Raw genomic sequence first — 732,267 nt, 5'->3', positions numbered from 1 at the left:
CGCTCGACTTGCATGTATTAGGCACGCCGCCAGCGTTCGTCCTGAGCCAGGATCAAACTCTCCAATAAGGAGGGAAACTTCTCCGATCAACCGGCGACGAAATTGGAGAGATTGATCCGGAGGATCAAACTGTCCTTTTTCAGGTTTCCCTTTTATTTCAGAGCTGATTGCTCAATTCGTACTGACTTGTTGTGGTCTCTTGCGAGACCGCACTTGCACGCTCGTTGTTCAGTTTTCAAGGAACAAGCTTCAGTATTCCACCGAACCGCTTGTCTCAAACGGCCGGAAGACCAATATATCACGTTTTGGCCTTTCGATGCAAGCGACAACTTCTTCCAGAAGCTCGTCCGCTCTCACCGCCGATCATCTCTCGATGGCCGGAAAACCAATATACCATGATTCGCTCTCCCGATGCAAGCGAAAGTTTTACCAGCTTCGCTCGCCTTCGATCGCCGGCGTCTTATCGACGGCCGGAATGACAATATATCACGGTTCGACGCCAAATGCAACTGTCGAAGATCTCCAAAAGGCAGGAAGCCGCCGGTCGGAAAACGTCTGCCGCCATACCCGCCATGTTTGCAGGAGCCGTATTATTAGGTACAATACAAGATAGCACAATAAAACTTGAGGTGGACAAGATGGGCCCCGATCCGAGAACGGCACCCGAAGAACTTACGTCCGGGGACGCTCCCGCGACCAAACGATGCTCCCGCTGCGGAGAATCCAAGCCGCTAACCGATTTTTTGCGCAGAACCGGCAGAAGGTCGGGGAAGGCTTCACGACGCGGCGCATGCCGGCAATGCCGCAAGCTGCAAAAAGCCGATTCATCGGCCATTCCGATCGAACCTCCGATGGCCGAACGAGTGCCGGAAGAAGACGACGCGCTCCCCCTTCCCAAAAAGAGAACGAAGAAGCCGCTTCCCGAACCGCCGCCAAGACCCGAAGGGCCCGAAGCTTCCGTGCTTCGTCCGACCCGGGAAGGCATTATCCGGATGCGCGGCCGTACCGACAAAGGACGCCGCTGGTATCAGGAAACCGATCTGGAAACGGCCGTCACGCTCGTGCTGGAGCATGCCGCCGTCGTCGTGAACCGTCATACGATCCGGCGCATTTATACGAACAAAAAATTCCGCCAATATATATTGATGCGTGACAATTACACTTGTCATTTTTGCGGCGAATACGGGGATACGATCGATCATTTGCTGCCCCGGGCCAAGGGAGGCCATACGACGCCCGTCAACTGCGTCTGTGCTTGCCACTTGTGCAATCAAAGCAAAGCGGACCGCAGCCTCGACGATTTCGTCAGCGACTTTGACGATTAAGCGATAAGCCGCCCGTCCTCCAACATATATCCGCATCCGCCCGCATACATTGTTTGCGTGCTCAGCCTGAAGCTGTCGCAACGATCGTAGAGGAGCGTGCTGCATGGACACGATACCGACGTTCGCCAGCATCCCGCAGCCCATTCGCGAGGATGGGGCCGGAGCGACCGATTTCGGTCCCCGCGACGTATTGCGCGATGCGGAAAACCCCGATCTTCTCGTCCCTCCGGTTACCGACGCCGGGACCGTCCCCAATATGAAGTTTTCGTTTTCCGATACGCATATGCAATTGAACCACGGCGGCTGGTCCCGGGAGGTGACGGTTCGGGAGCTGCCTGTCGCCACTACCATGTCCGGCGTGAACATGCGGCTGACCCCCGGCGGAGTAAGGGAGCTCCACTGGCATCAGCAGGCGGAATGGGCGATCGTCCTGCTCGGCAAGGCGCGCATTACGGCGGTCGACCAGAACGGGCGAAACTTTATCGCCGACGTCGGGGTGGGCGACCTATGGTATTTTCCCCCGGGCGTTCCCCACTCGATCCAAGGGCTGGAGGAAGGGTGCGAGTTTTTGCTCGTGTTCGACGACGGCAAATTTTCCGACATAAACACGTTTTCGATCACGGACTGGTTCGCCCATACGCCGAAGGACGTACTCGCGGCCAACTTCGGCGTCCCCGAGAGCGCCTTCGCCCACATTCCGAACGAGCAGCGGTATATATTTCAGGCTCAAGTGCCGGGACCGATCGAATCCCAAGCCGTTCCCGACCCTTACGGCGCCGTACCGAAAAGCTTTACGCACCGGCTGCTGGCCCAGGAGCCGATTCGGACGCCCGGCGGAACGGTCCGCATCGTCGATTCGAGCAACTTTCCGATCTCCACGGCGATTGCGGCGGCGCTCGTAGAGCTGAAGCCGGGCGCCATGCGGGAGATGCACTGGCATCCGAACAACGACGAATGGCAATACTACCTGTCCGGGACAGCGCGAATGACGGTATTCGCCGCCCAAGGAACGGCCCGAACGTTCGACTATCGAGCCGGCGACGTCGGCTATGTGCCGTTCGCTTACGGCCACTATATTCAGAATACGGGCTCCGCCAGCGTCTGGTTTTTGGAGATGTTCAAGAGCGACCGGTTTGCCGACGTTTCGCTCAATCAGTGGATGGCGCTGACTCCCAAAGATCTCGTCCAAAATACGTTGCATGTCGGACCCGAATTGATGGACGCTTTGCGCAAGCAAAAATGGCCTGTTGTCAAATACCCGCCCGAGCGGGACCTTTCGCCGAACCAACGGATGCCGTAAACGATACGAAAAAAGGGCCGATCCGGCCCGGGTTGCCCATCCACCCGGCCGAATCGGCCCTTTCCGCCTATTCCTTGATCGTGACTTTCACCGGCGACCATTCGCCGATCACCGTCTGGCCATGGACGGATACGCTGCCCTCCGGCGTCAAATCCTTCTCCGTCATTATGCCGAGCGCGATCGTAAACCGGTTGAACTTCACCGGCACGCCCTTCTCGCGACGCACCTCTTCGCCGTTCACATAAAAGACGACCTCGTCCGCCCCCCGATTGTACGTAATCCGGTACGTGTTGAAGTCGCGCGGCTTGAAGTTCGTATCTTCCTTGAAGATGCAAAAGTACCGCGTCTTGTCCGTCTCCGGAACGTGTACGCCCGGAAACGGCAGAACCGCGTAGACGCTCGCGTACTTGTCGTTGCCGGCGAAAAAATCGAGTGCGGCTCCCGTCGTGAAATCGAGCAAATTCAGCGAGACGTAGCCGTCATACAAATCGCCGGGAACCGTATGGCTCGTGCGGGCGCGAATGTCCAGCTCGAAGCTGACTTCCCCCGACTCCGGCACCTCGACCTCCTCCACCGAATAGTACATATGCTTGGCGTTGTCGAGTATTTGCACGGTGTCGTGCTTGCGGCTGAGCGGCGCCCGTACATACAATATGCCGTTGCGGACGATGACGACGGCGTCCGGCTCGCGGTACGACCAGAAGGTGCCGTCCTGCAGCGGAAATCCGCCGATTTTCCAAACTTCCCCTTCCGACAAAATCGTATGGAAGTCGCCGAACGTTTTTTGCGTTTCCATGATATCCACTCCCGTCTTGGAGGTATAGTCGTTCCTCTACCGGATCAGCCCTTGCAGCAAAAGCGCGAGCGCCATGATCGCTCCGCTCCGCACCGACGCTTTCAAGGACGCGCCCATAAGCGGCAAATAGGCCCGCGATTCGTTCTCGTTCCGCAGCGTCCCGTATACGCGGAACAGCGGAACCGCCGTCGCCGCGGCGAACAGCGCGTACCAAGGCAGCGCCTGCACGGCTACGCAGACGGCAAGCGAAGCGTAGCTCAAGATCGCAAGCCATCTCGAGAAAACGAGCGCACGTCGCTCTCCCCAGACGACGACCAGCGTCCGTTTGCCCGCCCGTTTGTCCGCCTCCCAATGCAAGAAGTGGTGGTTGAACAAAATGAGCGTCGTCAACAGCCCGATCGGCAGCGAAAGCAGAAATGGGCGATAGCCGAACTGCTGTGTCTGCACGTAATAAGCTCCCATCACCGGCAAAATGCCGAAGGACAGCAAGATCGCGATTTCGCTGTACCCCTTCCCCCGGTAGCCGAACTTGATCGGCGGCGCCACGTAAAAATAAGCGATCAAGCCGCCGAGCGCGCCGAAGGCGATCGCCCAAAAGCCGCTGTACAAGCTGACTGCGACGCCGCACGCGGCCGCCGCAAAGAAAAACGTCCAAGTCGCCCATCCGAACGCCTTCTCCGAAATCGTCCCGCCCGCCAAGAAGCCGGAGTTCGTCGAAATCGCGGCCGCCGTCTCTTTCGCGGCGACGTCGACTCCGTTGCGAAAATCCCACAGGTCGTTGATCATGTTCGAGAATAAATGCGCGCACGCCGCGCCGAGCAGCGTAACGAGAAACAATATCGGACGAAACGTCCCGTTCCAGGCGCAGGCGCCCAATGCGCCGAGTGCGACCGGGATGATCATGACGGGCAATACCCGGGAACGGGAAGCTTTCATCCACATGTGCCAAGTATTCATGTCGGCATCCTCTCCGGGCCATATCATTATCGAAAAGTCCCGCTTTTATTATAGAGCATCCCGCCTCGGGCCTGTACACTCATTTGTTGGAATGGTTGAAGGATAATATTCCCACCCTTATCGAAACATTTCCAACCTTCGGCGCATCTCTTTAAGGTAAAGCTCGAAAAGCCTTTTGACACCAAAATTCCGGGGGTCTTCATGTACGCCAAATGTATCGTGATCGTCATGCTGTCGGAGCTGCTGTTAACGATCTTGACCGTCATCGGCGCGTATTTCGGGTTAACGTTCCCGCTTTCGATATCGCTCGGCGGAGGCGGTCCGGAGAGCGGTCAGCCGGCATTCCGCGCGGTATTGCCGATGTGGATGCCCGCCTTGTCCGATTTGAACATGCCGTATTCGTACCTGAAAACGAACGATCCGAGCTTCGCCCCGTCCGCCATTTTCTTGGCCGTTACGTGGCTCGTGCAAAGCTACGCGAGAGCGGTCTATCTCGGGGCGTTGAAAGGCGCGGTCCTGCGCGAACCGGCCGCACCTCTTCGCGTCTACGGACGCCGATATTTCAAGCCGATGGCGCAATGGACCGCCTTCCAGCTGTTGATTACGTTTTGCGCCGTTTCGCTGTTTCCTGTCATCGGACCGCTTACGTTAGTCGCCGCGATCGGAGTGTACGTCTTTTCGCCGGCCCCTTACTTGGTCGTCCTCTACGACAGCTCCTTTTCGTGGGCGATGACGGCCGCCCCTCGGGTATTCCGGTTCATCTTCCGGCGAATGCTGGCGTTCGCGCTGTTCGCCATGCTTGTCACGGGAATCGTCAGCACTGTCGTTTCATTGCCGAAGCCGCTCGACTACTACTTCGCGCTGCTCGTCTACAGTACGGTCGGAACGAGTCTTCTGGCGGAGTTCATGAGACGGTTCGTACAGCTGCTCCGGGAAAACGGCGAGCCGGTCGTCCGATTTCCCCACGATGCGCCTTCCGGCGAAAGGACCAGATGGAGAACCGGCATTGCCGCCGTCTTGATCGTCCTGCTTCCGGCTTGCGGGGCATGGATCGCGACGGGATACCCGGCCGCCGCTATCGGGCGGATCGTGCAAAGCCCGCCGGCTTCGCTTCCCGGCGTGTCGTTTTACAGCGCCTTTTCCACCGTCTTGCCCGCTACCGATTACAGGTACGACGGTTACTCTTGGGGGACGAAGCCGTATCGGATCGACATATCGCTACCGGATATGTCCGATGGAAAACGTCCCGGCGACATTCGCGGTTCGGCTACGGTCGTATGGGATGTCGACGTCGAGAAGGTGATCCGGTCGGGCAGCGGGTCCGTTCATCATGCGGAAGCTGTCCCCGCGACGCAAACGGTACTGTTCCGCTTGGTTCGGGAACGAAGCGAGGACGGCTCCTTCTACTATTCGAGCCGCAGAGGATTTGCGGAAATCGCGAACCTCCGCCAGTCGTCGAGAGAACCGCTGTCGGTGGAAATGGCGCTTAGCGGGGACGGCCGTCATCTGTTCGTGCTGCAGCACCCTTCCCGGTTCGAAGCCGAGGCTTCGTTCCGATTATCGCGCGACGGGCGTTATGCGGTTCCGAAAGCGAGCCGAATGAATCCGGACGACTTCGTGTATTATTGGTTCGCCCGGGATTTGCGCAAGAATGACGTCTTCGACATGCTCCAAGCCAAAAACGAATACGCCGCCTTCGGCCCCAACCGGTTGGACTTGCCGCTTGCGGTCGCGCTTCAGGAAGCGGACGGCGCGATGGTAGTCCGAATATTGAATAGCTTGAAGGCGAGCGGCGTCAAGCTGACCGTTCCGAACATGACGGAGCGGGAATGGACGGAACGGCTGCGCGGGCAGTACGAAGGGGCGGAGCTGTTCGAAACGTTAGATTACTTGAGCAAGACCGGCGGGCAGCTGACCTATGTCCCGGCCAAATTGCCTTCGTCCGGCGATGGTTCGGGGGGAAAGGCTTCCGTCCCGAAGCCGGAAGCCGATTCCGACGCTCCGGAATCGTACCGGTTGGACGTCCCGTTCCCGCACGGCCCCATTACCATGTTATATACGTTCAACCAAAACCGTATGACGGAGCTGGAGCTCCGTTTGTCGGACCACTAGAAAACGCCCCGCGCATCGGCAAAGCCGGCCCCTCCCGGAGCCGGCTTCATTTTCGCTTCTTTGCCGCTAGGCGTTATTTTCCGAGCTTCGAATACCATTCGTTCGCTTCCTTCTCCATCTGCTCGCCGCCGCCGCTTTTCCACTTTTTGACGAACTCGTCGAAGTATTCGAGCGGCTTGTCGCCGGTAATGATCGAGATGTAAGCTTGGTCCTGCAGCTTTTGCAGCTCCGCCTGGAATTTCGCCTGCGAAGGAAGCGCCGTCAGCAGCTCGTTGCGGATGCCGCCCTTGTCATAGCCGGCGTCCGCCGCCCACTTGGCGTTCGGCGCATTGCGCTGCGCCGAAAATTCCGGCAGCTCGAGCGACTCGATGACGTTGTTCGCCCCCATTTTCTCCAAATCTTGCGATGTGATCGCCTTTTTGAACGTCGGCACGTTTTGCGCATTATAGTCCCAATCCTCGCCCTTCATGCCGAGCATGGCGGTCACGTAGTTTTCGTAAGAGGAGGCGCTGATCGTATCGATCATTTGCAGCACCTTCGCGAGCTTATCCGGCTCCTTCTCGAGCGGCTTGCCGAACGAGATGAAGTTGCCGCTCAGCATGCTGCCTTGAGGAGCGCCCATTTTGCCCGTCGGCCCTTTCGGAGGCAGGCCGTGGACGAGCGCGTCGGCCGCTTGCGGGTTCAGCTTTTTGACTTCCAAGTAGTTGTGGGAATTGCCGTCCCCTTCGAACAAAATCGGCTTCCAATGGTAATACCGGCCGAGGCTGCTTACCCCGATGCGGCCGTTGATGAACGCGTGCGACAGCAGCGCGTAGCCCCCCGTATTTTCGCCCGTAATGAATTCCGGATCGACGACGCCGTCCTTGTACCATTTGTTCAACAGCTTCAAGGCGTCCTTCATTTCCGGCTGGACGGCGCCGTAGACGAGCGCGTCGCCTTTTTTCGTCCACATCGTCGGATTGTAGCCGTACGCCCCGTAAATGACGTCGATCGACGATTTGGAGAGCCCGTACGTATCCTTCTTGCCGTTTTTGTCCGGATCCTCGTTGGCGATTTTGTACAGCGCCTGCTCGAATTCGTCCAACGTTTCCGGCGTTTTGGCGATGCCGACGTTTTTCAGCCAGTCGCCGCGCCAGACGACCGGGGCCCGGAACCGGTCATAGAAGACGAGCTGCGGAATGCCGTATATTTTTCCTTCGACTTTCGCATAGTTGAAGGCGTTCGGAAATTCTTTCTCCGTCTTCGCATAAACGTTCGGAGCGTATTTCTTCAGCATCTCGAGCGGAATTTCCGCCAAAATATCTTGATCGACGTATTTCTGCAAGCTGGCGAAGCCTCGAACGACCATCCGGTCCGGAATTTCGCCGGAAGCGAACTTCAGGTTCATCATTTCGGCGTAGCTTTTCGACTCGATGTTCCAGACGTCCAGCTCGACGTTCAGCTTCTCGTTCCAGTACTTGATCATTTTGGCGCCGGGCTCCACCGGCGTCGATTGGCCGGTTACCCAGGACACTTTGTACTTCTTGTCCGCCTTCGGCGCCGTCGCGTCGGAAGCTCCCGCGGAACCGGCCTTCCCTCCGCCGCCGTCGCCGGTTTCGGCTTTCCCCCCCGCCCCGCAGCCGGACGCGACTGCGGCAAGGAGCAGCGAAGCCGCCGTCAGCATCGCCCATTTGTTCGTGAATACCTTTTTCATCTGCTTGACCTCCCGTTTGTATGAACTTGTTTCCCCGTATGATAACGCGGACCATTGAACCGTCCGTCGGTGAAACCGTTTTCCGGCTACCCTTTCAACGAGCCGACAAGAACGCCCTTGACGAAATACTTTTGCAGGAACGGATAGAAGAGCACGATCGGCACAACCGTCACGATGACGGTGGCGGCTTTGATCATGTCCGGGTTGGCGACCAGGTTCGGGTCCTCGAACGAGTTGACGTCCATCATGTCTTTCGTTCCCTGCAGCACGATGCGCCTCATGACGACCTGCAGCACCTGCTTGTGCGCGTCGGTCATATAGATCAGACTGTCGAACCAGGCGTTCCAATGCTGCACCGCCGTCCATAGCGTCAGCGTCGCGATAATCGGCATCGATACCGGCACGACGATGCGGAACAGGATGACGATATCGTTCGCTCCGTCGATTCGCGCCGATTCCTCCAAGCTTTCCGGCAGCGCCATGAAAAAATTGCGCGCGATAATGAGCGAGAACGCGCTTACGAGTCCGGGCAGCACGAGCGCCCACACGCTGTTCATGAGCCCGAGCGACTTGACGAGCAAGTAGTTCGGGATGAGCCCGCCGCTGAAAAACATCGTGAACACGATAAACCCCGTCCAAAACGTCCGGTGCGGGAAAAACCGTTTCGCCAGCGGATATGCGGCGAAAACCGTCGCCGTCAACGACAGCGCCGTACCGATTGCCGTACGCGCGATCGTATTGGCGAAGCCGCTCAGGATGTATTCGTTCGTCAGCACCTTCTCGTAGTTCGCCCACGTCCATGTCGGAGGAAGCAGGTGGATGCGCGTCAGCGGAACGTCGCCCGTGCTGAACGACAGCGACAGCAAGTACAGAAACGGATAGATGGTGGCGACGCACAAGGCGGTCATGAACACGAAATTAATAAGGTCGAACAGTTGAATCCGATTGTCTTTCAAGCGGGTCGGCTCCTTTCGCGGACGTTACCATAGACCGTATTCGCTGAATTTTTTCGCCGCCGCGTTCGCGGTAAGGACCAGCGCGAAGGCGATGACGTTTTTGAACAAGCCGACGGCCGTGGCGAAGCTGTACTCCATGTTGACGAGCCCCATCCGGTACGTATAGGTGCTCAAAACGTCGCCGACCTCCATGACGGCCGGATTGTACAGGTTGAACACCTGGTCGAAATCGTCGTTGATGAGCCGCCCGATCGCGAAGATCAGCATGATCGTAATGACCGGCGCCATCGCCGGCAGCGTAATGAAGCGGATGCGGTGGTACCGGTTCGCGCCGTCCACCGTGGCGGCCTCGTGAAGCTCCGGATTTACTCCCGTTATCGCGGCCAAATAGACGATCGTCCCCCACCCGAGCTCCTTCCAAATGTCGGTCGCCACCAGGACGGACCGGAACCAGCCCGCATCCGCCAAAAAGTAAATCGGCTGCAGCCCGAACGCCTGCAGGACGATGTTGACCGGCCCGATCGACGGGGACAAAAACTGCATCGCCAGACCGCCCAGCACGACCCACGAGAGGAAATGCGGGAAGTAGCTGATCGTCTGCACCGCCTTCTTGAACACGGCGAGCCGGATTTCGTTCAGCAATATCGCGAAGGCGATCGGCGCCGGGAAGCCGAACACGAGCTTGTAGAAGCTGATGATCACCGTATTGCGGAATACCGGCCAAATGCCCCCCGACGCGAACAAGTCGCGGAAATGGTCCAGCCCGACCCACGGGCTGCCGAGAATGCCGAGACTGAATTTGTAGTTTTTGAACGCGATCAGTACGCCGTAAATCGGAACATAATGAAACACGACGTAATAAATCGCGGCCGGCAAAAACAGCAGCGTCAAATATTTGTACTTCCAATACGCCCGAAACGAATCGAGCCCTCTGCCGATGGGCCGCTCATGCAAAGCATTGCCGCCCCCCCTCCGTCTTGCGCTCGTGCTTGCTCGTACGTTCATCGTCGGTTAAGCGCCCCTTTCCCGTCTGTCCGGACCTCTTACCGTTTGCTTTTCATGTTGCTTGTACCGCGTGCTGCTCGGACCGTTTGCCCGAAAGCGTTGCGGCGTCCGTAACGAAACGATACCCGACGACGCGCCGTGGCGGCAATAAAACAAAACGCAGGTGATGCAACAGGATGCAGATCGGCCGAAAAACGATTTGCAGAACATGCGAAAGAATGCGCCATGCCGCGTCGTATCGGGTTCCGCGGCCTCACGCCGGGCGCACAACAAAAGCTCCGAACCGGATCGCCGGAACGGAGCTTGCTTTCGAATATGCACAGGTCATCGCCTTCGGAAGGCAAACGTTCGTCGACCGTTCGGATGTCAGCCTACGACGTCCGATTCCGATCCATGCCGTCCCCATAGCGGATCGGTCTCCAGCTCGAACGCGAATCTGTCGGCCACGACCCGGAATTCGCGCAGAGGGACATCTTCACCGGCTTTAGGGACCCCCGCATACAGCGACGCCGTTCAGTCGGGAATGTCCTCCTCCGCCAATTCCGTACGGCTCATCGTATAGTTGAACTTGTACGTCTTCGGCGTCACGCCGTACAGCTCCTTGAACTTCTTGATGAAGTACGCGGGCGTATTGAACCCAACCTGGGCGGCGACCCGCTCGACGTTCGAATCCGTCGACTTGAGGAGCAGCGCGGCCGCTTCGAGCCGTTTGCGGTTGACGTAATCGACGAAATTGACGCCGGTCTCCTCCTTGAACAGCTGGCTCAAATAGCGGGGATGCAGGCCGACGAGCTCGGCGGCCGCCTGGAGGCTCAACTCTTGGTCGAGGCTGCGGTCGACATGCGCCTTCACGCGCTCGATCGTCTCGCTTCCCCGGTTCCTCCCCCGCTCCTCGACGAAGCGGAACGTCTGCGCGACGACATCGATCAGCCATTCGCGAAACTGCCGGATATCGGATATGTGCCGAAACTTTTCCATGGAACCCGTGTCCGTCACGTCCCCCGATTTCAAGTTCATATCCTTTACATATTGACGATACAGGTCGACCAAATGTTTCCATCTGTCCATGCCGTAGTCGGCCGAATAGCAGCCCGCCGCCAAGCGATCCGCGAACGTCGTCACCGCCGTCCGAACGGCTTCCAAGTCCCGGCTTCGCAGCGCTTCGGCGAACGCCGCCGACAGCTTCTCGGGCAGCTCCTCCCGGCTCCGCTCCCGTTCCGCGAATGCCGAATGCGGAAAAGTCCCGCGGTCTGGCAGCAAATACGCATATTTCAAATAAGCGCGCGCCTGCGCGTACGATTCGTGCAGGTGCAGCGGATTGTCCGTCCAGTCCCCCCATGACGCCGTCAGCCGAATTCGAAAATGCCGCTCCGCAAAGCCGGACAGCCGCTCGATCGTATCCGCGATCCGGCTCTCGTCCCGTTCCGGCGAATGGACGATGGCGGATATTTCCGACGCCGACGTCGAAATCGCCGCGCAAGGCGCCGAATCCGACGCCGAATGCTCCAGCTCCCGGATCAGGTTGTACAGGACGATCTGCTGCTCCTCCACGCCGAGTCCGTTCATGCCCGCTTCGTCGAGACGGACGATCAGCGCGCACCGATACCGCTCCGGCCAGCTCATGTTCAGCAGCCGCAGCCGCTCCTCGAGCTCCGCTTCGTTCGCGATATGGCGGTGCAGCAAGCCGGAGACGAGATGGTGGCGGATGATCGGGACGTTTTCGCGCACCGTCGACTCCAGCTCGCTCATTTTCTCCGACAAATTCGCGACGAGCCGGCCGATCTGCTTGTATTCGTTCTCGTGCTTGACCGGGGCGGCGTCGGGCGGCCCGAACAAGCCGCGGACGGTGCGGAGCAGCGACCCGAGCGGGCCGTACAAGTTGGAGGTGAGCGCGCGCGCCATCAGCAGCCCCGCTCCGATGGCGGCTAAACCGATGAGCAGCAGCGTCCGTTGAATCGCCGTGGCGTTCCGGTTGTAGTCGTCTACCGGCGTCGCCTGTACGAGCTTCCAGCCGGTGACGGGCAGAGTCGTATACGAGATCAGGTAGTCGACGCCGCCGATCGTTCCCTCCACGCTGTCCCGCTCGCGGCCCGATCCGGCGATGGCGCGAAGCAGCGCCGCACGGGCGGAGGAATCGCGATCGTCCCTTCCGCTTCCATCCGCGATCAAGCCGCCGTCGGCGTCCGCGATCCATTGCCGTCCCCGGTCGGCGTCGTCGGAAGGGCGGATCATCGAGACGAACGCTTCCGCCTTCAGATGAACCGCATAATACCCTTTCGCCTTGCCGGCGGCCGCATTGTACGGATACGTGCCGGCCAGCGTCACCAGCTCGGAGGAGACGCCGTCCGAGCGGGCGTTGACCGGCACTTTGCGCGTCCCGATCCAAAGCGACGCCTTCCCTTCCCGATCCATCCGTTCGATCCAGTCGGTGTTGACCGCCACTTTGCCCGGCACGCTGTCCAGAAAGGCGATGCCGTGCTGCGAGGAGACGATCGTGTTCCCGTCGCGGTAATACACGGCGGCCGAATCCACGACGTCCGGATACATGGAGACGATCCCCTTCAGCTCGTCGGCGACGTCCTTCACTCTGGCGTACTGGCCCGGAATCGGGTTATCGAAAAAGTAAAGCAGGTCCGGCCGGGTGGCCATCTCCAAAAACAGCTTTTGCGCCTTGCCCACCACGTTGTCCGTCAGCTGGTCGGCCGTATGCGCGAGCATCCGGGCGTGCACCTTCTCCACCTCGCCGTACAGGCTCGACTTGAAAAAGACGTAGGAGGTCGTCCCTACGGCGGCCGTCGTCACGAGCAGCAAGGCGGCATACGACAACAACAGCCGGTAATACACGCTGTTCAACCGATCCAATAGCTTCACGGCCGTCTACCTCCCGGGTCGAAGTCGAACGAATACATGTAAGCGGTTTCCGAACATGGCGCGAAAAAGGAGCGGCCGCGGCAATTCCGGCGAATGCCGGCAGGACACATGGCGCCCCATGTGCCCGCCGACGTTCGTCATCATCGCGGCTGTAGCCCGCTTCGTCGAAATCGTCCGCTACAACCGGACGATCTGGTCCTTGTACCCGCTAGCTTTGCGGAAATCGGGCATATCCATCGTCCGGCCGCCGTTCGTCACGGACAGCTCGGACAGCAGGGCGACGGCCGTCCATTCGCATGCGTCGTACACGTCGATCGGCGGCTTCGCGCCGGTGCGGATCGCGTCGACGAAATCTTGGACGATGAAGTAGTCGCCGCCCCAATGGCCGGCTTGGCGCTGCTCCTCGGTGACGTTTTTGTACCGTTCGGGCAAATAATCGTCGAAGTCGGACAGCGGCCGCCACTCCGCCTCGTCCGAATGCCGCCCCTCCGCCTTGATATAAATTTTGTGCCCGTCTCCGAGCCCCCGCGGCGCCTCGTAGCAGCCCTTCGTCCCTTGCAGCGTATAATAGGCCGCATTGTGCGGACGATTCGACACGCAGTCGAGCCGCAGCTTGATCAGCTTGCCGCTCTCCAGCTGGCAGATCGTCACCGACGTGTCTTCTTGGCGGAACTCCGGAGCGGTATGCCAGCCGGTGCCGAACGTGGACACCGACTTGATCCGGTCGCCCTTGAACCATTGCATGACCGGCCCCAGGCTGTGCGTCGGGTAAAACGTTCCCCGCTTGCCGAACTGCCAGTAGTTGCGCCACGACGTCTTGCCGGCCCCCGGCTGCTCGCCCGGGACGCGCCGGTTATAGCCGTACGCCAAATATTTGGTGTCGTGCAAATATTCGCCCTCGCCGAAATAGACGTCGCCGAAAACGCCCTGCCGCACCATGTTGGCGATTTGCTGGTTCGTCGGGATATAGCAGTAGTTTTCGGCGAACATGTAGACGAGGTCCCGATGCTTCTCCACCGCTTCCTTCAGCCACCACAGCTCGTCCATCGTCACCCCGGCCGTCACCTCGCACAGGACGTGCTTGCCCGCCTCGAGCGCTTGGATCGTCTGCTGGACATGAAGCTGCATCGGGGTCGAGATGACGACCGCGTCGATGTCGGACTCGAGCATGTCTTCGTAAATGCGGTACGTGCGCGGAATGCCGTATTTGCCGGCCTGCTCCTTCAACAGCCCTTCGTGCAGGTCGCACAGGGCGGCTACCTCGACGTCGGGGATCGCCCGGAAGCCGAGCAGGTTGCTCAGCCCTCTCGCTCCGACGATGCCTACGCGTAACGTCATGGAAATCATCTCCGTTCGATTCGGTAGTTACGATCCGTTCCCCCGGTTCGGCACATCGCCGGGCGAAGCCGGCGCCTCCCCGATATAGCCGAGCTCCGCGGAGATGCGGTCGGCCGTCTCTTTCACCGATTGGCCGATTTGCTGGAACTTCGTCGCCGGCAAATCTTTGTTCAGCGCGGTAACGCTGATCGAAGCGAAAACGTGCCCGTTCTCGTTGCGGATCGGAGCGCCGATACAGCGGATGCCTTCCTCGAACTCCTCGTCCTCGATCGAATAGCCGTACTGGCGGACGTACCGGACGTCGTCCATCAGCTTGTCGATCGCCTTCGCGATTTTGTCCGGCGTCTCGGCCAGCTCAGCCGACAGCACCGCGGCGATTTCGTCGTCCGTCATGCCGGACGCGAGCGCCTTGCCGACGCCGGACTGGTGGAGCGGCTGCGTCTGCCCGATCTTCGTGGCGAACCGGACGAACCCGCTGCCCTCCACCTTGTCGACGTAAACCGGCTTATCCTTCTCGGCCACCGCCAGATGCGCCGTATACGGCGTATCGCCCACGAGCCGCTCGAGATGCGGTCTCGCGATCGCGACGAGGTCCATCGATTTCATGTAGCCGATGCCCCAGCGAAGCACGCCGTGGCCGAGCCGGTATTTGCCCTCCGGCGTTTTCTGGATCAACGAGTAATGCTCGAGCGTGTTCAATATGACGAACGCGGTCGATTTCGGCACGTTCAAGGTGGAATGAATGTCTTGGATCGATAGATGCCGGTCGGTCAACGCGTTCAAGATCGCCACCGTTTTATCGATCGCCGGCACGGAATATTCTTTCGGTTGTTTTTTCATCGGCTGGCTCTCCTTTCGTCCCGTCACAGCTCGCCCGCGTTGGCGAGATGCCCGCCGTCCACGACGAGCGTCGTTCCGGTTATGTAGGACGCTTCGTCGGAAGCGAGGAACAAAAATGCGCTCGCCACTTCCTCCACCGTCCCGGTCCGCCCCATCGGCGTACGCGCCGTCAAATCGAGCGACCGGTCCTGCTGCTTCAGCTTCCGGTCGAGCGGCGTGTCGATGAAGCCGGGCGCCACCGCATTGACGCGGATGCCGTGCGGCGCGAGCTCGACCGCCATCGATTGCGTCAGCAGGACGACGGCCCCCTTCGACGCGTTGTAGTGGGCCAGCATCGAGCTGCCGGCCAAGCCGTTTTTCGAAGCCATATTGACGATCGAGCCGCCGCGCCGTTGCTCGAGCATCCGGGTCGCCACCGATTGGGACAGGGCGAACATCGCATTGACGTTGACGTCCATAATTTTGTTCCACGTCGTCAGCGGAATGGACGCGAACGGCTCGCGAACGGCGATGCCCGCATTGTTGATCAAAATATCGATGCCGCCCATCGTCGTCCACGCCTGCCCGGCCGCCTCCGCCGCCCGGCCGACGTCGCTCAGGTCGCACACCTCGGTTTCGACGCGCATCCCGGTCTCCTCGCGGATCGTACGCGCCGTCGCCTCCAGTTCCTTGCTCTTCACGTCAAGCAGAAACAGCGCGGCTCCTTCGCGCGCGAATCGAAAAGCGATGCCTTGGCCGATCCCTTGCGCGCCGCCCGTGATCAACACGTTTTTCCCGGCAAGCTTCATCCTCCGGATTCCTCCTATATGATACGAGTTCATAACGAAGTTCAATATATTGAATACGATTCAAAACGATCATAAAACAATTCATTCCGCGGTGTCAATCGAAACATCGTCCGGACCGCAAAGTCGATCGACGAGAAAATCAAGCGGAGGAAGTCGCGAAAAGAGCGGTCTCCCCGATTGACGGCTCCGAATTTTCCGGTATATAATCAACTCATTGAACATTATTCAAAATATTGAATTTTGGAGGAGCGACGTGATGAGCAACAGTGCCAAGCTGCATGAAGAAGCCCAAAAATATACGCCCGGGGGCGTACATACCTCGATCCGGAACGTCGATCCGTTCCTCGTGTTTACGAAAGCGGAAGGCGCCTACATCTATGACGCCGACGGCAACAAGTATATCGACTACCAGGCCGCCTTCGGCCCGTTCATCCTCGGCCACAACCATCCGTACGTCAACGGCAAAGTGATCGAGGCGCTCGGCCGCACCGACCTGTACGGCGTCGGCTGCACCGACCTCGAGGTGGAGCTCGCCCGCAAAATTACGACCCACGTCCCTTCCGCCGAGCAAGTGCTGTTCTGCAACTCCGGCTCGGAGGCGACGTACCACGCGATCCGCCTGTCGCGCGCCGTCACCGGCCGCACGAAGCTGATCAAGTTCCAGGGCTGCTACCACGGCTGGCACGACTACGTCGCCCGCAACATGCTGAGCGCCTGGGACAAGATCGGCACGCGCGATCCGGGCTCGGCCGGCATGATGGACGAGGCGATCGACAATACGCTCGTCTGCACGTACAACGATCTGGACGACGTCGAGCGGACGCTGAAGGCGAACAAAGGCGAGGTCGCCGCGCTCATCGTCGAGCCGATCCCGCACAACATCGGCTGCATCATGCCTCAGCCGGGCTTCCTGCAAGGGCTGCGCGACTTGTGCGACGCCCACGGCACGCTGCTCATCTTCGACGAGGTCATCACCGGCTTCCGCCACAACATCGGCGGCTTTCAGAAGGTGGCCGGCGTCACGCCGGATTTGACGACGATGGGCAAGGCGATGGCGAACGGCTTCCCGATCGCCGCCGTGGCGGGCAAGAAGCCGTACATGTCGCGCTTCAATACGCAGCCGGGCGGCGACGTCTGGTTCGCGGGCACGTACAACGGCCATGCCGTCGGTACGGCCGCGTCGATCGCGACGATCGAGATGATGGAGAACGAGCCGGTGCACGAGCACATTTTCCGCCTCGGCGAACGGATGCGCACCGAAATTCGCGGCATTCTCGACCGGCTCGGCATCGAGGCGTTCGTCGCCGGCTTCGGCTCGGTATGGACGACGTACTTCATGAGCTTCGAGCCGCGCAATTATACCGATCTGCAATACAACGACGCGCAATTTTACGTGACGTACCGGAAAAAGCTGATCGAGAAAGGCATTTTCAAAATGCCGATGAACATCAAGCGCAACCATATTAGCTACAGCCATACCGACAAGGAAGTGGACATTACGCTGGAAGCGGTCGAAGCGGTGCTGACGGAGATGAGCCGAGGCAAGTGACTTCGCTTCGCCGAATAGGAATAAACGAGCCTTCGCAGGCTTATAGACGCCTTCGCCGGGCGTCTCGGACGAACAAGACAAACCCCGGTTCCGGTTTACGGATCGGGGTTCTCGTCGTGCTATTCCGAAGCTTGGCTGTTTCTATACTCCGACGGCGTCATGCCGGTTCCTTTCTTGAACATTCGCGAAAAATAATGCGTATCCTCGTATCCGCAGCATTCCGCAATCCAGGAGATGCTGCCGGAGGTCGTCTTCAGCAGCGCTTTCGCTTTGCTCAACCTGACGCGAGAAAGGTACGCCGAAAGGTTGTGACCGGTAACGTTTTTGAATTGCTTCGATAAGTAGGAAGCGTTGACCGAATATTTTTTGGCGAAGAAGGATAGATTGATCTGCTCGCCGCAATGACGATCGATGTCGGCGCGGATACTCGCAACGATCGATTCCAACGACCCGGTCCCATCGGTTCCCGGCCGGCCTTCGATGGCCAACCGACACGCCTTTTCCAGCAAATATCCGCTTAGTTCGTCCGCGGTTTCGAAGCGGTCGATCCCCTCGATTTCATCCTTTCGTTCGGAACCTCCGGACGACTCGCCTCCTGCCATGTCCAAGCTGTGAGCAACGCGGCGGAACAGCCGTTTCATCGAAGAACCGGTCATGTTCCTCAAGCCGTCCGGGGCAAACCGGCGGCGGATCCATCGGATCAGCTCTTTCTCGCGATGGGATTTCCGAGTGTCGGTCAAGCCGTTCAACCATTCGCAAGAAGCCGGCCGATCGACCAGGGGCAGATAGCGGGAGTAGAAGCAAACCGATTCGCCGTCCTGCCAGAAACGTTGCAAAAGCGCGTCGGAAGCTTGCTCGTAAAGCTCGGGAAGGCACGCGATTCCGCTACCGCTCAGGCTGACGCCGAAAGAGCATTCGCGCCCCAACGCGTCGGCCATCCCGCGGAGCGATCGCTGCAGCCGCTCGTCGGCCAAAGCTTCGCCGTGGGGCGTACCCCGCTTTTCGTTGAACAACACGATGCATTCGTTCGGTTTTGCCAAGTGGCCGCTTACGAACGCTTCCCATATCGGATCGGCTTGACGTCGGACGACGGCCCGCACTCTTTCTTCGGCGAAAGGGGGAGGAGAAGCCGCCGTACGGCGGAAACGCACGATCGCCGCATAAACCCGATTCGTCGCCCCGAAACCGAACGCTTCCATCGTCTCCGCGTCGATCCGGGTGACGGAACCGCTCATGACGATCCGGTTCACCGCTTGTTTCCATACCAGATCGCAAACGTCCTGACGGCGATCGATCTCGGCTTCCAAACCGCCCCATATTCGCGCGAATTCCAAGCCGGCATGGCCGCCGAACCGCATCGCGGGAGCGGAGGCGTAGCCCCGGCCGATCGTGCCGATCAGCTGAATGTCTTCCGGCGATTCGTCATCGACTATCCATATCGTCTTCATCCGTTCCTCCTCCTTCCGAAAGCGGTTAACCTAACCGGCTGAACAAATCCCCCGGAAGTGAAGACAAGCTTCGAAGCGTATTCCGTTAGAGCAGCCTGCTGCTCGCACCAATCGTTACCTTGCATACACGGATGCTCTTCGTCGGAATAACTTCGATCATAAAGCGAATGGTATTGCTTCTGGGGGAGCCCCCGGTATCCACAGGAAATTGGCCATGCATAATTTCCTATACAAGAACGTAAACCGGAGGAAGCCCGGTCGGTCTGTCAAAGAGGATGCCCGGCCGCGCCGCCGTTTCTAGCGCTTGCCGCCGGAGGGGCGCACCGCGAACGACGTCGCGAGCGGCTCCGAGCCGGGCAGCCCGGCCGCGATGACGCGTACCGAATACGTCCCGCTCGCGGGCTCCTTCATCCGGTATTGAAACGTGAAGGAATGGCCGCGATCCATCGCCTTCTGGTTGATGTACTCCAGCTTGCCGTTCGGATCGACGATTGTGATCAATACTTCTTTCCCCCGGGCTTCCTTCCACTTGCCCGTGATGTTCACCGTTAGCTTTTTGGGGTGGACGGCGACGCGCAGCGAGCCGGACGCGGAAGCGGCTTCGGACTCGACCGCAAGCTCGGCGGCGGCGGACTCCGTCGCGCGACCGGATGCATGATCGGCCGCGGATTCGGCGTCCAGCTTCAGCGGCGCGATGAAGCAAAGCAGCGCGGCGACTGCGACCGTTTTGATTGCTCTCATGGCTGTTCCTCCTTCGCGGTTTCTCGCGCCTGTCAAGGCGCGGGCAATTCATAAACGTCCGACAGCGCCATACCCGGCGAAGCGATATCTTCTCCGCTGACGACGAACGTCTTCGCCCGGTATCCCGACAGATGGTCAGGAAGCTTGAACCCGCCTTTCAGTTCGCGGCTTTCGCCCGGCTGCAAGGTCGCGGTGGAGAACGACAGGTTGGCGAGCGCGCCGTCTTCGCCCGACCCGTCATAGAGGGCCACGATCGCCGTCACGGTTTGCGCGGACTTCCCTTTATTCGTCATCGCGACGGAGGAGACGAGCAGCTCGCCGGGCTCGAGCGCGGTTGCGTTGGCGGTATGGCCGACTTGATACGAAACCGACAGCTCGATGTTCGGCTGGCCGTCGGCCTCATACCCCGAATAGACAATGACCGGATCCCATGTCAGGGTGTCCGACGGCACGTCGTTCCGTCCGTCCGTGTGGAACCAAATTTCCTCCCCGGCCTGCACCTCGGTCGCCGTCTTCGGATACAGCAAGCCCGAGTTGGCCGCGGTGACGCTCTGCCATCCGGCGGACGGCCACAGCGGCGTCTGGCCCCGCGTGATCTTGATCGCCAGCTCGTTGCCGTGCTCGTTCGTTCGGCGTACCGGCCCGAGGGAAGAGATCTGAATCGTCCCCGCCTTCGGCGCCGTCCACTTCAGGACGGAGCCGCTCTCGCTCCAGGCGCTGCCGCTGCCGGCTCCGTCGACGGAACGGACGTAGAGATCGGCGTTGGCCGGATCGATGATGCTGCGGCCGACTTGCACGTGCGCGTATGTCAGATAAGGATCGTACGCCGGATCGGATTCGTTCATGAACGCGTACATGCCCGTACCGTCGCCGCCCGACGGCATCGTATACGCCGCCATGCCGACCACGCGCGGCTCGTTTAACGCCATCTTGTAATAATGAAGCAGATGGTGCTGCAGGACGTCGGTCGTTTCCGTGGCGTTGCGGCTGAACGACTTCGGAAGGAGCCAGATATGCTGGCCGCGATCGGCCTTCGCCTTCAGCTTCTCCAGCAGCTCCTGATGGAACCCGGTTTCCAGACCGCTCTCGTAATAGTTGAACCCGACGTCGGTGACGAATTCGATGTAGTCGCTGCTTACCGATTTGCCGGTGCCGTACGGATCGAGATCGGCAACGGCGCTGACCGCGACGAGCTTCTTGTCGGGATATTCCTGCCGGATCATCTGCGTCACCGTGCGGAAGTTTTCTTCCGTTACGCCGCACCACCACGGTTCGTCGAAGTAAAACCCGAGCAGCTTGTCCTCGTAGCCGCTCAGCACCCGCTTCAGCTCGGCCCACTGAACCTGCCAGTCGGCGTGCATATGGCCGCTGCCGTCCCCCATCCCGCCGGGGCTCCAGTGGAAGAAATAATCGTACACGTTGAGCAGCACCTTCATGCCGTTGGCGGCCGCCAGGTCGATATGGCTCTGCAGCGTCGTCCCTCGGGACCAACTGCTGAAGATGGCCACGTTGCTGTTGCCGATCCGCCCGGCGAACGGCAAATATTTCGGATCCGGCATCCCTTGTCCGTCCATATGGTAGTAGCCGAAGTATTGCAGCCCGGGGTTGGCGTTCGCCGCGGCCCCGACGTTCGCGCCTTCGGCCGACGCCGCGCCGCAAATCGTCATGATCAACAAACAACAAGCGAGCGCCAGCGACAGTCCCTTTCTTCTCCATGCTTTCATTCATGTCTCCTCCTTTGCAAACGCAAAACTCAGTTCGTAATCGGTTCAAGCTCCACGATGCGCGCACGGCAGCCCGGCGGCATCGTCACGGTCAGCGTTCCCGTGCCGGCATTCCACTGCAAATCGCATGCCCCCCGCTGCGGATACCCGCACCGGACCGCCGCTTCCTTGCCCGATAGAAATGAAATCGGCAGCTCGAAGGCTTCCCCTCCTCCGTTCAAGCTCCATACGGCCACATAAGCTTTGTCCCCGCAGCGCAGCCCCAGGCTGATCCGGTCGTCGCCGTACTTGGGCAGGCCGATCGGCCAGAACGGAAGCGACTGCGGGATCCGATGCCGGATCGACTTGTAGTAGTCCAGTCCTTCGCGCAGCAGCGCAAACCGTTCCGGCGCAAGCGCGGTCGGCAGCCCGCTCTGATGGACGCGCATCAGCATCGCGTTCACCATGTTGAAGACGACCTCCTCCTCGTCGCCGTCCTTCAGCGGATAAGACCATACGGCCGCTTGCTCCGGCGTCAAGGCGGTCGGGGCCGCCGCGGCGATCGCGGCCATCCGGCGGTAATCGGTCTGGTCGCTGATCGACTGGACGCTGTGCCGCGCAAGCATCGCATAATCCATCCGCATGCCGCCGCTGCCGCAATTTTCGATGATCAGCTGCGGGTAACGCTCGAACACGCGGTCCAGCCAGCCCAGGTAAGCCCGGTTATGCTGCAGCAGTCCGTCGCCGAAGCTGTCAGCGCCGATCTCCGTGCCGATGCCGGCATTGATGTTGTAGTCCATCTTGATATAGCCGACGCCGTACTCGGTTACGAGCCGGTCGATGACTTCGTCGGCGTATCGGACGACGTCGGGATGCCGGTAGTCGAGCTGGTACCGGCCGTGATCGATGACGCGCCGGCCATGACGGACGAAGAACCATTCGTCGGGAACGTCTGCCGCGATGGGGCAATGGACGCCCATGACCTCGAGCTCCAGCCACAGCCCGGGAATCATGCCTTTGGCGCGGATATGATCGAGCACCGCCTGCAGGCCGCCTCCGGGAAACCGCCGCGTCGAAGGCTGCCACACGCCGACCGCGTCCCACCACGGCCCGTCGGCATACCAGCCGGCGTCGATGCAGAAATATTCGCAGCCGGCTTCCGCCGCGGCGTCGATCAGCGGCAGCAGCTTCTCGGTCGTCGGGTCGGCAAACAAACAGTTCATGTAGTCGTTGAAGATGATCGGCAGCCGCTCGTTGTCGGCATGCGGCCGCCGGACGGCCCTGCGGTAACGGGTCAATTCGGCGATCGCCTCCCCGAACCCGCCGCGCACGACGCCGACGGCCACCGGGACGGACACGAACGTCTCGCCCGGCGAGAGCCGCTTCCACCAATGGCTCTCGGCCTCGGTCGGGCCGCTGAGCTGCAGATACAGCTGCCGGTCCGGCGCGTCGCCGATCTCCCAATGCCACGAGCCGTTGTGCTCGATCTGCCAGACGAGCGCGGTTGCTTGCGCCGTATTCTCGTAGCAGCCCATCGGCACATAGCCGGCGGAGGACCACGTCCCCGAGCTGCCGTAGTTCAGCCGCTTCACCGAGAAGGCGTTCGCCATCGTCAGACCGAGCTCGGGGAGCGAGCAGCCCCGCCACTGCAACTCGCCGTGCCACGTATTGTGCGGGACGTGCAGCCGGCTCTTCGTCTCCCACGTCCCTTCGCCTTCCTTGTCGATGCCGGTCAGGGCGAAGGAAGACACGTATTCGAGCGGAAGCGGCACGGCTCCGCGATTGGTCACCTCCGTCCAGGCGCGGATCACGGCGATGCCGTCGTAAAACTGATAGTGTACGGTGACGAGCGTATCTCCGTCCTCCAGCGCGACCTCCAGCTTGCGACCGGCTTCATTGCGGGTGTCCGAGTGGCCCGCATAGACGAGCCGGCCGGCCGGCATCGTGCCCGTATATTTGGCGCCGTGGTGATCGTTATGGTCTTCTCCGCTCGCCTGCAGCTCGACGATCCGCCGCCTGCTCCGCGTCGCGTCCGATCCGGAGCGCGCCTCGTCTTCCGGGAACGGCGAGAAGTGGCGCAGCCGCACGTCCCCGTCCTCCGTAATTTCCACATGGAGATGAATGCCGCTTTCCCGAATGGCGATAAGCCGATGTGCTGCCATAAGTCCTCCTCCGATCAGGAATGATCGTTGATATACGAGACGACGGGATCCCACCGGAGCAGCCCGCTGTCCTGCCCGCCCGTCCGGTCTTCGCCCGCGCTCACGACGAATGAAAGGCAGTCGCCCGCAACCACCTCGAGCTTCAACCGATATCCCGACTGTTCCGCTCCGGGGCCGATCTCGCGCCATTCGTCCGCCTCCGGCCAAATCCGCCGATCATTATGCCGGATCTGGACGCGCAGCCGGGCGGGCGGCGACATGCCGGCCAGCTGGATGCCGCCGCGCTCGGCAACGTACACCCGACCCGGCTTGGGGGCGGCCCACTGTACGAGCGTCTGCTCCCCGCCCGCGCCCGGGGCGATCAGATCCCGGCATACGAGGCCGCCCGCCCCTTCCGGATCGGCCCAAACGGCGCGTTCCGGTACGAACACGAGCGGACGCGGGGAGCCCCCGGCATCAAGTCCCGCATACCGCCAGCCGCGTGATCCCGGCCCTTCCCCGCCGCCATCGGCCGAGTGGACGAACAGGTCGTCGCCGGCGCGTCCGATCAGCGCCCGGCCCACGTTCACCTGCAGATTGTGCAGCAGCGGATCGTACGACGGGTGCGGCGGGTCCAGCAGCCGGTCCATCCCGCTCCCCCAGTCGCCCGCATCGCCGGAAGCGAACGAGAATACGAGCAGGCCGGCGCAGCGCCGGTCGCGCAGGGCGAGCCGGTAATGGTTCAATAAATTGACGATCAGCGCCGCCGGTCCGCCGTCGGGCGTTCCTTTGGCAAATCCCCACACGACGTACCAGATCGCGGCTTCGGACGGCAAGAGCCGCCTCAGCTTCTCGTCCAGATAGCCGTACAGGAACGGATCCCATGCCCGGTAAATATCGAAGGCACCGTCCGTGACGAATTCGTAGTAGCCGCTTCCCGCCTCCGGGATCGGGCAATCGAATGCGTCCGGCGCCAGCTCGAGCGCCGTCGCGCACACCATCACTTTCTTATCCGGATGCCGGCGGCGAATCATGCGGGTCGCGTCGCGAAAATCGCGTTCGCTCACGCCGTTCCAATACGGCTCGTCGAAGTAGTAGCCGAGCAAGTGCCGCTCGTAGGGGCGCAGCGTCTCCTGCAGCGCCGCCCAGCGTTCGGCGCTATCCTCGCGCGGATGCGCCGAGCCGATGGCGCCGACCCGGCCGCCACGAAAGAAACAGTCCGAGACGCTGATGATGAACGGGCAGCCGCAAGCGGCGACCCGGTCGAGCATATGCCGCAGCGCGTCCGGAGGGTGTGCGGAATTGATCATGATCACGTTGCTGTTGCCGAGTGCGGCGATCCGGTCGATCGAATCGGGAGCGCCGGCCGGGAATCCGTCTCCGTGATAATAACCGAACATAAGCTGCGAGTGAGGCATGTCGGTTCACTCCTTCCGTCGTCGCTCTTGTTGTCGTCTTGGGTGCAAGCCGGCTGAACGGGTCATAGGGCGGTTACGGCAACGTCGTCGAACGATGCGGCCGCCTGCCACGTTTCCAGCGCGATCCCGCCGGAAGCGAAGGAGGAATCGGTTGCCGACAGCTCCTTCACCCCGTTGATGTACAGATCGATATGGCTGCCGGACACGACGACTTGGACCCGGTACTCTCTCCCGAGCGAGACGAGATATGGTTTGTAAGCAAGCGAGGTTTGCACGCCGGCAACCTTCTTCTTGATCTCGATCGCGTTGTTGTCGTTCAAATAAACGAAGTAATAGTTGTCGGCATCCCGGTAACGGAAGTTCAGATGCGCGAATCCTCCGCCGGCGCCGGAGGCGCTGTCGATCTTCACCCGCGCCTTCAACGCGAAATCGTTCCAGGTCCCGCCCGCAAGCGCGGACAACGCGAACGCCGTCCCCGTCTGCCGGTATTCCCGGGTAGCGCCTTGGGCGATCTGCCAACTGCCGGACACGGCGTTCCAGCCCGCGGTGCCGCCGTTCTCGAAATCGGCCGTATACGAGGGCGCTACCGGCAGCCGCTGGACGACGACATCGTCGAAATAGGCGGTGGCGCCTGACGTTTCCAACGCGATTCCTCCCGTGACGAACGTCGTGTCCGATGCGGAAAGAAGCTTCTTGCCGTTCAAGTACAAGTCGATCTGACCGCCGACGGCAAACGCTTTCAGCTCGTATTCCGTTCCGACCGCGATCGGATAGCTTCGGCTTGCCAGAATCGTGCGGACGCCGCCGTCGTTCTTCCCGATCCCGACCGTCTGATCGTTGTTCAAGTATACGTAGTAAGAATGGTTCGCATCGGCGCGCCGAAAGGCGAGCCGAACGGTGCCGCCTGCGGCTGCATCGGCCAGCTTCACCCTGACCTGCACGCCGTAATCGCGCCAGTCGGGATCGCCGGCCGCGGCCGACGCCGCCCCGTAACCGGTCTGCTTATAGGAACGCGTCTTGTCGAAGACCGGCGACCAGCTTCCTCCGCCGACGCTCCACGACGAAGCGGTTGCGCCGGGATCCTCGAAGCTGTCGTACCACCAGTCCTGCGCCTCCACCCAGACGTTCGCGGCCCGGTGCACGGCGATATCGTCGAAGTCGGCCTGCGCTCGCCACGCATCCAGCGCCACCCGGCCTTCGGTCAGAATGGAGGCCGTGTCGTAGACGGTAAGCTCCAGCAGGCCGTTGACGTACATGCGGATGCTCTGGCCGCCGCTCCCTCCGTCCCGGTAAACGTCCGCCCTTACCGCATACCGGGTCCCCGCCGTCACCGGATACGCTTTCGAGCCGAGCGACACGCTCGTGCCGTTCGCGAACTTCTTGATCTCGATCGTCCCGTTGCTGTTGAATTGCAGCGTGTATCGGTTGGCCGCGTCCCGATACAGCACGCCGAGCGACACGCTGCCTCCCGAAGCCGAGAAAGCGGTCGGCGTAACGGATGCTTCGACGGTATAATCGCTCCACCCCGACTGCCCCGCATAGACCATTCCGCCGTTCGGATCGGTCTGCCGATAGGCTCTGCCCGCTCCGGAGACGACCGTCCAGCTACCGTAAGCCGCGGTCCATCCGGCGGCGTCCCCGTCCTCGAAGTCGTCGCGCATCTCCTCGACCGTCAGCGGACTCGGGATTCGGACGCCCGGCGTCGCGGGAGGGGGCGAAGGCGGTACGATCGACGTATAGGCGACGATCGGGTCCCACAGCGTCGTATCGTACTCGTGGGTCTGGCCCCGGTTCACTAGGAATCGGATCGTCTCGCCCTTGGTTACGGAGACGGACAGATTCGGAAAAGACACCGGCGCGTCGGTCGTGACGGTCTGCCAGCCGTTTCCCGGCCACAGCTGGGACGTGCCGCGCAGCACCTTGACCCGTACGCCGTCGGCCGTCGGCCCCGTCTGCTCCATGGCGATCGGTCCCGCTGCGGATATCGTGACATTGCCGCTGTACGGCGCAACCCAGGTGCGAACGCTGTCCTGCAGATCGGGATGCTGACGCGCACCGCCCGTCATGAGCGACGTCTGCCCCAGCCGCCATGCATGCCAAGCCGGATAATAGGCGGGAATGTTCGTATAGCTGCCGTTCTGCCCGTATTGATACCACCAGACGGGCCCCTGGTCGAAGGCGCTGAAATCGCGGGAAGCCTGGAAGACGCGGAGCGGTGCGGGCGGCGCGGCGCCGGACGTCACGCTGACGGCGGCCGGGGCCGGACTTGTACGGCCGTTGCGGTCTTCCGCTTCGACTTTGTAGTAATAAGTCGTCGCCGGTTCAAGCTCTTCCGCGTCGACGAACGACGTTCCCTTCGCTTCGCCGACCATCGTGGCATATGACGGGGTGAAGCTCGGATTCGTCGAACGATAAATGTTGTAGTGGTCGATCCCGCTTCCGGCGTCGGTTGCCGCCGTCCATGACAGGGCGATCCCGTACGGCGCCGCATTCGGCGCGCCGGACAGCCCGGCGACGTTGCCCGGAGGCGACGGGTCGAGCACGGCTGTCGCGCTGTTGGCGTCGTAGCCGGTTCCGCTCCGCCAGTCCGCCAGACTTGCATACGTCGTACCGCTCTTCGCGGCGCGGAATTCCGATCCGCCCGCGCTGTAGATGCGGTTGCCGTTCGCCTGGTCGATCGTGCCGCCTTCCCCGAAATCATAAACTTGGGTGCCCGGCGTATTCGGCTGCAGGAGGATGTTGTTTCCCGTAATGCCGTTGCCGGCCCAGGCGTCGCCCGTCGTATAAAAACGCCGGGACGTAATCGCCGCCGTGCCGGGCCGGTCGACCGAGATCAGATTGTCCTCGATCCGCAGCTGCTTCACGCCCGTCAGCCGTTGCGGCTCGTTGGTCGCGTCGGATAACGCGATCTGGCCGCTGCCGATCGTCGTCAAGCCGTAATTGCCGCCGACCTTGTTGTTCGCAATGAGCGAATGGATGTTGGCCATCGTCGTGATGCCCGGGCCTTTGTTGTCGTGGCTGTAATTGTACCGCACGACGACAAACTCGCTGGAGCAATCGATGTTGATTCCCGCCGCGTCATAGCCGATGCCGCTGTCCGACATGGCGTACACTTCATTGAATTTGATCTCGATATGGGACCCGTAGATCGGCCATATCCCGCCCGGCCCCCATGTTACGCCGCTCCCCGCATACTGGCCGGCATGATGAACGACGTTCCACTTGATTGCGCTATGGTTGGCGTTGCTCAAAATCATCCCTTGATTGCCGATGTTGGAAACGGTGTTGCGCAAAATTCGGACGTTGTGGAACAGCGCCGTGGACGTCATGCCCTTGCCGCCGTCGGTATCCCAGCCGCCGGTATAGACGGCGCGCCAGCCGAGATCGCGAATCGTATTGTCCGCGATCGTCAAATTGCGCGCGACTTCTTCGTTCAGGTTCCCCGGATGCAGGGCGGTGACATAGATGCCCTCGGTGCTGCGATCGATTCCTTCTCCATAAATCAGATTGTCTTGAATCGTAATGTCGGAATACGGCCCGCCGCCGCTGAATGCAACCATCAGCGCCGCCGCGATGCCGCCGCCGCCGGTCAACGTCGCGTTCGAACGCACCTCGAGCTCGAGGCCGCGCACGGTCCAGCCGCTTACATTTTCCAGCAGGAGCGCGGTTCCGTAATGGCTGATTTTCGGTCTTCCGGTTCCGTAGGACGATAAGACGATCGGCTCGGACGCCGTTCCCGAGCCTCGCACGTTCAGCGACTCGCCGGTCCAGACGTCGCCGCCCTTCAACAAGATGACGTCCCCCGGCTGAAACGGGACGGAGGACACCTTGGCCAGCGTTTTCCACGGAGCTTGCTCGCTCGTTCCCGCATTGGCGTCGTCGCCTGCCGAAGCGCTTACATAATAGGTCGTGCCGGCCGCCTCCGCCTTGCCGCCGACCCCCAGCGCAACGCACAGGGCGAACAGCATTGCGGCCGCCGCACCGACGAGCCTGCCCATGTTCCCGTATCGCGCCATCGCTATCCCTCCTTATGATCGACAGCCGTCCGCAATACATAGATGCTTTCCTTGCCGGCGGAATAAATCACGTGCAAATAGCCGTCTTCGAACCTCGTATGGGGATAACCGTAATCGCCCCCTTTGCACATGCCCGGATACCGGATGGCGTACCGGTCGTCCCCCAGCACGTAATGCCGGTCGAAGACGGCGCCGTCGCCGGATAAGGACAGGACAAGCGGATTGCGGATCCAGCGCGGTTCGGGATCGGGACAGCCGACGTAATAGTAACGGCCGTCCGGCAGCCGGCCGAAGTGGAATTTGCTCGCGTTGTCGGTAAAGTCGGTCGGCTTCGGCGCCGACCAACTCTCGCCGTCGTCCTCGCTCCGCGTCACCCATAGCCGCTCCGTATTGCTCCTGAGCAGCATGTGGAGGACGCCGTCCTTGGTCTGGTAGAACGATCCTTCGCACAGCAGCACCGGCCAGCCCGCCGATTTCTTCCAGATATGAATCGCTTCCGAATCGTCGCGGACCGTTTCGTCCGCCGTCTCCGGGCATATGCCGGCAAGCCGCCAGCCGCTCAGCCCGGCGGGATCGTCCGTGAACGGGAACAGCACGTTCCCGCTCAGAATCAGCCGCCCGGACGTCGTCCGCTGCGGCCCGTGATTCGGGACGAGCGGAAGCCGAAGATCGATCGGTCCCCGCCACTCGACGCCGTCGCTCGTCACCATCGCGTACAGCCCGGTGCCCGTATGCCCGCGGTCGCCCGGCTTGCGGCTCCCGTTTTCAAGCTGATCCGGCTCGTACTCGTATTTGCCGAAGTAGGCGACCAGCGTCTCCCCATGCTCGTGAAAGCCGGCGGCGGTCAGCACCGCCGGCGCGTGCTTCCCCGGCATCGAATCGACAAGCGGACGAGGCGGCGACCAGGTACGGAAATCGTCCGAAGCGGCGATCATAACCCGCTGCCCCGCATCGTCCTCGTGGGCGGGAGCGTTCGACCACATCGCATACCATCTGCCCTTGAACCGGCCCAGGTGCGGGTGGTGGCAATAGGTCCAGTCGCCGGCGTGTTCGGGACGATAGAGGCAGATGCGTTCCGTCTCGAGCCTGGGCCGGCGCCCGGAGCCGGCAAGATTCGTGACGCCGGACGCGCTCCCCGCTTTTAGCGGCCTTCTTCCAACGCTTTCTTGTTCGTTTCGTCCCATGCTTTTTGCCCGCCTTTGGATAGCCATGTTTTGACGAACTTCTCCCAATCGGCATCGAATTGCTTCGATCTGGCGATCGTCTGCACGAACGTCTCCTCGACGTAATCGCCGAGCGTCTTGGTTAGCTCGGGAGGCAGCGCCTTCGGATCGATGACCATCCCGAACAGCGGGTCGACGTTGGCGTTTTCGATCCCTTCCCGGCCGGCCTTGATCACTTCCTCCCGGTTCCGCGTATTCTCCGGCACGAATCCGTTGTCCCACGTAATGAGCGTTTTCAACCGCGCCGTCGGCGCGACCTTGGCCAACGTCTTCTGCACGCCGTTCTCGTCCTTTTCCACCAGACTCACGAACTTGTCGCCTTCCTTGCGGTAATGCCGGCCTTCGACGCCCCAACGCATCAGCCTCATCCCTTCGTCGGACGCCAAGTAATCGAGCAGCTCCAGCGCTTTCTTCTTCTTCTCTTCGCCGATCTGATTGTTGATCAGCGTGGTCATCCAGAAATTGCCGAAGCCGTCCAGACGTTTGGCACCGCTCTTTCCTTTCATCACGCCGCCGGCGACGAACATCGATTTGGGATCGCGGCCCGGATACGCTTTCTCGAACTTGTCGTAGAACGTATTGTAGAACATGCTGCCGTTTTTGAAGATGATGCCGACTTTGCCCGCCACGAATTTCTCGATCAGCTGCTCCCCGTTGTTGATCATGAATTCGGGGTCCATGATTTTCTCGTCGTACAGCTTCTTCAGGAACGCCAGCGCTTCTTTCGTTTCGGGCTGGATCACTTCCGGCACCCATTTGCCGTCGACCTTCTTGTAGCGGTCCTGGCTCGTTCCGAACGCATTGAGGATCGGATAGAACCACCATGAGCCGTCCGACGAACCGTAGCCGTACGTGTCGGCCTTATTGTTGCCGTCCGGGTCCTGCTCGGCGAACGCTTTGGCCACTTGGTAAAATTCGTCGATCGTCGTAGGGACCTGCAGATGAAGCTTATCGAGCCAATCTTTGCGTATCCACATGGTGTGATCGTTATAGACCGGCTTGTCGATATCGCTGTAAGAGGTGATCGGCAGCCCGTAATGCTTGCCTCCCGTCGCGGCCTTGTACATGTCGAACCGCTTCAGTGCCTTGTCCAGGTTCGGATACCCCGCCGACCTGTCGCTCATCGGCAGCACGATCTCTTCCTCGATCCACGTATGAAACTGCTCCAGATTGCCGATTCCGTCGCCGTAAAACAAGTCGGCCAGCTCGCCGGAAGCGATCATCACGTTCAGCTTGTCGTTGTAGTTGTTGAACGGAGACGAGACGACCTTCAGCCGGATGTTCAGCTTCTCCTGCAGCGCTTTGTAAATCGGGTCGTCGTCGGATTTGGCGACTTCCGCGCTTTCGAACGCCATCAGCGTAAGCTCGACGGGCTTCGTCGAGCCGCTCCCGTCTTTACCGGACGACGGATTCCCCTCTCCCTCCGTTCCCGGATCGTTTGAACAACCCGCCAGAAATACGGCCAACAGCGCCGTAACCGTCCCATAGCCGATCCCTTTGTTCCACCCTTTTCCCAATCCCAACTCGTTCAGCCTCCCCTTCGTCATGCGCCACGAAGCACGTTTCGGTGCCTCGGCGCCCATCTTCCGTCGAATTGCCACGCCGAATGCCCGACTGCGGTTACCGTTTCCCGCTACCCTTTCAACGAGCCGATCATCACCCCTTTGACAAAGTACTTCTGGATGAACGGATACACCGCCACAATCGGAATGACGGAAACGATGACGACGGCCATCTTGATCGATTCGCCGAGCAAGTAGCTGTCGCTCGTATAGCCGGTCTGTCTCGTCAGCTCCGTATTGTTGTCGATCAAAATGTCCCGCAAAATCAGCGCCAGCGGCCACAGCTCGCGCTTGTTCAGGAACAGCATCGCCGTCATCCAGTTGTTCCACTGCCCGACGGCAATGAACAACCCGATCGTGGCCATGACCGGCACGGACAGCGGCATGATGAGCCGGACGAATATCTTGAAATAACCGGCCCCGTCCATCATCGCCGACTCTTCCAGCTCCTTTGGAAGCGTATCCATGAACGTCTTCATGACGATCATGTTGAACGTGCTGATCGCGGCCGGGACGATCATCACCAGCAAGTTGTCTACCAGATGCAGGCTTCGGATCAGCAAATAGTAGGGAATGAGTCCGCCGCCGAAAAACATCGTGAAGACGATCATGCTGATGATCAGATTTCGGCCCGGCAGCGCCTTGATCGTCAAGGCGTACGAGGTCATGGCGGTAATCAGCAGCTGATACGCCGTGCCTGCGAACGTCACGAACAAGGATATCCATACCCCCCGCATCAGCCCGCCGTTCGTGAAGACATACTTGTACGCGTCGAAGGTCACCTTGGTGGGAAATACGTGTATCGCCGATCGGATCGCTTCTTCGTAAGGCAGCACCGAGCGGACGAGCACGTGCCAGAACGGGTAAAGCATCGCCAGCGCGACCGCGCTCAAAAACAAATAGTTGGCCCAATCGAACAAGGTTTCGCCTGCGCTCTTTCTCATCGAAATCCCCCTTCCCTCGGCGTCAGTAAATGCCGATTCCGCTGATCCGTCTGGAAATGTTGTTGACCGTGAACAGCAGAATGAAGTTGATGACATTCAGGAACAGTCCGACCGCGGTCGCCATGCTGAACTTGCCTTCCCCGATGCCGGTCCGGAATATGTACGTATCGATCGTATCCCCTACGTCGTACACCATCGGGTTGTACAGGTTGAACACTTGATCGAATCCGCCCGTCATCATGCCGCCCATGGACAGAATGAGCAGAATGGAGATCGTCGGAACGATCCCGGGCAGCGTTATGTGCCACACCTGCCTCCATCGGCCTGCGCCGTCCATGACGGCCGCCTCGTACAGCTCCGGGGAGATGCCGGCGATAGCGGCGAAGAAGATGATCGTGCTCCACCCGACCTCCTTCCAGATGTTCGTCGCCACGAGCAGCGGGCGGAACAAGTCGCTGTTGGTCAGGAAGTCGATCTTCTCCCCGCCGAGCATCCCGATGAGCTTATTGACCAATCCGTCGTTGATCGAAAGTAAAGCGGTTACAATACTGGCGATCGTTACCCAGGAAATGAAGTGGGGCAAATAAATGATCGTCTGCACCGTTCGCTTGAACAAGCGCCGGCGCACTTCGTTGAGGAGCAGCGCCAGAACGATCGGCGCGGGGAAACCCCAGATCAGCTTCAGCACGTTGATGTACAGCGTATTGAACATCACCTGCCAAAACTTGTCGAGCGCAAAAAGGGTGCGGAACATGTCGAGGCCGATCCAAGGGCTGGCCAGGATGCCTTTGGAAATTTTGTAATCCTTGAAGGCGATCAAAATGCCGTACATCGGAACATAGCAAAAAACGATGTAAAACAACAACGCCGGAAGAAGCATCAAGTACACGGTTCGAAAATGCCATAGCCTGTGCGGCAGCGGCTTTCGCGATATCGACATGGTACGGACCTCCGAGCTTGGGCCTGACGGCCGATCTGTATGTAAGCCCATTCTAGAGGTCCGGCGCCTCGAAATACATGGCGTTACTTGATGCGTTTATGTGCTTATGTGTGGTGATGTCCGCGATTCGGCGATCGATTTGCGATAAGCCGCCGGCGTCATCCTCATGTGTTTCTTGAACAGCTTGCTGAAATGGAAGTAGTCGTCGTACCCCACCCTTTCGCTCACTTCCTGCAAAGCGAGCCGCTGATCCGCCAGCAGCTCGGCCGCCTTGCTCATCCGTACGCCGACCAGCAGGCTCGTGAACGACTCCCCGGTCACCTGCTTGAACAAATGGCTCAAATAGTTCGGGCTCAAATGGTAGCGCTCGGCGAAGCCGCCGATCATCAGCTTCTGATCGTACCGGCGCCGGATTTCGTCGACCATCTCGTCCACCACGACGTGATGGACGGCCTTCCTCCATTTCTCGCCGGCTCCCTCCCGCAGACGTCCGCTCAATGCGCCGACCGCATCCGCCATGTCGGCGAAGAGCAGCGTCAGGTCGCCCGGCGCGAGCACATCCGGTTCTCCGGCCGCCTGCTGAAGCTGCGAGATGCGAAGCGCGATCGCGTTGTACAGCCGGACGGCTCCGTCCAGATTGACCGTTCGCGGCGGGCGGCGCAGGAAGTCCAGTGCGGCGTCCAACCCGTGCCGGTCGGCCGTCGCGATCCGTCTCCACACATCGTCGAACCGGCGGCCGGCCTGCTTGCGATAGATGCGAACCCCCCACTGCCCGTCGATAAAATGCTGATCCGCCATGATGTCCGCCTGGCGATACGCCTCCCTCACCGCATCGAAATCGCGGAAGTGCAAGCTGACTCCCGCCCTCACGCGATCAAGCCCGGACTTGGCGCGGAACGACCGCCACAAATCGCGGAACCCGCCGACGGTGAGCCTCCCATCGGCCTCGTTCAATACGCAGGCCCACGTGCGGCTGCCCAGTCTCGCCCCCGCGACCGACACATTCGGCGGAAGCGAGGCCGTCCAGTCCCGCAGCAGCCGCTCGAACGCATGGCCGTCGGTCCGTTCCCCCGCCTTCACGATCGCAACCCGATAAGACGCCTCTCCGGCAACACCGAGCTGCGTCAGCGTTTCTCGCACGAGGCCGGGCTCTCCCCGTCGCTCCATCATCTCGATGAACGCCATGCTCCGCTCGTAATCCGCCAGCTGCCCGTCACGGCGCTTCTCCCGTTCCAGATGCCGCGCCACCCGTCCCAGCGTCTCCGCCAATTCCGCCGGGTTGACCGGTTTGAGCATATAGTCGAACGCGCCGAGCTTAACCGCTTCCTTCGCGTATTCGAAATCGTCATAGGCGCTGATGAACACGATGACCGTCCCCGCTCTCCGAACGCCGATCTTCCGGCACAGGTCCAGCCCGTTCAGCCCCGGCATCCGGACATCGCTTACGATCAGATCGGGCCGATGCAGCTTGAACATCACCTCCGCCTCGGTTCCCGATGCGGCTTCCGCGACGATGCGGAAGCCGAGCGCCTCCCAATCGACCAGCTGACGCAAATCTTCCAATATCCAGCGTTCGTCGTCGACCATCAGTACGTTGTACATGTCATATCGCCTCCTTGTCGTACGGCAGCTTCATCAGCACCGCCGTGCCGATCCGTTCCCAGCTTTTGATCGAAAGACCATACTCCTGCCCGTAGTACAGCCGTATTCGTTTGTGAATGTTCAGCAAGCCGATGCTTCGCTTGTCCTCCGGCGAATGCTCCTCCGCGCCGGATTCTTCCGGGGCGGAAAGCGCCCGGCTCAGCCGTTCGGCCTTGGCCTTCCCGATTCCGTCGCCGTTGTCGAGCACCTTGATCACAACCGCGTCGCCGCCCTGCCGGTACACCGCCACTCGGATAAGACCGTTCCCGTCCTTGTTCTCGATGCCGTGGAATAACGCATTCTCCACCAACGGCTGGATGAGCAGCTTCAATATCCGTTGCGAGCGGAGCCGCTCGTCGGCATCGACGACGATTTTCAACCGCTTGCCGAATCGCTCCTTCTGAATCGCCAAATACGTTTCGAGATGCTGCAGCTCCGCGCCGACCGTCCCGTACTCGTCCGTTCTGCTGCAATAGCGGAAGTAGGCGACGAGGTTGCCGATCATGCCCGACAGGCTCGCCATCGCGTCCGCGGAGCGGGACATGGCCATTCCCCGCAGCGAATGAAGGGTATTGTACAGGAAGTGGGCATTGATTTGCGCCTGAAGCCCGTTCAGCTCGAATTGCTTTTTTTGCAGCTCGGCTTCGTACAGCTTCTGCTGGATATTGGCCTGCCGCTCGGTCAGCGAGCGGATTTCCCTCACCATTTTGTTGAAATGAACGGCCATCAGCGTCACTTCGTTTTTTTTGGAAAACCATACCTTCGACTTCCAATCGCCGGACGCCACCCGGGCGAACGCGTCGATCAGTTCGTTGATCGGCCGCGTGATGACGATATTGAAGAAGAGCGCCATGACGACGGCGATCGCGAAGACGATGACTACGATCAGGCTAATATACGTTTTGAGAACCCGGCCTTCCGCGAACAACAGATCCGCCGGGATGGCGGCGACCAGCTTCCAGCCCGCCTTGTTGACCGGGCTTGCCTTGACCATAGAAGAGACGCCGTCGATATCGAGCAGCTCCCCGCCGTCCCTGACCGCCAGAAGCTCGTCGGCCAGCGTCTGTCCGGGCTTGCCGGGATCGGTCGACGCGATGATCCGGTTGCGGTGGTCCGCGACGTAAATCTGCCAGTTTGCGTCCAGATGGCTGTCCCCGACGATTTCGTCCAACCGGGACCGGTCGAGGACGATGACGCCGATGCCGATCCCCTGCAAATAGTTCGCCGGGATGACCGACTTCACCGTTCGCACGGCTAGGTAATAGTCGAGCAGCTTGCCGTTCTGCACGATCGGCCCCGAGAAAATCAGCTCGCCGCTCGACAGCCTGGCCGGATCCAATTGACCGATCACCCTCCGAAGCTCGTCGTCGGTCATGAGCGAAGCTGTACTGAATACGCTTTCATTTGGCTTGATCCAATAGAGACCCTGGATCGAAGCGTTCACTTCCAAGTAAGCGCTGAAGTGGTTCCGTAGCCAACCGAACTGAACCCACTCGTCCCGTTCCGACAGCAGTGTCTGCTGCAGGCCCTTGTTCAGGAAGACCGATCGGGAAACGGCGTTGATTTCGTCGAAATACTGTTCGATGCGGCCGTTCGTCTGGGCGAACAAGATGTCGACCGAATCGGAAATGCTCCGCTTCATGGTGTGGTAGTGGGCGGAATAGGAAACGAAGCCGATGAAAATGATCGGAACGACCGCGATCATCACATTGAACAGCACCATCTGAACGCGCAGCTTGTAGCGGATCAAGCAGCATCCCCCTTTGTTTGCCGAAAACGGCGGGACTTGTCCCCTGACATGAATTAACAACATTATAAGCCGATCGATTGCGGCGGAATAACCATTTTTCGCAATTCCCAAAGAAAATCCACCGAAATGAGCAAAACCGTCCATTTCTTGCACCTGAAACCGCGTGGTAGATTGAACGCGAACGGAAATTCCGGGAACGCCGGTAAAGGGGGGATGAGAACCGCCGGAAAACGAATTCCGACTAATCCGCGTGACGAAACCGCAAGACAACGGCCAATCGATCAAAGCATAAGGAGCAAGTCGATATGAATATGAAAATACCATATATTTCTACGGAATACGTTCACGTTTATCAACCTCGCGGCGACGTGTTTCCCGGTCCCGACTCGGAAAGCTTTCGCGCCGGACGCTATTACGACCGTTGGGTGCCGAACGATCATATGATTTTGAAAGGGAAGGACGGCCGTTGGCACGCCTTCGGCATCACGCATCCGGAGCCTCCGGCGGATGCCTACATTCATGAAGGCGAATGGATGTCGTTTCATGCCGTATCGCCCCCAGGGACGCTGCGGGAGCATCTCCGGCACGGCGCATGGCAGGACTGTCCCAAGCTGTTGCCGCCGTCGGAAAGGCCTTCGGAAGAAAAGGAGTTTTATGCGCCTTTCATCGTAGAGAAGGACGGGCTTTATCACATGTTCTACAGCCCGCATCAAATGCGGCTGGCCGTATCGTCGGACTTGTACCGTTGGACGCCCAAGGGAGCTTTGTTCTCCCAGGACGGCGGAATGCGGGATCCGAACGTGATTTTTTGCGACGGCCGTTATATCATGGTTTATTACGCGAAGCCGGCGATTTGGGCGAGAACGTCGACCGATCTGCTGCATTGGAGCGACCCCGTCGACATCTTCCGTACGGAACGTCCCGGCGAGCTGGAATCGCCGGTATTGATCGCCCGCGACAATCTGTTTTATTTGTTCTGGTGCATCTATGACGGCCATAACGGACCGTTCGACAACCGAACGTCCGTCTACTGCTCCGACGACCCGTTCGACTTCCACGGCAAGGAAGCGATCGCTTCCTTGCCGGCTCATGCGCCTGAGGTGTTTCAGGATGAAGCGGGAGATTGGTATATATCCAGCGCGGAATATCCTTACCGCGGCGTAAGCATCGCGCAGCTATCCTGGAAATAGCGGAAACATCGAAGCAGCCCCCTTGCTTGCCGTTCGGCAAAACAAGGGGGCTGGCGTTCGTCCCGTTTATTGCGCCGCGGCGATCGGAACGATAGGACAGGCGGTCTGCTTCGTTTCATGGATGCGGTGATTCATTCAAGATATTGACCGTTAAAGGAGCCTGTCGAGGTTTTTCAACAGGCTGACGAGCCTTTCGCAGGCTCGTTTTTTTGTTGCCGTCCGCACGCTCAACCCGACAAGGGGACCCGCTCCGGCTTCTCCCTCGGCAGCAGCCGGCCGGCTAGCGCGACCGCCAGGCACAGGACGAAGCAGACGCCGAACAGCGCGCGGATCGGCGTGCCGAACGAGGCGTCCGCCGCACCGGCCGCTTCGCCCTGCGCCCCCATCGAGCCGACGAGCAGCGTCGCGAGGCCGATGCCGGCGATTTGCCCGAGGTAGCGCACCATCGCGAGCAGGCTGCCGGCCAAGCTGCTCTTGCCGGCCGGTGCCGCGCTCATGATCTCGGCGTTGTTCGTCGCGTGGAACAGTCCCAGGCCGACGCCGAAGAAGCCGAGCTGCAGGCCGATGCCGACGGCCGTCACGTCGGGGAGAAGCGCCACGAACAGCATCGAGACGGCGCAAAACGCCGCGCCGGCGGCAATCGGGAACGCGCCGCCGTACTTGTCCCGGAACCAGCCGGCGAACGGCGCGACGACGCCCATGACGAGCGGCTGCGCCATAAGCAGGGCGCCGGTCGCCCATGCCGAATAGCCGAGCTCGCCTTGCAAATAAAACGTCAGCGGGATGAGCGTCGCCGTCTGCGCCAGGTTGATCAGAAACGAGCTCGCATTGCCGAGCCATACTTTCCGGTACCGGAACAGCTCCCGGTCGACGATCCCGTAATCGATGCGCGAGCCCTGTACTCCGAGCGCGACGAGCAGTGCGGCACCGGCCGCACCGAGCACCCACGTCTCGCCGGAGGACGAGCCGTTTTTCACCGACTCGGCCGCCATCATGAGCAGACAGGCTCCGGCCGCAAGCAGCACGGTGCCGACGATGTCGAACCGGGACTTGGCGGATTCGGTCCGGCCGCGCGGAAACCAGCGGAAGCCGAGCAGGCTCGCCGCCAGGGCGATCGGCACGTTGATCCAGAACAGCCACGGCCAATCGACGACTTCGAGCAGCAGACCGCCGAGCGCGGGCCCGGACAGCGTACCCGCCGAGATGACGATCGCATTGACGCCGAGCGCCCTCCCCCGCTCGTGGTCGGGAAACACTTGGCGCACCATCGCTTGGCTGTTCGCCATGATCATCGTCGCGCCGATCCCTTGCAGCACGCGCGACAGCAGCAGTGCGGCGAACCCGTGCGATACCGCGATGCAGAGCGAGCCGATACCGAACACGAGGAAGCCGTAGCTGTACACGGTGCGGCGCTCCAGCCGGTCCGACAGCTTGCCGAGAAAAGGAAGCAGCGCGACCATCGTGAGCAGGTAGACGGTGGCCACCCATTGGATTTGCGCGAGCGATACGCCGAACTGCTCCGCCATGATCGGCAGTGACACGTTGACGATGCCGACGTCCAGCGTCGAGATGAGCGTCCCCATATTGATGATTTGCAAAATGCCCCATTTGTTCGTTCGTACGGTCGACATGGTCGTCTCGTCTTCCTTTCCGGTTCCGGCTAATTTGAAGTTCGTTTCCAGACGAACGACTTCCGGGCCATCTCTTCATGCTTTCCGTCGTAGGCGACGAACGTCAGCGTCGCCCCCGGGTCGAGCGCCGAGAAGTCGAGACCGATCTCCCACGGCATCTCGTACGACACCGCCAGTCTGCGTTCCCCTTGGAAGACGGCGACGGAATAGGGCTGGATATCCATCGGCATTTTCACGTAGACGAACAGCTTCTTCTTCCCCTCCAAGCCGGGCGCCGATTCGAGCGGCTCGTAGCGGACCGCCTCCCGCGCGGACGCCCCCTGCTCCACCTTGGTCAAAAAAGCGCCGCCGCCGGTCAGCCGGCGGTACATGTCGAACATGAGCGGGTTCTCCTTCATGTCGTAGACGTGATCCCCGTTCAAGCTTTCGGTCCTCGCCTTGCTCATGTTGAAATATGTGATCGCCTTCACCTGCGGGAACATCCGCGGCAGAAAGCCGTACATGTTGCCGATTTGCCCTTCCGCCCACTTCGCATAGCTGGCGTTCGTCTTCCGGTACAGATGGGATACGGCTCCTTCGGCGATCATGATCGGCTTGTGCGCATATTTCTCGTACAGCGGGACGAAGTAATCGATCTGGTTTTTGCTGAAATCTTCGGTTCCGGCGAAAAACGGCGTCGAATACAGCGAGAAGCCGACCCAATCCACGTATTCGTCGCCCGGATAGTACGGGTCGATGTTGTCGTTCGGCCAAAAGTTAGGGGACCACACCATCGCGACGTTCGGCGCCTCCTCCTTCATGATGCGGGCGACGAGCCGAAACTTCTCGACGTATTTGGCGGGCTCGTCGTACCAGGGCACCCAGGCTCCGTTCATTTCCGAGGCGTACCGGAGAAAAATCGGAATGCCGGCTTCCTTCGCCTGGCGCGCGAACGACCTGACGTAGTCGTCGTCCTGGACGCGGTCGAGCCCGTACTGCGGCTCCCAGCCGATCTGGATCGCGCCCCCGCCGGCCGCTTTGATGCTGTTGACGAGCCGGGTCGGAAAATAGTTGCGCGTATCGTTCTCGTCCTTGCGCCAGCCGGCGTACGTCAAGCCGATCGGATGGTAGCGGCCGAACGTCTTCTCGACCGACGGCCAATCGAAAATGCCGAACATGCCCAAGTATACGCCGGACGACGGCTCGAACTTGGCGGGGGCCCGGGGACCGGCGGCCGGCAAGCCGACATAGGGCTTGATCGTGACGGCGTCCGGCGGCGGCGGCGTCTCATCGTAAAACCGCCTGTCCGCCGTCTCGCCCGCCCGCTCCCAATAGTCCGCCGCCGCGGCGTACCACTCCGCCGCTTCCTTCTCCCGGCTTTCGCTCCGAAAGTAGGCCGCTTTCCGGGCCGCATAGTCCGCGGCGACCGGCCAGTTCCCGTCGCGGATCGCCGCCTGCAGCCGGTCGTCCCACCACGCCAGCGGGCCGCCATCCGGTCCGGCCTCCCGCTTCTCGTCCCCGCCGACTGTCGGCTTCGCTTCGTCCGCCTTACCCGGACGGTCGTTTTCCCGTTCCGACATCGACCACCCGATCAAGCAGCCCGCCGCCAGCAAACCCGCGACGACGGCCATCCGTCCATACGCTCGCCGCATCCGTTATCCTCCCGCCTCGAAACCGAATCTCTTCTTTATTCTACTTGCCCGTTTCGAATATAGGAAGACGTTCCTTCGAAGAACGACCGTAATCGTCGCCGGAACCGCCCGTCTTCGCGCCCGCTCATTTCCGATAATACCGGTACGAATGAAGAATATTTCCTTGCCGCCCGGTTTTGTTGTACAATAGGGAAAGCGTTAAACCTTACACGTTGTGACAAGTAATGGTGGTGAACAAATCAAGTGGAACTAAGGCAAATCCAATATTTTATCGAGGTGGCCAAGCTGGAGCACGTCACCGAGGCCTCCTACGTCCTGCACGTCGCGCAATCGGCCGTCAGCCGGCAAATTTTCAAGCTGGAGGCCGAGCTCGGGGTCGACCTGTTCGTGCGCGACGGCCGCAAAGTGAGGCTGACGCCGATCGGCAAGCTGTTTCTCGGCCATATGGAGCGGGCGCTCGAAATGATCGAGAAGGCGCAGCAGGAAATCGAGGAATATTTGGATCCGGAGCGGGGAACGGTGCGCATCGGCTTTCCGAGCAGTCTCGCTTCGCAGACGCTGCCGATGGTCATTTCCGCGTTCCGCGAACGGTACCCGCACGTCCAGTTTCAGCTGCAGCACGGCTCTTACCGCGAGCTGATCGACCTGGTCGCCAAAGGCGGCCTGAACTTGTCGCTCATCGGCCCGGTTCCCAAATACGAGAAGCAGGTCAAGGGAGACACGCTGTTCCTCGAACGGATCGTCGCCCTGCTGCCCGCCGCCCATCCGCTGGCCGGCCAATCCGCCCTGAAGCTCAGTCAGCTGCGCAACGACATGTTCGTGCTGTTCCCGGAAGGGTTCATCCTGCGGGAGCTCGTCATCGAGGCGTGCGCCAACGAAGGCTTCCGCCCGAACATCTCGTTCGAAGGCGACGACATCGAGGCGATCAAGGGTCTCGTCGCGGCCGGGCTCGGCGTGACGCTGCTTCCGGAAATTACGCTTAACGACAACATCCCGCGGTCCACGGTCAAAATCCGCTTCGAGCACCCGCAAGTATCGCGAAGCGTCGGCGTCATTACGCCGGCGAACCGGGAGCTTCCGCCGACCGAGAAGCTGTTCCACGAGTTTATGAAATCGTATTTCGCCGCGGTAGGCCGGTTCAACGACGAATGACGAATACCGCGACATTGCCTAACGAAAGAAACGGACGCCTTGGCGTCCGTTTCTTTCGTTTCCCTGACGGGATGAATATGCAGATGAGTCCGAAGCCGCTATCAAATGACGCCCTGCAGCATCATCGCGTCGGCCACCCGCAGGAAGCCCGCGATGTTGGCGCCGACGACGAGGTTGCCTTCGTAGCCGTATTCACGAGCAGCCTTGACGCTGCTTTCGTAAATGTTCTTCATGATGCCGTGGAGCTTCGCGTCCACTTCCTCGAACGTCCACGAGTAGCGCATGCTGTTCTGCGCCATCTCGAGCGCGGATACGGCGACGCCGCCGGCGTTGGCCGCCTTGGCCGGGCCGAACAGAACGCCGTTCGACAGGAAGACGTCGATCGCTTCGAGCGTGGACGGCATGTTGGCGCCTTCGCCGACCGCCTTCACGCCGTTTGCGACGAGAAGCTTCGCGGCGTCCGCGTCGATCTCGTTTTGCGTCGCGCAAGGAAGCGCGATGTCGCACGGAATCGACCAGATGCCCGAGCAGCCTTCATGGTATTCCGCGGTCGGATGCTCTTTCACGTATTCGCTGATCCGTTTGCGCTCGACTTCCTTCAGCCGTTTTACCGTATCGAGCTTGATGCCGTTCGGGTCGTAGACGTAGCCGTTGGAGTCGCTGCAGGCGACGACCTTCGCGCCGAACTGCTGCGCCTTCTCGATCGCGTAGATCGAAACGTTGCCGGAGCCGGAGACGACGACGGTGCTGCCGCCGAAGCCGAGTCCTTTGGAGCGGAGCATTTCGTCCACGAAATAGACGGTGCCGTAGCCGGTCGCTTCCGTTCTCGTCAAGCTTCCTCCGTACACGACGCTTTTGCCGGTCAACACGCCCGCTTCGTAGCCGCCGCGAATGCGCTTGTATTGGCCGAACATGTAGCCGATCTCTCTCGCGCCGACGCCGATGTCGCCGGCCGGTACGTCCTCGTCCGGGCCGATATATTTATACAGCTCGGTCATGAAGCTTTGGGTAAAGCGCATAATCTCGCCGTCGGATTTCCCTTTCGGATCGAAGTCGGAGCCGCCCTTGCCTCCGCCGATCGGCTGGCCCGTCAGCGAATTTTTGAAAATTTGCTCGAAGCCGAGAAACTTGATGATGCTCGCATTGACGGACGGATGGAACCGCAGTCCGCCTTTGTAAGGGCCGATGGCGCTGTTGAACTGAACGCGGAAGCCGCGGTTCACCTTCACGTTGCCTTGATCGTCCACCCACGGCACCCGGAACGAAATGACGCGCTCCGGCTCGACGATCCGCTCGAGAATGCCGCTCTCCCGGTAACGGGGATGCTTCTCGAATACGGGGACGAGCGAATCCAATATTTCTTTCACCGCTTGGTGAAACTCGCTCTCGTGAGGATTTCTGGCGATAACCGTCTCGTATACTTGCTGTACGTAAGCTCGGGCGGCGGTCAAGCTTTCCCGCTCCGTCGTAGTCGTAATGGACATTTCGTATTCCCTCCGCTTGAAGATTTCCCGAAAACCTGCCACATGTCGTCAGCGTTTTCCATTGAAATTATCTTAAACAAACAGAGTGCGATGAACAATGCGCGATTGAGATGAAGTTCATGCCGGTTCGAGATGACCGATTCAAACGGCATCCAAACCGCAGTAATAACGGCCGGCACAGCATGACGACCGCTTCCTCCGGCCCTCCCCTTGTCGCTCCGAACCGTGCGGATCGGACTACGCGAAGCCGGGCGCCGGGTGCGCAATCCTTCCCAGACGATCCGTTACCCGGTCATTCCGTTATTGGTGCTTTAGCCGACTTCCGCTTTTCGCTCCGTATTGTATCCTTATGAAAGCATTCAATCATCCCCAATACCGGAGGTAATCATGAACAAAAAGTCGATTTTCATCCTATGCGGTCTCGCGCTGGCGATTCCGCAAACCGCGTTCGCGGCCCCGTCCGCGGACACCGGGTCCGCATCCCCGTCGCGGCTATGGATCGTCGGAGGAGACGCCAAAAAAGAAGTGGCCCGCTTCTCGTCGGCGGCCGCTTTGTCCGACGGCGCTCCCCAGTTCCGGGACGCGGCGGCCGTCGCGAACGGCAAGCCGAACGGCGAGCCCGAGGCGATCGCCGTCGCCGCGAAGGAGCTGGACCGCCACGGCGCGCTCGAAGACCGCGTCAAAGACTGGTACGAGCAGGGCAAGCCCGTCTACTTGTTCTCGGATAAGCTGAACGTAGCCGATATCGAGCGCAGTCTCGGCTTGACGCTCCGGCCGGAAGACGACGGAGAGAAGAAGGAGACGAAAGGACAGCCGGAGGACGACTGGCAGCTGTTCGGCATCCGCAAAGGGAACGGGGCGCCGGACCGCGTCTTCTTCGGCAAAGTGACGATGGCCGACGCGAAGACGGGAGACGCGGCCAAGCCGGCGTCGGACGCGCTGATCGACGCCGTCGTGCGCGCCGATGCGGATTGGAACGCGCCGGAGCGGCCGCCTATCGCTTCCATGCGCCCGCGCGACGACATCGATCCGCCGCCCTGCTGCGAGGATCCCGATCCGATTCCGCTTCCCGCCGACGCCAACGTGCTGAACGGCACCGATACGAATTACTTGTACGCCCCGCTCGCCGGCGGCGGCAGCATCCATATCGCCACGCTGCGCAGCGATTGGAGCTTGTACCGGAACTACTCGTACGACAGCGCCCCCAATTACGATCTGTTTTACGTCAAGGACCAGGTGCGTCTCGACACGTTCAACGGCGCCGCGGGCACGAAGCTGGAGACGTACCATCAGCTCCCGTACCACCAGAAGGACGATATCGTCGGCTGGGCGCCCTACAACAGCTCGATCGGAACGACGTCGGGCGAATGGCGGCATTTCCCCGTCCGGCTGCCGTGGAACGTAAGCTGGACGTCGTCGAACTACGGTCCGATCAGCTTCTACTCGGAGAAAATGCAGTTTACGCCCGAATCGATTTATTGGAACGCCTCGCAATTCGGCTCGAGCGTCACGTTCGTTCCCGGGACGGCATGGAATTCGTACTACACGTACGTAAACGTCGACCTGACCCATGCGGGAAGCGTCCGGCTGAACGGCACCGACTACTACTTCACGATTCGCCGGAACGTCGTATACGACTATTAAGCGGCACGATCAAAAGACCGTAACTCCGGGAGTTACGGTCTTTCCTTTCGCCGGCCTGCACGCCTTCGCACACCGCGCCTACCCGTCCTCCAAGCCGGCCGGGCGCGCTTCCTTCGCCTCCGCGGGCTCCTCCGCGACAAACGTCCCGTCCCGCCAACGGCGGACGACGTCCATATAGGCGCCCTTCTGCTGATCGTAGTACGTATTGACGAACGCCCGTTCGCCGGCCTTGCGGTACCGGATCGATTCCCGCGAGTCGGCGGAGTAGATGTCGGCGGCCAGAACGCGGAAGCCGTCGGAAGAGGCCGTCAATAGCGCGTAGACGCTCCCGTTGGTTCCGCCCCGTTGGCCGATCGCGAAGTCGGGCGCGCCGTCCCCGTTGTAGTCGTCGAAGCGAAGCGGGAACGGCTCCGCCTTCCGGAAGCTCATCTCCCCGCCGCCGAACGCTTCGTTCAACGCGAAGCGGGCGAGCTCGCGTCCGCCGCTTTCGTATGCCGCCGCCTCGAACTTGCCGCTGCGGTACGCTCCCGCAAAAGGCCCGGGGGACGACTCGTCCATTTCCCGCCCCTCCGTCCACCAGATCCGGATTCGCTCCGCGACGCCGTCCCCGTTCAGATCGGCGTCGCCTTCCCCGACGACGACCGGATCGGCAAGTGTGCCGTCCGGCTTCGCCGGCTCGCTCCCGGCCCCTCCGGACGCACCGGGAGCCGACGGTCCGGCGGTAGGCGCCGCTGCGACGTCGCCGATCGCGGGACGTTCGCCCGGCCCCTCCGGTCCGCCGCATGCCGCGGCCGTCATGACGAGCTGCAAGGCCGCCGCTCCCGTCGCCGCCAAGCGCCAAATGCGCATCGATCGTGCCATTCCGCTCCCTCCTCCGTTCCCATGCCTATTAGACGAACGGCACCCGACGAAAGTTTGGCCCATGAGGCCAAAATCCGTACTGACAGGCCGAACGCGGCTTGGTATACTTGGAAAAAGCCGCCTTCTCCGGGAAGCGGGCGGAGGGCGGCCGATTGTATCGGGAAAGGTTGGGATAGGGATGGAATTGCGGACGTATATCGCCGGATGGGGCATGACCGAGCCGCTGCCGGTTCTGTTCGCCAAGGCGGCCGAAGCCGGCTACCGGGGCTTCGAGGCGCTCGCCCCGAGCGGGGGCGAGGAGGCGCAGCTCCGCTCGCTCCTCGCCGAATACCGCTTCGACTTCATCGCGCAAATTCAGACGGCCGCCGCCGATCCGATCGCCGACTTCCGCGAGAAGGCGAAGCGCGCCGCCGAATTCGGGCCGCGGCTTATCGTCTCGCAAAGCTTTCGGCACGGCTTGAGTCCGGACGAAAACCGGCGGTTTTTCGAGCAGGCGCTTGCGATCGAGCGGGAGCTCGGCGTCCCCGTCGCGCACGAGACGCACCGGGGACGGGCGATGTACGCGCCGTGGACGACGGCCGGGCTGCTGCGGGAATTTCCCGAGCTGCGCATCGCCGCCGACTTCAGCCATTGGTGCTGCGTCTGCGAAAACTTGCTCGAGGATCAAGCCGAGCATCTCGACGTGGCGATGTCTCGCACGATCCATATTCACGGCCGCGTCGGCCACCGGGAAGGGCCGCAAGTGTCCGACCCGAGCGCTCCGGAATACGCCGAGGAGCTGCAGGCGCATCTCGGCTGGTGGACGGAAATCGCCCGCCGCCGCCGTGCGGAAGGCGCCCCGCTGTTCACGTTCACGCCGGAGTTCGGGCCTCCCGGCTATATGCCGACGCTGCCGCATACGCGTCAGCCGATCGCGGACCTGTGGAGCGTCCGGCTCTGGATGAACCGGCGGTTCGAGCAATCGTTCGCGGAACTGTAGAGAGCCGCAGACGCGCGAACGACCAGCCCCGCGGCTGGTCGTTCGTTCATTCGTTCGTTACAAATACCGGCGTATGGCGGCGACGACGCGCTCCGCGCAGCGCTCGTTGCCGAGCTCCGTCAGATGGAGCCGATCCTCGCAAATGTTGCCGTCCAAATCTTGCTTCACGACGGCGTTCAGGTCGTTCACCTCGACGCCGTGACGGCTCATCAGCTCGACCGCCGCCGCGTTGTACAGATCGATCTCCGCGTTGCTGCGGCCCGGAGCGTCGTACGGCACCGGCGTCGTCGTTGCGAAAATGACGGACGCTCCCGTCCGCTTCAGCTCGTTCAGCGTGCGGGCGATCGTATGGACGTATTCGTCGAGCGACGTCAGCGCCTCCACCATCGGCGGCTCGTGGTGCAAATCCCACAGACCGTTGTTCCAATGGACGATGTCCGGCGTGCCCAGCTCCTTGATCCACAGGTTGACGCCCCAAAGCGTATGCTTGGCGAACCGGCCGTTCTCCGCCGGGGCGACGACCTCCGCCTCCCCCTCCAGCCGTTTTCGGACGAGCGGCTCATAGCCCATCCGGATCGAATCGCCCAGCAGCAATACTTTTTTCATGCGCGTGTTCCCATCCTTCATCCGTTTCTTCGTCTCCCGTGTGCCATTGCCGCCGCCGTCACTGTTCCGTCAAAATAAGCGGTCCGTCCGCCGTAATCGCGATCGTATGCTCGTATTGCGCGGACAGGCCGCCGTCCGCCGTTCTCGCGGTCCAGCCGTCGTCGTCCAGCTTGCAGCGGTACGTGCCGGTATTGATCATCGGCTCGATCGTGATGACCATCCCTTCCTTCAGCCGGACGCCCCGGCCCGGCGGCCCGTAATGCGGCACCTGCGGCTCCTCGTGCATCGACTGTCCGATCGCGTGGCCGACGAAATCGCGGACGACCGAAAAGCCTTCCCCCTCCGCGTACGACTGGATCGCATGCGAAATGTCGCCGATCCGGTTGCCGACGACGGCTTTCGCGATTCCCCGATACAACGCTTCCTTCGTGACGTCGAGCAGCTTCGCCGCTTGCGGCGACACGCTGCCGACGGCGTACGACCAAGCGGAGTCGGCGAGCCAGCCGTCCAGGTTGACGACCATGTCGATCGCGACGATATCCCCGTCCCGAAGCGGCTTGTCGCTCGGAAAGCCGTGGCAGATGACGTCGTTCACCGAGGCGCACGTCGCGTACGGATAGCCGCGGTATCCTTTCTGCTCGGGAACCGCCCCGTGATCGCGAAGAAACGTCTCCACGAACCGGTCGATCTCGTTCGTCGCGATGCCCGGACGGATCATCTTCGCAATTTCCCTATGGCAGGCGGCGAGAAGCTCGCCCGCGCGCTTCATGGAGGCGATTTCCTCCTTCGTCTTCAGTATGATCATCCGTCCTTCGCACCTCCCGAAAACGGAAAGCCAGAAAGTGCGTCGCACATTCCGGCTTCCTTGGCTTACTGTTCATTATAATAAGTTCCGTGCCCGATTACAAATGACATCCGCCCGTTTCAAGGCATCTCGTCCGCGATCGGCAGCGTGAACCGGACCGTCGTTCCGGCCCCTTCCCGGCTTTCGACCGTCAAATCGCCGGCGTGGCTTTCGATGATCCGCTTGCTCACCATAAACCCGAGGCCGGTTCCTTTTTCCTTCGTCGTATAAAACGGCTGGCCCAGCTTGCTCAGCAAATGCGCCGGGATGCCGCATCCCCGGTCGACGACGGCGACGGCGATCCGCCCCTCGCCCGCGCGGGCGAGACGGACGACGACCTCCCCGCCGTCCGGCATCGCCTCGATCGCATTTTGAATAAAGTTGATGCAGACTTGCTTCAGCTGGTTTTCATCGCACCATACGAAGACGTCGCCGCATTCGAAATCGGCGGCGAGCTGAACGTCTTTCATGATCGCCTGCGATTCGAGCAGGGCGATCACTTGCGTGAGCAGCTTCCCGACGTCCCGCCGTTCGTACTTCACCGTCTGCGGCTTGGCCAAGACGAGCAGCTCGTTCAAAATCAGCTCGATTCTGCCGATTTCCGAAGCGATGATGTCGAAATATTCCCGTTTTCCCGGGAAGCCGGAGTTCATCAGCTGAATAAATCCTTTGATCGCCGTTATCGGATTGCGGATTTCGTGAGCGATGCCGGCCGCCAGCTGTCCGGCGATCGACTGCTTTTCGGAGTTGATCAGGAGCTCCTCCGCCTGCTTCCGCTCCGTCGTATCGCGCAGTGTCACGCAGCAGCCGGATATGCGGCCCTCTCCGTCGCGCAGCGGAAAAGCGGTAACCGAAACGCTGACGCTCGAGCCGTCCTTGCACATCCGATACGTCTCGAAGCCGGATATCGGCTTGCCGGTCCGGAGCAGTTCGGCCGTTTGGTCGGATTCGGCCTCGCGATCGTCCGGCACGAAAGCGAAGTCGCGCGGGCCGAGCCCCGCGATTTCTCCGGAAGACCACCCGAACAGCCGCTCGAACGATTCGTTCACTTGCACGAGCTTGCCGCCGGCGTCGAAAATCATGATCGGATCGACGTTATGCGAGATGAACGATTGCATCCGCTCAATCGCCGCCTTCAGTTCATTCTCCGCCCGCTTCCGCTCGCTGATATCGCGGCATATGCCGGTCAGTCCGACGACGGCTCCCGCGCTGTCGCGCAGCGGCGAAAGCGTCATGCTTACTTCGACCGTCGATCCGTCCTTGCGCAGCCGCACCGTCTCCAGGCCGCTGACCGACGTCCCCCCCATCGCCTTCTCATGTAGCGAATCGATGTACGGCTTCAAGTAGGGCGGAACGATCGGCAGCGGCTTTCCGACGATCTCTTGCGTCTTCCATTGAAATAACGTCGCGAACGCCTCGTTCGTATCAAGGACAATTCCTTCGGCGTCGATGACCCATATCGCGTCGGCGTTGTTCCTCACGAACGATTCGAGCCTTTCCTTCGTCCGCCGCAGCTCTTCCTCCGCCCGCTTCCGCTCGCTGATGTCGCGTCCGACCCCCATGATGCTCTCGACGCCGCCGTCCTTGCCGCGGATGATCGTGGCGGTCGTCTCGATCCAGACGTCTCGGCCGTCCTTGTGCCGGACGCGGCTTACGAACGTTTCCGCATCGGAATGGCGCAGCACCCCGTTCGCCCTCAACGCCGCGACATCGTCGGGGTGCCAATTGAACGTCGCCGGCAGGCCGATCACTTCCCCGGGCTCGTAGCCGAGGATGTTCTCGTATGCGGGAGAAACGAACAGCAGCGTACCGTCCGGATCGCAGTACGAGATGATGTCCTGGGAATGGTCCGAGATGATCCGGTACATGCGCTGGCTGCGCTCCAGCCGGTCCCAAAGCTCCTTTTCCATGGAGACGTCTTTCGCGATGCCGTGGACGCCGACGACTTTCCCTTCCACGACGATCGGGATGTTCAATACGTCGAAGACGATCCGATTCCCGTAACGATCCACCGCGACCGACTCGTACCGCTGCGGCAGCCCGTTCGCCGCCTCGCGGAAATGCCGGGCGGTCCTTTCCAGCATTTCGGGGGCGGTCAGCTCGCGAAAGTGCATCCCGCGGGCCGCCACCTGCTCCGCCGTATAACCGATCGCCTTCTCGAACGCGCGGTTGACCGCGGTATAATAGCCTTCCAAATCCATGGCGTATATCAGGTCGGGATGATGGTCGAACAACGACTGGTACCACAGCTTGTTCAGCTGAAGCTGCATGTCGGCCGACTTTCGGTCCGAAATATCCTGCATTTGCACGACGACGAACGACGGCGTACCCGACTCGTCCCGAACGAGGGAGCAGTCGATTTGCATCCATACCGCCCGGCCGTCCCGATGGACGCACCGTGCCTCGAACCGGTCTCCGTCGCATTTCCCTCCGGCGGTCGCCCGGTAACGCGCGTCCGCTTCGGCCCGGTCGTCCGGATGTACGAGGCGGCAGAACGGGCCTTCCGGCAGCCGGTCCCGGTAACCGAGCAGCGAGCTCGCCGCCGGGTTCGACTGAACGAGCCTCCCGTCCGCATCCATGATTGCCACACCGATCGGGGACTGCCAAAACGCCTCTCGAAATAACGCCTCGTTCCGAAGTTTCTCCACGATGCTCATGCGCCGACTCCTCCATCACGGTCTGCTATCGATAACACCATTTCGCGACGCGGAGACCGTTTTCCTCCGTCGGTCGACGATCGAGGGGGAAAAAGTTTGGGGAGCGGCCGCCTTCGCGTCGGCGGTCGCACGGGAGCGCCTTCGCCCCGACAGTTTACAACGGATTCCGTATCCCTTACTATAGACGAATAATGGACAATTACGGGGAGGCAGCTGCCATGACTTACGATTTCGACCGGCGCATCGACCGGCGTCATACGCGTTCTTACAAGTGGGACCAAGGCGGGAAGCTGTTCGGCGACGAGAACGTGCTGCCGCTATGGGTGGCCGACATGGACTTCTTGAGTCCGCCGGCGGTGCGGGAAGCGCTCGAGAAACGGGCCGCCTTGGGCATGTACGGCTACGCCATACGCGAAGACGGCTACTTCGAGGCGATTGCAGACTGGTTCCGCGACCGGCATGATTGGGCGATCGATACGCAGTGGATCACCGACGTGCCGAGCGTCGTCACTTCGCTCAGCCTCGCCGTCGAGCTGTTCAGCGAGCCGGGAGGCGAAGTCGTCCTCCAGTCGCCGGTCTACTATCCGTTCTACGAAGTCATTCGCAGCAACGGGCGGAAAGTCGCGAAAAATACGCTCCTTCTGCGCGACGGCCGGTTCGAGATGGACTACGACGGGCTGGAGCGGCTGTTCCAAGGCGGAGCGAAGCTGATGCTGCTGTGCAGCCCGCACAATCCGGGCGGCCGGGTTTGGGAGCGGGAAGAGCTGCTGCGGCTCGGCGAGCTTTGCTTGCGGTACGGCGTTACCGTCGTTTCCGACGAAATTCATTGCGATCTCGTGCTGCCGGGACTCGGCCGCAAGCACGTGCCGTTCGCTTCGCTGTCCCCGGAGCTCGCGGACATGACGATTACGTGTCTGGCCGCGACCAAAACGTTCAATTTGCCCGGGCTGCACACGTCGTTTACCGTCGTCTCGAATGCGTCGATGCGGCGCAAGCTTCAGCAGCGCATCCAGATGCTCAGTTTGCACATGGCCCAGCATTTCGCGCAGGACGCGGTGGAAGCGGCTTACCGCCACGGCGCGCCGTGGCTGGACGAGATGCTTCGTTACGTCGAAGGCAATATCGAGTATGCGATCGCGTATTTGGCCGAGCACTTGCCGGAGGTGAAGCCGCTCCGCCCCGAAGGCACGTACTTGCTTTGGGTCGACTGCCGCGGGCTCGGGCTCGACGTGAACGGCTTGAAGGAGCTCATGTTCCGCAAGGCGAAGGTGGCGTTCAACGAAGGGTCCGTCTTCGGCACGGAAGGGGAAGGCTGGCTCCGCATCAATCTGGCGTGTCCGCGCTCGATCGTGGAGGAAGCGCTGGAATCGTTTTGCCGGGCGGCGAACGCCCGATAAGGTTCGGCGCGGCGTTCAACCGCTTGTAACGAAAAAGAGCTCCGTTGACGGGAGCTCTTTTTGCATGGGGAGCGATCGAGCCGATACCCGCCGGACTGTTCCGGCGGCTTCCTCGCCCGCTCAAGCTTCGATCTTGTCGTACCATCCCGGTCCTTTCGCCCGGATCAGCCGGTACAGCGCGGCGTTCGCGACGGCGAGCGCCCCGATGACGAGAGCGGCCGAGCCGGCCGTGCCGAGGCCGAGCCGGAAAACCGCGAAGAACAGCAGCGCGGCCGTCAGCAGGGCGACCAGCATGTTGAACAAGCCGTTCATGTTTTGCTTGACCGCCTTCTGTTCGTTATCCCAATGCAGCTTGGGCATCCAAATGTCGATCAAAATGCCGGTCAGGCACGTATACAGCGAAGCGACCGCTCCCGCCGCGACGAGCAGAAGCGCGAACGCCGGCGGCAGCCGGAGCAAGACGGACGCCACGACGAGCAGAAGCGCCGCGCCGGCCCCCGTCACGATCCAGCCGGTCAATACTTTGGCGGCGATGATGCGGCCGTACGGCACCGGCAAAAACTTCGAGACGAAGAAGCCGCTCCCTTCGCGGGAGACGGACGTCGACGCCGTCGCGTTCGCCCCGGAGACGAACAGCAACAGCGCGGTGCCGGCCGCGACGACGAGCGAGGCGCCCGGCTCGCTCTGTACGAGGCTACGCGCCATGCCGAGCGTCTCGCGGACGTTCGGCTGCGTCAGCACGGGGACGAGCAGCAGCACCGGCCAAATGAACGACATGAGCACGCAGTTGAGAAAAAACGGAGGCGTCCGCATCAGGAGGCGCAGCTCCTTCGTCACGAGCGCCTTCAGCGCCGACTGCTGCGACGTCAGCCGGTCGAGCTGCGTTCCGCTCAGCGCGACGCGGCGCGACGACGATTCCGACAAGCCCATGACGCCTTTGAAATAAAACGTTTGTCCGAGCGCCATAAACACCAGGTAGACGGCCGCCGACAGCCCGACGAACAGGGCGAGTCCGACGAGGCCCGACAGCTCCGTCTCCTTCAGCAGCGCGTTGGCCGCCAGCCGAACGTTCGGGAACGCCCTTGTGGCGAAGCCGATGAGCGAATTGTCGCCGCCGAGCATCATTTGCTGCAGCTTTTCCGGACTCATCGTACCGTTGACCGACCGCTGGATGACCAGATTGAACCCGACGGAGAACAAGACCGCCGCAACGCCGCCGAGCATCCGGAACCGGTCTTTGTTGCGGGCGACGCCGGAAAAGCTCATGATCGCCATGGCGACGACCGACGCCAGCACGAGCGGCAAGACGGGCAGCGCGATGAAGATGAAGACCGCATACGCGTAGTAGAGCGGTCCGCCGCCGTCCTTCACGCCGAATACGATCAAGAGCGGCAGCAGCAGGACGAGCTGGGTCAAATATTCGTACAGCAGCACCGTCAAAAACTTCGCCGTCAAAATGTGAACCGGCTTCAGCGGCAGCGGCAGCAAATGCTCCACGTCCTGCGTCATATAAAAGACGGTGATGACGTAAAAAATGCCGAACATGAACACGACCGTGCTGACGGCGGAAAGACCGAGCGCCAGGACGACGCCTTCCTGCCCGATCGGCGCCAAGGCGTCGTACAGCACCGAGACGAACGAGGCGAGCGTAAACATGAGCGGAACGAAGGCCAAGAGCAGCAGGACGGGCAAGGCGCCTCGCAGCTTGCCGGCTTTTTTGCCCGATTTGGCGAAGCGTCCTCCCCCGTTTCTCAGCAAAACCCGGGTAAGCGATAACGTTTTATTCATCGTCCGTCAGCTCCAGGAACAGTTTCTCGAGCGACATGTCGGACTGGAACCGCTCCTGCATTTCCTTGAACGTCCCGCAGAACAGCACCACGCCTTTGTTGATGATCGCCACGCGATCGCACAGCTTCTCCGCCACCTCGAGGACGTGCGTCGAGAAAAAGACCGTCTTCCCGGCGTCCGCATGCTCCCGCATCATTTCCTTGAGCGTATACGAGGATTTCGGATCGAGACCGGTGAGCGGCTCGTCCAGTATCCATACGTGCGGGTCGTGGATGAGCACGCCCATAATGACGATTTTTTGCCGCATCCCGTGCGAATAGCTTTGGATCGGGTCCGACAGCGCGCCCGACATGTCGAACCGGCGGGCGAGCCCGTCGATCCGCTCCTTCCTCGTCTCCTTCGGCACGTCGTACATGTCGGCCATGAAATTCAAATATTCGAGACCTTTCAACCGCAGGAACAAGTCCGGGCTGTCCGGGACGTAGCCGAACTGCTTCTTTGCCTCGAGCGGCGACGAGGCGATATCCCGCCCGTTGATGCGGATCGTCCCTTTGTCGGGCTTGGCGATGCCGGTCATCATCTTGATCGTGGTCGTCTTGCCCGCCCCGTTCGGCCCGAGAAAGCCGAATATTTCGCCTCCGCGAACGGTCAAGGTCAAGTCGTCGACGGCTTTTACCGTCGGGTTGTAGCTTTTCGTCACATCCGTCAATTCGATCATCCGTATGCTCCTTATCCGATTAGGTGCGAAAACGCCGGCACCTTTTTCCACGATTATACCATATTTTCGGTGCCGGTTGCCGCAACGCGCTTCGACCTACAAATAAGCATCCTCCATCGGATTCGGACTGTCGTCGGAAACCGCCTGCAGCCGCGAGGCGAGATAGACGATCGCGGCGCCGAGCGACATGTCGTACACGCGGGCGATGTCGCCGGCGAGCGATTCCAGCCGTTCCGCCTCCTCGAGCGCCTTCCGCTCGCGCTTCTGCCTCGCTTGGTCGGCGTCGATCTCGGCTCCGCGCCGCATCATGGCCTCCGCGCGATGCGCCTCCAAGGCCGTCGTGCCGCTCGCGGCATCTCGCGCCCTGCTCGCCTCCCTCGCCTCGCCGGCAGCCTGAAGCGCCCGCGCTTCCTTGAGCGCGGCGAACGCCTCGTGCCGGTTCGGCACACGCCCCGCGAGCTGCCGCAGCCGCTTCGCCGTCCCGGCCAGCTCCGCGTTCAGCCGTTCCGCCTCCGCCATCTCCTCGCGAGCCAGCCCGGCCAGCTTCCGCTCCGCTTCGTCGAACCGCTTGAGCTCCTCCTTGATTTGGCCGGTCAAAAGGTCGCCATCCCCGATGCCGAGGATGCGCTGCTCGCGAAGCTCCGTAAGCGCCTGCCGCGCCCGCTCCGCTTCGGCTACCGCGTCCGTCGGCTCGGGAGGAGCGTCCTTCTTCGATCGGGCCTTCGCGGACGCCTCTTCGATTCGGTTGCGATTCGACTCCATCGCGTCCGCATACTTGCCGCCGTCGATCTGCCTGCCGACCAGCTTGCGCCTCCCGAGCGCGATCTTGGCTTGCTCCCGGCGCACGTCTTTCTCCTTGCCGGTCAGCTCCTTGAAATCGGTGTCCGCCCGGTCCGGTTCGGACCCGCGATCCCATTCGATATGCTCCGGCTGCGTCGTCTGCTGCTTCGCCAAACCTTCGATCGCCTTCTTGTACGCATCGGCCGCGCTTCGCAGCTCCGCCGCCTCCGCGCCGGTATCGCCCGGGTCGTCCTTGCCGACGCCGGGACCGATCGCGTTCACCATCGCGTCGCGCTTGCCCCCGTTCTCGACATCCGCGATCAGCCGCTCGGCCGTTTCCAGCAAACCGTACCGGCCGGACGCCTTCTCGAGCGTCTCGATCGTCTCCTTGTTCAACACGTTGCGCCGCCGGTCGACGATCCGCTTCAGCGTCTCGCGCAGTTGGAACTGGCACGTCAAGCACGAGACGACGTCCTGATTGCCGCTGTACGATTGGGAAACGTCGTTCGCATCGAGCACGTGAACCGGCTTGACGTTGCCCCTATATTTTTTGTCCGGTCCTTTGATCATTCTCACGTTGATTTTCGTCTCGTATCGGACCAGCACCTCGGTCATGCCCATCGCCGTCGCGCCGGTCAGCTCGGGCGGGAAGTCGGACAAGCCCGGATCGTTGAACGGGTGGACGGCCTGAGGAGCGGCGCACGTTCCGACCGGATTGCCCGATTCGAGCTTCGCGCCGGACGTCGGATGATCGTGCTGCACCTTGTCCCGGCCGTTGTCCTGCACGATTTGGTGGTGGGCGTGCTTCGGCATTTCCCGCTGCAAAATGGCGGCGAACGTTCGGGTCAAATCGTCGTGATCCGTGTCCGTATCGTGCGTAACCGGGATTCCGCCGTTCGTTTGGACGATTTGCCGGAACGCCTGATTTTGCGTCTGTCCCATAAAGCCGCTGTGGCTGACATGGATGTCGCCGTTCGGCAGGACGAGCACGCCCATCATGAACGACTCGCTCCATTTCCCGGCGATGGGGCCCCCGGCGTACCGCTCGGGCACCATTTTGGGCGGACCGGATTTGGGCCGGATGATTTTATACTGTACGTTGGCCGTAAAATCGTTCAGCAGCGCCTGCCGGATCGTCGCCGCGACCGTTTTGCTCGTCTCGCTCTGCGGAATCGTCTCGTACAGCTCCTGCGACGCGTCGATGCCTCGCTTGTTCGGATGATCCGGCTCCGTCGACTTCACGGTATTGATGCGCGTCCGGATGTCCGCCAGCTTGGAGACGACGTCCCCGATATCCGACTTGCTGTTCAAGCCGGTCTTGACCTGCTCCCAAGCGGTCGACACTTGCGCATGCTGGGCCGCCCTCGTCTCGATGTGCTCGACGACCGACTGCTCGAACGTCATCTTGCGCGGGTTGACCAGCGTCCGGTAGACGTACTTCTCCAGCGCCTCCCAATCCGTCGTCGACGGGACGTCCGAATCGATCATGCGCCGGATGACGCCGGGATCGTCCCCGCCGGACGCCGGCTTCTCCGGCCGCACGGCACTTTGCCGGCTTCGCTCCAGCATGGCGCCGACCGCGCGGTTGCCGATCGTCCGGTGCAGCTGCACGAGCCCGACGCCGGACCGGCCCGGAAACACGCTCGCGCCGTAGGCGATTCCCGCCGCCGCTCCGTACCGGCGATCGCGGGCGTCCCCCGTCCGTCCGCCGAGCCGCTCGGGCGATCCTCTCTCCCTCTCCCGTCCGGCCGACGCTCTTTCCGTCCCCATTACGGATCCCCCGTTTCATTCCCGGATTGGTCTTCCTTCCTCCTAAAATTACCATAAGACGGACCGGCCGGCATGGGACCCGGGAACGATCGGCGTCGACGTTTGTCGCGGCTCTCCGGAGCCGAAGCGTAACCTTGCGTATCGGCCGGTGTATGCTTTCTCCGATTCGCGCCGTTACTTGTATCGGGAAAGCCGTTATGCAGCCCCATTACGAGAGGAGACGATCGACCATGACGACGCAGCCGTTCGTCGAACGGATCGATGCGGTGTTTTTGCCCGTATCCAATTTGGAGAACGCTTTGGCCTGGTATACCGACGTATTCGGCTACGAGGTCCGCTGGAAAAACGCCCGGTTCGCGGGACTCAAGGTCGGGCCGAACGTAGGCTTCCACCTCGTGGAAACGAAGGATTACGTGCCCAACACGAACTATTGCCCGCTCAACTTCGCCGTCAAAGATATCGAGGCGGCGCGCAAGCGGCTGGAAGAGAAGGGCGTCAGGATGACCGAGCTCCGTGCGGGCGAGCCGGTGCGCTTCGATTTTTTCGACGCGGACGGCAATATGCTGACCATCATCCAAATGTGACGCAAGCCCGAGACGCCAAGAAGGCCGTCACCGACGCATGATCGGATGACGGCCTTCTCCTTCCGTTACTTCACGCTTTTCTCCACTTCCTTGACCATTTCCGCGACGGAGATCAACCCGCCGCCGGACAAGTACCAGTAGTTCGGATCGAGATAGACGATCGTGCCGTTCTGGTACGCCTTCGTCTTCTTGACGAGCTCGTTCTCGACCGTCTTCTTCGCGGACGATTCCCCGCCTACGGCCGCGCCGCGGTCGACGACGAACAAGTAGTCCGGATTTTTCTCGACGACGTATTCGAACGAGACGGGCTGGCCGTGGGTCGATACTTCGATTTTGTCGTCGACCGGCTTGAAGCCGAATACGTCGTGGATGATGCCGAAGCGGGAGCCGGCGCCGTATGCGCTAATATTGCCTTCGTTGGCCAGCAGGATCAAGGCGTTTTTGCCGCTCGCCTTCACTTTGTCGCTCAGCTTCTTGATCGTGTCGTCGACCGTTTTCAGCTCCGCTTCCACTGCCGTTTCCTTGCCGAAAATGCGTCCGATCGTCTGCGCGTTCTCGGTGTACGACGCCATGTACCTCGTCGTGTCGACGCCCAAAAAGATCGTCGGAGCGATTTTCTTCAATTCCTCGTAAGCGGTTTGCTGACGCCCGGAAATGACGATCAGGTCCGGCTTGAGCGCGTTCACCTTCTCGAAGTCGGGCTCGGTCAAGCTGCCGACGTTTTTATATTTCGAATCTTTGTACCTGGCGAGATACGGCGGCAAGTTCGCCTGCGGAACGCCCGTCACCTCAATGCCGAGCTTGTCGAGCGAATCGAGCACCCCGTAATCGAACACGACGACCTTCTGCGGATGCTTCTTCACCTTCGTCTCGCCCAGCTTGTGCTTGATCGTCAGCTCCTCCTGCTGCGGCGCCGCCGCTTGCCCGGAAGGCGTCGTGCCGGCGGGAGCCGCCGAGCCGCTCGTCCTGCCGTCCGCGCCTCCGCACGCGGCCGTTACCGTCATCAACCCTACCAACGCTGCCAATACCCCTGCTTTTCCCCATTTCATCGCGAATCACCTCATCGAATTATTTGAAATAAAGGCAAATGCTGTTGCCGCCGATCGTCTCGATCGGAATGTCCATATCGTAAATGTCGCGAAGGACGGGCGTCGAAATGATGTCCCCGGTCGGGCCGTCCTTGACCACCTTCCCGTTCTTCAAGGCGACGATGCGGTCGGAGTAGCAAGAAGCGAAGTTGATGTCGTGCAGCACGAGCACGATCGTCTTGCCGAGCTCGTCGACCATTTTTCGCAGCACCTGCATGATTTGAACGGAGTGCTTCATATCCAAATTGTTGAGCGGCTCGTCGAGCAAAATCGTCTTCGTGTTTTGCGCGATGACCATGGCGATGAACGCCCGTTGGCGCTGGCCGCCGCTCAGCTGGTCCAAGTAGCTGCCGCGCATGGCGCCGAGATCCATATAGTCGATCGCCTCGTCTATGTACCGGCGGTCTTCGGCCGTGAGCCTGCCCTGCGAGTACGGAAACCGTCCGAAGCCGACCAAGTCCTGCACCGTCAGCCGGATGTTGATATCGTTCGACTGCTTCAGGATCGAGATTTCCTTCGCCAGCTCGTTGCTTTTCCACCGGCCGATGTCTTGGCCGCCGATGAGGATGTCCCCGCTGTCCTTCGGGACGAGTCTGCTCATCATGGAGAGCAGCGTGCTTTTGCCGGCGCCGTTCGGTCCGATGAAGGACGTGATGCAGCCTTCGGCGATATTCACCGATACGTTGTCGACGACCGCCTTGCCGCCGTATGCTTTGGAAACGTTGCGTACCTCTACCACGATTTACTCTCCTTCAACAGAAGATACAGGAAGTAAACTCCCCCGACAAAGTTGACGATGACGCTGATCGTGGTCGAGAACGTGAACACCCGCTCCACGACGAGCTGGCCGCCGACCAGCGCGATGATGCTGATGAAAATCGAGCCGGCGATCAAATAGCCGTGGCGATACGTCCTCATGAACTGGTGGGCGAGGTTCGCGACCAGCAGCCCGAGAAACGTAATCGGTCCGACGAGCGCCGTCGAGATCGAGACGAGAATCGCCACGAGGATGAGCAGCCGCTTCACGACATATTCGTAGCGGATCCCCAGGTTGAGCGCATGCTCCCGCCCCATCGCGAGCACGTCGAGCAGCTTCAGAAACCGCCACGCGTATGCGGCGACGGCGGCGAACGCCAAGACGGACAGCACTAGGACGTCGGTGTTCATCCGGTTGAAGCTGGCGAACATTTTATCCTGCACGATCATGAACTCGTTCGGATCGATGAGCACCTCCATGAATGTCGACATGCTGCCGAACAGCGACCCCATGACGATGCCGACCAGGAGCAGGAAGTATATGTTCCGCCCTTCCCGCTTGAACAGAAACCGGTACAGCAGCATGGCGAAGCCGATCATCGCGACGATGGACAGGACGAAATTCAGGTTGCGATTCGTCATCGTCAAGCTGCCCGAGCCGAACGCGAAGACGACGAACGTCTGAACGAACATGTACAGCGAATCGAGCCCGATAATGCTCGGCGTCAAAATGCGGTTGTTCGTTACGGTCTGGAACACCATCGTCGAGAACGCGATCGCGGCGCCTGTCAGCACGATGGCCAGCAGCTTCAGTCCGCGGCGGCGAAGCACATACCCCCAGTCGCCGCCGGATTGGATCAGCAGGAAGACGAGGACGAGGCATACCGCGACCGCGGCCAGCAGGCCGATTTTCGCTTTAGGATTCATGTCTTCGTCTCCTCACCAGCAAATAAAGAAAGATGCCGCTGCCGATTATGCCTACCGTCAACCCGATCGGGATCTCGTACGGGAAAATGACGACGCGTCCCAATATGTCGCAGGCGAGCACGAACACCGCTCCGAGCAAGGCGGTATGCGGCAGGTTTTCCTTCAAGTGGTCGCCCTTGTACATCGTCACGATGTTCGGCACGACGAGCCCGAGGAACGGGATGACGCCGACGGTCAAAATGTTGGATGCGGACACCATCGCCACGATCGCGAGGCCGATATGGACGACCTGCTTGTACTTGAGGCCGAGGTTGACGGAAAACTCCTCCCCCATCCCCGCAATCGTAAACCGGTTCGCGTACAGGTACGACACGACGACGAGCGGGACGCTGACGTACAGCAGCTCGTACCGGCCCTTCATCACCATCGAGAAGTTGCCCTGCAGCCAAGACGACATGTTCTGGATCAGATCGTGCTTGTAAGCGAAAAACGTCGTAATCGATCCGATCACGTTGCCGAACATGAGGCCGACCAGCGGGATGAAGATCGTGTCCTTGAATTTGACCTTGTCCAGCAGCTTCATGAACGCGAGCGTGCCGGCCAGCGCGAATATAAACGCGACCGCCATCTTTTGCAGCGGCGTCGCCGTCCCGAAGACGAGCATCGCGACGAGGATGCCGAGTCTCGCGGAATCCATCGTGCCCGCCGTCGTCGGCGACACGAATTTGTTGCGCGTCAGCTGCTGCATGATCAGCCCGGCGATGCTCATGCTAACGCCCGCGATGACGATGCTGATCATGCGGGGCAGCCGGCTCACCCGCAAAATATGGGCTTGCTCGTCGGTCAAGCGGAACAGGTCGAAGGGCGACAGGTTCTTCACCCCGACGAAAAGCGAGGCGACGGCCAGGACGAGCAGAGCCGCCGCCAAATAACGGATTTTCATGACGACCCCCGGCTCCCTCAAACGTTTGTTTTTCATAGAGAATCATTCTCAATGGAGTTCAAAAAAAGAGAGCGCAGCCGCCCCGATCGAACCGATGCCGTTTTATGTTCGGCATTGAGAATCATTATCAACTTTTCCTATTGTACACGAATGGCCCGGGTTCGGAATGGACTTTTCTGCAGCGTCCATGGATTTTTCTACGCCGTTCATTTCGCCAGCCTCAGCAGCCGGCTTACGGTGCCGTCGATGAGGCCGGCGTGCATCGCCGCATTATACAGGAGCGGCCCTTCGTACCGGACGACGAGCGTCCGCGCGGCGGACCCCCGGCATTGCCGCCACCTCTCCTCGAGCTCGTCGCCGTATTCGTCGGGATGCCCGGACGGCACGAGGAACAGCGCATTGCCGCAGCCGATCGCCGCCACGCCGTCGAGCGAATCCGCGTCGACGAAATCGAAATCGGCGGCGGCGTCCGGCGGCGTAACGCCGAGATCGTCGTAAAACAAATCTTTCATTTTTTTCATCCGCATGCCGAACACGCGGAACGAACCGCCGTCGGCGTTCACGATCAAATACGGCTCCTTCCCCAGCTGCCGTTCGATATGATAGCGGGCGTTGCTTGCCTTCCGCTCGAAGAAAGCGAGCCATCGCTCGGCGACGGACGGCATATCCAACAAGCCGCCGATTTGCAGCAGGCGCTGTCTCCACGGGCAGCTTTTCCAAGCGAGCGGCACGACCGGCGCGATGCCGGAAAGCGTCCGGTACAAATCGTCGGATATCGGCGACGTCAAGATAAGCTCCGGACGGGACCGCTCGATGAGCTCCATGTATCGTTCCGGACGCTCGGACCACCCTTTGTCCAGCACGAGCTCCGGCGTCACGCCGAGCACCGCCAGATCGCCGGCGAATATCGGCGGGATGACGATTTTTTTGCGGGCGCGAGCGGCGTATTCGGTCGGCGTCAGCCCCATATGCCGCTTGAACAGCTTGCTGAAGTACAGCTCGTCCGCATAACCGACCGCATGGGCCACCTCCATGACCGGAATCCGGGAATTCGCCAGCAGCCGAAGCGACTCGTTCAGCCGGATCGTCGTCCGGTATTTGTGCGGGCTCAGCCCGGTTTGCTCGCGGAACAGCTCGTAAAACCGGCTCGCGCTGGCGCCCGACAGCTTGGCCGTCTCCTCCATGTCGGCCGGCTCGGCGTACCGGACGTGCATATGACGTTTCGCCCGGTCGACGTAACGAACCAGCTCGTCCTCGGGGCTGCGGGGCTTCCGCGCCGTAGCGGCGCAGGCGGAGGCGATGGCGTACAGGTGCGATTGGAGCCGGTAATAGCCCGCCGGATCGCGGCTCACCCGGCCGTCCGCATCGTTCGTGAAATCGGCGAGCCAGCCGCTCGCCTGCGGCAGACGGAAGGTGACGAGCGGCCAGCCGCCGCCCGTACCGTCCGACGGAACCGGCCAGCTGGACGCGTCCTCCCCGTTCCGGAGTCGCGCCCGGAACCGGATCAGCACGACGCGGAACGCCCGGCCGTCCTCCCGCTTGAAGACGCAGCGGCTGCCGGGCGGGATGCAGATCCATTCCCCGGCTTCGACGCGCCGCGATTGCGGCTCGCCCTCGCCGATCGCGACCCGGATCGTCGCCGCATGCTTGAGCACGAAGCCGAAGGCGGCGGTATCGAACGGCAGCGGACCCGCTTCACCGCCCGAAGAGGCCGCCTCCTCCGTGCCGGCGTAATGCAGGGTCACGTCGCGGAAATCGTCGATATCGCTCAAATCGTTCACTTCCCGGATAACAGATTCGTTTCACATGTTAACTGATAATGATTCTCATTGTCAAGCGCGCCGTTGCGATTCCTTGCACGTTAAAGAAGCAGGCTACCGAAGTAACCTGCTTCCAATGCGCATGCTCAGCTTTCCTCGTCCAGCGCCAGGGCCGAATCGAACACGTTGTCCGGCGGAACGTTGGCGAGATCCGCCCGCTCCTTCAGCTGTTGCTCGATTTCCCCGTACCACGCTTCGAAGGAATCGTCCAGCTGCTCCTCGCGATGACGGTCCTCGTTCACATCCGAGTCCGCTTCGATCGACGGGCCCGACACCCCGTAGACGTCGTCGGAATGAACCATCGTTTGCTCAGCTCCTTCCTTTTCGGAGTCGAGCTATTATTTCCCGGACACACTTGTTTTATGCCGAGCTCGTATGGCTTTGCGCATAAGCCGTACCGGCGGAGAGGCTTGCGAATGACGAATACCCGCCAAAAAGACCCGGTCCCCCGGGTCTTTCCGCCGTTCCCCGCCGGCTCGCATCCGCTCGAAATTAAGCCGGCTTGCCGCCCGCTTCGGCGACGATTTTGTCGGCGAAGCTTTTGATCGTCGAGCAGCCGAGCAGCGGCGGCTTGGAGACGCAGGACAGGACGAGGCTTCCGCTTCGCCCGTCCCACTCGTATTGGAAGCTTACCTGCAAGCCGGCGACCTTGATCGAGAAGCTTCCCGACGGCGATCCCGGTATCGATATCCCCTTCTGCTTGCCGAGCGTCTGCAGCGCGCGAAACGCGGCCGGCGTTACGTTGCGGTACTTCCATGCCTGACATGCGGCCATCCGAATCGTCCCCTTATCCCTGTGATGCTATAAGTATATGAGGGGCGGCTTGGCCCAAGTAACCGGCCTTTCGTCTAGTCCGCGTAACAGCGGACCTCGTACAGCGCAGCGGAAGGGTCGCCGTTCGTCGCGTGAACCGTGATCCGGATGCGGTCCGTCGGGATCGGCGCCGCAAGCGCGATCGTACGTCGGCGCTGATAGTTGCCCGCAATCCCGCCGACCGGTATCCAGCGGCCGTCCGCGTACGCTTCGACCGTCACGTCGCGCGGACATTGCGGGTCGCGGTATAGCGCCGGGTACGACCGGTAATCGCGAAGCAGGTGACCGGGAAACGTCAGCTCGACGCGGCCGAGCTCGACCGGCTCCGCCCATGCCAGCTCCAGCCATTGCGGCAGCGGACGCGACGGGTCGGAGCGCCATTCGTTCGTATACCGATACGGGCGGGTCACGCCGCTAATCGCTTGGTCGGCGCCGAAGCATGCCTGGGCCGGTTCGACGAGAAAGCTCATCGTCGCGCCCTGCCCGAACCGGCGCATCCGGCCGCTGCCGAGATCGTACGCGCTGACGTGGCCGGGAACGACCCGTTCGGCGGCGCGCCAACGGACGAGCGGGTTCGCGAGCAGGTCGAGCCGGACGTACCGCCCCCGCAGCGCGGAGACGTCGAGCCCGACCGGCCATTCCGCCCACCGGTCGCCGCCCGGCTCCACTTGCAGGACGGCCGACGCGAGCGGCTCCCCCGGCTCGACCCGGTAATCCCATATATGATCGACCGCATATAGGCGCGCTTCGACATGCTGCACGACGTCCGCATCGGTGCCGAGTCGGACGGCCAGCCGCTCGATCCGGTCCGCGCCGACGGCGATCCATTGGCCGCGCGTCCGCTCCAGCCGCTCCGCCTCCGGCGCTGCCGCCGACGCATCGAGCGGCGGCGGGGCGGCGCCGTGCAGCACCGCTTCGCTGCTCGCGCGCACCGCGGCCGACCGCGCGAGGTCGCGCGGGTCCTCGTTCGCGGCGTTCGGCAGGAAGCAGCCGTCGCGCAGCAGCGCCTGCTGCACGTCCTTCGCCGCGCGAGCGGCCACGTCCCGCACCGGCATGCGCGCGCGGTGCGCGATGGCGGCGGCCGTCCCGGCCGCCTGGCCCATGAGCGCCGTCGTACCCATGACGCGCACCGTGCCGAGCGCCGCATGCGTCACGCTGACGTTGCGTCCGGCCATCATGAGATTGGTCATCCCTTTGGCGATCAGAATCCGCAGCGGAATGCCGTAGGGACCGACGTAGCTTCGCGCCATATGGCCGCCGTCTCCCCCGCCTCCCCCCGCTTGCTGGCTTTCCGCCGCCGCCTTCTCGCTGAACGGCGCGAGCAGCCCGCCCGGCTCGTGCAAATCGACGAACCAGCCGCCGTACGCGACCTCGTCGGGAAATACGGTACGCTGCAGCGGATCGTGCTCGGTCATCCAATAGTCGCCTACGATGCGCCGGCTTTCCCGCTTGCCCGGCACTTGCCCGATCCAGTCGAGCGCATAGGTCGACGCGGCGTGCTTCAGCTCGGGATCGCGGTTTTTGATCCAGTCCCAAACGCCGAGGACGTGCCGGGTCAGCTCGTGCCGCAGCTTCTCGTTGTCGTAAATCGTATGCCACGGCACGGACAGCTCGATCCACCAATACCCGCCGCGCAGCTCGCCCGGCCACCGTCCCTGCTTGTAGAAGAAGTCCGGATCGTCGTAGCGGACCGCCCAATCCGGGGCGGTAAACGGCACCGGACGGCCCGTGTCCCTCGCCTTGAAATGGATCGAATTGCCCATGACCGCATCGCTTGCCTTCTCCGGCGCATGCGGTTCGCCGAATTCGTCCCGCCCTTCCGTCCCCATCCGCCATTCGCAGCCGGCGAGCGCGGCGACGACGCCGTCTCCCGTGCAGTCGACGAACGTATCGGCCGAAAGCGTCAGCTCCGTCTCCGCCTGCCCGACGCGGCCGACGACGGCTTCGACGGTCCGGGCGTCCTTCAGGCGTACGCCCGTAACCGCCGTATTCAAGTGGAACGTCAAGTTCGGCGTCGACACGGCCATATCGTACAGGACGAGGTCCCACACGCTGTTGATCCAGCCGTTGTCCGAGGCGGGCTCCTCGTGGTTGCGCGCCCGCTCCTCGATCAGCAGCTCCGAGATAATGCCCGTTTCCCGCGCGTACGCGTGGAAGCTCGCCGCCCCTTGCGGCGGGACGCGAATTTCCGACGAGCTGTTGCCCCCGAACACCGGCCGGTCGTGCACGAGACAGACGCGCGCCCCGCGGCGGGCCGCGGCGACGGCGGCGCAAAAGCCGGCCAGTCCGCCGCCGCAGACGACGATGTCGTACCGTTCGTGAATGCCGCGCGGCGCCAAGCCGCCGACGTCGTCCCGTTCGCGCCCGTTCATTTCAAATACCCCAGCTCCGCAAGCGTCCGCTCCGCCGTCTGAAGCCGCGCCGGCAGAGCGAACTTGTCGTTCAGCGTCTTCACGTAGGCGTCGAATTCGGCCAGCGGCCGCTTGCCGTACACGAACTTGACCAGCTCCTCATACTCGTACCGTTCGTCCGCGACCGCCGCTTCCGGCGGAGGCACGAATTCGCTGTACACTTGAATGCGCGGCTGGTTTTTGGCGAATTCGATGACGGCCTCCTGCTTCGGAAACTTCGTCTTCAAATAGTCCATCTCGTTGCGGCCGGTCAGCTGCACCTGCCATGCGTAGGCGGTTTCGGCAATGGCCGGCAGCGCGGTCACCTTGCCGTTCTCGACCTTGTAATGCGTTCCTTCGACGCCGTAGTTGACGATCAGCTGGCCTTTGCCCGGATCGGTGATGTGGTTCAAATACTCGAGCACTTTTTCAAGCTTCTCCGGCTGCTTCTCGAGCGCCTTGGACAGCCCGATCATGGACGGATTGCGGCCAACGTCCCAGATGCCCTGGAAGGTGCCGCCGGGGCCGGTCATCGCGTCGAGCTGGATCCATTCCGCGTTCGGGTTAATTTTTTTGTACGTGTCGATCGTGGCGTCGGTGGCGATCGACGGCCAGCCGATGTAGATGACGCCGGCCTGCCCCTTGAACGCCTTCTCGATCGGGTTTTTGTTCGTAATGATTTCCGGATCGACGACGCCCGAGGCGATCAAATCCGCGATGTAGGCGAGCGCCTGCTTCATCGCCGGATCGGTCGTCGAGTAGACGACCTTGTTGTCCCGGATCATGTAGTGGCCGGGATCGGCGACGCCGAATGCGGTAAACAGCGGACTGAAGGCGGGCAGGTCGGCGCCGGTCAAGCCGTACGTATCCTTTTTGCCGTTGCCGTCGGGATCGCGCTCGGTGAAGGCGACGAGCACGTTTTTGAACTCCTCGATCGTCTTCGGCGGCTGCAGGTCGAGCTTCTTCAGCCAGTCGGCGCGAATCCAGTACGTCGTCATCGGAATGTCCGGCCGCTTCGCAAGCGCGTACATCCTGCCGTCCACTTTGCCTTTGTTCAGGTCGGTGGCCGTATACGACTTCTTGACATTCGGCATTTTATCCAAATAGTTGTCCAGCTGGAGCAAAATGCCCTGCTTGGCGAACTGCCGGACCGTCGACTTGTTCACGCCGAATACGTCCGGAGGCGTTCCGCCGGCGATTTTCGTCGTCAGCACCTGGTTGTATTCCGCGACGCCGATGTTGAATTCCATCTGCATGTTGAGCTCTTTGTTCAGCTGCTGCAAAATCGGATCTTTGTCCGGCGGAGGGTTGCCCCCGCTGCCCGGGACGAACACGCTGAATTTGACCGGCTCCTTGCTCGCAGGGGGCTGCTGCCCCTTCTCTGATGCCGGCGCGTTCGGCTCCTTCGCCGTCTCCTTCTCCGTGCCGCAGCCCGCCACGCTCGCACTTGCGGCGATGAGCAGCGCCGTTACGCCTCTCGTCCATGCTTTCATCGGTTGACCACCTCTCGGGAAATGATTGCGACGTTCACCCTTTCACCGACCCGAGCAGCACGCCCTGGGTGAAATATTTTTGGATGAACGGGTAGACGACGAGAATCGGCAGCGCGGTCAGCACGACCGCCGCCATCTGCATCGACACGGTCGGCAGCGTCTCCTCGACGTTCAGCTCGGGGTTTTCGCCCGCCGTCAAGATGGTGCGCAGCATCACCTGCAGCGGATGCAGGCTCCGGTCGCTCACGTACAGGACGGCCGCGAAAAATTCGTTCCAATGCCCGACCGCATAGAACAGACCGACCGTCGCCATGATCGGCATCGACAACGGCAGCACGATTTTCAGCATAATGTCGGTCTCCCCCGCCCCGTCGATGCGAGCCGCTTCGTCTAGACTGTCCGGCAGCTGCTCGAAAAACGATTTCATGACGAGCAGGTTGAACGTGCCGATCGCGCCGGGAACGATCATCGCCCATACCGAATCGAGCAGGCCGGTCCATTTCACGACGAGATAGGTCGGAATCATCCCGCCGTTGAACAGCATCGTCACGAGCAGCAGCAGCAGGAACGCGTTGCGGCCGGGCAGCTCCTTCTTGCTGAGCGGATAAGCCATCAGCGACGTCAGCGCCAAATTGACGAACGTACCGACGACGGTGATGAAGACGGTCACCCCGTACGCGCGCGGAATCATCGAATCGCTCAAGAAAGCTTTGTAAGCGGCGAACGTCACGTCGCGCGGAATGACGAGAAACCCGCCGTGCTTCAGCACCTCGCTGTAAGGCGTGAGCGAGACGCTGATCACGTACAGCACCGGGAACAGGATGCTGACGACAAGACCGAGCAGCAGCGCGTAAATGACGCCCAAGTAAAACCGTTCTCCCGCCGACGTTACCATATCGCACCCCCCCACCGCTTCGCCAGCCGGTTCGAGGCGACGATCAGGACGAGTCCGATGAGCGACTTGAACAGCCCGACGGCCGTCGCCATGCTGAAGTCCATCTGCTCGAGTCCGGTACGGAACACCCATGTGTCGATAATGTCGGCGACCGGATAGACATGCACGTTGTACATGATGTAAATTTGCTCGAACCCGGCGTCCAAAATATGGCCGAGCCGCAGCACGAGCAAGAGCAGGATGACGTTGCGGATGCCGGGCAGCGTAATGTGCCACATCATGCGCAGCCGTCCCGCTCCGTCGCAGCGGGCCGCCTCGTACAGCGTCGGGTCGATGCCCGCGATCGCGGCCAAGTAAATGATCGCGCTCCAGCCGACATGCTGCCAAATGCCGGAGGCGACGAGCAGCGTGCGGAACCAGTCCGTCGAGGTGAGGAACGGAATCGTCCGTCCGGTCCGCTCCTCGAGCCATTGGTTGACCAGTCCGTCCGTCTGCGACAGCAAGGCGATCATGAGACCGTATATGATGACCATCGACAGAAAGTGGGGCAAGTAGCTGACCGTCTGCACGAACCGTTTGAACAGCCGGTGCCGCACCTCGTTCAGCATCAGCGCGAGGACGATGCCGGGCGGCATGCCCCATACGAGTTTGTACACGCTGATCAAAAACGTGTTGGCCAAAATTTGGCCGAAATAAGGCGAGTCGTAAAACGCTTTCCAATGTTTGTACCACGGATCGGCCCATGGGCTCGCCATGATCCCTTCCAGCACGTTGTAATCTTTGAAGGCGATGACGACGCCGTACATCGGGCCGTACTGGTAGACGGCGTAGTAGACGAAGCCGGGAAGGAGCATCAGATAGAGCGCCCGGAAGCGCCACACCTTCCCCCATAACGGCCTCCGCCCTCTCCGCGTCTCGCTCCCGATAGCCGGCGGCTCGGCCGTTTGCGCGCGGATCATACGTTCCCCCCTTCGTATTGTAACGGCTTACAACACGATTATAACGGGGAACGGAACGGGAAAATATGCAGCTTCCCGACGAAAACGTCAGATCGGAAACGATCGCCCGGGCAAAATGAAAGCCGCAGGCTCGGCGAGCCTACGGCAAAGGCAGTTCGATCGTCACGAGCGTCCATCGTCCCGGCTCGGAGCGAATGTCCAGGTCGTACCCCGGGCCGAAGCCGAGCCGCAGCCGCTCGCGCACGTTGGCGAGCCCGATGCCGTTCGAGCCGCGGGCCGGGTCGCCCGGCTCCGCCCCTTCTTCGGCGCCGGACAGCGGACGGAGGAGCTCCGCGATCCGCTCCTCCGTCATCCCTTCCCCGTCGTCCCAAACGGAGACGCGCAGCCTCCCCTGCTCCTCGGCGGCCTGCAGCCGCACGGTTCCTCCGCCTTTTCCGGCGATGCCGTGGAAAAACGCGTTTTCCACGAGCGGCTGCAGCAGCAGCTTCGGGACGCGTACCGCGAGCAGCGACGGGTCGAGCCCGTCCAACCGCTCCTCGTACCGGAACGTCTCCCCGTAGCGGACCCGCTGAATTTGCGCGTACGCCCTCAGCGCCCCGATCTCCTCCTCCAGCGCGACTAGATCGCTCCGGCCGATGCTGTACGACAGCAGCTTGATCAGCGAGCGGATCGTCTCCTCGACTTCCTCCGTACGATGCTGCTTCGCCAAACTGCCGATGCAGGCGAGCGTGTTGTACAGGAAGTGCGGACGGATTTGGCTCAGCAGCAGCTTCATCTCCATCGCCTTTTTCCGCTCCTCGTTCTCCTTCACGGTTTGCACCAGCTCCTGGATGCGTCCGACCATCGTATAGAAGCTGCGGGACAGCCGGCCGATCTCGTCGCTTCGCTCGATTTGCCGGAACGGCGCGACGAGCCGCTCGCCTCGAATACGGTCCATCTGCAGCGCGAGCCGGTTGATCGGCGTGGCGAAGTGGCGGCTGATCGCGAGCGTCAAGACGAGCAGCAGCGAGAACCAGAGAGCGCCGACGCCGGCGAACCGGCCGTACAGATGGCGCACCCCTTGGCGGAACAGCTTCTCGTCGGTCAGCGTCACCAAATACCAGCCGAGCTGGTTCCGCTCGCTCTTGACCGCCATGAGCGGGCCGGCGGCGCCGGCGACGCGGCTGATGCCGTTGGGCAAACCGATGAGCGCGTCCGCGAAATCGTCGTCCAGCTCCGGCGGGAGCGTGGCGGGCTTGTACGGGACGATGCGGCTGTCGGGGTCGTACGACACGATATGCCCTTGTCCGGTGAACAGCGTAAAGTCCTGGTCCGAGTCGTACAGCAGCTCGTTCAGCCGCTTCGTCAGCTGGGACGTGCTGATCTCCGCTAGCACGACGCCGGCGTCGTCCTTCAACGCAAGCGCGAAGGCGATCGTCCGCTCCACCTGCATCGGCGAATAATACGGCTCGCTCCAGTTGACGAGCCCGGGGTTCTCGTCGGCGATGCGGAATAGGCGGCGAAGCTCCGGATGGCCGACGATGTCGTAGGCGAGCTGGTTGCTCGAGACGACGGTGCCGTCGCGGCGCAGGACGAACAGGTGGGCGACGATGCCGCTGTTCAGCTCGATTTGGGTGCGCAGCATCCGCTGCAGTCCGTCCGTGTCGGACAGCATCGCCTCGTCCATCCGGCTCGACGCGTTGAGCAATATGTTGCGGATATTTTGCAAGTATAGGTCGAGGTATTGGCCGGTCCGTTCGACGAACATCGTCATGTCTTCCGACTTTTGCTCGATCAGCGCTTCCCGGGAGCTGTCCATCGCCCCGTACAGCAGCCCGGAGAAGGCGAGCAGGCTGGCCGCGGCAAGCGCCAAAAACAGCTTGACGAACATGCTGACGAACCGTCCGGGCGGCCGCGGCTGCGTACGCGACGTCGGCTGCGGCTCCGGAGGCGCTTGGCGTTCCGGCTCCGTCGCCTGCAGCTGCGTTAGCGGCTTCGGCTGCGGCTTATCCATGGCTTCCCCGGTATTCGCGAGGACTTTTGCCGTACCGCTTGCAAAACACGTCGGTAAAGTACCGGTAGCTCGGGAAGCCGGTCTCGGCCGCCACCTCGTACACCTTCATCGCGCTATGGCGAAGCAGGTAAGCCGCCTTCTCCAGCCGCTCCCGCTTGACGTAATCTTGGAAAGGCTCGCCCGTCTCCCGGCGAAACAGCAGCCCGAAATAGTTGGCGCTCAGTCCGACGTGCGCCGCCACCTCCGGCAGCCCGAACGGCTCGCGCAAATGGTCGCGGATAAAGGCGAGCGCTTCGCGGATTTCGTACCGCTTGTCGCCGCCGGCGTCGTCCCGGTTCCGTCCGGGAATGCGCTCCTTCGCTTTGTTCAGCGCCGCGACCAAATCTTCCTCGCGATACGTTCCCTTGAGCAAATAATCGCAGGCGCCAAGCACGAGCGCCTCGCGGACGTAGTCGAAATCGCTGTGGCACGTCAGCAGGATGATCTGCACGTCCGGCTTCCATTCCTTCAGTCGGCGGGTCAACCGGAGTCCGTCCATGACCGGCATGACGATGTCGGTGACGACGATCTCCGGCTCCGCGGCGAGCGACAGCTCCATCGCCTCCCGGCCGTGGCGGGCGACGCCGACGAGCTCGAGGTCGTGCCTCGCCCAGCCGAACAGTCGCAAGCTATCGCGTATGGGCGCCTCGTCGTCGGCGACGAGCACCTTCGTACGGATGACGGTCATCGGGCATCTCCTCCATCGGGCGTTTTCGGTAAACCGCTTACATTCGATCGGATGGTTTTATTATAAGTCGCCCCGTAGGTCGGGAATAGGTCCGGCAGCCGGAAAAATGTCAGAAAATCAACGATCCGAAAAAAACGGGAATAACGGAACCGCGTTCCGTCATTCCCTCCCGTTCCAATCGTTACGGGCGCCCCTTCGTCACCGTTTGTCGAGCGCGCCTTCGATGTTTTTGAACTGATTGACGAACATGCGCGCATACGTGCCGTCCTCCCGGCGCAGCAGCTCGTCGTGGCTGCCCTGCTCGACGATGCGGCCGCGGTCGATGACCATGATCGTATCCGCGTCGCGAATCGTATTGAGCCGGTGCGCGATAACGAAGCTGGTTCGTCCGCGCATGACGCCGAGCAGCGCGTCCTGGATGTGCAGCTCCGTCCGGGTGTCGATGCTGCTCGTCGCTTCGTCCAGGATCAGGATGGACGGGTCGGCGAGTATGACGCGCGCGATCGCGAGCAGCTGCCGCTGCCCTTGGCTCAAGTTGCCGCCGTTCTCCGTCAGCATCGTGTCGTACCGGTGCGGCAGCCGGTCGATGAACGTATCGGCGTTGGCCATCGCGGCCGCCCGCCGCACCTCCTCGTCGGTCGCGTCCGGCTTCCCGTATTTGATATTGTCGCGGATCGTGCCGGAAAACAAATACGTATCCTGCAGCACGATGCCGAAGCAGCGGCGCAGGCTGTCCCGCGTATAGTCGCGGATATCCCGGCCGTCGATGCGGATCGTGCCTCCCGTCGCGTCGTAAAACCGGGTGACGAGATTGACGATCGTCGTCTTCCCCGCCCCCGTCGGACCGACGAGCGCGAGGCTGCTGCCCGCCGGCGCTTCGAAGCTGACGTCCCGCAATATCGGCACGTCCGGCCGATACCCGAAGCTGACGCCGTCGAATTCGACGCGTCCTTGCGGATGGCGCAGCTCGATCGCGTCCGGCGAATCCGGCGTCTCCTCCCGCTCCTCGAGCACCTCGAACGCCCGCTCGGCGCCGGCGACGCCCGCCTGCAGCACGTTGTAAATGTTCGCCAGCTCGTTCAGCGGCCGGACGAACTGCCGCGAATAGCTGAGGAAGCTGGCGATGACGCCGACGGTGATGCTGCCTTTGACCGCCAGCAAGCCGCCGACGATCGCAACCGCGGCGAAGCCGATATTGTTGATGACGCTGAGCAGCGGCATCATGAAGCCTGACCAAATTTGCGCCTTCAAGCCGACCTCGTACAGCTTGCCGTTGACCGCCTCGAACTCTTCGATCGACTTGTCCTCGCGATTGAACGCCTTGACGACCTCGATGCCGGATATCGTCTCCTCGATATGGCCGTTCAGCCTGCCGAGCTGCGCCTGCTGCTCCTTGAACATGACGCTCGTCTTCTTCGTAATCGTCCGGGCGAGCAAGTAGACGAGCGGCACCGTGATCAGGCTCGCCAGCGTCAGCACCGGACTGAGGACGAGCATCATGACGAGCGAGCCGACGATGGCGATCGAGCCGGACATGAGCTGGATCGTCGACTGCGATATCGTATTGCTCACGTTATCGATGTCGTTGGACAGCCGGCTCATCAGCTCCCCGTTCGGGCGGGCGTCGAAGTAGGCGAGCGGCAGCTTTTGCAGCTTCCCGAACAGCGTCTGCCGCAAGCGTGCTACGACCCGTTGGGAGACGCCGGCCATGAGCCACCCTTGCAGCAGCGTCAGCGCGCCGTCCGCCACGTAAGCCGCGATCAGCGCGAACAGGGCGGCCTCCAGCAGCCGAAAGTCGACCCGGCCGCCCGATTCGGTCATCGCGTCGATGGCGACGCCGATCAAGTACGGCCCGGCGAGCGCGATCGCCGCGTTGACGAGCAAGAAGACGAGGATGACGGCAAGCTTGTTCCGTTCCTTCCCCACATACCGCCACAGCTTGCCGATCGTCCTCTTGAAGTTTTTCGGCTTGACGACGGGACCTCTGCGCCCGGCGAACGGGCCCGGTCCGCCCGGTCTCCCCGGCCCGTTCAGAAGAGGCGGGTCGTTCGGCGGCGTCCTCGGTTCACCCGCCCGTTCGTTCGGTTGAGACATCCGGCTGCATCTCCTTCCCGATCTGCGATTGGAAAATTTCCCGGTAGACGCCGCATCGCTTCATGAGTTCGTCGTGCTTGCCGATGCCGACGACCTCTCCCCGGTCGAGCACGACGATGGTGTCGGCGTCCATGACGGACGTGATCCGCTGCGCGATCAGCAGGCAGGTGAGCCCGCGCGCGTACGTCTTGAGCCCTTCCTTGATCCTCGACTCCGTCGCCGTGTCGACCGCGCTCGTGCAGTCGTCCAGGATGAGAATGTCCGGCTTGCGGACGAGCGCCCGCGCGATCGACAGACGCTGCTTCTGTCCGCCGGACAAGTTGACGCCCCGCTGTCCGATCACGGTCTCGTAGCCTTCGGGGAACGCCGATACGAACTCGTGCGCCTCGGCGATCCGGGCCGCCCGTTCGATGTCCTCGCGCGAAGCGTCCTCCTGGCCCCAGCGAATATTGTCGAGCACGGTGCCGGAGAACAGCACCGACTTTTGCGGCACGACGGCGATCGTCTCCCTCAGCCGCCTCGGGTCGACCTCGGTTACGTCCGTCCCGTTCACCCGCACGACGCCGGAATTCGCATCATAAAACCGCGGAATCAGCCCGACGAGACTGCTTTTGCCCGAGCCGGTGGAGCCGATGATTCCGACCGTCTCGCCCGGCAGGCACGAGAACGTCACCGACTTGACCGCCGGAGCCCCGGATGCGCCCTCGTACGAAAACGTGACGTTTTCGAAGTCGATGCGGCCCCGGTCCCGCGCCGCCGGCGCCGCGGACGCCGCGGATGCGTCTTCCCTCCACGTCATTTCGTTCCGCTGCGCGAACACGTCGCCGATCCGCGACGAGGACGCGCGGGCGCGCACGAACATGTTGAACACCATCGAGATCATCAGAAGCGCGAACAAAATTTGCGTCATGTAGTTGATGAACGCGATAATGTGCCCGACCTGCATTTGCCCGGCGTCGACGCGCAGTCCGCCGAGCCAGATGACGGCGACGATGCCGAAGTTGACCGTCAGCATGATCGCCGGATTGAACACCGACATCGCCCGCATCACTTGAATCGACCGGTCCCGGTATTCGCCGTTGACGCTGTCGAACTTGGCGACCTCGTAATCGAACCGGTTGAACGCCTTGACGACGCGGACGCCGGCCAAATATTCGCGCATGGCTCCGTTCACTTTATCCAGCGCCTTCTGCACGTTCACGAACCGCGGGAAGCCGACCTTCATGTTGAGCGCGACGAGCAGGGCGACGAGCGGCACGACGACGGCGAGGACGACCGACAGCCGCGGGTTCAGATTGACCGCCATGATGAGGCTGCCGATGCACAACAGAGGTGCCTTGACGAAAATGCGCATCAGCCCGTTCGCGAAATTTTGCACCTGCGTCACGTCGTTCGTCAGCCGCGTAATTAAGGAAGCCCTTTCAAACTTGTCGATGCTTTTGAACGTCATCGCCTGAATGCGGCGGAACAGATCCGACCGAAGCTCCATCCCGAACGTTTGCGAGACGCGGCTCGCCATGACGTTGCGGATCGATGCGGCGATCGCGCCCACGGCCGTAATGAGCAGCATGAGCCCGCCCATGCGCAGGACGTAGCCCGTGTCGTTGCCGGCGACGCCGACGTCGATAATGCGGGACATGATCGTCGGCTGCAGCAGGTCGCAAACCGCCTCGAGCGTCAGAAAAGAGACCGCGACGCCGAACAGCTTCCCGTGCCTTTTCACGTATGGGGTCAAAAAGTGCATTCCCGTCTCCCTCCCGATTCCGTTCTCCATTACCAACCATACTACGATCGAGGCGAAAAGTCGATTCCAACCGGCGGGCGAACGCAAACGAGCCGGACGGCGGGCGTCCGGTTCGCGAAACGCGCCCGATCGGCATGGAAAACGACAAGGAGGCACGGTCGCCCGCGCCCCCTTGTCGCCGTTTTATCGATTCAGCAGCGTCTTGTACAGCTTGACGACGCTCTGATGCATGCCTTCGTGATACAAGCCGAAGCTGATAAATTGCTCCGGCGCCGCCAGCGTCACGCCGGTCGATGTCGTATACGGCGGCTCGATCCGCTCCTTCAGCCGGTGCTCCAGCGCCTCGCGGATGCGGCCGGGCTGCTCCCGGAGCAAGACCTCCAGCTCCGCCAACGTAGGGACGCGCACCGTTTCCGGCCATGCCGCCGGCGAAGTGCCGTATTCGAACAGCTCCTTGAACCCATCGGGCCTATACAGCGGCAGTCCGATATATTGAAAGGCGAACCGCTCCAGCACGACGTACACGTGACCGAGCTGCCAGCGGAGGGAATTCCGGAACCCGTCGGGAATCCGGTCGGCGAGCTCCTCCGTGACGCCTTCCATCGCTTTCAACGTTTGACCCCGAACGAAAGTCAACTGGTCGAACAAAAACGGATCCATCGAAAAGCCTCCTTCGCTACATTGCGGGCGGGGCGCCCGGGCGTTTCGCCGCTACCTTCCGAAGACCGCATAGCTGTTCTTCCCTCTCGCCTTCGCTTCGTACATCGCCAAATCGGCTTTGCGTATAATTTCCTCCAAGCTGCCGCCGTCCTCCGGGTACAGGCTGATGCCGATGCTGCACGTAATGAGCGCCGACCGGCCGGATTCGGTGCCGTACGGCTCGCCCAGCTTTTGCAAGATGCGATCCGCTACTTGGCGGACGTGCTCCTCGCTGTCGTAGTCGGCCAGCACGCACAAAAATTCGTCGCCGCCGATCCGGGCCACGACGTCCGTGCCGCGCACGCAGCTTTTGAACCGCTCGGCCGTCAGCTTCAGCAGCCGATCCCCGGCTTCGTGCCCGTACGAATCGTTCACCGCCTTGAAACCGTCGAGATCGATGTAAAGCACGGCGTATTGCCGGTTTTTGTTCCACGTCTGCAAAAACTGGTTGACAAAATTCCGGTTGTACAGCCCGGACAGCGAGTCGACGACGACGGCGTTCTCCAGCTCGATCATATAGGCGAGCAGCGACGCCATCGCCGACAGCAGCCGGATGTCCTTCTCCTCGAAATCCCGCGGTTCGGTATCCATGACGCAAACCGTCCCGTACGTCGTGCCGTCCCTCAGCACGATCGGAACGCCCGCAAACGCTCTGGCGCCCAGCTTCCTCGTCACGTCCAGGCCGCACGTAAGCGGATGATCCGCCGTATTCCGGATCGCCAGCGACTGCCGCCCCTCGGCCAAGACGGCGCCGCAGTAAGATTCCGGCAGCGGAAGCTCCGTTCCTTCGCTTACCAGCTCCTGCTCCCGATTGAACGCTTTGAGGATGCGATTCGTCTTTCGGTCGTTGGCGGCGACGAACAGCGTGTTCGCCCCGATAAATTGGCCGAGCAGGTCGACGACGTACGACGCCGCCTCCTCCACGCTGCCGAATTCCTTCGAGCTCCAGCCCGGACCGGTCATGATGCTCCACCACCTCGAATCGAATGGGACTGCTGTATCCCATACTTCCACATTTCTTGGGTGTTCATACGATGAAACCGGCCCGGCGGTTGCGGCGAAACGGCCCGCCGCCGGGTTGCGCCCGTCGCCCGCTACAGCATCACTTTCAGCAGGAGCGCTACGCAGACGACGTTGCTTCCGAGCAACGCCGGAATGCCGAATGTGAACGACGCATGCTTCGTCTTATGCCGGAACGACCGCATCGCGATCCAAGCGCCGGCGGCACCCCCGATCGCCGCGACCAGAAACAGCCGCTTCTCCGGAACGCGCCGGCCGCCTCGAACCGCACGCACTTTGTCGTAGCCGAACAGGAAAAATCCGACCGCGTTGACGACCAGCAAATATAGAAGCAAAACCGCCATGACGCCATCCCTCCCTTTCTTCCCGGCGCCCGGATGCCGGTTTCGGCCTCCTCGTCCGATCTGTGCTATAATCTTAACAAACGATTCAAAAAACGAAAAGGAACGTATCCGAAATGCATCCCGAGAAGTCTTCGCTCATTACCGCTTATATCAAGCTGCTGAACCAAACGCCGGACAAGCTGGAAAACGCGCAAAAAATACGGGATTTCCTGAGCGATACCGTCCAAATCAAAAAATTCGTGCCGCCCACCGTGGAGTTCGTCTCCATCCTTCGCTACAAGAAGCCGAGAATTCATCGCGCCATCATGGACAGCCTCATGCCCCGGACGAGCATGCACATGGTGTTCCAGCTCAATATCGGCTACGAGAAGGCGCTCGAAAGCATCGGGCTTACGAACGATTACTTCAAGTAAGGTAAGCCGGCAGGCCGAGCAGCCGCCCCAGGTCGACGGGACGCCGGCCCGCCTCGAGCAGCGACTCGAGGAGACGCGGCATCGCCTTGGCCGTCTCGGTACAGCCCGGGCTCGAGTGCATGAGCACGATTTCACCGTTGCGCACGTAGTTATCCACGTTCCAGCGAATATGCGCCTCCTCCTTTTGCGACCAGTCGAGCGTATCGAGCGACCAGAGCACGGTCCGGCACCCTTCCTCGCCCGCCGCCAGGACGACGCTGTCGTCGGCCGCCCCGAACGGCGGACGGAACAAGGCCGGCCGGACCCCGATCGCATCCGAGATCGCTTCCTGCGTCCGTCGCAAATCGTCTCGCAGCGCGGCGGCGCCGAGCGTCGTCAGCCGGTCATGGTTCCAGCTATGGTTCAAGACGAGATGCCCCGCCTCATAAACGGCCTTCACGATGTCCGGATGCCGCTCGACTCGGCTGCCGACGAAAAAAAAGCTTCCTTTCACCCCGTAGCGGCTCAACGCTTCGGCGATCGCCGGCGTAACCCGCTCGTCCGGTCCGTCGTCGAACGTCAAGGCGACTTCGCGAACGTCCGGTCCGTTGACGTATACATGCTCCGGAAGACGCCGGGCCATCCGCACCGCCTGCCCCCGCCATTCGTCCAGCCTCGCGCGGGCCGCCTCCTCCATCCGGTCGGAATCTCCGACAATGTCGAGCTCGTAACGATTATTCATGTTTGCTCTCCATTTTGTGAAATATTGTGTCATTCCTACTATACCTTGAATCGGCTGCGGAAGGAACAGCCGATTTCGGCTCCGTTTTCGCCCGCACTGCGCTTCATTCGACGGGAAGCGTTACCTCGACGGCCGTTCCGCGCACGTTCCCGTTCTGGTAGCGGATCGTGCCTTTGTGCTCCTGTATGATCTTGAAGGTAACCATCAGCCCGAGACCGGTTCCCTTCTCCTTCGTGCTGTAAAAGGGCTCGCCGAGCCGCGTTTTCAGCTCCTCCGAGATGCCGATGCCTTCGTCGACGATACGAATCAACACCTCCTTGTCCCCTTTTTTACGAAGCTCCAAGACGATCATCCCCTTTTCGGTCATCGATTCGATCGCGTTTTTGAGCAGATTGACGAACACTTGCCGGATCTGATCGTCGTCGCACCAAATGTCGGGAATATCCGGCTCGAAGCTCGCCACGATTTCGATATTGTTCATATGGGCTTGCGCATTCAGCAGCGCGAGCACGTTGTCCAGCAAATCCGCCAAGTTCGTTCGGCGATATTGCGCGGGCTGCTGCTTGGCCAGCAGCAAAAACTCGGTGATGATCCGGTCGATTTGTTCGACCTCCGACTGGACGATATCGTACAATTCCTTTCGATCCCCGCCGGTTCGCATCAAGTGCAGAAAGCCTTTGATCGAGGTGAGCGGGTTGCGGATTTCGTGCGCGACGCCCGCGGCGAGCTGTCCGGCGACGTTCAGCTTGTCCGATCGGCGGTACTGCTCCTCGGCCCGCTTTTGCTCCGTCACGTCTTTGGCGATCGTGACGACCGCCAGCACGTCGTCGCCGTCGCGCACCGGAATCGCCGTCACGTTCAGATCGACGGGGTGCCCCGACTTATGGATGACGCTCATCTCGTACTGCCTCGCCTGTCCCGACTTCACTTCCTCGAACAGCCGGTCCGCGGCCTCCACCCGGTCGGGAACGATGAACAGCCGCTTGGAACGGTGCAGCAGCTCGTCCGCCTTATAGCCCATAACCGGCTCGGACGCCCGATTGACGCCGATGATGTGGCCGTTGAGATCGAACACGCAGACCAGGTCCGGGTTGCCGTCGAACAGCGCTTCGAATTGGAGGCCGCTCATCCGCGCGGATTCCATCGCCAGCCTCCGGTCGATGAACGCGCCGCCGATCAGGATCGCGATCAGAATGCCGATCGTGATTCCCACCCAGACGGACAATACGCCGGGGTCGACGGTCGCATTCAGAAACGCCCACGTTTTGGCGAAGGCGTCCGTCCGCGCCGCAGACGGCGGCGACATGAAATGGGACGCCGTCATGCCCATGTAATGCATGCCCGTCACCGCGACGCCGAACAGAACGGCGCCCGGCACGAGCCGTCGTTTCCGGTGGCCGAGATCGTTCCCGTTCTGCAGCCGGAACGTGGTGTAAAGCGCCGCATACGAGACGGTTACCGCAATCGCGATCGAAGCGAAAAACGGCAGCGGCCGGTAGTGGATGACGAACGCGCTCTGTATGGCCGCCATCCCGACGTAATGCATCGACGAGATGCCCCCGCCCATGAACATCCCGGATACGATAAAGCGGTTCGCGCTAAGCCGATGCCGGCTCACCAGGAAAATGGCGAGGAACGACGAGCCGATCGCGATGAGCAGCGACAGCAGCGTCAAGCCGACATGGTAGACGGCCGGAAACGGCAGACGAAGCGCCAGCATGCCGACGAAATGCATCGTCCATATGCCGAGCCCCATTGCGAAGGCGCTGCCTGACAATTGTGCCGTTCTTCGGCCCCCGGACGACGGCTCCCGATTCCGGCCGGCCCGGCTTGCCAGATCGAGCGATGCGTAGGATGCTACGATTGCGATGATGACCGATAAAGCCACAAGCGAGATGTTGTAGCTTCCACTCGCATGTTCCATTATACCCCTCCGTTGCGCGTTCCCGATTTTTCCAACACTTCCTTTTTTCTTTTCTACAGAAGAACGCATTGTCCTGTCGGACGTTACGGATTTTTTGCCCGGTAGGCCGACGGCGGCTTCCCCGTCATCTTCCGGAAGGCGAGCGAGAAATGCTGGACGTTGCGGAACCCGCAGTATTCGGCGATTTGACCGATACCGGGCTCGGGTCCCGCGCGCAGCATCTCGATCGCCCGTTCCACGCGCAGTCGAAGCAAGTACCGATACGGCGCGACGCCGTATTTCTCCCGGAACACGGCGGTGAAGCGCGACGGCGACAAATGCGCCAGGCTCGCCATCTGCTTGACGGTGATCGGCTCGTTCAGGCGAAGCGACATGTAGGACAGCACCCGCTCCATCATGGCGGTCGGGGCTTCCTTGCCGTCCGACGATCTCCCTCCGAACGTCCGCAACAGCTCGAGCAGCAGATCGATGCCGAGCCGCTGCGCCTCGATGCCGCCCATCACGGTGCCTTCCTTCCACTTGCCGATCATCCGGAGCAGCGGAGCGACAATCGTCATCGGCTGCGGCGGCCGGAATACGGCGGGGACGTCCACGCCCGGCATGTCGTTCAGCCGGGGCTGCATCAGGTCGGCGAACCGGTCGAGGTTCGTCATGCCCGCGCTCGTCGGGAACGATTGCTCCCGCAGCGGGTTGTAGAAGAAGTCCAAATGCGCGAACGGCGTCCGCGTCTCCGTCAGCCCCTCCAGCGCGATCGAATCGCCGGGCTGAACGAAGCAAACATCGCCCGGATGCAGCTCATAGGCGCGACGGTTGACGGTGAAACGGCAATGTCCCCGTTCGACGTAAACGATCAAATAATCGAGCAGCCTCCTCTCGCCGTACGACCACGGGAGCCGGGACGCGTAATCGGCTTGGCGGATGAACGGCACGACGACGGCTTCTCCCAACGACAATGTCTTCGTCATTCGGTCTCCTCCTTCGGCAGTCGGAATGGACGTTCAATCTCATCATATCGAACGTTCGTACAAGGGACAACGGGAAAACACGCGGTCGAACGACAGTCGAAATGGATAACGAATCAGTCCGATTTGGCGATGCCGCCGCAGCGCCGGGGTTGTAAGATGGGGGCATGACGACCGTATCGAGGCGTCGGACTTTTATCGGACTTTTCGGAATCCGAAGGAGGAATGCATGGTGACCACCCCACACCCGAACCGGCTCCCGAGCCTGGCCGGAATCGCCGACGTCGAGGAGGCGTCCGTCGCCGGACTTCCCGTCGACGACAACGTAAACATGCTGAAGCGGATCCATTACGTGAAGAAGAGGCTGTACGACACGATGATCCGCCATCTGAACCGGACGCCGGAATGGGAGGCGAAGGGCGCCTTCAGCCTGCACATCTGGCTGGACGCCGAGCACGTCGCGGCGATCCGCAAGCGGGTGTCGGAAATGCGGGAGCCCCCGCTTCATCTGGACAAGGCGCCCGACGACAAGCTGGAGCGGCTGATGGACGAGCTGCTGCGCGCGAATACGACGACGGAGCTGCTGTCCGGCCTTTGGTTCGTCCGCAGCTCGCTGCTGCGGGCGTACCGGGCGCATCGCGCGCTGACGAATCCGCTCGTCGACCATCCGACGTGCCGGATGCTCAAGCTGATCGCCGTCGAGGAGGAGGAGACGTTCGACTGGCTTGCCGCCGCGCTGGACGCGCTCGTCGTCACGGATCGCGGCCGGGAGGAGCGGCGCGCCTGGTTCGCCCACCTGTACGCCTACCTCCGGCACGCTCGCGGCATTCTCGGCAACGAGCCGGAGCCGACTGCGGACGAAGCGAAGCTGCCCGAGCCGAGGGCGGCCGAGCCGTTCGCGAACGACTTCGTGCCGCGGCGCGACGACCGGTTTGCCGATCTGCACAACAGCGTGCTCGGTGCGGACGAAGCGTATGCGGACCGCGGACGCGAGCCGAAGGAACGGGTGTGGGCGCTCCTTTACAAGAGGCTGCGGGAAATCGACGTGCCGGAGATGATGTGCTCGATCGTGGCCGAAACGCCCGACAAGCCGTGGGACTACTATGTCGACATGGGCCGTCAAATATGGGACGAGGCCCGTCATTCGATGATGGGGGAGGTCGCCTTCGCGAAAAACGGCGTCGACTGGACCCGGCTGCCGATCCGCATCAACTTCTCGCTCGAGCTGAATACGATGCTGACGCCGGACGAACGGCACGCCGTCCTGTACGACATCGAGTTCGGCCTGATGCCCGGCGATACGGGGAAAAAGCATGAATGGGAGACGGCGAAGGCGTCCGGCTACGGGCTGGCCGTGACGTTCCACGACTACGATTGGGCGGACGAGGTGCTGCATGCGCAAATCGGCCGGAAATGGATCGTGCCGCAGCTCGGCGGCGTTCAGGAGACGCTCGCGACGGCGAAACGGGCGTTCGCCAAGCTGGCCGGGAGCCGGCCCGACTACGAGAGTCTCGAGAAGGACTGGTGGGAGCGGTTTTACGCGGGCGTGAAGGATCGGCCGTTCGCGACGTGAAGGCTCGGCGCGGCTTCCTTCGCTTCTATGGAAAAAAGGGACCGCCGTCGCGGTCCCTTTTATGTAGGCGAATCTTACAGCGAATTGAACGTTTCGGTCAGCACCGGCACGATTTGCGATTTGCGGGAAACGACGCCCTTCAGCACCGCCTTGTTGTCGGCCAGCGTCACGTTGTACGCTTTCTCGACCGCGTGCGCCGAATTGCCCAAAGCGAGGCCGACGGAATCGTTGTTCAAAATGTCGGTCACGACGAACAGGAACAAGTCGAGCCCCTTTTCCGCGATGATGGCGGAAAGCGCCGTTTCCAGCTCGGCTTGGCGCGACAGCACGTCGTTCACGTCGACGGCGTTCACTTGGGCGATTTCGACTTTTTTGCCGCCCATCGAAAATTCCTTCGCGTCGAGCGAGATGAGCTGGGCGATCGTCTTGTCGCTCAAGTCGGCGCCGGCTTTCAGCATGTCCAGGCCGTACGATTCGGCGTTCACACCCGCGATGTCCGCCAGCTCCCGGGCTGCGGCCACGTCCTGCTCCGTGCACGTCGGCGATTTGAACAGGAGCGAATCGGAGATGATGGCGGACAGCATGAGACCGGCGATCGGCTTGTCGATGGCGACGCCGTTCTCCTTGTACAATTTGTTCAAAATCGTCGCGGTGCAGCCGACCGGCTCGGCGCGGTAGTAGAGCGGCGCGCTCGTCTCGAAGTTGGCGATGCGGTGATGGTCGATGACTTCCAGCACGCGGACTTTCTCGATGTCGGGAGCGCTTTGCTGACGCTCGTTATGGTCGACGAGAATGACGCCCGACGCTTCGTTCGCGACCGTCTCGACGAGACGCGGCGCTTCCGCTCCGAACGTCTTGAGCGCAAACTGCGTTTCCCCGTTGACGTCGCCCAGGCGGACGGCCTCGACGTTGTGGCCGAGCTTCGTTTTCAGATCGGCGTAGGCGATCGCCGAGCAAATCGTATCGGTGTCGGGATTTTTGTGGCCGAAAATCAAAATTTTGTCCATGATCAATCTCCTTATTCGAGTATGGAATGGGAAGCTCCGAAACCATTATAGCGTGAATGCCGGCACTTTCCTATTCCTTTTGCGCAAATATACGACCATTCGGATCGGAATTGTTATTACACGTAGCCGTGCCGCCGTTTCCGGTACGCCGCCGGAGACATTCCCGTTTCTTTGCGAAACATCCGGGCGAAATAATTCGGGTCCGGCATGCATACCTGCTCGGCGATCTGCTTCACCGTCAGCTCCGGCGACTGCTCGAGCAGCCGCCTCGCCTTTTCGATCCGGATATGGCGCACGTACTCGACCGGGCTCATGCCGGTATGCTTTTTCAGACAGCGCGACAAGTAGTCTATGTGGTAATGGAACCGGCGCTCGAGCAGCTCCGCCTTGAACGGCTCCCGCTCGCAGCTTCGCAGGTAAGCGGCGACGGCGGCGGCCAGCCTCCCCGAGCGGCTTTCGGGTCCGGACGTGCGCACGAGCTCCTGAAGGCTCGCGAGCAAACGGAAGTATTGCGCCTGCAGCTTCAGCACCGTCCCGACGCACAGACCGTCGTGCAGCCGGACCATTTCCTCCAGCATCGGCCAGACCGACTCCATCTCGAGGCTGCCGTACTTGGGCATGTAGATCGGCCGGCGAGCCGGGTCGAGATCCTTGTCCGTCCCTTTGCGAAGGACGAGCGACCACGGAATGTCGTCCGCCGCGACCCGCCCTTGGGGGGCCTCGTGCCGAACGTGCATCCAGAACAGCTCGGTTTCGACCTCGCATTCCTTGTACCCGACATGCCGCTTCTCCGGCTCGAGCGTCAGCAGCTGCCCGGGCCCGATCGCGTATTCCCGCCCTTCCTCGGCCATGTACAGACAGCCGCTGCGGACGAACAGGATGTCGTACAGCCCGAACGTTCGGGCGAAATGCCGCATGCCGGGCTGCCAGACGCCCCGCCCGACCGTCACGAGCTGCGGCGGCGGCGCCACCGTCCATTCCAGACATTCCATCCCGCTTCCCCCCTCTCCTCGCTCTATCCGGCGACCCGATCGTCCAAGCCGGAATCCCTGCTACCATCGTACTCGAAAATCGGACGGCCGAAAAGTCGGAATCGTGCTAGTTTAGGTCGAAGGCGTGACTTGGCCCGGCGTTCGGGTTAGCGCTAAACTCGGGGAAGAAGCAAACATCCCCATCGTTCAACGTATAAGGAGGCAGCGCGCATGAGGTTTCGCCAAGTCCATCTCGATTTCCATACGTCGGAGCTGATCCCCGGCATCGGCGCCAACTTCTCCAAGGAGCAGTTTCAGCAGATGCTGAAGCTCGGACACGTCGACTCGATCACCGTCTTCTCGAAATGCCATCACGGCTGGGCGTACCACCCGTCGGACGCGAACCGGATGCACCCGCATCTGTCGTTCGACCTGCTCGCGGCGCAGCTGGAGGCGGCCCACGAAATCGGCGTGAACGTCCCGGTTTATCTCTCGGCCGGGCTGGACGAGAAGCAGGCGTTCGAGCGGCCGGACTGGCTCGTCCGGCGGCAGAACGGACAGACGCAATGGTCGCCCGACTTCCTGACCCCCGGCTACCACGAGCTGTGCATGAACTCGCCCTACCTCGACGTTCTAGTCGCCCAGATCGAGGAGGTTGCGTGCCGGTACGACGCCGACGGCATCTTCCTCGACATCGTCGGCGTCCGCGAATGCTACTGCCACAACTGCTTGCGCACCGCCCGGGAGAGAGGCGTCGATCCCCGCGACAAGCAGGCGATGCGGCCGATGTGGGAGGAGACGTACGAGCGGTATACGAGGCGGACGAACGAGGCGGTCCATAAGCATAAGCCGGGGCTGCCCGTCTTCCATAACGGCGGCCATATCAAGCAGGGCCGGCGCGACCTCGCCCGCCGCAATACGCATCTGGAGCTGGAATCGCTGCCGACCGGCGGATGGGGCTACGACCATTTCCCGCTCTCCGCCCGCTATGCGCAATCGCTCGGCATGCCGTACCTCGGGATGACCGGCAAGTTTCACACGACGTGGGGCGAATTCGGCGGCTACAAGCACCCGAACGCGCTCCGCTACGAGACGGCGCTCAGTCTGGCGAACGGCGCGCGCTGCTCGATCGGCGACCAGCTTCATCCGGACGGCCGGATGGACGAAGCGACCTACCGGCTGATCGGCGAAGCGTACCGGGAGGTGGAGGCGAAGGAGGCGTGGTGCGCGGATGCGGAGGGCGTGGCGGACATCGCGCTGCTCACGGTCGAAGCGGCCGGCTTCCAGGCGGAAGGCGAAGGCCGCTGTCCGAAGGCGGACCAAGGCGCCGTCCGGATGCTGCTCGAGGGCAACTGGCTGTTCGACGTCGTCGACTTGGAGTCGGACTGGTCGGCGTACAAGGTGCTCGTGCTGCCGGACCGCATACAAGCCGACCCGGCGCTGGAAGCGAAGCTGGCCGCATACGTCGGGCAAGGCGGCAAGCTGCTCGCGTCGGGACGGTCCGGCCTGCGCACGGACGGCACCGGCTTCGCGGTCGACTTCGGCGTCCGCTGGCTCGGCGAGAACGCCTACCGGCCCGACTACTGGGTGCCGGGCGAGCCGCTCGGCGCGGGACACGCCGCCGACTTGGCCGGGACGGCCTACGTCATGTACGGCGAAGGCCAATCGGTCGAGGCGGCCGGCGGGACGGTGCTCGGCGCGAGGAACAATCCGTACTTCAACCGCGAACCGTTCGCCTTCTGCTCGCACCAGCATACGCCGAATGCGAAAACGGACGGCGGCCCCGGCATGGTCGAGCATGAGGCCGGGATCTATATCGCCTGGAACGTGTTCGAGGATTACGCGACGAAGGGAAGCCTGTTCCTGCGCGATACCGTGTCGTACGCGCTGAACCGGCTGCTGGACGGCCGGAGGACGCTCGTCACGTCGCTGCCGGCGCAAGGGGTGACGACCGTGCAGAAGCAGGAGGCGCTCGGGCGTTGGGTGCACCATCTGCTGTACGCGTCCCCGGTGCGCCGGGGACAGTCCGTCGAGGTTATCGAGGACATCGTCCCGCTGTACGACGTGACCGCTTCCGTACGGACGGACCGGCCGGTACGCCGGGTATACATGGCCCCGCAGGGCGAGGACCTTCCGTTCGATACGGACGGACCGGTCGTCTCGTATACGGTGCCGAAGCTGGAATGCCATCAGATGGTCGTGCTGGAGCTTGCGTAAGACGCCCCCGGCCGAACAGAATAAAGCCGGAGTCCCGAATCGGGACTTCGGCTTCTCATTTCGGCTACTCCTTGTGCTGGATAACGCCCCACAGATTGCCGTCCGGGTCGTAAAACTTGAGCACCCAGCCGAAGCCCTCGTCCAGGTAAAGCTGGATGGGCGCCCCGAGCCGGACGAGCAAATCGTGCAGCTCGCGAATTCGCCGCGTGCGATACAGCAGCACCGGAAAGTCCGTCCCGTTCACGCTGAAATTGGCGGTCGTCTCGTCCTTCGTCTCCCAAAGCATAAGCATCGGTCCGTCGGCCAAATGAAGAAAGGCGATCCGATGCCCGTCCTTATGCCCCAGCCGGAATCCCAAATGCTCCGTGTACCATTGCACCGCGCGGTTCAAATCGCGAACCGGAATTTGCATGTGCTCCAACGTTTCGAGCATGCTCCCCGCCTCCTCTTATGATTACGATTCCTTGTATAATCATAAACCGGAATACAGCTCGATTTTCATACGGATGCGGCATCGTATCCGGATAAAGTCGTTCCGCTGCAAACAAAAGCCCGCGGGCGATCCCTTACGGGCTCGTGCGGACGTCGGCGCGTGGCCGCATTTTCAAGAGGAAACGGCGGAATCGCCGGCTTCGGCCGCCGGCTCGCTTGCGCCTTCCCCGGCCCGCCGCGCCCGGCGCTCGAACCAAGGGACGGCCAGCAGGCACAGCAGCGAAGCCGCAATCAAGCCGATGAAGACCGGGCCGCCGATATCGTCGACCGACAGCACGACGAGCAGCGTGGCGATCCGGGTGACGCAGATGAGCGTCTCCCTCCAGACAAGCAGCTTCGCCTGGCCCGACTGCGGGTACGGCTTGATCAGCTTGAACTGGCTCGTGTTCCAGGCGGCGCCGAAGTAGAACATCCCGACCGCCGTCAGCAGGTTGGAGACGATCAGCACGGCCGGCGCGGGGACGAGCACGATGAGAAAGCCGCACGAAAGCAGACCGGCGCCCGCGATGAGCAGCGTGTCGTCCTTCAGCCGAAGCCTCCGGTACAGGAACAGCGCCGCGAGCGTCGCCGCCGTGTACAAGGCGTTGAAGCCGGCGATCCAAAACTTGTTCTCCGTGATGCTGAACGTGAAAATGAGCAGGAACAGCTGCTGGAATTGCAGGAAGACGCCGGCGGCCAAATTGGAGGCGGCCAGCCACCGGATGCGGGGCTTCCGGAACAAGTCGTCGCGAAACAGCCGGAACACGTACGAGCCTTCACCCGGTTCCGCATGCGCCCGAAGCGAAATGCCCGGCATGACGGCCGAGTAGAGCAGCATGAACGCGAAGAAGAGCAGCATCAGGGCGAACGTGCTGAAATATCCGAAATAATGGATGACGATCGCGGACAACAGCGGCACGACCAGCGTAACGACTTGCTGGACGCTTCCCGCCGCCGTGAAATAACGGCCGAGCTCCGCCGGCGTCCCGCTCAGCGAGACGCTCAAATTTTGCGCGGCGCTGAAAAAGCCGTACATGAGCCCGACCGGGACGCCGACGAGCGCGATCCAGACGAGCCGGTTGTCGAGCTGTACGAACGAAAGCAGGCAAAACGCCGTCCCCCCGGACAGCGCCGAGATGCCGAGCAACAGCCGAACGGTCCGCTTGGACAACAAATAAGCGGCCGCCGCAAATGCGAACGACCACGAGACGTAGACGGTCAAATTGAACCAGGCCACATCGAAGATGAGGCGGTTTTGCTCCCAGATGAACAGATTGACGAATATGCCGACATAGACGAAGATCGTGTAGCTCATCCCGTTCATGACCAGCCATTTGCGAAGCGCGTTCGACATGACGATCCTCTTTTCGGACATGGGTCCGGCCGGTAAAAGCGCCTTCCTTCAGTATAATCGCGGCGGGGCGATTGGAACAGACGTCCGGGAGGAAAATAGACGCGCGTGAAGCGGGCGGGCTCCGAATTTGCTACAATGGGGGAAAACGATACCGATACGGAGGTTACGGCGATGAACGTCTCCCGACAACGGCTGCCCGACGGCCTGCTGCTTCACGAATGGGAACCCGGCGATCCCGCACGGATACGCGGTGCGATCCATCTCGTGCACGGATCCTGCGAGCATGCGGAGAGGTACGATCATTTCGCGCGGTACTTGGTCGGCCTCGGATTCGCCGTCTATGCCGCCGACCTTCGGGGACACGGCGGCACGGCACCGTCCCGCGACGAGCTCGGTTATTTCGGAGAAGACGGCGGCTGGGACGCCATGGTCGAAGATTTGCACCGGCTGACCCGGCACATTCGCGCCAAACGCCCCGGCGTTCCCGTCGTCATGCTCGGCCACAGCATGGGCTCCTTCCTCGCCCGGCATTACGCCATCGTGCACGGCATGGAGCTGGACGGACTCATCGCGGTCGGCACCGCCCACCACCCCCGCCTGCTGCTGCGCTCGGCCGTACTGACGGCGAATACGGCCATCCGCCGCAAAGGAAGCCGGTACCGGAGCAAGCTGCTTTACAAGCTGTCGTACGGCGCGTACAACAGACGGTTCCGGCCGGCGAGAACGCCGCACGACTGGCTCACCCGCGACGAGGCCGAGGTCGACCGGTTCGTCCGGGACGAGCGGTGCGGCTTCGTCTTGACGGCCGCCGGCTTCCGCGACATGTTCGAGGGGCTTCGCTTCATTACGGACTCGGCCCGCATCCGCGAAACGCCGAAGACGCTGCCGGTCTTGCTGCTGTCCGGCAAGGACGACCCGGTCGGCGGCTACGGCGCGATGCCCGAGCGGGCGTATGCGGCGTACCGGCAAGCCGGCTTGACCGACGTCCGGCTGAAGCTGTACGACGGCATGCGCCACGAAATTTTGAACGAGATCGGCAAGGAGGACGTCTACCGCGATATCGCGGATTGGCTGGACCGGATCGTTACGTCGCGTCGTGAAAAATGACGCCCAGCGTATACCTCGTTCCCGCGCGCACCGTGGCGACGCCGTGACGGAGCGTCGTCCGGTAATAGCCGCGCGTCCCGGCGACCGGCCGGTGGCGGGTCGGGAAGACGAGCGCTTCGCCCTGCGCGAGCGCGACGACGTGCGCACGCGATTGGGCGCGGGGACGCTGCTCGACGAGCACGAATTCGCCTCCGGCGTAATCCTCGTCCTTCCGGTTCAGCGCGACGACGACCTGAAACGGAAAGCTGACGTCCCCGTAGACGTCCTGGTGCAGGCAGTTGTAGCCCTCGGCTTCGTACTTCAGCACGAGCGGCGTCGGGCGCGTCTGGCCGCTGCGTCGGCATTCCTCGAGAAACGTCCCCAGCTCCGCCGGATAAGCCGGCTCCTCGCCGAGCCGCTCCAGCCATCGGTTGGCCGCCGTCGCCAGCTCGGGGTAGAACGCTTCTCTCAGCATCTGCACGAGCGGCGGCAGCGGCGACTGAAAGTACCGGTACTCTCCGGCGCCGAATCGGTAGCGCGCCATATCGATCGTCGCCCGGAATCGCTCCTCCTCCCCGTACAGGCGCTCGACGTCCCGGCATTCCTCCGCCGTCAGCAGCTCCGGGATCGAGGCGAAGCCCTGCTCGTCCAGCGCCCGGTGAATCGACGGCCAATCGAGCGAGGCGATCCGCTCGTCCGCTTGTTCCCTCATCCTTCATTCCTCCTCGTTCCTTCGCATTCTTCCTCATTACCATACCGAGCAATCCGCATCCAAGTCTTTCCGAATCTTGCGCTTTCATACGGACCGCAGGACCGGCGGCTTGCGAAATGTTGCCGTCTTATTCCCGAACGGTTTCGCATCGTCCGGAAAACGGGTACACTGGAAGCAACGAACGGAGGGAATATCGATGAACGACGAACAATGGCGCGCCATCGTGGAATGCGATCCGGCGTACGACGGCGTATTTTATTACGGCTTGTCCACGACCGGCATCTTCTGCAAGCCTTCCTGCAAATCGCGGACGCCGAAGCGGGACAACGTCTCCGTCTACCCCGACAACGCCGCGCCGCTGAAGGACGGCCTCCGCCCGTGCAAGCGGTGCAGGCCCGATGCGGAGAACGGGCCGACGTTCGAGGAGGAGCTGGCCGAGAGGGCCGCGCGGCTCGTCCGCGAGCGGTTTCGCGAGCCCCTCTCCTTGACGGCGATCGCGGACGAGCTATACGTCAGCCCGTTTCACCTGCAAAAGCGGTTTACGAAGGTGATGGGCATGTCTCCTTCGAAGTATCTCACGCTGACCCGGCTGGAGGCGGCGAAATCGATGCTCGCGGAGACGGGCGACAGCGTGACCGCCGTCGCGCTGTCGTGCGGCTTCCGCAGCAGCGCTTACTTCTCGGCCGTCTTCCTGAAGGAAATCGGCATGACGCCCACGGCGTACCGGCACCGGCTCTCCTCCCCCTACGGGGAAAGCCTCGGACGCCCGATCTGAGGCGCTGTGGGATCGCTCCCGCGAATGCTCGGCCCGAACGCGAACGAGGAGTCCGGCACAAGCGGTGCCGGACTCCTCGTCTTCCTGTCTGTACGATTCGGTTACGGTTACGCCCAGTTTCCCCGCCGGAATACCGGCTCGACCGTGCCGTCCGGCAGCTCGCCGTCGATGTCGAGCTCGTCCGAGCCGATCATGAAATCGACGTGGACGAGGCTGACGTTCGCGCCGCGGGCGAGCAGCTCGTCCTTGCCGAGCCGCGTCCCGCCCTCGAGGTTGGTCGGATAGGCGCTGCCAAGCGCCAAATGGCAGGAGGCGTTCTCGTCGATCCCGGTGTTGTAGAAGATGCGCCCCATGCAGGAAATCGGCGAATCGTGCGGCACGAGCGCGAGCTCTCCCAAGTAACGGGCGCCTTCGTCCGTGTCGAGCAGCGCCGCGAGATGCTCCTGCCCGACTTCCGCCGCATAATCCGTCACTTTGCCGTCGCGGAACGTCAGCGAGAACCGCTCCACGAGCCGGCCGTTCAAGTTGAGCGGCTTCGTGCTCGTCACCGTCCCGTTCACGCCGTCCCGCTTCGGCATCGTGTACACTTCCTCCGTCGGCATGTTGGCGACGAACGTGACGCCCGCGCCGTTCTCCTTGCCGCCGCCGAGCCAGATGTGCCCTTCCGGCAGCTCGACGGTCAGGTCGGTGCCGGGAGCGCGGAAGCGCAGCCTCCGGTACTTTTTCCCGTTCAGCTCCCGCCGCTTCGCGAGCAGGACGTTCAGATGGTCCCGCCACGCCCCGATCGGATCGTCCCGGTCGATCCGGTTCATGCGGAAGATCGTCTCCCACATCGCCGGGATCCGCTCCTCCTCCGGCAGGTCGGCGAACACTTTGGCGGCCCACGCCCGCGTCGGCGCCTTCACGAGACACCAGCTGAACGTGCTGTTGCGCACGTAGCCCTGGTACTTCTGTCTCGCCACCGCCGCCGCCCGGCTCGCCTCCGTCACCTTCCGCCCGTCGATGCCGCTGTACAGCTCGGGGTCGGGCACCTTGATGTTGACGATGGCGCCGCCGCCTTCGGCCAGCTGCTCCATCATGCGGGCGTTCCATTCCGGGTAATACGAAAACGAATCGTCCGGCGCGAGCTCGAACCGGGCGCGCGTCACCTGCTCGTCGTCCCAGTTCACCTGCACGTATTTGGCCCCGGCTCGATAAGCGCTACGTACGAGCTTGCGGGCCAGCTCCGCCGTCTCGAGCGGCGACTCGATCATAAGCACTTGCCCCGGCTGAAGATTGACCCCGACCCGGATAATAAGCTCCGCGTATGTATCCAGCTTTTTTTCGAATGCGTCCATGTCCGGCGATTCTCCTTCGCGACCTATTGAATTCCGCTGCTTCCGAAATTCAATATAAATCATTTCGCCGCCGGGTGCAAAAGATCGGCCCACAAGAAGACGGTTCGGGGATCGGCGTTATCCGGTTCCGGCTTCTCCGTCATGCCGGCCGATCGGTTTTCGCTTCCTTTCGAGCGTCCCCTTCGCGTGAAGAACGATAAGAACGTCCAGCTCCATCGAAAGGGCCAGCACGTCCGGATGTTGAAAATCATAGTTGTACTTGCCCGCCAGACGCTCCATGAGCGTTCGCAAACGATCGATTCTTCGCTCCAACGACATTCGACTTCCCTCTTTCACGCCTTTCGTTCTCACGAACTATATATTCATCATCATATACGAGAACGCCCGCCCGGTAACCGAAAAACCGTTGCGGGACCGCGCAAATTTGTACGCGGTCCCGCAAAATGTCGGGTATGCTGCCGTTTCGCGTCGAACGAAGGTCGCGCTACAAGGACGTCGGCGTGTAATCGGGATCGGCCAGCAAGCCCATCTGCTTCGCCTTGACGGCCGCTTCGATCCGCGACTTCACCTTGAGCTTGTGAAAAATGTCCGTCAAGCAGTATTCCAGAGACCGCTGGCTCATCAGCAGCGACTCGGCGATCTCCTTGTTGCTTCTGCCCTGCGCGATTTGCTTCAGAATGTCGTATTCTCTCTTGGACAGGGCGTTCGGCTCGGCGGCCGATTCGTTCACGGGATCGGTCGTCCGGCGAAGCTGCTTCACGAGCGAGAGAGGCAAAATCACTTCGCCCCGCAGCGCGCACCGGACGGCCGCCACCAGCTGCTCCTTGTGCGCCGTCTTCAGCACGAACCCGGCGATTCCCGCCTCGATCATCAGGTTGAAATGCGTTTTGAACTCGAAGCCGGTATAAATCAAAATGATCGCCTCCGGCAGAAGGGCGAGAATGCGCTTCGCCAGATCGATCCCTTTGACGTCCGGCATATGAAGGTCGATCAGCATGACGTCGAACCGGTGCTCCGCACATAAGCCCATCGCCTCGGCGCCGGAATGCGCGAGCGTCACGTGCATATCCCCTTCCTGCTCCAGCAGCACCTTCGTCCCTTCCATGACCGAAGGATGGTCGTCGACCAATAAAATTCGAATCATACGCGATCAATACCCCTCATGCAAATTGACGGGCCCGTCCGACAGCGCTGCGGGCACCGATATATAGATGGACAACCCTTCGTTCGGCGACGAGTGCCATTCCATCGTCCCGTCCATGCTGCGAACCCGCTCCTTCATGCCGAAGACGCCCATGCTGCGGAACGAGTGGTCCGCTTCGTCCAAGTTCGCGCCGACCCCGTTGTCCTCGTACGTCAGCTGGATTCGGTCCGGGTGGCTGTGCAGCGTGATGGCGACGCGCGTCGCCTTCGAATGCTTCGTCGCGTTCGCGAGAAGCTCCTGGACGATCCGGTACAAGCCGGTCAGCAGCTCGTCGCTCAGCGTATGCCGGAAGCCGGACGCCTCGAACTCGATCGCGTAGTCGGTCCGCATCTGCATGAACTCGAACAGCGCCTCGAGCGACGTGACCAGCCCTTCCTCGATCAGAAGCGGCGGCCTCAGCTCGTTGCACGTTATCCGGATTTGATAAATGACGTCGAGCAGCCCTTGCGTGATCGGCTGCAGCTGCTCCCGCACGTCGGGCGGAACGGACGGATCGGTCGACAGCTGATCCAGCTTCCGGTACCAGATGATCTGCTCCTGCAGCGCCGCGTCGTGCAAATCTTGGGACAGATGCTTGCGCTCGTGCTCCGACAGGCTGAACAGCAGTCGAAGCAGCCATGACGGCGCCACCTGCCGCGACGCCAGCTGCTCCAGCTCGTTCGACAAGTCCTCGATCACCCGGAAATTGTCGTACAGGACGCCGACGTAGCGGGATATCGTCTTCAGCCAAACCGCGCGCGGAGCGTGTCTGCCGTTAGGCGGCTCGGAACCGACGCAGAGGAGGCAGCTCTTCCCCCTCCTCTCCCCGATCTTCAAAAAATATCCGTCCGGCGTATCGATAATGCCGCATACCGGCAAATGCACGATGTCGTGCGCCCGGATCGCGTCCGCCATCCGCTTCCACAAGTCGAGGCTGCCTCTCCGCAGCAACATGTCCCGGTTGCGGTCCGCTTCGACGAGACAGACGTCGGACGCGTTCATGACGCGCCGCACCTCGATCAGAAAGCGCCGTTCCATCTCGCTTTCCTTCATGACGCCGAGCAAGTCGTGGGAAAACCGGTCGAGACTCGTCTGCAATTGGTCGTGCAGCTCCTCGCTTTCGCGAATGCGCCGCGCGGCCCGCTTCTTCGCCTCCTCCGCCTTTTTACGCTCGGTAATGTCCCGGAGCAGCGTCAGTCCCGCATGGGTTCCCCCGAACGGAACCGACGCGACGATCGCTTCGACGTCGATGACGGCGCCGTCCGGCCGGACGATCCGCTGCTCGGCGGGAGGCGGCATGTACGTTTCAGCGTATACGCGCTCGAGGCGCGTTCGGACGGCGTCGCAATCGTCCGGATGAATGAAGCGGAAGATGGATCGCCCGACGAGCTCGCCGGCGACGCGGGCGCCGAACAGCGAGACGGCCGCCGGATTGACGTAACGGAACTTGAAGTCGCTATGATACACGATCGCCTGCGGGGACAGCTCGATCAGCCTCCGGTTCAGCTCCTCGCTTTCGGACAGCGCCCGTTCCATTCTTTTGCGATTCGTAATATCTTCCGATACGATCTGGACCGATCGATCCCGGGGATCGTAAATCGCCATCGCGGAAATGTCGACTTCCTTGCCGTCCTTGCGGACGATTTTGTACTCCTCGGCGGGAGAGGCGCCGTCCGCCTCGATGCTGTCGAGCAGCTTCTCCGCTAGCGCCCGGTCGTCCGGATGGACCCAGTCGATCGGCGACGTGCCGATGATGTCGTCCGGTCGTTCCGCGCCCGTCAGCTTCATTCCGGCCGGATTGACGTATGCGAACGTCTCGTCCTTCAATACCGAAATCGCGATCGGGGAAAGCTCCACGAGGCGGCGGTACCGCTCCTCGCTAACCTGCAGCGCCCGCTCCATACGGCGGCGTTCGGCGATTTCGGCGACGACCTGCGTCACGTCCCGCGATACGACGACGATCCGGTCGAGCGCCCCGTCCTCCCCGAGAACCGGAGTGGCCAGGCAGTCGACGTGTATCGGGCGTCCGTCGGCGTGGCGGAAGCGGAACCGCATCTGCCGGTTCGCGCGCGTCTCCACCATCTCCGCGAACCGCATCCGAACGGCGTCGGCATCGTCCGGGTAGACGTAATCGAAAGCCGACGTGCCCCGCATCGCGACTCCGTCGAAGCCGAGCACGTTCGAATGGGAAGGCGACGCGTAACGGATCGTCCCTTTCTTATCCACGATGCCGAGCAGGTCCGTCATGTTCTCCGCGACGAACCGATAGAGCGCTTCGCTTTCCCGGAGCGTCTGCTCGGCCATCTTCCTCCGCGTGACGTCCCGGGCGACGACCAAAATGTATTTGATCTCCCCGTCATCGCCGAGTATGGGCGTGCCGTGCTCGTCCAATACCAGATACCGGCCGTCGGACCGGGCGAGCCGAAATTGGACGTTGTGCGGCCGCTTGCTCGCGATCATCGTCCGAAACTCCCGGACGACCGTCTCCATATCGTCGGGATGAATGTTTTTCAGCAGCAGCTGCTGGTCGACGCATTGCTCGGGCGTAAACCCGAGCCGCTCCGTATGGGAAGGGGATGCATAGATGGATCGGCCGTGCGTATCCACGATGCGCACCATGTCCGTCATGTTGTCGGCGATCAGCCGGTACATCGCTTCGCTTTCGGCCAATCGCTTCACCGAGTCGTCGATATCCCGGAGCCTCCGGTCGTCCTGCGAATAAGGCTCCGCGTGTCCGTCTTTATGATGCAAGGTGGATGAACTCCTTCACCGATGAGTGTCGTCATTGTCATCATAGCAGACGTTGCCGAACGAATCATTACGAACATTTTGCAAGTCTTCCGAAGGCAGCTCGATAAAGAACGTAAAATGGCCGTTTCGGTGTCGCAGCCCGATACGGCCTCCATGCAGCTCCACGATATTGCGGGCGATCGACAGCCCGAGACCCGCTCCCGGAGCGATATCGCTGTCGTTTCTCGACGGCTCGGCCTTGTAAAACCGCTCGAACAGCAGCTGCTCCTGTTCCTTCGTCACCGGCTTCCCCCAATTTTCGACCGCAATGACGATACGGCCATCGCTTGCGGTCAAACGAACCGCAATGACGCCAGGCTTGTTCGAAAACTTGAGCGCGTTCATCAGCAAGTTGTCGATCGCTCGCACGAGCTTCTCCGCGTCCACGTTCGCGACGGCGGGCCCGGGCTCGCGCGTCTCCTTCACCCGCAAGCCGTGCTCCCCCGCGATCGGCTCGAACTCGGTCACGATCTGCTCGAGCAATCCGCCGACGTCGATCGGCGTGCGGGCGAGCCGGACGCTGCCGCTCGTCAGACGCGTATATTCGAACAAGTCGTCGATCAGCTTCTTCAGCTGCTGCGACTTGTTGAACGCGTTGCGGATATATCGCTTGTGCTCGTTCAGATCCCTGTAGTCGTCCTGCTGCAGCAGGTTCAAATAGCCGATCATGCTCGTAAGCGGCGTCCGCAGGTCGTGGGAAACGTTCGTAATCAGCTCCATCTTCGACGTTTCGATTTGCCGTTCGCGATCCATCATGCTTTTCAGCCGCTCGGCCATGAAATTGATGTTGCGGGCCACTTCCCCCAACTCGTCGTGGCGGGACAACGGAACGCGGTAGTCCAGATCGCCGCCCGCGATCGACATGAGACCGTCGGCCAGCGTACGCATGTTGCGGACGATGCCGCGCATGAACAGGAAGAAGCAGAAGAGGAAGATGCAGACGAACAGCACGAGGAACAAGATGTTGCCGATCGTCTTCGGCAAGTACGCCATGTAAAGGCCGATAGCCGACGTGATGCGCGGCAAATGCGTTTGGAGCAGCGCCACGATCGTAACCGTAATCATGAAGCTGGCCAAGATCGACCCGAACATTTTCAAGCGGATGCTCCGTTTCCAATTGAGCGCGGACAGTAACCCGTTATTCAACCTTGTATCCCACTCCCCAGACGGTTTTGATATACCGCGGCTCGCGCGGATTGTCCTCGATTTTCTCGCGGATGTTCCGCACATGGACCATCACCGTGTTGTCCGATAAAAATTTGTCGGCTTTCCATACGCTCTTGTAAATTTGCTCGACGCTGAACACTTGCCCGCGATGGCCGGCCAGCAGCTCCAATATCGAAAACTCGATCGGGGTCAGCGCAACTTCCGTACCGCCGACCGTTACGCGATGACGCTTCTTATCGACGATCAGTCCGTCGATTTCGACGATCGAGCGGTCCGCCCCCTCCGGAGGCTCCGCGAGCGTTTGCCGCCGCAGCTGCGCCTTCACCCGCGCGATCAGCTCCAGCGGGTTGAACGGCTTGGCGACGTAGTCGTCCGCTCCCGTCGTCAGCCCCGTGATTTTGTCGATATCTTCGTCTTTTGCGGACAGCATGATGATCGGGGCGTTCGTCTTCTCCCGCAATTTGAAGCAAGCTTTGATGCCGTCCAGCCTCGGCATCATCACGTCGAGCACGATCAGGTCGACCTGCTCGCGGTCGACGACGTCGATTGCCTGCTGTCCGTCCTCCGCCTCGAGCACCCGGTACCCTTCGCTTTGCAAATAAATGCGGATCACGTCGCGAATTTCGGGATCGTCGTCGGTTACGAGCACTTGTTTCGTCACAGCGTCGTCCCTCCTTCGCACGGCTCGGCCGCCGGCTTCCGCTTTCTTCTGCGGGCCCGGACCGTCCGGAGGACGATGTAATAGACGATGGCCAGCGCCGCGGCCGCCCCCGCGACGACCAAGCCGTACTCGTACAGCAAATAGCCGATTTGACGCGCGTTGCCCCCTACGAACCGGCCGATCGCGAAGAACAGAATCGTCCAGACGAACCCCGTCGTATACGAGAATAGCGCGTAGCGCCGGAACGGCATCCGATGGAAACCGACCACATACGGCATGACGTGCCGGACGACCGGAAAGAAATAGCTGATGCACAGGGCGAAGCTGCCGTACTTGTGGACGAGCGTCTCCGAGTAGTCGATCATGGCGCTCAGCTTGCTTTTTCGTCTAAGCCGGTCCAGGGCACGGGAGCCGAGCGTCCGCCCGAGCACGTAGCCGAGCGATATGCCGGAGACGACGCCGAGATAAGTCAGCAAAAAGGCGGGCAGCGGATGCAGCAAACCGCCGGCGGAAACGGCTCCTCCGGTCAGGACGATCACCTCATCCGGAATCGGCATGCCGACGATGCCGAGCCACAGGGCGAAAAAAAGCGCCGCATAGCCGAATTGTTCGATCAGCGACAGAAGCGAATCGTAGCTCACGTACGGGCCTCCCTTTTTCCGAATACAAAACATAGCAGCTCCGACAGCAAAATCGCGCCCGCCACGTCAAGCAGGGCGTGCTGCTTCACGAGGACGGTCGAGGCGATGATCGCCCAAGCGATGACGAATATCGTCCACTGTACGGATTTTTTGAGCCCGCACGAGTAAGAGCCTTTCAAGATGACGTGACAAGTGAACACGTGGATGCTCGGAAAGCAGTTGAAGGGCGCATCCGTCGCATAGATCGTCCGGACGATCGCGAAAATCGGTCCGTCCTGCTCCACGATCGGGCGGCTGATCGTCGTCTGAAACGTCGCGTACACGATATAGCAGACGACCAGTCCGGCGCAGACGGCGGCCAGACTGCGGTAATAGACGGGCCGGTTTCTCGCGAAAAAGACGAAAAACATGAACAGGATGAATGGATACCAGAGCACGTACGGAATAATAAAAGCGGGTACGAACGGAATCGCATAGTCGAGATCCGTCATCAGGCTGCCGACGTTCGGGCCGCCGCGGTTCAAAATGCCGTACCATACGTTCAAAACGGGAATCGCCAACAGCCACAGCAGCGGCAAGCCGGCGATCAGCTTGTTTCTCATTCCTTACCGACCTCTTCCTCTTTTTTGCGGCAAACGTAGACGAAGGCGGGAGGAATGTTGAACGGCACGAAATGGACGCGCTCGATATCGAACCTTTCCGCTAGCTGCTTCCGCATTTGCTGCGAATATTGGAAGGCGACGAACAGCCCGCCGGGCTTCAGCGCCGACTCGACTTCGTTCATCAACCGGTCTCGAAGCGCTTGGGGAAAGTTGAAGAACGGAAGGCCGCTCAGCACGCAATCCAAACGTTCCACGCCTTCGCTTCGCATCGCCAGTCCTAGCTTGCCCGCATCGGGATGGAAAGAATACGCCGGGAACCGTTCCTGCAAGATTCCCCGCAGACTGGGGTCTTTCTCGAATACGAGCAGCTTCGTCCCTTCCCGCATGGACGATCCGATATGCTTCGTAATCGCGCCCGTCCCCGCTCCCAGCTCGGCGACCGCCTCCGTTTCGCTCCAATCGATAGATTCGACCATCTTTTGGGCCAAATAGACGGAGCTCGGCGTCACGCTCCCCATCTGCTTCGGCGCCTGCGAAAATTTATATAGAAACAGCAGTTTTTCCCGGATCGTCTTGATCATTGCCGCGTCCACTCCTTCTCTCTCAACCTCTGTCTATAGAGTAACCGACAATTGTGAGGAACGGACGAAGGAAATTCTTAAACAATTCTGAAGAATTTCTTGTTTTTTCAAACGGGCGCGCACGTTCGGAGGCCGGATTGCCGTTATATATGCGGCTTCCATGCGGAGCATGCACGATCCGGCGTCGTTGGGGCGCAAAATAAAAGGAAGGTCGCCTGTCCCGGGGACAGACTCCCTTCCTTCGCGGCCGGCCGGTCGGCGGCGTGCGAGCGGTTCAACGATCGCCGGCGTAATGCAGCGAAATGCTGCGGATTTTCGGCTCGCCGTCGCTCTCCGTAATGTCGAGCACGACGCCGCTCGCCTTGACGGCCGGCAAGCGGACGATCGCCTTGTGCCCGATGTTGCGCCCCTCGTACATCCGGCACATCCGCCGCGATTTGGCGGTGACGATCGAGACGGCGAAGCTCCGGACGGCTTCCCCGTCCGTCAGCTCTTCTTCGATGACGATATGGTCGATCAGATGCGGCTTCTCCGCCGTGTACACCCATTTGCCGTCCCGCAGCTCGAAATCCGCAAAGGTGGCGATCGGCGAGCCGAACCGCCGGCGAATTTCCGCGCCGAACTCAAGCAGCCGCTCCGTATCGATCGCGGGGAGCCGGCCTTCCCGATCCGGGCCGACGTTGAGCAGCAAGTTCGCCCCGCGCCCCACGGAACTATAATACATGCCCATCAGCTCGTCCAAGCTTTTCAGCGTATGCGCGTCGCTGTCACTGTAAAACCAGTTTTCCCGCATCTGCACGTCGCATTCCGCCGGCAGCCACAGCCGCTCGGCCAGCTTCTCCGAAGCGTCGGTCAAAATCGAGATTTCGGTCGAATCGACGACGTTCCAGCACGGAACCGGGGCAAGCCCGTCCTCGTTGCCGACCCAGCGGAAGTTCGGGTCCCCCATGTTGAACAGGAGCACGTTCGGCTGCAGCCGGCGAATTTCTCCGATGATGCGAGGCCAGTCGTACTCGTGCTCTTCCGATCCGCAGCCGTCGAACCATAAAATGTCGATGTCGCCGTATTGCGTCAGCAGCTCCGTCATTTGATTGACGAAATAGTCGTCGTACGCCTTCGCATCCTGGTTGTAAAAATCGGCCGAGCCGTCGTACGGCGAATAATAAAGTCCCGGCTTCACTCCGTGCCTCCGGCAGGCGTCGACGAATTCCCGGACGACGTCGCCTTGGCCGTTTCTCCATGGGGAGGCCGCGACCGAGAAGGTCGAATACCGCGTCGGCCAATTGGAGAAGCCGTCGTGATGCTTCGCCGTCAGCACCGCGTAGTTCATGCCCGCTTCTTTGGCCGTGCGGATCCATTGATCGCAATCCAGACGCTCCGGGACGAACGCCTCCGGACTCATCGGCCGCTTGTCGAAGTCGACGTACCCTTCGTAAAACGTGCGCAGCCCGAAATGAAGAAACAAACCGAACTCCCAATCCTGAAAGTCGAGCTGCCGGGAAGTCGGCTTGACGCGAAGCGAAGTGCTCATAGGGAAGCCTCCTAAAGTGAAGTTGCGCGTGGAACGCGGCGAAGGGGTAAGTAGCATGTACGGTAAGCTTCGTAAGCTTGCACGGTTCCGCAAGCTTGCACGGTTCGGTTGGGCTGCAAGCTTCACATGTCTGTAAGATCCGTAAGCTTGTAAGCCCCGCAAGCTTGCACGGTTCCGTTGGGCTGCAAGCTTCACATGTCTGTAAGCGCCGTAAGTCTGTAAGCTCCGCAAGCTTGCACGGTTCGGTTGGGCTGCAAGCTTCACATGTCTGTAAGCTCTGTAAGCTTGTAAGCCCCGCAAAGTCCATAACTCAGAAGACATGTAAGATCCGTAAGCTTGTATGTACGGCAAGTAAATAAGCAAACGGCAAGTTTATCGGTAACCTCATTTAATCACGGCACTCAAACAGCTGTCAATCGGGAAAAATGACGGATTTCCGGCCTTTCCGTTCAGATCCGAAACGTAGTGCTTCGTAGCGGCAGGGCGGCAGGGCGTCTAAGGCGTTCCTCCCGTGCGCGGCTCCCATCGTGTGTCGCTTGGCGTCTCCAGACGGTGATCCCCCATGCCGGCGCCTATTTTTACCGGAAAACCTCCCTCTAATTTGTGGGCCTTCCGATGTTCGGATACCTTTAACAGGAAAACCTCCCATTAATTCAAGCCGCACATGGACATTTAGAGGTGGTTCGAGAAATTAGCAGGAGCATTTCCGGCTAATACTTCGAAATCCCTGAAATCGGCTGAATTAGCTTGAGCTTTTCCATCTAATGCGACGCCCCTGCGCAGACTAAGCCCGTCCCCCACAACGCCGCAACACCGAACTCGTCACGCAAAAGAAACGGCGCGGGTTCCGTCTCCCCCCGCACCGCCGTCTTCCTCATGGCGCCGCTCGCTTCCGGATGCGCCATGCCATTAATACGGCGCGATTCCACCTCCCCCGCGCCGCCGTCTTCCGCATGGCGCCGCTCGCTTCCGGATGCGCCATGCCATTAATACGGCGCGGGTTCCGCCTCCCCCGCACCGCCGTCTTCCTCATGGCGCCGCTCGCTTCCGGATGCGCCGTGCCATTAATACGGCGCGGGTTCCGTCTCCCCCCGCGCCGCCGTCTTCCTCATGGCGCCGCTCGCTTCCGGATGCGCCATGCCATTAATACGGCGCGGGTTCCACCTCCCCCGCGCCGTTTTCTCCGCCCGGGGCGCCCCCGTCCCCGCGACCGCTTATCGTGCGGTATCGGCTAGCCGCTCGTACAGCAGCTCCCGCTCCGCCTCGAGCATCGCCTTCTCGCCGTGGAGCGCCGCAAGCTTGCCCGCGTCCTCCTCCGCCATCATGGCGTCGTCCAGCAGCGCCAGCTTCCGCTCCACCGCCGCGATGTCGGCTTCGAGCTTCGCCTCGAGCCGCTCGCGCCTCGCGTCCTCCGCTTGGTCGCGCGGCCGTGCGCGCTCCCGCTCGCGGCCCGAATCGCGGCCGCCTCCGCCGCCTGCCGCCGGAGCCGCCGGCTCGCCGGCGGCGAGCTCCTCCCGCTTTCGTCTCGCTTCGGAATACGTTCCCTCGTACCGGGTCAGCTTCCCGCCTTCGAGCCAATACGTCACGGGAAACAGCTTGTTCAGCAAATACCGGTCGTGCGAGACGCAGATGACCGTTCCGGGGAACGACGCGAGCGCCTCCTCCAACGTTTCCCGGGCGTCGATATCGAGATGGTTCGTCGGCTCGTCGAGCACGAGCACGTTCAGCTCGCGGTGCATCAGCTGAGCGAGCCGGAGCCGCATCCGCTCGCCTCCGCTCAAGCTGCCCACGCTGCGGAAGACGGACGCGCCGTAGAACAGAAAGCCCGCCAGCAGCCGGCGCGCCTCGCCCTCCTCGACCGCGACGGCATCGCGAAACGCGTCCAGAACAGTCTTCCGCCCGTCCGGAAACAAATCGTGCTGCGCCAAATAGCCGATCTTCACGCTGCCGCCGAGCTTGACCGTCCCCTCGTCCGGCTTCAGCCCCTCCGCAATCATGCGCAGCAGCGTCGATTTGCCGCTTCCGTTCGCGCCGACGATCGCCGCGAAATCCCGGTGACGGACGTGGAGACGCACTCCGTCGTACAGCGTTCGCGCGCTTCCGGACGGAACAGACGCGGCACCATCTTCCTCCGTGCGATACGACATGCGCACGCCCTCCATGACGACGACATCGTTGCCGCTTCGCTCGCCGACGTCGAACGCGAGCCCCATCTTCCGGCGCTCCAGCACCGGGCGATCCAGCTTCTCCATCCGGTCGATCGCCTTCTGCATCGCCGCCGCCCGCTTGAACAGCGCCGGATTGTCGGCTTGCGCCGCCCACGTCCGAAGCCGCTTGATCGCTTCCTCCATCTTCCCGATCTTCTTCCGCTGCTCCTGATACGCGGCGAACTCCGCCAGCAGCCGCCGCTCCTTCTCCTCGACGAACCAGGAGTAATGACCGGGATAGACGTCGGCCTCGCCGCCTTCCAAATCGATAATTTGGGTGACGACGCGGTCGAGAAAATACCGGTCGTGCGAGACGATCAGCACGGTTCCCCGGTACGTCTGCATGTACGATTCCAGCCACTCGACGGCGTCCAGGTCGAGATGGTTCGTCGGTTCGTCGAGCAGAAGCAGGTCGGGCTCTAGAAGCAAAATGCGTCCCAGGCACACCTTCGTCCGCTCGCCCCCGCTCAAACGGGCGAACGGCAGCGGAAGAAGCCTCGCGATGCCGAGACCGTTCGCGACGCGCGACAAGTTCGCGTCCGCCTCGTATCCGCCCTTGGCGGCGAAGGCGTCCTGAAGCGCTCCGTATTCGTCGAGCGCCTTCCCCGCGACCGCCGCGTCCGGCGACGCCATGAGCGATTCCAGCTCCTCCATCCGATCGCGCATCCGGCGCAGCTCGGCGAACGCCTCCTGAAGGACGTCCGACGCCGTGACGGCGGCATCGAATTCGGGGATTTGCGCGAGCAGCGCCGTCCGGCTTCCTTTCTTCCAATATACGGTCCCGTCGTCCGGCCTCTCCGAGCCGGCCAGCAGCTTCAGCAGTGTCGACTTGCCGCAGCCGTTCGGGCCGACGAGCCCGATGCGGTCTCCTTCGCGCACTTCCAGCGACATCTTTCGAATAACGGGCGTTCCGCCCAACGTTTTGCTTATTTTATCCGCTGCACAGAGCAACATATCGATCATCCTCGCATTCGGTTTGGGTATGACAAAAAAGCCGCAGGCAAAAGTCAACCTTTTGCCCGCGGCTTCCTATCCAAGGCGCCGATCGAATGCGCGATACAGGCATTCGATCTACGGGGTCAAAACGTTGCAGTCGCCGAAAATGGACACACTTCTCCCGTCTGCAGCCGAACGGAATACGATCGTAGCCTGATGCACCCAATATTGGGACCACTTGCTACGTGCGGCGACTTGCAACATTTCGACACCTCCCTTACCGATTCGAATTTGACAACGATACGTCCACTATATCACAAAAAATGGCAGTCTCGCAAACGGTCTTTCGCCCGTCTCCCGTTATTCGCCATGTGCCTCCCGAGCGGAACCTTTCAGATGCCGGTCGAGAAACTCGTAGGCCAGCTTGCGCGCCTGCGGCGGGAAGTCGTGACCGGCCGGGCCGATCCAGCCTTCGAAAGCGCCCTCCGCTCCGGCAAACCGGTACAATTCGTCCAATTCGGCCATCGCCGTCCCGATCGCCTGCCAATTCGGAAAGATCCGGTCGCCGATGCCGGACCAAAAAAACAGCGGTGTCGGCATGACGAGCGCGGCGATCTCGTGCCATTCGAACGGAACCTCGCCTTCCTGCAGCATGGCGGTCAACGCCGGCATATGCGAAAACCAGTCTCGCAGCCCCCACCGGTTCGGCTCCGGGTCGCCGGCGAACGGACTGAACCCGCAGCTCGACGCGACCGCGCGCACCCGCCGGTCGAGCCCGGCAAGAAACCAGCCGTTGTAGCCTCCCAGCGAATGGCCGATCGCGCCGATCCGGCCCGCGTCCGCTTCGGGCACGGCGGCCAATACGTCGACGGCGCGCCGATGGTCCGCGATCATTTTGCCGACCGCGGTCCATGCGGGGTGCCGCTCGTAGAACGGCGCCGTCCGATACGGCTCCGCGCCGGGATAGACGCGTTCGCCCGCCGTGATCGAATCCGGCGCCAGCACGACGTAGCCGCGCGACGCAAGCTCGAGCCCGTACCGGCGGTTGTCTCGGCCGGACGGCAGCGCCACGTCCGCCTTTCCCTCGGGCGAAGTCGGGTGCAGCGCCAGCACGGCCGGAGTCGCGCCGAGGGCGGCACCGTGAGGGACGAGCAGGAACGCGGTGACCGTATCGCCGTCCGGCGTCCCGTAACGGATACGGAGCCGCCGGTGATCGTCCTCCGACGACTCCTCCAGCAGCTCGTAGCCGCCTTCCCCGGACGGGCCGACGTGCAGCCCTTCTGCGGGAGGAGCACCCAGAAGCCGCAGCCAATCGTCCGCGATCCGGCCGCGCTTCGCCTCCCAATCCTGCGCCGTGCCGACGCCGTCCAGCAGCTTCGGCAGCCGTTCCGCAGCCAATTCCGACAAAGCGTATGTCATTTCGATTGCCCTTCCTCCCATTGGTAACGCCACAGCTCGGAGCCGCAGCCGTAATAAACCGAGCCCCCGAGCACCGCAATGCCGCTCGTCGCTTCCTTCGGCAGCTCCGCGACGAGGCTAACGGTGAACGTATGCGGATCGATCGCGAACAGCGTCCGGCTGAGCAGGCCGAGCACGACGGGCTTGCCGCCGATCACCGTCGACAGCAGCCCGTGGCGGACGACTTTGCCCCACGCCGACAAGTCTTGACGGTGGAGCACGCGCCCCGAGTCCGGGTCGAACGCGAACAGCGTCGAATCCGACGTCAAGCCGTACACCCGGTCGTTCCCGTCCGCCGCCAGCAGCGAAATTTCGCGGGCGCCCGGAATCGGCGTCCACCGCTCCGCGACGCGGCGCCCCGCCCAGTCGAACCGGTACAGCGCCGCCTCGCCGGCGAGCGGCTCCGCGCCGCCCGGCGTCTCGATGCTCGTGCCGCCGATGACGTCCCCGCCGCTCAGGACGGCGAGCGCCAGCGTGCTTTGATGCGGCACGATCCGTTCGTGCCCGTATACCGTCACCGTTCGCGACGGGACGTGCAGCACGCCGAGCGCGCCCCCGACCGCGCCGTAGCCGGGAAAGCCGCCGTACAGCACGTGCTCGCCGTCGGGGTGGGGAACGGCGGCACGGGGACGGTGGATGCGATCGTCGGCGTAGACGAGCCGCGGATTGCGCTCCGCTCCGGGCTCGCCGCCGATCGGCCGGCGCGTATCGAGCACGTGTACCGTCCCCCCCGGATACGCGACGCCGACCAAATACGGCCCTTGCGCGGCGTAGGCGCAAATGTTCCCGCCCCCGCCGCGCTCGACGATGCGGCCGCCGAAATTGCGGAGACTCCCGGTAGGCGGCTCGTAGCGGTACAGGTGGAGCGGGTGGTTCGAGGTGCCGTACACGCCGCCGTCCGGCCCGGCCGCCAGCGGCGACAGGGCGGTGCCGCCGCCTTCGTAGGCGAGCCTCCACGCCGTCCGCGTCCCGTCCGGCTCCGCCACGACGAGCTGCTCGTCCGCCAGCTCGTAGCCGACGATGCTTCGGCCGCCGCTCAAGTCGCGGTGCAGCTTGCGGTAGCCGGCTCCCCGGTAGACGGACGGCGACACCTCCGCTTCGTCCACCGGCTCCGCCTTCCCGCCGCGTAGACGGAACCACCGCACACCGGACGACTCCGCCCCGCTCCCGAATTCGCCGTCCTCCGCCGGCAGCGAGCCGTACACGTCGCCGTCCTCGCCGGCGTGAACGTGTCCGCTGCCGCGAACGGCCGCCGCGCTGCCGCGAATCGTCTCGACCGCACCGTCGGACAGCCGGAACGCCGCGATGCCGGCCTTCGTCGTCCCGATGCCGGCATATGCCCAGCCGTCGGCTCCGATCGCGAGCGACATCGCGTATTTTTGCTCCGCGTCCAGCCGGCCCAATACGCGGCATTCGCCCGTACCCGGGTGAAGCCGGAGCAGCTTCGCCCCCGGGTACGTCGTCGCGTAGACGAAGCCTGCGGCGTCTTCGGCAAAGGCGAAACCTGCGCATTCCTCGCCGGGAGCGGGCGATAGCCGGTGCACGAACGTTTCGCGGAACGGATCGATGACGGCGAGCAGCGAGCCGGCGGCGGTGTAGAACAGCCCGTCGCCGCCGCTCATCGCGGCGTACGGATACTCCCTCTCGCCGTCCCGGAAGACGAGCTGCCGGCACGCGCCCGTTCCGGGATCCACGATCAGCGCATAGCCCCGCGCGACGAGGACGACCCGCTCCCGTCCCTCCCCGTCCCTGCACACCGCGGCCGATCTCGTTTCGTCCGCCTTAACCGGAATGCCGATGCAGTGAAAACGGTCCGCCGTCATTTCCAGATCGGATCTTTATAACCGCGTTCCTTGATCCCGTCGTTCATTTCCTTGATGAGCTGCGATCCGCCGCGCTTCAAATATTCCTGCACGAGCGCGTCCCAGTCGGACAACGGACGCTGGCCGAAAATCATTTTCGTCTGCTCGTTCATCATGAACGTGAGCAGCTCGGCGCCCTTCGTCGTCTCCGTCTCGGAAATGATTCCGTAGTTCGGCGGGTAATAATGCTTCATTTTACGGTTCAAGTCCATCAAATCTTTCGTCAGCTGGATCAGCTTCGGCTCGGTGTACGCTTTTTCGAACTCCGGATCGGTCCCGGTCGGCACCCAGCTCGTATTGTCCTGGAAGTAGGCGGCCGGCTCGAGCCCTTCCTGAGGCTTCTGGACGACGCGCTTGCCGTTCTCCATCTTGTAGCCGACTCCTTCTCCGCCGTAGAAGAAATCGAAGTCTTTATCCGCCGCGCTTTGCTGGGCCGAAGGATAAAACTTGCGCGAGAAGTCGTGCAACTCGAGCACCTTGCTCAGCTTGTCGGGATCTCCCGCAAGCTTCGCATTGAGCGCATTGAAACGCGCGAAGCCGGTGCCCGCGGTGAAGCCCTGCTGGCCGTCGGGCTGCTTGAACGGAGCCATGACCGCGAATTGCGCGCCCGGGTTCGCCTTCAGCAAGTTTTCCATGTACGGCTGCGACATGCCGCGCGGGGCGACGAGGAAGACGCCGGCTTTGCCGGAATAAAATTGGTTGTTCGTATCGGCCCAGTTCAGCACCGCGAAGTCGGGCGTGATCGCCTTCTCCTTGTTCAGCTCGGCGAAAAATTCGACGAGCTGCCGGCGGCCTTCCGACATGATGCCGGGAATGAAGTTGCCGTCCTTGTCTTTGTGGTACCACGTATTGTACTGCCAGTACGGCCCCATGGCGAAATCGGGATTGATGTTTTGCCCCATGGCCAAGCCGTACGTGTCCGCCTTCCCGTTCTTGTCCGGATCGTCCTTCGTGAACGCGATGGCGACCTTCTTCAGCTCCTCGTAGGACGTCGGCACCGGCAGGCCCAGGTTATCCAGCCAATCTTTGCGGATCATGAACGAGTTGCCTTCGATCGGCGCCCACGACGGGATGCCGTAAATTTTGCCGTTCACTTTGAACTGGTCCCATACTTCCTTCGGCACCGCCTTCAACGTCGCATATTTGTCGATGATCGATTGATCGATCGGCAAAAACGCCCCCTGCTTCGCCCATTTCTGGAACAGCGCCATATCGTTCGGGCGGAAGCCGATCATGTCCGGCATTTCGCCCCCGGCGACGACGGCCGTCAGCTTCTCCACGAAGTTTTCCTGCGGCACTTTCTCCACCTTGTAGTCGACGTTGAACTTCGCGTTCAGTGCTTGCTGTCCCGGCCCGTTCGCGGGAGCCGGATTGCCGAACACGTACGTAATGCCCGTAATCGCGTGCTTCTTGGCGCTGCCTGCGCCTGCTCCGCTTTTGGCGTCCCCCGACGGCTGTTCGCCGCTCTTGCCCCCCGTACCCGAGCTGCATGCCGCGAGAGCCATCGCCGTCGCCATCGACAATAACACGATTTTCTTTTTTCTCATGTCTGTACCCCTCACCTTTCGTCTGTTGGTCGAGCCTTCATCTTGCCGCCGTCGTCCGAAGCGACGGTGTTCCGGTGCCAAAACGCGATTATCCTTTGACCGAGCCGAGCATCACCCCCTTGGCGAAATGCTTTTGCAGAAACGGGGAGACGATCAAGATCGGAAGCGTCGCGAGCAAAATGGCGGCCATCTGGATCGTAACCGGCGGCGGCGGATTTTCCAGCACCAGCATCGCTTCTTGGCCGAGCGCGGCCGTCGGCTCGTTGACGATGACGATTTGTCTTAGAACGACTTGGATCGGCCATTTCGCCGGATCGCTCAAATACAAAATGCCGTTGAAGTACGTGTTCCAATGCCCCACCGCGTAAAACAGGCTGAACGCGGCCAAGGACGGCTTGGAGAGAGGCAGGATGATCGAAAAAAACGTTCGCAGCTCGTTCGCGCCGTCGATCAGGGCCGCCTCGTTCAGCTCGTTCGGTATGCTCAGGAAAAATTGCCGGATGACGATCAAGTTGAACGAGCTGATCGCCGTCGGGACGATGAGCGCCCACAGCGAGTTGATCAGCCCCGTCGCCTTGACGACCAGGTAGGTCGGAATCATGCCCGCCGTGAACAGGATCGTGAAGACGACCATCATCAAAATCGCCCGCTGCCCCAGTGCGTTGCGGGTAAGCGCATAAGCCATCGTCGACGTGAAGATCAGGTTGACGACGGTGCCGACGATCGTCACGTAGGCGGTCACGCCAAGCGAGCGGATGAAATTGCGGGACGACAAAATCGTATAGTAGGAATCGGTCGCCCACTCCCTCGGCCACAGGATCAGATCGCGCTCCAGGACGTCCTTCAGCGAGGAGAAGGAGACGGCGAAGATATGCAGGAACGGGAACAGCATCGATGCGGCGATCAGGGTCAGCAGGACGACGTTGGCGGCGTCGGCGGCTTTTTCGAATGTCGTGCGGTTGGTCATGGGATGTCACACCTCTTGTCTAATATAGGCCTTCTTCGCCGAATTTTTTGGCGGCGCGGTTCGCGAGGACGACCAGCACGAGACCGACCAGCCCTTTGAACATGCCGACCGCGGTGGCGAAGCTGACGTCGCCTTGCTGGATGCCCTTGAAGTAGACGTAGGTGTCGAGCACGTTGCCGGATTCCGTATTGAACGGATTGAGCATCAGGAAAATTTGCTCGAATCCCGTGTCCAGCACGTTGCCGAGCCGGAGAATGAACAGGATGACGATGACGCTCCGGATCGCCGGCAGCGTGACGTGCCACAGCTGGCGCCAACGGTTGGCCCCGTCGATGACGGCCGCCTCGTAGAGCGACGGATTGACGCCGGCGAGCGCCGCCAAGAAGATGATCGTGCCCCAGCCCGACTCCTTCCAGATCACCTGCAAAATGACGACAGGCTTGAACAGCGCCGGATCCGTCAGGAACGGAATCGGCTCCCACCCCAGCTTCCCGACCAAAAATGTGTTGATCAGCCCTTCGCCGCGCAAAAAGACGACGAAAATGCCGACGACGACGACCCAAGACAAAAAGTGCGGCAAATAAACCATCGACTGGACGATTCGCTTGAACGCTTCGTTTCTCGCTTCGTTCAGCATGATCGCGAGCACGATCGAAATCGGAAACGCCATAAATATTTGCAAAAACGAAAGCTGCAGCGTATTCCAAATGACTTTGACGACCTCGGCGTCCTCGAATATGCGGGCGAAGTTTTTGAGCCCGACCCAATCGTTCTTCCATATGCTTCCGTGAAACGGATTGAACTCCTGGAAGGCGATGACGAGCCCGCCCATCGGGATGTACCGGTACACGATGTAATACAGCACGCCGGGCAGCAGCAGCATATAGACGTACCGCTCCCGCCACATTCTTCGCTTCAGCTTGTCCCATCGTCCGGGCGGCGTCCCGATTCTCTCTGTCGCTATCGATTGCTCCATACGTTCCAAGTCCCCCATTATGTGTAATCCGGTTGATTATCTTACAGTCCTGTCGTATACCAGTATTTATTGGTTGATGGCAACGAGCGTTTAGGGCGAAAAGCCGCTCCCCGGCGGCCCTTCGCCCGCATTCGCATCGCTTGCGCCGCCGACGGACCGGCCGGCTTCTCGGCCGTTACGGTTTGCCCGGCTTCGGCTTCGGATCGACGACGACTTTCATCTCCGCCTTCATGCCGCCGAATGTCGCCGTAATCACCGTCGATCCCGGCTTGCGGGCGAGCAGACCTCCCGATTCGGCCGCCCCGGCTACGCTTTCGTTTTTCGAAGCGTACGCGACTCCGCTGCGCAAAGCGATCGCGCTTCCGTCGGAGAGCCGTCCGATCGCTTGCAGCGGGTAGCTGTCGCCGACCGCAAGACGCACGTTCCGCTCGGCAAACTCGATGCCCGTCAGCCGCGTCACGAGCTTCGGATCGCTATACCGCATCAGCTCGCTGCCGTACTTGAAATAAAAGTGGCCGAAATCGTCCATCGTCAGCTTCTCGACGTTGCCTTCCGCGATGATCGTCATTTGTTTCGTCGCCGCGTCCACGACGAACATTTTGCTCGTATACGTTTTGTCGGCTACATAGCCGAGGAAAATCGAGCCGTACACGTTGCCGTCCTTGCCGACCATCAGCCCCGGATTCGTATGCGCGTAGTCGGCCGCGGGGAATTTGTCGTCGCGGTAGACGATCCGATCCGCCGCGGGATCGTAAACGAACAGCACGCCGAGCGCCATGCCCCAAATGTTCCCGTCCGGCCCCCAGATAAGCGACGTTACCGCCTTTTTGCCCGGCGCGGGCACGAGCTCGCGCTCGACCGTCCCGGTCGCCGTGTCGTACACCGCGATTTTGCCGCCGCCTCCGCCCGCCGACATGTCGCCCGTTCCCATGTACAGCTTGCCGTCCTTGTACAGCAGCGAGTTGATCGAATGATCCGGAACGATGTTCCGGCGCACCGTGAACGTTTTGGCGGTCGCGTCATAGATCGACAGCGCGCCTCCGGTTTTCCCCGCAATCGGGTACGTGCCGATGTACAGCTTATTCGTCTCTTCGACTCCGACCATGCTCAGCGGGCGGTCCTGCTCGTCGCCGAGCTGGCCGAGGCGGAGCGGATTGTTCGGCGCGGACGGATCGGTGCGGTTCCACGGCTTCGACGGGTCGTATTCGAAAATCGTCGCCCTCGGGTAGACGCCGAAGTACATGTTTCCGTTCAGCGATCCGAACCCTTCCACCTGCCCGAGCGACGGCTTCCGTTCCGTCGTGCCGGTCAAGGGGTCGTACAGGCCGAGCCCGCCGCCGGATATGAAGCCCGAAGACAGCATTTTGCCGTCCGAGCTTTTCCCGATGTTGTACAGCTCGACGAATTGCGGCGGCAAATCGAGCTCCGGCGTGTCGAGCCGCCCGGTTTCCAGGTTGTAGTAAAACGCCCGGCCTCCGTTGCCCGCCAGTCCCGTCAAGGTGACCCCCGGGAAGTCGGGATCGTTCAATCGCACGTAGCCGAACGCTACGCCCGCTCCTTTGACGTCGACGCCGAGCGAGCCGTACGCGCCGGTCGCGACGTCGTATGCGTAGAGCGACCATTGCTGCCTGCCGTCCGGCATCGTCTCGTAAAACGTGTAGAACACCCGGTTATCCGGCGAGACGGGAGAAAATCCGCGGGCGTTGTAAGCCGTTTCGTTTTTGACCGGCCACGTCTGCGTCGCCGGGTCGTAGACGAACATGACCGGTCCCGGATCGGCCCGGACGAACAGCTTGCCCGCCGTGTAGCGCAGATCGTACACGCTCGTTTTCCCCGCGAATTCGGGTATCGTGAGCGGTGTCTTCGCGCCGGTCGTCAGGTCGTACCGGTACAGCTTGGCGACGTCGGCCCCTCCGACGTAGATCGCGTTGCGGTCCGGATCGTAGGCGAGGCTGCGGATGTGCTGCTCCTTGGACGACGTCTTGAACGACGCCAGCACCCGGGTTCGGTCAAGTGCGGGATCGTACTCGATGAGCGACTGGGAGTAGCCGGTGCCCCCGTACACTTTCCCGTCCGGTCCGGGCACGAGCGTCCAGATGACCGTATCGGAAGCGACCGGCTTGCCGATCGCGCGCACCGATTCGCGCTCGGGATCGTACTGGAACAACGTGCCGTTCGGCGTGCTGCCCGCGTACGCCTTGTTGTCGGAGGCGACCGTAATCGCCCACGCCGCCGTCGAATTGCCTCCGTCCGCGGCGACGAGCGGATATTCGCTCCGAATCTGTTTCGTCGCGACGTCCGTCACGACGAGCCGGGCCGGGTCGCCCTGCACGACCGTGTACATCACGTCGCGGCCGTCCTTGTCTTTCCCGTAGGCGCCCGTCATGATCGTCAGCGCCGTCGACTGCGGACCGAGGTTCGTAACCGTTCCCGGAAGGGGCGATACGGCCAACCGGGCATCGTCCGCATACAGGGTGCCCGCGCTCTCGTTCGGAAAATAAATCGCCACCCGCACCGTCGCTCCGTCCTTCGGCGCCGAGGCCGCCACCCGGAGATCGCTCCATTGACCGGCGGGGCCGCTCACGAGTCCGCTTACGACGGAGAGCGGCTTGCCCGCGGCGTCGTAAAATCGGAGATCGACCTTCCCTCCGCCGCCGCTTTCCGGGCGGACCTTCACGTTCAGCACGACGTTGTCGAACGGTGCGGCCGGCACGGGGTCGCTTATCGCGCCGAAGCTTTGCGTCGGCGAGTGATCCGTAATCCGGAGGCTTCGCTTTCCTTCCGCATAGACCGTCTCGGAAACGCTTACGCGATCGGCCGCTCCATCCGGTCCCCATCCGGGCACGCCGCCGTCGACCGTCCCGGCCTCGAAGCCGCCGTTGGACAAAACGCCGCCTGCCGCGGACGCGGCTTCCTCCGCCCCCGCCCGGACGGGTGCCGCGCTCGAACAGGCGACGGCCAGTGCAAGCGCAAACGCCCATGAAAAAACCCGGCTCTTCTTCCGCTTCATTCGTTGTCCCCTCCCCTGCTCCGATCTCCGCTCGGCTCGTACGGACAACGCTTTCATCGCGGGCCGGAGCCGGGAAATCCGGTAAGCATCCTGTAGGTTCAGTGTAACAAATAAAGCGCTGCCGGGCTTAACTGCCATTAGGCGTTAACGAGCGAACGGTTTAACTCTCCTTGCCGACTTTCGGCCTTGTCTTGCGGAACGACTCCGGCGTCAGGCCGACGTATTTTTTGAAAATGCGGCTGAAATGGGGCAAATGCTTGAAACCGACCCGGTAGCACACGTTGGTAACGGTTTCATTCGGCTCGATCATAAACAGGAGCTGAGCTTGATTGATCCGGCGCGTATACAGGTGGGTAAAGATCGTAACGCCGGTCACCTCCTTGAAAATGCGCGACAAATAATGCTTGTCCAAATGCAGCTCGCTCTCCAGCCCGTCCAAATGAATATCCTGCTCGTAATGGGCTTCGATATACGAGATGATTTTTTGCACGTTCTTCTCTTTTTCGGACAACGGCTTTCGCGGCTCCGCGAGCGATCGCTCGCATCGTTCGTAAATGAACAGGAGCAGATCGGCGAAGTGCAGGCAAAACCGGTTGTACGAAACCGGCGCTTTCACGGCGCCGAGCTCATGAAGCCGCTGCAGCATCGCTTCGACTTCGTCCCGCTCCGCTTCGTTCAGATTGATGACGTGGTTGCGCAGCCGGTCGAACGGGCCGAGCAGATCGATCGGCGCCGGCAGCGTCAGCAGCCCCTCCACGTAGCTCCGGTCGAAATGAATCGTCGTGCGGGTATAGGCGACCGCCGGGTCGATTTTGGGAAAATGCAGCGTCATGCCGTCCATGATGATCAAATCCCCGGGCGTCATGACGTACAGCCGGTCTCCGATCACGAACGTGCAGGAGCCTCCGTGAAAGTAATAAATTTCGCACTGCGGGTGCGAGTGGTACGTGGCGTAGGAGCTATGGACGGGGAGCGAGTACTTGTAACCGATCCGGATCGGCATCGGATTGTCGTATGGAAACAGCATGTCGGTTCCTTCCTTTCCCGGTGAATCGGCGATAGATCGCTTTCTACCACTATACCAAAAAGGCCGCGGCCTGTCGCTTCAAGCGACTTGCCGCAGCCCAAGCTCGTTTATCCGTCACAGTCAAACGCTTGCTTGCCGTCGATTGCGTCCTTCAACGTGCCAAAACCGTCGGCGCAAAAACGAATTCGACGACGGCGCAGCGCACGCTTCGCACGGTATCGTAGCGAATCGTATCGAACGGCCGGAATCCGCTGGGACTCACATAAGACCAGACGACCGGGGTCTCGTTCACCGCTGCGTTCAAGTCCAAGTGAAGCGGGCGGGGGACGATCGTCATGCCCGTACCCCCTTCCCGCCCCAGCGTGCACGTCAAGCCGGCGATCCGCGGCGCGTGCTCCCTCTGCGTCTGGAACAGCCAGGAGAGCCTATTCGGCGCGTTCATGACGATATGGTCGCGCACCACGATCGGCCTGCCCTTCTCGAGAATAAACTCTCTGCCGTAAGAAGCGATTCCCGCTTCTTCGGGGTAAGCGGAAGCCAGATTGAGCCGTATTCCGCCCTTCCCCCGACACTCGTCCCAGTACGCCGATTCCATTTCTTCCCCGTGGTACCGGTAAGACGGGATGGACATCGTATAGCCGACGTCGTCCTTCTGCCCTTTCCCGTTAACGAGAAGACAGGATCGGATTTCGGTTCGCAGGCTGTAGCCGCCGTCCGGAGTCACGAGGAAGGGCTCTCCTTTCGCCGCGATCATAAAGTGTCCGGCGTCGGGCCCCAAGCCGAGACGGTCGCACGCTCCCATGGCACGGCGGTAGGCGTTGTATCCCATGGACGGGCCGCACTTGACCGACAGGACCAAGTCCTGCTCCTCGTCGCGGTAATGGACGACGCCGCTATCTTCGTAATGGCGCATTTCCGCCGGCCGCTCCGGCTCGTCGAGAGGTGTTACCGTCTCGTCGTGAGTCAGAAGTCCCCACAGCGCATCCCCGTAATACGACATCTCTTCCGGCCTCGCATAAAACGCGTTCATCCGCTTGCCGCGCAGCAACCGCACGAGGTAGGCGGCGCGCCGATCCCGGTGGACGGAAGCGATCGTATTCAAAAAGGCGCTCCCCCCGACAAGATGCGTTTTGTCTCTGCCCCAGCCGACCAAGGTCCGGTCCGCTTCGCGAACGACGGCCGACACATAATCGACGATCCGAGGAAAAGCTTCGTCGCGGTAAATGTCCCGGCCCGTCAGCTTGAGCAGCGCATTCCGGTAAGGTACCGTCAGCTCCGTATACAAGGCGAGGCTGAAATGCGAGCTGGCGGGGATGACGCCGTCCTTCGGCATCGCCGCCAAGCTTCTGTCGATTCGCGGAATGACATAAGCGGCCCACAAGGAAGCTTCGGGAACGAGACCCAGCAGATGAATCGCCGCGCTCCCGAAGCCGAACAGCGAACGCCAGCCGTGATCCTGAAGCAGCGATCCTCCCCAATAGTCCCGGTAAAGCAGCGCCTTCTCGAAAAACCGCGTCCCTTGAAGAGCGAGCTTGTCGAGCATTCGGCTTCTCGTATCGTCGTCCAGAAGGTCGTACAGGGCGTGGTACGCGTGCGTGAGCCCCCACATGACGTACATCGCGCTCATATCCCCGTCATGTCCGTACCCGTCCGGCTTCGGGTTTCCCCAATGCTCGGCGAGAAGCGCGCGTTCGATAACCGTCGAAGCCGCGGCCAAAGCCGACTTGTCGTTCGTCAGCCGATAGTGGGCGACGAGAAGCGGGAGCGTCTCCGGCGTCCGATTGTTCGCATCGGACAGCCATTCGAAGGTTTCCAGCAAAGCTTCCTCGTATTCGCGGCCGCTGCCGGAGAGCCGGTTCCTCATGCTCCGCCAATACGCCGGATCGCGCCATTCGGCCGCCGGGCAGCGCTCGAACCAATCCGCCGGCACATCCGGCGTTTCGCCCAACCGGTCATCCGGGTCCGTCTCGAGAAGAGCGGACAGCCAGCGTATATTCCCGTCGTCGTTGTAGGGGCGCAGCTGCAGCCTGTGCGCTCCTTCCTCCCCGATATAAAAAGCCATCCTTCCTCGAAATCGCCTATGCGTCAAATCGTCGACCGACACGCGCTGAAAATACCACAGTCCGACCGGCCGATCGTCCACATGGACCCAGTAGCTCGGAAGAAGCGCCCTTGCGCCTTCCGTCGGATGAAAGTCCCACGGACCGGTTCGCTGTCCTCTGTTCTGGTAAGAGAACAAATTGACATATAATCGCTCCCAATCGAATCCGGTGGCATCGGCGATAATCGACAACTGGTAAAGCCCGGGGGCGGCCCGAAACGAAACGACGATATCCCCCTGCGTCGCGATCTCGTAGTCCAACTCCTCCATCGTGGAGGCGATCGCGTTTACGGCAACGGCGCCGGACAAGTCCGGTCGGTGCACAAAGGTCATGAGCTTCGTGTTCCTCCTCGGTAATCGAAATCGTGGCGAGACTCAAACCGGACGCGTAACCGGCCACGACAGCTCGACGCCTTCGCGCGTCAGCAGCTGCCGGAATTGGCCGAGATCGGATTTGCCGTTCCGCACCGCGCGCGGCGAGATCCCGCGTTCCAAGCTGTATGCGGCCAAGTAGCCGGCGGCTTCGCCGATGTTCCACTCGACCGGATGGAGCCGGTAGCAGCCGTTCGTAATGTGTGTAACGCCCAAGTTTTTGCAGGCCGGCAGCAGGTTGTTCATCCGGACCGGGATGAGCGAGCCGAGCGGAATTTGGAACGGCAGCGACGAGATGTCGATATAGTGCCGGTTGCTCGTGCTCGGATGCAGGTCGATCCGGTAGCAGCCGATGCCGACCGAGTCCTCGAACGTCTCCGCTTTGCCGTCGGGACGGCAGGCGGTCGCGACGTGCTGCTCGAGCACGGTGAATTCGGCCTTGATGCGGCGCGCTTCGCGAATGTACGGGTACATGGCGAGGCCGTCCTCGGTGCCGACGACGTCGGGGCGCAGGCGCAGTCCCGGATAGCCCTGTTTGCCGTCCGGACGCGGCGCTTCGGTCTGCAGCCAGTACAAGAGCGACAGGCTGAGCTGCTTGGCGCCCTCGAGATGCTTCGCGCGCTCCTCCGCGCTTACTTCGAACACGGGGCCGAGCCAGTAGTCGTTTTGCGGCCAGTTGACGAGCGTCACGTTGCTCGCGAACGTGCCCGGCGCGAAGTGCGACTTGTCGACGATTTGCCGGTAATGGAACAGCGAGTAGCGGTCCGTGCCCGGGAACAGCTCGTACTGCACCGTCTCGAGCGTATGCGGGCGGACGCCCGTCCAGCTGAGCAGCTTGTCCGGCCAGAAGTCGGCTTTGTACTGGCGCCAGAAATCGTACTGTGCCGGACGGTCGATCGTATGGTCCTCGCCCTCGATGTAATCCATGGCGAAGCAGTGGGTGAAGCCTTGCATGTCGAGCGGATCGGCGTCGCCCTCGAGCGCATGCGGCTCGCCCGTCTGCGCCTGCGACTCGGTGCCGGTCACGTACTCGACGCCCGCGAGCGGCAGCACGTCGCCGCACTCGGTCGCGTCGATGAAGTACGGCGCGGTGAGCGTGACGAGCGTACCGGTATCGCCGTTCTTGACGACGGCGGCGACGATGCGGTCGCCGTCCGTCTCCGCCGATACGATGGCGTGACGGGTCAGAATCGTCAGCAAGCCGCTGTGCACGTAAGGGGCGAGCATTTGGTTCAGCACGGCGAGCGCCGCGCGCGGCTCGTGGCAAATCCGGCTGACGCCGCCGCCGCCGGGATTGAGGCGCTCGTTGGCGCGCGCTTGCGGCGTCATCGGGAAATGGTCTCGGTAATAAGCGCGAACGCCGTTGCGGAATTGCCGGTAGCTGCGGGTACAGCCGAATTGCTCGATCCACGGATGCTCGTCGGGCGGAACCGCCTGACTCGTGAGCTGTCCGCCGATCCAATCGGTCTCCTCGGTCATGATGACGGAGCGGCCCATCCGGGCGGCGGCCAGCGCTGCGGCGACGCCTCCGGTACCCCCTCCGATAATGACGATATCCGCATGCAGATGACGGTTCATCGGTTCGACTCCTTTGCCGTTCCGTCTTTTAGGAGCTGTACTGCTGCATGACGACAAAGCGGCTGCCGTCGTACAAGAGCGTGTAGATGTCGGTTCCGAACGCTCGCTTCGCGGGAGCCGAGGAACGGCTGCCGAATTTCCATTCCGCCGGAAATCCGCCGATCGAATAACCGGAGGAAGCGTTCTGGATCAATTGAACCGTCACCTCGCATCCGCGGAACAACGTCGGCAGGTTCGAGAACTGGATGGACGTGACGTCGGTGTTGACGGATATAATGTGATACGTCGCGACGGACAAGTCCAGCTCGATCGTTGCGGACGTGCTCGAAACGTACTTGGTCGGCTTCGGCCCGACCGGAATTTGCGGAAACCCGTTGATCGGGGTCATCGTCGTGCCGGGCTTGACGAACGTGAAGTAAACGCCGTCGAAATATTCCACATATTTGGCGGGCAAGCTGGCCGAGGACATCCGGTTGTATCGCCCGACATCCGAAATTTTGTCCGGCTTGCCGCCGACGCCGGACGAAATGAGCTTGTTCGATTGCGTGTTCGTTCCGAAATCGGCGATCCATACGGCGTGCGGCATCTCCAGCCGGGTTTCGTAAAAGCAGTTGTTGGCCGCTCCCGTCACGCGGATGCCCGTCTCGTGAAACCCTTCCAAACTCTGGTTGAAAAACTTGTTATTGTTGTTGTAGCCGATATTGTTGCCGTTCACGAAAATATGGGTGGCGCCCGCCGCCGCCTGGCCGCCGAAGGAGCCGCCGTAGAAGCTGTTTTCGGTCACCCACCCCGTCGCCGTGCTCCGCAGCTCGATCCCCGTCTGGCAGTTCTCGATCCGGCCCAAGTAGAACGTATTGTAGGCGGAGCCTTTCGCTTGTCCGTTCACGGTGTCCGCCGTGAGCAGAATGCCGGTCGTAAACCCTTTGATGCGCCCGACCGTAAAACAGCCGTAATAGCTGTTGACGATCCGGAGCGCGACGCTTGCCTGCGCGTAATCGGGCACCCGCTTCAGGAACGATACGTTCAAGCGAAGCCTGACGTACTCCCCGTCCCCGAAATTGCTTCTCGTTGCCGGCATCAATTGCAGACACACGCCGTTATGGTCGGCGACGAGAACGGCTTCGTCCGAGTCCAGCGAGACGGTGTGGCCGATCGCGATCGTGGAGGTGGTTCTGTAATACCCGCGCGGGAAAAACAACGTTTGCCCGACTTGAAGCGCACCCGCCGCCGCGGCGATGGCCGCGGTATCGTCCGTTCCCAGTGCGCCGCCCGGCACATGGTCGCCTTTCGCTCCAAACCATTTCACATTCAATATCCCGTTCTCCACGATCCGGAAGAAACGGTCGCCCGAGGAGGAGACCAGCACGGTGCCGCCGTTGTCCGGAGTCGAAACGTCCGCCGGATCGAAGACGAAATATCCTTCCCGCTCCTCGTCGCGGACGAAGTAGACGGCGTCCGCGCCCGGATCCGTCATCGCCTTCAATTCCGCAATCGTGGTCACGATGATCGAATCGTCCGCCAGCAGCGTTCCTCCTCCGCCGTATACCGCTCCCGTCACGCCCGCGCCGTCCGCCCGCACGAGCCCGGCTGCGCCGCCATTAAGCGCGGCTCCCGCTACAACCGCCGCTCCCGCCGAAGCGAGAGCGGTCAACATTTTTCTGCGGCTTACCCGTTGATCCATATCGAATTCCTCCTATCGAAGTTATCCTTTCACCGCGCCGAGCGTCGCGCCTTCGATGATGGATCTTTGGAAGAACATGAACGCGACGACGGACGGAACCATGGCGATGACGACGCCGGCGAACAGCGTCACCCAATCCGCCGTATACTGCATCATCATGTTCGCCTGGTACATGTTGACGCCGATCGTATATTTGGCCTGGTCGCTCAAGTAAATAAACGGTCCGAGAAAATGGTTGTACAGCCCGAGAAACTTGAATATCGCCACGGTCACGATGCCCGGCATCGACAGCGGCATAATGACGCGGGCGAACACCTGCAACAAGGAAGCGCCGTCCATGAATGCGCTCTCTTCCAGCTCCTTGGGCAGCGACTGCATGAAGCCGCCCAGCAGCATCAGGAAGAAGACGCTCTCGCTGAGGACGTGGAGCAGGGTCAAGCCGGTCAAGCTGTTCGTCAAGTGCAGGCTCCGCATGACCACGTATTGCGGGATGAGCGCGTTGATCCCGGGAAGAAACAGCGAGAACATGATCGTCGCCCATATCAGCTTCCGGCCTTTGAACTCGAGCCGGGTCAGCACGAAAGCGTTCAACGTCGTGAGCAGCGTTCCGAGGGTAAGTCCCACCCCCACGTAGTACAGCGTATTGAGCATGGACGGGCCGATCTTGTACTTCACCCAGGCGTTGCGATAATTTTCCCATTGAAGCGCCTCGGGAAGCTTCCATACGTCCATGAAAAACTCCCGGTTCGTTTTCAACGATTCGTAGAACACCCAGATGACGGGAAACAAGATCGAGACGAGCCACAGCACAAGCAGCCCCCACCATAATCCGTCCACGACCGTGCGTCTTTCTTTCAATCCGTTCCCCTCCTAATACTCCACGCCCCGGTTCGGCATCAGTTTGTCCAGCAGCAGCTTGGCGCTTACGAGAATCGCGAAGAGGAACATGCCCACGGCCGACGCGTACCCGTAATTGTGGTAATCCGTGCCGAATGCAAGGTTGAACATGTACAGGGCGATCACATCCGTCGAGCCCGACGGTCCTCCGTTCGTCAGGATCAGAACCTGCTCCATTCCTTTCAGCGTACCGAGCATCAGGAAAAGCACGCCTACGCGAACGACCGGCATAATGAGCGGAACGGTGATCTTGACCATCCGCGTCGTATGGGTGGCCCCTTCCAGAATAGCGGTCTCGTACAGCGATTTCGGGATGGCGGACATCGCGTTGATGAAGATGACGATATAAAAGCCGACGCCTCCCCAAACCGCGGGCGGAATCAGCGCCCAAATCGCGGTTCGTTCGTCTCCGAGCCAGTAAAAATGGCCGATATTCAAGCCGACGGCTTCCAGCAACGCGTTCAATAAGCCGAATTGGCCGTCATAGACGAACGTCCATAATAAAGCGATTACGACCGTCGAGAGCACGTTCGGGAAAAAGAACAGCACCTTCAGCACGGACGAGCCCTTATAGCTTTTGTAAACGAGCACATACGCAAGCACCAGCGAGATGAGCACGACAAGCGGAGGAATCGTCACCATCAGCAGCACATTGTGACCGAGCGCCCTCCATACGTACTTGTCGCCAACCATCGCCACAAAATTGTCCAGCCCGACGAATCGGGGCTCCGACATCCCGTCCCATTCCAGCAGCGAGTAGTACACCGACAAAACGTTGGGGTAAAGAGTGAACAGCAGATAGCCCCCATAAGCCGGCCCCAGACTCAATGCGATAAACATCCATTTCTGCGCGGCGGCGCTCTTCGCCCAGCGCCGCACGGATCCGTCGGTTCTTTTTCGCGAAGGTATCGATGTCGGGTTCAATGTTGCGCTCCTTTCGCCTCTCTAGTTGAAGGGTACGGAAGACCGGGCCGAGCATTAAGGCTTCTTCTGGGCGTCGATCGCCTTCTGCAAAAGCGTTGCGGCTTCCGCCATCACCGGCAGCGGGTCCTGCTCGCCCAAGGCGATTTTCGGCAGCGCCTCGTTGATCGCCTTATCCGCTTGAGCGGCGGCCGGATCGGTCAACCTGACGTTTTTCGTATCCGTCACGCTTTTCACTCGGTTGGCTTTGACATACTCCATGACCGCGCGGGGAGCAGCCTGAACTTTGTCGGCGCGCGCCCGATCGTCCATGAAATCTTTGCGCACCGAACCGGCCCCGCCTTTCTCCGCCATCATCTGCTGCACGTCGAGATTTAGCAGCGAGAGAACGAATTCTTTGGCCCATTTTTTGTTCAAATCCGGTTTCGCCGCCCAAATGAAGTACGGCCCGGATACGCTCGTTCTCATATATTGCGGCTGGTCGGGCTTATCGTTCATCGGAACGACCATAAATCCCCAGCGGAAATCTTTGGGCACCGCGTCCTTCATCTCGTTCTGGACCCAATCGCCGGTCGGCACCATGGCCGCCTGCCCTTGCAGCAGCTGCATTTGCGCCTGCGTGTGCGTCAGTGCGGCCATTCCGTCGGGGAACGCTCCCTTCTTGCCGAGCTCGGCCAGACGCTGGAACGCGGTTCGGGCTTCCGGCGTCGACAAGTACGGGACCGTGAAGTTCCGGTAGGCGTCGTCGAACGACTTCGCATTCCCGTTCATTTCCGCCAGCTGGAACATGGGACCGGTCAAGAAAGCCGAAGCGATGTACCCCGGTACTTTCCCCGGAACCGTAATCGGGATGACGCCGTCGGCTCGAATCCGCTCGATCAGCTGGACGAATTCGCTCCACGTTTTCGGATTTTGATTCCACCCCTTCTTCTCGAAAAGGCTTTTGTCGAAAAAGAGTCCGAAGCCCGATGTCGTCACCGGCAGCGCATACATATCTTTGGCTACACTCTCGAATATGCCGTCCGCCACCGCTTCCCTCACCGTCTTCCCGCTATCGTACAGCTTGCGGTCCCACAGGTCCGATTGCGGCAGCAGCTTGCCCGATTGCACGAGCTGCAGCGACGTCGCGCCGGAAATGCCGGTGGAGAAAATGTCGAACATGTCGTTGTCGTCGTTCGCCGACGCCTTCGTCGTAATGATCGTCGAGATGGTCGGCGAATAGGTCGGTTCGAACGTCACGTTCGGAAACTTTTTCGAAAACGACTGCATCGCGTAATCGACCCACTCGCGGCCGTTGCCGTTTTCCCACACCGCGATTTTCAGCTTCACCTTCTCGTCCTTCGGAAGTCCGTTCTCCGGGTACGTTCCGCCCGCGGCAGGCGCTTGCCCCTGCTCCCCGGCTTCATTCGGCGCGCTGCCGGTTCCGCCGGAAGAGCACGCGGCAAGCAGCAAAGCGATCAGCAGCGGGACAAGAAGTCCGATCCGTTTGTTGCGATTTGGTCTCATGGTCTAGAGGACGCCCCTTTCGTGTCCGGGCCAAGATGTCAATCGGCCGGTATATAGTACAGCTCCGCATCGTCCAAGTACAGCTCATCCGTTGCGGCAAGCGCTTCCACATTCACGTCGTATTTCACCTTCGCGACGGGTACGCCTTTGATGTCCGCGGGAATGTCCCGAATCATTTGGATATCGGACCACGTGCCGGCGGTTTGCGCCACCGTTTTCACCTCCGGCGTTAACGAACCGATCTGCTTGCCCTCCGCGTCGAGCAGATAGGCGTACAGCCGAATCGCCCCGTTCGTTTTCAACCCGGCCGGCGTGTAGTAATAAATTTGGGCATGGAGCAAGCCCTTTTGCACGTCGATCGTTTGCGATACTTGCCCCCAATCGACCCCCTGGGCCAATACGCTCGCCTCTCCCGTATGAGCGGTCCCTTCGACGCGCTTGAAGCTTCCGGTATTGCGAACGGCGAACGTCCATGGAGGAGCCGCCTCATCGCCATCCTCGAACGAAGGGTTGGATGCGCCGGTCAGCTCGCCGGCCAACGCCTTCAACGTCATTTGCGCGTACGTACGGCTCAGCGGAGAATCGCCGCCCGAGGCGATCGCGGCGAGCTCGTCTCGGACCGGGCCGCCCTGCGGTTCGTTTTCCTTCGCGTAATCGACGACGTTCCAGAAATGGTACGGATTCCAGCCCGAGAAATTCAGATTGAAATACGATTTGGCGTTCAGCCAATGCTTCAGAACCGGATGTTTGGCGAATTCGTCCAGCAAGGCGGACTTTTTGTTCCCGTAAACCAGCTCGTTCACCCCTTGCCGGATCAACGCCTTCGCTTCGCTCCCGTTCGAAGGCGGCTCGCTCTTCCTCGGGTAGCTGTACGCGGACGCCTCGTAGTATTCGAAAGCTCGGTACAGCATGTGGGCTCGCGCCTTCTGGCTGTCGGTACCCGCCTTGGCGACGACCGTTTCGAGCAGCTGGCGGCTCTTCGTCACGTCCGCCTCGGTCACCTGCTTCATATAGTCCGCATAGGCAAAGACGAGGAACGTTTTGGATTTGTACGTATCGAACCATTCGTTTTTCGTGCCGCGCTCGAGCCAGAACTTCTCCCATAAATCGTAATACGCTTTCAAATAAGGGGCCGCTTCGCGACCGACCGCGCGCTCGTACCACTCCTGCAGCAGCTTGTCTACGTTTTGATACGGGTCCCACATCAGCTTCGCGGCGATCCACGGCTTCGGCCCTTCGCCCCAGTTCGGATAAAGCTCGATATAATGGGCGGTCACTCCGTTATCGGCTGCGAACCGCATATTATCGGCGATCAGATGCGGGTACACCCGCGGGACGAGGTAGGGCGTGCCGTAATAATAATCGTACAGGGCGACATTCGGGGACATTTTCCCCCAATTGCGAATTAATCGCCGGTCGTTCTCCCTGATCGCATCGTCGGTCCAGATCAGGCGATCCTTGGCAATGAACGGAATGACGCGATCGTTCACCGGAAACGAAGGCGGATCGGCCGATTCCGCGTATGCCAGCAATCCGAACCATTTATCCGGATATACCTTCAATACTTCTTCCGCGACCCGGTTGACCCAACGGAAGTAAATGTCCGAAAGATCCTGCGTACCCACCGAATTTTTCTTGTTCGGATACAGCGGATGGGACGGATCGGCTTCGCACGATCCTCCGCCGTCGTTCATCCCGAGCGAGAACGAAGTCGCTTCCGGGTGACTGCGGAAATAATCGAGAATGTATTGGACGGCTACGGCAATCGTCCCTTCTTCGGAGAAACAAGGCTGCCAGCCGGTCTTGACGTTGGGAGCGGGGATGTAGCGCACGCCGCCCTTCGTCGGATAAAACTCGGGATTCGACTCTCCATACTTCTCGGGCGGAAACAAGGCCCACAAATTGTGCCCCATCTCCACCCTCCCGTGGATTCGGTTCTTTCTCGCCCAAACGAGTTGGACATCCGGGCTGTTCAGGTTCTGGAACGGACTGAACAGGCGGGAAAACGCGACGGGCTCTTCCTTCACTTCCCGGCGCGGTACGGTAATATCGCGGAGCTTGGGCACGTCTTCGCCGTCCGGCCCCGGCATCAGCCATCGTACACCCACATACCGTTCCAAAAATTCGTAGACGCCGTACTCCGTTCCCCAAGGAGTCGGTCCGATAATCGTGATGTCTTGGGCATGCGGCCGAATCAGGAAGCCGTCTCCGTCCATGTTTTCGAGCTGTTTCGAAAGGAACGGCCGCTCCTTGGATTCGGCCGCCCCGATAAAGAGGCGGACTTGATGGCCCGGACGATTCGCCGACGCCTCTTGCTCCGTCGCGATCGGAAGCCGGGCACCGGTCGATTTCTCCACATATTGGACGAGCGTATCGGCCGCTTTGCGGGTTTGCGCATCGGCGTCCTCCGCCACGATCACGACGGCGTTCGCTTGCCCGTCGCGAACGATCGCGAGGCCGCCGCCCCGCGCCTGCTGCAGCGAATCGGCGGTTTCTGCCGCCGCTCCGTCCGCATAAGACCGGCCTTCCAATGCCGGGATGAAGACGAGTAATGCCAGCAGCAGCGCCAACAGCCCTCTTGCGCCCTTCGGAAACCTCATTGAATTCCCTCCAATAAAGTCAATTTCGCTTGCCGGCGTTCCGGTTATGCCGTCCTCGTCCCCCTCCTTTCCGGCTTCGATCGTTTCCCGGCAAGTGCCCCCATCCTAGCACGGCCGCTTCCTTGCGCCTATCGCCATTTTTTTTCGAATAGGCAAAAACCGGAATCGCTTCCGGTTTTCGAATTCGTCTCTTTTTTTACGGGTAGCCTTTTTCCGCAATCAGTCCCGACTCGCGTCCTTGCGGTACTGTCCGGGCGTAATGCCGGTCTGCTTTTTGAACACGCGAATGAACGTCAACGAGTTGGCGTATCCGACCGAGGCGGCGATGTCTTGAACCGCTTCGTCGGTTTCGGCGAGCAGCCGTTTCGCATGCTCCATTCGCACTTCGGTGACGTATTCGACGAACCGGACCCCGAACGATTCTTTGAAGAGCCGGCTCAAATATCCTCCGCTCAATCCGAACTGCTCGCCTACGTAACCGAGCGAAAAGTTCGGATCGGCATAGTTGTCGTCGATCATCCGCTTCATGCTTTGAATCAGCGCGCCGGTGGACTGGCTCTCCCGCAGCTCCTGCATCGACCGGAACGCTTCGCGCAATATCGTGCGGAATTCGCCGATCAAGTCGTCCGCCGTCTCGTGCCGCTGAAGCGACTCCTGCAGCCGCGGCCGAATGCCCGAATCCCACAATTCGGCAAACGGACCGGACATTTCGTCCGCTTCTTTGTTCAAATGATAGAGGAGAACGTTCATCACATTGATTAAATCTTCGCGCGCGAACAGCCGTCTGCGCAGCGTCCGGTGAAGCTCGTCCAGACCGGCCTCCCAATCGGGTTCCCCCGAGCGGAACGATTGACACAACGCCCGAATGTCACGCAAATGCCGGAACAAATCTTCTTTGGAACGACCTGCGAAATCCTCTTGGTCGATGATCCGGTTTCCGCCCAGCGAAGGCTTGTACTGAAGAGCGGTCCAAGCGGCGCGATACGAGCCGGGGACCCGTTTCAAGTCCGGCGCATGGCAGCCAAGCCCGATCGTTACGGTAAAATCGAGATTGTGCTCGACCCAATGGCGCAAATTCTCGCACATCGACAAGACGTCCCGCTCCTCCGCCGACGAATCCCGAAAGGCGAACAGTACCGCCAGCTGCTGGCTGCCCGACCATTCGGACCACACTTGAAGCGGCTTGTTCTCGGCCAATTCCCGGATCACCATGACCAGGACGTTCTTGAGCAGATGCTGATCCCGATTGTACTGGCGCACGAATTCCGCAAAATGGTCGATTTCGACGATCGCCATAAGCGCGCCTTGGGCCGGCAGCGCGAAGCCGAATCGTTCCGCATCGCGCGCGGCCGTCTCCGCCTCCTCGTCCGAGTCCGCCTCCAACAGCCGGAGAAAAACGTGCCTTTTCCGGTAAACGACGTTTTCCTTATTTTGCTCCTGCAGCATAACCGATTCGCCGAATAACCGCTCGATGGTCGATTCGATGAGGCGGAAATCGTCCTTATCCTTCTCGGATTCGGCGGTCGGGGCTTCGTTCCGGATCTCCGCGATCCGCTTCAAAATCGTCTGGACGGGTCGGTAATTTTGTCTCGTCACGTATAAAAGCCATACGATGCCTGCGGCAATAACGACAAAGCCGAAGCCGATCCATACGTAGAACAGCGACGAAACCAAATTCAACAGCGGGGCGCCTTTCGGTTCGTTTTGGACGGACCATCCCGTATAGGCGGATGTCGCGGTTCCCGGCCCGCGCTTCAGCTTGGCCTCCTTCTCTTGCCCGGACGGTCGGTCGCTCGTCCCTACGATCGGGCGGCCTTCCGCATCGAACAGATGAACGGCGGACACCCCGGGATCGTACATGCTCAGCATCAGCTCGCGCAAATATTGCGCCTTCACGTTCACGACGAGCAGGCTGTTATATTTCAAATCGGCGATTTTCGCCAGACTGACGACCCATTTGCCGTCCGGCCGCCCTTCGCCTTCCCCCGCGGGAACGATTCTAGCCGTCCAACGGTAAGGCTCGGGACTGCTGATCCGATTGCCGATAAACGTCCGGTCGGCGAACTGGCCGAAATCGGCGAGGGTGGACGGCGTGAGCACCTTTTGGTCCGTCGCCCGAAACAAGTACACGGATTCGATTCCCGGATTGTTCGCCAGCAGCTCCTTGAGCGCCACAGCCGCTTGAATGTCCGCATATTCGCGGGCTTCGGCGGCCGCATCGCGAAAAAACATGCTCAGCTTCTCGTTGTTCAACAGCTCGTACTGCATGCTGGCGTCAAAGCCGCCAAGCGTATGGTCGAGCAGCTTCATCATATTGCGGGACAGCTCCTCGCTCGCCTTCTGCGAAGACTTTTTGGTCAATTCGTTAATGGACAGATAGGCGATCAGCAGCAGGCTGAGCGTGATGACGAAAAAGGCCGGCATATAGGAAAGCAGCAGCTTGTAAAACCAGTTTTTGCGCATTCGCGATCGCCTCCGGACTGGCAGCGTGGAAGTTCCAGTTCCTCCCTATTATCTTTGGATTTATTTCCATAGGCAAGTGTATTATCATAGGGGGAGATTGGGGATTTCCTATGTGTTGCCGCGGAGGTGAAGCGCTTGCAAGCGAAACGTCTCTCCATTGGGGTCGGCGCGCTCGTTATGGCCGCTGCCTTGATCATGCTGATCTTCTCGGACCGGCTGTCGTCGAACGCGAAGCGGAGCGAGACGGAAACGGATTCGGAACGGCCGGAGCTCACCTGGTTTACGTACAACCCGGCCGGCACGCCTCTTCCGCCCCCGGAAACCGATGTGGTCCGCAAAGCGATCGAAGCGAAATTCCGGGTCAGGCTCAATCTGATCGCCTGGCCGCCCGGAAGGGACTATCAAACCCAATATGTCGGCTTGCTGATGGCGAACAATGCTCCCGACTTCGGCATCGACCTGAGTCCCGACGGAGGCTCGAGCCTCATATTGGAAGGCGTATACGCCGATCTCACTCCTTTCGTATCGCCCGCGACGATGCCGAATTACTTCAAATATTGGATGACGGAACAAGAGCTGCGGCAGTACCAGATTCACAACCGGTTCGTCCGGGCTCCCGTTCCTTACGACCGGAACGTGTACCGAAGCTATTATATTCGCAAAGACTGGCTGGACCGGCTCGGCCTCCCCGTTCCCGAAAGCTACGAGCAATACGTCGAGACGCTGCGCGCCTTTACGTTCCGCGATCCGGACGGCAACGGCAGGCAGGACACGTACGGCTTTACGACGTCCGGCAACGGCAGGCAGCTTTCGGACGAATGGCCGGAGTTTGTCAAGAACGGGCTTCTTTATCCGGCTTATATGGAAAACAACCGGTTGATCGATATGAAATCGGATCCGCGGGTAGGCCTCGTCGTCGACGATATTTTACGCGTCATGAAGGAGGGCTTGGCCGATCCCGATTGGTTTCTGAATCAGGATAACGAGCATATCGAGAAAGCGGTCCGAGGAAAGGCCGGCATCGTGATGGGCACTACCCGCCGGTTTGCATTCGACTCGAACCCGTCGAGTGTTCAAGCCAGAGGCAAGGAAGCGGATTCCTCCGCCAATTGGATTCCGTTCAATCCGTTCGGCGCGAACCGGCCGCTCGGTACGTTCACGGAAGCGGGTCTCCCCTTCATGTTCCCGAAGGCGGCGGCGGACAGGCATCCGGAGAACGTGAAAAAAACGATCGAAATTCTCGATTGGCTTTGCGGCGAAGAAGGATTTTTGTTGACCCATTACGGATTGGAGGGCAAGCATTATACCCGAAGCGGGAATATCGTCACGCTGCTGCCCTCCTCGAACGCGATGACCGAGAGAGACGCTTGGAGCGGATGGAGCTTCTTCACCCCCGACTCCCCGTCCCAGCTCGGCCTGACCGTAATCGATCCGCGAATGACCGATCACGACAAGGCGATCGATGACTTTTTGGCGCGTCTTCCGGTCAAGGAAAAGCTGGGAACGTTTCTGATCCCGCCGCAAGAAATCGATGTAGCGATCTTTCGAGCCAAATTGGATGAAATGCACATCAAGATGCTGTACTCCGACAAATCGGGCGCCCGCTGGCCCGAATACCGCGAGGAAGCGTTGGCCGATTATTATGGAGACTGGATCTTGCAGTATTACGAAAACCAAGTCCGTACCGCACGGGGGACGAAGTAGACGGCTTGCTCCCGGCCACATGAAAACGAAAGGGCTTCTTCCGCAGCAAGGAGGCAAGTTTGCCGCCAGGCGGGAAAAGCCCTTATCCGTTCCGCGCTCGACCGTTACGTCACGTTCCCCCCGTTGCCGATGACGGGCGGCCGCCACGCGGACCCGGCTTCTTCGCTGCGGGTGCCGTTCTTCGTGCAGTCGGCCGGCGGTCCGATGAACACCGTCTCGGTAATCGGCGCGAGCGTCCGCTTCACCATCGCCTCGTCGAGGCAGTAAGTGTGGGCCCATATGTCGGCCGGCGTCAGCCGAAGCAGGTCCGAGCCGCCGATAAATTCCGGAACCGGCGCATCGAAGATCGCAAGCAAATGCGTACGATCGGCCGTCGCCACCTCGTAATGCCACCACCCTTGCGGTGCGTTCGCCACTTGGCCCGGACGGATCGGGTAATGGTTCAGCCGCTTCGTGAACGGGTTGAGCACCGAGACGACGGCCGCCCCTTCGATGCAATAGACGAGCTCCGACGCGTTTTGGTGATAGTGCGGCTCGACCACGTTGCCCTTGCTCAAAAAAATGTCCAGCAGCGATACGTTGCCGAGCGTGTTCAGCTGGTTGACGGAAAGCATGTCGATATAATTTTGCGCATCCTTCGTGAAGAACCGGTTGTCCCGCAGATCGTACGTAAACGTCGCGGACGGAGAAGTATAGTCCATGTATGACACTGCCATGCCGAAATCGTATCCCTTCCTTGGTCGTTGGGCGATTCGCCTATGGAGTATCGTATGTAGGCGCCCATGAGCCAGTGCGCCCAAATTCCGCTTCGGCCGGAGCACCCGAGCCGCCGCTTCTTCACGCCTTCGCGATCCGGCATCCGCATCCGAAGGCGGATACATGGTATAATGGACGCAATGACATTGGATGAAGGAAAGGGAAAGGTGGGGACAACGATGGGACAACCGTTTATCATCGAGCCCGGCTCGTACGTCGCGTTCGAATCCGAGGCGGAGCTGATCGACAAGTGCAAGGAGTGGGGGCTGCTGTCGGACAAGGCGTCCAAGTCGAAGACGTTTCTGTACAAGGGCTTCGGGCAAAAAACGACGTGCGCGATCGTCGGGTACGTCGACCGAACGACGGCCGTCATCGAGTTCGAAGATAGCCGGCGCCATTGCATTCACCCTTCGTACCTGAAGGAAATGCAGGCGTCGACGTTCGGGCAGCGGGCTTCCGCTGTGGCCGAAGAATCGGCGGAAGGAGCGGCGGAGGCCGCTTCCGACGTCCCGGCCGCGGCGCCGGAGCCGGAGCGCGCGGAGCCCGAATCGCCGCGGGACGAGCAGCCGGACGAGGCGGAGGCCGGCGTCGGGAGCGCCGGCGAGGATCGGCCCGAGCCTGCCGCTGCGCCGAAGACGGAAGCGAAGAAGGGAAAGGCGGCCAAGCTTCAGCTGCCGGAGGACAAGGTCGGCATGGTCGCGACCGTCAAGGAATTTACGACCGTACCGAACCCGTTCTCCGACAGCGACGACGAAGTCGTCATCTACGAGCCGGTGTCCGTCCGGGAGCCCGAAATCGAACTCGGCACCGCCTGGTCGAGCTACAGCGCCACGCTGAAAAAGGCCGGGCTGGCCGTCGGGGATACGATCGCCTTCGAAGCGAAAGTGATCGCCAAAAAGCTGACGAAGCATCCCGTCCCGTACAAAATCAACAACCCTTCAAAAATTCAAAAGCAATAAAGATGCCGAAAAAGCCGGATCTCGCCAGCATCGCTGGCTGAAGACCCGGCTTTTTCCCGTTCCGTTCCCGGCTCAGTCTTCCCCGCCGGCCGGCTCGGCTACCGCGTTGTATTTCGAAGAAACGTAAGTAACGGCTTTCGGCTCCGTGACGACGGTTGCGGCCATGTCGCCCGGCTTCGGATCGGTCAGCGTATAGCGGATGACGGCGCGGCCGTCCGGCTCGAACCGGATGCTCTCGATGGCGATGCCGTAGCCGGCGCTCGGCTTCTGCCCGCGGGACAGCGTCACCTTGTTGACTTCGTCGTTCACCTTCTCGACGGCGACGGCGATTTCCTCCGCCGTCTCCGGCTTCCGCGTATGGTCGGCGACGAGACGCATCGCCTTGTGTACCCAGACGGCGGCTTCCCCGCGCGTGAGCCCGCTCTTCGGACGGAAGTTGCCGTCCTTGTCCAGCTCCTCGATTTTATATAGCAGGAGACGCTGCAGCGCTCCTTGCAGGCCCGGCTCGATCTGATTTTCGTCCTGGATCTGGATGAACATTTTGACCATCGGGAGGTCGGCTTTCTTCTCCATCGCGCGGACGAGCAGATCGCCGAACCGCTCGCGGGTGACGGCGGCGTTCGGGTCTACGTTTCTCGGAATGTCGAGCCCGTTATAGTGGGCGATAATGAACGCCTCGGCGTACCACGCATCGTCCCGGACGTTGTCGTACAGCTCCGACGCGACGGGTGCCTTGATGAAGCGAATCGCATCCAGATTGAAGTCGAACGCCTTGACGATCATCTGTACGGTTTGCGCGTAGCTGATTTGCGACTTCGGCGCGAAACGATCGCCGTCCATTCCGCTCACGATGCCTCGCTCCTTCAATGCATGTACCGCCGCGGACTGGCCGGGGTCGACGTCCGTAAAGGCGTGCGCCGTACCGAAAGCCAAGCCGCTGAACAAAACCGCCGTCATGGTCGCTGCCGCAATTTTTTTCATAAGGCTTCTCTCCTACGTTGTCGATTACTCCTTGGCGGAGTTATTCTTCTAACGCCCCGGACGTCCGGAATGTTGCAGCCGGACGGTTAATCTTGCCGCCTTAGGAAATGTTTCGGCATTACGCCGCAGCCGGATATATCCGGGACGGCCCGTAGAAGCTTATCGGCCGCCGTCCGGCCCGGATGCGTACAACCGCTTCAGCAGGGCCGCGGTTTCGCCGCGAAACGGCGCTTCCTCCTCCGCCGGTGCGAACACGTAATCGTTGGTGTGCACGAGCGCCCCGCCCGCCTCGTCGAACAGCCGGAGCCGGACGTGAAGCCGGCTGCCGGGGACGAGACGGACGCGAGGCAGCGTCCGGACGTAGACGGACTCCCCGTCCCCGCAGACGACCCGCCCCTCGATCGTTTCCGTCTCGCCGGTATGCAGATGGACGAGCTCCGCTTCGTATCGGCCCTCGAATCGGCCGCCGCCGTTGCGGCTCACCCACAGCTCCGGCTTCACGGCCCGCGCGACGCAGTGCTCGTAGCGGAGTGAGGCGACGGTCGGGCGAAACGCGCTGGCGAGGAACGACCATCCGAGCTTGGGCCGGCCGTAATAATCGAGGAGCGCGTTTCCCGCGAGCCCCGGCCAAGGCTCGTTGACGCCCCACCAGACGACGCCCGCGACCCGCCGCTGCCGGCGGCGCAGCTCCTCGATCAGAAAGCGGCAGCCTTCGCCCTGCATCCACTGGTTCGCGAATACGAGCTCTTCCAGCCGATTCATCGGACCGAACAGCTTCTCGGTCGACGGAATGTCGAGCCATAGATCGTCGTGACCGTCCCAGACGCTGCCGAAGGCATGATGCAGGCGCCACATCGGGTCGCTCTTCTCCGGCAAGCCTCCCAGCGGCTCGTCCGCCCCGAGCCCGAGCACGTCGCGGATCGTGTCCGCATTGGCGATTGACGAGACGCTCGCCTCGGAGTACAGCTGCTTGTCGGCGCTCCGCCAAAATGCGTACAAGCTTTCATAATCGCGGTACCGATGATCCCCGATGCGCGGATTCCAATTCCATATGCCGTGAACTTCGCCTTCTCCCTCCAGCGCCGAGGTAATCTGGTAAGGCCGCGTCCCGTCCAAGCCCGCGCATACGGAATCGAGCAGCGCCAGCGCCGGCTCGGCGTACGTGTCGGCGCCCGCCAGCCATTCGCGGTCGCCCTCGCCGATGCCGAACATGTCCCGCACGGCGGGCCTCGCCGCCTCCATCGCGTCCGTCCCGGAATCGACGGCGTCCCAATAATGGTAATGCTCGTTCCCTCCGGACCAGACGACGACGGACGGATGGTGCCTCAGCGCCCGTACGATCGCCGACGCTTCCTGCTCCAGCACGCGGTAAAACGTTTCCGACCGGGCCAGCTTCTGGCATGCCAGCGGAAATTCCTGCATGACCATGAGCCCCAGCTCGTCGGCGATGTCGTAGAACGCGTCTTTTTCCTTCAGCCCGCCTCCCCAGACGCGCACGAAATTGACGCCGGCGTCGCGGAACCGCTGCAGAAACGTCCGGTACCGTTCGGCCGTCACCTCGGCCGGACAAGCGTCCGCCGGCACCCAGTTGACCCCGTTCAGAAACAGCTCCTCCCCGTTGATCCGCAGACGAAGCGGCGTATCCTCCTGCCCTTGGCCTTCGCAAGGAACGCGCTCGACCGTGCGAAGCCCGATGCGCTGCCGGAACGGCTCCGTCCGTCTGCCGGGTACGTCGAGCTCCAGCTGCAGCTCGACGAGATGCGGCTCGCCGCGTCCGTTCGGCCACCACCATCTCGGCGACGGAACGGCAATCGGCATCGCCAGCCGATCGCTCGCCACGATCGGGAAGGAGCGCGCCGCTCCGCCGATCCGCACCGTTACGGTGCCCGACTCGATCCTCTCGCTCCATTCGGCATGGACGACAATGTCGGCCCGCTGCCGGTTGGCCCGCTTCACGGCCGTGTAAGCGGATGCAACCCGCAGCTTGGGGCGGACGACGACGTGCGCGTCGTCCCATATCCCGGCGGACGTCAGCCTCGGCGCGAAATCCCAGCCGTCGCCGAAGCCGTAACGCGCCTTCAGCGTTTCGTAGGGTTCCGCTCCTTTGACGAACGGATGAATGACGACGACAAGCTCCCGTTCCTCTCCCGGCGAGGCCGCCCGTTCGTCGAGGGGAACCTCGATCGGACTGAACATCCCTTCGTGGTCGAGCACGCGCTTGCCGTCCAAATAAACGGTGCAGCGGTAATCCACGCCCTTCAGCACGAAGACCGCTTCCCGGTCTTCTCCCGCCCGGGGCGAATCGAATCGGGCCCGGTACAGCCAGTATCGGTCGTTCATCCAGTCGGTTTCGCGGATCCGGTCTCGCACGTACAGCCGCTCGACCGGAATCCCGAACGCCGACGTATGCACGTTGGAAGGAACGGACGTTTCCCTCCAATCGAGCGAAGCCCATTGTTCCGGCTTCGGCATTTCGCCGGCCGGGCCGTGGGCCAGCTCCCATCGGCACCGTATGTCGGCTGCGTTCGTTCCGTTCATAACGATCGATCCCCGCTTTCGAATAATGTTGTTTCCAAATCATTCTTCGAACGGGCGTTTTTTCCTCCTTGGCGGCAATTGCTTTTTCTTGTGACCTTCCAGCAGGAAAAGGGGGCCGGATTGCGGCCCCCCCAACGGTACATCGGGCGGAATTAAAAGTGTCTTCGCAGCCGACCCGCTTAGCGGTCCGGAACGGAGTCGCCCGCGAACAGGAACGCTTCCAGCGCCTCGGCCAGCTCCTCGTGAAACTGCCGGTCCGGATGATTGATGCCGTTCGACAACCGGGTGTGAATGTCTACGCCTTCCGCCTCCATCCGCTCCCACATGGCGTACACGTCGAGAAGAGGCAAGCCGTCGCTCGCGGCGAACGACCGCAGCGCTTCGACATAGCGGAGCAGATGCCCTTCCTCGTATACCTTGAGGAAGGTTGGAACATGGCGCCGATGCTCCTCCGAGATGAAGGCGTTGTCCCGTTTCATCATCATGCTCGGCGTCATGAGCAGAAGCTCGGCGTCCGTTTCGTTCCGGATGAGCCGAACGAGGTCGCGAATCGCCGCGATATAGGGCTTGACCCCTTCCTCGCCGCCATGGGCGTCGTTCAAGCCGAATTTGATCGTAACGAGGTCGGGCTTATAGCAGATGACGTCATGGGCCCAGCGTTCCCGGGAGCGATGGGCGGTATCGCCGGATACGCCGGAGTTGATGACGTTCAATACGCTGTTCGGATACCGCTTCGCTATCCGTTTCCGCAGCAGCTGGTGGTACACCCGCTCATGCTCGAGTACCTCCCCCTCCATAATGCCGTGAGTGACGCTGTCGCCGATCGCCACATAGAGAGCCGGACGGGCGGCGGGGTTATCCGCTTTTTCTCGAAGCCTGTCTCGCCATCTTCGAAAGTCGTGCATCGTAAGTTCCTCCCCGAATATCGATAACTGTCCTCATTCCTTTATCAGAATAACGCATCCCGGCGAAAAAGTCGTTGCACGACGTTGGCATGTCCGTCGGCCGATCGGACTCTTGCATCGCCGTATGTGCCTCCGGCGTCGGCTAAGTCTTCAAGCTTTACCGGCAAGCCGATCGCTCAAGACGAAAAACCGCCCGGCACGGCCGGATGGAACGGGCCGTATCAGACGGTTTCTCGATGGACTTATCGGATTGCCTTCAACAAATTGGCTATCGCTTGAACGGCTTCCGCCCGGCTTGCCGGAGCCTTCGCCGCGAACGCGCCGTTTCCGGTGCCGCTCATCAGCCCCGCTTCGGCGGCGGCGTATACGGATTCCCGCGCCCATTCGGAAATGTCCGCTTCGTCCGCGTAACGGACGGTCGTCGGCGCCGACGCGGATTTGCCGCCGGAAAGCGCAAAAGCCCGAATCATCAGCGAGGCCATCTCTTCGCGGGAGATCGTCTCGTTCGGCGCGAACGTCCCGGCCGAACGGCCTTCGATCAGCTTCGCTTCGTTCGCCGCCGCTACGACGGCCGCATACCAATCGGATTCGGCCACGTCGGAGAAGGCGGAGCCCGCGGAGCGGGATGCCGGCAAGCCGAGAGCCCGGACGACCAGACCCGCGAATTCGGCGCGCGTCACGCTGCGGCCCGGTTCGAACGCATCGTCGGTTACGCCCTGGACCACATGTTTCGCCGCCAACGTTTTGATGCCGTCGTATGCCCAGTGAGACGGACCCACGTCGACAAACGTCTTGTCGGTTTCGAATACGCCGTACGTGCTGAAATGGTCCAGCTTGACGCGGACGACGCCCTTCTCGGCTTGGACCTCACCGCCGACGTACCGCCATGTCTTCGCGCTTTCGTCGTAGCGGTACACGCCCAGCCAATTCTCGTTAACGGTCCCTTTCCGGTAAGGGAGCTCCACCGTTACCGGCTCGCGGAACGTTCCCGGCCGAACCGGCTCATCGCCGATTTTGACGGTCAGCTCGAACAGGTCGCCGGCACGCTTGACGGCCAGACCGTTCTCCTCGAGCGGCTCGACGGCTTTCGCTTTGTCTCCGGACAGCGGGCGGGCCGCAATCGCGATCGACTCATCCTTGTCCGCACCCGCAAGCTCGACCAGCTGCTTCAGCACGCCGGACGGCATTTCGACGGTCGCGTCGCCGAACACGAGCTCCAGTCCGCCGTTCTCGATGCTTTTCATATCCGCCGCGGACAGAACCGCTTCCCGCACGCCTTCGGCCAGTTTCAACGAAACGGTGCCGTCGCGAACGTCGGCCAGCTGCTCCTTGCTCACGACTTGCCGATCCCGATCCGGCTCAGCCGGCGCTCCTCCCCCTCCCGGACCGGTCGGACTCGTCGGGCTTGTCGGACTTGTCGGGCTCGTCGATCCCCCGTTATCGCTGCCGGAATCGCTTCCGCCGTCCGTGTTCACGGGAGGCGTATACTTGTTCGGATACGTGCCTTTCACGAAGTAGTACGTGTCTTCATACACTTTCCGGTCGTTGTCGACCGTGCTCTTGTAAGCGAGCTGGAACGTATCGGTCGCCCAATACCAGGCCAACGCGGATTGGTTCATATAGCCGGCCGTTACGCCCTGATCCAAATAATCGTAATATTTTTTGCGCAGCGCCGGGTCCTTGAAGATGTTATGGTGCACTTCCATCTCGACGCCCAATCCGAACCGCTTCGCTAAGTTGGCCGCGTCCGTCGGTCTCGTTTGCGGGCTCGTATAGAAGGCGTAGTTCGGCTGCATGTACGCATAGTCGAAGCCTAGCTCCTTCCAGCGGAAAAAACCGGCCGCTTGGTAAAACGGGATCCAATGTATTTTTTTCCCTTGCGCATGAACGTAAGCGGTCGCTTGCTTCACCAGCTCTTCCTCCCGGTTGCTCGCATAATTGTGAACCGCCTCGTCGTACCAGTAGAAGCCTTCCAGGCTGAGATTGCCGAACCGGGCTTCGTTCCATTTTTGCATAATCGTATCGATGTACCATTTCACCGCGGCGACCCGGTTCGCCAACGCTGCATCGTCCCCGACCTGACGATGGTCGAAATTGAGCGCCTTCCCGTTCACCGTTCCGAAGTCGGTTTGCTGCGGAAGCGCCTTCGGGATGGAAATGTACACTTTGTACTTGTAATCCGGCTGATTCAGCTTTTTCTTCACGTCTCCGACCGCCTTGTCCAAGGCGGCGATCTGGACGTTCGGCTGGAACAGCAGATCCGCGTATTCCTGCCAGTCCGCTTTGTTGGAGGCGTACACGGCGGAAGTGACCGCGCTCGAGCTGATGTACCACCGGTTTTTGGAGCTTGTCGGATAGTTCATGAACAAGATCGTGTCGTAAAACCAATCCTTGATCTCTCCGCTCCGGTCGATATAAGCGACGACGGGCAACAGATCGTCGTAAGTGCGCGGCAAATAGACGGTGGCGTTCGTATGCCACCCGCCGTACAGCAAATATTCGTGCCGGACGCCGCCGACTTGGGACGATCCGGGAGCCGGATAGCGGAACTCCTCGTTCGGCGTATACGGACTTACGTCTCCCCCGGTCGGTACCGCCGCGTCGCCGGCGACCTCCTTCAACCCGAGCGCCCGGACTTCATCCAGGAAAATAAAGACGTCGACCTCGAAGCTCAATTTGATCATGGACGCTTTGACGTTCAGGCCGGTCAACGCGTACCAATACTGCTTCGAATCGGCTTGGACCGCTTCGCTTTTCGCGACTTTGCCCACGAAGTGCCAGGTGGACCCGCCGTCGTTCGAAACCGCGACGTTCACGTAATCCGGCAAATAAATGCCCGCCGACGCGTCTCCCAGCGCCCGCAGACGCACTTCATTCAACGTGGAGGGCTGTCCCAGATCGAACACGAGGCTGCGGCCGATATTTCTCAAAAAGCTCGCGTAGCGGGTCGACCCTTCCTTCCCCCAATCGCCGGTTCCGTATAAATCGTCGGTCAAAAACTTCAGCTTCGCCTGCTCGCCGTTTCGGACCGTCGTATCGCCGGATTCGACGTGCAGTACCGGCACTTTGCCGTAAACCAAATTCGTGACGCTCTCGGCGCTCGCACCGACGTTGTCGGCGGCCGGATCGGCCGATGCGATTGCAAGCGGTTGCACAATCGCGAGCAGCATGACCCATGTAAGCACGTTCAAGATGCCTTTTCGGAACAACATGTACGAAATCCTCCCGTTCTATCGGTTGTCTCGGAACGTTTGGCGTTCCTGCCTATGTACCGCCAATGCAAATGCGTATTCGCTCCTCCCCCTTCGCGAATCGATGGCACGCCGCCGCTCCCCTGCCGGAAGCGATAGACGGGCACCCCCTATCGTAGACATCGTGCGAATTAATCGCAATTATCAGATGGACACAACAAAAGATAAACGGTTGCATCAAAAGAAAAATGTCTTGCCGGGCGGGCGTTCCGCGGCTTTCGCCGGCAATCGTTGTCGCCGGTTAGAATCTTTTTTCGGGGACCGCCCCGCGAAGGATTTCGGCTCCTCCTCCCCGAATCGTTACAGCAAACCTTTTTACGATGGAGGCGAAACGTCCCGATGTATCTCGTATCGTCTACTGAAATGCGGGAGATTGACCGCGCGGCCATCGAGCGGATCGGCATTCCCGCCGTCGCGCTGATGGAAAACGCCGGACGCGCGGTCGCCGAGGAGGCGATCCGGCTGGCGGAGAGCGCCCCGGCCGGCGCGATGAAGCGGTGGCTCGTACTGGCCGGCAAAGGCAACAACGGCGGGGACGGCGTCGTCGCCGCCCGGCATTTGGCGGAGGCGGGCTTCGCCGTCGTTATCGTCTACGCCGTCGATCCCGCCGGCTTCGCCGGGGAAGCGGCGCTCCAGCGCGACATCGCCGCCCGGCTCGGGCTGCCGTCGGCCGTCTACGGCGGCGAGGGACCTGCGGTCGATTGGAGCCGCTTCGACGGCGTCATCGACGCGCTGCTCGGCACCGGCAGCCGCGGCGCGCCGCAAGGGCCGTACGCCGCGCTCATCCGCGAGGCGAACGCGAGCGGCCTGCCGATCGTCGCCGTCGACATCCCGAGCGGACTCGACGCCGACACCGGCGAGACGCGCGACCCGTGCATCCGGGCGTCGCGGACGGTCGCGCTGGCGTTCGCGAAGCGCGGGCTCGCGCAGCACCCGGGCGCGGACGCCGCCGGCGACGTCGTCGTGCGGCCGATCGGCATCCCCGAGCGGCTCGCGGAGGAGCACGGCGTGCGCACGTTCGCGCTGGACGAGCGGACGCTGCGCGAGCGGCTCGGCGTCGATCCGGCGCGAGCGCGGGCGGCCGACACGCACAAGGGCACGTACGGCCACGCGCTCGTCGCCGCTGGCAGCCGGCCGATGAGCGGCGCCGGCCTGCTGAGCGCCCGGGCCGCGCTGCGCGGCGGCTGCGGCCTCGTCACGTGGGCGGTGCCGGAGTCGCTCGTCGCGCCGCTCGCCGGCCGCTTCCCGGAGGCGATGCTGGCGGGCGTGCCCGACGGCGGCAGCGGCGGCTGGAGCGCCGCCGCCCCCGGCGACGTCGCCCGGCTCGCGGCCGGCAAGGACGCGCTCGTGCTCGGCCCCGGCATCGGCCGCTGGGACGGCGGCGCCGCCTGGCTGCGCGAGCTGTGGACGCGCGCGGACGGCCGCGTGCCGCTCGTGCTCGACGCGGACGCGCTCAATCTGGTCGCGGACGCGCCCGATTTCGCGGCGTGGCCGCGAAGGCCGGGTGCGGCGGTGTTCACGCCGCACCCGGGCGAGATGGCGCGCCTCGCCGGCGTCGCGGTGCCCGAGGTGCAGCGGGACCGCATCGGCGTCGCGCGAAGCTACGCCGTCCGGCACGGCGTGACGCTCGTGCTGAAGGGCGCGCGCACCGTCGTGGCCGATCCGTCCGGCCGCGTCTACGTGAACGGCAGCGGCAACGCCGGCATGGCCACCGCCGGGTCGGGCGACGTGCTCGCCGGCCTGATCGGCGGCCTGCTGGCGCAGCGGCTGACCGGCGAGCAGGCCGCCGCGCTCGGCGTCTGGCTGCACGGCGCGGCGGGGGACCGCGCCGCCGCCCGGCGTCCGTCGCCGGCCTCGCTCATCGCCGGCGATATCGTCGACGAGCTGTAGCCGGTCCGGCCCGTGGCCGAGCAGGAGGCCGGGCGCGGCCCGATGCCGAGCCCTGGGCCGGAGGCGGCCCGCTCTCTCGCCCCTTTACAGCACGTCTTTCCGGGGCGCTCCGCACCACATTCGGTACGCTCCATTGGATTTCATCCAATGGAATGAGCCGATCGGGGGCCCGCTCGGGGTTTCCATTGGAAACGATCCAACAGAATCGCCCCCGAAGCCGAGCCGCTCTTCGTTTTCGGGCCATTCGGTTGGACGGAATCCAATGGCAAAGCCGGTTTGCTTGTTTTGGCGGCCCACCCATTGGACAACATCCAATGGCCGAAGCGGTCCGAACAGTAGGCGATCGCCAAGCGGCGTATCTCTGCTCGCAATGACTCGCAAATAACACGCAATTAAAGCGCCAAGTCCGAAGACTTGACGCTTTTTTGCCGCAGGCGGCATCGCCCCCGCCCCTTCACGCCGCCCGTCGCACCGTTCGAGACGCCCGTGCCCGACTGCGCCGAACGGCCATGGCAATCGCGAAGCAGAGCGTTGTCGCCAATCCGCCAACAAGCGCGAATTTCACGAGCGGATGCAACGCCAGATCGCGGAGCCCGTACGACACATACGTCACGATCGGCGCGTGCAGGACGAAGACGAGGAAGGCGCTGCCGGACAGCGCTCGGCCCATCCGGCTCATCGGGCCGTTCCGCCGGTCGCGGAATCGGACGAGCAGCACGTACGAAATGCCGAGCCCCATGATCGGGTCAACGGTCGAGTAGACGGCCGACTGCCACGTCCACCCGCCCATGAAGGCGTCCGTATTCCCGTCCAACGCCCCGCCCAGCGCCATGACGACCGGCAGCAGGACGACAAGCGCGATGGCGGCGGCACCCCACCGGCGGGCGGCCTTTGTCGTCAGCCGCTCCAGCCATTGCCCCCGAGAAGCGGCGATACCGCCGAAGAACAGACCGACATAGGCGGGAAAGTAGCCGAGCTGCAAAGACAGCACCTCCTCCCCGACGGGAAGGAACAGACGGACGATAAAGTTCGCCGCCGAAACCGCCGCCAAATATCCGAATACCCGCGCAGAGGTCAGCGCGAACGGACGAACGGACGCACGCCCCGCCGTCACGCGGCGATAAAACGCATAGGCGGCATTGAACAGCAGCAGCGCCACGAGAAACCATAGCGGCCCTGGCTCGAATTCCGTCACCCCCCGCAGCGGATCGGGGAATACCCGTTCCCGCAAGTAGTCGGCAACCGATCCGTCGTATCCCGTAGAAACATACCACAATACGGGATCGATCACGATCATGTATACGGCCAGCGGAACGCCGAATCGAACGAGCCGTTTCGCCATAAATCGTCCCGCACCGTCGCTCCGATCGTACGAGGCCGGAGTCACGCAGCCGGAAATGAAAAAAAACAGACCCATGAAAAACGACTGGTTCACCGCGGTAAACAGCGTCAGCACCGCCTGAGCCGCCAAGCTGTCCGCATGCTCGGTATAATACCAGCTTCCTTCTCCCCCGTACGTAATCGCCGTGTGATGAAGCACGACCAGCACGGTCAAAAACGTCTTGATCCGATCCAAATAAGGTAAACGATCGTTCACGGTTTCATCCTCCCATCATGCGGTTCCCGGTTCCTGCCTTAACGGTAGCATGGCGGGCATCCGCAGCGCACCGAAAAGACGGGGACCGATCGCGCAATTTCGATTTCGGAGGCGAAGCCGAACGCTTCGGTACGCGCGTCCGTCCGTTTCGGCACCGTGGCCGGACTCCTGCGGTGCGCCGAAACGAATCGTTTGGTAGTATAGGAGAAGAGAGCGCACGACGAGGAACGAGATTCCGGGGGGACCGACACATGATTTCGATTTTGCTGGTGGACGATCATAAGACGTTTTTGGCGGGAACCGCCCTCATCTTGGAAAAGCACGGCTTTCGCGTCACGACCGCCTCCACCGCCGACGAAGCGCTGGAAGCGATCCGCGATGCCGACTTCGAGCTGTACCTTTTCGATCTGAAGCTGCCGGGGACGAACGGCTTCGAGCTGACGGAACAGACGCTGCGGATTCGTCCGGAAGCGGCGATCGTCATTTTGACCGGAGAAGACATCGCCGCTCATTACGACCGGCTTATGGATATCGGAGCGATCGGCGTGTTGGAAAAGTCGCTCGGCGAGCCGGAGTTTGTCGCCAGTCTGCGGCTCGCCGTGCAGCGGCTGACGATCCTCCCGCTTCATCTCGCACGTCAGCTGCGAACGAAGGAGAGCCGGGCCGCGACATCCGGAAGCGAGTCGGACGGCGGCGGCAAGACGTTGACCGAGAAGGAAATCGGACTGCTCAAGCTGATCGCGCAAGGCCATAAAAACAAAGACATTGCCGACCGGCTCTACATGAGCCAGCGCAATGTCGAATACATGATCTCGCATCTGTTCGCCAAATTGAACGCCGGCTCCCGCCAGGAAGCGGTCCTGAAAGCCATCGAGCTCAAGTGGCTGAAGCTGGATTCGTAACCTCCCGTCCCGCCGGAGACTCGATCGGAAGCGTGCAGCCGAATCGAACGCCCTCCCCCGGCCGGGTATCAAGCGTGACGGTTCCTCCCGACATACGGACCCTTTCCAAGATCCCTCTGAGCCCGTATCGGTTCGGTTGTAAAACGGCCAGAGCGTCGGGCTCCATCCCTTTCCCGTCGTCGGTGTAGCTTATACGGATCGTCTCCCCCACCTGTCCCACTTCCAGCGTCACCGTTTGCGCTCCCGCATGCTTGAGCGCGTTGTTGATCAGCTCCTGTACGATCCGGTACACGGTCAGCTCCAGCTCGTCGCTCAACCGGGCCCGGATGGCGCCCGGCCTGTAGTCGAGGGCGAAATCCGCGCGCAGCCTCGTCTTCTCCGCCAGCCCTGCAATCGAGCGAAGGACGCCGTAATCGGCGAGGAACGACGGCATGAGCTCGCTGCACGTCTCGCGGATCATGAATTCGGCGTTGTCCAGCCCGCGCAGCAACACGACTCTCTCCGTCTCTTCCAGCGGTGCCGCTCCGGCGGAACGTTCCAGCAGCCTCCGAATGTTCAGCAGCTCCTGAAGCGCCTCGTCGTGCAAGTCGGAAGCGAGCCGCTTGCGCTCCTTCTCCGCGATTTGCATGAACAGCTTGGACAGCCACGGCTGCTCGTCCGCCCGCCGCCGCTCCATCTCGTCAAGCCTGCTTTCGATCAGCCGGAAATATTCGCGGAACAGCGACGTGTACTTGGACATGAGCTGGAGCGCGAACCGTTCCCGTTCCTGCAGCTCGACCGCCCCTCCGTCGCCGGAGGAAACCGTCAGGAACAGCCGGGCTCCTTTCGTCGCCCCCGCCGAGCACCAGACCACTTGCGGAGTAAAGCCGATCTCCCCCGGTTCGAGCCGACCCGCCTGCCGACGCCAAGCGGCTGCCAGCTCCGTCTCGGCGGAAGGCGCAAGCGACGCCCCCACCGTGCGGATCACCCCGTCCGCTTCCGCATACCGGATCAACCGAAACGTCAACGGCTCGAAAAACCGGGAGCCTTCCAGCACGATGCGCTGCTCCAGATCGGACGCCCGGTACGTCCGGGTCAGCTGCGTGAGCAGCCGGTCCAGATGCCGTCTCGTATCCGCTTCCTGCTCGAGAGCGGTATTTTTCGCCTGCAGCTGCTCCGCGACCTGCCGATTGCGCTCCAGCGTCCGGACGAACCGCCGGAAAAACAAACCCCCGAAAACGGCAATGAGAACGAGAAACGCCCAAGGAAACGTATCCTCCAATCCTTGCTCCCACCAGATCGGACGGTAGCCGATCGACCGCCCAACTGCATATTCGACGATGTCTTTGCCGAGATCGGGAAGCAGAATCAGGATGAACGTAATGAACCCCCTCGCGATCCAGCGAAGCTCCGAACGGTCTTGCTCCCGTCGCAAAGCGTAGCCGAACCGCAGCACATTTACCGCCATCCCGTACAGGACGATCGCGACGAACGCGACGTTCAGCGCGAGCCCCCATCGCTCCCCCGCTCCCGCCGTGCTCGCGGCCGCGGCCGCCGCCCACAGGACGCCGCTCGCGACGGCGGCTCCGCGAAGAAGCCGGTCCCGCGATTGCCCGAGCAAGTAATGCGTAAAGGAAAACGCGAGGAAGACGATGCCGCTCTTGATCGCGAGCGATTCGTACGGGACGACGGGAAACGGCCCGAACAGCAGCATCTTCTCGTCCCATTCCGAGAGCAGCTGAGCCGAGACGAGCAGCGACAAGACGCCCAGGAACAAGTAGCCCCGTTCTCCCGGAAAAACGGCCAGCATGCCGAAAAAAAGCGCGCCGGCGGCTACAAACAGAAGCGCGAAGGCGGCTTCGTCGAGGTGAACGAGCAGCGGTCCGATCGGGCCGGACCTTAGCGCCGACTGCCGGAGCAGGCCGTAATTGACGAGACCGTTCAGCACGAACGCGAGGACGACGGTCATCGCCATCAGCGCGCCCGTTCTCCGTGTCGCCGCCCCGTTACCGATCGGCGACGGCCTCGCCCGAACCGGACGTTCCGTCGTCACCCCGCCTGGATATTTCCCGATTTCCGTTTTACGAAGCGGGTCTCCGCTTTCGCTCATGCCATGATGCCTCCCCCTGCTGAAATGATCGAGATCGCGAATGACACCCGATTTTCTTTCATTCTAGCATGGGGCAGCGAAAAATATGTTCGTTTTTCTTTTACAAAGCTACGAAAGCTTTCTTTAACTAACTTTGCACCTCAAATAGCCGATTCTTATTTAATCTGTTAAAAATTATAACGCAGCATGAAGTTTTTCAAAGAAGGCGGCCGACCCCGACTCGGCCTATGTAAAGCTTGGGCCGGACACCAGTCTGGATCATGTTTTCCACTCCGGTTCTACCGTCAGATCCGAACCGGTACAAGTTCTTGTCACTCGACGGCACTACAGGGAATGAACAACAGCCGCCGCATCCCTGAATTTAGGTAGGAGGCGGCGGCTTGTGACTCTATTGCGGCCGATTATTCTGAATATTCCTAAGCGGGTATTATTTCTTTGTCGCCGTGTACCAATCATTCACTTCCTTCACGCTTGCCTCCCCGCCGGCTGCCTTGAACTTCGCGATAAAGGCATCCAAGCTTGAGATCGGTTCTCCGCCGGAGATGTATTTGACCGTTTGGTCGTTCACCATCGTGCTCAGAGATGCATTATGTTTGGAATACTCCTGCAAGTACGGGCTCATGCCGAGAGGATCTTTTACTCGGATGCTGGCCGGCTCTTTCACGTTCAAGTATTCCCAAGCGGCGAACAAACGGCTATCTTTGCGTACGCGCGCCTGCCAGTAGGTCGGATAGTTTTTCTCATCCGAACCGGTCAAGAAATTGACTGCTTGATTGCGTTCATCATTGAAAATCGGCAATATAGGCGTATAAGCACCGTCTTTAAACGTATAATGCTTGTTTTCTTCCCCGATCGCCGTATTGCGGAACGTGTCTTTGTCCAGCTTGGCGTTGATCCACTTGATTGCATCCTCCGGATTTTTGGAAGCTTTCGGGATAAACGTAATACGATCGAACCCGGTAGGCTCCGACAACCCAAACTTTCCTTTCGGCCCCTTTAAAGTAGGCATATACACCATTTGCGCATTCGGGTTATTTTTGATTAGAGCATCGGTCAGCATAGGAACGCCGGCCCAGCCGACGGCAATGACGCCGACTCTGCCGCTGGTGAATTTCTCATTCACAGTCGCTGCCTGATTGATCGGGAACTCCTTGTCTAACAAGCCTTCGTTGAAAAGGTTGTTCATGAAGGTGACATAGTCCTTATAAGCCGGATCCATGGCACGGGGCAGCAGCTTGCCGTCCACTTCGTTCCACGTGTTCGGAATACCGAATGCTCCCGCAAGGTTCTCCACGATGCTGGCGGTGCCGGAAATCGCAAACGGGATGTTCTTGGCACCGTTGCCTCCAGGGTCTTTCTCCTTAAATGCTTTCAATACGGCAACCAGCTCATCCGTAGTTGTAGGCATCTTCAGCCCGAGCTTATCAAGCCAATCTTTGCGGATCATCAAGGAACTGGATACGTTGGCGAGCGTTTTGACCGGGATGCCGTACAGCTTGCCGTCTACCTTTGCCGCATCCAATGTTTCCTGCGATAGGCTTGCCTTTATATGGGGTCCGTACTTATCGATAAGCGGCCCCAAATCTACCAGCGCCCCGCGCTTGGCATAGTCCGAATACAGCGCCTTGTAGCTGCTCGTACCCAGCGTAGTCACTACATCATAAGGTTCCGCCGAAGCGATCAGCAGGTTCAGCTTCTCCGTCACGTTTTCCTGAGGAAGCATATCGTACTGCACTTTATATCCCGTTTTTTCCTCAAGCATTTTGGCTACAGGGTAATGATTGTAATCATCCTGCATCCAGACGCTCAAATTTCTCAAGGTCGGCTTTGGCTTGTCCGCGGTCGTTGGAGTCGTCGATGACGAATCCGTATCCGAATTGGAACCCGAAGTGCCGCATGCTGCCGTTATGGCCAAAGAGCCGGCCATAAGCAGAGCCATCGCATGCTTACAATTCTTTTTCAAAATAAACCCTCCCCGTATGATTTTTGTAATCTATATCATTAATTCTTGCAGGCGTCCCTGCTTGAAATTAATGCGAATCGAAGCTTGCACAAAGTTATCCTTTGACGGAGCCGATCAAAACCCCCTTGATAAAATGCTTTTGCAAGTAGGGATACAGGAGCAAGATCGGAATCGTCGAGGCGATTACGGTTGCGGATCGTACGTTATCCGGAGAAAGATTCATCATATCGTCCTGCGAGACTTCCATCCCGGCAGTGGCGGAAGCAGCGTTCAAGACGATATCGCGCAAATACAGCTGCAAAGGCTTAAGGGATGGGCTGTTGATGTACACCATCGCATTAAAGAAATCGTTCCAATACGACACGGCGTAGAACAAAGCGATTGTAGCAAGCACCGGTCCGCTTAACGGAAGGAAAATACGGAACAAGACGGTGAACGTTCGAGCGCCGTCCATTCTTGCGGACTCCTCGAGACTTTCCGGAAGCGACTCGAAATAGCTTTTGATTACAAGCAGGTTAAAAACACTGACTAGCGATGGCAAAATTAACGACCACAGGCTATCAAGGAGTCCGAGATTGCGAATCAACATATAGTTCGGAATGATGCCCCCGTTGAACAGCATCGTGAATACGAACAAGATCATGACAAATCCGATTCCGGGCAAATGACGCTTCGATAGCGGGTAGGCCGTAATGGCCGTAATAAGCAAGGATAGCGCCGTACCTACAACGGTTATAAACACGGATACGGAGAAGGAACGGATGAATGGGTTCGAGGTGATGACGAATTTCATCGTATCGAGCTGGAAGCCGACCGGGAATAAACCGACCTTTCCGGAGACGACCGCCCACTCTTCGCTTACCGCCTTGGACAATACGTTCACAAAAGGAAGCAAAGTTACAAAGGTTAAGAGCAACAACGTTCCGTAGATGATAACATCGAGAGAGATGTCGGAGATCGTTCGGTTCTTCATGTCAAGCTGCCTCCTACCATATACTTCGTTTTACTAGCTTCTTGCTTAGGAAATTGCCGGATATAATCAGGAGGAATCCGACGACGGAATTGAATAATCCAACGGCCGTACTGAAGCTGTAATCCATTTTGCCTAACCCGATCCGATATACATAAGTTCCGATCACATCCCCCGTTTCATATACAACAGGGTTATAGAGCGTCAGGATTTGTTCCGTACCGGCATCCAGCAAGTTCCCGATCCGCAGAATGAACACGAGAACGATCGTCGGGGCGATGCCGGGCAACGTGATATGGATCATTTTCTGAATTCGGCTGGCCCCGTCCATCGAAGCTGCCTCATACTGGTCCTGGTCAATGCTTGCTATTGCGGCGATAAAGATGATGGCGTTCCAGCCCGCTTCCTTCCAGCCCGCCGTGAACACGACAACGCTGCGAAAGTAGTTGTTGTCGATCAGGAAGGAGATCGGTTCCCCTCCGAACGATTCAATGATAGCGTTTACAATTCCGGTAGACGGCGACAGGATGTTGACGAACAGCCCTGAAATAATGACCCAAGAAAGGAAATGGGGCAAGTACACGATCGTCTGAACGGAGCGTTTAAACCACATTTTGCCGACCTCGTTCAGAATCAATGCCAATAGGATCGGAATGGGGAACAGCAGAAAAATTTTGTAGAAGCTGATCAGCAGCGTATTGCGAAACACTTGCATGAATTCATCGGAATGAACGAGCTTTTGGAATTGCTCCAGCCCTACCCACCTGCTACCCGAGATGCCGTCAAAAATATTGAAATCCTGAAAGGCAATGACGATTCCATACATCGGCGTGTATTTGAACAACAACAAGAAAGCAAGTCCCGGTAAAAGCAAAACATAGGTATCCAGGTTTGATCGGAATAGCTTCCAACGCCGGCCTCTCTCTTTGATGGGGTGGGCTGAAGAGCTTGATTGGCTGATTTGTGCAGTCGAGTGGCTCACCTTACAACCTCCATGGCTATCTTTTTTGTTTCTGATGAATGGTTTCATTATAGTAGAGAGGCTATAACGGTTTGTAGAAGGCAAATCATCAATTTCTGGTCCTCTTCTATACAGCTGCAAAAAAAAATCCCCCATCTCATCAGGGGGCTGATCCGGCTCAGGAATGTTCCTGAACGTTGAGTTTGATTCGTATGGTGACGGTCGTTCCTTCACCCGGGCTTGAGCAAATGCTAAGTCCGGAAGATTCGCCGGCAAACAGCTTGATCCGTTCATTCACGTTATTCAGCCCGTAGGAGCTGCCCAGACCATCCGTTTGTAACTCCCGCACCGGCTCCACCAGAAGGAGCCGAGCTCGTTCTCCCTCCATCCCGATTCCATCGTCGGAAACGGTTAAGATTAGGAAGCCCTCTTGACGGGAGGCCGTGATCCGGATCATGCCCTGTTTGTTCTTCATCTTCCGGATGCCGTGCAAAAGCGCATTCTCCACTAGGGGCTGCAGCGTTAATTTGGGAACGATGCATGTCATCACATTCGGATCCGTTTCGATCCGGTAATCGAATGAATTCAAAAAGCGGCTTTTCTGTATGTCCAGATACACCTGCGCAAGGGTCAGCTCGTCCTCCACCGTCATCTTATCGCGGCCTTTGTTCAAGCTCAGGCGGAAATACTTCGCCAAAGCGTCGATCATTTGGCTAATATCGTGCACGTTGTGACCGATGGCCATCCAATTGATCGTATCGAGCGTATTATACAAAAAATGCGGATTAATCTGAGCTTGCAGTGCCCTCAGCTGAGCTTCCCTCTCCAACACTTGAGCTTCGTAAGTTTGCTCCATCAACGAATGCACACGATGAATGAGCACGTCGACGCTGCGTTCCAGCAGCATAAAATCGCCCTCCGGCGCCGGATTCCCATCCAACCACTCGATGCCTTCTTGACGAATGGCGCGTATCACCTTATCGATCCGCCTGTTCATGCTGCGAACAATGACGGCAAGCAGTGCGAAAACGAGGACAAAGAACAACATCAGAATGCCGACGAGCGTGGCAATACCGGCAACCTGATTCAGCTTGACCCTGGCCGATATTTCGGATGCCGGCACTTGGGCTACAACTTTCCAACCCGTCGTTTCAATCGTCGAATAAACGATATATTCGTCTTGCTTATCCAGCTGCAGCTTTTCTTTGCCATCCGTTCCTCTGGCAATCACTCCGGCAAGCTCATCCGACAGCCGGATGCCGATCAAGGACCGGTCGGTATGCGCCATAACTTTCCCATCGGAATCGACTATATAAACTTTTTTTTGTTTGGTCAGGTCGATTTCGGACAAGATGTCCATCACCAGCTTCTCCGGCACATCCAGAACAAGAATCGCCGCCACCTGATTGTATTGCCTGGAATCATGCAGCATTCTGGCGACGGAAAGAATCGACTCCTCGCCCCGATCAATATAGGACACCTGATAGATGCTCGTCCAGACGATCCCGCCGTTCGCGTCCAGCACTTTACGGTAATAGGGCCAGTTTTGCAAGGAGTCGAGCGAGAAAAAGTTGATGTGTTCGCTAGCCAACATATTTGTACTTTTCACAAATAAACGCAAACGGGAGACATCGGCATTCGATTGAACGTTCCGGACTACATCCCGAATTTCTTTCGTCTCTTCCAGCTGTTGCGCAACCGATACGTTGCTTTCTTCCTCTAAAAATTCATACAGTTTCCGGTTCATCGTCACCGTGTTGACAATATCGCGGATGTATCCGAAACGATAGGACAGGTTGATGCCTGCTTGCTTCATCGTTTGCAGCATGGAATCGGAAACCTCCTCTTCCAAAACCGTCGTCGAGTGCTTGTAGTAGGCATACAAAAGAATAGTCGACGGTAAGACGATCAACAGCAAATAAGTGATTAGCCAGCGTCTCGGCATGCCTAAACGCCGCATTGCATATCGGATACGCGTTGTCATACGATGGATGAGAGAAGTCATACGATTCACTGTCGCTTTCCTGAATGCTGGATGTCCCGATAGAAACTTGGCGTAAATCCGGTGATCTTCTTGAACAGTTTGCTGAAATAGCTCGGGTCGGCATATCCTACGGCAAAACAAATATCGTATAGCTTCTGACTCGGATCCTTCAGCATTTCCTTCGCTCTCTCGATACGGTAATGCGTTAAATATTCATTGACCGTCTGGCCGGTCTCCTGCTTGAACAGCAAGCTTACATACGTATCGGTCAAGTAAACCTCCTTGCCGATCTCGGATACGGTCAAGGTGTTGTCCGAATAGCGCCGTTCGATAATGGCCTGCACGCGGCCTACCAAGTTGTTGGCGCGCCCGCTCCGCTTCTCGGAGATTTTATGGCAAACGTTCACCAGGGTTGTCTCCAAAAAATGACGCAGCTCGTCGACCGTCTCCATGTTAAACAAACGTTCAACGTACAGCGTTTCCTCTTCTTCCGGCTCGTTCGCCTGCACATTCAGCTCGAGCAGGAGCTGTTTCGCCAGCAGCATCATTTGCATGGTGACATTGCGGCAATATTTCAAACCGTCGCGGCGGTTCAAGGAGAGCTTAGCGAATAGCTCGTCAAGTGTCGTCTGCAGTTGGGTCGTATCGGCACCCTTCAGGATGGATACGAGTTCACTGCTCTTGGCATAATCGAATTTATAGTAGTTCTCATCGTTTGGCTCGAGGCTGTCCATCGTAATGATCCGGTTTTTTCCCAGATACCATTTGCGGGCTACGGCTTCGGTCGCTTGCGCATACGATTGCGTCAAGCCGGTCAAGTCGGGTACCCGTTCCCCGATACCGATTGTGACACCGATTTTTAGCAACGACTTCAAATGGTCGCGGATATCGCTGGCGAGCAAAAACAAGGGCTCCTCCGAATGATCGATCGCTTCGGAGCCGTGACGATTTTCCTCGACCGACGCCTCCCCGGCATCCGCATACAGTATACCGACAAACTCGCCTCCACGGTACTCGAACATATATCCGTTTAAGTGACGATCGGCCAACTCCTGACATATGTTCTGCACCGCGTAACACAACAACTGCCAATCCCGTTCCGATCTCGTTCCCCGAATATCGGCCAGATTATCCATGGAGACGACCATGACCCAAAATGAAGCCTCCAGCGGCAGCTGCAAATCCAGGAAGTCCATTCTCTCGCGAATTCGTCCCGGCTGCGAAACGTTGTCGCCGATCAGCGACATCAGGAACTTCTCCCGAAGAAGCGGCATACTCTCCTTCAGCTTCACCTGCATGTCCCGCGTCATCTTCCGTTCGGTTTGCTCCGCGTTCAGATCGGCAACTACACGTTCGATTACGGCACACAGCTCTTGCAGGTTCACCGGTTTGAGGATATAGTCAACCGCACTTACTTTCATAGCGGATTTCATATACTCCGAATCGTCATGACCGCTTACAAACACAATCTTGATCCACGGATAACGCCTCCGAATCTCCTTCGAAAGCGTAATCCCATCCATTGTGGGCATGCGGACGTCCGTGAGCACGATATCCGGCATGAATCGCTCGACCGCTTCCAGAGCCGTATCCCCGTCATCCGCTTCCCCGGAGAACTCGATGCCGTATTTCTCCCAATTCATATAGTTACGTAAACCGTATCGAACGGTAGACTCGTCATCAACTACCAGAAGCTTATACATATTGTCATGACTCCCTTGCACTCATCTAACTCGATTTAAGTATATAAGGATTTGCTAAACGCGAAATATAGGGGAAATCATGAAAAACTGGTGGTATTCTATAGGATTGATTGCTGTTAGTCGGAGCATTACTCAACGAATGACCGCCAAGGCTCGCTCTTGCTTTTTGGTCAAGTACCCTGGCTTCGGGCCGGGTCTACGGCTTCAGACGGGAGGCAAGATTTTGCAGCGTCACTCTTTTCCGGATTGGCATTTCCGTGCCCCCCTTTGCTTTCTTTACCGAATCTAGCTATTAGTGAAACAAAAATGTAACTAACCAAGAAGTTTCTCTTTCACTATACTTAACGTAAAAAACGACAACAACCCAAAAAAGAGGTGTTTCTGGTGGTAAACTTCGGCAAAATCAAGTATTACGAGGGTCCCTCCGCATTAAATCCGAACCCGTCGGTCATCCGTGCAGATTTGTGTATTTATGGCGCAAGCTCGGCCGGAATGGCCGCAGCGGTTCAGGCTATCCGCATGGGCTTACAGGTCGTCATAGCAGAGTTCGGCCAACGTGTGGGCGGTCTGACTTCAGGTGGACTAGGCGCTACCGATATCGGCAACAAGGCGGCGATCGGCGGCATCTCCCGGGAGTTTTATCAAGCGATTGGCCGGCATTACGGTACGACGGATGGAGACGGAACCCAGTGGACTTTCGAGCCGCATGTTGCAGAAGCCGTCTATTTGAACTGGATGGAGCAGTACGGCATCGAGGTTCATTTCGGGCAGCGATTGGAGCGACTGCAGAAAAGGAACGGAAAAATCGTTCGCCTTGTCATGGAAAACGGAAATGTGTATGAAGCCGACATGTTTATCGATGCGACGTACGAGGGGGATCTGCTGGCCGCTGCCGGAGTATCTTATCACGTCGGCCGGGAAGCGAATTCCGTGTATAAGGAAACGTTGAACGGGATTCAGTTCGGGAGTCCGCATCATCGTTTCAACACCTTTATCGATCCTTATGTCCTGCCTGGAAAGCCTGACAGCGGCCTGCTCTACGGAGTTTCCGACGCAGCTCCCGGCGTACAGGGGCAAGGAGATCGTTCCGTACAGGCATACAATTTCCGAATATGTTTGACGAATGTACCGGAGAACCGAATTCCTTTCCCGGCGCCGCCGAATTATGACCCCGAGAAATTCACGCTTCTTGCGCGGTATATCCAGTCCGGCATTTGGGATGCGCTTCGGCTGCACACCATGATGCCGAACGGCAAGACCGATCTCAATAATAAAGGGGCCGTCTCTACCGATCATATCGGCATGAACTATGATTGGGCGGAAGGAAGCTATACCAGACGCGAGGAAATATTTCAGGATCATCTGCACTACAATTTGGGCATGCTCTATTTTCTGTGCAATGACGATCGCGTGCCTGAAGCGATTCGGGAAGAGGCGCGTCAGTGGGGATTGCCTGCAGACGAATACGAGGCGTTCGGACATTGGACGCCGCAGCTCTATATCCGCGAAGCGAGACGAATGGTTTCGGACGTCGTCATGAACGAAGGTCACTGTCGCGGACTTCAAAGCGTTTCCGATCCGGTCGGGCTCGCCGCTTATACGATGGATTCCCACAATTGTCGGCGAATCGTCTTGGGAGGGCAATGCGTGAATGAAGGAAATGTGGAAATCCCGCCTATCCGGCCGTACCCGATATCCTACCGATCCATCGTTCCGAAGGAAGAAGAGTGCGTCAATCTCATCGTTCCCATCTGTCTTTCTTCCTCCCATATCGCTTACGGTTCGATCCGGATGGAGCCCGTATTCATGATACTGGGCCAGTCCGCTGCCACTGCGGCCGCCTTGGCTCTGAAAGCCGACGCGGCGGTGCAGCATGTCGACTATGGCCAACTGCGTCAACGATTGGTCGAGGACAACCAGATCTTGGAATGGGGCAGCTCCTCCAGTTGACGACATTTGGAATTACTGCGCACAAAAAAAAGCCCGGGACATCATCCCGGGCTTTCCTCTTACGAGCAGCGGCTGTAGCCGCAGTTGGTGCAGTTTTTGCAGCCCTCGCTGTTGACGAGCGACGCGGAGCCGCAGGACGGGCAAAGGTCGGTCGACGTAGCGGCGGACGCGTACGATTTCACCGGCTCGACAGTGGCGGTAATTTCCTGCGTCGCCGTAATGTACGGCTCGGAATCGTCGCCGCTGTGCATCTCGAGCGCCTTCGCCACCGCGTCGGCAATCGATTCGACGCGGTTGACGCCGAAGCCGATGGCGCCGGATCCGCCGATGCCTTTCAGATGCTTCACGAGCAGCTGCACCTTGTCGCCGATGTCGCCGTAGCGGAGGAACAAGGAGCAGACGCGGCCGAGCGCCTCGGACATCGCGAACACGTCGGAGCCGGCTTTGCCTACGTTCAAGAAAATTTCGCTCGGCGTACCGTTCATGTCGTTGATCGTAATGTACGCCATGCCGAACGGCGTGTTGAATTTATAGGTGGCGCCGCGAAGAATTTGCGGACGCTTCTTGTACTGCTTGTCGAACGTCTGCTGCGTCTGTGCGTCGATATTGACCGTCAGCGCGCCGGACAGCTGGCTCAGCGCCGCGTCGTCCGTCGACTCGGCCGACGGCTGCTCCGCCGCCGGTTGAACGGCTTCCGCCTTCGCCTCTTCCTTCTTGTCTTCCTTCTTCTCGGTCGAAAGCACCTGCACGTCGCGGCTGCCGTCGCGGTAAATCGTCACGCCTTTGCAGCCGAGATCGAACGCGAGCTCATACAGCTTCTTCGTATCTTCGACGGTGAAGTCGGACGGGCAGTTCGCCGTCTTGGAGATCGAGCTGTCGACCCATGTTTGGATCGCGGCCTGCACGCGGATATGGTCCTCCGCGGACAAGCTCATCGCCGTCACGAAATAGTCCGGCAGCTCCTCGTCCGGATGCGCGTCCTTGTACTGCTGGGCGATCGGCACGTACTGCTTGTCGTAGCCGAGACGGCTTTGACGGTAATATTCGAAGGCGAAGTACGGCTCGATGCCGGTCGACGTGCCGACCATCGTGCCGGTGCTTCCCGTCGGCGCCTGCGTAATGACGGTGACGTTGCGCATCCCTTGCTTGCGGATCGCGGAACCGACCTCCGGGAACGTCGACACCATCTTTTTCATGAAGCCGCTTTGCAGAAACTTCTCGGCGTCGAACTGCGTGAACGAGCCTTTCTCGGCGGCGATTTCGGAAGACGACAAGTACGCCTCCTTCGCCATGAAGCCGTACAATTTATCGAGGAAAACGAGCGATTCGGCGCTGCCGTAGCGGATTTTCAGCTTGATCATCAGCTCGGCGAGACCCATCGTGCCGAGGCCGACGCGGCGCTCGCTCTTCTGGTTTTTCTCGTTCTCTTCGAAATGGTAAGGCGTCTTGTCGATGACGTTGTCCAGGAAGCGGACGGAGTAGCGGACCGTCTTGCCCAGTTCGTTCCAAGCGACGTCCTGCTTCTTCTCGTCGTAAAACTTGGACAGGTTGATCGCCGACAAGTTGCAGACGCCCCATGCCGGAAGCCCTTGCTCGCCGCACGGATTCGTGCAGATGATCGGGTTGAAGTACCAGCTGTTGGACATCTGGTTGTAATATTCCATGAAGACGACGCCCGGCTCGGCCGACTTCCAAGCCGATTCGATGATCGTATGCCATACGTCGCGCGCTTTGACGGTGCGGTACGATTTCACCGCTTTGCCGAGCGACTTCCACTTCGCGAGGTCGCCGTCCCATACGTCGTTGTATTCCGGATCGTTCGTGTCCGGGAAGACGAGCTCCCAGTCGAGATCTTCCTTGACCGCCTTCATGAAGCCGTTGCTGACGCAAACGGACAAGTTGGCGTTCGTGATCTGACCCATCGTCGACTTGACCGTGATGAAGTCGAGCAGGTCCGGATGCCAGTCGTTGATCATGAGCATGAGCGCGCCGCGGCGGCTGCCTCCCTGCTCGATCAGGCCGGTCGTGTAGCTGAACAGGCCGCCCCACGATACGGCGCCGCTCGACGAGCCGCTGACGCCCCGGACAACGGAGCGGCGCGGACGGAGCGAAGACAGGTTGATGCCGACGCCGCCGCCGCGCGACATGATCTCGGTCATCTCGGACAAGGTGGCCATAATGCCGCCTCGGCTGTCGTGCGGAGACGGGATGACGTAGCAGTTGAACAGCGTCAGCTCGTCGCTCGCGCCCGCGCCCGCCGCGATCCGTCCGCCCGGAACGAGTCTCCAGTCGTCGAGAATGTAACGGAACTTCTCGGTCCATTCCTTCCGCTTCTCCGGCGCTTCGACGGAAGCCATGGCGTTGGCGAGACGGTCCCACAGCTGCTCCGGCGTCTTCTCCTTCGTAAGCGTCAATTTATCTATGGTGGACTCGAACAGGTCGCCGCTGCGAAGCCGAATCGTCACTTGTTTGCCTTTGCGCGCGATCACTTCCCCGACTTCCTTGCTCGGGAATTTCGGGTCGTCCTTCGTCAAGACGAGTACGAGATCGCCCACTTCCGTATGTTCCGTATCGGCGTCTTTCATCGCGTACCGGTCGAGAAATATTTTTTCGCTGAGTCCTTCAAGCCGTTTCATTTGAACCGTCTCCAATGGTAGCCCTCCCGAATGGATAAAATCATGCGCAGAGCGCGAAAATCGTCTATTCTCATACTATGTAACTCTCTCGCCAACTTGCGGGCTATTTCCACAATATGTTGGTGAGGATTTCATTATACAACACTACATGTTGTGTATCTATCGAATGATCGACGAAATTGGGCGTAAAAGTCGGACTAGCTTCCCGAAATCTTCGATTTTCTCTATCGATCTCCTTATTTCATATTGCGAACGCGTCAGACTTGTCGACAAATTCTGATTATTTCCGATGTTGCCCCCGTCCGTTCGGCGAAAAAAACAGGCCGCGCGACTGATGCGGAAAACGTTTTCAACGGTTATCCGTTTTTGACTTCCTCCGTCGCGGTTGTTACTATATTCCCGTAGCATCCCTGAAGACAGAACCCGCTATTCCTACTCCATCGAAGCGAGGTGCATCGGCGTGATTTTGATCGACGACCGGATCGTTCCCGAAGCGGAAGCGTCCGTCTCCTACCTGGACCGCGGGTACGTGTTCGGCGACGGCATATATGAGGTGATCCGCGTCTATAATGGACGCCTATACGAAAAAGAAGCGCACTACGACAGGCTCGTACGCAGCGCCGGCGAAATCGGGCTAAGCCTTCCTTATCCGATCGAAACGCTGGACCGTCTGCTGCAGGACCTGCTCGGACGGGAAGCCGTCGGGGACGGCACCGTCTACCTGCAAGTGACGCGCGGCGTCGCGCCGCGGACGCACGCGTTTCCGCCGGCGGGCACGAAGCCGGTTCTCGTCGCCTATTGCAACGAGCTGGCCCGGCCGCTGGACACGATACGGGACGGGCTGACCGCCATCACCCGCCCGGACATCCGCTGGCTGCGCTGCGACATCAAGTCGCTCAACCTGCTCGGCAGCGTGCTCGCCAAGCAGGAAGCGGTCGAGCAGGGCGCCGGCGACGTCATCCTGCACCGCGAGGGGACCGTCACCGAATGCAGCGCATCGAACGTCATGATCGTCAAGGACGGCGTCGTCTTCACGCATCCGGCCGATCATTTCATTCTGCACGGCATTACGCGAGCGGTCGTGCTGCGGCTCGCCGCGGAGCGCGGCATCGAGGTGCGGGAAATTCCGTATACGCTCGACGAGCTTCGCCAAGCGGACGAAGCGTTCCTGACCTCCACCACGATGGAGGTCACGCCGATCGTCCGGATCGACGGAAGCGCGGTCGGCTCGGGGCGGCCCGGACCGGTGACGCGGCTTCTGCAGGAAGCGTTCGAAGCGACGATCGGCGCTTAAAGCGGTTGTCGGGAGGGAGACGCGATGAACAGGGAAGAGCTGGTCGCTTACGCCTTGTCGAAAAAGGGGGCGCGCGAAGATTATCCGTTCGGTCCGGAGCCGCTCGTGCTGAAGGTCGGCACGAAAATGTTCGCGCTGATCGCGGAAGACGCCGGCGGACGCCCCGCAATTTCGCTGAAATGCGAGCCGGAGACGGCCTACCTGCTGCGCCAGCAGTACGAAGCCGTCAAGCCCGGCTACCATCTGAACAAGCAGCATTGGAACACGGTGACGATCGACGGGACGGTCCCCGACGGGGACATTCGCGGGATGATCGACGAGTCGTACGCGCTCGTCGCCCGCAAGCTGACGCGCGCGGAGAAGGAACAGCTCGGGCTGGAGCTGCGGGCGTAGCTCGCACCGTCGAGAAGAAGCCCTGCGGAAGGCCGCAGGGCTTCGTTCGTACGAAAGCAGCGCAATTTCTCGATCGCGTCGATTCGGGCGGGATCGAAAGAAGGCGAGGCAAAGGAGGAGGACAGGCTCCAATCGGGACGACCGGGAGTCTGTCCTTTCGTTTGTCCGTGCGATTGCACTAAGTCGAAGTGGTTGTCGAGGCCGATGAGCCGGGACCGTTGTCGGTCCGGCAAGCCGATTTATGGAAACGGCCGCTCCAGCTCGCTCGCAGCCGTATGAGCGGTCAGCGGCGCAAGTTCCACTCGTCGTGGCCGTACTTCTCCGCGCTCAATTGAGCCGCAAGCTCCCGCTCGTACGGCGTAAGCTCGCCGTCCTCGAGCCGGATGCCGAGCCCTTCGGCGACCCCCTCGCGGAACGCCGCCTCCGCCTCCACGTACGTGACCGGCTCTCTCCCCATCGCCCGGCATATGTCGCCGATCGCCACCGCCTTCGTATGGAACGATTGCTTCAGCCGCTCCTTCACCCGCTCGTTCGAAAAGCGGAGCAGCGAGAACAGCTGGTCCACATCCATCTCGAGCAAAATCGAGCCGTGCTGCAAAATGACGCCACGCGACCGGGTTTGCGCGCTGCCGGCGATTTTGCGCCCCTCCACGACGAGCTCGTACCAGGAGGGCGAATCGAAGCAGGCGGCCGAACCGGCCGTCGAGACGTACTTCGCCTTCTCCTCCGGGGCGCCGAGATTGACCATCTCCGCGCGCAGGCCGAGCCGGCGGAAGCCGTGCACGAGCCCTTCGCTCAGCACGCGGTACGCCTCGTTGACCGTCGTCGGCATGTCGGGGTACTGCTCGGACACGATCATGCTGTACGTCAGCTCCTTGTCGTGCAGCACCGCCCGTCCTCCCGTCGGACGCCGGACGAAGCCGACGCCTTGCCGGCGCACCTCGTCGAACTCGATTTCGTCTTCGGCCTTCTGAAAGTAGCCGATCGACAGCGTCGCCGGATTCCAGCCGTAAAACCGCACCGTCGGCGGCGTTTTCCCTTCGCTGTGGGCGATCAGCATCGCCTCGTCGATCGCCATATTGTCGGCCGGCGAGCCGTCGCCCGACCGGATGAATCTCCATACGTTCTCCGCCATCTGTTCGTTCGCTCCTCTCCTGCCGCATCTATTCGAAGCGGGGGCGCGGGAGGGAGGCGGAAACAAGCTGCATTTGTATGCTATTCCGCCGAGACGCGTCACCGACACGGCAAATAAGCTACATCTGTACGCTATTCCGCCGGTACACGCCGTCTGCGCTCGTCCAAGCACCGCCGCCCCGCGTCCCGCAACAAAAGGGAGCGCCACAGCCGTAACCGCGCGGGCGCTCCCTCTTCGTGCAAGCTGTTCACTTGTATCGTACACCTTTTCGGAACGATTTACAAAACGTCCCGATCACCCGCAGGTGCAGTTGAGCACCGGCTTGCGCGCCGCCTGCGCCTCGTCGAGCCGCTTCACGACGGTCGTGTACGGGGCGTTCACGACGAGCTCCGGATTCTCCTCCGCCTCTTTCGCGATTTGGATCATCGTGTCGATGAAGCCGTCGAGCGTCTCTTTGCTTTCCGTTTCCGTCGGCTCGATCATGATGCATTCCTCGACGTTAAGCGGGAAGTAGATCGTCGGCGGGTGGTACCCGAAGTCGAGCAGCCGCTTCGCGATATCGAGCGTGCGCACGCCGAGCTTCTTCTGCCGTTTGCCGGACATGACGAACTCGTGCTTGCACGGCCGGTCGAACGGCACGTCGTAGTACGGCGCCAGCCGCTTCATCATGTAGTTGGCGTTCAGCACGGCGTTCTCGGACACCTCGCGCAGCCCTTCGGCCCCGAGGGTGCGAATGTACGTATACGCGCGGACAAGAATGCCGAAGTTGCCGTAAAACGCCTTGACCCGGCCGATCGATTCGGCGCTGCCCGCGTCGAAGCCGTACGTGCCGTCCTCCTTGCGCACCACGTTCGGCGCCGGCAGGAACGGGACGAGCTTCTCCTTCACGCCGACCGGACCGGCACCCGGACCGCCGCCGCCGTGAGGCGTGCTCATCGTCTTGTGCAGGTTCAGATGGACGACGTCGAAGCCCATGTCGCCCGGACGCGCGATGCCGAGAATGGCGTTCGAGTTGGCGCCGTCGTAATAGAGCAGCCCGCCCGCTTCGTGCACGATGCCGGCGATTTCGACGATGTGCTCCTCGAACAGGCCGAGCGTGTTCGGGTTCGTCAGCATGAGCGCCGCCGTATCCGGGCCGACCGCCGCGCGCAGCGCGTCGAGATCGACGAGACCGCGGTCGTCGGACTTGATCGTGATCGTATCGAAGCCGGCGACCGTGGCGCTCGCCGGGTTCGTGCCGTGCGACGAGTCGGGGACGATGACCTTCGTCCGCTTCTCGCCGCGGCTTTCATGGTACGCGCGAATCATCATGAGGCCGGTCCATTCGCCGTGCGCTCCCGCCGCCGGCTGCAGCGTTACGCGATCCATGCCGGTAATTTCGGCCAGATCGTTTTGCAGCGTGTACAGCAGCTCGAGCGCGCCCTGGATCGACTCCACCGGCTGGTACGGGTGGATTTTCGCGAATCCCGGAAAACGGGCGACGTCCTCGTTAATTTTCGGATTATATTTCATCGTGCACGAACCGAGCGGGTAAAAGCCGTTGTCGATGCCGAAGTTGCGGCGCGACAGCGCGGTATAATGGCGCATGACGTCGACCTCGTACACTTCCGGCAGCTCGGCCGGCTTCGTCCGCAGCAGCTTCGCCGGGATCAGCTCCTCGACCGGCGTCTCCGGCACGTCGCACTCCGGCAGCGAATAGGCGACGCGTCCCGGCTTGCTCAGCTCGAAGATGAGCGCCTTGTCGTGCTTCACCGGCTGCGCCTCCGCGGCCCCGCCCGGTTGGACGGCGGGTGTCGTTTCCGTATGGCTCGTCGTACTCATAGCAGCTCCTCCAATCGGTCGGCAAACTGTTCGATATCTTCCTTCGTGCGCTGCTCCGTCACGGCGACCAGCATATGGCCCGCCAGCTCGGGGTAGTCGCGCCCGAGATCGTAGCCGCCGATAAAGCCGCTCGCCAGCAGCTTCGAATTGATCGCGCCCACGTCCGCGGACGCGCCGTCGCCCAGCTTGACGACGAATTCGTTGAAGAACGGCGAGGCGAACGCGACGGACAGCTTGCTGCGGGCGCCGATCGTCTTGGCGGCGTAATGCGCCTTCTGCACGTTCAAATGCGCGACGTCGCGGATACCCTGCTTGCCCATCGTCGACAAATAGACGGACGCGCACAGCGCGAGCAGCGCCTGGTTCGAGCAAATGTTCGACGTCGCCTTCTCGCGGCGAATATGCTGCTCGCGCGCCTGCAGCGTCAGCACGAAGCCGCGCTTGCCGTCGCGGTCGACCGTCTGGCCGACGATGCGGCCCGGCATGCGGCGCATCCACGCCTCGGCGACGGCGAAGTAGCCGCAGGACGGCCCGCCGAACGAGGCCGGAATGCCGAACGGCTGCGTGTCGCCAACGACGATGTCGGCTCCGAGCTTGCCCGGCGGCTCAAGCAGGCCGAGCGACAGCGGGTTGCAGCTGACGACGAGCAGGCCGCCCGCGCCGTGGATGATCGGCTCGATCGCGGCGACGTCCTCGACGCAGCCGAAAAAGTTCGGCGACTGCACGATGACGGCCGCCGTATCGGCGCCGACAGCGGCCTGCAGCTCGTCGAGCTTCGTGACGCCGTCGGCGTAGCCGACTTCGACGACGTCGAGGTTCAGTCCGCGCGCCGTCGTCCGCAAAATCGCCCGCGCCTCCGGATGGACCGCGCGCGAAACGACGATTTGGCGGCGCTTCGTCGCGCCGTGCGCAAGCGCCCCCGCTTCGGCCAGCGCCGTCGCGCCGTCGTACATCGACGCGTTGGCGACCGCCATGCCGGTCAGCTCGCAAATGTAGGATTGGAACTCGAAAATCGCCTGTAGCTCGCCTTGCGAAATTTCCGGCTGGTACGGCGTGTACGCGGTATAAAACTCCGAACGCGAAATGACGTGGTTGACGACGACCGGCAAATGATGGTCGTACATGCCGGCGCCGAGGAAGCTCGCGTACCGGTCGAAATCGGCGTTGCGTCCGGACAGCGTGCGCATATGGCGCAGCATCGCCTGCTCGTTCAACGGTTCGGAAATGTTCAGCTTGCCTTGGAAACGGACGCTCGCGGGAATGTCAGCGAACAGCTCGTCGACGGAGGCGACGCCGACGGCCGCGAGCATGTCCGCGCGGTCCTGCTCGGTCATCGGTAAGTAGCGATGTTTCATCGGATGAGTGCTCCTTTCGGGATGCGGGAGTTCGGCTCGGCCGAGCGAGCCGGAAACGCGGTCGTGCCCGGCCGTACCTTTACGATGGCTTCGGACGTTTGTAAAACGGCGTCGGCACCACTTTGGCGCGCAGCTTCTTGCCGCGGATGTCGACGAGCACTTCGGTATCGACCGCCGTGCTGCCGGACTCGAGCAGCGCCAGCCCGACGTTGCGCTTGAACGTGGGCGATTGGGTGCCGGTCGTCACTTCGCCGATCAGCCGTTCGCCGTCCGCCGAATAGACGGGATAATGCGAGCGCGGAATGCCGCGGTCGATCATTTCGATGCCGACGAGCTTGCGCGGCAAGCCCTGCTCCTTCTGGGCGGCGAGCGCGTCGCGGCCGATGAAGCCGCCTTTGTCGAGCTTGACGAACATGCCGAGCCCCGCCTCGAGCGGGCTGATGTCGGCCGACAGCTCCTGGCCGTACAGCGGCAGCCGCGCCTCGAAGCGCAGCGTGTCGCGCGCGCCGAGTCCGGCCGGCACGAGACCATGCTCCTGCCCCGCCTCGAGCAGCGCCTCCCACAGCCGGACGACGTCCTTCGCGCTCACGTACAGCTCGAAGCCGTCTTCCCCGGTATAGCCGGTGCGCGATACGAGCGCTTGCACGCCGAGGACGTTCGCGTCCGGCACGAACCTGAACGGCTTCAGCTCCGCGACGGGAGCGTCGGTCAGCGACGCCAGGATGTCGACCGCCTTCGGACCTTGCAGCGCGAGCAGCGCCGTGTCGTCGGAGACGTTTTCCAGCTTCGCTTCGCCGTCCAGGTGACGCTCCAGCCATTCGAAATCTTTGTCGATGTTGGACGCGTTCACGACGAGCATGAACCGGTCCCCGGCCAGCTTGTAGACGAGCAGATCGTCCACGACGCCGCCGTCGGGATAGCAAAGCAGGCTGTACTGCGCCTGGTTCGTCTCGAGCTTCGAGACGTCGTTCGTCGTCATCCGCTGCAAAAACGTCTCCGCCCCGGGCCCGGTCACCCAAAACTCGCCCATGTGCGACACGTCGAACAGGCCGGCCCGTTCGCGGACCGCCTCGTGCTCGCCCTGGATGCCGCCGAACTGCACCGGCAAATCCCAGCCGCCGAAATCGATCGTCTTCGCTCCGTGCTTCGCGTACGCCGGATACAACGGCGTTTGTTTCAAAGTCGTCATGCGTCACCTCTTTACCGACAGTGTCGTTTTTTTCTCGACCCGGCCTAGCGGAAACCGCGCCGCTGACGGGCGGAACGGCCGATCCGGGGAACTTCCGGTTAGGTTTCCTCGACGCGGCATTTTTCACACCGATGTTCGAACCGGTAGAAGGCGGCGCCCCTTGCGAACAATCTCGCCGTCTTAGGCATCCCTTCCCGGAGCTGCCGACAAACGAAAAAAGGACAAAGCAAAACGAAGCACGCTTCCTCGATCGCCGAGAAAAGCTTACGTCCTTTTGCCCTGTCCTTGTACCTGAGAGTTCCCCTCTGCGAGACCGCGACCGTGCGCGTTCATCGTCCGCAAAGTTACCCCTTGGGTGGTCCGCTCCCCGTATCCCGCTCGCTTGCGCCAGACGGGAGGGACGAACGCTCTCCAGAGATGCGTCCGGGTCAAGTCCTTTTGCCTGAGAGATTCACCGCATCGCGCGGCTTACTCCTTCGGCGCCGCCGTCCCGCCTCGCCCGAGCGTGTAGCTCGGAATGCGCGAAGCGCCCGGCAATCTCTCCTTGAACCATCATCCGCCGTTATCCGGTTGTCGAATGCCTCCCCTATTTTACAATATTCGAGCCGCCGGGGAAAGGGGAACTTTTCCGATACGTCGTTTCGATCCCGGCGGACTTGAGCGTGTCTCCCGACGCTTCCCCTCCTCCGCTTTCGTCCCGACCGCGCCGCGCCGTTATGTTTCCCTCCGAATTGGTTAATACTAGGGAAAATAAAGACCGGTACCGCGAGGAGGACGCCAATGAATTCGACATCGCCGGAACACGTACGCCCCTTGAACGATCATCTGCACATCCACTTCGACCGTTCCTGGTACGACGAGCTGGAGGCGCGCGTCCAGCGCAACGGCCCGTGGGACGACTGGACGATGTACCAGCTCGCGCTCGAAGCCGAGGAATCCGGACTGATCCGCAGCTTCGACGACCTGCTCTGTCTCTCGCACATCCCGCAGCTGAAGCCGCTCCCCCACCAAATCGACACCGCGAAAAAGGTGCTGTACGACATGCGCGGCCGCGCCATTCTCGCCGACGAGGTCGGTTTGGGCAAGACGATCGAAGCCGGTCTGATCATCAAGGAGTATCTGATCCGCGGGCTCGTCCGCAAGGTGCTCATCCTCGTCCCGGCCTCGCTCGTCCTGCAATGGGTGCGCGAGCTGAACCAGAAGTTCGGCATCCCCGCCGTCGCGCAAAAAAAAGAATACATGTGGGCGCAGTACGACATCGTCGTCGCCTCGATGGATACGGCGAAGCGCGAGCCGCACCGCGACATCGTGCTGAACCAGGAATACGACATGCTGATCGTCGACGAGGCGCACAAGCTGAAAAACAAAAAGACGACCAACTACAAGTTCGTGCTCGAGCTGCGCAAAAAGTATTGCCTGCTGCTGACGGCGACGCCGGTCCAAAACGACCTCGGCGAGCTGTACAACCTCATTACGCTGCTGAAGCCGGGGCAGCTCGGCGGACAAGGACAGTTCGCCGCCAACTTCGTCGTCGACAAACGGATGCCGAAAAACGAAGACAAGCTGCAGCAGGAGCTGTCCAAAGTGATGATCCGCAACCGGCGGGGCGACGGCAATCTTCAATTCACGAAACGGATCGTCCGCAACGTGCCGCTTACGCTGTCCCCCGAGGAGCAGGCGCTGTACGACGGCGTATGCGATTTCGTGCGCGGCCGCTACGAGGACGCGAAGGGCGACATCGGCAGCATGCTCTCGCTCGTGACGCTGCAGCGGGAAGTGTGCAGCAGCCGGGATGCGGTGTTCGTCACCCTCGTCAACCTGTTCAAGAAGACGGCCGAGGACTCCCCGCTCCGTCCGAAAATCTGGGAGCTCGTCGAGCTGATCCGCAGCATCAAGGCGAACACGAAGGCGGAAAAAACGCTCGAGCTGATCGAATCGCTCGACGGCAAAGCGATCATTTTCACCGAATACCGGGCGTCCCAGGAATATTTGCTCAACTTCCTGAAGGAGCGCAACATTACGGCCGTGCCGTACCGGGGCGGCATGAACCGCGGCAAGAAGGACTGGATGATGGACCTGTTCCGCAACCGGGCCCGGGTCATGGTCGCGACGGAGGCGGGCGGCGAAGGGATCAACCTGCAATTTTGCAACAACATCGTCAACTTCGACCTGCCGTGGAATCCGATGCGCGTCGAGCAGCGGATCGGCCGCGTCCACCGGCTCGGGCAGACGGAGAACGTCCACATCTTCAACCTGTCGACGGTCGGCACGATCGAGGAGCATATTTTGTCGCTGCTGCATGAAAAAATCAACATGTTCGAGCTCGTCATCGGCGGACTCGATACGATACTCGAGCGGTTCGAGAAGAAGACGTCGCTCGAATCGAGCCTGTTCAAAATGTGGGCGGAGGCGAAATCCGACGACGACATGCGCCGCCAGCTCGACCGGCTCGGCGAGTCGTTCCGCGACATTCGCGACGAGGTCGAGCACGAGCGGGCGGAACGGGCGCCGATCGGCGCCATTCTGAACGCGGTCGGCCAGACGATACAACCCGAAGCGGAGGTGCGCCCGTGAACGCCAAGCAAGTGCAAAAGTTTGCGCTCCGGTACTTGGAAGCGACCGGGTGCCACATCATCGAGAAGCATCCCGCCTACGTGACGGTGAAGCTGTCTCCCGAGGCCGACAAGCGGCTGACGAACCGTTCCTATTATTGGAGCTTCGTCGAGCGAACCGGCGCGCCGCCGGAGACGATGACATTCACGTTCGTGTTCGATCCCGAGAAGCTGCGCGCCGAGGCCGAGGCAAAAGGCGCGGGCGCCCCGCCGCTCAACGGCGCCCCCCGGCCCGGCGCATCGCCTCAGGTGCTCGGCCCTTCCGGCCAGCCGCTTCCGCCCGGCGCCCAGGATACGATACTCGGCCGCTACTTCGGCATAGCTCCCGGCGGTCCCGCGACCGGGCCCGGACGAGTCCCGCGGGAGGAAGTGACGTTCGGCAGCAAGCGGCTCGCCCAGCTGTTCGACGCCGTCAAGGCCGACGGCCGCTGGGTGCAGCTGTTCGAAACGCCCGATCCGTCCTCGCGCGTCGGCCCCGGGCCGTCCGCCGGCTACGTCTCGTTTCTCAACGTCAACGTGAAGATCGAGCTGGCGTGCGACATGAAGCGGGACGAGCTCCATTCGTTCGGCGTGAACTTGGCGACGGGAGAGCTTCGGGATCGGTTCTTCGAATCGATCGCCGGCCGGAAGCTGACGCCGCGCCTCCCGCCCAACGTCTATATCGCCCGCCCGGCCGTCACGCTGGCGAAGGGGCGGTCGATCGTCGAGCAGCACGTCGAGAGACTGCTCAAGCGGTACGATCACCGTTGGGCGGCGGCGGCGAACGAACGGCTGCGCGACGAGCTGGAGCGGGTCGACCGGTATTACGAGGATGCGGTGAAAGGGCTCGAGGACGAGCAGCGGCAAGCGGCGGAGGACCAGTGGCGCAAACGGCGGGAGGAGCTCGACTGGCAGTACCGCCCGCGCATCCGGGTAACGGTCGTGAACGGCGGCTTGTTCCATCTGCAAACGCCTTTGAACGGCACGAACTGACGAATCCCGCTAAAACTTCGCAAAAAAACAGCCGAAAAGAAGAGGCGCGGCTGACACGAAGCAACAACATTTTTTAGTCATATTCGTTACAATGAGGACATATCCTAACCATACACCGCCTTCGCCTCAACGGATGTCCTCCAATTCTCGATAACGGCAGGTGATGACGATGTACCGATGGCTGCTCGCGGTGTCGGCTGTTCTGCTCGGAGCCGGCGTCATGCTCGGAAGCGGTGCCGAAAGCGCGGCGCTGCAACGGGAAATGGAAACGCATACGCGGAACGATGTCCCGTCCGTCGTCCGTGCGGCGGTCGTCGCGCCGGACGGCTCGGAAGCTTCGGGAACGTTCGAAGCCGAAGTCGATTCCTGGATCAAGACGCTGTCCGCGCAGGACGAGTTCAAAGAATGGGAAGGCGCCCGCTGGACCCGGCATCCGCTCGGACCGGGCATGCACGGCTGGCTCGTATTGGTGCACAAGAACGGCAAGGAGATCGGCTATCTCGTCGTCGGCGCGACCGAGGACGGCAAGCTGCGGCTGACCGAATACGGGGCCGGCGATCGACCGCTGTTCGGCATGCAGACGCTGTATCGCTCGTTGATACAGCTTGGACTGATCGATGCTCATTCCGATTTGATGTCATTTTGGCAGGCTTCCCCCCTTCCTCCCGAACGCGTTTACTACAGTCCGCTTCATGCGGTTTGGAAGCTGGCGCACGGGAACGAATGGTTGTATATCGACGCCAAAACCGGCGAACGGCTGCCGCTCGGCGAGCAAAGCTTCGAGCCGCTCGTCCGCTACGAATCGCCGAACGCGATTCCGGAGCCGTCCGCACGAACCGCGCGGTCGCTCACGCTGCCCGAATTCGATCCGTTCGACAATACGTCATGGATCACAGGCCCGCCGGCCCCTTTTGCGGCCGCGGATGAGCTATTCGCCGCCTTGACGCCCGGGAACGCTCCCGTAACGTACAAGGCCAACCTGTACGGCAAAACGGTGCTCGCGCCGTACGCCGTCACCGGCTATCAAGACTGGGGGCTTGGCGTGCCTTACGTCAGGCTCGAGCAGGAAGGCGCCCGATACGTTCCTTACGACGTCTTGAAGGAATACGGCGGCTTCCACCAGACGGGGAACGCTTCCTCGTCCTAACGATCGGTATTTCTCCTCCTCTTCCCATAGAAAACACCCCGGACATCCGTTTCGATCGCAACCGACGGATGGGGGTGTCTTTTTTTTACCGATCACTCTTCCTGCGGCCGCTCCTTGCGGCGTCTCCACCAAATGAGGACGGAAACGGGAACCATGCCGAACCAGCGCACGTACCACGGCGCCCGCGAGCTTTTGAGCCGGCTTCGCTGCTCCTTGCGCACGTCCGGCGGCGTATCCATATAGGCGACCACCCGCTCCGTCAAATATTTGATATAATCGTCCGTCTTGATCGCGATCGTCTGTTCACCTCCCGGCCGCGCCCGAGCGAGGCGCGCCTTTATCTATTGTTGCCGGGACGGGGCGGCCGTAACCGTCGCTATAATCGTTCTCTCCGTTGCCTGCGCGGTCGCTTGCGCACTATAATACGGTCAAAGCGTAAAAACACGGTCCGGTTGGTAGTCCGGATGCGCCGCAGGTCAGGCGGCGTCGTAGCCTTCCCCCTCGGGATGTCCCTCGCTTTGTCATCAACTTGGAGGGGATTGCCATGACACTGACCGTTTATTGGGACGGGCAATTCTGGGTCGGAGTCGTCGAAGAGCGGACGGAAGGGCGTCTGCGCGCCTGCCGCCATCGATTCGGCTCCGAGCCGCACGACGCGGAGGTGCTCGCATTCGTCCGCGGGCCGATGGCCGACCTGCTCGAGCGGACGACGAAGACGGTCGCCTTCGACGCGAAGGAGCCGAAGCGCGTCAACCCGAAGCGGCTCGCCCGGCAGGCGGCCGCCGAGATGAAGATGCGAGGCGCGTCCGCGTTCGCGCAGGAGGCGATTAAGCTCGAGCTGGAGCATCGCCAGGAGACGAGCAAGCGGACGACTCGCCGAATGCGCGAGGAGGCCGAGGAGCGCAAGCGGGAAATCGCCAGGCGGAAAGCGAAGGAGAAGCACCGCGGACGTTAAGGCGGCTTCCGGAATCGTTTCGAAACAAGGAGAAAGCCGGTCGGACGACAAAGATTGTCGCGGACCGGCTTTTTTCTCGTTTTTAAGGCTTTGACGGGTATACGCCCTCGGCCGCGATGATGAAATTCAACGCTGCGTAAGGCTGCATGTTGTTATGCGGCTTGCCGCCTCCGGCCGTGCCGATCGCCTGCGCGCTCATCGGCGTATTGGCGGTTTGCGAGTAGACCGGCCTCGCTCCCCGGGGCTCGTTGGCCCAAATGGCGCCGTTCGGATTGTTCTCGTTCGCCGTCGTCTGGCAGTTGACCGCGTGGTCGTGGAACGGCATTTGCCTTTCGGTGAGCGTCACCTGATTCGTTCCGCCCGTCGAGAGGAACGGTCTCGGCGTCAATCCGGCACCGTTGCCTTGATGGATCGGCGCCATCCCCCGCATGTCCGGCAAAGCGAACGTCGTTTTGCCGTCGCCCCCGTACATGTTGCCGATGACGGTAAATAACGTTTGATGGGCAACGACCTGCAGCGTCTGCCCGTTGCAAAAATACCATCCCGCCGGCGCGTATTTGCCCGCGAAAAGGCGAATTTCCCCAATGTACGGATCCATGTCGATCATCCTTTCCCGTTTAACTGCGTGGTGGGAATATGCCTTGAAGCGCGATGCAAAAATTGACCACGGTGTACGGCTGCATGTTCGCGTGGCCCACGCTCGCTCCGGCATTGGCCAAGGCGTTCGCGCTCATCGCGCCGTTGATCGCGTTGTGGTAGACGTTTAGCGTGCCGGTCGTTCCCCATACGTTTTGAGCCGCGACCACGACCGTGGACGGTTCCGAGCTCCCGTTCGCTTGATGCGTATGCGGAGGGATTTCGTCGATCGTGAGCACGTGTCGTTCTTCCCCGCCGGTCGCTCCGACGACCGAACCGTCGACCGGATGAATCGGCACGCGCCCCCGCAGGTCGGGCAGCCCGAACGTGTTTATGCCGTCTCCCCCGAACGAAGTGCCCAACAGCGTATACAGCGCCTGATTTTGATTGATGGGAAGCAGCTGGCCGTTGCATTGCGCCCATCCGCTCGGCGCGAAATTGAAAGAAAACAACCGTACTTCTCCGAGAAAAGGTTCCGCCATCTATCGTTCCTCCGTTTCCGTATGGATCTTGCTGTTCACCCCGCTCAGCTTTTGGTCGGGTAATTCCCTTGCAGCGCGATAATGAACGTAATCGCCCGAAAAGGCATCATATTGTCATGCGCATCGGTTCCCCCGGCGCCGGTCAGGCAAGCCGTATCCATAACGGCGTTCGGGGCGGTGGTGGCGTACTGGTTGACGGTGCTGGTCGCCCAAACGGCGTTGGCCGGGCTGCCGGACGTTGCCGCCAGCTGCTGGATGCTGACGGCGTGCGTATGGCTCGGAAGCTCCGCCGAGGACAAGGTCACCTTCTCCGTGCCGCCCTTCTGTCCGATCGGGAAGCCGGTCGTCGTCTGGGGATTCGTCCCCATATGGACCGGGAGCCTTCCCTGCATATCCGGCAGCGCGAAATTCGTTTGCCCGTCCCCGCCGTACGTCGTGCCGATCACGGAATATAAAGCTTCGTTCTGACTGATCGGCAGCAGCTGCCCGTTGCACATCGCCCATCCTTGCGGCGCGTAATTACCCGCAAACATGCGGATTTCACCCAAATATTGATCGCTCATTCCGCAGCTCCCTCCATCGGTTTGACTATGCTAAAAACGGCTTCGTATGTCATTCGATCGTCCGACCGTCCGATCGGCACGAGAAACCAATGCGCTTCCCCCAGCTTCAAGCCGCGAAGCGCGAACGTTCCTTGGGACAGGACGCATCGCATATCGCCTTCCAAAACGATCGAAAACTGCTCGAAATGCGCCGTCGAGCCTCTATCTTGGACGGAGGCGACCCGCAAGGGGAACGATCCGCTCCCGTCCGGCAGCGGGATCAGCAGCTCGTCGCCCATCAGCTCGACCGCATCGGCCAACGTAAACGGTTTCAATCTGGCACCACCTCCCTTCCGACATCGTTCCATTCCATCTCGACATACGGGAACGACTCGCCTACAACCCGAAATCCGAACCGTTCGTACAAACGCCGGGCCGGATTGTGCTGCAGGACGTTGAGCCGGAGCGGCTTGCCGGCCCGTTCGGCCGATTGCCGCAAGTCGCGCAGCAAAGCCGATCCTACGCCGCCGTTGCGATGCTCGGGCAAGAGCGACAAGTCGACCAATCGAATCGCGTCGTCCGTCTCCGCCGTCATGATCCGGCCGATCCGCTCCGTTCCGCGGCTGACGAGGCGATGGTCCGCCGACGGATATTGCAGCTCGTACGACCGTTTTTGCATGTCGAACTGCATGCGCAAAAACGACGTCAGCTGCATCTCCGGCCAGCCCAGGGGGGCGAATTCGTCCCGCCTCGTCCCGACGTACACGTCGAACAGAAAAGAATCGTCTTCCGGACGTACCGGTTCCAGCTTGAGCATGCATGTCCCTCCTAAACGCGAATCGGCGAAAAAACGAGCGCGCCGTCCAAACCGACACCGGAAGTTCCGGTATCGGTCTGTCACGGCGCTATGCGCTCGTCGTTACTTCTTCTCGATCATCCGCTCTTTCCCGTTCGGGAGAGGCTGGGCGGTGTACGTGTTCGAAGCCGCCTCGACGTCGGCGGACGCCCAGTGCGCGAGCGGAACGTCCGGCCATGTCGGGCGTTCGATTCCGTCGAGCGCCGGCCGATCGAACAGGCGATTCAGCACTTTGACCGCCTCGGCGCGGGTAAGCGGCCGGTCCGGCCGGAACGTGCCGTCCTCGTACCCGGTCATCCAGCCTTCCGCTTGGACGGCGGCGATCGACGATGCCGCCCAATGCGACTTCGCATCGTCGTAGCCCGGTATCCGTCCGGCCGTGCCGATTCGTTTCCAGGCGGCGACGATTGTGGCCGTTTCCGCTCTCGTGACCGGCTGCTCCGGCCGGAATCGCCCTTGATCGTCACCGGTCATGATCCCCGCCGTTTGCAACGCGGCTATGGCGGAGGACGCCCAGTGGCCGGCCGGCACGTCCGGATAACCGCTCGCTGCGGACGCTGCGGACGACGGCGCCCCTTTCAGGTTGCGTGCCAGAATCGCGGCGATTTCGGCACGCGTGATCGGCTTCTCCGGCTGGAACGTCCTGTCTTCGTAGCCGAAGATGTACCGTTCGCGCCATACGTCACCGTCCATGCGAACGATCGTGAACGTGCTGAATTTCGAAATGGCGATTTCGATGCCGACCGGCATGCCGTTCTCGTCATAGGTGATCGTACCGCGCTGGAGCGACTTGTCTCCGTCGCTGTGCTCGATGTATACGGCGAGCTGGGCCAGCCACGCCTCTCTCCGCTGCGGGTCCGTAGGAATCGGGACGCCTTTGAGCGGAAACTCGACCTTCGTCGGCCGGCTGGTGTAATTCGTCTCGATCGTCATCGGCTTGCCGACGATTTCGACGCTGCGGTTTTGCGCCGCTTCCTTCACTTCTTCCGCCCGGACGGTACGTTCCTCCACTTGTTCCCTTTCGGCCGGCTTGTTGATCGGCACGATGCGGAAATATAAATCTTTGCCGTCCGCCTGGAGGAGCGAAAGCGTATCGCTCGGAAGCGTAATTTTCACGTCCTGCGTTTGGATTTCCAGGTTGATGCTTTTGCTCGTCATCGCCGAAACGGAGTCTTTCGGCACGTTAACCGTTACGGCGTCGGCCGGGTCGTTCGGCAAATCGTCGATGACGATTTTCGCGGTGTCGCGTCCCGCTTCGACCGCTTTGCCGACCGATTCGGCCGCTTTCCTCGGGTCGAACGATACGACGTCCACCTTCGTCCCGTCCTGCTCCCGCGTACGCGTGATGTCGACTTTGGCCGCAACGCTGTCGGCACCGCCCACGACCACGTTCACCTGTCTCGTCGTACCGGAAGGCGCTGCGGGAGCCGACGGCGAACTCGGCTCGGACGACGGCGTGCTTTCTTCCTCTAGACGGGTAACGGTCAACGTATACGTTGTTTTGGCGATTCCGTCTTGCGCCGTCACTTCGACCTCGATCGTGTTCGGCCCGACCGTCAAGGCGATCGGGTGGGAAGGCGTGCCGCCCGTCACCGGCATGCCGTTGATCCGGATCGCCGCACCGGGAGCGAGCGCCGTCGCCGTGACCGTCAATTGCGAAACGTCGTTCGGCACGGATGCCGCGTACGACGTCGTGTCTCCGGAAAAGGCGGGGGTCAGCGTCCCGGCGTTCAGACCGAGTCCGCTAAGCCGCGATTCGGCGGACGGTTTGACGATCGTGATCGTGTACGCCTTCCGGGTAGCCGCATCTTGGGCGACGACCTCCACCCGGATGACGTTGGTTCCGGCCGTCAGCGCGATCGGCGCCGAAGGCGATCCGCTTCCGGTAAGGACGTCGTTGATTCGTATCGAAGCGTTCGGCTCGTAGACGGTTGCCGTGACGGTCGTGCTGCCGACGCCGCTTGCCACCTGCTGGGCGTACGCCAGCGTGTTGGCCGAAAACGCGGGCGTCAAATCGCCCGTGCTGACCGAGAGACCGGCCAGATCGGCGACGCCGGCGGGTACGATCTCGACCGTAACGACGGCGGGAGCCGAATAGGCGATCCCGTCGTACGCCGTAAACGTAAAGCTGTCGGTTCCGGTCGCGCCCGGGATCGGCGTATAGACGAACGTGCCGCTGCCGTAGACGCCTTGCGTGACGGTCCCTTTGCTTCCTTGCGATTCGATCCGGTACGTCAAGACGTCGCCCTCCGCATCGGTCGCGGTTAATGCCCCCGTGAGCGGGTAGCTACCCGTCGTGCTGTAAACGGCGCCCGCCGCAACGGGCGCATCGTTGACGGGCGCGATCGTGACCGTAACGGTCGCGGTGATCGAATCGGCGACGCCGTCGTTCGCTTTGAACGTAAACGAGTCGGTGCCGTTCGCGTCGGCGTTCGGCGTGTACAGAAATTCGCCGGTTGCCGGATTCGTGACGACGGCCGTTCCTTTGGTCCCTTGCGTCACGATGCTGTAAATCAAGGCGTCTCCGTTCGCGTCGGTGGCGTTCAGCATGCCGGTCTTCGGCGTATCTTCCGTCACGGCGAGCGAACCGGAGCTCGCGACGGGCTTCGCGTTGCCGACCGACACCGTAAAGCTGCGGGACGCCCGCGCTTGCCGCTCGTCGTCCACGGCGATCGTGACGGTCGCCGTGCCGTACTTCCCGGCCGCCGGCGTAACGGTCACCGTCCGGTTCGCGCCGGAGCCCCCGAATACGATATTCGCGTCCGGGACGAGCGTCGGATTGCTCGACGTACCGCTCACTTGCAAAAGGGCGGCGGGCGTCGTCTTGTCGGAGACGGTAAAGGCCAGCTCGCCGGTCGAGCCGTCCGTCGCGATCTCCTGATCCGCGATCGGGCTCAGCTCGGGTATGTCGTTGACCGTAACCGTGAAGCTGTCGCTGGATTCGCTCGTCAGCGAGTAGACCGTCAGCGTGACGGTAACCGTACCGTCTTGACCCGCAGCCGGCGTAACGTCGATCGTGCGGTTCCCTCCGCTTACGGTGCTCAAGACGATGCCGCTTTCCGGGAGCAAGTCCGGGTTATCGGAGCTCGCCCGAACGAGCAACTCTCCCGCAGCGGTGTTCGCGTCTCCGACCGTAAAGGAAAGCGGTCCCGTCGAGCCGTTCTCGTCGATCGTCAAATCGGACGGAGCGTGGATGGTCGGAGTGGCCGTGACAATGAAAACGGCAATGCCCGCGGACGCCGCTCCGACGTTGCCGGCCGCATCTTCCGCCAAAGCCGCCAACGCATGGGTGCCGTCGGCTAGCGCCGAAGTCGTAACGCTCCAGTCGCCGCCCGAACCCGCCGTCGCGCTGCCGACTTCCGTCATGCCGTCGTACAGCCGTACCGTGCTGTCCGGTTCCGCCGTCCCCGTAATCGTCGGCGTCGTCACGCTCGTGACGTTGTCGTCGTCGAAAATGCCTTTATCCGACGCCGGCGTCAAATCCAAGCCGGCCGGCGCACCCGGCGGCACGGTGTCGATCGTGATCGCAAGCGGACCGGAAGCGTCTCCGACGTTGCCGGCCGCGTCTTCGGCCGTCGCCGTGATCGAGCGAACGCCGTCGGACAAGGCGACCGCCGACGTAAGGCCGGTTCCGAATTGAGCCGCCGTGCCGCTGCCGATTTCCGTCGAGCCGTCGTACAACCGGACCGTGCTGTCCGCTTCCGCGCTCCCGGAGAAAACGGGATTGACGACCTTCGTCACGTTATCGGTCGAGGACTTGCCCGAGTCCGACGCCGTCGTCAAATCCGGGACGGCGGGAGCCGACGGCGCCGTCCTGTCCACATGGAGCGAAAGCGCGTCCGATTCCGCTTCGTTCCCCGCCGCATCTTTCACTTTCGCTACGATTTGGTATAGGCCGTCGACCGACAAGATCGCCGGATTCGCCGGGATCGTCCAGTCGCCCGAGCCGTCCGCGTTCGCTCCGCCCAGCTCGAACGAACCGGAGAACAGCTTGACGGCCTCACCCGCAAGCGCCGTTCCCTTAAACGTCAAAGCCGACGCTTTCGTCATATTGTCGGTATTGGACGCGCCCGTATCGGACTCCGGCGTCAAGTCCGGCGTCCCCGGCTTGGCCGGCGGCGTCGTGTCGATCGTGACGACGAGCGGCGAGGAGGCCGGGCCGACGTTGCCCGCCGCGTCCTCCGCCTTGGCGGTAAACGTATGCGCGCCTTCTCCGAGCGATGATGCGGTCATGCTCCAGCTCCCGCTTCCGGTCGCCGTCCCGCTGCCGACTTCCGTCCCGCCGGCGTACAGCCGGACCGTGCTGTCCGGCTCCGCCGTCCCCGCTATCGCCGGTGTCGTCACGTACGTCAAGTTATCGGCGTCCGAATCGCCCGAGTCCGAATCCGCCTCCAAATCCAAAGCGTCGGGGGCGGCAGGAGCGGACGTATCGATCGTGATCGACAGCGGGTCGGAAGACACGCTCTCGTTGCCCGCGGCGTCTACCGCTTTGACGGTGATCGCATGCGTGCCGTCCGGCAGCGGAGCCGACGCCGTTGCGTTCCAGCCTCCTCCGCTATCCGCGCCGGCGCCGCCGATCTCCGCCGCATCCGCAAACAGCTTCACCGTGGCGTCCGGCTCCGTCGTTCCGCCGAATGCGGGCGTCGTGATCTTGGTGATGTTGTCGCTGTCCGACCCTCCCGAATCGGAGGAAGCCGTCATATCCGGCTTACCCGGTTTAACCGGAGGAGTGGTGTCGATCTTGACGACGAGCGGGGACGAGGCCTCGCTAACCCCGTCGCCGGTCGTCGCTTTCGCGGTGATGGCATAAGTGCCGTCCGGCAAATCCGATGCCAGCGTGATCGTCCAATCGCCGCTTCCGTTCGCCACGGCCGCCGCACCCGCGATCGGCAGCGCGTTGTCGAACAGCTGAATCGTCGCGTTCGGATCGGACTTGCCGGTGATCGTCGGCTTCGTCACCTTCGTGACGTTGTCCGTATCGGAGGAGCCCGAGTCGGACACGGCCGCCAAGTCGAGATTGGTCGGGACCGCTACCGACGCGTCCAGCGTGGTGAATTGTTTATCTTCGCCATAGGCGGTTCCTTTCGCATTGATCGCGTAGGCCCGGTAATGATACGTCGTGTTCGGCTGCAGCCCGGCGACGTTCGCCGTGAACGGCCCCGTCGTGCCGGATGCCGTCGCTTTCAATGGGGACCCCGTCGTCGGATTGACGCTTGTCGACACGACGACTCCCCGCTCGGTGACGGCAGCGCCGCCGTCGCCCGTCACATCGCCCGCGAGCGTCGCTCCGCTGCCCGTAATCGAAGCGGGGGGCGCTCCGGTCGTGACGAAAGGAGTCCCGTCGGCGAGATACAGCCTTGGCGTGGTGCCCTGTTTGAGCTCAAAAACTTCAATTACATCGCTGCCCGACGTATTTCCAAATATTTCCTTCCCCGTTAACATAAACATAACGGAGCCGGTGCCCAGCTTGGAGGTTACGTATGCCGTAACGTCGAATACGAGAGGGGTGTTGCTGAAAACCACTGCGTCTTTCCGATTACTCGCGTTTTCATAGTTCGCGAGGTCGGCTTTCGTCACGGGAGTCGCGGTCGGCTGCCAATTCCCGCTGTACTTCCACAAATTGGCAATGTGGCCCGTTCCTTGAGGTTGGCCTACGGGTATTTCCAACTCGATATGTTTGCCCGTCGGATTCGAAAAACCGGTAATATCGAACTTTAAAAATAACGTTTCCAAGCTGTTATTGGGGGCGACGCCGACGAAAAACGGCGGACTGTTAAACCAGGGCGGTTCGTATGTCGGGTCATAGTTCCAAATTTCGGGATTCGTTACGTCCGCAAACGCCCGGTTCGTTCCCGCCCAAGCCGAGCCGAACAGCATGCAAACGACAACGACGACAATCGATATTCCTTTCCTCATGACAGGCTGTCACCTTCCGTCTTGTAAAATTGAGTGGATGCATAAAGTCCGTAGGAAAAACATCCCCTTCACTGTACCATTTCGCACTGAACAATCACTGAACATATGTCACTTTCCGACCAAGCGGTAATCCGAAAGGCCTATACCCAATATCCTGTACGCGCGTTTGCATTGTCAATTGATGCGCTTTCCATTTTTGATTAAGTTTTTTTGTCGAAATCCAACGGCCGTCCCGACGAAAAACGGGTCCCTCCTGGCCTTGGCCGGATGGAACCCGCTTGTAACGAGACGTTATGGAGTGGACGACCCCGCGGACGATCGTCGACGCCCATGGCAAGTCCGATCATCAAAAAAAGCCCGCCCTTTCCTCCTCGGAAAGAACGGGTTTCATTAGCACCGGGTGGGCGCCGTCCCGGGGCGGAGCGACCCGCCCGTCACGCGCCGAATACCGGCGCGAGCGCCGCATACAGCTTGACGTACCGCGCATATTTGCGCTCGTACGCCCGCGCGGTCTTGTCGTCGGGCGCGTACCGCCGCGCCGGCCGCGCGCGAAGCAGCCGCTCCGCGAAGTCGGCGTAGCCGGACGCCCAGCCGAGCCGGACGAAGCCCCCGGCCGCGCAGCCGAGCGCGGGCAAATATTGCGCGTCCCCCGGCACGATCACCTCGGCGCCGCAGACGTCCGCGAATATTTGGCACCAGAGCGGGCTGCGGCTGCCGCCGCCGATGAGCGTCAGCCGCTTCGGCATCGGCGAGCCGTCCGCCAGCAGCTCCATCACTTGGCGCATCGCGAACGCGACGCCCTCCAGCACGGCGCAGCCCATGTCGGCTCGCGTCGTCGTCGGACGCAGGCCGACGAAGCTGCCGCTCGCCGCCGCATCTTGAACGGGGCACCGTTCCCCGTTCAAGTACGGCAGGAACAGCGCTTCGCCCGCCGCGCGGTCGCAGCCGGACGCTTCGCGCTCGAACGCGGCGTACGCGTCCTCGCCATCGGCTGTGGCGCCTCCGAACGCGGACACCGCCCACTTATGCGCGTTGCCCGCGTTCATGAGCGGAGCGGCGGCGATCAGCTGCCCGGGCTCCGCGTGCGCGAGATGGAACACCCCGTCCGCGGCGCGGCCCGGCCGCTCGACGGAAGCCGCGACCCAGCCGGACGTGCCGAGGTAGACGTACCGGTCGCCCGTCTCGGCGACGCCGGCTCCGATCGTGGACGCGCCCGCGTCGCCGATGCCGCACAGCACCGGGGTGCCTTCGGCGAAGCCGGTCTCCGCGGCCGCTTCCGCAAGCACCTCACCGGCGACTTCGTCCGAGGCGAGCAGCTCCGGCAGCAGCGCCGGATCGAGGCCGACCGCTTCCAACCAATCCGCGCGCCACGACCGGCCGGACAAATCCATCATGCCCGCGGTCGCCGCCGACGTCGGATCGGTCGCGGCGCGCCCGGTCAGCCGCCGAACGACGTAATCTTTGGAGCTGATCAGCACCCGGGACGTCCGGCGAACCGACTCCGGCTCGCGATCCGCCAGCCAGAGCAGCTTCGCGAACGGCATCGAGCCGTCCAGGTGATTGCCCGTCGAGCCGCGGACCGCTTCCTCCCCGATCCGCCCCAAGATGCGCGCCGCCTGTTCGTCCGCACGCGCGTCGGAGTACAAGATCGCGGGGCGGACCGGACGGCCCGTCTCGTCCACCGGGATGAGGTCCTGCATTTGCCCGCTCGTCGCGATCAGCTTCACTTGGCCGGGACGAACGCCCGCCTCCCACCAGCCGCGGGCGATCGACGCGACCGCCCGGAACCATTGCTCCGGCTCCTGCTCGACGGTGCGCCGTTCCCCGTCCGTCCCGCCGGCTCCGGACACCGTGCCGTATATCGTGTCGAGCGGCTCCTCCGCCTCGTGCTCGAGACGGCCGTCGCGTGCGATCAGCACGCCTTTGCAGACGGTCGTCCCGATATCGAACGAGGCGATATAGCCGGCGTCGTGATCGAAGTCGTCCGATCGCCGCATCCTACACCCCAACCTTTCGCTTCGTCTCCAGCTTCATGTCCGCGATGAGCCGATACAAGTAGTCCAGCTCGCCGCTCTCGCACCGCGCCACGAGCGCCGTACCGACGACCGCGCCGTCGAAGCCGCTCTCCACCGCCTCCCGCACCTTCTTGACGGAGCGGAGGCCGAAGCCGGCGACGACGAGCGCGCCGGTATGACGCCGCACGCCGGCGCACAGCGTCTGCAAATTGCCGAGCTGGGCCATCGGGTCGCCGGTCGAGCCCCGGTACGTCTGCGCGTAGACGACCGTCGCGCCGTCCGTCGCCTCGGCGAGCTGCTCGTCGTTCATCCCCGAGTTGGCGAACCGGATGACGTCGACATGCCGGCATGCCGGCTCCGCGGCGATGGCGCGCTGCACGTCCAAGGCGCAATCGGGCAGAACGAGACCGTCGATCAGCCCGTTCTCGGCCAGCTCCCGGTACAGTCCGGCGTCGATCAGCTCCTTGCGGTAGCCCATCGCCCAGATGGGGGCGTTCACCCGCTCCCGCAGCCGCCTCCAATACGACATCGGCAGCTGTCCGTCGACCGCGTGTCCGCTCTGAAGCGCCCGCCGATGGCCGCGGCGAATGATTTCGCCGTCGAGCTTCGGTCTGGCGCTGGGCACGCCGATCTCGAGAATGTCCACGCCGGCGGCGACGATCCCTTCCGCGATGTCGAGCGACCGCTCCGGGTCCGGATCTCCCCCGACGACGTAGCCGATCAGCAGCGCTTCTCCGGCGGCCGAAGCGGCGCGCCACGTTTCGTTGTTGAATTCGTTGACAAACGTACCGCCTGCACGGTTCAACGCCCGCCACGTCCCAACCGCTGGACGATCACCGCGGCGATGAGGATACAGCCGGTGATGACGTCCTGCATGAACGTCGGCACCTCCAGTATCGTCAAGCCGTTGGCCAAAATGCCGATGATCGCAGCTCCGATAAACGTTCCCCAAATGTTCGGAACGCCTTCCTTAAATGCCGTCATTCCAAGGAATGCGGCCGCATAAGCCGGCAAAAACAGTCCCGCGCCCCCGGTCGGATGAGCCGATCCGAGACGCGAGGCCATCAGCACGCCCGTCAAGGCGGCGAGCGCCGCGCACAGGGCGAAGGCGACGTTTTTGTTGCGCGCTACGGCAACCCCGGCGATGCGGGAAGCCGCTTCGTTGCCGCCGATCGCATACAGCCGGCGCCCGAACGCGCTGTTCGCCATGATGTGCCAGAATAGGATCGTGAACAGCACCATGATCAGCGACAGCAGCGGAAGGCCGAGCCATTCCGACTGCCCGATCGTGCCGAACGATTCCGGGATGTTCTCGAAGACGGTGGCGCCGCCCGTCAGCCAAAACGTAAAGCCGCCCAAAATCGTCCCCATCGCGAGCGTCGTCACGAACGACAGGACGCGAAACCGGGTGACGATATAGCCGTTCACGTAGCCGATGACGAACGCGACGGCGAGCGGCGCGAGAAGCGAAAGCCAGATCGGAACGCCGGCTACCGCCATCTTCGCGGCGATAACGCCGCCGAGGCTGGCCGTCGCGCCGACCGACAGGTCGAATTCGCCGACGGCCATGACGATCGTCGTGCCGAGGCCGATAATGACGAGAAACGAAATTTGCCGGCTGATGTTCACCGCATTGCCCCACGTCGCGAACGAATCCGGGCTGAGCGCGCAAAAGACGAGGACGATCAGCAGTCCCGCGAAGGCGGTGCCGTACGTGCGCATGAGCCGGCCGAACGAAAACGATGTCGGCTTCGCGGATGCCGCGGCCGCCGTCCCCTTAGTATTCGTCTGATCCATGCGAAGCTTCACTTCCTTTATCATGTTGGTAACAGAGCTTGAGCACATGCTCCGGCTCGACGCCGTCGTTCGCAAGCTCCGCGATCGTCTCTCCGGCGTGCATGACGACGATCCGGTCGGCGATTTCGAGCACCTCCGTCAAATCGGAGGAGACGAAGAGGACGCCGAGTCCGTTGTCCGCCTGCCCGCGCAGCAGCCGGTGAATGTCTTCCCGCGTCATGACGTCGACCGCCTGCGTCGGCTCGTCGCACAGGAACAGCTTCGGCTCGCACAGGAGCGCTTTCGCGAAGACGACCTTCTGCTGGTTGCCGCCGCTCAGCTCGCCGACCGTCTGCTCGGAGCCGACCGCCTTGACGTTCATCGCTTCCATCCACCGGGCGACGTCGGCGCGTTCCTTGCCCGCCCGCACCGCGACTCCGTTCGAGAACGTATCGAGTACAGGCAGCGTCATGTTTTCGCGGATCGACATGCTCATGACAAGGGCATGGCCGCGCCGGTCTTCCGGGATCAGCACGACGCCTCGGTCGAGCGAACGCTTCGGCGACGGACGGCCGATCCGTTCTCCCGCGACGCTTACTTCGCCGGCGGCGAGAGGCCGAAGGCCGTAAATCGCCTCGAGCAGCTCCGTGCGGCCGGCACCCGCCAGCCCGAACAGGCCGACGACCTCGCCGCCGCGCACCTCGAGCGACGCCCGTTTCACTTTGCCGTCCGAAGTCGCGACGCCGTCCGCCTTCAACAGAACCGGCCCGTCGGCCGTCTCCGCGCTTTTCCGCCGTCCGGCTTCCGCCCGCTCCTTCTCCGACTTCGCCTGTCCGTCGGTCATGAGCGAAATGAGCTTATCCCGCGTCGCCTCGGCCCGCGTCAGCGTCCCCGCCAGCCGGCCGTTGCGCAGCACGGTGATGCGGTCGGACAGACGGAATATTTCGTCCATCCGGTGGGACACGTACACGATCGCCGTCCCTTCCGCCTGAAGCCGCCCGATAAGCGAGAACAGCAGCTCCGCCTCCCGGTCGGTCAGCGCGGCCGTCGGCTCGTCCAGGATAAGCAGCCTGCACTCGAGCATCATCGCCCGCAATATTTCGAGCATCGTCTTCTCCGGCGGCGACATATGCTGCGCGGCCGTATCGAGCGGCACGTCGATGCCGTACCGCTCGGCGAGCCGCTGCGCCCGCTCCCGCATGCTGCCCCAGCTTACGCCGAGACCGAACGGGCGCTTCGGGTAAGGCAGGCCGAGATACAAATTTTCCAGACCCGTAAAGGAAGGGATCAGCTGCCGGTCCTGATGAATGACGTTGATGCCGAGCTTGCGGGCCGACTTCGGGTCGGCGATCGTCACGCTTTTCCCTTCGCACAGCAGCTCGCCGCCGTCCGGCTTGTAGACGCCGGTGACGATCTTGATGAACGTCGATTTGCCGGCGCCGTTTTCGCCTACGAGGGCGTGCACCTCGCCCGGTTCGATCGCGAGCGATACGCCCGACAGCGCGTAATGCGCCCCGAACCGCTTGTCGATTCCTCTAGCTTCCAGAAATGCCACGCCCCGCACTCTCCCAATGCCTTATTTGCTTTTCGTGATCAGGGAAGCCGGCGCATACATTTCCTTATCCTTGACCGGCTTGCCTTGGAATACGTTGTCCAGCTGCTCGATGACGATATCCGCCATGCCCGAGAAGTTTTGCTTGATCGTCGCGGCGAACGGCGAGCCTTTCTGGATCAAGTCGACCGCTTGGCTCGTCCCGTCGATGCCGGTGACGATAATGTTTTTGCGTCCCGCCGCTTCGATCGCCTGCGTCGCGCCGATTGCCGCTTCGTCCCAGCCCGCCCATACGGCGGTGATGGACCCTTCGTCCTTGTTCGCGAGCAGCAAGCTTTCCATCTGCTTGCGCGCGTTCTCGATCGGACCCGGCACTTGAACTTGCTGCTCCGTTACGACCTTGATGTTCGGGTTTTGCTTCAGCATGTCGTCCAGCTGCTGCGTCCGGGCCAATACGCCCGGGTGCGGACGGTGCGTCAGCACGACAAGATTGCCTTTGCCGCCCATCGCGGTGATCAAGTAGTCGGTAATCGCTTTGGACATCGCTTTGTTGTCGCTCGTCGCGTTCATCGTCATGCCTTCGATATAGCCCGCGTCGCAGCCGAACACCGGAATTTTCGCGTCGGCCGCTCGCTTGATCTGCACCTTCAATTGGTTCGGGTCAGTGCTGACGAGCACGATGGCGTCCACTTTCTGGGTAACGAGGTCTTCCATCCGGCTGGCCAGCTGGTTCGTATCCCCCTTCGTGTCGACGACGTTCGCCTTCCATTTCTTGTCCTCGAACCCTTTCTTCAGCTTTTCGACCATTTCGTTCGTCGTGACCGAGGACAAATACGGCGTCAAGATGGCGATCGTCTTTTGCTTGCCTTCCGATTTCGAGCCGGCGGTTCCTCCCGACGCGTTTTCCCCTTTGGAGCAAGCTCCGAGCACGAGGACCAATACCAAGGCTGCCAATACCAAACGGATTGTTTTCATCGCACAAACTCCCCTTCGTCTGATTCGAATCGTTCGCTTGCTTCGTTCCGTCCGCCTTTACGGCGATACCGGATGCTGGCCGTGCCATTTCAATACTTGCTTCGCCGTCTCCATGTCGGTGATGAGAACGTCGACCCACCGGCCGCGCAGCGTGGCGCAGATGGCCGGGACCTTCTCCTCGCCGCTCGCGATGGCGATGACGTTCGGAACGCGCCGCAGCTGCTCGGCGGTCAGCCCGATCATTCGTTCTTCGCCGTCGTACGGGACGACTTTGCCCCGCTCGTCCAAAAACGACGTGCAGAAGCTCGCCACCGCCCCCATCTCGCGCACCCGCGCGATGTCACCTTCGCCGAAATAGCCGGACTGGACGATTGTCGCCCGCTCGGATACTTGTCCGATGCCGACCAGCGCGATGCTCGACTTCTCGGCCAGACGCAAGACGTCGGCGATTTCCGGCTCGCTCGCGAACACGTCTCTCGCTTCTTTGGAAGCGACGACGGCCGGCGCGTTCAGCAGCCGATAGCTCGACTTCATCTTCTCGCCGAGGGCGCGCGCGTTCGAATTGGCGTGCCACGGCGCTCCCGCCGAGCCCCATCCGCCGACGAGCGGGACGAACTGCAGCCCCTTTCGCTGCACGTAACCGATTTCAACGCCGATCGAAGCGATCGACCGCCCGGCCATGACGCCGACGACGTCGTGATCCTTGAGCGCGGATTCGAGTAAAGCGCTTCCCGCACGGGCCAGCTGCGTCTCGATCGTCTTCGCGTCGCCGTCCGGCACGTTCAGCACGCTCACGTCGTGAATGCCGAACGTCTCGGCGATCGCGCGCTCGTACTGCTGCTCCTCGGAGTACGGATTTTTGATCGTGATCTGCACGATGCCGGCCGCCTTCGCCATGCTGAGCATCCGGCTCACCTGAGGGCGCGATACGCCGAGCCGGGTCGCGATTTCTTGCTGGTTCAGCCCGTCGTTGTAATACAGGTTGCTGACTTTCACTAACAGGCGTGTCCTTTCCTCGCCGAGGTCGGTCACCTGATTCACCTCCGTTCGGACAATTTGAACATATGTTCAAATTGGAAATATTGTTCAATGCAAGTATAGGACGCTTTTTCCAAAAATGCAACTTCTTTTTTTCGAATCGTGTCGATCGATCGGACAAAATGACGGTTTCGGCGGTCTTTTATATGAGTCTTTGGTTCTGTTTCGAGTCGCCCCGCCTCAAAATTCCACCCATGGACCCATCCGTCCCGAGAACGACTTTCGACGAAACCGCTCTTGTTCCCGGGAACGGGGCGGCAAACAAAAAAGAGGAACCCGACGGTTCCTCCCCTTGCCGACGATATTAGATTCGTTCCGGCGCCTGAATGCCGATCAAGCCGAGTCCGGTGCGCAGCACCGTGCAGACGGAGCGTACGAGCTCGAGCCTCGCCGCTCTGAGGGCGGCATCGTCCACGAGAATCGGGCATTCGTGGTAAAACCGGTTGAAGCTTTGGGCGATGTCGATCAGATGACGGCTGACGATCGACGGCTCCAGCTTCTCCTTCGCCTGCACCACTTTGTCCGGGAACGCCGCCAGCTCCTTCAGCACCTGCTGGGCCTCCGGGTTGGCCAGCAGCGAGCCGTCGGGACCCGCGCCGCCCGCTTCCGCCTCGCCGCCCGCCTTGCGGAGCACGCTGCGCGCCCGCGCGTACGTGTATTGGATGTACGGGCCCGATTCGCCTTCGAAGTTGAGCACGTCTTTCCACGAGAACGAAATGTCCTTGATCCGGTTGTTGCTCAAGTCGTTATAGATGACCGCCCCGACGCCGACCTGCTTCGCCACTTCTTCTTTGTTGTCCAGCGAAGGATTTTTGCTCTCGATGATGTCGCGCGTCTTGTCGATCGACTGGCGGAGCAGCTCCTCGAGCAGGACGACGTTGCCCTTGCGCGACGAGAACTTGACCCCCTCCAGATTGACCCGTCCGAACGCCACGTGATGAAGCCGGTCGGCCCACTCGTAGCCCATCAGCCCGATTACCTTGAACCATTGCTGGAAGTGCAAGTTTTGCGCGTAATCGGTCACATAGATCGCCTGGTCGAAATCGTACGTCTTCTTCCGGTACAGTGCGGCCGCGATGTCGCGGGTATGGTACAGCGTCGCCCCGTCCTTCTTCAAAATGAGGGCAGGAGGCATGTTATACTCGTCGAGCCGGACCAAGAACGCTCCCTGGTCTTCCTCCAGCAGTCCTTTCTCCTTCAGCTCGTCGACGACGGCGCCCATCTTGTCGTTATAGAAGCTCTCGCCCGCGTCGGAATCGAACGTCACGCCGAGCAAGTCGTAAATGCGGTTGAACTCCTTGTAGCTGATCGTCTTGAACCAGCGCCACAGCTCGAGCGCCTCCTCGTCGCCGCGCTCCAGCCGGACGAACCAGGCGCGGGCTTCGTCCTCGAGCTCCGGCTTCGTCTCCGCTTCGTCGTGAAACTTCACGTACAGCCGCGTCAGCTCCTCGATCTCGCCCTCCTCGACCTGCCGCGCGTCTCCCCACAGCTTGTACGCCGTGATAAGCTTGCCGAATTGCGTCCCCCAGTCGCCCAAATGGTTGATGCCGACGCATTCGTAGCCGAGGAAGCGGTGGATGCGGTACAGCGCGTTGCCGATCACCGTCGAGCGCAAATGACCGACATGAAACGGCTTGGCGATATTCGGCGACGAGAAATCGATGACGATCGTCTTGCCCGCCCCGACCGCGCTCGCCCCGTACCGGTCGCCCTTTTCGCGAATATCGTTCAGAACCGATTCCGCGAACGACTTTTTGTTGAAGAAGACGTTCAAATAGCCGGCCGCGGCGACGGCCTTCTCGAACGCCGGATGCGGCGGCAGCGAGCGCGCCAGCTCGTCGGCGATTTGCTGCGGCGATCGGCGCAGCGTCTTGCTCAGCTTGAAGCAGGGCAGCGACAAATCGCCCATCTCCGGATTCGGCGGCACTTCCGTCATCGCTTCGATCGTCCCGGCGTCGACGCCTTCGAGCAGCGACGCGACAAGCTCGGCCACTATCGTTTTGTATGCGATCATTCCCGTTGCTCCTTTATGACCCGATTTCGGTTTCATTCATTATAGAGAACCGGATGTCGGAAGTAAAGAGCGCTTGTACGGTACGACGAAGCAAAAAACGGCGTAAAGCGCCGCTTGGAACAAGCCGAACGCGGCGATGAACTCGACCGCCTCGGCCTTCCGCAGCAGCTCGGCCGAATCGGCCAGCACGTCCAGCGGGTGAAGGACCAGGTCCCAGCTGTTCCAGCGCAGCACGCGGCCCAAGTAGACGCCGACGGCGCCAAGCCCGATCGCGACAGCCGCAACAATCGCTCCCGGCGTCGTCCCGTAGCGGGCGATCACCTCGACGTGCAGCAGGCGGAGCGACAGGGCGCCGAGCAGCCAGCCGATCGTGGCGGCCAGCATGTTGAACGACAAATCGTAGTACAGCGTCGACTTCTCGCTCGCCCAGCTCAGATGGATCAAGTCGGTGGCGATATAAGGCGCGTTCGGATAAAAGGCGAGCCAGACGATCCCCCAGACGATCGCCGCCGCCCCGACGCTCCGCCTCCCCGTGAGCGCACGGCGAGCCAGCAGCGACGCCGCCAGCGGAATCCAGGCGAGCGCCAAATTCGGCACGATCAGCCACCCGTACGTCGTCTCGTTAAAACGAACCGCCCGAAGCGCCACCATCGCCGCGCATACCGCGCTGGCGGCGGCGAGCGCATAGACGAGCCTGCGCAAATCCATCGACCGTCTCCTCCTCCGTCTCGATCAAATTATTACCATCTTACCGGATCGGCGGCGAATTCGCAAAACGTCGGCAAACGCGAAAAAGACTTCCGCCGCCGGCTCTGCCGGACGATTCGGAAGTCTCGTGCGTGCTGTCGTTCAATGAAGCGGCGTTTCCTCCGTTCGTCCCGAACGCAGGGCGAATTCCCGCTCGAACCGCTCCTTCACCGAGTCGTTGCTGCCTTGCGTCGACAACCGGATTTCGCGGAACTCGCGGACGAGGTTGCGGATGCTGTCCAAATCGCCCGCTTCGGCGTAATCGCCCGTCCGCTCGACGACGGCGAACGTCAGCGCCGACAGCGCGTCCTCGAAGCTGGTGTCCGCGTCGGCAACGGCGCGATAGTCGAAATAGTAGTCTTTGAACGTTTCGATCAGAGTGGGCTCCATATCGATTCCTCCTTCGCCCTTAGGTTGCGCGGGTTTCGTGGCGCTATACGGTCCGACTGCTCAAGACGATTGACCCGGCCGTCCCGGAGGGTAATAGTACGGAGGGATTTTGATCCATCCTCGTTTTCGCATCAATGCTTTTAAGGAGGCGCCAAAGGCCATTTTCTCCGCTTGAAATTGCGCAAACATCAATCCGACGTCGTTGCGGATCGATTGCGTCGCACCGGCCGCCGCATTCATGATCAGAGAAGCGATCTTGATGGAGAGCCCGTTGGCGATCTCGTCGTCCGTCAGCTTGACGCCGAGCGGAATATCGTTCGGATTCGATTTCGGCTTCGTTTCGCTGGCCGGCGGGAGAGAGATTCCTTCCCGGATCATAAAGTCCGTCAGACGTTTCCGCTGGTCTTCGCCCAACTGTTGGTCCTGCTTCAATGCATGGACGAGGTCGCCGTCCGTCGTCGTGTTCAGTCCCGCTTGAACCATGGAAGCGGCCTCCTCCAGGCCTCCCAAATAGATCCAACACCCCATCACTTCGCCCACATGCAGCGGATCTTTCGGTTCGTCGTCGATCCAATCTTTGATGACGTCGATCGCGGCTTCGAATACATTCACCAAATGCAATCCTCCTTATAATCTTTATCGGTAAGTTGCTCCATGTCGGAATCGAATATCCGCGCTTTCGGCAAAACGTGCCGCGGAAACCATCGGCTGAGGAAACAAAAATCCATTCATACATTTTCAATATAATGGGAAATATGGATGAGTCGCCAAAATCACAATTGTCGCTTGAGGGGGGAAACGAAATGAATAAATTGCCCATTGAGGTGCGGCCGAGACAACCGCAAAAATGCCGCGGGTGCATGTGGGGGACATGGGACGGCATGGTTCAATATTGCCCCAAAATCGTCTGCGTGAAGCGGTAACCATAACGCCATTCCGGCAAACGGCGCTGCCGTTCGCATCGCGCGAATCGACGGCGCCTTCGGGCCGGACGCTTTGCCGGCAACCGGTTCGACCCGCCGGAGCGCGGCTCAGGCAGCTTTCCTCCGGCGATCCCGATTGATCCCCGGCTTTCGGGAACATACTACGTTCCAAGAACGCCGACAAACAGCGAAACCGGGTGACAGCTATGTATGTGGGGCTCCTTTTAGTCCAAAGGCATCTTGCGCATATGTCGTTTTATTCGTGGAAAGAGCAGGATTTGTTCACATGGCCCTGGTGGTTCGAATTGGGGGTCGTCGTTGTTCCCTGGGTTTTGTTTTTCTTGCTGCTCGACCGCAAAAGATCGCTTTCCGTCTGGTTCTTCGGGCTATTCGTCCTGATCGTAACCGCCTTCCTGGACGATTTGGGGGCCGAAGCCGGACTGTGGTCCTATCCCGTCAAATTCGTGCCTTACAGCTTGATCGCGATGCCTTTCGACTTTTCCCCGGTCCCCGTTGCGCAAATGCTGATCTATCAATATGTTCGATCGTGGAAACCGTTTTTGCTCGCCTTGGTCGGTCAAGCGCTCCTGTTCGCCTATGTCGGGGAGCCGTTTTCGGTATGGGTGAAGGCGGTGGAATACGATGAATGGAACTATTCGTACTCCTTTCTCTTTTACATCGTCTTGGGTACGGCGGCCAAAGCTTTCGTGGACTATTGGGTTCGCAAACAGGCGGGAGAGGGAACATGAATCGGGGGCGCTCGACGATTGCAATACGTCCCCATTTTGTCCCCAACCTGCTTGGCGGATTTGCTAAAAAAATGCATACAAAAACAAAAACCCTTGTAGGACAAGGGTTTTTGAATATGCGGTCGAGAGGACTCGAACCTCCACGGCTGTTACACCACTAGAACCTGAATCTAGCGCGTCTGCCAATTCCGCCACGACCGCGTATGATTGTCGTCGGTGACGACAAGATTTAATATAGCATAGACGGGGGACAATAGTCAACGGGTCAATTTCATTTATCCGGGGCTTCCCGCCCGATACGCACGATACGCGCGGCAAGCGGCCGCTGTCGCTTCGTATACCGACGCGCCGATCAAGAAGCCGACCGTCGTCGCCGTGCCCGCGTACCGGTACCGCTCCCCGCGGCCGGTCGACGCGATCACGACGGCGTCCGTCGTCGTCCCCGTAGCCGTCGACGTTCCGCTACCGGCGGTGACGCGCAAATCCTGCAGCGCCGCCGTCTTCGCCTCGGTCGCCGTGATGACCGCGTTGACGAGAGCCGCCTCCGTCATTCGGCCGTCGACGACGACGATCGTATTGATCGTCCCCGGGTACAGCCGGTCCGCGCCTTCCGTCGTCCCGGCTCGCGCCGTGTTGCCGAGCCCCGCCGTCACCCAGGCCGAGACGATCAGCCCGTCCCGCTCGAGATGGCATTCTCCCGCTTCCTCCACGAATGCCGCCGTCAGCATCGCCGCCGTATCGTCCGGCACGAAGCCGTGACGCCGCAAGTACGTCTCCATCTCGGCTTCCGGATCGTCGCACATGTACGATTTCGCCACTTGACGGTTGACGATCGTCCGGACGGATCGAAACCCGCCGCCCCATACGGACGAATTGAGCGCGTACAGCGGGAATTCCGCCTTGACGGTCAAATGGCCGCCGTCCCCCGCTTTTGTTTTCGCGGCGCTTACCCCCGATGCCGGGGCCGTTCTCCGTTTCATTCCGACAACGCCCCTCTCGCCGTTTCGCATGCGGCCGTCCGGCCGTTACTGGCGAAGGCTACAACGTTTCCGGCCGCTTCTCTTCGGCCGGCTGCATGAAATAGCCGCGGTCGAGCTTGACCACTCTCCGGTTCGGCCTCCGAATGAGAACCGATTCGTCGTCCCAAGCGACGACGATACCCCGCACGTCGTTGGCGGGATCCGCATCGCGGACGACCCGCACCTTGATGCCGGCGACGCGGTATTCGTCCAGCTGTTCGTCCGTTATCATCGCCATTCCCTCCCGGTTTGCGACCCGATGCCGGGCCGTATGCAGACGAAAGGACCCCATGCTTGCACATTCGGGTCCTTGAAAAATCGCTTCTTGCTATGTTGGACGGAATTAACCGACATGTTCCTTGGAATCGTTCTTCTCGAACCATTCGTCCAAAACCTTGCTCGACATGACGCGACGCTCGATGTAATCCGCTTGCTGTTGCGAAAACGCCGACTTCCACTCGATGTCAAGCTCGTTGCACAGCTTGACGATCGTGAGCAGCTCGGACCAGGCCACGTACCGTTTGTACCAGAAAAATTGAGGATGCTCGATCATATAGGGATATAGATCGTCAAATTCGGTATGCTTGCAGTCCAGAGCCCGCTCGAAGTGGACTTTGGCTTCCGACAGCTTCGTCATCATGAAATCGCTTGTCAGGTGCTCTTTCCCCATATTGTATCCCCCTCCCATATGCCTTATCACACATTATATCGGAAAAATCGGCAGGTGGGAAGGCTCCAATTCCTTCTACCGTCACTCGAATTCGACGGTTCCGTTGTCCAGCGACTTGATGGTCACGATCGATTCGAACCGGATGCCCTGCTCGCGAATCGTGCGCGCTCCGGCTTGAAAGCTCTTCTCGACGAGGACGCCGACGCCGGCCAAGTCCGCACCGGCCCGCTCCAAAATCCGGACGAGCCCCCTCGCGGCATCCCCGTTCGCGATAATGTCGTCGATGAGCAGCACCCGGTCTTGATCGGACAATACGCTCTTGGACACGAGGATGTCGGTGACGATGCCTTTCGTGAAGGAAGGAACCCGTTCGCACCAGACGTCGCCGTCGGTGGTCAACGTTTTTTTGCGCCGGGCGAAGACGAGCGGCACTCCGAGCTCGAGCGCGGTTGCGAAGGCGATCGCGATGCCGGACGATTCGATGGTCAGCACCTTCGTGATCCGCTCCTCCCGGAACCGGCGGGCGAACTCTTTCCCCAGCTCCATCATGAGCGCGGGATCGACCTGATGGTTGATGAGGGCGTCCAGCTGAAGCGTTTGATTGGACAGCACGACGCCGTGCTGCAGGATGCGTTGTTTCAAAATATCCATAACTTGTCCTCCGTAACCTGAAGTCTTTGCCATCTACCGTACCATATCGGGGATCGTACATTCAAGACGTTCGCGGGGCGAAAGCGGGCCCGCGATCTTGACTGGAAACAAAATTCCAAAAAAAGCTCCCGAATATGCAACTTTTCCGGCCCCCGAATCGTCTTAGTATGTAGGAAAAGTTTCATTCGTAAGCGCAGACGCCGCCTTCTCGGACGATCGAGAAAGGCAACGACCCGCGGCGAACGGACGTACGGCTAGAGGAAAAGGGGGCGTTCCGCAGGAAAATCCCCGTTTTTCCGCCCTTTACGGGCTTTGTCAAAACCGGGCCGCAATCGTAACATGATATTGTTCCGTTCGAGACGGACGAAAGGAAGTATCGATCATGACCATAAGCCGGAACGTCCGGTTATGGGCCGCCGCCGCCACGATCGGCGCCCTGTTGGCCGGCTGTGAAACGTCGAAGCACGCCGTGGAACCGCCTCCCGCGAAACCGATCGACTCCGCGCTCCTGCCGGGAACGGCGACGCCCGAGCAGTCGCTCTTGAGCCAGCCGCCCGCACTTGCTCCGGATTCGAACAACTCCGCTCAGACGGTAACGCCCCCGGACGCGAAGCCGCCGGCGAAAGAGGCGCACCCCGTTCCGCCGGACAAAAAAGTCGAGACCGCGTCCGACTCCAAGCCGCCGGCGAGCAAGCCGGGAACGTCCGAGATCGAGTCCTACAATGCGAAGAAGCCCGCCTTGATGGGGATTCGGCTGACCGACACGAGATCGGGCGTCACGCAAAAGTTCGGCGAACCGGTCAGCGAATACGTGATGGAAGACGAACGGGATCCGATTTCGGTCGTCGAATACGAAGGCTTTGCGGTCGGCTTCAATGCCGGCAAAACCGTGGAATTTATCGAAATTACGTCCAAGGACGTCAATCCGGGACTGAACGGACTCCGGCTCGGCCAGAAGGTGAAGGATGCGGAAACGGCGCTCGGCAAGCCGGATACGAATACGAATTTCGCCCTGCACTACAAGGCCGGCGGCACCATCCTGAAGCTGGACGTCGACCCGAAAACCGAAACGATCCAGTCGATCAAGCTGTTCGCCGACGCGAAATGACGATCGCCGAAGCCCTCTTCCGATGCGGAAGAGGGTTTTTCGTAGGTTCGCCGGTTTCCTCCATAGGCTCCCATGGAGGGTGCGTCGACACGGCCCTTCGGTGTCATGCCGGGTCGTCCGCTTACATACCTTGTACTATTACGCGGTTTGTACAAGGGGGGACGCCGGGTGAAGTCTTGGGGGAAAACGATTCAGATCGCGTTTACGTACGTCGGCACGATCGTCGGCGCCGGATTCGCGACCGGACAAGAAATATTGCAATTTTTTACGAAATACGGAGCGGCGGCTTCGGCGACGATCGTGGCGGCCGGTCTATTGTTCGTCTGGCTCGGCACCCGGATGATGCTTCTGGCGCAGACGCTCCGCGCGGCGTCGTACGAAGATTTGAACAAGCATCTGTTCGGCCCGCGGGCGGGCGAATGGTTCAGCCTGTTCACGCTCGTCATGCTGTTCGGCATTACGACGGTCATGCTGGCCGGAGGCGGCTCGCTGTTCAACGAGCATTTCCAACTGTCCTACCAGGCCGGTCTGCTCATCATGCTCGCCTTCGCCTATATCGTCATCGCGAAAGGGCTGCAGGCGATCGTGGCGGTCAATACGGTCGTCGTCCCGTTGATGGCGCTGTTCTGCGTACTCGTCGTCATGACGACGGCCGGCACCCCGAACGCCGGCAACTGGCTGACGCTTTCGACCGACCGGCCGGCGCTGCAAGTATGGACGGCGCCGATATTGTACGCTTCGTACAATTTGGCGACGGCACAGGCGGTATTGGTTCCGCTCGGCGCCTCGGTCGGCGACCGGGCCGCGATCGTCCGCGGAGGCATACTCGGCGGCTTGCTCGTAACCGCGATGCTGCTGGCCGGCCATTACGCGCTCGCCTCGCAAATGCCGGGCGTCGCCCAGTTCGAAATTCCGATGAGCCGGTTGATCGCGCGGCTGGGCGGATTTTTTCAGCTGCTGTTCGTCGGGGTCATCTTCGGCGAAATTTTCACGACCTATATCGCGAACGTATACGGGCTGACGCTGCAAATCCGCCAGCGGACCGGATGGCCGGGGAAGCCGGTCATCGCGGCCATCCTGCTCGGCACGTACGCCATCGGACAAATCGGCTTCAGCAAGCTGCTTTCCACGCTGTATCCGCTATTCGGCCTGCTGAGCCTGGTGTGGTTTGTACGCATGATGTCCGGGCGAGGACGCGCGGCCCGCTAGCCGGATCACCATCGCCAGCCGGACGATCGTGAACAGCATGCCCATGAACGAGAAGACGAAGCCGCACAGCAGGTAAGCGTAATGATAAGGCGGGTATTGGTACTGCTCCCGGTCGGCGGACAGCCCCGTCAAGTCGGCCAGCAAAAAGACGACGCCGAAGCCGAACAAAAACAACGCGGCATAGTCGGCTACGGTCCAGCGCAAAAACCAGCTTGCGGGCGGTCCCTCGGGGCCGCCCGCGGCGTCCGGCCGGTTCGGCTCTCCTTCTGGGGCTGCGGCGCCGCTTTTGCGGGAGGCGTAATACGCCCACGCGGTGAAAACCGCGGCTCCCGTAACGAACAGGCCGAGCAGCCCGGCGAAGACGGCTAAAGCGATATACATCGTATGTCTCTCCTTCCGATCATCGAAAATGGATAGGCTTCCCCATCATTGTATGGCGCAAGCCGCTCCATCATATCTCTTAATTTCCGGCCCGTTACGGTTTGGACAGCATATATACGAGCCACCAGACGAAGCCGAAGCTGACCGCCGGCAGCGTCCAAAGCAGCGCGGGCAAGGCGCGCTCGGGCACGAACGGCGCCCGCTTCCAGACGTAACGGTCGAGCAGACGAAGCCACAGCGCCTTCTCCAGAAAGACGACGCCCGACTCCGCGCCGGTTACCCGGCCGTTTTCCCCGATCTCCAGCTTTCCTTTCTTCCAGCCTACCCGGTACGTGATTTCCCGTTTGACCGGCCTTTTGTTTCGTTCCCCATCCATGATGTCCCTCCGATCCGGGTACAGCGTTCCGCTCCCCGCTTACTACCGCTATTGTACAATAACCGGCTCCCCTTGTCTTTCGTTTCGAAAAAAGCGGTTGACTGAAATCGGTTTCAACGCGTATAGTGGGGGAAATTTTCGGAACTCCCGTGCGGAAGGAGACGCTGTTCATGTGGCTCGCGTACGCTTCCTTGGCCGCCGTATGCTTCGGGCTGAGGGGCATTTTGTATCAATGGACGTCGCGCCGGCCGATCGAGCGCAACCTGATGCTGCTCGGCGTCTACTTGTCCGGCGCGGTCGTCGCGGCCGCGGCCGCCGTCGCGCTCGGGCAATCGTGGAGTCCCGCCGTCTGGACCGGCCTCGTCATGGGCTTCTTCTCGTTCGTCTCCAACGCGTCGATGTACCGGGGGTTCGCCGTCGGCAAAGCGTCGCTCGTCGCCGTTTTCACCGCGCTTACGCCGATCGTCGTCGTCGCCGTATCGTACGTTCGCTGGGGCGAGAAGCTGAACGGCTGGCAGGCGCTGTCGTTCGCGGTCATCGTGGCGGGCATCGTTCTGATCCGCTACTCGAACGAGCTGTCTTGGAGAGGCTTGCGAGGCGTCGAATGGGCGCTGCTCGCCATGGTCACGTTCGGCATCACCGATCTGGCCTCGAAGCAGGCGATGCTGTGGAACGCCGACAAATGGCCGACCTTGTTCGTCATGTACGCGACGGGCGCCGTCTTGTTCTGCGTCCTGTGGTTCATCGGCCGGGCCCGCGAACGCGCGGCGGGAGAACGGTCGGCCGCGAAGCTGGAAGCGGCGGTATCCGCCGTACGATCGAAGCCGGCTCGAGCGGAGCCGCCTCCTCGACCGCCCGTTTGGCCGGTCGCAAAGACGCTCGCTTGGGGAGCCGTCGTCGGCATCAGCAACATTTCCGGCATGATGTTCATCCTGCCGGCGTTCCAGCTCGGCGTAACCGGACTCGTCTCGGCCGTCGTCGCCACGAACGTGCTGCTCGTCCTGCTGTACGCCCGGTTCGCTCTGAAGGAGCGGTGGACGTTGAAGGAGATGGCCGGCATGGCGTGCGCGCTGGCCGGCGTGTTCGGCCTGCGTTTGCTCGGGTAGACGGTGTGTCCGTTATCGCCGCCCTTTTGGATCGCGGCTCGTATCCGGCACTCGCAACAACGAAAAAGCCTTTGAACCCGTACACGCCGTACACGGAGCAAAGGCTTTTTCGACATTTCGGGCGCCAAACGGGAGAGCGCGGACGGCCGAACGCACGACGACCCGGCGGCCGCAGCCGTAGGCAAAGGGACCGGCTTGCGGCCGGCTCACAGCCGCACCGTCTGCAGCCCCGGGATGACGGCCGCCGCGGCGCTCGCGACGTGCTCGTGGCACGTGAACAGCAGCACCTGCCGCCGCTCCGCGAGCGACGGAACCAGCTCCAGGCAGCGCCGGAGCCGCTCCCCGTCGAAGTTGACGAAGACGTCGTCGAGGACGAACGGCAGCGATGCCGCCGGCGCCGTCTCGTCGGCCAAGGCGAACCGCATCGCCAAATACAGCTGCTCCGCCGCCCCCCGGCTGAGCCGGGACGAGTCGACCGCCTCCCCGTCGCCCGTGACGGCGACAAGCCGCTTCTCCCCGACCGGGGCGACGATGCGGACGTACCGGCCGCCGGTCATGGCGGACGCGTAGGCGGACGCCCGTCGGAGCACGGCGGGCTGCCGCTCGGTTTCGTACAGCGACCGCGTCCGCCCGAACAGCGCCGACGCCAGCGCGCCGACCGCCCATCGGCGGGCCAGCTGACGCAGCTCCGCTTCGGTCTCTTGGACGCGGAGCAGCTTCTCGGCGTGCTCCTCGCCGGCCTCGAGCTTCTCCATCTCGTTGCGCAGCCGGCCGCGCCGGTCGCGCAGCGCGTCGAGCCGGCGCTCCGTCCCGGCGATCGAGTCCGCGAGCCGGGCCAGCTCGCCCTCCAGCTCCTCCGGCGGACGCAGCATCGCGCGCTCGGCATCGTCGCGCTCGTCCGCGCCGAGCATCGAGTCGAGCGTCGCCTCGAGCTCCGCACGCTCGCGGAGCAGCCGCTCCCGCTCGGCGTGCAGCCGGACGCGCTCGCGGAACCGCTCCTCCGTGTCGGCGCCGGCTTCGCTCCACAGCTCGCCGATGCGCGCGCGGACGCGATCGAGCTTGTCCCGGCGCGCCGCGGCCTCGACGCGCAGCGCCGCCGCCTCCCGCGCGAGCCGCTCCCGCTCCGCGAGAAGCGCCGCCGCTTCCTCGGCTCGCGCTATGCTCCGCTTCAGCGCGAGCAGCGGGTCGGCCTCGGCGTCCGGGCCGCAGACGGCGGCCGCGTCGCGCTCGAACGACTCGGCCTCCGCCGCGAATGCGTTCGCGCGCAGCCGGCTTTCGTCGCGGCGCCGCAGCTGCTGCTTGCCCCGCTCGGCGAGCGCGAGCCATTCCGCCGCGCCGTCCGGGCTCAGCTCCGGCGGGAAGCGGCGATCGCGCAGCCACCGCTGCCAATCGTCGCGCCACGCCGCGAGACGCTTCTCCGCCTCGCCGCGGCGGGCGGCCGCCTCGTCCGCTTCCGCCCGCCGAGCCGCTTCGGCGGCGGACGCCTCCTCCAGCTTGCGCCGAAGCTCGTCCGCCGCGCTTCTCGCGGCCAGCCATCGCTCCGCGGCGTCGCGCGCCTCGTGCATCCACCCTTCCGGCAGCGGATCGCCGCCGGGGTCGGTGGAGCCGGCCGCGTCGTCCGCCGCCGCCGCTTGCCGCGCCGCGGTAGCGGACAGCCGCCATCCGCGCGTCCGCTCCCGCACGACGCGCTCCAGCTGCTCGAGCTGCCGCAGCAGCGCGCGCCGCTCCTCGGCGAACGGCTCCGCGTCGCGGCCGCCGTCGCCGTCGGCGCTGCCCGGCGCGGCCGGGCCGCCCGCGCCGCTCGGGCGCCGCCACAGCAGCGCGGCCGTGCCCGCGAACAGCAGCAGCGTCACCGCCGCCAGCACGGCGTCGTCGCGCAGCCAGAGCAGCGCGGGCACGACGACGGCGGCTGCGGCCGGCAGCGCGGCGGCGAAGCGGAAGCGGCTTCCGGAGCCGGCGGCCGGAGCGCGAGCTTGCGCCGCATCGCTTCCGCGGACGGCTCCCAGTCCGGCGGCGCGTCCGCTTCGGCCGCGGCGAGCGCCTCGCGGGCGAGCGCCGCGCGCCGCTTCGCCGCCGCCAGCTCGCCGGCCGCGCGCTCGTCCTCGGCGCGGGCGAGCTCCGCCTCCCGGGCGAGCGCGGCGAGGCGCGCCTTCGCTTCGCGCACCCGCTCCCGGTCGGACACCGGCAGCGGGTAAGCCGCGAGCTCCGCCGCCGTCCAGCCGCCGCCGAGCCGGGCCGCCGTCTGCGCCGCTTCGCGCTCGGCCGCGTCGGCCTCCGCGCTTTCCCGGGCGGCGGCCGCTTTCGCTTCGCGGTACAAGCCCGCCCGCTCGAGCAGCGCCTCCAGCTTCGGCCGGGCGTCGAGAGCCGGCTCGTCGACCCGGATTCCGTCCAGCGACCGTTCGATCGCCGCCAGCTTCTCCTCGCGTTCGCGAAGCTCCTCCGTCCACCGTTCCCGATCCGCGCTCCTCGCCTCGAAGCGGGCGAGCGCCTCCTCGGGAAAGCGGTCGAACGCCGGAAGCCCGCTCAGCTGCCGTACCACTTCGCGCCGGCGCAAGCCGTGCTCGCGCGCTCTCCGCCAACGGTCGACGCGCTGTGACGATTCCCGGTCGCGGCGCATCGCTTCGTCCGCTTCGAGGATGTCGCGGTCCAGCCGCTCCAGCTCGTCCTTCATGGCCGCGTAGCGCGACAAGTCGTCCTTGCTTCGCCGCAAACCGCCGAGCTCGTCCTCCCATCGCTTGACGAGCTGCGGGATGTCCTGGTTTTTGCCCCGCGGCCGGTACAGACGGTCCATCTCCTGCGCCAGACGCTTCTCCGCAGCGGCGATAGCCGCTCCGCCCGCCCCCCAGCCGGCGCTGTACAGAAACCCCGCCACCTCCTCGGATTGGAGCGTGCCGAGCTCCTGCAGCTCGCCGAGTCCGAACGCGAACACGCTGCGGAACAGCTCCCCCTGCACGCCCCCGAGAAGCGCCTTCAGCAGCGCCTCGTCCCCGGCTCCCCCGGAAGCCGATGCAGCGACGTTCCCGTCCGCGCCCGCGTCAAGCCGGGTCAGCCGTACCCGGCCCATACCGTGCTTGCCCCGCCCCGATGCGGACTCGCCGTAAAACGTCCGCTCGACGCGGTACGACGTGCCGTCCGGCAGCTCGATGACCAGCGATCCCCCGTAGGGCCCCCCACTTGGCGGTTCGTGCCGCTCGAAAGCGGGGGAACGGGGCAAACCGAACAGGACGGCGCGGATGAAGCCCATGAGCGTGCTTTTCCCGGCTTCGTTCGGGCCGTAAAACAGCGTCGCCGGCCCTTCGGGAGCGAATCGGCGGTCCTTCAGCGCGCCGAACGCGTCGATTCGGATGTCGCGCACGTTCATTCGTCCCATCCCTCCTCTTCGGCGACAAGTTCGGCCGCCAGCGACTCCGCCTCCGCCAGCCATTGTTCGCGCTCCTCCTCGGCCATCGAGGCGAGCAGCGCGCCCAGCTTCGGATGGTCGGCCATCGGGCGGAGCGCCTCGTCGCGGAACGTCCTCCACGCCGCCTCGTCGGCCGCCAAGGCGGCGGACAGCTGCAGCAAATCGCCGAGAAACGCGTTGCGGCCGGCCGCCTGCCGCAAATCGAGCTCGGAGGCGGTCCGCGCCTGGATCGACTCGATCCAGACGAACGGCTCCCCCGCTCCGGCCTCCGCCCTTCTCCGCTCCGGCTCCCGCAGCTCCTCGGCCAGCTCCTGCAGCATGCCCGGCCGACGCAGCGCGCGATGCAGCGCGCCGCGCCCCGCGAGGCGGAACCGGACGATCGAGGGACGTCCTTCCGCCTCTTCCTCGCATTCGCGCATCTTCGCCTCGAGCCGGTCGCGCAGCTCCTGCTCGCCCGTCACGCCGTCGATCGGCACGTCCGCGGCGAACCAGCGGACGGCGTCCGCGGCCCGGAACCGGACCGAGACGTTGCCCGAGGCCGTGACGTCGACGATGCAGCAGCCTTTCGGGCCGGTCTCGCGGACGCTTCTGCCCTGCAGGTTGCCCGGGTATACGATGGAGGGGCGTTCGCCCCACGAGCGGCGCGCGTGAATATGGCCGAGCGCCCAATAGTCGAAGCCGGCCGTCGCCAGCTCCCGTCTCGAGCACGGCGCATAGTTGTCGTGGTCCGCGTCGCCGTCCACGTTCGCGTGCAGCAGCCCGATATTGAACGCCCCCGGACGGGGACGTCCGAACCGCGGCAGCGGGTTGTCGGTCACGGCGGCCGTCGGATACGACCAGCCGTGCACGTACGCCAGGTCGCCCCGGACCGGGTCGGTCACCGCAAAGCATTCCGCCTCGGCGGACGAGAAAAACCGGACCGCATCCGGCCAGCGCAGCGCCGCCTTCCGCCCGTCGTCCGGATCGTGATTGCCGTGTACCGCATAGACGGGGATGCCCCGCTCGGCCAACGTCTCCACGGCGCGCTGAAACCGAAGCTGCGCCCGCAGCGAGCGGTCGGACGAGTCGTATATGTCGCCGGCGACGACGACGAAAGCGGCCCGCTCCGCGATCGCCGTCTCGACGAGCCGCCCGAGCGCGACGAACGTCGACTCCCGCACCGTATCGCGGACGGCGGACGGCAGCGCGGACAGTCCTTTGAACGGGCTGTCCAGATGAAGATCGGCCGCATGAATGAACCGAAACGGTTTCAACGGATCGCACCTCCGCGTTGATCGTGTAGTGCTCGCTTTTGTTCTCCTCCCATTGTACAGAGGATGTTCCATGCGCACAAGCGTTCCCTTCTCCCGGCCGTTCGTTGCCGCATGCCGCACGAACCGATCGGGGTGCATAGATCGAAAGTACCGGCGTCCTTGATGCACGCGGATCAAATTTTGTCAATTTTTGTATTGCCAGACGATCCGTTTTATTGGAAAATAATAACGTTTGGCATTTGCTGAAAGGAGGGAGCGACCTCACGTGTTCAAAACGATCGCTTGGTCGGTCGTCGTCGGGTTTGTGGCCTATTTATTGTTTATTGCCGGCAAAGAGATCCTGGATACGAGAATCCGCCAAAAGATCGAAGATTCGTATTTTCTTAAGGATATAGGTCATCCCCAAATCGCGTTCGACGGCAAAAGCGACAACATGTCCAAGATCTACCGGGTGAAGGACAGTTCCGTCCAGCAGATAACGGAGCAGCTCGCCGGCTGGGTTGAGCCGGAAGCGACGGGAGAAGCGAGCGACAGCCGGGTTTTGCTGCTGTACCCGAAAGATCTCGTATGGGTGCATGCGGACCCGCAAGCGCCGGGCGTCGTCTGGATCGAAGTGTCGGGAAAGCAATTCGTCCGCAACGCGGTGCGCGGCGAGCCGTTGGAGTCTCACGGCGTACGGGCGGAAATCGAGCATCGTTGGGGGCCCTTGAACGATCTTTCCCGGTATGAAGGATTTATCGACTCGAAAGGACGGTACGCGCCGGTCGTGCAGCCCGAGCACCTCGTCTTGTTCGAATCGAGCGGCTACGTGCCGGATCGCGGCGGCGGACCGGACGAAGGAAAATAGCGCAAAGGCGGTTGAAGCGATGAATCCCTATCTGTATACGCTCGTGTATTACGTCGTATCCGCGGCGTGCATCGTCGTGTTTCTGTACGTATTCGAACTGGTGACCAAATACAAGGATTGGGAAGAGATCAAAAAAGGCAACGTTTCCGTTGCCCTGGCGACGGGCGGGAAGCTGCTCGGCATCTGCAACATATTCCGCTATTCGATCGAGCATAACGACTCGCTCGGCGAGACGCTCGTGTGGGGCGTATTGGGCTTTTTCTTCCTCGTGTTGACCTATTACATCTTCGAATTTTTGACGAGAACGATCCGCGTCGACGAGGAGATCGGCAAGGACAACCGCGCGGTCGGGCTGCTGTCCGCCTTTTTGTCCATCGGGTTTTCCTATATCGTCGGCGCCAGCATAACTTGACGGGGGACGCATGGAAACGAATCGGTCGCACCCCCGTTTGAGGCCGCTTTATACGGCGAGCGCCATCGTATCGATTTGCGGCATCGTGTTCGAGGTGCTGCTCGGCGCGGCCGGCAGCTATGCGCTTGGAGACGGCGTCAAGCAGTACGCCTTGACGATCGGGCTTTTTTTGAGCGGCATGGGTGCGGGCTCCGCCTGGAGCGAACGGCTCGGCGCTTCGCTCTTGGCCAAATTCGTGCTGATCGAGTACGCGATCGCGCTGATCGGAGGCTCGTCCACCTTTTGGCTGTTTTTTTGCCTGGCGCACTTCGACCCGGTCACCGCCCAGCTGTTCCTATTTTCCGCCACCTTCCTGATCGGCGCGTTAACCGGCGTGGAGCTGCCTCTGCTGATCCGCAAGGCGAGCGAAGTCGGCCTGCAGCTCAACAAAAGCGCGGCCCGCATCCTTTTTTTCGACTATGCCGGCAGTCTGGTCGGAACCGTCGTGTTCGTCTTGTGGCTCCGGCCGTCGCTCGGCTTGATCAAAACGGCGTTTCTGGTCGCGTTCGTCAACGTCGGGGTCGGGTTATGGATGACGTTCGCCTATCGCGAGGAGCTTCAGCGGTACAGGCTGTACCGGACGATCGGCATCGCGTGCCTTGCGGCAATGGCGCTCGGCTTTCTGTACGGCGAGAAGAAGTATGCGTCGGATTGGGAGCGCAAGCTGTATCGCGACCCCGTCATCCGATCGTTTCAAACCCATTATCAGCGCGTCGTCGTCACGAAAAAGGAGAACGACCTCCGCTTGTTTTTGAACGGAAGCTTGCAGTTCTCTTCGGCGGACGAATACCGTTACCACGAGTCGCTGATTCATCCGCTGATGGGCTCCGGCCCTTTGCGAAAACACATTCTCGTGCTGGGAGGAGGGGACGGACTCGCGCTTCGCGAGCTGGCGAAGTATGAGGGCGTCGAACGGATTACGTTGGTCGATTTGGACCGGGAGCTCGTCGACTTCGTTCGGAACGATCCGCTGTTGTCCGCCTTGAACGGGCGCTCGTTCGACGACGCCCGAGTCCGTCTCGTCCACGACGACGCCTACCGCTTCTTGACCGAGAGCGAGGAACGGTACGACGGCATCGTCGTCGATCTGCCCGACCCGAATAACGAGACGTTGAACAAGCTGTATACCCGCGAGTTTTATACGATTCTGCGGTCGCGTCTGGCCGACAACGGGGCGGCCGTCGTTCAGGCGACGAGCCCTTTCCATTCGACCAAGGCGTACTGGAGCATCGGCCGTACGATCGCGAGCACGGGGCTGAACACCTACCCTTATCACGCCGACATTCCTTCGATGGGCGACTGGGGGTTCGTGCTGGCGTCCGTGCGGCCGATCGACGTGCACGCGATCGAACTGCGGGCGGCCACCCGTTATTTGCAGACGGAGCTGCTGCCCGGCTTGTTCCAATTCGGCAAAGATCAGGATGCCGACCTATCGGAAAGCGGCAAGCCCGTCCGGTTGGAGATCAATACGATGAACCGGCCCGTCCTGATCGAGTATTACAACGAAGGCTGGAAACATTATTGAAGCGAAAAGCCCGCGCCGACCGAGATGGTCGGGGCGGGCTTTTCGGATTTCAACCTCAATACGCGCAAACATATGTTTGTATTTTCTCGCGAAATTTGCTACCATGAGGGCAATTGAACCGGACCGGCAGGTGGCTTTCAACCGTTCGGCTCGTTTTTACGGCTTCCCCCGTCCGAGCGAAACGTACAGCTTTTGCAGCTGATCGATGACGCGGCTGAGCGCGTACGTGCTTTTCGCCTTGAGCCAGGCGGAGCGCGCCATATGGTACCGGTAGGTCGGATCGGACATGACTTTCTCCAACGCGTCGGCCAGCGCCGCCACATCGTCGACCGGAACGAGCAGGCCGTTCACGCCGTCGTCGATCTGCTCGGCCACGCCGCCGACGTCGGTCCCGACGAGGGCGAGGCAGCACAGCGCCGCTTCCGCGAACACCGAGCCGAACGCCTCGGCCCGGGACGGCAGGACGAAGACGTCGAAAAACGGCATAAACTCTTCGGGATGGAGCATATAGCCGTAAAAAATCGTCTCCTCGTAAATGTTCAGCTCGACCGCGAGCCGTTCCAGCTCCTCGCGAATCGGACCGTCGCCGATCAGATGCAGCACGAACGGGTGACCCCGCCGCTTCAGCTCGGAGCACGCCCGCAGCAAAACATCGAGCCCTTTCGCCGGAACGAGACGGCACACGGATATGAGCTGCGGAACCGCGTTGTCGTGAGGGACGGGGCGGAACCGCCTTTCGTCGAAGCCGTTCGGGATGACGCCGATGGCGTCCCCGTTCCGGACGAAGCGGGACAAGTATGTCTGGAACGACCGCGACACGGTGACGATGCCGTCCAGCCGGTGCTCGAGCTCCCCGTAGAGAGACGTGAGGAACGTTTCCTCGGGACCGCCCGGCGCGATTTTGCCGTTGAGCGTCAGCTCCTTCTCGTAGCTGGAATGGATCGTGACCAGCACCGGGGTGTCGGGAAACAGCTGCTTCATGACGAGTCCGGCGATCGGATGATGGGCATGGATCAAATCGTACGATTTGCGGATGCGCATGCGCGTCCACCAGACGTAATCTTTGTACGTTTGGATGTATTTGTCTACGATGGGATGACCGGCATAAGCGCGCCAGTCGAACGTTTCGAACTCGACGTCCTCCGTGCCTTTGGAGCGTACCCGCTTCGGCAGCGAGAACAGCTCCATTTCCCAGCCTTTCTCCAAAAACGATTCCTGGATGTACGGAACCATGGACGATACGCCGCCGGGCTGCTCCGGCGGAAAAAATAACGCTTGCAGGATGTTCATTCTCGTTCGTCTCCCCATCAAGTCAGGTGGCCGGCGGTAGCTTCGCTTGCAACATCAGGAAGAAGCTCGTCGAAGTTTACTCAATCTGGGTTATAAGCGAAGCAATGGATCGATGCGGTTTCGACGATGTCGCCGAGTCCCTCTTTAGCGGTAGCTTCGCTTGCAACATCAGGAAGAAGCTCGTCGAAGTTTACTCAATCTGATGTTATAATAAAGTCGAATCGACTCGAATAACGGAGGCTTCCTTTGAATTTATCGGAGCTTTTTCTCGGATCTTACGCTCGCCTATATTCGTATACCGGCGTCCTCGTCATTCTGATCATGATCTTCGTCATGTCGGTCCGGCTGTTCGCGAGCCGGCGCCGCAAGGCGTATTTGTCGCTTACGATCGCGGTTGCCGCCGTGCTGCTTCAATACGTGCTGCTGCTCGGGACGTCGCTCTCGGGCGGGCCGTCCTCGGGATGGACCGGCGCGGCCGCGCAAATTATCGAGGTGGCGTCGTTCATCATGATCAACCGGGCGATCTACCAACTGTATAATTCCACAAAAAAACGCCATCACCTTTATTTTTATTTCTCCCTGTTCGTCACGATGCTGCTCGCCCTGTTCCGCGCCAACGTCCCGCGCCTGTTCGAAGGCACGCCGGAGCAGCTCGCTTCGCTTGAAGGAATCGGTCTCGATGTGTACCTGATGCTGCTCGTCTTCGTGTTCTACGTGACGCTGCCGCACTTGATCGGACAGTCGCGAACGTACAAATTCGGGCTGTTCGTCTTTTTTATCGTCCATTTGGCCCATCTGATCAATCGGTATATGCTTGAGCTTCCGAACGCCGCGCTTACGCTGGTCGAGCTGTATGTGCCCCTGCTCTATTACTTTATTCTGTTCCTGCTCCTTTTCGAACGAATCGTCGAATTGATGCAAGCGAGCTACCGGTCGTCGATCACGGACGGGCTGACGGGATTGTACAACCGCCGCTATTTGCTCAGCCGGGCGGGGCAGTTTATCCGGCACGGCTACCCGGTATCGGTGCTGTTCAGCGACATCGACAACTTCAAGAAGCTGAACGATACGCTCGGACATCAGGCCGGCGACGAAGCGTTGAAGACGGTCGCGGGCATCATGATCGAGGAGAGCGAGGAGATCGGCATCGCCGGCCGGTTCGGCGGCGAAGAGATGGTCGTCCTCGTCACCGACTCGTCGGTCGACATGGCGGAGTTCGCCGAGAAGGTGCGGGCGCGCGTCGAGGCGGACGCGGGCGTCACGGTCAGCGTCGGCTACAGCAAGTCGCGCAAAGGCATAACGGCCGAGCAGTTGATCGCCCAAGCCGACCAGGCGATGTACGCGGCCAAGACGACGGGCAAAAACAAAGTCGTCAAATATACCGCCAGCCTCGGCGCGGCGGCCAAGTAAGCGGCCTCGATTATCATGGAGCGCGTCTCCATGCGGAGGAAGTTCTCGCGATTCGGAAAAGGAAGAAGATCGCCCCGCCCGGCCAGGCGGTCGGCGATCTTTGCCGTTTCTCAATCGGACCGCTGTCTCGTGGTCCTTCGAACTATACGGAATCGTCCATTCCCTTGCCGTTCAGTATATGCGGGATATATTTCTCGACCCTCGACTCCCGGGTTTTGGATTGCTTCGGAGAGGAAAAATAGAGCATATACGCTCTTTGCCGTCCCGGCGTCAATGCTTCAAAGGCCGTTTTCAAATCGGGAATTTCAACGAATTTATTTTGCAGCTCTTCGGGTACGGCGTATTCCGCGGTCTTTTTATAGTTCACTTGCAAACCGGCTTTCTCCACTTCCACCGCTTCAACAAGATAAGCTTTCAAAATCAGCTGCTTTTCTTCAATCTCTTGAACATCGGTAAACCGAACCTGGCGCGCGGCCTGAACATTTTTCGTCTGCTGCACCAGGATTCCATGGTGATCTTTTAACAGCGCGCCTTTATGGAACAGAAGCGCACAGTAATCCTTAAAACCGTGGATCAATACGATGTTTTTATGGTCGAACGTATAGCAGGGATGCATCCACTTCAACTCTTCGGTGAGCCCGCAGTCGAGAACGATTTCTCGCAGCAGCTCGAATTCTTCCTTCCACTTCTTCAGCTTGCTGAAATAAGGATCGATCTTCGTATTTTTTTGACCCGGTATCATCCAAGGACTCCTTCGCTTTGTGTTGACGCGTGCCGGTTACGTCTCACTTGAATTTGTTCATGCGCGCGACCAAGCCTTCGGCCGACAAGTACGGCACGCCCGCGTTGATCCGCATAATTTCCCGCGTCTCCCGCGTATTGATCCCTTCCTTGATCGTGAACACGATGTCGATGCCGATCTCGTTCGCCAATCGGACGACCGTGTCGGAGTAAGCGCCGAACGGGAAGCAGAGCATCGGCTCCTGGTTGCCCAAATGATCGCGAAGCTGCTGCTCCGCCAGCAGCAAATCGGCCACGACCCGCTCCTTGTACTCCGTGTCCGTCTCGAGCCGGTTCGCTCGCGGCTTCGCCCTGCGCTGCGTCATGGCCGGCTGGTCCGAGCCCGACGCGTCCGGCTTTTTGTTGTGCAGATCGTACGAATGGGAATAAAAGCTCATGCCGGCCCGCTTCATCTCCCCGATCTGCTTCCAGGTCAGAAACGGCAGCTTCGGGTAATCGGTATCGACGTAGCTGACGACGACGAAATTGGTCGCGACGATGCCGAGCTCCTTCAGCACGGGGAACGCCTGCGTATAAAAGGACTCGTAGCCGTCGTCGAACGTGACGACGACCGCATTCGGCGGAACGGGCTTGCCGTGTTTCATGAAATCGATGTACGCTTCCATCGGGATGACGTTGTACTCGCTGTCCAAAACGGCCTTCATATGGTCGCGGAATTTGGACGGCGCGATCGTAACCATGCTTTCGCGCTCGTCGATATGGTGGTACATGAGCACGAGCACTTTATCCCGGTAACGAACCGTTTTCGGATGAAGGTTGTACTCGCGCGGTCGAGGTGCCGGAGAATCGGCGGAAAGTGCGGCGGACGATGCGGTGGCGGCGGCGATCGCAACGGTGCCGGACGGTTGAACGCCATTCGAGAAAGCGCTTGCATGTCCGGGCGGCTCGTCAATACCGCGCGAGGCGCCGGACGAGTCCGTCGAAGCCGTGGGGGCCCCGGCGGTATTCGCGACGATCGCGGTCTTTTCGCCGTCCCGCGATTCGTTCCCGGGAGCAGACGCCCATACCGCGAACAACACGATGACAAGCGCACCCGCAAACGCAAGAGGCATATAAAACGATACTTTGTTCATGGAGGGCGCTCCTCTGTCTGTCGGTCACCGCCATTATAGCACGGGGCCGAAACTTCTCACAACGCGCCCTTACGGGTATAATGAGGAAATAATCACTCGCAGTAAAGGAGAACGCCATGATCGAGCTGCCGCAACGTTTCATCGAACGCATTCGCGAACAGCTGGGCCCGGAAGCGGAAGCGTTCATCGGCACGTACGACGAGCCCCGGACGCAAGGGCTGCGCTTGAACCCGCTCAAGCTGGGCGGGCCGGCGACGGGAGCGAACGGGCACGAGTCGTTCCGAGACGAGCTCATCCGCCGGTTCGGACTGACCCCCGTTCCGTGGTGCCGGGACGGCTATTATTACGACGAGGCGACGAAGCCCGGCAAGCACCCGTACCATCAAGCCGGCTTGTATTATATCCAGGAACCGTCCGCCATGAGCGCAGCGGAGCTGCTTGACGTCCAGCCCGGAGAGCTCGTCCTCGATTTGGCGGCCGCACCCGGCGGCAAGACGACGCAGATCGCCGGCGCACTGGCGGGACGGGGCTTGCTCGTATCGAACGATATTCATCCGGCCCGGGCCAAAATTTTGTCCGAGAACGTCGAACGGTTCGGCATCGCGAACGCCGTCGTCACGAACGCTTCGCCGGACGAGCTGGCCGCCAAGTTTTCCGGCGCATTCGATAAAATCATGCTGGACGCCCCTTGCTCCGGCGAAGGCATGTTCCGCAAAGACCCGGAGGCGATTCTCGAATGGTCGCCCGATCATGTCCGCATGTGCGCGGCGAGACAGCTCGACATTCTCGATTCGGCCGCTCGCCTGCTGAAGCCGGGCGGAACGCTCGCCTACTCCACTTGTACGTTCAACCGGGAGGAAAACGAGGAGGCGCTGGAACGTTTCGTCGAACGGTACCCCGCATTCTCGGTCGTTCGAACCGAGCGAATATGGCCGCACCGGCATAAGGGCGAGGGCCACTTCGTGGCGCTGCTCCGCCGGCAAACCGACGAGGAGCCCGCTTCAACGGCGGCGACGTCCGGCCGAAGAGACGAACGCTGCCGACGGACCGACCCGGCCGATCGGTCCGTCCGCGAAGCGATGAAGCTCGCCGAGGCGATGCTTCGGGACGTCGTCCCCGGCTTCGACCTGCCTGCCGGCGAGCCCGTCCTGTTCGGGGAGCAGCTGTATTGGCTGCCGTCGGTGCCCGGCTTCCCGCTCCGGGCTCGCGATTTGAACGGACTGCGGACGCTTCGGCCCGGCCTCCATCTCGCCCACGTGAAAAAGGACCGGGCCGAGCCGGCCCATTCGCTCGCGATGGCGATCTCGACCCGTCAAGCCCGCAGCGTCGCCTCGTTCGACGCCGACGGGCCGGAGGCGGGCGCGTACTGGCGGGGCGAAACCGTTCCCGCGCCGGACGGCGTTAACGGCTGGACGGCCGTCGCCGTCGACGGCTATCCGATCGGCTGGGCGAAAGCGAGCGGGGGTCAGCTGAAAAACCATTTGCCCAAAGGCTTGCGCAGACCGGGGTAATCGAGCGCTTCGCGACCCGAAAATCGCATCCAAACAGGAAAGACGAACGCCCGACAACCGGCGACGGTTGGGGCGTTCGTCTTTTTTGGATATGACCGCCTTTAATGAACGGTTTCCGTCTCGAACAAAATTTCGTCGATCGGCTCGTTGTTGACGAGCATCGTCAAATTAAGCGATCGGTAATCTTTTTCCTTATCCAGCTCCTGCATGAGCAGCGAGCCGATCCATTCGCGGTCCTCCGAGCTGTCCGGATCGCGGAAATCGATGAAGCCGGTCAATTCGCGGGTGCTGATGTCGACCGTCGCTTGTCCGATCGGCAAGCCGCCTTGGGACTGCTCGTACAGATCGTACGTGAGCGTGTCGCCGTCATTGCGGACGAGGACGATCGAATAGTCCCGCCCCTCCTCCTCGTCATCGATCGAGTCGGCCAACTCCGCCTCAAGCTCCTCGTCGTCGACCAAATCTTCGTGCGTCAGCTCGATCGTCTCCATGACGTCGCCTTCGAACTTCATATCGAACACGAACGAATCGATATCGTCCGGATCGAAATCGGAGACGAGCAGGTCGGCGACCGCCTCGATCTCCTCGTCGGACGGCTCGTACTTCCATTCGACTTCCCCGATTGCGTCCGCCCCGCGAATCCGGACGGTCGCTTCGGCCAGCCATTCTTGATCGCGGTCGTAAATATGGTAGTCGACCCGGTTCCGGCTTTCGCCGACGATGACAAGCTCGCAATAAAACGGTTCATACTCGTCGTCGTCCCAATCGAGGTCCGACATCTCGATCGAATCGCGGTCGTTCGGGTCGACGTCGTCCAGACGGGAGCCGTCATCCTCGGCCCACAACGGCTCGTAATAGTCCGAGTCGTCCCCGAACGATTCGATGACGCCGACCTGGTGCTCGGACGCGATAATGTGGTCGTATTCGCTGCAGGTCACAACCACCTCGCAATCTCGGGCTTCAAGCGCGTCCATCAATTGCCGGACGTACTGGTGGGCGGCACGGACGGCCGCCGCCTTCCGTTCGCCGGATAGCGATTTGCGTTCGAGCTGAACGGCGCCGGCAATTCGCCCGCCTTCCCGGTAGACGAGCGTCATCGAGCCGACGTAGCGCCCGTCCAGCAGCAGCTCGGTAACTTCTCCGCCGTTCGTTTTCAGATCGGGTCTAATCGTGATCGCTGCCATGGACCAGGTCTCCTCTCGTGTGAATGTCCAACTTCCCCTATATTATCCTGATCGGGCCCAAATTCTATGCGCCGGGGCAAATGTCCAATCCGTTGTGCGTTCGTCACAATATGATGGAGTATACCGAATGCGGGATAGACGAACAGAAACGGGAGATGCGAAGCGCAATACTACTCCCGCGCATTCGGAAAACACATCAATAGGGGAGGAATCGCAATGTCTGCAGTCGGAGGCTACTTCACGACGACCGGTGTTATTCTCGTCTTGTTCATCCTGTTGGTGATCGTTTCTCGTCCGGCCCTGTACTAAGACCGGATCCCGACCGAATATTCACGACATGACGATAATGAGGAGGAATTGCGATGTCCGGTGTAGGCGGATATTTCACGACGACGGGTGTTATTCTGGTGCTGTTCATTTTGCTGGTAATCGTATCCCGCGCGGGTCTCATTTAAGCGGAGCGTAAACGAAAAGAAGGATTGGCGCCTGACGGCGTCAATCCTTCTTGATTTAGGAGCCGGGATTCGTCGGGCTCCCGTTCAGCACGTACCGGACGAGCGCCTCGTGTACGCCGTCGTCGTTGTTCGAAGCCGTAACGGCATCGGCCTCCCGCTTGACGCCGTCCGGCGAATTGTCCATGGCGATGCCGAGTCCGGCGAAGCGGATCATCTCGACGTCGTTGAAGTAGTTGCCGATCGCCATCACCTGCGAACGATCGATGCCGAGCGATTCGGCCAGCCGCTTGAGCGCGTTGCCCTTCGTCGCCTCCGCGTGCATGACGTCGATGAACCGGTCGCCGCTGCGAATGACGTTGAGCGCGCCCTTCATCGCGGCCCAATCCGTTTCGACGCGATCCATCGTTTCCGGTTCCCCGAAAATCGTAAACTTGACGGGAGGCTCCGGAAGCGACAGCACGTCGTCCACCACCGTCGGCTCGAGCATGAATTTGCGGTACATGGCCGCTTCCGTTTCGCCCGGCTCGCCTTCGACGAATAGACGGAACGGCGAGCAGACGTCCATATGAATGCGCCGTTCGCGGCAATACCGGACAAGCTCGCCAAGCTCGGCCACCGTGAACGGAAACTCGTGCACGATCTCCCTGTCCGACGAGCGGATCGTCGCCGCCCCGTTATGCGTAATGAGCGTGCCCTCCAGCCCGAGCTCCTCCATCAGCGGCAGCGTGTTGACCGGGGAGCGCCCCGTGCACAGCACGATCGTCGCTCCGGCCCGATGGACGTCGCGCACCGTCCGCTTCGTCCGTTCCGTCAGCTCGTAACGGTCGTTGATCAGCGTACCGTCCACGTCCAGCGCGATCAGTCGGTAGTTCATGTCTCTCTCCATCTCCCTCTCCCTTTGCCGTCCGGTTTTCTCTCTCTTAGGGGGCCGTATGTCCCCTCAGCAGCTCCAGCTCCTCCTCCGTCAGCTCCCGATAAGAGCCCGGCGGCAGATGCTCGTCCAGCAGCAGCGGCCCCATCGCGATCCGCTTCAGGAAAACGACTTTCTTGCCGACCGCCTGAAACATGCGCTTCACTTGATGAAACTTGCCCTCCATAATCGTCAATTCGATTTTGGACACGCGCCCTTCCGCCGGGTCGCCTTCCTTCAGCACGACAAGCTTGGCCGGCATCGTCACGTAGCCGTCGTCCAGCTCGACGCCCTTCTCGAACGCGGCCGCATCGGCGGCGTCCACCTTGCCCTCCACTTCGGCGAAATACGTCTTCGGCACGTGCTTCCTCGGCGAAAGCAAGTTATGCGCGAGCTTCCCGTCGTTCGTCAGCAGGAGCAGCCCTTCCGTATCTTTATCCAGTCTTCCGACGGGAAACGGCTCGAAATGCGCATATTCGGCCGCCAGCAAATCGACGACCGTCCGGTCTCTCGAATCCTCGGTCGCCGATACGACGCCTTGCGGCTTGTTCAGCATCAGGTAAACATATTCGCGGTATTCGACCCGCCGGCCTTCGACCGTTATCGCCGCAGCCTCCGGATCGACCTGCAGGCCGCTGTCCTTGACGGTCGCGCCGTCGACCTGCACGGCGCCCTGCTTGACGATGCGCCGGATTTCGCTGCGCGTGCCGAATCCCATATGCGCCAGCAATTTGTCGATGCGCTGCTTCTTGCCCATTCAAGCCCACCTCCAGCCGGGGGGATATTCGTTTTTCAGCATGCCGTTCTGCCACTTCGCCCAGCCGAGCGGATATCCGTCCACGCAGATCAGGCAGTAGCCCTTGGCCGGGACGTCCGGACCGCTTCGGCGGAGCCGGTCGTCCGGCAGCTGCAGCGTCTCGCCCTTCAAATACCGGATCGCATCGGCGTCTCCGACCGCGAACGAGACGGACCGCACCGAATCGGCGTCGCGCGAAAGCCCCATCGCTAGCGCGTGGGACGGCTCGAACCGGCCGCCGCGGATCGTGCCGACGAACCAGCCCGGGCGAACCGCCTTCAAGCCGTCCAAGCCGGGTGCTCCGTCCGGTACGAGGTAGACGAAGTCGCGCAGGACGTCCACCGTTCCCGGCAGCGGGACGGTCAGCTGCTCGGCCGCGAACGCGATGAACGGCGCCGGGTCGGTCGTCCCCGGCGATGTGCCGCGGCCGCTCGGCTTCGGGGCGCCGCCGGTGCGGCCGCGATCGCCGTCGCGCTGGCCGGCCCGCCCGCCTTTGCCGGCATGTCGTGACGGCCGCTCCCCGCTAGGCTCCCGCTCGGCTGCGGGCTCCGCCGCAATCGCCAGCGCCGCCTCGCGCCCTTCCACAGCCGCCTCGCGCTCGAGCACGGCGATGAAATGCCCTTCGCCGCGCAGCCGGTGCGGCCACAGCCGGGCGGTGCCGGCCAAATCCGGGCACCGCTCGCCGCAGCCGGCGTCGGCGCCGATCCAGTCGGGGCGCCCGTGCGCGAAGCCCCGCTCCGCCGGAATCGGCACGACGCGGAAGTCGGACCGGTCGCGCAGCAGCGAGGCGACGACTTCTTCGTTTTCCTCCGGCGAAAACGTACAGGTCGAGTAGACGAGCCGGCCGCCGGGCGCAAGCATGTCCGCGGCCCGAGCGAGAATGCCGCGCTGCATCGCCGCATAGCGGCGGGGCGCCTCTTCGTCCCACGCCTTGGCCATATCGTCGTCCTTGCGGAACATCCCTTCGCCCGAGCACGGGGCGTCGACCAGGATTTTATCGAAAAATTGCGGCATCCGCGGCGCCAGCCGTTCCGGCGTCTCGTTCAGCACGATCGCGTTCGTCGCGCCATACCGCTCGATATTTTTGGCGAGCGCCTTCACCCGGTCGGGCTGGTTGTCGTTCGTCACGAGCAGCCCCCGGCCTTGCAGCTTCGCCGCGATTTGCGTCGATTTGCCTCCCGGCGCCGCGCACAGGTCCAGCACCTTGTCGCCCGGACGGACGTCCAGCCATTCGACCGGCGCCATCGCGCTCGGCTCCTGAATATAGTACAAGCCGGCATGGTAGTACGGATGCTTCCCGGGCCTCTCCCGCTCGGGCGTATAAAAGCCGTCGGCCGTCCAGCGGATCGGTTCGAGCGGAAACGGAGACATCCGGGCGAACGTCTCCGCGCTCAGCTTCAGCCCGTTCGCCCGGACCCCCTGCTCCCGGGGCATTGCGTAGGATGCGAGGAAGGCGGGATATTCGTCCCGGAGCAGCCGTTCCATATTTCGCAAAAAAGTGTCGGGTAATTTCGTCATCTCGTCGTTCGCGCTCGCTCTCTGTCCGTAACGTTCAAAAAATGATAACAATTCCAATACTCTCCGGGAGGAAACGGAAGGGGACGGGTCGAATACGTAATGGATCGACCAACGTCGAAACTTGAATCTATTCGGGGTGAACTCGTGAAAAAGCTGTCCATCTATTTGGGAATTATCGTCGCCTTGTTCGTCCTTCTCTTCATTGTAAACCAACAAAGCGAAAAGGCCAAGGAAGCGTCCCGAGCGAGCAAAATCGACGCGCCGACCAACGAGCTGTCGAAGAAGCTGTACGGCGTCGAGGCGGCCAAGCTGAAGCCGGAAACGCTGGCGCAGCTGAACGACGCGAACTACCAGAACATCGTCAAGCCGCAAGATCTGAAAAACGACCTGAACGCCAAAAAAGATATGTACGTCTACTATTTCTCCACGACCTGCTCGCACTGCCAGGCGACTACGCCGATTTTGAATCCGATCGCGAAGGAAGCGGGCGTCGAGCTGAAGCAGCTGAACCTGTGGGAATACGAGGCCGGCTGGAACGATTTCAAAATCGAAGCGACGCCGACGCTCGTCTATTACAAAGGCGGCAAGGAAGTGCAGCGCATGGTCGGCGGCGTCACGCACGACGGGCAGCCGGGCTATTCGCCGGACGACTTCAAGAAGTTTTTCGAGGAAATGAAGAAAAAGTAATCGACAATAGCGAAAGCGGCCGATCCCTTCCGAACGCCGGAGGCGGATCGCCGCTTTTTTCGTCGTACCGCTCGGGACGCATTCGCGCCAGGCGACCCGTTCTATTCCCCCGACTTCTCGGGAGGGAACTGCTTCAGCTCCTCGACCATCGCCGCCAATTCGGAATGGACGATCGTGATGTCGAGGTCGTAAAAGTCGAACGGCTCCTCTTCGATCCGTTCCAGCTTGGCCAAATACGCCGTCGTATCGTCCACCAGCTTCCCCAGATCGATCCCCATCGTCTGCCGCGGGTAAAACTCCAGCTTCTCGAGCGACTGCGAAAGCAGCTTGATCGCGCCGCCCACGTTGCCGTTGCGGTGGTGGTACAGGCCGACCGCCACCTGCAGCAGCCCCTGATAGAGCGGATTGCGGCCCTCCTCCAGCCACAGCTCCTCCATCACCTCGTGGCATTCGAAGTAATCCCGTTCCACATTGAAGTAATACAGAAATTCCACATACAGCAAATCGTATCCGAACATCGCACGCCTCCACGCTCGTCTCGCGCCTTCACGCCCGCCTTCGTTCCCCCGGAGCGTTACGAAGGACCCGTTTTTTTGGCGCGAAGCAGCGCCTCCTCCACCTGCAGCGCCAACGCGCGCAGCCCCCAGATGTCTTCCGATTCCCACAGCTCGTTGAACTTCAGCTGGAAGCTCGCCGCTTCGCGGACGCGGTGGTAATAATACAAATCCTGAATATGGTTCAGCACCTTCGACACCAGGTTCGAATTGTCCTCGAACAGCTTCTGCGCCTCCATGATGTCGCTGCGGATGCTCGACATTTCCTGGTCGAGGGCGTTGGCCGCCTCCGCCGCCCGCTGCAGCCTAAGCTTCACGTCCTCCGGCAGCCGTTCCTTATATTTGTAGCTGAGCGAATGCTCGATCGTCGCCCAGAAGTTCATCGCGAGCGTCCGAATCTGAATTTCCGCCAGCACCGTCTTTTGTCCGAGCGACGTCTGGATCGGGTATTCCACGATAATATGGTAGCTTCGGTAGCCGCTTTCCTTATAATTCGTGATATAGTCCTTCTCGTAGACGACGGCCATGTCCTTCCGCTGCCGGATCAGCTCCGACAGCCGTTGGATGTCCTGGATGAATTGGCACATGATGCGGATTCCCGCGATATCCTCGATCCCCTGCTCGAGCCGGTCCATCGGAACCTGAAGCCGCTTCGCCTTCTCCAAAATGCTCGAAATGCGCTTCACGCGCCCCGTCACGAATTCGATCGGGGAGTACTCCTCCCGGGCTTTCATCTCCGTCCGGAGCGTCTTGAACTTCACCTTCAGCTCCTCGACCGCCTGCTCGTATGGAATTAAAAATTTTTTCCAATCTCTGCTGTCCATACGCCCGCCTCCTGAACCGTTCTCATGCCTGTGCGTCCGCCCCGACCGCTTCGGATAGATGCGTGAACCCGTCGCGCGCCAGCAAGCCGAGCAATCCCTCGTTCAATTCGCGAAGCAAGCCGGGGCCTTTATAAATAAGCGCCGTGTACACTTCGACGAGACTGGCGCCGGCCCGTATTTTTTCATATGCGTCCTGCGGCGTAAAAATACCCCCGGAGCCTATGATCGGCAGCTTCCCTCCGGTCAGCCGGTATACGCTCCGGATCACTTCCGTCGATCGCTTCGTCAGCGGCTTGCCGCTCAAGCCGCCCGTTTCCTTCGCATTCGGATGGGCAAGCCCGTCCCGCCCGATCGTCGTATTCGTCGCGATGACACCGGATACGCCGCTGGCCACGAGCGTCTCGACCATATACTCCAGCTCCGCTTCCGTCACGTCCGGCGCGATCTTGACGAACACCGGCTTGCGGGGCAGCTTCAGCGCGGCGCTCCTCCGCTCCATCTCGTCCTTCACCGCGGCGACCAGGCTTTGCAGCTCGGCACCGTGCTGCAGGTTGCGAAGCCCCGGCGTATTCGGCGAGCTGATGTTGACGACGAAGAAATCGCCGTACGGATATAACGTCCGGATACAAGTCCGGTAATCTTCCTCCGCCTGCTCGTTCGGCGTATCTTTGTTTTTGCCGATGTTGACCGCGACCGGGATCGGCTGGCGCCCCGCCCGCTTCAGATGATCGGCCATCGCCGCCGCGCCGACGTTGTTGAAGCCCATCCGGTTGACGAGCGCTTCGTCGGGCGGAAGCCGGAACAGCCTCGGCTTGTCGTTCCCCTTCTGCGGTCTCGGCGTGACCGTGCCGACTTCCATGAAGCCGAAGCCGAGCGAAGCGAACCCGCGGACCGCCTTCGCGTTTTTGTCCAGCCCGGCGGCCAAGCCGATCGGGTTCGGAAACGTGATGCCGCACAGCTCGGTCTTCGTGGCCGGCCGGCTCTCGACCCCGCACATCGCCCGAATCAGGCCGGGAACGCCCGGCACGCGGCTGACCGAGCCGAGCCCGTCCACCGTAATGTGATGAGCCTGCTCCGGATCGATTCGGAACAGGACCGGTTTTGCCAACTTGCGGTAAAGCATGAAGGGACACTCCGATCTGTCGTAGACTCTATCGATCAGTTTATCCGTTTCTCGGCCAAAAAGAAAGTGGCGATCTCCATCAATCGATGCCGTCATCCGTTTGCAAGCCCTTTCATTCGAAGGGCCGATTTGATATAATGAGGCCAAGCAAGCTTACGTTTTTTCGAAGGAAAGGTGATTCGAATGGCGAACCGGAAACCGGGCTACTTGCAGCGCAAGCCGAAGGACGAAGTGAACAAGAAAGCGATCGTGTGGGTCGGCTCGATATTGGGCGCCGTCGTCGTCCTGATGGCCGTCCTGCTCGTCTGGAACCCTTGAACCCGACATACGCATACGTGTATCGAACGCCGAAGAAGGAAAGGAGCCGCCCTGCGCGGGCATCCTTTCCTTTTGTATTTTCCGCGGGGCTAAAATTGCGATCCCGGTCAAATATTGTTGCTTGCCCCGGCGCCGCCCGGCTTTTATGCTGAAAACACATGCAGGCGGCCGCCGCATGACCGAATCGCAAAGGGGAGACTCATGAACGCCGCGACCGGACCGACGAAGCTTGCGCGTTCGCGAAGACGCGACAACGTGCAGCTGTATCTCATCATGCTGCCCGTCCTGCTGCATATTTTCATTTTCTCGTACATTCCGATGTACGGCATCGTCATCGCCTTTCAGGACTATTATCCGGGCAAGCCGTTTTTGTCCTTCGACGGATCCGTCGAATGGGTCGGATTCAAGCATTTCGTCGAGTTTTTTACCGGCCCCTATTTCACCAGACTCGTCCGCAATACGTTCGTCCTCAGCTTCTGTTACTTGATATTCGGGTTTTGGGTGCCGATCCTGTTCGCGCTGCTGCTTCACGAGCTGAGAGCCGGCTTCTTCAAAAAATTCGTCCAGACGTCCAGCTATTTGCCCCATTTCATCTCGAACGTCGTCGTCGCGGGCATGGTGCTGTCGTTCGTCGACGCGGACGGCATCGTCAACGCGTTCATCCGCTCGTTCGGCGGCGAGACGATTCCGTTCAACACCGAGCCGGCTTATTTCGCCACGATTTATACGATCACGACGATATGGAAATCGTTCGGCTGGAGCAGCATTCTGTACTTGGCGTCGATGTCGTCGATCGATCCGCATCTGTACGAGGCGGCTAAGCTGGACGGCGCGAACCGGTTCGGGCAGATGGTCCACATTACGCTGCCGTCGATCCGCCCGACCGTGTTCGTCCTGCTCATTTTCGCGATCGGCAGCCTGTTCTCGGCGAACAGCGAGTTCATCATGCTCATCTATAACCCGTCCCTGTACGAGACGGCCGACGTCATCGGCACCTATCTGTACCGCGACGGCTTGCTGGGCGGGCGGTTCAGCTTGGGCGCCGCGGTCGGCTTGTTCACCGCCGCGATCAATTTCGCGCTGCTGGCCGGCGCCAATGCGCTAAGCCGCAAATATACCGACTACGCGTTATGGTAAGGGGGCCGTATTTACGCATGATTACCGATCCGCGGCACGCAGGACGTCGGACGAACGCGATCCGGCAAGGCTCCCGGACGGCGGACGTCGTCTTCCACGCGCTCGCTCTGCTCGTCTGTCTCGCCACCTTATATCCGTTCTACTTCGTCGTCATCATGTCGATCAGCTCGCCCATGGAAGCGGCGGCGATGAACGTGTTCTGGTATCCGAAAGGGTTTTACCTCGGCTCCTACGAGCTGATCGTCGGCGATGCGAAAATGTGGCGCGCCTACGGAAATACGATCGTCTACGTCGCTTGCGGCACGGCGCTCAACTGCCTGATGGCCGTCTTGGGCGCCTATCCGCTGACGGTGCGCAGCTTGGCCGGACGGAAATGGGTCGTCCGTTATTTGCTCGTGCCGATGTATTTCGGCGGCGGCTTGATCCCCGCTTATTTGCTCGTCAACAAGCTCGGCCTGTACGATACGATGGGGGCGATCATCATCCCCGGCGCCGTCGGCATCTGGAACATCATTCTCGTCCGGACGTACTTCGCGACGATTCCCGAATCGCTCAAGGAATCGGCGTTCGTGGACGGCGCGTCGCATTGGCAGCTGCTGTTCAAGATTATGATACCGGTTTCAAAACCGATCATGGCGGTCATCGCCATCTATACGATCGTCGGCATATGGAACGGCTGGTTCGACGCCCTCGTCTACTTGCCCAACGAGAAGCTTCATCCGCTGCAAATGTATTTGTACCGCGTCGTCGTCCAGCAAACCGTCGATTTGAAAACGCTGTCCATGGAAGACGCGCGCGACGCCGCGGCCAACATGCTGTCGAACATCCAGCTGAAATATTCGATTATCGTCTTTACGACGCTGCCCGTCTTGTTCACGTACCCGTTTTTTCAAAAATATTTCGTCAAGGGAGCGCTTCTCGGCTCGTTGAAGGAGTAACGGCCGACGAATGACGCCCACCCGGGGAGGCTTGCTCATGATTTCGAGAAGAAAATGGTCCGCCTTGGCGCTCGCCGCCGTCTTGACGGCGCTTCCGCTGGCGGCTTGCAGCGACAAGGATTCGTCGTCGGGCGAGGGCGCGACCGGCGGCCAGACGGCCGCCGAGCCGGCGAAGCTGCGCCTGCTAGGCCCGGCGGGCACGAACAAATATATCAAGTTCGAGGACCGGAACAACTATCCGGTCTGGAAAGAAGTCGAGAAGATGCTCGCCGAAGCGAACCTGCAGCCCGAGTACGAGCTCGTGCCCAACGAGCAGTACAGCGTCGTCATCAAGACGAGGCTGGCGTCCGGGAGCAAGCTGCCGGACATCGTCAACGTGTCCGCGCTCGACAATACGACGCTGCTCAATTTGGCGAAGCAGGGAGTCATCGTCGACCTGAACGGGCTGATCGACAAGTACGACAACGGCAACATCAAGAACATGTACACGAAGCTGTTCCCGTTCGCGAAAAAATCGACGACGTCCCCGGACGGCAAAATGTACTGGTTCAGCAACCTGCATATCAAGACGTACAAGGACAAGGAGCTGGCGCCCGTCGCGCTCACGATGGTGCTGCGCAAAGACTGGCTGGAAAAGCTGAACCTTCCGGTGCCGACGACCGCCAAAGAATTTTTGGAGACGCTCAAGGCGTTCCGCGAACGGGATGCGAACGGCAACGGCCAGGCGGACGAGGTGCTCGTCTACGACCCATCCTCCTTCTCGGGGGCGATCGCCCAGTGGTTCGGCCTCGGCACCGATATTACGGCCGTGGACGTCGAGAACAAAAAAGTCGTATCGCCCTGGTACCAGCAAGGGGTGAAGGACTATTTCGCCTACATCCAGCAGCTCGTGAAGGCGGGCGTGCTCGATACGAGTCTGATCGGCGCCAAGAGCGAGCAAATTCAGCAAAAGGTGACGGAAAACAAAGTCGCCTCCCTGCAGGAGTACAATCTCGGCATGACCCGGGAGCCTACGATCAAGGGAGGCGGCGCCTACGTGCCGCTCATGCCGCTCAAAGCGGTCGACGGCATTACGCCCGCCGCCCAGCTGGAGCCGCCCCATCTCGTTTGGCAAAAGTACGCGATTACGCGGGACGCGAAGGATCCGCAAGCGGCGATCCGGTTTTTCGACATGATCTATTCCGAGAAATACGCCGAGCTGCTGTATTGGGGTATCGAAGGGCTGACCTATAAGAAAGACGCGAACGGCACGAAGCTGTTCATCAACCAAGGGACCGACGAAGAAGTCGCGAAGGCGGGCAAGGCGACAGGCCGGCAGCTGTTCGGGGATACGGTGTTCCCGCGGGTGCAGTTCGCGAACCTCGAGTTCGAGCTGAATCAAGTGCCGGCGTACAAAACCGAGCACGAGCTGAACATGTTGAAATACAAGCCGTATTTCGTGAATATGAATCATAACTACTTGGCGATTCCCGACGACAAGCAGCTTGAGGCGAAAACGAAAATATTGACGAACTTGACGACGTATTCGAGCGAGCTGGCGACCAAGCTGGCGCTCGGGCAAAAATCGTTCGACGGCTGGGATACGTATATCGCCGAGCTGAAAAAGATGGGTCTCGACCAGCTGATCGACATCGATCAGCAGCTGCACGACCGGTACAACAGCGTCAACTGACCATCGGCGAGCGAAGGAGGTGCGTCCCGTGCTGGCAACCCGTTTCGGCGGCGGCTTGTTCCGTAAAACGTTTTGGTCCTATACCGCCATCCTGATCATTCCGATCCTTATTTTTAGCGCAAGCAATACGGTCAAAACCGTCGCGGAAGCGCAAAACGTCATGCGCCAAAGACACGAGGAGGACGCGAGAAAAATTGCGGAAGGCGCGGACAACAAGCTGAAGGAGCTGAAACGGCTCGGAGAGGTGTTCGGCGACGAGGCGTGGGTGAAGAAGCTGATGCTCGACGCCAACGTCTATGACGCCGAATTCGACCTGCTGAAGCTGCTCGATATCCGCAAAGATTTGCAGAACGCCGCCGCCGGCTCGGGCATCCTCTCGTTCGGAGCGGTCTACTACCCCTCCAAAGAAAAGGTCGTCTCCCCATGGGGCGTATACGATGCCGGCTATTTCTTCTCGTCCGTGGCCGCGCTCGATCGGGGGACGAGACGATCGCTGGACGGCGCCGCCGCGAATTATCAAATCTTCAAGCTGCTGCCGCAGACGTCGATCCGGCTGTGGGGCGAAGAGCGGAACGTCGTTCCCGTCCTGCAAAGCTTGGAGGTGGTGAACAATCCGCGCGCCGTCCTGCTCCTGTTCATCGACAGCTCGTACATGACTTCCTTTATCCGCCAATATGTCGGCGGTTCGGGGCCGTCCGCCGTCTCGGTGACGGAAGGGGGAGCGCCCGTCGTCTCGTACGACTCGGCTTTGCCGGGAGCGAGCGGCAAAGCCGATACGTTCACTCTCCCTTCGCAGGTGAGCGAATGGGCGTACGTCGTCTCGTATCCGAACGAGCGGCTGATCGTCCTATCCGGCATGTACGCTTCGCTGCTCGCCGCGATCGCGTCCGTCGTCGTCGGCACGCTATCCGCCTACGCGTTCGCAAGGATTACGTACCGGCCGCTCGGCGTCCTGCTCCACAAGCTCGCTCATGCGGCGAAGGTTGACGCGAGCGCGAAATCGGACGGCTCCCTCTCGGAAATCCGTCTGATCGAGTCGTCGATCGACCGCCTCCTGAGCGAGAACGAGTCGCTTCGGCACGCGTTGGACGACTACAAAAGCGCGGCGCGCTCGAGCATGCTGCTGCGGCTGTTGAGAGGGTATTTCCACGACGAACGGCAGGCCGACCGGCTAAAGGAGCTCGGGCTTCGGTATACGGACGGGATGCATTACTGCACGATGCTCCTCGATTTTCAAGCCGTCTGCGATTGCTCCGATGCGGACCGCCTTCGAGCGATCGAGGTGGTCGCGTTCATGGCCGCGGAGCACGCGACGAGCCGACACCGCCTCGACTACCAGCTGTTCGAGGTGACGAACGCGGAGAAGGCGCTTCTCCTCTCGTCCCGCCAGCCGTTCGACGGAGAGGAAACGATCCGGACCGTCGCCGAACATATGACGGAGCATATCCGGCAGGCGAGCGGCGTTCGGCCCGACATCGTATGGGGCACGATCGAGCGGGGACTGCTCGGCATCAGCAAATCGTATTACGCGGCCGCGGAGAAGCTGCACTACAAGCAGTTCGCGAAAGGACAAGTGCAAGACGGGCAAGAGCCGACTCCCGCCGCCGTCGATTATTATTACCCGACCGGCTGGGAGGTGCAGCTGATCAACAACTTGAAGATCGGCAATCTCGACACGTGGGTGCAAATCGTGGACGAAGTAAGGGCGGAGAACGAAAAGCGTCAGCTGTCCGAAGCGAGCGTCGTCAAGCTGATCGCCACGCTGATGGAGACGACGCTGCGCGTGCTGAACGAGCTGAACATCGATGCGGAGCTGTATGCGAGACAGTTCGCCGGCAAATACCGGGAGCGGGACGTCGAAGCGATGTGGGGATACGTGTACGAGGTCGGGACGCTGATCTGCGAACGGATCCGCTACGCCAATACGTCCACGGCGATGGAGCTCGGCGGCGAGCTGCTGCAGTACGTCAACCGGCATTACACGAGCGCCGACATGTCGCTCAAGAAGCTGGCCGAGCAGTTCCGCATGTCCGTATCGAACGTGTCCAAGACGTTCAAGGAAGTGACGGGGATCAATTTCTACGATTACTTGTGCCGGCTTCGGATGGAACGTGCCAAGGAGCTGCTCCGGGAGAGCAAAGGGGAAGTGTCGCGAGTCGCGCGATTGGTCGGATACGAGAACGCTTACTCGTTCCGGCGCGCCTTCGTCCGGTACGAAGGGATCAAGCCGGACGAATACGCGCAGCTGTCCGTTTAGATGAAGCTTCGGAGAAGAAAGGGCGCCCTGCTGTCGGCTGTTGCTAGCCGATCCGGGCGCCCTGTCTATTGAGGCTGCTCGATTGCAGAAGCTCGGCATCACCGCTTTCGCGCTTGCGTCAATCGAGCCATTTGTACGTTTTGTTCGGATTCGTCTCGTCCGCCGCGGCCGGCAGCCGGATGACCGCTTCGCTCCGGTACTCGTCGGACGGGATCGGCAGGCTTGCGCCGATGACGACCTTCGTCCCCTTCGGTACCAGGTCGAACAGCTCCTCGACGTCCGGCTTGAGCATCCGGATGCAGCCGAGCGACTTGTCCTTGCCGATGCTGGACGGCTGGTTCGTGCCGTGAATGGCGTACAGCGTATCGGACAGCGTCATCCCCCGGCTGCCGAACGTGCCGTTGTCCCGTCCGTTCGGATTGCGCACCTTCTCGGTAATCGTAAACTCCCCTTCCGGCGTCCGCTCCCCGCCGAGTCCGACCGGATAGCTGCGCAGCAGAACGTTGCCGCTTACGACCGCGAGACGGTGGGTCGACTTGTCGATCAGGATGCGGATCGGCTCCTTCAGTGCGTCGGCCGATGCAAGCAGCGCTCCGTTCGTTTGCGGCGTTTCGGCCGTCTGCGGCTGCGGCTCGGACGCCGCGCCGGGAGTGGAGGCGGTTTGCCTTTCGGCGAGCCACTGCGCGAAATAGCGCTTCATGGCGGGCGTATACCCCGACAATACGTTGTCCGGATAACCGGCCGCCATCCGCTCGATCGACTCCGGCGGCTTGCCGTTCAGCGTCTCGTAGGCGGCGGCCGAGGAGCGGACGATCAGCCGCTCGAGCTGCGCGGACTGCCATTCCGCGTAGCGGGCCGCTACGCCGGTCCCGTCCGCCGGCTCGCATTTGCACGTCGCGGCGTCGTAATACGTCAGCTTCGAGCCGGACGAATGCTCCGACCGTTCGGCCGTGGCGATCGGCTTCGCTTGCGCCGGCCACAGCAGCCAGCGTCCGTCGCCGCTCCAGCGAGGCTCGGTCAGCAGCAGCGCGTCCGGCTGCGCCGCCGTACGCTCCTGCAGCCGCTCCAGCAGCCCGCCGATTTGGCTCGTCCGGTTTGCGCCGCCGGCGCCCGGCACCGTATAGACGACGTCGAACCGGTCGGCGGAACTACCGGCCGCCCCTTCGCCCGACGCGTTCGCCGCACCGGCGGCTTCCGCCATCGCCGCGAGCTCCGCGGCAAGCGCACCGGCCTCCGGCCGATCGATCCGTTCCGACTGGAACGGAATATGGCCGCCGAGCAGCAGCAGAAGGACGATGACGGCCGTTTTCCATCGGCCCGCCTTCCGTGCCGCCGACGCTTCGGACAAGCTCTCGGCCGTTTCCGGTTCTTCCTTCGAATCGTCGGAAGGGGCGAACACGGTCCCTTCCTCGAACGCCCGGTACACTTCCCCCGCCTGGGCGAAGCAATAATTCGCCTTGCCGGTCTCCCCCTTCGCCGCGTACTGCCGTCCGAGCAAGTACCACGCCATCTTGTTGTTCGGATGCTCCTTGATATAATTTTTCAAATATCCCGGATCGTCGGAATGCGAGTCCATGCCGTCCCCCCTTGCCCCCGCAGCGTGCCGTAAGCCGGAGATCGGGAGCGTCCGGCTTTTTCCTATCTTGTTTATCGGCCGGGAGCTGCTCCTTTTGAAGGGAGGATGGAAAAATGGTCCATACCGACTAAGCGGGCGCAAAATGTGACGAAAAACGTCATTCGCGAATCGCCCCAATCGGAATCGTGCAACCCGTTTCCTCCGAATCCGTAGGAAGCTTTCCAATAGAACACGATGTTGGGGCTATACGTAGCGATTCTGTTGGATGGAATCCAGCATAATCGTCCGATCCGCTCGGGAGCGGCCCCGAAAAGCTCGTGAATTGCCTCGGAAACGATTGCGCTGCACCTTCGAGGCAGCAGCCGGTGTACCCGCGACGCTTGCGTGGTACTCCCTGACGTATGCCGATTGAGCGAAACCGGGCTGCCTGGGTCGTGAAGCCTCGCTCCACGCCAATTGCATTCATTCTTTGGCAAGCGAACCTGAAAAAAGCCGGTCCATCGGACCGGCTTCGGATGTGACGCTATTTTATCGAGTAAGCTTGTCGCGCAGAATGACAGTGCTCGTTGCGTTGTCCCACTGGACGTCGAGACCGAGCTCCTCCGCGAAAAACCGGACCGGCACGTACGTGCGGTCGTCTTTGATGTACGGCGCGACGTCGATCGACTTCGTCGATTCGGGCGCAGCTTGGACGGTCTTGCGCACTTCCGCCTTGCCGATCGTGAGCCCGACCGTCGTTCCGGCTTTGCCGAGATTGACTTGACGCTCGCCCGTCTGTGCGTTCTCATCGAACGTCACCTCGAAGCCGAGCGCTTCGGCGATGACGCGGACCGGCACCATCGTCCGGCCGTTGCTCAATTCCGGCAGCGCGTCGAAGTCGATTGGCCGGTTCCCGTAGACGACCTTGATCGTCCCGTCGGCCGTCATGCCGGCCGGCAGCTCGTAGAACGTGATTTGACGGATCCGGTTGTTGTACGCGTCGGCGACGAGCAAGCTGCCGTCCGGCAGCACCGCCACGTCGGCGGGATGCTGCAGCCGGGCGTTACGCTCCGTGCCGTCGGCGTTGCCTTCGTATTGATCCTTCTCCCCGGCGACGGTTACAACCGTCCCGTCCTTCAAGTAGCGGATCGAATGGTTCAAGCTGTCGGCGATCAGGACGCCGCCGTCGGACGTCACCGTCAGTCCTTTCGGGAAGTTGAATTTCGCTTGCGCGGCATCGCCGTCCGCGAAGTCGCCGGCTACGTACAGCTCCGTCTTGCCTAGCTTGACGCTCGGATCGCCCGCTACCGTTGTGACCGTTCCCGCGGAGAGGTCAATGTAGCGGATGAGCTGGTTGCCCGAATCGCTGACGTACAGATTGCCTTTCGCGTCAAGGGCGATGCCCGTCGGCTCGTTGAATTTGGCCGTCTGGAGGGCGCCGTCCGCGAAATCGCCGGCCGGCACGACTTGGCCTTTGACGACTTCCACCGCACGAGTGGAGAGCGCGTTCAGCGTCGTCACCGTTCCGTCCGGAGCGATTCGGCGAATCGCGTGGTTCAGCGAATCGGCGACGTAAACGGTGCCGTCGGCCGTCACCGCGACGTCTTGCGGCAGCTGGAACGAGGCGTCCTTCCCTTTGCCGTCCTTGCTGCCGATCACCCCGCTGCCGGCCAACGTCGTGACGCTGCCGGATTTGTCGATTTTGCGGATCGCATGGTTTTTGGAATCCGCCACGTATACGTTGCCCGCCGCGTCGGCGCCGAGCCCTTTCGGCTCCTGGAAGACGGCCGATGCCGCCTTCCCGTCCATGAAGCCGCCGATCGGGTAGTTGTACGCGTCCTTCTCGATCGTAATGCCGGCGAACGCCGATACGTCGGCACCCGACAGCTTGCGGAGCAGGTGGCTGCGCGCATCGGCGACAAGCACCGAGCCGTCGTCCAGCGCGAGCAAGCTCCACGGCGCACGGAACGTCGCGTCCGAGGCCTTGCCGTTCGACTCGCCGAGATCGCCCTTGCCGGCGACCGTCGACACTTGCGCCAATCGTTGCCCGTCGCCGCCGACGACGGCTTGATCGATTCCGGCGCCGAACGCCGACGTCCCGCCGAGCAGCAGCGACGCGGCCAGAAGCGGTGCGGTCATGAGCTTGAATGTTATTTTCATCGGTATCTCCTTCATATCGATAATCGTGGTTCGATCGGCCGTACCGGATTAATAAGACAGCGGAAACGGAATCGGAGCAAGCGCGCGCATATAGACGAGAAGGTCGTCCCGATCGATGACGCCGTTTTGGGAAGCGTCGTAATGGTACTCGGGGGAGTACATATGCTGGGCGTACCAGACGAGATCCGTCAAATTGAAATCGGGATCGGCGTCCGGGTATTCCGGTTTTTTCAAATGCCGAACGTCCAGCACCCGCCGGTCGTTGTCGTACCGGCTCGGACCGACTTGAATGAGCCGCGGCTTGTAGCCGTCCATGTTGATCTCGGAAACGGCCGAAAATTCGTAAACGTCTTCCGGACCCCCGGGCATGCTGAACGTTGCCCGGCCGTTCGAATCGGTGTAAGCATAGATCAGGCCGTCCAAACCGAGATCTTCTATCGAAACATAGACGCGGACCCCCGCCAGCTGATCGGGAGGAATATCCGAACCGTAAGCGGATTGCAGCGTAACGGTTTCCCAAGTCATCGGGTCTTGATCGAGTCGCATCACGCGTTCGCCGTAAAAATCGTATCCGCTATAGAGCAAGGTTACCAGATGGGACTCCGGTTCCTCATCGGGGCTGTATACCGTAGCGTCTACGAGAAGCTCCCTCATGGACATCGACATTTCGTCCAATTGAGCGGCGTCAAGCGCAAACAAATTGTTTTTTTGAACGGACAGCAGCGAGATGCCGCTGGAGCTCCCGGCATTGAGGGACAAATCGTAATATTCGTTGTAAATTTCCCAGTTCCGAAAAACCGTTTTTACGACATTATGTCCGGCCGGTATAAACCCGATAAGCATCGCGTCCGCTTTTTTCGAGGCTTCGTTCGCATAGATTTGGGCGTAAATTTGTCCTTCGGACGGAATCGGTACATGGAAAAACGTATACCTCGCCGAGCCGTTCAACCGGCCGCTAGCGATCTCGTTTCCGTACTTGTCGAACAGCTTGATATAGCTTTCGCCATTCCCGGGTAATTCGAACGAAAGGTCGTAGTACCAATCTTCGGCCGATTCGTCCGCATCGCCCAGTATGAAGGCGTCCTCGCTGCCCGTATAAGAATCGAAAACCAGCTTTCCGCTCGGCTTCGCCCATACGGTCTGATCCGGTGCGGTTCGAAGCCCGACGAACAATTCCGGACCGTCGTCATAGCTGACGACAAACGTCTCGTCCGTGGACGTCATCTCGAGAAAATGAGGCTCGTCGTCGGCTTGCTGCATGTAGGTAACGACCGGCTCGTCGTCCGGATCGAACGAAGGCACATGCACGGTCACTTCCAGCTCGTCGCCCGCATTGCCGCTAAGCTGAATGTAGCCCGACGTATGGCAATCCGTCGTTCCCGAGTACGTGTTATAGACGGCGATATAGACGCTGGCGGATACGGCTTCACACGAAGACGTCGCTTGAGCCGCCGTCGGGAACGAGAGGCCGACCACGGGGACGAGCCCCAAGGTCAGCATCCATACCATTACTACCGCTACTTGTTTTCTCCATCGGTTCATCATCATCTTGGCTCACCCGGATACACTTTGTATAAAAGCGGAGTCGTGCTAGTATTGAGGTTGACGATCCGGTCGCCGTTTTTGTTGACCAAAATGACGTTCTTGATCGTGATGGCGCCTTCCGTTACACCTTCCATCGTATTGTGGACGTCCAGATGAAGCGTCACGAGCTTCGACGGTGTACTGATCGCCGGCACATTGTCGGGACCGACGGCCGTCCCGGATTCCTTGAAGTTCGTAATGACGTATTTCAGCACCGCTTCATGGGCTACCGGGTCGAATTGCTCTCCCAGCACGCTCTCGCTTACGTTTCCGTCAAATAGATAACCGGGACCGTGATCCGTATAATCTCCCGGATTCGCGAACAGCCCTTCGTTGATTGCGATATGCACTTCCGCGGCGTAAAACCGGTCGTTCTCGGCGAATTTATCCAATTCGACGTTCAGATCCAACGATTCGCCGTGATTCAAATGCAACAGCTCATCCGCCGTCTTGTTCGTCGTCAGCTTGACCGTACGCTGCGGCAAGCCCACCGTGCCTTCCTTGTATTTGATCGAGGAGGAATAAATCGGCGACTCGTTGCCGGCTGCATCCCGCAGCTTGACGAAGATCGTGTAGTCGCCGTAGCCCTTGGTGAGCGGGTACGTGATCATCATGAAGTCGTAGCCGCTCGTCTTGACGAAATCGCGAGTGATGGCGCCCGTAAACGATTGGTTGTCCGCGATCGTCACTTTGCTCGTATCCGACGATCCCGTAACGTACAGCGTAACGTAGTCGTGCGTCGTCTCGGTCTGCGAATCGGTCGGATGATTGATCCGGAGCGTACCGGTCGGCGGCGTCGTATCTCCTCCGGAACCGCCGTCTCCGCCGGTGCCGCCGTCATCGCCGCCCGTACCGCCGCCGGTCGGCGTATTGTTGTTCGTCGGCGTATTGCCTTGATTTTGCTGCTGCTTCGCTTCCTGACGCTTCTTTTGTTCCTCCGCATTGCGCTGATCCTGCTCGAAACGCAGACGCTCGGCAGCGGTCAATTGCTGGATATATTGCTCGTTCGCTTTCTTCTCCTGCTCTTCCTTCGCCTTCTTGTTCGCTTCTTCCAAACGTTTGCGCTCGGCTTCCAGCTGCTGCTGAAGCGCCGCATTTTGCCGGAGCCGTTCTTGCTGCTGCCGCTTCTCGTTCTCTTGCTGGCGCTCCCGTTCGTTCTTCAACCGTTCCATCTGCTCCCGCTTGGCCTGTTGGACGGACGGGTCGAGACCGACGGACGGATCGTACGGCTTCACGTTGTTCAGGTCGATCTTATCGCCTTGCGTCGCCTGGTTCGCCTTCTCGATCAATTGCTGCACGTCGTTCGCCGGAAGCTTTTTGGCGTCGAGCGCTTCCTTCGCGATGTTCGCGATCAAGTTCGTCAAGTTGGCGCCGAATTTTTGCAGCTCGTCCGAGGAATCCAGCTTCAAGCCCGATTTCGGATCGACCTTTTTCGCCCCGTCGCCGACGTCTTGGACGAACTGTTCGTTCTCTTCCCGGATGATCTGGATCGTCGTGAGCAATTGCTGGATCACGCTCGGCGGCGCGCTGCCGACGAAGCCTTTGATGTCGATCGGCGTTACATATTCCGAAAATTCGCCGGATTCGTCCAGCAGGTTGATCTGCTGGCCCGGGTATACGTTCGCGGAATCGCTGTGCCCTCCGTTATCCGTCGTCGGAGTCGTTTCCAGAACGCCGGAAGTCATCAGCGCATAAATTTGGCCGAGCTTCGTTTCGATGTAGCCGTTGGAGCCGCGGACGCCCATGACGGCCGTAGGCGTTTCCACCTCGAACTCGTCGTCGGCGTTGACGAGCTTCTTCACCTTGAACCAAAGCGATCCGGCCCACATTTTCAGCTTCGACTTTTTCCCTCCGTCGTCCGCTTCGACGAGCGAGGATATGTATAGTTCGGTATTTTCGCCGATCGTCACTTCGTCCTCTTGATCGACGACCTGCAGGACGACGTTCGAGCCGGCCTCGGTGCGGATATGATCGCCCTGGCTCAAGCTCATGTCCTCGAAGGCGCGGTATTCGGTCGATCCGCCCGCTTTCGTCACCATGACGGTCCCTTCCACGCTGACGACGATGGCGGCGCGGCTTTCCTTCGCGAAGGCGGCGCCGGTCCATACGTTCGACAGTACGCTGAACAACAGCGTAAGGCAGAGCGCCATCGATACGAAGGATCTCTTCTTCATTCTCCCCATTCTCTCCATGCTCACGGTAAACTCCTCTCGTACTTCCTGTTTGAATCAATTCCTTCGCGGCTTCGCCGCCTCAAGCCGATTTCTCGGCGTGTACCTGGTAAATCGTGACGGGCAATTCCTTCCCCTTCACTTTGATTTCTCCCATGCTTTCGATGTCGAACAGGTGGTGCACTCGCTCGTAAATGTTGTCGCTGATCAAAATTTGTCCCGGCTTCGCGTTCGACTCGAGCCTCGCCGTCAAGTTGACCGTATCGCCGATCGCCGTGTAATCGAGCCGAAGCTCCTCGGAGCCGATATTGCCGACGATCGCCGGTCCGCAGTTGATGCCGATGCCGAAACGGACGGTGAAGCCGAGCTTCTGCATCAGTCTTTCTTCCAGCATCGCCGTCTGCTTTTTCATTTCGAGCGCGGCCCGAACCGCCATCTCGGCGTGGTTGTCGTAACGGATCGGCGCCCCGAATATCGCCATGACGCCGTCGCCGATAAACTTGTCGAGCGTGCCGTTGAACTTGAATATCGCTTTCGTACAAACGTCCAAATACTCGTTCAAAAACTGGATGACCTGCTCCGGCTCGAGCTTCTCGGACAGCGTCGTAAAGCCGCGGATGTCTACGAATATTAGCGATATGTCCATCCGTTCGCCGCCCAGCTTCACTTCTTCCCCGGAAGCGAGCATCTGATCGACGACCGCTTTCGGCACGAATCGGCCGAAAATGCCGGTTACGCGGCTCCGTTCGCGGCGTTCCGCCAAGTAGTGGCCGACGATCGACCACGCATACAGCAGCATGATGGCGAGAAGCGGATAAAAAATCGGTATGTACGCATGCATCGCTTCGTTGACGATCACGAAGGCTCCCATATAGACGACAAGCATGCCGATAAACAGCAGCAGCGCCGCCTTGCCCTTGAACCGTTCGAACAAAAAGGCGCCGAGCAGCACGACGAGCGCCATAATGGCGATGCCTAGCGGCTTGCCGACCTCATGCCAAAACTTGTTCTCGAGAATCGACTGTACCATGTTCGCGTGAATTTCGACTCCGAACATTTTGATCGCCTTGCTCATCGGGGTCATGTACTCGTCCTGCAGCCCCGTCGTGAACGGACCGACGAGCACGATGCTGTTCTCGAACTCCTGCGGAGGAATTTTGCCGTTCAACACGTCGCTGAACGAATACGAGTCGTAGCCGGTTTTCAAATCCTTCTCTTGCCTCGGCTGCGTAAAGTACTGCGTGATGACTTGATTTCTTCCGTTGACGGGGATTTCTTTGGAGCCGCGGTACCAAGCTTGCTCGTCCGCGTCCCATCGGACCTTCTCCGCGTCGCTTAGGGCGAAGTTGGCGAGCTTGACGCTGAACGCCTCGACGACGGAGCCGTCTTTCTCCGGCAAGCCGACGATGAGCCGCCGTACCTTGTCGTCGCTGTCCGGGAACACGTTAATGTGGGCCAATTGGGATTTGGGTGCGTTGATGGCTGCGGTAGGCACTTCGATGCGGTCGTACTCGAGCAGGTCGTTCGCCTTTTGTTTGGCGGGAAAATTGAAGTTGACCGGCAACACGACGTTAGGGTGTTTGGCAACCGCTTCCGCGAGCGCCAGATCCTGCTTCGGATCTTTGCTCGGCTCCGGGAACGTGACGTCGATTCCGATCGCCTTCGCCTTCGATACTTTGTCGATCAGCCTCGCGTATACGGACCGGTCCCACGGGAATTGACCGATCGCTTCCAGCGACTTGGAGTCGATCTTGATCAGCTTGATCCGCGTGTCCGGCTCCCGCTGCGTGACGCTTTTGGAGCTGAGCGCGTCGCGAAGCGGATTCTCGATGTAGTGGAACGTCCCTCCGGTTCCGGTCGTATACGTCAACGCTGAAAACAAGAAGACGATCGCCGCCGCGACGACCGACGCTTTCCATGGTTTAAGGTTCATCCGGTTCCTCCCAACAAGCTTCCCGACTAGAACTAACGGGTAAAAAGCATACTTCCCCCAACCCATAAGCCTATTGTAAGATGCGTGTCGATTTATAGCAACGAAAGATTTTAATCTGTGACAAAATTAACAGTTTTATAGGACTTATCCACTATTCCGCCGGCCGGAGGACGCAAAAAAACCTTTCCAGGCAAGGAAAGGTTTTCGTTCGATTATCTATATTATTTGTTGAACGGTGCGTCGGCAATTTTGATCGAATCGGTCGGGCAGCCGTCGGAGGCGTCTTGCAGATCATCGTACAAGTCTTCCGGAATTTCGGTTACGCCGGTGTTGTTATCGCCTTCGTAGATGACTTCGGCGAGACCTTCGTCATCGTAATCGTAGATGTCAGGGGCAGTTGCGCCGCATGCGCCGCACGCGATGCATGTCTCTTTATCTACCCATGTGTACTTTGCCATGAATAATTCCTCCTCGATTAGTAACCTCTTTGTCCACTATAATACAAAAGCTTATAAAGTTCAAACGTTTTGGCCGCTTGTCCGTCATTTTAACTTATGCCGTCCGCCCCCCGAATATTCGAAGAAATATCGCTCGATGAAAGCGGCGACCGATTCCGGATCGTCGATGTCGAGCATCGGGACCGAACCGTGCCGGGCCGCCGACTCCGGCAGGCGTTCGCCCTTCTTCGCGGCCACCGCGATAACCGGAGGGGCGGACGCATCGATAGCTTCGGCTTGACCGGTCGTCCGGACCACGACGATTTTCGGATGGCTGTCCGTCTTGAAGCCTTCAACCACGATCAAGTCGTAGCCGGACAGCTTCTCCAGCTCGCGGCTCAGACCGGATGCGTCGGAACGCGTCTTCTCCATCCGGACCGTCCGTCCGGGGGATACGACGACGACCGCGTCGGCGTCCGCTTCCTCGATATAACGTGCGGAATCGGTACCGGGAGCTTCCCGGTAATGGCCGTGCGCGTCGTGCTTGACGACGGCCACCCTCCTTCCCCGACGGCGCAGGCAAGCGACGACGCGTACGGCGAGCGTCGTCTTCCCGCTGTCCGAATACCCGGCGAAGCCGACGACCGGAACGGGGCTTTCGGTCATTCGTCCAGCCCCCTTTCGCGAATATGGTCCATCTGCAGCGACGTTCCCCGTCTCTTGTGATTGCGGATCCAGGCGGACGGGTCGGTGCCGACCATGCCGGCGGTCAAGATGGCGTTCTCTCCGTACTTGTCGCGGATCCGGTCCATCGTCTCGTTCAGCTGCTCCTTCTTGGGATGCTTCTCGTATTCGAACAGGTCAAGCTGGATGGCCGCCGTTTGTTTCGGCTGCAAGCTTTGCAGCGTGACGCCGAGAAGCCGGACCGGCTTGCCGTATCCCCAATGCCGCTCGAACAGCTTGAGCGAAATGCGGTGAATGTCGTCGGCATTCTCGGTCGGCACCCCCAGCGTAAACGATCGGGTGATCGTCTTCATATCGGGGTCGCGAATCGTAATCTGGATCGTGCCGCAGACAAGCTTCTGTCTCCGCATCCGGCGGGCGACCTGGTCGGACAAGTTAAGGAAGACGCGGGAAATGTCAGCCGACTCGGTCAAATTTTTCGGCAGCGTCGTCGTATGCCCGATCGACTTGCTCTGCTCCCGCTCCGGATTGACCGGCGATTCGTCGATCCCGTTGGCGGCGCGCTTCAGCCAAGAGCCGTTCACGCCGAAATGCTTCACGAGAAACGACTCGTCCATATTCGCCAGCTCGCCGATCGTCCGAATATTCAGCTTGCGCAGCCGCTCCGCCATCCGGTAGCCGATGCCGTACATCTGGTTGCACGGCTTGTCCCATAATAGCGGCCGGACGTCGCGCTTGCGGAGGACGGATATGCCGTTCGGCTTCTTCATGTCCGACGCCATCTTGGCGAGCAGCTTGTTCGGGGCGACGCCGATCGAGCACGGCAGGCCGAGCTCGTCGCGAATCCGGTCCTGGATCGTCCGGGCGATGTCGAGCGGGGTGCCGAACTGCTTCGAGCCGGTAATGTCGACGAAGCATTCGTCGATCGACATCGCCTCGACGAGCGGCGAATAGCCGTAGGCGATCTGCATGAACCTGCGCGAAAACTGCCGGTACAAATCGAAGTCCGGCTGCAGCACGATCAAGTCGGGACACGCCTTCAACGCCTCCCGGATATGCATCCCCGTCTTTACGCCTTTCGCCCGGGCCGCATAGGAGGACGTCACGACGATCCCTTTGCGCAGCTCGATATTTCCGCCGACGGCGAGAGGCTTTCCTTTATATTTCTCCGGTTCCACCGCTTCGTGTACGGAGCAGTAAAACGCGTTCATGTCGATATGCAGGACGACTCTTCCCCGTTTCGGATAGTGGTCGTCCGGATTGGCGCTATGGCTCATCGTTCCACCCCGCCGATTACATAATGGCGCCCCCGGGACCGAACCGAACCCGTCGAGGATCCGCGTTCCGATTCTGCGGGGCGCGGCTTCCGAATAAAATGGAAGCGAATCGTCATTTCCAGCATACCGCTGCGGCGGAGGACGGTCAAGCGGCGCCGCGTCTCCGCAAGCGCCAAGTTTTTTGGACGAAACCCCTTCAACATTCAAATTGAAAAATGTTATAATGAAAAGAATGCAGCGCGGCTTTAACGCTTTATGACAGTGAAGGAGGACGTTTCATGGCAACCCCTGTAATCATTTTCGATACGACGTTGCGCGACGGGACGCAAGGGGAAGGCATCAGCCTGTCGGTCGAGGACAAATTGAAAATCGCCCAAAAGCTGGACCAGCTGGGCGTTCATTATATCGAAGGCGGCTGGCCGGGAAGCAACGGCAAAGACATCGAGTTTTTTCACCGGGCGAAAGAGCTGAACTTGACCCATGCGAAAATTACCGCGTTCGGCAGCACCCGCCGCAAAGATTCGAAGGCGGAGACGGATCCGAACTTGAACCGGCTCGTCGAGTCCGGCGTCAGCGTCGCGACGATATTCGGTAAATCATGGGACTTCCACGTCCATACGGCGATCCAGACGACGCTCGAAGAAAACTTGAACATGATCTACGATTCCGTCCGGTATTTGAAAAGCCAAGGCCTCGAGGTCATCTACGACGCGGAGCATTTCTTCGACGGCTACAAAAACAACGCGGAATATGCGCTAGCGACGATCCGCAAAGCCGAGGAAGCGGGAGCGGACTGGGTCGTGCTGTGCGATACGAACGGCGGCTCGCTGCCGAGCGAGGTGTCCGAAATCGTCGGCGTCGTATGCTCGAAGCTGAACGTCCGAGTCGGCATCCACGCGCATAACGACTGCGAGCTCGGCGTCGCCAACAGCTTGGCGGCCGTGCAGGCGGGGGCAAGGCAGGTGCAGGGAACGATCAACGGCTTCGGAGAGCGGTGCGGCAACGCCAACCTCTGCTCCGTCATCCCGAACCTTCAATTGAAGCTCGATTATTCGTGCGTCACCGAGGAGCAGCTCCAAAGCTTGACCGGCGTCGCCCGCTACGTCAGCGAAATCGCCAACGTCCATCTTCCCGTCAACCAGCCGTATGTCGGGGCGGCGGCGTTCGCCCATAAAGGGGGCATTCACGTATCGGCGATCATGCGGCACGCGAAGACGTACGAGCATATCGTTCCGGAGCTCGTCGGCAACAAGCAGCGCGTGCTCGTATCGGAGCTGGCCGGCCAAAGCAACCTGCTCGCGAAGGCCCAGGAGCTGAACCTGGACATGAACAACGAGACGAATCAGACGAAGCATATTATTGAGAAAATCAAGGAGCTCGAGCATCAGGGCTATCAGTTCGAAGGAGCGGACGCTTCGCTCGAGCTGCTGCTGCGCCGGGCGTTCGGCGATATCGAGGACGTTTTCGAGCCGGTGTCGTTCAAGCTGATCGTCGGCAAAAACGCGAACGAATCGGTCGTATCCGAAGCGATCGTCAAGATGAAGGTGCACGGCGAGACGGTGTACACGGCCGCCGAAGGCAACGGTCCGGTCAACGCTCTCGACAACGCGCTGCGCAAGGCGCTCGTGCAGTTTTATCCGGACATCCAGCAAATGCACTTGTCCGACTACAAGGTTCGCGTCATCGACGAGAAGGACGCGACGGCGGCGAAAGTACGCGTGCTCGTCGAATCGACCGACTTCAACAATACGTGGAGCACGGTCGGCGTGTCCGAAAACATTATCGAAGCGAGCTGGGAGGCGCTGCTGGACAGCATCCGCTACGCCCTCATCGGCAAGACGCGCGCCGGTTCTCCTACAGCCCAGCCGGAACGGCTCGGCCTCGTCAACCACTAATAACAAAAAGCTGCCCGAACATCGGTTCGGACAGCTTTTTGTTTTTCCTTCCCCTTCCCTCTCCTCATAGTTGGAAGCGGCTGAAGCAATCCCTTTCGCAATCAAACGGTTCATCGGATCTTTCGTTTCTTTCGTTCGACTTCCTCATCCCTCGATCAGCTTCTTGATCCGCTTCTCCAGCTCGTCGGGATGCAGAATGCTGAAGCCGTCTTGGATGACGCCGTTTTTATCGACCAAGTACGTCATCGGAATGCCCGTAATCCGGTACAGCTCGCCCACTTCGCCTTCCGTATCGAGCAGAATCGGAAATTTGAGATCGAAATGCCGGACGAACGACTGAATATTGTCCATCCGGTCGCTCTCCGTCATATTGACCGCATAAAAATCGATTTGATCTCGATACGTATCATACAGCCGCTTCAAGTCCGGCGCTTCCAGCTCGCACGGGCCGCACCACGACGCCCAAAAATTGAGGAGCAGCGGTTTGTCCCTCGAGCCGCCCACCTCGTACACGTTGCCGTCGAGCGCGGTCAGCTTGAAGCCGGGCGCCAAATAGTTTTTTTTCGGGACCGCTTCCTTTTGCAGCGACGCTTGCCGGTCTCCGGAGGAAACGTTTTGATAAACGGCGAAGCCGGCCAGCACCAGGACGGCGGCGATAATCAACAGGTTGCGTTTCATCGGTTCGGTACCTCGTTTTCGTTATGTCATCGACGTTCGAATCGTTTCTTTTATATTATCGTCTTTTCCGGCCGATTTCCATTCCCGTCTTCCGGTATCGGAAACATTTTGGCACCTCCGGCAAGTATGCGGCATCCCCTGCGGGGCAATAGTAACGATACACCTTCGCCAAGAGGAGACCGATATGGAAAAGACCAAATCGAGAAAGCTTGCGATATCGTTCGAAAGCGACGTCGATATCGGGGACGAACGACCGGTCGGCGGCAATGAAGGGAAAAAGGGCGAGTCGAAGCAAAACGATTCGAAATCGAAGGGCCGCGTCTGGGAATTTATCGCCATCGCTACGATTCCGATGGTGCTCGTCCTCGGCAACTCGATGCTCGTGCCGATTTTGCCCGATATGCAGCAGCATATGGGCATCAGCAAATTCCAAAGCAGTCTCGTCATTACGTTATTTTCGTTCGCCGCCGGCATCTTCATCCCCGTTATCGGGTTTTTATCGGACCGGTTCGGCCGGAAAGCCATTATCATTCCGTCTCTGATCGTGTACGGAGCGGCCGGTATATTGGCCGGATTCGGGGCGATTTGGGGGTCGTACGCCGTCGTCATTACGGCCCGCGCCATTCAAGGCATGGCGGCGGCCGGCACGTCGCCGGTCGCGATGGCGCTCGTCGGGGACTTGTACGACGGCGGTACGGAGAGCAAGGCGCTCGGACTGACGGAGGCGTCCAACGGAACGGGCAAGGTGGTCAGCCCTATCATCGGGTCGTTGCTCGCCTTGATCGTCTGGTATGCCTCGTTTTTCGCGTTTCCGGTCTTTTGCGCCTTGTCGCTCGTCTGCGTCATTTGGCTGATCAAGGAGCCGAAGAAAGACAAAAAGCCGCAAAAGCTGAAAGCTTACATCGGCAACATCATGACCATTTTGAAGAAGAAGGGCCGTTGGCTCATCACGTCGTTTTTCGCCGGTTCGCTCGGCCTTTTCATTTTGTTCGGCGTGTTGTTTTACTTGTCGAACGTGCTGGAGAAGGAACCTTACAACATCGACGGCGTGAAAAAAGGGCTCATTTTGGCCATTCCGCTGCTCGGCATGGTTACGACCTCGTACATTACGGGCAGCGTCATTAAGAAAAACGGCATTTTGATGCGATGGCTGATGAATATCGGCTTGGTCGCCATGACCGTTTCGCTGGCGCTGACGATTTTTTTCTTCAAAAACTTGATCGTCTTTATCGGTCTGCTGACGATCAGCAGCATCGGCACCGGCCTGCTTCTCCCCTGCTTGAATACGATGATTACGGGGGCCGTCTCCAAGGGCGAGCGCGGGATGATTACGTCGCTGTACAACTGCCTGCGGTTTCTCGGCGTGGCGGCGGGGCCGCCGCTGTTCGGCTGGATGATGGACAAGTCCGACCGGATCGTCTTTATTTCCGTTTCGGTGCTGTCGTTCATCACGCTCGGACTCGTCTTCTTCCTGATCAAGCCGGCTCGCAAAGTCGGCTGATCGCGCGAAATAGCCCGAAATCGTCCTTGCCGCAGGACGATTCGGGCTGTTCGTTATATAATGAAAGAATGCGATGATAATCGAAAAAGGAGGAGGCCGATGCTCCGCATCGAACGGTCCGTATGGAACGACATGATCGGCTACTGCCGAAGCGCGCTGCCTGACGAAGCGTGCGGCGTCCTGCTGGGCGAGTCGGGCGACGAGACATCGACGATCCGGCATTGGCGCCCGATTCCGAACCGGGCGAGCTTGCGCGACCGCGCGTTCGCATTCGATCCGGCGGCATGGATTCGGGTATGGTACGAGGCGGATGCGGCCGGCCGCGTTCCGCTTGGCATTTTTCATTCGCATCCCGGCGCGCCGGCTGTTCCTTCCCCCGAAGATGCCGCCGGAAACGGCAGCGGACTGCCCACCTATTGGATCGTCTCCTTCGTCCCGCAAGGCGGCTGCGACGTTCGCGCGTACACGCTAGCGGAGTCGTCGAATGAAGCGGCGCGATATGCCGTCTCTCCTTTCCGGATCGTCTAACGGCTCAAAAAATCGTACAAATCGCCGAGCGTCCCGATATCCCGGCGAAGCGCTTCGTTTAGCAGGCATTTCCACAGCTGGGCCGTCATATTCGCGTCGCCGAGCGCATGATGCCTGCCTTCGATGGCGATGCCGTAATCGCGCAGCAGCGAATCGAGATCGTAGCTGCTTCGCTTCGGCTCGAGCCGTTGAGCCATGATGAGGCAATCGATGAACCGGTGGGACAAATTGACTTTGGACGTCTTCCAAAGCGCCGAATTCAGAAAATGCTTGTCGTGTCCGCTGCCGTGCACGACCAGCACGCGATGATTGACGAATTCGAGAAACTGCTTGAGTACTGTAATCAATTCCGGCGCTTGCGCCGCTTCTTCGTTCGTAATGCCTGTCAGCCGCACCACGTCGTTCGGTATCGCCTTCTCGGGCCTTGCGAGACTGTAGTACGATTGCTCGGTCAGGACGAGATCGCCCGTCATGCCTACCGCTCCGATGGAAATGATTTCGTCTCCGCTATAAGGGGAGAAGCCGGTCGTTTCGAGATCGAACACAACGGTCTCCAGCTTTTGCAGCGGAATGTCGTACATGCTGTTTTTGCGTTGTTCCTTCATGACGGAGCGGATAAAAGCCATGTGCTGGGCATTTTGCGAGTCGAACATCGATGCGACGGCCGGCGTAATGCCGCCCTGTTTGTACAAATGCCAAAGCTTCCTCATGCCGAACCGCCCCGTTTCTTCGGCGCTCCGTCCGCCAGCCGTTCCACCGTTTTGCGGACCGTCTGCTGCAGCTCGATCCCCGTTCGGAGGCACGACTTGAGACGCCGTTTGTTCTCCTTCGATAAGCTTTCCGGGTCGATCATGCCCCGGGTCGTATACAGGCCGTCTTCCTTCTCGTGACGGGCGAGCGACCGCAGCTCCAGTGCGGTGACGAACGCCTCCCGCCAGCGATCGACGTCCGCCGGCGCGTGCTTTCCGGCCGCCCGGAGCGCATCGAGCCGCCCGAGCGTGGACGGCTCGGCTACGCCGGCAGCGAGCGCCAGCAGCCGGATGCCGTTAACGAGCGGGATATACGCCCCGTACTTGACGTCGAACGCTCCCGCATCGTCGCCGTATCGTTCCGTAATGATATTGCCGAGCACGCCGATCGTCATTTTATGATGAAGCGTGTTTTGCAGCATATGCCCCAGCATGGACGGCGTTTGCGCCAGCATGTTCATATAACCGTTGCGCATGCTGCGCACCAAGCCCGCATCCCCGTGCAAGCATCGCAAGTCGGCCGTCATGAGCAAATAACGGACGTTTTCCCATACGGGATCGTCGTACCATTCGCGAATCATGCTTTTCCAGGCGTCATCGGACTTGCGCCAAAGCGAATTCGTGCACAGCACGTTGCCCGGGCAAGGCGGGTAGCCGGCCGATTGAAGCCAGACGTGTACCCGATCGGCCAACAGGCGAAAATACGTTTCCGCCTCCGCCTCCCTTCCTTCCGGAGGTACGGCGTGAACGATGCCGTTGTCCTGATCGCTCCACAGCGTCTGCTCCGCCCGTCCCGCGCTGCCGACGGCGACGAACGCGTAAGGGACGGGGGGAACACCGAATCCCTCGAGGCGCAGCGTCTGCTCGGCCAAGGCGATCGTCCCGGCGATCAGCCGGTCGTGCGCCGCATTTACGCTTTTGTTCCATTCGATTACGTCTTCAAACAAGGAGGGCCGGAGCTCGACATGCATCCGGTCCCTCAAGCCGCGCAGCTGTTCGGTGCTTACGGCGTTATAAATCGACACATCGAACCGTTCCATCCAAGAATGTTCCATGCTCGAACCCTTCCCCGGGATCGCGCCATCCGTTACGCGGATATCGTTTCGTTGCCGGACCGTTTCATTTGCTCCGGATAACCGTAAGATCCGTGTTCGCTGATGTCGAGACCCATAATTTCTTCTTCTTCCGTTACGCGCAGCCCCATCGTTTTCTTCATAACCCACAGGATGGCATAGGAGAGCACGAAGACGAAGACGAACGAAACCGCTACCCCCATCGCCTGAACGCCCAATTGATGAAGACCGCCGCCGTAGAACAGCCCTTCCTTGCCGACGCCTACGATCTCGACCAGCCGCGGCGATGCGAAGAAGCCGGTGGAAAGCGAGCCCCAAATCCCCGCGATGCCGTGTACCGAGAACGCGTACACCGGATCGTCGACGCCCGCTTTCTCGAACCATTGCGCCGTGAAAAACGTGAGCGTACCGGCGACGAGACCGATGATGACGGCCGCCCAAGGCTCGACGAAAGCGCAGGATGCGGTGATGGCGACAAGTGCCGCCAATACGCCGTTCAGCATGCTCGGAATGTCCGCCTTGCCGAAGTACAGCCACGAGACGAGCAGCGCCGCGACGCCGCCCGCGGCGGCCGCCAAGTTCGTGTTCATGGCGATGAAGCCGAAAAATCCGTCGTTCACCGCAGTCAGCGTGCTGCCCGGGTTGAAGCCGAACCAGCCGATCCACAGGATGATGACGCCAAGGACGGAGAGAACTTGGTTATGACCCGGAATCAAATTCGGCTTGCCGTCTTTATTATATTTGCCGAGACGCGGCTTCAGCAGCAGCGTTGCCGCGAGAGCGGCCGTCGCGCCCTGCAGGTGGACGACCGTGGAGCCCGCGAAGTCTTGCTTGCCGTGTTCGGCGAGCCAGCCGCCGCCCCAAATCCAGTGCGCCACGAACGGGTAAATGACGATCGTGAACAAGACGCCGAAAACGAAGTAGACCGACAGCTTGGCGCGCTCCGCGAAGCCGCCCCAGGCGATCGCCAGCGCCACGCCGACGAAGGCGAGCTGGAACAAAAACTTGATGCTGCCCGGAATGACCGAAGCGGACAAGGCGCCGAACGACGCGGCCGCCTGCTCTTCGGTACCGTTGAAGAAAAAGCCGGTCATGCCGATGATCGAATTGCCGTCGCCGAACGCGAGACCGAAGCCGAGCGCCCAGAACGCGAGGCCGCACAGGCCGAACGTCAAAATCGTCTTGCCCGCGACGTGGCCGGCGTTTTTCATACGGGTCGATCCGGCTTCGAGCAGAGCGAAACCCGCCTGCATGAAGATGACGAGGATGGCGGCGAGCATCACCCATACGGAGTCGACCGCAAGCTGGAGCTTGTCGGCCGTCGGAGGCTCCGCGGCGAACGCTAATGCCGGGAACGCCAGAAGCATGATTGCCGTGAGAAGAAGAACTCTTTTCATTGCAAAACCACCTTTAATGTTAGTTTTTATAACACATTACGAATGCTTTAGTGCCATTATACGCGCATCGATGTAAAAAGACAATCGATTTTTTTGAATTTGCGTCACATATCCATACAATTATTCATTTTTTTCTATGTAATGTTCGTATTCGGAATGTCCGTGTCAGGTATATTGCGATAAATCAACCGGATTTTCGCGAAAATCAGGGCAAGCTTTGGGCCAAAGCGTAACGTTTGACTGTACGGTTTCGGATGGTTTATGATGGTGCTAGCAAGGAATCGGTCCTTCATCCGAAATCTGTCCATAATAAGAGGTGAACCGTCAATGGGGTTACGAAGCTGTATCGAATTGGAGAATTAGCTCGCCTTTCCGAAGTAAGCCCGCGTACGATCGACTATTATACGAAGCTCGGGCTCATCTCTCCCGAAAAAAGGTCGCAGACGAACTATCGTCTATACACGGATGAAACCTTGGCTCAGTTGAAACGTATAGAATCGTTGAAGAAGGAAAAGTACACCTTGGAAGAAATCAAGGAAAGCTTGGACAAATGGAACAAAGTAAGCCGCGATGAGGTTGTGACAGAAAAACTCACATCCTTGCAATTGCATTTGCGCCAATTGGAGCGCGAGGTGAAGGAATTGAGCCCGCTTCTCGAGGACATGAAGCCGAAGCAGGCGAAATACGCCTTCAAGACGTTGGCGACGCAAAGCGCTGCTTGCATCGAAGCACTTCTCCTTCTTCTAGGCAAAGGACCTTTCATGTAAGGAGGAAGACAAACCATGATTTTGTTCCACCCGATGGACTTTCTCATCCTCATTGCGGTGGCCGTCTCCATCTGGGCGCAATTCCGCGTAAAAGGAACGTTCAATCGCTGGGCCCAGGTCGAGACGTACTACGGCTTGACCGGCTACGATGCCGCCCGCCGCATGCTCGACAACAACGGGCTGCACGACGTGCCCGTCGAAGCGGTCCGAGGCTCGCTGACGGACCATTACGATCCGATCCACCGCGTCGTCCGGCTGTCCGAGCCCGTTTATTACGAACGATCGATATCGGCTGTCGCCGTCGCCTGCCACGAAGTGGGACACGCGATCCAGCATAAGGTGCATTACCCGATGCTCGTGGCACGCCACCGCATCTTCCCGCTCGTCAATATCACGTCGGGCGTCGCGCCTCTGCTGCTGTTGGCCGGCTTCTTCTTCCAGCTGTCCGGCTTGCTGCTGCTCGGCATCATTTTCTTCTCGGCGGCCGTCGCTTTCCAGCTCATTACGCTGCCGGTCGAGTTTAACGCGAGCAACCGCGCAAGGGAATTGATGATCGCGGAAGGCTTCATTACGAACGAGGAAGAACGGGGCGTCGCCAAGGTGCTGAACGCGGCCGCGCTTACCTACGTCGCCGCCGCCTTGATCTCGCTTCTCGAGCTGGTCAAGTACATTATGATTTTCACGAACCGGAGCGACGATTGATTGCCCGGACATAACCAAAAAAGCTTCCCCGAAACGGCGAACCGTTTTGGCGGAAGCTTTCTTATTTTCCGTTTATCTCAGCTTGAAATAGTCGAACAAAAATTGCTGGAACATTTCCGCCACGATCGGCAGCTTCTGGCCCGACTTGCGGATGAGCCCGATCGTCCGGGTAACGTGCGGGTCGGACACTTTCACCTTGACCGGCATGAGCGGACTGATTTCGGTCAGCGCCATTTCCGGCAGCAGGCTGACGCCCATTCCGGCGGCGACGAGACCGCGGATCGTATCCGATTCCTCCCCTTCGAAGCCGACGATCGGCGAGAACCCCGCCTTGCGGCACGCTTCCCATACGATGGTGCGCAGCGAGTAATGCTCGTTGAACAGGACGAACGAATCGTCCTTCAGCTGCTCGAGCCGGATCGACTGGTAATCGGCCAGCACGTGGCTGCCCGGCAGTATGGCGTACAGCTCCTCGGTCAGGACGATTTGGCCCGACACCTGATCGTTGTTCTCCGGGAACGGCGAAATGAACGCCATGTCGACTTCTCCCCGGACGACGTCGCGGATCAAGCTCGAGAACGTTCCCATTTTGAGCCGGAACTTGACGTTCGGATGATCTTTGCGGAATTCGGCGACCACCGACGGCACGAGACTGATGCCGAGACTGTGCGGGAAGCCGAGTCCGATTTCGCCCAGCTCCGGGTCGAGAAATTCCTTGATTTCCGCGACGGCTTTGTCCAGCCCCGTCAACAGCTCCTCCACCCGGCTCAGAAACAGCTTGCCGACCGGCGTCAGCTGCAAATTCCGCCCCTTTTGCACGAAAAGCTGAAGCCCGAGCTCCTCCTCGAGCTGATGAATTTGCCGGCTGACCGCCGATTGCGCGACGTGCAGCTCCTCGGCCGCTTGCGTCACATGCTGCTTCCGGGCCACTTTCACGAAATATTGAAGCTGTCTTAACTCCACCTTCGCGCTCCTCCAACGTTGCGTTTTACGTAACCGGCTCTACCTGCGAAACAGCGGGGCGAACAGCAAAAAGCCTCCGATAAACCCGCCGATGTGCGCATACAAGTTTATTTGCGGAATCAGGAACGAATAAATGAATCCGACGATGACGACCGTCTTGATCGTGGACGACGACTGCTTGTCGAGCGCTTTTTTAAAGAACAGCGCGATGAACAAGTACGCGGCGAATACGCCGTAGATCGATCCGGAGGCGCCGACCGACACGACCGTCTCCTTGCCGAGCAGCACGAACGCCAAGTTGCCGATAAAGCCGCTGCCCAAATAAAATACGGCGTATTTCCATTTCCCTAAAAGCCGTTCCAACGGCGGGGCGAAGACGAACAGGGAGAAGCTGTTGAACAGCAAATGACTGAATCCCGAGTGCAAAAACTGGGAGGCGAAATACCGCCAATAATCGCCCGAGAACGGCGCCGCGTTCACCAATGCGCCGAATCGAAGCAGCGTTTCGGGATCGTTCGTGCTCCCGTCGATTTCCATCCACAGGTACATGATCAGCTGGACGGCCAGGATGGCGGTCGTCACCGGGTACCAGCGAACGTATTGCCTGAAGCTTTCGTACCGCAAAAACAGCATCCGTCCACTCCCTCCGCGCCTACTCGAATTCGCACTTCCTCACTACGTATCATACACCATGGAAGCCCCTTAGCCAAATCGGATTCGAGCCTGCTGCATAAGGTACGGCGCCAAGTGGGACAATGAGTCGAAAGGAGCGTGCAACCCTATGACAGACGAAGCGAAAAAAAGCTTGCTCGAGCATGCCGCGGAAGTGGCCGAGCATCAATACGACGTATCCGACTACGACGGAACGACCCAAATCGCCGCCGGCACGGCCGAGACGCACGAGCAATTCAGCGACTCCTACGCCGCCGGGACGAGCGACGGCGGATTCACTCACGATCGTCCTGACGCATCCCAACCATAAGATGCGTTAAACGCCCGGCCGCCATGCGGAATCCCGTATCCATTTCCGGAAGCCGCCCCCGTAATCGGACAACATGAGGAAATCATAAACCTGCCCGGATTGAAGAACCTAATAGTCGTAGTACAAAAACCAATCCGAACAGGAGTTGACGACTTGAAAAAAGCAGCAGCGACTTTCGCTTTGGCAACGGCTTTGACGCTTTCCGCCGTTCCCGCAATGGCAGCCGGCACGACCGCTACGGGCACCGGCTACGATACCGGCGCAACGGGCGTCTACGGATTGAACAACGATACGATGAACGCCTCCACTCGCGGCTGGACGTCCAGCATGCCGGTGCCGAACCCGACGACCGGCAACTCCACGGCCATGTTCACGAACGGCACGGCCATGACGAGCACGACGGGTACCGGAACGATGGGCACGACAGGTACGACGGGTACCGGGACAACCGGTACAACAGGCACGACAGGCACGGGTACGACGGGCACTACAGGCACAACTACCGGCACTACAGGTACAACCGGTACAACGACGGGCACGACGGGGACAACCGGTACGGGAACGACTGCAACGGACGGTACGTACGGGGGTAACCGCTACGGCACGAACCGCTATAACGCCAATACCGACGGTTACGGCGTAAACAACTACCGCGCGAGAGCCGCCAACAATAACAACAATAACGACGGCTGGGGCTGGCTCGGCCTGCTCGGTCTCGTCGGTTTGGCGGGCTTGTTCGGACGCAACCGCGAGCGCGGCGACAACAACCGGGTGTAGCCCCAATTGATCCGGCACGGAAAGGCCCCTTCTTGCAGCTTGCTGCGGGGGGGCCTTTACGCCGTTCCGATCCGCCATTGGACAACCGTCGGGCGCATCCGATATAATGGGAGAGGTGATTGCCAAACTTTCTCATATCGGTAGGAGGATGATGTCTCATGGCACAAGAACGCGCCGGAGCCGCAACGTTTAAAGGGAATCCGATCACGCTGATCGGCCCGGAAATCAAAGTCGGCGACAAAGCTCCGAATTTTACGGTAAATAAAAACCTCGTCACGGAAGCGACGCTCGCCGATTACGCCGGCAAAGTGAAGCTGATCAGCGTTGTTCCTTCGCTCGACACGGGCGTATGCGACCAGCAAACGCGCCGGTTTAACGAAGAAGCCGCGAACCTCGGCGACAAGGTTGTCATCCTGACCGTCAGCGTCGACCTGCCGTTCGCGCAGTCCCGCTGGTGCGGCGCAGCCGGCGTCGACAAAGTCGAGACGCTGTCCGACTACAAGGCGAAATCGTTCGGCCAAGCCTACGGCGTGTTGATCAAGGAATTGCAGCTGTTGATGCGTTCCATCTTCGTCGTGGACGAGAACGATACGGTTCGTTACGTCGAATATTTGGGCGAAATGACGGAGCATCCGAATTACGAGGCGGCTATCGAAGCGGTCAAGAAGCTCGTGTAATGCCCCGAAATGCGAAAACAGCGGTAGGGAATCCGATTCCCGCCGCTGTTTTTTTAATTGCCGTCGACTTTGTACGAGCCGAGCTTGGAGTCGATCGCTTTGAACAAGTCGAGGATCGTCCGGTAATTGGAGCCGAGATCGCCTAGCGAACCGCGGGACGCCGAGTAAATATCGATCGCCGACTTGACCGGACTGATCGCGAACAACGTCAACGTGATGTCCTGCGTCCGGCCGGTGACGGTTCGTTTCGTGACGACGATTTCACCGACATTTTTCACTTCGTGGAGAAGGGTGTACTTCGGCAGCTTCTTCAACAGCGAAACGACTTCCTCCCAAAGTTTGTCTTTCGGGAGCTTGTAGTACCGGGTTTTCAGCGCCGGGTCTCTGGCCTTGTCGCCCGTTGTTTCGTGACTGCGGATCAAGCCGGCCAACGTTCTCTTCATCAAAAGCGAATCCCCCCTGGTTCCATACGTATTCTCGTTCTCGCGCTATATTCCATATTAACATGCTTTTCCGGCAAGAAAAAGAAAAAATGCGAGCCAGCTGTCGAAAACGAAAAACGGCCGGTCCGAAAACCGGCGGTTCTTCGTTAGTATAAAGTCGTGCACGTTATTCGATCGCTTCGATTCCGACTTCGCCGGAGAGCCGCTCGACGTCGTCCGTGCGAATATCCCCCGCCTGCGCGTTCAGCGCATTGGCCGTTCCGGCCGCCGTAGCGAGCCGAAGCGCGTCTTCGAACGGCGCTCCATTCGCGATCGCCGTCGCCATGCCGGCGACGAACGAGTCGCCGCTGCCGACCGCGTTGACCGCTTCGATGCGCGGGGCGCGGACCCGGTACAGACGGCCGCCGAACCCGGCGACCGAGCCGGAAGCGCCGAGCGTGACGACGACGCAGGCGACGCCTTCCTCCATCAGCCGCTTCATGCTGGCGTACAGGTCGCTTTCGCGCTCCAGCTTCCGTCCGATCAGCTTCTCGATCTCGTCCTCGTTCGGCTTGATGAAGTACGGCTTCGCCGCGACGCCTTCCAGGAGCGCGTCGCCGCTCGTGTCGAGGAACGCCTTCGCCCCTTCCGCTTTGGCGACCGCGATCAGCTCGGCATACAGCGGCGCCGGAGCCCCTTTCGGCAAGCTGCCGGAGAACGCGATGATCGCCGACTCGGCGGCGAGACTCTTCACCTTCGCCTTGATCGCTTCGATATGCGATGCGGAGATGACCGGTCCCGGCTCGAGCAGCTCGGTCGACGTCCCTGCCGACCGATCGATCATGTTCAAGCAAAGCCGGGACTCGCCCTCGACGGCGACGAAATCGTTGTCGATGCCGGCCTTGCCGAGCTCCTTCACGATATAGTCGCCGTTGCTGCCGCCGACGAAGCCGGTCGCCAGGACCGCAGCGCCAAGCTGGCGCGCCACCCGCGCCACGTTGATCCCCTTCCCGCCGGGGACGCTGATCATCTCGGCCACCCGGGACACTTTGCCGAGCGGGAACGAATCCATATAATACGTTTTATCGATCGCCGCATTGAGCGTGACGGTCGTAATCAGTGCCATGTAGACGCTTCCTTTTTTGTAAGGATAAAATAATTGCGACCGGTGAATGCAGGAAGCCGCCTCGAGAGCGGCCTCCCTTCCATTCTCCGAATCGGCCGATTACCGGAAATCGTTCGCTTTGCCGAAGCTGCCGCACAGGCGCATTTTTTCGATCGCCGCTTCCTTGAGCGCCTTTTTGGCCGGCACCATATATTTGCGTGGATCGTTCTCGTCCGGGTTTTGCGCGAATACCGCCTTGATCGCGTCCGAGAATACGATGCGAAGCTCCGTGGCGACGTTCATCTTGGCCATGCCGAGCGCGACGCACCGGCGCACCTGCTCCTCCGGAATACCCGAGCCGCCGTGCAGCACGAGAGGAACGTCGACCTTGGACGCGATCCGTCCGATCCGGTCGAAGTCGATTTTCGGCTCGCCCTTGTAAATGCCGTGCGCGGTGCCGATCGCCGGCGCCAGCGTCGGAACGCCGGTCAGCTCGACGAACGCGGCGCATTCGTCCGGATCGGCCATAAGCGCCTCGTTGTCGGCCACGACGATATCGTCCTCGACGCCGCCGACTTTGCCGAGCTCCGCTTCCACGTTGACGCCGGCCGGCTTCGCCACCTCGACGACCCGCTTCGTCTGGGCGACGTTATCGTCGAACGGCGAATGGGAGGCGTCGATCATGACCGACGTATACCCCGCGCGGATGCAGCGGACGATCAGGTCGAACTCGGTGCAATGATCGAGATGCAGCGCGATCGGAATGCGCGGGTTCAGGTTGGACGCCACCGTCGCGGCCGCCGCGATATATTCCGGCCCGAGATGCTTGACCGTGCCGACGGTCGATTGGATGATGAGCGGCGACTCCGTCTCGACGGCCGCTTCGACGACCGCTTGCAGCATTTCGAGCGTGTGCACGTTGAAGGCGCCGATACAATAGCCGCCGGCGCGAGCGGCTTGGAGCATCGGTGTCGAAGATACTAATGGCATGAATGATTCCTCCCGGATCGGTTGCTTTTTTGAGTATTTGGTTTCGTTTCGTTTCTTTTTCTATTGTAGCCGATCCTTTTTCGCGTGACAAACACTTTTTTGCCCGCGGCGCCGGAAAACGTCCCTCTCACGTCACGATCAACTGAATGCCGAGATCGCGGATTTGGTCGCACGTCCGCTCGTCCAGCTGCCGGTCCGTCACGACCGTATGGACGACCGATAGCGGGGCGACATGGGAAAAGAAGACGCGACCGAACTTGCTATGGTCGGCGACGACGATCACTTCCTTGGCGATCGAGATCATGCCGCGGTCCATATTCGCTTCGGACAAGTTCGGCGTCGTCAGCCCTTCGTTCAAATCGAAGCCGTCGACGCCGAGAAACAGCTTGTCCACCCGGATGTTCGCAAGCGCGCGCTCGGCGAGCGGCCCGACGAGGGCGTACGATTTGGGCCGCAGCTTCCCGCCGATCAAGATCACTTCGAAATCGGCGTAATGGCCGATTTGGACGGCGATGTTGGCCGCGTTCGTGACGACCTTGAGCCCTTTTTTGCCGGCGAGCTTTTTGGCCAGCATCATATTCGTCGTGCCGGCCGTCAGCAGCACCGCATCCTCGTCCTGCACGAGCTTCGCGGCCGCTTCCGCGATCCGCTCCTTCTCGGCGGCAAGCGCCTCCTCCTTCTCCGAAAACGACTTCTCGTGAGCGACCTCGCTCACCCGCGAATGGAGCGCCATCGCGCCGCCGTGCGTCCGGAGCAGCAGCTCCTTCTCCTCCAGCTTCTCGAGATCCCGTCGCACCGTCACCGGCGATACGCCTAGCGCATCGCTCAGCTCGGCGACCGTAGCCTTGCCGACCCGATTGACGACTTCCATAATGCGTACATACCGTTCTTCCGCAAACATGCTTATCCTCCCGCCGACGTCTCGCTACAGTATTCTGTAAGACGCTTCGTACTTTTCCTTTTGTTCCAGTTCGTTTGTGATCGTTTCCAATCCAGTGTACCACGCGGCGTCGCCATACGCCAACTGCCCGCCGGTATGCGAAAAACCGCAACGCCGCCCCGGATCGCCGGGGAATCGTTGCGGTTCGTTCGCGCGAACGCGCGCGACTATCGATCAAGGTTCGTCTTTCGGGACGAGCTCGTAAATCCGGCCGGATTCGAGCGTATCGATGAAGCGGTCCAGCCAGCGGTAATAAGCGAGCGCTCCTTCGATTTTCTCCAAATCCCTGTCCAGGACGGCGTGCAGCGACTCCTCCCCGTCCGTCTGCTCCTTCAGCCTGCGAAGCTCGGCCGCCGACTTGTTGAGCGCGCCGACGTTCGCCTCCACCGCCTTCCGCCATTCGATCGCGAAATAGTCGGCGAACGTCTGGTGCCAGTCCGATTCGGCCTCGTACAAATCTTTGCGCGCGCCTTTCTCCCATACCTTGTTGACCATCTTCAAATCGAGCAGCATCCGGACGCCCGTGCTCATGCTCGTCTTGCTCATTTCCATCTCCCTGCCCATCTCGTCGAGCGTCATCGGCTTCTCCGAGAAGAACAGCATTCCGTATAAATGACCGACCGATAACGTAACGCCGTACAAGTCCATATTTTTACCGATCGCTTCGATCACTCGCTTGCGGGCTTTCAATATCGCATCCCGATGCTGCTCGGACAACGCGTCGAACGGTTGCATCGTTTCGTCCTCCTCACTTCTTGCCGGCTCATGCCGTGTCTCCGGATAAGCGCGTCAAGAGGCTTGTCTCTCGCGGTCCGTGCTGCTGATATTATAAAAAAATCGATTCCGAAAGTAAAGAATCGGATCGGGTCGGATCAAGGAGAACGACCGAGCATACGGGAGTAAACTTTGTACAGTTTTTTCTGTACGTTCTTTTTATAAAGTTTTTTCTGTTGATTATTGGGCGAATCATCGATACAATAGGACGGGTAACGATTCGGACTCCAGGAGAAACGAGGTGAAGGCAATGCCTATGATCGAGTTGAAAGACGTGAGCAAGCTGTTCGGAGCCGTTCCGCGCCATGCGGCGGTCAAGCTGCTGGAGGAAGGCTGGACGAAGGAGCGGCTCGCGAAAGAAAAGCAGCTCGTCCTCGGCGTGAACCGGGTCAGTCTGACGATCGAAGAGGGGGAAATTTTCGTCATTATGGGGCTGTCGGGCAGCGGCAAATCGACGCTTGTCCGCATGCTGAATCGGCTGATCGAGCCGACGGCGGGCGACATCCTGATCCGCGGCGAAAGCTTGACGGATATGAGCCCGGCTGAGCTGAGGGAGCTTCGGCGCAAGACGATCGGCATGGTTTTCCAAAAATTCGCCCTGCTCCCCCACCGCACCGTCCTCGCCAACGCGGAGTTCGGCCTGGAAGTGCAAGGGATCGCCAAGCAAGAGCGTGCGGAAAAAGCGCGCCGCGCGCTCGAGCTCGTCGGACTCGGCGAATGGGGCGACCGGATGCCCGACGAGCTGAGCGGCGGCATGCAGCAGCGCGTCGGCTTGGCCCGGGCGCTTGCGAACGATCCGGACATTCTGCTCATGGACGAGGCGTTCAGCGCCCTCGACCCGCTCATTCGGCGCAGCATGCAGGACGAACTGCTGGAGCTGCAGGAAAAGATGAGGAAAACGATCGTGTTCATCACGCACGATTTGGACGAAGCGCTTCGCATCGGCGACCGGATCGCCCTCATGCGGGACGGCGCCGTCGTCCAGGTCGGCACGCCGGAGGAAATTATGATCAATCCGGCCAACTCGTACGTGGAGCGATTCGTCGAGGACGTCGACTTGTCCAAGGTGCTGACGGCCGAGCACGTCATGCGGCGCCCGGAAGCGATCGGACCGGACCGCGGTCCCCGCGTCGCCCTGCAGCTTATGCGCGAACGGGGCATCTCGAACTTGTTCGTCGTCGACCGCTCGCAGACGCTGATCGGCGTCCTGACGGCGGAGGATGCGGCGGAAGCCGCTCGCGCGAACAAACCGCTCGCCGATATCGTCATCCGGGACGTGCCGCAGGTGAAGCCGGATACGCTGCTGAACGACTTGTTCGAAATTTGCGGCACGTCCAAGCTTCCGGTCGCAGTCGTCGGCGATTCGAACCGGCTCGTCGGCGTCATCGTACGCGGTGCCGTTCTCGGCGCGCTGGCCGGACAAATTCCCGGAACGGAGGTGACCGCGAATGCTCCCGAAACTACCGCTTGACCGGTGGATCGAAGCGCTGGTCGACTGGCTCGTGGACCATCTGTCCGGCTTGTTCGACGCGCTGTCGCTTCTGATCAACGGGCTCGTCGAAGCGTTCGCCGCCGTGTTCCACGCGCCGCATCCGCTTCTGTTTATCGCGATCGTCGCCGCCATCGGCTTTTGGCTCGGGAAATGGAGAATGGCCGCTCTGACCGCCGTCGGCTTGTACGCAATCGTCAATTTGGGCTTTTGGGACGAAACGATGGATACGCTGGCGCTCGTCCTTTCATCCGCCTTCATCTCCATCGTGCTCGGCATCCCGCTCGGCATCCTATGCTCGCGAAGCAAGACGGCGGCGCGGATCGTCACGCCCGCACTTGACTTCATGCAGACGATGCCGGCGTTCGTCTACCTGATACCGGCCGTCATGTTTTTCGGCCTCGGCGTCGTACCCGGCGTCATCGCCTCGGTCGTCTTCGCCGTTCCGCCGACGATTCGGCTGACGCATCTCGGCATTCGCCAAGTGCCCGGCGAGCTGTCGGAGGCGGCCGACGCCTTCGGCTCGACCTCGACGCAGAAGCTGCTGAAGGTCGAGCTGCCGCTCGCTTGGCCGACCGTCATGGCGGGCGTCAACCAGACGATCATGCTGTCGCTGTCGATGGTCGTCATCGCTTCGATGATCGGCGCGCAGGGCGTCGGCGCCTCCGTTTACCGGGCCGTCACGCAAATCAAAATCGGCGAAGGCTTCGAAGCCGGACTCGCCGTCGTCATCGTCGCGATCATCCTGGATCGCTTTACGCAGCGAATGATGAAATCCGAACGGAAAAGAGGAATGTAACCGATGAAACCGAACCGAACGAAAAAACGTGTTGCGCTGCTGGCCGTCCTCGCGCTCGCGGCGGCGCTGGCCGGCTGCTCCGGCTCGGAAGCTTCTTCGGGAGGCTCCGCCGAGGCGGGGGCGGGAAGCGCGAAATCCGTCGCCGAGCAAGTCAAACGCCAAATCGTCGGCATTGATCCCGGCGCCGGCATCATGAAATCGGCGAATCAAGCGATCGAGGCGTACGGCCTCGACGGCTGGAAGCTCGTCGAAGGCTCGTCGGCGGCGATGACGGCCGCTCTCGACAAAGCGATCAAGGAGAAGAAGCCGATTATCGTGACCGGATGGACGCCGCACTGGATGTTCGCCAAGTACGACTTGAAATATTTGGCCGATCCGAAAAACGCCTTCGGCGGCGAAGAGAGCATCCATACGGTCGTACGACTCGGGCTGAAGACGGACCAGCCTTCCGCGTACCAGGTGTTGGACCGGTTCGAATGGACGCCGGACGATATGGCCGCCGTCATGTCCGCCATTCAGGAGGGCAAGAAGCCGGAGGAGGCGGCCAAGCAATGGGTGGACGCGAACGCGGCGAAGGTGGAAGGCTGGGTGAGCGGGGCCGCCCAAGCGGACGGCCAGTCGTTGAAGCTCGGCTACGTCGCGTGGGATTCGGAGATCGCCAGCACGAACGTCGTAAAGTACGTCCTGGAAAGCAAGCTCGGCTACAAGGTCACCGCCCTGCAGGTCGAAGCGGGGCCGATGTGGGCCGGCGTGGCGGGCGGCGACACCGACGCGATGGTGGCGGCTTGGCTTCCGACGACGCATGCCGATTATTGGAGCAAGTATAAAGACAAGGTCGAGGACCTCGGCCCGAACTTGAGCGGGACGAAAACCGGGCTTGTCGTACCGGCCTATGTCGACCTCTCGTCGATCGAAGATCTCAACAAGTAACAACACGCTGTCTGCAGAAAAAGCCTTCGATTCCGTACCAAGTACGGTTTCGAAGGCTTTTTCTATCGTCGGCGATTGTGTTATTTCCCTTCCGCCGCCACGCTGACGATATGCTTGTTCGGCAAATAGTGCAGCGCGCGGATGTGCCGGACCGTGCGCGTCTTCGCCCGCATGACGAGCGAATGCGTCTCCGCCCGGTCGCCAGGCAAATACCGGACGCCGTCCAGAAAGCTGCCGGGCGTGACGCCCGTCGCCGCGAAAATGACGTCGTCGCGCCCGACCATATCGTCCATGGTGAGCACCTTGTACGGATCTTGCAGCCCCATGTCGACGCACCGCTGGTATTCGGTGGCGTTGCCGGGCATGAGCCGGCCCTGCAGCTCGCCGCCCAAACATTTTAGCGCCGCTGCCGCCAATACGCCCTCGGGCGCGCCGCCGGAGCCGACGAACAAATCGATGCCGCTTTCCGGCATCGCCGGCGCGATCGCCCCCGCCACGTCGCCGTCGGTAATAAATTTGATGCGGACGCCGACCTTGCGCAGGCTCCGCACGATCGTCTCGTGACGTTCGCGGTCGAGCATCATGACCGTCAGCTCGCTCAAGTTTTTGCGCAGCTCGGCGGCGACGATCTTGAGCGTCTCCTCGATCGGCGCGTCGATGTCGACTTTGCCCGCGAGCGCTGGGCCGACGGCGAGCTTCTCCATATACATGTCGGGCGCGTGGAGCAGGTTGCCTTTCCCCGCGATCGCCAGCACCGAGATGGCGTTGTCGAGCCCGCGCGCCACGATGTTCGTTCCTTCCAGCGGGTCGACGGCCACGTCGACTTCCGGTCCTTGCATGCTGCCGACCTGTTCGCCGATATAGAGCATCGGCGCCTCGTCCATCTCGCCTTCGCCGATGACGACCGTTCCCCGTATCGAAACGGTATCGAACATCATCCGCATCGCCGTCGTCGCGGCCGCGTCCGCTTCGTTTTTCTTCCCTCTGCCCATCCATTGCGCCGCGGATAATGCCGCCGTTTCGGTTACGCGCACGACTTCGAGCGCCAGCTCTCTCTCCATGTTGCCGTCTCCCCTTCTGTAACGAATCTCTCCTCTCTGAATATTGTATCATTAATCCTTATTAGTGTGTCAATATGAGATTACATTCCGCCATTACGCCACACTACAATGAAGAGCTATCGTCTCCTATTACGCTACTTGCAAAAAATATGACGTCCGATCCTTTTGATTTGCGGCCTCGACCAGATCCAGGCGGAGGTCGCCGTATCGGGATTGAAGTAATAGAGCGCTTCGCCCGAAGGGTCCCAGCCGTTGACCGCGTCTCGAACCGCGCCGTACGCCGTGGCGTTCGGCTCGAGCCAGATTTGCCCGTCCGCGACGGCCGTGAAGGCGCCGGGCTGAAAAATGACGCCGGATACCGTATTCGGAAACGATGCGCTCCGCACCCGGTTCAGGATGACGGCGGCGATCGCCACTTGCCCGGTGTACGGCTCGCCCCTCGCCTCCCCGTACACGGCCCTGGCCATCAACGCGATATCTCCCTCGCTGAATTCCGAGACGGGGCCTGTCCAGCCTCCTCCTCCTCCGCCTCCGCCTCCGCCACCCCCGCCGCCTCCGCCGGTCGCTCCCGGCGTCCAGCTTTGCGTCGCTTTCCATAACATCAGCTTCGTTTTGGCGCCGACGACTCCGTCCACCTGCATGCCGAACTTGTACTGGAAATCGCGGACCGCCCGGTCCGTCTGCCAACCGAAGACGCCGTCGATTTTACCCCGGTAGTAATCCAGGTAGGCGAGCCTGCCCTGCAGCTCGTACACGTCCGAGCCGGTCGACCCGTAAAGGACCGTCTGGTCGCTGAACGAAGGCGACGATTGCGGGTCCCGTACGGCGAAAACGGCGATCAACAGAGCGGCGACCGCAACGGCGGCCGCGAACGGTTTCCAGCCCTTCCTCGACATCATGACGAACACCTCCTCCAACATAGGCTGATCGTGCCAGCTTTGTAGTTAGTATGAAGGTGTTCCGGCGTTTCTATTCGATTGTCGGCCGGGCATTGGCCTTCCTCTCGCCGTCCGACGTCAGTTGCATTCCGCGACGAGCGGACCGGCCAGCTCCCGCAAGTAAAACAGCTTGCCCGGAAGCGTCGGCATGTACGTCGACGGAAGCCACATGTCCGGGCCGTGCCTCAGCGTGATCCAAAGCGACATTCCTTGCCATTGCATGCCCCGCCCGAGCGCTCCGTCGCAGCCGCCGATAATCCGGTCGGACTGAAGGAACAGCCCCGGGCCGATCGTGTTCGCCCGGCACGGGACGAGCGTCGTCCGGCTTTTGAAGCTCGTTATGGCGTTTTGCTCGATCGTCAGCGGATGCAGCTTCGCGCCGATCCGGTACGGTGCTTGGCGCCACTCGTCCTCGCTCGCGAACTCCCCGGCGAAATGCGGCTCCCAGAACGCGATGTGCAGCATCCGGCCGATGCCGAACACCGTAATCAGCTCCGCTCCGTCCGCCTTCAATGCCGCGATGTTGTCCACGTAGGCGGGCAGCATCGTCTTGGTCGCGAAATGGCGCTGGCTTTCGGGAACCGTCAATGCCCCGAGCGGCCCGTAAAACGCCAGCTCCATCGCGTACTGAAACGCCCCCGGATTGGACGGCTCGAGCGTCCGCCCTTCCGCGTCGCTCCATTCGTCCATATTGAAGCCGTGCACGTGACCGCAGCCGACGTTCCACTCGCGGAGAAAATAGACGGCCCACTTGTACATCCCCATCGGGCCGACCGGGAGGATGATCGCCAGCTTTCTCCCTTCCTCCCGCGTCCGTCGAATATGAAGCGCGATCTCGTGTCCCATCATCATATCGAAATCGGACACGCTGTCGCAGACGACAGGCGCAAAATCGCGATGCCAAAACGGCTGGCGCTCGCCGATCGCCTCCGGCTCGTGCGCGCAGCACCGGTCGATTCGGTCCATATCCCACCCCGCGGGGTAAAACCCTTCCAGCATCGAGCCTTCTACCGTCATAATAAAATTCATTTCGCACCCCCAAAAGTGACGTCGCCCGCTCCCGTCAAGGGAGCAAGCGGGCCGTCGTCAGCCGCGGCCACGATCGGCACTGCACGAATCCTTCCGCATACGCGACGCCGCACTGCAGCCCGCGAAACTTGGAAACCGTCCGGACGAAGTCGAGGAAGTCGATGCCGTCATGCTCGTACAGCCATTTGATTTGGCTTTCGTGTGCGGCGTTCATCCGGATTTTCGTCTCGATCTGGTCGCTGATGTCCACGTATTCGGTCGGCAAAAATCCGACTCCGGCCAGCGTATCCATGTAATAGATCGGCGCCGCCTTGATGTCCGGCGGTGCCGGCTCGTCGGCCTCGTAATGCGGCACCGTCGCCGAAAAGCTGGCGTCGAACACCGCCTTCGAAACCTCCATATGGTCCTTCATGTAATCTTCAGGCGGATGCGTGATGATGACGTCCGGCTTCGTCCGCCGAATGACGGCGACCAGCTTGCGAACGAGCTCGTCCTCGTCGGACTTGACCTTCAGGTCGGGCACATCCAAACTGACAACGGTCGCGCCGATGAGCGCGCCCGACGCTTGCGCTTCTTGGGCGCGCAGCAGCCGGAGCTCCGCCGGCTCGATCACCTTATGGCCCTTGTCGCCGTTTGCGACATGGACCATCGTGACGGCGGCTCCGAGCGCGGCGTATTTCGCCAACGTTCCGCCGCAGCCGATTTCGAGATCGTCCGGATGACACGCGATGGCCAGTACGTTCATATGCGGCAGCTCCTTTCTTTCCACTCGTTTACGCGGAAGCGACCGCGCGCAGCGTCAGGCGCAGCGAGTCGCATCCGTCCTGAAGCGTCGACTCCCTGATCGGCCGCCCTGCGGTCAAGCAATCGAGGAAATAGGCGAGCTCGTTATAGTACCCGCCCAAGCTGGAAATGTTGCCTCCTTCCGGACCGTCGGCCGCTCCCGCGAAGCCGTCCATCGCCGGCTCGACGACGGCACCGCCGTTCTCGTAAATGCGCAGCGTCGGTTGGGACGCCGAGCTGAAAACGGCGGTCGCCCGCTCGAACCGGACCCGGTACGCCATTTCGAACGGAAAATTTTCCGGATTGTCCCAGCCGCCTTCGAGCGTCACGACCGCATCGCCGTACCGGTACAAGCTGAAAATATGCGCGTTCAAGCCGTCTTGGCGGACGATTTCCGCCTTCAGCGAATCCGGTTCGCCGAACAGCGAGCGGACGAAATCGACGTCGTGCACGTGCAGATCGAGCGCCGCCGAACCGCTTTTGTCCGCCTCGTGCAGCCAATCGCGCCAAGCCCAGCCCGGTCGGGGGCTGATTCGCCTGAAGACGCCGGAGCGGACCGGTCCGTACGCGTTGTCGCGGACGAGACGCGCGAGCTCCCGATATTCCGGCCAGAACCGGATGCATTGACCGACCATCACGTTCGCGCCCGTTTCCCGCTGCAGCGCGAGCAGACGGTCGGCTTCGCTTTCGTTCAGGCAGACCGGCTTCTCGATAAACGCGTTATAGCCCTTCTTCACCGCCTCCGAGGCCGCTTCGAAATGGAGATAGGTCGGCAAGCATATATCGACCGTATCGACGTCCCCCTCCGCGATTAGCGCCGCCCCGGACGGGTAGACGGCGGCCCCGAACTTGGCGGCGATGTTCGCCGCCTTTTCCGGATCGTCGTCCGCTACGGCCGTGATGCGAAAATCGTACCGTTCCGCAAGCGCTTCGTAGCAGGAAGCGTGCATCGAGCCCATGAAGCCAGCGCCGATCAAACCGATTTTGATCATCTCCACTTACCTCCCGTTGGTCGTTCGGCCCAATATCGCGTCCATCGCTCCGGACGTGCTGTAGATTATCCGCTCCGGGAAATGGCGGTAGGGCGGAATCATTTCCGCGATGACGTAATCGGCATACCCGATTTCGCCAAGCTTCGCCGTCACAAGCGGATAGTCGACGTCGCCCGCGAGCAAATCGACGAAGGCGGACAGGCCGGCCCCGCCGCGGCGGTAGTCTTTGAAGTGCACCTTTTTGATGCGCCGGTTCAGCACCTTGATCCAGTGCTCGGGGTAGCCGTACAGCACCGTATTGCCGACATCGAGGTAAGCCCCGACGTACGCCGAGCCGATTTCGTCCAGAAACGTCCGCATTTCGAGCGGCGACAGCAGAAACTTGTTCCATACGTTCTCGACGCCGATCGATACATTCGCCGCTTCCGCATAGGGTGCGAGCCGGCGAAGCGCTTCGACCGCATTGTCGTACGCGACGTCATATTCCGTCACTTCCGCACCGGGGATAAAGTCGACGCCCACCGCTCCCGGCACGACCAGGATCGTATCCGCTCCGAGCATGGCGGCCGCCTCCAGCTGCCGCTTGACGATGTCGCTCGCCTGATCCCGCGTCGCTTTCGACCCGCTCGTCAGCCCGTAGCTCCAGCCGAGCCCCGATGCCAGACTCGGGATGGCGATCCCGACGTCGTCCGCGATACGCTTGATTGCCGCAATCTCCGCCGGACCGCTCGCCAAACTGAGCTCTCCCGACTCGGCCAACGCCAGCTCGATGCCGTCGAAGCCGGCGCGCTTTGCCAGACGGATGCAATCGGCGGCCGGCATGTCGTCGGGAAACGACCAACGGTTGATCCCCTTTTTCAAACCTGCGTTCATGGCCACCCTCCTTTCTCGGTTCTGGAACCGTATACAACCATCGTAAGGAAAGAGGCGTTCGAAATCTTTACCGAAAGTTTCGGAAAATTTGCCAGTTTTTCCGCACCTCTCTTTTCCGCCCGGCCGAATTTGTCTATGATGGGGATAAACCGGAGCAAGGCGGAGGACAGCGCATGGAATTCGTGAAAATCCCGCTAACGGATACGATCAGCGTCACGCATCTCGTGTCGCTTCATTACTTCGAGTTCGCCAACGATTTTTTCTTTGAGGGCGAAAAGCACGATTTTTGGGAAATGATGTACGTGGACAAAGGGGAAATCGAGGTGATGGCCGATGGGGCCGGCTATGTCCTGAAGCAGGGGGAGCTGTTGTTTCATAAGCCGAACGAGTTCCACTCCGTCTGGGCGAACCGCAAAATCGGACCGAACGTCATCGTCGTCTGCTTCGAAAGCGTCTCCGAGCCGATGTCGCGCTTCGAAAACAAGCTGTTCCGTCTGAACGACCAGGAGCGCAACTGGATGGCGACCGTCATGAAGCACGGGTTTGCGACGTATAAGCCTCCCTTCGACCATCCGAGGGTGCACGATCTGATCAAGCGAGACGACGCCCCGTTCGGCTCGGAGCAGCTGCTCCGGCTCCATCTCGAGCTGCTGCTGCTCGGACTTGCGACGAGAAGCGATTACGAAGCGCCGACGAGCCGGCTCTCCTCCGCCGCGAAGGAGCGCAGCGACGACGAGCTGATGAAGCGCGCGATCGCCTTCATGGAGGAACACGTATGCGGCAGCCTGACGCTGGAGGAGCTGTGCGCCCGGCTCCACGTGGGGCCGTCCCGCCTGAGCGAGCTGTTCAAGGAAAAGCTCAATTATAGCGTGATGAGGTTTTACAAAAGCTTGAAGATCGAGCGGGCGAAGCTGATGATTCGCGAGGAGCGCAGCAATTTGACCGAAATCGCCGAGACGCTGGGCTATAGCAGCATCCATACGTTCTCCCGCCATTTCAAGCAGGCCGAGGACATGACGCCCAGCGAATACGCGAAGACGGTCAAGGCGAGGGTGCTTTGACAATGTTCCCCGGTCCATCCGCAAAAAAAATAAAAAAGCCGGCCTCGTCTCCGAGACCGGCTACTCCTCAAAACTTGCTCAGCTTCGCGCTTTCCCAATCCGCCGTAAACTTGGCGATGCCTTGATCCGTCAGCGGATGCTTCGTCATCTGCTCGATGACCTTGTACGGCACGGTGGCGATATGCGCGCCGGCCAAAGCGGCTTCGATGACGTGCGCCGAATGGCGGACGCTGGCCGCGATAATTTCCGTCGGCAAGCTGTGAACTTGGAAAATATCGCTCACCTCGCGGACGAGGTTCATCCCGACCTGGTTGATGTCGTCCAGCCGGCCGATGAACGGCGACACGTACGTCGCGCCGGCGCGGGAGGCGAGCAGCGCCTGCGTCGAGCTGAAGATGAGCGTGACGTTCGTCTTGATGCCGGCATCGGTGAGCCGCTTCGTCGCTTTCAGGCCGTCGACCGTCATCGGCACCTTGACGACGATGTTCGGACTGATCGCGGCCAGCTTTTTCCCTTGCTCCACCATTTCGTCGGCTTGCAGGCTGATCACTTCCGCACTGATCGGAGGCTCTTCGCCGACAATGCCGATAATTTCCTTCAACGTCGCGAAGAAATCTTTCCCTTCTTTCGCAATCAGCGACGGGTTCGTCGTAATGCCCCCGAGCACGCCAAGCTCGTACGCGGCGCGAATTTCGTCCACGTTGGCCGTATCGATAAAGATTTTCATCAACGTCACCCCTATGTATGTTTTTTCCATAACAGAATCGCATTCGCGAGACGCCTTGTCAAGTCCGAAAGGTCCCGGATCTTCGCAAGTCGTTTGGTAGTATGCCGCGAAAAACGACAAAAAACCCGCATATGCCGTCCGATTCCCTTGTTTCAAACCCGCTCTCGCAGGTGGGTGCTCGCAGCCGCCGTTTTGAAGTCCCCTTTTGAGGGCGTGTCAGCCTGGCGTGCAATGTAGAGCTCCCTAGAAACAATCCATTGGTTCAAAACAATAGGAGAATCGAAACGTACATCGCAGGATTTTCGTTTGCGTTGCGTTCGGTTGTTGCCTGTTTCTATTATAGGCATTCCGGCGGCAAAAGTAAACCGGAGCCGGTGAACTTGTTTTTGGCGGATCAGGGACGGCAAGCCATTCCGGGTCAAGATTTCCGTCCGTCCTCCGCGTCCCCCTCCCGATCGTCCGTCCGTACCGACGATCCGCTTCCGCCTTGGACCGCATCGTCGGTACGGCCGTCCTCTTCGGCTTCGGCTTGCTCGCGCTCCTCTTCCTCCTGCTGCTTTTTCTCCGACAGCGTTTTCATCCGGTCGAAAATGCGGTAGAAGTTCCAGAACGAGGCGTAAGCCATCAAGCTGCCCATGAAGAACGGAATGAGAAACGTAAAATGATACACGCTGATGTAGGCGACGACGCCGTTCGAGACGAGAAGCAGCACCGTCATGACCGGGTTGCCGATCGTAATCAGGAACGCGTTCTTCATGATTTGCCAAAACTTCATATGGAAATGAACCATGATCGAGAAGAAGTGGAACATCGCCGCAATCAGCAAAAAGGCGAGCACGATAAACAAAATCGACAGCAGGCTGAGCGTTCCCGACTGGCGCAAATAAAACGTATAGTTTACGTACATGACCGTCGTCAGCAGGACGAACAAAATGCCGCCGAGCATGCTTTGCAAATAGTTTTCTTTATAACCGCGGAAATACGTCTTGAACAGAGGAACGTCTTCGTCGCCGGTCACCCATTTGCGGGCGACGGTGAACATGGCGGCCGTTGCCGGAAACAGCGTGAACGGCGCAACGATGGCGACCAGCACGAGCGCCTGCTTGAAATATTCGGGCGATTGCGTGGTGGCGATCAAGCCGGCCAGCATCAAGTAAAAGAACGGAATCGAACAGACCACCCAAAGCACGTTGATGACCGAAAGCCGCATGATCCATTCCGATATCCGGTATAACCCACCCATTAATCCGCGAAACTCCAACCTGACATCCTCCTTCGCAACCTTGTCCTTGTCTGACTTATTATACTATAGATTCAAAAAAAAAGCCCGCCTTGTGCAAGGCGGGCCCTTCGGTCAAATGTTGACGAACTCGGAGTTGTTTTTCGGCTTGCGGTCGTCCGACTTGCGCGGCGCCCGGTCGCCGTCCCGGTACCCGCGGTCGCCGTCGCGCGCTTCGCGGCTGCCGCCGCCGCCGTAACCGCCGTATCCGCCCCGGCTGTCGCGACGTCCTCCGGACGAGTATCCGCCGCGGTCGCGGCCGTAGCCGCCTTGGCCTCCGCGTCCTTGCCCGTCGCGTACGTACGAGCCGGGCATTTTGCGTCCCGAATTGCGCACGTCGGGACGGCGTTTTTTCGCGCGAAGCGGCTCCTCCGGCGTAAGCTCGACGGCGACTTCCTTCTTGTCACCCGTCAGCAGCTTCATCGCCGCCGCGAGAAGCTGAACCGAATCGTACTGCTCCAGCAGCTGGATCGCGATGCCTTTGAATTCCGCGTAATTGTCTTCGTTGACCGTCTCCATGATCCGCTCGGCGGTTACGCGCTGCTTGCCTTCGATCGCCTCGGCCAAGCTCGGTACCGGCTTGCGCGCAATGCGATGGCGCGTAATGCGCTCGATGAAGTGCAGATGGTCGATTTCGCGCGGCGTGACGAACGTCCAAGCGGCGCCTTCGCGGCCCGCACGGCCCGTACGGCCGATCCGGTGCACATAGCTTTCCGGGTCTTGCGGCAGGTCGAAGTTGATGACGTGCGTAACGCCGGAGACATCCAATCCCCGTGCGGCGACGTCCGTCGCCACGAGCACGTCGATGCTGCCGTCGCGGAACTTGCGCATGACGTTGTCGCGCTGATTTTGCGACAGGTCGCCGTGAAGCCCTTCCGCGGAATAGCCGCGCTTCTGGAGCGCTTCGGACAGCTCGTCGACGCGGCGCTTCGTGCGGCCGAAAATGATCGCCAGCTCCGGCGACTCCATGTCGAGCAGACGGCACAGCGCGTCGAATTTTTGCTTCTCGTGCACTTCGATATACGATTGCGCGATGAGCGGGGCGCTAACTTGCTTCGGAATGACCGATACGTGCTCCGGGTCGGTCAGGAACTGCTTGGCGAGACGTTTGATGTTTTCCGGCATCGTCGCGGAGAACAGCATCGTATGGCGCTCGGACGGCACCAGCTCCAAAATCGACTGGATATCGTCCATGAAGCCCATGTCGAGCATTTCGTCCGCCTCGTCGAGTACGACGGTATTGACGTTGTCGAGCTTGATCGTCTTCCGGTTAATATGGTCAAGCAGCCGTCCCGGCGTGCCGATGATGATTTGCGGTTTTTTCTTCAAGGCGCGAATTTGCTTGACAATGTCCTGCCCGCCGTAAATCGGCAGCGAGCGAATGCCCTTGAAGCGGCCCAGCTTGCTGATTTCTTCCGCTACCTGAATGGCCAGCTCGCGCGTCGGGCACATGATGAGCGCCACGATCCGCTCTTCCGAAGGGTCGATGCGGCTGACGAGCGGAATGCCGAACGCCGCCGTCTTACCGGTACCGGTCTGCGCTTGGCCGATCAAATCTTTGCCCTCGAGGGCAAGCGGAATCGTCTTCTCCTGGATCGGCGTCGATTCCTCGAATCCCATTTCCGTAATGGCCCGGACTACTTTCGCATCCAAGCCGAACTCGCTGAACAATTTCAAATTGTTTCTACTCCTTTTACCTAGGGTATCGTCTGGAACCCTGCTGTTTTTGGATTTACCCTTAAGTGCGACTTTTTCTATCCGATGGTTTAGTATCTCTTTCCTCTAACCCGTTTCATACGGGATCATATGCGGATCTCTTGACCAGAAAAAGGTATGAGCGGGGAACCATCGCCTACTCATCCAAACGCAGCCGTACTTAAGAATATCTTTTATATTGTATCACAATGCGATATCCGATTTCCAGCTTTTTCAGCCGAGCTTCCCGAACGAATCGAACGAACGGCAACATTCGCGAAACCAAACGGGCCCGCCGCCGTATAACTTAGTGATAAAGAGCTCGATGAAGCGACGTTCGTGTCCAAAGGAGAGAATGACATGTCCATTTTCAAACGAATCGGCAATATTATCCGCAGCCGCAAGGAACCGCAGCAGCCGTCCCCGCAATCGACGATTCATCCGCTGGAGGGCGCCTCCGTAGGCGATATCGCGCAGGTGGATCTGGAAGAATACGTCATATCCGGCAAAGTCGCTTATTCCGACCCGGGATACGCGCCTCACCGGTACGCTTATTATTTGCAGAGCGGACGGGACATTCACTGTCTTCTTGTGGAAAAGGGACGGAGCTACGACTGCTTCATGTGCCGTTTTCTCGAAGGCGGCTTGGACGATCCGAGCGACGTCCCGACCCGTCTCGACGTTGACGGCAACGTCACCTACGAGCTCGAGCATCACCGTACCGACCGGACGCAGACGCAGGGCAACACCGATTTCCGCAGCGGCGATCAGGTGATGGTGTGGCGTTATTTCGCCGACCAGACCCGGCATTTTTTCCTGCAATGGCAGGACGGAAAATTTATCGCCATGGAAGGAACGCGCATCCCGTCCGGCGAAGTGAAGATCATGAAATCCAAACCATAGAGCGGAGTGAGCGTGCATGAAACGTTGGAACCGCTGGACGGCCTGGATATGCATGCTGCTCGTCGTCGCCTTGATGTCGGGCTGCGCCAACGCGGCCAACTACGTGAAAGATACGTATCCGCTCGTCAGCGCGGACGGCAAAGGCAAGACGACGGCCAAAGTGTACGAGGCCGAAGGCAAAACCGTTCCCGAGGTGGCAGGCGAGCTGGCCGCTCAGGAAAAGCCGCAGGAAACGAGCAAGGAAGATCCGGATCAAATGTTCCTGATCTACGACAACCGGATCGTCAATCTTCAGAAAAACCCCGAGAACGCGGCGAATACGCTCATCGAGATCGATTCGATCGAGTACGCGAAATCGCATTACGACTCGTCCTTTCTCGAAGGGTATTTGACCGCGACGCTCGTCCAGTCGATATTCGGCGGGGATTGGTGGGATAAGAGCTACAAGAAATATTCGAACCCGTACAAAGGGTACTCGACCGCCGTGCCGAGCAAGAGCGCCAGTCCCGGGTCTTCGTCGTCAACCGACGAGAAGAAGCCGACGACGACCGACCGGACCGGATCGTTCAGCTCCAAAGGAACGACGCCGTCGACCGGCTCGTCGTCCGGCAGCGCTTCGTCCGGCTCGTCATCCGGGAAGTCGTCGACAAGTACCGGCAGCTCCTCCTCGTCCTCCTCGTCCTCCGGCTCTTCCGGATCGAGCAAATCGAGCGGCAGCTGGTCGACGTCGAGCTCCGGCAGCGTCCGCAAAAACGACGGGTCGACGCCGTCGACGAAATCGTCTTCCAAGCCGAAAACGTCGAGCCGATCCGGCAGCTTCAGCAGCAAAAAAAGATAGCGAACGCACGAGAGTCCCGTCCCCGAAGGCCGGGACTTTTCGCCTTTTGATCGCCCCGATCCGGCTCGCGGACGCGGGCGGCCTTCCTCCGGGTTTGCGCCGGGCTCCCTTGTGGAACACTGTTACCGAAACGGAGGGAATGCGATGATGATCCGACCACGCGATTTGGTCGATTTCGCGGTGATCGCGCTCGGGGCGCTCTTGATCGCCGCCGGGTTTAATCTGTTTCTCGTCCCGCATCAGCTGCTGAGCGGAGGATTGTCCGGCATCTCGATGATGATCGGCTATTTTACCGGCTGGAATATCGGCATCCTCTATTTCCTGATCAATTTGCCGATTCTCGTCTGGGGGCTGATCGTCATCGGCCGCCGGTTCATCGTGCTCAGCGTCGCGTCGGTCCTGTTCACGACTTGGTTCATGCAGCTCGTTCCGGTCCGATCGATCAATTCCGATCCGATTCTCGGGGCGGTGTTCGGCGGGCTGCTGATCGGCCTCGGCTCGGGCTTGTCGCTCCGGTTCGGCGGATCGTCCGGAGGCTTCGACATCGTCGGTTCGATATTGACGCGTCGCCGCGACTTCCCTCTCGGCTCGATGCTGTTCGGCTTGAACGGCGCCGTCATACTGGCGCTCGGGTACGTGCTGAATTGGGATTTGGCGCTCCGCTCGATGCTTTCGATATTCGTCACGGGCAAAATCGTCGACATGATCCATATCCGCCATATCAAAGTGACGGCGTTCATCGTCACGCAGGCGAAAAACGAAATGAGGCAGCGTCTTCTCCTTCTCCCGCGAGGGGTAACGCTCATCCAGACCGAAGGCGCCTACAGCCAGAACCCTCACCATATGCTCATGACGGTAACGACCCGCTACGAGCTGGCCGAGCTGCGCAAAATCGTCAAAGAAACCGATCCGAGGGCGTTCGTCAACATCGTCGAGACGGTGGAAGTAATCGGCGAATTTCGCAAGCTCAAATGATTGCGGCTCGTGCCAAAATTGGGTTTTGAAAATATTGGATAAATCGAACCGATCCGGCCCGGAATGTGATATAATGGACTTGTAATTTCATAGGTTCTGGTTTGAACGCTCAACTGGGAATATCTTTTCGTCTAGTTTCCCGATCGTCGCAAGACCGATTCGAAAAACGCGCGGAAAGGTGATGCACATGGAAACGGTCAAATTATCCAGGATTGTCATGAAATTAACGCCGGACATGTACCCCTGCTTAAAATCTTCCGAGCTGGACATCGACATCGTGCTCCGATACGGGCTCGAGGCGCTGGAGCAGGAAGATGCGTTGGATATCGTGAAACACAGCATTTCCGAATATCAAAAAGACGCCCTTCTCCATTAGGAGACGGCGTCTTTTTTTCGCTTTCAGTCCAATCCGCGCTTTCTCCGGTATTGGCGGGTGACGAGCAGCAGCACCGCCGCGGCCGCGGACAGCGCCGCGCCGAACGCGTACATGCCGGCGCCTCCCCATTCCTGGTTCAGCCAGCCTCCGGCGATGCCGCCGATCAGGCCGGCCAAGCCGAGGAAGACGGCGGAGATGATCGCCTGTCCGGTCGAGCCCATCTCCTCCGGCACGAGCCGGACGACGTATTGGATCGTCGCCATCCAGAACAGCGCGTAAGTGATGCTGTGCGAAGCTTGCAGCGCGATCAGCACGGCGGGATCGTCGATCCACGCGTAGGCGAGCCAGCGGACCGCGTACAAGAGCGCGGTCAGCGCAAGGACGGCGAGCTCGTGATATTTGTACAACTTCCGGCCCAGCAGCGCGAAGGCGGGAATTTCGCTCAGCGAGGCGATCGCCCAGGCGAGACCGAACCAGGCGCTCGGCGCCCCGAGATCGGATAAGTGGAGCGTGAACAGCACGTCGTTCATCCGGTGCGGAATCGAGACGAGCATGACCATGGCGAGAAACCAAAGAAACGTACCGCTGCGGAACAGCGTACCGATATCGCGAACGTTCACGGGCGCCGCTCCGCTTCCCGTCCCTTTGGACGGCTCGTCGCGCAGCATCGTCAGCGCGGCGAACGGGACGATCCACAGCGACCAGAACAACGTCCCCATCCGCTCGATGCCGCCGATCCAAGCCAGCATATAGCCGGACAGCAGCGCGACGGCGGTGAAGCCGGCCGAGCCCCACGTCCGGACCGAGCCGTACGATCGGCCGGTCCCTTGAATCGATTTCATCGTCAAGCTGTCGAGCAGCGGAATCGAAGGGTACATGAAAAAGTAAAGCAGCATAACGAACCAGAACGCGACGCCGAACGTGCCGGACAGAAACAGGCCGACGCTCGACGCGATCGTCAGCAGCCAGAGCAGGGCGACGATCCGCTTGATCGTATTCGTTTTATCGCTCAAATACCCCCATACCGGCTGGGCGAACATGGCCACGAACGGACCTACGTTCATCAGCCAGCCGATCTGGAACGGCGTATAGCCTTTCATTTCGAAATAGATAGGCAAGTAGGGCAAAAGAACCGCCTGTAGCGCATAAAAGGAGAATAAAGCGGCTTTAACCGCGACCAATTGCTTGTTCATGTCCGTCGTCCTCTTCCGGGTGCCGATGCTCGTAGGATGGCACCCCTTAATCCTACTCGATCGGGCCGCCGCCTTTCAACAAAATCCTACAAACTTCCTCTGTGCTTCCCCTTTTCGTTCCCTTATAATGAAGCTTGCAATCGCATAAGGATGAAATAGTCGATCATGGGAGAAGAGGAGAAACCATGGAACTGTTGCTCGCCGCATGGTTAATGGTATGGGGAAACGCTTCGGGAGGGCCGGCGGACGTCCCTCCGGAACAGCTGCTGCAGGCCGCGCTCGCGTCGGGACAAGCGGTCGCGCAGACGGAAACGGGCGGAGGGACGGCCGCGGCCGCGGACGGAACGTTCGCGAAGGTCGACCCGCAGCCGGACGCGCCGATCGTCAAAGGCGTCTACGCGACCGCCCACAGCGCCGGCGGCTCCCGCTTGCAGACGCTGCTGAAGCTGCTGGACGACACCGAGCTGAATGCGCTCGTCATCGACGTCAAGGACGATTTCGGCTACATTACGTACGATACGGGCAATGCCGAGCTCGCCGCGATGGACACGACGAAAAAAATAATCGCCGACATGCCGGCGCTCATGTCGACGCTTCGGGAGCACGACGTCTATCCGATCGCGCGCATCGTCGTCTTCAAGGATACGGTGCTGGCGGGCAAACGGCCGGAGCTGTCGTTCCGGAATCCCGACGGCACGCTGTGGAATAACGGCAAAAACCCGCCGGACAGCTTCGTCAATCCGTACAGCAAGGAAGTGTGGGAGTACAACGTCGCGGTCGCGAAGGAAGCGGCGAAGGCCGGCTTCAAGGAAATCCAGTTCGATTACGTCCGGTTTCCCGAAGGGTTCGAGAAGCGGGCCGACGTGCTCACTTACGCGAAGGACGACCGGACGCGCATCGACGCGGTCGCCGACTTCGTCAGCTATGCGCGGGAGAAGCTTTCTCCGCTCGGCGTGCGCGTCTCGGTCGACATATTCGGCTATGCCGCCTCCGTTCCGGCCGCCGAAGGGATCGGCCAAGATTTCGAGAAAATTTCGAAGTCCGTCGACGTCATTTCCCCGATGGTGTATCCGAGCCACTACGGCCCCGGCTGGTTCGGCTCCAAGGTGCCGGATGCCGCGCCGTACGCCACGATTAACGGCTCGATGGCGGACACCAAGAAAAAGCTCGAGCCGCTGGGCGACTACAAGCCGATCGTGCGTCCGTGGCTGCAGGACTTTACCGCTTCGTGGGTGCAAGGATATATCAAGTACGGCAAGCGCGAGGTGGAGGAGCAAATTCGCGCGTTGAAGGACAACGGCATCGATTCGTTCCTGCTCTGGAACGCGGTCAACACGTATACGCCCGGCGTGGACTACCAATAGGGCGAGCAGACAATCCGTCAAGCGGCCGAGCCGCGGGGCGGATTGTTGTCGCGGCAAGCCGGGAAGCGCCGGGACGCCCGACTTAGGTCCAGTCCCGATACCGCCCCCGGTCGGTTTTCGCGCGCGTCCGATCCGGGTATGCTGAAGCTAACAGATTCGAGGGAAAGAAGGAAGTATCGATGAACGACAACTTTTTCGAGTCGCGACCGCCGCATCCGGACTACGCCGACGGCCGCAACCCGCTTCACGTTCCCGTCGACGGCATGAAGCCGAAGAGCAAAGCTCTAGCCGTCCTGCTATCGATGTTCATACCGGGAACCGGACAAATGTACGTCGGCGCCGTCGTCCGCGGCATGTCCGTCATGCTGCTGCTCGTGCTTAATATCGTGGCGATCGTCTTCTTCGCGAGCGGCCCCGCCGAATTCAAGGTGCTGCCCGTTACGCTGCTCTCGCTGCTCATTCCGGTGCTGTACTTTTACAACGTGTTCGACGCGCTGCATCAAACCGATGCGGTCAATCGGGCGATCCGGCACGGCTTCCCGTATCCGGATCCGAACGCGTATCCGTACAACAGCAACGGCGGCAACCTGCTGCTCGGCTTCATCGGCGTCGTCGTCTTCTTTTGCTCGCTGTCGGCGTTCGGCGGCTGGTGGGACGGATTGTTTACGGTCAACACCGCGTTGGGAGGCGCCATCCTGCTCGTCGCGGGCGCATTCCTGTTCATGAAGGAATTTCGGAAAAAGCAGCCATAACGCCCGGCCGGTCCGGTCCATTCATGCAAACCCGTTCTCGCCGGAACGGGTTTTTCGTCCGTTCAGCGACGAAAAGCCGCCTCCTTCGCGGATGCGGCTTTCGTTTTATTGCGGCTGGCGAAGCGCGCTCGCCATCCGGACAAAATAGCTCACGGCCCGGACGGTCCGCTCTTGGACCGCCGCCGAGACGGGGACGCCTTCGGCGTCGAACTCGCGGAAGTCGCCGCCGATCGAAATCCACTCGGGGCAATTGATGCCGTGCAGCGTGCGGACGATTTGCTGAAGCTGCATGAGCGGGCTCATGCCGACGGCGCCTCCGGTCGAGCAGACCGACAGCACCGTTTTCCCGTCGAAATGGTCGAAGCCGAGATGGTCGAGCGCGTTTTTCATCGTCCCGGACACGCTCCCGTGATAGTCGGGGGTGGCGAGCACGATCGCGTCCGCCTGGAGCATCGTCCTCTTCAGCGAGGCGAGGTTGTCGTCGGCGGGATTGCGGTTGTCCGGCGAAAACAGCGGAACGGGGCGCTTATGTAGATCGAACAGCGTCGTGTCGTGCCCCTGCCCTTTCAAAATCGTCTCGATATATCGGCACAGCTTCGTGCTGGTCGAAGCGGCTTTGTTGCTTCCGGCCAAAATGGCGATATGCATGATGCGTCTCTCCCTTTTTCGTCACTTAACAGACATTTTAGTTAATTATATTGTTTTAGTCAACGGGGTGTTCGTCATTTTTAGGAGACGACTTTCCTCGTGTCGTCGATCCGTGGGCCGATGCCGCTTACCGGCTTCGGGCGGAAGTCGGCTCCTCAGCACTTCCGATTGGATTTCATCCAACAGGCAAAACTCGAAAGAAGCGGAAGCCGCCGCCCGTTGGATTTCATCCATCGGATTAATCGGGGATGGGCCGGATCGGCTGCTTTGGAGTCGGTTCTATTGGATCGATTCCAATGTATCGCCTCCTAAGGGGCGTAGCTGATCCATTCCATTGGATACAGTCCAACGGCAGTTCGATTCGGCGACTGCGAAAGGCTGAAATGTCCGACGGCTCGTCCGTTGCAGGGCTGATTTCGCTGAGCCATCTCCTTCGTGCAAGCGCACGAAACATGAAGAAAGCGGGCCCGCTAATGGCGGGCCCGCACCGGCAATCCCCCGATCGGGGGCTAACTTGGTTACTCTATCAAGCTTCCGCTTCTTCCGCGGCATTCAAGTAGGCGATGTCCGCCAGCAGCTGCTGCGCGAAGCCGGCGTCCACGTGCTTGCCCGATTGCGCCCGCACTTCGTTCGCCAGCGCGTCGAGCGCCTGCTCCCGCTTGCGCGCGTCGGCGTCGGCCGCCCGCTCCGCCTTCGCGGTCATGCTGCGGTATATGCCCGCATTGCCGATCCATCCTCTCGCGCGTCCGATCGCCAGCACGTCGCCGAGCCGGGGCGGGTCGAGCGTAACGCGCAGCGCGAACGCCGCCTCGGCGACGTTGCCGGCGCCGTCCGCCGCGACGATGCGGATCCGGTGCTCGCCGGCGGCGAGCTCCAGCTCGGCCGCGGCGAGACGCTCGACCGCAGCGTCGTCCAAGTAGAGCGCCACCCGGCCGACGCCGGACTGCGCGTCCGTCACGACCGGCTCCGCCGCCCACTTCTCCGTCCGCGCGACGGAAAGCGGGCCGTCCAGCGCGATGGTCGGCGCCGTCTCGTCGGGCGCCGCCTTCGCCGTCCGGAACGGGAAGTCGGCGAGCGCGTACGGAGACAGCGGCACGCCGTCCGCGCCGGCGATGCCGGGACCGACGGCCAGCCGATACGCCGTATCGGGCGCAAGCGGAGACGTCGGCGTCGCGACGATGCGCTTCCCGTCCGCGCCGACGGACAAGATGACGTCGACGGGCACACCCGCGCCGATTTCCGTCAGCGTCACGCTGCCGGGGACGACGGTTGCCGGGTCGAGCGGCCGGTTGAACGCGAGTTCCAGACTCGCGCCATGCGGGAGCTCGCCGCCCGAGGAAGGCGACGCCAGCGAGGCGAGCAGCGAGTAGCTGTCGAAGCGGACGGCATCCGCCCGCGTATAGATCGGCGTCTCGAGCGTCGACGACGGGGACTGGCGCGTCAGCTTGACGTATTCCGTGCCGTCGCCGGCGAACGCGTACGTGCCGAGGTCGATCCAGCCGGACGCCCCGGCGGACGCGTCGAGCGTCCGGACTTCGGTGCCGCCGGCGTGCTTCGTCTCCAGACGGACGGCTGGATCGGCTCCGGGCTGGCGGACGATGTTATAGAACGACACCGCATACGTCCCGGCCGGAAGGTCCGGCTTCCACGTCGCCGTCGCTCCTTGCTCTTCCGTATATTTGGAGCGCACGTTTTTGTCGTAGCCGGTCAAGCTGCTCGCCTTCCACAGCCCGGTTTCCGCGTAACGCCCCGCATCGGACGTATCGACCGTCTCGCTCAAGTCCCGGATCGGCATGACGAGCGGCTTCGATTCCAGCACGACGCCGTCCACCGTCACGACGGCCTTCACGGCGATCCGGTCCGTCGACAAGTCCAGCTTCTCGAGCGTAAGCCGTCCTTGCGAATCGACGGAAGCGAGATCGGCGCGATCGACTTCATAGACGATCGACGCTCCGCTCAAGTCGCCGACGACGCCGGTATCGAGCATGCCGGTTACGGTCAGCTGCACCGGCTTCGTCCGGACGAGCGCCGGCTTGTCGGCGGACAGCGTCGCGGATTCCCATGTCGGCACGACGTCCTCGTGAATCCACATGATCGCGTCGCCGACGACGGCGCTGCCGGAAGCGGCGTTGGTCAGCTCGACGCAGCCGCCCGTACCGGCGGCGAACGAGTGCCGGCCGAGCTTCACCCAGCGGCCGTTCGTTCCCCGTTCGTCGACCGTATACGTATGCGCTCCGGCCTCGTCGTACACCGTAAACTTCGCGGCGGTGGACCATTCCGGACGTCCAGCCGGCAGCCGGTAATAAACGTCGTACAAGCCGCCTCGCTTCAGATCGGGCCGCCAGCGCAGCTTCGCATTCCCGTCTCCCGACGTTTTCGCGGTCACGTAGTTGTCGTAATAGTACGAATCGGCGAACGTGGCGCGCGCCCAGCTGCCCTCGACCTCCGCTTCGACGTTGTCGACGACCGTAACCGGCGGCCCCGCCTGCTGCGGCGGCTGCCCGGGCGGCTGGGTCACGTGGTCGGGCAAATAAATCGTCCTCGCCTGCGTCCGTTTCCCGTCCGACTCGACGTAATACGTGAACGGGACCGACAAATCCGGAACGCGAACCGACCATTCCATCGGATAAATGTCGTCCGGTACGGCCGTGTACGTTGTCCCGCCGTCGGTCGAATAGTGCAGCGTCGCCGGGTTCGTCGTCTTCGCCTGCACGTAGGCGTCGTACGCCGAATGATCGGGCTTGACGAGCAGCATCCCTTTCACGGCGTCGATCGGACTGTGCGTATCGAAGAAATAGCTTTTGTCCGACGTGTCCTTGGCCGGCTCCGTCCGGTGAAGCGGGACGTCGATGTTCATTCCGTCGACGATGACGGCGGTAATCCCGCGGCCCGATACGGTTACGGGGATGCTTCCGCCGACCATCGTCGTCTGCACCGGTGCGCCGTTATCGGCGATGATCGTCACCGGGTACGAGACGGCCGGATCGAACCCGACGATGTCCGCGTTCAGCTCGATCGTCGCCTGCTGGGCCGACTTCGATGCGTTGGTCAAGCCGACGTACAGCTTGTCGCCGCTCTCCGCCGTTATCCAGTTCAGCTGCGGGTTGCCCGTGGCGATAATGCCTTTCGGCATCCACAGCCAAACGCCGGAATGGCCGTAGAAGGTGCCGGGCTTGCTCCCGTACAGATGGTATTTGAACCAGAGATAGTTCGTCTCGAACACGGCCGGGAACGAGATTAGCCCGTTCGATCTCGTCGTCTGCTCGGTGACGAGATAGTCCATCGTCTGGCCGAGCTGCGCGGGGGCGTGATGGTAATAAATCGACGTCGCCTCGGTCGGGCCGCGCAGCGGAAAATCCGGGTCGAGCTGGCTCTCGATCAAGCCGCGGTAGTAGTAGCCGGGATAGTTCGTATACCGGCCGATGACGGTGTTATGGGCGATATCCTTCAGCAGCTCGTCACCGGTATACGACGCGAGCCGCAGCAGGAACGGCGCTTCCTGCGCGTTCATCCGGTACGCGCCCGACGTGTCGCCGGCCTCGAACGTCAGTCCGTTCGGCGAGACGAGCCAGCCCGGCGCCTGGACGCCTCCGGCCGTTTCCTCCGGCAGCTTGCTCCTCTCGTACGGATACCGGTACTTGTCGTCCCAGCGGAACGCGAGATAATATTGGAACGGCTGCGGCTGCGGGATCGAGACCGTCCCTTCCGGCACCGGGCGGGCGGTGAAGATCGTCGCGTACCGTCTCGCTTCCTTGGCCGCGGCGTCGAGATAGCGCGTCTCCTTCGTCTCCTCGTACAGCTCGAGCAGCTCCATCCACAGCTTGCCGTAGTTGTAAAAAAAGTTCGTACGGTCCGGATTCGCCGTGCTCGGCGTATCGATCTGCTCCGCGATATACCGGTCGGCCGCCGTCTTCGCCTCGTCCAGATAGGCGGCGTCTCCGGTCATCCGATACATCATGAGCGGCTGGATGACGGGACCGCGTCCGAATTGGTCCGGATTGCGGAACCGGTATTCCTCCTGCCCGAGCCCGTATAGCCCCGCATTCAGCCCGCGGGTCATGTCGTAAAACGTCGACACCGTCGTCGAATCGAACGGCACCGCGGCCATTTTCCATAGCGACGGATCGTTGTACACCGGCGTCTTCTTCGGCGACCAGCCGCGTTCGTTGCGCGACACGCCGTACTGCAGCATCGGCAGCGCCCGCGAATCGTACAGACGGTCGTCTCCGGTCAAGTAGTAGGCGCCGAGCAGAACGGAGCTCGCCGCGTTGCGCACCGCGTCCTGGTTTTCGATATCGACGAAGCCTTTCGCCCGGCTCCACCATCCGCTTAACGACGGGACGAAGTCGACCGAGTCGTCGCGGTCCGGCTCGATCGCGAGCAGGTCGATCATGTTGAACATCGCGTCCGTCAATGAGCCGTCCTCGACGTTTTCGCGGTAGGCGGTATAGTCGTAATCATTGCGCAAAATGTCCGTATACGCGTCATACACCGACCCGCTCTCGGCATACAGGCCGATACCGAACGAATACGTCTCGTTCGCCTTCAGCTTCGAGTAAGTGCCCGCTTGGGGCGCATACACGATCGGCTGCACGTTCCGGCCGTCGTTGACGAGGCTCATGCCGAGCGGCTGGTTCGTCGCGCCGCCGTACGGCTCGAACCGGAGCGGCAGGCGGTCGGCGGGTACGTAGACGCCGTACGTGCGCGGGTTGCCCGCGGCATCCTTCTTCTCGACGAGCGCCATCGGCGCGGTCAGCTCCCACAGTCCGGTCGATTCGACCGTGCCGACCATCTTGGCGCGGTTCCGCGCGCCGGAGAGCACCTCGCTCACGTCGGCGAGCGGCTCCTCGGTGAACGACTGGTAGCCGATCACGTAGTTGCCGTCTTGGCGCGGCGTAAAGTCGTACGCGAGGCGCGGCCGTTCCCCCGCGAGCGACCAGACGACCGAGAAGCCGTACCGGTCGGGGTGGCGGGAATCGGTCAGGACGACGGTCCTGTCGTCCGTCTTGGCGAAGCCGTTGAACAGCACCCACTCCGGCGTCATCGTGTCGTAATAGTTCGTGCGGTCGCCGGACTCGCCTTCGAGCAGCACCCACTGCTCCTCGAGCCGCTCCGATTCGGCGTTCATCGGAACCCAGACGCCGTTCTCCTTATGATACAAATCTTTGACGATCGTGCGTCCGCCGTCCCAAGTCGCTTCATAAAACGTCGCCTTGTAGTCGTCGTTCGCGATCGTGCCTTTCTCGGCATATTGCAGATTATTCAGCGTACGGCCGCGCACGGGCCCGGGCGGCGCCGGCTTGGGCGCGATCGTTCCTTCGAACTTCACCGCGTCCGCCCGCGTATAGACGGAGCCGGAGCTTACCCGCGTGAGCCTCACGTATTCGTTCGGCGTCCCCGCGAACGCGTACGTGCCGAGCTCGATCCATCCTTCGGTCGCGGGCGTCAGGTTGATCGTCTTCGTCTCGATCCCGCCGGCGTGCGCAATTTCGAGACGCACGTTCGGATCGGCCGACGCCGGCCAGTTTACTTTGAAGTACGACACGGTGGCGGTACCCGCCGTTACGTTCGGCTTCCACGTGATCGACGCGCCGGCGGCGGTCGAATACCGGGTGCTCGACCCGTTCACGCCCTTGACCGTATTCGAGGTCGACCACGTGCCGGTCTCCGAATAGCCGGGATCGCCGAAATCGATCACGATCGTGTTGTGCGGCTGGGCGGCCGGGCGCGTCACCATAATCGTATACGCGCGCTTCGTCGCGCCGTCCGCCGCCGTCACCTCGACGCGAACCGGCGTATCGCCGACGGCAAGCGGAATGTCCGCCGACGGAGAGCCGCTCGCGACGGAGACGCCGTTCACCGTCAGCACCGCCTGCGGGTCGTATACGGTCGCCGTAACGGTAATCGCGGCCGTCTCCGGCGACACGGCGTACGTATAGGCCGTCACCGACGGAGAGAACGTCGGCGTCAGCGCGCCAAGCGGTCCCGCGGCGCCGTTCAGCCTCAGCGACGACAACGACGCGTCGTTTCCGTCCGCCGCGACCCGTTCGAACTTGACCGCGTCGGCGTGGACGAACGTATTGGCCGCTGTCGTCGTCTTCGTCATGCTCACGAATTCGCCGCCATGCCCGTCGAACGCGTACGTGCCGAGCTCGAACCAGCCCGACGTGCCTTGGGTCGCGTCCATGTACACCGTATCGACGGCTCCCGCATGCGCCACTTCGAGCTTGACGCTCGGATCGTCGGTGGCGGTCGGCCGCTTCACCTTGTACACCGACACCTTGTACGTCCCTTGGACGGTTCCCGGCGCCGGCGTCCACGTCGCGGTATGGCCGACTCCTCCCGTAACCCGCGTCGTGGAGCCGTTGTACCCTTTGACGCTGCTGGACGACCACGCCGGATTCTCCGCGTAGCCCGGGTCTCCGTTGTCGATCAGGACGAGCCCGGCCGGCGCCTCCGCCGGCTCGGCGGCGGAAGCGCTTGGCGAACCCGCCGGAAGCGCGAACGCCTGGACGAGCAAGAGCAGCACGAGCCACCGGCTCGCCCGCCTGCGAAATGTTGCGCCTTTCACCATCAATCCCCTGCCCTTCTATTGTTCATCGGACGGTACGAACATGGCGACAAACCCGTCCGCCGGTCCCATCTTCACCGCGAGCGTCCGTTCCCCGTCGCGGTACGTCCGTTCTTCCCGCGCAAACGCCGCGGGCTCGGGGCTCGTCAGCAGCACAGCCCGATACGCACCCGCGCCGAGAAACCCGAGGTCCAGCCGGTCGATCGCACGCGGCTTCTCCGTCCCGTTCAACGCTCCCACGAACCATCGGTCGCCGGAACGGCGCGCCAGCACGGCGAGCTCCGCGATCGCGCTCGGCTCGAGCACCCGCGTCTCGTCCCATACCGACGGCAGCGCCAATAGGACGTCGAGCGCCGGCCGCACCCGGCCGTCGTCCAGCAGGACGGCCGGATTTTCCGCGATCACCTGCATCGGGGACGTGAACGCGACGGCCGTGGCGAGCTGGTGCGCGAACGTCGTCGGCCCCGGATTCGAGTAGCCGACGGGCGTATAGTCCCCGTGCCCGGCGACGAACCGGGTGAACGGCAGCGCCGCGTTATGGAACGCCGGAATCGGCCCTTCCGCCATCTTGTTCAGCTCCAGCCCGCGGATGCCTTCCCGCGTAATCTCGTTCGGGTACGTGCGCGATTCGCCGGTCGGCTTCGAGATGCCGTGGAAATTGACCATCAGCCTCCGCTCGGCCGCGAGCCGCAGCGCGCCGATCTCGAAGTCGATCGCGGCCTTCGACTCGTTGTCGATGAAGTCGATTTTGACGCCGCACGCCCCGGCCGCCTTCACCTCGTCGAGGAACGTCCGCAGCTTCCCGTAGCCGTCGGCGGGATCGTCGACCTCCTTGGACCGTTTCCAGACGAACACGCCGACCCCGCGGGAAGCGGCATAGCCGGCCAGCGCGCGCAGGTCGCCCCAAGGATCGGGCCATTTCTCCCACCCTTCGTCGACGGTCGTATATTCGAACCCGAGCGTTGCCGCGAAGTCGACATATTCCCGCTCCTGCTCCGGCGTGCCCGTCCCTTGGCTCCACCACCGCCATACCGACCGGCCGGGCCGGATGTAAGACGGTTCGGCGAACAGCTCCGGCGACGGCGGCGGGTTCAAATTCGTGAGCAGATCGCTGTTCACGAGCCCGTTCAAATCCGCCGCAACGATCGTCGCCCGCCAAGGCGTAACGATCGTCCCTTCCACCGCGAAGCCCGCTTCCCCCTCCGTAAAATTCGCCCGCAGCTTCCGGCCCCCGACCGCCTCGAGCCGCATGCCGCTATAGTTGTACAGCGCCGCCTCCAGAAGCGCCGCGTAGCCGCGTCCGCCGGGAAGCTCGAGCACGATCGGCGTCCCCTGGACCGGGCCTTGGCCGGAAAAGGTCGGCAGCTCCTCCGCATCGGCGCGAACCCATTCCCCGGCATAGCTTTTCAGCTTCCAGGACGAGTTCCGCTCGAACAGCCATACGCCGCAGCCCGCCGGAATCGTCCAGCTCGACCGTTCGCCGCCGACGACACGTTCGCCATCGCCGGGGACGACGTACCGATAGGCGAAGCCGTCGTCGAACGCCCGCGCCTCCACGCTGTACCCGATGCCGGACGCACGATGCGTCAGCCGCGCCGTCAGCACGCTGCATCGGTTGACCGCGGTGCGGTGCACCCCTCTCGCCGGATACGTCTCGTCGATCGTCCCGCGCTCCTCCCCTTCGAACCGGACGCCGTCCCCGAGATCCGAGCCGTCCACGGTCATTCCCATCTCGGACGGCTCGATGACCGTCCGGCCCCCTGACGTCACCTCATAGTACAGCCTCCCGCCCGAGTCCAGCCCGATTCGGGCCGCCACCGTCCCCCCGGGACTGCGCAGCTCGATCGCCCCCGTCGTCGTTTCCGATGCCATGCTCGTTCCCCTCTCCTCTTCTTCGTTTCGAAATGAAAAGGGCGACGGTCGCCCTAAAGTGATCGAGAAACAAGTTGTCTTTTTTTCCATTATGGAAACAACTTGATAGTAAAGTCAGTCGCTTCGCTTTCCGCACATCTTCGCCGCCCCATTTTGGGCTACACCACTCTCTTTGGACTTTCTCGACAAGCTAAGGGCGACGGGCGCCCTCCCTTCTGGCGGCACGATCCCCCGCCTTATGGAATTGAAGCTTCCGTCGCCCGAGGCGGCGTTATTTTCCGCCGCTTTCCAGCTTCTTGATGAACTCGTTCATTTGCTTGACGTACTCTTCGCCCCCGGCTTTGTACCACCCCGTCAGCAGCTCGTCGAACTTGTCGACCGGCTGCTCGCCGAGTATGATTTTCATCGTCGTCTGGTCCCACACTTTTTGATAATCCAGCATGGCCGGCTTTTTGGACGCCTCCGGGATAAAGCCGACGTCCTTGCCGCGGACGACCGTGTCGAGCGATTTTTTCATCCACGGCGTAATGAGGTCCGTCACTTCCTTCGGCTCGCTCAGGCTCGCGAAGAACGTATAGTCGTTCGCCCGGCGCATCGTGTTGCGGCGAATGCCGGCCGGCGTCGGTGGCGGCGGATCCGATTTGATCAGCACCTTCTTGCCGTTCTCGACCTTGTAGTCCATCCCTTCGAATCCGTCCACGACGATCGGCCAGACGTCGTCCGCCAAATACGCGTCGAGCAGCTCGATCGCCTTTTGCGGGTGTTTGGCCGACTTCGTCAACGCCCAGAAGCCCCACAGCCCGGTCGCGTAACCGCCGCCCTTGACGGTCCCCTTGTCGTCCTTGACGAACACGTACGTCAAATCGGCGTTCGGGTTATGCTTGCGCAGCTCGCCGGTATGCCACGAGTAATGGCCGGCGAAGCCGAGATAGACGCCCGTAACGCCTCTCCAGAACCGTTCGCGCGCCTTCGTCGCGTCGTTGGTGGCGGCGTCCGGATCGACGAGCCCTTCCTTGTGCAGCATGGCCGAATACGCGAGCGATTTCTTGTACCCGTCGTTCGCCGGATCGTATTTCGGGTCGATGAACTCGTACTTGCCGCCGTTCGCCTTTTGCCAGCCCGTCAGACCGAACGCCCCGGTCAAATCCGGATCGAGCACCTTCCGCGAGTTCGTGCCGACGGCGAGCCCGTACGTGTCGTTTTTGCCGTTTTTGTCCGGATCGTTTTTCGTAAATTTGCGCAGGATGTCGGTGAACTGGTCGATCGTTACCTCGGCGTTGTCGGGAATCGAGATGCCGACGTTGGCCAGCCAGTCTTTGCGCACCCAATATTGGTCGTAGCGGGTGACGGACGTGCGCGGGACGCCGTAAATTTTGCCGTCCTGGTTCACCTGGAGGGCGCTCCACGACGTGTCGTACGTATGCTTCGTCAAGTTCGGCGCATTCTTGATATAATCGTTGACCGGGACGACGACGCCGTCCTTCACCGCGTTCAGGAAGCTCGGATCGCTCGGATCCGGGAAGAAGACGAGGTCCGGATAGTTGCCCGACGCCAGCATCAGCTGCAGACGCTCCTTGTAGCCGGTCAGCGGCGGAATTTCAAACTCGAGCTTTGTGTTCGTCTTTTTCTCCAGCAGCTCGATCATCTTCTTGTCGCCGTCGGTCAAGTCCGCCTTCTCGTAGTTGCCCATGATTTTCAGCGTGACCGGCCCGCCGCTCCCCGCGGCTCCGTTCCCCGGATTCGCGCCGGTCCCTTCCTTCCCGCCGTCGCCGCCTCCGCCGCAAGCCGACGTCGACAGCACGGCGAGTGCGGTCAGCCCCGCCCATATCCCCCTGGATTTCAATGCCACGTTCGATCTCCTCCCGTTTGCCTCGAGTTTCGGATTTATAGCCAAGGAAGCGCGGGCTCCCTTCCGCTATCGCGATTGTCCGGTCATCCTTTGACCGAGCCGAGCATGATGCCTTTGACGAAATACTTTTGCACGAACGGGTAGACGAGCAGAATCGGTATCATGACGATCGTCAGCGTCGCGTACTTCAGCGTCTCCCGCGTCGCCTGCGCCCCTCCCGTCTCCGCCGCGTTGCCGCCGGAGGCGATCTCCTTCATCGCCGTCCCTTCGATAATTTCCCGCAGGAACAGCATGAGCGGCCATTTGTCGATGCTGCGGATGTACACGACGCCGTTGAAGAAGTTGTTCCAGTAGCCGACGGCGGCGAACAGGCACAGCGTCGCGATGATCGGCTTGGACAGCGGGACGACGATGCGGAACAGGATGTACGGATCGGAGGCGCCGTCGATGCGGGCCGCCTCCTCCAGCTCCTCGGGAATGCTCTCGAAATAATTTTTCATCAGGATGAGGCTGAACCCCGAGAACAGCGAAGGCAGCACCAGAGCGGCGTACGTATCGAGCAGCCCGAGCGACCGGATCAAGTAAAAGTTCGGGATGAGCCCGCCGCTGAACAGCATCGTGAACACGACGAGCAGCATGAGCGTCCGGCGCCCTTTCAGCGCCGGCTTGGACAGCGGGTACGCCGTAATGATGTACAGGAATATGCCGAGCGCCACGCCGACCGCCGTCACGACGATCGTATTCCGGTAGCTGGTCCACAAAATCCGGTGCGACATGATCTCCTTGTAGGCGCTCAGGTCCAGATCGCGCGGCCAGATCATCAGCGGGTTTTGCACGTAAGCGGCATACGAGCTGAACGAGACGGAGATGACGTTGACGAACGGATACAGCATGACGACGCAAACCAGCGAGACGAGCGCATAGTTGACGACGTCGAACGTTTCGATTTTGCGGCTTGTCATTCGCGCTTCACCTACCAAATTTGTTTGCCGAACAGGCGGGCGAGCCGGTTGGCCGATACGATCAGGACGAGGCCGACGACCGCCTTGAACAGCCCGACCGCCGCCGCGAACGACATCCGACCGTCGATCAGGCCGATCCGGTACGTGAACGTCTCGAACACGTCCGCCACCTCGTAAGTCATCGGGTTGTACAGTAGAAACACCTGCTCGAAGCCGTTGTCCAAAATGTTGCCGACCGACAGGATGAGCAGCACGACGATCGTCGGCGCGATGCCGGGCAGCGTAATGTGGCGGATTTGCCGGAACCGTCCGGCGCCGTCGATGCGGGCCGACTCGTACAGCGTCGGGTCGATGCTCGCCATCGCCGCCAAGTAGATGATCGTCCCCCAGCCGACGCCCTTCCACACCTCAGCGGAGACGAGAATCGTCCGAAAGTATTCCGGCTTGAGCAAAAACGCGACCGGCTCGTAGCCGAGCCCCTTGACGACCGCGTTGACCGGACCGGTCGACGGGGACAGGAAGTTGATGATCATCCCGGCCAGCACGACCCACGAGATGAAGTGCGGCAAGTACAAAACCGTCTGCGACACGCGCTTGAACAGCATGTGCCGGACTTCGTTCAGCATGAGGGCGAGCACGATCGGCGCCGGAAATCCCCACACGATCTGGTAGACGCTCAGGACGAGCGAATTGCGCAGCACGTTGTAAAAATCGCGCGATTCGAACAAGTACGCGAAATTGTCGAACCCGACCCACTCGCTGCCCGTTATGCCCCTGACGAGGCTGAAATCTTGAAACGCGATGACGATGCCGACCATCGGGATATATTTGAACACGAACAAGTACAAAAATCCCGGGACGAGAAACAAATACAGCCATTTGTGATGCGACAAATGCGTCGCGAGCGATTGCCGCCGGCTCGCCGTGCGGCCTTGAGGAAGCGCTTTCTCGATCGCCGACTCCATGCGGGTCCGTTCATCCTTTCTGCCTGAAATGGGAGTGCCGTAGGGGGCTTGCAACATTCATTGTACGTGCCGGCGAATCCGGAAAACATCGCGGATCCGTCGAAATGTTCGGGTATCCGACGAAATGAACGTTCGGAATCCGGCTATATGCGCGACAAAAAAACAAAAAAACCCGCCTTCTCCCGAAGGAGAAAGCGGGGGCCCCGCCGCGCTATTGCCATACGCCCAGCTCTTTCAGCTGCGCCTCCGCCGACCGCATGTAGTCGCCGTATCGGTACTCCGTCTCGAGCGTGCGGAGGAAATCACCGTAGCTGTCGAGCGGTCGTTTGCCGTAAATGAACTTGAACATTTCCTCCTGGATGAACCGTCCCGCGTCGGTCAGGCTGAACCCGGGAGGCGGGTCGATCAACGAATCGTACACGTCGATGCGCGGCTCGTTCATCGCGAACGTGAAGTAAGGCTCCTGCTTCGGAAACTTCGTGCGCAGATAGACCATTTCGTCCCGCCCGATCAGCTGGTACAAGTACGAGTATTTCGCTTCGGGCATTTTGTCGGTCGGCACGATCGTCCCGTTCGACCGTTTGTAATGCTTGCCCTCGATGCCGTACAGGACGAGACGGCTGCCCTCGTCGGACGACAAGTAGGCGAGAAGCCGAATGATTTTGTCCAGCTTCGCCGGCTGCTGGGCGAGCTTGGCCGACAGCACGAGAATGTTGCGCGCGCCCACGTCGTTGTAGGCCGTGCTCGCGCCTCCGGGGCCGCGCGGGGCGGGAACTTGCGCCCAGCGGGCGTTCGGATTGAGCGGTTGCCACTCGCGGACCTTGTTGTCGTTGACGAGATTCGGCCAGTTGTAATAAATGAGGCCCACTTGTCCTTGGAACGCCTTCGCTTCGTTCTGGATTTGCGTGTTGGACAAAAAATCGGGATCGACGACGCCGGCGTCGACCATCCGCTTCGCGAACGCGAGCGCCGTCAGCTGATCCGGGTCGTACAGCGAGTTGACGAGCTTGCCGTTCTTGATATAGAAATGGCCGGGATACGTCGTGCCGAATGCGCCGAAAATCGGGCCGAGCGCCGACGACGGGCTTCCGCTGAAGCCGAACGTATCCCGCTTGCCGTTGCCGTCCGGATCGCGCTCCGTCATCGCCTTCGCCGTCTCGAGCAGACCGTCCAGGTCGGCCGGCGGATCGAGCCCGAGCTTGTCGAGCCAATCTTCGCGGATCCAGTACGAATACTGGAACGACGTGTCGGCTCGCGGCAGCCCGTACCGCTTCCCGTCCACCGTCGTGAACATCGGGTCGTCGATGCCGGTAAAAGCGACGGCCGGCGCCAGCAAATCGGCGTACGGAGACAGATCGAGAATCGACCCTTGTCTCGCCAGCTTGACCATATCGCGCCGGTTCACGTAAAACAGATCGGGCAGACTGCCTTCCGCGAGCCGGACGTTCAATTGGTTGCGGCAGGCGTCCCCGAGACATTCCACAATGTTCAGGTCGATGTTCAGCTTGGCGTCGAGCGCCTTCTTGATGTCGTCGTCGTTCGGATCGGGCAGCTCGCTTCCCGACACGAGCACCTCGATATGCGGCGCGTCCCGCGCCGGCTCCGCGCCTTCGAACGTTTCGCCGCCGGGCTCGCACGCCGGCAGCAGGCCGAGCGCGGCCCACACGGCCGCCATCCATACCGCCGCAATCCGGCTTCGCTTCATGTCGAAGACGCCCCCTTTTGTCCGCTTTCTTCCGATTATAAACGGTTTCCCGCCGTCCAACCAGAAGTTGCGGCATGCGGAATCCGGCGAAAAGTTTGGGGATCCGGCTTTTTCGGCATCGCCCGCTGTCTTCGCGCCCGAATCCCTTTATAATGAAAAGGAGGACTTACTATTCGGGAAGGACAGAACCCGCCATGACATTCGCGCTTCCGGGCCGCAGGCCGCTTCGGGCGAAGCTGTCGGCCAAAATGTTCGCCATCTGCTTCGTGCTGGTCGAATCGATCATTCTGCTGCTCGGCTTCTCGTATTACCGGTACTCCTCCGCCACGCTGCTCGAGGCGCAAACCGAATACGCCAAACAGATGGTCCAGAAGTCGGACGAATATTTGCAGCTCAACCTGACGAACATCCGCAGCTTTTTCCTTTCGGTCGCGAACGACAACCGGCTCCGGAACGGGACGCGGCCGGAAATTCGCAGCTGGCTGAGCGAAAACCTGATCTACTTCATGCCGAACGCGAGCCACATCCATCTGCTCGTCGGCGACCGAGACATCGTAAGCACGGCGGCGAACAGCTGGGAGCTTCCGTCCAGCGACTACTTGATGCAGCGGCTGTCCTCCGTCATCCATCGCGGCGAGCTCGTCTGGATCGGCCCGTACTTCTCCCCCGCCTCGGGCTACACCGTATCCGTGGCGATGGATGTAAGCGCTCCCGGCGGCGCCCGTCATCTGCTGCTCGTCGACCTCGATTTGCCGAAGCTGTACCGGGCGCTTATTCCCGACACCGCTTCGCATATGCAGGGCTCGCTGCTGCTGCTCGGCGACGACAGCCGGCTCGTGTACGCCAGGCCGCCCTACGGCTCGTATTCGGTGTTCGACAAATCGTTCGCCTTGACCGGCATTCCCGAGTCGCTGTTTCACGCCAGATGGCTCCAATACGATTATCACGGGCCGCAGTCGCAGGAGCTGTTCCTGACGCGAAGCCGGACCAACTTCGTCGGCTGGCAGGTCGTCTGGGTGATGGACAAGAAGACGCTGCTCGGCCCGCTGCAGCGGCTCGTCAACTATACGTGGCTGCTCGTCGGCCTGTCGTTTCTGCTGTCGCTCGCCATCGCCTGGCTCATCTCCGTCCTGATCAGCCGGCCGATCCGCCGGATCGCCTCGACGATGAACGACGTCTCCAAGGGCAATTTGGACGCATCCATCCAAATGCCGAGGTCGGACGAGCTCGGCTTCCTCGCCGCGCAGTTCAACCGGATGGTCGCGCGCATCCGCCAGCTTGTCGAAGATTTGCGCTACACCGAGGAGCAGCGCAAAATCGCCGACTTCAAAGCGCTGCAGGCGCAAATCAAGCCGCATTTCCTGTTCAATACGCTGAACACGATCAGCGTCGTCGCCCGCCAAGGCGACTTGAACAAAGCGGACTCGCTCATCTCCGCCTTGACGGATCAGCTGCAATACAGTCTCGATGCGTCTCCGGCGCCGATCCCGTTCCGCGACGAGCTGCGGTCGATGGAAAGCTACATCGTCCTGATGGCCGCCCGCTACCCGGGATCGTTCGACTTCGAGTCGGACGTCGATCCGAACGTGCTCGACTATTGGTTTCCGAAGTTCGCCCTGCAGCCGCTCGTCGAGAACGCGATTTTCCACGGGCTCGTGCCGGCCGGCCGCCGGGGGACGCTGTTTATCGGCGCTTCGGATCACGGCGATTGCTGGGACATCATGATCGAGGACGGCGGCGTCGGCATGCCGGAGGCGAAGCTGGCCCGGCTGGTCGGCCAGCTCGAAGGGAACGAGCCTTCGGAGAGGATCGGCGTCACGAACGTGCATCGCCGGCTTCGGCTGCTGTTCGGCGACCGGTACCGGATCCGCATCGAAAGCTCGCCCGACGCGGGCACGCGGCTTCTGCTCACGCTGCCGATCGTCCGCGATCCCGGGCAGATCGCGATGCAGGGAAAATGGTGAAAGATCGTCCATGGAGGAGGTGCCGACACCGATGACGACGATGAAACGAATCGTCCTGATCGACGACGAGCCGCTTGCCCGGCAGCATATCCGCGAGCGGTTTCCGTGGAGCGATTGGGGCTTTGCGATCGCGGGCGAAGCGGCGAACGGGGAAGAAGCGCTCGAGCTGTGCCGCTCCGTCGATCCGGACATCGCCCTGATCGATATTACGATGCCCGTCATGGACGGACTGACGCTGCTCGGCCGGCTGAAGGAGGAGTTTCGCCGCATCCGGACGATCATGCTGACCGCGCATCGCGACTTCGGCTACGTGCAGAGTGCCATGCAGCTCGGAGCGGTCGGCTACATCCTGAAGTCGCCCGTCGATCTCGTGCAGACGAAGGCGGCGCTGGACCGCGCGTGCGAGGAGCTCGAGCGCGACAGCCGCTATACGGAGAAGGTGCGGTCGCATCAGCAGCTGATCCGCAACTACAATTATTCGCTGCGCGAGCAGTTTTTCGAGAACGTGCTGACCGGCAGCTTGTCGGCCGATCGCGAAATCGTCGAGCGCGGAGCGCTGCTCGATATTAAGCTGAAGGCGCCGTGGCTCGTCATGGCCGTCTGCCGGGTCGACGCGATCGAATCGTTCGGCGCGAAGTACAACGAAATCGACCGGCCGCTGGCCGAGTTCAGCTTGCTCGAAATCGTCCGGGAGACGCTGCAGGACGGAGGCGGCGGGTTCGAGCTGTTCCCGCTCTCCTTCGGCCAATTCGTCATCGTGATGACGCATGGCGCCGGCGATTTGGACGAAAGCGAGGTGCGGCAGCGCGTGACGGCGATGGCCGACGCGCTAGAACGTCCGCTCGAGCGGTATTTGGGCGTCCGGCTATGGATCGGCGTCAGTCCTCCGTTCCGGACGCCGGCATCGATGCGGTCCGTATACGCCCAGACGGAGCAGCGGCTGTCGTATTCGTTTTACCGCGACAAGCCGGGTCCGCTGTTCTGGGATCGGGTCGCCCCGTACCGCGACGTGCCCGAGCAGGAGCTGAACCAGCTGATCGACGATTTGAAGCGGACGCTCGCCTCCGGCGATGCCGGAGAATTGGACGAATGGGCGGCGCGGATGAAGCTGACGTTCCGGCTGCATACGCCGGAGCCGTACAAGGCGAAGCGGTGGCTCGATTCGCTGAAGTCGCTGTTTCCCGATTCGGACGACGCGCTGCCCGCCTCCCCGTGGCCGAACGTGCACGCCTGCCATACGCTGCACGAAGCGGCCCTCTCCGTCGCGGGCTGGATGAAGGAGCGGAAGCGGCGGATGGAGCAGGCACGGCGGGTGCGCCCGGAAATTCGCCTCGCGATCCAGTACATCCGGGCGCATCTCCAGGACGAGCTGACGCTCGAGGCGATCGCCGACCATATCCAGCTGAGCGCCTCGTACATGGGCCATCTGTTCAAAAAAGAAATCGGCACGTCCGTCATGGACTATATTCTCGAGCAGCGGATCGAGCGGGCCAAGTCGTATTTGGTCAGCGGGCGGTACCGCAACTACGAGCTTGCCGAGAAAGCGGGGTTCCGGAACTATTCGCACTTCTGCACGATGTTCAAAAAGTATGCCGGCATGACGCCGAACGAGTTCAAAAACAAGCACAAGCCGCTCGTAACGCCCTAAGGCGGGCGATTGGCCTTGCGCGAACCGGTCGTTGTATAATGGGGGCAGGACTACGATACGTATTGACGAGCGGGGAGGATCATTCCATGTTGAACATCGGCGCGGAGGCACCGTCCTTCGAGGCGGACTCGACGCAGGGCAAAATCCGGCTGAGCGATTGGATCGGGCAGCGGCCGGTCGTGCTCATTTTCTATCCGAAGGACGAAACGCCGGGCTGCACGGCGCAGCTGTGCGCCGTCCGCGACAGCAAGGCGAAGTACGACGCGCTCGGCGCCGTCGTGATCGGCGTCAACCCCGGCGGCCTCGACGACCATCGGGCGTTCGCCCGTCATCACGGGCTCGACTTCCCGATCGTCTCCGACAAGGACGAGACCATCCGCAAGCGGTACGACGTCGGCAAAATACTCGGCTTGTTTCTCCAGCAGCGGGTCGTCTACGTCATCGGCAAGGACGGGCGCATCGCCTACGCGTACAAAGGCAATCCGCCGACGGAAGTGCTGCTCGAGGTGCTGCTGAAGTCGTAGAGCGGCGCCGGCGCGACAAAGAACCCCGAATTCTCGCTGGCGAGAGTCCGGGGTTCTTGCTTCCGACTGCGTCTCGATTGCGTTCCTCCCGGCCGGCTTGCCGCCGAACCGGGGCGACGGACGGCTCAGGCGCCGTACATCCGGCTCGTCTCCTGCCATACCTCGCCCGGCGCCAGCGTAACGATGCCCGCCTCCTCGGCGGAGAACGGCGCCGCCGGCGCGTTGACCATATTCGTCTGCGGCTCCGGGCAGAAAAACCCGCCTTGCGCGCCGCCGTTATAAATCATCCAAAACTTGAAGGCATTGCCGGCTTCGTACACGAGCTTCGCGTTCGCGCGCGTATCCGTCAGCTCCATGACGTTGCGGCCGCCCTGCGGCACCGCCGTGTAATGGTTGTCGAGCGGCTCGAAAAACGGCGACGTCCCGTCTCCCTGCATGAGCGTCTCGTGCTCGGACAGCGGCGCGTACCGGCCGGTCGGCAGCATCCGGTCGTTCAGCTCGATGCGCCGCCCGATCGTCATCTTGAACCGGCAGTCGGACGGGCTGCTGCCCGGGGCGAACGGCGCGTTGACCGTCGTATGGAAGCCGAGCGTGCACGGCATCGGCTCGTCGCCGTCGTTGCGGACTCCCGTCTCCTGCTTCAATCCGTCGGGACCGAGCGAGTAGCGGATTTTGATCGTGAACCGGTGAGGGAACGACGCATAGGCCGGATGCGATTCGGTTACGCGCTGCGCCACGACGACGTAGCTGCATACGTCGTCAGCGCCGTAATCGTCGACCTGCCAAGGCATGTCGTAAAAAAATCCGTGCAGATGGTTGCCGGTTTTCGCCTCGTTGACCGGCAGTTGGTAAGTGCGGCCGTTCCATGGAAAGCGGCCGTCCTCGTACCGGTTCGGCGGGAACAGCACCGGAATGCCGTGAACCATCGGCCGGCGCTTGAACGCGTCCATCTCGTCCGCTTCCGGCTCGCGCAAGTAGCGGTATCCTTTCTCCGTATCGCGAAATGCGACCAAATTGCCTCCGACGTCCGGAAGCAGAGCCGCTTCATACGCCCCGTAGCGGAGCCAGATCGCCTTTTCCCCGTGAAAAGTCCCTTCGTATGCGTTCGACATTGTCCGTCTCTCCTCCCGAAATCCCGCTTGCCGCGGGCGACTCCATCCGCCTGCTTTGTCTTCTTTCTAGTCATTATAATGCAAACCGCCGCGGCATGCCATATTAAACGAAGCGTTCGGCGGCGGGGGCTGCCCGAGACGGCCGCCGATTATGCGGATAAGCCGCCCCGCGTCACTCGGCGCGAATCGCAAGAGAGGGGAACCTTCCGGTTCCCCTCTCCTCCTTCGTCCGCGGCGATCCGGAGCGTCACTGCGACAAGCGCAGCGCCAGCTCGTACAGCTCGCGGTCGAACGATTTCTTCGTATGAACGACCGTATCGATATCGGTCGTGACGAGCTGCCCCTTGATGACGCCGCACGCCTTGCCCGAGTCGCCCTCGAGCAGCTGGCGGACGGCGAAATCGCCGAGACGGCTCGCCAGAATGCGATCGTTGTGCGTCGGCGTGCCGCCGCGCTGAATATGGCCGAGCACGGTGACGCGCGCGTCGATGCCGTTCAATTCCTTGATCCGGTCGGCGACGCTTTGGGCGCTGCCCGCTCCTTCGGCGACGACGATGATGCTGTGGCGCTTGCCGACCTGGAAGTTGCCCTCCATCCGCTTCGCCACTTCCTCGAGGTCGAACGGCACTTCCGGCACGAGAATCGTCTCGGCGCCGCTCGCGAGTCCCGCATACAGCGCGATGTCGCCGCAGTGGCGGCCCATCACCTCGACGACCGAGGAACGCTCGTGCGAGCTCATCGTATCGCGCAGCTTGTTGATCGCGTCGACGACGATGCTGACCGCCGTATCGAAGCCGATCGTATAGTCGGTGAACGGAATGTCGTTATCGATCGTCCCCGGCAGCCCCATCGTGCGGATGCCGAGCTTGCTCAGCTTGTTGGCGCCTTGGTAGGAGCCGTCGCCGCCGATGACGACGAGGCCGTCGATGCCGTGCTTGCGCAAATTGTCGGCGCCGAGCTGCTGCCCTTCCGGCGTCATGAACTCTTTGCACCGGGCCGTCTGCAAAATCGTGCCGCCGCGCTGAATGATGTCGCCTACGCTGCGCAGGTCCATCGGCCGGATGTCGTCGTTGATCAAGCCGGCGTATCCCCGCTGGACGCCGAACACTTCAAGCCCGTAATAAATCGCGCTTCGCACGACCGCGCGGACAGCCGCGTTCATCCCCTGCGAGTCTCCGCCACTCGTCAGAACGGCTATCTTCTTCACTGTCATCCTCGTAAATCCCCTTTCGTTCTCGTTGCATGGTATGGTTGGCGGTACGCCGCCGCGCGAGGCGGACAGCGGCCGTTCGGACGCGCGTTACCCGGACGTCTTGCGGATCCAGACGCTGTTCGCCCAGAAAAACACGCGCATGAGCGGACTTCCCTTCATCAGCTGTCTCGAAATGCGCCGCACCTGCTCCTGCTCCCTCACCTTCGGGTCGGACAAGTAGAGCGCGAGCAGTCCTTCGATAATCATGCGGTGAAACTGCGGATGGTCGAGCCGGACGACGTCCCGGCGGGCCCGTTCCGCGATGACCGCGATTTGGTTCGCCGTCGTCTCGCCGTCTTCGTAATAAAAGCAAAAGTTCAAATCCCCGCCCGCGCGGTCCTCGTCCTGGTCGATCAAATAGTCGAGCAAAATGTGCAGCCCGCAGACATGCGGAAAATACGCGTCCCGGATCGCCTCGACCCGGCCGGCATCGAGCGATTCGTCCGCCGCGGCCAAAAACAAATAAAAGACGCCGAGCGTAGAGCCCGTCGCGGCGGCAAACTCGTTCCAGCGCAAATGCGAAAACCTCGGGCGGTGCGTCTCCCACCAGCTCATCAGCTCGCCCTCGCGCAGGTCGTGCCGGATATGCTTGTACACCTGCAAATCGCCGTACAGCCCGACAAGCTCCTTCACGGACTCGCGCACGAGGCCGTAGGAAGGAAGCCGGGCGATGCACGATCGGCACGTGCGCACGAGCTCGTGCAAATAGCCGCCGTCCTCCCGCTCCGTTCGAAGCGCGTAATAGTCGGCGAGCGGCGCATCCGGGTCCACCGCGTCGAGCATCGAACGGTGGAGCAGCCGGAAATCTTCCGGATCGAGCGACGTGCTCCGGTCGCACAAGTTATCCAAATAATCGCTGATCGTCTGAAAGGCGACGATCAGCGGAACGAGCACGTCGCGCATCGGCAAATTGGCGGCGGCGTACACGGCGCCGCCCTTGCAATGGAATTCTTTATGGGTCATGCTGTCGATAGCCTGCTTGCGCAGCTCCGGATCGGGCATCCGCTCGGCCGTTTCCCGCCATCGCTTCAACTCGTCCCTCACGAGGGGAAAGACGTACCGATAAATGCGGTGCATGAGCGTAACCGGATTTCGGGGAACCGACAGGGGTCTTCGCAACGTCGTTTTCACTTGCCGCTTTCCTCCACAGCGTATCTTGAAGTTCCCGGCGCAAGCCCGGACCTGCGGAACGCGGCTTGCCACCTATTCCCCCATTATAGTACAAACGAATCGAACTTCCTAATAATGCCCTTTGACCGACACGTCCTGATCGGCGCGGAACCACAGGTGGAGGTCCGTGATGCAGCTGGCCAATTCGGCGATTTCGGTATTGAGGCGGCACGACGCGGGGAAATCGTCTTCCCCGTTCAGCCGGTTCTGCTTGTCGACGATCGAGCGCTCGAGCTGCATGATCCGGTCGGGAATACGTCCCCGTATCCGTTCCCAGTCGTGCAGCAGCCTGCTTTGCTCCGCTTCCGTAAGCGCGTCCCACTCCACGTGCAGCACCGGAAGCTCGATGCCGAGACGCTCGTCGTATGTGAACTCGTATTTCATGATGCGGCCTCCCGACGCGGCTCTTGACCTCTAATTTACCACGGTCCCCGCTTTTCCGCCAAGGGATATGTCAGGTTCGTGAAAAAAAAGACCGCGTGTCAACATTTTCTGCTAGGCGATCCGGCCGAACCGTTTTATAATGAAAACGAGCCATTCCCGTTTACAAAATCGTTACGTTTCGTACATACGCGCTTGAGTGAGCAAGCGCCATCCGCGACCAGTCTGGAGAGAACGCGTCATGACGAATACCGGCAACGAACGACGGCTGACCATGGGGCAGCTTTTTGCTTTTTTTATCCCGCTCGGCCTGTCCGCGAGCCTCGTGACGATATCGCACGTCATTATCAACAGCACGCTCGCACGCTCCGCCGACCCCGAAATCATCATAGCCAGCTATGCGATCGGCCTCAGCATGCTGGGCATTATCGAACGACCCGCCATCTTGCTTCGCCAGACGTGTTCCGCGCTCGTACGCGACCGGACCTCGTTCAAGGCGATGACAACCGTGGCGGTTTGTCTATTGATCGGCATGTTCGGCGCGGGACTGCTCATTTCGTATACCCCTGTCGGGAGGCTGCTGTTTCTTAGGCTGTTCGGCGTCGACGAATCGATGCTGCTCGCGATCATTCACGTTTACCGGATTTTGATGTTCGTCAGCATATTTTCCGGCATCCGCTGCTTGTATCACGGCATCATCATCAGCAACATGCGCACGAAATGGCTGACGATCGGCATGGCCGTCCGGCTGGCGGCGATGTATGCGGTGTCGATGGCGTACATTCATCTGTTCGGGGTCGAGAGCGGCCAGGTCGGGGCGGTCATTTTCCTCGTCGGCATGGTGATCGAAGCCGCGCTCAGCTATTGGGAGGGCTCCAAGCTCGCCAAGACGCTTCCGTTGAAAAAAGCAGGCCACGACGTCGAGAAGCCGGGGCAAATTTTCAAATTTTACCGGCCGCTGCTCTACTCGTCGTTCATCGCCGTCATGATCGGCCCGTCGATCAACGCGATGCTCGGGAAAACGGCCGACATCGAGCTGTCCATCGCCTCGTTCGCGATCGCGGCCAGCTTGGCCCAGCTCGTGCAGAGCTTTTTTTCGTACATGCACCAAATCGTCCTCAATTTTTACCGCAAGGACGCCGCGCTCGCCGTCCGGTTCGTCACGCTGTGCGCGTTCGTGCCGACGATTCTGATCGGCCTGCTCGCCTATACGCCCGCCGGACCGTGGTTCATGGAGCACGTCATGGGGGTGAACGAGCGGCTCATGACGGCGAGCCTGCATACGCTTCGGGTGTTCATGCTCATGACGCTGCTCTTCCCGTGGCTCGACTTCTGCAACGGGCTGATCATGCTGCGCGGCCAGACGAAGGTGACGCTGCTGTCGCAGACGGCGAACGTCACGGCGACGGTCGCCACCCTCGTCCTGTGCGTCTGGAGCACCCCCGGCTGGAACGGCATGATCGGCGCGCTCGCGCAATCGATCGGCATCGCCGCCGAGCTGGCGGTCGTCGCGTTCGCCATCCGCTCGGCATCGGCGGCGGCGGTCGGACGCGGGACGGGGGCTGCGCTGTAAGCCGATTTCGCAGGAAAAGGAAGGGAATCGCATGACAATCGACAGGTCGCAACGGGAATCGGTCCGGCCGTCGGCCGCTTCGGGGGGCCGAGCCGCGTCCGCGCCGAACGACCACCGGGAGCCGCCGGCCGAAGCGCTTCCGACCGTTCGGGACGAATGGACGATGCGGTCGTTCTCGTTCGTGTTTTATATGACGATGGCGCTCGTCGTCTCGTTTTTTCCGCTATATTTCAGCGCCAAAGGGTACTCGAAGCTGCAAATCGGCGCCATCTATTCCATCGGGCCGTTCATCGGCATCGCCGCCAATCTGTTCTGGGGGTACGCGAGCGACAAGCTGCAGACGATCCGCAAAGTGCTGATCGTCATGCTGCTCGGGCAGCTGACGACGACGATCGTGCTGACGCAAATCGACGCGATCGCCTGGCTGTACGTCGCGATGGTCGCGTTCAACTTTTTCCATACGCCGATCAACGGCTTGAACGACAGCCTGACGCTGCTGCTGATCCGGCGGACCGGCAAAAGCTACGCCAGCTTCCGCGTCTGGGGCTCGCTCGGCTTCGCCTTCTCGTCCCTCGTCTTCGGCTTCGTCCTGCAAGCCGTCGGCGCGGAGAACACGATTTTGTTCACGATCGGCACCGTCTCGCTTTCGCTCTCGCTCGCCTTCTTCCTGAAGGACCGGGCGGGAAGCGGCGCCGGACCGGTCCGCTTCTCCGGCTTCTTCGACATCGTCCGCCAGCCGCGGCTTCTGCTGTTTCTCGCGCTCATCTTCACGATGTCGTTCGCGCACCGGGCGAACGACGGCTTCCTCGCGCTTACGCTGAAGGAGATGGGCGCGAGCGACACCGTCATCGGCTGGGCTTGGACGGCGTCGTCGCTCAGCGAGATTCCGATGTTTTTTTGGCTCAGCCGCAACGGGCACAAGTTCAAGGAGCTTCCGCTGCTGACGATCGCCTCGTTCTTTTACGCGATCCGGTTTTTCCTCGTCAGCGTCGTGACCGATCCGATCTGGATCATCCCGCTGCAGACGATGCACAGCGTCACGTTCGGCATATTCCTCGTCACCGCGCTCCGGTACATCCAGCAGCTTATCCCGGACCGGTTCCGGGCGACCGGGCAGGCGATCTACAACATCGTCTGGTCGTGCCTCGCCGGACTGGCTAGCGGCATCGTCGGCGGATGGGTGTTCGACGGCTGGGGAGCGCCGGCCATGTATCGGGTTGCGGCGGTATCGGCGCTGCTCGCCTGCGCGGGATTTTTGCTGACGTCGCTGCTGCTGCGCAGCCGGGAGGGGTGAGTGAATGAAGAAGGACGCCGCCGTCGCCAAAAAACCGGTCACGCTCATCGCCGTCGTGACGGCGTTATGCTTGCTCGGCGATTCGATGCTGTATGTCGTGCTGCCGATTTTTTGGCGGGAGGCCGGACTGACCGCGTTATGGCAAGTCGGCGTGCTGCTGTCGGTCAACCGGTTCGTCCGGCTGCCGCTCAACCCGCTGATCGGCTGGCTGTACAACCGGATGCCGCTGCGCGCCGGCCTGATCGCCGCCGTCTTCCTCGGCGCGCTGACGACGGCCGGCTACGGCTTGTGCCGGGGATTTGCGGCGTGGCTCGTGCTTCGCGCCGTCTGGGGCGTCGCCTGGTCGCTTTTGCGGATGGGCGGCTATTTGACGGTTATCGCGTACTCCGACGATTCGAATCGCGGGCATTGGATGGGCGCCTTCAACGGCATTTATCGCATCGGCAGCTTGGCCGGCATGCTGCTCGGCGGACTGCTCGTCCCCGTCCTCGGTTTGCCGCCGGTCGCGATCGCGTTCGGCGCCGTCGCGCTGGCGAGCTTGCCCGCGATCGCCGTCTTCATGCCGAAGGGCGACGCCGAACGCCGGCCGGCCGCGTCTGCGGCGAGCTTGGCGGCGCTGCGCGAAAACGCGTGGCACCGGTCGTCGGCCGTGCGGAAGGCGGTCGCGACGGGGCTTGCGATCGCCATGCTGCAGTCGGTCCCGACCGCGACGCTCAGCCTCGTCATCGAGGCGAATTACGCCGGCGGGCTCGTCCTGCTCGGCTACGCGCTCGGCGGCACGGCGCTCGCAGGCGTCCTGCAGGCGGTGCGCTGGACGTGCGAGCCGCTGCTCGCCGCCCGGTTCGGCCGGCTGTCCGACGGGCCGCGGGGGCGGCTACCGCTGTTCGCCGGCTCGCTCGTCGCAGCCGCCGTCGGCTTCGCGCTGATGCCGTGGCCGCTCCCGCCCGCCGCCTGGCTCGCCGCGGTGCTCGTCGTCATGGTGTCCGGCACCGCCGTCACGACGCTTATGGACGCGGTCGCCTCCGACGCCGCCCGCACGTCGTCCGTCGTCGCCGTCATGACCGCCTATTCGGTCGCGACCGACCTCGGCTCGGCGATCGGCCCCGCCGTCTCGTACGCGCTGGCCGGCTGGACCGGCGGCCTCGTATCGGCGTACGCCGGCTGCGCCGTCCTGTTCGCGGCGATCGCCGTCTGGTATCGTCCGCGACGCCGGGCGGGCGGCGATATCGATGCGCCGGGCGCCGCGGTGTAGCCGAGCCGGCCGCGTCAGGCGCATCGCGACTTGCCAAACCGTTTAAAGCCCGGCCCTTCGGCCGGGCTTTTTCCGTTTATCCGAAGACGTCACGCCGTTTGCGGCGATATCGGGGACTCCGAGCCGCAGGAAACTCCTTCCACCCGGCACGTTCTTATGCTAATATAGAAGAGAACGTATGTTCCCAATTTATCCGATAAGAGGTGCCGCCATGGAATACGGATCCGTCATCGACTTTTTGATCGAAGCCAAGAAAGCGACCTATGCGGGCAACGGGCCGCAGTCCGCTTCTTCCCGGCCGTCGTCCCGCGATTTGGAGTACGCGAAAGGAACGCTCCGCTACATCGACACGTACTTGGGCTCCGAGAAGTTCGCCGGGGAAGAAGCGCTGTGGGAGGACGGCAAGCCGTTCTGGGCGATGAACTACGTCGGGCGCGTCATCGCCGAAGGGTTCAGCGGCGACTTCCTGAAGGATGCGCTGAGCCGCGCCGCGCCCGACATGCCGTATCGCGGTCCCGGGCATTTTGCGGACGGCCCGTTTCGGTACCGGTGCGAGGTCGACGGAACGTTCGACTGGTTCAGCGGCCGCGAATTCATTTTCTTGGGCGAGACGAAAGTGTACGAATGCCTGTTTCACGGCGGCCTCATCCGATAACGCGAAAAGTCCCCTTCGGCGCATGGCGAGTGCCTCGGGGGACTTCTTCGTTCCCGGAATCGGTCGAACGTGACGGCTCCGGAAGCCGTCCGAGCCGCATTCGTCCGGACGATTCAAGGCTTATGCTGCTGCTGTTGCTGCACGGACGCTTCGATCCGCTGCATGAATTCCTCCGCCGCGCTGTAGCCCTGCAGCTTCAAATACCAGTTGTTCGCCGCCGCCTCGACGAGGCCCGCCACGTCGCGCCCCGGCTGGAGCGAAATTTGGATGTGCGGAATGTTGACGTCCATGTACGACGAAAATTTCGGCTCGACGTCCAGCTCGTTGTACAGCTCGTTCTCCTTCCACTGCGTCAGCTCGATGTCGAGCACGATGCGCGTCTCCTCCTGGAAGGCGCCTCGGCCGTAAATGCGCGCCACGTTGATGAGCCCGACGCTGCGCAGGGCGAGAAATTCTTTCGTCTTGCCGTCGTGCGTCCCGATGATCGTCTCGGGGTTGATCTTCTTCAGCACGACCGCGTCGTCCGCCACGAGCCGGTGGCCGCGCCGGATGAGCGTCAGCGCCGTCTCGCTCTTGCCCACGCCCGATTTGCCGCGCAGCAGGATGCCGATGCCCGCCACATTGACGCAGACGCCGTGCACCTGGATTTCCGGGGCGAGCATTTTCGTCAAGTACGAGTCCGCCAGCCCGATCCATTTGCTCGTCGAATCGGGGGTCCGGAGAAGCGGAATGCGCTCCCGCTCGCAGTGCGCGATCAAGTACCGCAGCCCTTCGATTTCCTGGTTCCACGTGACGACGAAGCAGGGCGGATGGTATTGGACGACGTGGCCGATCCGCGAATCCCGCTCCTCCTCGGATTGCTTGTGCAGGTACGTAATTTCTTTGCGGCCGAGCACTTGAACCCGCTGCTGCGGGAAAAAATCGAAATAGCCGACGAATTCGAGCCCCGGACGATGAACGCGCGATTTGGCGATCGGGCGGTGCAGCTCGGAATGGCCGGCCAATATTTCCAAATGGAACCGATTGACCAAGTCTTGAACGGTTATGAATTTCATGATGACGTTCGCACCTCGTTTCGAAAAAATAAACGTACTCCCATTATGGAGGGCGGCGCCCCGTTATGCAAGCGGTTTCCGTTGTCGCGGGCTTCGCCGTCTATGTATACGGCCGACCGGCATGACCGGTTTCGGAAGGATCGTTTGGCGCCGCCCCCTTCCCGTCAAAATCCGGAAGGAAAACGGTCGGGAATGCGCGAATGATAAGCGTACGATATCGAATACGATCGGAACGGGAGGGTACGGATATGAAATGGGCCGCCATCGCTTTGGATTTGGACGGCACGCTGCTCGATTCGGGCAAGCGAGTGTCGGAACGCAGCTTGAACGCTTTGCTCGCCTGCCGCGAGCGCGGCGTCCGCCTGATCGTCGCGACGGCGCGTCCGCCGCGAACCGTCGCGCGCTTTTTGCCCGAGACGCTGCTGCGCGAGTGCTCGTTCGCGTATTACAACGGCGCGCTCGCCGTATGCCGGGACGAGCCGGCGATTTCGTTCGCCGAACGCATTCCGGCGCCGCTGTCGGCCGAAGCGATCGACTTTTGCCTGCGGCGATGGCCGGATGCGCACCTGACGATGGAGGCGGACGACGAATGGTTCGCGCTCGGCGAAGCGGACTACGCGAGTGCGATGAACGTCGTCGACGGTCCGACGGTGATCCCGTTGGCGGAGATGAAGTCGCGGGACGCGACGAAGCTGCTGCTGTCCGGCTCGTTCGACGCCGCCGCGATTGCCGACCGGTTCCGGGGCCGGCTGAACGTCGTCGTAACGGACGGAGGCCGTCTCGTGCAGATCATGTCTCCGCGCGCTTCGAAGGAGGCGGCCGTCGCCAAGCTGTGCGCCAAGTACGGCTTCACGCTGGCGGACGTCGTCGCCTTCGGCGACGATTTCAACGACGCCGGGCTGCTCCGCGACTGCGGGCACGGCGTCGCGATGGGCAACGCCGAGGAGGAACTGAAGCGGCTCGCGGACGAGGTCGCCGAGCATCACGACCGCGACGGCGTGGCGCTCGTGCTGGAGCGGCTGCTGCGCGAAGACGGCGCGGGAACCGCGCTTGCTTGAGCCGCCATTGAACGGGCCGGACGGTCGGCACGGGACTGGCTACCTCGACGCCGTCGTCGCCGGCACGGATCCGAACGGCGCCCGCCGTTGACATGTCTGCGTACGTTGCGCTATACTAATTCAAAATTGAACAGTTCGATCATGCCGATGAAGAGCTTCCAACTCGGAGGCGTATGCGACCGGGATTTCCGCCTCGATCCGAAGCGGCCTCGTCCTCTAAGTATGCCGGGAACCGCCCCGTTACCGCGGAACCAAGCGGGCCGGGCGACCGGTCAAATTGGGTGGCACCGCGGGTGTAAAGCGCTCCTCGTCCCAAACGACGGGAGCGCTTTTTGCATTTTTGCGGAAAGGACGTGGATCGAACATGCTGGACATCCGATGGATCCGGGACAACCGGGAGCGATTGGAGGAGACGGTAGCCCATAGGGGGCTGGACGTCGCTGTCGCGGAATTGCTGGACGTCGACGACGAGCGGAGGGAAGCGCTGGCTTCGGTGGAACGGCTGCGCGGGGAGCGCAACCGGCTGTCGGAGCGGATTCCGCTTCTGCTGCGCGAAGGGCGCCGGGACGAGGCGGAGCGGACGAAGGTGGAGGCGAAGCGGGTCGGCGCCGAGCTGGCGGAGGCGGAGCCGAAGCTTGCGGCGCTTACGGCGCGATTCCGCGAGCTGATGCTGCTCGTGCCGAACGACGTATCGCCGGATACGCCGATCGGCGCGACGGATGCGGACAACGTCGAGCTGAAGCGGGTCGGCGAGCCGACGTCTTTCGCCTTCGAGCCGAAGGACCATGTCGAGCTCGGGGAAGCGCTCGGGCTGATCGATATCGCCCGAGGCGTCAAGACGGCCGGCAGCCGCAGCTACTATTTGCGCAACGAAGGGCTGCATCTGCACCGGGCCGTTCAGCAGCTGGCCGTCGATCTGCTGGCGAAGAAAGGGTTCGACGTCATGGACGTGCCGCTGCTCGTGCGGGAGGAGGCGCTGACGGCGGCCGCCTTTTTCCCCGGCGGGCGGGATCAGACGTACGAGCTTCCGGCGGACGGCAAATGGCTCGTCGGCACGTCGGAGGCGTCGCTCGTCTCGTATTACGCGGACGAAATCGTCGACGTGACGGAGCCGATCCGGCTCGCTGCGGTATCGAGCTGCTTCCGCCGCGAAATCGGCTCGGCCGGACGCGACGTGCGCGGGCTGTACCGCGTCCATCAATTCGCGAAGGTGGAGCAGGTCGTGCTGTGCCGGGGCGACGCGGACGAATCGGAGCGGATGCTGCAGGACATTACGCGCAACGCCGAGGAGCTGCTCGGCCTGCTCGAGCTGCCTTATCGGGTCGTCGCCGTTTGTACCGGCGACATGGGCACGAAAACGTACAAGCAATACGACATCGAGACGTGGATGCCGAGCCGCGGCGCTTACGGCGAGACGCACTCGTCGTCGAACCTGCACGACTTCCAAGCCCGCCGGGCGAACATCCGCTATCGGGACGGGGACGGCAAGCTGCGCTTCTGCCACACGCTGAACAATACGGCCGTCGCCTCGCCGCGCATCCTCATTCCGCTGCTCGAAGTCCATCAGCGGGAGGACGGCTCGATCCGCATCCCGCCCGCCCTGCGGCCGTATATGGGCGGGAAGGCGTCGATCGGCCCGTCCGACGGGACGGTCGGCGATTGACGGTTGACCGCCGGCGTCCGATGCGCGGATCGTAGAAGAGGCGTCGAAAGACAAAAAAGGCCGGGAGCGTCCGCTCCCCGGCCTTTTTTTCAGCGACGCAAGGGGCTGCCGCCCCGCCTTCAATCCGCCGTCAGTCGGGGACGCTCCACGTCGCCCGCGTGAACGCCAGCCGCATGCCGGCCTTCTCCATGTTCCGATGGCTTGGCGAGCCGAACGCCGCCTGCGCCGTAGCAAGCCGGCAGCCGTGCTCCGCCGCCGTGCGCAGCCGGAGCCGGATGAGCCCGGATTGCAGGCCGCGCCCGCGGTATTCCGGCAGCGTCGCGGCGAACGTCAGCGAGGCGATGCCGTCGTGCATCCGCATGACGCCGGCCGCTGCGGGCATTCCGTCGGTCAAGCCGAAGTACAGCTTCCAGCCGGGACGGCCGTGCAGCACTTCGTTGTTGCGGGCGATGGGGACCGCACCTTCGACGGGCATGCCGAAGCCGAGACAATGGATGCGGCCGTACGCCGCGAACTCGTCCCGGCCGATTTCGCGAAAGCCGATCCCGGCCGAAGTCGGCGTCTCCTTCCAGCGGCCGGCGGCGACCTCCAAGTCCGCGACCATCGTCGCGTGAAAGCCGGTCTGCATGAAGCCGTGCGCGGCCAGCGCCTTGGCCAGCGCCGCGTTCAGCTTGCCCGGCACGAGGTGCACCTCGAACTTGCGTCCGCGCTCCCGGTAAAACCGCGCGATGTCGTCGATCCGATCGGCGTCCTGCGGCCCCAGTCCCTTCACGAAATTGAACCCCGGCCACGGCATCGTCCGGCTGTATACGGCGGTCCCCCCGCCGAACGCGGCGATTTCGACGCCTTCCGGGTTGCCTTCCCGATCCCGGATCGCCATCATCCGGTCCACGAGCGCCTCGATTTCCGCCTCCTCGAGTCTGGCGGCCGTTTCCAAGCTCATGGGCGTCACGTCCTCTCCTCCTCCCCTACTCCGGACTGCTACCATACGCGGCGGCGAACGATTCCGCCAGCTCCGCCACGCGCTCCTTATGGGCGATGAGCGTATCGAGCTCCTCCGGCTCCATGCCGATCATCGTCGCGCCCGAAAACAACGCGAGGAAATGAACGTACCGGATCGGCCGCGGCAGCCCGACCGCCTTCGAAAACGACGCGATTTCGTACGCGAGCCGCTCCGGCGTCACCCGGATGTCCATGCCGGCGAAAACCGGGTCGACCGGTTCCGCTTCGCCCGCATCTTCATCCGCATCCGGCTCGGGCGTGTCGGCCGCCGCGAAGTAAGCGGCCGCCCGCCCCTCGATCCGATCGATATAGCGCTCCGACCGAACGCTGTCTTCCCAGTCGCGGTACTGCTCCGGCTCGTCGAAGCCGACGCCGAAGGTGCGCTCCTCGCCGTTCCACGCGGCGTACAGCTCCGACGCCAGCACCGCCTCCATCGTCCGTTCCGGCGACGCTCCTTCTCTCAGCATGCCTTTCGCGTATTCGATCAGCTGCTGGGCAAGCTCCCAGTCCGCCTGAAACTTCGCCTCGTCCTCTTCGGACGGCTCGCCGGCGACGTCGTCAGCCGCGATCCATTTGGCGTACAGCAGCCGGTCTTCGCCATCGATCAGCCTTCGCTCGTAGACGGTATAGCCCGCACTCTCGAACAGCTTCCGGCCTCTCGTCCGGCTTTCCGGCAGCTCCAGATGGACCATGAGGCAGCCGAGCGACGCCGCCCGCTCTTCGAGCTTGTCCAGCATCGCCCGACCGAGCCCCCTGCCCTCCCTATCCGGGGAGACGCAAAGCATCTCGATCTCGGCGGTATTCCCGGGCGTCCGGACGAAAGCGCCGACGGCGACGACCGCTCCGTCCTCTTCCCCGACCCAGCATTCGCCGCCTTCGGCGGAAGCGTCGACGTTCGCGACGGCCGGTCGTTCGTCCCGCGAACCGCCCCCCTCGCGGACGCCCGTTTCGCGCAGCGCCTTCTCCTCCAGTTGTCTCGTTTGCTCGTAATCTTCCTGCCGGTAAAGACGAAGTTCCATGCCTGTTCCTCCAAACGGACGCAGCCGAAGTTCGGACCGCCGCCGTCGGGTTTGGGCCGTCCGGCGGATCGATCCGCGAGTGTAAGTACGTTCCGGCGTTGTCGCCGCCGGGACGATGGTTCCATTCTCTCATTGTATACGATTCGGCCCGCCGACAAAACAACGCCCCCGGGCGGGGGCGTCGTTGCCGTTCTCTTCGTTACCCGGCGGCCGCAACCTCTTCGAGAAGCTCCCAGCCGCTCGCGGTCGGGCGAAACGCGAAGACGCGCAGCGTGCCGTCCGGCTTCTCGACGGCGACATGCAGCCTTCCGGGCACCGGGATGATATGATGAATCTCTCCCCCCGGTTCGAGAAGCTCCGTCTGCGGCGAGAGAACCGGGATGAGCGCTTCCTCGAGCCACATCCGTTCCTTGTACCATTGCGGGCATGGCGTCGGAGACGGATAGCCGCAAGTTGCCGCCCCGAGGGCGCCCGCCAAGCCGGCGGAATCGCCGGGCAGCCGGTGTCCCGCCCCGACCGCCGCGACGAAGCGCAGGTAGAGCTCGACGGTCCGAACGATCTCGTCATAGTCCAGCGACCCGTTCGCATACCGGATTTCGACCGTTCCGATGTCGAACCACGGTCTCGCGTTAATCCCGCACCGGTGCGACTGCGGCCGCCCCGGGTTGTGCATGGCCGACTCCGTCCTCTCGGCCGCGTACCGTCTCCTCATCTCCTCCGTCACCGGAGGGACGTACAGGAAGCGGTGCCCGCTCGTGCCCAGCAGCGAGCGCATGGCGTGCTGCGATGCCAAGGCGGCGTCGAGCAGCGGCTCCACGATCGGTTCGCCCCACGCCGCCAAATCGACGTGGACGTGCAGGCCGCAGCTCCAATTCGCCTTCGCTCCCCGGCGGACGAGCCGGTCCAGCATGACGCGGATTTGCTCCCGCTCTTCCCAGTACAGCGGCGGCGTCTTCAGCTCGCCGCCCGATTCCTTCCCCGTTTCGTCGATTTGCCGCTCTTCGGGCGACATCTCCCATCCCGGCAGCAGCTCCACCGATTCCGGGTTCGCTTCCACGAATTCGATTTCGACGCCGAATCGAATTAATTTCCAATCTACGCTTTTCGGCCACATATGATCCGTCCCTCTCTATGATTAAAATGCGCAAGCTCCTACGGCCGGCGAAGAGAGGGCGGGTCTCGGCATTAACGGGGCACTTTCTTCGGCATCATGCGCCAATCCCTCCTGTAAAGAAATGGTTAAGCCGATTATAGCCGACCCGCCCGCCTCTTTCAATGCGTTTCCCGGTATCCTCCGGATCCTTTGCCACAATTAAGAAAATCTTCATGTTTTCTTGAAAAACTATTAAGCCCGTTCCGGTATGATGGGACTAGTTTCGGAGCCGTCGGCGTACGGCTTCGGGTACCGGCCGGACGACCGAGGTCCGGCTTTACGATACGGAGGGGTTTTGTGCTAGCCGTCCAACAGCTTTCCCATTCGTTCCTGAACGGAACGGAACCGACCCAAGTGCTCGCCGGCATCGACTTCCGCGTCGAGCGCGGCGAGATGGTCGCCCTGCTCGGCAGCTCCGGCTCCGGCAAGTCGACGCTGCTCAACCTGATGGCCGGCCTGATGAAGCCGACCGAAGGGAGCATCCGCATCGACGGCCACCAGATCGAGCGGATGAGCGAGAACGCGCTCGCCGTCTTCCGGCGCACCCATATCGGCTTTATTTTTCAATCGTACGAACTGATCCCCCACCTGACGGTCCGCGAAAACGTCGAGCTGCCGCTCGTCTTCCAGGGCGTCAAGGCGAAGGCGCGCCGGGCGCGGGCGGGCGAGCTGCTCGACCGGGTCGGGCTGTCCGGCAAGACGGAGATGTTCCCGTCCCAGCTGTCCGGCGGCCAGCAGCAGCGCGTCAGCATCGCCCGGTCGCTCGTGACGGAGCCGGCGGTCGTCTTCGCCGACGAGCCGACGGGCAACCTCGACACGAAGACGGAAGCGGAAATTATCGACCTGCTGATCGAGCTGAACGAGACGCTCGGCATTACGTTCGTCATCGTCACGCACGAGCATGAGGTGGCGAGACGGACGAAGCGGATCATCCAGCTGCGCGACGGCAAGCTCGTCGAGCCCGATCCGGCGGCGGAGCCGGAGACGCGGCGCGGGGAAGGCGGAAGCCCATGAGATTGCGCGATTATCTCGTCCTCGGCTGGGACCAGCTGCGCCGCCGCAAAGTCGTGACGCTGCTGTGCGTCATGGGCATCGCCATCGGCTCCGCGTCGATCGTCGTGGCGCTTGCCTTCGGCGAGTCGGTGACGCATTACAGCGCGAAGCAGATGAGCTATTATTTGAAAACCGACGAAATTACCGTCATGAACGGCGGCGGATCGTCGGAAACGCCGAATGCGAACGGACCGGGCGAATACGACATCACGAAGCAAAAGCTGCAGCTCATCCGCTCGCTGCCGAACGTCAAGACGGCGGCCGCCTACGAGAACGTCGGCGACCTGGAGTTCGTGGCCGACGACTCGAAGATCGGCCGGATCGACGTGACCGCGACCGATCTCGGGACGCTGCCGGATTTCGGGATCGAGTTCCAGCAGGGCTCCCCGATCGATCAGGACAACGTCATCGTGCTCAGCTACACGGCGACGATCGGGCTGAGGGACCGTCAAACGTCCTTCAGCGAATCGGCGCGGCAGCAGCAAGCCCGGCAAGAGCTGGATATCATCGAAGGCCGGGAACGGGCGCAGATCGTGCCGTATCCGCTTTACCGCAAAATGATCCGGCTCGTCCGGACGGTTACGCTGGCGGACGGGACGACGAAAACGTTGGAGTTCCCGGTCCGGGTCGTCGCCATCGAGAAGCGGCCGGAGGGCATGAGCGACCGGTACCTTTACTTTTCGCAAAAAACGGCGTACATCTCGTCCGGGCTCGCCCGTCAAATCCGCGAGGCGACGGCCGCGGCCTCCGGCAATGCGTCGGCGCAAATAACCGTCGGAGACAAGTTCGACTCGGTCAAGGTGAAGGTCGCTCCGGTCGATGCGGTCGCGCAAACGGACAGCTTGATCCAGAAAATGAAGCTGCGCACGATGAACAACCTGAGCCGCCAAGAAAGCATGAGCCAGGAATTCGTCATCGTGCGGATCATTTTCGGCGGGGCGGGCTTGTTCATCCTGTTCGTCGCCTCGATCTCGATCATCGTCGCCATGACGATGTCGACGCATCAGCGGCGCCGGCAAATCGGCATCATGAAGGTGCTCGGGGCGAATTTGGGGCAAATCCGCAACATGTTCGTCGTCGAATCGGCGATGCTCGGGCTGCTCGGCGGTCTCGCCGGCATTTTGTTCGCCTATTGGGTCGTCTGGGCGATCAATATCGTGCTCATCCGATCGTCCGACTCGCCTTCCCCGGACAACGCCGAAATTTTGTTCATCAGCTATTGGATTTTGCCGCTCGGCCTGTTTTTCGCCATGCTGACCGGCGTGCTGTCCGGCATTTTCCCGGCGATCAAAGCTTCGAGAACGGACGCGCTCACCGCAATCAAACGGGAGGGATAAAGGAGATAAGAAGAGCGATGCGAAAAAAGAAAACGTGGCTGTACGTCGCCATAGCGGTCGTCTTGTTCGCCGTGAGCAGCGTCCTGTACTTGCAAAGCCACCCGGGGGCTCCCGCGCCGAACAAATCGTCCGCGGCCGGCAACAGCGCGATCAAGTTCAAGGCGGTCAAAGAAAACTTGGCGAATACGGTCGAAGTGAAAGGAAAATCGTCCTATATCAAGGAGACGATCGTGTACGCGCCGTTTTCCGCCGACGTGACCGCTTGGAGCGTGAACGACGGCGCGCAGGTGAAGCAGGGCGATCCGCTGTTCGTCCTCGACGGCAAGGAGCTGCGCGACCAAATCGCCGCACAGTCGGCCAACGTCCGCAAGCTGGAGCTCGAGGCGAAGCTGAAAGCCGCGGAGCAGGCTTCCCAAGTCAAGTCGGGCGAGACGATCGCCGCGAGCGAGTCCGAGGCGCTGCAGCGGTTCGCGCAAACCGCGTCGCGCGATGTCCAGAGCGAGCTCGACCGGCTGAACCGGTCGGTCGCCGCGACGGAGCTGGAGGCGAAACGTGAGAAGCTCGCGAAGGCGGAAGCGACGGCGCCCGAAAACGGCATTTTCCTGTTCGCCGGAACGCCGAAGCCGCAAAAGGTGAAGGAAGGCGACGCGGTCGGCAAAATCGTCGACGTCTCGAAGCTGCAAATGACGGCGTCCGTCGGCGAATACGACGTGTTCCGCATCCGTCCGGGGATGCCCGTTCAAGTAACGATCGACGCGCTGAAGCAGACGAAGCTGACGGGCGTCGTGGAGAAAGTGTCGAAATTTCCGAAGGCGGCCGCCAACGAGACGAGCGCGGCGCAGTTCGAAGTCGTCATTTCGATCGACGCGCACGAAAGCTTGATCGCGGGACTCGGCTTGACCGCCTCGATCGAGACGGACAACAAGAAGGACGTCCTGACGGTGCCGACGATCGCCGTCCAGCGCGACAAGGAAGGCTACTACGTCATGCTCGAAACGGCGCAGGGCGTCGAGAAGCGGCCGATCCGGGTCGGCCTCGAGACGGCGGACAAAACCGAGGTGCTCGAAGGGCTGCAGGAAGGCGATACGATCGTGCTGCAATAAAGCGATTCGCTTCGGGCGGAAACCTCCTCGGAGCCCGCGTTGAATATGGAACCGGGCACAAAAAGCCGCCCTATTACGGGAGCGGCTCTTTGCGCGTTTCGTCCGTTTAGGAAGCGTCGTTCCTCGCGACGTCCCCATTTCGAGCGGGAACGGCTGCGGGCCAGAAGGCGGCGCGACCGAGCACCGCCGTTATCGCCGGCACAAGAAACGGGCGGACGACGAACGTGTCGAGAAGGACGCCGATGGCGGTAATCAGACCGAATTGCAGCAGCACTTGAATCGGCAGCGTCGCCAGCACCGCGAACGTACCGGCCAGGATGAGCCCCGCCGACGTGATGACGCCGCCCGTCTCGCGCACGCCTTCCCGGATCGCCTGACGGAGCGGCATCTCCTTGCGCTTCTTCCATATGCTCGAAATCATGAAAATGTTGTAGTCCTCGCCCAACGCGACGAGGAACACGAAGGCGTACAGCGGAATCGCCCCCGCCACCGCGTCCGCTCCCATCGCGTAATGAAGCACGAGCCAGCCGAGGCCGAGCGCCGAGCCGTACGACAGGACGACGGTGGCGATCAGATAGAGCGTCGCCACGAACGAACGCAAGTATGCGAGCAGCAAAAGCGCGATCAAGCCGACGACAACAGGCATGATCACCTTCCCGTCGCGTTCTCCCGCCCGTTTCGCATCGTACTGCGAGGCGGTTTGGCCGCCGATCCAGACGCGTTCCTCCGCGTCCGCCACTCCCGCTTCCGCGAGCGCTTTCACCACGGCGCCGCGCACCTCGGGGATGTACGCCATCGCTTCGTTATCGTACGGGTTGACGTTCAGCTCCAGCTCGACCGAGACGATGCTCGGATTCAGCTTCCCTTGCTGCGCCTCGCCGACGCGATCGGCGAACGGAAGCCGCTCCAGCGCCGAGCGCAGGTCGACCGGCTTGCCGCCCGTATCCGCCATGACCCGGACCGGAGCGAGGCTGCCGGGCGAGAACGATTCCCCGATCAAGGCGAACCCTTCGCGGGACGGCATCGTCTCCGGGAACGACGACAGCAGATCGTACGTAAACTTGACGTTCGGCACGAACGAAGCCGCGCCGCCCAGCAGCGCCACCGTGACGACGATGACCGCCCACGGGCGCCGGACGACCAGATCGGCGAACCGGGCGCCTGCGGTACGCCGGTTTGGCGGCTCCGGCGCCGGAACCCCCTTCCTCGCGGCCCGCTCGCGAATCATGTCCGGCGTCCGCGGCACGAACGGATAAAACGAGGCGCGGCCGAGAATGGCGAGCAGCGCGGGGACGAGCGTCAAGCTGGCGATCGCCATGACGAGTATCGCCAAGCTGAACGGCACGGCGAACCGCCGGACCGCGCCGTACTCGGCCAGCAGCAGCGCGGCCAGCGACAGGACGACGGTGAAGCCGCTCATCGCGATCGCCCCGGACGATCCGGTGAGCGCCTGCTTGAGCGCGGTCCGTTTGTCCGTCTCGACGGTCAGCAGCTGGCGGAAGCGGGCGACGAGAAACAGGCCGTAATCGGTGCCCGCCCCGAACAGAAGGACGGTCATGATCGAGATCGCTTGGCCGTCCACCTCGATCCACCCCGCCTTCGCCAGGAAGCCGAGCATCGGCCCCGTTACGCCGTAAGCGAATCCGACGCCGACGAGCGGAATGACGGCGAGTATGGGCGACCGGTAGATGGCTAGCAGCAGGACGAGCACGAGCAGGACGGTGGCGATGAGCAGCGAGACGTCGGCGTTTTGGAACAGGCCGACCGCGTCCGTCTGGATGCCGGCCGGGCCGGTCACCCGCGCGACGAGTCGGTCGGACGACAGCTTCTCCGCGAACGGATCGAGGCCGGCGTTCGCCGCAGCCGCTTCTTGCCGCAGCGCGGCGAAATTGTCTTTGAGCCGATCGGTATCGGTGCCGCTCTCGAATACGAGCGGCATGACGAGCGTCTGCTTGTCGCCCGACAGCTGCGCCTGCAGGGCGGGAAGCGGCATCCGATGATACGGCGGCACGGCGATCTGCCCCGGCAGCGGCTTCTCGCTGTACGTCTCCGCCAGCTTCCGGACGACCGACAGGTCGCCTTCGTTCAGACCGGACTCGCGATGCCAGACGACGAGCGCCGGTACGCCTTCCGCGCTCGGGAATTCCCGCTTCGCCAATTCGTCGGCCCGAACCGACGGGAACGTCGCCGGCAAATTGGCGGCATTGTTGTTTTCCTGCGATTGCACGGACGGCCATAGGACGTTCAGGGCGGCGGCCAACGCGATCCAGACGAGCAGCGTCATCCACCTGCCGCGCGGCCCCGTCACGCTCCGGCCGTACGCCTCCAGCCATTTGCTCACTTCGAACACCTCCACGGGCAGCTTTCCGCATTCCCGGCACGTTCTCGACAAGCGCCCGGGATTTCGATACAGTGATGATATAAAATAATTATATATACCGGTCGGTTAATATTACAATAGCGGACACCGGATCTGCACATTTCGGATTCATCCCGGCGAAAGGAGCCTTCCCCATGACCGATATCCGCCCCGCCAAACGAAAGCCCGGACGACCGAAGGCGGACGTGCCTTCGAACGTCATGCCGGCCCTGCTGCGCACCGCTTCCGTCCTGTTCATGGAATACGGCTACGACAGCGTCTCGCTCGGCCAAATCGCCGCCGCCTGCGGCGTGACGAAAGCTTCGGTCTACTACTACTTCCCGAATAAGGCGGAGCTGTTCGTCTCCGCCGTCACGACCATGCTGGCAGGCATCGGCAAGCGGACGAGCGAGCTGCTCGACCGACCCGGCCCGCTTCGCGAACGGTTGACCGACGTCGCCGACGCCTACATGAGACATGCGCACGTCGATTTCGAAAGCTTGCTCCGCGAGGCCGGCTCCTCGCTTTCCCCCGAGCAGCTCGGAACGATCCGGGAAGCCGAGCGGTCCGTGCACGACGTGCTGGCCGCCGCCTTCCGCAAGGAGATGGAGGCGGGGGCGATCCGCCCCGGAGACCCCTTTCTCTACGCCTATGCGTTCTCCTCGCTCATGATGCTGGGGAGCCGGACACCGGACGCCTCTCGCGGACGAGACGGGAAGACGGACGCGCTGGCCGGCGTGACGGCGTCCGATATCGTCGGCCTGTTTTGGAACGGCGTCGGACTTATGGTATAATTTTCCGTACCCGGCCGCTCCGGGAACCGCAAACGGTTGTGGAGAGGCCCGCATTCAGGAGGATGAATCATGTCGGATCATACGGTTGTGCAGCTGCGCAACGTAACGAAAAAAATCGGCTCCAAAACGATCGTCGACCGTCTGTCGTTCGACGTTCCGCGAGGCGAAGTGTTCGGCTTTCTCGGTCCGAACGGCGCCGGCAAGACGACGACGATCCGGATGATGGTCGGCTTGATGGCGATGACCGAGGGCGAGGTGCTCGTGAACGGCATCAGCGTCAACAAGCGGTTCGAGGAAGCGATGCGCCACGTCGGCGCGATCGTGGAAAATCCGGAGCTGTACAAATTTTTGACAGGCTATCAAAATTTGCTCCATTTCGCCCGGATGATCCCGGGCATTACGCGCGAGCGGATCGACGAAGCGGTGGCGCTCGTCAAGCTGGACAACCGGATTCACGACAAGGTGAAGACGTACTCGCTCGGCATGCGCCAGCGTCTCGGCGTGGCGCAGGCGATTTTGCACAAGCCGGACGTGCTCATATTGGACGAGCCGACGAACGGCCTCGATCCGGAAGGCATCCGCGAGCTCCGCGATTACTTGCGCCGGCTCGCCAAGGAAGAAGGAACCGCCGTCATCGTCTCGAGCCATCTCCTCTCGGAGATGGAGCTCATGTGCGACCGCGTCGCCGTCATCCAGAACGGCCGGCTCGTCGACGTGCGCGCGATCCGCGACATGGTCGCGCCGGCCGAGGGCAACGTCGAGGTGGCCGTCGTCGCGGCGCCGGCGGACCGGGCCGCCCAAGCGGCGGCGGAAGCGATTCCGGGCTGCGTCGTCGGCACCGATGGCAGCGGCTTTACCGCGTCCGTCCCGTACGACCGCATCCCGGAGCTCGTGCGCGCCCTCGTCCGGGCGGACGTGCTCGTCTACGGCGTGAAGGCGGCATCCAAATCGCTCGAGGACCAGTTCCTCGAGCTGACAAGAGGTGGGCAAATTGTCTAGCTTATGGAGTCTCGTGCAAAACGAGAATATGAAAATTTACCGGCGCCCGCGCACGTGGGTGATGGCCGGCCTCGTGTTCGCCGCCGTCGTCGCGTTCGCCGTCCTGATGCACTCGTTCGCCTCCGATTCCGGCATCGGCGCGTTCGCGTACATGAGCAACGCGGCGTCGATGACGTTCCTCGTCTTTATTTTCTCCGTCGTCATCGCGGCGGACATCGTGGCCGGGGAGTTCACGTGGGGGACGATCAAGCTGCTGCTCATCCGGCCGGTCAGCCGCTCGAAGGTGCTGCTGTCCAAATATATCGCGGTGCTGCTGTTCCTGCTCGCCATGCTCGCGCTTCTGTTCCTGAGCTCGCTCGCCGTCGGCTTTATCGTGTTCGGCGCATCCGGGGAGGCTCCCGTCGCCGGGGAAGCGGCCGTCACGCTGGGCGACCTGTTCCGCGACTACGGCTACCGGCTCGTCGAACTCGTCATGAACGTGACGTTCGCCTTCATGATTTCGACCGTGTTCCGCTCCAGCGCGCTCGCCATCTCGCTCGCGTTCGTCATCATGTTCGCGTCCGGCACCGTCATGGCCATACTGATCGGCATGAAATATGCGTGGGCCAAATACATTTTGTTCGCCAATACGGATTTGGCCGTCTACGCCAACGGCGGCGTTCCTCCGCTCGAGGGCATGTCGCTCGGCTTTTCGATCGCCGTGCTGCTCGCCTATTACGTCGTCTTCGTCGCATTGGCCTGGTTCATTTTCCGCAAAAGGGACGTGGCGGGGTGACAGCCGGGGCGCGATCCGGTATAATGGAGAAGGCATTTAGTACCTGGTCTTAACCCTGGTGCGCGCAAGCCCATCATCCTATCGAACTAGACAAAGGCGGAACCGAATCCATGACTTACGAATCGTTCAAGCAAATCGTGCTCGACCGGCGGAGCATCCGGAAATTTACGGAGCAGGACGTCTCGGTCGACGACGTCAAAGAATTGATCGACTGCGCGCGTTATGCGCCGAGCGACACGAACTCGCAGACGTGGGAATTCGTCGCGGTGATGAACCGCGACAAAATCAAGGAAATCGAGCGGATGACGTGGGAGGAGCTGCACAAGCGGGCCTCGGACGCGGAGGAGCGCGGGCTCGCCCGCGAGGCGAAGCTGCTGACGAAGTCGTTCGGCCCGTACGCGACGGCGTTCTCCGATGCGCCGGTGCTGATCGTGCTGCTGGCGACGCCGTACAATTCGAAGTTCCGCGAGCGCATCTTCGATCCGATCGCGCTCGTCGAGGACGCCGTCTGGGCCGAGGAAGGGATCAAGAGCAGCTGCCTCGCGGCGCAAAACTTGATGCTCGCCGCCCATGCCCGCGGACTCGCGACGTGCCCGATGACCGGCCCGGTGCTGCTCGCCCAGCATCGGCTGCGCGACTATCTCGGCATCGACGAGAGCCGTCAAATCAATATGGTCATCGCGCTCGGACATCCGGCCGAGCAGCCGGGACGTCTCGCGCGCAAGCCGGTCGAAGAGATTTTGACGATCGTCGACTGATCGTAGCGCGACGAAAGGCCGCCCTCGATCCGCTTCTCGTGCGGGGAATCGGGCGGCCTTTCGCATAGGCGGCGCAAAACAGTCATATTTGTCCGGTACGTCCCACTATACTGATAGTAATAGAATCGTACAAAGGAGCAAACGGGCCATGAACCTTACCCTGTGGGGCATCTCCGCCCTATCGTTCGCCTCCGTCGCCTTGCTGACGCCGGTTCTCATCTGGGGGCTTCGCACGCTTCGTCTGACCCAGCCGATTCGCGCCGAGCTGCCGGCCGACCACCAAGCGAAGAAAGGAACGCCGCTCATGGCCGGCCTGATCTTCCTCGTCGGCGTCCTGCTCATCGCCGTTTTGTCGCCGCAGCCGATGACGCTGTTTCTGTGCGCGGTCTTCTTCCTGTTCGGCTTCATCGGGTTCCTCGACGATTACAAGAAAGCGGCGTTCCAAGATCCGCGCGGCGCTTCGGGGAAAATGAAGCTGGTGCTGCAGTTTCTGTTCACGTTCGCGCTGATGGCGCTGTCGACGCAGATCGTGCCGTTCGATCCGGAAATTACGATTTTCGGGGACGTCAAGCTGGCGCTTGTGCCGGCCGTCTATTTGCTGGTCATGTCGCTCTTCATCGTCGGCTCCGCCAACGCGATCAACTTTACGGACGGACTGGACGGGCTGCTCATCGTCGTCGCCATTCCGACGTACTTTTTCTTCTTCGTCATTTCCGACCATCCGGAGGTCAAGCTGTTCGCCTTGACGATGATCGCGTGCTTGCTCGGGCTGCTCATCTACAACATTTACCCGGCCAAAGCGTTCATGGGCGATACGGGGTCGCTGGCCATCGGCGGCTCGCTCGCGTTTCTCGCGATGCTCGAAAAGGTCGAGCTGCTCGTCCCGCTGCTGTTCCTCGTATATTTCGCCGAGCAGCTCTCGGTCATTTTGCAGGTGTGGTATTTCAAGCGGACGAAGCTGCGCATGTTCCGGATGACGCCGATTCATTACCATTACAGCCTGAAGTACGGGTGGACGGAAAACCGCATCGTCATCGTATTCGGTCTCGTCTCCTGGGTCTGCTGCCTCGTCTGTCTCGGCTTGTGGAAGCTCCTGTATACGGGCTGAGGCCGGCTCGCCCCTTTCGCCGGCTTCGGCTGCAGCTATTCGAACAGAAAGTGAAGGTGTAAGCTGGAAAAAGCCCGACAAATCGAATTGTCGGGCTTTTTTTGCGATTGCAGGGGCGTCTGCCGGATAGGCTTACAGGATGAAACCTCGCGATCGCAAGCTTCAAGCACGCTGCACGGAAACACCATGATCCGTCAGCAGAGAAGCCGCTCGCAGACCGCTTAATCTTGCGCCGACGACGAGCACCCGGTCGTTCATCGTTTCTTTCCTTCTTGAGACCGGGACCATACGACAACGGGAATTAGAAGCAACGAAACAATCGCTCCGGACAAGGAGAGAGTCGCAAAGCTGGTTTGGGCCACTACCATGCCGGACAGCGCGCCTCCGGAAGCTCCCCCCAAAGCGACAAGGACGTCCACGGTCCCCTGTGTCTTCGCCCGTGATTGGGGTGTTGTCGCATCGACGATCGCCGCCGTTCCGCTAATAAATCCGAAATTCCAGCCTAATCCAAGAAGCACGAGCGCCGCAACGAGCAGGACCATGGAATCTCCCGGGACATTGGCGGCTAAAAGTCCCGACAGCAGCAACGTTAAGCCGGCCATGTACGACATCGGAATGCGACCGAATTTATCGACAAGAAAGCCGGTAACGGGAGACGGAAGGTACATGGCTGCAACGTGAAGACCGATAACGATGCCGACCTCGCTCAAGCCGTGGCCGTGGTGCTTCATATGAACGGGAGTCATCGTCATGATCGCCGTCATGACGATTTGGGTTAGAACCATGACGGTTGCTCCGACCATAATGCCTTTTACATTGCCGCTTTGTTCTTGAACGCGGGGGCGATCCTCCGGATGGAGATCGCTTTTCATGCGTTGTTCCTCGGCTATTGCCTTTGCTACGATAAGAGGATCCGGCCGCAAAAATATCAATAAGACGATCCCTGCCGCCAAAAAGGCCAAGGCGGCTAACAGAAAAGGTCCGGACAGAGCCGGCGCTCCGATCGAAACGGCGAAGTTCCCCGTAACGCTTACAAGATTCGGACCGGCGAGGGCGCCGATTGTAGTGAATACCATTGCCAAACTGATCGCTTTTGCCCGATGCTCCGGCAAAGCCAAATCCGTACCCGCATAACGTGCCTGCAGGTTGGTCGCCGTTCCTCCCCCATAAACCAGCATGGAAATAAACAGCAGCGGGACACTGTCCAAAATAGCCGCGAGAACAACGCCAATCGCACCGATACCGCCTGCAAGGAAGCCGCTGGCTAATCCGACTCGACGGCTAAAACGCTGCGAGAGGCGACCGACGATCAAGGCGGCGCTGGCGGAGCCTAGCGTAAACAATGCGGTGGGAACACCGGAAAAGCTTTCCGTGCCAAGCATGGCCTGTGCAAGCAACGCGCCGACCGTAATCCCGGCCGCCAAGCCCGCTCCGCCAAAAATTTGCGAAAGGATAACCACTTTCAACGTTCTTGCGTGCAGCTGCCGCTGCTTCTCCGGCGACTTCACATATTCCATAACCGGATTTGCCGCCTTTTGAACGATACCGCCGAGCCCTAACGGATTTTCAGCCATTGTTTTTCTCCTTACTCAACTATTCAATCAATTGATTGAATTATAGATTCGAAACATGCGCCTGTCAATACCAAGTAAACTCCCGAATCTCCGTAATCAATGGAATCATTGAATGGTTTGAGGTACACTGTTTTCAGCAAAGATTTTTTTGAAAGAGGAATCGCTTATGAACGATCTGTTCGAGTCTGCGAACACCATTAAAGATGAACTATATAGACAGCTATCCCGAATCGGCAAATGCTTATCGAGCGATAAACGGTTAGAAATTTTGACGCTGCTTTCGCAAGGCCCCAAAACGGTCGAAAAATTAGCCGCCATTACGGGGATGCATTTTGCCAACGTCTCCCGTCATCTGCAAATTTTATTGGAAGCCAAGCTCGTTACATTCACCAAAAACAAAACGCATGCCATCTACTCGCTAGCCGACCCCGCAGTCGTAGACCTGCTTACCTCCTTATGGCGGCTGAGCGAGAAGCAGCTGGCGGACATCGCAAAACTGAAAGACGGTTTCATGAATGAGCTGGATGACGTTCAAACTCTTTCCATGGAAGAGGTTTATGACAAAATAAATACTCAGTCCATTCTTCTTTTAGATCTGCGTCCGAAAGAAGAATTTGAAATCGGCCATATTCCCGGCGCCATCTCCGTCCCCATGGAGGAGCTGGACTCGTTCATGCGCGAATTGCAGAAAGACGCCGAAATTGTAGCTTATTGCAGAGGGCCTTTGTGCGTATACTCCGCAATTGCGGCGCACAAATTGAAGGACGAGGGCTTCAACGCCTATCGGATGGATGAAGGATTAAACGAATGGCAACAACATTTCAACAACGCGAAGGTTCCAGAGGCATCGTCTTCCGACAAGCCTCCGCGTCGCCAATGAAGATGCATCCGTAAAAAAAAACGCGCAGCGGCGCGGTGTAACGCTATAGGTTTCTCAGGGACAATATATCGATTCGGAACATAGAAAACGGACCGCCGAAAATCAACCGAGGCGGTCCGTTTTGTCTTTGCGGCCCCGGTTTAAGAAGGCTGCGCTTCTTCCCTTCGCAGCACCCGGATGGCGTAGTCGCGGCCGAACCGCGGCGAGAGCACGGTCCAGAAGGAGTAGAGCGCTTTCTCGACCTCGGCCATCGCTTCCGCGCCGCCCGCATCGACCATGTCGAATCCCGCTTCGGCGCCCAGCCGGATGACGGCTTGCTTCGCTTCTTCGTCGTCGCCGCTCAGGAAGAGCGTGGCATTCGCCTCGCCGAACCGCGGGTTCGCAAGCGCCTCCCACGTCGACGTATGGAACGCCCGCACGACGCGTGCGCCGTCCGCAAGCCTCCGCACCTCCGCGTCCGCCGACCGGCCGTCGAACAAAATCGTCGCATTGACGACGATTTTGCGCCGCAGGCTTCCCGCTTCCTCCAGCACGCGCTCGATTTCCGTGCCGGGAACGGCCAATACGACGATTTCGCCGAACGCGGCCGCTTCCCGGACGGACGCCGCCGCGGCGTTCGGGCCGATCGACTCGAGCAGCGCGCGCATCCGTTCGCCTAGCGGCTCCCGCGAGCCGAACGTCACCCGGTGGCCTTTCGCCGCCCATGCTTTCCCCAACGTACCGCCGATCTGTCCCGACCCTATCATGGCAATGTTCACGCTCGCATCTCCTCTGCAAAGTTCTTAGGAGGTTCGAACGCCTTCGAACGTTTACGGCGTCCCGTCCAACAGCTCGTTGTACAGGCGAATGTTGGCTTTCGTCCGATCGATCAGCTCGTCGAGCTCGCGGCGCTGCGTCTCCATCCGGGCCAAATGGTCCGTCAGCAGGCCGATTCGCCCCCGGAGAACGGCTTCGTCTCCGTCGCGCATCGACGAGCGTTCGGTCACGCAGCGGTTCGTGCTCGTGAACGACTTGATTTCTTCCAGAGATAACCCCAACCGTTTCAAGCATTTCAACCCGGACAGCAATCGCAGATCGTCGTCGCTAAATATGCGCGCGCCGCCCGACGGTTTGCGCTGCGGCTTGAGCAGCCCGATTTTCTCGTAATACCGGAGCGTATCGTGCCCGAATCCCGTCAACTCCACTACCCGACCGATCGTGTACAACGAGCGAACCTCCCTTCCCTTCGCATTCTACTTGCTGGAGTCGACTCCAGGTCAACCCCCCGCACCTATTCGTTCCGCTTCACGGCGCCGTTTCCTCACCCGGCCGCCGCGGTCCGGGCCCGCCTTACTCGCTTCGGCGCTCCAGCGCCGCCTTCAGCGCATCGCCGAGGCTCGAGCCGAGCGACACGTTGTCGCTGTACTCGCGCGCCAGCTGCGCCTGCTGCCGCCGTCCCGCCTTGCCGCCCGGCCCTTGGCCGTCCAGCTTCTCGACGACGTTGCACGGACGGCACTGCGCGTACTTGCCGGCCTTGCCCTCGTGGATTTCCATCCGCTTCCGGCATTGCGGGCAGCGCTTGTTCGACAAGGCCGGCTCGGCGGCTCGGCGGAAGCCGCATTCCCGGTCGACGCAGACGAGCATTTTGCCCCGCTTGCCCTTCGTCTCCATCATCTTCTTGCCGCACTCCGGACATTTCGTATGCGTCAAGTTGTGCGGCTTGTATTCCTTCGCGCTCGCCTTCACCTCGGCGACGAAGCGAACCGTCTGGCTGCGGATGTCGGCGATGAACGACTTCGGGTCTCCTTTGCCTTTCGCAATCCGCTCGAGCTCCTGCTCCCACTTCGCGGTCAGACCCGGCGAGCGCAGGTCGTCGGCGACGAGCTCGATGAGCTGCTTCCCTTTCCCCGTCGGGACGAGCCGGTTGCCCTGCCGCTCGATCGTGTCGGTCTGCAGCAGCTTCTCTATAATATCCGCTCGCGTAGCGGGGGTGCCGAGGTTGTGCTTCTCCATCGCGGACAGGAGCGACGCCTCGGTCAGCCGCGCCGGCGGCTTCGTCTCGTGCTGGACGGCCCGGCTTCCTTTCAGCTCCACCGGCTGGCCGGCCTTCAGCTCGGGCAAAGACTGCGACGCCAGCCGCACCGCGCCGCGTTCCGCGTCCGCCTCCCGCTCCTCGTCGTCGTCCTCCGCCGCGTCCTGCAGCGCCTGTGCGCCGCCGTACACGTCCTTCCAGCCCGCCTCCTTCAGCACGTACCCTTTCGCGTAAAAGGTCTCGCCGCCCGCCTTGACGACAAGACTCGTCTCGTCGTAGCGCGACGGCGGATAAAACAAAGCGATGAACCGCCGCACGATCAAATCGTACAGCTTCCGCTCATCCGGGCTAAGCGCCGACAAGTTGACGTATTGCTCCGTCGGGATAATCGCATGATGGTCCGTCACCTTCGAATCGTCGACGATCCGCTTCGACACGTCGAGCGTCCGGCGCAGAAGCGGCCGGGCGAGAGACGCATACGGACCGACAGCGACGCTTTCGAGACGGCTTTTGAACGTAGGCGCCATGTCCGACGTCAAGTACCGCGAATCCGTCCTCGGGTACGTGACGAGCTTGTGCTGCTCGTATAGCCGCTGCAGCACGTTCGACGTCATCTTCGCCGAGAAGCCGAGCCGCTTGTTCGCGTCCCGCTGCAGCTCGGTCAAATCGTAGGCGAGCGGCTGCGGCTCCGTCCGCTCCGTCCGGCGCACCTGCTCGACGGCGGCCGTCTGCCCGCGCAGCTTCGCGACGATCGCTTCCGCCTCCGTCTTGTCGTACAGTCGACCGTCATGCCGGTCGTCCTTGCGCCATGTCGCCGTAAAGCCGCCGAAATCGGCCGTCACCGTCCAATACGGAACCGGCCGGAAGCTCGCGATGTCCCGCTCGCGCTCCATCAGCATCGCCAGCGTCGGCGTCTGCACCCGTCCGGCCGCGAGCTGCGCGTTGTATTTGCTCGTCAGCGCCCGCGTCACGTTCAGCCCGATAAGCCAGTCCGCCTCGGCCCGGCAGACGGCCGACGCGTACAATCGGTCGTACTCGCGCCCCGGCTTCAGGTTGTCGAACCCTTCGCGGATCGCCTTATCCGTTTGCGACGAAATCCACAGCCGCTTGAACGGCTTTTTCCAGCGGACGAGCTCCATGATCCAGCGGGCGACCAGCTCGCCTTCGCGGCCGGCGTCCGTGGCGATGACGAGCTCGCCGATATCCGGCCGCTTGCACAGCTGCGCGACCGCCTTGTACTGGTGGGACGTCTCGCGGATGACCTTCAAGTCCATCCGTTCCGGAATAATCGGCAAATCTTCCAAGCTCCACGTTTTATATTTCGGATCGTAATCTTCCGGCTCCGCCAGCTCCACCAGATGGCCGAGCGCCCACGTCACGACGTACTTCGGACCCTCGAACCAGCTTTTCTGCTTCCCGTTCGAGCCGAGCACGCGGGCCAGCTCCTTGGCGACGCTGGGCTTTTCCGCCAGGACGAGTATTTTCATGAAACGTATCCCCTCTTTCGATAATCGCGAATCGGCACGCTTCCGCCGAAAACGGCAAAAGTCCCGTTACGGGACTTTTCGTACCGCCGACGCGCATTCGCGCCTCGTCGCAGTTGACCTTTTCCAGTTTACCATTACCGGCTTGAAACGGTCAAAAGAGCGTAAAAAAAAGCCCCCTCGAAGGGGGGCGGAAACCTCGTTTACGACTTGACGACGTTGGCCGCTTGCGGGCCGCGCTCGCCGCTTACTTTATCGAACTCGACCTCCTGGCCTTCGTCCAGCGATTTGAAGCCATCGCCTTGAATCGCCGAGTAGTGGACGAATACGTCCTCGCCGTCATCCGACCGGATGAAGCCGTAACCTTTTTCCGCGTTGAACCATTTCACAGTACCTTTCAATCCAATAACCTCCAATTCGAAATGAGACGTCCGTTTGAAGCGGCGCAACGCCTATTATATACCGGGGCGCTCCGTATTATTCCGGCGGGCCCCGCTATTTTTTGCGGACGACCAGAAGCTCCGTCGATCCCGGAATGAACGGCAGCGCCGACGGCCGAAGCTCGCACGCGGCGCCGAGCGATTCGAGATGGCTCAGCAGCTCCGCAAGCGCCGGATACGGCTCCCAGCGAAGCGACAACAGCGGGTATACCCTCACTTCGCCTCCCGGTCGGCATACGCGCAGCAGCTCGGCCATCGCGGCGCGGTGGAAGGCGTCGTCGAACGCATCCCGGTACAGAAACAAAAAATGGCTGCAAAGCACGAGATCGAAGCGATCGTCGGCAAACGGAAGCGAAGGCAGCCGGTCGGCTTTGTAATATTGCGACCGTGTCGACGGGTCCTCGTACTCCCGCAAAAACGTCCGCAGCGACTCGAGCCGTCCGGCCCGATGCTTCCCGATATCGCCGTAATAGCTCCAGTCGAACTTGTCCGCCAGTCCCGACAGCTTCGCGGACGACGACTCGATCTCGGCCAGCCCCTCTTCGCGAATCCGCTCCGGCGACAGCTCGTATCTCGGATCGGCGCAGTGGACGGCGATTCCTCGCGCTCTCGCTTCGGCGGCGAACGACGAAGCGCCCGCCGCCACGTCCAGCACGGCCGCGCCGACAAGCGACGCCGAATCCAATCCGAACATCCGCTCGTATTCCGCGAACCCTCTGCACGTCATCGCCACACCGATTTGCTCGTAATGTTCCCGATTGTTCATTGAAATACACTCTCCTCGGCTCATACTGTCTCTTCCTCTACTCCGCTCGGCTCGGCTCCGTTTTCTGGCCCGGCTTCCCGGGTATTGCTCCCGATTATAAAACGGCGCCGGAGGGAAATCAAACCTTTTTTGCGGATGGTTTGGAAAATTTTGTTGCATCCCCTGCTTCGCGAGGCGCTAGACGATCTGCTGCGCAAATACGACCGGAGCGAGGTGTCGCGGTTGACGAAAGGCGGCTCCGACGCGTAGCGCGGCCGAACGAGTTGCGGATCGGTCCCGCCGCGTCTTGCTTTCCGCGGCCCGATACGCTATGATGCAACCGTTGGCTACAAACGATTCGAATGGAGACATGCGGCATGATCAAAAAAGTGCAGATTTACAAAAAGGATAAATGGAACATGCTGAACGTCGAGGTACACGGCACCCGCTTCATCGTCCGGGTCATCTCCGACCAATGGGGCGAGGACAACTTCGAGTTTTTGAGCCGTCCCGCGCTCATGCATTGGGCGGAAGAACGGTTTTCGAAGGAACGGTTCGAAGGACCTGAGGAGGAGCGCGAACAAATTCTCGCGGCCTTCAAGGAAGTGTGAGCATCGATCGCGGCGCGTACCACAAAAAGCCCGAGACCGGGTCGGACCGGTCTGCGGGCTTTTCGCCTTGGCGCTTTCGCGGATTGCATCGTTACGACACCTCTTGCCGGAGCGGCATCTCGTAATGCTCGGGCAGCCGGACGATAAGTCGCGAAATGCGCATATGGTCGACTTCTTCGATGATGAACTCGAAGCCTTCGTGCTCGAGGCGGAGATGCTTGCGCGGCGGCACTTCCAGCCGGGAATAAAACCATCCTCCGATCGTATCGTAATCGTCGGCGGCGAAGTCGGTGCCGAAATAGCCGTTCACCTCGTCGATCAGCAGCATGCCGTCCACGGAGTAGAGCGACGGCCCCTTCTGCTCGATGCGCGGACGCTCCTCGTCGAATTCGTCGCGAATTTCCCCTACGATTTCCTCCATGATGTCCTCGATCGTCACGAGTCCGGACGTTCCTCCGTATTCGTCGATCAAAAGCGCCATCTCCGTCCGGTTTTTCTGCATGAGCCGCAGCAGCGTGCTGATCGGCATCGATTCGGGCACGTTCATGAGCGGACGCGTGATTTGGAGAACGCTTTCAATCGAGTCGTGATGCTTGAGCATTTCCTTGATATGGACGAAGCCGATAATATTGTCTTTGTCCGGATCGGCGACGGGGTAGCGGGTATGCATTTCTTCGATCGCGATCCGTTTGTTCTCCTCGTAAGACAAATTGGCGTACAGGCATGCCATCTCCGTCCGCGGAATCATGATCTCCCTCGCATTCGTTTCGGAAAATTCGAATATGTTGTCCACCAGCGTCAGCTCCGTATTGTCGATCAAGCCGTTGCGATGACTTTCCTTCACGAGGATGCGGATTTCTTCCTCGGTATGGACCGATTCGTGCCCGGTTTCCGGCTCGATGCCCGATTTGCGCAGCATCCAGTCGGACACCCCGTTCAACAGCAGCGTAAAGGGAAGCATCAGCTTGTAAAACAGCGTCAGCGGCACGGACGCCCATAGCGTAATGCGCTCCGGCTCGCGGATCGCGTACGTCTTCGGGTACTGCTCCCCGATCGTAATGTGGAGCGCCGTAATGAACGAGAAGCCGATAATAAAGGCGACCGTATGAATGGCCGGGTCCGGCAGTCCGATGCGGGACAATGCGGGCTCGAGCATGCTCGCGACGGCGGGCTCGCCGACCCAGCCCAACCCGAGCGACGTCAGCGTAATACCCAGCTGGCAGGCGGACAAATACGCGTTCAAATTCGCCAGCATCGACTGCGCGAACTTCGCTCTCCGGTTTCCGCCCTGCGCCAAGCTTTCGATCCGGCTCCCGCGGATTTTGACGATCGCGAACTCCGCCGCGACGAAAAAACCGTTCAGCAGCACCAGCGCCAGCACAAGAGCGATGCTGAGCCCGATCGGTAACGGGTCACTTTCCAATGCGCTTCCCCATCCCCTCGTCAAGGGAGACGGGTACACCTCCCCGCGGTTAGTCGTACTCCTCATCATTATACCGATATCCAAAAATTGGAGTCAAACGTTCGAAGCCGAATATCCCTCCTTCGTACCAAGCAGACGTTCCCCCCGCCCGGGAAGCGGGATCACAATCGCGCGGCTAACCCGCTCCGTCCGGTTTACGATCTTTTCACCACTTTATTCGGCGCGCCCCGGAAAATAGACCATTTTATTAACGGGATTAATAAAATGGGACGCCGGCCGGACGGCAAGTGCCCGGTTCTTCTTCGGCGACTTGTCCCATATGAATAAAGGGATGCGGTTTGGCAAAAAAGGATTTCGCCCCGGTCGTGGAGAACAAATACAGGAAGCGGCTTCCAACCATTCTCCATACCGAGGACGAGGTGACTTCCTTGACCGACACCGGATCGATCGCGTTGTTTACGATCCTCGCGTTTTCGCTCGCGCTTATTTTGATCATGAAGAAGGATACGATTCCGCCCCAAATGCGGCGAATGCTCGCGCTTGTGGCGGTCGTGCTCGTCAGCTGCGCGTTTTTTCTGATCGTCTTCAGCTTGATCGGCACGGGGTGAACCGGCGGCCGGCGGCTGCCAATCTTTTCATAAAGACGGAACGGATCGACCATACTATGGGAGTTAACGCCGTTTTGCTTTTGCAAAGCTCGGCCTATGCTTTCGAAGCGAGTTTTGCGGAGCAAAACTAAGCCTACGCTTTCGAAGCCAGCTTTGCTTCGCAAAGCTCAGCCTATGCTTTCGAAGCGAGTTTTGCGGAGCAAAACTAAGCCTACGCTTTCGAAGCCAGCTTTGCTTCGCAAAGCTCAGCCTACGCTTTCGAAGCGAGTTTTGCGGCGCAAAACTCTTAGGAGGTTCCCCCATGAAATGGATCCCGGTCATAGCGTCCGTTTGTCTGGCCGCCGTAACCGCCGCACCCGTATATGCCGTTCAAGATGCGAAACCGTCTAAAACCGTTAGGAGGGTTCCCATGAGTCAATTGTTGAAACGTTCCGAAGTTCCCGTCGAGCACCGCTGGAAGCTCGAAGATTTGTTCGCCGACCAGCAGGCGTGGGACAAAGAATACGAGGAAACGAAGCAGCTTGCCAAGCAAATCGCCAAGTTCGAGGGCAAGCTGAACGACGCCAAAGCGATCAAGGAATGCTTCGAGCTCGAGGACGACATATCGCTCCACGCCGAGCGTCTGTACGTATACGCCAACATGCGCCACCACGAGGATATGGCCGACCCGACCTATCAGGCGCTGTCCGAGAAGACGCAAAAGCTCAGCGTCGAAGTAAACGAGGCGATGTCCTTTATTACCCCGGAAATATTGACGCTCTCCGACAATAAGCTGCAGGAGCTCGTGAACGACCCGCAGCTGGCCAACTATAAAAAGACGTTGGAGGATATGCTCCGTCAAAAGCCGCACATCTTGTCGAAGCAGGAGGAAGCGCTGCTCGCCCAGGTCGGCAACCTGTCGCAGGCGCCGAGCACCATTTTCGGCATGATCAACAACGCGGACATGAAGTTCCCGAAGGTGAAAAACGAAAACGGCGAGGAGGCGGAGCTGACCCACGGCACCTACATCCAGTTTCTGGAGAGCCGCAACCGCGACGTCCGCAAAAACGCCTTCGAGACGATGTACGCCACGTACGGCAAGCAGCGCAATACGCTTGCGTCGACGCTCAGCGCCAACGTGACCAAAAACATGTTCTACGCGAAGGCGAGAAAGTATCCGTCCGCACTCGAAGCGTCGCTCTACGGCGACAAAATTCCGGTCGACGTGTACAACAACCTGATCGCCGCCATCCACGAAAGCTTGCCGCTCCTTCACCGGTATATGGACTTGCGCAAAAAGCTGCTCAAGGTGGACGAGCTGCATATGTACGACTTGTTCGCACCGCTTGTCGAAGAGTTCAAGATGGATATTACCTACGAAGAAGCGAAGAAAACCGTCATCGAGAGCATCGCTCCGCTCGGCGAGGATTACCGCCGCATCCTCGAGGAAGGGTTCGACTCGGGGTGGATCGACGTATACGAGAACGAAGGCAAACGAAGCGGGGCTTACAGCTGGGGAGCCTACGGCACCCATCCGTACGTGCTGCTCAACCATAAGGACAACTTGAACAGCATGTTTACGCTGACGCACGAAATGGGCCACGCCATCCATTCGTACTTGTCGGACAACAACCAGGAGTACCGGAACGCGCAGTATACGATATTCTTGGCCGAGGTGGCGTCGACGCTCAACGAGGCGCTGCTCATGGACTTCATGCTGAAGAAATCGACCGATCCGAAGCAAAAAATGTACCTGCTCACCTACTACGCCGACCAGTTCCGCACGACCGTCTTCCGGCAGACGATGTTCGCCGAGTTCGAGAAGATCATTCACGAGAAGGCGGAAAGCGGCGTATCGCTCACCCATCAGGAGCTGAGCAAAATTTATTACGATTTGAACGTGCAGTACCACGGGAAATCCATGGTCGTCGACAAGGACATCGAGATGGAATGGGCGCGCATTCCCCACTTCTACAACAGCTTCTACGTGTTCAAGTACGCGACCGGGTTTTCCGCCGCGACCAGCTTCGCGAAGCAAATTCTCGACGAAGGAGCGCCGGCCGTCGACCGGTATCTCGGCTTCCTGAAGAGCGGCGGCAGCGACTACTCGATCGAAATATTGAAGCGCGCCGGCGTCGACATGTCGTCTCCGGAGCCGATCCGTCAGGCGATGAGCGTGTTCGAAAGCTTGATCGAGCAAATGGAGCAGCTGACGAAATAATCGCGACACATGCTCGACAAAAAGACCCCGACCTTCCCTCTCGAGGGATGGCCGGGGTTTTCCCGTATTCGCGCTATTTATCGCTTCGGCTTGTCCAGCAAGGCGACGAGCGCATATTGCGACGCCATCGTCAGCAGCACGAACCAGGCGAGACCGGCCGCCCGCAAGTCGTTCACGAACACGACGAGCAGCAGGACGAACGCGATACGCCCGGTATTCCAGCACGCTTCGCGAATGACCATCGTCTCGACCCGCAGCTCCCCCTTGAGCGGCATGCTCCCGATCAGCCGGTAATAATACCCGTCGAACGCCCCCGCCTTGACCGGGTTGCATACCGTATGGACGAGCATGAAGGCGACGACGGACGAAAGCGTGACGCCGAAGACGAGCGAGCCGGCCGCCGCGACGTACAGGGTGACCGTGACGAGCAAGTACGTCCTGGCGCCGCGCTCCGTCGCGTAGCGGGAGAACAAATAGCTGGCCGCGATCGACAAGAGCGACAGCGCCGCGTTGAAATAGCCGACCTTGTTCTCCTCCTGCATGACTTGATAGACGAGCAGCGTCGGCAAAAACAAGAGCGCCCCCTGCTTGAAGCCGAGCAGCGTATTGCCGAGCACCGCCTTGCGCCAGTCGGCATTCGTGCGCATGAGCGGGATCATATGGCGCAAGTAGTACGTCTTGCGCCGAACCGGCGCGAGCCGGATGCGCGTGCTCGTCAGCGCGGCGAGCACGAAGACGACGAACGCCGCGCCGAACACGATGGCATAACCGGCCAATCCGTCGGCGACGCCGAATATGGCGGCCGACGTCAACGGCGCGGCCAGCGTGGCGATCGTCGACGTCAGCGAGGCGAGACCGATGAACCGGAGCCGGTTGCCGTCATGGGACACGACGTACGTGATCGACCAATAGCCGATCCAGTACAGCCCGCCCGCGAAGCCGAGGCATGCGCCGAACAGCGCGTAATACGGCGCCACGCTCTCCCGCGTCAGGACGACGACCAAGTAATACAGCGCGATGAAGGCGATGCCGAGCCGGTAGACGGTCAGCAGCCCTTTGCGCTTCGCCAGCTTGCCGCCGACGACGAAGCCGACGGCCGTGAACGCGTACGTGACGATGTTGAACAAGCCGCTGATCCATAAGCTGTTCGTCAAACGCCACAGGTACAAGTTCATGAACGTGCCGGACATCGTAGAACCGAACAGGAACAGCCCTTGCATGACAAGCGTGACGACCGCCTCGCGGGACAGCCGCTTTTCCTCCGGAACGTAGCTCCGCCGATGCCATAATCCCATGCTGCCTCTCTCCTAGAGCGCGATTTCCGAACGGTAAACTTCCTTTCCTCTCACATGCGTGGCGATGAGCGCAAGCTCCGGGGTCAGCAGCAGAAAATCGGCGTGCTTGCCCGCATGCAGCGAGCCTTTCACCCGGTCGAGCCGGGCTTGGCGCGCCGGCACGGACGTCAGCGACGGCAGCAGCTTCTCGAGGGCGTACCCGGTATACCGGACCGCGTTGCGCAGCGCCTGGAGCATCGTCAGCGAGCTGCCCGCGAGCGACGAGCCGTCCTTCAGCGTAATTTCGCCGGAGCGGACGACCACCTCGCCGTACTCCCCGTCCGGGAGACCTGCGGGCCGGACCGCATCGGTAATGAGGCACACCTTGTCCGGCGATTTCGCCTCGAACAGCAGCTTCACGGCGGAGGGATGAACATGGATGCCGTCGCAGATCAGCTCGGTCGTCAGCTCGGGCAGCAGCAAGCCCGCCCCGGCCAATCCCGGCTCGCGATGATGGAACGGGCTCATCCCGTTGAAATGATGGGTCGTATGGTTCAGGCCGAACCGGACCGCCGCCGACACTTCGTCGAACGTCGCGTCGGAATGGCCCGCCGAGACGGTGACGCCCTTCGCGACGAACCGTTTGACCGCCTCCAGCCCGCCCTCGATTTCCGGAGCGAGCGTCACGAGCCGCATGTGGCCGCCGGCCGCCTCGACCAGCTCGTCGATTTCGTCCGGCGTCGGCAGACGCAGATGCTCTTTGCTCTGCGCCCCCCGGCGCTTCTCGTCCAAATACGGGCCTTCCATATGGATGCCGGCGAGCTCCGCTCCCGACGTCAGGCCCGTATGCTCGGCCGCGTTGGCGAGCGCGCGCACGATGTCGCCTTTGGCCCCCGTCGACGTCGTCGCCAAAAAAGCGGTCGTCCCGTGCGCCGCATGGAACCGGCTCATGCCGTCCAACGCCTCGAACGTCCCGTCCATCATCGCGTAGCCGTTGCCGCCGTGCACGTGCACGTCGATGAAGCCCGGCACGAGCAGTGCTCCCCTGCAATCGACGACGCGCGCATTCGCCGGGACCGGCAGCAGCTCGTCGCCGAGCGCCCGGATCGTGCCGTTATCCGCGGCGATCAGCCGTCCGTTCTCGATCACCCGGTGTTCCGTATACAGCGTCGCGTTGATCCATATCGTCTCCCCCACGCCTAGTTCCTCCCCTGCCGTTCGTACAACGGCTGTCGATTCGTCCATCCAAACGAAATAGAGGGAATGCGATTCCCTCTACCTTCGTCCCGCTTATTGCCACTCGCCCTTGATGCCGGCGTCCTTGAACGCTTTGTTCACCTCGTCGATCACTTCCTTGCCGCCTTTCGCCAGGAACGTCCGGACCATGCCGTCCCAGTCCGCCACGCTCGACTGGCCGACGATCATTTTCGTCTGCTCGTCGCGCACGAGCTGCTCCAGCTCGCCCCACTTTTCCATGAACTTCTCGGACTTGATCCGGTTGATCGGATTGATGTACACCTTGTAATTTTTGAGCATCGTCTCCATCGCCGAGAACAGCGACTTTTGCAGCGGGTCGACGGCCACCTTCGACACTTCGTTCGCCTCGTCGTTCGGCGCCCAATACCGCGATTCCAAGTAAAAGCGAGGCTGCAGCCCTTGCCCGAAATCGGTGTTCTCCTGATTGCCGTTCACGATTTTGTAGCCGACGCCCTCCTTGCCGTTTTGCCAGTCGTAATCCGGGTTTTGCGCCGTCCGCTGGTCGACCGGGATGAACTTGCGGAAGTAATCGTTCATCTCCAGGAAGCGCGTTACTTTGCCCGGATCGTCCTTCAGCTTCGCGTTCAGCGTGAAGATCTGATAGTAGCCCGTCAAGCCGTTGAACCCTTGGGTGCCGTCCGGCGCCTTGAAAGGCGGAATCGGGACGAGCTCGGCTTTCGGATCGATCGACTGGAGCGTGCGGAAGTCGGTCGGCCATTTGTCGTACGGCTGCTCGTAAAAGATGCCGAATTTGCCGGCGTAAAACGCTTTCTTCACATCGGAAATTTTGGCGACCGCCCAGTCTTTCGGAATCGCGCCGGCCTTGTACAAATCGGCGAGCATCTGGATGCGCTCCTTGGACGCGTCCGCGATGAGACCGGGAATCGTCTGTCCGTCCCGATTCGTATGATACCATGCGGCCGGATTCCAGTATACGCCGAAATCGAAATCGTACTGGATCCCTTTCGCCAGCATGATGCCGTACGTGTCGTCCTTGCCGTTGCCGTCCGGATCGTTTTTGGCGAACGCGATCGCCACCTGCTTCAATTCCTCGAAATTGGTCGGCACCTTCAGCCCGAGCTTGTCGAGCCAGTCTTTGCGAATCATCGGCTGCTTGCCGTATTTCATCGGGAAATAGCGGGGAATGCCGTACACCTTGCCGTCGACCTTCATCGCGTCCCAGACGAACTGGGGCACCATCTTCAGCGTCGGATAGCGGTCGATGTACGAGTCGAGCGGCAAAAACGCACCTTGCTTCGCCCACTTGTAGTAGTTGGAATCGGCGGTTTCCATGCCGATGACGTCGGGAATGTCGCCGCTCGCCATCTTGACCGGCAGCTTCTGGCCGTATTCCGAGTACGGCACGAACTCCGTCTTGAAGTCGACGTTGAACTTGTCGTTGATCATCTGGATGCCGGGGCTGTCGGATGGCGGGACGGGGCTAGCGTACGTGCCGTCCAGGTAGGTGATCGCGTACGTTTTGCTTTTGTCGTCCGGCTGCGCCTGCGCGCCTCCGGCCGGTCCCGATCCGCTTTCGTCCTTGCCGCCGGTGGAGCAAGCGACGGTTCCGCCCAGCGCCGCGACGGCGACGATGGCGATCAGCGCAGTTTTCGTTTTCATGGAAACGAACCCCTCTCGTTCTTATTTTCTCACAAAACGGTTTTCGCGAAAAGCTCGTTTTCGAACCGGGCTTCGTGCCCGCGGCTCCGGTCAGCCTTTGACCGACCCGAGCATCACCCCTTTCGCGAAATGCTTTTGCAGAAACGGGTAGACGATCAAAATCGGCAGCGTGGCAAGCAAAATCGCGGCCATCCCGATCGTCTCGGGCGGAGGCGGATTCGCCCCCAGCATCGCGTCCTTGGCCGGATTGAGCGTCGTCGCGGCCTCCTCGAGAATGACGATTTGCCGCAGCACGACCTGCACCGTCCATTTCTTCGGATCGCTGATGTACAAAATCGCGCCGAAGTACGTGTTCCAATGGCCGACCGCGTAGAACAGCCCGAATGCGGCGAGCGCCGGCTTCGACAGCGGCAGAACGATCCGGGTGAAGATGCGCAGGTCGTTCGCTCCGTCGATCAGCGCCGCTTCCTGCAGCTCGTGCGGAATGTTTTGGAAAAACTGGCGGATGACGATCAGGTTGAACGACGAAATCGCGCCGGGTACGATGAGGGACCAGTACGTGTCGAGAAGGCCGGTCGCCTTGACGACCAAATAGCTCGGGATGATGCCCGCGCTGAATATGAACGTGAACAGCACCATGACGAGAAACGTCTTCTGCCCCCAGATGCCGCGCGACAGCGCGTAAGCCATCGTCGACGTCAGCAGCAGGTTGAACAGCGTGCCGGCGATCGTCACGAATACCGTGACGCCGAGCGACCGGACGAACGCGTTGGAGCCGAAAATGTACCGGTACGAGTCGAGCACCCAATGCTTCGGCCACAAAAGCAGCTCGCTCTGCACGTACTCCTCGTACGACGAGAACGACACCGCGAAGATGTAGAAAAACGGGAACAGCATGACGAGCGCGACGGCCGCCAGCAGGACGGCGTTGACCGCATCGACGATTTTATCGGAGACGGACGAATGATTCACGGGGTGCACCTGCCTTTCTGTCGCATCAGTAGACGCCTTCCTCCCCGAACCGCTTCGCCAGCCGGTTGGCGGCGACGATCAGGACGAGCCCGACGGCGCCCTTGAACAGCCCGACCGCGGTCGCGAAGCTGAAGTCCGCCTGCTGGACGCCTTTGAAGTAGACGTACGTATCGAGCACGTTGCCGACTTCTTTGTTGAACGGGTTCAGCATGAGAAAAATTTGCTCGAAGCCGACGTCGAGCACGCTGCCGAGCCGCAAAATGAGCAGGATGACGATCGTGCTCCGGATCGCGGGCAGCGTAATGTGCCACAGCTGCCGCCAACGGTTCGCTCCGTCGACAACGGCCGCCTCGTACAGGCTCGGGCTGACGCCGGACAGCGCCGCGAGGAAAATGATCGTGCCCCAGCCGGATTCCTTCCAGATCACCTCGAGCACGATGAGCGGCATGAACCAGCCCGGCTCCTGCAAATACGACACCGGCTCGAGGCCGACGAGGCCGATCAGCCGGTTGACGATGCCCTCGTGCTTGAGGAAAATCGTCACGATGCCGATGACGACGACCCAAGACAAAAAATGCGGCAAATAGACGATGGACTGGATCAGCTTCTTGTACCGGTCGCTCTTCAGCTCGTTCAGCATAAGCGACAGGACGATCGATACCGGGAAGGCGAACGCCACCTGCAAAAACGACAGCAGCAGCGTATTCCATAGGACGCGAAGCACCTCGGCGTCGGCGAATATTTTGCGGAAATGCTTCAGCCCGACCCAATCGCTGTGCAGGAAGCCGCGAAAGGCGCTGTAGTCCTGGAAGGCGATGACGGAGCCGAGCATCGGCACGTATTTGTAGACGATGAAATAGACGAGACCCGGCAGCAGAAGCAAAAACAAGTACCGCTCCTTCCAAAGACGGGCCCGCACCGAGCGCTTGGCGGCGGGTCGCGGCCGATGAGCCGGCTCGGCGCCTCCGTCGGCTCGCCCGGACGGAGAGTCGGATGTCGCGGCGGATACGGTCATGACGGAATCACTCCTCGGTCGGCCCCCTGCAGCGGGAGCCGGTTGTAGTCGGTTTCGGTATCGGGGTTGGGGTCGCTGCAACGTCATCGTAACGGGTAAACCATCGGGAAGAATAGTGCCGGAATTGTTGATTTCTCCCGGTTTTCGGCCGGATTCGCAAAAGGGGGATAAAGTCGTAAAACCGACATAAGGGGCAGCTGGAAGGCAAAAAGAAAGACCGTCCGGTACGGACGATCTGGATGGTTAGTATACCCGATAAGCTTGTCCCGTCTGCGCGCCTTCGACGCTTTTCCGGTAAGCGAGCGCCACCCGGGCGGCGGGAACCGGCTCGAAGCCGGGAAAGTACGGCCCGTATGTCTCGATCGATTCCGCGACGACGCCCGGGCTGACGTGATTGATCCGGATGCCGCGGGGCATCTCGATCGCGGCCGACCGGACGAACGCTTGGATCGCGCCGCCGGCGATCGCGGCCGAAGCGCCCCCGGCGATCGGATCGTCCATAATGACGCCCGTCGTCAACGTGAAGCTGCCCCGGTCGCGGACATGCTCGAGTCCGAGCAGCACGAGGTTGATTTGTCCCGTCAGCTTGCTCCGAATCGTCAGCTCGTTCCGTTCGGGCGTCATGCCCGACAGCGGGCCGAAGTACGTCTCCCCGGCCGTACAGACGACGGCGTCCACTTGGCCGACTTTCCGGTACATGGCCGTTATGCTTTCGGGGGAGGCGAGGTCGACGGAAACGTCCGCGCCCTTCCTCCCGGCCGATACGATGTCGTGCCGCGGCTCCAGTTCGCCGCGAACGGCGCTTCCGATCGTGCCGTTCGCGCCAATAAGCAAAATTTTCATTTCGTTGCTCCCTCCAATAAAGGTTAAAGGTTCGTCCGGCTCCCGTTCAAACGCTCCGTCCGTTATCGCCTGGGCAGAAGCTTCAGCAGAAATTCGTTCACGAGCGTTTCCTTCGGCACGTAGCCCGTCACCTTCCCGACGACTTGGCCGTCCGCGTACAGGAACAGCGCCGGCAAGCTCATGACCTCCATTCGTTCGGTCGCGAGAATCTCCGTCTCCGCATTGACGGTAGCGACCGTCAGCCGGTCCCCGAGCTCCGCTTCGATTTCGTTCAAAATCGGCGTCATCAGCTTGCAATAGGTGCACCATTCCGCCCAAAATTCCACGAGGACAACCCCCTCCCGCACCGCTTCCTCGTATGTCGAATCCGTCAATTCCACAATGGCCATTCGAATCGTCTCCTTTCGATTACGGCGCCGCAGGGCGCTTCGTTTTGTGCACGAGGATCAGAAGCCCGAGGCCGACCGCCGATACGCCGGCGCTGATCGTGAACAGCACGGCGAATCCGTTGTCGAACAGCGCCAGGAGCAAACCGGCGACGGTCGGTCCCATCGTCGAGCCGAGCGAACGGAACAAGCTGATATACCCCACCGCCGTACCGGTTTCCTTCGGATCGACCGCCTGCAGGATGAGCATGTTGAGCGGGGCTCCGACGACGATGCCGATCCCGAAGCCGAGCGCCGCCGTAACCGGATAGAAGACGGCCGTCGATCCGACTCCGAACGCCATGGCGGCACCTGCGGCGAGCGTAATGGCGAATCCGAGCAGCAGCACGCGTTTGGCGCCCGCCTTGTCGACGAGAAACCCGCCCACGAGGGATGCGGCCGCGGAAGCGACGGCGAGCGGCGCAACGCTCATGCCGGCGGCGCCTTTATCCAAGCCGAGAACCGTTTCGGAAAAAAACGGGATCATATTCGTCGCCGACGCCATGACGAAGCCGGAAATCATCGAAGACACCAGCAGCGTCAACGTATTGGATCGCGTAAAGTAGCTCAAATTCATGACGGGGTCGGCCGATCGGCGTTCGACGGCGACGAGGAGCGGGATGAGGACGACGCCGACGGCGACGAACGTCACTTGCTCGAGCGTAATGCCGAGCATGACCGATAAGATCAGGACCGTGAGCAGCGCGATGCCGGCGAAGTCGATCGGCTTCCGGACGACGGGCTGGCTCTGGCGAACGGCGGATAGGAGCAGCAAAATGACGATCGAGATCGGAACGTTGATCAGGAAAATCCACTGCCAATCCATCCGCTCGACGATCAGTCCGCCCAGAACGGGACCCAGAATCGTGCCGAGTCCGAAAATCATGCCGATGAGGCCGAGCATCTTGCCTCTACGCTCCGGCGGATACGACATCGCGATCTGAGCGCCCGTTATCGGGAAAATGCCCCCCGTCCCGATCGCCTGCACGGCCCGTCCGATCAGAAACACCGTAAACGTCGGCGCGAAGGCGGCGATGAGCGAGCCGGCGGCGAACAGGACGATGCCCGCCGCATACGTCCGTTTCCGGCCGAACCGGTCGGACAGCTTGCCGAGAACCGGGATGCTGACCGCAAACAGCAGCGTATACGCCGTAAAGCTCCATACGCCCCAGCTTGCGCCGATGCCGAATTCGGCGAGGATCGAGCTTAGCGCGGGGCCGACGATGCCGTGGTCGAGCGCCCCCATGAAGATGCCGAGCAAAAACGTAAAAACCGTCATTCGTGTCGAAAGCCCTTCGGCGGGTTGCGCCGGGGCGATTGCCTCTTGGTTCATGATGTCCGAACTCCTTTGATTTCGTTTATAATTCATTTATACTATACCCCCCTATAGTATGTCAATAGCTTTTCATGAAGCTCCCCTCCATTTTTTTAAATACTAGCGAAATAATGCTCCACCACTGTTTTATCATCTGCCGCCGATTAAGGGGAAGAGGTTAAATCCGCCTCGTTTTTTCGGGAAAAACGAACCATTTTATAGCCCCTATTTAACCGGGCCGCCGGCTGCGCTATGATGAAGGGACAAGCACGCAAATCATTTCGCATCGAGAGGGAGCAACATGAGCGCAGGAAACCGGATCCGCACGATACGGCAATGGAAACGGATGACCCAAGGCGAGCTGTGCAAAGGCATTTCTTCCGTCGCCTATTTAAGCAAAGTGGAAAACGAGCTGACCGTGCCGTCGCAAGCTTATCTCGAGAAAATCGCCGAAAGGCTGCACGTCGATCTTCGCGACTTGACGGAAGGCGCCCCGTCCCGCTTCCCGGACCGGCTGCGGGCGATTCACGACCGGTACTGGACCCGGGACGTCATTTCCGAGGAGGACGTCGCATTGTTAAGCATCCAAGTGAAGGAGCTTCACGACAAATCGGTGTACCCGATGCTGTTCTCCACGCTGATCCGCTACCACTACCTGCATGCCGGGCTGAAGGAGGCGCAGCATCTGTACCGGATGTCCCGAAAGCTCGTCCCGGAGACCGGCTCCGGCGCGGACGGCGCAATCATCTATTATTACTACTTGGCTTGCGCCGTGCTCCATTACGAGCTGCACGAGCCGTACGTCACGAACGACTATTACCGGAAGGCGGAAGCGTACGCCGCCTGCGTAAGCGACCGGGAAAAGGCGCGGTTGTATTACAACATGAGCGTCGTCAACCAGCGGATCAATCCGGACAAATCGATATGTCTTTATTATTCGGGCAAGGCGTACGAGCTGTTGAAGCATTCGGAGGAACGGAACCGGGTCGTCAACATTTTGCTGGTGCGTTCCATCCAGTTTTTGAGCGCCGATCGGCCGCAAGAGGCGCACGACGCCCTGGAGGAAGCGGAGCGGCTCCGCGACGCCGCCGAAAGCGACGCCGGCCTGCTCGGGGCGATGGCCTACAATTTCGGACGGGTATATTTCATGACCAAACGGTACCCGGAAGCGATCCGCTCGTTCGAGGCGGCCATCGTGCACGTGCACGAAGCCGGCCAGTCGGATAAAAGCTTGCAGGCGCTCAAGCGGCTGGTCGAGCTGAATATGGAGCTGAAGGATTGGACGGCCGTGGAGAAGCATCTTCGGGAAGCGCTGCGGATCGAAGCCCGGTACAAAGAAGTGTTTTACGACATCGAGCTTCATCTGCTCGAGCTGGAGCTGTACAAGCGGAAGATGGAGCACTCGCTTTACGAGAAGGAAGCCGCCAAGCTGCTCGCCCATTGCGCGGACCATAAGCATAACGGCTTTGCCGCGAGGCTGTGCAAAGACTTGGGCGCCCATTACTTTCGGAAGCGGGCGTTCAAAAAATCGGCCGAATGCTTCCAGCGGGCGTACGAGCTGGAAACGGCCGTTCAGCCGGCGCTATTCGATTGAATCGCGTCCGGTTGACGCACTCATTTGTTGAGCGTATACTCAAATTAAGTGATTACTCAATAATGATCGGAGGGGATCGGGAATGGGGCGGCCAAGCAAAGGCGAAGCGAAAAAAGCGCTGATCGTGCAGACGGCGCTGAAGCTGTTTTCCCGCAACGGCTACAGCGCCACGACGACGAAGCAAATCGCCGAAGCGTGCGGCGTCGCCGAGGGTCTCCTCTTTTATTATTTCGGGAGCAAGGAAGAGCTGATGCGGACCGTCGTCCGTACGTTCTCGTTCGCGGAGCTCGCCCGCGGGCACGGGGAGGAGTGGCGGGCGCTGACCGGCAAGGAAGCGCTGATTCGCTTCGCGACGCTTTATTTGTCGTTTCTCGAGCGGCATCGGGACTACTTGGCGCTGATCTGGTCGCCGGAGCTGATCCGGGACGAGCGGGCGACGGGCGAGGTGACCAGCCTCATCCGCGGCATGGTGGAGGAAGGCGGACGGCTCGTCGCCCGGGCGGCTTCGGCCGACGGAGGCGGGCCGCAGCCGAGCGTGCACACCGTCGAGACGGGCGTCTCGATGCTGCTGTCGTCGCTGCTCGCCTACTTCGCGATCCAAGGACGATCCGGCGAGCGGACGCCCGAGGCGGACGACGCTTACGTCCGCGAGGCGGTCGACATCGTATGGAGCGGCGTCTTCCGCTAGCCGGACGCTCGGACGACGTAACGCCGGCGGACGGCCGGTCCGCGCGTCGGACGTTCCGTTTCGCCGGCCGAGTCCGCTCCGCCTCGATTCCGGGTTCGGGGCTGATGGATGCCGGGTTGCCTAAACGGGCTTTTTTTAACTATATTTTTGAGTGTTTACTCAATAAGGAGCGATTTCGATGATGGCCACTGTCAAACGGTTTTTGCCCGAGCTTCCCCTGCGGACGGTCGTCTGGCTGTTCCCGCTCGTCTTCCTGATTCACGACACGGAGGAGCTGGTGTTGATCGAGTCGTGGCTCGGCACGAACGGAGGCGCGCTGGCGGCAAAGCTGAAGCTTGGGTTTCCGGGAACGCACGGCGTTCCGTGGACGACGCCGCGGTTCGCCGCCGCCGTCGCCGTCCTGTTTACGTTCATCTGCATCGTCTGCCGGTTCGCCGCCCGGCCGGGCGCCTCGGCGAAAGCCCGCGGCTGGTTTGCCGCCACCATCGCCGTCCTGTTCGTGAACGTGTTCACGCACACGGCGCAATCGCTGCTGCTCGGACGGTATACGCCGGGCGTGACAACCGCTCTCGTCGTCGTCCTGCCCTATACGCTGTATACGCTGGACCGGCTGGTACGCGAACGGTGGATTGCGGCTCGTTACGTCCGAACGCTGCTGCTCGCGGCGGCCGCCCTGTTGGCCGCCGGGGCGGTCGGCGCCCTGCTGTTGTGACAGGCGGGCATGCGGCATGCGGCATGCGAAATGAAACGTCCCCCCGCCGGCGAAGGCGAGGGGACGTTTCGGTTAAGGCCGGCCGACGGAATGGCCGTCGATCCGGAACGAGCCGTCGAGCAGCGTGCTGACGACGACGATTTGGCCGACGTCGTCGAGCGGCGCCGCTCCCGTCCGGAACCGGTACCCTGCGGCGAGCCGCGTCTCCGTTCCGTCCGGGGAGACGATCCATACGTCGTACGTTCGCGCCGCGACGTCGACGGCGAGCCGCACGCGGTACGTCTCGCCCTTCCGGTAACGGACGACGGCGTCCCGTCCGTAGCCGTCGCCGTCGCGGGCGTCGAACGTCCCGTCGGCGTTCAGCCGCACGAGGACGGCGAGCTTGCCGAAGCCGTCGACGTCGGTCGACGTGTCCGCGTAGCCGACGACGCCGTCGATGTTGTCGTGCAGCGGCGTGACGTCGAACTGCGCGGCGACCGTACCGTCGTGGCCGGCTCCGAGCCAGTGGCGCGACTCGAGGAACGTCGTCCGCGACAGCCATCCCGTCTCCGGCGCCTGCAGCGTGACGTCCTCGCTCCCGTGCTCGGCGCCGTCCGGGCCGTACAGCCGGACGGCGACCGTCTCCCCCGCCCGCTTCGCCGCGCCGAGCGCGGTGCGGCTGCCGAGCGGCGCCGTCTCCGTAAGGGCGACGCCGCCGTCATACAGCCGGTACGCGGCGACGCCGGCGTACGCTTCGTCCGGCGCCTCGCGCCGATCGAGCGCGACCGTCGCGCCGTCGCCCTCCACGATCGCGACGAGCCGGTCCTTCGTGCTGACGGCGTTCACCGCATACGTCCGCGTATTCGCGGCCAAGCCGTCCGCATCGACCGCGTCGATCGTCAGGACGTTCGCGCCTTCCTGCAGCGAAGCGCGATACGAATCGGAGCCCGCAGGCTCCGGCGCCAGAACGGCGCCGTTCAGCCGGACGGTCGGCCGGATCGCCGCGCCGTGCCGGTCGACCGCCGTCGCCGTGAACGCGAGCTCCTTCGCGGCCGTCGTCTCGCCGGGCAGCAGCACGGCGACGTCGCCCGCGACGGAGATGACCGGCACCTTCGCGTCCGGCGTCGCGGCGAGCGCCTGCGCCAGCGCGTAGCGAGCCGATTCGTACGCGTCGCCCGATTCGGCGAAGCCGAGCACGTTGCGGCCCGGGCCCGGCAGGATGTCCGGCACGACGCGCGCCAGCGCTTCGTCGACCGCATCCTCCCTCCCGCGCTCGCGCAGCATCGTCATGTACAGATGGTCCTGCGCGCCGCGGCGAAGGTTGGCGAGCCGGATCGACGAGATCGGGCCGTCGATGCCGCGGTCCTCGGAAGGGAACCGGACGTTCCGCCCGGGGTAGACGAGGACGCCGTCGCCGTTGCCGTACGACGGCTCGCGGTTGCGGAACGTGACGGGCTCGAGCCAGACGTTCTGGTGCCGGTCCATCCCCGGCCACATTTGCGAATTGTGCCGCCAGTTGTTGACGTGCCAATAAAAGTACGTATCGATGTCGTGCTTGAACGCCGCCCATACGTTCGCCCGGCTGTCGGTCGCCGGCGTCTCGTACACGGGAGCGCCGGAAAACGGGCGGCTGCCGTTGTAGATCCACATGTCGTCGCCGTGCGCCCGTTCGAGAAGCGCCCGCTTCGGATCGTAATGGCTCGGGGTCGCGTCCCAGATATCGACCGCATTGCCTTCGTCCAGCTCCGCGTTGTAGCCCGACGTGACGAAGACCGGCAAGTCCCGGCCGATTCCCGGATTCGACTTCAGGTTGGCCGACAGCTTGCGGATATAGGCGAACGTCGCCGGATCGGCGGGCTCGTCGGGCATGTAGGCGAACGTTTTTTTCGCTCCCTCTCCGAACGTGCCGTTCAAGTACGACAACCATTCGTCCGCCTGCCTCCAAGCCGATTCGGACGTGTCGAACAGCGTCCCCGGCCCGTAAAACGTGCGCGGCGCGAGCCGATTGCCGACCCCTTCGCCCGGCCCTTCATACCCTCGCGAGGGCGTAAAGTCCGATCCGTCGAACCGTCCGATCGCGGCGGTCATCCGCTCCGGGTCGTACCCGTGGACGAATTCGACGCGGTTGCGGTGCGCGAGCCGATGGTAGGCGTCGTCCCGGTTCGTCCCCTCGTACGCCTCGACCTGCGCGCCTTCGTAATACAGCATGACGTCGACGCTGTTCGTATCCGGCAGCGTAAAGTCGAACAGCTCCAGCTCGACGGGGATCGGATGCTCGACGCCGTCGGCGACGACCGTTACCGTCCCCTCGTACTTCCCCGCCGGAAGCCCCGGATCGGTGTAGACCTCGATCCAGATCGCCTGATTGCGCATCGCGCCGACGGTTACCGGGAATCCTCCCTTGCCGGGCGACGCGTTTTCCGGGACGAGCTGCACCGGGATCGCGCCCAGCCCGTCCGGCCGGGAGCCGACGCCCGAAGCCGGGACGATCCACGACGCTTTCGTCGCTTCGGTGACGTTCATGTAGTTTTCGACGAACAGCTGAATCGGTCGGCCGGCGTACAGCGTCGGGTCCGACACGGGCGGCGCATAGGCGATGACGCCGCCACCGCCCTCGCGGCGCAGCTCCGGAAGCGAAGCGGTCAGCGCACCGATCCCCTTCGTCCCGGCTTCGACGACGACCTGAAACGCCAGCACTTCGTTGCGCCCGCCGAACAGCTTGACGGACGCGCCGTCCCAGGCGGAGTTGCCGTTCGCCGCCGGATGGTCGAGATCGTCCCGCTTGACGATCTCGCCGTCGTTCGCGGCCCATATCCGGCTGACCGTCGTACCGCCCGGTGCCGGGCGCTCGACGACGGTCAGCGCCACGACCGCCGCCTGCGCGGAAGGCGCCGGCTTGGCGCCTCCCGCATCCTGCACCGAGGCGGCGTTCGGCCAGCCGACGGCGATCGTCCTCGTGCCGGCGGACGGCGCATCGACGACGAACTCGAGGGTGTCCGGCTTCGTCCGTTCCACCGAATACGATCCGGGGGCGAGCGCGGCGCCGGTTTCGTCCCGCAGCTCGAAGTCGGCTTTGTCGAAGGCGACGATGCGCTCGGAGAACGTCAACTCGAACGTATTCGGGACGAGTGCGCCGTTCGCCGTCTTTTGCGACGCGGATACGACGGTCGGCGCCACCCGGTCGAAGCTCGTGGGGATGGCGGCCCCCGCTTCGACCGCCCACGGTCGGCCCGACGCCGATCGGACGAGCGCCGGATCGGCCGCGATCAGGCGGTACTGGTACGCATCGATCCCGATCGGGCGGTCGAGCGCCAGCTTCGCCTTGCGCGGATCGTCGCGGTCGATGGCCGCGGCGGCCGCCTGCGCGTACTCGATCCAGCCGCCGTCCGCATAGCGCTGTACGCGGAAGGCGGACGGGGCGATCGAGCCGAGCGGCGCGTCGAAGACGAGCGCGTACTTGGACGCGGATACGGCCGTCACGTCGTCCACCGTCGACGTTCCGGCCGCCGCCGCCTTGGCGAGACCGAGCGGCGGTCCCGCCTCTTCGTTCGTTATCGTATGGTTGCGGATCGTGAACACTTCATCCATTCCCAACGTTTTCAAGTATACTTTCCCGACGTCCTCGATCGGGTCCGCGTTCGCCCGGAACGAGCCGTTCGTCAGCAGCGACGTTTCGGCTCCGCCCTCGGGCATGACGGAGACGGAGTACGTTTTCGCCGCCGTATCGATGTCGAACTTGAACCGGTACGTCTTCCCTTTCTCGATCGGCACCGGATGCTCGGCGCTCGTCCGGGTTCCGTTTTTCGTCAAAAAAACGGGCGGATCCCCCGGGTTGAAGTAAAGCGACACCGGGATTTTCGAATAAGCCATCGTCGCGTCGTCCGCCCCGAACGATTCGTATCCGACGATCGCCCCGACCTGATCGGTGATATCGGCCAGCATCGTCAGATCGAACTCCGCATGCACCTTGCCCGCATACGGCTTGCCCAAGCTGTACGCCGATTCGGCGAATCCGGCGGCGGACATCCACTCGTCCGCGCCGGCGGCGGGAACGACCGTATGACGCTCCACCTTGAACGAACGGTCTTCCCCGATGCTCTTCAGCAGCAGCTGGCCGAGGTCGTCGATCGGGGACGCCCCCGTCCGGAAGGCGGCGTTCTCGTACAGCACCGTCTCCCGCCCGCCCTCCGGCGTCACCCAAACGCTGTACGACGACGAAGCGAAATCGACGATCAGCCGGAAGCGGTACGTCCGGTCGACGACGATCGGGATCGGGTTCGCGTGCGCCCACGTCCCGCCGTTGCGCACCTGGAACAGCTTCGACTCCGGATTGAAGTAGATCGAGATCGGTATGTCCGGATATTGGCCCACGACCGCCGAGCCGTCGGCATAGCCGAGCAGCGAGTTGACCCCGTTCGGATCGAGCTCCTTCAGCGGCGTCAGGTCGAACTCCGCCTTTACTTTGCCCGTATGTCCCGCACCGAGCGGAATCGGGCTCCACGCCGTCGTCGAGAAGAAGGCGTCGGACCGGACGCACGAGACCGTCCATGACGCCGTAGAGCCGTCTTGGGCGGTGACGGTGTAGACGACCGGGCTCGTAAAGTCGGCGGGCGTCCCCGATGCGGGCGAGACGGCCGCGCCGGGCGAAACCGCGATATCGGGCGCAAGCGCCGTAATGTCCGCGTCGGCCGGCATGGTGAACGTCACCGTGCGCGCGGCGGTATCGATCGTCGCCGCCCCGGTCTGGCCGGGCACGACGAACGAAAGGATCGACTTCTCCGCGCCGGGCGGGTCCAGCACGCACGTGACGGTATAATCGGTCTTCGTGCCGTCCTGCGCCGTCACCGTGTACACGACGGGCGCGCCGAAATGCCGCGCCGTCCCCGACGGCGGGCTGACCGAGGCGTTCGGCGACGGCTCGATCGTCGGCGCGAGCGCCGAGACGTCGGTGCCGTACGGCATGCGGAACGCGATCGTCCGCGCCGCATGATCGATGACGGCCGGCGCCGTCTGCCCGTCGACGACGAACTGCACGATCGCCTTGGCGCCGCTTGGCGGATCGACGACGCCCTCGATCGTCCAGTTGTCCGGCTTCCCGTCGGACGACCGCACCTTCACCTTGACCGGCTTCGCGAAGTCGAGCGACTCTCCCGACGCGGGCTGCGAGGTCGCCCCTTCGGACAGGCCGAGCCGCGGCGTCAGCTTCGACATATCGGTGCCGTACGGCATATGGAACGTAACCTTGCGGGCCGACGTATCGATCGCCGCTTCCCCGACTTGGCCGTCGACGCGGAACGAGACGATGTCCGCGGACGGCGACGGCTTTTTGCCCGTGGGGCGAATCGTATACGAGCCGGCCGGTCCGCTGAAGTACAGCGCGCCGCCCTCCTCCGTGACGACCGCCTCCGTATTCGCCGCCCCGTCCACCTTCCAGACGCCTGCGGCCAAATCCGTGACGACGACCTGTACGAGGCCTCCTTCTCCGCCCGCTTCCGGGCCGCCGACGTCCAGCCGGAGGCGCTCGTCGAGCTTGCTTCCCGACTTGGCGAACCAGACGGCGCGGTCGGCGATCCGGACGCCCTCCATCTTCTCCGAATCGAGTCCTTGCACCGGCAGCGGTTCGGTGCCGGTATCCATCACCTGCATGACGTTCAGGAACGAGTCGGTCGCTGCCGCCTCCTTCGGCGACACTTCGACGCGCCAAGCCCCCGTCTCGCTCGACGACGTCACGTTGCGCGTCTCCGGCCAGTTCGTCCCCTCGTAATCGGCGAACTCCTTGCCGGGACCGCCGACCGCGACGATTGTCGCCTCGTGCGGCAGCAGCGTCGTGTTGACGAGCTTGCCGTCGTAGCCGTCCGCATCGCGGACGATCGTCGTCGTATCGCCGTCGATGACGGGAGGCTGGATGCTGTGCAGCAGCCACGTCTTCTTGAACGCGGCGTTCGAAGCGGTCACCCGGTCGCGTACGACGACGGCGGCGGGGTGGTTGCCGTTTTTCAGGTTCAGGAAGACGAACGAGCGCGAGTAATCCTCCACCTTGTCCGAATAATGGTTCGTCAAGTCGCCCTTGATGTAGCTGAAATTCGGGGCGATTCGGTCCGGACCGAATTGGACCGCCGTCACGCCGCCCCGCCCGGTGTAGCCTTTGTCCGGGTTTTGGATGTCCGCCAAGTCGTACGGCTCGTAAGCCTGGTTCGGCCAAAACTGTCCGCCGTCGTTCACGAGCGGCTTCGGCTTCCCGCCGTCGAACGGGTCCTCGTACGTGCCCGGCGTCTTGTCGTGCCATTCGGGCTTTTCGTCCGGATCGTAGACGAGCATGGCGTTATGCGCGATCGTCCGCCGGCTGTAGTTCATATGGTGCGGCGACTCGTACAGCGCATAATTGCCGGAATCGATGGCGAGCGCGCCCTTGTAATACAGTTGGAACGCGCCGGCGTCCAAATGCTGATGGCCGGAAAAAAACGTCTCGTTCATCCGCACGTCGGCCACGACGTCGCTCGATCCCGCGTCCATGCCGGCGGTCCAGCCGGTCCGCGCGATCATCGAGCCGTGCGGCGATCCGAAATAGCGGGTGAGCGGCAGGTCCGACGTCGGCTTCGCCTCCACGAACGGATCGGCGTACAGCAGCTCCAGCACCGGGTCGAGCTTGCCGGCCTCGATCGCCCCCGTCCCGTCCGCGCCGGCGTAATTGCGCAAAAACTCCCCTTGCAAATACGGGTCCTTCCAAAGCGACGCCGACGTCATCCACGGCCACGAGTTGCGCCAATATTGGCCGTACGGATGCTGGTCGTCTTCGTACGAGTCGCCATTGCGCAGCAGCGATCCGTCCGGGCGCCTCGCATACAAGTAATGGTACATGACGTCGCGCTGGGACGGCCCGAACAGGTCGATGCCGCTCATCTTCTTGAACAGCAGCGACGCGACGTAATCGCTTGCCATCGTACCCGGCCCGTAGCTGTCGCCGCGGTGGTGCATGCCGGAGCCGTAATACCAGTTCCGCACCGGCACGTAGCGCTCGAACAGCCGGCCCGCGACCGTCCCGTACACGTCCGGCCGTTCGTCGTACACCGCGATCGCCCAGCTCAGCTGGTCGCGCAGCAGCTGGTCCTCCGCCCCGTGGCCGCTGATCGCGCCTTGCGCGTCGGGCGGGTAGCCGATCTCCATCTTCTCGGCGTGCGATTGGAACAGCGCGTTCCACTCCGTCTTGTTCGCCTCGCTGAGCAGCGGGTAGCACCAGTCGTAGACGATCGCGCCCATGACGAGCATATGCCCGATGCCGCGGGCGCTCGTATCGCGGAACGACTTCACGTACCCGTCGAACAGCGACACCGCCTGCCGCCCGTACGCTTCGCCCTCCCCGAGCACGTACATCATCGCCTTCGCCTTGATGACGTCCGGGTCGGCGTTGCTCCTTGCCGCGTTCGCCTGCACCGCCTTCCACGCCGGCTTCATCAGCTCGGTCGCGAGCTTCGCCTTCAGCTCGGCGATATCGTCCGCAGTCCGGACGAACAGCCGCGGATGCGACGACGGCGGCGTCGGAGGCACGGATGGAACCGTTTGCAAAACGGCGGACGGGGCGTTCTCCGCCATGGCGGCGGGCGGTGCCGCGCGCTCGGCCGGCGTTTCGCCTCGGCCGGTCGGGGCTCCGCTTGGCGCGGCTCCGGCCGGGACGCCGGCGAACGGGGCGGCGAGCAGTATGGCCGCCAGCGCGAGCGGTACGAATCGTTTTTTGCCTGTTCGGCTCATGAATCGGCCCAACTCCTTTTCGTTTCGACATTTGCGGGGCTTGATTTTCGGCAACACTGCTATATTATAAAAATTGCTCGCCGCGGTTTAGTGTCGGATCTTCCGTTTTGTGCCGTCTGGCGGGGTTTTCCGCAAATGTGTGACAAATTCGCAAAAGCGACATGCCGCCGGACCGGGTGTTGCGGACGGAATCAGAAAGGGGCGCTCCGCCGTGATGAAAAAACTGCTTGCTTTCCGGCTGAAGACGAAATCGATTTTCGTGAAGCTGCTGCTTGGCTTCATGGCGGTCATCGCGCTGCTGCTTTCGTTCAACGTGTTTTCGTTCGGCTTTTTCCGCCACAACATCCGCGACGAAATCATCCGATACAATTTGGCGAACTTGACCCATACGACGACCCGGTACGAGGAGCATTTGCAGCTCGTTCACAACGTCGCTTCCGGTTTGTTCCTGAATAACAAGGTGCGCGCGCTGGACAAGCCGGGCGTCGACTACATCGAGGCGCAGAAGGTGATCGCCGAGCTGCAGAATACGGTATCGAATCCGCTTCTGTACTTGGACAACCTGTTCGTCTACGATACGCGAAATTCGTTCGTTTTCGAGAAAACGATAGGCGCCGACGCCGCGGCCATGCTGAACGAGCACTTCCATAACGAACGGCTGACGCACGACTTCTGGAAGGGCGAAATCGCCCGCACGTCCGGCTTCACGATCTACCCGGCGACGACGTTTACCGAGACGACCTACTCGATCGAGACGGGCAAGACGGGACTCGTCCTCCCGTTTCTCGTCAAAAGCAGCCTGTATCCGAACTTCGCCATTATCGGCTTTATCGACGCGAACCGGATATTCCGGGCGTACCATCAATCGATCAACGACAACTTCTTCATCTTGAACGGTAACGGCGAGCCGCTGTTCGTCTCGAACGCCACCGGCGTCAAGCACGTGCCCGAGCTGCCGCCGGACCGCAGCTACGTCGTGCACGACCGCAGCTATTACTTTTACAGCAAAGGGGCGGGGAGCGGCTTCACGTACGTCAACGTCGTCCCGGACGCCAGCATCTCGTCGCAGATCGTCCGGCTCAACATGACGCTGATCGCCCTTCTCGCGGCCGCCGTTGTCGTCAGCGCGGGCGTGTCGGTGCTGTTCGCCGTCCGGTTCCACAATCCGGTGAAGCGGATCGTCGAATCGATCCGCGGGATGAACGCGAGTGCGACGGTGGCGAACCACGCCAACGAGCTTGAAATGATCCGCGAGAACATCGGGCTGATCGAGCGGAGGAACGAGGCGGTGCACAAAGACCTCGAGGCGAAAAACAACCTGCTCCGCTATTACGGCTACATGAACAAGCTGAAGCGGATCCACAGCGCGTTCCAGCCCGACGACGCCTTGTCCGGCGAACCCGACGCCGGACGGGGACCGTATTTGTTCGTGCTGTTCCAGCTGTCGTTCAAGCGGCGGTTTTATCAGGTTGTGGGCGACGTGGAGGAGAAGGCGACCTATTTCGTCCGGGAGTTCGTCCGTCAGACGATGGACGGCCGATTGAGCGGGGCGCAGACGTTCCAGGCGGAGCGCGATCAAATATTGACGCTCGTCCCGGCCGATCGGGTCGACGACCGGCTGCGGGAGGCGCTCGGGCAAATCGAGCGCGTCGTCGGCGAAGATATGGAATACTGCTTCCTGACGATCGCGGTCAGCTCCGTTCACGCCGACTCGAGCGAAATGACGGCCGCCTACGAGGAGGCGCTTCGGCTTCTTCGCCGCCGGCCGTTCCACGACCGGACGATGATATTATACGGCGACGCGGAGGCGGGGGCCGCGGACGCCGTCGTCCCGCCGGGGATGGAGCAGGAGTTCGACGTGCAGCTGGCGGAGGGGAACAAGACGGAGGCGGTGCAGGCGATGCGGCGCATGGTGGCGTACCTCGCCAAGCGCAACGGCGACGCCGCCAGCTTCCGCCGGTTCGCGGACGAGCTGACGGCGAAGCTCGCGAAGACGGCGGCGGCTCTCCTGCTGGCGCCGCCGGAGCCGGGCGGGCCGGGAGCCGAGGCGGATACGCTGCTGCTGTATACGCCGGACGAGCTGGCGGAGGAGCTGGAGAAGCGGATCGCCTCGACATGCGATCGAATCCGGCTGAAGAAGGAGGAGCGCGACCCGATCGTCGGCTTCGCCCTCGAATACATCGACGGCCATTACGACGAGGACGTCTCGCTCGATACGGTCGCGGGCAAGCTCGGCATTACGGGCGGCTACTTGTCGACGTATTTCAAGGACAAGACCGGCACCAACTTCGTCGACCGGCTGAACGACGTCCGCATCAGGCATGCGATGCGCCTGCTGCTCGAGACCGACCTGCGCATCCAGGAGATCGCCGAGCGCGTCGGCTACCAGAACATGAACTCGTTTTACCGGATGTTCAAAAAGTTTTCCGGCGTCACGCCGACCGACTATCGGAAACGCCAAAAGGGAGAACCGTAGCGGCTCTCCCTTTTGTTCGCTTCGAGCGGCGTCAGCGATCGCCGACGATGGCCTGCGCCTCGATTTCGACGACCAGTTCGGGGTCGATCAACGCTTTCACTTCGACCATCGTGGCGACGGGGCGCGCGTCCCGGAAATATTCGCCGTGCGCTTTGCCGATTTCCTCCCACTTGCCGATGTCCGTGACGAACATGCGCGTGCGGACGACGTCCGCCATCGAAGCGCCCGCCTGGCGCAGCGCCTCCTCGATGATCGACAGGCTGAACTTCGTCTGGTTGTACGCGTCGCCCGGATACATGACGCGTCCGTCCTTCATGGCGGTCGTTCCGGCCACCTCGACGACGCTGCCTACCCGGATCGCCCTGCAATAGCCGACTACCGGTTCCCAAGGGGAGCCGGACGAAATTCTCGTTCGGTTCGTCATTCTAGTCCCTTCTTTCCGCATAATGGAGGAAGCCGGATGCCGGTCTTATCCTTCATCCCGTACGAGAGACACTTTGCCGGAAGCCGGGTTGACGATATAGGCCGCTCGTCCGTCCTCCCCGTTCACGACGATCTTGTAGCCGGCCCGGACGAACGGATTGCCCGTCTTCATCGTGACATTGCCGGTTTCCGACTCGTCGATCGCCGCGCTATCCTCGATCTCCTGCCGGACGAGCCGTTTCGCTTCCTCGTGCGAATAAGCCGGGAAAAACGCCCATGCGGAAGCCGGGACGACGAGCAGCAAGACGGCATACAGCCCGATAACGGCAGGTTTAACCCGATTGGCCGTCCGTCGAGCGATATGGAAGCTGAAAATCGCCCCGATCGATGCCAGGCCGAGCAGTCCGCCCGCGCTCATCACGCCGTTATACTCGTCGCGCAATAGGGATATCGCCCGGACCATCCCGACGACTTCAATCAGAAAAAGCAAACCGAACGACAGCCACACGGCCTTGTAGGCACGAACGCTCATCGTCCCATCCCCTCCTTGTCGGCCATCGTCCCCGAAGCCTTGAAATCAGCGCGCGCCGTCCAGCGGGACGTATCCCGACGCCAGCCGGCCCTTGCCCGAAAGACCGCTTGCGAAATCCGTCTCCTTGCAGCGCTCCTCGCGTTCCATTCGCATCCGGTTCCGTATCGAACGCATGTTCACATGCCGTTAATTCCCATTGTAAGCTTCGGAACGGCATGTTGCAACGATTCGACGTCCGATCTGTCGGATTCATTCAATGGTGAAAGACGCGGAGAGCGGTCCGCCGCGCCGGTCATTGTATGTTATCCAGCAGAATGGCCGCCATCGGCCGTTATGGACGCGAATGGAAGGCAATCTATTGGACGAGCGAATCAATGGGCTTACGCCCCCATCTGCTCCGCCAAATGGCGCGCGATCCAGACGCCGGCCGCGCCCGCCTGCGCCAAGCCGCGCGTAATGCCCGCGCCGTCGCCGCCGCAGTACAGGCCGGCGATCTCCGTCTCGAGCCGCTCGGTCAGCTTCGGCCGAGCCGAGTAAAACTTCGCTTCCACGCCGTAGAACAGCGTATGCTCGGACGCGATGCCCGGCGTCACCTTCTCCAGCGCCTCGACCATCTCGATCAAGCTTTTCATCGTATGGTACGGCAGCACGAGGCCGAGGTCGCCCGGCACCGCCTCCTTCAGCGTCGGCTCGAGAAACCCTTCCTTGATCCGTCCGTCGGTCGAGCGGCGGCCGCGGATGATGTCCCCGTACTTTTGCACGATGACGCCTCCGCCCGACAAGTCGTTGGCCCGCTTGCATATTTCCCGCGCGTACTCGTTCGGCTTGTCGAACGGCTCGGTGAACTTGTGCGAGACGAGCAGGGCGAAGTTCGTGTTCGCCGATCCGAGCGCCGGGTCTTTGTACGAATGGCCGTTCGACGCCATGACGCCGCTATGGTTCTCGACGACGACGTGCCCCGACGGATTGCTGCAAAACGTCCGTACCCGCGTGCCGACCGACGTATTGAACACGAACTTCCCTTCGTACAAATGCTCGTTGATTTCGCGCATGACGACGTCGGACGTTTCGACCCGGACGCCTACGTCCACTTGATTGTTGAACATTTTCAGGCGGCGCTTCTTCAGCACCTCGGTCAGCCATGCGGAGCCGTCGCGTCCCGGGACGACGACGACCCGATCGCTCGCCAGCTCCTCGCCGTTCTTGAGCACGACGCCCGTCACCCGGTGCCTGCCGTCCTCCCGGACCGTCAGCAAATCCGCGACCTCGGTGCGGAACCGCATCTCCACCCTCGATTCCAAGTACGACGAGATCGATTTCAATATGTCCAGGTTTTGCTCCGTCCCGAGATGCCGCACTTGCGCGCGCAGCAGCTTCAAGCCCGCCGCATAGGCGCGCCGCTCGATCGAGCGGATCGTCTCGGTCGTCGGGTCGGTGATGGCGTCGGTCGCCCCGTGATGCAAATTGATCCCGTCGACGTACCGGATCAGCTCCAGCACTTGGGACGGTGCGATATAGTCGGTCAGCCAGCCGCCGAACTCGGTCGTAATGTTGAACTTTCCGTCGCTGTAAGCGCCGGCGCCACCGAAGCCGCTCGTGATCGAGCAGGCCGGCAGGCAGCCGGCGAACTCCTTCTTGCCCGCAGGCGGCGGACACAGCTTGATTGTCTCCTCCAATATCGGGCAGCGCCTCGTATGGATGTCGTTTCCTTTGTCGAGCAGCGCGACCTTGAGCGACGGCGCCCGGAGCGACAGCTCATAAGCGGCGAATATGCCCGCGGGCCCTGCGCCCACGATAATGACGTCATAGCGGTTCATCGGTTATCCTCCCGTAATGGTCCCGAACGACGGCGACAACAAAAAAATCCCGACCGCGAACGGGTAGTCTTCGACCCGCTCGTAGTCAGGAATTTACGGCTCCTTGTAGAAACCCCCGGACCTTATCTCCGGAGATATACGAACAACGATTATGGTACTGCAAAATTCCGAACGTGTCAACGCGACCGCTCGAACAATCTTCGTCTTTTATGTGAAATCCTCCGTAAAACCGGAGAATCCCTTCGCCATCAGGCGAAAGAAACGAATTATGAGAGCACCGTTCCGACCTAGCCTTTGCCCTTTATTTTCCCCGGATTGACCCCGATATACTTTTTGAACAGCTTGCTGAAGTAAGCCTCGTCCCGAATGCCGACCTTCTCGGCCGCCTCGTATACTTTCAGATTGTGGATCATGATGTAATCCTTCGCCTTCTCCATCTTGGTCCGGTTGACGAAGTGGGTGAAGCTTTCGCCGATTTCCTTCTTGAACAGGAACGAGAAGTAGCTGCGGCTCATATTGGAAAATTTCGAAGCGTCGTCGAGCGAAATGTTCCGGTCGATGTTCTCGTACACGTACCGCTTGATGCTCGCGATCTCGGGCCGGGCCGCCTGTCCTTTCGCGTAGGCGACCGCCTGCATGGAGTCGGCGACGTACTCGTCGACGGCGTGCCGGATATCGGTCAGCGTCTCGGCTTCGAGGACGAGGTCCGTCCACCGTCTGCCCGAATCCCCGTCGAGCGGCGGAAGCTGCTGCTCGTATGGCTTGAGCACCTTCTTGAACACGTACATGACGTTCAGCACGGCCGTCTTCACCCTCATCGGATGATAGACGCCGGCGGAGGGACCGGACTCGAAAAACCGGTCGACGGCGGACTTCACGCCGTCTCCGTCTCCCGCACGGATATAATCCTCGAGCCGCTTCTCCTCCTCCAGGTCGAACACGATCTCCTTGTCGACGAAGTCCGGGACGCTGTCCGCGAACAGGATGCAGGCTTTGCCGCGGTAAAACCGGTGCATGCACGTCGTCTTCGCTTTCCCGTAAAGGGCGGGCACCTCCTGAAGCCGGTCCGTTTTGCCGGCCACCGCAAACGTGACGGTAATGTTCAAGTACCGTTCGAGCGACACGTTCATTTTGCGAAGCAGGTCGGACAGAAGCGAACGGTTGGCCGCGGCGAATGCCGAGCCGTCCAGCAGCATCACATATTCGCCTTCGTCCAGCTCGGCGAATTCGGCTTTGGCGAACTCGGACAGCCCTTCCATCAAAATGTTTTGAAACGAAGCGCTGAGCAGGTGGCTGTCCCGGAGCCGGCTCTTCGCGGGCGCATCGTAAAAATTGTCGATCGTCCCGTGAACGACGAGGTAATCGGCGAACGCCGGCTGCACCTGCATGACCGACGACTCCTTCCAAAATTCGTCGTACGAGATCGAGCCGCTCATCAGCTTTTTGTACAAGCCGTTTTTGATCACCTGCTTGTTCGCCCGAAGCACCGACTCGAAATGAAGCTTCTCCTCCTGCTGCAGCCGCTCCTTCTCCACCTCGGCCTTCACCTTGATCAGGATGTCCAGAATCGTCTCCGGCTTCATCGACAGCTTCAGGATGTAGTCCTCGGCGCCGAGCTTCATCGCTTTTTTGACCGCATCCATCTCGTTGTGACAGCTCAGCACGATCGTCTTGACGCGCGGATGGCGGGCGGCGATCTCTCCGATCAGCTCGAGTCCGTCCATGTTCGGCATCAGGATGTCGGTCAGCACGATATCCGGTCGGACCGCATCGATCAGCTCCAGCGCCTGCACCCCGTCCTCCGCTTGCCCGACGAACTCCATATCGTACTTTTCCCATTCGATGCAGGATTTGATGCCGATGCGCACGAGCGCTTCGTCGTCGACGATCATCACCTTCAACATTGCTCGAACCCCCTTTAGCTCGATTTGGAAACCGGCTGCTCCGCCCGGATGACCGGCATCGCGACCGATACCGTCGTCCCTTGTCCGGGACCGGAGGAGATCCGCAGGCCGTACGATTCGCCGAACCTCAATTGCAGCCGTTCGTGAATGTTGCGCAGCCCCACTCCGCTGAATTTGTTTTTCTTGTCCGTCTCGTCCTCCGCTTCGGGGAAGATGGCGCCGATCCGATCGGGGGCGATCCCTTCTCCGTTGTCCGTCACGCCGATGAGCAGACGGCCGTCCCGGGCGCGCGCTTCGATCCGGATCATTCCTCCGGTCTTTTTCTGCTTCAACCCGTGCAGGATGCAATTTTCGACGATCGGCTGCAGCAGCAGCTTGATGATCGAGCAGCCCTCCAAGCCGGGATCGACGTCCAGCTGCAATTCGATGCTGTCGTTGAACCTTGCGTTCTGGATGTTCATGTACGCCTCGACGAGCTCCAGCTCCTCCTTGAGCGTAATGTCCTCGTCGCCCTTGTTCATGCTCACCTCGAGCAGCCGCCCCAAATCGGCGATCATGCCGGAGGCGTTGGACGCGCCGTTCATCATCGCGGTCCACTTGATAATATTGAGCGTGTTGAACAGAAAATGCGGATTGATTTGCGCCTTGAGCGCCTCGTACTTCAGCTCCTGCTCCCGCCGCTGCTCGTCCATCACCTTCTGCACGAGCTCGTCGACCCGCTTGAACAGATGGTCGAAGCTTTTGACGATGCCCTGCACGTCGCCCGAATACGAGATGTCCTGCGTGCCGAGGCGATACACGCCGATTTTTTTCTTTTTCAGATCCCGGATGAGCAGTCTCAGCGGGTTCGTAATATACAGGATGAAGGCGACGCTGAGCAGCAGGAACAGGCCGAATACGGCGTAATTGATCGTCAGCACTTTGTTTTTCAAACCGGTCGAGTTGTTCATGACGTCCTCGTAAGGAATCGCCGAGACGATCGTCCAGTCGAGACGGTTCAGGTTGTAGTAATTGACCATGTACCGGCTGCCGCCCGACTCGCCGATGAAATAGCCTTTTTGCTTGCCGTACAGCTTCAGCTGCGACCGGATCGTTTCGATGTCGGCCGGCGCCACTTCCCCCGCCGCCTTGACGATCCGATCCTCGCTGTCGAGCAGCAGCACCGAGCCGTGCGATCGAACCGTGAACAGCGAGACGAAATCGTCGAGATCGACGTTGATCATGACGACGCCGAGCATGTCGCCGGTCAAGCTGCTTTTGATCGTGCGGGCGAGCGATACGTAGCTTTTCGGCTCTCCCGCCTGCGGGAACGGGTACGAATACGGGACCGTCCAGACGGTGTCGCGCTCTCTCCGGACGAGGGACGCGAACCATTCCTCCCGCGGAAGACGCGACCCGAACTCCTGCTTGAAGTTCAAATATTCTTTGTTCATGTCGATATCGCTGACGAGATTGCCCATGACGTTGGCGATGACGCCGTCGGCGCCGATCATGATCATGTGCGCGTTATAATTGAAAAACGTATTGTTTTTGGCGAAATTCAAAACGTTTTCAAGCCGTGCGATTCTTGCCGAATCCGCGGCGGTCATCTCCCGCGGCGTCTTGATCGCGCCGAACGGGACGAAGCCGTCGCCCTTGGTGTAAGCGCTTAAAATCGAAGCGACGCTGTCGTTGATGCTGAGCACGTTGGACAGCTTCTGCATATCGAGCGTCACGTTCTCGACCTGGTTGCCCATCTGCTCCAGGTTGCTGATCATCAGGTCGGACGTTTCCTGCTCGAACAGCGTTTCCGTATGCTTGAAGCTGATGTTCAACGACAAAAATACGGCGAAGAAGAGAAGGACGACGATGGAGACGATAATCCGGATCTGCAGGTTGCGGAACAGCAACCCGACCCATAGCTTCCATTTGTACGGTATCGGCTTCCCCTCCCGGTCTGGATGTACTATTCATTCTACTGAAGAACGGGATGTCCATCAAGGAGAAGAAACCCCCAGATTCAACCATCCGGGGGCATCGGCTAACAGAAGCTCGCCTGTTACTTGGCGATGGACGTATCTTCCAGCGTAATGCCGGATTGGAACGACAGGAAGCCCGGCATGTTCGTGAATCCGGCGACGCTTTTCTTCATGGCGTACGCCTGCTCCCTCCACGTCAAGTAGACGAACGGCGACAAATCGAGGGCGCGGTCGATCAGCTTGCCGTAGATCGCCTCCCGCTTCGCATCGTCCAGCTCCTTGCGGCCGTCGACCAGCAGCTTGTTGATTTCCGCGTCGTTGAAGTACGCGGAGTTGTTCAGGCGGACCGCACCGCCGCTGTAAAAGTTGCTGAGCCAGTCCGGGTCCGTAATGTCGCCGGACGTCCCCGCCACGACGAAGTCGTAGTTGCCGTCGGTATTTTTCTTCACGCGCGTCGCCCAATCGGGCAGATCGAGCTCGATTTCGATGCCGACCTTCTTCAGCTCGGCCTGGACGGCGACGGCTGTCTGCTGATGGTACGAATATTGCGACGTCGCCAACAGGCGAGCCTTGAAGCCGTTCGGGTAGCCCGCTTCCGCCAGCAGCTTTTTCGCTTTGTCGATGTTGTGCTCGAAATACGTTTCGTTTTTCTCGTCGTAGCCCATATAGCCTTTCGGGATCGCGATGCCGTAAATCGGCTTGCCCCGTCCGTTGAACGCCGTGTTGATGATCGTGTTGCGGTCGATCGCGTACGAAATCGCCTTGCGGACCCGGGGATCGCTGAACGGCGCGAACTGCGTGTTGAACTGCAGCTGCATGAACGGACCGCTTACGCTGTCGAGCTTCAGGTTCGGATCCTGCTCGATCGAAGCGGCGTCCTTCCACGGCACGTAGTCGATCAAGTCGACGTCGCCCGCTTTCAGCGCGTTGACGCGGGTGTTCTCGTCCGGATAGAACACGAACCGGACCGTGCCCAGCTTCGCCTTGTCCTTCTTGTAGTAGCCGTCGAACTTCTCGACGACGAATTCTTGGCCCTTGGTCCATTTCACGAACTTGAACGGCCCCGCTCCCATCGGATTCGCGCTCAAATCGCCGTTTTTCTCCTCCGTCCATTTCTTCGAGACGATGACCGATTCCGGCAGCGCCAAGTAGTGGATGAACGGGGCGGAGGGCTCCTTCAGCGTAATAGCGACGATGTTGCTGTCGATCGTTTCGATATGATCGATAATGGACAGCTCGCTGCGGAAGGTGGCGTTGTTTTTCGGATTGGCGATACGCTCGAACGTGTACTTGACGTCTTCCGCCGTCACCGGATCGCCGTTATGAAACTTGGCGTCGCGAAGCCGGAACGTATACGTCTTCTTGTCTTCGGATACGGTGTACGATTCCGCCAGCTCGTTGCTCAGCTTGCCTTCCTTGTCGTAATTGACGAGACCGCGGTAAAGAGCCAGCTTGATCGGTCTTCCCGGCGCGCCGTTCTGAACGAGCGGATCCATCGTGCTCGGTTCGCCGGACAAGCCGAAGATGAGCGTGCCGCCTCCGGCGCCGGTTTTGCCCGTGTTCGCCGAGGTGCCGGAAGCCGCGTCTTGACCGCCTTGACCGCATCCTGCCGCCACGAGGGCGACGGCCAGTACAAGGAACAATAGGTTCGACAATCTTCTAAACATGCTGCAACCTCCCTTTATCAAGTCCTATGATATCTATAATAGGGACGGCCCGTGGGGAGCGGCAATCCTTATTACCGGCATTTACGAGCGGTTCAATTTCGGATCGAGAATGTCCCGGAGACTGTCGCCGAGCAAATTGACGGCCAAAATCGTCACGCCGAGACAGAGCGAAGGCCATACCGCGTACATCGGATTGAGGCTGATGTAGCCGCGCGACTGCCCGATCATCTGCCCCCACGAAGGCGCCGGAGGCACGACCCCCAGCCCGAGGAAGCTGAGTCCCGATTCCAGCAAAATCGAAGCCGCGATCGTCAAGCTGATCTGAATAATGAGCGGAGACAAAATGTTCGGCAAAATACAACCGAGCAGCACCCGCCCGTGCGAAGCGCCGAGCGACAGCTCGCTCTCGACGTATTCCAGCTTCTTGACCTGGAGCGTCGACGAATAGGCGATACGGGCGAAATGCGGCGCATAGACGATGCCGATGATGACGATCAGGTTGGATACACCGGCCCCCCAGAAGCCGACCACCATCAGGGCGAGCAAAATCGGCGGGAAGCACAGGACGATATCGACGACGCGCATGATCGCTTTCTCGGCGATGCCGCGGAAGTAGCCCGCTGTCAGACCGAGCAGAAGACCGGTTGTAAACGCTAACAAAGTCGAGCCGAGCGCCACGATAAGCGATGGGCGTATCCCGAGGATGAGCCGGCTCAAGATGTCCCGGCCGAATTCGTCCGTGCCGAGCGGATGGCCCGGCAGCGCCGGCTTGAGCACGTTTTCCGGATGCAGCTCGAGCGGATCGTGCGGGACGATCCACGGCCCGATCGCCGCCACGATCAGAATCGGAAGCAGGACGATGACACTGAACACGAACGTTTTGTTGCGGACGAACTTTCTCAGCATGCGATTCCTCTCCTTAGCGCACTCTCGGGTCCATGAGACCGTACAGCAAATCGACGAGCATGTTCACGATGATGAAGAAGGAGGCCATGACGACGATGCACCCTTGGATCAGCGGGTAATCGCGATTCGCGATCGATTTCACGAGCAGCGTGCTCATCCCCGGCCAATTGAACAAATATTCGATCAGCACCGTTCCCCCGATCAGGTTGCCGAGCTGCAGGCCGATGACCGTAACGACGGGAATGATCGCGTTGCGGAACGCGTGCTTGAATACGATGGACCATTCGGAAACCCCTTTGGCCCGGAGCGTCTGGATGAACTCCTTGTTCAGCACCTCCAGCATGGACGAGCGCGTCATCCGGGCGATCGAGGCCGCCAAGCCGAGCGCCAGCGTTATGGCGGGCAGCGCCAGACGGAGCATATGCTTGACCGGGTCGTCGGAGAAAGCGACGAATCCGCTCGCCGGCAGCAGATGCAGCTTGAAGCTGAACAGCAGGATGAGGAAGGCGCCCAGCACGTAAACGGGAAACGAAACGCCCAGCGCCGCGATCGACGACAGCGCCATATCGACGAAGCTTTGCCGCTTCAAGGCGGCGACGATGCCGAGCGGAACCCCGATCAGCGCCGCGAGGACGATCGCCACGATCGCGAGCTCGATCGTATTCGGCAGCCGCTGCAGAACGTACGTATGGACCGGGGTCGAATCGTACAGGGAGACGCCCATGTCGAACCGGGCGAAATTGGCGATCCAATGTCCGTACTGCGCAAGCAGCGGCTGGTCCAAGCCGAGCTTGTGGCGCATCTCCTCCAGAGCGGCGGCGTCTCCTCCCCGCTCCGTGCCGAGCACGAGCGCCGCCGGATCGCCCGGCATCAGATGAATGAGCGAGAAGACGAGCGTGCTCACGACGAGCACTTGAACGACGACGAGCGACAATTTGCCGGTCAAGTAACGGATCACGGCGCTCGCCCCCCCTCCACCGAGCCGGAGGCCGGACCGTCGTTCGCGTACAGGTGGCAGGCGACTTCATGGTTGTCGCCGACCCGGACAAACTCGGGCGCGACTTCGCTGCAGATCGGCATCGCGTCCCGGCACCGGGTGCAAAACCGGCAGCCCTGCGGCGGATTGACCGGGCTCGGAACGTCTCCGGTCAAGATGATCCGCTCCTTCCCGGCATCGGGATCCGGCGCCGGAATGGCGGAGAGCAGCGCCTTCGTGTACGGGTGCCTGGCGTTCGCGTACAGCTCGTCGGCGTCGGCGATCTCCACCATTTTCCCCAAATACATGACCCCTATTCGGTTGCTCATATGCTGGACGACCGATAAGTTGTGCGAGATGAACAAGTACGTCAACCCGAACTCCCGCTGCAAATCGTTCAACAAATTCAAAATTTGCGATTGGATCGACACGTCCAGGGCGCTTACGGCCTCGTCGCAGACGACCAGCTTCGGGTTGAGCGCGATCGCCCGCGCGATGCCGATGCGCTGGCGCTGTCCGCCGGAAAACTCGTGCGGATACCGGTCCGCGTATTGCGAGGGCAGCCCCACCAATTCGAGCAGCCGCTTCACTCTCTTATCCTTGTCGGAGCCGGAGGCGACGCCGTGGATTTCGAAAGGCGCCCCGATAATTTGCCCGACCGTCTTCCTCGGGTTGAGCGATTCGAACGGCTTCTGGAACACCATCTGCAGCTTCGCTCTATGCCGGCGGAGGGCGCCGCCCTTCATCTTCAGCAAATCTTGGTCCTCGAAGCGGATCTCGCCTTCGTCCGCATCCGTCAGCCTCATAATGACGCGGGACAGCGTACTCTTCCCGCAGCCCGATTCGCCGACGAGTCCGAACGTCTCGCCCTTGTAGATGGAGAAGCTGACGTCGTCGACCGCTTTCACGTGCCCGCGCCGGCCGGACAGCCAGCTTTTTTGGAGCGGATAATATTTTTTGAGCCGTTTGACGTCGAGCAGTATGTCGTTCATCCCGCTTCTTCCTCCTCCCACGACGGATGCGCCTTCCAGCAGCGCGCTTTGCAGCCTTCTTCCGTTTCGATCAAATCCGGCTCGCTTCGTCTGCACGCGTCGGTCGCGTCCGCGCATCTCGGATGGAACCGGCAGCCCGTCGGCATCGAGCCGATCCCCGGCACGTTCCCCGCGATGCTGTGCAGCTTCCCGCCGCGTTGGCCCGGCTGCGGAATCGAGCGAATGAGCCCTTGCGTGTACGGATGGCGGGGATTGCGGAATATCGAGCGGACATCCCCCTCCTCCATCACTTTGCCGGCGTACATGACGGCCACGCGGTCGGCCATCTCGGCGACGACGCCCAGATCGTGCGTGATGAGCATGATGCTCATGCCGGTTTCGCTGCGAATCCGCTTCAGCAGCTCGAGAATTTGCGCCTGCACCGTCACGTCGAGCGCCGTCGTCGGCTCGTCGGCGATCAGCAGCTTCGGGCTGCAGGAGAGCGCCATCGCGATCATGATCCGCTGGCACATGCCGCCGGACAGCTCGTGCGGATACGCTTCCATCACCCGCGACGGGTGGGCGATGCCGACGTGGTCGAGCAGCTCGACCGCACGCTTGTACGCGGCGGAGCGGGAGACGCTCTCGTGGAGGCGGATCGCCTCGACGATTTGGCTGCCGCACGTGAACACCGGGTCCAGCGCCATCATCGGGTCTTGAAAAATCATCGACATCGATTTGCCGCGTATTTGCGACAGCTGCTTCTTCGAAAGCTTCGTCAAATCCCGTCCTTCGAACCAAATTTCGCCCGAAGCGATTTGGCCCGCCGGCGGCAGCAGCTGCATCGCCGACAGTGAAGCGACCGTCTTCCCGCTCCCGCTCTCGCCTACGATGCAAACGATTTCACCTTTGTTTATCGTAAAGTGAACGCCGGCGATCGCCGGAAACGTTCCTTTGTCCGTTCGGAACTGCGTCGTCAAGTTGCGAATTTCCAATAAAGCGTCGCTCATGTTCATCACTCCCCGCTTGAAGGGCTGTCTTGCTTGGTTGCGTTAGAGACTGTCGATTCATTGTGAGTTAGGAAGTGGAAAAGGAAACGAATACCGTCCGGCGAGTTTCCGCTTTAAACTCCTCACCACTGCATCTTTATCAAATCAAGGAGTTTAAACCATGATGTTAGAGCAGAGGAGGGTATTTTTTCGCTTGGAACGGCATATTCTCGCTTCATCCACCATAAATCGACAGTCTCGATATGTTCATTATATAGGCGGCGCGGGCGCGATCCCATGGAATGCCGTATGGTTTCGTTGTAAATTCATCCGCTCCTTCGGGCGATCGTCCGGACGGGCGAGGCGCCCGGTTTCCGCCGCGTCCGGGGTTGGACGATCTTACGATTTTGTTGCAAAATCGTCCGATTCGGTCCATAATCGGACATAGAGACGAAGAACGTCCCGGATCCGCTCCGATCGAGCGGCGACGGGACGTTTTTCATTTGGAAGAGGGAGGGATGTCGGTTGACGTTTGAAGAAGCGCATGACGCGTTTATCCGCCGTCATCTGAACGAAAGGACGGGCGAACGCCGAGGCCGGCTCGAGCGGGGGCACCGGCACGGCGAGACGTTGTTTCTGCGCAACGTCTGGTGGCCGCTTTTCAACCGGTTCGACAACCTTCATCCGGAATACGAGGTTCTCGATTGGCGGGGAAGGTCGTATTTCGCGGACTTCGCTTGGCTGCCGGGATTCGTAAGGCTGATCGTGGAGATCAAAGGGTACGCCTCGCATATCCGGGACATGGACCGGCACAAATTTTGCGGAGAGCTGAACCGGGAGACGTTTCTGTATGCGATGGGATACCACGTGATATCGTTCGCCTACGACGACGTGGAACAGCGGCCCGATTTATGCGTCACCTTGCTTCGGATGGCGACGAACCGGCATTTGCCCGCCCGATCGCCGGTGTCGCGGGCTTCCTTCGCGGAGAAGGAGATCGTCAGGCTGGCGATCCGGGCCGCCCGGCCGATTCGGCCGAAGGACGTGGAGCTGCATTTCGAGATCGACCCCAAGACGGCGGTACTGATGCTGCAAAAGCTGGTCGCCAAAGGCTGGCTGCAGCCGTCGCTTCGCGGCAAAGGCGAAAGAGTGGTGCGGTACGAGCTGACGCCGGGCGTTTGGGATGCATTGGATTTATAGGAAGAGGTCACGCTAAGTTGTAGCGGTTTTAGGTTTGGGGAAGACGGTAGATTAGCTGGGAGACCTGCCTCAGGTGGTAGCGGGATTGGGCGAGACGGTCGATTAGCGGGAAAACCTCCCACTTATTGTAGTGGTTTGGGCGAGACGGTCGATTAGCTGGAAAACCTCCCCCTAAGTTGTAGCGGATTGGGCGAGACGATCGATTAGCTGGAAAACCTCCCCCTAAATTGTAGCGGTTTGGGCGAGACGGTCGATTTGTTGGAAACCTCCCACTTATTGTAGCGATTTAGGCGAGATGGTCGATTAGCTGGAAAACCTCCCTCTAAATTGTAGCGATTTAGGCGAGACGGTCGATTAGCTGGAAAACCTCCCTCTAAATCGTAGCGGTATGGGCGAGACGATCGATTAGCTGGAAAACCTCCCATTCGTTGTAACGGTTGGGGGAGGCGGTCGATTTGTTGGAAACCTCCCGCTTATTGTAGCGATTTAGGCGAGACGGTCGATTAGCTGGAAAATCTCCCCCTAAGTTGTAGCGGATTGGGCGAGACGATCGATTAGCTGGAAAACCTCCCCCTAATTTTTGAGATTATACGAGAAAGCCGCATCTGTGGACCAATTACATGGAGGATTTCCGGGTAAAACGAGAATATGGCGTTTTGCCGCCGGATTAGCTGGAGATTTTCCTTCTAATGCGCGGAAGGAGCCTGCAACGCGGAAACGGGCGAGGATCGTACGCCCAATGACAAGCAAAAAGTCACCCGAGGGCGAGCGCTCCCCCACGAGGCAGCGGCCCGAGTCTGCTCGCGCACGCGAAAAAAGCCGCGGCACCCGAGGGCGAGCGCGCCCCACGAGGCTGCGGCTCGAGCCCGCTCGCGCGCAAAATAGCCGCCTCCCGAACGCGAGTGCGCCCCCGGGCAGCGGCTCGAGCCCGCTTGCGCGCAAAATAGCCGCCTCCCGTTAAGGGAACGCGTCCCCTCGGGCGGCGGCTTGCAACCGGCTAACGCCGGGTCAATAAGGCACCTTGAACATGTAGCGCCGCGTTTCCAGCGGATGGCTGCGGGCTTTGGACAGCGCCAGCGCGAACATGCGCAGCACGAAGTTCATCGCAAGCGGAGCGATGTAGCCTTTCACCTCGTCGTCGATGCCGGTCAGGTCGAACGTCTTCGCGTCGATGACGATCGTCTTCTCGCCGTATTGCTGCAGGAACGCGTGCGCGCGCTCCTCGAGCGGCCGCGTTTCGTCCAACCCTTTGAGCAGAATGAACGGCACGGTTTTGTCCAAAATTTCGAACGGTCCGTGGAAAAATTCCCCGGCATGAATCGCGTGCGAATGAATCCACTGCATCTCCATCAGGATGCAGATCGCGAACGAGTACGCCATGCCGTAGTTCGCGCCGCTCGCCATCGTATAAATGATCGATTCGTCCTTGTACTGTTCGGCATACTCGCGGACCGTATCCGCGTATTGTACCATCGCCTTCTCGAATACGGTGCCGAGGTGGTCCAGGCTGGCCAGCAGCTTCTCGTACTTCTTGTTGCCCTCCTTGATGTAGAGCAGCCCCATGGTCAGCCTGTACAAGATGGCATAGTTCATAATTTCCGGATGCGGCTCCATGTTGCCCGCCGAAATCCAGCTGTAATTGACGACGAAGTCGGATTCGTCGGCGAGCGGCGCATGCTCCACATACATGAGCGACACGGTCAAGGCGCCTTTGCTCTTGGCGAAACGGGCGGCTTCCGTCGTCTCCGGCGTCTTGCCCTTGTGCGAGCACAGGATGACGAGCGACTGCTCGTCGAGTGACCGCGGGTTGCGGTGAATGAACTCGTTGGAGCTGAAAATTTCGGCCGTAATGCCTTGCGCTTCCCGGTCGATTACATATTTGCTCGGATACATGAGAGCGGACGAGCCGCCGCACGCCACATAAAACACCCGCTTGATCGTTCGACTGCGGTAGGCGTCGAACACGCGCTCCAATTGCTCGTTCGCCTGCGCGAACGGACCTTCGTATACCATGGTGAAAACCTCCTGTGCCTTCGTTATTTGGACTTGCCGTAGCCGAACGCTCCGTACGTGCCGCAGGTGGCCGCCGCCGCTTCAGCCGCCCGGGCGAGCGCTCCCCGCATGTCGCGGCTGTCGTGATAGGCGGCGAGAAAGGCGCCGATGAACGAATCGCCCGCTCCCATCGTGTCGACGATTTCGGCCGGAGCCGGACGCTGCTCGAAGACGGCCCCGTTCTCGGAAAAGACCGCGGGCTCCGCCCCTCGCGTCACGCCGACGACCGGCACGCCGAGCCGGTGCACGTCCTCGATCAGCGACCGGATGTCGCCCGCGGTCAGGCCGCTCCCGGAGAAAAACGCGTAGGTCAAGTAAGGACAGACGCGGCGCAAGTAGTCCGCATCCCACCGCTGCGGAGTGGAGAAATCGAACGATACCGGCCTGCGCGCCATCCGGGGCAGCTCGTGCTCCGTATCGCTGTTGACGCTCGTATGGACGACGTCGAACCCGTCGATATAGTCGAGGTCGTCCTGCGTCAGCCGCAGCGTCAGCCGCGACTGGACGCGTATGCCGCGGTTCGTGCCCGCGAACGTCCGATCCCCGTCGGGGGTTAAGGCGACGACGGCTTCGCCGTTCGGTCCATACGCCCGGCGAAGCCGGGACGCGTCGATCCCTTCGCGGCCCAGACAGTCGACCACATGCGCCGCCGCCGCGTCGTCCCCGACGATGCCGAGGTAGCCGCAGCCGGCCGCGCCGCCGCGCCGGGCCGCCACCGCGACGTTGAGCGCGTTGCCTCCGGGGTACATCAGCCCCTGATCGCGGTAATAGTCGACGACGTTGTCTCCGATGCCGAGCAGCTTCATGCCGCCCGCCTCCTTCCAGCCGCACAATCGCGGCGATTAAGATCGCACGCCCGCTCGCCGTTCGGCTGTCGCATTCTCGTCGACGATCGGCCCGTTCGGACCGGCAACGAGCACGACACCGTAATCGTCCAGAGCCGAGGCGAGCGACACTTTCCCTTCGCGGACGTCGCGCAGCACCGCTTCGGCCGGACGGTCGTACGGGTGTCCGTAGCCGCCGGAGCCCGGCGCGCAGACGCTGATCAAATCTTCCCGGCCGAGCGTCACGCCGGATATTTTCGAGCCGAGCGTTTGCAACTCCCCGCCGCCCCGGGACAGCCGGAAGCGGCCCGGACCGCCGCTCTTTCCGCCTTCGAGCCCCCACGGCGCGAACTTGTGGCGATCCCCGAGCCCGGTGTAGCTCATGCCGTCGCACAAAATCCGGAAGTCCCGGCGAATGCCGAGGCCGCCCCGAAACCGGCCGGCGCCGCCCGAATCGGTCTGCAGCTCGTACCGTTCCACCAGCACCGGATATTCGCGCTCGAGCGCTTCGATCGGCAGGTTCGACGTGTTGGTCATATGCACCTGGACGCCGCTCAAGCCGTCCCCGCGGCTGTGCGCCCCGGAGCCTCCCGCGATCGTCTCCAAATAGACGAAGTAGTTGCCGTTCCGCGGATTCGTGCCGGAGAAGATGGCCGACGTCACGACGCTGTTGCAGGCGGCGAGCACCCGCTCCGGCGCCACTTGGGCGAGCGCGCCCATGATGACGTCGACGACGCGCTGCGCCGTATCGATCCGCTGCCCGACGGGCACCGGCAGCGTGCAGTTGACGATGGAGCCTTCCGGCGCCGTCACCTGAAGCGCCCGGTAAATGCCGTGGTTGGCGAAAATCGACTGCCCCGCCACCGCCTTGAAGCAGTAAAACGCGGTCGTCAGCAGTCCCGAGTACGTCATATTGAGCGGCCCCGGCACCTGCGGACTCGTCCCGGCGAAATCGACCTTGGCCGTGCCGTCTTCAATCGTCACCGTCGCCCGGATCGGAATCGGCGAGTCGGAATTGGCGCCCGCGTCGTCCAAATAATCCTCGAACGTGTACGTTCCTTCCGGCAGCGTGCGGATGCCCGCGCGCATCAGATGCTCCGCGTAGTCGAGCAGCGCGTCCGTGCATTCCGCAAAATAATCCGCCCCGTACTTGCGAACGACTTCGGCCAACCGCTTCGCACCGGCGATGTTGGAGGCGATCTGCGCGTCCAAATCGCCGCTGCGCTCGACCGGCGTCCGCGTATTCAGGATGATGAAGTCGTAGCTTTCCCGCACAAGCTCGCCCGCCCGGCATATGCGTCCGAGCGGAATGCGCAGCCCTTCCTGGAAAATGTTGTCCGAATGGGCCGATACGCTGCCCGGCACCATCCCGCCGATATCGGAGTGGTGCGCGATGTTCGCGACGAACGCGACGAGCCGGTCGTCGACGAAGACGGGGGACACCATCGTAATGTCGGGCAGGTGCGTTCCTCCGCCGGCGTAAGGATCGTTCGTGACGAACATGTCGCCCGGACGAAGCGAGTCGACCGGAAACTTCTTCAGCACCTCGCCGACGACGCCGAGCATCGAGCCCAGATGCATCGGCACGTATTCCGCCTGCGCGATCATGCTGCCCTTCGCGTCGAACAAGGCGGTCGAGCAGTCTTTCCGTTCCTTGATATTGGTCGAGTACGCCGTCTTCACGAGCGTGACGCCCATCTCCTCCGCAACGGACAGCAGCAAATTGCCGACGATTTCGAGCGTAATCGGGTCGATCCGTTTCATCGTTGTTCCTCCTCGCCGAACGTATGAATGAGCAGATTGCGGTAAGCGTCCACGCGCAGCGTCTGACCCGGCAGCAGCAAAATCGTCGAGTCCATCTGCTCGATGATGGCCGGTCCCGCGAGCCGGTCGCCCGGGAGCAAATCGGTGCGGGAGTAAATGCCGGTGCTGTAGTAGCCCGGGCGATCCGTCTCCGCGAAGTAGACGTCCCGCGTCGAGGTCGGCTTCACCGTACGGCCGGCGCCGGCGCTCTCCTCCTCCGCCCGCAACGCCGCTTTCGGAAGCTCGCCGAGCGCGGTGACGCGGTAATTGACGAATTCGACGACGCCGTTCCGGTTCGAATAGCCGTAATTTTTCTCGTGCTGCTCGTGGAACCGGGCGACGATCGCCGGCAGTCCCTCGACGGTCAGCTCGGACCATTCGACGGGTACGGTCAGCTCGTAGTTTTGCCCTTTGAAACGCATATCGAGACCGAGCGCGTACCGCCGGTTCGACTCCGGAACGCCTTCCTTCGCCAGCATCGCCGCCCCTTCGCGCTCCATGTCGGCGAACAGCCCGCGGATCGTGTCGAGACCGCCGCCGTTCGATTCCTGAAGCGACGAGCGGACGTAATCGGAGCGAACGTCCGTTACCAGAAGGCCGAGCGAGCAAAACGTTCCCGGCGAAGGCGGGACGAGAATGCGCGGGATGCCGAGCTCGCGGGCCAGCGCGCCGCAATGGAGACCGCCGCCGCCGCCGAACGAGACGAGCGTAAACTCGCGGGGGTCGTACCCTTTCTCCACGGAGATGAGCCGGATCGCCCGCGTCATATTGGCGTTGACGACCGACAGTATGCCCATCGTCGCCTCCAGCAGCGACAGCTTCGTCGCGTCGCAAATATGCTTCTCGACGGCCCGCTTCGAAGCCTCGACGTCGAGCGCCATCCGCCCGCCCAAGATGCCGTCCGGGTTCAAGCGCCCGAGAATGGCGTTGGCGTCCGTAACGGTCGGACGCGTCCCCCCACGGCCGTATGCAGCCGGTCCGGGCGTCGAGCCCGCGCTTTCCGGCCCGACCTTGAGCGCTCCGCCGGCGTCGAGCCAGGCGATCGAGCCGCCGCCCGCGCCGCACGCATGAATGTCGAGCATCGGGATACGGGCGGGAAAGCCTTCCACTTCCCGTTCCATCGAAATTTTCGGCTCCCCGTTCTCGATCAGGCTGAAATCGGCCGACGTGCCGCCCATGTCGAACGTAATCATATTTTTATATCCCGTCAGCTCGGCCAAATAAGCCGCCGCCACGACGCCAGCCGCCGGTCCCGACACTGCGGTCCGAACCGGATTGGCGACCGACTCCTGGATCGAGATGATGCCGCCGTTCGATTGCGTAATGTACGGGTCGACCGGGATGCCGGCGTTGCGGACGGATTGCTGAAAATTGTCCATATACGTCTGCATGACCGGTCCGAGATACGCGTTGAGCGACGTCGTGCTGAGCCGCGCGTATTCCCGGAACTCCGGCACGACCTGATGGGAAGCGGATACATAAGCGTCCGGATAAAGGCGCCGGATTTCGTCGACGACCTGCTTCTCATGCTCGGGGTTCATATAAGCGAACAATAGGCATACCGCGATCGAGCGGACGCCCTCCCGTTTCAATTGTTCGATCGCTTCGGCGAGCCGCTCCCGGTTGAGCGGCTTGCGCACGGTGCCGTCGGCGTAGAGGCGCTCCTCGACCTCCAGCCGCAAATAACCGGGGATGACCGGCTCCGGCTTCTCCTTGAACAGATCGTACAAGCCCGGACGCGTCTGGCGGCCGATCTCCAGCAAATCCCGGAAGCCTTCGGTCACGAGCAGCCCGGTCAAGGCGCCTTTCCGCTCGATGAGCGCGTTCGTGGCGACGGTCGTGCCATGGGCCAAATAACGGACGTCGGACACCGGAACCCCGTTCATTTCCAATATTTGCTCGATGCCGGTCATGATGGCCCGCGACGGATCGTCCGGCGTGGACGGCACTTTGTGATTCAAGATGTCTCCGGTCGACGCGTCGACCAACGTAACGTCGGTAAACGTGCCGCCGACATCAACTCCGACCATGTAACGCATAAGAATCCTCCTCGTTCCCCTTGAACTGGTGCTCCTACTGAAGATCGTCCCGACCGCGCGAGAACGCCGCGTGAAGCGTCGAGTTACAACTGAATTATAGCCCGGGGTTTCGGGGGAACAGAATGGAATATCTCACGCTTAACTTGCAATATCGTCTTGTCCTTGTCCGCGTCCGCAGCCCCGGCTCGGCGAATCGGACGACCGTTCGACCCGATAAACGGCAAAAATCGTGAAAAAGTCGTAATCCGAACGATATCGTACAAATTTTGAATAGAAAAAGAAGCCCTTGCAGCCAAGGACTTCTTCGCAATGCCGCTGGCGCGGCTGAAAACCCTCTTCATCGTCTCTATCGGCGAAGCTCGAATACCGCGCTTCCAACCAGTCCGAGATCGGCGATATCGATCTCGCCGTCGCGGTTCAGATCCATATGGCGGTTGGAATCGTCGATCGCGGCGCCGATCCGCCCGGCGAGCGAGATCAAGTCGTCCGTCGTGACGACGCCGTCCCGATTGACATCCTCCTTCTCCGTTTGGATCGTGACGGGCCATACGAAATCCGAGCCCAGACGATGCGTGACGCCCGTCACGTCGCCGTCGATGCGAATCGTTTCCGACTCGCCGAGCAAGATCAGCCGGGCTTTGTCGCGATAGCTCTTTGCCGTTAAGCGGATTTTCGCCAGCGGCCCGTCGAGGGAATAGCCGTTATCCCCCAGCCGGGTCCCTACGATCGTCACATCGCCTCCGTCGGCGGACCAAGTCATGTAGCCGTTCGATTGCCAGTCGTCCGAGGCCGTAACGCTCTCGATGGTCCATACCGCGGGGTCGATCGCAAGCTCGGCTTTAAAGCCGTACAGCGCGTTCGCCTGCTCCAGCTCCAGGGCGACCTCGATCGTCTCGTTCAGCCTCACCGCATCGGGTCCGTTCAGCTTCAACCGGCCCGGACGCTCGTACTGCGCGTCGGTTACGGAAATGCGCTGAAGGCTGCCCATATCCGTGGCGTCGGCGAAATAAATTTGCTCCTGGCCGCTCGCATCCTCGGCAAGCGCCATGAATTTCACTTCCAGGCTCTCCGGGAACAGCCGGACAAACTCCAGCGTTCTCGGGTCGATGACGGTAATGCGGTCCGCCAAATCGATGTACAGCAGGCCGTCTTTGCCCCAATACGGATGATAAGGCCGCCACATGCCGTAGTTCGTAATGTCGGGGTATATATTTTTGTAATTCAAAATTTCATGCGTGACCGGGTCCATCTTGAACAAAATGCCGTCCACGCCGCCCCAAATGTTGCCGTCCGGACCGACGGTCAGCCCGCTGATCATCGGCGATTGACCGATTCCCGGAATATCGAGGGCGAATTCGGTCACTTTGCGCTCGTTGGCGACATCCCAGACGAAAAGCTTCGCCGATCTTTCGGTAGCGGACGTGCCCAAACCTCCATGGATCGTGGTGGACCCGTAAATGTAGCCGTCCTTGTAAGCCAGCCCTACGATGCTTTGATTTTGGACGATGTTCCGATACACCTTATGCTCGCCGGTCGAGGGGTCGAATATCGTAAGCGCGCCGCCAAGCTCCCCGTATCCCGGGATGGTGCCGATCATGATTTTGTCGCCCATCGTTTTCATAATATACGGACGGTCCTGGGATTCTCCGATCGTGAACACCCGCGTCGCGACCGGGGTGCTCTGGGTCGTATCGATTTTATACACATGGCCGCCCGGATATATGCCCATGTACATATCCGTACCGTAAGCGACCATGCCCTCGGCTTGCTCCAGGATCAAATTTTTCAATGAAGCCGTACGCGGATCATAAACGGCGCCCAATCCCGCCGGATAAGCCGACATGTACAGGCTGCCGTCCGGTCCGACCTCGATATTGTGAATCGGGTTGGGGGCGCCGATCAAAGCGGAAGGCATGCTGTACACCGTTCGGGCGTCCACGTTAAAGATCGCGATTTCGCCGTTGCCTTTCATCGACACGAGCGATTGGCCCGGATATCCCGGCAAATCGTCGAACGAAACCCAAGCCGCTCCTCGGAGCGAGGTACCGTATCGAATAAGCGGAGTCGCTTGAAACGTCGTCAAATCCAATTCGGTCAGATGCCCGTTCGCTGGAATATACACCTTGTTATCGCGCGCCGCCAATTGGGCGAAGTTGAAGACGCCGACACCCGTTCCGCCGTTCTCCGTATCTTTTCCGACGACATGCGGAAGCCAGGCTCCGTTTTTCAAATCGTAGAACAGCAGCTTGTACAAGTCGCCTTGAAACTTGACGAGCAATAGATCGCCGACGACCGCCATATCGTACGCGAAAGGCACCTGCGCCGCGGACACGCCGAGCAGGCCGGGCACTTCGGCGCCGATGCTTTGCTTGTACCCGGCCGTAGCCTCCGTTACGCCCAGCTTCACCACATCGCCGACGGTGCCGATGCCGGCATAAATGTAGCCGTCATGATAAGCGATCGAACGAACGTATTCTTGGCCGGGAACCATCGTCCCGTAGTCGGTAAACGTGCCGGCGACCGGATCGTACTTGAACACGCGGCCGGTTTGGAACGTTCCGCCGTACACGTTGCCCTTGTCGTCGACCGTCAACGACCAGATCGACTTCTCCCCCGGAATCGGCTCGCCGAGCTCGACGATCTGTTTGGTCGCCGGAGAATATTTCCATAATATTCCTTTCGTCTGCCCCGATGTCCGAATGCCGCCGATATAGACCGTACCGTCGGGGGCGACGGCATGCGCCCAAGCTTGCTGCACGCCGGGCATCGGAAAGCTGCGGAGCAGCGTGTTGGACCGGATATCGACGATTTGGAACGATGCGACCTCGGCGTTAACCGACGTGTAGAAAACCGGCTTTCCGTCTTCCTCGCCGACGACCGCACCCGATATGCCGGCTTTCGTAATCGGCGTCGCGATTTTTTCCGGATCGCCGAACACTCTTCCTTTAAACGTCACGCCATCGCCGCCCGGGCTTGCTTCCGCCGGCGCGGCCGAAAACATGCCGGAGACGATCAAGCAGCTCAAAACGGCGATCATGATCCATTTGCTTCGTAGCTTTCGCATCGTAGACCTCCTACGGAAATAATGATTTCCACGTTCGCCGCCCAATCCGGCGTTATGGTGCGGCAAGCGCTTTGGCGATCGTCTCGACATCGGCGGCGTCGATCTTCCCGTCGCCGTTCAGGTCGTAATATTTCGTGACGTCGTTCAAGCTTGCATTCACGCTTTTCGCCGTCAGCAAAAGGTCCACCAGATTGACGGCACCGTCATGGTTCACGTCCTCGAAGCGAGGCAGCAGCGTCGTTCTTGCCCTCACGTCGGCAGGGAACGTTTTGTTCTGCACCTCTCCTCCCTTGAGCGACTTCAATACCGAGCTCGCTTTAAGGGCAATAACGGTATTTCCTTGCCCGCTTAACGCCTTGAAGGTTACCGTGGCGATGCCGGCGTTCCCGTTGACGACGCCGCCATCCGTTCGGGAAGCATGGACGGCAAGCAGGCCGCCGTTCGTTTCCCACGTCAAAGTCGTATTGCCGCTTGCTCCGAAATCCGGATGGACGGCCGCTTCCACAACCTGCAGCGCGTTCGCATCAAACGCCACATTCAGATCGGCGGCCGTCAGCGCTTCGGCGTTTTTGGAGCCCAACCGCACGGTGAATGTCCGGTCTTTGGCGGCGTATTCGGCCGACGCGATATCGAGCTGCATCAAATCCCGTTCGTACGTAAACATCATATCGTCGTAATAGGCGACCGCCGTAGATCCGTTATTGACGAGAGCGAACAGCTTCGCGTGCTTGGCGTTGGCCGGAGCGAGCCCCTTCAATTCCGCCTTGAACCATTGATGAAGCGGGGTTTTGAAATGCTGCAGCAGATCCGCGCCGGTCTGCACGTTGTTCCCGTCGAAGAAGCGCAGCAGGAAGGTGGCGCCCCCCGACGGCGCCGGCGTACCGTCCACATACATCATCGCGGAAGCGGTGTATTCCGCGCCGGGCTTCACCGATAGCGGCCGGCTCTCCAGGACGACGCTGTTGTTCGTTTGCGTATCCGTAAGCTTGAGGCTGGAAGTGCCGGAATATTTTACGGCCGTCGATAGCTCGAATTTGACCGTATCGCTCGGAGCGGACCAATGGGTCCAGCTTTCCACGGCTCCGCCCGAGGTCAGACCTCTCTCGAATCCGGCGTTTGGAACCGGGATGCTGACCACCTCTTTCAGCCCGTCGGAGGAAATGACCTTCTCGGACAAATCTTCCGGCGGCAGCGGCGGCGTCGGGACGTTCACCTTCAGCTCGACGTCGTCGAAATACGTATTGCCGGTCCATGCCGCGGTAATGAGCAGAGCGGCGGACACGTATTTCGCCTCGGGCGGCGCCGTCTTGACCGGCGTAATCAACTGCGTATATTGGCCTTGCGTGCCCAACGCGTTGTAATTGACCGCCGCGCGGCTGCCCGTGAGCTCCTTGTTGCTCGCATCGTAGAAACGAAGATGGATCGAACCGCCGATGGACCCGCTTTTCCAGCCTTCCGGCTTATTGTGGTTCATCCATACGCTCAGTGTATACTCCTGCCCGGGGGTAGCCGGGTATTTGTCGCTTACCAGTTCGACCGTATGCATGGTGGAATTGTCGAACAGGTTCAAGCTGTGGCCGCCGCTTTTGACGACAGAGCCGTACACGCTGTGCGTCACTTTTCCGTATACATCGTCCTTGACGGCGTAATTCGAAGTCCAGCCGGGAATGCTGCCGTCCGGCCCGACCGGCTCCTCGAAGCCGGGGTTTACCATCGCGACGGCGCCCGACTGGGGCGCCGGCTCCGCGGCGCCGACACCGGCAAGAGGCCAGCCGGCGTAAACGGCCGCCAATAGGGATACAATCGCAACGACCGATATCCTTGTCCGCAACGTGCTCAATAGACCCACTCCTTATCGTTGTTCGATCAACCGCAGCAGCATAACGGCGACGTCCGCCCGATTGGCGCCGGATTTGGGAGAAAAGGCGTTGTCGCCGACTCCGTTCAACAGACCGCCCGCCCGTGCCGCATAGATCGCCTCCCGGGCCCAATCGCTGATCGCATCGTCGTCGGCGAACGGCTCCGACCCCGAACCGTTCGTCTTGACCAGTCCGGCGTTTGCGAGCATGACCGCCATTTCCTCGCGCGTCAGCTTGCCGTCCGGATTCATGTTCTCGCCGTCGCCTCGAACGATTCCGGCTCGATAAGCGGCGTTCACGGCGCCCGCATACCAGGCGTCCGCCTCCACGTCGCGGAAGGAAGCCTCGTGGCGGGCGGTCGAATCGAGATCCAGCATCCGTACCAGAAGCGAGACAAATTCGGCCCGGGTCGTCTCGCCGAAAGGAGAGAACGCCTCCTCCGCGGTTCCGTCCATCACGTGCTTGGCCGAGAGCGCTTCAATGGCGTACCGCGCCTCCTCGTACACGTCCTCGATATCCTTGTAATTCGCGGAATACTCCATCAGGGCGTATACGCCCGGCCGGGCCGCCGCAACCTCGAACTCGCCGCCCTCCGGCTTCGCGTTCCGCACGTACTCCCATGCGGACGTCGATTCGTTCCATGCATAGACACCCAACTTATGTACATTCGGAGCGGACGCCTCGTAGCGAAGCGTCAAGCGGAGCAGTCCGGCCTCCGGAGCGACGGCGACCGGTTTCCCGTCTTCCATGGCCGAGATTAACACTTGAAGTCCGGAAACGAAATTCAATCGCGCGTCCGTTTGCCGCCCGGCTTGCTCGCCGGCCGTCCGCAGCTGAAGCAGCGTTTCTTGGCCGCCCGCAAGCGCTTCAGGAGAAACGGCGGCGGCTCCCCTTTCGTTCTCGAGCAGCAGCGATACTTTGCCGCCTGCAAGCTGCTTCGCTTGGTCGGAGGTTACCAGCAGGGACGAGGAGCCGTTGTCCGCAAGCCGAACGCGAATGTTCGCTTCCGCCGGGACCTTCCATTGACGGCTTGCGCCCAGCTCCGAAAGCTGCCGAAGCGCCTCCACCGTTTTCGCTAACGACTCCCGATCGAGCCTCATCGATTTCGCCGCCGCATCTTCCGTTATCTTTACTTGATGCAACCATTGCCGCTGCAGTTGGCCGGCCAGCTCCTCCAACCGCTTCATCTCCGCGGGCGAATAGCTCCCCGCTCCGCCGGAGAGCAGCGACGAGAGCTGAGCCAACGCTTGCTCGGGATCGTTGGAGGCCAGCTTCTTCTCCAGCTCCTGCAAGCCGGGCCGAGCTTCCGGACGGGCAGGCGGGACGACCGGCGCGGGGGGAGCCGGGTCTTCGGAAGAAGACGAGGAAGCGGGCGTAATGGGCAGCGTCAACTCCCGCCCGGGGACGATGGCCAGCTCCTTCAAATCGGGGTATCCGTTGGCATTCAAGTAGCTTTCGCCGGTGACCGCCTTGACCGATTCGACGGCGAGCTTCGTAACGCCCGAACTGCGGGCGGCGAATTCCAGCTTCGCAACGCTTAACGAAGCGATGGCCGATGATGAAGAGGAAGCCCCTTGGCGCAGCAGCGGCAGGACGACCGTTCCTTCCGTTTCATCGATTTGCGAGCCGCCGAAATCGCTATAAGCGCCTTGCGGTTGAACTTGGCGGAACGTCAGCTTGGACGGGTCGTATTTCACCCGAACCTGCACCCCGTACAAATCGGCCGGATCGCGGGCGACGACTTGGACCGCAAACCGTTCTCCTTCCGATACCGGTTTTCCGTCAACCTCCAGGCGGAGCGTCGCCCGCTCCGGCTCGGAACCGCTTTCTGCAAACGCATACACGGGTGTGCATAAGAAAAGACTGCTCATTAAGACCGACACGATCAGACGTTTTGTGGTCATCCCTCAAGCTCCTTTCTTTTTACATATCTACCCCATAACTCTAAAATCCTTTTCTCCAAACACACACAAATATGATACATATGTTGTCAATAAAATGAACTTCCTCTTGATTTTCGCCCTCCCTCCTTATAAAATCGGATATAATTCGGTAATTTCATTGTTACTTATCTGGTTCATAACAGATTATAATCATAGGCAAAAGAAACTGTCAACGAATTTTGAAGCCCTTTCCTGCCATGTCCGGATCCGCATGGGGAAGCAGGCTTTATGATATAATGGGCTGGTGTGGATCACTATGCAATCGGGGTGCTTGGAGATGAATTCGAAGCCGAAGCGTTCTACGTTCAGGAGCCGCTACGAGGAAATGATGATCACCTTGAAAAACGAGATCATTGCGAGCATTTGGGAGGAAGGAAGCTTCCTGCCTTCGGAGAACGATATTGCCGAACGATTTCAGCTTAGCAAAAACTCCGTACGCAAAGGACTCGACCTGCTTGCCTCCGAGCATTTTATCGAAAAAATTCCGCGCGTCGGCAACCGCGTCCGGAAAGCGCCGGCGGGGACCGTCATCAAGCTCGGCTACTACCCGTCCATGATCAAGGAAGCGCACATCTACGACCTGGTCGAGGAATTTCATAAGCGGCATCCGCTCATACGGGTCCATATGATTCCGATGCCTCACTCGCATACGAAGCCCACCATGAAGGACTATATGGAATCCGACCAGATCGACGTCATGACGATCAACAACTACAATGTCGAGCTGTTCGCCCGGCCCGGCGGACCGCCGGATTTGCTGGAGCCGCAAGCCTTCCATGAAGGCGTTTATCCGGTTTTAACCGAGCCGTTTACGTTTGACGGGACGTTATACGTGCAGCCGTTCATGTTTTCTCCGGTCATTCTTTGCTACAATAAGGACCACTTTACCGAGAACGGAGTTCCGGAGCCGGACAGCGGCTGGACCTGGGATACCGTCAAGAAGGCCGCCCATCAATTATCGACCGGCAAAAACCGCTACGGCTTCTTCTTCCATCTGCTGTCGGATAATCGGTGGCCCGTTTTCCTGCTGCAAAACAACGTCGTCTTCAACCGCGGAACCGATCGGGGCCGCAACCTGGAGCTGGACAGCTCGTCGCTGAAGGAAAGCTTCCGTACGCTGATCGACCTGAGCGAGGACGTGTTCCCGCCGTTCCTGTCGGAAAACGACCACGACGTGGACATGCTGTTCCGCCAGCAAAAAGTATCGATGATTTTAACCTCGTATTTTTTTCTCAACATGATCGAGGACGTGGACTTCTCGTACGACATTTCGCCGCTGCCCTATCAAGGAACGCCCAAAACGATGGTCATCGTCATCGGCCTTGCCGTCAATAAGCATTCCAAGCATAAGCAGGCCGCGCAGACGTTCGTCGATTTCATGCTTTCGCATGAAACCCAGCTCAAGCTGCGGCAGCATACGCTCAGCCTGCCCAGTCTCAAAAGCGCCGCCGAATGGAACGGGCCGGTTCGCGTCAAGCAGCCCGACCGGTTCTTCATATTCCGGGAAACGTTCCCCACGTTCAGCTACCACACCGCTTTAAACGTGACGTATTCCGAGCTGGAGGAAATCCGGCAAAACATGAAGCTGTACTTGTCCAAGATGGAGGGCATTCAAATTTTTTCCCGCTGACGACACAGCCTCCCGAAACCCGCGATACCGCGGGCCGGGAGGCTGTTTTTTCGTATGCCGCGGCCGTCGCTCACTCCGGCGCCGCGCCGGCCGTGCCGCGCTCGACCAGCTCCACCGGCACCAGGACGCGTCCCGGCGCCGTCTTCCCTCGCTCCAGCCAATTGACGACGATTTCGGCCGCCCTGCGCCCGATTTCGTAAAAGTGCTGCTCGACGGTCGTCAGCGGGACGATGACGTGCTGCGTCACCGGATTGTTGTCGAAGCCGATGATCGAGATGTCGGCCGGCACGCGGATGCCCGCGTCCAAGCAGCGGTTCAGCAAATTGGCGGCGATCAGATCGTTCTCCGTCTGGACGGCCGTTACCCCTTCGCTCCGGTACGAGTCGAGCAGCTGGGCGTAAAACTTGTCGACGCCGATCTCCTCCCGGACCGCCTTCATGTTCAGCTGAATATACCGGCTGTCGACTGGGATGCCGTGATCCTTCAACGCCTTGCAATAGCCGAAATAACGGTCGCGAACCGACGAGGTCGACTCGATGCTGACGGCGGACAAAAACGCGATTTTGCGGTGGCCGAGCTCGATCAGGCGCGAAACCGACTTGTACGCTCCGCCGAAATTGTCCGAGACGACGGCGCCGAGCGGCAAGCTGTCGAAATATTTGTCGATCGTCACGATCGGGTACTCGTCCAGGCAAAGCCGATGAAGAATGTCGTAGTTCGTCTGATCGTTCCTCGGATACAGAATGATCGCCGCGATGCCGCTTCGCGTCAACGTTTCCAGCAAATCGCGCTCCTTTTGGGAATCGTAGTCGCTTTGGTGAACGCTCAAATAATACCCGTTCGCGTTCAGCCAATCCGAGGCGCCGCGAATGTACCCCATCGTCCCGCGGTCGTCCTCCGACGGCAATATGAGCGATATCATTTTCCCCGTCCCGTCCGTCCGGTTCTCCGCCTGCGCGCGGCTGATCGACTTCACGAAGCTGCCGCTGCCCTTGACCCGGTAAATGAAGCCGTCCCGCTCCAGCTCCTCGAGCGCGCGGCGCGTCGTAATCCGGCTCACCCCGTAGCGTGCGCTCAGCTCCGCTTCCGTCGGCAGCTGGTCCTCCGGCTTGTAGACGCCCGACGAAATTTGCGCCTTCAGCTCATCAACGATGAGGCTGTACAGCGGTTTGTTGTCTTTGGTCAACTTCGTTCTCATCCTATCTTCGGCCCTAATCGCCCTATTCGCCATAGTCGTCCGTTCCATTCTCGCATTAAATTATAGCGTTCCCGGCTTCTTCATGTAAACCGAACGCATAGGAAGACGAACGCTCCGTCCGCCCCCGGGGCCGCCCAACCCGCCGGGCCGCCCGGGAGAGCCGTGTCGCCGACCGCCCTACTTCACGCTCATGTAGCGCTCGTACTGCTTTCGCCTGATGTCCAAATATTTGGCGGCGCCCATTTTGTCCAACGTCTTCACGTAATTGTCCCATTCCGTGTCCAGATTCGCTTTGCCGGTCACGAACTTCACGCGCATCTCCTCGATATACTTGTTGATGTCGGTCAGCATCGCGCTCGTCTGCTTCGCTTCCTCGTCGGTCGGCACGAAGTCCGGCCACAGCTCCTTCGGCGCGAACTTGTCGAGCTCCGCCGGGTCGGCCTTGATCTCGTCCGCCACCGTCGTCCCTCTCGCCGCCATCCGCAGCTCGTCTTTCGGCTCCACGTACGGATAATACGCCCCGTACACGTTGTCGACGTATTGGAACGCCCCCAGCTGCACGCCGCCCTTGTAGTTCAAAATGTCGTCGATGTACTTCGGTTTGCCGTCGACCATCTTGTACGTCTCGCCCTCGATGCCGAACGTTCCGAATAGAATCCCTTCCTCCCCGTAGAAGTAGTCGATCCATTTCAACGTTTCGACCGGGTGCTTGTTCTTGTTCGTAATGATGAAACCGAAAATGCCTTTGGCCGCCGGACCGAGCGTCCCCGCCACCTTGTCCCCGCGCGGGCCTTCCAGCGCGTTGATGCCGACGTAGTTTTTGGCGGCGTCCTTACCTATATAGCCCGGGCCTTCCCAGACGAACGAGCCGACCAAGTTGTTGGCGCCGTCGGTCGACCATTTCGCGTAATCGTAGCCGGTCGTGAAGTTTTGCTGCGCGAGGGAGCCGTCTTTGTACAAATCGCTCATATATTGGAGCAGCTCTTTATATTTCGGATCGTTGAACGTCGTCTTGATTTGGCCGTCCTTGTCTTTGTAGATCGACTGGCCGAACGCCTTCGAGCCGCCCTCGCCCATGCCGAAGCTGCTTGCGAGGAAGCTTTCGAGAAACGTCCAATACCGGCTTTCCAGCACCCAGCCGAGCCGCGCGGGATCTTTTTGCCGGACGGTCTTGAGGGCGCTCCGGAATTCCGCCGTCGTCTTCGGCACGGCCAAGCCCGCTTCGTCCAGCCACGACTTGTTGATATACAGCCGGACCGAGTTGAACGCTTTGGAGAAATCGACGTAAGGCAGTGCGTAAATGTGGCCGTCCGACATCGTAATCGCGCGCTTGATGTCCGGGTTATCCCGCAGCAGCTTGTTCAAGTTGGGCGCGTGCTGCTCGATCAGCTTCTCGAGCGGGATGAACAAGCCCTGCTTCCCGTACTTCATCAGCTCGTCGGTACCGAAGGCGATCCGGTAAAAGGCGTCGGGCAAGTCGTTCGAGCCGAGGATGACGTTTTTCCGCTCGGTAACGGCCGCAGCGGGAATTTCTTCGAAGTCGACGCGGATGCCGGTTTTCTCCTCATATTTTTTCCACATCCACAAGTCTTTCGCCGGAGGGTGAACATCGGTGTACCCTCGTTTCACCATCTTCAGCGCGATCTTCTCGTTCGCGGCCGTCGTGCCCGGCGATTCCCCGGCTTTCCCCGGAGTCGCCGCCTGTTCCGTTCCGCCGCAGGCGGTCAGCGCGAGCGAAAGCGTCAATGTCGATGCCAGCAGCAGAGACAACCCTTTCTTCATGTCCTCAACCTTCTTCCCTTGGTTAATATGTTCCATCCGGAAGTCGCCTCCCGGCCTTGAAACCGGATCAGCCTTTGATCGCTCCCACCAAGATGCCTTTCTCGAAAAATTTGGACAGCATCGGATACAGAATCAGCAGCGGCAGGGCGGACAAGACGACGACCGCGTATTTCAGCCCTTCCTTCACGATCATTTGATCCGCGTACTCGCCTCCGACCGAAATGCCGGCCATCTCCTTGAAATCGTTTTGGACCAAAATTTCCCGCAAAATGAGCTGCAGCGGAAACTTCCCCCGGTCGGTCAAATAAATCATCGCGTCGAAATACGAGTTCCAATGCCCCACGCCGTAAAACAGCACCATGACCGCGATGATCGGCATCGAAAGCGGCAGTACGATTTTGTACAACAGGCGGAAGTCGTTGCAGCCGTCGACATAGGCGCTTTCCTCGAGCTCGTCGGGAATGCGCGTCTGGAAATACGTTCGCATGATGATCATGTTGTAGGCGCTTATCGCACCGGGCAGCACGAGCGCCCACATCGTGTTGAGCAGGCCGAGCTGCTTGTTGACCAAGTAGACGGGAATGAGCCCGCCGCCGAAAAACATCGTGAACGCGAACAGCAGCGTGAACAAGCTTTTGCCGTAAAACTTTTTCCGGGACAGCGGGTACGCCCCGAGCACGGTCATGACGATGTTGATCGCCGTCCCGACGAACGTATAGAGCAGCGTGTTCGCGTAGCCGCTCCACATGTCTTTGTTCTCGAACACCTTCGCGTAGCTGTCCAGGTTGAAGCCCGCCGGGTAGAGCAGCAGCGGACTGTCCCATATGCGGCGAGGATCGGACAGCGAGGCGAACAGGACGAATAGGAGCGGATACAATATGGCGATCGTAATCGCGACGACCAGGACGAGAATGAGCCCGTCCGCGAGCTTCTCCCCCGGCGTCCGTTTGACGTTCAGCAGCACGGCACGATCTCCTTTCGATGCGAGGATGGGGCGTCCGCCTTCACCATAGGCTCGTCTCCCCGACTTTGCGCGCGACCGCGTTTACGACGATCAGAATGATGAAGTTGATGACGTTGTTGAACAGGCCGACCGCCGCCGAGAAGCTGTACTGCGTGTTGAGCAGCCCGCTTTTGTACATGTAAGTGGAGATGACCTCGGACGTTTCCAGATTCATCGGGTTTTGCATGAGCAATATTTTCTCGAAGCCGACGCTCATAATGCCGCCCGCGCTCAATATCGACAGGATGACGATCGTCGGCACCATGCCGGGCAGCGTGACGTGCCAGATGCGCCGCCACTTGCTCGCTCCGTCGATATACGCCGCCTCGTACAAATCCGGCGAAATGCCCGAGATGGCGGCGCTGTAAATGAGGGAAGACCAGCCGATGCCTTGCCAAATGCCGGACCAGACGTACAGATGCCAGAAGCTTCCCGGCTCGGCCAAAAAGTCGCGGGAGGCGAAGCCGAGCGATTGCAGCACCGAGTTGATGACGCCGTTCGTCGGCGAGATGAAGAAGAACAAAATGCCGACGGCGACGACGACGGAAATGAAATGCGGCGCGTACGAGACCGTTTGAGCGAACGTACGGAGCTTTTTGCTCCGTACCTCGTTGAACAGAAGGGCCAGCACGATCGGGGCCGGAATGCCCACGAGCAGGCCGTACAGGCTGATGCCGAGCGTGTTTTTCAATATCGTCCAGAAGTAGTAGGCGTTGAACAGCCGCTCGAAATGCTCGAAGCCGACCCAAGGGCTGTTCCAGATGCCGAGCCCCGGCATAAAGTCCTTGAAGGCGATTTGCACGCCGTACATCGGCCAGTAATGCCAGATGAGGTAATAAAGAACAGCCGGAGAAATGATGATGTACAGGCCGACGTTCCGCTTCAGCCGTTTCTTGACGGAATCGAATTTGCCCGGCCGGGGGAGCGGTCGTTCGGCGGTCGAGCCGATTTTGACATCCATGGGGAACCCCCTCCTTATCGGCGAATAGGTCGTGCTAACGAAGCCGGCAGCGAATCGTGCGGATGTCGAACGGGCGGAGCCGCAATACCGGCGATTCGGCGTCGAGCGGTTCGGCGCCGATGTCTCGTTCCATCAGATCGGTCTCGACGACGGAGCGGAACGGAACGGCGAACGTCATCCGCGCGGTCGCATCCGTTCCTTTGCTCTCGTACAGCCGCACGATGATGCCGTCGCCGTCCTCCGCCCGCTTGACCGCTTCTACGATGACGCCGTCCGCGCCGGTGTCGATCCATCCGCCCCGCCGCTCCGCAACGGCGGGCGCGCCGCGGCCTTGCTCCGCCAGACGGGTAACGCGCAGCGGGCAGTTCAGCTCGTACCCTTGGCGGATGACGTCGGAATCGGTCAGCGAGCCTTCGTGCGGGACGAGCGCATACGTGAACCGGTGCGTGCCGCGGTCCGCGGCCGGGTCCGGGTACGACGGGCTGCGGATCAGGTTCAGATCGATCTCGCCGTCCTCGACCCGGTAGCCGTACTTGCCATCGTTCAGCAGCGCGACGCCGAAATCGGGCCGGGAAAGGTCGGCGAACTTGTGCGCGCACTTCTCCCGCTTCGCGAAATCCCACGACGTGTTCCGGTGCGTCGGGCGCTTCAGATGGCCGAACTGGATGTCAAACGACGCTTCCGCCGCTTTCACGGCAACGGGAAACGACGTCCGCAGCATCTTGTGCGATTCGCGCCATTCGACCCGCGTCCGGAACTCGATCCGTCCGCAGCCCTTCGTCAGCACGATGTCCTGCACCAGCTCGGACTGCCCGTACTCGTACGTCTGCGTCACGACGGCGTGCGGTCCGTCGATACGAGCCTCGCTCGACACGAGGGCGAAGACGGCGGACGGGTAGTTTTCGTAGTCGATCGGGAAGTCCCACGCGTTGCCGTTGTCGGCATAGACGGCAAGACGGTTCGCCAGCTTGCCCCCGGCGATCGTCTCCCGGCCCGTACGCTTGTCGACGACGGAGCGGATCGCGCCGCACTCGGCGAATTCGACGCGCAGCGCGTCGTTCTCGAGCCGCGACGTCGAGGCCGACAGCCCGGAGGAAGACGGGGCGGACGGCGAGTCGCCGGCGCGGACGAGCGCGTATCCCATCGCGGGCACCGTCACCTCGCGCCATTCGCCGTCGAGGCGAAGCCATTCCGTACGTTCCCACGACAGCGAATTGAATACCGCGCAGGTGAACGCCCCGCCGCCACCCTGTTCGTCACGGGCGAGGGAATCGGCCAGCGCCGCGTACGTCTCCCCGGTCAGCCGCTCGACGTCCGCGAGCATCACCCGGTACCGCTCCCGCGATTCGTCGAACACCCGGGTAATCGACGAGCCGGGCAATATGTCGTGGAATTGGTACAGCAGCGTTTCCTTCCACCATGCCGCCAGCCGGTCGGCCGGATAATCGGACGTCCCGCGAACGACGCCGAGGACGGACGCCCATTCCAGCTCGCGCAGCGCGAACTCCATCCGCCGGTTGCCGGCCTTGTTGTCCGCCTGCGTCGTGTACGTCCCCTGATGCTTCTCCAAGTACAGCTCGCCCTGCCAGACGGGGAACGTCTCGGCATGACGACCGATACGCCCGAAGAAGCGCGCCGAATGCTCCTGACGGACGGGGGGGAGGCCGTTCAAATCGGCTTCCCGCCGCAGTCGCTCGAGATGCTCCTCGCCGGGACCGCCGCCTCCGTCCCCGATGCCGAACAACAGCAGCGCTTCGTCGGAGATGGCCTTGTCCTTGAACTTCGCTTCCGCCTTCGCGAGCGCTCTCGGCGCCGCCGAGCTGTTGTACGTCCCTTCCGGAGGCATATGGACCAGGACGCGGCTGCCGTCCAGCCCTTCCCACCGAAACGTATGATGCGGAAACTCGTTGTACTCGCTCCACGACAGCTTCGTCGTCATCATGTAGCGGACGCCGGACTTGGCCAGCAGCTGCGGAAGCGCCGCGCTGTAGCCGAACACGTCGGGCAACCACAGACAATCGACGTCGACGCCGAACTCGTCGCGGAAAAACGACTTGCCGTACAGCAGCTGGCGGACAAGCGATTCGCCGCCGGTCACGTTCGTATCCGGCTCGACCCACATCGCCCCTTGCACTTCCCACCTTCCTTCGCGCACCCGTTCCTTCACTCTCGCGTACAGCCGCGGATAATGCTCCTTCATCCAGACGTACAGCTGCGGCTGGCTCGCTCCGAATACGTACTCGGGGTATCGCTCCATCATGGTCAGTGCGGTGGCGAACGTTCGCGCCCCTTTGCGGATCGTCTCGCGGATCGGCCACAGCCAAGCGAGGTCGATATGCGCATGGCCGATCGCGGACAGGCGCAAGGACGGGTCGCCTCCCCGCTTCGCCAGCTCCGGCGCGAGCAGCTCGCGCGCCCGTCGGGCTTCTTCGTCGTCGTAGGCGACGAGCGTCTTGGCGGCCCGGTTCAGCGCATGGACGATCCGGTGTCTTCTCGCCGACGGCTCCGGCAGCTGGGCGGACAGCTCGAGCAGCACCTCGAAATCGTACAGCAGCTGGCGCATGCTCTCGTTGCAGATGGCGACGAACGCCTCCTTCAACGTGCCGTTGTCCTGCAGCTTGCCGAACAGATCGTTGCAGCCGGCGTCTCCCCACAAGTCGATCGCTTCGCCGCCGCGGGCGGGATTCGCCACATGGACGACTCGCTTGCCCGGCAGCCCGAGCGACTTGTCGAACTCGGAATTGACGTTTGTCAGCCCTTGCGTCGGGTCTCCCTGCCCGTCGACGAGGCACAATTCGCCGTTGATGTCGATCAGCAGCACGACCGGACGACCCGCTCCTTCGGCCGGCACCGCCCCTTGAAAATGAAACCAGGCGCAGTCCCACAAGTCTCCCCATTTGTCCCCCGGGCGAAGCTCGAGCCTGCGTCCTTCCCGGCGGCTTGCGAAGCCGACCGGCTCCGGCGTGACCCAAGCCTCGACGGACAGCTCCGCGATCGGGGTGTAAACCGATTGGCGGATTTTGTCCAGCACGCGGTTCAAATTGACACTGTTCGGGTAAGGCAACGTCCGCACCTCCAATGCTGCAACGCATATGTTGTACTGATACGTAAGCGTTTGCATAAATATTTGTTATAACATATATTAAGTGGAGTTGACGATTCCGTCAATAAGGAAATTGGAATTTTGTTACTTTGGGACCGGTGCGTTTGTGGTGATGCGCGGGATTTGTGATCCGTGGCCTGCGATTTGTTATAACATGTCGAGCGAGGATGCCTGCCAAAGAGTTAAACGGACGGAGTCGAAGACTCCGAAAGAACAGATTCGGCGGCGGGGGTGGACGTTTCCCGCTTTAACGACCCGCGATCCGCGATTCGCGCCACAAAAAAAGAAGGGATCGCTCCCTTCCTTCCTCCGAATCGGCCATAGGCCCGCTATGCGGTTATCGTCTGGCGAAGCTCCGGTACATGAGCGCGAGCAAATACGGCGTCCCGATCAGCGCCACGACGAGCCCGGCGGGAATTTCCTTCGGCGCGATCGCCACTCTCCCGATGACGTCGGCGAGCAGCAGCAGCAGCGCGCCGAGCATCGCCGCGAGCGGCACCGCCCTGCGCTGGTTTTGCCCGATCAGCATGCGGGCCGCGTGCGGCGCCAGCAAGCCGATGAAGCCGACCGTACCGACGCACGCCACGGCGATCGCCGCGAGCGCCACCCCGACGCCGGCGGCGAGCACCCGCGTCCGCTGCAGCTTCAGCCCGAGCCCGAGCGACACCGGGTCGCCGAAGGCGAGCAGGTCGATCCGGCGGCCGAGCATCCACGCGTACGGCACGAGCAGGACGATCGCGACGGCGAGCCGGCCGAACTCCTCCCAGCCGCGACCGTACGTGCTGCCGGCCAGCCAGGCGAGCGCCGGGGCGGCGCCCATCCCCGACTTGATGACGAGGAAGTGGATGACCGCCGAGCCGATCGCCGTCACCGCGATGCCGACGAGCGTCAGCACCGTCGGGTGCAGCCCTTTGCGCCAAGCGAGCGCGTAGACGAGCGCCGCCGCCGCGACCGCTCCGGCGAAAGCCGCCGCCGGCAGCAGCGCGCCCGGCGCCTCCGGCCAGACGACGAGCAGCAGCAATGCGCCGACGCCCGCCCCCGACGTGACGCCGATGACGGAAGGATCGGCGAGCGGGTTGCGCACGGCGCCCTGCAGCAGGACGCCGGAGACGGCGAGTCCCGCGCCCGCGAGCATCGCGACCGCCAGCCGGGGCAGCCGCATCTCCATAATGATGTTGCGGTACATGTCCTGCCCGCCGCCGCCGAGAACGGCGAGCACGTCGCCGACGCCGATCTTCAGCCCGCCCGCGGCCAAGCCGACGACGGCGGCGGCGGCGAGCAGCAGCGCCATGACGCCGAGCATCGCCGCATACGGCATGCCGCCGCGGGTGAAGCCGACGCTCATCGAGCTCGACGCGTCGACGGCGCGCTGCTCCTTCGCTCCGCGCACGGCGAGCCAGATGAGCCACGGCGCGCCGAGCGCCGCCGTCACCGCGCCGGCCGGCAGCTCGCCGATCGTGCTGCGGAACAGACGCGCGACCGTATCGGCGCCGACGAGGACGACGGCGCCCCACAGGGCGCTTGCCGGCAGCAGCGCGCGATGGCGGCGGTAGCCGATCAGCCGCACGAGGTGCGGCGCGATCAGGCCGACGAAGCCGATCGGGCCGACGACGCTGACGGTGACGGCGGCGAGCACGATCGCCGCCGCCAGCGCCGTCAGCCGCGCCGCGCCGACGCGCTGGCCGAGCGACTTGGCCGTGTCGTCGCCGAGCTCGAGCAGGTCGAGCGTCCGGACGAACAGGAGGACGACGGCCGCGCCCGCGACGACCCACGGCCAAGCGTGCTCGACGCCCTTCCAGTCGTTCTGGACGAGCGAGCCGGAGCCCCACAGGAACAAGCCGTTCGTCTCGTTCTCGTACAGCAGCTGAAGCGCGCTCGTGAACGCCGACAGCACGAGCGACACGATCATGCCCGCGAGCGCCATCCGGACGGGCGTCCCTCTCGGCCCGCCCGCCATCGCGTACGCCATCGCCGCGCCGCCGGCGCCGCCGACGAGCGCCAGCGCGAGCGGCGCGGCGCTTTTGAGCGCGGGCAGGAAGACGGCCGCCGCGACGACGACGAAGTAGGCGCCGGCGTTAATGCCGAACGTCCCGGCCGAGGCGAGCGGATTGCGCGTCACCGTCTGCAGCAGCGCGCCGGATACGGCGAGCGCCGCGCCGGCGATGACGGCCATGACGGCCCGCGGCAGGCGGACGCCGAGCACCGTATTGTGCTGCAGCGTGTTCTGCGGCGCAAGCAGCGCGTCCACGACCGTCCGCACCGTCACGTCCGCCTCTCCCTGCGTCAAGCTGGCGAAGACGAGAACAGCCAGCGCGAGCAGACCGCCGCCGAAGACGAGCGCCGCTTTCCAGGAGGAGCGGGAACGGGTTTCCGATAGGAGTGCTGGCGATGCGTCCATCATTTTGCCGTCAGGACGCTAACCGTTTTTTCGACGATTTTTTGAATCGACAGCGGCCCGCCGAATATCCACATGTCGCCTCCGAGCGCATACGTGCGGTTTTCTTTGACGAACGCGAGCCCTTTCCAGACGGCGTTATCCTTCAGCTGCTTCTCGAAAACGTTGTCGTCGTTCTGCACCGCGTACAGGAAATGCGCGTTCTGGATCGCCGGAAGCGCTTCGACGGAAGCGGTCGAAAACCCTTGGGATTCGAACTTTTCCGGCTTATAGGCGTTTTTCAAGCCCATTTTCGCGTAGATTTGCATGATGGACGAGTTGTCGGTCATGAGGCGGAACACGGCCGCGTTCTGGTTGCTGAACGCTTGCGTCACGGCGACCTCCGCCCCTTCCTTGCCCGCCGCCTTCAGCTTCGTCCGGGCGTCCTCGTACAGCTTGTCGAGGTCCTTGACCACTTTTTCGGCTTCCGGCTTTTTGTTCACGATGTCGGCCAGCGTCTTGAACGATTCGATCGTATCCGCGTAAATGTCTTTGGACGCCTGCTCCGAGTACGGGTCGAACACGATCGTCGGCGCAATCGCCTTCAGCTTGTCGTACGACGTCTTCGCCCGAATAACGGTCGTGACGATCAAATCCGGCTTCAAGCTGGCGATCAGCTCCAGGTTCGGCTCCTGGCGGGTGCCGACGTCGATCACGGTCGCAGCCGGCTCCGGCTTGGCGTTGACCCATTTTTTGTAGCCGGCGATATCGGCCATTCCGACCGGCTGAACGCCGACGGCCAGCAAATGCTCGGCGTAAGCCCACTCCAGGATGACGATTTTGGAAGGCGTGCCTTTAATGTCCGTCGTCCCCATCGCGTGCTTGATCGTTTTGACGGACGGCTCGGCGGCGTTCCCCGCCCCCGCCCCGTTGTTCGCGGCCGGTGCGGAAGCGCCCTGCTTGTTGTCCGTCGATGCCGTGCCGCAGCCGGCCAGGATGAGAATGAATGCCATTAGCAGCGTAAGCGGCTTGAACCATTTGTACATGTACGGTATCCCCTTAAATTCGTTCTAGTGTCGTGACAGATCGCTCGCGACTCTCATACCGCGCCGACCTTCTCCTTGACCGTTTCGGATTCGCCGGCGGCACCGTCCTTCGGCTGCGTCTTGCGGTCGTCGAAGCGGACCGGTCCGGCCGCGCCGGCTTGCCCATGCTCCGTCTCCGAGGCGAGCCCGTACGGCAAGCATAACGGCGCTCCCGTGCGCGGATCGGCAATGACGTCCGCCTCGATGCCGAACACTTCGCGCAGCATGTCGGCGGTTACGACGTCGGAGGGGCTGCCCTCCCGGACGACCGTTCCGTTCTTGATCGCCACGATATGGTGCGCGTACTGCGTCGCATGGTTCAAGTCGTGCACGACCATGACGACCGTCCGGCCTTCCTCGCGGTTGAGCCGTTCGAGCAGCTTGAGCACCTCGAGCTGGTGGGCCATGTCGAGGAACGTCGTCGGCTCGTCGAGAAACAGGATGTCCGTCCCCTGCGCAAGCGCCATGGCGATCCACGCCCGCTGCCGCTGCCCGCCCGACATCTGCTCGATCGGCCGGTCGGCGAAGCCGGTCATCCCGGTCACGCTCATCGCCCACTCGACCATCTCCTTGTCCTCCTTGCCGAGCGAGCCGAACCCTTTCTGATGCGGGAAACGCCCGAACGAGACGAGCTCGCTGACGGTCAGTCCTTCCGGCGCGACGGGGTTTTGCGGCAGGATGGCGAGCTGCTTGGCGACCTCCTTCGTCTGCATCTGATGAATCGACTTGCCGTCCAGGAAGACGCCGCCCTTGCTCGGCTTCATGATGCGGGCCATCGTTTTCAAGATCGTCGATTTGCCCGAGCCGTTCGCGCCGACGAGCGCCGTCACCTTACCGGCCGGAATCGACAAGTCGAGCTTGTCGACGATCACCTTATCCCCGTATGCGATGTGAAGCTTCTCGGCGAACAACCGCGCCATGCCGCTCACTCCTTCTCGTTCTTCGATTCGCGCGCTCCGTCGGACGGATGACGCTTTATGGTGTGATAATGATTCTCAATTTCAACATTTCAAATGATAATGGTTATCATTGACATTGTCAATAGAAAAAAGCCCGCGCGGATCGATCGTCGATCCCGCACGAGCCATTTCCCATTCCCCGCTTCCGATTACGGGGTCCCTTTCGCCTCCTCCTCCTGCTTCGCCTTGAGGAGCGCCTCCTGCCCTTTCTCCTGAATATGCTTGAGCGCGTCGTCGACCGTCTGCTTGCCGTCGAGCGCCGACTTGAGCTCCTGCTCGGCAATGCCGGAAAACGACTGGAAGAACGACGGCGGCAGCTTCGCGAGCGACCGGTTCGCCTGCGACGCGTCGCCGCTCAGCTTGCTGAACGCGGCGACGTTGCGTCCTTCGGCGTTCGGCAAGTACGCCGTGCGGACCGTCATCTCGCCCATGCCCGTCGACGCCTTCGAGGTGACGCGCGCAAACTCGTTGTCGTTGATGTACTTGACGAACTCCCAAGCCGCGCGCAGATTGGGCGACTGGGCGTTGACGGCGAATATTTGCCCGACGTACAGGCTCGCCGCTGTTCCCGGACTGTTCGGATCGACCGGAACGGTCACGAGATCCCATTCCGGCGTATTTTCCTTCAAATACGATTTGGCCTGCTTCAAGCTGTCCATCATATAGTTGCCGCCGATCATCATCGCGACCTTGCCCCCGATGAACGGGTCGGACTTGTAGTAGTCTTCGATCATGCCGCCGCGGAATTGCTTCTCGGGATCCGGCGAGTACAGCGCGCCCGCCTTCATCGTATCGAGCGCGAGCTGCGCCGCCTGCTTCCAGGCGTCGGTATGAATCGTCACCTGGGCGGTGTCCGGGTCCGCATAGCGAAGCCCTTTCGTTTCCCCGATCATCCGCACGTATTGGAACAAATCGGCCGAATACGCGTTGGCGCCGAAGCCGTATATCCGCGTTTTCTCGTCTCCGGTCGTCGGGAAGCGCCGGGCCAGCTCGAACAGCTCCTCCCAGCTCATCTCGTCCTTCGGGAACGGCACCCCGTTCGACTCGAACATCGTTTTGTTGTAGAAGATCGCCTGCGCGCTGAAGCCGGGCGCCAAGCCGTACAGCTTGCCGCCGCTCCGGGATTTGATCGACTCGAGGACGGCCGGCATGATGCCGCCCAGGTCGAACTTGTCCTGCGCGATGACGGAATCGAGCGCGTACAGTCTCCCGGAGCCGGCCAGCTTCTCGTACAGATCCGGCATGAGCAGCAGCACGTCCGGCTTCTTCTCGTCGATAAACTTCTCGTATTCCTTGTTGATGTCGGTATTCGCATCATACTTGATCACGCCTTGGAGCGACGCCACCTCGATGTCGATGTTCGGATATTTCGCCGAAAACAACGCCCCGTACGTTTGGTAAAAAAACCGCTCGTCCTGGTTCGTCATCACCTTGATCGTCGCCTTCTCGTCCTTGCCCAACGCCTTGAGCTCGTCCTTCGCCGGGGTGCCGGCCGGTCCGTTGCAGCCGGCCAGCGCCATCGTCCCCGCCAGCAAAACCGCGCATGCTCGAATCGTCAATCGTTTCATCGTCTCGATTTCTCCCCTCAGTCTTCCATTTTTCTCCTGTCCCGACAAATAGACGAAGTGCGGACGAAAAACGTTTCATCGCCGGATCCTTTTCGAACCGCTTCCCTGTACGAGCGTATCGCCCCGACCTTCATTCCGTACCGGCAATGCTTCTCGCAATAAAAATGCCCCTCCGCGCCCCTTTTTCCCTATTTCCCCCAAAAACGGCATGTTCAGAATTTGTTCAGTGCCGGCCGGTATAATCAAGTTCGGGTGATCTACGATGAACGATTACAAGCCGCTCGGACGGTACTTGTTTGGCCAGTCCAAACAAACGGTCACGCTCACCTTCGAGGAGGTCGAGCGCATTCTCGGCTTCAAGCTGCCCCCATCGGCGACGATGCAGCCCCATTGGTGGAGCAACACGATTCTCGACTCCAGCTCGCAATCGATCGCCTGGCTGAAAGCGTTTTGGCGGGTTTCCCGCGTCGAGCTCGGCCAACGGAAACGGGTGACGTTCGTCCGATCCGAAATCGCTTGAGTAGCCGAAGCGGTCAAAAGGAGGCCCGCACGCCTTCGCCCCGCCCGGGACGGATCGGCCCGTCCCCCGAACAAGCCGCCGCCGTCCCCCATTCGGTCGGCGACGGCCCGGCAGCGTCCCCGCTTCGCGGACGCTTTTTTGCGTTGATCGGGCATTGTGAATGGGTGCTTTATCCGCACGTCCCGCTTTTTCATCCAAAACGTGTTCATGTACCTTATCGGCGGCGGAGCAGCCGTTTACCCGTGAAATCCCCCCTTTACCCACCCTTTCGTCCCTCCAATCGAAAATCTTCACGCCAAATTCACACGTTTCCCCGGCTTTCGCCGTCGGCCGGACCTACCGGACGGCGTTCTTCATCATTCTTCACACCGTTTTCACAGCGCGGTTTCTATAATGATTCGTATGAGGGGATGTAAACGCTTTCTGTCAGGCTTCATCATTTTGAGGGGGGTAATGGACTCATGTCCCGGATCTTGTTCAATCACGTCTACAAGCAGTACGGCAAAGACAAGTCGGCCGTCGTGAAAGACTTCAATCTGGAAATCGAGGACAAGGAATTCGTCGTCTTCGTCGGGCCGTCCGGCTGCGGCAAATCGACCACGCTCCGGATGATCGCGGGGCTGGAGGACATAAGCAAGGGCGAAATTTACATCAACAACGTGCTCGTTAACGATCTTCCGCCGAAAGACCGCGATATCGCCATGGTGTTCCAAAACTACGCGCTGTACCCGAACATGTCCGTCTACGAAAACATCGCCTTCGGCCTCCGGCTGCGCAAGCTGCCGAAGCACGAAATCGACATCGCCGTGAAGCGGGCGGCCCGCGTCCTCGAGATCGAGCCGTATCTCGACCGCAAGCCGAAGCAGCTGTCCGGCGGCCAGCGCCAGCGCGTCGCTCTCGGCCGGGCGATCGTCCGCAATCCGCAAGTGTTCCTTATGGACGAGCCTTTGTCCAACCTGGACGCGAAGCTGCGCGTGCAGATGCGCTCCGAGCTGATCCGGCTGCACAAGCAGCTCGGCGTCACGACGATTTACGTCACCCACGACCAGACCGAGGCGATGACGATGGCGAACCGGATCGTCGTCATGAAGGACGGCATCATCCAGCAGGTCGACACGCCCGAGGAAATTTACAACAGTCCGGCCAACACGTTCGTCGCCAGCTTCATCGGATCGCCTCCGATGAATTTCATCGACGGCCGGCTCGAGGAGCGGGACGGGCGGCTCGAGTTCCACACGAACCGGTTCGCGCTCGAAATTCCCCAAGGCAAAGCGAAGGAGCTTACCGCCAAACGGCTCGTGAACAAGGTCGTCACCCTCGGCATCCGCCCGGAAAACATCAGCGTCGATCAAATCGTCTTCGACGCGTTCCCGAACGCCGTCATACAAGGCATTCACAAATTCAACGAGCTGATGGGCGCCGACCGGTTTCTGCATCTCGACATCGGCTCCCCCGCCCTGCTCGTCGTCCGCACGAGCCCGCGCAACTTTTACGACGACGAGATGAAAATCGCCGTGGCGGTCGACATGCACAAGGCGCTGTTCTTCGACCGCGACAGCGGGGAACGGCTGATCGACTCGTGAAGACGGAAGGAGGATCTTACTTGCAACTTCAACGCCACCGAACCCGCAGCTCCCGCGCCAAGCCGGCGCTCGCGCTCCTGATCGCGGCGGCCGTCCTGCTCGGTCCGGTCGCCGCCGGCCGCGACGGCACGCGGCAAGCGCACGCCGCCGACGCCGTGACGCCGGCGAAGCCCCCCGCCGCCTCCGCTTCGGCCGGCGCGGCGAACGACGGCTTCGAGCCGTTTTACGGCCGCGTGCTGGCCGATTGGACGCAGAAAGGCTACGCCGACGCGACGGGCGCCCCCGTCCGCATCGCCGGGGCGGACATCTCCGCGCAATCGCCGGAGAAGCTGGCCGAGTCCGCGTCGTACCAAGGCAAAGACAACGTCCTGCTTTGGAAGAGCGACCGCGACAACTGGATCGAATACCGCGTCCAGGTCGACAAGGACGGCCTGTATCAATTGAACCTGCAGTATTACCCGTACAGCTTGACCAAGGAAACGTCGTCGCTCAACCGGCGTCCGGTATCGCTGTCCGTCGCCGTCGACGGCAAGTATCCGTTCCGCGAGGCGCGGTCGGTCGTCTTTCGGCGGCTGTTCAAGGACGACCTGCCGGTCAAGCGGGACGCGAAGGGCGACGATATCCGGCCCCGCTCGGTCGCGATCGACCGATGGATCGACGAACCGTTCCGCGATTCCGCGAATGCGTACAACGAGCCGATGAAATGGTATTTGACGAAAGGGCAGCATACGATCCGGCTGTCCGGCAGCGAGCCGATCGCCATCGCGTCGCTGTCGATCGCGCCTCCCTCGACGCCGCCCGACTACGCCGGGTACGCCGCCAAGCTTCCCGCCGCCGCGGCCTCCAAGGGCGAGGACGCCTCGATCCGGATCGAAGCGGAGGCCATGTCGGCGAAAAACGACGTCGCCATCCAGATGGTCGTCGACAAAGATCCGCTCTCCTATCCGGAGGCGGGCGCGCACGAAACGTTCAACTCCGTCGGCGGCATACGGTGGCAGACGGGCGGGCAGACGATCTCGTGGACGTTCTCCGTCCCGGAAAGCGGACGTTACCAAATCGCGCTGCGCGCCTTGCAAAACACCGTGTCGAACATGGCGTCGTTCCGGACGATCGCGATCGACGGCCGCGTCCCGTTCCGGGAGCTGCTCGCCTACCGGTTCCCCTACTCGACGAAATGGAAGGGCGTCACGCTGTCGGACGACGCGGGCAAGCCATACGAGTTTTATTTGGAGAAAGGCGAGCACGTTCTGTCGATGACCGCGACCGTATCGCCGTTCCAGCCGATCATCATCCAGTCCGAGGAAGCGACCCGTCTGCTGCGCGAGCTGTCCGCCGAGCTGAAGGCGATGACCGGGGCGGTCGTGGACAAAAACCGGACGTGGAAAATCGAGGAGGACTTCCCCGAGCTGCCGAAACGGCTCGAGGACGTGCGCGACCGGCTGAAGACGATGGCCGACGACTTGCTGGCCGCCAACGGACGGCGCGACAACGCGCTGCAGACGATGATGACCGCGGTCGAGGATATCGAGAGCTACTTGCGCTACCCGAACGAAATTCCGTACTACATGGACGACATTTCGTCGCTGCAGGAGAAGATCGGCGGCATCCGCGAGACGCTCTCCAAGTCGCCGCTCCAGCTCGAGCGCATCGTCGTCGCCCCCGTCGGGGCGGAGCTGCCCAAGATGGAGGCCGGCTTTTTCCGGAAAGCGAAGGCGACCGTCCTCAACTTTTTCCGCTCGTTCGTCAAGAAGGACGATTTGAGCGATCTGGAGGAAGGCTCGCTCAACGTCTGGGTGAACCGGGGGCGCGACTACGTCAACCTGCTGCAGGAGCTGTCGAACGAGCTGTTCACGCCGCAGACGAACATCAAGGTCAAGGTGAACCTGCTGCCCGACGAAAACTTGCTCATCTACGCCAACGCCGCCGGCATATCGCCCGATATCGCGCTCGGACAGCCGCAGGACAAATCGATCGATTTCGCGATGCGCGGGGCGCTGCAGGATTTGAGCGAGTTTCCCGACTTCCGGGAGGTGGCGGACCGATTCGCGCCGGGGGCGCTGCTCCCGTTCTTTTACGACAAGGGCTATTACGCGCTGCCGGAGACGCAGTCGTTCAAGGTGCTGTTTTACCGCAAGGACATTTTGGAACGGCTCGGGCTCGGCATTCCCGACACGTGGGAAGACGTCTACGAGATGCTGCCGACGCTGCAGCAGAACGGCTACAACTTCTACGTGCCGACGACCGACTTCATTACGTTCCTGTACCAGAACGGGGCCGAATTTTTCGCCAAGGACGGCATGAGCACGGCGCTCAGCTCGCCGGAGTCGTTCCAAGGGTTCAAGCAATGGACCGATCTGTTCAACATTTACGATCTGGAGAAAAACGTTCCGAACTTTTACCAGCATTTCCGCAAAGGCAACATGCCGGTCGGCGTCGCCGACTACAACACGTACGTGACGCTGTCGGTCGCCGCTCCCGAGCTGACCGGCTGGTGGGGCATCGCTCCGCTGCCCGGCGTGAAGCAGCCGGACGGCACCGTCGCCCGCTGGTCGTCCGGCGGACAGACGACCGGCTTCATCTACAAGGATTCGAAGCGCAAGGAGGAAGCGTGGACGTTCCTGAAATGGCTGCTCTCGGCCGACGTGCAGGAGCGCTACGGCATGGACCTGGAATCGTTCAACGGCATCAGCTTCCGGTGGAATACCGCCAATGTCGAGGCGTTCACCCGCCTGCCTTGGCCGAAGGAGGACTTGAAGGTCATCCTCGAGCAGTGGAGATGGTACAAGGAGATGCCGAACCCGCCCGGCGCCTACTTCGTCGGCCGGGAATTGAACAACGCCTGGAACCGGACCGTCGTCGACGGCGAAAACTTCCGCGGCTCGCTCGAGGAAGCGGTCGTCAACATCGACCGGGAGATGGTGCGCAAGGCGCAGGAGTTCGGCTTCGTCTCGCCGGACGGAACCGTGCTGCACACGCTCGATTTGCCGCAAGTGACCAAACCTTGGGAAGGGGTGGACCGATATGTTCCGAAGTGAAGCCGGGGCCGCCATGCCCCTGGAACGAAAACGCGACGGCTTGACGGGGCGGTTCGCCCGCTTCTGCAAGCTCGTCTGGTCGTACCGGCTGTCATATGTATTTATCGCTCCGTTCGTTCTCTGCTTCGTGGCGTTCATTTTGATACCGGTCGTGCTCGCGATATTGCTCAGCTTCACATACTTCAACGCACTGCAGCCGCCGCGGTGGATCGGCTGGCAAAACTTCCTGTACCTGCTGTCGCAGGACTTGGTCTTCTTGAAGCACGCGCTGCCGAATACGATCAAGTTCGCCCTCATCGTCGGGCCGGGCGGCTACGCCGCTTCGTTCCTGCTTGCGTGGCTCATCTCGCAGCTGCCGAACTACGCCCGCACGCTGTACGCGCTGGCGTTCTATACGCCGTCGCTTACCGCAGGCATCGCCATGACGGTCGTCTGGCTGCCGCTGCTCACCGGCGACCGGATCGGCTACCTGAACAGCTTCCTGCTGTCGATCGGAGCGATCGACAAGCCGGTGCTGTGGGTGACGAGCGAGAAATATTTGATGGGCTCGATGATCGCCGTCACGCTCTGGTCGAGCATGGGCGTCGGCTTCCTCGCCCAGCTTGCCGGCGTGCTGAACGTCAACCGCGAGCTGTACGAGGCCGGCCGGATCGACGGCATCAAAAGCCGTCTGCAAGAAATTTGGTACATCACGATACCGTCGATGAAGCCGCAAATGCTGTTCAGCGCCGTCATGGCGATCGTCGGGACGTTCAAGGCGGGCGAAATCGGCGCCCAGCTGTCCGGCTCGTTTCCGACGCCGCAATACGCCGGCCACGTCATGATGAGCCATATCGCCGATTACGGGGATATTCGGTTCGAGATGGGCTACGCGTCGGCGATATCGGTTTTCTTGCTTATCATGATGTACGTATCCAATCGGCTCGGTTGGAAGCTATTCGGATCGCGGGGTGACGAATGATGGCCGAAGCCGCCAAAACGAACCGGTTGACCCGGACGCTCGCCTCGCTCGGGCTGAAGCGGAGATCCCGGCTGAACCGGGCCGACGCGTTCCAGAAAACGCTGTACGCGCTGCTGACGATCCTCGGCTTGTTCATGATTTTGCCGATCGTCTATATATTCAACCATGCGCTCAAGCCGTACCAGGAGCTGTTCGTCTATCCGCCGCGCATTTTCGTCGAGCACCCGACGTTCCAAAACTTTACGGAGCTGTTCCTCGTGTCGAGCTCGTCGGTCGTGCCGGTCACCCGGTATTTGTTCAACAGCTTGTTCACGACGGCGCTGACGGTCGCGGCGGTGACGATCATCAGCGCGATGTGCGCCTACCCGCTGTCGAAGCACCGGTTTCCGGGCAGCCGGCTCCTGTTCGCGACGATTATGCTGACGCTCATGTTCGCGCCGGAGACGGTCGGCATCCCGCGCTACTTGGTCGTCTCGCACCTCGGCATCATGAATACGTATTGGGGGCATCTGCTCCCCCATCTGGCCGCGCCGGTCAGCGTCTTCCTGATGAAGCAGTTCGTCGACCAAGTGCCGAACGAGCTGATCGAAGCGGCCAAAATGGACGGCGCCCGGGAATTTACCGTATTCCTGCGCGTGGTCATCCCGATGATCATGCCGGCCGTGGCGACCGTCGCGATCCTCACGTTCCAGGCGGCGTGGGGCAATGTGGAGACGTCCAAACTGTTCATGCAGGACGAATCGATGAAGACGTTCCCGTTCTTCCTGTCCACGCTGACGAACGGGCTCGCCAACAGCGTGGCTCGCCAGGGCGCGGCGGCGGCGGCGGCGGTCGTGCTGTTCCTGCCCAACTTCATCATCTTCCTGTTCTTCCAGCGCAAGGTGATCGCCACGATGGCGCATTCCGGCATCAAGTAACGGACTAGAACCGAATCGGAGGTCAACCCATGAACCTGATCAAAACCGGGCGGATCCTGCTGCTTCTCGTCCTTGCGCTGGCCGCCGCCGCGGCGATCCCGCTCTCCGCTTACGCGGGAGTGCCGTACTGGACCAACTCGAAGGAAAAGCAGGGGCGCCTCATCTGGACACAGCCGGCTTATACGCCGGTCGGCCTGTTCGGCAAAGATTTGACGATACCCGATAAAAACAAGCCGGGGACGACGAAGCCGTCTCCGCTGCAAAACCCGAAGGACTTGTTCGTCGACAAGCGGGACCACGTCTACGTCGCCGATACCGGCAACAACCGGATCGTCGAGTTCGACGGCAACGGCAATTGGATCCGCTACATCGACGTGCCGGAAAGTCCGCTCAACAAGCCGGAGGGCGTGTTCGTCACCGACAGCCAGGACATTTACGTCGCCGATACCGGCAACAAGCGGGTCGTCCGGCTGTCCAAGGAAGGCAAGCTCGTCAAGGAGTTCAAACGGCCGGACTCGAAGTTCATTCCGGAATCGTTCAAATACGACCCGACGCGCCTCGTCGTCGACAAGCGCGGCTTCCTGTACATCGCCGTCCTCGGCGGCTACCAGGGACTGCTCCAGCTCGACCCGGAGGGCAAGTTCCAAAGCTTCTACGGCGCGAACGCGACCGTCTTCTCCCCGCTCGACGCGCTCAAGCGGGCGCTGTACACGAAGGAGATGTACGCCAACGAAATCAGCAAGCTGCCGGGCGCGATCAGCAGCGTCGCCGTCGACAAGGACGGCTTCCTGTACACGACGACGGGCGGCCAAGGGATCAAGAAAAACCAGATCAAGAAGCTGAGCATCCGCGGCTTGAACATGCTCGACACGCCGACCGACTCGTTCGGCGAGACGCGTCCGTTCGACGTCAAATTCGCGACGGGCGGAACCGTCACGCCGCAGCTGATCGACATCGCCGTCGACGGGAACGGCAACATCACGGCGATCGATTCGTCCTACAAGTACATCAACCAATACGACGCGAACGGCAACCTGCTCTTCTTCTGGGCGGGACCGTCCTCGGCGAACACGACCCAGCTCGGCTTGATGAAAAATCCGGTCGCCGTCGACGCCGGCTCCCGCAACGACCTGTACTTGCTCGACGGTCAGGAAGGCGTCGTCCAAATTTTTCGCCTGTCGGAATTCGGCATCAAGGTGAACGAAGCGAACAAGCTGACGCTCGCCGGCCGCTACGAGGAAAGCGAGAAGCATTGGCGCGAGGTGCTCCGGCTGAACGCCAACTTCACGCCGGCGATGCTCGGACTCGCGAAAGCGGCCTACAAGCAGGGCGACTACGAGGAGGCGCTTCGGCTGTTCAAGCGCGCGGACGATCAGAAGGGATATTCCGACTCGTTTTGGCAAATCCGGCTGAAATGGTTCCAAAGCCACTTCTCGACGCTCGCAACCGCGGCGCTGATCGCCGTCGTCGGCTTCGCCGCCGCCGAACGGTGGACGCGCGGGAGCCGGTGGAGATCCGCCTGGCGCAATCGGAGGCGGTCGAGCAACCCGTTCGTCGTCCAATTCAAGCACGTCTTCTACATGCTGAAGCATCCGATCGACGGCTTCAGCGCCCTGCGCTACGAAAACAAAGGCGGCTACTGGAGCGCGATCGTCATCCTCGTCGGCGCCTACGCGGCGCTCGTCGTCATGCGGCTGTTCACGAGCTTCTCGTTTAATCTCGTCAACGCCCACCGCGTCAACCTGCTGTCGCTGCTGCTGCAGTACGGCTTGATCTGGATCGGCTGGGTCGTCTCGAACTACCTCGTCAGCTCGATCTACCGGGGCGAAGGCCGGTTCAAGGACGTATTCGTCGGCAGCGCGTACGCGCTCGTCCCGGTTATCGTGCTGGGCGTGCCGCTGGCCGTCTTGTCCAACGTCATGACGGCGTCCGAGCAGGCGATCTACGACTTTATTCAGACGATGCTGTACGTCTGGACGGCGTTGATGGTGTTCTGGAAAATCCAGTCGCTTCAAAACTATTCGGTCGGCGAAACGATTGTGAACATCGTCCTGTCGCTGTTCGCCTTCCTCATGCTGGCCGTGCTCGTCCTCGTCGTGCTCGGCTTGAGCGGCGACTTGAAAGACTTCTTATTCGAGGTGTACCAGGAGGTGAGGCTGCGATGACGCTGCTGCATCGAATACCGAAAACGGCATGGATTTACGCCGTCCTGCTCGCGGCGCTCGCCGCTTTCGTCCTGACCCGGCTCGATACGAGCTCGCTCGACGGCAAGGCGGCCGCGACCGCCCCCCCGTCGTCGGCCGGCGCGGTCAAAGTCGCCAAAGGGCCGGATGAGCTGCCGAAGGAGGAGGACTTCCGGACGGTCGCGCAATCCGGGGAGCTGGAGCTTAGGCTGGATGCGAAAACCGGTCACTTCGCCGTCGCCGACAAGCGCAACGGCAACGTCTGGCGATCGTATCCCGATCCGTCGCAATGGTCGACGGAGGCGCAGGAAGGGATCTGGAGGACGCACCTGCGCGCGCCCGTCATGTTCCGCTACATCGACTTAACCGGCAAGCTGTCGCAGCCGAAGGAGTCGAACCTGCTCGAGGAGCGCGGGACGGTCAAGGACGTCGCCGCGATCGACGGCGGCTTCCGGCTGACGTTCGACATGCCGTCCAAGCAGATCGCCATCCCGATCGAGGTGAAGGTGGAGGGCGATTCGGTCGTCGCGAAAATGATCGATTCCGGCATCAAGGAAGGCGATTTGAGCCTGATCTGGGTGCGGCTGTATCCGTTCTTCGGCGCGGAGCATTCCGACGGACAGGAAGGCTATCTGTTCGTCCCGGACGGCTCGGGCGCGCTCATTCCTTACGAGGAGCACAATACGAACGTCAACCGGATTTACCAGGAGCCGGTATACGGAACGGATTTGTCGTTCAAGGTGAACGACGAGGGGCAATCGCGCAAGACGGTCGCCATGCCGGTATTCGGCGCGAAATCGGGCGACCGCGCCTACTTGTCGATCATCGAGGACGGCGCCGAATTTACCGAGATCGTCGCCGCCCCTTCGGGCGTATTCAGCGGCTACAACTGGGTCACCGCCCAGCAAAATTACCGTTCCACCTACAAGCAGGTTACCAACGAGAGCAAAAACAAGTTTTTCCTGACGTACAACAAGGACGAACGGTTCCGCGGCGACCGCGCCGTCCGGTACGTGCTGCTCGACAAGCCGAAGGCGGATTACGTCGGCATGGCGCAGCGGTACCGCGACTATTTGATGAAAACGTACGGCATGAAGCCGATCAAGCCGAAAAGCGACAAGCTGCCGATGACGATCAACCTGATCGGGGCGGAGCGCGAGCGGGGCTTGATTACGGACCGCTACTTGAAAACGACGACGACGGCCGATGCGATGAAGATCGTTCAGCGGCTGTACGGCCTCGGCATCGAGAACATGACCGTCAACTACATGGGCTGGAACAAGGGCGGCTACAGCGCGTTCGGCGCCCCGGCTCCGGTCGACGGCCGGCTCGGCGGGGACGACGGGATGAGACAGTTCGTCAAGTTCGCCGATACGCTCGGCATCCCGGTCTATCTGCATACGAATTACTTGGTCAACACGACCGACGCCGGAAGCTTCAACAAGAAGCGGCACGGACTGCGCGACTTGGGCGGAACCGTGATCGAGCCGTTCGTCAGCCTCGGCTTCCTCGGTCCGGTGCTGGATAAGGACATCGCGTACTTCAAAACGCTCGGCGTAGCCGGCGTAACGACCGGCCAGCTGGGCGAATCGCTGAACAGCGACTTCAACACGAATTTTCCGGCCAGCCGGGAAGAAAGCCGCAAGCTGCAGCAGTCGTACTTCCAAAAGTTTCGCGACGCCGGGCTCGACGTCCGGGGGATGCGCTCCAGCTTTTTCGCCGTACCGTACGTAAGCGCGATCGACCGGATGCCCGACGATTACTCGTACGATTCGTTCTCCGCGTCGGCGGTCCCGTTCATGCAAATCGCGCTTCACGGGCTCGTCTCGTACACGTCGGATTACGCGAACGACCGCGAGCAGTACCATTTGCAGTTTTTGCGCGACCTCGAGTACGGCTCGGCACCGTCGTTCATTTTCATCTACGAGAACGGCGAGCAGTTCAAGTACGCCTTCGAGCTGCACCCGTTCAGCCCGAGCTTCCAGGACTGGGAGTCCGAGGCGGTGCAGGAGTACCAGCGGATGAGCGAAGCGCTCGGCGACGTGCAGGACCGGTTCATCGTGAATCATCGGACGCTGGCGCCGGAAGTGAAGGAGACGACGTACGACGGAGGCAAGCGAATCATCGTCAACTACGGGACGAAGCCGTATGAGGCGGGCGGCTTGACCGTCAAGCCGATGGACTACTTGATCGTGAAAGGAGGGACGGCGCCATGACGGTGAAACGAAGAAGACTGCCGGCCGCCGGCATCCGCAAGCTGGAAGGGTCGCTGTTCATCGCACCGTGGGTCGTCGGGTTTCTGGCGTTCATGGCGTTCCCGCTCGGCTATTCGCTGTACATGAGCTTTCATCAGGTGCGCATATTGGGGACCGGCATCGAGATCATCCCGGTCGGCCTGAAGCATTACAAATATATTTTGCTCGAGAACGGCGCCATCCTGTACAACCAGCTGTTCCCGTTTTTCCGCCAATCGCTCATCATGATTCCGATCATCATCGTCTTTTCGCTGCTCGTCGCGATCATGCTGAACCAGAAATTTCCCGGCCGGTCCGTCTTCCGCTCGATCTTCTTCCTGCCCGTCATCTTCACGACGGGCCAGGTCGTCCGGGAATTCATGACGCAGGGCGAAGGCGATATCGGCTTTCTGGAGCGATACAACGTGGCCGCCCTCGTCTCGCAAAACTTGTCGTCCTCGTGGGCCGCGCCGATCGTCAACATTATGGGGTCTTTCGTCCTCATCCTGTGGTACTCCGGGGTGCAAATTCTCATCTTCCTCGCCGGTCGGCAGACGATCGGCAGCTCGGTGTACGAGGCGGCGAGAATCGACGGTGCGACGCCGTGGGAAGTGTTCTGGAAAATTACGCTGCCGGGCATGGTTCCGTTCATTCTGCTCAACCTGATCTATACGACGGTCGACCTGTTCACCTTCCCGACGAACCCGATTTTGACGCAAATCTCGACGTCCAACTACGGACAGTCCAGCGCGCTGGCGTGGATTTACTTCGTCATCATCCTGGCGTTTCTCGGGGCGATCCTCGGCATTTTCCATAAAGTGAACAAAGCTTCGGGCGCCGCCCGCTGACGGAGGAGACGTGCGATGACCAGATTGATGACCGCCTTGAAGGAACGCCGCTTCGAGTCGCTGAACTGGCGGACGGGATTGACGAAAACCCGCTACGTCGTTCTCGGCAAGGAAGCGGATAAAGGACTCCTATTCCGGTTGTTCCTGTACTTGATCTTGATCGATACGGCTTACATTTATTTGAACCCGATCCTGTTCATGATTTCGACGATGGTGAAAAATGCGAACGATCTGCTCGACCCGGCGGTCAGCTGGATACCGCGGTCGATCTATACGGGCGTGCTGCAGGATGCGTGGACGAAGCTGCGTTACCCGACCGCATTTACGATCAGCACCCTCCTGTCGCTTTCCGTCGCGGTATTCCAGACGATCTCGTGCGCGGTCGCGGGCTACGCGTTCGCCCGGCTCGATTTTCCGTTCAAACGGTTTTGGTTTTTTTGCCTCATCGTTTCGTTCATCGTGCCGACGCAGGTCGTCATCCTGCCGAACCTGATCGCCGCAAGCCAGTTCGGCCTGATGAAGACGTACATCCCGATCGTCGCGCCGGCGCTGTTCGGCCACGGGCTGAAGGGGGCGCTGTTCGTCATCATTTACCGGCAATTTTTCTCGACACAGCCGAAGGAGCTCGAGGAGGCGGCCAAAATCGACGGCGCGAGCGTGTTCCGCATTTTTTTCCGCGTCATGCTGCCGCTCGCCAAGCCGGCCATCCTCGTCGTCTTCTTGTTCTCCTTCGTCTGGACGTGGAACGACTACTATTTGCCGAGCATGTACTTGAACGGGGTGAAGGACGTCCCGCTGTCGATGGGCATCTCGCAAATTTCGGCGGTGCTCGATCAGCAGGCCAAGGAGTTCGGCCCTTCGATCTTCGACGAGCCGCTCAAGATGGCGACTTCATTCCTGATCATCCTCCCCCCGCTTCTGCTGTACATGTTCACGCAGCGGTGGTTCGTGGAAGGCGTCGAGCGGACCGGGCTCGTGGAGTAAAGAAGGAACGGTTTTCCGCGGCAGGCAGGAATACGGAGGCTTGCCGTGGAAAATATTCCATACTACAGCCGCCTGGGGGGTTTTTCGTTGCATATCCTGATCGTGGAGGACGAACCGAAAATACGCGACGTGCTGATCGCCTATCTCGAAAAGGAAGGCTGGACGACGGACTCTACGTCGAACGGCATCGAGGCGGTGCAAAAGTTCGATTACACGCAGCACGACCTGATCATTCTCGATCTGATGATCGAAGGCATGCCCGGCGAGCAGGTATGCGCCCGCATCCGCGAGAAGTCGAACGTCCCCGTCATCATGCTGACGTCCAAGTCGCGCGAGGCCGATACGATCAACGGGCTGAATCTGGGCGCGGACGATTACATCGTCAAGCCGTTTCGCGCCAAGGAGCTGATCGCGCGCATCCACGCGCTGTTCCGCCGCATCGCGCCGGCCAAGCGGGAAGACGAGAAGCAGGTGCTCCGGTTCAACGGCGGCAAGCTCGTCGTCGATCTGGACGCGCGCGAGGTGACGGCCGGCGGCAAGCCGGCACATTTGACCGCCACCGAATTCAAGCTGCTCTCCGTTCTGATCCGCAGGCCCGGCAAAGTGTACGGACGCGCGGATCTTTCGTATACCGTCCAAGGATACCGCTTTCAAGGCGACGGGCGCGCCATCGACGCGCATGTGAAAAATTTGCGCAAAAAAATCGAGCCGGACCCCGGCAATCCGCTGTACGTCGTCACCGTCGTCGGCTCCGGCTATAAATTTTCGATGAACCCGGACGATGACGGCGCATGAGCAGCCTGTTCCGTCTGTTCCGCAAAATGAGCTTCCTGCTGTTCGCCAGCTTCCTGCTCTATTCGATCGTGTTCGTCATCCTCCTTTCGATTGCGAACGATACGAATTGGCAGCATCTGTTCTCGCGATTCCAATCGATGCAAATCGAGAAGAACGGCTATCTCGTCATGGACGACATGCGCAGCTACGGCATCGTCCGGGGACCGCTCACCGCCGACCAGCGGCAGTGGCTGCAGCGCCGGGCCGCGCTGTACGGCATCGTCATGCGGTTCGAGAGCGAAGACCGGCGCGAGCTGTGGTTCGATACGTTCGCGAAGGCGAACGTCCCCGTTACCGACGCGGTCGAGGTGCCCTACACGGCGAAGGGAGAGCTGCAAGGCTACATTCGGATGGATTATATTTTGAGCAGCAGCGAGCTGGAGCCCGCCTATTCGGAGTTCAAGCAGTCGGTCGAGCTTCGCTCCCGGCTGCTGTTGATCGGGGTCGTCGCCGCTTCCGTCCTGTTCAGTCTGTTCATCGCGCGGTTGTTATCGAGACGGCTGAACGAGGTGTACCGGATGGCGGGCGAAATCGGCAACGGCAAACGCGACTTCGAGGTGCCGCGGAAAGGGCCGGAGGAAGTGAGACGGCTCGCCGCCACGCTGTACGAAATGACGAAGGAGCTGAAGAAGCAGGAGGATTGGCGCCACCATCTGATGGAGGATTTGACGCACGAGCTGCGTACGCCGCTTACGACGCTGCTCACCCAAATCGAAGCGATCGTGGACGGCTTGTACGAGCCGGATCCGGAGCGGCTGCAGGACATCTACGACGAGCTGATTCGGCTGTCCCGGCTCGTGAACGACCTGGAGCGGCTGTCCGAGGCGGAGAGCGCCCGGTTCTCGCTGAACGTGCGGCGGACGAATATGGTCGATCTCGCGCGCACCGTCCATTCCCATTTTTTGCCGCTCGCGCGCGGCAAAAGCATCAAGCTGACGTTCGAGCCGGCGTACGTCCCGTGCTATGCGGAGGTGGACCGGGACAAAATCGTGCAGGTGCTCTCCAACATCGTCTCGAACGCGATCAAGTATACGTCCGAGGGCGGGCGCGTGAACATCGCCGTCGCCTACAGCACCGACCGGACGGTCATCCGGTGCGAGGACAACGGCATCGGGATCAGCGCAACGGATTTGCCGTACATCTTCAACCGGCTGTACCGGGCGGACAAGTCGCGCTCGCGCTTCAGCGGCGGCGTCGGCCTCGGCCTCAGCATCGCCAAGGCGCTCGTCGAGGCGCACAACGGCACGATCGAAGCGACGAGCGAGCTCGGCGTCGGCTCGACGTTCACCGTAACGCTGCCGAATACGTTTGCGCCGTACCGGGGGGAGGACGCGTAAGCACCGCCGGGACCGCCGCGACGATCGGTTTACCGCAGCATACTTGCGCGATCCCAAACGAACGTTTTGATGCTCCAGGCCAACTTGCCCGTGATGACGAAATCGAGCCCCCACTTGCGGGTCCAAGTCAACCCGCGGTTCGGTCCCAAGCCGATGCAGAAGAAATCGAAGACGCCCTTGTGCGACGGGGCCGGCCGCCCCTCCCGGTCGGCCTGCACGATTTTGCCGAGCCGCGACGCCTGCGCGATTCCTTCCTTGCACGTCATGCGATCCGCCCGGCCGCTGATCGGGTCGACGATGTGCGCGCAGTCCCCGATCCCGTATACGAACGGCATTCCCGGGACCCGGTAGCAGGAGTCGACCGCGATTTGGCCTTGCGGCGTAAGCGGCAATCCGATTCGGCTCAGCATCGGATTGGGCGACAAGCCTAACGTCCAGACGCACAAGCCGACCGGCATCGTCCGGCCGTCCTCGAGCATCAGCTGTCCGGCATGCTCGCGCAGAGCCTTTTTCCGGTGAAGAACCGTGACTCCGCATTCGGCCAGTAGCCGTTCAAGCTTATGCGCCACCTTCGCCGGCCCTTCCGAAAAAAGCCGGTCCTGCGCGTTGAGCAGATAGATCCGGACCGCATCCGGGCTTAATCCCAGCGATTCCGCCTCTTGCCGCATCCGGTGCGCGAGCTCGGCGGAAGTTTCGATCCCGCTTATGCCCGCCCCCGCAACCGCAACGGTCAGCAGCCGGCCGCGCTCCGCCGGATCGGTCTCGAGGGCCGCTTTTCGGACGTTCTCGCACCAGCGCTCCCGAATGCTCGCCGCGGCCTCCGGATCGGTTAACGCGATTCCGCCCTGACCGGGGTTCGGCCGGTTGACGACGCTCCCCGCAGCCCATATCAGAGCGTCGTATTCCATCCAGCGCTCGTTTCCCTCCGCATCCCGGTACAGAAGACGCTTGGCCTCGCTTTCGACGGATACGGCTTCTCCGCGAACGTAACGAACGCCGTCGGGCAATATCGCTTCCCACGGAACGGCGATCGGCTCGTCGCCGACCGCAGGCCTGAACAGCAGCACTTTACGCACGTGATAAGGCTGCTTATCGATTACAGTGACTCGAACGGGCCGGTCGGCGGTCCCGGATTGCCATACCGTTTTGGCGGCGTGAAGCCCCGCATGTCCCCCGCCGACGATGACGCATTTCCATTCGTTCATGTTCCCATCTCCTCGTTCGTTATGCAAATAAAACGAGATGAGATCTTGTTTTGTGACAGAAGCTCAAAACGACGCCTTCGGATCGGCGGATACCCGATCCCAGTCCAGCTCCGACAAGTCGTCCTCCGGATCGAGCATCTCCCGAACGAGCCCATGGTAATCCTTCGCGTCCTCTTCCCTGTTCATCAGCAGCAGAAGCGCGATCATCTTCGCATGAAGCCTGACGCTGAACGGGAGCAGCTCGGCCCATTTCCGCATCGGATTCATCGCGATGTCGTAACGCTGCTGCCGGACGTACGTATTCACGATCGCTTCGAGCATCATCGCGTAGCTCAGCTCCAGCTGCGCCTGCATCGGAGCCGCCCAGCCGTAGCCGCTTCCCGTCAAGTAGCCCCCGCCGTATAATTGAACGGCTCTAAGCGCATGAACGACGGACAAGCTTTGGCGAAACCGCTCGACCTCGGTTTCGAACGCGACGACATCGTCGAACCCGACCGGCCAATTCAAGCAGTAGCTGCCGCCCGCGGTTTTCGACTGTTGAATCGGATCGGGGATCCCGCAAGCTTCCAAATCTTTGCGAAGCTGGTAAACCGTCGTATGCAGGTTGACCAGCGTCCGCTCCACGTCGCGGCCGTGCCAAAGCTCCTCCATAATGTGCGACTTGCTGACCGGCTTGCCCCGATGTTGATGCAAATAAGCCAAGAGCTCCTTCCCCTTCGAATTGCGAAAACGGATCGGAACCCCCGTCTCCGACATAACGGAGAAAGGCCCCATGCGATGGACGGCGATCCCCCGTTCGGGCGGAGCGTCCGCAGCGGTTTCGCGCCCGCCTCTCTTGCGAACCCGTTCGATCGTACGGACGATGTCGTCCTTCATGACCGGCTTCAATAAGTAATCGAGCGCCTCTACGTCGAAGGCGTCCTTGGCGAATTCCTCATAGGCCGTCAGAAACGCGATATGCATGTCCGGCCGGCATTCCCGCAGCCGTCCCGCCAGCTCCAAGCCGTGCATCGTCGGCATGTCCATGTCGATCAAGACGAGGTCGATCGGCTCCTGCACGGTTAAGGCGTATTCCAAGCAAGCGACCGGTTTGTCGAACAGCCCGGCCACTTGGACGTCCTCCACTTGCTCCAGCACTTTCGCGACTCCGCGCAGCGCCGGCTGCTCGTCGTCGACCGCGATGACTCGAATCACCGGCTCGCCTCCTTCGTTTCGTCAAGGGCTTGGGGGATTCGGATCGTGATCTTGGTGCCGCCGTCGACTCCCGATTCGATCTCGATCCCCGTTCCGTAAAGCCGCGTCATACGCTGATGAATGTTGCGCAATCCGACGCCGGTCCTGCCGTTCGGCTCCGCCGATCCGATCGTCCGGGCCCATTCCGGCATGCCCGGGCCGTTATCCTCGACGGTCAGCGTCGTGAAGCCGGGCTCGGCGCTTGCGCGTATCGTGACGGTACCGCCGTCCTCCCTTTTCGTGATGCCGTGCCGCACCGCATTCTCGACGAGCGGCTGCAGCGTCAGCGGCGGCAGCATGCACTCGACGCCTACGTCGATTTCGAACCGGACGCGGAGCCGTGCGCCGAACCGGGCCCGCTCGATCCGGAGATACGCCTCGGCCAGCTCCAGCTCCTTGCGCAGCGACACCAGCCGGTCCTTGCTCTTGAAGTCGAAGCTGCCTCGCAAATATCGGCTCAAGTTCAGCAGCAGATCGTGCGTCGTCTGCGGATCTTCCAGCGAGAACGTCATGATCGTATTCAGGGCGTTGTATAGAAAATGCGGCTTGATTTGCGCTTGCAGGAAGGCGAGCTCCGATCGGACCGCATCCTCGGCGGAACGCTTCATCTCCAGCAGCGTACGCGCCCGCGCCCGCAGCTCGTACGCTTGGAACGGCTTGGTCAAGTAATCGTTCGCCCCGACCTCGAAGCCGACCATCACATCCGTAGGCTCGCTGCGCACCGTCGTCAGCAAAATCGGCAGCTCGCTCAGCGGATAACGATGCCGAATTTGCCGGCAAGTTTCGTAACCGGACTGCCCGGGCATCATGACGTCGAGAATGACCAGACCGACCTTGCCTCCCAGCCGTTCCAACGTCTCGATCGCTTCCCTTCCGCTCGATGCGGCGACGAGCTCGTACGGCTCGTCGGCCAGCAGCGCTTGTAGCACCCGCAAGTTGATCGGATCGTCGTCGACCGCCAAGATGACGCGCTCCTTCCGCGCCCCGCCGTCGGTGCCGGTCGGAGCCGCCAACGCTTTATCCGCATTCGCGACCGGCCTAACGGCCGCCGGGCGGTCCCCCTCGCTTGGGCGGAGCGGATTGCCCCGCACGCCGCCGGCCTCGCTGACCGGTAGCGTGACGGTGAAGACGGAGCCTACGCCTACCTGCGATTTCACCGATATACGCCCGCCGTGCAGCTCGACGAGCCGTCTCGCGATGCCGAGCCCGAGTCCGGCTCCTCCGTATTCGCGGGCGACGGAGGTGCCCACCTGCTCGAACGATTGGAATATCGTCTCCAGCTTATCCGCCTCGATGCCGATTCCCGTATCCGAGACGGCCAAGTGCACCATCCCGCCTTCCGACCTCGCCGATACCGAAACTTCGCCTTCCGGCGTGAATTTGATCGCGTTCCCGATCAGATTGTACGCGATTTGCAGCAGACGGCTCTCGTCGGCATGCACGGCCGGCAGCGTATCCGGCCAATCGAAACGAAGCTCGACCGGCTTATCCCCGATATAGTGGCGAAACACTTCCTGCTGCGCCGATACGACGGCCCGAATGTCGACGGGCCCGCACTCCAGCTGAATGCCGGTGTTTTTCAGCCGGGACCAGTCGAGAATGTCGTTGATCAGGTTCGACATGCGGCGGGCGACCGAGACGACCGCCTCCAGCTGCTCCCGCTGATACGCGTTCAGCGGCCCCGACTTTTCCTCGGCCAGCGCCGTGGACAGGTTGATGATGCCGTGCAGCGGCGTTTTCAGCTCGTGGGACGTATTGGCCAAAAATTCGTCCTTCATCCGGTTCGATGCGATCAGCTGCTCCGACATGCGGCCGATAATCCGGTATGCGTTCGTAAACCGGCGGGCGAGCTCCATCGCTTCGATGAATACGAGCGCGATGAAGCCGTACGGGACGAGCTGCACGTCCGTCCAGACGGCGTATCCGCTGCTGTACAAAATATCGTGGAGCGCCGCGGCCACGAAAATAAGCCAGCCGGTCAGCTGAAGCGCCGCCCCTTCGCGATTGCGCCAGAACGCCCGGGCGAAGCCGTACAGGATGTACGCCAAACTCGCGAGCGACACGTAGTTGTACGATTCGAGGAAGCGGGTGAACCATTCGGTCGGAAGCAGCAAAACCGTTCCGATATAGGCGCAGCCGATGCCGGCCAGCAGCCGGATCGCAGCCGGGCGGAACTCGTCCGGATACAGCTCCCGCACGAACAGCAGCGCCGCGGTGACGCCTCCGTAATAAGTCAAATATTCCAAGTGTATGAGCAGGCGAATATCGACGTCCGGGTCCAGTCGGACGATGTACATCTCGCCCACCGTCCCGATTCGGAGCGCGCCCAATAAACAGCACAAGCCGAAATACAAGGTCGATCGTTCGGAACGCCGCATCAGGAACAGCGCGATCTGATACAACCCGAGCAGCGCGCAGCCCCCGAACACCGCCATCTCCGCGTATTCCGTACGCTCCTTCAAGGCCAGCATCGACGACTCGCTGCCCAGCGTCAGACTGAACCAGATGCCGCTGCGCGGATACAGCTCGTTGGCCGCCTGGATCGCAAGCTCGAACGACGGCCCCGCCGGCTCGAACGAAACGGTTTGCGGCCGGTAGGCGGCCCGTACGGCCGTCCTGTCGGACGAGACGACGCCGGTCTCCGCGATGACGCGGCCGTCGACCAGAATCCGGTAAGCCGGAGCGATTGCGGGAATATGCAGCGAGAGCGTACCGGCGTCTCCTTGCGTAAGGACGACAAGCCGATAGGTGGCGTACCCGCGTCCCGGCAATCCGAGCTCGCCCCATTCGCCCGGAACTTCGGCGAATATCGGCTGCGTCCTGCTCTCCGAGCCGCCTTCGGCTGCGGGAAGCAGCTCGTTCCAATAAAATGCCCATCGTCCGTTCAGCCGGACGGGGCCGTTTTCGTGCATGGGCCGCTGCGTCAAGTCGAGCACGCCGTCGACGGCCCGCGGATCCCGTTCGGCTCGCTTCGTGTCGGCGAACACCCATCCCCCGGCGCCCGCGATGACCGCGAGCCCGAGCAGCAAGGCCAGCCATTTCCGCCATCCAGTCTTCATCGTTCCATTACACCGCTTTCGGGAGCGTAAGTTCCGCTCGCCCTTCCAGCATACTTCCAAGCGCACCCTATCCGTCAATAACCATTGGCGAAAAAATCGGGTGAAGCTTTCGAAACCGTCTGAGTCCATTTACGAAAATCGGGAGCAAAACTGCTTATACTCGCGAAAAGACGTCGCGTAGACGTTTACCTTCCCGTAGCTCGAATCGTACGTATGGAGCTTGGCCGCCATTTTGCGATAAAGCCGGTTCGTGTAATCGTTATCCGCGGCCGTAGGAATTCGGACCTCCCGCACGTGCGGGTTCGCATCCTCGATCTGCTCGGCCAGCTTCTGCAATCCTCGCACGAACGTCCGGTTATTCCGGTATTCCTCGACGAAGAAGCTGTTGCCCAGTACCGCGATGTTTTTGTCCTTGTACCCATCCTCTTGCAAACCGAGAACGAAGCTTCCGATTCCGACGACCCAATCGTTCTCGTTCAGGATGAGGGCCGCCCGGCCTTCCGTCATATAGTCCCTTACGTCTTTCACGGCAAGACCGACTCGATAAAAGGGAATAATGCGGGTTCGATGCCGGATATAAAAATCGGTAAACCGTCCCCACTGCGCGGTTGTCGTGCAAACTTCGAATCGAATCACGCGAAACCACCACCTATTATCCTTTTATTGAAATATTTTGAATTTCTTCTTGTTATTTCTAGTCTATTCGCTTATAGTGAAATTGAATTTGCAGAAGGAGGTGAGCGATATGGGACAATCCGGGTGCAATATGCCCGCTGCTCCAGACTTAATTCCTAGACGCGATGACGGAACGATCGACCGGTCGTAAAGCTCGTCGCCAGGCAAGCGGACCGTAAGGAGGCCGGCAGCGATGCCGGTCTTTTTCCGCATGGCGCGAAGACGCCTCCCTTTGCGTCTTCCTTCTGCAAGGAATGCCCCCGGATTACTTTGCGATCCGAGCGAGATAGCCCCGAATTCGATCGGGCGTGGTGACGTAGAAATCGAGAGGGCCGCAGGAATGAACTTTCGTTCCGCGGCAGGTGGCGATTTTGCCGAACAGCCTTCTGCGGACATCCGTCGGGGCGCAATAGAACTCCACCTCGCGAATCGGCTCGGACAGTTCGCTCTCGCGCTCGACCATCGCCTGCATCGCCTGTACGAAATTCGTTCCTAGGCGGAAATCGGCCTCCAGGTAAAGCAGGACCACTTCGATCCGGGTCCGATCCGCCCCTTTGTCCATTCCGGTCCCGTACGTGTATGCCAGTACGCCCCGGACGTCGCCATGCTCATCCCGGGCAATCATGAGGCCGGAGTCGTAAAGGGTGGTATACAAAAAATTCATGGTCGTACTCCACTTGTACGGGAGCCCCAAGTCGTTCGCGTGTCGGCAAATGAACAGAACGCCGTCCTCCTTCATCTGCTCCGTGCCGGCGGTCATCCAGTGCAGCATCAGCTATCTCTCCTTTGCATTCGCGATCTTAATGTCGCTTCAAGCTCTTCCCGGATGGCGGGATAGCGAAGCAGAAGCGGATGGAACCGGTCGTACGACAGCGACAGGAACCAGCTCGGCGCCGCCGTGACGACAGTGGCCGTTCGAGGGATATGCTGCATGAGCGCAATTTCCCCGAAATGATCGCCGTCCTCCAGTGTCGCCGCCTTGCGGCGTTCGCCCGTTGCCGCCGTAATCCATACCTCGACTTTGCCTCGCGCGATCAAATAAAATTTATCCCCTTGATCGCCTTGCTCAACCACGGTCGCGCCGGCGTCGAATTTCTCCGTCACGAAGAGGCCGGACAATTCCTCGAGCGCTTCCGAGCCGATGCCGCGAAAGAACGGGAGCCGGCGCAGACGGTCCGACTGCACGCGGGCGCTACCGCCGCCATGGACCATCTGGAATCCTTGCTGCTTCTCCCACATGAGGCGGTACGGTCCGTCTCGCTCCAGCAGCTGTTCGTGCGTCCCCGACTCCACCACCGTCCCGCGATCGAGGACGACGATGCGGTCGGACAGCGCGGCGTAAGCGAGCCGGTGCGTGACCGACACGATCGCCATGTCGCGCCCCAGCGCTACAATCGTCTCGTTTACGGATCGCTCGGTATCGGGATCCAGGGCGGACGTCGCTTCGTCCAGAAACAGAATGCGCGGCTTGCGCAGCAGCGCCCGGGCAAGCGCGATCCGCTGCCGCTGGCCGCCGGACAGACTGTCCCCGTATTGGCGGACAAACGTATCGTAGCCGTCGCGGAATCCGACGATCGTCTCGTGAATGCCCGCCGCCCGCGCGGCTTCGACGATATCCGCCTCGCTCGCGTCCGGCTTGCCTACGCGGATGTTATCCCGGACCGAGGCGTGGAACAGGACGGAATCTTGGAAGACGACCCCGATTTGCCGAAGCAGGGAATCGTACCGCACCTCCTTGAGATCGTGCCCGTCGTACGTGACCGCTCCGCTCTGCGGATCGGCGAACCGCATGAGCAGCTGGAGCACCGTGCTTTTGCCGGAGCCGCTCGGTCCGACGATCGACGTTAAGCCTCCGATCGGGACCGCGAGATTCAAGCGGTGCAGCACCGGCTCGCCGGGCGTATAGGCGAACGTCACGTCGCGCAGCGACACTTCCGCACGGACCGGCGGAAGCTCGCTTCCATCCCGCTCGATCACGTCGGGCTCCCAGTCCATCGCCTGCCGCAAGCGCTCCAAGCTCGTGCGGGCCGACAGCGCGTAAGGAAGGACGGACGCCGCCCCGAACATCGACGTGCCGACCGTAAAAAAAACGGAGTTGTATGCGATAAATTCACCGATCGTAAGACTCCCTTCGAACGTCAAGTAACTGCCGCAGGCTAGAATGACCGCCGTCAAAATCGAGACGGCGAGCATCGGCAGCCGGGTCAAATTCGAATTCGCGAATTGTCTCCGAACGCCGACGGAGAGCATCGCGCGAAGATTTTCTTCGACTTTCTCCCGCATGCTGCGGCGCAGATCGAACGCGCGAACGACGCGGTACGCTTTCACATTTTCGTCGATCGTTTCGTTGAACCGGTCCAGATGCCGGTAATAGTCGCGGCCGAGCGCAACCGAACGGGATTTGAGCATCCGATACGGCACGAACAGGAGAGCGGAGCCGGCGGCGACGATCAAGGTCAGCCTCCATTCCATCGCGAACAGGATGGACAGTCCGGCGACGACGCTCGCGACGGACAGAAATCCCGTGGTCACGATCGAAAGCACGGCCGACTGGATGGAGGGAATATCGTCGGTATATCGGGCGAGAAGCTCGCCGACTCCGAATCGCTCGTAAAACCGCTGCGACTGCCGCTGCATATGCTCGAACAGCCGGAGGCGATAGTCGAACAGGAAGGTCGAGCCGAGCCGGGCTTTGGCGTAATCGCCGGCCAACCCCGCCAGTACGTTGATCGAGCCCAGCACCAGCAGGGCGCCGATGATGATCGCCAAAGCTTTCCCGTCGCGGGGCAGCAGGGCGAGATCGATCAAATATCGATAGCTGAGCGAGGACAAGTACCGGAACGCGATGTCGATAATCGCACCCAGGACGATGAGGAACAACCATAACGGAGACGACCGAACCATAGCGACGATGGTTTTCCACAGCATCTTTTTTCCCGTCTCCTTTGGCCGGCTTGCCGAGTCTTTGCATGCGGGCCGGCGCGACGTCATATAGACCGAACTATAGCGCATAAACCTTCTATATAAACTGAAAAGAAAGCGCTTCATGTCAGGTTTGGCGTCTAATTATCGCATGAACGCAAAAAAACGGCTCTTCCTTCAAAGGAATGCCGCCGTATGAAGACGCTCCGTGCCGAAAAACCGCAACGTTGGGAGCGATCGTACCGCCCCCCCTCTCGCCGTGGTCGGCGAGCATGATTTCCATTGGCTTCGGCGAAGACACTTGGGTTATGTCATATATTATAACATCAGTCGTTTAGTTTCCCGAATTAGGCAAAGGTACCGTTGTTGGCCACGCATATTTATGTTATGGTATTTCACATTAATATAACGCCGGTAATCAAACGAATCGATAAGGGAGGTCGCATGCGGATGAGCTTGAAGATGATCGCGTTGGATTTGGACGGCACGCTTCTCGATCGGGACGGATCGCTTTCGGATGAAAACGCGGAGTGGGTTCGGAAGGCGCAAGCTTCCGGGATGAACGTCGTTTTGGTGAGCGGACGCCATCGGATGCGGATGATACCGGTCATCGAGAAGCTGGACTTGCGGCTTCCCTTGATCTCGGCGAACGGCTGCGAAATATGGGACGCCGACGGACGGCTGATGAACCGCAGCGTCCTTCCTTGGAAAGACGTGGAGACGGTCAACCTGTTCGCCTTTCAGCACAACGTCCGCTATCGCGCCTACTGCGCGGAAGGCGTGTTCGACTCGGAGAACAATCATCATTTGGCGCAAATGGACTACAGCTGGCTGAAGGTGCTGCTGAAGTCCGACGATACCCGCAGCCTGTCCGACGCGCGCGACCGGCTGCAGGCGACGAACCGCGTGGAGCTGATCGTTTACGGCTCTCCGGAAGCGCCTCGGCAAATCGACGTGCAGCCGAAAGGAACGGGCAAGGCGAGCGCGCTCGCCAAGCTGTGCGACAAGCTCGGCATCCGGCGCGAGGAGGTCGCCGCCTTCGGCGACGACCGCAACGACATCGATATGCTCCGCTGGGCCGGCCTCGGCGTTGCCATGGGCAACGCGCCCGACGACGTGAAGGCGGCCGCCGACTGGCTGGCGCCGCACCATCACGACGCGGGCGTGGCGCGCACGATCGCCCGCCTTCTGCGGCAGGCGTCGGCCTGACGTCAGAGCAGGCCGGCGAGCCAAGCGGCCGCGACGGCTGCGGCGCCGCCCGCCAGCGAGCCCGCGACGTTGACGGCGTCGTTGTTCCAGCCGGCGCAGCCGCGGAGGCGGGCGGCCGGCTGGCCGCAATGGTGCGGGCGCTCGATGTCGCGGCCGCATACGCGGCAGCGGAACGTCAGCTGCACCGTCGCGCCGAGCACCGAATCGGCGAGCGACCCGATCGTCCCGCCGAACAAGCCGAGAGCCGTCCACGCCGCCAGCCGGACCCATTCCGGCGACGCGCCGCCGGACGGCTCGATTTGTCCCGGCGCCGTCTGCAGCAGCAGCCAGGCGACGACGCCGACGAACAGCCCGCCGGCCATCGAGGCGGCCAGCCCGAGCGCGGTCACGCCGCCGGACGTGCCGGCCGCGACCCGCCGGCCGGTCAGTACCGACCGGGGCGGCGTCCGGCTCAAGCCGCCGACCTCGGTCGCCCACGTGTCGGCGGTCACGCTCGCCATGACGCCGAGGAAGGCGTACCACCACGCCGGATGCGGCCACCAATGGGCGGCGACGCACAGGACGAGCGCCAGTCCGCCGTTTGCCGCCACTTGGCCGGCGTCCCGCCTCCCCGATTTCTCGTAGCCGCTCTCCGCCTGCTCCTTCGCCTTCCGCTTCCATCTTGACAGCAGCGTCGACGAGAGGAAGAACGCGATCAGCGTACCGAACCATACCGCGCTGCCGATGCCGTACATGACCGTCCCCAATACGACGGCCGCCGCAAGCCCCGAGCCCGACAGCGACCGTTTCGCATAAGCCGCTCCCGCGATCAGGACGCTTCCCCCGAGCCCGATCCACCATTCCATGACCTTGTCCTCCCCGTTACCGTCAACGGTCCGCTGCCAGCAGGACCGATCCGTTTCGTTTCGTACCGTACGCCCCTATCATACACGGTAGAAACCGGGAGTCAAGCTGCGAACGGGCGGGGCGGTTATACCGATTCCAGAAAGTCGGCCAGCAGCCCGTTGAACTTTTCCGGCCGATCCATCGGCGGTATGTGCGCACAGCCCTTCAGCACGTTCATCCGGCAGTCCGGAATCGCCGCGGCGATCGTATCGGCCGCATGCAGCGCGTCGTCGTAGTCGAGATCGCCGACGACGACAAGCGCCGGGACCGCGATGTCGCCGAGCCGGCCGAGGGCGGGCGGGTCGAGCAGCTGCGGCATCTCGAACGTCGCGAAGCCGCTCAAGCCGGCGCGGGACAGCTCGGCGAACGCCTCGCGCACCGATGCGTCGACGCGCTCCTCCGGCTGGCCGGGTCCGCACAGCCAGCGGAGCGTCCACAGCCGCAGCGCCGCCTCCATATCGCCGCGGCCCGCCGCCTCGTAAAACGCCGCGTCGTCCGCCTGCTTCCGCTCCGTCTCCGGAATGCCGAACATGCCCGCCGCCACGAGCGTCAGCGATTTCACGCGGCTCGGGTACGCAAGCGCGAACTCGGCCGCCAGCTGCCCGCCCGCCGACAGCCCGACGATGTGGACGGCCTCCGCTCCGAGCGCGTCCAGCAGCCGTCCCATATCTTCGTGGGACCGGTAAGGCGTCGTCCCGAGCTTCGAGCGCCCCATGCCCCTCATGTCGAACCGGATCGTCCGGTACCGGTCCGACAGCGCCGCCACGGTCGAATCCCATATCGCCGCGGTCATGAAGGCGCCGTGGACGAGCAATACCGGCTCCCCTTCGCCCGCCGTTTCGTAGTACAGCTTCGTTCCTTCCACCTGCACGAATCCTTTTTCCACCATCGCCATCGTCATCCGCGATCCCTCCGTTATTCGGTTTCTCGTTCGTTTACGGATCTATCGTAACCCGCCTTCCCTGACAATCGCGGTCAGGGGATTCGGCGTCCCTGCGATTTGATTTGCCGCATCGCCGTCGCGAACGAGCCAAGGGACGCCCGGACCGGGCGCCCCTGATGAATAGGCGTATAGCGTCTCCACGAACGAGTCGTCGACGCGCGGGCTTGCCGATGCGTCAAGGCGCCAGCTGGTCGCTCTGCACCGTGCCCGGCGTCGGCGATACGTTGGACGACAGCTTCTCCAAGTAATACGAGCCGTCGGTCGGATACTTGTAGCGGACGGCTTTGCCGTCGACCGAAGGATCGGCGCCGTGCGTGCCGATCGGCCCGTGCACTTCCCGGACGTTCGTGCCGTTGTTGTACTTGGCCCGGAATATCCGCGCGCCGTCCGAGTCGCGGACGAGGTCGACCCACGTCTCGCCGTTGAACCTCAGGCCCCCGTTCACGTCGTCCGACTGCAGCTCGAGCACCTGCCCCGCCGCGAAGCTCGTGCCGTACGCGGCGTTGAAATCGGCCAGCGTTTTCGTGCTGTTTTTCTTCTTGATCCAGATCAAGCCGACGGATTTCGCCGGGATAATGTAGTCCGTCGCGATATCGTACGGCGTCTTGTACGTATCCCGCAGCTTGAAGCCTTTCAGGTTGACCGCGTTTTTCGAGTTGTTGTAAATCTCCACGAAATCGTAATCCTCGTCGTAGAAATCGCCGTAGCCGTTATCCACGCCCGTATGGCCGGCGGAATTGGCGACGACCTCGGTCACATACAGCTCCGGCATATGAATGCCGCCGGTAACGGATCGCGGAACGCCCCCCGCCGTTGCCGTCACCCGCACCAAAAGGCGGTACGTGCCCGCCCCTCCGGGCGGCGCCCACGTCGTCGAAGCGGCGGCCGTGGCGCCGGCGGCGATCGAAGCGATCGTCGCTTCGCCTACCTTGTTGGCGGCGCTGTAATTGTCGTCCGTCGTCAAATAGTCGTCCTTGTAAAACTCGACGAGCACATTCGAGAGCGCGCTCCCGGTCGTATTGCTCACGTTGGCGTTCACCTGCACCGGCGCGCCGGCCGCGGCCGTCGACTGCGTGCTCATCGCGAGCCGGACGGGAGCCGGGTCCTCGATCCAGATCGGCGCCGTCACCGCCCAATCGCCGTCGGCCTGCTCGATTTTGGCGAAATAATAGCCGTACTGCGGCGGCAAAGCCGTCGTATAGTGCGCCAGCCGGGAGCCGTACGTTTGCGAGGAAATGGCTTGGCCACCGGGTCCGTACAGGGTGATGCGGGAGATCGGGTCGTTCGTCGGGTTGGCGGCCATGACGGACACGTTCAGCGTACCCGGATTGGTCAGCCGGGACCCCATCGGCTTGCCGTTGATTTCGAAGGCGACCTTCAAGTCCCGGTCTCCGTAAGAGACGTACGCTCTTCTCGCGCGGATGGCGTCCATGATCGCCTCTCGCGTATTGAATTCCGCTTGGACGACGAGCCGGTTGTCGTCCTGCATCCACGTGCCGTTGTGCACGTCGCCGTTCCAGGTCGGCGCGACGTGCCAGCCCCGGTCCAGCGCCCGGACGTACCGGTCGAAGTTTTCCGTGACGGTGTCGGTCATCCCGTTGAACTCGAACAGCGCCGCCTGATCGTCGGCCGTCTGGCTGTAATACCGGAAATCCTCGAAGTCGCCCCAATAAGCGCCAGGATGGTTGAACTGGAACACCGCTTCCGGGTGGTCGGCCAAATCGTCCCACAGGTCGTGCATGTTGTACTGCCTGCCGTCGATCGTATCCCACCGGTCCGCGAACCCGTCCGTATTGAATACGTTCGCATGGCCCCATATCGCGGTTGTCGTGTTGTATGTCATCTCATAGCCGGCGAAGCCGGAAAAGGCGTACGGCACGGACGCCGCGCCGGCCTGCCGCTTCGTATCGGCCCATTCGCCGTTCGGCACGGTCGGATCTCCGTCGTCCAGCTGCTCGGAATGGTCCGATAGCCCCATGAAGTCCGCTCCTTCGCTAACCGCGGCCGCAAACGCGCCCTGCGGCGTGTTCGTCGCCGTCTGCGCCCCGTCTTTCTCCGAATATTTCGTATGGTTGTGCATTTGCCCGACGAACCAATTGTACGGCATGCCCGGCGTCGGGTACTGGTTGCGGGCCAGCTTGCGCATCCGCTTCGTTCCGTCGACCGGGTAGCCGTACGCGACGCTCGTATCCGTCGGATCGACGTCGATCCGCGACGAGGCGTCGTTGGACGTGCCGTCGTTGTACGTCGCCGAGCTGACGACCGCGCCCGCGTCCGTACGCAGCTCCACCGTCTTTTTGCCTTCGTTGCCCATGCTTTGGGGAGTCGGCACCGTCAATTCGTACACGCGCGGGGAGGTCAAATACGTGCTCGGCAAGTTGTAGTGCGCGGCGAAATCGGCCAGCGTCCTGCCGCTCGCCTGCGTTCCCTTCAGCCAGACGATCATCGTGCCGTAGGCGGGAATGCTTTTGCTCGCGGTCATGTTCCAGTCGTCGTAATGGGTCGGATCGGCGTAGTCCCAATAGTAGCGGAACGTGTAGCCGGCGAGGTCGATCGCGGATGCGGTGTTGTTGTACAGCTCGACGTATTCGTAAGCGTCGTTCTGGTCCGTGGAGGAAATGGAGGGATTCGGCAGCAGCTCGGTAATCCATAGCGCCGGGGGCGCCGGTACCGTACCGGGTGTAGGCTGTTGATTCGCCGCGACTTTGCGCATCGCGATGCTGCCGTCGACCCGGTAGTCCGGAAACTCGTACACGATGGCGGAGTGCTCCGCGACCGCGTCCTCGTCCGTCGTCGTGCTGTCGAAGATGCGGTCGTTGTACGCCGCCGTGCAGACGTCCGTCCCCGAGTCGGTTTGGACGATCAGCTTCTTGAACCCGGTATTGCCGAGGCCGCCCCCGCTCCCCAAGTCAAGCGTATACAAGGTGGAGGACGTGAAGCTCGTCCCGTAATGGGCGTTGAAATTCGCGAGCGTTTTGCCTTGGGCGTACGTGTTTTTGATCCAGACGACCCGGACGCCGCCCGCGGGAATCGTCTGGCTTGCCGTCAAATCCCAGGTGACGGACGCCGTCGGCGTATACCAAAAAACGAACTTGTACCCGCTCAGGTCGATCGGCGCCGACGTATTGTTTTTCAGCTCGACATACTCGTACGAATCGGTGATCGAGCCCGAATCGCCGTTCGAATTCGCCACCATCTCGGTGACCGTAAGCGCGGGAATCGTCGAAGCGGCGTATGCCGTTTGCGTCCCCGTTCCCCACCCGTTCCCCGGAAACCCGACAGCAGCCGCCAACGCCAACGCCATGCCCAGCTTGGAAATACGGCCGTACATCATGACACGCTCCTTTTACGATGGAATAGGTTGATCCGCCGTTCGCGGTCGCCGTATCGTTCTTCGTTTCACCTCCTTCCCCGGCGGAGGCCGCGATTCGGCGGGCTTACCGGTGTGCCGCCGGTCCGATGTCGAGCACGAGCCCGTCGTAGGCGCATACCGCCCCCATCGACCGCAAGTCGGCTTCCGTCTCCTCGTGCGAACGAATGCCCTGGTGGGAAAAATGGGTCGCGACGACGACCGTCCCGTCTCCGATCGCGCCGATTCCGCGAAGCCGCTCCACCATCGTCCCGAAATCGCCGCGGTTCAAATGCTCGCGTCCCGGCGGACGGCTCCAGATCGTCCCCTCCATCACGACGGCGTCGAGCTTTCGCCCGCTGAGCGTCTCCCAGACATGGTCCGCATACAGCCCCGTATCGGAGGCGTACAGTAGCAGGACGATCCCGTCGTCGATGATGTAATTCATCGCGTCGCCGATGCGGAGATGGTGCGACGCCTCGATCGCTTCGACCTCGTAGGAAGGCAGCCTCAAGCGGCGCCCCGGCATCATCGGCGCCCGGCGTATGCCCGCATACTCGTCGCTGCCGCCGCTCTCGTCCCACCTCGTCCAGACGGACGGACCCGCCGCCACCGCGATTTCCGGCAGCTCGGTGGCGAGCCGGAACGGCTTCGCCCGGAGCTTCAACGCGCTCGGGTCGAAATGGTCCAGATGGCTGTGCGTGACGAGCACGGCTTCCAGCGACAGCAGCGATACGCCGAGCCGGGCGCACGAGGCGAACACGTCGGGGCCGATATCGACGAGCAGCTTGTCGTCGACGAGCACGCTTTGGCGGCTGCGGACGTTGCGCCCGCCGTACGCGCGGGCATGCGTGCAGCCCGGACAATCGCAAAACGGGGAGGGGATGCCTTCGGCAGCCCCTGTCCCCAAAAACGTCAGCCTCATCGCTTCTTCATCCTCCTTGCAGCGTCCATCCGCGCGCTTCGGCCAGCGCCCGAAACGCTTCGACGACGCCGTCGCCGTACGGCTTGCCGCCGACGACCCCGTTCATCTCCGCGACCCGCCGCTTCACCTCGGGATGCGCGTTGGACGGGCATATGACGTGCTTGGCCAGCTCCGGCCTCATCATGTCGAGATCCATCTCCTCGTCCCCGGCCACGACGACGTCCTCGGGACGGAATCCTCCTGCCTCGAGCAGCGCCCGCAGCCCCGTTCCTTTGCGCAAGAAGGCCGGGTGGGCGTAGAACCGGTTTTCCTCCGGCACCCGGACGATCGTCAGCCCGGACGCCTCGCGCGCTTTGCGCTCGACGGCGTTCATCAGCGCCTCCGCCGATTCGTCGGCCGCCGTCATCGCGAACCAGAACCCGTTGAACGAGAAGCTTCGCGCCGCGAACGTCCCGCACAGCTCCTGCATGAACGGCCGCAGCTCCTTCCGTACCGCTTCCTCCAGCCGCGCGTTCATCGTGTCCGTATAGGGCTGAACGGGGACGCATTCGTCCCCGTTCACGGCGCACAGCTGCAGCCCTGCTCCGCCGATCAGGTAGGCGGGGCGGCTCGCGACGTCACTCGCGTGGACGAGCTGCATTTGCGGCTTGACGTCCCACGTCGTATCGGTCGCCCACGCGCACCCGTTCGCCGCCAGCTCATCCAGCAGCCGGCACAGCGTGCCGGGCAGCCGGGCGTACGGCCGGTTCGTTCCGCCGAGCGCGGTGCCGTCCAGATCGAATACGAACAGCTTCGGCAAGCCTCCGGCGTCGGCGTTGGAGTAAGCGTCGGCGTCGGCGCGGGAACGGTCGTTCCCAACCATGCGCGTCCCCTCCCCGTCAGTTGGACTGGTACCGCTTGTAGGCGGCTTCGTAAATGCTCATATACCGGTCGAGCCCCATCTTTTTCAGCGTGGCCACGTAGCTATCCCATTCGTCGAACGAAGCGGCCCCGGTCACGAACTTGGCGGCCATCTCGTTGACGTACTTCACGATATCGGTTTCGAGCGCCTTGAACTCGGCCACCTCCGCGGTCGAGAACGTAAACTCCGGCCATACCTCTTTCGGGTAAAACGGCTTGATCTCCTCGGACACCTTCAAGTTTTCCGGAGCGTTCTCGGAAGCCAGCACGTACTTTTGCCGGTCCATGCTCGGGTACCAGCCGCCCGCCCACGTTACATATTTGCCGATCTGGCTTTGGTCCTTCTTGAGCGCGTCGACCCAGTCGACCTTGCCGTCCTTCTCGACGTAGCTGACGTCCTTGACGCCGAGCCGGAACAGCTTGTTGCCTTCGTCGCTGTAGAAGTAGTCGACCCAGCGGACGGTCGCCTCGGGGTGCTTATTCGATTTGCTGATCGCGAATCCGCCGGGCAAGATCATGAACGACCGGGCGCGGGAGAAAATCCGGTCGCCGTGCGGCCCTTTCAACGCACCTACGCCGACATGGCCGGTTACGCCGGGGATCGTCGCGTTCGGGTTGAGTCCGATGGCCGTGCCGACGACGCCTTGCGGGTAAATCGCGTTCACGTCGTTGCCGTTCACCGTCAGCACGTCTTTGTAGAACAGCCCTTCCTTGTGCAGCCGGTTCAAATATTGCAGCACTTCCTTGTGTCTCGGGTCGGCCGGAATGAACCGCAGCTTGTTCGTCGCCGGGTCGATATCGACGCGCGGATGCATGTTGCCCCGGTTGCCGAGCCCCCACGCCCCCTTCAGCTGGTCGTAGATCGTCGAAATGCCGACGGCCGCGAACGGCACCTCGTCCGCCTTGCCGTTGCCGTTCGGATCCTTCGTCTTGACGGCGACCAGGTAGTTGTACAAGTCGTCCGTCGTCTCCGGCACCTTCATGCCTAGCTTGTCGAGAAACGTCTTGTTGATCCACATTTGCGAGCCGATGATGCCCGACAGGAAGTCCGGGTCCTGCAGCGTCGGGAACGAATAAATTTTGCCGTCCGGCATCGTCAGCGCTTTTTTGACCTCGGGGTACTTGTTCATGATTTGCTTCAAGTTCGGCGCGTACTTGTCGATCAGGTCGTTCAGCGGAATGAGCAGTCCTTGGCTCCCGTAGTTGGCCAGGTCGACGGACGACAGCCGGGCCGTATGGAACGCGTCCGGCAGGTTGCCGCTCGCGAAGGCGAGGTTGCGCTTCTCGGTCAAGGCGTCCACCGGGACGAGCTGGAAGTCGACGTCGATGTTGGTCATTTTTTTGTACTCCTGCCACATCGCCGTTTCGTTCCAGTTGCCCAGATTGGAGGCGGATTTGCTCGCGAAAAACGTCAGCTTGATCGGCTCCTTGACGATCGGAAATCCGGTCGCGTTCACGTTGGCGTTGGCATTGGCCGCTCCCGCCGTTCCGCCCTTCCCGCCCGTCGAAGGCTCCGTTTTGCCGCAAGCGGCGACCATCGTCAGGGCGAGCATTCCCGCCGCAACCATCGTTGCTTTCCTCGTTCGTGTTCGTGCCATGTTTGGTTGACCTCCCGTTTCGTTCCGGTTTTATGATCTATTAGAAGGCGTTCAGCCTTTAATAGCTCCTACGAGCATTCCTTTGGCGAAATATTTTTGCAGGAACGGATACAGCAGCAGCACCGGCAAATTGGCCACGATGACGGCCGCGTACTTGATCGATTCCGCCTCCATCATCCGCTTCGTAATGTCTTCGTCGAAGTAGGCGATCGTCTCGAACGTCTGGTTCAGCACGAGCAGCTCGCGCAAAAACAGCTGAAGCGGATACATGCTGCGATCGGACAAATAAATGAGCGCGCTGAAGTACGAGTTCCAATGGCCGACGCTGTACAGCAAGATCATGACGGCGATGATCGGCATCGAGAGCGGCAGGACGATTTTGCGCAAAATGTGGAAATCGTTGCAGCCGTCGATCAAGGCCGCCTCCTGTACCTCCTTCGGAATGCCGGTCTGGAAAAACGTCCGCATAATAATAATGTTGTATACCGACACCGCGCCCGGCACGACCAGCGCCCAAACCGTATCGAGCATGCCGAGCTGCTTGACGAGCAGGTAAGTCGGAATGAGGCCCCCGCTGAAAAACATCGTAAATACCATCATCGCGGTAATGACGTTTCTCCCGAACAGCTGCGGGCGGGATAGCGGATAAGCGGCCAATACGGTCATCACGATGTTCACCGCCGTACCGAGGACGGTGTAAAGAATCGTGTTCCCGTAGCCGTGCATCAATTCGTTCTGCCCCAATATTTTGAGGTACGCTTCGAAATGAAGCCCTTCCGGCAGCAGCCAAACGTCGCCGTTCAGCACGGCGGCCGCGTCGCTGACGGACGCAATCAGGACGAAGTAAAGCGGATACAGGACGATGAACGCGACGAGCGCGAGGCAGCCGGCATTTAGTAGGCCGAACAGCCGGTCTCCGAACGTCTGATGATTCATGCGCGGTCCCTCCTCACCATAAGCTCGTCTCGTTCATTCGCCGCGCCGCCGCGTTGACGCCGACCAGCAGAACGAAGTTGATGACGGAATTGAATAACGAAATGGCCGCCGCGTAGCTGAACTGCGACCCGATGATCCCCGTTTGGTACACGTAGGTCGAGATGACGTCCGACGCTTCGATGTTTTTCGAGTTTTGCATCAAGTACACTTTCTCGAAGCCGACACTCATGATCGAGCCCATATTCAAGATGAGCAGGATGACGATCGTCGGCATGATCGACGGCAGGTTCACGTGGATGACGCGCTGCAGCCGGCTCGCGCCGTCCATGATCGCCGCCTCGTGCTGCTGCGGATCGACGGCCGCCAGGGCGGCCAAGTAGATGATCGAGCTCCAGCCCATCTGCTGCCAGACGCCGGACAGGACGAATATCGTCTTGAACCAGCCGGGCTCCGTCATGAAGCCGATCGGCCCGATCCCGAACCATTGCAGCACATGGTTGACGAGTCCGCCGTGCGGCGACAGGAACAGCGCGACGATGCCGACGAGGACGACCGTCGACAAGAAGTGCGGCGCATACGTCACCGTTTGGACGAACCGTTTGAACGCCTCCTGCCGGAGCTCGTTCAGCATGAGCGCCAGTACGATCGGGACCGGGAACGACACGGCCAGCTCGTACAGGCTGATGCCGATCGTATTGCGCAGCAGCCGCCAAAAGTAATAGCTGTTGAAAAACCGCTCGAAATGGGCGAACCCGACCCAAGGGCTTCCCGTAATGCCTTCGACGGCGATGAAATTTTTGAACGCGATTTGGACGCCGTACATCGGCACGTAATGGAATACGATGAAGTAGACGATAACCGGGGCGAGCAAGACGTACAGCCGCCAATTCCGGTACCAGCCCCCGAGCGCCCGCCTTCGCAGGCTCGTCCTCGCGCGGTTTTCGCTCATCGCTCCGTTCGCTATGCGTTCCATCGCGACCACCCCCTTCATGAATGCGATTCGCCGCCGGCCGGCCCGGCCGGCGGCTCGTTTGCGTCGACCGGTCAGATCGGCTTCGCTACGGCCGAGCCGTTCACGACTTCGGTTCCGACCAGCGCGAGCAGCTCTCCGTCCTCCGACGTATTGTCGGAAATGTCCGCGCTTCCGCAAGCCGCCAGCTCGATCGCGTGAAGCCGCTCCGCGTTGCGCGGATACGATCCGCTACGCCGGACCCGGTTATGCTTGAACACGAACCCGTCGACCGAATGCCCGGATACGAGGCTCGCGTCGAACGTGACGAATTCGTTGTGCTCGATCCGGATGTTGCGATGGTAGTAGTCGGGATGCCGCTCCGGCTCCTCGATTTCCGGGTCGATGTCGATGACGGCCTTGCCCCAGTCGGGGTAACAGTAGTTGCAGTCGAGAAACGTGTTGTGGCGGATGACGACGTCGCGCACCGCCCCCGACTCGTACCAGCTGTTCGCGTCCCCGGAAATTTTGATGCCCGCTCCGGGCGCGCTGACGACGTTATGCTCGAGCAGCACCTTGCCCGGTGTCGTAATGAGGAACCCTCGGGCCCGGTTCGCCCGGATCGTACAGTGACGCACGATGAAGTCCGGGCTCCACGAGACGTTCTCGATGACGTCCCCGGCCCGGACCCGTTCGGGCAGCGGGCGGTCGAAGCCGACGACGACGTACCGGGCGTTAAGCGCTTCCGCAGACGTCACCCGGGCGTCGGCGTAAGGCAGCAGCGAGTCGGGATCGACGAAGCGGATCCGGTCGTCCGGTTCGGCGATTTCGACGCCGACCTGCATGTCGTGCATCAGCCGGACGAGCAGCGTGTCGTCGGACAGCCGCTCCGCGATTTTGACGTAGATGCCGTGGACGTTGGCCGGGTCGTCGAGCTGGTTTTCGAACAGGCAGCGCTCCATCTCGATCGTGCCGCGGCAGTACGTGAAGTGCGTCGCGTCCGCCGTCGCCGTCACCCACCGGTCCGAACCGGGCTTCCGCATCACGTTGAACTCCCGCAGGCGGATATCGGCACACCGCTGGGCGACGAGCCCCATGCCGGGGGCGTGATGGACGTCGACCTGCTCGATGCGGATATCGGCGCCGCCCTTGATGAAGATGCCCGGGTGCTCCCGGCGGCCGAGCCGCATGACGGCGCCGTTACCCGGCTTCGGCACGTGCCGGAGGCTGCCGGAAAACCGGATGACGCCGCGCTCAACCTCCTCGAGCCGGAACTTCTTGTATTCGCTCCAGCTGAGCCGGTCCCCGCTCCCGTACGCGTGCGCACCCGTCGCCGGATCGATCTCGTGCAGCCCCCAGATCGCCTCTCTCCGGCCGTCGTACTCGACCGTCAGCCGGTTGTCGCGCAGCTCGTAATCCGGGTTGAACAGCCGGACGTCGAACGAATCCGGCGCCGCCCGCACGAATTCCCCCTGCTCGAACATCGGCCGCTCCCAATCGATCGAAAAACGTTTGAGCGTCACATGGCGGCCGTTCTCGATCACGAACGGGATGAGCGAGCCGTGAAAGACGAACTCGGAGCCTTGTCCGTCAATCGTCAAATGCTCCATATCGATCAGCGGGAAAGCGATCCGCAGCAGCCCCTTCTGGTCGTGGTTCGTGATGAACAGCTGCTTCTCGTACGCCCGGTCCGCACGGAAATGGTAAGTCCCTTTCGGAAAGACGAGCGTCGGCCGTTCGACCTTCCCGCAATGCCGGATGGCCCGATAGACGGCCAGCGTCGCGTCGTCCCGCGAATCCGGGACGGCTCCGAAATGTTCGACGGAAATGATCATGTTGTCGTCGTTCTCCTCCATGAGTTAAAATGAGATTGTCTTGACAGCGCTATCAGCACTTTGTTGGCATCGTCCTCCAATCGTTTCTCCGGACGACGGCGCCGCTTCGTTGCTTACTCTTTCAGTATAGAAACATGCCTGTCGCCAAACAATGAACGAAGTTGTTGGAAAAGGGTAATATATTGCTCTGTCTTCTGCCGAGTGCGAACAGGAGGATTCCGATGGACGTCGCGAACCAAACCGATCAACTCAAAAGCTTTATTTTCCGCTTCCAGGAGCCGGTCGTTCCGCTGGCCGTCTCGGTCCATTCGATCGGCTGGGAGACGAGGTCGTCCGATTACAGCTATATGGGGCTGACGCGGGAGGATACGGGGGGCGCGTTTTTGTTCCAATACACCGTCTCCGGCTTCGCGGAAATCCGGATTCGGGACCGCACGTACCGGCTCGAGCCGGGCAAAGCGTTTTTCGTCCCGTTCGCCGGCGACTATCATTACTACTTGCCGCAGGAAAGCGACCATTACGAGTGCTTGTTCGTCTCGTTCGACGGCCCCGAGGCCGAGAAGTGCTGGTCGTACGTCGACCAGACGCTCGGTCCGGTCGCTGCGTTCCCCGAGCATTCCCAGCCCATTCGCTACCTTCGGCACATGTACCAGGAGGCGAAGGCGAAAGCGGTCACCGACGCATACAAGCTGTCGATGCTCGCCTATCCGTTTCTGATGGACTTGTACCGGTTTTGCAAAGGACACGGCACGCCCGGCGTCTGGCCCGACATCGTCACGAAAGCGGTCCGGCTGCTGGACGAGCGGTACCGCGACCTTCAAAACCTCGACGAGCTGGCCGACGCGCTGGGCATCTCCAAATACTATTTCATCAAGCTGTTCCGCCGGACCGTCGGCAAGACGCCGATCGAATATTTGTCCCGCAAGCGGATGGAGAAAGCCGTCGAGCTGCTGCGCCAAACGGACCGCTCGCTGGACGACATCGCCCAGCAGGTCGGCTATATGAACGTCAACTATTTCAGCAAAGTGTTCCGCAAATATTTCGGCGTCCCGCCCGGCCAGTTCCGCAAAAAATACGACCGGTACGACTTCATGTTCGATTGAACGTCCGAGCGGGCATGACGTAAAATGGTGGATATCGGGCCGCTCTCCTGACGAGGGCGCCCGACGGACGTTTGGCGAACGGGAGCCTCCTTCCGCAAAAGGCTCCTTACCATAAGGAGGTCTGGACGGTAATGAGCGATTTCAACGCGTTATTCCGCAGCACGATCGGCTTTCCGGAAAACCGCCCCGTCGACTTCGACGCGCTGGACACGGTTCTCGACAAGACGGCGGCCGCGTTTCCTTTCGAAAACTTGGCGATCCTGTCCAAACGGACCGGGGAGATCACGAAAGACCGGCTTGTCCGGAAAATGCTGGCCGACCGCCAAGGCGGACTGTGCTACGAGCTGAACCCGCTGCTTTACTTGTTTTTGATCGACAACGGCTGGGACGCCGCCCTCGTACGCGGCGAAGTGTTCGATCATGACCGGAACGACTGGACGCGCTTGGGCCGCACCCATGTCGCGATATTGGCGCGGCATGAAGGCCGCACGTATTTGGTCGACACCGGCTTCGGCACCAACTTGGCGCTCAAGCCCATCCCGCTGGACGGGCAAGCCGTCGAATCGCGAAACGGCGAGTTTCGGGTGCGGGCGATGCGAAGCGACTACGGGAACTACGTCCTGGAGATGAAGCTGAGGCACAAACATACGGAGTGGCGGCTGGGCTACGCATTCGATTCGGAGCGTACGTTCGGGGATTTGTCCGAGGTGAACGAGGTACAGCGCATCATCGTAGGGGACGATCGCTCGCCGTTTAACAAAACGCCGCTCGTCACCCGCCTTACCGCCGACGGAAGAGTGACGCTTACCGCCAACTCTCTGACGCGGTGGGAAAATGGGGTCATGACGAAGGAGCCCGTCGACGAGGGACGGTTTCGGGAGCTGGCGAGGGAGTGGTTCGGGTTACGACTCGCGGCCGGCAAGGGGGATGTATGAAAAGAAAAACCGTCACCGCTACCGGATTGGTGGTTTTATTCGTAATCGGGCTCGTATATATGTTCATCCAACAAACTAAACTGAACGAATACGAGAACAACCAAGAAGCCATTGTAGGCGCTATTCGCGCAAGCATCAGCAGAATCGGAGGCTCGTTGCAAGGCGATCATTTGGAGCTGAACTACTTGGGGGCGTTGGAGCACGCCAGCAAGGCAAACGCATGGGCCGGCGCGTTAAATCCCCCCCAAAGCAGCAATACAATTACAAGCTATACGGCCGTGTTCATCACGGTTATAAGAGAACTTTCCGCTTCGAAGCGGGATTTGAAAAACAAAGATGAGGTAATAAGATTATTGGGAGTTTTATCGAACGATCCCTTCGATCGCGAGACCGCCGATAAGTTGTTTTTGGAGATGAAACGATAAAGCAATGGAAAGCAAGAGTCGTCACCGTTTTCCCCAACTCCGCCCGTCTGCACCGCCGGTGGATATGGCTCCGGTCACGACTCCATTGCTTTCCGTTACTCGGACGGCTTGTTCCGCGTACATCCGCCCCCCTCGTTATGCAGCTTGGACAATAAGTTATAGGTCGGATTGACTTCCCACGTTTCAAACGGAACAAAGCATGTTGCTTTCATCGCGTCAAGCGTACGGGATTTTTGCTGCGGACGGGTGATGTATCGGTCGATATTGAATTCGTTTAATTCAATATATCGGGCTTCCATCATTTCTTTCGGTTGAACTTTGATTTGTCCGCTAACGTATTCCGCTTTAAATAACCGCCAAAACCTGCTTCGTCGCATGATAATACACCCCCGTTACCCCGATGGGACGGATTGCAATGCCGGTCTCTCCCGGACATTCTCGGCGAACCGACTCATTCAAAGGCTCCCCTGCCTCAACGCTTCCTCCGGCATTTCCCACGTATCCGAACGCCAATGCGTCCTCAGCGGCAAAACTTCATTGGCCTCGTTCATCAACAAGGCGGAAACGGATACGGTATGTTTGGGTTGTTCCATGGGCCGTCACCTCATTAGTTAAGATACTTTGGTTCTACCAGATAGCCTGCGTCGGCATTGCATTTCTTCCGGAAATCGCGGCAGCGGCCGAATTGTTTGGTCGGTATCCCTTTGAACCACTCACCGGCTCCCCTCCATATCCCCTTGCCCGGCACCGTCATAGCGACCATGCGCGACCCGATACGCCGGCACCGTCGGGTTCCGCTGTAACATGCCGCCCTATCCGCCCGATCCGTTTCCTAGTACAATGTCCTTGTACGCAATCGCAATCACGCGCATAATCTTGCGTCCCATCATCCGCCATTATTCCGGAAAGCGAGGCGCGACATGAGTCCGAGAAAACAAGTGACGCTTCAGCATATCGCGGACCGGCTGCATACGTCCGTTCATACGGTGTCCAAGGCGCTGCGCGGGCTGCCCGGCATGTCGGAGGAAACGCGCCGGAGCGTCTTCCGCGCGGCACGGGAGCTCGGCTACCGAACGAAGGCGCAGGAGCACGCAATGGCGATCGACCGGCTCTCCGTCTACCCGGATAAGCCGCACCGGTTCGTCTTCGTCACGACCCATAACGGCTATCTCGTCAAACAGCTCTACAGCGGCCTGTACGACCGGCTGTCGGAGCTCGGCCACCTGATCGATTTCGCCATCTATCCGGAGCACGAGACGCACCCGGAGCGAATCCGGGACTGGTTCCAGCAATACGGCGTCTCGTACGCTTCCGGCGTCTTCATTCCCCCAACCATTCCGCTGCCCTTGGAGCAGGAGCTGCTCGCGCTGCCGATACCCCGGGTGCTGCTCAATTTCCCGCAAGCGGGAACGGAATCGGACAGCGTCATCTGGGACGTCTACGATGCCGTATCGCAAAGCGTCATGCACCTGGTCCGGGAAGGCCACCGGAGGATCATGTACGTGGGCGACATCCGGACGCAGCGAGGGTTTCGGAGACGCTGGCAGGCGTTCACCGAATCGTCCTCCGAGGCGGGCATCCAGACACCGCCGGAGGAAAGCCTCCTCGTTCCGCAAGGCACGCAGGCGGAGTGGGACGAGGCGTTCCGGGCGAAATGGGACAGCCTTCGGCCCACCGCGATCCTGTGCGTCCTGGATACGCTCATCCCGTGGATCTATTACGCCTGCCGCGGCCTCGGGCTGCGCATCCCGGAGGACGTCTCGCTCGTCGGGCTGGAGACGAACGAGGAGGCGTTCCTCCCCGATTTGACCCGCCCGCTGCTGCCCGTACGGGAGACGGGGGTGCGCGCGGCGGACCGGATGCTGTGGCGGCTCGCCAATCCGCATTTGCCGTACGAGCACATCCGGCTGCAATGCCGCTGGCATAAAGGCGCGACCGTGCGCAAAATGTAACCAAAATGGAACTGGCCGCCCGATCGGGCCGCGCGTTAAGCTGAAATCGAAAACCATCGATTTCAGGAGGTCCGAATTACCGATGAGCGACATAACGTTTGCAAGGCAAATCCCTTTGTTCGCCCGTACGCAGGTGCTCGTGGTCGGGGGCGGCCCGGCGGGCGTCGCCGCGGCCATTTCCGCGGCCCGCTGCGGCAAGAGCGTGATAGTAGCCGAGCATTCCGGCCAGCTCGGCGGCATGGGCACGCTCGGCAATGTCAGCATTTTTATGGGAATCGGCAATGTGACGGGGATATACCGGGAAATTTTGTCCGAAGTGCTTACGGACGTGCAGCTGCCCGAAAACCATGCCGGTTCGGTATGGCCGCAATACAATCCGTTCGTGCTGCGCCATTACTTCAATGAGAAGATGGAGAAGGAAGGCGTCGACGTGCTGTTCCACGTCAGCTTCGCCGGCGCGCTGCGCGAAGGGAGCCGGGTAACGGGCGCCGTCCTGAATACGCGCGAAGGGCTGCGCGCCATCGAGGCGGACGTCGTGCTCGATTGCACCGGAGACGGACGGGTGGCGATCGATGCCGGAGCCCCGTACACGTCCGGCCGAGACGAAGACGGCGCCACCCAGCCGATGACGCTCATGTTCATGATGCAGAACACCGGCAAGCCGGTAAAACGCAAGCTTCCGGAAGGCTGCTACCATTACGAGACCATCGAGGATCTTCCGCAAGGCCGGCACCTGTTCTGGGAACGGAACGACGACGGGACGCTGCTCGTCAACATGACCCGCGTGCGCGGCAACGGCGCGAAGATCAAGGACGTCGCCTTCGCCGAGAAGGAAGCGCTGCGCCAGGTGTTTTCCGTCGTCGACTATTTGCAGCGCAACGGCTTCGAGAATTACGTGTTGTCCCACGTGCCCGCCCAGGTCGGCGTACGCGAGACGAACCAGATCAAGGGGCATTACACGCTTACGGAGGACGACCTGCTGTCCGGCAGACGGTTCGAGGACGTCGTCGCCCAGACGAATTACGAAATCGACATCCATAACCCCGACGGCAAAAAAGGAACCGACGAACGCAAGCTGAGCGGATACGATATCCCGTACCGCTGCATGATCCCTCAGGGCGTCGACGGGCTGCTCGTTGCCGGCAGGTCGATCTCCGCGACGCATGTGGCCATGTCGTCCATGCGCGTTCAGGCGACCTGCTACGCGCTGGGCCAGGCGGCCGGCAACGCCGCCTCGATCGCCATCGACGACGGCGTCAGGATGGCGGACGTCGACATCCGCAAGCTGCACGAGCACATGCACCGGCAGGGGGTCGTCTTCCTGAAATAACGAAAGCGAAAAAGAGGGTTGTCCACGGTTTTACTTGCCGTGGGCAGCTCTTTTTCGCAATTGCGGCACTCTCCGGATCAAGTTGCGCGACGTAGGTCGGGAGGTTGGGTGCATTCCTTTGGTCTCCATCTGGTTCAAGAAGGCCGCCGCGGATACTAAAAACGAAGGAGCTAAGCGAGAACGGTTCGCTTAGCTCCTTTTACTTCATCAGAATGTCATCCGAGAGTGTTGCTGATGGTGTTTCATATTTACTTTCGGGACACTACCAGGGCTGTTTTTTCGATTATACCAAAGCGGTACGCTATTGGCGGCCGGAACGCCTTTCCGCGCATCGCTGGATTTCCTCTTCATGGACATCGATAAGTTCGATGCTTTGTACTGATGAATCCATCACTGCTTCGCCACATGGATTCCGCCGATCTTCTCCAATACGGGGAGCAGATGGGCAACGGATACAGCCAGGCCGACATGGCGCTTCTCTCCGTCCAGCTCGACTTCGGCGGTGGCGAACACGACGGCGATCGCCTTGCCATCGGCGTTAATGACCGGGCTGCCGCTGTTGCCTTTATAAACGGGAGCCTGCAAAGCGAGAGCCGGAACGTCCAAGCCCCGCACCGGAATTTGCCCGGCGATCGTCCCTTCGTTGGCGATACGGGTGAACATCAGCGGGTTGCCGATGATGTAAACGGGTTCGCCTTCCCGCCAGTCGTTCGTCCGCTCTAGCGGCAACGCGTCCAATTGCCGGTCACCCGGGTCGATTTTCAACACGGCCAAATCGAGACCGGCCTCGCTTGCCTTAACCTCCGCGATGTAGTTTTCCCCATCGGGGAGCCGAACGAACACGTTCTTCGCCCCTTCGATGACATGATGGTTCGTGACGATATATCCGTCCGGCGTTATGAGAAATCCGGTCCCTTTCCCCTCGTCCGTGCCGACGACGACGACGGCTTGCTTATAAGCCGCGACCGCTTCGTTTCGGGAAAGCTCCCTCGATTTGACGAGAAACCGGATCGCCTGCCCATTGTAAAGCATCGGCCAAAACGCCAGCCCGTTGACGAGCAAAGCCGCGACGACGAAAACGGCGATCGCTTTCTTCAACCGTCGTCTCGTTCTCGCTTTCCGCTCGAAATAGATCCGGTCCTCTTCCTCGTCCGCTTCATCCGCTTGAACCAGGTCCGCCTCGTCGTACGCCGGCTCATGTTCCGCTGCGGCGGCCTCCCGCTCCTTCCGTTCCTCCGGCCGGTCCTCTCGCTCCTCTCGATCTTTCAAGTCGCCCCTCCTAACCGGCGTCGACATCCGCTGCCCGCCCGCTCCGACCTGCGCTCAAGCTCGCACGACCCGCTTGTTTTTCAATAGTATACCATAGAGCTAGTAGGGTGGACGATGCTGGAGGGTGTAGACTGTGTATACTCTCTAATCTGTAGTAGGAAAGGTTTACTTGGAAGGATGATCACGTTGGCCCAAAGTTCAGCAAGGAGTAAATTGGGATTTCGGTAGAAGCGAGTGGTTACAGGCTATTTATCAAAGTATTATTATATCCAGTGAGACGCTTAGGATGTAGTAACGCACAGAGAAACCTCACTCCTCGTGAAAACCACGCCGCGCATATGCTGCTATTATTGGGGGCGTGGCGAGCAATAAAAAGAACGGTATAAGTGGCTATGTGAACTCCAACAATCGGCCACCCGATTTATTCGATTGGTGAGAGGGGGAAAAAATAGGGTCTGTCAAGAATTTTGTTTAAACACTCCTAGAGAAAACCAATGGACAGCCTAAGGTAAATGGGGTCCAATTCGGTCGGGGAAGAAGACCGAGAGCTGCAGCAAGATTTGTCCCCAGTTTTGAACACGGCCGGTCCATTTCTGAGTTACGTCCATGGTGGCGAGATATAGCATCTTGAGCAAGGATTCATCCGTTGGGAAGATGCTCTTTCCTTTGGTTACCTTGCGGAGCTGGCGGTGGTAGCTCTCAATCATATTGGTCGTGTAGATTAACTTTCGGATCTCAGGAGGGTATGTAAAGAACGTTGCAATCTCGTCCCAGTTCGTGCGCCAGGAACGCACGATGAGCGGGTATTTGGTGCCCCAGGTTTCTTCGAACCGATCAAGCTCAACGAGCGCCATATCCTCCGTTGCAGCCTTGTAGATCGGTTTGAGGTCCGCCGTCACCTTCTTTAGGTCCTTGTATGAAACGTACCTAGTGGAATTGCGGATTTGGTGAATGACGCATTTCTGGATCTCCGTCTTCGGAAAGCACGCCGAAATAGCCTGTGAGAAGCCCGTAAGGTTATCCACGCAGGTAATTAGGATGTCGCCCACGCCTCGGTTCCTGAGATCGTTGAGCACGCTAAGCCAAAATTTTGAGGACTCATTCTCGCCGATCCACATCCCGAGAACGTCCTTGTTTCCGTCGAGATCGATGCCAATGACCATGTAAGCAGCCTTATTCACAATCGCGCCGTCTTGCTTTACTTTGAAGTGGATCGCGTCCATAAAAACAACGGCATACACGCCTTATAACGGACGATTCTGCCATTCTTTGATCAAGGGAATGAGCTTGTTCGTCACGTTGGAGATCATCGTCGGAGACACTTCAATCCCGTACAGATTGGACAGGTGGTCCTGAATGTCTCGGGTGCTTACACCCTTGGCATACATAGCAATAATCTGATCCTCAATGCCGGTTACGTTCGACTGATGCTTCTTTACGATCATCGGCTCGAACTCACCGTTACGATCCCTTGGAACACGGATCTCTTGCTCTCCGTACTCGCTGGTGATCGTCTTCTTGCTCTTCCCGTTACGGCTGTTGGTTGTCTGCTTGCCACATCATGCTTCGCATAGCCCAACTCATGATCAAGCTCCGCCTCCAACATCTCTTGCAACGTGTCGGCAAACAGTTCTTTGAGAGCAGACTGAACATCCGCCATCGTCTTTAGATCGTTGTCTTTGATGAAGGCTTTCACTTGATCCTTGCTGAACTTCGGGGCCACTGTGCTCATCCTTCCAATCCAACCTTTCCTATTAGTCTAATAGATTGATTGGAGAGTTTACACAGAAAATTTTACAGTCCCAAAAAATAAGACCTCGAAGGGGACACCTTCAAGGTCACTAAACTAAAGTCTAATAATATTCACTTGTTTATCTGCAAATATCTCTTTTAGTTTTGTTAAAAAAACACTATCTGTTTCAAAAAAATCACTACCATTTTCCAAATTAAGGGTGAACGGAGGCACTGCACCAAAGCCACCACAAAGACAATCCTCCAGACTCAATAAGTCAAAGCCAAAATATCCACCTGGACCATTAATTGCTTCTCCTAGAGCACAAAAGAAGGAAGTTGAATCATTTACGTAAGTTGAATCAAAAGAATAGACTCCATGTTTTTCATCTTTTTTATTAGAATTTCTCTTGAAATATAAACGTACAACTTCTAGCCATCCTTCTCTTTGGTGATCTGTGAGACTAGACCATAAGTTAGTGGATGCAGGAGGTAATTGTCTCCACCACTCCCAAATCTCTAAGGCTTCTTTGGACGCTTTTGTTAAAAGTGTTCCAGTTAGTTCGACATACCTTTCTTTATTTTCAGGCACATTCTCACGAAAGTACAATGGAACTTTCGAGGAGAAATAATACGAACCTATGGGGTCCCCATCTACACCCATGATTCCTAAATGAATATTTGTAACTCTGGATTTTGTCTTAGCACAATATTCACTAAATGATTGCGTTATATTAAAGTTCTCTAGGATGATCTTGTGGAAAGATTCGTTTCCATCAATTAAAGTACATTCTCCGGAAAGTCCCACGATGTCATCGCATGTCCCCACAATCAAATTACTCTCATCATCTACTATCGAATATTTAGCCATTGTACCTCCCAACTCTATTTTCCACCTTCAGGATACCATGGTCCCGGAAATAATTTAGGTTGTGAATAGTCATGATTTAACACGTATCCAAGTTTTCCGTCTGGTCTTCTTAATATTCTATGGCTCGTTCCGGGAACGTCATATTCTAACGAACCGGACCATACATTCGTTCCACCGCCTGATATATTTTTCAATTCATTCGCATTAAATACTTTTTGTTTACCAGTAACAGGGTCAATCCTCGGCGTCCCCCCGCCTAATCTAATTTCTTCGTATTGGTCCCGAATTGTTTTTGGCAGAGGATTTGGGCTAGAAAGATTATTATTACTGCATTTCGTATTGTGCACCCAAATGCCAATATCAGTTACATAATACGTATGGAAGTCAGCAACCGTAAAGTTATAAACCGTTACTGGCTTATCCAGTTTAATGAACTCAACCTTATCAATCGTCAGATTGCTTTCATCAGCTTTTTGGAGTTTGTCTCCCACCTGGAGTTCACCTGCGAAGACCCATCCCTTTCCCTCGACCCAAAATGGATGGTTGTCTGTCGTCTCGATGATTTGTTCACCAACATGCAACTTAATAATATCATCACGTTGGTTGCGGTATAAAGCCGTGACTTCCTTATAAGCTAATTCTCCACTAGGGTTATTCTCATCTTTGGCGAGAACCTTATCCCCGACCTCGATGTCTTCGATATTCTTCTCCCCTTCGTCTGTCAAAACCTTGGTTCCGGAAGTAAAGCAATTGCACGAACTTGCTCGTGGCCCTCTAATAACAGGATAAACATTCTCATCCGGCACATCGTAAGGAAGCCCGCCTAACTGAGCACCGACATATTCTAAGTGCTCAATATCTTCCCGTTCCAACTTGCCGAAGTCTTTGAACCAATCACCAATTTTATTAACTACGTTTCCTTCGTAAAAATACTGTCTAACCGGGACTCCATTTTCGATTTCCCAATCTCCATTGTGATCATAGTCATGGCCATCCCAGAAAGACTCATAATTACCATTCGAACCATAATTACAGTCTCCACGATGAGAGTAAAGACCATCAGCGGAAGTACACCAATGCCCCGTCGGGTCAATATAAATCAACGGATTATTATGCACATACGCGTACAAATTCAACGTCAACGGATTCGCAATATCCCCTTCGTACGCATCCTTGCTAATAAACCGCCCGACACCCGGATCATAATACCGGGCACGCAGATAATACAAGCCCACTTCCGCGTCGTACTGCTCGCCCGCGTACTTGAACACGTTCGGCACGGACTCCGTTTCGCTCAGCACATTGCCCCACTCGTCGTACCGGTAGTTATTCACGACCGCCCCTGCCGTGCTCACAAGCTGCACGACATCGCCATGGCCGTTCTGCAGGTAATAGTACGACTGTCCGGTGGCGGCATCCTTCTTCATAAGCAGCCGGTCCGGTCCCCAAACGTATTGGGCCGTGACGTTGTTATTCGCATCCGACTCGGCGATCACTTGGCCTTTCCCGTTGTAAGTATACCGTACGGTACCCGTAGAGGACGTTTTCTTAATCCGGAGCCCTTCCGTTTCCGGGCTGTACTGGTACTCGGTCGTCTCTCCCCCACTGGCAACACCGGTCAATTCGTTCCACGGGTTGAAGGTGTAGTTCGCTTCCCGGATGATTAGGCTGTCGCCCACATTCGTTTTCCGGTTGCCTCTGCCGTCGTACGTATAGGTGACGATCTGGCCGTCCGGTCGGGTCGTCTTCGTCAATCGGTTCAGCTTATCGTACTCGTAGCCGGTTGTGCCCGCAGCATCGGTCACGGAGACAATATTGCTGTTCGCGTCATACCCGTACTGGTAGGTCGAAATGGGCTGCGTCCCTTTGACGTTGGTCACCTTTGTCAGGCGGTTCATTTTGTCGTACTCATACTGCGCTTTCAAGTAAGTGCCGTCAGCGAGTCTCGGGTACGTGATCGTTTTCAAGGTGCCGTTCGGGTTGTACTCGTACTTGGCGTACTGGCTGTCATCCGTCCCCGGAGCTGAGGCAGCCCCGTTCGTCTGAACCTTATCCACCCGGCCGCGGTCGTACGCGTACGCGGTCGTAAAGGCGAAACCGTCCGTGACGCCCGTCGGCTTGCCGGCCCGATCGAACGTATTGGACATCGACAACGGCAATCCGTCGGAAGTTACGACTTTGGACGCAAGCTGCCCATTGGACGTATACGTGTAAGCGGCCGAACGGATCGCGGAAGAGCCGTTCCATTCCTCTTTCCGTACCGGTCCGAACGGATTCGCCTCGTAATACGTTTTAAAGCTGGTCGTCCCGAGATTGGAGGCGACAAGACGATGCAGCTCATCGTATATATACTGGAACGAATTTTGATTCAAATCTCGTTTGGACGACAAGTCCCCTACCGCGTTGTAGTTCCACTGATCCGATTGTCCGGCCGGGTTTATCGTTTGCCGGATGCGCCCGAGCTCGTCGTACGTCTTGGTCGTCGTGAACGTTTGCCCGTCGACCTGCTTCGTCTCTTTGATTTGCCCCAGTGCCGTATACGAGTAGTCCGTCGCCTGCTGTAACGGATCCGTAATCTTAGTCAACCGGTTCAGTTTGTCGTACTGGTAATTCGTGACATAGCCCTTCGGATCCGTCGAACGAATGACGTTGCCTACATAATCATACGCATAGAAGCCTTGTACCTTATTGATGCGGTCCGGCCAGTTCGGGTAGGCGGTATACGAGAGCGGACGTCCCAAATGGTCGAACTGCTTTTCGAGGACATTCCACTTTACGCTATCGTCCGGGTTGGCCGCGTTTTCCGGCGTAACCATATAGCTCGTCGTGGTCCGCTGGATCAGATCGTGAACCGATTTATAAATGTTGCCGTGCGTGTCCGTTACTTGGCTGTTTCTGCCCCATATGTCGTACGCCATCGTTTGAACGTTGTTCTCCGCATCGATCGCGTATATCGGTCGGCTCATGCCGTCATAATGGAGCTGCACTTCCGGAATCCAGTGTCCGCGCTGGCTATCATGGAATTGCCGAAGAATCAAGTTCCCCGTTCCGTCATAAAACGACTCCCTCACGTTATACGGCGTGACGGAATTGGTGGAACGGTTTCGAACAGACGTATACGTTTTGACCTTGAGCGTCTGCACATTCGAATTCGTCGAATCGAACGCGGCGGACGATTGGTTCGGTGCGTACTCCGTCCTTTCTTCAACGTCGTAGATGACCCCGTTTAAGCCGGTGTAGCTCGGTTGAATTACACTGGTTGGGCGCCCGAGCTTGTCGTAGCCGAACGTCGTTATCCGTCCGCCCGGAGCTGTCTCGGACATCAACAACCCGGTAAGCACTTCGTACGTCCGACTCGTTTCCATTATTTGCGGCTGGTTGTTCTCATCCGTATAAAACTGCTTCACCTTTGTCGGAAAAGCATACACGCCGGCCGGCCCATATTCGGTTTCCGTTCGGGCAACCTTGCCGTCTTCAAGCGTCTGGATCGCAATCGCCTTCGATACTTTGCCGTCCGTCAGCTCATACGTGTATTCGACCGATTCGCCATTGGCGTTGACCGTTTTCTTGAGTCGGCCGTATAGCGCCGGAACGAGTGGATCGTAATGGTAGTCGATCGTTTCCGTCTGAATCGTGTTCGCATTTTGTTTTCGCTCCGTTTTGGACGGGAAATGGAACGAGGCATCGTATTCGTATTTAGTCGTATATTCAGCCTTCGTCGCCTCGTTGTTAAAGTCCGCCCAGTTCAGCGGTTGTGTCTCGCTAGCCAGTCCTCCCCAACTGTTATACGTTCGGCTAACATAAAGTCTCTGCGTATTGGGGCCGACCTGGTCAGTAAACCGCGTTCGGGTCGGTTTGTACTTGTACGTGTCGTGAAACAATTCGTTTTCTTGCGTTCGTATCTCTCTTCCATCCGCTGATAACGTAACGATGCTGGACTCTTGCCCTTGCTCGTTAAAGGTTATGGTGCTTTGCACGCGATCTTGCGTGGTCACCACCGTGGCATGGTGGGGAAAACCGGTTCGGTTATCCGTATAGTCCCCCAAATAGGCATACCCGACCTGATTCATTCCGGGATGCTGATAAATCTCCAGTTCAATCAGATTGGATCCGTTTAGAATCCGAACGTATCTTGCATTTCCGTTCAGATTTCGAATATCCTCTGCTATACCGCTGCCGATGTTGACCACATACAAATCCGACCAAGTCGTGGCATCGTTGGATACTTGGATGGAGTATTGGGCATAAGGATTCCGATTCTTCCAACGAATGACGACTTGATTAAACGATTGAACCGATCCAAGATCTACATACAGCCACGGGTTTGCGTCCCCGCCATTGGGAATCCATGACGTTAAAGATTTCCCGTCAACAACGTTGGAACCGTAATAATAAATATAGTTGTCCGGGCTGGTGTCATCCCCACCAGTATCGACGTAGTAGGAAGAGACTTGCACCGGTTTCCCCAACGCCAAGTTCGGTTTGGAAAACGCCGGTACCGCCGTACCAACCCGGTTCATATCGGACCGGTCCTTCACCCGAAAGGCGTCCATTGAACCGTACGCACCCAACTTCCGCGACGAGGTTTCGTATTCATAATTTGAAACGCTGTGCGGATAAATGATCCGTTTTAAGAGCTGCGTATATACGCTAGCCGTTGGATTGTACATGTAAAAGTAGAATCGCTGCGCAACCGATTCATACTCGTAATACGTTGTCGTCTGGTCGGAAGTATTAGGAGCCTTTGTTACAGCATACAAGTAAGGCTCGTATCGTCCATCGACGATATGCCGCTTTTTCGTATACTTCACGACGGTCTGCTTACCAGGTTCCCCGGGATAGGTAACCGTGACCGTGACGTTATCCTCCGTAGCAGCCGGATTATCGATCGCGTTGTCGTAGGTTAGTTGAATGATCCGACCGATGCTATCGGTAATTTGCTGCACATAGGCGTACTCGACTCCATTAACTGTACGAACGACATGTGAAAACCGGATTTCGTTGCCGAATCGGTCCTTTATGCCGAGAAGTCTGCCGTCATCGGCAAAATACGTTTTTCGCAAGTCGTGGGAGGAAAATACGTAGGAAGACGATTTTTGCCCGTTTGAGTACGTCCCGTTATCCATGTAAAACTTTACGTCGTCCCTTGGGTAGCCGACCAAGTTACTGTCCTCGGGGTTATATGTAAAAGAAACATAGTAAGAAGCGCCCGTTCCATCGTGGAAATGGATTTCGCTCCCGTCATCGGGCGGGGATTTTACGATTTGCAGTGACGGGAGTCCGAGCGCCCAACCGGCACCGAGATCGTAACGCGAGCGTAAATAACTCGTTTTTTCCGCTACGTTGCTCCAACTAAAGAACTTTCTATACGTTTCGTTTCTGGGCTGAACACGGCACACCTTCTGGGCGTAAGTGGTACTGTTTGCATAGCTCGAGCAAGCGGTCTCCGCTTCCTCGTACGTTTTATAAAGTGAGCTGTATGACGTATACGGTCCGCTGCCGTTGCTTGTATATCCTTCGAAAACGTACTGCCAATAGTTGTAGTCCTTATAGTAGTTCCAGCCGGAAGATACTTCGGTAAAGACCGATCGCATTTCTCCCATCTGAGCTTGGTTGGAGTTATAGTGCCGCGATAAAGCAAAGTCCAATCCATCCCGTCCCGGAAGGACAAGATCGGTCACGTTAATCGATAAGGAGCCGCTCTGCCTATCCACCGCCTCTTGACTGCGGTATCGGTCGGCATACTGGTCTTTTCCGCTTTCGTTAATCACCTGCGGCATGGCGATTCCATTCATCTGTTTGCTCCAGCCGCTTATGTCGGTGGCGGCCATAAGTGAAAAACCATTTTTCTCAACCAGAGCGTCGGACGAGCTGCTCTGGGTTTGGAGCACCAGCTCCTCGGGAGGCGCCGGAGGCTCGGCATCCACATGCTCGCTATAATCCGGAACGGAATGGACAATCGTTTGGTCGGACGCTTCGTCTGCCATCGCTACGTTGACAGATGGGAAGCCGGAAAGGATCATGACCGTTATCAAGAGGATCGAAATCCATGGTTTGGTTCGTTTCACAGGAAGACCTCCGCAAGTGGAAATAAAAAGTTTACTGAATCTGTGTACCGATCAAATTGCCGTTTCCGTCATACTGGTAGTCCAGCGTGCGTCCATCCGGCAGAATGATATAGTCGAGTCTCCCGGCTTGATCGTACCGATACTCCAACGCGCCGGTGATATAACGGACCGTCCGGCTCGCCGCAGACGTGTTGCCCGCATCGTCTCTCGCTTTCACGCTGAACGCGTATGGAGTCCCCGGCTGCAAGCCGGTTACGGTAAAGGAATTGGTCGAGCTGGTTCCGATCGGGCTCGTGCCGTTGTAGATGTCATAAGCGGCCACACCGATATTATCTGTGGAAGCCGTCCAACCCAACGTTACGGTTGTTGCCGTTTTTCCCGTTACCGAAACGTTTCCCGGAACCGTAGGAGGTAACGAGTCCAGATTAGGAATGGACAAGTTGCTGCGGTACGACCAGTCCGACCACTCCATGTCGTCCTTCACGCGTATTGCAAAACTCCATGTCCCGAGGGCCAACGGTGCGGTCGTATGGCTGGTCGCATTCGAGGCGATCTCGCCGGAATTGTATGCCCACGTCGCCCAATTGTCCCGAGACCCTACGACTTGGAAGGCCGTTTCCGCTTGGCCTTCCGGATCCGAATAGGCCCATGTAAATGTAAGCACGTTATGGTAGAGGACCTGGTCGTCGCTATACGACGAGATCGACAATGACGGAAAGACATTCGGCTTGATCGACCGCATCTCGGAAAATGGAGATTCCAATCCGTAGTTGTCTCTCGTTTTCACCCGCCAGTAATATACGTCCCCACGTGCCAGTACGTGGAGAGGGATCGCATAGGAGGTCGCCCCTGTTCCCCTCCATCCGGAATCGTGAACCGGCAGATGGCTGGCGTTGTAGACCACGACTTGAAATGCCGATTGGACGTTGCCAGGATCCGGATCGGTAAACGCCCACTGGACGGTAGGCGTCGTACCCGCGATTCGCGTCGGGATATTCAGCGTGGCCCCGCCAGGCGAGAGATTCACCGGCGCATTCGGTGCCCGATTCGCCAGCACCGTAAAGGCTCCGTCAGATTCATCCCATTCCCCGTACAAAGCTCCATCGAAGGCCCGGATTCGGATTTTGTTCGACGATGTACTGGTTGCTCCCGAGAAGTTATATGGATACGAAGTCGCTCCGGGGCTTGTTAAGGCAACCATATCCGTCCATGCCCCGCCGTCCTTGGAGATTTGGATTTGATACTGCAGGTTCCATTGCGGCGTATCCAAGTCTGAAGCCGGCTGCCAAGTGATGGTGTGGACCGTGTTCAATACTTCACCGCCGTTTGGCGACAAAACGATAGGTGTGGTAGGCTTGGTCGTATAGACCACTTCTAGTCTTGCACCTGTACCCATAGTTATTTCATTCAAAAGTGCATCAGCACCGAAGTTATGATTTTGGGCAATTGCGATTCCGTGGTCTTGCCCTGCGGCTTTAATATCTTTAATAGCCCGCGTAACATCTATATCGATTGGAGTCAGGCGCCAATATTGACCCGCAGTTGCCATAACAAATGGATTTTCCGCTCTTGAGTACCACTGGACTGAAGGTTCAGGACTATCTAGGTAATATGTAGTAGGGGGCTCTGACCAATCCTGCATTATACGGCCAACTTGGAACTCGGCACTATAACTTGGTAAAGCTTCTTCTCCCATTTCAAGTGACGTTTTTAGAGTAGCCTGAAAAAATATATAGTCCATCGGTATAGATGATAAATCGAATTTAAAAAGGGCATAAAATGAATTCGGCATTATTCCGCATTTGTATCCTCGGTAGGAGTCATTGTAAATATACCGGTTTAAGCCGCCGGGCCTTACTATACAAGCATCCTTCACCGCCGGACTCAACACAATCGTCGGGTCAATGGCCACCGGATACGTCAATCCATTCAACTGCGCCTCGATATCTAAATACGCCTTCTTCCCTTCAACCCGTAGCGTTTGACCCACATCCCGATACTGCCCGTTCGCATCAATCAGCCACGCCGGTTGTAGACGAAACTCCCCGGAACGAAGCGAGTCGGCCAACGGCCCGACCACCTCATAGCGGAACGAGCTTGGAGCATCAGGAGAGTTCAACACAATCGTTTCCTTGACCCCATTCTCTATGATTTGCAGAATCACGTCCGTGCTTGTCCACGCATTCTGGTAAATTAGGCCCGACCTGCCGTAGACCGCACCGGTTACAGAAGTAGAGCCTACCGGTATAAAGGTCAACGTCTCCCCGTTTTTCGCAACGGAATACCCCTTCCGGAACGACTTCGGCAGCGTGGCATCGAACGGCACCTGCAGCGCTTTGTAGCTTCCTTCCTCTGCAGCTTTGCCAGCCAACCGTTTCTCCTTGTTCCGCGCGGCCATCCCTCGGATCGAAGCCGCGTTCGCTTTGGACAACGGCACCTGTACCGTATCCAATTCCGACTCCTCGTACAACGTCGTATCGATGTCGTACAGCTTACCGTCCTCGGCTTCATAATGCTGGTCGTGCATCGTGAAAACCGCTTTGTAGGATCCGTCCTTCAGCAAGTAATGCTTACCGGTCGGCGTTCGTTTCTCGAGCGCTTCGCCGACGACGTTTGGATCACGCTCCATCTCCCGAGTTAGTTTCCCGCCAGTTCCATACACGGCACCGGTTACCATTCGTGAATCGCCGTATACGGAACTTCCAACGCTCAACCCCCGGGCTTTCTGTGCGTTCTGCGCAAGGCCGGTTCCATCCGCGAATCCTCCGAGCGAGGAAGCAAACGTAAGGAATGCAAGCAGTTGAGCCAACCATCCTCTAACACCGTTTTTCACTTCCAATCCCTCCACAAGTTTCAAATTTCGACAACTATGACCAGTATAGGGCGGAATAATTTTCCGGTAAAGAGATTTATATCAGCCCTTTTTTCTACTGAACTCCATGAACCTATTGAAAAACAAAAAGCCGGAGATCGAGACTCGCTCGATACTCCGGATCTATCAACCTACTCTTTCCACAACACTTCCCTCCTACCCCCGCCCCCCCAAAAACGCCGCCACCTCAGCTTGCAGCGCCTCGTGAAATCGCACGCGATCGAAACCCGGCGGGTCCTGCGACGGAGGGAAGGCCGGCGAAATCATCGCATCCGGGAACGGGCTCAGGAACGAGAAATGTCCGGCGTTCTCGACCGTCCGGTAACGGACGTTCCGCGGATCGGCAACGCCGTTCAAGACGATCTGCGCGTGAAAAGGCGGCGTGTACGGATCGTGCTCCGCATCCAGCATGAGAATCGGGACGCCGACGCGGCGAAGCGCCCCTTCCTCGCGGAACCAGACGGTCGCCGGCGCCAATAAAACCAACGACCGGATCCGCCGGTCCGGCGTGACGTCGATCGGCTGCGGCCGTCCTTCCGGGCTCTCGTGCGGGAAGGAGGTCGGGACGCCGCCGGCGGCCGCCAGCGCGGTGTAGCCGCCCATCGAGTGCCCGATGACGGAGTAGCCGCCGGGCTTCAGCAATCGCCGGAACGTCTCGTCCTCATAAAACCAGTCGGCCGCCATAACAAGGTGGCGGGGGCGGTAGACGAGATTTTGCACCGTCCCTTCCCAGCTGTTGTCGTTGCGGTTATTGTGCGGGTGCTCGGGCAGGCCGACGATAAAGCCGCAGCGCGCCAAATACCGGGCCAGCGACCGGTACACGAACGACGACCCGCCCGTGCCGTGCGAAAGAAGCGCCAGCGGAAACGTTCCCTCCCGCGGCGCGGCATCCCTTGCCGCCTCCACCGGGTACGGCCCCAGCCGGTCGTCCCGCTCCGGCACATCCGTCGGGTAGAACACGATCATGGGGAAGGACGTCCCTGTCCCCTCGTCGACAATCTTCACCTCGCGGCAACCGGCAAAAGCTTGCTTCGTTTCCGTTCTTTCGACCATCCTCGCTTCTTCCTCTCCTAGCGCGACTCCCGCTCCCGACCTACGGTGTACAGACGGGAATATAAAGATCCAGTACGGAATCCTCATGATCCGGGCCCAAGTATCGCGGGTCGTACCTCGCAAACTCGGGACCGTTCGTCCGAATATAGCCCGATCGGGGGAGCCACGTTTCGTAAATGTATTGGAACGTATCGTTCAGTCTCGCCAACGTCCCTCTATGCGAAAATACCGCATAGGTCGCCGCCGGAATCGACTTGGCGACCATCCCGGCCGGAACCGGAACCGGCTCGCCGCCGGTTACCACGCACGCGGTGTAAGAAACCTCCCACTGCTCGCCCGTCAGTTCGACGACCGCGTAAAAGACGCCTTCCCGGTCCGGTTCTCGCCCGAGTTCGGACAGACGGGCCCGGAAGGTTCGCCACAGCGCGCCGACCTCGTCCGAATTGACGCCCGTTATGGACATGCCGACCACATGCAGCTCGTCCAAGCGGACAAAAGCCGGCTCGAGGGAAATCCCCTCGTGCAGATGATGCAGCCCCGCTTCATCCAACGGCAGCTTCTCCATCGCGCGGAACAGTGTGTCCTTCATGTCCCTTTGCTTGCGGAATTGCCCGGGCGAAATGGCGAACATCTGCCGAAACGCCCGCGTGAACGCTTCCTGCGACTCGAAGCGGTACCGGACGGCGATCTCGATGATTCTTTGCTTCGTCTCGAACAAGTCGAAGGCCGCCTGCGTCAATCGCCGCTTGCGGATATAGTCCGCGACGGACAGGCGCGTAACCGCCAGGAAGATCCGGTGAAAATGAAAGGGCGAATAGCCGGCGGCGTCCGCCACCTCGGCGCTGCGAATATTTTCGGTCAGACGGGCCTCGATATAGGCGACGGCTTTCATGATCGAATCTTTGTAGTTCATGCGAATGCCTCCATGGAGATACTTTTACTTTACGACGGGTACGGCAGTCCGTTTTTGATATTTTTTGCGGTTTTTTGCTGTTCCGTTCATGCGACGGATATGGTACATTAAACCTACCCGCCACCAAGGTCTTTCGACCCTCCTTTTTACTAGGATCACAAAGAACTTAGCGGAAATTTCGACAAAATGGCGGTGCGATTTAACGATTTACATACCAGTTTGCGAATACGGAGAGTGTCTGCTTCTATGAAAATGATGAAAGTCGTCGCCCTGATTCTTACCGCGATGGCCGTTTTGCTTACCGGCGCAGCGGTCTACGTGGTCGTCGCCGAGCCCGACCTATTTCCAACGAACGATAGCGGATCGGCGGGAACCGGCGGCACCGTATCCAACCAAACCGAACCGGGGGTACTGCAAACGCCGACGCCGTCCAAGTCTTCGCAGCAAGCGACCGGACAACAGGCAAGCGGCCATGCGGCCGTTTCCGCAAACAAGCCCAATCCGACGGGGGCGGTTCAAACGCCGACAACGTCCAATGCCGCGCAGCAGACAACCGGACAACCGCCGTCCCCGTCCTCCACTACGACGGTCGAAGCGAATAAACCGGCTGCCCATACGGCAAAAGAAGCGAGCGCTCCGCCGCCGAATCCGGGAACCGTTCAACCGGCCCCGGGTCCAAGCGCAAAACAAGATCCGGGCTCCGTCATCCTCGGCAGATGGAAAGCTGTGAGAAAGGACAATAGCGCTCATCTATTCGAGTTTTTTCAAGACGGTACCTTTACGGTCGGCTCCTACGCGTCGAAAAACGAATACAACTACTTCTCCGGAACGTATTCGTTCAGCAGCAGTACGCGCCTAAAGCTGCAATACGAAGAATGGACCATCCTACTGAAAGATTATAAGAATACCCGCAAGGACAACACAAGCCACGTGTTCGATATCAAGCTCGACAGCGACAAGCTGGAAATTCCGGACGGGCAGGAGACATACGGCCACACCGTTTGGACGAAGGAAAAATAAATCGCTTTGGCAAAGTTTAACTTTCTGTACCGTCGACAAAAACAGAACAACGTCCGCGAAGGACGTTGTTCTGTTTTTTGGCATCCTCCGGTTCAAACCGACGCATCCGCGCCGTGACCCCGCCCGTGCGCCGCGGCCTCCCGCTTCTCGAACGCCAACAACACGCCGTACGCGGCATAGGTGAGGAAGCTGACCGGGTAGACGTACCGGCCGAAGCTTTCCCAAGGCAAAAAGAACGTGAGCGGAAGCAGCAGGATCGACAGCGCCAGCCACCGGGAGTAGACGCGGGCGCGGATCATGGCGACCGTCATCAGGATGAAGCCGATCAGCACGGCCGGCATCGCGATTGCGGACATAACGGTCGGAAACCCGTCGTGAAACAGCGTCCGGTTCGCGATATCCGACGCCGCCTTCAGCTGTTCCTCGGTCGTGATGCCTTCGTAAAGAACAGGATACTGGTACACCTGAAGAATGGCGTGCACGAGCTCGAACGTCAAATAGTAGGCGAACGTAACGAGGCTGAGCCACCCCCACCAGCGGATCGTCTCCGCCTGTCTGGCGTACAGGCCGACGAGGCCGAGCAGGAAGATCGGCGTCGCCACCAGCATGACGGCGTGCACGCCGACCGCCATGCTCAGGAAATGGGGCAAGTGCGCCAATTGGGCGGGCGTATCCTCCAAATGGACGATCTGCAGCACGCAGTTGGTCAGGCCGGCGGCGATCAGCATCCAGCCGCATACCCGCAGAAGCGAGGGCTTGACGGTTATCATCTTCGGACACTCCTTCCATTGTCAAAAGTCTTCCCCATCGTAGAACGCTCCGGTTCCTGCCACAAGGGAACCGTTCCCGGGCACCCGGGAAGTTGCCGCGGGAATGTTCGCTCCCGGCGGGTCCGTGCTATACTGGGAACAAATCCGCACTCGGGGAAGTGGCGACCTTGTACGCATTTACCGCCGGCAGCGGCCGGCGAACGGCGATGCTGATCGCGGCGCATACGGCATGGTGGGCGGCGTTCGCCGCGTCGGCCGCCGTTTCCGCCTACAGCCATTGGAGCGGCGTCGGGCTGTACGCGAAGCCGTGCCCGGAAACGGCATGCGCGAGTTTTTTTCAGTTGACGGGCGTCCAGCTGAGCCAGCTCGAGCGCGTGGGCATCGACCCCGAGCTGTACGGCGGCATGACCGTCATGCTGCTGCTCCTGCAAAACGTCTCGTCGTGGGCCGTCGGCTTTCTGCTTTACCGGTACGGCTGGAAGGACGTCTACTGCGTCCTCGCCTCCCTGCTTCTGATCGTCACGGGAACGATGTTCAGCACCGACGAGACGCTGTTCGCTCACGGGGGCCCGCTCGGTACGCTGCTAACCGTCAACGTTGCCATCGGTCTGCTCTACCCCTTCTTCCTCCTGCTGCTGCCGGAGGGGCGCTTCGTCCCGCGATGGACGGCCGTGCCGGCTTGGTCGATCGTGGCGCTGGCGTTCGGAAGCGCGCTGTTCCCGGCAAGCCCGGTCCTGAACTTCATGAACTGGCCCCCTCTGCTGAAGGAGGGCTGCGCCTTGGCGATTCAGCTGCTCGTCCTCCTTCAGCAGGGCATTCGTTACGCACGGAGCGCGAATGCCGAGCAGAAACGGCAAATTCGCTGGTTCGCGCTGGGCATGGCCGCGTTCGTCGGCGCCACCTACCTCGACCTGCTCGTCCACGACCGGCACGGGCTGCTGCGCGTCGCGGCTCAAATGATGCTGTACGCGGGGCTGCTGTTCCTCCCCTTCTCGATCGGCGTCATGGTGCTCGAGACGCGGGTACGCCGGATGTCCGCCGCGTTCGACCGGACGCTCGTCTACTTCGTGCTTAGCGTCATGAGCGTAATGGCGTACGCGCTCGTCGTCGGGGTCGTCGGGGTGCTGCTGCAGTCGAAGGACAGCGCGCTTCTTTCGCTCGTCGCCACCGGACTCGTCGCCGTCCTGTTCCACCCGCTCCGCGAACGGGTACAGCGGTCGGTGAACGTGCTCGTCTACGGCGAGCGGGACGACGCCTACCGGATTTTATCGGACTTGTCGGAAAAGCTGGAGGGCGCGCTCACCCGCCGCTCCCTGCCGAACGAAATCGTAGAGACGGTCGCACGCGCCTTCCGGCTGCCGTACGCGTCGATCGACATCGAAGGCGAGGCGGGGCCGGAGCGGCTGGCCGAATACGGGCGGAGAACCGGCGACTTGAGCCATATCCCGCTTACGGTGCAAGGGGAAGCCGTCGGCCGGCTGACGCTCGGCGTGCGCGATCTCGGCGACATGCTGCCCCCGCGACGGCACGAGCTGTTCCTCGACCTCGTCCGCCAAGTAAGCATCGCGGTGCAGGCCGTCCGGCTCACCGACGAGCTGGCCCGCTCGAGGGAGAGGATCGTCATCGCCCGCGAGGAGGAGCGGCGGAGGCTGCGCAACGACCTCCACGACGGGCTCGGCTCCGTCATTGCGGGCATGATGCTGCGGACCGAGGAGGCGATTCAGCTGCACGAAACCGATCCCGAACGGTCGAGGATGGCGCTCGATTCGGTACGGAACCGGATGAAGTCGGCCATCGCCGACATCCGGCGTCTCGTCTATTCGCTCCGTCCGCCGTCGCTCGACGAGTTCGGCCTTGCCTTCGCCCTGGAGGAATTGGCTAGCCAATGCAACGACCGGTCGATCCGGGTGTCGCTCGAGCTGCCGGACCGCGAGCTCGACTTCCATCCCGCGGTCGAAGCCGCCGTCTACCGGATCGTCCAAGAGGCGCTGGCCAACGCGCTGCGCCATGCGCGCGCCGAAAGCTGCCGCATCCGGCTCGAATGGAGCGACGGGGAGGTTCGCGTCTCGGTCCGCGACGACGGGATCGGCCTGCCGCCCGACCTGAAGCCGGGCATCGGCATCCGATCGATGAAGGAGCGCGCGGAAGAGCTCGGGGGCAGCTGTTCGCTGCGTCCCGCGCCGGGCGGCGGCACCGAGGTCGTCGTCCGCATGCCGGCGGTATAACGGGAACAAGGAGCTGGTGAAACAGTTGGAGAAGGAGCGAATACGCCTGCTGCTGGCGGACGACCACCCGGTGTTCCGGGAAGGGCTGCTGTCCATTTTGCGGCTGCAGGACGATATCGAAGTGGTCGGCGAGGCCGGCAGCGGCAAGGAAGCGGTGACGATGGCCGGCGAGCGGCAGCCCGACGTCATCCTGATGGACGTCGGCATGCAGGAGATGAACGGGATAACCGCCGCTCGGGAAATCGTTCGCGACTACCCGCACATCCACATCTTGATGCTGACGATGTTCGACGACGACGCGACGGTCTTTTCGGCGATGAAGGCCGGAGCGAGAGGCTACCTCCTCAAAGGGTCGGACCGGGCGGACATTTTGCGGGCCGTCGCGGCCGCGTATGCCGGCGAAGCGATATTCAGCCCCGCCATCGCCCGCAAAATGATGTACTACTTCAAAAACATGTCGCGCAAGCCGCAGATCGGCGCGCTGTTCCCCAAGCTGACCGAGCGGGAGCAGGACATTCTCGAGCTGATCGCGGACGGGCTGTCCAACGAAGACATCGCGCGCCAGCTCGACCTGTCGCTCAAGACGGTTCGCAACAACGTATCGAACCTGCTGAACAAGCTCCAGGTAAGCGACCGGGCCCAGGCGATTCTGCTGGCCCGCGATGCGGGAATAGGGCCGCCAAAGCCTTGAAGGCCGCTCGCCGCGGCCACCCCTCCGGACATCCGGCATTCGCCACCGTTCGACGCCGAATCGGGACTTTTTTTCGCGAGGATGCAGGAAGAATGGCACTTGGCGCGGAATACAATGGAATTATTGCATCCTTGGCTGGAGTGTGAACGACGTGCACGAAACGTACGATTTTGAGGAGCCGCGTCTGAAAAAAGATTTGGAGCCCGAGGAGCTGCTCGGAGTCATCCTCGAATACGCCGCCAAAATCGCCAACGAGCGAAGCTTGGACAACGTGCTTATGCTGATGGCGGACATGGGCAAGCAGATCGTCGTCTCCGACCGGTGTACGGTATGGCTCTTGGACAACCAGAAGGGCGAGCTGTGGTCGAAGGTCGCGCACGGCGTCAGCGAGCTTCGCGTCCCGCTCGGGGCCGGACTGGCCGGACATTCGGTGGCGACCGGCGAGCCGATTTTCATCGACGACGCCTATACGAACGAGGAATACCGCGACGTCCTGCTGAACGGCGCGCTCCGCACCGACCAGCAGACCGGCTACCGGACGAAGGCGCTCATGGTCATCCCGTTCCGCAACAACGAGGGCGAAGTGATCGGCTGCTACCAGGCGGTCAACAAAATGACGGCGAGCGAGAAGTTTTCCGAGCGCGACCTGCGGAACTTGTCGCTGGCCGCGTCGTACTCCGGGAAGTCGATCGAGTCGGCGATGCTCGCGCAGGAAATCGAGGAGACGCAGCGCGAAATCATTTTCACGATGGGGGAAATCGGCGAAAGCCGGTCGAAGGAGACGGGGAACCACGTCAAGCGGGTGGCCGAATATTCGTATGTGCTCGCGCTCGGCCTCGGCATTCCGCAGCAGGAGGCGGAAATTCTGAAGATGGCGTCCCCGATGCACGACATCGGCAAGGTGGCGATCCCCGACGCCGTGCTGAAGAAGCCGGGCAAGCTGACCGACGAGGAATACGACATCATGAAAACCCATACGGAGATCGGTTACAACCTGCTCAAAAATTCGAAGCGGCGCATCTTGAAGACGGCGGCGATCGTAGCGGAGCAGCATCACGAGAAATGGAACGGCAAAGGATACCCGAGAGGGCTGCGCGGCGAGGAGATCCACATATACGGACGGATTACGGCGATCGCCGACGTGTTCGACGCGCTCGGCAGCGACCGGGTGTACAAGAAGGCGTGGGAGCTCGACCGCATTTTGAATTTGTTCAAGGAGGAGCGCGGCCAGCATTTCGACCCGCGCGTCGTCGACGTGTTCTTCGAGCAGCTGCCGACGATCCTGAACATTCGCGACCGGTACGCGGATGACGTGCTGGAGCAGCAGCAAAACGGGTGACGGAAGGAGGTACGGATTATGAACGGCGGAAGCGGCGGAAGCGGCGGAAGCGGAAAGAGCGGCGAAGCCGGGCGGATCGACGAGCTGGAGCGGACGATCGGCCGCGTCCGGCGGCTCGCCGAGCTCGACGACGAGACGTGGCTCGCCCCGATGCGGCCGGGAAAATGGTCGGTCGGCGAGACGATCGCCCACCTCCTGTACTGGGACCGGCTCATCGTGGAACGCCGGCTTCCCTATGCGGAGCGCGGCGCGCAGCTCGCAAGCGTGGACGAAGGACCGCTCAACGCGGAAGCGGCCGCCTATGCGCGGAGCGGCGTCTCGAAGCGGGACGTCGTCGACGCGTTCGTCCGGTACCGCGAGTCGTTCGTCGCCTTCCTGCGGCGGAAAACCGACGACGAGCGGAACGCCGTCTTCCGGATCGGCGACTGGGAGACGACGCTCGCGGCTTACGCGGGTCATATGGCCGGGCACGATGCGCACCATTTGCGGCAAATCGACGACTATTTGGACGGAATCGGCCGATAAGAAGAGAATAAGGAAGGAGCGGACGCGAAAGCCGCTCTTTTTTTCGTTGGACGGTTAGGCGGCCTATTCCTTGAGCGAACCGACCATCGCGCCTTTGACGAAATATTTTTGCAGAAACGGGTAGACGATCAAGATCGGGGCGGTCGCGAACAGCGTAATGCCCGCCTTCAGCATTTCCGGCGTCAGCAGCGTCGCGACTTCGGACGAGGACGCCATATTGTTCGCCTGCTCCTCGACGACGAGGCTGCGCAGCACGACCTGCATCGGCATCAGCTCCTTGCTGCGGATGAAGATGAGCGCGCTGAAGTACGAGTTCCATTGGCCGACCGCATGGAACAGGGCGATCGTGGCGATGACCGGCATCGACAGCGGAATCGCGATGCGCGCGAACGAGCCGAGCTCGCTGCAGCCGTCGATTTTGGCCGCGTCGAACATTTCGCTCGAGATGCCTTGGAAAAACGTCTTCATGATGACGACGTTGAACGCCCCCAGCGCACCGGGCACCATAAGCGCCCACAGCGTGTTCTCCATGCCGAGGCCGCGGACGAGCAGGTAGTTCGGGATGAGCGGCGCGGAGAAGACGAACGTGACGATGATGCCCCGCAGCACCCACTTCCTCCCTTTCATCTGCGGACGGGACAGCGAGTAGGCGAGCGTCGACGTGAAGGCGAGCGCGATGAGCGTGCCGACCACGGTAATGACGATGCTGTTGCCCATCGACCTCCACATCGTATCCATGCCGAAAATCGTTTTGTACACCTCGATATTGAACCCTTTCGGCCAAAACGTCACGAGCTTCGCGTTCGCGTACAGCGGCGAGCTGAACGAAACGGCGGCCAAATGGACGATCGGGGCGATCATCGTCAAGCAAATAACGACGAAAACGGCGCCGTTGACGATCGGAAAAAACTGCAGCCTTTTGCGCACCGGCATCGGTCGTATTCCCTCCCGGAAGTAGTATGGTCGCGTTGCGTTGTCTCAGTAGATGCTTTCCCCCGTCGTCTTCCGGCTGAGCGTATTCAAGCCGACGACCAGGAGCAGGCCGACGAGCGATTTGAAGATGCCGATTGCGGTCGTCAGGCTGAATTGGGCGCCGAGCAGGCCGACCCGGTACACGTAGCTGTCGATGACCTCGCCGACGTCGCGGACGAGCGGGTTGAGCATGACGAGCACCTGCTCGACGTTCGAATCGAGCACGTGGCCGACGCGCAGCAGGAACAGGACGACGATCGCGGGCATGAGCGACGGCAGCGTAATCGACCACATTTGCCGGAACCGTCCCGCTCCGTCCACCATCGCCGCCTCGTACAGGTTCGGGTTGATGCCGGATAGAGCGGCCAAATAAATGATCATGCCCCACCCCATCTCCTTCCAAATGCCGATCGAGACGAGAATGCCGCGGAAATAGTCGGGCTGCGTCAAATAGTCGGTTTTCGGCAAGCCGAACCAGCCGAGGATCGTCTGGAGAAACCCGTCCGTGCCGAGCAAATTGATGAAGATGCTGCCGACGATGACCCAGGATAAAAAGTGCGGCAAATAGAGCAGCGTCTGCACCGGGCGCTTGAACCACGCCTTGCGGATTTCGTTCAGCAGCAGCGCCAGGACGAGCGGCGCCGGGAAGCCGAACAAAATCGAGTACAGGCTGATCAGCAGCGTATTGGTCAAAATTTGATAAAATTCCTCGTACGTGAACATATTCGCGAAATGCTTGAAGCCGACCCAAGGGCTGTCCGCGATGCCGGAGAAGATGCTGTAGTCCTGGAAGGCGATGACGTTGCCGAGCATCGGCACGTACCGGAACACCACGAAATGCAGGACGCCGGGCAGCGCGATCAGCCAAAGCAGAAGCGAGTCGCGGGACATGATTTTACCGAGCATGCATACCCTCCTAGCGGAGCACGGGCGGCCGCGCCGGCCGGATGCGCTCCGTGCCGGCGGCGGCCGCCGGACCGCCTCATTTTTTGTGGAATCCGTTGTACCAATCGGTCGCTTCCTTGATCGCGGCGTCGCCGCCGCGGCGCTTCCATTCCGCCGTGAATTTGTCGAAGGCGGAGTCGAGCGGTTCTTTGCCCGTCACGACCTTCGCGAACATGTCGAGGAACAGCGTCCCCGCTCCCGTCCCGACCGCAAGCTCCGGATGGGTTTTCAAGCTTTCGAGCGTCGGCATGTGCAGCGCGTCGTTTTGGATGACGTTTTCTTGAGCGGTTTTAATGCCGGCCTTGAGCGCTTCGGAATTCGGAACGACGTCCAGCACGCGCGGCAGCATCCGGCCGTCGCCTCGCGGGTTGATCGACAGCTGGTAGAAGACGGAGGCGTCGTTGTCCTTGTTCGCCGGGTCCGTCAAGCTCCATACCGGCTTGCCGTTTTCCACCTTGTAGTTTTTATCCTTGATGCCGAGGGCGAAAAACGTTTCGGCTTCGTCGGACCACGCCCAATCGAGAAACTTGACGACGTCCTCCGCGGACTTGTTCTTCGCCGGCACGACCCAGACGAAATAGATCTGGTCGCCCGCCGGCGAAATCCCTTGTCCCTTCGGCCCTTCCGGCGATTGAATCATCGACACCTTGGCGTTTTTCTCGTTGGCGTAAAATTCCGGCAAGCCCCAGTTCGTATTGTAGTTCGTCACATCGTGCAGCCACAGGCCGCCTTTGCCCTGCTTGATGCCGGCCTCCCAATCGGCCGCCTTGTTCGTGAACAGGTTCGGGTTGATATAGCCTTTGTCGTACAGCTCTTTCCAAAACCGGATCGCGTCCTTCATCTCGGGCTGGATCATGCCCGGCTGGAGCTGGCCGTTTTTCAAATACCACGTGCCCGGCTCCGCCCCGAATTCGGCGAAGAACAGGTTGGAATAGATCAAATTTTCGCGGACATAGAAGCCGTATTCGTCGTTCGGATCGCCGTTGCCGTTCATGTCCTCCTTCTTCACCGCCTCGAAATAGGCGAGGAAGTCGTCGACCGTCTTCGGCTGCTTCATCCCGAGCTTGTCGAGCCAGTCTTGGCGGATGTAGACGACGCGGGACGCCGGCAGGGCGGAAAGCGCCGGGATGCCGAATATTTTGCCGTCCTTGCTCACCTTCGGGCTTTTCCATGCCTCGGCCGGTATTTTCTTCTTCAAGTTTTGCCCGTACTTCTCGATGATCGGCGTCAAGTCCTCGAAAACGCCCTTGTCGAGCGCGCCCGGGTGCATCGTCGAGTTGATGCTGTCCGTGCGGATCGCGTCCGGAAGCTCGCCGGAGGCGAAGCGGACCGTCATCTGCTGGGTGAAATCGTTGCCGTGGCCCAAAAATTCGGCCTTAATATAGTAGCCGGACAGCTTGGACAGCTCTTTGACGTACGGGTCGTCGTCCTTCGCCTGCATCGCGTATTTGGCGTTGGAGTGGGACAGCAGCAGGTGAAGCTTTTTCGGCCCTTGGCTTTGCCCGCCCGCGGCTCCTTGCTCCTCTTTCCCGCCGCAGCCGGCAAGCACCGTTGCGGCTACGAGCGAGACGGCGAATACGGAAGCGATCGTTTTTTTCGCATGGGTCATTCGAACACGCTCCTTGTCTGTTTGTAGGGAAGCCCCCTTCGCCCTTTATGATGCAACCGCTTACAGTTCCGTGCAATGCTCATTTGTTTGGAAAGGCGCAGGACAAATGAAGATAAAAAAAGCGACAAATCGGGATAAACGGCTATCCCGAAGCTTGCCGCTTCTCTTTGCGGTATTCCCCCGGCGGCACGTCGTACCGCTGCTTGAACACCCGGTTGAAATTTTGCACGCTCGCGTAGCCGGTACGCTCGGCGATATCCTTGATCGGCATGTCGGTATGCTCGAGCCACATTTTCGCTTTGGTCAGCCGGAGCTCCAGCACGTACTCGCTGAAATTGAGGCCGGCCTCATCCTTGAACAGCTTGCTCAAGTACGACACGGACAGCCGGAACCGGTCCGCCGCTTCCTGCAGCGTCATGTCGTCGCCCCGCTCGACCCGCTCGCGCGCGTACCCCATCACCTCGCGGATCGTCTTCGTCCGCTTCGACACGGCGTCCCGCTCCGTCAGCTCCTTGATCGTCGGGAACAGCTCGTCGGACAGCCACCGCGCCAGCTCGGGCAGCGAGCGGAGCCGGTGCAGCTCGGCGTACAGGTCGACGTCCGCCGCCTGGATGTCGCAGCCGGTCTGCTGAAGGCTGTAATCGAGCTCGCCGAGCAGGTAGGCGAAGAGGCCCATCGCCGTCTCGGGCCGAACCTGCGCGGCGGCGAGCTCGGCGACGATGTCCGCCAGCAGCTTCCGCGCGTCGGGCAAATTGCCGTGCAGCAGGTCGTGGACGATCCGCTTTTGCCGCTCCACCGTCTGCCGGCTTAACCGGAGCAGCCCTTCGTCCGCCTGCTCCGCCCCGATCGTCACGTCGCCTCCCGGAACGAACCGTCCGGCGAGCAGCGCGGACGCCTCGTCGTAGCCTTTGCCGATGTCGGCGAAGCCGGGCAGCGGACGTCCGATCGCCACGCTGACGGGGAAGCGGAAATAGGTGCGGACGTGTTCTCTCGCTTCGTCCGCCCGCCGCGTCAGCGCGTCCCGCGCTTCTCGGGCGTCGCCGTCCATGCCGACGAGCAGGACGACGCGGCCCGTCTTCGGCGTGAACCCCGAGCAGAACGGCACGCTCTCGCCCTGGAACGTCTCTTCCATCATTTTCAGCAGCGCGTAATGGATGAGCGCCCGGTCCTTCTCCCGGTACGTCTGCCGGAACGCCTGAATGTCGTCCGCCTCGGCGACGATGACGAAGACGTGCGTCCCGCGAAAATGCAAGCCCGCGTGCCCCGCCGCCAGCGTCAGCTCGCGCTCGGACATCTCCTCCCGCAGCAGCTGCTGGAACATGCCCTGCTTCAAGTAAGGGAACTGCTCGTTCAGACGGCTGCTCAGCTGCCGGTTCGCATCGGCCAGATGCTCGACGTAGTCGCCGAGCGCGAGCAAGCCGTCGCCCCGGCTCCTCTCGTGACGCCCGCGCGGGACGAGCCGTTCCGCGAGCCGCTGGATCGGCACGTACATGCGGCGCGAGCCGACCGCCGCGATGATCGCCCAGACGATCAGCAGCGCGGCCGCGATGATCCACGTCGTCAGCCGGATGCGCTCCGACTGGGCGGTGAGCTCCGCCATCGGCGTCATCGCGATATACGTCCAGTCGTTCAGCGACGACTTCTGCGCCTGCACCTTGTAGCGCTCGCCGCCGATGACCGCCGTCCGGGCGGCTCCGCCCGCTTGCCCCGGCTGCAGCGCGTCGTCGAGCGGGCGCCCCATCTCCTCCCGCTTCGAGCTGATGACGATCCGGTTCTTCTCGTCGGCGACGAGGACGCGCGTCCCGTGGCCGTGCTCCATCGAGCCGACGAACTGGAGAATGTCGTCCGGGCTGACGTGCAGGACGACGACGCCGTCGCTGTAATCGGAATTGATCGGCACGGGCCGGAACAGCAGCAGCTCCGGCTGGTCGTCGAACGTGTTGGCCGGCACGACGTACGCCTCGTTGTCGACCGGCTTCAGCTTGTCGAGAATGGCCGGCAGCCGCAGCCGGGCGATCGTATCGGGTCCGTATTCGTTCGAGTAGATGTAGTTGTTGAACCGTTTGTACAATATCGAGACGTTGTAGCGAACCGGCGACGTGCTGCGGATGCGCCGGATCGTCTCGTTCATTTCGAGCGAAGCGTTCAAGTTGTCGATGCCGGGGCCGTCGCGTACCGATTTCTCGACCGCCAAATTCGTCGCGATGTAGATCGAGTTGATGTGGAGGCTTTTCGTGAACTGGTTGAGCTGCGTCTGCATCTGGCTCAGCATGTACCGGTGGCTCTCGTCCGCCTCGCCCTGCACGCTGCGCGAAGCGAAGTAGGAGGAGAGCAGGCCGACGGTCAGTACCGGAAACACGCTCAGCACGATCGAATAGACGAGCAGCTTCCGCTGGAACGTCATCCGGGCGCGGCTTCTCGAATGCTTCATCCGCAAGGCGCTCCCTCCCTTCGTCGTCTAGCTCCGGTCTTCAAGCGGCAGCGCGGCCGTCGCCTTCGGCCCGACCGCCAGCTCGACGCGCCGCCCCGTCCCGGTCTCCGTCACGGCGATGCGGACGGCCGAATCCGGCGAATCGTTCGTCGCGAACAGGCGGCCGCCGAGCAAATCGACGTCGATGCCGCTGCCGGCGACGACGTCGGTCAGCAGCTCCAGCCGGTGCCGGCTCGTCGCGTAGCCGGCGGCGGCCGGCTCGATCGTGCCCGTGCGGACGATCTCGTCCGCCGTCAGGCGCAGCCCGCCTTCGTACAGCGGGACGGACGTGCCGGAGCGCGGAGCGGCCGCCCGGTACGACGTCCGGCCTTTATCGTTCCAATTGGCGTAAAGCAACCAGCCGTCGGCTTCGACGACGACGCAGTCGGCCACCGGGTCGGTCAAGAGCCTCGTCGTCGCGGCGGCCGCTTCCGTCTCCGCCGCGGACGCGTTCGGCACCGTCAGCACGGCGAACGCCGGAAGCTCGGCAGGGGCGGCGAAGTCGATAGCGGCGCGCTCGTTCAGCGTCAATACGTCCTCCACGCCTTTCCACTTCGGATAGTGGTGCCGGTTCCAGTACGCCATGCCGGCCGAGCCGAACGTCACGTAACCGACTTCGCCGTTCACGTTCACGTACGGAGCGGGGCCGAACCGGTCGACGACGTCCGGCTCCTTGCCGTAAAAGCCGTCGTACCGCTTCGCGCCGTCCGGCGTCGTCACCGTCTTGAAGCCGGCGGCATAGCCGGCAAGCGCCGAGTACCGCTCGTTGCGAATCCCGATCGTCCCCGTGGCGAGCCGTTTGACGGAGCAGGGCCGGAGGACGGCGATTTTCTCCGCGTACAGCGTGCGCCCGTCGGGAAGCGAGACGAAGGCGACGCGCTGCAGCAGCTTCCCGTCCCGCCCGCGCTCGATATCGGCCGTCGCGCCGAAGCCGTCCCCGTATTCGCGCACCGTGCAGCGGGACGTGCGGATCGCCTTCGATTCGTTGAAGGCGGCCGAGGGCGGTTCGTCCGCGAACTCGACCTCGCCCGTATAGTTCGTATACAGCGGCGTGACGCTCCACATCCCTTGGCGGGGAAGCGTCGTCGCCATGACGTGGCTGCGCCAGCTGAAGCTGGCGAACGCCCTGTCGGTCGTATGCGTGATCGCGCAGCCGTACGGGTAGTGGCGGACGCCGTTCATCCGGCTCCGCCAGTCGGCTTCTTCCGCCGGCTCCGCACCGGGCCCGCCGAACCGGTGGAGCAAGTAGGCGACAAGCAGACTATGAGCCGAGCCGAATTCCATTTCCTTGGCGGTCTGATAGCTCTCGGCGACGACGATGCATGCCTCCCCGTTCTCCTCGAGCAGGCAGCCGCGCGAGTTGCTGTCCTGCAGCTTCTCCGCGAATTCGAGCGACGCCCGCTCGAGCCGCGCCGCGTCGGCGTCCCCGTGCAGCACGTTCATGTAGGCGTGGCACAGGAGCGCCCCGTGCTGGACGTTGTACCACCAGTCCTGGCCCTGCACCGGAACCGGGATGCCGTCGGCCGAGCTCCACGGCTTGATCGTCCGCTCGTACATCGGCACGTTGTTGCGGGTGAGCGCCTCCGGAACGTCCCGGTCCGACATGAGCAGCAGCAGCGCGTAATACCCCCGCAGCGAAATGCCGGCCATCATGTACGACGGGTGGACGAACGCGTGGTTTTCCGCCGTATAGTCGGGATGGAACGTCACCGTCGTCATTCCCGGCACCCGCTCGATCCGGTCGTTCGGCGTGCTGACGGAATTGATCGCCCACCGTTCCGCCGCTTCCCGCCAGACCGCATTCCGGGGATGGTCCGGCAGCAGCGTCGCCGCCGTCCCGATGCCGGCGGCCGTCCAGCCGTTCTCCTCGCACTGCGTGTCGTAGTAGACGCCGCTGCGCGGCTCCTCGCCGGACCATCGGTCGGCGTAATAGACGAGAACCGCCTCGACGAGCCGCTTCGTCTCGTCGTCGAGGTCGTCGCGCAGCAGCCAAGCGGCGCAGCCGAACGCATGCACGACCGTGCCGGTTTGGCTCGCCCGGAAAAACGTGTCGCCGCGCCCTCCCCACTTTTTGCCGCTGCAATACGGATTGCGGCTCGTCGTCCGCACGCATTCCTCCGGCCCGGTATCGTGCGTAAAGCCCAAATACCGGATCGCACGGATCGCCTTCGCCTTGACCTCCTCCCGGCTCAGCCCGGTCAACCGCTCGTCGTAGTCGCCCAGCCGGGCGGCGGCGGCGAACACCATCGCCGTGTAAGCGGTCTCAATTCCGTACCAGTAAGCCCCGCCGAAAAAGTGTCCGCTGTTCGGCCGTTCCGGCCAATCCGCGTATTGGGCGTCCGCATACCGGATCCATTTCAGCAGCATCCGATACAGCCGTTCCGACAGCTCGCTCTCCCCCGCCGGCTGCGCCAGCGGCGGCATCATGCCCGGCCGCATGGGCGTTTGTTCCCCGATTCGCGACGTCAAATCGATCCCTCGCTTCCCGATAAAAATACAAATGGTACGATACCTGTATTATACCCCTCAATCCCGACCCCGTCGACGATAAAAAAAGAAGCCGGGCTGTCGAAGCCCGGCCTGCACCGTCGGTAAAGCCGGCGACGTGACGAAGCGGGGAAGGTCCGGAGCGGCAGCGGAATGCGCCGCACTTCCGCTGCCGCCGGTCGCGACTGCTTCCGAAGCAAGCTTTGCTCCCGCAAAGCTTGGCTTCTTTCAAGTCCGTCGCTCCGCTTTCCGCCTCTCTCATACGAGACGGATGACGCCCTCCCCCCACGTCTCTCCGCCAAACTGCAGCTGCAGCTTGTCGCCGTCCGCGATCGGGCCGACGCCCGCCGGCGTCCCCGTGAAGATGACGTCCCCCGCATCGAGACCGAAATGCTCGGCGCAAAAGTCGGCGATCGTCTGCAAATCGAAAATCATGTCCTTCACGTTGCCGCGCTGCGCCTCCGTACCGTTTTTCAGCAAGGCGAAGTCGGTCTCGGCCAGCTTCGCGGCACCCGGGAACGGGCGGAACGGCGTAATCGGCGCCGACCGGCGAAACCCTTTGGCGGCGAGCCACGGGTACCCTTTTTTCTTCAGCTCGCTCTGCACGTCGCGCAGCGTGAAGTCGATGCCGAGGGCGACGCCGTCCGCCAGCTCGTCGATCGACGCGCCCTTCTCGTACTTGCGTCCGATCCGGATGACGACCTCCGTCTCGTAATGCACTTCGCCGCGGTCTCCCGGCAGAGCGATCTCCCCGCCGTCCAGCGCTGCGAGCGCATGGGTCGGCTTGGAGAACAGCATCGGCCGCTCGGGAACGGCGTTGCCCATCTCCGCCGCGTGCAGACCGTAGTTGCGTCCGACGCAGAACACGTTGCGAATCGAAGCGATGCCGGAATCGTTGTTGGTAGTAGCCATGGTCGTATTCTCCTGTTCCGTTTGGATTGGATGGCATGATGCTTTAAGGCTTCGCGCGAATCGTCCCGTCTTTCCCGATCTCCGTCCCGTACGAAATGTCCGTCAATCGGGCGAACAGTTTCGACGCGGCTTCCTCCCCCATCGGCTCCGGGTTGGCGAGCTTCGTCAGCACCGGCACCGCCTTCAGCGAGCAGCCGTCCGTTTTCGAGCACGACGCCTGCAAAATGACGGTCTCCCACGTTTTCGGGTTTTCGTTCATCGTAAAGATGAAGTTGCCCAAGCTGTAAGCGATCCACTTGCCGTTGTAATGGTCGAACCCTTGCAGCACGTGGGGATGTCCGCCGACGACGAGATCCGCTCCCGCGTCGATATACTGGCGCGCGTAATCCTTTTGGTATTTCTCCGGCGTATCCTGCCGCTCGACGCCCCAATGCGCGACGACGACGACGAGATCGGCCTGCTTCTTCGCGTTCCGGATCGCCTCCAGCGGGACCGGAAGCGCATATGTATCGGCTACGCCGGGACGGCTTTTGCCGGCTTTCCAGTCTTGGGTCGGCACGACTTTGCTGAAGCCGAGAAAGGCGATCTTCATCCCTTTCTTCTCGACGATAACCGGCTTGAACGCCAGCTCGGCGTTGCGCCCGGCTCCGAACCAGCGGATGCCCGCCTTGTCGAGGTGGTCGAACGTATCGAGCAGCCCCGTCGTTCCATAGTCGAGAATATGGTTGTTGGCCAGGTTCACGATGTCGAAGCCGGCTTCCTTGAACGCGGGCAGCGCCTTCGGCGACGACCGGTACGCGTACTCCTTGTCGGCCGCCTCTCCCCGCTCGGTGACGGGCGTCTCCAGGTTCGCGATCGTGACGTCGGCGTTTTCCAAATAGGAACGAACCTGCTTGTACGGGTAATCGAAGCCGTTCGCCTTCAAAGCCGCTTCCACGTTTTGCGCGAAAATGACGTCGCCGACGAACGTCAGCGATACGCGGTTCGGATCGCCGCCGTCTCCGCCCGGGTTCGGCGTACTCGGCGGTGCGGCCGTTCCCCCGGAGCCGTTCTTGCCGTCGTTCGGCACCGAGCCTCCGGTTTTGCCGCCGCCCGCGTCGCCGGAGGGCGTCTTGCCGCCGGTGGAGTCGCTCGGCGTTTTGCCCGCGTTTGCCGAATCGCTCGGCGCGCCGCCGGGTTTATTCGCGGCGGGCTTCGGCGTATCGGCCGCACCGGTCGGGTCCGGTCTCGCATCCGTCGGCGGGGTAGATGGCGAAGCGGAGCGGCCCGTATCCGGTCCGCGATAGGTCAGCCACAAGACGGACGCCAGCGCGAAAAACGCGATCACCAACGCCGACGTCGTCAGCCTGCGCCGATTTTTCCGTCTCGCCTGGCTTCGTTTGCGCTGAAATTTCTCCGTTCGTGATGATTGCTCCATGTCCGACTCCTTCCCGCTTCTGATGGTTCGTGTCTTATTATAGCAGAAAAGCGCCGGAGCGGGTTGGCGGGTTGGGACGTTGAAGAAGCGAACACGAGCCGATCCGACGGCGGCGGGCGCACGCGGGCGGTACGCGGCCGGTGGCGGCGATTCGGTGGCGGACGCCTGACTCGGGCACGCTTGCGGCCGGAAAGCCGCTGTTGTGGCGAATCCTTCCGTCGTCGGGACAAGGAACGGACGCACGTGGGCAAATGATCGGAAAAAGGCGCACGCCGCCAGCCGCCGGCGCTACCGGCGCCGTCCCGCCCCGCGTGAGCGCGGCCCGCGCTCCGGCCGGGGGGCCGCCGTCTCGGCCGCGTCACGGCCGCCGCGGCCCGCGAATGCGCCGCCGGCGGGCCGCCCGTGCGGCCCGGGCCGTCCCGCGTCGCGGCGGCCGGCCCAGCGGCCTGCCGGTCGCGCCGCGGGAGCGGGCGCCTCCCGGCCGTCGGCGCGCTCGCGGGCGCGGTCGCGCGGCGCGGCGGCGCCGGCTGCGGCGGGCTGCGGCTTCGCCGGCGCGGGCAGCCGATCGAGCGCGGTGCCGATGCCGCGCTCGATCTCGCGCAGGGAGGCGGCGTCCTTCGGCGCGACGAGCGTGACGGCCATTCCTTTTTGCCCGGCGCGGCCGGTGCGGCCGATCCGGTGGATGTAGCTCTCGGCGTCGGGCGGGATGTCGTAGTTGAACACGTGCGTCACCCCTTCGACGTCGAGACCGCGCGCCGCGACGTCCGTCGCCACGAGCAGCTGCAGCTCCGCCTCGCGAAACCGCTTCATGACCGCCTCCCGCTTCGCCTGCGTCAAATCGCCGTGCAGCTCGTCGACGTTCATCCGCTCGGCCAGCAGCGCTTCCGTCAGCTTTTTCGCGCGTATTTTCGTCCGGCAAAAAATGACCGCCATAAACGGGCGGTACTGGCGAATGAGCTGCAGAAGCGTATCGCGCTTCGCCCGGTCCGTCGTCTCGACGACGACTTGCCGGATCGCGTCGAGCGTAATCGTCCGCCCTTTCACCCGGATGTCTTCCGGCGCCCGCATATAGCGCTCTGCCAATCGACGGACGTTGTCCGGGAACGTTGCGGAGAACAGCATCGTTTGGCGGTCGTCGGGCGTCAGCCCGATCACTTCCTCCACCTCGGGCAAAAAGCCCATATGGAGCATCTGATCCGCTTCGTCGAGGACGAGCGCGTCCAGACGGGACAAGTCGATCGTCCCGCGCCGTACGTGATCGAGCAGCCTCCCCGGCGTGGCGATGACCATGTCGGGGGCGCTGCCGAGCTTATGCGCCTGCGCGATGACGTCTTGTCCCCCGTACACGGGCAGGACGGAGACGTTCGCGGCCGGCGCCAGCTTGCGCGCCTCCTCCGTAATTTGAATCGCGAGCTCGCGGGTCGGGGTCAAGATCAAGCTTTGGACGCGGCCCGCTCCGGGCTCGCTGCGCTGGAGCAGCGGCAGCAAAAAAGCGAACGTTTTGCCCGTGCCGGTTTGCGCCTGCACGATCACGTCCCGGCCGGACAGCGCGACCGGGATCGTCCGTTCTTGGACGGGTGTCGGCACGGCGAGCCCGGCTTTCCGCAACACGCGGCAAAGCTCGTCCCCGACGCCGATGGATGAAAAAGTCGGATTCACACACAGTCCCTCATTTCGTCTTCAATGGTTCCAGTATAAGAAAAATGGGGATCGAAGTACAATCGGGCTCCCATCCTTCCGTTTGGACAGGCGGGGCATGCCCATCGCTTTCGTGCTATCGCAAAGGGAGTCGTGCTTTCTCAAGGGAGCGATTTTCGGGGGACGGCGATTTTTTTTGTTTAACGAAACAAGTTCTTGTCAAAAGCGGATGACAAGAACTTATATCGTTTGCCGATTATGGAGGACAAGAGCATGTATTGTTCAACCCGAACGAGGATGATTTTCAATTAGCGGTGCGCCCGCGTAGCTGTCATCAGGTGCAAAGCAAGCGGAATTGGTTTACATAATGTCGATCGAAGCTCTTTACGGGGTCTCGTAGTTTTTTAACGGCATTCCTACATATTCTCGGAAGGAGCGGATCCGATCCTTCTCGAACTCGAAGACGATTGTAAGCTCGTTGCGGAAAGGTCTGCCGTTCAACATTCCTTCCGAGCTGAATACTACCATCCCGTAGCTCTCATTCTCTAACTCGATCAGCGGAGTGAGGAGCATCTGAAATACGGAACGTTCAAACCTGACTAACTCCTCAAATCGCTCTCGGCCGAGCTGCTTCCGATTCCACCCTTCCAGCGGGAGCGGAACGAAGAAGTGAAAATCATCGGTAACTTTATGAAGGAAATCGGCCGTATGCCCTGTTTCTAGGGCACGCTTAAAAGCATCAAACGCTTCATGGGTTGTTATCATAACCAGGCTCCCCCTTTCAGTGTGTGTTTCATCCCGCTGTATGCCCCCATGTGCAGAGTCTTCATTTGATAAGCTTAAGCTGACTTGATATAACTCCAAGGTGAATCGCTTCATGAATCCATGCGAAATTAAATAATTCGCCGGCTGTAACGAATTGGAACGGACCCATTTCAAACGGCGATTGCAGCCTCTGTTCGAGCGTTTCGGGGGCCAGATCGGAAAGGCCGGAAAGCTGATCGCTGACTTTCGCCATCAGTTCATCCTTCGACGGAGGCGTTACCGTCCAATCCGAAGGTTTCGTTCCGGAATTGAACAGCGTCTCGTAATGAGCCGGGAGAGCCGATGGGGAGCCGAAGCTAAGGGAAGCGTATCGATCCAGCCAATACACCATATGACCGATATTCCAGCGAACCGTATTGCGGAAACCCTCCGGTTGGATGTCCATCTGTGACTCCGGTACGTCCTGAAGCCGGCCGTACATGATCTGACGCAGCACTTTCCCCGTATGTATAATCGATTGGGACATTTTCGATTCCTCCTCCTCATTGGGTTGTTCTTGGAATACCTAAAGCTTACCTTCAAACAACCCGACGCAACAATCACGAGATTCCGATACAATGGATCGGTTTAAGTAATGATTCCATAGAAATTGTTGGAATGGGAGGCGGTTGTTATAATGATTGAGGGAGAGCGATAATCGAAGGGAGCATCGGGCGTTGGAACTTCGACAGCTTGAATACTTTACTGAAATTTGCAAGGAGATGCATTTCTCCAGGGCAGCCGAAAACCTTTGTACCACACAGTCGAATCTGAGCCAGCAAATCAAGTTTTTGGAGAACGAACTCGGGCTCCCTCTATTCGATCGGATCGGCAAACGGATTGCGTTAACGGAAGCGGGAAAAATTTTGCTCGAGCAAAGCCAAAGCATTTTTGAACACGTTGACTATGCAAGAAGGGCCATATCGGATCTGAAGAGGATGGAAGGAGGCAAGCTGGATATCGGCATTTTGCCGGGAGACGGGGATTTGCTGTTTGACGCTTTACTAATCGATTTCCATAAGACCTATCCCAAGCTATCCATAAGCGTTACGGAGACCCCGGATGTCTACGAACAGGTCCTTGACGGCACAAGAGATCTCGGTGTTACTACGGTGCCCGTTAAGCCTGATGACCGCATTTCGGTGATCCCCTTGTTTCACGAGGAGTTTGTTTTGGCCGTCCGATCGGATCACCCTCTTGCGAAAGCAAAGGCGATTCCGTTCGAACAGCTTCAGCAGCTAAAGATGGTCATGTTCGGCTCCGGACATCAGATTACGAAGGTTATTCAAACGAACTGTCATGAAAGAGGAATTACGCTTGACACTCCGATTGTCACTTCGACCTTATCGACGCTTCTGTCCTTGGTCGATCAAGGGATAGGAGCTTGCATTCTTCCCCGGATGCTGCTCGATTATAGGAACAATGAGAATATCGCTGCCGTAAAACTGCTTAATCCCACACCCAGTCAAGACATCTGCATCGTATATCGCAGGGATAAATTTATGGGGCGGGCGGCGAAGCTGTTTATTCAAGAACTGCAGTCCTTCCTTCAAAGCGTTATGGATCATTCCGGCCGCCCGTTTCGTGCGGATGAAGGCTTCTAGCAGTGCCCCCAAGCGTTCGGTCATCTTGCTTCAGAGTGATCCATGGCCCGTCAAATCGACTTCTTGATTTTGCTCATCAAGCGCAAGCTCGCCTCCAGCCAAATCGCGCTGTATACCCATGAAAACAAAACGATAGCCACGACGGCGCTTATGCGAAAGTCCGTCGCGACGGAAGGCCCCAATATAGGGAAACGCAGGCCGTATACGAGCAGCACGATCCCGATCGCCAGCGCGCATGCGGCGAACGTAACGACCTTCGCCCGGTTCCCGAAGCGATGGATGCCGTAACCGAGCGCTATCCCCAGCAGTCCCGTCGTAAACGGGAAGACGATCAGTTCGCTCGGCTGGACGATCACCAGCAGCACGAGGGCGGTCAGAAAGGAGCCCAAGCCCGAACGAATCGACACCGCCGATGCCAGCACCACCGGTGCGGTAGCGAGCGGACTGATCAAAAATCCCGGTCCCGGCAGGAGGCCTCCTGCGGATTGGAGCAGCGCGGATAAGGCTCCCAGCAGAGCGACCGTGACGAGACGCTTCGTCTGATCGCCCGCACCCGGCTTTCCCTCCGCCGGGGAAACGTCGACCGGCAAAGGCCGTCCCCAATAGTGCAGCCATCCTTTTAACATCGAGAATGCCCTCCTTTGCCCAGCTATTGAACTACAAGCCCGACGAGCGGCAGCAAGCACGCCGCGACCACGAGCGCGGTATCCTTGGCGCCGAACCGCAACGGCTCGTACTCCGTTCTCGGACAGCCGGGCCGGTAGCCCCGCGCTTCGATCGCCGCCGACAGCACGTCCGCCCGGCGATAAATCCCGATCGTAATCGGAACCAGAAGATTCATCGCTTCTTTGCCCCACGCCGGCACGTTCCAAAAGGCGGGCCGCGTCCCTCTCGCTTTCCTTGCCTGCACGATTCGTTTCGCATCCTCGATCAGATAAGGAATGTACAATACGGCAATCGTGAGCATGAAAACGAACGCCTCCCAACGGTTCCCGGCGCGCCCGAGCGGCGTCGACAGCTTGCGCAGCGCTTCGATTTGCCGGGCGGGAGAGGTTGTGGCGAACATCAGCAGAACGACGAAGTAGAACGAAAGCCACCTGCACGTCAGCCGGGCGGCCGTTTCGATTCCTCCCGTCGTGACCGCCATTCCGTTCCATGCGGCGATGACGTTCCCGCCCGGGTGGCTGACGATTTGTACCGCATCCATGACCAATAAAAGCGCGGCGATCCCTTTGACGGAATGCCATAGCCGGATCGGGTCGAACTTGGCGAAGACAAGCAGGACGACCGCGATCAAGCCGTAACCGATCGTCGCCGCCAGCGAAGCGGATGAGAAGAGCAGCGCCGAATACGAGAGGAAAAAAGCGAACTTGGCCCGAGGGTCGAACCGGTGCAGCAATGTCGTATCGGGCGAATACTGCAGGGCGGACAACACCCCGGTTTCGTTCATACGCTCCTCCCCTTCGCACGCATCAAACGTTTCGAAATAAAATCGAGAAGCGCCTGCTCCCGGACGAGTCCGGGCGGCAACTGTCCGGGAAACACGTCTTCGAACTCCTTCAGCAGCCGGATCAACGGCGTTGACGGCAGCGACGAGGCGATCTTGCAGGCAGGCGACAGTTCGGCTGTCCGGACATCGGCCGCCAATTCCCCGTTCTCGAGGAATACGAGCCGATCGGCGCATTCCAGCGCGCCCTGCAGGTCATGCGTAATCGTAACGACGGTTATGCCGTTCTCCGCCCGAATCCGCTTGAGCAAGTCCAGCAGCTGCAGGCGTACTGCAGGGTCCAGCCCGACCGTCGGCTCGTCGAGGATGAGAAGACTCGGATTCCGCACCAGAGCGCCGGCAATCGCAACCCGCCTCTTCTCCCCTCCGCTAAGCCGAAACGGCGAGCGCTCCCGGTATCGTTCGTAAGGAAGACCGACGCTTTCCATCGCCCGCTTCACGCGATCCGCCACTTCCCGCTCGGTCATTCCCGACCCGCGAAGACCGAATCCGATATCCTGGGCCACCGTCGCTTCGAACAGCTGATGCTCGGGAAACTGCGCGACGTAGCCGACCTTTTGCAAAAGGATCCGGCGGCTTCCGCGCTTCCTCGTATCGACGCCGTCCACCCATACCGTTCCGCCGTCGGGGACGAGCAGCCCGCCGGCCAATTGGCCCAGAGTCGATTTTCCCGAGCCGGAAGGGCCCATCACGGCAACGATCTGCCCGTCGGGTACGTCCAGCGAGAACCGGCTGACCGCCGATTGACGGACGGACGATCGTTTGGCATGCGTAAAGCTTACATTTTGGAACCGAATTCCCATATCGCCCTCGCCAATTCCTTCTCCGATCCGCTGAATACCGGCCAGTCGAATCCGTTCGTCCGGATCGCGGTTTGAAATCGAATCAGAAACGGAGGAAGCAGATTCGCTTCCTCCAACACGCCGGGGGCTGCGGCCAACGCCCGCCAATCGCCGTCGAACGTCAACCGTCCCTCGTGCAGAACCAATATTCGTTCCGACCACAACAGATCCTCCGGATCGTGCGTAATATGAACGATCGTCATGCCGCAGCGATGAAGGCCGAGCATGACCGAGCGCAAATGCTCCGCGTTTTCCGGATCCAGCATCGACGCGGATTCGTCGAACACGATCGCTCTCGGGTTCATCGCAAGCACCCCGGCAACGGCAACCCGTTGTTTTTGCCCGCCGGACAATCCGTGAACGGGGCGGCCCCGCAGCTCCGTCAACCGCAGCAGACGCAAGACCCGGTCGATTCGTCGGCGCATCTCGTCCCGGGGAATCTGCAAGTTTTGCAGCCCGAAGGCGATGTCTTCTTCGACCGTCCCGCCGACCGTCTGATCGTCGGGGTTTTGGAAGACGATGCCGATCAGCCGGCGGATATGCCGCGCATCGCCGCACGAAGCATCCTGCCCGTAAACCGTCACGCGTCCCGCATCCGGCTTCAATAAACCGTTCGCGAGTCGGGCAAGCGTGGATTTGCCCGAGCCGCTGCCTCCCGTGACGGTCACCCGCTCGCCCGGAGCGATGGCGAACCGAATACGGGTCAACGCCCAATCGTCCCGTTCCGAATACCGGAACGAAACATCGTCGAAGACGATCGAAAGAGCTTCGGAGCGAGCTTTCATCGTCATGTCCCCTTCTCCGCTTCCTATCGGCAGCCGCTATCTAATATATTCGCGAAACGCCCGCGCATTCGAGCGGACGAGCGCCAAAGCTCCCCTTTTACGATTTCTCCCTAAGAACGGTCGATCGGGATATCGATGGGATCTATGCGACGGTTTTCCCGGTCGTTGCGTATCAGGGAAAACGAACAAATCGGGATCCACCCCATTGACAAGGAAAGGAAAATGATTTATCTTAAAATCAAGATTTAATAAATCAAGATAAATCCGCGACATTAAGGAGAGTTTCCGATGAACGACTTTACCGCATTGGTCAAATCCCGCCGATCCGCCAGCAAATTCATCCCGGGCGTCGAGCTGTCCGACAAAGAGCTGGACGAGCTGTTCAGCCTCGTCAAATTCGCGCCCTCCGCTTTCAACCTCCAGCACGCTCGCTACCTGGTCATCCGCGATCCGGAGCGCAAGGAGCTCGTCTACGAGGCGGCCAACAAGCAGTACAAGGTGCGCTCCGCCTCGGCGGCGATCGTCGTGCTCGGCGATACGCTCGCTTACCGGGACGTCGGACGGCTGAACGAAGGGTTTCTTCATCTGGGCGTCATCGACAAGCTCGAATACGACATGACCGTGGAATCGACCACCGCCTTTTACGAATCCCGAGGAGAACGGTTCCTGCGCGACGAAGCGATCCGCAACGCCAGCTTGTCCGCCATGCTGTTCATGCTCGCCGCCAAGGACAGAGGATGGGACACCTGCCCGATGATCGGCTTCGACCCGGGTGCGCTCCGTGCGGCGCTCGATATTCCCGATACGCTCGAGCCGGTCATGCTCATTACGATCGGCAAGGAAGATTTGTCGTCGCAGCGTCCGCGCGGCTACCGGAAGCCGACCGGCGAATTCGTCGATTACGAGACGCTTCAGCCCGCCGCCGCGAATTCCGAATCCGCTTCCCCAATGGTATAATGATGCTCGTAAGCTTTATCGCGCATGCAAGGAGGCTTGAACCGTGACCACTCCCGGCAACGAATCGCTGCAGCTGTTCGTCGTCCTGTCCCGGGCGTACCAATGGGTGAACGCCCACGGCGACCGGCACATCCGCAAGCTGGGCCTGAACCCGACCGAATTCGGCGTGCTCGAGCTGCTGTACCATAAAGGACGCCAGCCTTTGCAGCAGATCGGCGGAAAAATATTGATGACGAGCGGCAACATCACCTACGTCGTCGACAAGCTGGAAAAGAAAGAGCTGGTCGTCCGGGTCGGCTGCCCGGAAGACCGCCGCGTCTGGTACGCGGAAATGACCGATAAAGGAAAAGCGTTCATCGAACAGTCGTTTCCTGCGCATACTACCGTTATCGAGAAGGCGGTCGAAGGATTGACGCCGGACGAACGGCGCCAGGCGATCGAGCTGCTCAAAAAGCTGGGCCGCCACGCCGAGAACACGTTCAAATAACCGGTTCGCTTCAAGCCGGAACGGAGCGACATGCGGAAGCGGCCTCGCCGCACCGAGTATCGCCTCCTTTTCGAGACTTATCTCAAATTAGAGAATTTCAATATTCAAACTAGATACCGAAAGGACGATTTTCCCATGACTATCCGTATTTATTCCCCGAGCGAGCAAGGCTCCGGCGCATTCGACGGCGGACGCATAACCGAGCAAAAGCCGATCGGCTTCCCCGGCGAAGGCGGGGCGGTGAAACGCGTCGGCCCGCTGTTTTATTGGGCGTGGGCGTTTACGCCCGTCGAAGGCTATATTCCTCCACATCCGCACCAGGCGTTCGAAATTATGACGTACGTCGTGCAGGGGACGGCCCTTCACGGCGACTCGCTCGGCACGAAAAGCGAAGTCGGCCCGGGCGGCGCCCAAGTGATGCGAACCGGCTCCGGCGTATCCCACGAGGAACGGTTCATCGGCCCGGATATGGAAGGGTTCCAAATCTGGTTCGAGCCGGATCTCCGCAAATCCCGTTACGACAACCCCGCCTACGATCAATTCGAGCATGAGGCGTTCCCGAGCGAGGAGACGGACGGCGTAACCGTCAAGCGCGTCATCGGCGGCGGCTCCCCGGTCGAGCTGACCGTCGACGCCCGCATGTGGGACTTGACGCTGTCGCCGGGCGGCGAATACCGCCATCCGCTGCCCGCCGGCCGGTCGCTGGCGCTGCTCGCGATTCGCGGCGGCGGTACGATCGGAGACGTCCCGGACGACGCGACCGGCGCCGCCGCGCTCAATCAACGGGATTTCGCCGTCATCGACGCGGGAAACGGCACCGACGTCGCGGTCGCGCTGCGGGCGAAGCCGGACGAAACGCTGCGCGCCATCGCCATCGAAGTGCCGACCGAGGTCGACTATCCGTTGTACAACAAACGGTAACGGCCGCGTATAAACTTGACTGTAAAGTCAGCCGCTTCCTTTCCGCACATCTCCCCTACCCCATTTCGTATCTCATTGCTCCTTTGGACTTTCTCAACATTGTGACGGCATGGCCCTTCGGGCCGTGCCGTTTTTTCCGTGCAACTTTGCAGCGGGCCGGCGCGTTTATAACTCGAACGGAAAACTATGGAACGAAGGATGGGGGGCTGAACGGATGATCCACAAAAAAACACGGATCGCCCTGCTGTCGACGGCGCTCCTGCTGACGCTCGCGGCGTGCGCGGAGCCGGACGCCGGGATGGACCTTCAGCAAAGACGGCAGGCGGCGGAAGCGGTCGATCCGCGGATCGTCCAGGCGCAGAACGAATTCGGGATGAAGCTGCACCGGCAGCTGACCGAGGCCGAGAAGGCGAAGGGCAACCAAGCGGCGAACGTCGTACTGTCGCCGTACAGCGTATCGACGGCGCTCGCGATCGCCTACAATGGAGCCGGCGGGAATACGGCGGGCGAGATGGCGGAGACGCTCGGCTGGACGTCGATCGGGAAGGACGAGGCGAACGCCGGGAACCGCGCCTTGCAATCGCTGCTGGAGCGTTCCGGCGACAGCACCGAGCTGCGCGTGGCCAACTCGCTGTGGTACCGGAAAGGACTCGCACTGCACAAGCCGTTTCTCGATACGGTCAAAGCGGACTATCGTGCAGAGCTTCATTCCACCGACTTGAGCGGGAAAGAAACGCCGGACGCGATCAACCGCTGGGTGAGCAAGCAGACGAAAGGCAAGATCGATAAGATGGTGAACGGGCCGCTCGGCCAAAACATCGTCGCCGTCATCCTGAACGCGATCTATTTCAACGGAACGTGGACGGACCCATTTCCGAAGAGCTCCACGCAGGAGGAGCCGTTTACGCTCGCGGACGGTACCGAGGCAAAGGTGCCGATGATGCGGCAGACCGGTTCTTACGCCTATGCGGAGAACGAGGCATGGCAAGCGATTCGCCTTCCTTACGGGGATGGACGCATGGCGATGCTCGTCGTCCTGCCCAAGGAGCGGTCGTCGCTCGACGAACTGCACGAGCGGCTGTGGACCGATTCGTCCGAGTGGAGAAAGCCGTTCGAGCACGCGACCGTCGACATCCGCCTGCCGCGCTTCAAGACCGAGGGCGCCTGGCGGCTGAACGAACCGCTGGCCGGGCTCGGCATGCGGGACGCGTTCGATCCGTCGCGCGCCGACTTCTCCGCTTTGGCCGATATACGCCCGCTCTACATCAATGAAGTCGCGCACAAAGTGTACATCGACGTGAACGAGGAAGGAACGGAAGCCGCCGCCGCGACGAGCGTCGGGATCGCGACCTCCGGTCCGCCGGAACGGCCGCTCGAGATGACGGTGAACCGCCCGTTCTTCTTCGCGATCGAGGATACGCAGACGAAGGCGTGGCTGTTCGTCGGCTCGATCGGGAACCCGGCGGAGTCTTGATCCGGCCCCGAAGGCCAATAAACACAAAGGAGCCCCGGTCGTAACCGAGGGCTCCTTTCGTTCAAAACGGCGGCAGCCGCTTCTCCACGCGAAGCGTCCCGTCCTCGTCCAGCAGCACGCGGTTGGACGGATCGTTCTTCAGCTTCACGTTGGCCATCTTCAGCTTCATCTCGTCGATTTCGGCGACGGTCCACGACTCCGCGTCCCCGGTGCCCCGCGCTGCGAGGAACGGGATCCGGTCCCCGGCCGCCGTCCCCTCGTCGTCCCACGCTTTCACGCCGAAGTAGACGAGCTCGTACGAATTGAGGAGCTTGCATGCATACAGCTCCGCGCTTTCCTTATGCTTGAGCACGTAAGGCACCGCTACTCCCCTTTCCTTCACGCCCCGCTTACAGGTAAGGGCTTTCGTGCTTCGCCTTCAGCCGGTTCCAGCGGCGTTCGACCTCTTCCTCGAACGCGGCGAGCGCCTCGGCGTTTTCCGGCTTCGTCATATGCTTCGTCTTGCCCATCGAGCCGAGCCATTCGGCGACGGTCACCTTCTTGCCCTTCTCCTCCGGGTTGTACGTAATGTTCGTAATGCCTCTCTCCACCTCGTACAGCGGGAAGAAGTTGGAGCTCACGGCCGCGTCGATGATGTTCGTGCCCTCCTGGTCTTCGGACAGCCAGTTGAGCGGGCACGTGATCAAAATTTTGCCGTACACGAGCCCTTCGTTTTGCGCGTACCATTGCGCCTTGGCCGCCTTCTTCACCAAGTCCTGCGGATACGACTCGGAGCCGGTGAACACGTACGGAATGTTCGTCGCCGCCATAATTTGCGCCGTATCCTTGTGATGGAACAGCTTGCCGGCCTGCTTCTTGCCGACGTTCGACGTCGACGTCCGATGCCCGATCGGCGTCGAGTACGACAGCTGGGCGCCCGTGTTCATATACCCTTCGTTATCGTATTCGAGGATGATCATTTTATGATTGCGCAGCGCGGCGCCGATCGCCGGCCCCATGCCGATGTCCATGCCGCCGTCGCCCGTCACCATGACGAACGTGAAATCGTCCGGCAAGTTCAAGTAGTCGAGCTCGCCGCGGCGCTTCCGCTCCCAGAACATTTCGACGACGCCGGACAGCGTGGCCGCGCCGTTCTGGAACAAGTTGTGGATGTACGTCGCCTTGTGGGCGGAGTACGGGTAGCCGGTCGTAACGACCATCGCGCAGCCGGTATGGAACAGCGCGACGATGTCGCCCTCGATTCCTTTGAAGAACAGCTCGAGTCCGGAGAAAATGCCGCAGCCCGGACAAGCGCCGTGCCCCGGAGCGATCCGCTTCGGCTTCTTCGTCAAGGAACGGAGCGGCGGGATGCGCACGTTCAGCTTGCCGGTCGACTCGTCCGGCGTCACCGTGATAAGCCCCGTTTTCAAATCCTCGTACTTCATCGGGTTCAACACGCGCTTCGGCGCCTTGGCCGGGTCGCCGGGCGTATGCCCGTAATAGTCGAACGGCTTCTCGACGTAGCCGCGCTCCGCCGCCTCGATGGCGAACTTGAACAGATTGTGCCCGTCCTCGGCGTAAAAGTCTTTGCCGCCCAAGCCGTAAATGCGGCTGATGACGAGCGTGTCGGTATTGCCGTGCGTGAACAGCGCCGCCTTGATCTCGTTCACCATGTTGCCGCCGTGGCCGCCGTACGAGTCCGCCCGGTCGCCGACCGTCACCGCCCGCACGTTCATGAGCGCTTCGGCGATCTGCTTCTGCGGGAACGGCCGGATCATGTTCGGCGCGATCGAGCCGGCCTTGATCCCTTGCGCGCGCAGCTGGTCGACGACGTCCTTGATGATCTCGGACGCCGAGTTCATGATGAATACCGCCACCTCCGCGTCCTCCATCCGGTACAGATCGAGAATCGGGTAGTCGCGGCCGGTCAGCTCGGCGTACTCCTGGCGGATCCGGTCGTACACGTGCTCCGCGTTGTACATCGCCACCGACTGCTGGTAGCAGTTGTTGATATAGTCCGGCTCGTTCATGTACGGACCGACCGTGATCGGATTGTTCCGGTCGAGCACGTCCGGGAAGCCGCGCGGCGGCTGGGCGCCGATGAAGTCGTGCACGTCCTCGCGGTGCGCGAACGTCATGACGCGCCGCTTCTGGTGCGACGTGAAGTAGCCGTCGGAGGCGACCAGCACGGGCAGGCGAACCTCCGGGTCCTCCGCCAGCTTGAGCGCCATCAGGTTCATGTCGTAAACGGCTTGCGGATCGCGGCACATGAGAATCGGCCAGCCGGTATTCAGGGCGTAGTACAAATCGGAATGGTCGCCGTGAATGTCGAGCGGCCCCGACACCGACCGGCAGACGAGGTTCATGACCATCGGGAAGCGGGTGCCCGACTGGACCGGCATTTGCTCGAGCATGTACAGGTAGCCGTTCGCGCTCGTGGCGTTGAACACGCGTCCGCCCGCGGCCGAAGCCCCGTAGCAGACGCCGGCCGAGCCGTGCTCGCCGTCCGCCGGAATGAGCACGACGTCGTGCTGTCCGTTCGCCTTCATCAAATCGAGAAATTGGGCGACCTCCGTGGAAGGAGAGATCGGGAAGTAACCCATGATATGGTAGTTGATCTGGTGCGCCGCGTAAGCGGCCATCTCGTTGCCGGATTCGTATACGACGCGCTGCTCGACTTTGCCCTGGCGCATCCCTTCGCGCTTGATGTCAATCGCCATCTGCTGTTTGTCACCCTTTCGTAGTCGGTTGGGGTTTACACGATAGCCCGGTCGAACCGGTGCGGAACGCGATGATTCTCGGCGTAGCCGTCTTCCTCGCGCGCTTTGGACAGCGCTTCCGTCGGGCAGGCGACGACGCATTTCAAGCAGCCTTTGCAGTATTGGTAGTCGATCCCTTGGAGAAACATTTGCGGCCGGCCCTTCTTGTCCGGCAATTCGTCCCATACGAAGCAGAAATCGGGACATACGTTGTCGCAGGCGGCGCAGTGGATGCATTTCTCGTCGTCAAAGTGGGGCATCATGCCCGCGCGGGAGATGCTCAAATCTTTCAGGATGCTGTTGCCCGGGTTCGTGATCGTCCCGCCGATCGGCTGCGTCTCGTAGCCGAGCACCGGCGTGTCGTACCGGACGAACGCCGGCATCGTCTCTCCCTCGGGCAGGGCGAACGTCTGGAAGCGGACTTCGTTGTAACCCCTTTCAAACGTGCGGAGAGCGGGCTGCACCGCTTGCGGATATTTCTTCTCGAGCGACTTGCGGATGACGCCTTTCATAAATTCCGCGTCCAAAAAGTCGCACAGCCGAAACAGCGCGCCGAGCATCGCCATGTTCACCCGGTTGTTCTCCTCGAGCGCGATCCCGATCGCGTCGACGACGGCGATCGTGCCGCCCTTCAGCTTCAGGTTGTCCTTCAGCTGCTCCGGCGTTCTCGCCGAGTTGACGAGCACGAGGCTGTCCTCGTAAATGCCGCTGATGACGTTGACCGTCTTCGCCAGCGATTCGTGAAAAATGCCTACCACATGCGGCCGTTCGACGGGAGACGTATCGCGGATGAACGTGTCCATATCGCAAAAGCGGATGTGGGCCTTCACCGGGGAGCCTTTCTTCTCCGAGCCGTACGAGGAAAAGCTGACCCCGTTCAGGCCGACCCCCATGACGCCCGCTTCCGCCAGCATTTTACCGGCCAGGTTGGCGCCGAGACCGCCGATCGATTCGAGGCGGATCTCGAAAAACCCGAGATCGTTCGTTTTCGGCAAAGAAACCATGCAACGTTTCTCCTTTCGGGATGAAGTGTGCGTCGGCTGCCTAGTCTAAAATATGTCTCTCTTTTTTCATTGTAACAGCAATTTCGACGTCAGCAATCCTTTTTTTCGGAATTTTCGCGCAAACGGGCGAAACCGATTTATAATGGTTTCAGGCGAAACCGGGACGGCTTGTCTGTCACCCAATATATGAGAAGGCGCCGCAAATGATGCATCTCGGCTTTCGCGCACGTTCGCCGAGAAAGGGGTTTCCTCGTGGCTTACTTGCCGATGTATATCGAGAACTATCCGAACATGGACACCGCTTTTCCGCTCCACTTCTCCGTCAACCGGCTGGACAGCGGCTTTCCGGCGCACCGTCACGATTACTTGGAGCTGTCGTACGTCATCGAGGGCGAAGGGACGGAGACGATCAACGGGGCGACGCATCCGATGAAGCCCGGGACGCTCACGTTCGTGCAGCCGTTTCAAATTCACGAGCTGCGCACGGCGCCCGGCTCGATTCTGCTCCTGTATAACGTCCGGTTTTCCACGGGACTGTTCGCGGAGCTGGAAAGCAAAACCGACCTGCGCCGGCTGCTTGTCGAAGCCGATCCCTCCGCCCGGCCGTATCACCAATTCGAGGGCGAGCGCGCGGCGGCGATGCGGCGGTCGTTCGATGCGCTGTACGCCGAATACGGGGGTGCCGAAAGCTGGAGAAAGCTGAAAATGACGATTATGCTGATCGACATCCTGATCGAGTTCGACCGTTGCCGCCAGCGGGCGGCGGCGAGCGCGACGACCCCGCCGGAGCCCGGAGCCGGCGGAAGCGGTCTCTATCTGGACGTCATCCGGTACATCCAGCTCCGCTTCAAGGACGAGCTGACGCTGAACGCCGTCGCCGACCATTTCGGCATCAGCCCGGCCTACTTGAGCGCGCTGTTCAAGAAGAAGGCGGGCCGCACGTTCCTTCAGCACGTGCACGACGTCCGGCTCCGCCACGCGTGCGGGCTGCTGACGTCGACCGGCATGAAAATCGCCGACATCGCCCAGGAGTCGGGCTACGGGTCGTACAACTCGTTCTCGCGCATGTTCCGCGAACGGAAAGGCACGACCCCGAACGACTACCGCAAACGGTCGTCGGGCGGCGGATGACGTTCCCGCCGCATGACGGGGGCGGCCGCCGCCTTGACGACGGCCGAAAGCGGACCGCCCGACCCGCAGGTCGAACGGTCCGCTTCCGCCGGCATGTTGCCCGAATTCCATAATCTGTTATAATGCAAGCGTATACATTGCGATAGGGGGGATCGGATGCGCAAATCGACCGCGGGGGAACTGTTTCAAGAGAGCCAGCTGATGAACGTCGTGCTGCACCAGTCTACGGACGGCCATTTCGCGATTCTTCATTTCCACCAAGGCATGGAATTTCTTTATGTCCACGAAGGAACCGGCATCGCCACGATCGACCGGAAACCGCATCCGATCGAGCCGGGCACGCTGCTGTACTTCCAGCCGTTCCAGCTCCATAAAGTCGAAATGTCGGGAAGCCCCGAATCCCGGTATGTCCGATCGGTTTTTTTCGTCAATCCGGTCATTGCGGAATCGCTTCTGCAGCCGTTTCCCGAGCTGTACGCGTTTTTGCAGCGCCTGCTGCGCGGCCGGCTTTCCGACCAGGCGTTCCGCGTCGGCAAGGACGGGGAAATCGGCCGGCTGATCGCGCAATTCCGGGAAGACGTCATCCGTCTCCCCAAGAGCCATGTGCAGGAGGAAAGCATGCTCTTCTTCCTCCAGCTGCTGAGCCGGCTGCGCAAGTCGTCCGGGCAGGCCGAATCCTCCGTCGAGACGCCCCGTTCGCCGCATCACGTCGAGAAAATGCTGGAATGGCTGGAGCTGCATTTTCAGGAGCCGTTCTCGCTGCAGCGGCTGTCGGACTTCGTATACTTGTCTCCCTATCACGCGTCGAGACTGTTCAAGAAGCATACCGGGCTGTCGATCACCGATTATTTGAACGTCCGCAGGGTAAAGGAAGCCTCCAAGCTGATCGCCACCACCCAAACGCCGGTGAAGGTGATCGCGGGGCTCGTCGGCTTCCAGAGCGACGCTTACTTCTGCAAGCAGTTCAAGCACATTACCGGCGTATCGCCGTCCCATTACCGCAGACGCCTTACTTGACTCCGTCCGCGTCGATGATCTTCTGGAAGCTCTCTTGGAACGTGCGCAGCGCCGTGTTGATGTCGACCCCGTCCTTGCTGACCGATTCGGTCGCTTTCGCGATTTCGGCGCGAAACTTCAGGTTGTACTTCTGCATGTAGGCGTTCGCCCGCGTCGTCGGGTAATTCGGGTTTTTCAACGCCTCCAGCCGTTTGGACTGCACGTTCGGATGGTTCCACCAGTCGTAATTGGGAATCGACTTCATGACGTCCGGCGACAGGATCGTGTCGAGCACCGCCAGCGCCAGCTCCTTGTGCTTGCTCGTCGCTCCGACCGCCCACATGCCGCCGTTCGGACCGACGACCGTGTGGGGCGCCATGCCCGGGAAGACCGGATACGTCGCGATGTCCCATTGGAAGGAAGCGCCGAATTTGTCCGGCGAGCGGAACAGGTCTCCGGCGTCGCCGGCGTACATGGCCACATTTTGCGTTTTGTAGAAGTGGGTGAGATCCCCGCCCTTCGGCAAAAACCCGCCCTGCTCGACGGATATCCGCTTATTGACGCGCATCAGCTCGCTCCATTTCGGATCGGACGTGTTCACCTTGCCGTCGGCGCCGACGAATTCGATTCCCAGCTGAGCCGCCAGGAAGTGCGGGGCGGCATGGGCGACCAAGCCTTTGTACTCCGTTCCTCCGTCCGTCCGGACGAACTGGCGGGCCAGATCGACCGCCTCGTCCCACGTCATGTTGTCCTTCGGGTACGGCACGGCGAACTTGTCGAAGATGTCCTTGTTGTAGACGAGCGCGAACGTGTTGTACGGACTCGTCTCCTCCAGATTGTCCGGCAGACCGAACAGCTCGCCGTTGCGGCCGTAGCTTCGAATCCCCTCAAGCTTCTTCCGTTCGAACTTGTTCAGATCGATGTCGAGCAGCTTCGCAAGAGGACCCAAGTCGTACTTCAGCCCCCGCTCCTCGAGATCGGCCAGCGCGGAGACGATCCCGTTGATCAGATCCGGCGCGTCGCCGGCCGCAATCGCCTTGTCCAGGTCCGCGTACTTGATGTACTGGAACGTGACGTTCGGAAATTTTTGCTTGATGACCGGATTTTGCGTCAGCTGCTTGAAGGTGTCCTGTGACGAGAAGAAGGCGACCTTCAGCGTAACCGGCGTCCCGGTGTCGGCGGCGACCTTCGACTTCGCGTCGGAAGACGTCGTCCCCGGGTCCGCCGACCCTCCGCCGTTCGAGCATCCGGCCGACAGCGCCAGCGCCGCCGCCGTCAGAACGGGCAAAACAATCGTACGCCATTTCATGAATGAACCCCCTATTCTTCTTCTATACATCCGGTGGAAGTTTGCGGGCTTCCCGCCGTCGCGCCGTACGAATTACGTGACGACGATGCCGTCGGCGTAACCGCGGTTGCCGAACGCGATGAGCCTCTCGCACGCCGTTTGCGTAACGGCCGCCGTCGCGTTTCCGTCCAAACCGTTCCCGTACAGGAGACAATCGTCGGAATTGTGCATGAGCAGCCCGGTCGTTTGCGTTTTGTTCGCCCGGTCGTCGGTCAGCACGTTGCCGCTGATCGTCGCAAAGCTGTTGTTGACCAAGTAAAGGCCCGAGCCGACGTTGTTTTTGACGATATTCCCGTGAATCAAGCTGTCGAACCGGATGTCCAGGCCGCCTTCCAGCTTGATGCCGTGCGAGCCGCATCCGGCGACGTAATTGCCCGAGATTTGGATATCCTTCGCCTTCCAGATGCTGATGCCTCGGTCCGAGCAAGCTCCGGGCGCGATCACGTTCCCTTCGACGATCGAGCCATGGGCTTCGACGAGATAGATGCCGTGCGTGAACGAGGCGCCGGACTCGGCCTGCGCCAGCTGGTTGCCTTTTACGATCGCGCCCGACGCTTCCTTGTCGATGCGTATGCCTTGGGCGGAGCCGCCCCTCACCGTATTCCCTTCGACGATGACCGCTTTGCCGCGGTGGATGTTGATCCCGCAGATGACCGGGTTCCAGCCCGGGCCGGTCGGCGACGTTTTGTACGGCGGCGATTCGACGATGTTGTCGGCGATGACGTTGCGGTCCCCGTAGTTCATGAAGCCCCACCACGTTTGCCCCTTTACCGTATTGCCGACGGCGGTTACGCCTGACGTTTCGATATGGATGCCCCGCCGGAACGGGCCGACGACCACGTTTCCTTGGATCGTGCCGTGTCCGTCGTCCGCGTGGCCGTGGCCGCTCCCCCAGCCCTCATGGATAAGCGATTCGAAATTGATGCCGATCCGCGGATCCTCGCCGGGCTTGCAGGTGATATAATTGCCGACGACGGTCGCGTCCGAGCCGAAGATGCAGATCGCATCCCCCAGATCTTCCCGGCCCGCCCCGAGCTGGTTCGTGATCTGGTTGTTCACGATGCGCGTTCCGCGGTACTCGATCGCGGCGGTTCCGGAATTGACCAGAATGCCGATCAGCATCCGGTCGATCCGGCACTGTGCAATCGTGGCGCGGTGCGCCCGAATCTCGATCGCTCCCGATCGCGTCCCCCTACCGTGATCGCCGTCGATCCGCTTCAGCTCGTTCGGATTGTGGAAGATTAGTCCGTCCACTGTGACATCGTCCGCCATGATGCGCATCGCATAGGTGTTGTCCGCTCCGAGGCGCAGCTTCCCTCCGCCCGTGATTCGCATGCCGGTCACCGTGATGTCCAGCGCCTGCACGCACAATACGTCGACGTCGGGCGGGAAATAAAGCGTTACGCCCTCGGGCGCGCCCGCCACCGCCGCTTGGATCAAATCCCGGTCCCCCGGCGTGTTGCCGTCGCCTACGATGCCGAGGCTTTTGACGTTGATCCAGGATAGCGAATTCGCCAAGTTCCCGTTGCCGTGCCCGTGGCCGTTTCCATTCCCATTGCCGTTTCCGTTTCCGTTGCCCTTGCCGTATACGGCTTCGATCACCGACTGCCCGCCGCTAGCCGCATGAACCCATCCTCCGGAGAGTAAAGCCGCACCGGCCGCTCCCGCAGCCGCCAACAAGTTGCGCCGGCTGATCGGCATCCTCGGAACATTCGCCGTTGCCGCCGGCTTCTCCGGCGCTTTGAGCCGCTCATCCGCCTCGAGAAGCTCGTTCGGTTTCGTTCCCATCGTCACTGTCCCCCCGTTCCTTATTCGAGAAAGCGCTATCTCTAAAGCAACTATAACAAAGCGGCGTATAACGATGTTGCGTGATCGTATAACGCTGTTGCTCCCCGAACCTTCCCTTTCGCACCGGGGAACGAAACGCCAAAAGGGCCGCGACGAACGCGGCCCTTGCAGCGGAAAGTATGAAGAAACAATCGGGGCGTTACCCGACGGTTACAGGGATGGAGTCCCGACCGTCACAGGCCGGCGGAAGCCCACAGCCGGTCGTACTGCCGCGCCGTCCGCCGGACGAGCTCCTCCGCCGGCTCTTGCGGCGGCTGCTGCGTCAGCACTTCCTGCGCGAGCGCGCCCTTGTAGCCGATCTTCGCGAGCGACCGCAGGAAGCCGGTCAAGTCGATGACGCCTTCGCCGGTAATGAGCCGGCCGTTGTCGAGCGCCTCCTCGACCGGCACGTCCGGGGCGTCGTTCAGATGGACGTGGACGATCTGCTCGGGGCGCAGCCGCTCCAGATCGGCCGTGCCGAGTCCGGTCGTATACCAATGATACGAATCGAGCAGCAGCCCGACGTTCGGTTCGCCGATCGCCTCGATCATGTCGAGCGTGTCGGCCATCGTCCAGATGAACGGGTTGCTCCAGCGCGTCCGCAAATGGTGCGGACCGACGAACTCCAACCCGAGCCGGATGCCGTAGGCGCCGAGCAGCTTCGCGCACAGCCGGAGCCGGCGGACCGCCGCCGCCATGAACGCCGCCGCGGGCTCGTCGGTCGACGGCAGGATGTACGTGCAGAACGCCGTGCAGCCGAGCGACCGGGCGGCCGCCGCCCATTCGGCCAGCGTCGGCAAGCCTTGGCGAAACTCGTCGTCCGTCGTCCGCCACTGCACCGGCAAGCCGACCGAGCCGAGCGCAAGCCCGTGCGAGCGGAGCAGCTCCGCCGCCCCGTCGACGCCGCGCCCTTCCGTCAGCGATCCGATGTCGGCATCGATCGATTGAAATCCGTACTTCGCCGCCAAGGCGACGAACGCTTCCGTTCCTCCGACGTCGCCCAACCCGGCTTTCGTCAATCCTCGAATCATCGTTTCCGTCTCCCCTTTCGTTCCTTTGCGCCCGATCAGCGCAGCCCGTCCCAGTTCAGCTTCACTTCGCCGCCCGTCCGCGACGACTCGTAGATGGCGTCGATGATCAGGTTGTTCGTCAGTCCGGTCATCGCCGACGTAAGCGGCTGGGTGCCGTTCTCGACGCAGTCGAGGAAATGGCGGCTCATCCGGATGCGCGCGCCCTCGTCCTTGTCCGGCGCCTTCAGCTCCACTTCCATCGCCCGGTCGAACGCTTCGGTCAAAAACTTCCCTTCCGACTGCCGGATCGCCGCGCCGCCCTCGGAGCCGAGCAGATGGACGAACGGCTTGCTGTCCGTATCCATGTGGACCGCCCAGCTGACTTCCAGCGTAAGCGTGCTGCCGTCCTCCATCCGGATGAACGCGGTGCCGAAATCTTCGACGTCGTACGTGCCGTCCCAATTCGGCGTCCCCCAGGTGCCGATCCCTTTGCGCTTCGGCCCGAATTCGGCGTAGACGGCGCCCGATACGGCGACCGGCTTCGGGTCGCCCATCAGGTGCAGCGCCAAATCGAGCATATGGACGCCGATGTCGATCAGCGGACCGCCGCCCGACATGTCCATCCGCGTAAACCACGTCCCCCAGCCGGGGATGCCTTTGCGGCGGAACCAGCCCGTCTTCGCCGAATAAATCCGGCCGAGCGAGCCGTTGTCGATTTGCGCTTTCACCTGGAGCGGCAGCGATTCCCACCGCATCTGGTGCGACACCATCAGCACGTTGCCGGTCGCCTGCTGCGCCCGGACGATCCGCTTCGCGTGCTCCGCGTTAAGGCCCATCGGCTTTTCCAGCAGCACGTGCTTGCCGGCTTCCAGCGCGGCGACGGCGAAGTCCGCATGGAACTTGTTCGGCACGCCGATGACGACGGCGTCGATGTCGCTGCGGGCGAGCAGCGCCTCCGCGCTTTCCTCCACCGCCGGGATGCCGAATTGCTTGGCGCGCGCTTCCGCCAGCGGCTTCGATACGTCCGTAATGGCGGCGATGTCGCACCGGTCCGCCAGCTTGCCGAATTCGGCCGCGTGCACCGCGCCGATATTGCCCGCTCCGATAATGCCGAGTCTCGTTTTCCGACTCATGGTTGGTTAGCCCCTCTCGTGGCGATAGTTTCACATTCAACATCATATCGCATCGGCGTGCGGGAAATCGTTTCATTTTTTAAGATGAATGTCCCACATTTATAGGTGGGGGCGGTCTATCGCTCGCGATCGAAATGGCGAGCGGGCGTCTTGCCGTGGAGAGGCGAGTGTGCGGGGCGAGTGTGCGGCTTCCCGTGGAGGGGCGGGCGTATTAGCCGGAAATCTTACCGCTAATTCGGACGACGATGCGTGTCCCGAGCCTTTAGCCGGAAATCCTCCTTCTAAATCGGTGCTTTTGCGGGAAATAGACAGGTTTCTCGAAAAATAGAGGGAGGAATTCCCGCAAATAACCGGGATTCTCCGAAACGGCTCAAATTAAAGCGAAGTTTTCCATCTAATTTATCTTATTGTCTAATGAGCACCGAGAATTAGCGGCAGTCTTTTCGAATGCTGCAAAAAACGCGAAAAAAGCCGCCTCTCGAATCGATCGAGGGACGGCTCCTCTTTGCTCGGAACGTGCGGGGGCGGCTTCTCCTGCCGGGGGCGAGCTGGAAGCGGCTCCCTCCTGTCAGGGGCGAGCCGGAATCGGCTTCCCCTTGCCAAGGACAAGCCGGAAGCGGCTCCCTCTCGCCAGGGACGAGCCGAAAGCGGCTTCCTCTCGCAAGAGGCGTGCCGGAAGCGGCTCCTCTTGCCAAAGGCTGGCGCGTGGCCTCCCGCGCGCGCCGGCCGGTCGCGCCGGCCGCGCGTACGCCTACGGTGCCTCGCCCGCACCATGTCGGCGCGACGCTCTCCATGCGTCAAGCTTCGCGAGCTGCTCCTTCGTCCGCGCGAGCGGCTTGCGAATGTGCGCCACGTCCGGGTTTAGCTCGGCAAGCCGTTCGTACATATACGCGGCGTCCGCGAATTTGCCGACGGAACGGGCGATGTCGGCGAGCGACAGATCGGCCTTCCACCGGGCGATCTCCGCATCGGGCGACACGACGCCCCGGTACGAGGCCATCGCCTCCTTCGACTCGCGCAGCAGCGCTTCCGCTTCCCGCTGCAGCCGGTGCGCCTGCCTCAGCTTGATCGCGGCCATCCAAAACTTGGCGTCCGGGAACGTATCGTCGACCGCCAACGCCTTGGCCGCGGCCCGCTCGGCTTCGTCCAGCTCGTTGCGGGAGGCGTGCAGCTTCGCCCGCATCGTATGGACGTCCGGCAGCCGGCCGAAGCGCGGCTCGCCCGCCGCCTTTTCCTCCGCCTGACGCAGCGCATGAAGCGCCTGCTCCTCGCGTCCGTCCGCCCACGATTCGCGCGCATAGAACAGCCACCAGCCCGGATCGTCCGGCTGCTCGGCCACCATTCGCTCCAGCAGCCGCAAGTTGCGCTTGATCTTGTCCTTGCGCTTGACGACATCCGGCTCATAGCCGTCGTGGAGCAGCCGGATGCGTACCGGCTTCCGGTAGCTGTGCCCGTCGTAAAGCCCGCCTTCCGGGCCGACCTGCTCGTGGACGCGCCCGTGGTAGCGGAGCCCGAAACGGAGCGGGAACATCCGCGTCTGGGCGAATTCGTGCTGCGTCGCCCCGGCGATCGAGTTGATTTGCCAGACGTGCAGGATCGGCGGAATTTCCAGCTCGTCGTACAAGCCCGCCACTTCCCGCACCGCCGGCCGGTCGTCCGGATGGAGCGCTTCGTCGGCGTCCACCCACAGCACCCAATCCGTCTTCATATGCGCCAATCCGGCATTGCGCAGCGCCGCGAAATCGTCCTGCCACTCGGCAGGCACGATCGTCACGTCCGGGTAGGAAGCCGCGATCTCCGCGGTCCTGTCCTTCGAGCCGCAATCGACCAGCACGACGGCGTCCGCGGCTCCCTGTACGCTCGCCAGGCAGCGGGCGATCGTTCGTTCCTCGTCCCGCGCGATGATGCCGATCGTCACCGTCGGCCGGCGGCATTCGAGCAGCCGCTCGACGTCGGGCCGGGCGGGACCGTCGGGCGCGCGCTTGAGCAGGCCGTCGACCCGGGCGACCCAGGTCGCCTGCGGGTCGAGCAGCCACGCCCGGTCGAACGCGCGCTTCGCGGCGCGGCCGAACCCTTGGTGCAGCAGCGCTTCGCCCAGCAGCACCCACGGCTGCGGCACGAGCGGGCTGCGTCCGATTTCGTCCATGGCGGCCCGCTCCGCCTCCCGGAACCGTCTTTCCTGCAGCGGCTCGATGATGGACGAATATCGCCGTTCGGCTGTCGGATTATGCATCGTTGAAATTCTCCCGAATATCGATATTAGACCAGCAGCGGCGAATATTTGACATAGTAGCGGGTCGCTTCCGAGCCGTCGTTGTAGTGTCCGATAATAAGAAGATCCGTCATGCCGGTCAAAACGCCGCCCAGCTGCAGCGACAGCGTCTCGTAGTAAAACCACGGTATGGACACTTCCAGCCCGTTCCCGCTCAGGTTGACGACCTCGTAGTCCGTCTCGCGATCCTTGAACGGATTCGGCACCGTAAGGGGCCCGATCAACGCTTCCAGCAAGCTTTGCTCCGTGCGGATCTTCAGCGTATGGGAGACCGATTGCCCCGTCGTCGGATCGTGGCCGCTGATCGCGATTTCGACCGGCGTACCGGAATTCGTCGCGGACAGCGCGTCGATCCGCAAGTTCGTTCCGTCCATGACCGCGGTCGCTTTATCCGGGTCCGACGACGTAACCGTAAACGTCGTCGAGGCGGTAATCGCCGCGTTGTTGAACCGCTTGTACAGATCGACGATATCGAGCCGGCTGTCGACCGCGATCGCCCGGTCCTCCAGCTGGACGACGTTCCGGTTGTACGGAACCGTATAGACGGTCGACGGTCCGCCCTCCGTCTCGTTCGGAATGGTGATCGTAAACGTCGCCGCCCCGGTTCCTTCGACGCTGAGAGAAAGCTGGCCGGCCGTCGGCGAATAAAAGCCCGCCTCCGGCGGAGACGTCAAGACCGTGGCGCTGTAGTACTGCTCGCCGTCGTCGGAAGGCTCGGGGACGAGGATTTGCGACATGCCCGCGGACGGTGCGGCGACCGTGACGAGGAACCGGTCGACGATCCCCGCCCGGCTCGCTTCGTCCGTGCCGACGATCGTAATTTCCGCCGTCCCGGTGCCGCCGACTGCGGTCAGAATCAAATCTTTTCCTTCGCCGTCCATAGCGGCGGTGACGAGCTCGGGGTCGCTCGAGCCGACGGTAAATCGGGTCGAGCCGGTCAATTCGTCCCAGCCGTTGGCGAATGTGTAACGGGCGTGCAGGTCGTTCAGCCGCAGCTCCGCGCCCGGCACGATTGTTTTGGCGGACGGCTGGTGCTCCGGCATCCAGCTTTGGAGCCTGACGTTCGCCGCACCGGCGCTCGCGCCGTAACGGTCCGTGACCGTTGCCGACAAGTAGTCGTGCGCCGTCGGCGAAGCTCCGGCATCCCGGACCTGCACTTTGCGGTTGTCCGCCGAAGACAGACTCAACCAAGGCATTTCTCCGACAACGGAGTTCGTCGTAATCGAGACGGAATAGCTCAACGCATCGTCGGGGTCTTCATCCGTAAACCATTTCGACAAATCGAACGTATAAGGAAGCGCGTCCGGCGTAAACCCGTATTTCTCGACCAAATGCGATACGGGCGCGTGATTGGCGACCGGCCGGAACGTAAACGTCGAAAACGCCTCCGCCCCTTCCTCGTCGTACGCTCGGATCTTGACGACGATCGTCTCGGTCATCGGCTCCGCCGGAGGCGACTCCGCGTCTTTGCGCAAGTAAACGGTCGAACCGTCGAGCACGACTTCGTAATTCTCCGGAATCGTCGAGCCTTCCGAGACGATTTCGAAGGCCAACCCCGTTTCGTCGGCATCGCTGAAATAGTCGGTCAGGTCGATGTCCAGCAGCCCCGCCCCCTCGGCGGTGTCGGCGAACAGCAGCTCGTGCTCGGGCCCGGCCGCCACGACCGGGTAGTTCGGCACGATCCGGTACGTCGCCTGCGCATGGTTCCCGATGCCGTCGGCGGCATCCACGACGATCGAGGCCGGACCCGCCGGTCCGTTCAAGGTCAAGACGCTCCCGTCGACGACGGCGCTCAGCGATTCGGGTATCGAGGACGACGGGACGTCGAGCCGATACGCGATCGGATCGGCCTCCGGATCGGTGAACCCGAAATCGGCCGCGATGTCCAGCGTTTTGTTCGCAAACGTCTCGCCCGGAATATACGTGACCGTTTTCGGATTCGCTTTCGTCGCGTACGGTGCACGGTTCGCCGAGTAGCGGTATGTCGCGGTCGCCGTGCCGCCCTTCCCGTCGCTCGCGGTGACGGCGAAAGCCGCGTCGGCGTCAATCGAACCCGCGAACCACAGCTCCCCGTCCTCGACGGTCGCGGTCAATCCTCCCTGCGATGCAGGCGATACGCCGAATGTAAGGACGTCGCCGTCCGGATCGGAGAAGTTGCCCCGCAGCTCGATCGGCGCGGGCGTCCCGCCGAACGGAACGGCTTTATCGTACACGGCTTGCGCGACCGACGGACTGCGGTTCGCCGGTTCGGTTCCCGGACGCGTCTTCAATTCGAGCGCAAGCTCGGCATAATCGCCATGCGGGTCCGAAGCGCGGACGAGAAACGCCGTATCCGCGCCCAATACGCCGGCGAAATGCGCGGCGGAGCCGAGTATGGCCGCGCTGACGCCGCCCGCCTCGGCCGGACTGATGGCATAAGCGAGCGGATCGCCGTCCGCGTCGCGGAACAGCGGGCCGAGCTCCAGACGGAACGCCGGCTGCTCGGGCGTGAGCGGCGCGTACACGCTGTAGGTGACGCCGGTTACCGTCGTGACCGGGGCCGAGTTCGGCTTCACCGTCAAGATCGCCGCCGTCGAGGCGCCCCGCGCGTCCTCCGCCACGATGCCGAAGCTCGCCTCGTCCGTCGCCAGGCCGGAGAACACGACGCTCCCGCCGACGATCGAGGCGGTCAGCCCTCCCGCAGCGGCCGGCGCGACGTAATAAGCAAGCGTCTCCCCGTCCGGATCGGCGAAGCCGAATACGGACAGCGGGACGTCGTTCACCGTGCCTCCCCGCTTTACCGCCATCTCGAACACGGCGCTTGTCGCCGTCGGCGTACGGTTATTCGCAGCCGCAAGCGGCTTGATGACATGCAGCGCGTCCGACACCCGGCTCCGCTCCGTGAGCGCCTCCGGGTAATCGCGCATGAACCGGACGACGTCCCCGACGTCCGTCCGGCCGTCGTCGCCGGCGCCGATGACGCGTACCGTGAACGTATCGTTGACCGAGCCGGCCATCTCGTCGTTTTGCGCCGTCACCGTGAACGTCGCCATGCCCGGGCCGTCCAGATGAAGCCGCAGCATGGAGCCGCTCCGGGCCGTCGAGACGACCCCCGCCGACGTCGCCGGGCCGATGACGTGAAACGACGTGTACGGCTCGCCGAACGCTTTTTTCAAATCGATCAATACGGTCTCTCCCGGCGTCCCCGTTATGTCGCCGATCGGATCGGCTCCCGGAGCCGCCGGCGCCGCCAAGGCGGGCGCGATCGGCGCCACGCTGATCGAGGCGGCCAGCAGCGCCGCCGCCCGCGGCTTGCCGGCCGTCCCGGAAAGTTTTCCCCATATTCGTCCCATAGTTCCACCTCTACCGTTCTACTTGCCAGTTTCTAGTATCAGTGTACCATAGACGTAAGCCTCCGGTAATAGGAACGCGACTTCTTTTGTCGGACGCAGGGGCGAGTTTTGTCACGAATTTTGTCATGTAGGCGCAACGATCCCGGACGTTTACAACCGCACTCCGGGTCTCGCGCTACCGTACGCCTATCGGCTACCGGCTATCGCCTTCCGACTGACCGGCTGGGGCATCGGCCAGGGCGTCCCGCACGCGGTCCCGCTGCACCGCATCAAGCTCGATGCGGCCCGCCGCCGCGTTCGCTTCCAGCTGCCGGACCGATGTCGACGAAGGAATGACCGGCCCCATGCCCGGCAGCGTCAGCATGTAGGCCATCGCCAGCTGGGCGAGCTCCATATCCCACTCGCGGGCCAGCGCCGCCAGACGGCGCAGCTTGCCGGCCGTCGCGTCGTCGATCCGCCATTCGCCCTCGTCGTACAGCCGGTCTCCGGGTCCGACCCGCTCCGCATCCAAGTAGCGGCCGGTCAGCAGCCCCCGGGCGAGCGGACTCCAGGCGACGAACGACAAGCCGTTCTCCGCCGCATAGGCAAGCGCCCCCGCTTTGTCCGGCGCTTCGCCGTTCAGCAGGTCGAACTGGTTCTGAACCGCCGCCGCCGCGCACCGGACGGACATCGCAGCCGCCTTCTCCCGATATAGCCGCAGCTGATCCGGCGTAAAGTTGGACACGGCGAAGTAGCGGACTTTGCCGGCACGCACGACATCCTCCACCGCAGCCAAGCTTTCCTCGACGGGCGTTTCCGGATCGAAGGCGTGGAAATACAGCACGTCGATCCGGTCCGTCTGCAGCCGCTCCAGGCTCGCATCGATCGAATCCAAAATGTTGGCGCGCGACAAGCCGCTATGGTTCGGAGTCGTCCCGTCCATGCCGCCGAACAGCTTCGTGGCCAGCACGATGTCTCTCCGGTGGGCCGCGTTCGCCTTCAGCCAGCGGCCGATGACGCGCTCCGAGTTGCCGGAGCCGAAATTGTACCGGTTCGCCGTATCCCAGAACGTGACGCCGAGCTCGAGCGCCCGGTCGAAAATCGCGAACGCTTCCGCCTCCCCGACCCGCGAGCCGTCGCCGGTTTCCGGCAGCCCGATTTTCCACGTCCCGAGCCCGACGTTCGATACGCGCAGCCCGGTCGAGCCGAGCCTCCGGTAGGGTATCCCGTTGAAGCGTTCGGCCCGGAAGGGCACGTTGTACAGCGCCGGATTCGGCGTAAGCGCATCCATCATCGTCCATCTCCTTTTTCTCGATCGCGATAACTTGTATCTTACTTGTATGCATCAACCTCGATCATACCATAAATCGGCGGGACGCACACCGCTTCGGATCGCACAAAAAAAAGAACGGACCGGGTCCGTTCCTTCGCCGGGCGCCGTTCGCCCCGTCCGTTCCATTCCATTCCGTTCCATGCCGTTCATTCAATTCGATTCGATCCGATTGCGGCCCGAATGCTTGGCGCGATAAAGCGCTTCATCGGCCTGCCGGAACAGCTCGTCCGCTTCCGCCGCCGTGCCCGGATACGAGGCGATCCCGATCGACAGCGTAATCGGATGGCCGACCGGGCTGTTCGTTTTCTCCATATACGATCGGATCGCCTCCGCATACGCCGACGCCCGCTCCGGCGAGGTATCGGGCATCAGGACGACGAATTCCTCCCCCCCGTAGCGGCAGCAGACGAAATCGGCGCTCATCTCGGATTTCAGCGACATCGCCATGAACCGGATCACCTCGTCCCCCGCCTCATGCCCGTGCGTATCGTTGATCCGCTTGAAATGATCCAAGTCCAGCACGAGCAGGCAAAACGGCACCCCGTCGTCCACCCACGCCCGGATGCAATGGTCCATGACGCGCCGGTTGAACAGTCCGGTAAGCGGATCCGTATGCGCCTCGAGCGACAAATGGTCGAAATCGGCCCTCGCCCGCTTGATCGCGGTCGACAGCGCCCGGTGCAGCTGGTTCGCCTCGTAATTCCACGTATGGATGCGCGGGATCGGCTCGCGCTTGTCGCTCATGTTGGACAACCGGGACGCGTACCGGGCCAGCTTGACGAGCGGATCCGATACTTTGCCGATCATCTGGTAGATGAGGACGATGAACAGGATGACGACCGGCAGCGTATAGAGCGGCACGCGCAGGATCAGCTTCCTGGAGTCGGAAAGCACGGTTTCCGTCGGCGTCTGGGAGATGATGCCCCAGCCGGCGGCGCCTACGATGGAGTAGCCTGCCAGCATGTCGACGCCGCGCGAATTGACGACGCGCCGCTGGCCCGACTTCCCGATCATCAGATCGATGACGGCCGGATTTTGCGCCACGTTTTCGCCGAGACGGCTTTTGTCGGGATGGTACAGCAAATTGCCGGACGAGCTGACGACGAATAGATAGGAGCCGTTCGACTCGTTCCGTGTCGTCGTCAGCAGCTTGCCGAACAAGTTTTGTTCCTCGAGGTAGATCGCCCCGCCCAAGTAGCCCCGGTAAATGCCCTGTTCGTCGTACAAAGGGTGGCTGATCATCACGATCAGGCGGTTCTGCATGCTCGCATAAGGCTCCGTGACGAGCGGACGCTTCTCGCGGAGCGCCTGCTCCGCCCCGGCCGTTTTCATCTTTTGCCCGATCGTGCCGGGAGCAACCGGGGACGCTTGACGTAGCACCCCGTATTCGTCCACGAGGATGACGGAATTGAAATTGGGGTGTGCGGTACGAAACAGATCGATCTGCTCCGCGACATTGACGCGGTCCGCGTTGCGGCTCAAATAATCGGCCGTCGCCGCCAGACTCGTCTGAAGCGTCTCGAATATGCCGTCCACCGAATCCGCGACTTTTTCCGCGTTCATTTTATTCATTTCGAGCGTGATGCGAATAAGCGAGTCTTTATCGTTCCGGTAGCCGACGAACGTGCTGGCGGCCAGCGTCATGAAGGCGGAAACGACGACGAGCGAAGTGACGAGAAAACGCAGCGGCAATCCTTTGGGTCGCGGCATACCGTATCCTTCTTTACCTATTTTCGGGTATATTTCGACACCATTCGACTAAATCCTCCCGGATTCGAATTCTTTTTTTGGAATGGAACCGAGATTGGCGCACGCAAAAAAAATCGGAGACCGCGCAGCGCGGAGCACGACAAAGAGCCCCTCCCGGGGCTCCTTGTCGCCAACTATGCCGCTGCGTCCGCTTTACCGGACTCCGTCCGTTGCTCGGGCCGTTTCCTTGCGCTTGCGCAGACGATGCATGACGCCTCCGCCGCCGCCCCGTCCGAAATAATCGTGGAGGGCGACGTAATCGCGGTACAGCTCCGCATAGACGGCGGCGCGAGCGGCGTCGGGCTCATACGTCTTGGCGACCGGGGGCGCCATTCGCGCCGCCGCTTCGGCGATCGAGCCGAAGCCGCCTCCCTCCGCGCCGGCCGCCACCGCCCCCATCATCGCCGCGCCGAGAGCGGTCGGCTCCGCGGCGGCCGGAACGGCGATCGGCTTGCCGGTAATGTCGGCGAACAGCTGCATGAGCAGCGGGCTGCGCTGCGGAATGCCGCCGCTCGCGACGATCGATGCGACCGGAATGCCGCTCTCCTCGAACGCGTCGACGATCCGCTTCGTTCCGTAGGCGGTCGCTTCGAGCAGCGCCCGGTATATCTCCTCCGGCTTCGTCTGGAGCGTATAGCCGACGATCAGGCCGCTCAAGCCTTCGTCCGCGAGCACGGACCGGTTGCCGTTCCACCAGTCGAGCGCGAGCAGCCCGTTTTCGCCCGGCGCAAGCCGCGACGCTTCCCGTTCCAGCCAAGCGAAGACGGACAGCCCTTCGCGCTCGGCCGCTTGCTGCGCGTCGGCGGGAACGCCGTGCCGGGCGAACCAGCCGAACAAGTCGCCGACGGCCGGCTGGCCGGCCTCGTAGCCGTAATAGCCCGGGACGATGCCGTCCTCGACGACGCCGCGGTTTCCTTCCACCTGGCGCTCCTCGTCCGCCACGATCAAGTGGCAAAGCGACGTTCCCATCGCGAGCACCATCGTTCCCGGACCGACGACGCCCGCACCCGGCAGCGCCGCATGCGCATCGATGATCGCCGCCGCGACGGGAGTGCCGGCCATCAGTCCGGTCAGCCGCGCCATTTCCTCCGTCAGCTCCCCCGCCTTCGTCCCGGAAGGAATCACTTCGCCGCGGAGCTTCGTCTCCGCCAGCGTCGCGAGACGCGGGTCGATCGCTTCCAGGAAATCGCGCCGCGGCCAGCCGTCCGTTTTATGCCAGGCGCCCTTGTATCCGGCAGCGCAGCTGTTCCGCTTGAACGAGCCGGTCATCGCGTAGACGACCCAATCGGCCGCCTCCGCATACCGGTCGGCCGCCTCGAAGACGGCGGGGTCCTCGCGCATCGTCTGGACGATTTTGGGCAGCATCCATTCGCTCGACATGCTCCCGCCGTACCGGTCCAAAAACGTCTCGCCGCGGGCCGCGGCCAGCTCGTTCAGCCGTGTCGCGTCCTCCTGCGCGGCATGATGCTTCCACAGCTTCACCCAGGCGTGCGGCCGATCCCGCCACGCCGCGTCGAAGCATAGCGGGACGCCCGCCGCGTCGAGCGGCAGCATCGTGCACGCCGTGAAGTCGATGCCGACGCCGACCACCTCGTCGCCGGTCGCCCCGGCCATCGCCAGCGCCTCCGGAATCGAGCGGCGCAGCACCTCGATGTAGTCGTCCGGATGCTGCAGCGCCCATTCCGCCGGCAGCTTCGCCCCGCCGCCCGGCAGCTCGCGCTCGATGACGCCGTGCGGATACCGCGTCGCATGCGTCGCCAGCACGCGGCCGTCGGCCGTATCGACGATCAGCGCGCGGCCGGACTCCGTTCCGTAGTCGATGCCGATCGCGAGCTTTCGTTTCCCCGAAACCATGGTTCAACCTCCCGTCATTTGTAAAGCGGACCGAACGCGGCGCAAGCGCGGAAATCGGCTCCTTCCGGATCGTTCGTCCCGAATGCGTTCCAGGCCGCCGGCCGGAAAATGTGCTCCTCCGGCACGTTGTGCATGCTGACCGGAATGCGCAGCATCGAGGCGAGCGTCAGCAGCCGGCCGCCGATATGCCCGTAGCTGACGGCCGCATGGTTCGATCCCCAGTTGTTCATGACCGAATAAACGTCGCGGAACGCGCCCCGGCCGGTCAGCCTCGGCACGAACCAGGTCGTCGGCCACGTCGGATTCGTGCGCCGATCGAGCGCGTCGTGCACCTCGTCGGGCAGCTCCACCGTATAGCCTTCCGCCAGCTGGAGCACCGGGCCGAGGCCGGCGACCAGGTTGATCCGGGCCATCGTCACCGGCATGCCGGCGCGCGTCGTGAAATCGGTGGAAAAGCCGCCGCCGCGGAAAAAGTCGACCGCCGGGCACCATTTCGTCGCGTCCAGGCACGCCTGCGCCTCGCTCTCCGACAGCGACCAGAACGGCTTCACCGCCGGCTCGCCGTTCGCGCCGGTGGCCGCACCGGTCCAATCGAGCGCGGCCGGACCGGAATTGATCAAGTGGATGATACCGTTTTCAGCCGGCCCAGTCAAGCGATGCCCGGTCGCTTGTTCGACCGCGTCGGGGCTCCAGAACGTGCGCACGTCGGCGAACAGCTGGGCGGCGTCGGTCAGCAGCTGCCCGAACAGCATCGTCACCCCGTTCAGCGTATCGTTTTCGGTGGAAACGGTGAACGGCTCGCGAATGCCGTTCCAGTCGAACGAGGACGTGAGAATCGCCTCCATGAAATCGCCGTTCGGAAAATAGTCCGTCCACGCCCGCTGCCCCTGGAAGCCGGCCGCGATGGCGTTGCGGCCGAGCGACTCTTCGCCGTAGCCGAGCTCGGCCAGCTTCGGGTTGCCGATCATCATGTCGCGGGCGATGAGCGTCATTTTGACGACCGTGTTCCAGTCCTCGTCCTTCTGCTCGCGGGTGCGCTTCAAGTGCGGCGGATTGACGTCCTCGCCTTCCTTGCAGTTGTCGCGTACCCACTTCAGCGCTTTCTCGTACTCTTCGCGGTCGTAAATGCCGAGCTCCATGCGGCGGACGAACTCGCTCATGTCGGCGTATTCGTTGCGCATGCCGAGATAGCGCGCGAAAAACGATTCGTCCGCGACGCAGCCCGCGATGCCCATCGAGACGCTGCCCATCGACAAATACGATTTGCCGCGCATCGTCGCGACGGCGAGCCCCGCCTTGGCGAACTGCAGCAGCTTCGCTCCCACGTCCTCCGGAATCGTCGCGTCGCCGAAATTTTGCACGTCGCGCCCGTAAATCGCGAACGCCGGCAGCCCCTTCTGGTTGTGCGCCGACGTGGCCGCCGCCAAGTAAACGGCACCCGGGCGCTCCGTCCCGTTGAAGCCCCAGATCGCCTTCGGCATATGCGGATCGGCGTCCATCGTCTCCATCGGATAGCACCACGACGGCGTAACGGAAATCGAGACGCCGACGCCTTCCTTGCGGAACTTCTCGGCGCAGCGCGCGGCCTCGGCGACCCCGCCGATCGTCGTGTCGGCGATGACGCATTCGACCGGCAAGCCGTTCGAATGCCGCAACCGCTCGCTGATGAAGCGCGCAACCGATTGAGCCATCTCCATCGTCACGCCGTCCAGCGATTCGCGGATTCCTCCTTGACGGCCGTCGACGATCGGACGGATGCCGATTTTGGGCATCTCCCCTTGAAGCCGGTTGACGGGAAGGCGGGTTTCGTTCATGGTCATGTTCATGCTCCTCCTTGAATGGAAAGGTTGATTTCGGAAATAGGGTTATCGATAACATACGACCGTGTCAGGCCCTCTTTGCCAGCAAAACGGACAATGCGGGAAGCTCCGCCCAGCGAGGCCGCTTTCCGGTAGAGTTATCGATAACATATACGCTATAGCTTCAGTTTATTGGGAAAACGGATGAAACGCAACCCTAAATTTTTCACCGCTCGCTCTACCCGGCCATACACTGAAGTACGATCATCCGAATTCGCTTGCCGGGAGGGAGCAACATGCTGAAAGCCGCTTTCAAGGATTGGATCGGCGACGGAGCGGTCATGATGGACCGTTTGCTGAGGGACGAGCTGCAATCGCTGTACCGGCCACGCCGCTGGGCGCCCCGTTGGCTGAACGGCTGGCTGCACAACCGCGCCGAGAAACGAAAACGGATTCCGGTCATCGTCGAGTTCCACGATCACGAGGACTCGTACCGTGACGGGATGCAACAGCTGAAGACGCATATGAACGGCCATAAACGATGCCGCCTGAAGCACGAATACGCCGGCATTCGCAGCTGCGCGGCGGAGCTGACCGCCGAAGCGATGAAGAGCCTGATCGCGCCGGACTGCCAAAGCCGCATCAAGAAGCTGCACTTCGACCGTCCCGTCCGCGCCCTGCTCGATTCGGCGCGCGCGGCGATCCGGGCCGACGACTTGACCCGGTTCGGCTTGACCGGCAGCGGCATCCGTATCGCCGTACTCGATACCGGCGTCTATCCGCATCCCGATCTGACGCAGCCGACCAACCGGATCGCCGCCTTCCGCGACTTCGTCCGCGGCCGGACGGTCCCTTACGACGACAACGGTCACGGCACGCATTGCGCCGGGGATGCGGCGGGCAGCGGCCGGCTGTCCGACGGCGCTTATCGCGGAACGGCGCCCGGCGCCGATATCGTCGGCGTCAAAGTGCTGGACCGCAACGGCAGCGGCGCGCTGTCGACGATCATCGCGGGCGTCGAATGGTGCGTGGCGAACAAGGCCGCCCTGAACATCCGCGTCATGTCGCTTTCGCTCGGCAGCCCGGCATACGGTCCCGCACAGGACGACCCGCTCGTCCGCGCCGTCGAGAACGCTTGGCGCGCGGGCATCGTCGTCTGCGCGGCCGCCGGCAACGAGGGGCCGGACCGGGGGACGATCTCCAGCCCCGGGACGAGTCCGCTCGTCATTACCGTCGGGGCGATGAACGACCACAATACGGCCGAGCGGACGGGCGACAGCGTCGCCCCGTTTTCGAGCCGCGGCCCGACGCCCGACGGCATCGTCAAGCCGGACCTGCTCGTCCCCGGCGTCAACATCGTCTCGCTCCGCTCGCCGGGCTCGTCGATCGATCGCGCCGAGCCCGGCGCCCGGGTCGGCAGCGCCTACTTCTCGCTGTCGGGCACGTCGATGGCGACGCCGATCTGCGCCGGTATCGCCGCGCTGCTGCTGCAGCGCAATCCGGCGCTGACGCCGGACGAGGTGAAACGGGAGCTGCTCGAAGGCGCCGAAAACTGGGGGCTGTCGCCCTACGTGCAGGGCGAAGGCTACTTGGATGCCCGGAAGGCGCTCGATATGTAGCCGCCGGAACCCCCCGTGCGCGCCAAAACCGTCAGGGAGCATCGTCCCTGACGGTTTCTCTTTTGTATGGAAAGATCCGCTTCGGTTAAGGATAAAAAAATAGTTCGCCGCGCCCCGCTTACGCCAACCCCCACCGTCGGCGCGCTTCCTCCATGCTGACGCGCTCGCCGCCGTCCGCGCCGGTATGCCCCTTCGGCTTCGCGCCGATCCACCGGTCGTCGACGGGCTCCGAGGCGAGCTGGTAGCGGGTATCGCAGCTGAGCCGGTACCGGTTCGTCTTGTTGTCCGTCGAAGCGTGCATCAAGTACATGCCGAAGAAAATCGCGTCGCCCGCGCGGAAGTCCGCCGTCGCCCAGCGGCCGCCGAACTTCTCGGCGATTTCGAGCGGGTCGCGCGAAAACCAGCCGTCCGTCCGGTCGCGGTCGACGTCCATCCGCCCGTACGTCTCCTTGACCCTCTCGAGCTTGTGCGAGCCGAGCAGTACGGCGAGCGTGCCCATTTCGACCGGCGTATCCCCGATGGGCGTCCATAGCGTGAAGACGTTTTTCGTCCCCCTGCCCATGTAGACGATATCGTAATGGGCCCCCGTAAAGCCGCCGGTGGCGACCGCCCGGAGCCATTTGTAGTCGTACGTCATCGCCGGGCCCCCGAGGAAGGCCGAAAAGAAATCGAGCACCTCCGGCGCGTTGACGACGTCGAGATAAGCGGGCGAATCGTCGTTCGTCCCGCCGAACATGACGCCTTTCCCGCCCTCCCGGATGCGGGCCTCGTCCAACGGCGCGGCCGGATCGAGCTTGCCGAGCGCATGCAGCTTATTCACGATTTCCGCTCGTGCCCGGAGCACCTTTTCCCGGTCGTGAAACCCTCGGATCAGCACGTAGCCGTCCTCCCGCATTCGTTCGCGCAGCGCCTCCGCGTCGTGCATGACGTCGTTCGAGCTGCGCAGCTCGGTCAAATACGGACCGCCCATTTCCAATTCGGTGCCGCCGATCGTCACCTTCATGCAAGCCACCCCCGTCCCAGGTATGCCGGAGCGCGAATTCCCTCCGGTTCGACCTCATTATAACCGGGACGAGGCATGCCCGTATTTGCTCCAATCGCCGAAAAAGTTAACGAAAACGGTCAAACTTCGCCGCCGCGCCCTTCGGTGCCGTCCGCCTCTCCCTTGACGTCGGATCCGCCCAAACCGTCCGTGCCGAAGCCGCCCATCCCGCCTCCCTGCCGCTTCCGCCATTCGCTCGGCGTCAAGCCGACCGTTCGCTGAAACCAGGCGCTGAACGCGTGTATGCTTTGAAAGCCCGTCTGCTCGGCGACGTACCGGACCGGCTTCGCCGACGCCCGCAGCAGCCACTGCGCCTCCGCCAACCGGCACCGCTGTGCGAATTGCTTCGGCGATACGCCGTACGTCTCGTGGAACAGCCGGCGAAACGTCGATTCCGACAAGCCGGCCATCCCGGCCAGCTGCCGGATCGAGATCTCCGCCCCGGGACGCTCCCGGATGTAGTCGGCGGCGCTGGCGATCGAGACGGCTTGGCTCGGCCGTCGGCGCTTTGGAGCAGCGTCAGGAGCAGAAGCCGAATCCAGGTCCCCGCCAGCTGGTCCCGCTCCCGGCCCGAATGCGAAACCGCTCTCAACCATTGCCGGAACAAGGCGGCGTACGCTTCCAGGTCGAGCGGCGACAGCAGAAGAAGTCGCGGCGAGCCGCCGCCCGCCAGCCGCCGGAACTCCTCCTCCGCTTCCGTCCCCGCCAGCTCGGCCTGCAGCACGGCGAACCGGATCGAGCCGTCCGTCCCGAAGCCGTGGGGGACGTTCGGCGGGATGACGAGGACGTGGCCGGGCTCGAGCGGCATAGGCGTCCGTCCGCCGCTTTGCACGTACCCGCTTCCTTCCAGCACGACCGAGCATTCGTGGCTGGAATGGGCGTGCTCCGCCATCCGCCAGCCTTCGCGATGCCCGATGATCGCCGTGCTGATCCCCGACGTCCGGATTCGTTTCCATACGCGTTCGTACCCGGAATCGGCGCCGGCGCCGTCCGTTTCCGTCATCGGTCCGGCCCCCCGGCGCATCCTTCGCGGACGAGTCGCTGCAGCGTCTCCGCGTCCGGAAACAAGGCCGAGCCGAGATGAAGGGCGGGGATGCCGGCGGCCCTCGCCCGCTCCAACGCTCCGGACTTCGAATTGTTGCCGACGACGACCGCTGCGGTCGCCTCCGGCCCGGCCGTCCTCGCAAACGTCGATCACGGCCTGCGCGTTCGAGCCGCCGTGAGTGGCGAAATTGGCGATGCGGGTTTGTCCCATCTTACCGGTTCCTCCTCCAAATCGTGTCCCTCGCCGAGCCGACGGCCCGCTCCTTCAGGGCGGCGGCTTCACGAAGCAGCCCGGCCGCGCGTTTGTCGTACGAACGTCTCTCGTCCTCGTCCGCCAGCGCCGCCAAATTGATCTCCACGGTCAAATAGGCGGATTGGGCGGACGACTCGAACAGCAGGGCGCCGATGCCGAGATCCGAGACGACGTTCGGGTTGACCGACGGGGCGATCGCCGCCGTCAGCTCCAGTGCGTCGCGGCAAACGCGCATCAGGCCGAGCGGCACCTCGATCGCCTGCCGGACGGCGTCGCGCAGCGCCTGCTTGCGGATCCGCTTCTCGTCGTCCGTGCCCTTCGGCAGCTTCAGCGCCGCCATATACCGGTCGAACGAGGCGATGTCCGCTTCCAGCATGTCCTCGCAGTCGCGCGTCCATCCCTGCAGCCGCCGGACGGCCTCCTCCATGGCCTCCTCCGCGTCGGCGAACTTTCCTCCGGTCGTGAAGTTGGCCGCCATCGAGGCCATCGCCGCCCCGAGCGCGCCGACGAGCGCCGCGACGCTTCCGCCGCCCGGCGTAGGCACGGCCGCTCCGGCTTCCCGCAAAAACGTCCGAATCGTTCGGTCGAACATAGGCGTCTCCGGCTGCATCGGCCCGGGCGCGCCCAATCGTCCGTCCGTCGACGATCCGCGCTTCTTCTCCGCCTCCCGCCTGTCCGCTTGGAGACGGATCGCCTTCATCGCATTCTCGAACAAAATCGCCGTCGTCAGCGTGCCGACCCCGCCCGGCACCGGCGATACCGCCGCCGCCGTCTCGATGGCGTCCGGCGCGACGTCTCCCGTTATGCCGCCGTCCGGCGTCTCGTTAATGCCCGCATCGATGACGACCGCTCCGGAACGGATCATGTCCCGGGAAATAAGTCCGGCCCGTCCGACCGCCGCCACGATAATATCCGCATGGTCCAAATGGCTCTTCAGGTCGGCGGTCCGGGAGTGGCATACCGTTACCGTCGCCTGCTCGCGCTGCAGCATGTGGAACAGCGGCAGGCCGACCGTCTGCCCCCGGCCGACGAGCGTCACGTTTTTCCCCGCCAGCGCGTAGCCGTAATGGGTAAGCAGCCGGATGACCGATTGCGGCGTCGCCGGGTACAGCCCGGCTTCGCCGGTCATCGCCGCCAGCCGGTTCGCCGGCGTCACGCCGTCGACATCCTTGAGCGGATCGATCGCCGCCGCGACCGCCGCCGCGGAGACGTGAGCCGGCAGCGGCAGCTCGAGCATGACGCCGTGCACCGACTCGTCCCGGCTCCAGTCGGCTACGATCCGGACCAGCTCGGCTTCCGCCGCCGTCGCCGGCATCGTCTTCAGCTCGAACGCGATGCCGAGCTTGCCCGCCAGCTTCCGCTTCGTCTCCGCGTAATAGGCCGAGGCCGGATCGCCCTCCACGACGAGCGCCGCCACCTTCGGCACGATTCCCGCCTCCCTCAGCCGAGCCGCTTCCGCCGCGACGGCTTCGCGCACGCGCTCGGCCGCTTCTTTCGCACTCAATCGAATTCCCATTCCGATCCCCTCCGAATTGGCACGCTGCGGCCGCTTCCGCTTCGAACGCCGAATAAACGAAAAAAGCATCCGAAGCGGCCGCCGTCAGCGGTTCTCCGGACACTTTACCCAGGCGAGCGGTCATGTCCCTTCCGTGCGCTCCCTCGTGGTAACCCACCGATTCGCCAGTTACGCGCGGACGTGATTCTCCCTGTATTTTACCAAATCGCGGCCGGGATGAAAAGCGCGGCGGCCGGGTTGCCCTTCCCGCGCGAAGCAAGTATAATTCCTCCTGTTCCCGCAATTATCCATACGACGAGGAGATTTTCGACATGCTGCAAAAAACGCACAGCGCCGCCGGGCTGATCGCCGCCGAAGCGGTGCTCGTCCGGCAAAACGTCCCTCTGCTGTCCTGGGAGGCGGCCGGAGCCGTCCTGCTCGGATGTTTGGTCGCCACGCTGGCCGACGTCGACAAGCCGGGCTCGACGATGGCCAAGGCGCTGTTCCCGCTGTCGGCGCTGCTCCGGCTGCTGAACGTCCGCCACCGCACCGCGACCCATTCGCTGGCGATCGTGGCGGTGCTGTGGCTGTTGACCCGGCCGCTGCCCGAGCCGTACGGCACCGTCTTGATCGCCGCCTACGCGACGCATCCGCTGATCGACCTGCTGAACGACCGGGGCGTGCAGCTGCTCTGGCCGCTGCCGCCGAAAATCCGCCTTCTTCCTTCGTTCCTCGCCATCGACACCGGCTCGGCCGGGGAAACCGCGTTTCGTTGGCTGCTGCTGGCGGCAAGCCTCTACATCCCGCTGTCGACCGTCCTCGGCCCGCTTTTATCCCATATCGGCATCCGTTGAAACCATAACGGGCGGAAACCAAAACGGCGGCCCGCGGAGCGTTTCGCTCCGCAAGCCGCCAGCCGTCGCCGCCTTACTCCGCCGCCGCCGTCTCGGCCGCCGCGTCCGAAAATCCGAGCACCGCTCCTTGCCGCGTCAGCGCCTCCTGCACGAGCCGCACGTCGAGCTCGCGCGGCAGGACGCCTCCGGTCGCGCACAGCGCCGCCGCCGTACCGGCCGCCTGCCCGATCGCCATCGCGATCGGCTGCACCCGGATCGCCGAATGCGCTTCGTGCGTCGCCGATATCGGCCGGCCGCCGACGAGCAGGTTGTCGATCTTCTTCGGCACGAGCGACCGGAACGGAATGTCGTACCATTCGCCCTCCGGCAAATATTGCAGAATCGTCCCTTCGCCGTCCGGATTATGAATGTCGACCGGGTAAGCGCCGCGTGCGATGACGTCCTCGAACCGGCAGGACGCGAGCAGCTCCTCCGCGGTCAGCATATATTCGCCGACGACGCGGCGCGATTCGCGCACGCCGATCTGCGGGGCCGTCGTCTGCAAGTACGCCTCCTCGAAGCCGGGCACCTCCGCCTTCAGGAACGCGACGAGCTGCTGCACTTGCCGGCGCCCCTCGATCTCCGCCTCGGTGAGCTCCCACGGATTCGTCGCGTCCTTGCGGACGACGCGCGTCGTATTGAAGTGGACGACGCCGGGCTGGTTCGCGTAAAACCAGAGGACGTTCTCGCGCGGGCAGTCGATGTCGCCGCGGCGCTTCGCCTCGATATATTTCTCCGTTATGTCCTGCCGGGTCGGCAGCCGGTCCATATCGACGTTCGCCATCCGGAAATTGAGCGTCATCGGCTGGCTCAGACTGTCGACCGCCCTTCCCTTCTCGACGATCGCGCCGGCCAAGCCCGCCAAGTCGGCGTCCCCCGTCGTGTCGACGTAGACGGACGCCCGGAAATCGACGAGTCCCGCCTTGTTCGCGAACCGCACCCTCTCGATGCGCGAGCCCGCTTCGTCCATGACCGCTTCCCCGAGGAACGAATGATACAGCAGCTTGACGCCCGCTTCCAGACAAAGCTGCTCCGCGGCCACTTTAAGCGCCTCCGGGTCGAACGCGGTTTTCTGCTTCGGGTGGCCGTACATCCCCATCGCCGTCATCCGCTCGATCAGCTCCTGCAGCACCCCGAAGATGAGCTGCACGTTGCTTCCGCCGGCGGCCCAGTACGACATCCACGGATTGACCATCATCGCGGTGCCCGCTCCGCCCAAAAATCCGTACCGCTCCACGAGCAGCGTCTCCGCTCCGAGCCGCGCCGAGGCGACGGCCGCCGCGATGCCGGCGGGACCGCCCCCGGCCACGATTACGTCGTACGTTTGCTTGCTCATACCGATCCCTCCTTTATTTGACGAAGCCTTGCTCCTTGATCTGCTTCTCGCCCTCGTCGACGTACATCTTGTACTTGAACGTCGTCTCCAACGTCTTCAGGAAATCGGCGTATTCGGCGATCGGGCGCTTGCCCGTGACGAACTTGATCATTTCCTCCTCCGCGAACCGGTCCGCATCCGCTTTGTTGAAGCCCGTCGGCGGAATGACCGAGCTGTCGAACGACGGGATGCGCGGCGCCTTGATCGCGAATTCGGTGGCGGCGGCTTGATTCGGGAATTTGATCGCGAGGTATTCCTTGTTCGGCCGTCCGGTAATTTGGTACAGGTTGAAGTAATTGCCTTCCTTCGCCATCAGGTCGGTCGGCACGACTTTGCCGTCCTTCATGTTGTAATGCTTCCCTTCGATTCCGTACATGACGAGCGTGTTGCCTTCTTTGCCGGAGACGTAGTTGATCAGGTCGAACACCTTTTGCAGCTTCGCCTTGTCTTTCTCCAGCGCCTTCGGGATGACCCAGTAGCGCGACGGCCGGTCGTAATCGTAGGAGCCGTCGAACTGTCCGCCGGGCCCTTTCAGCGCCGTCATCTGCACCCAGTCGGCCTTCGGGTTGATCGCCTTGTACTGGGCGACGAATTCGTCCTTCGCGATGTCCGTCCAGCCCTTGAAGATGAGTCCGGCTTTCCCCTGGAACGCCTTCTGCACCTCGACGTTCCCTTTGTTCGTCATAATTTCCGGATCGACGACGCCGGCGTCGAACAGAGATTTGATATATTTTAGCGCCTCCGGCATGCCGGGATCGTAATACGCGTTCGTGACCTTTCCGTTTTTCTCGTAGAACGTGCCCGGCAGGCCGACGCCGTGCGCGCCGAATACCGTGGCGAAGCCGTCCAGCTTCGCTCCCGTGATGCCGTACGTGTCCTTCTTGCCGTTGCCGTCCGGATCCTGCTCGGTGAACGCCTTCGCCACCGCCAAAAACTCGTCCAGATTGGTCGGCGCCTTCAATCCCAGCTTGTCGAGCCAGTCTTTGCGCACCCACATCGTGGAGAACGGCACGTCGCCGACGCGCGGCACGGCGTACAGCTTGTTGTTCACGTTCACCTTCTTCATGATGTTCGGCGTAAGGCCGACGACGAAATCTTTCGCCGGCTTCAGCTCCTTGTCCATGTAGGGCGTCAGGTCGAGCAGCAGCCCCTTGTCCGCGAATTCCTTGACGTCGGCGAAATCGACCGAGAACAGATCCGGATAGTTGCCGCCCGACAGACGGACGCGGATTTGGTTTTTGTAATCTTCGCCGGAGGCGATCGCCGTCAGCTGCAGGTCGACGTTCAGCTTCTGGTCGATCGCCTTCTTGATGTCGTCGGCCTCCGGAGCCGGCAGCCCCGAAGCGGCCATCGCCATCTGGATTTTCACCTTGCCCGCCGGTGCCGGGCTTTCGCCGCCCTTCGCCCCAGCGTCGGCGCTTTTGTCGCCTCCTGCGCTCCCCGTTGTTTTGGAGCCGTCCGAGCCGCAGCCCCCGAGCACCCCTCCCGCCAGCAGAACGGCCGTCAAGCCGAGCGGCACCCATCTGTTCCTTCCGTTCATACGCAACCCCACCCTTCTTCTCGAATCGTTACGGTTATTGAAGCCGGCGGATAAGCCGGACGTTCAACCTTTGATGGAACCGAGCAGCATGCCCTTGGTGAAATGCTTTTGCAAAAACGGATAGACGGCCAAAATCGGCACGCTTGCGAACACGATCGCCGCCATCTGCATCGTGACGGTCGGCACTTGATCCTCCGCGTTTTCGAGCGGCTGCTGCGTCAAAATCAAAATTTCGCGGACGACGACCTGCAGCGGGAACAGCGACCGGTCCGTCACGTACATGATCGCGCTGAAAAACGAATTCCAGTGCCCCACCGCGTAGAACAGGCCGACCGTAATCATGACGGGTAGAGAAAGCGGCGCCGTCAGCCGGAACAAGATGCGGAATTCCCGGGCGCCGTCGATCCGCGCCGATTCGAACAGCTCCTCGGGCAGCTGCTCGAAAAAGCTTTTCATGATCAGCACGTTAAAGCTCGATATCGCCGTCGGCAGGATGAGCGCCCATAAGCTGTCGATCAGGCCCGTCGCCTTGACGATCAAGTACGTCGGGATAATGCCGCCGCTGAACAGCAGCGTGAACACGACCATGAACAGAAACGCGCTGCGCCCCGGAAGCTGCTTCCGGCTGAGCGGATAGGCGGTCAGCGTCGTCAGGACGAGATTGATCGCCGTGCCGACGACCGTCAGGAACACCGTAACGCCGAGCGACCGCGGAATGCCGGACGTGCTGATCAGCTTTTTGTAGGCGTTGAACGTCAGCTCCTTCGGCAGCAGCACGTACCCGCCGTGCTTGAGCACTTCCGCGAACGGCGTCAGCGAGACGGAGAAGACGTACAGCAGCGGGACGACCGCGACGAGACCGACGAGCGCCAGCACGGCGTACGTGAACGCACCGAATAGTTTGTCGCCGGCGTTGCTTACCATATGCTCTCCCCCCATCGTTTGGCGAGCTGGTTCGAGAAGTAGACGAGCACGAGGCCGATCGCCGATTTGAACAGGCCGACGGCGGAGGCGAGGCTGTAGTTCCACTGCTCGAGCCCCGTCCGGAATACCCACGTGTCGAGAATGTCCGCCACCGGATAGACGTGGACGTTGTACAGGACGTATATTTGCTCGAAGCCCGCGTCGAGCATATGGCCGAGCCGGAGAATGAGCAGCAGGACGATGACGTGGCGGATGCCGGGCAGCGTAATGTGCCATACCATGCGGAGCCGGCTCGCCCCGTCCACCCGGCCGGCCTCGTACAGCGTCGGGTCGATCCCGGCGATGGCGGCCAAGTAGATGATCGCGCCCCAGCCGAGGTTTTGCCATATTTCCGAGCCGACGAGCACGCTGCGGAACCATTCGGTCGACGTCAGGAACGGAACCGCGTCGTACCCCGCATCCACGAGCCACCGGTTGACGATGCCGGAATCCTGGGAGAAGAACATGAGCAGGATGCCGTAGATGATAATCCAGGACAAGAAATGCGGCATGTAGCTTAACGTCTGGATGAGCGTCTTGAACCAGCGGACGCGGCATTCGTTCAGCAGAATCGCCAGCGCGATCGGCGGCGCCATCCCGAAGACGAGCTTGTAGACGCTGATCAGAAACGTATTCGTCAGCAGTTGGGAAAAATACGGCGATTCGTAAAACTGCATGAAATGTTTATACCACGGGTCGGCCCATGGACTGTGCAAAATGCCCTCCAGCATATCGTAGTCTTTGAAGGCGATGATGACCCCGTACATCGGAACGTATTTGTAGACCAAGTAATACAGCACGCCGGGCACGAGCATCAAGTAAAATTCTTTGTTCGCCCACAGCGGCTTCAGCCGCCTCCGCAGCCCCGGTCGGGCGGCGGGCGGGAACGCGCGGTTCGCTTCCAACGGCTCGGACGGCATGGTCCCACATCCTTTCCTCGATCGTTCTCGGGGCGGGGACGGCGTGCCGTCTTCGCCCTCGGACTTCCTTGTCTATACGATAGCACGGGGGCACGGCGGGAATAAGGAACAGATTTGATGAAGTGATGGAACAAAATTCGTTTTTGCCGCGGCAATTGGAAGCGCTTACTATTTGGAATGCGAACAACCGTCCCGTTTACGCGGCATTCGCGCGCCGGACCCCTGTTACGCCACCACCCCGACAGCATGCTGTCGGGGTGGAAAAAACGTTCGCTCCCGTTATCCGTTCGGCCGGTTCCGGTATTCGTTCGGCGTCGTTCCGGTCCAACGCTTGAAAATTTTGATGAAGTAGTTCGTGTTCGGAAAGCCGACCCGCTCCCCGATTTCCGCCACCGGCAGCTCGGTCTGCTCGAGCAGCCCTTTGGAATGGCCGATGCGCACTTTTTGGACGTAATGAATGAGCGTGTCTCCCGTCTTTTTCTTGAACAGGCCGCTGAAGTACGTCTCGTCCATCGCCACCATGGCGGCGACGCCCTTGAGCGTCACGTCCCGGTCGAAATGACGGTGAATATGGTCGAGCGCCTTGTCGATTTCGGGATGGCCGGTAGGCGGCAGCCCGCCGGCGGCCCACCGCTCGGCGTACCGTTCGGCGTTCGCGAGCAGCCGGAGGCCGAGCTCCCGATGGCTGACGCAGGCGACCCATTGCTCCTCCGCCGGATGATCCGCCCCCGCGATGCGGGACAGCATCCGGTCGATGCGCAGCGCCGTCTCCTTCACCGCCGCCATCGGCAGCCGGCGATCCGCGATCGCGTCCCACGCCTGCCGCAGCCGCTCGCGGAATTCGTCCAGCTTGCGCTGCTCGAAGCAGCGGAACCATTCGCGCTCGGCCTTCCACCCGATCGCCGCGGTATCGGCGGCCGGGGCCGCCGTGGAGGCGGATGCGGAGGGAACCGGGACGGGCCCCGTTCCCCCTTCGTACCAAGCCCGATCGAGCGCGCGCACCACGCGGGCCCATACGGCGGCCCATTCCCGGCCGGCCGAAATCGGCGAGCACGCGGCCGCCCAAGGGATATGCTCCCGCTCCTCCTCCATCGGACGGACGGAAATCGGATTCCAGACGAAAAACGTCGTCATGCCGTAGTGGACGAATTCGTGGACGACCGTCCGGCAGCCCGTCGTCACGAGGCCGAGCGCCAGGAAATCGTCCAGCGCGAACCGCGCCGGCCCGTGCAGGAACGAGCCGATCCAGACGGTCGGGAACGGCTCCGCCGCCTCGAAGCTCCGCGCTCCGGGAGATGCGGGCGATCCGGCGTTGCCCGCGAGCATCGCCTGCCAAGCCTCGCGGTACATGGGCTGGAACGCGTGCGCGGACGACTGCGACCTCATGCGCAAGCTGCGCCGGAGCTCCCGGTCCACCTTGGCCAGCGTCTCGCGCAGCGACTCCACGTTCATCGACAGCTTCAGCAAGTACGCCGAAGCGCCGAATTCCAGCGCCTGCCGGGCGTATTCGAATTCGTTCATGCACGTAAGCATGACGAAGCTGGACTCGATCCCTTCCTCCCGCGCCCGCTTGAGCAGCTCGACGCCGTCCATGACCGGCATGACGATGTCCGAGATGACGACGTCCGGCGGGAGGTCCTTCATCATGGCGAGCGCCTCCTCCCCGTCCTCCGCCTCGCCCGCGATCGTAAACCCCATTTCCTCCCATCGGATAATGTGACGTAACGAACGGCGGACGAACGCTTCGTCCTCAACGAGCAGCACGTTCCACATCGTCGGTCCCCCTTTCGTTGTACGGCGCGGCGACGAGCAGCGGGAAGACGAGACGCACCCGCGAGCCTCCGGCCGGCGACACGATTTCCATCGACGCCTCCTGCTTGAACAGAAGCTCGAGCCGTTCCTTCAAATTGGTAAGGCCGATGCTTTTCCGTTTCCGCTCCGGCTTCGGAGTCGAGGACGGGTTCCAGCCGACCCCGTTGTCCTCCACCTCGAGAACGCACCGCTCCCCTTCGGTGTAGGCGCGAATCCAAATGACGCCTTCGCGGCTTTTATTCGACAGTCCGTGCAAAATCGCGTTTTCCACGAGAGGCTGCAAGCTCAGCTTCGGCACGAGCGCGTAATCGAGCCGCTCGTCGCATTCCCAGCGAATCTCGAAGCTCCGCTCGTAGCGCAGCGCCTGAATCGACACGTACGCCTCGGTCAGCTCCCGCTCCTCGAGAAGATGGATGAGATCGGACTCCTCGTTCAGACTCGTCTCCAGCAGCTTGCCGAGCGAGACGCAGATGCCGGCCGTCTGCTCGTCGCCCTTGCCCATCGCGTTCCACTTCACCAAATTCAGCGTATTGAGCAAAAAGTGCGGATTCATTTGCGACAGCAGCATTTGGAACCGGACCGCCTCCTTCTGCCGCTCCTCCGCCTTCAGCCGTCTCATGAGCGCCTGCAGGTCGTTGACCATCTTGTTGAACGCCTGCGCGAGCGCGAGCACTTCGCCTTTGTACGTCCCGGTCGGCAGATGGGTAAGCAGCTGATGCTTCGTCAGCTCCGCCATTTTTTTCTGCAGCAGCCGCAGCGGCCGGGTCAGCCGCGAAAGCAGGCCGAACGTGATCGCGACGAAGACGAGCGTGAACAGCAGGAACGTCGTCACCATCCGCTGCTTCACCTGCCCGATGTCGCCGAAGATGACGTGGAGCGGGAATCGGCTGACGAGCGTCCAATTCATGGCCGGGACCGGCATCCGGTTGTACAGGTACGAGCCCTCGACCCGGTACGGCTCGCCCGCCTCGAAATCGTCTTCGCTCAGGAAGGCGTACATTCGCGACGCGTCCGCCCGCTCCCCCGTCCCGCCGAGCAGCCGGCCTTGCCCGTCCAGCAGGAAAAAGTCTTGCGTGATCGGGAAGCTTTTCGCCATGGACGACAGCCACGCCTGAAAATCGATGCCGATGCGAATAAGGCCCGCTTCGTTGCCGGCGCTGTCCTTGAACAGCGAATACAGCGTCAACAGGCTCGTGCTTCTGCTGTCCTCCGGCCGCAAATACGTGGCGTCGTCCGGAAGCCAGACGTAGGTCGACTTGCCGTTCCGCAGGCTCGCGATTTCGGGCCTCGCCAGCAGCGCTTCGTAGTCCGCCGGCTTGGCGGGCGCATACGACGCATATTCCCGGCTCTGCCGGTCGATCAGCGAGTAATAGACGAACGGCGACGGAAGCGTCTTGCTTTTGATTTCGTTCCAGAGCGCTTCCATTTCCTTGCGGCGCTCTTCCGTCCCGGAAGCCGAACGGCCGTTCAGCAGATCGGCGATGGCCGGGTCCAGCTCGAGCCGGACGGCGATCCGGAAGACGGTGCCGCGCAAATCTTCGAACGACAGCTTCAGCTGCTCGAGCTGCTGCGTGTTTTGCCGGGATATTTGCTCCACGAACGAGCGCTCGATTTGACTGACGCTGCGGAAGTGCAATACCGCGTACGGCAGCAATATGAGCAGCAAAAAGGCGAGAAACAGCCGGTTTTTTAAGGATGAAAACGCGGCGAAGCCGAACCGGACTTTCATGACCGAACGCCTCCCAACCAATGTCGTGAAAACGCTGCCATTTTAGTATAAGGCCGGCTATTTGCAAAAAGAAAGCTTTTTTATCGTCGTCCCCGAGCGCCGGGACTTCGAATCGCCGAAGAAACGCCAAAGAGACAGCGGAACCCGCGGAGGTTCCCCTGTCTTTTCGGCCGCCCTTCGCCTTCCGAATTATTGCGGCGTTCCCATCCCCATGCCCATCCCCGTTCCGGACTGAGCGGGCTGATACGTGTGCAGAAACGTTTTGGCCGTATGATCCTGCATCGTCGGCACTTGGTAGGCGCCCATCCGGTTCATGAACAGAAACACCTCGTACGCTTGGTTGGCGCAGGCGATCGCGCCGTTGACGAGCATTTCCCGGACGTTCGGGTCGGCGCACTCGAGCGAGCCGGCCATATGGTTTTTGGCCGAGTTTTTATGACAGGACAGCATCGAGCTCGCAATCTGCACGTCGTCGAATCGTCCTTGGACCGGCGCGAGCGGAGCCGGCTCGTGCAGGCCGTACTGCACCTGCTGCGGCCGGACCTGCGGCATGCCGTAAGGCTGCTGGCGGTTCGCCGCCGCGCCGTAATCGTGCGTATATCCGACCAGCTGGTCGTACGACTGCATCGCCGTCTGCAGATGACGGTCGATCATTTGCCGCAGCTCCGGATGTTGCGCCTGCTGGGCATATAACGAAAAATGGTTGATCAGGTTCAGCTTCTCGTTCAAAATCTCGTGCACTTCCATCGTTTCGTGAGCGCCGAATGGCATCGATCGTTCATCTCCCTTGAAGGTTGGTTAGTCGGACCGAACGCGAAGTCCCGTCTTACTGTTCCCGCCCTTCAGGAAATTATGTGCAATTTCCGCTTCGTCGCCCGCCTTACCCCGGCACCGATTCGTACTGGGCGCGGTGCAGGCCGGCGAATACGCCGCCCCTTTCGACGAGCTCCTCGTAGCGTCCCTGCTCGGCGATGCCGTCCTCCGTCACGACGACGACCCGGTCGGCGTGGCGGATCGTCGCCAACCGGTGCGCGATGACGAGCGTCGTCCGGTTTTCGGCCAGCTCCTCGAGCGCCTGCTGGATGACCGCTTCGGTTTCGGTATCGAGCGCCGACGTCGCTTCGTCGAGAATGAGGATCGGCGGGTTTTTCAAAAACATCCGGGCGATCGCGAGCCGCTGCTTCTGGCCGCCGGACAGCTTGACGCCGCGTTCGCCGATCTGCGTCTCGAGGCCGAGCGGCAGCGACTCGATCAACGATTCGAGGTGCGCCCGGCGGGCTGCGTCGCGGATCTCCTCGTCGGTTGCGTCCAGCCTCCCGTACGCGATATTTTCGCGAATCGTCCCCGTGAACAGGAACACGTCCTGCTGTACGATGCCGATGTTGCGCCGCAGCGACTGCTGCGTCATCCGGCGAATATCGATCCCGTCGATCTCGATCGACCCCGCGTCCACGTCGTAGAACCTCGGAATGAGGCTGCACAGCGTCGTCTTCCCCGCTCCGGACGGGCCGACGAAGGCGACCGTCTCGCCCGCGCGCACCTTCAGGTCGATCCCCTTCAGCACCTGCGCGTGCCCCTCGTAGCCGAACGTGACGTCGCGGAACACGATGTCGCCGCGCAGCTGTCCGGCTTCGATCGCGTCCGGCGCGTCGGCGACGTCGATCGCCGTATCGAGCAGCTCGGTAAACCGTTTGAATCCGGCCATCCCTTTCGGATACATTTCGAGCAGCGCGTTGATTTTCTCGATCGGCTTGAAGAACAGGTTCACGTACAGCAAAAAGCCGATCAGCTCGCCGTACGTCAGCTTGCCGTTGAAGCTGAACCAGGCGCCGAACATCAGGACGAGCAGCGCGAACATCCGCGTCAGGAAGTAGATGCCCGACGAGCTGAACGAGATGATCCAGTACGACCGCAGCTTCGCCTTGCGGAAGCTGGCGTTGTCGCGCTTGAACTTCTCCGTCTCGAACGCTTCGTTCGTGAACGACTTCACGACGCGGATGCCGGACATGCTGTCCTCGACGCGCGCGTTCACTTCCCCGATCTCCGCATACATCCGGTTCGCCGCTTCATGAAGCAGCTTGTTGCAGGCGCCGACGAGCCAGATGAGCACCGGTACGGCGACGAACGTAATGAGCGCGAGCGGCGCATTGATCGAGAGCATGATCGCGAACGAGGCGACGAACGTCATGCAGGCGATGAACAAATCTTCGGGACCGTGATGCGCCATTTCGCCGATGTCGAACAGATCGTTCGTCATTCTCGACATCAAGTAGCCGGTTTTCGTATTGTCGAAAAAACGGAACGACAGCTTCTGCACGTGCTGGAACAGCTGCTGCCTCATGTCCGTCTCGATGTTGATGCCGAGCTTATGCCCCCAGTAGTTGACGACGAACTGCAGGCCGGTGCTGACGACGTACAGGGCCAGCAGGCCGGAGCCGGCCAGCGCGATCGTGCTCCAGTCCCCATCCGGCAGCAGCTTGTCGACGAACCATTGCACCGCGAGCGGAAAACCGAGCTCGAGCACGGCGACGACGCACGCGCTGCCGAAGTCGAGCAGGAACAGCTTGCGGTGCGGTTTGTAATACGTAAAAAAACGCCGGATTATGGACATGCCCTATTGCTCCCATCGGTCGAATATAGTGCCCAATTATAAAGGGTTTCGTCCGCACCGGCAAGGGAAAAAATGGGTAAAACCGCCTCAGTCGGCGGCAAGCGTCTCCGATCCGGCTTCCGGCAACGGCTGCTTGTACAAGCGCTGAAATATCCACTTCATCTCCTCGATCCGGTCGACGAGCCCCGGCTCGGTCTCCGCCGTCAGCAGGCTCGAGCAAGCGTCCAGCGCGTGCAAATAAGCGTTCAGCTGCGTCTCGTTCATCGTTCGGTTCCCCGCTTTCACCGTTTTCCATCTATTGTTCCACATGGGCCCGCCTTCCATGCCGTCCGCGAAAAATCGGCGAACCCCGGTGACATTCGCGTCGTTTCCTATTACGATAGGAGCAGACAAGCCGAATCGAACACCCACTTCCCGATGGCGAAAGGAACGATCCCGATGACCGACCGCAAGACCGAACGTACGACCATTCGCCGCAAGCTGACCGGCTTGGTTCTGCTCGCGGCGCTCGCCTGCGCTTCCCCGACCGCGACGGCGGCCGAAGACGATACGTGGCCGCTCCATCTGAAGGCCGAAGCGTACCGGAGCGCCGGCCGGACCGAGCTGGCCGTCCCGATCTGGGAGCAGCTGATGCGGCGCTCGGCGGATAAGGCCGATTGGAATTCGGCCGCCATTTACGCCGGCAACCTCAATCAATATTTCGATTCCGTCCGCGATTACGATCGGGCGATCGCCTTTTACGAGCTTGAAAACGACTATTGGCTCAAGGATGGAAAGGATTGGGGAGCGAACGATCTGGAGCGGGCGAACCAGATCCGTACGACCGTGGAGCTGTACGCCTCGGCTGCAGAAGACGACGCGCTGCTCGACCGGTACGCTCCGCGGTCCGGACCGCTAGCCAAGTTCGAGCCGGCCTACGGGATGTATGTCGGCCTCTATTCGGAGCAGGACAGCGAGATGGGCAACGAGTTTCGCAAGTCGGCGTCGATCTACGGCCGCGATCACGCGATTTACCTCGCTTACGCGACGTACGGCGAGCCGTTCCCCGAACGGTACGCCCGGCGCGCCAAGGAAGCGGGCGGCGCGCTGCAGATCGCCTGGCAGCCGTTGAACGGGCTGGATGCCGTCCGCGACGACGCTTATTTGCGTCAGTGGGCCCGGTCGGCCAAGGCGGCCGGCATCCCGATTTTCCTGCGCTACGCGAGCGAGATGAACGGCAACTGGACCGCCTGGAGCGGCGATCCGGCCGCCTACATCGAGAAGTTCCGCATCGTGGCGAACGTCATGAAAGCCGAGGCGCCGAACGTCGCGCTCGTCTGGAGCCCCGGCGACGTGCCGAAGTTCAATATGGCGAGCTTTTATCCCGGGGACGAGTATGTCGACTGGGTCGGGGTCAGCCTGTATACGGAGCCGTACTCTCACGGCAACCCGGACGTCAGCATGGAGGCGAATACGCCGATCGAGCGGCTGGAGGAGATTTATTCGCTTTACGCGGACCGCAAGCCGGTCATGCTGAGCGAATCGGCCGTCGCCCATTATACGAACGCCGACGGCAAGCCGCATACCGATTTCGCGCTCATGAACCTCGACCGGCTGTACCGGGTCATGCCGAGCAAATACCCGCGTTTGAAGGCGATCACGTATTTTAACGTCGACATGAAGGAGAAAGATTCCCGCAACGACTATTTGCTTCGCGACAATCCGGACATGCTGGCGCTGTACAAGACGATTTTGGCCGATCCGTACATGCTGACCCGCGTCGAAACCGGAGCGAAGCCGGCCGATAAGACCGGATACCGGGAAGCGTCGGTGCCGTTCGCGAAGCAAACGACCGTCGTCCCGTTCGCGCGCATCCCGGACGTATGGATCGGCAAGCTCGAATACGCGCTGAACGGCCGGACGATCGCCGAACGGACGAAGCCGCCCTATGCTTTGACGCTGCAGGCGGGCGACGTGCCGGACGGCTCGGTCCTCGAGCTGCGGGTGTACAACCGGGACGGCCGCCAGGTCGCCTCGAAGGCGGTGCCGTTCTCGTCGGTCGTCTCGGTCCGATTCGACGGAGAGGACTTGTCGTTCGAGCAGCCGCCGGTCATCGCCGACGGCTATACGCTCGCGCCGCTGCGCGCCGTCTTCGAGCGGATGGGCGCGACGGTCGATTGGGACGACGACACGAAGACGGCGACCGCCCGCCGAGGCGGCATGACCGTAAAGCTGACCGTCGGCGATCGCGTCGCGTACGTGAACGGGGAGCCGGTTTCGCTCGATGCGCCGGCCCGGCTCGTCAACGGCTACACGATGGCGCCGGTCCGCTTCGTCGGCGAGACGTTCGGCGGAACGGTTTCGTGGGACGGCGATTCCCGTACCGCGAGCATCGAGCGGCGCTAGAATTGAAGAAGGGGCTGTCCCAAAGTGAGCTTGCTCCCGGATGAGACAACCCGCTTGCTTGATTAAGAAGGCAAAAATGAAGAAACGGCGATGCCGGGGTGCTCATCCCTTGCATCGCCGTTTCCGTTTCTCGATCGATTGCCGCCTTCTTGGGCAAATGGTGGGCAACCGAAAGCCGCTCGACCTCAAGGCTCACTTTGGGCAAGCCACGAAGCAGAAAACGTCTTACCCTCTCCGGTTCAATCAGTATTCGAACCGACCGTGCGCATGACGGCGCTCGCCGTCTGCGCGGTCGGATCGCGCATGCTTCCGGGGCCGCTTCCGATTGCGCTTCGGAGCCGCCTCTCACGCCGTTATGGTCGCCGCCACCTCGCAGACGGCCGTCATGGAGATTCTACGAGCCGTTCCGGTCTTCCTCCCAGACCGACTCGAGCTTCCACGTTTCGATCCGGTCGATGCAGGCTTTCCCGCCCAGCGCGAACAGGCTGAACCGATTGCTCCCGGCAGCCGGATAGATCCGGCCCGTCACGACCTGCTCGCCGTCGTTCACGAACAGTTCGATCGAGGACGCGTCCAGGAACAAGTGCAGCGTGACGCGGCCTTTGCTATCGATGGCGAATGGCGCCTGGCACACGCCCTTCGCGCCGCGACCGGAGCGTTCCCGATCCAGAGTCAACTCGTTCTTCCGCAAGTCGAGCCGAATTTCCGTCCGCTCCTCCCCGTCTTCCGAACAAGCGACCCGAATGCCGAATACCGAGGCCGCCGTTTCGCGGACATTGAGTTCGATCAACGTTTCCGTTGCTTGACCCGCCAGCTCCGCGACGGCGATCGGCTGTTCGACCGCGAGAGGGTCCAGCCTTGCGGGGTTCGATCGCAGCATGGCCAACTCGGCCGCAGGCTTCTGCTTCAGAACGCCGTCCTCCAGGACGAGCTCTCTCGGAATCGTCAGAGCGCCCGCCCAGCCGTGCGGCTGGGAAGGGATCGGATCCGACCAGCGCTGCATCCAGCCGATCAGAAGCCGCCGGCCCTTGTCGTCGAGCCAGGTCTGCGGCGCGTAGAAGTCGAAGCCGTAGTCCAGCGTCGAACCGAGTTTCGGCTCGAAAACGCCCGTTTCGTAATCCATATCGCCGACCCAATAAAGCGGCTTGCCCGGAACGTCCGATACGGGCGATACGAGAAAGACGTGCGAGCCGCCGAGCGGGAACAAATCGGGACATTCCCACATGACGCCTTGGGTTCCGTCGCTTTCGAAGGCGACCCCTTGATAGTCCCATTTCCTCAAATCGGGAGAAGCGTATAACAAAACCTTCCCTCTTCCTTCTTTGCTCGTTCCGACGACCATGTACCATCGGTCCCCGTGCCTCCATACTTTCGGATCCCGGAAATCCCGGGAGCCCTCCTCCGGAACGTCGCCGATCACGGGGTTGCCGGCGTACTTCGCGAATCGGACACCGCCCCGGCCCGTCGCCAGGCACTGGACCTGCATCGGCTCCTTGCCTTCGACATGGCCGGTATAGATCAGCGCGAGCTCCTCGCCGTCCACGACGGCGCTTCCGGAGAAGCAGCCGTGGCTCGGCGAGGGACCGCGATCGTAAGGCTCCGACGGGGCCAAGGCGACGGGCTGATGCTCCCAGCGGACCAGATCCCGGCTCGTCGCATGTCCCCAATGCATCGGCCCCCAGCACGAATCGTACGGGTTGTGCTGATAGAACAAATGATGCTCGCCTTTGTAAAACACGAGGCCGTTCGGATCGTTCATCCAGCCGGCGGGAGCCATGAAGTGATAGTGCAATCGATAAGGGCTGCTGCGGATTCGATCCCGTTTGCCGGCGATTTCCCGATCGGCTTGTCGCGTCGCTTCGTCATGGTCCATGTCTGCTTGCTGTCTCCCCGTTCTCACGAATGATCGACCAGCCGGATGAACAGGTCGTCGAACCAAGCGGTGCCGTTCACGCCCCAGAGCTGCGCTTCCAGGTTGACGGATTTGGCGGTCGGCGGCAGGGTGAACCGTCCGGATACGTACGTCCAGTCGTTCGTTCCCGTCAGTACGGGCGTATACTGGGTTTGCAGCCATGCACCGTTCGGATCCAGCACGTTGACCTTCAACTGCGCGCCCATCGGCGAAGCCGCAGTAACGCCGGACTTCTTGATCCAGCCCCCGAACTCGTATTCCTTGCTGATTTGCAAATTCGTCCGGTTGGTCATCCAGACCGAGCTTTGATTGGACGTGTTGACGATCTTCAAAGATCGCTTCCCCCGCTAGGCCGTCGTCGTGTCCCAGACGAACGGGGTTCCGCCGGTCGTCCAGGTCGCCCAGCCGGCGGGGCTGCCGCCGCTCCCGTATTCGGCTCCGGCATTGTGAATGCCGGTATCGGCGTAATTCAGCTCCAGATCGTCGAACCAGGCTGTTCCCGACGCGCCGTACAGATTGCCTTCCACGAGCAGGTGCTCGGTCCCCTCGGGCAGATTGAACTCGATCTCGTACCGCTTCCAATCGGTCGTCCCCGTAACGAACGGGGTCCGGTAGACCGCCAGCACGTTATACGAGGCATCCTTGGCCTCGACGGACAGATAAGCTCCCTGGCCGACGGTTGAAGCTACGCCGGATGTTTTGATCCAGCTCGACCAACGGTACGTGTTCGCGATATTCGGTTGGTCGACCTGGGCGTACCAGGCCGAATTGTCGGCCGACGTGTTGGTCGTCTTCAACGACCGGCTCCCCCAGTGCGCCGTCGACGCATCCCAGACGAACGACACGTTGCCGGACTGATTCCACGTCGTCCAGCCGCTCGGCGCCGTCGTCCCCGCTTCCGCGCCGCCGTTCGGGTTGCTCCGCTTCTTCGGAAATTTCAGCGTGAACGTCTCTCCGCTGTTGACCTGGAATCGCGGGTAGTACCCGCGGAACCGGATCGCATTGGTCACCGTCACGGGCTTGGCGGAGCCGAATTCGTAGCAGACGGTTTGCGCGGACGGCGGCTGGTACAGCTCGACCCCGGACACGTTCTTCGCAACCTGCGTACCGGCGAACGTATCGCTCAGCGCGGTTTCCGTCCCGTCGGACCAGAAGGCGAACGCCGTATTGCGCTGCACGATGCCGCCGTCCTCGATATAGTAGCCGCCCGCATTCGGGCCGGCGACCTTCATCTCGATCCGGTCGCTGTAGAAGTCGTAGGTGAGCGTCTCGTTGCCGACGACCGTCACGATCTGCTTGCGCGAGGGCGAGATGTTGTTGTACGTCACCGAGTCGGCTTCGTAGTAGGCTAGCGTGCGCTGTCCCGAAATCGCGATGTCCGGCTGCTCCTCGAAGCGGATGTCGTCGAACCAGGCCGTGCCGTTGTTGCCGTACAGCATCGTCCCGATCTGAACGGTGACGGTGCCGGGCGGCGCCGTCATGCGGCTCGAGAAGTACGTCCAGTCGTTCGTGCCGGTGTTCGACTGGGCGTCGAAGCCGCCGATCGAGCTTAAGATCGCCCCGTTCGAGTCGAGAAATTGCACGTTAACGTAAGCGCCGCGTCCGGAATCGGCGTTGCCGGACACTTGATTCGTCTTGATCCAGTACGACAGCACGTATTCCTTGCCCGGGATGACGTTCGTGGTCTGCTGGTAGAACAGCGAGTTCGTGTTCGGCAGCGCATTGTCGATTTTCAACGACCGGCTGCCGCTATGCTTGACCGAGGCGTCCCATGTGAAGACGCCGCCCTGATCGGTCCATGTCGACCAGCCGTCGGGCCCGGTCGTGCCGCTTTCCGCTCCGCCGTTCACGGCTTTGTCCGTGTACGCGCCGCTGCTGTACTTGAATACCATGGGCAGCGAATACTGCTCGGAATTCAAATTCGTCCGGGTGTACCCCAGCTTGTCCTGGACCCACCCGATGACGCCGGCTTTCTTGTACAGGCGCGCCTTGTAGCCGTTCTCGAAGTCGGCGTCGATCTCGTAATAGCCGTCGGGCGAATCCGTCACGGTCAGCGTTTGCGTATAGCTTTCCGACGCGACCGTCACCGACGCTTGCCCGGACGCCGCCCCTTCGTTCTCCATTCCGTCGACGGCGGACACTTTGTAGTAGTAGGTCTTCCCCTGATCGACATTCTTGTCGTTGAAGGCGGGCGCGCCTCCCGGCTTGATCCAGATCTCCCCTACTTTGTTGGCGAGCGACGGAGCGAAGTTGGCCGTCTCGCTGCGGTATACCCGGTAATAAGCCACGTCGGGATCGGATACCGCCGTCCACTGCAGCCGCACTTGCTTGAAGTTCGGCGACGCGGCGGTCAGTCCCGTCGGCTGGCCGGGAGCGGTGCCGTCCGCGATGTCGGAGTAGAAGTAGACCGTATTGGCCGGAATCGTATCCGTAAACGTCGTGCCGTTCACCGTCTTCGTCGCGAAGCTCGCCGGAATCTCCCCGAACTTATCGACCGTGTTCAATTCGGCTGGCGCGAACTTGTACTTCCGGAACGTCGTGCCGATCGGCGTATCCAGCGTGAAGGTCGCGTCGGCCGCGGTATCCGACCAGTTGACGACGATGATCGTATGATTGCCGCCGGCCGTCCGGACGATCGCCGGGATGACCGCTTCGTTGGACGTCGTCGCCTTGTACGTCGTCGATCCTTTCGGAACGAGCTTGTACAGCAGCGCCGTCGCTTTGTACACCGGCCTCGGCGTAAAATTTTCCTGCTTGCTGCCGACGATGCCGTACCCGTAATCCCCGAAGCTGGTGGACGTCTGATTGGCCAGGAACGGCCAGGTCCAGATGTCCTCCGCGAACGTCCACCGGCCGAACTCGCTCGCACCCGCCCGCAGTCCGTTCGCGACGAGCGCGACCGCGTTCAGCCCGTCCTCCGCTCGCCGGACCGTCCCCGTGGGGGTGTAGTCGGTTACCATGAACGGCTTGTCGGCCGCGGCCGGATCGCGGGCCCGGATATCGGAGATCAATCCGGAGATGAGATTGTAATACGCTCCGGAGGTCGCGTCGGGCTTGCTCTGCCCGGAATGGATCGAATAGGCGTCCAGACTGTCCGGGATGTTCGTGGCCAGATCGTTCAGCCAGTCGCTCGTATCGTGATCGGCATAGCTGATGTCGGGGCCGATCAGCTTGACGTACGCAAGCAGGTTCTCGCTCGCCAGCCGGTTGCGAACGGCCGTCATCGTCGCCTTGTAATGATCCAGCTTCGTAATCCCCGGCGGCGTAAAGAAGAAATTGTTCGGCTCGCCGTTGAACGACACGTATTTGACATTGGTGAATCCCTTAACGACGACGAGCTGCTTGACCAATGCCGCGAGATGCTCGGCATATTCGCCGTACTTCCCGGCGTTGGGCGAAGTGCCCAGCGTATTGGCGGCGATCAGCCACGGATACATATACTTCGGATCGTCGGACATCAGGCAGACGTAGAGATCGACGCCCGCATCCTTGAATCCCTGTACGTACTTGTACAGCGACTCCATCTCCCGGCTGTTCCAGGTGAAACCGGCGTCGTTCATGACCGTCTCGTCCGCGTTGTCGTTAACCGGCTCCCACCAAGCCCCGTCCACCCACAGCCGGGCTACGGTGGCCCCCGTCTTCTTGAAGTACGTGAGCAGCGTCGCCAGATCGTCTTCGTTGAAGTCTCTCGCCAGCCACGAAGGGTGGAAGCCGAACGGGATGACCGTTCCGCCCATGCCCAGCGTCGTGCCGTCGTACGATTTCTCGCTGTTCTTGAGCGCGATGCCGACCGTCGAGTTCGCCTCCGCCCGGTCCGCCGCCGGCACCCATACCGCAAGCAGCGCTGCCGCCACGCACAAGATCAAGCCCTTCACGAATGTTCGGCGAATCATCATATCCCTCCTTATCGGTTCAAAGTTCGGGCGTACCGATTGACACGTTTCGAAACGCCGCCCGGCCGCCGCTCGCGAACAAGCCGAACCGGCCGCCCTGAAGCTCGTAGGCTCGGGCCGACAGCGCCGTTTCGTCGTTCACGTAGACGGCGATCGTCGTCCCCGAACGGATCGCCTTCAATCGGGCGCGCGTCCCCGATAGCGCGCAGGTTCGCTCCATCGCCGGGTAATCCCACGGGCGAAGCCAGCGATCGAATTTCAGTACGCCCCGCCCCGGCTCCAGCCAGAGCATGTAGCCGTCGTTCAGTCCGGGCGCCGCATGGAGCAGCAATCCGCAACCGGCGGTACCCGGCTCCCATTCCAGCTCGACCGAGATCATGCACAAGTCCGGCATCTCGGACAGCAGGTCGTAGCGCAGTCCGGCGCCCGCGTCTATCGTCTCTACCGGTGCGCGGAGTGCCGCGCTCGTCGCTGCGCTCCGAAATCCCCGTTCGATCGAATCGGGCGGGCGCATCGTCAACGTTCCGTCCGGCCGCTGCCCGAGCTCGTGGACGGTCAGGCAGCCGCCCCACTCATACTTGCCTCCGTCCTTCCCGCCTTCCTTGCCGGCCGTCCAGCCGACCAGCATTCTCCGCTCTCCGTCGAAGGCCGTCTTGGCGGCGTAAAACGCCTTGCCGTCCAAGGCATCGTCCGCCGGCGCGAGCCATGGCCCGCGCGGCGATCGGGACATGCGGTAATGCATCGTCCACAGATCGCGATATTCCGAGAACAGCAAGTACCACCAGTCCCCGATCCGGAACAGGTCCGGGCATTCCGGCGCATCGTACCAGCCGGTCGCAAGGAGCGGGTCCCGCTCCTCCCATTCGTCCAAGTCGTCGGACGCGAACAGCGCCACGCAGCCGAGTCCGGTTCTGCGCTCCGAGGCCCGTTCCGGGGCGGGGCCTTCACGCGTCTGGGTCGTCAAAATCATCCAGTAGCGGCCGTCCTCCTCATTGCGGAAAATATGCGGGTCCCTCCAAGCTTCGTCTCCCCGATAACGGGAGGAAGGTCCCGGAGCCAGCCGCCAGTCGGCATCCTTGGTCCAATGCACGAGGTCGTCGCTGACCGCCCGCATCAGCACTTGCTCGTGCGCGCCCTCCCGGCTCTTGAAGGCCGGATTGAAGCCCGTATAGTAGAAATGGAATCTCTCATCCCTGCGGACGATGCAGCCCGTTCCGATCGAACGGTCCTGGTCGTCATCACCTCCTTTCGCGAGCACGATGCCCTTGTCTTGGACGTTCGTCCAGTCCGACGTGACGAGCAAGCCGACATCCAGCCGCTCCCGGCCGTGCAAATAAAACAAATAGTAGGCGCCGTCGTGCCAGAACGGGATGAAATCGCCGCATCCCGCCGGCGCGGCCTCGTAAAACAATCGCATCCTCCGCATGCTCCCTTCCTTCAACCTTTCAAGGCGCCGTCCGCGATGCCTTTGACGAAGTAGCTCTGGACGCACAGAAACGCGATGACGATCGGCAGCGCCGCGATGAGCACGCCCGCGAACATGTGCGGCCAGTTGACGTGGTACTGTCCGCGGAACGAGAACAGCGCCGCGACGAGCGTCATCGAGGACGTCTTCTGCAGAAACAGAAACGACAGGCCGAATTCGTTCCAGATCGCCAGCAGGCTGAGGATGGCCACGGTCGCGGTCGCCGGCCTCAGCAGCGGGAAGACGATCGTCCAGAACAGACGGAACCGGCCGCATCCGTCGATCCGCGCCGCCTCCTCGAGCTCGAGCGGGACGCTCTTGATGAATCCGCTGTAGAAGAAGACGGGGAACGACAGGAATACGCCGCTGTAGATCAGGATCATGCCCCACTGGCTGTTCATCAGGCCGAGCGCCTTGATCTCCTTGTACAGCGGAATCATGGCGAGCTGGAACGGAATCATGATGCCCGACAAAAAGAACAGGTACAGCGCGCCGTACAGCTTGGTGCGATTGCGCGCGATCGGATAAGCCGCCATCGAGGCGAACACGATGATCGCGATCAGGCTGCCGGCCGTGATCCATACGCTGTTGAGCAGCGGCTTGTAAATGTCCATGCCGCGCACCGTCTCGGCGACGTTGTCCCAGGTGAAGCCGGTGCGGGAGGGCGGCCCGAACGGGTTGAAGGCCATGTCCTCCCTTGTCTTGAACGCGTTCGCCGCGATGAGGAAGATCGGATAGAAGACCAGACAGGCGAGCGCCGCCATTACGATTTCCAATACGGGATTGTACCGCTTGGCTCCGGTGCGCATCACGCCTCCACCTCCCGGCTGCGGAAAAATTTGAGCATGATCCACGATACGACGAAAATCAGAACGTACAGCACGATGGCGATAGCCGCGCCGTAGCCGTACTCGTTGCGTCCTCCGAACGCGTTGGAGAACAGCAGCGAGGCGATCGTCTCGGTCGCGTAGCCCGGACCTCCGCCCGTCGTGGCGTAGATGATGTCGAACATTTTCAGGCAGCCGATCACCGACAGCATGACGTTGACCGTCGTGGCGGGCCCGATCAGCGGCAGCGTAATCGCGCGGAATCGCTGCCAGGGGCCGGCTCCCTCGATGGCGGCCGCCTCATAGTAAGAATCGCTGATGCCCTGTAGACCGGCGAGGTAGATGACCATGGCATACCCGACGTTTTGCCAGACGATGATGCCCATGATCGAGTACAGGACGATGTCGGCGTTGCCGAGCCAGTCGTTCTCCCATGCGCTCAAGCCGACCGCTCGCAAGGCGGCGTTCAGAATGCCGTCCACCGGGTTGTAAATATAGCTCCAGACGAAGCCGACGGACAGGGCGCTGATGACGGCCGGCATGAAAAACATCGTGCGCAGCAGCTTCTTCGTCCGGATCGAGCCGTTCAGGCCGATCGCCAGGGCGAGCGCCGCGACGTTCTGGACGATCGAGACGACGACGACGAGGCGGAGCGTGTTGGACAACGCGGTAGCGAAAGCTTCGTCCTGAACGATTCGCGCATAGTTGTCCCAGCCGACGAACGCGATGTTCTTCTCCAATCCGTGCCAGTCCGTGAAGCTGTAGTAGATGCTCCCGACCGAAGGATAGATGAAGAAGACGATATAGACGGCCAGCGCCGGCAGGACAAACGCGAACTGCTGCAGTTGATCTCTGAAATTTCGGGCGTTCATGCGACAGCTCCATTTCATTTCATTCTTGGGGTCGATGCCGTTACTTGGCGGCCGCCGCAGCCTTGGTTGCGGCCTCGTCCATCGCGTGCAGCACGTCGTCCAGCGTCGCCCGGCCTGCGAACGCCTCCTGGAATTTCTTCATGTACACGTCCGAGACGCCGGCCGGCCAGCCCACGTTGGCGAACTGCCAAGATTTCAGCTTGGACAAGTACGGCGCGAGCTCGTCGACGGCCGGGTCGGCCGCCAGCTTGACGCCTTTGACCGAGGGCATCGTCTTCGCTTCGTCGGTCCACAGCTGGGCGTATTCGGTCGCCGTCCACGCCTGCACATACGCTTTGCTCGCCTCGAGCGACTTGCTCTTAGCGGAGACGGATAGGATCTGCCCGAGCGACAGGTTCATCCAATTGTCCTCGCCCTGGCGGTTGCCGGGGAACGGGAACATGCCGACCTGCAGGTCGGGATTGGCCGCCTTCGCCACGCTCGTCGCCCAGGTGCCCGTGAACGTCATCGCGGCTTCGCCTCTCGCGAACATCTCGACGCTCTGCTGATCGCCCACGCCGAGCGCGTTCGGCGTCAGGAAGCCCTTCTGCTGGAACTCGAACGGAACGCCGAACACGCGCTTCCATTCCGGACTGTTGAACTTGGCTTTGCCGGCCGCCAGATCGCGGTCCCAGTTCGAATTTTTCGCATACACGGCCATCGGCGCGATCATGTAAGGCAGGAATTGAGTGACGTAATTGTCCTTGATGCCGTAGGCGACCGGGACGATCCCCTTCGCCTTCAGCGTCTCGCACAGCCGGATCATCTCGTCGTAGTTGGTCGGGACGCTCAGGCCGTTGTCCTTGAATATCTTCTTGTTGTACAGTACGACCAGCGATACGAGATCGTACGGGATGCCGTATACTTTGCCGTCGACCTTGGCCGCCTCCAGCGCGGAGGGTTGGATGTTCGCCAGCATCGGGTCGTTCGTCAGATCGAGCAAATACCCCTGCCGGGCGGCCTCCGTGTAGTCGGTCCCCGGCCCCAGTGTCATGATGTCCGGCGGGTCGCCGCCCAGGAGGCGGGTCTTGAGCGTGTTGGAGTACTGGTCGGAGGCGACGTTCTTGACGTCGATCTTGACCCCCGGGTGGTCGGCTTCGTACTTGCCGACGACTTTCTCGAACCCTTTGCCGGTATCCGGCACCCTCCAGGTCAGATGGGTCAGCGTCGTGTTTTTCGCCGACCCGGATTTCCCCGCATTCGTTCCGCCGTCGGCGGACGGTTTCCCGCCGCAGGCCGAGACGATCCCCGCGGTCAGGCATATGGCAGCGGCCAAGCATACCATCTTTTTCATGTTGAACCCCCCATGTAATATCGTGTCAGTCGTTCCCCGCCGATGGCGACGGGGCATTTCCGAAATTCGGGATGACGGGTGTCCGATTCGGCCCCGATCCCGGGCTCGATGATCGGCTTCCCCAGACGGTTTTCGGGTCGGGAACCGACGGCTACCAGGACCGGACCGACGCCCGGATCTCGAGGGTCTCCCCGGCTCCGATGCGAACAGCCCATTTCCCTTCGGACAAGTAAGGCTTGTCGCCGGAACCGGAGCCTTCCGTCACGATTCGCCCGACCCTCGACGATTCCATCGGCAGGACGAGCTCGCCCGCAACGCCGGGCGGGAGGCTGACGGAGGCTGTGAATTCCCGCGCTCCCTTCTCCCACCGGACGCTCACGTCGCCATGCGGCGTATGCAGCTTCCCTTCGCACCACGGCAGATGAACCGGCTGCGGCGCGATTCTCACCCGGCTCCAGCCGGCGGATGCGGGCGCGATGCCGAGCGCGATTTTCGGCAGCATATGCGCCGGACCGACGCTCCAGCCGTGGCAGTAGCTTCGGGTCGGGTATCCCGGCGCCCACCGGCCGGGCATATCCTCCCAGCATGTCGTGCTGCCTTGCTCCAGCATATACCCCCAGGCTTGCCGCACTTCCCGCAACAAATCTACATACAGGCCCGCCTTCTCCATCGCCTGCAGCTTGAAATACCGCATGAACGGCGTGGACGACCGGACGAAATCCGCGGGCGCCTCGCGCACATAGCCCGCGAGAACGGAGCGCCGTTCCGGACGGCACGCTTCGTACAGGTAGCAGAGCAGATTCGTCTGCTCGCTGAACACCGGGCTGAGCCGGCCGGGCTCGCGCATGCAATCCGCGAACGCCTGGCGCTCCTCGCTCCACAGATGGGCGTTGATGCACGCCACGATCGACGCCGAAAGCCGCCTCAGTTCCTCGGCCTCCCGTTCCCGACCGAGAACGTCGGCCAGCGAAGCCGTTCTGCGGCAGCTCTCCGCGAACAACACGTTCATGGGAGTCGAGACGACGCCGTCCGGCACGTCCATCGGAGCCCAATCGATCAAGTTCCAGAACGGAGAGCGGATCAATGCCGTCGCTTCGTCCGTGCATTCGTCGCGGAAAAAGCGAACTTGCCCGATCAGGAGCGGGTACAACTCTTCGGCGAAGGAGCGGTCGCCCGTATGCCGGTAATGCTCCTCGCAAGCGATCGCCCACAGGAGGCTCCAGGTGGACAGCACGTTGGGCCACCCGCTCGGTACGTGGGACTCGACGACGGGCGATCGCCGCATGGAGGAGCCGGCAAGCCGCAGACTTCTCCGCACGAGAGGCTCGGCCCCCGCCAACGTGTTCTGCACGGCCGCCATCACATAAGCGTCCCCCACCCAGAACGCCTGCTCGTACGTCGGGCAATCGACGAACGTGTCGTCGCTGCACAGCTGCGCGGTCCGGCGGCACATCTCGAAAATCCGGTTCAGCGATTCGTCCGCGCAGCGGAAGCGGCCGATAGGAGGCGACGGATACGTCCTCTGGATGCAGCGCACGAACCGGATTTTCAGATCGCCGCCCAGGGCGGACGCCTGCAGCATCCAATACCGGAACCCGCGGTGGAAATAAGAACGATAGCGCTGCCAGCCCTGCCTGGCGACATAGCGCACCGTGTTGTGTATGGACCCCATGTGCACGATCCGGTCGCCCTCGTACGCCTCGAAGCCGTATCCGTCGAGAACCGCTCCGGCTTCCGCCCACACTTCGAACTCGATCCAGCCGGCCGTCATCGCTTCGAACTCGTATACGAGCCGGACCGCTTTCCCCTCTCCGGGATCGTGAAGAAGCGCATAATCGGCGTTGCCTCCGCAGCTGGCGTTCACGTTCTCGGCTGCCGCGGACGGAGGTACGTCCCGGATCGGGATGGCGTCCGTCATCAGGTGAAACACGTTGACCCCATGCTCCCGGCCGGCCGGGACGACCTGCATCCGGCGGCCTTCGGCCGCAGCGGTCCACTGCTCCCAATCGGCGGCCTCCAGCAGCTGCCGAAGCTTCGCTTCGTCCAGATCGTCCCCGGGGACAACGGCGAATCTTCCTTCCGCGATGCCGGGCAGACCGGGCTCCAGACGCATCGATCTTCCGCTTTCGTCCCGGACGGCCGCTTGGAAATGAAAGTCGTGCGCCGCACGGTCCATGAAAAATGCCAGCACATTCGTACCGGCTTCCAGCTCCGCCTCGAACTCATAGCAGCCGCACCAGTGGTACCCGCTGACGTCCTTCTCGACGGCCGCCGTCCCGTTCACATGCAGCTTGGCATAGACGCCGGAGGTCCGATCCTGCATCCCGAACCGAACGCGGGCTGGCGCGTCCAGGGTGACCGTCGTCACGAGCAAGCCGCGCACCGGATGGGGGCTCGCATCCGCGACACCCGGCAGCAGCCACGGCCGCAAGTTCAGGCTCCATGCCGGTTCGGGCAGCTCAACCGTCTCCAGCGTCCGGACCGTCGCCGGATACCACTCGTCCTCCGTCAGAAGCGGAATGTCCCTCGGTCGAAGCGGGCCCCACGGCGCGCAACCGACCGGTCCGAGCGGGACGGCCTCCCTCCACGCTTCGTCCGTGCGAAACCCGGCGTGCATCCAGCCTTCCGGCTCCAGCAGCGCGTTATATTGCTCCGAGTACGACTGCTGCGTCGAGATGCGCGGGGTCGACCCGGCGAAGGACGGATGCTGCCGCCATTGCCAGCCGTCACCGGTGCCGACCTCAAGAGGCGCCCCGGAACGGGCGGTTCCCTCGAGGCGCGCGAGCAGCCCCGGCTTCCCGGGCACGTATTGAAAGGTCGCCTCGTTCAGTACATGCACGAGCACGGCAATCGTATTCGCGCCCGGCCGGAGCCAGGCGTCCGCCTCGTACGTATCGTAGAACCACTCCTCCGGCCATCCGCGAACCGGACCATGACCGAGGAGCGCCCCGTTGATCCAGACCGTATAGCGGTAGTCGGCCGTTATGTGAAGATAGGCTTCTTCCGCCGTCGGCTCCCACTGGAACTCGTGCCGGAAGCAGACGAAAGCCGTCGCTTCGTACGGAGCGATCGCGGAGGGGTCGAACCCGATCCACCTCGCCGCTCCGAAATCCGCATATGCGTCTCTATGTCTTATCAAGCTGTTCGCTCCTTCCCGCCGCCTGGACTTCCGTTCGGCCACCCGCTTGCCGACCTCCCTTCTGTTTGTAAGCGCATACATTCAAAACAAGACCCGGTGCGTGCCTGCCTGGCTTCTTCATATCCCGCCATCCTCATCGGACTTGCTTGGGGAGGGAGCCGAGGTCCGTATCCGGCTCCCAGTCCCACCTCAGGTCATCCCTTCTCCAGACGTACACCTTGCCGTCCTCCGCCCCGCAGGCGAGGTCGGGCCGGCCGTCCCCGTCCAGATCGGCGCACCATGGCGCGCTCTGGTGCCATACCAGGTCGAGCGGCGTTCCGTCCAAGAGCGTGATCGGGCGGGCGCATTGGAACACCGGCCTGTCGTCGGTGCCGATGTTGCGCAGCCAGAAGACGGTCGAGTAAAACGGAAGGTACACGTTGAAGTAGCTGCCGGCGCTCGCGGGGACGCCGACGACGAGATCGCGGACTCCGTCTCCGTCCCAGTCGCAGGCGAACAGCGCGGCCCGGCCGGAAGAGCCTCCGGTGCCGCAGGCCCGGATGCCGCAGCGGTTGTCGTACCTCAGCAGCTCCCCCTCGTGCACGATCCGGGGATCGCGATCGTCCTTGCACACGAATTGAAGGAAGCCGTCCCGGTTGATGACAACGAGCTTGCCGGCCTCCCACAAGGCGGGCCTCGACCTCCAGGCCGCCCGGAACGGCTCGCCGTTCGCCAGCAGCGGCGTCCCGGCCTCGAACGACGGCGGTCCGCCCGCGCCCGCATTCCGGTACCACCGGTACTCGCCCTTGATGTCGTTGACGATCAGGTCCGGACGCCCATCGCCGTCCCAGTCCGTCACAAGCGGATTGGCGTAGCCCCATCTCGACTCCCCGGGTCCCTGCAGCGATCCGGTCGGACCTGCCTGGTGATGGATCGTTTCCTTCCCCGCGCTTAGCCGGATGCCCGTGCGGTATTCGAATCCGCCGGCAGCATCGGCCCGGTTTTCGAAATACCAGACGAAGCCCGAAGCGTCGCCGAGCACGAGATCCAGGTCGCCGTCCCCGTCCATGTCGGCCAGGCAAGGAACCGACAACGTCTCTCCCCTGACGTGCCCGCCCCGGTTCAACAGGGGCTCGCGCTCGATCCAGCGTCCGTTCTGTCTGTCGAGCCAGAACACGACTCCCGGATTGCCGGTCAAGAGCAGCTCGTCCTCGCCGTCCCCGTCGATGTCGCAGGCGCACAGCGAGGTTTGAAAATAGCCTCTAATCAGCGGGCTGCAGCCGAGCTCCTCGCGCGATTCCGTCAAAACCCGGCGATCCTCGGTCATCCGATACAGGCAGAGACGGTCCACCTCCTCCCGGACGACCAGCTCCACGACTCCGTCTCCATCGGCGTCGAACCAGATCGCGTCGGGCGTCGTGCCGAGCGACTCCATCCGATGCAGCGGGACGGGTGCCGCATATTCCGGGTTTCCGTTCGTCCCGACGTTCTCCAGCCAGTAAATATGGACCGTCGTGGGTCGCCCTTTCCAATGGCCCTGCCCGTCGTACCCTCGGCCGAACCCCATGCTCGGATGCTCGTTCAATCCGCCGCCGTAGCGGCCTCCCGGCCAATAATTCATCCAGTCCTCCCGGCCGCATACGATCAAATCGGTGGCGCCCGAGGCGGAGCGGACCGGATGGATCGCCAGCTGCGTGAGTCCCGGCAGCGCTTCCGCCAGCGACTTGCCGCCTACCGGGACTCGTTCCGCCGTCCGCGTGAAGGATGGCTCCGCGCCCGCTCCTTGGTTGCGGTACAGCTTCAGCCAGCCGGGGTCGGGCTCCAGCCGCTCCAGATCCGGATGGGGGAACGTGCCGGCATACGCCAGGATGTGAAACCGCCGGTCGTCCCCCGTCGCAAGCGGCATCGCGCTTGAGCCGGCGATCGCATCCAGCCGGACGGCTTCGCCGTAGCGGGGAATGTCCCCCCTTTCATTCCGGTCTTCCAAATAGACGAACACACCTCGGCCGAGCAGAAACGGGTCGGTCGCGTACAGGATGTCCCTGCCGCCGTCGCCGTAGTAGTCGAGCATGTACGCCGTGGCGTGCAGCCCTTCTCCGAGCTCCTTCCACTGGCCGTAGCCGAGTCGGATCGGTGCGCCGGATTCCATTGGCAAACCTCCTCATCTGGCCGGTATCGTTCGGCGTCGGCCTACTCCTTGACCGCGCCGAGAATGATTCCCTTGACGAAGTACCGCTGCAGGAACGGATATACGATCAGAATGGGCAAAGCCCCGATCATGATCTGCGCGTCCTTCAGGGTGCGTTCCGAGACGAGCTTCAGCTCTTCCATATCCTTGATGTTCGTCACGTTCAGGGGAATGATCATCGTCTGCAAATAACTGGACAACGGATAGTGCTTCGGATCGTTCATGAAGATGAGGCCGTCGAACCACGAGTTCCAATGCCCGACGAGCGAGAACAACGTGAGCGTCGCCATCGCGGGCATGCTGAGCGGCACGTAGATGCGGAACAGCGTGGCCAATTGCGAAGCGCCGTCGATGTAGGCCGACTCCCCCAGCTCCTTCGGAATCGAGCGGAAGAAGTTCAGCATGAGCACGACATTGTAGACCGGAACGGCCGTCGGCAGCACGAGCGCCCAGATCGTATCCATCAGTCCGAGGTTGTTGACGACCAGATAGAACGGGATCAAGCCTCCGCCGAAGATCATCGTGAACACGAGCAGCCAGGCGTAAACCGTCCGCCCGCGAAACGTCTCGTTCTCCTTGGACAGCGGATAAGCCATCAGCACCGTAAGCAGCATATTGAGCGACACGCCCAAAGCCACTCGCCGCAGCGTGACCCCCATCGAGCGAAGCAGGCTGCCCTCTCCGAATACTTTCTCATACGCAGCCGTCGTAAAGTCGACCGGCCAGAACAATACCTGATTCGCCGCTACGCTGACCGAGGAGCTGAACGATTGCGCCAGGATGTGCACGAAAGGCAGCAGGCAGAGCAAGGCGGCAGCCGACAATACCAGGCCGTTGGCGATTTGAAATACCGTTCTGGAAACGGATGCGTACTCTTTCAACAGCGGGTCCTCCTAGAAAATGCGATAATTGGCGTACTTGTAGGCCAGCCGGTAGCTGACGGCCATGAGAACGAGACTGACCAGCGACTTGCACATTCCGACCGTCGTGGCGAAGCTGTACTGCGCCTGCACCAGACCCATGCGGTACACGTAGGTGTCGATAATGTCACCCGTTTCGTACACGAGCGGATTGTACAGGTTGAACACCTGATCGAATCCGGCATTCAGGATGCCTCCCAGGCTGAGCGTCGCCACAAGCGCCATGATCGGAGCGATGCCGGGTATGGTGATATGCAGCGTCTGCTTCCAGCGATTCGCCCCGTCCACGACAGCCGCCTCGTACAGATTCGGGTTGATGCCGGCCATCGCGGCCAGGTATACGATCGTCGAGAAGCCGAATTCCTTCCAGATGTCGCTTGCGATCAGCACCGGCCGAAACCAGAAGTTGCTGCCCAGAAACAGGATCGGATCGACGCCGAACCAGCCGAGGACGACGTTGACCAGCCCGCCGTTCACCGAGAGCAGGTTCGCCAGCACGCCGCCCAGAATGATCCAGGACATGAAGTGCGGCAAGTAGACCATCGTCTGCACCGCCTTCTTGAACACGAGCGAGCGAACCTCGTTCAGCAGAAGCGCGAATCCGATCGGGACGAAAAATCCGATCGTCATCTTCAAGCTGGCGATGGCGAACGTATTCCAGACGACCTGGTAAAAATCGTCCAGCTGAAGCATGAATTTGAAATTGTCCAAGCCGACCCAATCCGACTTCAGAAACCCGAGCGAAGGCTTGTAGTTCTGAAAGACGATCATCGCCCCGAACATCGGAACGTACGAGAACACGATGACGAATAGGAAGCCGGACCATACCATCGCGTGCAACAGAGCGTTTCTCCGAATGTTGTGCCACAATGCCGTCATCTGGATTTGGCCCATTCGTTAACTTCCTTGGTTACCTGATCGCCGCCGATTTCTTTCCACTTGGCGACCATCGCATCGAATTCGCCGATCGGCTTGTCGCCCATGATGATCTTGGTGAACGTCTCGTTGATCAGCTTGCCGAGAGCGGCGCTCTTCTCGGCCATCGTCTTGGTCGGCGCGCCGTAAAATTCGTCGACCACGACGTTCGGCTTGATCCGTTTCACGATCGGAGCCGCGTCGAGCCATACTTTCTGATGCGTCCATCCTTCGACGCCGGGAATTTTCATGTCCTCCCATATCTTCTTCGCGGACGGCGTCAGCTTGGACGGATCGCCGCTCTTGTGCGCCGACAGCAGCTGGTCCGCGTTTTTCATGCTGATGTCCGGCGGCGAGATGTACAGCGTCGAGTAGTTGCCGAGGCCCATGCCCTTGTACTTGCCTTGGTCGAGCTCCGAAAACTTGGCGTATCTCGAGCCGTTCTCCAGGCTGAGGTCGTACCAGTAATTGAGCGCCTTGACGATCGCCTCGGGATGCTTGAACCCTTTGCGGACGACGAACCAGTGGAACGTGAATTGAACCTCCGGCACGCCGATCTCTCCCGACGGTCCGGACGGCGGCGGAACGACGATCCAATCCGCCGTCGGATCCTTGGTCAGCGCGTCCTTGATCGGCCAGTACGGCGCCCAGAACGGAGCGTAGAACATGCCGAGCTTGCCCGCGATGACGTCCTCGTTCGCCTTGCCGCCGTCCTTGAGCGCGAACTCCTTGTTCAGCGCGCCGCTCGCGTAGAGCTCGTGCGCCTTCTCCAGCACGGTCTTCACTTCCGGCTGCACGCTGCCGTACCCGAGGTCGCCGGACGCCGTCCGGACCCATTTGCCCGGGTAAGCGCCGTACGCGGCGGCGAAGCCGTCCAGCGCGCCGAGCCCCGAACTGTCGAACAGGCCGTTGGTCGCCATCAGGCCGAGCGTATCTTTGGCCTGGCCGTTGCGGTCGGGGTCGTTTGCTGCAAACGCTTTCGCAACAGCGATGACGTCGTCGATCGTTTTCGGCACGGCGAGCCCCAGTCGGTCGAGCCAATCCTTGCGAATCCAGAGCAGGTTGCCTTTGCCGGCCGTATCCCGCGTCTCCGGCAAGCCGTACAGCTTTCCCTTGAATGTGCCCATCTTCAAGCCGATGCCGTTCTGGTAGCCGAGCGATTCCTTCACCGGCGGCGTCGCGTACTGCTCGTAGATGGCCGTCAAATCTTCCAGCAGGCCCGCTTCCGACAGCTCCTTGAGCTGCCCCGCGTCGACCATGAAGATGTCGGGCAAATTTTTCGAGGCGATGGCCAGATTCAGCTTCTCGACGTAATTTTTGGCCGACCATTGGTTTTTCCAGACGATGCCCATGTCTTCCCGGTACAGCTTCAGGACGATATTGTCGTCTAGCGACTCGCCTTCCACGAACTTGAACGAATCGTCGAACGCCCGAACCGTCGTGATGTCGATCGGCGGGTCGTACTTGCCCAGCGGTTCCCGGGCGGCGGCGCTGTCTCCCGGGGCAGGCGACGGATCGGCCGGCTTGCCCGGATCCGGCTCCGCGCTGCCGCTCCAGAGGCCGCATCCCGACGCGGCCGCCGCCAGGACCACGACCGTTAAGGCGGATACGCCCGTTCTCCATTTCGTTTTCATTCCCGCGACTCCCCCTTCTCGCGTGCTTGCTTTCGAAGTGAATGCACCCGCACGTTTATCGTATATCCTTCCGGGCTACCGGCATAACGGTAAACTTTTATGATCCCTTTCAATTTTTTAACTATTGGCGCTTTTGAACTCCTGGGGCGTGACGCCGACCACCTTTTTGAACACCTTGGTGAAGTACGGGATGTTGTCGTAGCCGACCTTGGCGGCGACCTCGTACACTTTGAGCTGCGGGTCGCGCAGCAGCTCCTTGGCGCGCATGATGCGGGCATGCGTGACGTACTCGTTGATGCCCTCTCCCGTATGCTGCTTGAACAGCTTGGACAGATACGGTGCGCTAACGTGAACGTGGTCCGCCAATGCGGTCAGGCTGAGCTCGTCCGACAGACGGTTTTCGACATGGAGCTTGACTTTGGCTACCAATGCGCCGACGTGGTCTTTGGCGCTCTGGTTCATGAGAGAGAACAGCCGTTCAGCGGCGCCCAAAAAATAGTGCTCCATATGGTCCAACGTGGCGAAGGCTCTGACGCTCGTCAATTTATCCAGGTCCAGATCCAGCTCCTGCATCTGTTCGCGATTCGGCTTCAGCTTGTTGATCAACCGGATGAAGGCGGCGGATACGTGCTGGAACAGCTCGATATAGAGGCCGAACGGCACATCCTGCATGGTCCGGATTTCGCCGAACAGCTCGCGCAGCCGCTCCCTGAACTCCCGCTCCCGTCCGGATTCCATCAGCGTATGCAGCGACGGCAGCCGGCTCAACGACGATACGTGTCCTTCCTTGCGGAAGTCGAAGCTCTGGAAATCCAAAATCAGACTCGTCCCCAGGAACAGGCTGTGCCGGAGAATCGAGACCGCGGTGCGGTACGTTTCCGGCCATTGGCGGACCGAGGGCGCGGGGTCTGACACCAGCATCGTCACCTGGATTTTGCTGTAGAAGGCTAGCGACTCCTGGATGCTTTCCGCGATCGATTCGAGCGAGGGCGCCGGCTCCTTCTCCCTGTCCGGGCGTCCGACGGGCTGCAGGGGATAGATCACATAGCCGTTATCGTCCTCCAAGCAGCAGTGGTGGAACGGCTTGTTCAAGAACTCCTCGGCGATATTGCGGATGGCGAACACGCACAGGTCTTCGTCGAAGCCCGTGCCGTCACGGATTCCGTCGATCCGGAAGAACAGGAAGACGGTCGGCTCCTCCGGATCCAGGCCGATCTGCATCTTCTCCATCTTCCGCTTCGCCTGGCCGATATTTGCGAAGTCGCCGGCCAGCAGCTTGCGCAGGAACGTTTGACGGATGACGGCAAGTCCCTCTTCGTACTGCTTCTTCAGTGTTTCCTGGAACAGCAGCTGCTCGGTTTCCCGCTGCCTCTGCCGGATCGCCCGGTCGATGCAGTCCAGCAGCTCTCGGTCCGAGACCGGCTTCAGCAAGTAATCGAACGCTCCGTACTGGACCGCCTTCTGCGCGTAATCGAACTGGCTGAAGCCGGTAAGAAAGATGACTTTGCAGCACGGCCACCGCTCGTGCACTTGCCGGATGAGCTCGATTCCGTCCATCTCCGGCATACGAATATCCGACAACACGATGTCGACATTATGACTTTGCAGCTTCGCAAGCGCCTCGGAGCCCGACAAGGCGACGGCGATGTCGGATACCGCCAGGTCGCTCATCCGGATGACACGCTGCAGGCTGTTGACGAGCAAAGGCTCATCGTCCACGATCAGAATGCGATGCATCGATCGTCCCTCCTTTTTCGACGGTATCAGGCAGGCGCAGGACGGCCTTGAACCCGCCGCCGGCCGGCGGCTCGAGGAACAGGCCGCAGCGCGGGCCGTATTTGTACTTCAATCGCCAATGGATGTTCCACAAGGCGCAGCTGGTCTCGGGCTGGCTCTTCTCGTCGGCCAGCATCCGCTCCAGCTTCGCCCGTTCTTCCTCCGGCATGCCCGGACCGTCGTCCTCGACCGACAGCTCGATGACGCCGTCGGCAGCCGAAATCTCCACGCGCACGACGATCGGCTTGGTCGTTTTCTCCATGCCGTGGACGATCGCATTCTCGACAAGCGGCTGGACGAGCAGACGCGGAACTTTCAGCCCCGCCAATCCGGGAGCGGCGTGAATATGGAAGTCGAGGCGATCCGGGAACCGGATCTTCTGAATTTTCAAGTAGTACTCCGCATGCTGCAGCTCGTCCTGCAGCGTGACCTCCTCCGCGGCGCTGTGCGTGATGAAGCGAAAATATTTGCCCAAGTATTCGGCCAGCTCGGAGACGATCGCGTTGTTGCCTTCCTCCGACATCCGGTAAATGATATAGAAGCAGTTGTACAGGAAATGGGGATTGATCTGCGACTGAAGCTGCTTCAGCTCCGCCTGGTTGACGCGAAGCTCCTGGACGTACACCTCCTGAATAAGATGCTCGATGCGCGACACCATCTGATTGAATTGATGGTAGACGTAGCGGAACTCGTCCTTGCGCTTCTGCTCGATGCGGGTATCGTGCTGGCCGCGCTCCACCCTGCGCATGGCATTAAACAGCAGCCGAAGCGGCTTGTGCATCTCCCGGTAGGTCACCAGCGAGATGCCGATGATGCTGAAGGCGGACACCAGGATCAACAGCCGGATCAATTGCCGCAGCTCGTCGATCGATCCCATGATATCGCTTTCAACGAAGTACACGGCCAGCGTCCAATTCAGGGCGGCCGACTTCTTGTACACGACCATGTACGTTCGATCGGATTCGTTCAGCGAAATCGAGCCTTGGCCGGAATCGGCATAATCGGTTTCGAGGACGGATACGATCTTCCTTTCGAGCTCCCCTTTCTCCCGGCTGCCGATATACCCGTTCCTGTTCGTATCCAGGATGAAGGCCTCTCCCGTATCGCCGACCTTGAACGATCGGAGCAGGTTCGCGAACTTCTGCAGCGAGATGTCCATTCCCAGCACATAACGCACGTCGGTGCGCGGAACCTCGAACAAGCCCGGGGCGTACAGCGCGAACGTCAGCACGTCGGTCAGCTGGTTGGCCAACGGAACTTTGCGGTAAAACCGCTGCAGTACCGAATTGTCCGTCGCCTGTCCCAGCAGCAGATCCGTTTCCGTTTGCGGAATGTTCGAATAGCCGGATACGTGGGACAATCGTTCCTGAAGCCCGTAGAAATCGACGAACAGGTCGTCGATGTAGTCGCTGTTGGCGACAATCATGCCGAACTTGGACAGCAGATCGTTGTACAGCGCAATTTTTTCGTAACCCTCAATGCCGTGGGCGCTCGACAGAAATTGGATGTCCTTGTCGTTGCGCAGCACGATCTCGAACTGCTTCACCTTCTCCATGTCGGATTCCAGACGGTCGAGAAAAAACTGAAGCTTCGAGAAGGTCGTCCGCGTCACTTCCTCGTGCATGCTCCTGACGGCCGAGTTCAGGATGGCCAGACTGATGAGGTAAACCGGGATGGTCAGGACGAAGAAAAAGAGCGTCAGCTTCGCAAACAGCCCGAAGCGAATCTCCCGAACGTTTCCGGGCATCGCTCGTTCACCTCCTGGTCTCAATATAACGGGCGCCGATCGCGACATCATCGCATTCGTCAGACGAGGGACGCCATTTTTCCCTGATCATGCCATAGGGGCCTCAAGGGCGTCAATCCGTTCCTTTTATCGGGAAAGGCAAGTCGAACGGCCGCCCGGCCGTTTCCGTGCGACGCCGATTAAATGATCCCTTCCGCCTCTAGCCGCCGGAGAAGACAATTTTGGATAAGCACAAAGCAGAAAAATAATGTTGTTTATTTGCGGCAAGCCGCTACAATTATTTCTAAACAATGGAAGTTCGAATCCAATTGAGGAGGGAAAAGGGATGAGCAAAAAAACGAAGGCGGCCATCACCGGCTGCGGCACGATCGCCAACAGCGCGCAGAACGCCGCTCTGCTGGAGACGACGCCCAAATTCACAGCACGCGGCATATTCCAGAACAAAATCGACGGCTTTCTGGAATGCATCGGTACCGGGAACGAACCGCCGGCGCATATCGATACCGTCATTCCGTCTTCCAAAATCGTTCAAGCGATCTACCATTCATCCAACCGGAACGCGGAGGAAATTAACCCATGAAAACAATCGGGTTCATCGATTATTTTCTCGACGAATGGCATGCGAACCAATACCCCGAGTGGATCGCGAGCGCATCCGGCGGGACGATGAAGGTGGCTTACGCTTACGGAAAAATAGACGCGGAGCGCGGCCTCGACAACGCCTCCTGGTGCCGGAACAAAGGAATCGGGCTGCTCGGTTCCATCGAAGAAGTCGTGGAGAGAAGCGATTATTTGGTCGTGCTGTCTCCCGACAATCCGGAATTTCACGAGGAGCTGGCCATGCTGCCGCTGCAGTCGGGCAAGCCTACCTATGTCGACAAAACGTTCGCGCCGGACCGGCAAACCGCGCTCCTTCTGTTCGAGACGGCCGCCAAGCACGGCACGCCGCTCTTCTCGTCCTCGGCGCTGCGCTTCGCCACCGAATACGCAGGCGCCGACCGAACGGGCATCGATACGATCTGCAGCATCGGCCCCGGCCCATACGCCAATTATGCGGTGCACCAGATCGAACCGGTCGTGTCGCTCATGGGCGCGGAGGCGGAACGGGTCATGAATACGGGGACGGAGAAGTCCCCTTCCCTGCTGGTCGGATTTTCGGGTGGCCGGCAGGCGTCGATTCATTTTTATGACGGAAGTCCGTTCAGCCTCGCGGTCAACTACCAATCGGGCCAATTCGCCCATCTGAAGGCGGAGTCCGACTTTTTCGCCGAGTTTATCGGGAGCCTGATCCGCTTTTTCGAAACCGGCGAAGCGCCGGTCGATCCGAAGGAGACGATCGCGATCATGACGATCATCGAGTACGGTTTCCAAGCGGCCCGAAAGCCGTATCAATGGATCGAGCTGCCGAAAACGGTCTGACATGAACTCCCATAATACGGCCGGCTGCGTGTTCCATTTCGACAACGTGTTTCCGACAGGCCAGTCTACGTTCGGCGGCATCGATTTGTACCAGATCGGCGAAATATGCTGCGAATGCGGGTATGAAATTTTGCCGCACCTGCAGCATTGCCTCGAGCTGAGCTATATCGTGTCCGGCGGCGGCTTTTTTTACATCGACGACGAATGCGTGAAGGTCGGCGAAGGCGACATCGTGTTCAACGCCATCGGACACACGCATGCGATCCGGACGGACGACTCCGGCATGCTGCGTTTTGTGTACATGGGGTTCACGTTCAACGAAGCGGCGAACGAGGCGTTCCGGGACATGCAGCGCTTTTTTCAATCCGCTCCCTATCATCATGCGAAAGATACGTACAATCTGATGATTCCGTTTCTTCGTAACCTTGACGAGTTTTATGCACAGAAGCCTTATTCCCGCATCATGATCCAAAACTACCTTGAGGAAGTCATCGTCCTGTCGTACCGGGCGTTTACGGAGAAAAGCGGCAAAGTTACGCGATACGCTCCGCAAAAATCGCCGCACTCGGTCGGCTATACGGTCTATTCGGTCATCCGCTATATCGAGAAAAACGTATGCGAGCTAAAAAGCGTCCGGACGATTGCAAACGATCTGGGGTATAGCTACACGTATTTGTCGCATACGTTCAAGGAGAAGACGGGGATGACGCTCCGGTGGTACATCAATCACAAAAAGACCGAAAAAGCGCTGGAAATGCTCAAATACGGCAACCTTTCCATCAAACAGGTGGCCGAGAGATTGAATTACGCGACGCTGCAGTCATTTAATAAAGCGTTTACGCGGATTATGGGCTATCCGCCCTCGCGTTACGTCGCGCTCCAACAGCAAGAGGCCGCTCCGGATTGACCGGGGCGGCTTTGATTTCGTTGTGTGCCGATGTCGGGCTTGATGGATTGCGGTAAATACGGATGAGCATATACCTTTCTCGGATCGCCTGCGACAGGTTCGGGAAACGTGACCGGTGGATACGGTCAACAGCGCCCGTTAAACTGGCATGTACGCGGAATAAGAGAACGTACCGGCAGACCGCCGTGGTGAAGATTCTCCCTTATTCGTCCATCGCGCGAGCCGAGCCCGTCATACGGGCAGCTCGATCGTAAACGTCGTCCCGACGCCGACCTGGCTCTCGATCCGCATCGCGCCGTTATGGTTTTCGACAATTTTATTCGTAACCATCAAGCCGAGGCCGGTGCCGTTCTCCTTCGTCGTATAGAACGGCTGGCCGATCCGGGCCAGCTGGCTCTCCGGAATGCCCCGCCCTTGATCGGTGACGCGGATCATCACCCGTTCGCCGATGCGGTCGACGCCGACCGTCACGTCCCCGCCGTCCGGCATCGCCTCGATCGCGTTTTTGATAATGTTGATGAACACCTGCTTGATCTGGTTCTCGTCGCACAAAATGTACAGGGCGTCCTCCTTGCCCTGCACGAGGATCCGGATGCTCGTCATGATCGCCTGCGTCTCGAGCAGAGCCGCCACCTGACGGAGCAGCGAGACGATGTTTTTGCGCTCGAACCGGGATTGCTGCGGCTTCGCCAGCACGAGCAGCTCGGTCAAAATCATCTCGATCCGGTTGAGCTCCGACGCCAGGATATCGAAATATTCCTTCTTCGCCTCTCCGCTCCGCATCAGTTGGTGGAACCCTTTGATCGCCGTCAGCGGATTGCGGATTTCGTGCGCGATGCCGGCCGCAAGCTGCCCGGCGACCGACAGCTTCTCGGAATTGCGCAGCAGCTCCTGCGTTTTTTTCCGCTCGGTCGTGTCCCGGATGATCGAATACACCGCAGGCTCGTCCTGAAACACGGTCGGCATGGAGCGCACCTCCGTCTCGATGACGGTTCCGTCGAGCCGGTGCAGCGGGAATTCGAAGAAATCGGCCGTCTCGCCCCGCAGGACGCGCATCGACCGTTCCATCGCGTCGTTCCGGTAATCGGGCGGCACGAATCGGAGCGGATTGTCCAATATGCTTCGCCGGTCTTCCTCGGTGCGTCCGCCGAACAGCTTCACGCCCGCCTCGTTGATATATAATCCTCGGGTCGGGCTGCCGGTAATCAGCACCGCGTCGGGGGAGTTTTCGACGAGCTGCCGGTACTGCTCCTCTTGACGGGCCAGCTTCTCGGCGGCCATCCGGCGATCGGTCACGTCCCGGCCGACGGCCACGATCTTCTCCACATGGCCGTTGCGATTGCGGATGGCCCGGAACGTCGTCTCGATCCAGACGTACCGGCCGTCTTTATGCCTCACCCGGTTCCAGACGGTGGCCGCGTCGGCCATCTGGCCGGACATCGTCTGCCGGTCCTGCGGATGTACGAAATCGGTGAACGGCCGGCCGACGACTTCCTCCGGCTTGTAGCCGAGCACCGATTCGACGGCGGGCGATATGAAGCCGACCCGCAAATCGGGCGTGAAGTAGGAAATGATGTCCTGCGAGTTTTCCGATATTAGCCGGTACAGCTCCTCGTGCTTCCGAAGCTCCCGTTCCGTATGGATTCGCTCGGTAATGTCCATGATTTGGGAGATGAAATAGCGGGCGGCTCCCTTCTCGTCGCGAACGATCGAGCCGATCATGCGCGCCCATACGACATGCCCTTCCTTGTGCACGTACCGTTTCTCCAGCTCGTACGTTTCGAGCTGTCCGGCCAGCACCATGTCGGCATGCACGACATCCTTGTAAATGTCATCCGGATGCGTGATGTCGATAAATGTCAGTTTCAACAGTTCGTCCGCGCCGTATCCGACAATACGGCACAACGCCTCGTTCACTTTCAGAAACCGGCCGTCCAACGCAATTAGCGCCATGCCGATCGGCGCATGCTTGAATGCGCTCACAAACAGCAGGCGATCTTCCTCCCGCTGCGAAATTGCTTTCCTGGCCATCGGCGACTCCTCTCGTGACTTTCGGAAAACCGTTGACGTACGTTCCATCCGTCCGCTTAGCCTATTCACCATAATCATAGGACTATATGACCAATTGTGCAACATTTTCATGAAAATGCGGCGCCGGCGGGAGAAGGGGCGAACGTGTCCTCGCAAGGTGGACATGCTATAATGGACAGTATGGCATTTGGAAGCGCAAGTACGGCTCAGCAGAGGAGTGGACATCACCATTGGGCAATTGGAAGCTGAATTTGGGCGTATTGTGGTTCGGCAATTTTTTGGTCATGGCGGGCATGACGATGATCATCCCGTTTTTGCCGCTGTATATTCAGGAGCTCGGCATTACGGACCCGGATCGAGTCGCCTTCTGGTCCGGCGTTATTTTTGCCGGCAACTTCGTGACCTCGTTTTTGTTTCAGCCGTTGTGGGGCAAGCTAGCGGACCGGTACGGGCGGAAAATGATGCTGCTGCGCTCCGGCTTCGGCATGGCCGTCGTCATGACGCTGATGGGCTTTGCCGGCGACGTCTGGCATTTGCTGCTGCTGCGCATGCTGAACGGCACCATCTCCGGCTTCGTCCCCGCCGCGGTGGCGCTCATGTCGGCGACGACCCCTCGCGACAAGATGGGCTTCTCGATGGGGACGCTGCAGTCCGGCGGCACGGCCGGAAGCATACTCGGACCGTTCATCGGAGGGCTGCTGGCGGATTGGATCGGCTTCCGGCCGATTTTCTACATCACCGGCGCGCTGCTGTTCGTCGCCTCGATGCTCGCGATGTTCGTCGTCAAGGAGAAATTCGATGCGGGCAAGGCGGCCGTACAGCCGAACGTGTCCGTCGTCGCCGGCTTGAAGGAGCTGGGCAAAATACCGCAGCTGACGTCGCTGTTCGCCGTCACGTTTTTGATCCAATTCTCGATGCTCAGCTCGATGCCGTTAATCCCGCTGTTCGTGCAGCATTTGCATCCCGGCGGCGAAAACCTGGCGTTTTTCTCCGGCCTCGTCGGCTCGATTACCGGCTTCTCCAACATGATCGCCTCGCCGCTGCTCGGCCGGCTCGGGGACCGGATCGGCCAGGAGCGGGTGCTGCGCATCTCGCTGATCGGCGCGGCCGTCATGTTCATCCCGCAGGCGCTCGTCCAGAACGTCTGGCAGCTGTTCGCGGCACGGTTTCTGCTCGGCATGTTCATGGGCGGCCTGCTGCCATCGGTGAACGCGCTCATCCGCAAGCATACGCCCGACGGGATGGAAAGCCGCTCGTACAGCTTCAACAGCAGCTTTCTCAGCCTCGGCAATATGGTCGGCCCGACGGTCGGCGGCGCGCTATCCGGGCTGCTCACGATTCGCGGCATTTTTCTGATCGCGACCGCCATGCTGTTCGCGAATGCGGTCTGGGTCAGCCGAACGTTAATATACCGGAAGCGCGGACTGTAGGAGCGGACGGATTGTGCGACAAAAAGTAGAAGCCCGGAATAGGTGGCGTACGCCGCCGGTTCCGGGCTTCGTTTTCTGTTTCGTGCCGCTACTCCCGCACCCGCGCGATGCACAATCCGTCGTAAGCGGGCAATATCGCGCTTTCGAGCCGCGGATCGGTCGCCATCCGCCGGTTGAACTCGCGCATCGTCCGCACCGAGCCGCCTTGGGCTTGCGGGTCCATCGTCTTGCCGTGCATCAAGGCGTTGTCGCCGACGATGAGGGCGCCGGGGTTCGCGAGCCGGATCGCATAGTCCAAATAGTGGAGATAATTGCCTTTGTCGGCGTCGATGAAGAACAAGTCGAATTTCTCGCCGTCCGCCGCCAGCTTCTCCAGGCTCGGCAGCGCTTCGCCGATCCGGTATTCGACCGTGTCCCCGAAGCCGGCCGCCTCCATGTTCGCGCGCGCGACGGCGGCGAATTCCTCCTTCAGCTCGAGCGAGAGCAGCTTCCCTTGCCCGTTCATCCCCCGAGCGAGACAGATGCCGCTGTAGCCGCCGAGCGCGCCGATCTCGAGCAGCCGCTTCGCCCCCGACAGCCGTACGAGCAGCGTCAGCAGCCGGCCGTAGCCCGGCGCCACCGAAATGTCCGGCATCCCGTTTTGCCGGATCGTCTCCTGCACCCGCGCCAAATCCGGATCCGGCTCGTACAGCGACTCCACGTAACGGTCGGCTTCGACGAAATATCGATCCTCCATAAGCTCCTCCGTTTCACGCGCGCGAGGGCGCGTTTGTATCCATCCGGCGTTTCGCCTATACTTAATTGTATGATTTTGCTCGAAACGACGCAAACGGGCGCAGGACATGCTCCCGGAACAAGATGGAGTGGACGAACGAAGTGGACAACATCCAATTGATCGCAACCGCCCCGATGGGGCTCGAGGCGATCGTCGCCCGCGAGGTACGCGACCTCGGGTACGACGACGTCATGGTGGAGAACGGGAAAGTGACGTTTCGGGCCGACGTATCGGCGATTGCCCGCGCCAACTTATGGCTGCGGACGTCGGACCGCGTGCTGCTCAAGCTCGGGGAATTCCCCGCGAAGACGTTCGACGAGCTGTTCGAAGGGACCAAAGCGCTGCCGTGGCCGGACTGGATTCCGGAGGACGCGGAATTTCCCGTCGAAGGGCGGTCGCACAAGTCGCAGCTGTCGAGCGTGCCGGCCTGCCAAGGCATCGTGAAGAAGGCGGTCGTGGAGAAGATGAAGCTGCGCTACGGCACGGAATGGTTTCCCGAGAACGGCCCGCGCTACGTCATCGAGGTGGCGCTGTTGAACGACGTGGCGACGCTGACGATCGATACGACCGGCGCCGGCCTGCATAAGCGCGGCTACCGCAAGCTCGTCACCGAAGCGCCGCTCAAGGAGACGATGGCGGCGGCGATGGTGCTGCTCAGCCGCTGGCGGCCGGAACGGCCGCTCGTCGACCCGTTCTGCGGGTCGGGTACGATCCCGATCGAGGCGGCCATGATCGGCTGGAATATCGCCCCGGGCCTTCGCCGGGAATTCGCGGCCGAGGCGTGGCCGACGCTCGATCGCGGCATATGGGAGCGGGCGCGCGACGAGGCGTACGACCTGCTGCGGGACGACATGCCGCTCGACATCGTCGGCTCGGACATCGATCCGGCCGCGATCGAGGTGGCGCAAGCCGCCGTGAAGAAAGCCGGCCTCGCCGGCGAGCTGAGGCTGCACCAGGCGCCGGTCGCCAAGCTGTGGCCGGACGGCGACTACGGCTGCATCGTGACGAATCCGCCCTACGGGGAGCGGATCGGCACGAAGGACGAGGTCGAGAAGGCGATCCGCCAGCTCGGCGGCATCTTCGACAAGCTGCCGACGTGGTCGGCGTTCGCGCTCAGTCCGAACAAGCAGTACGAGCATTATTTCGGCCGCGCCGCGGACAAGAAGCGGAAGCTGTTCAACGGCAGAATCGAGTGCAACCTGTACATGTATCACGGTCCGCTGCCGCCTCGGAAAACGGAGCGGGACGCTTCCGACGAGTGATACGAACGACGAGCGCCTCCGGCCCGTGCGCCATGCACGGTCGGAGGCGCTCGTCTTGTCGGTGCCCGCTATCGCTTCGCTCCGCGCCACGCCCGCACGCTTTCCACGAAACGGGTCGGCTCGTCCGTCGCGAACCAGCGAATGCCCAGGTCGAGCAAATCGCCGATCGAACGCTCGTCGAAGGCGAACGGCAGCACCTCCAAATCGACGCCCGCCTCGGATGCCGCCGCCAGCGCTTCCCGGAGCCGCTCCGGCTCGATCGCGTACGGCCATTCGTCGCCGTTGCGCCCGTCCCAGTCGATCGTCTGCGGGCTGTTCAGGTGAAGCTGGACTTGATCCAGCCCGTCGAAGCCGGATTCGCGCGCTTCCCGGAACGTCTCGAGGATGCGCTCGGCGCTTCCGCCGATCCATAGCATGCTGCGCACGTCTTGGGCGATTTGCTTCATCCGCTTGCAGTTGGCCTGCCGGTTGTGGGTGAAAATGATTTGCCGGTTCACGCCGTACCGGTCGATCAGCTCGCCGAGCTTGTCCAGATCGACCTGCTTCAAATCCAAATAAAATTGCCGCTCCGGCCGTCCCCGAAGCTCCTCGAACACTTCCTCGAGCGACGGGATCCGTTCGCCCGCGAACCGCGAGTCGAACGGCGTCCCCGCGTCCCAGCGCCGCACCTCCGCGAAATCCAGCTCCGATACGGGCACGTCCTTGACGCCGTCCGGCGCGTCCGTCGTCCGGGCCAGCGTCTCGTCGTGCAGGCAGACGATGACCCCGTCGCGGGTCGTGCGGATGTCCGCCTCCGGGATGCCGCCGAGCGTCCAGGCGTGCACATTCGCCGCCATCGTATTGTCGGGCGCTTCATAAGCGCCGCCGCCCCGATGCGCCTGCCAGTAGACACGGTCCGGGTCGCCGGAGGCTCCGTCTATTGCGACGGCTGTACCGGCCGGGCCGCCGTACAGCTCCGCCGCGATGTCACCGGCATACCGGTCCAGGACGCCGAGCTGGTCGGCCAGCTGCAGGACGGTGTACCGGTTGCGCACCTCTTTCGCGACGCGCAGCGCGTCGACCAGCTCCTCCCGGGTCACGCCGATTTCAAGCGGATCGACCGGCGCTCCGACTTCCCGGAGCAGTCCCGCGACGTCCGGCGCGAGCGCGACAATCGCCTCCAGCCGGCGCTTCAGCTCGGGCCATCGGCCGATCAGCTTCGCATGCTTGGCGTCCAGCTCGTCCTGGCTCGCGAACGCTGCGCGGTTCGCCGCGATCATCTCTTCCGCGAGCGGTCCGTAGCAGCGGCTCAGCTCGCGCTCCCACCCGGCGATTTGCGCCGCCGTTTTCTCCCGCATCCGCATCGATCCGACATCGGCGCCCAAAAGCCGCTCGTACAGCTTCAGGACGATCGGCGTCGCGACCCCGACCTTGATGCCGTGCAGATCGGTCCGGTGCCCCTCCGCAAAATGTTTCATTTCCCAATAGTGGGACAGGTGGTGCTCCGATCCCGAAGCGGGACGCGAATGGCCGATCATTTGCATGGCGAGGCCGGACAGGACGAGCCCTTCCGTCAGCTCCTTGATCGCGACGGGCTCCCCTTTCGCGATCGCCCCGACGCTGCCCGCGATCCCCGTGAGCGCCCGGACCATCAGGCCGGAGACGACCTCGCAGTAATGCTCGTCCTCCACGGCCGCCGCCAGCAGCCAGTCGCACAGGGCGGTTATTTTGGCCAGCATGTCGCCGACACCCGCGGCAACCATCGCCTTCGGCGCCTGAGCGATCACCCGCAAATCGCCGATCAGGGCGACCGGGGAGGCGGCGGCGTACGTTTTTTTGAACCCGTTCACGAGCAGCGGCGAACCCGTCGACGCATAGCCGTCCATCGACGGCGCCGTCGCTACGACGATATACGGAATTTTCGCCTTGTAGCTCAAAATGCGGGCGATGTCGTTGATCGTTCCCGAGCCGACGGCGATCAGCAGACCGATATCCGGCTCCAAATCGATGAGCGCCCGGACGACCGCCTTCTCGTCGGCGTATTCGACGGGCTCCGGATACACGCTCATGACGACGTCCCGTCCGGCGCTCTTCAAATGCTCGGCCAGCTCTCTCCCCGCCACCGCATACGTGGACGGATCGGCGAGCAGCATCGCCTTGCCGTCCAAGCCCAGCTCCTTGATCGTATCGGCGACCCGGTGCAGCGCCCCGTCTTCGACGATCAGTCTGCGCATCGCCACTTGATGGGTCCGTCCGCACGTACAGTCGAACGAAATGCCGGTCAGTCTCTCCGCCGATCGCTGCCCGACCGATTGTACCGTTATCGTCTCCATAACCCGTTCCTTTCCGTTTCCGCTAGGATCGATTCCGTATAAGGGTTTGACACGGATGGTGCCGATTCCTTCGAGAGACGAAAAAAAGACCGCCTCCCGGGCGGTCGCGAGTCGGGCGGCATCAGCCGCGGGGCGGACGGATGCGGACGATGCCGACGTCGGATGCGTTGATGGCGATCGAGTTGCCCCCTTGCTCGATGGAGGCGTTCGCGGTTTGCTTGCCGATAATCGTGTTATGGTCTTTTTTCTGCTGCTTTTTGCCGTACTTGCGTCTGGATCCGTAGTTGGCCATCGGTTCTCACCTCCTCTCCAAAGAACGCGGACCGGGGCGGAGCCCGGCCGTTCGGGAGGCGATCACGATCGGCGCTTGCGGCTTTTATGGAGCTTGTGCCGTTTGAAGTCTTTTTGATGCTTGACGATTTGCACGCTCAGCGCGTTGTTCGCGACTGCGTTTCCTTGGGTCGCTTCGGCGGTGGCGACCTGATAAATATGAATGATGACGTATTGGTTTTTGCCGACCCGGTGCCGGTACGTTTTGACGAGCGTTTTGTTCAAGGCGATTCCTCCTGACAGCCATTAACTCCGTACCACGATATGCGATCGGAGCAAGGCCCGTCCGGGCAGCCCTACGACGGCGGCGCGGCCACACGAAAAAAGAGGCGGATTTCGGGTCCGCCCCTTCCGTCGATTCCGTATTCGGTTATCGATCAGCCGTTCCGCTTTATCGCCTCGACAAGCTGCGCGAGCACGTCGTCGGCCTTCTCGTAGTCGACCTGGCACGTGCCGGCCGCCACATGGCCGCCGCCCCCGTAGGACAGCATGAGCGAGCCGATGTCCGTTTTCGCGCCGCGGTTGACGATGCTGTGGCCGCAGGCGAAGACGCAGTTTTGTTTATTTTTGCCGTCGACGATCCAGATCGATACGTTCTGCTCCGGATACAGCGCGTACACCATGAATCGGTTGCCCGGATAGATCGGATCGACGCCGCGCAGGTCGGTTACGATCACGTTGCCGTCCGTGTGCGTATGCGCCGCAAGCATCTCGCGGTACTGTGCGTCGAGCTCGTAGTACCGCTTCACCCGTTCGACCACGTCCGGCAGCTCCATAATGTCGTCGACCGTCTTCGTCATACAGTGGTCGACGAGGTCTTCCATCAGCTGGTAGTTGCTGATCCGGTAATCGCGATACCGGCCGAGTCCCGTCCGGGCGTCCATGATGAACGACAGCAAGTCCCAGCCTTTCGGGTTCAAAATGTCGTCTTTGCTGAACTGCGCCGCATCGGCTTTATCGACGCCGGCCATAATGTCGTCGAGCTCCGGCCCGAATTTGTCCCGTCCGCCGTAATAGTCGTACACGACACGCGCGGCACTGGGCGCGATGCGGGTTTCGCCCTTGTACTCGATGTTCTCCCCGTTGCGGGTCAGCTCGCTCGAATGATGGTCGAACCAGAGACCGCAGCCCGGAACGTAAGGCACGTTCGCGAGAATGTCGTTCTCGCTCACTTCAATCAAGCCGTCCTGCACGTCTTTCGGGTGGACGAATTTCATTTCGTCGACCATCCCGAGCTTTTTGAACAGCATCGCGCAGACGAGGCCGTCGAAATCGGATCTTGTGATGAGACGCATTGATGAACCCTCTCCCGTTCATAGTTCTTATGTACCAAACAAACCCCTGCATTGCCGTCCGTTCTCCTGCCGAAGACCGTCAAACACGCCGTTTCAGCGTTGGTTCGTTCGGACTGCCACGTCTCATTATAATCGAAAGAAAGCAGCATAGGAAGACGAAAAAACGGTTCGTTATGCGCAATTCGCACGTTCGTCACGAATCGACAAGACGGTCGTTTAAAAAAAGCGGCGCCTCGCGGCACCGCCTTATTATGGGAAACGTTCGATCACTTCACGACGATATGGATCGGATGGCCGAGCGCCACTTCCGACGCGTCCATGACGATTTCGCCGAGCGTCGGATGCGCGTGGATCGTAAGCGAAATGTCTTCCACGGTCGCGCCCATCTCGATGGCGAGTCCGAGCTCCGCGATCAGGTTGGACGCTTCCGCGCCGACGATTTGCGCGCCGATCAGCAGCCCCGTATCCTTGTCGCCGACCAGCTTGACGAAGCCTTCGTTCGCGCCGATCGATTGCGCGCGTCCGTTCGCCCCGTAGCTGAACCGTCCGGAGAAGACGTTGACGCCCTTCTCCTTCGCTTCGGTTTCGCTCAAGCCGACGCTGGCGATTTCCGGCTCGGAGAAGACGACCGCCGGGATCGCCTTGTAATCGACCGCGCTAGGCTGTCCGGCGATCGCTTCCGCCGCCACCTTCGCTTCGTACGTCGCCTTGTGGGCGAGCGACGGACCCGGGACGACGTCGCCGATCGCGAAAATGTTCGGAACGCTCGTACGGCCCTGATGATCGACCTCGATCAAGCCGCGGTCGGTCATTTTCACGCCGATCGCCTGCAAGCCCAGTTCGTCCGTGTTCGGTTTGCGCCCGACCGTCACGAGGACGTAATCGGCCGTCACCTGCTTCTCTTCGCCGCCGACCGTATACGTCACCGTCACGTCGGTATCGGTTTGCTTCGCGTCTTTCGCCAGCGCCTCGGTGACGACGTCGACGTTCGACTTTTTCAAGCTGCGTCCGACATAGCGGGACAGCTCCTTCTCGAAGCCCGGCAAAATCGTGTCGGAGCCTTCCAGCACCGTTACCTTCGTACCGAACTTGGCGTACGTCTGGCCGAGCTCGATGCCGATGTAGCCGCCGCCGATAACGATCATGCTCTTCGGAATTTCCGGCAGGCTGAGCGCCTCCGTCGACGACAGGATCCGTTTGCCGAACGGAAAAGCTTTCAGCTCGATCGGACGGGAGCCTGTCGCGATAATGCAGTGGTTGAACTTATATTGCGTCGAATCGCTTTCCGTCGCGACGCTGACGACCGAATCGCTGACGAAAAACGCTTCGCCCGAGACGAACTGCACCTTGTTGCCCTTCAGCAGCGTACCGACGCCGCCGCTTTGCTTTTTGACGATGCCGTTTTTCCATTCTTGAACCTTCGCCCAGTCGACCTTCACGTCCCCGACGTTGATCCCGTATTCGGAGCCCTGCAGCGCCGATTCGTACCGGTGTGCCGCCGAAATGAGCGCCTTCGAAGGGATACAGCCGCGGTTCAGGCAGACGCCGCCGACTTCGGCTTTGTCCACGCAGACGACCGACTTGCCGAGTTGAGCCGCGCGAATGGCGGCCACGTAACCGCCCGGGCCGGAACCGATAACCAGGACGTCGACATCTACCGTAAGCGTTCCGACTACCATGCGCTTACACCTCCATAACCATAAGTTGCGGATCTTCGAGCAGCGATTTGATGTAATTCATCGCGTTCTGGGCGGTGGCGCCGTCGATCAGACGGTGGTCGAAGCTCAAGGAAAGCGCCATGACGTTGCCGACGACGATTTGTCCGTCGCGGACGACCGGCTTCTCCGAGATGCGTCCCGTCCCCAGGATGGCCACTTCCGGATAGTTGATGACCGGCGTGAAGAACATGCCGCCCGCCGATCCGATATTCGTAATCGAGATCGTGCTGCCTTTCATTTCGTTCGGCCCGAGCTTGCCGTCGCGGCCGCGAACGGCCAAATCGCGGATTTCGTTCGCGATCTGCCACACGTTTTTGCGATCGGAATCGAATACGACCGGCACGATCAAGCCGTTGTCCGTATCGGTGGCGATGCCGATGTTGTAATACTTTTTATAGACGATTTCGTTCTTCTCGTCGTCGATCGAAGCGTTCAAAGCCGGATACTGCTTCACGGCCGCGACGAGCGCTTTGACGATGAACGGCAGGTACGTCAGCTTGACGCCTTTTTTCTCGGCGAGCGGCTTCGCTTTTTGGCGGAGCTCGACGAGCGCGGTGACGTCCACTTCGTCCATGATCGTCACGTGCGGAGCCGTGTATACCGATTTGACCATCGCATTCGCGATCGCCTTGCGGATGCCTTTGAACGGCACGCGCTCCTCGACGCGCTCGCCCGCTGCGACCGCAGCCGCTGCCGGTGCAGCCGCCGCAGGGGCCGCCTTTTCGGCCGCAGGCGCCGCCGCCTGGCCGCCGCCCGCCGCGAACGCGAGCACGTCTTCCTTCGTCGCTTGGCCGTTGCGGCCGGTGCCCTTGACGAGCGTCAAGTCGACGCCCTTCTCGCGGGCGAATTTGCGCACGCTCGGCGTCGCCAGCACTTGGCCGGCCGCCGCAGGCGCGCTCGGTGCCGGTGCGGCTGCCGCAGGCTCGGCCGCTGGCGCTGCTGCAGGCGCTGCCGGTGCCGCAGCGGCGGGAGCCGCCGCAGGGGCCGGCGCGGATGCTGCCGGCGCCGGAGCAGCCGCCGCAGGCGCGTCGCCGCCGCCGTGATGGATCGACTCCGGCGGAATTTCGCCGACGACGTCGATAACCGCGAGCGGGTCGCCCACGTGCGAAACGGTGCCTTCGGCCACCTTCAGCTCGACGATTTTGCCCGTTACGGGCGACGGCACTTCGACGACCGCCTTGTCGTTTTGCACGTCCATAATGATTTGATCTTCTTTTATTTCATCGCCGGGCTTAACGTGCCATTTGACGATTTCGCCTTCGTGAAGGCCCTCGCCGAGCTCCGGGAGTCGGAATTGCCAGATCGCCATAGTGTTACCTCCTGTCGGATCGCCTTATGCGTCCGGACGGATGCGAATCGCCGCACGTCCGCGCCCCAAGGCTTCGCTCCTATGTTCTTCGCATGATTGCTGCAAGGCCCGCTCTTACAAAAGAAGAGCGGTTCGCCGCTCTTATTTTGCTGTGAGGCCGATTAAAAATTCAGAACTTGGTTGATGCCTTCGATGACGCGCGCCGGTGTCGGCAGCCATTCGTCTTCGATTTGGCCGAACGCATATACCGTATCCGGAGCGGCGACGCGCAGAACCGGCGCTTCCAGGTGCAGAATCGCCTTCTCGTTCACCTGCGCGATCACTTCCGCGGCGATGCCCGCCGTTTTTTGCGCTTCCTGTACGACGATGGCGCGGTTCGTTTTCTTGATCGACTCGACGATCGTCTCGATATCGAGCGGCATGAGCGTGCGCAGGTCGATAACCTCGACGGATACGCCTTGCGATTTCTCGATTTCCTCGGCCGCCTTGAGCGACGTATGAACCATCGCGCCGTACGTCAAAATCGTGACGTCCTTGCCTTCGCGAACGACGTTCGCCTTGCCGATCGGCACCGTGTAGTCGCCCTCCGGCACCTCGGCGCGGAATGCGCGGTACAGCTTCAGATGCTCCATGAAGAACACCGGATCGTTATCGCGGATCGCCGAGATGAGCAAGCCTTTGGCGTCGTACGGGTTGGACGGTACGACGACCTTGATGCCCGGCGTCTGCACGAGCATGCCCTCGAGGCTGTCCGTGTGCAGCTCCGCCGCTTTGACGCCGCCGCCGAACGGCGTGCGGATGACGATCGGCGCGTTGTAACGGCCGCCGGAACGCCAGCGAAGACGCGCCGCTTGCGCGACGATGGAGTCCATCACTTCGAAGATGAAGCCGATGAACTGCACCTCCATGATCGGACGAAAGCCTTGTACGCTGAGACCGACCGCAAGACCGCCGATGCCGGACTCCGCGAGCGGCGTATCGAATACGCGCTCTTCGCCGAATTCCTTCTGCAATCCTTCGGTGGCGCGGAATACGCCGCCGACGTGCCCGACGTCTTCCCCGAATACCATGACGTTCGGGTCGCGCTGAAGCTCCAGCTTCATCGCTTCGTTAATCGCTTGAATCATCGTCAACTGTGCCATCGCTTACTTGCCCCCCTTGCCCGAAAACCAAGCTTTTTGCTCTTCCAAATGCGGCGGTGTCGTCTCGAACATCGTGTCGATCAAGCCCGGAACGGTCATTTTCTCCGTCTCTTCGGCTTTCTTGATCTGCTCGTTGACGTGCTCCTTCGCTTCCTCGATCACTTTGTTCTCTTCCTCTTCGCTCCACAAGCCTTTGGCCGTCAAATAAGTGCGGAACCGGACGAGCGGATCCCGCGTCTCCCATTCGCCGGATTCTTCTTTCGTTCTGTATTTGGACGGATCGTCCCCGGACATCGAGTGCGGGCCGAACCGGTACGTGATCGCTTCGATCAAGGTCGGTACGCCTTCGAGCGCATGCTGGCGCGCTTCGGATACGGCTTGGTAGACGGCGAGCACGTCCATCCCGTCGACCTGTACGCCGCGAATGCCGGCGGCGACCGCTTTTTGGGCGATCGTCGGCGCCATCGTCTGCTTCGCGCGAGGCGTCGAAATGGCGTAGCCGTTATTTTGTACGAAGAAAATGCAAGGCAGCTTGAACGCGCCCGCGAAGTTCATTCCTTCGTAGAAGTCGCCTTGGGAGCTGCCGCCGTCGCCGGTGTAGGCGATCGCGACGTTCGGCTTGCCGCGGCGCTTCAAGCCCATGGCGACGCCCGGCGCTTGTACGATTTGCGCGCCGATGATGATTTGCGGGAGCAGCACGTTCACGCCTTCCGGAATTTGACCGCCGTGCTGATGGCCGCGGGAGTACAGGAACGCCTGATACAGCGGAAGGCCGTGCCAGACGAGCTGCGGCATGTCGCGGTAGCCCGGGCATACCCAGTCTTCTTTGTCGAGCGCGAATTCGCTCCCGATCATGGAAGCTTCCTGGCCGGATACCGGCGCGAAAAACCCGAGACGTCCTTGCCGGCTGAGCGATACGGCGCGCTGGTCCCACGTGCGGGTGAACACCATGCGGCGCATCAGTTCCTTCAATTGATCGTCGGACAAATTCGGTACGGCTTCCGGGTTCGCGATTTCGCCGTTCGGGGACAATACCGACAACGGCTTGATTTCGTCGATCCGGACTTCGGACATGGACTTGCTGCTCATCGCTTTCACCTCTGTATTAGTTTGCAAATCGTGTTATAACAAAACAGCCAACTGTTATAGTATATTGTTCGCTCTGTTTCATAACAATGTAAGGTTCTACGCTTGAAATCACTTTATTCCGCATCGTTATCGATATGTAACAGAGCAATATCATTATATAGTACAGTTCGCCAAAAAGCTATAGCTTCCCGGTAAAACTTTTTCTATTCTCCGCCATCGCTGCTATAATTATTGTACACTTGCGAAGGCAAATTCAATCTGGAAAGGAAAACGCCGCCTTGACCGACTCCCGCTACACGAAACGTACGATTATCAAGGAGGAAGTCGCTTCCTCCGAGCTGTCCGAAACGCGAACCGTCAAAATCTATTTGCCTCCGGGCTATAACGAGCTGCTCACCTACCCTGTCTTGTATACCCAAGACGGGGAGGATTTTTTCAATTTCGGCCGCGTCGCGACCCATGCGAACCGGCTTATTTTGGACGAGGGAATGGAGCCCGTCCTCATCGTCGGCGTCGACGTCGACAAAACGCGGCGCAACGACGAATACGCCCCCGAAGGATCGCGCTTCGCCGCCTATTGCCGTTTCTTCGCGGACGAGCTCGTCCCGTTCGTGGAGAGCCGGTATCCGGCCCGGCGCGACCGCGCCGAGCGGGTCATCGCCGGCGACTCGCTCGGCGGCACCGTATCGCTGCATATCGCGCTCGACTACCCGGATGCGTTCAACCGCGTCCTCGCCTTGTCCGGAGCGTTTTTCTCGGGCACGCGCGAACGGATCGCCGCCGAATCCGAGCTGACTTGGCTCGAGCTGTACATGCTGGTCGGGCTGCAGGAGACGAGCGTCGAGACGTCGCGGGGGACGTTCGATTTCGTCACGGAAAACCGGCTTACGCGCGATTTGCTGAACTCGAAGGGGGCCGAGCTCGTCTATGAGGAAAAGGATGGCAAACATGTGTGGGGTTTTTGGCAAAACGAGCTGCCGGGCGTCATGATGCGTTTCTTCGGATAACCGTCGGGCACGGCCGCGGGCCGAATTCCACGTTTGCATCCCCGAATCGACGGCTACACTGGTACAGCCGATCATTACGAATTCGCGAGGAAGCTCATGGACGTTTTGCCCTATTTGGTTAAAGCTGCATCCGTCGTTATGTTTATCGCCGTCGTGCTCTGTCTCGTCGGCAAAACGGTGCGGGAATGGTTCGGTTGGAACCCGTTCGGCTTGGCCGGCCCCGCCGGTACCGGAGATCGCCTGCCGCTCACGCCCGCCGGGACGCGCGTGCCGTCTTCGGAAGTATGGCGCGGCGTGATCGTCTTGTTTGCCGTCACGCGCGCCATCGTCTTTATTGCCGGTTTTGCGTTCGCCGCCCTGATCGGCGAATGGAAGCCGTCGCTGTACGACACGTTCGTCTCCTACTGGCGCGAGTACGATACGTACCATTACTTGAGCATTGCCGGGACGGGCTACCACGCCGACGGCGACTCGGCGATCACGATCGCCTTTTACCCGCTGTATCCGGCTTTGATCCGCTTGGTCGGCTTTCTCGTACCGGACTTGTTCGCGGCGGGTCTCATCGTCTCCAACGCGTTCCTGCTGATCGGCATGTATGCGCTCGTCCGGCTCGTCGAGCTCGATGCGCCGGGGCGGACGGCTTTCGCTTCCGCCAAGCTGATGATGCTGTACCCGTTATCGTTTTTCTTCAGCATCGTTTATACGGAATCGCTGTTCTTCGCCCTCTGCGTCTTGTCCGTCTACAACGCGCGCAAGCGCAAGTGGCTGCTCGCCGGCGTCTTCGGCATGCTGGCGGCGCTCACCCGCAACCAGGGAGTGCTGCTCGCCGTACCGATCGCGATCGAGCTGATCGAAACGTGGCGCGAGCATCGTTCGAGCAGCGGCTCGGACAACGGGAACGCCAAGAAGGCGCCCCGGGCCCGGGAGCTGGCGTCGGGTGCGGCGGCCGTACTGCTGCCCTCGTTCGGCATTTTCCTGTATTTGCTCGTCAACAAGCTGGCGACCGGCGACTGGTTTCGGTTTCTGTTTCATCAGAAGGAATATTGGGGGCAGACGTTCGGCTTTTTCGCCGACAACCTCGCCGTCCATATGTACCGGACGCTGCACGAGAACCGTCCACTGTTCGCGCTCGGCGTCTGGATTCCGCAAATGATTTTGTTTTTCGCCGTGCACGGGCTGTTGATCGCGATGACGAACAAAACCCGGCTTTCGTACTGGGCGTATTCGTTCGTCTATCTCGTCGTGTCCTACGCGCCTACCGGACTGTTGAGCGGGGCTCGCTACGTGGGCGGCATGTTCACGCTGTATCTTTTCATGGCGCTGGCGGCGAGCGAGTGGCCGGCGAGGCGGAAAACGTTCGTCGACGCGGGACTGGTCGTCCTGCTTCTCGGCTATACGCTGCTGTTCGGGTTGAATTACGTGTTTTGACGCGCCGGGCGATTCCCGAAAAATTCCGTTCGTTCCGGCTCGGCGCCCTGTAACTTTCGGCGGCCCGGCAGCGTCGATTATACAGAAGCGGTACACTTTTGCTTTCATCGGGAGGACTTATTCGGATATGAAACGTATGCGCATTCGATTCCAAGCGGCCGCGCTCGCGGCATGCTGCTTGCTCGTCATTTCCGCCTGCGGGGAGAAGCCGGCCGCGCCCGGCGATACGGCGGCCCCGCCGCCCGTCTCGAGCTCGGACGGCACGAATAGCACCGGCTCCGGCACGGGAACCGGCTCCGGCACACCCGGAGGGGAGCCGGCGAAGCCGGCCGGTCCGACGGGCGGCGGCAGCGGCACGACGCCGACGACGACCGTCCCCGCTCCGGGAGGCGCGTCCAAGCCCGGCAGCGGGACGACGAAGCCGGATGCCGGCAAGACGGCGGTGCAGGTCGTGGCGAAGCCGAACGACGTAGCCGTGCTCGTCAACAAGACGTATAAGCTGCCCGACAACTACAAGCCGGACGATCTCGTCGAGCCGGACATCCCGTTCATTTTCAAAGAAAAAAGCGACAAGCGGCTCATGCGCAAGGAAGCGGCCGGCGCTCTGGAGAAGCTCGTCGCCGCCGCGGAGAAGGACGGCATATCGCTCGCCGGCGTATCCGGCTACCGGTCCCAAGCGACGCAGAAGACGCTGTTCGACAACTACGTGAAAAAGGACGGCGAGGAAGCGGCCCGCAAATACAGCGCCGTTCCGGGCCACAGCGAGCACCAGACGGGGCTCGCCATGGACATATCCGGCAGCGACGGCAAATGCGCCGCCTCCGACTGCTTCGCCGGAACGAAGGAAGCGAAATGGCTCGCCGACCATGCGGCCGAGCACGGGTTCATCATCCGCTACCCGAAAGGGAAAGAAGACGTCACCGGCTACCAGTACGAGCCGTGGCATTTGCGCTACGTCGGGACGAAGGCGGCGAAGGAAATCGCCGAGAAAGGCGTCACGCTGGAGGAATATACGCAGAACGCCGTGCCCGTCTCCAAGTAACGGCGCCGCTTAACGATGGAAACGCTCCGTGCCGGGCAAGCCTGCACGCGAGCGTTTTTTTTCTGCGCAGAAATGGGTATTTACATTTGGAGACGAATTTGATAATCTGACATCACACCCATAATTTACACGTGTAAAAATTTGATAAAGGGGTGATAGTCAAATCGTCCCGCCCATCATTCGATCTTCTTGGTAAGTCCTCATGACGGTCGGCTCTTCGTGAACAGATCGACGACCTTCGTGAAACCGCCCGCTCCGTCATCCGCCGTTTCCGGCCGCACCTTCGCGTACACTCCGCCGTTTTGCCTTCCGTCCGCAACAAAGCTGCCTCACGTTACTCGAAGTACACCAAACATCCGCCATTTCGAAAGCGCTTCCAATCGAAAGGAGACCCGCATCTTCCACCCATTTGCGATTGCTATCGCACGTTCAATCCATCCTTAGGAGGTTTGATGAAGAATGACGAACCAACCGATCAGCAGACGAAAGCTGCTCGCTTCGCTCGGCGCGGCGGGAGCCGCTGCCGTTCTATACGGAACGACGTACGGCGCGGCGAACGGGACGGTGACGCAATCCGTATACGGCGGCGGCCCCGGCGGTACGTCCGCCTCGACGAAAACGATCGTGATCGATCCGGCGGCCTGGGGCATTTATACGGACGGCACGCACGCGGCGGAAACGACGGCCGGTCTGAACAATGCGATCGCGGACGCCCGCTCGAACGGCTTCACCGAAGTGATCATCCCGGAAGGAACCTACTTGATCCGTTCGATCGAGGGTGGCGTCAAGCCCCCGAGCCATATCCGGATTACGCTGACCGACGGTACGATCATGAAGGTCGAGCCGAACGACTACTACGGGATCGACGCCTCTTTGTTCACGCTGAAGGAAGTGTCGAACGTCCGGCTGTCCGGAGGGACGCTGATCGGGGACCGGATCGAGCATGTGTATACGCCGACGCCCCCGAACCGGAGCACGCACGAATACTCGAGCCTCGTCCGCATCAGCAGCGCCGACTTCGTCATCGTCGAAAACATGATCATGCGGGACAGCACCGGCGACTGCATCACGACGGAGAGCACCCGTTCGATCCAGTACGGCGTTTACAATCCGTGCCGCCATTTGATCATCCGGAACTGCGCGCTCGAATCCGCGAGACGCAACAACATTTCCATCCAGTCCAACTACGTCGTCGTCGTCGACAGCTGCTTCATCGCCAATGCCGGCATAACGAAAAACGGCGTCGACGGCACCGCGCCGAGAACGGGCATCGATGTCGAAGGGTTCCGGGAAAAAGGCTGGACGCAATACAAGGGGCTGTATAACGCTTCTTCCGGCGTCTATCCCGCCGCCCCGGCGAATAAAGATTTTTGGCAAATCGACGCACCCGGTACGATCGACGGCGTTTTCTACGGAAAGTACGACATGCTGATGTTCGTGGACGGCGCGTGGCGCAAATACGAGCGCGCTTTCGACGAAGGGACCGAATACGTCGATTTCATTCGGGCGGAAAACTTCAAAATCGTCAACTGCACGTTCGAAAACAACTTGGCCGCGGACGTCAATCTGTTCGACTCCCATTACACCCTTCTCGACGGCAACCGTTTCGACCGGGGCGTCGCCATGGGATTCGGCTATCATGTAATCGTATCGAACAACATCTTCAAGCAGGTTTCGTCGCAAAAAACGAAGCGGGCGATCAGCGGGTCGGGCACGGAGGTGGCCAAGGGGCAGTTCGTCACCGGCAATTTCATATCCGGCTACGACGTCGGCATTTTCATGGGGCCTTATTTGACGGCTTCGGGAAATATGATCCACGATTGCAATACGGGCGTCCAATGCTACAACGTCCGCTTCGCGTCCGTCACGGACAACAAAATCGAACGCTGCAGGAAGGGCGTCGTCTTGAATACGGTGCCGAACCAGCAGGTGCAGATCAACGAGGATATCGTCGTGGAATCCAATTTGTTCTACGACGTCATTGACGGCATCGTCACGACGGACTCCGACGTGATCAAAGGGCTGCTGATCCGGAACAACACGTTCAAGCGGTGCCAGACGTTCGCCAAATTGGGGAACGGGGAAATCGCGTTCGCGAACAACCATTACGACAGCGCCGGCGTCGTCAACGCCGCGCCGATCTTCGCCGTGACGTCCGCGAAGTCTCCCGTCAAGCTGAAGCTGATTCGCAACACGTTCGACATGAATTATGCCTCCCAAACGCAGGCCGTCGTCCTCTCCGGGGATATCGCCGCTTACGTGGAAGGAAATCTGTTTTACTCGGCGACTCCTTACAACATCGATATTCAAACGCTCGCCGCCGCCAGCTCGGTGAAGCTGTACAACAACAATTTTACCGGCGCGAACCTGCTTCTGAACCCGGCCGTCGTCCAGCAATCCAATTTGATCCTGTAGGGGAGCTTTCTCGTGGAAAACGAATAAACCGCCCGGCAGCGTACACCGAACGGTTTACTTTCCAATCTCCGGGGCCGACGGCTCAGGCGTCGCCGCTCCGCGTATCGTATCGGCTGCGCAGCGTCGCCGCCATCTCCTCGAGCTCCCGCATCGACGGCTTGTCCGGATGGCGGCCGACCGTGCCGCCCCATTGCTTCAGCGTCTCGACGACCGCCCCGACGAACGTGCGCACCGTCGCGCCGGGACCGCCCAGCTCCGCCAGCGTGGCCATCGTCTCCGGCCGGACGTCCGGCACGTCCGGCTCGGCGCGGCCGCCCGTCGCGACCTCGTAGAACGAACGAATGAGCTCGCCGCGACGGATGGCATGTCCTTCCGCGTTGACGAACGCGTTCACGATGAACGCGTTCGCCCGTCGGCGCTGCGAGATGCCGCACAGCTTCCGCCCGCCGACGCTGACGTCGTACTCGCCTGGGCAATAGGAGCCGGCGACTTCGCCCTTCGCCGCATCCAGTCCGAGCTTGCTCAAGCTTTCGCGGACGAGGGCGTACATCAGCTCGAAGTCGTCCTTGAACTCCAGCTTGCCCGGCGGGTTCGGCATGACGATCGACACGTTGACGACGCCCGGATCGAGCGACACCGCCGCCCCTCCCGTATTCCGTACGCCGACCTGATAGCCGTGCAGCCGCAGCCATTCCATCGCCTGCTCCACGTTCGGCAGCCTGCGGTCGCGCAAGCCGAGCACGACCGCCTTCTCATGTCTCCAAATGTGCACGAAGGGCGCCGAGCCCTCGCCGACTTTCCCGCACAGCAGCTCGTCGTATGCAAAAGGGAACAAAATGTCCCCGACCAGCGTTTTTTCGCTCGTATCCTGAATGAAAAAAGGAGACGGTATCCGTCCGCTCATCCGATCATCTCCCCCTAAGTTCGTGTGACGAAAATCAGTAAGAGGATACCACGAATGCGCAAGATGTTCAATGCAGAGCGAACGATTCGCCCTGCCAACGAAAAAAGACGCCCCCGGACGGACGTCCCCTTCCCCCTGTTCAGATGGACACCTGCTTCGGCTTCATGCCCGGCACCCAGGCGTGCTGGTCGTAGCCGTTGCGCCCCCAATAGCCGATATGCTCGCTGTCGATCAGCTCGATGCCCTGCAGCCATTTCACCGACTTGTACGCGTACATTTTCGGCACGAGCAGCCGGACCGGTCCGCCCAAGTCGCGGACGATCGGCTTGCCGTCCATCAGGACGGCCACCATGACGTCGTCGAGGCTCGCCTGCTCCAGCGTCAAGCTGTCCGTGTAGACGCCGTCCCCGGAATAAAACTTCACGTGCGTCGCCCGGGGGAGCACGCCCGCTTCGTCCAGCAGCCGTTTGAGCGGAACGCCCTCCCACGTCGTCTTGTACACGGACCAGCCGGTAACGCAGTGGAAGTCGCTCACCTGCACGGTTCGCGGCATTTGCAAAAACTGCTCCCAATTCCATTGTCCCGGCTTTTCGACGAGCCCCTTCAGCGCAAACGTCCAACGGTCCGAGTCGAATTCGGGCATGCGGACGACCGTGTATATGCGAAACTCGCCTTTGCCGCCGCCGCCGATCGGGACGGCCGACTCGGGAAGCGGCGTCGGCGCCGGCACCATCCGGTTCGCGTCCGCGGCGGGCGTACCGGGGGCCGCCCGGTCCATTCCCGATCCCGAGAACAGCCAGCGGGCGAATTTCGGGCCGACGAGGACGACCAACAGGCCCGCGACCGACCAGGTAAGGAACGCCCTCCGCGTGTAAGCGGCTTCCCGCAGCCGGCCGGCCGTCCGGCCGACCCGCTCCCCGAGCGGCACGATCGGCTTCCGCTCGGCGGGCCGGCCCGCGTCTTCGCCGCCCGCTACCGCATCCGCCGTGCGCGCGGCCGGACGTTTGACGCGAAGCCAGCGGCTGCGCGTCACCGCATGGAATATCGCGTACGGGACGCCGACCCACGTCAACAGATCGTGCATCCAGAGCGCCGCGTTCGTCAAAGCCGGCGGAAGGCGGCGAAACTGCCACAGGACGACGCCCGACACGATCCAGCCGAGCAGCAGCGCCAGCACGACGCCCAAGTTCCATTGCTGCCGCGGCTTGCCGCGCAGCTGACGAATATGTCTGCGCATCGCCGGGACGTACAGCAGCACGATCAGCGCCGAGACGATGCCGAGCACGATATGCGCCTGCTTGAGCGTCACCCGGACGAAGCCGAGCCCGCCCCGCAGCTCCGGTATGAACAGCAGCAGGCCGGTCGCGGCCAGCGCGAGAACAAGCCAGCCGTTCCACGCGTGAAGCCGGACCAGCCTTTTGCCGAGCGACGCGTTCCTTCGTTTCCGATCTTGTTCCATGGCGTCGACCTCCCCGATGGTATGGGCCGTTCGTTAAACGGAAGCGTGTTTAGCCCCATTATACCATACGGCCGGCTTGCCGACGTTCGGAAATGCAATCGGTTCCATTCCGCTATCGGGCCCGGTCAGGCGCCCGCTTCGCCGTTCACCAGCAGACGCAGGAGGCGGACCGCCGTGCCCTCGCTTCCTTCGTGCCTCCCCTCGGATACGCGCAGCGATACGGTATGCTCGCCCGGATCGAGCCCCTTCGCGAGCATCGCGATTTTGGGCCGATAAAACTTCGGGCAATATTCGTCGAACAGCTCGATCGTCCGGTACGGCTCCCCGTCGATCGATACGTCGAGACGTCCCGTATCCATGCCGGCGAGCAGCGAGACCCCCGCCGCCGTGCCGGAGAAGCGGAACCGGAGCGAGTCGCCCGGCCGGTCGCCGACGACAATGTCGGCGGGCGGACTCCAGTTGCACGTCCGTTCGGCCGTCCATCCCTTCACGGTGCGAAAGCCCGCCGCTTCGTCCGCCGCCGCCGCCGGCTCCGGCATGCTCCCCCGCTCGTAGCAGAACGGATCGATCCGCTCGGGCGGAGCCGCCGGCGGCTCCGCCGCATGTCCGGCCGCGGTCGGCAAAGCCTCGTCCAGAAACGCCCGGATGCAGTCCGCATACAGCGAGTAGCCGTAATCGTTCGGATGAACGGAATCCCCGCTGATGTGCTCCCAGCGGAGCGAGCCGGCCGCGATCATCCGATAGACCGTTTCGGCGATGCGGACGGACGGAATGCCGTAATGCTCCGCCACCTCCTCGTGATGATAGACGTTGCTTTGCATGCGGCCCTCTTGTCCGTACCGCTCGGCCGTCGGCCGATTGGCCGTATAGAGGAAGCAAAGGTCGATCTCGGGAGCGGCTCGCTTCGCGTGCCGGACGATCCCTTCCATCGCGCGGATCGACTCGGCCCGGTCGCCGCCGTCGTTCACGGCGAATTCGACGAACAGCGCGTCGATCGGCCCTTTCGCCAGCACGTGCTCGCGAAGCCGGAACGCGCCGTACGTCGAATCGGTTCCGCCGATCGCCGCATTGACGAAGGCGAACGACGTCTCCGGAAAGCGGCGCCTCAAGTAATCGCACGTCAAGGCGCGATAGCTGGTCTTCTCCCCGTCGGACGAGCCGGCTCCCGCCGTCACGGACCCGCCGAGGAAGGCGACGGTGACGGCCCCTCCCGGCTTCAGCTTGCCCGCGAACCGCCTCATGCCGGAGCGGAGCGCGTAATCGGCGGATTGCTTTTCGTTCGGATTAACGGTAGTCATGCGGGTGCCCTCCTGGTACGTCTAGTGGTTGCACCTTCCAATCTAGCATCCCGCCGCCTGCTGTCACCACGTCCAATCCCGACGAAAAGTAGCACGATTCCGGACAATTCAAGCCGGTCCCCCGGATGTCGGAGCGGTTATCATCCGCTCGGATCGCGCGGCCGACGCGTGCAGCCGATAGTCGGACGGAGAACGTCCGTTCATCCGGCGGAACGCCTTGCTGAAATGGAATTCGTCCGCGTATCCGCAGGCGCGGGCGACATCCTTCATGGACATCCCCGTGTACGTCAAGTAGCGGCACGCATGCTCGTTGCGCACCTGCTGCAAATAATGCTTGGGCGTCATGCCGAGCCGCTGAAGGAACAGCCGGCGCAAATACGTGGCGGAAATGGCGAATTTATCCGCCAAGTCGCGGACCTTCACGTCTTGGGCGAACTCCTGCTCCAGATGCGTCTTCACCGCCTCGAACACGTCCGCGACGGACGGACGGTGCGCAGAAGGCCGAAGCTCCTGGACAAGCAGGTGCATCAGCTTCAGCAGCTCGGCCTTCACCGCGAGGTCGCCGCCCCGGCCGTCGGGCACCCACCCTTCGGCGACCCGGCGGAACGCCCGGCCGATGTCCTTCGCCGCCTCGACCGGGTAGCGGGTCAGAAACGGAAGCCGCAGCGAGGGAACGGCGTCCACCTCGGGAACGCCGGAAGATGCGGCGGGATGCCGGACCGACCAGACCGACAGCAGCACCATGACGATTTGCAGCGGGAACGTCTTGTCCGACTCGGTACGGATTTGCAAGCCGGGGGGCAAATAGGCGAGCGTACCGCCCTCGACCGGATACGGCGCATCGGCATATATCGTTCCTTGGCCTTCCTGAATCCAGTACAGGCTGTGCACGTTCACATTTTGCCGAATATCGCTCCACCCGGGCTCCGTCCGGCGATCGACCGTCCAGACGATATGGTACGAATACCCGCTCGGATCCGTCTGTTCCGTCATGGGCTCCCCTCCCCCATTCGATAAGATAATGCCGTGTTCGTAGTGTCGTTTTTGACAAATAGAAATGTCGATCCGACCATTCCAATCGCCCTTATTATCCGGTACATTTGGTGCAAGCGCAATCGATATTGTGCGTGATTTGACAAGGAGTGATCGCCATGACACAAACGCGGCCCTCGACGGATCAACGGCAGCCGGACGAACGGCAGTCGACGGACGAACGGGAGCTGAACTGGATGCCGTGGCTGCCGGCGACGGCCGAGCAGCGGGACGCTCAGCTCGATTGGCAGCGGCGGCTGAAAAGCCGGTACGACGCCGAATTCGGCGAAAGCTGCTTCGTTTCCCCGGAAGCGAACGTGTTCGCCGATACGCTTGCGATGGGCGACCGCAGCTGGATTGCGGCCGGCGCCATCGTTCGCGGCCCCCTGGTGAAGATGGGGGCCGACTGTACCGTCAACCCGTACGCCGTCGTCGCCGGCCCCGTCACGATGGGCAACGGCGTGCGCATCGCGTCGCACGCCTCGCTGTACGGCTTCAACCACGGCTATGCCGACGTCGACAAGCCGATCCACGCCCAGCCTTGCACGTCGAAAGGGATCGTCATCGGCGACGACGTCTGGATCGGCGCGGGCGCCGTCATCGTGGACGGCGTGCGCATCGGCTCGCACGCGATCGTCGCCGGCGGCGCCGTCGTCACGAAGGACGTGCCGGACTACGCCGTCGTCGGCGGCAACCCGGCACGGCTGCTTCGCAGCCGGCTCGAAGCGCCGGCTGGCGACGCGAGTGCGGGCGCGAGTGCGGCGGCCGGCGCCGGCGCCGGCGCAGGCGCTCGCTCGAGCCTGGCGGCCCGGCTCGAGCGCTTCTCCGCCCGCGTCGAGCGCCAGCTGCCGGAGCTGCTCGCCGGCTACATCGCGGAGACGCCGGACGGTGGCGCCTACGTCAACGTGCCGGGCGGCAAGCGGACCGCCCGGGCGTGGTGCGACGCCGTCGAGATCGCCGCGATGTTCGGCGGGACGCCGCCCGGCTTCGGGCGCGACGCGCTCGTTGAGCGGCTCCGCTCATTCCAGGACGCCGCCACCGGCCTGCTGCCCGATCCGTGGCAGCCGCCCGATCCGGCGACCGACCGGCCGGACTTGCTGCGCGACCATCTGTCGCGCTACCACATTCTCGCCGTCGGCTACGCGCTCGAGCTGCTCGGCGCGAAGTTCGCCCATCCGGTCCACGTCGTCGAAAAGCTTTCCTTCGAGGAGCTCCACCGCCATCTGGACAGCTTGCCGTGGTCGACGAACGCGTGGAGCTGCGGCGACTGGATCGACAGCTATGCGACGGCCGTCTACTTCAACCGGCTCTGGTTCGGCTCGTCGCTTCGTCCCGACGCGCTGTTCGGCTGGCTGCATACGCATGCCGATCCGCTCAGCGGCTTATGGGGCTCGCCGACGGAGACGGAGCGGTGGCTGCAGCCGGTCAACGGCTTTTATCGGCTTACCCGCGCCACGTATGCGCAGTTCGGCGTCCCGCTGCCGTACCCGCAGGCGGCGATCGACACGGTGCTCGCGCACGGCCGCGACCGGGCGTTTTTCCGCGCCGATGCGGGCAATGCGTGCAACGTGCTCGACGTCGTCCACCCGCTGTGGCTTTGCCTGCGGCAAACCGATTACCGCAAGGACGAAGCCGCCGCTTGGGCGGAGCGGCAGCTGGACCGGGCGCTCGACCGGTGGATCGACGGCCGCGGCTTCAGCTTCACGCTGGAGCCCGGCGAGCCCCCCGGACTGCAAGGGACGGAAATGTGGCTCAGCATCTTGTATTTGCTGGCCGACGTATACGGCGCAAGCGGCGCGCTCGGCTACCGGCCGAAGGGCGTCCACCGGCTCGAGCCGGCGATGAAGCTGCCCCGCGCATGATGCGCGGACGTTTGCTTTCGCCCGCGATTCCTTTAAGATAAAGAAAGGAATTCCGATGGGAAGAAAGCGAGGGGCGGCTTTGATTTCCGATTTCGACATGCTGCGCCGGATGTATATGTTGGCCGATCTCGACGATTCGGAGCTCCGCCCGATCGCCGAGGCGGCCGCGATGCGGACGTACCGCAGCAAATCCAACGTCTTTATGGAGGGCGAGGAGCGGCACGCCGTGTTTTTCGCCGTCAAGGGCGTCATAAAAGTGTATAAGGTGGACCACCAAGGGAACGAGGCGATCATGAACTTCATCAAGCCGGGGGAAATGTTCCCGCACGCCGGCTTTTTCGAAAACGCGCCGTATCCCGCGACCGCCGAAGTCGTCCTCGATGCCGAGCTGTGCGTCATTCCGGACCGGGCGTTCGAGCGAATCGTGCTCGAACGTCCGGAGACGGCCGTGAAGGCGATGCGGATGATGGGCCGCCACATTCGCGACCTGCAGGCGAAGCTGCGCGACATGTCCAGCATCGATATCCAGTTTCGGATCGCCGCCGTGCTCATCCGGCTCGCCCGCGAATACGGCGTGCCGGAGAAGTCGGGGACGCGTATCGGCGTCCGGACGACGAACAGCGATTTGGCCCGGATGGCGGGAACGACGCGCGAGACGGTCAACCGGTTCGTCAATCGGCTCAAGCGCGAGGGCGTGCTGCTGGACGAGCCGAGGCAGCTGGTCGTAGCCGACATGCACGGCTTGGAGCGGTTCGTGCAGTGAACGAGGAAGGGCGCAGCGCATGCGGAGCTCTCCCCTATCCGGGAACGATGGGAACAGTCGGGACTGTTCGGCGAAACGAAACGTTGCCGGCCGGCGCGCGTATTACGATTTCGGAAAGACGCTTTCGGCCAATCGGGAGAGAGCGTCCATTCGGAAAGGGGCGTGCATCGCGTGACGCAGACGGAATCGGCCGACTACCGGAAATGGTACCGCAAAAAACGAAATATCGCCCGTATCGCAATCGTGCTGACCGGGCTGATCGGCGCCGTTATCGCGGCGTCGTATCCGTCCGACGAGAGGCGGGTGCTGTGGACCGAAATCGGCTCCGGCAGCGCCGCCCTGCTGTTTTACAGCTATTTCGTCCCCTACCTGAGAGCGGTCGTCAAGCGAAAAATCGCGCCGCCCGCGCCGCTCCGATACTTGTTCCTCGCCCTGCTCGGCGTCATGCTGCTCTATATGGTCATGCTGTTGGGCGGCGGTCTGCTGGATGCGATCCGGGAGCCCGAAACGGAGCGGGTGACGATCGCGGAGCGGTGGAACCCGAAAAGAGGCGGCGATCAGGTGCGGACGAGCGAAGGCGACATTTACGAAATTTATGCCGAACGCGTCCGTCTGGAAGAAGGAGGCACGTACTGGGTGAAGACGTTCCGGTACGGCAACGCGATCATCGGCGTCGGGCGCGCCGATCCGGACGGCGCGAAATAAGGCGGGGAAGCCGCCGAACGCAACAAAAACGTCAGCCCCCATCAAGAGGCTGACGTTTTTGTTGTTGTCGCTTTCCGCCCGGCCGCTCAATCGAGAAGCAGGCGGCCGCGGTCCATCATTTTGACGTCGTCGACGTACACGTCGGGACGGCTGACGACCAGATCGATATGGACGCCCGCCTCGATCGTGCCGCCGAACGTATGGTTGCTGCCGAAGGCGACGTGGATCGTGCCGTACACCTTCTCGTCCTCCAGCACGACGCCCGTAATGCGCGCCTTGTCGTTCGTGCCGATGCCGAACTCGCCGAGCATCCGTCCGTCGCCGTCGCCCAGCATGTCGAGCAGCCGGCCCGCCGCGGCCCCCGTCGCCTCGACCAGACGCCCGTTCTCGATCGTCAGCTCGACCGGCGAATCGATCCTGCCGATGCCGGCGATCGATCCGTCCACGACGATCCGCCCCGAGCCGGACCCTTCGACGGGCGCGATATAGCCTTCGCCCGACGGCAGGTTGCCGGATTCGCCGGGGTTGCGGTAGACGCCGGTGCTCGCGACGCCGACGCGCCCGGCGATGGAGAACGTCAGCGAGCGGCCGTCCTTCTCGATCCGGACCCGGTCGCCGCGGCCGAGCAGCTCCGTCACTCGCTCGGTCAACCGCTTTACTTGATCGTAATCGGCCGCCACCGCGCCTTCGAGGAACATGTCGCGGGTAATGCCCGGCATCGTCGCGATTCTCGCTCCATGGGCGACCGCTTCCTTGCGCGCTTTCGTATGCGTCAGCGAATGGCGCGTCACGCAGACGACGACGTCCGAGCGCTTCATCGCTTCACTTACCGGCTCCGGCGGCTCTTGACCCGATTTGTCCCGCTCGCTCATCACCATCAGCATCGCTTCCGCCCCGACCCGCTTCGCCGCCTCGTACAGCGCCTCGCCGATGTCCTTCTTCGGATCGTCGGCGACGACGAGCAGCTTCTCCCCGGGCTTGACCCCCATACACCGCTGCAGCAGCTTGCAGCTCGTATCCACCAACGTTTGATCCATCGCCCATCGCATCCTTCTCATATCATTTCCGAGACGACCTTGGCCATCAGCGCGTTCGACAGGATGACGGGAAGCCCCGTCTTCTCCGCGACGAACGCACGCATCGGCTCCGTATAGCCCATGCAGTCGAGCAGGACGATATCCGTCTCGTCCTTCAGCCGGGCGCAGGCGGCCGCCATTTCACTCTCGCTGTACCGGTACGGCGAGGCGGCCGCGACGACGGGCTTCAAGCCGTGCTTCGACCATTTCGCGGTCAGTGACTCCGCCTGCTCCGCCAAGGGGACGATGACGCCGAACCGTTTGCGGCCGACCATCGCCGCCACGATCGGAGCGAGCAGCTCGTCCGGCTCCAGCAGCTCCGCCCGCTTCGTCGACAGCCCCTCGAATACGCCCGTGCACAGGACGAGGATGTGGCGGCAGCCCCGCTCCTCGAGCCCGTCAATTTTCCGCTGCAGCACCGGAGCGATCTTCTCGCGGGCCATGACGACGGAATCGCCGTCGGCGAGCCGCGACGTCAGCACGTAATCGCCCGGCTCCGGACGGAACGACGCGTAGACCTGCTCCTTCGTCATCCCGTCCAGCACGCCGACCTGAACGAGCTCCGCCTTAGCCGCCAAATGCTTCTCCAATATCGGCCCGACGTCCGGGCGGGGCGCCTGGCCGATCGTGACCGTACCCAATGTTCTCATGAACGGCTCCTCCGTTTCCGCCTGACCGATGTGGCGCCGCTTGCGATCAGACGACTTGGCTTGCCGGACGTCCCATCGTCTGCAGCACCTTCATCGACCCGTACAGCTTCTGAATGCGCTCGAACTCGTCCTTGCTGTAGAACGAGCACGTGCCGTTCGTCACTTCCTTCGCGGTTTCGACCGCGAACCGGACGGCGGAGGCGATATCGACCTCGTGGCTCGCCCCCGTCCCGCAGCCCGGAACGGCCGATTGCGCGGTGATCGCCAGCCCGACGACGGGAGCGTCCGTCGCGACGCACGGCTGCAGGATGCTGTTGATATGGTACAGATCGTTGCCGTACGGCGTAATGTCCTGCATCGTGATCGGGAACGTGACCGGCAGCTGGCCTGTCGTCATTTCCATGATGCGGAGCAGATCGTCGCTGATGCGAAGGATGTACCCTTCCTTGACCGTAGGCGACAAAGCGATCCCTTTATGGTTGATGACCCGGTTCCCCTTGGTCGTATCGATCGAGAGCACCGCTTCCATTTCCGGGACGACCTCGTATCGGTTCATCGTCAAAATATCGACCGGCGAATCCATGAAATCGACCGGCTCGTGCGGCCGCGTCGGCGCGTCCGGGCAAATGTGCGTCGTCACGATGACGTCGCCGCGCAGCGAATCGCCGTTGCGCTTCATCTCGGCCAGCTTCAGCGCGCTCGCCACGGCCGCGACCGCGCCGTCGGCGTCCGATACGATGCCGACCCGGCTCGGCCGGGCGCCGATGCCGCCGAGACGGCCGATAATGCCGAACGTCGGGGCCGATCCGCCCCCGAGCTTGCCTTCCGTGCCCGGAACGACGATTTTGACGAAATCCGTCGAGCCCTTTTCCCCGTGAACGGTTTGCACCGTCACCGCGACTTCCGGGAAATCGGCAAACAGTTCCTTGATCTTCTCCCCGGTGACGTAGGCGCTATCCATCGTTTCGAGTACCGATATCGTTTGCTTGAGTGCCATCTGTCCATCCCCTCTCCGATGCGTTGCGTTCCCTATCGATATCCGGCGGCGGCGTTACCCTCCGGCGCGCCGCCCGGACGTATACGAAAAACTCATTTTATGCAGACACGCCTCGATCTCGTCGCGCTTCGCCCGCATCGTGTCCAGCACGTCGGGCACCTTGGACTTCGGCATCCGGTATTCCGGCCCGGCGAGCGTGATCGATGCGACGACTTCCCCTTTATTCGAGAATAGCGGCAGCGCGATGCCGAAGATCGAGTCGGAATATTCCCCGACCGAGTAGGCCCAGCCGTTCCTCCGGATGACCGTCAAATCGTCGCGCAGCTTGGCGGGATCGATGACCGTTTTGCCGGTTACGGGCTTCAGCCCCTTCGCGATGATCGCCTCCTGGTCCTCGGCGGGCAGGAACGCCATGATCGCTTTGTTCGACGCGCCCGCGTACAGCGGCGTCCGGTTGCCGATCGATACGGCGTATTTCAGCTTTTGCGGGCTCTCCGCGATTTCGACGCAGATGCCTTCGTGGTAGTCGAGCCACGTGAGGAATACCGACTCCCCGGTTTCCGCGGACAACCGCTGCATGATCGGGAAGATGACGTCGGAGATGCGCAAATTGTCCCGGATGATCGACCCGTATTCCCACAGCTTCGTTCCCAGCTCGTACTTTTTCGTGTCCTGGTTTTGGATCAAAAACCCGTGCGACTCGAACGTCGTCAAGATGCGATGGACGATCGAATGGCTCATGTCCATCTCCTTGGCCAGCTCGCGAACGCCCCAAGTCGGGTTCTCTCTCGTGAAATATTCCAGCAGCTCCAGCGCGTTATCCAATGTTTTAAGAATAGCGGGCCCTCCTCCCCATATTCATCGTCCCTTTAAACGTATCATGAATATAAGTGGCAGGCTACGCTTCTTCCGGGAGAAATTTCCTTCCACGCCGGCGAGACGCTCTTGCATTCCGGCTTCGCGACCGGGCAGCGCGTATGGAAGGCGCAGCCGGCGGGCGGGTTTTGCGGACTCGGCACGTCGCCGGTCAGCACGATCCGCTCGCGCTTCGCTTCCGGGTCCGGCACCGGCAGGGCGGACATAAGCGCCTGCGTATACGGGTGGAGCGGCTTCTCGTACAGCTCGCGGGTCGGGCCGAGCTCGACCATGCGGCCCAAGTACATGACGCCGACCCGGTCGCTGATGAACTTGACGACGGACAAGTCGTGCGAGATGAACATGTACGTCAGCCCGTATTGGCCTTGCAGCTCCTGCATCAGGTTTGAGCACCTGCGCGCGGATGGACACGTCGAGCGCCGACACCGGCTCGTCGCAGACGATGAACTTCGGCCTCAGCGCAAGCGCGCGGGCGATGCCGATCCGCTGCCGCTGGCCGCCCGAAAATTCGTGCGGAAACCGATTGGCGTGATACGACGACAGGCCGACCGTCTCCATCAGCTCCGCCACCCGGAGCTTGACGTCCGACTCCGACAGCCGTTCGTGCGTCCGGAGCGGCTCCTCGAGCGTTCGCTGCACCGTCCATCTCGGATCAAGCGAAGCGTACGGGTCTTGGAACACGATCTGCATCTTCGTGCGAAATTGGCGCATCTCCCCGGGCGACAGCTTGCGAATATCGGTTCCCTGGAACCGAATTTCGCCCTCGGTCGGCTCGATCAGCCGCAGAATGGAGCGGCCGGTCGTCGACTTGCCGCAGCCCGACTCGCCGACGATGGCGAGCGTCTCGCCTTCCTCGATCGTCAGCGAGACGCCGTCGACCGCCTTGACGACGCCGACCTGCTTGGCGAACAAGCCTTTGCGGACCGGATAATGCTTCTTCAGGTTGCGTACTTCGAGCAGCGCGCTCATCGGGTTCCCTCCTCCACGAGCAGACAGCGGCATTTGTGCCCGGCTTCGATCTCGACCAGCTGAGGCTGCACGCTGTCGCACGCCTCGGTGCGGAACGCGCAGCGCGGGGCGAACCGGCATCCTTTCGGCATGTCCGCCGGATTCGGCACGCTGCCGGGAATCGGCTCGAGCCGGTGCTGCTCCTCGCCGGCCAATTGCGGCAGCGATCCGAGCAGCCCTTTCGTGTACGGATGCTTCGGGTTGCGGAACAGCGATTTGACGTCGGTCTCCTCGACTACTTGCCCGGCGTACATGACGACGACGCGCTGGCACGTTTCGGCCACGACGCCCAGGTCGTGGGTGATGAGCAGAACCGCCGTCCCGCGCTCCGCCTGCAGCTCGCGGATCAGGTCGAGAATTTGCGCTTGAATCGTCACGTCGAGCGCGGTCGTCGGCTCGTCGGCGATGAGCACCTCCGGGTTGCACGACATCGCCATGGCGATCATGACCCGTTGGCGCATCCCGCCCGACAGCTGGTGCGGGTATTCCATCGCGATCTGCTCCGGGCGGGGAATGCCGACTTTTTTCAGCATGTCGACCGCCCGGCTCCACGCTTCGGTTTTGCCGAGCTTCATGTGGAAGCGGATCGCTTCGGCGATTTGCGAGCCGATCTTGAATACCGGATTGAGCGACGTCATCGGCTCTTGGAAAATCATCGAGATTTGGTTGCCGCGTATTTTGCGCAGCTCCGAGGCGGGCAGCGACAGCATGCTTTTGCCCTTGAACCGGATGTCGCCGCCGGCGATCCGGCTTACTCCTTTGGGCAGCAGCCCCATGATGGACATGGAGGTTACGCTTTTCCCGCAGCCCGATTCGCCCACGACGCCGAGCGTCTCGCCTTTGTGCAGCACCAGATCGACGCCGTCGACCGCCCTTACGACGCCGGAACGGGTCGCGAATTCCGTCTGCAAGCCTTGGACTTCCAGCAAAGCGTCCATGCCGCGTCCCCCTTTCTTGTCGTTGTCGGACGCGAAACGCCTTCCGACTTACTTCACGCCCAAATATTTCAGGGCGGTCAGCGCGTATACTTTCGCCGCCTGCACGACTTGGTCGATCGGCGCGCGCTCGTTGAAATTGTGAATCGTCGACAGCTCCGCCGGGCCGTACTGCAGCACCGGAATGCCGTGATTGCGGAAATGCCGGGCGTCGCTCGTCGCCCATTGCAGGACGCCGTACGCCTCTTGGCCGTTCACGTCCGTAATGCTCTCGACTAGAAGCTTGACGATGTCCTCCGTCGGCGGCGTCCAGTTCGCGTTGGCCCGGAAGCCGATCGGCTTCAGCTCGACGTCGACGCCGACTTCGAGCAGGAGCCGCTTCGCCTCCGCCAGCACGTCGCGGTAATCGATGCCGAACGGCACGCGGGAGTCGACCTCGACCGTACATTTGTCCGCCACGACGTTCGCCTTCGTGCCGCCGTGAATCGTCCCGATGTTGACGGTCACGTGGTCGTACACGTCGCTGACGTCGAGCACCTCCCGCTTGCGGGCGTATTCCTTCGAAATGTCGATCATCTCCTGCACGTCGGCCGGAATGGTCGGCTTCATTTCGGTCAGCTTCTGCAGCGCCTCGATCGCCTTCGCCGCCTTCAGGATGGCGCTGTCGCCTTTGAACGGGGACAGGCTGCCGTGACCCGGCGTCCCTTCCACCGTAAATTCGAACCAGGCGCTCCCCTTCTGCCCGATCGTCGGATGCTGCGGGGACGACGGCTCGGCGATGACGGCGGCCGTACCCGTTATGAGCCCGCGCTCCAGCACCCACGGCACGCCGTAGTGACCGCCGGTTTCTTCGTCCGGCACGATGAACAGCGAGAGCTGTCCGGCTAGCGGAACGCCGAGACGTTTCAGCAGCGCGGTCGCGAAGATCAGACCGGCGAGGCCGCACTTCATGTCGGAGGCGCCGCGGCCGAGAATGTAGCCGTCACGGACGAGTCCGCCGAACGGGGGGAAGTCCCAGCGGGACAAATCGCCGGCCGGCACGACGTCGGTATGGCCGCAGAACAGCAAATGCTTCTCGCCCTCCGCCCCGATCGTGGACAGCAGGTTCAGCATGTTCGGCGCCGATTCGTGGACGTCGGTGCCGATGCCCGCCTCCTGCAAATAGTCGATAATGAACTTGCTTATGTCGCGGGTGTCGCCCGGAGGATTTTCGCTCGGAAATTGAATCAGCTTCGAACAGAGGTCGATCAGCTCGTCCTGCCGTTTGTCGATTTCTTCGAGAAGACGCTTGTTCCAATCCATCGTGAACATCTCTTTTCGTTCGAATTTGAACACGCTTGTCCGGCCGGCGGCCGGCGGGCCGCAATGAAGGCGGTCCGCCCCCGGCCGGGCCGGCTCCCCGGCTGTGCGCCGGGGACCGTTTATCCCTTTGCCTGCTTTTTCGCGTTATTGCCCTTTGCTGATCGGATAGAAGCGGATGATTTCATCCGGGTAGTACACGTAGCCTTTGACGTTTTTGTTCAAGCCGACGATCCGGTTGTATTCGTACAGATACAGCCACGGGGAATCGGTCGTAATGATTTCTTGCGCCTGCTTGTACAGCGCGTCGCGCTTCGCCTTGTCCTTCTCGTTGTTCGCCTGCTCCCACAGCTCGTCGACTTTCGCGTTTTTGTAGTTGCCGTAGTTCGACGTGCCTTTGCCGTAGAGCAGGAAGCCGAGGTGGTAGCTCGGGTCGTTGACGAACGACGTCCATTTGGAAATGTAGGCGGTCAAGTTGCGCTCCTTTTGCATTTGCAAAAATTGGGCCCGCGCCACCTTCTGGATATTCATTGTAACGCCGATTTTCGCGAATTCGGCCTGCATCAGGACGGCGTCGTCCTCCCAGTCCTGGAAGCCGGAGCCGAGCGTCAAGTCGAAGCTGAATCCTTTTTCGTAGCCCGCTTCCTTCAGCAGCTGCTTCGCCTTCTCCAGATCGTGCTTGTAGACGTAGCCCGCGTCGGAGTAGCCCGGCGTATTGCTCGCGACCGCGCTCTTCATCTGCTTCGCTTGGTCGTACATGACGTCGTGGATGAGCTGATCGTAAGGTACCGCGTAAGCGAGCGCCTGACGCACCTTTTGGTTGTCGAACGGCTTCACGTTCGTGTTCAGCGCGAAGTACAAAATCCGGTTGCTCGCGTTCGAGTTGACGGCGATTTTGTCGTTCTTTTTCAGGTCGGCGACGTCCTTCGCCGGAATTTCGATCGCCATGTCGACGTCGCCCTTGCCGAGCAGCATGACGCGGTTCGACGCTTCCTTCATGAACTTCAGCGTCACCTTGTCAAGCTTCGGCGCGCCCTGCCAGTAGCTTTTGTTCGCGACGAGCACCGCCTCGGTCGCCGGGTCCCATTTCTCGATCGAGAACGGACCGGAGCCGGCCGCATGGTTCGTCACGTAGTCGTTGCCCTTTTCCTTCATCAGCTTGTCGTCGAGAATCGAGAAGTTGTACAAGCCGATCATTTGCATGAACATGTGGTTCGGCTTGTCCAGCTGGATGACGATCGTTTTCGGATCCTTCACCGTTACCGTCTTGATGCCCGACAATTGGTACAGGAAGCTGCCGGACTTCGATTTGCTCAGACGGTCCAGCGAGTAGGCGACCGAATCGGCCGTGACCGGGTTGCCGCTTTGGAATTTCGCATTGTCCTGCAGCGTGAACGTATAGGTCAGGTTGTCGTCGGATACCGTCCAGCTTTTGGCCAGCATCGGCTTGATCTCGTCGGTGTTCGCGACTTGTCCGCCGTCCGCGTTTTTGACGCCGTAGGTGACGAGCTGGTCGTAGGCCGCCACGACGAGCGTGTCGGAGGTCAGATCGCTCGCTTCCGCCGGGTCCATCGTCGTGCCGCCTTCGGAGTAGGCGATCGTAATCGTCTGCCCGCCGCTTTGCGCGCTGGGCGCATTCGGCGTGGTCGCCGCCTGGTCGCCCGGCTTCTGGTTCGCGTTCGAGCTGCAGCCGATCGCCGCGAGCAGCAGGACGCCCGCCGCGACGGATGCCAACCATTGTTTGTTCTTCATCTCGTTCTCCTCCTCGTTAGTCCCCTGATTATGTGCCTGTATGATTCACTTGCTGGAGCGCAGCCGCGGATCGAGCACGTCCCGCAAGCCGTCCCCCAGAAGGTTGAACCCGAGAATCGACGTGGCGATCGCAAGCCCCGGAAAGCTGACGATCCACCATTGGCCGGAGATGATGTACCCCCGCCCTTCGGAAATCATGGCGCCCCATTCCGCCGTCGGCGGTTGGACGCCGAGACCGAGGAAGTTGAGGCTCGCCGCGGTCAAGATCGCGAAGCCCATCCCGAGCGTCGCCCGCACCATAAGCGGCGCCAGCGCGTTCGGCAAAATGTGGCGAAACAGGATGACGGAGTCGTTCAGGCCGATCGCGCGTCCCGCCTCGACGAACTCCTTCTCGCGCAGCGAGATCGTCTGCCCGTGCATGAGCCGGGCGAATTCGGGAACGCCGACGATGCCGACGGCGATCATCGCGCTGGACAGTCCCGGCCCCATGGAGGCGGCGATCGCCATCGCCAGCACGAGCGACGGGAAGGCGAGCAGCATGTCCATCAGTCGCATGATGACGTTGCCGAGCGCGCCGCCGTAATAAGCCGCGATGCCGCCGAGCGGAACGCCGATGCAGAACGAAATGCCGACGGCGATCAAGCCGGACCAGATCGAGATTTGGGCGCCGTACAGCACCCGGCTGAAAATATCCCGGCCGAAATTGTCCGTCCCGAACAAGTGGGAGGCGCTCGGCGCTTGCAGCTTGTCCAGCGTATTCGGCACGTTCGGATCGTAAGGCGCTATCGCCGGCGCGAGCAGCGCCAGCAGCGTCCACAGGACGATGAACAGAAGCCCGATCGTGGCCAGCCGGTTGCGAAGCAGCAGCCGAACCGTCGACAGCGCCGTATGCCCGTCCCGGGTTTTGGACGCCGCGGCCGGAATGGAAACGGTCGATTTGCTCAAAGTGGATTCCCCCTGTCCCCCCGGTTTATTCGTAGCGGATTCGCGGATCGATAAATCCGTACAACACGTCCACGGTCAAATTGATGAAGCTGTACAAGAAGGCGCTGAGCAGCGTAAACGCTTGAATCGGCGCGTAGTCGGTGGCGAGAATCGATTCCGTCACGTAGCCGCCGATGCCGGGCCACGTGAAGATCGTCTCGGTGATGACGGCCCCGCCGAGCAAGTAGCCGAATTGGAGACCGAGCACCGTGAGCGTCGGGATGAGAGCGTTTACGAGCGCGTGCTTGAAAATGACCGACCGTTCGTATATGCCCTTGGACCTCGCCGTCCGGATGTAGTCCTGCCCGATCACTTCCAGCATGCTCGAGCGCATCATTCTGGCGATGATCGCCATCGTCCCCGTGCTGAGACAAATCGCCGGCAGGATCAAGTGGGAAATGGACTGCTTCAACGCGATAAAGTCTCCGGAGAGCAAGCTGTCCAGAACGTACAATCCGGTGACGTGGGTCGGCGGATTGATGTCCTCCCCGATACGGCCGAGCGGCGCGGGGGCCCAGCCGAGCTTCGAATAAAAGAAATAAATGAGCATCAGTCCGAGCCAGAATACCGGCACGCAGGCGCCGATGAGCGAGAACACCCGGGAAATGTGGTCGATCGCCGATTCCTTCTTCGTGGCGGCGACGATGCCGACCGGTACGGCGACGAGGACGGCGATCAGGAAGCTGGCGATGGTCAGCTCCAGCGTCGCGGGGAAGCGGGTGGCGAAATCGCTCAGCACGCTGTGGCCCGTATGCCAGGCGAAGCCGAGGTTGCCCCGGACAAGCTGGCCGATGTAATCGAAAAACTGGATGTACAGCGGGTCGTTCAACCCCATCTCCTGCCGGATCTTCTCGACGACGGCCGGCGGCGCCTGCTCCCCCGCCAGCATGACCGCGGGATCTCCGGGGAGCACCCGGGAGATGATGAAGGTGATGAGCGCGATCCCGATCAGGCCCGGAATCATGAACACGATTCTTCGCACGATATAGTTAACCATCTGCTCGCCCCTTTTTCTTGAACGTGTCTTGGAGGGTTGGACCGTACGGCCGGCCGATTACATGTCAGAATATATCCCATAAATTGCGTGGGACAGCGCCACTCCAACATCGGCATCGTTCGCGCCGCGGCTTGCGGAACGAAAACGACCGTTTGAAAACCTTATCATCTGTACCTATTATCGGTACAGTGGTTCTATTTATAAATCGATTATACTTACTTCACCGCGATAAATCAATTGGATTTTATTTTTTTGTAAAAAAAGCGGGTTTTGCGTCATGTAACATGACATGAAATCCATATTTTTGCAATCTTGCGATGGAGCCTCCGCTGTACGGATACGCGGAAAGCCTGCTCCTTCCAACGATTGCGGATAGCGGAGGCGTCCCGGATCGATGCTGAGAGGGGGGAAGGCGTAAACGGCGACGATCGTCCGCGAGCAGCGGACTTCTATGAATGCAGCGGCCCCCCATCTCTTGCAGTAGATCCTGCGCATGCGTCGGTCACCCTTCCGTGCGCAGCAGTTTCCTTCTCACGCAAGGGCCACTTCCGTGCGCTTCGTTGGATTTTATCCAGTAGATAGGCGTCGCGGGGAACCGAAATCGGCCCGCTATTGGATTTCATCCAGCAGAATGCGCCATTTTGGCCGGTTGGGCTCGGATTGGGATGAATCTATTGGATGCTTTCCAATAGAGAACTAAATTCGGGGATCAAGCGAAGTTTTGGTTGGATAAAATCCAACGAGGGCCCGAGGAACGGCAGCAAGCCCCGTTCGGCGACGGTGCCGAAACGGGGCTCGCTTGCCGCTCGAGCGGCTATTTGTTCAGCGCTTTTTGATAGATCGCCGCGTATTTGTCCAGCTGCAGCCCTTTGAAGCCGGCGATATAAGCGTCCCAATCCTTCTCGATGTCTTTGCTTCCCGTGATGAACTGGGCCATGCTCGACTTCACGTAATCTTTGATCGTCGTGCGGAGCTGGGCGGCGAGCGTCGCGTCGGCCGGATCGATGTATACGTCCGACGGGTACACCGTCTCCGGCTTGCCGTACGGCTCATACTTCTTCGACTCTTTCCACAGCCGATATTCGTAGCCGTCGTTGCCGAGCGGGTCCTTCGGCGCGACGAATCCTTCGCGGATCGCGTTCGTCATGAGCATGATGCCGAGCTGCTGCCACGAATCGTTTTGCACCTGCGCCGTTTTCGTGCTCGGAATGACGGCGTATTGGGCCGGTTTGCCGTTATAGTCCGTCTCCCCGGCGTTCGCCCTCCTCCATCCTTCGCCTTCGAAGCCCCACGACGTCAGAACGGTCGCTTCCTCCGAGTACAAGTAGTCGGCCAGCCGCATGGCGGCGATCTGCTGCTCCTTCGTCGCTTTGTTCGTCAAGACGAATTGCCCGTTCCCCGCCCCGACCGAATAGCTGGACAGCCGGACGCCGTTCGGCCCCTTCAGCGGCGGCACCACCTCGAACTCTTTATGCCGCGGATTTTCGTCGTTCGCCGTATACAAGTAGCTGATGAGCGCCGTCGAAACCGCCCCCACCACCTGCTCCGGCTTGCTCGCGAGCTGCTTCACCGCATCGGCGTTTTGCGTGAAGGCCGCTTTGTCGATCAAGCCTTCCGCATACAGCTTGCGCAGGTAGCGCAGCCCTTCCCTCCATTCCGGCTGGGCGGCGGACAGCCGTACCTTCCCGTCGCTCAGGCTGAAATACGAATCCATATCGTCGTAAATGAACGCGTTCATCAAAAAGGAGTCCACGCCGCCCGCCCACATGTCGTACGAGGTCGTCAACGGCACTTCGTCCGGCTTGCCGTTGCCGTTCGGGTCCTTCTCCTTGAACGCCTTCAGCACTTCATAAAACTCGTCGGTCGTCGTCGGCATCGCGAGACCCAATTTGTCCAGCCAGCTTTTGTTGATCCACATTTTCTGGCCGTACGTGCAGTGGAAGCATTCGTTGATTTTCGGAATCGCGTAGATGCTGCCGTTCGGCGCCGTCATCGCCGCCTTCAAGTACGGCAAGTCGTTCATCGCCTTCTTGACGTTGGGAGCATGCTTGTCGATCAGCTCCTTCAGATCGAGGAAAGCGCCCTGCTGCCCGTACTTCAGCTGATCCGCCTTGTTGAAGTTGCCCCCGAGCAGGACGGCCGGATAGTCGCCGCTCGCCATCATCAGCTGCTTTTTGTCCTCCAGCGATTTTTCGGGAACGACGTTCCACTTGATTTTGACGTTCGCCTTCTCCTCCACCTTTTTCGTGAACCGGTTCGTCTCCAAGTTTTCGATCGCCGGCGATTGCGGCGCGAATACGGTCAGCTCCGTCGGCTTGTTCGGATCTTGTTGCCCGGACGAGTCGGCGCCCCCCGTTTGTCCGGATCCGTTGCCGGAGCAGGCGGACGCGAGAAGCGAGAAGACGAGCATCGTGCCGGCCGCCGCTTTGAACGTTTGTTTCATGAATAAGTCCCTCCTCGGATAAGTTTCCGTTTCCCGCTACCCTTTCAACGAACCGATCATGACCCCTTTGACGAAATGTTTTTGGACGAACGGATAGATGAGCAGTACCGGCGCGCTCGCCACGACGATCAGCGAATATTTCAGCAAATCCTTCAGCCCTTGCTGCACGAGCAGGTCGTTGACGTTCGCGACCATCGTCGGGTCGACGCTGTTCAAGATCAGGATGTTGCGCAAAAAGATTTGCAGCGGGAACAAGTCGGCGTTTTTCAAATAAATGAGCGCCCCGAAATAAGCGTTCCAATGGCCGACCGCGTACATGAGCGTCATGACCGCGAGAATCGGCTTCGACAAGGGCAGCACGACTTTCCGGATGAACGTCATGTCGCTGCAGCCGTCCATCTCGGCCGCCTCCGCCAGCTCGTCGGGAATGGTCGTCTGGAAAAACGTCCGCGCCACGATCACCTGAAATACCGCGAACGCTCCCGGAATAATCATCGCCCAGCGCGTATCGAGCAGGCCGAGCCATTTGACGACCATATAATTCGGGATGAGTCCGCCGTCGAAAAACATCGTGAACGCGAGCGCGATCATGATCGCATGGCGGCCGTAGAACGTCTTTCGAGAGAGCGGATAGGCGATCATGACCGTCATCGCGACGTTGACGAACGTGCCGACGACCGCGTAATACAGCGAATTGGCGTAGCCGGTCAAAATGTTCGAATTGCGGAATACCGCCTTGTACCCTTCGAGCGAAAACTCGACGGGCCATAGCCATACCCTTCCCGACGTAACCGCTTCCGGCGAGCTGAACGACGCGCTCACGATGTGGACGAGCGGAACGAGAATGACGAACAGGACAAGCGTCAACATCGCGTACACGAGCGTCAAAAACAGACGATCCGCGGCCGATTCCCGTATGGCGTTGCCTTTCACGACGTCTCCCTCCTTTCTTTGCTACCACAAGCTCGTGGAAGACACTTTTTTGGCGACCGCATTGACGACGAGCAGCAGGATGAAATTGACGACCGAGTTGAACAGGCCGATCGCCGCCGAGAAGCTGAAGTTGGCGCCCAGCAGCCCGACCTTGTACACATAGGTGGAGATGACCTCGGACGTGCTTTGGTTCAGCGGATTTTGCATGAGATAAATTTTTTCGAAGCCCAAGCTCATGACGTGGCCCAAGTTCAAGATCAGCAGGATGACCGTGACCGGAACGAGGCTCGGGATGTCGATATGGACGATTTTTTGCAGCCTCGACGCCCCGTCCACCTTCGCGGCCTCGTACAGGTCCGGATTCACTCCGGCAAGCGCGGCGATATAGATGATGGCGCCGTACCCGGTATACTGCCAGACGTCGGACCAGACGTAAATCGACTTGAACAGCTCCGGCTTGCCCATGAAGTCGACCGGCTCGAGCCCGAACGCTTTCATGACGTTCGCCAGAAGCCCGACGTGGGGCGACAGATTGACGATGAGGATCGAGACCATGATGACCGTCGAGATGAAATACGGCGCGTAAGTGACCAGCTGCACCGATTTCTTGAACAGCCCGTGACGAATTTCGTTCAGCGCGAGCGCGAGCAGGATCGGCGCGGGAAACCCGACCAGCAGGCCGTACAGCGTGATGCCGAGCGTATTGCGGATATATTGCCAGAAGAAAGGGGTTTCAAAAAACTGCCTGAAATATTTCAATCCGACCCACGGGCTGCCGAAAAGGCCCTGAACGACATTGTATTCCTTGAAGGCGATCAGCACGCCGAACATCGGGACGTACTTGAACACCGCGATGTAGAGCAGCGGCAGCGCCACGAGCCCGTAAAACTGCCAATGCTTCTTCATTCGCTTGACGGCGCTTCGCTTGCTCGCCCGGCGGGTAACGCCGAACGTTCGCGACGGCGCTTCATTCCGTACGGTTGTCAACCGGTTCGCCTCCTTTTCCGCCGGCGCCGCCCCGGACGGCCCTGTCGCGGTAATCGCCGGGGGACAGCCCCGTCGTTTTTTTGAACGCGCGGCTGAACGAGATCGAGCTCGTATAGCCGACGCATTCGGCGATATCCTGCACGTGGCGGTCCGTCTCGGCCAGCAGCCTGCACGCGTGGCGCATGCGCAGGCCGATCAAGTAGTCGATGAACCGCTCGCCGGTTTCCTCCTTGAACAATTTGCTCAAATATTTCCCGTTGATCTCGAACCGGTCGCTCAAATCGTCCAGCGACAAATTCGGATCGGCGAAGCACTTCTCCATGTACGTCCGGATGTCGCGGATCGTCCCGGCATGCTGGCGGTTTTCCTGAATCGCCCGCAGCTTCTCGTACAGCCGGCCGAGCGCCCACTCGAAATGAAACTCCAATTGGCCGAGCGTGTCCGACGCGTTCAACGCCTCGTTCAGCGCGGGCAGGCCCTCCTCCGTCCACAGGTCCTGAAACTCTTTGGCCATCGAGGACATCTCTTTGCCCAAGCTGTACATCATATAACCCGCCAAGTAGACGATGTCGTCCTTGTTCAGCAGCTGCTGCCCGATATTCCGGAAAATCGCCCGGAACTGGTCCCGCCAATCCTCCTTGGCCGAACGAAACGATTGGACCATGGCATGAACGTGCTGAAAGTACGCGAACGCGTTCCCTTGCCCTTCCTTCGTCACTTCCCCGTAGCAGACGATCCGGTTTCGTCCGAGCATCATCTTGTAATCGAGCGCCTGAAGCGCCTGGGAAAAGCAGGCCGGAATCGCCGCAAATGCCGGGGCGATTTCTCCGACCCCGATCGTAACGGTCAGTTTCAAATGATCCTCGACCCATTGACGGACGTGCTCCAGCAAAGCGATCGACTGCTCCTGCCCGTCCTGCCCGTCCTCGAGCTGCAGCAAAATGCCGAGCCGGGAAGGAGCCACCCATTCGGCCCAGACGACCGTCTCGCGCTTTTGCGCGATTTCCTGAATGACGCTTTTCAAGGCGAACTTGATCAAATATTGATCCCGCTGCGCGTACTGCGCGCAAAAGTCCGCATATCGGTCGATCTCGGCCACGGCCGCCGCCTGCCGCTTGGCCAAGTCGGGCAGCTGCATGGCGTCCCGATGCGCCTCCCATTGCGCAAGCCTCGCCGGATATTGGCCCTCGACCAGCTGCTGGAACAAGTACGCCTTGCGCAGCGGCATATCTTCCCGGTGCTGCTGTTGAAACCGGTTGGACTGCTCGATGAGGGTGTCCAGCGCCGACTCGATGAAGGCGAACTCGTCCTGCCGCTTGGGGTTCAGGAGGGCGCTCGTCTTGTGGTGGGAGAAGCTTTGGATGCGCGAGAGGATCTGCTCGATCGGCCGGTAGCTTCTTCTCGTGACGTATACGATCCAGCCGACGCCCGCCGCCATCATCATGACGCCGATCGCGACCCAGACGTTGTACAATTGGCCGACGATGCCGGCCAGCTTGCCGTTCACGAGACCGCTCTCAAACGTCCATCCGGTGTAAGGGGAGACGTACCGCGAGAACGTCGCCGCCCGTCCGTCCTTCGGCTCCCGGCCCGCCAGCACGTTCGCTCCTTCGGCGTCCAGGATGCGGATAAAGCTGACGGACGGATCGTACATCGTTCCGATCGTCTCGTAAATCGAATCCGCCGGCACGTTGACGACGACGAAGCCGCCGGAAGCGAACGGAGTCTTCCGGACGAGCGATACGACGGACCGGGCGTCCTTGAAGCCGAATTCCCGGAAGCTGCGCACCGTACTCCAGCTCTCCCCGCCCGCTGCCCCTTCCGCATACGGCTTGACGAACGGGTAATCCGCGTAATCCGGCAGCTTGGAGGACGTCGCGTTGCTGATGACGAATTCGTCCCTCGCCCGCACCATGTACATCGAATCGACGAGCGGATACGATACCATGAACTGATTCATCGCCTTCACGACGCGCATGTTCAAGTACACGTCGTCCTGCTCCCCGTGATCGAAAAAAGCCGACAAATCCGGGTTGTGCAGCAGCTCCGACAGCAGCATCCGGTCGATCGTCTTCAAGGACGAGTCGACGGAGCGCATCGCCTGAAGCAGGAACGTTTCGTTCGCCCGGACCGCTTCTTTCCGGCTTTGCTCGCCGAGCAGCTGAAAAAAAACGAAAAAAAGAAACGAAACGACGATGAAAAAAGCCGGCATGTACGACAGCAATTGACGGTAAAACCACGCTTTTTTGCTCATAGGGCTCCTCCGGAGGGAACGTCTTCCAAAACCGAACGCTCATATCCCATTGTAGAAGGCGGTACGCAACCGCTCAATAAACCATTTTCCACCGCGAAACCGTTATCGCCCGACGCTTCGTCCGGCCGCATGGGAGAAGGCTTCGGCTCCGGCTCCGGCTTTCGGCGGCTCTAGAACCATTCGCGGGCGCAGCGGCCGATCGGGGGATGACGCCAACAAAAAAAGGATTCATCCGTTTCGTCCGGATGAATCCTGTGCGCGACGACGAGCGCCGCCGTCGTATTCGATTCGGTCAACCTTCGATCCGCTTCGCGGTCGGATCGCAATCCGGCTTCCCGACGTTCGAGACAAGCGACAGCTTCGTCAAGTAGTAGCACTCCTCGCGAGCCATATGGTCGGCCATAAGCGGGGCGATCGTGCCGAGCAGCTCGCGGGACACGTCCATCTCCTCCAGCTCCCGCAAAAATTTCATGAACAGCAGCATCTCCATCTCCACGTCGACGTTGAATTTCGCCAGCGCCGGAAACTTCGTCGCGTTCGTCCGTAAATAGCCGGCCATCTCGACCGCCTTCAAATAAAAATGCTCGAACTGCTTCTCGAACGCCCGGCTGTCCCGCTGCAGCTTCTTCTCCGCCATATCGAGGTCGGCGGTGATCGAGGCCGCATGGCCGTAAGCGTCTTGAAGCCAGACGAGGTGGTAATGCACCGGATGGAACAGCGGCGCGGGCTTCCCGGCCGACAGCGGAGCCAGCACCCGGACGTACTCCTCCAGCTCGTTAACCATATGATTCAGAAAGCTCGGCGACAGGCCGATCGCGATGCTGCCCGTCAAGTGCCGGTTCAGCAAATGCAGCTTGAACGCCCGCAGCTCCGACGTGCGGGCCGTCGCCTCCGCATTCAGCGTCGCCAGCTCCGCTCCCGCCAGCTCCTTACGCGCCCGTTCCAGCAATCCGTCGAACACGGCGACGAACTGCCCGGCGCGGGCGATTTCCGCCGCCTCCTTCGGCGCCAAGGCGTCCCGGATAAACCGGCTGTGATCGCCCAGCACCTGCAGCCAGAAGCGATGCTCGAACAGCGCCGATTGCTCGTATGTTCCCATAAGTGGTCCCTCCGCAGTAGAAGTATCCCTGCATTGTATGTGCGGATGCCCAGTCGCGTTCGTCGGAACGCGGCGTTCATGCCCGCGCCCGGCTCGGCTACGCCCCCGGTAACGCTCGAAGCATGCGTGCCGGCGCAAACGTCGGATGCGGACCGGACGGCCGCAGCGTGGTACCGTCCGCACGGATGCATTGTCGTTCCTGTTCGGCGCGTGCTATGATGACGGTACCTACACCCCGAACCGACGCCGATAGGAGTGGGCCTTCATGGAGGAAACGCCTTACGAATATTGCGAAATATGGCGGAACGTCCCGACACCGTTGGAAAAAACGGCCGGCATGCGTCTCGTTCGAGCCGGACACAACGTCGCGAAGCCGAATTATTCGATTGGACCGAAAATGATCGAATGCTACGGGATGCACTTCGTCGTCGATGGAAAAGTAACGCTCGAGTACGGGGCCGGACAAGTCGTGCTGCCGAAAAACAGCGCGTTTTGCCTATGGCCGAACATGTCGTACCGGTACCGGATCGCGCCGTCCGCCAAGCCGTTGAAAATGATGTGGCTGTCGCTCGACGGCCCGCAGCTTCCCGAGCTTCTTCGCCGGATCGGTCTCGGCCCGGCCAAGCCTTACGAAACCGCCGTGTTCGACCGGACCGCCCGAGCGTTCGTCGGGCGGATCCACCGCACGCTCCGGGAGCCGGACGGCGATCCGCTGCACCGGCAAACGCTGCTGTACATGCTGTTCGAGCGAATGTCCAAGCTCCACGCCGACGAGGGACGGGATGCGGGCTCCGATTGGCTCGCCCGATCGCTCGACTATTTCCGGCTCCATTTCGCCGAGCCGTTGAGCATCGGGGAAGCGGCACGGCTGGCCGGCGTCCACCGGTCGCACTTTACCGCTATGTTTCACCGGGAAACCGGACTCGCTCCCCGCGAATACATCCGAAAGCTGCGCATGGACAAAGCGTCGAGCCTGCTGGAGCAATCATCGCTGTCGATCGGCGAAATCGCGCTAACGGTCGGCTACGCCGACTTGTATTCGTTCTCCCGCGCGTTCAAAAACCAATTCGGCCGTCCGCCCTCGGCCTACAAGCACCGCGGGCTGTGACGGGAAACGGAAGGCGGCCGCAGCCTGCCGCCGGCCGCGCCCGTCACGCCCCCCAAATGCGCGGCATCGGCATCGGTTCCTTGCCGAGCTCCGCCCAGACGTACCGGAGCAGCAGTTCCGTCTTGAGCGCCCGGTGTGCCGGGTCGTTCCACAAATTGCGAATTTCCCCGGGGTCCTCCTGCAGATCGAATATCTCGCCGTACGTCTGGTTGTAGTAGACCGTCATTTTGTACCGTTCGTCCACGTACGTCTTCTGATGAATCGTCGTCGGCTCGTGACGGAATTCGCATATCGCGTGATCCCTTGCCCGCTCCTCTTCGCCGCGCCAGACGGCGCTCTGGTCGACGCCGGTCATCGTCCGCGGCACGGCGATGCCCGCGAGCGACAGAAACGTCGGCGCCAGGTCGACGAGCGACTGGATCGCCGCGGACCGCCGGCCGGCCGGCACCCGCCCCGGGTACCGGACGAGAAACGGCAGCTTGATCAAGTCCTCGTAATGGAACCCGCCCTTCGCCTGCAAGCCGTGCTGGCCGAAGAAGTGGCCGTGGTCGGTCGTGAAGACGACGATCGTATCCTCCGCCAAACCGAGCTCGTCCAGACGGTCGAGAATGCGTCCGATGTAGCGGTCCATCATGCTTACCATGCCGTAATACGTCGCCACGAGCCGCTTCCGCTCGAGATCGTCCTCGATCCGGTGCGAATGGTAGCCGTGGATGCCGATGCCGGTTTCACGCAAATGCGAGAAGTCCGGATCCTGCAGCTGCGTCATGCCGAAATGGGGCGGGTTCGCGTCGTGCTCGCCGGGGGTGACGGCCGGGATCGTCAGCCGATCCGGGTCGTACATCGCGTCCCAAGGCTCCGGCACGAGATACGGCGGGTGCGGGTCGAAGAAGCTCGCCCACAGGAAGAACGGCTCGCCCGCGCCGCCGTATTGTTCCATAAGCGCATTCGTCCGCTCCGCGATCCACGCGTTGGAATGATACGCCTCCGGGAGCGGCCACCGGTGGCGGATCGACGGGTCCATCGTCCCCGTCGGCGGCACGAAGTAATCGCGCCAGTTGGCGCACCCTTTCTCCTCCATCCAGATGGCGTAATGCTGCCCGACATGCGCTTCGTTCCCGTGATTTCGGGCGAGCTCGACACGATCGAAGCCGTAGTACGGGCCGTGAAACGTCCGCCAAAAATCCAAATCGTGCACGATCGGATACGACTCGAGCGACTCGTACGTTTCCGTCGCCCGCAAAGGCTGGAAATGCGCTTTCCCGACAAGGGCGGTCCGGTAGCCGGCCGCGGCGAAATCCTCCCCGACCGTATGGCGGTCTTCGAGCAGCTTCGTGCCGAGCGTCCACGCTCCGTGCTGGCTCGGGTGCATCCCGGTAATGATCGATGCGCGCGTCGGCGTACACGTCGGGTTCGGGCAATACGCCCGCGTGAACGTCGTCCCTTCCCGCACGAGACGGTCGAGGTTCGGCGTCCGGATTTCCGGATTGAACGCCCCGATCGTGTTCCAATGCTGCTGGTCGCTCGTGATGAGCAAAATGTTCGGTTTTCTCATCGGCTCCGCTCCTTTTCGACATCGATTTCCTCGAGTATATCCCGTACGATTCGAATTGGAAATGCGGCCATGTCGTTGTCCGAATGTCGGGTTATGAATCATTCGAATCGCCGGCGGGCCCGCCGAGTCCGGATTATATTCATTTTTTCCGTAGGAACGGGGGATGTCGGCATGTTACGCTTGGAGGGACATTCGAGGAACGGAGGCCGGTTGCAATCGAGAGGAATACGAGTACGAATACGAGTGCAGAGGCGTATGAAGGCGATCGAATCGCGGACGAAACGGTCCTATCCGAAGAGAAGTCGGTCAGCCGTCGGGGAGATGTGGTGCTTCGGCCGTCCGGCCCTTGGACGCCGAGCGTGCACGCGTTTTTGAACCATCTGCGGCAAGCCGGCTTCGAGGAGGCTCCCCGCCCCGCCGGCTCGGGCTTTGCGCCGGACGGCCGCGAAGCGGTGTACTACGTGGAAGGCGAGTTCGTGCACCCCGGCCCGTGGAGCGACGAGGCGCTCATCGCGGTCGGCTCGCTGCTGCGCCGGCTTCACGACGCGTCCGCCTCGTTCGTGCCCGCCCCGGACGCGGTGTGGAAGCCGTGGTTTTTGCGCGAGCTGGGCGGGCCGAACCGGGTCATCGGGCACGGCGATGCGGCCCCGTGGAACACGGTGACGCGGAACGGCATGCCGGTCGCGTTGATCGATTGGGAATACGCGGGGCCGGTCGACCCGATCGTCGAGCTCGCCCGCGTGTGCTGGCTGTTCCCCCAGCTGCACGACGACGACGTGGCCGAGCGGGTCGGCCTTCCCCCGCTCTCTGTCCGCGCCCGCCAGCTGCGCCTGCTCGTCGACGCTTACGGCGCTTCGGCGGAGCAGCGCGGCGCACTTTTCGAGCGAATCGTCGAGGTCGTCGTCCGGGAAACCGCCGAGGAGGCGATCGATCGCCAAGTCGCGCCGGACAGCGTCGGTCCGTTATGGGGATTCGCCTGGCGCGCCCGCTCGGCCGCTTGGATGCTGCGCAACCGGGCCGTTCTGGAGCGGGCGCTGCGGTAACAAAAAAAGCCCCGCACCATGCGGGGCCGAGCCGATACCGGATCGAGGCGGCTGCGTTTCGTTATGCGAACCGCGGGGAAGGAACATGCTCCTGCAGAAGCCGGTACAGCTGAATGACCGACTCTTGCTGCTTGCTGAACCGAAACGATATTTTCACTTCGCCTTGCCAGTAAAAAATAAACAGATTGTTTTTGCGTCCGATGACAAGCTCCACGTCCCACTGCGATTGCGTCAACCGGTACTTGTCGCGATTGAAGAACAGCTTCGGTCCTTCCGAGGAATGGTACATGCCGAAAAAATCGTTTCCCATCTTCAAATAAAATCCGCGTTCCGCCGCATGGAGCCGCTCGTTCATTATTTCCAACCCCTTCGCGATAAAAGTCCGATACCGGTTCAGCCCTCTTCGTTCTCAACCGGTTTCCCGGCTTCCGTTTCGTTCGCGCCCTTCGAGCGGTCGTTTCGCACGCAAAAAAACTTCGGAACCGTTCGTTCGGCAGCTGGCTGGCTTGTTCTTCGGGCCGGATCGCCCTAAGTCTTTAGCCCCTGTAGCTTTGCGTCGCCGGCTTTCGCCGGTTTTGCCGTTATCGGGAACAACTCGAAGTTTGGCCCGGTATTTCACTATTCCTTCCTTTAGCATATGACGATCGGATCGTTCCCGCATCCTCCTTTGTACCTATTTTCAGACAAAAACGGCCGATTTTCGCAAAATCGAATCCGAATTCGACACCGATCGAGCGCCGCACTTCCGCTAAAAAGAAGAACGGGGAGCCGGGTCCAACTCGACCCGGTTCCCCGCTCGACGATTTCGGCAATCAGATCGCCCATGCGCGGCTAACGATTACCAACAAGATGAACAGAACCAAAATGACGCCCGTCGTCGTGTACAGGCCACCTACGCCTGCTCCGCATCCTGCTCCGCCAACACCGTATCCCATATTCAGTCCTCCTTGAAAATGCGATATTGTGGCGTTCGAATCGAGTTCGAACCACACGATCTACAATATGAGCCGGGGGGGAGGAAGGACTGTACGAATGCCCGGTGGGACCGACTTATTTTCGCGGCGGCCGTACGGCCGGTTCGCCTGCCGGGTCTGGCGGAACGCCGCACCTACTCCCGCTTGATGACCAGCACGGGAACTTTCGCATGCTGAACGACGTAATGGCTGACGCTGCCGAGGAATAACTCCCCGAGACGGCCAAGGCCGCGGCTGCCGATGACGATCAGATCGGCGCCGTGCTTCTCCGCATAGTCGAGCACGGCCAGCGCCGTATCGCCTTGCAGCAGCGCCGTCGTCGTGTTCGGCAAGCTGGCCGCGCGCGCTTTCGCCTCCTCCAGCAGACGCTCCGCTTCCGACATGCCGTCAAGCTCGCCCGAAACCGGCGCCGCGATCATCGCCTCGCCGACGACGAGACTCGGGAAATGGTACACGTGAACGACGGATAGCCGGGAGCCCGGCGTGCTCCGGACCAGATCGACCGCTTTGTCGAGCGCCATCTTCGACTGCTCCGAGCCGTCGTATGCGGCCAATAGATGTTGGAACGGCATGGCTGACACCTCTTTCGGGATTAGTCGGTTTCAGAGTAACACGGCTTGAGCGATCGTTCCGTGAGGAATATCACTTACTCTCATGTTACCCCGAAAGACATCGGCCGAAACAGCGGCGCCTTCATGCCGTTGCGATCGCCGTTCGCCTGAACCGGCGCCGCTACTTGTGCGGCCGAGCGGAATCGGACACCGTCCCCCGGATGCCGAAGACGGCTTTCAGCTTTCGCCCGGGCTTCCGGTACGAACGCAGCCCTTGCCGCGCATCCGCGATCCATACCCTTCTTCCGATCCACAGCCGAACATAGACGGAGTCGATCCGGTCCGGCCCGTGGATCCCCCGGAGCTCGTATTCGACGCCTTCATTCGTTTCGAATTCCGTCCGGACGAACCACCGGTTGCCGAACCCGATTTCGACGTACGCTTTCAGCCCCTGCTCACTCCTTTTCTTGCTTCGTCGGCCTTCCGGCCTCCAATCGGGCCGGAAGGCCGCGAAAAAAGGACGGTCCGCCCGGCGGTCCCGTCCTTCCCCGCGCTTGCCCGCCCGACGGCGGATGCGCCTGCGCTCATTCGCCGCCGTGCCTGCCGCTGCGGCGCACGTCCATATGGATTTTTTTCCAGCGCTCCTTCTCCTTGAGCTGCAGCGCCTTGTCCTCCTTGCGCGCCAAGTAGGCGAGCTCGCGCTGCAGCTTCAAGTAGCTCTCGTACCGGTCGGCGGCGAGCCGTCCGTCCGCTAGCGCCTCCTGCACGGCGCAGCCGGGCTCGCGATTATGGCCGCAGTCGCCGAACCGGCAATGCGCGGCCAGCTCCTCGACGTCGCGGAACCCTTGACCGAGCCCCTCGTCCGCGTGCCACAGCTGCAGCTCGCGCATTCCCGGCGTATCGATGAGCACGCCGCCGCCCGGCAGCCGCACGAGCTCGCGGTGCGTCGTCGTATGCCGGCCCTTGTCGTCGCCTTCGCGTATGCCGCTGACGGCCATGATCGCGTCGCCGTACAGCGCATTGACGAGCGTCGACTTGCCGACGCCCGACGAGCCGAGCAGCGCGACCGTACGCCCTTGGCCGAAATACGGGGCGAGCTCCGCTAGCCCTTCGCCTTCGGCGGCGCTGACGACGTGGACCGGCACGCCCATGGCGGCCGCTTCCGCCTCCGCTACCTTCTCGCGCCGCTCGGCTTCTTCGCACAGATCGGCCTTCGTCAGCAGCACGACCGGATTCGCCCCGCTTTCCCAAGCGAGAATCAAATACCGCTCCAGCCGCCGGATGTTGAAGTCCAAATTCAGCGCGTTCACGAGAAAGACGGTGTCGACGTTCGCCGCCACGATCTGCTCGTCCGTCACGTTGCCGGCCACTTTCCGGGAAAACTTGCTCGTTCGCGGCAAAATACCGTGAATGACCGCGCGGTTGTCGGCCTCGCGGTACCGGATGACGACCCAGTCGCCGACGGCGGGATAGTCGCCCCGCCCTTGAGCTTGATGACGGAGCCGACCCGCGACTTCCGCCAGCATGTCGCCGCGTTCCGTATAGATCCGGTACAGATGAGTATGCTCAAGCGCCACACGGCCGAAGCCGTCTCCCGGCTCGGCGACTTCCCGGAACGCCCGTTCCCGTTCGGCCGTCCAGCCCCATTCGTTCATATCGATATGCAATGCGGATTCCTCCCGATTCGTTCGCGGAGGCGTCATCCGCCACGTGTATGCGTTACGCGGACGGCGCTCCCGCCGATGTTGGATTTGTTTCATACGCGCTTTGAACCGTTGCCGCAATCGAAATGCTCATAGAACATCATCCTTTCGTCTCATGAACGGAAAATACCGCCGTCCCCATGCGGCGGTTCCCTGTCTTTATCTTATTCCATTGCCGGCGGCCGCACACCGGACAGATTCGTTATAGCCGATTATTCCCGCTCCGCGGCCGGGGCGGCGGAGCGGGAGATGGCTGCGTTCATGGCAAAAGCCCGGCATCGGTTCGAATGCCGGGCTTTACCGCCGTTATAGTTGCCCGATCAGGCGCAGCAGCACCGTTACCGCCTCGGCGCGCGTCACCGCGTCCGCCGGGCGGAGCCTGCCGCGCTCGTCGCCGACGAGCAGGCCCGCGCCGATTGCGGCTCGGAACGCGTCGAGCGCCCAAGCCGGGACGTCCGCCGCATCGGCGTAAGCGCCGGCCGGATCTCCGCCGTCGAGCGAGCCGGACGCGCCGCGGCCGGCATGGACGAGCGCGCGGTGCAGCCAGACGGCCATTTCCGCGCGGGTGACGGACGCCGCCGGGCGGAACGTGCCGTCCTCGTAGCCGTCGGACAAGCCGGCCGCCATCGCGCGGCCGATCGTCGCGAACGCCCAGTCGGGCCACGTCTCGCCCGCAGCCGGTTCGCTCGACGCCCCCGCGCCGGACAAGCCGATCGCCCGGGCGAGCAGGACGACGAACTCGGCCCGCGTCACCTTCGCGTCCGGACGGAACGTGCCGTCCGGGTAGCCGTCGGCGATTCGTGCCGCCGCGGCTTGGCGGATCGCCTCCGCCGCCCAATGCCCGGCGACGTCCGCGAACGGCGGGGCCGGCGGCTCGTCGGCGGGGCGCGGCGGCCCGGGCCCGGGCCCGGCCTCGGGCTCGTGCGCCGGCTTCGGCGACGGCGGCTTCTCCGCGCCGGGGGCGCCGGTCCCGCCGCCGATCGGCCCCGGCTGCGGCCCGCCCGGCTGCGGCGGCTCGGGATCCGTGCCGCCCGAGCCGTCATCGCCGCCGGCCGTCGCGCCGGGAGAGACCTTGATCGCGGCCGTCGCGGCACGGCCGGCGTACGTCGCCGTCAGCACCGTCGTCCCGGGCGACCGGCCCGTGACGACGCCGTTCGCGTCGACGCCGGCGACGGCCGCGTCCCGCACCGTCCAGCCGCTTCGCGCCGTGACGTCGCCCGTGGCGCCGTCCCAATAACGGGCGAGCGCCGACGCCTGCGCCGTGCCGCCGACACGCAGCTCGTAGAGCGGCGCGCCGATTTCGACGGCGCTCACCGCCTCGACGAAGCGGACCGCGATCGGCGCGGCGAGCAGCGCGCCGTTCCGCTCCGCCCGGATCGTCGCCGTGCCGGCTTCGGGCGCCGCTTCCAGCTTCGTCTCGTAGACGCCGTACGCCGACTCGGTCACCGTCGTCAGCCGTCCCCGGTCGGTCGCTATCGTCACCGGTCCGCCGCTCTCCGTCAATCCGTTGCCGTTCGCGTCCTTCAGCGTCAAGACGATCGCGGCGGCGGCCGTTCCGTCGGTCGGCAGCACGCTGCGGTCGGCCGTCAGCGTCGAGCGCCCGTAATCCGGATCGCCGGCGAGAAAGACGACCGATCCGGCTACGAGCGGCGCGCCGTTCACCGAGAACGTGACGCTCGAAATGCCGGTCGCCTCCGACCGCAGCGTCGCCCGGTAGCAGCCTTCGCCGCATGCCGGAGCCGGTACCGGCTCCACCGTTCCCAGCGTGGCGGCGAACGACGCGTCGCCCGGCGGGACGTTCGCGCTGTTGCCGAACGCGTCTTTCGCGTACACGGTCACCGTCACCGTATCGGCCCCCGCCCGCGCCGCGCCCGGACTCGCCTCGAACGCCGAACGGACCGGGTCCGGCGGGCCGGATCCGATTGAGACGTCCAGCCTCGCGGGGACGTCCAGCCCGTTCACTTTGGCCTCGATTCGGGCTAGTCCCGGCACCGTCGAGACGAACGACGCCGCAAACCGGCCGTCGCCCTTGTAGACGACCGGCCCGATCGTCCCCGAATCGGTCTCCATCGTCACCCGGTCTACGCCGTAGGGCGCCGGCCGGCCTTCGTGATCCGCCAGCTGCAGCGTCACGTCGGACGGCTGCCCGGCCGTCGCTTGTGCCGTCGGGGCGGACGTCCAGAACGCCTTGGTGGGCCACGTCATCGTCGTCCGGGATAGCTGCGGCCGCAGCCCGTCCGTTCGCCCGCCTCCGAGCTGCCTAAAGTCGTTCGCGCCGACACTCCACACGGTTCCGTCTCGTGTCAGCACGGTCGTATGACCGAACCCTCCCGACACCGACTCGATGCCGCCAAGCGAAGAGCCGTCCTCCGTCTCCTCCGTCAGGCCGGGGAATGTCGAGAAGCTTGCCCCGGTCGCGCGTCCCAGCTGCCGCCGATCGTTGTTTCCCCATGTCCATATCGTTCCGTCTTCGCGGACGGCGATCGAATGGGCGCCTCCCGCCTCGATCGACCCGACGCCGCCGAATGCGACGCCCGACTCCGCCATCACCGGCCGGGCGTACAGCGCGGTGGCGGTATCGCCCGAGCCGAGCTGGCCCCATGCGTTGCTTCCCCACGACCAGACGCTGCCGTCCGACTTGAGCGCCAGCGTATGGTAAGAGCCTGCCGCGACCCGCTCGACGCCGGTCAGCGGCTCGGCAGCGCCCGTCTTCACTGGCTGCGGACTCGGCCGAGGCGTATTCGTATTGTCTCCGATGCCGAGCTGACGGTTTCCGTTATAGCCCCAGCTCAAGACGTGCCCGTCGGTCGTCACCGCCACGGAGAACAGCATCCCGGCCGACACGTAATCGATGTCCGCCAACATCTGGCCGTCCGCTCTTCGCACCTGAACGGGGTTCGGGATGAAGTCGGGCGACGTCGAGCCGATTCCGGCCGCTCCCGTCTGGTTGTCCCCCCACGCCCATACGGTCCCGTCTTCGGCTAGAGCGAGCGAATGCGTGTCGCCGGCGGCGATTTGCTTGATTTTCGGCAGGCCGGTTACGGGGCCGGCGACCGGATCCATCCAAGACGGTGTATCGCGCCCCAATTCTTTGCTCCAGTTCATTCCCCAGGACCATACCGTCCCGTCTTTTTTCAAGGCGAGCGAAAATTGCGCCCCGGCGGCAACCGCGGCCACGTCCGACAACAACGTTAGACCCCCGCCGCCGTCCCGCTCGTATACGGGCATCCCCGCATTGTACGGCTCCATGCCCGCCCCGCCGAAGCCGAGCTGGCCGGTCATGTTCGATCCCCACGCCCGCACCGTCCCGTCGTCGAGCAGCGCCAGGACGTGGAATCCCGCGGACGCCGAGTCGACCGACACCACCTTGCGCGAAACCGGCTCGGCCTCCGCCGCTTGCGCCTGCGCGGCGGCCCCCATCGGCGGCGAAGCCGTCAGAACGAGGACGAGCAGCTGCAGCGCGCATTTGCCCAATACCGCGTTAATGCGCATCCGTTTCTCTCCCTCCTTCTCCTCTTTTTCCCATGAAGGCAAACCCACTCTATTGTAGCGAGTCAAGCGCCGTCCGTAACCTAACGAAAGTTAACCGTTTCGCAAAAAAGTTCAATCGCCTCACTTCCATGTTGGCCACTGCGAAAAGGGCGAACGGCGATACAAGACGAAAGCTTGCGGCGCAGGAAAGGGTGACGGGGAGGGGGTTGGTGGGATGACGTGCGCTGTGGGTGGGCGGTGTGGGCGGGCGCTGTGGTCAATGCGCTGCGGGCGTGTAGTGCCGGCGTGCGGTGTGGGTGTGCGCTGTGGGCGAGCGGTGTGGGCGGGCGGTGTGATCGTGCGCTGCGGGCGGGCGCTGTGGGCGAGCGGTGTGGGCGGGCGGTGTGATCGTGCGCTGTGGGCGGGCGGTATGGTCGTGCGCTGCGGACGGGCGGTGTGGTCGTGCGGTGTGATCGTGCGCTGTGGTCATGCGGTGCGGGCGCGTGGTGTGACGTGTGGTGCCGGCGTGTGGTTTGGGCGTGCGCTGTGGGTATGCGATCTAACGTTTCTGCCGGTGGGCGCCTTGCAACGTCGCGAGCCAACGTCATCCGCCAACGTCTCTGTTGGAATTCATCCAACCAGACGAGCCGTGGCCGGAGGCGAAACCGCCGGTAATTGGATTTTATCCAATGCATAGGGCAGCAGAAGACCGGAGAAGGCGCTACGAGGCTGTTCTAATGGACTTTTTCCAATGGAACGCTCTAATTCGAGGGGTGACGGACGATTCTGTTGGACGATATCCAATGGGGCGCACACGAGCGGGCCCGCAACGTCGAGAATGGTATGGCGTCCCGGCTTTCTCGGTGTGCGGTCCGCCTTAAGGACGCTGCCGGTGTAAAGTCGTCCGGCTGGCGGATTCGGCGGACCCCATTGGATGCGGTCGGACGACGGCGTCTTTACCGGCCCCGCTCCCGCTTTCGGTACGATCCGGGGCCGACCCCGTACCGTTTGCGGAACTGGTTGAGAAAATGGTTGTAGTTGCGAAATCCGACGTCGAACGCCACCTCCGACGCGGTCCGGTCGGTATGCTCGAGCAGCAGGGCGGCCTGCCGCAGCCGCATCGCGTTCAACGTCTCCACGACGGAGCTTCCCGTCGTTTCCTTGAACAGGTGGGACAGCCGGGAGGGGGACAAGCCGACGGCGCGCGCCAGCTCGTCGATCCGGACCGGCTCGCGCATGTTGGCGGACAGCAGGTGAAGCGCCTCCTCGATGCGCGGATCGCCCGGCTTGCCGAGACGTCCCGCGAGCAGGAGCAGCATTTCCCGCAGCGCATTCTCGCACAGCTCGCGCCAATACGGGCCGCGCTCACGGAAGTCGGCCAGCAGGCGCCGGAACGCCCGGAGCAGCCGTCTCCGCTGCGACTCCCCCTCCAGCCGCTGCACGTGCAGTCCGACGTCGGGCAGCAGTCCGGTCTCCAACAGTCCGTGCGAGAAATGCGCCCAGACGAAGTGCCACCGTTCCCCTTTCGCCGTCCCGTAATGCTGCGGCGTACCCGGCCGAAGCAGGACGACGTCGCCTTGCCGGCAATGCGTCGTCCCTTCGCGGGTGACGAAATAGCCTCGTCCGCCCAGCGTATACGTGAGGAGCCAATCGTCCCGGCCCTCCGGCCGTTTCGTCACGTACGTATCCGGCTCGTCGTAATGTCCGGCGATAATGACGCCGGAACCGCCTGCGCCGCCGCCGTCCCCGTCCTCCGGGCGATCCCGATCGCGTTCCGGTTCTTTCATTTGTCGCTTCCCTCCCCCAGCCGTCCCGGCAGTATCGATCATGTTGCGGTTACGACGAATTATCGCACAATATGGCGCCACAGCACAATTACCGATTGTACCGACCCGATTATTTAGCAGAATCGTGTGACAAATCAGCACGATCGATACTCCACCGGAAGCACGCCGAGCGATATGATGGGACTGTGGTCTTCTCGCCACGCGAACTACCGCCGGAGGGATGATGAAGGATGCCGCATACGCTGTGCGCGATTACGCAAGAGCAAAAAGATCGCTTCGATACGGAAGGCTATTTGATCGTAAAAGGGTTGTTCGAGCCTCGGCACATCGAGGAGCTGGAGCGGACGTTCGAGGCAATCGGTCACCGGACGATTCCGGGCCATTTCGAGCCGGACCTGCGTGAGGGTGTCGCCGATCCGCTCAAACGGTATCCGCGCGTCATGCACCCGCACCGTTTCGACGAGACGGCGAAGGCGTACATGCTGCACGGGCCGGTGATGGACGTGCTGCGCGATTTGTACGGAGAGGAGCCTCTTGCCGCGCAGAGCATGTTTTATTACAAGCCGCCCGGCTCTCGGGGGCAGGCGCTCCATCAGGACAACTTTTATTTGAAAGTCGAGCCGGGCAACTGCATCGCCGCCTGGACGGCCGTCGACGACGCCGACGAAGAAAACGGCGGACTGCTCGTCGTGCCGCGGACGAACGGCTTCGACATCGTATGCCCGGACGAAGCCGACGCGAACGAGTCGTTCACGACCCACTATGTCAAGCCGCCCAAAGACCGGAAAGCCGTGCCGGCCGTCATGGACAAGGGCGACGTGCTGTTTTTCAACGGCAACCTCATTCACGGCTCGTACCGGAACAAGTCGAAGGACCGGTTCCGCCGGGCGTTCATTTGCCATTACGCCAACGCCTCCGCCGTCAAAATCGGCGCCTTTTATCGCCCGCTGTTCCGCGCCGACGGCACGGAGGTCATGCTCGAGGCGAATCCCGACGGAGGGCCGTGCGGCGTCGAGTACGAAGCCGCGTACCCGCATTGAACCGGGACGCCTGCCGTCAGCCGCTGCCGCTTCCCGCTATCGGCCGCTGCTTACCGCAGCCGGTTACTGCCTGCCGCCCGCCGCTTATCTCCTGCTGCTTATCTCCTGCTGCTTATCGCCCACTGCTTGTCACCCGCTGCCTGCCGCCTGGCGCTCCCGCTTTTGCGATCCGCGATACCGGACATTTCGTCCGAATCGCGGATTTTTTTGTTCGCAGGGCTTGAATTCGATATACGTATGCGATATATTGCATACAAGAACAACGACAAGGAGGTCGAACGTATGCCGATCCCGAGCAACTACTCCGCTCCGGCGCGACTGTCCGCCAAGGAACGGGCGCTGTCGCAAATCCAAAGATGGATCACCGACGGCACGCTTCAGCCCGGCGAGAAGCTGGTCGACGCCGAGTTGGCGGAAGCGCTCGGCGTCAGCCGGACGCCCGTTCGGGAGGCGCTCCAGCTGCTCGAAATCCAAGGACTCGTCGAGATGCATCCGGGCAAGGATACGCGCGTGACGACGATCCGCAAGGACGATATTTTGCAGCTGTACCCGACGCTCGCGGCGCTTCACGCCCTCGCCGCCGAATCGGCGGCGCCGCTCATTGTGCCCGCCCAGCTGGAGCAGCTGCGGGAGCTGAACGCACAGTTCCGGGAAGCGATCGAGAACGGACAGCCGTATCAAGCGATGGAGGCGGACGAGCATTTTCACAACTTGATCGTCGAGGCGTCGGATAATCCGTACGTCGCCGCCTTCAGCTCGTCGCTACAGATTCATATCCGCCGGTTCAAGTACGTGTTTTTGAAGCAGCCGGTGACGGCGAACCATGCCTCCGTCGTCGAGCATGCCGCCATCGTCGACGCCTTGGAGAAGCGGGATGCCGAAGCCGCCGCCGCCATGATGAAGCAAAACTTGCTGCGGCCGATGCGCGAGCTGCACGCGATCATTTGAGAAGGAGCGATACTTATGAGCGACAAACCGGATTTACGCATTCGCAGTCACGTCATCAGCGAAGGGGCGAACCGCGCCCCGAACCGCGCGATGCTTCGGGCCGTCGGCTTTCGGGACGACGACTTCCGCAAGCCGATGATCGGGATCGCCAGCACGTGGGCCGAGGTAACGCCGTGCAACATGCACATCGACGGGCTCGCGCGGCGGGCGAAGCAAGGCGTCGGGGAGGCCGGAGGCGCCCCGCTTATTTTCAACACGATTACCGTTTCCGACGGCATCTCGATGGGCCACGAAGGGATGCTGTTCTCGCTGCCGAGCCGGGAGGTGATCGCCGATTCGATCGAGACGACGGCGAACGCGGAACGGTTTGACGGCCTCGTCGCCATCGGAGGGTGCGACAAAAACACGCCGGCGTGCCTCATGGCGATCGCCCGCATGAATATTCCGTCCGTCTACGTATACGGGGGCACGATTCAACCGGGCAAGCTCGACGGCAAAAGCATCGACATCGTGTCCGCGTTCGAGGCGGTCGGTCAATACCAGGAAGGACGCATCGACGAAGCGCAGCTGCACCAGGTCGAATGCAACGCTTGTCCGGGCGCCGGAGCGTGCGGCGGGATGTATACCGCCAATACGATGGCGGCGGCGGCGGAGGCGCTCGGCATGTCGCTGCCCGGCTCCTCGTCCGCACCGGCGATCGCGCCGGACAAAGCGGACGAATGCGCGTCGGCCGGCCGCGCGGTCATGGAGCTGCTGGCGCGTAACGTCCGACCGCGCGACATCATGACGAAGCCGGCGTTCGAGAACGCGATTGTCGTCGTCATGGCGCTCGGCGGCTCGACGAACGCCTTCCTGCACCTGCTGGCGATCGCCCACTCCGCCGGCGTCGATTTGACGCTCGACGATTTCGAGCGGATTCGCCGCCGGGTGCCGCATTTGGCCGACCTGAAGCCGAGCGGCCGGTACGCGATGCAGGATTTGAACGATGTCGGCGGTGTGCCGGGCGTCATGAAGCTGCTGCTCGAACGCGGACTGCTGCACGGCGACTGCATGACCGTAACCGGCCGAACGTTGGCCGAAAACTTGGCCGAGGCCGCCCCGCTGGCGGACGGCCAGACGATCATCCGGCCGTTCGAGGAGCCTTTGAAGCCGGACGGGCCGCTTGTCGTGCTGAAAGGCAATCTCGCTCCGGAAGGCGCGGTGGCGAAAATGTCCGGATTGCGCAAGCTGCGCTTCTCCGGGCCGGCCCGCGTCTACGACGGCGAGGAGGAAGCGACCCGCGCGATCATGAACGGCGACATCCGCAAGGGCGACGTTCTCGTCATCCGGTATTGCGGACCGAAGGGCGGGCCGGGCATGCCGGAGATGCTCTCCGTCACCGCCATGATCGTCGGCAAAGGGCTCGGCGGCGAAGTCGCGCTGCTCACCGACGGCCGCTTCTCCGGCGGCTCGCACGGCTTCGTCGTCGGCCACATCGCCCCGGAGGCGCAGGTCGGCGGCCCGATCGCGCTGCTGCGCGAGGGCGATACGGTGACGATCGACAGCGAGACGCAATCGATCTCCTTCGACGTCCCGGACGAGGAGCTGCAGCGGCGGCGAAGCGAATGGGTCCGCCCTCCGCTCAAGGCGTCGTCCGGCGTCCTGTACAAATACGCGAAGCTCGTATCGTCCGCTTCGACGGGCGCGGTTACCGACATGAACACGGATTGAGCGGCGCGCGCCGCAACGCACGAACCCCCGGGGCCGTCCCCGGGGGTTCGTTCACGTTTGCCTAGGCTGCCGGCTACGCCCTTCTGGCATACACGCTCCGTTTGTGGAACGAGAGCGACCGGTACGATTTCGCCAGCTTTTTCAGCTTCGGGGCGGACAGCCGGGAGAAGCTCGTCGACATGCCTTTGTTCAGGCAGCTTTTCATCACGATGCTGCCGGGGTAGTTGGAATAGAGGAAATTGCCGTACGTCTCGTATTCCGAGAACGCGAAGTTCCTCTTCCTGTCGATGCTGCCCAAGATCGCCTTGTACCAGCGCTTGCCGTGCCTCGCTTCGATCGTCTTTTTCAACCGGCGCAGCTTCGATTTGTCGAACAGCATATAATGCGTGACGAACGAACGCGGGGCGGCCGCTTTTTGGCCGAGCAGTCTTTTGTACGTTTTGAAATATTCGGGCTGGCTCCAGTCCCGGCAGTAAAACACCGTCTTCCCGCCGATCGAAAACCGGTGCGGCCGTATGAACACCGTGTCCGCGTCGACGACCAAATAATGCTTCCGGGTGCTTACCTTGTCGCCGCTCAGCTTGAGCAGCTGCTGCAGCATCCACCCCGAACGCTCCCACTTGCTCGAGCGATAGTTGATCGATCGTTTCGTCAGCGGCAGCACCGACCGTTCGTGGACGAATGTGCACCCTTTGCGGCGGCACAGCGCTTTGATTTTGGCGCTGTCCGGAGCGACGATCGCGATTTGGCCGATCGGGTGCCGGACATGCTTGCGGATTCCGTCAATGACGAACGGAAGCGTGCCCAGATCTTTCTCGATCGCCGGTATGAGGACGTCGATCGCGGGCCCGCTCTTCGACGCGCTTGTTGTCGGTCGCGCCATCCCATCATCTCCAATCGGCAAAGTTTCTGCGCTATGATATGAAGACGAAAGGACGAAGGTGATGCCGTCCGCTCGATTAGGGCGCCGATTTCCGCCGCTGTACGGGGGCTTCCCGCGTCACGACGCAATGAAATCGCCGCCGTTGACGTGAAGCGTCTCGCCCGTCACGTACCGCGAGTCGTCGCTCGCCAAGTACACGTACGTCGGAGCAAGCTCGAACGGCTGGCCCGCCCGCTTCATCGGCGTGTCCGTACCGAACGTCGCGACGCGTTCGGCGGGGAAGGTCGACGGGATGAGCGGCGTCCAGATCGGACCGGGCGCCACGGCGTTCACGCGAATGCCTTGGTCGACGAGCGACATCGCGAGCGAGCGGGTGAACGAGACGACGGCTCCTTTCGTGGACGAGTAGTCGAGCAGCATTTTCTCGCCGCGGTACGCCGTAATCGAAGCGGTGTTGACGATCGAGGCGCCGGGCTTCAAATACGGGAGAGCCGCCTGCGTGACGAAAAAAAACGAAAAGATGTTCGTCCGGAACGTCTGCTCCAGCTGCTCCTCGGAAATGTCCGTCAGCCTCGCCTGCGGGAATTGAACGGCGATGTTGTTGACGAGCACGTCGAGCCGGCCGAACGCTTGCACCGTCTGCTCCACGACGGCGGCACAAGCCGCCTTCGACCGGAGATCGGCTTGCAGCGTCAGGCACCGGCGGCCGAGCCGCTCGATATGCGCCCGCGTCTCGTCGGCGTCGGGCCGTTCATCGAAGTAGGCGATGGCCACGTCCGCGCCTTCCTTGGCGAATGCGATCGCCGTCGCGCGTCCGATGCCGCTGTCGCCGCCGGTGACGAGCGCCGCTTTGCCGTTCAGCTTGCCGCTGCCGACATACGCCGGATTGTCGAATATCGGTCGCGGCACCATCTCGTATTCGAGCCCGGGCTGCCGGGGCTGGTGCTGGGGCGGGAAGGCGATCGGCTGCTCCTCGCATTTCGTCATGGAGCCGTAATACGGATACATCGGATAACGATTCATGGGGATCCTCCGTGTCGTTTCGTTTGGGTTGATGCCTACCCCCTACCTTATTCCGAAACGTCCGCCGGAGTGACGCGGCAATGCGTCGTGAATCGGGCGCGTGCGGCTCCCGAAACGAATCGAACGCCTGCCTCGGCCTCAAGCGCGCGTCCGCCCTGACCGTCAACGGACGGGATTGCGGGCGACGGCCTCGTCTTTATATTTTCGCTCGATATGTCTGTCCCCCCTTCTTCACATCGCGTGCAAAATCTCCTTGAGACTCCACCCATACTCCGTCAGATCATACTCGACCCGCGGCGGCATCTCGTTATAGACCGTGCGCCGAATGACGCCTTCATCCTCAAGCTCCCTTAACTGCTGCGTCAGCCCCTTCTGCGAGACGTCGGGAATGAGGCTGCGGAGCTCTCCGTTGCGCTTCGGGCCGAAGGTGAGGTACAGTATGACGGGCTTCCGCTTCCCGCCGATGACCTCCAGCGTCGCTTCCACTGAAGTGTTGTAGACTTTCTCCGGCTGTTCCACGTATGCAGTCCACTCCTCTCATCGCACTCTCCACCTCCAATCATTTGTAAAGCTCGATTTCCGTATCGTATTCCGCCAGAGAGCCCGCTCTGCTCAGAACCGCAAAGGACAGCGGCTTCAAGCGAACGGGATGCTTGCGGCCCGACATTTCGACTGCGCCCTGATTTTCGGTTTCTAACAGATTATATAAAATGACCTTCCCGCTATTCTTCAGCCATACCAACCCGATATGGTCTCCCTCAACGATGTGCGGGAACTCCCGCGCTTCTTGAGCGATCCACGCTTGAAGCAGCGATACTTCCGCAGCGTCGGGCCTTGACGTCGCTTCATGATCCCAGCAAACAAGATTGGAAGCCGTAGCCTTTAACGCTTCGATGGCCGCTTTATTTTTCAACGCGGCCTTTTGGTCAAACATGACTTGCTTATAGTGAGGCAGCTTCGCTTGCCATTCCCGCGTTAATTCATAATCGCCGAAAAACAAGAGCAACTCCCCGTCATCATCGCACTGGTCTGCCCGCAAGGGTTTGACCGGCAAGCCCGCCAGCACCGGCAAACTGGTCGGGATAATGGGCTCTGCATAAGCGCCGTGCGTCCCGTAAGCGAGGTGAACCGGATAGGTCCTTTCCCCGTCCGCGCAGTCTTTATCAAACGCTCGCAGTACCGGAAGCGCAGCTGCAATCGCTTCCCAATAGCTGTCATCCATCGCCCATGTACCGCTCATGAAGAGGATATTTTCAAGCCCGGCTGCAATCGCCAGCTTCGCCTTATAAACCAAATGATGCTCCTTTAAAGACCGGGGAGGAAAAACCGTCGTTTCGCTATAAGCGAATGGCTTGTCGATAAAGTTCAGGTGGTACGCGATGCCGAGCATTTCTTCGCCTTTTGCGTACGGATTGGCGAATTTCCGATCATTGAATTGATGCTCCCCGACCCGGAACAGCGTGTTCGGTATTTGTTCCCGAATAGCGGGAATATCGATTCCGTGCCGTTCGTCGCCAAAATGCATGACCATGATCCCGGGCTGCACGCCCTCGATATCCGTCGCCTTCATAACCGCCGTAACTTTGTCGCATTGAAAGGCAACCCAATCCTTCATTAAGGCCGGGTCCCGTCTGTCGGCCATTTGCACACTCAAGGTTTCCCTCGTCTCTTGACGGCGATAAATCGCATTGAATTCCGCCACGCATGCGTCGCAATAGCAGCCCTCAATATTCCCGTTTAAATTGCCGACGCGGAGATCGTCGTCGAGAAACACTTCCGTAAAGCCGGCATCGCGAAGCAGCATGGCCGCTTTCCCGTTGTCCTCGATCAGACACGCATCGATCGCCCCGCAGTAATAGGCGGTCTCCCCTTTTTTATTGATCCGGTAATGCCAATGCTTGGGGATTTGCAGCTTTGAATCGGGGTCTTCCGGGTTAAGCGAATTGCCCGGGTGCCCGATCGGGATCGTCAGCGCACCGACTTCAAGTCCGTTTTGCTCCGCATACGCCTTCGCCTGCTTGAGCTCTTCGAGATCGACCATGTCGCCGGAGTAAAACGCGGCAATCCAAATTTTCTCGATTCCGGCCTTCTTCATATTGGCAATCAACGCATCCCGTGTGGATAATTCCAGCAGCGGCTCATGGGCCATACTGTAATGCAGCTTCATCATGGATTTCCCCTTATCCTTCTCCATTTTGCGTTGCTGACCGATCGAACGGTCCCCAACATTCCGATCGACAATTCCATGCGGACGGTTCGCCATGTTGTGTAACCCTTATTTTACCACATTTTACTCTCCTGGCATCTCATCATTTCGTTTGCATTCCGGCTATTCTGGCGTTGCTGCATTCCGAATACCCCAAATAAGCCAATGAAAAAAGCCGCCGTCGCCGGCGACCGTGAATCGTAGTTATCGCGAGTCCGCCCCTAACTCCTCCGCGCCGTTGGCCATGCGCTGGCGGTATTCCGTGGGGGTCGCTCCGTATTTTTTGCGGAACAGCTGTGCGAAATGCCGCATGTCCTGGTAGCCGATCTTCTCGGCGATGTCGGCCAGCTTGAGCGTCGGATTGAGGAGCAGCCGCTTCGCGTGCTCGAGCCTCACGTGGATGACGTATTCCTTGTAGCCTTGCCCGGTTTTCTGCTTGAACAGCTGGCTGAAGTAGACCGGGTTCAAGTAGACGAGCGAGGCGACCTTCTCGAGCGACACGTCCTCGTGATAATGCGACTGGACGTAATGCAGCACCGTCTCGATCGCACGCTCTCCGCCGCGCTCGTATTGTTCGTACACGTGCGTCTCGCAGGCTTGCCGCATCCGCTGCACCTCGGCCGGAACGGTCCGGATGTCGTCGATCGGACCCGAGTGGAGCACCTGGAACGGGACCTTCAAGTAAAATTTCAAATGTTTGCGCAGCGGCTCGAGCAGCGATTCCAGAGCGACGCCCTCGTGCAGCGAGACGAGCCCGAGCAGGCTCATCGAATCGAAGCTGGCGACGAACCCTTTGCCGAACATGTCGATCAGCTCCGACAAGACGTTCTCGATCGTAAAATGCTCCAGATGCACCTTCTTGTCGCTTTCCATTCGCACCAGGACCAGATGGAAGCGCGGGTAGCCGCCTGCGAACGACTCCATGTCGAACCGGCCGATATCGAGCCCCGACGCCCACCGCTGCAAAATCGCCTCGCGCAAATATTTCAAGTTCGCCTTGATGAGCTGCGCTTCCGACGTCGCCTCCGATTCGTGCCTGCGCTCGTCCGCGAGCGAGGCGATCAGCTCGACGAGCCGCTCCTTGCCGATCGGCTTGAGCAAATAGTCCTTCGCCCCGAGCCGAACGGCTTCCTGCGCGTAGCTGAACTCCGAATGGGCCGAGATGACGATCCATTTCACGAACGGCTGACGCCGGCGGAACAAGCCCATCAGCTCGAGTCCGGTCATGCCCGGCATCAAAATGTCGGTCAGGACGATGTCGATCCGGTTCGAGCGCAGCACGCGCATCGCTTCCTCCGGCGACCCGGCCAGATGGACGCGGTACGACGGAAACTGCCGCTCGATCGTCCGGCGGATCCCTTCCCGAATGACGCTTTCGTCGTCCACGATCAACACGTTCATCGTCCGTTCTCCCCCTTCCCCCCGGCTTCGCCTTGCGCCGGCAGCGGCATCGCGACGGTGACCGTCGTCCCCTCTCCGGGCTTGCTGTCGATAGCCACGCCGAACTCGGGACCGTACATGAGCACGAGCCGGCGGTGCAAATTTTGCAGGCCGATGCCGCGCTTCGCGTTCGCCTCGCTTGGCCCTCCGCCGGCCGATTCCGCAGGCGCGATGGCCCCCGCCGCCTCTCCGTTCGAATCGGTTTCCATCGACAAGCTTTCCCGCAGGCAAGCGAGCGTTCGCTCCTCCATGCCGACCCCGTCGTCTTCGATCACGATATGCAGCTGCCGCCCGGACGCCACCGTTCGGACGCGAAGCCGCCCGGTGCGGTCCGGATCGAGCGGGTCGAGCCCGTGCTTGACGGCGTTCTCGATAATCGGCTGCAGCGTCATTTTAGGCAGGCGGGCTTCGAGCCATCGGTCCTCGACTTGGATATCCGTCGCCAGCCTTCCTTGCAGCCTCGTCCCGATGATCGTCAAGTAGTGGGTAATTTGCTCCAGCTCTTCCTTGAGCGTCACGTCGGCCGCGTCGTCCCAATGGCTGCTGTAGCGGAACAGATGCGACAAGGACAGCACGACGCCGCCGAGCTTGTCGTTGCCGCGCTCGTCCAGCATCCAATAAATCATGTCCAGCGTATTGTACAGAAAGTGCGGGTTCACCTGCGACTGGAGCGCCTGCAGCTGGGCGTTCTTCTCGCTCGTCGACGACAGCTTCACCCGTTCGATCAATTCGTCCATCCGGCCGACCATCTGGTTGAACGAGGCGGCCAATATGTTGATCTCCTCGTACGATTTCACGTCGAGCGTTCCCCGGAAATTGCCGCGCTCCACCTGCCGCATCTGCTGGATAACCCGTTTGAGCGGAGACGAAATCGACCTGGAGACGAACGTCGCTAGCGCGATCGCCGCGACGACTAGCGCGGAGACGACGATAAGCAGGAAGTGCTTCGCCCGGTTCAGCTCGACGTTCAAATCCCGCTCCGGCGTAAAGCTGACGACGGTCCAGTCGGCCGCCGTCGGCTTCGCGGCGACCGTCAGTCCTTCGGGCTTGCGGTCGACGTACGATTCGCGCTCGCGCACCGGAGGCATCGGAACCCGCCGGAGCGCGTCGGCGGCAACCGTCGCCGCGGGCGCCACGATGCGGCCGTCCGCGACGACGATATACGTCTCGCTGTTCGGCCCCAGACTGAGGTTGTCGAGCGCGGAGACGATCGGCTGCGGGTTCGCCTCGAACAGGACGACGCCGATCGGACGGTGCTCGTCGAGCTCGAACAGCTGGCGGCCGAACGCGAACACCGTCCGTTTCTCCGCCTGGTCGATGAGCGAGCCCGTATGGACGCCGAGCCACACCATCCCGCCGTCCGACTCGCGAATGCGCCGGTACCAGTCCGTTCCGGCGTACGCCGGATCGATGACGCCCATCGCGTTGCCGTACGAGTACTGCTTGCCGGCATACGTCATGACGTGGATGCCGATCAAGTCTTTGCGGGAAAAATATACGCTGCCGAGCATATTCGTAATCGTCCGGTCGTTGATGATGCTGACGGCCGAATCGTGTTTGTCCCGGTCGCGGATGAGACGGTACAGGTCGAAATTGCCGATCAGCGTTTTGGAAACGCTGTCATACCCTTCGAGCAGCAGGTCGAACAGCTCGACCGTCTGGGAGACGTTTTTCCGGGCGATCTCGCCGATCTTCCCCTGCACCTGGTCGGTCGTCCGCTTGTAATAGACGGCGCTTACGACGAGCGTCAGCGAGAGCATGCAGGATAAGAAAAGCAAAAACAAGCGACCGTGAATCGTACGGAAGCCACGTGTACGAGCCGGCATGGGGGTCCTCCTTCGTCGTCGCCCGTGCTCCATTTTTTCTCAGCATAGCACATTCCCGCCAGGCTTTCACCATGGAGGCGATCAGCCGTCGCCCGCTTATCCTTTCACCGCTCCCGCGACCATGCCTTTCGTAATGTTGTCCGACAGCAGGAAGTACAGGACGACGACCGGCAGCGCGCCCATGACGAGGAAGGCGCCGATCGAGCCGTAGTTGACCGAATATTGGCTGACGAAGCCGTACACGCCGAACGGCAGCGTCTTCAAGCTTTCCTTCGAGATGAACGTGGCGGCCAAAATGTACTCGTTCCAAATGGTGATAAACGTCAGGATGCATACCGTCATGACGGGCGGAGCCGAAATCGGCAGGATGATGCTCGCGAACGTCCGATAGACGCCCGCACCGTCCATAATCGCCGATTCCTCGATCTCGTGCGGCACCGACTTCATGAAGCCGCTCAGTATAAACACGGCGATCGGCGTCGAGAAGGCGACGTACGGCAGGATGAGCGCCAGATGCGTATTGAGTACGCCGATATGCTTGAAGATGACCATCAGCGGCAGCAGCGTCGCCTGCATCGGAATCATGAGCCCGACGAGGAAGACGAGCATTACCGCCTGGCCGTACCGCCAGCGGAACCGGGTGATCGCGTAGGCGACCATGGAGCTGAGCGCGATGACGGCGATCATCGTCACGGTCGTCACGAAAAAGCTGTTGTACAAATAGTTCAAATAATGGCCCGCCTCGTATGCGTTCCGGTAATTGGCCCATTGGGGCGACGCGGGCAGCGCGAAGAAGCGGCCGGACAAAATTTCCTCGTTCGTCTTGAGCGAATAGAGGACGAGCCAGACGAGCGGATACAGCTGCGTGACGAGCAGCGCCCCGAGGAAGACGAAGACGAGCGCCTTCTTGAGCGGATCGAGCGAGCCGGCGCCCGTCCGGGAGACGCGCTTCGCGGCGGACCATCGGGCTGCGGTATTCATGGCGGTCACTCCCGTCCTTTTATTAGGAATAATGGCTTTCCAGGCGCCGGAACAGCGCGTTGATGATCACGGTCGCCGCCAGGCACAGCGCGACGAGAATCGTCGCCAGCGCGCTGCCGTAGCCGTATTTCATCGACAGGAACGACATGTTGTACATATGCGTCGAGATAACGTCCGTCGCGTGCGCCGGCCCGCCTCCGGTCATGACCATGATCGTGTCGAACGCCTGCAGCGAGCCGATGAAGGCGAGGACGACCGATATTTTGAAGATCGGCACGACCATCGGGAACGTGATGTACCGGTCGGCGGCGAAGCCGTCCGCGCCGTCGATTTTGGCCGCCTCGTAAATGTCCGCCGGAATGTTCTGCACGCCCGTGAACTGGATGAGCACGTGATACCCGAGATATTGCCAGAGCGCCACAAAGTAGAGCGCGTACATCGCGACGTTCGGCTCCGTCAGCCACGACCTCGTCCATTCCTCCAGACCGGCCGCGATCAGCAGCTGGTTCAGCATGCCGCCGAGCGAGGCGGGGTTGTAGATCGTCTTCCACAGCTGCCCGATAATGACGACGGACAGGATGACCGGCAGGAAGTAGCCGGTGACGAACACGTTCGGCTTGCGGACGAACCGGGACAGCAGGATGGCGACGAACAGCGCCACCGGAATTTCCGCCATCGAGAACAAGGCGAACGTCAAGTTGCGACGGAGCGCCGGCCAGAACACCGCATCCTCGGTGAAAATCGCCTTGTAGTTAGCCAGCCCGGCGAACGTCGACTCGCCGATGCCGTTCCAGTCGAGCAGTCCGCTGTAGACGGATACCAGAATCGGAACGAAGACGAGCGCGGCGTACAGCAGCAGGCAGGGCAGCACGAAAACGGCGATCGTCCGGGCCGGCAATTTCCATACGTTCATATCGGAGGTCCCCCTTTCGCGCGTGTCGGTGCAGAGATAGAGGAAACGGGAACCGCCTCGTACCCGCGGTTCCCGCCCACTTCGACCGGTCAGCTTACTTGTTGTTGCTTTCGAACGCGGTCTGATGCTCCTTCGCCACGTCCTTCGGGTCTTTTTTCGCGACGAACAAGTTTTGGATGCTCGTCAGGTGCGCCTGGGACGTGCCCGGATTCATCGTGTTGTCGAAGGCGAGATCGCCGCCTTTCACCGTCTTGAACAGGGCGGAAACGTCCATCTGCAGCTGCGAGTAGCCGGCCGCCTTGAAATCGCCGTCGACCTTTTGCGCGATGCCGACCGCGTTCTTCATCTCGAACGATACTTTCGGGAATTGCGTCATGAAGTAGTTCAGAAATTCCTTCGTTTCCTTCAAATGCTTGCTGTTGGCCGATACGGCGAACGCGCTGCCCGGGGCGAGCATGAATTCGTCCGGACTGCCCTTGCCCCCGACCGTCGGGAATTGGAACACGCCCACCTTCGGCCCGACCGCGGATTGGTCGATCGCGCCCGTCGCCCAGCTGCCCATGAAGTACATGGCCGCCTTGCCCGTCTTGAACAAGTTTTCACCGGCGTTGTAGTCGAACGAGGTGGCGGCTTCCTGGAACGCTCCGGCTTGGACGAGCTCCTGGAACTTGGCGACCGCTTCTTCGAACGCCGGGTCGTTGAACGTCTTTTTCTTGTCCATGACGTCCTTCAGGAAGTTCGGACCGCCGTTCGTGCGCAGCAGCACGTTCATGAACAGAAACGAGCCGGTCCACGTATCCTTCTCGCCGATGACCATAGGCTGGATGCCTTTCGCCTTGAGCGTCTTGACCGCTTCGATCATCTCCTCGAACGTCTTCGGCACCTGCACGTTCGCTTGGGCGAACAGCTCCTTGTTATAGAACACGACCGCGATGTTGTTGCCGTCCGGGAGCGCGTATACGTTGTTGTTGAAGCTGTAGTAATCGAGGATGCCGGTTTGGAACGTGCCTTTCAGTCCGTTGGCGTCGAGCATGTCGTTCAGCGGGGCGAGCAGTCCCGCGTCGACGAACGGCTTCATCTGGGCCGCCGGGTTGACGATCGTGATGTCCGGCACTTCTTTCGAGGCGGCTTGCGTCTTCAGCTTGATCTTTTGCTGGTCGGTGTTGAGGGAGTCGAGCTCGATCTTGATGTTCGGGTGCGCGGCGGTATAGTCGCCTACGATTTTTTTCAAGATTTTGTGGGAAGGCGTCGTCGGGTCGGGGTAAATGTTCTGGAACGTGATCGTGATGTTGTCCTGCTTCGTCTTGGTCTCCGCCTTCGCCCCGTCGCCGGCGCCGGAAGGCGTCCCCGCCGAGCCGCTCGTCTTCGGATCGGCCCCTCCGCCGCATGCCGCGAGTCCGAGCGCGAGCGCGCCGGCCAATATCGTGTTCAGCGTTCTCCAACGTTTCGTCATTCTCGATTTCCCCCCAGATCGTTTATACGCTTATTATCCGTCGGGAGGACGATTCGAACAATGCGCGAACTTAGGGAGTGAGGTTTGTTTTTTTAAGGAGGGGCGACGCGTCGAGCGGGCGGTTGGATTTCATCCATCAGATTGGGCCGATTCGACCGCCGAAGAGGCATGCCATTGGAAAAAATCCAACAGATTTGCCGCTGTTGGCATTTTTCAGCTCGTTCGGGCCGATTCCATTGGATAAAATCCAATAGCCGGCCGGTCTTCCCTCTTTCGAGAACCTCCTGTTGGATAAAATCCAACAGATTGCAGCGCAGGCTCCCCCATCGTTCCCTGCTTCGGCGAGAGAGATGCCAGAAACTATCATATCGCCGCTTCTTTCGTCTCTCGATCCGTTTTCGCACTCCGACGAGCTACCGGCAAACAAAATCGGCCCGCATCCGCGACAAGGTCCCCTGCCGCGAAAGCGAACCGATTATTTGTCCGTCAGCGCCCGCAGGAACTTCGGCCGTCGGCGGCCGGAGGCGCCTTCTGGCACGAAGAACGCCATGGCCGCCTGCGGCCGGAAGCCCCTCTACCGAGGCGGACGTCTTCTTGCAGCGGCAATGCCCGCCGCCACGGCGCCCGCGCAGGGCAGCAGCATCGACAACGTGCCGATGAACGCGACGGGGACCTCCTCGAACAGACGCATGACGAGCCTGACGATCAATTCGTACACGACGAAGCCGCCGATAAATCCCCCGAGAGCCGCTAATGCGATCCGTCCCGTTTGTTTCATTATACCCGCCCCTTCATGTTAGTCCGATATTCGGGTCCCGGATGTTATTCCGGAATGTTAATCCGATATGTTAATCCGAAATGTTAATCCGAAATGTCAGTCCCTAATGTTTGTCCCGCATGTTCGTCCGGAATGTCAATCCGGGATATTGCCCGATTTCGTGCCGACCCGGTACGGCGTCGAGACGCCCTCGTAATTGACCATCATCGTCATCCCGGCTGCCGCGTGGCCGAGGTTGTGGCAATGCTCCATCCACAATCCGGGGTTGTTCGCCTGAAACGTTACCTCGTACACGTCCCCTCGGAACAGCAGCACGCTGTCGGCGTAAATCGGGCTGCCGGTCAACGGCTTGCCGTTTTTCGTCAATATTTTGAACAGGTGGCCGTGCAAATGCATCGGGTGCTCCGAGCCGAGCTTATGCACGAACCGGACTTTGATCCACTCGCCTTCCTTCACGACGATCGGCGGAATGTTGTGGCCGCTCTTCCCGTTGATGTTCGTCGGACCGAGCACCAGCTCGTACGTTCGGTCGAACGGCATGTCGGGCGTGATGCCGTCGTCCTTCGGCGTGCCGTAACCCGTAAAGTCGAATGCGGGCGCTTCTTTGCCCACTGGCTTCGGTGCCGCCCCCTCGCCGAGCGTGACGCTCCATTTCGTCTGGTCGCGGCTGTAGACTTGAACTTGGCCGTCGTCCGGCATCGTGAACAGGACGTCGTACCGCTGCCCCCCGCCGATCGGAATCCATTGGTCGCGGATCACGCCCGGTCCGTTCAAATCTTGTCCGTCTATCGATACGACTTGAAACGAAGCGCCCGCCACGCCGACCCACTGAACGTCATTGTAGGCGTTAATAAGCCGCAGCCGTACCGTCTCGCCGGGCTTCGCGTCCAGCCGGAGGCCGTCCTCTCTTCCGTTCGTCAGCACGTATTTATCGTTCAGCTTCTGGAACGTGACGGCGTAATCGCGGTCGTACCGGAACGCGCCGCCCTTCGGCTCGACGATGAGACGCCCCACCAATCCGCGCTCCGCCTGCTCCGAGCTTTGCTGGTGAGAATGATACCAGTACGTGCCCGGATGGGCCGCCACGAATTCGTAGCGGAACGACTCCCCCGGCCGGACGGCGTCCTGCGTCACGCCCGGCACCCCGTCCTGCGAGCAGGGCAGCACGACGCCGTGCCAATGGATCGTCACGCCTTTCTTCACGTCTTCGTTGGCCAGGTTGACGACGACCCGGTCCCCTTCCTTCACCCGGAGCTCCGGTCCGGGCGTAGAGCCGTTGTACGTCCACGCCTCCGCCTTCTTGCCGCCGGACAGCGTCACGGTCGTCTGCGCCGCCTTCAGGTCGAACTCGCGTACGGGAGCGTTCGACGGCGGTTCGGTCATGTCCGCGCAGGACGCGGCGGCGACGGCCGAACCGCCGCCGCCGGCGTGATGCTCGTGCCCGCTCATATCGACCTCGCTCGGATAGCCGCCTCTGATCGTGCCGCATCCCGCCGCGACCCACGCCAGAAGGGCGACGAGCAGCAGTGCGGCGACGGAGCTTGCTCCGGTTCGCTTGTTCATCATGCGGATCTTCCTTTTCCGTGTACAGTTTGCCCTGGTCGATGCCGACCGGACAGCGTCAGCATACCATCCCGATGTTGTGAAGTTATGACGATCTTTTGCGAATTCGGCGAATCCCCCATACAAAAAGAGAGCCGCGGCATACGCGACTCCCGGGTCTTGCCTTATGGAATTTCGTACAGCTCCAGCTCGCTCAGCAGCGGCCATCCTTCGGACTTCGTAATTTCGACCTTGACGTATTTCGCCTCCCGCGGCGTGCCGGGCTGCCGGTAGTCCATCAGCCCTTCGAGCGGCTTCGCTTTATTATACACTTTCACGGGGAGCCAGTTCGTTCCGTCCAAAGAGGTATACACGACCGCGTCCTGCTCATAGCCCGGCTTCAAGTTGACGCCGATGGCGGACAGCGTTCTCGGTGCGCCCAAGTCGATCGTATAATGCGCCGTCGGAGGTGCCGCGGAGCCGCGCGTAGCGGAATAGCCGTATTTTTTGACGCCGTCGATCGGTCCGGTAATGCCGAAATTGGCCGTCGCATGCGTCATGTCGGTATCGATGAGCAGGTCGCCGTCGTTGTACATTTGCAGCAGATCGATTTTGGCGCCTTTGGACGCAGGAGACGGCGGCGGTGGCGTCGGCAGGCTGCCGTATACCGCGATTTCCGAGATGCCCGCTTCCTTGGACGAGCTGCCGATCTCGATGCGGATCGCTTTCGCCGTTACGGGCGTCGTCATTTCGATCGTATTGAGATAACCCCGCTTGTGTACCGAAGTCGGATACGCATGGAGCAGCGTCCAATTTACGCCGTCGCCCGAATAATAAACCGTCGCGTTGGTCGAATACGGAGGACGCAAGCTGAGTCCGAACGCGTTCATCGTCACCGGCTCGTCGAACGTCAGCTTGTAATACGAGACGGGAGGCGTGGCCGTACCCCGGTACGAGAAACTGTAAAACCCTCCGTCGATCGCCCCCCGTATCCCCGTTTCCGGAGTGCCGTCGGACCAAGCGCCGTTGCTGAATACGGGCGGGCGCGTCATGGTCATATCGGTTTCAACCTGAAGCCGCCCGCTGTTGAACAATGCCAGCAGGTCGAGCTTCGTCCCCGGCTCTTCGACGGACATCTCCGAAACGGTCGTGTACGTTCCTCCGATGAATCCGCGATCCGCGTCGTAATAGACGAGGAAAATCGTTCCATCCGGGAGTTCGACGGCGCTCGGATACGCCATGTCGCCTTTGCCGTCATGCGTATAGATCGGGATGTCCGTATACATCGACCAATCGGCGCCTACCGGGATCGCCTTGCCTTGTACCGGCCTGCCCCCGGAGTAGCGGAAGCTCCGGTCTCCCCACGTATGCAGCAGCATGTTGTTGCTCAGCAGCAGCAGATCGGAGCAGTGCGCCTTCATCAACGTTCTCGCTGCGGGGGTCCACGTGTAGCCGTTGTCGTACGAATGGCTTTCCCACGCGTAATAATCGTCGTAGCTGTTCAAGGTGCGGTGAAGGCTGTACAGATGCCCGCCGCCGAGATTGACGATGACCGGCTCGACGAAGCCGATGAACTCCTCGGGGATCGAATTCGCGAGAACGACCTCCGTGGAAGCGTTCCACGTCAAGCCTCCATCGGTGCTGCGAACCGCGGTGGAGACCGGCATATGGCTTTTGCTCACGTACTGCCCGTAAATCGGCAGCAGCAAGTCGCCGTTGTCCAGCTCGACGACCTTGGACGTTACCGCCGAGGTCGCCGCCAAGTTCGTCCCGACCGGGATCGCGGCGCTCCACGTCGCTCCGCCGTCCGTGCTACGCGATACCCACACCCTTCGTTCTTGCGTTGCATTGTTAAAGGTGAACCAGGACAATATCAACGTGCCGTCGCTGATTTGCGCGATGGACGGATCCCGGTCGTCGATATTGTTCGGGGTGTCCAAAATGACGCGCGGCTGCGACCACGTTTGGCCGTAGTCGGAGCTTTCGACCATTTTGATCCGTCCGTCGGTTTTCTCATGGGCGGCCGCGCTGTAGTAGACGACGAGCAGCCTTCCGTCGTCCAGCAGCGCCATGGACGGGAAGTAGGTGCCCTCCGTTACCGTTTCCGAGGCGACGATCACGTCCGGCTCGGTTACGCTCGTGATTGCGGATGCCGGAGCGGGGCTCCAAACGGCGGCCAATAAACAAATGACGAGTACGATGACGACATTCGCGGTCTGCTTGGCTTTCATTCTCAATTACACCTCCATAGGATTCGTTGTCCGCTTTGAAACGGTTACCGTTCAGCGATGATGGGTCGGAACGTCCTCACCCCCCTTCCGTTCGTGCCTCGTTCAAGAAAGCGCGTTCAACAGCCGCCTCGGCACATCCGCCATCGTCCTCACGATATCCGACATCGTTCGGTCGCTCGGAGCCGGTCTTTCCGCGAGCGAAACCCATTCCAGCAGCTGCACCGTCGTCTCCGTTCCGACGACCACGCTGTGGATGCCTTCCAATCCGTATAAGAACGAGAGGGCCAGCTGGGCGAGCGGAACCCCCTCCTCCTCGGCGATGTCCCTCAACCGATCGAGCGGCCCGCCCCATTCCCGCAGGTGAGCCGGCAGCTTCCGCGTATTCAGGACCAACAGCCCGCCGGCGAAGACGTTTCGAGCGAAGACGATTTTTCCTGTTTTCCGCAAAAGTCCGAGTCCGCCGGAACGGATCAAGCGCTGATCGAGCAAGCTTACCGGCACGTGTACCGCTTCGAATACGTCCAGCCCGACAAGCGGGCGAAGCTTGCGCATCGTTTCGCCGTCGCCGGCTTCGAGCGACAGTCCCGCCCTGCCGATCATCCCCTCGGCGATCAGCCTGCGCATCAAGTCGGCCAGCGGCTGCGGCGGCGGATCCGCTCTGTCCGGAACGTGCAGCAGCGCGATCGGAAGACGTCCGACGTTCAGGCTGCCGAGCGCCCGCTCCACCCTCAGCCGGACGCTGCGCTCCAAGCCCTCCCCGCCGCCGGCGTAATCGGCCGTTCGAACGGCTATCCGGCAGACGATGAGAGGCTTCGGCACCGACGAAAGCAGCCGTCCGAGCGGCCGGCAAGGCTCTGTAATCGCATCCTGCGTTTCGAAACAGACGATGCCGCAAGCCGCGGCTTCCGCCAAGACCGCCTTGCAAGCCGTTTCGTCCGAAGGCGCCATGCCGGCCGGGATGCCGTACGGCGCGACAAGCGGCGCCGTATCGAGCGTCAACGCGGACAATTCGAGCCCGTTCGCTTTGATCGTCCGCACACGATGCCGCCGCATGCCGATCCCTCCTTGTCGAAGCGTTACCCCTTCACCGCTCCGACCGTAATGCCTTTTACAAAAAACCGCTGGAACGCGATAAAGAAAAGCAGCATCGGCACGAAGGCGACGGTCGCCCCGGCCATCGCCAGTCCGAGGTTGATGCTTTCCGAGCCGTAGGCCAGCTTCGAGACGGCGAGCGGGAGCGTGAACATCTCCTTTTGGTTCGTGACGACGAGCTGCCACATATATTCGTTCCATACCGCGACGAAGGCGAAGATGCCGAGGGCGCCGACCGCCGGCTTCGTGATCGGCAGCACGATGCGCGCGAACGTGCGGATTTCCCCCGCTCCGTCGATTTTTGCCGCCTCCAGCAGCTCGCCCGGTACCGACTGCATGTACTGCTTCACGAGGAAGACGCCGAACGGATAGGCGAAGAACGGGACGATCAAACCCGAATACGTATTCACCCACTTCAATTTGGCGATCAGCAGGTACAGCGGGATGAGCATGACTTGATGCGGCAGCATCATCGCGACGAGCATGAGCCAGAACAGCGGCTTTTTGCCCGGAAATTCCTTTTTCCCGAACGCGTACCCGGCCATCGTGCTCGTCACGATCGCTCCGATCGCGGCGCAGCCGGATACGAATACGCTGTTGAACAGCCATCTCCAGGTCGGGTTGTGAACGAACAGCTGCTTGTAGTTGGCGAGCGTGGGGGAAACGGGAAACCATTCCGGCGGCACTTTCATCGTATCGGTCAATACTTTGAACGAGCCCGTCGCCATCCAATAAAGCGGCATGACGGAGACGAGAGCCAGTACCGTCACAATGGCAACCCCCAACGTTCGCCATCCTTTTTCCGCGCCGCTTAATTTGCGGACATCCATGGTTGCGCTCCTTTCCCGTAGCGGCGGTATCAACGGCTTGCCGTACGAAGCCGTAACGCGAAACGATAAGATAAACGTCGTCGCGTGCGATCAAAAATCGGTATCCTGCCCGAGCAGCCGGAACTTGATCCAGGTAATCGCGCTGACGATGATCAGCATGACGACGGCAAGCGCGGAGGCGTAGCCGAAGTTGAAAAAATCGAACGCGGTCTGATAAATGCGGTATACGATCGTCTGGGTCGCGTTGTTGGGTCCGCCGTTCGTCAGCAGGAGGATGACGACGAACACCTGAAATACCGCCATCGTCTGGGTGACCGCCACGAATAGCGTCGTCGGCTTCAGCAAAGGCAGCGTAATCCGGAAAAACCGTTGCCGGCCTCCCGCGCCGTCGATCATCGCCGCCTCGTACAAGTCTTCGGGAATGCCGCCGAGCGCGGCCAAAAACAGGATGATCGGCTGGCCCAGCACGAGCGTGACGACGACGATCATGATCGAGACGATCGCCCGTCCGGGCGTGCCGAGCCAGGCGACCGGCTCGAAGCCGAACAGCCCGATGACGTAGTTCAGCAGGCCGAACGTCGGATTGTAGATCCACAGCCAAACCATGGAAAGCACGACGCCGCTCGCCACGACCGGCAAGTAGAACGATACGCGAAATACCGACTGCAGCGCTTTGTTCAGCGGGAATACGACGACGGCGACCATGATCGATACGACCAGCACGACCGGGACGACGCCGACGACGATCATGACCGTATTCGTCAACGCCTTCCAAAACGTCTCGTCGCGGAACAGCTTGACGTAATGCTCGAGCCCGACGAATTCCTTGCCGGTCAGCTTCACGTCGTAGAAGCTGTATCCGATTCCTTGCACGATTGGAAACAACGTAAACACGATAAAAAAGAAGTAAGCCGGCAGCAGAAACCAATAAGCCCATCTCGCCCGGATCATCCGTCTTGCCAAGTTCACGCCTGCATCTCTCCCCTTGCGGCCGCCGGCCGCTCGATAAAACGGTTTGCGCGGATATCGCCCGGCGCGGACGAGAGGGTGCCCCGAGCGGAGCACCCTCCGCGTCCGTCTGTGCCGACTATTTCCCGGACAATATTTTGTTCGCCGCTTTCTCGTAGTCGGCCAAAGCTTGCGCTGGCGTCTTCTGCTTCAATAGCGCCGCCTGTACTTCGGGCTGAAGCAGGACGCGGATTTCGGCGTATTTCGGAATCGTCAGGCCCATATCCTCCAGCCCGCGCTCCTGTATGATTTTTTGCAGCACCGCGTAGTTCGGATCGTCCTTCATCGGCACGCCGGCCGATTTCTTGACCGGGAACTGGCCGGCATTGACCGCATACGCTTGCTGGTGCTCGGTATTGTTCAGAAACTTCAAAAACTCGATGACCCATTTGCGCTTGTGCTCGTCCTTCTGCTTGAACACCGCGAAGCCGGTCGGACCGACGGGAAGCCCGTTTTTCACGCCGTCCGCGTTCGGCTGGTGAACCATGACCAGCTCGTGATCGCCCTTCGTCTTGCCCTGCTGTTTGGCGGCGGACAGCCTCGACCAGACGGCCAGCGTGTCGCTATAGGCGCCGAGCTGCCCTTGCCACATCAACGTGTCGAGGTCGCCGGCTTTGGCCGTAACCGCGCTCGGCTGCAGCAGCCCGTCGTCGTTCAGCTTGACCAGGTGCTCGAGCGCCTTGACGCCCTCCGGACTGTTCAGCGCGACTTTGCTGTAATCGCCGTTTTTGAAAAACTTCGCACCGAATCCCCAGAACCAGTTCATGATCATCTGGTCCCCTTGCGGAACCGCGATTTGCACACCTAGCGGGAACACCTTCCCTTTGTCCGCAACCGCCCGGATCGCGGCGTCGAACTGCTCGATCGTCCAGTACGGATTGTCCGCCTTCGGCAGCAGCGCCTCCTTACCCTTTTCCTTCCAGAGCGCCTTGTTCACCACCATCCCGGCGGACCAGGCGTAAGCGGGCAGCGCGTGGAGATGGCCGCCGATCGTATACATGTTCAAGTAGTCCTGGATGTAGTCGTCCAGCTCCTCCTTCGGAAGAAGCGTCTCCAAAGGCTCGAGAACGCCCTGATGCGCATATTGCGCCGTTCTCCCGAGGTAATCTCGCAAAATGTCGGGCGGCGTCCCGCCTACGATTGCGGCCGGCACCTTCTTCGGAATGTCGTCCCAAGTGAGCGCCTGCACCTCGATCTTGACGTGCGGGTGAAGCTCCATGAACTTCTTCGCCTGCAGCGTCTCGTAGTCGCCGAAGTTGGGCGTCTTGTCCTCCATTCCCTTGATCAGCTGAAACCGCGAATCGACCCAATAGCTGATCGTTACCGGCTTCTCGCCGGAGCCGCCCCCCTGCGCCGGCCCCGATCCGGACTCGCCGCCTTGCGAGCATGCCGTCGCCGCCAGCAGCAGCGGAACGGCTACCGCTGCGAACCATTTGCGCGCTCTCTTCAAACTGATTTCCCCCTTGTCGTGTAATCGGATATAGAAACGGGAACGTACCCCGCAACTATCGCAAAAGCAGGCGCAGCCGGTTTGGAAGGGCTTACAAATCAATCTTCGGTTCCAGCCGATAACTGCGAGTGAAAACGGAAATTCGTCAGCACTTCCAACGATCGTGTCTCTTAGAGTGAAAATGGAAGTTCGTCAGCGCTTCCAACGATCGTGTCTCTTAGAGTGAAAATGGAAGTCCGCTACAACTTCCAACGATCGCGTCTCTTAGAGTGAAAATGGAAGTTCGTCAGCACTTCCGACCACTTTGTCTCTTATTATGTTACGATGTATCATTATATAATAAAAGTATAACCATCGCCCCAAAAGCTGTAAATAGCTTGAAGCAAAAATTGTACTTTTTTTCCATATGGAAAACTGCTGAACGAGGCGGACCGGATAAACGATCACATGGGGAGCACGATTGACGTAGGAGCGAACGTCCCGCACGTAGCCGGAAAACCTCCCGGTATTTCGCGAATATCCCCTTCGGCGATTCATTTAGGCGGAAATCCTCCGGCTGATTTGATGTCTTTAGTTGCATCAGCTCGCATTAGGACAAATTAGCGGGAGCTTTTCCAGCAAATACCCCTCCATTTGTTGGAACGCGCAGATTAGCATGAGGTTTTCCAGCTAAGCTAGCCGGACGGCGGCCAACAGACGCCCCCTCCTTCTCCCGCGAACATGTGACTCAGTAGACGAGAATGAATTTGTTTGCCGGAGAGACCGTCGACGATTACGGCAGCATCGAAAAAACGGGCCAACTAGCCCGCCAGCTTGACAAGCTCACGACCCGCTGTTTCTTTCATCGCACCGAAACGTCTTACATCCCCCTTCCCTTTATTCGCACCGATACGTCTTACAATTGGAAATTCCCTTATCCCACCGACTAACCCCACAAACGAAAAGGCGAGCCGAATCGGCCCGCCTTCCTTATGCGAATCTTGCCCGCCTCCGTCAATCCGCCTTCCAGCGGACGACGCCCATGTGATACCGGTGATGGTGCGGCACCTTGTGCGAATAGTACGCGGTGACGATCGTCCCGTCGTCCAATTCGACGCTGGACGGGTAGCCGCCGTCGGCGACCGCCTCGTAGTCGACCAGGAAAATCGGGGCGCCCCAGCTCTCCCCGTCGTCCTTGCTGATGCGCGCTCCTACGCCGAAATAGCCCCGGCACCGGATGCCGAACGACAGCAAAATGCGGCCGTCCCGCAGCCGCAGAAAGTTGGCTGGATGCTGCAGCGGCAGCGTGACCGGGCCTTTGCCGGTCCATGACCTCCCGCCGTCGTCGGACGCGTACAGCTCGACGTGCAGGTCGCCGGTCGTGCGCGCGGCCGCCAGCAGCCGGCGTCCGTCGATCGACAGGACGGTCGTCTCGTTATTGTTGGGCGCCTCGCTCGACAGCTCGCCGATCGGCACGGGCTCCACCCAGGACCGGCCCCCATCGTAGCTGCGCAGGAAATAGCTCGAAAACTTCGACTCGCCGGTGACGCCCTTCTCGCCGCACGTATACATGCTGACGCCGAAAACGCCGTCCTCCAGACGGACGATATCGCCGAACGGCACGATGCCGGTCGCCCCCTCCGGCTTCTCCACCGTCCCGCCGACCTGCCAGCTCGCGCCGCCGTCGGACGACCGGCAGACGACGGGGTCGAGCACCTGGTCGAACGTCGGGCGCTCCTCCCCCGGCACCTGTTTCAGCCGCCAGCCCGAGCTGATGACCGTCAGCGCCCCGTCGCCCGCAAGTCCTGCGGCCACGTTCATCCGGTTGCAGCCCGGATCGTTCCGCACCGGCGCGCCGGCCCGCTCCCATCCGTATCCGCCGTCCCGGCTGATCCAGCATTCCGGGTGGCCCTCCCCGAAGCCGTGATACGGCTTGTTGAAGACGACGGCGGCTATCGAGCCGTCCGGCATCATCGTCAAATTCGGCCAAGCGCATACGTTGTCGATCGCGATCAATCGTTCCATTGGTATCCACCCCTACCCGTCAAAATGTTGAAGCAACCCTTTCCCGCTTGGCGACGTCATCTCGCCATTTCGCCCCCGTCGACCGCGTACAGGGCGCCGGTGACCCATTCACTGTCGTCGGAAACCAAAAACAATACCGCCTTGCCCACGTCCGCCGGCGTGCCGGACCGCCGCAGAGCCGCAGCCCCGACAACCGCGTCCGCTCCCCGCTTGCCGCGCCCGGCCGAAAATGCCGCGCGCTGCTCCTTGTTCATCTCGGTCGGCACCCCGCCGCACAAAATCGCGTTGACGCGAATGCCGTACGGGGCCAGCGCGTTCGCCATCGACACGGTCAGACCGTTCAGCCCGGCCTTGCTGGCGGCGTAGTGAACCTGCTGCGCCCCGCCCCTCAGCGACGTGACCGTGCCGATCTGGACGATGGCGCCCCCGCCGCCTTCCCTCATGACGCGGGCGGCCGCTTGCGAGCAAAAGAACGCGCCGCTCAAATTGACCTGCACCGTTCGGCTCCACGTCCGTTCGTCGATATCGAAAAAATCGCGAAACGGGCAAATCGCCGCATTGTTTACGACAATATCGAGCCGCCCCCGTTCCTTGCGGATCGATTCGATCATGGCGTCCGCTTCCCGCTTGACCGAAATATCCGCCCGGTACGGACGCAGCCGTCCCCCGCCGTCCGCCGCTCTCTCCGCCGTCCCGCCTCCGCTCCCGTCCGCGCCCGCACCCGCCTCCACCTCCGCGCCTGCATCCTCGCCAAACACGATATCGTTGACGACCACGAAAGCGCCCGCAGCCGCCAGCCGTTCGGCGATGCCTCGCCCGATGCCGCGTCCCCCTCCCGTGACGAGCGCCACCTTGCCCTCCAGCTTCTTCATGCAAGCCCTCCGCCCTAATCCGCGCTCATACCGTCAACGCTTTTCCGGACTCCGCACTTCCCCCGCCGTCGAGCCGAAACAAGCCTTCCACGGTCGCCGATCCGTCCTCATGACGGGTTACGGCCGTCCGCTCCAGCACGGACGACGTCCACCCGAGCCCGGGCGGCAGCTCGGCCCGGAACTTGGCCGTCGTCTCATCCAGACGCCGCCACCGCGTCCGCACGATTCCCCGTGACGTCGGCACTTCCCCCCGCGCCCATTCGAGCGAAACCGGACGGGGATCGAGACGCACGACGCCGCCACCGACGCCGCCGCCAAGCTCCCGCACGTCGATGCCGGCGACGGCGATCGCGAGCCAATACGTCGGTCCCGCCCCCCAGCCGTGACAGTGGCTGACCGGAATATGATCGGACAAATACGTGGGCGTATGCCCTTGATACGGACTCGGTACCGTACAGGCCGGCCGGTCCGGCTCGAACGTCTCCCACCACGTCGTCGCGCCGCGCTCCAGCATGCCGCCCCAGAACCGCCGGATGAGCAGCAGCGCCGGCTCGGCATACCCGTATTCGAGCAGCGCCTCGAGCACGATATGGTAGAAAAACGCCCCGCGGATCGGCGGCAGCTCCCGGCTCCGCAGCAGCTCGCGGCACATCGCGTCCGCCTCGGCCGGGTCCGCGACGCCGGACCAGATCGCCGCGAAATTCGTCTGCATCGATACGCGATCGGACAAGCCGTCGTCCGTCAGGCAATCCGCAAACAGTAGCTCCCCCGGCTTCCGCAGCTTGCGGCGAATCGACTCCCGCAGCCTGGCCGCCTTCGCCTCCCACGCCGCCGCGCTTCCGCCGTCGCCAACCGCCACCGCCATTGCCGCCGCCTTGCGCAGCGCCCGGTAGTAGAAGCAGGATAAGGCCGTCACCCGGTCGCGCTTATCCAAATAATCGGCCCAATCGATGAAGCACCACCAGCCGTTCCGATCCGCGCCAGCGAACAAGCAGTCCCCATCCTCCTGCCGTTCGAACCAGCCGAGAAGCCTGCGGATCGTCGGCCATACGTCCTCCAGCAGGCTGCGGTCGCCGGAATACGCGATGTAATCGTCGGCGAAAAACAGCCAATGCGCGCAAAAATCGGGCAGCAGATGGTCGTTGCGCTCGGGCCCCGTTCCCGGAATCGAGCCGTCGTCGTTTTGAATGCGCGCCCCTTGCAGGATGCACTTCCGCGCCAGCGCGGTATCGCCGAACGCGTGGTAGATCGCCTTGGCCATCACGACCGCGTCGACGACCCAAAGGGCCCCTTCCCGGTACGGGCAGTCCTCCAGATGGTGCTGGCTGTTCACCTGCACCGTATAGCGCCCGACCTCCCAAATCCGGTTCAGCAAAGGATCGCTGCAGGAGAATCCGCCCTGCTCCCGGAACCGGTAATGGACGAACTCGGCGTCCAGGCCGGTTACCGTGATCGGTCGCGGCGTCGCTTGAACGCGAATACCGAGATAGCGGAACGCCCGCCGGCCGAACGAACGGAGCCGATTCGTACCGGGCTTCAGGACGAACGTGTTGTGCAGCTCGAGCTCGAGCGACTCCCCGAACAACAGCTGCACGACGCCTCCCTCCGGCGCGTCGACGACCAGCTCGGGATAACCGACCTTGACCGCGCCGAAATCGTAGACGACGCCCGGCAGCGACATCGGCACGGACGCATCGACCGTCATCGCCGATGTCGACGGCGGCGACGGCGGCTCCGGAGCTGCCGCCGCGCCCGATTCCGCGCCGCCTGAACCCGCCACGAACCGTTCCGCCCCCTCGACCCGCCCGTAGTTCGATTCGATCCGGACGATGCCGGACGGCGCGATCCGCTCCGCTTGAAGCGGTTCGATTTCCGGCGCCAGGAGACGCGACCACGGCGATCCGGCCGCTTCCGCCTCCGCGATTTCCACGGCCCGCTCCCACGCGGAATCGTCGTAACCCGCCGTCTCCCAGCCGTCCTCCCCGGCGCACAAATACATTTCCTTGAACCCGCCCCACCGGTGCTGGCGGGAAACGACGGGAACCCATCGGGGCGAGCGGCGCACCCTCCAGGTCCGGTCCGTCGCGATCGTTGTCCCCCCGCCCTCTCCGTCCAGATCGAGCTGGACGATAACGCCGCCGGGCCCCCGCCGCTGCTGCGTCACGATCGGCTCGGCCGCCCCGAAATTGTAAGCGACCGCGGCGATGACATTATCCCCCTCGCGGAGGAGGGAAGCGGCGTCGTACACGTCGTAATATTTCCAGGCCGGATCGGCGGGGGCCGGGCCTCTGCCCAGCCTCGCACCGTTCACGAACAGCTCGTATTCCTGGTTGGCGGAAATGCGAACGGTCGCGCCCCGGGGCGGCGCCTCGAGCCGAAACCGTTTCCTCGTCTCGACATAAACGTTGCTCGACGGCTCCCCGATTCGCCCCCATATCCATTTGGCGACCCACTTCATGCGCCCATCCCTCCTTTTAGTCGGTCAGCTGCAGCGAATCGACGTCCATCGTGCCGGTCACCCCGAACGGGTCGAAGCGCAGCTGCCGCACCGTGCCGGTCCATAGCGGGTTGGCGCTCATGCCCACCGTATATTCCTTGTAGAACGCATCGTTCGGCGTAATCGTGAATGTGACCGACTTCGCCGCATTCCAGACGCCGTCCGCGTCGGTGATGAAGAACAGCTGGGCGGTCGTCGCGGCCGTATTGTTTTTCAGCCGGATGCGCACCTTGTCGTAAACCGCCGCCGTCACGCCCAACGAGTCCGGCGACAGCATGTAGGGATCGTTCCCGCTCGAGACGAGGTGCAGCGCCCCGCCCGAAACCGTGCTGCCGGACAAATGATTGTGCATGATCCACCCTTCGAAGTCGCCGTCCGTATCGAACGCCCAGTCGCGGACGGCATTCCCGGGGCTCGCCCACGAGGCCGCATTCGACAGCGCCGAAACGTTCCCGCCCGCATCAACCGAACGAAGCGCGAAGTAGTACAGGACACCGGGGCTCAGTCCCGTCACTTGGTACGATTGCACCGTGCCCGCCGGCCCCGGCGAAGGCTCGCCCTGCGCTTGCGTCGCGGAAGCCCAGTTGCCGTCCGTAATCGGGGACGTCGAGTACCGGATGTCGTAAAATGCGGCCGCGCCGCTGCCCGGACCGTCCTTCTTCGCCGTCCACGACAAGGCGACCGACGACCCGGTCGAGCCGGTTACCGCCAGATCGGTAACCCTGGCCGGCGGAATCGTATCCGTCGCGCCGATTCGTCCGATCCGGATGTAATCGACCGAAACCGTCCCGGGCGCCGCGGCCGGATCGTAGCGGAGCCGCTTGATCGTCCCCTGCCAAGCCGGATTGGCTCCCATGTCCACCGTATACTCGGCGAACCCTTCCGCATTCGGCGCCATCTCGAACGACACGGACTTTTGCGCGCTCCAGGCCGAATCCGCATCCGTTTGAAAGTAAAGCGTCCCCGTTGTGCCCGCGGTGCCGTTTTTGAGCCGGATTTTGACGTAACGGTAATCGGCGGCGCTCACCCCGAGCGAGTTCGGCGACAACGCTTTCGGCTCGCTGCCGGAGGATACGAGCGCGAGGACGCCGCCGGATACGGAGCTTCCGGACAGCTGTCGCTGCGGAATCCAGCCTTCGTTGTCGCCGTTCGTATCGAAATTCCACTGCTTCGCATAGAGCGGAACGTTCGGCATCGTCAGCGTTCCGTCCGGGGTAATCGTCTCGTTGCCGTCGCGGTCGCGGGTGCGGATCCGGTAATGAATCGTCTCACCGGGCGTCAGACCGGACAAATACACCGTATGACCGGTCTGCAGATTGATGTTGTCCGGCGTATGCATCCCGTAAGCGGTCGTGGGACCGTATTCCACGGTCGCCGTAGCCCCGACGTCCGTATCGAACGCAATGCGCGCAAGCTCGGGACTCATCGCTGTCGCGACGCGGTTCGTCACGACGGGCGCGGACCCGCCTCCGCCGACGATACGGATCGAATCGATATCGAAGCGCGAGGCCGCGTTGCCGTTCACGGTCAGCTTCAAGCTTTGGATCAGCCCGGCCCAGTCGGGCTCGGTCGACAAATCGTACGTGTACGTCGTCATGACGCCGTTGCTCTGGATCGGAATCGCGGCGGAGCCGCTGTGCTGCGTCCGGTTCGGCTCCTGGTAGCCGGAGCGCTGCCACGAAAGCTCGAGCGAGGTCGCGCCCGTGTCGTTGTCCAGCTTAATCTCCAGCAGATGCTGCGAAGCGGGTATCGTCACGGGCGGGGAGACGATCGAGAACGCCGTCTGGGCCGGCGGCGTCAACCGCCAGACGCCGCCGGTCGGCCCGGTGCCGTCGACGGCCGCGGTCAGCGACCAGCCTTCCCGGTCGCCGTCGGCGGAGAAGTCCCACGCCGATGCCGTCCGAACTTGCTTCGCCACCGCCAGCTGGCGCGTCTCGGCCGCCGTGCCGACCACCAGGTAATACTCGTATTGATACGTTTCGTCCGGCAGCACGACGTACCGGTACACGGGCGCCGTATACGAAACTTTGTCCCCGTACTCGCCTCCCGTGCCCGCCCCGGTATAGACGTAGTTGGTGCTGTAGTGGACGTTGGGCGTGTACCAGCCGATTCCTTTGCCGGTCGCGTCCAGGTGAGTTCCCCACGCCTCCGACTGGTAGTGGGTTTCGTTCGGGAACCCCGGCGTGCTCGTCGTCACGGTGTCGCCGGTGAACGGAGCGCCGCCCGAGTACCGCGTGTAGGAGCTCAAGCTTTCCAGCGTAAAAATCGCCGGCAGCTCCTGATCGCGAATAGTGCCGAAGCCGGGATCGAAATTGTGGAACCGGTTCACGACCTTCACCGCGTTCCCCTCCAGCGTGTACCAGTTCTCCATGTAGGCGTTGGCGGGGACGTCGGACAGACACCAGTCCAACGGACGCGACTTGACGTATACCGTCGAGTTGTCGTTGAAATACGACAAAATGCCGCTCGGGTTGTTGCGGATGTCGCCCCCCTGCACCGGATTCGCCCCCCACCGGCAGCCGGCGTACAGCCCGGCTCCGTAATACGACTGCTGAATCAGCCTTCCCGCGTCGTGGCGGTTGACCAGATTGCCGCCGCCTCCCGATTCGGCCAAATACGAAATGCTGCCTCCCCACGTCACGTCCACGCCCAACCGGATCGTCCCGTTGTCCAAATACGTCATCGTGTTCGTCGCCGCCGCCTCGCTTTCTCCCGATACCGCCGTCCACAGCAGGACGGCAACCGCCGCCGCCGCAAGCCGTCTCACGCCGGCTCCGAGCCGGCCCCTTGCGTTCCCTCTCATCGTCTTCACCCTCCATCGTTAGGTTTCGGACAGGTTGAGCACGATTCATCCGGCTTTATTCGACGAGTCCCGTCCGTTCGATCCCTTGCACGAAATGCTTCTGGGCCAACATGTACAGGAGAAGCGGGGGGAGGACGACCAGCACCGCTCCGGCCATCTTGATCGGCTCGTTCAGATCGAACGTCCCCGTCGCCAGCCCGGCCGGCGTCCCCGCCAGCTCGTTCAAATTCGACTGCATTCGGCCCAGCTGTGTCGCCAAAGCCAAAAAATCCTGGTTTTTCAAAAACAGGGCGGGCTCGAAATACGCGTTCCAATGCCAGACGAACGAAAACAGGAACACGACGAGCATCGCCGGCTTCGCCAGCGGCAGCATGATTCGCGCATACGTGCGCAGGGCGCCCGCCCCGTCGAGCTTCGCCGATTCCTCCATCTCCTTCGGCAGCGTCGCGAAAAACTGGCGGAAAATGACGATGAACAAGGCGCCCTTGATCCCTTGCGCGAAGACGGCGGGCACGAGAAACGGCAGCGGCGTGTTCAGCCAGCCGAGCTTCGAATACAGCACGAACAGCGGGATTGCCAGCGTCTGCACCGGCACGAGAAACGTCAGCAGCACGACCGCGAACAAAACGCGCTTGAACGGAACGGCGAGCCGCGCGAACGCGTAGCCGGCCAGCGCGCAGGAGACGACCTGCAGCGAGGCGGCGATCCCCGCCGTCAGCCCCGTATGGAGCACCGCTTTGCCGTACTTCAACCCGGCGATCGCGCTTCCGTAATTGTCCGTGACGAACGTCCGCGGAAACCAGCGGATCGTCGGGTCGAGCAGCTGCCCGACATCCTTCAGCGACGTGGACAGCATGTAGAACAGCGGAGACAAGTACATGACCGCTATCGATAGGAGCAGGATAAACACCGCCGTTTGGACGAGCAGCCCGTCGCCGGCCCGGCGTCCGAGCAGCAGCGATTTCGCGCGTTCCGTACCGTATCCGGCCCACGGGCGCGCCCGATTGCGTTTCTTCGCCGCCATCATGTCCTTTTCACCTCCCTCTTTCCGTTCCATTTGACCGCCATTCGGAGCAAAACGGCGATCAGCGCCATGATGAAGCCGCAGTACAACCAGCCCAATGCGCTTGCATACCCGTACCCCGTCTTCGGGTTGTTTACGTTGGACAAAATGTGGGTCATGATCGGATTGAACGGGTTCGTGGATTGGTCGACGACGGTATAAATCAGGTTCAGCCCAATGAACGGAACGATCGACGGAAACGTAATGCGCCAGAACGATTCCCACGGCGTCGCTCCGTCGATTCGCGCCGCTTCGTACGCCGAAGCGGGGATCGTCTGGAAGCCGGCGAGAAACAGGATGACCTGCACCCCGGAAAACCACAGCAAAATGACGAACCGGGACAGCACGCTGGCGAGTGGGGCGGCGATCGCCGCGGGAAGCGACCGGTTCAGCGCCTCCGCCACGTCGAGCTGGCCGGCGAACGGCAGGCTCCCCTGCCCTTGCGCGAACAGCTCCGTCAGCACGTTGCCCGAAGCGAAAATGACGGGCAAAAAAAAGATCGTCCGAAAAAACAGTCTGCCGTAAAACCGGCGGTTGAGCATGACGGAGACGAGCAGCGCGAACAGCACCGTCAGCGGAATGACGAGCAGCGCTTCGCGAACGTAAAGAAACATTTGCTCGGGAAACACGTTGTCCCGCAAAAAAGCGTATTTGTAATTGTCCCAGCCCGCGAAATCGTACTTCAAGCCGGAGCCGTCCGGCTTGACGCCGACCGTATGGAAGCTCAGGTACAGCGAGTAGGCGAGCGGGTAGGCCATGAACGCCGCCGTTCCGACGAGCCACGGCATAAGGAAGAGAAGGCCCGTCATCGCCGTCCGGCGGCGCAGCCGCCTTTGCTCCCGCTCGTGCTCCTTCCAAGTCCACGGGCGTACGGTTTCCGCATTCGACTCCGGATTCACGACGCGCCTCCCTCCTTCACCACTTTGTACGAGCGCGGCTCCACCCGCCGGCCTTCCATCTCGAACGGCCGCTCGTTGTAATTGACCCAGACGGTCCGCCCGCGCTCGTAGACGGTTTCGTACACGCCCTCGGCCAGCCGGCGGTGCCCCGCGATCGCTTGGCCCCATACCCCGTCCCCGACCTCGGCGAAAGCCCGGTATTCCTCCGCGATCCGCTCCTTCAAATCGTCGAAGCGCGAGCTGTACAAGAAGGCGAATTCCGTCTCCTTCAGCAGCCTCGGGTTTTCGTCCGTCACGATGAAATGCGGCAACGCCCCGTATTCGATCGCCCGCAAAAACGCATTGACGCGGTCCCCGCTCGTATTGCCCGGCTCCGCCGAATAGCTGACCAGCCCGTGCAGGGCGATCGGGTAAAAGGGGACCGTCTCGTCGACGACGAAATCGTGGTTCGACTCGACCGGAAACTCGGCCAGGTGGGATACGCGGCCGAGCGCGAAGGCCGGGCTGCCGTACAGCGTCACCCGGCCGACCTCGGCCGCCGTCCGCTCGAACGCGCGCCTTAGCGATTGCGCCGTCCGCTCCCGTGTCGACGGCTCCGCGCGGCCGTAGTCCCCGTCCGCCCGGCTCATCTCCACGTAGCCGACGCCGGACGCGCCGAGCCGCTCGTAAGCCGGCAGCGCCTTTTCCAGCGCGGCCTCCATCGCTTGCGGGCGAACGAGATAATACGTCGGCGGCCGCTTCGCCAGCTCGTCCTCCCGCCGGATCGGCAAAATGCGCCGGTCGAGCGTCCGCACCGCGTCCTTCATCCGGAAGCCGCTGCCCCACCGATTCGTGGCGAGGCGGAGCGTGTCGACGAGATAATAGCCGACCCGGCCGGGCTCGGCCGTCGCCAGCAGCTCGCGCAGCCCCCGCTCCCCGCCGACGGCCGGCTCCGCCGGAAGCCGGTTCGGCAGCTTGCCGGGATAGCCGCCGGCGTTCCAGCCGATCAGGCCGACCTCGAGCCGTTCGACGCCCCGGTCCGCAAGGGCCGCGACCATCTCCCTCACCCGGCCGGTCGTCGTCGCCGCCACCGTCTTCGTCCCGAACCGCGCCGTCTCGGAGGCGGCCAGCACCGCATCGAGGTACAGCGGCGGCTTGCCGGACGCCTCCCGCATCGGCGCAAGCCCGTACTCCTCCGATATATAGCTGCGGTACGCTTTCGCCATCGCCACGTAGTCGGCCCGCCCTTCCGGCAATACGGTATAATGCACGCCCATTTCCGAGGAAACGATGGACGCGTCGTAGGCGGTCCGTTTCTTGTTCAGCCCCGCGGGCTTGTCGTACGCCCGGCGCACGGCGAACTTCGCGCCGGCCGCATGAAAGCTCGTATGCACGCCGGCCGGCGACGCGTATACGTTCGCCCGGAAGGCGCCGCGGTCGATGACGGCGAGGAAGCCGCCGTCTCCCCGGTTGATGCCGAACACGGGATAGTCGACCGGGGACCGGGCGCTTTCCCCGCCCGGCTGCGGCACCGCGCGGTCGGGGCCGTAGACCGGCCGGTCGTAGGGCGTGACCCGTTCCGGACGGCGGGCGCCGAAGGAGATGAGCCCTCCGGGGCCGTCCGGCACGAGCAAGTAGCCTTCCGCCGACCCTTGCGCCGCGCCGAAAAACGGGAGCGGCTCCACGGAGACGAGCTTGTTCGCCTTCGTCTCCAGCAAGCCGTTCTCGGGGATGCGCACGGACAGCCCGTCGGCGTGAAGCGCATACTCGACGTAGAACTGGAAGCCGAGCTCGTCGACGGCGTACCGGACGCCGACGCCGTTCGGGATCGGCCGCCAATCCGTCCTCGCGGGCCGGTCGACCAGGTTGCCCTGCGTCTCCTTCGTGTCGTTCTCGGCCAAGTAGCGGAACAGAAGCGGCGACGACAGGTGGCTTCTCCACTGTCCTTTGACCGTCTCGGACGCAAGCGCATCGTCGCCGGGGTTGCCGAACAGGGTGGCGCCGCCGCTCCTTTCGTCGCGAAGCGCGATTCGCCCCGTCGCCGGCTCCAGCCACAGGCTGAACGACCCGTTGCCGGCCGCCTTGGCGAACGTGCGCCCGCCGGTCGTCATCGTCTCGGAGCCGGGGGCGCCGCTTTCCCATACCGCCGCGTCGAAGAACGCCTTGGCCCGTGCGGCGTCGTACGGCCCTTCGTAGGCCGCGGCCTGCTCCCGGGAAACGTACACGTAAGCCGCCAGCAGTCCCGCCGCAACGAGCGCGATCATCGTGCCGGCCTTCCGGCGCAGCCATCCGTTAAACACGTTCGATCAACTCCCGTCCGAGCTCGATGAAGAAATCGGCGGCCTGGGCGAGAAGTCCGACGACGACGAAGCCGAACAGGCCGAAGCAGGCCAGCGCGAAGAGCGATACGGCGTTCATGCCGATCCCTTCCTTCAAGTTGTAATTGTGCACATTCAGCGAGGCGACGAAGAACAGCAGCAGCGTCCAGACGGCGACCGCGGCGAGCAGCGCGGCGTAGATCCCCTGCTCCTGCAGCGTCAGCGCGTTCGAGAGCAGGCGCAGCGGCAGCGTGCAGACGATATAAGGCACCAGCACGTACGCGTTCGCGACGAATACGCGCCGGAACGTTCCTTCGCCCTTCATGATCGACCCGATCATGTAGTTGGCGACCACCCACCCGAACCAGAGCAAGAAGGACGAGAGCGCTTCGGTCGCGAGACTGACGTCCCGGAACGGCTCGTCGGCGAACAAGAAGCCGGTCGCCGCCAAACCCGCGAGCTTGACCGCCAATCCGAGCGCGACGAGCAGCACGGCGTACGGGATCGGGATGGCGGACGATTGGGCGATATCGTACATGCCGTCGAGCGGATGCCGGACGACCCGAACCGTCATCCGCCACGCGTACCGCCAGGAAGGCGCGGCGGGATCGGTCCATACCGCCTGCGCCCGCTTGCCGGACGGCCCCGCCCTTCCGCGACGACGACGGCGCAGCAACCGCGTACCGAGGCCGGCCGCGACGAGCAGCCCGGCGGCGGACAAGACGACTGGCGCGAAATACCGGGTAGCCGTATCGAGCCGCACCTGCCAGAACGATTCGGAATAGCCCTCCCGATCCATGGCCATGCGGAAATGCTCCATCGCCTCCGCGTACTGCCCCCGCTTCAGCTCCGCCTTCGCCATGCCTTGATAGGCGCGGTCGAACGTGCCGTCGTGGCGCAAAATGTCCGTCCAAACGCCGTACGCCTCCTCATGCTTTCCGTCGCCGCTCCATTGCGCCGCCCGATGGACGAGCGAGCCGAATTCGGTTCGCCGGAACACTTGGATCAGCCCGAGCTCGCCGTCGCTGACGTAGACGTCCCCTCGCGAATCGACGGCCACGCCGGTCGTCCGCTTGAACAGCCCGAAGCGCGAGTCGTTGCCGTACGCGCCGCCGAAGACGAACAGCAGCTTGCCCTCGCCGTCGTATTGGTAAATGCGTCCGCCGTCCGATTCGATCGCGGTCGCGATCCCCCCGTCGCCGACCGTGACGGCCTGAAAGGAGAACGGCACCGTTCCTTTGCGCCACGGCGGCGCGAAGTCCGCGTCGCCGAGCAGATCGGTTCCTCCGGAATTGAGCCGCTTCAGCTGCCCTTTCTTCAACCCCCGGTTGACGGTATACAGGAATCCCCGCCGGTCGACGGCCATATTCGTGATCGCGCCCGGCAGCTTTTTCTGCTCCTCGGCGAGCTGCTCGGCCGTATAATATTTGCGCTTCAGCCGTTCGATCGGATCGTACGGCACTTTGTTCGCTCCGTAAAACCCGGCGAATTCGCCGTCGGGCGCCAGCTGCAGCAGCCCTTGATAGCCGCCCTTGTTGGCGACGTACACGTACCCCCGGCGATCGAGCGCCACCTTCGACGGGACGAACAAGTAGTTGGCCGGCACATAGGACGACTCCGGCCTGCGGTAGTCGCGAATCCAGCGGCCGGACGCATCGAACACGGCGATCCGGCCGCCGCCCGTGTCGGCCACGTACAACGTGCCGTCCTCCGCGACGAATACGCCTTCCGGGCGGCGCAGCCTCTCGTTGTCGTTCGGCTCCCGGCCCCCGTCGGTCCGCGGGACGGTCTTCACGATCCGGCCTTCGCGGTCCATATGGACGATCCGGTCGTTCCCGGTGTCCGCCACGTACAGCTGGTCGTCCGCCGTCATGAACAGATGCTCCGGCTGCCGCAAGCCGTCGATGACGCGGGAAGGCACATAGCCGTGGGGCGTCGGGACGTAGCGGCCCGTCGGATCGGCGGTGTACGTCGCGTAGGGCAGCGACGCCTCCGCCGCGGACGGGAGCGCCGCCCCTACCGACGACGCCAGCAGCAGCCCCAGCACGAGTTTCCGCATATAACGCTTCATGCCCATTCTCCCATCCGTCATTTGATTCCCGAGTGCGCCATCGTGGCGATCACCTTCCGCTGGAACGCCAGGAAGATGATCAGGTTCGGCACGAAGACGAGCAGCGTCGCCGCGGCCGCGATTCCTTGCCCCACCACGTTGTTCGCGATGCCGTTGGTCAACGTCGTCACGTAATACGGCAGCGTCTTCATCGACTCCGTCTGGGTATACAGGCTGGACGTTTCCATCTGGTTCCACGAAGCCTGGAACGTCAGGATGCCGACCGTGGCGACGGCGGGCAGACAGATCGGCAGGACGAGCCGGAAGAAGGCGGTCCAATCCCCCGCTCCGTCCATCCGCGCCGCCTCCAGCAGCTCGTCGGGCAGCTGGTCGACGAACTGCTTCATCAGGAAGACGCTGACCGGCGCCGCCAGAAGCGGCACGACGTGAGCGAAATACGTGTCCATGATGCCGATACGGGCGATGACCAAATAACGCGGAATGGCGACCGCCTCCGGCGCGAACATGAGCGATAAAATGATGATCGCGAAAATCGGCTTCGAGCCGGGGAAGCGGTGCTTCGAAAACGCGTACGCCGCCATCGAGCTGACCAGAATCGTGAACGCCACCGTCAGAGCGGTCGTCAGCACGCTGTTGAACAGGTAGCGCGTGAACGGGATCGTGAGCGACTGGGTCCGCAGCAGCAAGTTTTGGAAATTGACGATCGTCGGCTCCATCACCCAAAATCGCGGCGGGTACAAAAACAGCTCGTTGATCGGCTTGAACGCATGGCTGAAGACGAACACGATCGGCAGCAGCATAAACGCCGCCAGCAGCGCGAGCAGAGCGAAGGCGGTTTTCTGAAACGCATCCGACCGTCTCCAGGCGAGCGCAATCGCTCTTCCCCGTCCGGCGGGATAACGGGTCCGCCCTTCCGGACCCGCAGTCATGCGCAGGTTGCTCATCGTCCGTCGTCCCTCCCGTTGCCGAACAAGCCGAAGGCCAGCTTGTTGGCGGCGTACATAATCCCGAGCAGCACGACCGAAAGCGCCGCGGCATACCCCATCTCGTAGCGGATCATCGCGAAATCGTCGATATGGTTCAGGAACAGATGTCCCGCATACTGCGGCGTAATCGGGGAGCCCGACGCCGACTGCGCGAGAATCGAGCCGATCATGCCGGACTTCAGCGTGCCGACGACGGCCATGACCGCGCCGAATAGCATTTGCGGCCGGATCGCCGGAATCGTGATGTAAAAAATTTCTTGGAGCCGGTTCGCGATGCCGTCGATCGCTCCGGCGTCGTAAAGCTCCTTGTTGACCGTTTGCAGCCCGGCCAGCATCGCGAGAAACCCGACGCCCATGCTCGACCAGAGCGAAACCGCCACCATGACGCCCATGAAGGTGTCCGGGTTTTGCAGCCACAGCACCGGCTTGTCGATCAGCCCCGTCTCCAGCAGCAGCCGGTTCAAGTACCCGATGCGATCCCCGCTGAAGAGAACCGGCCAGACGACGGAGAACGCGACGCCGGCCGCCAGCGACGGCGCGTACATCGCCAGCGTGAAATAATCGCGGACGGAAGCGGGAAGCTGGTTGATCAGCCAAGCGAGCGCGAACGACAGCATGTACCCGCCCGGTCCGACGATCAGGGCGAACCGAAACGTATTCGGGACGGCGTATTGCAGAAAAATCCAGTCCCGGGTCAGCAGCGAGACGAAGTTGTCGAAGCCGATGAACCGCGGGGACGAAATCGCATCGTACGAAAAAAACGAGAGTCCAACCGCTACGGCGACGGGAACGAATATAAACAGCGCGAACAAGAGCAAGAACGGTCCGACGAACAGGTATGACGTGCGATGCCTCCACAGAACGCCGATCCACCCACCTATCGTCTTCATCTCATCGCCCCCCGTCCCGCGGCGGCTCCCGGACGGACGGAACGTCCAGCCGCTCCTTCACGCCGCCCAGCCGGTCCCGCAAGCCGAATTCCGTCTGCTTCCGGACCATCTCCCGGTTGATGTCGAGCACCGCTTTCTCCAGCGACTCCCGGATATTGCGGCGGTTGATCACGACGCCGTTCCACGCGAAATCCATCTGCCTTGCGGTAAAATAGCCTCCCGGCACCTGCGGCGCTTCCTTGAACCATCTCATCTGCTCCTCGATCGTCTTCCGGTGCTCCGCCGGCCACGGCAGCCCGCCGAACGCCTCGCGGTTCGCCGTATTCCAGCGGTATTCCGGACCGAACAGCGCCTCCACCTCCCGTCCGAACCGTTCCTGGGTCGAGGCCGACGCCCACCATTTCAAAAACGCCCACGCCTCCGCCTTCTTCTCCGTCTTGCCGAACGCGACGGCGGCTTGCATCCCGCCCCCCGACCATCTCGCCACCGTTCCGTCCGCGCGCTTCGTCCCCGGAATCGGAGCGATCGCCCATTTCCCGGCGATTTCCGGCGCCGCGAACTGGAGCTGCAAGTACGTGTTGAAATCGATGACCCCGATCGGGATGCCGCCCTGCCGGAAATGGGTGAAGAAGCTGGGCACCTCCCGGGGAAGCTGGTACAGCGTGAACATTTCGGTCCACTGGCGGAATCCCGCGTACGCCTCCTCCGTATCGAGCGCGGAGCTCATCCCGTCCGGCGCGTAAAGCTCGGCTCCGTTCTGGTACAGGAACGTCTGGTAATCTTTCGGGTTCAAATAAAAGTCGTAGCCGTTCTGCTGCAAATTCGGGAGCATCCGGTACAGCTCTTCCCACGTATCCGGCGGCGACAGCCCGAGTCCCTTCAGGATGTCCGTCCGGTACGCCAGCACTTGGAAGCTCTGCACCTCCGGCAGGGCGTAATCGCCCCCCTTGTAATGGAACGCCCGCAGCGCTCCGGGATGGAACGCCCCCGCCGTCTCCGGATAATCGGGAAATTGCGACAGGTCGAGCAGCGCGCCCCGCGAGGCGAAATCGACCGGCATCGCCTGGTCGACGCCGAGCGCGACGTCGGGGCGGATGCCCGCGGCGTTGCCAAGCACGAACAGCTGCGGGTCGGGCACGATGTTGACGTTCACGGCGATTCCCGTCGCCGGGGTGAACGTCTCCTCGGCCAGGCGTCCGATCAGCGACGCGTAATCGCGGTTGCGGTTGACCCAGACGTCGATGGCGTCCGGATCGTCCTTGCGGAAGTCGTAATCGATCGTAAACGTGCGGAAGAACGAGCGGACCGCATAGGCCGCCGTCTCCAGCCCGTTCGGCAGCAGGCGCGGAAGCCCGGCTCCCGGCTCCGCCACCCAGAAGCTGTCGAGCGCAAGCGATTGGTCGGTCAGCCGGTACAGCCATTGCGACAAGTTTTTTTGCATCGACGCGAACCGGTTCATCTCGTTCGGGATGTCCGCCGGACGGTCGGCCATCCCGTCCAGCTCGCGGGCCGCCGAACGGAGCGCCAGCTCGACGTCGGACGTCCCTCCCGACGTAACCGTTTTCATTTGCCCCGCCAGCTCGAGCATCCGGTCGGCCAGTTCGGTCAGCCGGGTCCGCAGATCGGGAATGTACGCTTCGAGATCCCAATCCCGGTTCGCGTCCGCATTGCCGCCCCCCGACGAAAATTTCTCGAAGTTGCCCGTCACTTTGCGCACCGCGAATTCGAGATCGGCGATTTGCCGGATGCCCGCTTCGATCCCTTCGCGGATCGGCGTCACCGGGTAGGCCGCCGTCGTCAGCCGCAGCGTATGCTTGCCCTTGGCGAGCGGAACGCGCAGCGGGCTTCCGTCCTCGCGCTCCAGCCGCTTCGTCTGCCATGCCGTGCCGTACGGAAACCGCTGGCGTCCGAGAGACGGCTCCGTCATCCGCCCGTCGATCCATACGGAACGGTACACGTAGACGTTGTTGATATAGCTCTGCATAAACTTGAAGCCGATTTCGTATTCGCCGCTCTCCGGCACCTCGAACTCCCATTCCACCCACTCGCCGCTGCGCCGGAACTGCTCGCCGCCGATCGCATTGTATCGGACGAGCCCGTCCGTCGGCGGCGTCGCCTTCGCGTTGTCGGCCGTCTGCAGCTGGATCGAGGCGTCCGACTTGCGGCGAATCGCCTCGGCCTCGTACAGCCGGTACCAGCCGCCCGCCCCGTCCGACCCGGCCCCGACGGCGGCGCCGTCGCCGGCCGTCTCCGGTTTCTCCGTATGTGCGGCGGGCAGCAGCCGAACGTCCCGAATGGCGATCGGCTGGCCGCGGCCGGTCAGCCGGACGGCATTCGCGCCCTTCTTCAGCTCCCAGCGGAGCGGAAGCGGATCCGCGCCATAGTCCGCGGCGTACTGCTCCTTCCAGCCCTCCGCCTCGACCGACCGGGGGCGGACGTCGTTGCCGAAGCCGTCCCGCTTCGGCGGGAACGTCTCATGAACGAACTCCCGCTTGAACGTCACATGCTCCGCTTCGCGAAACGGATACCGGCCGTTCACCTGAAGGCCGATGCCGATCCCGTCCTCGCGGTCGTCCGCGGCGTCGAAGACGAGACCGATCCGGTACAAGCCGTCGGCCGGCGCTTGAACGGTCCACTCGACCCAACTGCCGTCCGCGCCGCTCCAATGCAGCGCCCCGTCGGCGACCGTCACGGCCGCCGGATCGGAGGCGGCCGCGTAGGCCGGTCCCGTGACGACGACGGCCGCGGGGTCGGCCGGATCGAAAGGGGCGAACCGCCCGTCGGCGCCTCCCGGCGAACGGGCGTACGGGACAAGCGCCCTCGGCTCCCCGGCCGCGAGGGCGGCGGATGCCGGAGCGGGGCGGGACGGCGGCTCCTTGCCGTCGGCGGCGGAAGCGGTCAGAGCCGCCGGCAGCAACAGCGCCGCGGCGAGGACGAGCGCGAGACGCGGCTTGCCCGCCGTCAGCATAGAAGCTCCTCCGTCTCCGGATCGAACAGGTGGACGTCCTCCGTCGGAATACGCACCGTCGCCGGATCGCCTTCGATGCCTGCAAAGCCCAGCGGATCGACCCGGACGACGAGCCGGTGCTCCTCGTTGGACACGTGCGCGTAAGCGTCCGAGCCCATGAATTCGATCCGGTCGATCCGGCACGGGAACTCCCGGCCGTCCCCGCCCCCCGCCGGCCCGGCGCCGGAGCCCCGGCCGGGACGGCATTCCGCCTTCTCCGCGCGCACGCCCATCACGACGGCTCTCCGGCCGTACCCGCCTTCGAGCAGCCGCTTCCGTTTGTCGGCCGGCAGCGCCAAAGCGTACCGCTTCGTCTCGAAATAAAGCGTATCCCCTTCGCTGCGGATGCGGCCGTGGACGAAATTCATCGGCGGCGTGCCGATAAAGCCGCCGACGAACATGTTGCGCGGCGACGCGTATATGTCGCGCGGCGTCCCCACCTGCTGGATGACGCCGTCCCGCATGATGACGATGCGCGTCCCCATCGTCATCGCCTCGATCTGATCGTGCGTGACGTACAGGAACGTCGACTGCAGCTTCCGGTGCAGCCTCGTAATTTCCTCGCGCATCTGCACCCTCAGCTTCGCGTCGAGATTGGAGAGCGGCTCATCCATCAGGAAGACGTCCGGCTCCCGGACGATCGCCCTCCCCAAGGCGACGCGCTGCCGCTGACCGCCGGACAGCCGTCCCGGCAGCTTCGGCAAATGGTTTTCGATCTCCAGCACTTTGGCGGCGCGCGATACCCGCTCGTGCAGCTCGTGCTTCGCCACCTTTCGCAGGCGCAGGCCGAAGGCGATATTTTCGTATACCGACATATGCGGGTAGAGCGCGTAATTTTGAAACACCATCGCGATATTGCGGTCTTTCGGCGGGACGTAGTTGATCATTCGCCCGCCGATGTACATCTCGCCCTCCGTGATGTCCTCCAGCCCGGCCAGCATGCGCAGCAGCGTCGATTTGCCGCAGCCGGAAGGCCCGACCAGCACGAGAAACTCCCCGTCCGATACGTCCAGATGGAAATCGTCCACGGAATACCGCCGTTCGGACGGGTACTTTTTGCGGACATGTCGAAACGATACGCTTCCCACGGCGTTCACATCCTCCGTTCGGTGCCGATTATTTGAACTTGGCGGCCAGTTCCTGCAAATCTTTGTTCAACTTCTCCACCTTCGGCGGGAAGTAGTCGTACGGCGACTCTTCCTCGGCGAATCCTTTGACGGTCGCCCACGGCACGAACAGCCCGGCGTTGAGCGTCCCGCCCAGCCCTACGATCGTCGGATCGATCTTCGCCTTGCCGCTCGAATAGACGAGCGCCGCCGTGTTCAGTCCTTCGTACAGCTTGTTGGTTTTGAAATGGTTGACGATGTCCGGGTCGTTCGTATTCGGGAACGTTCCGCCCGCGTCGATCAGCAGCTTCTGGCCTTCGGCGGTCGCCGCCCAAAACTTGACGAACTCCCATGCCTCCTCCTTATGCTTCGACGCCTTGGAGACGAACATCGGGTTGTTGAAGGCGAGAGACGCTTGCGTCTTCGAGCCGGCCGGCATCGGCGCCACATCCCAGGCGAACTTGAGCGACGTCTTGAAGCCCGCGATGCTCGGCGACACGTGAAGGTGGAAGAGCGATTGGCCGTTCGTCCAGGTCGACCCTTGCGCCTCGGCGACGCCCGCCTCCTTGGACCGCCGCGGATTGAGCATGATGCCGTCCTTCTTGATCCAATCCTGCATCCAGGCCAAATCGTCGAGCACCTTCGGCTGATCGGCGACGCTTTTCGTCATGTCCGCGTTCAGCATATTGATGTTGTCGGCGTGCCCGTTGACGTAGGGCAGAACGGTCGCGCCAAATTGGAACCAGGACGAATGGTTCGATATGCCGTAATGCTTCTCCGCCGGGTTCGTCGCTTTCTTCGCCATCGCCTTCAGGTCCTCCCACGTCCAATTGTCCTTGGGAGCCTCCAGTCCGTACTTGGCGAGCAGATCCTTGTTGTAGAAGACGACGAAGACGTCGTTGCCCCGGGAGAGGGCGTACTGTTTGCCTTTCCACTGGAACGTCTCCAAATGTCCGGGCAAAAACGGATACTTCTTGAACTCGGGATCCTTGGACGTCCACGGCGTCAAATCCTCCGCGAAATCTTTGGTCACCGTATCGGGAAAATTGTTGTGCCAGAACACGTCGATCGGATCGTTCGCCGCGATGCTCTCGGTCAGGGCGTTGTACACGCCTCCGGGCCCGTTCTGCACGAAAATCCATTCCACCGTCACGTTCGGGAACTTCTTCGTAAACGCTTTCGGAATCGCTTGAAAGCCTTCGTTTTCTTTGGGCACCCAGGTGGCCACCTTCAACGTGACCGGCTCGTTCGATTTCTTCGGCGCCGGTTCCGCCGGGGCTTCGTCCGTCCCGGCTCCGCTCGACCCTCCGCAAGCCGCCAGCGCCGCGGCCAGCAGCACCGTCATCGCCGACGTCGCCATCCGGCGCGCTCCGTATCGCTTCATTCGCTCATCCCCCATGAATCGATTTGACTTCGCGTTCATTATATATAACAAAATATACTTTAACAAGATATTTTTTATACAAAATTATTTAATGTATACTTTTATCAAAATATACTCGAGTTTATTTCGGTTTCGCTGCAGATGGAATTTCGCTCGATAATCCTTTAAAATTGCGCAATCCAGCCGCATTCCTTCACGTCCGACGCGTTGCCGCTTGAATTCGAGTTTGTTTTAAAGTATACTTTGCACAATAAGGAGTGCGATCACATGGCGGAACCACATATTCCGAAATACCAGCAAGTTTTCCTCGAGCTGAAGCGGAGCATTTTGAACAACGACTTCGCACCCGACGAACCGTTTCCGAGTCAGGAAAGCTTGACCGAGCAGTTCGATACGAGCGCGATTACGATTCGGAGAGCGTTGGAGGAATTGGTCGATGAGGGGCTCATCTATCGGGTTCGGGGCAAAGGAACGTTCGTAAGGGGCGTCCACGCGCCTCCTCCCCCCGCTCCGGAAGGGTTGAAGCGGATTTATATCGGCTTGCCCGGCGCCAAGTCGCTGTTGATCGAGGAACGATACTACGGCGATTTGCTGGACGGCGTCGAGGCGTATTGCCGGGAGCGCGGCTTGGAGCTGTACTGCTGGAATTACGACAGAAGCGAGGATTTCCCGGAGGGGGCGGACGTCGGGGTTATTCTGGTCCCCCATCCGTTGTTTCCCGTCGAGCGGCTGCACCGGTGGAAAAGCGAAAACCGCCGGCTCGTCACCGTTCATTTCTATTACCCGCATCTGGATATCCCGTACGTCATCATCGACAACCTGACGGGAGGCTACTTGGCCACCCAGCATTTGCTGACGCTCGGCCATAAGCGGATCGGCATCATTTTGACGGGCAATTCGCTGTACGACATGAACCAGGAATTTTCGCTCCGGCTGCAAGGCTACCGGCTCGCCCTGCAATTGAACCATATTGCGATGGACGAGCGGCTCGTGGCGATGATGCCCGGGGATACGGAGGCGGAAGCGATGGGCTACGAGGGCATTCTCCGTCTGCTCGATCAGGACGATCCGCCTACGGCGGTGTTCGCCACAAGCGACGTGAAGGCGATCGGCTGCCTCCGCGCTTTGGAGGAGAGGGGCGTTCGCGTTCCCGAGCGGCTCAGTCTCGTCGGCTTCGACGACATCCGGATCAGCCGGTTCGTCTATCCGGGGCTGACGACCGTCAACCAGAACACGTACCAGATGGGCGTTCGCGCCGCCGGGCTGCTGTGCGGGCACGTGCCGGGCGCATCCGATGCGGCGCCGACGAAGGAGGAGATCGTGCCGGCGTTGGTCGTGCGGGGAAGCACGGCGCCGCCGGCGGCCGGCGGCCCTTCGGATCGATAACGGGGGCTCCATGGGCTCTCGATGGAGCCGCATACTTTTCATCGCGATTGCCGTCTCTCCCGTCCGTTTTCGGACGGGAGATTTCGGCGTACGCTTGCAACGGCCGGGCATGCTCGCGCATTCGCGCATCCGGGCTGACTTTTTCTTTTTCGCCGGCTTTCGTTTTTCGGATACCGGCGAGATCGAATCGTTCTCTCCACGTGAAGCGGTCCGAGAACGGGCTTGCTTCCCCCGTAACTGCCCTTCCTTCCTGCAGACAGACCTCTCCCGTGTACTCAAATATTCCGGTTCTAGTTCGCTCCCTGCTCCCTTACGACCTTCATGCCGTAATAGTTGTCGAAGACGAGCAGCAGTTGCAGAGGGATCACGAAAATGAGAAAACCCGCTATCCGCTTGAACCGAATCGATTTGCCGGCCGCGGATGGGCAAGGCTATTGGGTTGCACAAGGCCGCGGATCGTCTTGCCCTGTCGCCGGGAATGGGCTCGACGTCGGCTGGAACCGTCTTCCCCGGTGCCGCATATGGTACCATCGGGAGCAGTGCGGGAGCGGATTTGGTGCAATCGGATGGATTGCGGCTTTGCCTGATCCATGTCCGATTTATACCAAAATCAATCGATGCAATTCGATGAGGTGCGACCGCGCCAAGCGGTAGATTTTGGTGCAACCGGATGGATCGCGGCTTTGCCTGATCCATGTCCGATTTATACCAAAATCAATCGATGCAATTTGATGAGGTGCGACCGCGCCAAGCGGTAGATTTTGGTGCAACCGGATGGATCGCGGCTTTGCCTGATCCATGTCCGATTTATACCAAAATCAATCGATGCAATTCGATGAGGTGCGACCGCGCCAAGCGGTAGATTTTGGTGCAATCGGATGGATTGCGGCTTTGCCTGATCCATGTCCGATTTATCACTTTTCCTTATCGGTTTCGCAAATGTTCATGATGAACGAAAGTCGGCGCGCGGCATAGCGAAATCGCCGGGAAATTACGCTGAAATCGGCTTTCGGGCCTTCACGGACGAACCGCTTTTTCCAAAAATAACATAATGTGCAACTCGTATTGACAGTATCCCCCAGCGGTGATACGATTGCACCCATAATAATCCCTACTTTATTTATAGGATTAATTGGTCAACCGGTCAACCGGAGACGTTTCGCCTTATGGCGGGGGAGAAGTGTCTGATCCAAAACCAACCTTATAAACGAAAAAAGAGGAGTCTGAACCGTATGAAAAAACCGATTTTGCTTACCGCCATCTTCGCCTTGCTGCTCGGAAGCTTGACCGCCTGCGGAGGAGGAACGACCGCGTCGGGCGGCGACAAGACGCCTGCCGCCGGCTCCGACAAACCGGCGACGGCGGGGTCGACCGACGCGAAGACGACGCCGAAGCCTCCGGTCGAGCTGCTGAACGTATCCTACGACCCGACGCGCGAGCTGTACGAAGAATATAACAAAGCGTTCTCGAAATATTGGGAAGGCAAAACCGGCCAAAAGGTGACCGTCAAACAATCGCACGGCGGCTCCGGCAGCCAAGGCCGCTCCGTCATCGACGGCATCCAGGCCGACGTCGTCACGCTGGCGCTCGCCTACGACATCGACGCGATCCAGGAGAAAGGGCTGATCAACGCCGACTGGCAAAAACGGCTGAAGGACAACAGCTCGCCGTACACGTCCACCATCGTGTTCCTCGTCCGCAAAGGCAACCCGAAAGGAATTAAGGACTGGAACGATCTGATCAAGCCCGGCGTCAGCGTCATTACGCCGAACCCGAAAACGTCCGGAGGCGCCCGCTGGAACTACTTGGCCGCTTGGGGCTACGCGCTGAAAAACAACAACAACGACGAAAACGCGGCGAAAGACTTCGTCTCCAAGCTGTTCAAAAACGTACCGGTGCTCGATTCCGGCGCCCGGGGCTCCACGACGACGTTCGTCGAGCGCGGCATCGGCGACGTTCTGCTCGCATGGGAGAACGAAGCGTTCCTGTCGCTGAAGGAGTTCGGCGCCGACAAGTTTGAAATCGTCGTGCCGTCGCTCAGCATTTTGGCGGAGCCGCCCGTTTCGCTCGTCGATAAAGTCGTCGACAAAAAAGGTAGCCGCGAAGTCGCGCAAGCGTACCTCGACTATTTGTACACCGAGGAAGGCCAAGACATCGCCGCGAAAAACTTTTACCGCCCGCGCCTCGAGTCGGTCGCCAAAAAATACGAAAAGCAGTTCCCGAAAATCAACCTGATTACGGTCGACGAACAGTTCGGCGGTTGGCAAAAAGCCCAAAAAACGCATTTCGCGGACGGCGGCATTTTCGATCAAATTTACAAACCGGCCAAGTAACGACCGGAATCAAGGTGACAGGAGTGACCTGAACCGTGGCATCCTCCACAAAAACACGATCCGTATTACCCGGCTTCGGCCTATCGATGGGCTTCACCGTCTTGTATTTGAGCTTGATCGTGCTGTTCCCGTTGGCCGGCATCGTCATCAAGTCGACCGGCCAAAGCTGGAGCAAGTTTTGGGAGACGGTCACCGATCCTCGCGTGATCGCCTCCATCCAGGTCAGCATCGGCACCGCCTTTTACGCCGCGATCGTCAACGCCGTATTCGGCCTCGTCGTGGCGTGGGTGCTGGTGCGCTACACGTTTCCCGGCAAGCGGCTCGTCGACGGCCTCGTCGACTTGCCCTTCGCCCTGCCGACGGCCGTGGCGGGCATCGCCTTGACCGCCATCTACGCCCCGAACGGCTGGCTCGGAAGCTTCTTCGGCCAATTCGGCATCAAAACCGCTTATTCGCCTCTCGGCATTACGTTCGCCCTCATCTTCATCGGTTTGCCGTTCGTCGTCCGGACGATTCAGCCCGTGCTCGAGGACTTGGAAAAGGACGTCGAGGAAGCGGCCGCTTCGCTCGGCGCCTCCCGGTGGCGGACGTTCCGCAGCGTCATCTTCCCGGCCGTCCTGCCGTCTCTCTTGACCGGCTTCGCCCTGGCGTTCGCCCGGGCGATCGGCGAATACGGCTCGGTCGTGTTCATCTCCGGCAACATGCCGATGAAGACGGAGATCGCCCCGCTGCTAATCCGGACGAAGCTCGAGCAGTACGATTACACCGGCGCCACCTCGATCGCCCTCGTCATGCTGATCCTTTCGTTCGTGCTGCTGTTCGTCATCAACGTGCTGCAATGGCGCGCCAGCCGTCGCACGATTCAAGCCTAAGGAGGAAATCGACATGGCCGGTACCGTAGCCGCCCGCACGACCGCCGCTCCCGCTAGCCGACCCCGGACGACCGCCACGAGCGAGTCCGCCGCCGTCAAGTGGGTGCTCATCGGCATCGCCTTGCTGTTCATCGGCGTGGTGCTCATCCTGCCGCTCATTACCGTCTTCACGCAAGCGTTCAAAAAAGGAGCCGACGTATTCTTCGAAGCGCTCGTCGATCCGGAGGCGCGCTCGGCCGTCCGGCTGACGCTCATCACCGCCGCCGTCGCCGTTCCGCTCAATACCGCATTCGGCATCGCGGCGGCGTGGGCGATCGCCAAGTTCCAATTTCGCGGCAAGCAGCTGCTCGTCACGCTGATCGACCTGCCGTTCGCCATTTCCCCGATCATCTCGGGTCTCATCTTCGTGCTGCTCTTCGGCGCACAAGGATGGTTCGGGCCGTGGTTCATCGAGCGCGGCTTCCCGATCATCTTCGCGCTGCCGGGCATCATCCTGGCCACCATCTTCGTCACGTTCCCGTTCGTCGCCCGCGAGCTGATCCCGCTCATGCAGGCGCAGGGCAACCAGGAGGAGGAGGCGGCCGCCAGCCTCGGCGCAAGCGGCTGGACGACGTTCCTCCGGGTGACGCTCCCGAACATCAAGTGGGGGCTTCTCTACGGCGTCATCCTGTGCAACGCGCGCGCCATGGGCGAATTCGGGGCCGTTTCCGTCGTATCCGGCCATATTCGCGGCGAGACGAACACGATCCCGCTGCACGTGGAAATTTTGTACAACGAATACAAGATGGCGGCGTCGTTCGCGGTCGCTTCGCTGCTCGTCCTGCTCGCGCTCGTCACGCTGATCGTCAAAAGCTTCGTCGAATGGAAGCACCATCAGGCCGTAGCGGCCGCTCAAGCGGAGCGCCCGGAGCTTACGGGAGGGAACTGATATGTACATCGAAGTGAATCAATTGAGAAAAACGTTCGGCGGCTACATCGCCTCCGACGACGTCAGCTTCGGCATCGAGAAAGGCCGCCTCGTCGGACTGCTCGGGCCGAGCGGCGGCGGCAAGACGACGATCCTCCGCATGCTGGCGGGGCTGGAGACGCCCGATTCCGGCGATATCTACATCGACGGCAAACGGGTGAACGACGTGCCCGCGCAGCAGCGGGGCATCGGCTTCGTCTTCCAAAACTACGCGCTGTTCCGCCATATGAGCGTATACGACAATATCGCCTTCGGCTTGACCGTCCAAAAGAAGCCGAAAGCCTACATCAAGGCGCGCGTCTCCGAGCTGATCGAGCTGACCGGCTTGAAAGGGCTGGAGAAGCGGTACCCCAACCAACTGTCCGGCGGCCAGCGCCAACGGGTGGCGTTCGCCCGAGCGCTCGCGCCGGAGCCGCATCTGCTCCTCCTCGACGAACCGTTCGCGGCCATCGACGCGAAGGTGCGCAAGGAGCTGCGCGCCTGGCTGAAATCGACGATCGAGCGGATCGGCATCACGACGATTTTCGTGACGCACGACCAGGAGGAAGCGGTCGAGGTCGCCGACGAGATCATGATCGTAAGCGGCGGCCGGCTCGAGCAGAAAGGCTCCCCGATCGACATCTACAAAAACCCGCATACGCCGTTCGTCGCCGGCTTCATCGGCGAATCGAGCCAGCTGCCGGAGCCGTCCCGGCTGAAAGGCTTCGAGGATGAGCTGCCCGGGGCCAAAGCGATCATCCGGCCCGAATTCGTCGAGATCGGCAAGCCCGGCGAGCTGGCGACGCCGCTGGCCGCCGAGACGGGCGTCGTGCGCAACGTCTTTTTCCGCGGAAGCAGCTGGCAGGTGGAGGTGCAGCTCGGTACCCAGTCCGTCTTCGCTTACCGCTCGCTGGAGAAGGAGGCGCTCCGTCCCGGCGACGAGGTGCTCGTCCTCATTCACCGGCTCTACCTGTTCAACGACGAGCATTCGCGAATCGTGGAAAACGGCATGAAAACCGACCCGATGCCCGTGAACATTTGAAGGGCCGGAGCGGCCGGCATCCGGCCGCAACGAGAGGTGCCGTCCGAAGCGACTTTAGGCGATAAGGAGGGATGCGGTATGAGCGGTCCCGTTGAATTGGACGACGTCTGGGCGCAGCGCATCTTGAACAGCGTGGAAGGCTTGGAGTACGGCAGCGTGCATATCGTCGTGCATGACGGCAAAATCGTGCAAATCGAGCGGACCGAACGGAAACGGTTCGATTCCGCATCGTCGGCCCCGCATGCGAACGAATCCGCCCGGTCCCCTGGCGGCAAACGCAAAAATAAGCGCTAGAGCGCAAAAAAGCTTCCGACCCGCGACGGGTATGGAAGCTTTTTTGTGCGAGGCGAAGCGGCGGGCGGAGTCGCCCCGGTCGATTCCGTCGTGCCGCTCCCCGTTTCGCACATGGCAGTCGTCACTTGGTAACCAGCAATCCCTCCGCCACTTTTTCAACGCGTTCATCTTTCAATGCGGGTCCCGCAACGTAGAAAAGCAAAACGTTCGCTATTCGGTATTTGCTGTGTGGGACGACGGTGGCCGCCGCCGTCTTCTCCTCAAAGTCCTTTAATCCTTTTTCAGCCTGTTGACCCGAGGAATAGACATAGATGCTGATAAGCTGATTTTCATGAATGGAATAAGCTTCGGGTGCGACTTGATTCAACATCCTTAAAAACACGTTTCCCGGATTCAATCCTTTCGGCTCCGACAACCGAATATCGTGCGCCTCGAACGTCGCTTTTATCTGTTCCGCGGTTAGGACGGTTTTATCGTTATCCCCCGCCTCATTGGCGCAGCCGACAATAATGAAACTCATCAATACCAATAGGATCGCGACGATTCTCACGAATTCCCTCCTCGGATGAATATAACGTCAAATAGGAAGACGCCATATATCGTAATAATGTTGCGGAATTTTGCGCTTTGGTGTAACGAGGCTGCCGCCGTTGTGTATACTAGCAGCTTCTTGCCGCTGCGCGCGAGGCCGGTGGCGGAAACGCTCCATTTTGATCGAAAGTGTTCCCGCTTGGCGTTCCCTTCGCCCGGATCCACGGATTTTCTCCCTGCTCCGCCCCGTTTTCGCCGCGGCTTTTTTCCATTCCAACAACATCGATTCGCCCGATTGACAGGGGGCAACGGCAGTGTTACGATGCAATCATCAAGTATTCCAACTAAACTTATAGGAATATAAGTAAATTAATTTGAACACATTGCGGAGGGATGAACGATGAGCAATGCGGTACAACTGGACGACGTTTGGACCGACCGGATTTTGGACAGCGTGAAAGGCTTGGAATACGGAAGCGTGCAAATTATCGTGCACGACGGGAGAATCGTCCAAATCGAGCGGACCGAGCGAAAGCGATTCGACGCCTTCGCCCAGAGCCACAACCGGCCCCAAGCCGTAAAACCGAAAGCCCGATAAGCCCGCCGGACCGCCGGAGGCTTTCGCGCCCCGCCTCCGTTTCGACGGATGCGCGTGCCGGAAGCCTCTTTTTTCTTTTCTATACTCCATATCGAAAGCAGGTGTCTATTATGCCCAACGTAGTTCTTCTTTCCGGAAGTCCGACCCCGTCCTCCCGCCTGAACGGCATTCTCGATTTCGCCCATACGACGCTGGAAAGCGCCGGCTTTCACGTCGAGCGGCTGCTCGTCCGAAATTTGCCGCCCGAGGCGCTCGTGCACGCCCGGTTCGACGACCCGGAAATCGTGAAAGCGACCGCGGCGATCGAGCGCGCCGACGCCGTCGTCATCGCCACGCCGGTATACAAGGCGGCGTATACGGGGCTATTGAAATCGTTCCTCGACCTGCTGCCGCAAAAAGGGCTCGTCCGCAAGCCGGTGCTGCCCGTCGCCATCGGCGGGACGATCGCGCATCTGCTGACGATCGATTACGCGTTGAAGCCCGTGCTGTCCGCCCTCGGCGCGACGCGCATCCAGACCGGCGTCTACATCGTCGACTCCCAAGTGCTGCGCGACGACCAAGGCCGTCTGCTCATCGAGGACGAGGCGCGCAAACGGCTGCACGACGCGCTGCTCGGGTTCGCCGAAGAGCTCGATACGGTCCGCGTGAACGTGTGACCCCGCCGCCATGTTATTCGACGACAAAAAGCTCGCATATGTCTATGCCGTCGTACTGATCGTTCTCGGCATCGCGCTTCTTCGCGGGTAGACGCCGCAAACGGCCGGCGAATGCGAGCAAACTCGCGTATCGGCCTGCTTCGTGGAGGAACGACCTCGATATTGCGATCGTTTTCGTTGTACGGGACGAAACGTCGAAGCTCTCCCACCGCTTTCGCTTCATTGGATTTTATCCAGCAGAATCATCCTAACCGGGCCGAACAGACACGGTTGGAGGAGAATCCATTGGATTTTTTTCCAATGAGGCGCTCTTATGGGTACCTGGCTGTACCCTTCTATTGGATGGAATCCAACAGAGACCCCGAGCACGGGCGACACGGTCGAGCGCCGGGCGGTTTATGCCGGCCAAGCCGGCGACACGGTCGAGCGCCGGGCGCCTCACGCCGGCCGATCCGCCACCCGCTGCGCCGCCGAGCACCGCCGCAAGCATCGCTATGCATGGCGGACGCTTCGCTTCCGCAAAGACACGCCTTCAAGGCGGCAATCTCGCGACAAAGGGCTTGCAGTCGACCTCCCGGCCGGCTCCAAGCCCCTCCCGTTCTCACCTCAATACTTCAACGTCCGGTCGGAAACGACCGCCGTTACCGGATGTCCGCCCGACGAGTTTTTGTGCCCGCACTCGAGCGGCGAAGGACCGACGAATTCGGTCTCCCTGCCCTCGATTCGCAGCACCCCCGGCTCCACTGTCACGATCGCATAGAGCGGATCGCGGTACGGCGCGGATATCGCCAATATCGGATACCGCTCCGACACTTCCTCGGAATAGCGCACCCGCTTGTAATCGCGTCCCATGTAGAAGTAAGACATGCTGTTGATATGGATGTAATACGTATCATCGATCACCTTGACGCCGTCCAGATGGTTGTGCCCGTTCATGCAGGCGACGACCTTGCGGCTCCCGTCCGCCCTCTTCGCTCCCCGCAGGACGGCCCGGAATGCGTCGGCGTTATGGATGCCGTAGTTGAAATCGTTATACGGCGACTCCAAATTTTGATGGCTGAACACGATCGTCGTCTTGTCCGTCGCCGCCAAATCCCGCTCCAGCCATTCGAGCTGGTCCGGCGACAAATGGTTGATCGCATCGCGATGCTTGTGGTAGTTGCCGAAGGCGTAATCCTCGTACTTCCCGTCCAGCAGCATATGGTTCGGGTCCAGCACGACGAAATGGTACGCGCCGCAATCGAACGAGTAGTAGTTGCGCTCCATTCCCCAAAAGTCCATAACCGTCCGCTTGTCGTTGCGATCCATGTCGTGATTGCCGAGCACATGATATTTCGGGCCGGGGAACCGGTTCCACAGCTGCAGAAACGGCCGGTTTTCCGGGATCGGGAAGCAAAAGTCGCCCAGCTGGACGATGAAGTCGACCCCGGCCCGCTCCATGTCGCGGATGAACGTTTCGAGCCGCTCCTCCGCGCGGTACGAGAAATCGTGATGCACATCGGCCATAATGCCGAATCGGATCGTCGCGTTTGCCGTCATAAAATCCTCCGTCTTATTCTTTTACCGAGCCGAGCACGATGCCGTGAATGAAGTAGCGCTGCAGCAGCGGATAAATGATCAATATCGGTATCATGCTGACGAACACCTTGGCCGCGTTCAGTCCCTGATCCGATGTCTGCATTAACGTTTTCAACGTCTCCGGGTCCAAATCCTCCCATTGGGCCGGTTGAACCATCAACGTATTGATGTACGTTTGCAGCGGCATATGCTCCGGACTGTGCGTCAGCACCAAGCCGTCGAAAAACGCGTTCCAGTGTCCGACGACGCTGAACAGCGTCACTGTGGCCAGCGCCGGCAGCGACAACGGCAAATAAATCCGGAGCATCGTGTACCACGGCCCCGCTCCGTCCATCATGGCCGCCTCGTCCAGCTCCTTCGGCAAGTTGCGGAAAAAGTTCATGAGCAAAATGACGTTGAATACCGGCACGGCACCCGGCAGCACGAGCGCCCAGATCGTATCGATCAGCCCGAGCGAGCGGATCGTCGTATACCACGGGATGAGTCCGCCGTGAAACAGCATCGTGAACACGACCGCCCACATATAGACGTTGCGGCCGTAAAACCGCTTGCCGTCCCGCGACAGCGGGAACGCCATCAGGACGGTCAGCGCGAACTGCAGCGCGCCGCCCAGCGCCACCCGCTGAAGCGACACGCCGAACGAGGCGAAAAATTGCCGGTCCTGCAGCAGCGTCTTGTAGTTGGCCAAGCTGAAGTCGACCGGCAGCACCGTGACCCGCCCCGCCGAGACGGCCGCCTTTTCGCTGAACGAGATGGCGACCGAATTGAGGATCGGGAACAGGGAGACTGCCGCGACGACGATCAAGGCGAGTGCGATGCAGCCGTCGACCGCCCGGGTTCCTCTGCTTTTGCCGTAGATGACCACGCGATTCCCCCCTTTCTGACGTCTCAAAAAATCCGGTAATTGGCGAACCGGGCGGCCAACTGATACGAGAGGACGATGAGGACGAAGCCGACGACCGACTTCATCAGCCCGACCGCGCTGGCGATCCCGTATTGCGATTGAATCAATCCGACGCGGTACACGTACGTGTCGATCACGTCTCCCGACGCGTAGACGAGCGGATTGTACAAATTGAGCACCTGCTCGAAGCCGGCGTTCAGCACGTTGTCGAGCGACAGCGTCAGCAGCAGGACGACCGTCGTCGCGATGCCCGGCAGCGTAATGTAGCGCATCTTCTGCCAGCGCGAAGCGCCGTCGATTTCGGCCGCCTCGTACAGCGAAGGGTTGATCGCGGTCAACGCCGCCAAGTAGACGATCGCCTTGAAGCCGAACTCTTTCCACACGTCGCTGCCGACGAGCACGAACGGAAACCACGAGTTGCTGCCGAGGAACAGAATCGGCTCGACGCCGAACGCCCCGAGCGCCTGATTGACGATGCCGCGCAGCGACAACATGTTCACGACGATGACGGACAGGACGACCCACGACATGAAATGGGGCAAGTACACGATCGTCTGCACCCACCGTTTGAAGTACCGTACCCGGATTTCGTTCAGCAGCAGCGCGAACAGAAGCGGGACGATCAGGTGCGCGACGATTTTCATGGACGCGATGTAGATCGTATTGAAAAATATTTCGCGGCTGTCGGAAATTTGGAACATGAACTTGACGTTGTCGAGCCCTACCCACGGCGATCCCCAGATGCCCTTCGCGGGCAAAAACTTTTTGAACGCGATGACCGCCCCGAGCATCGGATAAAATTGGAAGATCGCAAGCACGATCATACCGGGCAGCAGCATGAGGTGGTAATGGATTTGGATGCGTTTCGGCTCCATTACTTGAGACGCTCCGCTTCCTTCTCGATTTCCTTCGTAATTTCGTCGCCGCCCTGCCTCTTCCATTCGGAGACGAACGTATCGAAGTAGTCGACCGGCTTGTCGCCGACGATGATGCGGATGAACGCCTCGTTTTCGAGCTTCGCCAAGTTCGCCCATTTCAGCTCCATCGTTTTCGTTATGCCGTAAAATTGGCTGTACACTTCCGTCACGTTCGGACTGAGCGGAATTTGGCCGCCGTGAAATTGGTACAGCACGTAAGCCCAATCCTGCGGCGACGCCTTGAGCGCGTCCATGCCTTTCAAGTAGTTGTCGTAAATGCCCACGTCCGACGGTGGCAACTGGTCCCGCTTCAGCTTGCCGGCGGCGGCGTCCTGGAACCGCTGAAACCGGTCGAGCACCGTGTTCTTCGTGCGGAACGTCGCCTGGATCGGGCGAACGGTCCAGTTCGTACCCGGGCTGTCGGCGTACGGTCCCGGCGTGGACGCCTTGTTGTTGTCCAGCTCGGCGAACAAATTGATCAATTTGAGAATCGCTTCCGGGTGCTTGGCGCCTTTCTTCACGACCATGATGCGGCCCATCGGGTTCGGCTGTCTCGCGTGCAGCTTGCCGTCGGAGGCGACGAGCATGTAGGCGCCCCATTCCGCGTTTTTGTCGTTTTTGACCGAATCCGCCAGCGCTTTCATCGGCGCCCATGTATAGCCGAGCGAGATGCCCGCCTTGCCGGCGCTTATGTCTTTGGCGAACTGGTCGGGCTTGATCGTCCCGAACTCTTTGTCCAGCAGCCCGGATGCGTACCAGTCCCGCAGCTTGCCGAGCGCCTGCTTCATCTCCGGCTGCGTGGAGCCGTACACGATTTTGCCGGACGCGTCCTTCGTCCATATTTTCGGGAACGCCTTGTAGGCGGTGAACACTTGGTCCAGCGAATTGTAGCCCATCGTCGACGTGACGAAGGACGACGTGCTCTGCAGCCCGAACGTATCGGCCTTGCCGTTCTTGTCCGGATCCTGCGAAATGAACGCCCGGGCCACCTTCTCCAGATCGTCGACGGTGATCGACGGCTTCAGCTCGATGTTGACGTTGCGGAGCCAGTCGTTGCGGATCCAGACGACGCCGTCGTTATCGTGGGCCGGCACGGTGGACGGAATGCCGAGCATTTTCCCGTCGTACGTCACTTTTTTGAGAAACTCCGGGCCGAAACCCGAGATGACCTCCTTCAGCAGCGGAGAGGCATAGTCCCGGTACGGCTTCGTCATATCTTCGAGCATGTCCGATTCGGCCAATATTTTGAATTGTCCTTCGGACACGAACAGGAAGTCGGGCACGTCGTTGCTCGAGATGAGCAGGCTTACCTTCTCCTCGTAGCCCGATTGCGGCACCTCGAAGGCGTGCTCGATCTTGATGTTCAGCTTGTCCTCGATCAGCCGCGTATACCGGTTGTCGGTCAGCGTGTCGCCGGAGCCTTCCGGCCATTTCACGTCGCCGGGATTGTAAAACCCGATCTTGATCGCGACCGGCTCCTTGTACTTGCCCATCGGCTCCGGTTGTTCCGCCGCAAGCGACGTACCGGCCTTTCCCGGATCGTCCGCTTCCTTCGCACCGCCGCAGCCCGATACGGCCATCATCGCGGCCGCCGCCAGCAGCAAGCCCGCTCTCGTCGTCGTTCGATTCACTTGGCACTCCCCCATGTTTGACCAAAGTTTGGCGTTCCGTCTCCATCGTACATCGCCGCCCCGACGAAGCGTGAGCCAGCTTTGCCGCTGCCGATGCGGAAAACGGGAAAAAGATTCGGGCCGCGATTCGCACCCGTCCGGGACATTTTTCGCACCCACCAGGCGATGCAAGACACGAAGGCTCCCGGCTAACGGAAAAAGCGATGCGTCGCGCGGCCGTTTTTCACACTTGGGCGCTTCGGTACTCGGAGGGCAGCATGCCCGTCTCTTCCCGGAACTGTCTGCTGAAATACCGGTGGTCGAGAAAGCCGCATTCCTCCGCGATGTCGGCAATCGGCTTCGCCGTCTGCAGCAGCAGCGCCTTCGCCTTCGCGATGCGCAGCTCCTTGATATAGTCGGGGAACGGCTTGCCGATCAAATCGCGGAAGCTTTTGCTGAAATGCCCCCGGCTCATATGGAGCGTCCGGGCGACGTACACTTGCGTAATTTTGGCGTCCATATTCGTCTTGACCCAATCGGCCGCCCGCAAAATGCGCAGCGTCACGTCCTCCGGATACGCCGCGGCCTGCAGATGCCGCCGCAGCCTGTCGCGCAGCTCGGACAGAAACGACTCCCACGCCGGCCGATCGCCGATCGCATCGATCCGGTTCAGCCAATCGCGAAGAAACGGCGCGTGCAAGGTCCGGTTCCATTCGACGAGCCAATAGTGCGCCACTTTTTGCAGCTTCGGCACGGGCGGGCGCAGCTCCGCCAGCTCCCTTCGCAGCCTCTCGAACTCGTCGTCCTTCATCGTCCAATGGAGCGGAAGCCACTCGACCATCCGCTGCTGCAGCCGATTCTCGTCCTCGTCGGACCATTCGGTCCGCCCGGCCGGCGCCGCCCCCTCTTGAGGCGCCCCTTCCGCAAGCTCGTTCAGCCGGCGGACGACCCGCCGCAGCGCCTCTTCCATGCTTTCCTGCTCCAGCTCGGTTTTCACGATGTAGTCGATCGCCCCCAGTCGGAGCGCATCCCGGACATAATGGAAATCTTCGTGGCACGTCAGCACGATGACGCGGACGTGGGGATAGCGCTCCTTGACGCTCCGCATCAGATCGAAGCCGTTCATGACCGGCATCGACAAGTCGGTGACGAGCAGGTCGACGGGATGCCCGCCCATCCACTCCAGCGCTTTTTCCCCGTTCGCCGCCTCGCCCGCGATCTCGATGCCGAAATCGTTCCACGGCATCGTCGTGATCAGCCCTTTGCGCACGAAATATTCGTCGTCCACGATCAACGCCCGGATCACGATTCGCCCTCCTCCCTCTCGTAACGAATGTCCGCTCCGCCGTCCGTCCGACGGCCTCCGTTCGCGCCTGCCGGGATGCGGAATTCCATCGTCGTCCCTCTATCCGGCGAGCTGCTGACCCGAAGCCCTTCCTCGTCGCCGAAATGAACGCCCAGCATCGTGTTCACATAGTTCAGTCCGATGCCCATGCCGACTTTTTCCTTCTCGGGCACGTCCTTCCGCAGCAGCTTGGCGACCTGCTCCGGAGTCATCCCTTTGCCGTTGTCCTTGACCTTCACGGTGATATACCGGTTTTCCTCGTCGGCCGCTACGGTCAGCTCGATCGCGCTTCCTTCGTCCGGCTGCCCGTGATAAAGCGCATTCTCGAGAAGCGGCTGCAGCAGAAAGCGCGGCACCGGCACTTCGAGCGCCCGCGGATCGGCATGGATCGATACCGGAAATTCGTAGTGGTAGCGGATTTGCTGCAGCGCCACATAGTCGCGCAGCGCCTCGATCTCCTTGCGCAGCGGCACGAGCCCCCCGTCCTTGCCCAAATTGTAGCGGAGCAGCCGGATGAACACGGTGACGAGACCGACGATCTCTTGCTCGCCCTTCGCCTTGGCCAGCCACTGCACCGTGTTGAGCGTGTTGTACAGGAAATGCGGATTGATCTGCGCGACCAGCTTCTCAACCTCCAAATGCCGCTTGTCCTCCTCCCGTCTCTTCAGCTCGCTCAGAAGCGACCAGATGTTGACGCGCATGTCGCGGAATTTGTTCAGCAGCACGTCGAATTCGACGATTTGCGTAGGCCGGATCGGCTCGCGGATCCGCCTCTCGTCGTCGAACCGGCTGTCGCCCAGCTCGCGGATTTCCCGGTTCAACTTGCGCAGAGGGAAATCGAACAGACGCCATATGGACCAGCCGACGCCCGCGCTGAACAACAGCGACGCCGCGCCGATCGCAAGCCAGGCGATCGTCCAGCTTTTGATTTCCCGCTGGAAATTCGACTTGTGCACGATCGCATAGATCGACCAGCCCTGCTCGCCGCTAGTCTCGCGGAAGTAGTAATAATCGTCGGCGATCCGGTACCGTTCTTCCCCAGATCCTACCGGCAGCGCGGAGCCGGGCGGGAACAGCGTCTCGTCTTGGCTGAAAACGATCGTGCCGGACTCGTCCGTCAGCGCCTGCGTCACGTTCATGCCGTACTGGCGGCCGTTCAACAGCCGGTCGTACAAGCCGGCGCTCGTCTCCGCATACAAGGTCATGGCGGAGTTTTGCATAATATTGACCGGACGCGAAACGGCCAGCACGAGTTCCTCCCCGTAGGCGAGCGTCCGGCGAGGGCCGTAATACGTCACGCCCTTCCTCGTCGTCAGCGACGGCATGTCGGACGGCTTCGCGTCGGCACGGAACGGCTGGTTTTGATAAAACGTTTCGCCCGTTTCGGGATCGTACATATAAAAAAGACCCGTGTCGGGATTCGTGAAGCTGACGAGCTGCAAATGCTCGTACACTTGCTGGCTGAGCAAATACCGTTCCACGGGGTCTGTCGACCGGTACAGCAGCTGCAGGTTTTTGCCGGTCAGCTGCTGCGCGACGTAGTTCAAATTGGCGTACGATTTTTCGAGATTCTCGCGCGCTTGAAGGAGCGTGCTCTGGATGCCGTTCGCCGCTTTGTTATCCAAAATGACGAAGATGACGTAGTAGGACACGGCGCCGATCAGCATAATCGGGACGACCGTGCTGACGAGCAGCCCGACGAACAGCTTTTGGCGGAACGATCGGGGAGGCCGTTCCTCCGGAGGACGGCGGAATCGGCGATAAAACGCTTTCATCATGTCTCACATCCTTGGGCTCGGTCATAAGGCGTATATTCCATTATAAACCGGATCGCCCTGCGGCCGTGAGGTGAAAATGGCGTTCGGCATGTGGAATTTTGTATCGGGGTTGGGCCGGCGGCAAGTCCGGTCGGCGCGAAAAACCCCGGGGTTCTTATCCCCCGGGGTCCGACTTGGGCGTTTCGCACTCGCCCTTCCTCTCATCGAGCATGCCGCCCGCCTGGCTCGTCTTTACAAATCCAGCTCGTCGAGCCCGTCCAGATCAAGATCGGAGCCCGCCTTCGCATAGTTGATCACTTTTTCCTCGAAAAAGTCCGTTTTCGTCTGGTTGAAGTTGGTGAACTGGCGGATGAACGGCAGCGGGTCTTGATCGACCTCGGGATAAAGCGGCGTCAAGCCGATCGCTTCCAGCCGGTAGTTGGAAATATAGCGCAAATATTGCTCGATCAACGCGATGTTCAACCCCTGGATCCGGTCCCCGATCGCATAAGCCGCCCATTCCGACTCGTAGTCGAGCGCCACCTTCATCATTTCGCGCAGCTCCGCCTCGAGCGCGGGCGTGAACAGCTCCGGCTGCTCCTTGCGCAGCTCGCGGAACATGTTCTGGAACAGCGCCAAATGCGTCAGCTCGTCGCGGTTGATATATTTGATTTCCGTGCCGACGCCGGTCATTTTGCCGAAGCGGGCGAGGTTGTAGAAGAAGCTGAAGCCCGCGTAGAAGTAGATGCCTTCCAGGATGTAGTTCGCCATCATCACCTTGACGAAGCCTACCTCGGACTGCCGGTCGATGAACTCCTGGTAGCAGTCGGCGATGTACCGGTTGCGCTTCAGCAGGAACGGGTCCTTGACCGCGATGTCGTAAATGCGCTGCTGCTGCTCGGGACCGACGATGCTCTCCAAAACGTAGCCGTAGCTTTGCGAATGAAGCGCCTCTTGGTACGTCTGGATGTTGAGCAGCAGGTTGACCTCGGGCAGCGTGACATAGTCGTTGATGTTCGGCAAGTTGACCGTCTGCAGCGAATCGAGAAAGACGAGAAACGAAATGACTTTGTCGAACGTCTCCCGCTCCGCCGTTTCCAGCGTTTCGTACTGCATTTTATCTTGGCCGAGCGAAATTTCTTCCGGAATCCAAAAGTTTTGCATCATCGTCTTGTACAGCGGATACGACCAGCCGTACTTGTTGTTGCTCAGCATCATCAGGTTGGACGTCTCGCCGCCGATGAGCCGGCGTTTGCCGTAGCTCGTGTCGGCTTGCGGGTTGAACAGCGGTTTCGGTTGAAGCATGGATGCGGGCACCTCCGGGATGGTTGGGAATGTTCCTAATCAGGCCGAGCAGGATACGCAGTCCTCCACCTCGAGGCTGCGGCTGCGCGTGTAATAAATCGTCTTCATGCCGGACTCCCAGGCGGACACGTACAGCTTGGCGATGTCCGCCGCCTTCGTCTGCGGCGTCACGTACAGGTTGAAGCTTTGCGATTGGTCGATATGGCGCTGGCGGGCGGCGCAAGCGCGGATGCTCCACGACTGGTCGATCTTGTGCGCCTCCTTGTACAGCCAGAACGTCTCCGGCGTCAAGTCCGGCGCGACGATCGGCACGACCGCCTTCTTCTTCTCGTCCAAGTACAGCTTGTCGTAGATCGGGTCGATGCTTTGCGTCGAGCCGCCGTACTGCGAGCTCGAGCCGTTGGGCGCGACCGCCATCAAGTAGCCGTTGCGCATGCCGAGCCGCGCGACCCGTTCCGCCAGCGCCTTCCAACGCTCGCTCGTGTAGCCCCTCCGCTCGAAGTAAGCGCCCGTTTCCCATTCGGACCCTTCGAACACGGGGTACGCCCCCTTCTCCTCGGCCAGCCCGCAGCTCGCCTCGATGGCGTAATAGTTGATCGTCTCGTACAGCTCGTCCGCCTTGCGGATATGCTCCTCCGACTCCCACGGAATGCCGTTCAGCGCCAGCATATGATGGTAGCCGAACGTGCCGATGCCGATGGCGCGGTATTGCCGGTTCGTCAGCTCCGCTTCCTTGACCGGCAGCCGGTTGACGGTGATGACGTCGTCGAGCATGCGCACCATGACGGGGACGACCTCGGCGACCGTTTGCTCCGTATGCACCCGGCCGAGATTGATCGAGCCGAGGTTGCATACGACGAAGTCGCCGGCGGTCCGCATTTCCGCCACCGCCTCGTTGCCGTCCTCGTCCCGCACGATCGTACGGCGCACTTCCCCGCCCGGCGACATGTTTTGGGCGATTTCGGTGCACAGGTTGCTCGAATAGATGACGCCCGCATGCTTGTTCGGATTCATCCGGTTGACCGTGTCGCGGAAAAACTGGAACGGCGTTCCCGTCTCCGTATTCGAGCGGATGATCTCCTTGAGCAAATCGAGCGGGTTCACCTCGACCTTCGGAATGTCCGGGTGATCGACGCACGCCCAATACCGCTTCGAAAATTCGCCCTCTTCCCCTTCCGTCTCGTCGAAGAAGTCTTCCAGGCTCCAGCCCGTCGCCTTGCGCACCTCGTGCGGGCACATCAAGTAAAACTTGCCGTCGCGCACGCGCGTTTCTTTTTTCAGCTGACGCATGAACAAATCCGGAATCGACACGGCGGGGAAAATGTCGTGCGCCTTGCGCCGGTCGTCCCCGTTGTTCGTCTTCAAGCTCAGAAACTCCCAAATGTCGCGGTGCCAAATGTCCAGCGTCACGCTGACCGCCCCGTTGCGCACCCCGAGCTGGTTGCAGGCGACCGCCGTGTCGTTCACGATGCGCACCCACGGGATGATGCCGCCGCTCGTTCCTTTGAAGCCGCGGATGTCGGAGTTCGTGGCGCGCACTTTGCCGATGTAGATGCCCATGCCGCCGCCGTACTTGCTCACTTGGCTGAACTTGTCCACGACGTCGAAAATCGAGTCGAGCGAATCGTCCATCGTGCCGATGAAGCAGCTGGACAGCTGATGGTGCGGCTTGCGCGCGTTCGCCATCGTCGGGGTCGCCACCGTCATCTGGAGCCGGGACATGACGTCGTAAAACATTTTCGCCCAATGCACCCGCTCCTCCGGCCGTTCCGCCAGAGCCAGCGCCATCGCCACGCCCATGAACGCCTCCTGCGGCAGCTCGTACACTTCCTTGCCGTAGCCGCGCACGCAGTACCGTTCCGCAAGCGTCTTCGCCCCTACGTACGTGAGCAGAAAATCGCGCTCCGGCTTGATGTACTCGCCCAGCTCGTCGACCTCCCGCTTCTTGTAGCCTTGCAGCACGTAGGCGCCGTACAAGCCGAGGTCGGTCAGCATCCGCAGCAGCTTGTGGAACGGCCCGTAGCCGAACCGCGTCTTGCCGTAGCCGCGGCTGATCGCCGCCTCCTTGTACAGGTCGTACAAGTACAGCCGCGCCGCCACCTTGTCCCAGCCCGGCTCCGATACGGTCGTCCGCTCCGCCGCCGTCTGGATCAGGATGCGCTGGATTTCCTTCGTGCGCATCCCCTCCTTCAGCTGGGGCAGCAGCGCCTGCTCCAGCTCGAGCGCCGGCAAGCCGCTGTCCGCTACGGCGAAATCGATCACTTTTTTGAATTTGGCGAACTCCATCTGTTCCGTCGTGCCGTTCCGTTTCAGTACGTTCATCGTCGTCCGTTCCCCTCGTCCCGTAAATTAAGATCCGTTGCCTTGCCGTGCATACCAAAAAGAGCATTCCGGCGTCTTGTCGCGAAGAAGACGCTGAAATGCCCTAACGAAAACCCGACCCGAAGCAGGCGGGAATACGATCCGTCACCATTCCAACACCTCCCTATCCGCGTAGGTACAACCGTGTGGCACGAAAACAGGCAGGTCTCCTGGCTCAAGGATCTTCGTCTCCGTCGGCCTTCCCGGTCGGGCGACCAGTGGCGCATGGCGGCGGAGACTCCCCTATTACAGTGGCGGGACCGCGTCGAACTTGCATCGAACTTCCCTATTAAGCTTATGGCGGCGCCTGAAGGCGTCCGGCATGAAGCACCTGTTTCCACAATATGTAGTTGTGCGAACTCTATTAAAACTCAATATATGGGGTTTGTCAATCCTTTTCGTCAAACATCGCCAACTTTTGCATACGGACGGCCCAAACGGAGAATATTGAATGTGGTTCATCAAAATAAGGAGGATGCGAATCGTGAGCAACGTCAATCTGGTTATCGTGTATTACAGCTCCACCGGAACGAACTACAAGCTCGCCCAAGCGGCGGCGGAAGGAGCCAAGGAGCTCGGCGCGGACGTGAAAATCGTGCGCGTGCCGGAAACCGCTCCGGAGTCGGCGATCGCCTCCAACCCGGCGTGGAAGGTGCACGTCGAAGCGACGAAGGACGTCCCCGAGGTGACGCACGCCGACATCGAGGCGGCCGACGCGATCATCTTCAGCGTGCCGACGCGCTTCGGCAACATGCCTTCGCAAATGAAGCAGTTTCTCGATACGACCGGCGGTCTCTGGTTCCAGGGCAAGCTCGTCAACAAAGTCGTCTCCGCGATGACGAGCGCGAGCAACCCGCACGGCGGCCACGAGGCGACCGTCCTGTCGCTGTACACGTCGATGTACCACTGGGGCGCCATCGTCGCCGCTCCGGGCTATACCGATCCGATCACGTTCCAGGCGGGCGGCAACCCGTACGGCACGAGCGTGACCGCGAACGAAAGCGGAGAAATCGACGACGCCGTGCTGCAGGCGGCCAAGCATCAAGCCCGCCGCACGGTAACCGTGGCCGGCTGGGTGAAGGCGGGCCAAGGCAAGTAAACGAGCAGCGCATAAAATAACCCCCGGACGAGGACGACGAAGCGATTCGTCCCCGGCTCGGGGGTTATTGCGTATGCGAAGGCCGAAGCCGGACCGGCCGGCTCAAGCGCCGGGGCGCGTCGCCGCCACGAGCGCCTGCGCCATCCGGCCGATCGGCAGCTGCTTCTCCACGGCGCCGAGCGCGAGCGCCGCCTTCGGCATCCCGTATACGACGCTCGTCGCCTCGTCCTGCCCGTACGTCCGGCCGCCCTGCCGGCGGATGGACAGCAGCCCCTTCGCGCCGTCGCTGCCCATCCCGGTCAGCAGGACGCCGATCGACCGGCTTCCGGCCGTCTGCGCCACCGATTCGAACAGGACGTCGACGGACGGACAATGGCCGCTGACCCGGTCGCCCTTGAAAATGTCGACGCGGTAGCCGTCGCCGTACCGCTTCAGCTTCATCTGGCATTCGCCGGGAGCGATGAGCACTCGCCCCGGCAAGACCGGGTCGCCGGACGCCGCCTCCTTGACGGCGAACGCCGTCTCCCGGTCGAGCCGCTCGGCGTACGACCGGGTAAAGCCCGGAGGCATATGCTGCACGACGACGATGCCCGGCATATCGGCCGGCAGCATCGACAGCAGCAGATGCGTCGCCTCCGTCCCGCCCGTCGAGGCGCCGACGGCGATGACCCGGGCCGCCGCCGAAGCGGGAGCGGCCGCGGGCCGCGCCCCGATCGCTCCCGCGACGTCGGAGGCGGTCGCGACGATCGCCTTCGCCGCGAGCTCGCGAAGCAGCTCCGGCCGCATCTTCGCGACGTCGTCGACGACGACGACGTCCGGCCGGAACGAGGCGAGCTTCGCCCGGGCCTCGACCGGGCCGCGAGCCGTCTCGATCGCGGCGACGCCCGGCGCTTCCCCGAGCGTACGCGCCATTTTCGCGCGGAACAGCGCCGAGGCGTCCACGATCAGCACGTTGATTCGTTTATCGGGCCGTTCGAACAAGGGGCGTGCTTGCATTCGGCTCAAGCGGATCACTCCAGACGGTATGTCGTGATGCGGTGCGAGGCGGGGATGAAGCCCCCGGCAGCGCACGCCAAAAAACCCGGTACCTGCGTACGGTACCGGGCGTCGTCGTCTGCTTGGGCACGAATGCGCTCGCGCGGCGGCAGCTGGCTGACATGGCACGCGAACGTACGGAAGTCCCTATAGCTTTGCGTCCTTCCCTTTCGAGAAGTTTGCGGACGCGAAACGTCGTTCGCGCGTATTTATGAAGGTATATGGCCAATATACTACATCGACCGAGCCTTGTAAATCGAATGTGTCCCCCGGCGCGGGTCCAAAGTCCCGCGATACCGCCGGCGTCCGAACGGACGCGGGCTCAGTCGCCTCCCCCGCCGCAGCCCGAGGAGCACGACGAGGAGCTGCACGAGGAGCTTCCCCCGTCCGAGCCGCCGCCGGAATCGGACCCTCCGCCGGAATCGGAGCCGGAATCGCCGTTCGAGCCGTCTCCGCCTTCCCCGTCGTAAGCGGTGCAGGCGGAGCCGCCGCAGGACGATTGGTTGCGCTTCTCCTCCTCCGGCAGCACCTCCTCCATCCGCCGCTCGTAATCGAGCGGGTCGGTCATCGAGAACAGCAGCATCGACGAGGCGAGCATCCCGTAGCCGGCCGAATCGGTGAACGCCGCGTTCGGCGACCGCGCTTCCTGGCGCACGGCCGCTTGCGGAGACGATGCCGCGGCCCGGTTGGCCGCGATCTGCTCCTTCATTCGCCGGACGAGCAGTCCGATCGTCCGCCCCGCCTCCGGATTGCGTTCCGACGAAGCGCGGTTGAACACCGCTCCTACGATCGAATCGTCCGATTCCGTCTCGAACGTCCGGATGAGCTTCTCGTCGAGCGGGTGGCGGAAAAAGCCGCGCCAGATTTGCCCGCTGTACGGCGTCGGCACGAACAGCTGGCTGTATACCCAGTCGAACCAGGCCCGTTCCCCCGGCATCGGCACCGCCTCCCCATGGGGAGCGTGGTGGACCGTCCGGCCGTTCCAGCTTTCGCAAAACGTCTCGTATTCCCGCGTAAACATGAGCATTTCGTGCCAGATGTCGTCCACTTCCGAGCTGAACATCGGCACGCTTTTCAGTACCGCATTCAGGAGCAAATACCGTTTCAGCTCGAGCAGCTTCCAGTCGTACTCCGCTTCCGTCATCCGCGGGTACTTATCCAAGACGCGGCGCTTCAGCGAGCTGCCGAACGACGCGGCGAACGCCCGCTCCAGCCGTTCGGCCGTTTCCGTCAACGGCACGTCCGGCGCCAGCCCCAGCTTCTCGGGCAGCGCGCCGGTCCTATAAGGCTCGCGGGCGTTCTGCGGCGCACGCGGCGCCCCGCCTCCGCCTCCCGCGCTTCGGCTTCCTTGCCGGTTCGAGGCGCTGCGGAGCAGCGCCAGCACGACGAACAACACGATGACGATGACGATAATCGCTTCCATAGTCCGTTGTCTCCTTCCGAACGCTTTTCTTCCCACTATAGCACGAAAGGTTTGGTATAATATAGGCGCAAACCATTTTCCGACGAACGTTCCGAACGAGAGAAGAGGGATCCGAACATCGATGCGAACCAATAAACTGCTTGTCCTCGCCGTTCTCGAGCTCGTCATCGCGCTCGCTTTCGCCGCCGCCACCGCGGTCGTCCTCCTGTACGAGCGGGACGACGTCTGGCTGCAGGCGGTACTCGTGCTCGGCGGCTTGGCCGGGCTGCTGAACGGCGCTTACCTGCTCAAGCAGCGCAACGCGGCGAGACGCGCGCCGCGGAGACGCCCGGATCCGGCCGCGAAACGAAAACGGTAACGGCCGGCTCGCCGGCGGCGGACGTAAAAAACGGCTCCGATCGGAGCCGTCCCGTTTTCACGCCTTGATATATTTGCTCGCCTTCTCGATCGCTTCGTCCTCGGTCGGCGCCGTTATATACCGTCCGTTGACGAAGATGAACGCCGCTCGCGAGCACGGGCCGCAATACGACTTGCAGCCCACCTTGACGTCCGCGTCCGGAGCCAGCTTTTGCAGCTTGGCCAGCGTCGTCTTCATTTTCATATGTTTGCATTTGTCGCAAATGCGGATGTCGTTGGCCATGTACCGTCAGTCCCTTTTCCGTCCGGCGCCGGCAATCGCGTCTTAATGGTCGCCGGTATTGCCTTTGCTCGGGTTCGTGATGACGAAACCTTCGTTAGGCAAATACAAGTAATCGATTTTGACGCCGTCCAGCATCGGCTCGTTTTTCTCCATTACGACTTCGATGCCTTTATCCGTTTGGACCAAGATATCGTCTTCGGTAAGCTCGTCCAAGCCGAGCGCGTAGTGCACATGATTGCCGTGCGAGAAGTCTACCTTCACCCGCACCTTCAGCCCCTGATTTTCCTCCTGCTCCAATTCCTTCAGCAGCACTTTCGCCGCATTTCTCGTAATTTTGACGTTCATGCGTAAACCTCTCCTTCTATGACGTGTGCGCTTTTCCCACATGATACCACGTTTTGGCGGCATCGTCTAACTTTTGTGGACTTCCCCTCCCCAAACCGATAAAATATGGGAGTACGAACTCCGAACCCGAGGTGAAGCGATGCTATCGTTTTATAAAAAATATTACAAGACCGTGTTCGACATCGGCTTGATGGTGTTGACCGTTTACTTGTTCATGCTGGCGTTCAGCTACCTGTACCGGATCGCCACGCCGATTTTCCTCGCGTTCGTCATCTTCGCGATCATCGAGCCGTTCGCGCGGTTTTTGAACCGCAAAGGGCTGAAAAAGTCGATCGCCACGTCGATTTCGACGCTGCTGTTCGTCGTCGTCCTGCTCGGCGTCATTATCGGGGCGGGGGCGATTTTCACGGCGCAAATTTATCAGCTGACGCAAAAAATTCCCGACTACGCCCGCATTCTGCAGGAGCAGATCGTCAACAATATGGGATATTGGCAGTCGAAGCTCGACGCGCTCCCCCCGGATTGGATCGACCGGACGAAGGAATATTCGACCGTCGTAACCGACAAGGGCGCCGCGCTCGCGACCGCGTTTTTGGGCGGATTGTTCGGCATGCTGACGTCGGTGTCGTCGTTCGTGTTCAACTTCGCCATCGGCATCATCCTCGCTTATTTCTTGAGCGTGGAAATCGAATCTTGGAAGCGCCTTGCGACGGAGAAGACGCCGCGGACGTTCAAGACCGCGTTCTTTTTCCTCAGGGAGAACGTGTTGAAGGGCATCGTCACGTATATCAAGGCGCAGTCCAAGCTGATCGCGCTGACGTTCGCCGTCATCTTCGTCGCCCTGCTGCTGCTCGGCGTGAAGAATGCGTTCTCGATCGCGCTGTTGTCCGCCATCTTCGACGTGCTGCCGCTGCTCGGCGTATCGACCGTGTTCATCCCGTGGATCATCTATTTGTTCGTCGTCGGCAACGTCAAGCTGGCTATATGGCTAACGGTGCTTCTGGCCGTCGTCATCGGCACCCGGCAAATTCTCGAGCCGAAAATTACCGGCGATTCGCTCGGCGTATCGGCCTTCACGATGCTGGCGTTCATGATTGTCTCGCTTTCGCTGTTCGGCGTGGCCGGCGTCATTTTGTCGCCGGTGCTGATCATTCTGATCAAGGCGCTGTACGATCAAGGCTATTTGCGCCGCTGGATCCGGCTTCCCGAGGAGGAATACGACAAGCGCGCGGTGTAGCCGGTCACTTCAAGCCGTACTTCCGTTCGGCCCGGCCGGCGAATACGTTCATCGCGAACAGCGTCACCGCGATATCGTCGATCGGCACGAACGGGAGCGCATCCGGAAGCACCCAATAGAGCAGGACGGGAACGCCGAACAGCAGCTTCTCCCTGACCGGGACGCGCGGCGACGCGAGCAGCCGGCCTACGCGGCGCACGACCAAGCTCCAATGCTTGTACGACAGCAGCTTCCGCAGCATTCGGCTTTCTCCCCCTCGTTCATCGATATTCGTTAGTATGCGGGTTTTTCGCAAAAAAAATTTGTATGCGGGCTTCCGGCACCGTAGAAGGAGATCCTCATGCCCGTCAAATGGCTCGTAGCGGGCGACTTGCTCGTCCTCTTCCTGTTCGTGCTGATCGGCCGGCACGACCATGCGATGACGTTCTCGCTGTCCGCCGCGCTCGAAACCGCTCTTCCGTTCGCGCTCGCCTGGGCCGTCGCGCTCGGCGTCCTGCGGACGTACCGGTCCCGGACCGTATCCGCTCCGGGCAAGGCGGTGCTGTATGCGCTGCTCACCTGCCTGGTCGCCGTGCCGCTCGGCTTGCTGCTCCGCTCCGTCTGGCTCGGCCGGCTGCCGAACGGTTCGTTCGCCGTCGTAGCGTTCCCCTTGATCGCCGCCTTTATGTCCGTGTGGCGGCTTGCCTGCGCTTTGATCGTTCGGCGGATCGGTCGCTGAGCGGTAACTCCCCCTCTTGAACATAACCTCGCCCTCCCAAACGGATCGGGCCGCGCACCGCAGTCCGACAACCTGCGTACGCGGCCCGATCCGTTTGGCGGAAGCGGCTTCTTCTTACTCGGCCGAAAGCCGGGTCATTTGCCACATGACGGGCGATACCCGGATCTGTTCCCCCAGCCATTCCTGGGCGATGGCTTGGAAGACGCCCGGATTGCCGCTGCAAAAAAAGCGGTGGACCGGCAGCTTGCCCGACTGCGCGAGCTGCCCGCGATGATACAGGATGGCGCTGATTTCGCGGGCGGTCTCGTCGGCCGAGCTGATGAGCGACACGCGCGGACCGACGACCTCCGACAAAGCCGGAGCCAAAAACGGATAATGCGTACAGCCGAGAATGAGGCAATCGATCGGGCTGTTCGCCAACGGCCGAAGCGATTCGGCGACGACTTGCCGGGCCTCCTCCGACCGGAACATCCGATTTTCCACCAGCGGCACAAGCTTGGGGCAGGCCAGGCTCACGACCTGAATCGTCGGGCTGATCGACTGGAGCGCTTGCTGGTAAGCGCCGCTGCGGATCGTATTTTCCGTACCGATGACGCCGACGCAGCCGTTTTTCGTCTTCTTGATCGCCGCCCGCGCTCCCGGGTGGATGACGCCGACCACGGGGATATCGACCTGCGACCGGATGCGCTGCAGGGCGATCGCCGTTGCGGTGTTGCAGGCGATGACGATCATTTTCGGTTGAAATTGAAGCAAGTATCCTACGATTTGCTCCGTGAACTCCATTACTTCGTCTGCGGCCCGGGGACCGTACGGCGCTCTCGCATTATCGCCGAAGTAAATGATTTCTTCCTGCGGCAGCTGTCGCATCACTTCTTTGGCGACCGTCAGCCCCCCGACCCCGGAATCCAATATCGCGATCGCTCGTTGCACGTCACTCGCTTCCTTTATCTCGGTAGAATGAAGGCTACATCTTACCATATGAGCGCCCGCTCGGAAACGTACCCGTGATAGGCGTTTGACGGGGTCTCGCCGCCGCTCACGCCGGTTGGAGAGCGCAAAAAACCCGGGCGCTTCCCCGCCCGGGTCCGTCGTCACTTCTGCAATTCGTCCAGCGTGCCGAATTCGTAGCCTTCTTTCTTGATTTCTTTCAGAATACGGTCCATCGCCTCGATGTTTTCCTTCGACGCCTGATGCATCAAAATGATGTTGCCGTCGTGCAAATTGCCGGTGACGTCGTTGAACGGATCGTCCGCCCCGTTTTTGCGCGGCTCCCAATCCTTCATCGCCGTCGACCAGAAGTACGACGTATAGCCGAGATCGGACATCAGCGACAGCAAATGCAGGCTGTATTTGCCGTAAGGGAACCGGAAATATTTCGTCGGCTCCTTGCCGGTAATGTCCTTGTACAGCTTCTCGTATTCGGCGACCTCCTTCTTCACCTGGTCGTCCGTCAAGGTCGTAAAGTCTTTGTGCGTAATCGAGTGATTGCCGACCGTATGCCCTTCCTCGAGCAGCAGCTTGATGTAATCCGGATTGTTCTTCAAGTTGTAGCCCGTTACGAAAAACGTCGCCTTCACGTCGTTATTTTTCAACGACGCCAGCAGCGTCTTGTAGTCGAGCAGCTCGCCGCCGACGTCGATCGTCAAATATACTTTTTTGCCCGTTCCGACCCATACCGCCTTTTGCTCCGGCTTAAGCTGTTTGACTTCCGCGGGAAAGCCGGGCACCTCGCCCTTCTTCTTCTTCATGTAGTACCAGGAAACCGCCTTCGTCTCGGCTGTCGTCGGCTTGACGGCCGGCTTCTCCGGCTGTTTCTCCGGTGCGGGCGTTTCCGTTTTCGGCTCGGGCTTCGGTTCGTCCTTCGGCACCGGCTTCGGGTCCGGCTCCTTCTTCGGCTCTTCGGCGGGCTTCTCCTCGGCCTTGGCCGGCGGAGCGACGGTACCGCCTCCGGCGTTCGGCTTCGCGCCCCCCGCCGCGCTTCCGCCATCACCGGACGCGGGGGCCTTCACCTCGCCCGAAGGGGCGGTTTGCGGAGGCGTCCGCTCCCCGGAATCGGAGCAGGCGGACAGCACCGTCCCCGCGGATAACATGACGGCCAGCAGCACTTTGGCTTTGCGCATCGAATCCCTCCCTCTCCGACTAAAGGATTCGACATCGTCCGTCGTTTTCCTGTCGAGAAATGCGGATTAATCGGCTTTTCCGCCGCGCTGAATGCGCCAAAGCGCGATATGAAGAAGCGAGATGAGGACGAAGGCGACGAGCGCGAGAAACGGAATCGTCACGAAGCCGAACCAGTTGATATATTCCGCGTCGCAAGGCACGATGCCGCACGAGAACGAATTGGACGGGAACCAGTCGGTCTTCTCCATCAAGTAATGGTAAGTCGAGATGCCCGCGCCGAGCACCGTCATCGGCAGCACGTAGACGTAGATTGAAAGCTGCTTGCGGACGGCGGCGATGCCGAGCAGGAACACCTGCGGGTACATCAGGATGCGCTGATACCAGCACAGCTTGCACGGCAAATACCCCTTCACCTCGGAAAAGTACAGGCTGCCGAGCGTCGCGACGAGCGCGATCGCCCACGAGAGATGGAGGGCGTTTTCGTTCATGAATTTGCGGAATTTCACCGGTATTCTCCTTTGCGTTAACGGGATGCGGCTTGCCGTGGAACGGTCCGCTTGGGTTCGGACGGCGTTCCGATCGCGTACGTTCATCGAAGCGAAAGTCCGCTCGTCTCCATTATAGTGGATCGGCCCCCTTCCCGGAAGCATCGAAAACGGGAAAGGGGTCGGCTTGTTCGTGCGGACGATGCCGGCGGTACGGACGGATTGGAGGACGAAGGCTCGAACCTGCGATTCCGGCGTTGACAAGCGTCCCGATTTCGACTAAAATCGACAATTATTCCCGACTTTCGCACCGCACGCCTCCCCGTTCGACGATACGGAAAAAGTCGAATAATCCTTGAAGGATACGGTTTTTCCGGCATGAACCGGGTTTATTGTGTCGCCCCATCGTGACTATTCTCCTATACAGGTTTTGCGCCTTTTGTCGTAAAATAATTGTGCGACAACTATCCAGATTTCCCGGAGCTGAAACGACATGCAGAAAATACCCGTGACCCGCGACGGTAAAAAAGGATCCGACATCCTCATCATTTCCTCGAGCGATATCGTCAAAATCGACAAGGTCCGGGATCGGGATTACATCGTGCATACGAAATCCGATCAGTATTACCTCGACTTGTCGCTGGAAAGCTTGGAGGAATGGCTGTTCGAGGACGGATTCCGGCTGATCGATACGACGAACGTCGTCAACATGAACCACGTCGCCGAATACGATTCGAAGAAAGGAGCTGTATTTTTCGGGGATCGCCATCTGAAAACGACGAAGCAAGCTTCCGCAGCCCGAATCCATAAGGAGCACGTCGAGAACGTGATGGAAATGCTGCGGCTGGCCAAATTGAGCAAAGAAGAGGAGGGACTTCGCGACAGTACGTTCGAAAAGCGGATGAAGGACATCGCCGACGCGCATGGCGACGGCCGGTTCAACCGCTCCTACTCCACGATCCGGGCCGTATCGGAACGCGAGAGAGCCGAACGGCAAATCGTACATATGGCTTACCATGACGCGCTGACCGACCTGCCGAACCGGCTCCTGTTCCACGAGCGGTTGAAGGAGGCGTTCCGCGCGGCCGAATCGACGGGCGATATGCTCGCCGTCCTGTTCATCGACCTGGACCGGATCAAAGTGATCAACGATACGCTCGGCCACCAGATCGGCGACGAGCTGTTGAAATATTGGGCGGACAAGCTCGAGGCGAGCGTCCGGCCCCAAGATACCGTCGCCCGCTTCGGCGGGGACGAATTTATCATTTTGTTGACGGGCATCCGGCACCTCGACGAAATATCGTCGTTCGCGGCCCGCATTCCGGACCTGTTCCGGGACGCCTTCTCGTTCGGCGAGCACGAGCTGTACGTTACCGCCAGCATCGGCATCAGCGTCTACCCGCAGGACGGGACCGACGCCGATACGCTGATCAAAAACGCCGACACCGCCATGTACCGCGCCAAGGAGCAGGGCGGCAACACGTACCAGCTGTACCGCTCGGAGATGAACATGCGCTCGCTCGAGCGGCTGAATCTCGAGATCGACCTGCGCAAGGCGATGGACCGCGGCGAAATTTCGCTGCACTACCAGCCGATCGTCGACCTGGCGACCGGCGACGTATACGGCATGGAGGCGCTGCTCCGTTGGAAGCACGCGACGCGCGGCATGGTATCGCCGGGCGAATTTATCCCGCTCGCCGAGGAGACGGGCCTCATCGTGCCGATCGGCAACTGGGTGCTGTACGAATCGTGCCGGCAAAACCGCGAATGGACCGACCGCGGCTTCCCGCCGCTCGTCGTGGCCGTCAACATCTCGGTGAACCAGTTCCAGCAGCCCGGCTTCGTCCAGCTCGTCCAGGAAACGCTGGAACGAACCGGTCTCGACCCGAAGCAGCTGTGCCTCGAAATTACCGAAAACGTGGCGATGAGAAACGTCAATTCGATGATCGAAACGATCGCCAAGCTTCGCGAGCTCGGCGTGCAAATTTCGATCGACGACTTCGGAACCGGCTATTCGTCGCTCAGCTACTTGAAGCGGTTCCGCGTCCATACGCTCAAAATCGACCAATCGTTCATCAAGGAGCTGACGACGGACGAGGAGAACGCCGCCATCGTGACCGCCTTGATCGCCATGTCGCACCAGCTCAACATCAAGGCGCTGGCGGAAGGGGTCGAGACGAAGGCGCAGCTCGAATTTTTGCGGCGGTTCGGATGCGACGAAATCCAGGGCTACCTGTTCAGCACGCCGCTGCCGGCGGACGAATTCGAACGGATGATGCGGACGAGACGCAATTTGTCGGAGGTTCTTCCTTAAGCGAACGATCGCGAACGATGAAACTTTTTTCCGTTTTCCTCGTTTATTGATTAGGAATCGTTTATTTTCGCTATGGAAAGGAACCGCAATGGCATCGAAACCTGTCGCACGTACCGGCGCTTCCGCCGCCCCGCTTCCGCCGAGAAGGAAGAAGCGGAAATCGCGTCTGCGGTGGCTGCGCAACTTCGCGATCGTCGTCGGAATATCGGCTTTCCTGTTCGCCGGCTGGTTTTATTTGACGCCCTGGGGCCGGGAGCTTCGCTACATGATGGCCGACACGCTCATTACGACCCAGCATCGGCATTGGGCGAAATATTTGATCGGCCAGGACGGCTTGGAGAGCCAAGTCGCCATGTACATGAAGCGGTTCGAGGAAATGTCCGAGATGAAAAGCACGGTCACGGTCAACGTTCCGACCCCGACCGAGCTGATCAAGCAGGAGAAGAAAACGGTCGAAATCGAGCCGATCGAAGGCGCGAAATTCAAAGGCTATTTGCTGAAAGTGAACGACCCGAAAAAAATTCGTCTCGTCGTCCCCGACAAAGTGGGCAAAGGCGAGAAGGTGTCCAGCATGGTGAAGCGGACCGGGGCGATCGCCGGCGTGAACGCCGGAGGGTTCGTCGACCCCGAATGGAAGGGCAACGGCTTCCAGCCGACGGGCATCGTCATCTCGGGAGGCAAAATGTTTTACAACGACGGCGGGTCGAATACGCCGACTCCGATCGTCGGCATCGACAAGAACGGCCGCATGGTCGCCGGCAAGTACAAGCCGTCCGAGATGATCGCCATGGGCGTGCAGGAGGCCGTCACGTTCTCGCCGCAGTTCATCGTCGACGGCAAAGGGCTGATCAAGGACCAAGCCAGCGGCTGGGGCATCGCGCCGCGGACGTGCATGGCCCAGACGGCGGACGGCACGATCCTGTTCGCCATCATCGACGGTCGCCAGACGCACAGCATCGGCGCTACGCTGTACGACGTGCAGCAAATTTTTCTGGAGAAGGGCGCCGTCATCGCCGCCAATCTCGACGGAGGCTCGTCCACCGTCCTCGTCCATAACAACGAGATCGTCAACAAGCCGGCGAGCCCGTACGGCGAACGGTATTTGCCCACCGCCTTCCTCGTATTCGAGCACCCGGAGAAGGCGAATATCCGCAACATTTGGGAAGGGATCGACATGAGCAAGTTCGATTCCTCGAAATGGTAAACGCCGGCCTCGTCGGCGCGGCCATGAACAGCAAAGCCCCGGTCGCGTTTTCGCGTCCCGGGGCTTTCGACTTCCTTACTTCAAGGGGCGGCGCACCAGCACGTCGGCGTCGGCCGGCATCATTTCCTCGCCGGTTGCCGCCACTTCCCGGCGCGCATCCTTCCACGCTCTCACTTCGTCGGATACCGTCTCGACGACTTCCTTCGCCTTTTGCACCCATTCGCCCGTCTGCTCCGACACCTGCTTCGCGATCACCTGCGTCTTGGCGCCGACCGTCTCGGCGATCTCGTGCGTCTTCGTCCCGACCGTCTCGGCCAACTCCAGCGTCTTCTCGCTGACGCGGTGCGCCTGCTCGGACAAATCCTTTCGCAGCTCCTTGCCCGACTTCGGAGCGAGCAGAAGCGCCGTTACCGCACCGAGCACGCCTCCGACGATCGCGCCGAGCAAAAAGTCTTTCCCTCTTCCGTTATGTTCAGACATCGCTCTCATTCCTTTCCGATGGACTTTTGGGATGCGTATCGGTCCGGGATTTTCGGGCTTGCCACTTGCGATACACCTGCAAGCCGAGCGTCGCCCATTCCATCAGCTCGGCGACCTGGTCCCGCTCCCGGTTTACCTTGTCGCCGGCGAGCCGGACGGAGTTCGATACGGTGGCGGACACTTGCTTGACGGAGCTCGTGATTTGATGGACCGACTCCCCTACCTGCCCGATGGAGCGGAACAGCGTATCCATCGACTTCATCTTGCCCTGCACGTCGTCCGCGATCTGCTGCGTCGACTGCATCAGCTTCACCGTCTCGCGGCTGATCGTCTCCACCTTCGCGTCGAGCTGGGTCAACGTCTCGTTGACCTGCTTCAGGGAAGCTCGGGCGGATTGCAAGGTGGCGACGAGGTAGGCGACGAGTACGACGACGCTTGCGGCGATGACGGCAACGCTTATTTCGATGATCAAAACGCTTCACCCCTCCTACGGTATGGCAACCCGATTCCTAGACGAATGCCCAGTTCATACTTTTATTATAAGTTCATCGGAAGCCGTTTGACACAGCGGACATGAAAAAATTTTGAAAAAAAGTCCGAAAGCCGGTACGCGAATCGTCCCCAAAAACAAAACCGCCCCGGTCGCCCCTACGGACAACCGGAGCGGATTGCCGTCCGCTCACTTCACGCCGGCTCCCGCTTCGGCCGGCGCCTCGAGCCGCTCCTTCACGAGCCGGTACGCCTCGTCCACCGTCTCCGCGCGCACGACCGTTACGTTCCCGTCCGCATACGAGGAAACGGCGTGCTCGTAGCGCGGATCGTAATACGATTCGAGCAGAAGCGCGCAAGCGTCGGCGAACCGGTCCTCGTGCATCGCCCGGCCGATTTCCGCGGCGATCGGCGTATGGATGCGCCGGCGGATCCGACCGAACGCCTCGATGCATTCCGCCTTATGCCGATGGGGCTCGTACCGCTCGACGATATGGCGGACCCGCTCGGCGAGCGGAAGCTCGAGCAGCAGCTGCTCGCCCCGCTCCTTCGCCTCGACGAGAAACGGCGGCAGGCACGCTTTGCCGATCCGTCTGCTCTCCCCTTCCATGACGACGTACGGCTTGTCGTTCAGCTCGAGCAGCCGGAGCGCGAGCAGCGCCTCGAACGTTTTTTGATTGTTCGGCTTCATGCCGATTTGGCCGAAAATCGACCCGCGATGGCCGGCCATCCCTTCCAGATCGAGCACCGGATAGCCGTCTGCGGCCAAACGGTGCAAAATGTCCGTCTTCCCCGTCCCGGTGTTGCCGTTCAGCACGATCGCGCGCGGCTTGAATTCGAATTGCTCCAGCGTCTCGACGACCCACCTGCGAAACGCCCGGTACCCTCCGGCCAGCCGGTAGACGCGAATATCCATCAGCGACAGCAGCGTCGCCGTCGTCCGGCTGCGCATGCCGCCGCGCCAGCAAAACACCGCTTTTCGCCCCGGGATCGCCGCGAACGAGCGGACGAAGTCCGGCAGCTTGGCCGAAACGATTTCGAGGCCGCGGTCTTTGGCCGCCTGCACGCTGACCTGCTTGTACAGCGTCCCGATCTCGGCGCGCTCCGCGTCGTCGAACAGCGGGACGTTCACGCTGCCCGGCACGGTCGACTCCTCGAACTCCTGCGGCGACCGTACGTCCACGAGCGCGAGCTCCCCTTGCTTCTGCAGCTCGAGCAGCTTCCCGACGTCGATATCTTGGAACATGGCGGTCATACTCCTTCGAACTCGGTCCAGCGCTCGTCCAGCACCCGAATCGTTCCGGGCCGGTCCGCGGTCGCTTCGCCGATCGCCTCCGCCTCGACGCCCGCCTCGCGCAGCGCGGCGAGCAGCGCGCGCGCCTCGGCTTCGGGCACGGCGATGAGCAGGCCGCCGGACGTGACGGCGTCGCACAAAATCCACTGCCCGATCGTATCGATCGACTCGGCGAATTCGACGCCGTCCCGGACGTGGCCGAAATTGTTTTTCGTCCCGCCCGGCACGAAGCCCGCCTCCGCCAGCTCGCGGACGCGCGGCAGCACCGGCACGTTCGGCCGGTACAGCGTCAGACCGACGCCGCTTCCTTTCGCCATCTCCGACGCGTGGCCGAGCAGCCCGAAGCCGGTCACGTCGGTGCACGCGTTCACGCCGAACCGCTCCATCGTCTCCGCGGCCGTCTTGTTCAACGTCGCCATGACGCGCGTGACGCGCTCGATTTCCTCCGCCGACAGCTGGTCCTTCTTGATCGACGTCGTCAAGATGCCGACTCCGATCGGCTTCGTCAGCAGCAGCCGGTCGCCCGGCTTCGCGCCTGCGTTCGTGCGGATGCGCCCCGGGTGCACCGTACCGGTGACGGCCATGCCGAACTTCGGCTCGTTGTCGTCGATCGAATGGCCGCCGACGAGCGTCGCCCCGGCTTCCTTCACCTTGTCGCCCGCCCCGCGCAAAATGTCGGCGAGGATCGACTTGTCCAGCTTATGGATCGGGAACGCGACGATATTGAGCGCCGTCAGCGGCTTGCCGCCCATGGCGTAGACGTCGCTCAGCGCGTTCGCCGCGGCGATTTGGCCGAAGGCGTACGGATCGTCGACGATCGGCGTGAAGAAGTCGACCGTCTGGACGAGGGCGAGCTCGTCCGTCAGACGGTAGACGCCGGCGTCGTCGTTCGTATCCAAGCCGACGAGCAGGTCGGGGTTCGGCACGCCGGGCGGGAGCTCGCGCAGCACCTGGGCCAGATCGGCGGGACCGATTTTGCAGCCGCAGCCTCCTTTCGAAGACAAGGATGTCAATTTCACGCGTTGCGACGGTTGCTGCATGTCGCTCATGGTCGTATCCCCTTTCGATTCGAACGGTCGTTTTATAAGTGAGCGTAGCACAGTTTGTCTCGAAATAAAAGTTGACCGCGGCCGGGAACCGTTAGACGCTCGGGGCGCCGGCGGGTATAATGGGGACAAACGTCAGCAAAGGAGCTCGATCGAATGATGAATCGCGAGCAAGGATTGTCCGAAATACGCCGTACGCGCATCGTCGCCATCGTCCGGGGCGTGCGCGAAGACGACGTCGAGCCGTTGGCGGAGGCGCTTCTGTCCGGCGGCGTCACCGTCATGGAGGTGACGCTCAATACGCCGGGTGCGCCGGGCATGATCGGCCGGCTGCAGCGCGCCTTCGGCGACCGGATGTTTATCGGCGCCGGCACGGTGCTCGACGAAGCGGACCTGCAGGTCGCCTTGGACGCCGGCGCGTCGTTCGTCGTCACGCCGAACGTCGACGAGGCCGTCATCCGCCGATGCGCGGAGGCCGACGTCCCGGTCTTCCCCGGCGCGATGACGCCGACGGAAATCGTGCGCGCCTGGAAGGCGGGAGCGACGGCCGTCAAGCTGTTCCCGAGCGCGAGCCTCGGACAAGGCTACATCAAGGAGCTGCAAGGGCCGCTAAGCCACATCCCGATGATCGCCGTCGGCGGCGTCGACGCGGACAACATCGCCGAATTCATGCGCATCGGCTGCTACGCGGTCGGCATCGGCGGCTCCGTCATCAACCGGAAGGAGATCGAGGCCGGACGTTTCGATCTCATACGGGAACGGGCCGCCCGGCTCGTCCAGCGGACCGCGCCATTCGCCCTGCCGTCGTAACGCCAAAAACACCGGATTCGATCCGTGCCCGTAAGCGGGCGCGGACGAATCCGGTGTCCGTTTTTTTGCAGAAGATCATCGAGGCTTCGTCTGGATATGATAGACGCACTTGCCGTCGCCCTTGGCCAAACATTCCGTCCGCTCGACCTTCGTGCCGAGCAAGCCCTCGAACAGCCGCTGCTCGCATTCGCAAGCTTCGTTGTACCGGTTCGCCACCTGGGAGATCGGACAATTGTATTCCGTAATCGCAAAGCCACGGCCCGTCTTTTCCCATTCGACCATATAGCCGTTCGCGTTCTGGATGTCCGCGAGCTTCTCGACCCGTTCCTCGAGCGGCTTGCCCTCCATCTCGGGCTCGTACTTCCGCAGCAGCTTCTCCTTGCGCTTGTCGAACAGCTTGCCGACGCCGTCCTCGTCGTCCGCGAGCTCGCCGAGCAAGTCGAGCGTCAGCGTATGGTAATTTTTCGGAAACAAATCGTCGGCGGCTTCGGTCAACCGGTATACGTGCATCGGCCGGCCCATGCTTTGCCGGACGATCTGCGAGCCGACGTAGCCGTCCCGCTCGAGCGTATTCAGGTGGCGGCGTACGGCCATCTCGGTAATGCCGAGCCGCTTGGCCATTTCGCCTACGCCGAGAGGGCCTCCCGTCTTCAGCATGGTGAGAATCGTTTTTCTAGTGGAGGAATCTTGTTCCATGTTCATCCGCAGCCACCCCCCGGTGTCCAATAGCGCGCCTCGTTCGGACGTTCGCTTACCGACATTTTATCGTATTTTCAGACATAAGTAAATTAAGAAACAACATTGTTTCAAAAATAGGGCGTTCCCGACGGAACCCGATGACGACGCGGCGCGACGCCGATCGCCCTAACCGGAATTCCCGGAAACGCCCCTCCTGCGAGCTTGCGTTCAAGCCAGCTCCTTCGCCATGAACGCTCGGACCGACTCGCCGAACGAAGCCAGCACGTCCGGCAGCTTCCCGACGAGCGGATGCAGCCCGCTCCGGTCGAGCTTCGCGTACTCCTGCACGAGCGGCTTGCGGAGCCGGACGATCGCCTGCAGCGGCTCGGACAGTTCGTCCCCGAATACCCCCTCCACGCGAAGGATGTCCACGATATCCTCGTAGCTGCTCGCATCGCGCATCAAAAACCCGTCGATGAGCAGGCTGCCGACGTCGGTGACGAGCTCGACGGCCAGATGGAGCAGCCGCTCCTGGGCGAAGGCGAGCAGCACGTCCGGCCCGCCTTCCCGCCACGACGCGCTCAGCTTGTCCGCCGCCTCGGCCAGCGAAGGAATGAACGCCAGCCGTTCCCCGATCTGTTCTTCATTGACGTAATACATGAATGGATCCCTACTTTCCGCTCCGCTTGCGTTTATTCCATTTCGCCCATACGATGACGGCGACGAATGTCAGCGCGACGACGAGCACGACGAACATCGCCTCGCCGACGTCCTTCATTTCCACCTTCGATTCCAACAGCCATGGACCCACGTTATGTCACCTTCCCACCGGTCGAACCGTCTTTTCCCGCCCGTTGCCGACGCGGGACGTCCGGTCTCGTCCCTATCAGTTTAGCGGCGGCGAGGTCCACCGTCAAGAAAACGGCCGGGCATCCTGAATTCTCCTTTTTCCCTAGCAAATATACCTTTTTCAACAAAAATCGTGTATAGTAAACGTATTGACAGCGAAAGCGTTAACGAAAGCGGTGAATTCATCATGATCGGCGTTTGGATCGTGCTCGGCCTGCTGACCGTCGCGATTATCGGCATTTTTATTTACGCGTTGAACAAGGGCTACTCCAAAAAGTGGGACGAATAGCGAAACGATAGAGGGATTGTCAACGTTTGGGAAATGTTGTAAAATGGAGGCAAGTAAATCTGTTACGGAGGAAACGATTATGGTAATCCCCGTCCTGAGAAGAATAGGCGAGCAAGAAACGGAGCTCGTCCTGCTCGATCTGAACGACGTGCTGTACATCAATATCGAGAAGCGCAACATCGTCTATCATACATTGGATGAGAAATATTACCACATGTCGACCTTGTCCGAGCTGTACGATCATTTTTTCGACAACGGCTTCGATTTGCTGGACAAGACGAACCTCGTCAACCTGAACAAGATCAAGAAGCTCGACAACAAGCAAGGCAAGGTTTACTTCGAAGAAAATCCGACCGGAGACAGCAAGTACGCCACCGTCGCCTTCATCAAGCAAAAGCTGTTCCAGAACGTCATCTCCCGCGCGATCGCGAACAACACGAACACGAGTCTGGAATATACGGCTAAGCCGTCCAACGAAAGTTTCCGCATCCTCCCCCGCACTTCGGAAGAATAAGATCGCCAATCGATCCCGAACATGAAAAAAGAACCTTTCCGAAGCAAAGGTTCTTTTATTTTTTGTCCCCGACCGCGAACGGCACGACTGCCGCAGGCGCCCCGGCAGACTGCGAGCTGTCCTTGACGATTTCGAGCTGCTGGAAGCAGCGGCTCATGACGAGAAGCTTCTCCTCGGCTTCGTGCCTTGACAGCGGCGAACCGAGCTTTTTCCCTTTATAGCTCAAAAAATAAGGCATAAATAGGAAAGCCTCCTTCTTCCGATGAATTCGGGTCGAGCGTTAACACGCATTCGGCTAAGTCGTCCATTCGGACCCGCCTTTATATTCTATACGTGCGCCGGTGAAAAAATGTTACGGTCGCTTCGCATTTTCTTATAAAAAAATAGAACGAACGTCAGTGACGTCCGTCCCCTTTGTCCTTCAACGCTTCGATCAGCCGGCGGATGCCGCCGGGAAGCGGGAAGCCGAGCTCCCCGCAATTTTCGACGATCGAAACGAGCTCGTTGGCCATATAAAAATAAATGAAGCCGACCATGAACAAATCCGTGCCGAGCACCAGATCGAACCGGTGGCCGACCATGACGACAAGCAGCATCATTCCTTTTTTCCAGATGCCCCAGAACCCTTTCGCGCTGCTCAGTCCTTTGCCCGTCTTGATCGAGGCGGCGATTCCGGTGGCGTAGTCGAGGACGATCAGGAGCAGGAACAGGTCGAGCAATTCGTTCCATCCGCCGAACATGTAGTTCAACACCGCCCCCGCGACTCCCACGCCCGCATTCAGTCCGAATTGCATTCTCATGGCCCTCCCTCCCGTTTCTATCAGGTTATGCGAAATCTGATAGAACGGTGACGGGCCCGTAGCGGACAAGCGGTCCCGGTTCGAGCCGTCGCGGTTTAAGCCGAGTCCCCCTTCAGCTTGCAAAGGAACGCCGTCGCCTCGGCTTCCGGGAGAGGCCGGCTGTACCAAAAGCCTTGCGCCTCCCCGCAGCCGAGCTGACGCAGCTTGCGGCACTGCTCCTCCGTCTCCACGCCTTCGGCGACGACGTCCAGTCCCATATGGCCCGCCATATCGAGGATCGACTTGACGATCGGCTCCGATCCGCCGGCTCGCAGCAGGTCGGTCACGAACGAGCGGTCGATCTTCAAATGGCGGACGGGGAAGGAGCGCAAATATTGAAGCGACGAATACCCCGTGCCGAAATCGTCGATCGCGAACCGGATGCCTTCTCCCCGCAGCTCGTTCATGATCCGGATCGTCCGGGGAACGTCCTGCATCGAGACGCTCTCCGTAATTTCCAGCAGGAGCTGCCGGGGATCGGCCCCCGTTTCGCGCACGATGCTGCGGACGTTCCGATACAAGTCCTCCCCGCGGAACTGCCGGGCGGACAAATTGACGGACATCCGCACCGGCGGCAGCCCGAGCCGCTTCCACCGGACCGTCTGCCGGCACGCCTCCTCGATCGTCCACTCCCCGAGCCGTTCGATCAGGCCGCTCTCCTCCGCGGCGCGAATAAATTCGGACGGCGGCACGTACCCCTTGACCGGGTCGTTCCACCGGACGAGCGCTTCGACGCCGGCGAGGGCCCCCGTGCGCAAATCCGTCTGCGGCTGGTAAAACAGCTCGAACCGGCCCGCGTCGAGCGCCTTGCGCAGCTCGACATGCAGCTCCACCTCGCGCGCCACCGTTATGTCCATATCGGGCGTATGGAACTCGACCCCGTCCTTCCCCTTGCTCTTCGCCCGGTTCAAGGCGAGATCGGCGCTGACGAGCAGCGACGCTCCGTCCGGCCCGTCGACCGGATACAGGCTGACGCCGATGCTTGCCGTCCAAGCGAGCTCCCAGTGGGCCAGCCGGAACGGCCGCGTCAAGGCGGCGCGCACGTCGCGAATCGCCGCGTCGATAGCGGGGCGATCCGACCCTTCGCGCAGCAGCACCGCGAACTCGTCGGCTCCCAGCCGCGCGACGACGCACGCCGGCGGAAGCGCCGCCTTCAGCCGCTCCGCGACCGAGACGAGCATGCCGTCTCCGGCGTCGTGGCCCTCGGTTTCGTTCATTTGCTTGAAATCGTCCAGGTCGATGAGCAGCACCGCGAACGGCCTTCCTGCGTCCGCCGCCCTCCGCACCTCCGCATCGAGCTCCTCCCGGAACCGGACGCGGTTCGGCAGTCCCGTCAGCGAATCGGTATAAGCGAGCCGGCGCACCTGCTCCTCCGCCCGTCTCCGTTCGGTCACGTCCGTCGCGTAGCCGGCCGCCTCCCGGATCGCGCCGTCGTCGGAACGGATCGGCTTCACGACGTGATGGTAGATCCGGTCATCGAGCTCGGCGTCGCATTCCGCCCGCTCCCCTTGAAACGCCTTTTCCAACGCGGCGACGAGCGGCCCCGCATAGGCCGGAGGGAACAAGTCGGCCACGGCGCGGCCTGCGACCGCATCAGTCGTCAACCCCGTGCTCTCCGCCGTCGCGCCTTCGTGATACGTTAACGCCGCACGGCCGTCCGGCCGCTTCTCGCACCGGTAGACGGCGTTCGGCAGGACGGCGATGGAGCGGCGGAACGTTTCCGCCATCTCGAGCCGTTTCCGCTCGGCCTCGAGCAGCCGCGCCGCCCGGCGAATCGACGATCGGGCGGCGGCGTATACGGCCAGCCCGCCGAAGCCGAGCGCCGCCAGCAGCGCGGCGAACAGCCGCGCTTCCGAATACCGCGCCGCCCTGTCGTCCGCGGCGATCAGCGAGGCGGCATCCGAGTAGATGACGACGGTCGCGATCAAGGCGAACACGCCGAACAGGACGAACGTGCGGAACACCCAGCCCGTCACGGACCGTTCGTTTTCGATTCGATTCATGTCGATCCCTCCGAAGACGGGGCGGACGCCGGTCGTAAGGCCGGTGCTTTCGCATTCCCGGCCGGGGCCGACGGCCGGCCCGCGATTCCGTTCAGCCGTCCCGCTCCAGCCGCCGCGCCTCGTCCCACTGCTCCGGCGTATTGGCGTTGACGGCGAACCGGGTGTCGATTCCGGTTCCGGCGAACCGGTCGTCACTCACGACGACGTGGCGGATGCGACGGATCCATTCCATGACCCGGTACGTTTCCTCGCGCAGCAGCCGCTCCGCCTCCTCCGCGCAGTTCGTCCGGTACACGCCGTGCAGCGGCTGCAGCTTGCCGCCGACGGACGGAACGGCGGCATCGGCGCCGGCTTCCCGGACCGCCTCGAGCAGCACCCCGGCCGCATCGGCGGACACGAACGGCATGTCGCAGCCGACGATCCACGCGTAATCGCTCCGGCAGAGCGACAAGGCGGCATGAATGCCGCCGAGCGGCCCGTTGCCGGGGTAATAGTCGGTTACGATCCGGACCGACCGATCGACTTCGGACAGCAGCAGCCTCGGATCGTTCGTGACGACGAGCAGCTCCGAGCAAGCGCCGGCCATCAGGCGGAGCTGCCGGCGAATCATCGGCTCCCCCCCGAATTCGAGCAGCGCCTTCGGCTTGCCGCCCATTCTGCGGTTTTCACCGCCGGCCAATACGACTCCGGTCAACATGGGACGATTCTCCTTTCGTTCGCGGCGTTTCGGTTTCGGGCACCATTATACGGCGCGGAGAAACCGGACGTTGTAACTTTCGTCACACTTCCCGCTGCGGACTTGGGAACCCGGTCCGAGACGCGGCTTCCCGGCTCTGCGATTAAAACGAGCAAAATGTCCGCTTTTTTGATAGAATAGAGGTCAGGTATTTCATTCGACGCTTATCGCCGAACTACTTCTACGTTCTTAACCAAGGAGGAACATTCGTAATGGCCAAACCGAAAATGAGATCGGACATGATCAAGCGGGGCTTCGACCGCGCGCCCCATCGCAGCTTGCTGCGCGCCGCCGGCGTGAAGGAAGAAGATTTCGACAAGCCGTTTATCGCCGTTTGCAACTCGTATATCGATATCGTTCCGGGACACGTCCATTTGCAGGAATTCGGAAAGCTCGTCAAGGAAGCGATCCGCGAAGCGGGCGGCGTGCCGTTCGAATTCAACACGATCGGCGTCGACGACGGCATCGCCATGGGACACATCGGCATGCGCTATTCGCTGCCGAGCCGCGAAATTATCGCCGACTCGCTCGAAACGGTCGTCTCCGCGCACTGGTTCGACGGCATGGTATGCATCCCGAACTGCGACAAAATAACGCCGGGGATGATGATGGGCGCGCTTCGCGTCAACATCCCGACCATCTTCGTCAGCGGCGGCCCGATGAAAGCCGGCAAGACGAGCGACGGCCGGTCGATCTCGCTCTCGTCCGTCTTCGAAGGCGTCGGCGCCTACCAAGCCGGCAAAATCGACGAGAAGGGCTTGCAGGAGCTGGAGCAATACGGCTGCCCGACGTGCGGCTCGTGCTCCGGCATGTTCACCGCGAACTCGATGAACTGTCTCGCCGAAGGACTCGGCTTGGCGCTCCCGGGCAACGGCACCATTCTCGCCGTAGCGCCGGAGCGCCGCGAATTCGTCAAGAAGTCCGCCCGCCAGCTCATGGAGCTGATCGAGAAGGACATCAAGCCTCGCGACATCGTCACGATCGACGCGATCGACAACGCGTTCGCGCTCGACATGGCGATGGGCGGCTCGACGAACACGGTTCTGCATACGCTCGCGCTCGCCCACGAAGCCGGGTTCGAATACCCGATCGAGCGGATCAACGAAGTCGCTTCGCGCGTGCCGCACTTGGCCAAAATCGCGCCGGCCTCCGATTACCATATCGAGGACGTGCATAACGCGGGCGGCGTCAGCGCCATCCTGAACGAGCTGTTCAAGAAGCCGGGCGCTCTGAAGGGCGATCTGATCACCGTTACCGGCAAAACGCTGCGCGAAAACGTGGAAGGCTGCGAAATTTTGAACAAGGACGTCATCCGTCCGATCGACAACCCGCACAGCGAGCAAGGCGGCTTGGCCGTCCTGTTCGGCAACCTGGCTCCGAACGGCTCGATCATCAAGGTCGGCGCCGTCGACAAATCGGTAGGCGGCCGTCACGTCGGCCCGGCGATCTGCTTCGACTCGCAGGAAGAGGCGCTGTCCGGCATCGCCAACGGCAAAGTGAAGGAAGGCCACGTCGTCGTCATCCGCTACGAAGGACCGAAGGGCGGACCGGGCATGCCGGAAATGCTCGCGCCTACGTCGCAAATCGTCGGCATGGGCTTGGGCGCCAAAGTCGGCCTCATTACGGACGGCCGGTTCTCCGGCGCGTCGCGCGGCATCAGCATCGGCCACATTTCCCCGGAGGCGGCCGAAGGCGGCCCGATCGCATTCGTCGAGGACGGCGACATCATCGAGCTCGACCTCGTCAACCGGAAAATCGAGCTGCAGATCAGCGACGAGGAAATGGAGCGCCGCAAGGCGAACTGGAAAGGGTTCGAGCCGAAGGTGAAAACCGGCTACTTGGCTCGCTACTCCAAGCTGGTTACGTCGGCGAGCACGGGCGGCGTCATGAAGATTTAACGAAAAACCCGGCTTTGCCGGATAGAGGTAGTCGATAAAATCGGCAAAGAGACGAAGCAGGGAAAAGACATGGGGCCGCGGAATGTGCTCCTCTTCCGTTAAAATCGAGTTCCTTCTTTTGAACATAGCGGATAGAACTCGATTTTAAAGTCAGTCGCTTCGCTATCCGCACATCTCCGCCGCCCCATTCTGTGTTTCATCGTTCTCTTTGGACTTTATCGACAGAAAAACCCGGCCAAAAGCCGGGTTTTTCGTTTGGGTTGGGGGTAAGATAAAGGAAATGCGCTTTCGCTCGGTTATTGTGGCACGGCTCTCGTGTTCCACGAGCTTTCCCCTATTATCCGTGCGCCGGCGACGTCTACACGCTCTCGCGCTCGGCGACCTGCCTGATATACAAGTTTCGCTCCAGCAGCAGCCTGCGCATGTAGCGCTCGAGGAACAGGACGTCCGCCACTTTCCCAAGGAGGCCGAGCGGGGACGTGTAATCGAACGAGTCGGTCATGAGCGTGCCGCCGTCCCGCTCGACGAATTCGTGCGAATGGCGAAACCGTTTGAACGCGCCGCTCTCCATTTCGTCCACGAACCAAAACGGCTCGCGAAGCTCGGTGATGCGGGACGTCAGCTTCTGCCTGACGCCGAAATGGACCGCCTCCCACGTGACCGTCTCGTTCAAGCCGATCAGACCGGTCGTGACGCCGGCGATCGCCCGTTCCTTCGTCTTCGCGGTCGATTCCATATGGATGTCGATGCTCCGCGCCAAATCGAAGCAGCGCCGGATCGGGGCGCGGATGAACAGCTCCGTTCGAATGACCGGCATGCCGGCATCTTCCTTTCCAGTAAGCGTTCTCGGCGACGAGCACCTCGCGCGGAAACCATTGTACCATAATCCGGAACAATCCCGCCGCAACAAAAAAGAGCCGGCAACCGGCTCTTCCTTGCTCCTTATCGTTCCAACCGGCGAATCCGCGCCGCATCCGCTTATGCGGGCTTGACGCCCGTCTTCTCCGTACGCTTGGCCGACACGATTCGCAATACGACATAAACGACGACGAACCTGACCATGAACCCGGCGGAATACCGGTACATCGCGGCGTAGCCCGCCGCCGACGAGATGGCGCCCAGCAGGACGCTGCCCGCCGCGACGCCGAGATCCGTCGAGTTGTAAAACATGCTGTTCGCCATTCCGTGCCGCTCCCGCGGCGACGACCGGATCATCCAGGCTTGGATGGTCGGCTGAATGGCGCCGAAGCCGAGTCCGTACAACAGCGCGGACGCGATCAGCATCGGCATCGAAGCCGTGTAAGACAGCACCGTCATGCTGGCGACGACGCAGAGCGCCGCGGGCACGAGAACGGCCGCATGCCCCCTCCGGTCGAACAGCCGTCCGGATATCGGGCGGATCAGCACGATCGTAACGGCGTTGAACAGGAAAAACAAGCCTACCTGCTCCAAATGGACCGATTGCCCGAACAACGCGATGAAGCTGAGCAAGCCGCTGTACGTTACCGCCAAAATAACGTTCAGCAGCGCGGGAAACGCGAGCTCCGCAGGGAACGTCCGCTTCCCCCCGGAGCCGTCCGCCGCCGGGCGCACCGGTCCCGCATCGGGCGGAATCGCGCGCGCGAGCAGCAGCACCGGCACCGTCAGCAGCACGGCGGCGGTACCCGCTAGCGAAAGCGCGCCGAAGCCGAACCGGTTCATCACGTTCAAGCCGATCATCGGCCCGACGGACATGGCGAGGCTCGTCGACAACCCGAAGTAGCCGATTCCTTCCCCCATCCGGGCGGGCGGAATGATCCGCGAGACGAGCGTCGGAATAATCGTGCTCGCCATCCCGAAGCCGACGCCGTAGCCGATCCGCATGACGAGCAGCGCGCCGACCGAGCCGGCCAAGCTGTACAACACCGTCGCACCGGCCGAAACCGCCACTCCCATATACAAGAGGGTCCCGAGACGCAATCGGCGCATGAGGACGGCGGTCGCGAAGCGGGTCGCGATCGCCGACAGCGCGAATACGCTCGTCATGAGGCTGGCCGTCACGTCTCCCGCGTGGAACTCGTTTTTGGCGTACGCCGGAAACGACGACAGCAGCATTTGCAAATTCAAAAACAATAGAAACGAACTGACCGTCAGCGCTACGAACGATTTCGTCCATAGCGGAGCGTGTTGGTTCATATCGTGCCGCAAAGCGTTCTCCTACTCTCTATCCTTTAGTAAGTTCGCATGACGTTCGATTCGGCGAAGCAAATCGAGGAGCCGGTCGTATTCCTCGTCCGTCATGCATTGCTTGACGTCCTGCAAAAGTCCCCGCTCGATCGGGGCCGTCCGTTCGATCAGCGCCTTCCCTTTGTCCGTAATATGGACGAGGAACGAGCGCCGGTCGGCTTCCCCGGTTTGTTTGACGATAAGACCTTTTCCTTCCAAATGGTCGAGGATGCGGGTCGTCGTCGGCTTGTCTTTGCCGGCGAGCTCGGCGATTTCTTTTTGGATCAAGCCGTCGGACCGGGCGACATGAACGAGCACCGACCACTGCTCCGGGGTAATGTCGAACGGCTTCAGCCGCTGCTGCAAAAGCATCGACAGCTTACGGTACGTCACGCCCATCACGAAGCCGACGGAACGCTCCAGACCCGATTCTCGTTCGGTCATGACGCTCTTCCTTTCTGCAATTGGTTGTCACAACAACTATATGCCAAGCAACGAATCGTGTCAAGCGGATGGCCCGCTCGCCCATAACGGGGTATAATGGCGGAAGAAGACGATCTGTCCGCGAAAGGCACGGACGGACAGGAAACGGACGCCGGCCGGTGCTAGGATGAGTGAGGAGAGGAGGCGGTGCGGATGGAATGGTTGAACAGGATGATGGACGCGCTCGATCTGATGGAGCGGCATATGGACCGGCCGCTTCCGGTCGAGGAAATCGCTAAGGCGGCATACTCGTCGCCGTTTCATTTCCAGCGCATGTTCTACATGGTGACCGGCATGACCGTCGCCGAGTATATGCGCAAGCGCCGGCTGACGCTGGCCGCCCAGGAACTGTCCATGTCGTCGGCCAAGGTCGTCGATGTCGCGCTGAAATACGGCTACGACTCGCCCGAATCGTTCGCCAAGGCGTTCCGGAAGCTACACGGCGTCTCCCCGTCGGAGGCGCGCGACAAAAGCGTCCCCTTGAAGGCGTATCCCCGCATCTCCTTCCACTTATCGCTGAGAGGAGACAAAGAAATGGATTACCGTATCGTGGAAAAAGAAGCTTTCCGGGTAGTCGGCATGACGGTCGTCGTCGAAACGCAGGAAGGCGAGCATAACAAGCGAATCCCCGAGCTGTGGAGACAGTGCAATTCGGACGGCACGTCGGCCAAGCTCGGCTCGCTGAGCCGGGACGGAAACGTGCTGGGCATCTGCCTCGATATGAAGCAGGACCGGTTCACGTATATGATCGGCGCCGAGCCGCGTCCGGATGCGGACGCCGGCGAATTCGCCGAACGGGAAATCCCCGCGGCCACATGGGCCGTCTTCACGTCGGTCGGTCCGATGCCGGGCGCCATCCAGGAGGTGTGGCGGCGCATTTTCCAGGAATGGTTCCCCTCCACCGGCTACGAGCATTCCGGGAAGCCCGATTTGGAAGTATACCCGGAAGGCGACGTCGGTTCGGACGATTACCGGTGCGAGGTATGGGTGCCGGTCGTAAAAAAATGAACCGTTGCCGTTAGCGGCGAACGGCCGGCGGCAAACGTCCCGCATCGCTCACAGGAGCGGTGCGGGATTTCGTTTATGCCGACTTGCGATCGCGATGCTTTACCGGCGCCGGTTCACCCACCAGAACAGCAGAGCCGCCGCGCTGACGGAGGCGCCCAGCAGGCAGACGCCGCTCCATCCGGCGCGGGCGAAGACGGCGGTCGAAGCGATCGAGCCGGCCGCGCTGCCGATCGAGTAAAAGATCATGTAGCCGGCGGTCATGCGGCTGCGCGCGTCGGGTCGCACGTCCAGGATGACGCTTTGGTTCGTGACGTGCACCGCCTGCACCGCCAAGTCGAGCACGACGATCCCGGCCGCCAGCGCCCACAGCGAACGGTCGGCCATGCCGATCGGCAGCCACGCTGCGAGCAGCAGGGCGAGCGCCGCGCCCGTCGTATGCCTCGCGTATCCGCGGTCGGCGAGCCTTCCCGCTCGCGCCGCGGCCAACGCCCCTGCGGCTCCCGCGAGGCCGAACGCTCCGATCGCGGTTTCCGACAGCGAATGAGGCGGTGCGCTGAGCGGCAGGACGAGCGACGTCCACAAGATGCTGAACGCGGCGAAAATAAGCAGGCAAAGGACGGCGCGAACGCGCAGCACCGGCTCCTCGGCGAACAGGACGAGCACCGAGCGGAGCAGCGCCGGGTAAGAGCGGCGAGGCTTCGCCCGGTCGCGGGCCGGCATCGTCCGGTACAGCACGCATGCCGTGACAGCCGTCAGCATCGAGGACGCGTAGTAGACGGCCCGCCAGCCGGCGAGATCGGACAGCAGCCCGGCGGCGGCGCGCGCCAGCAATATGCCGGTGACCACGCCGCCGGTCACCAGTCCGACCGTGCGCCCGCGGTCGGCGGGGCCCGCCAAGTCGGCCGCATAGGCGACGAGCACCTGCACGACGACCGCCAGCAGGCCGACGGCGGCCATCCCCGCCAGCAGCACGGCGGCGTTCGGGGCGGCGCCAGCCGCGAGCAAGCCGACTGCGGACAGCAGCATCATGCCGGTCGCGAGCCGTCGCCGGTTCGTCAAATCGCCGAGCGGGACGAGCAGCAGCAGCCCCGCCGCATACCCGATCTGCGTCACCGTCACGACGATGCCGACGGAGGCGCGCCCGATGCCGAGCTCGTTCGCGATCGCGTCGAGGAGCGGCTGCGCGAAATAGACGTTGGCGACGGACAGGCCGGCCCCCACGGCAAACCAAAACGTGGCGAGCCTCGAAAGCGGGCGCGCGTCGGCGGCGTTTTTTTCATTCGTCGGAATCATGAGACACTCCTTTTCATACCGATCGGTACGTTTTATTCCCCAAAAATGTATCGCTTAATCGGCACATTTGTCAATCAGTTTGACAAAACAAGGTCAAAAATTTAGAATTTAATGTACCGATCGTTACAAAAAAGGAGGGGTTGCGATGGTTCGGCTCCGCGAATTCGACGAGAACGAAGCGTTGGATGCGGCGATGCGTCTGTTTTGGGAGAAAGGCTACGAGGCGACCTCCTTAACCGATTTGACGACCCGGATGGGCATCCAAAAGCCGAGTCTCTACTCGGCGTTCGGCGACAAAAAGCGGCTGTTCGAAGCCGCGCTTCGCCGCTATACGCAACATCACGCGGCCCGCGTCCGGGCTTTGCTGCAAAGCCGCGACTCGGTCAAGCAGGCGTTCCGCCTCCTGTTCGAGAGCGTCGCCGCGCCAAGGGACGACGGCGGAACCGAGCGGGGGTGCTTTTGCATCAATACGATGGTGGAGCTGGCGCCCCATGACCCCGCATTCGAGGTGCTCACGAGAGAGCATCAAATGTATTTGACCGCCCTGTTCCGGGAAACGATCGAGCGCGGCGTCCGGTCGGGCGAGCTCCGGAGCGATACGGACGCGCAATCGGTCGCCGAGACGCTCGTCGTCTCGCTGATCGGGCTGACCGTCCTGATGAAGTCCCGCCCCGACCGTACGTTCGTCGACCGCTCCGTACGAGTCGTTCTGGGGCTTCTCGCGTGAAGCGGAAGGCGTGGCGGCGCGCGAAACCCCAAAAAACGGCCATCCGTCGGATGCCCGTTTCTTTGGATACATAACCGTTTCGCGTGCGCATAACCGGGCGGTCCCGTCGCCCGATCGTTACGAAGCGGCATTCGCCCGCTCCCGATGCTTCGCCGCCATCCGTCTCGCGAGGACGAGAAAGATCGACAGCGAGACGACGACGGACCCGGCGCCGACTTGAAATACGGTCGGGTACCCCGTATATTGGGACACCCAGCCGAGCGCGATCGATCCGAGCCCGATGCCGAGATCGAAGGCGGTCATGTACGAAGCGGTCGCCACCCCTCTGCGGTCCGGATCGGCCAGTCCCAGGTTGATCGCCTGCAGCGCCGGCTGTGCCGAGCCGAACCCGAGACCGTACAAAACCGCCGAGACGACGACGCCCGCCAGTCCGTCCGCTAAGCTTAACACGATCAAGCTGCCGATCGTGACCGCCAGCGCCGGCACGACGACGAACGCCGCGCCGTACCGGTCCGACAGCTTGCCGGCCAACGGCCGCGCCGCCGTCAGCGTAACGGCGTACGCCAAAAAGAACGTGCCGGGGTTGACGTCGATCGATTCGGCGAACAGCGGCACGAACGTCGTAATCCCCCCATAGACGAAGGCCAGGAAAAAGATGGCGGACGCCGCGGGCAGCGTCGACTTTTCGAACAGCGCGATCCGGCCCGACGACGGCTTCGGCCGATACGGCGCCTTGGCGACGGACGCCAGCAGCAGCGACACCGCGCAGAGCCCGGCCGCGAGCAGGAACAAACCGCCGAACGATTCGTTGCGGACGACCCAGATGCCGAGCATCGGGCCGACGGCCATCGCCATCGTCATCGCCAAGCCGTACCAGCCCATCCCTTCTCCGCGCCGGCCGGTCGGAATGACGTCCGTAATCGACGTGCCGACGGCGGTCGTGGAGAACGCCCAGCTCGCCCCGTGCAGCACGCGCAGCGCCATCAGCGCCGCGATGCCGGCAATCCAGTCGTAGGCAATCATCGACAAACCGAATAAAAGCAGTCCCCACACGATAAAAGCCTGCCTCCCGTACCGGTCGAGCAAACCGCCGACGATCGGGCGGAAGACGACCGCCGCCAGCGTAAACACTCCCGCCGCGAGGCCGACCTGCGATTCGGTGCCGCCCAATTGGGTGACGAGCAGCGGCATCGTCGGAAGCAGCAAATATAACGACGTAAACAGAAACAGCATCGACACGGTCAACAGGACGAACGGTTTCGTCCACAATTTCTCCATGCTATTCCTCCTTCTCGACGCGCTCGATTTCCCGCTTCACCCACTCGATCTCGGCCGCCCAGACCGTCTTGCGGCGGTCGAAAACCCGCAGCAGCTGGACGCGCTGCTTCTCCGGCTCGGGCTTATGCGCGAGCAGCTTCGCTTCGAAATCGACCACGTATTTCCGATTTTTCTCGAGATAGCTTGCGTACTGCCTCAGACACGACAGACGAACGTCCTTCCCCACGTATTGGAAATAGACCATCTTGAAGCCGAACAGCCGCTCCGTCTCGCCGTCGTAGGGGAGCGGCTCCTCCATCAGCTCGCGGAAACGGGCGCGTCCGGCTTCCGTCACCCCGTACACTTTGCGCGTCCGGCCCCCCTCGGACTCCTCCTCGTGGCGGAGATGGATCAAACCGCCGTCGACAAGCCGGGATAGAAGCGGATACAGCGTTCCCGAGCTGATTTGCCGAGTCGGTCCGGCCGCGTTTTTCAAAATGTCCTGGAGCATGTAGCCATGCTTGTCGCCCGTCATCAATTCGCCCAGCACAAACAGCTCGTACATCTCGAACCTCCGTTAATAGGTCTAAACGATATGTCTATTCGATATATGCATTATATGTCGTGTCGACATATATGTCAACGCTCCGATTCGCCTGAAACCGCAAAAAACCCCGCTCGACCGAGCGGGGCTGATAGGCGCCGTCATCCTTTTTTCTTCTTTTTCGCCGCGGCTTCTCGTTCCGCCGTTCTGCTATCTTCGATCGATGCAAACCGGTCAATCGGCAACTTCCGTCCCGCTTCTCAACGTCTTCATGGCGCCGCTCCAGGCGACGACGTCGTCCAGCATCGCGTGCAGCGCCGGCTCCTGATGCGGGCCCGGCTTGAATTCGCTGTAGTTCTCGAAGTCGGTATGGAGCGATATGCCGACCTGCGGGCGAACGTGCGCGATTTTGACCTCGGACAGGACGAGGCGAAGCTGTTCCACGGCCCGGATGCCGCCGTACCCTCCGCCGTAGCTGACGAAACCGGCCGCCTTGTTGTTCCATTCCCGGTATAAAAAGTCGATCGCGTTTTTCAGCGCGCCCGACATCGAATGGTTGTACTCCGCGGCGACGAAGACGTAGCCGTCGAACGAATCGATTTTCTCGGACCAAGCGATCGTATGCGGCTTTGTGTACTGGCCCATGAGCGGGGACATCGGCTCGTCGAACAGCGGCAAGTCGTAATCGGCGATATCGACCAGCTCGTACTCGGCGTCGCCGCGCCGTTTCGCGATATCGTGAACCCAGCGGGAGATGACCTCCCCTTTGCGGCCCGGACGGGTGCTACCTAGAATGATGGCGATTTTGATCATCGTCGTTCTCCTCCTTCGTGTTCCGCCGTTTTCAAACAGACTGTCGGAATTTCAACGGCTTGTTGATAGAATAATATGGTGATACACTTTTGCCAACCGACAATGCCGGGCGAACCGTCGGATTTCCGTCATAGGCGCGACGGTTTGTCGGAGAAAACGGAAATGTTCTACAGGAGGGATCCAAAATGTCGGATGCAAAAGCGGCTACGGACCGGCGCATCAAGCGAACCCGGCAGGCGATCCGAGACGCGCTCATCGAGTTGATCGACGAGAATGGCTTCGACTCGATCACCGTTCAGGAAATCGCGGAACGCGCCGATATTAACCGCTCTACCTTTTACTTCCACTACAAGGATAAGTTCGACCTGTTGAATCAGAGCAGCGACGAGATGCTGCAGGAGCTGTCCGAAGCGCTGAAAGCGGGCGGAAGAAATCCGGACGGGGCGTGCCGGCTGCTCGGAAGCTCGTCCGTCGCCAGCCACTTCGAGCATATCGCCGACAATGCGGCCTTTTATAGAGTCATGCTGGGGCGACAGGGCGTTCCCTGCTTCGCCAAGCAAATGAGAGGGGCTATTCGGGAGGCGTTTTACGGAAGATTGGGATCGTTCCGCCCGGACGAGGACGAGCGAAGCTTGAACGTCCCCGCCGATCTGTTGTGCGGCTATGTGGCGTCGGCGCATTTCGGCATGATCGAATGGTGGCTGGAGAACGGGATGACGTACAGTCCGGCTTATATGGCGACGATGCTGGACCAGCTCGTGAAGCACGGCCCCTTGAACGCGGCCGGCATTCTCGAGAGGTGACGGACGAAACGCCGGCCTTGGCGGCCGGCGTTCTTTCATAGGCTTCATGTCAGTCCGATAACGTCGATCCCGTCTCGATCAACGTCTTCATGCCGGACAATACGACCGGCAGCCCCGCTTCGAGCACGCGGGACGTATGCGGCGACTCCTCGAAATCGTCGTGGACGACGGTCACCAGCGTCACGCCGGGAAGCTCGGCATGCGGCTCGATATCCCACGTCAGCCGGGAAGGCTTCTCCCCGGCGGTGTCGGCCAGCGAGAGCAGCCGCCACGTCATGACCAGCTTGCGCGGCGGCTCCACGACGAGAAGCTCCCCGATCGCCTGTGGCTCCCCTTGGGGGTTCCGTATCTCGTACGGACAGCCGGCTTTCCATTCCGCCCGGATCGAGCCGTTGTACCAATACTTCGAAGTCATCGCCGGATCGGTCAAGGCGTTCCAGACCATCTCGGGCGTCGATTTGATCGCGATCCGGTTCACGTGATACGGCTTCCGCTCCGTGGCCTGTCCGCTCTCCAATTCCGCTTTCAGCATTGTCAATCCCGATACCCACGGCTCGGCGAATTTGCTTACCCACCGTTCGTAAATTTGCCGGATCGATACCGGGTTGAGGTAATGCAGCTTCTCCCTGCCGACCTTCCGCGTCGTAATCAGCCCCGCCTCCTCCAGCACGTGAAGATGCTTCATGACGCCGAAGCGGGACATTTGCAAATAGGCGCACAGCTCGGTAAGCGTCCGACCGTCCGAGGCGTGCAGCAAATCGAGCAGCGTGCGGCGGCTCGGATCGGCCAACGCTTTAAATACGTCGTTTTCGTTATCCATCGGACATGCCTCCGTGACGATGCAAAGTAAGCGCTACTGATAGGTTACCACGAAGTAACCTATAAGAAAAGTGCCCTTTCGGTAACGTCATGGACGCGCCGGGCGGCCCCTCGCCGCTAAACGGAGAAAGGCCGCCGTCCGGGGACGCGTCTTTCCGTAATGTACGGCCTCCTACGTACGGCTTGTTTTTCGGCGACCGAATTGTAAATTTCGTCCATAAGTGATATCATATCGATATCATCCGAAAGAAAACTAGCGCAAAGCGAGGTGCGGTTCGTGTTGGATAACGTCATGGCCGAGCTGATGTCGCGGCAATCGATCCGCCGGTGGGCGAATCGCCCGATGCACCGGTTGACCGTCGGTCTGATCCGCCGGCCGGAGCGGACGGTATGGACGAACGGGACTTCCGGCGAAGGATGCGGTGCGGCGGAACCGGTTTACGAGATCGGCTCGATTACGAAGACGATGACCGGGCTGCTGCTCGCATCGGGGGAGCGGGACGGATTATGGAGCCGTTCCGACCGGCTGTCGGCTCTCGTGCCGGAATGGCAGGGGAATCCGTTCGCCGCCGGAACGACGCTGCTGGATCTCGCGACGCATACGTCCGGGCTGCCGGCCGTGCCGGGCAATATGAAGGCGGCCGTCACCGATCGGTTGAATCCTTACGCGAATTACGGGGAAAACCGGCTCGTCGAAGCGGTGTTATCGGAGAAAGCGGCAGGGAATCGCAAGCACCGGTATTCCAACTACGGCTTCGGCCTGCTCGGGTGGCTGCTTGCCCGGCGGCTCGGCAAAAGCTTGGACGAGGCGCTGGCCGAGCGCGTATTCGTTCCTCTCGGCATGACGCATACCGGAACGGGGGCGAGCCCTCGAACGTCCGGCACTCTTCTTCTCCCCGTGTTCCATGCGCAAGGAAAGCCCGTACCGCATTGGGATTTTCACGACGCGACGGGAGGCGCCGGGGCGGTCCGGTCGACGATGGCCGACATGATGCGGTATGCGGACGCGATGCTGAATTATTCGGAACATGCGCTCGGCCCGGCGATCGAGCAATGCTTGCGGGAGCATTACGCCATCATGCCGGGCCGGGGAATCGGCATCGGTTTCGCTTGGATGAGGTACAAGGAGAAGGACGGTACGGTGACGCACTGGCATAACGGAGGAACGTACGGCTCGAGTTCCTTTGTGGCGTTCAACCGGGAGAAGCAATCCGGATTCGTCGTCTTATCGAACTACGGCTCCTCCGCATGGAGCCAGATCGCCCCCATGATCGGCCTGCCGACGATGTCCGTCGATCGTCTCGCTTCCCTCCTGTCCAAGAAGCTGTTTCAAGAGGCCGCCCGGTAAAGGCTGTCGCCGCCGTCTCCGGCCGTCGGCCGGGCCCGGACGGATCGTTCAATCGGACGGTCCGTTCCGTTCCGACGCCTGTCCAGGCCGCCGCCGGAAGCCTTCCAGGAATAAGGCGATCACCTTCATCGTGTCCTCCAGCGCTTCCGGGCGGACCGACTCGTGGGCGAGCCAAAGCGACGTCTCGTTCAGCGCTCCCGATATAAAATGCGTCAGCGCGTCGATCGGAACGTCGCCGAAGCATCCTTGCTCCCGCATCGTTTCCAGCTGTCCCCGCAGCAGGCGCATCGAATGGTTCGCATCGATCGCCCGCCAGACGTCCCAGCCCAACACCGCCGGGCCGTCGATCAGCATAATCCGCTTGCTGCGGGGCTCCACCGCGGCCAGCACGAAAGCGCGGCAGCCGAGGTAAAGCTGCTGCCAGACGTCTTCGCTCCGCGAAGCGTCCCGTTCCACCCGTTCGGCGGCTTCCTGCTGAACCGCTTCGAGCACGGCCCGGAACAGCTCCTTCTTGCTGCGGAAATGATGATAGACCGCTCCGCGCGTCATGTTCGCCTCTTGGACGACCGACTCCAGCGCCGTATTCGTATACCCATGCTCGGTAAAATGCTCCCTCGCGATGCGAATCAGCCGGCGAATCGTTTCGTCCGTCTCCGCTTTATTTCTTCTCATCCTGCTCTCCGGTCTCCCCGCCGTCTTCGCCCGACGCGATATAGTGGCCGCCGTACTGCTCCGTCGGCGGAATGACCTTGATGACATCGATCAATACGCCGTTCGGATCGGACGTGATGAAATGGCGCTGGCCGAACTCTTCGTCCCGAATGTCCAGCTCCAGCGGCAGCCTCCCTCGGCGGATGAGCCGCTCGTACTCCGCGTCGACGTCGTCGACTTCGAAGTTGAGGATCAGTCCTTGCACCCGGGTCCGAAACGCTTCGGGAATCGTCGGATGGCCGGCGTCGAGAACGGCCAGCTCGTACGGCGTGTCCGGACCGGACATTTTCAGGCTGACGTACCAGCTTGCCTCGAATACTTTCTCGAATCCGAAATGCTCGACGTAAAACGCGGAGGTGTCGGCGACTCGGTCCGTCAGAAGGACGGGATAGAAACTGTTCGTTCTCATGGGGGAAAGCTCCTTTCGGGATGCTGTCACCACTTTAACATACATGCTGTATGTATGTAAATGCCCCGTTCAACCCGCCATAAAAAAAGCGCCCTCCGATCGGAGGACGCGGCTTCGTCAAGCCTCGGGAGCGGCCGTCACCGTAATGACCACGTTTCCCTTCTTATGCCCTTGTTCCACGTACCCGTGCGCCTCCGGAACCCGCTCCAGCGGATACCGTCTGTCGATGACCGACCGGAGCCGCCCCGCCTCCATCAGCTCCTTGATGAACGCGATATGCTCCGGCACGACCTTCGCAATCCCTTGCCCGTCGACCGTCACAAACGTCCCGTTCGGAGCGAGCGCCTTCCGGCAAACGGATTTGGAGCTCTTCCCGACGGCGTCGAACACGATGTCGTACCGCTCCCCGCTTGTCGTAAAATCCTCCTTCGCATAATCGACGGCCCGATCGGCTCCCAGCGCCTTCACCCATTCGGCGTTCGCGGCACTGCATATCGCCGTCACGTCCGCCCCGAAGTAACGGGCGAGCTGGACCGCCGCCGTCCCGACCGATCCGGAAGCTCCGTAAATCGCGACTTTGTGTCCGCTCCGGATGCCGCCTTTTCTCAAGAAATAAAGCGCCGTCGTCGCCCCGAACAAGATGGAGGCGGCTTCCTCATAGGTCGCATTGTCCGGCTTGAGCCCGATCAGCCCATCCTCGGGCAGACAGACGTACTCGGCGTAACCGCCGAATCGCATGCCGGTCAAGGCGAAAACCGGGTCGCCTTTCTTGAATCGCGTCACCGATTTGCCCGTTTCGTCGACAACGCCGGCCATCTCCACGCCGAGTATCGGCTTTCGCGGCTTCCGGATGCCGAGAACCAGCCGCATCGGAAGCCAGAACAGTAACGGACTGTTGAAGCTGCGCACGCGGATGTCCCCCGCCGTTACGGTCGTCGCGACGATTTTGACCCTGATTTCACGGTCCTTCGGCTTGCACGTCTCCACCTCTTGGAGTTGGAGCACGTCCGGCGGTCCGTAAGTCGTGCAGACCATCGCTTTCATCGGTTTCCCCCATGCCTCAAGTTTGCTCTCAGTATACAGGGAACCGGGTGCGGACTACAGCTACTAAAGTATCGTTTCGGGCGAATCCCGCAGCAAGCCCATCGAGCGCGCCAGCGCGACCGCTTCGGTGCGACGCTTCACCTGCAGCTTGTCGAAAATGATCCGGTTGTGCCCCTTGACCGTACTCAGCGCGATGAACAGCTTCTCGCCGATTTCGCGGTTCGACAGCCCTTGGGCGACGAGCCGCAGCACCTCCAGCTCGCGCTCGCTCAGCGGCTCGACGAGCGGCCGCTCCGGCCGGGCCGAAGAACGGCGGGCCGCTTCGTCTTCGGCCTCCGCAGCCGGAAACTCCGCCCCGAACGCGGCCAGCAGCTTGCCCGCGTAATCCGGCATCGTTCCGCGTGCCGACGCTTCGCGCAGCAGCCGGTACATCGGCGCGCCTTCGTCGACGAACGTCCGGACGAAGCCGCCGGGCCTGGCTGCCGCCAGCGCCTCGGCTAGCGCCTTGAACGCTTCGTCCGGCTCGCCGTGCGCGTACAGGGCGACCGCCTGCACGACCGTCGCCCTCAGCCGCTCGTCCTCCCATCCGCTCGCTTCCGCCCGCTCGATCAGCGGGGCCAACGCCGCCAGCGCCGCGGAAGGGTCGCCTTGGGCGAGGCGCACCCGGGCCAGGCTGACGGGAAGATCGTGCTCCCGCGCCAGACGGGCGGCCCCCTCCGGGCTGCCTTGGCGGAGCAGCGCAAGCGACCGGACGGCGGCGATCGGGCGCTGCACATTCGCGAACGGCAGCCGGCGGGCGTCGTGGTCGACCTTCTCCAGCAAAGCGGCCGCTTCGTCCGTCTCCCCCTGCGCCAGCTTCACTCGGGCGATCATCAGCTCGCCCGCCGCGACGCGGTCCGATTGGTCGAACCGGTTCGCCAGCCCGACGCCGAGCTCGGCGTGCCGCAGGGCGGCGTCGAGATCGTTCCATTCGTACGATAGGCGGGCCAACCCCAGCTGCGCTTCGCAGGCGGCCGGCGGCGGCGCATCGCCGGCCATGTCGAGCACGCGCCGGTACGTCTCCGCCGCCATCGGGAGCCGGTTCTCCGCCTCCTGCACGTGCCCGAGGCCGAGCGCCGCCATGAGGGCGATCATCGCATGCCCGATCTTCTCGCTGATCGCCAGCGCCTCGGCGTACGCCCTGCCGGCTGCGGCCCGATCGCCCCGAAGCTGCAGGGCGTATCCGAGCGCCCACGCCGTGGCCGTGCGGACGGGCAAATTGTCCGGGTGCACATGCTCCAGGGCGCGGCGCGATTCGGCCATGACGGCGTCCGCGTCGTGTCTGCTTACGGCCAGCGCGGCGCGGATCGAGGCGATATGCCCGATCAAGTCCCGCACGGCCTCGTCCCGCCCGACGCCTTCCAGCGCCCGCTCCGCCGCCTGCAGCTTCGGTTCGACGCCGGTCAGCTCGCCTGCCATGAGCAGCGCGGAGGCGTACGTCACCCAGAGCGCCGGCGCCGCGTCCATCATCTCGCGAGGCAGCGAATCGAGCCAGCCCCGTACGGGAGCGACCGCTCCGCGGAAAAGAAGCGGCATCCCGTTCCCCTCGAGCAGCCGGGCGGCGCGCCGGGTATCGCCGGCGGCGGCGGCATGCCGGAACGCTTCCAGCTCGTGACCGTTCTCTTCGTACCAGACGCTGGCGCGCACATGGAGGACCGCCGTCCCCCCTTCCGCGTCCCCGACGGCCGAAGCGGGGCTCCGAAGCAGCCGTTTCCGCAGCAAATCGCCGAACAGATGGTGATAGCGGTACCAGCGCCGCTCGCTGTCGAGCGGGACGAGGAACAGGTTGGCGCGTTCGAGCGCCTCCAGCAGGTCTTGGCCGGACGGCGCGGATGCGGACCTCTCCCCTTCTCCGCCGCTGCCGACGACCGCGTCGCACAGCGGGCCGCACAGCCGGTCGAGGACGGACGTGCGCAGCAGGAACGATTGAACGGAAGCGGGCTGCCGGCGCAGCACCTCCTCGGTCAAATAGTCGAGCACGAACGGATGGCTCCCGGAAAACGACCGGATGAAGCCGGCGGGGTCGGTTCGTCCCTGCAAGGACAGCGCGGCCAGCTGCAGCCCGGCGATCCAGCCTTCCGTGCGGGATTCGAGCAGAGCGACGCTGTCCGCGCCAAGGTCGAGCCCCATCACCCGGCCGAGAAAGTCGTCCGCTTCGGGCAGCGTGAACCGCAGGTCCGCGGCGCGCAGCTCGGTCAGCTGATCCCTGACGCGCAGCCGGGCCAAGGGCAGGCGCGGATCTTCGCGCGTGGAGACGACCAGGTGCATCCGCGGCGGCATCCGCTCGATGAGCAGGGCGACGGCGCCGTCGATCGATCCGGCGCCGATCTCGTGGTAATCGTCGAGGACAAGCGCGAAGCGGCTCGGTACGGCGGTGTCGATCTCATGGAGAAGCATCGCCGCGATCGACTCGGACGAAGGCGGCTGAGGGGAGCGAAGCAAGCCGAGCGCGCCTTCCCCGATATTCGGCGCAATCGTCCGCAGGGCGGCGATCAAGCTCGTCCAGAACCGGACGGGATCGTTATCGGTCTCGTCCAGCGACAGCCAGGCGGCCGGCAGCGGACCGCCGGCGAGCCATTCGCCGAGGAGCGTCGTTTTGCCGGAGCCGGCGGAGGCGGAGAGCAGCGTCAGCTTGCGGTTCATGCCTGCGTTCAAACGTTCGATCAGGCGGGGACGGAAGACGGTCCGAGGCCGGAGAATCGGGATATGCAGCTTGGTGGATACGACCGGTACGGACATGATAACCCCCCGTTCAACGCCGTCGCGCGACGGCTTATGTCGTCTCCAGTGTAACTCAATTGCCGGAGGGAGAGAAGTGGAAAGTCCCCGCTATTTCCTGTCCGGCTCCGCAAAAGCATCTGCGGTAAACGATTGACAACGAATGGAATTTGCACTACCATGCAAATAAGTAAACTAATAGTTTACTTTTATTCATTCGAGTGCAGGAGGGAACGGTCATCGGACTTTCGGAACGCAAGCAAAAAGAAAAAGAAATGCGCAGAAACGACATAATCGACGCCGCCGAAAAACTGTTTTTCGATAAAGGATACGATTCGACGACGATCGACGACGTGGCCAAGACGGCGGAGTTCAGCAAACGGACCGTCTACGTTTATTTCAACAGCAAAGAACAGCTTTATTTCGAAATCATGCTGCGCGGGTACAAGCTGCTGAACCGCATGATGGCCGACGAATTTCAGCGGGACGCGCCCCGTTCCGCTTTGGACGGCATCCGGCGAATCGGCGACGCGCTTTATCGGTTCAGCCGCGAATATCCGAATTATTTCAACGCCATACTCGAATACGAGAACGGGGAGCGGGATTTCGACAAGAGCGTGCCCGATCGATCGCGGGAGGAGTGTTACGAGCAAGGGGAAATCGTATTGGGGCATTTGGTCCGCTTGTTGAACCAAGGCATGGAGGAAGGCACCGTGCGCCCGGATATCGACGCGGCGGGCACCGCGCTCGTTCTATGGGCATGTACGGTCGGCGTGTTCAAGACGGCCCGGACGAAGGCGCGCTATATCGGGCATTACCATAACAGCAGCGCCGACCGGCTGATCGCCGACGCTTTCGATTTGCTGATCCGCTCCATTCGGGTAACGCCGGAGGGCGAGTGAGATGAAGAGGAGAACAAGGAAAAGGAACATGTGGACGAGTCTCCTCCTGGGCGTCGTCGCGTTGGTCTTCGTCGCGTTCGCCGGTTTGCTGATCGCAAGCGGAATTTTCGCAACCCCCCGCTACTTGGAACCGTGGAGCCGGGATTATCACCGGCAGTTCGACGATCCCCGTATCCGGCTGGCCGCTCACGGCTTGCTGGCGGCAAACGGACATAACATGCAGGCGTGGAAAGTCCGGCTCGCCCCCGACGACCCGAACGTCTTTTATTTGTTCGTCGACAGCACCCGGTTAACCGGCGAGGTCGATCCGTATGCCAGACAAACGCTGGTTTCGGCGGGCACGTTTCTGGAATACGTGCGGGTCGCCGGGGAAAAGCTCGGCTACATGACCGCCATTACGCTTTTCCCCGACGGAAGCTACGACGAAGGGCGTCTGGCGGAAAGCATGAACGTCAAGCCGGTGGCCCAAGTCGCCTTGACGGGCGCGGAGCCTGAGGACGACCCGCTTTACGAATTCCTGTTCCGGCCCGATACAAACCGGAGCCCGTACGAGGATAAGCCTTTGACGGACGGCCAAATCGATCGGCTGCGCCGGCTGACGGACGACTCCGAGCTTTCCCTGAACGTGTTTCAGGATCAAGAACATAAAAAACGTCTCGGCACGTACGCCGTCGAAGGCGCCGTGACGGAAGCCGCGGTGCACCGCATCAGCCTGGAATCGGCCGCCCTATTCCGCGCCAACGAATACGAGAAGAACAAGTACCGCTACGGCTTTTCGCTGGAAGGCCAAGGGCTCGGCGGGCTGATGAAGCATGCGATGCAAGGACTCATGACGGCGATTCCTTCGATCAACAGCGAGAAGGCCACGGCGGACTTATTCGTGAAGTCGACGCGTGATGCCGTCGAGCATACTCCGGCGTACGCCATGATCTTCACGAAGGGGAACACGAGAGCCCATCAGGTGAAGGCCGGCATGCTGTATTCCAGACTCGTGCTGACCGCTCACCGGATGGGGCTGGCCGTCCAGCCGCCCAGTCAAGTGCTGGAGGAATACGCCGAAATGAAGCCGCTGTACGACGGCATCCATCGGGAGTACGCCCCCGAATCCGGCACCATTCAGCTGTTCGTGCGGATCGGCGAGCCGACCCGCGAAGCCCGGCGGACGATGAGACGCGACGTCATGGATATCGTGGAAAACCGGCCGTAAACGAAACGGGGACGGCTAAAAACCATAGCCGTCCTCCGTTCTCGAGGCCGTTCCCGCCCCCTTACCTCTTCAGCTGGTCGCCCTTCTATCCCCCTCTCCTCTTCCCGTTAAAGTAGAGGCGGAGACGCCAAACGAAGCTTCCCAGCTGAATCGCCGCAACCGTCGCCAGCCAAACGATGAGAGACGGCATCGCCATCCAGATGCCGGTCCAGGGCAGCACCCTCCCTCCGCCGACGAAGGCCAGAATCGGCTTCACCCCCAGCAAAAGCAGTGCGGGGAGCAAGACGCTTGCCGCCGAGAGGATCAGCCTGCCCCGGGATGCCGCGTTCCGGTTCCCGCCCGTTTTCAGCCGGTAGAACCGATACCCGCCCCGCAGCATCGTCGCCGCCAGGAGCAGCAGCATCGCCACCTCCATGTTCCGGCCGTTGATGACGGAGCGTTCGGCCGCCTCTCCCGTCATGATCCGGGCGACACCTTTTACGAATGCGCCGTAATCGACGAACACGTTCATCCCGGTATCGAACATCATGGCGATCCCGAGCCGCTTATCCAAATAAACGGTCTCCTCCGCCTTATAAGTCCAAAATATGCCCGAGTGCGAAATCGTCCGGCCCCGCGTGTCGTCCCGGGCAGCCATCCACCCCATCCCATAAGGGGCAACAGCCCCCGCCGCGTGATACTGTTCCAGGAGCTTGGGGGAAAGCAGCGGAAGATCGTACTGCGCACGCATCCAGGCGGCCATATCGTCGGCCGTGGAGATGACGCCGGCGGGGCCGTCGACAAACCATAACGGCTCGGCTTGGACGATCGGCTTGCCCAGGAGCACATAATGACCGCGCGGAACGGCCGGATTCTCTTGGATGGCCGACGTTGTCCGGACGCTGTACGTGTCCTTCATCCCCAACGGAACGAAAATCGAATCGCGGACATACTCGGCAAACGGCCGCCCGCTCACCCGTTCGACCAGCAGCGCCAAAAATTGATAGTTCGGGTTATGATAGCCGTACTTGGTGCCGGGATCGTAGGCCGGCTTCACCTCGTTCAACGAAGGGACGATCTCCTGCAGCGTGCGGGATTGAACGGCTTTCGTCATGTCGGGGTTCACCCGATCGGTTAGGCCGCTGGTCTGATTCAGCAAATGCCGGACCGTGATGCGATTGACGCGCTCGTCCGAGGGCGACGCTTCGGGAAAGTAGGATACATAGGGCGCATCCAGATCGATCCGGCCTTGATCCGCCAGCTGCAGGACGGCCAGCGCGGTCATCGATTTGCTGAGCGAGGCGATCGGGAACGGTGTCGAAGCCGTTATAGGTTTGCCGTCGGCGTAGGAGCCGTAGCCTTGCGTATAAAACCGTTCTTCCCCATAAGCGACGGCGAGGGAAGCGCCGGAAATATGGTTCGCTTCCATCGTGTTCCGGACGTACTCGTCAATTTCGGCTATGATCTCCGTTCGGCTTCGGACTTCGGCACCGGCGGCGGGCCAGACGGCCATCCCCGTCAACAGGGCGACCAGCAAGCCGATCAGGCCGACGGACATTTTCTTTCGTACGGTCATTTTGCAGCACTCCTTATGTTCAGATAAGGTCATGCTACCCCGTAATTTTCAACTATTGATCAACACGGACCCGAAAGCTTGCGGTTACGTTCCCGCCGCCGCCGGCCCGGTTTGCAACCGCTAAGCAGCCCCCATGTTTGTCGCACAACACCTTGCACACGTATAAGCCAAGCCCCTGACGCCCGCTCGCATCCGGAACGTCTCCCCGGTAAAAAGGAAGAACGGCCTTTTGCAGCTCCTCGGCGGAAAAACCGGGCCCGTCATCGGCGACCGTGATGGACAAGAGGCCGTCTCGTACTTCATAATCGACGTTCACTTGACCGGTAGCATAGCGCGTTCCGTTGGCTATCATATTGTCAAACACTTGCATGACGAGATCCGGATCGACATCCACCGTGGCCGTATCCGCCGCTTTGCTCGAATCGTACGTTTTGCCGTGCCGCTCCGCCATCCGGCGGGCACCGTCATCCAGCCGCGCGATCAAGCCGTCGGCATCCGTCTCCCGCCGGACGACCGGCCTGTCCTCCAGCTTCTGGATCGAGTTCATCGCTTCCACGTAGCGCTCCATTCGCCCGATATGGGTTTCCATCGTTCGGAGCGTGTCCAGAAGCTTTTCCTCGGACATCCGCTTTTGCGGCAGATAGGTCGTAATCAACTCGAAATACCCTTTCATGATCGACAATGGCGTCCGCAAGTCATGGGCGAAAATGGCATTCAGCCGGTTGCGCTCCTCGACCGAGCGCCACAGCGCTTTGAAATTGCTCTCCAGCTGGCCGCGCATCTTTTCGAACGCCCGGCAAAGCTCGCCCATCTCATCCTTCGCGTCGTAAGATAGGCGGAACTCCAAATCGTTCGCCGAAATGCTCTCCGACGCACTCATTAACAGGTCCAGAGGCTGCTTCAATTTCAGTTTATAAAAAAGGCCGGCCATCAGCACCAATCCGGCTCCGACCGTCAACAAAATCGCGATGATTTGAGCCGTCAGCACCCAATCGGTTCCGGCGGGATGATCCGCGAAGCGCTGCCGGGCCCGTTCGGCCCATTCGAATTCGAATACGATAGCCGTCAGCACGACGACCAAGTACGCGACATTGAGCGCGACGAAGGATTGCAGCAGGGTCAACGGCTTCAGTCGCAAATAGCTTACGATTTTCGCCATTTGTAGCCCACCCCCCATACGGTTTCGATCCGGTCCCCGCAGCCGTGCCCGTTCATTTTGTTGCGGATTCGCCGGATATGCTCGGCGATGACGGCGCTGTCCCCGTCCTCCTCCGTTCCCCACACCCGCTCATAGATCCGTTCTTTATCGAACACCATGCCGGAATGAGTCGACAGCAGCTCGACGATATCGAATTCCTTTTTGGTCAAAGGAAGGGGTACGCCTTTCCCGTATACCGTACGTTCGGCGTAATCGATGACCAAATCGTCGGCAAATTTCACCGCCGCCTTGTTCTGGCTCCGCATTTCCCGGCGCAAATGGGCCTCCACACGGGCACCCAGCTCGTGGATGCTGAACGGCTTGACCATATAGTCGTCCCCTCCGGCCTGGAAGCCGGCTATTTTATCCGCATCCTCCACGCGTGCGGTCAGGAATAGAATGGGGCAGGAGACGAAGCTCCTGATGCTTCGGCACAGCTCCAGTCCGTTCATTCCGGGCATGCCGATGTCCAACAAGATCAGATCCGGCTGCTTTTCCGCTTGCTTCAACCCTTCTTGACCGTCCTTGGCCGTCAGGACGAAATACCCGTTCATTTCCAAATAATCCCGAAGCATGCCGCGGAGGTCGGCCTCATCGTCGATGACCAAAATTTTGTTCATGACCGTTCTCCTTTTCCCCAATAGACTACCCGTATTATACCTCTAGCGGCCGCTTCGCTTCGAGACCTCTCTTGGAATGGAAAAAAGCGTTCCTCCGGATCGTTCAAGGGAACCGACGATCGTTCCGATGAGAAAGATACGGGAAAACGCTTCAAACCGGGGAATGTCTAGTATTGTTTTATAGCGGTGACAATCCGATCCTTGATCAGCGTCCATCTGTCGCGCGGATTCATGTCGAATCGGGAGGTTATGGCCACGACCAGATCGTTGTCCGGGATACAGCAAATGACGTTGCCGCCATCGCCAAGCGCCGAGTATGCGAATATCCCCTCCTCTTCTCGCAGCCACCACAAATACCCGTAATGGTAGGGATTCCCGGCCTTCGATTCGTCAATCCATGCACGGGGAATAACCGGAAGACGATCCCACGTGCCGCCTCTCACATACAGCAATCCGAAACGCGCCATATCGCGGGGAGTCATCGTCAGCCCCCATCCTCCCGCGGAGCTGCCGTTCGGGTCTTCCACCCAGCCTCTCACCTTGCTCCCGAACAGCTCCTCGAAGCCGAACGATTCCATCTCGTAGTGCGGCACTTCTTTCATGCCGATCGGCTTGAACAATCGTTCGTTGGCAAACTCGCGGGCGCTCTTCCCCGTCGTGCGGGAGAGGATGGCGGACAGCAGGTGCGCTCCGGCGGTGGAATACTTAAAGTCTCCAATACTCCCGCCCTGGCCCAGCATGTCCAGCGTATATCGGACCCAATCCGGCTGCATGCACATGTTGGCCAACGGCTCGTGCCAGTCCGCGAACGGGTAAGGAGCCGTCATCGTGAGAAGATGGCGTATCGTAATGTCCCGCTTCCGCTTGTCGGCCGCATCGGGGACATAGTCGGGGAAGAAGTCCAGAACGTTCTGATCTACATGCCGGATAAAGCCCGCCTCTATGGCAATTCCGACGAGGGCCGACAAGATGCTCTTCGTAACGGACGCTACATGGTGCGGGTCGTCCGGCCCGCAGCCGTTGTAGTAGCGCTCGTAGGCGATATATCCGCTTCTTACGACGACGATCCCGCTGATGTTCCCGTATTCGGCCCGTATCGCGGGATCGAGCTGCGTAAGCAGGTCGGCGTCCATTCCCAAAGCCGCCGGATCGGCCGTTTGCCATACCGTAGTCGGCCAATACGTTCTCTGCATGATGCGAACCTCCCTAATCCATCAGTTTTGCGGGCGTCAAGGACGTCCCGGTTTTTGTCGCTATTTTTTCTTTACCGGAAAATAAACTTCGGTAACCAACTCGTCGGAGACTGCGGCTCGTTCGGGACCGACGACATATACTTCATAAGGAGGCTTGGCCACCCTATACCCTTCCGCTTCGACCCATTCTCTCAGCCTGGCGTATACCGATCGCAACTCCGGGTAAGCCCCTTTCCAGACCGACTTCGCGCACAGACCGCCGGGCAAATCTCTCGTTCCTTTTACCGCCTCTTGGACCGGGATGGCGAATTCCGTATCGTTGCCGGCGGGATCGTATTCCGGGCTGTGGTACACCGTCATCGGCCTTCCTTGCACGGTTAGTCCTTCCGAGGCCATCCTTTCATACAGCTTGCCGAAATACGTCCCGTAGCCTGCGGCATAATCGTCGCCGCTCATCATCCGCCTCGTGTACAGGATATTCATGGGGCCCGTCTCGACAAGCTGCACTTCGATCCGGTCCAAGTAAGCCATCAAGGGAATGCCCTTCTCCAAGTGGAGCATATCGTCGTTCATTTGGTTGAGAGCATATTCGAGGGCGTCCATCTGTTCCCGTAAATCCTTTTTCTTGCGCTGAAGGGCCGCATACAGCTTTTCTTCCGCTTGATCCGCTTCCCATTCCAGAACGATTTTGATTTCTTCCAGCGAAAAACGATAGGCTTTCAGGCGGTTGATGAAAAGCATCCTTTTCAGCTGACGGATGGAGTAGTACCGGTATCCGGTGTCGGGACTGATCTCCTCCGGACGAATAAGGCCGATCTCGTCATAATAGCGAAGCGTTTTGGTCGACACTTCGCATATTTTCGAGAACTCTCCGATCGATAGCACGAGGCCACCCCCTTCTTCCACTTTTGGCACAACTGCGGTGCTAGAATGTCGCTTCTGCTTACATGCCTACTGTACATGTTCCCCTTAGGGCAAAGTCAACGCGTTTTTCGCGGCTGACCCCGTGAAGAGATAAGCGCAACAAGCAAGGGCCGCCATTCGGCAGCCCCCACTTATCGTTTATCGAATGCGTTCGATCGAAGAATCCCGGGCGGATTGGAGCAAAATCCCGTCGTCGGACGCGAGTACGCGCGAGATCGGATCGGCCACGCCAAGCTGCAGGCGGCCCGAGCCGTCCAGCAGGACGACGCCATAGTCATCGTTCTCGTTCAAGCGGCAGACGAGTTGACCGTTCGATACTTGCACGCCGGCGACCGGCGTTTCCCATACGAGCGGGTCTTCCCCGTCCGGTTCGGCCCGGTACAGCTCGAAGCGGTTCGATTCCTTCTCGGTCGTGTAAAACACGCTGCCGCCGATGCCGTCAAACCAGGATACGGCACGGTCGGACAGCTTCCTTTCGCCCGTTCCGTCCAGTGCGGACGAATACAAGGCTTCATCCTCGGTTTTGATATAGTACAGCTTGCCGTCGATAATCCGGAACCCGTTGACGCTCGAGCGGATGATCGTTTCGGTTTTATTCGTTTTCAGGTTGATTTTGTATAGCTTATCCGCGTCCGAATCGCTGCGCGAAGCAAGCGCGTACACATCGTCCCCGAAAACGGCGAGCAAGGAGTCGGCGTTTCGCGGGGCCCCGAAAGAGGAAGAGCCGTGGAACCCGACCGCGTACTTCAGTTGCGGATCGCCGATACGCTTACGATCCGTCCCTCCCTGACCCGGTGGCGATAAATACAAGTTGCCGCCCTCGAACGCCGAAGCGCCCAGTTGGACGATTACGGTTCCGTACGGCGTCTCGCGAAAATCGAGATACCCTCGATGCTGCAGCTCCGCTTTCCCGTCGTCATCGATACTCACGAACTCGTCGTGGCCCATAATTCCTCCCCCGAGGTGGTAGGTGAGCCACAGCTTGTCGTCGCGGATTTGAAAAGATAGCTGCTTCTGCAGCCCTTCCGAGGTTTCGATCGAATAGGAGTAAATTTCTTTTTTATCGGACGGTTGCAGCTGAGGAGCCCGATACACGCGGTTCGTCTTGTCCGTCGTCTCGACGAAATAATAATACCCCTTGAACAAGGCGACGTCGTTCTCCCCGGCATAGGCAGGAAGGCCGATCGTCTGCAGCTGCGGATTTCGGGACGTGATGCTGAGGCCCCCGGTATCGCTCCACTCGTAATCCCACCCGAAATCGTCGTGCGCGAAGCGCCAGGTCAGCGGGAAATAAGTGATATCCCGGAAGCTTAACAACGGATACTCTTCTTTCGTATTATCGATCGTCTTGCCGTTGATCGTGACGGCCGTTGCGGGAACCTCCGCCTTGTAGGCGGATGCGTTGCGACGCTCGGACCGGTTCGGCACATAGGAGGAAGTTACGGCGCTTTGCGTAATATGCAAGCCGTCCTCCGGCGACCAAGTCGACACCAATCCGAGCATTCTGCTGTCATACCACGTCATCGGAACGTACGTAATGCCGCAATATACAAGCAGCGGGTAGTCGCGGTACTCGTTTTCCACCGTATGTCCGTTCAAGCTCACCGCAAAATCCGGGATCGTAACGTTCACGCCCGCATCCGCAGCCCGGCTATGTCCCGCCGGCATCAACAAGCTCATGCATAATGAAAAAATAATTGTAAAGCCAACCCATTGTTTTCTCAACGCAGGTCATCTCCTCTCTGTTGAATTAAACGTGGCGACTTGGATTTAGTTGCTGAGGATCTTAGGGTGTACAATTATGAAAGGCGGGTGGGCAAGCCCCGCTCCGACTGTTGGTGGTCTGCTTGGTTCGCTCGTCGAGCTTCGCGTAGCCAAGCCCGTGATCAAATTCGACCCCAACATCTCTTGCAGTGTGTCGGCAAACAGTTCTTTAGTGCGCTGAACGTCAGCCGTTGTTTTCCGATCGTTAGACTATTTACTTGATCCTTTTGAACTTCGAGGCCACTGTGCTCCTTCCAATTCCCCCTGTTAGTCAACTGACTTGATTAGGGAGTTTACACTTTTACAGACTCTGAAAGTAATGATCCTTATACAACCGAAACCCCCGCCGCAGCAGGGCAGGGGTCGCTGTCACTCTCATTTCAGTCCGCATTCATCAGCATCTAGAGCCCTTAAACGCTCATTTGTCTGTTTCGGACATTGTTATTCGTTTTTAGAGGGACGCATTCTAGCCAATTCATTTATAAGCCTGTCCCTGTCCCATAATTCCACGTTATTCGCCTTTGCAAGCTCAATTGCCGGCTTTGTAAAATAGCTATTTGTCACGACCATTGCAAAGTTAGCTTGATACATTCTCATAGAGGTAACAATTTCTTGCACGGCACTTAAATCAACTTTGTTTTTATACCGCTTTGTTTGAACAACAGTTTTGATCCCATCTTTTTGCAAAACAATATCTGCTCCAAAATCTCCGCTTGCCTTGGTTCGCTCCGACTTATAGCCCTTAAGCTGAAAAATATAAGTCAGGTATTCTTCAAACTCGAAGCCTTCCATTTTATCAATTGCTTCAATGTTGGCCTTCTTCATTTTTTGACGCTTTATGTATTCAGGAATGATTTTTACAGACAAAAGGACTCCTATAATTAAAAAAGGGAGAATAATGACCTTCTTCCCCCAAACATTAAATGAAACCATAGCTGCTAGGATAGTAAGAAACAAACATATAATGCTCCAGAACAAGACCCTCACTGTCTTCCGATATAATTTCCGAATTTTTCGTTCGATTTTCAACATGATTTGACACAACCTCACATTAATTTCAAAAAATAACCATAAGCCATCATACCATATCGAGAGGACTATTGTCGCATATAGCGAACGGATAAACAGAGGATTTTGTATCACAAATCGTTATGTTTACATGAATGATTCCCTTTGACAACGATAAAAACGAGAATGCTATTACGCATATCTTTGATAATCAGGCCCTGGCAGTGTGAGGGAATACCTGTTGCACTAGGGTAGAAGTTCAAAGACCTTTCGTAAGATAAGGGTCAGAATATCCTGGTTATACTCTTCATAGAGCGTATTATTGAATACATTGTTCTTGTACATTTGATCTGTAAGAAGTATTCTTTCCTCACCCTGCCAAATCCATTTCATCGTTACGCCTAAGCCAAGCCCATTACGATCTTCTATTCGATCATCGATTACAATACCTATAGCTTTTATGACGAGTGACTTCTCCGATTGCCCCGCCATCGATTTGATATAGATAAAATCGCCTATCTTAAGTTTGTTAAGCATTCGATGTAAGGCTGGAGCCTCATCAGGATCATATCCGATACAGGCACAATTGCTCTGAATAAACTCATCTTTCTTATCATGAATGCGTCCATACATTGCGCCAATGCCGTAAATAGCCATTGTTTACTCCTCCAAACGAGTATGAAATAGTTTGAACTTCATGAGGATAGTATACAGCAATCTTGCTGAAAAACATGAGACTAATAGGACCATGCTCCCTTAATGCTTTGTACTACAAGGGCTCAACGCAGTATTACGCGAGGGGACTGACAAACCAGGGAGGGGCGCTCGCCGCGATGATACATAAGTCCGAATCAGTATGAAGACAAGACAATCGTAAGTCCAAACGTACCATGGCTAACTGGTGGTTTAGTCCGAATAGTATTGAAATATCGCTCAGGAGTGCTTACGGTCAATGAGGACGGGTATGGCTTTCAGCGTCCGGAATCGGTCAGGAGGTTCTTGCGATCACATCTGATGATGGAGAGTGAATGAAGGCTAGAAAGATCATCTACATCGGAGAGTAAGAGGTCATACAAGTTCACCATTTGAGCCGCCGCATACTCTTTTTCTGATTGGCCCGTGTAAGATACTTTTACTTTTGGCTACCTGCATTTAATTGACTTACAAGTTCCTGTAATGATCGTGGTTATCTAGTACTCAGTATACCTCAGTTTCTCATGCATCTGAAGCTGCTTGTCACAGATGTATAACTTGACGAAAGATCGTCTGGAACCCGTATACATCTGACCAATCGGTCGGTGTTATGGAGCCCAATGTCACCGCCGGGATATAATTGACCCATCGTCGCCGGAATGAAAATGACCCACCCCTGTAGAATACATCTCTCTGAAAATACCGACCAAAGTAGCTTCAGAGGGGAGACATATGCTAAGGAGTGGGA

At 61.2% G+C, this 732,267-nt stretch carries 568 protein-coding genes, 1 tRNA gene, 1 rRNA gene, 1 other RNA gene, 10 pseudogenes and 6 riboswitches; of the genes and pseudogenes, 161 read left to right on the top strand and 420 right to left on the bottom strand.

Annotated elements, in window-relative coordinates; all coding sequences use genetic code 11:
- Nucleotides 1-68: ribosomal RNA gene (locus tag DLM86_RS06605) — 16S ribosomal RNA — on the bottom strand; the annotation flags it as partial.
- Nucleotides 69-572: 504 nt separating this feature from the next.
- Here DLM86_RS06605 and DLM86_RS33170 point away from each other — a divergent pair.
- On the top strand, nucleotides 573-1,325 hold the full coding sequence (locus DLM86_RS33170; RefSeq protein ID WP_425453945.1) for an HNH endonuclease: 753 nt from the start codon (nucleotides 573-575) through the stop codon (nucleotides 1,323-1,325).
- A gap of 103 nt (nucleotides 1,326-1,428) precedes the next feature.
- Nucleotides 1,429-2,625 carry an oxalate decarboxylase family bicupin gene (locus DLM86_RS06595; RefSeq protein WP_110839161.1) on the top strand — a complete coding sequence of 399 codons (1,197 nt, stop codon included), beginning with the start codon at nucleotides 1,429-1,431 and terminating at the stop codon, nucleotides 2,623-2,625.
- A 67-nt stretch (nucleotides 2,626-2,692) separates the two neighbouring features.
- Here the strand turns inward: DLM86_RS06595 and DLM86_RS06590 are convergent, their stop codons facing one another.
- Both DLM86_RS06590 and DLM86_RS06585 read right to left on the bottom strand, forming a co-directional pair.
- Nucleotides 2,693-3,421 carry a DUF6081 family protein gene (locus tag DLM86_RS06590; protein ID WP_110839160.1) on the bottom strand — a complete coding sequence of 243 codons (729 nt, stop codon included), beginning with the start codon at nucleotides 3,419-3,421 and terminating at the stop codon, nucleotides 2,693-2,695.
- 36 nt (nucleotides 3,422-3,457) lie between these two features.
- Nucleotides 3,458-4,378 (bottom strand): prenyltransferase, encoded by a 921-nt coding sequence (locus DLM86_RS06585; RefSeq protein WP_110839159.1) that lies wholly within the window; start codon nucleotides 4,376-4,378, stop codon nucleotides 3,458-3,460.
- Between the two features lie 201 nt (nucleotides 4,379-4,579).
- Between DLM86_RS06585 and DLM86_RS06580 the strand changes: the two genes are divergently transcribed.
- Nucleotides 4,580-6,490, top strand: coding sequence for a hypothetical protein (locus tag DLM86_RS06580; protein ID WP_110839158.1), 1,911 nt, complete (start codon nucleotides 4,580-4,582; stop codon nucleotides 6,488-6,490).
- A gap of 73 nt (nucleotides 6,491-6,563) precedes the next feature.
- On the opposite strand, the gene DLM86_RS06575 is transcribed toward DLM86_RS06580, so the two are convergent.
- The 7 genes from DLM86_RS06575 to DLM86_RS06545 all read right to left on the bottom strand — a co-directional run bounded on the left by DLM86_RS06575 (nucleotide 6,564) and on the right by DLM86_RS06545 (nucleotide 15,981).
- Complete coding sequence (locus DLM86_RS06575) at nucleotides 6,564-8,183, bottom strand: type 2 periplasmic-binding domain-containing protein (RefSeq protein WP_110839157.1); 1,620 nt, start codon at nucleotides 8,181-8,183, stop codon at nucleotides 6,564-6,566.
- Nucleotides 8,184-8,269: 86 nt separating this feature from the next.
- Nucleotides 8,270-9,139 carry a carbohydrate ABC transporter permease gene (locus tag DLM86_RS06570; protein ID WP_245954372.1) on the bottom strand — a complete coding sequence of 290 codons (870 nt, stop codon included), beginning with the start codon at nucleotides 9,137-9,139 and terminating at the stop codon, nucleotides 8,270-8,272.
- A gap of 24 nt (nucleotides 9,140-9,163) precedes the next feature.
- Complete coding sequence (locus DLM86_RS06565) at nucleotides 9,164-10,093, bottom strand: ABC transporter permease (RefSeq protein ID WP_245954371.1); 930 nt, start codon at nucleotides 10,091-10,093, stop codon at nucleotides 9,164-9,166.
- 564 nt (nucleotides 10,094-10,657) lie between these two features.
- On the bottom strand, nucleotides 10,658-13,015 hold the full coding sequence (locus tag DLM86_RS06560) for a helix-turn-helix domain-containing protein (protein WP_110839155.1): 2,358 nt from the start codon (nucleotides 13,013-13,015) through the stop codon (nucleotides 10,658-10,660).
- Between the two features lie 177 nt (nucleotides 13,016-13,192).
- A complete protein-coding gene (locus tag DLM86_RS06555) occupies nucleotides 13,193-14,353 on the bottom strand; it encodes a Gfo/Idh/MocA family protein (RefSeq protein ID WP_158289361.1) in 1,161 nt (386 codons plus the stop codon).
- 27 nt (nucleotides 14,354-14,380) lie between these two features.
- Nucleotides 14,381-15,193 carry an IclR family transcriptional regulator gene (locus DLM86_RS06550; protein ID WP_110839153.1) on the bottom strand — a complete coding sequence of 271 codons (813 nt, stop codon included), beginning with the start codon at nucleotides 15,191-15,193 and terminating at the stop codon, nucleotides 14,381-14,383.
- A gap of 23 nt (nucleotides 15,194-15,216) precedes the next feature.
- The gene (locus DLM86_RS06545) at nucleotides 15,217-15,981 is read right to left on the bottom strand and encodes an SDR family NAD(P)-dependent oxidoreductase (protein ID WP_158289360.1); all 765 of its coding nucleotides are present in this window, start codon (nucleotides 15,979-15,981) and stop codon (nucleotides 15,217-15,219) included.
- Between the two features lie 256 nt (nucleotides 15,982-16,237).
- On the opposite strand from DLM86_RS06545, the gene DLM86_RS06540 reads away from it, so the two are divergent.
- Nucleotides 16,238-17,530, top strand: coding sequence for an aspartate aminotransferase family protein (locus DLM86_RS06540; RefSeq protein ID WP_110839151.1), 1,293 nt, complete (start codon nucleotides 16,238-16,240; stop codon nucleotides 17,528-17,530).
- 119 nt (nucleotides 17,531-17,649) lie between these two features.
- Here DLM86_RS06540 and DLM86_RS06535 read toward each other — a convergent pair whose 3' ends face one another.
- From DLM86_RS06535 to DLM86_RS06480, 12 genes are all read right to left on the bottom strand, one after another.
- Nucleotides 17,650-18,978 carry a helix-turn-helix domain-containing protein gene (locus DLM86_RS06535; RefSeq protein WP_110839150.1) on the bottom strand — a complete coding sequence of 443 codons (1,329 nt, stop codon included), beginning with the start codon at nucleotides 18,976-18,978 and terminating at the stop codon, nucleotides 17,650-17,652.
- Nucleotides 18,979-19,275: 297 nt separating this feature from the next.
- On the bottom strand, nucleotides 19,276-19,719 hold the full coding sequence (locus DLM86_RS06530; RefSeq protein WP_110839149.1) for a hypothetical protein: 444 nt from the start codon (nucleotides 19,717-19,719) through the stop codon (nucleotides 19,276-19,278).
- A 32-nt stretch (nucleotides 19,720-19,751) separates the two neighbouring features.
- The gene (locus DLM86_RS06525; protein WP_110839148.1) at nucleotides 19,752-21,443 is read right to left on the bottom strand and encodes a hypothetical protein; all 1,692 of its coding nucleotides are present in this window, start codon (nucleotides 21,441-21,443) and stop codon (nucleotides 19,752-19,754) included.
- Between the two features lie 29 nt (nucleotides 21,444-21,472).
- Nucleotides 21,473-23,584 (bottom strand): glycoside hydrolase family 36 protein, encoded by a 2,112-nt coding sequence (locus DLM86_RS06520; RefSeq protein ID WP_110839147.1) that lies wholly within the window; start codon nucleotides 23,582-23,584, stop codon nucleotides 21,473-21,475.
- A 14-nt stretch (nucleotides 23,585-23,598) separates the two neighbouring features.
- Nucleotides 23,599-24,981, bottom strand: coding sequence for a hypothetical protein (locus DLM86_RS06515; RefSeq protein ID WP_110839146.1), 1,383 nt, complete (start codon nucleotides 24,979-24,981; stop codon nucleotides 23,599-23,601).
- Between the two features lie 62 nt (nucleotides 24,982-25,043).
- Nucleotides 25,044-28,997 (bottom strand): fibronectin type III domain-containing protein, encoded by a 3,954-nt coding sequence (locus DLM86_RS06510; protein WP_110839145.1) that lies wholly within the window; start codon nucleotides 28,995-28,997, stop codon nucleotides 25,044-25,046.
- A gap of 2 nt (nucleotides 28,998-28,999) precedes the next feature.
- Nucleotides 29,000-30,181, bottom strand: coding sequence for an exo-alpha-sialidase (locus DLM86_RS06505; RefSeq protein ID WP_158289359.1), 1,182 nt, complete (start codon nucleotides 30,179-30,181; stop codon nucleotides 29,000-29,002).
- Nucleotides 30,139-31,743 carry an extracellular solute-binding protein gene (locus DLM86_RS06500; RefSeq protein ID WP_158289358.1) on the bottom strand — a complete coding sequence of 535 codons (1,605 nt, stop codon included), beginning with the start codon at nucleotides 31,741-31,743 and terminating at the stop codon, nucleotides 30,139-30,141. The genes DLM86_RS06505 and DLM86_RS06500 overlap by 43 nt, the downstream gene beginning before the upstream one ends.
- A 110-nt stretch (nucleotides 31,744-31,853) precedes the next feature.
- Complete coding sequence (locus tag DLM86_RS06495; protein ID WP_110839142.1) at nucleotides 31,854-32,726, bottom strand: carbohydrate ABC transporter permease; 873 nt, start codon at nucleotides 32,724-32,726, stop codon at nucleotides 31,854-31,856.
- Nucleotides 32,727-32,748: 22 nt separating this feature from the next.
- A complete protein-coding gene (locus DLM86_RS06490) occupies nucleotides 32,749-33,666 on the bottom strand; it encodes an ABC transporter permease (protein WP_110839141.1) in 918 nt (305 codons plus the stop codon).
- Nucleotides 33,667-33,762: 96 nt separating this feature from the next.
- Nucleotides 33,763-35,268: a response regulator gene (locus tag DLM86_RS06485; RefSeq protein ID WP_110839140.1), complete on the bottom strand. Its 1,506-nt coding sequence runs from the start codon at nucleotides 35,266-35,268 to the stop codon at nucleotides 33,763-33,765.
- Nucleotide 35,269: 1 nt separating this feature from the next.
- Nucleotides 35,270-37,057: a sensor histidine kinase gene (locus tag DLM86_RS06480; protein ID WP_158289357.1), complete on the bottom strand. Its 1,788-nt coding sequence runs from the start codon at nucleotides 37,055-37,057 to the stop codon at nucleotides 35,270-35,272.
- A 305-nt stretch (nucleotides 37,058-37,362) separates the two neighbouring features.
- Between DLM86_RS06480 and DLM86_RS06475 the strand changes: the two genes are divergently transcribed.
- Complete coding sequence (locus DLM86_RS06475) at nucleotides 37,363-38,247, top strand: hypothetical protein (protein ID WP_146250164.1); 885 nt, start codon at nucleotides 37,363-37,365, stop codon at nucleotides 38,245-38,247.
- Between the two features lie 227 nt (nucleotides 38,248-38,474).
- Here DLM86_RS06475 and DLM86_RS06470 read toward each other — a convergent pair whose 3' ends face one another.
- Together DLM86_RS06470 and DLM86_RS06465 are read right to left on the bottom strand one after the other, a co-directional pair.
- Entirely contained in the window at nucleotides 38,475-39,878 is a 1,404-nt protein-coding gene (locus tag DLM86_RS06470) for an MFS transporter (protein ID WP_110839137.1), read from the bottom strand.
- Nucleotides 39,879-39,907: 29 nt separating this feature from the next.
- Complete coding sequence (locus DLM86_RS06465) at nucleotides 39,908-41,509, bottom strand: glycoside hydrolase family 26 protein (RefSeq protein ID WP_110839136.1); 1,602 nt, start codon at nucleotides 41,507-41,509, stop codon at nucleotides 39,908-39,910.
- Between the two features lie 243 nt (nucleotides 41,510-41,752).
- Here DLM86_RS06465 and gltC (DLM86_RS06460) point away from each other — a divergent pair, with 243 nt between their 5' ends.
- Nucleotides 41,753-42,661, top strand: coding sequence for a glutamate biosynthesis transcriptional regulator GltC (gene gltC, locus DLM86_RS06460; RefSeq protein WP_110839135.1), 909 nt, complete (start codon nucleotides 41,753-41,755; stop codon nucleotides 42,659-42,661).
- 101 nt (nucleotides 42,662-42,762) lie between these two features.
- On the opposite strand, the gene gdhA is transcribed toward gltC (DLM86_RS06460), so the two are convergent.
- Nucleotides 42,763-44,145, bottom strand: a complete 1,383-nt coding sequence (gene gdhA, locus DLM86_RS06455) for an NADP-specific glutamate dehydrogenase (protein ID WP_110839134.1) — start codon at nucleotides 44,143-44,145, stop codon at nucleotides 42,763-42,765.
- Nucleotides 44,146-44,532: 387 nt separating this feature from the next.
- On the opposite strand from gdhA, the gene DLM86_RS06450 reads away from it, so the two are divergent.
- A complete protein-coding gene (locus DLM86_RS06450; protein ID WP_110839133.1) occupies nucleotides 44,533-45,789 on the top strand; it encodes a hypothetical protein in 1,257 nt (418 codons plus the stop codon).
- Between the two features lie 78 nt (nucleotides 45,790-45,867).
- On the opposite strand, the gene DLM86_RS06445 is transcribed toward DLM86_RS06450, so the two are convergent.
- The gene (locus DLM86_RS06445) at nucleotides 45,868-46,650 is read right to left on the bottom strand and encodes a hypothetical protein (RefSeq protein ID WP_110839132.1); all 783 of its coding nucleotides are present in this window, start codon (nucleotides 46,648-46,650) and stop codon (nucleotides 45,868-45,870) included.
- 178 nt (nucleotides 46,651-46,828) lie between these two features.
- On the opposite strand from DLM86_RS06445, the gene DLM86_RS06440 reads away from it, so the two are divergent.
- Nucleotides 46,829-47,629: a sugar phosphate isomerase/epimerase family protein gene (locus DLM86_RS06440; protein ID WP_110839131.1), complete on the top strand. Its 801-nt coding sequence runs from the start codon at nucleotides 46,829-46,831 to the stop codon at nucleotides 47,627-47,629.
- 57 nt (nucleotides 47,630-47,686) lie between these two features.
- Here the strand turns inward: DLM86_RS06440 and DLM86_RS06435 are convergent, their stop codons facing one another.
- The 3 genes from DLM86_RS06435 to DLM86_RS06425 all read right to left on the bottom strand — a co-directional run bounded on the left by DLM86_RS06435 (nucleotide 47,687) and on the right by DLM86_RS06425 (nucleotide 51,736).
- Entirely contained in the window at nucleotides 47,687-48,235 is a 549-nt protein-coding gene (locus tag DLM86_RS06435) for an SGNH/GDSL hydrolase family protein (protein ID WP_110839130.1), read from the bottom strand.
- Between the two features lie 58 nt (nucleotides 48,236-48,293).
- Nucleotides 48,294-49,040: a type I methionyl aminopeptidase gene (gene map / locus DLM86_RS06430; RefSeq protein WP_110839129.1), complete on the bottom strand. Its 747-nt coding sequence runs from the start codon at nucleotides 49,038-49,040 to the stop codon at nucleotides 48,294-48,296.
- 119 nt (nucleotides 49,041-49,159) lie between these two features.
- Entirely contained in the window at nucleotides 49,160-51,736 is a 2,577-nt protein-coding gene (locus tag DLM86_RS06425; protein WP_110839128.1) for a PAS domain S-box protein, read from the bottom strand.
- A gap of 218 nt (nucleotides 51,737-51,954) precedes the next feature.
- Between DLM86_RS06425 and DLM86_RS06420 the strand changes: the two genes are divergently transcribed.
- The gene (locus DLM86_RS06420; protein ID WP_110839127.1) at nucleotides 51,955-53,133 is read left to right on the top strand and encodes a MalY/PatB family protein; all 1,179 of its coding nucleotides are present in this window, start codon (nucleotides 51,955-51,957) and stop codon (nucleotides 53,131-53,133) included.
- A gap of 120 nt (nucleotides 53,134-53,253) precedes the next feature.
- Here the strand turns inward: DLM86_RS06420 and DLM86_RS06415 are convergent, their stop codons facing one another.
- From DLM86_RS06415 to DLM86_RS06405, 3 genes are all read right to left on the bottom strand, one after another.
- Nucleotides 53,254-54,921, bottom strand: a complete 1,668-nt coding sequence (locus tag DLM86_RS06415; protein WP_110839126.1) for a putative ABC transporter permease subunit — start codon at nucleotides 54,919-54,921, stop codon at nucleotides 53,254-53,256.
- Nucleotides 54,914-55,639, bottom strand: coding sequence for an ABC transporter ATP-binding protein (locus DLM86_RS06410; RefSeq protein WP_110839125.1), 726 nt, complete (start codon nucleotides 55,637-55,639; stop codon nucleotides 54,914-54,916). The genes DLM86_RS06415 and DLM86_RS06410 overlap by 8 nt, the downstream gene beginning before the upstream one ends.
- Nucleotides 55,640-55,735: 96 nt before the next feature.
- Complete coding sequence (locus DLM86_RS06405; protein WP_110839124.1) at nucleotides 55,736-58,189, bottom strand: hypothetical protein; 2,454 nt, start codon at nucleotides 58,187-58,189, stop codon at nucleotides 55,736-55,738.
- A 230-nt stretch (nucleotides 58,190-58,419) separates the two neighbouring features.
- Between DLM86_RS06405 and DLM86_RS06400 the strand changes: the two genes are divergently transcribed.
- The gene (locus DLM86_RS06400; RefSeq protein ID WP_158289356.1) at nucleotides 58,420-58,773 is read left to right on the top strand and encodes a VOC family protein; all 354 of its coding nucleotides are present in this window, start codon (nucleotides 58,420-58,422) and stop codon (nucleotides 58,771-58,773) included.
- A 65-nt stretch (nucleotides 58,774-58,838) separates the two neighbouring features.
- Here DLM86_RS06400 and DLM86_RS06395 read toward each other — a convergent pair whose 3' ends face one another.
- The 18 genes from DLM86_RS06395 to DLM86_RS06310 form a co-directional block, all read right to left on the bottom strand.
- Nucleotides 58,839-59,822 carry a siderophore ABC transporter substrate-binding protein gene (locus DLM86_RS06395; protein WP_110839122.1) on the bottom strand — a complete coding sequence of 328 codons (984 nt, stop codon included), beginning with the start codon at nucleotides 59,820-59,822 and terminating at the stop codon, nucleotides 58,839-58,841.
- A 19-nt stretch (nucleotides 59,823-59,841) separates the two neighbouring features.
- Nucleotides 59,842-60,600: an iron ABC transporter ATP-binding protein gene (locus tag DLM86_RS06390; RefSeq protein ID WP_110839121.1), complete on the bottom strand. Its 759-nt coding sequence runs from the start codon at nucleotides 60,598-60,600 to the stop codon at nucleotides 59,842-59,844.
- Nucleotides 60,594-61,544 (bottom strand): iron chelate uptake ABC transporter family permease subunit, encoded by a 951-nt coding sequence (locus tag DLM86_RS06385; protein ID WP_110839120.1) that lies wholly within the window; start codon nucleotides 61,542-61,544, stop codon nucleotides 60,594-60,596. The genes DLM86_RS06390 and DLM86_RS06385 overlap by 7 nt, the downstream gene beginning before the upstream one ends.
- Nucleotides 61,534-62,487, bottom strand: coding sequence for an ABC transporter permease (locus DLM86_RS06380; RefSeq protein WP_110839119.1), 954 nt, complete (start codon nucleotides 62,485-62,487; stop codon nucleotides 61,534-61,536). Before DLM86_RS06380 ends, DLM86_RS06385 begins: the two co-directional genes overlap by 11 nt.
- Nucleotides 62,488-62,693: 206 nt before the next feature.
- Nucleotides 62,694-64,259 (bottom strand): AraC family transcriptional regulator, encoded by a 1,566-nt coding sequence (locus DLM86_RS06375; protein ID WP_146250162.1) that lies wholly within the window; start codon nucleotides 64,257-64,259, stop codon nucleotides 62,694-62,696.
- A gap of 134 nt (nucleotides 64,260-64,393) precedes the next feature.
- Nucleotides 64,394-64,609, bottom strand: coding sequence for a hypothetical protein (locus tag DLM86_RS06370; protein WP_110839117.1), 216 nt, complete (start codon nucleotides 64,607-64,609; stop codon nucleotides 64,394-64,396).
- A gap of 190 nt (nucleotides 64,610-64,799) precedes the next feature.
- Nucleotides 64,800-65,081, bottom strand: coding sequence for a hypothetical protein (locus DLM86_RS06365; protein ID WP_110839116.1), 282 nt, complete (start codon nucleotides 65,079-65,081; stop codon nucleotides 64,800-64,802).
- Between the two features lie 74 nt (nucleotides 65,082-65,155).
- A complete protein-coding gene (locus DLM86_RS06360; protein WP_110839115.1) occupies nucleotides 65,156-67,492 on the bottom strand; it encodes an FAD-dependent oxidoreductase in 2,337 nt (778 codons plus the stop codon).
- Entirely contained in the window at nucleotides 67,489-69,003 is a 1,515-nt protein-coding gene (locus tag DLM86_RS06355; RefSeq protein WP_110839114.1) for an extracellular solute-binding protein, read from the bottom strand. The genes DLM86_RS06360 and DLM86_RS06355 overlap by 4 nt, the downstream gene beginning before the upstream one ends.
- Nucleotides 69,004-69,037: 34 nt before the next feature.
- Nucleotides 69,038-69,898, bottom strand: a complete 861-nt coding sequence (locus DLM86_RS06350) for a carbohydrate ABC transporter permease (RefSeq protein WP_110839113.1) — start codon at nucleotides 69,896-69,898, stop codon at nucleotides 69,038-69,040.
- Complete coding sequence (locus tag DLM86_RS06345) at nucleotides 69,892-70,857, bottom strand: ABC transporter permease (protein ID WP_110839112.1); 966 nt, start codon at nucleotides 70,855-70,857, stop codon at nucleotides 69,892-69,894. The genes DLM86_RS06350 and DLM86_RS06345 overlap by 7 nt, the downstream gene beginning before the upstream one ends.
- A gap of 139 nt (nucleotides 70,858-70,996) precedes the next feature.
- The gene (locus DLM86_RS06340) at nucleotides 70,997-72,850 is read right to left on the bottom strand and encodes a cache domain-containing sensor histidine kinase (RefSeq protein WP_110839111.1); all 1,854 of its coding nucleotides are present in this window, start codon (nucleotides 72,848-72,850) and stop codon (nucleotides 70,997-70,999) included.
- A complete protein-coding gene (locus DLM86_RS06335; RefSeq protein WP_110839110.1) occupies nucleotides 72,843-73,577 on the bottom strand; it encodes a response regulator transcription factor in 735 nt (244 codons plus the stop codon). The genes DLM86_RS06340 and DLM86_RS06335 overlap by 8 nt, the downstream gene beginning before the upstream one ends.
- 198 nt (nucleotides 73,578-73,775) lie before the next feature.
- Entirely contained in the window at nucleotides 73,776-75,671 is a 1,896-nt protein-coding gene (locus tag DLM86_RS06330) for an ABC transporter ATP-binding protein (RefSeq protein ID WP_110839109.1), read from the bottom strand.
- Entirely contained in the window at nucleotides 75,643-77,415 is a 1,773-nt protein-coding gene (locus DLM86_RS06325; RefSeq protein ID WP_110839108.1) for an ABC transporter ATP-binding protein, read from the bottom strand. Before DLM86_RS06325 ends, DLM86_RS06330 begins: the two co-directional genes overlap by 29 nt.
- 183 nt (nucleotides 77,416-77,598) lie before the next feature.
- Nucleotides 77,599-78,075: a DinB family protein gene (locus tag DLM86_RS06320; RefSeq protein ID WP_110839107.1), complete on the bottom strand. Its 477-nt coding sequence runs from the start codon at nucleotides 78,073-78,075 to the stop codon at nucleotides 77,599-77,601.
- A 51-nt stretch (nucleotides 78,076-78,126) separates the two neighbouring features.
- On the bottom strand, nucleotides 78,127-79,077 hold the full coding sequence (locus DLM86_RS06315) for a sensor domain-containing diguanylate cyclase (protein WP_110839106.1): 951 nt from the start codon (nucleotides 79,075-79,077) through the stop codon (nucleotides 78,127-78,129).
- 131 nt (nucleotides 79,078-79,208) lie between these two features.
- Nucleotides 79,209-79,478 (bottom strand): DUF1294 domain-containing protein, encoded by a 270-nt coding sequence (locus DLM86_RS06310; RefSeq protein ID WP_110839105.1) that lies wholly within the window; start codon nucleotides 79,476-79,478, stop codon nucleotides 79,209-79,211.
- Nucleotides 79,479-79,591: 113 nt separating this feature from the next.
- Between DLM86_RS06310 and DLM86_RS06305 the strand changes: the two genes are divergently transcribed.
- A complete protein-coding gene (locus DLM86_RS06305; RefSeq protein WP_110839104.1) occupies nucleotides 79,592-79,891 on the top strand; it encodes a hypothetical protein in 300 nt (99 codons plus the stop codon).
- On the opposite strand, the gene DLM86_RS06300 is transcribed toward DLM86_RS06305, so the two are convergent.
- The 3 genes from DLM86_RS06300 to DLM86_RS06290 form a co-directional block, all read right to left on the bottom strand.
- The gene (locus tag DLM86_RS06300; RefSeq protein ID WP_158289355.1) at nucleotides 79,884-80,612 is read right to left on the bottom strand and encodes a polysaccharide deacetylase family protein; all 729 of its coding nucleotides are present in this window, start codon (nucleotides 80,610-80,612) and stop codon (nucleotides 79,884-79,886) included. The genes DLM86_RS06305 and DLM86_RS06300 overlap by 8 nt on opposite strands.
- Nucleotides 80,613-80,715: 103 nt before the next feature.
- Complete coding sequence (locus DLM86_RS06295) at nucleotides 80,716-82,536, bottom strand: MHYT domain-containing protein (RefSeq protein ID WP_158289354.1); 1,821 nt, start codon at nucleotides 82,534-82,536, stop codon at nucleotides 80,716-80,718.
- An 83-nt stretch (nucleotides 82,537-82,619) separates the two neighbouring features.
- Nucleotides 82,620-83,501, bottom strand: coding sequence for an AraC family transcriptional regulator (locus tag DLM86_RS06290; protein ID WP_110839101.1), 882 nt, complete (start codon nucleotides 83,499-83,501; stop codon nucleotides 82,620-82,622).
- A 226-nt stretch (nucleotides 83,502-83,727) separates the two neighbouring features.
- Between DLM86_RS06290 and DLM86_RS06285 the strand changes: the two genes are divergently transcribed.
- The gene (locus tag DLM86_RS06285) at nucleotides 83,728-85,071 is read left to right on the top strand and encodes a hypothetical protein (RefSeq protein ID WP_110839100.1); all 1,344 of its coding nucleotides are present in this window, start codon (nucleotides 83,728-83,730) and stop codon (nucleotides 85,069-85,071) included.
- A 74-nt stretch (nucleotides 85,072-85,145) separates the two neighbouring features.
- On the opposite strand, the gene DLM86_RS06280 is transcribed toward DLM86_RS06285, so the two are convergent.
- Nucleotides 85,146-86,078: a manganese-dependent inorganic pyrophosphatase gene (locus tag DLM86_RS06280; protein ID WP_110839099.1), complete on the bottom strand. Its 933-nt coding sequence runs from the start codon at nucleotides 86,076-86,078 to the stop codon at nucleotides 85,146-85,148.
- Between the two features lie 116 nt (nucleotides 86,079-86,194).
- Nucleotides 86,195-87,070 carry an AraC family transcriptional regulator gene (locus DLM86_RS06275; RefSeq protein ID WP_110839098.1) on the bottom strand — a complete coding sequence of 292 codons (876 nt, stop codon included), beginning with the start codon at nucleotides 87,068-87,070 and terminating at the stop codon, nucleotides 86,195-86,197.
- Between the two features lie 210 nt (nucleotides 87,071-87,280).
- On the opposite strand from DLM86_RS06275, the gene DLM86_RS06270 reads away from it, so the two are divergent.
- A complete protein-coding gene (locus DLM86_RS06270; RefSeq protein WP_110839097.1) occupies nucleotides 87,281-89,266 on the top strand; it encodes a beta-galactosidase trimerization domain-containing protein in 1,986 nt (661 codons plus the stop codon).
- A 64-nt stretch (nucleotides 89,267-89,330) separates the two neighbouring features.
- Here the strand turns inward: DLM86_RS06270 and DLM86_RS06265 are convergent, their stop codons facing one another.
- Together DLM86_RS06265 and DLM86_RS06260 are read right to left on the bottom strand one after the other, a co-directional pair.
- A complete protein-coding gene (locus DLM86_RS06265; protein WP_110839096.1) occupies nucleotides 89,331-89,699 on the bottom strand; it encodes a VOC family protein in 369 nt (122 codons plus the stop codon).
- A 171-nt stretch (nucleotides 89,700-89,870) separates the two neighbouring features.
- A complete protein-coding gene (locus DLM86_RS06260; RefSeq protein WP_146250161.1) occupies nucleotides 89,871-91,091 on the bottom strand; it encodes an MFS transporter in 1,221 nt (406 codons plus the stop codon).
- Nucleotides 91,092-91,262: 171 nt separating this feature from the next.
- On the opposite strand from DLM86_RS06260, the gene DLM86_RS06255 reads away from it, so the two are divergent.
- A complete protein-coding gene (locus DLM86_RS06255) occupies nucleotides 91,263-92,198 on the top strand; it encodes an alpha/beta hydrolase (protein ID WP_110839209.1) in 936 nt (311 codons plus the stop codon).
- On the opposite strand, the gene DLM86_RS06250 is transcribed toward DLM86_RS06255, so the two are convergent.
- Nucleotides 92,176-92,889, bottom strand: a complete 714-nt coding sequence (locus tag DLM86_RS06250; protein ID WP_110839094.1) for a 2OG-Fe(II) oxygenase — start codon at nucleotides 92,887-92,889, stop codon at nucleotides 92,176-92,178. The genes DLM86_RS06255 and DLM86_RS06250 overlap by 23 nt on opposite strands.
- A gap of 196 nt (nucleotides 92,890-93,085) precedes the next feature.
- Between DLM86_RS06250 and DLM86_RS06245 the strand changes: the two genes are divergently transcribed.
- A complete protein-coding gene (locus tag DLM86_RS06245; RefSeq protein WP_110839093.1) occupies nucleotides 93,086-93,664 on the top strand; it encodes a bifunctional transcriptional activator/DNA repair enzyme AdaA in 579 nt (192 codons plus the stop codon).
- Nucleotides 93,665-93,771: 107 nt separating this feature from the next.
- Here the strand turns inward: DLM86_RS06245 and DLM86_RS06240 are convergent, their stop codons facing one another.
- The 26 genes from DLM86_RS06240 to DLM86_RS06115 all read right to left on the bottom strand — a co-directional run bounded on the left by DLM86_RS06240 (nucleotide 93,772) and on the right by DLM86_RS06115 (nucleotide 132,266).
- Complete coding sequence (locus DLM86_RS06240; protein ID WP_110839092.1) at nucleotides 93,772-95,001, bottom strand: aminopeptidase; 1,230 nt, start codon at nucleotides 94,999-95,001, stop codon at nucleotides 93,772-93,774.
- A 117-nt stretch (nucleotides 95,002-95,118) separates the two neighbouring features.
- A complete protein-coding gene (locus tag DLM86_RS06235) occupies nucleotides 95,119-95,319 on the bottom strand; it encodes an aspartyl-phosphate phosphatase Spo0E family protein (RefSeq protein WP_110839091.1) in 201 nt (66 codons plus the stop codon).
- 166 nt (nucleotides 95,320-95,485) lie between these two features.
- Nucleotides 95,486-96,145, bottom strand: a complete 660-nt coding sequence (locus tag DLM86_RS06230) for a response regulator (protein WP_110839090.1) — start codon at nucleotides 96,143-96,145, stop codon at nucleotides 95,486-95,488.
- 6 nt (nucleotides 96,146-96,151) lie between these two features.
- Entirely contained in the window at nucleotides 96,152-98,935 is a 2,784-nt protein-coding gene (locus DLM86_RS06225; protein WP_110839089.1) for a PAS domain-containing sensor histidine kinase, read from the bottom strand.
- Nucleotides 98,936-98,950: 15 nt separating this feature from the next.
- Nucleotides 98,951-100,120 carry a sensor histidine kinase gene (locus DLM86_RS06220; protein ID WP_245954370.1) on the bottom strand — a complete coding sequence of 390 codons (1,170 nt, stop codon included), beginning with the start codon at nucleotides 100,118-100,120 and terminating at the stop codon, nucleotides 98,951-98,953.
- Complete coding sequence (locus DLM86_RS06215) at nucleotides 100,113-100,802, bottom strand: response regulator transcription factor (RefSeq protein WP_110839088.1); 690 nt, start codon at nucleotides 100,800-100,802, stop codon at nucleotides 100,113-100,115. The genes DLM86_RS06220 and DLM86_RS06215 overlap by 8 nt, the downstream gene beginning before the upstream one ends.
- A complete protein-coding gene (locus DLM86_RS06210) occupies nucleotides 100,799-101,443 on the bottom strand; it encodes a DedA family protein (RefSeq protein ID WP_110839087.1) in 645 nt (214 codons plus the stop codon). The genes DLM86_RS06215 and DLM86_RS06210 overlap by 4 nt, the downstream gene beginning before the upstream one ends.
- A complete protein-coding gene (locus tag DLM86_RS06205; protein ID WP_110839086.1) occupies nucleotides 101,440-102,045 on the bottom strand; it encodes a phosphatase PAP2 family protein in 606 nt (201 codons plus the stop codon). The genes DLM86_RS06210 and DLM86_RS06205 overlap by 4 nt, the downstream gene beginning before the upstream one ends.
- The gene (locus DLM86_RS06200) at nucleotides 102,042-102,626 is read right to left on the bottom strand and encodes a class I SAM-dependent methyltransferase (protein WP_110839085.1); all 585 of its coding nucleotides are present in this window, start codon (nucleotides 102,624-102,626) and stop codon (nucleotides 102,042-102,044) included. Before DLM86_RS06200 ends, DLM86_RS06205 begins: the two co-directional genes overlap by 4 nt.
- Before the next feature lie 274 nt (nucleotides 102,627-102,900).
- Complete coding sequence (locus DLM86_RS06195) at nucleotides 102,901-104,157, bottom strand: alpha-L-fucosidase (protein WP_110839084.1); 1,257 nt, start codon at nucleotides 104,155-104,157, stop codon at nucleotides 102,901-102,903.
- Between the two features lie 1,214 nt (nucleotides 104,158-105,371).
- On the bottom strand, nucleotides 105,372-107,318 hold the full coding sequence (abc-f, locus tag DLM86_RS06190; RefSeq protein WP_110839207.1) for a ribosomal protection-like ABC-F family protein: 1,947 nt from the start codon (nucleotides 107,316-107,318) through the stop codon (nucleotides 105,372-105,374).
- 342 nt (nucleotides 107,319-107,660) lie between these two features.
- Nucleotides 107,661-108,719, bottom strand: coding sequence for a dienelactone hydrolase family protein (locus DLM86_RS06185; protein ID WP_110839083.1), 1,059 nt, complete (start codon nucleotides 108,717-108,719; stop codon nucleotides 107,661-107,663).
- A complete protein-coding gene (locus DLM86_RS06180) occupies nucleotides 108,716-110,581 on the bottom strand; it encodes a PQQ-binding-like beta-propeller repeat protein (protein WP_110839082.1) in 1,866 nt (621 codons plus the stop codon). The genes DLM86_RS06185 and DLM86_RS06180 overlap by 4 nt, the downstream gene beginning before the upstream one ends.
- Nucleotides 110,578-112,167, bottom strand: coding sequence for an extracellular solute-binding protein (locus DLM86_RS06175; protein ID WP_110839081.1), 1,590 nt, complete (start codon nucleotides 112,165-112,167; stop codon nucleotides 110,578-110,580). The genes DLM86_RS06180 and DLM86_RS06175 overlap by 4 nt, the downstream gene beginning before the upstream one ends.
- Before the next feature lie 88 nt (nucleotides 112,168-112,255).
- Nucleotides 112,256-113,134, bottom strand: a complete 879-nt coding sequence (locus tag DLM86_RS06170; protein WP_110839080.1) for a carbohydrate ABC transporter permease — start codon at nucleotides 113,132-113,134, stop codon at nucleotides 112,256-112,258.
- Between the two features lie 19 nt (nucleotides 113,135-113,153).
- Nucleotides 113,154-114,110: an ABC transporter permease gene (locus DLM86_RS06165; RefSeq protein ID WP_245954369.1), complete on the bottom strand. Its 957-nt coding sequence runs from the start codon at nucleotides 114,108-114,110 to the stop codon at nucleotides 113,154-113,156.
- A gap of 175 nt (nucleotides 114,111-114,285) precedes the next feature.
- The gene (locus DLM86_RS06160) at nucleotides 114,286-117,120 is read right to left on the bottom strand and encodes an Ig-like domain-containing protein (protein WP_110839078.1); all 2,835 of its coding nucleotides are present in this window, start codon (nucleotides 117,118-117,120) and stop codon (nucleotides 114,286-114,288) included.
- 160 nt (nucleotides 117,121-117,280) lie between these two features.
- Nucleotides 117,281-118,147: a helix-turn-helix transcriptional regulator gene (locus DLM86_RS06155; RefSeq protein ID WP_245954368.1), complete on the bottom strand. Its 867-nt coding sequence runs from the start codon at nucleotides 118,145-118,147 to the stop codon at nucleotides 117,281-117,283.
- Between the two features lie 151 nt (nucleotides 118,148-118,298).
- Nucleotides 118,299-120,581, bottom strand: coding sequence for a DUF4962 domain-containing protein (locus DLM86_RS06150; protein ID WP_110839077.1), 2,283 nt, complete (start codon nucleotides 120,579-120,581; stop codon nucleotides 118,299-118,301).
- 42 nt (nucleotides 120,582-120,623) lie between these two features.
- Nucleotides 120,624-122,198 carry an FAD-dependent oxidoreductase gene (locus tag DLM86_RS06145; protein ID WP_110839076.1) on the bottom strand — a complete coding sequence of 525 codons (1,575 nt, stop codon included), beginning with the start codon at nucleotides 122,196-122,198 and terminating at the stop codon, nucleotides 120,624-120,626.
- A 28-nt stretch (nucleotides 122,199-122,226) separates the two neighbouring features.
- The gene (locus DLM86_RS06140) at nucleotides 122,227-123,879 is read right to left on the bottom strand and encodes a hypothetical protein (RefSeq protein WP_110839075.1); all 1,653 of its coding nucleotides are present in this window, start codon (nucleotides 123,877-123,879) and stop codon (nucleotides 122,227-122,229) included.
- A 21-nt stretch (nucleotides 123,880-123,900) separates the two neighbouring features.
- Nucleotides 123,901-124,737, bottom strand: a complete 837-nt coding sequence (locus tag DLM86_RS06135) for a carbohydrate ABC transporter permease (RefSeq protein ID WP_110839074.1) — start codon at nucleotides 124,735-124,737, stop codon at nucleotides 123,901-123,903.
- Between the two features lie 12 nt (nucleotides 124,738-124,749).
- A complete protein-coding gene (locus tag DLM86_RS06130) occupies nucleotides 124,750-125,616 on the bottom strand; it encodes a carbohydrate ABC transporter permease (protein WP_110839205.1) in 867 nt (288 codons plus the stop codon).
- A 138-nt stretch (nucleotides 125,617-125,754) separates the two neighbouring features.
- The gene (locus DLM86_RS06125) at nucleotides 125,755-127,203 is read right to left on the bottom strand and encodes an ABC transporter substrate-binding protein (RefSeq protein WP_110839073.1); all 1,449 of its coding nucleotides are present in this window, start codon (nucleotides 127,201-127,203) and stop codon (nucleotides 125,755-125,757) included.
- 38 nt (nucleotides 127,204-127,241) lie between these two features.
- Nucleotides 127,242-129,803: a DUF4838 domain-containing protein gene (locus tag DLM86_RS06120; protein WP_110839072.1), complete on the bottom strand. Its 2,562-nt coding sequence runs from the start codon at nucleotides 129,801-129,803 to the stop codon at nucleotides 127,242-127,244.
- A 219-nt stretch (nucleotides 129,804-130,022) separates the two neighbouring features.
- A complete protein-coding gene (locus DLM86_RS06115) occupies nucleotides 130,023-132,266 on the bottom strand; it encodes a helix-turn-helix domain-containing protein (protein WP_110839071.1) in 2,244 nt (747 codons plus the stop codon).
- A gap of 135 nt (nucleotides 132,267-132,401) precedes the next feature.
- Here DLM86_RS06115 and DLM86_RS06110 point away from each other — a divergent pair, with 135 nt between their 5' ends.
- Nucleotides 132,402-133,970, top strand: a complete 1,569-nt coding sequence (locus DLM86_RS06110; RefSeq protein WP_110839070.1) for a type 2 periplasmic-binding domain-containing protein — start codon at nucleotides 132,402-132,404, stop codon at nucleotides 133,968-133,970.
- A gap of 104 nt (nucleotides 133,971-134,074) precedes the next feature.
- Here DLM86_RS06110 and DLM86_RS06105 read toward each other — a convergent pair whose 3' ends face one another.
- Complete coding sequence (locus DLM86_RS06105) at nucleotides 134,075-134,686, bottom strand: cupin domain-containing protein (protein WP_110839069.1); 612 nt, start codon at nucleotides 134,684-134,686, stop codon at nucleotides 134,075-134,077.
- 219 nt (nucleotides 134,687-134,905) lie between these two features.
- On the opposite strand from DLM86_RS06105, the gene DLM86_RS06100 reads away from it, so the two are divergent.
- Entirely contained in the window at nucleotides 134,906-135,685 is a 780-nt protein-coding gene (locus DLM86_RS06100; RefSeq protein ID WP_110839068.1) for a hypothetical protein, read from the top strand.
- A 72-nt stretch (nucleotides 135,686-135,757) separates the two neighbouring features.
- Here DLM86_RS06100 and DLM86_RS06095 read toward each other — a convergent pair whose 3' ends face one another.
- The 4 genes from DLM86_RS06095 to DLM86_RS06080 all read right to left on the bottom strand — a co-directional run bounded on the left by DLM86_RS06095 (nucleotide 135,758) and on the right by DLM86_RS06080 (nucleotide 143,321).
- On the bottom strand, nucleotides 135,758-136,666 hold the full coding sequence (locus DLM86_RS06095) for an S-layer homology domain-containing protein (protein ID WP_110839067.1): 909 nt from the start codon (nucleotides 136,664-136,666) through the stop codon (nucleotides 135,758-135,760).
- A 159-nt stretch (nucleotides 136,667-136,825) separates the two neighbouring features.
- Nucleotides 136,826-139,204, bottom strand: coding sequence for a glycoside hydrolase family 2 protein (locus DLM86_RS06090; RefSeq protein WP_110839066.1), 2,379 nt, complete (start codon nucleotides 139,202-139,204; stop codon nucleotides 136,826-136,828).
- 179 nt (nucleotides 139,205-139,383) lie between these two features.
- On the bottom strand, nucleotides 139,384-140,109 hold the full coding sequence (locus DLM86_RS06085) for an SGNH/GDSL hydrolase family protein (protein ID WP_110839065.1): 726 nt from the start codon (nucleotides 140,107-140,109) through the stop codon (nucleotides 139,384-139,386).
- A gap of 242 nt (nucleotides 140,110-140,351) precedes the next feature.
- Entirely contained in the window at nucleotides 140,352-143,321 is a 2,970-nt protein-coding gene (locus DLM86_RS06080; RefSeq protein WP_110839064.1) for a DUF4855 domain-containing protein, read from the bottom strand.
- Nucleotides 143,322-143,699: 378 nt separating this feature from the next.
- Between DLM86_RS06080 and DLM86_RS06075 the strand changes: the two genes are divergently transcribed.
- Nucleotides 143,700-145,250, top strand: a complete 1,551-nt coding sequence (locus DLM86_RS06075; RefSeq protein ID WP_110839063.1) for an NAD(P)H-hydrate dehydratase — start codon at nucleotides 143,700-143,702, stop codon at nucleotides 145,248-145,250.
- Nucleotides 145,251-145,704: 454 nt separating this feature from the next.
- Here the strand turns inward: DLM86_RS06075 and DLM86_RS06065 are convergent, their stop codons facing one another.
- Nucleotides 145,705-146,847, bottom strand: coding sequence for an acyltransferase family protein (locus DLM86_RS06065; RefSeq protein ID WP_110839061.1), 1,143 nt, complete (start codon nucleotides 146,845-146,847; stop codon nucleotides 145,705-145,707).
- Nucleotides 146,848-147,098: 251 nt separating this feature from the next.
- Here DLM86_RS06065 and DLM86_RS06060 point away from each other — a divergent pair, with 251 nt between their 5' ends.
- Nucleotides 147,099-147,749, top strand: coding sequence for a response regulator transcription factor (locus DLM86_RS06060; protein ID WP_158289353.1), 651 nt, complete (start codon nucleotides 147,099-147,101; stop codon nucleotides 147,747-147,749).
- Here DLM86_RS06060 and DLM86_RS06055 read toward each other — a convergent pair.
- From DLM86_RS06055 to DLM86_RS06030, 6 genes are all read right to left on the bottom strand, one after another.
- On the bottom strand, nucleotides 147,724-149,838 hold the full coding sequence (locus DLM86_RS06055) for a sensor histidine kinase (protein ID WP_110839059.1): 2,115 nt from the start codon (nucleotides 149,836-149,838) through the stop codon (nucleotides 147,724-147,726). The genes DLM86_RS06060 and DLM86_RS06055 overlap by 26 nt on opposite strands.
- Before the next feature lie 427 nt (nucleotides 149,839-150,265).
- Nucleotides 150,266-151,801: an extracellular solute-binding protein gene (locus tag DLM86_RS06050; RefSeq protein WP_245954367.1), complete on the bottom strand. Its 1,536-nt coding sequence runs from the start codon at nucleotides 151,799-151,801 to the stop codon at nucleotides 150,266-150,268.
- 94 nt (nucleotides 151,802-151,895) lie between these two features.
- Nucleotides 151,896-152,774: a carbohydrate ABC transporter permease gene (locus tag DLM86_RS06045; RefSeq protein ID WP_110839058.1), complete on the bottom strand. Its 879-nt coding sequence runs from the start codon at nucleotides 152,772-152,774 to the stop codon at nucleotides 151,896-151,898.
- Between the two features lie 13 nt (nucleotides 152,775-152,787).
- On the bottom strand, nucleotides 152,788-153,753 hold the full coding sequence (locus DLM86_RS06040) for an ABC transporter permease (RefSeq protein ID WP_425453942.1): 966 nt from the start codon (nucleotides 153,751-153,753) through the stop codon (nucleotides 152,788-152,790).
- A 157-nt stretch (nucleotides 153,754-153,910) separates the two neighbouring features.
- The gene (locus DLM86_RS06035) at nucleotides 153,911-155,677 is read right to left on the bottom strand and encodes a sensor histidine kinase (protein WP_281272079.1); all 1,767 of its coding nucleotides are present in this window, start codon (nucleotides 155,675-155,677) and stop codon (nucleotides 153,911-153,913) included.
- 65 nt (nucleotides 155,678-155,742) lie between these two features.
- The gene (locus tag DLM86_RS06030) at nucleotides 155,743-157,419 is read right to left on the bottom strand and encodes a response regulator (protein WP_110839056.1); all 1,677 of its coding nucleotides are present in this window, start codon (nucleotides 157,417-157,419) and stop codon (nucleotides 155,743-155,745) included.
- Between the two features lie 384 nt (nucleotides 157,420-157,803).
- On the opposite strand from DLM86_RS06030, the gene DLM86_RS06025 reads away from it, so the two are divergent.
- Complete coding sequence (locus tag DLM86_RS06025; RefSeq protein WP_110839055.1) at nucleotides 157,804-159,369, top strand: FAD-dependent oxidoreductase; 1,566 nt, start codon at nucleotides 157,804-157,806, stop codon at nucleotides 159,367-159,369.
- Between the two features lie 59 nt (nucleotides 159,370-159,428).
- Here DLM86_RS06025 and DLM86_RS06020 read toward each other — a convergent pair whose 3' ends face one another.
- Nucleotides 159,429-162,005 (bottom strand): adenosylcobalamin-dependent ribonucleoside-diphosphate reductase, encoded by a 2,577-nt coding sequence (locus tag DLM86_RS06020; RefSeq protein WP_425453944.1) that lies wholly within the window; start codon nucleotides 162,003-162,005, stop codon nucleotides 159,429-159,431.
- Between the two features lie 460 nt (nucleotides 162,006-162,465).
- Here DLM86_RS06020 and dat point away from each other — a divergent pair, with 460 nt between their 5' ends.
- Nucleotides 162,466-163,299 (top strand): D-amino-acid transaminase, encoded by an 834-nt coding sequence (gene dat / locus DLM86_RS06015; RefSeq protein WP_110839053.1) that lies wholly within the window; start codon nucleotides 162,466-162,468, stop codon nucleotides 163,297-163,299.
- A 24-nt stretch (nucleotides 163,300-163,323) separates the two neighbouring features.
- The gene (locus DLM86_RS06010; protein ID WP_110839052.1) at nucleotides 163,324-163,692 is read left to right on the top strand and encodes an MmcQ/YjbR family DNA-binding protein; all 369 of its coding nucleotides are present in this window, start codon (nucleotides 163,324-163,326) and stop codon (nucleotides 163,690-163,692) included.
- A 283-nt stretch (nucleotides 163,693-163,975) separates the two neighbouring features.
- Here DLM86_RS06010 and DLM86_RS06005 read toward each other — a convergent pair whose 3' ends face one another.
- The 4 genes from DLM86_RS06005 to gcvT form a co-directional block, all read right to left on the bottom strand.
- Nucleotides 163,976-164,827 (bottom strand): lipoate--protein ligase family protein, encoded by an 852-nt coding sequence (locus DLM86_RS06005; RefSeq protein WP_110839051.1) that lies wholly within the window; start codon nucleotides 164,825-164,827, stop codon nucleotides 163,976-163,978.
- 294 nt (nucleotides 164,828-165,121) lie between these two features.
- A complete protein-coding gene (gcvPB, locus tag DLM86_RS06000) occupies nucleotides 165,122-166,579 on the bottom strand; it encodes an aminomethyl-transferring glycine dehydrogenase subunit GcvPB (protein WP_110839202.1) in 1,458 nt (485 codons plus the stop codon).
- 65 nt (nucleotides 166,580-166,644) lie between these two features.
- Complete coding sequence (gene gcvPA, locus DLM86_RS05995; protein ID WP_110839050.1) at nucleotides 166,645-168,003, bottom strand: aminomethyl-transferring glycine dehydrogenase subunit GcvPA; 1,359 nt, start codon at nucleotides 168,001-168,003, stop codon at nucleotides 166,645-166,647.
- Between the two features lie 79 nt (nucleotides 168,004-168,082).
- Nucleotides 168,083-169,192, bottom strand: coding sequence for a glycine cleavage system aminomethyltransferase GcvT (gcvT, locus tag DLM86_RS05990; protein WP_110839049.1), 1,110 nt, complete (start codon nucleotides 169,190-169,192; stop codon nucleotides 168,083-168,085).
- A 420-nt stretch (nucleotides 169,193-169,612) separates the two neighbouring features.
- Nucleotides 169,613-169,748, bottom strand: a riboswitch (glycine riboswitch).
- A gap of 224 nt (nucleotides 169,749-169,972) precedes the next feature.
- Here gcvT and DLM86_RS05985 point away from each other — a divergent pair.
- The 3 genes from DLM86_RS05985 to DLM86_RS05975 all read left to right on the top strand — a co-directional run bounded on the left by DLM86_RS05985 (nucleotide 169,973) and on the right by DLM86_RS05975 (nucleotide 173,923).
- Nucleotides 169,973-171,766: a DEAD/DEAH box helicase gene (locus DLM86_RS05985; RefSeq protein WP_110839048.1), complete on the top strand. Its 1,794-nt coding sequence runs from the start codon at nucleotides 169,973-169,975 to the stop codon at nucleotides 171,764-171,766.
- Complete coding sequence (locus DLM86_RS05980) at nucleotides 171,763-172,776, top strand: YqhG family protein (RefSeq protein WP_110839047.1); 1,014 nt, start codon at nucleotides 171,763-171,765, stop codon at nucleotides 172,774-172,776. Before DLM86_RS05985 ends, DLM86_RS05980 begins: the two co-directional genes overlap by 4 nt.
- 169 nt (nucleotides 172,777-172,945) lie before the next feature.
- Nucleotides 172,946-173,923 carry a hypothetical protein gene (locus DLM86_RS05975; protein WP_146250160.1) on the top strand — a complete coding sequence of 326 codons (978 nt, stop codon included), beginning with the start codon at nucleotides 172,946-172,948 and terminating at the stop codon, nucleotides 173,921-173,923.
- A 92-nt stretch (nucleotides 173,924-174,015) separates the two neighbouring features.
- Here the strand turns inward: DLM86_RS05975 and DLM86_RS05970 are convergent, their stop codons facing one another.
- Complete coding sequence (locus DLM86_RS05970) at nucleotides 174,016-174,213, bottom strand: YqzE family protein (RefSeq protein WP_110839045.1); 198 nt, start codon at nucleotides 174,211-174,213, stop codon at nucleotides 174,016-174,018.
- A gap of 254 nt (nucleotides 174,214-174,467) precedes the next feature.
- On the opposite strand from DLM86_RS05970, the gene DLM86_RS05965 reads away from it, so the two are divergent.
- Nucleotides 174,468-174,878, top strand: coding sequence for a YjdF family protein (locus tag DLM86_RS05965; RefSeq protein WP_110839044.1), 411 nt, complete (start codon nucleotides 174,468-174,470; stop codon nucleotides 174,876-174,878).
- A gap of 82 nt (nucleotides 174,879-174,960) precedes the next feature.
- Here the strand turns inward: DLM86_RS05965 and DLM86_RS05960 are convergent, their stop codons facing one another.
- From DLM86_RS05960 to DLM86_RS05885, 16 genes are all read right to left on the bottom strand, one after another.
- The gene (locus tag DLM86_RS05960) at nucleotides 174,961-175,476 is read right to left on the bottom strand and encodes a phage tail protein (RefSeq protein ID WP_110839043.1); all 516 of its coding nucleotides are present in this window, start codon (nucleotides 175,474-175,476) and stop codon (nucleotides 174,961-174,963) included.
- 19 nt (nucleotides 175,477-175,495) lie between these two features.
- Nucleotides 175,496-175,996 (bottom strand): phage tail protein, encoded by a 501-nt coding sequence (locus tag DLM86_RS05955; RefSeq protein WP_110839042.1) that lies wholly within the window; start codon nucleotides 175,994-175,996, stop codon nucleotides 175,496-175,498.
- Between the two features lie 44 nt (nucleotides 175,997-176,040).
- On the bottom strand, nucleotides 176,041-176,559 hold the full coding sequence (locus DLM86_RS05950) for a phage tail protein (protein WP_110839041.1): 519 nt from the start codon (nucleotides 176,557-176,559) through the stop codon (nucleotides 176,041-176,043).
- On the bottom strand, nucleotides 176,556-176,873 hold the full coding sequence (locus DLM86_RS05945) for a DUF6916 family protein (RefSeq protein WP_110839040.1): 318 nt from the start codon (nucleotides 176,871-176,873) through the stop codon (nucleotides 176,556-176,558). The genes DLM86_RS05950 and DLM86_RS05945 overlap by 4 nt, the downstream gene beginning before the upstream one ends.
- Nucleotides 176,870-177,355 (bottom strand): GNAT family N-acetyltransferase, encoded by a 486-nt coding sequence (locus tag DLM86_RS05940; RefSeq protein WP_110839039.1) that lies wholly within the window; start codon nucleotides 177,353-177,355, stop codon nucleotides 176,870-176,872. Before DLM86_RS05940 ends, DLM86_RS05945 begins: the two co-directional genes overlap by 4 nt.
- A gap of 102 nt (nucleotides 177,356-177,457) precedes the next feature.
- A complete protein-coding gene (locus DLM86_RS05935) occupies nucleotides 177,458-183,310 on the bottom strand; it encodes an Ig-like domain-containing protein (RefSeq protein WP_110839038.1) in 5,853 nt (1,950 codons plus the stop codon).
- Nucleotides 183,311-183,744: 434 nt separating this feature from the next.
- Nucleotides 183,745-185,307 carry a xylulokinase gene (locus DLM86_RS05930; protein ID WP_110839037.1) on the bottom strand — a complete coding sequence of 521 codons (1,563 nt, stop codon included), beginning with the start codon at nucleotides 185,305-185,307 and terminating at the stop codon, nucleotides 183,745-183,747.
- A gap of 1 nt (nucleotide 185,308) precedes the next feature.
- On the bottom strand, nucleotides 185,309-186,130 hold the full coding sequence (gene trpA / locus DLM86_RS05925) for a tryptophan synthase subunit alpha (protein WP_158289351.1): 822 nt from the start codon (nucleotides 186,128-186,130) through the stop codon (nucleotides 185,309-185,311).
- Nucleotides 186,127-187,122 carry an ABC transporter permease gene (locus tag DLM86_RS05920; protein WP_110839035.1) on the bottom strand — a complete coding sequence of 332 codons (996 nt, stop codon included), beginning with the start codon at nucleotides 187,120-187,122 and terminating at the stop codon, nucleotides 186,127-186,129. The genes trpA and DLM86_RS05920 overlap by 4 nt, the downstream gene beginning before the upstream one ends.
- Complete coding sequence (locus DLM86_RS05915) at nucleotides 187,103-188,656, bottom strand: sugar ABC transporter ATP-binding protein (RefSeq protein ID WP_211326484.1); 1,554 nt, start codon at nucleotides 188,654-188,656, stop codon at nucleotides 187,103-187,105. The genes DLM86_RS05920 and DLM86_RS05915 overlap by 20 nt, the downstream gene beginning before the upstream one ends.
- Before the next feature lie 21 nt (nucleotides 188,657-188,677).
- Complete coding sequence (locus tag DLM86_RS05910) at nucleotides 188,678-189,628, bottom strand: sugar ABC transporter substrate-binding protein (RefSeq protein ID WP_110839034.1); 951 nt, start codon at nucleotides 189,626-189,628, stop codon at nucleotides 188,678-188,680.
- A gap of 57 nt (nucleotides 189,629-189,685) precedes the next feature.
- Nucleotides 189,686-190,660: a sugar-binding transcriptional regulator gene (locus DLM86_RS05905; protein WP_110839033.1), complete on the bottom strand. Its 975-nt coding sequence runs from the start codon at nucleotides 190,658-190,660 to the stop codon at nucleotides 189,686-189,688.
- Between the two features lie 310 nt (nucleotides 190,661-190,970).
- A complete protein-coding gene (argS, locus tag DLM86_RS05900) occupies nucleotides 190,971-192,677 on the bottom strand; it encodes an arginine--tRNA ligase (protein WP_110839200.1) in 1,707 nt (568 codons plus the stop codon).
- 42 nt (nucleotides 192,678-192,719) lie between these two features.
- Complete coding sequence (locus tag DLM86_RS05895) at nucleotides 192,720-193,388, bottom strand: DUF1361 domain-containing protein (RefSeq protein ID WP_110839032.1); 669 nt, start codon at nucleotides 193,386-193,388, stop codon at nucleotides 192,720-192,722.
- A gap of 141 nt (nucleotides 193,389-193,529) precedes the next feature.
- Entirely contained in the window at nucleotides 193,530-193,817 is a 288-nt protein-coding gene (locus DLM86_RS05890) for a hypothetical protein (protein WP_110839031.1), read from the bottom strand.
- Between the two features lie 60 nt (nucleotides 193,818-193,877).
- Nucleotides 193,878-194,429 carry a DUF3231 family protein gene (locus DLM86_RS05885; RefSeq protein WP_245954364.1) on the bottom strand — a complete coding sequence of 184 codons (552 nt, stop codon included), beginning with the start codon at nucleotides 194,427-194,429 and terminating at the stop codon, nucleotides 193,878-193,880.
- Between the two features lie 559 nt (nucleotides 194,430-194,988).
- On the opposite strand from DLM86_RS05885, the gene DLM86_RS05880 reads away from it, so the two are divergent.
- The gene (locus tag DLM86_RS05880; RefSeq protein WP_110839029.1) at nucleotides 194,989-195,489 is read left to right on the top strand and encodes a CBO0543 family protein; all 501 of its coding nucleotides are present in this window, start codon (nucleotides 194,989-194,991) and stop codon (nucleotides 195,487-195,489) included.
- Between the two features lie 117 nt (nucleotides 195,490-195,606).
- On the opposite strand, the gene DLM86_RS05875 is transcribed toward DLM86_RS05880, so the two are convergent.
- From DLM86_RS05875 to DLM86_RS05855, 5 genes are all read right to left on the bottom strand, one after another.
- Nucleotides 195,607-195,690 (bottom strand) — tRNA-Leu (locus DLM86_RS05875).
- 74 nt (nucleotides 195,691-195,764) lie between these two features.
- Nucleotides 195,765-196,469, bottom strand: a complete 705-nt coding sequence (locus tag DLM86_RS05870; RefSeq protein WP_158289350.1) for an adenosylcobinamide amidohydrolase — start codon at nucleotides 196,467-196,469, stop codon at nucleotides 195,765-195,767.
- A gap of 58 nt (nucleotides 196,470-196,527) precedes the next feature.
- Nucleotides 196,528-196,740, bottom strand: coding sequence for a hypothetical protein (locus DLM86_RS05865; protein ID WP_110839199.1), 213 nt, complete (start codon nucleotides 196,738-196,740; stop codon nucleotides 196,528-196,530).
- Between the two features lie 111 nt (nucleotides 196,741-196,851).
- A complete protein-coding gene (locus DLM86_RS05860; protein WP_110839027.1) occupies nucleotides 196,852-197,178 on the bottom strand; it encodes a hypothetical protein in 327 nt (108 codons plus the stop codon).
- An 81-nt stretch (nucleotides 197,179-197,259) separates the two neighbouring features.
- On the bottom strand, nucleotides 197,260-197,829 hold the full coding sequence (locus tag DLM86_RS05855; RefSeq protein WP_110839026.1) for a xanthine phosphoribosyltransferase: 570 nt from the start codon (nucleotides 197,827-197,829) through the stop codon (nucleotides 197,260-197,262).
- Between the two features lie 382 nt (nucleotides 197,830-198,211).
- Here DLM86_RS05855 and DLM86_RS05850 point away from each other — a divergent pair, with 382 nt between their 5' ends.
- Together DLM86_RS05850 and DLM86_RS05845 are read left to right on the top strand one after the other, a co-directional pair.
- Nucleotides 198,212-198,937 (top strand): DUF4309 domain-containing protein, encoded by a 726-nt coding sequence (locus DLM86_RS05850; protein ID WP_110839025.1) that lies wholly within the window; start codon nucleotides 198,212-198,214, stop codon nucleotides 198,935-198,937.
- A gap of 168 nt (nucleotides 198,938-199,105) precedes the next feature.
- Nucleotides 199,106-200,146 (top strand): YkvI family membrane protein, encoded by a 1,041-nt coding sequence (locus tag DLM86_RS05845; RefSeq protein ID WP_110839024.1) that lies wholly within the window; start codon nucleotides 199,106-199,108, stop codon nucleotides 200,144-200,146.
- On the opposite strand, the gene DLM86_RS05840 is transcribed toward DLM86_RS05845, so the two are convergent.
- Together DLM86_RS05840 and DLM86_RS05835 are read right to left on the bottom strand one after the other, a co-directional pair.
- Nucleotides 200,078-200,527 carry a hypothetical protein gene (locus DLM86_RS05840; RefSeq protein WP_110839023.1) on the bottom strand — a complete coding sequence of 150 codons (450 nt, stop codon included), beginning with the start codon at nucleotides 200,525-200,527 and terminating at the stop codon, nucleotides 200,078-200,080. The genes DLM86_RS05845 and DLM86_RS05840 overlap by 69 nt on opposite strands.
- Before the next feature lie 94 nt (nucleotides 200,528-200,621).
- Complete coding sequence (locus DLM86_RS05835; protein ID WP_110839022.1) at nucleotides 200,622-200,903, bottom strand: hypothetical protein; 282 nt, start codon at nucleotides 200,901-200,903, stop codon at nucleotides 200,622-200,624.
- A 170-nt stretch (nucleotides 200,904-201,073) separates the two neighbouring features.
- On the opposite strand from DLM86_RS05835, the gene DLM86_RS05830 reads away from it, so the two are divergent.
- Nucleotides 201,074-202,009, top strand: a complete 936-nt coding sequence (locus DLM86_RS05830; RefSeq protein WP_110839021.1) for a DMT family transporter — start codon at nucleotides 201,074-201,076, stop codon at nucleotides 202,007-202,009.
- A gap of 206 nt (nucleotides 202,010-202,215) precedes the next feature.
- On the opposite strand, the gene DLM86_RS05825 is transcribed toward DLM86_RS05830, so the two are convergent.
- Genes DLM86_RS05825 through DLM86_RS05815 form a run of 3 tightly spaced genes read right to left on the bottom strand, consistent with a single transcriptional unit; the run spans nucleotide 202,216 to nucleotide 206,662 of the window.
- Complete coding sequence (locus DLM86_RS05825; RefSeq protein ID WP_110839020.1) at nucleotides 202,216-203,907, bottom strand: AAA family ATPase; 1,692 nt, start codon at nucleotides 203,905-203,907, stop codon at nucleotides 202,216-202,218.
- Complete coding sequence (locus DLM86_RS05820) at nucleotides 203,859-205,370, bottom strand: AAA family ATPase (protein ID WP_158289349.1); 1,512 nt, start codon at nucleotides 205,368-205,370, stop codon at nucleotides 203,859-203,861. Before DLM86_RS05820 ends, DLM86_RS05825 begins: the two co-directional genes overlap by 49 nt.
- The gene (locus tag DLM86_RS05815) at nucleotides 205,367-206,662 is read right to left on the bottom strand and encodes a metallophosphoesterase family protein (RefSeq protein ID WP_158289348.1); all 1,296 of its coding nucleotides are present in this window, start codon (nucleotides 206,660-206,662) and stop codon (nucleotides 205,367-205,369) included. The genes DLM86_RS05820 and DLM86_RS05815 overlap by 4 nt, the downstream gene beginning before the upstream one ends.
- A gap of 265 nt (nucleotides 206,663-206,927) precedes the next feature.
- Between DLM86_RS05815 and DLM86_RS05810 the strand changes: the two genes are divergently transcribed.
- Genes DLM86_RS05810 through DLM86_RS05800 form a run of 3 tightly spaced genes read left to right on the top strand, consistent with a single transcriptional unit; the run spans nucleotide 206,928 to nucleotide 209,485 of the window.
- Entirely contained in the window at nucleotides 206,928-207,509 is a 582-nt protein-coding gene (locus DLM86_RS05810) for a DUF4247 domain-containing protein (RefSeq protein ID WP_158289347.1), read from the top strand.
- A 19-nt stretch (nucleotides 207,510-207,528) separates the two neighbouring features.
- The gene (locus tag DLM86_RS05805; RefSeq protein WP_110839016.1) at nucleotides 207,529-207,921 is read left to right on the top strand and encodes a DUF350 domain-containing protein; all 393 of its coding nucleotides are present in this window, start codon (nucleotides 207,529-207,531) and stop codon (nucleotides 207,919-207,921) included.
- A gap of 10 nt (nucleotides 207,922-207,931) precedes the next feature.
- Nucleotides 207,932-209,485 (top strand): polyamine aminopropyltransferase, encoded by a 1,554-nt coding sequence (locus DLM86_RS05800; protein WP_110839015.1) that lies wholly within the window; start codon nucleotides 207,932-207,934, stop codon nucleotides 209,483-209,485.
- A gap of 156 nt (nucleotides 209,486-209,641) precedes the next feature.
- On the opposite strand, the gene DLM86_RS05795 is transcribed toward DLM86_RS05800, so the two are convergent.
- Nucleotides 209,642-210,775 carry a glycosyltransferase family 4 protein gene (locus tag DLM86_RS05795; protein WP_110839014.1) on the bottom strand — a complete coding sequence of 378 codons (1,134 nt, stop codon included), beginning with the start codon at nucleotides 210,773-210,775 and terminating at the stop codon, nucleotides 209,642-209,644.
- Between the two features lie 246 nt (nucleotides 210,776-211,021).
- On the opposite strand from DLM86_RS05795, the gene DLM86_RS05790 reads away from it, so the two are divergent.
- Nucleotides 211,022-212,185, top strand: coding sequence for a GGDEF domain-containing protein (locus DLM86_RS05790; protein ID WP_110839013.1), 1,164 nt, complete (start codon nucleotides 211,022-211,024; stop codon nucleotides 212,183-212,185).
- A 142-nt stretch (nucleotides 212,186-212,327) separates the two neighbouring features.
- Here DLM86_RS05790 and DLM86_RS05785 read toward each other — a convergent pair whose 3' ends face one another.
- Nucleotides 212,328-212,927, bottom strand: a complete 600-nt coding sequence (locus tag DLM86_RS05785) for a YdeI/OmpD-associated family protein (protein ID WP_110839012.1) — start codon at nucleotides 212,925-212,927, stop codon at nucleotides 212,328-212,330.
- Between the two features lie 43 nt (nucleotides 212,928-212,970).
- Nucleotides 212,971-214,059, bottom strand: a complete 1,089-nt coding sequence (locus DLM86_RS05780; protein ID WP_110839011.1) for a polysaccharide deacetylase family protein — start codon at nucleotides 214,057-214,059, stop codon at nucleotides 212,971-212,973.
- 116 nt (nucleotides 214,060-214,175) lie between these two features.
- On the opposite strand from DLM86_RS05780, the gene DLM86_RS05775 reads away from it, so the two are divergent.
- The gene (locus tag DLM86_RS05775) at nucleotides 214,176-215,570 is read left to right on the top strand and encodes an RsmB/NOP family class I SAM-dependent RNA methyltransferase (protein WP_110839010.1); all 1,395 of its coding nucleotides are present in this window, start codon (nucleotides 214,176-214,178) and stop codon (nucleotides 215,568-215,570) included.
- 101 nt (nucleotides 215,571-215,671) lie between these two features.
- On the opposite strand, the gene DLM86_RS05770 is transcribed toward DLM86_RS05775, so the two are convergent.
- Nucleotides 215,672-216,754: a hypothetical protein gene (locus tag DLM86_RS05770; RefSeq protein ID WP_110839009.1), complete on the bottom strand. Its 1,083-nt coding sequence runs from the start codon at nucleotides 216,752-216,754 to the stop codon at nucleotides 215,672-215,674.
- 216 nt (nucleotides 216,755-216,970) lie between these two features.
- Between DLM86_RS05770 and DLM86_RS05765 the strand changes: the two genes are divergently transcribed.
- Entirely contained in the window at nucleotides 216,971-217,063 is a 93-nt protein-coding gene (locus DLM86_RS05765; RefSeq protein ID WP_110839008.1) for a sporulation protein YjcZ, read from the top strand.
- Between the two features lie 53 nt (nucleotides 217,064-217,116).
- Nucleotides 217,117-217,209, top strand: coding sequence for a sporulation protein YjcZ (locus DLM86_RS05760; RefSeq protein ID WP_110839007.1), 93 nt, complete (start codon nucleotides 217,117-217,119; stop codon nucleotides 217,207-217,209).
- A 55-nt stretch (nucleotides 217,210-217,264) separates the two neighbouring features.
- On the opposite strand, the gene DLM86_RS05755 is transcribed toward DLM86_RS05760, so the two are convergent.
- From DLM86_RS05755 to DLM86_RS05745, 3 genes are read right to left on the bottom strand one after another with little or no spacing between them, the layout of a single operon-like run.
- A complete protein-coding gene (locus tag DLM86_RS05755; RefSeq protein ID WP_110839006.1) occupies nucleotides 217,265-218,083 on the bottom strand; it encodes a Cof-type HAD-IIB family hydrolase in 819 nt (272 codons plus the stop codon).
- A 46-nt stretch (nucleotides 218,084-218,129) separates the two neighbouring features.
- Nucleotides 218,130-218,876 (bottom strand): pseudouridine synthase, encoded by a 747-nt coding sequence (locus tag DLM86_RS05750; protein WP_110839005.1) that lies wholly within the window; start codon nucleotides 218,874-218,876, stop codon nucleotides 218,130-218,132.
- A complete protein-coding gene (locus tag DLM86_RS05745; RefSeq protein WP_110839004.1) occupies nucleotides 218,877-220,433 on the bottom strand; it encodes an RsmB/NOP family class I SAM-dependent RNA methyltransferase in 1,557 nt (518 codons plus the stop codon).
- 144 nt (nucleotides 220,434-220,577) lie between these two features.
- Between DLM86_RS05745 and DLM86_RS05740 the strand changes: the two genes are divergently transcribed.
- Nucleotides 220,578-221,120 (top strand): thioredoxin family protein, encoded by a 543-nt coding sequence (locus DLM86_RS05740; protein ID WP_110839003.1) that lies wholly within the window; start codon nucleotides 220,578-220,580, stop codon nucleotides 221,118-221,120.
- A gap of 101 nt (nucleotides 221,121-221,221) precedes the next feature.
- On the opposite strand, the gene DLM86_RS05735 is transcribed toward DLM86_RS05740, so the two are convergent.
- Genes DLM86_RS05735 through DLM86_RS05725 form a run of 3 tightly spaced genes read right to left on the bottom strand, consistent with a single transcriptional unit; the run spans nucleotide 221,222 to nucleotide 223,621 of the window.
- Nucleotides 221,222-221,638, bottom strand: coding sequence for a DUF309 domain-containing protein (locus DLM86_RS05735; RefSeq protein ID WP_110839002.1), 417 nt, complete (start codon nucleotides 221,636-221,638; stop codon nucleotides 221,222-221,224).
- Between the two features lie 56 nt (nucleotides 221,639-221,694).
- On the bottom strand, nucleotides 221,695-222,498 hold the full coding sequence (gene yjbM / locus DLM86_RS05730) for a GTP diphosphokinase (RefSeq protein ID WP_110839001.1): 804 nt from the start codon (nucleotides 222,496-222,498) through the stop codon (nucleotides 221,695-221,697).
- A gap of 22 nt (nucleotides 222,499-222,520) precedes the next feature.
- Nucleotides 222,521-223,621 (bottom strand): quinone-dependent dihydroorotate dehydrogenase, encoded by a 1,101-nt coding sequence (locus tag DLM86_RS05725; RefSeq protein ID WP_110839000.1) that lies wholly within the window; start codon nucleotides 223,619-223,621, stop codon nucleotides 222,521-222,523.
- Nucleotides 223,622-223,804: 183 nt separating this feature from the next.
- Here DLM86_RS05725 and DLM86_RS32970 point away from each other — a divergent pair, with 183 nt between their 5' ends.
- The 5 genes from DLM86_RS32970 to DLM86_RS05705 all read left to right on the top strand — a co-directional run bounded on the left by DLM86_RS32970 (nucleotide 223,805) and on the right by DLM86_RS05705 (nucleotide 229,943).
- Nucleotides 223,805-223,939, top strand: coding sequence for a hypothetical protein (locus DLM86_RS32970; RefSeq protein ID WP_281272078.1), 135 nt, complete (start codon nucleotides 223,805-223,807; stop codon nucleotides 223,937-223,939).
- A gap of 201 nt (nucleotides 223,940-224,140) precedes the next feature.
- Nucleotides 224,141-225,076, top strand: coding sequence for an ABC transporter permease (locus DLM86_RS05720; RefSeq protein WP_110838999.1), 936 nt, complete (start codon nucleotides 224,141-224,143; stop codon nucleotides 225,074-225,076).
- A 17-nt stretch (nucleotides 225,077-225,093) separates the two neighbouring features.
- Entirely contained in the window at nucleotides 225,094-226,014 is a 921-nt protein-coding gene (locus tag DLM86_RS05715; protein WP_110838998.1) for a carbohydrate ABC transporter permease, read from the top strand.
- Between the two features lie 37 nt (nucleotides 226,015-226,051).
- Nucleotides 226,052-227,686: an extracellular solute-binding protein gene (locus DLM86_RS05710; RefSeq protein WP_245954363.1), complete on the top strand. Its 1,635-nt coding sequence runs from the start codon at nucleotides 226,052-226,054 to the stop codon at nucleotides 227,684-227,686.
- A gap of 28 nt (nucleotides 227,687-227,714) precedes the next feature.
- On the top strand, nucleotides 227,715-229,943 hold the full coding sequence (locus DLM86_RS05705) for a helix-turn-helix transcriptional regulator (RefSeq protein WP_110838997.1): 2,229 nt from the start codon (nucleotides 227,715-227,717) through the stop codon (nucleotides 229,941-229,943).
- Nucleotides 229,944-230,061: 118 nt separating this feature from the next.
- Here DLM86_RS05705 and DLM86_RS05700 read toward each other — a convergent pair whose 3' ends face one another.
- From DLM86_RS05700 to DLM86_RS05665, 8 genes are all read right to left on the bottom strand, one after another.
- A complete protein-coding gene (locus DLM86_RS05700; RefSeq protein ID WP_110838996.1) occupies nucleotides 230,062-231,519 on the bottom strand; it encodes a L,D-transpeptidase family protein in 1,458 nt (485 codons plus the stop codon).
- Between the two features lie 528 nt (nucleotides 231,520-232,047).
- Nucleotides 232,048-233,658, bottom strand: a complete 1,611-nt coding sequence (locus DLM86_RS05695) for a stalk domain-containing protein (protein ID WP_110838995.1) — start codon at nucleotides 233,656-233,658, stop codon at nucleotides 232,048-232,050.
- 48 nt (nucleotides 233,659-233,706) lie between these two features.
- A complete protein-coding gene (locus DLM86_RS05690) occupies nucleotides 233,707-235,206 on the bottom strand; it encodes a hypothetical protein (protein WP_146250159.1) in 1,500 nt (499 codons plus the stop codon).
- A complete protein-coding gene (locus DLM86_RS05685) occupies nucleotides 235,203-237,416 on the bottom strand; it encodes a FecR domain-containing protein (RefSeq protein WP_158289346.1) in 2,214 nt (737 codons plus the stop codon). Before DLM86_RS05685 ends, DLM86_RS05690 begins: the two co-directional genes overlap by 4 nt.
- A gap of 79 nt (nucleotides 237,417-237,495) precedes the next feature.
- Nucleotides 237,496-239,346, bottom strand: a complete 1,851-nt coding sequence (locus tag DLM86_RS05680) for a CHASE2 domain-containing protein (RefSeq protein WP_158289345.1) — start codon at nucleotides 239,344-239,346, stop codon at nucleotides 237,496-237,498.
- Nucleotides 239,347-239,567: 221 nt separating this feature from the next.
- Nucleotides 239,568-239,804: a ferredoxin gene (locus tag DLM86_RS05675; protein ID WP_110838991.1), complete on the bottom strand. Its 237-nt coding sequence runs from the start codon at nucleotides 239,802-239,804 to the stop codon at nucleotides 239,568-239,570.
- 84 nt (nucleotides 239,805-239,888) lie between these two features.
- Complete coding sequence (gene mobB / locus DLM86_RS05670) at nucleotides 239,889-240,449, bottom strand: molybdopterin-guanine dinucleotide biosynthesis protein B (RefSeq protein ID WP_110838990.1); 561 nt, start codon at nucleotides 240,447-240,449, stop codon at nucleotides 239,889-239,891.
- Nucleotides 240,446-241,744: a DNA polymerase IV gene (locus DLM86_RS05665; protein ID WP_110838989.1), complete on the bottom strand. Its 1,299-nt coding sequence runs from the start codon at nucleotides 241,742-241,744 to the stop codon at nucleotides 240,446-240,448. Before DLM86_RS05665 ends, mobB begins: the two co-directional genes overlap by 4 nt.
- Before the next feature lie 278 nt (nucleotides 241,745-242,022).
- Between DLM86_RS05665 and cimA the strand changes: the two genes are divergently transcribed.
- The gene (gene cimA / locus DLM86_RS05655) at nucleotides 242,023-243,639 is read left to right on the top strand and encodes a citramalate synthase (protein WP_110838987.1); all 1,617 of its coding nucleotides are present in this window, start codon (nucleotides 242,023-242,025) and stop codon (nucleotides 243,637-243,639) included.
- A gap of 144 nt (nucleotides 243,640-243,783) precedes the next feature.
- Here the strand turns inward: cimA and DLM86_RS05650 are convergent, their stop codons facing one another.
- Nucleotides 243,784-244,317 (bottom strand): TlpA family protein disulfide reductase, encoded by a 534-nt coding sequence (locus tag DLM86_RS05650; protein WP_110838986.1) that lies wholly within the window; start codon nucleotides 244,315-244,317, stop codon nucleotides 243,784-243,786.
- Between the two features lie 184 nt (nucleotides 244,318-244,501).
- Between DLM86_RS05650 and DLM86_RS05645 the strand changes: the two genes are divergently transcribed.
- Nucleotides 244,502-245,818: an MFS transporter gene (locus DLM86_RS05645; RefSeq protein ID WP_110838985.1), complete on the top strand. Its 1,317-nt coding sequence runs from the start codon at nucleotides 244,502-244,504 to the stop codon at nucleotides 245,816-245,818.
- 99 nt (nucleotides 245,819-245,917) lie between these two features.
- Nucleotides 245,918-246,346, top strand: coding sequence for a M67 family metallopeptidase (locus DLM86_RS05640; RefSeq protein ID WP_158289344.1), 429 nt, complete (start codon nucleotides 245,918-245,920; stop codon nucleotides 246,344-246,346).
- On the opposite strand, the gene DLM86_RS05635 is transcribed toward DLM86_RS05640, so the two are convergent.
- The 3 genes from DLM86_RS05635 to DLM86_RS05625 are packed head-to-tail and all read right to left on the bottom strand — an operon-like array spanning nucleotide 246,343 to nucleotide 249,565.
- Nucleotides 246,343-247,056 carry an exonuclease domain-containing protein gene (locus DLM86_RS05635; RefSeq protein ID WP_110838983.1) on the bottom strand — a complete coding sequence of 238 codons (714 nt, stop codon included), beginning with the start codon at nucleotides 247,054-247,056 and terminating at the stop codon, nucleotides 246,343-246,345. The two genes, DLM86_RS05640 and DLM86_RS05635, sit on opposite strands and share 4 nt — an antisense overlap.
- The gene (locus DLM86_RS05630; RefSeq protein WP_110838982.1) at nucleotides 247,053-248,150 is read right to left on the bottom strand and encodes a DUF294 nucleotidyltransferase-like domain-containing protein; all 1,098 of its coding nucleotides are present in this window, start codon (nucleotides 248,148-248,150) and stop codon (nucleotides 247,053-247,055) included. The genes DLM86_RS05635 and DLM86_RS05630 overlap by 4 nt, the downstream gene beginning before the upstream one ends.
- A gap of 32 nt (nucleotides 248,151-248,182) precedes the next feature.
- Complete coding sequence (locus tag DLM86_RS05625; RefSeq protein WP_110838981.1) at nucleotides 248,183-249,565, bottom strand: ammonium transporter; 1,383 nt, start codon at nucleotides 249,563-249,565, stop codon at nucleotides 248,183-248,185.
- Between the two features lie 341 nt (nucleotides 249,566-249,906).
- Between DLM86_RS05625 and DLM86_RS05620 the strand changes: the two genes are divergently transcribed.
- Both DLM86_RS05620 and DLM86_RS05615 read left to right on the top strand, forming a co-directional pair.
- On the top strand, nucleotides 249,907-250,332 hold the full coding sequence (locus tag DLM86_RS05620; RefSeq protein WP_110838980.1) for a MerR family transcriptional regulator: 426 nt from the start codon (nucleotides 249,907-249,909) through the stop codon (nucleotides 250,330-250,332).
- A 15-nt stretch (nucleotides 250,333-250,347) separates the two neighbouring features.
- Nucleotides 250,348-251,034 carry a zinc metallopeptidase gene (locus tag DLM86_RS05615; RefSeq protein WP_211326483.1) on the top strand — a complete coding sequence of 229 codons (687 nt, stop codon included), beginning with the start codon at nucleotides 250,348-250,350 and terminating at the stop codon, nucleotides 251,032-251,034.
- A 72-nt stretch (nucleotides 251,035-251,106) separates the two neighbouring features.
- On the opposite strand, the gene gltC (DLM86_RS05610) is transcribed toward DLM86_RS05615, so the two are convergent.
- Both gltC (DLM86_RS05610) and DLM86_RS05605 read right to left on the bottom strand, forming a co-directional pair.
- Entirely contained in the window at nucleotides 251,107-251,997 is an 891-nt protein-coding gene (gltC, locus tag DLM86_RS05610; RefSeq protein ID WP_110838979.1) for a glutamate biosynthesis transcriptional regulator GltC, read from the bottom strand.
- A 39-nt stretch (nucleotides 251,998-252,036) separates the two neighbouring features.
- The gene (locus DLM86_RS05605) at nucleotides 252,037-252,630 is read right to left on the bottom strand and encodes a rhomboid family intramembrane serine protease (RefSeq protein ID WP_110838978.1); all 594 of its coding nucleotides are present in this window, start codon (nucleotides 252,628-252,630) and stop codon (nucleotides 252,037-252,039) included.
- 148 nt (nucleotides 252,631-252,778) lie between these two features.
- Between DLM86_RS05605 and DLM86_RS05600 the strand changes: the two genes are divergently transcribed.
- The 3 genes from DLM86_RS05600 to tpx all read left to right on the top strand — a co-directional run bounded on the left by DLM86_RS05600 (nucleotide 252,779) and on the right by tpx (nucleotide 254,433).
- The gene (locus DLM86_RS05600; RefSeq protein ID WP_110838977.1) at nucleotides 252,779-252,979 is read left to right on the top strand and encodes a YozQ family protein; all 201 of its coding nucleotides are present in this window, start codon (nucleotides 252,779-252,781) and stop codon (nucleotides 252,977-252,979) included.
- Nucleotides 252,980-253,132: 153 nt separating this feature from the next.
- On the top strand, nucleotides 253,133-253,756 hold the full coding sequence (locus DLM86_RS31705) for a WGxxGxxG-CTERM domain-containing protein (RefSeq protein ID WP_146250157.1): 624 nt from the start codon (nucleotides 253,133-253,135) through the stop codon (nucleotides 253,754-253,756).
- A 158-nt stretch (nucleotides 253,757-253,914) separates the two neighbouring features.
- Complete coding sequence (gene tpx / locus DLM86_RS05595; protein ID WP_110838976.1) at nucleotides 253,915-254,433, top strand: thiol peroxidase; 519 nt, start codon at nucleotides 253,915-253,917, stop codon at nucleotides 254,431-254,433.
- A gap of 53 nt (nucleotides 254,434-254,486) precedes the next feature.
- Here the strand turns inward: tpx and DLM86_RS05590 are convergent, their stop codons facing one another.
- From DLM86_RS05590 to DLM86_RS05570, 5 genes are all read right to left on the bottom strand, one after another.
- Entirely contained in the window at nucleotides 254,487-254,879 is a 393-nt protein-coding gene (locus DLM86_RS05590; RefSeq protein WP_110838975.1) for a DUF1499 domain-containing protein, read from the bottom strand.
- A gap of 163 nt (nucleotides 254,880-255,042) precedes the next feature.
- Nucleotides 255,043-255,981 (bottom strand): 1-phosphofructokinase, encoded by a 939-nt coding sequence (gene pfkB / locus DLM86_RS05585; protein ID WP_342773054.1) that lies wholly within the window; start codon nucleotides 255,979-255,981, stop codon nucleotides 255,043-255,045.
- A gap of 99 nt (nucleotides 255,982-256,080) precedes the next feature.
- Nucleotides 256,081-256,950, bottom strand: a complete 870-nt coding sequence (gene fba / locus DLM86_RS05580) for a class II fructose-1,6-bisphosphate aldolase (protein WP_110838974.1) — start codon at nucleotides 256,948-256,950, stop codon at nucleotides 256,081-256,083.
- A gap of 127 nt (nucleotides 256,951-257,077) precedes the next feature.
- Nucleotides 257,078-257,851 (bottom strand): DeoR/GlpR family DNA-binding transcription regulator, encoded by a 774-nt coding sequence (locus DLM86_RS05575; RefSeq protein ID WP_110838973.1) that lies wholly within the window; start codon nucleotides 257,849-257,851, stop codon nucleotides 257,078-257,080.
- A 213-nt stretch (nucleotides 257,852-258,064) separates the two neighbouring features.
- Complete coding sequence (locus DLM86_RS05570) at nucleotides 258,065-258,625, bottom strand: GbsR/MarR family transcriptional regulator (RefSeq protein ID WP_110838972.1); 561 nt, start codon at nucleotides 258,623-258,625, stop codon at nucleotides 258,065-258,067.
- A gap of 289 nt (nucleotides 258,626-258,914) precedes the next feature.
- Here DLM86_RS05570 and DLM86_RS05565 point away from each other — a divergent pair, with 289 nt between their 5' ends.
- The 3 genes from DLM86_RS05565 to DLM86_RS05555 are packed head-to-tail and all read left to right on the top strand — an operon-like array spanning nucleotide 258,915 to nucleotide 261,882.
- Nucleotides 258,915-260,135 carry a quaternary amine ABC transporter ATP-binding protein gene (locus DLM86_RS05565; RefSeq protein ID WP_110838971.1) on the top strand — a complete coding sequence of 407 codons (1,221 nt, stop codon included), beginning with the start codon at nucleotides 258,915-258,917 and terminating at the stop codon, nucleotides 260,133-260,135.
- A complete protein-coding gene (locus DLM86_RS05560) occupies nucleotides 260,113-260,952 on the top strand; it encodes an ABC transporter permease (RefSeq protein WP_110838970.1) in 840 nt (279 codons plus the stop codon). Before DLM86_RS05565 ends, DLM86_RS05560 begins: the two co-directional genes overlap by 23 nt.
- Nucleotides 260,953-260,955: 3 nt before the next feature.
- On the top strand, nucleotides 260,956-261,882 hold the full coding sequence (locus DLM86_RS05555; protein ID WP_110838969.1) for a glycine betaine ABC transporter substrate-binding protein: 927 nt from the start codon (nucleotides 260,956-260,958) through the stop codon (nucleotides 261,880-261,882).
- An 80-nt stretch (nucleotides 261,883-261,962) separates the two neighbouring features.
- Here DLM86_RS05555 and glpX read toward each other — a convergent pair whose 3' ends face one another.
- The 6 genes from glpX to DLM86_RS05525 all read right to left on the bottom strand — a co-directional run bounded on the left by glpX (nucleotide 261,963) and on the right by DLM86_RS05525 (nucleotide 267,558).
- Nucleotides 261,963-262,943, bottom strand: a complete 981-nt coding sequence (gene glpX / locus DLM86_RS05550) for a class II fructose-bisphosphatase (protein WP_110838968.1) — start codon at nucleotides 262,941-262,943, stop codon at nucleotides 261,963-261,965.
- A gap of 134 nt (nucleotides 262,944-263,077) precedes the next feature.
- Nucleotides 263,078-263,842 carry a spore cortex-lytic enzyme gene (sleB, locus tag DLM86_RS05545; RefSeq protein WP_425453940.1) on the bottom strand — a complete coding sequence of 255 codons (765 nt, stop codon included), beginning with the start codon at nucleotides 263,840-263,842 and terminating at the stop codon, nucleotides 263,078-263,080.
- Nucleotides 263,843-263,959: 117 nt separating this feature from the next.
- The gene (locus tag DLM86_RS05540) at nucleotides 263,960-264,910 is read right to left on the bottom strand and encodes a sugar phosphate isomerase family (protein ID WP_110838967.1); all 951 of its coding nucleotides are present in this window, start codon (nucleotides 264,908-264,910) and stop codon (nucleotides 263,960-263,962) included.
- 34 nt (nucleotides 264,911-264,944) lie between these two features.
- Nucleotides 264,945-265,655, bottom strand: coding sequence for a PIG-L deacetylase family protein (locus tag DLM86_RS05535; RefSeq protein WP_110838966.1), 711 nt, complete (start codon nucleotides 265,653-265,655; stop codon nucleotides 264,945-264,947).
- 28 nt (nucleotides 265,656-265,683) lie between these two features.
- Nucleotides 265,684-266,685 carry a Gfo/Idh/MocA family protein gene (locus DLM86_RS05530; RefSeq protein ID WP_110838965.1) on the bottom strand — a complete coding sequence of 334 codons (1,002 nt, stop codon included), beginning with the start codon at nucleotides 266,683-266,685 and terminating at the stop codon, nucleotides 265,684-265,686.
- A 6-nt stretch (nucleotides 266,686-266,691) separates the two neighbouring features.
- The gene (locus DLM86_RS05525) at nucleotides 266,692-267,558 is read right to left on the bottom strand and encodes a sugar phosphate isomerase/epimerase family protein (protein WP_342773053.1); all 867 of its coding nucleotides are present in this window, start codon (nucleotides 267,556-267,558) and stop codon (nucleotides 266,692-266,694) included.
- Between the two features lie 173 nt (nucleotides 267,559-267,731).
- On the opposite strand from DLM86_RS05525, the gene DLM86_RS05520 reads away from it, so the two are divergent.
- Complete coding sequence (locus DLM86_RS05520) at nucleotides 267,732-268,619, top strand: AraC family transcriptional regulator (RefSeq protein ID WP_110838964.1); 888 nt, start codon at nucleotides 267,732-267,734, stop codon at nucleotides 268,617-268,619.
- 67 nt (nucleotides 268,620-268,686) lie between these two features.
- Here the strand turns inward: DLM86_RS05520 and fsa are convergent, their stop codons facing one another.
- The 4 genes from fsa to cshA form a co-directional block, all read right to left on the bottom strand.
- Entirely contained in the window at nucleotides 268,687-269,346 is a 660-nt protein-coding gene (fsa, locus tag DLM86_RS05515; RefSeq protein WP_110838963.1) for a fructose-6-phosphate aldolase, read from the bottom strand.
- Nucleotides 269,347-269,464: 118 nt separating this feature from the next.
- Nucleotides 269,465-269,649: non-coding RNA, 6S RNA (gene ssrS / locus DLM86_RS05510), on the bottom strand.
- Between the two features lie 115 nt (nucleotides 269,650-269,764).
- Nucleotides 269,765-270,607, bottom strand: a complete 843-nt coding sequence (locus DLM86_RS05505; RefSeq protein WP_110838962.1) for a YesL family protein — start codon at nucleotides 270,605-270,607, stop codon at nucleotides 269,765-269,767.
- Between the two features lie 93 nt (nucleotides 270,608-270,700).
- A complete protein-coding gene (cshA, locus tag DLM86_RS05500) occupies nucleotides 270,701-272,302 on the bottom strand; it encodes a degradosome RNA helicase CshA (protein ID WP_110838961.1) in 1,602 nt (533 codons plus the stop codon).
- Between the two features lie 378 nt (nucleotides 272,303-272,680).
- Here cshA and DLM86_RS05495 point away from each other — a divergent pair, with 378 nt between their 5' ends.
- The 4 genes from DLM86_RS05495 to DLM86_RS05480 all read left to right on the top strand — a co-directional run bounded on the left by DLM86_RS05495 (nucleotide 272,681) and on the right by DLM86_RS05480 (nucleotide 275,412).
- The gene (locus tag DLM86_RS05495; RefSeq protein ID WP_110838960.1) at nucleotides 272,681-273,223 is read left to right on the top strand and encodes a DUF4178 domain-containing protein; all 543 of its coding nucleotides are present in this window, start codon (nucleotides 272,681-272,683) and stop codon (nucleotides 273,221-273,223) included.
- Between the two features lie 16 nt (nucleotides 273,224-273,239).
- Complete coding sequence (locus DLM86_RS05490) at nucleotides 273,240-274,061, top strand: DUF4247 domain-containing protein (RefSeq protein ID WP_110838959.1); 822 nt, start codon at nucleotides 273,240-273,242, stop codon at nucleotides 274,059-274,061.
- Between the two features lie 144 nt (nucleotides 274,062-274,205).
- Nucleotides 274,206-275,036 carry a YitT family protein gene (locus DLM86_RS05485; protein WP_110838958.1) on the top strand — a complete coding sequence of 277 codons (831 nt, stop codon included), beginning with the start codon at nucleotides 274,206-274,208 and terminating at the stop codon, nucleotides 275,034-275,036.
- Between the two features lie 187 nt (nucleotides 275,037-275,223).
- Complete coding sequence (locus DLM86_RS05480; RefSeq protein ID WP_425453939.1) at nucleotides 275,224-275,412, top strand: hypothetical protein; 189 nt, start codon at nucleotides 275,224-275,226, stop codon at nucleotides 275,410-275,412.
- A gap of 23 nt (nucleotides 275,413-275,435) precedes the next feature.
- Here DLM86_RS05480 and DLM86_RS05475 read toward each other — a convergent pair whose 3' ends face one another.
- A complete protein-coding gene (locus DLM86_RS05475) occupies nucleotides 275,436-276,605 on the bottom strand; it encodes an MFS transporter (protein ID WP_110838956.1) in 1,170 nt (389 codons plus the stop codon).
- Between the two features lie 185 nt (nucleotides 276,606-276,790).
- Between DLM86_RS05475 and DLM86_RS05470 the strand changes: the two genes are divergently transcribed.
- Nucleotides 276,791-277,969, top strand: coding sequence for a putative glycoside hydrolase (locus tag DLM86_RS05470; RefSeq protein ID WP_110838955.1), 1,179 nt, complete (start codon nucleotides 276,791-276,793; stop codon nucleotides 277,967-277,969).
- A gap of 179 nt (nucleotides 277,970-278,148) precedes the next feature.
- Nucleotides 278,149-278,721: a hypothetical protein gene (locus DLM86_RS05465; protein WP_110838954.1), complete on the top strand. Its 573-nt coding sequence runs from the start codon at nucleotides 278,149-278,151 to the stop codon at nucleotides 278,719-278,721.
- Nucleotides 278,722-278,826: 105 nt separating this feature from the next.
- Here DLM86_RS05465 and DLM86_RS05460 read toward each other — a convergent pair whose 3' ends face one another.
- The 7 genes from DLM86_RS05460 to DLM86_RS05430 form a co-directional block, all read right to left on the bottom strand.
- Nucleotides 278,827-279,369 carry an NADPH-dependent FMN reductase gene (locus DLM86_RS05460; protein WP_110838953.1) on the bottom strand — a complete coding sequence of 181 codons (543 nt, stop codon included), beginning with the start codon at nucleotides 279,367-279,369 and terminating at the stop codon, nucleotides 278,827-278,829.
- A gap of 526 nt (nucleotides 279,370-279,895) precedes the next feature.
- Nucleotides 279,896-285,940: a golvesin C-terminal-like domain-containing protein gene (locus DLM86_RS05455; protein WP_158289343.1), complete on the bottom strand. Its 6,045-nt coding sequence runs from the start codon at nucleotides 285,938-285,940 to the stop codon at nucleotides 279,896-279,898.
- Nucleotides 285,941-285,958: 18 nt separating this feature from the next.
- Entirely contained in the window at nucleotides 285,959-287,812 is a 1,854-nt protein-coding gene (locus tag DLM86_RS05450; protein WP_158289342.1) for a glycoside hydrolase family 97 protein, read from the bottom strand.
- Nucleotides 287,813-288,083: 271 nt separating this feature from the next.
- Nucleotides 288,084-289,661, bottom strand: a complete 1,578-nt coding sequence (locus DLM86_RS05445) for an extracellular solute-binding protein (RefSeq protein WP_146250156.1) — start codon at nucleotides 289,659-289,661, stop codon at nucleotides 288,084-288,086.
- Nucleotides 289,662-289,744: 83 nt separating this feature from the next.
- Complete coding sequence (locus DLM86_RS05440) at nucleotides 289,745-290,623, bottom strand: carbohydrate ABC transporter permease (RefSeq protein WP_110838949.1); 879 nt, start codon at nucleotides 290,621-290,623, stop codon at nucleotides 289,745-289,747.
- A gap of 11 nt (nucleotides 290,624-290,634) precedes the next feature.
- Nucleotides 290,635-291,588 carry an ABC transporter permease gene (locus tag DLM86_RS05435; protein WP_110838948.1) on the bottom strand — a complete coding sequence of 318 codons (954 nt, stop codon included), beginning with the start codon at nucleotides 291,586-291,588 and terminating at the stop codon, nucleotides 290,635-290,637.
- 211 nt (nucleotides 291,589-291,799) lie between these two features.
- Complete coding sequence (locus DLM86_RS05430) at nucleotides 291,800-293,293, bottom strand: extracellular solute-binding protein (RefSeq protein WP_110838947.1); 1,494 nt, start codon at nucleotides 293,291-293,293, stop codon at nucleotides 291,800-291,802.
- A 194-nt stretch (nucleotides 293,294-293,487) separates the two neighbouring features.
- Here DLM86_RS05430 and DLM86_RS05425 point away from each other — a divergent pair, with 194 nt between their 5' ends.
- The 3 genes from DLM86_RS05425 (at nucleotide 293,488) to DLM86_RS05415 (ending at nucleotide 297,429) form a co-directional block, all read left to right on the top strand.
- Complete coding sequence (locus tag DLM86_RS05425; protein ID WP_158289341.1) at nucleotides 293,488-295,257, top strand: sensor histidine kinase; 1,770 nt, start codon at nucleotides 293,488-293,490, stop codon at nucleotides 295,255-295,257.
- Nucleotides 295,258-295,288: 31 nt separating this feature from the next.
- Nucleotides 295,289-296,905 (top strand): response regulator, encoded by a 1,617-nt coding sequence (locus DLM86_RS05420; RefSeq protein WP_158289340.1) that lies wholly within the window; start codon nucleotides 295,289-295,291, stop codon nucleotides 296,903-296,905.
- Nucleotides 296,906-296,991: 86 nt separating this feature from the next.
- On the top strand, nucleotides 296,992-297,429 hold the full coding sequence (locus DLM86_RS05415) for a peroxiredoxin (protein ID WP_110838944.1): 438 nt from the start codon (nucleotides 296,992-296,994) through the stop codon (nucleotides 297,427-297,429).
- A gap of 125 nt (nucleotides 297,430-297,554) precedes the next feature.
- Here DLM86_RS05415 and DLM86_RS05410 read toward each other — a convergent pair whose 3' ends face one another.
- The 4 genes from DLM86_RS05410 to DLM86_RS05395 form a co-directional block, all read right to left on the bottom strand.
- Nucleotides 297,555-298,541 carry an aldose 1-epimerase gene (locus tag DLM86_RS05410; RefSeq protein WP_110838943.1) on the bottom strand — a complete coding sequence of 329 codons (987 nt, stop codon included), beginning with the start codon at nucleotides 298,539-298,541 and terminating at the stop codon, nucleotides 297,555-297,557.
- Between the two features lie 247 nt (nucleotides 298,542-298,788).
- Nucleotides 298,789-299,754, bottom strand: a complete 966-nt coding sequence (gene pfkA, locus DLM86_RS05405) for a 6-phosphofructokinase (RefSeq protein WP_110838942.1) — start codon at nucleotides 299,752-299,754, stop codon at nucleotides 298,789-298,791.
- An 87-nt stretch (nucleotides 299,755-299,841) separates the two neighbouring features.
- Entirely contained in the window at nucleotides 299,842-300,870 is a 1,029-nt protein-coding gene (locus DLM86_RS05400; RefSeq protein WP_110839193.1) for a tetraprenyl-beta-curcumene synthase family protein, read from the bottom strand.
- Between the two features lie 162 nt (nucleotides 300,871-301,032).
- Nucleotides 301,033-301,347, bottom strand: a complete 315-nt coding sequence (locus DLM86_RS05395; protein WP_110838941.1) for a hypothetical protein — start codon at nucleotides 301,345-301,347, stop codon at nucleotides 301,033-301,035.
- Between the two features lie 238 nt (nucleotides 301,348-301,585).
- On the opposite strand from DLM86_RS05395, the gene DLM86_RS05390 reads away from it, so the two are divergent.
- The 4 genes from DLM86_RS05390 to DLM86_RS05375 all read left to right on the top strand — a co-directional run bounded on the left by DLM86_RS05390 (nucleotide 301,586) and on the right by DLM86_RS05375 (nucleotide 306,118).
- Nucleotides 301,586-302,917, top strand: coding sequence for an MATE family efflux transporter (locus DLM86_RS05390; protein WP_110838940.1), 1,332 nt, complete (start codon nucleotides 301,586-301,588; stop codon nucleotides 302,915-302,917).
- Nucleotides 302,918-302,948: 31 nt separating this feature from the next.
- Complete coding sequence (locus DLM86_RS05385) at nucleotides 302,949-304,211, top strand: MFS transporter (protein ID WP_245954362.1); 1,263 nt, start codon at nucleotides 302,949-302,951, stop codon at nucleotides 304,209-304,211.
- 4 nt (nucleotides 304,212-304,215) lie between these two features.
- Nucleotides 304,216-305,463, top strand: a complete 1,248-nt coding sequence (locus tag DLM86_RS05380; protein ID WP_110838939.1) for an MFS transporter — start codon at nucleotides 304,216-304,218, stop codon at nucleotides 305,461-305,463.
- 211 nt (nucleotides 305,464-305,674) lie between these two features.
- Nucleotides 305,675-306,118 carry a DUF5680 domain-containing protein gene (locus DLM86_RS05375; RefSeq protein WP_110838938.1) on the top strand — a complete coding sequence of 148 codons (444 nt, stop codon included), beginning with the start codon at nucleotides 305,675-305,677 and terminating at the stop codon, nucleotides 306,116-306,118.
- Between the two features lie 113 nt (nucleotides 306,119-306,231).
- Here the strand turns inward: DLM86_RS05375 and hprK are convergent, their stop codons facing one another.
- Nucleotides 306,232-307,173 carry an HPr(Ser) kinase/phosphatase gene (hprK, locus tag DLM86_RS05370; protein WP_110838937.1) on the bottom strand — a complete coding sequence of 314 codons (942 nt, stop codon included), beginning with the start codon at nucleotides 307,171-307,173 and terminating at the stop codon, nucleotides 306,232-306,234.
- Nucleotides 307,174-307,421: 248 nt separating this feature from the next.
- On the opposite strand from hprK, the gene DLM86_RS05365 reads away from it, so the two are divergent.
- Together DLM86_RS05365 and serS are read left to right on the top strand one after the other, a co-directional pair.
- Complete coding sequence (locus DLM86_RS05365; RefSeq protein ID WP_158289339.1) at nucleotides 307,422-308,231, top strand: Cof-type HAD-IIB family hydrolase; 810 nt, start codon at nucleotides 307,422-307,424, stop codon at nucleotides 308,229-308,231.
- A 364-nt stretch (nucleotides 308,232-308,595) separates the two neighbouring features.
- Entirely contained in the window at nucleotides 308,596-309,894 is a 1,299-nt protein-coding gene (gene serS, locus DLM86_RS05360; protein ID WP_110838935.1) for a serine--tRNA ligase, read from the top strand.
- 130 nt (nucleotides 309,895-310,024) lie between these two features.
- Here the strand turns inward: serS and DLM86_RS05355 are convergent, their stop codons facing one another.
- The 3 genes from DLM86_RS05355 to DLM86_RS05345 form a co-directional block, all read right to left on the bottom strand.
- Entirely contained in the window at nucleotides 310,025-310,837 is an 813-nt protein-coding gene (locus tag DLM86_RS05355; protein WP_110838934.1) for a GNAT family N-acetyltransferase, read from the bottom strand.
- 25 nt (nucleotides 310,838-310,862) lie between these two features.
- On the bottom strand, nucleotides 310,863-311,915 hold the full coding sequence (locus DLM86_RS05350) for a GNAT family N-acetyltransferase (RefSeq protein ID WP_110838933.1): 1,053 nt from the start codon (nucleotides 311,913-311,915) through the stop codon (nucleotides 310,863-310,865).
- Between the two features lie 199 nt (nucleotides 311,916-312,114).
- The gene (locus DLM86_RS05345; protein WP_110838932.1) at nucleotides 312,115-313,029 is read right to left on the bottom strand and encodes an amidoligase family protein; all 915 of its coding nucleotides are present in this window, start codon (nucleotides 313,027-313,029) and stop codon (nucleotides 312,115-312,117) included.
- A 336-nt stretch (nucleotides 313,030-313,365) separates the two neighbouring features.
- Here DLM86_RS05345 and DLM86_RS05340 point away from each other — a divergent pair, with 336 nt between their 5' ends.
- The 3 genes from DLM86_RS05340 to DLM86_RS05330 are packed head-to-tail and all read left to right on the top strand — an operon-like array spanning nucleotide 313,366 to nucleotide 316,561.
- On the top strand, nucleotides 313,366-314,082 hold the full coding sequence (locus DLM86_RS05340; protein ID WP_110838931.1) for an ABC transporter ATP-binding protein: 717 nt from the start codon (nucleotides 313,366-313,368) through the stop codon (nucleotides 314,080-314,082).
- A complete protein-coding gene (locus DLM86_RS05335; RefSeq protein ID WP_110838930.1) occupies nucleotides 314,079-315,458 on the top strand; it encodes an ABC transporter permease in 1,380 nt (459 codons plus the stop codon). Before DLM86_RS05340 ends, DLM86_RS05335 begins: the two co-directional genes overlap by 4 nt.
- 17 nt (nucleotides 315,459-315,475) lie before the next feature.
- On the top strand, nucleotides 315,476-316,561 hold the full coding sequence (locus tag DLM86_RS05330; RefSeq protein ID WP_110838929.1) for an efflux RND transporter periplasmic adaptor subunit: 1,086 nt from the start codon (nucleotides 315,476-315,478) through the stop codon (nucleotides 316,559-316,561).
- A gap of 106 nt (nucleotides 316,562-316,667) precedes the next feature.
- On the opposite strand, the gene DLM86_RS05325 is transcribed toward DLM86_RS05330, so the two are convergent.
- Entirely contained in the window at nucleotides 316,668-318,845 is a 2,178-nt protein-coding gene (locus DLM86_RS05325; protein ID WP_110839191.1) for an MMPL family transporter, read from the bottom strand.
- A gap of 230 nt (nucleotides 318,846-319,075) precedes the next feature.
- Here DLM86_RS05325 and DLM86_RS05320 point away from each other — a divergent pair, with 230 nt between their 5' ends.
- The 5 genes from DLM86_RS05320 (at nucleotide 319,076) to mraY (ending at nucleotide 323,354) form a co-directional block, all read left to right on the top strand.
- Entirely contained in the window at nucleotides 319,076-319,714 is a 639-nt protein-coding gene (locus DLM86_RS05320) for a TetR/AcrR family transcriptional regulator (RefSeq protein WP_110838928.1), read from the top strand.
- 69 nt (nucleotides 319,715-319,783) lie between these two features.
- Nucleotides 319,784-320,713 carry an ABC transporter ATP-binding protein gene (locus DLM86_RS05315; RefSeq protein ID WP_110838927.1) on the top strand — a complete coding sequence of 310 codons (930 nt, stop codon included), beginning with the start codon at nucleotides 319,784-319,786 and terminating at the stop codon, nucleotides 320,711-320,713.
- The gene (locus DLM86_RS05310; protein ID WP_342773052.1) at nucleotides 320,697-321,488 is read left to right on the top strand and encodes an ABC transporter permease; all 792 of its coding nucleotides are present in this window, start codon (nucleotides 320,697-320,699) and stop codon (nucleotides 321,486-321,488) included. The genes DLM86_RS05315 and DLM86_RS05310 overlap by 17 nt, the downstream gene beginning before the upstream one ends.
- Nucleotides 321,489-321,598: 110 nt before the next feature.
- Entirely contained in the window at nucleotides 321,599-322,246 is a 648-nt protein-coding gene (locus tag DLM86_RS05305) for a nitroreductase family protein (protein WP_110838925.1), read from the top strand.
- A gap of 148 nt (nucleotides 322,247-322,394) precedes the next feature.
- The gene (gene mraY, locus DLM86_RS05300; protein WP_110838924.1) at nucleotides 322,395-323,354 is read left to right on the top strand and encodes a phospho-N-acetylmuramoyl-pentapeptide-transferase; all 960 of its coding nucleotides are present in this window, start codon (nucleotides 322,395-322,397) and stop codon (nucleotides 323,352-323,354) included.
- A 254-nt stretch (nucleotides 323,355-323,608) separates the two neighbouring features.
- Here mraY and DLM86_RS05295 read toward each other — a convergent pair whose 3' ends face one another.
- The gene (locus tag DLM86_RS05295; protein ID WP_245954382.1) at nucleotides 323,609-324,871 is read right to left on the bottom strand and encodes an MFS transporter; all 1,263 of its coding nucleotides are present in this window, start codon (nucleotides 324,869-324,871) and stop codon (nucleotides 323,609-323,611) included.
- Nucleotides 324,872-325,094: 223 nt separating this feature from the next.
- Here DLM86_RS05295 and DLM86_RS05290 point away from each other — a divergent pair, with 223 nt between their 5' ends.
- Complete coding sequence (locus DLM86_RS05290) at nucleotides 325,095-325,808, top strand: ArsR/SmtB family transcription factor (protein ID WP_110838922.1); 714 nt, start codon at nucleotides 325,095-325,097, stop codon at nucleotides 325,806-325,808.
- Between the two features lie 140 nt (nucleotides 325,809-325,948).
- Here DLM86_RS05290 and DLM86_RS05285 read toward each other — a convergent pair whose 3' ends face one another.
- From DLM86_RS05285 to DLM86_RS05265, 5 genes are all read right to left on the bottom strand, one after another.
- The gene (locus DLM86_RS05285) at nucleotides 325,949-326,566 is read right to left on the bottom strand and encodes an NADPH-dependent F420 reductase (RefSeq protein ID WP_110838921.1); all 618 of its coding nucleotides are present in this window, start codon (nucleotides 326,564-326,566) and stop codon (nucleotides 325,949-325,951) included.
- A 51-nt stretch (nucleotides 326,567-326,617) separates the two neighbouring features.
- The gene (locus DLM86_RS05280) at nucleotides 326,618-327,013 is read right to left on the bottom strand and encodes a MerR family transcriptional regulator (RefSeq protein WP_110838920.1); all 396 of its coding nucleotides are present in this window, start codon (nucleotides 327,011-327,013) and stop codon (nucleotides 326,618-326,620) included.
- Nucleotides 327,014-327,137: 124 nt separating this feature from the next.
- The gene (locus DLM86_RS05275) at nucleotides 327,138-329,306 is read right to left on the bottom strand and encodes a DNA topoisomerase III (RefSeq protein WP_110838919.1); all 2,169 of its coding nucleotides are present in this window, start codon (nucleotides 329,304-329,306) and stop codon (nucleotides 327,138-327,140) included.
- A gap of 200 nt (nucleotides 329,307-329,506) precedes the next feature.
- Nucleotides 329,507-329,704, bottom strand: coding sequence for a cold shock domain-containing protein (locus DLM86_RS05270; RefSeq protein WP_110839190.1), 198 nt, complete (start codon nucleotides 329,702-329,704; stop codon nucleotides 329,507-329,509).
- Between the two features lie 94 nt (nucleotides 329,705-329,798).
- Complete coding sequence (locus DLM86_RS05265; protein WP_245954361.1) at nucleotides 329,799-330,509, bottom strand: class I SAM-dependent methyltransferase; 711 nt, start codon at nucleotides 330,507-330,509, stop codon at nucleotides 329,799-329,801.
- A gap of 356 nt (nucleotides 330,510-330,865) precedes the next feature.
- On the opposite strand from DLM86_RS05265, the gene DLM86_RS05260 reads away from it, so the two are divergent.
- Nucleotides 330,866-331,099 carry a hypothetical protein gene (locus tag DLM86_RS05260; RefSeq protein ID WP_110838917.1) on the top strand — a complete coding sequence of 78 codons (234 nt, stop codon included), beginning with the start codon at nucleotides 330,866-330,868 and terminating at the stop codon, nucleotides 331,097-331,099.
- A 91-nt stretch (nucleotides 331,100-331,190) separates the two neighbouring features.
- Here the strand turns inward: DLM86_RS05260 and DLM86_RS05255 are convergent, their stop codons facing one another.
- Entirely contained in the window at nucleotides 331,191-332,522 is a 1,332-nt protein-coding gene (locus DLM86_RS05255) for a hemolysin family protein (RefSeq protein ID WP_245954360.1), read from the bottom strand.
- Between the two features lie 338 nt (nucleotides 332,523-332,860).
- On the opposite strand from DLM86_RS05255, the gene DLM86_RS05250 reads away from it, so the two are divergent.
- Both DLM86_RS05250 and pepF read left to right on the top strand, forming a co-directional pair.
- Entirely contained in the window at nucleotides 332,861-333,130 is a 270-nt protein-coding gene (locus tag DLM86_RS05250; protein ID WP_342773051.1) for a hypothetical protein, read from the top strand.
- A 409-nt stretch (nucleotides 333,131-333,539) separates the two neighbouring features.
- Nucleotides 333,540-335,330 carry an oligoendopeptidase F gene (gene pepF, locus DLM86_RS05245; protein WP_110838916.1) on the top strand — a complete coding sequence of 597 codons (1,791 nt, stop codon included), beginning with the start codon at nucleotides 333,540-333,542 and terminating at the stop codon, nucleotides 335,328-335,330.
- A gap of 77 nt (nucleotides 335,331-335,407) precedes the next feature.
- Here pepF and DLM86_RS05240 read toward each other — a convergent pair whose 3' ends face one another.
- From DLM86_RS05240 to DLM86_RS05205, 8 genes are all read right to left on the bottom strand, one after another.
- On the bottom strand, nucleotides 335,408-336,625 hold the full coding sequence (locus DLM86_RS05240; protein ID WP_110838915.1) for an MFS transporter: 1,218 nt from the start codon (nucleotides 336,623-336,625) through the stop codon (nucleotides 335,408-335,410).
- A 12-nt stretch (nucleotides 336,626-336,637) separates the two neighbouring features.
- Nucleotides 336,638-337,801, bottom strand: coding sequence for an N-acetylglucosamine-6-phosphate deacetylase (gene nagA / locus DLM86_RS05235; protein ID WP_158289338.1), 1,164 nt, complete (start codon nucleotides 337,799-337,801; stop codon nucleotides 336,638-336,640).
- A gap of 93 nt (nucleotides 337,802-337,894) precedes the next feature.
- On the bottom strand, nucleotides 337,895-339,481 hold the full coding sequence (locus tag DLM86_RS05230) for an extracellular solute-binding protein (RefSeq protein ID WP_110838913.1): 1,587 nt from the start codon (nucleotides 339,479-339,481) through the stop codon (nucleotides 337,895-337,897).
- 90 nt (nucleotides 339,482-339,571) lie between these two features.
- Nucleotides 339,572-340,453 (bottom strand): carbohydrate ABC transporter permease, encoded by an 882-nt coding sequence (locus DLM86_RS05225; RefSeq protein ID WP_110838912.1) that lies wholly within the window; start codon nucleotides 340,451-340,453, stop codon nucleotides 339,572-339,574.
- Between the two features lie 25 nt (nucleotides 340,454-340,478).
- Complete coding sequence (locus DLM86_RS05220) at nucleotides 340,479-341,468, bottom strand: ABC transporter permease (RefSeq protein WP_110838911.1); 990 nt, start codon at nucleotides 341,466-341,468, stop codon at nucleotides 340,479-340,481.
- 243 nt (nucleotides 341,469-341,711) lie between these two features.
- On the bottom strand, nucleotides 341,712-342,311 hold the full coding sequence (locus DLM86_RS05215; protein WP_110838910.1) for a short chain dehydrogenase: 600 nt from the start codon (nucleotides 342,309-342,311) through the stop codon (nucleotides 341,712-341,714).
- A gap of 62 nt (nucleotides 342,312-342,373) precedes the next feature.
- The gene (locus tag DLM86_RS05210) at nucleotides 342,374-342,700 is read right to left on the bottom strand and encodes a thioredoxin family protein (RefSeq protein ID WP_110838909.1); all 327 of its coding nucleotides are present in this window, start codon (nucleotides 342,698-342,700) and stop codon (nucleotides 342,374-342,376) included.
- A 19-nt stretch (nucleotides 342,701-342,719) separates the two neighbouring features.
- Nucleotides 342,720-344,069 (bottom strand): MFS transporter, encoded by a 1,350-nt coding sequence (locus DLM86_RS05205; protein WP_158289337.1) that lies wholly within the window; start codon nucleotides 344,067-344,069, stop codon nucleotides 342,720-342,722.
- A 283-nt stretch (nucleotides 344,070-344,352) separates the two neighbouring features.
- Between DLM86_RS05205 and DLM86_RS05200 the strand changes: the two genes are divergently transcribed.
- The 3 genes from DLM86_RS05200 (at nucleotide 344,353) to DLM86_RS05190 (ending at nucleotide 347,045) form a co-directional block, all read left to right on the top strand.
- On the top strand, nucleotides 344,353-345,645 hold the full coding sequence (locus DLM86_RS05200) for a helix-turn-helix domain-containing protein (RefSeq protein ID WP_110838907.1): 1,293 nt from the start codon (nucleotides 344,353-344,355) through the stop codon (nucleotides 345,643-345,645).
- 82 nt (nucleotides 345,646-345,727) lie between these two features.
- Nucleotides 345,728-346,333, top strand: a complete 606-nt coding sequence (locus tag DLM86_RS05195) for a TetR/AcrR family transcriptional regulator (RefSeq protein WP_110838906.1) — start codon at nucleotides 345,728-345,730, stop codon at nucleotides 346,331-346,333.
- A 178-nt stretch (nucleotides 346,334-346,511) separates the two neighbouring features.
- Entirely contained in the window at nucleotides 346,512-347,045 is a 534-nt protein-coding gene (locus DLM86_RS05190) for an HXXEE domain-containing protein (RefSeq protein ID WP_110838905.1), read from the top strand.
- A 72-nt stretch (nucleotides 347,046-347,117) separates the two neighbouring features.
- On the opposite strand, the gene DLM86_RS05185 is transcribed toward DLM86_RS05190, so the two are convergent.
- Entirely contained in the window at nucleotides 347,118-354,770 is a 7,653-nt protein-coding gene (locus tag DLM86_RS05185; protein WP_110838904.1) for a DUF5018 domain-containing protein, read from the bottom strand.
- Nucleotides 354,771-354,984: 214 nt separating this feature from the next.
- On the opposite strand from DLM86_RS05185, the gene DLM86_RS05180 reads away from it, so the two are divergent.
- The gene (locus tag DLM86_RS05180; RefSeq protein WP_110838903.1) at nucleotides 354,985-357,246 is read left to right on the top strand and encodes a helix-turn-helix domain-containing protein; all 2,262 of its coding nucleotides are present in this window, start codon (nucleotides 354,985-354,987) and stop codon (nucleotides 357,244-357,246) included.
- 31 nt (nucleotides 357,247-357,277) lie between these two features.
- Here DLM86_RS05180 and DLM86_RS05175 read toward each other — a convergent pair whose 3' ends face one another.
- From DLM86_RS05175 to DLM86_RS05130, 10 genes are all read right to left on the bottom strand, one after another.
- The gene (locus DLM86_RS05175) at nucleotides 357,278-357,670 is read right to left on the bottom strand and encodes a RidA family protein (RefSeq protein WP_110838902.1); all 393 of its coding nucleotides are present in this window, start codon (nucleotides 357,668-357,670) and stop codon (nucleotides 357,278-357,280) included.
- A gap of 45 nt (nucleotides 357,671-357,715) precedes the next feature.
- Nucleotides 357,716-358,201 (bottom strand): hypothetical protein, encoded by a 486-nt coding sequence (locus DLM86_RS05170; protein WP_110838901.1) that lies wholly within the window; start codon nucleotides 358,199-358,201, stop codon nucleotides 357,716-357,718.
- A 380-nt stretch (nucleotides 358,202-358,581) separates the two neighbouring features.
- Nucleotides 358,582-360,018 carry an NAD(P)/FAD-dependent oxidoreductase gene (locus DLM86_RS05165; protein ID WP_110838900.1) on the bottom strand — a complete coding sequence of 479 codons (1,437 nt, stop codon included), beginning with the start codon at nucleotides 360,016-360,018 and terminating at the stop codon, nucleotides 358,582-358,584.
- Between the two features lie 62 nt (nucleotides 360,019-360,080).
- Nucleotides 360,081-360,180, bottom strand: a riboswitch (purine riboswitch).
- A 125-nt stretch (nucleotides 360,181-360,305) separates the two neighbouring features.
- Nucleotides 360,306-361,922 carry a response regulator gene (locus DLM86_RS05160; protein WP_110838899.1) on the bottom strand — a complete coding sequence of 539 codons (1,617 nt, stop codon included), beginning with the start codon at nucleotides 361,920-361,922 and terminating at the stop codon, nucleotides 360,306-360,308.
- A gap of 14 nt (nucleotides 361,923-361,936) precedes the next feature.
- Nucleotides 361,937-363,811, bottom strand: a complete 1,875-nt coding sequence (locus tag DLM86_RS05155; protein ID WP_110838898.1) for a sensor histidine kinase — start codon at nucleotides 363,809-363,811, stop codon at nucleotides 361,937-361,939.
- 149 nt (nucleotides 363,812-363,960) lie between these two features.
- The gene (locus DLM86_RS05150) at nucleotides 363,961-365,547 is read right to left on the bottom strand and encodes an ABC transporter substrate-binding protein (RefSeq protein WP_110838897.1); all 1,587 of its coding nucleotides are present in this window, start codon (nucleotides 365,545-365,547) and stop codon (nucleotides 363,961-363,963) included.
- 81 nt (nucleotides 365,548-365,628) lie between these two features.
- Nucleotides 365,629-366,453 (bottom strand): ABC transporter permease, encoded by an 825-nt coding sequence (locus tag DLM86_RS05145; protein WP_110838896.1) that lies wholly within the window; start codon nucleotides 366,451-366,453, stop codon nucleotides 365,629-365,631.
- Between the two features lie 13 nt (nucleotides 366,454-366,466).
- Entirely contained in the window at nucleotides 366,467-367,411 is a 945-nt protein-coding gene (locus DLM86_RS05140; protein WP_110838895.1) for an ABC transporter permease, read from the bottom strand.
- Nucleotides 367,408-368,421, bottom strand: a complete 1,014-nt coding sequence (locus tag DLM86_RS05135) for an ABC transporter ATP-binding protein (protein ID WP_110838894.1) — start codon at nucleotides 368,419-368,421, stop codon at nucleotides 367,408-367,410. Before DLM86_RS05135 ends, DLM86_RS05140 begins: the two co-directional genes overlap by 4 nt.
- Nucleotides 368,418-369,410 (bottom strand): ABC transporter ATP-binding protein, encoded by a 993-nt coding sequence (locus DLM86_RS05130; RefSeq protein ID WP_211326482.1) that lies wholly within the window; start codon nucleotides 369,408-369,410, stop codon nucleotides 368,418-368,420. Before DLM86_RS05130 ends, DLM86_RS05135 begins: the two co-directional genes overlap by 4 nt.
- Before the next feature lie 504 nt (nucleotides 369,411-369,914).
- Here DLM86_RS05130 and DLM86_RS05125 point away from each other — a divergent pair.
- Nucleotides 369,915-370,589 (top strand): hypothetical protein, encoded by a 675-nt coding sequence (locus tag DLM86_RS05125; protein ID WP_110838892.1) that lies wholly within the window; start codon nucleotides 369,915-369,917, stop codon nucleotides 370,587-370,589.
- Between the two features lie 1,008 nt (nucleotides 370,590-371,597).
- Here DLM86_RS05125 and DLM86_RS05120 read toward each other — a convergent pair.
- From DLM86_RS05120 to DLM86_RS05090, 7 genes are all read right to left on the bottom strand, one after another.
- Nucleotides 371,598-372,602 (bottom strand): SIS domain-containing protein, encoded by a 1,005-nt coding sequence (locus DLM86_RS05120; protein ID WP_110838891.1) that lies wholly within the window; start codon nucleotides 372,600-372,602, stop codon nucleotides 371,598-371,600.
- 23 nt (nucleotides 372,603-372,625) lie between these two features.
- Complete coding sequence (locus DLM86_RS05115; protein WP_110838890.1) at nucleotides 372,626-373,447, bottom strand: PfkB family carbohydrate kinase; 822 nt, start codon at nucleotides 373,445-373,447, stop codon at nucleotides 372,626-372,628.
- A 36-nt stretch (nucleotides 373,448-373,483) separates the two neighbouring features.
- Nucleotides 373,484-375,229 (bottom strand): hydantoinase B/oxoprolinase family protein, encoded by a 1,746-nt coding sequence (locus DLM86_RS05110; RefSeq protein ID WP_110838889.1) that lies wholly within the window; start codon nucleotides 375,227-375,229, stop codon nucleotides 373,484-373,486.
- Nucleotides 375,226-377,307: a hydantoinase/oxoprolinase family protein gene (locus tag DLM86_RS05105; RefSeq protein WP_110838888.1), complete on the bottom strand. Its 2,082-nt coding sequence runs from the start codon at nucleotides 377,305-377,307 to the stop codon at nucleotides 375,226-375,228. The genes DLM86_RS05110 and DLM86_RS05105 overlap by 4 nt, the downstream gene beginning before the upstream one ends.
- A 346-nt stretch (nucleotides 377,308-377,653) precedes the next feature.
- Nucleotides 377,654-380,371, bottom strand: coding sequence for a cohesin domain-containing protein (locus DLM86_RS05100; protein ID WP_110838887.1), 2,718 nt, complete (start codon nucleotides 380,369-380,371; stop codon nucleotides 377,654-377,656).
- Nucleotides 380,372-380,423: 52 nt separating this feature from the next.
- Nucleotides 380,424-382,211, bottom strand: a complete 1,788-nt coding sequence (locus DLM86_RS05095; protein WP_110838886.1) for a dockerin type I domain-containing protein — start codon at nucleotides 382,209-382,211, stop codon at nucleotides 380,424-380,426.
- 12 nt (nucleotides 382,212-382,223) lie between these two features.
- Nucleotides 382,224-384,134, bottom strand: a complete 1,911-nt coding sequence (locus DLM86_RS05090) for an S-layer homology domain-containing protein (RefSeq protein WP_110838885.1) — start codon at nucleotides 384,132-384,134, stop codon at nucleotides 382,224-382,226.
- A 316-nt stretch (nucleotides 384,135-384,450) separates the two neighbouring features.
- Between DLM86_RS05090 and DLM86_RS05085 the strand changes: the two genes are divergently transcribed.
- Nucleotides 384,451-385,803 carry an extracellular solute-binding protein gene (locus DLM86_RS05085; protein WP_158289336.1) on the top strand — a complete coding sequence of 451 codons (1,353 nt, stop codon included), beginning with the start codon at nucleotides 384,451-384,453 and terminating at the stop codon, nucleotides 385,801-385,803.
- A 70-nt stretch (nucleotides 385,804-385,873) separates the two neighbouring features.
- Here the strand turns inward: DLM86_RS05085 and DLM86_RS05080 are convergent, their stop codons facing one another.
- From DLM86_RS05080 to DLM86_RS05040, 9 genes are all read right to left on the bottom strand, one after another.
- Nucleotides 385,874-386,989, bottom strand: a complete 1,116-nt coding sequence (locus tag DLM86_RS05080) for a GntR family transcriptional regulator (RefSeq protein ID WP_110838883.1) — start codon at nucleotides 386,987-386,989, stop codon at nucleotides 385,874-385,876.
- Nucleotides 386,990-387,178: 189 nt separating this feature from the next.
- Entirely contained in the window at nucleotides 387,179-388,783 is a 1,605-nt protein-coding gene (locus DLM86_RS05075; RefSeq protein ID WP_110839187.1) for a type 2 periplasmic-binding domain-containing protein, read from the bottom strand.
- 67 nt (nucleotides 388,784-388,850) lie between these two features.
- Entirely contained in the window at nucleotides 388,851-389,747 is an 897-nt protein-coding gene (locus DLM86_RS05070) for a carbohydrate ABC transporter permease (protein WP_110838882.1), read from the bottom strand.
- A 40-nt stretch (nucleotides 389,748-389,787) separates the two neighbouring features.
- Nucleotides 389,788-390,747, bottom strand: coding sequence for an ABC transporter permease (locus DLM86_RS05065; protein ID WP_110838881.1), 960 nt, complete (start codon nucleotides 390,745-390,747; stop codon nucleotides 389,788-389,790).
- Nucleotides 390,748-390,781: 34 nt separating this feature from the next.
- Nucleotides 390,782-393,811 (bottom strand): alpha-mannosidase, encoded by a 3,030-nt coding sequence (locus tag DLM86_RS05060; RefSeq protein ID WP_245954358.1) that lies wholly within the window; start codon nucleotides 393,809-393,811, stop codon nucleotides 390,782-390,784.
- A gap of 376 nt (nucleotides 393,812-394,187) precedes the next feature.
- Nucleotides 394,188-396,248, bottom strand: coding sequence for a Fe(3+)-hydroxamate ABC transporter permease FhuB (fhuB, locus tag DLM86_RS05055; protein ID WP_110838879.1), 2,061 nt, complete (start codon nucleotides 396,246-396,248; stop codon nucleotides 394,188-394,190).
- Complete coding sequence (locus DLM86_RS05050; protein ID WP_110838878.1) at nucleotides 396,248-397,270, bottom strand: ABC transporter substrate-binding protein; 1,023 nt, start codon at nucleotides 397,268-397,270, stop codon at nucleotides 396,248-396,250. Before DLM86_RS05050 ends, fhuB begins: the two co-directional genes overlap by 1 nt.
- Nucleotides 397,271-397,323: 53 nt before the next feature.
- Nucleotides 397,324-398,229, bottom strand: a complete 906-nt coding sequence (locus DLM86_RS05045; protein ID WP_110838877.1) for an ABC transporter ATP-binding protein — start codon at nucleotides 398,227-398,229, stop codon at nucleotides 397,324-397,326.
- Between the two features lie 188 nt (nucleotides 398,230-398,417).
- Entirely contained in the window at nucleotides 398,418-399,836 is a 1,419-nt protein-coding gene (locus tag DLM86_RS05040; protein ID WP_110838876.1) for an ABC transporter substrate-binding protein, read from the bottom strand.
- Nucleotides 399,837-400,098: 262 nt separating this feature from the next.
- On the opposite strand from DLM86_RS05040, the gene DLM86_RS05035 reads away from it, so the two are divergent.
- From DLM86_RS05035 to DLM86_RS04985, 11 genes are all read left to right on the top strand, one after another.
- Nucleotides 400,099-400,356, top strand: coding sequence for a DUF7662 domain-containing protein (locus DLM86_RS05035; protein WP_110838875.1), 258 nt, complete (start codon nucleotides 400,099-400,101; stop codon nucleotides 400,354-400,356).
- 461 nt (nucleotides 400,357-400,817) lie between these two features.
- On the top strand, nucleotides 400,818-401,939 hold the full coding sequence (locus tag DLM86_RS05030; RefSeq protein WP_110838874.1) for an ABC transporter ATP-binding protein: 1,122 nt from the start codon (nucleotides 400,818-400,820) through the stop codon (nucleotides 401,937-401,939).
- A 20-nt stretch (nucleotides 401,940-401,959) separates the two neighbouring features.
- Entirely contained in the window at nucleotides 401,960-404,974 is a 3,015-nt protein-coding gene (locus DLM86_RS05025) for an extracellular solute-binding protein (RefSeq protein ID WP_110838873.1), read from the top strand.
- On the top strand, nucleotides 404,961-405,935 hold the full coding sequence (locus DLM86_RS05020) for a carbohydrate ABC transporter permease (RefSeq protein ID WP_110838872.1): 975 nt from the start codon (nucleotides 404,961-404,963) through the stop codon (nucleotides 405,933-405,935). Before DLM86_RS05025 ends, DLM86_RS05020 begins: the two co-directional genes overlap by 14 nt.
- Nucleotides 405,932-406,852, top strand: a complete 921-nt coding sequence (locus DLM86_RS05015) for a carbohydrate ABC transporter permease (protein ID WP_245954357.1) — start codon at nucleotides 405,932-405,934, stop codon at nucleotides 406,850-406,852. The genes DLM86_RS05020 and DLM86_RS05015 overlap by 4 nt, the downstream gene beginning before the upstream one ends.
- Before the next feature lie 29 nt (nucleotides 406,853-406,881).
- Nucleotides 406,882-409,017, top strand: a complete 2,136-nt coding sequence (locus DLM86_RS05010; RefSeq protein ID WP_110838870.1) for a YIP1 family protein — start codon at nucleotides 406,882-406,884, stop codon at nucleotides 409,015-409,017.
- Nucleotides 409,014-411,251, top strand: coding sequence for a DUF5696 domain-containing protein (locus tag DLM86_RS05005; protein WP_110838869.1), 2,238 nt, complete (start codon nucleotides 409,014-409,016; stop codon nucleotides 411,249-411,251). The genes DLM86_RS05010 and DLM86_RS05005 overlap by 4 nt, the downstream gene beginning before the upstream one ends.
- On the top strand, nucleotides 411,248-412,117 hold the full coding sequence (locus tag DLM86_RS05000; protein WP_110838868.1) for a carbohydrate ABC transporter permease: 870 nt from the start codon (nucleotides 411,248-411,250) through the stop codon (nucleotides 412,115-412,117). The genes DLM86_RS05005 and DLM86_RS05000 overlap by 4 nt, the downstream gene beginning before the upstream one ends.
- A gap of 15 nt (nucleotides 412,118-412,132) precedes the next feature.
- A complete protein-coding gene (locus DLM86_RS04995; RefSeq protein ID WP_110838867.1) occupies nucleotides 412,133-413,101 on the top strand; it encodes a carbohydrate ABC transporter permease in 969 nt (322 codons plus the stop codon).
- An 87-nt stretch (nucleotides 413,102-413,188) separates the two neighbouring features.
- Nucleotides 413,189-413,896, top strand: a complete 708-nt coding sequence (locus DLM86_RS04990) for a response regulator transcription factor (RefSeq protein WP_110839186.1) — start codon at nucleotides 413,189-413,191, stop codon at nucleotides 413,894-413,896.
- Complete coding sequence (locus DLM86_RS04985) at nucleotides 413,893-415,272, top strand: sensor histidine kinase (RefSeq protein WP_110838866.1); 1,380 nt, start codon at nucleotides 413,893-413,895, stop codon at nucleotides 415,270-415,272. The genes DLM86_RS04990 and DLM86_RS04985 overlap by 4 nt, the downstream gene beginning before the upstream one ends.
- Before the next feature lie 29 nt (nucleotides 415,273-415,301).
- Here DLM86_RS04985 and DLM86_RS04980 read toward each other — a convergent pair whose 3' ends face one another.
- The 6 genes from DLM86_RS04980 to DLM86_RS04955 all read right to left on the bottom strand — a co-directional run bounded on the left by DLM86_RS04980 (nucleotide 415,302) and on the right by DLM86_RS04955 (nucleotide 424,372).
- Nucleotides 415,302-416,477 carry an NAD(P)/FAD-dependent oxidoreductase gene (locus tag DLM86_RS04980; RefSeq protein ID WP_110838865.1) on the bottom strand — a complete coding sequence of 392 codons (1,176 nt, stop codon included), beginning with the start codon at nucleotides 416,475-416,477 and terminating at the stop codon, nucleotides 415,302-415,304.
- 63 nt (nucleotides 416,478-416,540) lie between these two features.
- Entirely contained in the window at nucleotides 416,541-417,671 is a 1,131-nt protein-coding gene (locus tag DLM86_RS04975) for a response regulator (RefSeq protein ID WP_110838864.1), read from the bottom strand.
- Nucleotides 417,668-420,769 carry a hybrid sensor histidine kinase/response regulator gene (locus DLM86_RS04970; protein ID WP_158289335.1) on the bottom strand — a complete coding sequence of 1,034 codons (3,102 nt, stop codon included), beginning with the start codon at nucleotides 420,767-420,769 and terminating at the stop codon, nucleotides 417,668-417,670. The genes DLM86_RS04975 and DLM86_RS04970 overlap by 4 nt, the downstream gene beginning before the upstream one ends.
- A gap of 129 nt (nucleotides 420,770-420,898) precedes the next feature.
- The gene (locus DLM86_RS04965) at nucleotides 420,899-421,405 is read right to left on the bottom strand and encodes a hypothetical protein (RefSeq protein ID WP_110838862.1); all 507 of its coding nucleotides are present in this window, start codon (nucleotides 421,403-421,405) and stop codon (nucleotides 420,899-420,901) included.
- 304 nt (nucleotides 421,406-421,709) lie between these two features.
- A complete protein-coding gene (locus DLM86_RS04960; RefSeq protein WP_110838861.1) occupies nucleotides 421,710-422,216 on the bottom strand; it encodes a hypothetical protein in 507 nt (168 codons plus the stop codon).
- Entirely contained in the window at nucleotides 422,216-424,372 is a 2,157-nt protein-coding gene (locus tag DLM86_RS04955; RefSeq protein ID WP_158289334.1) for an ABC transporter transmembrane domain-containing protein, read from the bottom strand. Before DLM86_RS04955 ends, DLM86_RS04960 begins: the two co-directional genes overlap by 1 nt.
- A gap of 444 nt (nucleotides 424,373-424,816) precedes the next feature.
- Here DLM86_RS04955 and DLM86_RS04950 point away from each other — a divergent pair, with 444 nt between their 5' ends.
- Entirely contained in the window at nucleotides 424,817-425,575 is a 759-nt protein-coding gene (locus DLM86_RS04950) for an HAD family hydrolase (RefSeq protein ID WP_158289333.1), read from the top strand.
- 2 nt (nucleotides 425,576-425,577) lie between these two features.
- On the opposite strand, the gene DLM86_RS04945 is transcribed toward DLM86_RS04950, so the two are convergent.
- From DLM86_RS04945 to DLM86_RS04905, 9 genes are all read right to left on the bottom strand, one after another.
- Nucleotides 425,578-426,420 carry a DUF92 domain-containing protein gene (locus DLM86_RS04945; protein WP_110838858.1) on the bottom strand — a complete coding sequence of 281 codons (843 nt, stop codon included), beginning with the start codon at nucleotides 426,418-426,420 and terminating at the stop codon, nucleotides 425,578-425,580.
- Nucleotides 426,421-426,545: 125 nt separating this feature from the next.
- Nucleotides 426,546-427,361, bottom strand: coding sequence for an alpha/beta fold hydrolase (locus tag DLM86_RS04940; RefSeq protein WP_110838857.1), 816 nt, complete (start codon nucleotides 427,359-427,361; stop codon nucleotides 426,546-426,548).
- A 217-nt stretch (nucleotides 427,362-427,578) separates the two neighbouring features.
- Nucleotides 427,579-430,737 (bottom strand): lamin tail domain-containing protein, encoded by a 3,159-nt coding sequence (locus tag DLM86_RS04935; protein ID WP_110838856.1) that lies wholly within the window; start codon nucleotides 430,735-430,737, stop codon nucleotides 427,579-427,581.
- A gap of 103 nt (nucleotides 430,738-430,840) precedes the next feature.
- A complete protein-coding gene (locus tag DLM86_RS04930) occupies nucleotides 430,841-431,677 on the bottom strand; it encodes an MBL fold metallo-hydrolase (RefSeq protein WP_110838855.1) in 837 nt (278 codons plus the stop codon).
- Between the two features lie 7 nt (nucleotides 431,678-431,684).
- Nucleotides 431,685-432,539 (bottom strand): HAD hydrolase family protein, encoded by an 855-nt coding sequence (locus DLM86_RS04925; RefSeq protein WP_110838854.1) that lies wholly within the window; start codon nucleotides 432,537-432,539, stop codon nucleotides 431,685-431,687.
- A 16-nt stretch (nucleotides 432,540-432,555) separates the two neighbouring features.
- Nucleotides 432,556-434,175, bottom strand: coding sequence for an extracellular solute-binding protein (locus DLM86_RS04920; protein ID WP_110838853.1), 1,620 nt, complete (start codon nucleotides 434,173-434,175; stop codon nucleotides 432,556-432,558).
- A gap of 51 nt (nucleotides 434,176-434,226) precedes the next feature.
- Nucleotides 434,227-435,111: a carbohydrate ABC transporter permease gene (locus DLM86_RS04915; RefSeq protein ID WP_110838852.1), complete on the bottom strand. Its 885-nt coding sequence runs from the start codon at nucleotides 435,109-435,111 to the stop codon at nucleotides 434,227-434,229.
- A 13-nt stretch (nucleotides 435,112-435,124) separates the two neighbouring features.
- Nucleotides 435,125-436,060, bottom strand: coding sequence for an ABC transporter permease (locus DLM86_RS04910; protein ID WP_245954380.1), 936 nt, complete (start codon nucleotides 436,058-436,060; stop codon nucleotides 435,125-435,127).
- 95 nt (nucleotides 436,061-436,155) lie between these two features.
- Entirely contained in the window at nucleotides 436,156-437,895 is a 1,740-nt protein-coding gene (locus tag DLM86_RS04905) for a right-handed parallel beta-helix repeat-containing protein (protein WP_110838850.1), read from the bottom strand.
- 221 nt (nucleotides 437,896-438,116) lie between these two features.
- Between DLM86_RS04905 and DLM86_RS04900 the strand changes: the two genes are divergently transcribed.
- The 3 genes from DLM86_RS04900 (at nucleotide 438,117) to DLM86_RS04890 (ending at nucleotide 440,358) form a co-directional block, all read left to right on the top strand.
- Nucleotides 438,117-438,998 (top strand): AraC family transcriptional regulator, encoded by an 882-nt coding sequence (locus DLM86_RS04900; protein WP_110838849.1) that lies wholly within the window; start codon nucleotides 438,117-438,119, stop codon nucleotides 438,996-438,998.
- Nucleotides 438,999-439,129: 131 nt separating this feature from the next.
- On the top strand, nucleotides 439,130-439,933 hold the full coding sequence (locus DLM86_RS04895; protein WP_110838848.1) for an arylamine N-acetyltransferase family protein: 804 nt from the start codon (nucleotides 439,130-439,132) through the stop codon (nucleotides 439,931-439,933).
- Nucleotides 439,930-440,358 (top strand): hypothetical protein, encoded by a 429-nt coding sequence (locus tag DLM86_RS04890; RefSeq protein ID WP_110838847.1) that lies wholly within the window; start codon nucleotides 439,930-439,932, stop codon nucleotides 440,356-440,358. Before DLM86_RS04895 ends, DLM86_RS04890 begins: the two co-directional genes overlap by 4 nt.
- A gap of 95 nt (nucleotides 440,359-440,453) precedes the next feature.
- Here DLM86_RS04890 and DLM86_RS04885 read toward each other — a convergent pair.
- Nucleotides 440,454-440,951 (bottom strand): annotated as a pseudogene (locus DLM86_RS04885) (NUDIX domain-containing protein).
- A gap of 327 nt (nucleotides 440,952-441,278) precedes the next feature.
- Between DLM86_RS04885 and DLM86_RS04880 the strand changes: the two are divergent.
- Together DLM86_RS04880 and DLM86_RS04875 are read left to right on the top strand one after the other, a co-directional pair.
- Entirely contained in the window at nucleotides 441,279-442,310 is a 1,032-nt protein-coding gene (locus DLM86_RS04880) for a LacI family DNA-binding transcriptional regulator (RefSeq protein WP_110838846.1), read from the top strand.
- A gap of 82 nt (nucleotides 442,311-442,392) precedes the next feature.
- Nucleotides 442,393-443,640, top strand: coding sequence for an FAD-dependent oxidoreductase (locus tag DLM86_RS04875; RefSeq protein WP_110838845.1), 1,248 nt, complete (start codon nucleotides 442,393-442,395; stop codon nucleotides 443,638-443,640).
- A 390-nt stretch (nucleotides 443,641-444,030) separates the two neighbouring features.
- On the opposite strand, the gene DLM86_RS04870 is transcribed toward DLM86_RS04875, so the two are convergent.
- The 7 genes and pseudogenes from DLM86_RS04870 to DLM86_RS04840 all read right to left on the bottom strand — a co-directional run bounded on the left by DLM86_RS04870 (nucleotide 444,031) and on the right by DLM86_RS04840 (nucleotide 458,417).
- Nucleotides 444,031-444,909, bottom strand: coding sequence for a S1C family serine protease (locus tag DLM86_RS04870; RefSeq protein WP_158289332.1), 879 nt, complete (start codon nucleotides 444,907-444,909; stop codon nucleotides 444,031-444,033).
- A gap of 503 nt (nucleotides 444,910-445,412) precedes the next feature.
- A pseudogene (locus DLM86_RS04865) lies at nucleotides 445,413-446,641 on the bottom strand (IS256 family transposase).
- Between the two features lie 114 nt (nucleotides 446,642-446,755).
- On the bottom strand, nucleotides 446,756-447,511 hold the full coding sequence (locus DLM86_RS04860; protein WP_158289331.1) for a barstar family protein: 756 nt from the start codon (nucleotides 447,509-447,511) through the stop codon (nucleotides 446,756-446,758).
- A gap of 14 nt (nucleotides 447,512-447,525) precedes the next feature.
- The gene (locus DLM86_RS04855) at nucleotides 447,526-453,579 is read right to left on the bottom strand and encodes a polymorphic toxin-type HINT domain-containing protein (protein ID WP_110838842.1); all 6,054 of its coding nucleotides are present in this window, start codon (nucleotides 453,577-453,579) and stop codon (nucleotides 447,526-447,528) included.
- Nucleotides 453,580-453,610: 31 nt separating this feature from the next.
- Entirely contained in the window at nucleotides 453,611-456,412 is a 2,802-nt protein-coding gene (locus tag DLM86_RS32655; protein WP_245954356.1) for a glycoside hydrolase family 78 protein, read from the bottom strand.
- Nucleotides 456,413-456,607: 195 nt separating this feature from the next.
- Nucleotides 456,608-457,504 (bottom strand): alpha/beta hydrolase family protein, encoded by an 897-nt coding sequence (locus tag DLM86_RS04845; RefSeq protein ID WP_170143691.1) that lies wholly within the window; start codon nucleotides 457,502-457,504, stop codon nucleotides 456,608-456,610.
- Nucleotides 457,505-457,544: 40 nt separating this feature from the next.
- Nucleotides 457,545-458,417: an AraC family transcriptional regulator gene (locus tag DLM86_RS04840; RefSeq protein WP_110838841.1), complete on the bottom strand. Its 873-nt coding sequence runs from the start codon at nucleotides 458,415-458,417 to the stop codon at nucleotides 457,545-457,547.
- 246 nt (nucleotides 458,418-458,663) lie between these two features.
- Here DLM86_RS04840 and DLM86_RS04835 point away from each other — a divergent pair, with 246 nt between their 5' ends.
- Nucleotides 458,664-459,437, top strand: coding sequence for a hypothetical protein (locus tag DLM86_RS04835; protein ID WP_110838840.1), 774 nt, complete (start codon nucleotides 458,664-458,666; stop codon nucleotides 459,435-459,437).
- Nucleotides 459,438-459,529: 92 nt separating this feature from the next.
- Here DLM86_RS04835 and DLM86_RS04830 read toward each other — a convergent pair whose 3' ends face one another.
- On the bottom strand, nucleotides 459,530-460,207 hold the full coding sequence (locus DLM86_RS04830) for a hypothetical protein (protein ID WP_110838839.1): 678 nt from the start codon (nucleotides 460,205-460,207) through the stop codon (nucleotides 459,530-459,532).
- A 167-nt stretch (nucleotides 460,208-460,374) separates the two neighbouring features.
- On the opposite strand from DLM86_RS04830, the gene DLM86_RS04825 reads away from it, so the two are divergent.
- The 4 genes from DLM86_RS04825 (at nucleotide 460,375) to DLM86_RS04810 (ending at nucleotide 464,987) form a co-directional block, all read left to right on the top strand.
- Entirely contained in the window at nucleotides 460,375-462,432 is a 2,058-nt protein-coding gene (locus tag DLM86_RS04825) for a sensor histidine kinase (protein ID WP_110838838.1), read from the top strand.
- A gap of 16 nt (nucleotides 462,433-462,448) precedes the next feature.
- Nucleotides 462,449-463,123: a response regulator transcription factor gene (locus tag DLM86_RS04820; protein ID WP_245954355.1), complete on the top strand. Its 675-nt coding sequence runs from the start codon at nucleotides 462,449-462,451 to the stop codon at nucleotides 463,121-463,123.
- Between the two features lie 151 nt (nucleotides 463,124-463,274).
- The gene (locus DLM86_RS04815; protein WP_211326481.1) at nucleotides 463,275-464,462 is read left to right on the top strand and encodes an HD domain-containing phosphohydrolase; all 1,188 of its coding nucleotides are present in this window, start codon (nucleotides 463,275-463,277) and stop codon (nucleotides 464,460-464,462) included.
- A gap of 18 nt (nucleotides 464,463-464,480) precedes the next feature.
- Entirely contained in the window at nucleotides 464,481-464,987 is a 507-nt protein-coding gene (locus DLM86_RS04810) for a DinB family protein (protein WP_110838836.1), read from the top strand.
- 63 nt (nucleotides 464,988-465,050) lie between these two features.
- Here DLM86_RS04810 and DLM86_RS04805 read toward each other — a convergent pair whose 3' ends face one another.
- The 10 genes from DLM86_RS04805 to DLM86_RS04760 all read right to left on the bottom strand — a co-directional run bounded on the left by DLM86_RS04805 (nucleotide 465,051) and on the right by DLM86_RS04760 (nucleotide 478,728).
- A complete protein-coding gene (locus DLM86_RS04805) occupies nucleotides 465,051-465,920 on the bottom strand; it encodes a carbohydrate ABC transporter permease (RefSeq protein ID WP_110838835.1) in 870 nt (289 codons plus the stop codon).
- A 45-nt stretch (nucleotides 465,921-465,965) separates the two neighbouring features.
- Nucleotides 465,966-466,865, bottom strand: coding sequence for an ABC transporter permease (locus DLM86_RS04800; protein ID WP_110838834.1), 900 nt, complete (start codon nucleotides 466,863-466,865; stop codon nucleotides 465,966-465,968).
- A gap of 76 nt (nucleotides 466,866-466,941) precedes the next feature.
- A complete protein-coding gene (locus DLM86_RS04795; RefSeq protein ID WP_110838833.1) occupies nucleotides 466,942-468,513 on the bottom strand; it encodes an extracellular solute-binding protein in 1,572 nt (523 codons plus the stop codon).
- A gap of 142 nt (nucleotides 468,514-468,655) precedes the next feature.
- Nucleotides 468,656-470,944: a helix-turn-helix domain-containing protein gene (locus DLM86_RS04790; protein ID WP_110838832.1), complete on the bottom strand. Its 2,289-nt coding sequence runs from the start codon at nucleotides 470,942-470,944 to the stop codon at nucleotides 468,656-468,658.
- A gap of 27 nt (nucleotides 470,945-470,971) precedes the next feature.
- Complete coding sequence (locus tag DLM86_RS04785; RefSeq protein WP_146250154.1) at nucleotides 470,972-473,452, bottom strand: hypothetical protein; 2,481 nt, start codon at nucleotides 473,450-473,452, stop codon at nucleotides 470,972-470,974.
- A gap of 276 nt (nucleotides 473,453-473,728) precedes the next feature.
- On the bottom strand, nucleotides 473,729-474,382 hold the full coding sequence (locus DLM86_RS04780) for a fumarylacetoacetate hydrolase family protein (protein ID WP_211326480.1): 654 nt from the start codon (nucleotides 474,380-474,382) through the stop codon (nucleotides 473,729-473,731).
- Nucleotides 474,383-474,425: 43 nt separating this feature from the next.
- Complete coding sequence (locus DLM86_RS04775) at nucleotides 474,426-475,799, bottom strand: CapA family protein (protein ID WP_110838830.1); 1,374 nt, start codon at nucleotides 475,797-475,799, stop codon at nucleotides 474,426-474,428.
- Nucleotides 475,800-476,087: 288 nt separating this feature from the next.
- Nucleotides 476,088-477,410 (bottom strand): DEAD/DEAH box helicase, encoded by a 1,323-nt coding sequence (locus DLM86_RS04770; protein WP_245954354.1) that lies wholly within the window; start codon nucleotides 477,408-477,410, stop codon nucleotides 476,088-476,090.
- A gap of 411 nt (nucleotides 477,411-477,821) precedes the next feature.
- Nucleotides 477,822-478,202 (bottom strand): nuclear transport factor 2 family protein, encoded by a 381-nt coding sequence (locus tag DLM86_RS04765; RefSeq protein WP_110838828.1) that lies wholly within the window; start codon nucleotides 478,200-478,202, stop codon nucleotides 477,822-477,824.
- A gap of 61 nt (nucleotides 478,203-478,263) precedes the next feature.
- Nucleotides 478,264-478,728 (bottom strand): DinB family protein, encoded by a 465-nt coding sequence (locus tag DLM86_RS04760; RefSeq protein WP_110838827.1) that lies wholly within the window; start codon nucleotides 478,726-478,728, stop codon nucleotides 478,264-478,266.
- A 190-nt stretch (nucleotides 478,729-478,918) separates the two neighbouring features.
- Here DLM86_RS04760 and DLM86_RS04755 point away from each other — a divergent pair, with 190 nt between their 5' ends.
- On the top strand, nucleotides 478,919-479,845 hold the full coding sequence (locus DLM86_RS04755) for a LysR family transcriptional regulator (RefSeq protein ID WP_110838826.1): 927 nt from the start codon (nucleotides 478,919-478,921) through the stop codon (nucleotides 479,843-479,845).
- 50 nt (nucleotides 479,846-479,895) lie between these two features.
- Here DLM86_RS04755 and DLM86_RS04750 read toward each other — a convergent pair whose 3' ends face one another.
- From DLM86_RS04750 to DLM86_RS04735, 4 genes are read right to left on the bottom strand one after another with little or no spacing between them, the layout of a single operon-like run.
- Nucleotides 479,896-480,471, bottom strand: a complete 576-nt coding sequence (locus tag DLM86_RS04750) for a YybS family protein (protein WP_110838825.1) — start codon at nucleotides 480,469-480,471, stop codon at nucleotides 479,896-479,898.
- Between the two features lie 23 nt (nucleotides 480,472-480,494).
- Entirely contained in the window at nucleotides 480,495-481,295 is an 801-nt protein-coding gene (locus DLM86_RS04745; RefSeq protein WP_158289330.1) for an energy-coupling factor transporter transmembrane component T family protein, read from the bottom strand.
- The gene (locus DLM86_RS04740; RefSeq protein WP_110838824.1) at nucleotides 481,292-482,155 is read right to left on the bottom strand and encodes an ATP-binding cassette domain-containing protein; all 864 of its coding nucleotides are present in this window, start codon (nucleotides 482,153-482,155) and stop codon (nucleotides 481,292-481,294) included. Before DLM86_RS04740 ends, DLM86_RS04745 begins: the two co-directional genes overlap by 4 nt.
- Nucleotides 482,131-482,985, bottom strand: a complete 855-nt coding sequence (locus DLM86_RS04735; RefSeq protein WP_110838823.1) for an ATP-binding cassette domain-containing protein — start codon at nucleotides 482,983-482,985, stop codon at nucleotides 482,131-482,133. Before DLM86_RS04735 ends, DLM86_RS04740 begins: the two co-directional genes overlap by 25 nt.
- A gap of 282 nt (nucleotides 482,986-483,267) precedes the next feature.
- On the opposite strand from DLM86_RS04735, the gene DLM86_RS04730 reads away from it, so the two are divergent.
- The 4 genes from DLM86_RS04730 to DLM86_RS04715 all read left to right on the top strand — a co-directional run bounded on the left by DLM86_RS04730 (nucleotide 483,268) and on the right by DLM86_RS04715 (nucleotide 486,818).
- Nucleotides 483,268-483,936: a nitroreductase family protein gene (locus DLM86_RS04730; protein ID WP_110838822.1), complete on the top strand. Its 669-nt coding sequence runs from the start codon at nucleotides 483,268-483,270 to the stop codon at nucleotides 483,934-483,936.
- A 43-nt stretch (nucleotides 483,937-483,979) separates the two neighbouring features.
- Nucleotides 483,980-484,423 (top strand): MarR family winged helix-turn-helix transcriptional regulator, encoded by a 444-nt coding sequence (locus DLM86_RS04725; protein WP_110838821.1) that lies wholly within the window; start codon nucleotides 483,980-483,982, stop codon nucleotides 484,421-484,423.
- A 135-nt stretch (nucleotides 484,424-484,558) separates the two neighbouring features.
- Nucleotides 484,559-485,344: a pirin family protein gene (locus DLM86_RS04720; protein WP_110838820.1), complete on the top strand. Its 786-nt coding sequence runs from the start codon at nucleotides 484,559-484,561 to the stop codon at nucleotides 485,342-485,344.
- A gap of 214 nt (nucleotides 485,345-485,558) precedes the next feature.
- Nucleotides 485,559-486,818, top strand: coding sequence for a serpin family protein (locus tag DLM86_RS04715; RefSeq protein ID WP_158289329.1), 1,260 nt, complete (start codon nucleotides 485,559-485,561; stop codon nucleotides 486,816-486,818).
- A 61-nt stretch (nucleotides 486,819-486,879) separates the two neighbouring features.
- On the opposite strand, the gene DLM86_RS04710 is transcribed toward DLM86_RS04715, so the two are convergent.
- The 3 genes from DLM86_RS04710 to DLM86_RS04700 are packed head-to-tail and all read right to left on the bottom strand — an operon-like array spanning nucleotide 486,880 to nucleotide 490,560.
- On the bottom strand, nucleotides 486,880-487,179 hold the full coding sequence (locus DLM86_RS04710; RefSeq protein ID WP_110838818.1) for a hypothetical protein: 300 nt from the start codon (nucleotides 487,177-487,179) through the stop codon (nucleotides 486,880-486,882).
- Nucleotides 487,180-487,207: 28 nt separating this feature from the next.
- Entirely contained in the window at nucleotides 487,208-489,517 is a 2,310-nt protein-coding gene (locus DLM86_RS04705) for a thiamine pyrophosphate-dependent enzyme (protein ID WP_110838817.1), read from the bottom strand.
- 35 nt (nucleotides 489,518-489,552) lie between these two features.
- On the bottom strand, nucleotides 489,553-490,560 hold the full coding sequence (locus DLM86_RS04700; RefSeq protein WP_110838816.1) for a 2-oxoacid:acceptor oxidoreductase family protein: 1,008 nt from the start codon (nucleotides 490,558-490,560) through the stop codon (nucleotides 489,553-489,555).
- Nucleotides 490,561-490,812: 252 nt separating this feature from the next.
- On the opposite strand from DLM86_RS04700, the gene DLM86_RS04695 reads away from it, so the two are divergent.
- Together DLM86_RS04695 and DLM86_RS04690 are read left to right on the top strand one after the other, a co-directional pair.
- Entirely contained in the window at nucleotides 490,813-491,691 is an 879-nt protein-coding gene (locus tag DLM86_RS04695) for an AraC family transcriptional regulator (protein ID WP_110838815.1), read from the top strand.
- Nucleotides 491,692-491,847: 156 nt separating this feature from the next.
- Nucleotides 491,848-492,708: an AraC family transcriptional regulator gene (locus DLM86_RS04690; protein WP_110838814.1), complete on the top strand. Its 861-nt coding sequence runs from the start codon at nucleotides 491,848-491,850 to the stop codon at nucleotides 492,706-492,708.
- On the opposite strand, the gene DLM86_RS04685 is transcribed toward DLM86_RS04690, so the two are convergent.
- From DLM86_RS04685 to DLM86_RS04640, 10 genes are all read right to left on the bottom strand, one after another.
- Nucleotides 492,701-493,996, bottom strand: coding sequence for an ABC transporter substrate-binding protein (locus tag DLM86_RS04685; RefSeq protein WP_158289328.1), 1,296 nt, complete (start codon nucleotides 493,994-493,996; stop codon nucleotides 492,701-492,703). The genes DLM86_RS04690 and DLM86_RS04685 overlap by 8 nt on opposite strands.
- Before the next feature lie 72 nt (nucleotides 493,997-494,068).
- A complete protein-coding gene (locus tag DLM86_RS04680) occupies nucleotides 494,069-495,823 on the bottom strand; it encodes a right-handed parallel beta-helix repeat-containing protein (RefSeq protein WP_146250153.1) in 1,755 nt (584 codons plus the stop codon).
- A 233-nt stretch (nucleotides 495,824-496,056) separates the two neighbouring features.
- A complete protein-coding gene (locus DLM86_RS04675; protein WP_110838811.1) occupies nucleotides 496,057-496,893 on the bottom strand; it encodes a sugar phosphate isomerase/epimerase family protein in 837 nt (278 codons plus the stop codon).
- Nucleotides 496,894-496,928: 35 nt separating this feature from the next.
- On the bottom strand, nucleotides 496,929-498,005 hold the full coding sequence (locus DLM86_RS04670) for a Gfo/Idh/MocA family protein (RefSeq protein WP_110838810.1): 1,077 nt from the start codon (nucleotides 498,003-498,005) through the stop codon (nucleotides 496,929-496,931).
- Between the two features lie 751 nt (nucleotides 498,006-498,756).
- Nucleotides 498,757-500,238 (bottom strand): tetratricopeptide repeat-containing glycosyltransferase family 2 protein, encoded by a 1,482-nt coding sequence (locus tag DLM86_RS04665; RefSeq protein WP_110838809.1) that lies wholly within the window; start codon nucleotides 500,236-500,238, stop codon nucleotides 498,757-498,759.
- Nucleotides 500,239-500,264: 26 nt separating this feature from the next.
- The gene (locus DLM86_RS04660) at nucleotides 500,265-503,609 is read right to left on the bottom strand and encodes an Ig-like domain-containing protein (RefSeq protein ID WP_110838808.1); all 3,345 of its coding nucleotides are present in this window, start codon (nucleotides 503,607-503,609) and stop codon (nucleotides 500,265-500,267) included.
- A 193-nt stretch (nucleotides 503,610-503,802) separates the two neighbouring features.
- Complete coding sequence (locus tag DLM86_RS04655) at nucleotides 503,803-504,882, bottom strand: aldo/keto reductase (RefSeq protein ID WP_245954353.1); 1,080 nt, start codon at nucleotides 504,880-504,882, stop codon at nucleotides 503,803-503,805.
- 189 nt (nucleotides 504,883-505,071) lie between these two features.
- Nucleotides 505,072-506,631 (bottom strand): sensor domain-containing diguanylate cyclase, encoded by a 1,560-nt coding sequence (locus DLM86_RS04650; protein ID WP_110838807.1) that lies wholly within the window; start codon nucleotides 506,629-506,631, stop codon nucleotides 505,072-505,074.
- Nucleotides 506,632-506,823: 192 nt separating this feature from the next.
- Nucleotides 506,824-508,524 (bottom strand): ribulokinase, encoded by a 1,701-nt coding sequence (locus DLM86_RS04645; protein WP_110838806.1) that lies wholly within the window; start codon nucleotides 508,522-508,524, stop codon nucleotides 506,824-506,826.
- Between the two features lie 14 nt (nucleotides 508,525-508,538).
- Nucleotides 508,539-510,338: an L-fucose isomerase gene (locus DLM86_RS04640; RefSeq protein ID WP_211326489.1), complete on the bottom strand. Its 1,800-nt coding sequence runs from the start codon at nucleotides 510,336-510,338 to the stop codon at nucleotides 508,539-508,541.
- Nucleotides 510,339-510,619: 281 nt separating this feature from the next.
- Between DLM86_RS04640 and DLM86_RS04635 the strand changes: the two genes are divergently transcribed.
- Complete coding sequence (locus tag DLM86_RS04635; protein WP_110838804.1) at nucleotides 510,620-511,942, top strand: S8 family peptidase; 1,323 nt, start codon at nucleotides 510,620-510,622, stop codon at nucleotides 511,940-511,942.
- Nucleotides 511,943-512,060: 118 nt separating this feature from the next.
- Here DLM86_RS04635 and DLM86_RS04630 read toward each other — a convergent pair whose 3' ends face one another.
- The 5 genes and pseudogenes from DLM86_RS04630 to DLM86_RS32300 all read right to left on the bottom strand — a co-directional run.
- Nucleotides 512,061-512,945, bottom strand: a complete 885-nt coding sequence (locus DLM86_RS04630; RefSeq protein ID WP_110838803.1) for a phytanoyl-CoA dioxygenase family protein — start codon at nucleotides 512,943-512,945, stop codon at nucleotides 512,061-512,063.
- A gap of 119 nt (nucleotides 512,946-513,064) precedes the next feature.
- On the bottom strand, nucleotides 513,065-513,580 hold the full coding sequence (locus tag DLM86_RS32965) for a helix-turn-helix domain-containing protein (RefSeq protein WP_110838802.1): 516 nt from the start codon (nucleotides 513,578-513,580) through the stop codon (nucleotides 513,065-513,067).
- Nucleotides 513,553-513,987: pseudogene (locus tag DLM86_RS33165) on the bottom strand (cupin domain-containing protein); the annotation flags it as partial. The gene DLM86_RS32965 and the pseudogene DLM86_RS33165, both read right to left, overlap by 28 nt.
- Nucleotides 513,988-514,240: 253 nt before the next feature.
- A pseudogene (locus DLM86_RS32305) lies at nucleotides 514,241-514,849 on the bottom strand (cyclodeaminase/cyclohydrolase family protein); the annotation flags it as partial.
- Between the two features lie 96 nt (nucleotides 514,850-514,945).
- Nucleotides 514,946-515,797, bottom strand: a pseudogene (locus DLM86_RS32300) (bifunctional 5,10-methylenetetrahydrofolate dehydrogenase/5,10-methenyltetrahydrofolate cyclohydrolase); the annotation flags it as partial.
- Nucleotides 515,798-515,896: 99 nt separating this feature from the next.
- Nucleotides 515,897-515,979: riboswitch (ZMP/ZTP riboswitch) on the bottom strand.
- 129 nt (nucleotides 515,980-516,108) lie between these two features.
- On the opposite strand from DLM86_RS32300, the gene DLM86_RS04610 reads away from it, so the two are divergent.
- Entirely contained in the window at nucleotides 516,109-516,630 is a 522-nt protein-coding gene (locus DLM86_RS04610; RefSeq protein WP_110838801.1) for a metal-dependent hydrolase, read from the top strand.
- 73 nt (nucleotides 516,631-516,703) lie between these two features.
- Here the strand turns inward: DLM86_RS04610 and DLM86_RS04605 are convergent, their stop codons facing one another.
- The 9 genes from DLM86_RS04605 to DLM86_RS32000 form a co-directional block, all read right to left on the bottom strand.
- Nucleotides 516,704-518,005: an FAD-dependent oxidoreductase gene (locus tag DLM86_RS04605; protein WP_110838800.1), complete on the bottom strand. Its 1,302-nt coding sequence runs from the start codon at nucleotides 518,003-518,005 to the stop codon at nucleotides 516,704-516,706.
- 13 nt (nucleotides 518,006-518,018) lie between these two features.
- Nucleotides 518,019-519,584: an extracellular solute-binding protein gene (locus DLM86_RS04600; RefSeq protein ID WP_110838799.1), complete on the bottom strand. Its 1,566-nt coding sequence runs from the start codon at nucleotides 519,582-519,584 to the stop codon at nucleotides 518,019-518,021.
- 63 nt (nucleotides 519,585-519,647) lie between these two features.
- Nucleotides 519,648-520,508 carry a carbohydrate ABC transporter permease gene (locus tag DLM86_RS04595; RefSeq protein WP_110838798.1) on the bottom strand — a complete coding sequence of 287 codons (861 nt, stop codon included), beginning with the start codon at nucleotides 520,506-520,508 and terminating at the stop codon, nucleotides 519,648-519,650.
- Nucleotides 520,502-521,467: an ABC transporter permease gene (locus DLM86_RS04590; protein ID WP_110838797.1), complete on the bottom strand. Its 966-nt coding sequence runs from the start codon at nucleotides 521,465-521,467 to the stop codon at nucleotides 520,502-520,504. The genes DLM86_RS04595 and DLM86_RS04590 overlap by 7 nt, the downstream gene beginning before the upstream one ends.
- Before the next feature lie 279 nt (nucleotides 521,468-521,746).
- Nucleotides 521,747-523,240 carry a response regulator gene (locus tag DLM86_RS04585; protein ID WP_110838796.1) on the bottom strand — a complete coding sequence of 498 codons (1,494 nt, stop codon included), beginning with the start codon at nucleotides 523,238-523,240 and terminating at the stop codon, nucleotides 521,747-521,749.
- A complete protein-coding gene (locus DLM86_RS04580; RefSeq protein ID WP_110838795.1) occupies nucleotides 523,218-525,008 on the bottom strand; it encodes a cache domain-containing sensor histidine kinase in 1,791 nt (596 codons plus the stop codon). Before DLM86_RS04580 ends, DLM86_RS04585 begins: the two co-directional genes overlap by 23 nt.
- A 189-nt stretch (nucleotides 525,009-525,197) precedes the next feature.
- A complete protein-coding gene (locus DLM86_RS04575) occupies nucleotides 525,198-525,779 on the bottom strand; it encodes a spore coat protein (protein ID WP_110838794.1) in 582 nt (193 codons plus the stop codon).
- A 109-nt stretch (nucleotides 525,780-525,888) separates the two neighbouring features.
- Nucleotides 525,889-527,613 carry an ABC transporter ATP-binding protein gene (locus DLM86_RS04570; protein ID WP_211326488.1) on the bottom strand — a complete coding sequence of 575 codons (1,725 nt, stop codon included), beginning with the start codon at nucleotides 527,611-527,613 and terminating at the stop codon, nucleotides 525,889-525,891.
- 93 nt (nucleotides 527,614-527,706) lie between these two features.
- Nucleotides 527,707-527,928 carry a hypothetical protein gene (locus DLM86_RS32000; protein WP_158289324.1) on the bottom strand — a complete coding sequence of 74 codons (222 nt, stop codon included), beginning with the start codon at nucleotides 527,926-527,928 and terminating at the stop codon, nucleotides 527,707-527,709.
- 129 nt (nucleotides 527,929-528,057) lie between these two features.
- Here DLM86_RS32000 and DLM86_RS04565 point away from each other — a divergent pair, with 129 nt between their 5' ends.
- Nucleotides 528,058-530,004, top strand: a complete 1,947-nt coding sequence (locus DLM86_RS04565; protein WP_158289323.1) for a stalk domain-containing protein — start codon at nucleotides 528,058-528,060, stop codon at nucleotides 530,002-530,004.
- A gap of 106 nt (nucleotides 530,005-530,110) precedes the next feature.
- On the opposite strand, the pseudogene DLM86_RS33160 reads toward DLM86_RS04565, so the two are convergent.
- The 15 genes and pseudogenes from DLM86_RS33160 to DLM86_RS04490 all read right to left on the bottom strand — a co-directional run.
- Nucleotides 530,111-530,269 (bottom strand): annotated as a pseudogene (locus DLM86_RS33160) (IS1182 family transposase); the annotation flags it as partial.
- Nucleotides 530,270-530,398: 129 nt separating this feature from the next.
- A complete protein-coding gene (locus DLM86_RS04555; protein WP_110838791.1) occupies nucleotides 530,399-531,877 on the bottom strand; it encodes a glycoside hydrolase family 32 protein in 1,479 nt (492 codons plus the stop codon).
- A gap of 23 nt (nucleotides 531,878-531,900) precedes the next feature.
- Complete coding sequence (locus tag DLM86_RS04550; protein WP_110838790.1) at nucleotides 531,901-532,248, bottom strand: carbohydrate binding domain-containing protein; 348 nt, start codon at nucleotides 532,246-532,248, stop codon at nucleotides 531,901-531,903.
- A gap of 15 nt (nucleotides 532,249-532,263) precedes the next feature.
- Entirely contained in the window at nucleotides 532,264-535,809 is a 3,546-nt protein-coding gene (locus DLM86_RS04545) for a carbohydrate binding domain-containing protein (protein ID WP_158289322.1), read from the bottom strand.
- 19 nt (nucleotides 535,810-535,828) lie between these two features.
- Complete coding sequence (locus DLM86_RS04540; RefSeq protein ID WP_158289321.1) at nucleotides 535,829-537,226, bottom strand: family 43 glycosylhydrolase; 1,398 nt, start codon at nucleotides 537,224-537,226, stop codon at nucleotides 535,829-535,831.
- A gap of 20 nt (nucleotides 537,227-537,246) precedes the next feature.
- Nucleotides 537,247-538,083, bottom strand: a complete 837-nt coding sequence (locus DLM86_RS04535; RefSeq protein WP_110838787.1) for a carbohydrate ABC transporter permease — start codon at nucleotides 538,081-538,083, stop codon at nucleotides 537,247-537,249.
- On the bottom strand, nucleotides 538,083-538,973 hold the full coding sequence (locus DLM86_RS04530; protein WP_158289320.1) for a carbohydrate ABC transporter permease: 891 nt from the start codon (nucleotides 538,971-538,973) through the stop codon (nucleotides 538,083-538,085). Before DLM86_RS04530 ends, DLM86_RS04535 begins: the two co-directional genes overlap by 1 nt.
- A 40-nt stretch (nucleotides 538,974-539,013) precedes the next feature.
- Nucleotides 539,014-540,306: an ABC transporter substrate-binding protein gene (locus DLM86_RS04525; RefSeq protein ID WP_158289319.1), complete on the bottom strand. Its 1,293-nt coding sequence runs from the start codon at nucleotides 540,304-540,306 to the stop codon at nucleotides 539,014-539,016.
- 151 nt (nucleotides 540,307-540,457) lie between these two features.
- Nucleotides 540,458-543,445, bottom strand: coding sequence for an alpha-L-rhamnosidase-related protein (locus DLM86_RS04520; protein WP_158289318.1), 2,988 nt, complete (start codon nucleotides 543,443-543,445; stop codon nucleotides 540,458-540,460).
- A 133-nt stretch (nucleotides 543,446-543,578) separates the two neighbouring features.
- Complete coding sequence (locus DLM86_RS04515) at nucleotides 543,579-545,573, bottom strand: FG-GAP and VCBS repeat-containing protein (protein ID WP_110838783.1); 1,995 nt, start codon at nucleotides 545,571-545,573, stop codon at nucleotides 543,579-543,581.
- Between the two features lie 41 nt (nucleotides 545,574-545,614).
- Nucleotides 545,615-546,493 carry a carbohydrate ABC transporter permease gene (locus tag DLM86_RS04510; RefSeq protein WP_110838782.1) on the bottom strand — a complete coding sequence of 293 codons (879 nt, stop codon included), beginning with the start codon at nucleotides 546,491-546,493 and terminating at the stop codon, nucleotides 545,615-545,617.
- 12 nt (nucleotides 546,494-546,505) lie between these two features.
- Nucleotides 546,506-547,426 carry an ABC transporter permease gene (locus DLM86_RS04505; protein ID WP_110838781.1) on the bottom strand — a complete coding sequence of 307 codons (921 nt, stop codon included), beginning with the start codon at nucleotides 547,424-547,426 and terminating at the stop codon, nucleotides 546,506-546,508.
- Nucleotides 547,408-549,081 (bottom strand): extracellular solute-binding protein, encoded by a 1,674-nt coding sequence (locus tag DLM86_RS04500; RefSeq protein ID WP_110838780.1) that lies wholly within the window; start codon nucleotides 549,079-549,081, stop codon nucleotides 547,408-547,410. Before DLM86_RS04500 ends, DLM86_RS04505 begins: the two co-directional genes overlap by 19 nt.
- A gap of 117 nt (nucleotides 549,082-549,198) precedes the next feature.
- Nucleotides 549,199-550,818: a response regulator gene (locus DLM86_RS04495; RefSeq protein ID WP_110838779.1), complete on the bottom strand. Its 1,620-nt coding sequence runs from the start codon at nucleotides 550,816-550,818 to the stop codon at nucleotides 549,199-549,201.
- On the bottom strand, nucleotides 550,790-552,604 hold the full coding sequence (locus DLM86_RS04490; RefSeq protein ID WP_158289317.1) for a sensor histidine kinase: 1,815 nt from the start codon (nucleotides 552,602-552,604) through the stop codon (nucleotides 550,790-550,792). Before DLM86_RS04490 ends, DLM86_RS04495 begins: the two co-directional genes overlap by 29 nt.
- A 325-nt stretch (nucleotides 552,605-552,929) precedes the next feature.
- Here DLM86_RS04490 and DLM86_RS04485 point away from each other — a divergent pair, with 325 nt between their 5' ends.
- From DLM86_RS04485 to DLM86_RS04475, 3 genes are read left to right on the top strand one after another with little or no spacing between them, the layout of a single operon-like run.
- The gene (locus DLM86_RS04485) at nucleotides 552,930-553,184 is read left to right on the top strand and encodes a hypothetical protein (RefSeq protein ID WP_110838777.1); all 255 of its coding nucleotides are present in this window, start codon (nucleotides 552,930-552,932) and stop codon (nucleotides 553,182-553,184) included.
- Complete coding sequence (locus DLM86_RS04480) at nucleotides 553,181-554,023, top strand: Gfo/Idh/MocA family oxidoreductase (protein ID WP_110838776.1); 843 nt, start codon at nucleotides 553,181-553,183, stop codon at nucleotides 554,021-554,023. The genes DLM86_RS04485 and DLM86_RS04480 overlap by 4 nt, the downstream gene beginning before the upstream one ends.
- A 1-nt stretch (nucleotide 554,024) precedes the next feature.
- Entirely contained in the window at nucleotides 554,025-554,930 is a 906-nt protein-coding gene (locus DLM86_RS04475; RefSeq protein ID WP_110838775.1) for an AraC family transcriptional regulator, read from the top strand.
- Between the two features lie 231 nt (nucleotides 554,931-555,161).
- Here DLM86_RS04475 and DLM86_RS04470 read toward each other — a convergent pair whose 3' ends face one another.
- Entirely contained in the window at nucleotides 555,162-556,961 is a 1,800-nt protein-coding gene (locus DLM86_RS04470; protein ID WP_158289316.1) for a PAS domain S-box protein, read from the bottom strand.
- A 230-nt stretch (nucleotides 556,962-557,191) separates the two neighbouring features.
- Here DLM86_RS04470 and DLM86_RS04465 point away from each other — a divergent pair, with 230 nt between their 5' ends.
- Nucleotides 557,192-558,391 (top strand): MFS transporter, encoded by a 1,200-nt coding sequence (locus tag DLM86_RS04465; protein WP_110838773.1) that lies wholly within the window; start codon nucleotides 557,192-557,194, stop codon nucleotides 558,389-558,391.
- Between the two features lie 88 nt (nucleotides 558,392-558,479).
- On the opposite strand, the gene DLM86_RS04460 is transcribed toward DLM86_RS04465, so the two are convergent.
- Nucleotides 558,480-559,127 carry an O-methyltransferase gene (locus DLM86_RS04460; protein WP_110838772.1) on the bottom strand — a complete coding sequence of 216 codons (648 nt, stop codon included), beginning with the start codon at nucleotides 559,125-559,127 and terminating at the stop codon, nucleotides 558,480-558,482.
- Nucleotides 559,128-559,249: 122 nt separating this feature from the next.
- On the opposite strand from DLM86_RS04460, the gene DLM86_RS04455 reads away from it, so the two are divergent.
- Nucleotides 559,250-560,428 carry a THUMP domain-containing class I SAM-dependent RNA methyltransferase gene (locus DLM86_RS04455; RefSeq protein ID WP_110838771.1) on the top strand — a complete coding sequence of 393 codons (1,179 nt, stop codon included), beginning with the start codon at nucleotides 559,250-559,252 and terminating at the stop codon, nucleotides 560,426-560,428.
- Between the two features lie 68 nt (nucleotides 560,429-560,496).
- Here DLM86_RS04455 and DLM86_RS04450 read toward each other — a convergent pair whose 3' ends face one another.
- The 8 genes from DLM86_RS04450 to pdhA form a co-directional block, all read right to left on the bottom strand.
- Nucleotides 560,497-562,740: an iron-containing alcohol dehydrogenase gene (locus DLM86_RS04450; protein WP_110838770.1), complete on the bottom strand. Its 2,244-nt coding sequence runs from the start codon at nucleotides 562,738-562,740 to the stop codon at nucleotides 560,497-560,499.
- A gap of 121 nt (nucleotides 562,741-562,861) precedes the next feature.
- A complete protein-coding gene (locus DLM86_RS32295) occupies nucleotides 562,862-563,032 on the bottom strand; it encodes a hypothetical protein (RefSeq protein ID WP_170143690.1) in 171 nt (56 codons plus the stop codon).
- A 62-nt stretch (nucleotides 563,033-563,094) separates the two neighbouring features.
- Nucleotides 563,095-563,295 (bottom strand): hypothetical protein, encoded by a 201-nt coding sequence (locus tag DLM86_RS04445; RefSeq protein ID WP_110838769.1) that lies wholly within the window; start codon nucleotides 563,293-563,295, stop codon nucleotides 563,095-563,097.
- A gap of 152 nt (nucleotides 563,296-563,447) precedes the next feature.
- Nucleotides 563,448-564,365 (bottom strand): DHH family phosphoesterase, encoded by a 918-nt coding sequence (locus DLM86_RS04440; protein ID WP_110838768.1) that lies wholly within the window; start codon nucleotides 564,363-564,365, stop codon nucleotides 563,448-563,450.
- A gap of 266 nt (nucleotides 564,366-564,631) precedes the next feature.
- Nucleotides 564,632-566,044: a dihydrolipoyl dehydrogenase gene (gene lpdA, locus DLM86_RS04435; RefSeq protein ID WP_110838767.1), complete on the bottom strand. Its 1,413-nt coding sequence runs from the start codon at nucleotides 566,042-566,044 to the stop codon at nucleotides 564,632-564,634.
- 4 nt (nucleotides 566,045-566,048) lie between these two features.
- Entirely contained in the window at nucleotides 566,049-567,392 is a 1,344-nt protein-coding gene (locus DLM86_RS04430) for a dihydrolipoamide acetyltransferase family protein (protein ID WP_110838766.1), read from the bottom strand.
- A 161-nt stretch (nucleotides 567,393-567,553) separates the two neighbouring features.
- Nucleotides 567,554-568,534 (bottom strand): alpha-ketoacid dehydrogenase subunit beta, encoded by a 981-nt coding sequence (locus tag DLM86_RS04425; protein WP_110838765.1) that lies wholly within the window; start codon nucleotides 568,532-568,534, stop codon nucleotides 567,554-567,556.
- 3 nt (nucleotides 568,535-568,537) lie between these two features.
- Nucleotides 568,538-569,623, bottom strand: a complete 1,086-nt coding sequence (pdhA, locus tag DLM86_RS04420) for a pyruvate dehydrogenase (acetyl-transferring) E1 component subunit alpha (RefSeq protein WP_245954352.1) — start codon at nucleotides 569,621-569,623, stop codon at nucleotides 568,538-568,540.
- Between the two features lie 278 nt (nucleotides 569,624-569,901).
- Here pdhA and DLM86_RS04415 point away from each other — a divergent pair, with 278 nt between their 5' ends.
- From DLM86_RS04415 to DLM86_RS04400, 4 genes are all read left to right on the top strand, one after another.
- Nucleotides 569,902-570,630, top strand: a complete 729-nt coding sequence (locus tag DLM86_RS04415; protein ID WP_110838764.1) for an alpha/beta hydrolase — start codon at nucleotides 569,902-569,904, stop codon at nucleotides 570,628-570,630.
- A gap of 96 nt (nucleotides 570,631-570,726) precedes the next feature.
- A complete protein-coding gene (locus tag DLM86_RS04410; protein ID WP_110838763.1) occupies nucleotides 570,727-572,058 on the top strand; it encodes a glycosyltransferase family protein in 1,332 nt (443 codons plus the stop codon).
- A 136-nt stretch (nucleotides 572,059-572,194) separates the two neighbouring features.
- Complete coding sequence (locus tag DLM86_RS04405; protein ID WP_110839178.1) at nucleotides 572,195-573,100, top strand: M15 family metallopeptidase; 906 nt, start codon at nucleotides 572,195-572,197, stop codon at nucleotides 573,098-573,100.
- A gap of 459 nt (nucleotides 573,101-573,559) precedes the next feature.
- Entirely contained in the window at nucleotides 573,560-575,515 is a 1,956-nt protein-coding gene (locus tag DLM86_RS04400) for a right-handed parallel beta-helix repeat-containing protein (RefSeq protein WP_110838762.1), read from the top strand.
- Nucleotides 575,516-575,597: 82 nt separating this feature from the next.
- On the opposite strand, the gene DLM86_RS04395 is transcribed toward DLM86_RS04400, so the two are convergent.
- The 4 genes from DLM86_RS04395 to DLM86_RS32645 all read right to left on the bottom strand — a co-directional run bounded on the left by DLM86_RS04395 (nucleotide 575,598) and on the right by DLM86_RS32645 (nucleotide 580,169).
- Nucleotides 575,598-576,419: a lipoate--protein ligase family protein gene (locus DLM86_RS04395; protein ID WP_110838761.1), complete on the bottom strand. Its 822-nt coding sequence runs from the start codon at nucleotides 576,417-576,419 to the stop codon at nucleotides 575,598-575,600.
- 139 nt (nucleotides 576,420-576,558) lie between these two features.
- Entirely contained in the window at nucleotides 576,559-577,878 is a 1,320-nt protein-coding gene (locus DLM86_RS04390) for a molybdopterin-dependent oxidoreductase (RefSeq protein ID WP_110838760.1), read from the bottom strand.
- A gap of 125 nt (nucleotides 577,879-578,003) precedes the next feature.
- A complete protein-coding gene (locus DLM86_RS04385; protein ID WP_110838759.1) occupies nucleotides 578,004-579,176 on the bottom strand; it encodes an SGNH/GDSL hydrolase family protein in 1,173 nt (390 codons plus the stop codon).
- A 108-nt stretch (nucleotides 579,177-579,284) separates the two neighbouring features.
- Nucleotides 579,285-580,169 carry a helix-turn-helix transcriptional regulator gene (locus DLM86_RS32645; RefSeq protein WP_245954350.1) on the bottom strand — a complete coding sequence of 295 codons (885 nt, stop codon included), beginning with the start codon at nucleotides 580,167-580,169 and terminating at the stop codon, nucleotides 579,285-579,287.
- A gap of 158 nt (nucleotides 580,170-580,327) precedes the next feature.
- On the opposite strand from DLM86_RS32645, the pseudogene DLM86_RS33155 reads away from it, so the two are divergent.
- The 4 genes and pseudogenes from DLM86_RS33155 to DLM86_RS04365 form a co-directional block, all read left to right on the top strand.
- Nucleotides 580,328-580,684, top strand: a pseudogene (locus tag DLM86_RS33155) (acyltransferase); the annotation flags it as partial.
- Between the two features lie 84 nt (nucleotides 580,685-580,768).
- Nucleotides 580,769-580,933 (top strand): annotated as a pseudogene (locus tag DLM86_RS33150) (DapH/DapD/GlmU-related protein); the annotation flags it as partial.
- A gap of 1,192 nt (nucleotides 580,934-582,125) precedes the next feature.
- Complete coding sequence (locus DLM86_RS04370) at nucleotides 582,126-582,833, top strand: Crp/Fnr family transcriptional regulator (protein ID WP_110838757.1); 708 nt, start codon at nucleotides 582,126-582,128, stop codon at nucleotides 582,831-582,833.
- Between the two features lie 171 nt (nucleotides 582,834-583,004).
- Nucleotides 583,005-583,538 carry a hypothetical protein gene (locus DLM86_RS04365; protein ID WP_110838756.1) on the top strand — a complete coding sequence of 178 codons (534 nt, stop codon included), beginning with the start codon at nucleotides 583,005-583,007 and terminating at the stop codon, nucleotides 583,536-583,538.
- Nucleotides 583,539-583,624: 86 nt separating this feature from the next.
- Here DLM86_RS04365 and DLM86_RS04360 read toward each other — a convergent pair whose 3' ends face one another.
- The 15 genes and pseudogenes from DLM86_RS04360 to DLM86_RS04290 all read right to left on the bottom strand — a co-directional run bounded on the left by DLM86_RS04360 (nucleotide 583,625) and on the right by DLM86_RS04290 (nucleotide 601,828).
- Nucleotides 583,625-584,575, bottom strand: a complete 951-nt coding sequence (locus tag DLM86_RS04360) for an aminopeptidase (protein WP_110838755.1) — start codon at nucleotides 584,573-584,575, stop codon at nucleotides 583,625-583,627.
- Nucleotides 584,576-584,592: 17 nt separating this feature from the next.
- Nucleotides 584,593-585,264, bottom strand: a complete 672-nt coding sequence (locus DLM86_RS04355; RefSeq protein ID WP_110838754.1) for an AroM family protein — start codon at nucleotides 585,262-585,264, stop codon at nucleotides 584,593-584,595.
- 46 nt (nucleotides 585,265-585,310) lie between these two features.
- Nucleotides 585,311-586,261: a DUF1177 domain-containing protein gene (locus DLM86_RS04350; protein ID WP_110838753.1), complete on the bottom strand. Its 951-nt coding sequence runs from the start codon at nucleotides 586,259-586,261 to the stop codon at nucleotides 585,311-585,313.
- 54 nt (nucleotides 586,262-586,315) lie between these two features.
- The gene (locus DLM86_RS04345) at nucleotides 586,316-587,086 is read right to left on the bottom strand and encodes an IclR family transcriptional regulator (RefSeq protein WP_245954349.1); all 771 of its coding nucleotides are present in this window, start codon (nucleotides 587,084-587,086) and stop codon (nucleotides 586,316-586,318) included.
- Between the two features lie 53 nt (nucleotides 587,087-587,139).
- A pseudogene (locus DLM86_RS04340) lies at nucleotides 587,140-588,106 on the bottom strand (ABC transporter ATP-binding protein).
- Complete coding sequence (locus DLM86_RS04335; RefSeq protein ID WP_110838751.1) at nucleotides 588,103-589,083, bottom strand: ABC transporter ATP-binding protein; 981 nt, start codon at nucleotides 589,081-589,083, stop codon at nucleotides 588,103-588,105. Before DLM86_RS04335 ends, DLM86_RS04340 begins: the two are co-directional and overlap by 4 nt.
- Before the next feature lie 48 nt (nucleotides 589,084-589,131).
- Complete coding sequence (locus DLM86_RS04330; protein ID WP_110839176.1) at nucleotides 589,132-590,382, bottom strand: M20 family metallopeptidase; 1,251 nt, start codon at nucleotides 590,380-590,382, stop codon at nucleotides 589,132-589,134.
- A 144-nt stretch (nucleotides 590,383-590,526) separates the two neighbouring features.
- Complete coding sequence (locus tag DLM86_RS04325; protein WP_110838750.1) at nucleotides 590,527-592,131, bottom strand: ABC transporter substrate-binding protein; 1,605 nt, start codon at nucleotides 592,129-592,131, stop codon at nucleotides 590,527-590,529.
- Between the two features lie 45 nt (nucleotides 592,132-592,176).
- A complete protein-coding gene (locus DLM86_RS04320; protein WP_245954377.1) occupies nucleotides 592,177-593,055 on the bottom strand; it encodes an ABC transporter permease in 879 nt (292 codons plus the stop codon).
- Nucleotides 593,056-593,101: 46 nt separating this feature from the next.
- Entirely contained in the window at nucleotides 593,102-594,112 is a 1,011-nt protein-coding gene (locus DLM86_RS04315; protein ID WP_110838748.1) for an ABC transporter permease, read from the bottom strand.
- 814 nt (nucleotides 594,113-594,926) lie between these two features.
- Nucleotides 594,927-596,555: an ABC transporter substrate-binding protein gene (locus DLM86_RS04310; protein ID WP_110838747.1), complete on the bottom strand. Its 1,629-nt coding sequence runs from the start codon at nucleotides 596,553-596,555 to the stop codon at nucleotides 594,927-594,929.
- 36 nt (nucleotides 596,556-596,591) lie between these two features.
- Nucleotides 596,592-597,488, bottom strand: a complete 897-nt coding sequence (locus DLM86_RS04305; protein ID WP_110838746.1) for a carbohydrate ABC transporter permease — start codon at nucleotides 597,486-597,488, stop codon at nucleotides 596,592-596,594.
- A 21-nt stretch (nucleotides 597,489-597,509) separates the two neighbouring features.
- Nucleotides 597,510-598,394 carry an ABC transporter permease gene (locus tag DLM86_RS04300; protein WP_110839175.1) on the bottom strand — a complete coding sequence of 295 codons (885 nt, stop codon included), beginning with the start codon at nucleotides 598,392-598,394 and terminating at the stop codon, nucleotides 597,510-597,512.
- 61 nt (nucleotides 598,395-598,455) lie between these two features.
- The gene (locus DLM86_RS04295; protein ID WP_110838745.1) at nucleotides 598,456-600,729 is read right to left on the bottom strand and encodes a helix-turn-helix domain-containing protein; all 2,274 of its coding nucleotides are present in this window, start codon (nucleotides 600,727-600,729) and stop codon (nucleotides 598,456-598,458) included.
- Between the two features lie 292 nt (nucleotides 600,730-601,021).
- Nucleotides 601,022-601,828, bottom strand: a complete 807-nt coding sequence (locus DLM86_RS04290) for a DUF2935 domain-containing protein (RefSeq protein ID WP_110838744.1) — start codon at nucleotides 601,826-601,828, stop codon at nucleotides 601,022-601,024.
- Nucleotides 601,829-602,093: 265 nt separating this feature from the next.
- On the opposite strand from DLM86_RS04290, the gene DLM86_RS04285 reads away from it, so the two are divergent.
- Nucleotides 602,094-602,936, top strand: coding sequence for an AraC family transcriptional regulator (locus tag DLM86_RS04285; protein WP_110838743.1), 843 nt, complete (start codon nucleotides 602,094-602,096; stop codon nucleotides 602,934-602,936).
- 43 nt (nucleotides 602,937-602,979) lie between these two features.
- Here DLM86_RS04285 and DLM86_RS04280 read toward each other — a convergent pair whose 3' ends face one another.
- Entirely contained in the window at nucleotides 602,980-604,491 is a 1,512-nt protein-coding gene (locus DLM86_RS04280) for a sulfatase family protein (protein ID WP_110838742.1), read from the bottom strand.
- 326 nt (nucleotides 604,492-604,817) lie between these two features.
- On the opposite strand from DLM86_RS04280, the gene DLM86_RS04275 reads away from it, so the two are divergent.
- Nucleotides 604,818-605,534, top strand: coding sequence for a phosphotransferase (locus DLM86_RS04275; protein WP_245954348.1), 717 nt, complete (start codon nucleotides 604,818-604,820; stop codon nucleotides 605,532-605,534).
- Nucleotides 605,535-605,595: 61 nt separating this feature from the next.
- Here the strand turns inward: DLM86_RS04275 and DLM86_RS04270 are convergent, their stop codons facing one another.
- From DLM86_RS04270 to DLM86_RS04245, 7 genes are all read right to left on the bottom strand, one after another.
- Nucleotides 605,596-605,889 (bottom strand): RNA-binding protein, encoded by a 294-nt coding sequence (locus DLM86_RS04270; protein ID WP_110838740.1) that lies wholly within the window; start codon nucleotides 605,887-605,889, stop codon nucleotides 605,596-605,598.
- Nucleotides 605,890-606,023: 134 nt separating this feature from the next.
- A riboswitch (cyclic di-GMP riboswitch) is annotated at nucleotides 606,024-606,124 on the bottom strand.
- A gap of 222 nt (nucleotides 606,125-606,346) precedes the next feature.
- Entirely contained in the window at nucleotides 606,347-606,469 is a 123-nt protein-coding gene (locus tag DLM86_RS31700) for a YjcZ family sporulation protein (RefSeq protein WP_146250151.1), read from the bottom strand.
- Between the two features lie 173 nt (nucleotides 606,470-606,642).
- Nucleotides 606,643-607,080, bottom strand: coding sequence for a universal stress protein (locus DLM86_RS04265; protein ID WP_110838739.1), 438 nt, complete (start codon nucleotides 607,078-607,080; stop codon nucleotides 606,643-606,645).
- A 160-nt stretch (nucleotides 607,081-607,240) separates the two neighbouring features.
- Nucleotides 607,241-607,489 carry a DUF3977 family protein gene (locus tag DLM86_RS04260; protein WP_245954376.1) on the bottom strand — a complete coding sequence of 83 codons (249 nt, stop codon included), beginning with the start codon at nucleotides 607,487-607,489 and terminating at the stop codon, nucleotides 607,241-607,243.
- Nucleotides 607,490-607,643: 154 nt separating this feature from the next.
- On the bottom strand, nucleotides 607,644-608,714 hold the full coding sequence (rsgA, locus tag DLM86_RS04255) for a ribosome small subunit-dependent GTPase A (RefSeq protein ID WP_110839173.1): 1,071 nt from the start codon (nucleotides 608,712-608,714) through the stop codon (nucleotides 607,644-607,646).
- Nucleotides 608,715-609,068: 354 nt separating this feature from the next.
- Nucleotides 609,069-612,254: an RCC1 domain-containing protein gene (locus tag DLM86_RS04250; protein WP_110838738.1), complete on the bottom strand. Its 3,186-nt coding sequence runs from the start codon at nucleotides 612,252-612,254 to the stop codon at nucleotides 609,069-609,071.
- Between the two features lie 935 nt (nucleotides 612,255-613,189).
- The gene (locus tag DLM86_RS04245) at nucleotides 613,190-614,020 is read right to left on the bottom strand and encodes a helix-turn-helix domain-containing protein (RefSeq protein WP_110838737.1); all 831 of its coding nucleotides are present in this window, start codon (nucleotides 614,018-614,020) and stop codon (nucleotides 613,190-613,192) included.
- Between the two features lie 230 nt (nucleotides 614,021-614,250).
- Here DLM86_RS04245 and DLM86_RS04240 point away from each other — a divergent pair, with 230 nt between their 5' ends.
- The 3 genes from DLM86_RS04240 to ilvD (DLM86_RS04230) all read left to right on the top strand — a co-directional run bounded on the left by DLM86_RS04240 (nucleotide 614,251) and on the right by ilvD (DLM86_RS04230) (nucleotide 617,718).
- Nucleotides 614,251-615,060 (top strand): phytanoyl-CoA dioxygenase family protein, encoded by an 810-nt coding sequence (locus DLM86_RS04240; RefSeq protein ID WP_110838736.1) that lies wholly within the window; start codon nucleotides 614,251-614,253, stop codon nucleotides 615,058-615,060.
- A gap of 282 nt (nucleotides 615,061-615,342) precedes the next feature.
- Complete coding sequence (locus DLM86_RS04235; RefSeq protein WP_110838735.1) at nucleotides 615,343-616,008, top strand: GntR family transcriptional regulator; 666 nt, start codon at nucleotides 615,343-615,345, stop codon at nucleotides 616,006-616,008.
- Nucleotides 616,009-616,023: 15 nt separating this feature from the next.
- Complete coding sequence (gene ilvD, locus DLM86_RS04230; RefSeq protein WP_110838734.1) at nucleotides 616,024-617,718, top strand: dihydroxy-acid dehydratase; 1,695 nt, start codon at nucleotides 616,024-616,026, stop codon at nucleotides 617,716-617,718.
- Nucleotides 617,719-617,791: 73 nt separating this feature from the next.
- On the opposite strand, the gene DLM86_RS04225 is transcribed toward ilvD (DLM86_RS04230), so the two are convergent.
- The 29 genes and pseudogenes from DLM86_RS04225 to DLM86_RS04080 all read right to left on the bottom strand — a co-directional run bounded on the left by DLM86_RS04225 (nucleotide 617,792) and on the right by DLM86_RS04080 (nucleotide 659,253).
- Nucleotides 617,792-618,601 carry a DUF6492 family protein gene (locus tag DLM86_RS04225; RefSeq protein ID WP_110838733.1) on the bottom strand — a complete coding sequence of 270 codons (810 nt, stop codon included), beginning with the start codon at nucleotides 618,599-618,601 and terminating at the stop codon, nucleotides 617,792-617,794.
- Between the two features lie 117 nt (nucleotides 618,602-618,718).
- Nucleotides 618,719-619,624 (bottom strand): SDR family oxidoreductase, encoded by a 906-nt coding sequence (locus tag DLM86_RS04220; protein ID WP_110838732.1) that lies wholly within the window; start codon nucleotides 619,622-619,624, stop codon nucleotides 618,719-618,721.
- A 234-nt stretch (nucleotides 619,625-619,858) separates the two neighbouring features.
- Nucleotides 619,859-620,143, bottom strand: a pseudogene (locus DLM86_RS04215) (winged helix-turn-helix transcriptional regulator); the annotation flags it as partial.
- Nucleotides 620,144-620,183: 40 nt separating this feature from the next.
- A complete protein-coding gene (locus tag DLM86_RS04210) occupies nucleotides 620,184-621,887 on the bottom strand; it encodes a hypothetical protein (protein ID WP_110838730.1) in 1,704 nt (567 codons plus the stop codon).
- Nucleotides 621,888-622,034: 147 nt separating this feature from the next.
- A complete protein-coding gene (locus DLM86_RS04205) occupies nucleotides 622,035-623,231 on the bottom strand; it encodes a response regulator (protein ID WP_110838729.1) in 1,197 nt (398 codons plus the stop codon).
- Nucleotides 623,228-625,096: a cache domain-containing sensor histidine kinase gene (locus DLM86_RS04200; RefSeq protein ID WP_110838728.1), complete on the bottom strand. Its 1,869-nt coding sequence runs from the start codon at nucleotides 625,094-625,096 to the stop codon at nucleotides 623,228-623,230. The genes DLM86_RS04205 and DLM86_RS04200 overlap by 4 nt, the downstream gene beginning before the upstream one ends.
- 96 nt (nucleotides 625,097-625,192) lie before the next feature.
- Nucleotides 625,193-626,077 carry a carbohydrate ABC transporter permease gene (locus tag DLM86_RS04195; RefSeq protein WP_110838727.1) on the bottom strand — a complete coding sequence of 295 codons (885 nt, stop codon included), beginning with the start codon at nucleotides 626,075-626,077 and terminating at the stop codon, nucleotides 625,193-625,195.
- 22 nt (nucleotides 626,078-626,099) lie between these two features.
- Nucleotides 626,100-626,990, bottom strand: a complete 891-nt coding sequence (locus tag DLM86_RS04190) for a carbohydrate ABC transporter permease (protein ID WP_110838726.1) — start codon at nucleotides 626,988-626,990, stop codon at nucleotides 626,100-626,102.
- 94 nt (nucleotides 626,991-627,084) lie between these two features.
- On the bottom strand, nucleotides 627,085-628,443 hold the full coding sequence (locus DLM86_RS04185; protein ID WP_110838725.1) for an extracellular solute-binding protein: 1,359 nt from the start codon (nucleotides 628,441-628,443) through the stop codon (nucleotides 627,085-627,087).
- A 574-nt stretch (nucleotides 628,444-629,017) separates the two neighbouring features.
- Nucleotides 629,018-629,221, bottom strand: coding sequence for a hypothetical protein (locus tag DLM86_RS04180; RefSeq protein ID WP_110838724.1), 204 nt, complete (start codon nucleotides 629,219-629,221; stop codon nucleotides 629,018-629,020).
- 135 nt (nucleotides 629,222-629,356) lie between these two features.
- Entirely contained in the window at nucleotides 629,357-630,787 is a 1,431-nt protein-coding gene (locus DLM86_RS04175) for a multicopper oxidase family protein (protein ID WP_110838723.1), read from the bottom strand.
- 161 nt (nucleotides 630,788-630,948) lie between these two features.
- The gene (locus DLM86_RS04170; RefSeq protein WP_110838722.1) at nucleotides 630,949-632,994 is read right to left on the bottom strand and encodes an exo-alpha-sialidase; all 2,046 of its coding nucleotides are present in this window, start codon (nucleotides 632,992-632,994) and stop codon (nucleotides 630,949-630,951) included.
- A 102-nt stretch (nucleotides 632,995-633,096) separates the two neighbouring features.
- Nucleotides 633,097-634,047 carry an aldo/keto reductase gene (locus tag DLM86_RS04165; protein WP_110838721.1) on the bottom strand — a complete coding sequence of 317 codons (951 nt, stop codon included), beginning with the start codon at nucleotides 634,045-634,047 and terminating at the stop codon, nucleotides 633,097-633,099.
- 23 nt (nucleotides 634,048-634,070) lie between these two features.
- Nucleotides 634,071-634,871 (bottom strand): carbohydrate ABC transporter permease, encoded by an 801-nt coding sequence (locus DLM86_RS04160; RefSeq protein WP_245954347.1) that lies wholly within the window; start codon nucleotides 634,869-634,871, stop codon nucleotides 634,071-634,073.
- 135 nt (nucleotides 634,872-635,006) lie between these two features.
- Nucleotides 635,007-635,885, bottom strand: a complete 879-nt coding sequence (locus tag DLM86_RS04155) for a carbohydrate ABC transporter permease (protein ID WP_146250149.1) — start codon at nucleotides 635,883-635,885, stop codon at nucleotides 635,007-635,009.
- 118 nt (nucleotides 635,886-636,003) lie between these two features.
- Complete coding sequence (locus tag DLM86_RS04150) at nucleotides 636,004-637,374, bottom strand: extracellular solute-binding protein (RefSeq protein ID WP_110838718.1); 1,371 nt, start codon at nucleotides 637,372-637,374, stop codon at nucleotides 636,004-636,006.
- A gap of 993 nt (nucleotides 637,375-638,367) precedes the next feature.
- Nucleotides 638,368-639,378 (bottom strand): sialidase family protein, encoded by a 1,011-nt coding sequence (locus DLM86_RS04140; RefSeq protein WP_110838716.1) that lies wholly within the window; start codon nucleotides 639,376-639,378, stop codon nucleotides 638,368-638,370.
- Between the two features lie 56 nt (nucleotides 639,379-639,434).
- Nucleotides 639,435-640,250, bottom strand: coding sequence for an SDR family NAD(P)-dependent oxidoreductase (locus DLM86_RS04135; RefSeq protein ID WP_110838715.1), 816 nt, complete (start codon nucleotides 640,248-640,250; stop codon nucleotides 639,435-639,437).
- Between the two features lie 25 nt (nucleotides 640,251-640,275).
- Nucleotides 640,276-642,708 (bottom strand): alpha-L-rhamnosidase-related protein, encoded by a 2,433-nt coding sequence (locus DLM86_RS04130; protein ID WP_110838714.1) that lies wholly within the window; start codon nucleotides 642,706-642,708, stop codon nucleotides 640,276-640,278.
- Nucleotides 642,709-642,724: 16 nt separating this feature from the next.
- Nucleotides 642,725-645,550, bottom strand: a complete 2,826-nt coding sequence (locus tag DLM86_RS04125) for a fibronectin type III domain-containing protein (protein ID WP_110838713.1) — start codon at nucleotides 645,548-645,550, stop codon at nucleotides 642,725-642,727.
- 55 nt (nucleotides 645,551-645,605) lie between these two features.
- Nucleotides 645,606-646,577: a carbohydrate ABC transporter permease gene (locus tag DLM86_RS04120; RefSeq protein WP_158289315.1), complete on the bottom strand. Its 972-nt coding sequence runs from the start codon at nucleotides 646,575-646,577 to the stop codon at nucleotides 645,606-645,608.
- Complete coding sequence (locus DLM86_RS04115; RefSeq protein WP_110838711.1) at nucleotides 646,574-647,512, bottom strand: carbohydrate ABC transporter permease; 939 nt, start codon at nucleotides 647,510-647,512, stop codon at nucleotides 646,574-646,576. Before DLM86_RS04115 ends, DLM86_RS04120 begins: the two co-directional genes overlap by 4 nt.
- Nucleotides 647,509-649,791 carry a DUF5696 domain-containing protein gene (locus tag DLM86_RS04110; protein WP_110838710.1) on the bottom strand — a complete coding sequence of 761 codons (2,283 nt, stop codon included), beginning with the start codon at nucleotides 649,789-649,791 and terminating at the stop codon, nucleotides 647,509-647,511. Before DLM86_RS04110 ends, DLM86_RS04115 begins: the two co-directional genes overlap by 4 nt.
- Nucleotides 649,784-651,880, bottom strand: a complete 2,097-nt coding sequence (locus DLM86_RS04105; RefSeq protein ID WP_158289314.1) for a YIP1 family protein — start codon at nucleotides 651,878-651,880, stop codon at nucleotides 649,784-649,786. Before DLM86_RS04105 ends, DLM86_RS04110 begins: the two co-directional genes overlap by 8 nt.
- Nucleotides 651,881-651,897: 17 nt before the next feature.
- Nucleotides 651,898-652,824, bottom strand: coding sequence for a carbohydrate ABC transporter permease (locus DLM86_RS04100; protein ID WP_245954346.1), 927 nt, complete (start codon nucleotides 652,822-652,824; stop codon nucleotides 651,898-651,900).
- Nucleotides 652,821-653,756: a carbohydrate ABC transporter permease gene (locus DLM86_RS04095; RefSeq protein WP_110838708.1), complete on the bottom strand. Its 936-nt coding sequence runs from the start codon at nucleotides 653,754-653,756 to the stop codon at nucleotides 652,821-652,823. Before DLM86_RS04095 ends, DLM86_RS04100 begins: the two co-directional genes overlap by 4 nt.
- Nucleotide 653,757: 1 nt before the next feature.
- Nucleotides 653,758-656,724 (bottom strand): extracellular solute-binding protein, encoded by a 2,967-nt coding sequence (locus DLM86_RS04090; protein WP_110838707.1) that lies wholly within the window; start codon nucleotides 656,722-656,724, stop codon nucleotides 653,758-653,760.
- Entirely contained in the window at nucleotides 656,718-657,851 is a 1,134-nt protein-coding gene (locus tag DLM86_RS04085) for an ABC transporter ATP-binding protein (RefSeq protein WP_110838706.1), read from the bottom strand. The genes DLM86_RS04090 and DLM86_RS04085 overlap by 7 nt, the downstream gene beginning before the upstream one ends.
- Nucleotides 657,852-657,879: 28 nt before the next feature.
- Nucleotides 657,880-659,253, bottom strand: a complete 1,374-nt coding sequence (locus DLM86_RS04080; RefSeq protein ID WP_158289313.1) for an ABC transporter substrate-binding protein — start codon at nucleotides 659,251-659,253, stop codon at nucleotides 657,880-657,882.
- A 267-nt stretch (nucleotides 659,254-659,520) separates the two neighbouring features.
- Here DLM86_RS04080 and DLM86_RS04075 point away from each other — a divergent pair, with 267 nt between their 5' ends.
- From DLM86_RS04075 to DLM86_RS04050, 6 genes are all read left to right on the top strand, one after another.
- Complete coding sequence (locus DLM86_RS04075) at nucleotides 659,521-660,639, top strand: GntR family transcriptional regulator (protein ID WP_110838704.1); 1,119 nt, start codon at nucleotides 659,521-659,523, stop codon at nucleotides 660,637-660,639.
- Nucleotides 660,640-661,871: 1,232 nt separating this feature from the next.
- On the top strand, nucleotides 661,872-662,972 hold the full coding sequence (locus DLM86_RS04070; RefSeq protein ID WP_110838703.1) for a sulfate ABC transporter substrate-binding protein: 1,101 nt from the start codon (nucleotides 661,872-661,874) through the stop codon (nucleotides 662,970-662,972).
- Nucleotides 662,973-663,007: 35 nt separating this feature from the next.
- Complete coding sequence (gene cysT / locus DLM86_RS04065) at nucleotides 663,008-663,844, top strand: sulfate ABC transporter permease subunit CysT (protein WP_110838702.1); 837 nt, start codon at nucleotides 663,008-663,010, stop codon at nucleotides 663,842-663,844.
- Between the two features lie 13 nt (nucleotides 663,845-663,857).
- Complete coding sequence (cysW, locus tag DLM86_RS04060; protein WP_110838701.1) at nucleotides 663,858-664,772, top strand: sulfate ABC transporter permease subunit CysW; 915 nt, start codon at nucleotides 663,858-663,860, stop codon at nucleotides 664,770-664,772.
- A 1-nt stretch (nucleotide 664,773) separates the two neighbouring features.
- Nucleotides 664,774-665,832, top strand: coding sequence for a sulfate/molybdate ABC transporter ATP-binding protein (locus DLM86_RS04055; RefSeq protein ID WP_110838700.1), 1,059 nt, complete (start codon nucleotides 664,774-664,776; stop codon nucleotides 665,830-665,832).
- A 78-nt stretch (nucleotides 665,833-665,910) separates the two neighbouring features.
- On the top strand, nucleotides 665,911-666,126 hold the full coding sequence (locus DLM86_RS04050; RefSeq protein WP_110838699.1) for a YezD family protein: 216 nt from the start codon (nucleotides 665,911-665,913) through the stop codon (nucleotides 666,124-666,126).
- Nucleotides 666,127-666,247: 121 nt separating this feature from the next.
- On the opposite strand, the gene DLM86_RS32640 is transcribed toward DLM86_RS04050, so the two are convergent.
- Nucleotides 666,248-666,676, bottom strand: a complete 429-nt coding sequence (locus DLM86_RS32640) for a hypothetical protein (protein ID WP_245954345.1) — start codon at nucleotides 666,674-666,676, stop codon at nucleotides 666,248-666,250.
- A gap of 381 nt (nucleotides 666,677-667,057) precedes the next feature.
- Here DLM86_RS32640 and DLM86_RS04035 point away from each other — a divergent pair, with 381 nt between their 5' ends.
- Together DLM86_RS04035 and ssuE are read left to right on the top strand one after the other, a co-directional pair.
- Nucleotides 667,058-667,255 carry a YezD family protein gene (locus tag DLM86_RS04035; protein ID WP_110838697.1) on the top strand — a complete coding sequence of 66 codons (198 nt, stop codon included), beginning with the start codon at nucleotides 667,058-667,060 and terminating at the stop codon, nucleotides 667,253-667,255.
- A gap of 110 nt (nucleotides 667,256-667,365) precedes the next feature.
- A complete protein-coding gene (gene ssuE / locus DLM86_RS04030) occupies nucleotides 667,366-667,911 on the top strand; it encodes an NADPH-dependent FMN reductase (RefSeq protein ID WP_110838696.1) in 546 nt (181 codons plus the stop codon).
- Nucleotides 667,912-668,517: 606 nt separating this feature from the next.
- On the opposite strand, the gene DLM86_RS04025 is transcribed toward ssuE, so the two are convergent.
- From DLM86_RS04025 to DLM86_RS03990, 8 genes are all read right to left on the bottom strand, one after another.
- Nucleotides 668,518-669,450 carry a metallophosphoesterase family protein gene (locus DLM86_RS04025; protein WP_110838695.1) on the bottom strand — a complete coding sequence of 311 codons (933 nt, stop codon included), beginning with the start codon at nucleotides 669,448-669,450 and terminating at the stop codon, nucleotides 668,518-668,520.
- Nucleotides 669,451-669,463: 13 nt separating this feature from the next.
- On the bottom strand, nucleotides 669,464-670,354 hold the full coding sequence (locus DLM86_RS04020; protein WP_110838694.1) for a carbohydrate ABC transporter permease: 891 nt from the start codon (nucleotides 670,352-670,354) through the stop codon (nucleotides 669,464-669,466).
- A gap of 23 nt (nucleotides 670,355-670,377) precedes the next feature.
- Nucleotides 670,378-671,268: an ABC transporter permease gene (locus DLM86_RS04015; RefSeq protein ID WP_110838693.1), complete on the bottom strand. Its 891-nt coding sequence runs from the start codon at nucleotides 671,266-671,268 to the stop codon at nucleotides 670,378-670,380.
- Nucleotides 671,268-672,941 carry an extracellular solute-binding protein gene (locus tag DLM86_RS04010; protein WP_158289312.1) on the bottom strand — a complete coding sequence of 558 codons (1,674 nt, stop codon included), beginning with the start codon at nucleotides 672,939-672,941 and terminating at the stop codon, nucleotides 671,268-671,270. The genes DLM86_RS04015 and DLM86_RS04010 overlap by 1 nt, the downstream gene beginning before the upstream one ends.
- Nucleotides 672,942-673,164: 223 nt before the next feature.
- On the bottom strand, nucleotides 673,165-674,226 hold the full coding sequence (locus DLM86_RS04005; protein WP_110838691.1) for a helix-turn-helix domain-containing protein: 1,062 nt from the start codon (nucleotides 674,224-674,226) through the stop codon (nucleotides 673,165-673,167).
- A complete protein-coding gene (locus DLM86_RS04000; RefSeq protein ID WP_110838690.1) occupies nucleotides 674,223-676,043 on the bottom strand; it encodes a cache domain-containing sensor histidine kinase in 1,821 nt (606 codons plus the stop codon). Before DLM86_RS04000 ends, DLM86_RS04005 begins: the two co-directional genes overlap by 4 nt.
- Nucleotides 676,044-676,274: 231 nt before the next feature.
- Nucleotides 676,275-677,327: a ribonucleotide-diphosphate reductase subunit beta gene (locus DLM86_RS03995; RefSeq protein ID WP_110838689.1), complete on the bottom strand. Its 1,053-nt coding sequence runs from the start codon at nucleotides 677,325-677,327 to the stop codon at nucleotides 676,275-676,277.
- A 39-nt stretch (nucleotides 677,328-677,366) separates the two neighbouring features.
- A complete protein-coding gene (locus DLM86_RS03990; RefSeq protein WP_110838688.1) occupies nucleotides 677,367-679,649 on the bottom strand; it encodes a ribonucleoside-diphosphate reductase subunit alpha in 2,283 nt (760 codons plus the stop codon).
- Nucleotides 679,650-679,831: 182 nt separating this feature from the next.
- Nucleotides 679,832-680,038: riboswitch (cobalamin riboswitch) on the bottom strand.
- A 125-nt stretch (nucleotides 680,039-680,163) separates the two neighbouring features.
- On the opposite strand from DLM86_RS03990, the gene wrbA reads away from it, so the two are divergent.
- Nucleotides 680,164-680,787, top strand: a complete 624-nt coding sequence (gene wrbA, locus DLM86_RS03985) for an NAD(P)H:quinone oxidoreductase (RefSeq protein ID WP_245954374.1) — start codon at nucleotides 680,164-680,166, stop codon at nucleotides 680,785-680,787.
- 102 nt (nucleotides 680,788-680,889) lie between these two features.
- Here the strand turns inward: wrbA and DLM86_RS03980 are convergent, their stop codons facing one another.
- Nucleotides 680,890-681,783, bottom strand: coding sequence for a chemotaxis protein CheB (locus DLM86_RS03980; protein ID WP_110839170.1), 894 nt, complete (start codon nucleotides 681,781-681,783; stop codon nucleotides 680,890-680,892).
- A 144-nt stretch (nucleotides 681,784-681,927) separates the two neighbouring features.
- A riboswitch (cyclic di-GMP riboswitch) is annotated at nucleotides 681,928-682,016 on the bottom strand.
- 128 nt (nucleotides 682,017-682,144) lie between these two features.
- Entirely contained in the window at nucleotides 682,145-683,245 is a 1,101-nt protein-coding gene (locus DLM86_RS03975) for a glycine-rich domain-containing protein (protein WP_146250148.1), read from the bottom strand.
- Between the two features lie 121 nt (nucleotides 683,246-683,366).
- Between DLM86_RS03975 and DLM86_RS31995 the strand changes: the two genes are divergently transcribed.
- Nucleotides 683,367-683,603 (top strand): DUF2530 domain-containing protein, encoded by a 237-nt coding sequence (locus DLM86_RS31995; protein WP_158289311.1) that lies wholly within the window; start codon nucleotides 683,367-683,369, stop codon nucleotides 683,601-683,603.
- A gap of 57 nt (nucleotides 683,604-683,660) precedes the next feature.
- On the opposite strand, the gene DLM86_RS03965 is transcribed toward DLM86_RS31995, so the two are convergent.
- On the bottom strand, nucleotides 683,661-683,885 hold the full coding sequence (locus tag DLM86_RS03965; RefSeq protein ID WP_110838684.1) for a YuzB family protein: 225 nt from the start codon (nucleotides 683,883-683,885) through the stop codon (nucleotides 683,661-683,663).
- 42 nt (nucleotides 683,886-683,927) lie between these two features.
- Nucleotides 683,928-684,230, bottom strand: coding sequence for a HesB/IscA family protein (locus DLM86_RS03960; RefSeq protein ID WP_110838683.1), 303 nt, complete (start codon nucleotides 684,228-684,230; stop codon nucleotides 683,928-683,930).
- A 139-nt stretch (nucleotides 684,231-684,369) separates the two neighbouring features.
- Here DLM86_RS03960 and ytvI point away from each other — a divergent pair, with 139 nt between their 5' ends.
- Nucleotides 684,370-685,467, top strand: coding sequence for a sporulation integral membrane protein YtvI (gene ytvI / locus DLM86_RS03955; protein WP_110838682.1), 1,098 nt, complete (start codon nucleotides 684,370-684,372; stop codon nucleotides 685,465-685,467).
- A 4-nt stretch (nucleotides 685,468-685,471) separates the two neighbouring features.
- Here the strand turns inward: ytvI and DLM86_RS03950 are convergent, their stop codons facing one another.
- Nucleotides 685,472-685,708, bottom strand: coding sequence for a hypothetical protein (locus DLM86_RS03950; RefSeq protein ID WP_110838681.1), 237 nt, complete (start codon nucleotides 685,706-685,708; stop codon nucleotides 685,472-685,474).
- A 99-nt stretch (nucleotides 685,709-685,807) separates the two neighbouring features.
- Between DLM86_RS03950 and DLM86_RS03945 the strand changes: the two genes are divergently transcribed.
- Nucleotides 685,808-686,185 carry a DUF3054 domain-containing protein gene (locus DLM86_RS03945; protein ID WP_110838680.1) on the top strand — a complete coding sequence of 126 codons (378 nt, stop codon included), beginning with the start codon at nucleotides 685,808-685,810 and terminating at the stop codon, nucleotides 686,183-686,185.
- 114 nt (nucleotides 686,186-686,299) lie between these two features.
- Here the strand turns inward: DLM86_RS03945 and racE are convergent, their stop codons facing one another.
- The 3 genes from racE to DLM86_RS03930 form a co-directional block, all read right to left on the bottom strand.
- Nucleotides 686,300-687,115, bottom strand: coding sequence for a glutamate racemase (gene racE / locus DLM86_RS03940; RefSeq protein ID WP_110838679.1), 816 nt, complete (start codon nucleotides 687,113-687,115; stop codon nucleotides 686,300-686,302).
- Between the two features lie 161 nt (nucleotides 687,116-687,276).
- Nucleotides 687,277-688,305 carry a polysaccharide deacetylase family protein gene (locus DLM86_RS03935; protein ID WP_110838678.1) on the bottom strand — a complete coding sequence of 343 codons (1,029 nt, stop codon included), beginning with the start codon at nucleotides 688,303-688,305 and terminating at the stop codon, nucleotides 687,277-687,279.
- Nucleotides 688,306-688,371: 66 nt separating this feature from the next.
- A complete protein-coding gene (locus tag DLM86_RS03930; RefSeq protein WP_245954344.1) occupies nucleotides 688,372-688,812 on the bottom strand; it encodes a disulfide oxidoreductase in 441 nt (146 codons plus the stop codon).
- 472 nt (nucleotides 688,813-689,284) lie between these two features.
- On the opposite strand from DLM86_RS03930, the gene DLM86_RS03925 reads away from it, so the two are divergent.
- Both DLM86_RS03925 and DLM86_RS03920 read left to right on the top strand, forming a co-directional pair.
- Nucleotides 689,285-691,105: a putative bifunctional diguanylate cyclase/phosphodiesterase gene (locus DLM86_RS03925; RefSeq protein WP_110838677.1), complete on the top strand. Its 1,821-nt coding sequence runs from the start codon at nucleotides 689,285-689,287 to the stop codon at nucleotides 691,103-691,105.
- A gap of 88 nt (nucleotides 691,106-691,193) precedes the next feature.
- Entirely contained in the window at nucleotides 691,194-692,309 is a 1,116-nt protein-coding gene (locus DLM86_RS03920; protein ID WP_110838676.1) for a phosphodiester glycosidase family protein, read from the top strand.
- A 75-nt stretch (nucleotides 692,310-692,384) separates the two neighbouring features.
- Here DLM86_RS03920 and DLM86_RS03915 read toward each other — a convergent pair whose 3' ends face one another.
- The 4 genes from DLM86_RS03915 to selD all read right to left on the bottom strand — a co-directional run bounded on the left by DLM86_RS03915 (nucleotide 692,385) and on the right by selD (nucleotide 695,612).
- Nucleotides 692,385-692,789 (bottom strand): YtxH domain-containing protein, encoded by a 405-nt coding sequence (locus DLM86_RS03915; RefSeq protein ID WP_110838675.1) that lies wholly within the window; start codon nucleotides 692,787-692,789, stop codon nucleotides 692,385-692,387.
- On the bottom strand, nucleotides 692,782-693,261 hold the full coding sequence (locus tag DLM86_RS03910; RefSeq protein ID WP_110838674.1) for a DUF948 domain-containing protein: 480 nt from the start codon (nucleotides 693,259-693,261) through the stop codon (nucleotides 692,782-692,784). The genes DLM86_RS03915 and DLM86_RS03910 overlap by 8 nt, the downstream gene beginning before the upstream one ends.
- A gap of 207 nt (nucleotides 693,262-693,468) precedes the next feature.
- Nucleotides 693,469-694,524: a tRNA 2-selenouridine(34) synthase MnmH gene (mnmH, locus tag DLM86_RS03905; RefSeq protein ID WP_110838673.1), complete on the bottom strand. Its 1,056-nt coding sequence runs from the start codon at nucleotides 694,522-694,524 to the stop codon at nucleotides 693,469-693,471.
- 5 nt (nucleotides 694,525-694,529) lie between these two features.
- Nucleotides 694,530-695,612: a selenide, water dikinase SelD gene (gene selD, locus DLM86_RS03900; RefSeq protein ID WP_110839168.1), complete on the bottom strand. Its 1,083-nt coding sequence runs from the start codon at nucleotides 695,610-695,612 to the stop codon at nucleotides 694,530-694,532.
- 165 nt (nucleotides 695,613-695,777) lie between these two features.
- On the opposite strand from selD, the gene DLM86_RS03895 reads away from it, so the two are divergent.
- Nucleotides 695,778-696,428 (top strand): bifunctional 4-hydroxy-2-oxoglutarate aldolase/2-dehydro-3-deoxy-phosphogluconate aldolase, encoded by a 651-nt coding sequence (locus DLM86_RS03895; protein ID WP_110839167.1) that lies wholly within the window; start codon nucleotides 695,778-695,780, stop codon nucleotides 696,426-696,428.
- A 75-nt stretch (nucleotides 696,429-696,503) separates the two neighbouring features.
- On the opposite strand, the gene DLM86_RS03890 is transcribed toward DLM86_RS03895, so the two are convergent.
- From DLM86_RS03890 to DLM86_RS31990, 3 genes are all read right to left on the bottom strand, one after another.
- Nucleotides 696,504-697,130 carry a helix-turn-helix transcriptional regulator gene (locus tag DLM86_RS03890; protein ID WP_110839166.1) on the bottom strand — a complete coding sequence of 209 codons (627 nt, stop codon included), beginning with the start codon at nucleotides 697,128-697,130 and terminating at the stop codon, nucleotides 696,504-696,506.
- Between the two features lie 204 nt (nucleotides 697,131-697,334).
- Nucleotides 697,335-697,766: a DUF86 domain-containing protein gene (locus DLM86_RS03885; protein ID WP_110838672.1), complete on the bottom strand. Its 432-nt coding sequence runs from the start codon at nucleotides 697,764-697,766 to the stop codon at nucleotides 697,335-697,337.
- A gap of 10 nt (nucleotides 697,767-697,776) precedes the next feature.
- Nucleotides 697,777-697,917, bottom strand: coding sequence for a hypothetical protein (locus tag DLM86_RS31990; RefSeq protein ID WP_158289310.1), 141 nt, complete (start codon nucleotides 697,915-697,917; stop codon nucleotides 697,777-697,779).
- 406 nt (nucleotides 697,918-698,323) lie between these two features.
- Between DLM86_RS31990 and DLM86_RS03880 the strand changes: the two genes are divergently transcribed.
- The gene (locus DLM86_RS03880; protein ID WP_158289309.1) at nucleotides 698,324-698,758 is read left to right on the top strand and encodes a LytTR family transcriptional regulator DNA-binding domain-containing protein; all 435 of its coding nucleotides are present in this window, start codon (nucleotides 698,324-698,326) and stop codon (nucleotides 698,756-698,758) included.
- A 55-nt stretch (nucleotides 698,759-698,813) separates the two neighbouring features.
- Here the strand turns inward: DLM86_RS03880 and DLM86_RS03875 are convergent, their stop codons facing one another.
- From DLM86_RS03875 to mobA, 4 genes are all read right to left on the bottom strand, one after another.
- Nucleotides 698,814-698,996: a hypothetical protein gene (locus tag DLM86_RS03875; protein ID WP_110838670.1), complete on the bottom strand. Its 183-nt coding sequence runs from the start codon at nucleotides 698,994-698,996 to the stop codon at nucleotides 698,814-698,816.
- 157 nt (nucleotides 698,997-699,153) lie between these two features.
- A complete protein-coding gene (locus tag DLM86_RS03870) occupies nucleotides 699,154-699,558 on the bottom strand; it encodes a phage holin family protein (RefSeq protein WP_110838669.1) in 405 nt (134 codons plus the stop codon).
- Nucleotides 699,559-699,653: 95 nt separating this feature from the next.
- Nucleotides 699,654-701,600, bottom strand: a complete 1,947-nt coding sequence (locus DLM86_RS03865; RefSeq protein WP_110838668.1) for a putative bifunctional diguanylate cyclase/phosphodiesterase — start codon at nucleotides 701,598-701,600, stop codon at nucleotides 699,654-699,656.
- A gap of 91 nt (nucleotides 701,601-701,691) precedes the next feature.
- Nucleotides 701,692-702,297 carry a molybdenum cofactor guanylyltransferase gene (mobA, locus tag DLM86_RS03860; protein ID WP_110838667.1) on the bottom strand — a complete coding sequence of 202 codons (606 nt, stop codon included), beginning with the start codon at nucleotides 702,295-702,297 and terminating at the stop codon, nucleotides 701,692-701,694.
- A 251-nt stretch (nucleotides 702,298-702,548) separates the two neighbouring features.
- Here mobA and ilvD (DLM86_RS03855) point away from each other — a divergent pair, with 251 nt between their 5' ends.
- Nucleotides 702,549-704,234 carry a dihydroxy-acid dehydratase gene (gene ilvD / locus DLM86_RS03855; RefSeq protein WP_110838666.1) on the top strand — a complete coding sequence of 562 codons (1,686 nt, stop codon included), beginning with the start codon at nucleotides 702,549-702,551 and terminating at the stop codon, nucleotides 704,232-704,234.
- 358 nt (nucleotides 704,235-704,592) lie between these two features.
- On the opposite strand, the gene DLM86_RS03850 is transcribed toward ilvD (DLM86_RS03855), so the two are convergent.
- The 3 genes from DLM86_RS03850 to DLM86_RS03840 all read right to left on the bottom strand — a co-directional run bounded on the left by DLM86_RS03850 (nucleotide 704,593) and on the right by DLM86_RS03840 (nucleotide 706,883).
- Nucleotides 704,593-705,051 (bottom strand): SRPBCC family protein, encoded by a 459-nt coding sequence (locus DLM86_RS03850; protein WP_110838665.1) that lies wholly within the window; start codon nucleotides 705,049-705,051, stop codon nucleotides 704,593-704,595.
- Nucleotides 705,052-705,212: 161 nt separating this feature from the next.
- Nucleotides 705,213-706,409 carry an MFS transporter gene (locus DLM86_RS03845; protein WP_110839165.1) on the bottom strand — a complete coding sequence of 399 codons (1,197 nt, stop codon included), beginning with the start codon at nucleotides 706,407-706,409 and terminating at the stop codon, nucleotides 705,213-705,215.
- Nucleotides 706,410-706,430: 21 nt separating this feature from the next.
- Nucleotides 706,431-706,883: a MarR family winged helix-turn-helix transcriptional regulator gene (locus DLM86_RS03840; RefSeq protein WP_110838664.1), complete on the bottom strand. Its 453-nt coding sequence runs from the start codon at nucleotides 706,881-706,883 to the stop codon at nucleotides 706,431-706,433.
- Between the two features lie 192 nt (nucleotides 706,884-707,075).
- Between DLM86_RS03840 and DLM86_RS03835 the strand changes: the two genes are divergently transcribed.
- Nucleotides 707,076-707,930: an AraC family transcriptional regulator gene (locus tag DLM86_RS03835; RefSeq protein ID WP_211326478.1), complete on the top strand. Its 855-nt coding sequence runs from the start codon at nucleotides 707,076-707,078 to the stop codon at nucleotides 707,928-707,930.
- Nucleotides 707,931-708,029: 99 nt separating this feature from the next.
- Here the strand turns inward: DLM86_RS03835 and DLM86_RS03830 are convergent, their stop codons facing one another.
- Nucleotides 708,030-709,223, bottom strand: a complete 1,194-nt coding sequence (locus tag DLM86_RS03830) for an MFS transporter (RefSeq protein WP_110838662.1) — start codon at nucleotides 709,221-709,223, stop codon at nucleotides 708,030-708,032.
- Nucleotides 709,224-709,368: 145 nt separating this feature from the next.
- Here DLM86_RS03830 and DLM86_RS03825 point away from each other — a divergent pair, with 145 nt between their 5' ends.
- Nucleotides 709,369-709,950: a TetR/AcrR family transcriptional regulator gene (locus tag DLM86_RS03825; protein WP_110838661.1), complete on the top strand. Its 582-nt coding sequence runs from the start codon at nucleotides 709,369-709,371 to the stop codon at nucleotides 709,948-709,950.
- Nucleotides 709,951-710,067: 117 nt separating this feature from the next.
- Here the strand turns inward: DLM86_RS03825 and DLM86_RS03820 are convergent, their stop codons facing one another.
- From DLM86_RS03820 to DLM86_RS03810, 3 genes are all read right to left on the bottom strand, one after another.
- On the bottom strand, nucleotides 710,068-711,228 hold the full coding sequence (locus DLM86_RS03820; RefSeq protein ID WP_110838660.1) for an MFS transporter: 1,161 nt from the start codon (nucleotides 711,226-711,228) through the stop codon (nucleotides 710,068-710,070).
- 1 nt (nucleotide 711,229) lies between these two features.
- Complete coding sequence (locus DLM86_RS03815) at nucleotides 711,230-711,772, bottom strand: PadR family transcriptional regulator (protein ID WP_110838659.1); 543 nt, start codon at nucleotides 711,770-711,772, stop codon at nucleotides 711,230-711,232.
- Between the two features lie 213 nt (nucleotides 711,773-711,985).
- The gene (locus DLM86_RS03810; RefSeq protein WP_110838658.1) at nucleotides 711,986-712,564 is read right to left on the bottom strand and encodes an NADPH-dependent FMN reductase; all 579 of its coding nucleotides are present in this window, start codon (nucleotides 712,562-712,564) and stop codon (nucleotides 711,986-711,988) included.
- Nucleotides 712,565-712,749: 185 nt separating this feature from the next.
- On the opposite strand from DLM86_RS03810, the gene DLM86_RS03805 reads away from it, so the two are divergent.
- Complete coding sequence (locus DLM86_RS03805) at nucleotides 712,750-713,367, top strand: TetR/AcrR family transcriptional regulator (RefSeq protein ID WP_110838657.1); 618 nt, start codon at nucleotides 712,750-712,752, stop codon at nucleotides 713,365-713,367.
- A 49-nt stretch (nucleotides 713,368-713,416) separates the two neighbouring features.
- On the opposite strand, the gene DLM86_RS03800 is transcribed toward DLM86_RS03805, so the two are convergent.
- Nucleotides 713,417-714,187, bottom strand: coding sequence for an ArsR/SmtB family transcription factor (locus DLM86_RS03800; protein ID WP_110838656.1), 771 nt, complete (start codon nucleotides 714,185-714,187; stop codon nucleotides 713,417-713,419).
- A gap of 276 nt (nucleotides 714,188-714,463) precedes the next feature.
- On the opposite strand from DLM86_RS03800, the gene DLM86_RS03795 reads away from it, so the two are divergent.
- Entirely contained in the window at nucleotides 714,464-715,534 is a 1,071-nt protein-coding gene (locus DLM86_RS03795) for a serine hydrolase domain-containing protein (protein ID WP_245954342.1), read from the top strand.
- 48 nt (nucleotides 715,535-715,582) lie between these two features.
- Here DLM86_RS03795 and DLM86_RS03790 read toward each other — a convergent pair whose 3' ends face one another.
- The 4 genes from DLM86_RS03790 to DLM86_RS03775 form a co-directional block, all read right to left on the bottom strand.
- Nucleotides 715,583-716,206, bottom strand: a complete 624-nt coding sequence (locus DLM86_RS03790; protein WP_110838654.1) for a TetR/AcrR family transcriptional regulator — start codon at nucleotides 716,204-716,206, stop codon at nucleotides 715,583-715,585.
- On the bottom strand, nucleotides 716,193-716,654 hold the full coding sequence (locus tag DLM86_RS03785) for a VOC family protein (RefSeq protein WP_245954341.1): 462 nt from the start codon (nucleotides 716,652-716,654) through the stop codon (nucleotides 716,193-716,195). Before DLM86_RS03785 ends, DLM86_RS03790 begins: the two co-directional genes overlap by 14 nt.
- A 117-nt stretch (nucleotides 716,655-716,771) precedes the next feature.
- A complete protein-coding gene (locus DLM86_RS03780) occupies nucleotides 716,772-717,698 on the bottom strand; it encodes an NAD(P)-dependent alcohol dehydrogenase (RefSeq protein WP_110838653.1) in 927 nt (308 codons plus the stop codon).
- Between the two features lie 63 nt (nucleotides 717,699-717,761).
- The gene (locus DLM86_RS03775; protein WP_110838652.1) at nucleotides 717,762-720,476 is read right to left on the bottom strand and encodes a winged helix-turn-helix domain-containing protein; all 2,715 of its coding nucleotides are present in this window, start codon (nucleotides 720,474-720,476) and stop codon (nucleotides 717,762-717,764) included.
- 254 nt (nucleotides 720,477-720,730) lie between these two features.
- Here DLM86_RS03775 and DLM86_RS03770 point away from each other — a divergent pair, with 254 nt between their 5' ends.
- A complete protein-coding gene (locus tag DLM86_RS03770) occupies nucleotides 720,731-721,357 on the top strand; it encodes a TetR/AcrR family transcriptional regulator (protein WP_245954340.1) in 627 nt (208 codons plus the stop codon).
- Between the two features lie 28 nt (nucleotides 721,358-721,385).
- Nucleotides 721,386-722,564: an Acg family FMN-binding oxidoreductase gene (locus tag DLM86_RS03765; protein ID WP_245954339.1), complete on the top strand. Its 1,179-nt coding sequence runs from the start codon at nucleotides 721,386-721,388 to the stop codon at nucleotides 722,562-722,564.
- Between the two features lie 85 nt (nucleotides 722,565-722,649).
- On the opposite strand, the gene DLM86_RS03760 is transcribed toward DLM86_RS03765, so the two are convergent.
- The 8 genes from DLM86_RS03760 to DLM86_RS03725 form a co-directional block, all read right to left on the bottom strand.
- Nucleotides 722,650-724,119 carry a serine hydrolase domain-containing protein gene (locus DLM86_RS03760; protein ID WP_110838650.1) on the bottom strand — a complete coding sequence of 490 codons (1,470 nt, stop codon included), beginning with the start codon at nucleotides 724,117-724,119 and terminating at the stop codon, nucleotides 722,650-722,652.
- 52 nt (nucleotides 724,120-724,171) lie between these two features.
- On the bottom strand, nucleotides 724,172-725,278 hold the full coding sequence (locus tag DLM86_RS03755) for a HAMP domain-containing sensor histidine kinase (RefSeq protein WP_110838649.1): 1,107 nt from the start codon (nucleotides 725,276-725,278) through the stop codon (nucleotides 724,172-724,174).
- The gene (locus DLM86_RS03750) at nucleotides 725,263-725,937 is read right to left on the bottom strand and encodes a response regulator transcription factor (protein ID WP_110838648.1); all 675 of its coding nucleotides are present in this window, start codon (nucleotides 725,935-725,937) and stop codon (nucleotides 725,263-725,265) included. The genes DLM86_RS03755 and DLM86_RS03750 overlap by 16 nt, the downstream gene beginning before the upstream one ends.
- A 167-nt stretch (nucleotides 725,938-726,104) precedes the next feature.
- Entirely contained in the window at nucleotides 726,105-727,130 is a 1,026-nt protein-coding gene (locus DLM86_RS03745) for a serine hydrolase domain-containing protein (protein WP_110838647.1), read from the bottom strand.
- Between the two features lie 60 nt (nucleotides 727,131-727,190).
- A complete protein-coding gene (locus DLM86_RS03740) occupies nucleotides 727,191-728,015 on the bottom strand; it encodes a MerR family transcriptional regulator (RefSeq protein WP_110838646.1) in 825 nt (274 codons plus the stop codon).
- Nucleotides 728,016-728,192: 177 nt separating this feature from the next.
- Nucleotides 728,193-729,686, bottom strand: coding sequence for a DUF5050 domain-containing protein (locus tag DLM86_RS03735; protein WP_158289308.1), 1,494 nt, complete (start codon nucleotides 729,684-729,686; stop codon nucleotides 728,193-728,195).
- Between the two features lie 573 nt (nucleotides 729,687-730,259).
- Nucleotides 730,260-730,850 (bottom strand): restriction endonuclease, encoded by a 591-nt coding sequence (locus DLM86_RS03730; protein ID WP_245954338.1) that lies wholly within the window; start codon nucleotides 730,848-730,850, stop codon nucleotides 730,260-730,262.
- 222 nt (nucleotides 730,851-731,072) lie between these two features.
- Nucleotides 731,073-731,483, bottom strand: a complete 411-nt coding sequence (locus DLM86_RS03725) for a hypothetical protein (RefSeq protein ID WP_110838644.1) — start codon at nucleotides 731,481-731,483, stop codon at nucleotides 731,073-731,075.
- Nucleotides 731,484-732,267 lie beyond the last annotated feature (784 nt).

It is taken from the genome of Paenibacillus flagellatus, from assembly GCF_003217775.1.
Classification (GTDB): domain Bacteria; phylum Bacillota; class Bacilli; order Paenibacillales; family NBRC-103111; genus Paenibacillus_AB; species Paenibacillus_AB flagellatus.
Note: the sequence above shows the minus strand (reverse complement) of the source record. Positions and strands in the feature narration are given on the sequence as shown.

Excerpts from the sequence above, each read along its gene's own strand:
- DLM86_RS33170 (WP_425453945.1), top strand. The coding sequence starts at position 573 with ATGTTTGCAGGAGCCGTATTATTAGGTACAATACAAGATAGCACAATA.
- DLM86_RS06595 (WP_110839161.1), top strand. The coding sequence starts at position 1,429 with ATGGACACGATACCGACGTTCGCCAGCATCCCGCAGCCCATTCGCGAG.
- DLM86_RS06590 (WP_110839160.1), bottom strand. The coding sequence starts at position 3,421 with ATGGAAACGCAAAAAACGTTCGGCGACTTCCATACGATTTTGTCGGAA.
- DLM86_RS06585 (WP_110839159.1), bottom strand. The coding sequence starts at position 4,378 with ATGAATACTTGGCACATGTGGATGAAAGCTTCCCGTTCCCGGGTATTG.
- DLM86_RS06580 (WP_110839158.1), top strand. The coding sequence starts at position 4,580 with ATGTACGCCAAATGTATCGTGATCGTCATGCTGTCGGAGCTGCTGTTA.
- DLM86_RS06575 (WP_110839157.1), bottom strand. The coding sequence starts at position 8,183 with ATGAAAAAGGTATTCACGAACAAATGGGCGATGCTGACGGCGGCTTCG.
- DLM86_RS06555 (WP_158289361.1), bottom strand. The coding sequence starts at position 14,353 with ATGACGTTACGCGTAGGCATCGTCGGAGCGAGAGGGCTGAGCAACCTG.
- DLM86_RS06550 (WP_110839153.1), bottom strand. The coding sequence starts at position 15,193 with ATGAAAAAACAACCGAAAGAATATTCCGTGCCGGCGATCGATAAAACG.
- DLM86_RS06545 (WP_158289360.1), bottom strand. The coding sequence starts at position 15,981 with ATGAAGCTTGCCGGGAAAAACGTGTTGATCACGGGCGGCGCGCAAGGG.
- DLM86_RS06540 (WP_110839151.1), top strand. The coding sequence starts at position 16,238 with ATGAGCAACAGTGCCAAGCTGCATGAAGAAGCCCAAAAATATACGCCC.
- DLM86_RS06535 (WP_110839150.1), bottom strand. The coding sequence starts at position 18,978 with ATGAAGACGATATGGATAGTCGATGACGAATCGCCGGAAGACATTCAG.
- DLM86_RS06530 (WP_110839149.1), bottom strand. The coding sequence starts at position 19,719 with ATGAGAGCAATCAAAACGGTCGCAGTCGCCGCGCTGCTTTGCTTCATC.
- DLM86_RS06525 (WP_110839148.1), bottom strand. The coding sequence starts at position 21,443 with ATGAAAGCATGGAGAAGAAAGGGACTGTCGCTGGCGCTCGCTTGTTGT.
- DLM86_RS06520 (WP_110839147.1), bottom strand. The coding sequence starts at position 23,584 with ATGGCAGCACATCGGCTTATCGCCATTCGGGAAAGCGGCATTCATCTC.
- DLM86_RS06515 (WP_110839146.1), bottom strand. The coding sequence starts at position 24,981 with ATGCCTCACTCGCAGCTTATGTTCGGTTATTATCACGGAGACGGATTC.
- DLM86_RS06510 (WP_110839145.1), bottom strand. The coding sequence starts at position 28,997 with ATGGCGCGATACGGGAACATGGGCAGGCTCGTCGGTGCGGCGGCCGCA.
- DLM86_RS06505 (WP_158289359.1), bottom strand. The coding sequence starts at position 30,181 with ATGGGACGAAACGAACAAGAAAGCGTTGGAAGAAGGCCGCTAAAAGCG.
- DLM86_RS06495 (WP_110839142.1), bottom strand. The coding sequence starts at position 32,726 with ATGAGAAAGAGCGCAGGCGAAACCTTGTTCGATTGGGCCAACTATTTG.
- DLM86_RS06490 (WP_110839141.1), bottom strand. The coding sequence starts at position 33,666 with ATGTCGATATCGCGAAAGCCGCTGCCGCACAGGCTATGGCATTTTCGA.
- DLM86_RS06485 (WP_110839140.1), bottom strand. The coding sequence starts at position 35,268 with ATGTACAACGTACTGATGGTCGACGACGAACGCTGGATATTGGAAGAT.
- DLM86_RS06475 (WP_146250164.1), top strand. The coding sequence starts at position 37,363 with ATGAATATGAAAATACCATATATTTCTACGGAATACGTTCACGTTTAT.
- DLM86_RS06470 (WP_110839137.1), bottom strand. The coding sequence starts at position 39,878 with ATGTCGACCGTACGAACGAACAAATGGGGCATTTTGCAAATCATCAAT.
- DLM86_RS06465 (WP_110839136.1), bottom strand. The coding sequence starts at position 41,509 with ATGCGGCGAGCGTATGGACGGATGGCCGTCGTCGCGGGTTTGCTGGCG.
- gdhA (WP_110839134.1), bottom strand. The coding sequence starts at position 44,145 with ATGTCCATTACGACTACGACGGAGCGGGAAAGCTTGACCGCCGCCCGA.
- DLM86_RS06450 (WP_110839133.1), top strand. The coding sequence starts at position 44,533 with ATGAACAAAAAGTCGATTTTCATCCTATGCGGTCTCGCGCTGGCGATT.
- DLM86_RS06445 (WP_110839132.1), bottom strand. The coding sequence starts at position 46,650 with ATGGCACGATCGATGCGCATTTGGCGCTTGGCGGCGACGGGAGCGGCG.
- DLM86_RS06440 (WP_110839131.1), top strand. The coding sequence starts at position 46,829 with ATGGAATTGCGGACGTATATCGCCGGATGGGGCATGACCGAGCCGCTG.
- DLM86_RS06435 (WP_110839130.1), bottom strand. The coding sequence starts at position 48,235 with ATGAAAAAAGTATTGCTGCTGGGCGATTCGATCCGGATGGGCTATGAG.
- map (WP_110839129.1), bottom strand. The coding sequence starts at position 49,040 with ATGATCATACTGAAGACGAAGGAGGAAATCGCCTCCATGAAGCGCGCG.
- DLM86_RS06425 (WP_110839128.1), bottom strand. The coding sequence starts at position 51,736 with ATGAGCATCGTGGAGAAACTTCGGAACGAGGCGTTATTTCGAGAGGCG.
- DLM86_RS06420 (WP_110839127.1), top strand. The coding sequence starts at position 51,955 with ATGACTTACGATTTCGACCGGCGCATCGACCGGCGTCATACGCGTTCT.
- DLM86_RS06415 (WP_110839126.1), bottom strand. The coding sequence starts at position 54,921 with ATGAATAAAACGTTATCGCTTACCCGGGTTTTGCTGAGAAACGGGGGA.
- DLM86_RS06410 (WP_110839125.1), bottom strand. The coding sequence starts at position 55,639 with ATGATCGAATTGACGGATGTGACGAAAAGCTACAACCCGACGGTAAAA.
- DLM86_RS06405 (WP_110839124.1), bottom strand. The coding sequence starts at position 58,189 with ATGGGGACGGAAAGAGCGTCGGCCGGACGGGAGAGGGAGAGAGGATCG.
- DLM86_RS06400 (WP_158289356.1), top strand. The coding sequence starts at position 58,420 with ATGACGACGCAGCCGTTCGTCGAACGGATCGATGCGGTGTTTTTGCCC.
- DLM86_RS06395 (WP_110839122.1), bottom strand. The coding sequence starts at position 59,822 with ATGAAATGGGGAAAAGCAGGGGTATTGGCAGCGTTGGTAGGGTTGATG.
- DLM86_RS06385 (WP_110839120.1), bottom strand. The coding sequence starts at position 61,544 with ATGAATCCTAAAGCGAAAATCGGCCTGCTGGCCGCGGTCGCGGTATGC.
- DLM86_RS06380 (WP_110839119.1), bottom strand. The coding sequence starts at position 62,487 with ATGAAAATCCGTTATTTGGCGGCGGCTCTGCTCGTCCTGGCCGTCGCC.
- DLM86_RS06370 (WP_110839117.1), bottom strand. The coding sequence starts at position 64,609 with ATGGTTCATTCCGACGACGTCTACGGGGTGTCGGGCCCGTCGATCGAA.
- DLM86_RS06365 (WP_110839116.1), bottom strand. The coding sequence starts at position 65,081 with ATGGCCGCATGTCAGGCATGGAAGTACCGCAACGTAACGCCGGCCGCG.
- DLM86_RS06360 (WP_110839115.1), bottom strand. The coding sequence starts at position 67,492 with ATGAACGGGCGCGAACGGGACGACGTCGGCGGCTTGGCGCCGCGCGGC.
- DLM86_RS06355 (WP_110839114.1), bottom strand. The coding sequence starts at position 69,003 with ATGAAAGCATGGACGAGAGGCGTAACGGCGCTGCTCATCGCCGCAAGT.
- DLM86_RS06350 (WP_110839113.1), bottom strand. The coding sequence starts at position 69,898 with ATGGTAACGTCGGCGGGAGAACGGTTTTACTTGGGCGTCATTTACGCG.
- DLM86_RS06345 (WP_110839112.1), bottom strand. The coding sequence starts at position 70,857 with ATGATCCGCGCGCAAACGGCCGAGCCGCCGGCTATCGGGAGCGAGACG.
- DLM86_RS06340 (WP_110839111.1), bottom strand. The coding sequence starts at position 72,850 with ATGGATAAGCCGCAGCCGAAGCCGCTAACGCAGCTGCAGGCGACGGAG.
- DLM86_RS06335 (WP_110839110.1), bottom strand. The coding sequence starts at position 73,577 with ATGACCGTCATCCGTACGAAGGTGCTCGTCGCCGACGACGAGGCGCCC.
- DLM86_RS06330 (WP_110839109.1), bottom strand. The coding sequence starts at position 75,671 with ATGTCTCAACCGAACGAACGGGCGGGTGAACCGAGGACGCCGCCGAAC.
- DLM86_RS06325 (WP_110839108.1), bottom strand. The coding sequence starts at position 77,415 with ATGCACTTTTTGACCCCATACGTGAAAAGGCACGGGAAGCTGTTCGGC.
- DLM86_RS06320 (WP_110839107.1), bottom strand. The coding sequence starts at position 78,075 with ATGGATCCGTTTTTGTTCGACCAGTTGACTTTCGTTCGGGGTCAAACG.
- DLM86_RS06315 (WP_110839106.1), bottom strand. The coding sequence starts at position 79,077 with ATGACCGGTCCGGGCTGGAGCTCGAAGGAATTCGGCAGCGTGGAGGAG.
- DLM86_RS06310 (WP_110839105.1), bottom strand. The coding sequence starts at position 79,478 with ATGGCGGTTTTGCTTCTATATTTGCTGGTCGTCAACGCGGTCGGATTT.
- DLM86_RS06305 (WP_110839104.1), top strand. The coding sequence starts at position 79,592 with ATGCATCCCGAGAAGTCTTCGCTCATTACCGCTTATATCAAGCTGCTG.
- DLM86_RS06300 (WP_158289355.1), bottom strand. The coding sequence starts at position 80,612 with ATGAATAATCGTTACGAGCTCGACATTGTCGGAGATTCCGACCGGATG.
- DLM86_RS06295 (WP_158289354.1), bottom strand. The coding sequence starts at position 82,536 with ATGGAACATGCGAGTGGAAGCTACAACATCTCGCTTGTGGCTTTATCG.
- DLM86_RS06290 (WP_110839101.1), bottom strand. The coding sequence starts at position 83,501 with ATGACGAAGACATTGTCGTTGGGAGAAGCCGTCGTCGTGCCGTTCATC.
- DLM86_RS06285 (WP_110839100.1), top strand. The coding sequence starts at position 83,728 with ATGGTGACCACCCCACACCCGAACCGGCTCCCGAGCCTGGCCGGAATC.
- DLM86_RS06280 (WP_110839099.1), bottom strand. The coding sequence starts at position 86,078 with ATGGACAAAATTTTGATTTTCGGCCACAAAAATCCCGACACCGATACG.
- DLM86_RS06275 (WP_110839098.1), bottom strand. The coding sequence starts at position 87,070 with ATGGAATGTCTGGAATGGACGGTGGCGCCGCCGCCGCAGCTCGTGACG.
- DLM86_RS06270 (WP_110839097.1), top strand. The coding sequence starts at position 87,281 with ATGAGGTTTCGCCAAGTCCATCTCGATTTCCATACGTCGGAGCTGATC.
- DLM86_RS06265 (WP_110839096.1), bottom strand. The coding sequence starts at position 89,699 with ATGCTCGAAACGTTGGAGCACATGCAAATTCCGGTTCGCGATTTGAAC.
- DLM86_RS06260 (WP_146250161.1), bottom strand. The coding sequence starts at position 91,091 with ATGTCGAACGCGCTTCGCAAATGGCTGGTCATGAACGGGATGAGCTAC.
- DLM86_RS06255 (WP_110839209.1), top strand. The coding sequence starts at position 91,263 with ATGAACGTCTCCCGACAACGGCTGCCCGACGGCCTGCTGCTTCACGAA.
- DLM86_RS06250 (WP_110839094.1), bottom strand. The coding sequence starts at position 92,889 with ATGAGGGAACAAGCGGACGAGCGGATCGCCTCGCTCGATTGGCCGTCG.
- DLM86_RS06245 (WP_110839093.1), top strand. The coding sequence starts at position 93,086 with ATGAACGACGAACAATGGCGCGCCATCGTGGAATGCGATCCGGCGTAC.
- DLM86_RS06240 (WP_110839092.1), bottom strand. The coding sequence starts at position 95,001 with ATGGACGCATTCGAAAAAAAGCTGGATACATACGCGGAGCTTATTATC.
- DLM86_RS06235 (WP_110839091.1), bottom strand. The coding sequence starts at position 95,319 with ATGTCGTTGGAGCGAAGAATCGATCGTTTGCGAACGCTCATGGAGCGT.
- DLM86_RS06230 (WP_110839090.1), bottom strand. The coding sequence starts at position 96,145 with ATGATTCGAATTTTATTGGTCGACGACCATCCTTCGGTCATGGAAGGG.
- DLM86_RS06205 (WP_110839086.1), bottom strand. The coding sequence starts at position 102,045 with ATGAGAAACAAGCTGATCGCCGGCTTGCCGCTGCTGTGGCTGTTGGCG.
- DLM86_RS06200 (WP_110839085.1), bottom strand. The coding sequence starts at position 102,626 with ATGATCAAGACGATCCGGGAAAAACTGCTGTTTCTATATAAATTTTCG.
- DLM86_RS06195 (WP_110839084.1), bottom strand. The coding sequence starts at position 104,157 with ATGAGCACTTCGCTTCGCGTCAAGCCGACTTCCCGGCAGCTCGACTTT.
- abc-f (WP_110839207.1), bottom strand. The coding sequence starts at position 107,318 with ATGTTGCTCTGTGCAGCGGATAAAATAAGCAAAACGTTGGGCGGAACG.
- DLM86_RS06185 (WP_110839083.1), bottom strand. The coding sequence starts at position 108,719 with ATGACATACGCTTTGTCGGAATTGGCTGCGGAACGGCTGCCGAAGCTG.
- DLM86_RS06180 (WP_110839082.1), bottom strand. The coding sequence starts at position 110,581 with ATGACGGCGGACCGTTTTCACTGCATCGGCATTCCGGTTAAGGCGGAC.
- DLM86_RS06175 (WP_110839081.1), bottom strand. The coding sequence starts at position 112,167 with ATGAGAAAAAAGAAAATCGTGTTATTGTCGATGGCGACGGCGATGGCT.
- DLM86_RS06170 (WP_110839080.1), bottom strand. The coding sequence starts at position 113,134 with ATGACCAACCGCACGACATTCGAAAAAGCCGCCGACGCCGCCAACGTC.
- DLM86_RS06165 (WP_245954369.1), bottom strand. The coding sequence starts at position 114,110 with ATGGAGCAATCGATAGCGACAGAGAGAATCGGGACGCCGCCCGGACGA.
- DLM86_RS06160 (WP_110839078.1), bottom strand. The coding sequence starts at position 117,120 with ATGAAGCGGAAGAAGAGCCGGGTTTTTTCATGGGCGTTTGCGCTTGCA.
- DLM86_RS06155 (WP_245954368.1), bottom strand. The coding sequence starts at position 118,147 with ATGCTGTTTCCATACGACAATCCGATGCCGATCCGGATCGGTTACAAG.
- DLM86_RS06150 (WP_110839077.1), bottom strand. The coding sequence starts at position 120,581 with ATGACCTTTGTGCACCGACCGGACTTGTCCGGCGCCGTTGCCGTAAAC.
- DLM86_RS06145 (WP_110839076.1), bottom strand. The coding sequence starts at position 122,198 with ATGAACCGTCATCTGCATGCGGATATCGTCATTATCGGAGGGGGTACC.
- DLM86_RS06140 (WP_110839075.1), bottom strand. The coding sequence starts at position 123,879 with ATGGATCAACGGGTAAGCCGCAGAAAAATGTTGACCGCTCTCGCTTCG.
- DLM86_RS06130 (WP_110839205.1), bottom strand. The coding sequence starts at position 125,616 with ATGTTTATCGCATTGAGTCTGGGGCCGGCTTATGGGGGCTATCTGCTG.
- DLM86_RS06125 (WP_110839073.1), bottom strand. The coding sequence starts at position 127,203 with ATGAGACCAAATCGCAACAAACGGATCGGACTTCTTGTCCCGCTGCTG.
- DLM86_RS06120 (WP_110839072.1), bottom strand. The coding sequence starts at position 129,803 with ATGAGGTTTCCGAAGGGCGCAAGAGGGCTGTTGGCGCTGCTGCTGGCA.
- DLM86_RS06115 (WP_110839071.1), bottom strand. The coding sequence starts at position 132,266 with ATGCGCAAAAACTGGTTTTACAAGCTGCTGCTTTCCTATATGCCGGCC.
- DLM86_RS06105 (WP_110839069.1), bottom strand. The coding sequence starts at position 134,686 with ATGGCAGTGTCATACATGGACTATACTTCTCCGTCCGCGACGTTTACG.
- DLM86_RS06100 (WP_110839068.1), top strand. The coding sequence starts at position 134,906 with ATGGGACAACCGTTTATCATCGAGCCCGGCTCGTACGTCGCGTTCGAA.
- DLM86_RS06095 (WP_110839067.1), bottom strand. The coding sequence starts at position 136,666 with ATGAAAAAAATTGCGGCAGCGACCATGACGGCGGTTTTGTTCAGCGGC.
- DLM86_RS06090 (WP_110839066.1), bottom strand. The coding sequence starts at position 139,204 with ATGAACGGAACGAACGCAGCCGACATACGGTGCCGATGGGAGCTGGCC.
- DLM86_RS06085 (WP_110839065.1), bottom strand. The coding sequence starts at position 140,109 with ATGCACGACTTTCGAAGATGGCGAGACAGGCTTCGAGAAAAAGCGGAT.
- DLM86_RS06080 (WP_110839064.1), bottom strand. The coding sequence starts at position 143,321 with ATGTTGTTCCGAAAAGGCATCTTGAACGTGCTTACATGGGTCATGCTG.
- DLM86_RS06075 (WP_110839063.1), top strand. The coding sequence starts at position 143,700 with ATGTATCTCGTATCGTCTACTGAAATGCGGGAGATTGACCGCGCGGCC.
- DLM86_RS06060 (WP_158289353.1), top strand. The coding sequence starts at position 147,099 with ATGATTTCGATTTTGCTGGTGGACGATCATAAGACGTTTTTGGCGGGA.
- DLM86_RS06055 (WP_110839059.1), bottom strand. The coding sequence starts at position 149,838 with ATGAGCGAAAGCGGAGACCCGCTTCGTAAAACGGAAATCGGGAAATAT.
- DLM86_RS06045 (WP_110839058.1), bottom strand. The coding sequence starts at position 152,774 with ATGAAGAACCGAACGATCTCCGACATCTCTCTCGATGTTATCATCTAC.
- DLM86_RS06035 (WP_281272079.1), bottom strand. The coding sequence starts at position 155,677 with ATGCCGAGACGCTGGCTAATCACTTATTTGCTGTTGATCGTCTTACCG.
- DLM86_RS06030 (WP_110839056.1), bottom strand. The coding sequence starts at position 157,419 with ATGTATAAGCTTCTGGTAGTTGATGACGAGTCTACCGTTCGATACGGT.
- DLM86_RS06020 (WP_425453944.1), bottom strand. The coding sequence starts at position 162,005 with ATGAAACGGCTTGAAGGACTCAGCGAAAAAATATTTCTCGACCGGTAC.
- DLM86_RS06010 (WP_110839052.1), top strand. The coding sequence starts at position 163,324 with ATGAACAGGGAAGAGCTGGTCGCTTACGCCTTGTCGAAAAAGGGGGCG.
- DLM86_RS06005 (WP_110839051.1), bottom strand. The coding sequence starts at position 164,827 with ATGGCGGAGAACGTATGGAGATTCATCCGGTCGGGCGACGGCTCGCCG.
- gcvPA (WP_110839050.1), bottom strand. The coding sequence starts at position 168,003 with ATGAAACATCGCTACTTACCGATGACCGAGCAGGACCGCGCGGACATG.
- gcvT (WP_110839049.1), bottom strand. The coding sequence starts at position 169,192 with ATGACGACTTTGAAACAAACGCCGTTGTATCCGGCGTACGCGAAGCAC.
- DLM86_RS05985 (WP_110839048.1), top strand. The coding sequence starts at position 169,973 with ATGAATTCGACATCGCCGGAACACGTACGCCCCTTGAACGATCATCTG.
- DLM86_RS05975 (WP_146250160.1), top strand. The coding sequence starts at position 172,946 with ATGTACCGATGGCTGCTCGCGGTGTCGGCTGTTCTGCTCGGAGCCGGC.
- DLM86_RS05965 (WP_110839044.1), top strand. The coding sequence starts at position 174,468 with ATGACACTGACCGTTTATTGGGACGGGCAATTCTGGGTCGGAGTCGTC.
- DLM86_RS05960 (WP_110839043.1), bottom strand. The coding sequence starts at position 175,476 with ATGGATCCGTACATTGGGGAAATTCGCCTTTTCGCGGGCAAATACGCG.
- DLM86_RS05955 (WP_110839042.1), bottom strand. The coding sequence starts at position 175,996 with ATGGCGGAACCTTTTCTCGGAGAAGTACGGTTGTTTTCTTTCAATTTC.
- DLM86_RS05950 (WP_110839041.1), bottom strand. The coding sequence starts at position 176,559 with ATGAGCGATCAATATTTGGGTGAAATCCGCATGTTTGCGGGTAATTAC.
- DLM86_RS05940 (WP_110839039.1), bottom strand. The coding sequence starts at position 177,355 with ATGCTCAAGCTGGAACCGGTACGTCCGGAAGACGATTCTTTTCTGTTC.
- DLM86_RS05935 (WP_110839038.1), bottom strand. The coding sequence starts at position 183,310 with ATGAGGAAAGGAATATCGATTGTCGTCGTTGTCGTTTGCATGCTGTTC.
- DLM86_RS05930 (WP_110839037.1), bottom strand. The coding sequence starts at position 185,307 with ATGCGGCGATCGGACGACTTCGATCACGACGCCGGCTATATCGCCTCG.
- DLM86_RS05920 (WP_110839035.1), bottom strand. The coding sequence starts at position 187,122 with ATGGATCAGACGAATACTAAGGGGACGGCGGCCGCGGCATCCGCGAAG.
- DLM86_RS05910 (WP_110839034.1), bottom strand. The coding sequence starts at position 189,628 with ATGAAAACAATCCGTTTGGTATTGGCAGCCTTGGTATTGGTCCTCGTG.
- DLM86_RS05895 (WP_110839032.1), bottom strand. The coding sequence starts at position 193,388 with ATGGATTTGCGCAGGCTCGTCTATGCGCTCGCCGCCGCCAGCGCGGTA.
- DLM86_RS05890 (WP_110839031.1), bottom strand. The coding sequence starts at position 193,817 with ATGGAGCCCACTCTGATCGAAACGTTCAAAGACTACTATTTCGACTAT.
- DLM86_RS05880 (WP_110839029.1), top strand. The coding sequence starts at position 194,989 with ATGTCGTTTTATTCGTGGAAAGAGCAGGATTTGTTCACATGGCCCTGG.
- DLM86_RS05870 (WP_158289350.1), bottom strand. The coding sequence starts at position 196,469 with ATGAAACGGAGAACGGCCCCGGCATCGGGGGTAAGCGCCGCGAAAACA.
- DLM86_RS05865 (WP_110839199.1), bottom strand. The coding sequence starts at position 196,740 with ATGATAACGGACGAACAGCTGGACGAATACCGCGTCGCCGGCATCAAG.
- DLM86_RS05860 (WP_110839027.1), bottom strand. The coding sequence starts at position 197,178 with ATGGGGAAAGAGCACCTGACAAGCGATTTCATGATGACGAAGCTGTCG.
- DLM86_RS05855 (WP_110839026.1), bottom strand. The coding sequence starts at position 197,829 with ATGGATATTTTGAAACAACGCATCCTGCAGCACGGCGTCGTGCTGTCC.
- DLM86_RS05850 (WP_110839025.1), top strand. The coding sequence starts at position 198,212 with ATGACCATAAGCCGGAACGTCCGGTTATGGGCCGCCGCCGCCACGATC.
- DLM86_RS05840 (WP_110839023.1), bottom strand. The coding sequence starts at position 200,527 with ATGTATATCGCTTTAGCCGTCTTCGCCGGGCTGCTCGGCCTGTTCGTT.
- DLM86_RS05835 (WP_110839022.1), bottom strand. The coding sequence starts at position 200,903 with ATGGATGGGGAACGAAACAAAAGGCCGGTCAAACGGGAAATCACGTAC.
- DLM86_RS05830 (WP_110839021.1), top strand. The coding sequence starts at position 201,074 with ATGTGGCTCGCGTACGCTTCCTTGGCCGCCGTATGCTTCGGGCTGAGG.
- DLM86_RS05820 (WP_158289349.1), bottom strand. The coding sequence starts at position 205,370 with ATGAACGTGCGCGACATCCGAATCGACGCGTTCGGCGCGCTGAAGGAC.
- DLM86_RS05805 (WP_110839016.1), top strand. The coding sequence starts at position 207,529 with ATGAATCCCTATCTGTATACGCTCGTGTATTACGTCGTATCCGCGGCG.
- DLM86_RS05800 (WP_110839015.1), top strand. The coding sequence starts at position 207,932 with ATGGAAACGAATCGGTCGCACCCCCGTTTGAGGCCGCTTTATACGGCG.
- DLM86_RS05795 (WP_110839014.1), bottom strand. The coding sequence starts at position 210,775 with ATGAACATCCTGCAAGCGTTATTTTTTCCGCCGGAGCAGCCCGGCGGC.
- DLM86_RS05785 (WP_110839012.1), bottom strand. The coding sequence starts at position 212,927 with ATGATACCGGGTCAAAAAAATACGAAGATCGATCCTTATTTCAGCAAG.
- DLM86_RS05780 (WP_110839011.1), bottom strand. The coding sequence starts at position 214,059 with ATGAACAAAGTATCGTTTTATATGCCTCTTGCGTTTGCGGGTGCGCTT.
- DLM86_RS05775 (WP_110839010.1), top strand. The coding sequence starts at position 214,176 with ATGATCGAGCTGCCGCAACGTTTCATCGAACGCATTCGCGAACAGCTG.
- DLM86_RS05770 (WP_110839009.1), bottom strand. The coding sequence starts at position 216,754 with ATGGCAGCGATCACGATTAGACCCGATCTGAAAACGAACGGCGGAGAA.
- DLM86_RS05765 (WP_110839008.1), top strand. The coding sequence starts at position 216,971 with ATGTCTGCAGTCGGAGGCTACTTCACGACGACCGGTGTTATTCTCGTC.
- DLM86_RS05760 (WP_110839007.1), top strand. The coding sequence starts at position 217,117 with ATGTCCGGTGTAGGCGGATATTTCACGACGACGGGTGTTATTCTGGTG.
- DLM86_RS05755 (WP_110839006.1), bottom strand. The coding sequence starts at position 218,083 with ATGAACTACCGACTGATCGCGCTGGACGTGGACGGTACGCTGATCAAC.
- DLM86_RS05750 (WP_110839005.1), bottom strand. The coding sequence starts at position 218,876 with ATGGGCAAGAAGCAGCGCATCGACAAATTGCTGGCGCATATGGGATTC.
- DLM86_RS05745 (WP_110839004.1), bottom strand. The coding sequence starts at position 220,433 with ATGACGAAATTACCCGACACTTTTTTGCGAAATATGGAACGGCTGCTC.
- DLM86_RS05735 (WP_110839002.1), bottom strand. The coding sequence starts at position 221,638 with ATGTTCGGATACGATTTGCTGTATGTGGAATTTCTGTATTACTTCAAT.
- yjbM (WP_110839001.1), bottom strand. The coding sequence starts at position 222,498 with ATGGACAGCAGAGATTGGAAAAAATTTTTAATTCCATACGAGCAGGCG.
- DLM86_RS05725 (WP_110839000.1), bottom strand. The coding sequence starts at position 223,621 with ATGCTTTACCGCAAGTTGGCAAAACCGGTCCTGTTCCGAATCGATCCG.
- DLM86_RS32970 (WP_281272078.1), top strand. The coding sequence starts at position 223,805 with ATGGCGAACCGGAAACCGGGCTACTTGCAGCGCAAGCCGAAGGACGAA.
- DLM86_RS05720 (WP_110838999.1), top strand. The coding sequence starts at position 224,141 with ATGAACGCCGCGACCGGACCGACGAAGCTTGCGCGTTCGCGAAGACGC.
- DLM86_RS05715 (WP_110838998.1), top strand. The coding sequence starts at position 225,094 with ATGATTACCGATCCGCGGCACGCAGGACGTCGGACGAACGCGATCCGG.
- DLM86_RS05710 (WP_245954363.1), top strand. The coding sequence starts at position 226,052 with ATGATTTCGAGAAGAAAATGGTCCGCCTTGGCGCTCGCCGCCGTCTTG.
- DLM86_RS05700 (WP_110838996.1), bottom strand. The coding sequence starts at position 231,519 with ATGGACTCGCATTCCGACGATCCGGGATATTTGAAAAATTATATCAAG.
- DLM86_RS05695 (WP_110838995.1), bottom strand. The coding sequence starts at position 233,658 with ATGAAAATAACATTCAAGCTCATGACCGCACCGCTTCTGGCCGCGTCG.
- DLM86_RS05690 (WP_146250159.1), bottom strand. The coding sequence starts at position 235,206 with ATGATGATGAACCGATGGAGAAAACAAGTAGCGGTAGTAATGGTATGG.
- DLM86_RS05685 (WP_158289346.1), bottom strand. The coding sequence starts at position 237,416 with ATGAAGAAGAGATCCTTCGTATCGATGGCGCTCTGCCTTACGCTGTTG.
- DLM86_RS05680 (WP_158289345.1), bottom strand. The coding sequence starts at position 239,346 with ATGAACCTTAAACCATGGAAAGCGTCGGTCGTCGCGGCGGCGATCGTC.
- DLM86_RS05675 (WP_110838991.1), bottom strand. The coding sequence starts at position 239,804 with ATGGCAAAGTACACATGGGTAGATAAAGAGACATGCATCGCGTGCGGC.
- mobB (WP_110838990.1), bottom strand. The coding sequence starts at position 240,449 with ATGACCGAAAGCCCCGTTCCGGTCGTCGGCTTCGCCGGGTATTCGGAC.
- DLM86_RS05665 (WP_110838989.1), bottom strand. The coding sequence starts at position 241,744 with ATGAGCCATAGCGCCAATCCGGACGACCACTATCCGAAACGGGGAAGA.
- cimA (WP_110838987.1), top strand. The coding sequence starts at position 242,023 with ATGGCAACCCCTGTAATCATTTTCGATACGACGTTGCGCGACGGGACG.
- DLM86_RS05650 (WP_110838986.1), bottom strand. The coding sequence starts at position 244,317 with ATGAAACGCAACCTGTTGATTATCGCCGCCGTCCTGGTGCTGGCCGGC.
- DLM86_RS05645 (WP_110838985.1), top strand. The coding sequence starts at position 244,502 with ATGGAAAAGACCAAATCGAGAAAGCTTGCGATATCGTTCGAAAGCGAC.
- DLM86_RS05640 (WP_158289344.1), top strand. The coding sequence starts at position 245,918 with ATGCTCCGCATCGAACGGTCCGTATGGAACGACATGATCGGCTACTGC.
- DLM86_RS05635 (WP_110838983.1), bottom strand. The coding sequence starts at position 247,056 with ATGAGGAAGCTTTGGCATTTGTACAAACAGGGCGGCATTACGCCGGCC.
- DLM86_RS05630 (WP_110838982.1), bottom strand. The coding sequence starts at position 248,150 with ATGGAACATTCTTGGATGGAACGGTTCGATGTGTCGATTTATAACGCC.
- DLM86_RS05625 (WP_110838981.1), bottom strand. The coding sequence starts at position 249,565 with ATGAAAAGAGTTCTTCTTCTCACGGCAATCATGCTTCTGGCGTTCCCG.
- DLM86_RS05615 (WP_211326483.1), top strand. The coding sequence starts at position 250,348 with ATGATTTTGTTCCACCCGATGGACTTTCTCATCCTCATTGCGGTGGCC.
- DLM86_RS05605 (WP_110838978.1), bottom strand. The coding sequence starts at position 252,630 with ATGCTGTTTTTGCGGTACGAAAGCTTCAGGCAATACGTTCGCTGGTAC.
- DLM86_RS05600 (WP_110838977.1), top strand. The coding sequence starts at position 252,779 with ATGACAGACGAAGCGAAAAAAAGCTTGCTCGAGCATGCCGCGGAAGTG.
- tpx (WP_110838976.1), top strand. The coding sequence starts at position 253,915 with ATGGCACAAGAACGCGCCGGAGCCGCAACGTTTAAAGGGAATCCGATC.
- pfkB (WP_342773054.1), bottom strand. The coding sequence starts at position 255,981 with ATGGCACTGATTACGACCGTCACGCTCAATGCGGCGATCGATAAAACG.
- fba (WP_110838974.1), bottom strand. The coding sequence starts at position 256,950 with ATGCCATTAGTATCTTCGACACCGATGCTCCAAGCCGCTCGCGCCGGC.
- DLM86_RS05575 (WP_110838973.1), bottom strand. The coding sequence starts at position 257,851 with ATGTTTGCGGAAGAACGGTATGTACGCATTATGGAAGTCGTCAATCGG.
- DLM86_RS05570 (WP_110838972.1), bottom strand. The coding sequence starts at position 258,625 with ATGCAACCGTTCGACGCGTTGTCCGAGCAGCATCGGGATGCGATATTG.
- DLM86_RS05565 (WP_110838971.1), top strand. The coding sequence starts at position 258,915 with ATGCCTATGATCGAGTTGAAAGACGTGAGCAAGCTGTTCGGAGCCGTT.
- DLM86_RS05560 (WP_110838970.1), top strand. The coding sequence starts at position 260,113 with ATGCTCCCGAAACTACCGCTTGACCGGTGGATCGAAGCGCTGGTCGAC.
- DLM86_RS05555 (WP_110838969.1), top strand. The coding sequence starts at position 260,956 with ATGAAACCGAACCGAACGAAAAAACGTGTTGCGCTGCTGGCCGTCCTC.
- glpX (WP_110838968.1), bottom strand. The coding sequence starts at position 262,943 with ATGGAGAGAGAGCTGGCGCTCGAAGTCGTGCGCGTAACCGAAACGGCG.
- sleB (WP_425453940.1), bottom strand. The coding sequence starts at position 263,842 with ATGATGTCGAGGAAGGGCTGGAAACCGTTCGCGGCCGCCGTTGCGGTC.
- DLM86_RS05540 (WP_110838967.1), bottom strand. The coding sequence starts at position 264,910 with ATGAATTTTATTATGACGGTAGAAGGCTCGATGCTGGAAGGGTTTTAC.
- DLM86_RS05535 (WP_110838966.1), bottom strand. The coding sequence starts at position 265,655 with ATGAACGTACTGGCCATCGCGTGTCATCCGGACGATCTCGAAATCGGC.
- DLM86_RS05530 (WP_110838965.1), bottom strand. The coding sequence starts at position 266,685 with ATGATCAAAATCGGTTTGATCGGCGCTGGCTTCATGGGCTCGATGCAC.
- DLM86_RS05525 (WP_342773053.1), bottom strand. The coding sequence starts at position 267,558 with ATGAACGCAGGTTTGAAAAAGGGGATCAACCGTTGGTCGTTTCCCGAC.
- DLM86_RS05520 (WP_110838964.1), top strand. The coding sequence starts at position 267,732 with ATGGAATTCGTGAAAATCCCGCTAACGGATACGATCAGCGTCACGCAT.
- fsa (WP_110838963.1), bottom strand. The coding sequence starts at position 269,346 with ATGAAAATCTTTATCGATACGGCCAACGTGGACGAAATTCGCGCCGCG.
- DLM86_RS05495 (WP_110838960.1), top strand. The coding sequence starts at position 272,681 with ATGTCCATTTTCAAACGAATCGGCAATATTATCCGCAGCCGCAAGGAA.
- DLM86_RS05490 (WP_110838959.1), top strand. The coding sequence starts at position 273,240 with ATGAAACGTTGGAACCGCTGGACGGCCTGGATATGCATGCTGCTCGTC.
- DLM86_RS05485 (WP_110838958.1), top strand. The coding sequence starts at position 274,206 with ATGATGATCCGACCACGCGATTTGGTCGATTTCGCGGTGATCGCGCTC.
- DLM86_RS05480 (WP_425453939.1), top strand. The coding sequence starts at position 275,224 with ATGGAAACGGTCAAATTATCCAGGATTGTCATGAAATTAACGCCGGAC.
- DLM86_RS05475 (WP_110838956.1), bottom strand. The coding sequence starts at position 276,605 with ATGAACAAGCAATTGGTCGCGGTTAAAGCCGCTTTATTCTCCTTTTAT.
- DLM86_RS05470 (WP_110838955.1), top strand. The coding sequence starts at position 276,791 with ATGGAACTGTTGCTCGCCGCATGGTTAATGGTATGGGGAAACGCTTCG.
- DLM86_RS05465 (WP_110838954.1), top strand. The coding sequence starts at position 278,149 with ATGAACGACAACTTTTTCGAGTCGCGACCGCCGCATCCGGACTACGCC.
- DLM86_RS05460 (WP_110838953.1), bottom strand. The coding sequence starts at position 279,369 with ATGCATATCGCCATTTTGGCCGGAAGCAACAAAGCCGCTTCGACCAGC.
- DLM86_RS05450 (WP_158289342.1), bottom strand. The coding sequence starts at position 287,812 with ATGGCATCGGAAACGACGACGGGGGCGATCGAGCTGCGCAGTCCCGGG.
- DLM86_RS05440 (WP_110838949.1), bottom strand. The coding sequence starts at position 290,623 with ATGACAAGCCGCAAAATCGAAACGTTCGACGTCGTCAACTATGCGCTC.
- DLM86_RS05435 (WP_110838948.1), bottom strand. The coding sequence starts at position 291,588 with ATGGAGTCGGCGATCGAGAAAGCGCTTCCTCAAGGCCGCACGGCGAGC.
- DLM86_RS05430 (WP_110838947.1), bottom strand. The coding sequence starts at position 293,293 with ATGAAGCGAAGCCGGATTGCGGCGGTATGGATGGCGGCCGTGTGGGCC.
- DLM86_RS05425 (WP_158289341.1), top strand. The coding sequence starts at position 293,488 with ATGACATTCGCGCTTCCGGGCCGCAGGCCGCTTCGGGCGAAGCTGTCG.
- DLM86_RS05420 (WP_158289340.1), top strand. The coding sequence starts at position 295,289 with ATGACGACGATGAAACGAATCGTCCTGATCGACGACGAGCCGCTTGCC.
- DLM86_RS05415 (WP_110838944.1), top strand. The coding sequence starts at position 296,992 with ATGTTGAACATCGGCGCGGAGGCACCGTCCTTCGAGGCGGACTCGACG.
- DLM86_RS05410 (WP_110838943.1), bottom strand. The coding sequence starts at position 298,541 with ATGTCGAACGCATACGAAGGGACTTTTCACGGGGAAAAGGCGATCTGG.
- pfkA (WP_110838942.1), bottom strand. The coding sequence starts at position 299,754 with ATGACAGTGAAGAAGATAGCCGTTCTGACGAGTGGCGGAGACTCGCAG.
- DLM86_RS05400 (WP_110839193.1), bottom strand. The coding sequence starts at position 300,870 with ATGCACCGCATTTATCGGTACGTCTTTCCCCTCGTGAGGGACGAGTTG.
- DLM86_RS05395 (WP_110838941.1), bottom strand. The coding sequence starts at position 301,347 with ATGAAATACGAGTTCACATACGACGAGCGTCTCGGCATCGAGCTTCCG.
- DLM86_RS05390 (WP_110838940.1), top strand. The coding sequence starts at position 301,586 with ATGACGAATACCGGCAACGAACGACGGCTGACCATGGGGCAGCTTTTT.
- DLM86_RS05385 (WP_245954362.1), top strand. The coding sequence starts at position 302,949 with ATGACAATCGACAGGTCGCAACGGGAATCGGTCCGGCCGTCGGCCGCT.
- DLM86_RS05380 (WP_110838939.1), top strand. The coding sequence starts at position 304,216 with ATGAAGAAGGACGCCGCCGTCGCCAAAAAACCGGTCACGCTCATCGCC.
- DLM86_RS05375 (WP_110838938.1), top strand. The coding sequence starts at position 305,675 with ATGGAATACGGATCCGTCATCGACTTTTTGATCGAAGCCAAGAAAGCG.
- hprK (WP_110838937.1), bottom strand. The coding sequence starts at position 307,173 with ATGAAATTCATAACCGTTCAAGACTTGGTCAATCGGTTCCATTTGGAA.
- DLM86_RS05365 (WP_158289339.1), top strand. The coding sequence starts at position 307,422 with ATGAAATGGGCCGCCATCGCTTTGGATTTGGACGGCACGCTGCTCGAT.
- serS (WP_110838935.1), top strand. The coding sequence starts at position 308,596 with ATGCTGGACATCCGATGGATCCGGGACAACCGGGAGCGATTGGAGGAG.
- DLM86_RS05355 (WP_110838934.1), bottom strand. The coding sequence starts at position 310,837 with ATGAGCTTGGAAACGGCCGCCAGACTCGAGGAGGCGGAAATCGAGGCG.
- DLM86_RS05350 (WP_110838933.1), bottom strand. The coding sequence starts at position 311,915 with ATGGAACTTCGTCTTTACCGGCAGGAAGATTACGAGCAAACGAGACAA.
- DLM86_RS05345 (WP_110838932.1), bottom strand. The coding sequence starts at position 313,029 with ATGTGGCCGAAAAGCGTAGATTGGAAATTAATTCGATTCGGCGTCGAA.
- DLM86_RS05335 (WP_110838930.1), top strand. The coding sequence starts at position 314,079 with ATGAGATTGCGCGATTATCTCGTCCTCGGCTGGGACCAGCTGCGCCGC.
- DLM86_RS05330 (WP_110838929.1), top strand. The coding sequence starts at position 315,476 with ATGCGAAAAAAGAAAACGTGGCTGTACGTCGCCATAGCGGTCGTCTTG.
- DLM86_RS05325 (WP_110839191.1), bottom strand. The coding sequence starts at position 318,845 with ATGACGCTGCTCGTCTGGATCGCGTTGGCCGCCGCCCTGAACGTCCTA.
- DLM86_RS05320 (WP_110838928.1), top strand. The coding sequence starts at position 319,076 with ATGACCGATATCCGCCCCGCCAAACGAAAGCCCGGACGACCGAAGGCG.
- DLM86_RS05315 (WP_110838927.1), top strand. The coding sequence starts at position 319,784 with ATGTCGGATCATACGGTTGTGCAGCTGCGCAACGTAACGAAAAAAATC.
- DLM86_RS05305 (WP_110838925.1), top strand. The coding sequence starts at position 321,599 with ATGACTTACGAATCGTTCAAGCAAATCGTGCTCGACCGGCGGAGCATC.
- mraY (WP_110838924.1), top strand. The coding sequence starts at position 322,395 with ATGAACCTTACCCTGTGGGGCATCTCCGCCCTATCGTTCGCCTCCGTC.
- DLM86_RS05295 (WP_245954382.1), bottom strand. The coding sequence starts at position 324,871 with ATGGAATATGTGAAGTCGCCGGAGAAGCAGCGGCAGCTGCACGCAAGA.
- DLM86_RS05290 (WP_110838922.1), top strand. The coding sequence starts at position 325,095 with ATGAACGATCTGTTCGAGTCTGCGAACACCATTAAAGATGAACTATAT.
- DLM86_RS05275 (WP_110838919.1), bottom strand. The coding sequence starts at position 329,306 with ATGAAAATACTCGTCCTGGCGGAAAAGCCCAGCGTCGCCAAGGAGCTG.
- DLM86_RS05265 (WP_245954361.1), bottom strand. The coding sequence starts at position 330,509 with ATGAACAATCGGGAACATTACGAGCAAATCGGTGTGGCGATGACGTGC.
- DLM86_RS05260 (WP_110838917.1), top strand. The coding sequence starts at position 330,866 with ATGATCAAAAAAGTGCAGATTTACAAAAAGGATAAATGGAACATGCTG.
- pepF (WP_110838916.1), top strand. The coding sequence starts at position 333,540 with ATGAGTCAATTGTTGAAACGTTCCGAAGTTCCCGTCGAGCACCGCTGG.
- DLM86_RS05240 (WP_110838915.1), bottom strand. The coding sequence starts at position 336,625 with ATGGGATTATGGCATCGGCGGAGCTACGTTCCGGAGGAAAAGCGGCTG.
- DLM86_RS05230 (WP_110838913.1), bottom strand. The coding sequence starts at position 339,481 with ATGAAAACGAAAACTGCGCTGATCGCCATCGTCGCCGTCGCGGCGCTG.
- DLM86_RS05220 (WP_110838911.1), bottom strand. The coding sequence starts at position 341,468 with ATGACCGTATCCGCCGCGACATCCGACTCTCCGTCCGGGCGAGCCGAC.
- DLM86_RS05215 (WP_110838910.1), bottom strand. The coding sequence starts at position 342,311 with ATGAAAATTTTGCTTATTGGCGCGAACGGCACGATCGGAAGCGCCGTT.
- DLM86_RS05210 (WP_110838909.1), bottom strand. The coding sequence starts at position 342,700 with ATGGCCATTGTGGAATTGACGGATTCGACATACGAGGAAGCGGTGCGG.
- DLM86_RS05205 (WP_158289337.1), bottom strand. The coding sequence starts at position 344,069 with ATGAACCAAGAGGCAATCGCCCCGGCGCAACCCGCCGAAGGGCTTTCG.
- DLM86_RS05200 (WP_110838907.1), top strand. The coding sequence starts at position 344,353 with ATGAGCGCAGGAAACCGGATCCGCACGATACGGCAATGGAAACGGATG.
- DLM86_RS05195 (WP_110838906.1), top strand. The coding sequence starts at position 345,728 with ATGGGGCGGCCAAGCAAAGGCGAAGCGAAAAAAGCGCTGATCGTGCAG.
- DLM86_RS05190 (WP_110838905.1), top strand. The coding sequence starts at position 346,512 with ATGATGGCCACTGTCAAACGGTTTTTGCCCGAGCTTCCCCTGCGGACG.
- DLM86_RS05185 (WP_110838904.1), bottom strand. The coding sequence starts at position 354,770 with ATGAGCCGAACAGGCAAAAAACGATTCGTACCGCTCGCGCTGGCGGCC.
- DLM86_RS05180 (WP_110838903.1), top strand. The coding sequence starts at position 354,985 with ATGAAAAAACTGCTTGCTTTCCGGCTGAAGACGAAATCGATTTTCGTG.
- DLM86_RS05175 (WP_110838902.1), bottom strand. The coding sequence starts at position 357,670 with ATGACGAACCGAACGAGAATTTCGTCCGGCTCCCCTTGGGAACCGGTA.
- DLM86_RS05170 (WP_110838901.1), bottom strand. The coding sequence starts at position 358,201 with ATGAGCGTTCGTGCCTACAAGGCCGTGTGGCTGTCGTTCGGTTTGCTT.
- DLM86_RS05165 (WP_110838900.1), bottom strand. The coding sequence starts at position 360,018 with ATGAACCGCTATGACGTCATTATCGTGGGCGCAGGGCCCGCGGGCATA.
- DLM86_RS05160 (WP_110838899.1), bottom strand. The coding sequence starts at position 361,922 with ATGTTGAAGGTGATGATCGTCGACGACGAAGCGCTCGTGCGCATCGGC.
- DLM86_RS05150 (WP_110838897.1), bottom strand. The coding sequence starts at position 365,547 with ATGTTTAGAAGATTGTCGAACCTATTGTTCCTTGTACTGGCCGTCGCC.
- DLM86_RS05145 (WP_110838896.1), bottom strand. The coding sequence starts at position 366,453 with ATGCTGAGAAAGTTCGTCCGCAACAAAACGTTCGTGTTCAGTGTCATC.
- DLM86_RS05135 (WP_110838894.1), bottom strand. The coding sequence starts at position 368,421 with ATGAACGACATACTGCTCGACGTCAAACGGCTCAAAAAATATTATCCG.
- DLM86_RS05130 (WP_211326482.1), bottom strand. The coding sequence starts at position 369,410 with ATGAGCGACGCTTTATTGGAAATTCGCAACTTGACGACGCAGTTCCGA.
- DLM86_RS05120 (WP_110838891.1), bottom strand. The coding sequence starts at position 372,602 with ATGGTATACGAAGGTCCGTTCGCGCAGGCGAACGAGCAATTGGAGCGC.
- DLM86_RS05115 (WP_110838890.1), bottom strand. The coding sequence starts at position 373,447 with ATGAAGCTGCTCGGCATCGGAGACAACGTCGTCGACTATTACCGCGAT.
- DLM86_RS05110 (WP_110838889.1), bottom strand. The coding sequence starts at position 375,229 with ATGAAACGGATCGACCCGATTACGCTCGAAATCGTCGGCAATTTGCTG.
- DLM86_RS05105 (WP_110838888.1), bottom strand. The coding sequence starts at position 377,307 with ATGCGTTACATGGTCGGAGTTGATGTCGGCGGCACGTTTACCGACGTT.
- DLM86_RS05100 (WP_110838887.1), bottom strand. The coding sequence starts at position 380,371 with ATGCGAAAGCTACGAAGCAAATGGATCATGATCGCCGTTTTGAGCTGC.
- DLM86_RS05090 (WP_110838885.1), bottom strand. The coding sequence starts at position 384,134 with ATGACCACAAAACGTCTGATCGTGTCGGTCTTAATGAGCAGTCTTTTC.
- DLM86_RS05085 (WP_158289336.1), top strand. The coding sequence starts at position 384,451 with ATGAATTCGAAGCCGAAGCGTTCTACGTTCAGGAGCCGCTACGAGGAA.
- DLM86_RS05075 (WP_110839187.1), bottom strand. The coding sequence starts at position 388,783 with ATGAAGAAAGGGTTGTCTCTGCTGCTGGCATCGACATTGACGCTTTCG.
- DLM86_RS05065 (WP_110838881.1), bottom strand. The coding sequence starts at position 390,747 with ATGGATGTCAAAATCGGCTCGACCGCCGAACGACCGCTCCCCCGGCCG.
- fhuB (WP_110838879.1), bottom strand. The coding sequence starts at position 396,248 with ATGGACGCATCGCCAGCACTCCTATCGGAAACCCGTTCCCGCTCCTCC.
- DLM86_RS05050 (WP_110838878.1), bottom strand. The coding sequence starts at position 397,270 with ATGTACAAATGGTTCAAGCCGCTTACGCTGCTAATGGCATTCATTCTC.
- DLM86_RS05045 (WP_110838877.1), bottom strand. The coding sequence starts at position 398,229 with ATGGCGCGGTTGTTCGCCGAGAAGCTTCACATCGCATACGGGGATAAG.
- DLM86_RS05040 (WP_110838876.1), bottom strand. The coding sequence starts at position 399,836 with ATGAAACGATTGACGATTCGAGCATGCGCGGTTTTGCTGGCGGGGACG.
- DLM86_RS05035 (WP_110838875.1), top strand. The coding sequence starts at position 400,099 with ATGAACGATTACAAGCCGCTCGGACGGTACTTGTTTGGCCAGTCCAAA.
- DLM86_RS05030 (WP_110838874.1), top strand. The coding sequence starts at position 400,818 with ATGTCCCGGATCTTGTTCAATCACGTCTACAAGCAGTACGGCAAAGAC.
- DLM86_RS05020 (WP_110838872.1), top strand. The coding sequence starts at position 404,961 with ATGTTCCGAAGTGAAGCCGGGGCCGCCATGCCCCTGGAACGAAAACGC.
- DLM86_RS05015 (WP_245954357.1), top strand. The coding sequence starts at position 405,932 with ATGATGGCCGAAGCCGCCAAAACGAACCGGTTGACCCGGACGCTCGCC.
- DLM86_RS05010 (WP_110838870.1), top strand. The coding sequence starts at position 406,882 with ATGAACCTGATCAAAACCGGGCGGATCCTGCTGCTTCTCGTCCTTGCG.
- DLM86_RS05005 (WP_110838869.1), top strand. The coding sequence starts at position 409,014 with ATGACGCTGCTGCATCGAATACCGAAAACGGCATGGATTTACGCCGTC.
- DLM86_RS05000 (WP_110838868.1), top strand. The coding sequence starts at position 411,248 with ATGACGGTGAAACGAAGAAGACTGCCGGCCGCCGGCATCCGCAAGCTG.
- DLM86_RS04995 (WP_110838867.1), top strand. The coding sequence starts at position 412,133 with ATGACCAGATTGATGACCGCCTTGAAGGAACGCCGCTTCGAGTCGCTG.
- DLM86_RS04985 (WP_110838866.1), top strand. The coding sequence starts at position 413,893 with ATGAGCAGCCTGTTCCGTCTGTTCCGCAAAATGAGCTTCCTGCTGTTC.
- DLM86_RS04980 (WP_110838865.1), bottom strand. The coding sequence starts at position 416,477 with ATGAACGAATGGAAATGCGTCATCGTCGGCGGGGGACATGCGGGGCTT.
- DLM86_RS04970 (WP_158289335.1), bottom strand. The coding sequence starts at position 420,769 with ATGAAGACTGGATGGCGGAAATGGCTGGCCTTGCTGCTCGGGCTCGCG.
- DLM86_RS04960 (WP_110838861.1), bottom strand. The coding sequence starts at position 422,216 with ATGCTGCACTGGATGACCGCCGGCACGGAGCAGATGAAGGAGGACGGC.
- DLM86_RS04955 (WP_158289334.1), bottom strand. The coding sequence starts at position 424,372 with ATGCTGTGGAAAACCATCGTCGCTATGGTTCGGTCGTCTCCGTTATGG.
- DLM86_RS04950 (WP_158289333.1), top strand. The coding sequence starts at position 424,817 with ATGAGCTTGAAGATGATCGCGTTGGATTTGGACGGCACGCTTCTCGAT.
- DLM86_RS04945 (WP_110838858.1), bottom strand. The coding sequence starts at position 426,420 with ATGGAATGGTGGATCGGGCTCGGGGGAAGCGTCCTGATCGCGGGAGCG.
- DLM86_RS04940 (WP_110838857.1), bottom strand. The coding sequence starts at position 427,361 with ATGACGATGGCGATGGTGGAAAAAGGATTCGTGCAGGTGGAAGGAACG.
- DLM86_RS04935 (WP_110838856.1), bottom strand. The coding sequence starts at position 430,737 with ATGATGTACGGCCGTATTTCCAAGCTGGGCATGGCGTTGGCGTTGGCG.
- DLM86_RS04930 (WP_110838855.1), bottom strand. The coding sequence starts at position 431,677 with ATGAGGCTGACGTTTTTGGGGACAGGGGCTGCCGAAGGCATCCCCTCC.
- DLM86_RS04925 (WP_110838854.1), bottom strand. The coding sequence starts at position 432,539 with ATGGTTGGGAACGACCGTTCCCGCGCCGACGCCGACGCTTACTCCAAC.
- DLM86_RS04920 (WP_110838853.1), bottom strand. The coding sequence starts at position 434,175 with ATGGCACGAACACGAACGAGGAAAGCAACGATGGTTGCGGCGGGAATG.
- DLM86_RS04915 (WP_110838852.1), bottom strand. The coding sequence starts at position 435,111 with ATGAATCATCAGACGTTCGGAGACCGGCTGTTCGGCCTACTAAATGCC.
- DLM86_RS04910 (WP_245954380.1), bottom strand. The coding sequence starts at position 436,060 with ATGAGCGAAAACCGCGCGAGGACGAGCCTGCGAAGGCGGGCGCTCGGG.
- DLM86_RS04905 (WP_110838850.1), bottom strand. The coding sequence starts at position 437,895 with ATGATCATTTCCGTCGAACATTTCGGAGCCGTCCCGGATTCGCGGGAC.
- DLM86_RS04900 (WP_110838849.1), top strand. The coding sequence starts at position 438,117 with ATGGACGTCGCGAACCAAACCGATCAACTCAAAAGCTTTATTTTCCGC.
- DLM86_RS04895 (WP_110838848.1), top strand. The coding sequence starts at position 439,130 with ATGAGCGATTTCAACGCGTTATTCCGCAGCACGATCGGCTTTCCGGAA.
- DLM86_RS04890 (WP_110838847.1), top strand. The coding sequence starts at position 439,930 with ATGAAAAGAAAAACCGTCACCGCTACCGGATTGGTGGTTTTATTCGTA.
- DLM86_RS04880 (WP_110838846.1), top strand. The coding sequence starts at position 441,279 with ATGAGTCCGAGAAAACAAGTGACGCTTCAGCATATCGCGGACCGGCTG.
- DLM86_RS04875 (WP_110838845.1), top strand. The coding sequence starts at position 442,393 with ATGAGCGACATAACGTTTGCAAGGCAAATCCCTTTGTTCGCCCGTACG.
- DLM86_RS04860 (WP_158289331.1), bottom strand. The coding sequence starts at position 447,511 with ATGGCTAAATATTCGATAGTAGATGATGAGAGTAATTTGATTGTGGGG.
- DLM86_RS04845 (WP_170143691.1), bottom strand. The coding sequence starts at position 457,504 with ATGGTCGAAAGAACGGAAACGAAGCAAGCTTTTGCCGGTTGCCGCGAG.
- DLM86_RS04840 (WP_110838841.1), bottom strand. The coding sequence starts at position 458,417 with ATGAACTACAAAGATTCGATCATGAAAGCCGTCGCCTATATCGAGGCC.
- DLM86_RS04835 (WP_110838840.1), top strand. The coding sequence starts at position 458,664 with ATGAAAATGATGAAAGTCGTCGCCCTGATTCTTACCGCGATGGCCGTT.
- DLM86_RS04830 (WP_110838839.1), bottom strand. The coding sequence starts at position 460,207 with ATGATAACCGTCAAGCCCTCGCTTCTGCGGGTATGCGGCTGGATGCTG.
- DLM86_RS04810 (WP_110838836.1), top strand. The coding sequence starts at position 464,481 with ATGAACGGCGGAAGCGGCGGAAGCGGCGGAAGCGGAAAGAGCGGCGAA.
- DLM86_RS04805 (WP_110838835.1), bottom strand. The coding sequence starts at position 465,920 with ATGCCGGTGCGCAAAAGGCTGCAGTTTTTTCCGATCGTCAACGGCGCC.
- DLM86_RS04800 (WP_110838834.1), bottom strand. The coding sequence starts at position 466,865 with ATGCTCGGTAAAATCATGTCCCGCGACTCGCTTCTGCTTTGGCTGATC.
- DLM86_RS04795 (WP_110838833.1), bottom strand. The coding sequence starts at position 468,513 with ATGACCCATGCGAAAAAAACGATCGCTTCCGTATTCGCCGTCTCGCTC.
- DLM86_RS04790 (WP_110838832.1), bottom strand. The coding sequence starts at position 470,944 with ATGAAGCATTCGAGAAGCCGCGCCCGGATGACGTTCCAGCGGAAGCTG.
- DLM86_RS04780 (WP_211326480.1), bottom strand. The coding sequence starts at position 474,382 with ATGGCTACTACCAACAACGATTCCGGCATCGCTTCGATTCGCAACGTG.
- DLM86_RS04775 (WP_110838830.1), bottom strand. The coding sequence starts at position 475,799 with ATGGAGCAATCATCACGAACGGAGAAATTTCAGCGCAAACGAAGCCAG.
- DLM86_RS04765 (WP_110838828.1), bottom strand. The coding sequence starts at position 478,202 with ATGATAACAACCCATGAAGCGTTTGATGCTTTTAAGCGTGCCCTAGAA.
- DLM86_RS04760 (WP_110838827.1), bottom strand. The coding sequence starts at position 478,728 with ATGTCCCAATCGATTATACATACGGGGAAAGTGCTGCGTCAGATCATG.
- DLM86_RS04750 (WP_110838825.1), bottom strand. The coding sequence starts at position 480,471 with ATGTTAAAAGGATGGCTGCACTATTGGGGACGGCCTTTGCCGGTCGAC.
- DLM86_RS04745 (WP_158289330.1), bottom strand. The coding sequence starts at position 481,295 with ATGAACGAAACCGGGGTGTTGTCCGCCCTGCAGTATTCGCCCGATACG.
- DLM86_RS04740 (WP_110838824.1), bottom strand. The coding sequence starts at position 482,155 with ATGGGAATTCGGTTCCAAAATGTAAGCTTTACGCATGCCAAACGATCG.
- DLM86_RS04735 (WP_110838823.1), bottom strand. The coding sequence starts at position 482,985 with ATGACGATGAAAGCTCGCTCCGAAGCTCTTTCGATCGTCTTCGACGAT.
- DLM86_RS04730 (WP_110838822.1), top strand. The coding sequence starts at position 483,268 with ATGAACGACTTTACCGCATTGGTCAAATCCCGCCGATCCGCCAGCAAA.
- DLM86_RS04720 (WP_110838820.1), top strand. The coding sequence starts at position 484,559 with ATGACTATCCGTATTTATTCCCCGAGCGAGCAAGGCTCCGGCGCATTC.
- DLM86_RS04715 (WP_158289329.1), top strand. The coding sequence starts at position 485,559 with ATGATCCACAAAAAAACACGGATCGCCCTGCTGTCGACGGCGCTCCTG.
- DLM86_RS04705 (WP_110838817.1), bottom strand. The coding sequence starts at position 489,517 with ATGGCGATTGACATCAAGCGCGAAGGGATGCGCCAGGGCAAAGTCGAG.
- DLM86_RS04700 (WP_110838816.1), bottom strand. The coding sequence starts at position 490,560 with ATGGTTTCTTTGCCGAAAACGAACGATCTCGGGTTTTTCGAGATCCGC.
- DLM86_RS04690 (WP_110838814.1), top strand. The coding sequence starts at position 491,848 with ATGCGCAAATCGACCGCGGGGGAACTGTTTCAAGAGAGCCAGCTGATG.
- DLM86_RS04685 (WP_158289328.1), bottom strand. The coding sequence starts at position 493,996 with ATGAAATGGCGTACGATTGTTTTGCCCGTTCTGACGGCGGCGGCGCTG.
- DLM86_RS04680 (WP_146250153.1), bottom strand. The coding sequence starts at position 495,823 with ATGGGAACGAAACCGAACGAGCTTCTCGAGGCGGATGAGCGGCTCAAA.
- DLM86_RS04675 (WP_110838811.1), bottom strand. The coding sequence starts at position 496,893 with ATGATTCGAGGATTGACGAAAGCCGGGTTGGGCGACGTCGGAGGAACG.
- DLM86_RS04670 (WP_110838810.1), bottom strand. The coding sequence starts at position 498,005 with ATGAGTCGGAAAACGAGACTCGGCATTATCGGAGCGGGCAATATCGGC.
- DLM86_RS04665 (WP_110838809.1), bottom strand. The coding sequence starts at position 500,238 with ATGCATAATCCGACAGCCGAACGGCGATATTCGTCCATCATCGAGCCG.
- DLM86_RS04660 (WP_110838808.1), bottom strand. The coding sequence starts at position 503,609 with ATGGGACGAATATGGGGAAAACTTTCCGGGACGGCCGGCAAGCCGCGG.
- DLM86_RS04655 (WP_245954353.1), bottom strand. The coding sequence starts at position 504,882 with ATGATGGATGCGCTTACGCCGAATCCGGCGCTGTACAACGTGCCCTTC.
- DLM86_RS04650 (WP_110838807.1), bottom strand. The coding sequence starts at position 506,631 with ATGCCGCGACCCAAAGGATTGCCGCTGCGTTTTCTCGTCACTTCGCTC.
- DLM86_RS04645 (WP_110838806.1), bottom strand. The coding sequence starts at position 508,524 with ATGGTTTCGGGGAAACGAAAGCTCGCGATCGGCATCGACTACGGAACG.
- DLM86_RS04640 (WP_211326489.1), bottom strand. The coding sequence starts at position 510,338 with ATGAACGAAACCCGCCTTCCCGTCAACCGGCTTCAAGGGGAGATGCCC.
- DLM86_RS04635 (WP_110838804.1), top strand. The coding sequence starts at position 510,620 with ATGCTGAAAGCCGCTTTCAAGGATTGGATCGGCGACGGAGCGGTCATG.
- DLM86_RS04630 (WP_110838803.1), bottom strand. The coding sequence starts at position 512,945 with ATGAAGGTGACGATCGGCGGCACCGAATTGGAAATGGGCGGTCCGTAT.
- DLM86_RS32965 (WP_110838802.1), bottom strand. The coding sequence starts at position 513,580 with ATGGTTGAGAGCGGTTTCGCATTCGGGCCGGGAGCGGGACCAGCTGGC.
- DLM86_RS04610 (WP_110838801.1), top strand. The coding sequence starts at position 516,109 with ATGCTGCAAAAAACGCACAGCGCCGCCGGGCTGATCGCCGCCGAAGCG.
- DLM86_RS04605 (WP_110838800.1), bottom strand. The coding sequence starts at position 518,005 with ATGAGCAAGCAAACGTACGACGTAATCGTGGCCGGGGGCGGTCCCGCC.
- DLM86_RS04600 (WP_110838799.1), bottom strand. The coding sequence starts at position 519,584 with ATGAACGGAAGGAACAGATGGGTGCCGCTCGGCTTGACGGCCGTTCTG.
- DLM86_RS04595 (WP_110838798.1), bottom strand. The coding sequence starts at position 520,508 with ATGGTAAGCAACGCCGGCGACAAACTATTCGGTGCGTTCACGTACGCC.
- DLM86_RS04590 (WP_110838797.1), bottom strand. The coding sequence starts at position 521,467 with ATGCCGTCCGAGCCGTTGGAAGCGAACCGCGCGTTCCCGCCCGCCGCC.
- DLM86_RS04585 (WP_110838796.1), bottom strand. The coding sequence starts at position 523,240 with ATGTGGAACGTGCTGCTCGTTGAGGACGAAGCGTTCGTCCGCCGTTCG.
- DLM86_RS04580 (WP_110838795.1), bottom strand. The coding sequence starts at position 525,008 with ATGAAAGTCCGGTTCGGCTTCGCCGCGTTTTCATCCTTAAAAAACCGG.
- DLM86_RS04575 (WP_110838794.1), bottom strand. The coding sequence starts at position 525,779 with ATGCCATTCGGCGCTCACGAAACGATGGAAGTGCACGAGATTTTGAAC.
- DLM86_RS32000 (WP_158289324.1), bottom strand. The coding sequence starts at position 527,928 with ATGTGGAACAATAGATGGAAAACGGTGAAAGCGGGGAACCGAACGATG.
- DLM86_RS04565 (WP_158289323.1), top strand. The coding sequence starts at position 528,058 with ATGACCGACCGCAAGACCGAACGTACGACCATTCGCCGCAAGCTGACC.
- DLM86_RS04555 (WP_110838791.1), bottom strand. The coding sequence starts at position 531,877 with ATGGACCATGACGAAGCGACGCGACAAGCCGATCGGGAAATCGCCGGC.
- DLM86_RS04545 (WP_158289322.1), bottom strand. The coding sequence starts at position 535,809 with ATGATTCGCCGAACATTCGTGAAGGGCTTGATCTTGTGCGTGGCGGCA.
- DLM86_RS04540 (WP_158289321.1), bottom strand. The coding sequence starts at position 537,226 with ATGCGATTGTTTTACGAGGCCGCGCCGGCGGGATGCGGCGATTTCATC.
- DLM86_RS04535 (WP_110838787.1), bottom strand. The coding sequence starts at position 538,083 with ATGCGCACCGGAGCCAAGCGGTACAATCCCGTATTGGAAATCGTAATG.
- DLM86_RS04530 (WP_158289320.1), bottom strand. The coding sequence starts at position 538,973 with ATGAACGCCCGAAATTTCAGAGATCAACTGCAGCAGTTCGCGTTTGTC.
- DLM86_RS04525 (WP_158289319.1), bottom strand. The coding sequence starts at position 540,306 with ATGAAAAAGATGGTATGCTTGGCCGCTGCCATATGCCTGACCGCGGGG.
- DLM86_RS04515 (WP_110838783.1), bottom strand. The coding sequence starts at position 545,573 with ATGGAATCCGGCGCACCGATCCGACTCGGCTACGGCCAGTGGAAGGAG.
- DLM86_RS04505 (WP_110838781.1), bottom strand. The coding sequence starts at position 547,426 with ATGGGCCAAATCCAGATGACGGCATTGTGGCACAACATTCGGAGAAAC.
- DLM86_RS04500 (WP_110838780.1), bottom strand. The coding sequence starts at position 549,081 with ATGAAAACGAAATGGAGAACGGGCGTATCCGCCTTAACGGTCGTGGTC.
- DLM86_RS04495 (WP_110838779.1), bottom strand. The coding sequence starts at position 550,818 with ATGCATCGCATTCTGATCGTGGACGATGAGCCTTTGCTCGTCAACAGC.
- DLM86_RS04490 (WP_158289317.1), bottom strand. The coding sequence starts at position 552,604 with ATGCCCGGAAACGTTCGGGAGATTCGCTTCGGGCTGTTTGCGAAGCTG.
- DLM86_RS04485 (WP_110838777.1), top strand. The coding sequence starts at position 552,930 with ATGAGCAAAAAAACGAAGGCGGCCATCACCGGCTGCGGCACGATCGCC.
- DLM86_RS04480 (WP_110838776.1), top strand. The coding sequence starts at position 553,181 with ATGAAAACAATCGGGTTCATCGATTATTTTCTCGACGAATGGCATGCG.
- DLM86_RS04475 (WP_110838775.1), top strand. The coding sequence starts at position 554,025 with ATGAACTCCCATAATACGGCCGGCTGCGTGTTCCATTTCGACAACGTG.
- DLM86_RS04470 (WP_158289316.1), bottom strand. The coding sequence starts at position 556,961 with ATGGCCAGGAAAGCAATTTCGCAGCGGGAGGAAGATCGCCTGCTGTTT.
- DLM86_RS04460 (WP_110838772.1), bottom strand. The coding sequence starts at position 559,127 with ATGGAGGATCGATATTTCGTCGAAGCCGACCGTTACGTGGAGTCGCTG.
- DLM86_RS04455 (WP_110838771.1), top strand. The coding sequence starts at position 559,250 with ATGGAGTGGACGAACGAAGTGGACAACATCCAATTGATCGCAACCGCC.
- DLM86_RS04450 (WP_110838770.1), bottom strand. The coding sequence starts at position 562,740 with ATGGAGACGATAACGGTACAATCGGTCGGGCAGCGATCGGCGGAGAGA.
- DLM86_RS32295 (WP_170143690.1), bottom strand. The coding sequence starts at position 563,032 with ATGGCCAACTACGGATCCAGACGCAAGTACGGCAAAAAGCAGCAGAAA.
- DLM86_RS04440 (WP_110838768.1), bottom strand. The coding sequence starts at position 564,365 with ATGCGTCTCATCACAAGATCCGATTTCGACGGCCTCGTCTGCGCGATG.
- lpdA (WP_110838767.1), bottom strand. The coding sequence starts at position 566,044 with ATGGTAGTCGGAACGCTTACGGTAGATGTCGACGTCCTGGTTATCGGT.
- DLM86_RS04430 (WP_110838766.1), bottom strand. The coding sequence starts at position 567,392 with ATGGCGATCTGGCAATTCCGACTCCCGGAGCTCGGCGAGGGCCTTCAC.
- DLM86_RS04425 (WP_110838765.1), bottom strand. The coding sequence starts at position 568,534 with ATGGCACAGTTGACGATGATTCAAGCGATTAACGAAGCGATGAAGCTG.
- pdhA (WP_245954352.1), bottom strand. The coding sequence starts at position 569,623 with ATGAGCAGCAAGTCCATGTCCGAAGTCCGGATCGACGAAATCAAGCCG.
- DLM86_RS04410 (WP_110838763.1), top strand. The coding sequence starts at position 570,727 with ATGGACGTTTTGCCCTATTTGGTTAAAGCTGCATCCGTCGTTATGTTT.
- DLM86_RS04405 (WP_110839178.1), top strand. The coding sequence starts at position 572,195 with ATGCGCATTCGATTCCAAGCGGCCGCGCTCGCGGCATGCTGCTTGCTC.
- DLM86_RS04400 (WP_110838762.1), top strand. The coding sequence starts at position 573,560 with ATGACGAACCAACCGATCAGCAGACGAAAGCTGCTCGCTTCGCTCGGC.
- DLM86_RS04395 (WP_110838761.1), bottom strand. The coding sequence starts at position 576,419 with ATGAGCGGACGGATACCGTCTCCTTTTTTCATTCAGGATACGAGCGAA.
- DLM86_RS04390 (WP_110838760.1), bottom strand. The coding sequence starts at position 577,878 with ATGGAACAAGATCGGAAACGAAGGAACGCGTCGCTCGGCAAAAGGCTG.
- DLM86_RS04385 (WP_110838759.1), bottom strand. The coding sequence starts at position 579,176 with ATGACTACCGTTAATCCGAACGAAAAGCAATCCGCCGATTACGCGCTC.
- DLM86_RS32645 (WP_245954350.1), bottom strand. The coding sequence starts at position 580,169 with ATGACGGAACAGACGGATCCGAGCGGGTATTCGTACCATATCGTCTGG.
- DLM86_RS04370 (WP_110838757.1), top strand. The coding sequence starts at position 582,126 with ATGGGAAGAAAGCGAGGGGCGGCTTTGATTTCCGATTTCGACATGCTG.
- DLM86_RS04360 (WP_110838755.1), bottom strand. The coding sequence starts at position 584,575 with ATGGATCAAACGTTGGTGGATACGAGCTGCAAGCTGCTGCAGCGGTGT.
- DLM86_RS04355 (WP_110838754.1), bottom strand. The coding sequence starts at position 585,264 with ATGAGAACATTGGGTACGGTCACGATCGGCCAGGCGCCCCGCCCGGAC.
- DLM86_RS04350 (WP_110838753.1), bottom strand. The coding sequence starts at position 586,261 with ATGGCACTCAAGCAAACGATATCGGTACTCGAAACGATGGATAGCGCC.
- DLM86_RS04335 (WP_110838751.1), bottom strand. The coding sequence starts at position 589,083 with ATGGACGCTTTGCTGGAAGTCCAAGGCTTGCAGACGGAATTCGCGACC.
- DLM86_RS04330 (WP_110839176.1), bottom strand. The coding sequence starts at position 590,382 with ATGGATTGGAACAAGCGTCTTCTCGAAGAAATCGACAAACGGCAGGAC.
- DLM86_RS04325 (WP_110838750.1), bottom strand. The coding sequence starts at position 592,131 with ATGAAGAACAAACAATGGTTGGCATCCGTCGCGGCGGGCGTCCTGCTG.
- DLM86_RS04315 (WP_110838748.1), bottom strand. The coding sequence starts at position 594,112 with ATGGTTAACTATATCGTGCGAAGAATCGTGTTCATGATTCCGGGCCTG.
- DLM86_RS04310 (WP_110838747.1), bottom strand. The coding sequence starts at position 596,555 with ATGAAACAAACGTTCAAAGCGGCGGCCGGCACGATGCTCGTCTTCTCG.
- DLM86_RS04300 (WP_110839175.1), bottom strand. The coding sequence starts at position 598,394 with ATGAAGAAGCATTGGCAGTTTTACGGGCTCGTGGCGCTGCCGCTGCTC.
- DLM86_RS04295 (WP_110838745.1), bottom strand. The coding sequence starts at position 600,729 with ATGAGCAAAAAAGCGTGGTTTTACCGTCAATTGCTGTCGTACATGCCG.
- DLM86_RS04290 (WP_110838744.1), bottom strand. The coding sequence starts at position 601,828 with ATGGGAACATACGAGCAATCGGCGCTGTTCGAGCATCGCTTCTGGCTG.
- DLM86_RS04285 (WP_110838743.1), top strand. The coding sequence starts at position 602,094 with ATGGAGGAAACGCCTTACGAATATTGCGAAATATGGCGGAACGTCCCG.
- DLM86_RS04280 (WP_110838742.1), bottom strand. The coding sequence starts at position 604,491 with ATGAGAAAACCGAACATTTTGCTCATCACGAGCGACCAGCAGCATTGG.
- DLM86_RS04270 (WP_110838740.1), bottom strand. The coding sequence starts at position 605,889 with ATGAACGAGCGGCTCCATGCGGCGGAACGCGGATTTTATTTGAAGATG.
- DLM86_RS31700 (WP_146250151.1), bottom strand. The coding sequence starts at position 606,469 with ATGGGATACGGTGTTGGCGGAGCAGGATGCGGAGCAGGCGTAGGTGGC.
- DLM86_RS04265 (WP_110838739.1), bottom strand. The coding sequence starts at position 607,080 with ATGCCGTTCCAACATCTATTGGCCGCATACGACGGCTCGGAGCAGTCG.
- rsgA (WP_110839173.1), bottom strand. The coding sequence starts at position 608,714 with ATGAACGAATGGGGCTGGACGGCCGAACGGGAACGGGCGTTCCGGGAA.
- DLM86_RS04250 (WP_110838738.1), bottom strand. The coding sequence starts at position 612,254 with ATGCGCATTAACGCGGTATTGGGCAAATGCGCGCTGCAGCTGCTCGTC.
- DLM86_RS04245 (WP_110838737.1), bottom strand. The coding sequence starts at position 614,020 with ATGAAAGAACCGGAACGCGATCGGGATCGCCCGGAGGACGGGGACGGC.
- DLM86_RS04240 (WP_110838736.1), top strand. The coding sequence starts at position 614,251 with ATGCCGCATACGCTGTGCGCGATTACGCAAGAGCAAAAAGATCGCTTC.
- DLM86_RS04235 (WP_110838735.1), top strand. The coding sequence starts at position 615,343 with ATGCCGATCCCGAGCAACTACTCCGCTCCGGCGCGACTGTCCGCCAAG.
- ilvD (WP_110838734.1), top strand. The coding sequence starts at position 616,024 with ATGAGCGACAAACCGGATTTACGCATTCGCAGTCACGTCATCAGCGAA.
- DLM86_RS04225 (WP_110838733.1), bottom strand. The coding sequence starts at position 618,601 with ATGGCGCGACCGACAACAAGCGCGTCGAAGAGCGGGCCCGCGATCGAC.
- DLM86_RS04220 (WP_110838732.1), bottom strand. The coding sequence starts at position 619,624 with ATGAATCGTTATCCGATGTATCCGTATTACGGCTCCATGACGAAATGC.
- DLM86_RS04210 (WP_110838730.1), bottom strand. The coding sequence starts at position 621,887 with ATGGCGAACCGTCCGCATGGAATTGTCGATCGGAATGTTGGGGACCGT.
- DLM86_RS04205 (WP_110838729.1), bottom strand. The coding sequence starts at position 623,231 with ATGAACGTGTTGATCGTGGACGACGAAAGCGTCATTCGGGAAGGGATC.
- DLM86_RS04200 (WP_110838728.1), bottom strand. The coding sequence starts at position 625,096 with ATGCCGGCTCGTACACGTGGCTTCCGTACGATTCACGGTCGCTTGTTT.
- DLM86_RS04195 (WP_110838727.1), bottom strand. The coding sequence starts at position 626,077 with ATGAATACCGCAGCCCGATGGTCCGCCGCGAAGCGCGTCTCCCGGACG.
- DLM86_RS04190 (WP_110838726.1), bottom strand. The coding sequence starts at position 626,990 with ATGAACGTATGGAAATTGCCGGCCCGGACGATCGCCGTTTTCGTGCTG.
- DLM86_RS04185 (WP_110838725.1), bottom strand. The coding sequence starts at position 628,443 with ATGACGAAACGTTGGAGAACGCTGAACACGATATTGGCCGGCGCGCTC.
- DLM86_RS04180 (WP_110838724.1), bottom strand. The coding sequence starts at position 629,221 with ATGAAACAAACGGGACGGATCGCATTAGCGGCTCTCGGGGGATTTATC.
- DLM86_RS04175 (WP_110838723.1), bottom strand. The coding sequence starts at position 630,787 with ATGATGAACAAGCGAACCGGAGCAAGCTCCGTCGCCGCACTGCTGCTC.
- DLM86_RS04170 (WP_110838722.1), bottom strand. The coding sequence starts at position 632,994 with ATGAAAGCCAAGCAGACCGCGAATGTCGTCATCGTACTCGTCATTTGT.
- DLM86_RS04165 (WP_110838721.1), bottom strand. The coding sequence starts at position 634,047 with ATGCGGCGGCATCGTGTGCGGACGATCAAAGCGAACGGGCTCGAATTG.
- DLM86_RS04140 (WP_110838716.1), bottom strand. The coding sequence starts at position 639,378 with ATGGAACGATTGATCGCGATCGACAACGTATGCGCTTGGCCGAATTTG.
- DLM86_RS04135 (WP_110838715.1), bottom strand. The coding sequence starts at position 640,250 with ATGAAGAAGCTGGAGGGCAAGGTGGCGCTCGTCACGGGAGGGGGACGC.
- DLM86_RS04130 (WP_110838714.1), bottom strand. The coding sequence starts at position 642,708 with ATGAAGTGGGTCGCCAAATGGATATGGGGGCGAATCGGGGAGCCGTCG.
- DLM86_RS04125 (WP_110838713.1), bottom strand. The coding sequence starts at position 645,550 with ATGAGAGGGAACGCAAGGGGCCGGCTCGGAGCCGGCGTGAGACGGCTT.
- DLM86_RS04120 (WP_158289315.1), bottom strand. The coding sequence starts at position 646,577 with ATGATGGCGGCGAAGAAACGCAATCGGGCGCGCCCGTGGGCCGGATAC.
- DLM86_RS04105 (WP_158289314.1), bottom strand. The coding sequence starts at position 651,880 with ATGAAGCGTTATATGCGGAAACTCGTGCTGGGGCTGCTGCTGGCGTCG.
- DLM86_RS04100 (WP_245954346.1), bottom strand. The coding sequence starts at position 652,824 with ATGAGCAACCTGCGCATGACTGCGGGTCCGGAAGGGCGGACCCGTTAT.
- DLM86_RS04095 (WP_110838708.1), bottom strand. The coding sequence starts at position 653,756 with ATGAAGACGATAGGTGGGTGGATCGGCGTTCTGTGGAGGCATCGCACG.
- DLM86_RS04090 (WP_110838707.1), bottom strand. The coding sequence starts at position 656,724 with ATGCTGACGGCGGGCAAGCCGCGTCTCGCGCTCGTCCTCGCCGCGGCG.
- DLM86_RS04080 (WP_158289313.1), bottom strand. The coding sequence starts at position 659,253 with ATGAAGCGATACGGAGCGCGCCGGATGGCGACGTCGGCGATGACGGTG.
- DLM86_RS04075 (WP_110838704.1), top strand. The coding sequence starts at position 659,521 with ATGGCGGAACCACATATTCCGAAATACCAGCAAGTTTTCCTCGAGCTG.
- DLM86_RS04070 (WP_110838703.1), top strand. The coding sequence starts at position 661,872 with ATGAAAAAACCGATTTTGCTTACCGCCATCTTCGCCTTGCTGCTCGGA.
- cysW (WP_110838701.1), top strand. The coding sequence starts at position 663,858 with ATGGCCGGTACCGTAGCCGCCCGCACGACCGCCGCTCCCGCTAGCCGA.
- DLM86_RS04055 (WP_110838700.1), top strand. The coding sequence starts at position 664,774 with ATGTACATCGAAGTGAATCAATTGAGAAAAACGTTCGGCGGCTACATC.
- DLM86_RS04050 (WP_110838699.1), top strand. The coding sequence starts at position 665,911 with ATGAGCGGTCCCGTTGAATTGGACGACGTCTGGGCGCAGCGCATCTTG.
- DLM86_RS04035 (WP_110838697.1), top strand. The coding sequence starts at position 667,058 with ATGAGCAATGCGGTACAACTGGACGACGTTTGGACCGACCGGATTTTG.
- ssuE (WP_110838696.1), top strand. The coding sequence starts at position 667,366 with ATGCCCAACGTAGTTCTTCTTTCCGGAAGTCCGACCCCGTCCTCCCGC.
- DLM86_RS04025 (WP_110838695.1), bottom strand. The coding sequence starts at position 669,450 with ATGACGGCAAACGCGACGATCCGATTCGGCATTATGGCCGATGTGCAT.
- DLM86_RS04015 (WP_110838693.1), bottom strand. The coding sequence starts at position 671,268 with ATGGAGCCGAAACGCATCCAAATCCATTACCACCTCATGCTGCTGCCC.
- DLM86_RS04000 (WP_110838690.1), bottom strand. The coding sequence starts at position 676,043 with ATGATGAAAGCGTTTTATCGCCGATTCCGCCGTCCTCCGGAGGAACGG.
- DLM86_RS03995 (WP_110838689.1), bottom strand. The coding sequence starts at position 677,327 with ATGCTTCAACCGAAACCGCTGTTCAACCCGCAAGCCGACACGAGCTAC.
- DLM86_RS03990 (WP_110838688.1), bottom strand. The coding sequence starts at position 679,649 with ATGAACGTACTGAAACGGAACGGCACGACGGAACAGATGGAGTTCGCC.
- wrbA (WP_245954374.1), top strand. The coding sequence starts at position 680,164 with ATGCGAATCGTGAGCAACGTCAATCTGGTTATCGTGTATTACAGCTCC.
- DLM86_RS03980 (WP_110839170.1), bottom strand. The coding sequence starts at position 681,783 with ATGCAAGCACGCCCCTTGTTCGAACGGCCCGATAAACGAATCAACGTG.
- DLM86_RS03975 (WP_146250148.1), bottom strand. The coding sequence starts at position 683,245 with ATGGAAGCGATTATCGTCATCGTCATCGTGTTGTTCGTCGTGCTGGCG.
- DLM86_RS31995 (WP_158289311.1), top strand. The coding sequence starts at position 683,367 with ATGCGAACCAATAAACTGCTTGTCCTCGCCGTTCTCGAGCTCGTCATC.
- DLM86_RS03965 (WP_110838684.1), bottom strand. The coding sequence starts at position 683,885 with ATGGCCAACGACATCCGCATTTGCGACAAATGCAAACATATGAAAATG.
- DLM86_RS03960 (WP_110838683.1), bottom strand. The coding sequence starts at position 684,230 with ATGAACGTCAAAATTACGAGAAATGCGGCGAAAGTGCTGCTGAAGGAA.
- ytvI (WP_110838682.1), top strand. The coding sequence starts at position 684,370 with ATGCTATCGTTTTATAAAAAATATTACAAGACCGTGTTCGACATCGGC.
- DLM86_RS03950 (WP_110838681.1), bottom strand. The coding sequence starts at position 685,708 with ATGCTGCGGAAGCTGCTGTCGTACAAGCATTGGAGCTTGGTCGTGCGC.
- DLM86_RS03945 (WP_110838680.1), top strand. The coding sequence starts at position 685,808 with ATGCCCGTCAAATGGCTCGTAGCGGGCGACTTGCTCGTCCTCTTCCTG.
- DLM86_RS03935 (WP_110838678.1), bottom strand. The coding sequence starts at position 688,305 with ATGCGCAAAGCCAAAGTGCTGCTGGCCGTCATGTTATCCGCGGGGACG.
- DLM86_RS03925 (WP_110838677.1), top strand. The coding sequence starts at position 689,285 with ATGCAGAAAATACCCGTGACCCGCGACGGTAAAAAAGGATCCGACATC.
- DLM86_RS03920 (WP_110838676.1), top strand. The coding sequence starts at position 691,194 with ATGGCATCGAAACCTGTCGCACGTACCGGCGCTTCCGCCGCCCCGCTT.
- DLM86_RS03915 (WP_110838675.1), bottom strand. The coding sequence starts at position 692,789 with ATGTCTGAACATAACGGAAGAGGGAAAGACTTTTTGCTCGGCGCGATC.
- mnmH (WP_110838673.1), bottom strand. The coding sequence starts at position 694,524 with ATGTTCCAAGATATCGACGTCGGGAAGCTGCTCGAGCTGCAGAAGCAA.
- selD (WP_110839168.1), bottom strand. The coding sequence starts at position 695,612 with ATGCAGCAACCGTCGCAACGCGTGAAATTGACATCCTTGTCTTCGAAA.
- DLM86_RS03895 (WP_110839167.1), top strand. The coding sequence starts at position 695,778 with ATGAATCGCGAGCAAGGATTGTCCGAAATACGCCGTACGCGCATCGTC.
- DLM86_RS03890 (WP_110839166.1), bottom strand. The coding sequence starts at position 697,130 with ATGAACATGGAACAAGATTCCTCCACTAGAAAAACGATTCTCACCATG.
- DLM86_RS03885 (WP_110838672.1), bottom strand. The coding sequence starts at position 697,766 with ATGTATTACGTCAATGAAGAACAGATCGGGGAACGGCTGGCGTTCATT.
- DLM86_RS03880 (WP_158289309.1), top strand. The coding sequence starts at position 698,324 with ATGGTAATCCCCGTCCTGAGAAGAATAGGCGAGCAAGAAACGGAGCTC.
- DLM86_RS03875 (WP_110838670.1), bottom strand. The coding sequence starts at position 698,996 with ATGCCTTATTTTTTGAGCTATAAAGGGAAAAAGCTCGGTTCGCCGCTG.
- DLM86_RS03870 (WP_110838669.1), bottom strand. The coding sequence starts at position 699,558 with ATGAGAATGCAATTCGGACTGAATGCGGGCGTGGGAGTCGCGGGGGCG.
- DLM86_RS03865 (WP_110838668.1), bottom strand. The coding sequence starts at position 701,600 with ATGAATCGAATCGAAAACGAACGGTCCGTGACGGGCTGGGTGTTCCGC.
- mobA (WP_110838667.1), bottom strand. The coding sequence starts at position 702,297 with ATGTTGACCGGAGTCGTATTGGCCGGCGGTGAAAACCGCAGAATGGGC.
- ilvD (WP_110838666.1), top strand. The coding sequence starts at position 702,549 with ATGGCCAAACCGAAAATGAGATCGGACATGATCAAGCGGGGCTTCGAC.
- DLM86_RS03850 (WP_110838665.1), bottom strand. The coding sequence starts at position 705,051 with ATGCCGGTCATTCGAACGGAGCTGTTCATCCGCGCCCCGATCCGGCGC.
- DLM86_RS03845 (WP_110839165.1), bottom strand. The coding sequence starts at position 706,409 with ATGAACCAACACGCTCCGCTATGGACGAAATCGTTCGTAGCGCTGACG.
- DLM86_RS03840 (WP_110838664.1), bottom strand. The coding sequence starts at position 706,883 with ATGACCGAACGAGAATCGGGTCTGGAGCGTTCCGTCGGCTTCGTGATG.
- DLM86_RS03835 (WP_211326478.1), top strand. The coding sequence starts at position 707,076 with ATGGAATGGTTGAACAGGATGATGGACGCGCTCGATCTGATGGAGCGG.
- DLM86_RS03830 (WP_110838662.1), bottom strand. The coding sequence starts at position 709,223 with ATGATTCCGACGAATGAAAAAAACGCCGCCGACGCGCGCCCGCTTTCG.
- DLM86_RS03825 (WP_110838661.1), top strand. The coding sequence starts at position 709,369 with ATGGTTCGGCTCCGCGAATTCGACGAGAACGAAGCGTTGGATGCGGCG.
- DLM86_RS03820 (WP_110838660.1), bottom strand. The coding sequence starts at position 711,228 with ATGGAGAAATTGTGGACGAAACCGTTCGTCCTGTTGACCGTGTCGATG.
- DLM86_RS03815 (WP_110838659.1), bottom strand. The coding sequence starts at position 711,772 with ATGTACGAGCTGTTTGTGCTGGGCGAATTGATGACGGGCGACAAGCAT.
- DLM86_RS03810 (WP_110838658.1), bottom strand. The coding sequence starts at position 712,564 with ATGATCAAAATCGCCATCATTCTAGGTAGCACCCGTCCGGGCCGCAAA.
- DLM86_RS03805 (WP_110838657.1), top strand. The coding sequence starts at position 712,750 with ATGTCGGATGCAAAAGCGGCTACGGACCGGCGCATCAAGCGAACCCGG.
- DLM86_RS03800 (WP_110838656.1), bottom strand. The coding sequence starts at position 714,187 with ATGGATAACGAAAACGACGTATTTAAAGCGTTGGCCGATCCGAGCCGC.
- DLM86_RS03790 (WP_110838654.1), bottom strand. The coding sequence starts at position 716,206 with ATGAGAAGAAATAAAGCGGAGACGGACGAAACGATTCGCCGGCTGATT.
- DLM86_RS03785 (WP_245954341.1), bottom strand. The coding sequence starts at position 716,654 with ATGAGAACGAACAGTTTCTATCCCGTCCTTCTGACGGACCGAGTCGCC.
- DLM86_RS03780 (WP_110838653.1), bottom strand. The coding sequence starts at position 717,698 with ATGAAAGCGATGGTCTGCACGACTTACGGACCGCCGGACGTGCTCCAA.
- DLM86_RS03775 (WP_110838652.1), bottom strand. The coding sequence starts at position 720,476 with ATGTCCGTACCGGTCGTATCCACCAAGCTGCATATCCCGATTCTCCGG.
- DLM86_RS03770 (WP_245954340.1), top strand. The coding sequence starts at position 720,731 with ATGCGCAGAAACGACATAATCGACGCCGCCGAAAAACTGTTTTTCGAT.
- DLM86_RS03765 (WP_245954339.1), top strand. The coding sequence starts at position 721,386 with ATGTGGACGAGTCTCCTCCTGGGCGTCGTCGCGTTGGTCTTCGTCGCG.
- DLM86_RS03760 (WP_110838650.1), bottom strand. The coding sequence starts at position 724,119 with ATGACCGTACGAAAGAAAATGTCCGTCGGCCTGATCGGCTTGCTGGTC.
- DLM86_RS03755 (WP_110838649.1), bottom strand. The coding sequence starts at position 725,278 with ATGGCGAAAATCGTAAGCTATTTGCGACTGAAGCCGTTGACCCTGCTG.
- DLM86_RS03750 (WP_110838648.1), bottom strand. The coding sequence starts at position 725,937 with ATGAACAAAATTTTGGTCATCGACGATGAGGCCGACCTCCGCGGCATG.
- DLM86_RS03745 (WP_110838647.1), bottom strand. The coding sequence starts at position 727,130 with ATGCAGAGAACGTATTGGCCGACTACGGTATGGCAAACGGCCGATCCG.
- DLM86_RS03730 (WP_245954338.1), bottom strand. The coding sequence starts at position 730,850 with ATGTTGAAAATCGAACGAAAAATTCGGAAATTATATCGGAAGACAGTG.
- DLM86_RS03725 (WP_110838644.1), bottom strand. The coding sequence starts at position 731,483 with ATGGCTATTTACGGCATTGGCGCAATGTATGGACGCATTCATGATAAG.